The sequence below is a fragment of the Amycolatopsis echigonensis genome (genome assembly GCF_002846615.1).
Lineage (GTDB): Bacteria > Actinomycetota > Actinomycetes > Mycobacteriales > Pseudonocardiaceae > Amycolatopsis > Amycolatopsis echigonensis.
The window spans coordinates 2098467-2994746 of sequence record NZ_PJMY01000003.1; the positions used below are offsets into that span (position 1 = coordinate 2098467).

Annotated in this window: 894 protein-coding genes, 15 tRNA genes and 25 pseudogenes (2 of these 934 running past the window's edge); 355 read left to right on the top strand and 579 right to left on the bottom strand. The window is 69.2% G+C overall.

The annotated features are described in order from the left end of the window. The 9 genes from ATK30_RS14465 to rplJ all read right to left on the bottom strand — a co-directional run. Positions 1–527 carry the 5' portion of an MCE family protein gene (locus tag ATK30_RS14465; RefSeq protein WP_101436032.1) on the bottom strand. The gene continues 655 nt to the left of window position 1, outside the view, so the window shows 527 of its 1182 coding nt (coding positions 1–527); the start codon lies at positions 525–527; its stop codon lies off the left edge, out of view. Beyond that, positions 524–1510, bottom strand: a complete 987-nt coding sequence (locus ATK30_RS14470; protein ID WP_101436033.1) for an MCE family protein — start codon at positions 1508–1510, stop codon at positions 524–526. The genes ATK30_RS14465 and ATK30_RS14470 overlap by 4 nt, the downstream gene beginning before the upstream one ends. Then, on the bottom strand, positions 1507–2535 hold the full coding sequence (locus tag ATK30_RS14475; protein ID WP_101436034.1) for an MCE family protein: 1029 nt from the start codon (positions 2533–2535) through the stop codon (positions 1507–1509). The genes ATK30_RS14470 and ATK30_RS14475 overlap by 4 nt, the downstream gene beginning before the upstream one ends. Then, on the bottom strand, positions 2532–3863 hold the full coding sequence (locus ATK30_RS14480) for an MCE family protein (protein WP_101436035.1): 1332 nt from the start codon (positions 3861–3863) through the stop codon (positions 2532–2534). The genes ATK30_RS14475 and ATK30_RS14480 overlap by 4 nt, the downstream gene beginning before the upstream one ends. Further along, entirely contained in the window at positions 3860–4696 is an 837-nt protein-coding gene (locus ATK30_RS14485; protein ID WP_101436036.1) for an MlaE family ABC transporter permease, read from the bottom strand. Before ATK30_RS14485 ends, ATK30_RS14480 begins: the two co-directional genes overlap by 4 nt. Before the next feature lie 2 nt (positions 4697–4698). After that, on the bottom strand, positions 4699–5451 hold the full coding sequence (locus ATK30_RS14490) for an MlaE family ABC transporter permease (RefSeq protein ID WP_051165981.1): 753 nt from the start codon (positions 5449–5451) through the stop codon (positions 4699–4701). A gap of 32 nt (positions 5452–5483) precedes the next feature. Next, the gene (locus ATK30_RS14495; RefSeq protein ID WP_101436037.1) at positions 5484–6662 is read right to left on the bottom strand and encodes an ABC transporter ATP-binding protein; all 1179 of its coding nucleotides are present in this window, start codon (positions 6660–6662) and stop codon (positions 5484–5486) included. 459 nt (positions 6663–7121) lie between these two features. Then, positions 7122–7514 carry a 50S ribosomal protein L7/L12 gene (rplL, locus tag ATK30_RS14500; RefSeq protein WP_009072216.1) on the bottom strand — a complete coding sequence of 131 codons (393 nt, stop codon included), beginning with the start codon at positions 7512–7514 and terminating at the stop codon, positions 7122–7124. 48 nt (positions 7515–7562) lie between these two features. Continuing rightward, positions 7563–8117 (bottom strand): 50S ribosomal protein L10, encoded by a 555-nt coding sequence (gene rplJ / locus ATK30_RS14505; protein ID WP_101436038.1) that lies wholly within the window; start codon positions 8115–8117, stop codon positions 7563–7565. A gap of 319 nt (positions 8118–8436) precedes the next feature. On the opposite strand from rplJ, the gene ATK30_RS14510 reads away from it, so the two are divergent. Then, positions 8437–9414 carry a hypothetical protein gene (locus tag ATK30_RS14510; protein WP_101436039.1) on the top strand — a complete coding sequence of 326 codons (978 nt, stop codon included), beginning with the start codon at positions 8437–8439 and terminating at the stop codon, positions 9412–9414. 6 nt (positions 9415–9420) lie between these two features. Here the strand turns inward: ATK30_RS14510 and ATK30_RS14515 are convergent, their stop codons facing one another. From ATK30_RS14515 to ATK30_RS14540, 6 genes are all read right to left on the bottom strand, one after another. Continuing rightward, positions 9421–10230 carry an alpha/beta fold hydrolase gene (locus tag ATK30_RS14515; RefSeq protein WP_101436040.1) on the bottom strand — a complete coding sequence of 270 codons (810 nt, stop codon included), beginning with the start codon at positions 10228–10230 and terminating at the stop codon, positions 9421–9423. A 69-nt stretch (positions 10231–10299) separates the two neighbouring features. Further along, on the bottom strand, positions 10300–11019 hold the full coding sequence (gene rplA, locus ATK30_RS14520) for a 50S ribosomal protein L1 (RefSeq protein ID WP_101436041.1): 720 nt from the start codon (positions 11017–11019) through the stop codon (positions 10300–10302). A 107-nt stretch (positions 11020–11126) separates the two neighbouring features. Then, positions 11127–11558 carry a 50S ribosomal protein L11 gene (gene rplK, locus ATK30_RS14525; protein WP_037360170.1) on the bottom strand — a complete coding sequence of 144 codons (432 nt, stop codon included), beginning with the start codon at positions 11556–11558 and terminating at the stop codon, positions 11127–11129. Positions 11559–11640: 82 nt separating this feature from the next. Continuing rightward, a complete protein-coding gene (nusG, locus tag ATK30_RS14530; RefSeq protein ID WP_101436042.1) occupies positions 11641–12465 on the bottom strand; it encodes a transcription termination/antitermination protein NusG in 825 nt (274 codons plus the stop codon). A 74-nt stretch (positions 12466–12539) separates the two neighbouring features. Next, positions 12540–12974, bottom strand: a complete 435-nt coding sequence (gene secE / locus ATK30_RS14535) for a preprotein translocase subunit SecE (protein ID WP_158242467.1) — start codon at positions 12972–12974, stop codon at positions 12540–12542. 32 nt (positions 12975–13006) lie between these two features. Continuing rightward, positions 13007–13079: transfer RNA gene (locus ATK30_RS14540), tRNA-Trp, on the bottom strand. A gap of 424 nt (positions 13080–13503) precedes the next feature. Here ATK30_RS14540 and ATK30_RS14545 point away from each other — a divergent pair. Continuing rightward, on the top strand, positions 13504–14406 hold the full coding sequence (locus ATK30_RS14545; RefSeq protein WP_101436044.1) for a TIGR03619 family F420-dependent LLM class oxidoreductase: 903 nt from the start codon (positions 13504–13506) through the stop codon (positions 14404–14406). A gap of 50 nt (positions 14407–14456) precedes the next feature. After that, entirely contained in the window at positions 14457–15365 is a 909-nt protein-coding gene (locus ATK30_RS14550) for an SGNH/GDSL hydrolase family protein (protein WP_101436045.1), read from the top strand. Positions 15366–15470: 105 nt separating this feature from the next. Here the strand turns inward: ATK30_RS14550 and ATK30_RS14555 are convergent, their stop codons facing one another. The 6 genes from ATK30_RS14555 to ATK30_RS14580 form a co-directional block, all read right to left on the bottom strand. Beyond that, complete coding sequence (locus ATK30_RS14555; RefSeq protein ID WP_167441910.1) at positions 15471–15869, bottom strand: MaoC family dehydratase; 399 nt, start codon at positions 15867–15869, stop codon at positions 15471–15473. After that, complete coding sequence (locus ATK30_RS14560; RefSeq protein WP_167441911.1) at positions 15866–16315, bottom strand: MaoC family dehydratase N-terminal domain-containing protein; 450 nt, start codon at positions 16313–16315, stop codon at positions 15866–15868. Before ATK30_RS14560 ends, ATK30_RS14555 begins: the two co-directional genes overlap by 4 nt. 125 nt (positions 16316–16440) lie before the next feature. After that, complete coding sequence (rpmG, locus tag ATK30_RS14565; protein WP_005152047.1) at positions 16441–16605, bottom strand: 50S ribosomal protein L33; 165 nt, start codon at positions 16603–16605, stop codon at positions 16441–16443. Positions 16606–16654: 49 nt separating this feature from the next. Next, positions 16655–16727: transfer RNA gene (locus tag ATK30_RS14570), tRNA-Met, on the bottom strand. A 164-nt stretch (positions 16728–16891) separates the two neighbouring features. Beyond that, positions 16892–16964 (bottom strand) — tRNA-Thr (locus ATK30_RS14575). Positions 16965–17044: 80 nt separating this feature from the next. Continuing rightward, positions 17045–19666, bottom strand: a complete 2622-nt coding sequence (locus ATK30_RS14580) for a putative bifunctional diguanylate cyclase/phosphodiesterase (protein ID WP_101436048.1) — start codon at positions 19664–19666, stop codon at positions 17045–17047. Positions 19667–19915: 249 nt separating this feature from the next. Between ATK30_RS14580 and ATK30_RS14585 the strand changes: the two genes are divergently transcribed. The 4 genes from ATK30_RS14585 to lon all read left to right on the top strand — a co-directional run bounded on the left by ATK30_RS14585 (position 19916) and on the right by lon (position 24367). Further along, a complete protein-coding gene (locus tag ATK30_RS14585; RefSeq protein WP_101436049.1) occupies positions 19916–20857 on the top strand; it encodes a GNAT family N-acetyltransferase in 942 nt (313 codons plus the stop codon). Positions 20858–20892: 35 nt separating this feature from the next. Beyond that, positions 20893–21741: an SAM-dependent methyltransferase gene (locus tag ATK30_RS14590; protein WP_101436050.1), complete on the top strand. Its 849-nt coding sequence runs from the start codon at positions 20893–20895 to the stop codon at positions 21739–21741. After that, positions 21738–21878 carry a hypothetical protein gene (locus ATK30_RS45030; RefSeq protein ID WP_158242468.1) on the top strand — a complete coding sequence of 47 codons (141 nt, stop codon included), beginning with the start codon at positions 21738–21740 and terminating at the stop codon, positions 21876–21878. Before ATK30_RS14590 ends, ATK30_RS45030 begins: the two co-directional genes overlap by 4 nt. Before the next feature lie 86 nt (positions 21879–21964). Then, a complete protein-coding gene (gene lon / locus ATK30_RS14595; protein WP_101436051.1) occupies positions 21965–24367 on the top strand; it encodes an endopeptidase La in 2403 nt (800 codons plus the stop codon). Positions 24368–24449: 82 nt separating this feature from the next. On the opposite strand, the gene rfbA is transcribed toward lon, so the two are convergent. Beyond that, positions 24450–25331, bottom strand: a complete 882-nt coding sequence (gene rfbA / locus ATK30_RS14600; RefSeq protein ID WP_101436052.1) for a glucose-1-phosphate thymidylyltransferase RfbA — start codon at positions 25329–25331, stop codon at positions 24450–24452. A 75-nt stretch (positions 25332–25406) separates the two neighbouring features. Beyond that, on the bottom strand, positions 25407–26555 hold the full coding sequence (locus tag ATK30_RS14605) for a hypothetical protein (RefSeq protein WP_101436053.1): 1149 nt from the start codon (positions 26553–26555) through the stop codon (positions 25407–25409). A gap of 594 nt (positions 26556–27149) precedes the next feature. Here ATK30_RS14605 and ATK30_RS14610 point away from each other — a divergent pair. After that, complete coding sequence (locus tag ATK30_RS14610) at positions 27150–27332, top strand: hypothetical protein (protein WP_143271378.1); 183 nt, start codon at positions 27150–27152, stop codon at positions 27330–27332. Between the two features lie 37 nt (positions 27333–27369). On the opposite strand, the gene ATK30_RS14615 is transcribed toward ATK30_RS14610, so the two are convergent. Next, a complete protein-coding gene (locus ATK30_RS14615; protein ID WP_101436055.1) occupies positions 27370–27861 on the bottom strand; it encodes a YajQ family cyclic di-GMP-binding protein in 492 nt (163 codons plus the stop codon). Positions 27862–27979: 118 nt separating this feature from the next. Here ATK30_RS14615 and ATK30_RS14620 point away from each other — a divergent pair. Then, positions 27980–28061, top strand: a tRNA-Tyr gene (locus ATK30_RS14620). A gap of 123 nt (positions 28062–28184) precedes the next feature. Here ATK30_RS14620 and ATK30_RS14625 read toward each other — a convergent pair. Further along, the gene (locus ATK30_RS14625) at positions 28185–29588 is read right to left on the bottom strand and encodes a tyrosine-type recombinase/integrase (RefSeq protein ID WP_101436056.1); all 1404 of its coding nucleotides are present in this window, start codon (positions 29586–29588) and stop codon (positions 28185–28187) included. After that, positions 29588–29788, bottom strand: coding sequence for a helix-turn-helix transcriptional regulator (locus ATK30_RS14630; RefSeq protein WP_101436057.1), 201 nt, complete (start codon positions 29786–29788; stop codon positions 29588–29590). Before ATK30_RS14630 ends, ATK30_RS14625 begins: the two co-directional genes overlap by 1 nt. Before the next feature lie 116 nt (positions 29789–29904). Between ATK30_RS14630 and ATK30_RS14635 the strand changes: the two genes are divergently transcribed. After that, positions 29905–30276: a hypothetical protein gene (locus ATK30_RS14635; RefSeq protein ID WP_101436058.1), complete on the top strand. Its 372-nt coding sequence runs from the start codon at positions 29905–29907 to the stop codon at positions 30274–30276. Between the two features lie 403 nt (positions 30277–30679). On the opposite strand, the gene ATK30_RS14640 is transcribed toward ATK30_RS14635, so the two are convergent. From ATK30_RS14640 to ATK30_RS14765, 26 genes are all read right to left on the bottom strand, one after another. Further along, positions 30680–32257, bottom strand: a complete 1578-nt coding sequence (locus ATK30_RS14640; protein WP_101436059.1) for a YfjI family protein — start codon at positions 32255–32257, stop codon at positions 30680–30682. A gap of 68 nt (positions 32258–32325) precedes the next feature. After that, on the bottom strand, positions 32326–33906 hold the full coding sequence (locus ATK30_RS14645; RefSeq protein ID WP_244194616.1) for a DNA cytosine methyltransferase: 1581 nt from the start codon (positions 33904–33906) through the stop codon (positions 32326–32328). Further along, entirely contained in the window at positions 33906–34886 is a 981-nt protein-coding gene (locus tag ATK30_RS14650; protein ID WP_101436060.1) for a DUF5131 family protein, read from the bottom strand. The genes ATK30_RS14645 and ATK30_RS14650 overlap by 1 nt, the downstream gene beginning before the upstream one ends. A 172-nt stretch (positions 34887–35058) precedes the next feature. Further along, positions 35059–35826, bottom strand: a complete 768-nt coding sequence (locus ATK30_RS14655; protein WP_101436061.1) for a hypothetical protein — start codon at positions 35824–35826, stop codon at positions 35059–35061. 20 nt (positions 35827–35846) lie between these two features. Continuing rightward, on the bottom strand, positions 35847–36569 hold the full coding sequence (locus tag ATK30_RS14660; protein WP_101436062.1) for a DUF4417 domain-containing protein: 723 nt from the start codon (positions 36567–36569) through the stop codon (positions 35847–35849). Beyond that, positions 36569–37117 (bottom strand): hypothetical protein, encoded by a 549-nt coding sequence (locus ATK30_RS14665; RefSeq protein WP_101436063.1) that lies wholly within the window; start codon positions 37115–37117, stop codon positions 36569–36571. The genes ATK30_RS14660 and ATK30_RS14665 overlap by 1 nt, the downstream gene beginning before the upstream one ends. A gap of 195 nt (positions 37118–37312) precedes the next feature. Beyond that, complete coding sequence (locus tag ATK30_RS14670) at positions 37313–37699, bottom strand: hypothetical protein (protein WP_101436064.1); 387 nt, start codon at positions 37697–37699, stop codon at positions 37313–37315. A gap of 289 nt (positions 37700–37988) precedes the next feature. Further along, positions 37989–40271: an FUSC family protein gene (locus ATK30_RS14675; protein ID WP_101436065.1), complete on the bottom strand. Its 2283-nt coding sequence runs from the start codon at positions 40269–40271 to the stop codon at positions 37989–37991. A gap of 73 nt (positions 40272–40344) precedes the next feature. Beyond that, a complete protein-coding gene (locus ATK30_RS14680; RefSeq protein WP_101436066.1) occupies positions 40345–41550 on the bottom strand; it encodes a hypothetical protein in 1206 nt (401 codons plus the stop codon). Positions 41551–41587: 37 nt separating this feature from the next. Continuing rightward, positions 41588–42037 carry a hypothetical protein gene (locus tag ATK30_RS14685; RefSeq protein ID WP_101436067.1) on the bottom strand — a complete coding sequence of 150 codons (450 nt, stop codon included), beginning with the start codon at positions 42035–42037 and terminating at the stop codon, positions 41588–41590. A 180-nt stretch (positions 42038–42217) separates the two neighbouring features. Continuing rightward, a complete protein-coding gene (locus ATK30_RS14690) occupies positions 42218–42448 on the bottom strand; it encodes a hypothetical protein (protein ID WP_101436068.1) in 231 nt (76 codons plus the stop codon). An 80-nt stretch (positions 42449–42528) separates the two neighbouring features. Further along, the gene (locus ATK30_RS14695) at positions 42529–42714 is read right to left on the bottom strand and encodes a hypothetical protein (protein ID WP_101436069.1); all 186 of its coding nucleotides are present in this window, start codon (positions 42712–42714) and stop codon (positions 42529–42531) included. 70 nt (positions 42715–42784) lie between these two features. Further along, positions 42785–42976 (bottom strand): hypothetical protein, encoded by a 192-nt coding sequence (locus ATK30_RS14700; RefSeq protein ID WP_101436070.1) that lies wholly within the window; start codon positions 42974–42976, stop codon positions 42785–42787. A 41-nt stretch (positions 42977–43017) separates the two neighbouring features. Further along, entirely contained in the window at positions 43018–43215 is a 198-nt protein-coding gene (locus ATK30_RS14705) for a hypothetical protein (protein ID WP_101436071.1), read from the bottom strand. A 93-nt stretch (positions 43216–43308) separates the two neighbouring features. Beyond that, a complete protein-coding gene (locus ATK30_RS47100) occupies positions 43309–43902 on the bottom strand; it encodes a transglycosylase SLT domain-containing protein (RefSeq protein WP_341867347.1) in 594 nt (197 codons plus the stop codon). Between the two features lie 104 nt (positions 43903–44006). Continuing rightward, positions 44007–44351, bottom strand: a complete 345-nt coding sequence (locus ATK30_RS14715; protein ID WP_101436072.1) for a hypothetical protein — start codon at positions 44349–44351, stop codon at positions 44007–44009. A gap of 12 nt (positions 44352–44363) precedes the next feature. Next, positions 44364–44567, bottom strand: a complete 204-nt coding sequence (locus tag ATK30_RS14720) for a hypothetical protein (protein WP_101436073.1) — start codon at positions 44565–44567, stop codon at positions 44364–44366. Further along, the gene (locus tag ATK30_RS14725) at positions 44564–44809 is read right to left on the bottom strand and encodes a hypothetical protein (RefSeq protein ID WP_101436074.1); all 246 of its coding nucleotides are present in this window, start codon (positions 44807–44809) and stop codon (positions 44564–44566) included. The genes ATK30_RS14720 and ATK30_RS14725 overlap by 4 nt, the downstream gene beginning before the upstream one ends. 44 nt (positions 44810–44853) lie before the next feature. Further along, the gene (locus ATK30_RS14730) at positions 44854–45246 is read right to left on the bottom strand and encodes a hypothetical protein (protein ID WP_101436075.1); all 393 of its coding nucleotides are present in this window, start codon (positions 45244–45246) and stop codon (positions 44854–44856) included. Positions 45247–45316: 70 nt separating this feature from the next. Continuing rightward, positions 45317–45802, bottom strand: coding sequence for an RRQRL motif-containing zinc-binding protein (locus ATK30_RS14735; protein ID WP_101436076.1), 486 nt, complete (start codon positions 45800–45802; stop codon positions 45317–45319). Beyond that, a complete protein-coding gene (locus tag ATK30_RS14740) occupies positions 45799–46323 on the bottom strand; it encodes a hypothetical protein (RefSeq protein ID WP_101436077.1) in 525 nt (174 codons plus the stop codon). The genes ATK30_RS14735 and ATK30_RS14740 overlap by 4 nt, the downstream gene beginning before the upstream one ends. Then, positions 46323–46742 carry an SsgA family sporulation/cell division regulator gene (locus tag ATK30_RS14745; RefSeq protein WP_167441912.1) on the bottom strand — a complete coding sequence of 140 codons (420 nt, stop codon included), beginning with the start codon at positions 46740–46742 and terminating at the stop codon, positions 46323–46325. The genes ATK30_RS14740 and ATK30_RS14745 overlap by 1 nt, the downstream gene beginning before the upstream one ends. A gap of 91 nt (positions 46743–46833) precedes the next feature. Beyond that, positions 46834–47043, bottom strand: coding sequence for a hypothetical protein (locus ATK30_RS14750; RefSeq protein WP_101436078.1), 210 nt, complete (start codon positions 47041–47043; stop codon positions 46834–46836). 43 nt (positions 47044–47086) lie between these two features. Then, the gene (locus ATK30_RS14755; protein ID WP_101436079.1) at positions 47087–47437 is read right to left on the bottom strand and encodes a hypothetical protein; all 351 of its coding nucleotides are present in this window, start codon (positions 47435–47437) and stop codon (positions 47087–47089) included. A gap of 45 nt (positions 47438–47482) precedes the next feature. Beyond that, the gene (locus ATK30_RS14760; RefSeq protein ID WP_101436080.1) at positions 47483–47692 is read right to left on the bottom strand and encodes a hypothetical protein; all 210 of its coding nucleotides are present in this window, start codon (positions 47690–47692) and stop codon (positions 47483–47485) included. Continuing rightward, on the bottom strand, positions 47692–48039 hold the full coding sequence (locus ATK30_RS14765; RefSeq protein WP_101436081.1) for a hypothetical protein: 348 nt from the start codon (positions 48037–48039) through the stop codon (positions 47692–47694). Before ATK30_RS14765 ends, ATK30_RS14760 begins: the two co-directional genes overlap by 1 nt. Positions 48040–48178: 139 nt before the next feature. On the opposite strand from ATK30_RS14765, the gene ATK30_RS14770 reads away from it, so the two are divergent. Both ATK30_RS14770 and ATK30_RS46150 read left to right on the top strand, forming a co-directional pair. Beyond that, positions 48179–48484, top strand: a complete 306-nt coding sequence (locus ATK30_RS14770) for a GntR family transcriptional regulator (protein ID WP_158242469.1) — start codon at positions 48179–48181, stop codon at positions 48482–48484. A 100-nt stretch (positions 48485–48584) separates the two neighbouring features. Continuing rightward, the gene (locus tag ATK30_RS46150) at positions 48585–50003 is read left to right on the top strand and encodes a regulator (RefSeq protein WP_101436083.1); all 1419 of its coding nucleotides are present in this window, start codon (positions 48585–48587) and stop codon (positions 50001–50003) included. On the opposite strand, the gene ATK30_RS14780 is transcribed toward ATK30_RS46150, so the two are convergent. The 3 genes from ATK30_RS14780 to ATK30_RS14790 all read right to left on the bottom strand — a co-directional run bounded on the left by ATK30_RS14780 (position 49963) and on the right by ATK30_RS14790 (position 52393). Further along, positions 49963–50793 (bottom strand): phosphotransferase family protein, encoded by an 831-nt coding sequence (locus ATK30_RS14780; protein WP_244194617.1) that lies wholly within the window; start codon positions 50791–50793, stop codon positions 49963–49965. The two genes, ATK30_RS46150 and ATK30_RS14780, sit on opposite strands and share 41 nt — an antisense overlap. A 104-nt stretch (positions 50794–50897) precedes the next feature. Then, positions 50898–51620 carry a hypothetical protein gene (locus ATK30_RS14785; RefSeq protein WP_101436085.1) on the bottom strand — a complete coding sequence of 241 codons (723 nt, stop codon included), beginning with the start codon at positions 51618–51620 and terminating at the stop codon, positions 50898–50900. A 416-nt stretch (positions 51621–52036) separates the two neighbouring features. Beyond that, a complete protein-coding gene (locus ATK30_RS14790; protein ID WP_101436086.1) occupies positions 52037–52393 on the bottom strand; it encodes a hypothetical protein in 357 nt (118 codons plus the stop codon). Between the two features lie 266 nt (positions 52394–52659). Here ATK30_RS14790 and ATK30_RS14795 point away from each other — a divergent pair, with 266 nt between their 5' ends. Beyond that, entirely contained in the window at positions 52660–53148 is a 489-nt protein-coding gene (locus ATK30_RS14795; RefSeq protein WP_101436087.1) for a VOC family protein, read from the top strand. A gap of 17 nt (positions 53149–53165) precedes the next feature. Continuing rightward, a complete protein-coding gene (locus ATK30_RS14800) occupies positions 53166–53960 on the top strand; it encodes a MerR family transcriptional regulator (protein WP_101440833.1) in 795 nt (264 codons plus the stop codon). 191 nt (positions 53961–54151) lie between these two features. Here the strand turns inward: ATK30_RS14800 and htpX are convergent, their stop codons facing one another. Further along, a complete protein-coding gene (gene htpX / locus ATK30_RS14805; RefSeq protein ID WP_101436088.1) occupies positions 54152–55003 on the bottom strand; it encodes a zinc metalloprotease HtpX in 852 nt (283 codons plus the stop codon). A gap of 146 nt (positions 55004–55149) precedes the next feature. Here htpX and ATK30_RS14810 point away from each other — a divergent pair, with 146 nt between their 5' ends. The 13 genes from ATK30_RS14810 (at position 55150) to ATK30_RS14870 (ending at position 67900) form a co-directional block, all read left to right on the top strand. Beyond that, entirely contained in the window at positions 55150–56112 is a 963-nt protein-coding gene (locus tag ATK30_RS14810; protein WP_101436089.1) for a YncE family protein, read from the top strand. A 39-nt stretch (positions 56113–56151) separates the two neighbouring features. After that, on the top strand, positions 56152–56559 hold the full coding sequence (locus ATK30_RS14815; RefSeq protein ID WP_101436090.1) for a hypothetical protein: 408 nt from the start codon (positions 56152–56154) through the stop codon (positions 56557–56559). Further along, the gene (locus ATK30_RS14820) at positions 56556–57428 is read left to right on the top strand and encodes an LLM class F420-dependent oxidoreductase (protein WP_101436091.1); all 873 of its coding nucleotides are present in this window, start codon (positions 56556–56558) and stop codon (positions 57426–57428) included. Before ATK30_RS14815 ends, ATK30_RS14820 begins: the two co-directional genes overlap by 4 nt. A gap of 201 nt (positions 57429–57629) precedes the next feature. Beyond that, positions 57630–58868: a class I SAM-dependent methyltransferase gene (locus ATK30_RS14825; protein ID WP_101436092.1), complete on the top strand. Its 1239-nt coding sequence runs from the start codon at positions 57630–57632 to the stop codon at positions 58866–58868. After that, positions 58865–59653 (top strand): glycosyltransferase family protein, encoded by a 789-nt coding sequence (locus ATK30_RS14830; protein ID WP_101436093.1) that lies wholly within the window; start codon positions 58865–58867, stop codon positions 59651–59653. Before ATK30_RS14825 ends, ATK30_RS14830 begins: the two co-directional genes overlap by 4 nt. Next, positions 59650–60294 carry a PIG-L deacetylase family protein gene (locus tag ATK30_RS14835; protein WP_101436094.1) on the top strand — a complete coding sequence of 215 codons (645 nt, stop codon included), beginning with the start codon at positions 59650–59652 and terminating at the stop codon, positions 60292–60294. The genes ATK30_RS14830 and ATK30_RS14835 overlap by 4 nt, the downstream gene beginning before the upstream one ends. A gap of 4 nt (positions 60295–60298) precedes the next feature. Next, positions 60299–61321, top strand: a complete 1023-nt coding sequence (locus tag ATK30_RS14840) for an NAD-dependent epimerase/dehydratase family protein (protein ID WP_101436095.1) — start codon at positions 60299–60301, stop codon at positions 61319–61321. Next, positions 61321–62586, top strand: coding sequence for a DUF4910 domain-containing protein (locus tag ATK30_RS14845; RefSeq protein WP_101436096.1), 1266 nt, complete (start codon positions 61321–61323; stop codon positions 62584–62586). Before ATK30_RS14840 ends, ATK30_RS14845 begins: the two co-directional genes overlap by 1 nt. A gap of 40 nt (positions 62587–62626) precedes the next feature. Then, the gene (locus ATK30_RS14850; protein ID WP_244194933.1) at positions 62627–63919 is read left to right on the top strand and encodes an MATE family efflux transporter; all 1293 of its coding nucleotides are present in this window, start codon (positions 62627–62629) and stop codon (positions 63917–63919) included. Further along, positions 63916–64869 (top strand): glycosyltransferase family 2 protein, encoded by a 954-nt coding sequence (locus tag ATK30_RS45605; protein WP_101436097.1) that lies wholly within the window; start codon positions 63916–63918, stop codon positions 64867–64869. Before ATK30_RS14850 ends, ATK30_RS45605 begins: the two co-directional genes overlap by 4 nt. Next, entirely contained in the window at positions 64866–66047 is a 1182-nt protein-coding gene (locus ATK30_RS14860) for a polysaccharide pyruvyl transferase family protein (protein WP_101436098.1), read from the top strand. Before ATK30_RS45605 ends, ATK30_RS14860 begins: the two co-directional genes overlap by 4 nt. After that, positions 66044–66583, top strand: coding sequence for a dTDP-4-dehydrorhamnose 3,5-epimerase (gene rfbC, locus ATK30_RS14865; RefSeq protein WP_101436099.1), 540 nt, complete (start codon positions 66044–66046; stop codon positions 66581–66583). Before ATK30_RS14860 ends, rfbC begins: the two co-directional genes overlap by 4 nt. A gap of 6 nt (positions 66584–66589) precedes the next feature. After that, a complete protein-coding gene (locus ATK30_RS14870) occupies positions 66590–67900 on the top strand; it encodes a glutamate-1-semialdehyde 2,1-aminomutase (RefSeq protein WP_101436100.1) in 1311 nt (436 codons plus the stop codon). A 72-nt stretch (positions 67901–67972) separates the two neighbouring features. Here the strand turns inward: ATK30_RS14870 and ATK30_RS14875 are convergent, their stop codons facing one another. The 14 genes from ATK30_RS14875 to ATK30_RS14940 form a co-directional block, all read right to left on the bottom strand. Continuing rightward, positions 67973–68614 carry a phosphatase PAP2 family protein gene (locus tag ATK30_RS14875; RefSeq protein WP_101440834.1) on the bottom strand — a complete coding sequence of 214 codons (642 nt, stop codon included), beginning with the start codon at positions 68612–68614 and terminating at the stop codon, positions 67973–67975. An 8-nt stretch (positions 68615–68622) separates the two neighbouring features. Continuing rightward, entirely contained in the window at positions 68623–69792 is a 1170-nt protein-coding gene (locus ATK30_RS14880) for a glycosyltransferase family 4 protein (protein WP_101436101.1), read from the bottom strand. Continuing rightward, a complete protein-coding gene (locus ATK30_RS14885) occupies positions 69789–70988 on the bottom strand; it encodes an O-antigen ligase family protein (RefSeq protein ID WP_183123728.1) in 1200 nt (399 codons plus the stop codon). The genes ATK30_RS14880 and ATK30_RS14885 overlap by 4 nt, the downstream gene beginning before the upstream one ends. 10 nt (positions 70989–70998) lie before the next feature. Next, positions 70999–72528: a right-handed parallel beta-helix repeat-containing protein gene (locus tag ATK30_RS14890; RefSeq protein WP_101436102.1), complete on the bottom strand. Its 1530-nt coding sequence runs from the start codon at positions 72526–72528 to the stop codon at positions 70999–71001. Next, on the bottom strand, positions 72528–74408 hold the full coding sequence (locus ATK30_RS14895; RefSeq protein ID WP_101436103.1) for a heparinase II/III family protein: 1881 nt from the start codon (positions 74406–74408) through the stop codon (positions 72528–72530). The genes ATK30_RS14890 and ATK30_RS14895 overlap by 1 nt, the downstream gene beginning before the upstream one ends. Next, the gene (locus ATK30_RS14900) at positions 74408–76573 is read right to left on the bottom strand and encodes a bi-domain-containing oxidoreductase (protein WP_101436104.1); all 2166 of its coding nucleotides are present in this window, start codon (positions 76571–76573) and stop codon (positions 74408–74410) included. Before ATK30_RS14900 ends, ATK30_RS14895 begins: the two co-directional genes overlap by 1 nt. Beyond that, on the bottom strand, positions 76570–78474 hold the full coding sequence (asnB, locus tag ATK30_RS14905) for an asparagine synthase (glutamine-hydrolyzing) (protein ID WP_101436105.1): 1905 nt from the start codon (positions 78472–78474) through the stop codon (positions 76570–76572). The genes ATK30_RS14900 and asnB overlap by 4 nt, the downstream gene beginning before the upstream one ends. A gap of 13 nt (positions 78475–78487) precedes the next feature. Then, on the bottom strand, positions 78488–80098 hold the full coding sequence (locus tag ATK30_RS14910) for a Wzz/FepE/Etk N-terminal domain-containing protein (protein ID WP_101436106.1): 1611 nt from the start codon (positions 80096–80098) through the stop codon (positions 78488–78490). Further along, positions 80095–81438: a YveK family protein gene (locus ATK30_RS14915; protein ID WP_158242470.1), complete on the bottom strand. Its 1344-nt coding sequence runs from the start codon at positions 81436–81438 to the stop codon at positions 80095–80097. Before ATK30_RS14915 ends, ATK30_RS14910 begins: the two co-directional genes overlap by 4 nt. Positions 81439–81545: 107 nt before the next feature. After that, positions 81546–82619, bottom strand: a complete 1074-nt coding sequence (locus tag ATK30_RS14920) for a glycosyltransferase family 4 protein (RefSeq protein WP_376772125.1) — start codon at positions 82617–82619, stop codon at positions 81546–81548. 130 nt (positions 82620–82749) lie between these two features. Further along, positions 82750–84084 carry a nucleotide sugar dehydrogenase gene (locus ATK30_RS14925; RefSeq protein WP_101440837.1) on the bottom strand — a complete coding sequence of 445 codons (1335 nt, stop codon included), beginning with the start codon at positions 84082–84084 and terminating at the stop codon, positions 82750–82752. 219 nt (positions 84085–84303) lie between these two features. Continuing rightward, complete coding sequence (locus ATK30_RS14930; protein ID WP_101436108.1) at positions 84304–84990, bottom strand: glycoside hydrolase family 75 protein; 687 nt, start codon at positions 84988–84990, stop codon at positions 84304–84306. A 142-nt stretch (positions 84991–85132) separates the two neighbouring features. Continuing rightward, positions 85133–85765 carry a polysaccharide deacetylase family protein gene (locus ATK30_RS14935; RefSeq protein ID WP_101436109.1) on the bottom strand — a complete coding sequence of 211 codons (633 nt, stop codon included), beginning with the start codon at positions 85763–85765 and terminating at the stop codon, positions 85133–85135. Positions 85766–85942: 177 nt separating this feature from the next. Next, on the bottom strand, positions 85943–86419 hold the full coding sequence (locus ATK30_RS14940) for a CGNR zinc finger domain-containing protein (protein WP_101436110.1): 477 nt from the start codon (positions 86417–86419) through the stop codon (positions 85943–85945). 97 nt (positions 86420–86516) lie between these two features. Here ATK30_RS14940 and ATK30_RS14945 point away from each other — a divergent pair, with 97 nt between their 5' ends. Beyond that, the gene (locus ATK30_RS14945; RefSeq protein ID WP_101436111.1) at positions 86517–87377 is read left to right on the top strand and encodes an alpha/beta fold hydrolase; all 861 of its coding nucleotides are present in this window, start codon (positions 86517–86519) and stop codon (positions 87375–87377) included. Between the two features lie 47 nt (positions 87378–87424). After that, a complete protein-coding gene (locus ATK30_RS14950; RefSeq protein WP_101436112.1) occupies positions 87425–88450 on the top strand; it encodes a hypothetical protein in 1026 nt (341 codons plus the stop codon). Position 88451: 1 nt separating this feature from the next. Here the strand turns inward: ATK30_RS14950 and ddaH are convergent, their stop codons facing one another. Beyond that, positions 88452–89297: a dimethylargininase gene (gene ddaH / locus ATK30_RS14955; RefSeq protein WP_101436113.1), complete on the bottom strand. Its 846-nt coding sequence runs from the start codon at positions 89295–89297 to the stop codon at positions 88452–88454. A 74-nt stretch (positions 89298–89371) separates the two neighbouring features. On the opposite strand from ddaH, the gene ATK30_RS14960 reads away from it, so the two are divergent. From ATK30_RS14960 to ATK30_RS14975, 4 genes are all read left to right on the top strand, one after another. Continuing rightward, entirely contained in the window at positions 89372–89815 is a 444-nt protein-coding gene (locus tag ATK30_RS14960) for an Lrp/AsnC family transcriptional regulator (protein ID WP_037360062.1), read from the top strand. A 50-nt stretch (positions 89816–89865) separates the two neighbouring features. Beyond that, entirely contained in the window at positions 89866–90627 is a 762-nt protein-coding gene (locus ATK30_RS14965; RefSeq protein WP_101436114.1) for an enoyl-CoA hydratase, read from the top strand. A gap of 286 nt (positions 90628–90913) precedes the next feature. Continuing rightward, complete coding sequence (locus tag ATK30_RS14970) at positions 90914–92839, top strand: 2-oxoacid:acceptor oxidoreductase subunit alpha (RefSeq protein ID WP_101436115.1); 1926 nt, start codon at positions 90914–90916, stop codon at positions 92837–92839. Then, entirely contained in the window at positions 92836–93939 is a 1104-nt protein-coding gene (locus ATK30_RS14975; protein ID WP_463672406.1) for a 2-oxoacid:ferredoxin oxidoreductase subunit beta, read from the top strand. The genes ATK30_RS14970 and ATK30_RS14975 overlap by 4 nt, the downstream gene beginning before the upstream one ends. A 60-nt stretch (positions 93940–93999) precedes the next feature. Here the strand turns inward: ATK30_RS14975 and ATK30_RS14980 are convergent, their stop codons facing one another. Beyond that, a complete protein-coding gene (locus ATK30_RS14980) occupies positions 94000–95403 on the bottom strand; it encodes a sunset domain-containing protein (RefSeq protein WP_101436116.1) in 1404 nt (467 codons plus the stop codon). Between the two features lie 12 nt (positions 95404–95415). Then, on the bottom strand, positions 95416–96453 hold the full coding sequence (locus ATK30_RS14985; protein WP_101436117.1) for a polyprenyl synthetase family protein: 1038 nt from the start codon (positions 96451–96453) through the stop codon (positions 95416–95418). Positions 96454–96711: 258 nt separating this feature from the next. On the opposite strand from ATK30_RS14985, the gene ATK30_RS14990 reads away from it, so the two are divergent. Beyond that, positions 96712–97362 carry a hypothetical protein gene (locus ATK30_RS14990; protein ID WP_101436118.1) on the top strand — a complete coding sequence of 217 codons (651 nt, stop codon included), beginning with the start codon at positions 96712–96714 and terminating at the stop codon, positions 97360–97362. A gap of 279 nt (positions 97363–97641) precedes the next feature. On the opposite strand, the gene nuoN is transcribed toward ATK30_RS14990, so the two are convergent. From nuoN to ATK30_RS15075, 17 genes are all read right to left on the bottom strand, one after another. Then, positions 97642–99213, bottom strand: coding sequence for an NADH-quinone oxidoreductase subunit NuoN (nuoN, locus tag ATK30_RS14995; protein WP_220817699.1), 1572 nt, complete (start codon positions 99211–99213; stop codon positions 97642–97644). 12 nt (positions 99214–99225) lie between these two features. Next, positions 99226–100776 carry an NADH-quinone oxidoreductase subunit M gene (locus tag ATK30_RS15000; protein WP_101436120.1) on the bottom strand — a complete coding sequence of 517 codons (1551 nt, stop codon included), beginning with the start codon at positions 100774–100776 and terminating at the stop codon, positions 99226–99228. 1 nt (position 100777) lies between these two features. Further along, a complete protein-coding gene (nuoL, locus tag ATK30_RS15005) occupies positions 100778–102685 on the bottom strand; it encodes an NADH-quinone oxidoreductase subunit L (RefSeq protein ID WP_101436121.1) in 1908 nt (635 codons plus the stop codon). 13 nt (positions 102686–102698) lie between these two features. After that, entirely contained in the window at positions 102699–102998 is a 300-nt protein-coding gene (gene nuoK, locus ATK30_RS15010; RefSeq protein ID WP_033291119.1) for an NADH-quinone oxidoreductase subunit NuoK, read from the bottom strand. Next, positions 102995–103873 (bottom strand): NADH-quinone oxidoreductase subunit J, encoded by an 879-nt coding sequence (locus ATK30_RS15015; protein WP_101436122.1) that lies wholly within the window; start codon positions 103871–103873, stop codon positions 102995–102997. The genes nuoK and ATK30_RS15015 overlap by 4 nt, the downstream gene beginning before the upstream one ends. Beyond that, a complete protein-coding gene (gene nuoI, locus ATK30_RS15020) occupies positions 103870–104412 on the bottom strand; it encodes an NADH-quinone oxidoreductase subunit NuoI (protein ID WP_101436123.1) in 543 nt (180 codons plus the stop codon). Before nuoI ends, ATK30_RS15015 begins: the two co-directional genes overlap by 4 nt. Further along, the gene (gene nuoH, locus ATK30_RS15025; RefSeq protein ID WP_101436124.1) at positions 104399–105745 is read right to left on the bottom strand and encodes an NADH-quinone oxidoreductase subunit NuoH; all 1347 of its coding nucleotides are present in this window, start codon (positions 105743–105745) and stop codon (positions 104399–104401) included. Before nuoH ends, nuoI begins: the two co-directional genes overlap by 14 nt. Further along, on the bottom strand, positions 105742–108213 hold the full coding sequence (locus ATK30_RS15030; protein ID WP_101436125.1) for an NADH-quinone oxidoreductase subunit G: 2472 nt from the start codon (positions 108211–108213) through the stop codon (positions 105742–105744). The genes nuoH and ATK30_RS15030 overlap by 4 nt, the downstream gene beginning before the upstream one ends. Beyond that, positions 108210–109490, bottom strand: a complete 1281-nt coding sequence (gene nuoF / locus ATK30_RS15035; RefSeq protein WP_101436126.1) for an NADH-quinone oxidoreductase subunit NuoF — start codon at positions 109488–109490, stop codon at positions 108210–108212. Before nuoF ends, ATK30_RS15030 begins: the two co-directional genes overlap by 4 nt. Further along, positions 109490–110353, bottom strand: coding sequence for an NADH-quinone oxidoreductase subunit NuoE (nuoE, locus tag ATK30_RS15040; RefSeq protein ID WP_101436127.1), 864 nt, complete (start codon positions 110351–110353; stop codon positions 109490–109492). The genes nuoF and nuoE overlap by 1 nt, the downstream gene beginning before the upstream one ends. Continuing rightward, positions 110350–111681 carry an NADH-quinone oxidoreductase subunit D gene (locus ATK30_RS15045; RefSeq protein WP_101436128.1) on the bottom strand — a complete coding sequence of 444 codons (1332 nt, stop codon included), beginning with the start codon at positions 111679–111681 and terminating at the stop codon, positions 110350–110352. Before ATK30_RS15045 ends, nuoE begins: the two co-directional genes overlap by 4 nt. After that, on the bottom strand, positions 111678–112439 hold the full coding sequence (locus ATK30_RS15050; protein ID WP_101436129.1) for an NADH-quinone oxidoreductase subunit C: 762 nt from the start codon (positions 112437–112439) through the stop codon (positions 111678–111680). Before ATK30_RS15050 ends, ATK30_RS15045 begins: the two co-directional genes overlap by 4 nt. Positions 112440–112445: 6 nt before the next feature. Then, the gene (locus ATK30_RS15055; RefSeq protein WP_009072052.1) at positions 112446–112994 is read right to left on the bottom strand and encodes a NuoB/complex I 20 kDa subunit family protein; all 549 of its coding nucleotides are present in this window, start codon (positions 112992–112994) and stop codon (positions 112446–112448) included. A gap of 4 nt (positions 112995–112998) precedes the next feature. Beyond that, on the bottom strand, positions 112999–113409 hold the full coding sequence (locus ATK30_RS15060; RefSeq protein WP_101440839.1) for an NADH-quinone oxidoreductase subunit A: 411 nt from the start codon (positions 113407–113409) through the stop codon (positions 112999–113001). A gap of 715 nt (positions 113410–114124) precedes the next feature. Continuing rightward, on the bottom strand, positions 114125–115417 hold the full coding sequence (locus ATK30_RS15065) for a geranylgeranyl reductase family protein (RefSeq protein WP_167441915.1): 1293 nt from the start codon (positions 115415–115417) through the stop codon (positions 114125–114127). A 60-nt stretch (positions 115418–115477) separates the two neighbouring features. Further along, positions 115478–116167, bottom strand: coding sequence for a demethylmenaquinone methyltransferase (locus tag ATK30_RS15070; protein WP_101436130.1), 690 nt, complete (start codon positions 116165–116167; stop codon positions 115478–115480). Between the two features lie 10 nt (positions 116168–116177). Next, a complete protein-coding gene (locus ATK30_RS15075; protein WP_244194619.1) occupies positions 116178–116825 on the bottom strand; it encodes a DUF4386 domain-containing protein in 648 nt (215 codons plus the stop codon). 90 nt (positions 116826–116915) lie between these two features. Between ATK30_RS15075 and ATK30_RS15080 the strand changes: the two genes are divergently transcribed. Further along, on the top strand, positions 116916–117374 hold the full coding sequence (locus ATK30_RS15080) for a MarR family winged helix-turn-helix transcriptional regulator (RefSeq protein ID WP_101436132.1): 459 nt from the start codon (positions 116916–116918) through the stop codon (positions 117372–117374). Positions 117375–117446: 72 nt separating this feature from the next. Here ATK30_RS15080 and ATK30_RS15085 read toward each other — a convergent pair whose 3' ends face one another. Continuing rightward, positions 117447–118550 (bottom strand): glycosyltransferase, encoded by a 1104-nt coding sequence (locus ATK30_RS15085; protein WP_101436133.1) that lies wholly within the window; start codon positions 118548–118550, stop codon positions 117447–117449. Between the two features lie 3 nt (positions 118551–118553). Beyond that, on the bottom strand, positions 118554–119624 hold the full coding sequence (locus tag ATK30_RS15090) for a glycosyltransferase family 4 protein (protein WP_279629993.1): 1071 nt from the start codon (positions 119622–119624) through the stop codon (positions 118554–118556). 224 nt (positions 119625–119848) lie between these two features. Here ATK30_RS15090 and ATK30_RS15095 point away from each other — a divergent pair, with 224 nt between their 5' ends. Then, the gene (locus ATK30_RS15095; RefSeq protein WP_101436135.1) at positions 119849–120682 is read left to right on the top strand and encodes an inositol monophosphatase family protein; all 834 of its coding nucleotides are present in this window, start codon (positions 119849–119851) and stop codon (positions 120680–120682) included. Here the strand turns inward: ATK30_RS15095 and ATK30_RS15100 are convergent, their stop codons facing one another. From ATK30_RS15100 to menD, 5 genes are all read right to left on the bottom strand, one after another. Next, the gene (locus ATK30_RS15100) at positions 120683–121066 is read right to left on the bottom strand and encodes a DUF3592 domain-containing protein (protein ID WP_463672419.1); all 384 of its coding nucleotides are present in this window, start codon (positions 121064–121066) and stop codon (positions 120683–120685) included. A gap of 84 nt (positions 121067–121150) precedes the next feature. Next, on the bottom strand, positions 121151–121810 hold the full coding sequence (locus tag ATK30_RS15105) for a hypothetical protein (RefSeq protein WP_143271379.1): 660 nt from the start codon (positions 121808–121810) through the stop codon (positions 121151–121153). 57 nt (positions 121811–121867) lie between these two features. Further along, positions 121868–123382 carry a M1 family metallopeptidase gene (locus tag ATK30_RS15110; protein ID WP_101436138.1) on the bottom strand — a complete coding sequence of 505 codons (1515 nt, stop codon included), beginning with the start codon at positions 123380–123382 and terminating at the stop codon, positions 121868–121870. 91 nt (positions 123383–123473) lie between these two features. Next, on the bottom strand, positions 123474–123830 hold the full coding sequence (locus ATK30_RS15115; protein ID WP_101440841.1) for a hypothetical protein: 357 nt from the start codon (positions 123828–123830) through the stop codon (positions 123474–123476). Positions 123831–123850: 20 nt separating this feature from the next. Continuing rightward, positions 123851–125527: a 2-succinyl-5-enolpyruvyl-6-hydroxy-3-cyclohexene-1-carboxylic-acid synthase gene (gene menD / locus ATK30_RS15120; protein ID WP_101436139.1), complete on the bottom strand. Its 1677-nt coding sequence runs from the start codon at positions 125525–125527 to the stop codon at positions 123851–123853. A gap of 93 nt (positions 125528–125620) precedes the next feature. Between menD and ATK30_RS15125 the strand changes: the two genes are divergently transcribed. The 3 genes from ATK30_RS15125 to ATK30_RS15135 all read left to right on the top strand — a co-directional run bounded on the left by ATK30_RS15125 (position 125621) and on the right by ATK30_RS15135 (position 128661). Beyond that, entirely contained in the window at positions 125621–126544 is a 924-nt protein-coding gene (locus ATK30_RS15125) for a 1,4-dihydroxy-2-naphthoyl-CoA synthase (RefSeq protein ID WP_009072022.1), read from the top strand. Positions 126545–126557: 13 nt separating this feature from the next. Next, positions 126558–127694 (top strand): o-succinylbenzoate--CoA ligase, encoded by a 1137-nt coding sequence (menE, locus tag ATK30_RS15130; RefSeq protein ID WP_101436140.1) that lies wholly within the window; start codon positions 126558–126560, stop codon positions 127692–127694. A gap of 97 nt (positions 127695–127791) precedes the next feature. Further along, positions 127792–128661: a 1,4-dihydroxy-2-naphthoate polyprenyltransferase gene (locus tag ATK30_RS15135; protein WP_101436141.1), complete on the top strand. Its 870-nt coding sequence runs from the start codon at positions 127792–127794 to the stop codon at positions 128659–128661. Position 128662: 1 nt separating this feature from the next. Here the strand turns inward: ATK30_RS15135 and ATK30_RS15140 are convergent, their stop codons facing one another. Then, a complete protein-coding gene (locus tag ATK30_RS15140) occupies positions 128663–130102 on the bottom strand; it encodes an aldehyde dehydrogenase (RefSeq protein WP_101436142.1) in 1440 nt (479 codons plus the stop codon). 104 nt (positions 130103–130206) lie between these two features. On the opposite strand from ATK30_RS15140, the gene ATK30_RS15145 reads away from it, so the two are divergent. Then, entirely contained in the window at positions 130207–130839 is a 633-nt protein-coding gene (locus ATK30_RS15145; RefSeq protein ID WP_101436143.1) for a TetR/AcrR family transcriptional regulator, read from the top strand. Here the strand turns inward: ATK30_RS15145 and cds1 are convergent. From cds1 to ATK30_RS15160, 3 genes are read right to left on the bottom strand one after another with little or no spacing between them, the layout of a single operon-like run. Beyond that, complete coding sequence (cds1, locus tag ATK30_RS15150; RefSeq protein WP_101436144.1) at positions 130836–131912, bottom strand: L-cysteine desulfhydrase Cds1; 1077 nt, start codon at positions 131910–131912, stop codon at positions 130836–130838. The genes ATK30_RS15145 and cds1 overlap by 4 nt on opposite strands. Next, on the bottom strand, positions 131909–132199 hold the full coding sequence (locus tag ATK30_RS15155) for a DUF4229 domain-containing protein (protein WP_101436145.1): 291 nt from the start codon (positions 132197–132199) through the stop codon (positions 131909–131911). The genes cds1 and ATK30_RS15155 overlap by 4 nt, the downstream gene beginning before the upstream one ends. 11 nt (positions 132200–132210) lie before the next feature. After that, complete coding sequence (locus ATK30_RS15160) at positions 132211–132684, bottom strand: Lrp/AsnC family transcriptional regulator (RefSeq protein ID WP_167441916.1); 474 nt, start codon at positions 132682–132684, stop codon at positions 132211–132213. Between the two features lie 362 nt (positions 132685–133046). Here ATK30_RS15160 and ATK30_RS15165 point away from each other — a divergent pair, with 362 nt between their 5' ends. Further along, complete coding sequence (locus ATK30_RS15165; RefSeq protein WP_009072010.1) at positions 133047–133259, top strand: BldC family transcriptional regulator; 213 nt, start codon at positions 133047–133049, stop codon at positions 133257–133259. Positions 133260–133592: 333 nt separating this feature from the next. Beyond that, positions 133593–133778, top strand: a complete 186-nt coding sequence (locus tag ATK30_RS15170) for a hypothetical protein (RefSeq protein WP_101436146.1) — start codon at positions 133593–133595, stop codon at positions 133776–133778. 384 nt (positions 133779–134162) lie between these two features. Here the strand turns inward: ATK30_RS15170 and ATK30_RS15175 are convergent, their stop codons facing one another. From ATK30_RS15175 to hemL, 7 genes are all read right to left on the bottom strand, one after another. Beyond that, entirely contained in the window at positions 134163–135461 is a 1299-nt protein-coding gene (locus ATK30_RS15175; protein WP_101436147.1) for a MinD/ParA family ATP-binding protein, read from the bottom strand. 84 nt (positions 135462–135545) lie between these two features. Then, a complete protein-coding gene (gene ccsB / locus ATK30_RS15180; protein WP_101436148.1) occupies positions 135546–136538 on the bottom strand; it encodes a c-type cytochrome biogenesis protein CcsB in 993 nt (330 codons plus the stop codon). 3 nt (positions 136539–136541) lie between these two features. Continuing rightward, entirely contained in the window at positions 136542–138146 is a 1605-nt protein-coding gene (gene resB, locus ATK30_RS15185) for a cytochrome c biogenesis protein ResB (RefSeq protein WP_101436149.1), read from the bottom strand. Continuing rightward, positions 138143–138916: a cytochrome c biogenesis CcdA family protein gene (locus tag ATK30_RS15190; protein WP_101436150.1), complete on the bottom strand. Its 774-nt coding sequence runs from the start codon at positions 138914–138916 to the stop codon at positions 138143–138145. The genes resB and ATK30_RS15190 overlap by 4 nt, the downstream gene beginning before the upstream one ends. A 92-nt stretch (positions 138917–139008) precedes the next feature. Continuing rightward, complete coding sequence (locus ATK30_RS15195) at positions 139009–139590, bottom strand: TlpA family protein disulfide reductase (protein ID WP_101436151.1); 582 nt, start codon at positions 139588–139590, stop codon at positions 139009–139011. Continuing rightward, a complete protein-coding gene (locus ATK30_RS15200) occupies positions 139587–140213 on the bottom strand; it encodes a histidine phosphatase family protein (protein WP_101436152.1) in 627 nt (208 codons plus the stop codon). The genes ATK30_RS15195 and ATK30_RS15200 overlap by 4 nt, the downstream gene beginning before the upstream one ends. Then, positions 140210–141514 carry a glutamate-1-semialdehyde 2,1-aminomutase gene (gene hemL / locus ATK30_RS15205; protein ID WP_101436153.1) on the bottom strand — a complete coding sequence of 435 codons (1305 nt, stop codon included), beginning with the start codon at positions 141512–141514 and terminating at the stop codon, positions 140210–140212. The genes ATK30_RS15200 and hemL overlap by 4 nt, the downstream gene beginning before the upstream one ends. Positions 141515–141644: 130 nt before the next feature. Between hemL and ATK30_RS15210 the strand changes: the two genes are divergently transcribed. Beyond that, positions 141645–142130, top strand: coding sequence for a TspO/MBR family protein (locus tag ATK30_RS15210; protein WP_376772252.1), 486 nt, complete (start codon positions 141645–141647; stop codon positions 142128–142130). On the opposite strand, the gene ATK30_RS15215 is transcribed toward ATK30_RS15210, so the two are convergent. The 12 genes from ATK30_RS15215 to ATK30_RS15270 form a co-directional block, all read right to left on the bottom strand. After that, positions 142127–142657, bottom strand: a complete 531-nt coding sequence (locus ATK30_RS15215; RefSeq protein ID WP_101436155.1) for a DUF5666 domain-containing protein — start codon at positions 142655–142657, stop codon at positions 142127–142129. The genes ATK30_RS15210 and ATK30_RS15215 overlap by 4 nt on opposite strands. Before the next feature lie 7 nt (positions 142658–142664). Continuing rightward, positions 142665–143867: an ABC transporter permease gene (locus tag ATK30_RS15220; RefSeq protein WP_101436156.1), complete on the bottom strand. Its 1203-nt coding sequence runs from the start codon at positions 143865–143867 to the stop codon at positions 142665–142667. After that, on the bottom strand, positions 143864–144562 hold the full coding sequence (locus tag ATK30_RS15225) for an ABC transporter ATP-binding protein (protein ID WP_101436157.1): 699 nt from the start codon (positions 144560–144562) through the stop codon (positions 143864–143866). The genes ATK30_RS15220 and ATK30_RS15225 overlap by 4 nt, the downstream gene beginning before the upstream one ends. Beyond that, the gene (locus tag ATK30_RS15230) at positions 144559–145821 is read right to left on the bottom strand and encodes an efflux RND transporter periplasmic adaptor subunit (protein ID WP_101436158.1); all 1263 of its coding nucleotides are present in this window, start codon (positions 145819–145821) and stop codon (positions 144559–144561) included. Before ATK30_RS15230 ends, ATK30_RS15225 begins: the two co-directional genes overlap by 4 nt. Before the next feature lie 65 nt (positions 145822–145886). Further along, positions 145887–146237, bottom strand: a complete 351-nt coding sequence (locus ATK30_RS15235) for a hypothetical protein (protein WP_101436159.1) — start codon at positions 146235–146237, stop codon at positions 145887–145889. 37 nt (positions 146238–146274) lie between these two features. Continuing rightward, positions 146275–146763, bottom strand: a complete 489-nt coding sequence (locus ATK30_RS15240) for a hypothetical protein (RefSeq protein ID WP_101436160.1) — start codon at positions 146761–146763, stop codon at positions 146275–146277. Further along, complete coding sequence (locus ATK30_RS15245; RefSeq protein WP_101436161.1) at positions 146763–147335, bottom strand: hypothetical protein; 573 nt, start codon at positions 147333–147335, stop codon at positions 146763–146765. The genes ATK30_RS15240 and ATK30_RS15245 overlap by 1 nt, the downstream gene beginning before the upstream one ends. 20 nt (positions 147336–147355) lie before the next feature. Next, on the bottom strand, positions 147356–148327 hold the full coding sequence (gene hemB / locus ATK30_RS15250) for a porphobilinogen synthase (RefSeq protein ID WP_101436162.1): 972 nt from the start codon (positions 148325–148327) through the stop codon (positions 147356–147358). A gap of 287 nt (positions 148328–148614) precedes the next feature. Further along, a complete protein-coding gene (locus tag ATK30_RS15255; protein WP_101436163.1) occupies positions 148615–150147 on the bottom strand; it encodes a bifunctional uroporphyrinogen-III C-methyltransferase/uroporphyrinogen-III synthase in 1533 nt (510 codons plus the stop codon). A gap of 82 nt (positions 150148–150229) precedes the next feature. Further along, positions 150230–151177 carry a hydroxymethylbilane synthase gene (gene hemC, locus ATK30_RS15260; protein ID WP_167441917.1) on the bottom strand — a complete coding sequence of 316 codons (948 nt, stop codon included), beginning with the start codon at positions 151175–151177 and terminating at the stop codon, positions 150230–150232. Beyond that, on the bottom strand, positions 151178–152491 hold the full coding sequence (locus ATK30_RS15265) for a glutamyl-tRNA reductase (protein WP_101436164.1): 1314 nt from the start codon (positions 152489–152491) through the stop codon (positions 151178–151180). It lies immediately after the preceding gene. After that, complete coding sequence (locus tag ATK30_RS15270) at positions 152492–153295, bottom strand: redox-sensing transcriptional repressor Rex (protein ID WP_101436165.1); 804 nt, start codon at positions 153293–153295, stop codon at positions 152492–152494. A gap of 93 nt (positions 153296–153388) precedes the next feature. On the opposite strand from ATK30_RS15270, the gene ATK30_RS15275 reads away from it, so the two are divergent. Then, entirely contained in the window at positions 153389–153697 is a 309-nt protein-coding gene (locus ATK30_RS15275) for a hypothetical protein (RefSeq protein ID WP_143271380.1), read from the top strand. A 990-nt stretch (positions 153698–154687) separates the two neighbouring features. Then, complete coding sequence (locus ATK30_RS45035; protein WP_158242471.1) at positions 154688–154837, top strand: hypothetical protein; 150 nt, start codon at positions 154688–154690, stop codon at positions 154835–154837. 168 nt (positions 154838–155005) lie between these two features. Here ATK30_RS45035 and ATK30_RS15285 read toward each other — a convergent pair whose 3' ends face one another. The 3 genes from ATK30_RS15285 to ATK30_RS15295 form a co-directional block, all read right to left on the bottom strand. Beyond that, positions 155006–156562: a molybdopterin-dependent oxidoreductase gene (locus ATK30_RS15285; RefSeq protein WP_101436168.1), complete on the bottom strand. Its 1557-nt coding sequence runs from the start codon at positions 156560–156562 to the stop codon at positions 155006–155008. A 58-nt stretch (positions 156563–156620) separates the two neighbouring features. Beyond that, positions 156621–156836, bottom strand: a complete 216-nt coding sequence (locus tag ATK30_RS15290; RefSeq protein WP_101440844.1) for a glutaredoxin family protein — start codon at positions 156834–156836, stop codon at positions 156621–156623. A gap of 82 nt (positions 156837–156918) precedes the next feature. After that, on the bottom strand, positions 156919–158424 hold the full coding sequence (locus ATK30_RS15295) for an AMP-binding protein (protein WP_101436169.1): 1506 nt from the start codon (positions 158422–158424) through the stop codon (positions 156919–156921). A 281-nt stretch (positions 158425–158705) separates the two neighbouring features. Between ATK30_RS15295 and ATK30_RS15300 the strand changes: the two genes are divergently transcribed. From ATK30_RS15300 to ATK30_RS15310, 3 genes are all read left to right on the top strand, one after another. Further along, complete coding sequence (locus ATK30_RS15300) at positions 158706–159416, top strand: sigma-70 family RNA polymerase sigma factor (protein ID WP_416332698.1); 711 nt, start codon at positions 158706–158708, stop codon at positions 159414–159416. Positions 159417–159512: 96 nt separating this feature from the next. Then, entirely contained in the window at positions 159513–160604 is a 1092-nt protein-coding gene (locus ATK30_RS15305) for a DUF5667 domain-containing protein (protein ID WP_167441918.1), read from the top strand. A gap of 130 nt (positions 160605–160734) precedes the next feature. Continuing rightward, positions 160735–161643 (top strand): HAD family hydrolase, encoded by a 909-nt coding sequence (locus ATK30_RS15310; protein ID WP_167442178.1) that lies wholly within the window; start codon positions 160735–160737, stop codon positions 161641–161643. Positions 161644–161726: 83 nt separating this feature from the next. On the opposite strand, the gene ATK30_RS15315 is transcribed toward ATK30_RS15310, so the two are convergent. From ATK30_RS15315 to ATK30_RS15375, 13 genes and pseudogenes are all read right to left on the bottom strand, one after another. Next, positions 161727–162755: a lysophospholipid acyltransferase family protein gene (locus tag ATK30_RS15315; RefSeq protein WP_101436171.1), complete on the bottom strand. Its 1029-nt coding sequence runs from the start codon at positions 162753–162755 to the stop codon at positions 161727–161729. Next, positions 162752–163798, bottom strand: coding sequence for an NAD-dependent epimerase/dehydratase family protein (locus tag ATK30_RS15320; RefSeq protein WP_101436172.1), 1047 nt, complete (start codon positions 163796–163798; stop codon positions 162752–162754). Before ATK30_RS15320 ends, ATK30_RS15315 begins: the two co-directional genes overlap by 4 nt. A gap of 261 nt (positions 163799–164059) precedes the next feature. Beyond that, positions 164060–164161, bottom strand: a complete 102-nt coding sequence (locus ATK30_RS15325; protein WP_007030867.1) for a 30S ribosomal protein bS22 — start codon at positions 164159–164161, stop codon at positions 164060–164062. A gap of 197 nt (positions 164162–164358) precedes the next feature. After that, complete coding sequence (locus tag ATK30_RS15330; RefSeq protein WP_101436173.1) at positions 164359–164574, bottom strand: helix-turn-helix domain-containing protein; 216 nt, start codon at positions 164572–164574, stop codon at positions 164359–164361. A 232-nt stretch (positions 164575–164806) separates the two neighbouring features. Further along, positions 164807–165619: a pyrroline-5-carboxylate reductase gene (gene proC, locus ATK30_RS15335; RefSeq protein ID WP_101436174.1), complete on the bottom strand. Its 813-nt coding sequence runs from the start codon at positions 165617–165619 to the stop codon at positions 164807–164809. A gap of 110 nt (positions 165620–165729) precedes the next feature. After that, positions 165730–166560, bottom strand: a complete 831-nt coding sequence (locus tag ATK30_RS15340) for a thioesterase family protein (RefSeq protein WP_101436175.1) — start codon at positions 166558–166560, stop codon at positions 165730–165732. A 161-nt stretch (positions 166561–166721) separates the two neighbouring features. Continuing rightward, a pseudogene (locus tag ATK30_RS15345) lies at positions 166722–166868 on the bottom strand (sugar phosphate isomerase/epimerase); the annotation flags it as partial. Between the two features lie 184 nt (positions 166869–167052). Further along, positions 167053–167856, bottom strand: a complete 804-nt coding sequence (locus ATK30_RS15350; protein ID WP_101436177.1) for a sugar phosphate isomerase/epimerase family protein — start codon at positions 167854–167856, stop codon at positions 167053–167055. Positions 167857–167890: 34 nt separating this feature from the next. Then, positions 167891–169600 carry a hypothetical protein gene (locus tag ATK30_RS45610; protein ID WP_208637348.1) on the bottom strand — a complete coding sequence of 570 codons (1710 nt, stop codon included), beginning with the start codon at positions 169598–169600 and terminating at the stop codon, positions 167891–167893. 148 nt (positions 169601–169748) lie between these two features. Next, positions 169749–170732 (bottom strand): Ppx/GppA phosphatase family protein, encoded by a 984-nt coding sequence (locus tag ATK30_RS15360; RefSeq protein WP_101436178.1) that lies wholly within the window; start codon positions 170730–170732, stop codon positions 169749–169751. Between the two features lie 215 nt (positions 170733–170947). After that, on the bottom strand, positions 170948–171637 hold the full coding sequence (locus ATK30_RS15365; protein ID WP_037353511.1) for a response regulator transcription factor: 690 nt from the start codon (positions 171635–171637) through the stop codon (positions 170948–170950). Continuing rightward, complete coding sequence (locus ATK30_RS15370) at positions 171634–172872, bottom strand: sensor histidine kinase (RefSeq protein WP_101436179.1); 1239 nt, start codon at positions 172870–172872, stop codon at positions 171634–171636. Before ATK30_RS15370 ends, ATK30_RS15365 begins: the two co-directional genes overlap by 4 nt. Positions 172873–173034: 162 nt before the next feature. After that, positions 173035–173913, bottom strand: a complete 879-nt coding sequence (locus tag ATK30_RS15375) for an oxidoreductase (RefSeq protein WP_101436180.1) — start codon at positions 173911–173913, stop codon at positions 173035–173037. Between the two features lie 76 nt (positions 173914–173989). Here ATK30_RS15375 and ATK30_RS15380 point away from each other — a divergent pair, with 76 nt between their 5' ends. Beyond that, on the top strand, positions 173990–174616 hold the full coding sequence (locus ATK30_RS15380; RefSeq protein ID WP_101436181.1) for a response regulator transcription factor: 627 nt from the start codon (positions 173990–173992) through the stop codon (positions 174614–174616). A 50-nt stretch (positions 174617–174666) separates the two neighbouring features. Next, positions 174667–175524, top strand: a complete 858-nt coding sequence (locus ATK30_RS15385) for a hypothetical protein (protein ID WP_244194621.1) — start codon at positions 174667–174669, stop codon at positions 175522–175524. Positions 175525–175601: 77 nt separating this feature from the next. Here ATK30_RS15385 and ATK30_RS15390 read toward each other — a convergent pair whose 3' ends face one another. The 7 genes from ATK30_RS15390 to ATK30_RS15420 all read right to left on the bottom strand — a co-directional run bounded on the left by ATK30_RS15390 (position 175602) and on the right by ATK30_RS15420 (position 182751). Then, the gene (locus ATK30_RS15390) at positions 175602–176351 is read right to left on the bottom strand and encodes a phosphoglyceromutase (RefSeq protein WP_101440848.1); all 750 of its coding nucleotides are present in this window, start codon (positions 176349–176351) and stop codon (positions 175602–175604) included. 423 nt (positions 176352–176774) lie between these two features. Continuing rightward, entirely contained in the window at positions 176775–177593 is an 819-nt protein-coding gene (locus ATK30_RS15395) for a DUF4349 domain-containing protein (protein WP_101436183.1), read from the bottom strand. A 66-nt stretch (positions 177594–177659) separates the two neighbouring features. Further along, positions 177660–178172: a type III secretion system chaperone family protein gene (locus ATK30_RS15400; protein ID WP_101436184.1), complete on the bottom strand. Its 513-nt coding sequence runs from the start codon at positions 178170–178172 to the stop codon at positions 177660–177662. Continuing rightward, on the bottom strand, positions 178169–179467 hold the full coding sequence (gene mshA, locus ATK30_RS15405; RefSeq protein WP_167441919.1) for a D-inositol-3-phosphate glycosyltransferase: 1299 nt from the start codon (positions 179465–179467) through the stop codon (positions 178169–178171). Before mshA ends, ATK30_RS15400 begins: the two co-directional genes overlap by 4 nt. Positions 179468–179480: 13 nt before the next feature. Next, complete coding sequence (locus tag ATK30_RS15410; RefSeq protein ID WP_101436185.1) at positions 179481–180305, bottom strand: alpha/beta fold hydrolase; 825 nt, start codon at positions 180303–180305, stop codon at positions 179481–179483. Between the two features lie 28 nt (positions 180306–180333). Next, positions 180334–181521, bottom strand: a complete 1188-nt coding sequence (locus ATK30_RS15415; protein ID WP_101436186.1) for a L,D-transpeptidase — start codon at positions 181519–181521, stop codon at positions 180334–180336. A gap of 174 nt (positions 181522–181695) precedes the next feature. Next, entirely contained in the window at positions 181696–182751 is a 1056-nt protein-coding gene (locus tag ATK30_RS15420; protein WP_101440850.1) for a UDP-N-acetylmuramate dehydrogenase, read from the bottom strand. Between the two features lie 269 nt (positions 182752–183020). Between ATK30_RS15420 and ATK30_RS15425 the strand changes: the two genes are divergently transcribed. The 5 genes and pseudogenes from ATK30_RS15425 (at position 183021) to purU (ending at position 186572) form a co-directional block, all read left to right on the top strand. Further along, positions 183021–183521, top strand: coding sequence for a DUF2505 domain-containing protein (locus tag ATK30_RS15425; RefSeq protein ID WP_101436187.1), 501 nt, complete (start codon positions 183021–183023; stop codon positions 183519–183521). After that, complete coding sequence (locus tag ATK30_RS15430) at positions 183500–184300, top strand: SAM-dependent methyltransferase (RefSeq protein ID WP_101436188.1); 801 nt, start codon at positions 183500–183502, stop codon at positions 184298–184300. The genes ATK30_RS15425 and ATK30_RS15430 overlap by 22 nt, the downstream gene beginning before the upstream one ends. A 69-nt stretch (positions 184301–184369) precedes the next feature. Further along, positions 184370–185167, top strand: coding sequence for a DedA family protein (locus ATK30_RS15435; protein ID WP_101440851.1), 798 nt, complete (start codon positions 184370–184372; stop codon positions 185165–185167). Continuing rightward, positions 185058–185675 (top strand): annotated as a pseudogene (locus ATK30_RS15440) (maleylpyruvate isomerase family mycothiol-dependent enzyme); the annotation flags it as partial. The gene ATK30_RS15435 and the pseudogene ATK30_RS15440, both read left to right, overlap by 110 nt. Positions 185676–185720: 45 nt before the next feature. Continuing rightward, positions 185721–186572 (top strand): formyltetrahydrofolate deformylase, encoded by an 852-nt coding sequence (purU, locus tag ATK30_RS15445; RefSeq protein ID WP_208637642.1) that lies wholly within the window; start codon positions 185721–185723, stop codon positions 186570–186572. Between the two features lie 101 nt (positions 186573–186673). On the opposite strand, the gene ATK30_RS15450 is transcribed toward purU, so the two are convergent. Further along, positions 186674–187720 carry an NAD(P)-dependent alcohol dehydrogenase gene (locus ATK30_RS15450; protein WP_101436190.1) on the bottom strand — a complete coding sequence of 349 codons (1047 nt, stop codon included), beginning with the start codon at positions 187718–187720 and terminating at the stop codon, positions 186674–186676. Between the two features lie 109 nt (positions 187721–187829). Between ATK30_RS15450 and ATK30_RS15455 the strand changes: the two genes are divergently transcribed. After that, positions 187830–188459: a TetR family transcriptional regulator gene (locus ATK30_RS15455; RefSeq protein ID WP_167441920.1), complete on the top strand. Its 630-nt coding sequence runs from the start codon at positions 187830–187832 to the stop codon at positions 188457–188459. On the opposite strand, the gene ATK30_RS15460 is transcribed toward ATK30_RS15455, so the two are convergent. Beyond that, positions 188440–189384, bottom strand: a complete 945-nt coding sequence (locus ATK30_RS15460) for a helix-turn-helix transcriptional regulator (RefSeq protein WP_101436191.1) — start codon at positions 189382–189384, stop codon at positions 188440–188442. The genes ATK30_RS15455 and ATK30_RS15460 overlap by 20 nt on opposite strands. Before the next feature lie 62 nt (positions 189385–189446). On the opposite strand from ATK30_RS15460, the gene ATK30_RS15465 reads away from it, so the two are divergent. From ATK30_RS15465 to ATK30_RS15475, 3 genes are read left to right on the top strand one after another with little or no spacing between them, the layout of a single operon-like run. Then, complete coding sequence (locus ATK30_RS15465; RefSeq protein WP_101436192.1) at positions 189447–189839, top strand: RidA family protein; 393 nt, start codon at positions 189447–189449, stop codon at positions 189837–189839. After that, positions 189836–190240, top strand: a complete 405-nt coding sequence (locus ATK30_RS15470; RefSeq protein WP_101436193.1) for an SRPBCC domain-containing protein — start codon at positions 189836–189838, stop codon at positions 190238–190240. Before ATK30_RS15465 ends, ATK30_RS15470 begins: the two co-directional genes overlap by 4 nt. 54 nt (positions 190241–190294) lie before the next feature. Further along, positions 190295–190954 carry a haloacid dehalogenase type II gene (locus ATK30_RS15475; protein WP_101436194.1) on the top strand — a complete coding sequence of 220 codons (660 nt, stop codon included), beginning with the start codon at positions 190295–190297 and terminating at the stop codon, positions 190952–190954. Here the strand turns inward: ATK30_RS15475 and ATK30_RS15480 are convergent. The 3 genes from ATK30_RS15480 to ATK30_RS15490 form a co-directional block, all read right to left on the bottom strand. Continuing rightward, positions 190944–191969 carry an NADP-dependent oxidoreductase gene (locus tag ATK30_RS15480; protein ID WP_101436195.1) on the bottom strand — a complete coding sequence of 342 codons (1026 nt, stop codon included), beginning with the start codon at positions 191967–191969 and terminating at the stop codon, positions 190944–190946. The two genes, ATK30_RS15475 and ATK30_RS15480, sit on opposite strands and share 11 nt — an antisense overlap. Positions 191970–192082: 113 nt before the next feature. Next, positions 192083–192517, bottom strand: coding sequence for an SRPBCC family protein (locus ATK30_RS15485; RefSeq protein WP_101436196.1), 435 nt, complete (start codon positions 192515–192517; stop codon positions 192083–192085). Positions 192518–192615: 98 nt separating this feature from the next. After that, positions 192616–193533 carry an ABC transporter substrate-binding protein gene (locus ATK30_RS15490; protein ID WP_208637349.1) on the bottom strand — a complete coding sequence of 306 codons (918 nt, stop codon included), beginning with the start codon at positions 193531–193533 and terminating at the stop codon, positions 192616–192618. A gap of 140 nt (positions 193534–193673) precedes the next feature. On the opposite strand from ATK30_RS15490, the gene ATK30_RS15495 reads away from it, so the two are divergent. Both ATK30_RS15495 and ATK30_RS15500 read left to right on the top strand, forming a co-directional pair. Further along, positions 193674–194366: an ABC transporter permease gene (locus tag ATK30_RS15495; protein WP_101436197.1), complete on the top strand. Its 693-nt coding sequence runs from the start codon at positions 193674–193676 to the stop codon at positions 194364–194366. After that, complete coding sequence (locus ATK30_RS15500) at positions 194363–195076, top strand: ABC transporter permease (protein ID WP_101440855.1); 714 nt, start codon at positions 194363–194365, stop codon at positions 195074–195076. The genes ATK30_RS15495 and ATK30_RS15500 overlap by 4 nt, the downstream gene beginning before the upstream one ends. Here ATK30_RS15500 and ATK30_RS15505 read toward each other — a convergent pair. The 5 genes from ATK30_RS15505 to ATK30_RS15525 form a co-directional block, all read right to left on the bottom strand. Continuing rightward, positions 195030–196427, bottom strand: a complete 1398-nt coding sequence (locus ATK30_RS15505) for an aromatic amino acid lyase (RefSeq protein ID WP_101440856.1) — start codon at positions 196425–196427, stop codon at positions 195030–195032. The genes ATK30_RS15500 and ATK30_RS15505 overlap by 47 nt on opposite strands. Positions 196428–196569: 142 nt before the next feature. Next, complete coding sequence (locus tag ATK30_RS15510; RefSeq protein WP_101436198.1) at positions 196570–197115, bottom strand: YbaK/EbsC family protein; 546 nt, start codon at positions 197113–197115, stop codon at positions 196570–196572. 31 nt (positions 197116–197146) lie between these two features. Beyond that, positions 197147–197440, bottom strand: a complete 294-nt coding sequence (locus ATK30_RS15515; RefSeq protein ID WP_101436199.1) for a DUF2516 family protein — start codon at positions 197438–197440, stop codon at positions 197147–197149. A 490-nt stretch (positions 197441–197930) separates the two neighbouring features. Beyond that, a complete protein-coding gene (locus ATK30_RS15520) occupies positions 197931–198620 on the bottom strand; it encodes a hypothetical protein (RefSeq protein WP_101436200.1) in 690 nt (229 codons plus the stop codon). After that, positions 198617–199039: a helix-turn-helix domain-containing protein gene (locus tag ATK30_RS15525; protein ID WP_101436201.1), complete on the bottom strand. Its 423-nt coding sequence runs from the start codon at positions 199037–199039 to the stop codon at positions 198617–198619. Before ATK30_RS15525 ends, ATK30_RS15520 begins: the two co-directional genes overlap by 4 nt. A 140-nt stretch (positions 199040–199179) precedes the next feature. Here ATK30_RS15525 and tgmC point away from each other — a divergent pair, with 140 nt between their 5' ends. Further along, the gene (gene tgmC, locus ATK30_RS15530; protein ID WP_101436202.1) at positions 199180–200319 is read left to right on the top strand and encodes an ATP-grasp peptide maturase system methyltransferase; all 1140 of its coding nucleotides are present in this window, start codon (positions 199180–199182) and stop codon (positions 200317–200319) included. A gap of 175 nt (positions 200320–200494) precedes the next feature. Here the strand turns inward: tgmC and ATK30_RS47705 are convergent. The 3 genes and pseudogenes from ATK30_RS47705 to ATK30_RS15545 form a co-directional block, all read right to left on the bottom strand. After that, positions 200495–201109: pseudogene (locus ATK30_RS47705) on the bottom strand (AAA family ATPase); the annotation flags it as partial. 1 nt (position 201110) lies between these two features. After that, positions 201111–201473: a zf-TFIIB domain-containing protein gene (locus ATK30_RS15540; protein WP_101436203.1), complete on the bottom strand. Its 363-nt coding sequence runs from the start codon at positions 201471–201473 to the stop codon at positions 201111–201113. A gap of 33 nt (positions 201474–201506) precedes the next feature. Continuing rightward, on the bottom strand, positions 201507–201875 hold the full coding sequence (locus ATK30_RS15545; RefSeq protein WP_101436204.1) for a VOC family protein: 369 nt from the start codon (positions 201873–201875) through the stop codon (positions 201507–201509). Between the two features lie 94 nt (positions 201876–201969). Between ATK30_RS15545 and ATK30_RS15550 the strand changes: the two genes are divergently transcribed. Next, a complete protein-coding gene (locus ATK30_RS15550) occupies positions 201970–202437 on the top strand; it encodes a CGNR zinc finger domain-containing protein (RefSeq protein WP_101436205.1) in 468 nt (155 codons plus the stop codon). Between the two features lie 364 nt (positions 202438–202801). On the opposite strand, the gene ATK30_RS15555 is transcribed toward ATK30_RS15550, so the two are convergent. After that, on the bottom strand, positions 202802–204100 hold the full coding sequence (locus ATK30_RS15555) for a DUF445 domain-containing protein (protein ID WP_101436206.1): 1299 nt from the start codon (positions 204098–204100) through the stop codon (positions 202802–202804). Between the two features lie 29 nt (positions 204101–204129). On the opposite strand from ATK30_RS15555, the gene ATK30_RS15560 reads away from it, so the two are divergent. After that, the gene (locus ATK30_RS15560; RefSeq protein ID WP_101436207.1) at positions 204130–205296 is read left to right on the top strand and encodes a pyridoxal phosphate-dependent aminotransferase; all 1167 of its coding nucleotides are present in this window, start codon (positions 204130–204132) and stop codon (positions 205294–205296) included. 316 nt (positions 205297–205612) lie between these two features. Continuing rightward, positions 205613–207079: a hypothetical protein gene (locus ATK30_RS15565; protein WP_143271381.1), complete on the top strand. Its 1467-nt coding sequence runs from the start codon at positions 205613–205615 to the stop codon at positions 207077–207079. Positions 207080–207509: 430 nt separating this feature from the next. On the opposite strand, the gene yczR is transcribed toward ATK30_RS15565, so the two are convergent. Further along, positions 207510–208949: a MocR-like transcription factor YczR gene (gene yczR / locus ATK30_RS15570; protein ID WP_101436209.1), complete on the bottom strand. Its 1440-nt coding sequence runs from the start codon at positions 208947–208949 to the stop codon at positions 207510–207512. A gap of 61 nt (positions 208950–209010) precedes the next feature. On the opposite strand from yczR, the gene yczE reads away from it, so the two are divergent. Next, on the top strand, positions 209011–209652 hold the full coding sequence (gene yczE, locus ATK30_RS15575) for a membrane protein YczE (protein WP_101436210.1): 642 nt from the start codon (positions 209011–209013) through the stop codon (positions 209650–209652). Here the strand turns inward: yczE and ATK30_RS15580 are convergent. After that, positions 209649–210182, bottom strand: a complete 534-nt coding sequence (locus ATK30_RS15580; protein WP_101436211.1) for a Clp protease N-terminal domain-containing protein — start codon at positions 210180–210182, stop codon at positions 209649–209651. The two genes, yczE and ATK30_RS15580, sit on opposite strands and share 4 nt — an antisense overlap. Further along, positions 210182–210391, bottom strand: a complete 210-nt coding sequence (locus ATK30_RS15585) for a hypothetical protein (protein ID WP_009071860.1) — start codon at positions 210389–210391, stop codon at positions 210182–210184. Before ATK30_RS15585 ends, ATK30_RS15580 begins: the two co-directional genes overlap by 1 nt. A gap of 311 nt (positions 210392–210702) precedes the next feature. On the opposite strand from ATK30_RS15585, the gene ATK30_RS15590 reads away from it, so the two are divergent. Both ATK30_RS15590 and ATK30_RS15595 read left to right on the top strand, forming a co-directional pair. Then, positions 210703–211467 carry a protein phosphatase 2C domain-containing protein gene (locus tag ATK30_RS15590; RefSeq protein WP_101436212.1) on the top strand — a complete coding sequence of 255 codons (765 nt, stop codon included), beginning with the start codon at positions 210703–210705 and terminating at the stop codon, positions 211465–211467. A 59-nt stretch (positions 211468–211526) separates the two neighbouring features. Then, positions 211527–212210, top strand: coding sequence for a DUF998 domain-containing protein (locus ATK30_RS15595; protein ID WP_101436213.1), 684 nt, complete (start codon positions 211527–211529; stop codon positions 212208–212210). Here ATK30_RS15595 and ATK30_RS15600 read toward each other — a convergent pair. Next, entirely contained in the window at positions 212188–213216 is a 1029-nt protein-coding gene (locus ATK30_RS15600; protein WP_101436214.1) for a D-cysteine desulfhydrase family protein, read from the bottom strand. The two genes, ATK30_RS15595 and ATK30_RS15600, sit on opposite strands and share 23 nt — an antisense overlap. Positions 213217–213254: 38 nt before the next feature. Next, positions 213255–213777, bottom strand: a pseudogene (locus tag ATK30_RS15605) (DinB family protein). Between the two features lie 177 nt (positions 213778–213954). Here ATK30_RS15605 and ATK30_RS15610 point away from each other — a divergent pair. Genes ATK30_RS15610 through ATK30_RS15620 form a run of 3 tightly spaced genes read left to right on the top strand, consistent with a single transcriptional unit; the run spans position 213955 to position 216729 of the window. Continuing rightward, the gene (locus tag ATK30_RS15610; protein ID WP_101436215.1) at positions 213955–215331 is read left to right on the top strand and encodes an amidase; all 1377 of its coding nucleotides are present in this window, start codon (positions 213955–213957) and stop codon (positions 215329–215331) included. After that, positions 215298–215876 carry a TetR/AcrR family transcriptional regulator gene (locus ATK30_RS15615; RefSeq protein WP_101436216.1) on the top strand — a complete coding sequence of 193 codons (579 nt, stop codon included), beginning with the start codon at positions 215298–215300 and terminating at the stop codon, positions 215874–215876. Before ATK30_RS15610 ends, ATK30_RS15615 begins: the two co-directional genes overlap by 34 nt. Before the next feature lies 1 nt (position 215877). Next, positions 215878–216729, top strand: a complete 852-nt coding sequence (locus ATK30_RS15620; protein ID WP_101440857.1) for an oxygenase MpaB family protein — start codon at positions 215878–215880, stop codon at positions 216727–216729. Here the strand turns inward: ATK30_RS15620 and ATK30_RS15625 are convergent. Next, complete coding sequence (locus tag ATK30_RS15625) at positions 216705–217241, bottom strand: CGNR zinc finger domain-containing protein (RefSeq protein ID WP_208637350.1); 537 nt, start codon at positions 217239–217241, stop codon at positions 216705–216707. The two genes, ATK30_RS15620 and ATK30_RS15625, sit on opposite strands and share 25 nt — an antisense overlap. A gap of 75 nt (positions 217242–217316) precedes the next feature. Here ATK30_RS15625 and ATK30_RS15630 point away from each other — a divergent pair, with 75 nt between their 5' ends. Further along, entirely contained in the window at positions 217317–218153 is an 837-nt protein-coding gene (locus ATK30_RS15630) for an alpha/beta fold hydrolase (RefSeq protein ID WP_244194623.1), read from the top strand. Here the strand turns inward: ATK30_RS15630 and ATK30_RS45615 are convergent. The 3 genes and pseudogenes from ATK30_RS45615 to ATK30_RS15640 form a co-directional block, all read right to left on the bottom strand. Next, positions 218112–218684 carry an amidase family protein gene (locus ATK30_RS45615; protein ID WP_208637351.1) on the bottom strand — a complete coding sequence of 191 codons (573 nt, stop codon included), beginning with the start codon at positions 218682–218684 and terminating at the stop codon, positions 218112–218114. The genes ATK30_RS15630 and ATK30_RS45615 overlap by 42 nt on opposite strands. After that, positions 218681–219399: pseudogene (locus ATK30_RS47280) on the bottom strand (amidase family protein). Before ATK30_RS47280 ends, ATK30_RS45615 begins: the two are co-directional and overlap by 4 nt. A gap of 307 nt (positions 219400–219706) precedes the next feature. Continuing rightward, on the bottom strand, positions 219707–219967 hold the full coding sequence (locus ATK30_RS15640; protein ID WP_037712143.1) for a DUF397 domain-containing protein: 261 nt from the start codon (positions 219965–219967) through the stop codon (positions 219707–219709). Positions 219968–220242: 275 nt separating this feature from the next. Between ATK30_RS15640 and ATK30_RS15645 the strand changes: the two genes are divergently transcribed. Both ATK30_RS15645 and ATK30_RS15650 read left to right on the top strand, forming a co-directional pair. Then, a complete protein-coding gene (locus tag ATK30_RS15645; protein ID WP_101436219.1) occupies positions 220243–220446 on the top strand; it encodes a hypothetical protein in 204 nt (67 codons plus the stop codon). 4 nt (positions 220447–220450) lie between these two features. Further along, positions 220451–220687: a hypothetical protein gene (locus tag ATK30_RS15650; protein WP_101436220.1), complete on the top strand. Its 237-nt coding sequence runs from the start codon at positions 220451–220453 to the stop codon at positions 220685–220687. Between the two features lie 245 nt (positions 220688–220932). Here the strand turns inward: ATK30_RS15650 and ATK30_RS15655 are convergent, their stop codons facing one another. Further along, positions 220933–221781 carry an SAM-dependent methyltransferase gene (locus tag ATK30_RS15655; RefSeq protein WP_167441921.1) on the bottom strand — a complete coding sequence of 283 codons (849 nt, stop codon included), beginning with the start codon at positions 221779–221781 and terminating at the stop codon, positions 220933–220935. A gap of 120 nt (positions 221782–221901) precedes the next feature. Here ATK30_RS15655 and ATK30_RS15660 point away from each other — a divergent pair, with 120 nt between their 5' ends. Then, positions 221902–223056 (top strand): glycosyltransferase, encoded by a 1155-nt coding sequence (locus ATK30_RS15660; RefSeq protein WP_101436221.1) that lies wholly within the window; start codon positions 221902–221904, stop codon positions 223054–223056. On the opposite strand, the gene ATK30_RS15665 is transcribed toward ATK30_RS15660, so the two are convergent. Next, complete coding sequence (locus tag ATK30_RS15665; protein WP_101436222.1) at positions 223016–223870, bottom strand: helix-turn-helix domain-containing protein; 855 nt, start codon at positions 223868–223870, stop codon at positions 223016–223018. The two genes, ATK30_RS15660 and ATK30_RS15665, sit on opposite strands and share 41 nt — an antisense overlap. Positions 223871–224153: 283 nt before the next feature. On the opposite strand from ATK30_RS15665, the gene ATK30_RS15670 reads away from it, so the two are divergent. Beyond that, on the top strand, positions 224154–225071 hold the full coding sequence (locus ATK30_RS15670; RefSeq protein WP_101436223.1) for an MBL fold metallo-hydrolase: 918 nt from the start codon (positions 224154–224156) through the stop codon (positions 225069–225071). 56 nt (positions 225072–225127) lie between these two features. After that, positions 225128–226564 (top strand): NADP-dependent phosphogluconate dehydrogenase, encoded by a 1437-nt coding sequence (gndA, locus tag ATK30_RS15675; protein ID WP_101436224.1) that lies wholly within the window; start codon positions 225128–225130, stop codon positions 226562–226564. A 51-nt stretch (positions 226565–226615) separates the two neighbouring features. On the opposite strand, the gene ATK30_RS15680 is transcribed toward gndA, so the two are convergent. The 6 genes and pseudogenes from ATK30_RS15680 to ATK30_RS15700 all read right to left on the bottom strand — a co-directional run bounded on the left by ATK30_RS15680 (position 226616) and on the right by ATK30_RS15700 (position 232760). Beyond that, on the bottom strand, positions 226616–227338 hold the full coding sequence (locus ATK30_RS15680) for a Clp protease N-terminal domain-containing protein (protein ID WP_101436225.1): 723 nt from the start codon (positions 227336–227338) through the stop codon (positions 226616–226618). A gap of 60 nt (positions 227339–227398) precedes the next feature. Continuing rightward, the gene (locus tag ATK30_RS47450) at positions 227399–227704 is read right to left on the bottom strand and encodes an ArsR family transcriptional regulator (RefSeq protein ID WP_376772270.1); all 306 of its coding nucleotides are present in this window, start codon (positions 227702–227704) and stop codon (positions 227399–227401) included. Between the two features lie 198 nt (positions 227705–227902). Next, a pseudogene (locus ATK30_RS15685) lies at positions 227903–229117 on the bottom strand (ATP-binding protein); the annotation flags it as partial. 87 nt (positions 229118–229204) lie between these two features. Further along, positions 229205–230377 (bottom strand): 4-hydroxybenzoate 3-monooxygenase, encoded by a 1173-nt coding sequence (locus ATK30_RS15690; RefSeq protein ID WP_101436227.1) that lies wholly within the window; start codon positions 230375–230377, stop codon positions 229205–229207. A gap of 12 nt (positions 230378–230389) precedes the next feature. Next, positions 230390–231613: an NAD(P)/FAD-dependent oxidoreductase gene (locus ATK30_RS15695; protein ID WP_101436228.1), complete on the bottom strand. Its 1224-nt coding sequence runs from the start codon at positions 231611–231613 to the stop codon at positions 230390–230392. 67 nt (positions 231614–231680) lie between these two features. Beyond that, entirely contained in the window at positions 231681–232760 is a 1080-nt protein-coding gene (locus ATK30_RS15700) for an erythromycin esterase family protein (RefSeq protein WP_101436229.1), read from the bottom strand. An 88-nt stretch (positions 232761–232848) separates the two neighbouring features. Here ATK30_RS15700 and ATK30_RS15705 point away from each other — a divergent pair, with 88 nt between their 5' ends. Next, the gene (locus ATK30_RS15705; RefSeq protein WP_101436230.1) at positions 232849–233520 is read left to right on the top strand and encodes a MerR family transcriptional regulator; all 672 of its coding nucleotides are present in this window, start codon (positions 232849–232851) and stop codon (positions 233518–233520) included. Here the strand turns inward: ATK30_RS15705 and ATK30_RS15710 are convergent, their stop codons facing one another. After that, positions 233521–233829, bottom strand: coding sequence for an NIPSNAP family protein (locus ATK30_RS15710; RefSeq protein WP_101436231.1), 309 nt, complete (start codon positions 233827–233829; stop codon positions 233521–233523). Next, positions 233826–234947 (bottom strand): 5-methyltetrahydropteroyltriglutamate--homocysteine S-methyltransferase, encoded by a 1122-nt coding sequence (locus ATK30_RS15715; RefSeq protein ID WP_101436232.1) that lies wholly within the window; start codon positions 234945–234947, stop codon positions 233826–233828. The genes ATK30_RS15710 and ATK30_RS15715 overlap by 4 nt, the downstream gene beginning before the upstream one ends. A gap of 74 nt (positions 234948–235021) precedes the next feature. Between ATK30_RS15715 and ATK30_RS15720 the strand changes: the two genes are divergently transcribed. Beyond that, positions 235022–236362 carry a nucleobase:cation symporter-2 family protein gene (locus tag ATK30_RS15720; protein ID WP_101436233.1) on the top strand — a complete coding sequence of 447 codons (1341 nt, stop codon included), beginning with the start codon at positions 235022–235024 and terminating at the stop codon, positions 236360–236362. Between the two features lie 226 nt (positions 236363–236588). On the opposite strand, the gene ATK30_RS15725 is transcribed toward ATK30_RS15720, so the two are convergent. Then, entirely contained in the window at positions 236589–238523 is a 1935-nt protein-coding gene (locus ATK30_RS15725; protein WP_101436234.1) for an APC family permease, read from the bottom strand. Between the two features lie 50 nt (positions 238524–238573). Further along, positions 238574–239107 (bottom strand): hypothetical protein, encoded by a 534-nt coding sequence (locus ATK30_RS15730; RefSeq protein ID WP_101436235.1) that lies wholly within the window; start codon positions 239105–239107, stop codon positions 238574–238576. A 149-nt stretch (positions 239108–239256) separates the two neighbouring features. Between ATK30_RS15730 and ATK30_RS15735 the strand changes: the two genes are divergently transcribed. Both ATK30_RS15735 and ATK30_RS15740 read left to right on the top strand, forming a co-directional pair. Next, positions 239257–240225 carry a rhomboid-like protein gene (locus tag ATK30_RS15735; RefSeq protein WP_208637353.1) on the top strand — a complete coding sequence of 323 codons (969 nt, stop codon included), beginning with the start codon at positions 239257–239259 and terminating at the stop codon, positions 240223–240225. 116 nt (positions 240226–240341) lie between these two features. Beyond that, entirely contained in the window at positions 240342–243047 is a 2706-nt protein-coding gene (locus ATK30_RS15740; RefSeq protein WP_107503636.1) for a sensor domain-containing protein, read from the top strand. 20 nt (positions 243048–243067) lie between these two features. On the opposite strand, the gene ATK30_RS15745 is transcribed toward ATK30_RS15740, so the two are convergent. Then, a complete protein-coding gene (locus ATK30_RS15745; protein ID WP_101436237.1) occupies positions 243068–243868 on the bottom strand; it encodes an arylamine N-acetyltransferase family protein in 801 nt (266 codons plus the stop codon). Positions 243869–244023: 155 nt separating this feature from the next. On the opposite strand from ATK30_RS15745, the gene ATK30_RS15750 reads away from it, so the two are divergent. Beyond that, entirely contained in the window at positions 244024–244857 is an 834-nt protein-coding gene (locus ATK30_RS15750; RefSeq protein ID WP_101436238.1) for a serine protease, read from the top strand. Between the two features lie 428 nt (positions 244858–245285). Here the strand turns inward: ATK30_RS15750 and ATK30_RS15755 are convergent. The 4 genes from ATK30_RS15755 to ATK30_RS15770 all read right to left on the bottom strand — a co-directional run bounded on the left by ATK30_RS15755 (position 245286) and on the right by ATK30_RS15770 (position 246130). Then, positions 245286–245359, bottom strand: a tRNA-Phe gene (locus tag ATK30_RS15755). A 31-nt stretch (positions 245360–245390) separates the two neighbouring features. Continuing rightward, positions 245391–245464: transfer RNA gene (locus tag ATK30_RS15760), tRNA-Asp, on the bottom strand. Positions 245465–245478: 14 nt separating this feature from the next. Continuing rightward, positions 245479–245551 (bottom strand) — tRNA-Glu (locus tag ATK30_RS15765). Between the two features lie 327 nt (positions 245552–245878). Next, positions 245879–246130, bottom strand: coding sequence for a hypothetical protein (locus tag ATK30_RS15770; protein ID WP_037807458.1), 252 nt, complete (start codon positions 246128–246130; stop codon positions 245879–245881). Positions 246131–246578: 448 nt separating this feature from the next. Here ATK30_RS15770 and ATK30_RS15775 point away from each other — a divergent pair, with 448 nt between their 5' ends. Beyond that, on the top strand, positions 246579–247001 hold the full coding sequence (locus ATK30_RS15775) for a hypothetical protein (protein ID WP_101440860.1): 423 nt from the start codon (positions 246579–246581) through the stop codon (positions 246999–247001). Positions 247002–247712: 711 nt separating this feature from the next. On the opposite strand, the gene ATK30_RS15780 is transcribed toward ATK30_RS15775, so the two are convergent. Further along, on the bottom strand, positions 247713–247916 hold the full coding sequence (locus ATK30_RS15780) for a cold-shock protein (RefSeq protein WP_003097368.1): 204 nt from the start codon (positions 247914–247916) through the stop codon (positions 247713–247715). Positions 247917–248374: 458 nt separating this feature from the next. On the opposite strand from ATK30_RS15780, the gene ATK30_RS15785 reads away from it, so the two are divergent. The 4 genes from ATK30_RS15785 to ATK30_RS15800 all read left to right on the top strand — a co-directional run bounded on the left by ATK30_RS15785 (position 248375) and on the right by ATK30_RS15800 (position 251120). Then, entirely contained in the window at positions 248375–249583 is a 1209-nt protein-coding gene (locus ATK30_RS15785) for a L,D-transpeptidase (RefSeq protein WP_101436239.1), read from the top strand. A gap of 154 nt (positions 249584–249737) precedes the next feature. Further along, a complete protein-coding gene (locus ATK30_RS15790) occupies positions 249738–250049 on the top strand; it encodes a superantigen-like protein SSL4 (protein WP_101436240.1) in 312 nt (103 codons plus the stop codon). Between the two features lie 7 nt (positions 250050–250056). Further along, positions 250057–250602 carry a SigE family RNA polymerase sigma factor gene (locus tag ATK30_RS15795; protein WP_101436241.1) on the top strand — a complete coding sequence of 182 codons (546 nt, stop codon included), beginning with the start codon at positions 250057–250059 and terminating at the stop codon, positions 250600–250602. A gap of 5 nt (positions 250603–250607) precedes the next feature. Further along, the gene (locus tag ATK30_RS15800) at positions 250608–251120 is read left to right on the top strand and encodes a hypothetical protein (RefSeq protein WP_208637354.1); all 513 of its coding nucleotides are present in this window, start codon (positions 250608–250610) and stop codon (positions 251118–251120) included. 349 nt (positions 251121–251469) lie between these two features. Here ATK30_RS15800 and ATK30_RS15805 read toward each other — a convergent pair whose 3' ends face one another. Continuing rightward, the gene (locus tag ATK30_RS15805) at positions 251470–252828 is read right to left on the bottom strand and encodes an MFS transporter (protein WP_101440861.1); all 1359 of its coding nucleotides are present in this window, start codon (positions 252826–252828) and stop codon (positions 251470–251472) included. A 204-nt stretch (positions 252829–253032) separates the two neighbouring features. Here ATK30_RS15805 and ATK30_RS15810 point away from each other — a divergent pair, with 204 nt between their 5' ends. Then, a complete protein-coding gene (locus ATK30_RS15810; RefSeq protein ID WP_167441922.1) occupies positions 253033–253611 on the top strand; it encodes a PaaI family thioesterase in 579 nt (192 codons plus the stop codon). Positions 253612–253906: 295 nt separating this feature from the next. Here ATK30_RS15810 and ATK30_RS15815 read toward each other — a convergent pair whose 3' ends face one another. From ATK30_RS15815 to ATK30_RS15850, 8 genes are all read right to left on the bottom strand, one after another. Further along, entirely contained in the window at positions 253907–256372 is a 2466-nt protein-coding gene (locus ATK30_RS15815) for a tetratricopeptide repeat protein (protein WP_101436243.1), read from the bottom strand. Between the two features lie 731 nt (positions 256373–257103). Next, the gene (locus tag ATK30_RS15820) at positions 257104–258069 is read right to left on the bottom strand and encodes a glutamate ABC transporter substrate-binding protein (RefSeq protein ID WP_244194625.1); all 966 of its coding nucleotides are present in this window, start codon (positions 258067–258069) and stop codon (positions 257104–257106) included. Then, positions 258066–259454 carry a hypothetical protein gene (locus ATK30_RS15825; RefSeq protein ID WP_101436244.1) on the bottom strand — a complete coding sequence of 463 codons (1389 nt, stop codon included), beginning with the start codon at positions 259452–259454 and terminating at the stop codon, positions 258066–258068. Before ATK30_RS15825 ends, ATK30_RS15820 begins: the two co-directional genes overlap by 4 nt. A 91-nt stretch (positions 259455–259545) precedes the next feature. Continuing rightward, on the bottom strand, positions 259546–260601 hold the full coding sequence (locus ATK30_RS15830) for an ATP-NAD kinase family protein (RefSeq protein ID WP_101436245.1): 1056 nt from the start codon (positions 260599–260601) through the stop codon (positions 259546–259548). Positions 260602–260746: 145 nt separating this feature from the next. After that, positions 260747–260968 carry a heavy-metal-associated domain-containing protein gene (locus tag ATK30_RS15835; protein ID WP_101436246.1) on the bottom strand — a complete coding sequence of 74 codons (222 nt, stop codon included), beginning with the start codon at positions 260966–260968 and terminating at the stop codon, positions 260747–260749. A gap of 200 nt (positions 260969–261168) precedes the next feature. Continuing rightward, the gene (locus ATK30_RS15840) at positions 261169–261372 is read right to left on the bottom strand and encodes a cold-shock protein (RefSeq protein WP_009071749.1); all 204 of its coding nucleotides are present in this window, start codon (positions 261370–261372) and stop codon (positions 261169–261171) included. Between the two features lie 213 nt (positions 261373–261585). After that, positions 261586–261861: a hypothetical protein gene (locus ATK30_RS15845; protein ID WP_101436247.1), complete on the bottom strand. Its 276-nt coding sequence runs from the start codon at positions 261859–261861 to the stop codon at positions 261586–261588. A 297-nt stretch (positions 261862–262158) separates the two neighbouring features. Then, positions 262159–263802, bottom strand: a complete 1644-nt coding sequence (locus ATK30_RS15850; protein ID WP_101436248.1) for a thiamine pyrophosphate-binding protein — start codon at positions 263800–263802, stop codon at positions 262159–262161. A 124-nt stretch (positions 263803–263926) separates the two neighbouring features. On the opposite strand from ATK30_RS15850, the gene ATK30_RS15855 reads away from it, so the two are divergent. Further along, entirely contained in the window at positions 263927–265207 is a 1281-nt protein-coding gene (locus tag ATK30_RS15855) for a hydroxyacid-oxoacid transhydrogenase (RefSeq protein ID WP_101440863.1), read from the top strand. Beyond that, the gene (locus ATK30_RS15860) at positions 265201–265608 is read left to right on the top strand and encodes an acyl-CoA thioesterase (protein ID WP_101436249.1); all 408 of its coding nucleotides are present in this window, start codon (positions 265201–265203) and stop codon (positions 265606–265608) included. The genes ATK30_RS15855 and ATK30_RS15860 overlap by 7 nt, the downstream gene beginning before the upstream one ends. On the opposite strand, the gene ATK30_RS15865 is transcribed toward ATK30_RS15860, so the two are convergent. Then, positions 265609–266562 (bottom strand): helix-turn-helix transcriptional regulator, encoded by a 954-nt coding sequence (locus ATK30_RS15865; protein ID WP_101436250.1) that lies wholly within the window; start codon positions 266560–266562, stop codon positions 265609–265611. Positions 266563–266607: 45 nt separating this feature from the next. Between ATK30_RS15865 and ATK30_RS15870 the strand changes: the two genes are divergently transcribed. The 5 genes from ATK30_RS15870 to ATK30_RS15895 all read left to right on the top strand — a co-directional run bounded on the left by ATK30_RS15870 (position 266608) and on the right by ATK30_RS15895 (position 271469). Next, entirely contained in the window at positions 266608–267696 is a 1089-nt protein-coding gene (locus ATK30_RS15870; RefSeq protein ID WP_101436251.1) for an epoxide hydrolase family protein, read from the top strand. Between the two features lie 426 nt (positions 267697–268122). After that, positions 268123–268524 carry a PadR family transcriptional regulator gene (locus ATK30_RS15880; RefSeq protein WP_158242472.1) on the top strand — a complete coding sequence of 134 codons (402 nt, stop codon included), beginning with the start codon at positions 268123–268125 and terminating at the stop codon, positions 268522–268524. 303 nt (positions 268525–268827) lie between these two features. Continuing rightward, positions 268828–270075 (top strand): hypothetical protein, encoded by a 1248-nt coding sequence (locus ATK30_RS15885; protein ID WP_143271382.1) that lies wholly within the window; start codon positions 268828–268830, stop codon positions 270073–270075. A gap of 37 nt (positions 270076–270112) precedes the next feature. Beyond that, positions 270113–270343 carry a CHC2 zinc finger domain-containing protein gene (locus tag ATK30_RS15890; RefSeq protein ID WP_101440864.1) on the top strand — a complete coding sequence of 77 codons (231 nt, stop codon included), beginning with the start codon at positions 270113–270115 and terminating at the stop codon, positions 270341–270343. Between the two features lie 286 nt (positions 270344–270629). Continuing rightward, positions 270630–271469: a hypothetical protein gene (locus tag ATK30_RS15895; RefSeq protein WP_233921959.1), complete on the top strand. Its 840-nt coding sequence runs from the start codon at positions 270630–270632 to the stop codon at positions 271467–271469. Here the strand turns inward: ATK30_RS15895 and ATK30_RS15900 are convergent. From ATK30_RS15900 to ATK30_RS46855, 6 genes are all read right to left on the bottom strand, one after another. Beyond that, the gene (locus tag ATK30_RS15900; protein ID WP_229857911.1) at positions 271455–272258 is read right to left on the bottom strand and encodes a cupin domain-containing protein; all 804 of its coding nucleotides are present in this window, start codon (positions 272256–272258) and stop codon (positions 271455–271457) included. The genes ATK30_RS15895 and ATK30_RS15900 overlap by 15 nt on opposite strands. Then, positions 272227–272631, bottom strand: a complete 405-nt coding sequence (locus tag ATK30_RS46160; RefSeq protein ID WP_229857913.1) for a hypothetical protein — start codon at positions 272629–272631, stop codon at positions 272227–272229. Before ATK30_RS46160 ends, ATK30_RS15900 begins: the two co-directional genes overlap by 32 nt. A gap of 16 nt (positions 272632–272647) precedes the next feature. After that, positions 272648–272797, bottom strand: coding sequence for a hypothetical protein (locus tag ATK30_RS45335; RefSeq protein ID WP_167441923.1), 150 nt, complete (start codon positions 272795–272797; stop codon positions 272648–272650). Between the two features lie 188 nt (positions 272798–272985). Beyond that, on the bottom strand, positions 272986–273726 hold the full coding sequence (locus ATK30_RS15905) for a class I SAM-dependent methyltransferase (protein ID WP_101436254.1): 741 nt from the start codon (positions 273724–273726) through the stop codon (positions 272986–272988). Further along, on the bottom strand, positions 273723–275285 hold the full coding sequence (locus ATK30_RS15910; protein ID WP_101436255.1) for an asparagine synthase-related protein: 1563 nt from the start codon (positions 275283–275285) through the stop codon (positions 273723–273725). The genes ATK30_RS15905 and ATK30_RS15910 overlap by 4 nt, the downstream gene beginning before the upstream one ends. Positions 275286–275361: 76 nt before the next feature. After that, a complete protein-coding gene (locus ATK30_RS46855) occupies positions 275362–275487 on the bottom strand; it encodes a hypothetical protein (RefSeq protein ID WP_267903761.1) in 126 nt (41 codons plus the stop codon). A gap of 210 nt (positions 275488–275697) precedes the next feature. On the opposite strand from ATK30_RS46855, the gene ATK30_RS15915 reads away from it, so the two are divergent. Further along, on the top strand, positions 275698–277176 hold the full coding sequence (locus ATK30_RS15915; RefSeq protein WP_101436256.1) for a helix-turn-helix domain-containing protein: 1479 nt from the start codon (positions 275698–275700) through the stop codon (positions 277174–277176). A gap of 133 nt (positions 277177–277309) precedes the next feature. Here ATK30_RS15915 and ATK30_RS15920 read toward each other — a convergent pair whose 3' ends face one another. From ATK30_RS15920 to ATK30_RS15940, 5 genes are all read right to left on the bottom strand, one after another. Further along, positions 277310–278788 carry a tyrosine-type recombinase/integrase gene (locus ATK30_RS15920; protein ID WP_101436257.1) on the bottom strand — a complete coding sequence of 493 codons (1479 nt, stop codon included), beginning with the start codon at positions 278786–278788 and terminating at the stop codon, positions 277310–277312. Between the two features lie 84 nt (positions 278789–278872). Further along, complete coding sequence (locus ATK30_RS45340; RefSeq protein ID WP_244194626.1) at positions 278873–279049, bottom strand: helix-turn-helix domain-containing protein; 177 nt, start codon at positions 279047–279049, stop codon at positions 278873–278875. Between the two features lie 275 nt (positions 279050–279324). Beyond that, on the bottom strand, positions 279325–280149 hold the full coding sequence (locus tag ATK30_RS15930; RefSeq protein ID WP_229857915.1) for an adenine nucleotide alpha hydrolase family protein: 825 nt from the start codon (positions 280147–280149) through the stop codon (positions 279325–279327). A gap of 173 nt (positions 280150–280322) precedes the next feature. Continuing rightward, positions 280323–280859, bottom strand: coding sequence for a recombinase family protein (locus ATK30_RS15935; protein WP_158242473.1), 537 nt, complete (start codon positions 280857–280859; stop codon positions 280323–280325). A 256-nt stretch (positions 280860–281115) separates the two neighbouring features. Beyond that, complete coding sequence (locus ATK30_RS15940; RefSeq protein ID WP_143271384.1) at positions 281116–281610, bottom strand: hypothetical protein; 495 nt, start codon at positions 281608–281610, stop codon at positions 281116–281118. A 500-nt stretch (positions 281611–282110) separates the two neighbouring features. Between ATK30_RS15940 and ATK30_RS15950 the strand changes: the two genes are divergently transcribed. Together ATK30_RS15950 and ATK30_RS46165 are read left to right on the top strand one after the other, a co-directional pair. Then, positions 282111–283316, top strand: coding sequence for an IS110 family RNA-guided transposase (locus ATK30_RS15950; RefSeq protein ID WP_037361642.1), 1206 nt, complete (start codon positions 282111–282113; stop codon positions 283314–283316). A 129-nt stretch (positions 283317–283445) separates the two neighbouring features. Further along, the gene (locus tag ATK30_RS46165) at positions 283446–283643 is read left to right on the top strand and encodes a hypothetical protein (RefSeq protein ID WP_167441924.1); all 198 of its coding nucleotides are present in this window, start codon (positions 283446–283448) and stop codon (positions 283641–283643) included. Positions 283644–283802: 159 nt separating this feature from the next. Here ATK30_RS46165 and ATK30_RS46170 read toward each other — a convergent pair. The 3 genes and pseudogenes from ATK30_RS46170 to ATK30_RS15965 form a co-directional block, all read right to left on the bottom strand. Beyond that, positions 283803–284282: pseudogene (locus ATK30_RS46170) on the bottom strand (DNA cytosine methyltransferase); the annotation flags it as partial. Between the two features lie 141 nt (positions 284283–284423). Then, positions 284424–285563 carry a TRM11 family SAM-dependent methyltransferase gene (locus ATK30_RS15960; protein WP_183127682.1) on the bottom strand — a complete coding sequence of 380 codons (1140 nt, stop codon included), beginning with the start codon at positions 285561–285563 and terminating at the stop codon, positions 284424–284426. 68 nt (positions 285564–285631) lie between these two features. Further along, a complete protein-coding gene (locus ATK30_RS15965; protein ID WP_229857917.1) occupies positions 285632–286444 on the bottom strand; it encodes a hypothetical protein in 813 nt (270 codons plus the stop codon). On the opposite strand from ATK30_RS15965, the gene ATK30_RS15970 reads away from it, so the two are divergent. The 4 genes from ATK30_RS15970 to ATK30_RS15985 all read left to right on the top strand — a co-directional run bounded on the left by ATK30_RS15970 (position 286437) and on the right by ATK30_RS15985 (position 291038). Continuing rightward, positions 286437–286625, top strand: coding sequence for a hypothetical protein (locus ATK30_RS15970; RefSeq protein WP_101436261.1), 189 nt, complete (start codon positions 286437–286439; stop codon positions 286623–286625). The two genes, ATK30_RS15965 and ATK30_RS15970, sit on opposite strands and share 8 nt — an antisense overlap. 643 nt (positions 286626–287268) lie before the next feature. Then, entirely contained in the window at positions 287269–288351 is a 1083-nt protein-coding gene (locus tag ATK30_RS15975; protein WP_101436262.1) for a hypothetical protein, read from the top strand. Between the two features lie 218 nt (positions 288352–288569). Continuing rightward, positions 288570–288890 (top strand): Mbov_0395 family pilin-like conjugal transfer protein, encoded by a 321-nt coding sequence (locus tag ATK30_RS47710; RefSeq protein ID WP_101440869.1) that lies wholly within the window; start codon positions 288570–288572, stop codon positions 288888–288890. A gap of 429 nt (positions 288891–289319) precedes the next feature. Next, positions 289320–291038 (top strand): hypothetical protein, encoded by a 1719-nt coding sequence (locus tag ATK30_RS15985; protein WP_244194627.1) that lies wholly within the window; start codon positions 289320–289322, stop codon positions 291036–291038. Positions 291039–291066: 28 nt separating this feature from the next. Here ATK30_RS15985 and ATK30_RS15990 read toward each other — a convergent pair whose 3' ends face one another. The 3 genes from ATK30_RS15990 to ATK30_RS16000 are packed head-to-tail and all read right to left on the bottom strand — an operon-like array spanning position 291067 to position 294240. Beyond that, positions 291067–292842, bottom strand: a complete 1776-nt coding sequence (locus ATK30_RS15990; RefSeq protein ID WP_101434544.1) for a hypothetical protein — start codon at positions 292840–292842, stop codon at positions 291067–291069. Further along, positions 292839–293150: a helix-turn-helix domain-containing protein gene (locus tag ATK30_RS15995; RefSeq protein ID WP_101434545.1), complete on the bottom strand. Its 312-nt coding sequence runs from the start codon at positions 293148–293150 to the stop codon at positions 292839–292841. Before ATK30_RS15995 ends, ATK30_RS15990 begins: the two co-directional genes overlap by 4 nt. A gap of 4 nt (positions 293151–293154) precedes the next feature. After that, positions 293155–294240: a tyrosine-type recombinase/integrase gene (locus tag ATK30_RS16000; RefSeq protein ID WP_101434546.1), complete on the bottom strand. Its 1086-nt coding sequence runs from the start codon at positions 294238–294240 to the stop codon at positions 293155–293157. A gap of 83 nt (positions 294241–294323) precedes the next feature. Between ATK30_RS16000 and ATK30_RS16005 the strand changes: the two genes are divergently transcribed. From ATK30_RS16005 to ATK30_RS16020, 4 genes are all read left to right on the top strand, one after another. Continuing rightward, positions 294324–294599: a hypothetical protein gene (locus ATK30_RS16005; protein WP_143271385.1), complete on the top strand. Its 276-nt coding sequence runs from the start codon at positions 294324–294326 to the stop codon at positions 294597–294599. Positions 294600–294663: 64 nt separating this feature from the next. Continuing rightward, entirely contained in the window at positions 294664–297261 is a 2598-nt protein-coding gene (locus tag ATK30_RS16010; RefSeq protein WP_101436264.1) for a type IV secretory system conjugative DNA transfer family protein, read from the top strand. 133 nt (positions 297262–297394) lie between these two features. Next, positions 297395–298495, top strand: a complete 1101-nt coding sequence (locus tag ATK30_RS16015) for a replication-relaxation family protein (RefSeq protein WP_101440870.1) — start codon at positions 297395–297397, stop codon at positions 298493–298495. Positions 298496–298579: 84 nt separating this feature from the next. Beyond that, positions 298580–299560 carry a C40 family peptidase gene (locus ATK30_RS16020; RefSeq protein WP_101436265.1) on the top strand — a complete coding sequence of 327 codons (981 nt, stop codon included), beginning with the start codon at positions 298580–298582 and terminating at the stop codon, positions 299558–299560. 77 nt (positions 299561–299637) lie between these two features. On the opposite strand, the gene ATK30_RS16025 is transcribed toward ATK30_RS16020, so the two are convergent. The 3 genes from ATK30_RS16025 to ATK30_RS16035 all read right to left on the bottom strand — a co-directional run bounded on the left by ATK30_RS16025 (position 299638) and on the right by ATK30_RS16035 (position 302342). Further along, complete coding sequence (locus tag ATK30_RS16025; RefSeq protein WP_101436266.1) at positions 299638–300492, bottom strand: hypothetical protein; 855 nt, start codon at positions 300490–300492, stop codon at positions 299638–299640. A 27-nt stretch (positions 300493–300519) separates the two neighbouring features. Continuing rightward, a complete protein-coding gene (locus ATK30_RS16030) occupies positions 300520–301635 on the bottom strand; it encodes a hypothetical protein (protein WP_233921961.1) in 1116 nt (371 codons plus the stop codon). A 122-nt stretch (positions 301636–301757) separates the two neighbouring features. Next, on the bottom strand, positions 301758–302342 hold the full coding sequence (locus tag ATK30_RS16035) for a hypothetical protein (RefSeq protein ID WP_101436268.1): 585 nt from the start codon (positions 302340–302342) through the stop codon (positions 301758–301760). 306 nt (positions 302343–302648) lie between these two features. Here ATK30_RS16035 and ATK30_RS16040 point away from each other — a divergent pair, with 306 nt between their 5' ends. Next, positions 302649–303596, top strand: a complete 948-nt coding sequence (locus tag ATK30_RS16040; RefSeq protein WP_101436269.1) for a hypothetical protein — start codon at positions 302649–302651, stop codon at positions 303594–303596. Positions 303597–303887: 291 nt separating this feature from the next. Here ATK30_RS16040 and ATK30_RS16045 read toward each other — a convergent pair whose 3' ends face one another. The 23 genes from ATK30_RS16045 to ATK30_RS16150 all read right to left on the bottom strand — a co-directional run bounded on the left by ATK30_RS16045 (position 303888) and on the right by ATK30_RS16150 (position 321750). Beyond that, positions 303888–305150 (bottom strand): DUF2075 domain-containing protein, encoded by a 1263-nt coding sequence (locus tag ATK30_RS16045; protein ID WP_101436270.1) that lies wholly within the window; start codon positions 305148–305150, stop codon positions 303888–303890. A 51-nt stretch (positions 305151–305201) separates the two neighbouring features. Next, on the bottom strand, positions 305202–305897 hold the full coding sequence (locus ATK30_RS16050) for a hypothetical protein (protein WP_101436271.1): 696 nt from the start codon (positions 305895–305897) through the stop codon (positions 305202–305204). Continuing rightward, a complete protein-coding gene (locus ATK30_RS16055; RefSeq protein ID WP_101436272.1) occupies positions 305894–306730 on the bottom strand; it encodes a hypothetical protein in 837 nt (278 codons plus the stop codon). The genes ATK30_RS16050 and ATK30_RS16055 overlap by 4 nt, the downstream gene beginning before the upstream one ends. Beyond that, positions 306727–307068, bottom strand: coding sequence for a hypothetical protein (locus ATK30_RS16060; protein WP_101436273.1), 342 nt, complete (start codon positions 307066–307068; stop codon positions 306727–306729). The genes ATK30_RS16055 and ATK30_RS16060 overlap by 4 nt, the downstream gene beginning before the upstream one ends. Then, positions 307065–307424: a hypothetical protein gene (locus ATK30_RS16065; RefSeq protein WP_101436274.1), complete on the bottom strand. Its 360-nt coding sequence runs from the start codon at positions 307422–307424 to the stop codon at positions 307065–307067. Before ATK30_RS16065 ends, ATK30_RS16060 begins: the two co-directional genes overlap by 4 nt. Before the next feature lie 37 nt (positions 307425–307461). Then, positions 307462–308277 (bottom strand): hypothetical protein, encoded by an 816-nt coding sequence (locus ATK30_RS16070; RefSeq protein WP_101436275.1) that lies wholly within the window; start codon positions 308275–308277, stop codon positions 307462–307464. Continuing rightward, positions 308274–308762, bottom strand: a complete 489-nt coding sequence (locus ATK30_RS16075; protein ID WP_101436276.1) for a hypothetical protein — start codon at positions 308760–308762, stop codon at positions 308274–308276. The genes ATK30_RS16070 and ATK30_RS16075 overlap by 4 nt, the downstream gene beginning before the upstream one ends. 160 nt (positions 308763–308922) lie before the next feature. After that, positions 308923–309510 (bottom strand): hypothetical protein, encoded by a 588-nt coding sequence (locus ATK30_RS16080; RefSeq protein WP_186383562.1) that lies wholly within the window; start codon positions 309508–309510, stop codon positions 308923–308925. A 39-nt stretch (positions 309511–309549) separates the two neighbouring features. After that, positions 309550–310017, bottom strand: a complete 468-nt coding sequence (locus tag ATK30_RS16085) for a hypothetical protein (RefSeq protein ID WP_101436277.1) — start codon at positions 310015–310017, stop codon at positions 309550–309552. Further along, entirely contained in the window at positions 310014–310730 is a 717-nt protein-coding gene (locus ATK30_RS16090) for a hypothetical protein (RefSeq protein WP_101436278.1), read from the bottom strand. Before ATK30_RS16090 ends, ATK30_RS16085 begins: the two co-directional genes overlap by 4 nt. A gap of 11 nt (positions 310731–310741) precedes the next feature. After that, positions 310742–310987, bottom strand: coding sequence for a hypothetical protein (locus ATK30_RS16095; protein WP_101436279.1), 246 nt, complete (start codon positions 310985–310987; stop codon positions 310742–310744). Between the two features lie 42 nt (positions 310988–311029). Then, the gene (locus ATK30_RS16100; RefSeq protein ID WP_101436280.1) at positions 311030–311542 is read right to left on the bottom strand and encodes a hypothetical protein; all 513 of its coding nucleotides are present in this window, start codon (positions 311540–311542) and stop codon (positions 311030–311032) included. A gap of 42 nt (positions 311543–311584) precedes the next feature. Next, positions 311585–312388, bottom strand: coding sequence for a hypothetical protein (locus tag ATK30_RS16105; RefSeq protein WP_101436281.1), 804 nt, complete (start codon positions 312386–312388; stop codon positions 311585–311587). Between the two features lie 46 nt (positions 312389–312434). Then, a complete protein-coding gene (locus tag ATK30_RS16110; protein ID WP_101436282.1) occupies positions 312435–312674 on the bottom strand; it encodes a hypothetical protein in 240 nt (79 codons plus the stop codon). A gap of 56 nt (positions 312675–312730) precedes the next feature. Beyond that, a complete protein-coding gene (locus ATK30_RS16115) occupies positions 312731–313048 on the bottom strand; it encodes a hypothetical protein (RefSeq protein WP_101436283.1) in 318 nt (105 codons plus the stop codon). A gap of 81 nt (positions 313049–313129) precedes the next feature. Next, entirely contained in the window at positions 313130–314896 is a 1767-nt protein-coding gene (locus ATK30_RS16120) for a VWA domain-containing protein (protein WP_101436284.1), read from the bottom strand. A 47-nt stretch (positions 314897–314943) separates the two neighbouring features. Next, on the bottom strand, positions 314944–316107 hold the full coding sequence (locus ATK30_RS16125; RefSeq protein ID WP_101436285.1) for an AAA family ATPase: 1164 nt from the start codon (positions 316105–316107) through the stop codon (positions 314944–314946). 65 nt (positions 316108–316172) lie between these two features. After that, on the bottom strand, positions 316173–316373 hold the full coding sequence (locus tag ATK30_RS16130; protein WP_101436286.1) for a hypothetical protein: 201 nt from the start codon (positions 316371–316373) through the stop codon (positions 316173–316175). 28 nt (positions 316374–316401) lie between these two features. Continuing rightward, positions 316402–316725, bottom strand: coding sequence for a hypothetical protein (locus ATK30_RS16135; RefSeq protein ID WP_167441926.1), 324 nt, complete (start codon positions 316723–316725; stop codon positions 316402–316404). 43 nt (positions 316726–316768) lie between these two features. After that, complete coding sequence (locus tag ATK30_RS45350; protein ID WP_167441927.1) at positions 316769–316933, bottom strand: hypothetical protein; 165 nt, start codon at positions 316931–316933, stop codon at positions 316769–316771. Between the two features lie 939 nt (positions 316934–317872). Continuing rightward, a complete protein-coding gene (locus ATK30_RS16140; protein ID WP_101436287.1) occupies positions 317873–320893 on the bottom strand; it encodes a BTAD domain-containing putative transcriptional regulator in 3021 nt (1006 codons plus the stop codon). Continuing rightward, a complete protein-coding gene (locus ATK30_RS16145; RefSeq protein WP_101436288.1) occupies positions 320893–321327 on the bottom strand; it encodes a hypothetical protein in 435 nt (144 codons plus the stop codon). The genes ATK30_RS16140 and ATK30_RS16145 overlap by 1 nt, the downstream gene beginning before the upstream one ends. Before the next feature lie 33 nt (positions 321328–321360). Beyond that, a complete protein-coding gene (locus ATK30_RS16150) occupies positions 321361–321750 on the bottom strand; it encodes a hypothetical protein (protein WP_101436289.1) in 390 nt (129 codons plus the stop codon). A gap of 75 nt (positions 321751–321825) precedes the next feature. On the opposite strand from ATK30_RS16150, the gene ATK30_RS16155 reads away from it, so the two are divergent. Next, on the top strand, positions 321826–322356 hold the full coding sequence (locus ATK30_RS16155) for a hypothetical protein (RefSeq protein WP_143271387.1): 531 nt from the start codon (positions 321826–321828) through the stop codon (positions 322354–322356). Positions 322357–322364: 8 nt separating this feature from the next. On the opposite strand, the gene ATK30_RS16160 is transcribed toward ATK30_RS16155, so the two are convergent. From ATK30_RS16160 to ATK30_RS16210, 11 genes are all read right to left on the bottom strand, one after another. Then, positions 322365–322835, bottom strand: a complete 471-nt coding sequence (locus ATK30_RS16160; protein WP_101436291.1) for a TadE/TadG family type IV pilus assembly protein — start codon at positions 322833–322835, stop codon at positions 322365–322367. Further along, positions 322832–323812, bottom strand: coding sequence for a hypothetical protein (locus ATK30_RS16165; RefSeq protein ID WP_183126913.1), 981 nt, complete (start codon positions 323810–323812; stop codon positions 322832–322834). Before ATK30_RS16165 ends, ATK30_RS16160 begins: the two co-directional genes overlap by 4 nt. A gap of 49 nt (positions 323813–323861) precedes the next feature. Beyond that, entirely contained in the window at positions 323862–324302 is a 441-nt protein-coding gene (locus tag ATK30_RS16170) for a TadE/TadG family type IV pilus assembly protein (RefSeq protein ID WP_101436292.1), read from the bottom strand. Between the two features lie 2 nt (positions 324303–324304). Then, positions 324305–324499 carry a hypothetical protein gene (locus tag ATK30_RS16175; RefSeq protein WP_101436293.1) on the bottom strand — a complete coding sequence of 65 codons (195 nt, stop codon included), beginning with the start codon at positions 324497–324499 and terminating at the stop codon, positions 324305–324307. A 65-nt stretch (positions 324500–324564) separates the two neighbouring features. Further along, positions 324565–325458, bottom strand: a complete 894-nt coding sequence (locus ATK30_RS16180; protein WP_101436294.1) for a type II secretion system F family protein — start codon at positions 325456–325458, stop codon at positions 324565–324567. Further along, positions 325455–326387 (bottom strand): type II secretion system F family protein, encoded by a 933-nt coding sequence (locus ATK30_RS16185; protein WP_101440872.1) that lies wholly within the window; start codon positions 326385–326387, stop codon positions 325455–325457. The genes ATK30_RS16180 and ATK30_RS16185 overlap by 4 nt, the downstream gene beginning before the upstream one ends. Further along, complete coding sequence (locus ATK30_RS16190) at positions 326384–327763, bottom strand: CpaF family protein (protein WP_101436295.1); 1380 nt, start codon at positions 327761–327763, stop codon at positions 326384–326386. Before ATK30_RS16190 ends, ATK30_RS16185 begins: the two co-directional genes overlap by 4 nt. After that, entirely contained in the window at positions 327760–328692 is a 933-nt protein-coding gene (locus ATK30_RS16195; RefSeq protein WP_101436296.1) for a P-loop NTPase family protein, read from the bottom strand. The genes ATK30_RS16190 and ATK30_RS16195 overlap by 4 nt, the downstream gene beginning before the upstream one ends. Continuing rightward, positions 328692–329411: an SAF domain-containing protein gene (locus tag ATK30_RS16200; protein ID WP_229857923.1), complete on the bottom strand. Its 720-nt coding sequence runs from the start codon at positions 329409–329411 to the stop codon at positions 328692–328694. Before ATK30_RS16200 ends, ATK30_RS16195 begins: the two co-directional genes overlap by 1 nt. Positions 329412–329538: 127 nt before the next feature. Continuing rightward, positions 329539–330558, bottom strand: a complete 1020-nt coding sequence (locus ATK30_RS45355; protein WP_167441928.1) for a hypothetical protein — start codon at positions 330556–330558, stop codon at positions 329539–329541. Continuing rightward, positions 330552–331121 (bottom strand): hypothetical protein, encoded by a 570-nt coding sequence (locus ATK30_RS16210; RefSeq protein WP_101436297.1) that lies wholly within the window; start codon positions 331119–331121, stop codon positions 330552–330554. Before ATK30_RS16210 ends, ATK30_RS45355 begins: the two co-directional genes overlap by 7 nt. 219 nt (positions 331122–331340) lie before the next feature. Between ATK30_RS16210 and ATK30_RS16215 the strand changes: the two genes are divergently transcribed. Next, complete coding sequence (locus ATK30_RS16215; protein ID WP_101436298.1) at positions 331341–331991, top strand: prepilin peptidase; 651 nt, start codon at positions 331341–331343, stop codon at positions 331989–331991. A 44-nt stretch (positions 331992–332035) separates the two neighbouring features. Here the strand turns inward: ATK30_RS16215 and ATK30_RS45040 are convergent, their stop codons facing one another. The 7 genes from ATK30_RS45040 to ATK30_RS47105 all read right to left on the bottom strand — a co-directional run bounded on the left by ATK30_RS45040 (position 332036) and on the right by ATK30_RS47105 (position 339311). After that, the gene (locus ATK30_RS45040) at positions 332036–332443 is read right to left on the bottom strand and encodes a hypothetical protein (RefSeq protein WP_101436299.1); all 408 of its coding nucleotides are present in this window, start codon (positions 332441–332443) and stop codon (positions 332036–332038) included. Between the two features lie 771 nt (positions 332444–333214). Next, positions 333215–335518 carry an ATP-binding protein gene (locus ATK30_RS16225; protein ID WP_101436300.1) on the bottom strand — a complete coding sequence of 768 codons (2304 nt, stop codon included), beginning with the start codon at positions 335516–335518 and terminating at the stop codon, positions 333215–333217. Positions 335519–335993: 475 nt separating this feature from the next. Continuing rightward, positions 335994–336236, bottom strand: coding sequence for a hypothetical protein (locus tag ATK30_RS16230; protein WP_101436301.1), 243 nt, complete (start codon positions 336234–336236; stop codon positions 335994–335996). Then, on the bottom strand, positions 336233–336799 hold the full coding sequence (locus ATK30_RS16235; RefSeq protein WP_101436302.1) for a DUF6624 domain-containing protein: 567 nt from the start codon (positions 336797–336799) through the stop codon (positions 336233–336235). Before ATK30_RS16235 ends, ATK30_RS16230 begins: the two co-directional genes overlap by 4 nt. After that, positions 336796–337086: a hypothetical protein gene (locus ATK30_RS16240; RefSeq protein ID WP_143271389.1), complete on the bottom strand. Its 291-nt coding sequence runs from the start codon at positions 337084–337086 to the stop codon at positions 336796–336798. The genes ATK30_RS16235 and ATK30_RS16240 overlap by 4 nt, the downstream gene beginning before the upstream one ends. Then, entirely contained in the window at positions 337083–337712 is a 630-nt protein-coding gene (locus tag ATK30_RS44695; protein WP_143271390.1) for a hypothetical protein, read from the bottom strand. The genes ATK30_RS16240 and ATK30_RS44695 overlap by 4 nt, the downstream gene beginning before the upstream one ends. A 1146-nt stretch (positions 337713–338858) precedes the next feature. Next, entirely contained in the window at positions 338859–339311 is a 453-nt protein-coding gene (locus ATK30_RS47105) for a hypothetical protein (RefSeq protein WP_308431755.1), read from the bottom strand. Positions 339312–339816: 505 nt separating this feature from the next. On the opposite strand from ATK30_RS47105, the gene ATK30_RS16265 reads away from it, so the two are divergent. Beyond that, positions 339817–340671, top strand: a complete 855-nt coding sequence (locus ATK30_RS16265) for a helix-turn-helix domain-containing protein (protein ID WP_244194628.1) — start codon at positions 339817–339819, stop codon at positions 340669–340671. 34 nt (positions 340672–340705) lie between these two features. Further along, positions 340706–340936: a DUF397 domain-containing protein gene (locus ATK30_RS16270; RefSeq protein WP_043835490.1), complete on the top strand. Its 231-nt coding sequence runs from the start codon at positions 340706–340708 to the stop codon at positions 340934–340936. Between the two features lie 63 nt (positions 340937–340999). Here the strand turns inward: ATK30_RS16270 and ATK30_RS16275 are convergent, their stop codons facing one another. After that, positions 341000–341701 (bottom strand): haloacid dehalogenase-like hydrolase, encoded by a 702-nt coding sequence (locus tag ATK30_RS16275; protein ID WP_101436307.1) that lies wholly within the window; start codon positions 341699–341701, stop codon positions 341000–341002. A gap of 89 nt (positions 341702–341790) precedes the next feature. On the opposite strand from ATK30_RS16275, the gene ATK30_RS16280 reads away from it, so the two are divergent. From ATK30_RS16280 to ATK30_RS16330, 11 genes are all read left to right on the top strand, one after another. Continuing rightward, positions 341791–342990, top strand: coding sequence for a helix-turn-helix domain-containing protein (locus ATK30_RS16280; protein WP_101436308.1), 1200 nt, complete (start codon positions 341791–341793; stop codon positions 342988–342990). Between the two features lie 1488 nt (positions 342991–344478). Further along, entirely contained in the window at positions 344479–345492 is a 1014-nt protein-coding gene (locus tag ATK30_RS16285; protein WP_143271391.1) for a hypothetical protein, read from the top strand. Positions 345493–345550: 58 nt separating this feature from the next. Beyond that, positions 345551–345799 carry a hypothetical protein gene (locus ATK30_RS16290; RefSeq protein ID WP_101436310.1) on the top strand — a complete coding sequence of 83 codons (249 nt, stop codon included), beginning with the start codon at positions 345551–345553 and terminating at the stop codon, positions 345797–345799. After that, a complete protein-coding gene (locus tag ATK30_RS16295) occupies positions 345796–346407 on the top strand; it encodes a hypothetical protein (protein ID WP_101436311.1) in 612 nt (203 codons plus the stop codon). The genes ATK30_RS16290 and ATK30_RS16295 overlap by 4 nt, the downstream gene beginning before the upstream one ends. Continuing rightward, positions 346401–347051: an HAD family hydrolase gene (locus ATK30_RS16300; protein WP_101436312.1), complete on the top strand. Its 651-nt coding sequence runs from the start codon at positions 346401–346403 to the stop codon at positions 347049–347051. Before ATK30_RS16295 ends, ATK30_RS16300 begins: the two co-directional genes overlap by 7 nt. After that, complete coding sequence (locus ATK30_RS16305) at positions 347048–348058, top strand: SAM-dependent methyltransferase (RefSeq protein WP_101436313.1); 1011 nt, start codon at positions 347048–347050, stop codon at positions 348056–348058. Before ATK30_RS16300 ends, ATK30_RS16305 begins: the two co-directional genes overlap by 4 nt. Positions 348059–348620: 562 nt before the next feature. Beyond that, entirely contained in the window at positions 348621–349190 is a 570-nt protein-coding gene (locus tag ATK30_RS16310) for a hypothetical protein (protein WP_101436314.1), read from the top strand. 135 nt (positions 349191–349325) lie between these two features. Then, positions 349326–350213, top strand: coding sequence for a S1 family peptidase (locus ATK30_RS16315; protein WP_101436315.1), 888 nt, complete (start codon positions 349326–349328; stop codon positions 350211–350213). Positions 350214–350306: 93 nt separating this feature from the next. Then, the gene (locus ATK30_RS16320; protein WP_101436316.1) at positions 350307–351125 is read left to right on the top strand and encodes an SAM-dependent methyltransferase; all 819 of its coding nucleotides are present in this window, start codon (positions 350307–350309) and stop codon (positions 351123–351125) included. Between the two features lie 119 nt (positions 351126–351244). Beyond that, complete coding sequence (locus ATK30_RS16325) at positions 351245–351715, top strand: hypothetical protein (RefSeq protein ID WP_143271392.1); 471 nt, start codon at positions 351245–351247, stop codon at positions 351713–351715. Positions 351716–351877: 162 nt separating this feature from the next. Next, positions 351878–351950, top strand: a tRNA-Lys gene (locus tag ATK30_RS16330). A 91-nt stretch (positions 351951–352041) separates the two neighbouring features. Here the strand turns inward: ATK30_RS16330 and ATK30_RS16335 are convergent. The 6 genes from ATK30_RS16335 to fxlM form a co-directional block, all read right to left on the bottom strand. Continuing rightward, a complete protein-coding gene (locus tag ATK30_RS16335) occupies positions 352042–352866 on the bottom strand; it encodes an SAM-dependent methyltransferase (protein ID WP_101436318.1) in 825 nt (274 codons plus the stop codon). Positions 352867–353133: 267 nt separating this feature from the next. Continuing rightward, on the bottom strand, positions 353134–354159 hold the full coding sequence (locus tag ATK30_RS16340; RefSeq protein WP_101436319.1) for a thiopeptide-type bacteriocin biosynthesis protein: 1026 nt from the start codon (positions 354157–354159) through the stop codon (positions 353134–353136). Further along, positions 354141–355355 carry a lanthionine synthetase C family protein gene (locus ATK30_RS16345; protein WP_101436320.1) on the bottom strand — a complete coding sequence of 405 codons (1215 nt, stop codon included), beginning with the start codon at positions 355353–355355 and terminating at the stop codon, positions 354141–354143. Before ATK30_RS16345 ends, ATK30_RS16340 begins: the two co-directional genes overlap by 19 nt. Then, positions 355352–358471, bottom strand: a complete 3120-nt coding sequence (locus tag ATK30_RS16350) for a lantibiotic dehydratase (RefSeq protein ID WP_101436321.1) — start codon at positions 358469–358471, stop codon at positions 355352–355354. The genes ATK30_RS16345 and ATK30_RS16350 overlap by 4 nt, the downstream gene beginning before the upstream one ends. 31 nt (positions 358472–358502) lie before the next feature. Continuing rightward, positions 358503–358673, bottom strand: a complete 171-nt coding sequence (locus ATK30_RS16355; protein ID WP_081685088.1) for an FxLD family lanthipeptide — start codon at positions 358671–358673, stop codon at positions 358503–358505. A 6-nt stretch (positions 358674–358679) separates the two neighbouring features. Continuing rightward, positions 358680–359975 carry a methyltransferase, FxLD system gene (fxlM, locus tag ATK30_RS16360; protein ID WP_167441929.1) on the bottom strand — a complete coding sequence of 432 codons (1296 nt, stop codon included), beginning with the start codon at positions 359973–359975 and terminating at the stop codon, positions 358680–358682. Positions 359976–360166: 191 nt separating this feature from the next. On the opposite strand from fxlM, the gene ATK30_RS16365 reads away from it, so the two are divergent. Further along, entirely contained in the window at positions 360167–361273 is a 1107-nt protein-coding gene (locus tag ATK30_RS16365) for an IS110 family transposase (RefSeq protein WP_246370192.1), read from the top strand. A gap of 21 nt (positions 361274–361294) precedes the next feature. On the opposite strand, the gene ATK30_RS16370 is transcribed toward ATK30_RS16365, so the two are convergent. Together ATK30_RS16370 and ATK30_RS46860 are read right to left on the bottom strand one after the other, a co-directional pair. Beyond that, positions 361295–361660, bottom strand: a complete 366-nt coding sequence (locus tag ATK30_RS16370; protein WP_101436322.1) for a hypothetical protein — start codon at positions 361658–361660, stop codon at positions 361295–361297. Further along, positions 361650–361784: an ATP-binding protein gene (locus tag ATK30_RS46860; RefSeq protein ID WP_275294527.1), complete on the bottom strand. Its 135-nt coding sequence runs from the start codon at positions 361782–361784 to the stop codon at positions 361650–361652. The genes ATK30_RS16370 and ATK30_RS46860 overlap by 11 nt, the downstream gene beginning before the upstream one ends. Before the next feature lie 127 nt (positions 361785–361911). On the opposite strand from ATK30_RS46860, the gene ATK30_RS16380 reads away from it, so the two are divergent. The 3 genes from ATK30_RS16380 to ATK30_RS16390 are packed head-to-tail and all read left to right on the top strand — an operon-like array spanning position 361912 to position 365631. Then, positions 361912–362994, top strand: coding sequence for a site-specific integrase (locus tag ATK30_RS16380; protein WP_208637253.1), 1083 nt, complete (start codon positions 361912–361914; stop codon positions 362992–362994). After that, positions 362991–365246 (top strand): tyrosine-type recombinase/integrase, encoded by a 2256-nt coding sequence (locus ATK30_RS16385; protein ID WP_208637254.1) that lies wholly within the window; start codon positions 362991–362993, stop codon positions 365244–365246. The genes ATK30_RS16380 and ATK30_RS16385 overlap by 4 nt, the downstream gene beginning before the upstream one ends. Next, positions 365236–365631: a DUF6262 family protein gene (locus ATK30_RS16390; protein ID WP_101434335.1), complete on the top strand. Its 396-nt coding sequence runs from the start codon at positions 365236–365238 to the stop codon at positions 365629–365631. The genes ATK30_RS16385 and ATK30_RS16390 overlap by 11 nt, the downstream gene beginning before the upstream one ends. Positions 365632–365665: 34 nt before the next feature. Here the strand turns inward: ATK30_RS16390 and ATK30_RS16395 are convergent, their stop codons facing one another. Then, positions 365666–365857 (bottom strand): ATP-binding protein, encoded by a 192-nt coding sequence (locus tag ATK30_RS16395; protein WP_229857928.1) that lies wholly within the window; start codon positions 365855–365857, stop codon positions 365666–365668. Positions 365858–365877: 20 nt separating this feature from the next. Between ATK30_RS16395 and ATK30_RS16400 the strand changes: the two genes are divergently transcribed. The 12 genes from ATK30_RS16400 to ATK30_RS16450 all read left to right on the top strand — a co-directional run bounded on the left by ATK30_RS16400 (position 365878) and on the right by ATK30_RS16450 (position 375329). Further along, positions 365878–366183, top strand: coding sequence for an ATP-binding protein (locus ATK30_RS16400; RefSeq protein WP_275295543.1), 306 nt, complete (start codon positions 365878–365880; stop codon positions 366181–366183). 199 nt (positions 366184–366382) lie between these two features. Next, a complete protein-coding gene (locus ATK30_RS16405; RefSeq protein ID WP_101436323.1) occupies positions 366383–367783 on the top strand; it encodes an IS1380 family transposase in 1401 nt (466 codons plus the stop codon). A gap of 222 nt (positions 367784–368005) precedes the next feature. Further along, on the top strand, positions 368006–368242 hold the full coding sequence (locus ATK30_RS44700) for a hypothetical protein (RefSeq protein ID WP_143271393.1): 237 nt from the start codon (positions 368006–368008) through the stop codon (positions 368240–368242). A gap of 101 nt (positions 368243–368343) precedes the next feature. Continuing rightward, the gene (locus ATK30_RS16410) at positions 368344–368736 is read left to right on the top strand and encodes a DUF302 domain-containing protein (protein ID WP_101436324.1); all 393 of its coding nucleotides are present in this window, start codon (positions 368344–368346) and stop codon (positions 368734–368736) included. 61 nt (positions 368737–368797) lie between these two features. After that, positions 368798–369025 carry an SHOCT domain-containing protein gene (locus tag ATK30_RS16415; protein WP_101436325.1) on the top strand — a complete coding sequence of 76 codons (228 nt, stop codon included), beginning with the start codon at positions 368798–368800 and terminating at the stop codon, positions 369023–369025. Continuing rightward, complete coding sequence (locus ATK30_RS16420; protein ID WP_101436326.1) at positions 369022–370491, top strand: multicopper oxidase family protein; 1470 nt, start codon at positions 369022–369024, stop codon at positions 370489–370491. The genes ATK30_RS16415 and ATK30_RS16420 overlap by 4 nt, the downstream gene beginning before the upstream one ends. Positions 370492–371002: 511 nt before the next feature. Beyond that, complete coding sequence (locus tag ATK30_RS16425; protein ID WP_101436327.1) at positions 371003–371272, top strand: metal-sensitive transcriptional regulator; 270 nt, start codon at positions 371003–371005, stop codon at positions 371270–371272. Between the two features lie 251 nt (positions 371273–371523). Next, complete coding sequence (locus tag ATK30_RS46185; protein ID WP_229857929.1) at positions 371524–371667, top strand: rhodanese-like domain-containing protein; 144 nt, start codon at positions 371524–371526, stop codon at positions 371665–371667. Positions 371668–371703: 36 nt separating this feature from the next. Then, the gene (locus ATK30_RS16435; RefSeq protein ID WP_101436328.1) at positions 371704–373086 is read left to right on the top strand and encodes an MBL fold metallo-hydrolase; all 1383 of its coding nucleotides are present in this window, start codon (positions 371704–371706) and stop codon (positions 373084–373086) included. A gap of 3 nt (positions 373087–373089) precedes the next feature. Further along, positions 373090–373878 (top strand): sulfite exporter TauE/SafE family protein, encoded by a 789-nt coding sequence (locus ATK30_RS16440; RefSeq protein ID WP_101436329.1) that lies wholly within the window; start codon positions 373090–373092, stop codon positions 373876–373878. A gap of 363 nt (positions 373879–374241) precedes the next feature. Further along, positions 374242–374751: a hypothetical protein gene (locus ATK30_RS16445; RefSeq protein WP_101436330.1), complete on the top strand. Its 510-nt coding sequence runs from the start codon at positions 374242–374244 to the stop codon at positions 374749–374751. 221 nt (positions 374752–374972) lie between these two features. Continuing rightward, entirely contained in the window at positions 374973–375329 is a 357-nt protein-coding gene (locus ATK30_RS16450; RefSeq protein WP_101436331.1) for a hypothetical protein, read from the top strand. Between the two features lie 433 nt (positions 375330–375762). Here the strand turns inward: ATK30_RS16450 and ATK30_RS16455 are convergent, their stop codons facing one another. From ATK30_RS16455 to ATK30_RS16465, 3 genes are all read right to left on the bottom strand, one after another. Next, the gene (locus ATK30_RS16455) at positions 375763–377040 is read right to left on the bottom strand and encodes an NAD(P)/FAD-dependent oxidoreductase (protein WP_229857931.1); all 1278 of its coding nucleotides are present in this window, start codon (positions 377038–377040) and stop codon (positions 375763–375765) included. Between the two features lie 32 nt (positions 377041–377072). Continuing rightward, complete coding sequence (locus tag ATK30_RS16460; protein ID WP_101436333.1) at positions 377073–377276, bottom strand: ferredoxin; 204 nt, start codon at positions 377274–377276, stop codon at positions 377073–377075. 91 nt (positions 377277–377367) lie between these two features. Continuing rightward, positions 377368–378726, bottom strand: a complete 1359-nt coding sequence (locus ATK30_RS16465; RefSeq protein WP_101436334.1) for a cytochrome P450 — start codon at positions 378724–378726, stop codon at positions 377368–377370. Between the two features lie 146 nt (positions 378727–378872). On the opposite strand from ATK30_RS16465, the gene ATK30_RS16470 reads away from it, so the two are divergent. Next, complete coding sequence (locus tag ATK30_RS16470) at positions 378873–379400, top strand: TetR/AcrR family transcriptional regulator (protein WP_208637355.1); 528 nt, start codon at positions 378873–378875, stop codon at positions 379398–379400. A gap of 27 nt (positions 379401–379427) precedes the next feature. Here the strand turns inward: ATK30_RS16470 and ATK30_RS16475 are convergent, their stop codons facing one another. Genes ATK30_RS16475 through ATK30_RS16485 form a run of 3 tightly spaced genes read right to left on the bottom strand, consistent with a single transcriptional unit; the run spans position 379428 to position 382881 of the window. Beyond that, positions 379428–380888, bottom strand: a complete 1461-nt coding sequence (locus tag ATK30_RS16475) for a cytochrome P450 (protein ID WP_101436336.1) — start codon at positions 380886–380888, stop codon at positions 379428–379430. Beyond that, positions 380885–381940, bottom strand: a complete 1056-nt coding sequence (locus ATK30_RS16480) for an LLM class flavin-dependent oxidoreductase (protein ID WP_101436337.1) — start codon at positions 381938–381940, stop codon at positions 380885–380887. Before ATK30_RS16480 ends, ATK30_RS16475 begins: the two co-directional genes overlap by 4 nt. A gap of 53 nt (positions 381941–381993) precedes the next feature. Then, positions 381994–382881: an SDR family oxidoreductase gene (locus ATK30_RS16485; RefSeq protein ID WP_101436338.1), complete on the bottom strand. Its 888-nt coding sequence runs from the start codon at positions 382879–382881 to the stop codon at positions 381994–381996. Positions 382882–382970: 89 nt separating this feature from the next. Here ATK30_RS16485 and ATK30_RS16490 point away from each other — a divergent pair, with 89 nt between their 5' ends. The 3 genes from ATK30_RS16490 (at position 382971) to ATK30_RS16500 (ending at position 385441) form a co-directional block, all read left to right on the top strand. Then, entirely contained in the window at positions 382971–383591 is a 621-nt protein-coding gene (locus ATK30_RS16490) for a TetR/AcrR family transcriptional regulator (RefSeq protein ID WP_101436339.1), read from the top strand. Between the two features lie 108 nt (positions 383592–383699). Further along, complete coding sequence (locus tag ATK30_RS16495; protein ID WP_101436340.1) at positions 383700–384197, top strand: PaaI family thioesterase; 498 nt, start codon at positions 383700–383702, stop codon at positions 384195–384197. 122 nt (positions 384198–384319) lie between these two features. After that, positions 384320–385441 (top strand): acyl-CoA dehydrogenase family protein, encoded by a 1122-nt coding sequence (locus ATK30_RS16500; RefSeq protein WP_101436341.1) that lies wholly within the window; start codon positions 384320–384322, stop codon positions 385439–385441. Positions 385442–385507: 66 nt separating this feature from the next. Here the strand turns inward: ATK30_RS16500 and ATK30_RS16505 are convergent, their stop codons facing one another. Further along, positions 385508–386161 (bottom strand): TetR/AcrR family transcriptional regulator, encoded by a 654-nt coding sequence (locus tag ATK30_RS16505; RefSeq protein ID WP_101436342.1) that lies wholly within the window; start codon positions 386159–386161, stop codon positions 385508–385510. A gap of 178 nt (positions 386162–386339) precedes the next feature. On the opposite strand from ATK30_RS16505, the gene ATK30_RS16510 reads away from it, so the two are divergent. Continuing rightward, the gene (locus ATK30_RS16510; RefSeq protein WP_233459058.1) at positions 386340–387881 is read left to right on the top strand and encodes an MFS transporter; all 1542 of its coding nucleotides are present in this window, start codon (positions 386340–386342) and stop codon (positions 387879–387881) included. Between the two features lie 132 nt (positions 387882–388013). On the opposite strand, the gene ATK30_RS16515 is transcribed toward ATK30_RS16510, so the two are convergent. Further along, on the bottom strand, positions 388014–388949 hold the full coding sequence (locus ATK30_RS16515) for an IS5 family transposase (protein WP_208637356.1): 936 nt from the start codon (positions 388947–388949) through the stop codon (positions 388014–388016). Between the two features lie 13 nt (positions 388950–388962). On the opposite strand from ATK30_RS16515, the gene ATK30_RS16520 reads away from it, so the two are divergent. Next, positions 388963–390012, top strand: a complete 1050-nt coding sequence (locus tag ATK30_RS16520) for a BtrH N-terminal domain-containing protein (RefSeq protein WP_101436344.1) — start codon at positions 388963–388965, stop codon at positions 390010–390012. A gap of 149 nt (positions 390013–390161) precedes the next feature. After that, a pseudogene (locus ATK30_RS16525) lies at positions 390162–390590 on the top strand (transposase); the annotation flags it as partial. Positions 390591–391147: 557 nt separating this feature from the next. Here the strand turns inward: ATK30_RS16525 and ATK30_RS16530 are convergent. Continuing rightward, positions 391148–391990: a transposase family protein gene (locus tag ATK30_RS16530; RefSeq protein WP_101436345.1), complete on the bottom strand. Its 843-nt coding sequence runs from the start codon at positions 391988–391990 to the stop codon at positions 391148–391150. A 155-nt stretch (positions 391991–392145) separates the two neighbouring features. On the opposite strand from ATK30_RS16530, the gene ltrA (ATK30_RS16535) reads away from it, so the two are divergent. Together ltrA (ATK30_RS16535) and ATK30_RS16540 are read left to right on the top strand one after the other, a co-directional pair. Then, positions 392146–393609 carry a group II intron reverse transcriptase/maturase gene (ltrA, locus tag ATK30_RS16535; RefSeq protein ID WP_101436346.1) on the top strand — a complete coding sequence of 488 codons (1464 nt, stop codon included), beginning with the start codon at positions 392146–392148 and terminating at the stop codon, positions 393607–393609. Continuing rightward, positions 393518–394390 (top strand): annotated as a pseudogene (locus tag ATK30_RS16540) (IS256 family transposase); the annotation flags it as partial. The gene ltrA (ATK30_RS16535) and the pseudogene ATK30_RS16540, both read left to right, overlap by 92 nt. A gap of 5 nt (positions 394391–394395) precedes the next feature. Here ATK30_RS16540 and ATK30_RS16545 read toward each other — a convergent pair. The 12 genes and pseudogenes from ATK30_RS16545 to ltrA (ATK30_RS16605) all read right to left on the bottom strand — a co-directional run bounded on the left by ATK30_RS16545 (position 394396) and on the right by ltrA (ATK30_RS16605) (position 405263). Continuing rightward, positions 394396–394860 carry a transposase family protein gene (locus tag ATK30_RS16545; protein WP_341867389.1) on the bottom strand — a complete coding sequence of 155 codons (465 nt, stop codon included), beginning with the start codon at positions 394858–394860 and terminating at the stop codon, positions 394396–394398. After that, a pseudogene (locus ATK30_RS47465) lies at positions 394824–395925 on the bottom strand (IS110 family RNA-guided transposase). The gene ATK30_RS16545 and the pseudogene ATK30_RS47465 overlap by 37 nt, the downstream one beginning before the upstream one ends. Before the next feature lie 232 nt (positions 395926–396157). Further along, positions 396158–396526, bottom strand: a pseudogene (locus tag ATK30_RS16555) (transposase family protein); the annotation flags it as partial. Positions 396527–396686: 160 nt separating this feature from the next. Beyond that, a pseudogene (locus ATK30_RS16560) lies at positions 396687–396908 on the bottom strand (transposase); the annotation flags it as partial. A 55-nt stretch (positions 396909–396963) separates the two neighbouring features. Then, a pseudogene (locus ATK30_RS16565) lies at positions 396964–397242 on the bottom strand (transposase); the annotation flags it as partial. Positions 397243–397665: 423 nt separating this feature from the next. Further along, positions 397666–398043, bottom strand: a complete 378-nt coding sequence (locus ATK30_RS16570) for a hypothetical protein (protein WP_101436348.1) — start codon at positions 398041–398043, stop codon at positions 397666–397668. Beyond that, positions 398033–398185 (bottom strand): ATP-binding protein, encoded by a 153-nt coding sequence (locus ATK30_RS16575; RefSeq protein ID WP_208637255.1) that lies wholly within the window; start codon positions 398183–398185, stop codon positions 398033–398035. Before ATK30_RS16575 ends, ATK30_RS16570 begins: the two co-directional genes overlap by 11 nt. Before the next feature lie 47 nt (positions 398186–398232). Then, positions 398233–398628 carry a DUF6262 family protein gene (locus tag ATK30_RS16580; RefSeq protein ID WP_101434335.1) on the bottom strand — a complete coding sequence of 132 codons (396 nt, stop codon included), beginning with the start codon at positions 398626–398628 and terminating at the stop codon, positions 398233–398235. Continuing rightward, on the bottom strand, positions 398618–400873 hold the full coding sequence (locus ATK30_RS16585; protein WP_208637254.1) for a tyrosine-type recombinase/integrase: 2256 nt from the start codon (positions 400871–400873) through the stop codon (positions 398618–398620). Before ATK30_RS16585 ends, ATK30_RS16580 begins: the two co-directional genes overlap by 11 nt. Further along, a complete protein-coding gene (locus ATK30_RS16590; protein ID WP_208637253.1) occupies positions 400870–401952 on the bottom strand; it encodes a site-specific integrase in 1083 nt (360 codons plus the stop codon). Before ATK30_RS16590 ends, ATK30_RS16585 begins: the two co-directional genes overlap by 4 nt. 123 nt (positions 401953–402075) lie before the next feature. Then, on the bottom strand, positions 402076–404049 hold the full coding sequence (gene istB, locus ATK30_RS16600) for an IS21-like element helper ATPase IstB (RefSeq protein ID WP_244194629.1): 1974 nt from the start codon (positions 404047–404049) through the stop codon (positions 402076–402078). A 140-nt stretch (positions 404050–404189) separates the two neighbouring features. Next, complete coding sequence (gene ltrA / locus ATK30_RS16605) at positions 404190–405263, bottom strand: group II intron reverse transcriptase/maturase (protein ID WP_312878758.1); 1074 nt, start codon at positions 405261–405263, stop codon at positions 404190–404192. Here ltrA (ATK30_RS16605) and ATK30_RS16610 point away from each other — a divergent pair. Both ATK30_RS16610 and ATK30_RS16615 read left to right on the top strand, forming a co-directional pair. Continuing rightward, the gene (locus ATK30_RS16610; protein WP_101440879.1) at positions 405249–405539 is read left to right on the top strand and encodes a transposase; all 291 of its coding nucleotides are present in this window, start codon (positions 405249–405251) and stop codon (positions 405537–405539) included. The two genes, ltrA (ATK30_RS16605) and ATK30_RS16610, sit on opposite strands and share 15 nt — an antisense overlap. An 8-nt stretch (positions 405540–405547) precedes the next feature. After that, the gene (locus tag ATK30_RS16615) at positions 405548–406420 is read left to right on the top strand and encodes an IS3 family transposase (protein WP_244194938.1); all 873 of its coding nucleotides are present in this window, start codon (positions 405548–405550) and stop codon (positions 406418–406420) included. A gap of 670 nt (positions 406421–407090) precedes the next feature. Here the strand turns inward: ATK30_RS16615 and ATK30_RS16620 are convergent. Further along, on the bottom strand, positions 407091–407402 hold the full coding sequence (locus ATK30_RS16620; protein ID WP_101436350.1) for a transposase: 312 nt from the start codon (positions 407400–407402) through the stop codon (positions 407091–407093). Positions 407403–407466: 64 nt separating this feature from the next. Then, the gene (locus ATK30_RS16625) at positions 407467–408528 is read right to left on the bottom strand and encodes an IS110 family RNA-guided transposase (RefSeq protein WP_101435776.1); all 1062 of its coding nucleotides are present in this window, start codon (positions 408526–408528) and stop codon (positions 407467–407469) included. 567 nt (positions 408529–409095) lie between these two features. On the opposite strand from ATK30_RS16625, the pseudogene ATK30_RS16630 reads away from it, so the two are divergent. Further along, a pseudogene (locus ATK30_RS16630) lies at positions 409096–409614 on the top strand (IS30 family transposase); the annotation flags it as partial. On the opposite strand, the gene ATK30_RS16635 reads toward ATK30_RS16630, so the two are convergent. The 3 genes and pseudogenes from ATK30_RS16635 to ATK30_RS16645 form a co-directional block, all read right to left on the bottom strand. Next, positions 409562–410236: an IS3 family transposase gene (locus ATK30_RS16635; RefSeq protein WP_107503638.1), complete on the bottom strand. Its 675-nt coding sequence runs from the start codon at positions 410234–410236 to the stop codon at positions 409562–409564. The pseudogene ATK30_RS16630 and the gene ATK30_RS16635 sit on opposite strands and share 53 nt — an antisense overlap. A gap of 63 nt (positions 410237–410299) precedes the next feature. Further along, the gene (locus ATK30_RS16640) at positions 410300–411373 is read right to left on the bottom strand and encodes an IS110 family RNA-guided transposase (RefSeq protein WP_101434552.1); all 1074 of its coding nucleotides are present in this window, start codon (positions 411371–411373) and stop codon (positions 410300–410302) included. Positions 411374–411583: 210 nt separating this feature from the next. Next, positions 411584–411871 (bottom strand): annotated as a pseudogene (locus tag ATK30_RS16645) (transposase); the annotation flags it as partial. Between the two features lie 299 nt (positions 411872–412170). Here ATK30_RS16645 and ATK30_RS16650 point away from each other — a divergent pair. From ATK30_RS16650 to ATK30_RS16670, 6 genes are all read left to right on the top strand, one after another. Continuing rightward, complete coding sequence (locus tag ATK30_RS16650; RefSeq protein WP_229858590.1) at positions 412171–413241, top strand: IS110 family RNA-guided transposase; 1071 nt, start codon at positions 412171–412173, stop codon at positions 413239–413241. Positions 413242–413324: 83 nt separating this feature from the next. Next, a complete protein-coding gene (locus ATK30_RS16655) occupies positions 413325–414863 on the top strand; it encodes a hypothetical protein (protein ID WP_101436354.1) in 1539 nt (512 codons plus the stop codon). Between the two features lie 126 nt (positions 414864–414989). Next, entirely contained in the window at positions 414990–415841 is an 852-nt protein-coding gene (locus ATK30_RS16660) for a site-specific integrase (protein ID WP_229858600.1), read from the top strand. Continuing rightward, positions 415780–416076: a tyrosine-type recombinase/integrase gene (locus ATK30_RS46865; protein ID WP_208637360.1), complete on the top strand. Its 297-nt coding sequence runs from the start codon at positions 415780–415782 to the stop codon at positions 416074–416076. The genes ATK30_RS16660 and ATK30_RS46865 overlap by 62 nt, the downstream gene beginning before the upstream one ends. After that, a complete protein-coding gene (locus ATK30_RS16665) occupies positions 416073–418346 on the top strand; it encodes a tyrosine-type recombinase/integrase (RefSeq protein WP_101436355.1) in 2274 nt (757 codons plus the stop codon). The genes ATK30_RS46865 and ATK30_RS16665 overlap by 4 nt, the downstream gene beginning before the upstream one ends. After that, positions 418336–418779, top strand: a complete 444-nt coding sequence (locus ATK30_RS16670) for a DUF6262 family protein (protein ID WP_101436356.1) — start codon at positions 418336–418338, stop codon at positions 418777–418779. Before ATK30_RS16665 ends, ATK30_RS16670 begins: the two co-directional genes overlap by 11 nt. A gap of 747 nt (positions 418780–419526) precedes the next feature. Here the strand turns inward: ATK30_RS16670 and ATK30_RS16680 are convergent. The 11 genes from ATK30_RS16680 to ATK30_RS46190 form a co-directional block, all read right to left on the bottom strand. Further along, positions 419527–420468 (bottom strand): ATP-binding cassette domain-containing protein, encoded by a 942-nt coding sequence (locus tag ATK30_RS16680; RefSeq protein WP_101436357.1) that lies wholly within the window; start codon positions 420466–420468, stop codon positions 419527–419529. A gap of 54 nt (positions 420469–420522) precedes the next feature. After that, positions 420523–422154 (bottom strand): long-chain fatty acid--CoA ligase, encoded by a 1632-nt coding sequence (locus ATK30_RS16685; protein WP_101436358.1) that lies wholly within the window; start codon positions 422152–422154, stop codon positions 420523–420525. Positions 422155–422206: 52 nt separating this feature from the next. After that, a complete protein-coding gene (locus ATK30_RS16690) occupies positions 422207–422614 on the bottom strand; it encodes an SCP2 sterol-binding domain-containing protein (RefSeq protein WP_101436359.1) in 408 nt (135 codons plus the stop codon). 59 nt (positions 422615–422673) lie between these two features. Beyond that, positions 422674–424173, bottom strand: coding sequence for an aldehyde dehydrogenase family protein (locus ATK30_RS16695; RefSeq protein ID WP_101436360.1), 1500 nt, complete (start codon positions 424171–424173; stop codon positions 422674–422676). A gap of 59 nt (positions 424174–424232) precedes the next feature. Continuing rightward, on the bottom strand, positions 424233–424859 hold the full coding sequence (locus tag ATK30_RS16700) for an RNA polymerase sigma factor (RefSeq protein WP_244194631.1): 627 nt from the start codon (positions 424857–424859) through the stop codon (positions 424233–424235). A gap of 60 nt (positions 424860–424919) precedes the next feature. Beyond that, positions 424920–425234, bottom strand: a complete 315-nt coding sequence (fdxA, locus tag ATK30_RS16705; RefSeq protein ID WP_101440880.1) for a ferredoxin — start codon at positions 425232–425234, stop codon at positions 424920–424922. Between the two features lie 43 nt (positions 425235–425277). Continuing rightward, complete coding sequence (locus tag ATK30_RS16710; RefSeq protein ID WP_101436362.1) at positions 425278–426300, bottom strand: NAD(P)/FAD-dependent oxidoreductase; 1023 nt, start codon at positions 426298–426300, stop codon at positions 425278–425280. Positions 426301–426361: 61 nt separating this feature from the next. After that, positions 426362–427345, bottom strand: a complete 984-nt coding sequence (locus tag ATK30_RS16715; protein ID WP_101436363.1) for a R2-like ligand-binding oxidase — start codon at positions 427343–427345, stop codon at positions 426362–426364. Positions 427346–427396: 51 nt separating this feature from the next. After that, a complete protein-coding gene (locus ATK30_RS16720) occupies positions 427397–428503 on the bottom strand; it encodes an NDMA-dependent alcohol dehydrogenase (RefSeq protein ID WP_101436364.1) in 1107 nt (368 codons plus the stop codon). A 191-nt stretch (positions 428504–428694) separates the two neighbouring features. Continuing rightward, positions 428695–429570, bottom strand: a complete 876-nt coding sequence (locus ATK30_RS16725; protein WP_244194939.1) for a sensor histidine kinase — start codon at positions 429568–429570, stop codon at positions 428695–428697. After that, positions 429570–430025, bottom strand: a complete 456-nt coding sequence (locus ATK30_RS46190) for a hypothetical protein (protein ID WP_244194632.1) — start codon at positions 430023–430025, stop codon at positions 429570–429572. Before ATK30_RS46190 ends, ATK30_RS16725 begins: the two co-directional genes overlap by 1 nt. A gap of 105 nt (positions 430026–430130) precedes the next feature. Between ATK30_RS46190 and ATK30_RS16730 the strand changes: the two genes are divergently transcribed. Further along, positions 430131–430775, top strand: coding sequence for a response regulator transcription factor (locus ATK30_RS16730; RefSeq protein WP_341867348.1), 645 nt, complete (start codon positions 430131–430133; stop codon positions 430773–430775). Positions 430776–430795: 20 nt separating this feature from the next. Here the strand turns inward: ATK30_RS16730 and ATK30_RS16735 are convergent, their stop codons facing one another. From ATK30_RS16735 to ATK30_RS16835, 21 genes and pseudogenes are all read right to left on the bottom strand, one after another. Beyond that, positions 430796–431002, bottom strand: coding sequence for a hypothetical protein (locus tag ATK30_RS16735; protein WP_101436366.1), 207 nt, complete (start codon positions 431000–431002; stop codon positions 430796–430798). Next, the gene (locus ATK30_RS16740; protein WP_101436367.1) at positions 430999–432351 is read right to left on the bottom strand and encodes a peptidylprolyl isomerase; all 1353 of its coding nucleotides are present in this window, start codon (positions 432349–432351) and stop codon (positions 430999–431001) included. Before ATK30_RS16740 ends, ATK30_RS16735 begins: the two co-directional genes overlap by 4 nt. Then, positions 432348–434636 (bottom strand): MMPL family transporter, encoded by a 2289-nt coding sequence (locus ATK30_RS16745; protein WP_101436368.1) that lies wholly within the window; start codon positions 434634–434636, stop codon positions 432348–432350. The genes ATK30_RS16740 and ATK30_RS16745 overlap by 4 nt, the downstream gene beginning before the upstream one ends. A 65-nt stretch (positions 434637–434701) precedes the next feature. Next, positions 434702–436000, bottom strand: coding sequence for an MCE family protein (locus ATK30_RS16750; RefSeq protein WP_229857380.1), 1299 nt, complete (start codon positions 435998–436000; stop codon positions 434702–434704). Positions 436001–436009: 9 nt separating this feature from the next. Next, positions 436010–437272, bottom strand: a complete 1263-nt coding sequence (locus ATK30_RS16755) for an MlaD family protein (protein WP_101436370.1) — start codon at positions 437270–437272, stop codon at positions 436010–436012. Then, a complete protein-coding gene (locus ATK30_RS16760) occupies positions 437269–438597 on the bottom strand; it encodes an MlaD family protein (protein WP_101436371.1) in 1329 nt (442 codons plus the stop codon). The genes ATK30_RS16755 and ATK30_RS16760 overlap by 4 nt, the downstream gene beginning before the upstream one ends. Before the next feature lie 5 nt (positions 438598–438602). Further along, positions 438603–439886 carry an MlaD family protein gene (locus ATK30_RS16765; RefSeq protein WP_101436372.1) on the bottom strand — a complete coding sequence of 428 codons (1284 nt, stop codon included), beginning with the start codon at positions 439884–439886 and terminating at the stop codon, positions 438603–438605. Next, positions 439886–441331 (bottom strand): MlaD family protein, encoded by a 1446-nt coding sequence (locus ATK30_RS16770; protein WP_101436373.1) that lies wholly within the window; start codon positions 441329–441331, stop codon positions 439886–439888. Before ATK30_RS16770 ends, ATK30_RS16765 begins: the two co-directional genes overlap by 1 nt. Then, positions 441328–442563 (bottom strand): MlaD family protein, encoded by a 1236-nt coding sequence (locus ATK30_RS16775; RefSeq protein ID WP_101436374.1) that lies wholly within the window; start codon positions 442561–442563, stop codon positions 441328–441330. Before ATK30_RS16775 ends, ATK30_RS16770 begins: the two co-directional genes overlap by 4 nt. 3 nt (positions 442564–442566) lie before the next feature. Continuing rightward, positions 442567–443400: an ABC transporter ATP-binding protein gene (locus ATK30_RS16780; RefSeq protein ID WP_101436375.1), complete on the bottom strand. Its 834-nt coding sequence runs from the start codon at positions 443398–443400 to the stop codon at positions 442567–442569. Positions 443401–443437: 37 nt separating this feature from the next. After that, on the bottom strand, positions 443438–444310 hold the full coding sequence (locus tag ATK30_RS16785; protein WP_101436376.1) for an ABC transporter permease: 873 nt from the start codon (positions 444308–444310) through the stop codon (positions 443438–443440). A gap of 20 nt (positions 444311–444330) precedes the next feature. Continuing rightward, on the bottom strand, positions 444331–445188 hold the full coding sequence (locus ATK30_RS16790; protein ID WP_101436377.1) for an MlaE family ABC transporter permease: 858 nt from the start codon (positions 445186–445188) through the stop codon (positions 444331–444333). Positions 445189–445334: 146 nt separating this feature from the next. Beyond that, positions 445335–445709, bottom strand: coding sequence for a hypothetical protein (locus ATK30_RS16795; protein WP_244194633.1), 375 nt, complete (start codon positions 445707–445709; stop codon positions 445335–445337). 61 nt (positions 445710–445770) lie between these two features. Then, a complete protein-coding gene (locus ATK30_RS46195; RefSeq protein ID WP_229857379.1) occupies positions 445771–446454 on the bottom strand; it encodes a hypothetical protein in 684 nt (227 codons plus the stop codon). A gap of 283 nt (positions 446455–446737) precedes the next feature. Then, positions 446738–447680: pseudogene (locus tag ATK30_RS16805) on the bottom strand (ribose-phosphate diphosphokinase). Between the two features lie 175 nt (positions 447681–447855). Next, positions 447856–449691 carry a phosphoenolpyruvate carboxykinase (GTP) gene (locus ATK30_RS16810; protein ID WP_101436378.1) on the bottom strand — a complete coding sequence of 612 codons (1836 nt, stop codon included), beginning with the start codon at positions 449689–449691 and terminating at the stop codon, positions 447856–447858. 35 nt (positions 449692–449726) lie between these two features. Then, on the bottom strand, positions 449727–450509 hold the full coding sequence (locus ATK30_RS16815) for a hypothetical protein (protein ID WP_143271396.1): 783 nt from the start codon (positions 450507–450509) through the stop codon (positions 449727–449729). A gap of 44 nt (positions 450510–450553) precedes the next feature. After that, positions 450554–450760, bottom strand: coding sequence for a hypothetical protein (locus ATK30_RS16820; RefSeq protein ID WP_101436380.1), 207 nt, complete (start codon positions 450758–450760; stop codon positions 450554–450556). A gap of 163 nt (positions 450761–450923) precedes the next feature. Then, positions 450924–452453, bottom strand: coding sequence for a hydrogenase large subunit (locus tag ATK30_RS16825; RefSeq protein ID WP_101436381.1), 1530 nt, complete (start codon positions 452451–452453; stop codon positions 450924–450926). Continuing rightward, a complete protein-coding gene (locus ATK30_RS16830) occupies positions 452450–453931 on the bottom strand; it encodes a proton-conducting transporter transmembrane domain-containing protein (protein WP_101436382.1) in 1482 nt (493 codons plus the stop codon). The genes ATK30_RS16825 and ATK30_RS16830 overlap by 4 nt, the downstream gene beginning before the upstream one ends. A gap of 29 nt (positions 453932–453960) precedes the next feature. Further along, positions 453961–454626: a hypothetical protein gene (locus ATK30_RS16835; RefSeq protein WP_101436383.1), complete on the bottom strand. Its 666-nt coding sequence runs from the start codon at positions 454624–454626 to the stop codon at positions 453961–453963. A 254-nt stretch (positions 454627–454880) separates the two neighbouring features. On the opposite strand from ATK30_RS16835, the gene ATK30_RS16840 reads away from it, so the two are divergent. Further along, positions 454881–456125: an IS110 family RNA-guided transposase gene (locus tag ATK30_RS16840; RefSeq protein WP_101436384.1), complete on the top strand. Its 1245-nt coding sequence runs from the start codon at positions 454881–454883 to the stop codon at positions 456123–456125. Between the two features lie 24 nt (positions 456126–456149). Here ATK30_RS16840 and ATK30_RS16845 read toward each other — a convergent pair whose 3' ends face one another. From ATK30_RS16845 to ATK30_RS44485, 7 genes and pseudogenes are all read right to left on the bottom strand, one after another. After that, positions 456150–457097, bottom strand: a complete 948-nt coding sequence (locus tag ATK30_RS16845) for a respiratory chain complex I subunit 1 family protein (protein WP_101436385.1) — start codon at positions 457095–457097, stop codon at positions 456150–456152. Next, positions 457094–459112, bottom strand: coding sequence for a proton-conducting transporter transmembrane domain-containing protein (locus ATK30_RS16850; protein WP_101436386.1), 2019 nt, complete (start codon positions 459110–459112; stop codon positions 457094–457096). The genes ATK30_RS16845 and ATK30_RS16850 overlap by 4 nt, the downstream gene beginning before the upstream one ends. Next, positions 459109–459594, bottom strand: coding sequence for an NADH-quinone oxidoreductase subunit B family protein (locus ATK30_RS16855; RefSeq protein ID WP_208637361.1), 486 nt, complete (start codon positions 459592–459594; stop codon positions 459109–459111). Before ATK30_RS16855 ends, ATK30_RS16850 begins: the two co-directional genes overlap by 4 nt. Before the next feature lie 106 nt (positions 459595–459700). Next, positions 459701–460057 carry an ArsR/SmtB family transcription factor gene (locus ATK30_RS16860; RefSeq protein WP_101436387.1) on the bottom strand — a complete coding sequence of 119 codons (357 nt, stop codon included), beginning with the start codon at positions 460055–460057 and terminating at the stop codon, positions 459701–459703. Between the two features lie 437 nt (positions 460058–460494). Then, on the bottom strand, positions 460495–460830 hold the full coding sequence (locus ATK30_RS16865; RefSeq protein ID WP_101436388.1) for a group II intron maturase-specific domain-containing protein: 336 nt from the start codon (positions 460828–460830) through the stop codon (positions 460495–460497). 32 nt (positions 460831–460862) lie between these two features. Next, positions 460863–461102, bottom strand: a pseudogene (locus tag ATK30_RS16870) (site-specific integrase); the annotation flags it as partial. A gap of 109 nt (positions 461103–461211) precedes the next feature. Next, a pseudogene (locus ATK30_RS44485) lies at positions 461212–461346 on the bottom strand (transposase); the annotation flags it as partial. Positions 461347–461424: 78 nt separating this feature from the next. On the opposite strand from ATK30_RS44485, the gene ATK30_RS16875 reads away from it, so the two are divergent. The 3 genes from ATK30_RS16875 (at position 461425) to ATK30_RS16885 (ending at position 463555) form a co-directional block, all read left to right on the top strand. After that, complete coding sequence (locus ATK30_RS16875; RefSeq protein WP_183123704.1) at positions 461425–462078, top strand: class I SAM-dependent methyltransferase; 654 nt, start codon at positions 461425–461427, stop codon at positions 462076–462078. A 189-nt stretch (positions 462079–462267) separates the two neighbouring features. Continuing rightward, a complete protein-coding gene (locus tag ATK30_RS16880) occupies positions 462268–462903 on the top strand; it encodes a hypothetical protein (protein WP_143271397.1) in 636 nt (211 codons plus the stop codon). Between the two features lie 28 nt (positions 462904–462931). Next, positions 462932–463555, top strand: a complete 624-nt coding sequence (locus ATK30_RS16885) for a hypothetical protein (RefSeq protein WP_143271398.1) — start codon at positions 462932–462934, stop codon at positions 463553–463555. A 17-nt stretch (positions 463556–463572) separates the two neighbouring features. Here ATK30_RS16885 and ATK30_RS16890 read toward each other — a convergent pair whose 3' ends face one another. The 5 genes from ATK30_RS16890 to ATK30_RS16915 form a co-directional block, all read right to left on the bottom strand. Beyond that, on the bottom strand, positions 463573–463836 hold the full coding sequence (locus ATK30_RS16890) for a DUF1883 domain-containing protein (protein ID WP_101436391.1): 264 nt from the start codon (positions 463834–463836) through the stop codon (positions 463573–463575). Positions 463837–463944: 108 nt separating this feature from the next. Then, the gene (locus ATK30_RS16895; RefSeq protein WP_101436392.1) at positions 463945–465246 is read right to left on the bottom strand and encodes a hypothetical protein; all 1302 of its coding nucleotides are present in this window, start codon (positions 465244–465246) and stop codon (positions 463945–463947) included. 401 nt (positions 465247–465647) lie between these two features. Continuing rightward, a complete protein-coding gene (locus ATK30_RS16905) occupies positions 465648–466175 on the bottom strand; it encodes a suppressor of fused domain protein (RefSeq protein WP_101436393.1) in 528 nt (175 codons plus the stop codon). Between the two features lie 260 nt (positions 466176–466435). Next, positions 466436–466768: a MerR family transcriptional regulator gene (locus ATK30_RS16910; RefSeq protein ID WP_101436394.1), complete on the bottom strand. Its 333-nt coding sequence runs from the start codon at positions 466766–466768 to the stop codon at positions 466436–466438. 716 nt (positions 466769–467484) lie between these two features. After that, positions 467485–467802: a MerR family transcriptional regulator gene (locus ATK30_RS16915; RefSeq protein WP_101436395.1), complete on the bottom strand. Its 318-nt coding sequence runs from the start codon at positions 467800–467802 to the stop codon at positions 467485–467487. 896 nt (positions 467803–468698) lie between these two features. Here ATK30_RS16915 and ATK30_RS16925 point away from each other — a divergent pair. The 4 genes from ATK30_RS16925 to ATK30_RS16940 all read left to right on the top strand — a co-directional run bounded on the left by ATK30_RS16925 (position 468699) and on the right by ATK30_RS16940 (position 470191). Next, a complete protein-coding gene (locus tag ATK30_RS16925) occupies positions 468699–469130 on the top strand; it encodes an Hsp20/alpha crystallin family protein (RefSeq protein WP_101436396.1) in 432 nt (143 codons plus the stop codon). Positions 469131–469236: 106 nt separating this feature from the next. Further along, entirely contained in the window at positions 469237–469434 is a 198-nt protein-coding gene (locus ATK30_RS16930) for a hypothetical protein (protein ID WP_101436397.1), read from the top strand. Positions 469435–469453: 19 nt separating this feature from the next. Beyond that, positions 469454–469858 (top strand): hypothetical protein, encoded by a 405-nt coding sequence (locus tag ATK30_RS16935; protein ID WP_101436398.1) that lies wholly within the window; start codon positions 469454–469456, stop codon positions 469856–469858. A gap of 3 nt (positions 469859–469861) precedes the next feature. Beyond that, a complete protein-coding gene (locus ATK30_RS16940; protein ID WP_101436399.1) occupies positions 469862–470191 on the top strand; it encodes a J domain-containing protein in 330 nt (109 codons plus the stop codon). 5 nt (positions 470192–470196) lie between these two features. Here ATK30_RS16940 and ATK30_RS16945 read toward each other — a convergent pair whose 3' ends face one another. The 5 genes from ATK30_RS16945 to ATK30_RS16965 all read right to left on the bottom strand — a co-directional run bounded on the left by ATK30_RS16945 (position 470197) and on the right by ATK30_RS16965 (position 474827). Continuing rightward, positions 470197–471162, bottom strand: coding sequence for a helix-turn-helix transcriptional regulator (locus ATK30_RS16945; RefSeq protein WP_101436400.1), 966 nt, complete (start codon positions 471160–471162; stop codon positions 470197–470199). A gap of 104 nt (positions 471163–471266) precedes the next feature. Next, on the bottom strand, positions 471267–471665 hold the full coding sequence (locus ATK30_RS16950; RefSeq protein ID WP_101436401.1) for an STAS domain-containing protein: 399 nt from the start codon (positions 471663–471665) through the stop codon (positions 471267–471269). 393 nt (positions 471666–472058) lie between these two features. Then, complete coding sequence (locus tag ATK30_RS16955) at positions 472059–472898, bottom strand: SDR family NAD(P)-dependent oxidoreductase (RefSeq protein ID WP_101436402.1); 840 nt, start codon at positions 472896–472898, stop codon at positions 472059–472061. Further along, positions 472895–473818, bottom strand: coding sequence for a patatin-like phospholipase family protein (locus ATK30_RS16960; RefSeq protein WP_244194634.1), 924 nt, complete (start codon positions 473816–473818; stop codon positions 472895–472897). The genes ATK30_RS16955 and ATK30_RS16960 overlap by 4 nt, the downstream gene beginning before the upstream one ends. 109 nt (positions 473819–473927) lie before the next feature. After that, complete coding sequence (locus tag ATK30_RS16965; RefSeq protein ID WP_101436403.1) at positions 473928–474827, bottom strand: LysR family transcriptional regulator; 900 nt, start codon at positions 474825–474827, stop codon at positions 473928–473930. A 124-nt stretch (positions 474828–474951) separates the two neighbouring features. On the opposite strand from ATK30_RS16965, the gene ATK30_RS16970 reads away from it, so the two are divergent. Then, complete coding sequence (locus tag ATK30_RS16970) at positions 474952–475941, top strand: NADP-dependent oxidoreductase (RefSeq protein ID WP_101436404.1); 990 nt, start codon at positions 474952–474954, stop codon at positions 475939–475941. Positions 475942–475983: 42 nt separating this feature from the next. Here ATK30_RS16970 and ATK30_RS16975 read toward each other — a convergent pair whose 3' ends face one another. The 7 genes from ATK30_RS16975 to ATK30_RS17005 form a co-directional block, all read right to left on the bottom strand. Beyond that, positions 475984–476388: a hypothetical protein gene (locus ATK30_RS16975; protein ID WP_101436405.1), complete on the bottom strand. Its 405-nt coding sequence runs from the start codon at positions 476386–476388 to the stop codon at positions 475984–475986. 9 nt (positions 476389–476397) lie between these two features. Beyond that, entirely contained in the window at positions 476398–479637 is a 3240-nt protein-coding gene (locus ATK30_RS45630) for a WXG100 family type VII secretion target (RefSeq protein ID WP_208637362.1), read from the bottom strand. Continuing rightward, complete coding sequence (locus ATK30_RS16985; RefSeq protein ID WP_101436406.1) at positions 479637–479969, bottom strand: hypothetical protein; 333 nt, start codon at positions 479967–479969, stop codon at positions 479637–479639. Before ATK30_RS16985 ends, ATK30_RS45630 begins: the two co-directional genes overlap by 1 nt. A gap of 1 nt (position 479970) precedes the next feature. Then, the gene (locus ATK30_RS16990; protein WP_037807706.1) at positions 479971–480228 is read right to left on the bottom strand and encodes an acyl carrier protein; all 258 of its coding nucleotides are present in this window, start codon (positions 480226–480228) and stop codon (positions 479971–479973) included. Further along, positions 480221–481828, bottom strand: a complete 1608-nt coding sequence (locus ATK30_RS16995; protein ID WP_101440885.1) for a fatty acyl-AMP ligase — start codon at positions 481826–481828, stop codon at positions 480221–480223. Before ATK30_RS16995 ends, ATK30_RS16990 begins: the two co-directional genes overlap by 8 nt. A gap of 82 nt (positions 481829–481910) precedes the next feature. Continuing rightward, entirely contained in the window at positions 481911–483110 is a 1200-nt protein-coding gene (locus ATK30_RS17000) for an RNA polymerase sigma factor (RefSeq protein ID WP_101436407.1), read from the bottom strand. After that, on the bottom strand, positions 483107–483478 hold the full coding sequence (locus ATK30_RS17005) for a YciI family protein (RefSeq protein WP_101436408.1): 372 nt from the start codon (positions 483476–483478) through the stop codon (positions 483107–483109). Before ATK30_RS17005 ends, ATK30_RS17000 begins: the two co-directional genes overlap by 4 nt. A gap of 117 nt (positions 483479–483595) precedes the next feature. Here ATK30_RS17005 and ATK30_RS17010 point away from each other — a divergent pair, with 117 nt between their 5' ends. Beyond that, positions 483596–484363 carry a methyltransferase gene (locus ATK30_RS17010; protein ID WP_101436409.1) on the top strand — a complete coding sequence of 256 codons (768 nt, stop codon included), beginning with the start codon at positions 483596–483598 and terminating at the stop codon, positions 484361–484363. Between the two features lie 5 nt (positions 484364–484368). Here the strand turns inward: ATK30_RS17010 and ATK30_RS17015 are convergent, their stop codons facing one another. Then, complete coding sequence (locus ATK30_RS17015) at positions 484369–485115, bottom strand: alpha/beta fold hydrolase (protein ID WP_101436410.1); 747 nt, start codon at positions 485113–485115, stop codon at positions 484369–484371. A 79-nt stretch (positions 485116–485194) separates the two neighbouring features. Between ATK30_RS17015 and ATK30_RS17020 the strand changes: the two genes are divergently transcribed. The 4 genes from ATK30_RS17020 (at position 485195) to ATK30_RS17035 (ending at position 488248) form a co-directional block, all read left to right on the top strand. Beyond that, positions 485195–485794: a TetR/AcrR family transcriptional regulator gene (locus ATK30_RS17020; protein ID WP_101436411.1), complete on the top strand. Its 600-nt coding sequence runs from the start codon at positions 485195–485197 to the stop codon at positions 485792–485794. A 153-nt stretch (positions 485795–485947) separates the two neighbouring features. Beyond that, a complete protein-coding gene (locus ATK30_RS17025; RefSeq protein ID WP_101436412.1) occupies positions 485948–486358 on the top strand; it encodes a hypothetical protein in 411 nt (136 codons plus the stop codon). Beyond that, positions 486355–486963 (top strand): DUF3558 domain-containing protein, encoded by a 609-nt coding sequence (locus ATK30_RS17030; protein WP_101436413.1) that lies wholly within the window; start codon positions 486355–486357, stop codon positions 486961–486963. The genes ATK30_RS17025 and ATK30_RS17030 overlap by 4 nt, the downstream gene beginning before the upstream one ends. A gap of 1 nt (position 486964) precedes the next feature. Next, complete coding sequence (locus ATK30_RS17035; RefSeq protein WP_101436414.1) at positions 486965–488248, top strand: hypothetical protein; 1284 nt, start codon at positions 486965–486967, stop codon at positions 488246–488248. A gap of 486 nt (positions 488249–488734) precedes the next feature. Here the strand turns inward: ATK30_RS17035 and ATK30_RS17040 are convergent, their stop codons facing one another. Next, on the bottom strand, positions 488735–489247 hold the full coding sequence (locus ATK30_RS17040) for a hypothetical protein (RefSeq protein ID WP_208637363.1): 513 nt from the start codon (positions 489245–489247) through the stop codon (positions 488735–488737). A 183-nt stretch (positions 489248–489430) separates the two neighbouring features. On the opposite strand from ATK30_RS17040, the gene ATK30_RS17045 reads away from it, so the two are divergent. Continuing rightward, positions 489431–490477, top strand: a complete 1047-nt coding sequence (locus tag ATK30_RS17045; RefSeq protein WP_101436416.1) for a LysR family transcriptional regulator — start codon at positions 489431–489433, stop codon at positions 490475–490477. A 22-nt stretch (positions 490478–490499) separates the two neighbouring features. Here ATK30_RS17045 and ATK30_RS17050 read toward each other — a convergent pair whose 3' ends face one another. The 4 genes from ATK30_RS17050 to ATK30_RS17065 all read right to left on the bottom strand — a co-directional run bounded on the left by ATK30_RS17050 (position 490500) and on the right by ATK30_RS17065 (position 492579). Beyond that, positions 490500–490865, bottom strand: coding sequence for a DUF427 domain-containing protein (locus tag ATK30_RS17050; RefSeq protein WP_009071609.1), 366 nt, complete (start codon positions 490863–490865; stop codon positions 490500–490502). A gap of 95 nt (positions 490866–490960) precedes the next feature. Further along, complete coding sequence (locus ATK30_RS17055) at positions 490961–491650, bottom strand: S1 family peptidase (protein WP_244194635.1); 690 nt, start codon at positions 491648–491650, stop codon at positions 490961–490963. 178 nt (positions 491651–491828) lie between these two features. Continuing rightward, positions 491829–492191 carry a hypothetical protein gene (locus ATK30_RS17060; protein WP_101440887.1) on the bottom strand — a complete coding sequence of 121 codons (363 nt, stop codon included), beginning with the start codon at positions 492189–492191 and terminating at the stop codon, positions 491829–491831. Positions 492192–492213: 22 nt separating this feature from the next. Next, positions 492214–492579, bottom strand: a complete 366-nt coding sequence (locus tag ATK30_RS17065; RefSeq protein WP_101436417.1) for a hypothetical protein — start codon at positions 492577–492579, stop codon at positions 492214–492216. A 318-nt stretch (positions 492580–492897) separates the two neighbouring features. Here ATK30_RS17065 and ATK30_RS17070 point away from each other — a divergent pair, with 318 nt between their 5' ends. From ATK30_RS17070 to ATK30_RS17095, 8 genes and pseudogenes are all read left to right on the top strand, one after another. Then, on the top strand, positions 492898–495345 hold the full coding sequence (locus ATK30_RS17070) for a class III lanthionine synthetase LanKC N-terminal domain-containing protein (RefSeq protein ID WP_244194636.1): 2448 nt from the start codon (positions 492898–492900) through the stop codon (positions 495343–495345). A 325-nt stretch (positions 495346–495670) separates the two neighbouring features. Next, complete coding sequence (locus ATK30_RS17075) at positions 495671–498040, top strand: sensor histidine kinase (protein WP_101436418.1); 2370 nt, start codon at positions 495671–495673, stop codon at positions 498038–498040. Between the two features lie 42 nt (positions 498041–498082). After that, positions 498083–498508, top strand: coding sequence for a roadblock/LC7 domain-containing protein (locus tag ATK30_RS17080; protein WP_009071597.1), 426 nt, complete (start codon positions 498083–498085; stop codon positions 498506–498508). Beyond that, positions 498505–498870 carry a DUF742 domain-containing protein gene (locus ATK30_RS17085; protein ID WP_101436419.1) on the top strand — a complete coding sequence of 122 codons (366 nt, stop codon included), beginning with the start codon at positions 498505–498507 and terminating at the stop codon, positions 498868–498870. Before ATK30_RS17080 ends, ATK30_RS17085 begins: the two co-directional genes overlap by 4 nt. Next, a complete protein-coding gene (locus tag ATK30_RS17090; protein ID WP_101436420.1) occupies positions 498851–499438 on the top strand; it encodes a GTP-binding protein in 588 nt (195 codons plus the stop codon). Before ATK30_RS17085 ends, ATK30_RS17090 begins: the two co-directional genes overlap by 20 nt. Before the next feature lie 113 nt (positions 499439–499551). Next, positions 499552–499662, top strand: a pseudogene (locus tag ATK30_RS47715) (helix-turn-helix domain-containing protein); the annotation flags it as partial. 33 nt (positions 499663–499695) lie between these two features. Then, positions 499696–500019 carry a helix-turn-helix domain-containing protein gene (locus ATK30_RS46200; protein WP_101438641.1) on the top strand — a complete coding sequence of 108 codons (324 nt, stop codon included), beginning with the start codon at positions 499696–499698 and terminating at the stop codon, positions 500017–500019. After that, the gene (locus tag ATK30_RS17095; protein WP_244194528.1) at positions 500016–500870 is read left to right on the top strand and encodes an IS3 family transposase; all 855 of its coding nucleotides are present in this window, start codon (positions 500016–500018) and stop codon (positions 500868–500870) included. Before ATK30_RS46200 ends, ATK30_RS17095 begins: the two co-directional genes overlap by 4 nt. 73 nt (positions 500871–500943) lie before the next feature. On the opposite strand, the gene ATK30_RS17100 is transcribed toward ATK30_RS17095, so the two are convergent. Both ATK30_RS17100 and ATK30_RS17105 read right to left on the bottom strand, forming a co-directional pair. Beyond that, positions 500944–502317 carry a tryptophanase gene (locus ATK30_RS17100; RefSeq protein ID WP_101436421.1) on the bottom strand — a complete coding sequence of 458 codons (1374 nt, stop codon included), beginning with the start codon at positions 502315–502317 and terminating at the stop codon, positions 500944–500946. A gap of 44 nt (positions 502318–502361) precedes the next feature. Then, complete coding sequence (locus ATK30_RS17105) at positions 502362–503459, bottom strand: tryptophan dimethylallyltransferase family protein (RefSeq protein WP_244194637.1); 1098 nt, start codon at positions 503457–503459, stop codon at positions 502362–502364. A 331-nt stretch (positions 503460–503790) separates the two neighbouring features. Here ATK30_RS17105 and ATK30_RS17110 point away from each other — a divergent pair, with 331 nt between their 5' ends. Together ATK30_RS17110 and pcaB are read left to right on the top strand one after the other, a co-directional pair. Continuing rightward, positions 503791–504330, top strand: a complete 540-nt coding sequence (locus tag ATK30_RS17110; protein WP_101436422.1) for a DinB family protein — start codon at positions 503791–503793, stop codon at positions 504328–504330. Between the two features lie 506 nt (positions 504331–504836). Beyond that, the gene (gene pcaB / locus ATK30_RS17115; RefSeq protein WP_101440889.1) at positions 504837–506192 is read left to right on the top strand and encodes a 3-carboxy-cis,cis-muconate cycloisomerase; all 1356 of its coding nucleotides are present in this window, start codon (positions 504837–504839) and stop codon (positions 506190–506192) included. A 78-nt stretch (positions 506193–506270) separates the two neighbouring features. Here pcaB and ATK30_RS17120 read toward each other — a convergent pair whose 3' ends face one another. Beyond that, positions 506271–506801 (bottom strand): DUF4383 domain-containing protein, encoded by a 531-nt coding sequence (locus ATK30_RS17120; protein WP_101436423.1) that lies wholly within the window; start codon positions 506799–506801, stop codon positions 506271–506273. 228 nt (positions 506802–507029) lie between these two features. After that, the gene (locus ATK30_RS17125) at positions 507030–507476 is read right to left on the bottom strand and encodes an anthrone oxygenase family protein (RefSeq protein WP_101436424.1); all 447 of its coding nucleotides are present in this window, start codon (positions 507474–507476) and stop codon (positions 507030–507032) included. A gap of 90 nt (positions 507477–507566) precedes the next feature. Between ATK30_RS17125 and ATK30_RS17130 the strand changes: the two genes are divergently transcribed. Next, positions 507567–508145: a TetR/AcrR family transcriptional regulator gene (locus ATK30_RS17130; protein WP_101436425.1), complete on the top strand. Its 579-nt coding sequence runs from the start codon at positions 507567–507569 to the stop codon at positions 508143–508145. 140 nt (positions 508146–508285) lie between these two features. Here ATK30_RS17130 and ATK30_RS17135 read toward each other — a convergent pair whose 3' ends face one another. Together ATK30_RS17135 and ATK30_RS17140 are read right to left on the bottom strand one after the other, a co-directional pair. Then, positions 508286–509503, bottom strand: a complete 1218-nt coding sequence (locus ATK30_RS17135) for an alpha/beta hydrolase (protein WP_101436426.1) — start codon at positions 509501–509503, stop codon at positions 508286–508288. Between the two features lie 157 nt (positions 509504–509660). Beyond that, the gene (locus ATK30_RS17140) at positions 509661–510623 is read right to left on the bottom strand and encodes an alpha/beta hydrolase (protein ID WP_101436427.1); all 963 of its coding nucleotides are present in this window, start codon (positions 510621–510623) and stop codon (positions 509661–509663) included. 161 nt (positions 510624–510784) lie between these two features. Between ATK30_RS17140 and ATK30_RS17145 the strand changes: the two genes are divergently transcribed. Beyond that, on the top strand, positions 510785–511258 hold the full coding sequence (locus tag ATK30_RS17145; RefSeq protein ID WP_101440890.1) for a MarR family winged helix-turn-helix transcriptional regulator: 474 nt from the start codon (positions 510785–510787) through the stop codon (positions 511256–511258). A 49-nt stretch (positions 511259–511307) separates the two neighbouring features. Next, positions 511308–512156, top strand: a complete 849-nt coding sequence (locus tag ATK30_RS17150; protein ID WP_101436428.1) for an SAM-dependent methyltransferase — start codon at positions 511308–511310, stop codon at positions 512154–512156. Positions 512157–512268: 112 nt separating this feature from the next. Here ATK30_RS17150 and ATK30_RS17155 read toward each other — a convergent pair whose 3' ends face one another. Next, complete coding sequence (locus tag ATK30_RS17155) at positions 512269–513198, bottom strand: patatin-like phospholipase family protein (RefSeq protein WP_101440891.1); 930 nt, start codon at positions 513196–513198, stop codon at positions 512269–512271. A 112-nt stretch (positions 513199–513310) separates the two neighbouring features. Here ATK30_RS17155 and ATK30_RS17160 point away from each other — a divergent pair. From ATK30_RS17160 to ATK30_RS17175, 4 genes and pseudogenes are all read left to right on the top strand, one after another. After that, positions 513311–513826, top strand: a pseudogene (locus tag ATK30_RS17160) (PadR family transcriptional regulator); the annotation flags it as partial. A 28-nt stretch (positions 513827–513854) separates the two neighbouring features. After that, a complete protein-coding gene (locus ATK30_RS17165; protein WP_101436429.1) occupies positions 513855–515861 on the top strand; it encodes an NADPH-dependent 2,4-dienoyl-CoA reductase in 2007 nt (668 codons plus the stop codon). Between the two features lie 29 nt (positions 515862–515890). Then, positions 515891–516859: a prephenate dehydrogenase gene (locus tag ATK30_RS17170; RefSeq protein WP_101440892.1), complete on the top strand. Its 969-nt coding sequence runs from the start codon at positions 515891–515893 to the stop codon at positions 516857–516859. Between the two features lie 65 nt (positions 516860–516924). Continuing rightward, positions 516925–517179 carry an antitoxin gene (locus tag ATK30_RS17175; RefSeq protein ID WP_101436430.1) on the top strand — a complete coding sequence of 85 codons (255 nt, stop codon included), beginning with the start codon at positions 516925–516927 and terminating at the stop codon, positions 517177–517179. A gap of 48 nt (positions 517180–517227) precedes the next feature. Here ATK30_RS17175 and ATK30_RS17180 read toward each other — a convergent pair whose 3' ends face one another. Further along, the gene (locus ATK30_RS17180; protein WP_101436431.1) at positions 517228–519186 is read right to left on the bottom strand and encodes an FUSC family protein; all 1959 of its coding nucleotides are present in this window, start codon (positions 519184–519186) and stop codon (positions 517228–517230) included. 74 nt (positions 519187–519260) lie between these two features. On the opposite strand from ATK30_RS17180, the gene ATK30_RS17185 reads away from it, so the two are divergent. Beyond that, positions 519261–519707, top strand: a complete 447-nt coding sequence (locus ATK30_RS17185; protein ID WP_101436432.1) for an SRPBCC family protein — start codon at positions 519261–519263, stop codon at positions 519705–519707. A gap of 85 nt (positions 519708–519792) precedes the next feature. After that, entirely contained in the window at positions 519793–520551 is a 759-nt protein-coding gene (locus ATK30_RS17190) for a polysaccharide deacetylase family protein (protein WP_101436433.1), read from the top strand. A 262-nt stretch (positions 520552–520813) separates the two neighbouring features. On the opposite strand, the gene ATK30_RS17195 is transcribed toward ATK30_RS17190, so the two are convergent. From ATK30_RS17195 to ATK30_RS17215, 6 genes are all read right to left on the bottom strand, one after another. Next, entirely contained in the window at positions 520814–523402 is a 2589-nt protein-coding gene (locus ATK30_RS17195) for a CHAT domain-containing protein (protein WP_101436434.1), read from the bottom strand. Between the two features lie 53 nt (positions 523403–523455). Continuing rightward, a complete protein-coding gene (locus ATK30_RS17200; protein ID WP_101436435.1) occupies positions 523456–523941 on the bottom strand; it encodes a hypothetical protein in 486 nt (161 codons plus the stop codon). Further along, the gene (locus ATK30_RS17205; RefSeq protein WP_101436436.1) at positions 523938–524543 is read right to left on the bottom strand and encodes an RNA polymerase sigma factor; all 606 of its coding nucleotides are present in this window, start codon (positions 524541–524543) and stop codon (positions 523938–523940) included. Before ATK30_RS17205 ends, ATK30_RS17200 begins: the two co-directional genes overlap by 4 nt. A gap of 1308 nt (positions 524544–525851) precedes the next feature. Then, a complete protein-coding gene (locus tag ATK30_RS45045) occupies positions 525852–525992 on the bottom strand; it encodes a hypothetical protein (protein ID WP_158242475.1) in 141 nt (46 codons plus the stop codon). A 98-nt stretch (positions 525993–526090) separates the two neighbouring features. Next, the gene (locus ATK30_RS17210; protein WP_101436437.1) at positions 526091–526840 is read right to left on the bottom strand and encodes an SGNH/GDSL hydrolase family protein; all 750 of its coding nucleotides are present in this window, start codon (positions 526838–526840) and stop codon (positions 526091–526093) included. A gap of 189 nt (positions 526841–527029) precedes the next feature. Beyond that, complete coding sequence (locus tag ATK30_RS17215) at positions 527030–527662, bottom strand: NAD(P)-dependent oxidoreductase (protein ID WP_101436438.1); 633 nt, start codon at positions 527660–527662, stop codon at positions 527030–527032. A gap of 61 nt (positions 527663–527723) precedes the next feature. Here ATK30_RS17215 and ATK30_RS17220 point away from each other — a divergent pair, with 61 nt between their 5' ends. Then, positions 527724–528287 (top strand): TetR/AcrR family transcriptional regulator, encoded by a 564-nt coding sequence (locus ATK30_RS17220; RefSeq protein ID WP_101436439.1) that lies wholly within the window; start codon positions 527724–527726, stop codon positions 528285–528287. Here ATK30_RS17220 and ATK30_RS17225 read toward each other — a convergent pair. Continuing rightward, positions 528284–528769 carry a GbsR/MarR family transcriptional regulator gene (locus ATK30_RS17225; RefSeq protein ID WP_101436440.1) on the bottom strand — a complete coding sequence of 162 codons (486 nt, stop codon included), beginning with the start codon at positions 528767–528769 and terminating at the stop codon, positions 528284–528286. The genes ATK30_RS17220 and ATK30_RS17225 overlap by 4 nt on opposite strands. A gap of 94 nt (positions 528770–528863) precedes the next feature. Between ATK30_RS17225 and ATK30_RS17230 the strand changes: the two genes are divergently transcribed. Beyond that, on the top strand, positions 528864–529763 hold the full coding sequence (locus tag ATK30_RS17230) for an ABC transporter ATP-binding protein (RefSeq protein ID WP_101436441.1): 900 nt from the start codon (positions 528864–528866) through the stop codon (positions 529761–529763). Further along, complete coding sequence (locus tag ATK30_RS17235) at positions 529760–531355, top strand: ABC transporter permease (RefSeq protein WP_101436442.1); 1596 nt, start codon at positions 529760–529762, stop codon at positions 531353–531355. Before ATK30_RS17230 ends, ATK30_RS17235 begins: the two co-directional genes overlap by 4 nt. A gap of 2 nt (positions 531356–531357) precedes the next feature. Here the strand turns inward: ATK30_RS17235 and ATK30_RS17240 are convergent, their stop codons facing one another. Beyond that, positions 531358–531699, bottom strand: a complete 342-nt coding sequence (locus tag ATK30_RS17240) for a hypothetical protein (protein ID WP_101436443.1) — start codon at positions 531697–531699, stop codon at positions 531358–531360. Positions 531700–531818: 119 nt separating this feature from the next. Here ATK30_RS17240 and ATK30_RS17245 point away from each other — a divergent pair, with 119 nt between their 5' ends. Further along, on the top strand, positions 531819–532928 hold the full coding sequence (locus ATK30_RS17245; RefSeq protein WP_279629995.1) for an MFS transporter: 1110 nt from the start codon (positions 531819–531821) through the stop codon (positions 532926–532928). 105 nt (positions 532929–533033) lie between these two features. Here the strand turns inward: ATK30_RS17245 and ATK30_RS17250 are convergent, their stop codons facing one another. Next, positions 533034–533579: a TetR/AcrR family transcriptional regulator gene (locus ATK30_RS17250; RefSeq protein ID WP_009086025.1), complete on the bottom strand. Its 546-nt coding sequence runs from the start codon at positions 533577–533579 to the stop codon at positions 533034–533036. A 183-nt stretch (positions 533580–533762) separates the two neighbouring features. Here ATK30_RS17250 and ATK30_RS17255 point away from each other — a divergent pair, with 183 nt between their 5' ends. Continuing rightward, a complete protein-coding gene (locus ATK30_RS17255) occupies positions 533763–534527 on the top strand; it encodes a nuclear transport factor 2 family protein (protein ID WP_101436444.1) in 765 nt (254 codons plus the stop codon). Here the strand turns inward: ATK30_RS17255 and ATK30_RS17260 are convergent. Then, positions 534524–535129, bottom strand: coding sequence for a TetR/AcrR family transcriptional regulator (locus ATK30_RS17260; RefSeq protein ID WP_101440893.1), 606 nt, complete (start codon positions 535127–535129; stop codon positions 534524–534526). The genes ATK30_RS17255 and ATK30_RS17260 overlap by 4 nt on opposite strands. Positions 535130–535252: 123 nt before the next feature. On the opposite strand from ATK30_RS17260, the gene ATK30_RS17265 reads away from it, so the two are divergent. Beyond that, positions 535253–536593: a flavin monoamine oxidase family protein gene (locus tag ATK30_RS17265; RefSeq protein ID WP_101436445.1), complete on the top strand. Its 1341-nt coding sequence runs from the start codon at positions 535253–535255 to the stop codon at positions 536591–536593. Positions 536594–536600: 7 nt separating this feature from the next. On the opposite strand, the gene ATK30_RS17270 is transcribed toward ATK30_RS17265, so the two are convergent. From ATK30_RS17270 to ATK30_RS17280, 3 genes are all read right to left on the bottom strand, one after another. Further along, the gene (locus ATK30_RS17270) at positions 536601–537386 is read right to left on the bottom strand and encodes a metal-dependent hydrolase (protein ID WP_101440894.1); all 786 of its coding nucleotides are present in this window, start codon (positions 537384–537386) and stop codon (positions 536601–536603) included. A 62-nt stretch (positions 537387–537448) separates the two neighbouring features. Then, positions 537449–537802, bottom strand: coding sequence for an STAS domain-containing protein (locus ATK30_RS17275; protein WP_101436446.1), 354 nt, complete (start codon positions 537800–537802; stop codon positions 537449–537451). A gap of 223 nt (positions 537803–538025) precedes the next feature. Next, positions 538026–538331: a WhiB family transcriptional regulator gene (locus tag ATK30_RS17280; protein ID WP_101436447.1), complete on the bottom strand. Its 306-nt coding sequence runs from the start codon at positions 538329–538331 to the stop codon at positions 538026–538028. A 151-nt stretch (positions 538332–538482) separates the two neighbouring features. On the opposite strand from ATK30_RS17280, the gene ATK30_RS17285 reads away from it, so the two are divergent. The 3 genes from ATK30_RS17285 to ATK30_RS17295 all read left to right on the top strand — a co-directional run bounded on the left by ATK30_RS17285 (position 538483) and on the right by ATK30_RS17295 (position 540156). Then, the gene (locus ATK30_RS17285) at positions 538483–538899 is read left to right on the top strand and encodes an ATP-binding protein (RefSeq protein WP_101436448.1); all 417 of its coding nucleotides are present in this window, start codon (positions 538483–538485) and stop codon (positions 538897–538899) included. Further along, the gene (locus ATK30_RS17290; RefSeq protein ID WP_101436449.1) at positions 538896–539672 is read left to right on the top strand and encodes a SigB/SigF/SigG family RNA polymerase sigma factor; all 777 of its coding nucleotides are present in this window, start codon (positions 538896–538898) and stop codon (positions 539670–539672) included. The genes ATK30_RS17285 and ATK30_RS17290 overlap by 4 nt, the downstream gene beginning before the upstream one ends. A gap of 64 nt (positions 539673–539736) precedes the next feature. Then, positions 539737–540156 carry an ATP-binding protein gene (locus ATK30_RS17295; RefSeq protein ID WP_167441930.1) on the top strand — a complete coding sequence of 140 codons (420 nt, stop codon included), beginning with the start codon at positions 539737–539739 and terminating at the stop codon, positions 540154–540156. A gap of 639 nt (positions 540157–540795) precedes the next feature. Here the strand turns inward: ATK30_RS17295 and ATK30_RS17300 are convergent. After that, on the bottom strand, positions 540796–541449 hold the full coding sequence (locus ATK30_RS17300) for an alpha/beta fold hydrolase (protein WP_101436451.1): 654 nt from the start codon (positions 541447–541449) through the stop codon (positions 540796–540798). 13 nt (positions 541450–541462) lie between these two features. Then, positions 541463–542122 carry an HNH endonuclease family protein gene (locus ATK30_RS17305; RefSeq protein WP_101436452.1) on the bottom strand — a complete coding sequence of 220 codons (660 nt, stop codon included), beginning with the start codon at positions 542120–542122 and terminating at the stop codon, positions 541463–541465. 242 nt (positions 542123–542364) lie between these two features. On the opposite strand from ATK30_RS17305, the gene ATK30_RS17310 reads away from it, so the two are divergent. From ATK30_RS17310 to ATK30_RS17320, 3 genes are all read left to right on the top strand, one after another. Then, entirely contained in the window at positions 542365–543402 is a 1038-nt protein-coding gene (locus ATK30_RS17310; RefSeq protein WP_101436453.1) for a tetratricopeptide repeat protein, read from the top strand. An 81-nt stretch (positions 543403–543483) separates the two neighbouring features. Then, on the top strand, positions 543484–544374 hold the full coding sequence (locus tag ATK30_RS17315; RefSeq protein ID WP_244194639.1) for a hypothetical protein: 891 nt from the start codon (positions 543484–543486) through the stop codon (positions 544372–544374). A 10-nt stretch (positions 544375–544384) separates the two neighbouring features. After that, the gene (locus ATK30_RS17320) at positions 544385–544750 is read left to right on the top strand and encodes a VOC family protein (protein ID WP_101436455.1); all 366 of its coding nucleotides are present in this window, start codon (positions 544385–544387) and stop codon (positions 544748–544750) included. A gap of 17 nt (positions 544751–544767) precedes the next feature. Here ATK30_RS17320 and ppk2 read toward each other — a convergent pair whose 3' ends face one another. Further along, positions 544768–545904 (bottom strand): polyphosphate kinase 2, encoded by a 1137-nt coding sequence (ppk2, locus tag ATK30_RS17325; protein WP_244194640.1) that lies wholly within the window; start codon positions 545902–545904, stop codon positions 544768–544770. 111 nt (positions 545905–546015) lie between these two features. Here ppk2 and ATK30_RS17330 point away from each other — a divergent pair, with 111 nt between their 5' ends. The 18 genes from ATK30_RS17330 to ATK30_RS45055 all read left to right on the top strand — a co-directional run bounded on the left by ATK30_RS17330 (position 546016) and on the right by ATK30_RS45055 (position 564301). Continuing rightward, positions 546016–546933 carry an ABC transporter ATP-binding protein gene (locus ATK30_RS17330; protein WP_101436456.1) on the top strand — a complete coding sequence of 306 codons (918 nt, stop codon included), beginning with the start codon at positions 546016–546018 and terminating at the stop codon, positions 546931–546933. Continuing rightward, positions 546933–547790 (top strand): ABC transporter permease, encoded by an 858-nt coding sequence (locus ATK30_RS17335; RefSeq protein ID WP_101436457.1) that lies wholly within the window; start codon positions 546933–546935, stop codon positions 547788–547790. The genes ATK30_RS17330 and ATK30_RS17335 overlap by 1 nt, the downstream gene beginning before the upstream one ends. 12 nt (positions 547791–547802) lie before the next feature. After that, entirely contained in the window at positions 547803–548924 is a 1122-nt protein-coding gene (locus ATK30_RS17340; RefSeq protein WP_101436458.1) for a sensor histidine kinase, read from the top strand. Continuing rightward, a complete protein-coding gene (locus ATK30_RS17345) occupies positions 548921–549529 on the top strand; it encodes a response regulator transcription factor (RefSeq protein ID WP_037368971.1) in 609 nt (202 codons plus the stop codon). The genes ATK30_RS17340 and ATK30_RS17345 overlap by 4 nt, the downstream gene beginning before the upstream one ends. Beyond that, positions 549520–550659, top strand: coding sequence for an amidohydrolase (locus ATK30_RS17350; protein ID WP_101436459.1), 1140 nt, complete (start codon positions 549520–549522; stop codon positions 550657–550659). Before ATK30_RS17345 ends, ATK30_RS17350 begins: the two co-directional genes overlap by 10 nt. Before the next feature lie 497 nt (positions 550660–551156). Next, entirely contained in the window at positions 551157–551300 is a 144-nt protein-coding gene (locus ATK30_RS44495; protein ID WP_107503639.1) for a thiocillin family RiPP, read from the top strand. 50 nt (positions 551301–551350) lie between these two features. After that, the gene (locus ATK30_RS44710; RefSeq protein WP_143271399.1) at positions 551351–551509 is read left to right on the top strand and encodes a RiPP peptide; all 159 of its coding nucleotides are present in this window, start codon (positions 551351–551353) and stop codon (positions 551507–551509) included. A 13-nt stretch (positions 551510–551522) separates the two neighbouring features. Beyond that, a complete protein-coding gene (locus ATK30_RS44500) occupies positions 551523–551672 on the top strand; it encodes a thiocillin family RiPP (protein ID WP_009085976.1) in 150 nt (49 codons plus the stop codon). Positions 551673–551694: 22 nt separating this feature from the next. Further along, positions 551695–551844, top strand: coding sequence for a hypothetical protein (locus ATK30_RS45050; RefSeq protein ID WP_158242476.1), 150 nt, complete (start codon positions 551695–551697; stop codon positions 551842–551844). Positions 551845–551893: 49 nt separating this feature from the next. Continuing rightward, the gene (locus tag ATK30_RS45360; RefSeq protein WP_167441931.1) at positions 551894–552037 is read left to right on the top strand and encodes a hypothetical protein; all 144 of its coding nucleotides are present in this window, start codon (positions 551894–551896) and stop codon (positions 552035–552037) included. A gap of 117 nt (positions 552038–552154) precedes the next feature. Further along, positions 552155–553396, top strand: a complete 1242-nt coding sequence (locus tag ATK30_RS17355) for a cytochrome P450 (RefSeq protein WP_158242477.1) — start codon at positions 552155–552157, stop codon at positions 553394–553396. Continuing rightward, the gene (locus ATK30_RS17360; protein ID WP_158242478.1) at positions 553393–555516 is read left to right on the top strand and encodes an ATP-binding cassette domain-containing protein; all 2124 of its coding nucleotides are present in this window, start codon (positions 553393–553395) and stop codon (positions 555514–555516) included. The genes ATK30_RS17355 and ATK30_RS17360 overlap by 4 nt, the downstream gene beginning before the upstream one ends. Beyond that, complete coding sequence (locus ATK30_RS17365; RefSeq protein WP_101436462.1) at positions 555513–557228, top strand: ATP-binding cassette domain-containing protein; 1716 nt, start codon at positions 555513–555515, stop codon at positions 557226–557228. The genes ATK30_RS17360 and ATK30_RS17365 overlap by 4 nt, the downstream gene beginning before the upstream one ends. 11 nt (positions 557229–557239) lie before the next feature. Next, entirely contained in the window at positions 557240–559564 is a 2325-nt protein-coding gene (locus ATK30_RS17370) for a TOMM precursor leader peptide-binding protein (RefSeq protein WP_244194641.1), read from the top strand. Then, on the top strand, positions 559561–561045 hold the full coding sequence (locus tag ATK30_RS17375) for a SagB/ThcOx family dehydrogenase (RefSeq protein WP_101436463.1): 1485 nt from the start codon (positions 559561–559563) through the stop codon (positions 561043–561045). The genes ATK30_RS17370 and ATK30_RS17375 overlap by 4 nt, the downstream gene beginning before the upstream one ends. Positions 561046–561050: 5 nt before the next feature. Then, positions 561051–563273: a hypothetical protein gene (locus ATK30_RS17380; protein WP_143271400.1), complete on the top strand. Its 2223-nt coding sequence runs from the start codon at positions 561051–561053 to the stop codon at positions 563271–563273. Beyond that, positions 563266–564072, top strand: coding sequence for a thiopeptide-type bacteriocin biosynthesis protein (locus ATK30_RS17385; RefSeq protein ID WP_101436465.1), 807 nt, complete (start codon positions 563266–563268; stop codon positions 564070–564072). The genes ATK30_RS17380 and ATK30_RS17385 overlap by 8 nt, the downstream gene beginning before the upstream one ends. A 61-nt stretch (positions 564073–564133) precedes the next feature. Continuing rightward, positions 564134–564301, top strand: a complete 168-nt coding sequence (locus ATK30_RS45055; RefSeq protein WP_158242479.1) for a hypothetical protein — start codon at positions 564134–564136, stop codon at positions 564299–564301. A 272-nt stretch (positions 564302–564573) separates the two neighbouring features. On the opposite strand, the gene ATK30_RS17390 is transcribed toward ATK30_RS45055, so the two are convergent. The 5 genes from ATK30_RS17390 to ATK30_RS17410 all read right to left on the bottom strand — a co-directional run bounded on the left by ATK30_RS17390 (position 564574) and on the right by ATK30_RS17410 (position 569418). Continuing rightward, positions 564574–564647, bottom strand: a tRNA-Arg gene (locus ATK30_RS17390). 42 nt (positions 564648–564689) lie between these two features. Further along, positions 564690–564779: transfer RNA gene (locus ATK30_RS17395), tRNA-Ser, on the bottom strand. A 66-nt stretch (positions 564780–564845) separates the two neighbouring features. Next, complete coding sequence (locus ATK30_RS17400) at positions 564846–566555, bottom strand: phosphatidylglycerol lysyltransferase domain-containing protein (protein ID WP_101436466.1); 1710 nt, start codon at positions 566553–566555, stop codon at positions 564846–564848. 46 nt (positions 566556–566601) lie between these two features. Then, positions 566602–568581 (bottom strand): acetoacetate--CoA ligase, encoded by a 1980-nt coding sequence (locus ATK30_RS17405; protein WP_101436467.1) that lies wholly within the window; start codon positions 568579–568581, stop codon positions 566602–566604. A 204-nt stretch (positions 568582–568785) separates the two neighbouring features. Then, entirely contained in the window at positions 568786–569418 is a 633-nt protein-coding gene (locus ATK30_RS17410; RefSeq protein ID WP_101436468.1) for a dienelactone hydrolase family protein, read from the bottom strand. Between the two features lie 104 nt (positions 569419–569522). Here ATK30_RS17410 and hisC point away from each other — a divergent pair, with 104 nt between their 5' ends. Then, a complete protein-coding gene (gene hisC / locus ATK30_RS17415; protein ID WP_101436469.1) occupies positions 569523–570581 on the top strand; it encodes a histidinol-phosphate transaminase in 1059 nt (352 codons plus the stop codon). On the opposite strand, the gene ATK30_RS17420 is transcribed toward hisC, so the two are convergent. Together ATK30_RS17420 and ATK30_RS17425 are read right to left on the bottom strand one after the other, a co-directional pair. Next, positions 570574–571335: a sulfite exporter TauE/SafE family protein gene (locus ATK30_RS17420; RefSeq protein ID WP_101436470.1), complete on the bottom strand. Its 762-nt coding sequence runs from the start codon at positions 571333–571335 to the stop codon at positions 570574–570576. The two genes, hisC and ATK30_RS17420, sit on opposite strands and share 8 nt — an antisense overlap. A gap of 918 nt (positions 571336–572253) precedes the next feature. After that, positions 572254–572598 carry a VOC family protein gene (locus ATK30_RS17425; protein ID WP_101436471.1) on the bottom strand — a complete coding sequence of 115 codons (345 nt, stop codon included), beginning with the start codon at positions 572596–572598 and terminating at the stop codon, positions 572254–572256. Positions 572599–572675: 77 nt separating this feature from the next. Here ATK30_RS17425 and ATK30_RS17430 point away from each other — a divergent pair, with 77 nt between their 5' ends. Next, positions 572676–573374, top strand: coding sequence for a FadR/GntR family transcriptional regulator (locus ATK30_RS17430; protein WP_101436472.1), 699 nt, complete (start codon positions 572676–572678; stop codon positions 573372–573374). Between the two features lies 1 nt (position 573375). Here the strand turns inward: ATK30_RS17430 and ATK30_RS47285 are convergent. Further along, positions 573376–573780: pseudogene (locus ATK30_RS47285) on the bottom strand (VOC family protein). An 83-nt stretch (positions 573781–573863) separates the two neighbouring features. Here ATK30_RS47285 and ATK30_RS17440 point away from each other — a divergent pair. Further along, positions 573864–574676, top strand: coding sequence for a class I SAM-dependent methyltransferase (locus tag ATK30_RS17440; protein WP_101436473.1), 813 nt, complete (start codon positions 573864–573866; stop codon positions 574674–574676). Between the two features lie 66 nt (positions 574677–574742). Here ATK30_RS17440 and ATK30_RS17445 read toward each other — a convergent pair whose 3' ends face one another. Continuing rightward, positions 574743–575231: an FBP domain-containing protein gene (locus ATK30_RS17445; RefSeq protein WP_101436474.1), complete on the bottom strand. Its 489-nt coding sequence runs from the start codon at positions 575229–575231 to the stop codon at positions 574743–574745. Positions 575232–575320: 89 nt separating this feature from the next. Between ATK30_RS17445 and ATK30_RS17450 the strand changes: the two genes are divergently transcribed. Next, positions 575321–576793 (top strand): adenylate/guanylate cyclase domain-containing protein, encoded by a 1473-nt coding sequence (locus ATK30_RS17450; protein ID WP_101440897.1) that lies wholly within the window; start codon positions 575321–575323, stop codon positions 576791–576793. A gap of 28 nt (positions 576794–576821) precedes the next feature. Here the strand turns inward: ATK30_RS17450 and ATK30_RS17455 are convergent, their stop codons facing one another. After that, positions 576822–577820 (bottom strand): beta-ketoacyl-ACP synthase III, encoded by a 999-nt coding sequence (locus ATK30_RS17455; protein ID WP_101436475.1) that lies wholly within the window; start codon positions 577818–577820, stop codon positions 576822–576824. Between the two features lie 203 nt (positions 577821–578023). Between ATK30_RS17455 and ATK30_RS17460 the strand changes: the two genes are divergently transcribed. Continuing rightward, positions 578024–578494 carry an Lrp/AsnC family transcriptional regulator gene (locus tag ATK30_RS17460; protein WP_101436476.1) on the top strand — a complete coding sequence of 157 codons (471 nt, stop codon included), beginning with the start codon at positions 578024–578026 and terminating at the stop codon, positions 578492–578494. Positions 578495–578659: 165 nt separating this feature from the next. Then, entirely contained in the window at positions 578660–579067 is a 408-nt protein-coding gene (locus tag ATK30_RS17465; RefSeq protein WP_101436477.1) for an SsgA family sporulation/cell division regulator, read from the top strand. On the opposite strand, the gene ATK30_RS47290 is transcribed toward ATK30_RS17465, so the two are convergent. Then, complete coding sequence (locus tag ATK30_RS47290; RefSeq protein ID WP_244194941.1) at positions 578989–579414, bottom strand: hypothetical protein; 426 nt, start codon at positions 579412–579414, stop codon at positions 578989–578991. The genes ATK30_RS17465 and ATK30_RS47290 overlap by 79 nt on opposite strands. Further along, a complete protein-coding gene (locus ATK30_RS46210; RefSeq protein WP_244194988.1) occupies positions 579384–579626 on the bottom strand; it encodes a hypothetical protein in 243 nt (80 codons plus the stop codon). Before ATK30_RS46210 ends, ATK30_RS47290 begins: the two co-directional genes overlap by 31 nt. Positions 579627–579677: 51 nt before the next feature. On the opposite strand from ATK30_RS46210, the pseudogene ATK30_RS46875 reads away from it, so the two are divergent. The 3 genes and pseudogenes from ATK30_RS46875 to ATK30_RS17485 form a co-directional block, all read left to right on the top strand. Then, positions 579678–579842 (top strand): annotated as a pseudogene (locus ATK30_RS46875) (response regulator transcription factor); the annotation flags it as partial. A 36-nt stretch (positions 579843–579878) separates the two neighbouring features. Next, positions 579879–580553 (top strand): DUF1345 domain-containing protein, encoded by a 675-nt coding sequence (locus ATK30_RS17480; protein WP_101436478.1) that lies wholly within the window; start codon positions 579879–579881, stop codon positions 580551–580553. A gap of 43 nt (positions 580554–580596) precedes the next feature. Then, positions 580597–580917, top strand: coding sequence for an antibiotic biosynthesis monooxygenase family protein (locus ATK30_RS17485; protein ID WP_101436479.1), 321 nt, complete (start codon positions 580597–580599; stop codon positions 580915–580917). Positions 580918–580969: 52 nt separating this feature from the next. On the opposite strand, the gene ATK30_RS17490 is transcribed toward ATK30_RS17485, so the two are convergent. The 4 genes from ATK30_RS17490 to ATK30_RS17505 form a co-directional block, all read right to left on the bottom strand. Further along, entirely contained in the window at positions 580970–581683 is a 714-nt protein-coding gene (locus ATK30_RS17490; RefSeq protein WP_101436480.1) for a G1 family glutamic endopeptidase, read from the bottom strand. 199 nt (positions 581684–581882) lie between these two features. Beyond that, complete coding sequence (locus ATK30_RS17495; RefSeq protein WP_101436481.1) at positions 581883–582938, bottom strand: ABC transporter substrate-binding protein; 1056 nt, start codon at positions 582936–582938, stop codon at positions 581883–581885. A 1-nt stretch (position 582939) separates the two neighbouring features. Next, positions 582940–583818, bottom strand: a complete 879-nt coding sequence (locus ATK30_RS17500) for an ABC transporter permease (protein ID WP_101436482.1) — start codon at positions 583816–583818, stop codon at positions 582940–582942. Further along, entirely contained in the window at positions 583808–584611 is an 804-nt protein-coding gene (locus ATK30_RS17505) for an ABC transporter ATP-binding protein (protein WP_101436483.1), read from the bottom strand. The genes ATK30_RS17500 and ATK30_RS17505 overlap by 11 nt, the downstream gene beginning before the upstream one ends. 157 nt (positions 584612–584768) lie before the next feature. Between ATK30_RS17505 and ATK30_RS17510 the strand changes: the two genes are divergently transcribed. After that, positions 584769–586388, top strand: coding sequence for a sensor histidine kinase (locus ATK30_RS17510; RefSeq protein ID WP_416332713.1), 1620 nt, complete (start codon positions 584769–584771; stop codon positions 586386–586388). After that, positions 586385–587041 (top strand): response regulator, encoded by a 657-nt coding sequence (locus ATK30_RS17515; protein ID WP_101436484.1) that lies wholly within the window; start codon positions 586385–586387, stop codon positions 587039–587041. Before ATK30_RS17510 ends, ATK30_RS17515 begins: the two co-directional genes overlap by 4 nt. Positions 587042–587181: 140 nt before the next feature. Here ATK30_RS17515 and ATK30_RS17520 read toward each other — a convergent pair whose 3' ends face one another. Next, on the bottom strand, positions 587182–587838 hold the full coding sequence (locus ATK30_RS17520; RefSeq protein WP_101436485.1) for a hypothetical protein: 657 nt from the start codon (positions 587836–587838) through the stop codon (positions 587182–587184). Positions 587839–587959: 121 nt separating this feature from the next. Then, entirely contained in the window at positions 587960–588796 is an 837-nt protein-coding gene (locus ATK30_RS17525) for an SDR family NAD(P)-dependent oxidoreductase (RefSeq protein WP_101436486.1), read from the bottom strand. Between the two features lie 66 nt (positions 588797–588862). On the opposite strand from ATK30_RS17525, the gene ATK30_RS17530 reads away from it, so the two are divergent. The 5 genes and pseudogenes from ATK30_RS17530 (at position 588863) to ATK30_RS17540 (ending at position 591294) form a co-directional block, all read left to right on the top strand. Then, the gene (locus ATK30_RS17530; RefSeq protein ID WP_101436487.1) at positions 588863–589612 is read left to right on the top strand and encodes a trypsin-like serine peptidase; all 750 of its coding nucleotides are present in this window, start codon (positions 588863–588865) and stop codon (positions 589610–589612) included. A 13-nt stretch (positions 589613–589625) separates the two neighbouring features. Beyond that, a complete protein-coding gene (locus tag ATK30_RS17535) occupies positions 589626–589847 on the top strand; it encodes an RNA-binding S4 domain-containing protein (RefSeq protein ID WP_167441932.1) in 222 nt (73 codons plus the stop codon). A 128-nt stretch (positions 589848–589975) separates the two neighbouring features. Further along, a pseudogene (locus ATK30_RS47720) lies at positions 589976–590086 on the top strand (helix-turn-helix domain-containing protein); the annotation flags it as partial. Positions 590087–590119: 33 nt separating this feature from the next. Further along, entirely contained in the window at positions 590120–590443 is a 324-nt protein-coding gene (locus tag ATK30_RS46215; protein WP_101438641.1) for a helix-turn-helix domain-containing protein, read from the top strand. Beyond that, positions 590440–591294, top strand: a complete 855-nt coding sequence (locus ATK30_RS17540; RefSeq protein WP_244194528.1) for an IS3 family transposase — start codon at positions 590440–590442, stop codon at positions 591292–591294. Before ATK30_RS46215 ends, ATK30_RS17540 begins: the two co-directional genes overlap by 4 nt. A gap of 468 nt (positions 591295–591762) precedes the next feature. Here ATK30_RS17540 and ATK30_RS17545 read toward each other — a convergent pair whose 3' ends face one another. Next, positions 591763–592704, bottom strand: coding sequence for an Ldh family oxidoreductase (locus ATK30_RS17545; RefSeq protein WP_101436489.1), 942 nt, complete (start codon positions 592702–592704; stop codon positions 591763–591765). 92 nt (positions 592705–592796) lie between these two features. Between ATK30_RS17545 and ATK30_RS17550 the strand changes: the two genes are divergently transcribed. Then, complete coding sequence (locus ATK30_RS17550; RefSeq protein ID WP_101436490.1) at positions 592797–593078, top strand: DUF2277 domain-containing protein; 282 nt, start codon at positions 592797–592799, stop codon at positions 593076–593078. A gap of 8 nt (positions 593079–593086) precedes the next feature. Here the strand turns inward: ATK30_RS17550 and ATK30_RS17555 are convergent, their stop codons facing one another. The 3 genes from ATK30_RS17555 to ATK30_RS17565 form a co-directional block, all read right to left on the bottom strand. After that, positions 593087–593299 (bottom strand): KTSC domain-containing protein, encoded by a 213-nt coding sequence (locus ATK30_RS17555; protein ID WP_101436491.1) that lies wholly within the window; start codon positions 593297–593299, stop codon positions 593087–593089. A gap of 102 nt (positions 593300–593401) precedes the next feature. Further along, a tRNA-Ser gene (locus tag ATK30_RS17560) sits at positions 593402–593486 on the bottom strand. Next, entirely contained in the window at positions 593450–593980 is a 531-nt protein-coding gene (locus ATK30_RS17565) for a MarR family winged helix-turn-helix transcriptional regulator (RefSeq protein ID WP_101436492.1), read from the bottom strand. The genes ATK30_RS17560 and ATK30_RS17565 overlap by 37 nt, the downstream gene beginning before the upstream one ends. 513 nt (positions 593981–594493) lie before the next feature. Between ATK30_RS17565 and ypfJ the strand changes: the two genes are divergently transcribed. Both ypfJ and ATK30_RS17575 read left to right on the top strand, forming a co-directional pair. Then, complete coding sequence (gene ypfJ / locus ATK30_RS17570; protein WP_101436493.1) at positions 594494–595426, top strand: KPN_02809 family neutral zinc metallopeptidase; 933 nt, start codon at positions 594494–594496, stop codon at positions 595424–595426. A gap of 20 nt (positions 595427–595446) precedes the next feature. Continuing rightward, entirely contained in the window at positions 595447–596427 is a 981-nt protein-coding gene (locus ATK30_RS17575; RefSeq protein WP_101436494.1) for an NAD(P)H-quinone oxidoreductase, read from the top strand. Positions 596428–596477: 50 nt separating this feature from the next. On the opposite strand, the gene ATK30_RS17580 is transcribed toward ATK30_RS17575, so the two are convergent. After that, positions 596478–597677: a cysteine desulfurase-like protein gene (locus ATK30_RS17580; protein WP_101436495.1), complete on the bottom strand. Its 1200-nt coding sequence runs from the start codon at positions 597675–597677 to the stop codon at positions 596478–596480. Positions 597678–597777: 100 nt separating this feature from the next. Between ATK30_RS17580 and ATK30_RS17585 the strand changes: the two genes are divergently transcribed. Beyond that, a complete protein-coding gene (locus ATK30_RS17585; protein WP_101436496.1) occupies positions 597778–598356 on the top strand; it encodes a bacterial proteasome activator family protein in 579 nt (192 codons plus the stop codon). Here ATK30_RS17585 and ATK30_RS17590 read toward each other — a convergent pair. Genes ATK30_RS17590 through ATK30_RS17600 form a run of 3 tightly spaced genes read right to left on the bottom strand, consistent with a single transcriptional unit; the run spans position 598353 to position 601253 of the window. Continuing rightward, positions 598353–599510, bottom strand: coding sequence for an epoxide hydrolase family protein (locus ATK30_RS17590; protein ID WP_101436497.1), 1158 nt, complete (start codon positions 599508–599510; stop codon positions 598353–598355). The genes ATK30_RS17585 and ATK30_RS17590 overlap by 4 nt on opposite strands. 43 nt (positions 599511–599553) lie before the next feature. Then, positions 599554–600519, bottom strand: coding sequence for a spore coat protein (locus ATK30_RS17595; RefSeq protein ID WP_101436498.1), 966 nt, complete (start codon positions 600517–600519; stop codon positions 599554–599556). Next, positions 600516–601253 (bottom strand): cytidylyltransferase domain-containing protein, encoded by a 738-nt coding sequence (locus tag ATK30_RS17600; RefSeq protein ID WP_101436499.1) that lies wholly within the window; start codon positions 601251–601253, stop codon positions 600516–600518. The genes ATK30_RS17595 and ATK30_RS17600 overlap by 4 nt, the downstream gene beginning before the upstream one ends. 63 nt (positions 601254–601316) lie before the next feature. Here ATK30_RS17600 and pseB point away from each other — a divergent pair, with 63 nt between their 5' ends. Both pseB and ATK30_RS17610 read left to right on the top strand, forming a co-directional pair. Then, positions 601317–602300, top strand: a complete 984-nt coding sequence (gene pseB, locus ATK30_RS17605; RefSeq protein WP_101436500.1) for a UDP-N-acetylglucosamine 4,6-dehydratase (inverting) — start codon at positions 601317–601319, stop codon at positions 602298–602300. Beyond that, complete coding sequence (locus tag ATK30_RS17610; protein WP_101436501.1) at positions 602293–603462, top strand: DegT/DnrJ/EryC1/StrS family aminotransferase; 1170 nt, start codon at positions 602293–602295, stop codon at positions 603460–603462. Before pseB ends, ATK30_RS17610 begins: the two co-directional genes overlap by 8 nt. Before the next feature lie 7 nt (positions 603463–603469). Here ATK30_RS17610 and ATK30_RS17615 read toward each other — a convergent pair whose 3' ends face one another. The 5 genes from ATK30_RS17615 to ATK30_RS17635 are packed head-to-tail and all read right to left on the bottom strand — an operon-like array spanning position 603470 to position 606555. Then, entirely contained in the window at positions 603470–603907 is a 438-nt protein-coding gene (locus ATK30_RS17615; RefSeq protein WP_101436502.1) for a DUF4345 domain-containing protein, read from the bottom strand. Positions 603908–603917: 10 nt separating this feature from the next. After that, a complete protein-coding gene (gene pseI / locus ATK30_RS17620; protein WP_101436503.1) occupies positions 603918–604967 on the bottom strand; it encodes a pseudaminic acid synthase in 1050 nt (349 codons plus the stop codon). Positions 604968–604990: 23 nt separating this feature from the next. Further along, positions 604991–605452, bottom strand: a complete 462-nt coding sequence (locus tag ATK30_RS17625) for a GNAT family N-acetyltransferase (protein ID WP_101436504.1) — start codon at positions 605450–605452, stop codon at positions 604991–604993. After that, a complete protein-coding gene (locus tag ATK30_RS17630) occupies positions 605449–605892 on the bottom strand; it encodes a hypothetical protein (protein WP_101436505.1) in 444 nt (147 codons plus the stop codon). Before ATK30_RS17630 ends, ATK30_RS17625 begins: the two co-directional genes overlap by 4 nt. 33 nt (positions 605893–605925) lie before the next feature. Further along, positions 605926–606555 carry a hypothetical protein gene (locus ATK30_RS17635; RefSeq protein ID WP_101436506.1) on the bottom strand — a complete coding sequence of 210 codons (630 nt, stop codon included), beginning with the start codon at positions 606553–606555 and terminating at the stop codon, positions 605926–605928. A gap of 156 nt (positions 606556–606711) precedes the next feature. Here ATK30_RS17635 and wzm point away from each other — a divergent pair, with 156 nt between their 5' ends. Genes wzm through glfT1 form a run of 3 tightly spaced genes read left to right on the top strand, consistent with a single transcriptional unit; the run spans position 606712 to position 609392 of the window. Next, positions 606712–607665 (top strand): galactan export ABC transporter permease subunit Wzm/RfbD, encoded by a 954-nt coding sequence (wzm, locus tag ATK30_RS17640; RefSeq protein ID WP_101440899.1) that lies wholly within the window; start codon positions 606712–606714, stop codon positions 607663–607665. A gap of 3 nt (positions 607666–607668) precedes the next feature. After that, positions 607669–608484, top strand: a complete 816-nt coding sequence (gene wzt / locus ATK30_RS17645) for a galactan export ABC transporter ATP-binding subunit Wzt/RfbE (RefSeq protein WP_101436507.1) — start codon at positions 607669–607671, stop codon at positions 608482–608484. Further along, complete coding sequence (gene glfT1 / locus ATK30_RS17650; protein WP_167442185.1) at positions 608484–609392, top strand: galactofuranosyltransferase GlfT1; 909 nt, start codon at positions 608484–608486, stop codon at positions 609390–609392. The genes wzt and glfT1 overlap by 1 nt, the downstream gene beginning before the upstream one ends. 58 nt (positions 609393–609450) lie before the next feature. Here the strand turns inward: glfT1 and ATK30_RS17655 are convergent, their stop codons facing one another. Genes ATK30_RS17655 through ATK30_RS17665 form a run of 3 tightly spaced genes read right to left on the bottom strand, consistent with a single transcriptional unit; the run spans position 609451 to position 611863 of the window. After that, entirely contained in the window at positions 609451–610647 is a 1197-nt protein-coding gene (locus ATK30_RS17655; RefSeq protein ID WP_101436509.1) for a hypothetical protein, read from the bottom strand. After that, positions 610644–611063 carry a hypothetical protein gene (locus ATK30_RS17660; protein ID WP_101436510.1) on the bottom strand — a complete coding sequence of 140 codons (420 nt, stop codon included), beginning with the start codon at positions 611061–611063 and terminating at the stop codon, positions 610644–610646. The genes ATK30_RS17655 and ATK30_RS17660 overlap by 4 nt, the downstream gene beginning before the upstream one ends. Before the next feature lie 32 nt (positions 611064–611095). Next, positions 611096–611863, bottom strand: a complete 768-nt coding sequence (locus tag ATK30_RS17665; protein ID WP_101436511.1) for an ESX secretion-associated protein EspG — start codon at positions 611861–611863, stop codon at positions 611096–611098. Between the two features lie 173 nt (positions 611864–612036). Between ATK30_RS17665 and ATK30_RS17670 the strand changes: the two genes are divergently transcribed. Continuing rightward, the gene (locus tag ATK30_RS17670) at positions 612037–612279 is read left to right on the top strand and encodes a hypothetical protein (protein WP_101440900.1); all 243 of its coding nucleotides are present in this window, start codon (positions 612037–612039) and stop codon (positions 612277–612279) included. Here ATK30_RS17670 and ATK30_RS17675 read toward each other — a convergent pair. From ATK30_RS17675 to ATK30_RS17685, 3 genes are all read right to left on the bottom strand, one after another. Beyond that, positions 612276–613274, bottom strand: coding sequence for an acyl-CoA dehydrogenase family protein (locus ATK30_RS17675; protein WP_167441934.1), 999 nt, complete (start codon positions 613272–613274; stop codon positions 612276–612278). The two genes, ATK30_RS17670 and ATK30_RS17675, sit on opposite strands and share 4 nt — an antisense overlap. A gap of 78 nt (positions 613275–613352) precedes the next feature. Then, a complete protein-coding gene (locus tag ATK30_RS17680; protein WP_101436512.1) occupies positions 613353–615260 on the bottom strand; it encodes a glycosyltransferase in 1908 nt (635 codons plus the stop codon). Between the two features lie 5 nt (positions 615261–615265). Then, entirely contained in the window at positions 615266–615733 is a 468-nt protein-coding gene (locus ATK30_RS17685) for a GtrA family protein (protein WP_167441935.1), read from the bottom strand. A gap of 145 nt (positions 615734–615878) precedes the next feature. Here ATK30_RS17685 and ATK30_RS17690 point away from each other — a divergent pair, with 145 nt between their 5' ends. The 3 genes from ATK30_RS17690 to ATK30_RS17700 all read left to right on the top strand — a co-directional run bounded on the left by ATK30_RS17690 (position 615879) and on the right by ATK30_RS17700 (position 618729). Further along, positions 615879–617252 carry an FAD-binding oxidoreductase gene (locus tag ATK30_RS17690; protein WP_101440903.1) on the top strand — a complete coding sequence of 458 codons (1374 nt, stop codon included), beginning with the start codon at positions 615879–615881 and terminating at the stop codon, positions 617250–617252. After that, on the top strand, positions 617249–618004 hold the full coding sequence (locus ATK30_RS17695) for a decaprenylphospho-beta-D-erythro-pentofuranosid-2-ulose 2-reductase (protein ID WP_101436513.1): 756 nt from the start codon (positions 617249–617251) through the stop codon (positions 618002–618004). The genes ATK30_RS17690 and ATK30_RS17695 overlap by 4 nt, the downstream gene beginning before the upstream one ends. 92 nt (positions 618005–618096) lie before the next feature. Continuing rightward, positions 618097–618729 (top strand): VC0807 family protein, encoded by a 633-nt coding sequence (locus ATK30_RS17700; RefSeq protein ID WP_101436514.1) that lies wholly within the window; start codon positions 618097–618099, stop codon positions 618727–618729. On the opposite strand, the gene ATK30_RS17705 is transcribed toward ATK30_RS17700, so the two are convergent. Further along, positions 618726–618971: a helix-turn-helix domain-containing protein gene (locus ATK30_RS17705; RefSeq protein WP_101436515.1), complete on the bottom strand. Its 246-nt coding sequence runs from the start codon at positions 618969–618971 to the stop codon at positions 618726–618728. The two genes, ATK30_RS17700 and ATK30_RS17705, sit on opposite strands and share 4 nt — an antisense overlap. A gap of 208 nt (positions 618972–619179) precedes the next feature. On the opposite strand from ATK30_RS17705, the gene ATK30_RS17710 reads away from it, so the two are divergent. After that, positions 619180–619899, top strand: a complete 720-nt coding sequence (locus tag ATK30_RS17710) for an ESX secretion-associated protein EspG (protein WP_244194643.1) — start codon at positions 619180–619182, stop codon at positions 619897–619899. Here ATK30_RS17710 and ATK30_RS17715 read toward each other — a convergent pair. Beyond that, complete coding sequence (locus ATK30_RS17715; protein WP_101436516.1) at positions 619896–620264, bottom strand: MerR family transcriptional regulator; 369 nt, start codon at positions 620262–620264, stop codon at positions 619896–619898. The two genes, ATK30_RS17710 and ATK30_RS17715, sit on opposite strands and share 4 nt — an antisense overlap. 107 nt (positions 620265–620371) lie before the next feature. On the opposite strand from ATK30_RS17715, the gene ATK30_RS17720 reads away from it, so the two are divergent. Continuing rightward, a complete protein-coding gene (locus tag ATK30_RS17720) occupies positions 620372–621064 on the top strand; it encodes an SDR family oxidoreductase (protein ID WP_101436517.1) in 693 nt (230 codons plus the stop codon). Positions 621065–621105: 41 nt separating this feature from the next. On the opposite strand, the gene ATK30_RS17725 is transcribed toward ATK30_RS17720, so the two are convergent. The 4 genes from ATK30_RS17725 to glf all read right to left on the bottom strand — a co-directional run bounded on the left by ATK30_RS17725 (position 621106) and on the right by glf (position 624620). Next, positions 621106–621729 carry a hypothetical protein gene (locus ATK30_RS17725; RefSeq protein ID WP_101436518.1) on the bottom strand — a complete coding sequence of 208 codons (624 nt, stop codon included), beginning with the start codon at positions 621727–621729 and terminating at the stop codon, positions 621106–621108. Positions 621730–621842: 113 nt separating this feature from the next. Next, on the bottom strand, positions 621843–622799 hold the full coding sequence (locus tag ATK30_RS17730) for a decaprenyl-phosphate phosphoribosyltransferase (RefSeq protein ID WP_463672420.1): 957 nt from the start codon (positions 622797–622799) through the stop codon (positions 621843–621845). A gap of 86 nt (positions 622800–622885) precedes the next feature. After that, positions 622886–623404 (bottom strand): phosphatase PAP2 family protein, encoded by a 519-nt coding sequence (locus ATK30_RS17735; protein ID WP_101436520.1) that lies wholly within the window; start codon positions 623402–623404, stop codon positions 622886–622888. Continuing rightward, positions 623397–624620, bottom strand: coding sequence for a UDP-galactopyranose mutase (glf, locus tag ATK30_RS17740; RefSeq protein ID WP_101436521.1), 1224 nt, complete (start codon positions 624618–624620; stop codon positions 623397–623399). Before glf ends, ATK30_RS17735 begins: the two co-directional genes overlap by 8 nt. 89 nt (positions 624621–624709) lie before the next feature. Here glf and ATK30_RS17745 point away from each other — a divergent pair, with 89 nt between their 5' ends. Further along, the gene (locus ATK30_RS17745; protein ID WP_101436522.1) at positions 624710–626722 is read left to right on the top strand and encodes a DUF6541 family protein; all 2013 of its coding nucleotides are present in this window, start codon (positions 624710–624712) and stop codon (positions 626720–626722) included. A gap of 41 nt (positions 626723–626763) precedes the next feature. On the opposite strand, the gene ATK30_RS17750 is transcribed toward ATK30_RS17745, so the two are convergent. Then, complete coding sequence (locus tag ATK30_RS17750) at positions 626764–627651, bottom strand: LLM class flavin-dependent oxidoreductase (protein ID WP_101440906.1); 888 nt, start codon at positions 627649–627651, stop codon at positions 626764–626766. A gap of 57 nt (positions 627652–627708) precedes the next feature. Between ATK30_RS17750 and ATK30_RS17755 the strand changes: the two genes are divergently transcribed. Further along, a complete protein-coding gene (locus ATK30_RS17755; protein ID WP_244194644.1) occupies positions 627709–628533 on the top strand; it encodes an HAD family hydrolase in 825 nt (274 codons plus the stop codon). Positions 628534–628537: 4 nt separating this feature from the next. Here ATK30_RS17755 and ATK30_RS17760 read toward each other — a convergent pair whose 3' ends face one another. Both ATK30_RS17760 and ATK30_RS17765 read right to left on the bottom strand, forming a co-directional pair. Next, on the bottom strand, positions 628538–629269 hold the full coding sequence (locus ATK30_RS17760; protein ID WP_101436523.1) for a lysophospholipid acyltransferase family protein: 732 nt from the start codon (positions 629267–629269) through the stop codon (positions 628538–628540). 65 nt (positions 629270–629334) lie between these two features. After that, positions 629335–630852, bottom strand: a complete 1518-nt coding sequence (locus tag ATK30_RS17765) for a hypothetical protein (protein ID WP_101436524.1) — start codon at positions 630850–630852, stop codon at positions 629335–629337. 223 nt (positions 630853–631075) lie between these two features. Here ATK30_RS17765 and ATK30_RS17770 point away from each other — a divergent pair, with 223 nt between their 5' ends. Next, positions 631076–632965: a DUF6541 family protein gene (locus ATK30_RS17770; RefSeq protein WP_312877374.1), complete on the top strand. Its 1890-nt coding sequence runs from the start codon at positions 631076–631078 to the stop codon at positions 632963–632965. A gap of 42 nt (positions 632966–633007) precedes the next feature. Here ATK30_RS17770 and ATK30_RS17775 read toward each other — a convergent pair whose 3' ends face one another. From ATK30_RS17775 to ATK30_RS17815, 9 genes are all read right to left on the bottom strand, one after another. Beyond that, the gene (locus tag ATK30_RS17775; RefSeq protein ID WP_101436526.1) at positions 633008–635593 is read right to left on the bottom strand and encodes an arabinosyltransferase domain-containing protein; all 2586 of its coding nucleotides are present in this window, start codon (positions 635591–635593) and stop codon (positions 633008–633010) included. Between the two features lie 245 nt (positions 635594–635838). Continuing rightward, on the bottom strand, positions 635839–636855 hold the full coding sequence (locus ATK30_RS17780; protein WP_183122759.1) for a lysylphosphatidylglycerol synthase transmembrane domain-containing protein: 1017 nt from the start codon (positions 636853–636855) through the stop codon (positions 635839–635841). 14 nt (positions 636856–636869) lie between these two features. Then, entirely contained in the window at positions 636870–638114 is a 1245-nt protein-coding gene (locus ATK30_RS17785) for an acyl-CoA reductase (protein ID WP_101436527.1), read from the bottom strand. After that, positions 638111–639163, bottom strand: a complete 1053-nt coding sequence (locus ATK30_RS17790) for a LuxE/PaaK family acyltransferase (protein ID WP_101436528.1) — start codon at positions 639161–639163, stop codon at positions 638111–638113. Before ATK30_RS17790 ends, ATK30_RS17785 begins: the two co-directional genes overlap by 4 nt. Then, positions 639160–640566, bottom strand: coding sequence for an AMP-binding protein (locus tag ATK30_RS17795; RefSeq protein WP_101436529.1), 1407 nt, complete (start codon positions 640564–640566; stop codon positions 639160–639162). Before ATK30_RS17795 ends, ATK30_RS17790 begins: the two co-directional genes overlap by 4 nt. Beyond that, positions 640563–641297: an SDR family NAD(P)-dependent oxidoreductase gene (locus tag ATK30_RS17800; RefSeq protein ID WP_101436530.1), complete on the bottom strand. Its 735-nt coding sequence runs from the start codon at positions 641295–641297 to the stop codon at positions 640563–640565. Before ATK30_RS17800 ends, ATK30_RS17795 begins: the two co-directional genes overlap by 4 nt. Further along, a complete protein-coding gene (locus tag ATK30_RS17805) occupies positions 641294–641533 on the bottom strand; it encodes an acyl carrier protein (RefSeq protein WP_101436531.1) in 240 nt (79 codons plus the stop codon). Before ATK30_RS17805 ends, ATK30_RS17800 begins: the two co-directional genes overlap by 4 nt. 75 nt (positions 641534–641608) lie before the next feature. Then, the gene (locus ATK30_RS17810; protein WP_101436532.1) at positions 641609–642202 is read right to left on the bottom strand and encodes an HAD family hydrolase; all 594 of its coding nucleotides are present in this window, start codon (positions 642200–642202) and stop codon (positions 641609–641611) included. Further along, a complete protein-coding gene (locus tag ATK30_RS17815) occupies positions 642181–643251 on the bottom strand; it encodes an ATP-grasp domain-containing protein (RefSeq protein ID WP_101436533.1) in 1071 nt (356 codons plus the stop codon). Before ATK30_RS17815 ends, ATK30_RS17810 begins: the two co-directional genes overlap by 22 nt. Positions 643252–643441: 190 nt before the next feature. Between ATK30_RS17815 and ATK30_RS17820 the strand changes: the two genes are divergently transcribed. Next, a complete protein-coding gene (locus ATK30_RS17820) occupies positions 643442–644548 on the top strand; it encodes a DegT/DnrJ/EryC1/StrS family aminotransferase (protein ID WP_101436534.1) in 1107 nt (368 codons plus the stop codon). Next, complete coding sequence (locus ATK30_RS17825) at positions 644545–645498, top strand: Gfo/Idh/MocA family protein (protein ID WP_101436535.1); 954 nt, start codon at positions 644545–644547, stop codon at positions 645496–645498. Before ATK30_RS17820 ends, ATK30_RS17825 begins: the two co-directional genes overlap by 4 nt. Here ATK30_RS17825 and ATK30_RS17830 read toward each other — a convergent pair whose 3' ends face one another. From ATK30_RS17830 to ATK30_RS17855, 6 genes are all read right to left on the bottom strand, one after another. Next, complete coding sequence (locus ATK30_RS17830) at positions 645499–646236, bottom strand: hypothetical protein (RefSeq protein WP_101436536.1); 738 nt, start codon at positions 646234–646236, stop codon at positions 645499–645501. It abuts the gene before it with no gap. Beyond that, positions 646233–646733 (bottom strand): SigE family RNA polymerase sigma factor, encoded by a 501-nt coding sequence (locus tag ATK30_RS17835; RefSeq protein ID WP_101436537.1) that lies wholly within the window; start codon positions 646731–646733, stop codon positions 646233–646235. Before ATK30_RS17835 ends, ATK30_RS17830 begins: the two co-directional genes overlap by 4 nt. Positions 646734–646890: 157 nt before the next feature. After that, complete coding sequence (locus tag ATK30_RS17840; protein WP_101436538.1) at positions 646891–647508, bottom strand: acyltransferase; 618 nt, start codon at positions 647506–647508, stop codon at positions 646891–646893. Continuing rightward, on the bottom strand, positions 647508–648725 hold the full coding sequence (locus ATK30_RS17845) for a glycosyltransferase family 4 protein (protein WP_416332719.1): 1218 nt from the start codon (positions 648723–648725) through the stop codon (positions 647508–647510). The genes ATK30_RS17840 and ATK30_RS17845 overlap by 1 nt, the downstream gene beginning before the upstream one ends. Positions 648726–648762: 37 nt before the next feature. Further along, positions 648763–649692: an NAD-dependent epimerase/dehydratase family protein gene (locus tag ATK30_RS17850; protein WP_101436540.1), complete on the bottom strand. Its 930-nt coding sequence runs from the start codon at positions 649690–649692 to the stop codon at positions 648763–648765. 26 nt (positions 649693–649718) lie between these two features. Further along, positions 649719–650867 (bottom strand): DegT/DnrJ/EryC1/StrS aminotransferase family protein, encoded by a 1149-nt coding sequence (locus tag ATK30_RS17855; RefSeq protein ID WP_101440908.1) that lies wholly within the window; start codon positions 650865–650867, stop codon positions 649719–649721. A 114-nt stretch (positions 650868–650981) separates the two neighbouring features. On the opposite strand from ATK30_RS17855, the gene ATK30_RS17860 reads away from it, so the two are divergent. Next, complete coding sequence (locus ATK30_RS17860) at positions 650982–654059, top strand: AfsR/SARP family transcriptional regulator (protein WP_101436541.1); 3078 nt, start codon at positions 650982–650984, stop codon at positions 654057–654059. A 61-nt stretch (positions 654060–654120) separates the two neighbouring features. Next, on the top strand, positions 654121–655305 hold the full coding sequence (lhgO, locus tag ATK30_RS17865) for an L-2-hydroxyglutarate oxidase (RefSeq protein WP_101436542.1): 1185 nt from the start codon (positions 654121–654123) through the stop codon (positions 655303–655305). A gap of 19 nt (positions 655306–655324) precedes the next feature. Here lhgO and ATK30_RS17870 read toward each other — a convergent pair whose 3' ends face one another. Both ATK30_RS17870 and serS read right to left on the bottom strand, forming a co-directional pair. Then, positions 655325–656326, bottom strand: coding sequence for a DUF3558 family protein (locus tag ATK30_RS17870; RefSeq protein ID WP_101436543.1), 1002 nt, complete (start codon positions 656324–656326; stop codon positions 655325–655327). A 131-nt stretch (positions 656327–656457) separates the two neighbouring features. Beyond that, positions 656458–657726 carry a serine--tRNA ligase gene (serS, locus tag ATK30_RS17875; protein WP_101436544.1) on the bottom strand — a complete coding sequence of 423 codons (1269 nt, stop codon included), beginning with the start codon at positions 657724–657726 and terminating at the stop codon, positions 656458–656460. A 152-nt stretch (positions 657727–657878) separates the two neighbouring features. Between serS and ATK30_RS17880 the strand changes: the two genes are divergently transcribed. Both ATK30_RS17880 and ATK30_RS17885 read left to right on the top strand, forming a co-directional pair. Next, positions 657879–659159, top strand: coding sequence for an aspartate aminotransferase family protein (locus ATK30_RS17880; protein ID WP_101436545.1), 1281 nt, complete (start codon positions 657879–657881; stop codon positions 659157–659159). A 49-nt stretch (positions 659160–659208) separates the two neighbouring features. Next, entirely contained in the window at positions 659209–659745 is a 537-nt protein-coding gene (locus ATK30_RS17885; RefSeq protein WP_101440909.1) for a DUF4240 domain-containing protein, read from the top strand. Between the two features lie 51 nt (positions 659746–659796). Here the strand turns inward: ATK30_RS17885 and ATK30_RS17890 are convergent, their stop codons facing one another. From ATK30_RS17890 to ATK30_RS17905, 4 genes are read right to left on the bottom strand one after another with little or no spacing between them, the layout of a single operon-like run. After that, a complete protein-coding gene (locus ATK30_RS17890; protein ID WP_101436546.1) occupies positions 659797–660711 on the bottom strand; it encodes a haloalkane dehalogenase in 915 nt (304 codons plus the stop codon). A gap of 37 nt (positions 660712–660748) precedes the next feature. Continuing rightward, positions 660749–661201, bottom strand: coding sequence for a DUF350 domain-containing protein (locus ATK30_RS17895; protein ID WP_101436547.1), 453 nt, complete (start codon positions 661199–661201; stop codon positions 660749–660751). Positions 661202–661255: 54 nt separating this feature from the next. Further along, the gene (locus tag ATK30_RS17900) at positions 661256–662422 is read right to left on the bottom strand and encodes a glutathionylspermidine synthase family protein (protein ID WP_101436548.1); all 1167 of its coding nucleotides are present in this window, start codon (positions 662420–662422) and stop codon (positions 661256–661258) included. Beyond that, the gene (locus ATK30_RS17905) at positions 662423–663043 is read right to left on the bottom strand and encodes a hypothetical protein (protein ID WP_183122774.1); all 621 of its coding nucleotides are present in this window, start codon (positions 663041–663043) and stop codon (positions 662423–662425) included. It abuts the gene before it with no gap. A 97-nt stretch (positions 663044–663140) separates the two neighbouring features. On the opposite strand from ATK30_RS17905, the gene ATK30_RS17910 reads away from it, so the two are divergent. The 4 genes from ATK30_RS17910 to ATK30_RS17925 all read left to right on the top strand — a co-directional run bounded on the left by ATK30_RS17910 (position 663141) and on the right by ATK30_RS17925 (position 666388). Then, a complete protein-coding gene (locus ATK30_RS17910) occupies positions 663141–664118 on the top strand; it encodes a septum formation family protein (protein WP_101436549.1) in 978 nt (325 codons plus the stop codon). A 3-nt stretch (positions 664119–664121) separates the two neighbouring features. Next, a complete protein-coding gene (locus ATK30_RS17915) occupies positions 664122–664472 on the top strand; it encodes a metallopeptidase family protein (protein WP_101436550.1) in 351 nt (116 codons plus the stop codon). A gap of 152 nt (positions 664473–664624) precedes the next feature. Then, entirely contained in the window at positions 664625–665866 is a 1242-nt protein-coding gene (locus ATK30_RS17920; protein ID WP_208637364.1) for an MFS transporter, read from the top strand. A gap of 57 nt (positions 665867–665923) precedes the next feature. Continuing rightward, positions 665924–666388 carry a hypothetical protein gene (locus tag ATK30_RS17925; protein WP_208637365.1) on the top strand — a complete coding sequence of 155 codons (465 nt, stop codon included), beginning with the start codon at positions 665924–665926 and terminating at the stop codon, positions 666386–666388. Between the two features lie 27 nt (positions 666389–666415). On the opposite strand, the gene ATK30_RS17930 is transcribed toward ATK30_RS17925, so the two are convergent. The 3 genes from ATK30_RS17930 to pheA form a co-directional block, all read right to left on the bottom strand. Beyond that, positions 666416–667081, bottom strand: a complete 666-nt coding sequence (locus ATK30_RS17930; protein ID WP_101436553.1) for a DUF4232 domain-containing protein — start codon at positions 667079–667081, stop codon at positions 666416–666418. A gap of 151 nt (positions 667082–667232) precedes the next feature. Further along, positions 667233–667850 (bottom strand): histidine phosphatase family protein, encoded by a 618-nt coding sequence (locus ATK30_RS17935; RefSeq protein WP_101436554.1) that lies wholly within the window; start codon positions 667848–667850, stop codon positions 667233–667235. After that, the gene (gene pheA, locus ATK30_RS17940) at positions 667847–668752 is read right to left on the bottom strand and encodes a prephenate dehydratase (RefSeq protein ID WP_101440911.1); all 906 of its coding nucleotides are present in this window, start codon (positions 668750–668752) and stop codon (positions 667847–667849) included. Before pheA ends, ATK30_RS17935 begins: the two co-directional genes overlap by 4 nt. 98 nt (positions 668753–668850) lie before the next feature. Between pheA and ATK30_RS17945 the strand changes: the two genes are divergently transcribed. The 4 genes from ATK30_RS17945 (at position 668851) to ATK30_RS17955 (ending at position 672444) form a co-directional block, all read left to right on the top strand. Further along, positions 668851–669474: a macro domain-containing protein gene (locus ATK30_RS17945; protein WP_101436555.1), complete on the top strand. Its 624-nt coding sequence runs from the start codon at positions 668851–668853 to the stop codon at positions 669472–669474. Between the two features lie 132 nt (positions 669475–669606). Next, entirely contained in the window at positions 669607–670542 is a 936-nt protein-coding gene (coaA, locus tag ATK30_RS17950) for a type I pantothenate kinase (RefSeq protein ID WP_009085796.1), read from the top strand. Positions 670543–670706: 164 nt separating this feature from the next. After that, entirely contained in the window at positions 670707–670856 is a 150-nt protein-coding gene (locus ATK30_RS45365) for a hypothetical protein (RefSeq protein ID WP_167441937.1), read from the top strand. 34 nt (positions 670857–670890) lie between these two features. Then, the gene (locus ATK30_RS17955; protein WP_167441938.1) at positions 670891–672444 is read left to right on the top strand and encodes a DUF1841 family protein; all 1554 of its coding nucleotides are present in this window, start codon (positions 670891–670893) and stop codon (positions 672442–672444) included. Here ATK30_RS17955 and ATK30_RS17960 read toward each other — a convergent pair. Continuing rightward, positions 672441–673319: a hypothetical protein gene (locus tag ATK30_RS17960; protein ID WP_208637366.1), complete on the bottom strand. Its 879-nt coding sequence runs from the start codon at positions 673317–673319 to the stop codon at positions 672441–672443. The two genes, ATK30_RS17955 and ATK30_RS17960, sit on opposite strands and share 4 nt — an antisense overlap. A 108-nt stretch (positions 673320–673427) precedes the next feature. Between ATK30_RS17960 and ATK30_RS17965 the strand changes: the two genes are divergently transcribed. Next, the gene (locus tag ATK30_RS17965; protein ID WP_101436558.1) at positions 673428–673748 is read left to right on the top strand and encodes a nucleotide pyrophosphohydrolase; all 321 of its coding nucleotides are present in this window, start codon (positions 673428–673430) and stop codon (positions 673746–673748) included. Here ATK30_RS17965 and ATK30_RS17970 read toward each other — a convergent pair. Then, positions 673737–675155: a 3'-5' exonuclease gene (locus tag ATK30_RS17970; RefSeq protein WP_101436559.1), complete on the bottom strand. Its 1419-nt coding sequence runs from the start codon at positions 675153–675155 to the stop codon at positions 673737–673739. The genes ATK30_RS17965 and ATK30_RS17970 overlap by 12 nt on opposite strands. A gap of 5 nt (positions 675156–675160) precedes the next feature. Here ATK30_RS17970 and ATK30_RS17975 point away from each other — a divergent pair, with 5 nt between their 5' ends. Beyond that, positions 675161–676168 (top strand): excalibur calcium-binding domain-containing protein, encoded by a 1008-nt coding sequence (locus tag ATK30_RS17975; RefSeq protein ID WP_244194645.1) that lies wholly within the window; start codon positions 675161–675163, stop codon positions 676166–676168. Positions 676169–676229: 61 nt separating this feature from the next. Beyond that, a complete protein-coding gene (locus tag ATK30_RS17980; RefSeq protein ID WP_101436561.1) occupies positions 676230–676856 on the top strand; it encodes a response regulator in 627 nt (208 codons plus the stop codon). 1 nt (position 676857) lies between these two features. Here the strand turns inward: ATK30_RS17980 and ATK30_RS17985 are convergent, their stop codons facing one another. Beyond that, a complete protein-coding gene (locus tag ATK30_RS17985) occupies positions 676858–677814 on the bottom strand; it encodes a helix-turn-helix transcriptional regulator (RefSeq protein ID WP_101436562.1) in 957 nt (318 codons plus the stop codon). A gap of 59 nt (positions 677815–677873) precedes the next feature. Between ATK30_RS17985 and ATK30_RS17990 the strand changes: the two genes are divergently transcribed. Then, positions 677874–679004 carry an epoxide hydrolase family protein gene (locus ATK30_RS17990; RefSeq protein ID WP_101436563.1) on the top strand — a complete coding sequence of 377 codons (1131 nt, stop codon included), beginning with the start codon at positions 677874–677876 and terminating at the stop codon, positions 679002–679004. Positions 679005–680311: 1307 nt separating this feature from the next. Here the strand turns inward: ATK30_RS17990 and ATK30_RS17995 are convergent. From ATK30_RS17995 to cutA, 5 genes are all read right to left on the bottom strand, one after another. Further along, positions 680312–681493, bottom strand: a complete 1182-nt coding sequence (locus ATK30_RS17995; protein WP_101436564.1) for a GAF domain-containing sensor histidine kinase — start codon at positions 681491–681493, stop codon at positions 680312–680314. Positions 681494–681563: 70 nt separating this feature from the next. Continuing rightward, the gene (gene cydD, locus ATK30_RS18000; protein ID WP_101436565.1) at positions 681564–684809 is read right to left on the bottom strand and encodes a thiol reductant ABC exporter subunit CydD; all 3246 of its coding nucleotides are present in this window, start codon (positions 684807–684809) and stop codon (positions 681564–681566) included. A 44-nt stretch (positions 684810–684853) separates the two neighbouring features. After that, positions 684854–685861: a cytochrome d ubiquinol oxidase subunit II gene (gene cydB / locus ATK30_RS18005; protein ID WP_101436566.1), complete on the bottom strand. Its 1008-nt coding sequence runs from the start codon at positions 685859–685861 to the stop codon at positions 684854–684856. Positions 685862–686356: 495 nt separating this feature from the next. Beyond that, on the bottom strand, positions 686357–687865 hold the full coding sequence (locus ATK30_RS18010; RefSeq protein WP_101436567.1) for a cytochrome ubiquinol oxidase subunit I: 1509 nt from the start codon (positions 687863–687865) through the stop codon (positions 686357–686359). 129 nt (positions 687866–687994) lie between these two features. Further along, a complete protein-coding gene (gene cutA, locus ATK30_RS18015) occupies positions 687995–688315 on the bottom strand; it encodes a divalent-cation tolerance protein CutA (RefSeq protein WP_101436568.1) in 321 nt (106 codons plus the stop codon). 173 nt (positions 688316–688488) lie between these two features. Here cutA and ATK30_RS18020 point away from each other — a divergent pair, with 173 nt between their 5' ends. Then, the gene (locus ATK30_RS18020) at positions 688489–689088 is read left to right on the top strand and encodes a TMEM165/GDT1 family protein (RefSeq protein WP_167441939.1); all 600 of its coding nucleotides are present in this window, start codon (positions 688489–688491) and stop codon (positions 689086–689088) included. Between the two features lie 107 nt (positions 689089–689195). Then, a complete protein-coding gene (locus ATK30_RS18025) occupies positions 689196–689855 on the top strand; it encodes a DUF998 domain-containing protein (RefSeq protein WP_101436569.1) in 660 nt (219 codons plus the stop codon). On the opposite strand, the gene ATK30_RS18030 is transcribed toward ATK30_RS18025, so the two are convergent. Together ATK30_RS18030 and ATK30_RS18035 are read right to left on the bottom strand one after the other, a co-directional pair. Next, positions 689852–690487 carry an IclR family transcriptional regulator gene (locus ATK30_RS18030; RefSeq protein ID WP_101436570.1) on the bottom strand — a complete coding sequence of 212 codons (636 nt, stop codon included), beginning with the start codon at positions 690485–690487 and terminating at the stop codon, positions 689852–689854. The two genes, ATK30_RS18025 and ATK30_RS18030, sit on opposite strands and share 4 nt — an antisense overlap. Then, positions 690484–691338, bottom strand: coding sequence for a hypothetical protein (locus tag ATK30_RS18035; RefSeq protein ID WP_279630049.1), 855 nt, complete (start codon positions 691336–691338; stop codon positions 690484–690486). Before ATK30_RS18035 ends, ATK30_RS18030 begins: the two co-directional genes overlap by 4 nt. A gap of 242 nt (positions 691339–691580) precedes the next feature. Here ATK30_RS18035 and ATK30_RS18040 point away from each other — a divergent pair, with 242 nt between their 5' ends. Beyond that, complete coding sequence (locus tag ATK30_RS18040; RefSeq protein ID WP_101436571.1) at positions 691581–692372, top strand: DUF2470 domain-containing protein; 792 nt, start codon at positions 691581–691583, stop codon at positions 692370–692372. Positions 692373–692430: 58 nt separating this feature from the next. On the opposite strand, the gene ATK30_RS18045 is transcribed toward ATK30_RS18040, so the two are convergent. Then, a complete protein-coding gene (locus ATK30_RS18045; RefSeq protein WP_101436572.1) occupies positions 692431–692898 on the bottom strand; it encodes a PPOX class F420-dependent oxidoreductase in 468 nt (155 codons plus the stop codon). A 22-nt stretch (positions 692899–692920) separates the two neighbouring features. Here ATK30_RS18045 and ATK30_RS18050 point away from each other — a divergent pair, with 22 nt between their 5' ends. The 3 genes from ATK30_RS18050 (at position 692921) to ATK30_RS18060 (ending at position 695723) form a co-directional block, all read left to right on the top strand. Then, positions 692921–693754: a CPBP family intramembrane glutamic endopeptidase gene (locus tag ATK30_RS18050; protein ID WP_101436573.1), complete on the top strand. Its 834-nt coding sequence runs from the start codon at positions 692921–692923 to the stop codon at positions 693752–693754. A gap of 60 nt (positions 693755–693814) precedes the next feature. After that, entirely contained in the window at positions 693815–695011 is a 1197-nt protein-coding gene (locus ATK30_RS18055; RefSeq protein WP_183122852.1) for an arginine deiminase, read from the top strand. Positions 695012–695171: 160 nt separating this feature from the next. After that, on the top strand, positions 695172–695723 hold the full coding sequence (locus tag ATK30_RS18060; RefSeq protein ID WP_037362685.1) for a ferritin: 552 nt from the start codon (positions 695172–695174) through the stop codon (positions 695721–695723). 68 nt (positions 695724–695791) lie between these two features. On the opposite strand, the gene ATK30_RS18065 is transcribed toward ATK30_RS18060, so the two are convergent. The 5 genes from ATK30_RS18065 to ATK30_RS18085 all read right to left on the bottom strand — a co-directional run bounded on the left by ATK30_RS18065 (position 695792) and on the right by ATK30_RS18085 (position 699276). Next, the gene (locus tag ATK30_RS18065) at positions 695792–696376 is read right to left on the bottom strand and encodes a dihydrofolate reductase family protein (protein ID WP_101436576.1); all 585 of its coding nucleotides are present in this window, start codon (positions 696374–696376) and stop codon (positions 695792–695794) included. A 96-nt stretch (positions 696377–696472) separates the two neighbouring features. Beyond that, positions 696473–697306 carry a hypothetical protein gene (locus ATK30_RS18070; protein ID WP_101436577.1) on the bottom strand — a complete coding sequence of 278 codons (834 nt, stop codon included), beginning with the start codon at positions 697304–697306 and terminating at the stop codon, positions 696473–696475. Beyond that, positions 697303–697866, bottom strand: a complete 564-nt coding sequence (locus ATK30_RS18075; RefSeq protein WP_463672421.1) for a SigE family RNA polymerase sigma factor — start codon at positions 697864–697866, stop codon at positions 697303–697305. The genes ATK30_RS18070 and ATK30_RS18075 overlap by 4 nt, the downstream gene beginning before the upstream one ends. A 124-nt stretch (positions 697867–697990) precedes the next feature. Further along, positions 697991–698344: a DUF952 domain-containing protein gene (locus tag ATK30_RS18080; protein ID WP_167441940.1), complete on the bottom strand. Its 354-nt coding sequence runs from the start codon at positions 698342–698344 to the stop codon at positions 697991–697993. 56 nt (positions 698345–698400) lie between these two features. After that, the gene (locus ATK30_RS18085) at positions 698401–699276 is read right to left on the bottom strand and encodes a DUF5926 family protein (protein WP_101436579.1); all 876 of its coding nucleotides are present in this window, start codon (positions 699274–699276) and stop codon (positions 698401–698403) included. A gap of 76 nt (positions 699277–699352) precedes the next feature. Here ATK30_RS18085 and ATK30_RS18090 point away from each other — a divergent pair, with 76 nt between their 5' ends. Then, positions 699353–700507: a cytochrome P450 gene (locus ATK30_RS18090; RefSeq protein WP_101436580.1), complete on the top strand. Its 1155-nt coding sequence runs from the start codon at positions 699353–699355 to the stop codon at positions 700505–700507. Positions 700508–700710: 203 nt separating this feature from the next. Here ATK30_RS18090 and mca read toward each other — a convergent pair whose 3' ends face one another. Beyond that, on the bottom strand, positions 700711–701526 hold the full coding sequence (gene mca, locus ATK30_RS18095) for a mycothiol conjugate amidase Mca (RefSeq protein WP_101436581.1): 816 nt from the start codon (positions 701524–701526) through the stop codon (positions 700711–700713). Next, the gene (locus tag ATK30_RS18100) at positions 701523–702872 is read right to left on the bottom strand and encodes an MDR family MFS transporter (protein ID WP_101436582.1); all 1350 of its coding nucleotides are present in this window, start codon (positions 702870–702872) and stop codon (positions 701523–701525) included. Before ATK30_RS18100 ends, mca begins: the two co-directional genes overlap by 4 nt. A gap of 96 nt (positions 702873–702968) precedes the next feature. On the opposite strand from ATK30_RS18100, the gene ATK30_RS18105 reads away from it, so the two are divergent. Continuing rightward, positions 702969–703571 carry a TetR/AcrR family transcriptional regulator gene (locus ATK30_RS18105; RefSeq protein WP_101436583.1) on the top strand — a complete coding sequence of 201 codons (603 nt, stop codon included), beginning with the start codon at positions 702969–702971 and terminating at the stop codon, positions 703569–703571. On the opposite strand, the gene ATK30_RS18110 is transcribed toward ATK30_RS18105, so the two are convergent. The 10 genes from ATK30_RS18110 to ATK30_RS18155 form a co-directional block, all read right to left on the bottom strand. Continuing rightward, complete coding sequence (locus ATK30_RS18110; RefSeq protein ID WP_244194646.1) at positions 703568–704668, bottom strand: DUF4328 domain-containing protein; 1101 nt, start codon at positions 704666–704668, stop codon at positions 703568–703570. The genes ATK30_RS18105 and ATK30_RS18110 overlap by 4 nt on opposite strands. A gap of 279 nt (positions 704669–704947) precedes the next feature. Next, positions 704948–705304 (bottom strand): rhodanese-like domain-containing protein, encoded by a 357-nt coding sequence (locus ATK30_RS18115; RefSeq protein ID WP_101436584.1) that lies wholly within the window; start codon positions 705302–705304, stop codon positions 704948–704950. 44 nt (positions 705305–705348) lie between these two features. Beyond that, entirely contained in the window at positions 705349–707139 is a 1791-nt protein-coding gene (locus ATK30_RS18120; protein WP_101436585.1) for a sodium/solute symporter, read from the bottom strand. Positions 707140–707209: 70 nt separating this feature from the next. Further along, entirely contained in the window at positions 707210–707719 is a 510-nt protein-coding gene (locus tag ATK30_RS18125) for a hypothetical protein (RefSeq protein WP_101436586.1), read from the bottom strand. Positions 707720–707725: 6 nt separating this feature from the next. Next, on the bottom strand, positions 707726–708559 hold the full coding sequence (locus ATK30_RS18130) for a LytR/AlgR family response regulator transcription factor (protein WP_167441941.1): 834 nt from the start codon (positions 708557–708559) through the stop codon (positions 707726–707728). Between the two features lie 86 nt (positions 708560–708645). Continuing rightward, complete coding sequence (locus tag ATK30_RS18135) at positions 708646–709491, bottom strand: S49 family peptidase (RefSeq protein WP_101436587.1); 846 nt, start codon at positions 709489–709491, stop codon at positions 708646–708648. A gap of 18 nt (positions 709492–709509) precedes the next feature. Then, a complete protein-coding gene (locus ATK30_RS18140; RefSeq protein WP_101436588.1) occupies positions 709510–710814 on the bottom strand; it encodes a sensor histidine kinase in 1305 nt (434 codons plus the stop codon). A 685-nt stretch (positions 710815–711499) separates the two neighbouring features. Beyond that, positions 711500–712360 carry an Fpg/Nei family DNA glycosylase gene (locus ATK30_RS18145; RefSeq protein WP_101436589.1) on the bottom strand — a complete coding sequence of 287 codons (861 nt, stop codon included), beginning with the start codon at positions 712358–712360 and terminating at the stop codon, positions 711500–711502. 38 nt (positions 712361–712398) lie between these two features. Then, positions 712399–712839 carry a DUF983 domain-containing protein gene (locus tag ATK30_RS18150; protein ID WP_101436590.1) on the bottom strand — a complete coding sequence of 147 codons (441 nt, stop codon included), beginning with the start codon at positions 712837–712839 and terminating at the stop codon, positions 712399–712401. Positions 712840–712908: 69 nt separating this feature from the next. Then, positions 712909–714615 (bottom strand): zf-HC2 domain-containing protein, encoded by a 1707-nt coding sequence (locus tag ATK30_RS18155; protein WP_101436591.1) that lies wholly within the window; start codon positions 714613–714615, stop codon positions 712909–712911. A gap of 210 nt (positions 714616–714825) precedes the next feature. Between ATK30_RS18155 and ATK30_RS18160 the strand changes: the two genes are divergently transcribed. Continuing rightward, positions 714826–714898: transfer RNA gene (locus tag ATK30_RS18160), tRNA-Gly, on the top strand. 203 nt (positions 714899–715101) lie between these two features. Here ATK30_RS18160 and ATK30_RS18165 read toward each other — a convergent pair. The 4 genes from ATK30_RS18165 to ATK30_RS18180 all read right to left on the bottom strand — a co-directional run bounded on the left by ATK30_RS18165 (position 715102) and on the right by ATK30_RS18180 (position 717451). After that, complete coding sequence (locus ATK30_RS18165; RefSeq protein ID WP_101436592.1) at positions 715102–715503, bottom strand: Imm7 family immunity protein; 402 nt, start codon at positions 715501–715503, stop codon at positions 715102–715104. 26 nt (positions 715504–715529) lie between these two features. Beyond that, on the bottom strand, positions 715530–716039 hold the full coding sequence (locus ATK30_RS18170) for a DUF2716 domain-containing protein (RefSeq protein ID WP_101436593.1): 510 nt from the start codon (positions 716037–716039) through the stop codon (positions 715530–715532). A gap of 222 nt (positions 716040–716261) precedes the next feature. Next, positions 716262–716882, bottom strand: a complete 621-nt coding sequence (locus ATK30_RS18175) for a hypothetical protein (RefSeq protein WP_101436594.1) — start codon at positions 716880–716882, stop codon at positions 716262–716264. 77 nt (positions 716883–716959) lie between these two features. Further along, complete coding sequence (locus ATK30_RS18180) at positions 716960–717451, bottom strand: hypothetical protein (protein ID WP_101436595.1); 492 nt, start codon at positions 717449–717451, stop codon at positions 716960–716962. A gap of 137 nt (positions 717452–717588) precedes the next feature. Here ATK30_RS18180 and ATK30_RS18185 point away from each other — a divergent pair, with 137 nt between their 5' ends. The 3 genes from ATK30_RS18185 (at position 717589) to ATK30_RS18195 (ending at position 724227) form a co-directional block, all read left to right on the top strand. Continuing rightward, positions 717589–719238 carry a hypothetical protein gene (locus ATK30_RS18185; protein WP_101436596.1) on the top strand — a complete coding sequence of 550 codons (1650 nt, stop codon included), beginning with the start codon at positions 717589–717591 and terminating at the stop codon, positions 719236–719238. Positions 719239–719372: 134 nt separating this feature from the next. Further along, positions 719373–720560 carry a flagellar basal body-associated FliL family protein gene (locus ATK30_RS18190; RefSeq protein ID WP_101436597.1) on the top strand — a complete coding sequence of 396 codons (1188 nt, stop codon included), beginning with the start codon at positions 719373–719375 and terminating at the stop codon, positions 720558–720560. Further along, positions 720553–724227 (top strand): FkbM family methyltransferase, encoded by a 3675-nt coding sequence (locus ATK30_RS18195; protein ID WP_101436598.1) that lies wholly within the window; start codon positions 720553–720555, stop codon positions 724225–724227. The genes ATK30_RS18190 and ATK30_RS18195 overlap by 8 nt, the downstream gene beginning before the upstream one ends. A gap of 21 nt (positions 724228–724248) precedes the next feature. Here ATK30_RS18195 and ATK30_RS18200 read toward each other — a convergent pair whose 3' ends face one another. Next, positions 724249–725400 (bottom strand): glycosyltransferase family protein, encoded by a 1152-nt coding sequence (locus ATK30_RS18200; protein WP_101436599.1) that lies wholly within the window; start codon positions 725398–725400, stop codon positions 724249–724251. A 194-nt stretch (positions 725401–725594) separates the two neighbouring features. On the opposite strand from ATK30_RS18200, the gene ATK30_RS18205 reads away from it, so the two are divergent. Beyond that, positions 725595–727175, top strand: a complete 1581-nt coding sequence (locus ATK30_RS18205) for an acyltransferase family protein (RefSeq protein ID WP_101436600.1) — start codon at positions 725595–725597, stop codon at positions 727173–727175. 83 nt (positions 727176–727258) lie between these two features. Here the strand turns inward: ATK30_RS18205 and ATK30_RS18210 are convergent, their stop codons facing one another. Both ATK30_RS18210 and ATK30_RS18215 read right to left on the bottom strand, forming a co-directional pair. Then, positions 727259–727933 (bottom strand): response regulator, encoded by a 675-nt coding sequence (locus ATK30_RS18210; RefSeq protein ID WP_101436601.1) that lies wholly within the window; start codon positions 727931–727933, stop codon positions 727259–727261. After that, positions 727930–729051, bottom strand: a complete 1122-nt coding sequence (locus ATK30_RS18215) for a sensor histidine kinase (RefSeq protein ID WP_101436602.1) — start codon at positions 729049–729051, stop codon at positions 727930–727932. The genes ATK30_RS18210 and ATK30_RS18215 overlap by 4 nt, the downstream gene beginning before the upstream one ends. A gap of 133 nt (positions 729052–729184) precedes the next feature. Between ATK30_RS18215 and ATK30_RS18220 the strand changes: the two genes are divergently transcribed. Further along, a complete protein-coding gene (locus ATK30_RS18220) occupies positions 729185–729619 on the top strand; it encodes a hypothetical protein (protein WP_101436603.1) in 435 nt (144 codons plus the stop codon). Here the strand turns inward: ATK30_RS18220 and ATK30_RS18225 are convergent. Then, complete coding sequence (locus tag ATK30_RS18225; protein ID WP_101436604.1) at positions 729556–730401, bottom strand: helix-turn-helix transcriptional regulator; 846 nt, start codon at positions 730399–730401, stop codon at positions 729556–729558. The two genes, ATK30_RS18220 and ATK30_RS18225, sit on opposite strands and share 64 nt — an antisense overlap. Before the next feature lie 103 nt (positions 730402–730504). Between ATK30_RS18225 and ATK30_RS18230 the strand changes: the two genes are divergently transcribed. The 4 genes from ATK30_RS18230 to ATK30_RS18245 are packed head-to-tail and all read left to right on the top strand — an operon-like array spanning position 730505 to position 733831. Further along, positions 730505–731947 carry an MFS transporter gene (locus ATK30_RS18230; RefSeq protein ID WP_101436605.1) on the top strand — a complete coding sequence of 481 codons (1443 nt, stop codon included), beginning with the start codon at positions 730505–730507 and terminating at the stop codon, positions 731945–731947. A gap of 46 nt (positions 731948–731993) precedes the next feature. Then, entirely contained in the window at positions 731994–732518 is a 525-nt protein-coding gene (locus ATK30_RS18235) for an RNA polymerase sigma factor (RefSeq protein WP_101436606.1), read from the top strand. Next, positions 732511–733395, top strand: a complete 885-nt coding sequence (locus tag ATK30_RS18240) for a VOC family protein (protein WP_101436607.1) — start codon at positions 732511–732513, stop codon at positions 733393–733395. The genes ATK30_RS18235 and ATK30_RS18240 overlap by 8 nt, the downstream gene beginning before the upstream one ends. A 52-nt stretch (positions 733396–733447) precedes the next feature. Next, on the top strand, positions 733448–733831 hold the full coding sequence (locus tag ATK30_RS18245; protein WP_167441942.1) for a hypothetical protein: 384 nt from the start codon (positions 733448–733450) through the stop codon (positions 733829–733831). Between the two features lie 27 nt (positions 733832–733858). Here the strand turns inward: ATK30_RS18245 and ATK30_RS18250 are convergent, their stop codons facing one another. Together ATK30_RS18250 and ATK30_RS18255 are read right to left on the bottom strand one after the other, a co-directional pair. After that, on the bottom strand, positions 733859–734239 hold the full coding sequence (locus ATK30_RS18250; protein ID WP_101436609.1) for a VOC family protein: 381 nt from the start codon (positions 734237–734239) through the stop codon (positions 733859–733861). A 136-nt stretch (positions 734240–734375) separates the two neighbouring features. Next, positions 734376–735683 carry a UDP-glucose dehydrogenase family protein gene (locus ATK30_RS18255; protein ID WP_101436610.1) on the bottom strand — a complete coding sequence of 436 codons (1308 nt, stop codon included), beginning with the start codon at positions 735681–735683 and terminating at the stop codon, positions 734376–734378. A gap of 172 nt (positions 735684–735855) precedes the next feature. On the opposite strand from ATK30_RS18255, the gene ATK30_RS18260 reads away from it, so the two are divergent. Continuing rightward, on the top strand, positions 735856–736614 hold the full coding sequence (locus ATK30_RS18260; protein WP_101436611.1) for an SDR family NAD(P)-dependent oxidoreductase: 759 nt from the start codon (positions 735856–735858) through the stop codon (positions 736612–736614). A 53-nt stretch (positions 736615–736667) separates the two neighbouring features. On the opposite strand, the gene ATK30_RS18265 is transcribed toward ATK30_RS18260, so the two are convergent. The 5 genes from ATK30_RS18265 to ATK30_RS18285 all read right to left on the bottom strand — a co-directional run bounded on the left by ATK30_RS18265 (position 736668) and on the right by ATK30_RS18285 (position 741180). Continuing rightward, complete coding sequence (locus tag ATK30_RS18265; protein ID WP_244194647.1) at positions 736668–737150, bottom strand: class I SAM-dependent methyltransferase; 483 nt, start codon at positions 737148–737150, stop codon at positions 736668–736670. Between the two features lie 25 nt (positions 737151–737175). Beyond that, on the bottom strand, positions 737176–738249 hold the full coding sequence (locus tag ATK30_RS18270; protein ID WP_101434552.1) for an IS110 family RNA-guided transposase: 1074 nt from the start codon (positions 738247–738249) through the stop codon (positions 737176–737178). Between the two features lie 195 nt (positions 738250–738444). Beyond that, complete coding sequence (locus ATK30_RS18275) at positions 738445–738654, bottom strand: hypothetical protein (protein WP_244194648.1); 210 nt, start codon at positions 738652–738654, stop codon at positions 738445–738447. A gap of 158 nt (positions 738655–738812) precedes the next feature. Then, the gene (locus tag ATK30_RS18280) at positions 738813–739448 is read right to left on the bottom strand and encodes a PadR family transcriptional regulator (protein ID WP_101436612.1); all 636 of its coding nucleotides are present in this window, start codon (positions 739446–739448) and stop codon (positions 738813–738815) included. Positions 739449–739533: 85 nt separating this feature from the next. Next, positions 739534–741180, bottom strand: coding sequence for a TM0106 family RecB-like putative nuclease (locus tag ATK30_RS18285; protein WP_167441943.1), 1647 nt, complete (start codon positions 741178–741180; stop codon positions 739534–739536). A gap of 106 nt (positions 741181–741286) precedes the next feature. On the opposite strand from ATK30_RS18285, the gene ATK30_RS18290 reads away from it, so the two are divergent. After that, the gene (locus ATK30_RS18290; protein WP_101436614.1) at positions 741287–741766 is read left to right on the top strand and encodes a DUF6474 family protein; all 480 of its coding nucleotides are present in this window, start codon (positions 741287–741289) and stop codon (positions 741764–741766) included. A 59-nt stretch (positions 741767–741825) separates the two neighbouring features. On the opposite strand, the gene ATK30_RS18295 is transcribed toward ATK30_RS18290, so the two are convergent. Genes ATK30_RS18295 through ATK30_RS18310 form a run of 4 tightly spaced genes read right to left on the bottom strand, consistent with a single transcriptional unit; the run spans position 741826 to position 745418 of the window. Next, a complete protein-coding gene (locus ATK30_RS18295) occupies positions 741826–742797 on the bottom strand; it encodes a glycine betaine ABC transporter substrate-binding protein (protein WP_101436615.1) in 972 nt (323 codons plus the stop codon). Continuing rightward, positions 742797–743576, bottom strand: coding sequence for an ABC transporter permease (locus ATK30_RS18300; protein ID WP_101436616.1), 780 nt, complete (start codon positions 743574–743576; stop codon positions 742797–742799). The genes ATK30_RS18295 and ATK30_RS18300 overlap by 1 nt, the downstream gene beginning before the upstream one ends. Beyond that, positions 743573–744784 carry an ABC transporter ATP-binding protein gene (locus ATK30_RS18305; protein ID WP_183122803.1) on the bottom strand — a complete coding sequence of 404 codons (1212 nt, stop codon included), beginning with the start codon at positions 744782–744784 and terminating at the stop codon, positions 743573–743575. The genes ATK30_RS18300 and ATK30_RS18305 overlap by 4 nt, the downstream gene beginning before the upstream one ends. Further along, entirely contained in the window at positions 744771–745418 is a 648-nt protein-coding gene (locus ATK30_RS18310) for an ABC transporter permease (protein ID WP_037806896.1), read from the bottom strand. The genes ATK30_RS18305 and ATK30_RS18310 overlap by 14 nt, the downstream gene beginning before the upstream one ends. A 280-nt stretch (positions 745419–745698) precedes the next feature. Here ATK30_RS18310 and ATK30_RS18315 point away from each other — a divergent pair, with 280 nt between their 5' ends. The 4 genes from ATK30_RS18315 (at position 745699) to ATK30_RS18330 (ending at position 748788) form a co-directional block, all read left to right on the top strand. After that, a complete protein-coding gene (locus tag ATK30_RS18315) occupies positions 745699–746244 on the top strand; it encodes a hypothetical protein (RefSeq protein WP_101436617.1) in 546 nt (181 codons plus the stop codon). 104 nt (positions 746245–746348) lie between these two features. Next, positions 746349–747098, top strand: coding sequence for a YcnI family copper-binding membrane protein (locus tag ATK30_RS18320; protein ID WP_101436618.1), 750 nt, complete (start codon positions 746349–746351; stop codon positions 747096–747098). Between the two features lie 101 nt (positions 747099–747199). Beyond that, positions 747200–747763: a copper resistance CopC family protein gene (locus tag ATK30_RS18325; protein ID WP_167441944.1), complete on the top strand. Its 564-nt coding sequence runs from the start codon at positions 747200–747202 to the stop codon at positions 747761–747763. Next, complete coding sequence (locus ATK30_RS18330) at positions 747760–748788, top strand: copper resistance D family protein (protein ID WP_101436619.1); 1029 nt, start codon at positions 747760–747762, stop codon at positions 748786–748788. The genes ATK30_RS18325 and ATK30_RS18330 overlap by 4 nt, the downstream gene beginning before the upstream one ends. Positions 748789–748958: 170 nt before the next feature. Here the strand turns inward: ATK30_RS18330 and ATK30_RS18335 are convergent, their stop codons facing one another. Next, positions 748959–749849 carry a phosphotransferase enzyme family protein gene (locus ATK30_RS18335; protein WP_101436620.1) on the bottom strand — a complete coding sequence of 297 codons (891 nt, stop codon included), beginning with the start codon at positions 749847–749849 and terminating at the stop codon, positions 748959–748961. Between the two features lie 16 nt (positions 749850–749865). After that, positions 749866–751173, bottom strand: a complete 1308-nt coding sequence (locus tag ATK30_RS18340) for a tetratricopeptide repeat protein (RefSeq protein ID WP_167441945.1) — start codon at positions 751171–751173, stop codon at positions 749866–749868. A 420-nt stretch (positions 751174–751593) separates the two neighbouring features. On the opposite strand from ATK30_RS18340, the gene ATK30_RS18345 reads away from it, so the two are divergent. The 3 genes from ATK30_RS18345 to ATK30_RS18355 all read left to right on the top strand — a co-directional run bounded on the left by ATK30_RS18345 (position 751594) and on the right by ATK30_RS18355 (position 757868). Next, entirely contained in the window at positions 751594–751950 is a 357-nt protein-coding gene (locus ATK30_RS18345; protein ID WP_101436622.1) for a hypothetical protein, read from the top strand. Positions 751951–751964: 14 nt separating this feature from the next. Continuing rightward, entirely contained in the window at positions 751965–752387 is a 423-nt protein-coding gene (locus ATK30_RS18350; protein WP_101436623.1) for a hypothetical protein, read from the top strand. Between the two features lie 552 nt (positions 752388–752939). Next, the gene (locus ATK30_RS18355) at positions 752940–757868 is read left to right on the top strand and encodes an RHS repeat-associated core domain-containing protein (RefSeq protein WP_101436624.1); all 4929 of its coding nucleotides are present in this window, start codon (positions 752940–752942) and stop codon (positions 757866–757868) included. A 13-nt stretch (positions 757869–757881) separates the two neighbouring features. Here the strand turns inward: ATK30_RS18355 and ATK30_RS18360 are convergent, their stop codons facing one another. Genes ATK30_RS18360 through ATK30_RS18375 form a run of 4 tightly spaced genes read right to left on the bottom strand, consistent with a single transcriptional unit; the run spans position 757882 to position 761375 of the window. Further along, a complete protein-coding gene (locus ATK30_RS18360) occupies positions 757882–758298 on the bottom strand; it encodes a carboxymuconolactone decarboxylase family protein (RefSeq protein WP_101436625.1) in 417 nt (138 codons plus the stop codon). After that, on the bottom strand, positions 758295–758759 hold the full coding sequence (locus tag ATK30_RS18365) for a MerR family transcriptional regulator (RefSeq protein WP_101436626.1): 465 nt from the start codon (positions 758757–758759) through the stop codon (positions 758295–758297). Before ATK30_RS18365 ends, ATK30_RS18360 begins: the two co-directional genes overlap by 4 nt. A 41-nt stretch (positions 758760–758800) precedes the next feature. Next, entirely contained in the window at positions 758801–760060 is a 1260-nt protein-coding gene (locus ATK30_RS18370; RefSeq protein WP_101436627.1) for an MFS transporter, read from the bottom strand. After that, entirely contained in the window at positions 760053–761375 is a 1323-nt protein-coding gene (locus ATK30_RS18375) for a GH1 family beta-glucosidase (RefSeq protein ID WP_101440919.1), read from the bottom strand. The genes ATK30_RS18370 and ATK30_RS18375 overlap by 8 nt, the downstream gene beginning before the upstream one ends. A 114-nt stretch (positions 761376–761489) precedes the next feature. On the opposite strand from ATK30_RS18375, the gene ATK30_RS18380 reads away from it, so the two are divergent. Further along, the gene (locus ATK30_RS18380) at positions 761490–762149 is read left to right on the top strand and encodes a TetR/AcrR family transcriptional regulator (protein ID WP_101436628.1); all 660 of its coding nucleotides are present in this window, start codon (positions 761490–761492) and stop codon (positions 762147–762149) included. A gap of 17 nt (positions 762150–762166) precedes the next feature. Here the strand turns inward: ATK30_RS18380 and ATK30_RS18385 are convergent, their stop codons facing one another. Then, a complete protein-coding gene (locus ATK30_RS18385; RefSeq protein ID WP_101436629.1) occupies positions 762167–763354 on the bottom strand; it encodes an amino acid deaminase/aldolase in 1188 nt (395 codons plus the stop codon). Between the two features lie 100 nt (positions 763355–763454). Here ATK30_RS18385 and ATK30_RS18390 point away from each other — a divergent pair, with 100 nt between their 5' ends. After that, positions 763455–764756 carry a D-arabinono-1,4-lactone oxidase gene (locus tag ATK30_RS18390; protein ID WP_101436630.1) on the top strand — a complete coding sequence of 434 codons (1302 nt, stop codon included), beginning with the start codon at positions 763455–763457 and terminating at the stop codon, positions 764754–764756. 11 nt (positions 764757–764767) lie between these two features. Here ATK30_RS18390 and ATK30_RS18395 read toward each other — a convergent pair whose 3' ends face one another. From ATK30_RS18395 to ATK30_RS18405, 3 genes are read right to left on the bottom strand one after another with little or no spacing between them, the layout of a single operon-like run. After that, positions 764768–765712: a ribose-phosphate diphosphokinase gene (locus tag ATK30_RS18395; protein ID WP_101436631.1), complete on the bottom strand. Its 945-nt coding sequence runs from the start codon at positions 765710–765712 to the stop codon at positions 764768–764770. After that, positions 765712–766362: an SDR family oxidoreductase gene (locus ATK30_RS18400; RefSeq protein WP_101436632.1), complete on the bottom strand. Its 651-nt coding sequence runs from the start codon at positions 766360–766362 to the stop codon at positions 765712–765714. Before ATK30_RS18400 ends, ATK30_RS18395 begins: the two co-directional genes overlap by 1 nt. Positions 766363–766403: 41 nt before the next feature. Then, a complete protein-coding gene (locus ATK30_RS18405; protein WP_101436633.1) occupies positions 766404–767066 on the bottom strand; it encodes a hypothetical protein in 663 nt (220 codons plus the stop codon). A gap of 419 nt (positions 767067–767485) precedes the next feature. Here ATK30_RS18405 and ATK30_RS18410 point away from each other — a divergent pair, with 419 nt between their 5' ends. Both ATK30_RS18410 and ATK30_RS18415 read left to right on the top strand, forming a co-directional pair. Then, positions 767486–768556, top strand: coding sequence for an HpcH/HpaI aldolase/citrate lyase family protein (locus tag ATK30_RS18410; protein ID WP_101436634.1), 1071 nt, complete (start codon positions 767486–767488; stop codon positions 768554–768556). Beyond that, positions 768553–769413: an HpcH/HpaI aldolase/citrate lyase family protein gene (locus ATK30_RS18415; protein WP_101436635.1), complete on the top strand. Its 861-nt coding sequence runs from the start codon at positions 768553–768555 to the stop codon at positions 769411–769413. Before ATK30_RS18410 ends, ATK30_RS18415 begins: the two co-directional genes overlap by 4 nt. A 37-nt stretch (positions 769414–769450) precedes the next feature. On the opposite strand, the gene ATK30_RS18420 is transcribed toward ATK30_RS18415, so the two are convergent. From ATK30_RS18420 to ATK30_RS18455, 8 genes are read right to left on the bottom strand one after another with little or no spacing between them, the layout of a single operon-like run. Further along, positions 769451–770836 (bottom strand): amidase, encoded by a 1386-nt coding sequence (locus ATK30_RS18420; RefSeq protein ID WP_101436636.1) that lies wholly within the window; start codon positions 770834–770836, stop codon positions 769451–769453. Between the two features lie 15 nt (positions 770837–770851). Then, on the bottom strand, positions 770852–771610 hold the full coding sequence (locus tag ATK30_RS18425; protein ID WP_101436637.1) for an SDR family NAD(P)-dependent oxidoreductase: 759 nt from the start codon (positions 771608–771610) through the stop codon (positions 770852–770854). Continuing rightward, positions 771607–773031, bottom strand: coding sequence for an aldehyde dehydrogenase family protein (locus ATK30_RS18430; protein ID WP_101436638.1), 1425 nt, complete (start codon positions 773029–773031; stop codon positions 771607–771609). The genes ATK30_RS18425 and ATK30_RS18430 overlap by 4 nt, the downstream gene beginning before the upstream one ends. Further along, entirely contained in the window at positions 773024–773791 is a 768-nt protein-coding gene (locus ATK30_RS18435) for an ATP-binding cassette domain-containing protein (protein WP_101436639.1), read from the bottom strand. Before ATK30_RS18435 ends, ATK30_RS18430 begins: the two co-directional genes overlap by 8 nt. Next, entirely contained in the window at positions 773788–774522 is a 735-nt protein-coding gene (locus ATK30_RS18440) for an ABC transporter ATP-binding protein (protein WP_101436640.1), read from the bottom strand. Before ATK30_RS18440 ends, ATK30_RS18435 begins: the two co-directional genes overlap by 4 nt. Beyond that, a complete protein-coding gene (locus ATK30_RS18445; RefSeq protein WP_167441946.1) occupies positions 774519–775334 on the bottom strand; it encodes an ABC transporter permease in 816 nt (271 codons plus the stop codon). The genes ATK30_RS18440 and ATK30_RS18445 overlap by 4 nt, the downstream gene beginning before the upstream one ends. After that, positions 775334–776278: an ABC transporter permease gene (locus tag ATK30_RS18450; protein WP_101436641.1), complete on the bottom strand. Its 945-nt coding sequence runs from the start codon at positions 776276–776278 to the stop codon at positions 775334–775336. The genes ATK30_RS18445 and ATK30_RS18450 overlap by 1 nt, the downstream gene beginning before the upstream one ends. Then, positions 776275–777765 (bottom strand): ABC transporter substrate-binding protein, encoded by a 1491-nt coding sequence (locus ATK30_RS18455; protein WP_101436642.1) that lies wholly within the window; start codon positions 777763–777765, stop codon positions 776275–776277. Before ATK30_RS18455 ends, ATK30_RS18450 begins: the two co-directional genes overlap by 4 nt. 76 nt (positions 777766–777841) lie before the next feature. On the opposite strand from ATK30_RS18455, the gene ATK30_RS18460 reads away from it, so the two are divergent. Further along, complete coding sequence (locus tag ATK30_RS18460; protein WP_101436643.1) at positions 777842–778579, top strand: FadR/GntR family transcriptional regulator; 738 nt, start codon at positions 777842–777844, stop codon at positions 778577–778579. Between the two features lies 1 nt (position 778580). Here ATK30_RS18460 and ATK30_RS18465 read toward each other — a convergent pair whose 3' ends face one another. The 4 genes from ATK30_RS18465 to ATK30_RS18480 all read right to left on the bottom strand — a co-directional run bounded on the left by ATK30_RS18465 (position 778581) and on the right by ATK30_RS18480 (position 784573). After that, positions 778581–779177, bottom strand: a complete 597-nt coding sequence (locus ATK30_RS18465) for a class F sortase (RefSeq protein WP_101436644.1) — start codon at positions 779175–779177, stop codon at positions 778581–778583. Then, positions 779177–779911: a hypothetical protein gene (locus ATK30_RS18470; protein WP_101440921.1), complete on the bottom strand. Its 735-nt coding sequence runs from the start codon at positions 779909–779911 to the stop codon at positions 779177–779179. The genes ATK30_RS18465 and ATK30_RS18470 overlap by 1 nt, the downstream gene beginning before the upstream one ends. Positions 779912–780148: 237 nt before the next feature. Then, positions 780149–781180 (bottom strand): trans-sulfuration enzyme family protein, encoded by a 1032-nt coding sequence (locus ATK30_RS18475; RefSeq protein ID WP_101436645.1) that lies wholly within the window; start codon positions 781178–781180, stop codon positions 780149–780151. A gap of 177 nt (positions 781181–781357) precedes the next feature. After that, on the bottom strand, positions 781358–784573 hold the full coding sequence (locus tag ATK30_RS18480) for a penicillin acylase family protein (protein ID WP_101436646.1): 3216 nt from the start codon (positions 784571–784573) through the stop codon (positions 781358–781360). A gap of 163 nt (positions 784574–784736) precedes the next feature. Between ATK30_RS18480 and ATK30_RS18485 the strand changes: the two genes are divergently transcribed. The 5 genes from ATK30_RS18485 (at position 784737) to ATK30_RS18505 (ending at position 788868) form a co-directional block, all read left to right on the top strand. Further along, on the top strand, positions 784737–785111 hold the full coding sequence (locus tag ATK30_RS18485) for an FKBP-type peptidyl-prolyl cis-trans isomerase (protein ID WP_101436647.1): 375 nt from the start codon (positions 784737–784739) through the stop codon (positions 785109–785111). Positions 785112–785233: 122 nt separating this feature from the next. After that, complete coding sequence (locus ATK30_RS18490) at positions 785234–785989, top strand: S1 family peptidase (RefSeq protein WP_101436648.1); 756 nt, start codon at positions 785234–785236, stop codon at positions 785987–785989. Positions 785990–786113: 124 nt separating this feature from the next. Then, a complete protein-coding gene (locus ATK30_RS18495; RefSeq protein WP_101436649.1) occupies positions 786114–786848 on the top strand; it encodes a S1 family peptidase in 735 nt (244 codons plus the stop codon). A gap of 36 nt (positions 786849–786884) precedes the next feature. Beyond that, the gene (locus tag ATK30_RS18500) at positions 786885–787220 is read left to right on the top strand and encodes a hypothetical protein (protein ID WP_101436650.1); all 336 of its coding nucleotides are present in this window, start codon (positions 786885–786887) and stop codon (positions 787218–787220) included. Positions 787221–787269: 49 nt separating this feature from the next. After that, complete coding sequence (locus tag ATK30_RS18505; RefSeq protein WP_101436651.1) at positions 787270–788868, top strand: hypothetical protein; 1599 nt, start codon at positions 787270–787272, stop codon at positions 788866–788868. On the opposite strand, the gene ATK30_RS18510 is transcribed toward ATK30_RS18505, so the two are convergent. The 9 genes from ATK30_RS18510 to ATK30_RS18545 all read right to left on the bottom strand — a co-directional run bounded on the left by ATK30_RS18510 (position 788869) and on the right by ATK30_RS18545 (position 795613). Beyond that, a complete protein-coding gene (locus tag ATK30_RS18510) occupies positions 788869–789318 on the bottom strand; it encodes a hypothetical protein (RefSeq protein ID WP_143271401.1) in 450 nt (149 codons plus the stop codon). Continuing rightward, a complete protein-coding gene (locus tag ATK30_RS18515) occupies positions 789237–790880 on the bottom strand; it encodes an NB-ARC domain-containing protein (RefSeq protein ID WP_101436653.1) in 1644 nt (547 codons plus the stop codon). Before ATK30_RS18515 ends, ATK30_RS18510 begins: the two co-directional genes overlap by 82 nt. Before the next feature lie 533 nt (positions 790881–791413). Further along, complete coding sequence (locus tag ATK30_RS18520) at positions 791414–791977, bottom strand: hypothetical protein (protein ID WP_143271402.1); 564 nt, start codon at positions 791975–791977, stop codon at positions 791414–791416. 38 nt (positions 791978–792015) lie between these two features. Then, positions 792016–792642 carry a hypothetical protein gene (locus ATK30_RS18525; RefSeq protein ID WP_101436655.1) on the bottom strand — a complete coding sequence of 209 codons (627 nt, stop codon included), beginning with the start codon at positions 792640–792642 and terminating at the stop codon, positions 792016–792018. A gap of 39 nt (positions 792643–792681) precedes the next feature. Continuing rightward, positions 792682–793191 carry a hypothetical protein gene (locus ATK30_RS18530; RefSeq protein ID WP_101436656.1) on the bottom strand — a complete coding sequence of 170 codons (510 nt, stop codon included), beginning with the start codon at positions 793189–793191 and terminating at the stop codon, positions 792682–792684. 105 nt (positions 793192–793296) lie between these two features. Then, positions 793297–794667 (bottom strand): putative T7SS-secreted protein, encoded by a 1371-nt coding sequence (locus tag ATK30_RS18535; RefSeq protein ID WP_101436657.1) that lies wholly within the window; start codon positions 794665–794667, stop codon positions 793297–793299. After that, positions 794664–795032 carry a WXG100 family type VII secretion target gene (locus tag ATK30_RS18540; protein WP_101436658.1) on the bottom strand — a complete coding sequence of 123 codons (369 nt, stop codon included), beginning with the start codon at positions 795030–795032 and terminating at the stop codon, positions 794664–794666. Before ATK30_RS18540 ends, ATK30_RS18535 begins: the two co-directional genes overlap by 4 nt. A 138-nt stretch (positions 795033–795170) precedes the next feature. After that, positions 795171–795305, bottom strand: a complete 135-nt coding sequence (locus tag ATK30_RS46880; protein WP_279630001.1) for a hypothetical protein — start codon at positions 795303–795305, stop codon at positions 795171–795173. Then, entirely contained in the window at positions 795305–795613 is a 309-nt protein-coding gene (locus tag ATK30_RS18545) for a hypothetical protein (RefSeq protein ID WP_101436659.1), read from the bottom strand. The genes ATK30_RS46880 and ATK30_RS18545 overlap by 1 nt, the downstream gene beginning before the upstream one ends. Positions 795614–796028: 415 nt before the next feature. Between ATK30_RS18545 and ATK30_RS18550 the strand changes: the two genes are divergently transcribed. From ATK30_RS18550 to ATK30_RS18575, 6 genes are all read left to right on the top strand, one after another. After that, a complete protein-coding gene (locus ATK30_RS18550) occupies positions 796029–796247 on the top strand; it encodes a helix-turn-helix domain-containing protein (protein ID WP_101436660.1) in 219 nt (72 codons plus the stop codon). 270 nt (positions 796248–796517) lie between these two features. Continuing rightward, complete coding sequence (locus ATK30_RS47295; protein ID WP_158242480.1) at positions 796518–796769, top strand: helix-turn-helix domain-containing protein; 252 nt, start codon at positions 796518–796520, stop codon at positions 796767–796769. A 99-nt stretch (positions 796770–796868) separates the two neighbouring features. Next, positions 796869–797303 carry a hypothetical protein gene (locus ATK30_RS18560; RefSeq protein ID WP_143271403.1) on the top strand — a complete coding sequence of 145 codons (435 nt, stop codon included), beginning with the start codon at positions 796869–796871 and terminating at the stop codon, positions 797301–797303. 35 nt (positions 797304–797338) lie between these two features. Continuing rightward, positions 797339–797932: a DUF3558 domain-containing protein gene (locus tag ATK30_RS18565; RefSeq protein WP_158242481.1), complete on the top strand. Its 594-nt coding sequence runs from the start codon at positions 797339–797341 to the stop codon at positions 797930–797932. A gap of 2 nt (positions 797933–797934) precedes the next feature. Further along, complete coding sequence (locus ATK30_RS18570; RefSeq protein ID WP_101436664.1) at positions 797935–799227, top strand: hypothetical protein; 1293 nt, start codon at positions 797935–797937, stop codon at positions 799225–799227. Between the two features lie 33 nt (positions 799228–799260). Then, entirely contained in the window at positions 799261–800034 is a 774-nt protein-coding gene (locus tag ATK30_RS18575; RefSeq protein ID WP_101436665.1) for an ESX secretion-associated protein EspG, read from the top strand. 648 nt (positions 800035–800682) lie between these two features. On the opposite strand, the gene ATK30_RS18580 is transcribed toward ATK30_RS18575, so the two are convergent. Further along, a tRNA-Leu gene (locus tag ATK30_RS18580) sits at positions 800683–800765 on the bottom strand. A gap of 130 nt (positions 800766–800895) precedes the next feature. Between ATK30_RS18580 and ATK30_RS47725 the strand changes: the two genes are divergently transcribed. From ATK30_RS47725 to pknB, 7 genes are all read left to right on the top strand, one after another. Further along, entirely contained in the window at positions 800896–802128 is a 1233-nt protein-coding gene (locus ATK30_RS47725; protein ID WP_101436666.1) for an FhaA domain-containing protein, read from the top strand. Between the two features lie 102 nt (positions 802129–802230). Then, positions 802231–802692, top strand: a complete 462-nt coding sequence (locus tag ATK30_RS18590) for an FHA domain-containing protein FhaB/FipA (RefSeq protein WP_101436667.1) — start codon at positions 802231–802233, stop codon at positions 802690–802692. Beyond that, a complete protein-coding gene (locus ATK30_RS18595; protein WP_101436668.1) occupies positions 802689–804065 on the top strand; it encodes a PP2C family protein-serine/threonine phosphatase in 1377 nt (458 codons plus the stop codon). Before ATK30_RS18590 ends, ATK30_RS18595 begins: the two co-directional genes overlap by 4 nt. Further along, positions 804065–805552, top strand: a complete 1488-nt coding sequence (locus ATK30_RS18600) for an FtsW/RodA/SpoVE family cell cycle protein (RefSeq protein ID WP_101436669.1) — start codon at positions 804065–804067, stop codon at positions 805550–805552. Before ATK30_RS18595 ends, ATK30_RS18600 begins: the two co-directional genes overlap by 1 nt. After that, entirely contained in the window at positions 805549–807012 is a 1464-nt protein-coding gene (locus tag ATK30_RS18605; RefSeq protein ID WP_101436670.1) for a peptidoglycan D,D-transpeptidase FtsI family protein, read from the top strand. Before ATK30_RS18600 ends, ATK30_RS18605 begins: the two co-directional genes overlap by 4 nt. Before the next feature lie 3 nt (positions 807013–807015). Beyond that, positions 807016–808263 carry a serine/threonine-protein kinase gene (locus ATK30_RS18610; RefSeq protein ID WP_101436671.1) on the top strand — a complete coding sequence of 416 codons (1248 nt, stop codon included), beginning with the start codon at positions 807016–807018 and terminating at the stop codon, positions 808261–808263. Then, entirely contained in the window at positions 808260–810248 is a 1989-nt protein-coding gene (gene pknB / locus ATK30_RS18615; protein ID WP_101440922.1) for a Stk1 family PASTA domain-containing Ser/Thr kinase, read from the top strand. Before ATK30_RS18610 ends, pknB begins: the two co-directional genes overlap by 4 nt. Positions 810249–810309: 61 nt before the next feature. On the opposite strand, the gene ATK30_RS18620 is transcribed toward pknB, so the two are convergent. The 4 genes from ATK30_RS18620 to ATK30_RS18635 form a co-directional block, all read right to left on the bottom strand. Then, positions 810310–810639 (bottom strand): effector-associated constant component EACC1, encoded by a 330-nt coding sequence (locus ATK30_RS18620; RefSeq protein WP_101436672.1) that lies wholly within the window; start codon positions 810637–810639, stop codon positions 810310–810312. A gap of 303 nt (positions 810640–810942) precedes the next feature. Beyond that, positions 810943–811587: a hypothetical protein gene (locus ATK30_RS18625; protein WP_101436673.1), complete on the bottom strand. Its 645-nt coding sequence runs from the start codon at positions 811585–811587 to the stop codon at positions 810943–810945. Continuing rightward, positions 811575–812378: an ATP-binding cassette domain-containing protein gene (locus ATK30_RS18630; protein WP_167442191.1), complete on the bottom strand. Its 804-nt coding sequence runs from the start codon at positions 812376–812378 to the stop codon at positions 811575–811577. Before ATK30_RS18630 ends, ATK30_RS18625 begins: the two co-directional genes overlap by 13 nt. Positions 812379–812392: 14 nt before the next feature. Beyond that, complete coding sequence (locus ATK30_RS18635; protein WP_101436675.1) at positions 812393–813037, bottom strand: aminodeoxychorismate/anthranilate synthase component II; 645 nt, start codon at positions 813035–813037, stop codon at positions 812393–812395. A gap of 111 nt (positions 813038–813148) precedes the next feature. On the opposite strand from ATK30_RS18635, the gene ATK30_RS18640 reads away from it, so the two are divergent. Next, the gene (locus ATK30_RS18640) at positions 813149–814465 is read left to right on the top strand and encodes an FAD-dependent oxidoreductase (RefSeq protein WP_101436676.1); all 1317 of its coding nucleotides are present in this window, start codon (positions 813149–813151) and stop codon (positions 814463–814465) included. On the opposite strand, the gene ATK30_RS18645 is transcribed toward ATK30_RS18640, so the two are convergent. Then, entirely contained in the window at positions 814462–815373 is a 912-nt protein-coding gene (locus ATK30_RS18645) for an NADP-dependent oxidoreductase (protein ID WP_101436677.1), read from the bottom strand. The genes ATK30_RS18640 and ATK30_RS18645 overlap by 4 nt on opposite strands. 62 nt (positions 815374–815435) lie before the next feature. Here ATK30_RS18645 and ATK30_RS18650 point away from each other — a divergent pair, with 62 nt between their 5' ends. Beyond that, a complete protein-coding gene (locus ATK30_RS18650; RefSeq protein ID WP_208637368.1) occupies positions 815436–816032 on the top strand; it encodes a TetR/AcrR family transcriptional regulator in 597 nt (198 codons plus the stop codon). Here ATK30_RS18650 and ATK30_RS18655 read toward each other — a convergent pair. Further along, positions 816029–816685, bottom strand: a complete 657-nt coding sequence (locus tag ATK30_RS18655) for a response regulator (protein WP_101436679.1) — start codon at positions 816683–816685, stop codon at positions 816029–816031. The genes ATK30_RS18650 and ATK30_RS18655 overlap by 4 nt on opposite strands. Next, positions 816625–818427, bottom strand: coding sequence for a sensor histidine kinase (locus ATK30_RS18660; protein WP_167441947.1), 1803 nt, complete (start codon positions 818425–818427; stop codon positions 816625–816627). Before ATK30_RS18660 ends, ATK30_RS18655 begins: the two co-directional genes overlap by 61 nt. Before the next feature lie 167 nt (positions 818428–818594). Here ATK30_RS18660 and ATK30_RS18665 point away from each other — a divergent pair, with 167 nt between their 5' ends. The 3 genes from ATK30_RS18665 (at position 818595) to ATK30_RS18675 (ending at position 820521) form a co-directional block, all read left to right on the top strand. Continuing rightward, positions 818595–819305, top strand: coding sequence for an ABC transporter ATP-binding protein (locus tag ATK30_RS18665; RefSeq protein WP_101436681.1), 711 nt, complete (start codon positions 818595–818597; stop codon positions 819303–819305). A gap of 11 nt (positions 819306–819316) precedes the next feature. Further along, positions 819317–820042, top strand: a complete 726-nt coding sequence (locus ATK30_RS18670; protein WP_101436682.1) for an ABC transporter permease — start codon at positions 819317–819319, stop codon at positions 820040–820042. Positions 820043–820134: 92 nt separating this feature from the next. Beyond that, a complete protein-coding gene (locus tag ATK30_RS18675) occupies positions 820135–820521 on the top strand; it encodes an SCO5389 family protein (RefSeq protein WP_043831500.1) in 387 nt (128 codons plus the stop codon). Between the two features lie 64 nt (positions 820522–820585). On the opposite strand, the pseudogene ATK30_RS18680 reads toward ATK30_RS18675, so the two are convergent. The 3 genes and pseudogenes from ATK30_RS18680 to ATK30_RS18685 form a co-directional block, all read right to left on the bottom strand. Then, positions 820586–821600, bottom strand: a pseudogene (locus ATK30_RS18680) (LLM class flavin-dependent oxidoreductase). Next, the gene (locus ATK30_RS45370; RefSeq protein ID WP_167441948.1) at positions 821552–821710 is read right to left on the bottom strand and encodes a hypothetical protein; all 159 of its coding nucleotides are present in this window, start codon (positions 821708–821710) and stop codon (positions 821552–821554) included. Before ATK30_RS45370 ends, ATK30_RS18680 begins: the two are co-directional and overlap by 49 nt. Then, the gene (locus tag ATK30_RS18685; protein WP_208637369.1) at positions 821710–822663 is read right to left on the bottom strand and encodes a class E sortase; all 954 of its coding nucleotides are present in this window, start codon (positions 822661–822663) and stop codon (positions 821710–821712) included. Before ATK30_RS18685 ends, ATK30_RS45370 begins: the two co-directional genes overlap by 1 nt. 625 nt (positions 822664–823288) lie before the next feature. Between ATK30_RS18685 and crgA the strand changes: the two genes are divergently transcribed. Together crgA and ATK30_RS18700 are read left to right on the top strand one after the other, a co-directional pair. Beyond that, positions 823289–823555, top strand: a complete 267-nt coding sequence (crgA, locus tag ATK30_RS18695) for a cell division protein CrgA (protein ID WP_101436684.1) — start codon at positions 823289–823291, stop codon at positions 823553–823555. Positions 823556–823640: 85 nt separating this feature from the next. Then, positions 823641–824069 carry a PH domain-containing protein gene (locus ATK30_RS18700; protein WP_244194651.1) on the top strand — a complete coding sequence of 143 codons (429 nt, stop codon included), beginning with the start codon at positions 823641–823643 and terminating at the stop codon, positions 824067–824069. Here ATK30_RS18700 and ATK30_RS18705 read toward each other — a convergent pair. Both ATK30_RS18705 and ATK30_RS18710 read right to left on the bottom strand, forming a co-directional pair. Further along, a complete protein-coding gene (locus ATK30_RS18705) occupies positions 824055–825017 on the bottom strand; it encodes a rhomboid family intramembrane serine protease (protein WP_101436686.1) in 963 nt (320 codons plus the stop codon). The two genes, ATK30_RS18700 and ATK30_RS18705, sit on opposite strands and share 15 nt — an antisense overlap. Before the next feature lie 43 nt (positions 825018–825060). Next, positions 825061–825585, bottom strand: a complete 525-nt coding sequence (locus ATK30_RS18710; protein ID WP_009085526.1) for a peptidylprolyl isomerase — start codon at positions 825583–825585, stop codon at positions 825061–825063. Between the two features lie 205 nt (positions 825586–825790). On the opposite strand from ATK30_RS18710, the gene ATK30_RS18715 reads away from it, so the two are divergent. Further along, positions 825791–826423 (top strand): hypothetical protein, encoded by a 633-nt coding sequence (locus ATK30_RS18715; RefSeq protein WP_208637370.1) that lies wholly within the window; start codon positions 825791–825793, stop codon positions 826421–826423. Positions 826424–826486: 63 nt separating this feature from the next. Here the strand turns inward: ATK30_RS18715 and ATK30_RS18720 are convergent, their stop codons facing one another. Next, positions 826487–826939, bottom strand: coding sequence for a DUF6918 family protein (locus ATK30_RS18720; RefSeq protein WP_101436687.1), 453 nt, complete (start codon positions 826937–826939; stop codon positions 826487–826489). Positions 826940–827080: 141 nt separating this feature from the next. Continuing rightward, complete coding sequence (locus tag ATK30_RS18725) at positions 827081–827611, bottom strand: DUF2020 domain-containing protein (RefSeq protein ID WP_101436688.1); 531 nt, start codon at positions 827609–827611, stop codon at positions 827081–827083. Between the two features lie 95 nt (positions 827612–827706). Between ATK30_RS18725 and ATK30_RS18730 the strand changes: the two genes are divergently transcribed. Together ATK30_RS18730 and ATK30_RS18735 are read left to right on the top strand one after the other, a co-directional pair. Next, complete coding sequence (locus ATK30_RS18730; RefSeq protein WP_101440925.1) at positions 827707–828381, top strand: hypothetical protein; 675 nt, start codon at positions 827707–827709, stop codon at positions 828379–828381. A gap of 1 nt (position 828382) precedes the next feature. Then, a complete protein-coding gene (locus ATK30_RS18735) occupies positions 828383–829021 on the top strand; it encodes a pyridoxine/pyridoxamine 5'-phosphate oxidase (protein WP_101436689.1) in 639 nt (212 codons plus the stop codon). Here ATK30_RS18735 and ATK30_RS18740 read toward each other — a convergent pair. Next, positions 829018–829905: a hypothetical protein gene (locus ATK30_RS18740; protein WP_167441949.1), complete on the bottom strand. Its 888-nt coding sequence runs from the start codon at positions 829903–829905 to the stop codon at positions 829018–829020. The two genes, ATK30_RS18735 and ATK30_RS18740, sit on opposite strands and share 4 nt — an antisense overlap. A gap of 107 nt (positions 829906–830012) precedes the next feature. Between ATK30_RS18740 and ATK30_RS18745 the strand changes: the two genes are divergently transcribed. The 3 genes from ATK30_RS18745 to ATK30_RS18755 are packed head-to-tail and all read left to right on the top strand — an operon-like array spanning position 830013 to position 833298. After that, positions 830013–830456, top strand: coding sequence for a helix-turn-helix transcriptional regulator (locus ATK30_RS18745; RefSeq protein WP_009085513.1), 444 nt, complete (start codon positions 830013–830015; stop codon positions 830454–830456). Between the two features lie 10 nt (positions 830457–830466). Continuing rightward, on the top strand, positions 830467–830877 hold the full coding sequence (locus ATK30_RS18750) for a VOC family protein (RefSeq protein WP_101440926.1): 411 nt from the start codon (positions 830467–830469) through the stop codon (positions 830875–830877). A 42-nt stretch (positions 830878–830919) separates the two neighbouring features. Then, entirely contained in the window at positions 830920–833298 is a 2379-nt protein-coding gene (locus ATK30_RS18755; protein ID WP_101436691.1) for an ATP-binding cassette domain-containing protein, read from the top strand. Here the strand turns inward: ATK30_RS18755 and ATK30_RS18760 are convergent. Then, entirely contained in the window at positions 833295–834701 is a 1407-nt protein-coding gene (locus ATK30_RS18760) for an amidase (protein WP_101436692.1), read from the bottom strand. The genes ATK30_RS18755 and ATK30_RS18760 overlap by 4 nt on opposite strands. Positions 834702–834798: 97 nt before the next feature. Between ATK30_RS18760 and ATK30_RS46225 the strand changes: the two genes are divergently transcribed. Together ATK30_RS46225 and ATK30_RS18770 are read left to right on the top strand one after the other, a co-directional pair. Continuing rightward, positions 834799–835617 (top strand): helix-turn-helix domain-containing protein, encoded by an 819-nt coding sequence (locus tag ATK30_RS46225; RefSeq protein ID WP_101436693.1) that lies wholly within the window; start codon positions 834799–834801, stop codon positions 835615–835617. Between the two features lie 21 nt (positions 835618–835638). Then, on the top strand, positions 835639–836838 hold the full coding sequence (locus ATK30_RS18770) for a glycosyltransferase 87 family protein (protein ID WP_101436694.1): 1200 nt from the start codon (positions 835639–835641) through the stop codon (positions 836836–836838). Here ATK30_RS18770 and ATK30_RS18775 read toward each other — a convergent pair. The 18 genes and pseudogenes from ATK30_RS18775 to dnaA all read right to left on the bottom strand — a co-directional run bounded on the left by ATK30_RS18775 (position 836820) and on the right by dnaA (position 854665). After that, on the bottom strand, positions 836820–837005 hold the full coding sequence (locus ATK30_RS18775; RefSeq protein WP_463672407.1) for an ATP-binding domain-containing protein: 186 nt from the start codon (positions 837003–837005) through the stop codon (positions 836820–836822). The genes ATK30_RS18770 and ATK30_RS18775 overlap by 19 nt on opposite strands. A 63-nt stretch (positions 837006–837068) precedes the next feature. Then, a pseudogene (locus ATK30_RS18780) lies at positions 837069–837617 on the bottom strand (GntR family transcriptional regulator); the annotation flags it as partial. 120 nt (positions 837618–837737) lie between these two features. Beyond that, complete coding sequence (locus ATK30_RS18785) at positions 837738–838385, bottom strand: antibiotic biosynthesis monooxygenase (protein WP_101436696.1); 648 nt, start codon at positions 838383–838385, stop codon at positions 837738–837740. 588 nt (positions 838386–838973) lie between these two features. Continuing rightward, positions 838974–839435 carry a hypothetical protein gene (locus ATK30_RS18790; RefSeq protein ID WP_101436697.1) on the bottom strand — a complete coding sequence of 154 codons (462 nt, stop codon included), beginning with the start codon at positions 839433–839435 and terminating at the stop codon, positions 838974–838976. A 2-nt stretch (positions 839436–839437) separates the two neighbouring features. Beyond that, positions 839438–839950 (bottom strand): MarR family winged helix-turn-helix transcriptional regulator, encoded by a 513-nt coding sequence (locus tag ATK30_RS18795; protein ID WP_101436698.1) that lies wholly within the window; start codon positions 839948–839950, stop codon positions 839438–839440. 385 nt (positions 839951–840335) lie between these two features. Beyond that, a tRNA-Ala gene (locus ATK30_RS18800) sits at positions 840336–840408 on the bottom strand. Positions 840409–840438: 30 nt separating this feature from the next. After that, positions 840439–840609, bottom strand: a complete 171-nt coding sequence (locus ATK30_RS18805; RefSeq protein WP_101436699.1) for a DLW-39 family protein — start codon at positions 840607–840609, stop codon at positions 840439–840441. A gap of 158 nt (positions 840610–840767) precedes the next feature. Further along, complete coding sequence (locus tag ATK30_RS45060) at positions 840768–840911, bottom strand: hypothetical protein (protein ID WP_158242482.1); 144 nt, start codon at positions 840909–840911, stop codon at positions 840768–840770. Positions 840912–840953: 42 nt separating this feature from the next. After that, positions 840954–842345 carry a hypothetical protein gene (locus ATK30_RS18810; RefSeq protein WP_101436700.1) on the bottom strand — a complete coding sequence of 464 codons (1392 nt, stop codon included), beginning with the start codon at positions 842343–842345 and terminating at the stop codon, positions 840954–840956. A 92-nt stretch (positions 842346–842437) separates the two neighbouring features. Next, a tRNA-Ile gene (locus tag ATK30_RS18815) sits at positions 842438–842511 on the bottom strand. Positions 842512–842561: 50 nt separating this feature from the next. Then, a complete protein-coding gene (locus ATK30_RS18820) occupies positions 842562–843212 on the bottom strand; it encodes a DUF3566 domain-containing protein (protein WP_101436701.1) in 651 nt (216 codons plus the stop codon). Between the two features lie 35 nt (positions 843213–843247). Continuing rightward, positions 843248–845866: a DNA gyrase subunit A gene (gene gyrA, locus ATK30_RS18825; protein ID WP_101436702.1), complete on the bottom strand. Its 2619-nt coding sequence runs from the start codon at positions 845864–845866 to the stop codon at positions 843248–843250. Between the two features lie 50 nt (positions 845867–845916). Continuing rightward, complete coding sequence (gene gyrB / locus ATK30_RS18830; protein ID WP_101436703.1) at positions 845917–847884, bottom strand: DNA topoisomerase (ATP-hydrolyzing) subunit B; 1968 nt, start codon at positions 847882–847884, stop codon at positions 845917–845919. Between the two features lie 197 nt (positions 847885–848081). Then, on the bottom strand, positions 848082–848717 hold the full coding sequence (locus ATK30_RS18835; RefSeq protein ID WP_101436704.1) for a DciA family protein: 636 nt from the start codon (positions 848715–848717) through the stop codon (positions 848082–848084). Between the two features lie 109 nt (positions 848718–848826). Continuing rightward, complete coding sequence (gene recF, locus ATK30_RS18840) at positions 848827–849981, bottom strand: DNA replication/repair protein RecF (protein WP_101436705.1); 1155 nt, start codon at positions 849979–849981, stop codon at positions 848827–848829. A 19-nt stretch (positions 849982–850000) separates the two neighbouring features. Further along, the gene (gnd, locus tag ATK30_RS18845) at positions 850001–850891 is read right to left on the bottom strand and encodes a phosphogluconate dehydrogenase (NAD(+)-dependent, decarboxylating) (RefSeq protein ID WP_101436706.1); all 891 of its coding nucleotides are present in this window, start codon (positions 850889–850891) and stop codon (positions 850001–850003) included. 49 nt (positions 850892–850940) lie between these two features. Then, a complete protein-coding gene (gene dnaN / locus ATK30_RS18850) occupies positions 850941–852074 on the bottom strand; it encodes a DNA polymerase III subunit beta (protein ID WP_101436707.1) in 1134 nt (377 codons plus the stop codon). Between the two features lie 911 nt (positions 852075–852985). Further along, the gene (gene dnaA, locus ATK30_RS18855; RefSeq protein WP_101436708.1) at positions 852986–854665 is read right to left on the bottom strand and encodes a chromosomal replication initiator protein DnaA; all 1680 of its coding nucleotides are present in this window, start codon (positions 854663–854665) and stop codon (positions 852986–852988) included. Positions 854666–855266: 601 nt separating this feature from the next. Here dnaA and rpmH point away from each other — a divergent pair. The 8 genes from rpmH to ATK30_RS18895 all read left to right on the top strand — a co-directional run bounded on the left by rpmH (position 855267) and on the right by ATK30_RS18895 (position 861178). Beyond that, a complete protein-coding gene (gene rpmH, locus ATK30_RS18860) occupies positions 855267–855410 on the top strand; it encodes a 50S ribosomal protein L34 (RefSeq protein ID WP_037363527.1) in 144 nt (47 codons plus the stop codon). Between the two features lie 22 nt (positions 855411–855432). After that, on the top strand, positions 855433–855864 hold the full coding sequence (rnpA, locus tag ATK30_RS18865) for a ribonuclease P protein component (RefSeq protein WP_101436709.1): 432 nt from the start codon (positions 855433–855435) through the stop codon (positions 855862–855864). Between the two features lie 6 nt (positions 855865–855870). Then, positions 855871–856197, top strand: coding sequence for a membrane protein insertion efficiency factor YidD (gene yidD, locus ATK30_RS18870; RefSeq protein WP_101436710.1), 327 nt, complete (start codon positions 855871–855873; stop codon positions 856195–856197). A gap of 4 nt (positions 856198–856201) precedes the next feature. Next, complete coding sequence (gene yidC, locus ATK30_RS18875; RefSeq protein WP_101436711.1) at positions 856202–857368, top strand: membrane protein insertase YidC; 1167 nt, start codon at positions 856202–856204, stop codon at positions 857366–857368. A gap of 28 nt (positions 857369–857396) precedes the next feature. After that, the gene (locus tag ATK30_RS18880; protein WP_101436712.1) at positions 857397–857936 is read left to right on the top strand and encodes a Jag family protein; all 540 of its coding nucleotides are present in this window, start codon (positions 857397–857399) and stop codon (positions 857934–857936) included. Between the two features lie 538 nt (positions 857937–858474). Continuing rightward, positions 858475–859155, top strand: coding sequence for a 16S rRNA (guanine(527)-N(7))-methyltransferase RsmG (gene rsmG / locus ATK30_RS18885; protein ID WP_101436713.1), 681 nt, complete (start codon positions 858475–858477; stop codon positions 859153–859155). A gap of 86 nt (positions 859156–859241) precedes the next feature. Further along, positions 859242–860165: a ParA family protein gene (locus tag ATK30_RS18890; protein ID WP_101436714.1), complete on the top strand. Its 924-nt coding sequence runs from the start codon at positions 859242–859244 to the stop codon at positions 860163–860165. After that, positions 860162–861178 carry a ParB/RepB/Spo0J family partition protein gene (locus ATK30_RS18895; RefSeq protein WP_101436715.1) on the top strand — a complete coding sequence of 339 codons (1017 nt, stop codon included), beginning with the start codon at positions 860162–860164 and terminating at the stop codon, positions 861176–861178. Before ATK30_RS18890 ends, ATK30_RS18895 begins: the two co-directional genes overlap by 4 nt. Before the next feature lie 130 nt (positions 861179–861308). Here the strand turns inward: ATK30_RS18895 and ATK30_RS18900 are convergent, their stop codons facing one another. Beyond that, positions 861309–862259 (bottom strand): D-alanine--D-alanine ligase family protein, encoded by a 951-nt coding sequence (locus ATK30_RS18900; RefSeq protein WP_101436716.1) that lies wholly within the window; start codon positions 862257–862259, stop codon positions 861309–861311. A 30-nt stretch (positions 862260–862289) separates the two neighbouring features. Next, positions 862290–863609, bottom strand: a complete 1320-nt coding sequence (locus ATK30_RS18905) for an aminotransferase-like domain-containing protein (protein WP_101436717.1) — start codon at positions 863607–863609, stop codon at positions 862290–862292. A gap of 183 nt (positions 863610–863792) precedes the next feature. Between ATK30_RS18905 and ATK30_RS18910 the strand changes: the two genes are divergently transcribed. After that, positions 863793–864437 (top strand): GNAT family N-acetyltransferase, encoded by a 645-nt coding sequence (locus ATK30_RS18910; protein ID WP_101436718.1) that lies wholly within the window; start codon positions 863793–863795, stop codon positions 864435–864437. 821 nt (positions 864438–865258) lie between these two features. On the opposite strand, the gene ATK30_RS18915 is transcribed toward ATK30_RS18910, so the two are convergent. The 9 genes from ATK30_RS18915 to ATK30_RS18955 form a co-directional block, all read right to left on the bottom strand. Then, positions 865259–866407, bottom strand: coding sequence for an N-acetylmuramoyl-L-alanine amidase (locus tag ATK30_RS18915; RefSeq protein ID WP_009085332.1), 1149 nt, complete (start codon positions 866405–866407; stop codon positions 865259–865261). 268 nt (positions 866408–866675) lie between these two features. Further along, positions 866676–866999, bottom strand: coding sequence for a thioredoxin (gene trxA, locus ATK30_RS18920; protein ID WP_009085330.1), 324 nt, complete (start codon positions 866997–866999; stop codon positions 866676–866678). A gap of 28 nt (positions 867000–867027) precedes the next feature. Then, on the bottom strand, positions 867028–868020 hold the full coding sequence (gene trxB / locus ATK30_RS18925) for a thioredoxin-disulfide reductase (RefSeq protein WP_101436719.1): 993 nt from the start codon (positions 868018–868020) through the stop codon (positions 867028–867030). A gap of 95 nt (positions 868021–868115) precedes the next feature. Then, positions 868116–868913, bottom strand: coding sequence for a hypothetical protein (locus ATK30_RS18930; protein WP_101436720.1), 798 nt, complete (start codon positions 868911–868913; stop codon positions 868116–868118). Beyond that, positions 868910–869575, bottom strand: coding sequence for an RNA polymerase sigma factor SigM (sigM, locus tag ATK30_RS18935; RefSeq protein WP_101436721.1), 666 nt, complete (start codon positions 869573–869575; stop codon positions 868910–868912). Before sigM ends, ATK30_RS18930 begins: the two co-directional genes overlap by 4 nt. 31 nt (positions 869576–869606) lie before the next feature. Next, complete coding sequence (locus ATK30_RS18940; RefSeq protein WP_101436722.1) at positions 869607–871208, bottom strand: protein kinase family protein; 1602 nt, start codon at positions 871206–871208, stop codon at positions 869607–869609. 79 nt (positions 871209–871287) lie between these two features. Continuing rightward, positions 871288–873090 carry a murein biosynthesis integral membrane protein MurJ gene (gene murJ / locus ATK30_RS18945; protein ID WP_460431617.1) on the bottom strand — a complete coding sequence of 601 codons (1803 nt, stop codon included), beginning with the start codon at positions 873088–873090 and terminating at the stop codon, positions 871288–871290. Between the two features lie 638 nt (positions 873091–873728). Beyond that, positions 873729–875888 (bottom strand): DUF6049 family protein, encoded by a 2160-nt coding sequence (locus tag ATK30_RS18950; RefSeq protein WP_101436723.1) that lies wholly within the window; start codon positions 875886–875888, stop codon positions 873729–873731. Positions 875889–875902: 14 nt separating this feature from the next. Further along, positions 875903–876409, bottom strand: coding sequence for an NUDIX hydrolase (locus tag ATK30_RS18955; protein ID WP_101436724.1), 507 nt, complete (start codon positions 876407–876409; stop codon positions 875903–875905). A 101-nt stretch (positions 876410–876510) separates the two neighbouring features. Between ATK30_RS18955 and ATK30_RS18960 the strand changes: the two genes are divergently transcribed. The 3 genes from ATK30_RS18960 to ATK30_RS18970 all read left to right on the top strand — a co-directional run bounded on the left by ATK30_RS18960 (position 876511) and on the right by ATK30_RS18970 (position 880231). Continuing rightward, positions 876511–877968, top strand: a complete 1458-nt coding sequence (locus ATK30_RS18960; protein WP_101436725.1) for a CCA tRNA nucleotidyltransferase — start codon at positions 876511–876513, stop codon at positions 877966–877968. Positions 877969–878087: 119 nt separating this feature from the next. After that, the gene (locus tag ATK30_RS18965; RefSeq protein ID WP_101436726.1) at positions 878088–879413 is read left to right on the top strand and encodes a sensor histidine kinase; all 1326 of its coding nucleotides are present in this window, start codon (positions 878088–878090) and stop codon (positions 879411–879413) included. Continuing rightward, positions 879410–880231: a methyltransferase domain-containing protein gene (locus ATK30_RS18970; protein WP_167441950.1), complete on the top strand. Its 822-nt coding sequence runs from the start codon at positions 879410–879412 to the stop codon at positions 880229–880231. The genes ATK30_RS18965 and ATK30_RS18970 overlap by 4 nt, the downstream gene beginning before the upstream one ends. Here the strand turns inward: ATK30_RS18970 and ATK30_RS18975 are convergent. From ATK30_RS18975 to ATK30_RS18995, 5 genes are all read right to left on the bottom strand, one after another. Next, positions 880217–882109: a TNT domain-containing protein gene (locus ATK30_RS18975; protein WP_101436728.1), complete on the bottom strand. Its 1893-nt coding sequence runs from the start codon at positions 882107–882109 to the stop codon at positions 880217–880219. The two genes, ATK30_RS18970 and ATK30_RS18975, sit on opposite strands and share 15 nt — an antisense overlap. Positions 882110–882233: 124 nt before the next feature. Next, positions 882234–884462, bottom strand: a complete 2229-nt coding sequence (locus ATK30_RS18980; protein ID WP_101436729.1) for an ADP-ribosylglycohydrolase family protein — start codon at positions 884460–884462, stop codon at positions 882234–882236. Next, positions 884463–885839: a TNT domain-containing protein gene (locus tag ATK30_RS18985; RefSeq protein ID WP_167442194.1), complete on the bottom strand. Its 1377-nt coding sequence runs from the start codon at positions 885837–885839 to the stop codon at positions 884463–884465. Between the two features lie 20 nt (positions 885840–885859). Next, positions 885860–886159: a hypothetical protein gene (locus ATK30_RS18990; protein WP_101436731.1), complete on the bottom strand. Its 300-nt coding sequence runs from the start codon at positions 886157–886159 to the stop codon at positions 885860–885862. Positions 886160–886239: 80 nt separating this feature from the next. Beyond that, positions 886240–887553, bottom strand: coding sequence for an MFS transporter (locus ATK30_RS18995; protein ID WP_244194652.1), 1314 nt, complete (start codon positions 887551–887553; stop codon positions 886240–886242). A 906-nt stretch (positions 887554–888459) separates the two neighbouring features. Between ATK30_RS18995 and ATK30_RS19000 the strand changes: the two genes are divergently transcribed. After that, entirely contained in the window at positions 888460–889041 is a 582-nt protein-coding gene (locus ATK30_RS19000) for a YqgE/AlgH family protein (RefSeq protein ID WP_167441951.1), read from the top strand. Here the strand turns inward: ATK30_RS19000 and ATK30_RS19005 are convergent. Continuing rightward, entirely contained in the window at positions 889038–889457 is a 420-nt protein-coding gene (locus ATK30_RS19005; protein ID WP_101436733.1) for an SdpI family protein, read from the bottom strand. The genes ATK30_RS19000 and ATK30_RS19005 overlap by 4 nt on opposite strands. Positions 889458–889522: 65 nt before the next feature. Between ATK30_RS19005 and ATK30_RS19010 the strand changes: the two genes are divergently transcribed. From ATK30_RS19010 to ATK30_RS19020, 3 genes are all read left to right on the top strand, one after another. Beyond that, positions 889523–890680 (top strand): esterase-like activity of phytase family protein, encoded by a 1158-nt coding sequence (locus ATK30_RS19010; RefSeq protein ID WP_167441952.1) that lies wholly within the window; start codon positions 889523–889525, stop codon positions 890678–890680. A 158-nt stretch (positions 890681–890838) separates the two neighbouring features. Beyond that, positions 890839–893727, top strand: a complete 2889-nt coding sequence (gene leuS, locus ATK30_RS19015; RefSeq protein WP_183125753.1) for a leucine--tRNA ligase — start codon at positions 890839–890841, stop codon at positions 893725–893727. A 51-nt stretch (positions 893728–893778) separates the two neighbouring features. Beyond that, positions 893779–894417 (top strand): hypothetical protein, encoded by a 639-nt coding sequence (locus ATK30_RS19020; protein WP_244194653.1) that lies wholly within the window; start codon positions 893779–893781, stop codon positions 894415–894417. A gap of 7 nt (positions 894418–894424) precedes the next feature. Here the strand turns inward: ATK30_RS19020 and ATK30_RS19025 are convergent, their stop codons facing one another. Both ATK30_RS19025 and ATK30_RS19030 read right to left on the bottom strand, forming a co-directional pair. Then, positions 894425–895192 carry a hypothetical protein gene (locus ATK30_RS19025; protein ID WP_101436735.1) on the bottom strand — a complete coding sequence of 256 codons (768 nt, stop codon included), beginning with the start codon at positions 895190–895192 and terminating at the stop codon, positions 894425–894427. Next, positions 895189–895929 carry an ATP-binding cassette domain-containing protein gene (locus ATK30_RS19030; RefSeq protein WP_244194654.1) on the bottom strand — a complete coding sequence of 247 codons (741 nt, stop codon included), beginning with the start codon at positions 895927–895929 and terminating at the stop codon, positions 895189–895191. The genes ATK30_RS19025 and ATK30_RS19030 overlap by 4 nt, the downstream gene beginning before the upstream one ends. Positions 895930–896215: 286 nt before the next feature. On the opposite strand from ATK30_RS19030, the gene ATK30_RS19035 reads away from it, so the two are divergent. Next, positions 896216–896280: the 5' end (the start) of an SDR family NAD(P)-dependent oxidoreductase gene (locus ATK30_RS19035; RefSeq protein ID WP_101436736.1), read on the top strand. Its footprint extends 673 nt past the window's final position; 65 of the gene's 738 nt are visible here — the first part of the coding sequence; it begins with the start codon at positions 896216–896218; the stop codon falls past the right edge of the window.

The window sequence follows — 896280 nt, forward strand, 5'->3', positions numbered from 1 at the left end:
CCGTTGCCGTCGAGGTTGTTCGCCGCGGTGTTCAGCAGGTCCGACAGCGAGCCGTTCTTGTTGGCCCCGTTCGGCCCCAGCGTCTCGCTGACCTTGGCGAGGCTGGCGGCGAGCTGGTCGACCTCCAGCGGCACCTCGGTGCGGTCGAGGCCGATCGTCGCGCCGTCGGAGATCCGCGGGCCGCCGGTGTAGGCCGGGGCGAGCTGGATGTAGCGGTCGCTGACCAGCGACGGGGCCACGATCAGCGCCTTCGCGTCGGCGGGCACCGCGACCGAGCGGTCGTATTCGAGGTCGACCCGGACCTGGTTGCCCATCGGCTGGATCTTGGTCACCGTGCCCATGTCCACGCCGAGCATCCGGACGCTGTTGCCCTCGTAGAGGCCGACGGCGCCGGAGAAGTACGCGGTCAGGTGGTTGCGGCCGGCGTCCTTGAGGGTCCACCAGAGCGCGCCCGCCACCACGAGCGCGAGCACGATCGCGATCGTCATGCCGCGCATGAGCGACTGGCCGAAGCGGGTGTCGGTCATTTGGAGTTGCACCCCTCCGGATTGAGCGGGCCGACCGAAGGAAGCACCAGGCCGCAGATGTAGTTGTCGAACCAGTGCCCGGTGCCGATCGTGTTGTTGAAGACCCGGATGAACGGCGCGAACTTCTGGATTCCCTGCGCCAGCGAGTCCTGGTTGCGCTGCAGCATCGACGTGAGCTGGTCGAGCTGGGTGAGCACCGGGTTCAGCTGGCCGTCGTTGTCGTCGACCAGGCCCTGCAACTGCGTCGAGAGCTGCCTCGAACCGTCGAGCAGCGTCTTGATCGCCTGCTCGCGCTTGCCGATCTCGTCGAGCAGCTGGTTGCCGTCGGTGATCAGCTTCTGCACCTCGGCGTCGCGGTCGACCAGCGTCTGCGACACCTCCCGCGTGTTGGCCAGCAGGTTCGCCAGCTGCGAATCGCGCTTGGCGATCGTGTCCGACAGCTTCGACAGCCCGGACAGCGCGCCCTTCACGTCCTGCGGGGTGTTCGAGAACGTCTGGGTGATCGCCTCGAAGCTCTTGGACAGCTGGTTCGTGTCGATCGCGTCGACCGTCTGCGACAGGCCGCGGAACGCGTCCAGCACGTCGTACGGCGACATCGTGCGGTCGCGCGGGATCGGGCTGCCCGGGTCGAGCGTGCCGTTGCCCTGCGGGTCGAGCGCGAGGTACTTCTGGCCCAGCAGCGTCTTGATCTTGATCGCCGCCGTGGTCTTGTCGCCCATCCAGGCGTCCTTGACCTTGAACGACACCTTGACGTTCGGGCCGTCGAGCTTGATGTCGGACACCTTGCCGACCTTCACGCCGGCGATCCGCACGTCGTTGTCCTTCTGCAGCCCGGCCGCTTCGGAGAAGTCCGCGCTGTAGGTGGTGCCGCCGCCGATCACCGGCAGGTCGTCGGAGTTCAGCGCGGCGACGAGGCCGAGCGCCATCACCGCGATGCCGACCAGGGCGATCGGGATCGGATTGCGTTTCTGGAAGGACTTCATGGCTTGCACCTGTCCCGACTCACCGGCGCGAGCGTGAAGTTCGTCGGCGGCAGCAGCGGCGGCGCGCCGACCGTCCCGGTCATCTCGCAGGAGTAGAAGTTGAACCACGAGCCGTAGTCGGCGGTGCGCGTGAGCGCACTGACCTTCTTCGGCATGAACTGGATGAAGTGTTCGACAAGCGGCTCGTTCTGGTTCAGGTTCGTGGTGAGCTTGCCCAGAGCCGCGATGTCGTCCTTCAACGGCGCCCGCGCGTCGGTCAGCAGACCGGCGGTCGTGGTGGCCAGGTTGCCCAGCCCCTCGATCGCGTCGCCGATCGGCTTGCGGTCCGCGGCCAGGCCGGACACCAGCTGCTGCAGCTTCACGATCAGGTCGTTGAGCTGCGGGGTGTGCTGGTTGACCGTGTCCAGGACCGAGTTGAGGTTGTCGATGACCTCGCCGATCACCTGGTCCTTGTTGGCGATCGTGGTGGCCAGCGAGGCGGTGTGCGACAGCAGGCTTTCCACCGTGCCGCCCTCGCCCTGCAGCACCTGGATGACCTCGTAGGACAGCTTGTTGACGTCGTCCGGGTTCAGCGCGGTGAACAGCGGCTTGAACCCGTTGAACAGCTCGGTCAGGTCCAGCGCGGGCGTGGTGCGCTCGAGCGGGATCGTGTCGCCCGGCTTGAGCGTCGCGCCGCTGGTGTCGTCGCCCTCGCCGAGCGAGACGTAGCGCTGGCCGACCAGGTTGCGGAACTTGATCTGCGCGGTGACGCCTGCCGGGAGCTTGCGCCCGGAGTCGACCTCGAAGTCCACCTGCGCCTGGCGCTTGTCGACGATCTTCACGTCCTTGACCTGGCCGACGCGGACGCCCGCGATGCGCACGTCGTCGTTCGGCAGCAGGAGCGTGGCGTCGGTGAACCGCGCGGAGTAGGTGCTGGTGCTGGTGGTGTTGATGTTCGCGATGCTGATGCCGAGCACTGTCGTGAACAGCACCGTGACGACCACGAAGATCGACAGCTTGATCAGCGGTGCGGCGAGTCCCCTCACTTGACCGTCACCTCCGTGCCCCGGTAGAGCGGGCCGACGAGCAGCGAGCCCCAGCCCGGGAACTGTCCCTGCGGAATCCCCATCTCCGGGCTGACCAGCGCGGCGAGGAAGTTGTTCTCGGCCGCGGTGTTGACCGGGTTGCCGCCCGAGGCTCCGCCGCCGTTGAGCCCGGCCGCGTCACCCTTGAAGTTGGCCGGGTTCAGGCCCTCGCCCACGGTCTTCGGAGCCGGACCCTGTTTGGTGCCGTCCTTGAACGGGCCGTCCGGCGGCTCCTGCGGGAACGGGTCCGGCGCGGGGTTGAGGTCGTAGCAGCGCGGACCGCGCTTGTCCTCGAACCGCGGTTCCTCGCCCGGCTTGTACGGCCCGCGGTTCACGACGACCTCGATGGTCGCGTTCAGGCCGGGCTTGCCGTTGTACTTGCCCAGCGCCGCGTCCGCGACCGGCACGACCTTCGCCATCTGCTTCAGCACGCACGGGTATTCGGGCGAATACTTCGCGAGCAGCTCCGCGGTCGGGCGCGCGGTGCTGGCGAGGCTGATCAGGTTCTGCGAGTTCGCTTCCAGGAACGACTGCAGGTCCTGCGACGCCGTGGTGAGGTTGCCGTAGAGGCTCGAGAGGTTCGCCTGCTCGGCGACCACGGTGCGGGTCGTCGTGCTCAGGTTGTCCAGGCTCTGCACCAGATCCGGCGTCGCGTTGCTCAGATGCCCGGAGAACTCCGCGAGCGCCTGCAGGTTGTGCTGCAGTTCCGGCTCGTGCGGGTTCAGGTCGCCGATGTACTGGCCGAGCTGCGAAAGCGTTTCGCCGAGCGGTTTGCCGCGGCCCTGCAGCGCGGTCGAGATCGCGCTGAGCGTGCTGGAGAGCTTCTGCGGCTGAACCGCCTGCAGCACCGGCATCAGGTGCTCCAGCGCCTGCTCCAGTTCGATCGCGCTCGAAGTGCGGTCCTGGGTGATCACGTCGCCCTGGGAAAGCGTTTTGGCCGACGGGTCCTTCGGAATCTCCAGCGACACGTAGCGTTCGCCGAACAACGTCTTCGGAAGGAAGCGTGCGGACACGTTCTCCGGAATCAGCTTCACCGACTCCGGGTCCATCGCGAGCGTCAGTTCCGCGCCGTTCTCGGTGGCCTTGATGTCCTGCACCGAACCGACGATCAGACCGCGGACCTTCACGTCGGACTGCTTGAGCAATTGGTTGCCGATGCTGCCCGCGTCGAGCTTCACCGTGACGAACTTGCTGAACGCCTTGTCGTACATCGCGATGCTGAGCGCGATCCCGCCGACGAGCACCGCCACCAGCAGCAGGCCGAGCAACCTGCGCCGTAGTGTGGTCATCCCGCAATCCTCACCGTGACGTCGGTTCCCCAAATCGCGAAACCGATGAAGAAGTTCACGACCGAAACCGTGACGATGGAAAGCCGCACCGCGCGGCCGACGGCCACGCCCACCCCGGCGGGCCCTCCGCTGGCCCGGTACCCGAAGTAGCAGTGCGAAAGAATGATCAAAACGCTGAAGATCAGCACCTTGATGAACGAATAGAGCACGTCTTGTGGTGGTAGGAACAGGTCGAAGTAATGGTCGTAGGTACCCGCGGATTGTCCGTAGATATAGATAACGACCAGCCGCGAGGCGAGGTACGAGCTCAGCAGGCCGATCACGTACAGCGGGATCACGGCCACGAACCCGGCGATGATCCGCGTGGTCACCAGGTACGGAAGGCTCGGCACGGCCATCACCTCGAGCGCGTCGATCTCCTCGGAGATCCGCATCGCGCCGAGCTGCGCGGTGAAGCCCGCGCCGACCGTCGCCGACAGCGCCAGCCCGGCGACCAGCGGCGCGATCTCGCGGGTGTTGAAGAACGCGGTGAGGAAGCCGGTGAACGCCGAGGTGCCGATCGAGTTCAGCGCCGAGTAGCCCTGCAGGCCGACGAGAACACCGGTGAACAGGGTCAGGCCGACCATCACGCCGACCGTGCCGCCGATGACCGCGAGCGAGCCGGAGCCGAAGCTCACCTCGGCCAGCAGCCGCAGCACTTCCTTGGTGTAGCGGCGCAGCGTGCGCGGCGTCCACAGCAAAGCCCGGCCGTAGAACGACATCTGGTCGCCGAGCGTGTCCAGGGTCTCGAGCGGCCGGTTGGCGATCCGCTTCGCCCCCGCGAGGAACGTCATGGTCAGTCCAGCTTTCCGGGCACGAGCTGCAGGTAGATCAGCGTGATCACGAAGTTCACGACGAAGAGCAGCAGGAACGTGATGACGACCGACTGGTTCACCGCGTCGCCGACGCCCTTCGGGCCGCCGCTCGGGTGCAGGCCGCGATAAGCCGCCACGACCGCGGCGATGAAGCCGAAGATCAGCGCCTTGATCTCGCCGACCCAGAGGTCGGGCAGCTGCGCGAGCGCGGAGAAGCTGGACAGGTACGCGCCCGGGGTGCCGCCCTGGAGCACGACGTTGAAGAAGTAGCCGCCGAGCACGCCGATGACGCTGACCATGCCGTTGAGCAGGAGCGCGACGAGCATCATGGCGAGCGTGCGCGGCACGATCAGGCGCTGGACCGCGGAGACGCCCAGCACCTCCATCGCGTCGATCTCCTCGCGGATGGTCCGCGCGCCGATGTCCGCGCAGACCGCGCTTCCGCCCGCGCCGGCCACCAGCAGCGCGGTGACCAGCGGACTGGCCTGCTGCACGGTCGCCAGCACCGAACCCGCACCGGTGTAGGACTGCGCGCCGAGCTGGCGGGCGAGCGCGCCGAACTGCAGCGAGATGACCGCGCCGAACGGGATCGCGACGAGCGCGGTCGGCAGGATCGTCACGCTCGCGACGAACCAGGCCTGCTGGATGAACTCGCGGAACTGGAACGGGCGCTGGAAGATGCCGCGGATGATGTCGAGGCCGAGCGCGAACAGGTTCCCGGTCTCCCGCAGCATTCCGTAGCCGGGGATCTTGGCCGAGGTGGTGGTCACGCGCCACCCTGCCCGTGCCGGGGCGACCGGCCGTCCGCGCCGGGAATGCGCGCGACCTGGTCGGCGGGAAGCTGTCCCTGGTGCTGGTCGGGCACCGGGCCCGGCGCGCTGACCGGCGGGAGCTGCTGCGTGTCCTCCGGGCCGCGCTGGTGGTGGAAGGCACCGGGGTTGGGCCGCACGTTGTAGTACCGCTGCTGCTCGGGCGTCAGGGATTCGATGATCCCCTCCTGCGCGCTCGGCGGGAGCGTGTGCAGGATCCGCATGACGCGGTCCATCCGCCGCTTCGCTCCGGCCCGCTCCGGAACGCCCGGGCTGACCTGCATCTGCGGCACGACGCCGCGCACGTCCTCGTTGAGCACGTCGCCGTGCCCGGCGGCGGCCTCGGCCTGCTCGCGGGCCATCTGGGCGCTGTCCTTCTCCTCGGACATGCCGATCGGGCCGAGCTTGCGGCCGTTGAGGAACTGCTCGACCACCGGCTCGTCGCTGGTCAGCAGCACCTCGCGCGGGCCGAACATGACGAGTTCCTTGCGGAACAGCATGCCGAGGTTGTCCGGCACCGTGCGGGCGAGGTTGATGTTGTGCGACACGATCAGGAACGTCGCGTCGATCTGGGCGTTGACGTCCAGGAAGAGCTGCGAGATGTAGGTCGTGCGGACCGGGTCGAGACCGGAGTCCGGCTCGTCGACCAGGATGATCTCCGGGTCCAGCACGAGGGCGCGGGCGAGGCCGGCGCGCTTGCGCATACCGCCGGAGATCTCGCCCGGGAGCTTCTTGTCCGCGCCGGCCAGACCGGTGATCTCGAGCTTCTCCAGCACGATCCGGCGGATCTCGGTCTCGGACTTCTTCGTGTGCTCCCGCAGCGGGAAGGCCACGTTGTCGTAGAGGTTCATCGAGCCGAACAGCGCGCCGTCCTGGAACAGGACGCCGAACAGCTTCCGGATCTCGTACAGCTTGTGCTCGGAGCAGGTGACGATGTCGACGCCGTTGATGACGCACCGTCCGCGGTCCGGCTTGAGCAGCCCGATCATCGACTTCAGGAACACGGACTTGCCGGTTCCGGACGGGCCGAGCATCGCCGAGACCTCGCCGGGAGGCAGGGTCAGCGTCACGTCCCGCCAGATGGTCTGCTTTCCGAAGGACTTCGTCAGACCTTCGATGACCACCTCGGCACCCATCGCACCTCCAGGAGCTGTTCCGCGTCGTCGCGCACCGCCGCCTCGTCGCCGCTGGCAGCGGCGGAGCTCGCGCGGCGAACTCCGCTTCAACCAGGTGCAACGAGCTGAGCGCGAACAGGTTACTCACCAGTTTTGTTCTCTGGCCAGCCCCCGTGCACGCCTCACGCGACGGGGATCCAGTACGGCGACCGCTGGCAGCACGGTAGTGCACGTCACGTTCGGCCGCAGATCCAGATGGCCGACCACCACTCACCCTGACGGGTTAACCGGCGGAAACGCGGCAAACAGGGGGTGACCCGAGGTCGCTCAGCAGGCCACTCGTTCGCCTGAACGAGGACGCGTGCGGCCGGGTTCGGCGACTGTGCGAATTTTTTTGCCGCGGACAGCGAAAGGGGCGGGCACCCGGATCGGATGCCCACCCCTTTCCCGGTGGAACTGCGGGCGCTTGCGCGCCCGGGATCACTTGATGGTGATCTTGGCGCCGGCGGCCTCGAGCTTCTCCTTGGCGGCGTCGGCGGCCTCCTTGTCGACCTTCTCGAGGAGCGCCTTCGGAGCGGCCTCGACCAGCTCCTTGGCCTCCTTCAGGCCCAGGCCGGAGACGACCTCGCGGACGACCTTGATGACCTGGATCTTCTTGTCGCCGGCCGAGTCGAGGATGACGTCGAACTCGTCCTGCTCGGCAGCGGCCTCGGCGCCACCGGCGGCGGCACCCGGGGCGGCGGCCACGACGGCGGCCGGGGCGGCGGCGGTGACGTCGAAGACCTCTTCGAATTCCTTCACGAACTCGGACAGCTCAAGGAGGGTCAGCTCCTTGAAGGCGTCGATCAGCTCGGCGGTGCTCAGCTTCGCCATGATGGCTTCCTCTCAGAAAAACGAACGAGACGTTCGGGGTGGGGTGGTTCAGCTCTCGGCGGGTGCTTCGGCTGCTTCGGTACCGGTGGCGTTGCGCTGCTTCTCCTCCAGCGCGGCAGCCAGGCGGGCCACCTGGGACGCCGGCGCCTGGAACAGCGCGGCGGCCTGGGAAAGCTTCGCCTTGAACGCGCCCGCCGCCTTGGCGAGCAGCACCTCGCGGCTGTCGAGATCGGCGATCCTGGTGATCTCGTCCACGGACAGCGCTTTGCCGTCCATGTAGCCGCCCTTGATGACAAGCGCGTTGTTTTCCTTCGCGAAGTCGCGAAGCGCCTTCGCGGCGTCGACTGCCTCGCCCTGCACGAAGGCGATCGCGGTCGGACCGACGAACAGGTCTTCGATCCCCTCGAGGCCGGCGTCCTCAGCGGCACGCTTGACGAGGGTGTTCTTCGCGACCCGGTACTTGGCACTGGTGCCGAGAGCGCGGCGCAGCTGGGACAGCTGAGTCACGGAGAGGCCGGTGTACTCGGTAACGACGGTGGCCGAGCTGCTGCGGAAGCTCTCCGCGATCTCGGCGACGGCCGCCACCTTGTCGGGCTTCGCCATGGTCGCCTCCTCTCTTGGCTAGTGTCACCACTGGCTTCGGCGGAGGCGCCCCCGAACGACAAAAACGCCCACGCGCAGCAGACGCGGGGCGTTGCCCAGCCTTGACGACTGGGGTGAAAGCCTCGTTCCTCCTGCGCGGGCCGTCCGCCGTGCTGCGGAACCTTCGCTCCCCGGAGATCCGGAGAGAACCAGCGGTCTTTGGTAGAACCGTCGACCAGCATACGGGAGGCCTCGGCGGGGTTCGCGGGCACCCCCTTGCTGAGCTGCGAGAACCGGGGCAGTCTCGGGAAATCGCGGCGGAGCGGGCATCATTGGTGACGTGGCGGAACAGCGTGATCACGGAAAGCCGGAAGAAACCCCCTCTCCCGGTTCGGGCGGATCCTCGGCGCAACCGCCCGCACAGCCGCAGCCCGGCGGGGGTGAGGTCGCCCCCCGCACTCCCAGCCAGCCGACGCCCCAACCAGCCGCACCGAATCTTCCGCAGCCGAACGGGACCGAGCCGCAGCTGGATCCCGAACAGCTGCGCCAGTTCCAGGAATTCCAGCGATTCCAGGAGTACCTGCGGTTCACCCGGGCCCAGCAAGGCACCGAACCGGCTCCGCACCCGGACGCGGGCTTGGTCCCGGCGGGCAACCGCCAGCCGCTCGCCGGCGGACAGCCGCCATCCCCGCCGAACCAGCCCGGCGCGCTGACCGAGTACGAGGAACCGCCCCGCAACCGCCGCCCGGTGCCGCGCTGGGTGAAGCGCCTCGGCGGGAAGATCCTGGGCTGGGTGATCGCCCTGGTCATCCTCGGCATCCTGGTCAACTGGGGCTACCACCAGATCTTCCCCAGCAACGAGGGCAAAAGCTCAGCCCAGATCGCCGCTGAGGGCGGCGGGACCTACCACACGAACCACATCTTCTCGACCAATCCGAACGAGGCGGTGCGGTTCGTCTACCACAACATCGCCCAGGGCCGGGTCGACGACGCCTGCGGACGATTCCGCGAAGACATCCAGGACAAGTTCGCCAAGGACACCACCGGTCAGCCGGACTGCAAGGTCGCGGTCGAGAAGCTCCACGCGCAAGTGAAGAACATGAACGACTACGCCGAATCGCTCCCGTCCTATGTTTCCGGCCCGACTCCCCCGCCGGTCGTGACGATCGATTCCTGCACGTTCAGCGTGCAGGGCGGCCCGGCGCTGGGCGTGTTCCAAGTGACCAAAGTGGACAAAGGCCAATGGTTGATCACCGGCCACTCGCCCGGCCCCGAGAAATGCCCCGCGCCGCCGACGGCGACCTCCACCCCGGGCTGATCTTCGTCAGGCGGGCGAGCTGATCGGCAACCGGGTCTCCCCCGTGTCCGAGTACGCGAAGAAGTCCACCAGCGCCGCCGCGAAGGCCGGGTGTGCCACCGCTTCCATGTGGTTTCCCGGGACCCGCACCAGCCGCGCGCCCGCGATGCCCGCCGCGAGGCGTTCTGGCTGCGTCGCCAGTTCGTCAGATTCCCCGGCCAGGATCAGCGTCGCCGCCGAGAGGTTCGTCAGCCGCATCGGTCCGTGCGGGGTCGCGTGCATCACCGCGGCCAGCGCTTCGACGTCCGCGCCTGCCCGGCGGGCCAGCCGCCGGAACGGGCGCGCCGCCGAGGGCACCTTCGACCGGTCTTCGGCCAGCAGTCCCTCCGCGATCTGGCTCCGGTTGATCACCCGGGCGTCCACGCCGCCGAAGTCCACGATTCCCGCGCCGACGCCGCCGACCGCGAGGCAGCGGACCCGCCGGTCACGCGTAGCCACCAGCAGCGAGACGATCGCGCCCATCGAGTAGCCCGCCAGGCACACCTCGTCCAGGCCGAGTTCGTCGAACAGCGCGGTCAGGTCCGCGGCCATGATGTCCTCGCCGTAGGCCGCCGGGTCGTGCGGCTTCTCCGACGCGCCGTGCCCGCGCGCGTCCAGCGCGATCACCGTGAAGCCAGCCTTGACCAGCGCGTCCACCACGCCGGGGTTCACCCAGTTCACCTGGGAGTCGGCCGCGAAACCGTGGTGCAGCACGACGGGACGCCGGTGCCGTCCGTCGCCCTCCCAGACCGTGTAGCTCAGCTGGAGCCCGTCGGGGGCGATGAACGTCGTTGGCATATCTCCATGAGACACGAAAAAAGGGTGGTCACGCACGAAGCGTGACCACCCTTTCGCGTGATGTGCGACTCAGACCGCGGCTTCCTCGGCGAGGAGGTTGCGAGTCCGGGCCGGGTCGACCGGGATGCCCGGGCCCATCGTCGTGGTGAAGGTGACCTTCTTGACGTAGCGGCCCTTCGCCGACGACGGCTTGGCGCGCAGGATCTCGTCCAGCGCGGCCGCGTAGTTCTCCACCAGCTTCTCGGTGTCGAACGACGCCTTGCCGATCACCAGGTGCAGGTTCGCCTGCTTGTCGACGCGGAAGTTGATCTTGCCGCCCTTGATGTCCTTCACGGCCTTCTCGACCGCGGGGGTCACCGTGCCGGTCTTCGGGTTCGGCATGAGGCCGCGCGGGCCGAGGATGCGGGCGATGCGGCCCACCTTGGCCATCTGGTCCGGCGTCGCGATCGCGGCGTCGAAGTCGAGCCAGCCACCCTGGATGCGCTCGATCAGTTCGTCGGTGCCGACCGCGTCGGCGCCAGCGGCTTCGGCCTCGGCGGCCTTGTCGCCGACGGCGAAAACAATGACGCGGGCGGTCTTACCGGTGCCGTGCGGCAGGTTCACGGTGCCGCGGACCATCTGGTCGGCCTTGCGCGGGTCGACCCCGAGACGCATCGCGACCTCGACGGTCGCGTCCATCTTCGTCTTGGAGGTCTCCTTCGCCAGCTTCACGGCCTCGAGCGGCGCGTACAGCCGCGCCTTGTCGATCAGCTCCGCGGCCTGGCGGTAGGCCTTGCTGTGCTTGGTCATGCTTCTGTCCTTAAGTCAGGTGGATCAGTGTGGTGTTGCAGAGCCAGCACATGGCTCTCCCACTCGAGCTAGCGCGAAATCGCGCCGCCTCAACGAAGTCGAGGCAATTACTCCACGGTGATGCCCATGGAGCGGGCAGTGCCGGCGATGATCTTCGCGGCCTGGTCGATGTCGTGCGCGTTGAGGTCGGTCTCCTTGGTCTTCGCGATCTCGCGGACCTGGTCCCAGGTGACCTTGGCGACCTTGGTCTTGTGCGGCTCGCCGGAGCCCTTCTCCACGCCCGCGGCCTTGAGCAGCAGCTTGGCGGCCGGCGGCGTCTTCAGCTTGAAGTCGAACGACCGGTCTTCGTACACGGAGATCTCGACCGGGACGACGTCCCCGCGCTGCGATTCGGTCGCGGCGTTGTAGGCCTTGCAGAACTCCATGATGTTGACGCCGTGCTGACCCAGCGCCGGGCCGACCGGCGGCGCGGGGTTGGCCGCACCCGCCTTGATCTGCAGCTTGATGATCGCCGCAAGCTTCTTCTTCTTGGGTGGCATTACCTTGTGTCCTTCTTAACTGACGTGAGTCCCCCGCACACCTGCCAGTACGCGGGGACTGCCGACCGGGATGGCCCGGCCGTCAGATCTTGGAGACCTGGCTGAACGAGAGCTCGACCGGGGTCTCCCGGCCGAAGATCGACACCAGGACCTTCAGCTTCTGCCCGTCGACGTTGACCTCGGAGATCGTGGCGGGCAGCGTGGCGAACGGGCCGTCCATGACGGTGACCGACTCGCCGACCTCGAAGTCGACCTCGACGGCGGGCGCGCCGGACTGGGCGGCCGCGGCGGATTCGCCGCCCTTGGCGGCCTTGGCCGGGGCTTCCTTCTCGACCTGCGGGGCGAGGAACTTCAGCACCTCGTCCACGGTCAGCGGCGACGGCCGCGAAGTGGCTCCGACGAACCCGGTGACGCCAGGGGTGTTGCGCACCGCGCTCCACGACTGGTCGTTGAGGTCCATCCGGACCAGGATGTAGCCGGGCAGCACCTTGCGCTGCACCTGCTTGCGCTGGCCGTTCTTGATCTCGGTGACCTCTTCGGTCGGGACCTCGATCTGGAAGATGTAGTCCTCGACGTCCAGGGTCTGGGTACGCGTCTCGAGGTTGGTCTTGACCTTGTTCTCGTAACCGGCGTACGAGTGCACGACGTACCACTCGCCCGGCGCGGCCTTGAGCTCGGCGCGCAGCGCGGCGACCGGGTCGTCCGCCTCGGGGGCGGGCTCGGTCACGTCGGCGTCGTCCGAATCCTCGGCGGCGGCGGACTCGTCGGTGTCGGCGGCGACCTCGTCCTCGGCGACGGGCACCTCGACGGGCTCGGCGGACTCCTCGTCGCCGGGTGCCGTCTGCACCTGCTCGTCGGAAAGCTCGGTCAGGTCGCGACCGGCTTCGGTGCCGTTGTCGGAGGTCACGTTCCGTCCTCTCAGTTGATCGCTTGCCGGGCCGGACCGGGGCCCGGCCAGCGCGGTGGCGCGCCCGTCGGGCGTCAGCCGAAGACCAGCCCGACCAGCTCCTTGAAGCCGAGATCGAGACCGCTCACGAGGGCCACCATGAACACCACGAACACCAGGACGACCGCGGTGTAGGTGACCATCTGCTTGCGGTTGGGCCAGATGACCTTGCGCAGTTCGGCCCAGACCTCGCGGATGAACCGCGTGAACCGGGCGAACAGGGAGGCCTTCTTGGGCTTCCGGTCCCGTTTGGGGGTGGGCGCGCCCTTGGCGTCGGCGGGCTTCGCGACCTTGTCGCCCGCCTTGCCGGACGGACGGGTCGAGCCCGGCCGTGCCTCGGACTTGCCTGCCGGCCGAGCGGAAGCGCGGCGTTCGCGCCGAGCCGCGGCGGACACCGGGCGGGATTCGACTCCGGGCTGCTTGCCCGAATCGCCCTGCTCGTGCTCGCCGCTGGCGTCGCTGTCGCTCACGACCACTCCTCCGCTCCACCAGTTCCCGTACGCAGGGGTGACAGGACTTGAACCTGCAACCTGCGGTTTTGGAGACCGCTGCTCTGCCAATTGAGCTACACCCCTGTGGAGCCGGGTCACCCTGGCTCCGGAGGACGCATTCCATCGTCCCCACCATCCGGCGGGGATGACCGTAGTGCGTTCCGAGTTCCGAAGTCTACGGCAAGCCGGATGCCGCCTTGCAACCCAGCCCCCTCGACGCCCCCGCGGCACCCCGGAGGCCGTCGTTCCGGGCCGTTCGGACAGCACCCGGGAACTCGCGGCGAAGATCACCTGTTCGTGCGAACATAGGCCCGTGGCCGTTATCCGATTAATCGCAAAGCCGTCGGCGCCCGTCGCCTCGCCCGGTTTCGCGACCGCTTCGGATTCCCGGCACGGCAAGCGAAATCGCTTTCGCCCCGGCGAATTTTCCCGCCAGGAAGCCAAGACCGGACTGGCGGAAGATGATCTTCGTTGACTCGCAAGCGAAACTGATGATCAAGGAGCCTCGGTGACCATATTCCAGCTTGGGCTGGCCCTGCCGCAGTACGGCAAGCTCGCCGACCCCTCCGCCATCGCCGGTTTCGCCGCCGAAGCCGAGCGCATGGGCTTCGTCTCCCTCTGGGTCGGCGACCGGGTGCTGACCCCGGTCTCCCCGAAGACCTATTACCCGTCCGGTACACCTGAACGGCCGTACCCGCCGGAGTTCGTCCGCTTCGTCGATCCGCTGCTGGCGCTCACCATCGCCGCGAATTCGACGGAGACCGCGCGGCTCGGGTCGAGCACCCTCAACGGGCCGCTCTACTCGCCGGTGCTGCTGGCCCGCTCCCTGACGTCGCTGGACCTGCTGTCCGGCGGCAGGCTCGACGTCGGCCTCGGGCTCAGCTGGCTCCGCGACGAGTACACCGCCGCCGGTGTGCCGTGGGAGCACCGCGGCGCGCGGCTGGCCGAACTGGTCAAGGTGCTGCGGACGCTCTGGACCGCGGACCCGGCCGGGCACCGGAGCGAACGCTGGGACATCCCGGACTCCCTGATCGGCCTGCGTCCGCTGCAGCAGCCCGGTCCGCCGGTGCTGCTGGGCGGGGCGTCGGACGCGGCGCTGCGGCGAGTCGGCCGGATCGCCGACGGCTGGCTGCCCGCCGGGCTCCCGATCCCGATGCTGCGGCAGAAGTGGGCCGTGGTCGTGGAAGCCGCGGAGAAGGCCGGACGGGATCCGGAGTCGCTCCGCCGGGTGCTGCGGATCAATCCGATGCCGGGCTCGGCCACCGCGACCGTCGAGGACGTCGCGGCTCAGCTGAAGGCCGCCGAAGCCGACGGCATCACCGAGGCGCTGGTCGATGTGCACTATGTGGCCGAAACCGTCCCGCACGCGCTGGAACTGGCCGGCGAGCTGCACGCCGCTGTCTTTGCGTGATCACCCGTAAGCGGGTCGTCGGCAAGGGGCCGGACCGGTAGAACGGTCGGGTGGGGGCAAACAAAAGCGGTGGCTGCGGGTTGCTCGTCCTCGTTGTCGTGGGGGCGCTGCTGGCCGTCGGCTACTACAAGTCGAAGCACGACTCGTCGACCGCACCGCCGTCCGGCGCGGACACCGGCGGCGGCACCGGCCGGTACGTCGCACTCGGCGACTCGTATACGTCGGCGCCGCGCACCGGGAAGCAGTCGGGTTCGCCGGCCGGATGCGCACGATCGGACAACAACTATCCGCATCTGGTGTCGGCGAAGCTGAAGCCGGCGAAGTTCGTGGACGTCAGCTGCAGCGGAGCGACGACGGAGGACTTGACCGACGCCCAGTCGACGCGCAACGGCGCGAACCCGCCGCAGTTGGACTCGGTCACCTCGGACACGACGCTGGTCACCCTGGGCATCGGCGGCAACGATGTGGGATTCATCGCACTGGCGCAGACCTGCGTGACCGCCCACCAGAGCGCCTCGCCGTGCAAGGACCGGCTCACCGCGGGCGGCAAGGACGAACTGGCCGACCGGATCAGCGAGACCGCGAAGAAGGTCGGCACGGCGCTCGACGAGATCCACCAGAAGGCCCCGAAGGCGCGGGTGGTGGTCGTCGGCTACCCGACGGTCCTCCCGGATGGCGACGGCTGCTGGCCGGTCCTGCCGTTGGGCACCGGCGATGTGACGTATCTGCGCGACGCGCTCGGGAAGCTCAACGACGTCCTGTCCGACCAGGCCAAGTCTCACGACGCCGGGTTCGCGGATACGGCCGAGCCGAGCAAGGGCCACGACGTCTGCGCGAACTCGGACGTCAAGTGGATCGAGGGGCTGGTCCCGACGTCCTCGGCGGCGGCCCTGCATCCGAACGCACGGGGCGAGGCGGGGATGGCTGGCGTGGTGGAGTCGGTGCTGGGCGTGCACTGAGGCCGCCCCGATGCGGTTCCGTCCGTGAAGGGCCCCTTGCGGGAATCAGATTCCTTCGAGGGGTCCTTCACGGACCTTTGCCGGACCAGAAGGCCGAGCCGGGCTTCAGGGGCGGACGAGGGCCTGCGGTTTGCCCAGCACGGTTTTGCCCTCGAACTTCACCGTGAGGTCGATCCGGGCGAGTCCCTCGTCGGTCAGGGCGCCGACCTTGCCGGTCACCTCGACCAGGGCGCCCTCGTCGGTGTCGGGCACCACGACCGGGCGGGTGAAGCGCGTGCTGAAGTCCACGAGGCGGGCCGGGTCGCCGAGCCAGTCGGTGACGATGCGGCCGGACACGGCCATGGTGAGCATGCCGTGCGCGATCACGTCCGGGAGGCCGACCTTGGTCGCGAAGTTCTCGTTCCAGTGGATCGGGTTGAAGTCGAGCGAGGCTCCGGCGTAGCGGATCAGTTGCGCGCGGGTGATGCGGACCTCCAGCGGAGGCAGTTCGTCGCCGACGTTCACGCTTCCGCCCCCCGAACCACGAGCTGCGCCCGCGTCGTGCACACGAGTTTGCCGTCCGCGTCGGTGATTTCGGCGCGGAGGTTGATGAAGTCGTTGCCTGCCCGCGCCATGATCGACTCGATCTTGGCGGAGATTTCCAGTTCGTCGCCGGCGTGGACCGGGCGTTCGTAGCGGAAGCCCTGGTCGCCGTGGACCATCCGGGAGTAGTCGAGGCCGAGCGCGGGGTCGGTCACGATGCCGTTGATTTTCGGCAGGTTGAGGATGGTGAGGAAGGTGGGCGGCGCGAGCACGTCGGGGTGGCCGGCGGCGCGGGCCGCCTCCGGGTCCCGGTAGACCGGGTTCGGGTCCTCGATGGCGTCGGCGAACTCGCGGATTTTTTCCCGGCTCACGAAGTACTTGCTGTCCGACGGGTATTCCCGCCCGGTGAACGACTGGTCCAAAGGCACGCGAAGAGGCTAACCGAACACCGGCGTCGCCCCGCGCGGGTGCCTGAACCGGTCAGTAGACAGCGAAAAGCCGCCCCGGCGTGGGCCGGGGCGGCTCTTGCGAAGCTGGTAAAAGACCGCCTGCGTCAGCGGGTCTCTTTGTGAGTCCGGTGCGTACCGCAGTTCGGGCAGAACTTCTTCATCTCCAGGCGATCCGGGTTGTTGCGCCGGTTCTTCTTGGTGATGTAGTTGCGGTGCTTGCACTCCTCGCACGCCAGCGTGATCTTGGGTCGCACGTCGGTGGCAGCCACAGCGTTTCCTTCTCTCTCAGATCCGGGGGCCAGCCCCGTCGTTACCGCGTAGCGGTGGCCGGACTTGAACCGGCGACACAGCGATTATGAGCCGCTTGCTCTGCCAACTGAGCTACACCGCCCCACTCAGACACCCACCCCACTGCAACCCGCCAAGCCGAACTCGACCCGGCCGGGGGTCCAGGGGGCTCGCCCCCTGGCGGGGGTCTGGGGGTTCGACCCCCAGATGGACGCCGCGAAGCGAGCCAGGTCCGCGTTTTTTGCGGACATAGCTCGCGGACTCGCGAGCCCCTTTACGGAATCGAACCGTAGACCTTCTCCTTACCATGGAGACGCTCTGCCGACTGAGCTAAAGGGGCCTTGCCTCTCGCGAGGACTGGGAAAGATTAGCAACCCGCCTGGGCGACCCGTGCAACCGGGGTCGGTTAACCGCAAAACCTCAGGTCAGGAGGGTCAGCACGGTCTCCGAGTGGCGTCCCGGCGAACGTGCCGTGCGGGCCTGCAGCCACGCCTCCAGGCGGTCCTCCGGCAGCGGCCGCGAGATCAGGTAGCCCTGGGCGACGTCACATCCCATCGCCTCGAGCTGATCGCGCGCCACGTCCTCCTCGACGCCTTCCGCGACCACCGTCAGGCCCAGCGAGTGCCCGAGCTCTACGATCGACCGCACCACCGCGAGGTCGCCGAGATCGGTTCCCATGCCGAGCACGAAGCTCTTGTCGATCTTGACCTGGTCGACGGGCAGCTGGCGCAGGTACGCGAGCGACGAATAGCCGGTGCCGAAGTCGTCCACCGCGAGCACGATGCCGAGCGAGTGCAGTTCGCGCAGGATCGGCAGCGCCTTCTGCGGGTCGGACATCACGCCGGACTCGGTCAGTTCGAAAGTCAGCAATTCCGGCGGCACGTCGAAGCGTTCCAGTTCGCGCTGGACCTTCGCCGGGAAGTCGTCGTCGGACAGGTTCCGCACCGACAGGTTGACCGCCGCGGAGATCCGCAGGCCCTCGTCGAGCCATTTGCGCACGCGCTTCAGCGATTGCTCCAGGACGAACGACGTCAGCACGCCGATCAGGCCGGCTGCCTCGATCGCGGGCACGAACTCGTCCGGGCCGAGCCTGCCGAACTCCGGGTGCACCCAGCGCACGAGCGCCTCGACGCCTTGGACCTGGCGGTTGGGCAGCGTCACCTTCGGCTGGTAGTGCACGGAGACGTGGCCGTCCTCGAGCGACTGCCGGAACTGCGTGACCATCTGGAACCGGCGCAGGAAGATCTGTCCCATGCTCGGCACGTAGCCGCGCACTTCCTCGCCGCCGCGGGTGGCGCGAACGGCGACGTCCGCGCGCTGCAGCAGGCCGTCGACGTCGACCTCGCCGGCGTCGTCCACCGAGCTGGCGTAGCCGATCATCGCGTTGGCCTCGACCGAGAGCCGGTCCACCGGATACGGCTCGGAGAGCTGCACGCGAAGCCGTTCGGCCGCGCGATGCGCGTCGTCGACCGTGCAGTCCACGAGCAGCGCGGCGAAGGACGCGCCTTCGAGCCGGGCGAGCGGGACGTCCGGGCCGAGCGCACCGCGGATGCGCGTGCCCGCGGCGACGACCATCCGGTCCGCCCACGAGTAGCCGAGCGCGTCGCTGACGGTGGAGAAGACGTCGAGGTCGATCCGCAGCACCACGACCTCCGCCGATTCGCGCAGCGGATCCCGCGAGACCTGCTGGAATCCGGGCCGGTTCAGGTGCCCGGTGAGCGGGTCGTGGTAGGCGTCGTGGCGGAGCGTGGCGAGCAGCCGCCGGTTGTCGAGCGACGTCGCGAGGTGGCTGGCCATCGTGCCGAGCAGCTGGACGTCGTACTTGCCGAAGCCGCGCCATCGCGACAGCCGGTCGTGCGCCTCGACGACGCCGAGCAGCCGGTTCGCGCTGCGCAGCGGCACCACGAGCGCTTCCTGCGCACTGCGCTCGAGCAGCGCCGCGCGGACGTCCGGGTTGGCCTCGGTGATGCGGAAGTGCCGGACGTGCGCGCCGGGCAGGCGCAGCAGCGGATCGTCGTTGGCCGGGTCGGCGGGCGGCAGTTCGTTGCCCGCGACCACGACGCGCATCGGATCGTCGGGTTCCAGCCGCAGCCGGAGCACGACGCGTCCGGCGGACAGCTGGTCCTTGATCCGCTCGGCGATCGTGGCCCATTCGCGCACGTCGACTCCGCCTACCAGCTCTTCGCCGCGGCTGGCCGGACGAGCGGCGGCCTGCTGCCCGGACCGCGCGACCATCAGGCTGACGTCCGACAGCGCCTCCATGTCCCGCTGTTCGCGGAGCAGATCGGAGTAAGCCCAGTACAGCGCGGTCAGGCCGAGGAACACCGCCAGCACCAGCGGCCAGGCCTGCGGGGTGCTCGCGATGACGAGGTAGCCGGTGAGCCCGACCGAAGCGTTGACGAACCCGACCACGAGGATGCGGCCGGTCAGCCGGATCGCGGTGCTCACGCGCATCCGGCGGCGCAGCACGCGCACGGCGGCCAGCGCGAGCAGCGTGCTGACCAGCGGCGCGGTGAGCGTCCCGGCGAGCGCGGCGACCCACGGAATGGTCGGCCCGCCGCCCATGGCCAGGTGCACGACCCCGGCGACGGCGAACGCACCGGTGATTTCGAGCAGGAACGCGCCCGCGTTGTAGAGGACGCGGCCGGCGACCTTGCGGGCCAGCAGCGTGCCGATGCCCGCCACGAGATGCGCGGCGAGCACGACTTCGAACGGGGCGACGAAGAAACCGATTACCAGCGGAATCTCAGTGAACGAGATGGTCCACGAGATGCCGCTGCGCACGTCGACGTTGATGCCGAGCTGCTCGGCGAGCAGGAAGGCGACCGCGAGCACCGGGCCGATCCACCAGAGCTTCGCCGAGCCGTGGAACGGCAGCCAGGCGCCGACGGCGAAGGCCGCGAGCAGGCCGAGGCCCAGGACGAAGAAGGTGTAAATACGGAAGCGGCTCTCGTCCGAGCGGCCTTCGGCCGGTGCGGAGCCAGCACCTCCCGAGCCCATCGCCTCCGGCGCGGTACCGGGATGGGCGTTGCTGTCCGGCATCCGACCTTCCTTCCCGGCTGCCCGGTCGCGCTCGTCCGTGACGTCAGGTGTGGGCGAGGGCGCCACCTTACCCCGTAGGGCGTACCGGCGTCCCTTTCGAGACAGTAGGAGATCACCCCAGGGTTAACAATGGGCGTTCTTCTCTGACCTGCGTGGACCAAGGAGTGAAACTCCCGGTTCACCCCGGAACCCGCCTGCCGGGGAGTGTTCTGGGGGTCTTTTCCGACCCGATCGGCGGACAATGGGGGTATGCACAACGACGTGACAGCCACCGGCCATGCGGCGCGCATCGCCACGGTGGACGCGCTGCTTCCCGCGCCAGCCCCCTTCGAGGTCGGAGGGGATTCCGTCCTGCTTTCCGCCGAGGTCGGCGACACCACCGCGGCCGGGCTGAGCACCTGCACCGGACTCGGCCCGGACAGCCCGCGCTCGATGTGGCGGGCACTCGTCGAGCACCGGCTGGAGGTGCAGCTCGCCGGTCCCGACCCGGCCGCCGGACTTGACGCCCTGCTCACTCGATGGGATGAACACCTGCGGTCCCTCGCCCGAGTGGGGGATACGGAGTGCGCCGCGGTGCTCTCCCGGCCCAGCCGCGACACCGCCGGGGCCACCGAACTCCTCCGGCACGGCTTCGCCCCGGTCGGCGTGCTCGCGGTCCGTCCGGCGCAGCGGATGGCCGCCGGACCCGACGCGACGCCGGGCGTCTGCATCCGGCACGCGACTCCGGACGACCTTTCCACCGCGGTCACGCTGCAGCTCGAATTGCAGCGGTACGACGCGCAGTTCGGCCGGGTCACGCTCCGTCCCGGCGTCGAGGAACTGATCACCAAGGAACTGCTGCATCACCTCGAACGGCCCGAACCGCAGGTGTGGATCGCGGAGCTGTACGGCCAGCCGCTCGGCATGGTCGTGCTGCAGATGCCCGACGAGACCGGCTGGATCCGGCACCGGGTCGCCGCTTCCCGCGTGGGTTACCTGTCGTCGCTGGCGGTTTCCGAGGCGGCTCGGTCGTCCGGTGTCGGCACCGCGCTGGCCGCGCACGCGCACCAGGTCTTCGACGAGGCGGGGGCGGATGTCGTGCTGCTGCACCACGCCGTGGCGAACCCTCGGTCGACGCCGTTCTGGTACGCGCAGGGCTATCGGCCGCTGTGGACCGGCTGGCAGCGTCGGCCCGCCGTGCGTTCTCGCTAGTCTGGCGTTCGCCAGGCCATCCGAGGGGAGTCCCAGTGACCGAAAAGCCCGACGCCGCACCGAAAGCGCCGGAAGGCGTCGATGTCGAGAAACCCTCGGCCGCGCGGGTCTACGACTGGTACCTGGGCGGCACGCAGAACTGGGCCGTGGACCGGGAATTCGGCCGCAAGGTCGAAAAGATGTGGTCGCTCGCCCGGCCCGGCGCGAAGCAGAACCGCGAGTTCATGAACCGCGTGGTGCGCGCCGCGCTGGACGCGGGCATCCGTCAGTTCCTCGACCTCGGCTCCGGCGTGCCGACCGCGGGCAACGTGCACGAGGTGGTCGAGGCCGCGCTCGGCGACGACGACCAGGCCACCGTGGTTTACGTCGACTACGAACCGGTGGCCGTGGCGCACGCGACGCTGATCCTCGAGGACGAGGCGGCCACCGACTGGGCCGGGATCGTGCAGGCGGACATGCGCGATCCCCGGGCCGTGCTGAACGACCCGCGCACTCGCGAGCTGATCGACTTCGACAAGCCGGTGTGCGTGATGCTGATGGCGGTGCTGCATTTCGTCGGCCCGGACGACGATCCGGACGCCATCGTGCGCGCCTACCGCGACAAGCTCGTGTCCGGCAGCTGGCTGGCGATCTCGCAGATGAGCGAGGGCGACGGCAGCGGTCCGGCGCTGGAAGGCCTGCGCTGGTTCGTCGAGCAGTACCGCAAGACGAGCAACCCGGTGTGGCTGCGCGACCGGGAAGAGATCGAGCCGTTCTTCGGCGGCTGGCCGCTGCTGGAGCCGGGGATCACGCATCTGCCGGACTGGCGGCCGGAACGCGAGCTGAACGCGGTAGAGGCGGAGGCTCGCCCGTTCGCCTGGTGCGGGGTGGCGCGCAAGCCATGACCGCGCCGGACGCGCCGCGAGGCGTGGACGTCGCCACCTGCCGGGACGACGCTCCGCCGGAGCGGGCCGCCGAAGTGCGCGCGTTCGCGGCGGAGGTCCGGCCGTTCGCGTGGGGTGCGGTCGCGCGCAAGCCCTGACTTCTCTCCCAGCGAACACTCCCTGGGAAACAAACCCGCCCTTCGGAGAGTTGAGCACCTCAGACTCAACTATTCGAGGAGTGCACATGTCCGACCCCCGCCTCCTGCCCGTCCTCCCGCTCGATGACGACGTCGTGCTGCCGGGCATGGTGGTCCCGCTCGACCTCGGCGACGCAGAGACCCGGGCCGCAGTGGAGTCCGCACAAGCCAAGACCCCCGCGACCGCGTCGTTCCCCGGGATCCGCTCGGGCGCGGCGAGCAAGGCCGAAGTCCTGATCGTCCCGCGCGTGCACGGCGAGTACGCCGAACTGGGCACCGTCGCGACCGTCGAACGGATCGGCCGCGTTCCGGGCGGCAAGTCCGCCGTGCTGCTGCGCGGCACCGCGCGCGCCGTCGTCGGCCGGATCGCCGACGGACCCGGCGCGGCCCGCTGGGTGCACGCCGACGCCGCGGAGGAAGCCTCCGACGACCGCACCGCACAGCTCGCCTCGGAGTACAAGGCCGTGGTCATCTCCGTGCTGCAGCAGCGCGGCGGCTGGCAGATGATCGACGCCGTCCAGCAGGTCGAGGAGCCGTCCGCGATCGCCGACCTGGCCGGCAACGCGCCGTACCTGTCCACGGACCAGAAGCTGGAGCTGCTGAGCGCGCTCGACGTCAGCGTCCGGCTGGAGAAGGCCCTCGAGTGGAGCCGGGAGTACCTGGCCGAGCTGGAGGTCACCGAGACCATCCGCAAGGACGTCGCGGACGGCATGGAGAAGCAGCAGAAGGAATTCCTGCTGCGCCGCCAGCTCGAAGCGATCCGCAAGGAACTGGGCGAACTCGACGGCACCGCGGCCGACGACGACTACCGCGCCCGCGTGGAGGCCGCCGACCTGCCGGACGCGGTGCGCAAGGCCGCACTCGCCGAGGTCGACAAACTGGAGCGGACCTCCGAGCAGTCGCCGGAGGGCGGCTGGATCCGGACCTGGCTCGACACGGTGCTGGAGCTGCCGTGGAATGAGCGGACCGAGGACGTCTACGACATCGCCGCCGCGCGCGCCGTGCTCGACGCGGACCACGCGGGCCTGGACGACGTCAAGGAACGGATCATCGAATACCTGGCCGTGCGCAAGCGTCGCGCGGAATCGGGCCTCGGCCCGGTCGGCGGACGGCGTTCCGGCGCCGTGCTCGCGCTCGCCGGTCCTCCCGGGGTCGGCAAGACGTCGCTGGGCGAGTCCGTCGCGAAGGCGATGGGCCGGAAGTTCGTGCGCGTCGCGCTGGGCGGCATCCGGGACGAGGCGGAAATCCGCGGCCACCGGCGCACGTACGTCGGTGCGCTGCCGGGCCGGATCGTGCGGGCCATCAAGGAGGCCGGCTCGATGAACCCGGTCGTGCTGCTCGACGAGATCGACAAGGTCGGCGCCGATTACCGCGGCGACCCGACGGCCGCCCTGCTCGAAGTGCTGGACCCGGAACAGAACCACACATTCCGCGACCACTACCTCGAGGTGGAACTGGATCTGTCCGATGTGGTCTTCCTCGCGACGGCCAACGCGCTGGAAACCATCCCCGGCCCGCTGCTGGACCGGATGGAACTGGTCACGCTGGACGGCTACACCGAGCACGAGAAGGTCACCATCGCGCGGGATCACCTGCTCCCCCGCGAACTCGAGCGAGCCGGCCTGGCGTCCGGCGACGTAGTGCTGACCGACGACGCGTTCAGCCGGATCGCCGCCGAGTACACCCGCGAAGCCGGGGTGCGCGACGCGAACCGGACGATCGCGAAGGTGCTGCGGAAGATCGCGACGAAGGTGGCTTTGGGCTCGGTCTCGCTGCCGCTGACGGTGTCCGCCGAGGACCTGGAAACCTACCTCGGCCGCCCGCGGCACGTGCCGGAATCCTCGCTGCCGACCGCGACCCAGCGGACGTCTTTGCCAGGCGTGGCAACGGGTTTGGCGGTCACCGGCGCGGGCGGGGACGTGCTGTACATCGAGGCGTCGCTGGCCGATCCGGAGAGCGGGGCTTCGGGCCTGCAGCTCACCGGGCAGCTGGGTGACGTGATGAAGGAGTCGGTGCAGATCGCGCTGTCGTACCTGCGTTCGCACGGTGCGGAGCTGGAACTGCCGGTGGGAGACCTGCGAGAGCGGGGAATCCACGTGCACGTCCCGGCGGGCGCGGTGCCGAAGGACGGTCCGTCAGCGGGCATCACGATGACGACCGCACTGGCTTCGCTGCTGTCCGGCCGCGTGGTCCGGGCCGATGTCGCGATGACCGGTGAGGTTTCGCTGACCGGCCGGGTGCTGCCGATCGGCGGGGTCAAGCAGAAGCTGCTGGCCGCGCACCGGGCGGGGATGAAGACGGTGATCATCCCGCAGCGGAACGAGCCGGATCTGGACGATGTGCCGGCCGAAGTGCTGTCGCAGCTGGAAGTGCACGCGGTGGCCAACGTGCGGGAGGTGCTGGAGCTGGCTCTGACGCCGGCTTCTTCGGAGGTTCCGCAGGCGGCCTGACCGTCGGTCCGGGTAGGGCTCCTTGAGGGAATCTGATTCCTTCAAGGAGCCCTTCCCGTCAGTCCTGTGTGGACCTACGGATTCAGCGCCGTGCCCCGGCGAGCGAAGCCACATTCATCACGTATTCGCCATAACCCGACTTGGCCAGTTTGGCGCCCAGCGCATAGCACTCGTCCGCGCTGATGAAACCCATCTTCAGCGCGACCTCTTCCAGGCACGCGATCCGCACCCCGGTCCGATGCTCCAGCACCTGCACGAACTGACCGGCCTCCAGCAGCGAATCGTGCGTGCCGGTGTCGAGCCAGGCGAAACCGCGGCTCAGTTCGATCAGCTTGGCCCGGTCGCGGTGCAGGTAGGAGAGGTTGACGTCGGTGATCTCCAGCTCGCCGCGCGCGGAAGGCTTCAGGCTGCGGGAGATGTCGACGACCTCGTTGTCGTAGAAGTACAGCCCGGTGATCGCGTTGTTCGAGCGCGGTTTCTTGGGCTTTTCCTCAATGGACAGCAGATTGCCGTTCTCGTCGATCTCGCCGACGCCGTAGCGCTCCGGGTCCTTCACCTGGTACCCGAACAGGACGCAGCCCTCGAGATCGGTCGCCGCGGTGCGCAGGGTCGTGGAAAAGCCTTGGCCGTAGAAGATGTTGTCCCCGAGCACCAGCGCGACCGAATCGTCGCCGACGAAGTCCGCGCCGATCACGAACGCCTCGGCGAGACCGTTCGGACTCGGCTGTTCCGCGAACGAGAAGGACAGCCCGAACTGGCTGCCGTCGCCGAGCAGGCGGCGGAAGTTCGGCAGGTCGGACGGCGTCGAGATGACCAGGATCTCCCGGATCCCGGCCAGCATGAGCACCGAGATCGGGTAGTAGATCATCGGTTTGTCGTAGACCGGAAGCAGCTGCTTCGACACGGCCTGCGTGATCGGATGCAGACGGGTTCCGCTGCCCCCGGCGAGCACGATGCCCTTCACAGCCCCTCCTCACGTGCGGTGGTGTTCGTTCACCGTACCGAGTGAGCTTCGAGGCTGTCTGAACCTTCCCTCAACTCAGAACGCCGGGCCCTTGCCGAAGAACGCCTGACAGCCGTGCGCGTACTCGGTGGCGATCTCCAGCACGTTCTTCCCGCCGTCGACCGGCAGCACCGTGGACGAATAGTTGGGGCAGTAGTTGTTGTAGATGCCGCTGATGTGCACCGGCGCGGGGAGTTCGTACCAGTTCCCGGCCCCGAAGTTGTCGTTGGCCAGCAGCGTCTGGCCGTTTCCGGACACCGGGGTGCCGTCGGCGGCCGTGTAGATCTGGCCGACCATCACCAGCCGCACGCCGTTCGGGCCGCCGGGGAACAGGGTGGTGGTCTGGGCGTGCTGGAAGTAGTTGCCGCTCGCGGTGTTGACGCGGGTGCCCGGGTCGGAAGGATCGCCCCAGTTCGCGCCGTCGGCGGAGATTTTGTAATACGGATCGCAGTAGCGGTCGCGGTAGTTGCAGATCTCGTAGCCGAACCAGTAGCGGCCGTCGGGCAGCCTGCGGATGATCGGCATGCCCGGACGGACCCGGGACGGCCCGATCGCCATGGTGAGCTGCTTGGTGCCCCAGGTGATCCCGTCGGTCGAGGCGACGCGGTTGAGCACCTGGCCGTACTTCGGCGCCTGCGTCTCGTCGGCGTAGTGCAGCCAGAGCGTGCCGCCGGCGTCCACAGTGAACTCCGGCTCCCAGATGCCGTCGTGGTTGTGCGACAGCGCGGCCTCGGACAGGTACCGCCAGTTGCGGCCGCCGTCGCGGCTGGCCCACACTTTGATCCCCATCCGGCGCTGTGCACCCGCGTCTTGGCGGTAGGTGGCCGCCCACAGCAGCGTGCCCGCGCGCATGCGGCCGACCCGCTGCGGCAGTTCGTAGAGGGTTCCGCAGCACTGGCCGAACTTGGCGTCGGGGTCGCGGATCTCGCTGATCTGGTGGAAGCTCGCGCCCTCGTCGGTGCTTTCGAGGATCGGCGCGAATCGGCCGTTGCCGTCCTCGCTGGTCAGCGCCGCGATGATGGTCCCTCGACCGAACGGCGAGTACTCCAGCCGGATCAGCCGCGGGTACGAGCCGAAGCCGGACACGAGCAGCTTCTTGTCGGCGGCCTCCGCGACGGGCGCGATCGCGGTCACGAGGACCGCCAGCGAGGTGAGGAAGGCAAGCACGGGAGTCCAGCGGCGCATCCAGAAACTCCTCTCACGACCGGACGGGCGATTACACCACGTGGTCGTCCCGCCACCCGCGATTTCGCCTGGTCACCCGCGTGAATCCACCCCTTCGAGGAGATCGCTTGGGCTGTTCAGGGCGCCCGCCGGGTAACGACTGGGCGGAGCGTGACGAAAGATCATCCGGAGGCCCCGTCGGGGCGATCAGGTATCCGATGGAAGCCGAACCCGGCCGCACCCCCGCACCGGTTCTGCCTCCGCTGCCGCGGCCGGACAAGCCTCGTCTCGCCGAGAACCCGACGGAAACCCACCAGGGCAAGAACGCCGCGACCGTGCCGTTGACCTGGCCGTCCGGGGTCTCGGAGTTCCTCACCTTCGACTGTCCGAAGTGCACCGGGCACATCGCCGTAACGACGGACGGCACGGAAAGCCTGCTCGTCAACGACGGTGCCGCCTGCCACGGGACGGCCTGGTTCAACGTCTCCCCTGGCGGCAAATCGGTGCACACGCTGACGGTCGAGGCGACGGGCTCGTGGACCGCGACGATCACCGGCTACCGCGGAGTGCCAGTCCTCGAACCACGGCGACGCGGTGCTGGCGGTGCCCCCGGGCATGGCCCGGGGAAAGTTCTCCACGGGTTCGAAGGGCTCGAACGGAGTCTGGCTCCTGGCCGACGGGTACCCGCATCTGATGGTGAACCACATCGGCGAGACCACCGGGGAGCTCCCGCTCGCCGGACCCACGTACGTGGCGGTGGAAACGTTCGAGGCGGACTGGACCTTCGCGACCTGGTGAGGCGCTGCGGACGGGGAACGCCCGCAGCGCCCCCGGATCACCGGTAGTTGGTGAACTGCAGAGCGATCTCGAAGTCCTTGCCCTTCAGCAGCGAGATCACCTCCTGCAGCTGGTCCTTCTTCTTGCCCGACACCCGCAGCTGGTCGCCCTGGATCTGGGCCTGCACGCCCTTCGGGCCCTCGTCGCGGATGAACTTCGCGATCTGCTTCGCTTTGTCCGACGCGATGCCCTGCAGGATCTTGCCGCTGATCTTGTAGGTCTTGCCGGAGATCGCGGGCTCGCCGGCTTCGAAGGCCTTCAGCGAGATGTTCCGCTTGATCAGCTTCTCCTTGAAGACCTCCACCGCCGCGAGGGCGCGCTCTTCGGTCTCCGACTCGATCGTGATGGCTTCCTCGCCGGACCAGCTGATGCCGGTTCCGGTGCCGCGGAAGTCGAACCGCGTGCCCAGTTCCTTGCTGGCCTGGTTGAGCGCGTTGTCCACCTCCTGGCGGTCGACCTTGCTCACCACGTCGAAAGAGGGATCCGCCACGTGTCCTCACACCTTGTCTCAGCTCGTCAGGGACCCCCAGCGTAGCGCCGGGGCATCCCGGTTGACCGGCCGTCCGGACCGTTGGGTATCCTTCTTCCCGGCCGGTTCGCCCGGCCATGGCAGGTTACCCAAGCGGCCAAAGGGATCTGACTGTAAATCAGACGGCTCAGCCTTCGGGGGTTCGAATCCCTCACCTGCCACACCAGCCCAATCACCCCCGTGACCAGCACGAACCCGTCACGGGGGTGATCTTGCTTCTTCCGGTTCTTTCCGGCTGACTCCGGTTGATTTGGCCGATCTGCGGACGCATCACGGACGCAGGCTCAGTAGCTCATGTAGCCGCGCTCGATCCGGTCCATAGCTGCCTGGTCGCCACCGTCCAGGCACTTCGCGTACACGCGCATGAGGACTCCGAGACTGTGCCCTGCCCATTTCGCGACCTTGGTGGCTTCGACGTTGCTGGACAGCCAGGTGGAAACCGCTGCGTGACGGAGGTCATAGGGGCGTTTGGCGATCGGCCTGGCTTGTACCTCTGGCGTGAACACGGATGACCGGGCTGCTGCCCACGCTCGGCCGTAGACGGTGCTGCTGATCCGCCCGCCGTTCCGGCTGCCACGGAAGAGCCGGCCATCAGGTGCGGTGCCGTAGCGGGCGATGTGCTTGTGCAGCAACGCCGTCAGCTGCGGAGTGCACGGTACTGACCGACTCGACCCGACATTCCGATGCTTCAACGGTCCTGCCTCAGACGCTTCGCCGGAGTCCGTCCATCCGGCATCGATTTCGGGACGCGCCGAGTCGATGATCAACCAGCCTGCTCCCTCCGCAGGGATCGACAGGTTGCGCTTGTTGAGGTTGGCAGCTTCCTCCGGACGGAGAGCGGCGTAGTACATCGTGCCGAAGAACGCCTCCAGCTCCGGATCGCGCTCGGCCACAGCGGCCAGCAACATGCGGCCTTGCATTGGGTTGACGACCGACGCCGGGTCGACCTCCTTCAGTTCGTAGGTGCGCTTCTTTACCTTCACTTCCTCCAGCGGATTCGAGTCCAGGACCCCCCGCTCTACTGCGTAGTCAAGGAACCCTCTGAAAGCGGCGCGGCGGATCCGCACTGTGTCGGCGGCCGCCTTCGAGCCGTCCAAGTTCCGCTCGAATCCGTTGAGCACCGCGCGCAGCACCTCTGGCTTCGCGAATTCGGATGCCCGACGACTGTTCGACTCCGCCTCCGCGCCGCATTCCACTGCCGCGTCGGAGTATCCAGCTGCACGCAGCTTCGAGACGATGTCCATCTCCTCCTCCAGGTCAGCCTCAAGTCGCAGTTTGGCGTTGAACACACTCGTGAGAGTGCGCCGGAACGTCGGGTCCCTCGGGAGGGAGCGTTTCGACGCGCCCATTGTCAGCTTCGTAAGCGATCCCGCTATCGACTTCCGGTACTTCGGTGAGGCGTTCGGCCACATCATGTCGGCGTAATCGCACGCCAGCGCGAACGTGGACACCGCGAGAGCAGCTTCCTTTACCATCGATGGCGGCAGGCCCGACTCCGTGTCGAACGGCTCGCCTTTGCGCGTAGCGGTGACGAGGTCCGATCGGAAGCTATCGGCGAGTCCTGAAGTTCGGAAAGGCTCGTTGAATTCCTTTCCGTCCACCGTCCAGCGCGCCCGGTAGGTGTAGTTGCCGCTGCGATGCTTTCGCCGCTGGTTGTTCCAGACCTTGACGTTGTACGAGCTTGGCATTAGGCAGCCTTCTTTTCCGTACGGCTTTCGATCCAACGGTCAAGATCTGCTCGGCGAAAACGGAGATCGCCGTTCGGCAGCTTGACGCACCTGGGCGCTTTACCCTTCGCGCGCCAGTCGTAGAACGTCGAGACAGCTACTCCACCAAGTTCCTCCAGGACTTCAGCGAGCGTGAGCAGTTTGCTGTTGGCGTTGGCCATGTGGTGGTGACCTTTCCTAATTCGGCGCGGGCAGCGGGACGGGGCAGAGCTGTACTTCCTTTCGTTCCGTCGGATTTGCGGTCGTTCGCAACAAAGTTCTCGGTATGCTCCCGGCTATGAAGCCATCGACGGTCCAAGACCATGACCCGGAAGTCGGGCTGATCGCCCTGTGTCCGTGCCACACCGGAGACGGAGAGTTCCGCCTCTGGCCAGAAAATGAGGGTCCGGGCCCGCTTCTGGCGGAGCGCCACGGGAAGGCTGAGCACGCACGGCTGGCAGCGTGGTGCGATCACACCTACCGGCTGACTGATTCTCGTACGGGTGAGTGGATTTACGTTGCCGAGCCGTATCAGCTCCACGAGGAAGCGTTCGAGGATTTCGTGTTCTTAGGCGAGAACGGTTGGCGGGTCGAGGTGACGGCATGGCGGGCCCGGCACTCGCCCGGCCATACCGTCGCGGTGCTGATCCGGCGCGAGAACGCACAGTAGGTCGGGTAACAACGTGACGTGACCGTGGCAGTTGCCCACGCGGTCGGTCCGGGACAGAACGCACACAACGCACACAACGGTGGCGGATGCACCGTTGTCGCTGGTCAGGGTCGGTAATTGCCGTGTCGGGTTCGGACGCACAGAACGCCGACAGAATGGGGCCCGTCGCACAGAACGCGGCGAAAGCGCCGGCAGTGGCCTTCGTTGCTCACGGCGAGTGAGATCGGCGGTGGCCGGTTGCCGGGCGTTGTGTGCGCGTTCTGTCCAACGGGCTCGTTTTGTGCGGCGTTCTGTGCGTCGGTGACAGTTGCCCGTCCCGAGGTGGTGAGCTGCGGAAACGCGGCAGCGTCCGCGTTGTGTGCGTTGTGTGCGTTCTGTCCCGGGGCGTTCGTGCAGGTGCGGGTCAGGTGGTGCGGTAGTCGGGGTGGAGCCAGTAGTGCGGGCTGGGTTTGCGGCCGGTTTTCCCGGCGCGGTCGGGTTCGGCTTCGGCGGCGACGTGGCCGAGGTCGGCGAGCAGTTCGAACGCGGGTTTGAAGTCCTCCATCTTCTGCATGCCCGTGTGGCGAGTGACGCGGAAGGCGTCGCGGAGCTTGAACCGGTTGCCCAGCGGCCAGCTCGGGTCGGAGATGCGGGAGAGGATGGCTTTGGCGTTGCGGACGGTGCCGTCGGCTCCGATCTGTTCGAGGGTGGCTTGGGCGTGGGCGGCGTAGTAGCGCGCGACGCACCATGCGTTGGCGACCGTGTCCTCGCTGACGTGGGTGTTCCATGGGTTGAGCGGGTGTTCGGCCAGGTGCAGCAGCCCCGCGATCCGGGCGGTCTGCCCGGCGAGTTTCCCGGCCCAGTCGGCGATGTGGGCCCATTCACCGGTGGCGGGGTCGAGCTTGGGTTCGATCTCCTCCTGGATCTCCACCATCAGGTTGTCGGCGGCGGGCGAGAACGTCAGTGAGACGGGGTCGTCGAAGCCGTAGAGCTGGTGGGCGATGGACAGCAGTTTGGTGTTGTAGGCGGCGGCCACGTCGGCCGGGACCGCAGCGGTGCGGGCTTTGCGTCGCCCGGACATCGGCACTGGCCGCGAGAACAGGATCCGGGCGAGGAACCCGTTGCCGCGTAGCTTCTGGGGCAGGTCTTCGATCACGGTCGGCTGGATGGTCAGGCCGAGGGTCAGCGCGGGCCGGGACACGAACTCGCTGCGGTCGCCGCGGTCGACGCGCAGCTCGGTGCCGGTGTAGCCCTTGAGGAACACCTCGGCGTTGACGTTGCCGGAGTAGCGGCCGGCGATGTTCTCGAAGATCGTCCCTTCGTCGGACAGCACGGCCAGGCGCCCGCCTTGCTGGGCCAGGATGGTCGCGACCTTCTGCACGGTGATGTCGTCCACGATCAGCTGGGGCTGGGCGGGGACTTCGATCGCGTCGGCGGCCAGCGCCGCGTCGACCGCTTCGGCGATCGCGCGTTCCCGGTCGGCGTCGGCGGCGTCGTCACCGATCAGCTCGGCGGCGGCCTTCTGGGCTTTGTCTCGGGTGCTCTGGGCGACCTGCTGCTGCATCCGCGCGGCCTCGATCTGGTGCTTGGCCTCGATCCGCAGTTCCCGCTCCAGCTCGCGGATCGGCTCGGTCATCGCCGTGAACGCGGGCGACTTCCGTGCCGAGGGCTCCATGATCACCACGGTGTAGATGTTCGGCTGCTCGTTCCAGCCCTCCCGGACCGACACCGTCACCCGGCCGCCGGCCACGGTGGACAGCACAGCCAGGCCCAGCGAACCGGGAAGGTCGACCGGCACCTGCAGCATCTCGGCCACCGCTTCGGTGTAGTCGGCCAGCCAGGCGGGCAGCGCCGCGAGCGGAAACACCGACAATGCCTGCACGGTCGACAACGGAGCAGGTTTGTCCGGCCAAGGCGCGCCGATCCGGTCGACGGGGACGGGTGCCTCCTCTCCAGCGGGTCGGTCCGGGAACTTCCGGATGTTGTCGGGCTGTGCGGACATGAACGTCCTCCACTGACGTGCGTTGTGGATGTGCGGTGCCGCTGAGCGAAGGTTTGGGGCTGGCCTGGTCAGGCGGCCGGGGCGAGCGGCTCCCCGGACAGCGTTTCGACCAGTGCCGAGACCAGGACTTCGGCCACGGGCGGGGTGACCGCGTTGCCGTAGCCGCGCACGATCCGGCGTTTGCTGCCCTTGACCTTGTAGTCGGGCCGGAACGCCATGCCCGCCCCGATTTCGGCGGGGGCGAGCATCCGGAACGTGCACTGCTCGACCGGCGGGGTGCCGCCGACGAGGCCGTAGCGGTCGCGGGTGGTCAACGTGCCGACCGGGCGATCGACCGGTGAGGCTGCTCCGTTGGAGTAGTAGGCCAGCAGCATCGCGGTGTCCCGTGCCCCGGCCGGCGGGCCGACCAGGCCGTGGTGGTTGCCCTGGGCGGACACGGTCGGGATCGGCCCGGCGACCGGGTAGGCGGTCTCCTTCGACCCGCCGCCGCGCAGCAGCGAGATGAACGGCGGCACCACCAGCGCGGTCTCCCTCCGACAGGTCTGCGTCCGCAACGGCCGGTCCACGGTCACCACGGCGGAGTCGGCGGCGCGTTTGGCGACCGACACCACCATCGGCGGCACCACCAACCCGTCGGTCTCCCGCGTGGTGCGGGTCGGCATCGGCTGGTCCAGCGGCGTCGCCTCGGTGCGCCAGGTGCCCCCGGCCGGGGCGAGCAGCGGCCGCACGTGCCGGGCCAGCCCGGCCTCGATCCGCGCGATGGTCGCCGGTTCCAGCGGGTCCGGCCGTCCTTGCCTGTCGACGCGCTCCCCGATCCGCTGCCCCGGGTCGAGGGTCCAGTCGATGATGGTTTCCGCCCCGAGCACCGGCGGCTCGACGATCGTGTTGCGGCACGAGGCGCGCGGGCAGCGGTAGACGTACTGGCCGTTGCGGACCCCGTACACGCCCATGTCGGTGCCGGGCTTCTTCCAGGACTGCATCGCGCTCACCTCTTCCTCGCAGTTCGGGCACCACGCTTTGGGGCGCAGCCACTTGTCCCAGTCCGGGTCCCGGCCGACGTCGGCGAGCCAGAACGGCATGTAGAACCGGTTGCGCGACTGCGCGACCTTGCCGGTGACCGGCCCGGCCACGTGCATCGAGTTGATCGCGACCAGCCGGGTGCGGTAGCCCTCGGCCTCGATCTCCTTGCGCCAGCGGGAGAACTCGGCCCACTTGCGGACCTGCACGACGTTCTCGACCACCCCGGCCAGCACCGGCTTCCCTTTGCGGCGCATCGCCTGCAGGTACCGCGGGATCTCTTCCATCAGCGCCCGTGCCCGCGCGATCGCCGGGTCCAGCGCGCGCGGCCCGGTCACGGGGTCGAACAGCGCGTTCTGCGTGGCCTGGTCGAAATCCCGCTTCACGCCGCGCGCGTCCGTCCACGGCGGGCAGGCCGGGGAGGCCCAGAAGATGTCCGCGCGCGGGAAACCGGCGATGTCGGCCTTCGCGATATCCCCGCAGTAGTGGTCGGCGTCCGGGAAGTTCATCCCGTGCACTTCCACGCTGAGCGGGTCGTGGTTCGCGGCCAGCAGCATCTCCACCCCCGGCACCGCGGTCGCGCCCTGGCTCGATCCGCCGAACCCCGCGAACTCGTCGTAGAGCGTGAACATCAGGCCTCCTTCGCCGGGTACTGGTCGTGGGTGCGGCCGTCGAGCGTGCGGCCGGTGCGTCCTTTGCCGCTGCGTTGCATCGCCTCGCCGTCCCAGTCGACGCAGCGGGCGGTCGCCGCGCCGGTCTCGCTCGCGACCACCGATTCGGGAGCCCACGCACCCCACTGCTTGAACAGGAACGGCACGCTCGCGAAGTCGCACTGGTCCCGTAGCGACCGCACCCAGTTCGGGTGCATCGGCCGGGCACCGTGGCCGGACTCGCCGCCTGCGACCACCCAGTCCAGGCGCGGCAGCGGACGCGGGTTCTCCATCGCCCTCAGCCGGCCGTCCGGTCCGCGCGCGTGGTCGAGGTTGCCCATCAGCGCATCGACGGGGCCCTCCCGCGTGGACAGCGCTCCCAGGTTGATCGGGCCGAGCAGCGGTTCGGCCGAGATCCACCGGATGGCCGCGCAGGTGTCGAGCAGGGTCGGGACCCGGATGTCGGCCCAGCGCTGGTTTTCGACCGACACCCCGACCCACACGTTGGGCAGCGGCCAGATGTCGCCGTGCGGCTTCGCGCCCATCGCGATCGGCTTGATCACCAGCGACTCGTCCATCGCCCGGTCGGCGAAACCGTCGTTGTTGAGCAGCGCGCGCATCCGGGCGGGGCGTTTGGTCAGCAGCTGGAAGGTGTGCTGGGGGCAGGCGGCCATCACCGCGAAGACGCGGGCGATGTAGTCGTCGGGGACGTCCTTGTGGAACAGGTCCGACATGCTGTTGACGAAGATCCGGCGGGGCCGCCGCCAGCGCAGCGGCAGGGCGAGCTTGTCCCGGCGCAGCCGCACGTCGAACCCCGAGGCGAAGTAGTGCCCCGTCGTGCCGCGCCAGCGTTCGGCGAACGTCTCGGCATAGCAGTGGTCGCAGCCCGGGCTGACCTTGGTGCAGCCGGTGACCGGGTTCCAGGTCGCGTCGGTCCATTCGATCCGCGTGGTCACGCTCATCGAACCTCCTGTGTGGACGGTGCGGACGTGAGAAGGCCGGGCACGCGCGGTGCCCGGCCTTCTCGCGTCCGGTGTGGTCGGTGCTGGTGTTGTGGTCGGGAACGGAGCAGGTTCGGACGGGGCCCGTTCCTGCGGCGGGTCCTTGCCGTATCGGAGGTGCGGCGTTACGGCTTCAGGCGCGGCCGCCAAGCTCCTTGATCGCTCGCCGGACAGCGCGGTCGATCTCGAACTTGCCCGCGTCGCCCTGGGACTCGTGCCGCATCCCGTGGAACTGCTTGAGTTCCATGGCGAGGAGGCCGAGCCTGGCCGGCCGGTCGCCGGGCTTGTCGCCGAAGCTGTTGTTGAGGATTTCCTGCAGCCGCTGCGTTTCGCGTCCGTCCTGGCGCACCAGCGGGACGGAGTGCAGCTCCTGCATCAGGGTCTTCAGCGGTGCTGGCGTTCCGCCGGGCACTTGCGGTGTCGGGCTGGGCGGGGCGTCGATGCGCCGGATGGCGAGGTTGAGGCATTGGCGTGCCTCGCTGCCTTCGGGCAGCCGGTCGCGCAGCGTCTTGTACGCCTCTACTCCTTCCGCCGCGCTGCGCCGGCCGGTCGTGACGTCGGTGGCCAGGCGGCCGAGGACGTTGGCCAGCGGCTCGCCGTCCACGTCCATCCGGGCGTCGTCGTGCATGTACTTCAGCGCCGTGCCGATCTCGCCGTCGTCGTGGAAGCTGATCTCGGCCGAGTTCAACGAGCCCCACTCGTTCTTCAGCACCGGAGCCTCCGACACCTCCCCCGACACCGGCGGCCCGGCCACCGACGGCCGCTGCTCGGCCGCCGGTTTCTCCGGCTCCGCCGCACCCTGCTCGGTCGCGGGCACAGCGGGCTCCGCCTCCGCCGGGGCCCCGTCACCGAGCTGGCCGCTGCCGGACACCGCCGCCGCCGGGCCGCCGCTTCTGCCCATCGAGGCTCCCCGTCCGCCCATCACCGCTCACCCCCGTCCCACCGCGATGGATAGCACCGCACCGGCGTCCCGGCTCGAACCTGCTCGGTCGGCGGTTTGCCGTGCACGAGCACCAGAGCCGGGTTCAGGCGGCGCAGCATTTCCGCGTAGCCGTCGGCGAAGAGGGCGCGGGCGACCGGGTCGCGCCACACCCCCACCGTGGACACCGCGACCACCGACCCGGCCGGGATTCCCGCGAACGCGAACAGATACGAGTCCGGGGTGGACCAGCTGACGGTCGGGACGACGTCGATGCCGTGGTGGCGCAGCCAGGCTCCGCACCAGCGTGCGCGGTAGACCTGCCACAGCTGCATCGCCAGCGGCATGTCCCGGTACAGGCTGAAATCCGGGGTCAGCGCCGCCCCGACCGCGGCGCAGCGGGACAGGCCGCGTTCCGGTTTGGACCACACGACCTCGAACCGGTAGTCGTCCAGGAAGAAATGCACCGCGGCCGTCCCGGACCCGGCCGCGGCCGCCGCAGCGGCGCGGCGGTCGGTGTAGGGCACCAGCCGAGCAGGTTCGAACGAGGCGCGGGGCAGGGTCGGGATGCCCCAGTCGTTGTCGGACGGGAACAGCGCGCGGCAGTTGAGCTTGTCCCAGTTGCCGGGCATGCTCGCCCAGCGGTGGCTCGACCGGGTCCCGGCCAGCCCCACCTCCGGTGCCGCGATCGGCGTGTCGGCGGCGAGGACATCGGCGTCGGTCATCAGGCAGCCTCTCTTCGGGTCGTTGCGGGCTGGCGCCCGGCGGGGCGGACGATGTCGGGCGGGTCGAGCGCGTCGGGTCCGGCGGCGGCGCGGTAGCGGGCGGCGAGCGCGTCCACCTCGCCGCGTTCGTCCAGCCGCGCCGCGATCCCGGCCGGGTCGGCGTGGTCGGCCGCCTGCAGCAGCCGCCGGGCGTAGCGGACGGCGGCGCGACGGTAGGCGTGCTCGAGCACGGCGGCCTTGAACCGCGGCCCGTGCACCGCGCCGGCCGCGTTCCCGTAGAGGTCGGCCAGCTCGCGCGAGAGCCAGGTGGCGCGGTGCTCGCCACGGGCCTGACCGGTCCGGACGGCCTGGTCGAACAGCAGCGCCGGACCCGGCGGCTGCCCCTCGGCCATGACCTGCATCGCCAGGTGCGCGACGTGCGCGGCCATCGGGCGGGCGAAGTCGCCGGGGCGCATCCCGGCCATCAGCGCCCGCGCCCCGGGCAGGTCCGACCACAGGACCGAGCCGAGGAACTGGTTTTCCGCGTCAAACGGACCAGGACTGTCCATCGGGTTCTCCCTTTCGCTGCAGGGGTTTACTGGCGGGGACGGTGCTGTCGGCAGGCGTGGCAGCAGCGCTGCCGCATCCGGTTGCGCGCGCCGCACGAACGGCACGCCCACCGCCGCCGCGACGGGCGGCCGGGCGCAGCCGGGGCGAATCGAGTGGTCACGGAGCTTCCTCCAGGAAAGAGTGGGGTCGCCGGGTCAGTGCTGGAACCCGCCGCGGGTGTCGGCGACCGCGCGACTGGCGTGGGGCGCGTCCGCGTGCGTTCGCCACACCAGCGCGGGGAATGCGCCGGGCGCGGCCGGGTCCACGACGCTGACCGCAGGGTCGTCCTCGGTCGCGGCGCGGGCGTCGGCGAACCAGCGCTCCCGGAACGCCGGGAGGTCGGCCGTAGTCGGGTACGGGCCGCCCTCGGACTCGGCGGCGTCCTGGATCAAGGCGAGCGCGGCGGCCGGGTCGGCGGTGCCGGCGGCATACCAGGCGTCGACGAGTTCGTCGTAGAACGCGTGCGGCACGTCCAGGCCGGTGCACGCGGCGAAGTCGGTGGCGGCCAGGTCGAGCGCGCCGGGGGTGTGCGTGACGGTCAAGAGGTTCCTCCTCGGGCAGCAGCGAACCACGCCAATCAGTCACTGTGAGTGAGCGATCGGCGGGGTTCGCGGAGTTGTGCGGGCGGACCGGGACGGGCCCGGGCCGAGTGAGTCGGGAGTGAGTCGGCGAGTGAGTTCGCCGGATCGGAGTGAGCTGGCTCATTTTGCGAGTGAGTCGGCTGTGACCTGCGGAAGTGAATCGAAGTGAGCCGAGTGAGCCGAGTGAGCCGGCCTGCCCGCGCCGCTCGCAGCCCCGGTTTTCGGGGTCTGCGAGCGGCGCGGGCCGACCTCACTCGTCGGACACGGCGTCGCGCCGGGCGAGGGCCTCGGCAACCTTCGCCGGATCGACCGGGAACCTACGCTGTGTAGTCGGAACCGTGTAGCCGTGCTTGGCCAGCGCCTCGGTCACGTCCTTGATCTGCCAGTTCTGGTAGGCGTTCCAGCGGGTGGCCAGGGCCGCGGCGATCGCCCCGGCCCGGGGGTGCTGCTCGTCCTCGCGCACGGCCACGTCCCGGGTGACCGCGAGGATGTCGGCGAGCACGTCGCGGTCCTCGGCCGCCGCCAGCGCCGCCGGGGCGGTGCCGCCGCCGCGCAGCTCCAGCGCCCGGTCGACCAGGACCTGTTTCTGCTCGTCGGTGAGGTAGTAGGAACGGATCGCGCCGGGCTCGTCGGTGAACCCGATGCAGATCAGCGTGCCGGTGTCGTTCAGCGCGGTCTTGGTCTTCGGCTTCAGGTCCAGGGCGGAAATCCCGTTCTCGTAAGCCTTTTCCCCGAGCACGACGTTGTTGCGGGTCTTGTCGCCAATCGCCCCGCACGCCTTGTTCGTGGTGACCGCGACCAGGTCGCGCGGCAGCGACTGGTCCGAGGGCAGCGGGGTCGCGAACACGACGTTGATCGCGTACTTGCGGGCCGCGCTGTAGAAGTTGACCAGCAGGTTCACCACCCGCCGGCGTTCCTCCGGGGTGTCCTGGCGGAAGAACGCCTGGCATTCGTCGATCACCACGATCCGGGGCCGCAGGCCCGGCTCCTTCGCCGCGACCTCCCGGTTCACGCTGGCGATGCCGTGTTTCTTCAGCAGGTTCCCGCGGGTCGCCAGTTCCGCGTACAGCCCTTCCATGTGTTCCAGGCACGCCTGCACGTTCTCCGTGGTGCCGCCCTCGGAGAACGTGTTCAGGACGGGTTTGAGCTGGTCGTAGTCGTTGTTCTGGGCGAACACGAAGACGTCGATGTCCACCAGCGGATCCAGGATCGCCCCGTAGAGCAGGTCGAGGATCATGGTGGTCTTGCCCGACCCCATCGTCCCGGAGAACACGAAGTTGCGTTCGAACACCGGCGTGACGACGGGGTTCCCGCGCGGGGTGACCCCGATCGGGAACCCGGTCCAGTAGTCGGTGGTCCCGCCGCTCAGCAGCGGGTGCGGGTCCACCGGTTCCCGCAGGACCCCGGGGTTGAGCCGGAACAGGTCCAGCACGGTCGGGTCCTGCTCGGCGGCTTCCAGGAACAGCTCCGGACCGCGGCAACCCAGGTTGTGCGCCAGCACGTTGTGGGCCTTGCGGACCGCGGGCACGTCGACGCCGAGCGGCAGCCGGATCTGCACGTGGTAGCCCTTGGGCGTGGCGATCGGCGGCTGCACCCAGGCGTTGTCGGTGTCGCGGTTGGGCCAGCCCTCCTTGATGTAGCCCTTCAGCTGCGTGTTGCCGATGTTGGCCAGCGCCTGGGTCAGCGCGCCCTCGGTCAGCTCCCGCTCTTGGGTGGAGCTGGCCTGTTTGCGCAGGTGGACAGGCAGAACCTGCTCGCCTAGCCGGTTGCCGTCGCGCCAGTAGCGCGACAGCTTCACCACCGCCCACGCGGCCGGGAACGCCCACCACAACGTCACCGCCAGCACGGCAGCGTCGTAGACCGCGGTCAGCGCGCCGCGCCACACCGCGAGCGCGTCGTTGGCGTTCCACACGCCCAGCCAGTGCCCGAACCCGTTGATCCCGCCCGCGACCACCGAGACGACGAACAGCGTCCCGAGCGCCGCGGCTGTTTTCCAGGCCACTGACCAGGCAAGTTCGGCCCATTTGCGGGCGGTGTCCACGCGGACGTGGCGGCCCTCGTTGAGCTGCCGGGTCAGGGCCTCGACCTGCGCAGTGTCTCCCTTCTCCTTCGCGGTCGCGCGGGCGACCTTGAGGTCGGTGTGGTCGGTGTCAGCGCGGCGGCGCTGACGGGCGGATTCCATGCCCTTGCCGATGATCCGCCCGTGCCGGGCCACAAAACGCCTGGTCCGGCCCAGTGCGCGGCGGCCGTGCAGGCCACCCTTGCGCAGCCGGGTCCCGGTGGCGTGGCTCAGCTCGATCGTGCGTTCGGCCAGCCGGGCGCGGACCTGGTCCGAGGGACCGGACAGGACCCGGCCGGTGCCGTGCAGCACGCGGGTGCCCCAGGTCTGGCGGGGCTCGGACACGGTCAGAGCAGCTTCGGTGTGGTCGAGCACTTCGCCCTCGACCGTGGTCCCCGGGGCGGTGGCCACAGTGCCCTCGGGGCGGCGGAACGGCACCACCGTGCCGGGCGTGCTGGTGTCGTTGTCGGACACTGAGGTCTCCTTTCGGACGGTCTGTTCGGGGTCGGGGCGAGGGGCCGGGAACGGGTCCCGGTCCCTCGCGGGGTCACTGCTTCGGTTTCAGGTCCTGCAGCAGGCGACGCGCGACCTCCTTCCGGCAGCGCAGCGTCTTGCGGACCGCTTCCACGCTCGCGGTCGCCGGGTCCAGGTCCCCCGCGACGACCGCTTCCTGCAGCCGGTTCCGCAGCTGCTCGTAGGTGCGGCCGGAGCGTTTCCCGGGCCGGTCCGCGTCGCCGGACCCGCTGGTCCCGGCACGTGCGGGCCGGTCCCGGACCGCTTCGGTGTTGTCGGTTCCGTCGGCGTGGTGCTCGTCCGGGTCCGGGCGGTCCGGGTCGGCGGTGGCGACCGGTCCCCGGTGCACCGGGTCCTGCCCGGCGGGCCGGGTGTCGTCGGACGGTCCGGCAGCGGCCCGGGCGAGCAGCGCGGCCAGTTCGGCGTCGATCGCGTCCGGCGGTCCGGGCACGTCCGGGTCCGGCTCGACCGCGACCAGCCGCCCCCTGCGCACCTGGTAGGTGCCGGGCGTGTAGGTCAGGCGGGCGCGGCCCTCGCCGTCGATCGCCGCCGCCGCGGTGCGCACCGCCGCCCGGGCGGCCGCCGCGGCTTTCGCGGCGGCCTTGCGCTCGACCCGAGCAGCCTGGCGCTCCGTGCGGGAGCGGGGCGGGCTGGCGATCGCGAGCTGGTGGGCGACCACGCCGGCCACGCTCACCACGGCCATCACCACGCCCGCGCCCCAGCCGCGGTCCGCGCCGTGCAGCGCGTTCGTGGCGGCCGCGACCGTCCCGAACACCCACACCCCCGCCTGCAGCCCCCACACCGGCCGGTGCGGAGTGCGGCTGCGCGAGACCAGGACCGCGATCGCGAACGCCCACATGCCCAGCTCGGTGATCAGCGGCAGCAGCCCGCCCAGCGGCGAGGCGTAGACCTGCGCGCCGTACCCGGCCATCGCCGGGGCCGCCATCGCGAACGACACCAAAGCGATCCCGTAGATCAGCAGATCCACGGTGTGCCGGGCGGCGAACGCCCGCACCGCCGCCCAGCGGGCCGCGCGGTTCTCCTTGCGCCGCAACCGGTCCTCGCGGCGCACTCGGTCCTGCTCGATGCGCAGCTCCGCGGCGGCGGCGCGGTCGGCGCGGGCCTCTTCCCCTGCCGCGCGCATCCGGGCGATCTCGTCCCCGGTCCGCGCGGCCAGGTCCAGCCGCGCCTGTTCCGCTTTCGCCGCGCGGCTCGCGCGCAGTTCTTCCTGCCAGCTCACGGGTCCTCCCTTCGGTCGTCCGGGACGGGCATGTCGGTCAGCACTTCTCGGTGCCCGGGTCGGTCCCGGGCGCGGCCAGGACCGCGGCGACGGCGGCGTAGGCGTCGGGTCGGCGGGCCGCGAGGATGGCCAGTGCACGGTTGACGTGGTGGCTGTCGGACGCGGCGCGGTCGTCGGCTGAGCAGGCGTCGGTGTAGGCGTCGACCAGCGCGGTCACCGCCTCGCGGGCGGGCCTGCCGATGTCCCGATAGGACTCGGACAGGTCGCGCATCAGCACCAGCCAGTCCGCTCGCGACCGGGTGCGCAACCTCGCCAGCTGGGCGGCCAGCTCGCGCAGCTTCGCCGCTTCGGCCGGATCGGCGGACCGGTCGGCCAGCGCGGACAGCTTCGGGCCGTGTTCGGCGGCGATGGCCTCGTACGTCTCGGGGCCGGTGCCCGCGAAGTCGACGGTGACCAGCTCGGGATTCGGGACGTTCTTGCGGGACATGGTGATTCCTCCAGTCAGGACACAGGGGCGGGCCGGTGGCGTGGTCACCGGGCGAGCACCTGCGCCAGCTGCACGATCGACACGACGATCAGCACGAGCGAGGCGACGATCGAGAGTGCGTGGATGGCGCGCATGGGCGGGCCTCCCTTCGGTGCAAGCGGAACGGGAACGCGGGGCGGGTCAGCCCTCGACGACGTGGACGCTGTCGCAGCCCGCGCCGCGCTGCAGCCAGGCCGCGTGCGTCGCGCCGCCGGTCTCGGGTGGGAGGGTGATCGTGGTGGGCGGCGGGCAGTCCGTCGGCACTGGCGGGACCGACGGCGGGCCGACCGCGGGGGCGGCGTCTCGCTGGCCCGAGAGGTAGAGCAGGACGAGCGTGACGAACGCGATGAGGCCGAGGAATATGCGGCGCACGAGCGGAATCCCCTTCCGGAGAGTGGAGCGGGGCGGCCGCGCGGGTGAACGCGCGGCCGCTCCCGCGATGCGGGCAGGGGTCAGCTGCGGGACTTGGCGGCCTTGGACTTGCCGAAGAGCACGACCGCGAGGCTGACGGCCGCGATCGCGCCGAGCGCCAGCATCGGGGTCGAGGTGTAGTGGGCGGGGTCCTTCTCGTGCAGGCTCCACGCGCCGTAGGCGAGCCAGGCGGATATGGCGAACACGATGAAAGCAGCGATCTTCATGGCAGGTTTCTCCTGTGCGGTAAGGGAAAAGCGGACGGGTGAAACAGGGCGGGCGCGACGTCAGCGAGGCTCACCGGCCCGGCCACGCCGGGCTGGTGCCGGTGACGGTGACCGTGGCCGGCCCCGGCAGCGATGCGGTGCTGCTCGGGACCGGCGGCGGGGCCGGGCGGACGATCTGCGGTGCGGTGACGCGCCAGCCGAGGAAGAACAGGAACACGGCGGCCAGCACGAGGAACACGAGCGCGCCGGACAGGATGCGCATAGGCGAGGCGGGCCTTTCGGTTGCGCGGCAACGGGAACGGGTCAGCTGCGGGCCTTGGCCTTGGCGGTGCTGGGCTTGCCGAAGAACAGCACCACGAGGCTGACCAGCGCGAGCGCGCCCAGCACCAGCATCGGCGTGACGCTGTAGTGGGCCGGGTCCTTCTCGTGCAGGCTTCCCGCGCCCCAGGCGAGCCAGGCGGACAGGGCGAACACGATCGACGCGACGAGCTTGGTCTTCATGGTTTTCCTCCAGACGGTGAAGCGGGCAGGCGAAACAGCCCGTGCGGCGGGATTGCCGCTCGGGTCGGGCGGAACGGATGCGGGTGCTGCGGGTCAGGCGGAGCGGCGGTAGGCCGCGGCCTGGCCCTGGACTTTCGCGACGTACCAGTCGGCGTGGTTGTAGGCGTAGATCGCCCGCCGCTGGTCCCCGGCCGCCAGGCCGGAATCGCAGAGGTAGTGCGCCGCCGCGGGGATCGCGTCGGCCGGGTCGTAGATGTCCGGGCCGATCCCGGGATGGCGGGCGCGGACGGCTTCGAACGTCGGGTCCAGGAACTGCATCGGGCCTTTCGCCCCGGCGAAGTTCGCACCGGAACGGACCCCCGCCGCTTTCAGGCGGCCGTGGTCGGTCTCGACCTTGCCGATCCCGGCCAGCAGCGCCCAGTCCAGGTGCGGGCAGGTGTCGGCGGCGGCGCGGTATTGCGCCAGGTAGACGCCCGGGATGTCGGCGATCCCCGGGCCGCCGGTGTCGGCGTCACCGGTGTCTTTCATGTAGCCGACGGCGATCGCGGCAACGGTGAACAACACCGCGCCGGTGCCGACTTTCCCCAGCAGGGACAATGGACACTCCGATTCCTCTCGCAGGTGTCGGGGACCTGGCCAGGCGCGCCGTTCCGGCAAGAACCCGTGCGCGCCCGGCCAGGTGGTCACTCATCGGTTGCTCTCCTGTCGTCGTTGACGGGCAATGCATTCCTCGTCGCGGGTGATGGAGTCGTGCAGGTCCCACGGGTGCTCGTCCGGTGGCCGCGGCGCGGTCACGACGCGACCTCGTCCGCACGCTCGACCGCCGTACCCGCCGGGGCCGGGTCCTGTTCGGACGGTCGTGTGCGGCGGGCCCGGGCGGCAACCGAGCAGGTTCCTGCCGCCAGCGCCCGGGCGGCGCGGCGCACCGGGGGCCAGGCCCACGCGATCCGTACCATGAGGGCGGCCGCGATCACCGGGAGCAGGAACGTCCACCCGGCCCACGCCGCGAGCCCGGCCAGCAGCCCGGCGGCGGCGGTTTCCGGCAGCCACCAGCCCAGTGCGCCGACCGCGCGGTCGGCGCGGCTGCCCTCGATCCGCGCGACCCGGGTGTCGCCGCGGGGTTCGATCTCGCTCACGCTGATCTCCTTTCAGGTAACGGGTTCCGGGGTCAGCGGACCGGCGAAGCAGGTCGTGATCCGCTTGTCCAGGCCGGTCTGCAGGCCGCGCAGCAGCCACGCGACCGCCACGAACGGCGTGCGCAGCAGCCCCAAGGCGAGGAACAGCAGCACCGACACGGCGAACGCGGCCAGCCGCCACGGACCGTGCTGCTCCAGCACGTCGAACACGCTCACGACGCGCCTCCCGGGTCCTGGTCCAGGCCCGGGATCGGCCGGAACGCCAGCTCGGCGGCGCGCAGGTCGTCGGCGATCGCTTCGGCCAGCTGTGCGGCGTAGGCGTAGCGGTCGGCGGCGAGCGTGTCCGACGGGAGCAGCCGCCCGCCCCCGGCGGGGTGCTGCTGGTCGAGTTCGCCGACGCGGTGGTACGCAGCTTTGATCGCGTCGCTCAGCCGCGACGCACGAGGTTCGGTGGTCATCGCACGTTTCCTTTCCGGGGCAACGGGTGTCGGGTCGTGGACGGTCAGGCGAAGCGGAAGCCGTTCTCGTCGCCCCAGGCGTGCAGCCAGGCGATTTTCTGGTCGTAGGTGTCGTCCCAGTCGGCGGCCGGATCGGCGTCGAACGCGCGGGCCACCCGCACGGCGACGTCCTGGCGGTGGAAGTTGCACGGGAAGAACGCGAGGCCGTCCCCGCCGTAGCGGAGCGGCGACCAGCGGCCGAAGTCGATGCGGGCGGCGCTGTCGCCGTCGGCGGTGATGACCGGAGCGATCGCGAGGTGCTGGTTGATCGGCAGGAACGGGGCGGGCAGCTCGACGGCCGTGCCGTTGCCCAGCTGCACGGTCTGGTTGATCGTGCCGAGGTCCAGGCCGCCGGGAGTCTGCTCCGTGTAGTGGCCCTGCAGCTTGATATAGGACATGACAGTTCCCTCCGGGAATTCGGTGCGATGTGGGTGCGGCTGCGCGGTGCGGTCCGGTGTGGACGGTGCGCTACGCGGCGAGCGCGGCGTGCTCTTCGGGCGTCAGCGTGGGTTCGCCGACGAGGTAGTCGTGCAGGTAGGAGTGCGGGTCGAGCCCGGCGCTGTAGAGGCAGGCTTCGCAGGTGCGGTGCGCTTTGGGCAGCTCGGCCCAGCCGGTTTCGCGGCATTCGCGGCAGGTCCGTCGCGCGGCCATCATCTTGCGGTGCGAGGCCCAGCGGGCCGGGGTCATCGGCTGCTTGGGCTTGGCCTTCTCGATCAGGTACAGGTTGGCGAACACGAGCTTCCCGGCCTTGCGGCACCGGAAGTACAGGAACGCGGCCGGGTCCTGTCCGCCGGGCCGTTTCCCCATCGCGGTCAGCTGGCGTTCGGTCGCGAGCACGCTGCGGTCGGCGGTTTTGGTGGAGAACAAGGGTTTCCCGTGCCACGTCCCGCGGGTGAAGCAGGTCTGGTCCGACCAGGGCACCGAGGCCAGCACCCACAGGAACCGGCGGCTCACCGCTCCATGCGGCCGGCGCGGCGCGAGCGCATCGCCAGCCACGTGGTGGTGAGCGAGGCCAGCACCCCGATCGCGCGGTGCGCGGCCTGGTCCAGCTCCATCAGCGCGGTGCCGGGCCCGGACTCGTCCACCACCGGCTCCCCCGCCGGGGTCTCCCGGCGCTGGATGGTCGCGTGCTCCAGGTAGCCGCTCTTGCCCAGCGCCCGCGCCGCCGTCTTCAGCGGCTCCCGCCGGTCGATGACGTAGTGCGTGACCGCGTTGACCGCCGTCCCGGCCAGCAGCGCCGCCAGCGGAACCCGGCAGCCCAGCACCCGGGTCACCGCGACCGCGGAGGCCAGCTGGCCCGCGCTGTAGCTGGCGACGTGGCGGGCGCAGTGCCGCGCGCCCTCGCGCCCGGGCTGTCCTTTCCCGACCGCGTCGGCGCTGGTCTGCAGCCACTGGTCGCAGACCGGGTGCACGTCGGCGAAGGTCGCCTGCAGCGCCGCGAACAGCGCCAGACCCCGTACCGTTCGTTCGCGCATCACGCCGCCTCCCCGGTCAGCAGGTGCCATTCGCGGTCCCAGTCGAAGAACTCCGGTTCGCGGCCCGGGGGCACCAGGTCCTCGGTCTTCTCCAGCGCCTTTTCCAGTGCCGCGCGGGAAAACGCCAGCTCGGCGTGGCCGGAGGGCGAGGTCAGCAGCACCCAGACCACGTCGTCTTCCGGGTTGATCCGCACGTCCCCCTCGCCGACCGCGGCCAGCATTCCCGAAGCGAGCAGGTCCCGGCTGAACACCCATTCGCGCTCGCCGCTGGCTCCGCAGTCCAGCACCAGCGTCACCGCCCACGGGTCGGCCTGGTCGTAGAGCAGCCGCGCCGGAACCGGGTCCACCCCGTTGAGGTACGCGGTCATCTCGGACTCCACCCAATCGTCAGCCGGGAAGAGCGCGTCGATCGATAACATGAGGGCTCCCTTCGGAAAGCCAGACGGTGATCGGTCGGGACCCGGCCGGCGGGCGGAGTTCTTGGCGGGACACACCCGCCGGCCGGGCAGCTCAGTCCCGCGGGGCGCGGGCAGACAGCAGCGCTGGCAGGCAGCCGCATTCCTGGTGCTCGTCGTGGTGGAACCCGATGCAGCGGTCGTCGGGGCAGCCGCACGCGTCGCCTCCCCACCGGCCGTCGGCGAAGTGGTTCTCCCGCGCCCACTGGGCTTCGGTGAGTTCGTAGGTGCTCAGCAAGTCGCGGGCTTCGGCGTTGAGTCGCATGTGTATCTCCGTGTGCAGGTCGGCGAAACGGGAGCGGGCGGGCTCAGGCGGCGAGCGGGAGGGAGGCCGGGCGGGATCCGGCATGACCGCGGCGCTTGCGGACCTGGCGCGAACCGAGCAGGTCGGTCACGGACGAGACGAACGACTCGGTGGCCAGCACGCACACCTCACCGGTCTGCGGATCGGTCAACGTCGTGCGCAGCCACAGCGTCAGCCGCTGCACCGACCAGCCCGCCTTGTGACGCTTGGCGATCGCGTCCACCAGCGGCTCCATGAACGCCGGGCGGACCAGCGGGCGGCCCGTCGCCAAGTCCAGGTACCGGTCCGACAGCAGGGTCGCGATCATCCAGTTGCGGCCAAAGGAACGCGGGCGGGTCGAGTTCGTGGTGCGCATTGCGGGACCCCTTTCCAGGGCGAGAAACGGGACAGGTTCAGGGATTCAGGCGGCCACCGGCGCGGACGCCAGCCGGGCGGCGTAGCGGTGGGCGGACTTCGCGGCCTGCGTCGCGGTCGGGTCCGCCGGGCTCTCGGCGGCCAGGTGCTCCAGCACCACCGCACGCCGCTCGTGCCAGGCGGCGACGATCGTCACCGGCGCGTCCGCCGCGGGGCGGCTCAGCTGCAGCTCCCCCAGCTCGCTCAGCGCGTACATCAGGCCACCTCGTCTTCCGCCTCGACCTCGGCCAGGTCCAGCAGCGCGTGCACCTGAATCGCGGACTTGCCCGCGCCCATCTGGCCGGACACGATCCAGTTCCCCAGCGCCACCACATCCGCGACCGGCGCAGCAGCCGCCTCGGCCGCCTCACGCGCAGCCAGCTCGGCATCGAACTCGTCCAGCAGGTCGGCCACGCCGGTCAGGTCCTCGATCTCCGGGCCGACCTCGACCAGCGCCTGCGGAGCGTCGAACGGACCCGCCAGAAGCTCGGTCAAGTCCAGGTCTTCGTCCGTCCCGTCGAACCGAAACTCCAGCTCGCGACGGGCGGGAGGTGCTTGCTTCATGGGTGGTATTTCCTCTCGGTCTTGCGTTGCGACTAGTACACGCTATGGCACACTATCCCGCTATCGGCCAAACGAGTGAACTAGGGCAAGCTAGGGTGTTATTAGCTAGAATTCGGCCATGGCGACTAACACGGCCGGGATGGCACCGTTCGAACGGATCGCAGAGGACCTGCGTCAGCGAATTCGCAGCGGAGCCCTGCAGAAGGGCGACAAGCTCCCGTCGTACCGTGACCTCGCGAACACGCACAACGTTGCACCGATGACGGCCCAGAAAGCCGTCCAGTTGCTCGTAAGCGAGGGGCTAGCGGTGAGCCGTTCACCGCTCGGCTCGTTCGTCAGCGAGTCCTGGGAAACCGCGAAAGCTCCCGTGACGGTCGAGCAGCTGGCGAGCGAGTTGGCCACACTTCGCGAGCGAGTCGAGCGGCTGGAGGGCCGTTTGCCTTGATGCCTCGTTCGTTCATGACTCCATGAAACAGGCTCCTGAGCTGCACTAACAGGGCACACTCGGGGCACACTCGCACACTCAGGCACAGTCGGGAGACACAGTGGACGGCAACGCGCAGCTTGCAGCGCTGATGCGTGAGGCCGGCTTCCTCAAAGACGATGGCTCAGTGGGGTTGAAGGTCTTCGCGCGGGCAGTAAGCCAACAGGCCGGCCGCCCGTTTACGCATACCTATGTTCGGCGCTGGCTAGACGGGATGGTGCCGCGTGACGAAAAGACCCGTCAGGCGATCGCGCGAGCCCTTGGGGGCAGGCTCGGTCGACAGATCGCGCCAGACGATGTCGGCTTCGGGAAAACACTAAAAGTGAGCCCAGACCTGGGCCTCGCGTATCCGACGGATTCCGCCGACAACGTCAAGGCGGTATCGCGCCTGTGGCAAGCCGACCTCGATAGCATCTCGTCGCTGCTGAATGCGCCAGCCAATACTGCAGCATGGAACGAGGCGGCACTGTCCTGGCTGGTCAGTACTCGGCAGGAAGTGTTCAGCGACACCGGGAAGCGGAAGGTTAACGCGGCCGACATCAATGGCGTTCGCAGCACCACTTCGATGTTTGACCAGCTCGACGGCGAGCATGGTGGAGGGCATGCCCGACGCGCACTCATCGAGTTCCTGCGGACCGACCTCAGCGGCCTGCTTGACGGATCGGCCCCGAACGAAGCTGTTCGTCGTGACCTGTTCAAAGCGGGAGCGCAGGCAACCCTGCTTGGCGCGTGGATGTCCTACGACGCTGGCCTGCACGGCATTGCGCAGCGCTACTTCATCCAGGCGCTGAGGATGACGGAAGCGACCAACGATCGCCTGCTCGGCGCGAGCATCCTCGACGCGATGAGCCATCAAGCAACATTCTTGGGGCGGTATCGCGAAGCGGCGAATCTCGCTCGGACGGCCCGAATGGGAACGGTCGCGTCCGGCTCCGCCAGCGCCGCAGCGCACTTCTATGCGATGGAAGCACGCGCCCTCGCCCGCCTCGGTGACGCGGTCGAATGTGATCGCGCCATGGCGGCCGCGGTGCGCGAGTTCGAACGCCGGGACCCAGCCACCGACCCGGCTGAGTGGTTTGGCTACTTCAATGAATCCGAGCTGGCTGCCGAGCTGGGGCACTGCAATCGCGATCTGGGACGATCGGTAGACGCGACGGCCTTCGCGACCCAGTCCCTCGGCCCGACAGCCAGCGGTTACGTGCGAAGCGACTTCTTCGCCACGATGGTGCTTGCAGACTCCTACCTCGACCAGGGAGAGTTAGAGCAGGCTTGCGACGTCGCGCTGAAAGCCTTGACAATCGGGGAAACGCTCAAGTCGGCCAGGTGCCAGGCGTACGTCGATGAGTTCCGCACACGGCTAACCAAAGTTGGCCGCTCGACGGTGGCTACAGAGTTTGCCGAGCAAGCCTCCAATGCGCGCCTGTGGACTGCTCAGGACTCTAAAACGGGGCCCAATCGCGTCGCGTCCCGCCGTCCCTGAGCGAAGCGACCCGCTTGCGGACTTCGGCAACTGCTGCGTCATTGCCAGCGGCTTTTCCGCATAGCCACAACGTCATCGACAGCTCCCGATAGTCAGCGAGGACCGGGTACCCATACCAGTCCATGACATCGAAGCCGTAGACGTCGACAAAGGTCCTATATTCGTCCTCGGTGTGCCACCCGAACCGCTCGTAGAAGAGCGCAGTCTGCACTAGATCCCACTCGCGCGGGCCAATACCGAAGCTGTCCAGGTCAATCAGGATCGGGTTTCCTTCACGATCTAAGATCACATTGCCAACGTTTGCATCACCATGAATCACGCCAAAGGGAAGGGTAAATTCCAGGTTATCGTAATCGGATGCCAGTTCATCTATTCGATTTCGAATAAATTCGGCGTCGCCGGGATCGATGTTTTCGAGATCAGCCATCCGCGCGTTCAGCTCCGCAAACGGTCGCTTCTCTGGCAAATCGAGTTCCGCAGGTGCATGCAGTTCATGAAGTTCACGGATCAGCCGCGCGACATCCCGGACAGGCGCATACCGTTCGTCCTCCGCAGCAGACTCCCAGAACGTCACAGCGTATCCGCCCACCTCGACAGGCTGGCGAACATCAAGCGCGCGGTTAGCCGGATATCCCTCGCCAGCAAGCCAGCGGGCGACCGCGACTTGCCGATCCGCCCCTCCCCGCGCCTCGGGATCACGGCTGATTCGTGCGATGACTCGCCCCGGAATCCGGAAAACCGCGTTTGAGCCAAGACGGATCAGCTCAGCATCCGACGATTCGAAGCCCACCAGAGTGCACGCAGTTCCAAGGACTTCGCGCGCAGATTCCTCTGTTAGCGCCGCCGCTGGACTCAAATCTATCGCCTTTCTTAGCTTGCGTATGTAAGCAGCCTTTACCTGTTGCCGTTCGGCGACTTCCTGCCGTAGTGGACCGCCAGCCCAATGCCCAGTACCCAAGCCGGAGCACTGGTCGTTGCCGAGTCAATCTTTTCGACCAGGTCAGGCGCTGCGCTCTTTGTAACGAAGTACATCACCGTGAGGACGCTATACGCGAGCCACAGGAATAACGCGACCGAGTGGGTACGCACCCACTCGTTGGCAGCCTCACGCCAGTGCGAGTCGTCTGCAACTTCGCGCGGCACAGAGTCAACCAAGACGGTCATCGCTGCCGCCTGATAGATGCCAAGTCCTATTGAGGTCGAGGACTCTAACGATGAAGCGAGCACCGGCTTAAACACGCTAGCGAAGTCCGGAAGCTTGAAGCCGTCACCGAGGTGCTGGAAGACACCGCCGTACTCGGGCAAGCCTGTTGTAATCGGGAACTTCGGTAACGAAGCGATCAGCGGGTCGAGCACACTGGTGAAGTCGGGGAATTTGAAACCATCACCGAGGCGCGCGAAGACGTCGCTGTGGTCGGGCAGGGCGACCTCAGACAGCCGTTTGAACTGCTCGCTGTGGTCGGGCAGGGCGACCTCAGACAGCCGTTTGAACTGCTCGCTGTGGTCCGGCAGAGCCCGGGCGAGGTAGCTGAAGTCCGGCAAGGAGACTCGGAAAGCCTCGTCAAGCTGACGTGCTACCCGCTCGAACGCGGAGCCGTCTGCCCAGCTGCTTGTCATGGGTCGAGGATAGCCGCCACCGAGGACAAATCCCGGCTACCGGATCGCAGCACGACGCCGCCCAGACACTGCCTCATGTCCCTAGTTCGGCTCCTTCCACCGCGATCCCAGCGGGGCAGAGTGCCCGGGCTTGACGGGCACTCTGCACGGCGGACACGGACACGTCACGGACGCAATTCGCCCACATTGAGCGTTTCCGCAGGTCAGAGCCCCGTTGACGGCTCCCTGTAAATCAGACGGCTCAGCCTTCGGGGGTTCGAATCCCTCACCTGCCACACCAGCCCGAACCACCCTCGTGACCAGTGAGAAGCGGTCACGAGGGTGGTTTTGTGTTGTGCGGGTGGTGTGCAGCCGTTTCCGGCTGTCCGCCCCACGTGCGCCCCACAGTTTTGGCCGCACCGTGGCCGCGCTCAGCGCTAGCAGGCGAACTTGGTCGCGTCGCTCGTCTGTTTGCAGTGCGCGCCGAACGCGTCCCGGGTGGCCGCCAGGCTGTCCTTGCCTTGGTTGATCTCGCTCGTCATCGAGGTGAAGTCGCCGGACGAGCAGGCGGCTATCGCCGCGCGGAAGTTCTTCTCGGCGCCGTCCATGGGTTGCTTCAAGACCGCGGGCCACGTGGCCGTATCGCTTTCCAGCCGGGTCTCGTCACCCTGGGCCGCCGTGCAGTCACCGGGCGAGAGTTGCATGGTTGCCGGATCGAAGGTCCACAGCAGACCGAACGAGGGTCCCGGCGGCGAGCCGGACCCCGCGTCGGTCTGGTACTGGACGAAATCCACTGAACCTCCGGCAGAGTTTCCGTCCCCGGGCTGACCGCCGCCGCATCCCGCGAGCAGGGCGGACACCGACGCTCCGGAGAGAATGGCCGTCCTCAGCCTGATGGATCGAGTCATGGTGACCTCCTTGCCTCGCGACGTCGAAGCCGAGATGCTCTGGCAGTCGTCGAAGGCTCTGCACCTATGTCGGAGAAACCCGCTCGACCGCTACGGAGGTGCGGGGATTCGGGCTTGACCCTCCTGCGACAGGAGGCTTCACGCTCTTCGGCATGAACGAATTTCGCGGCCCGGTTCCGACTCCCGCCTACGACGCGGTTTCTCCGGGCAACTACCTCGGCTTCTACGGGATGCCGATGTTTCCCATCGTGCCCACCGCCGACCTCGACGCCTCGACTGACTTCTGGCTTCGCGGGCTCGGCTTCGACAACCTTTTCACCATGCCCGGCGAGCTCGTGCACCTGCGCCGCTGGGCGTTCCAGGATGTGCTGCTCCGCCCGGGGACCCCGGCCGGCCCTAGCGAGGCGAGGATCAGTTTCTCCTGCGTGCTCAGCGAACTCGACGAGATCGCCAAGCGGTGCGAGGACCTCGCGCCCGGCTGTACGAGCGGGCCGGAGCTGATGCCGTGGAACTCGCGGGAGTTGACGGTCGTCACGCCGGAAGGCACGAACGTCGTGATGACCGCGGCGGAGCCGATCGACCCGGACGGGCCCGTCGCGGAGCGGTTGCGCGCCGCGGGGATCGACGTGCCACGGTCGTGAGCTGCGACACTGAGGTCGTGACCGAGCAAGACGGCCTCACTGTCGGACGCACGGCGACGCTGGTCGGCGTGAGTGTCAAAACGCTGCATCACTGGGACGCGGTCGGCCTGGTGCGTCCGAGCGGGCGCACCAGGTCCGGCTACCGGGTGTACTCCGCCGAGGACGTCGCACGGTTGCATCGGGTGCTCGTTTACCGCGAGCTCGGCTTTCCGCTGTCGGAGATCGGACGCCTCCTGGACGACCCGTCCGTGGACGCGCACACCCACCTCACCCGGCAACGCCGCGAGCTGCGCGAGCGGATCGCGCGGTTGGAGCACATGGCCTCCGCGGTCGACCGGATGGCGGCGGCTACCCGCGGCGGGATGCAGTTGACCGCGGAGGAGCAGATCGCGATCTTCGGATCCGACTGGAATCCGGAGTGGGTCGACGAGGCCGCGGAGCGGTGGAGCGACACGAAGCAGTGGGCGGAGTACCGCGAGCGGACCACCGAGCTGACCCAGCAGGACTGGCAGGAGGCCGCAGCCGAGCACGAAACACTCCACGCCGACCTGGCCGCGGCACGACGAGCCGGGGTCGAACCCGGGTCAGCAGAGGCGAACACCCTCGCGGAGCGGCATCGGGCGACGTTGTCCCGGTACTTCGACTGCACGCACTCGATGCAGGTGTGCCTGGGACGCAAGTTCGTGGAGGAAGCCGGGTACACGGAGCACTACGACGCGTTGGCCCCAGGACTCGCCGCCTGGCTGCGGGATGTGATTTTCGCCAACGCGATCGTGCACGGGGTAGATCCGGAAACAGCGGTCTGGGAGTAACAGCAACCCGACCGCACCCGCGCACCCAACCCATCACGGCAGCCCCCCCGCACCCCGATACGAAGCCAAAAACGCGGCGCGGAGGTGCTTGTCAAGGCATCTTTCCCGCCTTGACAAGCACCTCCGCGCCGTAGTCACACTCAGCTTCGGGGTGCCCCCACGCAACCAAGGACCGCAGCGAAACCGCAGCTTCAGCGGCCCCGGCGAGCCATCTCCTCAAGCCGCCGAATCCGATCCTCGATCGGCGGATGCGTCGAAAACATCCGGCTCAGCCCAGCCCCCGGCCGGAACGGGTTCGCGATCATCAGATGCGACTGCGACACCACCGCCGGCTCCGGAGCCAACGGCGCGGCCCGGGTACCCAGCTCCAGCTTCCGCAACGCCGAGGCCAGCGCCAGCGGATCCCCGGTCAGCTCAGCCCCCGAAGCGTCCGCCTGGTACTCCCGCGACCGGCTCACCGCCATCTTCACCACACCGGCCGCGATCGGGCCGAGCAAGACCAGCAGCAGCGACATGAACGGGTTGCCCTCGCGGTCGTTCCCGCCGAAGAAGAAGGCGATATTCGCCAGGACGCTGACCACGCTCGCCAGCGCACCGGCTACGCACGAGATCAAGATGTCCCGGTTGTACACGTGGGACAGTTCGTGCCCCAGCACCGCGCGCAGCTCACGTTCGTCGAGCAGCTCCAGGATGCCGGTGGTGCAGCACACGGCCGCGTGCTGCGGGTTGCGGCCGGTCGCGAAGGCGTTCGGGGCCGCGGTCGGGCTGACGTACAGCGACGGCATCGGCTGCCGCGCGGAGGTCGCCAGCTCTCGCACGATCCGGTACATCGCGGGCTGCTCGACCTCCGAGACCGGCCGCGCGTGCATCGCGCGCAGGGCCATTTTCTCGGAGTTGAAGTAGGCGTAGGCGTTCATCCCGAGCGCCACGACCAGGCCGATCAGCAAGGCCCCGCGGCCGAACAATCCGCTGATCCCGATGATGATCGCCGAGAGCAGACCGAGCAGCATCGCCGTCTTCAGCCCGTTGTGGTGCTTGTGCACGTGCGCTCGCCTCCGTCCGCTCTGGCAGCTGCCGCAGGATGGTTACTCACTGGAAACAACGCGATCGGGGGATCCGAAGTTCCTTACCCTGATCCTTGTCCGAGTTAGGGTCGGCGGGCAACTCAACCGACCGGGGCAGGTGAGCGATGCGAGGTTCCCAGATCTCCCGGCGAGCACTGTTCGGCCTGGTCAGCGCGGGTGCGGCGGCAATGGCGGGCGGCGCGGCGACGGCAGCCGAGCGGGTCAGCAGTGTGCAGGTCGGCGGCACGCTTTCGGCTCTTGCGGTGAGTCCGGTCACCGGACTGGTCTACGCGGCCGACCAGGCGTCCGGCGCGGTTCTCGTCCTCGATCCGGACGCGGGACGGGTCGTGTCCGCGCTCGCGGTGGGCGGGCAGCCGAGCGACGTCGCGGTGGACACCGACCGGATCTACGTCGCCAATCCGCCCGGCGGCACGGTGCTCGCCTTCGACAGCCAGACGCACCGGTTGCTGAGCGTCGTGAGCGCGGGCGCGGGTGCGTCGGCGCTCGCGATCGATCCCCAGGCCAACCTCGTGTACGCGGTGAGCGGCAAGACCGGCACGTTCGCGGTGCTCGACAGCATCAGTCTCACGCAGCAGGACCTGCTGCCCGCGCCGAAGCCGGGCCTCGCCGGGATCGCGCTCGACCGCGGCCGGCGACGCGCCTATTGCACCAGCCCGACCACGAACTCGGTCGAGATCTGCGACCTCGACGCGGGGGCCTTCACCGCGAGCGTCCCGGTGGGCGCTTCTCCGACCGGCATCGGCGTCCACGAACTGAGCGGCTCGGTGTTCGTGGCGAATTCGGCGATCCACCATTTGTCCATTGTGGACGGATCAGCGAAGGCGCAGGTCAAGACTGTGCTGTTGCGCAGCGAGGCGTCGTCGCTCGCGGTGCATCAGGGCAGCGACGTCGTGTACACCAACGGCGGGCAAAATGGACTGTCCCGTGTGGACGGACGAACCGAAACCCTCACCGGCGAGCTGAGCCTCGGCGTGAATCCGGGCGACGTGGCGGTGGATCAGCGGACGCGCACGGTGTACGTGACCGATCCGCTGCACGGCACGGTCACCATCGTGCGCGATTTCTGACCGCTCGCATGAAGTTACTCCAGGTATACGGTGTCGGGTATGGAACTTGGTCTCCAGGTCCCCGGCTTCACCCTGCCGGGAGGGACCGCCGCGCTCCGCGTGGAGCTGGCCGAGGCGGTGCGGGCAGCGGACGACGCCGGGTTCGCTTATCTCGCGGTGAGCGCCAAACCGTTCTCCAGCAAGCATTTCACCGCCGAACGACTGCTCAACAGCCCGCAACCCCCGCAGCGGCCGCCGATCATGGTCGGCGGGGGCGCCAAGACCGTTTACCACTACCTGGACCTCGCTCCGTCCGGGGAGAAGACCGGCGAGTCTCTCGCCGAGGCGCAACGGCTGCACCGGCTTGGTGTGCAGGCCGTGATCGGCCCGCTGCCCGGCGGGCTCGACCGGGACCGGATCGAGATTTTCGCGCAAGACATCATTCCCGCGGTGAAGGAGTTGGCATGAAACTCGGGTTGCACCTGGCTCAGCAGACCTGGCCCAACGGCCCGGCGGCGCTCGGCGCGGACCTGGCACGGGTGGCTCGGACCGCGGACGAGGCCGGGTTCGAATATCTGTCCGTAATGGACCATTTCTTCCAGATTTCCAGCTACGGCCCGCCGGAGCACGAAATGCTGGAAGCCTGGACCACGCTCGGCTTTCTCGCCGCGCACACCGAGCGCGTCAAACTGCTCACGCTCGTCACCGGCGTCATCTACCGGCACCCCGGACTGCTCGCGAAGGCGGCGACGACGCTCGACGTGCTGTCCGGCGGGCGGGCCATCCTCGGCATCGGGGCGGGCTGGAACGAGGAGGAATCCCGCGCTCTCGGGTTCCGGTTCCCGCCGATGAAGGAGCGGTTCGAGCAGCTCGAGGACGCGCTCCGGTACGTCCGTCAGATGTGGGCCGAGGGAGACGAACCCTTCACCGGCACGCACGTCAGCGCCGAGCGATTGCTCAACAGCCCGCAGCCGATCCAGCGGCCGCACCCGCCGATCATGATCGGGGGCAGCGGCGAGAAGAAAACGCTGCGGTTCGTCGCGCAGTACGGCGACATCTGCAATTTGCTGCCCAACGCGGACCTTCCGCGCAAACTGGAAGTCCTGAAGCAGCACTGCGAGGACGTCGGCCGCGACTACTCCGAGATCACGAAAACCGCCTCGCTGCGGCTCGACACTGGTGAAAACGGCGAGAAAACCGGGCAACTGCTGGATGAACTGGGCCGGCTGTCGGAACTCGGATTCAGCGTCGCGACCGGCTGGGCGCACGGCGTCCCGGACCCGGCGGTGCTCGAGCGGTTCGCCACCGAGGTGATCCCGGCGGCCGAAAAACTGTGATCCGCTGACGAACGGGTGGCGGCTACGCCGTCTGGCACCGGTCCGCCGCCCGTTCGTCGCAGCATCTCGCGGCATTCCGCCGCCGTCATTGTCTCGGTTCCGAATCGACTCCGGTGAGCTTCCCGGCGCGCTGTAACGACGGCCGGGCGCGGATCGACCTGCCCTACGCAGATCGCGCTCGTGACCGGAGGAGCCTGGTACATGACCACATGTCGACTCTGTGGTTCGGAAAGAACCGCCAGCGTGGTCGACCTCGGCGCGACGCCGCCGTGCGAACGGTTCCTGACCGCCGCGCAGCTCGCCGAACCCGAACCGACTTTCCCGCTGCATCTCGAAGTATGCACCGAATGCTGGCTCGCGCAGCTCCCGCCGCTGCTCGATCCGGCCGACACTTTCACCGATTACGCGTATTTCTCGTCTTTTTCCACCTCGTGGGTCGAGCACGCCAAACGGTTCACCGACGCCGCCGTGGAACGGCTCGGGCTGACCGACCGGTCTTTCGTCGTCGAGGTCGCCAGCAACGACGGATACCTCCTCAAGCACGTCGTGGAGCGCGGAATCCGTTGTCTCGGCGTGGAACCTTCGGTGAACGTCGGGCAAGCCGCGCGCGAGGCCGGGGTGCCGACGCACACCGCGTTCCTCTCCGAGGACACCGGCCAGGAGGTACGCAACGAACACGGTCCGGCGGATCTGGTCGTGGCGAACAACGTCTACGCGCACATCCCGGACATCCGCGGGTTCACCCGCGGGCTGCGCGCGCTCGTCGCGGACGACGGCTGGGTGTCGATCGAGGTCCAGCATCTGCTCACGCTGATCGAAAAGAACCAATACGACACGATCTACCACGAGCATTTCCAGTACTACACCGTCGAATCCGCGCGGCGGGCACTGGCGGGCGGCGGGCTGACCGTGGTCGACGTCGAACTCCTGCCGACGCACGGCGGGTCGATCCGGCTCTGGGCGCGGCCGGCTGAGGTCGCCGGGGAGCCGAGCGCCCGGATGACCGACGTGCTCGCCCGGGAGAAGGCCGCCGGGCTGCACGAACTGTCCGGATACACCGAATTCGCCGACCGGGTCACCCGCGTCCGGCTCGAATTGCTCGAATTTCTCCTCGCCGCCCGGAAAGCCGGGAAAACGACCGTCGGGTACGGCGCGCCCGGCAAGGGCAACACCCTGCTCAACCACTGCGGCATCCGGCCGGACCTCCTGGCCTACACGGTGGACCGCAATCCGTACAAGCACGGCCGGTTCACGCCCGGCACCCGGATCCCGGTCGTGGAACCGGACCGGATCGCGGCCGACCGGCCGGACTACGTGCTCGTCCTGCCGTGGAACCTGCGGGACGAACTGACCGAGCAGCTTTCCTACGTCGGCGCGTGGGGCGGCAAGCTCGTCTTCCCGATTCCGCGCTTGGAAATCGTCGAGGTGGGAGTGCAGTGAAGGTCGTTCTGTTCTGCGGCGGTTACGGAATGCGGATGCGCAGCAGCGAGGCGTCCGACGTGCCCAAGCCGATGGCGATGGTCGGGCCGCGCCCGCTGATCTGGCACGTGATGCGCTACTACGCGCATTTCGGGCACACCGAGTTCGTGCTGTGCCTCGGCTACGGCGCGCACCACATCAAGGACTTCTTCCTGCACTACGAGGAAACGACGTCCAACGATTTCGTGCTGCGCGGCGGGAAGCCGGAACTGCTGTCCACCGACATCGCCGACTGGACGATCTCCTTCGTGCAGACCGGCATCGAATCGCCGATCGGCGAACGGCTCCGCCGCGTGCGCGACCATCTCGACGGCGACGAGATGTTCCTCGCCAACTACGCCGACGTGCTGACCGACGCGCCGCTGGACAACATCGTCGAACGGTTCGCCGGCAGCGACGCGGGCGCGTCGATGCTCGTCGTGCCGCCGCAGTCGTCGTTCCACTGCGTCGAGATGGACGAGGGCGGCCGGATCGGCGCGATCACGCCGGTCAGCGAACTCCCGCTGTGGGAGAACGGCGGTTATTTCGTGCTGCGGCAGGAGATTTTCGACCACATCCCGGAGAACGGCGACTTGGTCGCCGACGGCTGCGGCGAACTCGCCAAGCGCGGCCGGCTGCTCGCGTACCCGTATCGCGGGTTCTGGAAGCCGACCGACACGGTCAAGGAACGCTACGCACTCGACGCCGCGTACGCGCACGGCAACCGTCCTTGGGCGTTGTGGGAAAGCGAAAAGGTGCACGCATGATCCGCCTCGGCGCTGAGCTGAAGAGCATCGTCGTGCTCGGCGCGCATTGCGACGACATCGCCATCGGAGCGGGCGGCACGCTCCTCGAGATCTGCGGACAGCGTCCCGGCCTTCAGGTCGACGCGCTGGTGCTGTCCGGCGGGGGCACCGACCGGGAGGCCGAGGAGCGCGCCGCGCTGGCCGCGTTCTGCCCGGGTGCCGACCTGAACGTCACAGTGCTCAAACTGCCGGACGGCCGTCTCCCCTCGCACTGGGAGGAGGCCAAGAACGCGCTGGAAGACCTCCGCCGCCGCACCGATCCGGACGTCGTGTTCGCGCCCCGCACCATCGACGCGCACCAGGACCACCGCGGGCTGGCTCAGCTCGTGCCCACGGTGTTCCGCGGGCATCTGACGCTGGGCTACGAGATCGTCAAATGGGACGGCGACCTCGGGCGGCTGCCCGCTTACGCGCCGATGTCGGACGAGGTCATGCAGCGCAAGATCGAATTGCTGCACGAGCACTACGGCTCTCAGCAGCACCGGCCGTGGTACGACCGCGAGGCTTTCCTCGGCCTCGCGCGGATTCGCGGAATCGAATGCCAAGAACGCTACGCCGAGGCGTTCGAGGCGAACAAACTCGTCATCGACCTAAGGGGCTGAAAGCATGCGCGTGCTGCTCACGGGGCACACGGGATATCTGGGCACGGTGATGGCGCCGGTGCTCGCCGCGGCGGGACACGAGGTCGTCGGCCTCGACTCGGGCTTGTTCGCGGCTTGTGTGCTCGGCCCGGCCCCGCGCGATCCGGTCGGGCTGGCCGTCGACCTGAGAGACGTGAAAGCCGAACACCTGCGGGGCTTCGACGCGGTGATCCACCTCGCCGCGCTGTCGAACGACCCGCTCGGCTCGCTCGCGCCCGAACTGACCTACGACATCAACCACCACGCGTCGGTCAAGCTCGCGAAACTCGCGAAGGACGCCGGGGTTTCCCGGTTCCTCTACGCCTCGACCTGCTCCGTCTACGGCGCTTCCGGCGGCAGCGGCCTGGTCGACGAGGACGCGCCGCTGCGACCGGTCACGCCGTACGCCGAGTCGAAGGTTCGCGTGGAGGCCGAGGTTTCCGACCTCGCCGACGACGACTTCACCCCGGTGTATATGCGCAACGCCACCGCGTTCGGCTTCTCCCCGCGGTTGCGCGCCGACATCGTGCTGAACAACCTGGTCGGCCACGCCTATCTGTCCGGCGAGGTTCTCGTGCTTTCCGACGGCACGCCGTGGCGGCCGCTGGTGCACGCCGACGACATCGCGCACGCCTTCACCGCCGCTCTCGAGGCCCCGCGCGAAGCCGTGCACAACCGGGCGTTCAACATCGGCACCGAACGCAACAACGTGACGGTCGCCGAGATCGCCGAAGAGGTCGTCGCGGCGGTGCCCGGCGCCAAGCTGCGGATCACCGGCGAGGCCGGGGCCGACCCGCGTTCGTACCGCGTCGATTTCTCCCGGTTCCGCGACGCGGTCCCGGCCTTCGACTGCAAGTGGGGCGTGAAAGACGGGGCGCTGCAACTGTTCGACGCCTACCGCCGCAACAACCTGACCCGGGAGCAGTTCGAGCGCCGCTTCACCCGGCTGAACTGGCTGAGCGACCGGCAGGCCGCCGGCGCGGTCGACGCCACCCTGCGGCACACCTGATGCGCACGGGGCCCGAGATGCACGCTCTGGTGGAACGGTTGTACCCGTTCTGCCGGAGCATCACCGGCGACGGCGTACGGCAGACCCTGGCCGTCATCGGCGAGCACCTCCCGCTCGACCGGTACGAGGTGCCCAGCGGCACCGAGGTGCTGGACTGGACCGTGCCGCCGGAATGGAACATCCGCGACGCGTTCGTCGCGGATTCCTCCGGACGGCGGGTGATCGATTTCCGGAAGTCGAACCTGCACGTGGTCGGCTACAGCGTCCCGGTCGACCGCGTGGTCCGCCTGAGCGAACTGCGCGCGCACCTGCACACGCTGCCCGAGCAGCCTTCGTTGATCCCGTACCGCACCAGTTACTACTCCCCCACCTGGGGTTTCTGCCTCGCCCAGGACGTCCTCGACACGCTTCCGGACGGCGACTACCACGTCAAAATCGACTCGACGCTCGCCGACGGCCACCTCACCTACGCCGAGCACGTCGTGCCGGGCGAGGTGGGCGACGAAGTGCTCGTCTCGTGCCACCTCTGCCATCCGTCGCTGGCCAACGACAATCTCGCCGGCATCGCGGTCGCCGTCGCGCTCGCGCAGGCGCTGGCCGAGGAAAAGCCCTACTACACCTACCGGTTCCTGTTCATGCCCGGCACGATCGGCGCGATCACCTGGCTGGCGCGCAATTTCGAGCGCATCGACCAGGTCAAGCACGGCGTCGTGCTGGCCTGCGCCGGGGACCGGGGTTCGCTGACCTACAAGCGCAGCCGGCGCGGGGACGCCGACATCGACCGGGTCTTCGCGCACATCCTCAAGGACAAACCGCACGAGATCCGCGATTTCTCGCCGTACGGCTACGACGAGCGACAGTTCTGCTCCCCCGGCTTCAACCTCGGCGTCGGCTCGCTCACGCGCACGCCGTACGCGGGCTACCCGGAGTACCACACCTCGGCCGACAACCCGTCGTTCGTCGACCCGGACTCGATGGCCGACACCCTCGAAACGCTGCGGACGGCGTTTTCCGTGCTGGACCGCAACCGCCGCTATGTGAACCTGAGCCCCTACGGCGAACCGCAGCTCGGCAAGCGCGGACTGTACGACTCGCTCGGCGGGCGCAGCGACGCGAAGGAAGCCCAGCTGGCCATGCTGTGGGTGCTCAGCCTCTCCGACGGCGACCACAGCCTCCTCGACATCGCCGAACGGGCGGACCTCCCGTTCGGCGCCGTAGCCGCGGCGGCCGATGCGCTTCAGGCCGCCGGACTGCTGAAGGGGTGAGGCCGTGCCGTCGATCCTGCGTTCGCGAGCCGTCCGCGCGATGGCGGGACGGCTCAGCTGGGGCCTCGGTGACCAGGCCGTTTCGAGCCTGACCAACTTCGTGGTCGGCCTGTACGTCGCGCGTTCGCTCGGCGCGACGGCGTTCGGCCTGTTCAGCATCGCGTGGGTGACCTACGGCGTCATTCTCAACGTCTCGCGCGGCCTCGCTACCGACCCGCTGATGGTGCGCTTCTCCGGCGTCTCCAGGGCGAGCTGGCGGACCGCGGTGGGCCAAGCCGTCGGGACCGCGCTCGTGGTCGGGATCGCTTCCGGGCTGGTCAGTGTCCTTTTCGGACTCCTGGTCGGCGGTTCGCTCGGCGCCGCCTTCGTCGCGCTCGGGGTGGTACTGCCGTTCCTGCTCGTGCAGGACGCCTGGCGGTTCGGGTTCTTCGCGCAGGGCACCGGGCACAAAGCGTTCGTCAACGACGGGATCCAAGCCGTCGCGTTGTTCCCCGCCCTCGTTTTGGCCGCGCGTTACGACACCGTGGTCGCATTTCTGGTGGCGTGGGGCTGTTCGGCCGGGGTCGCGGCAGCGTTCGGCTGGGTGCAGACGAGCGTGCTGCCGCGGCTCGGCGGGGTGCGCGGATGGCTGCGGGAGCACCGCGATCTGGGCGTGCGCTATCTCGTGGAGAACGTCAGCAACAGCGGTTCGTCGCAGCTGCGGGCGTACGGGCTGGGCGCGATTTCCGGGCTGGCCGCGGTCGGCACGGTGCGCGGGGCGGAACAGTTGCTCGGGCCGTTTCTCGCGCTGCTCATGGGACTTTCCCTCGTCACGGTCGCCGAGGGGGCGCGGGTGCTCCGGCAGTCGCCGCACCGGTTGTGGCACTTCTGCGTGGCGCTCGGCGCCGCGCAGGCCGCGGCCGCGCTGGTGTGGGGACTCGGATTGTGGCTGTTCATTCCCGACAACGCCGGCCGCTTCGTGCTCGGTTCGCTGTGGGACAGCTCGTCGCTGCTGGTCCCGGCGGTCACCATGGCGGTCGTCGGCGCGAGCTTCACCACTGGGGCGACCGCCGGGCTGCGCGCGCTCGGGATGGCTCGGCGAAGCTTGCGGTCCCAGCTGATCGCGTCCGCCTGTTACGTCGTGTTCGGCCTGGTCGGGGCTGTTCTCGGCGGGGCGGCGGGCTCGGAGTGGGGCGTCGCGGCCGCCACGCTCACCGGTTCGGCCGTGTGGTGGTGGCAGCTGCGCAGCGCGCTCCGCGACCACTTCGCGGCGGCAGTCGAGTTTCCCCCCGCGTCAGGTTCATTCAGCCAAGCAGAACTCCATTCGGCTTCCGAGGAGATGAAACCGGCATGAGCACGGTGCCCCGGCTGACCATCGGTCTGCCCGTCTACAACGGAGAGGAATTCCTCAGCGAAGCACTCGACGCGCTGCTCGGGCAGACCTACGAGGACTTCGAACTGATCATCTCCGACAACGCGTCGCAGGACGGCACGGAAGAGATCGCCCGGAAGTACGCCCAGGAGGACTCGCGGATCCGGTATCTGCGCCAGCCGCGCAACATCGGCGCGACCCCGAACCACAACGTCCTGCTCGACCAGGCTCGCGGCGAGCTGTTCAAATGGGCCTCGCACGACGACCTCTACGGCCGGGAACTGCTGGCGAAATGCGTCGAGGCGCTCGACGCGCGGCCGGAGATCATCCTCGCGCATTCGCATCAGGCGATCATCGACGAGAACGGCGCGGTGACCGTGCCGCTGGACTACCGGCACAAAACGGACGCGCCGCGGCCGTCGGTGCGGTTCAAGAGCTTGCGGTTCGAGCCCGGCGGAGACGATTTCTACGGCGTGATGCGCACCGAGGTGCTGCGCCGGGTCACGCCCATGGACAGCTACCACCACGCCGACCGCACCTACGTCGCGGAACTGGCGCTGCACGGCCCGTTCTACCAAGTGCCCGAGCTGCTGTACTTCCGTCGCGACCACCCGGACCGGGCGGAGCGCGCGAACCCGAGCAAGCGCTCGCGGTGCGCGAACCTCGATCCGAAGCGCGGCAACGCCATCACGAACCCGACCGTTCGGCTGCTCGCCGAGTACGTCTGGGGTTACGTGCACGGAATCCGCTCCGCACCGCTGTCGTCGGGCGAACGCCGCGCCTGCTACCTCGCGCTCGCCGAATGGTTCGCCAGCCGGGCCCGGCCAGGCGGGGCCGGGGAACGCGTCGAGGACCGGGCCCCGGTGCACGCGGCCGAGCTGGACCTCGCGGTCGACCGGGTGGTCGCCGGACGCGAACGGCGGGTGCCGTGACCGTTCGGGTCGGGGTTTTCGGACTGCTCGGTTCAGGCAACCTCGGCAACGACGGCTCGCTCGAGGCGGTGCTCGGCTTCCTTCGGGCCGAACATCCGTACGCGAAGGTGTCCGCGTTCTGCGGCGGGGCGGACACCGTCCAGGCGCGGTACGGGATCCCGGCGGTGCGGCTGAACTGGTACCGCGGCGAATACCGGCACGCCTCCGGGCTGCGGTCGATCGTGACGAAAGGCCTCGGGAAGATCATCGACGTCTTCCGCACGGCGTGGTGGGTCCGGCGGCAGAACGTGGTGATCGTTCCCGGCATGGGCGTGCTGGAGGCGACGCTTCCGCTGCGGCCGTGGGGTTTTCCGTACGCGCTCTTCCTGCTGTCGTTGTGCGGGCGGCTCGGGGGAACGAAGATCGCGCTCGTCAGCGTCGGTGCGGACCGGATTCGGGTGCCCGCCACGCGGTATCTGGTGCGGTCCGCGTCCCAGCTCGCGACGTACCGGTCCTACCGCGACGAACTGTCGCGTTCGGCGATGGCCGACATGGGTGTTCGCGTCACGAACGACCGCGTGTATCCCGACCTCGCCTTCGCCCTGCCGACGCCCGCCGCGGTCGAGGATCCGCGTGCCGTCGGCGTCGGGGTGATGGCTTATTACGGCGGCAACGACGACCGTGCTCGCAGCGAGGAGATTTACCGGGCGTACGTGGACGCGATGACGGAGTTCGTGCGGTACCTGGTCAGCCAGGACCGGCCGGTCCGGCTCTTCATCGGCGACCGAATTGACCAGGAAGTGGTGGACGAGATCGTCGAAACTGTCGCGTCGCCGCTGATCTCCGCGGCTGTCCCGGGCACGCTCGACGAGTTGATGCGCTCGATGGCCGAGGTGAGCACCGTCGTGGCCACGCGGTACCACAATGTGTTGTGCGCGTTGAAGGCCGGGAGACCGACGGTCGCGATCGGGTACGCGAAGAAGAACGACGTGCTGATGGCCGAAATGGGGCTCGGCGAGTTTTGCCAGGAGGCCCGCGCGGTCGAGGTGCCGCGGTTGATCGAGCAGTTCGAGGAAGTGCAGCGGCGGGCCCCGGAGCTGAAGGCGGAACTCGCCGCCCGCAACGAAGCCTGCGGTCAGCAGTTGAAGGACCAGTTCGCCCTGTTGTCGAGGACGCTCATTCCCGCGGAGGTTTCGTGAAAGCCGTTCCCGTGCCGTCGATTTCCGGCGTGTGGCTCTTCCGGCCGACACCGCACCGGGACGATCGCGGCTTCTTCTCGCGGACCTTCGATGCCGACGTCGCCCGATCAGTCGGCATCGACCCGAACGCGTTCCTGCAGGACAGCGTCTCCCGCTCGGTGCGCGGCGTGGTGCGCGGGATGCACCTGCGGTCCGGGGCCGGCGAGGCGAAGCTGGTGCGTTGTTCGTACGGCGAAGTTTTCGACGTCGTAGTCGACTTGCGACCGGACTCGCCGACCTTCCGGGCGATGGAAACGTTCCGCCTCTCCGGCGACACCCAGGAGAGCATCTACATCCCGGCCGGATGCGCACACGGTTTCCAGGCGCTGAGCGAGGTCGCCGACGTGTCGTACCGGATCGACCGCGCGCACGACCCGTCCGAGGACGTCGCCATCGCGCACGACGACCCGGAGCTCGCCATCCCGTGGCCACTGCCCGCGGCATTGCTGTCCGAACGCGACGCGTCGGCCCCTTCCCTGGCCGACGCCTTGAGGTGACCCGTCATGGACCTGCCACTCTCCCGAATCGCGAACGAACGCCTGCACCGCGCCATCCCCGGCGGCGCGCACACCTACGCCAAAGGCGAGGATCAATACCCGGAACATCTCGCGCCGGTCATCTCGCACGGCCGCGGCGCGTACGTCTGGGACGTCGACGGCAACCAGTACCTTGAATACGGTTCCGGCCTGCGCGCGGTCAGCCTCGGCCACGTGCATCCGCGTGTGACATCGGCGGTACGCGACGTGCTCGAACGGGGAAGCAACTTCGTTCGTCCGTCCATCGTGGAGCTCGAAGCGGCGGAGCAGTTCCTGGCGACCGTGCCGACCGCGGAGATGGTGAAGTTCGCGAAGAACGGCTCCGACGCGACGAGCGCGGCCGTCCGGCTCGCCCGCGCCGCCACCGGCCGGCCGCTGGTCGCCCAGTGCGCCGACCACGCGTTCTTCTCCACCGACGACTGGTTCATCGGCACCACCCCGATGTCCGCCGGAATCCCCGCCGCGACCATGGCGATGACCGTGCCCTTCCCGTACGGCGATCTCCCGGCGACCGAACAGGTGCTGCGCCAGTACCACGGACAGGTGGCGTGCCTGATCCTGGAACCGACCAAGGGGGTGGCCCCGCCGGACGGCTATCTCGCCGGGCTGCTCGAACTCGCGCATCAGCACGGCACGGTGGTGATCTTCGACGAGATGATCACCGGGTTCCGGTACTCCGAACACGGCGCGCAGGGCCTGTACGGCGTGACGCCGGATCTCTCGACGTTCGGCAAAGCGCTCGGCAACGGCTTCGCGGTGGCCGCACTGGCTGGTCGGCGGGATTTGATGGAGCTGGGCGGCCTGCGCGATTCGCGGGACCGGGTGTTCCTGCTGTCTTCGACGCACGGCGCGGAGACAACGGCGTTGGCTGCTGCCATGGCGGTCATCGACGTCTACGCGGCGGAGGGCGTGACGGCTCGGCTGCACGCGCTCGGCGCGCGGTTGGCGGCTGGCGTGACCGAGGCGGCGGCTGCGCACGGGCTTTCCGAACGAGTGTTGGTGCGGGGACGGGACAGCAACCTCGTGTTCGCGACTCTCGACGCGGACGGCCAGCCCTCGCAGGAGTATCGGACGCTGTTCCTGCGCTGCCTGCTGGAGAACGGGGTGCTCGCTCCGTCCTTTGTGGTCAGTGCGGCGATGACGGAGGAGGACATCGACCGGACCGTGGAGGCGGTCGCGTCGGCCTGCGTGGTGTACCGGAAGGCGCTGGAGGCCGGGGATCCGTCGCCGTGGCTGGGCGGACGTCCGGTCAAACCGGTGTTCCGCCGGAAGGCTTAGCTCGCCCTTGCCAAAGTCCGTGAAGGGCTCCTTGAGGGAATCTGATTCCTTCAAGGAGCCCTTCACGGACAGTCAGCCGCGGGTGGCGAGTCGGTCGATCCAGTAGGCGGTGACCGGCATGACCGCCAGCGCCGCCGCGAAGCCGCCGATCGTGTCGGTCGGGTAATGCGCGCCCAGCCCGACTTCGGCCCACGCCATCAGGAACCCGGACACCAACGCAAGCCCGAGCAACCACGCCACCGCGGCGCCCCGGCTCAACCGACCGGCCAGGGCGTAAGCCCCGAGCAACGCCAACGCGGTCGCGAAAGCGGTGTGGCCGCTGGGGAACGACAGATAGCTGCCGTGAATCGTCCGGCCGGTCAGCGGTTTCAGCACGGAGGTCACCGCGACGGTGAGCCCGCAGCCGACCACCGCCAGCACCGCCGTCCGCGGCCGACGGGTCAGCAGGCACCCGCCGATCACCAAGAGCAGGATCAGCACCGCGCCCAGCGGTTCGCCGCAGAAATCGATCGCCGTCGCGAAGTACCACCACGGATCGGGAACGAGGTCCGGTCCGGGCAGGAGCGGGGCGTCGAACGCGCTCGGCGCCGAGTGCCCGGCGAAACGCAGCCCCAGCGCGACCACCGTCAGGAAGCCGAGCACGGCCAGGACCAGCGACGGCGTGCGCAGAACGATCGGAAGCGCCCTGGGCGAGGTCTTCAGTCGGTCGCGCACAGCTTCGTTCATACCGCGGAGATCGCTTCCTCGTAGCCTTCGAGGAGCCGTTTCAGCCCCGCTTCCGGGGTGAAGTCCGCCTCGTACCGCTGGCGCGCGGCCTCGCCCATCTTCTGGTTCAGCTCGGCGTCGGCGACCTCGCGAAGCGAGTCAGCGAGCGCCGCCGCGTCGCCGGGGGTGTGCAGCAAGCCGGTGACGCCGTCGGTGACAAGTTCCTCGAACGCTCCGTGCGCGGGCGCGACCGTCGGCACCCCGGCCGCCATCGCCTCCACCACCACGAGCCCGAACGCCTCCAGCCACGTCGACGGCACCACGACCGCCGCCGCTCGCGCGATCAGTTCGTGGCACGAAGCGCGGTCTTGCAGGCCCACGTAGGACACGTCCTCGCGCGTGGACGCCCAGGCCGCGACGTCGTCGGACAGCGGTCCGGTCCCGGCGATCAGCAACGGCAGCTTTCCGGCGTACTGCTCCCACGCTGCTTTGAGGAGCGGGATTCCTTTCTCCTCGGTGAGCCGTCCCAGGAACAGCAGGTGTTCACCCTCGCCGACACGCAGTCGCCCCTCGTCCGGGACGAAGTTGTGCTTCACGGTCATGCGCTCCGCCGGCAGGCCCGCGTCCACGAGAAGGCGGCGCTGGGCGTCGGAAATGCAGAAGAACCGGGTCACGCCGGTCCGCCAGCGATCCCGGTTGACCAGCAGGTTCACCGCCATCGGCACGGTCGCCGCGGCCGAATCGCGGTAGCAGCCGTGCCGGACCGCGGGGACCGGCAGGCCGCCGACGCAGTCGGTGCAGATCCGGCCGTCGCGGTAGAGCGTGCCGGGCGGGCAGACGAGGCCGTAGTTGTGCAGGGTCGCGACCACCGGCACGCGCTCGTCGGCACACGCGGCCAGCACCGACGGCGACAGGAGCGGGAAGGTGTTGTGAACGTGCACGACGTCGGGCCTCTCCCGGCGCAACTGCGCTCGCAACGCCGTCCGCGACGCACGGTTCCACGGCACCTGCAGCGGCACCAACGCCTTGCGCGTCAACGGCATCGAGGCGATGTCGTCGCTGTGCCGCTCGAACCGCTGTACGTCGATCCCGGCCGAGGCCAGCAGCGCGACCTCGGCGTCGACCACGTTGTTCTCGCCGCTCGGCTGCTCCGACCGATAGCGGTTGTGCACCACCAAAACCCTCACGCCAGCTTCTCCCTCACTGGAGCCTCGCCCGCGGCCAGCAACGACGCGGCGACCGCCAGATGCAGCAGATACGGCGACGCGTCGCCGAGCCCGGCTTCGGTGTAGGACGCGGAAATGCAGTAGGCGATCAGGAAGATCGCGCAAGCCCGGGACAGCGACGGCGGGCGGAGCACCGCGATCGCGACCAGCACCAGCAGGATCGCGGCGACGATTCCGATGCCGACGAACCCCTGCTCGTGGTAGATCGCCAGCCAGCTGTTGTCGATCGGCAGACCGTCGTAGGACTTGTCGGTGAGGCCGACGCCGAAGATGTACTCGAATCCGGTCCGGGGCGCGGACAGCAGCGCGTCCCACACCTTCGCGCGGCCGGTCAGACTGGAGAAATCGTCGGTGCTCTGGCCGCGCAGGAACCACGTCTGCAGCAGTCCGCCCAGCACCACCGCGGCGAAACCGGCCACGAGCACGATCCCGGCGAACACCTTCCGCGCCCGCGCGCTGACCAGCCCCTGCGACAGCAACGCGACGATCAGCCCGGCGACGAGCCCGAGCGTCGCGGTGCGGGTGTGCGTGAGCAGCAGCACCCCGAGCGAGGGCACGACGACGATCAGCGCGCTCTTGGCGTCCGTCCGTTTGCCGAGCCACATCAGCACCGCGAGCCCGGCGATCACCGCCGCGTACTGGCCGACCTGCGGCGGCGTCAGCGGCCACACCGCGCCGGAAAGCCGGCCGCCGTAGATGTCCGGCATCGCCTTGCCCGGCGCGATCGCCAAGCCGAGCACGACCGACACCAGCACCGCGCCGAACATCCGGATGTGCGCCCGCGCGAACGTGAACGACCCGTCCCACCAGCCGCTGAGCAGCCAGAGGGTCGCGACGAACACGGAGAACCGGAAGCAGCGGAACAGCGAGCCGTAGCCGGATTCCAGGTGCAGGCTGGCCACGATGCTCGTGAGCAGCAGGAAGGTCAGGAGCAGCAGGTACGCGCTCGGCCGGATCCGGATCCGCAGGTTCAGCACCAGGGCGAGCAGGAACGCGGTCATCAGCGCGCCCATGGTGACCAGCTGGATCACCGTGCGCGGCAACGGGATCACCGTCTGCGCACCGGTCGAGCCGAGCGTGTTGAGGATGAGCAACGCCCAAGCCGCGCTTACCGCTTTCGGCACCGATTTCGTTTCGGTGGGCAGAGCGGCGGTCAGTTCGGCCACGTCAGCCACCCCCGTTCGGCTGATAACTGGAATTCGCGTCCTGGTGATACGGCGCGCTCTGCCATTCGCCGATGCCGATGATGTTGCTCATCTCGCGGGCGACGAACGTCCACGGCCCGGCATAGGCGTTGTCGTGCCAGGAATTGTCCTGCTGGAACGTGATCGCCTGCTGGATCACCGCGCCCTGGTACGGCGACCAGTCCGGATAACTGCCGAAATTCGACAGCATGCCCGTCCGGCCGCACGCCTCCTCGCAGCCGAGCGCCTTCGAGTTGAGCGTGAACTGGTTGTGCTGCACCACGACGCGCTGGGTCTTCCACCGGCAGTCGCTGTACAGCGGTTTCTTCGAGATCGCCGGCGCGGAACAAGTGCTGACGTTCGGCACGAGTTTCGTGCACGAGCCGCTGGAGGTGTTGGCCGGGCTGTTGCAGAACCGGTCGGCGTTCTCCCACAGGATGATGCCGTTCCAGTTGTCCTGCAGCATATTTCCGGAGATTTCCAGATTGCTCGTGCGGGCTTTCACCCTCGGTTCGCCGCCGGATTCGGAAAGATAGATCGTCGCGGACGGGAACGGGTCGCCCCGGTCGGCGTGTGCACGGCCGTCGACCAGGTTGTTGCGGCGGAACGTGTTGTCGCGGATGATCGCGTTGTAGCTGGTCTCGTAGATGATCGCGGCACTGTCGTTGTTCTCGATCAGGTTGCCCTCGATCAGGAAATCGTTGTTGTTCGTGTCGGCCCACAGTCCGGTGCCGCGGTTGTCGTGCACCCAGTTGCCGACGACGTCCGCGCCGTCCACCGCCCAGAACTTCATGCCGCCGGTGCAGCCGCACCCCTGGACCTTGGCCTCCCAGTTCCCGGTGTTGTTGCCGGTGATCTCGCTGCCGCGCAGCACCAGCCCGGTCACCGGGGCGGTGCCGGAGTAGGCGTTCATGCCGTACTGGCCGTTGCGCCGCAGGCAGCTGTCGAGGATCTGCTGCTTCGGCCCGGCCATCAGCCCGGCCCCGTCGTTGTCCTGCACGGTCAGGTGCTGGATGACCCAGCCGGGGGCCGAATCGTGGTTCACCACGCCTTCGTCGCGCGGCGCGGTGAAGCCCTGCACGGTGAACGACGCGAGCCGGACGTTCTTCGCCGGGCCGGCGAAGGCGTACCGGTTCTTCTTCCGGCCGTCGAAGACCGCGCCGGGAGCGCCGAGGTAGACGTCGCCGTCCTTGGGCTGCACCTGGGCGTACTCGTCGTCGCTGAGCCGGTGCGTGCCGGGAGCGAGCCAGAACGTCGTGCCCGCCGGCGAGTTCTTCGTTTTGGCCGACAGGTCGTCCACCACGGCCGGATCCACCCGGACGGCTCCGGCCGGCGCGGTCGACGGACCTGGCGGCACGTGGTCGCAGACCGCGGCGACCGGGCCCTGCGGCGAAGTCGATCCGGCGGCCGGAGCGGGCGCGGCTCCGGACGAGCTGCACGAAGCGAGCGCGAGCGGGAGCAGCGCTCCCAGCAGCAGCACCAAAGTCCTTCGCACGGTGGATCCTCTCGGCATCAGGGCAGGTGGAGCACGGTGGTCAGCGGTCCGGTGACGCGGCCGGAGCCGACGAGCGTGGTGGAAGGTTCGCGGCGGCCGAAGCCGGGCGAGTACCAGCCCAGCGGCGGGTTCTCCTCGCCTCGGTGCGCGGTCCAGGCGAGCTGCGGCGGAAGCTCCATTGTCGCGGTGCGGCCCGGCCAGGCGAGCCGCGCGGTGTTCCCGTCCAGCTCGACCGCCAGCAGCGGCCCGAAGTGGAAGGCGAGTTTGGCGGGGCCGCCACCGGTCACCTCGTCGACCACGGTCAGCGTCCGGCCGGACAGCTCGACGGTGCGACGGTGCAGCGCCGGGGCGTAACCGTCGTGTTCGGCCTGCCATTGGGTGGGCGTCGCGGCGAGCGTGCGCGAGTTGGCGTGCCGGGTCCAGAGGAACGGACCGCCGGAAGTCGATTGGTCGACACCGCCGAGCTGCAGCGTGTTGTGGCCGAGCGTGGAGCGGAAGTACGCGCGCCACTCGGGTTCGCCGTGATAGCAGTACGTTCCCGGGTCGGCGAGAAGGTCGACTCCGTCGTGGCGGACCTCAATGGACAACGCGTCGGCGTGCGCGTGCGCGGCGATGGCGAGGAAGCCGTGCGGACCGCTGTCGCATCGACACCAGATCTCCGGGCCGTCTTCGCTGCGCAGGATGGTCATGCCCGCGTCGGCGAAAACCGGCCGCCGGCGGACGTTGTCGAATTGCGGGACTCGGGACCGCAGCGCCGCGAACAACGCGGTGCGCACGTCGTCGGCGGGCAGCTTCGGCCACCATTCCGCCCGGCCGAACAGCGCGTCACCGGTGGCCAGCAGCGAATGCCAGCGGTCGGTCGGCGGGCCGTCCACGATCAGGCCGTAGCCGTCGTCGGCGTCGCCTTGGCGCGGCGGCCGTCCGGCACAATCCACAATGGCCGCGAGCGCGTCGCACATCGCGCGCAGTTCCAGCCAGATCGAGCGGGGCAGCTGCGGACCCGCCTCCAGTGCCGCGGCGAGGCCCAGCTCCAGCACGAGACCGTGGTATTCGGTGGCCAGTTCGCGGTTCAGCCCGGAGGTGAAGGTGTTGGCCCGCAAGTGAAAGTCCAGCGAGCGGACCGCGTCGGTGCGCCACTTCGCGGACTCCGGGTACCAGTCGAACGCACACGACGCCGCCAGCTGTCCGGCGGCCTCGGCGAGCACGTGGTTGTTGGCCGAGGTGCCCCGGCTCGGGAACGCCGCGAGCCACCGCTGGTGATGCCAGATCTGCCGCAGTGCCTCGGGGTTGTCCTCGAACAGGCCCGGCGCACCGGACCAGCCGTCCAGCAACCGGCGCACCCACACCCACGACAGCAGCCGGATCCCCAGCTCGATTCCGCTCAGCCAATGCACGCCGCGCATCGGCGGATTGGCCGCCCACCACGACTTCAGGTGATCGGCCACGCGGTGCGCGTACCGGTCGTCGCCGGTCACCCGGTACGCCGCAGCGAGCACAGTCAGATGCTGATGCCGCGAGGGTTCCCAGATCTGCTTGATGTCGCCGATCGTGTTCTCGTCCCGATACGGGATCTCGAACGAGTACCGGTCCCCCGGCGCACGACGCCCGGTCTTCGGGTCGAACGCCCAGTCCGGCGCGACCAGATCGTCCCGAGCGACGCCGAAGTACTCGGCGTGGCCGTCCATCAGCCGATCCGCCTCCGCGACCAGCCGGTCCCGTCCGATCGCGGGCACCTCCGGCTCAGCGGGCCACGCCGGGAACGTCCGGGTCGCCGACCAGGCCGGCCGCCGCCGAGGTTCGCCGCGCCACCGCTGCTTGCGCACGACGTCGCCGACGCGGCCGGCGATCTCCGCCGGCCCCATCGCGGACAGCCGGCGCAGGTACCAGGACGGGTCCATCACCGCTCCAACCGCACCGGCGCGCCGGTTTCGAGGCTGCGGTGCACGGCCAGCGTCGCCAGCGTCGTGGACACGAGCGAGTCGAGGCTGATCGGCATCGCGACACCGGTCCGCAGTGCGGTGATGAACGCGTCCAGTTCGGCCTGCTGGCCCTTGTCGCGGGCCTTCGGCAACCGCGAGCTGGTCCAGCGCTTGCGCCCGTACACCGAGGCGCGGACGAAATCGTCGAATTTCAGCACCTTGCCGTCGGCGAGCACCTCCAGCGTTTCCTTGGGAAACGCCGTGCTGCCGCTGGTGATGTAGCTGATCGACGCCGTCGAGCCGTCGGCGTAGCGCAACAGCACCTGGAGGTCGTCGTTGCCCGGAGTACCGGTGGCATAGACCGAAACCGGATCGCTGCCGAGGAACCAGCTAACCGTGTCGATAAAGTGCCCGCCCTCGCCGACGAACCGGCTGCCCTCGGAGTCGGCCTGGTTGTACCAGCTGCTCGCGTCCAGCCGTCCCGCGTTGACCAGGTACCGCACCGAAGCCGGGCCGACCCGCGGGCCGAACTGGTTCTTCGCCTCGACCAGCAGCGGCGCGAACCGGCGGTTGAACCCGACCTGCAGCCGGTCGTTGCCCGATTCCGCCACCGCGTCCACGACGCCGCGCAATTCCTTCTCCGACAACGCGAGCGGCTTCTCCACGAAGACCGCCTTGCCCGCCAGCAGCGCCCGCCGGGTCAGCTCGGCGTGCGAGCTGTGCCGGGTCACCACGAAGACCGTGCTGACCTCGTCGTCCTCCAGCAGTGCGTCCACGTCGGTGCTCGCCGCGACGAAACCGAACTTGCGCTTCGCGTTGGCCCCGGACAGCGCCGAGGTCGTGACGACGTCGGTGAGCAGCACGCGCTCGTCCCCAGCCAGATGCGGCAGGATCATCGACGACGCGTAGTTGCCCGCGCCGATGAACCCGATCCGCAACCACTGCAACGGATCCGTCCGTTTGTCGATGACCGGAGCCGCCGGAACCGCGGTCACCACGCTTTCGTCCTCGGCGGGCGGCGCGTCCGGGTAGCGGAACAACACCGCGACCGCCTTCAGCTCGCCCTCGTTGAGCGCCCGGTAAGTCTCGACAGCCGCGGAGAAGTCCGCGGTGTGGCTGATCAGCGGAGTCACATCGAGCTTGCCCCGCGCGGCCAGGTCGAGGAAGCATTCGAGGTTGCGCCGTTCCGTCCAGCGCACGTAGCCGATCGGGTAGTCGCGGCCCTCCAGCTCGTAGGCCGGGTCATAGCGGCCGGGCCCGTAGGACCGGGAGAACCGGACGTCGAGTTCCTTTTCGTAGTAGGCGTTCCACGGCAGGTTCAGCGAGATCTTGCCGATGTCCACCACCCGGCCGCGGTCGCGGGCGAGCCGCGCGGCCAGCTCCACCGGATCGTTCGACGCCCCGCCCGCGGCGAGATACACCTGGTCCACGCCGTGCCCGCCGGACAGTTCGGCCACCGCCTGGTCGATCTCGCCGGACGCCGGATGGCCGCAGGCGAGCGCACCCAGCTCGCGGGCGAGTTCGCAGCGCTGCGCGTCCGGATCCACGCCGACGACGCGCGCGCCGGTCGCCACCAGCAACTGCACCACCAGCTGGCCGATCAGGCCGAGCCCGATCACCAGCGCGAGGTCGCCGAGCTGCGGTTCGCCGCGCCGGACGCCCTGCATCGCGATCGCGCCGACCGTCGCGAACGCCGCCTGCCGCGGCGAAAGCCCGGCCGGAACCTTCGCGTACAGATTCTTCGGCACCCAGTTCAGCTCGCTGTGCAGCGCGTGCTCGTTCCCGGCGCAGGCCACGAGGTCGCCGACCACGACGTCGTCGACGCCCTCGCCGACCTGCTCGACCACGCCGCACAGCGAATAGCCCAGCGGCGTATAGGAATCGAGCTTTCCGGACACCTTGCGATACGTCGCGGCCAGCCCGTTCGTCGCGACGCTCTGCATCACCTTCGCGACCTGGTCCGGCCGCGACCGGGCCTTGCCCAGCAGCGACATCCCCGCCTCGGAGACCTTCATCATCTCGGTGCCGGTCGAGATCAGCGAGTACTGGCTGCGGACCAGCACCCCGCCCGGTTTGCACGCCGGAACCGGGACGTCGAGCAGGGCCAGTTCGCCGCTCTTGTAGTTCTGCACTACCTGTTTCACTGGACTCCTAGCCGCTCTCCGCGGAGGGCCCCGCGGTACCAGTACTCGAGGGTCAGCACGTGCCAAAGATGTTTCGCGCGGTCCTCGCGCCCGGCGGCGTCCTCGGCCACCAGTTTGCGAAGGGCGTCGCGCTGGAGGAATCCGGACTCGACCAGGACGCCGTCCTCGATGACCTCCCGCACCAGCGGCGCGAGGTCCCGGCTCATCCACGCCCGCAGCGGCGCGCTGAACAGGCCCTTCGGCCGGTACACGATTTCGTCCGGCAGGATCGCCGTCGCCGCCTTCTTCAACGCGACCTTGCCTTGACGGCCGGAGATCTTCTCCCGGCCGGGCACCCGGAACGCCGCCCGGACCACTTCGACGTCGACAAAGGGCGTCCGCACCTCGGTGGAAGCGGCCATGGTGGACCGGTCGGTGTAGGCGAGGTTCAAGCCGGGCAGGAACATTCGCGCGTCGGCGAGGCACATCCGGTTGACCTGGTCGGTCAGCTTCGTGTCGTAGTAGACGTCGGCGTGCTCGGTGAGCACATCGTCCACTTCGGACTGGAGATCCGGCGAGACCAGATCGAGCAGCTCGGTCCGGTCGTACATGGTGTAGCTGCGCCGGAACGCCGTTTCCTCCGGAAGGTCCGCGAAGGACAGAAACCGCTTCGCGAACCGCACCGATCGGTAGCCGCGCGTGGAGGACGCGACCGGAAGCCGGTCGACCGCCGCCCCGATCGCCCGGCGGGCCACGCCGGGCACCCGCCGGTAGCGCAACGCCAGCAGGTTCGCCAGATGCTTGCGGTACCCGGCGAACAGCTCGTCCGCGCCCATCCCGGAAAGCAGCACCTTGACCCCGGCCTCGCGCGCGGCCGAGCAGATCAGGAACGAGTTGATCGCCGCCGGATCGCCGATCGGTTCGTCCAGGTGGTGCGTCATCCGCGGCAGCAGATCCTGCACGTCCGGCGCGATCTCGATCTCGTGCAGGTCCACGCCGAACTGGCGGGCGACGATCCGGGCGTAGCGCAGGTCGTCCGGCATCGCCTCGAATTTCGCGTCCTCGGGACGGAAGCCGATCGTGTAAGCCGAAATCCCCGGCTGCTCGCGCGCGGCCAGCGCGGTGAGGTAGCTGGAGTCGAGGCCGCCGGAGAGGAAGGTCGCCACCGGGACGTCGGACAGCAGGTGCTTGCGGGTGGAATCCTCGACGACCGCGTGCAGGTCGACCTCGCCGCGATACGCCGCGCCTTCCTCGGCGACCTCGCGGAGCGACCAGTACGTCCCGGTGTCCGTGCTGCCGTCCGGGCGGAAGCGCAACCAGGTTCCCGGCGGCAGTTTCTCCGCCTCCCGGTACGCGCACCGGCTGTCGGGGACCCAGTAATACAGCAGCGACGCGATCATCGCCGCCTGGTCGACGTTCAGGGTGTCGCCGAGTTCGCGAGCCAGCGCCTTCAGCTCCGACGCGAACACGACTCCGCCTCCGCGGCGCACGAAGAACAGCGGTTTGATGCCCAGCTGGTCCCGCACGAGCACCAGCTCGCCGGTGCGTTCGTCGTACACCGCGAAGGCGAACATCCCGCGCAACCGCGACAGGCAGCCCGTTCCCCACTCCCGCCAGGCCCGCAGCAGCACCTCGGTGTCGGAGGTGCCGCGGAACCGGACCCCGGCGGCTTCAAGCTCGGCCCGCAGCTCCGGCGCGTTGTACAGCTCGCCGTTGTAGGTCAGGGCGAGGCCTTCGGCCGTCATCGGCTGCGCACCCGTTTCCGACAGGTCCACGATGGACAGCCGCCGGTGTCCTAAGTGGACGTCCCGGTGGTCGTAGCGGCCGTCGCCGTCCGGACCCCGGTGCGCGAGGCACTGGGTGAGCCGGTCGGTGAGCGGGCCGCCGCCTGGCCAGCTGTACGCGCCCGCGATGCCGCACATGCGCTTGGTCCCCCTAGCTTTCCTGGACGGGTTTGAGCCGCCTCGTCGGCGCGTCCGGATCCACGTCCATCCGCTCGTGCGGCAACGGCGGACGAGCCCGGTCGAGCGGACGGCGCCTGCGTTCGGTGTCCCGCTTGCCCGGCCATTCGATCGGCTTGGTCTCGCCGCCCAGTTCCAGCTCGGCCACCGGATCTTCTTGTTTCCTCGCGACCACCGCCGCCCGCCCGCGCAACGCCGTGTGCAGCCCGTCCCACAGCGTGCCGTCGGTGTGGTCCTTCGGGTCCGGATCGACCAGCACCACGCCGAGGATGGGCACGCCGCAGTCGGCGAGCTGCCGCGCGACGGTGTGCAGCCACTGCGTGTTCGCGAACCCGGCCCGCACCACCAGCACGGTCTCCGCGCCGAGCGCTGACAGGTCGGTCCACGCCGTGCCCGGTGCGGCCGTGCCGACCCCGACCCGGCGCACCGCCCGCGCCACCGCGGGGTCGCCGGCCTCGACGACCTGGACGTTCCCCTCCACCGGCAGTCGCGACAGTTCCTTGCCCGGCAGATCGTCCACGAGCACCACCGGCCCGTCCTCGGCCAGCGACCGGCCGAGTTCCACCGCCAGCTCCGCCGCGGTCGAAGCCGCGCCGATTTCCAGCAGCGACAGCGAAGCCCGGTCCTCCCGCGCGGCCCGCGCGAGCGTGAGCGCGACCCGGCCGGACTCGGTAACCGCCTGGGAACGCCGCCACAGCTTCGCCGGGCCGATCGGCTTCACGCCGACCTGCGCGATCACCGAAGCCCCGAGGTGCTGCGAAATTTCGCGGCGCAGAACCGGCCGGTCGCGGACCAACGCGGTCACCGCGGCGAACGCGAGCCCGAGCGCGAGGCCCAAGGCCAGCCCGACGCCTCCGTCCGTGCCGTAGGTCTTCAGCTTGGACACCGGCTGGATCGCCGGCGTGTCCACGATCTGCGTCCCGGCGATGACCTCCGGCGACCCGATGCCGGCCTGCTGTGCCTGGTTCTGCAGATCAGCGATCTTCGACACCAGGTTCGCGCGCTGCGTGTACAACTGCTCCAGCGCACCCGCGTTGGAGTTGCGTCCCTTCGCGACCTCGGTGGCCGCCTGGTTGTCGATGTCCGCCAGCTGCGCCTGCGCTTGATCCCGCTGCAGCAGCAACGCTTTCGAACGGCCGGTCGCGGCTGCTTGCGTGCGCTGCGTGTGGTCGGCGATGAACGCGTCCGCGAGCGCTTTCGCCTTCGCGACCGCGTCGTCCTTGGTCTTCGCCTTGACCGTCACCTGCATGACGTTGTTGGTGAGCCCGAGCCCGGCGTAGTCCTTCAGGAAATCCGACGGCGATTCGGTGCTGTTGATCCGTTTCAGCGCGGCCGCGGCCATGTTCGCCGTCGAAAGCACGGCGACGTCGGTACGCATCAGCGTGCCGCTGTCGGTCGGCGAATCGTCCGGGTGGATCACCATGATCTTCGTGACCGCGGTGGGCGGCGCGGGCAGCAGGATCGCCACCGCACAGCCGAGGACCAGCCCGGCCAGCGCGGTCGTCAGCCAGAACCGCCGCTTGCGCCGCAGCGCGACCACCAGCCGCTGGAGATCGACCAACGGCTGGGTCTGTTCCGCGCTCACCGCGCACCCGCCAGCTCTCCGGCGCGCTGCTTCGCGACCGGCTTTCGCTTGGGTCCGCCGGCGAAGTGCACTTCGCGGGCCAGCACGGCACCGAGAATTTCGTGCCCGGCGTCCGAGCAGGCCTCCGCGATCGAAACCAGTTCCCACGCGTTGCGCGAGCCGAGCGACACCACCACGAGCACCCCTGCCGTTCCGTCCGGCACGATCGGCTGCGCCCCGGGTATCACCTCGATGTCGGCCACCGACACCTCGACCCGGAGGCGGTCGCCTCGCGCGGTGTCCGCGAACTGTTCCGCGACCTTCCGCGCCGAAGCGTCTCCCTTCGGAACCAGGATCAGCAGCCGCAACACTCCGTCGCGGTCCGCGCCCAGCCGCGCGAGCACGCGGCGGTACCGCACCTCGCGCGCCGCGTCGTCCGCCGACGCCGGCAGCTCGGGCAGATTCCACGGCCGGTCGTTCCCGACCGCCTTCCGCCACCACTTCGCCGACGCTTCCGAGGCCGCCGGGATATCGACGCTCGCCAGCACCGGAGCACCCAGCGCGGCACCGATTTCGCCTTCGCCGCGCGGTCTCCGGTCGGTCCTCGCGCCGAAGAGGTAGGCGAGAATCCCGAGTACGAAGAACAACACCGCGCCGCCGGCGGTCAGCTGTGGGAACGTCGGCGCGGACGGCGAAGACGGCCGTTCGGACGGGCCGAGCACGACCATGTTGCCCGCGCCGGTCGCCGCGTCCGCCGCGTTGAGGTTGTTGACCGCCTGCTCCAGCGCTGTCCGCAAGCCCTGCAGCGTCGTGCGGGCCTGCACTCCCTCGACGGTGTCACCGTTCTCCACGGCCTTCGACAGGTCGAGGATCCGCTGATTGGTCTGCGTGATCTGCTGCCGCAGCGCTTCCTTTTGCTGTTGCGCGAGTTGCGCGGCCTGGTCGGCGGAATTTCCGAGCAATTGCGTCGAATACTTCACGAACTCGCTCGCGACCTGGTCGGCCAGTTGCTGCGAGCGCTCCGGGCTGGAGCCTTTCGCGGTAATCGTCACGACGTTGCCCTGTGCGACGGACGCGGCGACCGATTTCTGCAAATCCGTCCCGCGAATCCCGAGTCCCAGCGCCGCCGACGCCCGGTCGAGCACCACCGAACTCGTCGCCACCTGCGCCTCGGTCAGCAGTTCGTCCGGCTGCCGCGGTCCCTGCAGCAACACGCTGGCCTGCGCCTCGTAGCCCGGCGAAAGCACGGCGGAAGCCCCTGCCCCGACACCCGCGCCGACGACCGCGAGCAACAACAACGCTCGCCATCTCCGGCGCACCACCTTCCCCACGACGGAGAGGCGTACTGTTTCGTCACTCAAAACCAGGTCTCCCCTCACGGGCCCACGCACGGGTCATTGACCCCGTCGCGGCACCGCACCGGTTGGTTACACCATCCGGCCGAACCTTGTTCGAACCGCGACCCGGCTCACCCCAGCGCACGCTCGTACGCCTTGATCAACGCCGCCTGGGAATTGCCCCAGGCGAGCGGTCCGCGCACGCGTTCCCTGCCGAGCTTCCCCATCCGTTCCCGCTGCTCCGGGTCGTCCAGGAGCACGGCGACGAGCTTCGCGAACTCCGCGACGTCGTTGGCCGGTGCGTAAAGCGCCGCCTCGCCCGCCGACACCCGCGCCTCGCGCAACTCGAACGACACCATCGGTTTGCCCATGGCCATGTACTCCATGACCTTGTTCATCGTCGACACGTCGTTGAGCGGGTTGAGCGGATCCGGCGAAAGACACACGTCGGCCGCGGACAAATAGCGCAGCAGATCCTCGTCGGACACCCGGCCGGTGAATTCCACCTGTCCGGACAGCCCGAGCTCGCGCGACAACGCGACCATCTCGTCGAACGTGTCGCCCGCGCCGACGAAGACCGCGTGCCAATCGTCGCGACCCACCTCGTCGCGCAGGGAAGCGAGCGCGCGCAGGGCGTAGTCCACGCCGTCCTGCGGACCCATCACGCCGAGGTAGCACAGCAGATTCGGCTTGCCCCGCTTGAGTTCCGGCTCGACCGGCACCTCGTGGAACCGCTCCACGACCGGCGCGCTGCGGACCACGAACAGGTCCTCGGGCCGCTTGCCGCCGCGGATCCGCGCGACCTGGCGATAGCTCTCGTTCGTCGCGATGACGACGTCGGCCGCGCGGTACGTGGCGCGTTCCAACGCACAAACGCCGCGGTAAAGGAAATCCTGTCCGCGGTCGAACCGCGACAAATACAGTTCCGGCACGAGGTCGTGCTGATCGAAAATGAACTTCGCCCCACGTCTTCGCAGCATCCGGGCGACGAGGAAGAGCAAGTCCGGCGGGTTGCAGGCGTGCACGACGTCGACCCGGCCGATCTTGCGCGCGAGCCGGAACGTATGCCACAGCGCGGATCCGTACTCGCGCGCGTACCCGGCGGGCCCGCCGGTCGCCGCTTGCAGCGGGTACCGGTGGATGTGCACGCCGTCAAGCACAACCTCGGCTTCGCTGTCCCGTTTCGTGCCCCGCGGGCAGATCACGTGCACCGTCATCCCGGCGTCGCGCAGGGTCTGGCATTCCTGCCACACGCGCCGGTCGAACGGCACCGACAGATTCTCCACGAGAATCAGCGCGACCCGGTTCCGCAGGATGTCGTTTTCGGAAAAGCCTTCACCAGGCAAGGCCGACGTACCCCTCTTCCGCCCGGCGCACGGCGGCGTCCGGGACGCGGACCAAATCGACCAGCACCGGCCCGCTGCCGTGCGGCAGGGCGGCCAGCACCTCCGGGTCCGAGGTGCCGATCAAGCACACCTCGGCGTGGTCCAGCACCTCCTGCACCGACCCGGCGAGCAGTTGCCCGAGGTGCGGCAACCGGCTTTCGATGTACTCGCGGTTGGCCCCCATCAGCCGCGAGAGACTGACGTTGGCGTCGTGGATCTTGAGGTCGTATCCCTTGCCGAGCAAGCGTTCCGCGAGTTCGACCAGCGGGCTCTCGCGCAGATCGTCGGTGCCCGGTTTGAACGACAGCCCGAACAGCCCGACCTTGCGTTTCCCGGTCCGCGCGACCAGTTCGAACGCGCGGTGCAGATGTTCGGTATTCGACGGCAGCACGTGCGCGAGCAACGGCACCGAGACGTCCGCCTGGCGCGCGGCGTAGACCAGCCCGCGCAGGTCCTTCGGCAGACAGGAACCGCCGAAGGCGAACCCGGGCCGCAGGTACGCCGGGCTGATGTTGAGCTTGCGGTCGGCGAGGAACACGTCCATCACCTGGTGCGAATCGAGCCCGAGCGCACGGCAGATCGCTCCGAGTTCGTTCGCGAAACCGATCTTCACGCCGTGGAAGGCGTTGTCCGCGTACTTCGTCATCTCCGCGACCGGAATCGGCACGCGGAAGACGTCGCCGGGCAGCCCCTCGTAGAGCTTCGCCACGACGTCGCCGCTGGCCGCGTCGAACTCGCCGATCACCGTTTTCGGCGGCTGGAAGAAGTCGCGGACGCTGGTGCCCTCGCGGAGGAATTCCGGGTTCACCGCGACCCCGAAATCGACCCCCGCGGTACCGCCGCTGTGCTTTTCCAAGATCGGCACGAGCAACCCGAGACAGGTGCCCGGCAGCATCGTGCTGCGGAAGACGACCGTGTGCCGAACCTCGTTGTTTCCCAAGGATTTTCGTTCTTTTAACGCGGTGCCGATCTCCTCGGCAACACGCTGCAGGTACTCGGTGGAAAGACTCCCGTTGGGCGCGGACGGCGTGCCGACGCACACCAGGGAAACGTCCGTCGCGAGGATCGCCTCGGCCACCTCGGTGGTCGCCCGCAGCGCACCGGAGGCGACCACCTCCGCGGTCAGCTCCCCGATCCGTTCTTCGACCACCGGAGCCTTGCCGGCGGTCACGAGATCCACCTTCGCCGGATTGACGTCTACTCCGACGACCTCGTGCCCTTGTCCCGCCAGGCAAGCCGCGGACACGCACCCGACGTACCCCAGCCCGAAGACGCTGATCTTCACCACGGAACCTCCGCCCGACCGCTCGCTGCTCATTGGTCGGAGCGCGGACGGGCTTCGTTACCGGTTCCGCATAACAAGGCGGGAACCCGTGTCGCCGCACGGATTCCCGCCTCGCACTTCCGCCGGACCGGCGGTTGCCCCATCCGGCCGTACCGGCAGGGGAATTTGCCCACCGTTGTCCGGAAAGGGCAGTGAATGCCTTCCGGAGATTCGGAAAATTCAGTTTCCGCCCACGAACGCCGACGCCAGTTTTTGCCCGGTGCTCGTGGCCGCCGCGTGGTCCTCGATCGGGTTCACCGCCGAGTTCTTGAAGCACACGTAGGTCACGCCGGAGTCGACCCCGCCGTTCTTCGGATCCGGGTTGATGCCGAGATCCTTCGCCGTCGCGTAGGACGCTTCGCCGATGATCTTGTTCGGGCCGGTGTCTCCGATGACCGCGTACTCGACCTTGCCGTTGTAGATCACCGCGCAGGAACCGCCGCCGCGGAGGCCGGAGTTCGCGTAGTTCCAGATGCTGCTCGAACTGGGGACGACGATGTACGGGAGTTTGGCGGCGTTGAGCGGTTTGCCGTCGGATTGCGGGAAGGCGGTGTCGGGGTAGAAGCAGCAGTCGGTGTTCTCGTTGCACTGCGTGGTGCGCTGACCGTCGCAGTCGATGTCCATGTCGGCTTTCCAGAAGACCGCCTTGCCCGCGTCGCAGACCGGGACGGTCGCGCTGCCGGAGTCCTCGTCGGTCTTGTACTTGCCGTTGGAGATCTGCTTGCAGGAGGCCACTTTGGCGAGGATCTGGTCCGCGGTCGGTCCTGCCTGGACCGCATGCGGGGCAACGGTCGCCGCGGAGGCGATCGCGGTGGGCAGGACTGCGGCGGCTATCGCCAGAATCGCGAGCAGGACGAGTTTCCGCATCGACGCTCCCTGTTTATTAGGAAACTTTCCTTACGGCGGCGCGCGCTCAGGATGCCGCCGAAGGGATGCGGTCACAACCCGCCGAAAGAGGGTGTTTTTTCCCGCCGGACCGAGCAGCCCGGGAACGGAACCCCCGAAGGAATCAGCGTCCGGGACGAGGCGCCCAGCGGCCGGGGAACCGGCGCGGACGGCGGCTCACCGCTTCCGCCCACCGCGGGTTCAGGTCCGACCGGATCTCCGTCCGGGGCCGCACCAACGACGCACCGCGCACCCCGCCGACGTTCGCGTAGACCCGCGTCGCCCCGGCTTCGCGCAAATGCGTCAGCACCCGCCGGTCGAACCGGCCCTCCGGCAACGAAAACCGCCGCACCGGTGTCCCGCTCAGCTGCTCGAGCAATCGCGGCGCCTCATCCAGCTCGCGGCGCACCGCGAAGGACCCGTCGAGCCGACGCCAGTCCAGTCGATCCCAGCCGTGCGACCCGACGTGCATGCCCGCGTCCACCAGCTGCCGCAGCCCGTCGCGGTCGACGTACCCGCGCTCGCCGACGCGGCCGGCCAGCGGGAAGAACTCGGCGTACAGCCCGCGCTCGACCAGCCGGGGCAACGCGATCTCGACGTCGGAGGAGTTCCCGTCGTCGAAGGTGAGCTGCGCACCGGTCCCCGAGACGACGTCCAGCAGCGCGTCGAACTGCTCCACGGTGATCCACCGCTCGTCCTCGCCCGGATCGAGGGATCGCTGGGGCTTGCCAATGCCGTGCACCGCAAAGGTGATCATCGCGCCTCCCGTCCGAACTACCGTACCCGATTAATCGGATTGGCAAACGGAGTAGTTACCGGGGCCGATCCCATGGTCAACAGCGCACTTCCAGCACAGGGAAAACACTCCCGCAGGAAAATCGGAATACGTCCACACTTGTAGACAGCCGCCATCTTCACACCTTTGGGTGAAGATTCAATGAGTGCGCTGGTAGTGCCGCCGAACCTTCTCCCGGTTGCCGCAGGCGGCCATCGAACACCAGCGCGCGCGGTTCGCCCGGCTGCGATCGAGCAGGAACAGCTGGCACTCGGCATTGGCGCAGGCCCGCAACCGACCGGGAAGATCCTTTTCGAGCGCCGCCCAATCCAGCACGGCTTCGACGGCCAACCGGGCGTGCGGCGGCGTTTCGACCTCCCAGCGAAGCCCGTCCGCGGAAACCTCCGGAACCTGACGGACCCCGTCGAGGAGCGGACGCAAGACGACCGGCGTGCGGTCCCCGCGCACGACATCCCGCAGGAGATCCCGCGCCTCCCGCAGCAGCTCCAGCTCCGCGACGCTCCCGTCGCCGCCGCGCTCGCGCGCCCACCGCCGACCGGCGGCCGGGTCGGCGAGCGCGTCCTGTTCCTCGCCGTTGACCAGCGGCCTGCTGTTGAGCAGGTCGAGCACGTCCATGGAAGCTCCCTAACCATACTGAACCATTTGACAGGTTAGCTCGACCGTGGTTCCCTGGCGAGCACCTAACCAGATTAGCACCTCAAAGGGGTTAGTCATGATCCAGCACCGGACGGCCACCGTCGACGGCCAGGAGCTCTTCTACCGCGAGGCCGGTCCCGCCGGCGCGCCCGCGATCGTCCTGCTGCACGGGTATCCGACCAGCTCGTTCATGTTCCGGAACCTCATCCCGCTGCTGGCCGGCCGCTACCGCGTCATCGCGCCCGACCACCTCGGCTTCGGCCACTCCGCCGCCCCCAGCGCCGACGAGTTCGACTACACCTTCGACGCCCTCGCCGACCTCACGTCCGGCCTGCTCGACCAGCTGGGCCTGGACCGCTACGCGGTTTACGTCCAGGACTACGGCGCCCCGATCGCCTGGCGGCTCGCGCTCAAGCACCCCGACCGGATCTCCGCGATCGTCACGCAGAACGGCAACGGGTACGAGGAAGGCTTCGTCGACTCGTTCTGGGCCGGCCTCTGGGCCTACGGCGCGAACCCCGGCCCGGACACCGAACCGGCCGTCCGCACCGCGCTGAGCTACGACGCCATCCGCTGGCAGTACCTGCACGGCGTCCCCGACCCGAGCCTGGTCAGCCCGGACACCTGGGTGCACGACTACGCCCTGGTGTCCCGCCCGGGCAACGACGAGATCCAGCTCGCGCTGTTCCGCGACTACCAGAACAACCGCCCGCTTTACCCGCGGCTGCACGAGTTCCTGCGCACCCACGACGTCCCGGTGCTCGCCGTGTGGGGCCGGGGCGACGAGATCTTCGGCCCGGCCGGAGCGGAAGCCTTCGCCCGCGACGCCAAGGACGCCGAGGTGCACCTGATCGACGGCGGCCACTTCCTGCTGGAAAGCCACCTCGACGTCGTCGCGGGCTACCTGCGCGGTTTCCTCGGCCGGGTCCTGAAGTAAGCAGAAATACCGACCCGGATCCGCCGTGCGGGCCGGAAAATCGGCACGTGCTCGACCTTCTGAAAACGCGCCCGCGCTTGGTCGCCGCGATCATCGTCGCCGTCGTCTTCGGCACCGTCGCGGTGCTGTCCCTGACGAACCGCTCGGACGACGAGACCGTGGCCAGCAGCGCCCCGACCAGCAGCCCCGCGACCACGACCAGTTCCCAGGTCAGCGTCAGCCCGCCGAGCAGCACCGCCAACCCGGCTCCGCTCGACCCGGCGGGCTACCAGACGCTCCTCACCGACATCGGCGCTTCGATCACCCCGGCCGTCCAGCGGCTCGGACAGGCGACCACGGCCGCCGCGCTCCGAGACGCGGGCACCGCTCTCAACGATGCGCTCGACCAGGCCGCCCGCCAGCTCGACGCCGCCACGCCCCCGGACGCCGTTCGCGCCGCCAACCGAGACCTGCTCACCGATCTCAACGCGGTCGGCGCCAGTGCCCTTCCCGAGGTCATCGCCCCGACGTTCGACAACAAGCTGTGCGGCGGCCTTTCCGCTATGTCTGTGCTGAGCCGCAACCAAGCGGTCGCCGGACTGCGCGACAGCCTCGCGAAACTGGCCACCGCCGACCCCGCCCACCCCTACCGCCTCGGCCCGCTGTTCCCCGACCCTCAGCCGGAACCGAACCGCGGCCTCGCGAACGAAACGGTCATTACCGGCGCGGGCGGCGGCAAGAACGCCATCTTCGTCAAGAACATCTCCGGCACCGACCAAGCAGTGACGCTCGCCGACGGCAGGCGATCAGTGTTCACGGTCTACGTGAAAGCCGGGGCCACCGCGTCGGCGAGCGGGATCGCCGACGGCACCTACACCGCCTACAGCACCGGCGGCTTCGACTGGGACGCCGCGGCCGGCCGCTTCACCCGCGACTGCTCGTTCTCGAAGTTCGGCGTACCCGCCGCAATGAAAGACAACGGGTACACGCACACCAACCTCGAGCTCACCGTGCGCAAGATCGACCCGGCCGCGCTCCCCTCCGGGCTGTTCCCGGAGCAGAGCGCGGTCGAGCCCGCGGACTACCCGCGCTGACCTACTTGCGGATCTCCAGCGTGCAGCACTTCGGCCCGCCACCGGCCTTCCGCAGCTCCGAAATGTCCACGTACACCGGCTCGTAGCCGCGTTCGGCGAGCCGCGCGCCGAGGTCGGTCGCCTCGACCGGGAGCACGACGTTGCGGCCGTCGGACACCCCGTTCAGCCCGAAGCATTCGGCGTCGGCCGCGGTGGCGAGGACGGCGTCCGGAAACATCCGGCGCAGCACGCGCTGCGAGCCCGGCGAGAACGCGTCCGGGTAGTAGACGACCTGCGCGGCCGCCGTGTCGGTCGCCTCGGCCAGCACGAACAGCGCGGTGTCCAGGTGGTAGTAGCGCGGGTCGACCAGCCGCAGCGACACGACTGGAACGCCGAGCACCTCCTGCGCCTCGGCGTGCGCGGCCGGGTCGGTGCGGAAGCCGGTGCCGGCCAGCAGCAGCTGTCCGGTCCAGGCGAAATCGCCCTCGGCCTCGTTGATCTTCTCCGGCATGGTCAGGTCGCGGTAGCCGTGTTCGAGGAACCAGCGGCGGAAGTGCTCCGCCTCGGCGGCGCGCTGCGGGGCGCGGAACCGCGAGCCGAGCACTCGCCCGTCCACGACGGTGCCCGAGTTGGCCGCGAACACCATGTCCGGAAGGCCGGGTTGCGGGTCGATTTCCTCGACGGTGTGGCCGAGGCGGCGGTAGGTGTCGCGCAGCTCGGTCCATTGCGCGACGGCGACGTCCGCGCTGACCGGCTTCGAGGGGTCCATCCAGGGGTTGATCGCGTAGTCGACGGCGAAATAACGGGGCGGGCACATCAGGTAACGGCGGGGCGTCGGCACCCGCGGCGGCACAACCTCTCCCTGCATGCAACCAGGCTAAGGTGGACCTAATATCGCAATCAATCGCTGTTCACTGCGCACCTACGTGCTAAACATTGCGTGTGAACACCATCGACCAGCGAATCGTTTCCTGCCTGGTGGCCAACGCCCGCTCCAGCTACGCGGAGATTGGCAAGGTGGTCGGGTTGTCCGCCCCGGCGGTGAAACGACGCGTGGACCGGCTGCTGGAAACGGGCGTGCTGCGCGGCTTCACCGCGGTCGTCGACCCGGAGGCGCTCGGCTGGGGCACCGAGGCGTTCGTCGAGGTGCACTGCCAGGGCAACGTCACGCCCGGCCGGATCCGCGCCCGGCTGGAACCGTTGACCGAGGTCGTCGCCGCGTACACGGTGTCCGGCGCGGCGGACGCGATCGTGCACCTGCGCGCCTCCGACATCCATCACCTGGAGACCGCCCTGGAGCGGCTGCGCGGACTGGAGATCATCGACCGGACGGTGTCGACGGTCGTGTTGTCCCGGCTGCTGGAGAGGCCGCCGACGCCCTCGTAGGTGACGGTTCTAACCGGCGGCGGCCTACCCGGGCCTGAGATGCTCGGGCCATGACCGACCGCATTCACAGCGAGCACGACCAGGGCGTCGCGCTGCTCACCGTCGACGCCCCGAAGAGCCGCAACGCGCTCACCCTCGACCTCTCCGCCGAGCTGGCCGCCGCGGTCGCGCGCGCCGAAGCCGACGAGAGCGTGCACGCCGTGATCGTTACTGGCGCACCGCCCGCGTTCTGCGCGGGCGCGGACCTCACCGCGCTCGGCGAGGCCGACGCCGAAGGACTGCGTTCGGTGTATGCGGGCTTCCTCGCTGTCGCGGGCTGCAGCCTGCCGACGATCGCCGCGGTCGGCGGGGCCGCCGTCGGCGCTGGTCTGAACCTCGCGCTGGCCGCCGACGTCCGTCTCGTGGGACCGCACGCCAAATTCATCCCGCGGTTCCTCGAACTGGGCTTGCACCCCGGCGGCGGCATGACCTGGATGTCGCAACGGATCCTGGGTCCGCAGCAAGCGTCGGCGATGGCGTTGTTCGGCGAAACCCTTACTGCCGAATCCGCGGTCCGGTCGGGGTTCGCGCTGCGCTTGATCGAGGGCGATCACGAGGCGTTGGTCCAGGCCGCCCGCGACCTCGCCGCCCCGACGGTCGCCGCGCCGCGCGAGGTCGTGCTGTCCACCAAGCGGACTATGCGGCAGACGAGCGGGCTGAGCGAACACGCCGCGGCGGTCGACGCCGAACTCACCCCGCAGCTGGAATCTCTGGCCGCACCGGCATTCGCCGAGCGGCTGGCGGCGATGAAGGCGCGCATCAGCGGCCGCTGAGCCGGGCCGCGCACAAATTCCCACATTCCGGGAACCCTCAACCTTGAGCAAACTGCTGGTCAGTGCCGCGCGGGCGGCAAGAGACGCGCGTCACTCCGGACCGCGCGCGGATCCGCCCTACGATCGAGGGCACCCCGGCGGGCATTCGGTCTGCACACCCCACACTTGGGCCGGACTCGGGCCGAGGCCAGAGCGCGGCGAGTAACCTCGGAAGCAGGCCTCGGCGGGCTCCCCGGGGAGCCGACCCTGGCCCGCAGCACGCCGGGAGAGAGGGATTCCCTGACCCATGAGCACCAGTGCGAACGGCAGCGCGGCCGGGAACGGGCACGCGCTGACCGCGTCCCGCTCCACCGAGGTGAACAAGCTGGACCGGGTGGTCATCCGGTTTGCCGGCGACTCGGGCGACGGGATGCAGCTGACCGGCGACCGGTTCACCTCGGAGGCGGCGGCGTTCGGGAACGACCTGTCGACGATGCCCAACTTCCCGGCCGAGATCCGGGCGCCGCAGGGCACCATCCCCGGCGTGTCGTCCTTCCAGGTGCATTTCGCCGACTACGACATCCTCACCCCGGGCGACCGGCCGGACGTGCTCGTGGCGATGAACCCCGCCGCGCTCAAGGCGAACGTACGGGACGTTCCGCACGGCGGGACGATCATCCTCAACACCGACGAGTTCTCCAAGCGGAACCTGGTGAAGGTCGGCTACGACACCGACCCCCTCGACGACGATTCGCTCTCGCCGTTCCAGGTGCACCGGGTCGCCATGTCGACGCTGACCCAGGGCGCGCTCGCCGACACCGGCCTCGGCAAGAAGGACGCCGAACGCTGCAAGAACATGTTCGCGCTCGGCCTGCTGTCGTGGATGTACCACCGGCCCACCGAGGGCACCGAACGCTTCCTGCGCGAGAAGTTCGCCAAGAAGCCGGACATCGCCGAGGCCAACATCCTCGCCTTCCGGGCGGGCTGGAACTACGGCGAGACCACCGAGTCGTTCGCGACCACCTTCGAGGTCGCGCCCGCGAAGCTGGACAAGGGCACCTACCGGCAGATCACCGGCAACACCGCGCTGGCGTACGGGATCGTGGCCGCCGGACAGCAGTCCGGGCTGCAGATCCTGCTCGGCACCTACCCGATCACCCCGGCCTCGGACGTGCTGCACGAACTGTCCAAGCACAAGAACTACGGCATCATCACCTTCCAGGCCGAGGACGAGATCGCCGGCATCGGGGCCGCGCTCGGCGCGTCCTACGGCGGCGCGCTGGGCATCACCTCCACGTCCGGGCCGGGCGTCGCGCTGAAGTCGGAGACCATCGGCCTCGGCGTGATGACCGAACTGCCGCTGGTGATCATCGACGTGCAGCGCGGCGGGCCGTCCACCGGCCTGCCGACCAAGACCGAGCAGGCCGACCTGCTGCAGGCGATGTTCGGCCGCAACGGCGAATCGCCGGTGCCGATCATCGCGCCGCTCTCGCCCGCCGACTGCTTCGACGCCGCGATCGAGGCCACCCGGATCGCGCTCAAGTACCGCACCCCGGTGCTGCTGCTGTCCGACGGCGCGATCGCCAACGGTTCCGAGCCGTGGCTGATCCCGAACGTCGACGACCTGCCGGACCTGCGCGTGGAATTCGCCTCCGAAACCAACTCCGACAACGGATCCGGCGAGTTCTGGCCGTACGTGCGCGACCCCGAGACGCTCGCGCGGGCGTGGGCGATCCCGGGCACCCCCGGGCTGGCCCACCGCATCGGCGGGCTGGAGAAGGCCGACGGCACCGGCCACATCTCCTACGACCCGGACAACCACGACACGATGGTGCGGCTGCGCCAGGCCAAGATCGACGGCATCGACGTGCCGGACCTGCAGGTCGACGACCCGTCCGGCGAGGCCCGCGTGCTCGCGCTGGGCTGGGGTTCCTCCTACGGCCCGATCGGCGCGGCCTGCCGCCGCGTGCGCAAGCTCGGGATGCCGATCGCGCAGGCGCATCTGCGTCACCTCAACCCGTTGCCGCACAACCTCGGCGAGGTCCTCGCCCGCTACGACCGGGTCGTCGTCCCGGAGATGAACCTGGGCCAGCTCGCGCTGCTGCTGCGGGCGAAGTACCTGGTGGACGTGCACTCGCACACCAAGGTCGCGGGCCTGCCGTTCAAGGCCGAGGAGCTGCAGAACGTGTTCTCCGACATCATCGCCAACCTCGTTCCGGAGGGCGTCAAGTGACCACAGCCGACGTATTCTTTCCCGCGGAGGCGCCCGGAAACACAGTCGATCTCGGGCTGCCGCAACTGGGCGGCATCGACCTGGTGCCGACCACCGACGAACCGCAGAAGGCCAAGGACTACAAGTCCGACCAGGAAGTCCGCTGGTGCCCCGGCTGCGGCGACTACGTGGTGCTCAACGCCGTGCAGTCGTTCCTGCCGACGCTCGGGCTCAAGCGCGAGAACATCGTCTTCATCTCCGGCATCGGCTGCTCGTCGCGGTTCCCGTACTACCTCAACACCTACGGCATGCACTCGATCCACGGCCGCGCGCCGTCGATCGCGACCGGGCTCGCCACCACCCGCCCGGACCTGTCGGTATGGGTCGTCACCGGCGACGGCGACGCGCTGTCCATCGGCGGCAACCACCTGATCCACGCGCTGCGGCGCAACGTGAACATCAAGATCCTGCTGTTCAACAACCGGATCTACGGGCTCACCAAGGGCCAGTACTCCCCCACCTCCGGCCAGGGCATGGTCACCAAGTCCACCCCGATGGGCTCGCTGGACACGCCGTTCAACCCGCTGTCGCTGGCGATCGGCGCGGAAGCCTCGTTCGTCGGCCGCGCGCTGGACTCCGACCGCAAGGGCCTCACCGAAGTCCTCGAGGCGGCCGCGAAACACCGCGGCTCGGCGCTGGTGGAGATCTACCAGAACTGCCCGATCTTCAACGACGGCGCCTTCGACGTGCTCAAGGACAAGGACGAAGCCGCGTCCCGGCTCATCCCGCTCAAGGCGGGCGAACCGATCCGCTTCGGCCCCGAAGGCGAATACGGCGTCCGCCGCGGCGACTGGGGCGGCCTCGACGTCGGCAAGGTCGCCGAAATCGGCGAGGAAAACCTCGTGGTGCACGACCCGTCGATCGCCGACACCTCCTACGCCTTCGCGCTGTCCCGCCTCGGGGACCAGAACCTCAACCACGTCCCCACCGGCATCCTGCGCCAGGTCGAACGCCCCACCTACGACGACGCCGCACGAGCCCAGGTCGAACAGGCCCGCGAAGCACGCAAACCGGACCTGCAAGGGTTGTTGCGCGGCAAGGACACCTGGACCGTCGCTTAGTCCACTCACGACAGAGGCCGCCACCCCGGTTCGGGATGGCGGCCTCTGTCTTATGTGGACTCAGTGCAAGGGACGGAACCCGACCCGCTCGGCGTCGGCGGCGCTGCGGAACCACACCTCAGCCACCATCTTCGGGAACTGCGGCGAATCCTCCCCGCAATACCGCAACGCCGTCACGCTGGCCTTCACCGTGAACCCCTCCGCCGGACGGCCGCCGCCCGGACGCGGCATCGCCGAACCCGGACCGAACGGGCCCGGCGGCACCGCGTCATCGGCAGTCTGCCGCGCGGGCGGCGGTTCCGGAGCGGCCATCGCGGCCTGATTCGGCTGCACGGACGGCTCGAACAGCGAACCGCTGTGCCCACCGGCGAGATCCGGCTCGCGACGCTCCACCGGGCGCATCGACGGCTGGATCGGCCGCGGCGGGTCGAAACCGCCGCGCGGTGATTCGCGGCGTTGCCGCTTCGGCAGGCCCTGGCTGCCTTCCCGAGTGTCCTCCGTGGACTCGGCAGTCGGCTCCGGGCTCGGGACCAGGTGATCGGTCGTCGACTCTTCTTCGAGGTGGCCGGCCGCCGACTCGGCGGGTTCGGCGGGTTCCTCGAACGGCGAGCGCTGCGCCGTGTCCGGCTGGCTGAACCAGTGCGGCTCCGGCTCGGCGGCCCGGCCCGGACCCGGACGGAACAGCGAGACTGGCTCGGGCTCCGAAGCGGGGCCGTCCACCGGAGCCGGGTCGAGCCGTCGCTCCAAAGAGGACAGACCATCGGCGGGCTCGGCCAGATGACGCCCCGCCTCGTCCTCGGCGGCGGGACGGTCCGTTTCGGGAACGTCGGCCGGTTCCGGGACACGGTGGTAGCCGCTGTCGTGCTCGTCCGCTGGTTCCGCGATGCGGTGGTAGCCGCTGTCGTGGTCCTCGGCCGGTTCGGCGATGCGGTGCGAACTGGTGTCGCGGTCGGCCGGCTGCAGGTATTCGGTGGCCGCGGCGCGGTAGGCCGAGCCCGAGTCCTCCGGAGCGCTCTCGGCCGGTGCGCTGTCGAAAAGACCGTTGGCTGATTGGTGTTCGCGAGCCTCGGCCTGCGCGAACGCCTCGTCGACGTCGTCCTCCGAGAAGTGCGCGGTGTGCGCGGCGGGCTCGGGGTCCGGAGTGGCCACGGACTCCGGTTCCGGGGCCGTGCGGTACTCCGCGTCGTACTCGGCCTCCGGCTCGAAAGCGCTCGTCGCCTGGATGACCTCCGTCGGAGCGTGCTCGCGACGGTCTCTGGTCCAGTCCTCCGCGGGCGGCAGCACCGCGGTGCGCGCGGGCGTGCTGGCCGCCGCGCGGGCCGTGTCGGCGTGCGCGCTCGCCAGTTCCGTTTCCAGTTCGCGTACCCGCTTGCGCGCCGGACGCGCCAGCACCAGCCAGGCGAGCACCGCCCCGACGACGAAGGCCAGCAGGCTCCAGAGCCACACCTGCCCGAAAATGGACATCTTCCGCCCCTTTTAGAACGTTCGCGCGACCAGGTAGTCGGCGACCGACTCGCAAGCGTCGCGCGCAGGGGAAGCGGGCAGCGAGGCGAGCTCGGCACGTGCTCGGGAAGCGTAGTCGGAAAGGGTTTCGCGCGCGCGTTCGAGGCCGCTGGAACGGCGCAGCAGCTCGAGCGCCTCGGCCACCAGGTCGTCGTCGGTGATCGGGCCGGCGAGCAGTTCCACCAGCCGGGGGTCGGTGTCCGGGTCGGCCAGCGCGTACAGCATCGGCAGCGTACGGACGCCTTCTCGCAGGTCAGTGCCCTGCGCCTTGCCCAGCTCGACCGAGGGCGACGCGATGTCGATGACGTCGTCGGAGATCTGGAAGGCCGCGCCGATGATGTCGCCGAAGCGGCGCAGCGCCTGGATGTGCTCCTCGGCCGCGCCGGACATCATGCCGCCGAAGCGTCCGGACGTCGCGATCAGCGAACCGGTCTTCTGCGCGATGACGGTGAGGTAGTGCTCGACCGGGTCGTCGCCGGGGCCAGGACCGACGGTCTCCCGCATCTGGCCGCTGACCAGCTCGCCGAACGTCTCGGCGATGATCCGCGCGGCGTCCGTGCCGAGGTCGGCGACGAGCCGGGAAGCGTGCGCGAAGAGGTAGTCGCCGGTGAGGATCGCGACGGTGTTGTCCCAGCGCGAGTTGACGCTCTCCGCGCCGCGCCGCATGGTCGCCTCGTCCATCACGTCGTCGTGGTACAGCGTCGCCAGGTGCACCAGCTCGACCGCCGCGGCCGCGATCAGCACCTGCTCGCCCTGTTTGGGGCCGAACTGCGCGGACAGCAGCGTGAACAGCGGACGGAAACGTTTGCCCCCCGCCTCGACCAGGTGCAACGCCGCGTCGTGCACAGCGGGCACGTCACTCTTCACGACGTCCCGCAGCATCGTCTCGACGTCCGCCAGCCCGCCCGCGATCGCGCGCAGCAGCGGCTCGTCCTGGATCTGCAGTCCGACGGTCGCGCGCAGGTCCTCGACAGCGCCATCCCGGGCCGCCCCCGGAGGTGGTGAAGACACAGACACGTCGGCTCCGCTCTCTCGTGGCGCTCGTCGCCAGTCGGTTACCCCCTTCAGGGTAGTGGTTGCCCCGCGGCCTGCCTTTACCCGCTGTCCTGCGGAAACGGTGACGAACGCGACACTGCCGCGCCAGCTCCGCGCCAGGCCACGAACGGGTTGATCCGCGCTCCCGGACGGGTGATCGCCGCCCGAGGACGCAACGGGCGATTCGGACCTGCGGATAGTCGGGAGAGGCAGCACCGCACCGAGGAGACGAACATGATCATCACCCGCACCGCACTGGCCGGAGCAGCCCTGGCCGCCGCCGGTTTGCTCGCCGCTGCCGGGACCGCCGCCGCGGACGCCCCGGCCGGAGTCGCCGACCTCGGCAACGCGAACTTCACGAAGGCCGGAACCACGATCTCCATCCCGACGCAGGCCCCGTGCGCCGTAGAAGGCCCAACCAGCGGCTCCGCGACGGCCGTATCCCAACCCGGCGTCCGCTTCGGCGGCGGCACGTCCTCGTGCACCACGGAGGTCACGGACCCGGCGAACGACGTCACCACCACGACGTCGACCGCCACGGGCAACAACTTCGAACTGTCAGCCCTGGTGAGCTCCGGCGGCAAGCGAATCCGCATCTCGTCGTACACGGTGACCTGCAAGGCGACCCAGAGCGGAAGCAACGCCAACTGGACACTCAGCGGCCTCACCGGAATCTCCGGCCTGCCCTCGCCCATCCCCGCGAACTACACCAAGCCGCTCACGAAATCGGATGGAACGCTGCTGGCGAACGCGGTGTTCAACATCCAGACGCTGCCCGGCGACGGAAGCATGACGCTGACCATGCTGCGGATCGACTTCGCACCGGCATCGGGCGCTTCGGGCTCGGTCACCGTAGGCCACACCGCCTGCTCCCCCACTCCCTGAAGTCCGTGAGGGGCTCCTTCACGGACTTAGATTCCCTCAAGGGGCCCTTCACGACCAGCCACCCGCCCCCGCACAAACCCCCAACCGCAGCCAACGCACCCAACCCCACCAGGCACCCACACCACCCCCGCACCCCGATACGAAGCCAAAAACGCGGACGGTGGGTGCTTGTCAAGGCATCTTTCCCGCCTTGACAAGCACCCACCGTCCGTCGTCACAATCAGCTTCGGGGTGCCCCACGCAACCCCGTGCGCAACGTCGCCGCCAGGCGACGAGCCGCTAGGAAGCGAACCCCCCAGCCCCAGCCCAATCCAACGCGAACGCCGGAAGAACCCCGAGCACCAACGTAACCACCACACCCAACGCAATAGCCGCCGTAGTAAACCCACCCGGCACCGTCACGGTAGGCCCGTCCGCCGCAGGCTCCGAGAAATACATCAACACAATGACCCGCAGATAGAAGAATGCCGCCACCGCGCTGAACACCAACGCGACCACCACCAACGGCGCCATCCCGTCCGACAGCGCAGCCGAGAACACCACGAACTTCCCGACAAACCCGCTCGTCAACGGAATCCCCGCCAACGCCAGCAGCAGGAACGTGAACACCCCGGCCAGCACCGGCGACCGCTTGGCCAACCCGGCCCAGGCCGACAGATGCGTGGCCTCGCCGCTGGAATCCCGGACCAGGCTCACCACGCCAAACGCCGCCAGCGTCGTAAACCCGTAAGCCAGCAAGTAGAACAGCGTGCTCGACAACCCGTCCTGAGTCATCGCGATCGCACCCACGAGCAAGAACCCGGCGTGCGCGATGGACGAGTAAGCGATCATCCGCTTCACGTCAGTCTGCGTCAGACCCAGAATCGCACCCAGCGCCATCGAAATGATGGCCACCGCCCACATGACCCCGCGCCATTCCCAGCTCGTCGAGGAGAACCCGACGCTGAGCACCCGCAGAATCGCCCCGAACGCGGCGACCTTCGTGCAGGCGGCCATAAATCCGGTCACCGGCGTCGGCGCACCCTGGTAGACGTCCGGCGTCCAGGTGTGGAACGGGCCGACCGAGCCCTTGAACAGCAGGCCCACCACGAGCAGGCCGAGACCGGCGAACAGCAGCGTGTCCGAGCGGTCCGAACCGGCCGCAGCGTGGGCGATGTCGGCCAGCTTCACCGAGTCCGCGTAGCCGTACAGCAGCGCGAGCCCGTAGAGGAAGAACGCCGACGAGAACGCGCCCAGCAGGAAGTACTTGACCGCGGCTTCCTGCGAGATCAGCCGACGCCGCCGGGCCAGGCCGCACATCAGGTACAGCGGCAGGGAAAGCACTTCCAGCGCGATGAACATCGTCAGCAGGTCGTTGGCCGCGCAGAACGTCATCATTCCGCCGAGCGCGAAGAGCGTCAGCGGGAACACTTCGGTCTGCGACGTCGTCGCCGCACCGGCCTGCGCGCGGTCCTGCACGGTGCCCGGCCGGATCGCCGCCTGTGCCACGAACGCGCCGCCCGGTTCGACCTTGCGGTCCGCGATCAGGAAGACCGCGCCGAGGCCGAGCAGCAGCAGCGTGCCCCACAGGAACAGCGACGGGCGGTCCACCGAGATCGCGCCCGAGAAGGTGGTCGTGCCCGCCTTCGTGGACGTGGAACCGGTCGCGTACAGGATCAGCGAAACCCCCGCGGCGAGGATCGCGACGAGGGAGATCGTGACCTGGATCCCCCACCGCGTGGCCTTCGGCGCGAAGGCTTCCACCAGCACGCCGATGCACGCGACGCCGAAGACGATCAGCATCGGCAGCACGGCCGCGTAATCGACCGAAGGCACTTCCAGCGGCGCTGCCGGCGCTTGCGCCAGGAACATGTCGAGCACGGTTTACTTGCCTCCCTGCACGGCAGACAGCGTCGCCTGCACCGACGGGGTGATCGTGTCGAGCATCGGCTTGGGGTAGAAGCCCAGTCCGATGATCAGGATGACCATGGGCGCGAGGATCGCGATCTCGCGTCCGCCCAGGTCCTTGATGGCCTTCTTCGCACCGAGTTCCGGCGCGATCGCCGTGCCCGGTCCCCCGCCGACGCCCACGAGAGCGTCGCCGCGAACCGGGCCCTGCATGATCCGCTGGTACAGCCACAGCACGTAAGCCGCGGCGAGCACCATGCCCACGGTCGCGAGGATCGTGTACACCGGCTGGTCCACAAAGGACCCCAGCAGCACGAGGAACTCGCTGACGAACGAGTTGGTGCCCGGCAGCGACAGCGCGGAAAGCCCGGCCAGCAACAGCATTCCGCCGAGCAGCGGGGTCACCTTCGCCATCCCGCCGTAGTCCGAGATCCGGCTCGACCCGCCGCGCATCACGATCAGGCCGATCACCACGATCAGCATCCCGGTGGAAAGGCTGTGGTTCAGCATGTACGACACCGAGCCGACCATCGCCTGCTCGTTGAAGGTGAAGATGCCCAGCGCGATGAACCCGAAGTGGGCGATCGACACGTAGGCGATGAACCGCTTCATGTCCTGCTGCCCGGCGGCGAGGATCGAGCCGTACAGCACGCCGATCACCGAAAGGATCAGCACCAGCGGCGCGAGCGCCTTGCTCGCCTCCGGGAACATCGGCAGGCAGTACCGCAGGAACCCGAACGTGCCGACCTTGTCCAGCACGCCGACCAGCAGCACCGCGACGCCGATCGGGGCCTGGCCGGCGGCGTCCGGCAGCCAGGTGTGGAACGGGACCAGCGGAGCCTTGATCGCGAAGGCGAGGAAGAAGCCGAGGAACAGCCAGATCTGCGTGCCGGTCGGGGCGTCGCGGACCACCGTCACCAGCGTGGCCCAGTCGAACGTGCCCTTGCCGAGCTTGTCCGAGGCCAGCGAGTACGCCCCGATCGCCGAGGCCAGCATGATCAGGCCGCCGAGGAACGAGTACAGGAAGAACTTCACCGCCGCGTACTGCCGGTTCGCGCCGCCGTAGCCGCCGATCAGGAAGTACATCGGGATCAGCATGATCTCGAACAGCACGTAGAAGAGGAACACGTCGGTCGCCGCGAAGACGCCGATCGTGATCGCCTCCTGCAGCAGGATCAGCGACAGGAATCCGCCCGCGCTGCGGCCCGCGGGCAGTTTGTCGGTGAGCCCGAGCGCGCCGACGACGATCGGCACCAGGAGCGCGATCACCGCGATCATGATGAGCGAGATGCCGTCGGTGCCGAACGAGATGTGGATGCCGAAGCTCGGGATCCAGTCCATCGTGGTGGCCTGCTGGATGCGCGCGCCCGAGGGCGAGTAGCTCGCCCAGAACGGGATGATCAGCAGGAACTCCACAATGGACACGGCGAGCGCCGTGGCGACCGCGGCCCGGTCGTTCCCCTTGAGGAACGCCAGCACCAGCGAGCCGGCCAGCGGCAGCAGGATGAGCGCCAGAAGCCAAGTCATGTCAGGAGAACCTCACCAGCAGAAGGGCCGCGAGAAGCAGGAACGTGCCGCCGAGCATGGACAGTGCGTAGGACCGCACGAATCCGGTCTGCATCCGGCGCATCCGTCCGGACCCGCCGCCGAGTGCCGCGGCGAGGCCGTTCACCGCGCCGTCCACGCCGCGGTTGTCCACGTACACCAGCGCCCGCGCCAGCCAGGTGCCCGGACGGGCGACCAGGGTTTCGTTGAGCGCGTTGCCGTACAGGTCCTTGCGCGCCGCGCGGACCGGCCAAGACACCCGCTCGGGCTTCTCGATCGGCACATCGCTCGCCGGACGGAACAGCCAGACCGCCAGCAGCACGCCGAGCGCGGCCAGCACCAGCGTCGCCGCCGGGACCGTCCACGACGGGATCGGGGTGTGCTCGGCCTCCGCGTACTGGCCGACCACCGGGGACAGCCAGTCCACGAAGCGGTTGCCGATCGCGAAGAACGCGCCGGCGCCGACCGAACCGACCGCCAGGATCACCATCGGGACCCACATGATCGGCTTGGACTCGTGCGGGTGGAAGTCGCGCCCGTCGGTGCTCTTGATGTCCTTCCAGCGTTCCTTGCCGAAGAAGGTCATCATCATCAGCCGCGTCATGTAGAACGCGGTCAGCCCGGCGCCGAGCACGGTGGCGAGGCCGAAAGCCCAGCCGCGCCAGCCTTCCTGGCCGAACGCCGCCTCGATGATCGCGTCCTTCGTGTAGTACCCGGTGAGGAACGGGAAGCCGATGATCGCCAGGTAGCCGAGGCCGAAGGTGACGAAGGTGATCGGCATCCGCTTGGCCAGTCCGCCGAACTTGCGCATGTCGACCTCGTCGTTCATGCCGTGCATGACCGAACCGGCCCCGAGGAACAGCCCGGCCTTGAAGAAGCCGTGCGCCACCAGGTGCATGATGCCGAGCGCGTAAATGCCCGGCCCGAGGCCGACCGCCAGCATCATGTAGCCGATCTGGCTGACCGTCGAGTACGCGAGCACCTTCTTGATGTCGTCGTAGGCGCAGCCGACGACACACCCGAGCAGCAGCGTGACCGCGCCGACGAGGGTGACCACCAGCCTGCCGTCCGGCGTCGCGGTGAAGATGACGTTGGAGCGGGCCACCAGGTACACGCCCGCGGTGACCATGGTTGCCGCGTGGATGAGCGCCGACACCGGGGTCGGGCCCTCCATCGCGTCCGGCAGCCACGCCTGCAGCGGGAACTGACCCGATTTACCGCAGGCGCCCAGCAGCAGCAGGATCGCGATGGCGGTGATCGCGCCCGGCGGGATCTTGCCCTGCGCGACGCCCTCGAAGACCTGCGAGTAGCCGGTCGACCCGACGTACTTGAACATCAGGAAGATCGCCAGCGCGAGCCCGACGTCGCCGACGCGGTTCATCAGGAACGCCTTCTTCGCCGCGGTCGCCGCGGACGGGCGGTTCTGATACCAGCCGATCAGCAGGTACGAGGCGAGGCCCACGCCCTCCCAGCCGAGGTACAGCGTCACGAAGCTGTTGCCCAGCACCAGGACCAGCATCGAGGCGACGAACAGGTTCAGGTACGCGAAGAACCGGTACCGGCCCTCGTCGTCGGCCATGTAGCCGATCGAATAGAAGTGGATCAGCATGCCGACGCCGGTGATCAGCAGCACGAACGTCAGCGACAGCGCGTCGATGCGCAGCCCGAAGTCCACCTGCAGCTGGCCGACCGGGATCCAGGAGTAGACCTTGGTGTCGGTGACCGAGTGGCTGTCGGTGGAGAAGAACAGGATCACGGCGTACACGAAGGCGAGCGTGACGGTGGCACAGCCGAGCAGGTGCCCCCACGCTTTCGCGCGTTTGCCGGATAGCAGCAGAACCAGGGCGCCGAGGGCGGGAAGGGCCACCAGCAGCCACGATGATGCGGTCACTCGGTCGTCTCCCTCAGTACTTCAGCAGGTTCGTGTCGTCGACCGAGGCCGAGCGGCGGGTGCGGAAGATGGCCATGATGATCGCCAGTCCGACCACGACCTCGGCGGCCGCGACCACCATCACGAAGAACGCCATCACCTGGCCGTGCAGCCCGCCGTTGATGCGGGCGAAGGTGACCAGGGTCAGGTTCACCGCGTTCAGCATCAGCTCGATGCACATGAACACGACGATCGCGTTGCGGCGGACCAGCACGCCCACCGCGCCGATGCAGAACAGCAGCGCGGACAGCAGCAGGTAGTAGCTCGGGGTCACTTTCCTTCCCCTTCTTCTTCCTCGGCCGGCGCGGCCTTTTCGGAGCCGCCGACCAGTGCGTGCGCGTCGGGCTTGGGGCCCTCGTCCGCGATGAGCTTGCGCTCGCGCATGAGCCGGATCGCCGAGGTGGATTCGATGATCTCCGACAGCGACTCCGGCGCGACCGAACCGTCCGGCAGCAGCGCCGGGGTCGAGACCGAGCTGGCGGTGGCGAACACGCCCGGGCCGGGCAGCGGCGACGGGCGGTCGTGCTCGCCGCGGAAGCGCAGCTTGACCAGTTCGCGCTGGGAGAGCTTGCTCTTGCCGCTGCGGCCGGTGAAGGCCAGCACCATCGCGCCGAGCGCGGCGGTGATCAGCAGGGCCGAGGTCAGCTCGAACGGGAACAGGTACTGGGTGAAGATCAGCCTGCCGAGGCCGCCGGGCCCGCCGCCGTTCTGCTGGTACGGGTCGAGCGGCTTGGCCGGGGTCACGTTCGCCATCGCGCGGAACACGCCCGCGGCGATCAGCGCGGCGAGCCCGACGCCGAGCACGCCGGCGGCGAGCCGCTGCCCGCGCAGGACTTCCACCACCGAGTCCGAGCTGTCCCGGCCGACCAGCATCAGCACGAACAGGAACAGCATCATGATCGCGCCGGTGTAGACGATGATCTGGGTGAACCCGAGGAACGGCGCGTTCTGCGTCATGTACAGCGCGCCCAGCGTCAGCATCGTGAGCACCAGCCACAGCGCCGAGTGCACGGCGTTGCGGGAGAAGATCATCCCGAGCGCGCCCAGCAGCGAGAGCGGGCCGAGGATCCAGAACGCGATGGCCTCGCCGGTCGTCACGGACGCGTCGACGCCGGCCGCCGGGGCCTGGGCGAGAAGGGCGGCGATCACTTCTTCGCCTCCTGCTGCGCCTTGGCGGCCAGTTCGGGGCCGTTCACGTAGTAGTCCTGCTCGTTGTCGCCGAGCCGCATCGGGTGCGGCGGCTGCTCCATGCCCGGCAGCAGCGGGGCGAGCAGGTCTTCCTTGGTGTAGATCAGCCGCTGCCGGTCGTCGTCGGCCAGCTCGTAGAAGTTGGTCATGGTGAGCGACCGGGTCGGGCACGCCTCGATGCACAGGCCGCAGCCGATGCAGCGCAGGTAGTTGATCTGGTAGTCCTTGCCGTAGCGCTCGCCCGGCGAGTACCGCGCCTCTTCGGTGTTGTCGCCGCCCTCGACGAAGATCGCGTCCGCCGGGCACGCCCACGCGCACAGCTCGCAGCCGACGCACTTCTCCAGCCCGTCCGGATGCCGGTTGAGCTGGTGGCGGCCGTGGTAGCGCGGCGCGGCCGGGGCTCCCGCCTCGGGGTACTCCTCGGTCGCGACCTTCTTGAACATCATCCCGAAGGTGACGCCGAATCCCTTGATGGGATTGAGGAAGTCAGTTGCCGCCATCTTCCGTTCCTTCCTGTGCGGCCGCGGCGGTGACGCTGGCCGGCTTGCGCCGCGCGGCCTTCGCCTCGGCCTTGGCCAGCGCCTTCTGCCGCGGCGTCGCGTCCGGGACCCGCAGGTCCAGCGGCGGCAGCGGATAGCCGCTTCCGGCCAGGTCCACGTAGTCCGATTCGGGCAGCTTCTTGTCCGGCAGAGCGAGGCTCAGCAGCACGAGCACCACCAGCACGATGCCGACGCCGACGAGGATCTGCGGCCAGCTCCACTGGATCGTCTTGATCGCGACCACGACCACGATCCACACCAGGTTGACCGGGACCAGGACCTTCCAGCCGAGCCGCATGAACTGGTCGTAGCGCAGCCGCGGGAGCGTGCCGCGCAGCCAGATGAAGCCGAACAGCAGGATGAACGTCTTGGCGAAGAACCAGAGGATCGGCCACCAGTTCTGGTTCAGCGGCGAATCGTCGCCGACGAACGGGAACCGCCAGCCGCCGAGGAACAGCGTCGTGCAGAACGCCGAAACGATCACCATGTTGACGTACTCGGCGAGGAAGAACATCGCGAACTTCATCGAGCTGTACTCGGTGTGGAACCCGCCGACCAGCTCGGATTCGGCCTCCGGGAGGTCGAACGGCGCGCGGTTCGTCTCGCCGACCATCGAGATCACGTAGATCACGAAGCTCGGGATGAGCATGTAGAAGTACCAGCCGTGCGACTGCGCCTGCACGATTTCCGACGTCTGCAGCGAACCGGAGTACAGGATCACCGCGACGATCGACAGGCCCATCGCGATCTCGTAGGAGATCACCTGCGCGGCCGAGCGCATGCCGCCGAAGAGCGGGTACGGCGAGCCGGACGACCAGCCGGCCAGCACGATGCCGTACACGCCGACCGAGGAGCAGGCGAGGATCACCAGCACGCCGACCGGGAGGTCCATCAGCTGCAGCACCGTGCGGTGCCCGAAGATCGAGACGACCGGTCCGAACGGGATGGCCGAGAGCGCGATCAGCGCGGGGACCGCGGACAGCACCGGGGCGAGGAAGTACACCTTGCGGTCGGCGGTGTCCGGGATGATCTGCTCCTTGAACGGGAGCTTGATCGCGTCGGCGAGCGACTGCAGGTAACCGCCGGGGCCGACCCGGTTGGGGCCGGGCCGGTTCTGCATCCGGCCGATCGCCTTCCGCTCCCACACGATCAGGAAGATCGTCAGGACCGGCCCGATCAGCAGGACCACGACCGCCTTGATCAGGACGAGCCACCACGGGTCGTCGGCGATGAGCCGGGCCCGCTCGGCGGCGTCCGGGTACGCAGCGAGGAACTGCGTGAGCTGCGGGCTCACTGGTCACCTCCGGAGATCTGCACGAGCGCGCCGTGTCCGGCGGCGAGTGCGGCGCGGACGGCCGAACCGTCGGAGTTGCCGGGCAGCCACACGACGCCGTCCGGCAGGTCGGCGACCTCGACCGGCAGGGTGATCGACCCGCGCTCGTTCGACACCCGGACCGTGCCGGCCGTCGTGCCCAGGCCTTCGGCGGTCTTCGCCGAAAGCCGTGCGACGGGCGGCCGCTGGGTGCCCTTGAGGTGCGGTTCGTCGTCCTGCAGCGAGCCGTTGTCGATCAGCTGCCGCCAGGTGGCGAGCACCGCCTTGCCGTTCGGGACCGGGGCCGCCGGTGCGGCGACCGACGGCGCGGGCACCGAGGGGGCGACCGGCGCGAGCTTCGCGAAGTCGCCCGCGGCGGCGGCCGGGGTCTGGGTGAACAGGTCGGCGTCCATCTCGACGGCCAGGGTGTCCAGGACCCGGCTGTCGGGAAGGGAACCGGTGCCCTCGAGCGTGATGTCGAACTCGCGGCGGCGGCCCTCCCAGTTGAGGTAGCTGCCCGCCTTCTCGACCGCCGGGGCCACCGGCAGGACCACGTCGGCCCGTTCGGTGACCTCGCTCGCCCGCAGTTCCAGGCTGACCACGAACCCGACGTTGTCGAGCGCGCGGCGGGCCAGGTCCGGGTCCGGCAGGTCGTTCGGGTCGACGCCGCCGACCACCAGCGCGTCCAGCTGTCCGCCCGAAGCGGCCTGGAGGATGCCGGTGACGTCGCGGCCCGGTTCGGCCGGAAGCTCGACGCCCCACTGCTTGCCGACCTCGGCGCGGGCCGCGGCGTCGGTGACCGGGCGGCCGCCCGGCAACAGCGTGGGCACACAACCGGTTTCGAGCGCGCCTCGGTCGCCCGCGCGGCGCGGGATCCACGCCAGCCGGGCTCCGGTGCGAGCGGTGAGCCGCAGCAGCGCGGAGAACAGGCCGGGGATTTCCGCGGCCCGCTCGCCGACCAGGATCACCGCGCCTTCGCCGCTGAGCGCGGCGTCGAGGTCGGCCGCGTGCTGCGCGATGCCGTCCACCGCGGCCGCTTCGCCGCCGGGGATGCAGGCCAGCAGTTCGCCGAAGGTCTTGCGCACCGATGAGGTCGTCCACTGTCCCAAGTGGACAACTCGGGTGTGGTTCTTGCGGGCACCCTTGCGCAGCCGCAGGAACACGATCGGCGCTTCGTCCTCGGGCTCGAACGCCACGCACAGCACCGTGCGGGCGTTCTCGATCTCGCTGAACGTCACGCCCGTTTCCGGCGTGGTGCCCACGACCGTCGAGCCGAGGAACGCCAGCTCCTCGTCCGAGTGTGCGCGGGTGCGGAAGTCGATGTCGTTGGTGCGCAAGGCGATCCGGGCGAACTTCGAGTACGCGTAGGCGTCCTCGACGGTCAGCCGGCCGCCGGTGAGCACCGCGCCGCCCTTGCCCTCGCGGGCCTTCAGCAGCCCGGCCGAGGCGATCCGGAGCGCGTCGGTCCAGGACGCTTCCTCCAGCTCGCCGCTGGCGTTGCGGACGAGCGGACGGCGGATCCGGTCACCGGCCTGAACGTAGCGGAACGCGAACCGGCCCTTGTCGCACAGCCATTCCTCGTTCACTTCCGGGTCCTCGCCGGCCAGCTTGCGCTGGATCTTGCCGCGCCGGAAGTCGGTGCGCTCGGCGCAGCCGGACGAGCAGTGCTCGCACACGCTCGGCGACGACACCAGGTCGAACGGCCGCGACCGGAACCGGTACGCCGCGCTGGTGAGCGCGCCGACCGGGCAGATCTGGATCACGTTGCCGGAGAAGTAGCTCTGGAACGGTTCGCCGCCGGTGGTGCGGGAGGCGAGGTCCAGCACGTCGGCGGTCTCCGCGGTGCCGATCTGCTGGTGCGCGCCGCGTTCGAGCAGCGCGATGAACGGGTCGCCGGCGATCTGCTCGGAGAACCGGGTGCAGCGCTGGCACAGCACGCAGCGTTCCCGGTCGAGCAGCACCTGCGCCGAGATCGGCAGCGGCTTCGGGAACGTGCGCTTGGTGTCGACGAACCGCGATTCCGCGCGGCCGTGCGCGAGCGCCTGGTTCTGCAGCGGGCATTCGCCGCCCTTGTCGCAGATCGGGCAGTCCAGCGGGTGGTTGATGAGCAGCAGCTCCATCACGCCCTGCTGCGCCTTGTCCGCGACCGGCGAGGTGAGCTGGGTCTTGACCACCATGCCGTCGGCGACCGTCATCGTGCACGAGGCCTGCGGCTTCGGCATCGGACGGCCGCCCATTTCGACCTCGACCAGGCACTGGCGGCAGGCGCCCGCCGGGTCGAGCAGCGGGTGGTCGCAGAACCGAGGGATGCTCGTGCCGAGCCGCTCGGCGGTGCGGATCAGCAGTTCGCCCTTGGGCGCGATGACTTCTTCGCCGTCGATGGTCAGCTTGACGTAGCCCTCGGGGACCGGCGTTTCAGCCGTCTCGGGCTTGTCGGGCGCGATCGTCATGCCTGCGCTCCCACCAATTCGCGCTTGTTGCTCTCACACAGAGCCAGGAATTCGTCCCGGAAGTACTTGATGCCGCTCTGGATCGGCGACACCGCGCCGTCGCCGAGCGCGCAGAACGAACGGCCGAAAATGTTGTCGCACACGTCCAGGAGGGTGTCGATGTCCTCCTCGGTGCCGTGTCCCTCGACCATCCGCTCCAGGATCTGCGCCAGCCAGTACGTGCCTTCGCGGCACGGCGTGCACTTGCCGCAGGACTCATGCTCGTAGAACTGCGTCCACTTCATGACCGCCCACGGCACCGAAACGGTCTCGTTGAAGACCTGCACCGCGGTGGTGCCGAGCATCGAACCGGCCTCGGCCGCGCCCTCGAAGTCGAGCGGGACGTCGAGGTGTTCGGCGGTGAACATCGGCGTCGACGACCCGCCCGGGGTCCAGAACTTGAGCGGGATGCCGTCCTTCATGCCGCCGGCCAGCTCCAGTAGCTCGCGCAGCGTGGTGCCGAGCGGGCATTCGTACTGGCCGGGCTTCTCGACGTGCCCGGAGATCGAGTAGATCTTCGGGCCGGGCGACTTCTCGCGGCCCATCTCGCGGAACCACGACGAACCGGCGTTGACGATGTACGACGCGCTCGCGATGGTCTCGACGTTGTTCACCGTCGTCGGCGCGGCGTACAGGCCGGCGGCGGCGGGGAACGGCGGCTTGAGCCGGGGCTGGCCGCGGCGGCCTTCGAGCGAGTCCAGCAACGCCGTTTCCTCGCCGCAGATGTACGCGCCGGCCCCGGCGTGCACGGTCAGCTCGAGGTCCCAGCCGCTGCCGAAGATGTTCTTGCCCAGGTAGCCCTTCGCGTACGCCTCGCGCGCGGCCGCGTTGAGCCGGCGGATGCAGTGCAGCGCCTCGCCCCGGACGTAGATGAAGCAGTGGTGCGACCGCATCGCGTACGAAGCGATGATGCAGCCCTCGATGAGCGAATGCGGGTCCGCCATCATCAGCGGAATGTCCTTGCAGGTACCGGGTTCGCCCTCGTCGGCGTTGATTACCAGGTAGTGGGGCTTGTCCTCGTTCGGCGGCATGAACGACCACTTCACACCCGCCGGGAAGCCCGCGCCGCCGCGGCCGCGCAGGCCGGAGTCCTTGACCACCTGCACGAGCTGCTCGGGCGTGGCGGCCAGTGCTTTGCGCGCCGCGGTGTAGCCCTCGAGCGCCTCGTACGTCTCGATGCGCCAGGATTCCGGGGACAGCCAGCGCTTCGTGAGGACCGGAGTGATGGGATCTGCCATTACTTCTTCTCCACTTCAGGGAGAGGGACGTCCTTCATGCCCGGGGCGGACCAGCCGCGGTCGGCCGCCAGCTGCGCGCCGCGCAGAGTCTCGACCGCCTGTGACGGACCGTCCACGGCACTGCGGTAAGCGGACTCGTCCTCCGGCCAGAACCCGGCGAGCTGCCGCTCCGCGCCCTTGAAATCGGTCAGCGCCGCGCCGCGCGTCGGGGCGGGCCTTTTGCCTGCCCGCAACGCGTCCACGAGCGCCACCGCCTGCTCCGGCGTCTGGTTGTCGAAGTACTCGTAGTTCACCTGGAGGACCGGGCCGAGGTCGCAGGCCGCGAGGCATTCCGCGTGCTCCAGGGTGATCGAACCTGGTTCGCCCGGCGTGCCCGCGGTTTCCTCGTGCCCCAGCGGCTTTTCCGGCGAACCGAGGTGCGTCTGGAGCTTCCGGTAGATGTCGTCGCCGCCCAGCGCCGCGCACAGCGTGTTGGTGCAGACGCTCACCAGGTGCTCGCCGCACGGGCGGCGCTTGTACATGGTGTAGAACGTCGCGACCGCGCTGACCTCGGCGTCGGTCAGGTCGAGATGCCGCGCGCAGAAGGCGATGCCTTCCTGGCTCACGTATCCCTGCACCGACTGCACGAGGTGCAGCATCGGCAGCAGCGCCGAACGCGACATCGGGTACCGGGCGATGATTTCCTTCGCCTCGCGGTGCGTCTCGGCGTCGAACACGTCCACCGCCGGCGTGTCGGCGAGGATTTCCTCGGCGACAGCGGGATCGGGCGCGATCGCGGCGACATCGGTGTCGGCTCCCGCGGCGGCGTACGTCTTCGTCGCGTCGTGCGGTCCCGGCTCCGGGACCGCGGTCGGGTTCGTCATCGGTCAACTCCCCCCAGAACCGGGTCGATCGAGGCGATCACGACGACGAGGTCGGCCACCAGGCCGCCTTCTGCCATCGCGGGCATCGCCTGCATGTTCACGAAACTCGGCTCCCGCAGGTGCACGCGCAGCGGCCGGGTGCCGCCGTCGGACACCAGATGCGCGCCGATCTCGCCGCGCGGCGATTCGACCGGCGCGTAGACCTGGCCCGGCGGCACGTGGAAGCCCTCGGTGACGAGCTTGAAGTGGTGGATCAGGGATTCCATCGACTGGCCCATGATCTTCTTGACGTGGCCGAGCGAGTTGCCCATGCCGTCGCTGCCGATGGACAGCTGCGCGGGCCAGGCGATCTTCTTGTCCTCCACCATGACCGGGCCCGGCTCGGCCATCTTCGCGACCTGCTTCATGATCCGCAGGCTCTGGTGGATTTCCTCCAGCCGCAGCAGGTACCGCGCCCAGCTGTCCGCGTCGGTCGAGGTCGGCACGTCGAACTCGAGCTCGTCGTAGCGCGAGTACGGCTCGGTCTTGCGCAGGTCCCACGGCAGGCCCGCGGCGCGCAGGACCGGACCGGTGACGCCCAGTTCGAGGCACGCGTCGAGCGGCAGCACGCCGACGTCCTTGAGCCGGTTGCGCCAGATCGGCTGGCCGGTGAACATCTTGTCGTACAACGGAAGCCGCTTGTCCATGAGCTTGCAGAAGTCGAGGACCTTCTCGGTCCAGTCCTCCGGGAAGTCCTGGGCGAGCCCGCCGGGCCGGATGAACGCGTGGTTCATCCGCAGGCCGGTCAGGTACTCCAGCAGGTGCATGGCTTCTTCGCGCTCGCGGAAGCCGAGCGTCATCGCCGTGGTGGCGCCGAGGTCCATGCCGCCGGTCGCGATGAACACCAGGTGCGAGGTGATCCGGTTGAGCTCGAGGAGAAGCACGCGCAGCAGCTCCGCGCGCGGCGGGGCCTTGATGCCCAGCAGCTTCTCGACGCCGAGGCAGTAGCACATCTCGTTGGACAGCGGGGCGAGATAGTCCGCGCGCGTCACGAACGTGACGCCCTGGGTCCAGTTGCGGAACTCGGCGCTCTTCTCGATGCCGGTGTGCAGGTAGCCGACGACCGCCCGCAGCTGCGTGACCGTCTCGCCTTCCAGCTCCAGCACGAGCCGGAGCACGCCGTGCGTGGACGGGTGCTGCGGGCCCATGTTGATGACCATGCGGTCGTCGTGCTGGGCGTCGCCGAGAACTTCGTCCCAGTCGCCGCCGGACACGTGGTAGACCGGGCCTTCAGTGGTTTCCCGGACTTCCGCGTACTCGGCTTCCGTCGTTTCGTTGGTGCTGGTCACGAGTACGACCTCCGCTGGTCCGGCGGCGGGATTTCCGCGCCCTTGTATTCGACCGGGATCCCGCCGAGCGGGTAGTCCTTGCGCTGGGGGAAGCCGTCCCAGTCGTCCGGCATGAAGATGCGGGTCAGCCCGGGGTGGCCGTCGAAGACGATGCCGAACATGTCGTAGGCCTCGCGCTCGTGCCAGTCCGCGGTCGTGTAGACCGGCACCAGCGACGGCACGTGCAGGTCGTCCATGTCCATGGTGACTTCGAGCCGGATCCGGCGGCGGTAGGTCATCGACAGGAAGTCGTAGACCGCGTGCATCCGCTGCGGGACGTCCACGCCGTAGTCGACGCCGGTCACCGCCATCAGCATTTCGAACCGCAGGCCCGGGTCGTTGCGCAGCACCTTCGCGATGTCGACGAGGTGCTCGCGGCGGACGTAGAAGGTGATCTCGCCGCGGTCCACAGTGGTCTGGAGGATCGCCGTCGGCGGGATCTTGTTGTCCGCCAAGGCGGCCATGAACTCGTCGGCGAACTCGTCGAACCAGCCGCCGTACGGGCGCTCCGCGGGCGGCGGGCTGTAGGCGGGCAGCCGCAGGCCGCCGTAGCCGGAGGTGTCCCCGCTGCCGCGGACACCGAACATGCCCTTGCGCTCGCGGCCGGCGACGACCGGTTCGGCGGGCCGGGTGCCCTGGGGCTCCAGCCCGGCCTCGGGCCGTTCGGCACTGGACTGCGGGCCGCCCGTCTGCGGGTTCTCTTCGGGGTTCTCAGGCACCGGTGCTCACTTCTTCGCGTACTTGATCGAGGACGGGATCAGCTCGGTACGGGCCCCGCTGGCCGCGCGGATCGCGGCGCGGCGGGCGTTGATCGGCTCGTCCTGGATCTTGGCGTGCAGCTTGAGGATCGCGTCGAGCAGCATTTCCGGCCGCGGCGGGCAGCCGGGCAGGTACATGTCGACGGGCACGATGTGGTCGACGCCCTGCACGACGGCGTAGTTGTTGAACATGCCGCCGGACGAGGCGCAAACGCCCATCGAGAGGACCCACTTGGGCTCGGCCATCTGGTCGTAGATCTGGCGCAGCACCGGGGCCATCTTCTGGGTCACCCGGCCGGCCACGATCATCAGGTCGGCCTGGCGCGGCGTCGCGGAGAACCGCTCCATGCCGAAGCGCGCGATGTCGTAGCGCGAACCGCCGACCGACATCATCTCGAACGCGCAGCAGGCGAGCCCGAAGGTCGCCGGCCACAGCGAGTTCTTGCGTGCCCAGTTGACCAGTCCCTCGAGGCTGGCCAGCAGGATGCCGTTGGGGAGTTTTTCTTCGAGGCCCATGGGTTCAGTTCCAATCCAGGCCGCCGCGCCGCCACACGTAGGCGTACGCGAACCCGACCGTCACGATGAACAGCACGATCTCCACCAGGCCGAAGACACCGAGTGCGTTGGCGTTCACCGCGAACGGGTAGAGGAACACCATCTCGATGTCGAACAGGATGAAGAGCATGGCCGTGATGTAGTAGGCCACCGGCATCCGGCCGCCGCCGACAAGCGGCTGCGGCGACGGTTCGATGCCGCATTCGTAGGCCGCGGTCTTCGCGCGGTTGCGCCGGCTGGGCCCGACGAGCGGACCCAACAGGACGGAGAACACGGCGAACGCGGCCGCGAGCACGAAGAGCAGGACGAGCGGCAGATACACGTTCAGTCCGGGCGCCGCCGGTCCGGGATCGGCCTGCGCCAGCACGGGCACCATCAGCACGGGGTCTTCGCCATCCTTTCCGCGCCGCTGCGGGTTGTTCTCGGGTGGTGGTCCGAGTCCTCGTCGGCACCCTAAGGGAGCTGGGTCACACCGCCGAGGGTCAGGGCGCCCTTACGGCCCGTGTCCGAACCACCGCACGCTTGTGAAATAGTTCACAAGCGACTCGTCGCGGTTGTGAAGCGATTCACAAAGCATGGGGCGAGTGTAGGACGTGAGTCACACTCTTGTCCCTAGGGGTTGCGGACTAAGGCAGCCCTAACTTGACCGGGAACTTTCCCAGGCCCACCCCCGGCCGCAATGGCGAGACCAGCGGTAAAGGCCCCTTGAACAACCGCGCCGAGCACTCCAGCCGACTCGATCTTGTGACGTATCACACTGACCGGCCGGACAACCGATTGCTCCAGCCGGGTAATCCCCAGGCCCAAAACCCATGCGCCAGCCCGAATCACCCCACCCGACGCACCCGTCAAGCGTGGCACCCACCGCAGCCGACGCACCCAACCAACCGCACTCAACCGCAGCCGATGCACCAACAATCGAGGCACCCACACCACCCCCGCACCCCGATACGAAGCCCCCCTGCGGTTCGGGGGTGCTTGTCAAGGCATCTTTCCCGCCTTGACAAGCACCCCCGAACCGTCAGCACACTCGGGCTTCGGGGTGCCCCACGCACACCCACCTGCAATGTCGCCGCCAGGCGACGAGCCGATCACCGAGGACTAGGCGTAACCCGCGCCAAAGCCGAGATCAACCGATCCACCCCATCCCCGCCCCGAGCGTCGTAACACCCGGAAAGCCCCTTGTACACCAAGGGAAGAAGCTTGTTTACCCGCAACCCATACTTGGTAGCCGCGTGCATGATCTTCGGCTTGCCGATCAACTTCGCGAACACATTCCCGAGCCGGTAGTACCCGCCCATCAACTCGGCAACAGCCCGCGGATACCCCTCCAACGCCCGCTCCCGGGACGGCCCCTCCGGCCGGGCCAGCGCCTGCACCACAGCCTCAGCCGCCAGCTGCGCCGACTCCATCGCCGCGGAAATGCCCTCGCCGTTGAACGGACTGACCATCCCGCCGGAGTCGCCGAGCAGCAACAACCCGTTGCGATAGTGCGGAGTCCGGTTGAACCCCATCGGCAACCCGGCCCCGCCGACCTTGCCGATAGCGTTCTCCTCGCGGTACCCCCACTCCTCGGGAGTCCCGTCGAGCCACTGCCTCAGCAACGCCCGGTAATCGGTGTTCCGGAAGGACGCCGACGTCGACAGCATGCCCAGCCCGACATTGACCGTCCCGTCGCCGAGCGGAAACGCCCAGCCGTAACCGGGCAACAGCTTCGGATCCCGAGGATCGGACCGGTCCCACAGCTCGAGGTGGCCCTCGATGAACGGGTCGTCGTGCTTCGGGCTCTTGTAGTACCGCCGCACCGCGACCCCCATCGGCCGCTTCTCGTTCTTGTCGATCCCGACACTCAGCGCGAGCCGAGCCGACACCCCATCGCAAGCCAGCACCAACGGCGCCCGGTAACTAACGGGCGTCTTCTCCGCCCCGACCTTCGCCTCGACTCCGACCACGCGGCCGGAAGCGTTGGTGATCGCGCCGGTGACCGTGGTGCGCTCGTACAGCCGCGCGCCCGCCTTAACGGCGGTCTTCGCGAGCAGGTCGTCGAAGTCGTGGCGGGTGCGGGAGACGCCGTACGGCGGGTAGTCGGTGAGGTCCGGCCAGTCGAACTCGAGCGTCAGGTCGCCGGTGAGGATGCGCAGGCCGCGGCTGCGCACCCAGCCCGCTTCCTCGCTGGTGTCGAGACCGAGGTCGATCAGCTGCTTCACGCCGCGCGGGGTGAGGCCGTCGCCGCACACCTTCTCGCGCGGGAACACGGTCTTCTCCAGCAGCAGCACGTCCACGCCCGCCCGGGCGAGGTAGGTGGCCGCGGTCGAACCAGCGGGTCCCGCGCCGACCACGATCACTTCGGCGTCGTGGTCCGGGCTGCGGCGCGAGGTCGTCATGCACTCGAAAATACAGCGTGGCGCAGCCGCACCCGTTGAGGGCGGTGGAGGAAGGCGGAGTCAGAGAGGCTTCGCCGCCCGGTGGATCGCGACGACGCCGAATGTGAGGTTCAGCCATTCGACCTCGGTCCAGCCCGCGCTCGCGATGATCTCGCCGAGCGTCCGCTGGTCCGGCCACGCGAGCATCGATTCGGCCAGGTAGGAGTAGGCCTCCGGGTTCGACGACGTCCGGCTGCCGACCCAGGTGAGCATCTTGAGCAGGAACCGCCGGTGCAGGAACCGGATCGGCGCGAAGGTGGGCGTCGAAACCTCGCAGATCACCAGCCGGCCGCCCGGTTTGACCACGCGCAGAATCTCGGCGAGCGCGCCCTTGGTGTCGACGAAGTTCCGCAGCGCTAGCGAGATGGTGACGGCGTCGAAGCTGTTGTCGGCGAACGGCAGGCACATCGCGTCCGCGGCGACCATCGGCACCTTCCGGTGCAGGCCCGCCTTGAGCATCCCGACGGAGAAGTCGGCGGCGAGGCACCAGGCGCCGCCGCGCGCGTACTCGACGGTGGACACCCCGGTGCCGGCCGCCAGGTCGAGCACCTTCTCGCCCGGCTTGGCGTCCAGCACGCGAGCCGTGGTGGTGCGCCAGCGCCGGTCGAACCCGAACGTCATGAAGGAGTTCGCCCGGTCGTAACCGGACGCGACGCCGTCGAACATCGCGGCGACTTCGTGCGGATCCTTGTCCAGGCTCGCTCGGGGCATGGGTTCGAGATTAGTCCGTCCGTGCCGCGCGGTCGCGCGGGAGCAGGACGCTGGCGGCGACCAGCCAGACCAGCCCGCCGAACCGGCCGACCGGGATGAGCGGATACAGCGCCGGAGTGAGCAACGACAGCGAGGCGAGCACGGCGGCCGCGGCGACCACTAGCCCGGCGACCGACATCCAGCGCGGCAACAGCTTCAGGAACAACGCGGGAACGGCGATCCCGGCGATCAGCAACGCCAGCGGCACCACGAAGCCCGGGCCGCCGGACGCGAACGCGAGGCTGGTCAACGCCCGCGCCACCGCGGGAGCGTCACTGGCCTGCGCGGCGGTCCAGGTGATCAATCCGCTCATCGCGAGCGCAGCCGCGGAGAGCACGCCACCGGTGAGCCCGATCACCGCGCCCGGTGCCGCGACCCCGAGCCGCCGCTGTCTGCGATAGGCCGTCGCGGCCCACACCGCCAACGGAACCGACGCGCCGAACACCGCGAACGCCAGCAGCCGCACGACACCCTGGTTGCCGCTGACGTACGCGGCGACCTCCGCCGCGCTGGAATCCGGCCGCGTCCCCGCCGCCCCTAGCACCGCCGACGCGACAGTCAGCACCCCGAACGCCAGCGCCGGGGCCAGCAACCGCGGGCCGCCCTGTTGTCGAGTCATGGTTGTCATGGCAAACCTCCAGGTCAATTAGTTTCACTGATAGAACGATTACACTGGTGTAATGGATTGTCAAGCGATACGGTTCAGGGCATGCAAGGACCACCGACGTTCGGCAGCGCCTTCCTGCTGGCGCAGCTGGGCGCGCACGCGACCCAGCGCTTCGCCGAACGCGTCGCGGACCTCGGCCTGACCCCGCCGCAGACCGGACTGCTCCGGGCGATCGCGCGGCGTCCGGGCGAGAGCCAGCAGGTGCTGGCCGCGGAACTGGGCACGCCGCCGACCCGGCTGGTCGCCCTCGTCGACGGCCTGGAGCAGCAAGGCCTGATCGAACGCCGGCGCAACCCCCAAGACCGCCGCCTCTACGCGGTCTTCCTCAGCGACAAAGGCCAAGAAACGATGGCCGAACTGGCGAAAGCCGGCGCGGCGCACGAAAACGAGCTGACCGCCGCACTGTCCACAGAGGAACGCTCAACCCTGCACGAACTGCTGGCCCGGATCGCCGCCGACCGGGGCCTCATGCCCGGCGTCCACCCCGGCTACCGCACCTGACCCGCTGTCCGTGAAGGACTCCTTGAGGGAATCTGTTTCCCTCAAGGAGTCCTTCACGGACCTTCCGCAGCCTCAGCCGAGGGCGGCGAGCATTCCCCGCACCGAGTTCGGCCACGCGAACTCCTCCGCCCGCGCCCGCGCGGCTGCCCGGCGGAGCTCCTCCGGACTGTCCAGCAACCCGGTCACCGCACTGGCGAACGCGGGCGCGTGGTCGTCCACCGCTGCCCCGCAACCGGGCCGCACGATCTCCCGCAACGCCGACGACGCCGAAACCACCACCGGCGTCCCCGAAGCGAGCGCCTCCAACGCCGCCAACCCGAACGTCTCATGCGGTCCCGGAGCGAGCGAAACGTCCGCACTGGCCAGCAACCGAGCCACCTCGCCGCGCCCCGCCAAAAAGCCCAGGAACGTCACCGGCAACCCGCGAGCCCGCCGTTCCAAGGCCCGTCGACGCGGCCCGTCCCCGGCGATCACCAACCGCACCCGCGCCCCGGATTCAGTCAGCTCCGCGACCGTATCCACGCTCCGCTCAACGTGTTTCTCCGGCGACAACCGCCCACAATGGACAATCAGCGCGTCCGCACCGCCGGCCAACGCCGACCGCCACCCCGAATCCCGCATCGACGGCGCGAACGTCGCCAGGTCCACGCCCAACGGCACCCGCCGGACGTTGGGCGCGGCGATCCGCTCGAACTCCGCGTGCGCGAAGGCTGTCGTGCAAACCACCGTGTCGTACGACGCCGCCATCCGCCGGTTGGCGACGTCCGCGACGTGCCGGGCCATCGCCCCCGGCAGCAAAAACTGCTCCAGCAACCGGTCCAGCCGCTCGTGGGAAATGACCGTGCTGGGCACGCCATTCCGCCGCGCCCACACACCCATCCCCCGCAGCGTCAGCCGGTCCGACACCTCCAACCGATCCGGTTCCAGCCGCCGCAACACCGCGCGGACCCGCTGCGGATCGACCGCACGGTAGCCGCCAGTGCCAGGGATTTGCAAGGCAGGCAAGGAATACCGGCACACCCCCGTCGGCAGGGTTTCCACCGCGTACCGCCGCCCCGGCACGACCAGCGTCACCCGATGCCCGCTGGCGACGTACCCCGCACCGAGGTGATTCAGCGCGGTCCGCAACCCGCCGGAACGCGGTCCGTAGAAGTTCGCCAGCTGGACGATGTGCATGGCTCAAGCCGCACGTGCGACTCGGCCCTGTACCGCTTCGTAGTGCCCGACCAGCTCCCGGCACACCGCGGGCCACGTCCGGCCCAGAACCACTTTCCGCGCCTTCTCGCCCAGCCGGGCCCGCAGCGCCGCGTCCCGCAGGTCATCGACCTTGGAAACCAGCGCCGGGCCGAACGACTCGCGATCCGCGGGCAGCAGATAACCGGTCCGCCCCGGCAGCACGAGATCCTTCGGCCCACCGGCGTCCGGCGCGAGCACCGGCAGTCCGGACGCCATCGCTTCCTGCACCGCCTGACAGAACGTCTCGTGCGGTCCGGTGTGCACGAAAACGTCGAGGCTCGCGTACGCGACCGACAGCTCGTCACCGTACTTCGCGCCAAGGAAAGCCGCGCCAGGCAACCGTTCCCGCAACGCCGACAGCTCCGGCCCGTCGCCGACGACGACCACGCGCACGCCGGGCATTCCGGCCAGCACAGTCAGCCGATCGACCTCCTTCTCCGGTGCGAGCCGTCCGACGAACCCGACCAGAAGCTCGCCGTTCGGCGCGAGTTCCGCGCGCAGCGCCGGGTCCGCATGTGCCGGGGAAAACCGGCTGATGTCCACGCCGCGGGCCCAACGGTGCACGCGTGGGACCCCGTGCAGCTTCAGCTGTTCGATCGAGTCGGACGAGGGTGCCAGCGTCCGGTCGGCTCGCGAGTGCAGGCGGCGCACCCAGCGCCAGGCCGCCCGCGCGCCGATGCCGAAGCCGTACGACGTGGCGAACCCGGCGATGTCGGTCTGGTAGACGGCGATCGACGGCACGCGCAGCCGTCTGGCCGCGGCGAGCCCGCGCGCGCCGACGACGAACGGCGAGGCCAGATGCACGACGTCCGGTCCGAAATCGGCCAGCGCGGTCAGCACGGTGCGCGTCGGCAGGCCGATCGGCAGGGAGTTCACGCCGGGGAAGTCCAGCGCCGGAATGCGGACGACCGGAGCGCCGCGGTAACTCGCCGGACCCGGTCCCGGCGCGACGACCAGCACGTCGTGCGCGGATTCGACCAGGTGCTCGACGACCCGCAGCACGGAATTCGTCACGCCGTTCACCTGGGGCAGGAAACTTTCGGTGACTATGGCGACTCGCACGGCGTCACTGTCGCAAAACCGCAGGCCAGGCGGGCCAATCCCGCGTAACCGACCGGCCAACGGTGGCGAAACACTCCGCAGCGTCCGCGGCCGGGCGCCGACCGTCGAAGAATTCGCCACGACATGTCATCTTCCGGTCGCGTCCCGGACACCAGGAACACCCAGACTAAGCAGGCATGACCCTCTTGTCCTCCAGGCCGTCGCGGCCCGTGGAACCCGGGCTGCTCTCGCGAGCACTCGAGGTCGCGGGGCGGCTGGCGAACGACGCCACCGACGTGATCACCGCGACCGCGGGCCGCGGCGCGCACCCGGCGACGCTGGATTCGCCGTTCGACTGGGTCACCGACACTGATCGGATCCTGGAACGGCACACCCGGCGCGTGCTGACCGCGGAGTTCCCCGGAATCCCGGTGGTAGGCCACGAATTCGGCGCCGACCACGGCGCGGACGTCGCGGAGTACCGCTGGGTGGTCGATTCCGTGGACGGCACCGCGAACTACGTCGCCGGAGTGCCTTGGTGCGCTTACAGCCTCGCCCTGGTCGATGCGAGCGGCCCCGTGGTGGGCGTCGTCGCCGACCCGTACCGGGCGCAGATCTACGCCGCCGCTCGCGGACGAGGCGCTCGCGCGAACGGGAAACCGCTGAAGCTGGTGGACCGTTCGGGTACTGCCGGAGCGATCGTCTGCACCGAACTGGCGCGCAAGGGCCCGTGGCCGGGAATGGGCGAGTTCATCGAACGAGCGGCGGCTGCCCACGCGGGAGTGCGGGTGCTGGGGTCGGCCGCGCTGTCGATCGCGCAGGTCGCGCTGGGGCACGCGGCCGCGGCGGTGCTGCACAGCTACCACGAATGGGACGTCGCGGGCTCCGTCGCGATGGCGATCGAGGCGGGTGCGGTCGTGTTGGACAAGCACGGCGAGGACACCGCGCTGCCTACGGACGGGCTGCTGGTGGCCGCGCCCGGCGTCGCCGACGAGGTGCTCAGCTGGTGGCAGGAAACCGTCGGTGCCTGATCACACCTTCGCGGGCACCGGCTCGGAAGCGGCGGCGGTTCGCTTCAGCACCCGGCGCAGCCACCACAGCAGCGGGCCCGCCACGAGCCAGGTGATCAGCACCGTCATGCCGACAGGCAGCAGGGTCAACGTCGCGGTCCGGCCGGCGACCCGGGTCAGCTCCGGATTGGTCGCGTCGTACTCGATCGCCACCAGCTGACCGGCGGCGAGACCCGACGGATACAGCACCCCGGTCGGCGGACTGTGCACGATGCCGTCCGGGGTCTGGTACTGGATGATCGTGCGGTCGAAAGCCACCGACTCGACCGTCGCAGTCGCCGTGCCCAGATGCGATTCGATCGCGCTGTCGTTGCGGAACGCGGCGAAAACCAGGCTCACGCACATCACGGTGAGCAGCACAGCCACGCCCAGCACGGCGAACCACCCGATCCGCCGCGCCTGCACACTCCTGGCTGCCACACCGAGAGTTTAGTCGGGTCCGCCGACCCGCCCGGCACGCGGCAGCCAGTGTGCCCGGTAGAGGACGTGCAGGCAGTAGGTGTTCACCAGCACCCGAGTTGTCCAATTCAGGTCCGAACACGCGTGGTGCGGCGTTTCCTCGCCCGGAGCAGAACCCGGAGCGCCGAAGGCGAGGGCGAAGAAGTACTCCGCCGTGTGCCGGAAGACCCCCGCGCTGCCGGTCAGGAACATCGTGTCGGCGTGAATCCGGTCGTACAGCCGGTCCCGGCTCCGCCAATACGGCCACTCCACCGGACGCCGGTCAGCCGGGATTCGCACCATGTGCGGCCGGGCCGGGCCAAGCGCCGCCCTGAGCCGAGGCCAGTGCGATGCCCGCAGCTGCGCGGTGTGCTGGCTCAGCACGAGATCCAGCGGACGACCGGTGCACTCCGGCTGAGCGGGAGTCCGGCCAGCGCGCAACGGCAGGTGGATGACCGTATGCCGGGACCGCGCGGCCAGCAGCCACAACACCCCGATCCGATACGCCGCACGGCGGTCGACGCACATTTGCGGGTACCGGTCGTTTTCGTACAGCACCGCGGTATCTAATCCAGGATCAGGGCGCAGCACCCGCCACTCCCGGCCGTCCAGCCGAGCGTGGCGGAGCTGCGCCCGCACTTTCATGGCCACCGAATCCTCCTTCAGAGAGCGGAACTCTCCAGGATCCCGCAGCCAGGCAAGCGAATTTCAGTGCCGACCGGCCTCCGCCAGCGCACGGTGGTTCGCCTGGATCTGGTCCCACGCCTTCGGCTTCGCCGGGGCGGCGGCGAACGCCTTGGCCGCGACCGTCCCGTTAGGACCGACCGCGGGCTTGCCCGCCGTGAACAGCCAGGTCTGGAACAGGTCCTGCAACGGCTTGCCCGACACCTTCTCCGCGAGCGCCACGAAGTCCGGGATCACCGCCGCCTTGCCCGCCTTCTCCACCTGCCACTGCCGAAGGATCGAGAAGAACGCCTCGTCGCCGACCTTGGTGCGCAGCGCCTGCAGGGCCATCGCGCCCCGGTCGTACACCGCGCGGTCGAACTGCTTCGGCTCGCCCGGGTTGCCCGGCAGGACCTGCCAGAACGGGTCGTCGGCGGCATAGGAGTCGTACGCGTACTGCGCGAGTTGCGCGGTCGTGCCCTCGCCCTCGTGCTCGGACCACAGGTACTCGGCGTAGGACGCGAAGCCCTCGTTCAGCCAGATGTCGCTCCACTTGCCCAGCGAAACGTTGTCGCCGAACCACTGGTGTGCGTTCTCGTGCGCGATCAACGTCGTGTTGGAGCCGGCGGCGAAGTTGCGCGCGCCGTAGGTCGGCCGGGTCTGGTTTTCCAGCGAGAAGGTGATCCCGCTGGTCACGACGCCGCCCTCGGCCTCGAACGGGTACGGCCCGAACTGCGACGCCAGGAACTCGTCGACCTCCGGCGTCCGCTCCACGCTCGCCTTGGCCGCGTCGAGCGAATCCCCGAGGTCGGAGCCGTAGGCGGTGATGAACGGCTTGCCGTCCGGCGTGGTGGACTGGACCACGTCGTACTTGCCGACGATGAACGAAGTCAGGTAGGTCGCCTGCGGTTGGGTGCTGCGCCAGTTCCACCGCGTCCAGCCCGCGCGCTTCTTGGTTTTCTTCACGAGCGTGCCGTTCGTGATGGCGGCGAGCCCGTCCGGTGCCTCGATCGACACGTCGTAAGTCGCTTTGTCGGTCGGGTGGTCGTTGGAGGGGAACCACCACTGCGCGCTCTGCGGCTCGTCGACGCCGAGCGCCCCGAAAGCGCCCTTCTTCCACGCGTTCAGTCCGCCGACCTTCTCCGTCGACGGACTGTCGGAGTAGCTCACGACGACGGTCGCGGACTGGCCCTTGAGCAGCGGCTGCGCCGGGGTGATCACCAGCTCGCCGTCGCCGTTGGAGTTCGCGAACTGCGCCGGCCGGTTGTTCACCAGCACCTTCGACGCCTTGAGCGCGAAGTCCAGATCGAAGCGCGACAGGTCCTGGGTCGCGGTGAGCAGCAGCGTCGTGCTGCCCGACAGGACGTCGGTTTCCGGCTGGTAGCTCACGCGGATGTCGTAGTGCCGCACGTCGGTGCCGCCGTTGCCGGCGTTCGGGTAGTACGGGTCGCCGACGCCCGGCGAGCCCGGTGCCGGTACTGCCGAAGCGGTGCCTGCCAGCAGCACCGTCGCGACTCCAGCCGCAACCGCCCCGATCCCGGCCCGAGTTCTCGATCGCATGGTTCCTCCAAGGTGGCCCATGCGACCGAACGTATCCACGTGAGCACTCCACGGGTACGTCCGAACGACGGGTTCTTACCCACTGGGAGGTTCAGCCGGATTCGGCGATCCACCACGCGATGGCGATCGGAATGCCGTACAGGATCGGCCCCGCGTACAGACCCGGCCATGGTCCCCAGCCGCGCCGCACGGCCAGCCCGGCCATCGCGAACGACCCGGCGATCGCCGCGAACCAGCCCACCCACGGCAGCGACAAGACCGCGTGCTGTCCGGCCGTGCTGCAGATCGCGCGGCTGTCCCCGGCGAAGCAGTTGTCGCTGGCCATCACCAGAAACGACGAGAAATACGAGCACACGAGCCCGACCAGCGCCAGTGCCGCCACTGCCGCGCTGAACCAGGCCCATCGGCCTCGCGGGCGCAAGTCCGCCTCGTTCAAGAACTCCCCCATGGTCACCGGCCCCCGCCGGGTTAAACCGTCCCCACCGCTTCCGCCACCGCGGACTTCAGCCGCGCGTGGAGATTCCGGTGCTGCGCCCGGTCGACCCGAACCTCGACCACCCGCAGGCCCGGCGCCGGCCGCAACGCGGCACGGAACTCTTCTACCGTCTCGGCCACGACGTGCGGCACCCGGTAGCCCGCGCAGAGCGCACCCAAGTCCGCGCCGTGCGGCGTGCCGAAGACGCGCTCGAAGCTCGCCGAGTGTTCCGGCGCGCCCTGTTCCAGCAGCGAGAAAATGCCGCCGCCGTCGTCGTTCAGCACCACGATCGTCAGGTCCGGCAGCTGCTCGGCGGGCCCGGTGAGCAGGCCGGACGCGTCGTGCAGGAAGGTCAGATCGCCGAGCAGCGCGTACGACGGCGCGCGGTGCACAGTGGCCGCGCCGATGGCCGTCGACACCGTGCCGTCGATCCCGGCGACACCGCGGTTGCGGTGCACCAGGACGTCCGGACGCAGCCGTCCGGCGAGCGCGACATCACGCGTCGGGTTCGAGGAGCCGACCACCAGCAGCGCGCCTTCCGGCAGCGCGTCGACCAGCTCAGTGGCCACCCGTACGCCGCTCGGCCACGGCTCCGCGGCCAGCGCTGTCGAAACCGCTTGGCTGGCCGCTGCGTCCGCGCGCTGCCAGCTCGCCAGCCACTCCGGGTCAGCGGGCTTCGTCGGTTCGGCGAACCACTGCCCGACCTGGCGGACGTTGTGCGCGGGCGCGGGCCAGTCCGAATCCGGACGCACCAGAAGAACCTCGACCTCCGGGTCCGACAGCACTTTCTGTACCTGCCGGAACACCGTCGGGCGGCCGAGGCACAAGACCTGCTCGGGACGGTGTCGCGAAATGAATTCCTCAACGCCCAGCAGCCAGGCGCCGGACGACATCGCGGTCGCGCCGGACAAGCCGAGCCCGCCGGTCTCCGAAACTACCGGCCAGCCGTGCTGCTCAGCCCACTCGCTGGCCGCCTGCGCGCCGGTGTCGCACGCGATCACCAGGCCGTGCCGTGCCGAGGGCACCACGAACGAGGGCAGTGCGCCGAAGTCCGGCAGCTCGGTCCAGCGTTCGCCGTCCGGGCGCCCTTCGAGCGATTCGTACCACTCGCCGTCATCGTCGAGATCCGGCACGAGCGGTTCGCGGAACGGGATGTTCAGGTGCACCGGCCCGCAGCGCCATTCGCCGTACGCGGCGTTCCACGCGCGGCAGATCTGGCTGCGCCAGTAGGAGTTCTGCCCGGCCCGCCGTTCGGCGACGGCCAGCTCGTCGAAGTAGCGGACCGCGTCGCCGTACAGCTCGTACTGGTTGATCACCTGGCTCGCGCCCGCCGAACGCAGCTCCGGCGGACGGTCGGCGGTGAGCACGATCAGCGGCACGCCTGCCCGGTCGGCCTCCAGGACCGCCGGGTGGAAGTTCGCCGCCGCGGTGCCGGAGGTGCAGACCACCGCCGCCGGGCGGCCGGTGCGCGCCGCGATGCCGAGCGCGAGGAACGCCGCGCCCCGCTCGTCGATGCGGACGTGCAGCTGCAGCCGTCCCGAAGCGGCGGCGTCGTAGAGCGCGATGGACAGGGGCGCGTTGCGAGATCCTGGACACAACACGACGTGCGAGACGGTGTTGCGGACGAGTTCGTCGACGATGACCCTGGCCTGCGCGGTGGACGGGTTCACCGGCGGACCCCCGCTCGAGCGCCGTGCGGCCGTTCCTCGTCGGCAGCGGCGTCAGGCTCAGCGATCATGTCCACAGGTCCTATTCTCCCAAACGTGGATGACGCCCGAGTTTCCGAGCTGTTCGACCCCGCCGCCTGGTCCGAGGTCGAAGGGTTCTCCTTCACCGACATCACCTACCACCGTTCGCGGGACGCCCGCTCCGGCAAACGGGTGGTCCGGATCGCTTTTGACCGTCCGGAGGTCCGCAACGCCTTCCGCCCGCACACCGTCGACGAGCTCTACCGGGCGCTCGACCACGCCCGGATGAGCGCGGACGTCGGGTGCGTCCTGCTCACCGGAAACGGCCCTTCACCCAAGGACGGCGGCTGGGCGTTCTGCTCCGGCGGTGACCAGCGTATTCGCGGACGCTCCGGGTATCAGTACGCGAGCGGGGAGACCTCGGACACGGTCGACCCGGCGCGGGCGGGGCGGCTGCACATCCTCGAGGTGCAGCGCTTGATCCGTTTCATGCCGAAACCCGTGGTCGCCGTGGTGCCCGGCTGGGCGGCGGGCGGCGGGCATTCGCTGCACGTCGTGTGCGATCTCACGCTCGCCTCGGCCGAGCACGCGCGGTTCAAGCAGACCGACGCGGACGTCGGCTCGTTCGACGCGGGCTACGGCTCGGCGGGCCTCGCCCGGCAGGTCGGGCAGAAGTTCGCCAGGGAGATCTTCTTCCTCGGCCGCGACTACACCGCCGAGCAAATGCACCGGATGGGCGCGGTCAACGAGGTCGTCCCGCACGCCGAACTGGAGCGGGTCGCGCTCGAATGGGGCTGGACGATCATCGGCAAGTCGCCGACCGCGCAGCGGATGCTGAAGTACGCGTTCAACGCGATCGACGACGGGCTCGTCGGACAGCAGCTGTTCGCCGGCGAAACCACCCGGCTGGCGTACATGCAGGACGAGGCGGTGGAAGGCCGCGACGCGTTCCTGGAGAAGCGCGACCCGGACTGGTCCGACTACCCGTACTACTACTGAGAAGGTCGTTCCCGTGCACGTGGTGTGGCTCGACGGCAGCGCCGACGCGCTGACCGCCCTCGACGCGGCCGTGGCGGCGGCCCTCGACGGCGGCCCGGCGGTGCTGCCGCTGAACTCGGCGGATCCGTCGGCCCCGGCGCTGCTCGAAGCGATGGCCCCGGACCAGCCGGTCGAGCCGGACACCGCCGTGGTGATCGCCACGTCCGGATCCACCGGAGCGCCGAAGGGCGTGCTGCTGTCGCCGCGCGCGCTCACTGCGTCCGCGACGGCTACGCACGCCCGGCTCGGCGGTCCCGGACACTGGCTGCTCGCCACGCCCGCGCACTACATCGGCGGCCTGCAAGTCCTGATTCGAGCGCGGCTGGCGGGCACGAAACCGGCGTTCCTGACCGGCACCGGCTTCCGTCCGGACGAGTTCGCCGCCGCGGCCGCGCCCGTGCTGGCGGAAAACGGCCCGCGCTACACCGCGCTCGTGCCGACCCAGCTCGTCCGGCTGCTCGACGACGGCGGCGCTGGCTTGGCCGCCGCGAAGGCGTTCGACGGCATCATCCTGGGTGCCGCGGCCACCTCGCCGAAACTCCGGGTGCAAGCCGCCGAGGAAGGCGTGCGGATCGTCCCCTCGTACGGGATGAGCGAGACCGCCAGCGGGTGCGTCTACGACGGCGTCCCGCTCGATGGCGTCCACGTGGAGCCCGACGCCGACGAGCGGCTGTGGATCTCCGGCCCGGTGCTGTCGCACGGCTACCGGCTCGCCCCGGAGCTGACCGCGGAGTCGTTCCGGGACGGCTCTTTTCGCACCTCCGACCGCGGCCGCCTGCTGCCCGACGGCCGGGTCGAGGTGCTCGGACGCGCGGACGACGTCATCAACACGGGCGGGGTCAAGGTGTCCGCCGCCGCGATCGAACGGCTTCTCGGTGCGCAGCCTGGAGTGCGGGACGCCTGTGTCGTCGGCATCCCGGATCCGCAATGGGGCGAGGCGGTGGTCGCCATGGTCGTGGCTTCCGCGGACGAAGCGGCGCTGCGAGCCGCGGTCCGCGCCGAGCTAGGGGCCGCCGCGACGCCGAAACGCATCGAGTTCGCCGACGCGTTGCCGTTGCGCGGCCCGGGAAAGATCGATCGACAGGCAGTGCGGTCCCGACTCGTTCCGTGAAGGACTCCTTGAGGGAATCTGATTCCCTCAAGGAGTCCTTCACGGCTTTTGGCCGGGCACCGAACGGGTGAAGATCGCATGGCGTTGAATGGACCCCATGGCGACAGTCAGTGAGTGGATCGAAGGCGCTCGGCCGAGGACGCTGCCGAACGCGATCGCGCCGGTCGTGGCGGGCGTCGGTGCGACGATCGCGCTCGACGCGTTCTCCTGGTGGCGTTCGCTCCTGGCCCTGCTGGTCGCGCTGTCGCTGATCATCGGCGTGAACTTCGCCAACGACTACTCCGACGGCATCCGCGGCACCGACGAGCACCGCGTCGGCCCGCTGCGCCTCGTCGGGTCCGGCGCGGCGAACCCGAAGGCCGTGCTGCGCGCCGCTTTGACGTCCCTGGGCCTGGCCGGAGTGCTGGGCCTGACGCTCGTCGCGCTGAGCGGATATTGGTGGCTGCTCGCGATGGGCGGTCTCTGCATCCTCGGCGCCTGGTTCTACACCGGCGGCAAAAAGCCGTACGGCTACTACGGTTTGGGCGAGATCGCGGTCTTCGTGTTCTTCGGTCTGGCCGGTGTCCTCGGCACGGTTTACGTCCAGGCCGGCCGGGTCAGCTGGGACGCACTGGGCTGCGCGGTCGCCGTCGGCTCGTTCTCGATGGCGGTGCTGGTGGCGAACAACCTGCGCGACATCCCCACCGACATCGAGGCCGGCAAGCACACCCTGGCGACCCGCATGGGCGACGGCGGCACGCGAAAGCTCTACCTGACCCTGGTGACGGTTCCGTACGTGCTCACCGTCCTGATGGGCATCTGGCACCCGCTGCTGTTCATCGCGTTCGCGCCCACGCCGCTGCTGCTGAAGCCGATCAAGGCCGTCGGCGGTGGCGGCAAGGGCCGGGAGCTGATCCCGGCACTGCGCGACACCGGCATGGCGATGCTGGCCTGGGCAGTGCTGAGCGCGGTCGCCCTGGCGCTCTAGCTCACACGCCCACCGCGATCGCCTGCCACTCCACGAATTCCGCCAACCCGTGCGAGCCGTACTCACGGCCGATCCCGCTCGCCTTGAACCCGCCGAACGGTGCGCTCCCGTGCCGCGGCGCGCCGTTGACGTGGAAGGTCCCCGTGCGCACCGCCCGCGCGATCTCGACGCCGTGCTCCGCGTCGGCCGTCCACACGCCGCCGCTCAGGCCGTAGTCGGAGTCGTTCGCGAGCCGGATCGCCTCCTCCTCGGTGTCGAACGGGATCACCACGAGCACCGGCCCGAAGATCTCCTCGCGCGCGATCCGCATGTCGTTCGCGGCGTCGGCGAACACCGTCGGGCGCACGTAAAACCCGTTCGCCAGCTCAGGATTCGCCAGCGGCTCGGGTCCGCCCGCCGCGATCCGCGCGCCCTCCTCGACGCCTAGCCGCAGGTAGGACAGCACGCGTTCGTACTGGTCCTGCCGGACGATCGGCCCGACGAACGTGTCCGGCTTCGCCGGGTCGCCAACCACGAGTCCGTCGGCCATTTCCGCGAGCGCGGCCACGATCTCGGCGTACCGCTCGCGCGCGGCGAAGATCCGGGTGTGGGCCACGCACATCTCGCCGTTGTTCGCGAACGTCGCGGTCCGGATCCCCTTGGCGACGGCTTTCGGGTCCGCGTCCGCGAGCACGATCGCCGCGGATTTGCCGCCGAGCTCCAGCCCGACGCGCTTGAGCTGCTGTCCGGCGAGCGACGCGATCCGCCGCCCGGCCGCCGTCGAGCCGGTGAACGCGATCTTGTCCACGCCCGGGTGCGTCACCAGGTGCTCGCTCACGTCACGGTCCGCCGCGAACACGCTCACCACGCCCTCGGGGAAACCGGCCTGCTCGAAGATTTCCGCCAGCACCATCGCGTCGAGCGCGGTCTCCGGCGCGGCCTTCAGCAGCACCGGATTGCCCGCCAGCAGCGCCGGGATCAGCTTCACCAGCGCGGCCGAATGCGGCGAGTTCCACGGGATCACCGCCGCGACGACACCGATCGGCGCGGCCCGGACGATCGTCCGATTGCCCGCCTCGTCGGCCAGCGTTTCCTCCCAGGAGAACTCGCGCGCGATCTTCAGCCACGCGGCCGTGCGCTCCGGGAGGTTGTGCTGCGTCCAGCCGGTGAACCACCTCGGCGAGCCGTTTTCCGCGGTGATCAGCTCGGCGATCTCGTCCGCCCGGGCGGCGTGCAGTTCGTTGAACCGCTCGACCAGGCGCAACCGCTCGGCCAGCGGAGTTCTCCCCCATGGTTCGAGCGCCCGCCGAGCCGCCGCCACCGCGCGCTCGACATCAGCCTCCGCCGCCTTCGGAGCGCGGCCCACCAGCGAACGGTCGTGCGGCGAACGGATTTCGAAGGTGCCGGTCGTCGCGGGCTCGGTCCACCGGCCGCCGAGGAAGAGCTGGTCGTAGGTGCGCATCGGGATCTCCTGCCGAAGTTAACGGAACACTGTTCTCTTGTTCTCGAAGCTAACAGCACACTGTTCTTTTATCAAGAGAGCAGTGTCCTGTTACACTTCCCGGCGTGTCCGACTTCCAGCGCGCCCGCAGCCCCGAGCAGGTGGAAGCCCGCCGCGAGGCGATCCTCGACGTCGCCGAGCAGTTGATGACGGAGTCCTCCGTCGACGAGATCAGCATGCGCGAACTGGCTCGCCGGGTGGGCTTGTCGGCCTCGAACGTCGCGCGCTACTTCCCCACCCGAGAGGCCGTCTACCTGGAGGTGCTCGACCGCGCCCGCGGCGCGTGGCTCGACTCGCTCACCTTGAACGGCGATCTGCCGGAGGTCGCCGCGACACTCGCCGCTTCACTGGCGGCGCGGCCAGTGCTGTGCGAACTGATCAGCGTGCTGGCGAACGTGCTGGAGCGGAACGTCTCGGCGGAGATCGCGCGGGAGTACAAGTTGCGGTCGGCGAAGCACAACGCCCGCACCGCCGACTTGCTGCGCACCGCGCTGCCGGGCCTTTCGCCGGAGGCAGCACAAGAACTGTCGGCGGCGATCTTCGTGTTCACCGCGGGATTGTGGCCGCTGGCGCATCCGAACGAAGCCGTCCGGGAAGCCATCAAGGACCCGCGCCTGTCCGGCTCCCGCGTCGACTTCGAGGACCGGCTCCGCCGGATCGTGATCGTGCTGGTGACGGGCTACCGGGCAGGCAGCTAGCCGTCGAACCGGCCAGTGAGCAGGAACTCGTCGAACCGCGCCCGGTACGGCGCGAGGTCGATCCCCTGCTCGCCAAGCCATTCGTCGGAGTAGTAGGTGTTCGCGTACCGCTCGCCGCCGTCGCACAGCAGCGTCACCACCGAGCCCGCCTGGCCTTCCGCCAGCATCCGCGAGATCAGTTTGAACGCGCCGTACAGGTTGGTCCCGGTCGAGCCGCCCGCCCAGTGCCCGGTGCGCTCGCGCAACAGCCGGATCGCCGCCAGGGAACCGGCATCGGGCACCTGGAACATCTCGTCGATCACGCCGGGCACGAACGACGGTTCGCAGCGCGGCCGTCCGATGCCTTCGATCCGCGACGGCATCCCGGTCGCGTAGTCGAGCGCACCGGTTTCCCACGCGCCGTAGAACGACGAGTTTTCCGGGTCCACCACGCAAATCTTCGTGGAGTGCCGCTTGTACCGGACGTAGCGGCCGAACGTCGCGCTCGTCCCGCCGGTCCCCGCGCCGACGACGATCCACGACGGCACCGGATGGCGTTCGGCCCGCATCTGCGCGAACACCGATTCGGCGATGTTGTTGTTGCCGCGCCAGTCCGTCGCGCGCTCGGCGTAGGTGAACTGGTCGAGGTAATGCCCGTTGCACTCGGCGGCCAGCCGCTCGGCCTCCGGGTACATCGCCGGCGCCGCGTCGACGTAGTGGCACTCGCCGCCGTAGAACTCGATGAGCGCGATCTTTTCCTTGCTGGTCCGCCGCGGCACGACGGTCACGAACCGCAGGCCGAGCATCCGCGCGAAGTACGCCTCGGACACCGCAGTCGAGCCGCTGGACGCCTCGACCAGCACGGTGTCCGGCCCGATGTGCCCATTGACCAGGCCGTACAGGATGAGCGAGCGCGCGAGGCGGTGCTTGAGCGAGCCGGTCGGATGCACCGACTCGTCCTTCAGGTAGAGGTCGATGTCCCATTCCGGAGGCAACGGGAAAACGTGCAGATGAGTGTCGGCGCTGCGGTTGGCGTCGGCCTCGATGATCCGGACGGCCTCCCGGACCCAGGCGCGGTCGTGCGGTGTGCTCATGCCGCGGAATCGTCAGCCGAGGTCTCGCCGCGCAGCTGCGACCGCAGCTGGGCACGGGCACGCGCGCGGGATTCGTTGCGCTTGGCCAGACCGGCCGTCACGCGCTGGTTCAGGCCGCGCAGGAGCAGCAGGCCGAGCGGGAGGCCGACGACGAGCCCGATCAGCAAAGCGACCAGCAGCGGCACGCCGACCAGCGAAAGCACGACCGCGACCACCGCGACGAGCGCGAACCGCGCGATCAAGTACACCGTCAGGTCACGGGGCAGGTGGTCCGGTGTCTCGCTCACACCGAAACAGGCTACGCCCCGCTCGGCGGGTCTTCGTCCAGGCCCGCGTTGTTGGGGCGGCCCTCGAACCGGGTGGAGAGCACCACCGTGGTGTTGGTGCGGCCGACGCCGGGGATGCGGCGCAGCCTGCCGAGGGTGAGCTCAAGTTCGTCGACGGTCGAAACCCGCACCTTTACTACGAAGGCCTCGTCGCCGGCGACCGCGTAGCAGCTCTCCACCTCGGGCAGTTCGCCGAGCGAGGCGGCGACGTCCTCGTCGGTGGCGGTGTCGGTGGGATGGATGCCGACCAGCGCGGTGACGCCGAGCCCGACCGTGTTCGGGTCGACCATCGCGTGGTACCCGGTGATCACGCCCGCCGCCTCGAGCTTCCCGACGCGTTCGTGCACCGACGACGCGGAGAGCCCCACCGTGCGGCCGAGATCGGCATAGGTAGCCCGGCCGTTGGCCCGCAGCTCGGCGATGATCTTCCGGTCCAGCTGATCCACCGGCTCATTATGCGGCGCGCCCGCGCGACCGGCTCATCCCGGTAGGCCCCGAATTGTCTCCTGCGTCACAGCAACCTGAGCGCCGGACGCCGCCCAGACTCGGCCTTTGCCTCGTCTTTACCCGAATCTCGGCGCATCCGGTTGGAAAATGCCTGGTCAGCGGGGCGCGAACGGGCTCTGAGCGATCCTGAGAATCTGCTGAGTTATGTCCCTTTTGCACTTTAAGGGCTCTTTACCCAAGGACAACCGTTCGAGTACCCGACGGGTGAAGTGCCACGATTGCCGCGTTGGCCACCCGGGCGCGACGGGCGAAATCGCCCGATGCCCCCGGTATAGCAAGTTGGGCGTTAAGGAGGCGGAAAATGACCGCAACCATGGGCGGACGGTTGCTCACCCCGGGTGAGGTGGCCGCTCTGTTCCGGGTGGACCCGAAGACCGTGACCCGCTGGGCCACCGCGGGCCGGATCGGCTCGATCCGCACGCCGGGCGGACACCGCAGGTTCCGCGAGTCCGAGGTGAACGACCTTCTGGCCGAACTCACCACGGACGCCAGCGAGCCGACCCGCAAGATCTGACCGCGGGTCTCGAACACGCCGAAGGGTCGTGACTGGCAAGGGGTGCCTCCCGCATCGCTTGCCGGTCACGACCCTTCGCCGCGATCCGGCAAAGCTCCGTAAAGTTCTCCGCGAGCACGCCGCTCCACCGCGCCTTTCGGCGACCACACCTCCCGAGATCGCGCCGGTTTCTGGACTGAGCGATTCGACCGGCCCCCAGGCCGGGCGAATCGGGAGGGAAGAAACCGGCTCCCCGGCGATCTCGGCGCCCCGGCGAAGCCGGGGCAGTCAAACAGAGCCGGGGCAATCAAATACCGCTAATCTGGGGGGCCAGCACGACGGAAGGACCCGGGCATGATTCCTCTGCTCGCAGCGGTGGGCGCGATCACCATCGCCGTTCTGTTGTGGCGGGCACTCGGCGCGCAGCGGATCAGCGTCCCGCAGCGCCGTCCGGCCGTCGCCCCTGACGACGATCCCGAATTCCTGCGCAAACTCTCCGAACAGCAGCGCAACCGCCGCCCCGAGGACAACGACTCCTGAGCCGCCAACACTTGCCGTGAAGGACCCCTCCACGGCACCTCTGTGGCCCTCGACCAGCGGCAGCCCCTGAGGGAAATTCTCACAAACTCCGCCACCCTGAAGCTTCCCTCACGACCAGCCGCACTCCCTGAGGGATCCCTTCACGGGCTCCGCGGCCCTCCCGACCAGCAGCGTCACCCGAGGGAACCCCTCACAGACTCCGGAACCACACCCCGAGATCGCGCCGGTTTCTGGACTGAGCGATTCGACCGGCCCCCAGGCCGGGCGAATCGGGAGGGAAGAAACCGGCTCCCCGGCGATCTCGGCGCCCCGGCGGAGCCGGGGCAATCAAACACAGCCGGGGCAATCAAACACAGCCGGGGCAATCAAACACAGCCGGGGCAATCACATACGGTACTGCTGTCCGTTGAACCCGTCGGCCACCGTCGCCGCCAGTTCCAGCAGCGCCAGCCGCGTGTCCCCGCCGAGGCGTTCCAGCTCGATCTCCGCGCCCTCTTCCAGGTGCGCGTCGAACGGGATCCGGCACACCGCGCGCACCTTCGCGCCGAAGTGTGCGGCCAGCTTGTCCAGGTCGACCGAACTGCCCTTCGGGCGCACCGAGTTGATCACCACGACCGAGCGTTTCACCAGGTCGCCGTAGCCGTGCGCCTCCAGCCAGTCCAGCGTCGCCGAGGCGCTGCGGGCTCCGTCGACCGAACCGGAGGACACCACGACCAGCGAATCGGCGACGTCGAGGACACCCTTCATCGCCGAGTGCATCAGACCGGTGCCGCAGTCGGTGAGCACGATGTTGTAGAAGTGCTCCAGCAGGTTCACCGTGCGCCGGTAGTCGTTCTCGGAGAACGCCTCCGACACGGCTGGATCCTGTTCGCTGGCAAGGATTTCCAGCCGGCTCGAGCCCTGCGACGTGTAGGACCGGACGTCGCTGTAGCGCGTGATCTTGTCCGCGTCCCGCAGCAGGTGGCGGACGGTCGCGGTGGTCTCGATGGCGATCTTCTGCGACAGCGTCCCGCGGTCCGGGTTCGCGTCCACCGCCACCACGCGGTCGCCGCGCAGGGACGCGAAGGTCGCGCCGAGCGTGGTCGTGGTCGTGGTCTTGCCGACGCCGCCCTTGAGGCTCAGCATCGCGATCTTGTAGCACCCGCGCAGCGGCTGGTTGACGCGCGCGATCAGCTCGCGCCGCCGCGTGTCCGCGGGGCTCTCCCCCGGGTTGATCAGCTTGCCGCTGCCCAGGTACACCGCCTTGCGCCAGCCCGACTGCGGCGTCCGCTTCTGCTGTTTCACCAGGTGTGCCGTGGCCAGCTCGTCCGCGCTGGACGCGGGCTGCGGAAGCCCCTGCGCGTTCGCTGGGGGAACCGCCCCCGGAGCAGGAACCGGCGTGCCAGCCGGGGCTGCGGGCGGCTGCTGGTACCCGCCCGGCGCGGCGTGCTGCGGATGCTGCTGCGCCGGAGGCTGCAATGGCGGCAGATTCTGGTCGTAGTGCGGCTGGTAACCGCCCGGCTGCGGCAGCGGCTGGTACGCCCCCTGCGGCGGCGGCTCGACGACCTGCGTCGGCTGCGCGTCGTACGGTCCGGTGCCGGGATGCGGCGTCGAATCGGTCCGTTCCTCGGAGAACATGGCAGCCGGTTCCTGGGCCTGCTCGGACTGCTGTTCGCCGGCAGTCTCTTCACTGGGTCCGGTCACCGTTGCCAACCTCCCGGGTACATCGAAGGGCCCCTGACAACGACGGTAGTCGCCCGAGGCCCGGTCCGGGTGGCGGACCCCCGGCTAGCTCACCCCTGCGTAGGAATGCAGTCCGACGGTCACCAGGTTGACGAAGAACAGGTTGAAGATCGTCACCGAGAACCCGACGATGTTGATCACCGCCGCGCGCGTGCCGCGCCAGCCCGCGGTGGCGCGGGAGTGCAGGTACGCCGCGTAGACGACCCACGCGATGAACGCGACGGTCTCCTTCGGGTCCCAGCCCCAGAACCGGCCCCACGCGGCCTCGGCCCACACCGCACCGCACAGCACGCCGAAGGTGAAGATCGGGAACGCCACGATCGTGGCGCGGTAGGCGATCCGGTCGAGCACGTCGGCGGCGGGCAGCTTCGGGCCGAAACCGGCGAACTTGGCCGGGTTGCGGTCGTGCGCGGTGCGGAAGAGGTACAGCACGCTCGCCACGCCCGGCACCAGGAAGACGCCGGAGCCGATGATCGCGGCGGACACGTGGATGTAGAGCCAGTAGGACTGCAGCGCGGGCACGACCGGCGCGGCCACCGTGTACAGCAGCGTGCCGTTGATGAACATCAGGATCACGACGGGCAGCAGCAGGAAGCCGGTGAGGTGGCGGACCGGGAACTTCTTGATCACCACGAGCCAGGCGACGACGGTGATGAAGGTGACCGCCATGCCGTACTCGTACATGTTGCCCCACGGCGCGCGGTGCACCGCGAGTCCGCGCAGCACGATCGCCGACAGCTGCAGCAGCGCGCCCAGGACGAGCAGCGCCGCGCCCATCCGGCCGATCCGCTCGGGGCGGCCGATCGTGCGCGGAGCCTCGGGCTCGGCCGGTGCGTCGCCGTCCTCGATCGCGGCCGAGTCGGAGTCCGGCCCGCCCGCGCCGACCAGCACGCGCTGCCTGCTGCGCTCGGCGGCGAGACGGCCCTTGGCCCCGAACGCCTGCTCGAAGAGCGTGAACAGCAGCGCCAGCACGTAAATCGCCACTGTCGTCGTGTACAGCAGGTCGCTGTACTGCGAGAAAGTCTCGTTGATTTCCATGCCTCAGCTGCCCTTCCGGCCCGTGACCAGCCGTTCGCTGATCCGCTGGAATTCCTCGCCGTATCCGGCTTGATCCGTGCGCGCGAGCCCCGCGACCTCGATCACGGTACTCGCGCCCTCGTCCTTGCCCGGCCGCACCCGCACCCACACGCGACGCCGCTTGACCAGCAGCGACGCCCCGAGTCCGGCGAACATCACGATCGCGAAGCCGAGCACGTAGCCCTGCGTCGGATCGTGCGAGACCTGCAGGTTGACCCATTTGTTGACGCCGTCGAAGCGCACCTTGGTGCCGTCGTCGAGCGTCAGTTCCTGGCCGACCGCGAGGTTCTTGCGGGCGACCCGCTTCAGCCGGCCGTCCTCGACGCGGGACTGGTCGACCGAGAACACCGACTGGCCGCGGCCCGCGTCGAGACCGAGGTCGCCGCGCAGCACGTCGACCGCGACCATCGGGTTGTTCAGCTGCGGCCCGGTCGAGGTGAGGACGCCGCCGTGGATGAACGAGGACGGCGCGAACAGCCCGGTGATCGCGAGCTGCTTGGTGCGCCGCTGGACCTCGTCGGTGACGCCGGGCTGGTCGAACTTCGTCGCGCCCTCGGACAGCATCGTCGACGGGTCGGTGAACATCCACTGGGTGTTCTGGGTGCGCTTCTCGCCGTTCGGGAAGGTCACCGTGAACTGCGGCGAATACCCGTTGCCGAGCAGGTAAACCCGGTCGCCGGCGGTGCGCAGCGGCTCGTTGACCTCGAGGTCGTACGGCTTCCAGGTACCGGTCTGCAGGTCCTCGCCGGACTGGTACTCGATGTGCGAGTGGTAGTAGTCCGCCTGGTTGGTGGCGGTGTAGCGGGCGGTGAAGTCGTTGACCTTCACGCAGAACGGGTCGAGGTCGGTGCCGTCGATGCGCAGCCCGGCCTCGAACGAGTCGTAGTTGTAGATGCCCGAGTTGCAGAACTGGCCGCCGTTGGCCTGCACGATGACCTGGCCCTCGTAGCTGTAGAGCTTGCCGAGGGCGAAGAAGATGATCAGGCCGAGCATGCCGAAATGGAAGAGCAGGTTGCCGGTCTCGCGCAGGTAACCGCGTTCGGCCGAGACGCTGAACCCGCCGCCGTCCTCCTCGCGCTCGATGCGCCGCCAGCCGGACAGCTGCTTGCGCACGTCCTCGCGGATCGTCTCCGGCGTGCGCGCGGTGCGGGCGATCCGGTGGTGCGGCATGCGCGCGAGGTTGCGCGGCGTCAGCACCGGCTTCGCCCGCATCTGCTTGAGGTACTCGAAGCTGCGCGGCGTGAGGCAGCCGACCAGCGAGATCATCAGCAGCAGGTAGATCGCGGAGAACCAGACGCTGGAGTAGACGTCGTAGAACTCCAGCTTGTCGAGCAGCGAACCCCACCAGCCGTGCGCGCTGATGTACTGGTCGACCTTCGGCGCGTTCAGCCGCCGCTGCGGCAGCAGCGCGCCGGGCAGCGCGGCGAGCGCCAGCAGGAACAGCAGCACCAGCGCGGTGCGCATGGAGGTCAGGCCGCGCCAGGTGTTGCGCAGGAAAGCCAGGACCTGCCTGGCCGGCGACGGCCGGTACGGCTGCGGGTTCTTCGGGGGCGCTTCGGTAGTGGTCACAACGGCAGCTCGAGATCGGAGGCGACGGAGTTGCGGAGCCAGCCCATGACGTCCCCCCACAGCCCGGTGACCAGCAGGATGCCGACCAGCATCAGCAGCGCCCCGCCGAAGATCTGCACGCGGCGGCCGTTGCGGCGGAGCCAGTCGGTGGCGCGCACGGCCCAGCGCGCGCCGAGCGCGATCAGCAGGAACGGGACGCCGAGGCCGAGGCAGTAGACGAGCACCAGCACGTACCCGCGGATCGCGGCCCCGCCGGTGGCGCTGGCGAGACTGGTGACGGCCGAGAGCGTCGGCCCGATGCACGGCGTCCAGCCGAGTCCGAACACCGCGCCGAGCACCGGCGCGCCCCACAGGCCGCCGCCGGGCACGTGGTGCGAGCGGACCTCGCGCTGCAGCCCCGGGATCCAGCCGAGGAAGACCAGGCTCATGAGGATGGTGAGGATGCCGCCGATGCGCTGCAGCAGATCCTCGTTGACCAGCAAGGTGTTCGCGAGCCAGACCAGCGTGCCCATGGTCGCGACGAACACCACGGTGAACCCGAGCACGAAAAGCCCCGCCGCGCCGAGGACGGCGTAGCGGCCCTTCTTGCGTTCCTCGCCGTCGCGCACCGCCGGGGCGTCCGCGCCGACGAGAGCCGCGAGGTAGGCGAGGTACCCGGGCACGAGCGGCACCACGCACGGCGACGCGAACGAGATGGCCCCGGCGACCAGCGCGACACCCGCGGCGAGCAGCAGCGGCCCGGAGAGCGCCAGCTCGGACACGGAGTTCACGCACTTGAGAGTAGGCAGTGAGCTGGACGTGAGGCGGGCGGGGCCCGCTCACAGGACCTACGCCACAGCGGGGCCGGGACCTTGGTCCCGGGTCACTTCTCGGCGCTGAGCCGCTGCACCACCGGAACCAGGTCTGAAGCCAGCACCTGCCGCAGGAACACCGCCGCGACCCGGTGCTGTTTGTCGAGCACCAGCGTCGACGGGATGATGTTGCGCGGATATCCGGACAGCTGCAGCAGCACGCGTCCGGACGGGTCCCAGATCGACGGGTACGTCAGGCCGCGGTCGCGCACGAAGTCCTGTGCCACGTCGCGCGCCGGGTCGCGCACGTCGAGCCCGATCACCTGCGCGCCGAGCGGGGCGATCTGCTTGCTCACGGTCTCCAGCTCGGGCGCTTCGGCCCGGCACGGGCCGCACCACTGGCCCCACAGGTTGATCACCAGCGCCTTGCCGGGGAAGTCCGCGAGCGAGAGCTGTTTGCCCTCGTGCATCAGGTCGTCGCCGGCCAGCGTCGGCACCTGCTGGCGCTCGTTCAGCGGGTACGTGATGTCGACCTTGCCGCCGGGCGAGACGAAGGTGAAGGTGCCGCCCGAGACGACCGCGTCCTTGCCGGTCGAGCAGCCCGTCACGACCAGCGCGGCGGCCAGCAGCACTCCGAGCAGCCGCCGTTTCATGCGCCGGTCACCTTGGGGTCCGTGGTGCCCGCGGGTTCGCTGTAGACGATCTCCAGCAGCTGTTCGCCGTCGAACACCAGGCTGGTGAGCGACGCGAGGGAGCACTGCCGCTGCCGCGGGTCGTGCCACAGCCGCTTCGCTTCGAGGAACCGGCGAAGCGTCCAGATCGGGAGCTGGTGCGACACGCACAGCGCTTCGCGCCCTTCGGCCTGTACGCGGGCACGGTGGACCGCGCCGAGCATGCGGTGTGCGATCTCGACGTACGGCTCGCCCCATGACGGCTTGAACGGATTCACCAGGTGCGGCCACGCTTTCGGCTGCCGCAGCGCGCCGTCGCCTACCGCCACGCGCTGGCCTTCGAAGACGTTCCCCGCTTCGATGAGACCGTCGTCGGTGGCGATGTCGAGACGGTGCGCGCCCGCGATAGGCGCTGCGGTCTCCTGCGCGCGCTGAAGCGGCGAAGCGACGACGTACGCGAGGTCGTGTCCGGCGAGGGCCTCCGCGACCGTAAGCGCCTGACGCTGTCCACGCTCCGACAGGCGGTAGTTGGGCAGCCGCCCGTAGAGGATCTTCTCCGGGTTGTGGACCTCACCGTGCCGCAGCATGTGCACGACGGTCGTCATGGGCGGACCGCCTCAGCCGCCGCGCGCGCCGCCGCCGGCAACGCGGCCTCGATGACACCGAACGCTTCGTCGTCCATCGCGGCGTTCACGAACCAGGCCTCGTACGCGCTCGGCGGCGGGTACACGCCCGCTTCGAGCAGCGCGTGGAAGAACGCCGGGAAGCGCCACGTCTCGGTGGCCTGCGCGTCCGCGTAGTTGCGTACGGGCTTGTCGGTGAAGAAGACGCTCACCAGGTTGCCCGCGAACTGCACTGTGTGCGTGACGCCCGCTTCGCTGAGCGCCTTGTCGAAGAGCCCGCCGAGACGCTTCGCGTTGGCGTCGAGCTTCTCGTACACAGCGTCGTCGGCTTCGCGCAGCGCGGTGAGACCCGCGGCGACCGCGACCGGGTTACCGGACAACGTGCCCGCCTGATAGACGGGACCGCCGGGCGCGAGCTTCGCCATGATGTCCGCGCGGCCGCCGAACGCCGCGGCGGGCAGCCCGCCGGACATCACCTTGCCGAACGTGTAGAGGTCGCCGGCCACGCCTTCGAGGCCGAACCAGCCGGCGCGCGAAACGCGGAAGCCGGTCATCACCTCGTCCATGATCAGCAGCGCGCCGTTCTCGTGCGCGAGGTCACGCAGCGCGGCGTTGAAACCGGGGTCCGGCGGCACCGCGCCCATGTTGCCCGCGGCCGCTTCGGTGATCACCGCGGCGATCTGGCCTTCGTTTTCCGCGAAGGACTTCCGGAGCGCGCCAAGATCGTTGTACGGCAAGACAATCGTGTCCGCGGCCTGCGCGCCGGTGACGCCCGGCGAAGTCGGCAGGCCGAGCGTCGCGACGCCGGAACCCGCTTCGGCGAGCAGCGCGTCGACGTGGCCGTGGTAGCACCCGGCGAACTTCACGATCTTGGCGCGGCCGGTGAAACCGCGAGCCAGCCGGATGGCGCTCATCGTGGCTTCGGTGCCGGAGTTGACCAGCCGGACCTGCTCGACCGGGCCGACCCGGCCGATGATCTCCTCGGCCAGTTCGACCTCGCCGATCGTCGGCGTGCCGAAGGACAGCCCGTGCTCCGCGGCCGCGCGGGCGGCGGCCACCACCTTCGGGTGCGCGTGCCCGAGGATCATCGGGCCCCACGAGGAGACGAGGTCGACGTAGCGGTTGCCGTCGGCGTCCCACAGATACGGGCCCTCGCCGCGGACCATGAACCGCGGCGTGCCGCCGACCGAGTTGAAGGCGCGCACCGGCGAGTTCACCCCGCCCGGAACGGCCGCCTTGGCGCGTGCGAACCATGCTTTGGACTGCTCGGTGCCAGTGCTCACCGTCCCAGTCTTGCAAATCCTCCGTTCGGGTGTCGGTGGCGCCCAAGCTGCCACCCGTTTGCCACCCGGCGCACCGGCCCGACCGCTCTTAGGATGGGCGCCCATGGACGGGGCGAGCCATGGAGGAGACGTGACGGCGCCCACACATCGCCGGAACCCGTGGCTGATGCTCGCGGTGTTCTTCGGGCTGGTCGGCGTCATCGCGCTGGTCGGCGCGCTGGCCGCGACGACCGCACCGGACGCCTACAACCGCTACGTGCTGCCGGCGTGGGCCCCGCCCTCGTCCCTGTTCAGTCCGGTGTGGACAGTGCTGTACCTCGTGCTCGCCGTCGCCGGCTGGAGTTATTGGCGCACCGACGGCGAGAACCAGGGCTTCGCCGCGTACGGCATCGGCCTGCTGTTCAACCTGATGTGGATCTCGCTGTTCTTCGCGGGCGGTTCCACGCAGGTCGCGTGCGTGGACATCGTGCTGCTCGATTTCACCGTGATGGTGACGATCGCGCTGTTCTACCGCCGGTCCCGCATCGCCGCGCTGCTGCTCGTGCCGTATCTGGCGTGGCTGCTCTACACGACCGCGCTGAACGTGGCGATCATCGCGCTCAACGACGTCCCCTAACGGCCCGGCTGCGCCACGATCGCCTGTGCGGCCACCGATCCGTCCGATCCGGTGCGGCCCTGGACGGTCACCGTCTGGCCCGGCTTGAGGTCGCTGAGCTTGCCCGGCTGCGTCACCCCGACCGTCGTGCTGTCCGAAGTGGACACTTTGACTTCGCTGCCCTGCACGGTCTTCAGCGTGACCGTGCTGCCGTCGACCTTCTCCACGGTGCCGATCGTGCCGCGACCGCCTGCCGTGCGTCCGCCGAAGCCGGTCCCCTGTTGTCCGGCTGTCGAATCAGGACGGGCACTGGAAGTACTGCTCGACGGACCGAACGCCGCGTGCGTCCACGCGCCGCCGGCGAACGCCAGCGCCAGCACGAGCAGCCCGGCGAGCACGAGGGTCGGCTTGCCGAACGGCCGCGCGACCTGCTTCAGCTCAGTCGTGAGATCGCCTTGGACGGCGGGTTCGGCGATGAGGTCTTCCGGACGCTGCGCGGCCGGCTCCTCCGGCGGGGTCGGAATGGGCTGGGTGGTCGACGCGGACATGGGGCTCCTACTCGTGCCGGAGGGCGTCGATCGGCCGCAGCCGCGAAGCCCGGTTCGCCGGGAAACTGCCGAAGAAAAGCCCGATCAGGGCGGACACCGCGAACGCGAGCGCGATCGACGACGGCACCACGACCGGCTGGATGCCCGCGACGCTGAACCGGCTGCCGACCACGCCGATCAGCACGCCGAGCAGTCCGCCGAACAGGCTCAACATGGTCGCCTCGGCGAGGAACTGGCCGAGGATCGCCGAGCGCGGCGCGCCGATCGCCTTGCGGATGCCGATTTCGCGGATCCGCTCGGTGACCGTGACGAGCATGATGTTCGTGACGCCGATCCCGCCGACCAGCAGCGAGATCGCCGCGACCGCGCCGAGCAGCACGGTGAACGTCTGGATCGCCGACGTGCGGGTCTGCAGCAGCTGCGCGGAGTTCTGGATCTGGAAGTCCGGATTGGCCGAGGCCTGGATGCCGTGCCGGGCGTCGAGGATCGCGGTGACCTCGGCCTGCGCCAGCCCGATCGAATCGGCCGTGGTCGCCTGCACCGCGATCTGGTTCAGCCCGCCGTAGCCGGCGAGCGAGTTCTGCACCGCGCTGATCGGGGCGATCGCGACGTCGTCGGCGTTCTGCAGCCCGGTGCTGCCCTTCGTCTGCAGCACGCCGATCACGGTGAACTGGATGCTGTTGATCAGCACGTTCTTGCCGACCGGTTCGGCGGTGCCGAAGATCGACTGCGCCGTCGTCGGCCCGAGCACCACGACCTTGCGCGCCTGCGTCACGTCCTCGGCACCGAACAGCTGGCCGTCGGCGATCTGCCGGTTCGTGGTGGTGAAGTAGCTGGGTTCGGTGCCGACGACGCTCGACACGTCGTAGGACGTCTGCCCGTAGGTCGCGGTCCCGCTGGTGTTCACCACCGGAGCCGCCGCCTTGACGTCCGGCGCGCCCACCGGGTCGACCAGTGCGTGCGCGTCCTGCACGGTGAGCGGCCGGACCTGGCTGGTCTGCCCGCCGCCGCGGAGCGGAGACACGTTGACCACGTCGGTGCCGAGGCCCTGGATGCTCGCGGTGATCGCCGCCGAAGCGCCGTTTCCCACTGCCACCAGCAAGATCACCGATGCGACGCCGATGGTGATGCCGAGCGTGGTGAGCACCGAACGCAGTTTGTTCGAGGCGAGCCCGCGCACCGCGAACCGCATGATCTCGAGGAAGTTCACGCGACCACCCCGGTGCGGACCTCGTCCGACACGATCCGCCCGTCGCTGACTCGCACGACGCGGCGGGCGTGGTGCGCGACCTCGTCCTCGTGCGTGATCACCACGACCGTGCGGCCGAGCGCGTTGAGCCGGTCGAAGACGCCGAGGACGTCGACCGTGCTTGCGTGGTCGAGGTTTCCGGTCGGTTCGTCGGCGAGCAGCAATGCCGGTCCGCCGACCAGCGCCCGCGCCACCGCGACGCGCTGCTGCTGTCCGCCGGACAGTTCGTTCGGCAGATGCTTGGCCCGGTCGGTCAGCCCGACCATCTCCAGCGCGGCGAGCGCGCGGCGTCGCCGTTCCCCTCGCTTGAGTCCGCTGTAGACCATCGGCAATTCCACATTGGACAACGCGCTGGTGCGCGGCACGAGGTTGAAGGACTGGAAGATGAAGCCGATCTTTCGGTTGCGCAGCAAGGCAAGCTGCCGTTCGTTGAGATCGGCGACCGAGAATCCGTCCAGCAGGTACCGGCCCGAGGTCGGGGTGTCGAGGCAGCCGAGCATGTTCAGCAGCGTCGATTTCCCGGACCCGGACGCGCCCATGATCGCCACGTACTCGCCCGGCCACACCCGCAGGTCGACCCCGCGCAGCGCGTGCACGGCGGTTTCCCCGCTGCCGTAAGTCTTGCGCAGTCCGGAGACCGCGATCACCGGCTTCATCCCCGGCCCCCGCCGCCGACGCCGCTCTGGCGTCCGCCGCCGAATCCGCCCTGCTGACCGCCGCCGAACCCGCCGAGACCGCCGGTGCCACCGGTTCGCTGCTGGCCATTGGAGCCGCTCGACGTCGTCGGCGACGCCGCGGTGAGGACCACGCTGTCGCCCTCTTGCAGCCCGGACTTGATCTCCACAGTGGACTCTCCGCGCACCCCGACCTCGACCTGCCGCGACACCGGCTGCCCGTTCTGTTCCACCGTGACCACGTTCGTCGTCCCGCTGGTCCGCACCGCCGCGGCCGGAACGCTGAGCACATTGTCGGCTTCCGCGACGGTGATCACGACGCTCGCCGACTGCCCGGGCCGCAACCCAGACGGCGGATTCGACAACGCCAGTTTCGCGCCGTAACTGACGACATTGCTGCTCGTGGTCGGCGTGAGATCAATGCTGGAAACGGTCGCCTGCAACGGTTGATCCGGTGTCGCGTTCAGCGCCACCGTGGCTTTCTGACCGGTTTTCACCTTGCTCACGTCAATTTCCGCCACCGAAGTATTGACGACGAGATTGCCCATGTCGGTGATGTCGATAAAACCGGTGCTGCTGCTCGTGGTGCTGTTACCGGAGGACGACTGCTGGCCGGACTGGCCGCCGGAACCGGAATTCGAGGAAGACGCGCCCGCTGAACTGTTGCTGGAACCGGATCCGCTGCCCGTTTGCTGCCCGACCGTCCCGTTGATCGCGGTGACCGTTCCCGCACCCGGTGCGGTCAACGTCGTCGCGGCCAGCGCCGATTCCGCGTTGTCGACGTCCAGCTGCGCTTGATCCACTTTGGCCTGAAGCGACGCGGTGCTGCTCTGCGCCTGTGCCGCGGTCTGGTTCGCCGGCGGGTTGTCCTCCGCGTTCGTGAGGTTGTCCTCGGCTACCGCGAGATTGTCCTTGGCGACCTGAAGTTGTTTGCTCGCCTGGGAAGAGTCGATCGTGGCGAGCTTCCGGCCGGCGCTGACGACGTCGCCGACCTTCACGTCGATGCTCGTCACCTTGCCGGACGTCGTGAAGTTCGCGACGCCGGTGTACGTGCTCGCGATCGTGCCCGCCGCCGACACGGTCTGGGAAACGTTCGCGCGGCGGACCGGCGTGGTCCGGGTTTGTGCGGACGCCGTGGAGCTAGCCGGAGAAAATGCCTGGTAAATCCCGAAAGCCGCGCCGCCGAGCAGCACGACAAGGACTCCGTTGACCACCCAGGTTCGTGTGCGCAGCCGCGTCATGGGCGCAAGACTGCGGGCCCTGCTTAGCAGTCAGCTGTTGGTTCCCTGTGGGCCAGCTGTGTAATTCAGTCCTTTTTCTTTTTGTGCCGGGCACGCACCGCGAGCAGCAATTGGCGGAACGCGTCCACCACCAGCACCGCGGACAGCGTGCCGAGCCCGAGCGCCCCGGCGATGTGCCCGCCGAAGTAGCGCTGCGACGCCAATCGCGTGCCGTCGCCCGCGGTGGTGACGACCGTGACGACCCCGGCGTGCCACAGCGCGAACGCCGCCCAGAGCACCAATCCGGCCACCACGACCTCGCCGAGCGCGACGAACGCGCGCCACGGCTGGTTGAGTTTCGCCTCGGGCTGCTTTTCCTCCGGCGGCCAAAGCCCGGCTCCGGTCGGCTGGGGTAGGTCGATCACGGGGTCCAGCATTTCAGGTTCACCGTCGTTCCGCGTCCCTCGTGGGGGTTCAGTTCCGGGAGTCATCGGACCGCTCCTCCCCGGTCGATTCGGTCTCGGGCCGGTTCTTCGCGGCCAGCTCCGACAGCGCGGCCTTCAGCGCTTCGACGTCACGGGCCCAGGCGAGCACCACGGTGCCGTCGTCCAGCTCAACCGGCAACTCGTCGTACTTCCGCGGCACCGACCAGCCACCGCCGAGAACGCGCGTCCCGACTGGCGCGCCGACGTCGGTCACCGACGCGATTCGCTCGGCGGCCAGCGTCTCACGCCCTTGCCGCAGCCCCTCGGTGGTGACCTCGAGCGAAAGGAACCGTCGTCGCGCGTAGACCCAGGGCAGCGTCAGCACGCACAGCGCGGCGCCGATCAGCACCCACCCGACCACGTGCACCGGGCCGCCGGTGGCCAGTTCGGCGAGCGCGCCCAGCAGCGCGAACAGCGGGCCCCAGATCAGCGCCGACCAGCCGACACCGGCCTCGGAGTACAGCGTCCTGGCCGCCATTACAGAGTCTTGCCAACCTTCGGGAAGTAGTCCGCGACCTTCGGCAGGTACAGCAGGATCAGCATGACGACCAGCGCCAGCGAAGCGGCGAGCGCGAAGATGCTGCGGGTCACCCCGAGTTCGAACACGATGCCGAGCACCGCCAGCAGCGTCGCGATGCTGCGCGCCGACCGCGTGCCCTCGCGGGCCTTCCAAGCGAACAGGACGAGCAGGCTGGCGAAGCACACCGCGCCGATCAGCAAGGACCAGACGAAAAAGTTCGCGGTGGACTGAGCCTCCTCAAGGGTAAGCGGGTGGCCGGGCTTCTGGGGCTGCTTCATCATCGCGTCGACGAGCTGCTGCTTGAACGCGAAGGTGACGACTTGCCCGACCACCACAATCACCGCCCCGACGATGGCGAGCACGAACGCGGCGTGCACCTCCAGCGGCGGCTTGGCCTTCGGCGCGGACTCCCCTGGCAGCATCGGATCCGGCGCACGACCGCGCTTGCGGCGTTCGTCGTCGGTGAGCCCGGCGAACTCGTCCGGGTTCACCTCGGCTGGCTTCGGGGTGTTCTCGTCCTTCTCGACCACCCGAAAGACCCTACCCGGGCTCAGTCCAGCCAGGCCGCGGCCTCGGCCGCCCAGTAGGTCAGGATCAGGTCCGCGCCCGCGCGGCGGATGGAGGTGAGCACCTCGAGCACGGTGCGCTCGCGGTCGAGCCAGCCGTTCGCCGCGGCCGCCTCGACCATCGCGTACTCGCCGGAGATGTTGTACGCCGCGACCGGAACCGGGGAAATGTCGGCCGCCGCATTGATGATGTCCAAATAGGACAGTGCGGGCTTGACCATGACCATGTCCGCGCCCTCGGCGAGGTCGAGCTCGAGTTCGCGCATCGCCTCGCGCGCGTTGCCGAGGTCCTGCTGGTAGGTCTTGCGGTCGCCCTTGAGCTGCGAATCGACAGCCTCGCGGAAAGGCCCGTAGAAGGCGCTGGCGTACTTGACCGAATAGGCGAGGATCGCGGTTTCGCTGTGCCCGACCTCGTCGAGCGCCCGGCGGATCACGCCGACCTGGCCGTCCATCATCCCGCTCGGCCCGAGCACGTGCGCCCCGGCTTCCGCCTGCGCGACGCCCATGTCCGCGTACAACCGGAGCGTGGCGTCGTTGTCGACCACGCCGTCCGCGTCGAGGACGCCGCAGTGCCCGTGGTCGGTGAACTCGTCCAGGCAGGTGTCGGCCATCAGCACGGTGGAATCGCCGAGTTCGCTGCGCAGATCCCGGAGCGCGACGTTCAGGATGCCGTTCTCGTCCACCGCGCCGGAGCCCTGCGCGTCCCGCTTCTCCGGAATGCCGAAGAGCATCAGCCCGCCGACCCCGGCGTTGACCGCCTCGACCGCGGCCTTGCGAAGCGTGTCGCGAGTGTGCTGAACGACGCCCGGCATGCTGGCGATCGGCCGCGGCGCGTCGAGGCCCTCGGCCACGAACATCGGCAGGATCAGCTGCCGTGGCCGCAACGTGGTCTCGCTGACCAACCTGCGCATTGCCGGAGTAGTACGAAGCCTGCGGGGTCGCTGCTCAGGGAACACACACCCAAGGTACTCCCGCACTCAGACAATCTCCCCGGCGAGGGCACTCGCACTCCCCGGCGAGGGCACTCGCGAAGCCCCGAGGCACCCACACCTCCCCCGCACCCCGATACGAAGCCAAAAACGCGGCGCGGGGGTGCTTGTCAAGGCATCTTTCCCGCCTTGACAAGCACCCCCCGCGCCGTCGTCCCACTCAGCTTCGGGGTGCCACCCACGAGGCCCGGGCGCAATGTCGCCGCCAGGCGACGAGCCGCCCCAGCCGCCACGAACCCCAGCCGCCACGAACCTCAGCTACGCCGAGTCCGCTTCGCCTTCCGAGGCGGCGGCAACGCACCCTCCGCCCGAAGCCGAGCCGCGTGCTCGGCAAGCGCGTCCACCAGATGCGGCACATCCGCCTTCTCCGGCTGAACGTCCACCCGCAGACCGAACTCCACCGCGGTCTCGGCAGTCTTCGGCCCGATGCACGCGACCAGCGTGCGCGTGTGCGGCTTCCCGGCGATGCCCACCAGGTTCCGCACGGTCGACGACGAGGTGAAGCAGACCGCGTCAAAACCGCCGGTCTTGATCATCTCGCGGGTCTCGGCGGGCGGCGGCGCGGCCCGGACGGTCCGGTAGGCGGTGACGTCGTCCACTTCCCAGCCGCGTTCGACCAGGCCGGCCGACAGGATCTCGGTGGCGATGTCCGCACGCGGCAGCAGAACGCGGTTCACCGGGTCCAGCACGTCGTCGTACGGCGGGAACTCGGCCAGCAGACCCTCGGACGACTGCTCGCCGGTCGGGACAAGCTCCGGGATGATGCCGAAGGAACGCACCTTCGCCGCGGTCGATTCGCCGACGCAGGCGATCTTCACGCCGGAGAACGCGCGGGCGTCCAGGCCGAACTCCTCGAACTTCTCCCACACCGCGCGCACCGCGTTGGTGGAGGTGAAGACGATCCACTGGTACCGGCCGTCGACCAGGCCCTTGACCGACCGCTCCATCTGCGCCGGGCTGCGCGGCGGCTCGACGGAAATCGTCGGCACCTCGTGCGAGGTCGCGCCGTGGCCGCGAAGCCGCTCGGCCATCTCGCCCGCCTGCTCCTTGGTGCGCGGCACCAGGACCTTCCAGCCGTACAGCGCCCGCGACTCCCACCAGGACAGCTTCGAGCGCTGCCCGGCGGCCTGCCCGACCGTCACGACCAGCGGGCCGACCAGCTCGCCCGCGTCGTTCGCGACCGAGGCGAGGGTGGTGTCCAGCGTGCGCTGGGTGTTGATGGTGCCGTTCGCGGTGACCGCGACCGGGGTGGTCGGCGGCAGCCCCTTCTCGGTCAGCTGGCTCGCCGCCTCGGCCAGGTGCGCCGAGGTCGCGTGCAGCACGATCGGGCCGGGGACCGCGGCCAGCGCGCCCCAGTCGACCTCGCCGCGGACGTCCGCCTCGGTGTAGGTGCCGCCGAGCGCGACACCCGCGTACGCCGGCACCGCGGTGCCCGGCGCGACACCCGGGATGACGTCGAACACAGCCGAGGTGCGGGCGACGGCCTGGACCTCGGCCACGACGGCCGGGCTGGTCAGCGGGTCGCCGGAGACCAGCCGCAGCGCGAGCCGGCCTGCCTTGGCCTCGGCGGTCAGGTCCTTGGCGACGTCGGACGGTTCGCCGACGGCGGGGCGGACCTCGGCGGTCGGAGCCGCGAACGCGAGCACGCTGGCCGGCACGTCCGGGTCGGTCACCACGACCTCGGCCTTGGCCAGGAGTTCCTGGGCGCGGACGGTGAGCAGCCCGGCGTCCCCGGGGCCCGAGCCCACGAAGGCGACGCGCCCGGCGGTCTTGCGAGCAGGGGTCATCGTTGGTGTTCTTCTCCTCTTGGGCGGCCGGTGCTCCGGCCGCTGGTGTCGGGCAGGTCGTGCGGGTCGGTGACGGCTGGCGTCACAGCGCGGGGCCGAGCAGCGCCCCGGCTCCCAGGTCAAGCAGTTCGGCGGCCAGTTCCCGGCCGAGCTTCTCCGCCTCGCCGATCCCGGCGATCGCGGACGCCCGCACCATGTCGACGCCGCCGTTCTCGCCTTCGACGGCAGCGGTGCCGCGCAGCGAGATGCGCTCCACCACCGCGCCCTCGTCGTCGAGGTCCTCGACGATCTCGGCGAGCGCGCCCACCGGCGCGCTGCACCCGGCTTCGAGCGCGGCGAGCAGAGCCCGTTCGGCCGTCACCGCGACCCTCGTGCTCTCGTCGTCCGCCGCGGACGCGAGCAGGTGCTCGACGTCCACGTCGGCGGCCCGGCATTCCAGCGCCAGCGCCCCCTGCGCGGGGGCGGGCAGCATCTGGATCGGGTCGAGGGTTTCGGTGATCTCGTCCACCCGGCCGACCCTGGCCAGTCCGGCACGCGCGAGCACAACGGCATCCAGCTCGCCGTCGGTCACCTTGCGCATGCGGGTATCGATATTGCCTCGAATCGGCACGATTTCCAAACCGAGACCCAGCGCGCGCAGCTGCGCCATCCGCCGGGCCGCTCCGGTGCCGACCTTCGAGCCCGGCGGAAGCTCGCCGAGGGTGAGGCCGTCGCGCGCGATGAGCGCGTCGCGCGGGTCCTCGCGCGGCGGCACGGCGGCCAGCACGAGGCCGGGTTCGGGTGCGGTGGGCAGGTCCTTGTACGAGTGCACGGCGACGTCGATCTCGTTGCGCAGCAACGCTTCCCGCAGCGCGGAGGTGAACACGCCGACGCCGATCTGCGAGATCGGGGCGCTGGAGAGGTCGCCCGGCGTGGTGACGGTGACGATCTCCACCTCCGCCCCGGTGGCGCGGATGGTGTCGGCGACGATGCCGGTCTGCGCGAGGGCGAGCTTGCTGCCCCGCGTGCCGATGCGAATGACTCTGGTCACTTACCGCTTCTTCTCGGATTCCGGCGCTGTCGGGCTCGCCACGGCCGCAGGAGCCTGCGGGTCGAGGCAGAACAGTTCCCGCAACGCGTTGGCGTAGTCGGTGTCGGCCGTCTCGGCGGCCAGCTGCTTGACCCGCACCGTCGGCGCGTGCAGCAGCTTGTCGACCACCCGGCGAACCGTGCGGCCGACCTCTTCGCGAACCTGGCTGTCGAGTTCCGGCAGCCGGTTGTCCAGGCGGAGCAGCTCCGCGTCCACCACCTCGGCCGCGCGCCTGCGCAGCGCGGTGACCGTGGGCGTGACCTCGGCACTGCGCTGTCCGGCGAGGTACTCGCGCACCTCGTCGAGCACGATGCCGTTGGCTTTGGCGGTCTGCCGCTCGGTGGTCGGGGCCCCGGCGTCGCGCATCCGGCGCTGGATCGTCTCCAGGTCGACCACGGTGACGTCGGCGAGTTCGGCGACCGCGGGGTCGACGTCCTTCGGCAGCCCGAGGTCGCAGACCACCAGCGGACGTCCGGCGCGCGCGGGCACATGGCCGGCGAGGAACACCGCGTCCTGCGCCCCGGTGCACGCCACGACGAGGTCGGCGAGTTCGACCGCGGCGGCCAGGTCGGACAGCGGCACCGACCGGGCCGGGATTCCCTCGGCGACGACCTTCTCGGCCAGCCGGACGGCGTTGGCTTCGGTGCGGTTGGCGACGGTGATCTCGGCGATCCCGGCCTTGCGCAGCTGCGACGCGGTGAGCGCGCCCATCGAACCGGCCCCGACGATCAGCGCGTGCTTGCCCGCGATGTCCCCCGCGGCGGCCAGCGCCTCGGACACGACGGACGCGCCGAGCTGGTCGAGCCCGGTCTCGGAGTGCACGCGCTTGCCTACGCGCAGCGTGGTCTGGATCAGCTCGTGCAGCGTGCGGCCGACGGTGCCGGCGTCGCGCGCGGTCGCGTACGAGGCGCGCACCTGGCCGAGGATCTGCGTCTCGCCGACCACCATCGAGTCGAGGCCCGAGGCGACGGAGAACAGGTGCTCGACGGCCGCGCCGGCGTAGTGCACGTACAGGCTGTCGTACAGCTCGGCGGGCTCCATCCCGGCCTTGCGGGAGAGCACCTCCGAGACGTCGTTGACGCCGCCGTGGAACGTCTCGACCACGGCGTAGACCTCGATGCGGTTGCACGTCGAGACGAGCATGACCTCGCTGATGTGCTCCGCCTGCTGCAGGTCGTGCAGGACCTTGGTCAGCTCGTCCGCGGGGATCGCCGCACGCTCGAGCGTGCCGAGATCCGCACTGCGATGGGAGAGCCCGACCGCCAACACGCTCATTCAGCGCACCACCATTCCGAGACCGCCGTCCGTACCGGCGCCGTTTCGTCCGCCGCCGCTGCCATTGTCGGCTGGTCGGCCCGTGCCGGGTAACCCGGTATTTCCCTGGTTTTCCCCGGCGGCGCCCGCGCTGGCCGCGCTGTCGGCGCGCCGAGCCACGTGGAACGAGAGGATCTGCAGCTCGACAGCCAGGTCGACCTTGCGGACCTCGACGTGTGCCGGTACCTGAAGCACTACCGGCGCGAAGTTGAGGATGCACTGGACGCCGCCTGCCACCAGCCTGTCGCACACCGACTGCGCGGCGGTAGGAGGTGTGGCGATGATCCCCACGGAAATCTCCCTTTCGGAGCAAACGCGAGGAATGTCGTCCATGTGGGAGACCGGCAGGCCGCCTACGGGCACGCCGATCAGGTCGGGGTCGAGGTCGAAGAGCGCCTCGACCGGGAAGCCGCGGCCGGGGAAGCCGCCGTAGTTGGCGAGCGCGTGGCCGAGGTTGCCGATTCCGACCACCGCGACCCGGTGCTGGCGAGTGAGGCCGAGGATGCGCTCGATCTGGCTGACGAGCACCTGCACCTCGTAGCCGACGCCGCGGGTGCCGTAGGAGCCCAGGTAGGAGAGGTCTTTGCGCAGTTTGGCGGAGTTCACGCCGGCGGCGGCGGAGAGTTCCTCGCTGGAGACGGTGGTCGCGCCCTGTTCGGCCAAGCCGGAGAGAATCCGCAGGTAGACGGCCAGCCGAGCGACGGCGGCCTCCGGGATCTGCTTCGCGCGGACCGCGGTGTCCTCCGCATCGGAGACGGCGGGCATCTCGGCGGTCGGGGCATTGTCGGCGTCCGGCGCGGTCCGGGAGGCGCGGGCGGGACGGCGGGTGCGGGGTTTCGGCTCGTCCTCGGCGGGGGTTTGGGCCTCGACGGCGGCCTCGGCGGCCGCCCGGCTGGCGCGGCCGTTGCCGGACGCTGCCCGGCCGTTGCCAGCGGCGTGTTCGCCACCGGCCTCCTGACGGCGAACAGCAGTGCGACCGTTGCCCGCGGCATGCTCGCCACCACCGGCGACCTGATCACGACCAGCGGCCCGGCCATTGCCCGCAGCATGCTCTCCACCACCGGCGGCCCGATCACGACCTGCCGCCCGGCCATTGCCCGCAGCATGCTCGCCACTACCGGCGGCCCGCCCGTTCTCCGAGCCGCTTGCGTGACTGGCTTCCGCTGAATTCCCGTTGCGCCCCAAGCCGTTCTCGCTCACCGTAGCTCGACGGCGGCTGCCCGCGGCATGCCGTCCCCCGGACCGGCGCGCAGCTGGCGGGGCGGGTTCGGCGGCGTCGGATTCGTCGCGAGGAGGCGTGCCCGGCGGTTCGGCACCACCGCGCCCACCCCGCTGTGTCACCACGCTGACGTCTCCTCAATCCGGCTTCGTGCCCGCGCTGTCTCCCACCTGCCTGTCCGGCAGTGGAAAACCAACCCTTGACCCCACGGCTTCCGTCCGGTTCGATGCCGGACCTCGCGGGGACGGGTTCCTACGGTAGTCCACTTGTGAACGCATGCACAAAGTCACTGGTCATCCGCATGACCGGGAGCACAACTGAGCCCGCGGCCCACCGGTAACCGCACCACCGCTGACGATCCCGAGTTGCCGTCACCATCGGCCCATCCAGTGGCTGTGCACACACCACCGCGGAGACCGGCCGGACAGTTCCGGCGGGCCGACGCGCCGCAGGAGCGAGCACAGCGCGCCCCAGCCTGCTCCCGAGTCAAGACGTAACCCGTTCGGATGGTCGGTCCGGTTCTCGGCCACGTGGAACAGCTGGCGCGGCTACACCCAATGCGTAGTGACTTGCACACGCAGGAGCAATCAGAAGGAACGTGCCCGTTGAAACAACGAGTCCTGAGGGCAGGAACGTCCACTTTGCTCGGGATTTCACTCCTGGTCCTCACGGGATGCAGTTCTTCCGCCGGAGCCCCGACGAAGAAGATGGGCTCCCAAACGTCCTGCGACCTCATTAGCAGCCAAGACCTCGGCGCAATCCTTCAAACTTCGGTGCCGAAGCCAGAGATGAGCGGGCCGCAGTGTCAGTACTCCACGGCCAACACAGTGACGGTTTCGACGTCTCGCGGGATCCAGTCGGCGAAGGGCGGCTCGGAAGTCACCGTAGAGGGCCAACATGCGACAAGGTCCGAGTTCGCGAAGGGGCAAGGTTGCGTCATGGATGTCCAGCTTGCGGACAACGATCCTCAGCAGCTGTTCTCCGTGGCTATGGTCTTCGGCCCGGACGCCGTCGCCAAATTTGGAGACAAAGCCTGCGACCTGGCAGAAAAGGTAGCGGCGAAGGTCATCCAGTCATTGCCGGGATAACAGCTGCTAGCAGCCGAGCGCGGCTGGGCCTTGCCGAGAGCGGGACCGCGCCCTTCTCGGCCGTCGTCACGGGTCCCCGGCCAACGGTGGTCGCTGCCCCCGGGCTTGGCACGTCGTCAGCGGGACGGATGGCGATAGCGCCGAGTGTTGGCCCACGGACTCGGGGGTTCAAGCCGCCGTGAACGGAACCGTGTGCCACCCGGTCGCGCCGTCCGGGACCGGGTCCGCGCGACGGTCTGTTTGCGTGTAACCGGACTGGTCCGTCGCCCGCACCGTCACCGTGTGGCTGCCTGGCGGCACCGGCACCTCGGCCCACCACATCCGCCAGGTGTCCTTGTTGACCTCGGCTGACAGGGTCGCCGGGAGCCACGCGCCTTGGTCCACGCGCACTTCGACCTTCGCGATCCCGACGTGCTGTGCCCACGCCGTCCCCGCCACGCGGACCCGGCCCGCGCGCACCGACGTTCCGCTGGCCGGGGCGTCGATCCGCGATTCGGTCTTGATCGGGGCCTGCTCCGCCCAGCCGCGCTGCAGCCAGTACGCCTGCCGCGCGTCCCAGGTCGTGAACTCCAGGTCGGTGACCCATTTGGTCGCCGAGACGTACCCGTACAGCCCGGGGATCACGATCCGCGCCGGGAATCCGTGCTCGACCGGCAGTGCCTCGCCGTTCATGCCGATCGCGAGCATTGCGCCGCGCGCCGGGTCCAGCGCGACGTTGGCCGGGGTGCCGCAGGTGAACCCGTCGACGCTGGTCGCGTACATCTGCTGGGCGCCCGCGTGCACGCCCGCCGCCTCCAGCAGGTCGACCAGGTCCACGCCGATGAAGTTCGCGGTCGAGATCAGGTCTCCGCCGACGTCGTTGGATACGCAGGTGAGCGTCACGGTCCGTTCCACCAGCGGGCGGTTCCGGATGTCCGCGTAGGAGAAGCTGACCTCGCGGTCGACCATGCCGTGGATCTTCAAGCTCCAGTCCTCGGCCCGCACCTGCGGCACGACGAACGCGGTGTCGATCCGGTAGAAGCTCGCGTTCGGCGTGATGAACGGCGGCGAGCCGAGCTTGTGGAAATCCGCGTCCGGCGGCACCGGTGGGGCCTTCCGCGCAGCGACCAGCGGCCCGATGGACGCGCGGGATCCGGCCGCGCTGCCGGTGGTGGACACGACCTCGCCGACGATCGCCGCCACGCCCGCGCCGGCCGCGAGTCCCGCGCCGCGCTGCAATACCTGGCGACGGCTGAGTCCTTGCCGCGGTTCGGTTTCCGGCGGCAGCGCGCATTTGTGCAGCCAGCCGAACACCAGCAGCGAAGCGCCCAGCGACAGCACCGGAGCCAGCAACGCGAGCTGGCCGACGTCCGTGCGCTCGAACACCGCGAAGATCCCGAACGCGCCGACCACGAGCACCAGCAGCTGACCCGGCAGCGGACGGCGGCGCGAAAGCTGTCCGGCCAGCACCGCGAAACCGAGCAGCACCACGGCCAGGCCGATCTTGAGCACGGTCTTGTCGGCGGTCCCGATGGTCTGCTCCGCCCACACCACGACGGCGTGCGGGCTGTGCGCGATCACGAAGTCCGCGACCGCGACGAACGGCGACGCGTTGTACCCGACAAATCCGGCGACCAGGTGCCCCACGCCCAGCGCGACAGCCAGCGAGACCAGCCCGATGAACGTCGCGATGCCCAGGGACAGGCGCGGCCGGGCGGCGGGCGGAGCTTCTTTCAACGCATTCACCCCACCATCTTCGGCGGGTCCGGCCCGGACAGGCCCGTCCAACGCGCTTACGGGTTGCTTACCGCAGTGCCGCGCGCAGCCGTTCTTCTTCGACGCGCCAGTACCCGTGCTCAACCCCGTCGATCAGGATCACCGGCACCTGGTCGCCGTACTCGGCCTGCCATTCCGGGTCGCTGTCGACGTCCGCGGTCTCCCACGGCACGCCCAGCTCGCCGCAGATCCGCGCGACGTCCGCCTCGGCCACGTCGCACAGGTGGCACCCTTCGCGGCTCATCACGGTCACTTTGTGCACAGCACCACCTTATGCTCGTGAGTGTTGATCACGGTTCTAACCGTGATCAACACTCACGAGGCCGTCAGCGCAGCTTCAGCCGCCGCAGCTTCCCGGTCGCCGAATGCGGCAACGTCTCGGCGAACTCGACGGTGTGCGGCACCTTGTATCCGGCGAGGTGCGCGGCGCACTGGTCCACGACCTGCTGCTCCGACAGCGCCGCGCCTTCGGCAGGCACCACGACCGCCTTCACCGCTTCGCCGCTGCGCTCGTCGACCACACCCACGACGGCAGCCTCGACCACCTCGGGCAGCTGCGAGATCACTTCCTCGACCTCGTGCGGGAAGACGTTGAAGCCGTTGACAATGATCAAGTCGTTGGCCCGGTCGACCAGGTGCAGGTCGCCGTCGGAATCGAGGTAGCCGACGTCGCCGGTCCGGAACCAGCCCTCGGCGTCCGGACCGTGCGCGCCGTCCGGCCAGTACCCGGAGAACAGGTTCGCGCCGCGCACCGACACCAGCCCGGTGCTGCCACCGGCCTCGAACACGTCGTCCGGCTCCTCCGGGTCGAGCGGCAGGTCGTCCGCGGACCCGTCGGAATCCACCAGCCGCAGCTCGATCCCGGGCAGCGGCCGTCCGACCGATCCGGGCTTCGCGTAGCCGGTGACCAGCGTCGACGTCACCACCGGCGCGCATTCAGTGAGCCCATAGCCCTCGTACACGTCGAGCCCGGCGGCCTCGCGGATCGCCGCGAGCACCTTCGGATGCAGCGGCGCGGCACCGGACGTCAGCCGTTTCACAGTCGCCAGGCCGCGGGCCAGTTCCTCGGGGCCGAGCGAGGCGAATTCGTTGTACATCGCGGGTACGCCGGCGATCGACGTGACGCGGTGCTCGGCGCAGTCTTGCAACGTCCGCCGGGCCTCGAAGCGTTCGGACAGCACCAGCGTCGCCCCGACCGCGGTCGCCATCAGCAAACCCGGGCCGAGGCCGTAGACGTGGAAGAGCGGGATCGACACCAGCACCCGGTCGTCGTGCTCGGTCACTCCGTCCACTTGGGACAGCTGCTCGAGGTTCGCCAGCAGCGCCCGGTGCGACAGCAGCACTCCGCGCGGCGGCCCGGTCGTGCCGGAGGTGTACGAAACGACCGCGATGTCCTCGCCGGAACGGCCGAGGTCGACCGGGTCGCCCGGCTCGTCGCCGCGCGGCGGCAGGCCGGTGATGCCCTCGGGCAGTTCGGCGTCGTCGCGCTGGACCACGCGTTTCGCGCCGCAGTGCTCCAGCAGCCGCTCCAACTCGGGCGCGGGGGCCTGCGGGGACAGCGGCACGGCGATTCCGCCCGCGCGCAGCACGGCGAACAGGGCGACCGCGAAGTCAGCCGAAGTCGGCAGCCGCAGCACCACCGGGTCGCCCGGCGCGACGCCGGAGGAGACCAGCCGGCGTGCTTGCGCGTGCGCCGCTTCGTCGAGCTGTCGCCAGGTCAGCGTGGCACCCGTGCCCGTCTCGACGATCGCCGTGCGGTCCGGCCAGCGGCTGGCCGCGTCGGTGAGCAGGCCGGCTACGCCATGGGCGGTGCTGATCCGGTCCACCCCCACCCCTCTCGTTCCGTTGCGAATTCGTCATCTTCTCACCCGTAATGGGGATGCCGCGCGATCGTCGCACCTCTGCCTGACCGGGACACTACCTACTTCGCGGTAACAACACGTATGCTGCACTGCGTCGCCGGGTGGCGTTGATCACTACCGGGTGACCCGAGCAAGGGAGTCGTCGTGCCGAAGCTGCCGGTCCACGAGGGCGTGGGACACGCGCCGCGGCACGCCCGCACGCCCTCGGGTACGCGCCCGGCCGCACCAGGGACAGCCGGAGGTGCCGCCCGATGACCCGTCCGATCACCCTGTCCGCCGCCGCGCACCGCGGTCCAGTCGCGATGTTCGCCGACCGCGTGTTCGGTTCGTCCGCGGCCGCCGTGCCGCTGTCCAAGGCCGAAGCCGAACCGGACCCCGCCGAGGTCGCCAAGGCCGAGGCGTGGGAGCTGGTGCGCGCCGCGCAGGCTGGCGACTCCTCCGCGTTCGGCCAGCTGTATGACCGGTACGTCGACGTCGTCTACCGCTACGCGCTCTTCCGCCTCGGCGACCGCGATCTGGCCGAGGACGTCACCAGCGAGACCTTCCTGCGCGCGCTGCGCCGGATCACCTCGGTCAGCTACCAGGGCCGCGACGTCGGCGCGTGGTTCGTCACCATCGCCCGCAACCTGATCCTCGACCACGTGAAGTCCAGCCGGTTCCGGCTCGAGGTCGTCACCGACGAGGTCGCCGAACCGGGCGGCGTGCCCGGCGGACCGGTCGGCCCGGCGGCGCAGGCCGGGCCCGAACAGCAGGCGATCGCGGGCGCGACCCGGGCCGAGCTGCTGCGGTGCGTCGCCGAGCTCGGCGAGGACCAGCGCGAATGCATCGTGCTGCGGTTCCTGCAGGGGCTGTCGGTCGCGGAGACCGCGCAGATCATGGATCGCAACGAGGGCGCGGTGAAGGCGCTTCAGCACCGGGCGGTCCGGCGGCTCGCGCAGCTGCTGCCCACCGGCCTGCGTTGATCGTTCAACGAACAGCCGTAACTTTTCCGGCGTCTTAATCGTTTCTCACCCAGACCGGCGGTCAGGGCCGGGCGTTGGGTGAGACGGAGCAGCACCGTGGGCGTGCCCGGGTGGTTTTCGCGTGGTCGGACCGAGAGCGAACGGTTCGACGACGCGATCGATGCTTCCCGCGGCGAGCAGCCGGAGGAGTTCGCCGAAGAGCTGGCCCTCGTCGGCGCGCTGCGCGAACTGGGCCAGGCAGGCCGCCCCGACCCCGCGACCCGAGCACGGATTCGCGCGGAGATCGAAGGCCGTATCGGCGAACCTCTTCCGCGTCGGCGGTGGCGTCCGCGAATGGCCGACCTCGCCGCCGCGGGCATCGCGCTGATCCTCGGACTGGGCGGGCTCACGCTGCTGCTTTCGCGAGACGCCCTCCCCGGAGACGCGCTGTACAGCGTGAAGCGAGCGGGCGAAGTCACGTCGCTCGGCCTGACCTTCGGCGACGAAGCCAAGGCCGAGAAGCACCTGAGGTTCGCCGCGAACCGCGTCACCGAACTGGGCCGGATGAACGACGCCGCTCCGGCGGCGTACCAAACCGCTCTGCACGACTTCGGCAGCGACGTCCGCGCGGGCGTGGCCGAATTCACCGAGCTGGCGACCACGAGCGGCAACCGCACCGGGCTGACGTCGCTGGAGTCCTGGGCGCAGAGCCAGTCGCGGCAGCTGGAATCGGAACAGGCCGGGGTCCCGGAGTCCGCGCGTGAGGGCTTCCAGCAGGCCCGCCTCCTGCTCGACCGGGTCCAGCAGCGGACGTCCGCGCTCGGCTCGCGGCTGAGCTGCTACCAGATCACCACCGGCACCACCGACGAACTGGGCCTGCTGCCGGCGCGCGGCGCGTGCACGCAGCAACCGCTGTCGCCCGGCGGTTCCACGCCGAGCAGCCCTCCCCCGGCTCCCGAGTCGAGCGTCCCGCCGACGGACGCCCCGCTTCCGGCGCGCTCGGCGTCGTCGCCGACCGCCAGCGGCAGCCCGAGCACGCCGGCCCCGACACGGACGACCAGCGAGGTCCCGCGCACGCCGACCCCGCCGAGCGTCCCGCCGCCGATCACCGCCCCGACCCCGCCCCGGATCCCGACCCGGCCCGCGCCCCCGCCGGTCGTCTCGGTCCCGCCGCTGGTGCCCGGGCTTCCGCCGATCGTCATCGGCTGACGCCCGAGGTCGGGGAAGGCCCGGCAACCCCTGTCCGAGGTGCTGGCCACATCTCCAACGGGTGAGTCGCACGGTCGCTACCCTGTGCTGCAGGACCCGGTCGGCGTCGTCCGCCGGGACGTGCCCGAACCTGGAGGCGGTGTGCGTGTCAGCTTGGCGTGGCAAGGATAAGAGTCAGGAACTGGAGCGGCTCGCCACGCTCGCCGGAGAAGCGTCGGCGGAGGCCGCGTCCTCTTCGGCGCAGCTGGCGACGACGGTTCCGCCCGCGCCGCCGGACCTCACCGCGGGCGCGTTCTTCGACGTGGACAACACGATGATGATGGGCGCGTCGATCTTCTACTTCGCCCGCGGGCTGGCCGCGCGCAAGTTCTTCACCTCCGCCGACCTCGCCGGTTTCGTGTGGGACCAGGTCAAGTTCCGCATCGGCGGGCGCGAGAACAAGGCCGACATCAAAACCCACCGCGAGCGTGCGCTGTCCTTTGTGGCCGGTCGCACGGTCGAGGAGCTCACCACGATGAGCGAGGAAATCTACGACGAGCTGATGGCGGACAAGATCTGGTCCGGCACCCGCGCGCTCGCGCAGATGCACCTCGACGCGGGCCAGCGCGTGTGGCTCGTCACCGCGACCCCGATCGAACTCGCCGCGATCATCTCGCGCCGGCTCGGCCTCACCGGCGCGCTCGGCACGGTCGCGGAAACCAAGGACGGGGTCTACACCGGACGGCTGGTCGGCGACATGCTGCACGGCCGCGCGAAAGCACACGCGGTTCGCGCGCTCGCGTCGCGGGAAGGCCTGAACCTCAAGCGCTGCACGGCTTATTCGGATTCGCAGAACGACGTCCCGATGCTGTCGGTCGTCGGCACCGCGGTCGCGGTCAACCCGGACAGCGGCCTGCGGGAAGTCGCCCGCGCCCGCGGCTGGGAGATCCGCGACTTCCGCACCGGCCGCAAAGCCGCCCGCATCGGCGTCCCGTCGGTGCTCGGCGCGGGCGCGGTCGCGGGGGCGGTCGCCGCGGGGATGGCCTACCGCCGCCGCTGATCCTGATCAGTCGAGCACCTCGGTCGCCTCGACCCTCCGCCGATCCGGTGCTCGGCCACGGCGCGCAGCTGCCCGGGTGAAGCTCAGCCGCGGAAAACGCTGCGCCGCTGGGAAAGCCGGCCGTAGAGCGAGTGCTGGATCGACTCGCGCACCTGGTCGGTGAGCGTGAACACCAGCATCGGGTCGTCGACCGCGTCCGGGCCGTAGTCGTCGGTGCGGATCGGCTCGCCGAACTCGATGCTCCACTTCGTCGGCAGCGGCACCGCGCCGAGCGGGCCCAGCAGCGGGAAGAACGGCGTGACCGGGAAGTACGGCAGCCCGAACAGCCGCGCCAGCACCTTGAGCTCGCCGATCTTCGGATACGTCTCCTCCGCCCCGACCACGGACACCGGGATGATCGGCACGCCCGCGCGCATCGCCGCGGACACGAAGCCGCCGCGGCCGAAGCGCTGCAGCTTGTACCGCGCGGAGAACGGCTTCCCGACGCCCTTGAACCCTTCCGGCCACACGCCGACCAGTTCGCCGTTGGTCAGCAGGCGTTCGGCGTCGGCGTTGCAGGCGAGCGTCTGCCCGGATTTGCGCGCGAACGACCCCACCAGCGGCAACTTGAACACCAGGTCAGCGCCGAGGCCGCGCAGATGCCGTCCGCCGGTTTCGTCGTGCACCGCGACCGCGGTCATCAGCGCGTCGAGCGGCAAGGTGCCGGAGTGGTTGGACACCAGCAGCGCGCCGCCCGCCTTCGGCAGGTTCTCGACGCCGAAGGTGTCGACGCGGAACCACTTCTCGTACAGCGCGCGCAGCGGCGGCAGCACGAGCGTGTCAGTGAGCTCGGAGTCGAAGCCGAACTCGTCCACCTCGTAGTCGCCGGTGAGCCGATGGCGCAGGAACGTGAGCGCGCTCCGCACCGACTCCGAGAGCGGATCGGCGACGGGCTCGCGCACCGGGCCGGACGGCTGCGCCGGGAACTCGACGACCGGCGCCTCGGCGCGCGGCTCGGGTTGCGCGGGGATCTCAGCCGGCTTCTCCCGGCCGGGTCCATGCAGCGGAATGACCTGTGCCTCGGCACCGTTCACGGGATTCGCCTCACTTCCGGCCCTCGTCGCGGGGTTCATCGGCGCGCCTGTCCGGTGGCGGCGGCCTCGAGCACCTTGCCGGCCAGCCCGGCCAGCGCACCGCCGTCGAGCACCGGACGCAGGCCGCGGCCGGCCACGTAGTCGTCGAACGCCTCGCGGGTGGTCCAGCGGGGCGTGTACCCGAATTCCTTCTTGAGCTTCGTGATGTCGACCGCGCGGCCGAAGTTCAGCAGCCGCACCTGATCGGCGGAGAAATCGACCAGCCGCGCGCCGCGCAGCAGCTTCCCGACCGACGGCACCACGGCGCGCGGCATCGGCAGCCCGACCCGGCCCGCCCGGCGGATCGCCTGCGACAGCGTGAGCACGCCCTCGGAGGCGACGTTGAACACGCCCGGCCGCTCTTCCAGGGTCGCCATTTCCAGCACTGACAGCGCGTCTGAACCGTGCACCAGCTGCAGCCGGGAGTCGTACCCGAAAACCGTCGGCACGACCGGCAGGGAGAAGTACCGGGCCAGCACGGTGTCGACCTCGGGGCCGATGATGTTCGCGAACCGCAGGAGGGTGATCGTCAGATCCGGGCGGCGGCGGGCGAGGCCGCGCACGTAGCCCTCCATCTCCACCGCGTCCTTCGCGTAGCCGCTGGACGACGGCGGGATCAGCTCCGAATCCTCGGTGAACACCGCCTGCGAACGAGCGCCCGCGCCGTACACCGCGGCGCTGGACTTCACGACGAGCTTGCGCACTTTCGGCGCGCGCTGGCACGCCGCCAGCAGCCGCATCGTGCCGATGACGTTGACTTCCTTGACCGCCGCGCGCCGGCTCGGCCCGGCCGGATGCGCGGTGCACGAGGTGTGCACGACGGTGTCCACCTCGGCGCTGCTGATCACCTTCGCGATGAGCGGATTGCGGATGTCGGCGCGGACGAACTCGGCGCGGCCCATCCGCTGCTGGATGTCCTTGGCAGGCGGGGCGGTGTCGACGCCGATCACCCGCTCGAGATCCGGATGGGCGCCGAGCCGGGCGAGCAGCTTCCCGCCCAGTTCTCCGGCGACCCCGGTGACGAGCACGATGTTCGAGGCCATGGAACTCCCTGATCGGCAGCAGTGCGGCAAGACGGAATGATCACTCGGGGTGCGCGAACCTGCACTCGCTGAAAGCATCGCGCTGATGCCCCCGCCATGTTACCGGCCTCGGACGACCTTCTGACCAGCGCTTACCTGGTTTTAACAGCGACGTCCGGATTGCGATACGCACCTCACTCGATCGGGCGCACCAGGGCCCGAACATGAGTGTGGCCCGTCCAGAGACTGGACGGGCCACGAAACGCTAGCCGCGCGGACGGCTCACTTGCCGGCCTTGCGCCGCTGCACGCGCGTACGGCGCAGCAGCTTGCGGTGCTTCTTCTTCGACATGCGCTTGCGGCGCTTCTTGATCACGGAACCCATGGGCGCTCCTCTTGGTCGTCGGTCACGCTGCCCGGCGCAGCGTCCAACGGGTGGAGCGCACAGGCACGAGCGGTTTACCAGGCTACTAGCGTCCCGGCGCGGGCCGGTCGGCGGGCATGGTTTGACGCATGCCCGGCGACCGCCCAGGCCCCGCCCCACCACCGCGCTCAACGAAGCGGCGAGGCCGCGCGGAGCCCTTACCCGACGTCGAAGTAAGCGCCCTGCAGATACTCGTGCACCGCTTTTTCCGGCACCCGGAAGGACTTCCCGACTCTGACCGCGGGAAGTTCGCCCGAATGCACCAGGCGGTACACGGTCATCTTCGAGACCCGCATCAGCGTGGCCACTTCGGCGACTGTCAAAAACTGGACCTGCCCGACCGAGGGCAAATCCTCCTTCTTGTTCGGCGACATGTTTACCGCGTCCTTCGACACGTGTCGCGCCACGAGGCTTCCCCACCTGTGGTATCGACACGCACGTGCTCTTCCGAGGGTAGCGGGACAGGTGGGACTCGTGCGACGCCTGTCACCAGGATGGGCCCTCACCTGGGGCTTCGCTTAGCCCAGACGGCGGAGCACTGTCCGGTTTGCCGGGATCCGCCGATCGGCCCGCCACGGCGTCAGGACGATCGGCGGCTCCCCGCGATCAGCTTTCGTGGGCGCGGCCCAGCTCCTCGGACCGGTCGCGGGCGGCCTCGATCGCGTCGAGCAGCGCCGCGCGCACGCCGTGCTTCTCCAGCTCCCGGATCGCGTTGATGGTCGTCCCGGCCGGGGACGTCACCGCCTCGCGCAGCAGCACCGGGTGGTCCTGGCCTTCGGCGAGCATCTTCGCCGCGCCGACCGCCGACTGGATGATCAGCTGCCCGGCCAGCGCGCGCGGCAGGCCGAGCAGGATGCCCGCGTCGATCATGGCCTCGACCAGGTAGAAGAAGTACGCCGGACCGGATCCGGAGAGCGCCGTGACCGCGTCCTGCTGCCGCTCCGGCACCTCGACGACCTGGCCGACGTGCGACAGCAGCTCCTTGACCGTAGCGAGGTGCTCCGGCGTCGCGTGCTTGCCGGGTGAGATCGCACTCATCGCCTCGCCGACCAGCATCGGAGTGTTCGGCATCACGCGGACGACCGGGACACCCTCGGCGAGACGGCGCTCGTACAGCGCGGTCGGCAGTCCCGCGCACAGCGAGACGACCAGCGACGACGTCCCGAGCAGCGGGGCCAGTTCGTCCAGCACCGGCTCGATGTCCTGCGGCTTCACCGCCACCACGAGGATGTCCGCCCGCCGGGCCGCGTCCGCGACGGTCGCCGCTTTCATGCCCGGGTAGCGCGTCTCCAGCTCTCGCGCCCGCTCCTCGTACCGCTCGGTGAAGAGCAGGTCGCCTGGCGCGTGGCCGCCGTTGAGCAGCCCCGACAGCAGGGCTTCGCCGATCTTTCCCGCACCCAGCACCGCGATCACACTCATGCCGCCGCCTCCGTGAGGAGTTTCACGCTGGTTGCCCTGGAGGCGACGCCATGAATAACGATGATTCGCTTGCACGCTGCGCTCATGCGCTTCAGCGTGCCAAACCCGGCTCAGCCGCCCGGTGCCGGGGCGAGCGCCAGCTGCCGCACCTGCGCGACGAGACGGCCCTGCGCGTCCACGACGGTCGCGTCCGAGTCGAACCACGGCTCGTGCACCGAGCGCGCCTCGACGAGGATCCGCAGCCAGCCCGGGGCCGGGCGGGTGCGCAGCAGCGAGGTCATCTGGACGGTGGGGGCCCAGCCGTGCCTGCCGAGGTTCGCCACCACCGGCGGGTTGAGGTCCCCGGCCAGCAGCGCGAAGTACGCGTCGGGCTGGCCGGCCCGGGGGCGCGCCCACATCCGCAGCCGGGGCGGGTCGCCGGTGCGTCCGGACAGGAATCCCGCGGTCGCCGGGTCCAGCCGCACGTCGCAGGCGGCGGACAGGTGGAAGGGGCCTTCCGGGGTGTCCTTGCCGACCTGCGGCGCGCTCGACGGCGGTTCGGCGGGCATTTGCGGCACGTCGGTCCATTCGGAGCGGCGCATCGGCAACCGGCCGACCGTGATTCTCGCCTCGACGCAAGCCCGTCCGCGCTGTTCGAGCGACACCGCGACGACCGACACCCGGCGGCCGACCTTGCGCACGTCGGCGCGCAGCAACACCGGGCCGAGCGCGGGTGCGTGCAGGAATTCGGTGCTCACCGCGAGCGGGTCGACGGTCGCGTCCCCGCGTTCGTGCAACGCCGCGGCGGCGGTTTTTGCCAGCAGTGCCACCAAGAATCCGCCGTGCGGATGGACACCGATCGCCCATTCCGCACGCAACGTCGCGGTGAACGTGCCGTCCCCGAGCGACCGGACTGCGGTGGCCGCGTCGAAGGCGGTCGCGGTGTCGTCGGCCGCGCTCACGGACGACCGGCCACGGCGATACGGCGCGTGGGACCGGGTCCGGGGAATTCTGGAGACGGCGATGGCAGCGAGGTCACGCCCGCACTTTACGGTGCCTGGCCGCCTTTGCGAGCCGAGCCGGGCAGGGACCGCCCGGACAGCCGAGCAAGATCACCCGCGCATCATTGCCCGAGATGCAACCGGGCGAACAACAGCGCCTCAGCCAACGCCCGAGCCCGCGACGCCGCACCCGTCGCGTGCCGCGTGTTGACCTCCAGCACCACCTGGCCGGAAAAGCCATCGCTGACCAGCTTCTCCAGCAACTCGGCTGCCCGCCATGGCCCGGGATCGACGGAATCGCAGCTCCTGAACGGGCAGATCAACCGCGGAACACACAGCCCTACCCGCGGCCAGACGACCAGCCACTCGCCTTGTCTTGACCCCCGCACCACCTGGCCGGATACGCCGTCGATGACCAGCTTTCCAGCGCGACTGCCGGACCATGCCCACAGATCACTGCCCGAGATGCAACCGGGCGAACAACAACGCCTCAGCCAACGCCCGAGCCCGCGACGCCGCACCCGTCGCATGCCGCGTGTTGACCTCCAGCACCACCTGACCGGAAAAGCCATCGCTGACCAGCTTTTCCAGCAACTCAGCGCACGGCTGCCCGCCATGGCCGGGGATCAGGTGCTCGTCCTTCGGAATGCCAGTGCCGTCCGCCAAATGGACGTGACTCAATCCCGCGCCCATCCGGTCGGCGAGTGCCAGCGCGTCCATACGCGCCGCAGCCGAATGCGACAGGTCCAGGGTGTAGTGCCGGAATCCGACGTCGGTGGGGTCGATCGAGGGCCGAAATGCCGACACGCGCGCGTCGCGCGAGCCGCCGGGCGGGCGGACCTTGAACATGTTCTCCACCGCGACGTCGACGCCGCTGGTGTCCTCCAGTTCGTCGACGAGATCGCCGAACGCGTCACCGTAGCGGCGCTGCCAGCGAAACGGCGGATGCACCACGACCGTGCGCGCGCCGAGTTCCAGCGCGGCGTCCACGGACCGGCGCAGCCGCACCTCCGGGTCCGGCGACCAGATCCGCTGCGTGATCAGCAGCGACGGCGAATGCACGGACAGCACCGGCATCCCGGTGCGCTGCGACCAGCGCCGGATCGCCGAAACGTCCTGGCTGATCGGATCGGCCCACACCATGACCTCGACGCCGTCGTAGCCGAGGTCCGCGGCCAGCTCGAACGCCGCGCCCGCGCGCAGCGGCCAGACCGACGCAGTGCTCAAACCCACCGGGACGGGCGCGCTCTCAGTCACGCGCCCATCCTGCCCCAGCGTCCTCGGCGGCGGACTACTTGGCCACCAGCAACAGTGCCGCGGGCGACACCGTCACCACCAGTCCGACGAGAATCGCCAGCAGCGTCGTCTGCAGGTCCTCGGCGCGGCGGATCTTCCGCACGATCCAGACCAGCGCGACGATCACCAGCAGCGCTCCCACGAGCGCGGCGGGCGCGAGGTTGACCCACAGCCAGTTGAAGCCGAGCCACACGGCGGCCCCGCCGACGACGCCCAGCGCCAGCTGTCCGGCCAGCGTCAGCCACTGCTTGCCCGCGGACACCGCGGGTTCCGGCTCGGCCTCCGAAGCGTCCTCGGCGACGGCTTCCTCGGGGTAGTCGTCGTACTCGTCGCCTTCGGCGTAACCCTCGGCGTGCTCGTAGCCCTCGGCGTGCTCGTACCCGTAGCCGTCGTCGCCCTCGAAGTCCGGCTGGCCCTCGGGGTAGCCCGACGGCTCGGCGAACTCGCGCTCGTACTCGGCCAGGTCGTCGTCGACCGGGTCCTTGCCGCCCGGCGCGAACGGCATCGGCGCCGGGTAGCCCGCGGTCGGCGGGCCCGCGTCGTAATCCGCGGCGGCGGGCGGGTATTCGTCCTCGTAGCCGTCGTGGACGTAGTCGTCCTCGGCGTACTCCTCGGCCGGTTCCGGCTTCGCCCCGGCGGGCGGGACGGCCGGCATCATGCCGACTTCGGTGTCCTCCAACTGCTCCGCCTGCCGGCGCTGACGCCAGCCGGCGAGACCCGCGGGCGGCGCGTCCTCGGCGACGCCCTCGGCGGGCGGGCCGTCGACCGCGTCGAACTGCTCGGTGTGCGGCTCCTGCTTCGGAGCCGGACGGCGGGCCGGAGCACGCCGAGGCCGGTTCGGAGCCCCTGATGCCGGGAACGCACCGCTCGCCATCGGCGCGGCGGGCGGTTCCGGGGTGTCGCCGTCGAGACCGTCGAGCCGGGCGGCCAGCCCGGCGTCCGGCGGAGGCGGCGGAGCCTGGGGCGGCTGCGGGGCCGGACGGCGGCGGAGCGGCGGCACCGCGTCGCGGGTCTCTTCGTCGGCGGCCTGCGGACGCGGCGGGCGGCCGCGCGGCGGCACGGGCATCTGCCCGGACTCCTGCGGCGGCGCGGGCGGACGCACGTAGCCGGTTTCCTGCGGTGCGGGCGGACGCACGTAGCCCGTGCTCTGCGGACCGGCCGCGGGCGGCGCGGGACGGGCGAACTGGCCCGACTCCTGCGGCGGAGCCGGCGGGCGCGCGTAGGCCGAATCCTGCTGGCCGTTGGACGGCCGCGGGTACTGCCCGGACTCCTGCGGCGGAGCCGGGGGACGCACGTACGCCGAATCCTGCTGGCCGTTCACCGGGTACTGCCCGGAAGGCTGGCCGTTCATCGGCGGCGGCCCGGAGTCCTGCGGCGCGGGGTACTGGCCCGAAGGCTGCTGCCCAGGACGCGGGTACTGGCCCGACTCCTGCGGAGCGGGCCGCGGGGCCGGGGCCGCGTCCGGACGGCGGCGGCCGCCCGGGGGACGCGAAGGAGGCGGCGGGGTCCCGCCCTCGGAGGCCACCCGGTCGATGATCGCCTGTGGTCCGGTGTCGGTGAGACCCGAGCGCCGCGGGGCGGCCTCGTCCTCGTCATCGGCCGCCCTGCGCCTGCGTCGCCGTCCGCCGTCGACCTGCTGCCCGTGCTGGGCGAGCAGTTCGGCCACGGTCTTCTGGGGCTGGTCGCCGCCGGTCTGGTCCGTCATACCGTGCTGTCCAAAGCGCGCTCGGGGTTGGTTGTGGTCACTCGGGCACACCTGCCTCCGGAGCCGCGCGCGATCGACACCGTGCAGTGCATGTCCGTCACCTCTTCACCGTGCCTGGTTTTCGTCGGCCAAGTCCAGTCCGCTGCTGTCACCGGTCCTCCCCGCTCGCCGAAACGCCGGCGACCGCGGACCCGGCTTCGTCCGAGCCGTTGGCGTGGTCCAACCGCCGCAGGATGACACCCTCTCGCAGCGCCCAGGGGCAAATCTCCAACTCGGTGAGGGAGAGTGCCCGCATCGCGGCCTGCGCCACCAGCGCGCCCGCCACCAGCTGGTGCGACCGGCTCCCGCTGACGCCTTCCAGCTGGGCCAGGTCCGCCGCGGTCATCCGCGAAATGAAGGCGATGAGCTGGCGAAGGGCGGTGTCCGTGAGCGTACGGCGCACGCGGGGGCCCGCCGCCGAGGGGGCCGCCCCGGTCAGCCGGGCGAGCGAGCGGAACGTCTTGGAGGTGGCCACGACCCGGTCCGGCAGGCCCAGTCCGGCGACCTTCTTCGCGAGCCCGGCGAGCTGGTCCTCGAGCCAGGCCGACGTCGCGACGACCTCGGAACGGGTGGGCGGGTCGTGGCGGAAGCGGGTGCGGGTGGTGCGGCCCGCGCCGAGCGGGAGCGACACGGCGAGCTCGGGTTCCTCGTCGCGGCCCATCGCGACCTCGAACGAACCGCCGCCGATGTCCAGCACCAGCAGTTTCCCGGCCGACCAGCCGTACCAGCGGCGCACCGCGAGGAAGGTGAGCCGCGCCTCGTCCTCGCCGGACAGAACCCGCAGGTCGACGCCGGTCTCCGCGGCCACCCGGGCTAGCACCTTCGCCGAGTTCTTCGCCTCGCGCACCGCGGACGTCGCGAACGCCATGACGTCCTCACAGCCGAGCCGCACCGCCGCGGCCTTGGCCGATTCGACCGCCCGGACCAGGCCGTCCTCGCCCGAGCGGCTCAGTTCGCCGGATCCGGTGAGCTGTTCGGCCAGCCGCAGCATCGTTTTCTCGGAGTGCATCGGGGTCGGGTGGGCGCCACGGTGGGCGTCGACCACGAGCAAATGGACGGTATTGGAACCGACGTCGAGTACCCCTAGGCGCACGAGGATTCAGCGTACCGGTCCCAGTGCCAGGTCTCGAAACTGTAACCAACTCCACTCGGATCGACACCAACTCAGCGTGCGCGAACCGGCACAGTGTGCGCTGAAACCCGGACAAAAGCCGCGAAGGGCCCCTTGCGGGACTTAGCTTCCCGCACGAGGCCCTTGTCCGGCCGTTCCCGACGCCCCGGCCGACCCCTCGTCCGCCGGGGAACCGCTCACGTCTCGAACTTGTAGCCGAGCCCGCGCACGGTCACCAGGTGCCGCGGCGAACCCGGGTCCGGCTCGATCTTGGAGCGGAGCCGCTTCACGTGGACGTCCAGCGTCTTGGTGTCCCCGACGTAGTCCGCGCCCCACACCCGGTCGATCAGCTGGCCGCGGGTGAGCACCCGGCCGACGTTGCGCAGCAGGTACTCCAGCAGGTCGAACTCCTTGAGCGGCAACGAAACCTCGCCGCCGTCCACGGTCACCACGTGCCGTTCGACGTCCATCCGCACCGGTCCGGCCGACAGCACCAGCGGCGCGAGCTCCCCGTCGCTGCCCGGCTCGCCGCCGCGGCGCAGCACCGCGCGCACCCGCGCGATCAGCTCCCGCGCGGAGTACGGCTTGGTCACGTAGTCGTCGGCGCCGAGTTCCAAGCCGACGACCTTGTCGATCTCGCTGTCGCGCGCGGTCACCATGATCACCGGCACCGCGGAGCGCTGCCGGAGCTGCTTGCACACGTCGGTGCCGCTCATCCCGGGCAGCATCAGGTCGAGCAGCACGATGTCGGCGCCGTTGCGGTCGAACTCTTCGAGCGCCTGCTGGCCGGTCGCCGCCACCGCGGCGGTGAAGCCCTCCTTGCGCAGCAAGAAAGCGAGCGGGTCGGCGAAGGACTCTTCGTCCTCGACTATGAGAACCCTCGTCACAGGTTTCCTCCATGGTCTGGGCTGGAGATTTCCTGCCCGGTTGCCACGAGCCGGGGTGTCCGCTCGGGGGTCTTGTCCGGCCGCGCGGGCGCGGCCTTGCGTGCGGTGTCGGCGGGTTCGGTGCGCACGTGCGCGGGGATGCGCAGGGTGAAGGTCGACCCGGTGCCGGGACGGCTCCAGAGGCCGACCGAACCGCCGTGGTTGGCCGCGACGTGTTTCACGATCGCCAATCCAAGCCCGGTGCCGCCGGTGGCGCGCGAACGCGCCTTGTCCGCGCGGTAGAAGCGCTCGAACACGCGCTGCTGCTCGTCCTCGGCGATGCCGATGCCGCGGTCGGTCACCGCGATCTCGACCATGCCGTCGGCGAGCCGGCGCGAGATCGACACCGGGCTGCCCGCCGACGAGTACGCGACGGCGTTCTCCAGCAGGTTCGACAGCGCGGTGACCAGCAGCGTCCGGTCGCCCTCGATGAGCAGGCCGCTCGGCGTGTCGGTGGTGATGGTGATGTCGGCGGATTCCGCGGACAGCGTGGTGCGCCCGAGCGCCTCGCGCACGACGGCGTCGACCTCGACCACGTTGAGGTCCGGCAGCCGTTCGGCGCCCTGGAGGCGGGACAGCGCGATCAGCTCGGTGACGAGCTGGCCGAGCCGGGTGGATTCGCGCAGGATCTTGCCGCCGAAGCGGCGGACCTCCTCGACGTCCTCGGCGGCGTCCAGCACGGCCTCGGTGAGCAGCGCGATCGCGCCGACCGGGGTCTTCAGCTCGTGGCTGACGTTGGCGACGAAGTCGCGGCGGACCGCCTCCAGCCGGATGGCCTCGGAGTGGTCGACGGCCTCGACGACGGTGAACCCGTCGCCGAGCGGCCGGACCTCGCCGAGCACCGCCTCGGGCTGGCGGCGGCCGCGATTCTCCAGCGGGGAGAGGTCGACCTCCATCGCCTCGTCGGTCTCGACCACCTGCTCGGCGGCCTTGCGCGCCCGCGGATCGGCCTGGTTCACCCGGACCAGGCCGAGTTCGTAGGCCCGCGGGTTGTGCAGCACGAGGTCGCCGAACCGGTTGAGCACGATCACGCCGTTGTTGGAGGAGCGGATCAGCCGTTCGAGCAGCTCCGCGACGGTGGGGCCGACGGGCCGGGCCGCCTCGCGCCGGGCCCGGGCACTGGCCGCGAGGAACCCGGCGACCGCGCCGACGACAAGAGCGCCGATAGCCGTCAGCAGGACAACAGGCGTGGTCACGGGGGAATCGTAAGCATCCCGGTAGCCTTCCGGCCTAGTCCTGGAAGCCCTGTCGTGAGGCGAGTGACACCTGAGGGGTACATATTCGCCTCGGGGTCAGGCCCTGTTCACCCGATCGAGATGTTTCGGCCAAATCGATCCGCTGGGCGCTCAACGCCCTCACTAGGCATCGAGGGCGGCGAGGTCCTCGTCGGTCAGCTTGAGCGCCGCCGCGGCGACGTTCTGCTCCAGGTGAGCGGGGTCACTCGTACCGGGGATCGCCAGCACGTGCGGACCCTGCGCGAGCGTCCACGCCAGCCGGACCTGAGCGTCCGTTACGCCGTGTCGGCGCGCAACCTCGGCGACCCGCTCGTCGGACTGTCCACTCGCACCACTCGCGACCGCGAAGAACGGCACGAACGCCACGCCCTGCTCGCCGCACAGCCGCAGCAGTTCGTCGTCCTCGCGACGGGCGGACAGGCCGTACTGGTTCTGCACGCACACCACCGGCGCGATCGCCTGCGCCTCGGCGAGGCGTTCGGCGCCGACGTTGGAAATCCCCAGCTCGCCGATCAGCCCTTCAGCACGCAGTTCGGCCAGCGCGCCGAAGTGCTCGGCGAGCGAGCCGGTGCCGCGCTCGAGACCGGTGCCGATGCGCAGGTTGACGACGTCGATGTGGTCACGCCCGAGTTCGCGCAAGTTCTGCTCGACCTGGCCGCGCAGTTCGTCAGGGCGGGCGAACGGGCGGAACTGGCCGGATTCGTCACGCGAGGGGCCGACCTTGGTGGTCAGCACGAGGTCTTCGCCGTACGGCGCGAGCGCGGCCTTGATCAGCGCGTTGGCCGACCAGGTGGCTCCGAAGTAGAACGCCGCGGTGTCGATGTGGTTCACGCCCAGCTCCACGGCCTGGCGCAGCACCGCAATCGCGCGGTCGGCGTCGATCGGCGCGTTCGGGTCGAGCGAACCGCCGAGCCGCATCGAGCCGAAGCCGAGCCGGTTGACGGTGCGGGAGCCGAGCTGCCAGGTGCCCGCGGCAGCGGCGGGAAGTGTCGTTTCGGTCATGTCTCCAGGGTGCTTCGCCGCCGGTCCCGGCCGGGTTGTTTGGCACCAAGCTGCCAACGCGGGAACACTGGACGACGTGCCCCGAACCGAGGAAGTCGCCGACGTGCGCGACGAATACGAACTGGTCGAGCGCGCCGGGCACCTGCTCGCCGGCGCCGACGAGTTCGCCTGCGCCGCGAACGACCTGCACACCTGGTCCGCCATGCAGAAGTTCGCCGCCGAACTGCCGGAACGGCGGAAGCTGCGGGTCCGCAAGGTCTACCTGTCGCGCGTCATGCTCGACCCGGCCGGGGTGGAGCATCTGCGGACGCTGCGCCGCTTCGGCGCGGAAGTCCGGATCAGCGACCACGAAATCAACGAGACGATCCTGCTCGACGGCCGCATCGCGATCCTCGCCGCCGGTCCGGGCTACAGCGTCGTCACCAAACCGGATCTGGTGCGGGGAATCTCGTCGCTGTTCGAGGCCGCGTGGCGTTCGTCGACCGCGATGGAGGCGTACGAGACGCGGTTCGCCGAGTTGCGGCAGTACACGCCACAGCTGCTGGAGCTGCTGTCTTCCGGTTCCACGGACGAAAAGGCGGCCCGGACGATGGGCGTCGGGCTGCGGACGTACCGTCGGCGGGTGGCCGAATTGATGGATGTACTGGGTGCGACGTCGCGATTCCAAGCGGGTGCTCTCGCGCGGGAGGCGGGCCTGCTGTGAGGCGCGCTGTCCTCGCCGCTGCCCTGCTCACCGCCGGTTGCAGCGGAGCTGTGTCCGAGCAACCCCCTGCCTCCGCGCCACCGCCCGCGCCGCCGAACGTGGCCTATGTGGACGCGAAGGCGACCAGTGACGCCGTGTCCGGCATCAAAAGCGCGGTGGAGAAGGCGTTCAGCTATGACTCCACGAAGCCGGACGAGGTCGCGAAAACCGAGCAGGAGTACCTCACCGGCGCGGCCCGCGCGCAGTTCGACAAGACGTTCGCCGAGGTCCGCACCGAGCCGGTGGCCACTCAGACGCAGGTCATGGAAACCGGTCTGGCCGAGCTGACCCCGGACCACGCGCGCATGCTGGTGGCGGCCACGCAGCACAGCAGCCGCCCGGACGGAGCCAAGAACCAGGCCGGCGCGCTCATGCTGGTCACCGCGGTCCGGACGAGCGGGCACTGGCAGCTGCAGGACTTGAACTTCGACCCGCGCGGCCCGATCGCCTCGGCCGCCGGTCCGGCGAAAGGCCTTGCCGCCACGAGGGATTCGGCAGTCGACGCGGCCCGCCGCGACGGCGGCGTCCTGATGACGGTCGACCCGCAGAACATCGACGGGAACTACACGGCCTGGGAAAACGTCGCCGCCGAGCCGCTGTTGACGCAGTTCCGGACGAGCCGCCAGGAGACCGTCGACAGCATCAAGAAGACCGGGAAGAAGTCGGCCTACGGAGCGGACTCGACGGCCGCGCTGACCGAACTCAGCCCGGACGGCACCCACGCCTCGGCGCTGCTGGCTGCCCTGCTGACGACCAGCGGCGGGCAGAACCCCGGGGAAAACCGGCTGCCGGTGCACCTCGACCTCGTCCGGCAGGGCACCGAATGGAAGGTGTCCGGGATGAAGGCGATTACCGCCTCCGGATCCTGAACCCGCCGTGAACGCGGTTACGCCCGCTGCCCGCCCAGAAGCGGACAGCGGGCGTAATCGAATCCGCGGACCAGGGCTCAGCGGCCCTGGTTCGCCACCGCGGCGGCGGCTTCCTTCGCCGCCTCCGGGTCCAGGTACTCGCCGCCCGCCTTGACCGGCTTGAGGCCCTCGGTCAGGTCGTAGCGCAGCGGGATGCCGGTCGGGATGTTCAGCGCGGCGATGGCGTCGTCGGAGATCCCGTCGAGGTGCTTGACCAGCGCGCGCAGCGAGTTGCCGTGCGCGGCCACCAGCACGGTGCGCCCGGCCAGCAGGTCGGGGACGATCGCCGACTCCCAGTACGGCAGCAGCCGGGCGACGACGTCCTTCAGGCATTCCGTCAGCGGAGCCTGGTCGCCGAGGTCGGCGTAACGCGCGTCGCCGGTCTGGCTGAACTCGTCCTTCGGGTCGATGGCGGGCGGCGGCGTGTCGTACGAGCGGCGCCAGAGCATGAACTGCTCCTCGCCGAACTCGTCCAGCGTCTGCTTCTTGTTCTTGCCCTGCAGCGCGCCGTAGTGCCGCTCGTTGAGCCGCCAGTCGCGCTTGACCGGGATCCAGTGCCGGTCGGCGGCGTCGAGGGCGATGTTCGCCGTGCTGATCGCCCGGCGCAGCAGCGAGGTGTGCACCACCTCCGGCAGCAGCCCCGCCTCGGCGAGCAGCTGCCCGCCCTGCCGGGCTTCGCGCTCGCCGGTCTCCGAAAGGGGCACGTCCACCCAGCCGGTGAACAGGTTTTCCGCGTTCCACGTGCTCTGTCCGTGCCGCAGCAGCACCAGGGTCCCAAGTTCGGCCATGGCCACCAGCCTGCCAGAGCGCGCCAGCGCCGCCAGTAGCGCGTCCACCCCCTCTACCCAGAGTGCGTTACCCGGGAGTAACACCTTCACCCGACGCGCAGGCGGGTTGCCGACAAGCAGGCCAAAGAGTGCAAGGCGCTGCACACCGTTATCCCCGCCAGTAAAGTTCACTCGAATGGGGTAACCAGTAGTCTTGTGATTACTGGTCGACATCTGACAGGTTGGGCATGTCCCGCTCAGCCGGATTCCACGCACTCCCGGCTGATCACGGGCAGTGACCGCGGCTCGTCTCCCCCCTGCCGAGCCGCGGCCCGCCGGCCCCGTTGGCATCCCCCTCGTCACCGGGTCCAGCAAGGCGGGACCTGCAGCGGGACGGCTCGAGATCGCGACTCCCCCCTCCCTCGAGCCGTTCCGCCAGCCCCCTCAGTCCGCGGGCCTGGCCTTCCGTCGCCGCCGGAACCACCAGACCAGCGCGCCGGCCGGGATCCCGAACGCGATCGCGAACGGCAGCAGCACGCCGAGCACCCGCACCAGCCCGTCGCAGAAGGCGACGAACGCGTCCCATCCGCCGGCCAGCCCGGAGAGGAAGCCGCCGGACTGCGCCGGAGCCTCCTGCTTCGTCACCGACAGCGACACGGTCGCCATCGCGACCCGTCCGGCCAGCGACGCCTGCTGGCGCTCCAGCGACTCCAGCGTGGCCTGCCTGCTGGTCAGCTCGCTCTCTACGGACGCGATCTCGGACACCGATTGCGCCTTCGCCAGCAACGCGCGGATCCGGTCGACGCTCGCCCGCTGCGTCGCGAGCCGCGCGTCCACGTCGACCACCTGCGCGGTCACGTCCTGTGCGCTGATTTCCCGCCGCTTCACCTGGCCGAGGCCGCCGAGCTGGTCGAGCACGCCGTCGAGTTTCTCCGCGGGCACCGACAAGGTCAGCGACGCGGAATCGTCCGTCGCGCTCTCTTGTCCGGGATAACCGCCCGCGCCGGTGGCGATCGCCTTGGCGCGGGACAAGACGTCTTCGGTCTTCGGCGTGGTCAGCTCCAGGCTTGCGCTGCGGGCCAGCTTGCGATCAGTCGCGCCGGGCTCGGGCAAGGACGCCTGCGCGTTCCCCTGCCGCGGCGCTGCCCCCTCCTGCTGCGCGGGCGCGACAGCCGATCTCGCCGAGTCCGCGCTGGTGCCGCTGCATCCGGCCAGCAGCACCAGTGCCGTGCCCGCGAGCACGCATCTCCATCGAGTCCGCATTCCCGTCTCCCTCCAGTCGTTGGCGGTGAGACGGGACCCTGGGGCGGACCCGTTGCACGGAATCGGTTACGACTCGGTCAACCCCGGTTCATGGCCGTTCGCCGGTTCGGCGAGGTGCTTGAACGCCTGGAGGTTCGCCAGCGATTCGCCGCGCGAGACGCGCCAGTCCCATTCGCGTTTGATGGACGTCGCGAACCCGATTTCCAGCAGGATGTTGAAATCGCCGTCGGCGGCCTCGAGCACCTGGCCGAGGATCTTGTCCAGTTCGGACTCGGTCACCGTCTCCTTGCCGAAGCGGCCGACGAGGTAGATGTCGCCCAGACTGTCCACTGTGTAATGCACGCCGTAGAGCCGGGCGTTGCGCTGCAACAGGAACCGGTACACGTCCTCGTGCCGTTCGTCCGGACGGCGGCAGACGAACGCCTCCACCGAGAACGCGTGGTCGCCGTCCACGAGCCAGCAGTTGGTCTGCAGCTTCTTGGTTCCCGGCAACGTCACGAAATAACGGCCTTCGCCGCGACGGTCGTATTTGAGCCCACTTGAGTCCAAAGTGGACTTGATAGTCGCGTCAAGGCTCACACTGCCACCTCCGCCCGCAGTTCCAGCGCCTGCCGGAACGCTCTGGTCGCCTGAGCATAGATGTCGAGCAAGGAATCCGTGGTGCGCCGCCACGAAAACCGCTGCGCGTGCCGCACCGCGTTGGCCGCCAGTTCGGCCCGCCGGTCCGGCCGCAGCGCGACGGCGGCGAGCGCGTCGGCCCATTCCTCCGCGCCGTGCGATGGAACCAGCAGCCCGGACACCCCGTGCGGCACCGCGACCGGCAGTCCGCCGACCTCGGCCGCCACCACCGGCGTACCGCACGCCTGAGCTTCGAGCGCGACCAAACCGAAGGATTCGTTGTAGCTCGGCACCGCGACGACGTCGGCCGCGCGGAACACGGTGCGCAGCTTCAGCCCGTTCTGCGGCGGAAGGAACCGCACCTGCTCGGCGATGCCCAGCGACACCGCCAGTTCCCGCAACGCCTGCGGCTGCTCCAGCCCGGTCCCGGACGGCCCGCCGACGACCAAAACCACCAGCCGCGACGCCAATTCCGGCCGCCGCCGCAGCATTTCCGCTGCCGCGTGCAACAGAACGTCCGGCGCCTTGAGCGGCTGGATCCGTCCAGCGAAGGCAAGCACGACAGCGTCCGGCGGCAGGTTCAGCTCTCGACGCGCGTCGAGCTGCGACCCGGGCGTGAACCGTTCGAGGTCGACGCCCGGCGGCACGGCGTGCACCGCGTCGGTGGCGGCTCCGTAGAGATCCACCAGCTGGCGAGCTTCGACCTGCGTGTTCGCGACCAGACAGTCCGCCTCGGCGACCACCTGCTCCTCGCCCATCACGCGCGTCCGCGGCTCGGGCTTGTCGCCCTCGGCGAGCAGCGCGTTCTTGACCTTGGCCAGCGTGTGCGCGGTGTGCACCAACGGCACGCCCCAGCGGTCGCGGGCAAGCCAGCCGACCTGACCGGACAGCCAGTAGTGCGAGTGGATCAGGTCGTAGTAGCCCGGCTCGTGAAACGCCTCCGCGCGCAGCACGCCCGAGGTGAACGCGCACAGCTGCGCGGGCAGCTCGTCGCGCGCCAGCGGCTCGAACGGCCCGGCCGGCACGTGCCGCACCGTGACGCCGGGCGCCAGCTCCGCCAGCGGCGGCTGGTCCGACGAGGTCGCCCGAGTGAAGACCTCGACCTCTATGCCGCGCCGCGCCATCTCCTGCGCGGTCTGGCTGACGTACACGTTCATCCCGCCGGCGTCGCCGGTGCCCGGCTGCTCGAGCGGGGAGGTGTGCACGGACAAGACCGCGATCCGGCGCGGCTCAGCGATGAATCCCTTGAGGGTCACCTGGTCACTCCTGCTACTCGGCTGCTGCGTCCCCGGCGAACCGCCGCAGCACGGAGTTGAAGTCCTCCGGCTCCTCGACGAACGGCAGATGCCCGGCCTCAACGAACCAACGCAGGACTGCCCCCGGAATCTTCCCGGCGGAATACTCGGCCGCCGAAGGATCCACGACGCCGTCCGCCGAGCCGTGCACCACCAGCGCCGGCTTGTCGACCGCGGCGAGCACGTCAGCACTGCCGATGTCCCGCCGGAACAGCGCGCCGCGCACCGCGGGCGGCACCGAAAGCGAGCTGCCGAGCATCGCCTGCGCGTACGCGCCGGGCACCTTCGGGCTGGCCTGGGCCCGGGTGAACTCGACCAGCGCGGGGATCGCCACCTCGGCGTCGTCCGAGAGCGCGGCGGGCAGCGCGGCCCGCATGATCGGCCCGGTGGCTCCGCCCTCGCGTTTGCGGCCGATCTCGGTGATCGCGCCGACGAGCACAATGCCGCCGAGCCGTGCGGTGCCGTGCACCCGCAGGTAGTCCGTGATCACCAGTCCGCCGTAGGACCAGCCGACGACAATCGCGTCCGGACCGGCGAAGTCGAGCACCGCGGCGAGGTCGCCCGCCCACTGTGCCGGATCGTCGTAGCCGTCCGCGGGGACGTCGGAGCCGCCGTGGCCGCGCAGGTCCATCGCGACGAGCCGGAACCGCTCGCTCAGCGCCGGATCGGCCAGCTGGGCGGACCAGGCCGCGGCGGACTGGGCCCAGCCGTGCACGAAGACGATCGGACGCGCGTTCTCCGGCCCCTCGGCGCGCAGTGCGATCCGCACGCCGCCGGCCCCGGTTACCTCAGTGTTCACTTCTACTTGTTAGCAGACGGACAGTGGATCACTTCACGGCCGAGAGCGACTTCCAGGTCGGCCAGTCGTAGAACCAGTCCTTGACGTCGGAGTTGGTCGGGCTGCCCAGCTTCGAACCGGTGACCTCGACCGGGTCGCCGATCATCGCCGAATCGAAGTAGGCCTTGGCGTCCGCCTCGAGCAGGTTCACGCAGCCGTGCGAGTTGTTCGTATTGCCGATCGCGGCCGCGTTGTCCTGGTTCTCGTGGATGAATTCGCCGTGGTTGGAGAACCGGCAGGCCCACTTCTTGTTGACGTTGGTGTAGCCGTAGCGGGCGTTGTCGAACACCGCGTGCGGCTCCTTCGACATGATGATGAAGGTGCCGTTCGGGGTGTTGCGGTCGACGACCGAGTCGAGCCCGTTGGAGCACGGGTAGCTCGCGCTCTCCGCGCCGCCGCGGTAGACCTTCATCACATGGTCCGGCGTGTGGATCTTGACCACCTGGTTGCGGCCGATCTTGAACTTGGTGCTGACGTCCGACTTCACGTAGACGCCCCCGCCCAGGTCCACGCCGTAGAGGTTGGCCTCGACCTCGACGGTCGTGTTGGCGGGCCAGTACTCCTTGGGCCGCCAGTCCACCTGGTTCGGCGACAGCCAGGCCCACGAGCCCTCGACGTCGTTGCTGGTCTTGACCTTCAGCGCCTTCTCGACCGCGGCCCGGTCCTTCGGCGCGCCCCCGTTGAACTTCACGCTGATCGGCATCGCGACGCCGACCTCGGCGTCGTCGCCGGGGTTCAGCGTGGCGCGCACCGTCTTGGCCGGGCTGACCGTGCTGAACGATCCCGTCAGCTCGACGGGCCGCTGGTCGGTGCCGGTCGCCTTGGCCGAGTAGCTGTAGCTCTTGCCGTAGCCGAGCGGTTCGGAACTGGTCCAGGACAGGCCGTCGGGGGCGAGTTCGCCCTTGATCTCGTCGCCGCCCTCGTTGGTCAGCTTGACCTCGGTGAGCTTGCCTTCGGTGACCTTCACCACAACGGGCTCGCGCACGCTCGCGTCCTTGGCCCCGACCGCCGGGCTCGCGGTGAGCTTCGCCACCGGAGGAACGGGTTTGCCGCCGTTGTCGCCGTTTCCGCCCTTCGGCACCGCCGCACCGTCGTTGCTGCCGCCCGAGCACGCGGCGGCCAGCGCCGCCGCGCCGGTCGCGAGAACGGCCTTGAACACCGTACGGCGCTCGATCACGGTCTTACCTCCCCTTGTCCCCCGCACCGGCGTCTCCTACGCATTTGAGCGCCGGTGACCGATTCGACGTTACCCGCGAACCGGAAATTCCTCTCCATCCGGAAGACGTTTCACCCGGTGCCCGGTTGCCGCCGTTTCGTTCCTGATTGGCTCGCCCGGGTTACCCCGTGGGCTTCACAGTGAACAGTTGATCAAGAGTGGTTCGGGATACAGCCGCACACCGAACCGGGCTTCGACGCCGTCGCGAACCTCGCGAGCCAGCGCGAGCAGGTCCTCCGTGCTGGCGCCGCCGCGGTTGGTGAGCGCGAGAGTGTGCTTGGTGGACAACGAAACCCGGCCGCCCGGCCCGGGGTACCCCTTGCCGAAACCAGCCCGCTCGATGAGCCACGCGGCGGACAGCTTCACGCCGTCCTTGGCCGGGTACTGCGGGATCTTGCCCTCAGTCGACTCGGCGATCTTCGCGAGCACGGTCGGTGCGTCTTCTTCGGGGACGATCGGGTTGGTGAAGAACGAGCCCGCGCTCCAGGTGTCGTGATCGGCGGAGTCGAGCACCATGCCCTTGCCGCGCCGCAGCCCGAGCACCGCCTCCCGAGCCTGCGCGGCGGGGACTTTCGCGTCGATTTCGACACCCAGCGTGCGCGCCAGCTCCGCGTACCGAATGGGCGCGGACTGCCCGCTCGGATCGATCCGGAACCGCACACTGAGCACCACGCCGCGGTCAGTGCCCTTGAGGACGCTGGTGCGGTAGGCGAAGCCGAGCTCGTCAGCCTTGACCGTGCGCACCTCCTTCGCGACCCGGTCGTACAACTCGACGGAGACGATCGACTCAGCCACCTCACCGCCGTACGCACCGACGTTCTGGATCGGCGTCGCGCCGACCGAACCCGGGATGCCGGAGAGACATTCCAACCCGCCGAGACCACTGTCGACCAGCGCGGAAACGAACGCGTCCCACTCCTGCCCAGCCGCCACCTCGACGACGTCGCCGTCACGGGTCCACCCAGTGTTCGCGATCCGCACGAGAGTCCCCGCGAACCCTTCATCGCCGACGACGAGGTTCGACCCACCGCCGAGCAACAACACAGGCTCGCCGGACTCGTCCGCCGCGCGCACCGCGGCGACAAGGTCAGCCGCGGTGGTCGCGGTGACGAACCGGCGCACCGGCCCGCCCAAACGGAGGGTGGTGTACTCAGCGAGACGGGCCAGGCCAGGCGTTTCAGCGGGATCCACGAGCTTGACGGTACCCACCGAGAATTCCCGGCAGCACGAGCGGTCGACACCCCCAACAACCGGCGGCCCCACGAACACCGCCTCTTCCCAACCAGCCATTCCCACCACCCACCCGCAGCAGACGCACCCACAATCGAGGCACCCACACCTCCCCCGCACCCCGATACGAAGCCTCCTCTGCACAATCAAGCTTCGGGGTGCCCCACAGCACCACCCACATGCAATGTCGCCGCCAGGCGACGAGCCGCCCACCCGGTAATGTCCGCCCCATGGGATCCCGCATCGAGCACCGCGGCGAATTCGACGGCTCGCTCGACCACGTCTTCACCGCAGTGGCCGGAGAGGAAGCACTGCGCGCCCGCCTCGCCGCACTGGGCGGCGACGACGCCAAGCTCCTCGCCTACACCGCCGAAGGCGACTCCGTGCGCTACGAGCTCCAGCACGGCATCAAGGCGGCAAAGCTCCCCCAAGCCGTCCGCGCGCTGCACAAGGGCGACATCATCGTCCGCCGCACCCAGACCTGGAAGCGGTCCGGCGACGAGTACACCGGCCGGTCCGACGTCGGCGTCGGCGGCGTGCCCGGCGAGATCGGGGCTTCGACCTACCTCACCCCGAAGGGCGGCAAGGTCGTCTTCCGCACCACCGGCGAGGTGGTCGTGCGGATCCCGCTGTTCGGCGGGCGGATCGAGGAGTTCGTCTCCGAGCAGGTGGTCAACCTGCTGCGGCGCGAGGACGAGTTCACCGCGCAGTGGCTGGCCGAGCACGCCTGACCCCGGTGGGAGTCCCGACCAGGGGCACCACCAATCCGAACCGGTTGCGCCGGGTCGACCGCTGGCTCGCGAGCGACCCGGCCGTCACGCGGCTGCTGCGGCGGGGCGAAAGTCCCCTTGTCGTCGATCTCGGCTACGGAGCGTCGCCGGTCACGACGGTCGAACTGGCTCGCTGGCTGACGCGCGTGCGGCCGGACGTCCGGGTGCTCGGGCTCGAACTCGACCCGGTGCGCGTCGCCGCTGCCCTGCCCGCCGCCGATCCGCCGCGGCTCGACTTCCGGCGCGGCGGCTTCGAGCTGGCCGGGACGCGGCCGGTGCTGGTGCGCGCGTTCAACGTGCTCCGGCAGTACGCCGAGGACGAGGTCCCCGGCGCGTGGCAGCTGATGCTCGACGCGATGCCGCCGGACGGCCTGCTCGTCGAGGGCACCTGCGACGAGATCGGCCGGCTGGTCACGTGGGTCGTGGTCGGGGCCGACGGCCCGCGCACGCTGACCCTGTCGCTCCGCCTCGCCGACCTCGACCGTCCGTCCACAGTGGCCGAACGGTTGCCGAAAATCCTCATTCACCGCAACGTTCCCGGCGAACGCGTGCACGCCCTGATGTCCACTTTGGACGAGTGCTGGGCAGCCGCCGCCCCGCACCGCTCCTTCGGCGTGCGGGCCCGCTGGACCACCACCGTCGCCATGCTCGCCGACCGCGGCTGGCCCGTTTTCGGCAATCCGGACCGGCGACGGCTCGGCGAGCTGACCGTCGCCTGGGAGAGCGTCGCGCCGCGCTGAACCCACCTGTTCACCACCCGCATTCCGCTGGGTCATCCCGTGGTGACCTTCGGTGCTCACGATGAGCGGGTGGAACTGCTGGAACACGTCACCGAGCTGATCCGGGGCACGCTCGGCTCGCCCTGGCTGTGGGTGCTCGTGTTCGCGATCGCCGGACTGGACGCGCTGCTCCCGTTCATGCCGAGCGAAACGACCGTGGTGACCGTCGCCGTCCTGATCGGCCCGGACCTGGGCAGGCTCGCGCTGCTGGTCGTCGTCTCCGCCGCCGGTGCGTGGGCGGGCGACTGTCTCGGCTACGCCGTGGGCCGCGCCGCCGGACCGCGGGCCGCCGCCTGGCTGCAGCGCGGCCCGTCCGGACGGCAACGCTACGAATGGGCCCGTGACCAGGTCCGCCGGCAAGCGCCGCTGCTGATCATCGCCGCGCGCTACCTGCCCGGCGGCCGCGTCGCGAGCGCGCTGGCCAACGGGAGCCTCGGCTACCCGCTGCGCCGATTCGTGCCGCTCGACGCCGTTGGCGCGGCCCTGTGGTCGGTGTACAGCGCGCTGATCGGGCTTGCCGGAGGTGCCGCGTTCGCCGGCCGTCCGGTGTACGGGCTGCTGCTGTCCTTCCTGCTCGGACTGCTGCTGGTCGCGCTCATCGAATTCGGTCGGCGAGTGCGGGTGCGCAGGCTACGGTCGGCTCATGGACGCGCCACGCCTGCGGGAAGCGATCGACATCCACGCCGACCGGATCAAGGCCGCGACGCTCGCCGCGGGTCCTGCCGCGCCGGTCCAGAACTGTCCGAAGTGGACAGTGCGGGACCTGGTGACGCACCTGACGGCGGTGCTCTCGTACACGGTCGCGGCGATCACCGAGCAGAACGCTGAACCGCCGCGCGCCAGCACGTGGGAGGACACCCTCGGCTGCTGGGACGGCGAACGGATGGCCGTCCGCGAAGCCCTGCGCCGCCCGGCGGACACCCCGCTGCGCTCGCCGTTCCCGCACGGCGGCCCGGTCACCGTCGGAGACTTGACGCGCCGGCTCGCGCACGAGTTCGCCATCCACCGGCTCGACGCGGAAAGCGCCCTGCCGACGCCGCCGGCCACCCGGTACCGCACGGAATTCGCCGAGGACGGCATCGACGAGTTCCTCGCCTTCCTGACCCCGCGCCGCTGCCAGCCGAGCGGTCGCTCCGGGATCGTCCAAGTCAGCACCGACACGCGGACGTGGACCGTGCTGCTGCACCCGGATCAGCCCCCGACGCTGGGCGAAGGCGTCCCGGACCTCACGCTCTCCGGCCCGGCCGACGACGTCTACCGCGCGCTGTGGGGCCGCCCGAACCACGCCGAAAAAGTCGGCGACGCCACCCTTCTGGAGCCCCTCGCAGCGCCCTGACCAGCGGCCGGTGAGAATGGGCACGTGTCAGATCCCCAGCGTTACGTGCTCACCTTCGGCTGCCCCGACCGCACCGGCATCATCGCCCGCATCTCGGGCTTCCTCGCCGACCACGGCGGAATGATCGTCGAGGCGGCGTACCACACCGACCCCGACTCGGGCTGGTTCTTCACCCGCCAGGTCGTCCGCGCCGACTCGCTGCCGTTCGACGCCGAGGGATTGCGCGAACGGTTCGGCGAGGTGGCCGGCGAACTGTCCGCCGAGTCGAGCTGGCAGGTGCGCGACACCGGCGAGCGCCCGCGCGCGGTGGTGCTGGTGTCGAAGGCCGGGCACTGCCTGTACGACCTGCTCGGCCGGGTCGCCTCCGGCGAACTGGACGTCGACATCGCCGCGGTGATCGGCAACCACGATTCGCTCGCGGACATCACCCGCGCGCACGGGATCCCGTTCCACCACGTGCCGTTCCCGGCGGGCGACCCCGACGGCAAAGCGGCCGCGTTCGCCAAGGTCCGCGAACTGGTCGACGCCCACGACCCGCACGCGATCGTGCTGGCGCGGTTCATGCAGGTGCTGCCCGCGGAGCTGTGCGAGGCGTGGGCCGGGCGGGCGCTGAACATCCACCACAGCTTCCTGCCGTCGTTCATCGGCGCGAAGCCCTACCACCAGGCGCACACCCGCGGCGTGAAGCTCGTCGGCGCGACCTGCCATTACGTCACCGCGGACCTGGACGCCGGGCCGATCATCGAACAGGACGTCATCCGCGTCGACCACGGCGATTCGGTGCAGGACCTGGTGCGCAAGGGCCGCGACATCGAGAAGGTGACGCTCGCCCGCGGGCTGCGCTGGCACCTCGAAGGCCGCGTTCTGGTGCACGGCAACCGGACGATGGTGCTCTGACGCGCCGCGGCTCCCCGAACGTCCGTGAAGGGCTCCTTGAGGGAATCTAATTCCCTCAAGGAGCCCTTCACGGACCTCTATGCGGCATGGGGGCGCGAGCGTCAGCCGATCGTCGCGGTGTCGATCACGAAGCGGTACCGCACGTCGCTGTTCTGGACCCGCGCGTACGCCTCGTTCACCTGGTCCGCGCTGATCTTCTCGATCTCCGCGCCGACGCCGTGTTCGGCGCAGAAGTCCAGCATCTCCTGCGTTTCCGCGATGCCGCCGATCATCGAACCGGCCAGCACGCGGTTGCCGCCCAGCAGGGAGAACACGTTGTACTCCAACGGTTCGCCCGGCGCGCCGACGTTCACCATCGCGCCGCCGACGCGCAGCAGGCTGAGGTAGGCGTCGACCGGCAGCTTCGCCGACACGGTGTTGAGGATGATGTCGAACCGGCCGGCGAGCGTCTCGAAGGTCGACTCGTCGCTGGTCGCGTAGTAGTCCTTCGCGCCGAGCCGGAGACCGTCTTCCTGCTTCTTCAGGCTCTGGCTGAGCACGGTGACCTCCGCGCCCATCGCGACGGCCAGCTTGACCGCCATGTGCCCGAGCCCGCCGAGCCCGACGACGGCGACCTTCTTGCCCGGACCCGCGCCCCAGCGGCGCAGCGGGGAGTACGTGGTGATGCCCGCGCACAGCAGCGGCGCGGCGACGTCCAGCTCGATGCCCTCCGGGATCCGGCAGACGAACGCGTCCTTCACGACGATCTGGCGGCTGTATCCGCCGTAGGTGTTCTCCCCGTCGAAGCCGACGCCGTTGTAGGTCTGCACGTTGCCCTTGACGCAGAACTGCTCGGACCCGGCGCGGCAGTACTCGCACTCGCCGCAGGAATCGACCATGCAGCCGACCCCGACCCGGTCGCCGACCTGGTACTTCGTGACGTCCGAGCCGACCGCGGCGACCACGCCGGCGATCTCGTGGCCGGGCACCATCGGGAAGATCGCGGTGCCCCAGTCCTGGTTGACCTGGTGCAGGTCGCTGTGGCAGATGCCGGCGTAGGCGATGTCGATCAGCACGTCGTCCGGCCGCAGGTCACGGCGCTCGATCGTCGTCGGGGCCAGCGGTCCGCCCGGCGCCGCGGCGGCGATGGCGGAGGTAGTCGTGGTCATGAAGCCCTCCTGGGTGTCCCGGCCGTTCCGGGACAAAGTCGATGTAAGAACCCTCTTACATCGACTACCGTAGGCCTCGGCTTATTCCGGGGCGCGATCACGATCGGGTGTGACCTACGACATGGCGGCGCAGTACCACCACCGCAATCTGCGCGCCGAACTCGTGCGCGTCTCGCTCGACTTGATCGCGGAAAACGGGATCAGCCGCTTCTCGGTCGCCGAAGCCGCGCGACGGGCGAAGGTCTCCTCCGCCGCGCCGTACCGGCATTTTCCCGACCGCTCGGCATTGCTGGCCGCGGCCGTCACGGTCGCGGCGCGCCAGCTGCACGAACTCGCCGAGGAAGCGGCCGCCGGCGAAACGGACGACGATGCCGCGCTGGCCGCCGTCACCGCCGCGCACACCAAGTTCCTGATCGACACCCGGATCGGCCTGCACGTCTTCTTCGCCGCCGAACTGGCCGACGTGCACTACGCCGAACTGCACGAGACCCGCCGCGAGCTGATCGACGCGTCACTGCTGCGCTGCCTCGCGATCGCGCCGGATCCGGCGATCGCCCTGGAACTGATGGAGCAGCTCCACACCCAGGCCTACGGTTACGGCGATTTCTACCTCAACGGCGTCTCCCAGTGGCTCGGCTACCCGCCGGAGCAGGTCGTCGCCAAGTCTCGGCGAGCGGCGCGGATCGTGATCGAGGCTTATCGCGCGGGGGGCCCGGCGCTCAGCCCGGCGGAGTGGTGACGTAACGGGCGGCCAGCCAAGAACCGAAGGCGTGCAACCGATCGGTGAGCGCGGACGGTTCGACGACGTCGAAATCCACGTCCAGATAAGCCAACCACCGCGCGGCCCAGTCGAGATCGTCGGTGCCGAACCGAAGTTCGCACTCGTCGCCGTCCTCGACCACGGTGGCCACGCTCGGGTCGACAAGCTCGCGGACCAGCTCAGCGGACGTGTGGACCTGAACCCGGACGCGATACCGCCACCCCGCGTCCGTGACCAGATCGGCCACAGTGGACGGTGGTTCCGGCGCGGGCAGCTGGATGCCGAGCGGCTGGACCGCCTCGATCCGATCCACGGCAAAGGCTTTCCACTCCGTCGTTCCACGAGGGCAGGCGACGAGGTACCACTGCCGTCGGACAGTGAGGAGCCGATAAGGCTGCACCTCGACCGGTTTCGCCGCCGGGGCGTCCAAGGCGCGATGCCGGATCCGGACGGCTTCCCGCGCCCGGCAGGCCAACGCGAGCGGCACCAAAGTGTCGCGTGCGGCTTGCCGGAAAGGCTTGCCCGGCAACGCTTCCACGTCCGCGAGCGCGGCGAGCCTGGCCTGCCAGCGCGGCGGCACCACCTGAGTCAGCTTGGCCAGCGCGGTCACCGTCGCGGTCTCCAGTCCGTCGACCGCCACCGCCGTCCGCAGTCCGAGCGAAACCGCGGCGACCTCGTCCGCGTCCAGCAGGAGCGGCGGCATCGCGGCGCCGTGCGCGAGCCGATAGCCGCCGATCCGGCCCGGCGCACCGTCGATGCGGTAGCCGAGTTCGCGCAGCTGAGCGATGTCGCGCCGAGTCGTGCGCTCAGTGACGCCGAGCCGGGCCGCGAGGTCGGACGCGGAGATGCCGGGGCGCGCCTGCAGCAACGCCAGCGTCTCCAGGCGACGGCTCGTGGTGGTCATGGTTTCGATTCTCGCGCGAAACTAGGACAGTATTCGACCGGGTATCTGGCCATACTCGGTTCATGACTCAGCTGCTCCGTCCCGAAGGACTCGTGCGGTCCCCCGCCTTCGCCCAGCTCGCCGTGGTTCCGCCGGGCGCGACGACGATCTACGTGGGCGGCCAGAACGCGGTCGACGCCACCGGCGAGCTCGTCGGCGGCACCGACGTCGCCGCGCAGGTCGAGCGGGTGATGGCCAACCTGAAAACCGCGCTGGCCGCCGGGGGCGCGACGGTTCAGGATGTGGTGATGCTGACCATCCTGCTGGTCGAGGACGTCGATCTCGCCCAGGCTTATCCGGCCGCCGCCGCGGCTCTGGCGGGCGCGACGCCGCCGGTGACCGTCCAGCGCGTGGCCGGGCTGGCGATGCCGGGCGCGCTCGTCGAGGTCAGCGCGATCGCGGCGGTGGCCCGGTGAGCGTCGGGCAGACCAAGGACGCGGGCTGGCAGATCGGCGTCTCGAAGACGGTCGGCCGCTCCGCCGAGGAGGTCTGGGACTTCCTCACCTCCGCGGAAGGCGTGGCGATCTGGCTCGGCGAGGGCGTGACCGTCCACCCCGAACCGGGCGTGGGATACAAGACCGCCGACGGAATCCGCGGCGAAACGCGCAGTTTCCGCGAAATGGACCGGATCCGGCTCACCTGGCAGCCGCCCGGCTGGTCGCACGACACGACGCTGCAGCTGGCCGTGCGCGCCAGCGGCCCGGGCAAAGCGATGCTGCGCATCCACCAGGAACGGCTGGCCGACGCCGCCGAACGGGAGCGGCAGCGCCGCCATTGGCAGGGAGTGCTCGCCGAATTGATCACCGCGCTTGCCTAGTCCGCGACTGACGGAGGACCCTGGTACGCAAGCGGTTCACCGGCAGGAGGCGCGATGCTCTGCGTGTTCGACGTCAACGAGACGCTGCTCGACCTGACTGTGCTCGATCCGCTGTTCACCAAGCTCACCGGAGACCCGCAAGCCCGCGAGGAATGGTTCACGCTCTCGATCCACACCGTGCTCACGGTGACCGCGGCCGGCCAGTACCGCGATTTCGCGCAGATCGCCGGGGAGGCCGCGGCCGCCGTTTGCGCCCGGCACGGCCATGAACTGACCGACGTCGAGATGGTGAAGGTGGGCGACGGCCTGCGTTCCCTTCCCGCACACGCCGACGTCGTGCCCGGCTTGGACCGCTTGCGGCAGGCCGGGCACCAGGTCGTCGCACTCACGAACTCACCGCTCGCGACCGCCGAAGCGCAGCTGCAGAACGCCGGCCTGGCAACGAAGTTCGACCGGATCTTCTCCGCGCAGCAGGTCAGCAAGCTCAAGCCCGCGCCGGAGCCGTACCTCCAGGTGCTGCGTGCCTTCGACGTCGAACCCGGCCAGGCGGTGATGGTCGCCGCGCACGGCTGGGACATCGCCGGTGCGCAAGCAGCCGGACTCCGGACCGCGCTGCTCGCGCGTCCCGGAGTCCATCCGCTGCCCGGCCTGCCCGCCGCGACCTACACCGCGGCGACGCTGCCCGAACTGGCCGACGCGATCCTCAGGAGCTGAGGCGCACCAGCATCTTTCCGGTGTTCGCCCCGCTGAGCAGGCCGAGGAAGGCCTCCGGCGCGTTGCGGATGCCGTCCACAAAGGTCTCCGAGTACTTGATCTCCCCGGACGCGACGAGCGGCGCGACCTCGGCGACGAACTCCTGCATCAGGTGCCAGTGGTCCAGCACGAGCAGGCCGCGCATGGTGATCCGCTTCGCGATGAGCTGCACCAGGTTGCGCGGAGCGGGCGTCGGCTCGGTGGCGTTGTACTGCGAGATCATGCCGCAGATGGCGATCCGGCCGTGCAGGTTCATCGACGCGATCGCGGCTTCGAGGTGCTCGCCGCCGACGTTGTCGAAGTAGACGTCGATGCCCTCGGGAGCGGCCGCGGCGAGCTGCTCGGCGACCGGTCCGTCCTTGTAGTTGAAGGCGGCGTCGAAGCCGAGGTCCTCAATGAGGTGGCGGACCTTCTCCGCCGAACCCGCGCTGCCGATCACGCGCTTGGCGCCCTTGAGCCGCGCCAGCTGGCCGACGAGCGAGCCGACGGCACCGGCCGCACCGGAGACGAACACCGTGTCGCCCGGCTTGAATTCCGCGCTCACCAGCAGTCCGGCGTACGCGGTGAGGCCCGGCATGCCGAGCACGCCGAGGTAGGTCGAGAGCGGCGCGACGGAATCGTCCACCTTGACCGCTCGCTTGGCGTCGAGCACCGCGTGCGTGCGCCAGCCCGCCTGGTGCAGCACGTGGTCGCCGACCGCGAAGTCGTCCACAGTGGACTCGATGACCTCGCCGACCGCGCCGCCCTGCATCGCCTCGCCCACCACGAACGGCGGCGAGTAGGACTTCACGTCGTTCATCCGGCCGCGCATCGCCGGGTCGACGCTCATCACCACGTTGCGCACCAGGATCTCCCCCGGCCCCGGCTTCGGCACCGCGGTCTCGACGATGTCGAAATTGTCCATGGTCGGCACGCCGTGCGGGCGGGACGCGAGCCGGATCTCGGTCGCCGTGTCGGGCGCTGTGGGTGCGTTCACCGTCGAACTCCGTTTCGTTCAAGCTGGATTGAAGCGGGGCGCACGCCCCGTCTCTCCGGCCAACGGAGCAACCGGGGCGCGCATTCCGATTGTCCCCGGAGCTGTGGCAAGCGCTACACGATCTCCGCGAGCTTGCCGAGCACGCCGTCGTAGATCTTCTTCAGCCCGCCCGGCGCGAAGGTCTTCTCGAAGAAGCCGCCGATGCCGCCCGCGCCGTCCCAGCTGGTCTCGATGCGGACGAGGGAACGCTCGCCGGAAGGCGTCACGGTCCAGGTGGTGACCATGCTGGAGTTCGCGTCGGTCTCGACGAACTTGCCCGGCGACGGCTCGGTCACCGTGGCCGCGACGTCGCGCACGCGCTTGGACGTGGCCTGCAGCTTCCAGCTGGCCTTCGTGCCGGCGCCGACGCCGCCCTCGCTGACCTGGTAGTCGCGGTAGTGCTCGGTGAGCAGCTTCGGCCGGGTCTCGGCGTAGTCCGCGACCAGCTCACGCACGCGTTCCACCGGCGCGTCGATCGTGCGTTCCGCGGTGGCCGTGACCTTGCCCATGTCGTTTCCCCTGCTCTTCTCGGTTTCCGCCGCAGCCACCTTCGCATATGCGCGGAAACCCCGGGAGTGGCGGTACGCACCCACCACTCCCGGGAACGTCAGGACAGGCCCTGCTGCTTCAGCCAGTCCTTGGCCACGTCGGCCGCGGGCTCGCCGTCCGCGTCGACCCGCTTGTTGAGCTCGCGCATGCCGTCCGTGGTGAGCTTCGCGCTGACCGCGTTGACGACGTTCGCGAAGTCCGCGCCGCGGGCGTCGAGCACCTTCTTGTTCACCGCGGGCACCACGTTCTCGGTGGGCACGATGGTCAGGTCGTCCTTGAGCGCGACGTACTGCGGGTCGCCGACCAGCGGGCTGACCGAGTCGACCGGGATCACCGTGACCGCGCCGGAGTTGAGCTGCTGCACGCGCGGCCCGGCCTCCTGCACGGTCTGGAAGGTGGCGTTCGTCAGCTTGTAGACGTCCTTGAAGCCCTTGAAGCACGGGAGCCGCTTCTCGCACTCCGGCGGACCGGCCATGACGACCTTGTCGAGCTTCTTCAGGTCGCTGATCGACGCGAGGCCCTTCGACTTCGCGAGGTCGGCCTTCACGATGTAGGTGTTCTTGTCCTCGGCGGCCGCATAGTTCAGCAGCCCGACGCCCTCCGGCGCGAAAAGCTTCTCCAGCTGTTCGTGCTCGGCCTTCGCGTCCTTCGTGGCCTCCTTGCCGAAGCCGGTCGTGATCGCCGCGCCCTGGTACTCCGGCAGGAACTGCAGTTCGCCGGATTTGAGCGACGGGTAAACCAGCTCGCGCGAGCCGAGGTTCAGCTTCCGGGTGACCGGATAGCCCTTGGCCTCCAGCGCGCCCGCGTAGATCTCGGCCAGGATCTGGCTGTCGGTGAAGTTGAACGAGGCGACGACGATCGGAGCGCCGCCCTTGCTCGGCGCGGCCGGCTGGTCGCTTCCCCCACCGCACGCGGTCAAGCCGAGCGCGGCCGTCGCCAGCAGCGCGGCCACTCGGATGTTCCGGGTCCAGCGCACGTGTCCCCACACTCCTCAGTCCACTCGTCAGAGGGAATGGACCCTAACCGCGACCCCCGACAGAAACCACTGGATAGGAATCCTCGCCACGGAATCTCAAGGGCCGGAATATTGTCGCTCGACCGGGGTAAGGTCGCGCCGTGCACGCGTCCGCGACCCCGCTGCTGGCCGACAGCAGCCGACCCCTCTTCGAATGGCGGTGGGTCGAACGCAACGCCGACGCGATTCTGCAGCGGCTCGGCGAGCACATCGCCCTCACCGCGACCGCGCTCGGCATCGGCCTCGTGCTGTCGCTCGCGCTGGCCACGCTGTGCCTGCGCTACCGCTGGTTCTACCCGTTCGTGGTCGGCGCCGCGGGCGCGCTCTACGTGATCCCGAGCCTGGGCGCGTTCGCGCTGCTCGTCCCGCTGCTCGGGTTCTCCTTCGCCACCTCGGTGATCCCGCTGGCCACGTACACGCTGCTGATCCTGATCCGCAACATCGTGACCGGCGTGCAGCAGGTGCCGACCGAGGTGCGCGAAGCGGCGATCGGGATGGGCTTCACGCCCAGGCGGCTGTTGTGGCAGGTGGAGCTTCCGCTCGCGCTGCCGGTGGTGATCGCCGGGCTGCGGGTGGCCGCGGTGACGACGATCGGCCTGGTCACGGTCACCTCGCTGCTCGGCAAGGGCGGGCTCGGCTACTTCATCCGCGCCGGCATCCAGACGACGATCCCGAACCCGAGCCCGATCATCGTCGGCGTGGTGCTGTCGATCGCGCTGGCCGTGCTCGTCGATCTGCTGCTGTGGCTGAGCGAACGCGCGCTGGCCCCGTGGGCGCGGAGGGCCGTCCGATGAGCTTTTTCGCGCAGCTGAGCCAATGGCTGGCCGATCCGAACCGGTGGAGCTGGACCGATCCGGCCGGGATTCCGTTCCGGACCGTCCAGCATCTGTGGTTTTCCGCGCTGGCGCTCGCGATCTCGATCGTCCTGACGGTCCCGCTCGCGGTGTGTCTCGGGCACTACCGGCGCGGACAGTTCCTCGCGAGCAGCGCGGTCAACATCGGCCGCGCGATCCCGAGCTTCGGGCTGATCATCCTGTTCTGGTTCCTGGCCAGCCGGTGGGGCGCGAACACGGACTTCTGGCCGCTGCTGCTCGCGCTCGTCGCGCTGGCGCTGCCGCCGCTGTTCACCAACACCTACGCCGGCGTGGTGCAGGTGGAACAGGAGGTCGTCGACGCGGCGCGCGGCACCGGGTATCGCGAATGGCAGATCATGTTGCGCGTGGAACTGCCGCTGTCGTCACCGGTGATCGTGGCCGCCGCGCGGGTGGCGTTCCTGCAGCTGATCGCGACGGTCGCGATCGGCGCGATCGTCAACGACGGCGGCGGCCTCGGCCGCTACATCGTCGACGGGTTCGCCCTCGGCGAGCAGGGCCACGGCGAGATCTTCGGCGGCGGCCTGGCGGTGGTGATCCTGGCGTTGGTGTGCGAGGGGCTGTTCGCGCTGCTGACCAAGCTGGCTACGCCTCGCGGTCTCGCCCTCCAGCAGGCCCGCCGGGACTCGTGAGACAAACCTCGGCCAACCGGTCGATCTCCGGCCCCAGCGACCGGTCGACCACCACTGGTTCGACCTGGTCCGCGAGCCAGGCGTAGGTGTCGGCCAGCTTCGGCGCTCCTGGGGTGGCGAGGAGATACCGCGCCTGCCGCCCGGCGATCAACTCGCACGCGGTGATGGCGAAGAAGCGTTCGATGACGGTCTCGAGTTCGGCTCCGGCCTTGCTGGCAAACGCTTGCACATCCTCCTGACCAGCGGAAGTGTCGAGCGATCCGAGCGTCGCCGGCGCGGCCAGGCGGCGCATCGCGTGCAGCTCGCCAGCCGCGCGTTTGTGCAATGGCGTCAGCCCGGCCTGCGGTCCAGGATCCACCGCGAGCTGCTGCGGCAGACCGCTGAACTGCGGGTCGAGGAGGCGATGAAGGCGCTGTACCGAGACCTCCGCCGCGTGGACGAGCGCTGCCTTGACGGCGTCCATCCGAAGCCCGAGCGCGACTGCGTGATAGCCGGTCGTCGGGGCGAACTCACCGTTGACGAAACCCGGCGAATCGCCCGGAGTTTCCCAGGACTCCCGCAGGGTTTCCCACAGTTCCTCGACAGTCCGGCTGACGTATTCGAGCACCTTCGGTCCGACTCGCACCGAGATCGGCGCCTGCACCACTTCCTTTTTCGTGGCGGCCCCATCGACAAGTTTCTCGATGCGGGTGCCGCGGTAAATCGCTTGTGGCGCACCAAGAACGTCCACGACGATCGCCGCGCAGACCGTTTGCCACTCGATCAGCCGACGCAATCTCTTGCCGCAGACCCACGCGTACGCCTCGGCCAGCGGCGACCCCTGAATCAGGCTCGCCCCTTCCTTCGGCCCCAGCACGAACGGCCTTGCCCCGCGCCGTTCCAGCGCTGCCGCCGCCGGGACTTCGGCACCGTCCTCGATGACCGTGCCGAGCCCGACGAACGTCTGGAACGCGTGCGCGAGCGGGATGATCTCGCCCGCGCTGCCGAGACTGTCGCGCGGGACGGCGGGGAGGAAACCGTCATTGAGCCGGTCCGCGAGGAAGGCGACCAGCTCGGGGCTGACCGCCGCGTCGCCGCGGAGAAACCCGCGCAGCCGCATGCGCAGCAACGCCCGGGTCAGCTCCGGCGACAACCACGGCCTCCCGCCGACCGCCCGGCCGACCAGCAGATTGCGCTGATGGTCGGCCTGCTGCCCGGCGGTCAGCCGCGTTCCGGCGAGCCGCCCCATTCCGGTGTTGACGCCGTAGACCGGGCTGCCCTTGTCCAGCGCGGCCAGCATCGCCTCGCGGTGGTGCTTGAGCGCTTCGAGAACGGCTGGGCTGATCTCGATCCGCGCTGAGTCTTCGTCCAGCGCGGAGAGAAGCGGTTGGGCTGCTTCGGCAACGGCCCGACCGCTCCCGATCGGCGCTCCATCGCCCTCCCGCGCCGCCGTCCCGGCCCGCCGCGTCTCGGCCGTTTCCCGCGCCGTCGCTGATTCGTCCACTATGGACAGTTCAGCGCGCGAGCCCGTCGATGACCTCGGCGTTCGGCAGCCCCGCGAGCGCCGCACCGGAGATCAGGAGCTTGCTGCCGCGGATCCCGCTGCCGATCACGAGCTCCGGCGCGTCCGCGACGGCTTGGTCGATGAGGATCGGCCAGTCCGCGGGCAGTCCGACGGGCGTGATGCCGCCGTACTCCATGCCGGTGAGGGAAACAGCCTCGTCCATCGGCGCGAAGGACGCCTTGCGCACGTCGAGGCGGCGCTTGATGACTCCGTTGACGTCGGCGCGGGTCGTCGCGAGCACGAGCGCCGCGGCGAACCGGACTTCCCCAGCGCGCTTGCCAGCGACCACGACGCAGTTCGCGGACGCGGTCAACGGCGACCCGTACGCCTCGCAGAACGCGGCGGTGTCGGCGAGCTCCGGATCGATCTCGGTGACGCCGAGCTCGTCCGGCGCGGGCATCGAGGCGAGCGCCTTGGCGACGGGTTCGGCGAGCAGGTCAGTGCGGGTCGGTGCGGGAACGACGGTCAGGCTCCCGGCGATAGTCCAGGTGGTCACCGGCCCGAATGTAATCCGCCCGGCACGACGCTCACCAGTTGCGGTGGCCTCGCTGCACCTCGATGAGCTTCGGCCGCACGTCGACGATGTAGACGAGCGCCGCCGCCATCGCGGGCACCCAGAAGATGAATCCGGGTCCCTCGATCTGGAAAAGCACCAGTGCGAGCGTGGCCCCGCCGGTGATGAGCATCCAGATCGGCTTGGTTTTGCGATCGGCCGCCGAGTACGCGTCAGCTCGCTGCAGCAGCGCGTGAACGAAGGCGAAGAGCCCGACCAAGGCGCTGCCCCAGTGGATGACCTCGAGGATCCATTCGGCAACCAGCACGACGTCAGCTTACGGCAAACCGCCCACGCCGCCCGCTGCCCCGAAGCCCGGCAGCGCGACATGACCGCTGGTCAGACCCGGGTTCGCCACGTTCGGCCATGGTGCGCTGCGGCGACGGACGCTGAGGTGACAACGGTCACTCCGGCCGGGCCGCATCGACTCCAGTGGGGGTCCGCCAGGCCCGGCCCCGCGCTCGACTTAGGTCGAACCCACCATCCACCCGCGATCCTGGGCTCGACCTAACGTCGCTCGCCGCGCCAGGTCCGACCCAACATCGGTCCCCGTGCTTTGCCACCTCAGGCACGCCCCCGCCGAAACATCCCCAACGCAGCACACGGCGGCCGGGTCAAACCTCGACCCGGCCGCCGTACGACCCCTCGATCTTCACTTCTCGCCCTCGGCGACTCCGGCGCTAACCGAGCCGCCCCAACGGTTCCAGCGCCGAAGCACTCGAACCGCCGTCAGTGCGGTACCGGCGCCTAGCCCGCCGTCACTTCTCCGTCTTCGGCGCGGCCGGCTTCTTGGCGTTCGCCGTGGTGGCGGTGCTGGTGGTCGTGCGACGGGCCGGGGTGGCCGTCTTCGGCGCGGTGCGGTTCGCGGCCTTGCGGGCCACCGACCGGGTCTCGTGCGCGACGTTCTCGCCGATTTCCTCGACCGCGTCCGCGGTGTCGCCGGCCACCTCGGTCACCTTGCGGGCGGCCTTCTCGCCGGCCGAGCGGGTGCGCTTGGTGACCTTCGACAGCACGCCGTCAACGCGCTCGCGGGTCTCCTCGGTCAGGCCGTCGACGCGCTCCTGCGCGGCGGTCAGCGCGTCCTCCAGCTGCTCGAGGGCCTTCTTGACCTGCGGCTGAGCGGCGATCTTGTCCCACGCCTGCTCGCCGGACTCGGCCAGCTTGTTGTACAGCTTCAGCGCGGCCTCGGTGTACTCGTCGATGGCCTTGCGCAGTTCGGCCGGGTCGAGCTTCTCGCGGAGGCTCTCGACGTCGGTCGGCAGCTCCTCGAGGCCCTTGCGAGCGGCTTCGGTGTTCTTGGTGACGTTGGCGCGAGCCTTGGCGACCGCGTCGGTCACGGCCTGGCTGGCCAGATTGCCGGCGCCGAGCGCGGCGAGCAGCGGGGTGCGGACCTGGTCGAGCGCGGTGTTGACGGCCTTGCGGACGTCCTCGGTCTTGGGCGTGGTCATGCCGACTCCTCAGTGGTCTCTTGAGCGGTCTCGTGGGTGGTCTTCGGCTGGGTGGTCTTCGGTGCGGTGTTCGCGGCGGCGTTTTCGCGCCGGAAGGACTCGTAGACGTCGAGCAGGACCTGCTTCTGCCGTTCGGTCAGCTCGGCGTCGGAGCGGATCGCGTCGCCGACCGGGCCGCCGGTCGGCAGGTCGAGAATCCCGGCCTGCACGTACAACGCTTCGGCCGAGATCCGCAGCCCCTTGGCGATCTGCTGGAGGATCTCCGCGCTGGGTTTGCGGACCCCGCGCTCGATCTGGCTCAGGTACGGATTGGACACTCCGGCGAGTTTCGACAGCTGGCGCAGCGAAATCTTCGCGGAGCTGCGCTGCTGGCGGATGTACTCGCCGATGTCGGAGGCGATGTCCGCGACCTTGTCCATGGGGCGCTGTGCTCCGCCGGGTTCTGTCATCCGGTCACCTCCTCGCGACCTACTCGACAGTACGCTCGAGTGCTAGCTATTGCAAGCACTCTGCTTGCAACCATCGGGTGTGCTTCCGCTCACCCCGTTACCCTGGGCTTATGCGGGCACAACGGTTGCGTCGACGCCTGGTCCGGCAGCTCGTCGAGGAGGACGTGCTGCACGACGAGGCCTGGACCGAAGCCTTCGCCGCCGTCCCGCGGCACGCGTTCCTGCCGCGGTTTTTCGTGCCCGCCGGCAACCGCTGGGCAGCGGTCGAACGCGGCGATCCGGACTGGCTGGACCGCGTCTACTCGCGCGACGTCCTGGTCACCCAGCTCGACGACGACCCCGCGCGCTGGGACTACGCCCGCACGCACGGGCCGGTCCCCGGCGTGCCGACCAGTTCGTCCAGCATGCCCGCGATCATGGCGATCATGCTGGAAGAACTCCTGGTCCGCGACGGCGATCGCGTGCTGGAGATCGGCACCGGAACCGGCTACAACGCCGCTTTGCTGTGCCACCGCTGCGGTTCCGGCCAAGTGTCCACTGTGGATATAGATCCGGACATCGCGGCCGCCGCGCGGGAACGCCTCAACTCCTGCGGCTACGCCCCCGCGTGCGCCACCGGCGACGGCGCACTCGGCTTCCCGGCCGGAATACTGTTCGACCGGGTCCTGTGCACCGCGTCGGTATCGCGGATTCCCGTTGCTTGGCTTGCCCAAACACTCCCTGGCGGGCACATCGTCACGACCCTCAACCGCCCGCTCGGCGGCGGACTCGTCCGCCTCACCGCGGGCGAAGGCGCGACCGCCGAAGGCCGGGTCCTAGCCCGCGACGGCCGCTTCATGCCGTTGCGCGCGCATCGCCTGCCCCCGCTCGCGGAGGTGCCGCCCGCCGACGACGCGCAATGGCGGCCCACCAAGGTGTCCATGTCAGACGTCCTTAAGCCGCAACGACATTTCGAGTTCTTCGTGTCACTGGAGCTGCCCGAAGTACGCCCGGTGCACGTCGACCCGAACGGTGGCTTCGCAGTGTCCCATCCGGACGGTTCATGGGCCCGAACCCGCCGCACCGACTCGGGTTTCGAGGTAGCGCAAGGAGGTCCGCGCGCATTGTGGGATCTCGCCGAGGACGCGCACTGCCGCTGGGAAGCACTGGGACGCCCTGGCAGGTCGCGTTTCGGCCTGACCGTGAACGGCGAGGAACAAACCTTCTGGCTGGATGATCCGCAATCCGAAAACCGCTGGCCGTGCGGCTGATCCGCCTCGAACCCGTCCGGCGCGTCGACCAGGGACAGGCCGACGTCGGCGATGAAGAAGTCCGGACCGGCGCTGTCGAAAACGAATCCGCGAATGCCAGCGGAGTTACGACGAACGTCCCCGCACGGAGGAAGCGTGCCGGGCTGAACCCAGGCCGCTTCCTAGGGTCCGGCCCAATTCTGGCCCGGACCCACTTCTCCACCGCGGTCACGACGTCGTCGAGCCGAGCCTTCGTCGTGTCGACGGACTCGACCTGCCCCCGTATCCACAGGTTGAACTCGAGCATCTCCGCGATGCGCGGTTCGTCCCACTCCCGCCACGCCGGCCGGGCGCGCAACCGCCGCCGGAGAGTGTCGTTGTCCGCGACCAGAGCCAGATAGTGCACCTCCGAGAAGAAAACCCGCTCTGGCAACGGTTCCAGCTCCTGCGGCGCGACTGTCCCGCACAGCACGACCGGCCGTCCGTTCTGGTGCAGCATCGCCGCCAGCCGCAGCCAGGCCCCGCGAAAAGCCGGATTCCCCGGAACGTCGTCGCGGAGCGCACCGGCCCACAGCACGTCCTGCTCCAGCACGACGGCCTCGCCCGCCAACCGGTGTGCCAGCTTCGGCCCGACTGTCGATTTGCCGCCCGCACTCGGCCCCGTCAACGCGAACAACGGCAGCCGCCGGAACGGCCACCGATGTCCGCATTCCGCGCACCGCAGGATGTCCCCGTCGGCCTGTGGACAACTCGCGCGGTCGCCGCAGGCTGGACAGATACGCAGGTCGAGCGCTACCGGAACTGTGGACAACTCAGTCGAAGAGGTTCTCGAGGAAGCTGCGCCTCCGACGTCCGCCGTACGCGCGCGGCGAATCCCCGTAGCCACCGCGGTACGGGCGCGGCGAGTCCGCGTGCCCGCCTCGGAACGGGCGCGGCGAGTCCGAATGCCCTCGATACGGCCGGGGCGAATCCGAGTACCCGCCTTGATAAGGGCGCGGCGAATCGGGACGGCCGTACGGCGGTGGCTGCTGCCGATAGAAAGCGCTCTCCGCACCGGCGATCTGCTCCAGCTCGCCGCGGTCGAGGAAGATCCCGCGGCAGCCGTCGCACTGCTCGATGTGGACGCCGTTCTTGTCGAGCGTGCGCATCACGTTCTGACACTTCGGACAAATCACGCATCCGACCCTACACGGATTCGCCGCACCGCGTCAGCAGGCGCAGAGGCAGAACGGGTGGCCGACCGGATCGGCGTAGACGCGAAAAGTCTCCGGGGAATCGTCGAGCAGCTTCGCGCCCAGTCCGAGAATGCGCTGGTGAGCGGCCTCGAGATCGGGGACGTCGAGGTCGAGATGCGCCTGCTGCGGTTTGTCCGGCGAGGGCCATTCGGGCGCTCGGTAATCGGCTACCCGCTGGAATTCCAGCCGGACGCCGCCGCGCGGGTCGACGAGCGTGGCCCAGTGGTTGTCCGGAGCGATCTTGGGTTCGTCCCACTCGAGCAGGGAGCGGTAGAAGCCGGCGAGCGCCCCCGGGTCCGGACAGTCGAACGCAACGCCGCCGAAAGTCGGAACCGCACTCATCTTGTGCCCATCCTCTCCTCGTCGCGTAACCAGTAAAGTGAGTATGTCGGTTAGGGAGCCAGGTCGCAACCGATATCGCCCGTACACTGGGCAGGTGCACACCGACGCTTCCCTGGTGGTCGCCTTTCTCAACACCGTCGACATCGAACGGGGCGACGACCTGCTGGACGATCCGGAGCTCTGGCGGCAGTGGGCCGCGGACCGCGACGTGACACCGAACGATCCCGCCGAAGCCCGCGCCGTACGGGACAGCCTGCGCGCCGCGGTCGGCGATCCGCGGCTTCCCGCGACCACGCTGGACGTCCCGCTCCGCTTCACCCTCACCGAAACCGGCCCGACGCTGCTCACCCCGGACGCCGTCACCGCGACCCTCGCCGCCGCCACCCGTCTGGCCATCCGGGGCGACTGGGTCCGCCTGAAGATCTGCCCTGCCGACGACTGCCGGTGGGCCTTCTTCGACGAATCCCGCAACCGCTCCCGCACCTGGTGCTCGATGCGCGTCTGCGGAAACCGCGAAAAAGCCCGCTCCTGGCGGGCCCGCACGGCGGCTGTGCACAACTAGCCCCCTGTGGACAACTTGTCCACACACACCACATGTGCATGTGCAGATGCCCCGGATCCCTACAAGTTGTGGACAGCGATTAGGCCATCACCGTGAAAACCTGTGGATAACCCCGGGGATAACTCAGCTTCCTGTGGACAACTGGTTTTGAGCGGGCCACGGCTGTGGTATAGGACGGCGCGCAACCGGCCGACCACCCGGCGCACGCAGGCGAGCCCCGCGACCGGTCCAGCAGCCGCCGAGGAAGGCACCCGCGTTCAGGCTGCGCTCCGCTGGGGCCGCGGCGAGCGCCTCCGGGAAGAATTCCGCTCAACCACAACGAACTCCGGCTCGGCCGGAACCTCGAACCGCGGAACCAAAGACCTCAGAACAGCAACTGCGCCACCGTGTAGATCACCAGCCCGGCCAGCGCACCCACCACGGTCCCGTTGATCCGGATGAACTGCAGATCCCTCCCGACCTGCAGTTCGATCTTCCGGGACGTCTCCTCGGCGTCCCACCGCTCGACCGTGTCCGTGATGATCGTCGTGATCTCGCGGGAGTAGTGGGTCACCAGGTAGACCGCCGCGCTCTCGACCCAGCCGTCCACCTTCGAGGTCATCGACGGGTCGTCCACCAGGCGTTTGCCCAGCGATTCCAGGCCGCCGCGGACGCGCTGGCGCAGTTCGCTCGACGGGTCCTCCGCGGCGTTCAGCAGCATCTCCTTGGCAGTCGCCCACGCGTTGCCGATGAGTTTCTGCACTTCACCGTGGTTCACGATCTGGGCCTTGACCTGTTCGGCCCGCTCCATCGTCTTCGGGTCGGTCTGCAGGTCGTGCGCGAACTCGCCGAGGAACTTGTCCAGCGCGAGGCGCATCGGGTGGTTGACGTCCGTTTTCACCGCCCAGGCGAAGGTCAGGACCTCGCCGTACACCTTGTCCGCCAGCATTTCGTCGACGAACTTCGGCGACCAGCTCGGCGCGCGGTCCGAGACCACCCGCAGCATCGTCTGGTGGTTGTCGCGGACCCACTCGTAGGCGCGGTCGCACATCAGGTCCACCAGCTTGTGGTGCGCGCCGTCCTCGAAGACGCCCGCAAGGATCTTGCCGAGCGGCGGCCCCCACGGTTTGTCGATCACGCGCTTGACGACGGCCTGCTCCATGATCGCCTGCACGTCCTCGTCGCGGAGCACTGTCACCGCCCCGCGCACGACTGTCGCCAGTTCCGACGTCACGCGTTCCGCGTTGTCGCGCTGGGCGAGCCAGCCGCCGAGCCTGCTGGCGACCTCGACGCGGCGGAGCTTGTCGCGGATGACGTCCGGGGACAGGAAGTTCGAGCCGACGAACTCGCCGAGGCTGTTGCCGAGCTGGTCCTTCTTGTTCGGGATGATCGCGGTGTGCGGGATCCGCAGGCCGAGCGGATGCCGGAACAGCGCGGTCACCGCGAACCAGTCAGCGAGCGCGCCGACCATGCCCGCCTCGGCCGCGGCGCGCACGTAGCCGACCCAGCCCGGCCAGCCCGCCGACTCCGCCCAGCTCGTCAGCAGGAACACGATCGTCGCGCCGAGCAGGAAGGACAGCGCGACCAGCTTCATCTTGCGCAGGCCGCGCCGTTTCGCCTCTTCGCCGGCGGTGCCGCCGGGCGGGTCCGCGGGCGTGACCTTGGCTGGGGTGAGTTGCTCCACGCCGCCATTGTCCGTGAGGATGCGTCCTCGTGCGTGAACCAGCTCTCGTCCCCCGCCTTCGCCCGTTCACCTCGACGGTCTTCGCGGAGATGACCGCGCTCGCCGTCCGGCACGACGCGGTCAACCTCGGCCAAGGCTTTCCGGACACCGACGGGCCCGCCGGAATGCTCGAAACGGCGAAGAACTCGCTGTTCGGCGGCGACAACCAGTACCCGCCCGGGCCGGGACGTCCGGAGCTGCGCGCCGCGATCAGCCGGCACCGCCAGCGCTACGGCGCCAGCTACGACCCGGACACCGAGATTCTGGTCACCGCGGGCGCGACCGAGGCCATCGCGGCGTCGCTGATCGCGCTGACCGAGGCCGGCGACGAGGTGATCGTGGTCGAGCCGTACTACGACTCGTACGCCGCCGCGGTCGCGATGGCAGGCGCGCAGCGGCGCGTGATCGGGCTGGTCGAAACCGACAGCGGACAGCTCGAACTCGACCTCGACGCCCTCCGCGAGGCGATCACGCCGAAAACCCGCGCAGTACTGCTGAATTCGCCGCACAACCCCACCGGCACCGTGTTTTCGCGCGCGCAGCTGGCGGAAGTCGCGCGGCTATGCGTCGAGCACGACCTCATCGCGGTCACCGACGAGGTCTACGAGCACCTTGTCTTCGACGGCGCCGAGCACCTTCCGCTCGCGTCGTTCCCCGGCATGCGCGAGCGGACCGTCGCGATTTCGAGCGCGGGCAAGACCTTCAACTGCACCGGCTGGAAGATCGGCTGGGTCTGCTCGACCCCGCACCTGGTCGCCGCGGTGAAGGCGGCGAAGCAGTTCATCACCTTCGTCTCCGGCGGACCGTTGCAGCCAGCCGTGGCGTACGCGCTCGACAACGAGCTTGAGTGGGTCGAAAACCTGCGCGTGAGCTTGCAGGAGAAACGCGATCGGCTTTCCGCTGGTCTTGCCGATGCGGGATTCGCGGTCCGGCCGAGCGCGGGGACGTACTTCGTGACTGCTGACGTGCGTCCGCTCGGTTTCGCCGACGCCGCCGAGCTCGCTTGGACGCTGCCGGAACGCGCCGGAGTCGCCGCGGTACCCGTCAAGGTGTTCACGGATCACCCGGACGAGTGGAAACATCTGCTGAGGTTCGCGTTCTGCAAGCGCAACGAGGTGATCGACGAAGCAGTCGAACGCCTGCGGAAACTCGTCTGACGACTGCCGTCGGGGCTCTCGTTGTCGCTGCGGGAACAGAGATACCGAGAGTGTCCCGACGGCCGAAACATCGGGTCAACGCCCGCATTCACCCTGTTGGCGGGCCGCCCGGATGGCCGCATCGGGCCCGGTTGAGGCGACGCAGGGTGATCGACTAGGGCGGATCGGACACTAGAGCCGGTGCGGACGTTCCGCCTTACGGGGTGGATCGAGCGCGGGAGAGATGAAACACTCGCGTCCGGTGCTAGAAAGAGGGCAGCCCCGGGGGACCTGCGACCTGGCCGGAAGACAGCCCCAGCAAGATCAGTCTCGTGCGGTGGCACGAGCTTCAGGCGCGGACGGTGGTGGTGGCGTGACCGGCATGGCGACTCCGCGCGGCCTCGCCGCCTCCGCGACGTCCGGCGCCAGTCCACTCGGGACTACGGGTTCCGCGCTTCTCGGAATGGCCGACCGCGCTTCGAACCGCGCCGAGCGAAGCTCCTCTTTCGCGCGCGCGGGCGTGCGGCGGCGGCCACGCGCTTGGGCGGCTCCGATCGCCCGGCCTGCCGCCCGGATCGCCGTCGCCGGCGGGCTCACCCTGGCCGGATGGCTGCTCGGCGCGGCGTTGTCGCAGGCGAACGCGGCGACGGACGACCACGTCGACCATCCCGCCGTTTCGGCGCACGACACCGAATCGGAGCACCGGCACGCCGGAACGGCCACGTCCGGCACGCTCACCTGGGCCATGCCCGGGGCGGCGACCGGCGCGAAACGCGCCCACGTCCACCGGTTCCAGGTCTCGGCCAACGACTTCCGGCCGGACGTGAGCTTCCGTCCGACCACAGTGGCCGGAAGCGACGCGGACCGTCAGCAAAGCCCGGACCAGCACGCGTCCCCGCCCGCGGCCACGATCGCCAAGCCCGCCAAGCCACAGAGCCCGGGCGCCACCAAGCACCACGCGCCGGCCAGTGTCGTCGCCACCCGGCCCGGCGCCACCAGCGAACCCGGGCAAGGCGTCGCCAGCGAACCGGGGCAGACCGTCGCCAGCAGTCCCCAGCAAGGTCTTCTCGGCGGCCTGCTCAGCAGCACCACCAGCAGCAAACCCGGACAAGACCTCAGCAGCACGAGCCCCGCGCCCGGGCTGCTCGGCGGCCTTCTCGGCGGCTCCGACCGCGAATCCAGCCCAGGCCTGCTGGGCGGGCTGCTCGGCGGCCCCGCCACCACTCAGCCAGGGCTGCTCGGCGGAATCCTCGGAACCGTCACCGACACCGTCAACACGACCGTGCACACCACCGTCACCTCGGTCGACACCGTGATCGACACCGCGCCGATCCGGGTCGTCGAGCCGCCGGCCAACATAGTCGAACCCGCGCCTTCGGCCAGCGGGTCGGTCAGCGCCTCGGTCCCAGCGGCCAAGCTGGCGAAAGAATCCGAAGCTCCGGTTGCCGTGCCCGTCGCCAAGCAGACGCCCGTCGTGCACACTGCGCCCGAGCGCGTCCTCACCGAGCAGCCCGCCGCCATGCCGGTGGAGACCCTGCCCGCGCCGCCGGTCCAGGAACGCAGCCAGGCCGGAGGCGGCAGCAGCGGTGGCGGCGAAGGCCTTCCCGCGGCTCCGGCCGCGCCCGCCGCGCCCGCGTCGACTGTCTCACCGGGACACGACGGTTCCGGCGGCCTGCGCCAGCTGTTCGCGCTGGCCGGCGACGGCAACACCGTCACTCAGCTCAAGCTCATCGGCGTGAGCCGCGACCACGAGGTCGACGGCGCGGGCAGGGACGCCGCCCTGCCGACCACCTCCCCGGACTGACCGCCCGACCGGTTATCCGGGGAGAGCCACGTCCGTCTCAAGATCAACTTCTTGATCGCGCGCGCCCGTTCGCTGCGCCGGGCTCACCCTTCGTCCTACTTCGACCCAGGGGCTGAACCATGACCGCACTTCCCGACCGGCCGACCGCGCCCGGCCGGATCGGGTCCTGGTCCCGGCGCCGCGCTGCCCCCGCGGCGCCGGGACCCACCACGGGCGTGCTCCGGAGGCTTTCGCTCACCGCGCCGAGCGAGGGCCTGCGCCAACCGAAGCCCGCCTGAACCGAGGGCGCTTCCCGGCACTTCGAGGGGCTGTGCCGGGAAGCGCCTCGGACGATCGGCCGGTGCGCCGGACAGGTGACCGCCACCCTCCCTGGAGTGGCTGGATCCCATCCGGTGCACCGGCTGTTCATTTTTTCCGAGCAAGAACCGCGCTACGTCACCGAAATCCGTTCCGCGGGCACGTCCGCGCAGCCGCGCACCGAAGCCGCCGCCGCGCTCACCCGCCGCACCGCCTCCGGCAACTGCTCGCGCGGCAGCCCGAACGGCACCCGCAGCCAGCGTTCCAATCCGCCGTGCACCCCGAACCTCGACCCGGGCGCGATCTGCACCCCGTGATTCGCCGCCGACACCGCCAATCGCGTGCTCATCGGTTCCGGCAATCGGCACCACACCGACAATCCGCCGGGCGGCACCTCGAAGGTCCACTCTGGACAGTACTTGCGCAGTGCCGCGATCGTGATGTCCCGTTGCTCCCGGAATTCCGTCCGGCGGCGGGCGAGCACGTCGTACCCCTCCGGTTCCAGCAGTGCCGCCAGCACCAGCTGGTCGAACACGGGTGCGCCGAGATCGACCGCGAACCGTGAGGACTGCAGCCCGTCCAGCACATCCGTCGACGCCCGGATCCAGCCCAGCCGCAACCCTCCCCACTGCGATTTCGCCGCCGATCCGACGGTCAGCACCAGATCCTCGGCGAACGCGGCCAGCGGCGGTGGACCGTCTACCGGATCGCCCTCGTAGTCCAGTTCCACCAACGATTCGTCGACCACGACCGGCGTCCGCGACCGGGCGAGCAGGCCACCGAGCCGTTCGCGACCCGCCGCGTCGAGGCGGAGTCCGGTCGGGTTCTGGAAGTCCACCACGAGGTAGCCGAACCGGGGCGCGGCCTGCCGCAGTGCGGCCTCGATTCCGGGCAGATCCCAGCCGTGCACCGGATCGAGTGCGACGGGTACCGGCAGCGCGTGTGTCGCGCGGACGGCGTCGATCGCGTTGGGATACGTCGGCTGCTCGAGCAGCACCCGGTCGCCGGGTCCGGTCAGCATCCGCAGGCAGAGCACGAAAGCGGAGTACGCACCGGACGTGACCAGCACCTGGTCCGGCGAGGTCGGCAGACCGCGCGCGGTGTAGCGCTCGGCGATCCGTTCGCGCAACCGAGGGAGTCCGCCGGTGAGGTAACCGTTGCCGCTGACGTACTCGGCCAGATCACGCCGCGCGGTGTCGAACGCGGCCATCAGCCCAGGTACCGCGGGCGGCGCGGCTCGTGCGAGGTCGAGAAGGTCGTCGCGGACCGCCTCGGCCTCGTCGCGGTTTCCGACCCCGGCCACCCACGATCCGGCCCCGCGCCGGCTGGCGACGAGCCCGTCCGCACGGAGCCGGTCGAGGGCCGCGCCGATGAGCGTGCGGCTGACGCCGAGCGCGTCGGCGAGTTCGCGCTCGGCGGGCAGCCGGGTGCCGATCGGCAACTGCCCGTCGAGCACGTGCAACTCGACCGCCGCGGCGAGGTCGGACGCACCCTGCCGGGAGCCACGCTGCCGCCATTCCCCCAGCAATGTGGCCAATCGCCGTCCCGAGATGCGTCCTCCGAGAGGTTCCATAAGGCCAATTATCACGCATTGGCCATGGTTTATCAGGCCACTTGTCGCCAATAGTGGAGAAGTGGCAGTTACCGATCTCAGTCCCCTCAGCCTCCGCCGAGCCCCCGCGCGCCGGGGTGTCCAGCTGCTCGCCGGCCTCGCGCTCTACGGCGCGAGCATGGCCATGCTCACCCGCGCCCACCTCGGCCTCGACCCGTGGGACGTGCTGCACGAGGGCCTCACCAAGATCACCGGCCTGAGCTTCGGCACGGTCACCGCCATCGCGTCGGTGTTCGTGCTGCTGGTGTGGATTCCGCTACGGCAGCGGCCGGGCATCGGCACCGTCGCGAACGTCGTCGTGATCGCGGTGACCGTCGACGCGGTGCGCGCCGTCTTGCCGGACCAGCATGTTCTGGTCTGGCAGATCCTGCTGCTGGTCGGCGGTGTAGTCCTGAACGCCCTCGCGACCGCGGTGTACGTCGGCACCCGCCTGGGCCCCGGACCGCGAGACGGGCTAATGACCGGCCTGCACGCCCGCACCGGCTGGTCCGTCCGCCTGGTCCGGACCGGCATCGAGGTGCTCGTCCTCGCCGCGGGCTGGCTTCTCGGCGGCACGGTCGGCGTCGGAACCGTGCTGTACGCCCTCAGCATCGGCCCGCTGACCCAGGCGCTGCTCCCCTTGGTCACGTGGCGCACCGGGGCGCACCAGCAAGAGCAGCATTAGCGCTTGCCGACGGCCTGCCGGACCGCCGGATAGTCGATACCGCGCGCCGCGAGGAAGTCGGCCACCGGACCGCGCTGTTTGACCAGCGCGAGCAGCAGGTGCTCCTGGCCGAGATGCTTGTCGCCGAGATCCTGCGCCTCCCGCAGGCTCATCTGCAGCGCGTCCTTCGCCTCCGCGGTGAACGGCAAGTGATTGCGCTTCGCAGGCCGACTTGCCTGAGCAAGCGCGCCCGGTCCGTGCGTCTGCTCGACCCGCTCGACAATCTGATCAACGTCGATGCCGAACTCGGTGAGCGCCTCGGCATCGGCGTCACTGATCCCGCCACGTCGGCGTACACGGGCAAGCTCAGCGAAGACGTCGTCGCGCGACACCCCGAGGACTTTCAGCAGCCGCACGGCCTCGCCGTCCTCAATCCGCGCCAGCCCAGCAAAAACGGCCTCCGCGGAAATCTCACGCGCCCCGGCTTCCTGCGCCGCCGCCTGCGCCTCGACCACCGCTCTCCGCGCGTCGTGCGTGAACTTCTCGAACATCAATGCCTCCCGTACTTTTTGTGCACGGCCTGCCGACTAACCCCCAACTCGGCCGCGATGTCCTGCCAAGACCAGCCGTGCATGCGCGCACTGCGCACCTGCACCGCCTCCAACTGCTCGAGCAACCGCCTCAGCGCCGCCACCGCCCGAAGCCCCACCCGGGGATCCCGATCACCAGCGCGAGCGGCCAAATCCGTCGCCTCCGTCATGACGTCAATCTAGGTTGACACCACCATCAGTGTCAACTCCGGTTGACATCGCCCAACCGCACCGATGCAGCCGCCCCCAACCCGCAGCCGACGCACCCGCGATCGAGGCACCCAGCCCCTCCCCCGCACCCCGATACGAAGCCTCCCTGCGGTTCGGGGGTGCTTGTCAAGGCATCTTTCCCGCCTTGACAAGCACCCCCGAACCGTCAGCACACTCGGCTTCGGGGTGCCCCACGCAACAACCACCCACCTGCAACGTCGCCCCCAGGCGACGAGCAGACCGAGACCCCCCACCGAGCTACAGTCACCCCGTGCCCGAGATTTCGACCGCCGAGCGAGCCGGTGTCGGTTCCGACGGCCACCCCCGCCCCACCGAAGACCACATCGCCCTCCTGGACCAAGCCATCCTGGTCCTCGACGGCGCCACCTCCCCCAGCCCCGACCTCCCTCCCGGCGGCTGGTACGCCGCCCTGCTCCGCGACCAGCTCGCCGACGAACTGCGAGCCCATCCACAGGAAGACCTCGGCGCCGCACTGGCCAACGCGATCACCGCGGTAGCCAACGCCCACGACCTGCGCCCAGGCCATTCCCCCTCCAGCACAGTCTCCGTCCTCCGCTGGAACGACTCCGAAGTAGAAGCCCTGGTCCTGGCCGACAGCCCCATCGTCGCTTTTGGACAGTTCGGCACCGACGTAGTCTCCGACGACCGCCTGATCTCCCTGCGCAACAACCGCCTCCTGCAAACCGGCACAGACGTCCGCCGCAGACGCAACGCAGCCGACGGCTTTTGGGTAGCCGAGGCCGATCCGTCCGCGGCACACAGGGCAGTACGCCGCAGCTGGCCGCGCGCAGAAGTCGACGCCGTCCTCATCGCCACCGACGGCGTCGCGATCGGAGTGGACGAGTACCGCCTCTTCGACTGGCCGGAAGTCCTGCGGCTGGCCAAAAACAAAGGCCCCGAAGCAGTACTGGACGCAGTCCGCGCCGCGGAAAACGGCGATCCGCACGCCGTCCGCTGGCCGCGCGCCAAACGCCATGACGACCAGGTGCTCGTCGTCGCCGACTTCGCGAGGTAGGGGCTGAATCAGGGGTTTTCCCTGATCACGAAACGCCGCTGAGCCGCCAATCTGGCTACATGGGGAACTCACGAGGCGTCCGGGGGTGGCGCCTGACCGCACTCGCGGCGATCGCCTGGGGGCTGTTCACGATCACCGTGCTGCACATCATCAGCTCGCACGATCCGATCTACGACACGCTTTCGAGCTACACGATCACCGACCGCGGAGAGGGCATGCTCGGAGCGAGCGTGCTGTCGGTGGCAGTCGGATCGCTCGCGGTGCTCGGCGCGCTGATCGCCGGCGGCGTGCCGATGACGTTCAGCACCAAGGCTTTGCTCATGCTGTGGGCGCTCGGGCTGGCGGTCGCCGCGGTGTTTCCCGCCAGTTACCCGCCAAGCCCGAATCCGCTCAGCGGCGATATCCACCTGTACTCGTGCCTGATCGCGTTCGCGAGCCTGCCCGGCGCGGCGATCACGATGTTGGAACCATTGCGCGGCACGGCGGAACGCGTGTTCGTGGTGCGCTGGCTGAAGTTCGGGCTCGCCGCGGTCGGGCTGTTCGCGGTGAGCTTCCTGTTCGTCCGCCTCGACGAAGCCGGGGTGCGGCCGTTCCACGTGCTCACCGAGGTGCTGCCGGTGGGCGCGACGCAGCGGCTCACCTTGATCGCGAACGTCGCCCTGCTGCTGGTCCTGCTGCGCATCGCGGTGCGGACCGAAACCGCGCGCGCCGCGGTGCTCGTTACTTCCGCGCCTCAGCCATGAATTCGGGCGCGTAACCGAACAGTCCGGGAAGCCCGCCGGTGTGCACGAACACCACGGTCTCCTCCGGCGAGTACCTTCCCGCCGCCGCCCATTCCACCAGGGCGGCGGCGGCTTTTCCGGTGTAGACCGGGTCGAGCACCACGCCTTCGGTCCGACCGAACAACCGGATCGCTTCCCAGGTCCCCGACGCCGGAATGCCGTACCCCTCGCCGATCGTCGTGTCGTTCATCCACACGTGCTCCAGCTTCGGCGGGTCGATCCCCAGCAGCTGCGCGGCCCCGGCCGTGAGGTGGGCCAAGTTGTCCACAGCCTCGTTGAGCGGGTGGCTGACGCAGGCGATGTCCAGATCCAGCGCACCGAGCACCTCCGTACCGAGCGCGAGCCCGGCCGCCGTGGCCCCGCTGGCATGCGGACCGACGACGCGAGCGCGGTCCAGGCCAAGATCGGTCAACTGGGCCGCCAGCTCGCGAGCGGCGTCCACATAGCCGAGAACGCCGAGTGGGTCGGACCCACCGACGGGGACAGTCCGCACTTTCCGGCCCTCGTCCGCTGCTTCGGCGAGCAGCCGTTCGTACGTCGCAGCCGATTCCTCCCCAGACGCGGAGATGTGCACGCGCGCGCCAAAAAGCAGGTCAAGCGGGACGTTGCCGGATCGCTCGTACGCGTCGCCGGAACGCGGCACCTCGGCAGTCAGCACCAGTTCGCAACGCAACCCCAGCTTCGCGCACGCAGCGGCGGTTTGGCGGCCGTGGTTGGTCTGGACCGCGCCGAAGGTGATCACGGTGTCGGCTCCCTCGGCGAGCGCCGCGCCGAGGTGGAAGTCGAGTTTGCGCAGCTTGTTGCCGCCGACGCCGAGCGGGTGGACGTCGTCGCGCTTGAGCAGCAGCCGGGGGATGCCGAGCGCTTCGCCCAGCCGAGGAGCGGGGACCAGCGGTGTCGGCCCGTGGTGCAGACCGGCGCGCGGAAAGGCGGCGAAGGAGGGGAACCGGGCGAAGTCGAACGTCATCGATCCTCCGTGCGCTGGCCGGGCTGACGGCGTGCAGTTTAGGCAGGTTTTCCCGCTGTGGCTTGGTCCGCGGCTTTGGCTGCCCGCTCGATTTCGGCCCGCCGGGCTTCCCAGAAGGCAGCGTCCTGGCCGCGCTTGGCCATGGCTTCCGCGTCCATTTCGACTACGCCGTCCAGTTGCTCGCGCAGGATGTCGGCGTGCCCCGCGTGCCTGCTGGTCTCCGTCAGCAGGTGGACAAGAACGTTGAACAGCAACACGTCCGGCCTTGGCCACCAAGGCACGTGGACCGGGCGAGTCGATGTCGAGAGCGGCGATTGTCGCGTCGGAGTGTTCACAGGCGCGTTGGTAGCGGCTGGTGATTTCTTCGCGGGTTTCGTGCTCGGTCGCCCACAGGTCGGTACCGCGCTGTTCGAGGTCGTCCCACCGCGGGACCGGCTCAGGAAACGGGCGGCCGAAAACCTCGCCGAAGTACCGGGCCTCGGCCACGGTCAGATGTTTGACGAGGCCGAGAAGGTTGGTCCCGGTCGAGGTCAGCGGGCGGCGAACGGCGTACTCGGACAGCCCGTCGAGCTTCCGGAGCATCGTCTGCCGGATCTCTCGCAGATCGCTGTGCAGGTATTCCTTCGCGAAGTCGTCGTTCACGACTACGAGCATGCCCGAACCGGTCGGTCAGGGGTGCTTTCCCGGCCGGCACCGTGATACGTTCGTTCGAGCGAACGAGAGAACGGGGAGCCGCCGATGCCTTCCGCTACGACGGAGTTCCAGACCCTTGCCGACCAGATCGCCGCGCTCGAATCCGGCGAGGTCACGGCCGTGCGGCTGACCGAACTCGCGCTCAAGCGGGCGCATGCGAGCCAGCCGGTGCTCAACGCGTTCCGCGTGCTGCGCGACGAAGCCGCGCTCGCCGAGGCCGCCGAGGCAGATCAGCGCCGCGCCGACGGCGATCGCGCGCCGTTGCTCGGGGTGCCGGTGGCGATCAAGGACGACGTCGACCTCATCGGCCTGCCCACCGCGTTCGGCTGCCCGGGCGAGTTCCCGGCAGCGACCGCGGACGCGCCCGCGGTGGCGAAGCTCAAACAGGCCGGCGCGGTCATCATCGGCAAGACCAACACCCCTGAGCTGGGCCAATGGCCGTTCACCGAGGGAAGCGCCTTCGGCGCGACGCGCAATCCGTGGCAGCCCGCGCACACGCCGGGCGGGTCGTCCGGCGGATCGGCCGCGGCGGTGGCGGCCGGGATCGTGGCCGCCGCGCTCGGGTCGGACGGGGCGGGTTCGGTGCGCATCCCGGCGGCGTGGACCGGGCTCGTCGGGATCAAAACCCAGCGCCGCCGGATCCCGACCGGCGCCGAACTGTTCCACGGCCTCACCGTGCTCGGCCCGCTCGCCCGGACAGTCGCCGACGCGGCCACTCTGCTCGACGTCACCGCCGGCACCGGCACGTCGTTCCAGACCGCCGCGCGACGCGAACCCGGACGTCTGCGAATTGGCATTTCCACTCGCATTCCCTTCACCGCCACCAAAACGATGCTCGACCCCGTGGTCGAAGCAGCGGTGCGGCAGACCGCCGACTCGCTCGGCGGGCTGGGACACGAGATCGTGCCGGTCGAACCCGGATACGGCCTGATCGGCCTCACCTTCCTGCCGCGGTCGCTCACCGGCGTGCGCGACTGGGCCCAGCGCGTCCCGGAGCCGGCCGCGCTCGACCCGCGCACTCGCAGCAACGCCCAGCAAGGCGGCCTGCTCGCCGGGCCCGCCCTGAAACTCGCCCGCGCCCTCGAACCCGCGCTGCGCCGCCGGATCGGCGGGATGTTCGGCGACATCGACGTCCTGCTCACGCCGACCACCGCGACCCCGCCGCCCGCGATCGGGTCCTTCGACGGGCTTTCCGGCTGGCAGACCGACCAGACGATGATCGCCGCGTGCCCGTACGCTTGGCCGTGGAACGTGCTGGGCTGGCCCGGGGTGAACGTGCCTGCCGGACTGACCGCGGACGGGTTGCCGCTCGGCGCCCAGCTGCTCGGCCCGTCGCATTCCGAGGAGCGGCTGATTTCCGTTGCCGCGCAACTGGAAGAGGAGCTGCGATGGCCGGACCGACGTCCCGAGCCGGGGTGGTGACCACTCGCGACGCGATCCTTCGCGCCACCTTGAAGGTGGTCGGCGAGCAGGGCGTCGGCGGGCTCACCAACCGGCGGATCGTCGCCGCCGCCGGGGTTTCGCTCGGCACGCTGACGTATCACTTCCCGAGCCAGACCGAGCTGTTGCGCGAGGCGATGCTGCTGTTCGCCGAGGAGGAAACGGCGAAGCTGGCGGGAATTGTCGAGGGGTACCGGGCGCAGGGACTGAGCCTCGAACAAGCGGCGACCGTCGTGGAGCACGTGATCAAGCAGTTGCCGTTCGGCACGGACGAACTCGCGCCGCACGAGCTGTACCTGCAAGCCGCGCGCGATCCCGGACTGCATGAAGCTTCCGCGAAATGCTTTGCGGCGTATGACGAATTGGCCATCACGATCCTCACCGCGCTCGGCCTGCCCGATCCGCAGCGGGTGGCCGGGCCCGTAGTCGCGTTGATCGCCGGCCTGCAGTTGCGACGGCTCGCCACCGGCACGGACGTTCCGGCCGCGGAGCCGCTGATGATGCTGTTGCACGGTGCGCGAGGCTGACGTGGCCCCGCCGATCGTCCGCGGTACTGCGGCTTGGCGTTACTTCGGCGACTTCCGCGATCTGCTGCTCGCGGGGCAGGTGCTGGTGCTGCAGGTCGCGCATCCGGTCGTGGCGGCCGGAGTGCGGGACCATTCGGACTACAGCGACGATCCGTGGACGCGGTTGATGCGCACCGGCGCCTCGCTGTCGATCTATGTGTACGGCGGGACAAAGGGCGCGCAAGCCGAGGCCGAGCGGTTGCGGAAACTGCACCGCTCATTCACCGGCAACGCGAACGGCCGTCGCTACAGCGCGCTCGATCCTGGCGCGTACGCGTGGGTGCATGCGACTTTGGTGATGGCACCCGTTGACGCGCAACGGTTTTTCGGCCGTCCGATGTCCGCTTCGGAGCTTGACGAGTACTACGCGCAAATGTGCGGCATCGGCCGGATCCTCGGCGTGCGCGAGCGGGATCTGCCGCCGACCTGGCCGGAATTCGAACGCTATTACCGGGAGATGATCGCCGGGTTCGGTCCGAACGAAACGATCAGCACGTTGTTCGAGACCATCGACACGGTGCGGAAACCCTTCTCCCGCATGTCGGACCACTGGTGGTCGAAACTCCAAAAGGGACACTCACGCGCGCAGATGTTCCTGATCCGCGCGACCTTGCCGCCCGAACTTCGGGATCGCCTTAGTCTGCAATGGACCGATGAGGACGCGCGCAAGTTCGCCCGCTTCTGCCGCGCGACCAGAATGCTCGGCACCGTGCTCCCGCCATCGGTGCGCACCGTCCACATGCGAGCGATCGGCAAACTGAACGTGTGGCTGCGCGCGCACCCGTGGGCTTACCGGTTCTTCGTCCGCTCGTAATGCGCGCGCGCCTTCGCGCGGTTCCCGCAGCGGGACATCGAGCACCACTGCCGAGTCCGACGAGGCGAGGTGTCGACAAACCGCAAGCCACAGTCGTCCGCTGCACAGATTCGGATGTCCTCCACGCCGGTAGCGAGGTCGACAGCGTCAGCGGCCAACACGGCAAACGCCGTCGCCACCGGATCTTCGGGAGCGGACGCTTCCCGCTGCAGCACACCGTCCTTCAACCGCAGCCGGTCGGGTTTCGGAGCGGCGGCGAGCGCGTCGTTGACCAGCCGGACATCGGCGGCCAGCGGTTTGGCGGTCAGCAGCCGGTTCACCGCCTCGCGCAGGTCCTTCGCCGACGCCACCTGGGCGGCGGTCACCGACAGGCGGCCGAACCCGGCCAGCTCAAGCCATTCCGCAAGTGCGTCCGGGCCGGTGAGCAACTCGATGCCCTCCGGGAGATGCCGGGAGCGCAGCGTGTTCACCAGGTGCAGACACGGCCGTCCGGCGTTGAACACCCAATCCATATCGCTCATTCTAACCGTTGAAACCGGTGAGAACCCGCGCTACCGTCTAACCCTATGAGCCGGTTAGAAGCAGCGATGGCCCAAGTAGACGACCTGCGCATGCACTACCTCCGCGGTGGCGAGGGCCCGCCGCTCTTCCTCCTGCACGGCTGGCCACAGACGTCGCACTGCTGGCACCGCGTCGCCGGACCGCTGACCGAGACGCACACCGTGATCGCCCCAGACCTGCGCGGATATGGGCGCACTGACAAGCCCCGCACCGGTTACGACAAGCGCACGATGGCCGCCGACGTCGCCAAGCTGGCCGAGCAGCTCGGATTCGACCGGGTCGCGGTGGCAGGACACGATCGCGGCGGACGGGTGGCGCACCGGTGGGCGCTCGACCGTCCGGACCAGGTCGAGCGCCTGGCCGTGCTGGACATCGCACCGACGCGCGAGATGTGGCACCGCCTCGACCGCGACCTCGGGAAGGCGTACTGGCATTGGCTTTTCCATCTCCAGCCAGACCTGCCGGAGCTGCTGGCCGGCCAGAACATCGCCGCCTACCTCGGGTACTTCTTCGAGCGCTGGACCTTCCAGCGGCAGGGACTGCCCGCCGAGGACGTCGCCGAGTACGTGCGCGCCTTCGAAGCACCCGGCGCGCTCCGCGCCGGTTTCGACGACTACCGCGCCTCCTTCCCGGACGACGCCGACCTGGACGACGCCGATTACGCCGCCGGGAAACGCCTCACCCAGCCGGTACTGGCGATGTGGGGCAAGTCCGGCTTGCTGGGCAGCCTGCCCACGCACGAGATCTGGCGCGACTACGCGCACGACGTGACCGGCATCGGCCTCGACGACTGCGGACACTTCCTCCCCGAGGAACAGCCCTCACAGGTCGTGGCGCATCTTCGGGAATTCCTGGCCCGTTAAGGAAATCCGCGCGAAACGCGCGCCCACGATCTGCTCGATCGCCGCACCCACCCGGAACGTCGTCTCATCGGCATACTTTCCCTCGACCACCTGGACACCTGTCGGCACGCCATTGCTCGCCCAACCGGACGGCACGGCGAGCACTGGATGCTCGCTGCCGACGTTGAACGCCGGGGTGAGCGAAGGGTCCGAAAAGTGTTCCAGCGCAACACCATTGACCACGACCTGCGCAGAAAGGTAACCCTCGCCAGCACCGAAAGCCGTGGCACCGATGGTCGGCACGATGAGTGCGTCGAAGCGTGCGAACACCGCGTCGAGGCGTTCCCGGATCGCCGCTTCCACTGCGCGGCCAGTTTCGGTGTCCACAATGTTCTCGACGCCTTTGCGCGCGAAAGCCTGGCAGTACGGGGTGAGGACGCCCGGGTTCTGCCGGTCCGATTCCAGGACCTCCGCGGCCAAACCGGTCCCGAAGTGCGCCCACAGGGCCTGTTTGACCAGGTCGAGCGTCCAGTCGAGCTCGATCTCGGTCACCACCGCACCGGCCGACGCCAGCGGTGCGCGACGGCGCGGGTGTTGGCGGCGACCTCCGAGTCCACCGGGAGGTCGCCGGGCACCGGGCAGCACGCGACACGGAGTCCACGCACGTCGCCCAGTTCGATCCGAGCCGGGGGAAGCCGCGAGTGCGGATCCTCGCCCGCCATGACCTTCTGCAGGAGCGCGCAATCGGCGACGATCCGGGCCATCGGGCCGTGGTGGTAGCAGGCGTCCAGTCCGGCGGGCGGGAGGACCGGGTTGCGGCCGTGCGGCGGTTTGAACCCCACGACGCCGGTGAAGGACGAGGGCGCGCGGAGCGAACCGCCGATGTCCGATCCGGTGGCGAGGAAGGCGGTCCCGGCCGCCAGCGCCGCGCCGAACCGCCGGACGAGCCGCCCGCCGCGGTCTGCAGGTTCCACGGGTTGCGCGTGGTTCTCCAGCGTCGCGTGTGGGACAGCGGCATGCAGCAGAACTCGGACGTCGTCGTGCGAGCGTGCAGAATCCCGCCTGCCGCCTGGATCCGGCTGAGCCCGATCGCGGTTCCCCGCGCCATCCGAGGCGGGCGCAGGAGGGTGCCGTCGGTGACCGGGCGCCCGGCCAGGGGCTGTTCTTCCTTCGCCGCGATGGGCAGTCCTTCGAGCGGCCTCGGCCGGCCGCCGGGCACGTACTGCTTCTCCGCGACGGCCGCCGCCCGCAGCGCCTGCTCGAACATCTGCTCGGCGAAGGCGTTGACGTCCGGCTCGACCCCTCCGCCCGTTCCACGACCGCCCGCATCAGCTCCGCCGGAGACAGCTGCCGGGTCCGGAAAAGGCGCAGCGCTCCCTCGGCGGAGAGGTAGTGGTGTGGGGTCATGACGCGCTCCGCGGGGCCGGCTGCTCAACCTACTCGGCTGGCGACCCTTGCCAACCCGGCATTAAGCCCACAACCACCGCCACCCACGGTAACCAGGGTCCTCCGTGGTCCACCCGATCGAGTGACTGTTTGCGAATCGCTCTCCGTTGAGACCTCGCCGTGGTGGACTACTCGCTCGGCGGCAGGTCGAACTGACCAGCCTTGACCGCGACAAGGAAGGCGTCCCACTCGCCACGGTCGAAGACCAGAACCGGGCTCGCCGCGAGCTTCGTGTCGCGCACCCCGATCAGGCCGGGACGGGAGAGGTTGACTTCGACACAGTTTCCGCCGTTGGGCTCGCTGGCGAACGACTTCGCCCAGGCCGCGGCCGCGAACAGCGACTCCGCCGTGTCCGGGTCGTAATCCTGGGGCGACGGATAATCCGCCATGGGTCGTCCACCTCCGAGCCTTGTGCAGGGGCGTGCGTCGTCGCGCACGTCCCCCGGCTTCTTTGCGTCACTACGGAGCAAACCGCAGGGCCAAGCGGGTGATCAACTCGACCCGATCTCGACATGAAGATTATTCCAGGAGTAGGATTAATCGCAGCGATCGGGGCGTCAGTGGTGGGTGAATGGCTTGCGTCATTCCGCCCAGCACCGACAGCACCGGCCCGGGCACCCGGCCCGGGCGGCGGAACAGCCGCGAGACATCGGGAGGAGTGCGGATGCGAGCCGACCCGTTCGGCCTGGCGAGCCAATCCGCCGGCCTTCCCGGAATCGATGCTGGTCCAGGTGCTGCGACGACCCTGCGGAGACGCCGCAACGAAGCGGTTTCCCTGGTGCCCGGCGTTGACCCGCCGAGCGCGAACCACCCCGATCCGGCCGACGCCGACCCGCGCCGGTTCCCGTTATCCGAACTGGGGGTGTGATCCCATGGCCGTCCGGCTCACCACGCTTTTCCGCCGTGAGGACGAACACACTCGCGGCCGAGGTGGGATCAATCACGAATTGCGCAACCGGTTCGGGTTCAGCCTGATCCAGGCCCCGCTGCGCAGCCCGATGGTGGTGGACACCGAGATCGAAGTACCGGCTCCGCGCCAAGCGGACACCGTCCACGCCACCCGCCACTGTCGCGAGACACGAGTACCGCTGCTCCACGGGCTCGGCTGAGCAGCCGCCGCCCGCTTCGTCCACGCTCCCCGGAACTCCTTCCCCCGGGGAGCGTTTTCGTGTCCGGCTTCGGGTCCCGTGGAGGTCCAGACCACTATGCCGGTCTAGACCATCCCCTCGCCCGCCCGCGACCGCAGTGCCCTCGGCTGAAAGCGGCGAAGCGCAGGCGCGAGCCAAACGCCCCGACGCCACCTTGGGTGCGTCAGACGCACCCAAGGCCACGTTGGGGCACCAGTGAGCGGGCGTCAGGGCTTGCGGCCCAGAGCGCAAATCCCGCCGCTGAACGAAGGGTCGTCCGCCATCCGGTCGCCCGCGCTCGATTCGCCTGCCTCCGGGTGCCAGGCCGACACCCACGAGATGCCGGGCTCCACCAGTTCCAGTCCGGAGAAGAACTCCGCGAACTCCGCCCGCGTGCGGAAGTGGAACGGCGTGCTCGACTGCTGGTACTGCTTGTGGATCGCGTCGCGGCGTTCGCCGTCGTCGGTCGGGACGCCGTCGTCGGTCAGGTGCGAGGAGAGGAAGTACGAGCCGGACGGAAGCAGCGACAGGTACTTCCGCACGATCTCCAGCGCCGGTTCGTCGCGGCCGATGAAGTACAGCACTCCGACCATGATCAGGCCGATCGGGCGCTTCGGGTCGAGTACGCCGGTGTCGAGCGCGCGCGGCCAGACGTCGGCCGGGTTGCGCAGGTCGCCCTGCAGCACCGCGTGCCGGTCGGCGACGCCCTCGCGTTCCAGCAGGATCTGCGAATGCGCGACCGCCACCGGTTCGTTGTCGACATAAACACAGCGTGCGTTCGGGTTCACCGACGTGGCGATCTCGTGCACGTTGCCGACCGTGGGCACGCCGGAGCCGATGTCGAGGAACTGGTCGATGCCCTGTTCGGCCATGTACCGCACGCCGCGGCCGAGGAACTCCCGGCCGGCCCTGGCGATGGTCTTGATCATCGGAAAGGTCTGGACCGCCCGTTCGCCGAACTCGCGGTCGATCGCCCAGTTCGCGGTGCCGCCGAGGAACCAGTCGTAAATCCGCGCCGCGTTCGGCCGATCGAGGTCGACGCCCTCCGGGGCTTCCGGATCCGGTGCCTGAGTCATCAGCTTCCCCTTCCGTGCGGGTACCAGTGTGCCCACTCGCCGCCGTCGCGCGCCGCCGACCCCGGCAACCGCCCGAAAATCCCACGACTCCGGTGTCTCCGGGCCACTAGGTTGCAGTGGATGCGCATCCTGTTCTCGTTCGTCGGCGGTCGCGGCCACTTCGACCCGATGGCTCCGGTCGCGCGAGCGCTCGCCGCGCGCCGCCACACCGTAGCGGTCGCCGGCGGCGGTTCGCACGTGCCAGCGCTCGCCAAAGCCGGGTTCACGACCTTCGCGACGAGCGCGCCGCGCGAGGTCGAGGCGGTACGGCAGCCGATGCCGCCGGTCGATCCGGCGCGCGACGACTGGGAAATCCGGGAACTGTTCGCCCGCCGCGCGACCCAGCAGCGCGTGCCGGTGCTGCTGGAGCTGGCCCGCGATTGGCGTCCGGATCTGATCGTCCGCGACGAAGTGGACTTCTCCGCCGCGATCGCCGCCGAGGTGCTGGGCCTGCCGTGCGCCACCGTCCTCGTGCTCGCCGCCGGAACGTTGCTGCGCAAGGAACTCATCGCCGAACCGCTCGCCGAAGCCCGCGCCGCGCACGGCCTGCCGGACGACCCGCGGCTCGAGATGCTGACCCGCGGCCAGGTGCTTTCGCCGCTGCCACCGTCCTTTCGCGACCCCAGCTCGCCGCTGCCGCCCGGCACTTTCTCGTTCCGCCAGGGAGATCCGGTCGCGCCCCGCCAGCCCGCCGGGAAACCGCACGTGTACTTCACCCTCGGCACCAACTTCAACCTGGAGTCCGGCGACCTCATCGAGCGCGCACTTGCCGGGCTGGGCCAGCTGGACGCCGACGTGACCGCGACCGTCGGCACCCAGATCGACCCCGCCGAGTTCGGACCGCAGCCGGCGCACGTCCGCGTGGAACGGTTCGTACCGCAGGCGGAACTGTTGCCGCGCACCGATTTGATGGTGTCGCACGCCGGGTCCGGCAGCGTGATCGGCGCGCTCTCGCACGGTCTGCCGTCGCTGCTCTTCCCGATGGGGGCCGACCAGCCCGGCAACGCCCGGCGCTGCGCCGCGCTGAACGTCGGCCGCGCACTCGATCCGGAAACGTCCACTCCGGACGAAATCTGCCAAGCCGCCGCGAAAATGCTCGCCGACGCCACCTATCGCGAAGCAGCGCAACGCGGGCAAGCGGAGATCAACGCGCTGCCCGCGGCCGAGGAAACCGTGCCGGTGCTGGAAGCACTGGTCACGACATCTGCGCGCGGTAGTGTTCCGCCAGCTCCTTGAGGAACTGCCGCGTCTCGGCCCGCTCCAAGGCGGCACCGCGCAGCCGGTCCCACGAGTCCACGAAGATGTTGAAGTCCTTCACGTCGTCGAGGTACAGCCCGCCCGCGGAGTGTTCGATGTAGACGAAGTCGCGCGTGCGGTCCGGGAACCGCATGATCGTGAAGTCGTTGGGCACCGCGGCGAGCTTCGCGCTGAACGGCAGCACGTGCACGTAAACGCGCGGGTGCCGGTCGAGCGCGAGCAGGTGCTCGACCTGGTCCAGCATCACCGCGGGCGCGAACCCGCCGGGCGCGCGGCGCAGCGCGCCCTCGCTGATGATGAACCGGTAGTACGGCGGCTGCTGCTGATCGAACACCGCCTTGCGGTCGAGCCGGTTGCGCACCAGCGACGTGACGTCGGTGGCTCCGGCCTCGGTGAACTGCTTGAGCATGTAGTGCTCGGACTGCAGCGGCCCCGGCACGCGCTCGCCGTGCCAGGTGAGGATCTCCGCGGCGGCCGGCTCGAGGTCGGTGAAGGTGCGGAACCAATGCGGCACCACCGACCGGTAGCCGGACCAATGGCCGCGCTGCCCGGCCGCGGCGCGGGCCAGGTTCATCAGAGTGTCGGCCTCTTCGCCGTTGATCCCGAACGCGTTCAGCATGGTCCGCACATCTCCGAGCTTGACCCCCACCGCACCGGACTCGATCTTGTTGACCTTGCCCTGGGTGCAGCCGAGGACCTCGGCGACTTGCTGCTGCGTCATCTTCGCGGCGTTTCGAGCATGCCGGAGCTCATTGCCGAGCTGCTTGCGGCGCGAGGTGACGGTGCTCGCCATCTCCCCTTGCTCTCCTGGACCACTACTGCCGACGGGCTCTCCGCCGGACCGCGAACTACGAACCACCCAGGCCACTGCGACCCAACGGGGTTCGATGATGACACCCGGCAGCGTTTCAGGAAATGCGCGAGAACGCCAGTCACCCGGCATGTCACCCTGCCGGAGCAGTGTATTCCAGGTGCCGCGGACATCCCGGCTACTCCATCCGGACTAACAGGGGACTTCCGGGCACAGCTGAGCCGCCGATGCCCCACGCCGGCGGTCCGGGCGGCATAGTGGCGGCGTGATCGATCGATCCCCTGGCGCGGCGAGCGTCAAACAGCTGTCAGACGGCGCGTTCGGCTACGTCCAGCCCGACGGTTCCTGGTTCATCAACAACTGCGGCTTCGTCGATGCCGACGGGCACGCTGTGCTTATCGACACGTGTGCGACCGAACGACGGACGCGCGCTCTGCTCTCGGCCGTCGGCGACGCCGTCGGCCCGGTCACGACGCTCGTCAACACGCATCACCACAGCGACCACACCAACGGCAACTACCTGGTCGGCGGCGCCACCGTCGTCGGCCACCGCAAGACTCGCGAGACGCTGCTGGCCGACGGAATCCAGCGGTACGAGGGCGTCTTCACCGACAGCGACTGGGGAAACCTCGAACTGCGCGTGCCCGACCTGGTCTTCGACGACACGGTCACCCTCTACGCCGGACACACCCGGATCGACCTCGTCCACCCCGGGCACGCCGCGCACACCACCAACGACGTCCTGGTCTGGCTGCCCGACCAGCGCGTGCTCTACGCGGGCGACCTGGTGTTCAACGGCGGGAGCCCGTTCGCGCTGATGGGTTCGGTCGCGGGCTGGCGGGCGGCGCTGAACGTGATCCGCGAACTCGACCCGGCGGTCATCCTGCCCGGCCACGGCCCGGCGTGCGGGCTCGAAGCGGTGGACGCGGTCGACGACTACCTGGAGTTCGTCCAGCGCGCGGCGGAAACCGGGAAGGCGGCCGGACGCTCGCCGCTGGAGCAGGCGAAGGCGACCGACCTCGGCGGGTTCGCGAAGCTGACCGAGCAGGAGCGGCTGGCCGGGAACCTGCATCGGGCGTACGCCGAACTCGACGGCGCGCAGTGGGGTGCGCCACTCGATCTGGTGGCTCCGCTGAAGGACATGCTGGCCTGGAACGGGGGCCCGATCCGCTGCTTCTCGTGAGCACCGGTTGGATGACTAGGCTCGGAATCCGGCAGAGGTTTTCGGAAAGGTTTCGGATGAGCAAGAAGGCGAGCATCGGGGTCACCGGCCTCGCGGTCATGGGCCGCAACCTGGCGCGGAACCTGGCCCGGCACGGCCATACGGTCGCCCTGCACAACCGCTCCGAGGAGCGGACCCGCTCGCTCGTCGAGCAGTTCGGCGACGAAGGCGACTTCATCCCGGCGTACTCCGCGCAGGAGTTCGTCGACGCGCTGGAGCGGCCGCGGCAGATCGTGATCATGGTGAAGGCGGGCGGCCCGACCGACGCGGTCATCGAGGAGTTCGCGCCGCTGCTCGAGGCCGGCGACGTGATCGTGGACGCGGGCAACGCGCACTTCGCGGACACCCGCCGCCGGGAGCAGGCGCTGCGCGAACGCGGCCTGCACTTCGTCGGCACCGGCGTGTCCGGCGGCGAGGAAGGCGCGCTGCACGGGCCGAGCATCATGCCCGGCGGGTCGAAGGAGTCGTACGAGTCGCTCGGCCCGTTGTTCGAGGACATCTCGGCGAAGGTCGACGGTGAACCGTGCTGCACGCACGTCGGCGCGGACGGGGCCGGGCACTTCGTCAAGATGGTGCACAACGGCATCGAGTACGCCGACATGCAGCTGATCGCCGAGTCGTTCGACCTGCTGCGCGGTGCGGCGGGTTACTCCCCGGCCGAGATCGCCGACGTGTTCGGCACCTGGAACACCGGACGGCTCGACTCGTACTTGATCGAGATCACCGCCCAGGTGCTCAAGCACGTCGACGGCGCGTCCGGCAAGCCGTTCGTCGACGTCGTCGAGGACGCGGCGGAGCAGAAGGGCACCGGCCGCTGGACCGTGCAGATCGGGCTCGACCTCGGCGTGCCGATCAGCGGCATCGCGGAAGCCGTGTTCGCGCGGTCGCTGTCCGGGTCGACGGGGTTGCGTTCGGCGGCCCGCGGACTGGGCGGGCCGACGCGCACGCCGCTCACCGGTGCCGCGCTGGAGACCTTCGCGGACGACGTCGAGCAGGCGCTGTACGCGTCGAAGGTGGTCGCGTACGCGCAGGGCTTCAACCAGATCCAGGCCGGAGCCGCGGAGTACGGCTGGGACATCGACCTGGGCCGCGTTGCCTCGATCTGGCGCGGCGGCTGCATCATCCGGGCGAAGTTCCTGAACGACATCACGTCCGCTTATGCCGCGGAGCCGGGTCTCCCGACGCTGCTCACGTCCGGCGGCTTCCGGGCGGCGGTCGAAAACGCGCAGGACTCGTGGCGTTCGGTGATCTCGACGGCGGTCCGCCTGGGCATCCCGACGCCCGGCTTCTCGACCGCACTGGCGTACTACGACGGCCTGCGCGCGGACCGGCTGCCGGCCGCGCTGGTGCAGGGACAGCGCGACTTCTTCGGCGCGCACACCTACCGGCGGGTCGACCGTCCGGGCTCGTTCCACACCCTGTGGGCCGGGGATCTGTCGGAGGTCGAAGCCTGATTTTGGTGCCGCGGAAGGGCTCTCCCCTCGTGCCGGGGAGAGCCCTTCTCGTCATTTTTGCACCGTGCTGAGAATTTCCGCGAGGAATTCCTTGATCTTCGTTTCGGCCTTTTCCTTGTCGACCCCCAGTGCGGCAAGGACTTCGTAGCCCGCGCCCTCGCCCTGTTCCAGCAGCGCGAGGAGGATGTGCTCGGTGCCGATGTAGTTGTGCCCGAGCCGCAGGCCCTCGCGCAGGGTCAGTTCCAGGGTTTTCTTGCCCGCAGGCGCGAACGGCACCGGATCCGGCGCGTCGTCGACCGGTTCCGGCAACCGCGCCTCGGCGGCTTCCCGCACTGCCTCCAGCGTCACCCCCTGGGCGACAATCGCGCCCGCCGCTAGCGCATCCGGCTCGGAGAGCAGGCCGAGAAGCAGGTGCACGGTGTCGATTCCGGGGCTTTTGCCTTCGACGGCCGCCTTCTGAGCCGCGACGATAACGTGCCGCGCCCGGTCGGTGTAGCGGCCGAACATCCGCTGGATTCCGCCGGAGGAATCGTCGCTCTTCGGAACGAATCTCTTCTGGGCGGCTTGTTTGGACACGCCCATACTGGCCCCGATGTCGGTCCAGGAAGCCCCGCTGCGCCGTGCCTGGTCGACAAAGTGGCCGATCAGGTGGTCAGCGACGTCGCCAAGATGCTGGCCGACGTACACGGCGTCAGTGAGCTGGGCGAGGGCGTCTTTTTCGTTGTTGGCCTTGATGGCGCTGATGAGGTCGTCGAGTTTCACTGAGTCGGTCATGTCGTCAACTGTAGGTTGACGATCAGGTTCCGTCAACCTTGGGTTGACCAGGTACTCCTGTTATTCGCCGAGCATGACCTTGCCGGTACGCCGGTAACGAGCGTTCGGACTGCGCGGCGACTCGCCGATCAGCTCGACCAGCCCCTCGTCTCGGAGGATCCGCAACCACCGGGACACGGTCTTGTCCGGCATGTCCAGCAGCGCCGCCATTTCAGCCCGGGTCAACTCCGAAGCGCCGAGGGCGTCCAACACCTCGCGTCGTCGGTCCCGCCTGCCTGTCGACCGGAGACCCGCGCTGACGGAAGCGACGAGTTCGTATCGCGCCCACCGACGGCTTCCGGTCTGTCGCAACAAGCCCCGGGCCACCAGGTCGCCGAGTTCGGCAGTCGCACGCCGCGAGTCCACCCCGGTCGCACTGCGGTAGGAATGGTTGTCCAGGACGTCTCCGGCTTTGCTCATGGCCAACCCTAGACACTGACTGTCGGTGAGGCCGTACTCGCCGAGCCCCCGGATCCAGGCGACCACCTCGTCACTGATCAATGCGTGGTTGGGAAATTCGACCCGGAACAAGGAAATCTTGTCGACGAACCGTGGCGGGCTCAACGAGGCATCGCGCAACGCCCTCAGCATCGTGCGGATGCCCGAACCCCGGTTTTCGCACACAGTGCGCGCCGTTCCTGGCAATGGCACATCCTCGAGCAGTTTGAGCAACGTAGCGTTCCGCGCCGAGGAAACGCCTTCCTCCCCCAGGATGTCTTCGGTGACCGGCCCATAGAGCCCGCCGGGATTGCGGATGACGAGCCGATCCGGGTACATCTCGATCTGCACCTGAGTGCCACGAGACTCTGGCGAGTAATCGCGATGAGCCAACGCGTTGACCACAGCCTCGCGTAACGCTGGTTCCGGGTACTCCCAGCTGTCGATACGTCCAGCGCCGCGCACTGTCGCCCGGCGCGACATGTTCGCCCGGAGCACAGTCAGCGCGTCGCGGACCATCGCGGGTATCGACCCTTCCAGAACCCGGTTGTCGAGGAATCTGTCTCCGGTACGGAGGTCTGCTCCCTCTGGAGTCGGGTAGTGCACGAAGGAAATCATCAGCTGCGGGAAGAAGTGCTGCGGATATCGCCCGAGCGCCAGCAATCCGGCGACCGTTACCCGATCCTCGACAAGAACTTTGACCCTGCGCAGAACATCCTCGCGCGAAAGATCCGCGAACGCGTATGGCCGCTGCTGCCGAAGTCGCCCGACGAACGTAGCAACGAGCTCGGGATCCAGGTCGGCAAGGCTCGCTTCAGGAACGGCTTCCTCGTCGTCTCGCGGCTGCCCCCGGTTGGCCACCATGAGGTGAACCTCGTAACCGCTGAGCCGCCGATCCCCATCGCCGACCCGGACGTAGCTGCCTTGCGCCATTCCGAGCCGCTTGGCAAAACAGGGTCTGCTGCGACTGTCGAGGGCGGGGATCTCAGCGACGACGAGGTCGGCCCCTTCGAAACGATGCGTCCTGATCAATGGCCGCAGCGGCGGCTCCATCTCATCCGCGCAGACCGCGGCAAGACCGGCAGTCATTTTCGCCGGGTCGCGCACCCCGTTCGCGCTGAACCCCGCGGTCTCGTCCAGCCCGAGAACCAGCACTCCACCACGCGTATTCGCGAAGGCGGAGACAGTGTCCCGCACCGATTTAGGCAGGCGATCCTCAGCGCGCTTGGCTTCGACGTCGGCGTCGTCGCCGCCAAGTCGACGAAGATTCCCGACGATCTCCGCCAGTTCGTCGTCCAGCATCCTGCCCTCACAGACCTCTGCATGCTCACTTACATGCTCACTTTAACTTAAGTGAGCATGTAAGTGAGCATGCAGTCGCCCGCACACTCAGACGAACGGCAACCCCACGTAGTTCTCCGCCAAGCTCGTCGCCGCTGCCCTCGACGAAGCCGTGTACCGCAGTTGCGACAGCTGCAGCCGCTGGGCAAAAGCATCCGCACCCGGGTCCACGTGCAGCATCGTCGTCATGAACCACGAGAAGTGCTCCGCTCGCCACACCCGGCGCAGGCAAGTGTCCGAATAGGACTCCGCCAGCGCCGAATCTCCTTGCAGCAAAGCGACCAAGGCTCGCGAAAGCACCACGACGTCCGCGACGGCCAGGTTCATTCCCTTGGCTCCCGTCGGCGGCACGATGTGCGCCGCGTCGCCAGCCAGGAAAAGGCGGCCGTGACGCATTGGTTCTGTCACGAAGCTCCGCATCGGCGTGATGCCCTTGTCCAGGATCGGCCCCTCCCGCAGGGTGAACTCCCCGTCGACCGCCAAGCGTGTCGACAGCTCCGTCCAGATCCGGTCGTCCGACCAGGCCGCCAGGTTCTCCGCCGGATCGACCTGCAGGTACAGCCGCGTGACGTCCGGGGAACGCATGCTGTGCAGGGCAAAACCCCGCGGATGATGGGTGTAGATCAGCTCCTCGTGCGACGGCTGTGTCCGCGCGAGCACGCCCAGCCAGGCGAAGGGGTACTCCCGTTCGAAGATCGTCAGTACACCGTCCGGAATGGACGGACGCGAGACGCCGTGGAAACCGTCGCACCCTGCCACCGCGTCGCATTCCAGGGTTTGCACCACCCCAGAAGAATCCCGATAACGCACAACCGGACGCGAACTGTCCAATGCGGACAGTGAAACGTCCGAAACCTCGAAGTGCAGCGGAAGATCCGCGGCCTCGTGCGCGTCCACGAGGTCCTTCACGATCTCCTGCTGCCCGTACACCGTGATTGCCTTGCCGGTCAGCTCGGTGAGCGCGATGCGGTGGTCGGTACCGTCGAACCGAAGCGAGAAACCTTCGTGCGGCAAGCCTTCCGCGGCCAATCGACCGCCGAGGCCGATCTCGGTGAGCAGGTCGACCGTCGGTTGTTCGCAGACCCCGGCGCGCACGCGTTGCCGCACGTACTCGCGGTCGCGGGCTTCGAGCACCACCGCCTCGACCCCCGCCTGGTGCAGCAAATACGACAGCAGCAAGCCGGCCGGGCCGGCACCGATCACGGCGACCTGCGTGCGCAAGGGAGCCTCCGATCAAGCCGCGGTGCGCGACTTCAGGTGTGCTTTCAGGTCGAACGAACTGGCTTCCAGATCCGCGTATGCCGGGCGCGGGTCAGCGGCGAACAACCGGCGCGCGGCGATGTGGTCCGGCGCGCGGTTGACCGATTCGACGGCGATCAGCACGTCGTTGCGGAAGGACAGCACCGAGAACTTCCCGGCGTCCCGGTCGCCGGTCACCACGGTCCGGTCCGCGGCGTCGAGAATGCCCGCGATCTGCAGTTTCGCGCCGGTCTGATCGGTCCAGAACCACGGCAGGCTGTCGTACCGCGCCGGTTCCCCGGTGATCGCGGCGGCCACCGAACGAGCCTGGTCGACGGCGTTCTGCACGGACTCCAGCCTGGTAGCGGCCCCGGCCTGCACGCACGGGAAGCACGCGCAGTCGCCGATCGCGAAGATCTTCGGGTCCGCGGTGCGCAGGTGTTCGTCCACGACGACCCCGTTGCGTACCTCAAGCCCGGCCGCCTCGGCCAGCGCCGTCTCCGGCAGCACGCCGACGGCGACGACCACGAGGTCCGCCGGCAGCCGCCGTCCGTCGGAGAGTTCGACAGACTCCACGTGCCCGGACCCGTGCAGCGCGGTAACCCCGACGCCCAGCAACAGCGTGTGTCCAGCCGCCCGGTGATGTTCGGCGAAAAACTCCGAGATCTCCGGCGACGCGACCCGCGCGAGCAGCCGGTCCTGCGCCTCCACCACGGTGACTGGGCGGCCGGCGTGCGAGGCGAACTCCAGCCCGATGAACCCGCCGCCGATCACCACGACGTCACTCGCCGCGTCGAGCGAAGCCCGCAGCCGGTCGGCGTCCGCGCGGGTGCGCAGCGTCAGGACGCCTTCGAGGTCGGCGCCGGGCACCGGCAGCGCACGGTTGCGCGCGCCGGTGGCCAGCACCAAATGGTCGTAACCCAGCTCGGTACCGTCCTCGAGCCGGACTTTCGCCGCATCACGCTCGATCGCGGCGACCCGGCCGCGGACCAGCTCGATGTCCTTCTCGGCGAAGTAGTCCTCCGGCCGCAGCACCAGCTGCTCGACGCCCGCGCTGCCCGCCAGATACGCCTTCGACAGCGGCGGCCGCTGATAAGGCACCCCCGGCTCGTCGCCGATCAAAACCACACGCCCGGCGAATCCTTTGTCCCGCAAGGACGCGGCGGCCTGGAAGCCGCTTTGCCCGCTGCCGACGACGAGAACGGTCTCGGTGCTCATCTCGCTCCTCCCGACATCTCGGGCTCCATCTGAGCACACCTCGGCCAAGATCGTCGAGGAGCAGCCGTCACACCCGATGCAGGAACGCGATCGCGTCCGCCGCTTCGACCGCGTCGAACGGCAGATACCCGCGACCGTCGCCGGTCCGTGCGGGCAGTCCGGGGTCGATTCCGGCGGTTTCGACCAGTTCACGGTCCTGAACCGTCACGGCGAGGTACGCCTGCAGCGTCCCGGGCGCGGGGTCCACTACCCCATCGGACGAGCCGAAATCGGTGGCAATGAACACATACCGGTCACCAAGGCGGTGCGCGACCTGCGCGCCCGCGCTCCACCACTGCGCACCCATCATCGACGCCGCGCGCCGCTGCAGATGCTGGTTGTGCGCGGAGACGAAGGTGCCCGGCAGCGCGAGCAGGTTGTCCGCCATCATCGCGTCGCGTTGCGCCCCGAGCCGACCCAACCGTTCCGATGACGTGTCGGCCATCAGCGAGTGGTAGCGGCAGAGCCCGAGCGCGGTCCGGGCGAGCAGGTCGCCGCCTTCGGGCAATGCCGGACGAGCCCGTTCGAATTGGCTGGCGAGATCGTCGGCGACCAACCGCAGCTCCCGCGCCTCCGGACTGTCCCCTTTGGACTTCGCCCCGTCCCACATCGCCGCCGCGTCCGCCCAGGCCGCGTCGTCGCCGGCCAGCCGCTCGATGGTCGTGACATCATGCGGCACGTCGTCAAGATGCTTGGCCAGGAAGCCGTGCAGTTCGGTGAGCACTGCGCGCGGGCTGGGCGCGCTGGCCATCTCCAGCGGGGCGTCGAAGCCATGGAAGTGGACCTGGTCTTCAGACTTGCGGCCAGCGTTGTGGTCACGCAGCCACTCGACCAGCGCACGGTTCGAGGGGAACGCTCCGAAGCCGTGGCTGAACCCGGTGGCGAGCACCTTGTCGAGGTCGCCTTCGCCGGTGGTCACGTACCGGTCGACCAGGCGTCCGGCCAGGCAGTCGCTCTCCAGCGCGATCGAGCGGTAGCCGTGCTCGAGGACGAGGTGCCGGAAGACTTCGTTGCGGAACAACGGGAAAGCCTCGGTCCAGTGCGTGGGTTCCCCCAGACCGAGCAGGGTCGGCGAACGGCGGGCGAGGAAGTCGTCAAAGGTCTTCATTGCTTTGACCGTATCGTTGAACTCTCCGTTGGCACTTCCTCGCGAATCACCTGGTTAAATGGCTTAAAACCCTCAAACCGGAGGTGACATGCGGCCGAAGGACCTCGCTCGCGAGCACGGCTTGTCGACCCAGGCCGTTCGCAACTACGAGGAGGACGGCATCCTCCCGCCCGCCGAGCGCGGACCGCAGGGCTATCGGACGTACACCGAACACCACGCGCAGGCGTTGCGCGCCTTCCTCGCCCTGCGCCCCGGCTTCGGCCACGCCCGCGCGGCAGCGATCCTCCGCGCGGTCAACGAGCATTCGGAAGACGCCGCGTTCCAGCTGATCGACGAGGGCCACGCCGAGCTGGTGCGCGACCGCGGCACCCTGACCGAGGTCGAGCATGCGCTGCGCCACCTGACCCAGGAACCGGCCGTACGCCAGACCGTGCCGTCGATTGGCGCTCTCGCGCACCAGCTGGACGTGCACCCCGCCACGCTGCGCAAATGGGAGGCCGCCGGGATCCTCCAACCGGAGCGGGATCGTGCCGGGAACCGCCGCTACCCACCGGCCGCGGTACGCGACGCCCGCCTCGCCCATCAGCTGCGCCGCGGCGGCTACCCACTTGCCCGCATCGCGGCGGTGCTGGACCAGGTCCGGAGTGCGGGCGGGATCGCGCCACTGGAGGAAGCCTTGCGTACCTGGCGTTTCCGGCTCAACGCCCGGGCACGTGCGATGCTGGACGGGGCTGCCCAGCTGTCGCGCTACCTCGCATGATCACTCCGGCAGCAACGGCCGCATGAACGTCCGCCGGTACCGGATCACACATCCGCTCTCGTCCCGGATCCGGTCCGCCGCGACGAACTCCGGGTCCACTCCGAACAGCGTCCGGTACCGCTCGTACGCGGCCAGGCTTTCGAAGCTGAACAACGCCCGAGCCTCGTCGCTGGCCCCTTCCGCGGGCAGGAAATACCCGTGGTGCACCCCGCCCTCGCGCCGCACCAGCCGCATCCACTCGGCGGCGAACCGTTCGAAGTCCGCGATCTTCTCCGGGTCGATCACGTAGTCGACGACGCAGGTGATCACGAACGGCCCCAGACCCGCTCCGCCGTCGAAACGATCAGCTCCAGCTTCCGCAGCTGGTCACTGGCGGTCAGGTCGTTTCCCTCCTCGGTGGAGGAAAATCCGCACTGCGGCGACAAGCACAGCTGGTCGATGTCCACGTAGCGCGACGCTTCCTCGATCCGCCGCACCAGCGCGTCCGGGTCTTCCAGCTCCGGCCGTTTGCTGGTCACGAGCCCGAGCACGACCCGCTTTCCCTTCGGCACGAACCGCAACGGCTCGAAGCCGCCGGAGCGTTCGTCGTCGTACTCCAGGAAGAAGCCGTCCACGGCCAGGTCGCCGAACAGCGCTTCGGCGACGAACTCGTAGCTCCCGGACGCCACCCACGACGAGCGGAAATTGCCGCGGCACAGGTGCGTCGTCACGGTCAGGTCGTCTGGTTTCCCGGCCAGCGCGGCGTTGATCGTCGAGATGTTGCGCAGGTGCATGGTGTCCGGGTCGCCGCCCATGCGCGCGACGAGTTCGCGCTGTTTCGGGTCGTTGAGGTACGCCAGGCTGGTGTCGTCCAGCTGCAGATACGTGCAGCCCAGCGCACTCATCGCACGCAACTGCTCCGCGTACGCCGCGCTGAGGTCGGTGAAGAACTCGTCCAGCTCGGGGTACACGGTCTCGCTCACCGCCGCCCGGCCGCCGCGGTAATAGACCATGCTCGGCGACGGGATGGTCAGCTTCGGCGTGATGCCCGGGTCGGTGTGCGCCTTGAGGAACTCGAAATGGTCGGCGAAGATCGGCTCGTCGAGGCGCACCTTGCCGTCGACCTGCAGGCCCGGCGGGCTGAACTCCAGGTCACCGGCCAGGTTGTGGAATTTCACGTGCAGCCGCTCGTCGCTGCGCGAGACGCCGCCGAGCTGGTAGATGAAGTCCATGTGCCAGGAGGACCGGCGGAACTCGCCGTCGGTCGCCGATTCCAGGCCGGCCGCCTTCTGCATCTTCACGACGTCGCGGATCGCGTCGTCCTCGACGGCTCGCAGCTGTTCGGCGGTGATCTTCCCCGCCGCGTGGTCGCGCCGTGCTTCGCGCAGCACCGCCGGCCGCAGCAGGCTCCCGACATGATCGGCACGGAACGGAGGTCGTGCAGTCATGTCTGGCATCGTCACACACAAACCGGCGGTATGTGCAGCCATAATCCGGCGGGACCACACAGAAGGAGCCGCTCATGACCAACGCCGCCCACCCGGTCGACCGGGGCCTCCCCGCCGGACGGCTGCTCCTGCTCGGACTGCAGCACATGGCGATCATGTACACCGGCTGCATCGCCGTGCCGCTGGTCATCGGCAGCGCGTTGCACCTGGACAACGCGTCGATCGCGCTGCTGGTGAACGCGGATCTGTTCGTCGCCGGACTGGCCACTTTGGTCCAGTCGGTCGGCATCGGGAAGGTGTTCGGGGTCCGGCTGCCGGTCGTCGCGGGCGCGACGTTCACCGTGGTCAACCCGATGATCCTGATCGCCGCGCAGTACGGCCTCACCGCGGTGTACGGCGCGATGATCGCCTCCGGCGTCTTCGGACTGCTGATCGCCCGGCCGTTCGCCGCGCTGATCCGGTTTTTCCCGCCGCTGGTGTCCGGGACGCTGCTGCTGGTCATCGGCATCTCGCTGCTCGGCCCCGGCACGGCGATGATCGGCGGCCACGACACCGGCGACCCGTCGTACGGCGCTCCCGCGAACCTCGGGCTGGCGTTCGGCGTGATCGCGCTGGTAGTGCTGTTCACCCGGGTGCTGCGCGGGTTCCTCGGCCAGATCGGGCCGCTGGTCGCGCTCATCGCCGGAGTCCTGATCGCGATCCCGCTCGGCCGCACGCACTTCTCCGCCGTCGGCGACGCGAGCTGGTTCGGACTGGCCTCGCCGTTCCACTTCGGAGCACCGACGTTCCCGGTCGCCGCAGTGGTGTCGATGTGCGTGGTGATGCTGGTGTCGTTCACCGAGACCACCGCCGACCTGATCGCGGTAGGCGAAATCACCGGCCGCCCAGTCACCCCGGCTGACCTGTCTCGCGGCCTGGCGACCGACGGCCTGTCAGCAATCTTCGGCGGCTTCATGAACTCCTTCCCGGACACGGCGTTCGCGCAGAACGTCGGACTGGTGCAAATGACCGGCGTACGCAGCCGCTGGGTAGTCGCGACGACCGGCGCCATGCTGGTCGTGATGGGCCTCGTGCCCAAGATCGGCGCGTTCATCGCCGCAATCCCGGAACCAGTCGTCGGCGGCGTCGCGGTAGTGATGTTCGCGATGGTCGGCGTAGTCGGTGTGCAAACCCTCAAGAAGGTCGACTTTTCCGGCAACCACAACGCTTTCATCGTTTCAGTAGCCCTCGGAGTCGGCCTGCTTCCCGCCTTCGGCCTAGACCGCTTCGGCAACTCCGTGTTCTTCCAACACTTCCCCGCCTGGCTACGAACGATCTGCGGCAGCCCCATCACCGTCGCCGCAGTACTGGCCTTCGTACTGAACCTGCTCTTCAACCACCTAGGCCGACGCCGCGAAGAAGACCTACTGCCCTAACCAACCACACACACAACCGCCACCAACGCACCCAACAATCGAGGCACCCACACCTCCCCCGCACCCCGATACGAAGCCTCCTCTGCGGTTCGGGGGTGCTTGTCAAGGCATCTTTCCCGCCTTGACAAGCACCCCCGAACCGTCAGCACACTTGGCTTCGGGGTGCCCCACGCACACACCCACCTGCAATGTCGCCGCCAGGCGACGAGCCGAGACCCGAACAGCCTCAACCCACATGCACCAACGGCCTCCGATGAGGATCCGGCTCCGCCCTCCGCAACACCTCCCGGGTAACCGGAGGCACATCCCCATCCCCAAAAAACAAATACCGAACCAAGAACTTGAACGGATTCCCCTCCGTCCAAGCAAAGTAAATATGCGGCTGCATCCCCGTCTCATCCCGCAAATGCAGCAACACCGCCGCAATGGCATTGGCGATAGACGGACTCTTCATCCGCAAAATCCGGTACCCGGCCCGCTTCTCCCCGTGCACCCGCAACGTTGTCTCGAAATCCGAAGCATCCGAGATCGTCACCTCGAGAAAGAACAACGCACTGTCCCGAGGAATATGGTTGTCCTCCCGGGCCTCCCGCTCCTTCTCCCGGTACTCCGCCTCGTCCCGGGCATCCGGCTCGTTGGCGATGATCCGGACCGCCCCCGACCGCACCGCCTTGTCCACGATCCGCTGCGCAGCCGCGTCGAACTCGACCTTCTCGACCCGCAACTCCAACGACCGCGTAGCCCGGGAGACCAACGACGTAGCCACGATCGCCCCGATGAAGAACGCCGCGATCTTCACCCCCTCCGGCTTCTCCACGATATTCGCGATCGTCGTGTACAAGAACACCAGCGTGATCACCAGATAAGCCCAGAACACGCGCTGCTTGTGCCGCCGAGCAGACAACGTCACCGCGACCGACGCCGACGAGATCAACACCAGCACCCCAGTCGCGTACGCTCCGCCCTGCGCTTCCACGTCAGCATCGAAAATCCACGTGATCACGAACGCGATCGCCGAAACCACGATCACCAACGGCCGCGTAGCACGAGCCCAGTCCGGAGCCATCCCGTACCGCGGCAAATACCGGGGCACGATATTCAACAGCCCGGCCATCGCCGACGCCCCGGCGAACCACAGGATCGCGATAGTGCTGACGTCATACACCGTGCCGAAGCCGTCACCGAGATAGCTATGCGCCAGATAAGCCAGCGCACGCCCGTTGGCCTTGCCCCCAGCCTGAAATTCCCGCTGCGGAATCAACACCGCGGTAGCGAAACTCGACGTGATCAAGAACGCGCTCATGATCAACGCCGCGGTCAGCAGCAACCGCCGCGTGTTCCGGATCCGCCCGACCGGGTCCGCCTCCGTGTCCCCGCTGGCTCCCCGGACCAGCGGCATCACCGAAACCCCGGTCTCAAACCCGGACAGCCCCAGCGCGAGCTTCGGGAACACCACCAGCGCCACCCCGACCATCAGCCACGGATTGGGATGCTCGCTGATCAACAGGTTCTGCCAGTCGACAATCAGCTGTGGCGCACCAAAAACATGCGCCAACGCGGTAACGACGACCACGACGTTCAGCGCGAGGTAAACCCCGACCAGCACCACCGCGACACCGATGGCCTCGGCGAATCCTTTGAGGAACACCGCACCCAGCAACGCGATGAGCACCAACGTGATCCAGACCTGCCCGCCATGCAGCGCAGCCGGAACGAACGGATTCTCGATCACGTGCGCGGTCGCGTCGGCCGCCGACAACGTCATGGTGATGACGAAGTCCGTCGCGGCGAAGCCCAGCAACGCAAGCACCAGCAGCTTGCCGCCCCACCGGGACAGCAGCTTCTCCAGCATCGCGATCGACCCCTGGCCATGCGGGCTTTCCCGCGCGACCCGGCGGTAAATGGGCAGTGCGCCAGCGAGCGTGAGCACCACGAGCACCACGGTGGCCAACGGCGACAGCACACCGGCCGCGAGCGCGGCGATGCCCGGCTGATATCCCAGTGTGGAGAAGTAGTCGACGCCGGTGAGGCACATGACCTTCCACCACGGCTGCTCGTCCTTTTTGGTCTCGCGCTTGCCACCGGTCAGCTGCTGGGCGCGCTTGTGCTCGCCTTCGAGGAGCCAGGCGCGCAACTTCGTATTCGGCACGCGGCCGATCATGCCGGGTTCCGCCGAGGCGCGTGGACCGCGCTCAGCCGCCGCTCAGGGTTCTAGAGGCAAATAATGCTCAGGACGCACGGCGGCGCGTGGCTGCTCGACGTCGACGGCTGGCTCGAACTCGACGGAGTCGACGCGCTCGACGACGGCTCCTCCGTCGGCCGGGTCGGACCGGTGGTTTCCGGCCGCTCGCTCGACGACGGATGCGCCGGAGCGGAATCAGCCGGATGAGCCGGGCTGCTGGTCTCGCCGAACGGGTTGACGTTCGCCTGGGTCGAAGGGGCGTCCCCGACGCCCACGGTGCCCTCTTGGATCTCCTCGCCGGTGGGCGTGGGCGGGTTGGTCTCGTCGACGCCGCCAGCGCCGCCGGTGCGGTCCGGCATCTCGATCACGCGCATCTCGGTGATCCGGGCGGCCCCGTCGTTCGCCGTGGTCCCGTACGAGACGAGCATGGCCGCCGCCCCGCAGCCGACGATCACCGCGAGCATCACCGCGACCATGCGCCACCGGGACCGGGACGGCGGCGGGATCCGTCGTTCGTGTCCTTCGCGCACCAACAGCTCGGCGACCGAAACCTCGTCGTTCACCAGCGAGACCTTTCACCAGGAGTGGCCTATTCCTACCGGATGAGCCCACCGAACGGGTGACGAAGGGCGAAACAGTTCTACCCTGGGTGCTCACTCTAGCGGGTGTGAATCACAGCGCATTCACAGCTGCTCTTGGCCAAAATCCCAGCATGCCCAGCCACTCTGGACGCATGACGCTGCGCGAACCGACCCCGGCACCCCGCCCGGCGCGCAGTGCTGCCACCACGGGAACTCCCCGGAAGCGGCGGTCTTTGACGTGGCTGCGCAGGCAGGCTCACGTCCAGCCGGGCCCCATCCCGCCGCCGGGGACCACCGACGTCCTCGAACCGGCCCCGACCGTGGCCCCGCCCCAATCCGGCGAAACTCTTTTGGAGGACGTCCTCGGATCACCGACAGCGACGGCCGTGCTGGCGGAGAACGCTCTGGTCCAGCCGGCTCCCCGGCCCTCCTTCCTGGCCGCCGTCCCCGCTGGCTGGCGGCCGAAGCGAGCCTGGCTGAGCCTCATCCCCAGCCCGCGGTCGACGCCGTTCACCTTCGGCTACCTCGTCCTGCTCCTCGGCACCTCGCTGCTCATCCGGTTCGGCAGCTCCAAGCTGACCGGCAAACTCCTCGCCGTCTCCAGCACCGACGCGCACAACATGGCGCGCCACCCCCTCACCGCCCTCCTGACCAGCGCGTTCTGGATCGCCGACGGCGGCTGGCTGCCGTACGCGGTGATCTTCGCGATCGCCGTCGCCCCGTTCGAACGGCGGTTCGGCGGCCTCCGGACGGCTCTTGTCTTCTTCAGCGGGCACGTGCTCGCCACGATCGCCACCGAACTGCCGGTCATGGCCCTGATCCACAGCGACGTCCTGCCGCATTCCGCGGGCCGCTGGCTCGACATCGGCGTCAGCTACGGCTTCCTCACCACCGCCGGCGTGCTCGTCGCGCTGTTGAGCGGGCGGGCCAGGATCGCCGGAATCGTGGCCCTCGAACTCTTCGTCATCAGCGTCTACGTGACCGACGATCCGGCCAGTCTCGCCTCCGTCGTAACCGCCGTCGGACATGCCTGTGCGGCCCACTTCGGCCTGCTCATTTGGGGTCCGCGACTGCGCAGCGTGGCCCGCGTCGCCCGATAGCACCCGCTGTCGGGGCCAGACGAGTGATGCAAGCAGCTCCCCGTGTGGATATACACGGGCTTCACTCGGTGGTGTAATCGACGGGCCATACGCCGACAAGGGGGATCGGAAGCACCATGGAGGCTGACGCCCTGGCCGGTGAACCGGGTGGGATCGCCCGGCGCGCCCAGCTCGCGGGCCTGCGTGCGGACGCCGGCGCGGGGGTCCTGTTCTCCCTGCGCGCCTCCGAACCGGCGACCCTCACCTGGCTGCCCGGCCTCGACGCGGTGCTCGGCCTCCCCGGCGCGACCGGCAAGGAGCTGTGCGACCGGCTCACCGAGCTGCTCCGCCCGCTCACCGCGAACCTCCGCCGCACCCCGCCCGGCCGCGATTTCGAACTCGAACAGCCGCAGGACGGCCCCGACGGCACCCCGCGCCGCATCCGGCTGCGCGCACGGACCGTCGGCGAACGGGACCACACGACCGGCCTGCTCGGCGTCGCCTCCGCGGTCGCGGAAGCCGCGCCGGAGAAGTCCGCCCTCGCGGAGCTGTCCGACCGGTACCAGCTGCTGATGGAACAGAGCCCGGACGCGATCTGCGTGTACTCGGGCGGCGTCGTCACCTACGCCAACCAGGCCGCGCTCGACCTGTTCGCGGCACGGGCGGCGCACGAGGTCGTCAGCCGCGAGTTCGCGGACTTCGTGGCCGCGGAATCCGCCCACCTGCTGGAGGATCACAGCGCAGAACCCCGTGAAGCGGTGCTGAAACGGTTGGACGGGAGCAAATTCGTGGCGGAAACCGTGTCGGTCCGCACTAGCGACTCGAATCCGCCGTCGTTCCAGGTGGTGATCCGCGACAGCACCGTCAAACACGCCGCCGCGGCCGCCGTCCGCGCGCAGGAAGCGCTGGTCACGCACGTCAGCGACGCCATCGTCACGATCACCGCCGAGGGCATCGTCACCGGCTGGAACCCGGCCGCCGAGACCGTCTACGGCTGGCCGGCCCCGGAAGCACTCGGCAGACGGGTGCACGAGGTGCTCGGCATCGACCCGGACGCGGCCTCGATCCGCGACGGCATCGCCGAGCAAACCCACCGCGGCCGGGACGGCTCGCCGCGTCGGGTCCGGGTGTCGGCGACCGAAACCGTCGACGGTTTCCTGCTGGTCTGCACTGACGAAACCGCACGTCGCCGCGTCGAACAGCACTACGCGACGGTCGTCGCCGCGCTCGACGAGGGCGTGCTGGTGATCGGCCCGACCGGGCTGATCCAGTCGGCGAACCCGTCCGCCTGCCGCATCCTCGGCGTCCCCGAGGCGGACCTGCTCGGCGTGCCGTGCACGACGCTCGTGCTGTTCGACGAGGACGGCAACCGGATCCCGGACGACGAGCTGCCGTCCATGCACACGCGCCGCACCGGGATCACGCACAACGGCCTGGTCGTGCGCCTGCGCCGCCCCGACGGCCGCGACGTGTGGGTGTCGCTGACCTCGCGGTTGCTCGATCCGGACGACCCGAAGGGCGTCACGGTGGTCACGTCCTTCACCGACATCACCGAGCGGCGCGCGATCAGCGCCCGGCTGGCCCACGAGGCGACCCACGACCCGCTGACCCGGCTCGCCAACCGCACCCTCGTCCTGGACCGGCTCGACCGGCGCGACGGCGCCGAGGCGGCCGCGGTGCTGTTCCTCGACCTGGACAAGTTCAAGCTGATCAACGATTCCCTCGGCCACCCGGTCGGCGACCAGGTCCTGCGCATCGCCGGAGAACGCCTGCGCCGGGCCACCGGCCCCGACGACGTCGTCGGCAGGCTGGGCGGCGACGAGTTCGTGATCGTCACGTCCGCGACGACCGGCCAGGCGCAGGTCGGGGTGTTCGCCGCACACCTGCGTTCGGTGCTGGCGGAGCCGGTTTCCGTCCACGGCAGGCAACTGCACCTGGACGCGAGCATGGGCATCGTGCTCGTGGAGCCGGACGACCGCCGCAGCGCGGAGGATCTGCTGCGTGACGCGGATGTCGCGATGTACCAAGCGAAATCCCGCGGCCGCGGCCGGTTCGAGTTCTTCGACGTCGCCCTGCGCGAACGCATGCAGCGCAGGCTGCGGATGGAACAGGACCTCCGCGACGCTGTCCATAGTGGACAGTTATGGCCCGCTTATCAGCCGGTGGTCGACCTGCGCACCGGCGAGATGGTCGGCGTCGAGGCGTTGCTGCGCTGGACCCACCCGAAACACGGCGCGATCTCGCCCGCGGAATTCATCCCGCTGGCTGAGGAAAGCGACCTGATCAACGTGCTGGGCAAGTACGTCCTGCGCGACACCACGCGCGAACTGGCCGCCCTGCGCACCGGCCGGGGCCTCGACCTGAGCTTGAAGGTCAACCTCTCGGTGCGGCAGCTGGACGACCCGCACCTGGTTCCCGCGGTCCGCGACGCACTGGCCACCACCGGCCTGCCGCCCGGCTCGCTGACGCTCGAAGTCACCGAAAGCGCGCTCATGCGCGACACGTCGGCGGCCGCGGAAGTGTTGTCCGCCTTGCGTTCTCTCGGTGTTTTGCTGGCGATCGACGACTTCGGCACTGGCTATTCTTCGCTCGCCCAGCTGCGTCGCCTGACGCTGGACACGCTCAAGATCGACCGCTCGTTCATCACCGGAATCGCCGACTCCCGCGACGCGGCCGCGATCGTCACAAGCATCATCGCGATGGCGCACGCGGTGGATCTGACGGTGGTGGCGGAGGGCGTCGAGACCGCGGAGGAACTGGCGTTGCTGCGGGAACTGGGCTGTGACCAGGCGCAGGGATACCACCTGGGGCGTCCGTTGGCTGCCGCGGAGTTGTTCCAGTAGGCGGCCCGCTGCCGCAGCGTTCAGTAAGTCTCGAGCAGCGCCGCCAGCTCGTCTTCGGTCAGGAAGACGTCGAGATCCTCCAGCGTCTTGCCGAGGTCGACCGGTTCGATCGTGCGCGTCTCGACCGTGCCGTCCGGGTGGCTTTCCTGGTATTCGCGGCCGAGCAGCCGGCGGAACCGTCCGGGTTCGAGCCGCATCACCACGATCCGCCCGGTGAACGGGGACTTCGGATGCGTGGACGTGTAGTGGTGGAACACCTGGTAGTCGAGCGGCCGGCTGTGCACCAGCGGCAGCAGTTCGTGGAGGTCTTCCCAGCCGTCGCCGTCCTGTTTCTGCAGCACCCACCAGCCGTCGCGCAGGGTCATCCGGTGGAGCCACCCGGCCTGGTCCACCTCGGCGCCGTCGATCAACGGCATCGGCACCAGAACCCCGGCACCGAACCCGACGTCCACGAGAAACTGTTGCCCCTCAACGGTAATCACCAGCGTCATATGGGTGTACGGCCCGCTCTTCCGCGGCTGCACCCGCGCGACCGTGCGCTGCACCTGGTAACCCAACTGCTCGGCGACGGCCGCGAACAGCCCGGCCTGTTCGTAGCAGTAACCGCCCCGCCGCCGTCCGACCAGCTTCTCGCTGACGACGTCCAACTCGATCCCGCGATGCCGGCCGATCACCACGTCGACGTTCTCGAAGGGGATCGCCTCGACGTGCGCCCGCGCCAACCGCCCCAGCGCCGCTACGGACGGTTCCTCCCGCCGCTGTCCTACGCGCGCGAGGTAGGCGTCGACGTCTACGGCCTCGATGTTCCATTCCCCAGTCATGCGCTCAGTCTGCAACCTCCAGCTAGCTCCAGGTCAATAGTCACCCAGCGTCACAACGGTTGTGACTGGCACCACTCTCTGGTGTGATGTACCCCCGATGCCTACCAGTCAGTAGCACACGTCCGAGTGAGTGCTGGCCTTTCGAAGGGAGCCCGATGAAGACCCCTCGACCACTGGCGCGGGCCAGTGCGGTGACTGCACTGGCGACTGCCGCCGCGCTGCTGCCCGCGACCGCCTGGGCAGCGTCCCCGACCTGGGCCCCAGCAGACACCGCCGCGGTGCACCCGGGGGTGCAGACGCACACCAACGGGGCGCAATGCACCTCGAACTTCGTGTACAGCAACGGAACCGACGTGTTCCTCGGGCAGGCCGCGCACTGCTCCGGCACCGGCGGTTCGACCGAAACGAACGGCTGCTCCGCCGGTTCGCTCCCGCTCGGCACCCCGGTCTCGATCGCCGGGGCGAGCAAGCCGGGAACGCTCGTCTACAACTCGTGGCTGACCATGCAGGCCCGCCACGAAACGGACGCAAACACCTGCCAGTACAACGACCTCGCGCTGATCAAGATCGACCCCGCGGACGTGCCGAACGTCAACCCGAGCCTGCCGTTCTGGGGCGGGCCGACCGGCGTGAACACCACCGGCACGACGCAACTCGCCACCGTGCTCAGCTACGGCAACTCCGAGCTGCGCGGCGGAATCACCCAACTGTCTCCTAAACAGGGCACCAGCCTGGGCGACACCGGCGGCGGCTGGAGCCACACCGTATTCACCGTGACGCCCGGCATCCCCGGCGACTCCGGCAGCGGCTTCCTCGACCGCGACGGCAACGCACTCGGCGTGCTGAGCACGCTGAACCTGGCACCCCAACCAGGCACGAACGGCGTCGGCGACCTTTCGCGTGAGCTGGCGTACGCGACCGCGCACGGCGGACTCGGGACGGTCCAGCTTGTTCCGGGGACGACCAAGTTCCGCGGCCCGTTGATCTAGCTTGCGGACCCGGCGTGCCCGGCACGATTCAGTTCGTGCCGGGCACGTCTAGGTTCGGCGGCGCGCTGACTCAGTTTTCGCGAGCGCCCACCACAAAACTGGGCACCAGTGCAGTTCGTGCCGAGCACGACTGGCCCGGGTGAACCAGCGCCGCGGCACATCAGGCACGACGCAACTCGCGCCGCGTAGCCCGCCGCGCCTCAACTCCGAACGAAGTCATCGCGCCCACCGCTCCCGCAGACAAAACCGCTGCCCGGCGGTGACCCTGGCAGATCCGGCGCGGTCAACGGACGAGAGGGGCGGTGGAGGTCAGCGGGGAAGCAGCGGCTCCATGGCGCGGTCGCGGGACCGGCGCCCGACTGGCCGTCCTCGGCAACGAAAAAAGCCCCCATCGCTGGGATGGGGGCTGCTTCCTTGACAACTCGCTGTGGCCAGGGCCGGGGTCGAACCGGCGACCTTCCGCTTTTCAGGCGGACGCTCGTACCAACTGAGCTACCTGGCCGGGAACGCCGGCAAGGAGCCGAACGATCTTGCGACCCTGACGGGACTCGAACCCGCGACCTTCGCCGTGACAGGGCGACGCGCTAACCAACTGCGCCACAGGGCCTTACTGGTACTGCGTACTCCCAACGGGATTCGAACCCGCGTTGCCGCCTTGAAAGGGCGGAGTCCTAGGCCGCTGAACGATGGGAGCCCGACCGGTTTCGGTGTACCGACCGACCGCGCTCTCAGGTGTTCCCCTGGGAGCGATTACAAGCATAGGGCACGTTCCGGGGGCCGCGCACCGGGGGTTCCTTAAGCGATCAGCAAGCCTCCGACCTGCGGCAACGTCCGAGTCGGCGACGTGACCGCACTGCTTCACGCCGATCGACTGCTTCGAAGCCAAGTCGGGCCATCGGTGTGCGCCACGCCACTCTACGCCGGAGACGCTTCCGCACGCCGTGATCTGAACCTGCCCAGCCCGCGCTTCGCCGCCATCGAGCCACGAGTTCAGGTCTGCCCCGGCGTCCCGCCAGAGAACTCAGCGCTGCACGGGCGCCTGGCCGTCGTCGCCCGGGCTCAGCCCGAGCATCTCCAGCAACTGCGCGCAGTCCTCCACGTCGAGCGCACCGGCCGCGACGGCAAGGCGGGCTCGGCGGACCTGATCGTCGGAGACCCGTTGCCCTTCCGACGACCCGCGCTGCGCCGGCACGCCGCCGGACAGTGACGTGCTTCCCCCGTCGGCACCTTCGTACCGAAGGAGGAACTGACGAACTTCGACCGATCCGCTCATAGCCCCTCCACGCGGTTCGCAACAACTGGCCGCGAGGCTAACCAGCGGCGCGCAGCACCGGCAGCCCCCCGGAGAGTGAACCTGTGAACACTCTCCGAAGCTTCCCTGGTAACGCATTCCAAGATCGCGAGGAACGATTTCTCCGGCTTCCCCTCGCCGATCCCCGGAACTCGTGCAACAATCGGTGTTGCTGACACACCCCCGGTCAGCGCCTGTGGAGATCCCCTCCGACCCCCGCGTTCCTCCCCTGGCGCGGGGGTCTCTCCATTCCTGACCACGGCGCTGACCTGCGGATCTACTCTCCGTACCGCCGATCAACGGACAGTCGCGAAATGCGTTTACCGACTGCGCTGAACAGGTGATCGAATTAGGCTCGCCGAGTACCGAAATGCGTGTGTCGTGGCTCACAGTGGTTTCTTTGCCGAGACCCAACCGTTATCGTGTGCGCGTGCCTCTTCCCTCCCTCGGCCGCCTCAGCAGCCGCACGAATCTCAAAGCCGTCTCGAGCGGGCGGCATCGCAATGCCGCCAAGGCCGCCGGCGACGAAGTCGTCGAGGACAAGGAGCTCACCAGCTACCTCGCCGCGCTCGCCCCGGACTCCGACCCGGAGAGCACCGGAACCGGCAGCCGCTTCGGCGACGCGCAGGTCTACCAGCTGCGCATGAACCTCATCGCCAGCCAGCAGCTCAAGGAGATCGCGGTCGCCCGGAACCTGACCCCGCAGGCCCTGGCGCAGGAATGGATCCTGGAGCGCCTCTCGTGGGAAGGCCAGGCCGCCTCCGCGCAGGAGCGCCGCCACTCCGACGCGATGACCGACGAGTTCCACATCCCGGCGGGAACGTTCGACCAGCAGCCCCTCGTCGGACGCTGATCCCCGCCCCCTGAACGAAAACCCCCGGCTTCCCCCGACGGCCGGGGGTTTTCCCTTTTCCGGGGGTCGCGATCGAGGTCCCGGCGAGCGGGACGCTCCGGGATCCGCCCGACAGTTCGCCGGAGGCGCACGCGGGCAGAGTGCGGCGAGAGCGCCGTGCCGGAAGCCAGGTGCGGCACCGCCCGGCTGCCGCGCGGCGGCAAGGTCACCGTGCGCGAAGATGCCCGGTAAGCGCGACGCAGCGCGGCTCGGATGCAGCACAGTCCGGCAACGCGGCGGTGCGACGGCACAGTGCAGCGCGCCTCGCGCCGGTACGCCGAAGCAGTCGCACGCCTGGTCGCAGCAGGACACGACCCCGCCAGCACCACCCGATCGGGTCGGATGACGCGCACCCACTCACAGTCGGGCAACCAGCCGATCCGGCGTCGCCCGTACGTGCCCGACCCCCGCGTCACGCCCCGGACCCAGGCCCCAGCGACAGCCCCGAACCCGGCAACCCCAGCCAACCGCTCGGCCCGCCCAAGCTGTGGCACACCCGCCAGCCCGACTCCACGGCCGCAAGCACCCTCGACAGCCGACCCACCACGGGACCCACCGCGGTAACCGTCGCTCCGAACATTCCCCACAACGGAACCCGCAATGAAAAAAGGCCCCGACGGGAAATCCCGTCGGGGCCCTTCATTCAGGCCTGAGAAAACGCGCGGGCCTGACTCAGATCGCGCGGACCTTCTGGGCCTGCGGACCCTTCTGGCCCTGGCCGACCTCGAACTCCACTCGCTGGTTCTCCTCGAGGGTGCGGAAGCCGCGTCCCTCGATCTCCGAGTAGTGCACGAAAACGTCGCCTTCGCCGCCGTCCTGCGCGATGAAGCCGAAGCCCTTCTCCGCGTTGAACCACTTCACAGTGCCTTGCGCCACCGCTGTACTCCTCGTAACAGATCCGCTTCGAATGCCACCGAAGCGGCACCCAGGCCGTCCCGGGCGGTTCCAACGAGACGAGCGAAGAGCTTTCGGGCCCCACGGCTCGCGTCAGAAGTTCCGCGAGTGTGAAGCCACGAACACGCAAAACGACGGCCTGGTCAGCAGCCTACCGGGATCTCACCAAATCTGAACCCCGTTGATCGCAAGGATCGGTTCCATCGTGCGCGCATCACCGGAACGTCGTATCGCCGCCTACGCAGCGCGGTCGGACCCCGAAGCTAGGCTGATCCAGTACACCCAGCGCACTTCGGTGATGCACAGTGCGCGGTCGATCGAGCCGCTTCCGTAATGGTCACTCGGTGCAGTGTGATGCTGGTCACCCCGTATTCGGTGAACGTGAAGGGTGCTCGGGACGTCTGGGTGTTCGGGGTACCAAGGGGAGATTGGGGATCGGTGTGACAATCCGACACTTCGCACGCCGCCGGGCCGGCGTCGCGGTGCTGGGCTTGATCGCCGCGCTCACGCTCGGGGCGTGCAGCAGCGGCGGGTCGAGCGTCAACGCGGGCGGGACCGCGGGCGGTGGGCCTACTGAGGCGCCGTCCACGCCTGCGAAACCGGCGGCCGTGGCGTACACGCCGGCTTCCGGGGCGGGCGACGTGTCGCCCGGAGAACCGGCGAAGGTGACCGTCGCCAACGGCACCATCGGGGCCGTCACGCTCACCAACGCCGAAGGCAAGCAGGTGCAGGGGCAGCAGTCTCCGGACAAGAAGAGCTGGAGCAGCACCGAAGACCTCGGCTACGGCAAGACCTACACCTGGTCCGGACAGGCCGTCGGCGAGGACGGCAAGCAGGTCCCGATCAACGGCTCGTTCACGACGGTCAAACCGCGCCGGCAGATGCAGGGCAGCCTGAACGTCGGCGACGGGCAGACCTACGGCATCGCGATGCCGATCGCACTCACGTTCCCGAGCGCGGTCAAGGACAAGGCTTCCGTCGAGCGCGCGCTGTCGGTGGAGACCACGCCGAAGACCGAGGGCGCGTGGGCGTGGCTCGACGGCGACACCTCGGTGCACTGGCGGCCGAAGGAGTACTTCAAGCCGAACACGAAGGTCGTCGTCTCGGCCAACATCTACGGCGTTTCGATGGGCGACGGCGTCTACGGCAAGCAGGACGTCTCCGCGAGCTTCACCATCGGCCGCTCGCAGATCGTCAAGGGCAACACCCAGGACCACACCATGCAGGTCATCCGCGACGGCCAGCAGGTCATGGACTTCCCGGTGAGCTACGGCCTCGACTCCGACCCGGGCCGCGTCACGCACAGCGGCACGCACGTGGTGATGTCGAAGCACGAGACCTACTCGATGAGCAACCCGCGCTACGGCTACACCGACGTCAACGTGCCGTGGGCGGTCCGGATCTCCAACAACGGCGAGTTCATCCACGGTCTCGCGGCGTCGATCTGGGCGCAGGGCAAGAAGAACATCTCGCACGGCTGTCTCAACCTGTCCCCGAAGAACGCGAAGACCTACTACGACAGCGTCCTTCCTGGCGACCCGGTGGAGATCTCCGGCAGCACCCAGCAGTTGAGCGCGAAGGACGGCGACTACAGCGACTGGACCTACGACTGGGCGTCGTGGACCAAGCTGTCGGCGCTCGCCGCCTGAAAACCGTGCACCGCCGAACGGCCGGGAGACCTCCAAGGCTCCCGGCCGTTCGGCTGTCCAGGGCCAAAAAATCCGATGCAACCCCGGTGAGGCCCGACCGCATGACTAGAGCAGAGAAGCGCCATCCGGCGCTCGTGGAACCAGGAGGAAACTCGTGCGTGTTCGCTTCGCTCTCGCCATCGGCTCCCTGCTGCTCGCCGGAGGAGTGGTGACCGGCGGCGCGGTCGCTTTCGCCGCGGACGCCCCGCCGTCGGTCTCGCAGCCGGCTCCGCAGACGACCGCCGCTCCGGCCGTCAGCCCCGGTGCCCCGACCGCCGCCCCCGCACCCGCGGAGCGGCAGACGGCCGCCCCGGGCGCGCCGAAGGTGGTCGCTCCGGGCCAGCCGGCGAAGGCGGGCAAGCGCGTCCCGACCGCGGTGCCCGCGGGCCCGACCGGCGACCTGAACCTGCCCTCGGTCTGGGGCTGATCACCCGGTGCCCTCCCGCTCCAGTCCGGCGTCCGGGCCGAGCTCGCCGTGGGACGGCGAGTTCGCCCGGTACTTCGGCGAGCGCGCGCACAGCCTGCGGTCCACCGCCTACCTGCTTTGCGGGGACTGGCACCGGGCCGAAGATCTCGCCCAGGCGGCGCTGCTCAAGCTGTACCTCGCCTGGCCGCGGCTGGCCCGGCACGACGCGCTCGACGCGTACGCGCGCAAAATCGTGCTGCGCACTTTCCTCGCGGAGAACCGCCGCAGCCGCTGGAAACGGGAGCGGCTCACCGACGCGCCGCCCGACGTCCCGGCTCCTGCCGCCGAGACTGAGCACGACCAGCTGATCCAGCAGGCACTCGCCGCGTTGGCCCCGCGCCAGCGCGCGGTGCTGGTGCTGCGGTACTTCGAGGACCTGTCCGTCGAGGAGACCGCCGCGGCGCTCGGCTGCCGGACCGGCACGGTGAAAAGCCAGGCCGCGCGCGGTCTGGCCACCCTGCGGGCCCGGCTGGGTCCGCACTTCGAAGCACTGCCTGTTCCGGGAGGGAGGTGAACGAGATGGTCCCTGATGACGCCGAAGACGCCGAGGCCGTGCGCGCCTTGTTCGCGCGGACGCCGGACGGCCCGCCCATGCGGGTCGACGCCGCGGACGTGATCGTGCGCGGTGCCGCCGTCCGCCGCAAGCGCAAACGCTGGGCGGTCGCGGGCAGCTCCGCCGCGACGGTCGCGGTGCTCGTGGCAGTCGGTCTCGCGGTAGGCAGCCGTGGGACCGAACAGCCGCCGGTCATGCCCGCGGGTCCGGGACTCGCCACCGTTTCGCCCGCCCCGTCCAGCCCGCCAGGACCGGTGCAGGTCCCGTCGGGTCCGGTACTGGTCCCTACGCCAGGCCCGGAGGTGAGCCCTGACTCGCCGGACAAGGTGCCCCCGTCGGAGCGGCAGACCGTTCCGCGCCCGGGCACCTCCCGGCCGGGGATGCCGCCGCGGGCGTATCCGACCACGAACGAACAGGCCCCCGTGTCTCCGGGTTCACCTGCGGGAAGCACGGCGTTACCCAGCACGACCTCCCGCTGAAACGCATTCGCGGCAAGAGTGGCGGAGGTCACCGGATCAAGTGGGTTTTCGACGAAATATCCCGGGCTTTCGGGGCGATGTTCTCAGTGGCGGCCGGAGCGGCCGTCGAACCCGTCGCTCAGCCGGCACACCATTGGCCGGCCCGAGAACCCGAGGAGGAAGCACCATGGTGCTCGTCGCACTGATGATCGAAACCGTAGTCGCCGTCGTGGTCGCCGGTGGCCTGGCAGCGTGGGCACGCAAGCGCTTCGCTCCGCAGGTCGAGGCGACGCAGAACAGCTGACTTCATACGAAAAACCGCCCTCTGTCCTTAGTGGACGGAGGGCGGTTTTCGCGTCGGCTCAGATACTCACTTGCTGGCTCCGGCGAGCTTGCCGCCGGTGTCCGTGGTGTCGATCTGCTCGATCGGCACCCGTGCCGTCTCCGGGATCTTGATGATCGGGATCAGCGCGATGAGCGCCGCGATCATCAAGTAGTACGCCGGCCAGTCCGCGTTGCCGGTGCCGCCGATCAACGCCGTGACGATCACGCCGCAGGTGCCGCCGAACAGCGACGTCGAGATGTTGTAACCGATGGCGAACGAGCCGTACCGCACGCGCGTCGGGAACATCGCCGGGAACGTCGAGCCGATGACCGCCAGCATCAGCGCCAGCAGGATCGCCACGACCAGGAAGCCGACGATCAGCCACAGCAGGCTGCCGCTCTGCATCAGCTTGATGCTCGGCCAGCTCAGCACGATGAACCCGATGGCCGCGGTGAGCAGCAAGGGTTTCCGGCCGATCCGGTCGGACAGCGCGCCCAGCGGGATCAACAGCGCGAACTGCACGATTTCCACCCCGATGATGATCAGGCTGGACTCGGTGTCGCCGATGTGCAGAGTGTCCGTGAAATACGTCGGCATCGTCGTGAGCAGCATGTAGTCGGCGATGTTCAGCAGCAGCACGATCCCGATCAGGTTCAGGATCATCCGCCAGTTGTGCTGGATGGTCTCCTTCAGCGGAGCCTTCTCCGACTTCTCGCCCGCCGCCTCGAGCCTGCGGAACTCCGGCGTGTCTTCGAGCTTCGACCGCAGGTAGAGCCCGATCGCACCGATCGGAAGCGCGATGAAGAACGGGATCCGCCAGCCCCACGCGTCGAACTGTGCGGTCGACAGCGACAGATAGGTGATCAGCACGACCGCGTTGCCGAGCACGTAGCCGGCCAGCGTGCCCATCTCCAGGAACGAACCGAAGAAACCACGCCGTTTGGTGGGCGCGTATTCGGCGATGAACGTCGCCGCGCCGCCGTACTCGCCGCCGGTCGAGAAGCCCTGGACGAGACGCAGCAGCAAGATCGCGATCGGAGCCGCGATGCCCATGCTGTAGGCACCCGAGTACGTCGGCAGCACGCCGACCAGGAAGGTGCAGCCGGACATCAGCAGAATGGTCAGGGCGAGCACCTTCTGCCTGCCCAGCTTGTCGCCCAGCGGACCGAAGAACGCTCCGCCGAACGGACGAACGATGAAGCCGACTGCCAGCAGGGCGAGCGATTTCAGCACCGCGTTGCCCTCGCCGGGGAAGAACAGTGTTCCGATACTTGTCGCGATCGCACCTGAGGTGAAAACGCCGTAGTCGTACCACTCGGTCGCATTACCCATCGCGGACGCGATCACCGCGCGCTTGACTGTTCTCTGATCGACCTCGGGTTTCCCCGTCTTTGGCTCACTCATCCCGGCGGCGACCTCCTCCTGCACACGTCCCGGCCCATCCGTTGGAGCACATTTCCCCAGTCTTGACCGGATGACACGTGCTGGCAGGATGAGTCGCGAAATTTCTACCGTGCGGAATTTTCCGACTACCCTGCGCTGAGGAAACGCGGCCGCGCCGGTCAGGGCGGGTGCCCGCGGGTCCTTCCGCCGGGTTAACGTCGTCCCATGAGTCCTGTTTCCGGTCCGTGGCCGCCCGTGCCGGTGGAGCCGCCGGAGATCCACCCGAAAGCCCCCGCGCCCGGCACCGAACTCGGCGCACACTTCGCCGAGTGCTTCGGCTGCGGCGACGAGGTAGACGACGGCCTGCACCTGCGCTCAGCCATCGGCGACGGCTACACGGTGCACTCGAAGTTCACCGTGACCGCCGCACACCAAGGCGCCCCCGGCCTAGCCCACGGCGGCCTGCTGGCCTGCGCCTTCGACGAAGCACTCGGCTCGACGGTAGGCAACCTGCTGCACCGCCCCGCGGTAACCGGCAAGCTCGAGACCGACTTCCGCCGCCCAGTACCGGTCGGGTCCACGCTGTACATCGAGGCCAGGCTGGACGGAGTCGCCGGCCGCAAGATCTACGTAAGCGCAGACGGACACCTAGACGCCACAGACGGCCCAGTAGCAGTGAACGCCCGAGCAGTATTCATCGCAGTCGGCTTCGAACACTTCAGCACCCACGGCGACCCGCAAGCGCTGGAGAAACTCGCCGAACAACACCGCCGCAACAAACGCGACTGGGACATCAACCCCTAACCCCCCAGCCCGCTCGCCCCCCGAGGACCGTCCGTGAGGGACTCCTCCACGGAATTAAATTCCCTCAAGGAGCCCTTCACGACCCCCAACCGGCACCGGTGCACGCAAAAAATCGAGGCACCCAGCCCCTCCCCCGCACCCCGATACGAAGCCTCCCTGCGGTTCGGGGGTGCTTGTCAAGGCATCTTTCCCGCCTTGACAAGCACCCCCGAACCGTCAGCACACTTAGGCTTCGGGGTGCCCCACGCAACCACCCGGGCGCAATGTCGCCGCCAGGCGACGAGCAGACCCCAACTCAGGTAAGCGTCCGAGGCCGAATCGCATTCGCCCGATCCACCAACGCGATCCGATCACTAGAACTGTCGGTAAGCCGAGCCAAAGACCGATAACACCGCTCCAGCCCAAACCGGACGTCCCGCTCCTCCAGCTCGCACCCGAGCACCTTCGCGGTGGTAACCGGCTTCGCCTGGCCAGGCACCTTCAACCAGTCGTAAGCCGCCTCCAGCACCTCCGCGCTGAGCCGCGTATGCCGCTCCGCGTCCAAATTGAGCCGCTGCAACCGACCCGACGCATCGACCAGATCGCGCTCAGTAACCGCCTGGTGCTCGCCATTGCCCGCACCCTGCGCCCGCGTCTTGATCTTGATCGCCGCGACCTGCGCGTCCACGTAATGCGTCGAAGTCGCCGGAACCCCTTCCAGCACCTCGACCGCGCTCTCCCGCGCCCCCTGCGCCAGGTACACGCGAGCCAGCCCGAACGCAGCACTCACGTAGGTCCGGTCCGTCCGCCAAACCAGCTCGTAGAACCGCGCCGCACCGAAGTAGTCCCCGACGCCCTCGGCACTCACGCCCAACGCCAGCTTCGGCGCGATCTCCCCCGGCAGGTCGTCGTACACCGCGTCGAACGCCACGTGCGCCACCCGGGGCCGACCGCCCGCCAGCTCGATCAGCCCGCGGTACCAGTCGATCCGCCAGTCGTGCGGGAACCCGTGCCGGATCGCCAGGTACTGCGCGGCCTGCAACTGCCGCTGCGCCTCCACGAACTCGCCCAGCTCGATCCGGGCGCGGACAATCCGCAGCCGAACCTCGATCGACTCGCGCGGCGCCGTAGCCAGGGCCTCGATCGCCTCGTGCGGGTCCAGCGCGGTCGTCGTAGCGAGCACACCGGCGGCCGGGTCATCCGTGTCGACCTGCGGAATCGGCAGGCCGGCGACGACCTCGGCGGCGTCCGGCAGCGGCACGCGCTCGCCCTGCTCCGGCACCACGAGGTGGACCCCGAACGTCCGGCTCTCCGGCCCGAACACGGTCGACGCGGCCGGACGCGGCTGGCCAGTGCCGAGCGCCATGATCTCGCGCAACACGCCGGTCAGCTGGTCGGCCATGTCGTCCGCGGCGATGAAGCGGCGGTCCGGATCGGCGTGCGTGGCGCGCTTGAGGAACCGGTAGTACGACCCGAACAGCGCGAACAGCGGCACCTTGTCCGGGCCGGGCAGCGTGTTCTTGTACTCGCGGGTGTAGCCGGCGAACTCGAAGCTCAGCACCGCCAGCGTCCGGCCGACCGTGTACAGGTCCGAGGACACCGAGGCGCCCTGCGTCGCCAGCTCGGGCGCGCTGTAGCCGGTGGTGAAGAACAGCGGGCTCTCGTAGTCGTCGATCCGCCGCACCGCGCCGAGGTCGATCAGCTTGAGCTGCTCGCGGGTCTGGATGACGTTGTCCGGCTTGAGGTCGCAGTACAGCAGGCCCTGGCTGTGCAGATAGCCGAGCGCGGGCAGGATCTCCAGGCCGTACGCGATGACCTGGCCGATCGGCAGCGGCTCCGGCCGGTTGCTTTCCCGGTGGTGCTGCAGCGCGAGCTGGCGCAGCGACTGGCCGCCGACGTACTCCATCACGATGTAGCCGACGGTGTTGCCGGTCTGCGCGTCCGGATGCTGCACGAAGTTGTGGATCTTGACGATGTTCGGGTGCTCGACCTCGGCGAGGAACCGCTGCTCGTTCGCCGCGGCGGCCATCGCGGTGGAGTCGCCGGTGTCGATCAGGCCCTTCAGCACGACCCAGCGGTCGGACACGTTGTGGTCCTTGGCCAGGTAAATCCAGCCGAGACCGCCGTAGGCGAGCGCGCCGAGCACCTCGTACTGGCCGCCGACGAGCTCGTGCGGCTTCAGCTTCGCGACGAACGAGAACGGCGTGCCGCACTTCTCGCAGGTGCCCTCGGGCTCGCCCGGCTGCCCGTCCTTGCCGCGGCCGACCTTCGCGCTGCAGTTGCCGCAGAACCGCTTGTCCTCGGCCACGACCGGGTTCGCCAGCACGGCGGTCGACGGATCGCGGTACGGAACCGGCGGGACGTCGATGAGACCCGCGCCGAGCCGTCCGCGCCGGGAGCGGCGGGTGCCGCGCGAGCCGGTGCGCCGGGAGGTGCCGGGGAACGAACCGGTTCCGGTGCCCGTGCCAGTGCCTTGCGAACCCTGGGAGCCCTGCGAGCCGGTGCCGTGCCCCTCGCTGCCGCCGGACGGCAGAACGCTGTCCGTGCCGTGATCGGGCAGCGGGCCGCCGTCGGCCGGGGCCACCCGCGGGGTCGGCGGCATGATGCTCTGGGTGTGCGGCGTCGGGCTGGCCAGCACGCTGGTGGGCATCGGCGCGGCCGGGTCGACCGGAGCGACCGGCTGGTTCGACTGCGGCAGGATCACCGGCGCGAGGTCGCCCGGCGGACGTGTGGGGGCTTCCCCTCCGTCAGCCGGACGCTTGGCCTGAGCCGCGGTGCCCATCGGGATCGGGCCGGAGTTCGGGCCAGTGGCGCGGTTCTCCGGCGGGCGGGACGGCCGGTTGCCCTGTCCTTGCGGTGCCTGCTGCGGACGGTTCGGCGGGACCGGCCGCTGTCCGGTGCGCGACTGCGGCGGGTACGGCTGCCCCTGGGACGGCGGCGCGGGCTGATTCTGCTGCCCCGGTGCGGAAGCCGGGTACGGCTGGCCCTGAGGGCGGCTTTGCGGCGGCATCGGCTGGCCGCCGCGAGGAGCCGGACGACCCTGCGTCCGCGGCGGCTGCTGCCCAGCTGGACCGGACGGAGCCGCTTGCCCTGGCTGGGCTGCCTGCTGGGCCTGCCCCGGCTGAGCGGCCGGGGCGGACGGCCCCCGCTGCGCCTGCTGTCCGGGCTGACCGGGCTGACCGGGCTGTCCGCCCTGAGCACCCTGCGGACGCTGCACCGGAGCGTTGATCAACGTCTCGGCATCGGGATCCGCCTGCGGGTTCAACCGCCCGGACACCGACGGTTCCGGGGTGTCCCAGCGCACCGGCGGCGGCGGGGTCCACGAAGCGTCGGCCGCCTCGCCCCGCTCGGACGGCTGGTCCGCGGTTTTCGCCTCGTCGCCGTCCCCGTCCGGTGCTGCGTGCCGAGGACGGCGCGCCTCCTCCGACACAACTACCTCCCGAGCTCCCCGCGGCAAACCTGCCGCTCAAAAAGTACAACTTGCGCCGCCTCGGCGCTGCGAGACCGCCCTGGTCACCCGTATTGCGGGGACGGCGGGTTCGCCGGTCCCAGCCGGGAGCCGACCCAGGTCTGGTAACTGTTCGCCCAGGTGCCGTCGCCGCGGATCTTGTCCAGCACCGCGTTCACGAAGCGGACCAGGTCCTCCTCGTCCTTCGGGATGCCGACGCCGTAATTCTCCTGCGTCATCGGGTCTCCCACGACCTTCACCGTCGGGTCCTGCGCGGCCATGCCCGCCAGGATCGTGTCGTCCGTGGACACCGCGTCGACCTGGCTCTGCTGCAGCATCACCAGGCAGTCCGACCAGTTCGACACCGACACCGCGACCGGTTTGGCCGGGTCGGTGGCGATCTTCGCGAGCGAGGTCGACTTCGCCGCCGCGCACACGCGTTTCCCGGCGAGGTCGGCCAGCGACTGCGCGTTCGACGACTTCGGCACCAGGATCTTCTGCCCGGCCACGTAGTACACCGACGAGAACTGCACCTGCTTCCGCCGGGCGCAGGTGATGCTGTAGGTCCGGACCACCACGTCGACCTGGTGTTCCTTCAGCACGGTTTCCCGCTGCGAGGACGTGATCGCCCGGTACTGCACGTGCCCGTCGGAACCGAAGATCTGCTTGGCGATCTCGTTGACGAGATCGATGTCGAAGCCCTCGAGCTTGCCGGTCTTCGGATTCCGGAAGCCGAAGAGATAGGTCGTCTGGTCGACGCCCGCGATGAGCTTCCCGCGCTGTTTGATCTTCTGCAGGCTCGGCCCCGAGGTGTCCAGACCATTCGGCGCGAGACTGACCAGCGGGTTGCAGCTGGTGTCGGAATCGCCGCCGGCCGCGGCGTCCGGGCCGCCGACACCCGCCGGGGTCGGCCAGGCCGCGTCGGTGACCGGTGCGGCCTCCATCTGCTGGCTCGCCGTCCCGCAGGCGGCGGCGAGAACCGCGACCACCGCGAGCACGGCAGTCCGGACGAAGTGCCGCGACCGGATCACCGGTACTCCCTCAGTCTCTCTCGCACGCCGACTGTGATGCCGCCCGCGGCGAGCACCGCCAGCACGCCGACGCCCGCCGCGAGCGCGGTGAGCGCGTTGTCGCCGGATCTGGTGCTGTCGAGGAATTCCTGACGGCAGACGTCGATCGCGGCCTGGAGGTTCGTGTCGAGCCGGGCGAATGCGGCGGCCGCGCTGTTCGGGCTCACGCTCGTCGCGAAGTCGACCGCCTCCTGGTACTGCCCGCCGTCGTCGAGGCGGCGGACCTGAAGGTGGGCCAGCGACCATTCGCGCGCGGCCTGTTCCGCCGCTTCGATCTTCTGCTCCCCCGTGGTGCCGGAGGCGAGACCGCGAGCGTCGCCGAGCAGACCGCCCTTGCCGTCGGCTCCGACGAGCTTTTCGGCCAACTGGATGAACTGCTGTTCGTACGCGCCGCCGTCGCCGCGCGCGACCAGAGTGAGGGTTTCGTCCGCGCGGGCCTGCAGCGCGTAGATCCGGGCCCGCACTAGGATGTCGACCTGCGAGGTGCCATCGGTGCGCCCGGTCGCGACGAGACTGCCCTGCACGATGAGCGCGACCGCGCCCCACAGCAGCGTCAGCACGACGCAGCCGGTGGCGACGAGCAGCCCGATGTTCAGCACCCGGTTCGTCCGCCGGGTCAGGTAGATCTGCGCGGCCACGAGCGCCGCGAGGAGCGCGGCGATCAACGCGACCGCCGCCCACGGCACGTCGCTGCTGCTGTCCTGCTCGTCGAAAAGCTTCTTGGTGTGCGCGTTGTAGAGCGCGTCCGCGGCGGGCAGGATCGTCGAGCGCATCAGCTGCGAAGCCTCGCGCAGATACGAAGCGCCGGACGGGAAACCCTGCCGGTTGTTCGCGCGCGCGGTCTCGACGATTCCGGTGTAGACCGGGACCTTCTGGTTCAGGATGTCCACCTGGTGGGCGGCGTCGCCGACGTCGGTGGTGTCGGACGCCGCGCGGGCGAGCGCGGCTCCCGCTTCGGCGATGTCCTGCTCGTACCGCTTCCGCAGCGCGGGCGGTTCGGTGCCGACGGAAAGGAAGGCGCTGGCCGCGGTCGCGTCCGCGTCCGACAGCGAGCGGAACACCTGCTGCGCCGCCCCCGCGAGAGGTTCCCGGTGATCGATCAGGCCGTTGATCGTGTTGTCCTTGTCTTGCACGGACAACACGCCCACAAGGCCGGCCACCAGCGAAAGCAGCACCAGGGCGACCGCGATCAGCGACAGTTTGCCGGGCGTGGTGGTCGTGGATCTGACGACCGCGCGCACCGCCTGGCCGGGCAAGTCCAGCAGCCCGGCGATTCCGCTGCGGCCCCGAAATTCCTCCGGTGGGGGCTCGGCAGTCGTTTCCGGCCGCGTCGCAGTGCTGCTCATCCCCGATCCTCCCCGTGTGCCACTCGCAGAAGGTAGCCGGTCGGGCAAGCCGCAGCGAACGACACCCGGAAGGTGTCACCTGCACGTGATCTCAGCCAGCGCACCGACCGTGGCTTCGGCCTTTCTCACCGGTTCGGCTGATAGCGCTGCTGCGTAGCAACCCCTGGGTTGCCGCTTCGGCCATAGCCGCGCGTACGTCGACGCACCACGGACCGTCCGCGCGCAGTTCGACGTACGCACCTTCGCCGTTCTTCAGCTCCAGCTCGCGTTCTCCGTCTACCGCGATAACGCCGCCACCTGCGGCAAGGTCGACGCGTACGCCGGGACGCAGCACTCCCCAGCCGCGTACGCCGACAGGACGCACGACGCCGGGCGCGATCGCGGCGTGCACCACGTACGCGGAGCTGTCGACCGGGCCAAGCTGAAGCGCCACACCGTCCGCACTGGAACGAGAACTAGGACACAGCTGTCCGGCAATGCTCGACAGGCCAATGCCATCCGGCTCGGCAAAGGTGCAATACAGCTCAGTGAGCGCAGTCGGATCCCAAAGCGCCTTCGCGCCGACGTGTTTGTTCATCGAGACCGCGACGTCCACCAGCGCGATCTCGCGGCGGTTCTTCGTGACGACCTCGAGCATGCTGACCCGCTGGGTCACGAGGTCGGCGTCGACCTGGCCGCTCGCGACCATCCCGGCGGCGAGCCCGGCCACGGTGGCCTCTCCGGCCTGCGGGAAAGCGTTGTTGGTGCCAGTCGGCAACGCGAGCAGCGGGACGTCGCCGCACGCCTTCGCGGCGACCCGGGCAGTGCCGTCGCCGCCGAGGCACACGATCACGCCGGCCCCGGCGTCGACCATCTGGCGCACCGCGTTGATGGTGTCCTGCGCGGTGCCGGTGAGCGTGTCCTCGTCGCAGAAGTCCACCTCAGGCAGCGGATCGCTGCCGAGATCGCGCAGCACGGCGGCGGAGATGCCGCCCAGGTCGCTGGACAGCAGCGCACGGTCGACGCCGGTCACCGCGAACGCCGACAGCAGCCGGCGCACCAGGTTGGCCTTCTCCTCGACCGGGAAGGCCGACGCCTGTGTGACGAGTCTTCGGATGTCCTGTCCGGACGCCGGGTTCGCCACGATTCCCGCAACGACTTCCCCCATCGAGCATCCCCCCAAGTCCGCTGTCGCCAGGGGACCAGCACACGCGTCCGGTCGCGCGGAGGAAAGGGTTGCACGGACGTTGCGTCGCCCGTGCCCTCCACGCCGGCCAGAGCCTACCCTGGGTTCTGGCGTGGCTACCCGTCGTTCAGACGAGAGAAGCAAGTCCTTCGCAGGTGTACCCGGCTTCTTCGACAGCGGCGCGGACGGCGGCCTCGTCGAGGACTTCGGCGCTGCGGACCGTCACGTGTCCGGTTTCGACGTCGACGGTCACGTTCTCGACGCCGGGCACCTCGGTCAGTTCTTCGGTGACCGACTGCGCGCAGTGGCCGCAGGACATCCCGGTGACGAGATAAGTGTTTTCGCTCATGCCCGCGAGCCTACGAGCTCCGGACAGGCCACGATCGGGTGATCCACAATGGCCGGTCAGGGACCCAAAGCCTTGGCGGGCAACAGGATCCGCATCGTGAGACGCCTCGGCGGCGATCCGGTCGCGATCCGGCCGCGGAGACGAAAGAAGCCACCACCCCCGCAACCGGGAGTGGTGGCGACTTAGCGATTAAACGCAGGTCAGATCAGGCTGACCGACGTGGCCTGCGGGCCCTTCTGGCCCTGGCCGATCTCGAACTGCACGCGAGCGTTCTCCTCGAGGGTACGGAAACCGTTGCCCTGGATCTCGCTGTAGTGCACGAAGACGTCGCCGCCGCCGTTGTCGGGAGTGATGAAGCCGAACCCCTTCTCGGAGTTGAACCACTTCACGGTGCCCTCAGTCATCTAAACAATCTCCATACATAACACCAAAACAGGAAGCCGACCGACGTCCTGGGCCCAGACACGGGCGAGATGCGTTCCCCGGAGAGGAGGACCACGCCCGCTGAGTTCTGCGAGCGTGCTAAACCACGAACACAAAAATCGAGACCAACTAAAGTAAAGCACAGCGGAGCGGGCGCGGACAAGCCGACTCACCCGAAAGTCCCGCGACCGGGGTCACTCCCCGCTGGCGTGGCGCAGCGGCTCGCCGAACGGCGACCGCCAGTCGGCTCCCTGGTCGGGCACGACCACGGCTACGTCGTGGGCTTCCGCGCTGGCGCTGAACAGCACCGGAACCACGCCGGACCGGGTCTGGGCAGGCACCTCCGCGACGTCGCCGCGCTCCGGCTCCTCGCTCACCACGGACACCAGCGCACCGGCCCGCGCGGACCGGGCGCGGCCGCGAGCGGTCGCCCCTGCGGTACGGGATTTCCCGTCCTTTTCGTCGGCCATGACGAACTCCCCTCGTTCCTTCCCCGCGCCACGCGGGGGATGACCGCGATGGTGCCATCCGGCACCGACAAAAACCCGGCCGAAACCGGTTGTTCCCACCCCTGAAACGCGCGAATGGCCGCGAACCGAGCCGGGGAACGTGTCCACCCGGGAATTTCCCCAACCGGACGCGGGCCGAAGCGAACCGCGCGAGCCGAGTCCGGATGCCGAACCCCGGGAACTGAAGTCAGGCTACCCGAGCCAACCCCGTCCAGCCACTGAACATTCCCGGCGTTTCTTTGTGTTCTCAGGAAGATTTCAGGTCGAGGAAGGACGCACCGCTCCGAGAAGCGTGCTCAGCCGGACGTCCGGCGTCACCACGTCCGGGTCTGTCCGGACGTCGATCACGCACGGCCGCTGCCGCACGAGCGCGCTCGCGATGATCGGTTCGAGCCGCTCGCGATCGTCCACCGTGTACCCCGCCGCGCCGAGTCCTCGCGCCCACGAAGCGAAGTCAGTCAGCGGGATGGTCACTCCGGACAGCCGTCCGTGCGTACGCGCCTGATGCATCGCGAGCGGACCGTGCAAGCCGTTCTGGAACACGACCACCATCACCGGCGCGCGGTAACGCACAGCCGTCTCGATCTCTTGCCCTGTCATGAGCGTGCCCGCGTCGCCGACCATCGCGACCACAGCGCGTCGCGGCTCGGCGAGTTTGGCCGCTACAGCCGCAGGCACCGCGTACCCCATCGCAGCGTTGCTCGGACCGAGCTGGCTGCGCGGAGCGGTGAAGCACCAGTAGCGGTGCATGAACTGCGCGAAGTTGCCGGCGTCGCTCGTGACGATGGTGTCCTCGGGCGCGAGCTTTCGCAGCGCGCGCACGACGTCGACCGGATGTACGCGCGTGTTGTCGCTTGTGTTCGGCGGTGTCATAAACGTGTGCACGGCAGCATTTGCGGCCGACGCTCTGCGCGTACGCGGCGAAGCGATCGCGCGCAGCTCCTTCAGGAACGGCTCGACCTCAGTGTCCACACGGAACGTCAGGCCGCGGCGGCGCTGTTCGTCGATGCCAGTGCCGACAAGGACGAGCGTCTGCTGCGGAGTGGGATAGCGGAAGCCCTGCGTCGTGACTTCGTCGAGCTGAGTGCCCAACGCGAGCACCAGGTCGGCTCGTTCCAGCGCGTCGAGCTGCCGCGCGGGGATGCCGAGGCCGAGGTGTCCGGCGTAGCGCGCGTGATTCTCCGGGAACGCGTCCTGGCGGCGGAAAGCGTTGTACACCGGGAGCGCCAGCTCGTCGGCCACTGCGATCAGCTCGTCCCGCGCCGACCGCGCGCGCCCGCCGACGATGACCACCGGATAGCGCGCTTCGTCCACCAGCCCGGCGACCGCTTCCGCCGAACGGCCCAGCGTTCCGGAGGCAGGCGGGCGAACCTTCGCCACCGGTTTGGCCGAGTCGTAGGGGACGCCCCACGCGTCGCTCGGCACGCCGATCACCACCGGGCCCGGCCGTCCTTCGCGGCACCGGGCGAGGCCTTCGGCGAGCAGATGCGGCACGTCGTCGGGATCGTCCGCGCGGACGCACCATTTGGCGATCGATTCGAACATCGCGGTCGAATCCGACGTCGGGACCTCGCCGGTGAGCACCGGGTCGAGTGGCGGGGTTTCGAGCAGCACCACCATCGGCGTCTCGTCCTGGTACGCCGTCTGCACGCCCATGACCAGCGCCGCGGCGCTCGGACCGCGGCTGGCGAGCAGCACGGCGGGACGTTCGGTGAGCTTGCCCTCGGCCTCGGCCATGAAGGCCGCGCCCGAATCGTGGCGGGCCGAAACGAGCGTGACATCGCGCTCGCGGCGCAGCGCGTCGAGCAATTCCAGGAACGACTCGCCGACGACCGCGTACACCCGGCGGACCCGGGCCTCGTTCAAGACGCGTACGGCCGTTTGCGCGACGGTGGTTCCCACTTGGTATCTAATGAGGAGAGCTTAGGGCGGCACCGTGAACCGGCGTCAAGTGATCTTGAAAAACTCGCCGCCGGATTGTGCCGATTGCCGGATCGGGCTGCCCACCAGTTGGGAGGACGCCGTCGTGACATCCGCCGAACATGAGACTGTTTTCACTTACGGGGCTCCGGCGCTCAAGTACGGAACCGGGGCGAGCGACGAGATCGGATACGATCTGGGACAGTTCGGCGCGCGCCGCGTGCTCGTGGTGACCGACCCGGTCGTCGCGGCGACCGGGTGGCCGGAGCGGATCGCCGAGGGTATCCGCGGCTACGGGATCGCGGCCGAGACATTCGACGGCGTGCATGTCGAGCCCACCGACGTCAGCCTGCAGAAGGCCGTGGACTTCGCCCGCGGAACCGGCCCGTACGACGCGTTCGTCGCGGTCGGCGGCGGCTCCAGCATCGACACCGCGAAGGCCGCCAACCTGCTGACCAGCAACGACGGCGAGCTGATGGACTACGTCAACGCGCCGGTCGGCGGCGGCCGCGCGCCGGCGAACCCGCTGAAACCGCTGGTCGCGGTGCCGACGACGACCGGAACCGGCTCGGAAAGCACCACCGTGTGCGTCCTGGACGTGCTGTCGCTGCGGGTGAAGAGCGGGATCAGCCACCTGCGGCTGCGCCCGACGCTCGCCGTCGTGGACCCGCGGCTCACGGTCAGCCAGCCCGCCGGGGTCACCGCCGCGAGCGGAATGGACATCCTGTGCCATGCCGCGGAGAGCTACACCGCCAAGCCCTACACCGAGTTCGGCCGGAAACGGCCGGAGGAGCGCGTGCCGTACTGCGGCGCGAATCCGCTGGCGGACATGTTCGCGGAGAAGTCGCTGCAGCTGCTGTCGTGGGCCCTGCCCGCCGCGGTGCGCGACGGCGACGACCTGGCCGCGCGCGAGGCGATGGCACTGGCCGCGACGTTCGCCGGGCTCGGCTTCGGCAACGCCGGCGTGCACATCCCGCACGCCAACGCGTATCCGATCGCCGGACAGGTCCGGGATTTCCACCCCGACGGCTATCCTGGTGACGAAGCGATGGTGCCGCACGGCATGGCCGTCTCGCTCACCGCACCCGCCGCGTTCCGCTTCACCTTCGCCGCGAACCCGGAACGGCACCAGCGCGTCGCTCGGCTGCTGGCCCCGGATTTCGAGTGGTCTGGCGACTTCGCCGACCACCTCCCCGCCGTGCTGACCTCGCTGATGCGCGAAATCGGCCTGCCCGCCGGGATCGGCGCGGTCGGCTACCTCGAGTCCGATGTGGACTCTCTGATGGAGGGAACGCTGAAGCAGCAACGGTTGCTGGCCACCGCGCCGCGCACACCGTCCGAAAAGGACCTGGCAGGAATTCTGCGGGATTCGGTGCAGCTGTGGTGAGCTATCCGCACTGGCAGACGGTTCCGTTGCGCTGGAAGGACAACGACGTCTACGGCCACGTGAACAACGTGGTGCATTACTCGCTGATGGACACCGTCATCAACACCTGGCTGATCGAACGCGGCGGTCTCGACATCGAGTCCGGGCCGGTGATCGGGCTGTGCGTGGAATCGCATTGTGCTTACCACGCTTCGGTTTCATTCCCGGACACGTTGCGGATCGGGCTGCGGGTGGCGCACCTCGGGCGGTCGAGCGTGCGGTACGAGATCGGGATGTACACGGCCTCGGAAACCTTGGTGGCGGAAGGGCATTTCGTGCACGTGTTCGTGGACCGCGAATCGCGGCGGCCGGTGGAAGTGACGGGGAAGCTGCGGGAATCGTTGGCGGAACTGGCTGTTTGATCACGCAGGACTGACCGCACGCAGCGCCCGGCCGCCGAGTTCGCGCAAGTGCTCCGCGAGCTCCGGAGGTTCGTGCACCTCGAACTCACGGCCAAGGCTGGTCAACCGGAACGCCAGCCACTCCAGGGTGTCGGCCGGGCTGACGACACGGCAGGTCCGGTCGTCGACCGCGGTCACTTCGCTTGCCGCGCCCCAAATCCGCGCCACCTCGTCCGCCGGCGCGTGCACGGTGACCACCGCGCGGTGCGTCGGACGGGAGGTGTGCAGTTTCGTGGTCACGTACGCCGCCGGGTCCTTGGCAGGCAGGTCTCTTTTGTTGAATCGGGCCCCGATGGCCTGCGGTTTTTCGATGCGATCGACGCGGAAGACCCGCCAGTCGTCCCGGTCACTGTCGAACGCCAGCAGATACCAGCGACGGCCGGACGACACCAGATGATGCGGTTCGACCAGCCTTTTCGTCGCCTTGCCGTCGTTGGCGAGATAGCCGAACCGCAGCCGCTCGCGGTTGGCGATCGCCGTGGCCAGGACCGTGAGCGACTCCGGATCCACGCGCGGCCCGTCGTTCAGCGGCAACGGCGCCGTCGCGCCGCTCACCACGCTGACCCGGCGCCTCAGCCGCGACGGCAGGACCCGCTCCAGCTTCGCGAGCGCACGCACCGATGCCTCGTCGATCCCCGTCACCGCGTGCCCGGACGCCATCCGCAACCCGACCGCGATCGCGACCGCTTCCTCGTCATCGAGCAGCAACGGCGGCATCGCACTGCCCGCGACCAGGCGATACCCGCCCGCCGCGCCCATCGCCGCCTCGACCGGATACCCCAGCTCCCGCAGCCGCTCGATGTCCCGGCGAACCGTGCGGCCCTCGACGCCCAGCCGCTCCGCCAGCTCACTGCCCGGCCACTGCCTCGGCGTCTGCAATAAGGACAGCAACTGCAACAACCGCGCCGCGCTCATGATCTAGGACGATATCTGACCTACATGGTCTCTAGCGTTCTCGTCATGACCATCCGCCCGTTCCGCATCGACATCTCCGACGCCGCCCTCGCCGATCTGCGCGCCCGGCTCACCCAGACCCGCTGGCCGTCGCAACTGCCCGGCGACGGCTGGGAACGCGGCGTCCCGGTCGACTGGCTGCGGGAGGTCGCGTCCTACTGGGCCACCGGTTACGACTGGCGTATCCACGAAGCCCGGCTGAACGAATTCCCCCAGTTCCATACCGAAATCGACGGCGTCGACCTGCACTTCCTGCACATCCCGTCCGCCACGCCGGACGCCACGCCGGTGTTGCTGACACACGGCTGGCCGAACTCCTTCGTCGAGTTCGCGGCCTTGATCGAGCACCTGCCGGACTTCCACGTCGTGGTCCCGTCCCTGCCCGGTTTCGGCTTCTCCTCCGCCCCCGGCCCAGCCTGGGACGCCGCCCGCGTGGCCCGCGCGTGGGCCGCACTGATGCACCGCCTGGGCTACCGCGACTACGTCGTCCAAGGCGGCGACCTCGGTGCCTATGTCGCCCCCGAAGTCGCGCGGGTCGGCTCGGTGCTCGGGGTCTACCTCACGGCTGGCCTGGGGATTCCCACGGAAGCCGACCTGCCCGAGCTGGACTCGGCGGAGCGCGCGGCGTTCGCCGAGATGATGTCCCAGGACTGGATGAACGGCGTCGACCACCACGGCCTGCTGCGCGCCGCGCCGCAGACGTTCGCGTACGGCTGGGACGACTCCCCCGCGGCCGCGCTGGCGTGGATGGCGCAGAAGTTCCACGAGTTCCGCGCCGGCGGGAAGCCGCTGGACGAGATGCTGGACGCGTTCCTGACGAACCTGAGCGTGTACTGGTTCACCGAGACGTTCGGAACGTCGTCGTGGTCGTTCTACTCGAGCACCGGGTTCGCCTGGCCGCGAGGACAGAAGGCCGCGCCGACCGGCGTGTACAGCGGCCGGCCAGGGATCCGTCGGCTGGCGGAGCCAGAATCGGACATCGTCCACTGGCCGGTCGACAACCCGGCTGGACACCACTTCATCGCGATGGACCAGCCGGAGGCTTATGCGGCGGACCTCGCTCGGTTCGTAACGAAGGCCCGGTCGATGCGGTAAGACGGGGTGGTGCCGGGCCCCGACGAGGGGCCGGGTGCTGCCCGCTAGACTGAGCGCGCGGGCCGTTAGCTCAATTGGTAGAGCTGCGGACTTTTAATCCCCGGGTTTGCCGTGTCAACGAGTGTCGCATAGTGCCGCCCAGGGCTAATCCGTGCAGGTCAGGCGGCATTTTTCGCGTGCGCTGATGTCGGGCAGTGTCGCGGCGTATCGGGTGCTCTGTGAGCAACGGAGCCCAATCGGAGACCGACATCGGCCTGGGGGTACCCATCGCAGGCCACCGCAGGTGCGCGGTGTGCCGCGCCCCGGGTCCACCGCTATCCGCCTTTTGGGAATCAGTTTTGCCTCGAATTTTCGGTATATATCTCCGGGCTGGCGATTCTATGATCAACTGTGTCGACTATTAACTACTCGATTGTTTCAGCGCGGGTGCTTTCGGCGATCACGCATTCGCCCGGGTTTGAGTCGTTCGGCGCTGAGATCGCTCGGCTGACCGGGCTGCGGGCTCCGTCGATCTACAAGTTGCTCGCGCGGTTGGCGGAGCGGGGGTTCGTGCGGGAGGCGCGTGTCGAGCCCGCACGGCACGGGACACCACGGCGCTGGTTCGCCTTGACTGATGCCGGTCGGGCGTTGGCCGAGCAGTGGGGCGTGATGCGGCGGGAGACGGTGGTCGCTGAGCGCTTGCGTGCGGTGGCCGTCGTGTTGGACCTGGGTGCGGGCGATCCGTTGTTCAGGGTGGCGGACTTGTTGGACGTGCCCGGAGTGCCGGGCGCCGAGTTCGACGTGGATGCGCTGGTCGAGGCTGTGTTGGGCTCCGACGACGGGCCTTGAGGAGCCCGCGTGGGCCGTCCGCCGATCGGCTGGGGTGGCTGCCCGTCCGGCGCGGTCTTTCGACGTGCCCGTTGGCACGCCAGCAGGGCACGGATGATCCTGTGGCTGTACCACCACTGCCGCCGTTGCGTCAGGCTCGGGCGATCGGTGGACCGCCCGGTTCGTTCGCCATGCCGCTTGCTGGGTCAATACGGTGACTCGTCTCTATGCCGAACTACCGTCGAGGGTGATGCGGGCACGGATCGAGGGCGAACGGCCATCGGTGCTGTCGTCCGTGATGGCCGGGTGCGAGGTGAGCGGGCGGTGTCAGGTCTAAAGGAATCGGGGCAGCGCGATCGGCGTCCGGTGCTGGAGTTCGTCACGGAGGATCCGTGGGAGCAGCAGCTGGCCCGGGACTACTGGCTCCTGGATGCCGACGGGAAGTTCGTCTACAAAGTCGGCGATCTGGAGCGACGGGCCTACGACGAGCGCCCGGCGCTAGCCCGAGAACGGATCCCGGGCTTGGCCTACTATCTGCGCAAGCGAGTCCGGGCGCATGTTCCGGCAGTGTCGTGTCCCGGCTGCGGTGCCCGTGTCCATGTCGACAACCGGCCCGACTATCAGAAGGTGCTCAAGCTGCTGGAGGCCAGCGAGGTCCAGGCGTGCGCACCGTGCCGCGCGTCCGCGGTCGACGCGGCGGACCGAGCGGTCGCCGTGACACGGTGGCGCGAGGACCACGGCTGGTACGACGAGCAGCCGCCGGTGAAGGTGGCGGCCTTGTCGCTGCGGGAGGCGGTGAGCCTGCTGGCGGTATTCCGGGTGCCCTTCGACAGCGCGTTCACCTCGACTACGCCACTGGAACGGTGGCGGCGAAGGCTGGTGCCGCGTTACGCGGGAACGGACCTCGACGGCCGCGCACGACTGCGGGAGCTGGTCAAAGCGGGGGCGTTGTTCCCGCATCCGGACTGCCCGTCCTCGGGATATCGCGCCGTACACAGCCGGACCCAGGAGGTGTCGCTGGACTTCGAGACCGCGCGGTTGACCGCGCCTGGACCAGGGCCGACCAGCCTGCGCAACGAGGCCCTCGCCGCTGACCTCGTGGCAGCGTTGACCGGCCCATGGCCCGAACGATGGCACCGGCAGCGCGCGGTCGAGTGCCGCAAACTGCTGCACGCCGAGAACACCGGCTACCTGATCCGAACGCTGCACGACCACGGACTGCCCGCACCTCGCCACGACCTCGAACGGGACGTAATGGGACGCCTCGCCGACACGCTGACGCTGGCAGAGGCGGTGTACCTGATCGAGATCGCGACCGGGCGTGCGCACGAGCAACTCCGCCAGGGACACCTGGCCAACGTCCGCGAGGCCACCAACCAGGTCCTGCAGCGCCTACGCTGGTACCTCCGGCAGATCACCACGGGCGAGGCCGAACCGAAGGCACTGACGGCTCTGCCAGCACCCTGCTCGGTCGTCGCGACGACGTTCTTCCATACCGCGCTGGGACGGGACTCCGCCCTGCACGAGCGCGCTGAGCCCCTCACGCTGCCACCCGCAACCGAGTCCACGTGACGACACAGTGTCGGTCAGCACCGCTACGGTGGCCGCGATGACCACCGCCACAGCCACCCCGGACCCGGCACACGGCAGCGACATCCTGACCGTGGTCGCCCGCCACGTCGTGCTGCGTGAGCACGGTCCCGGTCGGTGGTACGGCCGCTGTCCGTTCTGTACGTCGACGACCTTCCAGGTCCGCTCGACCCACGGCACCTACCACTGCTTCGGGTGCGGCGAAGGCGGCACGGCGCCCACCTTCGCCGCCCGCATCCAGTGCCCCTGACGCAGACACACGAACGCGTCGACGGCGGATTTCGGTCATCCGGCCGGATTCCTCTGCCTTAGCGCTGGCCCGGAAAGGGTGTACCCAGGTACGGATTCGGTTATCGCCGGACAGGCATTGCCCCTTTTCGGCCCGTTGCTGTCCAGTCGGCCAGCAATGATCGAGGGCCGGGATGGGGGCTCAGCACGGAGCTACGCCCGTGATCGTGAGCTTGCCACGCCCGTCGTACGAACCTCGTTCACGGTGACGACGGCCGGTAGCCTGACTCTGTGCCGGAGAATGAGTCGTGACTGCTGCCTCGCCCACGCCCACGGTGTTCGACGTCCGCGAGCAGCAACATGACGACGTGCTCGGCCAAGTCGAGCGCGCTCTGGATGTGCGCCTCGACCGGGCCTCCGTCGTGTATGGCATCCACGGAGCCACCGAGGGATTCCGCACGAGCGCCGACACCTGGGTCCGCATCGAGCGCCGTCAGCGATGGCGGATCAACAGCGCGGTCTGGGTTGGCCTGGAAGCCGCCGCGACGATCCGGGGTGTGAAGAAGCCCGCCTGGTATCAGAGCACCACGTGGTCCGACCCTGCTCGCGACATCGTGTGGCGCGCGGACGAGCTGGAACGAATCACAGCCCCGCCGGTCGGCGACCTCGCCACGGCGGCCGGCCTGCCGAAAGCATGGTGGGCGAGCTTGCACGAGTCCCTCACCGCGTTGGCCGCGCACCCGACCGAACGGGTCGGGATGAGTCAAGCACACCTGACGAAGCGGATCAGCGAGGTCTTCGACGACGTTGATACCCAGGTGGACGAGTGGGCGACCGCGCACACCGACGTGCACTGGGCGAACTTGTCCACCGACGCCCACCTCATCGACTGGGAGGACTGGGGCCTCGCGCCGCGCGGGCACGACGCCGCGTGCTTGTGGCAGTCCGCATTGCCCGACCCTGCGGTAGCCGCACGGGTGCAACGAGAGTTCGCCGACGACCTGGAAACCCGGTCAGGCAAGCTCGCACAGCTGCTCCAATGCGCAAACGCGATCCGCGTCGCGCGTCGGCGGGGAACGCCGACACCGCTGTCCGTACCGGCGACGGCGGCGGCCGACGTGCTGCTCGCCGAGCTACGTACTGGCTGAGCACCATCCGGCATAGCCAGCCGCCAGATCGCCAGTCAGTTCCGCGCACACCCCTGCGTCGAGCAGCGCCTTGGCGAGTACCGCCGCGTCAACGCCGGTGGCCGCGGTGACCTGCTCGATGTTGGTCGGGTTGCCCGACAGCAGCGCGCGCAGCGCCGGTTCCGCACGCCCTGCGAACGTCAGCTCCGTGCCCACGGCGATCACTTGTACGGTCGATCCGTCCGGGATGATGTGCGGCGGGAAGTCGGTGAGGCACACCACGTCGGTGACCGGGCCGAACACGCCAGAGGTCACCACGCGTCGTCGCGGTGGACGTTCCTGTTCCCGAGCGGTCAGGTAGGCGGCCTGCGGGAATCGCGCGGCCAGCTCGGTCACCCGCCGTGGGAGTTGCTCGTCGGGAGCGTTCCAGCGCTCGAGGTCGTGGCGGAATTCCACGTCCTGACGGGCCTGGTCAGCGAGCCAGCTCATCCAGTCCACGCCGGTTCGCTTCACGAACCCGAACGTGGCGTGCAGGCTGAATCCCGAGCCCTGGTTGACGCGCGTGGCCTGGTGCCAGAAGCCGCGGGGAATGTGCATGACGTCGCCGGCCTTCAGGGTGCCGGACCAGACGATCTTCTCACTCGGCTCGTCGTTGTGCTCGGCGTCGCGGTACATCGGCGCCGGCCGCGACAATCCGCGCACTTCCCACGCCTTTTCGCCGCCGAGCTGCACGATGATCACGTCGTGGTCGTCCCAGTGCAGGTTGAATCCCGCCGCGTCATTCGTCGTCAGGTAGGTGTTGACTTGCACCAGCTCGCGCCCACCACTGGAGTGCCAGGCAGGCGATCTCCATGGTGGCGTCGAAGGCATCCAACGTGTCGAGCACGATCGTGCACCCGGAGTCGATCAGCTGGCCGAGCCGGTCCATTCGTGCCATCGGCATGCTCTGCCCCCGCCGGGAAACGACGTTGCCGAGGTAGGCATCCGGGTGGAGCTCGTCGCCGCCCTTGAAACAGCGGAACTGCGGCGCCGACAGCGACCGCCGCATGATCACATCCAGCAGCTTGGCCGGCGTCATGATCCGAGCGCACAGTTCGGGGGCGGTCATACTGCCGACCGCGAAACCCTGGCCGAGGGGCTGCGGGCCGCTCCAGCCGAGCGCCTTCTCGATCTCCTTGACCAAGTGGTGATCCACGCGGCTATTCCGGGATGTTCAGACCGTCGCCGCCCGCATCGCCGTGCCCGTCACCGCCACCCGAGGTGGAGGGATCGCCGTGTGTGAGGTCCATTCGGTCGCGAACCACCGGCACCCTTCGCACACTGATCACCAGGTCATCGTGCTCATCCATGAAAAGGGCTCCCCTTCGTTCGTGGCCGTTCCCTCTCCACGCTGGCCTGATGCCCGTGCCGCTGCCTAGCGCCATTCGGGTTTACCCACGATCACACTCAGTTCCCGCCGGTGGGCGCGGCGAGTGCCCGGCGTGAACGACGAACTCGGCGCGGCTGAGTTTCCGTCATTGACGCCGGTCCCTCGTGGTTATGGCGCTGCGGGGTTGTACCTGGCGACGAAGTGCGCGGTGGAACCGGTGAGCGGGCCGGTGTGGTTCCGCGGATCGGTGAATAACGCCGCGGGGCGGAACCCGGTGAGGGTGGCGTGGAGCTCCAGTTCGCGGGGGAATAGGACTCGGCGCCGGATGAGGTCGATTTCGGGGGTGCCGTCGTCGAGCTGCCAGGTGCGGCGCAGGGTGGCGATCTGGGTGCGGGCGTCCCAGCTGTGCTCGGTGATCACCTCGGCCTGGATGCCTGCCGCCTCCACGCGGCCGCGGGTCGGTGTGGCGATGAGGGTGGGGGCGATCTGGGTGACGAGGATCAGCAGGGTGCCGCGGTGGGCGTGGGCGGCGAACGTGGCGAAGGCGGCGCGGATGTCATCGTTGTGGTGCAGATATGCCAGGGAGTTGCCGAGGCAGAGGATCGTGTCGAAGGTGCGGTCCAGTCGGATCGTGCGCAGGTCGCCGACGCGCAGGTCCAACTCGGGGTGTTGATGTCGTGCGTGGTCGATCAGCGCGGGCTGGAGGTCCACGCCGACGCAGTCGTGGCTGTCGGCGAGTGCCGCCAGGTCGCGGGCGGTGCCGCAGCCGAGGTCGAGAACGCTCCCGGCAGGGACGGCCCCGTAGTCATCGATGAGGCGCTGACAGGTCGCGGCGGCGGTGCTGTCGCGGGTCAGGGCGTCGTAGAGGTCGGGGCGCCGGTAGGCGATGTTGTGCTCGGCCAGGCTCATGCGACGGGGGCGGGTTCCGGGGCCAGCAGGGAGCGCAGGCCGACTTCGAGGACGAGGGTGTCGCACAGCACGGACGGCACGGTAGCGCTCTGATGCGCGTCGCGCACGGTGCGCTTCAGGGCGTCGGGGTCGATGAAGCCGTGGTCGGCGAGCAGCATGCCTTCGGCGAGCAGACGTTCGGCGAGTGGTAGTCCGTGGTGGCGCAGGCCGTGTTGCATGAGGTCCCGGAAGTGCTCCGTGCGCTGGGGGTGGGTGACGAACGACGGCAGGTCGGCGCGGGTGAGGAAGTCGCGGTAGAGCTTCTTGCCGCGGCGGACCTCGAGCGGGAGCTGTTCGGCGAAGCGCACCAGACGGGGATGGGTGAACGGCGTGACCGGCCAGATTCCCGCGCGCAGGTAGGCGGGGTGGTGGATCGCGAACCCCATCAGGGTCGGTGTCGGCAGCACGGCGGAGGGCGCCAGGTTGTCGTCGATCGCGGCGACGGCGTCTCGGGTTCGGGGCCCCAGCCAGGACACTTCGGCGAAGCTCTGGGGTGGGAGTGGGGGCAGTTCGTCGATGCGGGGTGCCATGATCTCGTCGCCGCCGTTGCCGGTCAGCATGATCGTGACGCCACGGTGGGCAGCGCGGTCGGCGAGGGCTTCGAACGCTTCGCGGTAAAACTCGCCGCGGGGATCGTGGGCGGCGCCGCTGGCACGGATGCCGCCGGCGCAGAACGGGGCATGCTCGTGCGCTCGCAGAATGTCGTCGGTCGCGCCGACGCGGTCGGCGATCGCGACGCGACGACGGTGCTGCTCGGCACCGAGGGCTCCCTCGACAAGGAGCCCGAAGGTCCGCAGTGCGGGTCCTGCGGGCTCGTGTGCGGCGATCGCGACGGTGGCGGAGTCCAGGCCGCCGGACAGTTCCAGCCCCATCGCGGCACCACTGGCGCGCCACGGGTGCAGTGCCTCCGTGAGCAGGTAGGCGAGCCCATCGCGAGGGTCGGCACCGGGGCGCAGGTCCCGCGCGTGCGTAACGTGTTCGGCCGGGGTCGGGTAGGTGAGCTGGAAGCCCGCCGTGGTGAAGGTCGCGATCGCACGTTCGGTCAGCATGGTCACGTCGGTGAACAAGGTGTCGCTGCTGTAGCGGTGCCGCCTGGTCAAGGCGCGTGCCACGGCACGATCCTGTAGCTGGGTCGGCTGGAGGAGTCCGCGCAGCGCGGGCAGGTTCCAGCTCCCGTGCAGTACCTCGCCGTCGGAGGCCAGATACAGCGGTACGGTGCCGCCGATGCCGGCGGTGAGGGTGACCCGTCCCGGCTGCAGCTGCAGTACCAGTGCGTCGCCACGGGAAGTGCCATTCGCGCCGTCGCCGCCCTCCACGGGATGCGCCGGTCCTGCCAGGGTCACCGGGCTGGCGAGGTCACGCACCAGGATCGTGGTCGCTCGCGCGTCGTGGTCGATCTCGTGACGCAGTGCCGGGTGGGAGATCGGCTGGACCCAGCTCTCGCCGCAGCGCCATCGATCGCTATCCCAGTGCCACGCCGGTCGGGTCAGGTCGCTCAGCGCCAGGCGGAACGAAAGCATGTCGGGTTCAGGTCCTTTCCACCGTGCGGCTCAGGCGGCGCGAGCCGCCCGAGCCGCGGCGGATGTGGGCGTCCGGTCAGCTGGCGCAGTGGTCGCCCTTGTCGTTGCCGTCGGCGTCGCCAGGCATCTTCGGTGCGTAGAGGCTCTCCGACGAGGGCACACCGAGCACTAGGTCTCCGGTGAACATCGCGTCCAGGTCCATCTCGACTCCTTCGTGTGCTGAACCCGCGGCAAGCTGGGTAGGCCCGCCGTGGTGAACGCGCCGATCGACGCGCTTACCCCATTTCACCAGCACGTTTGCCGTCGTTCGACCCCGGATGGCGGGCGGGCGGTACCCGAATCGTGGACGTTGTGGGGACAGGCAGCGGACTTCGGCATCTGCCCAGCGTCCCGGCTCGCTTACTGTGTGCATATGGCTGGCTCCTCGAACCCGTTCCGCTCGCCGAACGAGACCTTGGTCGCCCTGCGGATCGAGCGGGCCCTGTCGCAGCAGGAGCTGGCCGAGGAACTCAACCGGCTGGCGACCACGAAGCACAACCGGCACCTGACGCTGACCAAGAAGTCGGTGTACCGGTGGGAGTCCGGGGAGACGGAATCCCCGAAGCGGCTCTATCAGCGACTGCTCGCCGAGTACTTCGGCGTCTCCATCCCCGAACTCGGTTTCCATCGACCCCAGATCCAGGCCAGCCGGCCGCCCGACACCGCCGGGGCTGCCGTCGCGTCCGCGGCGCCGGACGAGAGCCCGGACGTGGTCGGGGACCGGCAGCGGTGGCTCGCGGTCCGCACCGCGCTCGGCAGCACCCGGCGAGCGCTCGCGCTCGTCGCCGAGGGCCTCTACCCGGGCTACCGCGTCCCCGGGCTGGTACACACCGGCGTCATCACCCGGCCGGACTGGATCCCGGCGACGCCCGTACCTCTGGGTGCGGTGACGTTGACGCTGGACTCCGACGCCGCCCTCCCCGCGCTTACCGGTGGCGAACCCGAGACTTCCGCCGTACGCCCGCTGGCCACCCCTGCGCACCGTTTTCGCCGCTACCATGATGCGATCCGCGAACTCGCCGCGCCGCGCCTGTTCGAGAACAGGTTGTGCTTCCGGCTGACCGGGCTGGACTGGTCGGCGCGCACGATCCGGATGACCTTCGGGCACATGGGCTTTTTCGACTCGATGGACACCAACGAGGCGCTCGCACACGAAACCGCCCTGCACCACCTGACCCGGGATCGACACGGCGAGGTGATCACCACCAAACCGTCGTGGCGGAACCTGGCCTTCCGCAAGCTGATCGCGGACCCGTTCGACCTGTCCCGCCGCCCGCTCATGGGCGCCGTCGGCACCCTCACGATCCGCGGCGGCGAATCCCCCAGCATGGTGCTCCACCAGCGAGACGGCGGCCGAGTCGCCGGCGGCGGTGGCATGACCCACCTCATGCCCGCCGGGATCTTCCAGCCCTCCAGCGTCCTGCCCGCCGCTGTCGCCGAAGACTTCTCCTTGTGGCGCAACATCGAACGGGAACTCGCCGAGGAACTGCTCGGACACGACGAGTACGACGGCAGCGGGCACCCCATCGCCTACAGCGACCTCGAACCCTTCGCCGCGCTCGATGACGCCTACCGTCTGGGCGCCATCCAGGTCTGGTGCCTCGGCCTCACGCTCGACGCGCTGACCCTCTGCGGAGACATCCTGACGGTCGCGGTCATCGAGCCAGATCTCTACGACACGATGTTCGCCAGTGCCGTCAGCTCGAACTCCGAGGGCACGGTCTCGGCCCGCGCTCTCCCGTTCGAAGAGAACACGCTGCGCGAACTTCGGGAACAGGGACATCTCTCACCGGGTGCCGCCGCAGCGCTGCATCTGGCGTGGGCCCACCGCGCGACGCTCTTTCCCCGATAAGCCAACGGCACAAGGATTCGCGGAGGGCGCGGCGACGCGCTTCACAGCAAAGCACGGAGAAAACCGGGACACGACCATCCATTGTGGATGGTCGTGTCCCGGTTTTTCTTGTTTCGGGGTGTCCCGTGGTAGGTCAGGCGGCGGTGGGCCGATTGCGCCGCTGGTTGCGCGGGACGATGGACGCGGCGGCTTCGGCGGTCTCACGGGCCAGTTCGGGCAGAACGTGGGCGTAGGTGTCGGCGGTGACCGCGATGGTGGAGTGGCCGAGTAGTTCCTGCACGACTTTGAGGTCCGCCCCAGCCGCGAGCATGAGTGTGGCGGCCCCGTGGCGAAGGTCGTGCAGGCGCACGGGCGGAAGTTCGGCGGCGTCGGCGATGGCGTGGAAAGCGTCGGTGAGCTTGGCCGGGTGCAGCGGGCTGCCGTCGCGTTCGGTGCACACCAGCTCGTGCTCCAACCATGCGGTTCCGGCCGCCGCGCGCAATTCGTTCTGGTGTTTCTTCTGCCGCCGCAGCACCAGGGTGGTGGCTTCGTCGAGGGCGATGATGCGGCCGGAGGCTTCGCTCTTAGGCTCGCCGAACTCGGCCTTCCAGCCCAGCTGCACGATCGCGGTGGAGATGGTGATCGACCGGTTGGACAGCTCGATGTTCCACCACGGCAGCCCACAGGCTTCACCGCGCCGCAGGCCCCGGTAGGCGATGAGGTGGAACAGCGCGTAGTAGGGGTGCCCCTCTGCTTGGTCGAGGAACTTTCCGATCTGCTCGGGTGTCCACACCATGACCCGCGACGGTTTCTGTCCGGTGCGCTGCCACCGCTCGACCCGGTCCGGTGTCCACAACAGAGCCTTCGGGCGGCGCCCGGAAGGCAGCTCGACGTAGGCGGCCGGGTTGAAGGTGATTTTCTGGGCGCGGATGGCGGCGTTGAGCGCGGCGCGCAGGGTGGCGCGGTAGCGCTGCATGGTGGCCGCGCCCATGACCCGCAGACCGTGCGCGGTCTTGCGGACCTCGGGGTCGTCGCTGTCCTTGGCTGCGGTGATGGTGTCGTTGCGTTCGGCCATCGCGTCGAACATCCGGGAGATGTGGTCGACGGTGAGCGCGTCGAGCCGGTAGTGGCCCAGGTGCGGGATCAGCCAGTTGGTGATGTGGAACTGGTAGGCGATCCGGGTTCCTTCCCTGATCTTCTTGCGAGTGGTGATCCAACTGGTCAGCCATTCGCCGACGGTGGGCATGGCTCCGAGGCTGGCGTTGCCCGCATCGAGCTGCTGGGCGACCTCGTCCGGTGTGGGGAACGGTTCGCCGGTGCGCAGCCGGTTGTCGATGAGGTCGCCGATCGTGGCGAGTGCGGTGTCGCCGCGTCCTTCACCGAGTTCGACGAGATCGGCGATTTTTCCCAGTTGTTCTTGTGCGTCAGTCTGGGAGGCGAAGCCGTGCCGCCTGCGGGTGCGGCGGCTCCCGTCGTGGGTTTTGGGAAGCTCGGCTTGAAACGACCAGGTTCCGTGGTTGGAACTCCACATGCCGTTGGCGCGCTTGAGTTTCGGGCATTGGGAGCCGAGTTGTTTCTTGGTGCCGGGCTTCGTGCAGGTGCAACGTTTGTAGGTGGTGCCTTTGAAAGTCATCGCGGATTTTTCCTTTCCCGCAATCCGTGGGTGTCGCGTTCGGACAGGGGCCATGGACGCTCCGGTGCGCGCAGAGGGGAAGCGTCAGGCATGAGGCTCTTTGTCCAGCCCGAGTAGCTCGATCACACGCGCGACGGGGATGCGGTAGCTGCGGCCGACGCGGACCGCCGGCACCGGGAAGGTTCCGGCGCGGGCGAGTTTGTAGGCCGTGGTGCGGCCGATGCCGAGCATGCGGGCGGCGGTCATCAGGTCGGTGGTCACGCCGAGGTCCCCGAGTCGTTCGCGCGACCACGCCGGTGACGACGCGGCCGTGGTTGTCGAGTCAGGTGTGGCGGGGCGGAGACGGTCGAGATCGTGCACAGCAACCTCCTCGCGGCGAGGCGATGGTGGGTTCGGCGGTAGAGCAGGGGTTCTCGTGCGCGGGCACTGACCAACACGGAACGGGCACCCGACGGCGTTAAGCGTGGAACGCCGGAACGGCGCCCAGCGACGCTGTCAGGCCCGGCACGACAAGCCCGGGACGCAGCTGTCGGCCCTTACGGCACCGGCACCGTGGCGGCAGGACCGCTGCGGCACGAGAACGGAGAGCAGCCGTCGGGATCGTCTTCCTCGATGCCGGGTCGGCCGCGGGTGGCGTCGAGGTCGACTTCGTCCAACGGCAGCAGGGAGCGGTGGATGAAGAACTGGCCGCGCAACGGTTTTCCCTCAGCGTTGGCGCGAGGACTGCCGTTGCGGATCGCCTTGTCGAACTCGATCAGATCCGTCCACGCCTGCGGATCGGTGTCGCGGATGAACCGCAGCCGGGAGTTGCCCGAGTACGGGCAACCGATGCACGAACTTTTCACCACGTCGCCCAGGCCGCGCTCGCGCAAGTAGGCCAGGCAGTCCGAACGCGACATCCCGAGGTCCAGCAGAGGGAAGATGTTGCGGGTGTAGTTGACATCGGAGTCCTTGGCACGGTGGAATTCGTCAGTGGAGATACCGATGGCCTGGTCGACGAACACCCCGCGCGGCACGCGCAGCGGATGCGGGTAGCCGAGGATCTCTCGGACCGCTTTCTTCAGGGGCCGAATTTTATAGTCACCAGTACATTGCCGCCGCGCCATTCCCCTTGAGCCATCAGGGTTTTTGACGAACAACGGCATCGTCACGAAGCGTGCGTTGGGGTTCAGGGCGTCGTGGCGAATGTTGCCATTGGACACCGTCAGCACCGGTATCCCGGCCCGCGCACCGATCCGGCGTGCGATGTCCAGCTGGGCGTAGACCTGCTTGGGTTCCCAGCCTGTGTCGGCGAACAAGGCGGCGTCGAAACGCGGGATCCGGCCCTCGCACGCGAGCAGAAACACCGACAGGCTCTGCACCCCGGCACCAAGGCTCAGGAATCGGCCGCGCGGCCGACCGGGATAGCGCTCGCGACGCGGCGTGCCCGATCGGTGGGCCGCCGGTGTCGTGGACGGACGGCGGCGCGCTGACGACCGTGTCGGCGGGCGCGACGTGGCGGCGCGCGCTGCGGACGGTGGACGCGATGCCATCATCACCACACCTCCTTCCCGTCACCGTGGGCGGCGAATCCGTGGACCGGCGTGAGAAGCCGGTGCGGGATGCGCCGCACGCTGGTCGCGGGATCTTGCGCGGCCCAGAACAGCGCGGGGGTGACCAGGGCGCGATGCGCGGGCTGGTCGGACAGCACCCATTGCTCGACGGGACGGAACGCACCGTTCTCGTCGCGGGTGCCAGTCGCCTGGTAGCCCGTGTATTTGATGTTGGTCAAGATCGAGGCGACTGCTGCGGGCGGCCAGGAGAGGTGCGTCCCGGGCGGCGGGTAGCGGCCGTGATCGGCGTCGAGCCGCGCGGTGATGTCCTCGACGGACAGGCCGGTGACCGCGCGCCAGTAGAAGACGTCCTGCACCACCGGGGCACGGCACGGGTCCGGTGTCAGGCGGGTGCGGGGAGTACCGCGTCGGCTCTGCGCTCCGGTCACGGTCATCGTGGTGTAGCCATATGGCGGGTGGTGAACATTCCAGCCCGCGCGGATCAGGACCGCGATCGCCTCGGCCGACCGTCGCGTCACCGGATGCTGCGCAGGCTGAACACCGGAAGGCGTGTGGCTGGCGAGTGCTCGGTTCGGTGGCCGCCGGTATCGCAGCGCGACGCGGAGGCGGTGGCGGGCGGTACGGACCCAGCGGCGCAGACGGGTCGCGGGGCGGCGTGTCCTGCGGTGTATGGGCATGGCGAAGAGCCCCTTCAAAAGTCGGGCTGCGGAAGCGGGTGGAGCGTGGCGCTCCGGGGCGGGCTCGGCGGTGTCCTCACCCCGGAGCGCCACAGGTTCAGCGGCGCGAGGAGGTACCGCTGCGTCGACCACGCGCGGCAGTCGAGGCCCGGACGGCACCGGATGGGCGCGTCGAGCCGCCGCGCGCTGCGGCAGGGCGGCTCGCGCGGGTCTTGGTGTCCCGGGTCGCGCTGGCCGACGGGTGGCAGGGCGGACGGTGCAGGTGGGTCAGGTCGTCCAGCAGGAGGCGTAGTGCGTGCGCGGCTTGCTGGGGCATGACTCCGTTGCCCAGCGCCCGGAGTTGTGCGGTGCGGGGAAGGTCGAGATGTTCGGCGGTGACCCAGCCCGGGGGCAGGCCCATGAGCCATTCGACGAACGGCGGCGCGAGCACGGGACGTGCGTGCCGTCCGGGTTGCGTCGGGTACGGCGCGGGTCGGCCGGTGATGAGTTCCCAGCGGTGCACGGCGGCGGCGTACTCACCCCAGTCCACCGGCCCGGGTTCACCGCGGGCGGCGCGGCGGGCGCGCGGGGCGCGGGCGGTTGCCACGGTCACTCACCTCCTTCCGTACCCGGGTCTTCGGCTTGGGCGTGGTGACGGCGATGACGACCGAGGGCAGCATCAGATCGCCCTTCGAGCCGCGCTGCGCGGGGCAGCCTTTCGTGCCGTCGGTCGCCCGCGGGGTCGGCAGAAGTCGTAGAGTGTCCAAGAGCGACGGGCCTCCTTGTCGTGACGCGGCGGAGATTCCGTTGGAAGAACCGTCGTGCGCGGTCGGTGTCGGCAGCAGGGCCCCACGCACCCGGGGAAAGACAGCTACGAATCCCCCGTTACCTTTTTCGTAGCTCCTGATCAAGGAGTTCGTGGTCGCCAGGCCCGGCATGACTGAGTCCCCCAGTCGCGTTCATGATCCGGGGGGTGGTGTCACCGGGTTTGGTGGCATCGAGGGACCGCTGATAGGGACACGGCCGCCCGCTGGGTAGGTCTCGTCGTAACGTGGCTGCCGGCCTTTGATGCTCGACTGGTGACCATGCACGACAAGACGGAAGATACCTTCGATGACCAGCGAATACGCCGTGTTCCTCGGCTTGGACGTCGGCAAGGGCGAGCATCACGCGGTCGGTCTGGATCCGGCCGGGAAACGGCTGCACGACGCTCCGCTGCCCAACAGTGAGCCGAAGTTGCGGGCGATGTTCGACAAACTCACTGTTCACGGCCCAGTCCTGGTCGTGGTGGACCAGCCCGCCACGATCGGCGCACTGCCCGTGGCGGTGGCCCGCGCCTGCGGGCACGAGGTGGCCTACCTGCCAGGGCTGGCGATGCGCCGCATCGCCGACCTCTACCCGGGCAACGCCAAAACCGACGCCCGCGACGCCTATGTCATCGCCGACGCCGCCCGCACCCTGCCCCACACCCTGCGCCGGCTCAACGTCGACGACGAAGCCCTGGCCGAGCTGGACGTGCTCGTCGGATTCGACGACGACCTCGCCGCCGAAGCGACCCGGGTCAGCAACCGCATCCGCGGCCTGCTCACCGGCATCCACCCCGCCCTCGAACGCGTCCTCGGCCCCAAAATCAGTCACTCTGCCGTGCTGGAAATCCTGTCCCGCTGCGGCGGCCCTATCGGGATCCGCAAGGCCGGTTGCCGCAAACTCGCGGCGATCGCCACCACCCACGCCCCACGCATGGGCACAAAACTGGTCGAGGACATCCTCGCCGCACTGGACGAGCAGACCGTCACCGTCGCGGGCACCGCCGCCGCGGACAAGATCCTGCCCAGACTCGCCGACAGCCTGAAAACCGTGCTGCAGCAACGGAAAACCGTCGCCGCCGAAGTCGAGGAGATACTCGATGCACACCCTCTTGCCCAGGTCCTGACATCGATGCCCGGCATCGGCGTCAGGACCGCCGCCCGCATCCTCCTCGAAATCGGCGACGCCTCCGGTTTCAAAACCTCCGGACACCTCGCCGCCTACGCCGGCATCGCCCCGGTCACCCACCGCTCCGGAACCTCGATCAAGGGCGAACACCCCGCCAGAACAGGCAACCGCAGACTCAAACGCGCCTTCTTCCTCGCCGCTTTCGCAGCCCTGTCCGACCCCACCAGCCGGACCTACTACGACCGGAAGAGAGCCGAGGGCAAGAAACACAACGCCGCGCTGATCTGCCTCGCCCGCCGCCGCTGCGACGTCCTGTTCGCCATGCTCCGCAGCCGCACCAACTACCGGCACCCCGAACCGACCAGTACCCCCGCTGCCGCTTGACAACAACATAGGGACACCCCCCCCCGAATTTGTGTTGCTGCGCAACACATTTCCTTCGCCGGTGGCGATGGCGTGCTGAGTGCGCGTGCGCGGTCGGGAAGGGACGGCCCGCCGTCGTGCGTTGTGTGGGTGCAGTTCTTCGCGTCCGAGGCCGTCGGAGTCGGCAGCCGCACCGAATCGGTCAGCGTCACGCACCCCGCCGGGATCGGACGGCCCGGATTCGTCACAGTCTGGATCGCCGCCGACCGCGAGTCCGCCGCCGTCGGCGTCGGCAACAACTGGCCCGGCTTCACTACCGAGTCGACCGCGTCGTTGAGGTTCACCTGATGCCCGCCCGCCCGGCGCCGCGCCGGATCGGCCGGACCGCGTGGCTCGCCGTCGCGGGCCTGCGGCGTCGGCATCATCCGCATCCCGTCCCGGCTGGGGGACGGCACACAGGAACACGCGCTCGCGCCGATGGGCGGCTCCGATGTCGGCGGCTCGTACGCAACGCCAGACCGCGTCATACCCCGCTTCGGCCAGCCCGCCGAGTACACGGTCGAGGCCGCCGTTTTTCCATCGGAGGGCGGCGACGTTCTCCACGACGACGAGGCGTGGTCCCAGTACGCGAATGGCGTCCAGGATGCTGCTCCACAGTCCACTGCGAGCGCCTTTCTCGATACCCGCGCGCCGACCGGCGGCGGAAATGTCCTGACACGGAAACCCCGCCGTGAGCACCTCGACCGGTGCGACGGAGGCGAAGTCGACCGCACGTAGATCGCCGAGGTTCACCACGTCTGGCAGCCGCGCGGCGAGGATCGCGGCGGCGTGCGGATCGACCTCGGAGTACCAGGCGATCCGGCCGCCGAGCACGGACGCGACGCCGAGGTCGAGTCCGGCTAGCCCGGTGCACAGCGACCCGATGACCGGGCCTTCGGTCGCGACGAACCGCAGCGGATCGACAGCCTTGGTGTGGCGCTCAGGCATGGTGTGCCTCCCGCGCCTGGACTCGCCGATCCGAGGCAGCGTTCGGCGGTGGGCAGCGGTGGCGGGCGACGGCGCGCCGGGCGGCGGCGGGACGCCGATAGCGGGCGTCCCAGCCGCAATCCCGGCAGTGCACGAGCGTGCTCACGCCTGCCACCGCCCGCTACCCTCGACCCCTCCTCGCGAAGCGACCTGACCGTCGTCCGGCGACGCCGGAAGCGAGGTGCTGCGGGGCACGAGGGGCTTGGCAAGCACGACGACGTCCTCGTGCGAAATCAAATGCAACGGCAGGCCCTGCTCGCGCTGTTTACGGATGAAGTCGCGCTGGAAGAAGCTGCCGCGGGCGACCAGCTCGCGGTCGGCGACCCGGGCCAGCAAGGCGACGCAGCGTTCGACCGGGACCAGGCCGGCGGCCTGGCCGCAGGCGATGATCTGCGAGGGCAGGTCGATCAGTTCCGAGTGCTCGCGCCACGGCCGCACGGTGATCGCGACGTGCCCGCCCGGGCGCAGCACGGCCGCGCAGCCGGTCAGGATGCGGGTGAACCCCGCCAGCAGCCGGTGGTGGCCGACGTTGGCCAGGTTCCCGCGATCCAGCGCCGAGCCGTAGCGGTGGTGGTACTTGTGCACCTTGCCGTCCGGTGAGTCCGTGCCGGCGGTGACGACCTGCCCGTGCGTCGACGGACCGTACGGCGGGGAAGTGACCACCAGCGCGACCTGCCCCCGGTAGCGCTCGGGCAACAGGAACGGAAGCTGGCGGGCGTCGCCGTGCACGATCTCGCCGTCGTGGTCGTGCCCGCGTTCCCGGGCCAGCTCGAGGTTGGCGCGGGCGACGCTGACCCAGTGCGGTTCGTACTCCACGCCGACCGCGCGGCGCCCGGCGTCGATCGCCTCCACGAGGGTGGTGCCCGATCCGGCCATCGGGTCGAACACCACCTCGCCGGGGCGGGTGTACTGCCGGATGGCGTGCGCCGCCACGGCCGGGAGCATCTTCGCCGGGTGCGCGGTGGAGTCGGTCACGTAGCGGCCCTTGCGCTGCGCGGCCGGGGAGGTCTGCGCTGTCGCCCACACCGACAGCGGCAACTCGCCCGCGTCGGTCACCCCGGTCACGGCGGCCGGGTCGGTCGGGTCGGTCGGGTCGCTCCCGGCCGGGGCGCTCGTCTGCCTCGTAGTGGTGTGCCCGGCCGTGTCCAGGGCCTCGATGAGCGCGCGCGAAATCGGCACGGTCGGGTCGTCACCGCCGTGGGAGGTGGAGCCGGTCGATGCCGAAGGGTGCTGGTGGGACATGAGCGTGGTGCCTTTCGCGGGTGTGGGGACGACCGACAGGGGCTCGGGCGAACGCGACGAGGACGGGGTCATTGGCCGCCTCCGGCGGCGGGCCCGTACCCGTGCGCGGCACTCGCCGGACCGGTCTCGGGTGGCGGCGCGGCAGAGTCGGCCGGTTGCGCAAACGCAAGGACGTCGCCGTGCACGCGCAGGTGCGGCGCGGGCAGCCCGCGCACCGTCGCGCGGTGCCGGGCGCGGTCGTACTCGGCGGCCACCGCCGCGCTCGGCGCGGCGTGCAGACGGCCCTCGCGGACCGGGGTGTGCAGGGCGACGATGTGCTGCAGGTAGAGCAGATCGGCGTGCTGCGCGGCGGCCACGATCGCGCCGGTCGGGTCGACCAAACGCCCCCGCGTCCAGTCACTGTGCGTATACACCGCGAAGATGCCGCCATGCCGTAGCCGGTCCGCCGCCAACAGCGCGAGCCGGTCCAGCGACACCGTCTCGGCGGCGTGTGCGGGCAACGACACGAGCACCAGATCCGCACGCCCGCCGACGTCCGATTCCGGCGCACCCGACCCCGCGAGGGCACCGGTGCGCGCCGGGATCGACGGCGATCCTGCGAGGGCCGCGGATGGGTCGGCGGAGTCGGTGACCAGGTCGGCCCAGAACGGGCGCGACGACGTGACGGAGACATCCGTGCGCGGGTCGAGAGTGAGCGTGTCGGCGGTGCGACCGAGTGCGCGCACCGCCTCGCGCGCCGCGTCCATCGACGCGGCACCGGTCGTCGTGGCGCCGTCTGTTCCGGGGGTCGTGACCGTGGTCGACGCCGTGCCGATGTCGACCAGAACGACCCGCGCGCCGGGGTCGGTGAACGCCCCCGTGATGGTCTCGACGATGGGCACCGGCCATGCCGCGTGGGCGTCGACCGGTTCGGCTCCGCACGTCCACACCGTGGCGGGAGTCGGCGCCGCCGACGAGGTCGTCGCGCGCCGGCGCGCCGGTGCTGATGCGCCCTCGGGACGCGAGGTCGCGCGGGTCGGCCGGGCACCCGCCGCGGTGGTGCGAGAGCGGGCTCCGGGGTAGGGAGCGCGGTCGCCACCACGCCGGGTGCGCGGCGGACGAGTCGAGTCTCCACGACGACCAGGACGGCCATCCGGAGACTGCGAACGCTGGGCCATGAGAGGTCCTCCTCGGACGAGAACAGCCGGGCGGTGACCGGCTTGGTTCGTGCTGTCGTGGGGCAATACCGGGAAAACCCCGAATTTGCGACACGCTCTCGCCGAGAAATTTGAAAATGTTCGCTTCACCCTTCTCCGGCCAAGCCCCAAGACGAACCAGGAGCAAGGAATTAAGATGGGACTTCTTGATGACAACCCTGTCAGCGGCTTCCGGTGAAACGGCGACGATCCAACTTTTTGTTCCGGTCGCCACGCGGAGCGCCTCAACGACCCTCGACCGCCCTCCGCCTTTGAGTCGCTACTCATGGCTACCGGTGCCACGGGGCGTTTCATCCCAGTTCAGGGGACTGATTACAGGCGCCTCAAAGATCGACAACGCCGCCGGGCCCCCCTTTTGCGGCGGTGATTGAAATTTCACATACCTATAGTTTGAGGCGCTTTTGAGGCGCTTTTGGCACGGTTTTGAGGCGCTTTTGAGGCGGTTTTGAGGCGCCCTCGATGGCTTGCTGACGGCTCACCAATCGGTCGCATTTACCAGGGGAGCTGTCATGGATTTTCCCTCGCGTGAAAACGAGGTCGCCGAACGCGTGTACTACGTGCGCGCCAATCCCGATTTCGTCAAAGACTCCGATGTATTCGCGATGGCGCGCTCGAGCTTCGCGTGGCTGGTGACCGGACCGGAGCCGGTCAGCGTCGACGGCCGCGAGATCCCGGGATTGCCGCCGCGTCTGGTGCCGCTGGACGAGCTCGGCACCATGCTGCTGGCCGAGGATTGCACGCAGGCCACGCGCGACGCCGCGTGGGCGTATCTGATCACCCGTGCCCGCACCGAGGGCGGCACGTGGACGGTGGCGTGTGTCGGGCTGGCGCTGCCGGTGCTGCTGCGGGTCGCGGCGATCGTGACCCGCCGATTCACCGGCGACACCCACGACCTCAACGCCGCCGTGCTGACCGGGTTCCTCGCCGAACTGCGCGAGGTCGATCTGATCCGGCCGGCGATCCTGGCGCGGCTGTACTACGCGGCCTACCGGGAGGGGCGGCTGGCGCTGCACGACGCCGTTGGCGGCCCAATCCCGGCCGGGGATCTGGTGTTCGATTCCGCCCCGCCGCCGCGCCCGGAAGGTCACCAGGATCTGGTGCTGGCCACAGCGGTGCGGGCCGGCGCGATCACCGCCGACGAGGCGGGCCTGATCTCCGAGACCCGCGTCGGTGAAACGTCGCTGGCCGAGGCCGCGCACGCGCGGGGCATGACCTACAAGGCGACCGCGAAGATCCGCGAACGCGCCGAGCCTCGCCTCGCCGCCTACCTGATTGAGCAGTCCGCGGACGCCGCCGCGACATCGCCGGCCGAACAGTCGGACTCGCCTGCCCCGCCTCGCGTGCGCCGCGGCCCGGCCCGCACGCGCCGGACCGAGCAGACCACCGGCACCCGCCGCACGAGGTTACGCAACGTGACCAGGGGCGGAGCGGTGCCGGAGAAAAAAGTTCGCCGAACCGTGTCGCAAAACGGCCCGAAATCCCGCATTGCCTCGCGCGGGACCCGCCTGCCCGCAGACCGCCGTTCCCGCGCCCGCCGCACCAGCTCCGGTCCGGCCGCGCACACCAGCCGGGAGGTCCGCTCATGCGACTGACGCCCCTTCGCCGCCATCATCTCCGCCCACCCGCACGCCGTACCGCGTCCAGCCGTCCCGGTTCCCCGGCCACCACGCCGCGACCGCGTACGACACAGCAGCGGGCCACGACCACAGCCGCGCACCACGCCGGGAGTCGCTGCGCGGGTTCCGCCGACACCACGGCCGCGCCCACCCCGGCGCGGCCACGACGCGGTGCGCACCGCCGCCGCGTCGTCCTGCTCATCGGGTGGCTGGTCGCCGCCGGTGTGCTGCTGACGTCCTCGGTCGCGCGAGCGGAGACCGTCCAGATCGTCGCGCTCGCCCAGACCGTCGACCAGGTCCTCAACAACATCCGCAACTGGATCATGGGGATCCTCGCACTGGTCACCGTCGTGTTCCTCACCATCGGCGGCCTGCGCTACCTCATGGCCTCCGGTGACCCCGGTGAAGTCGAGAAGGCCAAGGGCGCCTTCAAAGCCGCCGGCATCGGCTTCGGGCTCGCCGCGCTCGCCCCGCTCGTGGTCGAGATCCTCAAGGGCATCGTGGGCGGGGTGTGAGCCATGGCCGCACATCGCCACACACCCACAGCCCGGCGACGCGACCCAGCTCGGCGCCCCACGACGACGCCGATCGTCCGTCCTTCCCGCGCCACCGATCCGGGCCGTCGCAGTGACAGCGCGAGCACCGGGCCCGGCCGCGACGAGCGGCTCATGGTCGGTCCACCCACGGCCCCGGCGAGGCGCCGTCGCGGGCGCGACGGCTGGGGACGCTGGATGCCCAGGCGGCGCTGGGCCCGCGCACTCGCGGTACTGGTGCCGCCGCTGGCGGCCATAGCCGGAATCGCACTCACCGCCTCGGCTGCACCCGGGCCCACATCTCAGCCAGCGGCAGCGGCCGCACCGCTGGCGCCCGCGCAACCGCCGGTGTTGCCGCTGCCTCCGGTACCGCAGCCCAGTTGCGGCCCGGGCTCGGCCGACCCCGCGTGCATGCTGCCCAGTAACACTCAGCCGCCGAAGCCGTCGGGTCTGCCGAGCACCCCGCTCGTGCCGCCGTCGCAGCCGCCGGTGTCGTGTTTCCCGGGTGCCTTGATGCCCGAGTGCGGACCGCTCGGTGGCACCCCTCCGCCGACCACGTCGGTGCCCGCACCGTGCGAAGGGCCGAACTGCATTCCGCAGCCGACTCCGATCGATCCACGCGGCCCCGGGCACACTCCGGGGCCGGGCTCGGGCAACGGAGACCGGCCCGACGAGTGCGGCCTCACCGACCCGATCGCTTGTGTCACCGAAGGCATCGACAGCTTCTTTCGCGGTGTCGTCACCGACGCGCTCAACCCGCTGCTGGAGTTGCTGGGCAAGACCCTGCTGACCACGCCCGAGCCGAGCGCGCTGCCCAGCGTCGGGCAGCTGTGGACCGAGTCGTGGCAGATCCTGCTCGCCGTCTACGTGATCATCGTCCTGGTCGCCGGGATGGTCGTCATGGGCTACGAGACCCTGCAGACCCGCTACACCATCAAGGAGATCGCGCCCCGCGTTGTCATCGGGTTCCTCGCCGGAACGCTGTCGCTGTTCATCGCGACGAAGGCAATCCAGATCGCCAACGCCCTCGCGCAAGCGGTGATGGGCTCCGGCGTCAGCCCGGAGGCCGCGGGCAAGGCGCTGACGGACATGGTCCTCGGCGCGCTCAACGGCGGCGGCCTGTGGCTGATCTTCATCGGCTTCGCCCTCGCGGTGATGATCATCATCCTGCTCATCACGTTCATCGTGCGGGTGATGCTGACGATCCTGCTGATCGCGGCGGCGCCGATTGCGCTGATGTGGCACGCCCTGCCCCACACGGAGGGCATCGCGCAGGCGTGGTGGAAAGCGTTCGGCGGGGTGCTGGCCATCCAGGTCGGCCAGTCGCTGGCGATGGTCGTGGCGTTGCGGACCTTCTTCGCCCCCGGCGGGTTCACGGTGTTCGGCCCGAACCTCAACGGGCTGATCAACCTCTTGCTGTGCCTCGCGCTGATGTGGGTGCTGATCAAGATCCCGTTCTGGTGCCTGCGTCCGATGAGCAGCGGGCGGCGCTCGATGCTCGGCTCGCTGGTGCGCGGCGCGATCGCCTACAAAACGATGGGCCTGCTCGGCGGCGCCAGCTCCCTGTTCGGCGGCAAAGGCGGCAAAGGCGGCGGCCCCCGCGGGAGGGGCGGCGGCGGTGCCCCGGCGGACCCGCCGTCCACGCGCTCGGGCCAGTTCATGCTGCCGATGCGGGTCCGCCGCACACGGCCCGCGCCACGTCGGTCACCGCACCTCGGCGAGCTGCCAGGCACCGGAAGCGGCGCGGACCGCAGGCCCGGTCCCGGGCAGATGTCGCTGTTCACCACGAGCGGCTCCGGGGACGAGCGTGAGGTGGCGGCGAACCCACGGGCGCTACCGCCGGACTCGCTGCCGGGCGCGCTGCCGCGTGATCAGCTCGGGTTGCCGATCACCACGCGGCGGGATCCGGATCGGGTCGGGCGCCGGTCGCTGGCCGACGATCTCGCCGAGCGGCGCGGCGGTATGCCGCCGGTGTCGCAGCCGGGGTTGCTCACCTCGGACGGGCGGATCAACCGCAACGCGCGCCCGCCCACGGAGAACTTCCTGGTCACCACTTCCCCAGAGTTCCTCGCAACTTTACCCGAATCTGAGCGGAACTCTGGGTATTTGGTGCTTGACGATGATAGCTGAATCCCGGAGTTGGGGAACTATGGAATCGTCATTCCTTTGTGGATTGTTCGTATTCGGCGATGCCGGGGTGGTCGACGCTGCTGGTGTAGCGGTAGGCGCCGGCGATGGACAGGCCGAACAGTTCGCAGAGCTGGCGGACGTCGCCGCCGGTGGCGTGGGCTTCGTCGAGGATGCGGTCCTGGCGGATGGCTTGCGCGATCATGCCGAGCCGTTTGCGGATCCACCACGGGGTCGCGGGCGTGGTGGTGTTGGCGTTGCGGTAGTGGATGAACAGGTGCGGATTGGCGGTGTCGGGCCAGGTCCGTTGTCGGTAGTCCAGGTAGGCCGACACTCGTGCCCGGACCGGCTCGGCGAGCGGCACGATGCGGTCGGGCAGGTAGAGGCGACCGTCGCGCACGTCGGCGAGCTGCAGCTGGAGCAGTTGCCAGATGCGGATGGCGTGGAAGGCCAGCAGCGCGGCCAACGCCGCGCGGGTCGGGTCGTCGGAGTTGAGCGCGCCGCGCAGCTCGGTGAGATCGATCGGTGCGGGCACGTGTTTGTCCGGGGTGGGCACGCTGATGCGCGTGGTGGGGTTGATGAAGGTGAGCTTGCGGGCCTTGAGGATCCGGAAGATCGACCGAAGCCCTTGCAGGGTGCTGCTGCGCGGACTGCCGCTGGGCGGCAGGGCGGCGAGCACGTCGTCGCGGCCGATCTCCCGCAGCGAGGGGTGGGTGCGTGCCCAGGCGCGGATGATCGGCAGCGCGTAGCCCAGCTGCGAACGCACCGTGTTGTCGGAACGGGGACGAAATCGCGGTGGGGTGGTGCTGCCGTTGCGGGCGATGTCGAACCAGACCTCGAGTTCGTGACGGATGTCCTCGGGCAGTCCGGTGATCTGCAGCTGGAACCAGCGCTCGGTGGGCGGGACGCGGTCGTCGGCGAGCATGCCGGCGACGGTCAGCACGTCGAGCACCGGGCGCACGGGGTGCCGGATGCGCGAGAGGGGCAGGACGTCGCTGGCGCGGATCGCGGCACCGGGGGTGTCTTGCATGCCCAGCAGCATCCGGATCGCCCGCTGGGCGCGTTCGGTGACGGTCCTGCTCCAGCCGTGCGCGGCGGCGTGCTCGCGCACGAACTGGTGCCAGGCGGCCTCGCGGGCCGGGTCGGGCGGCGGTGGGAATCCCTTGCGCAGTCCGGCTTTCAGGTCCCGCGGCAGTTCGAGCAGCACCAGCTGTTCGTAGGGCACCGGGTGCAGCAACGACAGGTTCGGTGGGATGGTTTTCTTGACGTAGGGCCGTTGGCCCTGTCCTTCGCGGTGCCACATGCCGGCGAAGAACAGCTGCTGCCCGAACACGTTGGCCTCGGCCAGACTGATGCTGCTGGGCCGCTGGTCGCGGTCCTGGGCGAGCAGGCTGCGCGTCTTGCAGCACAACCGGCACGACCCGCCCTCGTTGAGCGCCACCTCGTTCCCGCAGGTGTCGCACACACCCTTGTGTCGGTATTTCTCGCGCCAGCTACGGCAGCCCACGCACAGCCAACCGTAGGTGCGGGTCACGCCCCAGGCGTGGCAGTCGAGACACGAGTCGACCACGACCGTTTGTCGCGCGAGCGTGCCGGGCGACTGCCACAGCGGCGACTTCTCGCCGGGCGCGTGGCTGTGGCAGCGGGCGCACAGCCCGGACGTGTAATAGTCGTTTGTGGACCCGCATTTGCGGCACGGTGGCGGGGCGATCGGGCCGCCGGGCCAGCACTGGAAGCAGTACGGGACCTCCCGCATCGCCGGGGGACGCACCCCGCACACCCGGCAGCGGCGGGGACGCCCGGTCACGCCGGCGGCACCGATCGATGTCGCCCCAGCCGCGGGGTGATCGGCGCGACCGTGCCCGTGTCGGCCTTGCGGGGCCGACGAGCGGCGACCTTCTCCGGCTCGGGGATCAGCAGATCAGTCGGTGCGCACTCCAGCACCGCGCAGATCACGTCGAGATCATCGAGCCGGATCGTGGTGGGATTGCCGATCCACAGGTTCGACATCTTGCCCGCGCTGATATCCAATCCCGCCTCGGCGAGCCTGCGGCGCATCTCCGTGGACTTCCAGATCCCTGCCTCGGCGGCTTTCATTCGCAGGTTCCAGCGCATCGCGCTACCCTTCCTCGGTGCCCAGCCGGGCGGCCACGCGCTGGTTGGCCTTGGCCCAGGCATGTTCGACGTGCTCGGACTCCACGTGGATGTACGCGGTCGTGGTCGAGAGCCACGAGTGGCCCAAAACCTCTTGTATAGCTTTAAGATCCATGCCTCGCGCATACAGCGACGATGCACAGTAGTGCCGCAATGTATGCGGTGTCAGCCTTCCTGCCCAGTCCGGCAGCCATCGTCCGGTCGCCTCCGCCAACCCGTCCCGCAACGTCTGGTCACCAACCCGGCCACAGAATCCGGTGTGCGGGTCCTGGCGCTCACTCGGCAGCAGCGGCGCGTCGGGATGCTCCCAGTCCTCGCCGAACTGGTGACGCACTTCCACCAGCCACCAGTCCAGCAACTCGGCCACCGAGTTGATCGCCGGAACGAGCCTCGTCTTCGGGCCGCGTCCCCGGCTTCCTTTGCCGAATCGGACATGCAGCTTGCCGTACTCGCCCAGATCCCGGCGCCAGTCGCGCATGTCGAGCATGTAGGTCTCCTGGATCCGCAACCCCGCCCGGCGCCACAACGACGCCGCCAGATAGTCCCGAGCCGCAGTGCGGAACTTCCGGGCGTGCTCCAGCGAGTCCCGCCACTCGGTGAACAACAGCTCGGTTTCCTTGTCCGAGGGCGGTATTCGAGGTGTCCCGTAGTCGGCCTTGGCCGGCCGGTTGTGCTCGTCGATCGGTTGCGCCACCACACACCCGGCGAGCGCGTGAATGTCGCCCTGATAACGGCCGATCAGGAAATCGAAGAAGTGCCCGATCGCCCACGCCTTGTGCTGCACCGTCAACCGGGACCTGCCCAGATCCTTGCGCTGGCGAACCAGAAACCGGTCCGCGTCAGCAGGCTCGGCTGTCCACACCGGACGACCGAGGAATTGGATGAACTCGAAGATCGCTGCTCGGTCGTTGTTCACCGTGCTGTCGCAGACTCCCGCCCCCATCGAGGCAAGCAGGTACTGATCGACGAGCTCCTGCTCGAAGTCCTCCAGGTCCTGGGTCGTGCTCAGCTTCCGCGGCCCGCGCAGCGACCGCACCACCGCCAGCCCCACCGCGCCTCCCGACCGTGTCCCCGAGTTGAACGGAAACGACAATGCCTCATCAACATCGGCAGCCTGTCGGAAATCCTGACGTCATGTCAGAGAGTCCACACCATCGAGTGAGAGCGCGCTGGCCAGCGCCCCAGCGTCGACAAAGAACAGCCAGCACCGACGAACACCGGGAAGTTCCGGTAACCGACCCCGCCGAACTCGCCCGGTTCGCCGAACACGATCCGGACGCCACCGACAGCGGTCTCGCCGACGCCTACGTCGACCTCGGGCCCGCCGACTCCCTCGCCATGGACGACGCCCCGGACCCCGACGACACCGGGTTCGACGACGCGGCGCAGGTCGACCTCGACCCCGCGTGACCCGGCCCCGAGCCGATCTCGATTTTCCTTGTCTCGCACGAGTTCCCGGAAGGGAGTACCCGCTATGGCTACGCGCGCTGCGGCATCGCCGGTGACGGCGAACTGGGTAGGTGACTACCTGCGCGACCCGGGCGGCACCACCGGCGATCTGCTCGCCGCCCTGCGCGATTGGGCGCTGGTGTGGGGACCGGTCGCCGTCCCGGCCCTGGCCGTGGCCCTGGCGGGCTGGATCGCCGCCCGGCGCTGGTGGCGCGCTCGCCGTCACACCGCCCTGCAGGTCGATGCTCGCCGGATCACCGTGCTCGCCCCGCCCACCGTGGATCCCGCCGGCGGGGCCGCGGTGTGGTCCAACCTCGTCGGGCTCTTGCGCCCGGCCTGGCGGCGGCTGTGGGCCGGCCAACCGCACCTCGCGATGGAGTACGTGTTCGGCGAGCACGGCGTCACCGTGCAGTTCTGGGTCCCCGGCGTCATCCCGCCGTCCCTGGTCGAGCGGGCGGTCGAGGCCGCCTGGCCCGGGTCGCACACCCGCACCAGCGCCGCCACCTCCCCGTTCCCCGCCCTGGAGACCGGGCGGCGGCGGATCACCGTCGGCGGGCAACTGCGCCTCGCCCGCTCCGAAGCACTGCCCATCCGTACGGCGTTTGACGCCGATCCGATCCGCGGGCTCCTGGGCGCCCCGGTCGGGCTCGGCCGCGACGAGCACGCCTGCGTGCAGATCCTCGCCCGCCCGGTCACCGGCCGCCGCGTCGCCCAGGCCCGCCGCGCCGCCCGCCGAGTGCACCAGGGCTCGTCGGGTCGCCTCGGCGGCCGGATCCTCGACGCGATCACGCCGGGCGCGAAGGCCACCCGCGGCGGCCGGACCTCGGACTCGCGGCGCATCAGCCAGGACCCGCAGCTGTCGCTGGAATATTCCGCCCAGAACAAGGCCATCGTGGGCAAACAGCGCGGCTCCCAGTACGAGACCGTGATCCGCTACGCCGTCGCCGCCGACCTGCCTGCCGAGGCCACCGACGAGCTGGCGCGCCAGGCCCGCGACACCGCGCGCGGGCGGGCGCACGCGCTGGCCGCCGCGTTCGCCGCCTACACCGAGCACAACCACTACACCCGCACCCGCCTGCGCCACCCCGCGCACGCGCTCGCCGAACGGCGCCTCGACCGCGGTGACCTGCTGTCGGTGCCGGAGCTGGCGGCGCTCGCGCACCTGCCCACCGACGCCGAGATCCCCGGTGTCGAACGGGCGGGCGCCAAGGCCGTCGCCCCGCCGCCCGGGGTCGCCACACCGGGGCCGGAGGTCAAACCGCTGGGGCAGTCCGATACCGGGCACGCCCGTCCGGTCGGGCTGCGGGTCGCCGACGCACGCCACCACCTCCACGTGCTCGGCGCCACCGGCAGCGGGAAGTCGACCTTGCTGGGCAACATGATCCTCGACGACGCGGACAACCATCGCGGTGTCGTCCTGATCGACCCGAAGGGCGACTTGGTCACCGACGTCCTCAACCGCCTGCCGCGCTCGGCAGCGGAGCGAGTGGTGCTCTTCGACGCCGACTCCCTGCACCGCCCACCCATCCTCAACCCGTTGGAGGGCGGGGAAACCGACCGCGAAGTCGACAACCTCGTGTCGGTGTTCCGCCGGGTGTATTCCGCGTTCTGGGGGCCGCGCACCGACGACCTGATGCGCGCCGCCTGCCTCACCCTGCGCGCCCAGGAAGGCGTGCCCACCCTGGCCGATCTACCGAAACTCCTGGCCAGTGAAGCGTTCCGGTCCCGCATCACCGCCGGGCTCACCGATCCGGTGCTGACCGGATTCTGGGAGTGGTACGACGACCTCACCGACAGCTCCCGCAGCCAAGTGATCTCGCCGCTGATGAACAAGCTGCGGGCGTTTCTGTTGCGGCCCTTCGTGAAAGAGGCCATCGCCGGAGGACGCTCCACTGTGGACATGGCCGAGGTGCTCGACGAGGGCGGGATCTGCCTGGTGCGTATCCCGAAAGGCTCGCTCGGTGAGGAGACCACGCGGCTGGTCGGGTCGCTGGTGGTGGCCCGCACGTGGCAGGCGACCACCGCCCGTGCCCGCGTTCCGCAGCGCCTGCGCCCGGACGCGAGCCTCGTGGTCGATGAATGCCACAACTTTCTGAATCTTCCCTATCCGCTGGAAGACATGCTCGCCGAAGCGCGCGGATTTCGTGTCTCGATGACCTTGGCCCACCAGCACCTCGGGCAGCTCTCCCGCGAATTGAAGGAAGGCATCTCCACCAACGCCCGTAGCAAAGTCTTCTTCTCCGCCAGCCCCGAAGACGCCCGCGAACTCGCCCGGCACACCGCGCCCCGGCTGTCCGATCACGACCTGTCCCACCTCGGCGTCTACCACACGGCGACGCGGCTAGTGGTGCGCGGCGAGGAGACCGAGCCCTTCACCATGACCACCACGCCTTTGCCCGACCCCATTCCCGGGCGGGCACGCGAAATCCGTGCCGTACTCCGCGCCCAGCGCCGAGCGCACGGCACCGCGACCAGCGACGGCGCCACGACCACCCGCGCCAGTACTCCCGCCACCGCGACCAAGACGCGGTCCGGGCCGACCGGGCGGCGGGTTCCGCCGACCGGTCGGCGGGTTCCGCCGACCCGGCCGCCCAAGACCGACCCGCGCCGCACCCGCCCCTAACTCCCGCACGCGGCGACTTCGCCGCACCCACAAAAGAAATAGCCACCGCCATCGGCCACGCCCGGGGCTCAGTTCGGGCTGCCCACAGCACTTGTCCACACCCTGTTCACAACTCCGCGAAGGAGCGCTCGTGATCACCACCACCACCCGTCGTCAGCACACCTTGCGCGGCCACCTACCAGGCCGCCACACCGCCCGCGCCGCCAGCTCGGTCGAACACCAGGCCATGCTCGCCTCGCGCCTGACCACCCGGGACAAATGGCTCCTCGCCCTGCTGCACGAGCACCGAGTCCTGACCACCAGCCAAATCCAGGACGCCGCCTTCCCGTCGGGCCGCTCGGCGCGCCAGCGGCTGCGCGATCTCTACCTCTGGCGCGCTGTGTCGCGTTTCCAGCCGTTTCAGCAACTCGGCTCCGCCCCCATGCACTACGTCCTCGGCCCGGCCGGGGCCGCTGTGCTCGCCGCCGAACACGGCCTGGAAGTCAAAGAACTCGGCTACCGGCACGACCGCGCCATGGGTATCGCCCATAACCAGCGGCTCGCGCACACCGTCGGCGTGAACGACTTCTTCACTTCACTGATCGCCCGCACCCGCCACACCCCGGCGGCCCGCGCGGAGGCAGTAGTGGCGTGGTGGTCGGAATCCCGCTGTGCGAGGCATTTCGGCGACCTCGTCATCCCCGATGGCTACGGCCGCTGGCGCACCCGCGTCGGCACCGCCGCCCGGGAGGTGGAGTGGTTCCTCGAGTTCGACACCGGAACCGAGTCCCTGACCAAGGTCGGCCGGAAGCTGGCCGGATACGCGCGGCTGGCCGAGTCCACGGGCATCGCCACGCCGGTGCTGGTGTGGCTGCCCACCACCCGCCGCGAAGCCGGGGCCCGCACCGCCCTCGCGCGTGTGCACGCCGACCTCGACGACCCCCGCGCAGTGCCGGTGGCCACCGCGGCGGCCGACCTGCTCGATCCCACCGCGCCGCATCCGAGCCCGGCTGAGGCGGTGTGGCTGCCGCTGACCTCGGCGCGTGTCGACCGCGCCGGCCCGCGGTACAGCCTCGCCGACCTCGCCGACGCCTGGCCCGGCCTGGCGCCGCCGGCCGGGCTCGCCACCGAGGACGGCGACGGCGAGGTCGGCGAGGTCGGCGATGTCGCCGCGGCCTCGCCGTATCGGCTGCCGCCGCCGAGTTCGGTTCCGCCGCCGGCCACGCCGAACCGTGTCGCTCGCGGCGAGCACTGACACAAGGCGCCCTGCCTCAACCCCGCGGCAATTCGGTCCCCGGCCGGTCTCTTAGCGCACCACGGAAAGGAGAGCGATCCAACTATGGGAAGCAAAATCGCGGTCTGCGTCGCCGCCTTGGTCCTCGCCATTCCACTGCTCATCGGCGCCGGGATCGCCGGGATCATCAGCACGCTCTTCGGCAGCAGCGGGTCGTCGGGTTCGCTGACCTGCACGCCCGACGGTGCGCCTACCGGCACGGTGCCGGGCTTGACCGCCGAGCAGATGGGCAACGCGGCCACCATCGTCGCGGTCGGCAAGCAGATGGGTGTGCCCGAGCCGGGCTGGGTCGTCGCTATCGCCGCCGCGATGCAGGAATCCAAGCTGCAGAACCTGCCCTACGGCGACAGGGATTCCCTCGGACTCTTCCAGCAGCGGCCCTCGATGGGCTGGGGCACCCCGCAACAGGTCACCACACCAACCTACGCGGCAACGAAATTCTTCGAACACCTCACGGCCACACCGAACTGGCAGAAGATGAGTGTCAACGACGCCGCGCAGACGGTCCAGGGTTCGGGGTTTCCGAATGCCTATGCTCAGCACGAAGAGAAGGCGCGCGCGATTGTCGCCGCCGTGTCCGGCGTGCGCTGTCAACCGGCACCCGCGACGACCGGAACCGGTGATTGCAACAATATCCAGGCCGCGACCGCCGCCGCGATGACCGCGATCAATTACGCGTGCGGACAGAGGGGGCTGCCATATGTGTGGGGCGGTAACGGCCCGCAGAATGGGGACAACGGATTCGACTGCTCGGGGCTGACCAAGGCCGCCTACGAGGCGGCCGGGATTTCGCTTCCGCGTACAGCTGACGCCCAGTACAGTGCCGGGAATCGCGTGCCCGACGGGCAACCCCTCCTACCGGGCGACCTCGTCTACTACGGCCCGACCTCGAACATCCGACACGTGGGACTCTATATAGGAAACGGAAAAATGCTGAACGCCCCCGACTTTGGCCAATCCGTACAAATCGACAACTACCGCTACCCCGGAGACGATTACGCGGGCGCCACCCGACCCGCGCACTAATCAATCGAATATTTACGCAATATTGCGCGAGTAAACAACAACCATACAGTGACCGCGCCCGGTACGCCGTGTGCGGATCACGGTTGATAGACCGGGAGAATGGCTGCGGGTGACGTTGCCTCCGATGACGACAAGGCTGGCCGCCAATCGCGTGCGCTGGATTGGTCGGCGAACAGGCCGACGACGCGTGGGTCGCCGTCCCGGTCACACCCGCTCGGATCGAGGCGTACCACCCAACCTCGCACCCGATCAGCACCAGGAGTCTCCTCGGATGCGGTTGCGAGGGCCGCGTCCGGGGCGGGTGTGATGAGTTCGCACACGTGGGTTCCGTGCACGTTGGTCAGGTCCAGGGTGCGGGTGATGTCGTGCCAGAACAGGGCGCCGTCCAGCGCGCTGTCGAACGGCCCGTAGCAGACCGGGCCGTTCGAGGTGTCGAGCAGGACGATGGACGGAACCGGGGTGTCCGTGGTTGTGGCGGGTGCGCTGCTGGTGCCGAGAGTGCTGGCACGGACTGGCAGAAGGCAGCACTCGACCGAGCGGCCCTCGCGCGGCGTTGACGCGTCGGTCAGCCATTGGTGCGCCTGATCGCGGTCGAACGGTCCCACTGCGAAGGCGGCGCGTGGTTCGGTCGGCACCACGACCAACGCGATGACGCACTCGTCGTGCGCGGTGGCCTCCGGGGTTTCGTTCGTCAGGACCGCCATGACCTCGTCGGGCAGCGGGAACACCTCGCCCCGGGTCGTGTTGTGTGTCAGCACCGGTTCCGCGTCGGGCGGGAACAGGGCCACGGTTCGGGTCGCGGTGACGTCCGGATCGTTGATACCGCGCCAATCCGCGCATAATCGCGCGTCCGCGCGGGTGCCGAAGACACCGTGCGCGACGACACCGTCCAGCAGGGAAACGGCCAAGGCGACAAACGAGTCCCGTGTCATATCGGGTGGTTCCTTTCCTGTCGATTGTTATCGGCGCAACACGTTCACCCGGTCACCGCCGAGCAGCGGCGCGTCCTCCGGGCCCGCGAGATGAGGTTCAATCCAAATAGGACGGTGGTCGTTACGGCTGGCGTACCACTGATTGCGCCAATGCCCTCGCACGACCCAGCGGTGCCGGTACTCGCGAGTCGATGTGGTGGTGTCGCTGTGGTCGGACGGTTCGGTGCGAGCGCGACGCAGGTCGATGTAGCGGACGGTCGGGTCGACATCGGGAGTGTCACGGGCCATGCGACGACGCGCTCCGCGCGGCGCGGTGATGTCCTCGGACCGGACGATGGTCTGCCCCATCAACAGCCACGTGGCCAGGATCGTGCGGTCCAATGTCAGACTGGCTTCCGCGAGCTGTCGCGCCTCGTCGCCCAATGTCGCCGCAGTGACCTCACCGGGCCAGCCATCCATGTCGGTGTATTCCATCGGGGTCAGCCCTTGCCAGTCGTAGCCATGCGGCGGGGTGAACGACGGTGGAACCGGGGCGCGACGCAGGTTGGGCAGCAAACCGGACGCGAAGAAGTCGAACCCTTCCTCGGGCGTCGGCGGGGCGTCGGGATGCGGCTCCGGTCGCGTCGCCGCACGTTCACCGCACCGGATCGCCTCGTCGCGTGGCAGCGTCGCCAGGAACCGTCCAAGACGGGCGACGTCATTGGCGGCGGGGCGTTGCCATCGGTGGACCCACAGGCCGCCGCGTCCCGGCCCCCAGGACACGATGCTGACGCCGTCGTGGTGATCGGCCGGGTTGGCCACGGGCGGCTCGGCGTAAACCATCATGCCGACCGGGGCGGGCAGGTCCTCGGGGTGCAACCGGTAGTCGGTCAGCGTGGTGGCGGCGGTGCGGGCGAGTTCGGTCATGTCGCTGGAGACGTAGAACAGTTCGGCGACCGGGAACTGGGCGGCCAGTGTGCCCGCGATGGTGGCGGCCACGTCGTCGGAGCGGCCGAACACCCGCGATTCGGTGGCCTTGTCCGGTTGCGGGCCGAGGAAGAACTGCAACCAGTTCGCCGCCCCGTCGGGCCCGGGATCTCGTGTCCACGCCGTCATGCGCGCGCGGATCTCGGGTACGTCTCGTGCTGTCACGGAAATAGGCATGGCGAAGCCCCTTTCGGAATAGGAAAGAACGCCAGAAAAGGCAGAGGATTAGCGCGTCCCCGTGCGGCTGATGTCGGCGTGACGGATAGGGCCGGAGCAGCTGTCCGGTGAATTCAGAGGTGTTACCGAGGTGCGGTGATCGCGTCCAGGGCGCGTTCGATGTGGCTAGGCATCCTCGTGGGGGCGCCAGGATGGTCAGAAAGGTAGGCCAGCATTTCCGGGGCCGGATGTGGCGGGGCGTCGCCCGCGAGAACGGTCAGGGCGGGGCCGTGGCGATGGTGCAAGTCGGCTGCCAGCGGCGCGGCGATAGGCAACCACACGTCACGGATCTCGTAGCGGCCCTCGGAGTCCGGGTGGATGGTCCGGGGCTCAGAGTCCAGGGACAGCCCCCAGGGATCGTCGTAGATCTCCAGGGTGTCGCCGTGCCACTCGAAACGGACCTGGGCGTTGCCGTAGAACGATTCCAGGTAGACACCGATCCATTGGGCGACCGATCGGCGGCAGCGCAGCCCGATGTCACCGAGGGAGCCCTGCCCCTCCAAATCCGGAAACTTTTCCAGGCTTTCGATTTCTAGCGATGGTGTTTCGCCATCGGCGATGATGCCGGGGAAGGCAGGTTTGTAGGGCAACGCGACCAGTACCTCACCGCGTACGAACGGGGGCGGGCCGAGGCCGGTGGAGCCGCGGTGCGTGGAGCGTGGGTCCATAGCGGACACGTCCTTCTCGAAATCCGATGGTGCGGGTTCGTGCTATGACGGGTCCATGGACGCTCCGTGCACGCCCAAATGTCAAGCCACATATACGTTTTCACCGACCTAGCCGTATCGCGACGTCCGGCACAGAGGTGTGTCCACACGAGACACATGTCTTGTTTGACGAATCGCTTGACATGGAGGCGGTGACGAAGCGTTCCATAGTCGTGTAGCCCGAACAACCGGATGCGCACCGGCGGGCCAACGCCCCGGCCGGGGCATGACCATCCCATTCCGCACCAAAAACACAGGGAGTTCGTCATGTCCCGTAAGAACCGCAAAACCCGCACCGCAAACGCCGCAACCACCGCCGCTACCGACGACCGCCACCTGCACGCCGTGGCCGACGACCTCGGCCAGCAGAACGCACCGACCACAGAGGACAAAGTGCGGGCAGCGCTGACCGACAATCCTGGCTCCACGACCGCCAAACTGGCGATGGCGGGCGGAGTCGGCCGTTCGACCGCCGCGAAGATCCTGGCCCGCTGGGACCGCGACGGCACCGCGATCCGCACCGCAGGCGACGGTCCGCGCAACCCCGACACCTGGACACTCGCACCGTCAACCAGCGACACCGCCGCACCCGACATCGACGAGGCACAGACGGACACGACGGCGCCGCCCAGCACCGACCAGCCGACCGACGACACCGACATCGACGGCACGGTCGAGGACCCGGGCGCGACCGAGGCCGCCACCGACGCTGACGGCTCCACTGCCGAGGACACCACTGCGGCGGTGCCGGGGCCAGAGGCCGGATCGGATGCCGACGACACCAACGTCGCCGCCGACACCACGCCTGCCCCGCCCACCGACGGCGACGGCACTATCCCTCCGCCTGACACGGCACAGGTGGATCCGGTGGATGGCGCGGCCGAGCCCGAGCCGTCTTCGGCAGCAGCTCCGGTGGTCTCCGAATCCGCCGACACGGCCGCCACGGACAAGGACCGACTGCCCAAGGGCGGGCTGCGGGCCTTGGTGGAGGAGTACCTGACCGAGCACCCGGGCGAGACCTTTGGGCCTGCCAAGATCGGCAAGGAACTCGGCCGCTCAGGTGGCGCGGTCAACAACGCCTTGGAGAAGCTCGTCACCGACGGGTACGCGATCAAAACCTGCGAGGCACCGAAACGGTTCGCCATCAACCCGGACAAGACCGACGTCCCGGAGACGACCGACGGCTCCGGGGAACCCGCCGCCCCGGACGCCTGACAGCCGCCGCCTACCCGCGCGGGGCCGTCGCCATTCACTTCCGATGGCACGGCCCTGCGCGCGGGCGGGTTCGTGCGAACACCGGTCCCGCATCGTCGACGGGCGTTTGGACCATCACCGCCGTCCCGGACGACGACGGCACCACCTCCTCCGCCACCACCCCGACCGCCTGAACCTGTTCCCCACGTCACCGTGCCCCGGCCGCCCACTGATTGGCCGGGGCACGGTGACGTTCCGTCGCTGCCCTGTCGGCGACGAGAAGCCACGCCGGAAGCCCCCGACGCGGGCGGCCTATTGGGTTATGTGTTCGATGATGTCGCGCAGGAGGGCGCGGGTTTCGGGGTCGGTGGAGTACAGGATGGTGCCCGCGCGGGCTCGGGTGAGCAGCACGCGGTAGGTGCGGCGCGCCCACAGGTCGAAGTCGGCCGCTGAGGCGCGGGTGAGGGCGTCGTCCCGGGTGGCGGCGGTGTCGGTGACCCAGCGGCCGTCCCGCCAGAGCAGGTCGGGGCCGAGGATGACGCCGCCGTAGTCGTACTCGAAGCCTTGCGCGGTGTAGATGCAGCCGACCTGGCCGGCACCGGCAGGTTCGATCGCCCAGAGCGGCGAGGGCGGCAGCCCGTTGACCGCGCGGTTGCCTTTCACGCTCCACGGGCGGTGCCAGTCGCCGATCACGATGTCCTCGACCAGCGGATTTCCTGGCCTCGCTTCGCTCCATGGCCAGCAGTACCCGGCCGTCATCCGGGTGCTCGCACCGAGCTCGGCCTTCGCGCGCAGCAGCTGCTCCAGCTCGTGGGGGCTCTCGGCCACCCGCAGCTCGAACCCCGCCCCCGGTCCGGTCGCCGCATTCCACGGGGCAGGAGGGAGCGGTGCGTCGTCGAGGCCGAGCAGGCGACGGACCCAGCCCTCGTAGCATGGGCTCCGGTGGCGGTGCTGGCTCGCCAGCTGGGCAGTGTGCACGGCGGCACCGGAGGCTCGTACGGCCGTCTCGATGTGGGCGTGGGTGCCGATCTGCCCGGGACGGACTGCCTGGTCCTCGTCGAGCAGGAACACCACGACCCGGGCGGCGTCGAGCAGCTCCGCGGCTTGGGTGCGGTCGCTGCGGCGCGAGGCCGGGGTGTAGCGGGTGTTCGAGGTCGCGCGCAGCTGGTGCGCGTCGTCGCACACCAGCAGATCCAGGCCGCCCAGCTCGGTGTCGGCGGCGGCGGTGCCGAAGTACTGGAACAGCTGCTGGGTCTGGCGTGAGCCGTGTCCGGCGGTCTTGCGCAGCGCGGTGGTGAACGCCTGCGAGCCGGTGGCGTGGCGAGCCCGGTAGCCGGCGCGCAGGGCCTCGCCGAGCAGGGTCAGCGCGAGGGCGCTCTTGCCCGAGCCCGCGGCGCCGGTGACCACGACGGCCGCCTGACCGTCATCATCGGCGGCGAGGAGCCGGTGAACGTGGCCGAGGACGGCCTGCTGATCCTCGGACAAGGTGAACGCATCGGAGTGTGTGAGCGAGCGGGCCGCGACGTCGAACAGCGAGGGCGCCGCTGAGCGCGAGGGTGATCCGGCGGTCGGCATGAGTACGTTCCCTCCTCGCTGTGAGACCACGGGGGTCAGGGCACCAGGGTCTCAGGACTCGACGGTGATGGTGCCTGGCGCTTCGCCCCGGGCGAGCAACGTTGGGGCGGAGTGGTCGGCGACTACGTGCAGGATCAGGATGAAGCGGTGCTCGTGGCCACGGTGCCAGTTGTGGTGGTCGGCCAGCCGCCGGAGGTCGTCGAGCACCCGCTGGTCGTCGATGTCGGGTTCCCACCGTTCGGCGGGCTCGCTCAGGCCGTAGAGGTTCAGCTGGATTCCCCGCGACGCGGGCCGGGCGACGGTGGCGCACCGCACGGCCCGCCACGCCGGGTCCGAGTGGGCGCGCAGCAGCGTGGTGACCTCGGCGGTCAGCCAGATCGCCAGCTGCGGTAGCTCGAGCGCGGCGGTGTCGTCGTATCGTTCGCCGAACACCGTGCCCGTGGGGTGCTCCCGCACGGCCTGCCCCAGCACGGTGCCCGCGACGCGGCCCAGGACGCGCGCCGTGGTGGCCAGGGTGCAGCCGGAGGTGGCGTCGTACCAGTCGTGGGCGGGCACCTCGGCCAGCACGGCCCAGCTGCTGTGATTGGCGGTGAGGCGTTCGGTGACCGCGCGGGAACGGGTCGCCGAGTGCAAGTTGCGTACTACGCGGACGCGCAGCATGTCGGGGCCGTGGTGGTAAATGCGTTCGAGCAGGTGGTATTCGCCGTTGGTGGCGACCCGCTCGTTAACCAAGCGGGGCGCGGTCACGCTGGACTCCCCGACCGGGCTCGGCGCCCGTCCTCCGGCGCCGTCTCGGGTGGGTGCACGCCCCCCTCGGATTTCACCGAGACTGCCTGGAAGGTCCACTCGTCCCCGTCGATCCGATAGTTTCCGTCCGCGTCGGGGTCGATGCGCCAGGGCAGGTAACCGTCGAGGGACCGCAGGTGCTGGTGAACGTGGACGAGGGTGTCGCCGTCGAAGTACACCAGCGGGTGGTCGTCGGGGACCTTGTGGTGGTTCGTCGTACACCACGCCGCCACGGCCTCGGCGATGTCCGGCCGGAACACCGGGACCCACGGCGCTGCTGGCTTGGTGTCGATCCGGGCAGGAAACCCACTCACGGGCAGGTTGTCGGGATCGCAGGTGACCACGGTTTCACCGGGGCGCGGGAAGTGCCGCTCGGCGTCGCGCAGTACTTCGAGCTGGCGGTAGAACCGGGCGCGGGTGCGGGTCGGGGCGGACAGGAACCAGCGGCCCAGCTCGCCCAACGGGTAGCGGCCATCCTCGCCCAGGGCGATCTCGTGGCGCTGGTGGTCGGCGTCCCCGGTGAAAACCACGAGGAGGTCGTCCTCGAAGCGGGCCAGCGGGTACCAGTCCGGGTCGACCGGGTAGACCACGTTGAGCCATTCGCACACCGCCTCGGCGACCTCGCGGCGTAACCGGGGCCGCACCCACAGGCCATGGTGGCGGCGGGGTTCGACGACGGCGGGGAAGCTGACCTGGTGCGGCTCGGCGTGGGCGGCGGGCACGAGTTCGATCCAATGCTCGCCGGCGGCGAGGTCGGTGCCCGCGGACGGGTCCTGGGTGGTGGGCGTGTTCATCGGGAATCTCCTTCGGTGGTGGTGGCGTGGTTGCCGGGGCGGGTCCAGCGGTGCGCGACCGGATCCCAGGTGGCCGTGGTCAGGAGGCGGTTGAGGTCGGGCAGGCCGGGGCCGAGCATCCAGCCGAACTCCAGGCACTCGGCTTCCCCAGGCCAGCGTCCGGTCCAGATGTCCTGGGGGCAGCGGCACGACGTGGCGTGGCCGAGGCGCTGCAGCCCGGTGGCGAGGCAGCGGGCCACATCGCAGCCCTCGATGTGGGCCTGGCCGATCCCGACGTGGCAGTCCGGGCAGGCCGATTCCAGCGGCGTGGCGTCGGTGTCGGTGGGGCGGGTGGTCATGCCGACCTCCTGGTCGTGTCGTGACGGTCTCCGAGGAACTCGGTCCACTCCTGGGTTTCGTAGCTGACGTAGGTGTTGTGCAGTCGTACGTCGCCTGCGAGGAGTTGGCGGTGCGCGAGCACCAGTCCGGCTCCGGCGGTGATGCTCTCGGCGAGACGCAGGTGCATACGTGCCCAGTCGAAGCAGCGTCGGTACTCGTCCTGGTCGACGGCGCGGCTGCTCAGCGTCGGGTAGATCTCGCGGGCGCGGGCGAACAGGGCCTCGGCGGCGGCGCAGTGCTCGGCGGCGCTACGTGGCTCTGCCGTCCCCGTCTCGTCTGCGGCGGGCGGCGTGGCGGGTGCGGTGTTCGGCGGCATGGTGTCCTCTCTGGTGGTTGTGGGCTGGAGTTTGGGGTCAGTAGGCGGTGAGCACCGCGCGGGCGCGGGCGTCGGCCAGAACCGGGTGCGTGGTGTGGCGGTTGTCGTCGGCGATGTGTGCGCGCACATCGAAACGGGGCGGGCCGCCGGAGGGGTCGGTCCAGCCGTAGAGGGCGGGCAGCATCGCGAGCGCGTGCGCGGTGGCCTCGGCGGCGGGATCGCCGTCGCGGTAGCCGAACACTTCGAACTCCAGCTCCACCGCCGACTCATCGGCGGCGATCGCGTAGCGCAGGTGCGGTGACAGCTGGGCCCGCAGCTCGTCGAGGGCGTCGGGAGCACCAGGTCCCGGCGGCCCGGTGAGGTCGGCCAAGATCCGCAGCCCGAGCTGGTACAGGTCGTGGCGGTGCGTGTCGCCGAGCAGCGGGCCGTAGCGGCGGGCGGTGGTGTCGGCGGCGTCGATCCCGGTGTAGCCACACGTGTCGCGCCCGTGCGGGAACACCAGCGGATTTTCCTCCGGTCCGGGTGGGATGTACTCGCCCGCGCGCATCGACCAGCGGTCTCCCCGAATCGCGGTCCACACCACGCCTGTGTCGAAGGCGTGGACGTAGTCGGTGCCGTGGCTGGTGGGCCAGGGCCACGGCCACTCGCGCCCTGGATGGGTGACCTCGCCTGCCTTGTCGATTTCGGCGGCGTGCAGGAAGAAGTCGACGAGGGTGGTGAACCCGCCCTCCGACCGGGCCTGCTCGATCTCGTCGAGGCCGTTGCAGGCACAGCTGTTGAGGTGGGCCGACCCGAGCCATTCGGCGTCCGGGCCGCGCCCGAGGTAGAAGTCGTGTGTCGTCGATGTGCTCATCGGGCGTCACCGCCGAGGGTGGGCATGTCGGCGGGTTTCTCGCGCATCAGCGGCATCGGTACCGACGGCGGGGCGGCGGGATCACGCAGCCACGTGTCGATGTCGGGCGGGCCGAGCGGATCGTCGCCTTCGGGGAATCGCGGGTCGTGCGGATCGATGCGGTGCCAGCGGACCCCGCCGCCCACGGTGACGAACACCGCCACGTCTTCGGGATCGAAGGTGATGATCCAGCTGCTGTTGTGGCTGCTGAACCACAACCAGGGCCAGCCGAGTTCAGGCTGGTAGCCCTGGCCGAGGCGTTCGTCCTCCCACACGACGAGGGCATCGGCGACCGCCGCGCGGAAGGTGTCCTCGTCCGTCGCGGTCAAGGCCAGCAGCACGGGCGGGACGGCGAGAAAGTTGTCGGGGTAGCACTCCCCGCGCAGGGAGCCGATCCACTCGGCGTGCTCGCCACGCCCGAAGTAGAAGTCGGTGTAGCTCGACATGAGCTGTCACTCCTTTACCGTGATGGCACGTAGGGCTTCCGGCTGGTTGGTGCCGGGACGCAGGCGTAGGGATCGGGCGGCGAATACGGCGGGGGTTCGTTGTGGTCAGCCGTGTCCTGATCGCGCTCGGCAGCGCGGCCGAGGATGTAGGCCAGCACGATCACCGGGGTCCATGGTCCCGGCAACATGACGGCGAGCACGGTCCACAGGAGCCGTTTCTTCCTGTCCTGCATGGGTTTCTCCTCGAATGCGGCGGGACGGAGCCCTGTCCGGGCGACTTGGTCAAGGGCGTCTCCACAGGTGCCCGGGATCGGTCACGGGGCACGCCGGGAGTGCGTTGTGGCGGGAGCCGGACCGCTGGCGGCCCGCTGGGGTCGCGCAGCCATCTCGCGAAGTCCGGCGGGCCGCACCGCAGCGGCGGGCGCGGGTTGTCGGGGTCGAGTTGGTGCCACCGGTCGCCGCCGCCCGCCGTCATGCGCACGCCATGGTCGTAGGTGATGATCCAGTCGTTGCAGTGGCTGGTTTCCCAGTCCCACGGCCACCCGTTGCGGGGGTCGTGCGCGGCGCCGAGTCCCTCGACCGCCCACATCAGCAGCAGGTCCTTCACCGCCGAGACGTAGGTCGAGGGGAGCCTCGCGGTCAGCGCGGCACGGCCGTAGGGATGTTTGAGGAGGTTGTCGGGGTGGCAGGCGAACTGCAGGGAGCCGATCCACTGTGCGCCGAGGTAGAAGTCGGTGCGGGTGGTCATCTTGTGCCCCTTTCCTTGTGGGGTCTGTGGGTTGGGCGGTCAGGTGCCCTCGGAGTTCGGGCAGTGAGGCTGGTGTCCGACGTCGGATCCGAAACCCAGCGGCACAGGCACGGGGTGACCGCTGGTGCGCGCGTCGAGGAGGCGGCCGAGGGAGGCGAGATCGGTGACCTCGGCCCGCGGCACCTCGCCGGCGCACTCCGGGCACGGCGCGAGGGCCCGCAGGTCGTCGACCGTGCCGCCGAAGGAGGTGAACCGGTACTCGGTGCCGTGATCGGTGATGGTCACGCGATACCAGCGCCACCCGCCGTGTTCCCGGTCCGGGTCGTCGGTGACCGTCACCGCCGCGCACGGGACCCCGAACACGTCGGTCACATCCCGGACCAGCCGACGGCGGGTGATGGCGCGCTGGACGTCGCACGGGCGAGTGTCGAAGCCGGGATCCTGACGGCGGGCCCGGTCGAACGCATCAGCGGCGCGTCCGGAGAGAGTCTCGGCGGCGGTGTTCATCGGGGGCGCTCCTTCACACGGGTGTCGTCGGCGGTGGGCGGTGCGGTGGTGTGGTCGACCCGTGCACCGAGGGCGCGGGCGAGGGCGGGTGCGCGGGCGATCGCCTCCTCGACCGGCAGGGTCAGCTCGATGCGCATGACGTCGCTGAACTCCATGTACGTGACCGACACGGGCGCGATCCTGCGCGGCTCCTCGCGGCGGAATGTGGAGGTGAGTTCGTGGAACAGCTGGGACGCGAGCTCGTCGCGGGCGGCGTGCCCGCGTGCGCGCGCTTGGTCGCGCTCGCGTTTGTCGGTTTCGGCGCGCGCGAGTGCCTGGTGGTAGCGCGGGATGAGGTGCTCGTGGATGTAGGTGGCGACCTCGGCGGGCGCGGTGCCGACGGCGAAGCCGGGATGGGCGTCCTCGTCGTGTTCGCGTGGCCACACGAACACGTCCCAGAGCCGTCGCGGCACGTCGCCTGGTACCAGGTGATACCCCCACGCGCGCCGATCCCACGGGTGCAAACCGATGCGGATCCCGGTGCTCAGGCACAGAAGATCCGCGACCTCGCCGGGATTGCGGCCACGCCCGACGGTCCACTTGCCCGGTAGCGCGGCGGCGATGTGGATCGCGTCGAGGGCGACCCGGTCGTACTTCGTGACGCGCGGCGGCGCCGCATTGGGTTCGGTGTCGTGGGCGGTGTCGGGTGCCGTTGTGGTCGTTTTCGTTGCCATGATGGGGCTTCCTAGTCGCTCGTAGGGTTGGTTGAGGGTTGGCGGCGCTCGTGGGCGGCGACGCCGTCGTTCCAGGCGAGCTGGCAGGCCAGGGCGTGGCCGTGGGTGGCGGTCGCGGCGTCGGCGGCGTCGAACCATCCGTCGGCGTAACCGGAGCTCCAGTGCGGGGAGGCGGGTTCCGGCGCGTAGTCGAGGCCCGCGCGGTAGTCGTCCCAGCCACACCTGCGGCCACGGTGGTAATCGGGCATGGCGGTCACGGGATGTCCCCTTTCGTCGTCCCGTGTGGACGGTCGGACCCGCTAGGCGTCCGTCGCGTGCGGGCAGTGCGGGTGGTGGCCGGGGTCGCCGTGGAATTCCACGGGCGCGTCGTCGGTGCCGTGGTGTTCGGACTCGGGGTCGAGGTGCGCGCCGAGGTCGGCGAGGCCGGCGACTCGCGCGACCGGGACCCGGGGTGCCTCGCAGTGCGGGCACGGGCCGAGCAGCAGCCAGCCCCATAACGGGTCGAACCCGGTCAGGTCCTGGATGAAGTACCAGCTGCTGCCCTCGTTGGTGACCTCGATGAGGTCGCCCGGAGTGATATGGGTTCCGATGCCGTGGTGGCGGTCGGGGTCATCGCGCACGATCACCGTGTCGATGCCGACGTCGAGGGCGGCGGCGATGTGGGCGGCGGTGATCGCGCGGCGGTCCCATTGCAGCCGGAAGGTGTGGCGGTCGGCGAATTCGCGCGGGGCGGTGTCGCGGTGGCGGCGGGCGGTGGTGATCGCGCGGGCGGTCAACGACGCGGGCGCGTCGGTGGGTGTCGTCGTGGTCATGGTGAACGGTTCCTCCTCCGGTGCGGGTTCGGGTGCGCGTGCTCACGCGGTGGCGAGGTCCGCGCGCAGCCGCGCGAGCGGGCGTCCGTCGCGGGCGCGGCGCCACAGGTGCCAGCCGTTGACGGTGGTGGGGGTGGCGAGGCTGGTCGCCAGCGCGGAAACGGTGGAGATGCGAAGCTCCTCCGGTCCGGTGTGGTGCACCAGCTCCCCGTGCGGGCCGATGGTTGCGGTGTGGTCGTTCCACACCAGCTCGTCGCCGATGGCGAGCTCGCCCGCGCGGATTAGGTCGGCGAGCGCGTCGGGTGCGTCCGGGTCTACCTGTGCTGCATCGGCGAGTCCGGGCGGGCGAGGGCCCCGCGGAGGCGAGTTCTTTCCGAAGATCGACGAGGCGAACACCCACACGGCCAGCTCCTGTTCCGCGCGGTCGGCGAGGGCCCGCATCCACGTGGTCACCGTGGTGGCGACGTGGTGCGGCCACCGTGTGTCCAGCGCGGCGAACGTGGCGACCGTGTGCCATTCGCCTGGGGCGGCGGCGAGTACCTCGACGTCCACCCGTGCGGGGTCGTTGTCGGCGGGCGGAGTCAGTCGCACCACGACGTCGCCTCGGTGCACGTGGGCGGGCGGCGGTGCGGGCAGCCACACTCCGGCGAACATTTCGGCGGTGTCGGTGTGCGCGGGATCGGTCGGGTAGTCGTGGTCAGGAAGGCCGAGCCGCACGCTCGTGACCACGAGCGCCCACGCACCGGCGGGGTTGCGTAGTGGCACCGTTCCCGGTGATGCGGGCACGAAGGTCACCGCGTCGGGTGGCACGGTCGGGTCGGTTGGCGTGGTGTGCGTGGCGGTCATGGTCGGCGCTTCTTTCCGTTGCGGCGGTGGGGTTTGGGCATTCCTGCTAGTCGAGCCATGGCGTGGCCGTGGTGTTGCGGAACCGTGCGGGTGGGATGCCGTTGGTGACGTGTCCGGAAGCGCAGCGCACCTTGTAGTGCACCCCGCTGGGCACAAGTTCGTCCGTCTCGACGGTGTCTTCGGGGGTTGGACACCGAAACAGGTCGCAAGCCCAGGTGATGTTTTTGAAGAATTCTTGGTATTTCCTGGCGTCCTCGGGAGCGTCATCGCGAAAGAAGAACTGCATGGGATTGGCCTTCCGGGTCGGTGATGCTTGGTCGCTCTTTGGTGGTGGGCCGTGTTTTAGTCGCGACCAGCGAGGCCCGGCATGTTCGCGAGTTCGTTCCATAAGTTGATTCCGTTGCACCGGTGCGCGGACAGTCCGAGCGCGTAGAACGCGGTTACCGTGTCCGGCATCGGGTAGCGCCGCACGGTTCCGATGGGGTCCTGGCATCGCACGGTTACGGTGCCGTCGCGGTGGCGGACGATCGTGCCGTTGTCGATGGGCGCGTAGTCGGTGCCGTCGCCGTTGTCTCGCCAGTGCAGCAGCGCGATCGTGTCGCCGTGCTGATTGACGATGGGCTCTGCGGAAGCGGGCGGCGTGGTGTGCGTGGTTGTCATGGTTCGGCGCTTCTTTCCGTTGTGGTCGTCGGTTTTGTTCGCCCGGGGGCGGGGGTGCCCGCCCCCGGGCGGTGGGATGGTTCAGCGGGTGGCGCGCAGGGCGGCGGTGGCTGCCTGCCCGATGGCGCGGGCGGTGGTGGTGGGGTCGGTCAGGGTGTGCACGGTGGCGCCGTTCATCGGTTCGTTGCCGAAGTCGTTGGGTTCCAGCCACAGCACGGCGCAACCGCTGGCGCGCAACCGGTCGAGCATCTTCTGCCCCGGGATCTTCGTGTCGTCTTCGAAGCATCCGTCGGAAATGATCACCAGCAGGCGGGCGGCGTCGGGGCGGGACAGGTTAAGCGCGCCGTCGAGTGCGCCGATCGCGGTGTCGATGTGGTGCTCGCCGTCGTTGGTGTCGAATTCGGTCACCCGTGCCGGGGTGACACCGGGGTGGGTGATCGGGCGCACGTGGTAGCCGAAGATCACGGTGGCGGTGGTGGCGGGTACGGCGGTGTGGCGGGCGGCGTCGGCGAGGATCCATGCCGCCGAGGCGACCGGTGCGGCGAAGGCGTCCATGGACCCGGACACGTCGCACGCGATGCCGATCCGTAGTGGCGGGGCGGGCACGGTCGCGCGGGTGGTGCGGGTGAACGGTTCGGCGGTGGGGATCGCGCCCGCCGCGCGTTGCGCGTCGGCGGTCATCGCTCCCCGCATCCGCAACCGCCCCGGGGGCACTACCGAACGGGTTTTCGTGACCGTGCGGTCACGGACTCCGGCGGTCGTGAGGGAGCGGGCTAGTTGGCGCGCGGCGGTGCGTTCGGACGGGCGCGGCGCCCGGGTGCCCCGGGTGGTGGTGCCGTAGGGGGGCGGCTTTCCGGGGCCACCGTTGAAGACGGCGCGCGCGTTGCGTTGCGCGTTCTGCTGTGCCTCGTCCTCGTCGGCGGCGGCGTTGAGTTTCTGGGTCACGGGGTCGGTGGGTGCGGGGTCGGCGGCTACGGCGCGGCTGACCGCCGCCGCCGCGCTGGCGACCGCTTTCGCCAGTGGTGACGGGGTGCCGTTGCCGTTCTGCCCGTCGTCGCCGTCGTCGCCGTCGTCGTCCCCGGGTTCGGGGGGCGGTTCGTTCGGGTCGGTTCCCAGCGCCTCGCACCAGCGGCGCCCGAGGTCGATCATCGCGTCGGCGTCGTCGTCGGCGGTGCGGTGTGCCTCGCGCCAGATCTCGCGCAGAGTGTCGAGGGTGTCGGCGTCGAGGAGTTGTTTGACGACGCGGGCGACCGGGGTGGTTTCGCGGCGGTTGAGGATTCCCCCGTCCACCCGTGCCAGCAGCAGCGCGGCGGACCGGGCGGCGTCGTGGGTGGTCATTTTCGGGGCGGTGGCGGGGTTGTTCGCTTGCGTGTCGGCGAGAATGAGGTTGGTGGCGCTGGCGCGCAGCCAGTACCGGTCACCCGGGCGGCGTCGGATGTGTGCCGCTTCGATGCGGGACTCTTCCAGCAGGGTCGCCGCCGCTGCTGCCCCGGGCGGTGCGTCGTCGGGTGCACGCCAGACCGAGTGTTTGGCATGCGCGCATTCGTGGGTGAGCAGTCCCCACGCGGTGCGGTAGCGCTTGCGGTCCCCGACCCGGTGCGGGGCGACGGTGGCGGGGTCGACCCCGCTGTCCACGTGGGACCCGTCGACCTCGATGGTGTACAGGTCGGGGAAAAAGCACGCGGGGGCACCGTGCCCCGCCCCGGGCGCGACGGTCACCACGAGGTCGTCACGGTCGGCGATTGCGGGGACCTCGTCGCCGAATGCGGCGGACAGGGTCAGCCACCCGGGGGTGGTGGGGAAAATGGCGGTGGGTGTGGCGGCGGGTGCTGCTACATGGGTGCTCATGGGGTGTGTCCTTTCCGGACAGTCGCGCGGATGCGGTGGGGGTCGCGTTAGAACTGTGACCCGAGGGACAGCGGGGCGACGTTGGCGCCGAACACGTTGCGCACCACGTCGGCGACCACGTCCCGGTCCTCCTCCGGTGCGATGCCGACCAGGTTTCCAGCGGCGGCGGTGGTGCCGAGTACGTCGGCGATCCGGTTGAACGCGATCAGCTCACGCAACTGCGGCGCCCACCCGATCTCTCCCTTTTCCTGCCGTGCGGACAAATTCCGCGCCACGCGCACCGCTTTCTCGTCGATCTTGAGCTGGGTGGCGAGGTCGTAGTCGGTGGACACGTGAATCTGTGCGGAAAACCGCGACGAGAGCGCGTCGGTCAGCACGGCGCCGTGAACCCCGGGGTTGTGTCCGGCCACGACGTAGAACCCGTCCTCGGCGTCGACTACCTCGTTTTTGTGGGTTTTGATGATGATTTGGCGGCGTCCGTCCATCGCGGGGTACACCACCGCGAGCACGGTCGGCGGTATGAGCGTGGCGTCGTCAATGAACAACGCGCGCCCTTCGCGCATCGCGGTCACCAGCGGGCCGTAGGCGAATTCGTAACGGCCGTCCGGGGTTTGGGTGTAGGACCCCACGAAATCATCGGTCACGGTGTCGCTATCGCCCTGAATGGTCACGAGGTCGTCGAACGCTGCCTCCACCACCGAGGTTTTCCCGGTACCGGGCGGGCCGTACATGAGCGCGGACACGTTCGCCTCGCGCAACCGCCGTAGCGCGGTCACGTCGGACAGCCCGGACAGCTTGCGCGGGTGGTACATCTGCCCGTTCGGGCGGCGTACGGGACCGGTCACCAGGGCGGGCGTGGCGGGGGGCGTGGCGGGTTTCGACGGCGCGGGGGTGGCGGTGGTCCCGCGCGGTGTGACGGTAGCGGCTTTGGCGGCGTCGGCGGTTTTGTCGGTCGCGCGGTAGGTGACCGGGTTGGTGCCGATCTTTTCGGCTTCCCCTCGTGATTCCAGTGTCGCCAGTGCGTTCCCGACCGCGCCGGAGGACTTCCCGCCGAGTTTGGTCGCGATGGCGCCGGGGGTGAGTGCGGTGGTGGGGTCGTGGGCGAGTTGTTCGGCCACCATGCGGCGGAGTTCGCCGTTGCGCAGTCGGTTGGCCGCGCCCGGGGCGGCGGGCGTGCTGCCCGTGGCCGGAGTCGTGGCTGGCGTGGTCATGGTGTCGGGTCCTTTCGCGTGGTTCGGTCGGGCGGGGTGGGACCGGTGCGGGCACGGTGATCCCGTTACCGGGTGGTGTCGTCCCATTCGCAGTGGCGGCGGGCGAATTCAAGGTCGGCGGCGGAACCGCACGGGCACGGCAGGCACGCCCACCGTTCCCATTGCTGGCGAGTGATTTCCAGCGGGCGGGAACAGCTACCGCATTCCACGGTTCCGGTTTCGTGGTGGTCGTTCCCGTTGGCGCGTGCCGTGTCCGTGCGTGCCATGGCGGTTTTCCCTGCCGTCGCGTGATTTTCAGTTGCTGGCGAGCCCGTTGATCAGTGCGTCGACCGCGTTGTATTCGCTGGCGGCGTGGTAGTGCGTGCCGTCGGCGGTCACGACTCGCCAGTGGTCGCCGCGCACGGTGTCGGCGGGGTAGTAGGTTCCGGCGAGTGTTCCGTCGGGGCGGGTGACCACGCCGTACAACATTTGTTGCGCGTCGGCGGGGTCGATCACCACACCCGTGACCGTGCACCCGTTTTCCACGAAACGGCGCACCACGATTTCCGGCAGTGGCCCGGGGTCGGCGGTGGGGTCGATTACGTACACGGTGCGCGGGTCGTTGGCGTTGTGGTTCACGGTGTGCCCTTTCGGTTGGTTGGGTTGTGCGTGGTTTGCGGGGTCAGTGGGTGGCCGCGAATTCGGCTTCGGCGGCGTCGGCGTCGCGCTGGTGGGTTTCGGCGGCGTGGTCGGCGGCGTCGGGGGTTGCGTGTTCTTGCTGCCACCCGCAGTAGCAAAACGCGGTGGCGGTGCCGTCGGCGTTGGTGGCGGTGTCGGCGTAGCACATAGCGGTCCCCGTTCGTGAATTGCTGATTTTCCGGCTTCCCGGGGAATGGTTCGCACCCGGGGCGGTGGTTTGTTGTGGTTTCCGGTTTTCCCGGTGACACAACAAACGTAACTCGACCCCGGACGCCACGCAATAGTTTTTCCGGGTCAATTTCGGGGAATTTTGGCTATCTTTCGACGCGAGCGGCGCGCATTTCCCGTAAATGTTTGTGCAGGTCAGGTCACTTCCGGTCGGTTCAGAATGGGCGCGCCGGCCACAGATAAGGCCGCGGACAAAAGCAGTTCTTTTAAAGAAATGAAAAAGAGAAGTGAGAAGTGGATAAGGTGAGTGAAGTGCAGTGGTGAGCACAGGCGGAACGACGACGAAGGTGCGTGACACCGCCGCCGGGCCTGATGTGCTTACCTGCTTGGTGTCAAGCGAGTCTGGGACACCGGTGGATCCCCTTGCAGGGGGTGTGAGCTGCGAGAACGCTTGACACGGGGGGATCCACCTTAGTCGGATACCGGAGGACGAGGCTGATAGGCCGGGTCGGCGGCCCCACGGTTGGCAATCACCGTCCGCGTCGCCTCGGTCTGCGAGTGTGGCACCGGCTAGCCGGGCGAGGACGTGGCGCTCGGCGCCAGGGGTGCTGGAATCGCACTGCACATCCTGGCCACGCATGGGGCGCCGGACCGTATTCGCGGTACGCGGCAGCCGCGCACAACACTCGACGAGTAACAGTGTCGGCATTGTCGTGGAATACAGAGTCGCGTCCACGGGATTCTTTTTCTTCGGCCTCGACGATGGTGCTACTACGGTCGACGCTAGCATCGGCGCGAACGGGATCGCGGCGCGAAATCGAGGTATTTCGCTGTTCCGCGCAATTGCCTCGATCGCACGAGAATCGTGCCTCGATTTCCGTTTCGGCGAGGTGTTATCGAGAACCGTCGGTGCGCTCATTCATGGCGCCGTGGATCGCGAGAAGTCGCCGACCGGTATGCCGGTGTCGCGGGCGCGTAGCCGCTGGGCGAGGTCGACGGTGTCTGCGGTGGGCTTGGCGTCGACTTCGCCCAGCCGGGTCCGCAGGAGGGTCAGGGTGCGGGAGATCGCGTCGTGCCGGCCGAGGGCGTGCTGCAGGCGCATGATGTCGCGGTAGAGCAACTCGTTGTGCGGATCGAATGCCCGCGCGGTCTCCAGCAGGTCCAGGGTGTAGTCGGGGTCGTCGGCGACCCGGGCGCGGGCGAGCGCGGCCACGGCGTCGAGGGCGTCGCGGCGGGTCGCTTCCCGGGCGGCGACGAGCCACTCCGCCTCCAGGCCCTCGGCCAGCGGTCCGCCATAGTGCGTCACGATCGCCTCGTAGGCGTCGGTCCGCCGCTCGGACGTGGTGGCGGTGCGGCGTGCGGTAACCGCCTCGGCGAAGCCCCAGTAGTCCACCTCCACCACCGCGGGGTCGAGCCGGTACTGGCCGTGCTCGGCCACCACCAGCTCGCCGACGGCGCGGCCGGTGGCGCTGTCAAGGGCGCGGCGAATCCGGGAGAGCACGGTGCGCAGCACGCTGGCGGGATTGCGGGGCGGCTCGTCGGGCCACAGGGCGTCGACGATCCCGTCCCGGGACACCCCTCCGGGATGGACCGCGAGATACACCAGCAGTTCGACCGGGCGGCTGCTCAATTCGCCGGACAGGTCGCGGGTGTCCTCGGATCGGGCGGGATCGGGCCGCCAGTGCAGAGCTGGGGCGCCGAACACCGTCAACACCAGCGGTGCGGGCTTCCCCAGGCCCGTATCTGCCGTCCGTGGCGGCAGCGGGCGCGGTTCGCTGTCGGGTTCGCCGCTGGCCTCGGCGGGAGCCGGTTCCGGTATGGGTGGACCCGAAGTGATTTCCAGACGATCAGGGCCGTCTCCGGTGTGCTCCAGAGGGGAAGGAGCACCCTCCTCTGGTGGCGTCGGCGCTTGGCGCGGCGCAGGGGCGTGGCCTTGAGGTTCGGCGGCGTCGCTGACGCCACTGGTGTCGTCGCGGGGCTGCGCGGTGCGCAAGAAGGCCAGCAGGTCGCGGGTGGCGGTCTCGGGCAGGGTGAAGGCGCAGGTGCCGCGCAGGGGTTCGCCGAGGCCGGGGTCGGTCGCGGAGATGATCCCGCCGGCGGTGACGTAGGCGGTCACCCCGGGACGCCATTGGCCGAGCAGCAGCGCGGTGAGGCCGTGCTGACCGTTGTTGTCGAGCAGCTGCTGCAACCGCGCCTGCTGGTCCGGCTCGCGGGGCGGCGTCGCGATCAGGACGGCGGGCCGGGACGGTTGCGGGGCGTCGAGGGCGGTCAGTGCGGTGTCCAGGTCGGCCACGACGGTGACCGTGTCCGGCAGGCCCGTGACGGGCCCCGGCACGCCGAGCAGCCGGGCCAGATCGGCAGCGGGCACGAACACCCTCGGCACCGATCCGCCGTCGGGCGTGGCGGTAAGGAGAGTGAGCAGCAGGGCGCGGGCCGCGGCGTAGCCGCCAGGCCCAACCAGGCCGAGGCCATGCACGCGAGCCTGGTCGAACGCGACCTGCGTCCCTTTGCCCGCGTCGGCGTTGACGGTCTCGCCGCCAGCACCGGGCGCGGTCGGGTCGAGAGCGATATCCACGACTGACGGCGGCTCCGCCGGTCCGCCGTCGGTGCCGGGGGTCGTGGCGGCGCCGATCACTCGCCGGACGCGCGGCGTGAGCACCCGCACCTGGCCCTCGGTCCCGGTTTCCGCGCGCCTCGATCGCGATGCCGCGCCGGAGCGGACGGGTTCAGACTGGTCCTCGTGCGTGGCCGGGTCGTCGGCCGCGGTGTCGCCCGGCTCGTCGGTCTCGGCCTCCAGTTCGATGTCTTCGTCGTGATGCTGGGCGCGTAGATGGGCCAGGCGCAGCTGGTACACCACGGGCGCGACGGGCAGGTCGTCGTCACGCTGGCCGCTGCCGGGCCGGTAGCGCGCGTGGCGTCGCCGTCGCGCGAGCACAAGCAGGGCACTGACCGCCGCCGCCAGGCCCAGGCTGACGAACACCTCGCCACTGCCCCAGGTCACCGCGCCCCCAGCGGGTTCGTCGGCCGCCGTATCGGCGGCGGGATCCGCAGTGGCCGGGGCGGGCTCCGAGAAAGGTGGCGTGAAGGGAGGTGGCGTGGTCGTGCTCGGCGCCGGCGGTGCTGGTTCGGCGGCAGGAGCTGGGCTCGTGGGCGTCGGTTCCGGGGGTGCCGGTGGTGAAGCAGGCGGGGTAGGCGGTGGGCTGGTCGCGGGGAGGCGGAGGGTGTCGCCGGGGTGAATCAGGTGCGGGTTGGTCAGCACGCGTCCGCCGGGCTGGGGGCTGCCCTCGTTGAGCGCCCAGATCTCCGGCCACCGGTCCCCGTCGCCCAGACAGCGTTGCGCGATCCGCCACAGCGAGTCGTGCACTCCACCCTCCGGTGGCCGGACCCGCTCGGTTCCGGGCTCGGCCGCGGGCTGGGTTCGGGACTGCGGGGTGCCGGTGTGCTCGCTGGCGACCGCCGTCGTCCAGGCGGGCGCGGTCGCGACTACCGGGGCGTGGCCGACGGGCCGCCCGGCCTCGGCGGGGGCAGCGGGTGCGGCGGTGGCGGTGCGGCCCAGGACGGCGACCAGCAGGGCGCCGACGAGCACGGCCGCGACGCGCCGCACCGGACCCGTCTGCCGTCGCAGTTCCGGCCACCGGGCACCCCGGGCGACCTCGACCGCACAGGCCACGACGTCGAGGACGAACACGAGCCAGATCAGCCAGGCCAGGCAGGCGAGCACGTCGAGCAGAAAACGTGTCGACATCGGCGCCATCAACACCGACCCGATCTCGTCCAGGTTCGGCAAATGGTCGGGCAAGGGCCATCCCACGCCGCAGATCAGCGCTACGGGAAGACCAGCCACGAGCGCGGCCAGCAGGATGACCGCGAGCAGGCCGCGCGCCACACGGCCCAGCAGCCGCACGACGCGCGCAATCCTCGCCCGGGGCAACGGCACCATCAGCTGCTCGCCGCGCCGACCGCTACCCCGTCGGCCACGGACTCAGGTGCAGGTGCCGCCGATGCCGGTGCCACGGGACGTGTGGCACGCGTCGCGGTGGCGGCCTGAGTGCCCTTGCCGGGAGCGTCGTTCTTCTTCGCGCTCGGGCGCTTGCGCTTGCCGCCGCGGGCGGGCTTGGCGGCCTGGTCGCGCCAGCGGGTGAGGTCGTCGACTGGGACGTCGGTGACCTGGGCCAGCTCGGGCACGTCGATTACCTCGCCCGCCGCGGTCAGGACCTCGCCGAGCTCGCGTTCGAGGTCGGCGAGCTGCCCGGCGAGCTCGGCGTGCCGGCGGGCCAGCTCGCCCACGGTGGTGGCCACCTGGGCGCGGCGCGCGCTGCGTTCGGAGTCTCGTTCCTGAAGTCGGCGGGCGATCTCTTCTTCCGAGGTGACCATGCCGTTTCTCCTTCCGTGATGGCGCAGCCGTGGTCAGGGCTCGATGCCGCTGACACCGCGCTGCGGGTGGGCGGCACCCCGCCCGTGGGTATGGATGTCGTCGATCCCGACCAGCGACAGCAGCTGGGGTCGATACGTGGCGGTGACCTCGACCGTCACCGTGTCCCCGGCCACCTGCACCGTGCCGGTGGCACCGACGCTGGCCAGGTACCGCTGCGCCAGGTCCCGGGCCCGCGCCGAATCGAGCCGAACCACGCCGCTGGCGCGGTATGCGGCGAGGTCGAGCGCTTGAGCGCCGGCGCGGGCGGCGGACTCGGCCTGCCCGCCGGAGCGGACCTTGCTCGCCAGGGCGAGGCCGCCGTCCAGGCTCAGGCCGGTCAGGGCGAGCAGCCCGAGCAGCAGCGCGAGCACGAAGGCGGTCACCCGGCCTTCCTCAGCACGCCACCACCGGGGAACGCCGGTGCGCGACGGGCCGACGGGGTGAGCAGAATGGGCCGCGTGACCGCGCCCGAGACGCAGGAATCGCCCTGTGCGAGTGAGGACTGCCTGACCGCCTGGCACGAGGCCGGACACGCGGTCGTCTACCTGTTGCAGGGCCGGTCGCTGCGCTACGTCACGCTGCGGCCCCGCACCGCCGGACGGGCCGGGTTCACCGCGGTCCGGCCTCGTCGGGTCGATCTGTCCGCGCTGGCGGTCGTCGCCCACGCTGGACCGCTCGCCCAGGCACGCTATGTCCTCGACACCACCGGCGCGGCCGAACGACTCCGCGAGGACGACGTGACCGACGACGACGTCCGCCTCGACGCCTACCTGCACGGCGGGCACGACGACCTCGCCGTGATCGCCGAAGCCCGCCGCGCCTACGGACTCGCCGCTCGGCGACCTGACTTGTGGGCGGGCATCGCGGGGGACCTGATCGACCGGCACTGGACCGAGATCGGCCGCGTCGCCACGGGGTTGCTCGAGCATCGGACGTTGACCGGTGCCCAGCTCCGCGCCTGCGTCCCGGGGCACTGGCTCGCGCGCTGAGCCGACCATCAAGCACCCCCCGGCTGGCGCCAGGACCGGTAGGTGTCGACGACCTCGCTGGCGGTCGATTCCAGGGTTTTCCCGCCGGGCACGCCGAGCAGCAGCGCCTGACCGAAGTCGACGGTGCACCGCACCCGCACGGTCACCGCCCCAGCGGGCACAAGCGAGCCGGACATCGTGGTGGTGACGCCCCGGCAGACCAGCCCGGCCTGCGCGAGCGCGGCGCTGGCGGTGTCGCGGGCCGCGGTGGTGGCGGCCGTGGGGCTGCGTTGCAGGGTGGCCGCGCGAGCGGCCTGGTGTGCGGCGTCGTCGAGCCGCAACCGGGCGTCAACGCCGCGATGCACCACCACGGCCAGGAACACCAGCAGCATCACCAGCAGCGGTGTCACCAGCACGGCCTCGGCCGTCACCGAGCCGCGCTCAGCGGCCCACCACCGCCGCCACCGGACCGTCGTTGCCTTCGGCGCGCGCCCGGTCACGACAGCCCCTCTCCTGACTGGACTCGCCGCGCCGGTGCCGTCCCGGATCCTGCGCCGCGGCTGAGCCCGCGGGGCAGGATGCGGAGCAGTCGCGACCACGACGAGGGCGGCCGTTTCCACGGGAACGCTCCCGTGCCGGTGATGTCGCGGGCGGCGGTGATGTAGGCGAACACGTTCTGCGGCAACGCTTCCGCGGCCTCGGACAGCCGCCGGACTTCGGCGTCGCCGGGCAAAGCGGCGAGGATGTGGTCGGTGCGGACCGCGAGTTCGCCGTGCCGCAGTTTCGCCTCCCAGGCGCGGGTCAGCACGAGGCAGCCGTGCACGTGCCGGACGATCTCGTCCAGGGCGTCGTCGATCACCGTGACCGCCTCGCGTGCCGCGGCAGCCAGCTCGCCGACCGCGGAATCGGGATCGTCGGCGAGTTCGTGAGCCAGGTCGCGGGCGGCGCGCGTGCGGTCCAGGCAGCACAACGCCTGCCACGCCACCCGATGCACCTCACGCGGCACACCCGGGTCGATCCACGCCCGGGCCGGGCCGCAGTGCAGTTCGCCCACCCCTGCGATCAGGGTCCGCACCGCGTAGCTGGCGGTGCCGAGGTCGGTGAAATCGCGGCTGCGGAAGAAAAACTCGCCCCGCACGCGATCTAGCCGACACGGGCTGCCCCGGCCGTGGCGGTGGTCGGCGAGCACGCGGGCAGCGCTGTACCAGCCGGCGAACAGGCTCACGCCCAATGCGAGACCTCCGGCACCCAGTGCGAAGACCGCTGCGAACCCGCTGCCGGACGCCGCCGCAAGCGCCGCCAGGGCGGCCCCGGCCAGTCCGGTGAGGACAATCCGCGGACGCAGTCCCGCACGGACACGCTCACCACGCCACCGCGCCTGCGGGATATCAGGGTTGAGCAGCACCGAATCCGGCCCGTCGGGGAACGTCGCCGCGCGCACCGGCATCACCGCGTCAGGCGGTTTATGGTGTTTCATAAGGCTTTCCTTTCGGCCGGTCGCCGAGATCGCTGCTGCGACAAGGGAACTAGGGCGCGGTGTCGGGCATGAAACGCTCGATCTCGCCGGAGGCTTCGGCGTGCACGTGCAGGTGCACACCGGGCAAGACCGTGGCGGCCTCGCCACGGATACTCACCGACACTGAGGCCGCACCGCGGGACACCGCGAGCTGGGGCTCGCGCAGGGGTCCGGCGGCGAGGTCGTCGAGCAGGCGCTGCCCGGCCGCCTGCCCGGAGCTGGTGGTGCCGTCCTGGGTCCGGGCGGCGGCCAGGGCCTGGGAGGCGGCGGCCTGAGCGACGTGGGTGGCGTGCGACCACACCGCGAACTGGATGATCGCCAGCAACGCCAGCAGCAACAGCGGGGTCGCGATAACCAGTTCGACGGTGACCTCGCCCCGGTCGCCGCGCAGCGCGCGCCGGATACGCTCGGCCAGCGCGCGGGCGCGAGTACGGGCGGCTCTGGTGAGCATCCTCAGCCGCCGAGGTTGATCGAGTTCGCCTTTTGCGTCAATTTCGCCACGATGATCGCGATGATGGCGATCGCGGCGATGGCCATCAGGGCGGTAACGATGACGGTGGTGGTGATCTCCCCGCGCTCTGGGTCAGCGCGCAACAGAGTGATACGCGTGCGCGTCAGCTCCCAGAGGGTACGGATGTAGTGCAACATGGTGGCGCCTTCTTTCCCTTGTGGTGCAATGCCTTTCTCGGTGGCGAGGAGGGATGCTGGGTGGGCTAGAGTCCATTGAGGACTTGGACTACCGCGGGGTAGGCGATGAATCCCAAGAAGCCGAGGAACAGCAACGTGACCGGCAGGGCCATGCGTTCGGTGGCGGCCTGTGCGTCGGACTCGGCGTCGGTGACCTGGTGGGTCCGCAGGGCCTGGGCTTTCGCGGCCAGCGAGGCGCGCACGCGGGCGCCTTCGGTCCCGGCCAGGGAGATCGAGGCGGCGAGTTCGGACAGTTCGGTGATGTCGAGTTCCTCGCCGAGCTGGCGCAGGGTGTTCCACGGGGTGGTGCGGGTCAGCTGGGCGGCGTGCAGGGCGCGGCGGATCTTGTCGAACGCCGGCCCGGCTCCGACGGCCGCGGCGTCGCCGAGAGCGGCCTCGACCCCGGCGCCTCCAGCGAGGGTGATCCAGACGAGGTCCAGGAACGCGGACAGCGCGTCGCGGAATTCTCGCCGCAGCCGGGTGGCCTTGGCGCGGACGTCGAGATCCGGGGTCAGGAAGCCGAGGGCGGCGAGCACGAGCCCGGCCAGCAGCGGCACCTCGACCCCCAGTGACAGCCCGCCCAGGGCCAGCAGTGCTTGCAGCAGCCAGGGCGCCAGCAGCCCGGCCACGGCGAGCAGCGCTTTCGACGCCAGGTGGGTATCGGTGCCGCGGCCGGTGACCCGCAGATCGGCCTCGATCTTCGTGCCGGGCAGCCCGAGCATGCGCAGGCCCGGGACGAAGACCCGGCCCCAGCTGCGCACCCAGGCGGCGTCCGCCGCGAGGACGATCGGTGTGGCCGGTGGTCGCGCGCTGACCTGGGCGAGCCGGTCGCTCAGTGCCGGGGCCGGTGGCAGGGCCCAGGTCAGCAGCAGCCACAGACCGGCACCAGCCCCGGCGCCGAACAGCAGAGCGGGGATCATGAGCGCTCACCTCCGCTGACCGTCGCCTCGTCGCCGTCAGGCGCTCCGGTCACGTCCGGGGCGTCGAGCGCCAGCACCCGGGTTTGCCCGCCGCTGGCGGCGATCCGGGCGAGCCAGGCGAACCCGGCGGCGAACAGGGCACCGATGAGCAGCAGCACGATCTGGCCGGTGGCGGTGTTGTAGGCGTCGAGGTAGGCGCGGTTGAACACCACGACCCCGGCGGCGAAGGCGAGTGTGGTGGCGACGATGACCCGCACCGAGGTCCGCGTCCGGGCCCGGCCGGTCTCCACGCGCATCCGCATCGCGGCCTGTCCGCGGGCGGTGGTGGCCAGCGAGCCGAGCAGGTCGCCGAGCTGGCGGGCCTGGTGCTCGGCGGCGAGGACCAGGGCGGCGAGAACGAGGTCCGCGGTCGGGTCGTCCAGCTCGCGCGCCAACGCTCGCAGCGCCGGCGCCAGGCGCTGGCCGCTTTCCAGCCTCGCGGCCAGCGTGGCGACCTCGCTGCGGATGGCCGCGGGCGCGAGCGGGGCGGTGGCGAGGATGGCTTGCTCGAGTCCCGCCGCGGCGGACAGGACGTCGCGCAGCATCTCCGTCCACGACGCGATCGCCTCGATCCGCGCGACCCGCCGCCGGTGGGCGCGATCCGGGCCGACCAACCGGGGCAGGAACCACACCGCGGCGGCGGCCAGCACCGCGCCGACGATCCATCCGGTGACGGCTCCGGTCAGCACGCCCGTACCGACGGCCACGGTCAGGCGCAGCAGCGCACGCCGGTCGCCTGCCTGGCCGCGCGCTGCGCGAACCAGCCCGGCGCGCCGCGAGGGCGGCGACGCGGCCGCGGGCCGGCGCCCGGCGGCCACGATCAGCAGCACGCCGACGGCGGCCCCCAAGCCGAGCACGGCGGCGAGAAGGGTGGTGGTGTCGAGGCTCATGGCGTCCACCACCCCTCCGGGCGGCTCAGCAGGTCCGGGTCGAACCCGGCAGCGACCAGGTCGTCGAGGGTGTCCGCGCGCAGCGCCCCCGCCACGGGCACCGCGCGGCCGTCGGGGCCGGGCCGGTAGACCTCGTTGGAGATCACCGATCCGTCTTCGGCGCCGACAACCTCGCGGATCGAGGCGATCACCCGGGTTGTCCGGTCGGTCGCGCGGTCGAGGTGCACCACGAAGTGCACCGCAGACGCGATGAGCAGGGCGGTGGCTTCCAGCGGTAGTCGCTCGCGGCTCTGCGCGGCGTAGGAGGCGAGCCGGGTGAACGCGATCTTCGAGCTGGACGCGTGCAACGTGGCCATGGACCCGTCGTTACCTTGGCTCATGGCGTTGAACGCGGGAATGAGTTCGGCGCCGCGGATCTCGCCGACGATCACCCGGTCCGGAGACATGCGCAGCCCCCAGCGGACGAGTTCGGCCTGATCGATGGCGCCCTCACCCTCGACGTTTGGTTCGCGGGCTTGCAGGGCGGTGACGTCGGCGTGCAGCTCGGGGTCGAGGCCGAGGCCGAGCTCGAATGCGTCCTCCACGGTGACGATGCGCTCCATGGGGTCCATTTCGGCGGCCATCGCGCGTAGCAACGTGGTTTTGCCGGCGCCGGTGCCGCCGGTGTTCAGCACGTTCTTGCGGGCCCGCACGACCGCGCGCAGGAACCGTTCCAGGCCGACGTCGAGGGTGCCGCGGCGGCGGAGCTGGGCGAGGGTGGCGGTGAGGTAGCCGTGCCGGCGGATCGTGCACGCCGTCACCCCGCCCGCGGTCAGGCCGAGCACCGCGAAGAGCCGTTCGCCGCCGGGCAGTTGGAGGTTCAGCGCGGGACTGCCGCGGTCGAACCGGCGCTCCTCGGACGAGGCGCGCGCCGCGAGCGTGCGGATCAGGTCGGTGAGTTCTTCGTTCGAGGCGGCCACGGGGGCGACCTGGGCGCGGCGGCCGTCGCTGTACTGGACGAAGACCCGGTCGTAGCGGTTGACCGCGATCGTCTCCACGGACGGGTCGGCCAGCAACGGTTGCAGTCCGCCGAGGCCGAAGACCTCGTCGAGGACTTGGTCGACGACCCGCTGCTCGGTCGCGGAATCGACCAGGGCGCGCCCGGCGAGGAGTTCGGCCTCGCTGTGCGCGGCGACCGCGGTGTCGAGGACCTCGCGGCCGATCTCCCGGCGCCGCGCCAGGGGCAACGGCCCATCGTTGGTGCGGGTGGCGGCCTCGACCCGGCCGGGCAGGTCCGTGGTCAGCGCCTGCCGAAGCCAGGCGCGCAGCCTGTGCTCGGCGTCCTCCGGGCCGCCGGGCGCGGTAGGGGGCGCTGTTGGGTAGTCGGTGCGGGTCATGCGGGTGGCTCCTTCCCTGCGGTGCTGGGCTGATGGCCGTTGCGATGCGGATCGCTGACCTGCGGTGGCGTGGGCACCAGGCGCGGCGGGTGAGGTGCCGGTCCGGGCGGGGTGATGACGCCGCCGCCCGGCTGATGGCGCACCTGCTGGGCGGGCACGCCTGGTACGGCCCCCGGCGCGTTCGCCGACGGCGGGGCGGCTGGGGCGGCGGGTCCGGCGAGGGTGCGGGCGAGGGCTGCGGCCTGGTGGGCGAGGCCGCCGTTACCGCGGCGGCGGGCCGGTGGTGGCCGGTGCCCGGTCAAGGTGGCGGCAGCGGCCGGGTCGTGCGGGATGCGGCCGATCGCCGGTACACCCAGCTCGCGCTCGACATCGGCGGTCGGGTAGCCGTCTCCGGTGAGCAGGAGGCCCGGGCGCGGGGTCCAGCGGGCCAGTTCGCCCAGGCGCGCCGCGGTGTGGGCGAGGTCGTCGCCCTGGGTGCCGGTCACCAGGACGAGGGCGTCGGCGCGGCGCGCGATTGCCTCGGCCGGGGAACCCGGATCGACGCGCCCGCAGTCTGCGAGCACCACCACGCCCGGTTCGCGGGCGACGGTGGGCAGCAGCGGCCCGTCCGGGGCGGTGGCCAGGGTGGACAGCGCGGCGCGGGCGTGCGCGCCGCCGGGCGGGGCCAGCAGCACGCGGGCGCCGCTGGGCAGGGCCTGGGTGTGCTCCCACACCACCGCGGGGTCGCGGGTGCGGCGCGCGGCGGCGGCGAGGCTGACCAGCCCCGGGCTCGCGGGCAGGCCGAAGCGCATCGCCAGATCGCCGCCGGCCGGGTCGACCTCGGCGACCAGACGGCGGGTGTTCTCCGTCTGCGGCCACTTCACGGCCAGGGCCACGGCCAGGGTGGTCACTCCCGGCGAGCCCTTCACCGAACACAACGCGATGAGCATCAGCGGCCACCGCCCGCGGGTTGCATCACCAGTGCGAGCTGACCGGCCGGGACCTGCGCCAGCTGCGACGCGCTCCCGGTGTCGAGGTCCAGCGACACCACGCTCGTCTGGTCCGTGCCCGCCGGGGACACGCCGACGACGGTGGCCCGCCAGGACGTACCCGGGCCTTGGCCTTGCGCGGTGGTGGTCGAGGTTCCCGCCGCGGTGGCGGCGGTGACGACGACGGTCACCGGGGTTCCGGCGGCGAGTTCGGGCGGGAACTGCCCGGGCTTCACGCCGACCGCGACCACGGCCCGGCCCGCCGCCGGGATCGCGGCACCGCCCACCGCGTCCGGGGTCAGCAGCGCTCCAGGCCCGAGGCTGGTCGCCATCGGCCGCCCCACCACGCTGGCCGCTTGGTCCGCCGGAATCAGTGCCACGCCCGGTGCGGCGGACACGTCGATGCTGCGCAGGTCCGCGGGCGTCAGCACGTGCCCGAGCGCGACCGGTTTCGCCAGCGCCAGCATCGGCGTCCGGTCCTGGGTGCTGGTGGTCCACCACACCGCGCCCCCGACACACAGCACGACCAGGAGCACCCCGGTCACCAGGTGCGGCAGCCGCCTGCGGCGACCGCGGCGCGGAGCTGACGTCGCGGGAGAGCCGGAACGGTCCAGCCACGACACCGGCCGGGGTTCACCGGTCGCGTTGTGGCCGCGTGCGGGAGTGTCGGTGCTGGTCACGAGAAGTCCTCCAGGCATAGCTCGCCCGCACCACGTATTCATCCGGCGAGAAATGCCGCCGCGAATACGCGGTCAGGAAAGGAAAGAAACGAAAATGACTAATTCAGTTGGGAAAAGACATTCCGGCCTATCCGGTGCCCAGGGCCTGGGCTTCGGCGACCCGGAAGGACGCCGCGGCACTGGTGGTCATGTCCGGGAAGGTCCCCGCGGCCCCGCCGCCGGACCAGGTGATCCGCCACGACACCGTCGCCGTGCCCGGGAACCGCTCGCCCGGGGCACCGGCCGAGGATTGTTGGTAGGTGTGGCCGCAATCGGGCGAAGACGCGTGCGGATCACCGTGAGCGGGGAATGGGGTGCCTGGCCCGATGCAGGTCACGGTGCTGCCATCACCCATCGCCCAGGACACCGAGGTCGGGGTCGCGGTAGCAGTAACCGATATCGCTGGCACGGACGCTGTCGCCGATTGCGGTTGCCACATCGCGCGGTCCAACCACAACCAGGTCGGCAGTCGCACCAGCTGCGTCCCGGCCGGACTCGACACGATCGCCGGACTCGGTAACCGCAGCTGCGACCGCGCCTGCTCCGCCAGCTCCTCCGGCGAGGGCAAGGGCGCCGCACCCGGTGCCTGACCGTCGGGGATCCATACCGGTGCCCGGTAGAGGGCGTCGCGCATGCCCTGGCCGGAACATTGGTAGACGTACCACCCGCCGCCCTGTTCTGGAGCTTGCGCCAGGACTATGGCTTCGGGTCGCGAACGGGATAGCGACACGAACTGCACACCGCCGGAGCGCGAGGGCCGTGGGTGGTAGCTGACCGTCTGCATTCCGTTGGCCGGTGGCTGGTAGTCGCTGCGCACATACGAGCAATCGGCCTTGTTGTCGTCGCCGCCGACGATCCGGTCGCCGGGTGGAGGGGCTGGGGTGTCCGGGCTCCCGGCTTGTGATTTCGGTTCGCCGGGGCGCGGTCCCGGTCGCGGTGCGGGCTTGCCGCCACCGCGTTGTCCCGCGCCGAGTTCGCATCCGGCGTAGGAGTTCTGGCCGCAGTTGACGTCGCCGTACCAGTCGCCGGCCAGCGCGGGTGTGAGGCTCACGAGTATCGCGGCGGAGGTCAAGATCGTCAGGGTGCCCAGTCGTCTTGCGGTCAGCATGTTCCGGTTCCTTCCACAGCGAACCGGGTCACCCGCCAGGAGCTGTCGACGGCGAGCTTCACCTCGGCGTTGATCAGGTGCTTGCCACCTGGCTCGTTGTCGGCGGGTTGTCCGTTGTCCGCGCGGTATTTCAACCAGTTCGTGGCGTCCGAGCAGTCGCGGATCATGACGGTCTTGGGTGCGTCCTGCGGCTCCACGGACTGCACGACCGGGGTGTTGACGGGCTTTCCCTTGGTGATCAGGCCGTTGTAGTGATCGGCGTACATCTGGCGCGACAGCACCGACAGCGCGTCGCCGGTGGCGTGGTCGGCCAGCCGGGGCGACTGCCAATCGGACGTGGTCGCCACGGCGGCGACGTCCTCCCACAAGCCCAAGTAGGCGGCGGTGGCCTTCTGCTTGGCGATGTCGGCGGGCGAGGCGGCCGTGGTGCTGGGGGCGGGCGGCGGCGTGGGCGTTGAGGAGGCCGGGGCCGCGCCGTTGTCTGAGCTGCAGGCGCTTAGTCCGAGTCCGGTCGCGGTGGCGAGGGCGGCCAGGGCGAGGCGGGTGCTGCGGTGGTGGGTCATCACGGTCCCCCATTTCGTCGACGATCGCTGGTCAGCGTGGGCAGGCCACACCGTGATACACCCCGGTGGTGGGCTCGTCCCAAGACCGACTTTCGTGGCGTTGATGCTCCGGGCAGCCGCTCCGGGGTGAAGTTCACCCGTTGGGTTGAGTGCGGGTGGGGCCCAGGAGCAGGCGGGCAGGATGGCGTACAGGGTGATCACGCGAGGGCCGGAGGGGTCGTGCAGCTGACAACCAGCAGCTGGTGGTGGACCGCTGGCGCCGCCTCGGTCGGGCTGGTGCTCGGCGCGGCGGCCAGCGGGCTCACCCGGCGGTTCCTGCGAGGCGAGCGGGCGCTGGCCGGGTCGTGGTGGCTCGGCGCCGTGCTCACCGCCGCTGTCCTGGGGTTGCTGGGCTGGCGCGTCGGAGCCCGCGGCGAACTCGCCGTCTACGGGTTCGTGGCCGTGCTGGCGGTCCCCTTGGCGGTGATCGATTGGCGCGAGCATCGGCTGCCCCGGGCGTTGATGTGGCCGCAGCTGGCCGGCGTCCTGGTGGGATTCGGGGTGCTGTGCCTGGCACGCCACGACCCCGCGCCGGGTGTTCGGGCGCTCGCCGCGCTGGCGGCGGCGGGCGTGCTGTTCCTGGTCCTGGCTGTGGCCACGGGCGGGGGTGTCGGCGCCGGGGACGTCAGCGCCGCTGCCGTGGTCGGGCTGGTGACCGGGTGGAGCGGATGGCCCCAGGTCGCCGGGGCGCTGCTGGCGGCCTCGGTGCTCGCCCTGGTTGCGGTCGCCGTGCCCGGCGCCCGCCAGCGTGCCGACAACGGCGCCACGGTGGTGCCGTTCGGTCCGTGCCTTCTGGCCGGTGCGCTGGTCATGGTTCTGGTCAGCGGATAGCGCTGTGCTCGCCGTGACGGACTGCGTGCGGTAGAGGAGTGGAGTCATCGCGCGTACTGCTCCGATCGGGAGAACCTGCGGTGTCGTCCGGTGGTGCGTCGTGTGGAGGGCTCGGGCGAGTCCGCGCTGTCCGCACCGGGCCTGGGTTCGGCGTCGTCGGCGGTTCCCGCGTTCTGTTCGAGGCGTGGGCAGGGAAGGGCCGTGTGGGCGTTTCCCTCCGCAGCGCTCACGTCGGCGACGGGTTCGGTGTCGGCCGATTCGCCCGAGTCGCTGGCGTTGTCGGCCGCGGGTGAAGCGGTGACGAGTTCGGCGACCGGCTGCCACGTGACGCAGTGGTCGCACCAGACGTAGCGGGGAATGGATTGCGGGTTCTCGACGAGTTCGGCGATCTCAGCGTCGCCGATCTCGTCCAGGCAGCGCGTGTGGGAGCAAAGGAGGAGGAAGTGCACCATCGGCGTGCTCCGTCCGAGACGGTGGGGGCTGGAGGGCGGAAGTGGAGGTGCGGGGGACGCAAAGGCTGGGTTCCTGGCGAGCCCCCGCACCGCCTGGTCCGCGCGCGGCTGGGCTCCCGGAGTCGGGTGCTGCTGGCCGTCTACAGGCGATGGCCCGCAGAGCGAGCCGACGGTCCGGGCCATCGTTGAACCGGCCCGCGAGACGGGCGCTGAAATTGAGAGACCCCCAGGGTTTTCCGGACGAGACAACGCATGCCGGAATGCGACTATGGGCAGATTCCTATTCAGGCAGTCAAATACGGCTCTGCTGCGGAAGGGAAGATTTCGGCCTGCCGATGTTTCCCCTGCGATGAGGTGCGCGGACATGATGCCGGGCGCCGGGGTGACACCTGGGGGGAGGAGTGTCACCCCGGCCAGCGAAGCCGCGCGGGACGCCATCGATCCCCCGACTGGACCGATGGTTCCGGGAGGTGGCTCGGCTCGCATGACTCCACAGTGGAACAACGAGGGCCCGTCGAGCTCGATTGTCCGAGGACAATCTTGTGCTTTTTTTGTGCTCGTTTTGTGCTCGTTTTGTCCAGATGAAAACCATTGTCATCTGGCGAAGGAAATGGCGGCGCAGGGTGTCCGCCTCGATACTTCCTGTTATTCCGGGCGTGCGCGCGGTTTAGCGTAGCGGCATACACGTGAATAGCTCCAGTGGGCTCCGGGTGTGTCACACCGGAGCCCGGCGTCGCGGAGACGAGAGAACGTGGCGCCCTCGGCTTTTGTTTAGGCGCAGGGCTCGCCGCGGACGCCCAGGCAGACGTTGATCGTGGCGATCTGGGCCTGGATGTCGAGCGCGCGCGGGTCTTGCAGTGATTCGAGAATCGCGCCCGCCGCGCGATAGGAGGCGCGCGCACCGTCGGCGTCGCCGAGCTTGGCCAGCGCCTCGGCTCGGGCGACAAGCGTCTCGGCCTCGCCCCAGCGTTCGCGGCCGATGCGGCGCACGGCCAAGGCTGCGTCGAAGTGGGTCAGCGCGGCGCGCGCGTGGTGCTGCTGGAGCAGGACCAGGCCGAGCTGGTGGTGGGCCAGGCTGGCGACGGGCTGCTTCGGCGCGATCGCGAGGGCTCGGGCGAGCGCGTCCTCCGCGAGGGCGCGGGCGTCGTCGGTGTTGCCCAGGTTCTGGTGCGTTCCGGAGAGCATGGCGCGGACGACGGCGACGCCGAGGTCGAGTCCGACGCGCGCGAACAGCGTCTCGGCCAGTTCGTAGGCGGCTTTGGCGTCGTCGTGGCGGTCGAAGGCGGTGTAGGCGGCGGCCAGGCCGAACTCGCTCCAGGCGCGGGCGCGATCGTCGCCCAGCTCGGCCTGCAGCTCGATCGCGCGACGCAGGTGCTCGATGGCTTCCTCGGTACGTCCGAGTTCGTGCAGGACCCAGCCAACGCTCTGAGTGCTGCGAGCGACGCCAGGGACGCTCTTCAGGGCGTGCGCGGCGGCAAGCCCTTCGGTGCTGGCGGTGAGCCAGGCGCTCCAGTTCTTGGTCAGGTAGAAGTAGGGCAAGAAGAGGGCGGGCAGCATCCACGCGGCGTCTCCCGCACCGCGGGATCGGGCGTGGCGGGCGAGTTCGATCGCGGTGGCGGCTTCGGTCTCGCACCAGGCCAGCGCGCCGTGGTAGTCGCCAGCTGGGAATGGCGCGGCGACGCCGAAAGCGGTGTCGAGTTCGACATCGAGGGTGAGCCCGGAGCCCGCCCAGTTCGGGGCCAGCGCGTTGCTCGCCGTCCACGCGGTGGCCACGTACCAGCGCAGGAGCCGGTCGTGGGCCCGTTCCAGCTCGTTGAGGGGCTCTTCGACCACGGCACGCTGGTAGGCGTAGGCGCGCAGGAGGTGGTTCATCCGCATGCGCCCGGCGCCGACCGGCGCCGCTTCGAGTAGGTGCGCGTGGCGCAGGACATCCAGGGTTTCGCGAACACCGTCGGGGCTGAGACCGGACTGGGCGGCGACCGCCTCGGCGCTGATGAACGAGGCGGGGATGATGCCGGCCAGCCGGAACACCCGCCGCTCGCGCGGCGAGAGCGCGAGGTAGGACAGGTCGATGACGCCGTGGATGTTCACCGTGGGATCCGACGAGGTGAACACGTCCAGGCGTCGGTTCTCGCTCGCGAGCTGGTCGGCCAGGTCCTGCAGCGAGTCGTGCGGGTGCTGCTGGATGCGCTCGGCGGCGACGAGCACGGCCATCGGCAGCCGCCCGCAGCGGCGCACGATCGCCTCGGCCGCCTCGCGCTCGGCGCCGACGCGGGCCTCGCCGATCCGCGCGCGTAGCAGGGTCAGGGCCTCCTCCGTCGTCAGCGGTGGCAGGTCGATGTGCAGGCCGCCGCTGTGCAGCAGCAGCGAGGGCTGGTGTTCGCGGCTGGTCAGCACCACCACGCTGCCCGCGCCGGGTAGCAGGTGCCGTACCTGGTCGTAGCTGGCGATGTTGTCCAGTACGACCACGGCGGGCCGCTGGGCCAGCAGTGAGCGGTACCGCGCGGCGCGTTCGTCGATGGTGCCCCGCTGCGCGTCGATACCGGCGCCGAGGGCGTGCAGGAAGCCATCCAGGATTTCCCCAGGATCCACGGCGCTGCCTGGAGCTAGCCCGCGCATGTCGGCGAACAGGCAGCCGCCGCTGAAGCGCTCCTGGACCCGCGCGGCCCAGTGCAGCGCCAGCGAGGTCTTGCCGACCCAGAATCCGCCCTCGATGACGGCGGTGACGGCGGCTCCCGGCCGGGTTTGCGTGATCAGTGCGGCGTCGAGCTGGTGCAGGTAGGTCTCGCGGCCGACGAAGTCCGCGGCGGCCGGCGGCAGCTGCATCGGCCGGGCAGGCGGGCGGCGAGCCTCGTCCTGTTCGCGCGCGAGCTTTTCCAGTTCGCCTTCGGCGCGTAGCGCGCGGTCGACCTCGCTGACCAGCGCGGGCGCGAGGGGCCGCGCGCCGTGCAGCATCTTCGACAGGTAGCTCGCGCTGTAGTTGGTCCGCGCCGCGATATCCCCGATCGTCATCCCCCGCCGACGGCGCAACCGATGCACCGCCTCGGCAAAACTGTTGATGGACCTCAATGTCACTATCTCCCCCTGGATCGATGACGCCCGACCCGCCGCCGTGGCGGAGTAGAAGCGTCCCGGTCCCATCCGTGGACGGGGCCGCAGGCTGTGGGGACCGGATCGGACGTCCGCTTCACCAGTGGAGCGACGACCGCGACAGCCGAGATTCGTTTGTCCCGCGCCGACACGCGGAGTGACCGACCCATCCGTGACAGGCCGTCACTACCCAACGCCCTCGCCGGGGGCGTCTCGCCGCTGTCACGCTGCAGACCCGCATGACAGCCACCACTCACAGCATTCGGGAGATTTCCCAGCTCATCCAGTCCCGAACTGCAAGACCTCTCCCCGACGGCGGGAGATCACCCGATCTTTCCTGGATACCTTGATCTTCCCGCCGGATGCAACTACCGGGTAACCGATTACACCTTTCGGGCTAATCGTGACACGGGACACTACTCAGCGCATCAGAGTAGTCCTACTTATGGGTTACTGAGTGTTATGACGCTTGCGCGACGGAAGTACGCGGGTAGGGAGTCGGGATCGGAAACAGCAGCGCCACGGTCTCCACGGCGCATTCCGGGCAGATCCGCAGGTTCGCAGGGCGGCGCGGGCTCAAGGAGCCGAGCACGAGCTGGCCGTCGTGCAGGTGCCGGGTGCACACGGAGACGTCGGTGTCGGGCAGGGCGGTGTGCGCGCGTCCGGGATGGTATGGGCTGACGCCCCATTGCACGGTGGTCATCGAGAACCTCCACTGGTTGCGGCGGCGACCTCGTCGTAGCTGAGGTAGGCGGTCGCGATCTCGGCGTCGGGGATCGGGGCGAGCCCGACATCGGCGCGCGCGAGGTTGACCTCGGCCGGACGGTGCAGCGGGTAGAGCCGGCCGGCCGCCTCGGTGCCGAGCCGCAGCCACTGGGTGCCGTAGCGCTGCGCACGCTGCTGGTCGGTCGCGACCCGATCGGAGAGAAACGCCAGGTCGCGGGGTGCGGCGTCGCGATTGGCGACCGCGGCGCGCAGCTTCGGCAGCCAGCAGGCCCGGTACGGCGCGGGCGCGTGCTGGGCGAGCACCCAGGCGGCGTGCGCGCCGTCGACACCGACGGTGCGGCGGCCGGGCCAGCCGTGCACCGCCACGATGGGCGCGAACCAGCGCACGTTGTCCTCGTCGACGAGGTGAACGGTCTCCCACTGCTCCGGTGTGGGAGCCGCTGGGTCGAGCTCGGCGCGGGCGCGCTGATCGGCGGCTGCACGCTCGATCAGCTCGCCACGCAGCGCGGCCAGCTCCGGATCGACGCTCGCCCTGTTCACGGCTGTCCGCCTGCCAGCGCCGCCGATCCGGACGCGGTCAGCGTGAGCGGCCGATCGGCATCGGCGGCGAGATGGCCGGACGCGAGCAGTTCGGCACATGCCTGCGCGATCCACTCCGGCACCGCCCGGCCCCCGTCGGTGAACAACTCGCCGTCGTGGCGACGCAGCGCTCCGCGCGCGGCCCGGCGCAGCGCCCACCAGGACGCGACGTCGACCCCGGCGCCATCCATACGGCAGCTCATCCCGGTTGTCGGTTCGGCGGCATCGAACGAGGTTGCGGGCGTCATGGCGTCTCCGATCGAGCGGTCGGCACCGGAGCGGCCAGTGCGCGGGTGGTGGCCAGCAGCGCGGCCTGCGCGGGCAGATCGGCCCGGGTGGGCCAATCGACCCAGCGCCACAGATCCAGCGCTTCGGTCTCCGGCGACGGCAGTACCACCAGGGCGTCGTCCCCGACCACGCTGACGCCCATCGGCACCAGCGCGGCCATGTGCTCCAGCGTCGCGCTGCCCGGGCCGCTCAGGAACGTCCACCGTTCTCCACCGGGGTGCACCAGCGCCGGGGCGGGCATGGCCCGCACATGCAGGCTGGGCGCGACCTTCCGGCCCAGCGTGGCGGGCATCGTGACTGCGCCGAGCAGCCCACCGAGGCGCAGGGCGATTCGGTTGCCGTCCAAGAGCTGGGCAGGAAGCCCGCACGTGGCCCAGTAGTACTCGCACCACCGCGCTGCGGTGTCCCCGGCCGATGCCGGGGGTGCACTGCATGCAACAGACATGCCCATCAGTCCCTTCGTGTTCCGGCGTTCAGCGCGGCCCGCGCGCTGCTGTGGTCGGGCAAGGACCAGCCGGTCTCCTCCGGGCTGATTCGCCAGCGCGAGATCCACGACGGCACCCGGCTCGGCGGCAGCAGCAGGCATCCCTCTCGCACCGATCGCGGAGGCTGAATCGCTCGAGTCCCTTGGTCGGGGGCGTGTTCGACGATCAGGTGCCAGCGCGGGCCCGGCCCAACCAAGATCGGCCCGAGACACCCAGCGTCCCGCAGGATCGCTTCGGTCCGGCCATCGCCAGGACCGAGATCGATCGCTCCCACTGCGCCCGGGCGCAGGAGAATGGGCCACGGCCGATCCGTCCACGCGTCGAACGCCTCGTCCTTAGAGAGGGGCTCGCCCCGGCACACCAGGTCGGCTTCCTCGGGTGAAGGTCGGCCGTCGGAGGTGTCCGGCCTGGGGTGCGGAACCCGGGCACCAGGGCAGATGAGCCAGCCGTGCGCGGCGTAGTCGGTCGCGGCGCAACGCATCTCCGTCAGTTCGCCCGCTGGATACGGATGCGTGCTCAACACCGAGCATCACCCGCCTCCGACGCTGGGGCGGACGCCTCGTCCGCGGGCGAAGGTCCACCGCTCGCCACCATGGGGGTGAACCAGTCATGGAACTCCGCCTGCGTGCGGCGTGGCCCGTCGGTGTCCCACCGATAGAGACTTTCGAGCACCTGCTCGAACAACACGGCGCGTTCGCACACCTCATCGTCTGGCGGTGAGTGAGCGGGCTCGGCGCCGAACTCGGTTGACGGGCCCAGGTTGGGCAGAAGCTCGGGCACGCGAGCTTCGTCGAGGGCGTGCCGGCTCACGAGGGCGCCTTTCCCCGCGCGACCCGTGCCAGCAACGCGACGACCGCGCTGCATGGTGGCAGAAGTTGGTTCTGCCTGGGTGGCACCACCCAGTCGCCGTCTCCTGGTCCTTTCCTTGCTCCTCCGCAGATCTTCGTCGGCAGTGAGAGCTGTGAAACCTTCCGGCAGCAGCCGCACGTTGGCTCGCACTAACGATTCCGGCAACGCGAAATCGCCCCGCCGATGCGGTGCGGTCAGTACTGCCCACCGTCCGGGCCCGCGCCGCAGGACCGGGCCCCGAAGGCAGCCCGCCGTCAGTTCGGCCACCACGGGCCGCGCCAGCTCTACCGGTACGTCGACGACATCGACGGCCTGCCCTACGGTCACCGCACGGCCCCCTGCGCCATGCGACGATCCCCGGTGAGGCCGCCGATCCAGTACTTCACGGGCTCCGACCATCACGCAGCCTCGGATATGGCCACGGGTGTCGACGTGAGCGCGTGACGACCGCTGGGCTCGCCCTCATCGTCTTCACCGAGAACGACCCGAACCCGACCTGCAGTCATCGCCGAGTGCCGCCCATCTGGAACCTCGCGATGCGGCGTGGGCGCAGCTCCGGGATGACTTCGAGGTGCGGGCACCCGCTCCCGGCCTGGCTCGCTAAGCCGCGCGTGGACTTCGATCGCCTCACGCAGCGCCGCGCGCAGCCGTCCGCTGGCCAGCGGATCGAACACCGCAGCGCCGGGCTGGTCGAACGTGATCTGGGGGCCGCGTTCGTCGACCGACACCCGGACATGCCGGCGGCGGCCGTGCTCGTCCCGGCACGGCACCGTCCATGCCTGCCGGTCCCGCTGCCATCCCAACCTCGCAAGCAGGGTGAGCAGGGGTACTGCGCGCGTTCGTCGTTTCATGGCGCCTCCTTTCGGGGTTGCTCGGCTTGTGTCGTCATACGGCGTGTTTCCGGCGGGTGCGGAGGTGGAAGGGGCTGCGTGGCTGGGCGACGGTCTCGACATCCCGGGAGGCGGGAGGATGGAGCCCGGTCGGCGTCGGCGCCTCGGGGTTCGGGAGCGGTGGTTGCTCCGCTCGGCAGCGGCGCACGCGCCGCCGCTCGGCGGCATACCACCACCCGGCACCGGCTCCAGCCACGCAGCCCACGAGAAGGAGCGCCCCTACGACCATCCCGGCGATCGGCGGCCCCACTGAAGTGTCAGCAAGGCTCAACTGTGCGGGGGTGGACATAGCCACCTCGGCGGCGATGCTAACTTTAATAGTCGCCACTGGAAGCTCCCTCTGTCCTGGGTGTTTGTCGGGACACCCATCGACTATAATTTGAATATGAAAGTTAGATAGTCCGCCAATTGGGTGACGTGGCGGGCATCCTCGGTGGCCGCGAGTGTGATCCGGTAAGGAGATGGCGTGACTCAGCATCAGCAGCTGCCGCCCGCGGTCATGAAGATCGTGCTCGGCGCCGAACTGGAACGGCAGCGTCTCCGAGCAGAGGTCACCCAAGAGCAGGCCGCGCAACGATTGCGCTGCGGGCAGTCCAAGATCGCCCACATCGAGGGCGGCAGCGGCATCAAGGCGATGGAGCTCGACGCGCTGCTCGACCTCTACGGCGCCGATGACAACGACACGGCCTATGCGCGGGCGTTGCAGGCGGAGAGCAACCGGCGCACCAAGCGCGGCGCGTTCAGTACCCGGTTCAAGCAGCAGATGCGGCTGCTGGTGGACATGGAACCCAGCTGCAACGAACTCTTGTCACATCAGGCCATGGTGATCCCCGGCCTCCTTCAGACCGAGGAGTACATGCGCGCGCAGTTCCGCGCGTGGCGCCCCTCGCCCACCCAGGACGACATCGATCGCGACACCGCGAACCGGCTCGGGCGGCAGCGGGTGCTCGACAACACCAGCCAGAAGTTCTGGTTCATCATCGACGAGGCGGCGCTACGGCGGACACCCATCGGCCCCGAGGCGATGAAACCCCAGATCACGCACCTGGTCGAGGTGATCGACCGGCCCAACGTCGAGCTGCAGATCGTCCCGTTCGACATCGGTTACTACATGGGGCAGAGTCACGACTACACCGTGTTCCAATATGAGGCGGATCCGCAGGTCAGCATCGTCTACCTTGAGAAGCATGACGGCGGCGAGTACGTCGAAGGAGCTAAGAAGACCGCCCGCTACCTCGACCTGTTCGACCAGCAGAAAGCCGCGGCCATCGGGCAGGAGCGGGCGCGGCGCTTCCTGCTCGACTTCGCTGCCAGCTTGTAGCCGCGCAAGACCACCGGAAGGCATCTCCCCAGCCATGGATATCCAGAACGGCAACAAGGCGCACCTCGACACGGACTTCCGCGAGTGGGTCAAGTCGCCCCTGAGTAATCCCAACGGCAACCAATGCGTCGAACTTTCCTTCACCAGCAACGCGGTCGGCATGCGCGACAGCCAGAACCCGGACGGTGCGGTACTCGTGTTCGACAATGACGAGTGGAACGCCTTCGTGGGCGCGGTCGAGTCCGGGTTCTTCCAGCATCGCTGAGGGGCCGCGATCCTTCGACCGGGTGTTCCGCAAGGCGTGTCGGCGGCGTTGCGCCGGGCGTGTTCAGGCCACCAGCCGCTCGATCATGTCTGGGGTCAGTGCCGGAACGACCTCGACCGCGCCGGCCGCGCGTAGTTCGTCTTCGGTGCTCTTGCCGGTCGCTACCGCGATCGCGCGTACACCGGCGGTCAGCGCTGCCTGGATGTCGTGGGGCGTGTCGCCGATCAGCACGGTGCGGCTGTTGTCGAACGGCACACCGAGGCGTTCGAAGGCGCGGCGTTGGGCGATCTGCACGAGACGTGGGCGGCTGGCGTCATCGTCACCGAAAGCACTGGTTTCCAGGTCGAGGTATCGCGCCAGCCCGAAGACCTCGAGTTTGATCCGGGCAACCTCCCGGAGATTGCCGGTCAGCACACCTTGGTGGGCGCGGGGATCGGTCGCCAGCGCGGCGAGCGTCTGCCGAGCACCAGGCAGCGCTCGACCGGTCGTGGCGAGTTCGTCGGCCATCTCGTTGTAGCCCGCCACAAGGGCTGCCGTGAGCCGCTCAACGGCTTCGCTGGTGGGGTCAACACCGTTGATGCGCAGGGACTCGGTCATGATGCCGAGCTCGGTCCGGCCCGCGATCGCCGCGAGCCTGGCCAGCGGTTTGCCCGTCGCAACGCGGAATGCACGGTCGTACACCGCACGTCCCACACCGCGGGTCTCGATTAGCGTGTGGTCGACATCCCACAGCACCAGCGTTCGGGGCGGTTCAGGCGCGCTCATGCAGAAAGTCTTTCACCACCAACCGGCCGAGCCCGGGACAGTATCGTTTACCCTGGTCGCGACCCTGGAGGGCGGTCGGGAACTTCGCAATGAGCGATCATCTGGCGCATGTGGTGGGCGAGCGGATCCGGTTCTACCGGACCACTGCTCGCCGAACCAAGGCGGTCGTCGCCGGGCTGGCTGGCATCACACCGGACTACCTCTACCAAATCGAGCGTGGCCAGAAAGTCCCAACGCTCGCCGTGCTGGCCGAGCTGGCAACCGTCCTCCACGTCGATCTCGGCGAGCTGCTCGGCGTGGTGCCGCCGCCACCTCGGCAGCACACTGACAGCGCCGCTGCGGACGCCCTCTATCGCGCCCTTGTAAGCCCGGCAACACCCGTACCGGGTTTCCGCGGGAATGACGAAGTGCGCCGTGCGGTACTCGACGCGTGGAGAACCTGGCAAACATCGCCGCACCGCTACACCGCGCTGACCGCCCAACTGCCCACCCTCATCGGCGAGACAGAAGCAGCTCTTCGCGGCGCCGACGCGGCGGGAAGCCGCGCCGCGCACAGGTCGGCAGCGGATCTCTACTGCTTGGTCCGCACCGTCACCAAGCGAGTTGGCCGCGGTGACCTGTCATTGCTGGTCGCCGATCGCGCAGTCCGGGCTGCGGAAGAGGCCGACGACCCGGTCCGCTTGGCCGGGGTTCGCTGGAACCTGACCCAGGTCTTGTTGGCCGACGGGCAAACCGAGGGAGCCGAAGCAGTCGCCATGCATGCCGTCGACGAGCTCCGCCCGTTCCGCGCGAACGGTAACCTCGATGCCTTGGCCGTGTCCGGGGCTCTGCTACTCATCGCGGCTATCGCCGCTGTGCGCAACGGAGACGCCTGGGGCGCTCGCGACCGGCTCCGGCTGGCCAGCCCGCTCGCCGAGAAGACAGGCGAGCGCAACACCTGCTGGACGGCCTTCGGCCCGACGAACGTGGCCATGTACGCCGTCAGCATCGAACTCGAGTCAGGCGAGGCTGCCGAAGGGCTGCGTCTCGCGGAACGCATCGAACCCCAACACTCACCCTCGATCGAACGGCGGGTCGCGTTCCTGCTCGACCAGGCCAAGGGCTACCAGCAACGCCGGGACTACGCCCGAAGCCTCCGACTGCTGGAAACGGCCGCGTCGGAAGCTGCGGAAGACATGCAGTTCCGGCCAACGGCGCACAAGTTGCTGCGCACGACGATCGAGCGCGGCCAACGATCGGTATCGGCCGAAGCCTCCCGCCTCGCCGGCCAAATTGGCCTTCCGTTCTGACACCAAGCACGTCGCTCAAGGCACCCGAACTGACAGTTCGGGTTACCCGCCGGTAACCGCAGTACCGTGCTTCTGGCGCTTGGACACTGGACCTACGCAGGAGGGACGGGTAGGCAGGGATCGGCTTCTGGCCGAACAATGCTCTGATGATCGATTGTGGCACTTTGGTGGCACTTCGCCCGCTGCGTTCGCTCATAGTCTCGCCCGTCTCACGCTCAGCAACGACGCGCGAAAGGGGTGACTATGACGATTCGTTTTCGCGAATGCCGAGATTCGCGGGCATCGGCGGGCAGTCATGCCCGTCGGTCGCCTCGTCTCGAATGTTTCGTGGGTCGTTTTCGCTCACTGCGGGCGAATTGTCGCGACATGGGCGGGGGGCGGGCATTTTCGCGCCGCAGCTCATTGGGAGATGGTGGGCGTGCCAACACCTGATTCTTACGCCGAGGCGGCGCAAGTTGAGCAGTCACTGGGTGAGTTGACAAGGCGCGGGTGGCATTTCATGTCGGTGACCGATCACGCCGGTGAGCTGGTTGAGCTTGCTGGATCGTATGCGCACCCGGACTCCGATGTGGTGGACACGATTCGCATGCGCAGCCCGGAGGATTGCTTGGCACGGCGGATAGTTGGAAATCCGCGCGCAGGTGGCGGAGTGACGTGGGAGCGCGACGGCGACTTGTTCTCGTGCGTCGCGGATTTGCTGGACTTGCCAGCTGCCGATGCGCGTGCGACACCCCGCTTAGTAATCGCGAGCGCCCCGCAATTGTGGACACCCGGCGCGCCGTTTCGTCATTGAATCCGCCGTAGCTTACCGGCCATTCTTTTGGGGGATGAATTCCATGACCGACGATCGTCTAGCTGTCAAAATGCACAGCAGTGAGGCGCGGCAGATGCGACCATTGGTGACACATCGAGATCTTTTCCTTTCATCGCCAGTGAAAACCACACCTGGCACTGCGGACAAGGCGCGACTGCTCATGACGCCACACCTGGCACCGGTAGTGCTGCGCGAGCGGGATCGACCGCTGCGCGTGATCGCGGAGGAGGCCGAACGCCGCTTGGGCATCCGCGCCGACGCCACAACTCCGGACGTCGGCAGGAAGCCCCCACGGGGCACTCACTCAAGTCGTCGCCAGCTGGGAGTGCACGCCGATGGTGGCGAGTAAGACCGTGCCCCCGATGTCCTCGCCGCAGCCCGCTAAGGCCCTTCCCCCAGGGGTTCCGGGCGTTGCTGCGAGGACTGGGGCGGCGGAACCACAGAGCAATTCGACGATTCCCCCTCCTGCTCGTGGTTTCGCCGCCCCACCCCGCACCGACTCGGACGAGGGCAGGTCGATGCCGGCGGTGATCGTGCTCCCTGCTCACGCACACACGGCGACCATCGGCATGGTCGCGCGCCACGTCGAGGATGCGGTGCTAGCCGGAGCGCGCGGTCGGCCGGTGTGCACGGTGCTGGTTGATACCAGCGACCGGAAGGACCCGTCGACCCAAATGAGGTTCGCCTCCAGCGGTTTGCGCGCGACGCACGTGGTGCTGACCTTGCCGGGCGCGAGCTGGGGCGCGGCGGTGGGGCGCGGCCTGCGCCACGCCGCGCAGGTCGGCGCAGAGGAGGTGGTGCTGGCAGATCCAGACGTGCCTGCGGATCTTGAAGCGCCAGCTGCGGAGTCACGGCTCGCGTCGGCGTTGCGCCGACTGCGCGAGCAGGACCGACCGGGAGCGGTGTGCACCCCGTTGGCCGCGCCGTGGTGGCAGCGATTGCTCGCCATTCACGTGCTGCGGCCCTTATGCGCGCCAGCGCTGGGCTTGACGCTGGTGGACCCGCAGGTCCGCACGCTGGTGCTCTCCGGCGACGCCGTACCCCACGCGCTCTCACCGTCCTGGGGTTTGATGCGCATGGGCTGGGAGCACGGGCACGGCCTGGGCCTGTTGGCAGCCGTTCGCGAGGCCGGTCTGGATGTCGGGCAGACCTTGCCACGCATTCCGCACTCCGAGGCGTTCGCCCGGTCGATGAACCGGGATCCGGTGGATCGTGGCGAAGCGTCCGCACTGCTGCCGATCGCGTTGCGGATGGCGTCGGTCGGCCCCTCGGAGCGCGACCCGGCGCCGGTAGTGCCGTGGGTGGCCGATCTCGGGTTGGTCCAGGGACACCTTCCGCCGCCGGAGATGCTGACGCAGTGCTCGCGGGCGGCCCAGGTAGTGGCTTCGCGACCGGGCGTTGCCGCGGGCTGGCCCGAGCCGCTGCTGAACTCCTGGCATGCCGCCCGGGCGCTGCGAGCCGATATTCCCGCGATCGCCGAACGGTTGTGGCTGACGTACCTGGCGCGGCTCGGGCCGTGGCTGCGCTTCGGCGCCAGCGCCGGTGGCTACACCGCGCCCGCCCGTTATTCAGTGGTCGCGGCGGCACGCCAGTTCTTGCTGGCCACCGGAACACCGGTCGTGGCCGACCAGACCGCTGAGGACTTCGGCGGTGAGCACATCGCCTCGTCGCTTCCCGGCACCGGCTGAGCACAGTCAACGCTCGCCGGTCACGTTCCCGCGAAGTATCTCGAAGAGAAAGGTTCGTATGCCACGCCGACAATTCGCACCGGACGACGCCGTGGACTGCACGACGGTCAGCGGCCGAGACTGCGCCGAGGTGTTCGCCGCCGCAGCCGAGTGGCTGGCCGACCCAGCACAGGCCGAAGTCCAGGTCTGGGGCATCGACCTCGACCAGCCCCGCCGCGCCGATCGCGAATCCGACGCGGACGTCTACCTCGAGCTGTTCTACAAGCGCTCCGACGACGGCCGCAGCACCGAAGAGCACGGCGAATGACCACGGCCAACTTCCCAGACCGCGCTGTGGAACGAATCGCGTTGTTCGGGGCACTCGCCAGCGCGTTCCACGGGTCGCATCTATGGGCTGACCGCTGGCTCCAGCGTCCGAAAGACGCTGTCCTCAAAGGACTACACGGCGACGAGCTGGTATACCCCAGCGACGGCAAATCCGCAGCCGAGGTCTCGCGTGAGAATGAGACCCCGGTGCCGGCCTGCGTCGTCGGGCGCCGCGCGGCCACAGCTCACGTGTTGACCTACGCCGCCGGGCAACTGATCGTCACCGAGGCCGTCGCGCGCATCCTCGGCCTGCGTCTGCCGTGGCGTGCCCAGCTGGCCGGTGCGGTGATCAACTTCGGGACGCACTGGATCATCGACCGTCGTCGTTTCCTGTTGTGGCTGGCGAAGCGGGTCAACCACAAGGACACCTTCATCGCGGTCGCCACCGTGATGCGCAAGCCCGATACCGAACCGGACACGTCCGGGCCGGGCACGGCGCTCTCCGACCTCGACCAAGGGCTCCACAAACTTCTGGGTGTCATCGCGGCGGCGGTGATGGCCCACCTCGCCGTTCCCGCGCGCCGTCGAGTGCGAGGTACCGCGTGCTGATCACCACCGACGTGGGCGACACCCTCGGCTCGTTCGATCGGCCCGGCACGGCGGACGTGCTGCGGGACATCGCGCTGGCGCCGGACAACGCGGCCGAGATCGACCGCAACATCCTGCACGTCGTGCCCGAACTCACCGACGAGGTCGCCGAACTGGTGCGCGAGCGGTTGCTCATCAACACCTCCGACTGGCCGCAGATCTGGCCGACCGGCGGGTTCACCGCCTACCCCGGCACGCTGGCCGCCCTGGAACGCCTCGCGGCCCTGGCACCGGTGGTGGCGCTGTCGAACGTCTCCTGCATCGCCGGGCCCGCCAGGATGGGCGACCTTCTTGACCAGTGCGGGCAGCACCTCGCCGGGGTGTACACCAGCTACCAGCTGCGTGCACGCAAACCCCAGCCCCGGTCCTGGACCACGATCGCCACCGAGCACCAGGTGCCGGTCAGCGACATCGTGCACCTCGGGGACCGCGTGCCCGAAGACATCCGGGGAGCGCTCGCCGCCGGGTGCCGGGCCGCCGTGCTCGTCAACACCCGCGACGTCGACATCCCGGACGACGTTCACCGCGACCCGCGTGTCGCCGTGGTACCCGATCTCGCCGGCGCCGCCGAACACCTCGCGAAACTGGCAGGAGCACCTGCATGAGCGTGACGATCTCGCCGATGCCCGAGGAACGCGGGCGCTACTGGAATGGGTTGTGTTCTCATCCGCACGGCGGATGCGGGGCGACCTTTACCTGGCCACACAACCGGATTCGCCAACAGCGCCACTGGGGCGAACTGCCGCGCTTATGCCTGTGTTATCCGCATATCTCGCGGGTGGAGAACGCGATCGTCGCCAACGGCGACCGGGCATGGCTGCTCGATCACAAAGTCGCCGAGGAAATGAAACGCATCGCCCCGTACGCGAAAACGGCGCTGCGGATGCGGCGCGCCTTTACGTCCCGGGTGATCGAGTACGCGCTGGACGAAGGCATCACCCAGTTCGTGGAACTGGGGTCAGGACACGTGCACACCAGCGCGGCACACGCGGCGGTGATCGGCGCGGACGCTGAGCAGGATCCCACGATCGTGCTCGTCGACCACGACCCGCTCGTCCTTGCCCACGGTCGGGGCGACTTCGAGGACGACCCCCGCGCTCGGCACCGATCGAACATGGTGCGGGGAAACCTCTTCGCTGTCGGCACGATGCTCACCCACCTGTCCACGAAGGGATTGCTCGATCTCACCCAACGCGTGTGCGTACTGGCAGTCGACCTCTTGCACTTCGCCGAACCCGGAATCGACGGCCGCTCCGTGCCGCGACGCCTAGCACAACGTCTGCATCCGGGCAGTCTTGTCGCGATCACGCACCTGACGGACGAGCCGTTGCTCGCGCCCGCGAACCCCGGCGATCTCGTGGCCTTGCGGGCGGTCACGGCCCGCTGGTGCCGAGCACACCAACGCTGTGTGCCGCCGCACCCGCAGCCTTGCAGCGTCGATGAGTTCGCCCGGCTGTTTACTGATCTCGATCTGCTCGACCCGGGCATCACCACGACCCGGCGCTGGCCCGAGCCGGAGGAGACCCGCCACCCCCGCGCGCCCTACACCCTCGCCGCGGTCGGACGTGTTCCCGAACGCCGCGCCGACGTCAGCCGGACGGGCGCGCCATGATCCACAACGACCGGTCTGACGATGAGCCCGATCCTCCTCGTCGGCCTTTCGGCCGCGCTGCTGGTGGCTGGCGCCGTGCTCGCCGTGCGAGCCCGCGCTCGCCGTCGGCGACGGCGCTGGAACGAGCGCCCGGACTCGGTCGCGGCAATAGCCGCCCGCGTCGAAGCCGAGCAGAAACAGCCACCACCCCCGGCCTGGCCGGTACACGACCGCGACCTCCGGGCTACCCGTCCGGAACGCGAGCAGCCGACGCTGCGGCTTCCCCCAGTCCGCACACCACCCGCACGGCCACGAACCGGGCCCCGGCCCTACCTACGACACGCTTCGCGCCCCACGCCACCGAACGACGCCGACACCACTGAAGCCAGGACACGTCCGCCCGAACCGCACTAACCGCGCCACCACGACGGTCGAGGCTCGCGGCTTCATTCCCCGACGAACCGCGTCCGCTGCCGTACGGCCGACAGCGCAGACGCTCTGCCCGAAGTCGCGAAGGCCATCGCCCCTTTGCGGGCCACGCACAACACCGCCCACTGACACCCCAAGGAAGGCCACCACCGGAATGCTCCACCTATTCGGCACCCTGCTGACCCGTGTCCGGGACGTACTCGACCCGTTCGTCGGGACCGGCCGCCACGGGCGCCCGCCCGCCGACGACGGAACCGTCGACCCGCTGATCGCCTGGTTTACCTATCGCGGCTGGACAATTCTCGATCGCGACTCAGACATCGTCGCCAACTTCTACTACCCCGCGAGTTTCGGTGACGCGCTCGACGACGACAACCGCCGGTACCCCGCGGCCGATGTCGGCTTGAACGAACTCGAATGCGACCTCTACCGCGACGGTGAGCACTGGATCGCCCGCTTCACCTCGTGCGGCACCATCATCGGCTGCGCTCGTCACCGCAGCACACCGCTCAGCATCGGCCTGCACACCGGTGTCTTTCCCGCCGTGCTCGTCCGACTGGAACACCATGCGCGCACGCTCCACCCCAACGAGATCTCCCGTTGCCTGATCTTCGGCTCGTGCGGCAGCAACGACAATCCCAGCGAGCCCTGCCGAACCGGCGCGCCGGGACACGACAAACCCGCCCTGCACGCCGTGACCGAACGCGAAGACGTCGTCGAATAGCCGGGGTCAGCCGCCGATGCCGTTCAGCCATCCAGGCCGCGGGCCACCGATCTGCCCGGACCGCAACGAATCCATTGTGGACAAATTGTCGCTTTTCTTTCAGATGGGAAGACAACCTTCGTGAACAGAAAGATCATGTCGTTCACAGCAGCCGTCACGGTGAGCATCGCCGCCGCGCTGACCGCCCCGGTGACCACAGCGGTCGCCGACACCCCGCCTCCGGTCGAACCGATGATCGTCGGCGGGCACCCGGCCACGAGCGCTCCTGCCGGTATCACCTCGCTGCAGTACGACGCGCCCGCGCACGGCGCCAAGTACATCGACTACCACACCTGCGGCGCGGCCTTGGTGTTCCGAGGCTGGGTGGTCACCGCCGCACACTGCGTCACCGACCCGCCAACAGGTGCGGCCAACGGGTCCACGGCCCGGCGATTCGCAGCCGACGCGGCGCCGATCCCGACCGCGGACAAGGCGTTTCACGTCCGGGTCGGCAGTCTCGATCGGCTCTCCGGCGGGGAAACCGCGACGGTGACCAAGATCGTGGTCCACCCCGGCTGGAACTGGGCCCAAGGCGCGCCCAAGAACAAGGTCTCGGACATCGCCATGCTCAAGCTCGACCACCTGCTCCAGCAGCCGACCGTCCAGCTGGCGCGCGACACCGCCCGTCGGGACAGCAAGATCAGCCTCTACGGCTGGGGCGTGACCGAGCCCGACAGCACCAGCACCGACCTGCCGCTGCACCTGCAACAGCTCGACACCCGCGTCACCGCGCCCTCCCGCTGCGCGGACGCGGCCATGTCCGTCGGCGAGCTGTGCACCGACAACCCCTCGGGCACGGACGGCAGCTGCTACGGAGACTCCGGCGGGCCCGCCCTGGCCACCGTCAACGGCGTGCAGCAGCTCGTCGGCGGCGCCAGCCGCGCCGCCACCGAATTCTGCGGCACCGCGCCCGACGTGTACACCAGCTCACCGGACTTCCGGGACTGGATTTACCACGTCGCCCGCACCGGCAACGCCACCTAACACGAAGCCCGGGCTGTCGCGCCCGTGCCCAGCACAGCGCGGCACCCCGGGACTCAGCCGGATCAGACCTGAAGTCGGGGACGACCAACGCCGATGAACCACACGACAAGCGCGACCGCGAACGACGCCCCACGATGGCCGACACCGGACTTCTCCCGGCTCGAACAACCCAACACGGCCCGGATCGCGGACTGGGCCGCCGGAAACAGCCACAACACCGGCGTCGACCGGTATTTCGGCGAACAAGTCGCACTCCTGCTACCCGTCGGCGACATCGCCCGCCATAACCTCGCCTTCGCCACCGACGTACTGCATCACGCGCTCGACCACGGGGTCCGGCAGGTACTCGTCCTCGGTTGCGGCATGCCCACCGGGCCCACCTGGCGGCACCAGGCCACGCTTGCCCATCCCGGAATCCGCGCGGTTCATGTCGACTACGACCCCATCGTGACCGCCGCCTGCACGATCGCCCGGCAACAGCATTCCAACCCGGCGAGCGAGATCCTCACCGCCGACCTGCGCGACCCCGACGCGATCCTGGCCAGCACAGCGGTGCGGAGCACCCTCGACCTGACCCAACCCGTGCTCCTGCTGGCCACCGCCGTCCTGCACCACGTCCCGGACGAACACCACCCCGCCGACATCCTCGCCCGCTACCGCGACGCCCTCGCCCCCGGCAGCTACCTCGCGCTCTCCCACCTCACGCCCCCGGACAAGCCCGAAGACCATCTCCGCCTGTCGGCCGCGCTGAACCTCTATCGCAGCATCGAACAACCACTCACGCCCCGATCCCGCCGCACGCTCAGCCGCTGGCTGTCCGGCCTCGACACGATCCCGGCCGACCACCACGACGGCCCGTTCCTGCACTGCGTCGCCGCACGCATCCCCGACGCCGACGTCCAAGACCAGTAATGGGCAGCCGTACCGGCAGCGCTGTTGCCGCTGCGAGGACTCGCCGCCCGGCCCCACCGGGCATGGCCAGCCGGTACGAGGCCGGCGCGTCCCTGCGGTCCCTCGCTCGCCGCTACCGCATGTCCGTCAAGACCGTCCGCGCCCATCTGGTCGCCGCTGGCGTCCAGATCCGGCCGCCCGGCCGCCCCAAGCGAACCGCGCACCCAGCCGCCTCAACCGCGGGCTCGACGGCCACCCTGCCCACGGAGCACCGACCAGCCCTGGCCGCCGTCCACCTTCTGCGACCACGCCCCAGTGGTCAGCACGAGAAGCCGGAACCCGAACCGCAGTGGCCATCGTTCGACCTCGATGCCCTCTTCACGCCGGTTGCCCCCGAACCGCCCGCGACAGCGACGGCTGGCGAGCGATGCATCGGCTTCACCACCCCGCAGACCGTGCACAGGATCAGCGACACCCCGATAGCGACCCGATACGGCGACCACACGGCCGCCTTCACTCGATGCGCGCGAATCGGCCTCATCGACGCCACGATCCCCGACGACGCCCAACCCTGCGCCGAATGCCACCAGGGCGCCCCCACGCAGGAATAACCGCGCCGACAGGCCCAGCGACCGGATCCGGGGGCGACCCACTTCGACAACCGACAGGCACGGCCAGCCGGGAACCACCAAGCCCGCAATTACCACGGTCCCCCGGTCAACAGGGCACCCAGGCCGCGCAGCGCCCGACGGCCTCCCGCTAAACTTACTCGCGGGCCGCTAGCTCAGTTGGTAGAGCAAAGGACTTTTAATCCTTGGGTCCAGGGTTCGAGCCCCTGGCGGCCCACAAGTTTCCGCAGGTCAAGCCACCTTTCCTGTTAAGTTCAGCGAGGTGGCCTCGGCTGGCGAGGTCGTGTGAGGTCCCTGGGCGAGGTTGCTCAGGGTTTGATTCCGACGGCGGCGAGTCCGAGACGCCTGGTTGGCGTCGGTGCGGTCATGCTGGGGCCGTCGGGCCACCAGTCGTCGAACGCCACGAGGCCGGGCGGCACGAGTTCCAGTCCGTCGAGCAGGGCCTCGATCTCGGCGCGGGTGCGGTAACGGCCAGTATTGGGACAGCGGACCTGCCAGGTGGCCTCCAACGCGCACGCGGCGTCGTGCTCAGGGCCGGTGCCGGGATCCCACCAGTGGCTCACGACGACGGCGGAACCGGGTGCGAGCGCGTCACGGTAGGTCGCCATGAGCTTGTCGGGATGGGCGTCGTCCTCGACGTGGTGCAGGGTGTCGGTGAGCAGCAGCCCGATCGGGCGGGTGAAATCCAGGAACGCACCGGCGGCGGGCAGGAGTTCTTCAGGATAGGTGTAGTCGGCCTGAAGGACGAGGCTGCACTCGCCGTCTTGCAGCAGGGCGCGACCGTGGGCCACGACGATGCAATCGGCGTCGGCGTAGGCGACCCGAGCGTCGGAGTTGTGGCGCTGGGCGACCTCGTGGGTGTTGTCGAACAGGGTCGGCAGCCCGACGCCGCAGTCGAGGAACTGGTCCATCCCGATGCCGGCGAGGTACCGCACGGCGCGGACGTGCCACGCGCGTTCGGCGCGGACCAGGTCTTTGAAGCCGGGTGTCGCGTGTTCGAGCTCGGCCACCAGGTCCCGGTCGATGGAGTAGTTGTCCTTGCCGCCCAGCGCGGCATCGCGCACCCGGGCTACCCCAGGGCGGGTGGTGTCCAGCGAGGGACACATCGGGTGGGTGCTGTTGATGTGCGCCATGACTGGCCTTCCCCACGGGTGGGCTCGTTCACCCCGACTCGAACGAACCCGTTGACACTGTAACGGCGTGCGCGGCTGTGGCACCCGGGCGCCGCTGTACCGGAGCGACAGTGGCGCGACGGCCCGGGTGTCCCGCTCTGGCTGGGGGTGTGACCGGTATCCGCGACGTCCATGACGGCGGAGCGGTGCACCGTGTCACCGAGGTTTCCCCGGCGGCGAGCCGTCGCGTCGTGGTTGCCAGAGGTCGGTGTTCGGGGCGCATGGTCGCTAGCCGGTCACCGACGATGCCGGTGCGTCGGTGTCGGCGGTCTTGACGGTGTGGGCGTCCAGGATCGCGGTGCGCGCCGCGTGGGCGAGGATGGCTTGCGTTCGCGCGGTGAAGCCGAGGCGGTTCCAGTGGAAAATGATCGCGTAGCTGATGACCTCGCGGAGGCCCCTGCGAAGGCGACCCTCGCTCGCTGCGGCACCGAGCGCGTGGCCGGCGTCGCGGAATGCTCGTGTCCAGGGGGCGATGGATGCCAGCGGCCCGCCCGGGCCGAGCAGTGACCCCCTGTCGGTGATGTCGGCGAGCAGGGGTTGGCGGATCGCCGCGGCCATGGCGGCGACGTTGCCGGAGGTGATGTCGGCGGGCAGCGGGCGTTGCTGGGAGACGTGGTGCCAGATGTCGCCTTGCTCGTACCACTCGATGTGGGCGGCGCGCATGAGCGTGCTGCACAGCAGCAGGGACAGCTCGCGGCGGCCGAGGCCGATGTCGCGGTGCGCCACGGTGAGGATGGCGTGGCTGTCGGCGCAGAACAGGTCGTGGGCGATGTCGATACCGGGGTGGTCGCCGAAGGCGGCGGTTTCCGGTTCGTAGATCCCGGTCCACCACGAGTGGAGGTGACCGCGGGCGGTGAGGTCGTCGAAGGCGCCGGAGAGCGTCTGTATCAGGGCGTGGCGGTGTTGTGGGCCGACGTGGAGCCGCAGTCGCCAGCAGGGGTGTTTGCGGATGAACCACCACCCGCTGGTCATGTCGTCATCGGCAGCGAGGGTGAGCAGCGGGGCGAGGTGCGCGGTGGCGGTGTGTTCGGCGTTGTCCCAGTCGGTGAAGCGGAGGTAGACCTGCCACCAGCTGGGGTCGGTGTGCTGGTCGAGCGCGCGCTGGCCCGCGTCCCGGTAGATCTCGATCGCGTCGGACAGTGCGAGCGCGTCCATCCCGGCTGTCGAGGCGGCCTGGTCCACTGGCGTGCCGGCGAGGACGGTGGCGATGGCGTGCTCGAGGCCAGGGCACGGGGTCAGGTGATCAGCAGGCATGCGTCCCATCCCGAGATCGGTGGTGTGTCGTGAGTCGCGGTGTGCGCGGCGAGCGCGAGTCCTGCCGTGCCGGTGAGGAACCCGGCGGCCTGTTCAGATGTGTTCGAGGTGGCGTGGCTCAACGATGCGGCCAAACGCGGCAGGTGCTGGCTGATGTCGGCGCTGAGCGCGTCTTGGGCCGCGCGCCAGGCGGTCTGGTAGAGCCCGGCCCAGCCGTGGCAGAGGCTGGTGTCGGTGACGTGGGCGAGTTGGCCGGAGTCGGCCAGGCAGACGGCGAGGGCGTCTTCGGCCAGGCGTTGCCGGGCGGTGTCGCCGGCAGCGATGGCGGCGATCTGCTGGGCGCGCGCGATTCCGGGGGTGCCGTAGCACCAGCTCGGCCGCAGTGGGCCGCGCTGGTGGGCTCGGCCGGTGCGGATTTCGTCGTGGGTGAGCCATTCCGGCCACCACGGGCCGGAATCGTCGTCGTGGCGCCAGGTGTCCAGGTGCGCGCAGATCCGGGCGATGGCCTCGGCGTGGCCCTCGACGGTGACACCGCGGCGCAGCGCGGTGCCGAGGAAGGCCAGCACGCCGCAGATGCCGTGCGCGAGGCCGAGGTTCGCGTGGCCGCCGGGTGTCGCGATCGTGGTGTCCGGGTCGTGCCCAACCCACCATCCGGGCAGCTGGTCAGGCCGGGGTTCGGTCAGGCGCACGAGGTGGTTCAGGACCTGTTCGAGTACGTCGGCGCCGGGGTTGTGCTGGAGCAGGAGCCGCCCGATCCCGGTCAGGCCGGTGAACAGGTCGTACTCGCTGAAATTCGGGGCCTCGCCACGGCTGGCGCGGGCCGCAGCGGTCTCAACGCGGTGCTGGGCCAGCGTGCGGACGCGAGCTTCCAGGGTGGCGACAGCGTCCTGGTAGCGGTGCCGCCCGTCGGCCTGCGCCGCGTGCAGGAGGAAGGAGATTGCCGGTGCGCCGAGGTAGAGGTTGGTGTCGGCGGCGATGCTGACGCCGCGGGAGGTCGCCGCAGTGACCCACGGGTGGGCGGTGGCCCAGGATCCGGCTCCGGCGAGGGCGCGTTCGATGTGCAGCAGGGCGATCCCGGCCGCGCCTTCGGCCAGCGATTGCTCCCGGCCGCTGTGGTCGTCTGGGTCGGTGACCGGGACCGCCAGGCGCGCGGCCAGTTGGTCGGAGAGCGTTTGTGGTTCCCGCGTGGTGGTCATGCTCGGTCCTGGCGGAGAAGGGCGAGGCGGCGCTGGGCGGTGGCTCGGGCGAGGCGAGCGGTGACCTTTTCCGTGCCGGGGTCCACGCTCACCGCGCGCAGGTGGTGGCTGTGCAGCAGCGTCCGCAGCACTAGCCGTTCCTCGACGCTTTCGTCGTGTGCCGCGCGTTCGCGGTAGGAGGCGAGGGCGTGGTGGCGCTGCTGCCACGCCTCGGTGACGGCGTCTCCGCCGGGTAGGGGCCGCAGCTGGCCGTGGTGGTCGACGAGGGCGAGTGCGGCGTCGGCGAGCGCGCGGTCGAGCTTGCCGGGTTCGTGAGGCAGCAGGTCGACCAGGTCGCGCAATCCGAGCTGCGGGGAGGTCGCCAGTGACGCGACGATCTCGGTCATGGAGGCCGCCGCAAGGGCTTGGCCGGGTGTTTCGGTGCGTTTCGCACAGCGCAGCTGTTCCACGGCGGCCACCGAGTCCGCGGTGAACACCTCGTCGAGGGCGTCGCGTGTTTCCGGGGTGTGGCCGAGGGCGGCCGGGGATGGTGTTGCGGAGGCGTAGGTGAGTTCGGCGAGCAGACCTGCCTCGCTCAGGGTGCCGGCCCAATCCGTGAGCTGGGCGGCCACGGCCTCGTGGGTGTCGGGGCGGGTACGCAGGCACAGCACGAGGTGCTGGTCGCAGTCGGCTCGGGCGGGGTCGTGATGTCGCCAGAACCACCACGGCGCGGCGCCGTGCTCGGTGTTGACGCCGGTGATCAGGCCGGGCAGGTAGTCGGTGAGGATCTCGTCGAACCGTGTGGGATGGGCGTGCAGGTGTGCGCGGATGATTCCTGCCCTGCCTGGCATCGCCGTGTCCGAGCGGCGCACCGCGACGTGTGGCCGGGCTGCTCGTGTCTCGTCGTGCCCCGGTGTCTTGGCCGGTGGGGCGGCGCGCAGTGGGACCACTAGTTCGCAGGGGCGCCCGGCCCAGCCGCCGGGTTCGTGAGGTCCGGCCTCGCGCAGTTCGAGGTGGCCGGTCCGGTTGCGTTCCAGGCGGCTGCGCAACAGTGCGCGATCAGCGTGGTCGTCCAGGTCGAGCGGGAGCCGGAGTTCACCTTCGACCAGGACGACCGCCGAGGGCACCCGCCACCGTGCCCGCCAGGTGTGCAGCGCCTCGTCCCAGGAACCGGTGCCCGCGGCGGGTGGGACGTCAGTGGGGGTGAGGTGCCAGCGGGCGGGCGAGAGGACGGCGCGGCCGTGGCGGATGCGGGGCACGAACGGCAGGTCGTCGGCGACGCCGTAGCCGAACGGGCCGTACACCGCGCGGCGCGCGGAGGCGACCTCGGCCAGGAACCGCGCCAGCGGCGGGGTCTGGATGGTGTTCTGCAGCGCGTGCGGGATGTGCGGCTGGACCCGCCGGCCGGTGGAGATCCGCACAAGCGCGATCTCATCGGCGTCGGCGGTCACCGCCAGATCGTCCAGCTCGATCACGGTCCGCTCGGTGGCGTGGTGTTCGCCGAGAGGGATCAGGTACGGCAGGAACCGGGGTACGCGCACGATGTTCTCGTTGCCCTCGCGCCGTGGCGGGAACGACAGCTGCGCGCAGGCGACGTCGGCGCAATCCGGGGCGTAGCTGGCGGCCAGCCGTTCCCGGTCCTGTTCGGACAGCAGGCGGGTGAAGCGTCCGGCCATGCTGGTGGCGTGCATCGGAGCGCCGGTGACCCACAACTGGAAATGCCCGCGTTCCAGGGCTTCGGATGAGGTGGCATGAAGCTGGAACGCCAGCTCCGCTCGAGCGGGCGCGATGAGTTTCGCGTGGTCACCGACGCGGAGATCCTCGAGGACGGACTCGGTCACGGCGATCTCGGCCCGGCCCTCGGTGCTGGCGCGCTGGATCAGCCGCAGGAGGGTGACGTCGCGTTCGGTGACGAGGTGCGCGGCGCGCGGCCGGGCCGCGCCGAGAAACCCGGCGGGGAAACCCAGCCCGGAGTCGGCGATCACCTCGCGCACACCGACGACCGCGCCCGCGCCGTAGCGGTCCAGGAACCGGGCGTGCCAGTCCTTCCATGCCGGATCGCCGAACGGGAACGGGGTGAGCCGCAGGAGCGTCGTCGCGGCGATCTCCGCCTCGCGCAGCACCGCCTCGGGAACGGTCAGCTCGCCGGCCACCGCCACGTCCACGGCCTGGACCCGCCCCGGGGTCGGATGGAGCGCGCGCATCCGATCCTCGGTCTGCTCCAACGCGATCGCGTGCTCGGCCATCGGCGCCCAGGCACGCGCCGAGGCCAGCTCGTCCCGGATCGCGGTGAGTTCGGCGGTCATCTTCACCAGGTCGGGCAGGTCGTCGATGCCCGCGGCGTCGAGTTCGGCGAGCAGGTGCGACAACGGGTCCGTCGCTGTCAACGGTGGTCGCAGTGTGGTGATCAGCGCGCCGCTCTCGACCAGTTGCGCGAGCAGTCGGCCGATGGTCTCGGGGTCGGTGGCGGGGAAGTCGGAGCCGATCCGCTCAGCCAGCTCCGCCATCCGCACCGGGGACGCCGCGCCTCGCAAGGCGTTCTCGACCGCGCGGGTGTAACGGAGGGAGGTGTCGAGTGCCGCGCCGCGCTGGGGCTGGGTTTCGTCCGGGCGGGCGGGAATCACGACCCGGGTGCCGCGCCGGAACGCGGCGTTGTTGGCGACCACTGTCAAGCGCGGCAGCAGGTCGTGACGTTGCTGCAGGCCCGTGATGATCTCGCCGAGCCATCGGGCGTCCGCCCGCGCCGACACCCGGCATTCGGGGTCGAGGCGAGCGGACGCCGGGGCGTCGGTGGAGGCGGCGGCGACTCCGGCGAACAAGCCGAACGGGGTCGCGCGCCGCCTCCACCGCAGCAGGTAGGACGAGGTGGCCGACAGCACACGCCGAACCTGGCGCGGGTCGCCGTCGCGGCCGGAGACGAGCTGGTCAATCTGCTCGGCCAGCACGGGGCTCGCGATTCGCAGCGCGGCACGGACCTCGGCGCGGTGCCATAACCGCACCAGCCACGCCCGGCCAGTCCCGGAGGCGTCCCCGGTTCCGGCGGACACGGCCTCGGGCACGTCCAGCCCGCCTGGGTCCGTGCTGACCCGGGCCAGCACCAGATCGACGTGCTGGAAATGGGTCCGTTTCGCGGCCATGAGCCTCGCCCTGTCTTCTACTCGGAGTCGGTCACAGAGGCGTGGCGACGTGGCTGGTGCAGGCGGACCCGCAGGTCGTGCCGCCGCAGTTGTCGCTGGTGTCGCACGACATCTTCGCCAGCGGCAGGCTGTCGGCGATCACCGTCAGATCCAGCGAGAACTCGTCGGCCTCCTCGGCCGGGGAGGTAAGGGCCAGGGTCATAATCGATCACTCCTTCTCGGTTACTTCTTGGTGTTCCTGGCCTGTCGGGGAAGGCCAGGACATCGTGATGCGCTGGTGCCGCTTGTCGACAACCACGCCGTCGGGCAGCCGCTCGTCCGGGGTGCCGGGCGGCCACACGCCGAAGGTGGGCCCAGGGCCGTGGCGCTGGTCGCGGTCCCACGCGCGGATCTGCTCGCAGAACGCGGTGACGAGGTCGTCCGCGTGCGGGCCGAAGGCGTGCGCGCCGAATTCGGCGATCCCGGGTTCGACACCTCGCGTAGTCAGATACGCGACCGAGTCACCCTCGATGGCAGCGGAGTCGAACCACACGGTGCCCTCGTCGACCAGTACCGGCCGCAGCGACGCCTCGGCGCGCAGCTTGCCGAACCCCGGGAAAACGGTGGCCAGCCACAGTTGCAGCGTTTCGAACGACTCGGCTCCGCCGATCCGCACACCCGTCCACGCCTGCGCACGCGGGGTGTCCAGGACGCCGTCCAGGTCGGGGACCTGCTCGCAGGGCCAGCCGTCGTCGAACCGCATCACCGCGTCGGTACCGCGCAGCGGCACCAGCTGCTCCTGGTGCGCTCCGTCGCCCTGCATGGCGACGAATCCGCAGATCTCCGCCGACCGGCTCACCAGGTGATCGCCCTCGCGGACCAGTTCCAGGGAACGGGTCAGTCCCCGCACCCGCAGCGGCACCACCAGCCGACCGTCGGGGGCGAGCTGGTCCAGCCACGCCTGCGGGATGTCCCAGGCGCCGACCGTGACGATGATCCGGTCGTAGGGTGCGAAGTCGGCGATCCCGGTCTCGGCGTCGGCGAGGATGACGTTGACCCGCTCGTAGCCGGCGGCGTCCAGCAGCCGCCGGGCGCGTTCGGTGACGTCGGAGTCGATGTCGACGGTGGTGACCTGCCCGCCGGGTCCGGCCAGCCACGCCATCATGGCCGCGTTCACCCCGCCGGAGCCGATCTCCAGTGCCCGCATCCCGGGGCGGATGTCGGCCTGCTCCAGCATCCCGGCCTGCAGCTGCGGCGAGGACACCGTGCTGATCGGCACGCCGCGCTCGTCCCGCTTCACATGCACCGCGTCGCGAGCCTTGTACGCCTGCGCCGGTGTCGCCTCGGGGGCGAACAGATGCCGGGGCACCCCGTCGAACACGGCGGCGACCCGGTCGCTGCGGATCGCCCCCATCTCCCACAACTCGGCGATCATCGCCTTCCGCAACTCGTCGGGGTCCTCGGCCGCGCGGGCGGCATCGGTGTCGGTGTGTTCAGGTGTGCTGATAGCAGTACCTTCTTTCATGGCTGGGGCCTCCGGGGAACGCTTGATGTGCTTGTCCCGCGAGGACTGTGATGAGACAGCGTCCTCGGAGGTTTTAGCCGGAGGCTTGTCGTCTTGGAGGGTGTTGTCCCGATGAGGACTGGTTTATCAGCACGACGCGCGGCCTCCGGTTCCAGTTTTTTCGTTCCTGGACACGAAGGGAGTCGGCGCATTTGCTGGGAGCAGGTATCGACTGGGCGGAGTCTTTTCATGATGTGGCCCTGGGCCGCCCGGGCGAGGGAGTGATCGAGCAATTCCGTATTGACCACACCGCGGCGGGAGTCGGTCGGCTTGTGGCTCGCTGCCTGGAATTGGAGACCGACCCGGCCGACGTGCGGATCGTGCTGGAAACACGACACGGTCTTCTGGTCGAGGCGTTGACTGATGCGGGCTTCACGGTCCTGCCGGTCAATCCGGATGTGGTGGCCCGCCGCCGGGGGCCGGCCAAGAAGAAAGACGACGCCGAGGACGCCCGGATTTGCTGCTTGCTGGCATTGGATCAGTTCCTGGAGCTGCGGAAACTGATCCCGCACGGTGAGTTGGCGGGCGAATTGCGCGCGATCGCCCGAGACGACGAACGCGCCGCCCGCGACGAACGAAGGCTGCTCAACCGGCTGCGTGCGGACTTGCTGGCCATCTTCCCGGCCGCTCTGGCCATCGCCGGCGGCGACCTCGGCTCGCCGGTCATGCTGAAGCTGTTGAGCCGCTGGCCAGGCCATGACCAACTGGCCGCAGCCGGCCCCGGCGACATCGCCGCGTTCGCTCGCGCCGCTAAACACGGCTGGCCCGACCGCTTCGCCGCCCGCGTCGCTGACGCCCTGGACGCTGACCGGTTGCCGGTCAAAGAGTATCTGGTGCGCGCGAAATCCGGCACGATCGCGCTGACTGCGACCCAATTGCTGGCCATCCGCGATCAACGGAGGGCGTGGGAACGCCGCATGGCGGAATTGCTGCTCGGATCGGCCCGTCATGGCCGCGCGAAACAACCGAAGGAGCCTGATCCGGGAAAAGCGATCCCGGGCGGTGAGATCTACCTGAGTTTCCCCGGGCTCGGGGACCGGCTCGCCGCCCGGATAGCCGGAGAAATCGGAGACGACATCACCCAGTTCGACACACCCAACGGGTTGCAGTGCTATGGCGGCACCGCCCCCGTCACCCGACGCTCCGGCCGGAGCGAGTTCGTCGTCGCCCGCCGTTTGGCGCATAACCACTACCTGGGCACCGCCGTGACGGCGCTCCCTGAAAGTCCCCAGGGGTACTCGTCGAAATTCCCCAGCTGAGGTGTGCCAGCTTAGCCTGGGTCAGCGGTGGAGTGGGATCACTCCGTCGGGTGCTGCCAGGGGCATCTGCGGGCGGGCGGCTTCGGGTGTGGTGAGCAGGGCGACGATGGTGACCGGGCCGCCGCAGTGCGGGCAGTCGCGTTGCGCGGCCGGCTGCGGCAGCGGCGCGGGCGCGCTCGGCGGGGCGGCCGCCGGAGGCGGCCCGAAGGACGTGTGCGGGTGGCCGGCCCGGTCGATCTCGCGGCGGGCGGCGGCGGTGCGTTTGCACTGGCGCGAGCAGTAGAGGCGGGTCTTGGCCTGACGTCCGGTCGCGATGAACGCTTCCCAGCAGATCGGGCAGGTCTTGCGCGTCGCGTTGTAGTTCGGGTCGCGCGGGTCAGGAGACATGCGCGTTCACCGCCTTGCGCAGCTTGTCCGATGTGGACTGATGGGTGCGGAGTCGGTAGGAGGGGCCGTCGATGCCGACGACGGTCGCGCGGTGCAGCAGCCGGTCCAGCATCGCCGCGGTTATCTGACTGCTCGGGTTGAGTGTCCACGATGTACACGATTGGGTTGGCGTGCCTCCCTTGCGTCCGTTGTGGACGGATTACCTTGCTCCGTCTATGACGGGATCAGCGTTGAGGGTGCAGCGGGTCGTGATGCCTTCGGGCACGGAGTCGGCGACTGTTGTGGCCGACGGCCTGGTGCTGGATCCGGTGGATCGGTTCCTGGCGCATCTGACCGCGATCGACCGCTCCCCGAACACCGTGCGCGCCTATGCCCATGATCTGCGGGACTATTTCGAGTTCCTGCACTGCCGTGGCCTGCACTGGGATCGGGTCGCGCTGGAGGATCTGGGCCGGTTCGTGACGTGGCTGAGGTTGCCGGTCGGGGCCCGCGATGGACGGGTGGCGATGCTGCCCTGGGTGGAGGCGAATCTCGCTGCCGCGACGGTGAATCGCAAGCTGTCGGCTTTGGCGTCGTTCTATGAGTTTCATCAGCGGCACGGTGTCGAGCTCGGTGAGTTGCTGACGCGGTGGCGGCCGGGCCGCCGCGGCGGGTCGTGGCAGCCGTTCCTGGCGCACCTGGGCGCACGGCCGGAGCGGCACCGCGCGATCTCGCTGCGAGCAGAGCGGCGGCCGCCACGGGAGCTGAGCCAGGCGGAGATGACGGCGCTGATCGGTTCTTGCGACCGGTTGCGGGACAAGTTCCTGCTGAACCTGTTGAAGGGCACGGGATTGCGGATCGGTGAGGCGCTGGGGTTGCGGCACGAAGATCTCGACGCCCGCCGTCGGCTGGTCGCGGTTCGGCCCCGGAGGAACGTGAACCGAGCGCGGGCAAAGACGTGGTCACGGGAAGTTCCCGCCGATGCTGACCTGTTCCGCCTCTACAGCGATTACCTGCACGAGGAATACGGGACGCTGGACTGTGACTACGTGTTCGTCAATCTCTGGGGCTCGCCGGTCGGCGCGCCGATGAGCTACGCCACCGTCGACCGACTGGTGCGCCGCCTGCGAGCCCGCACCGGGATCGCGTTCTCGCCGCATCTGTTCCGCCACAGCTACGCCACCGGGTTGCTGCGCCGCGGGGTCGCCGCCGAGATCGTCCAGCACTTGCTCGGGCACGCCAGCATCAGCACCACCGTCGACACCTACTCCCATCTGGGTGTCGAGGACGCTCGTCGCGCCCTGGCCGCGGCCGGGTTCCTCGACGCGCCAGCGACAACGGAGCCGACCGCATGAGGCAGCTGCACCCGATCCCGCACGGCGACAACGACTCCGGCACCGATCTGGCGGCCCGGCTGCGGCCGCAGTTCGCGCAACCGGTGATCCTGGTCGACCCCGACGACCCGGTGATCGGAGGGCCGCAGTGCCTGGTCCCGGTCTGCGACCGGCTCGCGGTGATCTTCGGCAAGTGCTCGGCCCACCATCAGCGCTGGATCGAGGCCGGCCGCCCCGACGACGTCGAGACCTGGGCGAAGTCGGCGCCCGCGAACCGGCGCTGGCTGCACCAGCCCCGGAAATGCGCGATCACGACCTGCCACCGCAGCCGCCGCGAGCACGGTCTCTGCCACTCCCACGCCAGTCGGTGGCAGAAACAGGGCCGCGCCGGGCTGACACAGTGGATCGCCGACGGCGGTGGCGGTCCGCCGCTGCCGGCCGGGGACGGCTGCCGGTTCCCCGACTGCTGCCTGGAGGCCGAGGGCGAGGCTGGATTATGTGACCATCACCGGAATCGGTGGATCCGCGCCGACCGGCCGCCGATCGAGTCCTGGCTCCTCGGTTGCGCGACGTTCGGGCAGGACCGGTTCGACCTGCGCGCCCTGCCGCTGAAGATGCGGCTGGAGATCGCCTACGCGATCCAATGCCGGGTCGACGAACGCCGCACGATCACCCGGCCGCACTCGATCCGGCGGCTGCTGCGAGCCCTGCCCGGCGGCGGCGTCCCCTCGCTGCTGGACCGCAGCCCCGATTCCTGGATGGCCTATCTCGGGTTCTCCAGCGAGCGCGGCTACATCGAGCGACGGTTCCTGCTGGACGCGATCGGCTATCTGCGTGATCTCGTCGACGGCGTTGGCTGGGACGCGGAGTTCCCGCGCGATGTGTGGCTGCTGCGCCGGCTCGGGTTCCCCGGCCGCGACACCCGGTTCCGGTTCACCGGGATCGAACCGATCTGGTTGCGGCAGTTGACGAAACGGTGGGCCCGCTGGCGATTATCCACCGGGATCGCCGTCGCGACCGTCGGCGCCGACATCCGCGCGATCACCCTGTTCGCGCAGTCGTTCCCGGCCCTGCAGCGCGGACCCGAAGCACTGACCCGGGAGCTGGTCGAGGTCCATCTGGCGCACCTGATCGAACGGTTTCCGAATCCGAAGAGCCGGACCGGTCAGCTCAGCAGCCTCGCCGGTCTGCTGCGCGCGGCCCGCCAACACGGCTGGGAATCCCGGCTGTCTGCTCAGGTTGACCTGTTTCCCGAGGACTACCCGCGCCTGGTCAAGGGGCCACCACGGGCGTTGTCGGAAGCGGTGATGGCCCAGCTTGAACACCCCTGCGTCCTCGCCCGCTTCGCCGACTCCCGCGGCCGGTTGTTGGCGCGGATCCTGATGAGCACTGGGCTGCGCGTCGGTGACGGCGCCCGGCTGCGGCTGGACTGCGTCGTCCGCGACGGCCAGGGCGCGCCTTACCTGCGCTACACCAACCACAAGATGCGCCGGGACGCGTTCGTCCCGATCGACACCGACCTGGCCGAGGCGATCGCCGTCCAGCAGCAGGCGGTGCTCGACGAGTTCGATGACCCGGCGGTCCTGCTGCCGCGGCCCACCCGCAACCCTGACGGCAAGGTGGCGTTCAGCACTGCAACCTTCCGGGGAGAACTGCGAGAGTGGTTGCGCGTCAGCGATGTCCGGGACGAACTCGGCCGCGCCGTCCATGTCGCGCCGCATCAATGGCGCCACACGTTTGGCACTCGCCTGATCAACAACGAGGTCCCGCAGGAGACCGTCCGTCGTTTGCTCGACCACGACTCGCACGCCATGACTTCGCACTATGCGCGGCTGTCGGACACGACCATCCGGGAGCAGTGGGAACGCGCTCGCAAAGTCAACATCGCCGGTGAGGCCTTGGCCACCGACACCGGTCCGCTGGCCGACGCTGTCTGGATGAAGAACAACCTCTCCAGGGCGAAGATGGCGCTGCCCAACGGCTACTGCTCCTTGCCGCTGCAGCAGAAGTGCGAGTTCGCCAATGCCTGTTTGACCTGCCCAGTTTTCGTCACGACGCCGGAGTTCCTGCCCCAGCATCGTCACCAGCTCGAGCAGACCCAAGACTTGATCGCCCAGGCCGACCGCAACGGACACCAGCGCCTTGCCGAGATGAATCGCACCGTCGAGAAGAACCTCCTGGCCATTATCGACGGCCTGACCACATCGGATGGCTGCTGCGGCGGCGGAAAGTCCTGCGCCTGCAACGGAAAAAGCGGCTCGAATGCTTGCTGACAACCCCAGACACCTCGCCGAACACGCCCGTCAGCGCCACGATCAGACCCTGCACCGCGCCCAACAGGCGCTCGCCGAGCTGGCCGACGCCGGAGAACAGGTGACCGTTGCGCAACTTGCCAACCGGGCCGGCGTCTCGCGGTCATGGATCTACACCCAACCCGCATTGCGCGACCGGATCCGGCAGCTACAGCAGCATCGCGCCAGCGCTGGCTTCGTCCGCGACACCGCCACCCGGGCCACCGACGACTCACTGCGTCAACGTCTGGCCCTGGCGCACGAGCGAATCAACCAGCTCCGCACCGAGAACCAGCAACTCCGTGACGCCCTTGCCCACGCCCACGGCCAACTCCGCGCAGCCCGCCTCAGCACCGGTGATCGATAGTCAAAGACACCTGTCCACGACGCGAAACGCCAGGTCAAAGGCGGTATTTGAAGATCGAAGTCGAGATAACCGCGGCGACGGTCGCGTCACCGAAAGCTGTTGCCCAGTCAGCGATCCCGACGTTGGTGGTCAGGATCGTGGACGACTTGAGGTAGCGCTGGTTGATCACCTGGAACAACGCGGACGCGCCGTCGCCGGGCAGCGGCAGATAGCCGAGCTCGTCCAACTATGTGGATATCCACATAGTTGGACGAGTTCGGCTACATGGAACTGGACAAGGTCGGCGCGAAACTGCTCTTCCAGCTTTTCACCGACCGCGAGGAACGCCGCGCGATCGCCATCGCGACCAACGCACCCTTCTCGGAATGGCCGAAAACCTTCACCGACCAGCGTCTCTGCCGCGCCGTGATCGACCGCATGACCTTCAACGGCACCATCATCGAGACCGGCAGCGAGTCCTACCGCGCCCAGAGCACCCAAGCCCGGCTGCAGGAACAACAACTCGCCGCGAGCGAGAACGACGGCCTGATCGGCGCCCTCAACCGCCCCTGAAACGAATGGGGCCGGCTGCCCACGGCGACTGTCTTGTCGGAGACAGGTCCGTGAGCACCCGGCCCCGCACAACCTAAACCTCGATCCACCGAGGTGTGGGGCTGGGGTGGGTGTGTCGGAATGAGAGAAGTGCCCTCTGAGCTGGGATGATTGGAGTTCTCACACAGCAACCTGACCCCAGTTCTGGAAGGCACTTCGAGTGCAAGTTTCGCACAGGTTCGCCGAGGAGTCGGCGATATTCGACGATGACCATCTCGTGTCGCTGGCCGGTCTGGTGCCGGTGATGACGCTGGCCGGACAGACCAGACTGCCGCAACTGCTGGCGGAGAAGGTGTCGATCACCCAGCCGCGGATCGCGTCCGGGACGGCCAATCCGGGCCCGAAACTGGCCACGGTGATCGCGGGGATGTGCGCGGGCGCGGACTGTATCGACGATGTTGATGTTGTGCGCTCGGGCGGGATGACGACACTGTTCGGCGGGGTGTATGCGCCCTCGACGGTCGGAACCCTGTTGCGGGAGTTCACCTTCGGACACGCCCGCCAGCTGGAGTCGGTGCTGCGTGAACATCTGACGGCCTTGTGCGAGCGAGTCGATCTGCTGCCCGGCACTCACAAGCGGGTGTTTGTGGATATCGACTCGCTGTTGCGGCCGGTGTACGGGCATGCCAAGCAGGGCGCGTCCTACGGGCACACGAAGATCGCCGGGAAGCAGGTGCTCCGCAAAGGGCTTTCACCGTTGGCGACCACGCTGAGCACCGAGCACGGCGCGCCGGTGATCGCCGGGATGCGGTTGCGGGCCGGGAAGACCGGCTCCGGCAAGGGCGCCGGACGCATGGTCGCCCAGGCGATCGGGACCGCTCGTGCCGCCGGGGCCGGTGACATCCTCGTGCGGGGTGATTCCGCCTACGGCTCCCGGTCGGTAGTCCGCGCCTGCCGGCGGGCCGGGGCGCGATTCTCGCTGGTGCTGACCAAAAACGCCGCAGTGCGGCGGGTGATCGCGGCGATAGGTGAGGACGCGTGGACGCCGGTGAAATACCCCGGTGCGGTCCGTGACCCTGACACCGGGGAGTGGATCTCCGACGCCGAGGTCGCCGAAATCCCCTACACCGCGTTCGCCTCCACGGCCGACCGGGTCACCGCGAGGCTGATCGTGCGGCGTGTCAAAGACGCCCGCTACCCGGACGCGCTGTTCCCGGTCTGGCGATACCACCCGTTCTTCACCAACACCGCCGAACCGACCGCTGCCGCTGACATCACCCACCGCCGCCACGCGGTCATCGAAACCGTGTTCGCCGACCTCATCGACGGCCCCCTGGCGCACCTGCCCTCGGGCCGGTTCGGCGCCAACAGCGCGTGGGTGTTGTGCGCGGCGATCGCGCACAATCTGCTACGCGCCTGCGGTGTCCTGGCCGGCGACCGGCACGGCCACGCCCGCGGTGCCACCCTGCGCCGCCGCATCGTCACCGTCCCCGCCCGGTTCGCGCGCCCGCAGCGCCGACCGGTCCTGCACCTGCCCCGCCACTGGCCCGGGGCCACGTCATGGCTTCGGCTGTGGCGCAGCACTATCGGCTTTACGCCACCATCAGCGATGCCCATCTGACCACCCGCCGCACGACGGCCCGACCGGAGACCACAGTGGAAAAGCTGGGCAGACCAGCGGCTACCTCCCACCCGAAAAGACGCTGGTGCACCCCTTCAGCACGCGGACCAGCCCAAAATCCCAATCGGTGGATCGAGGCTAAGTCGTCCTCGACCTCGGGAATGTCGGCCTCGCCCGTTCGCTGGCCATCCTCGGCGTTGAGGAATCACTCATCGTCGGCTCATGGCCGCCGCCGAAGCGTTCGCGCACCTGGAGATCTCGACAGGGCTGCATGCTCTTCCGTCGAACTTTCGCCGAAGCCGGGCCCCGCCCGGCATCGACATGGAACAACGCGGCACCGTGGTCATTGTGCCGACGCGGCGCGGTTGCTGTCCGTACATCTTCACAGTCCGGAGGCAGCAGGGACCGAGCGTGAAGCCGCGTCCCGTTCGTCAGCACTCAGCGCAGCGTGTGGTGTGACGCTGGTCGGGTAGCCGCCAGTGGGGAGGTTCGAAACCCGGATTCCGGGATACCCCCGGGCGTATTCTGGCGTGGTAAGACGGTGAGAAAGGTGATCGGCGATGGAGTACGGCTTCGCTGTGCGGTGCGAGGCGCCGATGGGCGAGACGGTCGAGCGGGTACGGGCGGCGCTGGCCGAGCAGGGGTTCGGCGTACTGACCGAGATCGACGTGCAAGCGACGCTGCGGGCGAAGCTCGGTGAGGAGAGCGAGCCTTACTTGATCTTGGGGGCGTGCAACCCCCAGCTGGCGCATCAGGCGTTGGGCGTGGATCGGCGGATCGGGTTGTTGTTGCCGTGCAACGTCGTGGTGCGCGCAGACGGCGGGTCGACGGTGGTGGAGGCGCTGGACCCGCAGGTGATGGTCAGCGTACCGGGCGATTCCCGGCTGCAGCCGATCGCTGACGAGGCCGGTCGGCGCTTGCGTACCGCCTTGCAGACGGTCAAGGGTAGCTGATGGTGCTCGCGGCAGTTCCGGCAATCGGACGAGCCTGTGTGCTACGGGAGGTGAGGTCGCGATGATGGGCGGCGCGATGGGCGGCGCGATGGGATGGATGTGGATCTGGCCGGTACTGGTCGTGCTCGGCCTGTTCGCCGTCGTGGGGGGCCTGCTGTGGTGGGTGCGGGCGCGGCGCGAAACCCCGGCAGGCGCGAGCGGCAGTGCCCGCCGGATCCTGGACGAGCGGTTGGCGCGGGGCGAGATCGACGAGGACGAGTATCGGCGTCGTCGCACGGAGCTGCAGTGACTGGCGATCCGGTCGGTCGGCGCCGGGCGTTGGGGCTGCTGGCGGCGGGGTCGGCTTCGGTGGTAGCGGGGGTGACCGGCTGGGTGACTGGTCTGGGCGCCCCGGCCAGCGGTGGGTACCCGGTCACCGGTGACCAGCCGCTACGCGAACCACTGGCATCGACCAGCAATAACGGTGCGCTCGCCGTGTCGCTGACCGCGGCACCTGGCGCGGCGGTGGCCGGGCAGGCCGGCGCCGGGCTCGGGTTCAACGGAGGTTCTCCGGGGCCGACGTTGCGAGTGCGTCCCGGTGACGTTCTGCGAGTGCGCCTGATAAATCACCTGCAACAGCCCACAAACCTGCACACCCACGGGTTGCACGTTTCCCCGGAGCGCAACGGCGACAACCCGTTCGTGGTGATCGCGCCGGGCGAGGTGTTCGATTACGAGTACAGGATTCCGGCCAATCATCCGGCGGGGACGTTCTGGTACCACCCGCACCACCACCAGTACGTCGCGGATCAGCTCTTCGGCGGGCTCGCCGGTGCGCTGATCGTGGACGGCGGCCCCGACCTGGGTGCCGTTATGGACCGGGTGCTGCTGATCGGCGACACCACGCTGGACGGCGCGGGCCGGATCGCCGCGGTGAGCGCGATGGACCGGATGATGGGACGGCAGGGCTCGCTAGTCCTGGTCAACGGCCAGCACCAGCCCGTCGCCACCGCCGAGTCCGGGGTGCCGGAACGATGGCGGCTGATCAACGCCTGCACCTCGCGCGTGTTGTCCCTGCGGCTGGAAGGGCATCAGCTGACCCACGTCGCGAGGGACGGCTATTTCCTGCCGGTCCCGGAAGTGCGGGACCGGATCGTGCTCGCGCCCGGCAACCGCGCGGATGTCCTCGTTCACCCGGCGGCGGGACGGCACCGGCTGCTGACCGATCCCTATGACCGCGGCAATCCCGGGATGATGGGCGGTATGGCAGCCACGGGCTCCACTGCGGCCAACGGGCCCATCACTCTCGCGACACTGGTGGTGTCTGGGACAAAAAGCCGCACGGCCTCGCCACCGGGTGCGTTGCCGGCGCCGGTGCTGCCCACAGGGCCGGTGACGGCTCGGCGGACGGTGACGTTCGGCATGCAGATGGGCATGGGCGGTGGCGGGATGGGGTTCACCATCGATGGAAGGCGCTTCGACCCGCAGCGCACCGACCAGGCGGTCCGGCTCGGGGCCACCGAGGAGTGGCTGGTGTCCAACACCAGCCCGATGGATCACCCGTTCCACCTGCACGTGTGGCCCTTCCAGGTACTGGGCACCAGCGCAAACCCGGTAGCCGAGGAAAGCCTGCGGGACGTGGTGCTCGTGCCGGCGCACGGCTGGGCGCGCCTCCGGGTGACCTTCGCCGACTTCTCCGGCCGTAGCGTCTACCACTGCCACATCCTCGACCACGAGGACGCCGGCATGATGGCCACCATCCAGGTCGCACGCTGACTCTCGCTCCAGGTTTCTCTCCGGAACACGCGCTCCTGTGCCGACCCGCCTGTGACCGCGGCGGCATGGCCAGCGCAACGCCGGGCGTCCTCGGGTAGTCCGGCGGGAAGCCGACCGTTTTGTTGCCCCTGGCCGGGCGCGCCGGGGCGATCCCCCTGTCTCCGGCGGTGTGGTGTGTGCCGCAGCCACTCGTCTCTTTATACCCCGGGGGGTACCGTGGAGAGCGAGTGGTCGTCGAGTAAAGGAGAGTGCACGGATGTGTCGTCGTGTCACGTGTTCGCGGTGCGGGAAAGCCACCTACGCCGGATGCGGTCAGCATGTGGAGCAGGTGCTTGCCGGTGTGCCGGCTTCGCGGCGGTGCGCTTGCACGCCCGAGCCGGGTGCCGCGGCCCGCGTATTGCGCCGCCTGTTCGGCCGCGGCTGATCCGCCGGTCCGCGATGCCGGACACAGCTGGGTGAGGCCGCGCAATCACTACCCCCCGGGGTATGTTGAAGGCTGCGGAGGTGGAACATGGAAATGACACCCGAACTGGTGGGTGACGCGCTGGTGCGGTTGCGCCGGGCGCAGGGGCAGCTGGCTGCGGTGATCGGCATGATCGAGACCGGGGACGAGTGCGCCACGGTGCTGACCCAGCTGGCCGCGGTGTCGCGGGCGCTGGACCGGGCCGGGTTCAAGATCGTGGCCAGTGGGATGCGGCACTGCCAGGCCGCCCGCGACCGGGGCGAGGACCCCCCGATGACCGAGGCGGAGCTGGAGAAGCTGTTCCTGGCCTTGGCCTGACTTGTTCGGCGCGGAATTCCGGCGCCGACCTACGTTTGACGGATACCCCCGGGGTATTCGAGCGAAGTGGTGGAGGTACCACGTGGCAGTACATGAAGCGACGGTGGAAGAGCTGGAGCGGGCGCTCGCCGAAGGTGTGCGGCTGGTGGACGTGCGCACGCCGGGCGAGTTCGCCGAAGGGCATGTGCCCGGTGCGATCAACGTGCCGCTGGAGCAGGTCCCCGACGCGGGGCGGGAGTGGAACGGAGCGGGTGTGGCTGATCTGCCAGTCCGGGGCACGCAGCCTGCGCGCGGCGCAGGCGCTGGATGCCCTGGACGTGGCTGCGGTGTCGGTGGCCGACGGCACCGCCGGCTGGCAGCGCAGCGGCCGGCCCGTGCGAACCGGAACGAACTGAGGCAACGACCGCACTCGGGCGGGAAGGAGACAGCACATGCTGGACGTACAGGTGATCGAGACATCGTCGCTGGGCGACCGCAGCTACCTCGCGCACGACGGCGAGGTCGCCGTGGTGGTGGATCCACAGCGCGACATCGATCGGATCGTCGCCCTGGCGGGCCGGCTGGGGGTAGGGATCGAGTGGGTACTGGAAACCCACGTGCACAACGACTACGTCTCCGGCGGGCTGCAGCTGGCGCGGCTGACCGGCGCCCGCTACGGGATCGCCGCTGCCGACGACGTGTCCTACGACCGGGTGCCGTTGCGCGACGGGGACGTGCTGGAGGTGTCGCCGCGCATGCGGATCCGGCCGGTCGCGACCCCGGGCCACACCTTCCACCACCTCTCCTACCTCCTCGACGGTCCCACGGGGCCAGAAGGAGTGTTCACTGGCGGCTCGCTGCTGCTGGGCACCACCGGCCGCACCGACCTGCTCGGCCAGGACCACGCCCACGAACTGGCCCGCCGGCAGCGCACCTCCGCACAGCGGCTGGCGCAACTGTTGCCGGACGGGGCGAACGTGTGGCCCACCCACGGGTTCGGCAGCTTCTGCTCGGCCACCCAGGCCAGCGGTGACGCCTCCACCATCGGCCGGGAGAAGCAGATCAACCCGGCACTGACCCTGGCCGAATCCGAATTCGTCGAACAGACCCTCGCCGGCCTGGACGCCTACCCCGCCTACTACGCCCACATGGGCGCGCGCAACACCGCCGGGCCCGGACCGATCGACCTCACCCCGGTCCACACCGCCGACCCCGCCGAGTTACGTCGCCGGGTCGACGCGCAGGAATGGGTGGTCGATCTCCGCTCACGCAAAGCGTTCGTGCACTCGCACCTGGCCGGCACGATCAGCCTCGGGCTGGACGGGCCGATGGCGACCTGGCTGGGCTGGCTCATCGACTGGGGCGCGCCGATCACCCTGCTCGGCGACACACCCGAGCAGGTCACCCAGGCGCAGCGGGAACTCGCGCGCATCGGCATCGACCGGCCCGCCGCCGCGGCCACCGGCGACCCCGCCCAGTGGGCCGGCGACCGGCACGAGCAGGTAGCCACCATGACCACCGCGTCGTTCACCGACCTCGCCCACGCCCTGCGGCACGGCCACGCCGACAGCCTGCCCGCCCCCACCGTCGTGCTCGACGTGCGGCTGGCCCACGAGTGGCACGACTCCCACGTGCGCGACGCCGTGCACATCCCGCTGCCCGAGCTCCCGCACCGGCTCGGCGAGGTGCCCGCAGGCCCGGTGTGGGTGCACTGCGGCAGCGGCTACCGCGCCGCCGCCGCGGCGTCCCTGCTCGCCCGCGCGGGCCGCACGGTGGTGCTGGTCGACGACGCCTTCGCCGATGCCGCCGACGCCGGCGTCCCCATGGCGGCCTGACCGATGCTGGTGGCCGCCGCCCTGGCCGGGCTGCTGATCGGGCTCGCGCTCGGACTGCTCGGCGCGGGCGGGTCCATCCTCGCCGTGCCCGCGCTCGTCTACGCCGCCGGGCAACCACTCGCCTCCGCGATCCCCGCGTCCCTGCTGATCGTCGGCGTGTCCTCGGCCGCAGCGGTGATCCCGCGGCTGCGCGCCGGCACCGTGCGCTGGCCGGTCGCGCTGGTTTTCGGCGCGGCCGGTGTCCCCGCCGCCTTCGCCGGGGCGGCCCTCGGGCATCTGGTGCCGCCGCGGTTCCTGCTGCTCGGGTTCGCCGTCCTGATGGCCGTGGTCGCCGTCCGGATGCTCCGCAAACCCACCGGCACGGGCACGGCGGCGTGCCGGACCAGCGGAGGCCATGTCAACTGGCGGGCGTGCCTGCCCAAGGCCCTCGCCGCCGGGATCGCCGTCGGGGTACTGACCGGGCTGTTCGGCGTGGGCGGCGGATTCCTCATCGTGCCCGCCCTCACCCTGCTGCTCGGCCTCGACGCTGGCGAAGCAGTCGCCACCTCGCTGGTGATCATCGTGCTCAACTCCGCCGCCGGGCTCGCCGCCCACGCCGGCGCCCCACTCGATTGGGTCACCATCGGCATTTTCGGCGGCGGCGCCGTCCTGACCGCGCTGGCTGGTGGCCGTGTGGCCCGCCGCCTACCCGCCGACACGATCCGCCGCGGCTTCGCCTACCTCGTCCTGGTCGTCGCCGCCGCCATCGCCGTCACCGCCATAGTCGCCCCGGCCACCCTGCCGGCCCATTGACGGCGCCCTCCGTTCAAGGTTCGAGACCGGTCTGGGCGTGGCAAAACGAACCCGGCCAGCACAAGCACCGACGGGCACGCAGATCGATCCCACCTGGCCCGAACTGCTCCACTGATCAGGAGCACGACTCCACGCGGATCGTGGAACTGCGGCACTCACCCGGCCGACTGACTATGAAACGATCGCCTTGCACAACACGTGTTGTGATCAGTACGCTTCAACAACAAAGCCGCTGAGCTGCTGAGACTCCGTCGTAGAGTCCACCTCAGGTTGGCGACCCCCGGAGAATGCGGGACCTGCCGCAACGATTGCGCCGACTGTCCCCGGTGCCGCGACTTCGACTGCGAGGTGTGCCTGCCGGTAGTGATCACTCCCCGCACCGCCGCCGCGCTGGACGCGGCGCTGGGGAGGCTGGCCGACGAGGTCTACGACATCGCCGAGCAGACACCCTTGGCAGGCAGGGGACCGGCCCTCGACACGGACACGACCGTCCCGGCGTGCGTGGCCGACCGTGACCCGTGGTTCTTGCGGTGCTACGCACGGGCCTTCGACGACCTGGCCGGCGACCTCGCTGCCGGGAGGCGTCCGACCCCGGCGTGTACCGCCGAGGAGATCGCGCTGGACTTGGCGATCCAGGACGCCGAACGGTGTCAGAAGGACGAGCCCGACGTGCACGCCGAGCAGGTCGCCGCGCATCCGAGTTCACGGTTCGACTACGACTGGGCGATCCTGCAGGACGCCTTGTTCCAGGACAAGGACTACGAGGGGCTCCTCTATCACCCGGTCCCGTTGCCGGACATGGGCGCCGAGGACTGGTTCGGCGAATTCGGCAACGTCCCTGCCCGCGACCCCGAGCGCGGATTCCGCCGCTGAGCACCCTTTCGCAGTTTCGAAGGTCGTTTCGTGCGCCATCGAGCACACGGCGACCGACAGAATGCCGCAGCAAGCAGCGCCGAAGTATCACCGCGATGTCACACCGCGCCCGCGCTGACCGGCGACGATGCCGAGAACAAAGACCAAGGAGGTGACTGGCAGGATCGCCGGAACGAGCGCATGCTGAAAGTTCCTGTCGGAGCACAAAAGGGGGAACTGCATTGGGCACCGCGACCACCACCGAGGTCCGTACCGGATTCGGTGCGGCGATCCTGCTGGGCATCGGCGATGACGACAACGTCGCCTGCGTCGCCGAACACGATGCCGCCACCGAGGGTGAGGCCCGCCGCTGGATCGAGCAGGCCCTGCCGACCGCCGCGATGCCGGATTGGGTTCACCGGCGCCCCCACGGCACGGCCGGAGCCTTCCTGTTCGCCGTCTACACCGAAGGCATCCGCGTCCACGACGGACCGGGCGAATCCCGCTGGGAGAACTACCCGGACGACGCGCCCGAACACACCGCCGACCTCATCGACGGTGCCGTGCGCTGGTGGCCGCGCGCAGACACCCAGCGATAGCCACACATCCCGCGCGGCGGGCTCGTCGTGACGGTCTCGCTGCCTAGACTGCTGCCGATGGCACCCACCGGATCGAAGTCTATTGGTAACCACCGGAATCAGAACGTGCTGAATGCACTCCGGTGATCGCGCCGCCGATGGCTCGGCTGCGCGGGCGGCCTGGGCGCCGACTGCGGGTTCGGTATGCGCAACCGCAGCGGTCGGCTGGCGCGTCGCGTCCACCAGCTCACCGGATCATCGTTCAGAACGCTCCTTGCCTCACTTCACTCATCTGGCCAGGTCAGAACGTTTGCGTTGACACCCGTCGATCGGGATCGGCGACACTCCACCGGCGGGGTGGCGGCTAGTCGCCCCGCCGGTGTCGGTCCGCATCGTCGACGCCGTCGTCACGGTCGGACGGCCGTGCAGTTGCAGACGAGCTGGGATTTCTTGTTCATGTGGCTCGCGATTCAGTGCGCGATCCAGCGGGTGGAGTTGCTGGCGGGTTTAGCGTGGTGGTTTGGGTGAGTGCGTCTGCCCATGGCGCTTTCTGGGTGATGAGGCGGCGGAGTTTGGCGATGGCTCGGGGTTGGTTGACGGCGAGCGCCGCGGTGATGTGGTTGTTGTGGCGGTAGAGCACGGTGAATTGTCCGGTGTCGGGATCTCCGATGAGGGTGGACGGTTGGTCGGTGTGTGGGTCGCCGATGATTTGGATGCGGTGGCTGTACCAGTCGGACCACACGTAGGGCACGGGTTCGTAGCGGGTGGGTGCCGCGGTGGTGATGGCGTTGCGGGCGGCGTGGGCGCCTTGTTCGGCGGCGGCGGTCCAGTGTTCGAGCCGGAGGGTGCCCTCGCGTCGCGGGTGGGGGAATCGTGCCAGGTCTCCCGCGGCGTACACCCCCGGTGCCGAGGTGGCGAGGTAGGGGTCGCAGGCCACGCCGTCGTCGAGGGCGACGCCGGAGTCGGTGAGCCAGCCTGTGGTGGGGACGGCGCCGATTCCGACGAGCACGGTGTCGGCGGGCAGGACGCTGCCGTCGGACAGGTGCACCTGCTCGATGTGGCCGGTGCCGGAGAAGTCGGTGACCTGGACACCGCATTTGAGGGTGGTGCCGGCCTGTGTGTGCAGCCGGGCCAGTGCTGTCCCGGCGGTTTGTCCGACCGCGTGGGCCAGGGGTGTGTCCTGGGTTTCGACGATGGTCGCGTGGATGCCGTGTTGGGTTGCTGTGGCTGCGACTTCCGAGCCGATGAAGCCTGCGCCGATGATCACCAGGTTGGTTGTCCGCGCGAGTGCGGCGCGCAGCGCCCGGGCGTCGTCGAGGGTGCGCAGGTAGTGCAGGCCGGCGAGGTGGGTGGTGGTTGGCCACCGGCGTGCCGTGGCGCCGGTGGCGATGATCAACCGGTCGTAGGGCAGGCGTTGCTGGTCGTGCAGCAGGAGTTCCCGGCTGTCGGTGTCCAGTCCGGTGGCCGTGACTCCGAGGCGCAGGTCCACACCGAGGTCGTCGCGTAACTCGTCTTCTGCCATCAGGACGGCGGGGGCAGGGGGGTGAGCCTGCTCGTCGGGTTCGTGTGCGGCTGGGTGGTCGCTGCTGTGGGTGAGGAACGTTTTCGATAGTGGGGGCCGGTCGTAGGGTAGGTGTTCCTCGGCGCCGATGAGGATGATGGTGCCGGTGTGCCCGGCGTGCCGCGCGGCGCGCGCGGCACGCACCCCGGCCAGCGAGGCACCGACGATCACGAGTCGGCCGGGCTCGGTGGCCGCGTGGGCACTCATGACGGCGGGGCGTCTGCCAGCCGGAGCGCGAGTGTCGGGCATTGCTGCACGGCCTGCTCGATGACTTCACGCCGATCGTTGGGGGGCGGGTCCTGGAGCAGGTGTGCCAGGCCGTCGTCGCCGACTTCGAAGATGTCCTCGGCGAGGCCTTCGCAGACGCCGTGCCCGGTGCAGCGGTCGGGGTCGATGTGGATGTTCATCTGCTCCCTCCTTGACGTGGTGGCAGAGACGTGGTGGCAGAAAGGGGTGGGTCGGGGCTGGCAGTCGGTGTCGACGGTCAGTGCTCCGGGGTCAGTGTTCTGGGGTGAAGCGGCAGGGCATGGACTTCACGGCGTGCAGGAAGTTGCCGGGGACCAGTCGCTGGTCGCCGGCTTCGATGTCGGGTAGGCGGTGCAGTAGTTCGTCGAACAGGGCACGGAGCTGGGTGCGGGCGAGTTGGTTGCCGAGGCAGTGGTGGATGCCGCCGCCGCCGAACCCGATGTGCGGGTTGGGGTCGCGGGAGAGGTCGAAGCGCCACGGGTCGGTGAACACCCGCTCGTCGCGGTTGGCCGAGGAGTAGAACATGACGACCTTGTCGCCGGCGGTGATGTGCTGGCCGTGTAGTTCGAGGTCGCGGGCGGCGGTGCGGCGGAAGGTCATGATCGGGGTGGCCCAGCGGACGAACTCCTCGACCGCGCCGTCGATGCGGTTGGCGAAGTCGCTCATCAGCCAGGCCCGCTGGTCGGGGTGGTCGGTGAGGGCTTTGAGCGCGTGGCTGGTGGACTGGCGGGTGGTGTCGTTGCCGGCGATGGTCAGCAGGGCGAAGAAGGCGCTGATCTCGTCGTCGGTGAGGCGTTCCCCGTCGATTTCGGCCTGGACGAGCGCGGTGATCAGGTCGTCGCCGGGGTTGCGGCGCCGGTGATCGGCAAGGTCGGTGATCAGGCCGTGCATGTAGTGCAGCGCCTGGAACAGTCGGCCGAGGACCTGTTCACGTCCGTGCCCGACGAGTTCGGGGTCGTTCCAGCCGGTGCCGACGGCGGCTTCGTGGGCGGCTTTCTGGCGTTCACCGTCGGGCACGCCCATGATGTCGTTGATGTTGTGCATCGGCAGCAGGGCCGCGCACTCGGCGACGAAGTCGGCCTCGCCTCCGCTGTCCGCCCCTACGGCGGCGAGGTGGTCCACGACCATGCGGGCGTTGGCGCGGATCCGGTCGTTGATGCGGCGCATCTGTTTCGGGGTAAATGCCGAAGCCACGAGCCGTCGCATCTTGGTGTGCCGGGGCGGATCCATCCCGATGATCGACTGGGCGGCCTCGACGAGTTCGGGGGGCAGGCTTTCCATCAGGATGCCGGGCCCGGACAGGAAGTCCTCGTGCCGCTTCGTGACCTCGACCAGATCGGCGTGCCGCACGATCGCCCAGAACCCGTAGTCCTCCGGGTCATCCAGCAACTGCTCCTCAAACGGGCGATGCCAGGTGACCGGCCGGTCGGCGCGCAGCGCGGCGAAGTTGGCGTCCCGTTCGGCCATGGTCGCCGACCAGAATCCCCGTGAGGACAGGTCCACCTCGTCGTAGGGACGGTCGGGATGACCGCTGGCGTTCCGGGTACGGGGCAGCGTCACGGCGGCACCCTCCTCAGCATCGGCGTTGACACCCTCAAGGTTAGACAGCATGCGTCACATTGTCTAGATAGAAGACATGAGATCGTGACCGGTCTACTGGTTTGACGACCGTGGGCGGCTTGTCTAAGGATGGTGGGGTGGTGAATGCGAGATTGTCGGGGCGGGCGCGCCAGTTGATGCGGGCGGACGCCCTCGATGTGGCGGAGGCGATCGTGCTGGATCGCGGGTACCGCGGGGTGAACATGCAGGAGGTCGCGGACCGGGTGGGGGTGGCCCGGCAGACGCTTTACAGCGAATTCGGCAGTAAGCAAGGTCTCGCGTCGGCGTTGGTGCTGCGGCTGACGGGCCAGTTCCTGGACGGTATCGAGCGGGCGCTGGCGGCTCATCCGGAGATGCGGGCGGCGTGGTGGGCGGCCGCCCGCTACACCTTCGACGCCGCTGCCGACAACCCGCTGTTGAAGGCCGTCCTGGTCGGCGACGGCAGTGGTGAGCTGCTGCCGCTGTTGACCAGCGAGGCCGCGCCGGTGGTGCGGGAGGCGACCGAACGTCTGGTGACAGGTGTGTGTCGGCGTTGGCCCGGTCTCGATCATGCCGAGGTCGGCGTCGCGGCCGAGGCCGCGACCCGGCTGGCGTTGAGCCACCTGGTGTTGCCGCTGCACCCTCCGGATGTCGTCGCCGAGCACATCGCGGAGTTGGTGGTGCGGTTTCTTGGTCACCAGGGGTGACCCGAGGGTGGAGACGGGTGGCGCGGTTCAGCGTCGGGTTAGGTGGACGGGCAGTCCGTCGGTGGGGATGGGTAGTGAGGTGTTGTCCCAGCGCACCCGGTAGCCATCCGGCACGCTCCAGTGGTGGGTGCGCAGCATCTCGTGCAGGATCGCCTTGACTTCGAGGGTGCCGAAATGCATGCCGATGCATTTGTGTACGCCGCCGCCGAACGGGATCCACGCGAAGCGGTGGTTCTGGTCCTCGCGGCGGTGCGCGGCGAACCGGTCGGGGTCGAAGGTGTCGGGGTCGGTCCAGCATTCCGGCACGAAGTGGTTGATCGCGGGGGCGACCGCGACCAGGGTGTCGGCGGGGAGGTAGTGGCCGAGGATCTCGGTGTCGGTCACGGTCTTGCGCATCACCAGCGGTACGGGCGCGAGCAGTCGGAGTGCTTCCTTGATGACCAGGTCGAGGGTGTCCAGGCGCTCCAGGGCGTCGATGTCGGGGAGGTCGTCGCCGAGGGCGAGGGATTCCTGGCGGGCGCGGTCCTGCCAGTGGGGGTGGGTGGCGAGGTAGTAGGCGGCCGCGGTGGTGGTGATGGTGGAGGTGTCGTGCGCGGCCATCATCAAGAAGATCATGTGGTTGATGACGTCGTCGTCGCTGAACTGCTCGCCTTCGGGGGTGGTGGCCTGGCACAGCGCGGAGAACAGGTCCTCACCGTTGCCGGCGCGGGCGGCGGGCAGATGGTGGGCGAAGTAGCGCTCCAGGACGCGGCGGCCGCGCAGCCCGGCGCGGTAGCGGGTGCCGGGCAGGGGGTAGCGAACCAGGGAGCTGGCGGCGCGCACGGTGGCCACGAACGCGTGGTTGATCCGCTCACTGTCAACCCCGTCTCCGCGGCCGCCCATGAACACCCGGGTCGCGATGTCCAGGGTCAGGTCTTTGAGCAGCCAGTACAACCGAACCGGGTGGGTGGTGGACCAGGTGGGCACGGTGGCGCGCACACAAGGTCCGACCTGCTGGGTGTAGCCGGCGAGGCGGTCGCGGGTGAAGGCGTGCTGCATGATGCGGCGGTGCATCTTGTGCTCGTCGAAGTCGAGCAGCATCAGCCCGCGGTGGAAGAACTGGTCGATCAGGAAGGTCCACCCGGCTTGAGAGAAGGCCTTGTCCTTGTTGGTGAGCACCAGCTGGGTCGCTTCGGGTCCGGCGACGGTGGCGATGCGGGTGCCGAAGGCGCCCATCCAGGTCACGGGGCCGTAGCGGTCGTAGCGTTCGCGGGCGAAGTCGGTGCCGAACCGGATGTAGTCGAGCACGTGCCCGACCAGTGGGGTGCCGTAGTCGCCGCGGATCGGCCGCAGGTCGCTGCCCGAGGGTGGGGCGGCGAGGTCGGTGGCGGGCCAGCGGCGGCTGAACCGGCGCAGGGCGTCATCGACCGGCTGGGGTGCCGGTGCCAGTAGCACCGAGGACAGGCGCTGCCGGGCTGCCCGGGTGGTGCGCTCGATCAGGTGCGTCATCTCGGCTCCTCTATCGGTGGGGTGTGGGACGGGGCGAAAGTGTCGATCACCGCGGTGGTGGCCGATGGGCCGGCGAATGAGGGCGGGTAGAGCAGGGTGTGCTCGTACAGGCCCGCCCAGCGAGCATCGAACTGGGCCCGCACCTGGTCGGGGGTGCCGGCCAGGGCGATCGTGTCGATCATCTGGTCGGTGACGGCGGCCACCATCGCCTCCAGGTCTCCGGCCTTGTGGGCGGTGCGGATGGCGGCGGCCTCGTCGGTGAACCCGTGCAGGGTCATGATCGCGTCGTAGGTTTTGACCGAGGCGTAGAACGCGATCTGGGCCGCGGCGAGCCGGCGGGCCTGTGTCGGGTCCGGATCGACCGCGCAGATCACGTAGCCCGCGACCGGCACCGGCTTGGTGCGTCCCGCGCGTTGGGCGCCGGCCTGCAGAGCGGGACGCACGGTGTGGCGCAGGTATTCGGGGGTGCACAGCGGATGGCCCACGAGCCCGTCGGCGACCGCGCCGGCGGCGCGGACCATGCGGGCGTTCACCCCGGCCAGATAGAGCGGGATCGCCCGGCGTGTCGGCGGCGGCACCGGGGCGGTGGGCACGACGTGTGCGCGGTAGAAGCGGCCCTCGTGGTGCACCGGGCCCTCGTCCAGCCGCCACAGCTGGCGCAGCAGCGGTATCAGCTCCTCCGTCCGGGGCGCGGGATGCTCACCTGACAGGCCGTGCCAGTCCTGCTGCATGCGCCGGGTTCCGGTGCCCAGCCCCAGGATCAGCCGACCACCAGAGAGCGTGTCGAGGTCCCGGGCCTCGGCGGCCAGCACCAGCGGGGTCCGGCCGAAACCGTAGGCGATCCCGGTGCCCAGCGTGATGTTCTCGGTCGCCGCGGCCATGGCCGCCACGGCCACCACCGCCGACCGGTCGTAGAAATCGGCCGCCCACACCGAGGCGAAACCCGCCCGCTCCGCGGCGGCGGCCATCGACGCCACCTCGTGCACGTCCCGCCCGGCGCACACCAGCGACAACCCCCGCCGGGCCGATGCCACCGTCGGTTCGCTCGTCATCGAAGGCTCCCTTCGCGCCACCTGGCTTGTCCTCCCCCACGGCGGGGGACCCGTCACTCCGTCGCGTCCACGGGGCCGGGCCGGTTGCGCTGCACCGCGCGGGCCTCGTAACCGGCCCGGGCAGCCGGATCGGCACCCGCGAGGACCCGATCCGCGCGGGAGGCCCGCAACAGAACGTCGCCGACCGCGCGCGGCGCCAAGGCCAGCAGCCGGTTCATCGCCCCCAGCGACCGAGGCACATACACCTCGAACCGCGGGCGGGCCACCGCGCCCACGATCGCCTCAGCCACCTGCTGCGGCGTCACCGGCCGCACCAGCGGCGACTCGCCGAGCCCCGAGGCCAGCTCGGTCCGCACCACCGTGGGCATCACACACGACACCGACACACCCGTGCCGCGCAGCTCAGCCCGCAGCGCCTCGGACAACCCGACGACGCCGTGCTTGGTGGCGCAATAGGTGGCGGCCTCGGCGAACCCGACCTTGCCCGCCTCCGAGGCCACGTTGACGATGTGGCCCCGCCCTCGCGGACGCATCCGGCGTACTGCCTGCCGGCTGCCGTGGATCACGGCGTGCAGGTTGATCTCCACCTGTCGCGCCGTGACCGCCTCCGGCTCGTCGGCCAGCCGCCCCAGCGGCATGATCCCCGCGTTGTTGATCAGCACGTCGAGCGGCCCGAACGCCTCCTCGACCTGATCGAGGAAACCGGTGAACGAGTCCCGGTCGGTCACGTCCACCCGCCACACTCGCACCGCCTGCGCCTGTCCCTGCGCCGGCGAGGGGTCCAGGTCACCGATCGCCACTCTGGCCCCAGCCCGGGCCAGCGCGTCCGCGGTCGCCGCCCCGATTCCTCGCGCTCCGCCGGTGATGGCAACCACCACACCGGCCAGCGGCCGCGCGACCGGAACCCGGCGTTGCCAAAACCTGCCTACCCGCTCAGCCATGGACGTCGCCTCCGCCGCTGATCGATCCGCATTCTGACAGAAACCACTGTCAGAATGCTTCTGACAGGAGACCATGTCAAGATGGGGTCATGACGACGCCAAGGCGGAGCTATCGCGGGGTCAGCGCCGAGCAGCGCCGCGACCTGCGGCGCGAGCAGTTGCTGGAGGCCGGCCTGGATCTGCTGGGCACTCAAGGGTGGCAGCAGACCACGATGACCGCGGTCTGCGCGCGTGCCGGGCTCACCGAGCGCTACTTCTACGAGAACTTCGCCCACCGCGACGAGCTGCTGTTGGCCGTTCTCGACCGGATCGCGGCGCGGATCCGGGACGTGGCGTTGCGGGCACTGGCCGGCCCGGACGGCGACCCGCGCGCGAAGGCGGAGGCGGCGATCGGCGCGTTCGTCGACCTGCTCACCGACGACCCCCGGGTCGGGCGCGCGGCGATACTGGAATCCGCCGCCGCTGAGCCGCTGCGGGCCCGGCGGCACGAACTGCTCGTCGGCTTCGGTCAGCTGATCGCCACCCAGGCGCGCGCCCTCTACGGCGACAACGCGCTGCCCCCGCCCCGCGACCGCATCAACGGCCTCATGCTCACCGGCGGGCTCGCCGAACTGCTCATGGCCTGGCTCAACGGGGAGATGCAGATCGACCGCCAGGACATCATCGACACCGTCGCCACGCATTTCGCCGCCACCGCACGACAGCAATAGCCACGGGCGGTGCTGTGACGGCGCCCACGCAGACTTTCAGAACTCCTAGTCTTACAGCGAGACTGCTAGTCTCGCTGTGTTTCGATGGTGGAAGGACAAACACACACGATGGCCGATTCGGGGTTCGCTTCGCTGCCGCCGCACCATCCGCAGTGTCTGGGCTGCGGGCCGGACAACCCGGCCGGGCTACAACTGTCCGTCTACCGCGACGGTGACGAGGTCTTCACCGACCTCGCCTTCGACGCACGCCATCGGGGCGCTCCTGGGCTGGCGCACGGCGGCGCGATCTCCGCGGCCTGCGACGACCTGTTCGGGTTCGTGCTCTACGTCGTCGAGGAGATCGCCGTCACCCGCACGTTGACCGTCGAGTACCGCGCTCCCGTGCCGTTGGGACAGCGGCATCGCATCACCGCACGCCTGCACCACCGGGACGGCCGGCGGCTGCACCTGGAAGCCGCGGGCGTCGGCGACGACGGTGTCACGCGGTTCACCGCCCAGGCGCTGTTCATCGTCGTCGACATCGACCATTTCAGCGATCACGGCACCGAACACGACGTCCACGCCATGTTCACCCAGCACCCCCTGCGCACCCGCGAGGGCGGCTGAGGCCGTCCACCACGGCACCACCGGCGACCCACTCACAACCCGACGAAGGCGGTGCCGGTGGCTGGGGTACCGCGACACGATGAAGGAGACGCTCCGTGCCCGCACACCGCAGCCGCCCGTGGATGACCGCCGACCTCGACGCGTTCCGCGACCTCGCGCGTCAATTCTGCGAGAAAGAACTGTCGCCGAACCAGCAGCGGTGGGCGGCGCAGAAAAGCGTCGATCGCGACCTCTGGAACAAGGCCGGGGAGGTGGGGCTGCTATGCCTGGCGATCCCGCAGGAATACGGTGGGGGCGGTGGCACCTTCGCCCATGAAGCCGTCCTGCTCGAAGAACAGGCCGCCAGCGGCGACAGCTGCTGGGGCGTGGGCCTGCACAACGCCATCGTGGCGCACTACCTGCTCGCCTACGGCACCGAGGGCCAGAAACGGGACTGGCTGCCCAAACTCGCCCGCGGCGAGTGGGTCGGCGCCATCGCCATGACCGAACCCGGCACCGGCTCGGACCTGCAAACCGTCACCACGAAAGCCATCCGCGACGGCGACTCCTACATCGTCAACCGCGCCAAGACCTTCATCACCAACGGCGGCCAGGCCGACCTGATCCTCGTCGTGGCCAAGACCGATCCGACACGGGGTGCCGAGGGCATCTCGCTGATCGTGGTGGAAGCCGAGCGCGACGGGTTCCGGCGCGCTCGGGTCCTGGACAAGGTCGGCCTGAAAGGACAGGACACCGCCGAACTGTTCTTCGACGACGTCCGCGTCCCGACTGGTCACCTCCTCGGTGAGGTCGAGGGCCACGGTTTCCTCCAGCTGATGCAGCAGCTCCCGCAGGAGCGGCTGCTTATCGGCATCGCCTCCGTCGCGGCCATGGAACTCGCCCTACGCGACACACTCGACTACACCCGCAGCCGCACGGCGTTCGGCCGGGACATCTTCTCCTTCCAGAACACCAAGTTCACCCTCGCCGAAGCGGCGACCGAAACGCGGGTGGCCCGCGTGTTCCTTGACGACTGCATCAGCAAACACCTCGACGGCACGCTCGACGTCCCGACCGCGGCCATGCTCAAATGGTGGTCCAGCGACCGCGCCATGCGAGTCATCGACGACTGCGTCCAGCTCCACGGCGGCTACGGCTACATGAGCGAGTACCGCATCGCCCGTGCATGGACCGACCAGCGGGTGCAGAAGATCTACGGCGGCACCAACGAGATCATGAAAGAGATCATCGCCCGTACGCTATGACCTCGGCTCGCGCGGGACTCCACGGCGGGCGTGGCTCGATCGCCGCGCGGCAGGGGCCGGCGGAACTCACGTCCGGGGGGTGTTGGCGGCCAGGAAGTCGTCGACGACGCGGGCGCAGAAAGTCTCGTCATTGGGAAGGCCGGTGACCAGGCGGTTGAACACGACCGGCCCGACAAGCTGAGCCAGCGCCGCGGTGGTGTCGATGTCGGCGCCCAGTACCTTGCGGGCGTCGTCACCGGTGAGAATAGTGTCGAAGGGCCGCCGGTAGAGCTCGACGATGCGGCGCCGCAACGTGCGCATCCACGGCCGGGCGGTATCCGGCTGGTCGATGCCGGGCAGGTCGTCCGGTTGTGCCGGCAAGGTGCTCATCCCCACCCAGGACAGCACAGTGAGCTGCAGCGGGGCGTGGTCGATGAGCTGGGCTTGGTTGACGAGCAGGGTGAGCAGCCGACGCCGCAGCGGGCCCCGGGCGGGAGCCGGCGGCACGGGCGGCAACAGTTTCTCGAAGGCCGCGGCCACCAACTCGGTGCCAGTGCCGAAATGGCGGTAGAGCGTGGCGCGGGCTACACCGGCGGTGCGGGTGACCGCGTCGATGGTGACCGCGTCGATGCCGCCCTCGGCGAGCAGCCGGGTGGCCGCGTCGATCAGCAGTGCCCGCGACTGCGCCGGTCGCGGGTCCTCACGTGGCGTGCGTGGTGAGCGGGTGGTGGGTGTGGGCATTGGTCTCCCTACTGGCCGACATCCTAGTAGCGCAGCGTTTCACCAGGACGGCGAGTGTGATCGAGCAGGTGTTGTGAACTACCAGTCTAGGTCCGATACTGGGAGTCTCATAACCGTGTAGGAGTCGTGGGTGATGCGTGTGCCGGAAACAGCCGTCAGGTCGCGGCCGTTGCGCCAGATGTGGACACTGACGGTGTCGTGCCTGGCAGTGGCGCTGGTGATGGCGGCGGTGGCGTCGCTGACCACGGCCCTGCCCGGCCTCGCCGGGGACACCGGGGCCAGCCAGACGCAGCTGACGTGGATCGTGGACGCCTACACCCTGGTGCTGGCCTGCGCACTGCTGCCGGCGGGCGCGGTCGGCGACCGCTACGGCCGGCGGGACCTGCTGGTGATCGGGCTCGCGGTGCTCGCGGCCGGATCGGCCCTGCCGACGGTCGTCACCTCGCCAGGCTGGGTGATCGCCTGCCGCGCCGTCAGCGGGCTGGGGGCGGCCCTGGTGATGCCCGCGACGTTGTCCATCCTGACCGCGGAATTCCCGCCGCGACAGGCCTCGCGCGCGGTGGGAGTGTGGGCGGGCTTCGCCGGTGCGGGCGCGGTGCTGGGCATCCTCGGCGCCGGGGTGTTGTTGCAGACCTGGTCATGGCGGGCGGTGTTCGCCGCCACGGCGATCCTGGCCCTGCTGTTGCTGGCAGGGGCCTTCGCCGTGCCACCCTCTCGGGAACCGGACACCCAGCCGCTGGACGTCCCCGGCGCGGCGCTGAGCGCGACGGCGATCGGCCTCGTGGTGTTCGGCATGATCGAAGCACCCGACCGAGGCTGGGACAGCGTCCTGGTCATCGGCGCGCTCAGCGGCGCCGTCCTCGCCGCGGCCGGATTCATTCTCGTCGAGCGTCGCCACCGTGCGCCGCTGCTGGATGTGCGACTGTTCACCGAACGCGCGTTCGGCACCGGCGCCGGGTCGCTGGTCGTGCAGTTCCTGGCCGCGTTCGGGCTGTTCTTCGTAGTGATGCAGCACCTGCAACTCGTCTGGAACTACTCGCCGCTGGACGCCGGTCTGGCGCTGACCCCCTTGGCCGTCCCGCTGGTCGTGGTGGCGGTGCTCGCGCCGTGGCTGACCGAGCGGCTCGGGCTGAGGCTGATGACCTGTACCGGGTTGGGGCTGGTCGCCGTCGCCCTGGTCGGCGTGGCCGGCCTCGGAGTCGAGGAGGACTACCCACGTCTGGCGGTGTTCATCATCATGTTCGGGCTCGGCCTGGGAATCAGCGCCACTCCGGCCACCGCCGCCATCGTGCACGGGGTCCCCCGCGCGAAACAAGGTGTCGCCTCCGCGGTCAACGACGCCACCCGCGAAATCGGCGCGGCACTCGGGATCGCGCTGGCCGGCAGCCTGCTCGCCAGCGGCTACCGCACCGGCATCATGCTCGACGCGGCCACCCTGTCCGAGCCGGACAGGACCCTGGCCACCGACTCCTTGACCGCGGCACTGCACGTCGCCACCACCCAGGCAGACCCCGCTCTGGCGGCCGCGGCCCGCCGGGCGTTCACCGAGGGCATGCACGACTCGCTGCTCACCCTGGCCGCCGTCACCGCCACGGCCACGATCGTGCTCGCCCTGCGAGCCCCCGGGCGCCCGCGCGCGAAACCCGCGCACGCTCCCTCGACACCAACGGCCGAAACCCCCGGACCCAGCGCCCTCGATCAGTCAAGGAGCACGTCGTGACCGACCAGCAACTCATCGGCAACTACCCGCACCAAGTGGCCGGACACTGCGGCTCCGGAGCGCTGCGTGATCTGATGCAGTGGGCCGGCCTGTCCTACGACTCCACGCCACTCAGAGCCTGTTGGTAGATGGTCAGGCTGGGGTCAGGGCGGGTGGTCTGGGCTTGCCCCAGCGTGGTGCTGGAGGGGTGTCGGCCAGTTCTCGGGTCAGGCGGCGGGTCATGATCGAGACGGTGGCCCACCACACCATGGCTTCGTGGTGCTCTGGTCGGCGTTCGTAGTCTCGGACCAGGCGTCGATGGCGGATCAGCCAGCCGAACGTCCGCTCCACCACCCATCTGCGGGGCAGCACCACGAAGCCTCTGATGTCGTCGCTGCGTTTCACGATGGTGATCGTCAGGCGCAGCACGGCTTTGGCCCACACGACGAGGCGTCCGGCGTAGCCGCCGTCGGCCCAGACCAGAGTGATGGTGGAGAAGTGTTCACGCAGCAACGCCAGCAGGCGATACGCGGTGTCGCGGTCTTGCATACCGGCGGAGGTGACGGTGACCATCAACACGAGTCCGAGACAATCGGTGGCGATATTTCTCTTGCGGCCCTTGGTCTTCTTCCCCGCGTCGTACCCGCAACTTTCGGCGGCCATGGTGTCGGCGCCACGCACGGTCTGAGCGTCGATGACCGCCGCGGTCGGTAGTTCGGCCCGGCCACACGCGACCCGGATGCGTCCCCGCAGCCGGTCTGCCAGCCGGTGTGGCAGTCCTCGTTCACTCCAGCGTTGGAAGAACGCGTACACCGCCGACCAGGGCGGAAAATCGGCCGGCAGCGCCCGCCACTCGATGCCGTAGCGGGTCAGATAGCCGATCGCGTCCAGCACCGCCCGCAGGTCATGGCGCATCGGCGCCCCCGCAGGGCTCTTGCGCAGCTCTGCCATGACAGCCCGTGCTTCCGGTTCCAGCACCTCCCACTGCTCATCGGTCAGATCGGACGGATACCGGCGTAGCCGGTCACGACACGCGCAACCGGACACGCCGCAACTGGCCTTCGCGGCCTCGACACGGTAGACAGACATCCTGGGGCTTCTGGTGATCAAGTTGGTGGTACTTCTCGATCTACCAGGAGCCCCGCCTCATACCCTCACGACACGCTCAGGTCCCGGCCACACCATCCACCAACAGGCTCTCAGCGAAGGCACGATCTTCGGCCTCGGCGGAGAGCTCGGATTCAGCTATCTGCGCCACTCCGCCATGTCCCCACCGATCTACCTCGTCGGCCGCGGCCCCGACCTCACCGGCCACTTCACCCGTCGACTCGGGATCACCGCCACCCAGCACGCCACCGACGACCCCGACGAGGGCTGGGCCTGGGTCCGCGACGAACTCGACCAGGGCCATCCCGTCCTCTGCTGGGCCGACATCGCCGAACTCCCCTACCTGCGCGTCCGTCTTAGCATGAGCCGCCACGACATCGTCATCATCGGCTACAACGACCACACCCGCACCGCCACCGTCATCGACAACGACCGTGCCGACCCGCAACCCGTCCCCTATGACGCGCTCGCCCGCGCCCGCAGCTCTACCGGATTCCCCGCACCCACCCGACACACCACCTACCGGCTGCGCTACCCCACCCAACTCCCGCCTCTGTCCACCACCGCCGCCGACGCCTGCGACGCCGCCGCCTCCGCACTGCGACACCCCGAACCCATGCTGACCGGCGATCTCGACACCACACCCGAACTCGTGCACGGCTACGGCCTCAACGGCGTCACCACCTTCGTCGACGACCTCCACCAGTGGCCCGACCTCTTCCCACCCGACCAGCTCGACACCGTGCTGCGCGCCCTAGCCGCCTTCATCGACAAAGCCGGCACCGGCGGCGGCCTCTTCCGTCGCCTGCAAGCCGACTACCTGCACTACCTCGCCCGCCACACCCACCTGCCCACCGCACAACAGGCAGCCGACACCTACTCTCAACTCGCACAAGTCTGGAGCGACCTCGCCACCACCGCCACCACCGATATCGACATCACCACCCGAATCGCTGCCCTCACCGACACAGCCCAACAGCTCCCCGCCCTCGAACAACGCGGCGCCGACGACCTCCATATCCTCGCCCGCGACCTCACGACCTGACACTCGCTCCGGTCGCGCACGCCAATCCCGCCCCCGGCACTCCGTCGGGGGGCCAAGGGTGGGGGACCGCGCCGCAGGGACTGTTCCAAGATCGGTGTTTCCGGCCCGACACGCCGGGCTGAGGTCCGGCGGGATGGGCACTGTGAGTGATGACATCGGAGCTTGTGAGTCCACGTAAGCGTGACGAGAAGCCGGCGCGGGAGCTGTCGCCGGAGCAGGCCGCCGCAGCGGCGATGGTGGCCGAGGCGAGGGCTCGCGGGCTGGCGTTGACGGGCCCGGACGGCCTGCTGAAGCTGTTCACCAAGAACGTGCTGGAAACGGCGCTGAACGAGGAAATGACCGAGCACCTCGGTCACGAGAAGCGCCAGGCCGATCCGAGTCGGGAATCGACCAATGTGCGAAATGGAAGCCGGCCGAAGACCGTGCTCTCGGATGCCGCCGGCGAGGTGCGGATCGACGTGCCGAGGGATCGGGAAAGCACTTTCGAGCCTCAGATCGTCAAGAAGCGGCAACGCCGGCTCGCCGACGTGGACGAGATCGTGCTGTCGCTGTACGCGAAAGGGATGACAACCGGGGAAAGTGCGCCGTGAAAGCGCTGTTGTATCGCGAGGAGGTGGAAGACCTTCTCCTGCAGGCCGTCGCAGCGGACTGTTGAAGTTGAGGGCAGCCTGAACCGGGAGGTGCCGGTAAGGGTGGCAAGCGGCCCTGACAAAACCGGGACGTGCCAGAACTGCCAGATGGTGCGGGTCCGGCAAACGAGCCGAAGAGGTATACGCGAGGAACTGGCGTGTTACGTTTCCTAAGTAGTCACCGGCTGAAACCTGGCGGATGGCCGGTTGCGATGCGCACCCGTTCTCTGGTGAGGCGGGGAACTCCTGAGCGGGGATTTTCACCTTCGCAGGGAGGCCGTGGTGAAGGTCTGCGGCGTAGTCACGGCGATATCGCGGGAACAAAGTCAGATGCCTCCTTCGGCAAGCGATCAGCAGTGAACACGGGAACTGTCTGGCGATGGTTCCCGGCTCGTGGGCATCCAGTTTGCGCGTCGGGATAGGCACACCGTCTGCCGAACACACCGGACAGGGCGGAGCCGTCGTAGTACTCGGAGGCCGGGAAAGCCGGTCACATTGAGGTTTTCTCAGTAGCGTCCGTGGTGTTCGTGGTGGGTGAGGACGAGGGCTGCTTGGGTGATGTGGCCGATGCGTTTCGGGCAGAGGGTGACGTGTCGTAGGGCTGCCCAGCGGGTTTTCAACATTGCGGCGGCGCGTTCGCCGAGGCAGCGCAGCCGGGTGTGGAGCAGGTTGAAGGCGTGCTGGTCGGGGGTGAGGGGCGGTCGGCCGGTGGTTTTCTTGGTCGGGGTGAGGATGCCGGTGCCGGCTGCGTGGTAGGCCTTGTCGGCGAGGGTTTTCAGGCCGTGGGCCGCGGCGGCGGTGAGGGCGCCGGTGATGCCGTGGTGTCTGGCCGAGGCGAGGTCGTTGCGGGAGCCGGGCAGCACGGGCGAGACCCAGAGCGGGTAGCCGTCGGCGGTGGCGAGGAATTGGATGTTCCCGCCGAAACAGCGGTGTTTGCCCGAGTACCAGAGGTGGACGGTGGCGCCGCGGTTGCGGCCTTTGGTTTTGATGGTGGTCGCGGCGACCCGGTCGCAGCCGATCAACATGCCGTCGAGGATCACGTGCGCGTCCCCCGCGGCGCGGCGCTGGGCGAGGACCTGGTGCAGGTCGGGGGCGTGGGCGGCGAGGGCGGTGACCGCTTCGTGCAGGTACCGGTAGGCGGTGGCGACGCCGACGCGGTGGTCGGCGGCGAGGCGGTGCACCGGGACGGCGTCGCGGAACCAGCGCAGCGCCAGCACCGCCTGCCCGAACGCGGTCAGCGCCCGCCGGCCGCGGCGGGTGCCGCGGCGGCGGTGTTCGGCGTGCAGGACACGCGCGACGAACAGGGCAAGCTCGCGCGCCACGTCGAGCGTGGCACCATAGGCAATCACGTGGGGCCCCTGGGGTTTCTCGGACTTGATCTTCGCAAATCCAGTCCTACCAGCGGCCCCACGCCCCGCCCCTCGGCGACACACCCCACCCAGCCCTACTGAGAAAACCTCATTGGGGAAGGACGGCAGCGGTTCCGAGAAGAAGGGATGCTGCAATGCCGAAAGACGCGCCGCTGAATAGCGGCGCTCCGGAACAACCCGAAGCTGGGTCGTTCCGTCGGGTATCGGAAATGCAGGCCAAGCTTCATCGTTGGGCGTCGGCCGATCCTGGCCGACGGTTCGATGACTTGTTCAACCTCGTGCACGACCCGGCGACCCTGCGTGTTGCGTGGGAGCGGGTCGCGACGAATACCGGGGCACGAACCGCTGGTTCGGACGGCGTCACCGTCGCCCGGATTGAGCGGGAAATCGGTGCCCTGGAGTTTCTGGGTGGCATTCGCAGAGCGGTCAAAGACGGTTCGTTTCGGCCGCAGCCGGTTCGGGAACGGTTGATTCCCAAACCTGGTGGGTCGGGGAAAGTCCGCAGGTTGGGCATTCCTACTGTCGCGGATCGTGTGGTTCAGGCTGCCTTGAAGCTGGTTCTGGAACCTATATTCGAGGCTGATTTTCATCCGGTCTCGTTCGGGTTCCGGCCCAAGCGGCGGGCACACGACGCGATCGCCGACATCCATCTATTCGGGAGCCGCGGCTACGAATGGGTTTTGGACGCCGACATCGAAGCTTGTTTCGACACCATCGACCATGCGGCCCTGATGGACCGCGTGCGGGCGCGGGTGACGGACAAGCGTGTGCTCACGTTGGTAAAATCGTTCCTCAAGGCTGGGATCCTGACCGAGCTCGGCGAGGAACGGGACACACCGACCGGGACGCCGCAAGGGGGCATCCTCTCGCCGTTATTGGCCAATATCGCGTTGTCGGTGCTGGATGAGTACCTGCACCGCGACTGGCGGCCAGGAGGTTGGATGTCGACAGAAAACCGGCGTCACCGCCATCGGCGCCTGGGTCTGCCGACCTGGCGACTCGTCCGGTATGCGGACGATTTCGTCGTCATGGTGTTCGGCACCAGGGACCACGTGGTGACGTTGCGCGAGGAAGTCGCGCAGGTGCTCGCTCCGATGGGTCTGCGTTTATCGCCGGCCAAGACTCGGATCGTGCACATCGCCGATGGGTTCGATTTCCTGGGTTTCCGCATCCGGTGGAGAATCAAGAAAGGGACCCGCGATCAGTGGCGGCTCTACACTTTCATTGGCGATCGGCCACTCCGGTCGTTGAAAGCGAGAATTCGTGCCCTGACGCGCAGGACATCACAGCAGGACCTACGGGCCGTGTTGATCCGGATCAATCGGATCACACGCGGCTGGGCTGAATATTTCCGGCACGCCGTGGCCAAGCACACCTTCGACCGGATCGCTTACTTTATCTGGTGGCGAATCGTCCGATGGGTGAAGACCAAACGGCGTTGGAGATGGAAGGACGTCCACCGCTGGCTGCGAACCCCGACGGGGTGGCGGCCGATCGCGGTGGACGGGATTGAACTGCGCAACATCGCGGCGACACCGGTCACCCGGTACCGTCGGCGCAGTATTCCCAGCCCTTGGCCCTGCGCGAACCGCGCCTAACGACAGAAACCGTGGAGAGCCCGTTGCGTTGAAAGGCGCACGGCGGGTTCGGCGAGCGGCCTGGGGAAACAGACCGACGGCAACGCCGGAACTGCGCCCCAGGCCGACTCGACTCTCGGCGCATTTCAATGAGATTTACGGTGCTTCGGTGAGCAAGGAGACGATATCGCGGATCACCGACAAAGTGATCGCCGAAATGCAGGACTGGGCCAACCGGCCGCTCGACGCGGCCTACGCGGCGGTGTTCATCGACGCGATCCACGTCAAGGTCCGCGACGGGCAAGTCGCCAACCGCCCGGTCTACGCGGCCATCGGCGTGACCGTGGACGGCCGCAAGGACGTCCTGGGCCTCTGGATGGGCGTCGGCGGCGAAGGCGCGAAGTTCTGGATGAGCGTTCTGATCGACCTGAAGAACCGCGGTGTCCGCGACGTGTTCTTCCTCGTCTGCGACGGCCTCAAAGGCCTCCCGGAGACCGTCGTGAACGTGTGGCCGTACACCATCGTCCAGACATGCATCGTCCATCTGATTCGCAACACCTTCCGCCTTGTCGCGCGGCAGAACTGGGACGCAGTCAAGCGGGATGTCAAGCCCATCTACACGGCACCCAATCCCGACGCCGCACTCGCCGCATTGAATGCCCTGGAAGAGAAATGGGGGAACAAATATGGTGCCGTGATTCGACTGTGGCGCAACGCATGGGAAGAGTTCGTGCCCTTTCTCGACTACGACATCGAAATCCGGCGCATGATCTGCTCGACGAACGCGATCGAATCACTGAGCCTTTTTCATCCTGCGGTGGTCTCGTAGTTCTGTAGGACGTGGATGGCTTTGGCGAGTTGGCCGGCGCGTCGGGGGCAGCTGCGGAGTTTGCGCAGGATGTGCCAGGTTTTGAGTTGGGCGTTGGCGCGTTCGCCGGGGCCGCGCAGCCGTGCGTGAGCCCGGTTGACGTCCTTTTGGGACTCGGGCTTGTTCTTGCCCTTGTACGGGGTGATCACGTGTTGTCTGGTCTCGTCGTAGCCGTGGTAGCCCTTGTCGCCCAGCGCGATGAGCCCGGCGTCGCGCAGGGCGGCGAGAATCTGCCAGATCCGGGCAGCGGCGGTGTCATGGGTGCTGCCGGGCAGGTCACCCGAGACCCACAGGATGGTGCCGTCCGGCGAGGCGATGACCTGCAGGTTCATGCCGTGCTTCTTGTGCTTGATGCCCCTATGTCTTGTCAAGCGGTGTGGGCGTGGTGTTCTGGAGGGGTCCAGACTTGTCGTAGGAGAGGGTGGACCTCGCGGGCGACGTAGCGTTTGAGGCAGCGGATCACCTCGCGGCGGGTTTTGCCCTCAGTCAGGCGTCGTTGCAGGTATTCTTGGGTGGATGGATCGCATCGCAGGCGGGTGAGCACGATGCGGTAGAGCGCGGCGTTGGCCTGCCTGTCGCCGCCTCGGTTGAGTCGGCGTCGTTGGGTCTTGCCGGATGACGCCTCGATCGGGCTGGTGCCGCACAGGGCCGCAAAGGATGCTTCGGTGTCGAGTCGGTCGGGGTTGTCTCCCGCAGCGAGGAGGAGGGCTGCGGCGCTGTCGTGGCCGATGCCGCGGCGGTGCAGCAGGGCGGGGGCGCACGCGTTGATCGCCGTAGTGATCTGTTGTTCGAGGTCGCGGATCTCCTCGCCCAGGCGCAGGATGCGCCGGCCCAGCAGGCGCAGTGTTGTAGATCGCCGCGGCGACGGCGTCCTGCGGGTCGGTGGTGTCGAGCTCAGCGCATCGGCGGATGAGCATCCAGCGACTCAGCCCGGCCAGCGACTCGCGCAGTGCCGGGTCGGTGGTCACCAGCACGGCCTTGAGCTGGTTGATCGCCTGAGTGCGCGCCTTGAGCGCGGATGTCTTGGCCAGCTTGAACATCCGCATCATCTCCACCGGCCCGTCGCCGGTCTTCGCGATAGCGGTGGCCCGACCGGACAACACAGCTCGCGCAGCGGACTCGGCGTCACCGGCGTCGGTCTTGCCGCGTTTGCGTCGAGTGGCCTTGTCTGGCTGGTTGACCTCGATGACCGAAACGTGTTGGGCCCGCAGAAATCGGGTCAGCGCCACGCCGTAGGAGCCGGTGCACTCCACCCCGGCTTGCTGGACTGTCCCGAACGTGCGTGCCCACGCGAGCATCTGCTCGTATCCGGCAGCGGTTGTGGGGAATGCCTGGCTGGCCAAGAACACACCCAGCATCGTGATCACCGTTGCGACATGCACGTCCTTGTGCGTGTCGACGCCCAGCACCACCACGTTATCGGCAGCGGTACCACCTCCCTGTGTGTCCGATTGCGGCGTGCTGGTCATGATTGGCTGACTCCTGATCGGCTCGGGAATGGATGGCCAGCGCCGGGCCGGTGTGGGCGGTCAGGACTGTGATGGTGCCGTGACGGCAAGGCCCCTATCGGGACACGCCCCACCGCACCGGCGGCAGCAAGCACCACCCCCGACCACGGCCGACAGATCAAACACAAGGCAGCAAGGCCAACCAGAGTACGGGTCAAGCCGTGGCCCGAGGCAGCACACAAAGATCATCACAGCCGGAGTAGAAGGGGCGGTTGGCGGAGACCCGGTCGATCGGGATCAGGGTGCCGTCGATGATCACGTAGGCCAGGCCGTCGCGTTTCGCCTTGCGCAGCGCCGCGCGTAGTTTCGGGGCTCGCGCGGCCAGTAGTTCCACGGTCTCGTTGACGTAGCGCCAGCAGGTTGTGGTGGAGATGTCGAACCCGGCGCCGACCTCGGCGAACGGTTCGCCTTTGCGCAGGTACACCAGTACCGCCAGGGCCTGCTGGCCTGAGTTGAGCTTGCGCCACACCGAACCGAGCTGCTTGCGGTGGGTGCGGATGAGGCCGGACACGAAGGTGAGGGTCTGATGTGACAACGGCAGCGCGGCACGGTAGAACAGCATGTGAAGCCCCTGGTCCTGCGGAACGATCTTGGTCGAAAGTCCTGCTACCAGGGGCTTCGCCATGCCAGGACCTCGACACGCCGATGATCGTCTACCTGTGATCAGCGACAAGCCTTGCCCGCCAACACATCCAGGTCAGGATGAAAAAGGCTCACTGAGTGAAGCGCCGGTGCGCGGTCTGGAACGGCACGCCGAACGACGGCGGCAGATCCCGCCACGCGCACCCACTGGTCAACACGTACACGATCGCGGTGAACACCTGCCGCGGCTCCAGCGGCGCGGTTCCCCCGCCCTGGGGACGCGCCGCGAACGCGGGGATCAACGGCTCCACCAACTCCCACAGCTCGTCCGGCACGAGCCGCAATGACAAACGATCAACCACGACCAAGATCATGACGCATCAGCAGCTGATCACCACGTAAGACACGCTCTTAGCCGCCCTTCTTCAGAAAGCCCGTCTCATCGGCCACCACGACACCACTGGGATCACCCAGATTGTCCAGCACATAGGCCCGCAGATCATCCCGCACCGCATCGGCGTCCCACCGGTAGTAGCCCAGCAACCGCTGCATGCCATTCGGGGTCAGATCACCGGCCTGCTCGGCCAAGGTCCACGAGTTCTTCCGCTCCGCACCCGAGAGCAGGCCCAGCAGATACATCCGAGCCCGACGACGCGAGTCCGCCTGCGCGAAACGACCGGCTACCAACGAGAACATGTCGTCGAACCCGGCCCGCCACCGTGCGACACGATCATCAACCACAGGCGCCCCGGCCATCGCCTTCTCCACAAGCTCTACCACGCCGCCAAGTTCACCACGTCCCGAACGCGTCCACAGTCACGACACGCCGCCACAAATCACACATCGCGACTGTAGTACTAGGTCGACCATCGCGGCGCGTTGTCTCGGCGTGGTGCGCGGCGAGCGCGGCCCACTGGATGCGGTTTGCCGCGGGCATCGACCAATACGTCGTCACCGGTACGGTCATCCGCTCGTGCTTCGGTGTCGACGGCGGTGACACCCGACTGGCTTGCCCATAGGTTGGTCCACAGGCGGGACCACCACGGTGATGGCGCTCTCCGAGATGGGCCAGCCATGCTCTCCGAAATGGGCCAGCTGAGAAGTGCAGCGTAACCGGTGTCAGCGGCGGAGCGGGATCACTCCGTCGGGTGCCGCGACGGGCATCTGCGGCCGGGCCGCTTCGGGCGTGGTGAGCAGCGCGACGATGGTGACCGGGGCGCCGCAGTGCGGGCAGTCCCGCTGGGCCGCAATGTGCGGCAGCGGCGCCGCAGGCGCCGGCGGGGTCGCCGCCGGAGGCGGTGTCCCGAAGGGCCTGGCGGTGCTGGAGGCAGGAGTGGTGCGCTCGACCTCCCGGCGGGCGGCCGCGGTGCGTTTGCACTGGCGCGAGCAGTAGAGCCGGGTCTTGGCTTGCCGGCCGGTCGTGACGAACGCTTCCCAGCAGATCGGGCAGGTCTTGCGGGTCGCGTTGTAGTTCGGGTCGCTCGGGTCAGGAGACATGTGCGTTCACCGCCTTGCGCAGCTTGTCCGATGTGGACTGATGCGAGCGGAGCCGATAGGAGGGGCCGTCGATGCCGACGACGGTCGCGCGGTGGAGTAACCGGTCCAGCATCGCCGCGGTTATCTCGACTTCGATCTTCAAATACCGCCTTTGACCTGGCGTTTCGCGTCGTGGACAGGTGTCTTTGACTATCGATCACCGGTGCTGAGGCGGGCTGCGCGGAGTTGGCCGTGGGCGTGGGCAAGGGCGTCACGGAGTTGCTGGTTCTCGGTGCGGAGCTGGTTGATTCGCTCGTGCGCCAGGGCCAGACGTTGACGCAGTGAGTCGTCGGTGGCCCGGGTGGCGGTGTCGCGGACGAAGCCAGCGCTGGCGCGATGCTGCTGTAGCTGCCGGATCCGGTCGCGCAATGCGGGTTGGGTGTAGATCCATGACCGCGAGACGCCGGCCCGGTTGGCAAGTTGCGCAACGGTCACCTGTTCTCCGGCGTCGGCCAGCTCGGCGAGCGCCTGTTGGGCGCGGTGCAGGGTCTGATCGTGGCGCTGACGGGCGTGTTCGGCGAGGTGTCTGGGGTTGTCAGCAAGCATTCGAGCCGCTTTTTCCGTTGCAGGCGCAGGACTTTCCGCCGCCGCAGCAGCCATCCGATGTGGTCAGGCCGTCGATAATGGCCAGGAGGTTCTTCTCGACGGTGCGATTCATCTCGGCAAGGCGCTGGTGTCCGTTGCGGTCGGCCTGGGCGATCAAGTCTTGGGTCTGCTCGAGCTGGTGACGATGCTGGGGCAGGAACTCCGGCGTCGTGACGAAAACTGGGCAGGTCAAACAGGCATTGGCGAACTCGCACTTCTGCTGCAGCGGCAAGGAGCAGTAGCCGTTGGGCAGCGCCATCTTCGCCCTGGAGAGGTTGTTCTTCATCCAGACAGCGTCGGCCAGCGGACCGGTGTCGGTGGCCAAGGCCTCACCGGCGATGTTGACTTTGCGAGCGCGTTCCCACTGCTCCCGGATGGTCGTGTCCGACAGCCGCGCATAGTGCGAAGTCATGGCGTGCGAGTCGTGGTCGAGCAAACGACGGACGGTCTCCTGCGGGACCTCGTTGTTGATCAGGCGAGTGCCAAACGTGTGGCGCCATTGATGCGGCGCGACATGGACGGCGCGGCCGAGTTCGTCCCGGACATCGCTGACGCGCAACCACTCTCGCAGTTCTCCCCGGAAGGTTGCAGTGCTGAACGCCACCTTGCCGTCAGGGTTGCGGGTGGGCCGCGGCAGCAGGACCGCCGGGTCATCGAACTCGTCGAGCACCGCCTGCTGCTGGACGGCGATCGCCTCGGCCAGGTCGGTGTCGATCGGGACGAACGCGTCCCGGCGCATCTTGTGGTTGGTGTAGCGCAGGTAAGGCGCGCCCTGGCCGTCGCGGACGACGCAGTCCAGCCGCAGCCGGGCGCCGTCACCGACGCGCAGCCCAGTGCTCATCAGGATCCGCGCCAACAACCGGCCGCGGGAGTCGGCGAAGCGGGCGAGGACGCAGGGGTGTTCAAGCTGGGCCATCACCGCTTCCGACAACGCCCGTGGTGGCCCCTTGACCAGGCGCGGGTAGTCCTCGGGAAACAGGTCAACCTGAGCAGACAGCCGGGATTCCCAGCCGTGTTGGCGGGCCGCGCGCAGCAGACCGGCGAGGCTGCTGAGCTGACCGGTCCGGCTCTTCGGATTCGGAAACCGTTCGATCAGGTGCGCCAGATGGACCTCGACCAGCTCCCGGGTCAGTGCTTCGGGTCCGCGCTGCAGGGCCGGGAACGACTGCGCGAACAGGGTGATCGCGCGGATGTCGGCGCCGACGGTCGCGACGGCGATCCCGGTGGATAATCGCCAGCGGGCCCACCGTTTCGTCAACTGCCGCAACCAGATCGGTTCGATCCCGGTGAACCGGAACCGGGTGTCGCGGCCGGGGAACCCGAGCCGGCGCAGCAGCCACACATCGCGCGGGAACTCCGCGTCCCAGCCAACGCCGTCGACGAGATCACGCAGATAGCCGATCGCGTCCAGCAGGAACCGTCGCTCGATGTAGCCGCGCTCGCTGGAGAACCCGAGATAGGCCATCCAGGAATCGGGGCTGCGGTCCAGCAGCGAGGGGACGCCGCCGCCGGGCAGGGCTCGCAGCAGCCGCCGGATCGAGTGCGGCCGGGTGATCGTGCGGCGTTCGTCGACCCGGCATTGGATCGCGTAGGCGATCTCCAGCCGCATCTTCAGCGGCAGGGCGCGCAGGTCGAACCGGTCCTGCCCGAACGTCGCGCAACCGAGGAGCCAGGACTCGATCGGCGGCCGGTCGGCGCGGATCCACCGATTCCGGTGATGGTCACATAATCCAGCCTCGCCCTCGGCCTCCAGGCAGCAGTCGGGGAACCGGCAGCCGTCCCCGGCCGGCAGCGGCGGACCGCCACCGCCGTCGGCGATCCACTGTGTCAGCCCGGCGCGGCCCTGTTTCTGCCACCGACTGGCGTGGGAGTGGCAGAGACCGTGCTCGCGGCGGCTGCGGTGGCAGGTCGTGATCGCGCATTTCCGGGGCTGGTGCAGCCAGCGCCGGTTCGCGGGCGCCGACTTCGCCCAGGTCTCGACGTCGTCGGGGCGGCCGGCCTCGATCCAGCGCTGATGGTGGGCCGAGCACTTGCCGAAGATCACCGCGAGCCGGTCGCAGACCGGGACCAGGCACTGCGGCCCTCCGATCACCGGGTCGTCGGGGTCGACCAGGATCACCGGTTGCGCGAACTGCGGCCGCAGCCGGGCCGCCAGATCGGTGCCGGAGTCGTTGTCGCCGTGCGGGATCGGGTGCAGCTGCCTCATGCGGTCGGCTCCGTTGTCGCTGGCGCGTCGAGGAACCCGGCCGCGGCCAGGGCGCGACGAGCGTCCTCGACACCCAGATGGGAGTAGGTGTCGACGGTGGTGCTGATGCTGGCGTGCCCGAGCAAGTGCTGGACGATCTCGGCGGCGACCCCGCGGCGCAGCAACCCGGTGGCGTAGCTGTGGCGGAACAGATGCGGCGAGAACGCGATCCCGGTGCGGGCTCGCAGGCGGCGCACCAGTCGGTCGACGGTGGCGTAGCTCATCGGCGCGCCGACCGGCGAGCCCCAGAGATTGACGAACACGTAGTCACAGTCCAGCGTCCCGTATTCCTCGTGCAGGTAATCGCTGTAGAGGCGGAACAGGTCAGCATCGGCGGGAACTTCCCGTGACCACGTCTTTGCCCGCGCTCGGTTCACGTTCCTCCGGGGCCGAACCGCGACCAGCCGACGGCGGGCGTCGAGATCTTCGTGCCGCAACCCCAGCGCCTCACCGATCCGCAATCCCGTGCCCTTCAACAGGTTCAGCAGGAACTTGTCCCGCAACCGGTCGCAAGAACCGATCAGCGCCGTCATCTCCGCCTGGCTCAGCTCCCGTGGCGGCCGCCGCTCTGCTCGCAGCGAGATCGCGCGGTGCCGCTCCGGCCGTGCGCCCAGGTGCGCCAGGAACGGCTGCCACGACCCGCCGCGGCGGCCCGGCCGCCACCGCGTCAGCAACTCACCGAGCTCGACACCGTGCCGCTGATGAAACTCATAGAACGACGCCAAAGCCGACAGCTTGCGATTCACCGTCGCGGCAGCGAGATTCGCCTCCACCCAGGGCAGCATCGCCACCCGTCCATCGCGGGCCCCGACCGGCAACCTCAGCCACGTCACGAACCGGCCCAGATCCTCCAGCGCGACCCGATCCCAGTGCAGGCCACGGCAGTGCAGGAACTCGAAATAGTCCCGCAGATCATGGGCATAGGCGCGCACGGTGTTCGGGGAGCGGTCGATCGCGGTCAGATGCGCCAGGAACCGATCCACCGGATCCAGCACCAGGCCGTCGGCCACAACAGTCGCCGACTCCGTGCCCGAAGGCATCACGACCCGCTGCACCCTCAACGCTGATCCCGTCATAGACGGAGCAAGGTAATCCGTCCACAACGGACGCAAGGGAGGCACGCCAACCCAATCGTGTACATCGTGGACACTCAACCCGAGCAGTCAGATAACCGCCGCGACGGTCGCGTCCCCGAAAGCCGTTGCCCAGTCAGCAATGCCGACGTTCGTCGTCAAGATCGTGGACGACTTGAGGTAACGCTGGTTGATCACCTGAAACAACGCCGAGGCCCCGTCTCCGGGCAACGGGAGATAGCCGAGCTCGTCGATCACGAGCAGTTTCGGTCCGGCGAAGAACCGCATGCAGGTCTGCCAGCGCCCTTCGACCGCGGCCTTGTGACAGCGAGCGGCGAGGTCGGCCGCGGTGGTGAAGTAGACCCGGTTGCCGGCTTCGGCCGTCCCGCGCGCGAGCGCGGTGGCGAGCATCGTCTTGCCGACCCCGGGCGGCCCGACGAACAACACGTTTGAGGCGTCGTCGAGGAACCGCAACGTCGCCAGGTCGCGGATGAGTTTCTCGTCGACCCCAGGCTGGGCGGCGAAGTCGAAGTCCGCCAGGGTCCAGGGATCCGGGAGGCAGGCGAACCGCAACCGGCCGGCCAGGCGGCGTTCTTCGGTGGCGTTGACCTCGATCTCCAGCAGCCGCTCCAGCGCCGCGGTCATCGACAGGTTCTCCGCGCGAGCTTGGTCGAGGATTCGGGGCAGGGCTTCGGCGGCGTTGTCGAGCTTCAGATAGGAGGTCTCATGGGTGGGTGCGCTGGCCAGCTTCGCCGCGGTGGCGGCGTAGGTGGCCAGGTCGATCACGACGTGAGCCGCGGGCCCCGTCGCGGGCAGGCCGCGCAGTCGTGCTGCTTCGGCCGACGCCGCCGCCGACGGCGGCCGGCGCGTCTTGTGGGTGCAGAGCCGATCGGTGCTGAACGCGCCCATCGCGGCGTGTTCGAGCGCGATCACGTGCCCGTCATCGCGCACGACCCGCCCGGCCCCGTCTGGGGCGCGGTGGTGGACCGCGACCGTCGCGCCGCCCTCGGTGACGATCCGCAGCATGTCTGCGCCGAGCCGGTGGCGGACCTGAACCTGCGCGCCGCCCAGCCCGGGTGGGACGGAGTAGGAGTTGCCGCGGAAGGCGACCAGCGCCTGCGGTGTGACGGTCCGGGGCAGGTCGAACTCGGCCGGGAACGCGACCAACGGCGGGGCATGCAGCCGCTCGGCAGCGGCCAGGCCGGCGACGGTGGTGCGCTCGCCGTCGAGGACCCGGCGGCGGCTGTCAAGCTTGGCCGCGAGCCGGTCCAGCCTGGCCTGGGCCTCGGCGATCGTGACGTCGTCGCCAAGGGTGCGCCACCAGCGCTGCGCGGCCGAGTGGTTGGCCTTCTCGACCACGCCCTTGCGGTTCCCGCGCCGCGGCGGACACGTCACCGATCGGACCCCGTAGTGCTTCGCGACCTGCGCGAACGCAGCCGTGATTCGGCCGGAGGCGGGGTGGCAGACCGTGGCCATCCGGTCGAAGCGCCAGACCTGGGTCACCCCGCCCAGGCGCCGGACCACCGCGTCGAGGGCCTCGACCAGGTGTGGGAAGTCCTCGGCATCGGCCAGGATGCCGCGCCACTTGCTCGAGTGCGCCAGCGCCCCGACCAGCAGATGTGCCTGCTTCCCGGCGCCCCAGCTCGCGGGTGGGTCCGGCAGTTCGAGCCAGTCCCACTGGGTTTCCTCGCCCGGCGGGTGGGTGATGATCGCGACGTCTCGGCCGCGGGAAACCTGGCAAGGCTCGCAGTGCGGGCGCAGCTGATAGCGGCGCAGCGCCCTGGTGAACGTCGAGTAGCCGCCCTCGTAGCCGAGCTCGGTGACCTCGTCCAGCAGCGTCGCCGCCCACAGGTGCGGGTCGTCGGCCAGTCGGGCGCGGCAGTAGGCCACGAACGGCTCGAACGGGTCCGGCCGCGCCGACCGGCGCTTGCCCGGCACCACCTCGCCGGACAGGTAGCGGCGGATGGTCTTGCGGTCACGCCCGAGATGTCGCGCGATCGCCGAGACCGACCAGCCTTGAGCACGCAGCGCCTGCGCCTCCACGTCTTCCTCCAGAGTGAGCATCCACGCCTCCGGCCACGGTCACGGTGATCAACACCGAAACCGTCACCCGGAGGCCACTGACCAGCGCAAACGACGCGCCAACAGGACACCCCAACTGGGGAATTTCAGAGAGCAGGACTGGCCCTATTCGGAGAGCACCATCAGTACTGCAACCAGCCCCGCACGATCGGGTTGATCCATCGCGCGATCTGGCCCAGAGTCCAGTCGGTATGCCGATGCAGCCGCCAACCGCGCACTTCGCGGTTGATCCGCTTCTCGGCCTCTTTGCTGATCGCAGGCAGGAACGACCCGAACAACTGACCGTTTTTGTCCCGCGCGGTCCGCGCCCGGAACTCGTACCCCAGAAACGTGAACGACGTGTGCTCATACGAGCCGGTCCGCCGGTTCCAGTTCTGGCAGTACACGACTTTCGTCTTGTCCGGGTGCAGCGTCAGCCCGACCTTGGTCAGGCGCTTGGTGATGGCGTCGCGCAGCATCAGCGCTTGCTTCTCGCTGACACAGTGCACAACGGCGTCGTCCACATACCGCTCGTACGCGACGCCCGGGAACTTCCGAGCCATCCACGCGTCGAAGGCGTAGTGCATGAATAGGTTCGCCAAAATCGGGGATACCACAGACCCTTGAGGGGTTCCCCGGTCCCGTCGTTCCAGCGTCCCATCCGAACGTTGCAGCGGCGCGGACAGCCACCGCTGCACATACAACACCACCCAAGCTGAGTCGGTGTTGGCCCGGACCGCCTTCATCATCAGTTCGTGATCCACGGTGTCGAAGAACTTCGAGATGTCCAAGTCGAGCACCCACTCGGCTCTCAAACACCGCCGCCGGCACGCCGCGACCGCGTGCAGCGCCGAGCGTTTCGGCCGATAACCGTACGAGTCGGGATGGAACATCGGCTCCACCCGCTTCTCGATCTCCATGGCCACCACCGTCTGCGCAACCCTGTCCGCAACCGTCGGAACACCCAGAACACGAACTCCGCCACCGGTTTTCGGGATCTCCACCGCCCGCACGGGCGGCGGAAAGTACGTCCCCGAGGACATCCGATTCCAGACCTTGTAGAGATTGTTCCGCAAGTCGGCTTCGAATTCCTCGATCGACACACTGTCGACCCCGGCGGCACCCTTGTTGGCCTTGAGCTTCCCCCGGTTGTCCGGACACCTCACCTGAGGTGACCGCCGGTCACCAGGGAGGATGTTCTCGTGCCTGCACCACACCTGCCTGAGTTCCGTCAGCGTGCCGTCGAGCTGGCCCGGCTGGGCGACAAACCCGTCGCCGCACTGGCGAAAGATCTGGGCATCAGCCAGTCCTGCCTGCGCAACTGGATGGCCCAGGCCGACACCGACGAAAACGGTTCGGCCACCCGGCTCTCCAGCTCGGAAAAGAAGGAACTGGCCGAGCTGCGCCGCAAAAACCGGCAACTCGAACTGGAAAACGAGATCCTGAAACGGGCCGCCGCCTACTTCGCGCGCGAGAACATCCTCCCAAAGTAACGTTCCCGCTGGTCCACGAACTCGCCGCCGACGGAATCGACGTCGCGGTGGCCTGCCGGGTCCTGAACGTGTCCCGTTCCGGGTATTACGACTGGCGCGATCGGCCGATATCCGAGCGAGACCGGGACAACGAGCTGCTGCTGAAACACGTCGAGCAGATCCATGCCGATTCCCGACAAACCTACGGATCACCGCGAGTCCACGCCGAATTGACGCTGGGCTTGGGCCTGCCGGTGAACCGCAAACGCGTCGAACGGCTCATGCGCGAGGCCGGCATCCAGGGCCTCTACCGGCGGAAACGAGCCCGGACCACCATTCGCGACCCGGCCGCCGAACCCGCCCCGGACCTGGTCAACCGCCACTTCGCCGTCACCGAGCCGGACCGGCTGTGGATCACCGACATCACCGAGCACCCCACTGCCGAAGGGAAACTGTACTGCGCCGCGGTCATGGACGCCCATTCCCGGCTGATCATCGGCTGGTCCATCGCCGGCCACATGCGCACCGAACTCGTCACCGACGCGCTCGGCATGGCCATCATCCGACGCAAACCCGACCACAATGCGACGATCCTGCATTCCGACCACGGCTCCCAATACACCTCCTGGGCATTCGGACAGCGACTCCGCGCCGCCGGACTGCTCGCCTCCATGGGCACCGTCGGCGACTGCTACGACAACGCGATGATGGAATCGTTCTGGGGAACCCTCCAACTCGAACTCCTCGACCAGAAACAATGGGAAACCCGCGACCAGCTTGCCAACGCGATATTCGAATGGATAGAATGCTGGTACAACCCGAAACGGAGACACTCCGCCATCGGGATGCACAGCCCCGTCACCTTTGACGCCTTGCACACCCGGTCAGACCAAGATCACTGACCCCACACCGCAGGTGTCCGCCAAACGGGGGGAAACTCACCTTGACCCTGCCAAACGCTTTTGCCACAGCCCATTTCGAAATTTCGAACGGCTTCATCAACGGCCCTGATCGACTCACGCGGCTCCTCCCGGCTGCTGCCGGTTGACCGCATCAGCGACCCGAATGGTCCGGCCCCTTCGCTCCACACCCATTACAGGCGCTTCACCACTACTACGAGCCGGTCCGCCAGCACGCCCCGCATCGGTACTCAACGCCTTACAGTTCTTGCTGCTTGGCGCACTCCCTCTCGCTGCCGAAGCAGCAGTATCAGGGCATGCCTTCCCACGTTCCGTGCGAACGCCGCAGATCAGGCTCACGTCGCCTCCATGCCGGACACCGCCTGGCCAGAAATCGGGACCCCCGCCAGACTTATCCCGGTGCCAAAAAGACGCCCCGGTTTCGATGTCATCTGTTTCCATTTCGACACGTCGTCAGCGATTCACTCACGTTCGTCTTCCTGATCCCCGCCTGACGCCCTCCAACGGGGCACCTTTTCCTCATCGCTCACCACGACGGTCGTCAGCCAACGCAGCATGAGGTGGTTTGGAGCCTCCCACCCGACGGGCGACTCCGAAGGGCCACAACCCCTTCATCATCCGCACAGCACCACGATCTGCTACCTGACCTACTTCACGCAGCGTCTCGTGTTCGTGGCACACCTTTTACCAGGAACGCGTTGTCCTTCTCCAACTCGCCGACCTGCCGTCGCAGCCGCGCCAGCTCGGCCCGCTCGGCCGGCTCCAGGGGTTTCTCCCCGTGGACCTCGGCGGCGGCGATCCTGCGCCGCTCGTCTTTGACCCAGGTGCTCAACATCCCTGGGTCGATTCCCAGTTCGCGGGCGACGTCGGCGATCGTGCGGTCGGAATCGATCACACGATGCGCAGCCTCGACCTTGTACTCGGCCGTGCAGGACCGGCGTTTGCGAGGAGGCATGATGGACATCCTTCCAGCAGGACGGTCGTCCTGCTAACTCGGTGTCCACTCCCCGGGGGTTCCTCTGTGTTTGTCAAGCGGCTGCGTGAAGTGGTGGTGGTGTTGACGGAGCGTGGCGTTGTTCGTCGCCGATCATGGTGCGCCAGACGTGGTCGGCGAGTCGGCGTTTGAGGCAGCGCATGGCTTCGTTGTGGGTCTTGCCTTCGGCGATCTTGCGGTCGTAGTAGAGGCGTCCCCGGCTGCCGTGCATGCGCACCTGTGTGAGGGCGATGGTGTGCAGGGCGTTGTTCAGTTGGCGATCGCCCTGGCGTGAGAGTCGGTGCCGGGCCTTGTCGGCGCTGGCGATCTCGATGGGTGCGACACCGGTGTAGACCGCGAAAGCTGCGGCTGTCGGGAATCGAGATGCCAGGCTGGTGCGTCCCAGCAGCCGGGCTGCCACGACCGGCCCCACGCCGGCGATGTCGGTCAGGCGGCTATTGGAGTCCTTGATCGCCTCTTCCATGCGTTGTTTGTTCGCTTTCAGCCGGCGATCCAGCGCGCGGATGTCGGTGATCAGCTCCCGGGCGAGGTCCTTGCGGGCTCGTTCAACTGACGATTGCGGTCGGCTTCGGGTCAGAGCGGCGGCGGCCTGGTCGGCGGTGAGGTCGGTGGGCACGCCGCCGGGAAGCAAGTCACGCAGCAGGGCGTGTAACTGGTTGACCGTGCGCGTGCGCTGCTGGGTCAGGTTGAGGCGACGCTCGTCCAACAGCCCCAGCACTGTCGAGGCGCCCTCGGCAGTCACCGGCAGGGCATCGCCTTGCAGGGCGGCCACGCTGGCCGCTGCCGCGGCATCCAGAGCATCGTTTTTGCGGCGCCCGCCTCGGGAAAGCTCCCGGACCCTGGCGGTGGCCGTCGGCGGCACGTCCACCACTGTCTCGCCACGTGCGATCAACCATTGCGCCAGGTGCCGCCCGAGCCCTCGCGCGTTCTCCACCGCCCACCGGCGCTCGGAGAACTGCTTCGCCCACGCCAGCAACCGGCGGTACTCCGGTAACGCCGCGTCGATCCGAACCGTCTCCAGTGGACGGTGGGTCTGCGGATCCAACGCCGACGCCGTGTGGCTGGACTTATGCGGATCAACCCCGATGACGACCATCAACCGCGCTCCTCCATGCGAGATACGGGAAGCCGCGGTCGACATTCCGACTTTCAGCCTGTGACGCTCACACCTCTGTTGAGTCAGACCGCAGCCGGTGCCGAGCCAGGCCACACACCCCCGGCGAGCCAACCCATCCGGGCGGCAGGAACCTCACGAGCGAGCCCAACCCGACACCTCCGGCAGACTACGGCCAGTGATCATCCAACCTGTCCAACCGGTAGCCACATACAAGTCGGAACCTCAGTTGCCCGACCTGCGGAGGACTTCTGTTGCACGCCGATCACCCGCCACGAAGCCCCCACGAATGGGAAACGTGGCGGGCCGTCATCAGGAAGGCGATCTCCAAGCAGTACATCGCCTTCACAGACGATGACTCGCCGGACGATCACAGGCTCCGTCTCCTTCACACCCTTTGTCGGCGACGGATTGGAGCCGTCAGGCCGACAAATCCCGCGCCTTCTCCTGACCCCGAGCCCTTGGGGCTTGCTTGAGCCGTGTGCGGTGAACAGCTGCTTGCACGGTTCTGAGGGGGCGGGGACGCAGTAATGCGTCCCCGCTACCCGACTGATCATCGGCGTGGGCAGCTCCGCGATCGGCACGCTGGTCGACCGGAGCACCAGGTTCACGATGCTGCTTCACCTGCCTCGCATGGACGGTCACGGCGTCGAACCGCGAGTGCACAACGGTCCCGCTCTCGCCGGCCGCGGCGCCGAGGCCGTCCGGGACGCGATCGCCTCGGCCATCGCCACGCTGCCCGAACCGCTGCGGCGGTCGTTGACGTGGGATCGCGGAAAGGAGATGGCCCAGCACGCCCGGCTGCGCATCGATACCGGCATCAAGGTCTACTTCGCCGACCCGCACAGTCCCTGGCAACGCGGCACCAACGAGAACACGAACGGCTTGCTGCGCCAGTACTTTCCCAAGGGCACCGATCTGTCCCGCTGGAGCCGTGACGAACTCGACGCCGTTGCTGCCGCTCTCAATAGCAGGCCCCGCAAGGCACTTGGCTGGAAGACGCCTGCCGAAGCCCTCAACGATCAGCTATTGTCGCTCCAGCAAGCCGGTGTTGCGACGACCGATTGATCTCAAGCTGACTGCCCGCGTCAGAATGATGAACCAGCTTGTCCTCACCTTCCTTCCACTGGTACGATCTGTCCCGCAAGCCAATTTCGATGGCGTCGATGGCGTCGAGGACTAGGTCTGTTTCCTTGGACATGCTGCACGTCCACCCGACGATTTTTCGGGAGAACACGTCAATCCCGAACGCGGTATACACAGTGCCCGCCCAGGTGGACACGTAGGTGAAGTCCGCCACCCACAACCGATTCGGCGCGCCCGCCGTGAACTGGCGTTTCACCAGGTCCAGGGCTCGGACACCGTCCTTGTCGGACACGGTGGTACGGACCGTCTTCCCACGAACAGCGCCGGCCAGGCCCATGTTCCGCATGAGCCGCTCCACCCGGCACCGCCCCACCGCGACGCCTTCACGCCGCAATTCCCGCCAAATCTTCCGGGCGCCGTAAACCTGGTAATTCTCGTCATACACGCGCTGGATTTCCTTCTTCAATTCCTCATCACGCACCTCCCGCGCCGACTTCGGGCGCGTCAAAGCCGCATAGTAAGTGGACGGAGCGATCTTCACACCGAACTCGGTCAGCGTGGTACAGATCGGCTCGACTCCGAACCGGTCCTTGCATTCCGTGATGAACGTTACGAGCGTGACTGTCGAGGGTCGAGCTCCCTGATGCTCCTATGTCAAGCCCCTATGTCAAGCCGCCTGCGGCAGCGGTGCAGATTCGGTTGTGGTCGGCCGCTTGGCCGGCGCGGCACGGTGCTCGTCGGCCAGAAGTGCGCGGAACACAACGTCGGAGAGCCGTCGCCGGAGCAGGCGGATGGCCTCTTTGCGGGTCTTGCCGCGCGCGAGGAGCTTGTCGACGTAGTCCTTGCCCGGTCCGATGCCTCGAACCTGGGTGATGGCGATCATGTGCAGGGCGCAGTTGATGGTGCGGTTGCCGCCGCGATTGAGCCGGACCTTGCCAGAGCTGCTGCCCGACCAGACGGGGATCGGGGCGGTTCCACTGAACCGGGCGTAAGCGTCCTTCGAGCGAAACCGTTGCGCCCCAGCCGTTTCCCCAAGGATAACCGCGGCGCCCAGAACCCCGCAGCCGGGGACTTCCAGCAGCGTGGGCGCCAGGACGCGCACCCGGTCACGCAGTTCACGCTCCAGGGCGTTGATCTGCATCGTGAGCTCCCGGCAGCGAGCCAGCAGTTCGCGGGCGATGCGCGCCACAAGACCGTCGCGGCCGGCCAGGCGGCGGGCCAACTCATCGATGACGCAGTAACGGCGCAGACCACGCGCGGGGACATGCAAGTTCGGGTCGATTTCGTGCAGGTGCCAGCGCAACCGATTGATCAGCTCCGTGCGCTGCTCGACGAGGTTGTGGCGGTAGTCGACCAGCAGCTTCACCTCGCGAGTCGGCCCATCCAGCTGCGCGACGGCCAGGTCTGGCTCGCGCAGAGCCGCGTGCGCCACTGCCAACGCATCGATCGGGTCGGACTTCCCGGGCGCGCGCCCGCTGCGACGGGACGCGGCCATCAGATGGGTGGGCACCCGCGCCACCGCGCACCCGGCGCTCAGCAAGTCACGTTCCAGCCTGCGTGTGACATGCCGGCAATCCTCGACCGCGAAGCGCGCGTTCGGCCACTGGCCGGCCCATTCCACAATCTTCAAGTGGTCCTCGCTGGTGGTGCCGACCGTCCGCTCGGCCAGCTTCCGGCCGATCCCGTCAACGGCTACCAGCGTGTGGCTGCGTTTGTGCGCATCCACACCGATCACGACCATGCTCAACCCGGGTTCCCTTTCCTCGCAGACCGATGACACCATCGGGCGAGGCGGGCACGCGTCAATCGGGCCTGCGGCGCGCTCCTATGAAGCCACATCCTCGCCCAGCGGGTGTCCGGCGGGGCCGCACATCAGGACAAGCCACCAGTCGCCTGGGGCAGCGAAGAAACGAGCGAACCCTGCCGGACACCAAGATCATGACATTGACGCGAAGAAAATCGACGCCGCTTTCAAAATCTCCGTCGCCCGACGCAATTCTCGGTTTTCGCGTTCAAGCTCACGAATCCGCTCCGCCTCCGCGCTCGTCGGCCCCGGTCGCTCCCCGGCACCCGCCTCCGCCTGGCGCACCCACCGGCGCAGCGTCTCCGCCGTCACCCCCACCTTCTCCGCGATCGACCGGATCGCGTCCCACTGCGACGAATACTGCCCCACCTGCTCAAACACCAACGCAACCGAGCGTTCACGCAGCTCACGCGGGTACCTCGACGACCGTCCCATGATCATATTCTCCACTCACACGTGGAGTCTCCATCAAACCCAGTGAGACTTGCGGGGCAGACGTCACCGGCGGGGTCTGACTCGATCAAACCCTGACCTCGAATGGGAGTGTCTTCGCCCCGATCTGTCGGCCTTGCCGGGGCGTCTGCTTGGTACGCGCCGGAGGGCCGGGACGTGACTTGATAGGAGCTTGCGACCGCCCATCACTGGTTTGTCCGCCCAGCCGTCCGGCGCGTGCCGCCTTGCCCGGAACGTCCCGCAGGAAGGCGACAGGCCCCAGGATGGCACAACGCGGTCAGATGAAAAAGCCCAGCAAGCGCAGGATTGCCGGTGGGGTGGACACCCACGGCGACACCCATCACGCGGCGGTGGTGCTGCTCAACGGCGCGCGGGTGGCCGATGCGGAGTTCCCCGCCACCCAGCGGGGATACGACCAGCTGCTGAGCTGGCTGCGCTCACACGGCAGACTGCACGCGGTCGGCGTGGAGGGCACCAGTTCTTACGGGGCGGGCCTGGCGCGCCACCTGGCCAGCACGGACGTGACGGTTGTCGAGGTCAACCGGCCCGACCGCCGCCAGCGCCGCGCGAAGGGCAAGTCCGACCCGCTCGATGCCTACGCCGCCGCCGAGGCCGTGCTCGCCGGCCGGGCCACGGCCATTCCCAAGGCGGGCAGCGGAATCGTGGAGGCAATCCGCACCCTGCACACCACCCGCGCCGGCGCGGTTAAATCCCGTACGGCCGCGATGAACGAGCTACGGTCGCTGCTGGTGACCGCCCCAGCCGACCTGCGCGACCGGCTACGCGGCCTCGGCGCGGTCGGCCTGGTTGAGGCATGCCTGCGCTTGCGCCCGGCAGGCGACCCGGCCAGCCCGCAGGCAGCTGCCCGGGTGGCGCTACGCGCCTTGGCCCGCCGCCACCGCAACCTGACCACCGAGATCGCTGATCTGGATGCCCAGCTGCGGCCGCTGGTTGAACGGGCCTGTCCCCGGCTGATCGCCATCCACGGCGTGGGCTACGAGACCGCCGCCCAGCTCCTGATCACCGCCGGCGACAACCCCGACCGAATCGGATCCGAGGCCGCCTTCGCCGCTCTCTGCGGCACCGCCCCAATCCCCGCTTCCAGCGGCAAGACCCACCGCCACCGCCTGTCCCGCGGCGGCGACCGCCAAGCCAACCGCGCCCTGCACCTGATCGCCTGCACACGCTTGGCCACCTGCCCCAGAACCCGCGCCTACCGCGACCGCCGCGCCCAGCAACAACTATCCACAAAGGACATCCTTCGCTGCCTCAAACGCTACCTCGCCCGCGAGATCTACAAAGTCATCACCACACTGCACGCCCCCGACCACGAACTTCCAGCTACCGCTTGACAAACCATAGGAGCATCAGTGACCAAACGCGTTCAGTCTTCGCGGGAGCGACTGTCTGCGTCGAAGCGGGTCTGGCATTGCCGGTGAGAACCACGGGACCGGTTTTCGATGAGGACGTCTGGGATTTCACCGAGGTCATCGGTCTACGGGTGCAGATGACGCCGGCCCGCCGCCGGTTCGACTTCACCCTCATCGCCGACGCCCGCTGGCGGCTGGTTGCCAAGGAACTGGTCCTGGCCCTGCTTGCGCCTCGACACGAAGCCGTCGCGGTGCTGCCGCGCGCCCTGCGCACACCGCTGCACCCACAGACCTGCCACGGACGACTGGCCGAGCTGACCCGGTGGTTCACCTGGCTCGCCAAGTACGGCATCGTCAGCCTCGACGAGGTCGACGAGGACTGCTGCGCGGCATACCTGGCCCACCGCCGCTACGTTCGTGACGCGGACGGTGTCGTTGTCGGTGATCGCAGTCCCGCCGTCCGCCGAGCCGCTGCGCAGACGGTCGTCGACTTGCTCAACTATCGGGAGCTGTTCACCACTGATCGGGTCCGGGCGGACCTGCGGCCTTGGTCGGGCGCTTCTCCATCGGCCGTCGCCGAGATGCGATCCGGCCGGGACGGCAACACCACCCCGCCACTGGACGATCGAGTGCTGCAACCTCTGCTGGCCGCAGCGCTCTACCTGGTGACCGTGATCGGCCCGCGCACGGCCGAACTCACCGCTCAGATGCGCGAGCAACGCCAGTGGAAGCGTCGCCGAGACCCCGCCCATGACCTCCGCAAACAACCCCCAGAATCTCGAAAGGGATTCGCCCGCGTCCTCAGCGAATACCGGCAGGCCCGTCGACCGTTGCCGTTGCTTCCCGACCATATCGTCGCCGAGCGCGTGGACGCGGGCTGGTCCGTCAACGACCCGCTGACCCCGCTCGCGCTCGACAATTTGGCCAGGCAAGCCGGCTACGTCGTCTTCAACCCGAGCTGGACGCGCACGCTGCGCGATGTGATCGAGTCGACGCTCGACGTCGTCGGGGCAGAGAAACCCTTGGGACGCAACGCCACACACGTTCCTCTCGCCAACAACGACAACGAGACGGTCCCCTGGACTCTTCCCTTGCATGACGCCGAGGCACGCACGTTACTGGGTGCAGTCCGCACCGCGGCAATCATCACGATCACCCTGACCAGCGGGATGCGCTCGAGCGAGCTGATGGAGCTGCGGGCCGGCTGCCGCCAGCCCCCGCAAGAACACGCACCGGGGCTGGTGCGCTACCGGCTGGCCAGCCGCGTCGTCAAGGGCAAGCCGCTGGGCGGCGTCGAGGACGAGTGGGTCGTCGTCGAACCGGCCTACCTGGCCGCCGGCCTGGCCGAGCAACTCCTGGACGATCCCCAGTCCGGCGCCCTGTTGTTCGGACGGTTCGCCTTCGACGTCCGCTATCGATGGTTCCGCAACTGGGTGAATGGTCCCACTGGTCGCCGACTCGGACTGGCTTCCATCCCCGAGGACAACGTCACCATGCGCGCCATGCGCCGAACCCTGGCCCTTGAACTGGCCTACCGCCCCGGAGGGCTGCTGGCCGCGAAGGTCCAGCTGAAGCACATTTCCGTTGTTATCTTGAGCTGCTGAACGTGTGTCTTCCATGTGCGCCACGGGTTCGTGGGGCGGCGTGATCGACCTGGTGGACGTGGTTATCTCCGGCTCGTCTATCACGTTGATCACGTTGGAGGAGTTGTGCACGTTCAGCGCGTGGCGATGCCCGCGTCCCGGGTTCCATCCTGGACCGTCCTGAACGAGGACGGTATCCAGGTCGAGCCGATCGAGCGGTATCTGACCTACCTGACCGACATCGAGCGATCCCCGAACACCGTCAAGGCGTACGCCCATGATTTGAAGGACTACTGGGTCTTTCTGTGGCAGCGCGGGTTGGACTGGCGGGAGACCCGGTTGGAAGACATCGGTGAATACGTCGCGTGGCTGCGGCTGCCGCCGGCCGGCCGCGACGGCCACGTGGCCGTGTTGCCGTCGGTCCAGCCGCACGTGACGGCGTCCACGGTCAACCGGAAGCTCTCGGCGCTGGCGGCGTTCTACACCTACCAAGCGCGCAACGGCGTGGACGTCGGCGAGCTGCTGACCACCTGGCAGCTACCGGGCCGCCGGGGCGGGTGGAAGCCGTTCCTGCACCACATCAGCAAGGGCAAACCCCAGCCTCGGCGGGCGATCTCGCTGCGGGCCGAGAAGAAGCTCCCTCGCGTCCTGACAGTGGCGGAGATGCAGTCCATCATGGACGCCTGCGGTCGACTGCGGGATCGCTTCCTGCTTGCGTTGTTGTGGGACAGCGGCGTTCGCGTCGGCGAAGCGTTGGGGCTTCGGCACGCCGACATCGCCGCGGCTGAACGCGAGGTGACGATCGTGCCGCGGATCAACGACAACGGCGCGCGGTCGAAGTCGCGCGAGCAGCGCACCATCCCGGTGTCGGCGGAACTGATCCGGTTGTGGGGCGACTATCTGCACTGCGCAGTATGGCGATCTGGACTCGGACTACGTGTTCATCAACTTGTGGGCCCAGCCCCTGGGGCACCCATGGTCCTACCCGGCAGTCTATGACCTGGTGCGACGACTACGGCGGCGAACGGGGATCGCGTTCGACCCGCATTGGTGCCGGCATTCGGCGGCGACCAGGATGTTGCGCGACGGAGTCCCGATCGAGGTCGTGTCCAAACTCCTCGGTCATTCCTCTGTGACCACCACGCTTTCCGTCTATGGGCACCTCACGGCCGAGGACGCCCGGCGGGAGTTGGAGAAGGCCGGCTGGTTCACGGGGCGCGAGGTGAGCTGGTGACCACGTCCAAGGTGACGCCCGTCGGCGCGGTGCGTCCAGGCCTGCTGGAGAAGCTGGTCGCCGCGGTCCGACCGGAGTTCAGAGCAGAGATTCTGGCGTTCGGCCCGGACGATCCTGTCTTGGGTGGAAAGCCTTGCCGGGTAACGGGATGCGGGCGCACGGGTCGTATCCGAGGGTTGTGCTTCGGCCATGACAGCCGTTGGCGGCGCGAAGGAAAGCCAGACCTGGGCCACTTCATCGCCACTACCGACCCGAGGATGAAGGGTCACCAGCCCTTGGCGTCGTGCCGGATTCCGGGCTGCCTCAGGGGACGGAAGGAACGGGGGCTGTGCACGCGCCACCACTACGCCTGGCAGCGGTCGGGCCAGTCCGACCTCAACCAGTGGGTGGCCGCGCTGCCGCCGGTAGTGGAGCCCGATCCGCCGGCGACATGCCGGATCGCCTACTGCGACCTATGGGTCCATGCGGACTTGCCGTTCTGCCTGACGCACGGCATCCGCTGGAAAGAACAAGGCCGGCCGGACATCGACGACTACGCCCGCGGCTACGAGAACGACTCCACACCCGGCCACGAGCGCATCGACCTGCGCGAACTGGACGCGCATCTGCGACTGGAGACGCAGTACGCCTTGCAGTGCCGGCACGACGATGCAGCGATCCGGATCGCGCCGAGCGCGGTGCAGGTCGTGGTCAACTTCCTCGCCGCCACCGAGGTTTCCTCGCTGCTGGACCACGACGAACACGCTTGGCTACAGGCGTGGAAGCAACGATTCCCCAAGCGAGCACGGTTCTCCAACGGCGACTCCGGTCGCGCGCTGCTCATCTATGCGCGCCGCAAGGTCGAGGAGTCGCATCTCGGCCGAGGCTGGGACGTCGAGTACCGCCGTGACGCCTGGCGGCTGCGCAACCTAGGGGTCGAGGAGGGGCCCGCGACGGTGCGGTTCGACCAGATCAGCCAGACCTGGCTCAAAGAACTGGCCAAGCGGTGGATCCGGTGGCGGCTGAGCAGCGGCCTCGGCACCGGATCGGCCACCAAGGCCGCGCTCGCGCTCACCAGCTTCAGCCGGTTCCTGACCTCGCCCGCCGTCGGTGTCGACCGGCTCGCCCAGGTCGACCGGCCCCTGCTGGAACGCTACCTGGCCGACCTGCACACCGAGCTGGCCGGCAAGAAGATCCACGGCGAACGCATCAGCCAGCTGCACCTGTTCCTGCAAGCCATCCGCCGGCACGGGTGGGATGAATCGCTGCCCGCGAATGCGACGCTCCACAGCGAGGACTTCCCCAAGAAGGGGCAGTTGCTTCCCCGGGCGCTGGCCGAACACGTCATGACGCAACTGGAAGATCCCCACAACCTCAATCAGTGGAACGACCCCGACCGTCGGCTGATCACCCTCATCCTCATCCGCTGCGGGCTCCGGCTTGGTGACACCCTGCGCCTGGCCGTCGACTGCGTCGTCCACGACGCCGACAACGCCCCCTACCTGCGCTACGTCAACCACAAAATGAAACGCGAGGCCCTCGTGCCCATCGATGAGGAACTCGAAGCCCAGATCATCAAGCAGCGACGAAAAGTCAGCGACTGCTGGCCGAACCGGATCCCAGTGCTCTTTCCCCGCTCCAGAGCCAACCCCGACGGCAGCAAGCGCGCCAGCCACTCCGGCTACCAGCACGCGCTGGCCGAATGGCTGCGCCGCTGCGACATCCGCGACGCCCACGGCAACCCTGTCCATGTCACCCCGCACCAATACCGACACTCACTCGGAACCCGGTTGATCAACCTCGACGTCCCTCAAGAAGTCGTCCGACGCATACTCGATCACGATTCTCATGCCATGACGGCCCACTACGCCCGGCTGGCCGACACCACAATCCGCCGGCACTGGGAAAAGGCTCGCAAGGTCAACGCGACCGGCCAAACCGTCACCCTCGCCCCGGACGGCCCGATGGCCGAGGCGGCCTGGGCCAAGCAACGCATCGGCCGCGCCACCCAGGCCCTGCCCAACGGCTACTGCTCGTTGCCGCTGGTCAAGACCTGCCCGCATGCCAATGCTTGTTTGACATGCCCGATGTTCGTCACGACCGCCGAGTTCCTGCCCCAGCACCGGCACCACCATCAAGAAGTCCTTCAGATCATCTCCGCGGCCGAGGCCCGCGGCCACACCCGGCAGGCGGAGATGAACCGGCAGGTCGCCGACAACTTGGAGAAGATCATCACCACGCTTGAGGTCGACGATCCCGGCCAGCAAGAGGCGGCCGCCGATGCGTCCTGACAACACTAAGCCGATCATCGCCGCCGCCCGGCGGCGCCACGAGTTGACACGGGCCAAAGCGATCCAAGCACTACGCGAACTCGACCATGCCGGCACGCCGGTCACCTTCCACACTGTCGCCACTGCGGCTGCAGTCTCCCGGTCCTGGCTCTACGCCCAGCCCGACATCCGGGCCGAGATCGAGCGCCTCCGCGAGGCCACGGGACGCACGCCCACGCCGCCGATCCCGGCCAGCGAACGCACGACCGAGTCCTCGGCCCTGGCCAGGCTCGATGCTGCACTCAAACGAAACCGTGAACTCGCAGAGGAAAACCAGCGCCTGCGGCGCCAACTGGCCCACGCCCTCGGCCAGCTTCGTCATACACCCGACGCCAGCGACCCGACTGCTCCCGGCAAACGACGTCGCTCTTCGGTAACGATCGGGCCCTGCTGACAGGGATCCCACTACCAGCGGCGGCCGCGTCGGCGACACCGTTCACGACGTGGCCGCCCAGGTCACAGCCGGGATCAAATCGAAAGCTCAAGATAACCGTTGCTACGCCGTAGTCCTTCGCCGTGACCTCCCAGCCCAGGCATTCGATACCCGACCAGAAGTTCCCCACCCGAAATGAGGGGCGGGTGCGCACCGCGAACCAGCCCAGATCCACCGGGTTCGAGCTGGCGGCCCATGAAGAGGCGTAACAACACCGGTTTCTCGCGTATACCTTCCCGTCTCGCTCACCGCGCCCGGCCCATCCGGCAGTGCTGGACCGACGCGACTTCGTCGAGGCTGCTCCCACCCTCCCCGGCGACCCCCGGTTCAGGCTGCCTCCAGCTGCACCAGGCCGCTACGACGACCCAGCGATGGACGGTCTTCCACCTCCATCCGACACATCAGCGCCTCGTGGCGCACCGGACTTTGTGCCAGAGCCGGAATCCGGTCCGGACGAGCCCGTCCGCCTGGGCAAGGCCCGCGTCCAACACGTCTCGTTCGCCGCCTTGGCCAGGACGACCAGCCGTTTGACCAGGCCCCGTGCCTGGGTCAACCAGATCCGGTTGCTGTCCAGCACGACCTGCGAGTCGTCGATCAGTGCCTGGTAGCGGTGGTTGAGATCGCCGTGGTCGTCAACGATCCGGATCGCATGGGCCAAGGCCGCAAGCTTTGCCGTGCGGACGCTTTGCAGGTACGGATCATCCATCGTCACGGCCCGCCGAAGACGGTGCCCGCGCTGGACCAGAACACGAAGACGATTACCAGCAGCAGGAGCGCGACGACCCACCACACCGGCAGGTCGGGATCGATCGCGAAGAACCGCCTCGCCGGCTCGCCGCCTCGCAAGCCGCCTTCGACGACGTCCCTGCACAGCGGCCCGGCGAGGTCCGTCCGGAAGAACCGCCTGGCGAACTCTTCGCCGGTCCGCACGCCGCGCAGGAGGACGTCCGGCGGCCCGTGGGAGACGATCTTGCCGTTCCACAGGACGGCGACCTCGTGTGCCACTTCCCGTGCGAAGTCCAGGTCGTTCGCCGTGATCAGTACCGTGGCCCGCGCCTTCTCGTTGACCGACTTGATCGCCCTGACGATGGCACCCGTGTAGCGGGAATCGAGCGCGGTGTCGACGTCGTCGAGGACGATCAGCGGCATGCCGGACACCAACGCCTGCGCGAGGAGCACCCTGCGCCTCGCGTGCGCGGGGATCTCCTCGGGGAAGGAACGCGCGAAGGCCTCCAGGCCGAATTCCCGCATCAACGGCGCGGTGGTCGCGTGCACCTCATCGTCCGTCGCACCGGCACGACGCAGGACACAAGCGACGTTCTCGTAGACGTTCATCGAGGAGAACAGCCAGCTGTCGAACGGGTGTGAGCCGCCGACCACGGCCGCGATCCCGCCACGAGCACTGACGAGCTCGGCCGAGGTCAGCGACCAGACGTCACGTCCGTCCAGCCGGACGCTGCCGCCCGTCGGCGGCAGCAGGCCCACGAGGTGCCGCAGGAGAGTCGTCTTGCCGCACCCCGACTGTCCGAGGATCACCGTGACCTGCCCGTCCGGCACCGACAGCCGAAGCCGGTGCAGCACCGGTTCGTCGCCGAGAACCGTCGTCACGCCGTCGAATTCGATCTTCAAGGCGCTGGGGGCACTCTCCATGCGCTCACCTCCTCCTCACAGTCGGCTACACCGCGAACTTCACGGCGCGGAAGGTCATTCGAGGGTCTCCACCTTCAACCGGCCGTCCGCGTAGTCCCCGCGCAGCACCTTCTTGTCGAACTTCCCGACGCTGGTGCGCGGGATCTCCTCGACGAAGGTCCACCGCTCGGGCAGCCACCACCGAGGCAGCTTGTCCGACAACCAGGATCGGAGTTCCCCCGGCGAGACGATCGCTCCCTCACGAAGGACGACGGCCGCCAGCGGACGTTCCTGCCAACGCTCGTCCGGTGCTGCGATGACCGCCGCTTCGAACACGTCGGGGTGCCCCGCCAGGGCCGACTCGAGCTCGACCGACGAGATCCACTCGCCGCCGGACTTGATGACGTCCTTCATCCGGTCGGTCAGCGTCAGGAAGCCCTCGGCGCTGATGTGCCCGACGTCGCCCGTGCGCAGCCATCCGTCGTGGAAGCGCGCGTCATCGTCGACCTGGTAGTACGAGCCGGTCACCCACGGTCCCCGCACCTCCAGCTCGCCGACGGCCTGCCCGTCCCGCGGCTGAGGCGTGCCGTCGTCGCCGACGATCCGCATCTCGACACCACAGACCGGGCGTCCCTGCGTCGCCCGCATCCGCCACGCATCGGCTGGGCCGGCGGTGACCGCCGGGCGAGCCACCGACGCCATCGGGGAGGTCTCGGTCATGCCCCACGCCTGCAGGATGGTGACGCCGAGCCGGTTCTCGAACGCCTCCATGAGAGAGCGCGGCACGGCGGACCCGCCGCAGACGACCAGCCTCAACGACGAGAAATCCAGACCGGCGTCCTTCTCCGTGTCCAGGAGCACGTCGTTCCAGATCGTCGGGACCGCGCCGGCCACGGTGGGCCGTTCCGTGTGGACCATCCTGGCCAGCGGGGCCGCCTGCATGAACCGGTCCGGCATCAGCAGTTCCGCCCCGGCCATCAAGGCCGCGTACGGCAGGCCCCACGCGTTGGCGTGGAACATCGGCACGATCGGCAGGATCCGGTCTTGCTCGGCGATGCCCAGTCCGTTGCCCGTGCAGGCGGCCATCGAGTGCAGGTACAGCGAACGGTGGCTGTACACCACACCCTTCGGGTCGCCCGTCGTGCCGCTGGTGTAGCACATCGCGGCCCCGGCGTCCTCGTCCGCGTCGGTCCACGCGAACTCCGGTGACTCCGCGCCGAGGACGTCTTCGTAGCGGAGCACCGCCTTGCCGCTGCCCTCCAGCGGTGCCAGGTCACCGTCGTCGCCGGTGACCAGCACGACCTTGACCGTATCGAGCCCGGGCAGGACGCGGGCCAGCAGCGGCACGAGCGACGAGTCGACGATGACGGCCTTGTCCTCGGCGTGCCCGGCGATGAAGCGGATCTGCTCGGCGGACAACCGGATGTTGAGCGTGTGCAGCACCGCGCCCATGGCAGGCACCGCGGCGTACGCCTCCAGGTGCTCCTGGTTGTTCCACTGGAACGTGGCCACCCGGTCGTCGCCGGCGATCCCGAGGCGGCGCAACGCGTTGGCGAGCTGACCGCACCGCCGACCCACCTGCTCGTAGGTCGACCGGCGGAACCCGTCACCCGTCGCGGTGATCACCCGCCGGTCGCCGTGGACCTCCACGCCGTGCCGCAGGATCGACGCGACCGTGAGCGGTGTGCCCTGCATGGTGCTGCGCATTACTCGACCTCCGTCACGCCGACGACGTCGTCATCGGAACTCTGTCTGCCGCTCACGCCTTCAGCAGGTCGTCACGGCCGTCACGCTCGAGCAACGACTCGTAGGCGGGAAACAGCGACTTCGCCGCCGGCACGAGCTTCAGGATCTTCGAGACCGGACCCTTCGCTCGGACCTGCCCCTTGGCCATCGCGACGGACAAGTTCACCTTGCCCAGCCAGAACCGGTTGCCGGTGTCGGCCGTCATGAACAGCTCGACGTGCGGCGTCAGGTCGCTCGCGCCCGTGTGCACCTCACCGGAGGGGAAGTCGACCGTCAGGACCGAGTCGGGGTCGGTGTAGGTGATCTGGAGGACGACGCCGGAGCCCTTCAGCTTCGGGCCCACCTCCGGGTCGGCCAGACCGCTCTCGAAGACACCGCCGATGTACTTGTAGACCTCGGAGTCATCCTTGAACGCACCCATTTTGCACTCCTCACTGAGTTTTTTTCGGAAAACTGTGGAATGTGGACGGACGGCGGGGTTCAGTCCATCCCGATCCAGACCGACTTCATCTGCGTGTACCCCAGCAGCGACTCCTCGCCGAGGTCACGGCCGTAGCCCGAGGACTTGTAGCCGCCGAAGGGAGCCGCCGGGTCGATCATGTTGTACATGTTGACCCAGACCGTGCCCGCTTCCAGTTCACGCGCGACGCGGTGGGCTCGCTTCAGGTCGTTGGTCCACACGCCCGCGGCGAGTCCGTAGACGCTGGAGTTGGCGCGGCGCACCGCCTCGTCCTCGTCGTCGAACTTCAGGACCGAGAGCACCGGGCCGAAGATCTCGTCGGTGGCGATGGACATCTCGTCCCGCACGTCGGTGAAGATCGCCGGCTCGAGGAAGTGTCCACCGGACAGCGCGCCTCCGGGCCGTTCGCCGCCGCACACCAGTGTCGCGCCGTCGCGAACACCCGCGCCGACAAAGCCTTCCACCCGGTCCAGCTGCCGCGCCGAGATCAACGGACCCATCTGGGTGTCGTCGTCCAGGCCGTGGCCCAGCTGGATTCCCCGGGCCTCCGCGGCGAGGGCGGCCACGACCTCGTCGTGGATGTCGCGGTGCACGAACAACCTCGAGCCCGCACAGCACACCTGACCCTGGTTCAGGAAGATGGCGTTGAAGGCACCCTGCACCGCCGCCTCGACGTCGGCGTCCGGGAAGACGATGTTCGCGGACTTCCCGCCCAGCTCGAGCGTGAGCTTCTTCAAGCTCCCGGCGCTGGCGGTCACGATCCGCCGCCCGGTCTCGGTCGACCCGGTGAACGAGATCTTCGCGACGCCCGGGTGGTCGATGAGGGCCTGGCCGGCTTCCGGTCCCAGACCCGTCACCAAGTTCAGCACGCCCGGGGGCAGCCCCGCTTCGAGTGCGACCTCGGTCAGCCGCAGTGCGCTCAACGACGTGAACTCGGAAGGCTTGAGCACCGCGGTGTTCCCCGCGGCGAGCGCCGGTGCCACCTTCCACGACGCGATCATCAACGGGAAGTTCCACGGCACGATCGCGCCGACCACGCCGAGCGGCTCGCGCTGGGTGTAGACCAGGGCTTCGCCCACCGCGGGCGACACCGGCAGTGTCTGGCCGCCGAGCTTCGTGGTCCACCCGCCGAAGTACCGCCAGATCTGCGCGGAGAGGCTGACGTCGAGGTAGGTCGACTCGGTGAGCGGCTTCCCGTTGTCCAGCGTCTCGAGGGTGGCCAGTTCCTCGGCGTACTCGTCGATCGCGTCGGCGACATCGAGCAGCACGCGGCCGCGCGCAGCCGGGCTGAGGCGCCGCCAACCGGCGAAGGCCTTGTGCGCGGCCTCGACGGCACGGTCCACGTCCGTCTTGCCGCCGGCCGCGATGTTCGCCAGCAGCGCACCCGTGGCGGGGTCCGTGGTCGGGATCTCGCCCCCTCCGGCCGCCGTCGTCTTCTCGGCACCGATGACGATGCTCGCGGCCGCGTTCTCCAGGAAGGGACGCACCGCCGGCGGAATCTCGACTGACACCATCGTCATCAGCGAACGCCTTTCTGACTGGGTTCTGCACGAAGCAACTTCTGTCTCCACTTCAGGTCTCAATCCACCGCGACCGGGTCGACCAGCTCTGCCAGCCGCCGGACGGCGCGGTGCTGCAGTGCGCGCACGGCGCTGCTCTTCCGCTGCATGACCTGCGCCGTTTCCGACACGGACAGACCGTCGAAGAACCGCAGCCGCAGGCAGATCCGCTGGTCCTCACTCAACTCGAACATCTGCCGGGCGATTTCGTCCCGGCAGGGCTGCGAGAAGACGCTGAACTCCGGAATCACGACGGCCTGCTCCTGCTCGGAAAACTCCGAGACCATCACCTCGTGCCGGAAGCGTCCCGACTTCACGTGGTCGAGGATGAGGTTCCTGGCGATCGTCAGCAGCCAAGCCCGGACGCTGGACCCGAAGTACCGCACCGTGCCGATGCTGCGAAGCGCACGGAGGAACGTTTCGCTGGTGACGTCTTCGGCAGCGTGTTCGTCGCGCAGCCGTCCTCGCGCGAAGCGGTACACGTCCACCGAGTAGCGGCTGTACAGCAGGCCGAACGCCCGGTGATCACCCTCTTGCGAGGCACGGACCAAAGACCATGGATCCGTCTCGGAACGCGCGAAGGAGGCCTGGCCGTGCCCTCTGGGCTCGTCCACACGTTCGCAGTCAATCGTCGCCATTGACGTCATCCGGAACTCCTTTGTGACCCGCTCGCCGCCGATACCGGTCCGAAGCGCGCAGTGTCGCGGCTAGTTCTTTTCGAAGTTCTTCACGTACTCCGTGTCCTCGATCGGGGGGTCGACCTTGGTGGACCCGCCCGGGCTGCCGAGTACGTCGAACGCCGACTTCGCCGATTCCTGGAACGGCCGCCAGCGGTCGTCGACGTGCTGGGCCGGCTTGATGGCCTCGACCGGGCAGACCGGTTCGCACGCCGCGCAGTCGATGCACTCGGAGGGGTGAATGTAGAGCATGCGCTCGCCCTCGTAGATGCAGTCGACCGGGCATTCCTCGATGCAGGTCATGTCTTTCACGTCCACGCACGGTTCTCCGATGACGAAAGCCATCAGTTCCACCTCCTCGGGGTCGTTCGATGAATGTCGGTGTGCTTCAGGCGCCGACTTGGGCGGGAAGTGTCAAGTCACTCGAGTGCCCCGGCGCGAGCCCGGCCTGCGGGTCGAGCGCCACGGCCGCGTTGTTGACCGCGGTCGCCACTTCGCCGAAACCGACGGCGATGAGCTTGACCTTGCCGTCGAAGGTCGCGGCGTCGCCGGCCGCGAAGACCTCGGGCAGGTTGGTCCGCATCCTGCTGTCGACCCGGATCGCGCGGCCCTCGAGTTCGAGCCCCCAATCCTTGATCGGACCGAGGTCCATCAGGAACCCGAGCGCGGCGACGACGACCTGCGCCTTGGTCTCGCGGACCTCGGCTTCACCGGCCACCTTGATGGCGACGCTCTCCACCCGGTCCTGCCCACGCAGTTCGGTCACGTTCGCGTCGACCAGCACGGTGCAGGCGGACTGGTGGAGCAACTGGACCGAGTGCTCGTGCGCGCGGAACTGCCGTCGGCGGTGCACGAGCGTGGTCGACCGCGCACGCGGCAACGCCGCCAGCGCCCAGTCGACCGCGGAGTCCCCGCCGCCGACCACCACGACGTCCTTGCCGTCGAGCACGTCCAGCCGCGGGACGAAGTAGCACAGGCCGCGGCCGAGGAAGTCCTCGCCGGCCGGGATGGGCCGCGGGGTGACCGCCCCGACGCCGGAGGTGATCACGACCGCGCGTGCGTCGACCACCACGCCGGCCGACGTCGTGGCCCGCCACCCGCCGTCACGGCGCTCGAGCCGCAGTACCTGCTGCGAAAGCAGGTACTGCGGGGTGAACGGCGCGGCCTGCCGGACGAGGTTGCCGATCAGCTCCTGCCCCGGCACGCCCGGCAGGCCGGCGATGTCGTAGATCTTCTTCTCGGGGTAGATCGCCTGGACCTGGCCGCCGACCTCGGGAAGGGCGTCGACCACCGCCATGCTCAGGCCGCGGAATCCTGCGTAGTACGCGCCGAAGAGACCCACCGGCCCGGCGCCGATGAAGAGCAGGTCGACGTTCGTGTTCGCTTCTTGCGCAGAGGTGTCCTGCAGCATGTCGGTGCTTCCTTGGGTTCGAGGTCGGCGTCGACCTGGTTACCGGTGAGAACTCGACGGGTCAGGAGCCGACGGCCGTCAGCGCCTGCTCGACCGCCGCTTCGTCTTCCGCGGCGAACTTGTCCTCGAGCTGCATCGGGGAGTAGTCCTCGTCGATTTCCTCGACCCGGCAGCCCCGCGCGCTCTCGATCGACTCGAGCCTGCGGTTGACCTTGTCCAGCGCGTAGTCGGTCATCTCGTCGATGCTGATGCCGAACGGCGTGTTGTCCCCGAAAGCGTCGAACAGCCCGACGATCAGCTGCAGCGCCGGCTGGAGCAGCTCCTGCATCCGCTCGTCGACGACGTCCCAGTTGCGGTCGTCGGCGGCGACGTGGCGCCGGCAGGTGAAGGTGCCCCACGCCATGTGACGCCGCTCGTCGTCGCCGATGTACTTCACGACCTGCTGCATGCCCGGCAGGATGTTGCGGCTCTTGCACACCTTGGCCCACGCGAAGTAGCCGGTGAGGGCGAGACAACCTTCGACCACGTGGTTGTAGGTCACGGACGCGCGGATCTGGGCGGCCGGAGACGGGTCCGTCGTCAGCGCGTACAGCGATTTCGGCAGCTCTTCGGTGAAGATCTTCGTGTACGCCTCGCTGTACTCGACGAATTCGTGGAGGTCGGTGCCGAGACCGACCGCGTCGAACCACAGGCGGAACGCCTGCATGTGCTTGGCCTCTTCGAAGGTGAACTGCGTCAAGTAGGCCTCGTCGGCCAGCCGGCCTTCGACGGCCATCGCCGTCGTGAAGGGCTGCAGGTCCTGGGTCACGGACTCCTCGCCGGCCATGAACTGGGCGGCCAGGATCGACGTGAGCCGCTTCTCGTCGGGGCTCATCGCCGCGAAGTCCTTGGCGTCCTGGGAGAAGTCGATGTCTTCGGGGTTCCAGAACTTCTTGTTCCCCTTGCGGAACAAGCGCATCGGGAACGACTCCATGCGGAGACCGCCCTCGCTCAGACTGCCGAAGCCCGTGCGCTTGCCGTGTTCGATGTTGCGTTCGATAGCCATGAAACTGTCCTCACATCACGAATTTGAGCCGTTGCGGGCGACCGAGGTGGGCTAGTACCGGATGAGGCCGCGGATGTTCTTGCCGTTGCGCATGTCCTCGTAGCCCTGGTTGACGTCCTCCAGGGAGTACTCGGTGGTGATGAGCTCATCGAGCTTCAGCAGCCCGGCGTTGTAGAGCTCGAGCAGCCGCGGCACGTCGTGCTGGCCGTTGGACGAACCGAACAGGGAACCGCGGAGCTGCTTTTCGTACAGCGTCAGCTCGATGAGACTCGTCGTGATCGACGTTTCCTCGGGATGGCCGATGGCCGTGACGACGACCCGGCCGCGCTTCCCGACGAGCGAAAGGGCGGGCGTGATGTGTGCACCCTCGGCGACGTCCGTGGTGATCACGCACACGTCGGCCAGCTGGCCGCGGGTGAGCTCGCTGACGGTGTTCCACGCCTCGTCCATCGACGCGGCCGTGTGGGTGGCCCCGAACTCGAGAGCCTTGGTGCGCTTGAACTCGACGGGGTCGATCGCGACGATGAGCCGGGCGCCGGCGATCCGGGCACCCTGGATCGCGTTGACGCCGATCCCGCCGACGCCGACGACGACCACAGCGTCACCGGCCCGCACTTCGCCGGATCGGACCGCGCTGCCGAAGCCGGTCGTCACGCCGCAACCGACGAGCGCGGCCTTGTCCAGCGGAATGCCGTCGTCGATCTTCACGACCGACGCCGCCGGCACGACGGTGTATTCGGAGAAAGTGCCGAGCAGGCACATCTGGCCGACGTCTTCGCCGCGGGCGTGGAAGCGGTAGGTGTTGTCCAGCTGCGGGCCGAGCATCACGGCGGCGCCGGCGTCACAGAGGTTGCCCAGACCCCGCGCGCAATACGAGCACCGGCCGCAGGCAGGCAGGAAGGTCATGACCACGTGGTCGCCCTCGGCGATGTCCATGACGCCAGGGCCGGCGGCCTCGACCACACCGGCGCCTTCGTGGCCGCCGACCAGGGGGTAGGGGAAGGGCAGGTCTCCGGTGACGAGATGCTCGTCGGAGTGGCACAGCCCGCTGGCGGTCAGCTTGACCAAGACCTCGCCGGCCTTCGGTGGATCCAGGTCTATTTCCTCGACCTGCCACTTTTCGTGCTGTCCCCAAAGGACCGCAGCCTTCGTCTTCATTGACGTCAACTCCTCGTAGGTGAAGGACTCGGGTAATCATCACAAGATTCGGCGCGATGCACACCGATCGCGCGAGCCATCGGTGGCCCGCGCGTGCCAACCCCGCCGACCCGCGCGGGCCACGCACACGGAAACGGACGCGAAAAGACGTCAGAAAATGAAAAGTAGCCGGCCCGAACGGCGAGACCCGCTCAGCCGACCGGCATGTCGAGGCAGACGACCAAGCCGCCACCCGAACGCGGGCGGAACCGGATCCGGCCGTCGAGCGACTGGACGATCTGTTCGGCGATCCACAGTCCGAGCCCCGCGGTGCCACGGTGTTCCCCGGAAACGAACCGCTCGGTGACGATGGGCGCGAGTTCGGCCGGGAAACCCGGCCCCCGGTCGAGGATCATGACCTGGAGCCGTTCTGGTCCCAGCCGCGCGACGACCTCGACGGGCGCGCCCCGGCTGTGCCGTCCGGCGTTTTCCACGAGGTTGGTGATGACGCGTCGCAGCAGTTGTGCGTCCAGGCGGGACTGTGCGCCCGGCGGCGTGACGGTGATCCGCAGCTCGGAGCCCGCCAGGCCGGCGGCGTCTCCGGCCGCGGACAAGAACTCCTTGATGTCGACGACCCGGCGACGCCCGGTGCTGAAGGTGGGCCGCCGGCTCGCGGCGACGTCGCCGAGCGCGTCCATCATCGACGAAAGGTGGCCCGCGTGGGCCGCCAGCAGCCGCAGGCTGGTCCAGCTGTCGTCGTCTTCGGCCGCCGCCGTACCGGTTCGCTCGACCAGGTTGTCGGTCAGCGCCTTGAGAGAGGCGATGGGAGTGCGGAACTCGTGCAGGATGACGTGCAAGCCGGTTTCCTGGGCCTCGTAAGACTTCAGGAGGCGGGCACGCAGGTCCCGTTCCTCTTCCGCCGCCGCCCGTTCCGCGATCGCCTGTGCCCGAGCGTCGCTGTGCGCTCGTGTCGCCCGTTCGGTCAACAGCGCGAAGCCGCCCGTCAGGGCTGCGGTGAACACCAGGTAGACCGGCCACCACAACCCGGACTGCATGCGGATCACCGACGACGTCTGACCGGCGTCCATCAGCACCGCGACCAGGAAATAGGCGCCCCGAGGGCCATCGACACGGCCACAGTGGCCACGAAGGACAGTCGCATCGCCGCGGCCGCGATGACCAGGAACAGCAGCGACACCGCGACGCTGCTCGCACCTCCGGTGCACGCGATGATGGCCAGCGACAGGACCGAGTCCAGACCGGTCACCACCGAAGCGGACCGGATGCTGCGTAACTCGATCGTGGGATCCCAAAAAACGATGAACGCGTAGATGCTGCCGACAGCCAGCCACACCAACCCGATCGCGAGGTGGTGCCGCACGGAGTCCGGCCCGAGCGCGAGGAGCAGCCCGACGGACACCACGACGCCGACCCGGACACTGGCGGGCACCCGTTCCACGATCCGGATGTCGGTCTCCCGGAACGTATCCGTCTGGAGGATCGTGCTTGACCGCACGGAACGCCACCACGGTACGGTCGACATCGATGCCTCCACGACGCTGCCGCCAGCGCCTCTGCTGGTGGGCTCGTGTAGTGATTTTGTCATCTTCCGACGAGGAGAGCCATGCAAGACCGCAAACTCGTCCTGGTGCTCGTCGATGACCACGACCTGTTCACCCAGGGCCTAGCTCTGCTGCTCAAGGCGAAAGCCGGCGACCGGTTCGAGATCGGTGGTACGACGAACCGCGCGGAGGAAGCGGCCTCGCTCGTCGGCTCGTGCGGCGCCGACATCGCGATGGTCGATCTCGCCATGCCGCCCGTCAACGGGATTCCGGCGATCCGCCATATCAAGTCCCGCCATCCCGATACGAAAGTCGTCGCGCTGTCAGGCACGTCGGACCTGAAGCTCGCCGAAGAAGCTCTACGGGCCGGCGCCGACGGATTCCTGCCGAAGTCGGCTGATCCGGATGTGCTGGTCGCTCCCCTGCTGTCCGTGGCCGCCGGCTTCCGAGTGGTCGAGGACACCTTGTTCACCGTGTTGCTCGACGCGGTGCGGCACCCGCCGGAGGAGATCTTCGGTCAGCTGGCGGTGGACGAGATTCGCCTGTGGGTACTGCTGTCCCGCGGCTTGGAGACCACAGAAATCGCCGAACGCATGCTGGTTTCCGAGCGGACCGCGAAGCGCCTGGTCGCCTCGCTCCTGAACAAGCTGGGGGCTCCGAACCGGATCGTCGCCGCCGGCATGGCCGGTCACTACGGCTTGCTTGGTAAGCAGGCGCCGAGCCCGGGCTGACAAGGCTCGGCGCCCGCCGGCTAGAAGAGCGCGGCAGCCGACACCACGACGAAGACGGCCGCGACTACGTAGGCGCTGACGGCACCTCGGCGGACGACTTTCGCGCGCCGCTCGCGCTCGGCCATCGGCAAGTTCGCCGGAACGAGATCCAGTGAGCGCCTGCTGCCCCACTGTCCCAAAAGGACAAGCAGAACCGCCAAGACGACGAACGGGACGGCCGTGCTCATCGCGAAGGAACCGGCTTCCCTTGGGAAGGCCGGCCCGGGTTCGCCGCGCCCTGCTGACCGGTCACCGGGCTCTCGCCCGGCTTTACGTCCGGTGCGGCGTCGGGATTGTCCGGCCGGTACTCGTCCGCGTACTCCACGCCGGCGCCCTTGATCTGGTCTCCCAGCCAGGAACGCCACACTGCGAGCAGCTTTTCCATCTGCAGCTGCTGTTTGAGGCTGTCGTGCACCTTTTCGAAGGTCGCCGGCACCGGAGCCGTCACTTCATCGACCCGCCCGACGTTCCAGCCGAACTGGTTCTGCACCGGACCGAAGACCGTCCCCGTCGCTGCGCCGAAAGCCGCTTTCCCGTAGTCGTCCTGCAGCTGGCTACGGGAAAGCGCGCCGAGGTCGCCACCCTTGTCGCGCGTCGCGGTGTCGATGCTGCGCTGCTGGGCCACGGTTTCGAACTTGGCTCCGTGCGACAGGTCGGCGATGACCTGGTCGGCCTCTTCCCTCGTCCGGACCACGATGTTGCCGATCTTGCGCTGCTCCGGGGTGCCCAGCTGGTCCTTTCGCGTCGCGAAGGCGTCCTTCACCTCCTGCTCGCTGATGTCGCCGGATCCCTTGGTGACCGCGTCGAACAGCTGAGAGAGAGCCAGCTGCTGCTTGATTTCCCCGATCACGGCCGGTTCGGACGTGCCGACGTTGCCCAGCTGCTGGACGAACTTGTCGTGGGCTTCCGTCCCCTCGCCGAGCTGCTGCGAGATCAACCTGGCCAGGGCGTCCTGCGCCACCTTGTCACCGATCACGATCCCGCGGTCCTGCGCGGCTTTCTGCAGGATCAAGCTCACCGCGTACGCCTTGGCGGAGTCCTTGCGGAACTTGCCGAGGGTCGCTTCGTCCTGCGGTGGCTGGACCCCGTACATGGCCCGCCAGGTCTCGAGGACACCGCTGAGCTGGTCGGCGGTGACGGTTCGGCCCGCGACGCGGAAGGCCGCGTCGTCCGGCAGCCGCTGGGAGTCGTACCAGACGTAGCCGCCTACCCCGCCGCCGACCAGGAGCAGCAGGACCACGAGCAGGATGACGCGCACCTTGCGGGTTTTCGGCAGTTTGGCCCAGATGACGTCCTTCAGACCGGTCTTCGGTTTCTCCGGCCCGGCTTCGGCGTCCTCCTTCGGCTCGTCGTCGCCGTCGTCCGATTCGGACGAGTCGTCTGCGGTGTTGCTTTCAGCCGGTTCTTCCGCCTCGTCGCGGCCGTCCGGGAGGTCGGCGACGTCGGCTTCCTCGTCTTCAATCGTGCTGGGGCTCGAGGTCTTCACGGTCGCCTCCTCGTCGTCAGTCTTCTTCTCGCGTTCAACTCGCAGGCTCATCGACCCACCTCCACCACGACTCGTCCGACAGGTTCGGGAACGGGTGTCGCCACCCGGGTAACGCGGTCACGCGGTGGCCAGAGCCACACCACACAGCCCGCGGACAGCAAGGCCAGCACGACCGAGCCGGCCAGCAGGACGCCGAACTCGCGTACGGCGGCCAGCTTGGACAGCACCAGGACCGCGTACCCCACGGTGGAGGTGGACGCGGCGAGCAGGATCGACAGCCGAAGTCCCCGGCTGCGTCGGCGGGCGGCTTCCGAAAGCAGGACCGTGAACTCGCACCCGACCGCCGCGGTCAGCGATCCCAAGCCGGCGGTGACGGGGCTCAGCGGCACCCCGGCCAGCCACAGGAAGCACAGCCCCGCACCGGTGGCAATGGCCGCCGCCGCGACCGCGCGCGCCGCGTCGGCCCGGCGCCGCAGCGCGATCAGCAGGACCGCGCCCGCGGCCAGGATCCCGGCCAGGTTGGTGAGCAGGCGGTCGGCGGACACGAGCTCGTTCCCGCGGACCGCGACCATCGGCAAGCCGGTCAGGTCCACGTGATACCCCTGCGGTGGCGGCGGCAGGTGCCGCAGCACGTCGTCGCGGAGGGCCTGCAGCTCGCTCAGGTCTTCCATCCGCACGCCGAAGCTCAGCAGCGCGGACGTCCGGTCGTTGCGGAGGACCGCGCCCGTGAGGTACGGCGGCAGCAACCGGACCCCGGCTGCGATCTGGCTCGCCGTGGGCGAGGCGCCCAGGAACTGCAGCAAGGTCGGCGGCGACACCACCGGGCGCATCTGGTCACCGTGTCGCGAGACGATGCTTTCTTGCGCCTCGCTGGTCCATTTCATGGCCTCGGGCGACAGCACGTCAGGACCGTTGAGGACGACGGCGACCTCGCCCGACGACCCGATGACGGATTCGACGTGCTGGGCGTCGGTGAGCGCGTCCAGTCCGGTGGCGAAGCTCTGGAAGTTGCTTTCCAGCTCGATCCGGGGGAGCGCCATCCAGCCGGCCAGCGCCACCGCGCCCGCGACGACGCCGGCGGCGACCCGAGCCCATCGAGGCGACGTCACAGCGCGCGACGAGGAGACCATCTCATCGAGTGGCCGGTCCGGTTCGGCGGTGAACGAGAGGCCGCGGATGAGGAGCATGCCGACCAGCGCAGCGATGAGCACCCCCATCGAAAGCGCGAGACCGACTTCACGGACGAAGGGCAACGGCGAAAGCAGCAGCATCGCGAACGCCGCGGCGGTGGCGGTGGCGACCACCAGCACCACCCGGCGTCTGGCCTGCTGGGCGAAGTAGGTCGGGTAGTAGCTCCCGACGCCGAGCAGGACGGGGAGGAAGGCGACGACGCCGAGCGACAACGGCCGCCCGAGCCACCCGAAAACGGCGAGCGTCAGCCCGATCGCGACGACGGTCGTCATGACCGGCACCAGCCTGCGGCGCACCTTCCGGGTCCAGGGAATCAACAGGAAGCACGCGCCCACCGCGAGCAGGGCGGTCCCCCCGATCCACGGGATCTCGCGTTGCACCTGGTCGCCCAGGGACACGGCGATGACCGGGATACCGGACACCGTGATCCGCTGCGCGTCCGGCTTGGCCGTCGCGACGGCGTCACGAACCGCCTGCACCAGCCGTTCCGTGCCCTGCTGGTCCAGGCCTTCCCGCGGGCGGACGAGGATTGCCGCCGACCGGTCGGAGGGCACGACGAACCGCCACTGCGGGCGGGGCTCGCCGGCACCGGTGTACACGACCGTGTCCACGAAGGACGGATTGTGCAGGGTCGGGAGGCCGGCCGGCATGCCTTGGACCAGCAGCGGCCCGTACCGGGCGTCGAACGCGGCGACCGCGGCGTCGCCGGCCTTCTCCGCGTCCTTGCCGGTCTTGCCCTGCTGGGCTTGGGACCGGACGGCGTCGCGGCGTCCGGACAGCTCCGCGAGCAGGTCCTGTGTCCGGCCGGCGATCTGGTTCAGGGTCGTCCCGGGGCCGTAGACGGCCGCGACGTCCGGCAGCCGTGACAGCCGGCCTTCGAGGTTGAGCAGCGCCGGCAGGTGCTGCTGGTCGAGCTGCGCCCGCGGCTGCCCGGACTCCAGCAGGACGACGATCGGGTCCCCACCGAAGGAGCCCGACTCCGCCTCGAACTGGCGCACCACCGGGTCGTCGCTGGGCAGGAACGAGTCCACGCTCGTCTCGACCCGCACCTTCGCGAGCCCGCCGAGTACGAAGCCCGCCGTCGCGAGCACGCCCAGTGCTACGAAGAGACCGCGCTTGGTCGGCCGTCGCCAGAGGGCGCGCACCCTTCGCGCCCCTCCGCGGAGGAGTGAGCTCGGGGACAGCTTGCGCAACGACGGCCGACGCACCATCACTTCGTTCCCTTCTCCACTCGCGGGTACGAGCCGCCCTGGTACGGCCCCGGGTTCGAGGACTGGCCGGGTGCTGGGTACGGGTTGCTCTTGTCGAGGGGCGGGATGTTGTTGAGGTTGAGCGGGTTCCCGCGCAGGCTCTGCTCGTTGAGGATGATGAAGGTGCGCAATGCCGTGCCGTTGTCGTCGCCCCTCGACAGGGCCTGGCCCATGTTGGTGAACATCGCCGCGACGTCGTGCCCGTACGGCTGCAGGTAGGACAGCATCGGGTTGACGTCGCCGAGCGCGACGTTCAGCGTCGGCAGCAGCTGGTGGGCGTCGGCGGCCACGACCGGCACCCGCGCCAGCGTGTCCGGGGCGTGGTCGAGCACGCCGTTGAGCGAGGGCAGCAGGCCGCGCAGGTCGCCGGCGGTCTGCGGCAGCTGCTCCAGCGCCTTGCTCAGGTCCGGGGCGGCGGTGTTCAGGTTCTTCGCCACCGGCGCGAGCGAACCCGACAGCTCGTTCAGGCCGTCGCTCGCGCTCTTGGCCTTGTCCATGACGCCCGGCAGCTCCCGCATGACGGCCTGAAGGTCTTGCCCGCCGTCCGCGGTGGTCTTCGTCAGGGTGTCGGCGTCACGCACCAGCTGCGCGATCTGCCCCTGCCGGGTGTCGAGTGCGGCGAGAAGGTTGGCCGCGTTCCCGCTGAGCTTCTGCAGGTCCTCGCTCTGCGCGGACAGCGCGGACAGCGCGCCGTGTCCCTCACGGCCGAGGTCACCGAGACCGCTCAAGGCGCGGGAGATGCTGTCCTGGCTGTCCTTGGTGGATGCCCCGAGCGAGCGGATGGTGCTCGCCAGCGCCTGCCTGGTCGAAGGATCGATGCTGGCCAGCACGTCGTTCAGGCCGACTGCGGGCTTGCCCGCGTTCGCCGGCAGGACCGTTCCGCTGTCCAGCACCGGACCGTCGCCGTCGGTCAGTTGGAGGAAGGTCTCCTCCACGAGCGTCTTGTTCCGGACCTGGACGGTTACGCCCGCGTGCAGCGGGTACTGCTGATCGAGTTCCATGGTCACGTGCGCGCGGTCGCCCTCGTTCTTGATCTCGGCCACCTTCCCGACGGCGACGCCGCTGATCATCACGTCGGAGTCGGGCACGAGGTTCGCCACGCTCGGGAAGGTCGCCGTGACCGTGTAGCGGGAGCTGCTGAAGGGGAGTTTGCCGCCGGAGTTCACCCAGAGGTAGCCGAAGAACACGGCGCAGCCGGTGGCGAACACGACGAGCACGATCAGCCGGATCACCGGCATCGCGGAATGAGAGATCCTCATGGCAGCCACCTAGTGGGGGGTCTGGCCGGACGTGGCGCCACCGGGGGTCCCCAGGCTGCTCGGCGTGAGCTCGAGCAGGCCGCGCAGGATCCCTCCGTTGGCGTCGTGCAGGCTGGTCAGGGAATTCGTCTGGTAGACGAAGGCCGAGAGGTCGTTCAGGTACGGCAGGACGGCCGCCGTGATCGGGTTGAGCCGGCCGGTGACCTCGTGCAGGTCCGGCAGCGTCCCGTTGAGGTCGCCGACCAGCGGGCGCAGGTCGTCGACGACGGGCTTGGCCTTCGTCACGACCGGGGTCGCCTGGTCCACTGTGTTGCCGGCCTGGTCCACGGCTTTCGTCAGCTTCGACAGGGAATCGGGCAGCTCACCCGAGGCCTTGCGCAGGTTTTCCAGTGTCGGATCGAGCTGGTCGCTCAGCCCGACCACGCTGCTCGTCGCCTCGTCGAGCTGATGGGTGAGGTCGGGCAGCTGCGCCAGCGACGCGTTCAGCGGACCACTCTGCGCACCAGCGGCTCCGAGCGTCTCCTGCAGGCTCTGGGCCAGCGACGACAGCCGCGCGTCGTTTCCGCCGACGGACTTGGAGATCTGGGCGAGAGCGGTCACCAGCTTCGCCAGCGTGTCCTTGCGGGTCTGCAGCGCCGTCACGACTGGCTTGAGGCTGGTCGCGACCTGGTCGGTCGCCGACAGGCCACTCGCCAGCGACTGCGGGGCGTGAGCCAGGGCCGCGTCGGACTCGTTGACCAAGGACGTCAGTGCGTTCAGCGTGTTGTCGTCCAGGTGCCCGAGCACCTCGTCGACCTGGATCGGCCGCTGCGAGTGGCTCGCCGGGAGCGTCCCGTCCTGCGGGAGTTCCTTCCCCGGTGGCCCGCCGGGGTCGATTTCGACGTACATCTCGTTGAGCGGGCTCTTCGGGCGCAGCACCGTGCGTGCGTTGTCGTACACCTTGTACTTCGGGTCGATGGAGAGGGTGAGCAGCGCCTTGCCGTCGTCCGAGACGGACGCCGAGTCGATCTGGCCGACCTTCACCCCGGCGATCCGGACTTCCTGGCCGTTGCCGGGGCTGATGGCGGGAGCGTTGTCGAACTCCGCCTTCATGATGAACCTGTCCTGCCACGGCCAGGTCGTGGTCCCCGCGCCCTGCTGGCTGACGATGTAGCCCCCGACCGCCAGCCCGACCACCAGCAGCACCGCGAGTGTGAGCACGTTCCGGCCGAGCTTCGGCTCGTTGCGGACGCGTTCCCAGGTCTTCTTGATCCGGCCTTGATCGCGGGTCATCGCCCCTCCTGCTGCTGTCCGAGCCTCATGAGGTTGCTGTAGAGCTGTTCGAGGCTGATCGGCAGACCGCCGATGCTGCCGGGGCCGATCCCGGGTTCGAACGCGATCGACGCGCCGTTGCCGTCGGTCATCGACGATGCCCTGTCCACGTTGGACAGCATGTATCCGAGTTCCTGGTAGAGCGGCCGGTCACCGGAGGTGCCGGCGTACGGTCCCGTTCCGCGGTACGGCGAGAGGATCGTCGACTTGATCGGCCCGTTCACCCGGTCGAGGACCGGTCCGCGCACGTCGTCGAGCACTGTGGTCAGGCCCTGCGCGGTCGGTACGAGATCACGGACGACGGGCCTGGCGTCGGTCAGCAGGTTCTTCAGGTCGTTCACCAGCGGACGTGCCTTCGCCAGCACCGGGTCGGCGTGCTGCAGAGCCGTGTCGAGCTCGCGGGCCACCGGACGGGCCGGGCCGGCGACGTCCTTGATCTTGGCCAGCGTGCCGTCCAGCCGGGAGAGCCCGGCGTTCGTCGAGTCCAGCGCCTCGGGCAGGCCGGAGACCGTGTGGGACAAATCCGACGCGCGGTCCCCCAGCACGGTGCTGACCTTGCCGAGGTTCTGGACGATGGAGTCGAGCTGCCCCGGCTCCTTCGTCAGCGCGGAGGAAGCCGATTCGAGCCCGCTCACCACGTCGGTGAGGTCCTGGCGCGGCCGGGTGCCCTGCGCGGCGTGCAGGACGTCACCGGCCGGGTCCAGCGTGCCCGGCGCGTCGGCCAGGAGCTGGTCGATGGCCCCTCGGCCTTCGTCGTCCAGTGTGGCGTCCAGGTTCCCGACCGTCTTCTGCAACGAGTTCAGGGTGTTCGGCGGCAGCGCGTCGACGACCTTGTCGAGTTCGACCGGCACCCGCGTGCGGTCCTTGGGGATTTCGCCGGCCGGCGTGCCCTTTTCCCCGCCGGGAACGAGGTCCACGTAGTACCTGCCGCCCAGCACGGTGGCCGCCCGGATCACCGCCGAGGGGGCGGTGCGCAGCTTGGCGGGCACGTCGTCGTCGACCTTCACCGTGACGTCGGCGGAGCCGTCGGGTGCCTCCCGGACATCCACGACCTTGCCGATCGGGATGCCGGCGACCTTGACCTCCGTGGTAAAGGGCTGGAGCCGGTAGTCACGCGCGAAGTTGATGCTCAACTCCGTGCCCGGTCGCAGCGTGGTGAGGATCCGGTCCTTGTTGAAGAGAGCGAGACCGGCGACGAGCGCCACGACGACGAACATCGCGCCCAGTTTGAACAGCGATCCCTTGCTTTTCGGACGTCGGCGCCGGTTCTTGATACGCAAAGCCATCTTCCTCACCTCGGCCCCAGCAGAGAGCTCTTCTTGTCCTGCGGTGCCTGTCCCGGTGCGGGATAGGCGTTGCGCGCGGTGACCGGGTCCTTCAGCGCGCTCAGGGCGCCGGACAGGGACTCGGTGTTGAACAACGGGTAGATGCGCAGCCAGTGGCCCGACGCGTCACCCTGGCTGAGCGCGTTGGCCGCGTAGGAGAACCACGACGCGATCTCCGGCGAGTACGGCGCGAGGATCTCGAGCGGCACGTGCGCCGAGCCCACGGCCGAGCGCACCGCCGGCGCCAGCGGCCTCGCGTCGGAGAAGGTCTGCGTGAGCGCCCCGACCGCCGGGTCGGCCTGCCCGGCGACGCCCGGCACCTTGTCGAGCGGCGGAACGCCCTCGCGCAGCACCCCGCGGACGTCCGGGGTCGCCTGGCCCAGCGCGTCCGCGCCCGGCTTCAGCGACGACATCGCCGCCTGGGCATCGGCCAGCGGCGCCTGCAGCGACTGCAGTGCCCCGCGTGCCTTGCCCAGCGTGTCCGGCGCCTTGTCCACGACGTCCGCCAGCGGCTTGCCGCCATCGACACCGACTGCGTCCAACGTGGTCTTCAGTTGCCCGACCAGCGCGGAGATCTCCTGCTGGCGGTTGGTGAAGCGGCCGCTGAGGCTGTCCAGCGCACGCAGTGTCCGAGTCAGGTCCTTCCCGTCGTCGGTGGCCAGCGCGCTGGCCACGGTTCCGAGGTCAGGCAGTTCCTCGGGCAAGGCCCCCAGCGCGTCGCGGAGGTCCTGCTGGTGTCCGCCGACGCCGCCGCCGGTCTCGCGCAGCGTGTCCTGCAGGGCCTTCCGCGTCGGCTCGTCGAAGACGGCCAGCACGTCGGAAAGCTCCTGCGCGCCCTCGGTCTTCGCCGACGGGATGACGTCGTTTTCGCCGACCTCGCCCGCGTCGGGCGTTCCCGGCGTGAAGTCGACGTACTTCTGGCCCAGCGCCGATCGCGCGCCGACCGATGCGGTCACGGCCTTGGAATTGCGGTAGATCGGCTTGTCGCCGTCGAACTTCAGCTCGACGACGGCCTGGTTGCCGACCAGGTTGATGTCGCCGACCTGGCCGACACGCACACCGCCGATACGGACGTCGTCCCCGCTGCGCAGGGCACCGACGTCAGCGAAGGCGGCCTTCACGACCGTCGTCGGCTTGCCGGGCAGGCCGTCGCTCGCGGTGATCGCGATCCCGACCGAGGCCACGAAGAGGGCGAGGACGACTAACCCGATGAACAGGGACCGCCTCTTGCGGCCGACCGTGCTCGCCATCACTGACCTCCACCGATGAGGAACTGCAGAGCGCCGCTTTCCTGCTGCTGGTTGAGCCCGGTCACGCCGCCGTCGGATTGCTGTCCCGTGGCCAGCAGCCCGCCGAGTACCCCGCCTGAGGCGGTGAGTCCCGGGAGGCTCGGCAGCGGCAGGGGCGGAGCCGCTTGAGCCGGCGTGCCGGTGTCGCCCTGGGGAGGGCCCTGCGGCGGGGGCGTAGGAGCCCCGTTGGGCGCGTTGAGGCCGGGCACGAGGCCCGTCAGCAGGTCGGGGTTGACGACGAGCATGGCCCGGAAGTAGTGGGAAACACCGTCGCCGCCGTTGGTGGTCAACGCCCAGTTCCGGATGAAGTTCAGCACGTTCCCGAAGTTGTTCGTCAGGTCGGTGACAATCGGGCGGGCAGCGCCGACAGCGGATCGCAGGTCCGGGCCGGCGGCCTTGAGCTGGTCGACCACCGGCCGGGCCTCGTCAAGCAGGCCTTGCGCCTTGTCCAGAACCGGCTTCGCGCTGGCCAGCGCGGGGTCGAGCGACTCGGAGAACTTCTTGAGCTCGTCGCTGATGGCGCTCAGGTTGTCCGTGGTCGGCCTGATCGACTGCAGGATAGGCGTCGTGGCCTGCGCGGTACCGGTCAGCTGCCCGAGCGTCTTCCGGGCCGCGGAGAGGGTGTCCGGCAGCTGGCTGAGGGTCGACTCGAGCGCGGCACGGTTCTTCGCAGTGGCTTCGGTGGCGGTCTGCGCGGACGAGAGGAGACCGTCGAGGGTCGCCCCGTTGTCCACGGCCAGGGCCTGGGCCACCGGTTCGATCTTGTCGACCACGCTGGTGAGCAGGCCGTTCTGCTCCTTGAGGACCTTCGCCAGCCCGTCCGTGTCCTTCATCGACGACGCGAGCGCCTGGATGGTCGCATCGGCGTTCTGTCCGTTCTCCCGCATGCCTTCGCCAAGCACGGTCACCAAAGCCGCCAGCGACTGCCCGGTGGGGTCGTCGACGGTGTTGAGCACCTGGTCGAGGTCGGTGTAGACGCTGGTCTGCCGGACCGGCAGGACGCCGCCGTCCTGAAGCGCGGGCGCCGAGGGCGTCCCGCGGTCCAGGTCGAGGTAGCGCTCGCCGAGGATGCTGACCGGCTTGATGGTGACCTTGGCGTCGGTGTGGACCGGCAATGCCGCGGGATCCAGGCTCAGCGCCACCGCGGCGTGCTTGTCGCTGTCCACCGTCATGGCCGCGACCTGGCCGACGTTGACGCCGTCGACCTTCACCTCGTTGCCCGGGATCAGCGGGCTGGCGTCGGTGAACTTGGCGACGATCGTGATCTCGCCGGGTTGTCCTTTGTCGTTCGCGCCCACGGCGCCGGCGGTCACGCCGAGGCAGGCGACGGTGACCACGGCGAGGCCACGGAGCCGGTAGGACGCCGGGCGGGACCGCCGGGGCGGCCGGGAGGTGCGCTTGCTCATCGGATCCCACTTCCGAACGCGTCGGTCCAGGGCTGGCCGACCGGCGATCCGGGCAACGGTGTCGGGTTGCTGGTGAAGCCCGGCGGCACGATGCCCGGGTTGACGTTCACGCTCGACGCCCCAGCCTGTACGTAGATGCGGCCGTAGTGGCCGTTGGCGTCGTAGTTAGCGCTCGCCGAACCCCAGTTGGACAGCAGGCCCACCGCTTCCGGGGTGAACGGACGCAGGAAGCTCAACGCGGGCATGAGGCTGCTCACGGCCGAGTTCAGGCCGGGCGCCGTCGCGTGCGCGGTGTCCAGCAGTCCCGGCGTGTAGTTCAGCAGGGTCTGCGCGTCGGCCAGAGTCGGCCGCAACTCGGCGACCAGCGGCCGCAGGTCGGTCAGCACCGGCCGGAGGTTCCGGCTCACGTCCGGCAGCTTCGCCGTCGCCGGTTCGAGGTCCTTCAGCAGCGGCACCGCCTGCCCGACCGCGTCGGGCACGTCGCCCAAGGTCTTGCCCGCGGTCTGCAAGGTGCCGGGCAGCTTCTTGAGCGCCGAGGCGAGTGCCTCGTGCTGCTGCGCGGTGAGCGAGGTCGTCTTCGACAGCTGGTCGATCACCGTGCGCAGGTCGGCCTCACGACCGGCGAGGGTTCCGACCATGGTGTCGAGCTGGGTGACCATCTGCTTGATGGCCGGCCCGTCGCTGCCGAGTCCCCGCAGCACTTCACCGAGCGCTTGCACGGCGGGGCCGGCCGAGCGCACCGTCTGGTTCACGTCGGCCTCGTTGCCCTTGACCGTGCTGTCGAGCCGGTTAATCAACGAGCTGAGCTTGGCCCGGGTCGGCGGATCCAGCGCGTTGAGCACCTGGTCGAACTCCATCGGCACCGGCATGTCGCCCTTGATCATGCCGTGGTCGGGGATCTCCGCGTTCCCGCTCGGTCCGTCGGTGATGTTCACCATCCGCTCGCCGAGCGCCGCCTTCCACTCGATCCGCACCTGCGCGCCGTCGTGGAGGGGAACGTGGTTCCCTTCGAGGGCGAGCATCAGCTTCGCCTTGCCGCCCTCGACCGAAATGTCGGACACCTTGCCGACTTCGAAACCGTTGACCTGCACGGTTCCCCCGTCCACCACGTTCGTCGCGGAGTCGAGGATGACGCCGACCTGGTAGTCGTCGCTTCTCATCGCGGCGACGGCACCGGCCCCGACGCCCAGGGCCGCCACCACGATGACGCCGACCGTCAGCACACGTTTCATGAGTCAGTCCATCCCCAGCGGGCCCGCGGATTCGCCGGCCAGGAACTGCCGCACGAACGGGTCGTCGGACGCGAACGCTTCCTCGGCCTCGCCGTAGTGCACGACCTGCCCTTGCCAGATGAGGCCGACGTAGTCGCTGACCTTGCGCGCGGTGCGGATGTCGTGCGTGACGAGCAAGTAGGTGCCCTTGTGCTCGCGGTGCATGTCCAGGATGAGGTCGTTCAGCAGGCTGGTGCGGACCGGGTCCAGACCGGAGTCCGGCTCGTCGAACAACACGATGTCCGGGTTGAGCACGAGCGCCCGCGCGAACCCGGCGCGCTTCCGCATACCACCCGATACCTCGTTCGGGAGTTTCGTGATCGACCGCTCCAAGCCGACTTCCGTCAGCCGGGTCATGACGATGTGCTCGATCTCCGCCTCGCTCATGTCCGTGTGCTTGCGCAGCGGGAAGGCGGTGTTGTCGTAGATGTTCATGGACCCGAACAAGGCACCGTCCTGGAACAGAACACCGAAGCGCTTGCGGAGATCGTAGCGCTCCTGCTCGGTGATCTTCCACAGGTCCTGGCCGAAGACGACGATCTCGCCCTCGTCAGGCTCGAGGAGCCCGACGAGGTGCTTCAGGAGCACGCTCTTACCGGTACCCGACGGCCCGAGCACCGTCGTGATGGCGTCGTCGACGAAGTTGATGTTCATGCCGCGCATGACGTGGAAGTTCCCGAACGCCTTGGAAACGTTCCGGACTTCCATCGAGTGCGTCCGGTCGGCCGGGCCGGCCAGGAGGTGGCCGCTGCGGGTGTGGGTCCGCGGGGGTGCGTCAGCGGTGTTCGATGTGGACACAGAGTTCTCCTCGCGGGACGAAGGGGCGGCGTGCTGATCAGTTGGCGATGGGTGCATTCGGCGCTAACCCCCAGAAGAGCTGCGTCCCCAATACACCGATGATATGTATCAGCACCATGTTCAGCATCATCGACTTCGCCGTATTTCTTCCCACACCGACGGATCCGCCACTGGCGTTGTATCCGTAGTAGCAGCCGACGAAGATGATCGCCGTTCCCATGGCCATCACCTTGCACAGGGAGAAAAATAGATCCTGCGGGTTCTGGTAGAGCCAGAAGATGAAATTGTAACCACCGGGGGAAACTCCGCCGAGCATCTTCACCGTCGTGAGGAACTCCCCGATGTACATGATCCCGAGGCCCACCACGTAGAGGAACGGCATCGCGATCCAGGCCGCGACGATGCGGCTGCCGACCAGGTAGCTCCTCGACTTGACGCCCATGACCTCCATGGCGTCGATCTCGTCCGAGATGCGCATCGAGCCGATCTCGGCGACCAGGCCGCAGCCGACCTTCGCCGCGAAGATGTAGCCCCACATGTACGGCGCCATCTCGCGGATCGCGCACCAGGCGTTGAAGATTCCCGAATAGAGGGGAACGCCGATCTGCTTGAGCGTGTAGTTGCCTTCGAGGCCGCACTCGTACCCGATCACGAACTGCATGAGCCAGATGACGAGCCCGCTGGACAGGATGAGCACGCCGCACTGGTGGAAGACTTCGGTGGCGGAGTGCCGGAGATCGGGCAACGCCCGGATCGTCCGGCCGGAGAACCGGGCGATATCGCCGCCGGTTTCGACCGCGGACTTGACCGAAGTCGCCATGCCCTTGAACGAAATCTCGACGTCGGCGGGCTTCGGCGCACCGGGCAGCTTCTTTTCGCCGACTCCGCCGTTCTGCACAGCTCGGGTCACGGTGTCTTCTCCCCGCCTCGTCACTTGTAGATCTGCATCTCGGGGTTGAGACCGAGCATGATCGCGGTGAAGACCGCGTTGAAGATCCAAATCGCCGCGAACGCGATCACCACGGCCTGGTTGACCGCCCGCCCCACCCCGATCGGCCCGCCGCCGGTGTGCAAGCCCTTGTAGCAGCAGACGACGCCGATGATCAGCCCGAAGATCGACGTCTTGACCACGCTCGCCCAGAGGTCGGTCGTCGTCGCGTTGTCGAAGAAGCTGCCGAAGAACGCGCTGCTGTTCGCCTTGAGGATCGGCACGGCGGCGATGTACCCGCCCACGACACCGAAAGCCAGCGCCACCAGGTCCATCAGCCCCGTGATCAACGTCATCGCGACCACCCGCGGCACGATGAGCGTCCGGATCGGGTCGACGCCCAGGACTTCCATCGCGTCGATCTCTTCACGGATGCGGCGGGCACCGAGGTCCGCAGTGATCGCGGTGCCCATCACGCCGGCCACGACCATCGCGTTGATCCAGGGCGCGAACTCGCGGACGCTCGCCATGATGAAGAACGAGCCAAGCCGTTCGGGGATACCGAAAAGGGAGAAGATGTTCCCGCCCTGCAGCCCCGGAGCCCCAAGGCCGAAGGCCGTGGTCGAGATGATCATCGGGATCCAGCACAGCTTCAGCGTCTGGAACATCTGCTCACGAACTTCGCCCCAGTAGCCAACAGGGTGCCGGAGGGCGGAGTAGAGCACGTCGCCCATCAGCCACACCATTTCGCCGGCCTGCTCCAGCGGACGCGCGACCGCGGAACCCAGGCCTGATCGCCGGCTCGCCTTCCGGCGCTGCCGGCCTTTCGCCTTGGGCGGTGCCGCTGCGTGCGTCGTCATCGGTGCACTCCTTGGTCGACTTCGAGTCTTGGTGGACTTCGAGTCAGTTCTGTCCGGCGGGACTCACCTGGGAAACGAGTCTCGCGCGATTCCGCCACGCTAGGATCGTCGAATCCTGCTTGGAAGCCACAGAACCGTTGCCATCACTACGAATCTCCGGATTTTTCCACTCCGCTCATGCGTCCGCGAAAAAAGCCGGACGCGCCGCCGACCACCACAGCCGTAGCCGCCGTCAGCCCGATCTGGAGAGGATCGCGGCCCGCTGGTACGAGCAAGGACAACGGAAGCGCGAGCAGATAGCTGCACAGCGCGGCTAGCGCGCCGTGTACCACGGGAAGGCTGGCGTTGCCGATTCGCCTTGAAGCAACGAAGAACGCGACCACAGCGACAAGCGGAAGCCACACATAACCCAGGACCGGTACCAAGGCCACGACCAGTGGCTGGACCAACCCGCCGATGAGGAGAACGCTGAACCCGGTCGAAGCGCCCCGGACCGCCTCGGGCGCGTCGATCCGGTCCACCCAGGACTGCCGGTCCGGACCGGCGGCGTTGTCACGAGCACGCGTCATGGAGATCCCGCCTTTACGCTGGCCCACCCCGACCTGGACGACGTCCTGCCGGACGTGCTCGGTAGCGACGGATTTCGAGTTGCGCACCCGCGGGAGGCATTCCGCTCGCGGCCGCGCCGGTGTCGCGGCGCTGAGCGCGGAGGATCGGACGGCGATTCGCGGCGATCGTCCACACCGGGCGAAAGCCGATTGGCGTTCCACGGCTGAGCCAGGCATCGTAGGCCGACGGACAGTACGCCGAGCACGGGTTCCCGGCGTCGCTGTTCCCGGAGTTCGACAATGAACACTGCGGAAGTATGTCCGGCCAACGCTGGTCCATATGGGCCAACGACGGCACCCGAGGGCCAACTTCAATCTCGGCCGAACGGGCCGAAGTTCTCCGGCGGTACCGCCTCGACCAACAGGCCGAAACGACGGCCGCGATGTCGCGGACCGCGTCGCCCTCGTCGGCCACGGCGTGCCAGGCCGTTGCGCCGCAACCGGACAGCGTGGCGAGCCGGCGCCGGACGAACTCCAGTTGCGCGTCCCGGGAAGAGAACGCCCGAGAACCGCGCTGCCAGTCGTCCACAGCCTTGCCGTCCTGGTCGGCGTGTTCCAGCCCCACTTCCCAGTCCCGTCGATACGGGTTGCGTTCGTTGTCCACCGAGATGCTGTAGGTGTGCCCCTGGTGCTCACTGGTGTAGACGGTGGCGTCCATGGCATGAGTCTCCGTAGTAGTAGTTCGGTTGTGGTGTAAGGAATCATGCTCGCTGGCGAGGCGGGTCGAGCAGTTTGGTGACGGCGGTGACTGCGGCGAGTCCGGGGGCCACGGCCGATCACACCCCGCACTGGCACACCCAGCGCGACCTGCTGCACACCATCAGCTGCTGCGTGAACTGGCCGAAGCCTGAGTCGGAAAACACCGCTCCTACGCCCATCGCCCCGACCCCGGCCGATGAACGACTCCCCGCTGTTGCGTCGCTACGTTCGGAACCCGCCGGTCAGTTACCGGCGTTGAACAGGCTGGTCACCGATCCGTCAGAGAAGACTTCGTCAATAGCGCGAGTCAGCAGGGGGGGCGATGGATTGCACGCTGAGCTGGGTGAAGTGCTTGTCGTCTGGAATGGGGAGGGTGTCGGTGAGGACGACTTCCCGGATTCCGCTAGAACTCAGGCGCGCAGCGGCGTTACCCGAAAGCACGCCGTGGGTGGCAGCGGCAATGACGCCAGCGGCACCTGCGGCGTTCAGGAGTCGGGCGGCGCCGACCATCGTGGTCGCGGTGTCGATCATGTCGTCCACGACTACACACAGCCGGTTTGCGACGTCGCCGACGAGCTGGCCGGTGTCGGGATGTTCGGCGTGGAGGGATTTCCGGTGCTGGATGAACGCGATGGGTTGCCCGCCGAGAAGGTCGGCCCAGGTTTCGGCGAGCTTGACGCGTCCGGCGTCTGGAGCGACCACGGTGATGGCCGAGTCCTGGTAGCGCCGCCGGACGTGCTCGGCGAGCAGTGGTTGCGCCAGGAGGTGGTCGACGGGGCCGTCGAAGAACCCTTGGGCTTGGGGTGTGTGCAGGTCGACGGTGATGATGCGATGGGCGCCGGCGGTGGTGAGCAGGTCGGCGACGAGCCGGGCGGAGATGGGTTCTCGTCCTCGGTGTTTCTTGTCTTGGCGGGCGTAGGGGTAGAAGGGCCAGATCACGGTGATGCGTTTCGCGCTGGCTCGTTTGAGCGCGTCGATCATGATCAGCTGTTCCATGAGCGCCGTGTTGAGCGGTCCGGTCGCGGTGTGCAGGACGAAGGCGTCACAGCCGCGAACGGACTTGTCGAAGCGCACGAAGGTCTCGCCGTTGGCGAAGGTGTGCGCGGTCTGCGGGGTTACCGACGCGCCCAGTTCGTCCGCGATGTGCTGAGCCAGGGCGGGGTGAGCGCCGCCGGCGAAGAACATGAGCCGCTTGGTCACCTCTCCCGGCAACCTGTTGCCCGGAGCGACGCCAGTGGCGATCGGGGTCGGTGTGGCGGCTCTCATCCGTTGTCTCCAGTAGACGCGTGGCAGGTGGTGGAACCGCGGGCGGAGCCGAGCGGGGAGCCGCCGACGGCTCCGCCCGCGGGATCGTGGGGCGTTATGCCAGGCGCCGGGTCAGCGCGTCGAACTCCTCGCGCAGGGCCGTGGGCAGCTTGTCGCCGACGGTGGCGAACCAGTCGCGGATCAGGTCGAGTTCGGCTGACCACTCGGCCGGGTCGATAGTGAGGGCCTCGTCGACATCGGCGGGGTTGATGTCCAGGCCGGTCAGGTCGAGGTCGCCAGCCGTCGGCACGGCCCCCAGCGGCGTGTCGGTCGCGTCGGCGGTTCCCTCGATGCGACCGAGGATCCAGGCGAGGACTCGTGAGTTCTCCCGGAACCCTGGCCACAGGAATCGGCCGTCCTCGCCGCGGCGGAACCAGTTGACTCCGAAGATCCGCGAGAGTTTCGCAGGATCAGCACGCTCGCCGAGGCTCAGCCAGTGGGCGAAGTAGTCGCCGACGTGGTAGCCGGTGAAGGGCAGCATGGCCATCGGGTCCCGGCGCACCACCCCGACCTCGCCGGTGGCGGCAGCGGTGGTTTCCGAGGAGAGGGTGGCGCCCAGGAACACGCCGTGCTGCCAGTGCCGGGACTCGGTCACCAGCGGGATGGTGGAGGCGCGGCGACCGCCGAACAGGATCGCCGAGATCGGCACCCCGGCGGGATCGTCCCATTCCGGGGCGATGCTCGGGCACTGCTGGATGGGGGTGCAGAACCGGGAGTTGGGGTGGGCAGCGGGCTCGGTGGAGTCGGGGTGCCAGTCGCGGCCCTGCCAGTCGGTGAGGTGCTCCGGCGCGGTGTCGGTCATGCCTTCCCACCAGACGTCGCCGGTGTCGGTGAGCGCGACGTTGGTGAAGATCGTGTTGCCCTGCTCGACCATCCGCATCGCGACCGGGTTGGTGCGGTAGCCGGTGCCGGGGGCGACGCCGAAGAACCCGAATTCGGGGTTCACGGCGTAGAGGCGGCCGTCGTCGCCGAAGCGCATCCAGGCGATGTCGTCGCCGAGGGTCTCGGCTTTCCAGCCGGGCAGGGTCGGTTGCAGCATGGCGAGGTTCGTTTTGCCGCAGGCGCTGGGGAACGCGGCGGCGACGTAGTGGACCGCGCCTGCAGGTGAGGTGAGTTTGAGGATGAGCATGTGCTCGGCGAGCCAGCCTTCGTCGCGGGCCATGACCGACGCGATCCGCAGAGCGTAGCTTTTCTTGCCCAGCAAGGAGTTCCCGCCGTAGCCGGAGCCGTAGCTCCAGATGGTGCGGTCCTCGGGGAAGTGCGTGATGTATTTGACGTCGCTGCACGGCCACGCCACATCGGCCTGGCCGGGCTTGAGCGGGGCGCCGACCGAGTGCAGGGCCTTCACGAAGTCGGCGTCCTCACCGAACTTCTCCAGCGCCATGGCGCCCATGCGGGTCATCAGCCGCATGGAGACGGCGACGTAGGCGGAATCGGTGATCTCCACGCCGAGTTTCGGGTTCTCCTCGGCGAGGGGGCCCATGCAGAACGGGAGCACATACATCGTGCGTCCGCTCATGCTGCCCCGGTAGAGCTCGGTCATGATGATGTTCATGTCGACCGGGTCCATCCAATTGTTGGTGGGCCCGGCGTCGTCGGCGTTCTCGGAGCAGATGTACGTGCGGTCCTCGGCCCGCGCGACGTCGCGCGGGTCCGATGTGGCGAGGAAGGAGTGGGGTTTCTGCGGGACGCGGACCAGCGTGCCGGCCTCGACCAGCGAGATCGTCAGGCGGCGCCATTCGTCGTCGGAGCCGTCGCACCACACCACCTTCTCGGGCGTGGTGAGTTCGGCGACTTCGTGCACCCACGCCAGCAGAGCGTGATGGGTGGTGGGTGCGTGATCCAGTCCAGGGATGGCACCGGCTGGGCGGTTGTCCGTCGAGGTGGTCATGGTGCCGCTTCCTGTGTTGCGGTTCCCGGTGTTGGTCAGCGGGAGGGTTGGGTGTGAAAGACGCTGGTTACCGCGTCGGTGACGAGGCGGGTCACGGCGATGCCTTTGACGAAGGGCACGGACCTGCCCGACGGTGGGATGTCGGTGAGGGCGATGGCGCACGCGCGGAGAATCTCGACGTCGAAGGCCAGGCCGGGTGCGTACACGGCGGCTCCCAGGAGCCCGGCCGCCGCGTACGGTGCCGCGCCGGTGTCCTCGCGGGTGATCACGGTGAGCCCGCCGAGCCGCCTGGTCGCGCTGGAGGGCAGCTCCCCGATGAGGTCGATCACGAGGTCGGCGCCGAAGACGATGTTGTGCAAGGGAAAGATCGTGGCGTCGGAGGAGTTCCAGGTGGTGATGTCGTCGACCCCGGTGGCCATGAGCAGCGAGGTGAGGACAGGCAGGTCCCGCGCTCCGGCAAGGACCACCCTGCTGCCGTGGGCTCGCCGCCCCGCCTTGGCCAGCGAGTCCACTGCCGCGGCGGCCAGGGCGATCGCGGTGACGTCCTCGTCGGTCAATAGCGGACGCGCGTGGCTGTCCTGCAGCTCCCGCTGCACCTCGCGGGCCCGCGCAGGGGCCACCCGGGTCAGCAGGACCGCGCCGATATCGGCGGGCAACGCCCGGATGCCTGCCGCGAGGCCGGCCGCGTCGGAGGCGAGGATGACGGTCGGCCGGACGGGAACGCGGGCCAGGCCACTGATCAGCTCAGCGCCGTCACGTAGCGTCGCTGTCAGGTCGGTGCCGCTGGGCAGGGCGCTGCCATCGGACACGATCGCCACCCGCTGGGCCTTGGAGTCCGCAGAAGAAGCCGACGTCATGGTTGCTATCCCCTGGCCTCTGTTGTGGTCAGTTCCGCGGGGTCGATCCAGTCGGTGGTGTCGATGCCATGGCGTTCGGCCAGGTCGAGCAGATCCTTGATGCGGGCGATGTGCAGGTAGATCTCGTAGTCGTGCCCGGCTTCCCGAGCGGTGGCCAGCTTTTGCTGCGCGCCCTGGACGCGACCTCGCAGCACTGTCACGAACTCACTCATCGTCTTCGCCTTTTCTCCGTCCCGACGCCCACGCGGGCGAGCCCGTACCCCGTCCACGCCGACTTCTCTATCGTCTATGCAGTTAAAGAAGTATGCAAGTCTTAACTTATGCGAGAATGCACACACCGTGCGTACGTCGACACGCCACGCACGGTGAGTGCGTCTACAGGTCGTTACCTGCGTAGGAGAGGTTGAAGCTCTTATTGGTCAGCGGGAAGTCCGGGACGATCGTGTCGGCCAGCGCGACCGGCAGGGCGGGCCAGTTGAAGAAGCTGGGGTCCACGATTTTCACCCGCGACAGCGTCCCGTCAGTGGTGATCTCCACGCGGTGCACGATGGTGCCGCGCCAGCCCTCGGTGATGCCCACCCCTGAGCGTGCGGCACCGCTGAGCCGGCCGAGACCCGAGGTGAAGGACGCGAGCCCGTCGTCGATCTCGCCCGCCAGGTAGGTGATCGCCCTGATCGATTGGGCGATCTCCTCGGCGCGCACCAGGAACCGCGACAGCACGTCACCCTCGGTGCGGACGTGCTCGACGCGGGGAAACGCCCCGTCCAGGAACGGATGGTCATGGCGGGCGTCGACGGTCAGGCCGCTGGCGCGGGCCACATACCCCAGGGTGCCCAGGTCCGTGGCCTGCGTGGTGGTGAGGATCGCGGTGCCGGTGAACCGGTCGGCGACAACGCTGTTGCCCAGGGCGAGGTCGACGATCTCGGCGACGTCGGCGCCGATCGCGGCCAGCTGATCGGGGTCGGGCAGGGTGTGGACGCGCGTGCCGCCGGGCCGGATCGCGCCGCGCAGCAGCCGGTGCCCGGTGACGTCGTCGTTGATCCGCAGCAGTTGTTCGCGGACGCGCTGGGCGTGGGTGTTGAGGATGGCGTGGCCGACGTCGTTGCACAGCGCGCCGAGATCGGTGACGTGGTTGTAGAGCCGTTCCAGCTCCAGCAGGATCGCCCGCAGCCGGTTGGCGTCCTCGGAGACCGGGATGCCGCATGCGTCTTCGACGGCGTGGCAGAACGCGAGGGTGTGCCCGACGGCGGCGTCACCGCTGACGCGTTCGGCGAGGTCGAGCGCCTGCTCGGGGCGGCGTCCCTGAAACAGCTTCTCCAGTCCTTTGTGGACGAACCAGAGGCGGGCTTTGAGGTTGAGGATGGTCTCGCCGACGACGGAGAAGCGGAAGTGGCCGGGTTCGATCATCCCGGCGTGCACCGGGCCGACCGGGATCTCGTAGACGCCGTCTCCTTCGACGGTGCGGAACGGGTACGGGCCGTCGACGTCGCCGAACTCGGGGGGTTCGCCAGCGTCGCTCAGCATCGGGTACCAGCCAGCCGGCCAGTGGAAGTGGCGGACCAGACGACGGGGCAGCGGGTGGTCGGTGGGCACGATGCCGAACAGGTCGCGCATCTCGCGTTCGAACCGCCCAGCCGCGAAGGACAACCCGGCCAGGCTGGGCACCCGCGGGTCGGCGGGATCGAGCCGGACGTGTAGTTCGACGCGCCGCTCCGGGCCGGTCGCGGTGAACAGGTACACCGCTCGCAGCGTGTCGCCGTCGTCGTGTCCGGCGACCAGCGCGAGGCGGTGTCCGTGCTCGAGTAACGCCTGCGCCCGCTCCGGTAGCTCGGCGGCGGCGATGGTGCGGGCAGTGCGGCGATATCCGGCCGCGCTGCTGAACGACGACGACGGCGCGCTGGTCATGGTGCCCCCGTGACGGCGGTAGCGGCGGTGTGCAACAACGAGGTCAGCGGTCCAGCGGCGATACCGAGGGCCGCACATGCCACCAGCCCGGCCGTCAAGACGACGGCGACCGTGATCGGCAGCGGCCGGGTAGCGGTGGCCGCGCCCGGCCCGTCCGGCGGTGCGCCCAGCAGCATCCGGCTGGTGTGCCCGATCAGGGCAGCGGCGATCACCAGCACCACGAGCAGCGCGGCAGCGGTCACCCAGCCGAGCCCCGCCGCGAAACCGGACCGGGCGATGCCCAGTTCACTGGCGAAGATGCTGAACGGCGGCAGCCCGATCAACGCGAGGACCCCGAATCCCAGACACCCGGCCAGCACGGGTTGCCGCGCGGCCAGCCCGCGGACACCGTCGATACGACTGGTGCCGGTGGTCTGCAGCAGCCGCCCGGCACCGAGGAACAGCACCGCCTTGGCCAGGCCGTGACCGAGGACGTGCAGCAGGGCAGCGGCCAGTGCCAGTGGGCTGCCGACGGCGGCGCCGAGGGCGACCAGGCCGAGGTGTTCGATGCTGGAGTAGGCCAGCATCCGCTTGTAGTCCCGCTGCGCCAACAGGAGCGACGCCGCCACCGCGAGGGACGCCAAGGCCATGACGATCAGCACGGCGCGGGTGAACCCGGTGCCCAGCGCGGCGTCGGCGATGACCTTGACCCGCAGGATCGCGTAAAACGCCACCGACAGCAGCACCCCGGACATCAGCGCCGACACGGGCGCCGGGGCTTGGCTGTGCGCGTCGGGCAGCCACGCGTGCAGCGGTGTGAGTCCGGCCTTGGTGCCGAACCCGAGGATGAGCAGCACCACGGCGATCCGCGTCACGCCCGGGTCGAGGCTGTGCGCTGTGTGGGCGAGCGCGGCGAGGTCCAGGCCCGGCGTGCCGGGGGCGTGCTGGGCGGCGAAGTTGAGCAGGAACGTGCCCAGCAGGGCGAGCGCGATGCCGGTGGAGCAGATCACCACGTACTTCCACGCCGCTTCGATCGCGGTCCGGGTGCGTCGTTGCCCGACGAGGAACGCGGTGACGATGGTGGTGGCTTCGATCGCGACCCACAGCACGCCGAGGTTCGCGGCCAGCACCGCCAGGGCCATCGCGGCGAGGAACACCTGCACCAGGACGCTGTGCCGGGCGGCGGTGCGTGCGGTTGCCCGGTCCGCGTCGATTTCGCCGCGCAGGTACGCCGGGGTCGCGGCGGTCGCCAGCAGCGCGACCGAGCCGATCACGATCAGCATGAATGCCGACAACGCGTCGACCCGGATCAGCCCGGCCAGCGCCGTGCGCGGCCCGGACCCCGACACGGCGGCGGCCGTGATAATCGCGGCAGCCAGCACGAGGGCGGAGGAGCCGGCGCTGATCCATCGGGTGGCTGGTCGCCACCCGCCCAGCAGGTACACCGCGGCACCGAGGAGTGGCACGACGATCGGGGCGAGGACCAAGGCGGTGTTCATACCGCCTCCGGGAGAAAGTACGGCGGCGGTCATGAGTCGCGTAGCTCCCGCAGTTCGTCGAGGTCGGCGGTGCCGAAGGTCTCCCACATCCGAGACGCCAGGATCTGCAGCACCAGCACCGCCAGCAGCACGTCGAGGGACACCCCGAGCTCCACGACCAGGCCGGCACCGGAGGTGGTGAGGAACCCGACCGCGGTGATCCCGTTGTCCATCAACAAGAACCCGACCAGTTGGGACAGGGCGCGGCGGCGGGTGACGAGCACGAAGAACCCGATCAGCACCACCGTCATTCCGACCGGGATCGCCTGCGTCGCCGCCGAGGGCGCCAACGCAATCAGCGGCTGCGACACCGCATAGGCCAGCATCGTCAGCACCGCCACCGACAGCAGGGACGCGGCCACGTTGACCAGCGGCCGGGTTTCCCGCCGCGCCGCACCGGCCTTCACCAGCGCCCGGCGCAGCAGATACGGCAGGACACCGACCCGCAACACCGCGATCCCGGCCGCGACGAACCCCAGTTCGACCGAGCGTTCGTGCACGGCCAGCACCGCCACCAGGGCCGTCAAGGCCAGTCCCTGAACGGCGAACACCCGGATGATGACCGCGAGTTCGCGGCGCCACACGATGAGCACCGCGGTCAGCAGCAGCGCACCACACGCCAGATCCAGCGCTTGCACATACGCGGTGTCACTCACGAAGCCAGTCCTCAGCGGACATTCGACGAAGTCCTTTCATGTCAGTGCTCCATGACCCGTGGCCGGGTCGCTCGGTAGGGGTGAGAATGTGTGGGTCGTCCGGCGACGTCGTGTGGCCTTGATGCCGGGTGCTCGAATGTCAGTGGGACGCGGGAGCCTGCGGTACCCGGTAGTGCTGCCATGAGCGCGTGATTCAGACTCGTTGTCGACAGGCTCCTCCGGACGGCGCGACTGCGTCGGAAGGAGCCGAGGCGATGGACGTGGTGATCCAGCGATGCGCGGGGATCGACATCGGCAAAAAGACGATGGCGGTCACGATCCGGACGCCCGGGCAGGGCAAGCGCCGCAGGACCGAGACGCGCACGTTCGCGACGATGACCGATCAGGTGCTCGCGCTGCGCGACTGGCTGCTCGGCGAAGGTGTCGAGGTCGCGGGGATGGAAGCGACCGGGGACTACTGGAAACCGGTGTTCTACCTGCTCGAAGACGCGCTGGAGTGCTGGCTGCTCAATGCCGGGCACCTCAAGGCCGTCCCGGGACGCAAGACCGACGTCAAAGACTCGGAGTGGATCGCCCAGCTGGTCGAGCACGGGCTGGTCCGCCCGTCGTTCGTCCCGCCGCCCCCGATCCGGGAACTGCGCGACCTGACCCGCTACCGCAAGACCGTCATCGAGGAACGCACCCGCGAAGTGCAGCGGCTGGAGAAGATCCTCGAAGACGCCGGCATCAAACTCAGCTCGGTCGCCTCCAGCACCGTCAGCGTCTCCGGCCGGGCCATGCTCGCCGCCTTGATCGACGGGGAGCGGGACCCCGCGGCGCTGGCGAACCTGGCCAAGGGACGCATGCGCCGCAAAACCCCGATCCTGCAGCAGGCGTTGCGCGGACGCTTCGACGCCCACCACGCCGTCCTCGTGCGGGAAATGCTCGCCCGCATCGACGCCGCCGACGCCACCGTCGCCCGGCTTTGCCACGAGATCGCCGAACGGCTGCGACCCTTTCAAGAGCAACTCGACCTGCTGATGTCCATCCCCGGCATCGCCCGCCGCAACGCCGAGGTGCTCATCGCCGAAACCGGCGGCGACATGACCGCGTTCGGTTCCCCCCACCGGCTCGCGGCCTGGGCCGGCCTCGCACCCGGCAACAACGAGTCCGCCGGCAAACACCGGCCCGGACACACCCGCAAGGGCAACAAATGGCTCGGCTCCGCACTCGTGGAATCCGCGCACGCCGCCGCCCGCACCAAAAACACCTACCTCGCCGCGCAGTACTGGCGCCTCTCCGGCCGCCGCGGCAAGAACCGCGCCGCCGTCGCCGTCGCCCACTCCATCCTCGTCATCGCCTACCACCTCCTCGACCGCCACCAGCCCTACCGCGACCTCGGCGGCGACTACTTCACCAGCCGACTGCCCGACCACGCCCACGTCCGCCGACTCGTCGCGCAACTCGAACGACTCGGCCAGCACGTCACCCTCACCCCCAACAACCCGGAGGCGGCTTGACAGACCAACTCGCCTATTCACGATTCAGGCCAGGAAGAACGACGCGGCGACCGCGAGCAGGGCGAGCAGGAACGACCCCGCGAGGAGTTCGGGAACCCGGAACAGGCGCAGCTTCGCCAGGAACACCTCACCGGCGGCCAGTACCGTGCCCAGGACCGCGACCTTCACCACCCACACCAGCACCCCGGCGAGGATCGCGAGCGGGGCGGCGGTGGTGGCGATGCCCCAGGGCAGGAACAGGTTCGCCAGCAACCCGAGAAACACCGTCAGCCGCATCGCCGAGGCGAGCTCGACCAGCGCGAGGTCCGGACCCGCGTATTCGAGGATCATGGCCTCGTGCACCATGGTCAGTTCCAGGTGCGTGGAGGGGTTGTCCACCGGCAGCCGCCCGGTCTCGGCGACGATCACCACGATCAGCGCGACCGCGGCGAGCAGGCTGGCCGGGGAGATCACCCGCGCCGGGTCGTGCAGGGTCGAGGTGACGATCGAGGCCAGGTTGGTCGACCCGACCCGCACCGACAGCGCGAAGATCGCCACCAGCAACGTGGGCTCGACCAGCGCGATGATCGTCATCTCGCGGCTGGCGCCCATCCCGCCGAACGCGGTCCCGGTGTCCAGCCCGGCCAGTGCCAGCGCGACCGTGCCCAGCGCGAGCAGCGCGACCACCGCGAACAGGTCCGCCACCGCGGCCACGGCGGAGTCGGTGGTCGCGAACGGCGCCACCACCGCGACCACCAGTGTCGTGGCGACCAGCACCAGCGGCGCGAACCGGAAAATCTCACTCGTGCCGCGCGGGGCGATTCGCTCCTTGCCGAAGAGCTTGCGCAGGTCCCGCCACGGCTGTCCGATCCCTGCGCCGGCGCGGCCTTCCAGCTTGGCCCGGACCTGTCGCATTACCCCGGCCAGCACCGGGGACGCGGCCACCACGACGACTGGCTGCAGCACCCCGCCGACGATCCCGAGCGCGCTCACCGGGTCACCGCCAGCAGGACCAGGACGGCGCACACGGTGTAGAAGCCGTAGCCGAGGTACCGGTGCACGCTCCCGGTCGCCAGCCTGCGTCCCACCCGGCCCCACGCGGACACCGCGGTCAGCACAGGCTGGTAGAGGCGGCGTTCGATCCGGTCGGGTACGCGGCGCCGGTACTCCACGGCTTGCACGAGGTAGGCGGATTCGCGGTGGTGCGTGACGTCGACGTCGGTTTCGGGCTGCACGACGTCGTCGAACACCCGCTGCAGTGGCTCGGCGAACGAGGTCGCGGTGTATTCCATCCGCGCCGACATCGGCCCGGCGCCGCAGTCCCACAACCGGGCGGCCCGCCGTGCCCGCCGGGTTGCGACCAGCCGCACCGCCCCGGCCGCCACGAGCACGGCGGCCAGCAGCGCGAGCGTGAGCATCAGCGGTGAGAGGGCACCGGTGATCCCGGCCAGCCGCATCGTGACCGCTCCGGTCACCGCCGGCCCCGCCGAGGGCAGCGCCGTGCTGGCAGCCGTGGCGATACTGGGCAGCACGAGGGCGGGCGCGACCGCCAGGACCGCGCTGACCGCGGCGGCCACTCCCATCCCGGCCAGCATCGTCGGTGGGCTCTCGTGCGCGTTCTCCGCGGCGGTACTGCGGGGCCGGGCCAGGAACCCGACGCCGAACGCCTTCACGAACGTCGCCACCGCCAGCCCGGCGGTCAAGGCGACCGCCGCGACCGCCAGCGGCATCGCGATCGCCGTCGCGACGCCCGATGTGGGCAGGCCGTGGATCAGGGCTTGCAGCAGCAGCCACTCCGACACGAACGCCGTCCCTGGCGGCAACGCCGACGCCGCCAGCGCGCCCCACCCGAACGCCGCCGTCGTCACCGGCATCGTGGCGCGCAGGCCACCGAGCGCGTCGAGGTCGCGGCTGCCGGTCGCGTGCAGCACCGACCCGGCCGCGAGGAACAGCAGGGTCTTGAACGCCGCGTGCCCGATCACGTGCAGCAACGCCGCGCTCAACGCCAGCGCCGCCAGCACGTGGTCACCGGACGCGGCGAACAAGCCGGACGCGCCGACACCGACCAGGACCAGTCCCATGTTCTCCGTCGTGGAGTACCCGAGCAGCCGCTTCAGATCGGTCCCCATCGCGGCCTGCAGAATCCCGTACACCGCCGAGACCGCGCCGAGCGTGAGCACCAGCAGCCACCACCACCGCGGGCCGCCGCCGAGCAGGTCGGACCCGATCCGCACGATCCCGTACACCCCGAGGTTCACCATCGCCGCCGACATCAACGCCGACACATGACTCGGCGCCTCCGGATGAGCGCGGGGAAGCCACGCGTGCAGCGGCACGATCCCGGCCTTCGACGCGAAACCCGCGAACATCAGCACGAAAACCAGCCCCGCGGTCGCGGGCGGCAGGTGCGAGGCGGCCTCGCGCAGCGCCGGGAACGAGTCGCCGGTGGCGTGCCCGGCCAGCACCAGAAGCCCGATCAGGATGGTCACAAACCCGAGGTGGGTCATCACCGCGTACCAGCGGCCCGCCCGCGCCACCTCCGGGCGGCGACGGTGCTCGGCGAGCACCAGCAGCAGCGAGGTGGCCGCCATCAGTTCCCAGCACACCAGCAGCGTGCCCGCGCTGGAGGCGACCGGCACCAGCAGCATCGCCGCCACGAACACCGGGAACACGGCCTGGAACAGCCGGGAATCGAGGCCGTGCCGGGTGTAGGAGATGCCGTACATCCCGGCGGCGACCGCGACGCCACCGGTGACCGCCATGAACAGGCCGCCCAGCCCGTCCATCGTGAACGAGACACCGGACAGGGGCAGCACCCCCGGCAGGGCAAGGGAAAACGCCTGACCGGCCATCGCGGCGGCACCCGCCGTCACACCGGCGGCCCCGGCCAACGCCGTACCGACACCCACCACCGCCGAGCGCACCCGCTGCGGCACGACCAACGCCGCAACGGTGCCGAGCACCCCTACCACCATGGCCGCACCGAAGCCGACAGCAGCGACGTTCATCGACCGGTCAGCTTCCGCAATCCCTCGACAATCGCCTCCGGCCGCGGCGGGCATCCCGCGATCTCCAGATCCACCGGCACCACGTCCGACACCGCACCGGCCAGCCCGTAAGCCCCAGCGAACGCGCCGCAGTTCCGGGCGCAATCCCCGACCGCGACCGCGAGCCGGGGCGCGGGGGTCGCCTCGTAGGTGCGCCGCAACGGTGCCGCCATGTTCCGCGTCACCGGCCCCGTCACCAGCAACGCATCCGCGTGGCGCGGCGAGGCGACCAGGCGCGCGCCATAGCGTTCGGCGTCGTAGACCGGCCCGAACGCCGACCCGATCTCCACCTCGCACCCGTTGCACGAGCCGGCGTCCACGTGCCGCACCTGCACCGAACCGCCCAGTGCAGCGGCGGCCGCGGGCATGTCACCGCTCGGTCGAGGTGGCGCGGGCTCGGCCACCCGGCCGGTCCGGCGGATCTTGCGCCACAAGCTCAGCACACGCTGCTCCTGACTGTCGTTCTCAAGAAGGGTGCGGTCCAGTCCGCCTGGGCGACTGAGCAGAGGACCAGGCGCAGTGGACCGCGGCTCATGCGCTCCGCGAGTCCTACGTCGGCGGAGGCGGCCCTGCCGACCCGGCCGGAGCGCGCAGGTCGTCGAGCAGCTCGATCTGCCCGGTGAGCACACCGGTCAGGATCTGCCGCGCGACCCGCAGCAGCTCCGCGACGTGCGGGCTGGTCAGCGAGTAGTAGACAGTGGAGCCTTCCTTGCGGGTCACGACCAGCCCGGCGCGGCGCAGCACGGCCAGCTGCTGGGACAGGTTCGCCGCTTCGATCCCCACCTCGGGCAGCATTTCCGCCACGGCATGTTCGCGTTCGCTCAGCAGCTCCAGCACCCGGATCCGCGCGGGGTGGCCCAGGGTCTTGAAGAACTCGGCCTTCGCTTGGTAGAGGGGTCTGCTCACGGACGCTCCTCCTCACGCACGCGCCACCACGGCATCATGTTCAACACTTGCTAACCTTAGCAAGTCTGAAATCCTATTGTGCACTGAGTGGACCGCATCGAGAGGCACGAGATGCGCCAACCGACCGTCGCCGACGTCGTGACCAGGGCCGTCGTGTTGCGGGGCATGACGTTGGTGTCGGTGCCTCCCGTCGTTGTCGGGGCTGCTTTCCACCCGGTCCAGTCGTCTCACCGGACCCGGCTGCCCCCAGCTCCTACCGCTCCGCTGCGACGGACCGGCGGCGCGGGCCTCACACCCGCACACGGATCAGTGAGGTCGGCTCGGAGCGCCGTGCCCGCGTTGCCGCGGGTGGGTTTCTCCGAGCCGCCTCCCGAACCCGGCGTGCCAGTTGTCCCGGCACCGGGCTCTCCACAAGTCCCGGCGGGATCGTGTTGGTCTCATGCGACGCTCGGCCATGGCGACGGGATGCGCGCGCCCCGGTAGTAGTAGCGCTTCGCGCGTACCCTGGCGGGGTCGAACAGCCCAATATCGCCATCGGCGGGCCAGATGCCGTAGCGTCGACGCAGTTGCTTCCATGGGGTGCGTCGATGCTTGCGTTTCTGCCACCGGACGATCTCCTTCCACAAGTATGACCGTAGGTAGCTGAAGGTCGCGTTCGAGCATCCGTACTTGAAGTACGCGGTCCAGCCCCGCAGCATCCGGTTGAGCTGGAGCAGCAGGACTGCGAGCGTTTGGTTCGTGTTCTTCCGGCAGGTCGTCTTGATCTTGGCCATGACGGCAGCGAGCGCCTTCTTGGCCGGGTAGACGCGACGAACTCGCCGATGTCTTCCAGCCGCACCTCCCGCCAGTCCACGCCGCGACCGTCGAGGAAGGCGAACCAGTCCTTCAAGTCATGGGCGTAAGCCTTGATCGTGTTCGGGGACCGCTCGATGTCGGTCAGATAGGCCAGATACCGCTCGATCGGGCCGACCGGGGCGTCGTCATCGCCCAGAACGGTCCACGACTCCAGCGGCGAGGCGGGTGAAACGACCCGCTGAACAAGCATTGCTCCTCCGGAAGATCCGCGTGATGGACGGCGGCAGATAAGCACGTCCAGCACGCAGTCGCCCGGCTCTCACCTCCTCGTGTCCAACATGGACGACACAGGCCAGCGGGCTCAAGATAACGATCGCGTTCGTGGTGCACACCACCGTGCGGATTTCCTTGTCAAACTGGAGAAACGGCACGAACTCGGCCCACGCGTTCTCCCACAGCCTGATGATCGCCGGGTAGCGGGCCTCCCACTTCTCGCCGAAGGCGGCCAGTGGGGGCTCTCCCAGCTGGCACCCGGCGGGCGGCTGGTGATACCCCTGCGGATTCGCGGAAGCGTGTCGCGCTCGATCGCGTTTGAGCGGGACCCCGACGGTGGCTGGCGCAGCGCCGAACACGCGATGTGCGGCTTCGTCCCGCTGCGCGGCGGCATCGCCGACGACCCCCGCAGCCGGATCGACCTGACCGGCGACAACACCGTCACCCTCCAATCCCACCAGGACCAGCCCTTCGCCCCCGAACGGCTGACCGGCGTGCTCGACCAGCCCCGCAGCGAGATGTGGACCGGGGTCACTTTCGCCCGGATGGAATCGTTGGAGTGGATGTACCTCTGGCTCACCTGCGCGCTACCCGGCGGCCTGCGCAGCATGCCCGCGGAGCAGACCGCGATCGACTCCGGCCGCATCACCCCGATGTTCCGCACCGGGATGGCCGTACCCGGCGACGGCGAGTTGGCCTACCTCGCCAAACGTCCCGGCGGCCACGACAGCGACGGCCACGAACTCACCGAAACCGGCGTCATCGGGCACGGCCCCCACGGTGGCGAACTGGCGGCCCGCGTCGCCGACGAGATCCGAACCTGGCACCGGGACTTCCGGCACCGGGACGTCCGGTTCGAGATCCCCGCCGACGGCACCGACACCTCCGACCCCACGCGCGGCCGGTTCTTCCTCGACCGCCCCCATCACCCCATCACCGTCGTCTGGCAGTAAGCCGAACCAGTGGTGGTGTTCGACCACGCGGGGCGACTACCGGACACACGAGAAGGCCGGGGCGGCGCGTTCCTGATCGCCGCTCCGGTCCCCTCGCCCTTCCCGTCAGGCCGATGCCCGCACGAGTTGGCGTGAGGCTTGCCCGATCACCCGTTGGTGTCCGCACCGTGGCTGGCTACGGTCGTTGACGTGACCGAAACCGAAGCTGGTGCTCGCCACAAGCCCAGTGCGCTGGAACTGATCGCGGAGTGCGTCGCACGGCTGCGGATGACCGAGCCTGCGGACACGCCGGCCGTGCTTCTGGCGGCGTGGCACGGGTTCGGCACCGCCGAGGCCGCCGGCCGCATGCTGCGCTGCGACAACGACGAGGACGCCGTGCTCGCGCGCAACGCGACGCCGGTGTTCGAGGCCGTCGCCGTGCTGATGCGGCGAGCACCGTCGATGCCCTACACCGACTTCGTGGTGGAGAACATCAGCGGCCTGGTCCCCGATGGCTACCAGCCGACGAGCAACGCCGACCAACTCGACGACCCACTCGCGGTCCCCGACATGTCGCCGGCTGGGAGTGTTCGCAGCGGCATTCTCGCGCTCGCGCTCGAACTGAACACCCTGCTGCCCGAAGCAGCCGAGAACGCCACCGCACCGGACGACCGCGTCGCGTGCGAGCACGGAACCAGACTGGCCTACGAGCTGTCGAACTGCTGGGAGGGCAAGCTCACCTCCTACATGAATGGCGGGCGGGATCTCATTGGCGACCGTCGAACCCAACCGGTAGGCGCGAAACCCAAGCAGGGAAAGAAAAAGCGCAAGCCGAAGCGGAAATGATCTGAGCATGTTGCCGACAGATCGGGTCGTGCTGGTCGATCTGGAAAACGTGGTGGGGTTTCGGCCCAAGCGACGAACCTTGCGCAGCCGGATGACCGCGCTGCTCGACGCCGCCGGGCCGTGGCACCACGCCGTCGCCGCCTACGCCTGCATCGAGGACGCCGACGACGCCACCGCCTCCACCCTGGCGGCGCTCGGCGTCGCACCCCTGCGCGTCACGCCCGGACCCGACGCCGCCGAACTCGCCCTGCTCGCGCACGCGCGGCGGATGCAGGCCGACGGCTGCACCCGCTTCACCGTCTGCTCCGGCGATCACGCCTTCGCCGTACTCGGCGACGCCGACGCCTCGACTCTCGAAGTCCTTGTCTGGCAAGGACAACCGGTCGCCGCCGGCCTCGCGGCAGCCGCCGACCACGTGCACCGACTCCCTCGGCTGGGCGAAGGCGACATCCCGGTTCGGCCCGAGAACACCGGCAACCTCGGGCGCCTCACGCAGCGCCGCGCCACATCCCGCTCGAAGCGACAGCCTCAACTGCCGTGGGACGGGCTTGTCACAGGATTCGCCACCGGCATCGGCATCGTCCTCGGTGCACGGCTCGGCAGCCTGCTCTGGCCCGGCGCCGCCGTTGACGAACGCCGCGGCCCGCGTTAACCGAAAGTGTCAGGGCGTCAGTCAACGAGTTTCGTCACCGTGGCGGTGATCCGTCCGTCGTAACCATCGACCACGAGGTACCAGCGAGCGTCGTAAGGCACATCGAGGATCGTGGGGCTGCTTTCCCAGTAACCGCCGTGGTATTCGTACTCCTCGCCGTCGAGGTAAGCCTGGTACTCCTCGACATCCATCAGGCACACCCTGGCAGGAACTCCGCGCAATTCGACCTCGACGGACGTGGCACCCACGCACGGGCCGAGATCCCAATACAGGTGTTCCATGCCACCATCCTTTCGCAGCCCGACCGGGCGCGGTGATCACCCGCTTATCCGGGAGGCGTGCGTCCGGGGTTCGGACCGGCGCATGCAGGTCCGCGTGCGGATCGAGTGTCAGTGCTCGTTCAGGAAGGCCGTCTTGACCAGTTCGGCGGCGTCCACGAGCGGGCCGGCGGGGACGGCCATCTCGCCCTGGGTTGTCAGGTCGCTGCTGTCTTCGGTGAGCACCCAGGTCACGCGCACGGAGGTGGCCTGCGGGTCGCGGGCCACGAGCACGTAGTCGTCCACTTCAGTGCGCCACTCCACGTTCGGCCGCAACGACTCCGGTGTGAGCGTTACCTCGGCGTTCGCGCCGCGCTGTGCCCAGTCCACTGGGTAGCCGCGCGGGGTTATCCGCGAAGCCACCGAATCGAGCACGCTCCAGTGCGAAGTCTCGCGCCCCCGGACCGGCTCGACCAGCCGCGACAAGTCCGCCTCGTCACGCTCGTCGAAGTCGGCGATCTCGCAGTTGTGGAAGGTCAGGACGATTTCCGGTCTGGCGACGAACCGGTCCCGGCTGACCACGCGCACTCCCACACCGTCGAGGGCTACGCCGAACAAGTGTGCACGGCCTGCCTCGATGTGCGTCGGGCGCGCTTGCCTCCATGCGTCCAGCCGCGCGGCCCGATCCTCGGTCGTCGGCGTCACCGTGTCGCCGAACAGTCCCGGTGGGACATAGCCAGGCAGCGGCGACGTCTTCTCCTTCGACGGCGGCTCGAGGTATTGCTGCTCTTCGAGGTCATACAGCCGGTCGAGGATCTCCGCGACCCGGTCCACCCGGCTGATGGAGCCGAGGAGGTCGATGTCGAGGGTGATCGGAGGCCGCGGGACACCGCGAGCCCGGTCGGTCAGCGCCATGATCTCGCCGGCGTTCGCGGTCCTGGTGTTGCTGTGATCGCGAACGTAGATCGCGCCATCGGCCAGCTGGTCTTCTCCGGGCACGCCGTACGCCTTGTGGCAGGGGTAGATCGGTTGCCCGTCCTCGGGTGGCAGCCCGATGACGAATAGCACCTCCCGATCGCCGTCCGCGCTGATCCGGCCGAACTCGAAGCCGGGGAACGTCGCACCCAGGTAGGGCCGGAGCCGGTCCGCGAGCTCGTGGGGCTCCGCACCGCGAGCGACACCACCCGCCTCGCCTTGCTGCGCGCCGATCACCAGCACGGCGTAGCCCTTGAAGTGCCGGGCCGCATCCTCGGGCAGCCGGTTCGCGCAGGCCAGGAGAAACTTGGCGATCTTCACCAGCCCCGGCTTCGAGGCGATGTCCACGGTGCTCTTGGCTTCGAGATAGCTCGTCTCCGCCGCATCACCATTCGCGACGACGTGATTCAGAACGGACCGCAGAATGCGCTCGCCCAGCGGTACGACATTCGTATCCACCCATCAACCTCCACACGCCTGCCTTCGTCCGTTCGGTCAGACGGTAATGCCAGACATCGAACCCCCGCGCGAACGAGGCAAAACCCCAGGTCAACCCGTGTCGCGGACCCGCTTGAGCACAGCAGGAAGAACGGAGACATAACGGAGCCCAGACTGCCCGTTAGCAACCGCAAACATGATCTTGAAGTCGCCAAAACCGCAGGTAGAAGCCCTGCAATCGAAGCCCGTTTCAAGATCGCCGCGATCGAACCCGCGGGCTTTTAATCCGTAGGTTCTGGGTTCGAGCCCCAGGCGGCCCACCACTCTTTTGCAGTTTGCGCAGTCTCAGGCTGGCCACCCCGGCCGCCCCGGGCCAGGGCCGCCCAAGGCGCGTTGCGCGGCACGCAGCTCGCAGATGTTGTTTAGTTCGAGCTGCGGGTGACGTCGAGCAGGGGCGGGTTGGTGTCCTCGAGCAGGTCGATGAGCGCGTCGACGCCGCGGCTGTCGGCGTGGGCTATTTCGGGTGTGGCCAACGGGATCAGGGTCATCATCTCTGCGACGGCGCGGCGGTTGTCGTCGAAGATCGCCTCGAAGCTTTCTTCTAGGTAGGGGTGCGGGCCGACGAGGATGCCGCTGATGTCGGTGCGCGCGAGCAGCGGCTGACCATTGGGGATGATCTCGTTGTTGACCACGCCCCGGTCATTGCCGATCACCAGCTCCAGCGTCAACTGCACGAGGTACCGGGCTGCGCCGTCTTGTCCGTGCCGGACGGAGGCGACGAGTTCCTGCGGGCAGATGGCGAGGATAGGCACGGCGGAGAGGCCGTGGGTGGCGAAGCTGACGAACTCGGGACGCTCGTGCCGCCAGATCTCCACGTCGCCGACGCGGGTATCGAGCACGCCGATGCCGAGGTGGCGCGTGAGATGGTCTTCGAGGCGGGGATCGGTCATGGTCGCAGCAGCTCCGCGAGTTCGTCCGGGAATCCGTACTGTCGTTTGGAGATCTCTGCCGGGTCTGCCCGGCGGTCTCCGTCGCGATTTGGGCCGCGCCGCGCTCCGGCAGCAGCTTGATCATCGCGCCGTCCGGCGATTTGCGCTAGCGGATGGCCGCTAGTGGTACCGAAGGCGATTCGACCACAGGCATTTTCCCCCACAACGCACGAACGGCACGCGACATCGACGTCGCGTGCCGGGGCAGGTAGCGGGAAGCTTCAGTCCTCTGCGCGGAGTTCCGCGTTGAGGCGCTGGGCTTCGTGGAGCTGGTCTTCGAGGGTGACGATGCGGCAGGCGGCTTCCACGGCGGTGCCCTGGTCCACCAGTTCCCGTACGCGGGTGGCCAGGCGCAGCTGGTGCCGGCTGTAGCGGCGGTGTCCGCCTGGCGAACGCTGCGGCGTGATCAGGCCGGCTTCGTCGAGGCTGCGCAGGAAGTTCTGGCTGGTGCCGAGCATGTCGGCGGCCCGGCCCATGGTGTAGGCGGGGTAGTGCTCGTCGTCGAACTTGTCGGCCCCGTTGGGCGTGGCCGGTCCTTCTTGGTCAGGGATCATTCCACCTCCACGTCAGAAAGGACCCCGGGTGCCTGTGCGGCACCCGGGGTCCTCAAGGGTTGGGTTTCACCATTGTCAACCGGCGCGAAGGCCGGCTTCCTGCACCCGCGTCCGGCATACGGCCGGGTGTTGCGGGGATCGCTCATTCGTGACCGAGAACCACCTCCGAACTCGATGGGACTGCGGCACCCGCGCGGCGCTTTCCGGCCGCTGCGGGCGATCCAATGATGTTCCCTTTCCCTTTCTTCCGGTTTTCTCCTGCTGGGTACTGCGTTTTCACTTCCTGCGAACGCCACCGCCGGGGAACCCCTTCACCTGATCGGTCCCAGCACGCTGACGCCGCTGGCCACTGCCCGGAGCCCGTTCACTGATCGGCCCCGGCCACCTGACCGGTCCTGCACTTGCACTTCAACTACTACTGAACTTCACGGGCGCACTCGCTCCGCCCGCGTCTTGCACTTCCCGCCCCGGGGCCGGTACTTCCGAAACAACCTGATGCACAACCCGGCCCCGGGGTTACTGCTCCCGGTCACCGGACGGAACCCGTTTTGCTGATCGGCTCCGCACCGCCTGACCGGCTCATCTCACTTCGCGGGCAGTTACGTCATCTCCCGCGCCTGATTGACGTTGTCTTTCTCGGTACGACCAGAAGACTACACACAGCCGCGACCGAATGTCTACTCCGGTCAGCATAGATTTTCTTCGGCGCGTCAGGGTCAGCGGCCGGCGTCGTCCAGCCGGCGGCGAAGGTCGGCGATTTCCTGCTTGGCGTCGGCGAGTTCGTCCTCCAGGCCCACGATGCGGTCGGCCGCGGCGAGGGTGTGTCCGGTGTCGAGCTGTTCTCGCAGACGAGCGATGAAGGCCAGCTGACGGCGGGAGTATCGCCGGTGCCCGCCGCCGGACCGCTGCGGGCGCACCACGTCGGCACTGTCCAGGCTGCGCAGGAAGGCTTGCTGGACGTCGAGAAGTTCGGCGGCCTGCCCCGTGGTGAAGGCCGGGTAGTCCTCGTCGTCGAGCTTGCCGAGGTCAGTCATGGGCGCTCCTTCGCTCGACGGGGACGCCGGTCGGCATCACCCACATTATCTACGTTGCGTGCTTGACACAATCTCCAGTGCGGGCTATAAGTTCAAGCAGAAGCTGTGAATGGCTGGTAGGCCCATCGAGAGATGGTCTGGGAGTGATTCACGATGCCGGAGGCCACCGAACGGACAGCCGGCACGGCGTTCGCCGAGCTGGTCTGCGCGGACCCGGAGTGGGCGCGCGCGGAATTCGACGCGATCGTGGCCGCGAACTTCCCCGCCCTTCCTCCTCGCGACCGGCCGCGGCCCCCGGAACCGGTTCCGGCTCGCCGCCCCAGCGGAATCCGGGCGGTGCGGGAGACTCCGGAGAGGTCGAGCGAGCGGTTGCTGGCGGCGCGACGGTGGCGTGGGGCCAGGTCTCCTCCGCTGATTGCTCGCGATGGTGCTGCTGTGCAATGAAACGACGGCGCGAACGGGGAGGTGATACACCGTCGCGTTCGAATCGGAACTGGATGTCGGCAGCGCGCGGCAATGACTGGGCCGCAGCAGGACCGGGGCGTTGCGCACCAAGGCCCGCCCCCGCGTCTCGTGGCGAAGCGAAGCGAGCCCGCCGCGCCTCCGCCGTCCGGCGGTGATCGCGCGACACCCAGCCGTGCTTGTCCAAGGCCGGACGCGAGAGTTGCTCGGTTCTCGGCAGACGCGGATCCGACACCGCGCTCCGGCCCCGCCGTCCCCGGTCGGCCCGGGATCGGCGGGGCCGTGCGTTTCCCGGGCGGTCAAGGCGACGGCCGCCCCGCGTTCAACCGAAAGTGTGCCGTCGAGAACAGGTTTATCGACTGGGAGCAGTGTGACGGGACGCGGATACCGCTGCGGCCCGCGATGACAAGCGGAGCAGGAGGTAGTCAGTGGTCATGTTGATGCGCACAGACCCGTTCCGGGAGCTGGACCGGCTGTCTCAGCAGCTCTTCGGCACGGACGGCACCGCCACCCGCCCGGCGGCGATGCCGATGGACGCGTACCGCTCCGGGGACGACTACATCGTCAAGTTCGATTTGCCCGGGGTGCCGGCGGACGCGATCGACGTGGACGTGGAACGCAACGTGCTCACCGTGAAGGCCGAACGCGGCCCGGATTACGGCGAGAACGACGACGTGCAGGTCGCCGAGCGTCCCCGCGGCACGTTCAGCAGGCAGTTGTTCCTCGGCGAAACGCTGGACGCCGAGCACGTGGAGGCCAGCTGCGAAGCCGGTGTGCTGACCTTGCGGATCCCGGTGGCGGAGCGGGCCAAGCCGCGCAAGATCAGCATCTCCGGCGGAGAGGAGCGCAAGAAGATCAACGCCTGAACCCCCATCCCTGCCGCGCGGCCCCGCCGTCGACGACCATGCCTGGCCCGTCAAGGCGGGGCCACGTCCTTGGACGCGGCCCCGGACACGCACTGGAGGTACCGAGATGGCGTGGGACATCCCGGAAAACGACGCGGCGGACCAGCAGCACGAAATCGAACCTCCCGACGACTGGGCGGACGACGCGGCGGCCGTCGAACAGGCAGCGGACGGCGTGGCCGCCGATCCGGTCGACGTGGCCGAGCAGCAGCGGCCGGTCCCGCCCGACGATCCCGTTCCCGAGGTCAGCACCCAGCACCAGTGACGAAGGTGGTGAACCCGAAATGGCGCGCCCGCGGCGATCTCCCCGGCCCGGGCACTTCCTGGACGCGGCCTCCCGGTCCCTCGCCCAGGCCACCCGGCAGTTGCTGGAGGCCGCGGCCGGCGGGGTGACCCACGACCATCTGCGGCAGGTCGGGTGGTACCTGGTGCAGCTGACCGGCGGGTTGGCCGAGCTGACGGCGACCGCCGCGGTGCGGCTGGACGAACACGCGCGGATCCGGTTGTTGCGCACTCAGGAAGGCGGCGACCCGACCGAAAACCTGACGCGGGCGGCCCGGCTGCTGACCGAGCTGCGCCAGGCGCTCGATCGGGCGGACGAGGCGGCCCGCGACTACTACACGTGCCTCAGCCGCCTGGTCGTCGACGCCGATCCGTCCCTCACCGGTAAAGAACCGCGCAGGGGGTGAGCGGTGCCGGAGCCTCGCAGCGACCCGTACGCCGTGCTGGGCCTCACCTCGGCAGCCAGCCAGCGGGACATCACGCTCGCGTACCGACGCCTGGTGCGGGAGCTTCACCCGGACGCTTCCGGAGGAGACGCGGAACGGCTGGCCGCGGTGATCGCCGCGTACCGGTTGTTGCGCACTGCCGCGAAGACCGACCGTGAGCGCACGCGGGAGTCGCCGTCCGGCACCGCCGTGCCCGTCCGGGTCCACCGCGATGACACTGCGTCCGCCGCCGGGCAGGAACCGGACCTGCGCGTTGGACCGGTGCGGTATCAGCCTGGTCCGCGCAGGCACTGACTGTCCTAAATGGACTTTGTACTGGTGTCCTGGAGAGTGCGCGACGGAAGCTCGCCGTACGCAGCGCGGTAGTGGGCGGTAAAAACGCTGGGCCGCGTATAACCCCAACGCGCCGCAACCTGGGTGACAGTCGTCTGCCCCGGAGCAGCAGCCTTTAGTTCCGCGCGCGCATGGTCGAGACGGACGCGCCGCAGATAAGCCATCGGCGTCAGGTCGAGGTGCCTTCGAAACGCCAGCTGCACGGCCCGCGAGGACACCCCAGCCGCCTGGGCCAGGTCGGCGGCGGTGAGATCCAGATGGGGATTGGCTTCGATGAACGCGATCGCGCGGCGCAAAGCCTGGGGATGCGCGTCGAGATCGGAGCCAGCGCGCTCCTCCGACGCGGTCGTGGGAAACGCCGTGAGCACGGCGGCGGCGAGGTGCTGGGTCGCGGTGCTGACCAGCAGCGGATGCTCGCCGATGTCCGGAGCGGAGAGGACTTGATCCCGCAGGTAGGTGATGGCGTTGCGCAGGTGCCCGGCACCCGCGGCCGACACCGGTATGTGGTCGAGCAGCTTGACCGGCTTTTCGGTGCCCGCGACGCGGGTCAGGACGGCCGGGTCGAGCATGGTGATGCTGTAGCGGGCCCGGCAGATCCGGCCCGAGTACGGGCGGTCGGGCGGGGCGAAGGAGAACAGGTCGCCGGGGGCGAAGTCGGCGGATTCGGTCCACCCGGCGACCCGGTGGTCCTCGATGGTTCCGGCTTCGATGTCGCAGAGGCAGATCCGGCCCAGCGGGTCGACGTCGTAGCTCATGTCGAAGTGCAGGTCGAGCTCGTCGGCGCTGACGGTCTCCGTGGCGACCCGGGTGATGCGGGCGCCCGCGTCCCGGCTGCCGCTGCCGATCCGCATCGGGGCGTAGGAATAGCAGAGGAATTCCTCGGTGCGGTCCAGGTCGTCGCTGTCGAACACCACGTGTCCTGGGGTGGACATACGCCGGTTCGTCCTCCGTCCCACGCCGGCAGCAAGAACCCCGGCGGGTCCTTCGGCGTCGTCCAAGGACCTCCGACGTCGTCTGTCGCGGGGCAGCGCCCCGGTTACCCGCGCGAGCCGGGTGCCAAACCGCTCAACTCGGCGCAGGCGTCGTCGATGCTGGCGGCGAGGTGGAGCAGGACGTCGACCCGGGTGACGCTCAGCGGCCGCAGCACGGCGCGGTTGCCGCCGGTCACCACGATCAGCCGGCGCCCTTTGGCGCGAGCGGCGCGGTGGGTGCCGAGCATCAGCGACATCCCGACGACGGCCATGAAGTCCAGTCCGGTGCAGTCGAGCACGATGTCGCGGCCGGTCCGCAGCTGAGTGTCCAGCACGTCGGCGAGGTCGTCGGCGGTGGCGAGATCGAGCGCACCGCTCAGCCGTACCAGCACGAGGGAGCCCACGGCCCCGCTCCGGATCGCCAGGCCGCCGGGGCGCAGCGGCCGTTCGGTTGTCTCGGACATCAGCGGGTCTCTTCCTGTCGTCTGTGTGGCCTACGCCGCGAGGGGCATCGCTTCCCGAAGGCACCGCTGAATCTCACTGCTCGGTTGCCGACCTCTCGAATCCGGATTGACCGGGGGTTGTCTCCACCGTGCAGGGCTCGTCGGAAACGGTCTAGCGGCGGAACCGAACCCCGGCTACCCGGAAAACGAACCGATCAGCTGGACAGCGTCCGACGAAGCCCAGCCGGGTCGGTTCGGGGCACCGCGAGCGGCGCGGGCAGCTGGCAGCCGCTCTCGTACGCCGCGGCGAAGCGTTCGTCGCCGAGGGCCGTCGGCAGCTGCTGCTGAGCGGGCGAACCTGCAGGTCAGTCCGGTCGTGGGCATCGCGCAACCGGGTTGCGCCTGGCCGCCTGGCTACCGCCGAGTTCCTTGCTGTGCCTCGAGATTCGCCCGGTACGCCGTGCGCTCCGGGCGGTCCGAGTGCAGAGCGCGGTCGTCGCGGACCAGCCGCCGGACCCGGTTGAGGACCGGCTCGGGGGTGACCCCCGCAGCCGTGGCGAGCAGGCCGACATAGCCGGGGACAGCGATTTCGGCGCGGCGGTTGTGCACTGAATCGGCAACCGCCTTGGCGACGTCTTCCGGCTGCACCTTGGGGATCGGCCGCATGTCCAGGCCGGAGGCGAGCGCGGTGTCGACGGCCGACGGCAGTACGGCGGTGATGCTGACGCCCGCGTCCGCGAACTCCAGGCGGGTCGCGGCCGTCAGCCCCACGACGGCGAACTTGGTCGCGTTGTAGACGGCCAGCCCCTTGACCGGGAACTTGCCTGCCAGCGAGGCGACGTTGACGACGTGGCCGAAACCGCGTTCGACCATGCCGGGCAGGGCGAGCTTCATGCCGTTGAGGACGCCGCCGAGGTTGACGTCGATCTGCAGCCGATCGGTGGCGTCGGCGAGTTCGAGGAACCCGCCGTTCGGCATGAGGCCGGCGTTGTTCACCAGCACGTGCAACGGTCCGTGGGCCTTCTCGGCCGCGGCGAGGAAAGACGCGAACGAGTCGCGGTCGGCGACGTCGAGGTGGTGAGCGGTGCCGCCGACCAGCTCGGCGGTTTCCTCGGCAGCCGCCTGGTTGAGGTCCCCGATCGCGACGCGCGCTCCCTTGCGCGCGAACAACTTCGCGACCGCACGGCCGATTCCGGCACCCCCACCGGTGATCGCGACGGACGCGCCGTCGAGGTCGATCTCGGGGTAGGTCATGGGGTCGCTCCTTCTTCGATGGCGGTGCGGACCCGCGCCGGGGTCACCGCGCGGAGCACGGCGGCGCGGCGGCGCAGGTCCATGAAATTCGGCCCCATGACGTCCAATTCGGCCTGCCCGGGTTCGATCCGGAACACCCGGACACCGGCGGCGCGGAGTTGCTTCACCTCGGCGTCGACGCGCCGGGTCATCGCACGTCGGGCCAGTCGTTCGACCCGCGCGAAACCGCGGCCGGATGCACCCCCGGAGGTGGACATCGGCGGAATGACCACGACCTCCTCGACGCCAGTCGCGAGAACGAGATCGGCGGACGTCGGCGAGACGGTGCCGCCGTCGACGTACCTGCGGCCGTCGATGGCCACCGGCGGAAACCATCCCGGAATCGCCCAGGACGCGGCAATCGCCGTGCCGAGCTGAGTTCGGTGCGAATTCCCGAACGCGACCCGCTCCCCCGTGCGGATATCTGCCCCGACGAGCCAGGTCCGCGGATGGTCCACCCAGCCGTCAGCGTTGGCCAACGCGGTGCCGAGATCGCGCAGCCATCCAGCGTCGCCGCGCCCCCTCGGCACGACACCAGCCAGCCCGGCCAGCACATCGACGCGACCCCGCAATGCCGCGGCAGTGAGGCCGAGACCAGGCCAAACCGGTGTCGGCAAGGGCGGCAGCATGCCCGGATGCTGAGCGAGATGGCGCCGGACCCGTTCGTCGGCGGGTTCTCCGAGCAGCGCGGCCATGATCTCGCCGACCCCGATGCCCGAGCCGAGAAACGCCGCCATCTCCGCGCCCGCCGAGGTGCCGACCAGGACGTCGGCCTCGCGCGAGTCCCATCCCCACTGCTCCTCGACCGCGGCGAGGACGGCTGCGGTCCAGGCGAAGCCGAGGGTGCCGCCACAACCGAGCACCAGTGCGCGTTGGGTCATCGGCCACCTCTGCGGAATCGCGTGTCAGTGGCGGAACCGTATGTCATTTCTGCGAGCAGGGCAACCGGCTCAGACGGGCACCGGAGTTCGAGAGCGACCAGCCGCGGATCTAGTACACGTTTTCCTGAACCGCCTGCGCCTCGGCCACCGCCCGCAATTCCCGTACCAGTTCGCGCACCGCGAGGGATTGCGCACCGGCATAGGTGGCGACGTACCCGACCCGCCGGCTGGGCGGGTCGGCGATCGGGGTGACCGTGACTCCCGGCGCGGCGGCGGCGAGCGTGAGCTTCGGCAGGATCGCCATCCCGATCCCTTGCGCCACCATGGAAAGGACCACCCCGTCGTCGGCGACCTCCATCTTCGCCGCGGGCAGCCAGTCCTGCCGGGCCCACCAGGATCGGGTGTAGGAGGAGCAGTTTTCCGGCCAGTCGAGCAGCGGCAGAGCACGCGGATCGGCCTGGTTTCCCGGGTTGACGAGGAAATACGGCTCCCGGAACAGTTCTCCGGCGACCAATCCGGCCGGCGGGGGTTCGTCTTCGCTGAGGGTCGCGATGGCGACGTCCGCGCGTCCGTCGGCGACCTCGCCCGCCGTGCCGCGGCCTAGTTCGGGGACGACCAGCACCTGCGGGCGCAGACCGGAATGCTTGGCGGTCAAGCGTTCCAGCGCCGCGGGCAGGAGATGCGCGGCGGCACTGCGGAAAGCCGCGATCCGCAGCGGGCCGGTGAGCGTTCCGGCTGCCGCGCCTCGAGCTTCGGCGCGGAGGACGTCGAGCTGACGCAGGATCAGCCGGGCGTGCACGAGCGCGCGAGCACCGGCCGCGGTCGGGCGGGCACCGGTTCGGCCGCGCTCGAAAAGGACGGCGCCGACCTTGCGTTCGCAGGTCCGGACGGCGTGCGAGATCGCGGACTGAGTGAGGCTCAGCTCGGCGGCAGCGGCGGTGAAACTGCCGGCGCGCTCCACCGCGAGCAGCAGGCGCAGCTCGCCCGGAGTGAGGTCGACAGCATCCATGCGGCCAGCCTAGCCAGCACCATGAGCGAGATTCATGGATTGGCTCGGTCCATCGATCCGGCGGTCTGCTGCAGGCGGCTTCGACGCGCTTGAGTTGCTGGGCAGAGCCAACTAAGGAGATCCCGTGTCCCTGACCGCCGTCCGCCAGGTCCGCCGCCCCGAGGGCGCGCCGAGCGCCGCCGATTTCGAGTTCGTCACCCAGCCGCTGCCGGATCTCGCCGACGGACAGGTGCTGGTCGAAAACCGTTACCTGTCGGTCGATCCGTACATGCGCGAGTTCATGGAATGGGGCGGCTGGGAACGCGGCGCGGGTCTGGAAGGGCGCTCGCTCGGCGAGGTGGTCGAGTCGAAAGAGCCGACTCTTCCGGTCGGCACCACGGTGTTCCACCGGCACGGCTGGGCTACCCACGCCGTCCTCACCGCCGCCGACGTCCGGACGATCACCCCGGCGGACGACGTTCCGCTGAGTGCTTACCTGGGCATTCTCGGCGGGACCGGTCTCACCGCGTACGTCGGCCTGACCCGGATCGCGCAGATCCGTCCCGGCGACGACGTGTTCATCTCCGCGGCCGCCGGCGCGGTGGGCAGCGCGGCCGGGCAGATCGCCCGGTTGCTCGGCGCGGGACGGATCGTCGGCAGTGCCGGGTCAGCGGCGAAGGTCGAGCATCTGACCCGCGACCTCGGGTTCGACGCCGCCTTCGGTTACCACGACGGTCCGGTCGCAGACCTGCTCCCGAAAGTGGCTCCGGACGGAATCGACGTGTACTTCGACAACGTCGGCGGCGATCACCTCGCCGCCGCGATCGACGTCCTGCGCGAGCACGGCCGGGTCGCCTGGTGCGGTTCGGTCGCGCAGTACAACAGCCTGCGCACGCCGCCGAGCGCGCCCCACAACCTGTACGACGTGGTCGGGAAAAGCCTTCGGATCGAAGGATTTCTGGTGCGCAATCACCTCGACGCGCGCGAAGAACTCGAGGAATTCCTGATTCCGCACATCCGCGGCGGGCAGGTGCGCGTCAATGAGACTGTGGCAGAAGGTTTTTCCAGCATCGTGGACGCGTTCATCGGGATGCTGCACGGAGAGAACGTCGGGAAAATGCTGGTCCGGGTCTGACCGCCGGGAGGGAGCCGCGAAGCCCCCTCCCGGGGCAGAACCTCAATCACGCCAACGGTTGTTGAGGAAGGCGTCGTCGTCCTCGTCGTCTTCCGCCGGACGCGGGCGACGCGTCGGACGGCGCGGAGCCTCGGTCCGCAGAGCGGGCTGGTTCGGCGTCACCGCGAACGGGGACGCCGAGCCCGGCTCGTTGCCGAACTCGTCGGAATCGAACGCCGAGGGCGGTTCGGTGCTCGGCCGGTCCGTGCTCCACCCGGACTTGGTCTTGCGCTTCCCCAGTTCCCGCCGGTGCTGGACGTACCGTTCGGCCGCCTGCACCTGCTTGGTCATGTACTCCTGGGACTGCGCCTTGAGCTCCTCGGCCTTCTGCTCGCGCAGCGCCCGGCGGTCGGCCTGCTCCCGGACCAGCGCGTCCAGTTCGGCCTTCATCGCGGCGGTTTCGCTCATGCGTCGCTCCTACCTGGTCCGGATGATCGGCGCGTCGTCGTCATCGTCGAGGGAACCGGTGATCCGGCTGGCGGGCTCGGCCAGGTTGTCGAAGACCGCGCCCTCCACCCGGTACGCCGAACGCCGCTCGGTGTCGCCACCACCGCCACCGCCGCCGTGTCCGCCGCCCATCGAGCCCATGCCGGGCATCCCGCTGCTGCCGGACCCCGACTGGCCGGATCCGCCCGAATGGTCGCCTGCCGGTGCTCCCGGCTGCGAGAACCCGCCGCCGGACTGGGTGCCGGACACCGGCGTGCTGTCGACCACGGGCCCGCCGTGCAGCGGTGCGCTCGGAGCACCCGCGGGCACGCCCGTGTGCGCAATCTCCGGGCCGGGACCACCCGGTATCGCATGACCCGGCGCCCCGCTCGGGACGCCGTGGTGCAGCGGCTGGACCGGGTGCTGTCCCGGACCGCCGAGCGAATCGCCGCCGTGCGAGGTCCCGGGACCACCTCCTGGGTGCCCGCCGAACGGGTCGCCGGTGTGCGAGATCTCCGGACCTGGTCCGCCCTCCATCGGATGCACCGGTGCGGGGTGGCTGCTGCTCGGCGAGGCGCCGCCGTGCCCGGGACCGTCGGGTCCCTGGTGGTCACCGGCGTGCTTGCCGGGACCGTCGTCACCGTGCTGGGGACCGTCTCCCGCGTGGTGCCTTCCGGTGCTGTCGCCGGGCATCTGCGGGCCGTGGTCCACCGGGTGCGTGCCCTGCGGCTTGTCCTCCTCGCCGAGCGTGTACGTCGTCGGGTTGCCCTTGCCGTCGTCGACCGTGACGACGGTCGGCCCGTTCGGTCCGTCCGGACGCTCGGCGGTGATCTTCAGGTCGCCGTCCCGGAGGTGGATCTTGCCGTCCGGACCGGGGTGGTGGACGTCGGCGCCGTGCTGTCCGTCGCCGCCGTCGGGCGCGGACTTGTCGTCGGACCAGTCGATCTTGAAGTCCTTGACCTGCCCGGAACCCTCGCCGATCTTGATGTCCATCTTGCCGTCGTGGTCCGGCTCGGACATCTCGAACGTCTTGTCGCCCTGCTTGACCTTCAGGACGTCGCGGCCGTCTTCGTCGGGCTTGCCGTCGTGGTCCTTGTCTTCGCCCGGTTTGCCGTCGTGGTCACCGGGCTTCCCGTCGCCAGGTTTCCCGTCATCGGGCTTGCCGTCGTGGTCCTTGTCCTCGCCTGGCTTGCCGTCTTCGCCGCCGGGGCCGCCGTCGGCGGGGTCGGTCTTGATCGGCGGACCGTCCACCGGACCGCCGCCGGGGGACCCGCCGCCGCCCTTGTCGCCAGGGGTCTTGTCGCCAGCGATCTTGTCGTCCGGGCCCTTGCCGTCGCCGCCGGTCGAACCGGGTTCGCCGCCGCCCGGTCCGCCGAGGGGGGCGCCGCCGTGACTGCCCTGCGCGTCCTTCTTCAGCGACTCCATTGCGGCCTCGGCCTTTTGCTTGGCCTCCGCCTGAGCCTTTTGCTTGGCCTCTTGTTCGGCCTTCTGCCGGGCCTCTTCCTCGGACTGGGCCTGGTCCTGCCCGCCGCCGGAACCACCCGGGCCCGAACCGCCGGGGCCGGAGCCAGACCCGCCGGAGCCGCCGCCGGGATCGGTCTTGATCGGCGGACCGTCGACCGGACCGCCGCCGCCCGTCCCGCCACCGGAACCTCCGCCCGAGCCCCCGCCGAGCGGACCGCCGCCCGGTGCATCGGACGGGACGTCGAGGTCGGGAACCTTCGCGCCGCCACCGCCGGACCCGCTGCCCGAGCCCGACCCTCCGCCGGTGCCGCCCCCGTAACCACCGCCGGAACCACCGGGATGGTCGCCCTGCGGCGTGTCCGAACCGGATCCGCCGCCAACTCCCCCACCAGTGCCGCCACCGGTTTCCCCACCGGTCCCGCCGCCAGAACCACCGCCGTAACCGCCGCCAGAACCGTCCTGGCCACCGCCGTAGCCGCCACCAGAACCCTGACCGCCACCGCCGGGCCCGCCACCGCCAGGACCCTGCCCCCCGCCGCCAGGACCACCGGAACCGCCCGAGGCGCCAGCCCCGCCGTCCGCGGCGCCCTCGAACTTGTTCTTGATCTTGCCCATCTCTTTGTCGAGCGCGTCGTAGGCCTTGTCGACGAGGTCCTTGGCGTCCTTGCAGGCCTTCTCGAACCCCAGGTAGATGGTGTCCCACATGTCGGGGTTGAACTGGTTCATGATCCACTGCTTGGCGAGGTCCTTGCCGTGGCTCTGGATCTCGTCGTCGTCGCAGCAGCCCTGGTCGTTGAGGGTGTCGACCAGGTTGGTGCCGAAGTTGTAGTCCATCCAGCCGGCGATCTGGGCCAGGTCGTTGACGCTGCCGTGCTCGCCGTTGGCCACCGCGATGACCTTCTGCGCCATCGTGTAGTCGGCCTTGCCGACCTCATCGCGGTACAGGGCGATGACCTGGTCGGCCTTCCCCTTGCACAGGTCGAAGAGCGTCTTCGTGGTGTGCAGCGTCGCTTCGCTGGCGTGGCTGAGGTCGTCCCCCAGTTTCGCGGCCTTCTTCTGGATGCTCTCGTTGTACCGGTCCGACGCCGCGTCGGCGCCCGCTCCGGTCCAGGTCTGGAACAGCGTGCCCAGTTCGGTTCCGGTGTCGGTCAGCGTCGACTTCACGGTTTCCGAGCCGTGCTTGAAATGCATGGCGTCGTTGATGAAACCCTCGAAGCTGATCCCGCGCTGCTCGTCGAACGGGCCGCGGATGTCCTTGTCGAGATCGAGCTTGCGCGTGTTCCCCTTGCAGTCGTCGGGGATCTTCTCGAGCAGGCCGCCAAAGGTCTCGAAGACCCGCAGTGCGGCCGCCGCGGGGTCGAAGAGTTCGTCGGACGTCTTCGTGCCGGTGGCCGCGGCGTCCACGCCTTCGCCGGGTGCGGGCGGCTGCTTCTTGTCGAGCTCGTCCTTGCCCTTGTCGACTGCCTTTTTCTTCTCGTCCTGGTTGTAGCTGTTCTGCTGGCCCTTCTGCCTGGCCTCTTCGTAGACCTGCTCGAGCGACGGGCCGCCGACCGGCGCCGCGAACGGATTGCCGGGGATGGGGGTGAACGTCCGCCCGTACGCGTTGATGTATTTTTCGACGTCCGCGCCCTCGTCGCCCTCGGGCTTCGGGTGCTCGTTCACCCACGCCCGGAGCAGCTCGTCCTTCATCCCCGCCGGCACTGCCGAGTTGTCGAGCAGCTTCTTGACATCCGCCCACGTCTTGGGCTGCTGCTGGTCGTCCGCCATCAGAGGATCCCGTCGACGCCGTTGCCGGTCTTGGTGATGGACCCGGCCTGGTTGTCCTCGTTCTTGTCGTAGGCAGATCCGGCGGTGCCGATGTTCGTGCCGAACGATTCGAGAGCCTTGCTGTAGCCGGAGACCGCGTCCCACAGCTGCTTGGCGCCCTCGAGGTACTTGTCGGCGTGGGCCTGGTGCACCCGGCCGAACTTCTCCTTGGTCAGCTCGGAGTTCTCCAGGTCCGGATTGTCGTCAAGCAGTTTTTCCGCCAGGTCACCGATCTTCTTCGACGCCTTCGACAACGCATCGGTCGTCGCGGTGTACCCGCCCCCACCGCTCATTTCAGTGCTTCTCCTCGGCTCGGCAAGCTGTCAGGGCCTCCGCGAGCACGTCCGCCACGGATTCCACGTCGGTGAACCGATCGAGCTCGTCCAGATCGATCGACACGTCGTAGTAGATCTCCAGCGCCGCGAGAAGCCGGATCCGGCCCTTCGAGTCGATGCCGAGCTCCTCGAGCGGAGCGTCGGGCACGACGAGGGCCGGGTCGAGCCGGAAGGTGTCGCTGACGACCTTCGTGACCTCGGCGCAGTGATCACCCACGGACGCCACCGTAACGCGCCTTGGCGGCCGACCGGGCGACCTTCCCGCTGGAAGTGCGCGGAAGTCCGCCAGAAGGGACCAGGTGTACCGCACGGAGCGTGAGATCGTGCTCTCTCGACACCGCTCGCAGGACTGCCCGGGTCACATCCTTGACCTCGGCTTCCGCGTTCCGAGCCCATTCCGCGACCACCATCGCGCCCTCGCCCTGTTCGTCGGCGACGCCGAACGCGGCGACCCGGTCGCGGCGGATCGCCGGGTGTGCCTCGCCCGCCGCCGCCTCGAGGTCCTGCGGGTGGAAGTTGCGGCCGTCGACGACGATCAGGTCCTTGAGCCTGCCGGTGACGTAGAGGTCGCCGCGGTGGAACACGCCGAGGTCGCCGGTGCGCAGCCAGCCCTCAAGCCCGTCGAGGACGCCGCCGAACGCATCCGCGTCGCCGCGGCCCCAGTAACCGGACGCGACGTTCGGTCCGTGCACCCAGATCTCGCCGACCTCGCCCTCGGGCTGCTCGTGTCCGTCGTGGACGATCCGGACGAGCTGCCCGACCGGCCGTCCCACCGAAATGACCGGCTGCCCGTCCGGCGTTTCGACGGCGCGGCCCTGAGCAAGAGCTTCCCGGTCGAGCACCGCACCGCGCGGCCCTTCTTCCCCCGCGCTCGCGACGTACACGGTGGCCTCGGCCAGCCCGTACGACGGCCGATGCGCTTCCGGGCGGAACCCGCGCGGGCCGAACACCTCGTGGAAACGCTCGACCGTGCGCGGCCGGACGGGTTCGGCTCCGTTGAGCGCGATCCGGACGTCCGAGAGGTCGAGGTCGTCCTCGGCACCGACGTCGGCGGCCAGGTCGTAGGCGAAATTCGGGGCCGCGGTGAAGACGGCCGGGTAGTCCGAGAGCTGGCGCAGCCACCGCTGCGGCCGGTGCACGAACTCCGCCGGGGACATGAACACCGACCGGCCGCCGACGTAAACGGGCAGGCACAGCAGCTGGATCAGGCCCATGTCGTGGAAGAACGGGATCCAGCCGGCGCAGGTCGTTTGCTCGTCCGAGGCGTAGGCCTGGCTGGCCTGCCAGCAGGCCGCGACCATCGCCCGGTGCGGGATCACCGCGCCCGCCGGTTCGCGCGTCGACCCCGACGTGTACTGCAGGTAGGCCGGGCTTTCCGGATCGACGCGGACCGGGTCGAGGCCCGGTCCGGACAGGTCGTCCACCACCACGAGGTCGCCGGGATCGCTGAACTCGCGCACCTTCGCCGCGGCCGCCGACGACGTCGCCCACACTCGCGCGCCGGAGTCGGCGAGGACCCCGGAGAGCCGGTCGGCCTGCGCGCGATTGCCGGGCAGCATCAGCGGAACGGCGACCATCCCGGCGGCGAGCGCGCCGAAAAACGCCAGCGGATAAGCGAGTTCCTGGCCGGCGAGGATCGCGACGCGCTCGCCCGGCTCCGCGACCCGCCGGAATTCCCCGGCCACGATCCGGACGTTGGCGGCGAATTCCGTCCAGGTCAGGGTGTGCTCGACGCCGCGATGGTGATCTTGGTGGGTGAACAGCAGCCGTTCGTCGTCGGCGCGGGCGAACAGCCGGTCCACGATCGAGACGTGCATGACCTCGTCGGGCACGCTCGCAGACGTCCGGGACACGCAGCGCAACCTACTCGACCTCGGAACCGGCCCGCGAGCCCGGTATTTACTCGCGAACCTGGGCGGCTCGGGATTCCAGATAGCGCTTCTCCGCGATACTGGCCGTCGCCTTGGCGGCCAGCCGGTAGTTCTCGTACGCGCCCGGCAGATCCCCGGCCTTCTCCAGCAGATGCGCCCGCACCGACAGCAACCGGTGGTGCCGCGCCATCCGTTCGTCACTGTCTAATGTGGACAGGAGGGCGAGCCCGGCCCGCGGCCCCTCGATCTCGGCGAGCGCGATCGCCCGGTTCAACGTCACCACCGGATTGGGCGCGATCCGTTCCAAGATCAGGTAAAGCGCGTGGACCTGCCGCCAGTTGGTTTCCTCCGCGGTCGCCGCGTCGGCGTGCGTCGCGGCGATGGCCGCCTGCAGCTGATACGGGCCGAGCGCCGAACCCGCCAGTGACGCTTTCGCCAGCTCAGTGCCCTCGTCGAGCATGGCGCGGTCCCACGTCGTGCGATCCTGATCCGCCAATGGCACGAGGTCGCCGGACGGTGTCGTGCGCGCCGTTCGACGAGCGTGGGTCAACAGCATCAACGCGAGCAGACCGGTCACCTCGCTGTCGTCTGGCAGCCGCGCGTGCACCATCCTGGCCAGGCGAATCGCCTCGTGCGCCAGGTCGGCGCGGTGCAGGTCGCTGCCGGAAGACGCGGTGTAGCCCTCGTTGAAAATCAGATAAAGCACCTGCAGCACGAACTGCAGTCGCCCCGGGTCTTCCGAACCGGGGAACGAACTGCCCGCCGCCTTGATCCGCTGCTTGGCACGACTGATCCGGGCAGCCATCGCGCCCTCCGGCACCAAAAACGCGCGGGCGATCTCGGCCGTAGTCAGGCCGCCGACCGCACGCAGGGTCAACGCGGTCTGCGACGCCGGGGTCAGCGTCGGATGGCAGCAGAGGAACAGCAAGTGCAGTGTGTCGTCGGTGTCCGGCACCTCGGGAGCGGTCTCGACGGCGTTCGCCAGCTCACGTTCGCGGCGTGCCTGATCGCTCCGCAGTTGGTCGACATAGCGCCGGGACGCGACCGTCGACAGCCAGCCGCGCGGATTGTTCGGCACGCCTTCGACCGGCCACTGCTGCGAAGCGGCGAGGACGGCCTCCTGCACCGCGTCCTCGCAGCCCTCGAATTGGCCGTACCGGCGCACGAGCACGCCGAGAACCTGCGGCACGAGTTCGCGCAGCAGGTCCTCGACGGAGGCGGCGCTCACGCGTCCAGTTGCCCTTCCGAGAACATCACCTGGCGCACCTCGACGCCGAGCCCCTCGATCGCGGCGTCCGGGACCTGCGCGGCCAGCTCGATCGCGCGCTCCTTGTTCTCGACGTCGATCAGGTAGTAACCGCCGAGGAACTCCTTGGACTCGAGGAACGGCCCGTCGGTCACCACCGGCTGCCCGCCTCGCACCGACACGACCGCGGCCTGCGACGGATCGGCGAGCGCCTGGGCGGCGATCAGCTCGCCGGACTTCTTCGTCGACTCCATGAACGCGGTGACGCCGTTGCCGAGGGCTTCCTTCTCCTCCTCGGTCAGCGCGTCGAGGACGGACTGGTTGATGTGCAGGCTGATCAGGAACTTCATCGCCTTGCTCCTCGTGGTTTCGGGGACTTTCGCGGAGTGGTCGGAGGCGCGGGCGAGTTCTGGACATGGACCTTATGTGACGCGCGTCACAGCTCATCCAGGCGCACTATGAACGGCATGGAGACCGACGCCTGGGCCGCGCTGGCGAGTCCGTTCGTGGAAGGCGCGTACGCGACCGTGAAGGGTCGAGTTCGCACGTACGTCCTGCATCAGCAGCTCCTGGCGCACCTTCCTCCGCCGCCGGCCACGGTGCTCGACGTCGGCGGCGGGGCCGGGCACCAGTCGTTTCCGTTGGCCCGCATGGGTTACGACGTCGTACTGCTGGACTCATCCGGCGCGATGCTGGCGAAGGCAGAGCAGGGTCTCGCCTCGGAAACGGCCGAGGTCCGCGAGCGAGTCCGACTGGTACGCGGCCGAGGCGAGGACGCCGTCGTGGCGGTCGCTGGTCAGAAATTCGACGCGGTGCTGTGCCACGGCGTGCTGATGTATGTGGACGATCCTGTGCCGATGATCGACGCTCTGTGCGCTTGCGCGGCACCGGGCGGGATCGTCTCGGTGATGGCGCTCAACGCCGAGACGCTGGCCGTCCTCCCCGCGTTGGAAGGACGGTGGAGCGACGCACTGGCGGCCTTCGACGCCCACGGTGAGCTGGGCGTCCTCGGCGTGGACACGCGCGCGGACACGGTCGCGGGGCTGTCACAGCTGCTTGTCGGGCAGGGAGCCGAACCGCTTGCCTGGTACGGGGTTTGGCTGTTCGCCGACTGGATGGACCTGGACGCCGACGAGAACCGGATCGCCGAGATCGCGGAGGTCGAGCTGGAGGCCGCGCGACGAGATCCGTACCGACGGCTCAGCCGGGTGTTCCATCTCGTCGTGCGGGCCTGACTGTCCTATTCGGACGCTTCCCAGAACTCCGTGAGGACGCGCGCGCCCTGGACCGGGTCCTGCGTCATCCACCAGTGGCCGAGCCCCTCCAGCACCGCGACCTTCGCCCCGGCCCGCGCGGCCGAACGGCGGCGTTGCTCGTCCGTGCCGACGAAGTGGTCCTCAGTCGCCAGCACGACGAGCCCCGGACGCTCCGCCGCGCGTTCGAGATCCCGGCCGAACTCCGCGATCGCCGGCTGCGCCGCGGACCGGTACAGCGGGAGCACCGCGCGCGCCATGTCGTCGTTCATCCCCTCGGCGACCTTGGCGGCCACCGACTCGTGCATTCCGCCCAGCACCAGGCGCTCCGCCCGCTTTTCCACCGGCGCGCCGAACATCGCCGCGACGGCTTCCTCGCCGACACCCGGTTTCTGCCACCCCTGCGCGAGGTCGTGCCACACGTAATCCGGGTCGAACGCGCCGGCTGTGTCGCTGGCCCAGCTGCGCACCAGCTCCGGACGAGCCATGACGGCGTTGAGCACGTGCGCGCCGCCCCAGTCGTGGCCGACCAGGTCGACCGGTTCGGGGAACTTCTCCAGCTCGGCGATCAACCAGTCGCGGTATTCGACAGCCGTCGCGCCGAACCCGTCCGGCAGCGGAGCACCGAACCCGGGCGGGGACAGGCACACGGTCGACCGGTCGCCCAGCTCGGCAAGCAGGCGTTCCCACACCGCGGCGGTTTCCGGATTGCCGTGGACGAACACTGCGGTCATCGGACTTCCTCCCTCTCGTCGCTGCCACTCTACGCACACTTGCTTGTCGGCCGACAAGTAAGTTGTAGGGTTTCTGCCCATGACCCCGGCCCGCCGCACCCAGCAGGAACGCCGTGACCAGGCATCGGCCGCTTTGCTCAAAGCCGCCGCCGAACTGGTCGTCGAGGAAGGGGTCCGCGCCGTGACCCTGGCGCGTGTCGGCGAGCGCGCCGGGTACAGCCGCGGCCTGGTCACCCACCACTTCGGCGGCAAACAGGCGCTGCTGGAACACCTCGCCCGCACCACGCAGACCGGTTTCGTCCCCGGCCTGGACGCTCTGCCGCCCGGCCTCGACCGGCTGCTGCGGCTGATCGACGGCTACCTCGCCCAGCTCAGCGAACCGGACGTGCTGAGCCGGGCTTTCCTGGTGCTGTGGGCGGAATCGATGACCGCGCCCGACCTGGCCCCGATCTTCCGCGAACGCGACCACGCCTTCCGCGACGACCTGCGGCAGGAGATCGTCGCAGGCATCGCCGAGGGCACCATCCGCGCCGATGTCGACCCGGACCAGATCGCCGTGGCCGTCGTCGGGCAGCTTCGCGGGATCGCACTGCAGTGCGTGCTCGACCCGAAGGCGGTAGAGCTGGCCGGGCTGCGCCGGTCCGCTGCCGAGGCGTGGAAACGGGCGCTGTCCTTCTGAACTGCGCCTTCTTGCATTTTTATAGAAATTGCGTCTAGAGCATTAATGTCTAGGCGTCTTTCGCATTTCGGAGAACGTCACACAGGCAGTGAGTGATCAGCTACTTTGTTAGCTGTCTGCATTTGATGACACCGAACATGGGGAGGGCTTCGCGTGTGGGAGGACGTCGAGTTCTCGATCTTGCACCCTGCCGATCCCGCGCCCGCGAAGAACGGGTTTTCGCTGGACATCGACGTGGCCAAGCAGGTTCTCCAGGAGCTGCTCGGCTATCAGGACAGGTTGGGGCTGATGAAGCGCAAGGTTTCCACCCTGTGCAGCATGAAGCCGCCGTCGAAGGATCCTTCGACGATGGCGATGCACGTCGCCATGGTCGGTGACGGCCGCGGAAAACTGGGGGCGTTTTCCTATGGCGGCGGGCACATCGACTTGCAGCTGGATTACGTCACCGAGCTGATCGACCGGATCCGGAAAGCACTGGCCGCGATCGGCCAGAGCGACCAGGACCAGGCGGCAGCCGTCGAGAAAACCCATCCCGGCACCGGCTCTCGAGGAAACTTCGGATGAACCTGCGCACGATCGTCGGAGTGCTCGCCCTCGCCGCACTGGCCGCTGGTTGCTCGGCACCTGACAACGGCCCCGCGACGAGCTCGGCACCGGCCACCGCGCCGTCGGCCCAGTCGCTGCCTTACGGCGGAGCGCCGAAGGTCGAGAACCCGCTCCCCGACACCGTGTTCTCCGACGGCCCCTGCCAAGCGCTCACCCCGGACCAGCTCACTTTCCAGCTCGGCTCGGCGGTGCCCGGGAAGCCGGACAATTCCGCGGTCCCCAGCTGCGACTGGATCAGCCCGGACACCCACGCCCGGATCGGCTTGTCCTTCTTCGGCAAGGACAACGACGGGCTCAGCAACGTCTACGCCAACGTCCGGCCGCAGATGAAACGCTTCGACGTGCTCCCGCCCATCCAAGGCTTCCCCGCCGTCGCCTACAGCACCCAGCCCGGGCCCATCACGAACTCGTGCGATGTCAACGTCGGGGTCACCGACCGGCTCTCCTTCATGGTGGAAGCGGCGCCCGGGGAGACCAAGCTCAACAAGATCGACCCGTGCCCGCTCGCGGTCTCCGTCGCGGGCAACGTGATCACCACGTTGAAGCAGAAAGCCGGCCGGTGACATGAAATTCTGGGAGCCGATCAAGCAATACCTGGACCAGCACCAGGAACTGACGGTGCCGATCGAGGACATCGTCAAGGAGGTGCAGGCCTCGGATCCCAGCAGCTGGCACACGGGCGCGACCTACGCTCGCGAGGTGGCCAGCGAGCTGGAAGCGATCAGCCAGGACATGTCCGGGACGCTGACGAAGCTCGAATCCTCGTGGACCGGCCAAGGCGCGGATCTCGTCGCCGAACGGCTGCGCAAGGTTCGCGCCTCGGCGATCGACGCGCATCAGGCCTTCGCGGCCAACGAGAACACCCACTCCACCGGCATCGCCATGCATGAGAATCTGCGGAATCAGCTGACGTCGATCCCGCCCGCACCCACCGGCAGCCCGACGCCCGCGATGGGGTTGATGAACGCGGACGTCCTCTCCAAGCTCATCGAGCACGACACGGCGCAGCAGAAAAACCTTGATACGTACGAGAAATTCACCTCGGACAGCCAGGGCAACACGCAGCAGCTGGAGGTCGACTACGGCAAAATCGGCACGTACGACGGCGGCGACGTGACCATCCAGCAGCACCCCTCCACCGAGGCGAAACCCCAGCCCGGACCGGCTGCTCCCGTCTCACAGCATCATTCACCGGGTGGGACTAGCTATCATTCACCGGCCGGAACTAGCTCGACCTTCAATCCGGGAACTGCGCCCACCGGCGCTTCCCCGCACAGCTATTCAACCCCGAACACCGTGCCTGACACGGGAAATGACCACACCAGCACGTCCGCGTACACCCCGCCGCCGGCTTCCGGGTCGAACGTGGATACCTCGTGGCGCGGTGGAACGAGGACACCCGCGGCATCCGGTCCTGGGAACGAATTCGGCATCACGCCAATCAGCGGCCTCGGCGACGGACGTCTCGGCGGTATCTCAGAACGCCTCGGAGGCTCCGGACGCTACGGCAGCGGCTACGGCAGTGAAGGCGGTTCCGGACGCACCGGCACCGGCACCGGCTCCGGCAAATCCGGTGGCAGTTCCGGCCGTTTAGGCGGCGAGGCAGGTCCACGTTCCGGCGCGGGTGCGAGCGAAGGCGCGGCGTCCCGAGTCACCGCGGAACGTGGTACGCCCGGCGGAAAAGGCCTGTCCGGTGCGGCGGCACCCGGAGGTCAACGGGGCAAGAAAGAAGAAGACGAAGAGCATGAACGCAAGTACGTTCTTGACGTAGACCTCTTCGCCGACGATGGCACCGCCGTCGACCCGGAAACCGGCATGCGTCCGACGCCGCCGACTCTCGGGGCATAAGGACCGCTGCCACAACGACCCTCGATCGGCCGGATCAACTCGCAACGACCACCAGAGTGCTGGTCAGCAGGCAGGCCTCGATGGCCCGGTCCCGCCTCGCCGCCCGTCAAGCGGCGAGACGGAACTCCCCCTCACCCGGCACTCCCCTCCCAGCATCGCTCCCCCGAAGCGCTGCCCCGACGGCTTGTCCCCTCAAGCGTCGCCCCTCTGACACGGTTCCCTGACCGGACCCGCCGCAAGCGCCGCCCATTGAGCGGTTCTCGCGGGAGAGTTGGCTTTCCGCAGCATCCGCCCCTCAAACGGACCTGCCTCGAGCACCCAATCTCCGAGACGCCGCCTCTACAGCAACGGCCCGCGCAGTGCTCCCCTCACCACGCTGCCGCCGCCCTCAAGCACTGCCCCAACACCGTCAACCCTCCGGCAGCTCGGCTTCCCGAGCGGCACGACCCCTCAGACGTGCCGCCCGCAAACCGCGCCTCCGCCGCATCAGACCGCGAACGCCGCGGCCTTCCGCGCCCGCACGGCCCGGTTAGCGCCAGGCAGCCACTGCACGACGAGGACCGCCAGCAGGCTCAGCACTGCGATGGCGTCGAAGGCGTTCAGCAGCGCCGGGTTGAGGTCGATCAGATCGCGCAGGCCCAGACCGATGCCGAAGACCGCGAATACCGTCAGCACCACCCGGGCCCAGTTGCGGGCGGCGAGCACCATCATGGCCGACACCAGCGTCACCAGGCCGAGGACCAACCAGATCGCCGCGCGGGCGGTGAACGACGGCATGGCGATTCGGGTCAGGTCGTCGGCCGTCAGCAGGCCGCTCGAGGCCAGTTCTCGACCTTCGGCCCGCAGGTACTCCTGAACGGCGGGGCGAACCAAACCCTCGCCCCGCACGAGCACCGTCGCACCCCACAGCAGCCCGCTGAGCGCACCGAGCAATCCCAGCCCTCCGCCGATGGCCAGGGTGCGCGAGCGGCGCGCGCCGGGGGAACTGAACGAACTCACTTCTGTCGAACTCCTTGGATCAGCAATCGAATCAAGCGTCACGGAGTTTCCCGCCGACGCCGTGCGCCGTCCACTGGTTCGAGGATATTATCTGCAGATTTTTTAAACTGGCCCCGAGATCAGGAAGGCCGCGTTAGGCTCTCCGTCGTCCGAGAAGAGAATGCAGAAGGCGAGTCCTGCCAGATGTCCGCACCCAGCCCGTTCCGGTCGCCGTCGTTCAACGTGCTCAGCAGGCTCCTGCGCTCCTCGCCCGCTCTGCTCGACACGACGTTCGACCAGTTGCGCACGCTGATCACGGTCGCGGAAACCGGAACCGCCCTCGCCGCGGCCCGTACGCTCGGCCGCGACCAGTCCAGTGTGCAAAAACAACTCGACACTCTCAACCGCAATTTCTCGGAATTGTGCGGCGAACCATTATTGCACCGCCAGGGACGCGGTCGCCACGTTCTTTTCACCGAAACCGGCCGCGCGGTCGCGCAGCAAGCTCGCCGCACGCTCACCGAATGGCTGGACACCATTCACGAATGCCGTCGCGAACTCGGCGGAACGCTCACCGTCGGCGCGACTCGCTACACCCTCGGCAGCCTTGCCCACGCCGGCGATCTCGTGGCCGAGCAGTTCCGCGCCCGCGACATCGAGCTCAACGTGGTGCACGTGCGCACCAAAGACCTGATCGACCGCCTGCTGGCCAAGGACGTCGACCTGGTGTGCGGCAGCGTCGTCACGACCAGCGCGCTCGACTCCGTCGACGTGCTCGAATGGCGGCGCGGCGGACTCGCCATCGTGACCAATATGGACACTCCGAAACCCGGGGAGTCCGTGGCCACCAGCCAATTGCCGACGCTTCCGCTCGTCGTGCCCAGCGGCGGCGTGATCAACGACTTCATGCGCGGCTGGTTCGGCTCCGACTACCGCAACCGGCTCGACATCGTCGCCGAGATCGACTCCGCGCAATACGGATTCGAACTGCTCCGCTCGGGCCTGGTCCGCGGATGCATGCTCGTCACCCAGCGGCTCGGCGAGGCCGCGGGCGAAAACCGCCTGCACGCCGCCTCCGGATTGCGCACCATCGGGCTCGTCGACGACATCGAGCCGAAACTCGAACTGCTCGTCGGCGTGTTCGCCCGGCGCGGCGAACGATCCTCGTACCCGGACAGCCATCCGCTCAACCTGCTGTGGAACGCGCTGCAGCAGGCCGGGGAGGCTTCCTGGCTCGAGGTCGGCCGCTGACCCGGCAACGGGCGGGAAAACCTCAGCCGACCTCCTCGATCTCTACCCGGTCCGGATAGAACGCGACGTGCCCCTTGATCGCGGCCACCGCGTCGTACGGGGCCTCGTAAACCCACACCGCGTTCTCGCCGTCCGGCACCGCGGCGAGGCTGTAGTACGAAGCGTCGCCCTTGTACGGGCAGTGCGTGCGGTGGTCGGTGGGCGACAGCATCGCCAGGTCGACATCCTCCAGCGGGATGTACTGCACCGGCGGGTAACTGGCCTCGCGCAGCACCTGCGCGCGGGTGGTGTCGGCGATGGTCTTCTCGCCTGCCTTGACCACCACGCGCGCGGGGTTCGGCTCAACGGTGATCGGGTGGTCCGGCCCCGGGATCAGCTTGTCGGGCATGGTTCTCCTCCTCCGCGCAACGGAAGCGGTGCGCACTCCCAACACTAGGCCGGACCACCGACAAAATCAGACGTCGGCGCTTTCCGACCAGCCGGTCAGACCCCGGCGACCTGCGAGATCCAGCTCCGGTACCGCGTGATGTTGGTGTAGGCGGTGCTGCTCTGCCGGTCGCTGGTCGACGCGACTCCCACCTGCCGTCCGGACGCGAACATCGGGCCGCCCGAGTCGCCGCCCGCGGTGATGCCGTCGCCGTACGTGGCACACACCGCGACGCCGCCCTCGTAGTCGCTGCACTGCGGCGTGGTCACCCGAACGTTGGCCACTTTCAGGTACCGCGACTGGCAGTTGATCTCCGAACCGCACCGGCTCGTCGCGCCCCAGCCGTACACCTGCACGGTCTGCCCGGCGCGGACGTCGGTCGAGGTGCCGAGCGGCGAGTACGTCGCGTTCACCGAGGTGGACAGCCGGACGATCGCCAGGTCAGCGGCACCGGGATAGCGCGTGATCGCGGCACCGGTGGCCATCGTGCCACCGCTGCTTTGGTCGAGGCTGCCGATGCGGAAGGTGTACGTCCCGCTGGAGGCGACGCAGTGCTTCGCGGTGAGGATGTACTGCGGAGCGATGATCGTGGCCGTGCAGTTCTGCTGCCCGTTCACGAACAGCCGCGCGGCCCACGGGGCGTTGGACGCGTAGCCGCCGCCGATGATCGCCGGCGTCGAGGACGGCCCGCTCGAAGCTGCGGCCTGTCCGGCGAATCCGGCTAGGCCGAGCGCGGTAGCGAGCAAGCAAACAGGTGCGCAAACGCATGGTCTCTCGTTTCTGCGGCTTCGTCGCCGCGGTTCCGGTGGGGACGGGCCCTCGATCATCAAGGCCGCGCCCGCGGACCAGAACCGGCGAAAGTAGCCGGGGACCACCTGTTCTTCCGCCGCCACCGCCGCTACGGACAGTTCCGCGTACTGTTCCTCAGCCGGCGGCCCGGGTCCGGCGCAGCCAGTACAGGCCGATCACCGGGAGCACCAGCGGGATGAAGAGGTACCCCTCCCCGTAGACCGACCACACCGTGGCGTCCGGGAACGCCTGCCGGTCGAAAATGCTGAAGGTGCCGACAGTCAGCACGCCCAGCAGTTCGACCGTGCACGCGGCGAGCGCGATCCGCCACCACGTCCGGCCGCCGCGGGCGAGTGCGATAGTGGCCAGGATGTAGATCACAGCGGCGAAGGCCGACAGGACGTACGCCAGCGGCGCCTCGTGGAATTTCGTGCCGATCTGGACGCCCGCCCGCGACGTCGCGGCGAGCGCGAAGATGGCGTACACCGCGACCAGGATCCGGCCGGGACCGGTGGCGGTCTTACGCGCTTGCTCCACTCCACACCTCGTTCAGTCGCAGCACCATCACCGGAATGGCCAGGCAGGCGATGCCGAGCACGACCGTGCTCGACCGGCTCTGCTCGGCCAGCGCCCACGCCGCGCCGACCGGCAGCACGACGAGGCAGCCGATCAGGTAGGCGAGGTAGGTCGCGAGGCTGCCCGGATGGTGGCCGGTCGCGAGCAGCACGATCCCGATCACGAGCTGGGCGACCAGCAGCACCTCGATCACGCCGAGCGCGACGAGCAGCGGGGTGTCCGGGAGCTTCTTGCGCGCCGCCTGGACGAAACTCCACAGTGCGACGAGCAGCGCGCACCCAGCGACCGCTATCGCGAACCCGACGATCACCCGTTCCTCCTTCTGCCCGCCGGGGTCAAAGTACCCGCTTCGCCCACCGACCCGGACGGGCGAGGGTCGGACGGCGTGGCCGGGGCCACTTTCACCGGAACGGGTCGCTGGCATTCCGTCAATTCCCGAACGCCACGGAAATCCCGCTCGACCGGGCGACGGGGAATCACCCTCGGTTCGCCAACGCCGGATTTATCCTCGCCCCGCCCGGGTCCGCCGAACGCTGAAATGGCGGATTGGCGCGGCGGCGAAGCTGTGCGGGAATGGTTTCCGTCGCCGGAGCACCGGAGAAGCGAACACGCGGAAGGATCCACTTTTATGAACGTCCGGCACGAGGCATTCTGCCTCGCCGATCCGTGGTTCTTCGACCGCCGACGGGAAATGTCCGCCGACGACCTGGCCGCCCCACCCTATAGTCCACAATGGACAGTAGAAGAGACTCCGCACTGGCGCTTCCTCCGCCCGTCCGGCACCGCCTTGCCGGAACAAGGCTGGGCAGTAGAGGTTTCCGCCGCCCCAGGCAATGTCGACCGAGTACTGGACCGCATCCGCGAGTACTGCCGGACCCGGCGGCTGCATCACCGGCATCTGCGTTCCCGGTCGATTTTCCTCGACCGCAATGCCGAATATCCGACGACTGGCGGAACCGGTGCGCTCGCCACTATTTATCCGCCCGACAATAACGCGCTCGAGCGGATCCTCGATGATCTTTCCGAACTCCTCGCCGGCGAACCCGGCCCGGATATCGACGGCGCGCTCCGCTGCGGAAAATGCCCGATTCACGTGCATTACGGCGGGTTCGCCGAACTGTGGACCGAACACGGCGGCGCCCGCGTGCCCGCACTGCGCAGGCCGAGCAGCGCGCTCGAACCCGCGCCGCGAGGACCGGACTTCTCCGTGCCGGACTGGGTCCGGATCCCCGACTGCGTCGCGGAGTACACCGACGCACCGATCCCGCCGCATCCGGTCGCCGAGGTACTCAGCCAAGCCCACGGCACCGCTGTCTACCTGGCCGAACGCGGCGGCGAGCGGGTGGTCGTCGAGGAGGCCTGGCCGTTCACCGGACTGGACGGCAACGGCGTCGACGCGGTCGCGCGGCTGGAGCGCAAAAACGACCTCTTCGCACGGCTCGCCGGAATCCCCGGCATCCCGAAAACCCACGCGTACCTCTCCGGACAGCGGCATTACCTCGTGCGGGAGCACCGGCCCGGCCTGCCGTTGGACGTCTGGCTCGCCCGGCACTACCCGCTCACCCGCCGAGACTGTCCCGAAGCCGACCTGGCCGCCTACCGCGGACAGGCGCTGTCCGTTCTCGCGCAGGTCGACCGCATCGTCGCGGAAGCGGCCGAACGCGGCGTCGTCCTCGAAAACCCGCGCGACATCCTGGTCGACAGCTCCGGCACGGTGTCGCTGATCGGCTTCGACCGCGACGAGACCGCCCTGCGACTGCGCCTCTTCCTCCCGCTGGCCCCGCTCTATCGCCTGGTGCCCGAACGCCTCCGGTGGGCCGCCGAGCTCACCGAACGGCGGTTCTCGCTGCCCGCCGGCTACGCCGACCGCATCGCGCCCCCTACCGAGCCCGCCCATACCGAACTCGACGAACCCCGTCCCGATTGGACGCTGGTGCGCAAGCAGATCGCCGAAGCCCTGCTCGCCTGCGCGACCCCGGATCGCCAGGATCGCCTGTTCCCCGGCGACATCGAGCAGTTCCGCGTCGGCGGCGCGACCTTCGGCACCGGCGCGGCAGGCGTGCTGCACTCGCTGCACGTCGCGGGCGTCGGCCGCTTCCCCGAGCACGAGCAGTGGCTGCTCGACGCGATCGACGGGCACCAGCCCAGTCGCGCGGGTTTCTACGACGGCAGCCACGGAATCGCCTACGTGCTGGAGGAATTCGGCTACCGGAAGGCCGCGGGCGACCTCCTCGCCGCCTCGCGCGCGCTGGTGGACCAGACCGTCGGCCACGATCTCGCGAGCGGGCTGGCCGGCGTCGGCCTGACCCGGCTGCACTTCGCCGCGACCCGCGCCGACAACGAGTTCGGCAGGCAGGCGCTGAACATCGGCATCCGGCTCGCCGAGGCGCTCGACACCGCGGAACCGCCGGGCGCTTCGGCGCGCGCCGGGCTCTTGCACGGCTGGTCCGGCCCGGCGCTGCTGTTCCTGCGGCTCTACGAGCGCACCGGCGAACCGGCCTGGCTGTCGTTCGCCGACCAGGCGCTCGAACGGGATCTGGAGGAATGCGTCCCGGCACCGGACGGCTCGCTGGCGGTCCGCGACGGCGACCGAGGTTCGCAGCGAGGCGCGGGAATCGGCAGCGCCGGAATCCTGATCGTCACCGAACAGCTGGCGCGGTACCGCTTCGACGCGAAGGCCGCGCGCAGCCTGCCCGCACTGCGCGTCGCGTGCCGAGGAGAGTTCGCGCTCCATCCCGGCCTGTTGAACGGCCGCAGCGGGCTCGCCGCCGGACTCGCGTTCAGCAGCGCGCCGGACCGGCGCGCCCAGGACGCGATCGACCGGCACCTGACGCGGCTTTCCTGGTATGCAGTCCCGTTTCGCGGCGGCCTTGCCTTCCCGGGCAGTCACCTGCTACGACTGTCCGCCGACGTCGCCACCGGCGGCGCCGGAGTCCTGCGCACTCTTTCCGCGCTTCAGGACGGCACCGAACTGCTCCCGTTCCTCGGCCCGACGCCGCGGGTCAGCCATGAGTCCACTGTGGACGTCAGTGTCGACATGTCCATTAGCCGACAGTTTCGCCACGCGGAACCATGACTGAGTGTCCGGACACTTTTTGAATCACTCATTCAGCCCAGCCCATGGGTCCGGCATCCGCAGCCGGGGCCCGTGCCTCGGCAAATGCCGGGGAACCTCGCCGCTACGGTCGGTAACCGCCGCCGCGGCGGGCCGCAGCGCCTCGTTCAGCGGAACCACAAGGCCCCCGTTCGTGATAGAAACCGGGGCTGTTCCGTTCGGTGGGCCTACGAAGGGTGTATCCGAGATTTCCGTGACGAGGACCACTCGCACCCCACTGGCGTGTCCGCTTCCCCGGCCGTGTCCGCACTCTCGCCGAGGGTGACCCAGGAGTTCGTGAATCATCGTGGAGAACAAGGACGATCCCGGCAAGGCGTACGACAAGTCGATCCGGAAGAGGCTGACCCGGACGGTCCTGATCCCCAGCATCACTCTGCTCGTGCTGTGGGCGGTGCTGGCGACGGCCTTCTTCATCAACGGCTTGTACGTGCGGCTCGTCGCGGGCTCAGTGCGTGACGTTTCGATCCCCGCGCTCACCGCGCTGTCGTCGCTGCAGCAGGAACGGCAGCTCGCCCTGCAGTACCTCGACAGCCCCAGCTCCGGTCCGCAGCAGCTGCAGCAACAGGAGCAGGACAGCGACGGCAAGCTGAAGGGCCTGCAGGAAGCCTTCGCGGCCACCATTTCCAGCGCTCCGGACGAGATCGCCAGCAAGGTCACCGCGCTGAAGGCGCAGCTCGACCAGCTGCCGGTGCTCCGCTCGCAGGTCAACTTCCGCAGCATCAACCGCGCACAGGTCAACGCCTACTACAACGGCGTCCTCGACTCCGCGGCCACGCTGTTCGACACGCAGGCGCGCATCGTCCCCGACGCGACCGCGGTGCAGGGCGCGATCTCGGCGACCTCGCTTTTCCGGGCAGGCGACCTGATGTCGCGCGAGACGTCGCTGGTGTCGGCCGCGTTCTCCAGCGGCACCTTCGCGCCGGACGACTTCGTCCAGTTCTCCCAGCTGGTCGGCTACTACCGCACGCAGCTGGCGCAGATCTCGCCGTTCCTCGAGCCGGCGGTGCGCCAGCACTACCAGCAGCTCTCGACGAGCGACGCCTGGAAACGGCTCAACGCCGCCGAGGACTCGCTGATCAAGCACGGTCCGTGGACCAGCAGCGACCAGAACAGCGTGCCGGTCTCGGCGGGCGATTGGCACGCGCTGACCGCGCAGGTGGCCCAAGGTCTGAACCAGCTCACCATCGAACAGGCCGACCAGGTCTCCGCCGCCGCGATCGACTCCGGGAACGCGCAGCTGCGCAACGCCATCATCGGCAGCATCGTGGCCCTGCTCGCCTCGCTGGCCGCGATCATCGTCGCGGTGCGGGTGTCGCGGTCGCTCGTCGACCGGACCCTGATGACGCGCCTCGAGCGGCTGCGGAACGACTCGCTCGACCTGGCGCGCAACCGGCTGCCGAACATCGTCCGCAGGCTCAAGAGCGGCGACCCGGTGGACATCGAGGCCGAGCTGCCGAAGCTGGACCACGGCCGGGACGAGATCGGCCAGGTGGCCGAAGCGTTCAACACCGCGCAGCTCACCGCGGTCAACGCGGCGGCGAGCGAGGCGAAGGCGCGAAGCGGTGTGCACAACGTGTTCCTCGGCATCGCCCACCGCAACCAGGTGCTGGTGCACCGGCAGCTGCAGATCTTGGACGAAATGGAAAGCCGCGAAGAGAACTCGACTCAGCTGGCGTCGCTGTTCCAGCTGGACCACCTCGCCGCGCGGGCCCGGCGGACCACCGAGAACCTGATCATCCTCGGCGGCAAGCAGCCCGGACGGCGCTGGCGCAAACCGGTTTCGCTGATGGAGGTGCTGCGCGCGGCCGTGTCGGAAACCGAGCAGTACTCGCGGGTGCAGGTCGAGCAGGTGCCGGACGTGGCGATCGTCGGCAGCGCGGTCGCGGACACCATTCACCTCGTGGCCGAGCTGGTCGACAACGCGACGTCGTTCTCCCCGCCCGGTTCGCAGGTCGAGGTGACCAGCCGGATGGTCGCGCGCGGCGTCGTGGTCGACGTGTCCGACCAGGGGCTGGGCATGAAGGAAGGCGTGCGCGAGTGGGCTAACGCGATGATGGCCGACGCGCCCGAATTCGACGCGATGGCGCTGCGCGCGGACTCCAGCCTCGGCCTGTTCGTGGTCGCGCGGCTGGCTTCCCGGCTGGGCATCACGGTCACCTTCGACCCGTCGCGCTACGGCGGCACCCGGGCGACCGTGCTGATCCCGTCGAACCACCTGGCCGACGCGAACGCGCCCGAACCGGCGGACGAAACCCCGGCGCTCGCCCAGGTCGGCGCGCCGGCGCAGGAAAGCGCCGCACAGCAACCCGCTCAGGAAGCGCCGCAGCCGACGCCGCGGCCGTACCCGGCCCGTCCGCTTCCGACGCCGAATCCGCGGACCCCGGAGCCGTATCCGCCGTCCGCGGGCCAGATCCCGGACGTCCCGGCCGCGCCGCGCGTCCCCGCTGCCGCTGAGCCTGACCTCAGCGGGCTGCGGGGAGACGACCGGCCCCGGCTCCCGCGCCGGCAGCCGCAGCAGAACCTCGTCGCCCAGCTCCAGGACGACCCCACCGCCGAGGACATCGACGTCACCAATGCGGGCGAGACCACCGCGCGGACGCTGATGGCCTTCCACAAGGGCACCCGCCGGGCGCGAGGCGGGCAAAATGACTCATAACGACCGAACACCTCACCACACCGAAAGTCAGGGTCTGTCCGCATGAACGAGTACGGGAATTCCACCCCTGATCTCAACTGGCTGCTCGACGACGTGGTCAACCGCGTCGTCGGCGCGCAGAACGCCATCGTGCTGTCCGCCGACGGCCTGCTGCTCGGCAAGTCGTCCGGGATGAGCAAGGACGACTCGGACCAGCTCTCGGCCATCGCGTCGAGCCTGCAGAGCCTCGCCAAAGGGGTGAGCAGGCAGTTCAACCGCGGGCCGGTGCTGCAGAACATGATCGAGATGGAGCGCGGGTACCTCTTCGTGTCGGCCGCCGGGCAGGGCGCGTGCCTCGCGGTGCTCGCCGGCGCGGACATCGACGTCGAAATGATCGCGTACGAGATGAACCGACTGGTCAAGCGCGTCGGCGACTACCTGGCGTCGGCGCCGCGCGAGGCCGCGAACCTGCTGCGGGAGGCGACATGAGCGACGACGGCTGGTACGACGAGGCCGCCGGACCGCTGGTACGGCCGTACACGATCACCAGCGGACGGACCCCGTCCGACCACCAGCTCGACCTCTCCACCCAGGTGATGACCCTCCAGCAGGGATCGGACCCGGTCGGGCTCGGCCCGGAGCACCTCGCGATCACACAGATGTGCCGCAGACCCTTGTCGGTGGCCGAGATCGCGGTGTACGTGAAGCTGCCGCTCGGCGTCGTCCGCGTGCTGTGCGGCGACCTGATCGACCGCGGCCTCGTCATCACCCGCGCCCCGTCCCGTCAGCCGGCCCAGGCGCCGGACCACGAAACTCTCCAGGCGGTTCTCGATGGCCTCATCAAGCTCTGAAGACGCCGCGGCGTCGGTGCCGACCCCGGTCAAGATCATCGTCGCCGGCGGGTTCGGCGCCGGGAAGACCACCATGGTCGCCTCGGTCAGCGAAATCCCGCCGCTGTCCACCGAGGAGGTGCTCACCGAGGCGAGCACCGGCGTCGACGACCTTTCCGGTGTGGAGCACAAGAAGACCACCACGGTCGCGCTCGACTTCGGCCGGATCACCATCTCGCCGCGGCACGTGCTGTACCTGTTCGGCACCCCGGGCCAGGAACGGTTCTGGTTCATGTGGGACGACCTGGCGCGCGGTGCGATCGGCACCGTCGTGCTGGTCGACACTCGCCGGCTGGAGACCAGCTTCGCGGCGGTCGATTTCTTCGAGCGGCGGAAGATCCCGTTCGTCGTGGCGGTGAACTGCTTCGACAACGCGCCGCGCTACACCCCCGACGAGATCCGCGAGGCGCTCGTGGTGCCCGACGGCGTGCCGATCGTCATGTGCGACGCGCGACAGCGGGATTCGAGCAAGATCGCGCTCATCCGGCTGGTGAAGCACGCGATGACGGTGGTTCCGCAGCCCGCCTGACCTGGGGTTCCGGCCCAGCGAGGGGGTTCCCGGCGTGAACTGCGCCCCGGGAGTTGGACTGGGAATCCAGTTCCGGCTGTCCGGGGAGTGGTTCGTTGCATCCACGCAGTTCGTTGTCTGAGTGGCAGCGGGCGTCCGCTGTTGCGTTGTTCGAGGACGGGTATGGCGCGAAGGCCGTGGCGTCCCGGTTGGGGGTGTCGGCGGGTGCCGTGCGACGCTTGCGTGATCGTTGGAGGCTGCGGAGCGCGGGAGCGCTGATGAACAAGCCAGGCAGGCGGTCGTTCGGGTTCGAGTTCAAGCTGGAGGTCGTGCGCCGGTATGTCGGCGGCGAGGCGACCGCGGCCGAGCTGGCGCGCGAGCACGGCCTGTCCTCGCCCAAACTCGTGGAGAACTGGGCGCGGGCGTATCGGCGCGAGGGCGAGGACGCGTTGCGGCCCAAGCCGAAAGGCCGTCCGCCCGGTGTCGCGGACTCGCCGGGTCCCGGCGAGCTGGAGCGGTTGCGGGCGGAGAACCTGCGGCTGTCGGCGGAGAACGCCTACCTAAAAAAATTGCGGGCCTTGAGGGAGCAGGGGCGAGGGTGAAAACCCAGGCCGTCGCCGCCCTCAAGGCCGACTATCCGCTGCCGGTGCTGCTGGCGGTCGCGGGCCTGGCCCGGTCGACGTTCTTCTACCACCAGGCCCGCCTGGACCGGCCCGACCCGCACGCCGGGCTCAAGGCCGCGATCGCCGAGGCGTTCGAGGCCGCCCGCGGCCGCTACGGGCACCGGCGGATCCACGCGGTCCTGGCCCGCGACGGCTGGCGGGTGGCGAAGAAAACCGTGCGCACGCTGATGAACGCCCTCGGCCTGGCCTGCCAGGTCCGGCGGCCGCGCCGGTGCCGGTCCTGGCCCGGGCGGCCCGGCACGACCGCGCCGAACCTGCTCAACCGCCAGTTCAACGCCGACGCCCCGGACACCACATGGGTCACCGACGTGACCGAGTTCCGCATCCGCGACCGCAAGCTCTACCTCTCGCCCGTGATCGACCTGTTCGACCGGTCCGTGGTCGCCTACGCCTGCGGCCCGTCCCCGACGCTGGAGCTGACGAACTCCTCGCTGCGCGCCGCGATCGCGACCCTGCCCGCCGGAGCCCGCCCGCTGGTGCACTCCGACCAGGGCTTCCAATACCAGCACGCCTCCTGGCGCACCCTGCTCGCCGACGCCGGCCTGACCCAGTCGATGTCCCGCCGCGCCACCTGCCTGGACAACGCCGTCGCCGAGAACTTCTTCGGCCACCTCAAAGAAGAACTCTTCCACCACAACACGTTCGACACCGTCGACACGTTCACCACGGCACTGCACGACTACATCGACTGGTACAACACCACCCGCATCTCCACCACCCTCGGCGACCTCAGCCCAGCCGAATACCGAGCCCAGACCCTCGCCGCCTAACCTCTACATAACCAGTCCAACTTCCGGGGCCCAGTTCAGCGCGGGGAGCCCCCTCGTTCGCTTTCCGCTGTCCTCAGTGGACCGGGGCCATCCGGAGATTGAAGTGCCGCAGGATCTTCGGCGCTTCGACGATCCGGTAGCCGGGCACCTGCTCGGGGTTTTTCGCGATGTCGCCGAGGATTTCCGCTACGTAGTCGTAGTGGCCCTGGGTGTACACGCGCCGCGGCAGCGCCATCCGGACCAGTTCGAACGGGGCCGGGGTGATCAGCTCGTTCTGCTCGTCGAGCGTGCCGAGGTAGAGCGAACCCAGTTCCACACAACGGATTCCGCCCGCCAGGTACAGCTCGCAGGCCAGCGAATGCCCCGGGAACCGCGACGCGGTCAGATGCGGCAGCAGGCGGCCCGCGTTGAGGTAGAGCGCGTGGATGCCCGGCGGCTGCACGATGTCCACCCCGGCCTCGTTGGCCTGCCTCGCGAGCCGGGCCGCCTCGCCCGCGCGCGCGGCGAGGTAGTGCGGATCGACGACTTCCTGCAGGCCCTTGGCGACGCGGTCGAGGTCGTGCGCCGCGAGCCCGCCGTAGGTGCGGAAGCCTTCGGTCGCGATCAGGTTGGTCTCGCAGCGCTGGGCGAGTTCCGGGTCGGTCAGGCCGATGAACGCGCCCATCGGCGCGATGCCGTCCTTCTTCAGGCTCGCGACACAGCCGTCGACCAGGCCGAACGCTTCTCGGGCGACCTCGCGCGGCGTCTTGTCCGCGTAACCCGCCTCGCGCTGGATGACCAGCCATGCGTTCTCCGCGAACCGTGCGGCGTCAAGGAAAACCGGCACACCGTGCGCCCGCGCGAGCTTCGCGGCCGCGGCCAGGTTGGCCATCGAGACCGGCTGTCCGCCGCCGCCGTTGTTGGTGATGGTGAGCAGCACCTGGCCGACGCGAGCGCCGTCCGGGCCGCTCAGCAGGCGTTCGAGGGCGTCGAGGTCGATGTTGCCCTTGAACGGTTCGAGGCTGTCGAGGTCGCCGAACTCCGCGCAGGGCAGGTCGATCGCCTCGGCACCGAGCAGTTCGACGTTCGCGCGGGTGGTGTCGAAATGCGTGTTGCTGACCGAGATCCGGCCGCTCTCCAGCACGCTCGAGAACAGCACGCGCTCAGCCGCGCGGCCCTGGTGCACCGGCAGGAGATGCGGATATCCGGTGAGTTCGCGCAGTGCGTCGCGGAAGCGGTAGAACGAGTCCGACCCGGCGTAGGAGCGGTCCGCGGCGGCCGCGGCGGCCTCCTGCGCGGTCGAGACCGCGCCGGTGCCGGAGTCGGTGAGCAGGTCGATGCTGACCTTGTTCGCGGGCAGGTTGAAGGCGTTGTAGCCCGCCGCGGCGAGCGCCTGCTCCCGTTCGGCGCGAGTGGTGACCGGGATTTCGGCGACGACTTGGGAGCGGTACGGCGGGAAGGTCCGCATCGGGTGTTTCCTCCAGTTGTGGGTGACAGCCGAAAACTACCGCGTCAGGTCATCCGGCCGAGCACCGGCCGTTTTCTCGGCGGCGCTACCGCATACGCTTCGGAGGACAGGTACACCGTGATTCCGGAACCGAACTCGCCCATTCTCAGCGACACGTGCGCGATCAGTCCGACACCGTCGCGCAGCGGTCGCTTCGAAACCGCTGCCAGCGCTTTGTCCAGTTTTGTCGGGTCGAAGTCGTACTGCGCGAGAATGGCGTGCACACGGGCGCGCGCCACCTCGTCGTCCGGGACGTAACTCCGAATAGGAAGATAAAGACTGTAGTTTCCCGGAGTCCCGCCCATGCCTTCGACAAAGGAATAACTGGATACCAGCGGGCGACCTTCGAAGGGACCTTTTCCTCCGCCGAGCACGGCGAGGAATTCCCGGATCAGCATCGGGTCCGTGCCCGGCACCAGCTCGGCCGCGCGCACCGCGTCCTCGGCCTCGGCGGCGTCGTGCGAGACGTACACCTTGACCCGGGACAGCGGGTCGTCGTCGAGGTCGAGCGCGAAGAAGGTGAAGTTGTCGCGCTCGCCGCGGCGCAGCGCGTGCTCGACCACCGGGTCGAACGCCTCGCCGAGGTTCAGCCGCCGGAACCCCTCGCTGACCAGGGAATCCGCCATGGTCGGCCCGCTGATCTGCGGGTTCAGGTACACCTTGATCTTCGGCGCGGAGCCGTTGCGGAAGATCAGCGAGTACCACAGCGTGAACGGCCCGCGGCGCTCCTCGTGCGGGAGGAAGAGGTCGGACACCGCGTCGAGCCGGTCGGTGACCAGGCCGTACTCGCCGGCCACCTGAGCGAGGAACGAGCGCGGGTCCGGGGCCCCGACGGTCTCGCCGAGAACCCGTACCACACATTCGCCATTGGCGTCGAATGCGACCGAGAATTCGACGGGCGTAGTGTCGTCCGCCACATTGCACGGGAACTGCGCCGGAGCGCCGACGGTCAATTCCCCGGACTCGCCGAGCAACAACCGGAGAAGTTCCAGGTGACGGCGTTCTTCGGGATCGAATCCGACCGCGCGGCACAGCCGGTCGAGTTGACCACCGGCATGGGTGTACATCGACAAGTCGACCATCGGCACACTCGCTCCGACCATGGCGCTGTATTCACCGTTTCATTCGTGCGTTCGGCCCCGCGAAGCATCCGCCGTTCGGCGGAGCGGGTGCTCCTGGGCCGCCGAGAAGATTAATCCCCGGAATGCCGATCACCATACCTCTGACGGAGCGACAACACCGGCCGGAAACCGTGCCTGAGTGTGCTGATCAACACCGGAATTCACCTGAATTCCGCATCGACAGGAACAAATTCTGCGGCTACTTGGGCCCGCCATGTGGGCTATCCCACTGCTGCCCGCGGACGGTGTCTCGTGCACCCGATGCGGCGCCTCCGCGGCGAAAATTGTCGGTGGCGGGTGAGACGCTCGTCTCATGACCCAGATCCCGAAGCATCTGTCCAAGGTCGCCGAGAGCGACCGCCCGCCGATCCCCCGCGTCGCCGGCGAACGCGAGACGCTCCTCGCCTACCTGGAGTGGCACCGGGAAACCCTCGCACTGAAGTGTGCGGGCTTGAGCCAGGAAGCCGTGTCGACGCGCGCGGTACCGCCGTCCACGATGTCGCTCCACGGCCTGGTCCGGCACCTGGCGGGCTGCGAACGGTGGTGGTTCCGCATCCAGTTCGCCGACGAGGACGTCCCGCTGCTGCACTACTCGGACGACGACCCGGACGAGGACTTCGACCGTCTGGACGGTGATTTCGGCGAGGCGCTCGCGTTGTGGCGCGCGGAGTGCGACCGCAGCCGGAAAATCGTGGCGGCCGCGGCGTCGCTGGACGCGCAGGGGATCGGGAAGACCACGGGAGAGCCGTTCTCGCTGCGGTGGATGCTGCTGTCGATGATCGCGGAGTACGCGCGCCACCTCGGCCATGCGGACCTGCTGAGAGAGGTGACGGACGGGGCGACAGGTCGATGAGGAGTGTCTGTCGGCCGCGGACTCGGAGGTGATGCGGTGGAGAATCCGGCTGCCGGGTTTGGCGAGAGGCGAGGCGATAGGTGCTTGGAGCTGGTCGAGGATCGGCCGACGTTTGGCTGAGGTGGTCGGCACGGCGGTTGCGCTGCCCGACCACGTGCCTGGCCTCAATGGACCGATCTGTCGCGCATGAGGCCCGGCTGCTCGCCCGTCGCGAGGGGGGTGGCCGCAGAGCCCGCGTCCGCGACGAATCGGACCAGCCGCCTTCCCGTCTCACCGCACTCGGCGTGCGGCAGACCAGCGACCTTCCCGCCCGACCGCGCCTGCCGTGCGGCGGACCAGCCGCCTTCCCGTCTCACCGCACTCGGCGTGCGGCAGACCAGCGACCTTCCCGCCCGACCGCGCCTGCCGTGCGGCGGACCAGCGACCTTCCCGCCCGACCGCACTCGGCGTGCGGCGGACCAGCGACCTTCCCGCCTCACCGCACTTGGCGTGCGATGCTGGACGGCATGATCGCCGATCCTGACTCCGGCCTGCTCTCCCCGGTGCGCGCCGGAACCCCGGCCGAAGCGGTGACTGGCGACCGGGCGTTCGCGGTCGCTCTGCTGGAAGCGGAGGCCGCACTCGCGCGGGCGCAGGCGCGGCTTGGCACGGTTCCGGCCGAGGCAGCTGAGCGCATCACCACTGCCGCGCGGCTGCTGGGCGAGGGCGAACTCGACGTCGTCGAACTGGCGCGCGACGCACGGGCGACCGGAAACCCGGTGGTCAGCCTGGTGCGCACGCTGTCCGCCAAGGTCCCGGACGTCGCCGATTACGTGCACCGCGGCTCGACCAGCCAGGACATCGTCGACACGGCGATGATGCTCGTCGCGCACGACGTCCTGCGGCTGATCAGCGCGGACCTGGCGGCGATCGCGCACGCCCTCGCTGAGCTGGCGCGCGCTCACCGCGACACGGTCATGCCGGGACGCACCCTTACCGCGCACGCGGTCCCGACGACGTTCGGCCTGAAAGCGGCGATCTGGCGGCAAGGCGTCCAGGAAGCCTCCCGACGGATCGCGGAGCTGCGGCTGCCGGTATCGCTTGGCGGAGCGGCCGGAACGTTGGCCGCATACGTCCAGTACGGCGACGGCAAGGACGACTATGCGGAACGGCTAGTCGCTGCCTTCGCTGAGGAAACCGGTTTGACCGCGCCGATTCTGCCGTGGCATGCGGATCGCGCCCCGGTTGCTGAGCTGGTTTCCGCGTTGGCTGGAGTGACGACAGCGTTGGGCAAGATCGCGGTGGACGTTCAGGTCTTGGCGCGCACCGAGATGGGCGAAGTGACCGAGGCGACCGGCGGTGGGTCTTCGGCGATGCCGCACAAGCAGAACCCGGTGCGGTCAGCGTTGATCCGGTCGGCGGCGCTGCAGGTGCCCGTGCTCGCGGCCGGGGTTACGCAGTCCGGCTTGGCGGAGGACGAGCGCTCGGCGGGTGTCTGGCAGGCCGAGTGGCAGCTGCTGCGCGAATGCCTGCGCTTGACCGGCGGGGCCACGCATACGGCTTCGGATTTGGTGCAGGGACTGGATATTCACGCGGACCGGATGCGGGAGAACCTCGCGCTGACCAACGGGTTGATTGTCTCGGAACGGCTGTCGGCGGCGCTGGCGCCAAGAATGGGCAAGGCTCGCGCGAAAGACTTGCTGGGCACCGCTTCCCGGCGTGCGATCGAGGAAAACCGTCCGCTGTCCGAGATCCTGGCGGACACGCCGGAAATTACCGCCGTCGTCGACGCTGCGACACTCGCCGATCTCCTAGACCCGGCGCAGTACGTCGGCGCAGCGGGGCGGCTGGTCGACCGGGCGTTGGAAAATCCCGCGGAATAAGCACGAGCGGGACCGATGCCAGAGGAAACTCAGCTCTGGCAAGCGATCCCGCCGCGCGATTACGCCACTGTGGACTGATTAATGGGCCAAGCCGTGTCCGCCGGTATCGCGGCGAGGCGGCTGAACGGTCCGGTCGACCTCGACAGGTTCCTCATCCTCAGGAAGCAGAACCCCGTGCCGCGCAGGGAGAACTGCCGTCAGCAGACCAAGGACCGCGATGCCGAGGTGCAGCCAGTTGTCCGCGTCGGCGAGGTTGAGCGGGTTGCCCAGGCCGGACACCGGATTGACGCTGATCGTCCCGGCCAGCATCAGGCCCCAGACGAACAGCGCGCCGTACCCGATGAAGAGCAGCCAGCCGAACGTCCGCGCCCCGCCGGAACGCAGCGCCAGCAGCAGACCGATCACACCGGTCCCCACGTGGACGACGTTGTTCAGCGGATTGGCGGAAAACCGCCACAAAGTGACCCCGTGTCCGGTGAAATCGCCGAACCCGGACTTCACGAGCCCGATAATGCCGTAGGCGAGAAACAGGACTCCGAGCAGAACGGCCAGCACCTGGGCGGGCTGCAGCCCTTCCACCCGAACGCGGGCCCGATGCGCACGAACCATGACTCCAGTCCTTCCCGTACCGAGATGACGGTGGGTCAACCCTGAAGGAATACCCCCGCTCAAACTGGGCCGAAACCCGAATCCCCCCGCCGGGAACGCGCCCACCGGGCACAATCGGCCACACAGGACGGACTGTCGGGGTTGCTGGGGCTGCTGAGCCAAGAGGTGGCCCAGTGAGGGTTCCGCCGCGGCGGCTCGGATTTCCGGAGAAACGCACCCTGCCCGGGCTCAGACCAGCGCGGCAACCAGCAGAGCGAAGGCGGCGATGATCACCGCCACGCGCACGTAGTGGTAGCGGTCCCAGCGGTTCATCTGCTCTTTCCAGTCCGCGGGCCGGTTCTCCGGCGTCCACGTCTTGCCGCGGTTGTTGATCGGGACGAGCAGCAGGATCGACATCACCACGCTGACCACCAGCAGCCCGGCGCCGATGACGACGAGGCCGGTGCCCGGCCGGTCCCACGCGGCGATCGCCCAGATCGCGCTCAGGACAAGCGACCCGATGTACCAGAACGGCATGAGCGCGCCGAGCATGCGGCCCCCGTGCGCGCGGCCTTGCTGATTGCTGTCGTCGGGGAGCCCGTTGAGGATCGGGTTGATGACGAAGGCGACCGAAAACTCCACCCCCACCATCACGCCGACAACCACGATGGTGCAGACCGCGAGTGCGCTGAGCATGATGACCTTCCCAATTCCTAGCGTTGCTAGCAGTTGAGTCGATGCTAGCTCTACTGCCGCTCGGTTGTCTAGCAGTGCTAGAGTCAGCTCATGTCGGTACACACACGCAAGCAGCGCGAACAGGCGGAACGCGAGCGGCTCATCGTGGCGACGGCCCGCGAACTCGCCGAACACCAAGGCTGGGACGCGGTCACCACCCGACGGCTCGCCGAGCGCATCGAGTACAGCCAGCCCGTCCTCTACAGCCATTTCCGCGGCAAACGGGAGATCATCGGCGCGGTCGCCCTCGACGGCGCCGCCGAACTGGCCGCGGCGGTGCGAGCCGCGACCCGCGGAGTGGACGGCCCACGTGCCCGTGCCGCCGCCCTCGCCCGCGCGTACCTCGACTTCGCCGAGCACCACCCCGCGGTCTACGACGCCATTTTCCAGCTCGACGGCGGCCTCGCGTTCGCCCAGGAAGACACTCCGGAACCGCTGAAGGACGCCTTCGCCGCACTGCTGGAAACCCTCGGCGAGGTGGCCGGAGAAGGAGTCCACCCGGGACTGTTCACCGAATTGTTCTGGGCGTCCCTGCACGGAATCGCGACGCTGACCCGAGCGGGACGACTGCCGCGGGAATTCGCCGAACAGCGGATCGAACTGCTGGTGGAACGGCTCGTCGTGGCCTGATTCACCTGGCCGAGACCGGAACAAACCACGCCTGCTTGCCCGCGGCCCTCCCGACCGTCAGGCGTACTGGCCGGTACCAACGACACCGCCGAAGCTCCGGTCACGAAGTGGTCAGGCACCTTCCCGGCATCGACTGAGCGTCACTGGTCCACCGCGGTCAGTCCGCCCCGCGCACCCGTGCTCGGCAACGGCCACGGCTTCACCCCGCCGGTCACGTCGGCTCGCGGCCCGGGCGCTGACGGACCGGGGATCCGCTGCCCGATCCACGTCAGGACGTCCGGCAGCTGCGCCTTGAACGTGTTCATGTTGTGCCCGGCGTCCGGAATCCGCCACGTCGTGAACTGCACCGGAGCCTGCGCGGCGGCCCGCATCTGGTCGACCGCACGGGTTTCGTTCTGTTCCTTCTCCCCGGAGATCGCGAGGAGTTCCAGCGGGGCCGGATGCAGCCGGACGTTGATCTTCACGTTGTTCGCGTCGTCGATGTCCTTGCGGCCGCGGAAAAGGTTCTCGGTCTCACCGTCCACTTGCGCCTTCTCGTAGCCGCTCACGCTCGCCGCCTGCGCGTACCACTGCGGATGCCGCGTCACGAGGTTCAGCGCGCAATAGCCGCCGGACGACCAGCCGGCGATCGTCCACGCCCGGCGGTCCGGATTGATGCCGAGGCGCTGGATTCCCCATTCGCGGATGTCCGCGGACAGGTAGGTGTCGTTGGGGCTTCCGTTGACCTCGTCGACGCATTCGGTGTCGTGCCCGATTTTCGGCGTTCCGGTCGGATCCGGGATCAGCACGATCACCGGCGGCAGCAGATGCTTCGAGATCGCCACGTCCAGCTGTTCGGGCAGGTGGTACCCGATCGGGGCGGTGGTGACCTCCGGGCCGGACGGGTAGTTCGGGATCCAGATGATCGCCGGGAACCGCATCGCCTTGTACGGATGCTGGAAGTATTGCGGCGGAAGGTAAACCGTGACGTCGCGGGTGAGACCGGTGCGCCGCCCGGTCACCGTCACGTGCGCGATGGTCCCCTTGCCGACCCGCGCGTGCGCCACCCCGAGGTCGCGCGCCCGGGCGAGGTCGACGCCGTTGTCACCGCCCTCGACGTCGATGCCCTCGGCGGCGAACGCGCCGGTCCCGAGCAGCGAGCCGAGCGTCGGGAAGAATCCGCCGATCATGTTGCCGGTCAAGCCAAGGGTGACGACGACGAGACACAGTGCGACCAGGACCGTGGCGCTGCGGCCAATTTGCTTGCGCTTGCGCCATTTGTCCCAAAACCACGGGACCGAGAGGACCGCCAGGAGTGCGAGCACGCCGACCACCGCGAGCCCGACGGGCGAATCCAACCTGATCTCGCTCAGGTGCACGGGAGAACCTCCAGGACCGATCGCGTGCCCGGACGGCGGGACTCGCTGCTCTAAATACGTTTGAGGGGCCATTCGCGTTGTGATCACGTGACGCCTGTCACGCTGGAATGGCCCCTCCGACGTCATCGGTCCCTAGCGATTGCCCGTTAGTTCCCGATTAGTTGCCGAATGCGCCGCGCAACACCGTGATCGCTTGGGTGATCGCCGCCTCCGCCGCGTGCGTTTCACGGAGCGCGTTCACCATCACGAAGTCGTGAATGATGCCCTGGTACCGAACCGCGGTCACAGGCACCCCCGCCTGACGCAGCTTCGCGGCGTACGCCTCGCCTTCATCGCGAAGAACGTCCGCCTCGCCGGTGATCACGAGCGCCGGCGGCAGTCCGGCGAGCTGCTCCACGGTCGCGCGAAGCGGCGAAGCGGTGATCTCGGCGCGCTGTGCCTCATCAGTCGTGTACTGGTCCCAGAACCACTTCATGCCTTCACGGCTGAGGAAGTAGCCCTCGGCGAACTTCGTGTACGACTCGGTGTCGAAGGACGCGTCGGTAACCGGGTAGAACAGCACCTGCTGCAGGAACTTCACGTCCCCGCGCTCCTTGGCCATCAGAGTCAGAGCCGCGGTCATGTTGCCGCCGACGGAGTCGCCCGCGATCGCGATTCGCGTGGTGTCGAGCCCCTTGTCCGCACCGTGCTGGACGACCCACTTCACGGCGGCGTAGTTCTCTTCGATCGCGACGGGGTAACGAACTTCGGGCGAACGGCTGTACTCCGGAAAAACAACTGCCGCACCCGTTCCGGCGGCGAGTTCGCGGACGAGGCGTTCGTGCGTGTGGAAATCGCCGAAGACCCAACCGGCCCCATGGACGTAGACAAGCACCGGAAGCGGCCCGGTGACACCCCGCGGCTTCACGACCCGGACTTCGACGTCACCGTTCGGTCCTCCCGGGACAGTCAGCGTCTCGATGTCGGCGGGGGCGAGTTCGACGTCGCCGTCCTGGACGCCGTCGACCGCTTTGCGGCCCTCGGCGGGCGGGAGCTGGAAAAGGTACGGAGGCTGGTCGGTGGCCTCGGCGAACGCCTGGGCGGCCGGCTCGAGGACGAGGTTCTGCGGGTTCGCGGTCATGGCTTCCTCCGGTAGCGGATCGGACGGGATGAACATAGCTCGCAACTTAGTTGTGCACAACTAGATTACCCTCAATGAGATCTAGAGCACTTGAGTTGCCCTTCTCAGTCAGCCGAGAGAGGATGGAGGGCTGGCGCACGAACCCCGAGGGAGGCCATTCGATGACCAGCCCAGACACCGGAGAAACCGGCTCGCTGCTGCTTGACGACCAGCTGTGCTTCGGCCTGTACTCGGCCTCCCGGGCAGTCACCGCGCTCTACCGCGTGCTGCTCGAACCGCTCGACCTCACCTACCCCCAGTACCTCGTGATGCTCGCGCTGTGGCAGCAGGACGAGCAGCAGGTCAAGGAACTCGGCTCCGCGCTCAACCTCGACTCCGGCACGCTGTCGCCGCTGTTGAAGCGGCTGGAGAAGGCCGGGCTGATCAAGCGCGAACGCCAATCCGACGACGAGCGTTCGGTCCGCATCCGGCTGACCGACGAGGGAATCGCCTTGCGCGCCAAGGCGGAACGGATCCCGCCGCACGTCGGAGCGGCGATGAACATGGACAACGCCGAGCTGAACCGGATGCGCGCCGCGATGGATCAGCTGACGGCTTCGGTCAACGCCTACCGGGAGTCCTACCGCCCGAACTGAACCGGACGCCGTGGTTAGCATGAGCGCCACGGCGAGCGGGAGGACGGCGATGAGCACACAGGACGAAGCGCTGCGCGCGGTGGAAGCCAGCCTGGACCGGCCGTCGGCGGCCCGCGTCTACGACTACTTCATCGGCGGCACCACGAACTACGCCATCGACCGGATGTTCGCCGAGAAGGTGCGGGAGCGGCTGCCGCTGATCGGCGAATACTGCCGCACCAGCAGGCAGTTTCTCGGCCGTGCGGTGCGCCAGAGCGTGCGCGAGGGCATCCGGCAGTTCGTCGACATCGGGTCCGGCCTGCCCACCGCGGGCAACGTGCACGAGGTGGCCGACGACGAACGCCCGGAGCACGACACTTCCGTGCTGTATCTGGACAACGAGCCGGTGGCGCTCGCGCACTCGCAGGTGCTGCTCGCCGACACCGCGGACGAGGACCGGCACCAGGCGATCGCCGCCGACCTCCTGCAGCCCGCCGAATTGTGGGAGCGGGTCGCCGATTCGGACGTGGTCGACGTCCGGAAACCGGTGGCGTTGATCGTCAACGCGGTGCTGCACTTCATCAAGGACGAGCAGGACCCGGACGGCATCCTCGAGTTCTACCGCAAGCAGCTCGCGCCGGGCTCGTTGCTCATCCTTTCCCAGATGACCAACGAAAACCCGGTGGACGACAACGAACGCCAGGCTCTCGCCGACCTCATCAAGTACTACGAGTCGACCACCAACCCCGGCATCCTGCGCACGAAGGCGGAGTTCGAGCGGTTCTTCGGCGGCTGGCCGCTCCTCGAACCGGGTCTGGCGTACGCGCCTGCGTGGCATCCAGACGCCGACACGCTGTTCGCGAAGTCGCCGTCGGAGTCGCGCGTGATCGGCGGCGTTGCCCGGAAACCGCTGGACTGACCGGGTTTCCCGCCCGCACCTGACCTGGCTGACGTGGTGGCCGCCGCAGGTCCGCCGTGCCATGGCTGGTTTTCCTTCAGCCTCCACTTAGGACTCGGTGCCGCAGTCGCCTTCACGAAGCCCTGCGCAAGACTTCCAACGCCGCGTAAACCGCGTCCCGGCCCAACTCCACCGCACGCCGCAACACAGCCGGATCCCGTTCCAGCACCACCACATCCGGAGCACCAGCTGGCGGCCGAACACTCGCCAGCCGCGGATCTTCCCGCAGCTGGCGTTCGTCCTCCAGATCCCGGTGGTACTGCGTACGCCAAGCGTCGATGGTGCCGGGCGCGTGGCGGCGGAGGAACCGGGGCACGACCACATCCTGCACTCGCGGCGGCGGCACCGGATGTTCGTCCTCGCGCCGAGTGCGCAACACCAGCACGTCCGTCGCGCCCTGCGCCAACGCAGTGCGGAACGGCAACGGCTCGGCGATCCCGGCGTCCACGAACCTCCGCCCGCCCATCGCGATCGGCGGGCCGGCCAGCACCGGCATGCACGACGACGCGGCGAGCGCGATCTTGATCCCGTCCACGTCCTCGATGAACGGATGCAGATCGGTCGACTCGCCGGTGTCCGCGTCGGTGGCGAGGGGATGGAAGCCGACCGGATTCGCCAGGATCGCGGGGAAATCCATGGGTTCGAGCACCGAGTAGACCTGGTGCACGAGGTATTCGAGGTCGATCACCGCCCGGCCGCGCAGGGTGTGCAGCGGGTTGATGATCCGCCGCATCACGGCCGGGTTCCACCAGGTGCGCACCCCGGTCCGCGAGCGCCCGCACAACAGCCACGCCGCGTTGAGCGCACCGGCGGAGGCACCGTACACGTCGTCGAACGCCTGCGTGGCCCCGAGTTCGTCGAGCGCGAGCACCATCCCGCTCGAATACGTGCCGCGGCTGCTGCCGCCCTCAACGGCGAGCGCGAGCCGGCGCCCGTCCGTCCGCCGCCCCGGCACGCTCCCTTCGGCGATCCGCGCGGCGAGCAGTTCCAAAACCGGATGCACCACTCCATCTTGATCCTTTTCGCCGCTTCGATCGACCCGATTTGCCCCCTCTCCGGGTGACCTGGGTTGCACCCAGTTGCACTGCACCTAGTTGCATATGACACTGTCCGGCATGGCACTGGAGCACGCGATCCTCGTCTCACTCTCGGAGCGCTCCGGCTCGGGCTACGAGCTGGCGCGCCGGTTCGAGAAGTCCATCGGGCTGTTCTGGAGCGCCTCCCACCAGCAGATTTACCGCGTGCTGAAGCGGATGGAGGAGGCCGGCCAGGTCGCCGTCGACGTGGTGGCCCAGGACGGGCGGCCGGACAAGAAGGTCTACACCGTCGCCGAACCGGGCCGGGCCGAACTGCGTCGCTGGCTCGCCGAACCGTCCCCGCAAGCCGGTCCGCAGGAGCTGGCGGTGAAGCTGCGCGGGGCGTCGTTCGGCGACGCCGAGGCGGTCGCCGCCGAGATCGCCCGGCACCGCGACGCGCACGCCGAACGGCTCGAGATGTACCGGCAGATCGAGAAGCGCGACTTCCCCGCCCCGGACCGGCTCCGCGGCCGTCCGCTACACCAGTACCTCGTGCTGCGCGGCGGAATCCGGGTCGAAGAAGGCCAGGTCGAATGGCTGGAAGAAATCCTGACGCGTTGCGGGCCGACGAGAAGGACGACTGATGACCGAGTACCCGAACCTGCTGTCCCCGCTCGATCTCGGCTTCACGACGCTGCGCAACCGCGTCCTGATGGGCTCGATGCACACCGGCCTGGAAGACCGCGCCTCCCGCTTCCCGCGGCTGGCCGAGTACTACGCCGAACGCGCGCGCGGCGGCGTCGGACTGATCGTCACCGGCGGGTTCGCTCCGAACCGCACCGGATGGCTGTTGCCGTTGGCCTCGAAGCTGTCCACCCCCGCCGAGGCGAAACACCACCAGCTGCTGACCAGCGCGGTGCACGCCGAGGGCGGCAAGATCGCGCTGCAGATCCTGCACGCCGGCCGCTACGCCTACCACCCGCTGAGCGTTTCCGCGTCGAGCCGCAAAGCGCCGATCAACCCGTTCCGCCCGCGCGCGCTCACTGCGTACGGCGTGCACCGCACTATCCGTGCGTTCGCCGATTGCGCCGCGCTGGCCCGCGACGCCGGGTACGACGGCGTCGAGATCATGGGATCCGAGGGCTATCTGATCAACCAGTTCCTCGCCGAACGCACCAACCGGCGCACCGACGCCTGGGGCGGCACCGCGGAGAAACGCCGCCGGTTCGCGGTCGAGATCGTCCGGCGCACCAGGGAAAAAGTCGGACCGGACTTCATCATCGTCTACCGGCTGTCGATGCTCGACCTCGTCGAAGGCGGGCAGAGCTGGGACGACGTCGTCGCGCTTGCCCGGGACGTCGAGGCGGCCGGGGCCACGATCATCAACACCGGCATCGGCTGGCACGAGGCGCGCGTGCCGACGATCGTCACGTCGGTGCCGCGCGGCGCGTTCACCTGGGTCACCGGCAAGCTGAAGCCGCACGTGTCGGTGCCGGTGGTGACCTCGAACCGGATCAACCTGCCGCACGTCGCGGAACAGGCGCTCGCCGACGGCGACGCGGATCTGGTCTCGATGGCCCGTCCGCTGCTCGCCGACCCGGACTGGATCCGCAAGGCCGAGACCGGCCGCACGGACGAGATCAACACCTGCATCGCGTGCAACCAGGCCTGCCTCGACCACGCGTTCAGCCGGAAATCGGTGTCCTGCATGGTGAATCCGCGGGCCGGGCACGAAACGACCTTGAACCTGCTTCCGGCCCGGCGGACCAAGCGGATCGCCGTCGTCGGAGCCGGACCGGCCGGGCTCGCCACCGCGACGGCGCTCGGCGAACGCGGCCACGACGTCGAACTGTTCGAAGCCGACGACGAAATCGGCGGCCAGTTCGGGATCGCGCAACGGATTCCCGGCAAGGAGGAATTCGCCGAGACCATCCGGTACTACACCCGCCGGCTGGAGGTCACCGGCGTGAAGGTGCGTCTCGGCACGCGGGCGACCGCCGCGGACCTGACCGGCTTCGACGAGGTCGTGCTGGCCACCGGCGTCACGCCGCGGGTCCCGGCGCTGCCCGGGATCGACCATCCGAAGGTGCTGTCGTATGTCGACGTCGTGCGGCACGGCAAGCCGGTCGGCGAACGGGTCGCGGTGATCGGTGCGGGCGGCATCGGCGTGGACGTCAGCGAATTCCTCACGCACAGCTCGTCGCCCGCGTTGGATCGTGCCGCCTGGATGGCCGAATGGGGCGTCACCGACCCCGCGCTCGCGCCCGGCGGACTGGCGAAGCCGAAGCCGGAACCGTCGCCGCGACAGGTCTACCTGCTGCAACGCAAGAAGTCGCCGATCGGGGCCGGGCTCGGCAAGACGTCCGGCTGGGTGCACCGCGCGGCCCTGCGCGCCAAGGGCATCGAAAGGATCAGCGGGGTCTCCTACGAACGGATCGACGACGCCGGCCTGCACCTGACGGTCGACGGGAAACCGCGGCTGCTGGAGGTCGACACCGTGGTGGTCTGCGCCGGCCAGGAATCCGTGCGGGAGCTCGCCGACGCGCTCGGCGACGTGCCGGTGCATCTCGTCGGCGGGGCCGACGAAGCACGGGAACTCGACGCCAAACGGGCGATCGACCAGGGCACCCGGCTGGCCGCCGTCCTGTAGCCGCTTGCGCGCACTGGCAGGATGGCCACGTGCGAGACGTATGCGTGATCGGGCTCGGGCTCATCGGCGGTTCCCTGCTGCGAGCCGCCGCGGCGAGCGGCAGGACCGTATGGGGAGCCACAGTGTCCGAAGTGGACGCTGATGCGGCGAGCCGAGGCGGCTATGACGTCACCACCGACGCCGAAGCCGCTCTGCAGCGCGCGGCGTCCGCGGACGCGATCGTGGTCATCGCGGTGCCGCTGCCCGCGGTGGAAAACCTGCTGCGGCAGGTCGCGCAACACGCGTCGCACTGCCTCCTCACCGACGTGGTCAGCGTGAAGGGCCCGATGCTCGACGCAGTCCGCCGCCGCGCGCCGTACACGCGCTACGTCGGCGGGCACCCGATGGCGGGCACCTCGCGCTCCGGCTGGCTCGCTGGCGACACCATGCTCTTCCGGGACGCCGCGTGGGTCGTCGGCGTCGAAGAGGAAACCGACCTCACGGCGTGGGCCGAGGTCACCCGGCTCGTCCTGGACGTCGGCGCGCACGCCGTGCCGCTGCCCGCCGATTCGCACGACGAGACGGTCGCCCGGATTTCGCACCTGCCGCACCTGTTCGCCGCGATCCTCGCCTCGGTCGGCGCGCAGGGCGGCCCGCTCGCGATGTCGCTGGCCGCCGGCTCGTTCCGCGACGGCACCCGCGTCGCCGGATCGTCGCCGGACCTGGTGCGCGCGATGACCGAAGGCAACCGCGACGCCCTGCTGCCGATCGTCGACGACGCGCTCGGCCGCTTGGGAGCCGCCCGCGGTTCGCTCGCGTCCACCGGCGGTCTCGCGGCGACCATCAACGCAGGTCACGAAGGCGCGCTCGCCCTGGAAGCGACCCGCGACGCGGCGCGGTCCGGCGTCCGCATCGACCTCACCGCCGCCGACGCCCGCGAAGGACTCGTCGCACTCGGCGAACGCGGCGGCCGGATCACCGGACTGGACGGAGCGGTGGCCCTCGGTGAAGTGTCTTGACTTGCCTGGAACGCCTGGTGTGTGACGATTGAAGTCTCTCAATCCCAACCCCGGGGAGGCATTCGATGGGCATCAACTTCGACGAGCTCAAGAACAAGGCGACCGAGGCGCTGCGCGAGAACAGCGGCAAGCTCGAGCAGGGGCTCGAGAAGGCGGCTGAATTCGCGAAGTCCAAGGTCAGCGGCCACGACTCGCAGATCGACGGCGGCGTCGGCAAGGCGAAGGACCTGCTCGGCAAGGTCACCGGCAAGCACGACGAGGGCGGCGAGAAGCCCGAAGACGGCAAGCCCGAGGGCGGCCAGCCCGGCGGACAGCAGTAACCCTCCGCCTCCAGGGTGGGCCCGGCGGCACCCCATGCGGCTCTCGGCTCAGGTGCGCCGGTGGTACGGGAGGAACCGGCGCACCAGCCGCAGCGGCGAGCGTTCCACCAGGTCCGGCCCACGCACCGCGTCGAACGTCGAGCCGAGCTGGTCCACGACCCCGGCGAGCCGAGGGTTGTCCGGCATCGGCACCGAATCCGGGTCCCGCTGCTCGCGGACCGCGGAAGCCAGCTCCGCCAACGCGTCCGTGAGCAGCTCGATGTCCGCGGGCGACGGAGCCGGCGCGCCCTCGCCGATGGTCACGCCGACCTCGGTCACCGCGTCGGTCACCCGCTCCAGCCCTGCGATCACCGGCCACCACGCCACCGCCTGCCTGCCCGCCGGCGACGGCTCCACGATCACCTGCTGGAACGCGGTCCGCAGGTCCGCGAGCGCGCGGTACGCCGCCCGCCGGGCCCGTGACCGGGCGAGCCGCGATTCGCTGGTCGAGTTCAGCACCATCGCGGTGCGGACGTACTTGGCCACCGTGTCGAAACTGTCCGCCAGCCGTCCGCCGACAGTCGGCCGCCGCGAACCCGGCCACAGCAGATAGCCGAAAACGAGCACGATCACACAGCCGATCACGGTGTCGACCAGCCGCGCCAGCACGACCGGCCAGCTGCCCGTGTTGGCGAGGTCCATCTGCAGGATGATCAGCGGCGTCACGAACGTGCCGAGCATCCCGTAGTTGCGGACCTTCCCCACCGCGGCCCCGCCGGCGAACACCGCGATCAGCGCCACCAGCACCCAGCCTCGGGCCCCGAACGCGAGCACCACCGCACCGATCCCGACACCGGCGACCGTGCCCATCCCGCGCAGCACCGCGCGGCCGAACACCGAACCGAAGTCCGGTTTCAGCACCACGCCTACGGTCAGGGTGATCCAGTACGACCGCTCGAACGGCACCAGCAGCGCCACCACTTCGGCCACCGCGACGCACAACGTCAGCCGCAGCGTCGCCACCCAAGTCAGCGGTCCGGAGAGCCCGCTCGCCCACTCGCGCACGCGGCGCAGCGCCGAGACCTTCTTGCGCCGCTTGCGATCGTCGAGCTTCCCGATCCGCGCCAGTCCGGCGTAAAGCGCGCTGAGCACCGCGTCGGCGTTCTCGTCCGGCAGCTCGGGCGCGGGCGGCAGCGGCTGGCTCGCCAGCACTGAGGCGGCGACGCGCGTCAAGTAGTCGATGACCTCGTCCGGCGCGCGCTGTCCGGCGTTGACCATCGCCACCGACGCCTCGACCGCGGGGGTCGTCGCGGACAGCCGGTTCAGCAGCCTGCGGTACGTCGCGTCTCGACCGGACAGCCACGAGCGCGCGACCAGCAGCCGGTCGTACGCCGTGCTCATCGCGGTGGTCAATTGGTGGCGCGCGACCCGCGAAGTCGGTTCGTCCTCAGCCGACAGCATCGCCGCGAGTTCGATGTAGACCTGCGCGACGGCGGTGCGTTCGGGGCTCGTCGCGCGGAGCGTCCAGGTGCCGAGCGCGACCAGCAATCCCCAGCCAGCGCCCGCGCAGAAGTAGCCGAAGAGCACTTCCGTGCGCACGCCGGTCGCGTGCTGCGCGGTGCCGAGCACGCAGAAGACGAACATCTGCAGCCCGGCCACCGAAGCGTTGCTGCCCGCGGCACTGATGAGCGCGGAAATCGCCGCTATCACCACGATCGCCGGGATCGACCAAGCCGGCATGCCGCCGGTCAGGAGCCCTACGAGATACCCCATCGCGGCCGCGAACGTCGCCCCGCCCAGCCTGCGAGCGCGGTAGCGATAGGCCCCGGCCGCCTCGGACAGCACGGTCGGCAGCGCGCCGGTGGAGATCAGCGCGCCCACCGCGATGTCGCCCGCCGCGTACGCGACCGCCAGCGGAACGGCCAGCGCGGCCACCGCGCGAGCGACCATGTTCCACGGAATGGGAACCGGTTTGGAGCGCAGAAGTTGCGTCAGCCAGTGCGGCGCGGCGAAGTCGGGGCGGCTCACCGCTCCATCTTGACCTACCGGGGCCGTCCGGGATTGATTTGTCTCTCGGTCAACAACGTGTGCAGGGAGCTTTCATGCCGGGTCGCAGGTACTCGTTCGAGGTGAACCGGGTGAGCGCCGCCGCTCCGTCGGTGCTGTTCCGGCTGGAAAGCGACGGGACGCTGTGGTCGACGTGGGCGCGGCCGCTCGTATGGCAGTCCCGCTGGGCGGCACTCGGCGACGACGGCCGGGTCGGCGCTGTCCGGGAAGTCGGATTGTGGCCGGTTCTGGCCCGCGAACGGACTCTGGAATTCGAACCGGACCGGCGGCACGTCTACACGTTCGACGGTTTCAGCCCGGTCCACGACTATCGTGCGGAAGTGGCGTTCACGCCGAACGCCGACGGCGGCACGGACCTCAGGTGGTCGGGTTCGTTCGCCGAACGGATCCCCGGAACGGGTCCGGTCGCCCTCGCAGTGTTGCGCGGTGTGATCGGATTTTTGGCCACCCGGCTGGCCGAAGCGGGCAACCGGGGCGCCTGACCGGGGTGCGTTGCACCACAACGATCAACGAATACCGGAGCACGGACGTCATCCCCTCGGGGGACCCCGAGGGAAAGGAAGCGGCATGGCGAAACGGTGGCTGGCGGCGGCGGTGGCCGGCGTGCTGGTGCTGTCGGCGTGCTCCGGCCCGGACTCGAGTCAACCCCCGGAACAGGCGAACCCCGCCCCGGGAGCCGCGAACCCGGCTCCGCCGCCCGCGCCGTACCCGTTCGGCACCGTGCAGGCGAAGGCCCCGGCGATCCAGGACGGCAAGGTCGGCGTGGTCCGCCGCATCCAGACCGACAAACCGTACGTCTTCATCACCATGGACGACGGCGCCGTGAAGGACCCGTCGGCGCAGAGCCTGATCCAGCAGTCCGGCGGGCATCCGGTGCTGTTCCTGAACAACCGGTACGTGAAGGGCCACGAGGCGTACTTCAAGGCCATCCTGGACTCGACCGGGGCGGTCCTCGGCGACCACACGGTCAACCACCCGAACCTCAAGGGCAAACCGCTGGACTTCCAGAAGAAGGAAATCTGCGACGACGCCGACGACTTCCAGAAATCGCTTGGCGTGCGCCCGACGCTCTTCCGCCCGCCATTCGGCAACTACGACCAGAACACGCTGAAGGCCGCCGCGATGTGCGGCATGCGCGTGACGGTCCTGTGGACCGCCTCGGTCAACGACGGAGTCGTCCAGTTCCAGTCCGGCAACAAGCTCCGCCCGGGCGACATCGTGCTGATGCACTTCCGCAAGACGTTCAAGGAAGACTACGAAGCCTTCATCGCACAGGCCAAGAAGGACGGCCTGACCCCGGTCCCGCTGGCCGACTTCCTGGGCTGACCCGGTCCCGCCGCGCCGACCCTCGCGCAGCGCGGACTTGCCGCCGTGCTGTTTCCCTTGGCGAACCCTCAGTGGCTGCGCCGGTTCTCACCGGCGCTCACGAGAATCCTCCACCGCTGCACTGGCACTCGCTAAGCCGCGCCGCGCCATCATTCCGCCCGCTGCCGCCTGCGGGCATCGCTGCTCCGCGGACTGCCGCCGCCAGCTGTGACCGCCCTCCGCGCGTTGCCAACCCCAGGCGCGGCCGACTCCTGGCGCGCGGTCAGCCAGCCCCGAGGCACACGAACGGCCGCCGCATCGGGTCCACGGCCACCGCTTCGGCCAGTGCCAGCGCGGGAGAAGTCCCCTCCGCGAGCCGCCGGTGCAGGTCCGCCATCGTGTCCGCCGCCGCGCGGTCGCCGACCCGGGCCACCGCGCCGATGACCGTCCGCGAACCACTCGCCAGCAGCGTTCCGGCGAAGCCCAGCGCTTCCTCGCCCGGCCGGATGTGGCTCATCGCCAGCTCGCACGCGGCCAGCACCACCCGTTCCGGCGGGTTCGCGAGCCGGGTCGTCTCGTGCGCGAACAGCGGGCCGTCGACCAATTCGATGCGGGAGAACAGCGCGTTCGCCGGCTCGTGCGCGCCATGGGCGACCACGTGCGCCAACCGGGTGCCGTCCAACGCGGTCAGAACCGTCGTGCTCGTCGCGTCGTCGCCCTCGACCAGCTGCGCGTCCGGGTAGACCGAACGCAGCTTGCTCACCTCGCCGACCGCACCCGGCACCCCGGGGCCGCCCGCGAGCAGCACCGGACCGTCCTCGGCCGGACGTTTCGCGGTGATCCACGCGGTCGCCGACGGCGCGATCGACACCGGATGCCCGCGCAGCGACGGCAGCGCGCCCCACGGCATCGCGTACAACTGGCCGATCGGCACGATCACCAGCTCGCGGTCGTCGAGAGTTTTGACCAGCGACGCGGAAATCAGCGCGTCGAGCTTCTCCGCCCGGCGGCGCGCGGACGCGGACACCGTCTCGGCCATGAGCGGCGGCAGATGGTCCGGCGCGAGCGCGTCGAGGTCGGCGTGCAGCTGGGTCGCGGTCTCCACGATGTCGTCCAGCGGACCCAGTTTGAGCAGCCGGAACGTCCCGCGGTCGACGACCACCGAGTACAGCTGATTGTTGTAGGGCACCAAACTCACCAGCACGCGGTCGCCGAGCGCCGCGACGACCTCGTCCGGCGTCGCGACCGGCCGCGGGCGGCCCCACTGGCTCGTGTACCAGCCGAGCCTGCTCGCCTCGCGCTGCAACTGGGCGTACCGCTGCTCCAGCGCCTTCACCGGCTCGCCCTCCAGCCGGGCGCGCTGAATGGTGCGCTGGACGTGCCGCATCTCGTTGATGTGCTTGGCCAGCACCGGGTCCTCGATCACCGGCAGCGGTTCGTAGCGGTAAACCTGCGCCCGGGTGCGTTCGAGCCACGCGAACATGCGCCGCGCGCCCGCCGCGTTCCGCCGTGCACGCCGCAACACGAGCCGCATCGCCAGCCTGCCGAGTTCCTCGCCGTGCACGGCCGTTCCGCACAGCAGGTCGAGGCCGCCCATCCGGTCGCGGATCGTGCCGAGTTCGCGCAGTCCGGCGCGGGCCTGTGCGAGCGCCGCGCGCGGCCGGTCCTCCGCGACAGCCAGTTCCGCCCGGCACAGCCGGAACAGCATCCGGTGGTCGACCGGCGACGTCGCGCGCGGAGCCGGCACGTGCGTGAGTACGAGCGAGGCTTCGGCGATTTCCTTGCGGCGGATCAGCAAGCGCACCGCGAACAGCCGCGCGACCGCCGCCTCGTCCCGCAGCCCGAGCGCGGCCAGCCGTTCGGCGATGGAGACGAGTTCGGCGGGCAATCGCGAGGTAGAGCGTCCTTCGCGGTCCGACAGCACCTGCTGCGCTTCCGCCCGGAACCGGGCCAGACCGGCGATTTCGGCCCACGTCCGATTGCCGCGGCGGAGAAATCGGCGGCGCGCGTCCGACGCGGACTTTCGCGCCAACGCGAAATCGCCCTCCAGCAACGCGGCGGCGGCCCGGGCGACCTCGGCTTCCGCGATGTGCTGGCCGGATCCGTTGGCGCGCAAATCCGGCAGCGCTTCGTCGAGATGTTTGCCCGCCTCGTCGGCGAGGCCCGCGGTGAGCAGCGCGCGGGCCTGGTCGAGCCGGATCAGCGGGATCGAACCGGGCGATTCGGTGACAAGGATGCGCGCGGCTTGTTCGTAGCTGGACAACGCTTGCGGGACGTCGCCGATGAGCTGCGCGTGATCGCCGAGGTTCTGCCGGATCTTGCCCTCGAGCCGGGTGTGCCCGTTCTCCCGGGCGAACCGGAGCGCGCGTTCGAGGTCGGCTTGCGCGGCGTTCGGCTGGTTCAGCGCCATCTGCACGAGCGCCCGGTTCATCAGCATGATCACCAGGGTGCGGCGGTCGTCGTCGAACTCGGCCTCGATCCCGGGCAGCACGGCGTCGTAGACCGAAAGCGATTCGCTGAACCGGCCGCCGCGCATCAGCACCACGGCGCGCTGGCCGGTGACCAGCAAGCCCAGTTCGCGGGCGACCTTGCTCTCCGGGAGCTGGTCGCGAAGCTGCCGCGCGGTCTCCAGGTGCACGAGACCGGCGTCGGTGGAGGCGACCTCGGCCGCGGCCGCGCCGAGGCTCACCAGGACGCGGACCTGCAGTTCCCGGTGTTCGGGCAGCGGATCGGCGACGCGCGCCAGCCGCGTGAGCGCGCTGCGGAACAACCGCACCGCGATGCCGGGCCGTTGATCGGACGCGGCGGCCCGGCCGCGCGCGTACAGATCGGACGCCGCCGCGATCGTTCGATCATGGACGGGCGCGGACACGGACTCTATGGGAGCACACCTCCGCCACTCTCCATAACGCCCGTCCGGGTTTCTCAGAGCACGACGGTCGGCGTGACGACGGTGCGGCGGTGCGGGCCGGCGCCGAGGTGCACGAGGATCTGCGTGGTTCCGCAGGGGACGCGTTCGAGCACGAACCGGCCGCCCTCGTCGGTCGCCGTCGCGAACGTGCCGTGATCGGCGACCCGGACCTCGACGTCGTACTCGCCCGCGGGCGCGAGCCAGCCGTCGATCCGGTGCGTCTTCCCGATTTTGGTCAGGTTGATCATCACGGTCAGGTCGCTGACGGTGAACGTGATCGTGCCGGTCGCCGTGCTGCGCACGCCGGCCAGTTCGTCGAGCCGTTCCCAGCGCGCGACCTCGACGTCGAGGTTCTCGAGTTCGAGCGCGAACTGGACCCGCTGCACCAGGTCGTCCGGCGGCGGGTCGAGTTCGTCGAGGAACCGGCCGATGTCGGCCAGGATGGCCTCGTCGTCCGGAACCGCGTGGCCGTGTCCCGGCCTGCCGATGTTGTCGCTCACCGGGTGCCCCCTTCTCCTGCGAGCAGATCGCGCATCGAGTCGAGGCAGCGGCCCCTGGTGGGCCCGACGCTGCCGCGCGGCATCTGCATAGCCTCGGCCACCGCCCGGTATTCGGCACGGCCGGCGAGAACGGTCAGCCGCAGCAGCTCCTGGCAGCGTGCGGGCAGGCGGAGGAAGGCGCGCCAGACCCGGCGGTCCCGGTCGGCGCGGACGGCTTCCTCCTCAGGCGCGGGATGATCGCTTTCCAGCGTCGCGGCGACCTCGTCGGACAGCGGCACGGGCTGCGCGCGCCTGCCGTAGGGACGGGTCGCCTCGCGGCGAGTCGTGGTGATCAGCCACGCGGCGAGCGCGCGGGGATCGCGCAGCTTCGCGAGCTGGCTGAACAGAGCGAGCCACACGGTCTGGACCACGTCCTCAGCCACTTGCCGGTCGAGCCCGTTGGCGCGCGCGACGTGCCACACGAGCGGCGTCAGCTCGTCGACAAGTTTCGCCATGGCGCGCCGATCCCCGCCCCGCGCGGCTTCCATGCACGCGGCGTGCAGGTCGGCGCCGGTCAGGCCTTCCCAGGGCGGGTCTACCTCGGTGGTGTGCACGTCGGTCACCGTAGCTGCCTCACTCCGGAGGTGGGCCGACCTGGGCGAGCAAGCCTCCGGTCGTGTCGGCACGGCCAGGCCCGTCGCGGGTCGCCTCTCCGGTCGGGTACCGGATCGATCGTGAATGGTGCGCGCTCTTTCGGTGGGGTCGGTGGGGTCGGTGATGCGGATGGTGTCCAGGGGCACGGTGGGTGCCACATGGGTGGGCTCTTGGTTGAGGAGCACGCAGCTGGCTCTGGGATACATGAATCTCTGACTTTTTTTCGGATGGGTTTTTTGGTGGCACCGGTCGGGGCGGCTTGGATGCGGGCCGCACCGCGGCTCCGCGCCGTTCGGCGGCGGTGTTTGTGCAGGTCAAGCAGGTCTTTGCGAGCTGGTGCCGGGACACGACCGGCCAGGCTCCCCCTCCGGCACGGCCGTGTCCCGACAGCTCGGTCGGACCTGATGAATCCCCCAACGACCCATCACGCCCCGCCGGCCCAGTGCGGCCGGACGGACCCTCCCCAGAACCCGCCCGCCCGCACGGGCCCGGAAGCTGCCCGCTGATTCACCAGTCCCCGCCTTCCCAGGCCCACCTGCCGGATTTATCCCTCCCCGGACCCCTCCGGCTGACCGGCTCGAAAGCCGACCAGCAAGTCCCTGCCAGCCGGGCAGATCCCCCCGGATCCGCCCGGCTGACCCCGTCAGGTCAGCTCACGGCCCGGTCTGGCAGGCGAGTTCCTCCCCGAACCCGCCTGACCGAACCGAGCCACCCCTCCAGGCGGGACCGACCCGGGAAGCCCGCCGACTCCGCGGACCTCCCCCGAGGTCCGCGCAGCCACCAGGTCAGCAAGGCCGAACCGCCAACCCCGCCGGACCAGCCCACGAAACCCGCCAGCTGGACAGGCCCCTCCCCGAACCTGCCCAACCGCGCCAGCCCGCGAGCCGATCCGCCTTGGACTGGCCGTTCTTGCCGTTCCGGTCGGCTCGGCGGCTGGCCGGGTCCCCTCCGAAACCCGTCCGGCAGGGCCGGGTCCCCCTGACCCGGACCGAGCGTGACCGGACCGGCGGTGTGGCCAGTCCTGTCCACGTCCATCCCTCGTTTCACACCGACCGCCGAGCTGCTCGCCCCCCTTGTGCCGAGCAGGTCGCCGGTCGCGTGCGTTCGTGCGGGTGCGCACCGGCCGGCGTGAGCGTTTCGCCCGCGCCGACCGGTACTCCCCGCCCCCAGGGGAGCCCGCTCCCCTTCGGGCTCCGCCGGAGGAGAGTTCCTCCCCGAACCCCCTCCGGCTGACGACGTCCGGCAGCCCCCTCGGCTCCCGGGCGCCGCCCGTCTGGTTACTTGGCCGTGCCGGTGTCGTCGAGCGGCTCGTGGTTGCCGTCCGGCTGCACACCCCGGTTCGCCCCAGGCGCGGGGCTCGTCTTGACGGGCGGAACGGTGGTTCCCGGCTGCCGCTCGTCCTTCTGATCCGCAGGCATGTGGCCTCCCTTTCCTTGGTTCGCCCCATAGGACGCATCCAGAGTGCGCCTAGATACACGGAGCGCCAAAGTTTTCGGGATTTTTGTGAATCTGCCGGTCAGGACGGCCGCGTCACCTCCCCCGGATGCCGACCGTCAGTGACGATCGGTAATCCCTCCGAGAGCGCGGCGGCCCAGGCGCGGTAACCGTCCGGGCCGGGATGGAAGCGGTCGGCGGCGAACATTCCCGGACGGAGCAATCCCGGCACCAACGGGATATGCGTGACCCCGGGAAGCCGGGTCAGCGTGCGCGCCGCCCGGTCGAGCGCGACGGACCGCGCGCCCAGCACGTCCCGGAGCGGCCGGGGCAAGGACGGGAAACTCGCCAGCGGCGGCACGCCCGCGAGAACGACCGGGACGTCGCCGATCCTCCGCCGCACCTCGACGATGATCGCCAGCAGATCTCGCCGGTACCGCGCGGCCGAGTGCAGCTCCAGGGTGTCGTTCACGCCGAGGACGACGACCACGATGTCAGCCGCCCGGACGCGCGGGACCAGCTCGTCGAGGACCACCCGCGCCGAGGCACCGGTGATGCCCAGCGCGTGCCATCGCACCTCGCGGTCCGGGTACGCGCTGGCGAGACCCACCGCGAGCTGCCCAGTGAGCGCATCGGCGTGCGTGGCCGCGCCGACGCCGTCCACTGTCGATTCGCCGATGACGGTGAGCCGCAGCGGTCGCCCGGTGCCGAGAGCGCCCTCGATCGGCCCCGTGGCCCCGGGAAGCCGCGGAGTCGCCCGACGCACCCGAACTGCCTGCGCGACCAGCACGGGTGCCGTCAGGAAAAGGAGGAACAGCCGAAGAACTGCCATGCCTCCGACAGTAACGAGGGGCTATGACAGATCCGGGTCCGTGGAGCGAGTTGTCCACAGGGGATGCGAGTTGTGGACAACCCTGGGGATAGCTTGGGGACAGCTGTGCACATATCCGCACCTGCCGACCAAATCACCCGACGCCGACCTCGGCGTTCGCGGACAACCCACCGGCAATCGCAGACCACCTCAACCCTGCGAGATCGACACCGTCTTGCCCACCAAGGACTCGTCCTCGGCCGCATCCAGCAAGTACCGAGCCACGTTCGCCCGCGGGATCTGGAAGCTTCCCCGGACATCCCGCCCAACTTCGCTGCGCACCCGCGCCCGCGCGGGCTTGTCGGTCAGCCTCGTCGGCCGCACGATCGTCCACCGCACCTCCGAGGCCTCGTGCAGGACCGACTCCATCCGCCGCAGGTCGGCGTATCCGTTGCGCAGCACCGCGCCCAGCAACGGCTTCAGCAGCAACCGCGACACCAGGCTGTCTCCCTCAGCCGGCAGGCCGGACGCGCTCACCACGACGAACCGCGTCTGGGAGCCGCGCAGCGCGGACACCACGGAGCGGGTGCCGTCGGAGTTGACCGTCGTCGGCTTGAGGTCCGTGGGGCCGAGGGCCAGGACGACCGCGTCACGGCCGGTCACCGCGTCAGCCAAGCCAGGATCAGTAAGCGAGTGAACCGCGACGTCCAATCGGGGGTGTGCGGGGACGGTCAACCGCGCCGGGTCGCGGACTACGGCGGTGACGTGCCATCCGCGCGCCAGCGCTTCCCGCACCGCCAGGCCGCCGATCCGGCCGCTCGCGCCCAGGACGGTGATCTTCATGAGGCCTCCAAGGAGGGTGAGTGAACACTTACCACGCTGAGAAGACCCTCAGGGAGCACACATGGGAAGCCGCGAGGAGATCGTCGCCGCAGCAGCGACGGTGATGCGGGAGCGGGGGTACGCGCACGCCACGACCAAGGCGATCGCACAGGCCGCGGGCTACTCGGAAGCCTTGCTGTACAAGCATTTCCGCGACAAGACCGCGCTCTTCCTCGCAGTGTTGAAAGAAGAGCTTCCCGATCTTGCCGCCACGGCGGCGAGGCTCGCCGAGCATCCGGAGAAGGCAGAGTTCAGCGACAATCTCGCCGAACTGACCACCACAGCACTGGCCTTCTACTGCGCGAGCTTCCCGATCTCCGTCTCGATCTTCTCCTCGCGCGCTCTGCTCCGCACCCACCGGGACACCCTCGAAAACGGTCCCGACCAGCCGATCCAGTACGTCGTCGGCTACCTCGACGCCGAGGTCAAACTAGGCAGGCTGCGCAGCGATCTCGACGTCGAAGCCGCGACCCGGCTACTGCTCGGCGCGTGTTTTCAAGAGGCGTTCCTCGCGTCCTTCGAAGAACGCCCGCCGCGACCAGATCTCGCGCACCGGCTCGCCGCGACGTTCGCGAAGATCGGCTAGTCGCGGTTCTTCCGCAGCTCGTGCCACCGTTCGTACAGGTTGTTGATCTCGACCAGCAGGAACGCCAGGAAGTCCCGCATCTCGGCCAGCCGCTTCCCAGCGGGGGTGTCCGCGCCGAGGGCGTCGATGCCTTCGGTGGCCGCGTCCCTCCACATGATCAGGAACCGGTCGCGCTTGAGGAACGTCGCGTACCAGAGGTCGTCGTAGAGCTGGTAGTGGTCGCGGCGCTGGCCGGGTTCGCGCACCTTCCGCACCATGCCGACCTGTTCCAGATACCGCACCGCCCCGGAGATCGCGGCCGGGCTCACCGACAGCTGCTCCGCCAGCTCAGCGGCCGTCAGCTGCCCCGAATCGGTCGTCATCAGCGCCGCGAACACCCGCGCTGACATGCGTTGCATGCCGATCTGAGCCATCACGAGGCCCAGGCTTTCGACGTATCGGCGGACGGCGTCCTCGTCCCTCTTCGTCTCAGGCGTCGTCATCCGTCCATCCTCTCCCACGACCCTCCAGAAGATCACTCGGTCTAGACGTTTTCTTAACTTCACAACTTCGTGAAATGAGTGTAGCTTCCGAAACATGGGAAACGCCATTGCGATCTCCGGCCTGCACAAGGCATTCGGCCGGGTGAAGGCCCTCGACGGCCTTGATCTTCAGGTTCCCGCGGGGGAAGTACACGGTTTCCTCGGCCCGAACGGCGCCGGGAAGTCCACCACGATCCGAGTCCTGCTCGGACTGCTGCGTGCCGACGCCGGCGAGGTCCGGCTGCTCGGCGGCGACCCTTGGCGCGACGCGGCGAGCCTGCACCACCGGCTCGCCTACGTGCCCGGCGACGTCAACCTCTGGCCCAACCTGTCCGGCGGCGAGGTCATCGACCTCCTCGGCAGGCTGCGCGGCGGGCTCGACCAGAAGCGCCGCAAGGAACTCGTCGAGCGCTTCGATCTCGACCCGCGCAAGAAGGGCCGCACGTACTCGAAGGGCAACCGGCAGAAGGTCGCCATCGTCGCCGCGCTCGCGTCCACTGTGGACTTGCTGCTGCTCGACGAGCCGACCTCGGGGCTCGATCCGTTGATGGAGGCCACTTTCCAGGAGGTCATCCAGGAGGAGCGCGCGCAGGGCCGTACGGTGCTGCTGTCCAGCCACATTCTCGCCGAGGTGGAAGCCTTGTGCGACAAGGTGAGCATCATCCGGAACGGCCGCACGGTCGAGTCCGGCACGCTCGCCGAACTGCGCCATCTCACTCGCACGTCGATCACCGCGGAACTGGCCGGACCGCCGAACGGCCTCGCCGAACTCGCCGACGTGCACGACCTCAAGATGGACGGCAGCCGCGTCCGCTTCGACGTGGAAACGCGCGCGCTCGAGGACGCGCTGCGGCAGCTGGCCCAGATCGGCGTGCGCAGCCTGGAGAGCCGGCCGCCGACGCTCGAAGAACTCTTCCTGCGCCACTACGCGGACGAACTCGAGGCCGGGAAATGACCGGCGCGCTCGTCGGCACCGGACCGCTGATCCGGCTCGCGCTGCGCCGCGACCGGATCATCCTGCCGATCTGGATCGTCCTGCTCAGCATCGTCCCGGTGGCCACGATCAGCAGCTACGACCAGTTCTATCCGACCGCCGCGAGCCGGGCCGGGCTCGTCGCGTCGGCGGCGGCGAACCCGTCGTTCGCGCTGCTCTACGGCCCAGCGTTCAATCTCGGCGCGGCCGGCGGGTTCATCGCCTGGCGGATGGGCGGATTCCTCGCGCTGCTGACCGGCCTGATGGCGGTCTTCACGCTCACCCGGCACACCCGTGCGGAGGAGGACAGCGGCCGGGCCGAACTGCTGGCGTCCACTGTGGTCGGTCGATACGCGCCGCTCACCGCCGCGCTCACGGTGACCGGCGGGGCGAGCGTGCTGATCGGTGTATTGCAGGCGAGCACGCTCGCGTCGAAGGTTCCCGCAGCGGGTTCCGTCGCGCTCGGCGCGAGCACGGCGCTCGCCGGTCTGGTCTTCACCGGCGTCGCCGCGGTCGCCGCGCAGCTCGGCGAGTACTCGCGTACCGCGAACGGCATCGGCACGGCCGTGCTCGGCGTCGCGTTCCTGTTGCGTGGCGCGGGTGATTCGACCAGCGACGCGCACTGGCTGTCGTGGCTGTCGCCGCTCGGCTGGGCGCAGCAGATCCGCCCGTTCGCCGAAGAACGTTGGTGGGTCCTGACTCTGCCCGTCGCGACCACATTGGTGCTGTTCGCGGTGGCCTACGCGCTGCTGCCGCGTCGCGACGTCGGCGTCGGCCTGCTTCCGCCGCGCCTCGGTCCCAGCGAGGCCGCGCCGTCGCTGCGGTCGCCGTTCTCGCTGGCCTGGCGGCTGCAACGGGGTCCGTTGCTCGGCTGGCTGGTCGGGCTCGCGGTCGGCGGCGCGTTGTTCGGGACGATCGCGCAGGGCATTTCCGGCCTCGTCGGCGGTACCGAGCAAAGCAGGCAGATCTTCGAACGCCTCGGCGGATCGCGCGGACTGGTCGACGCTTTCCTCGCGACGATGGTGAGCCTGTTCGCGATGCTCTCCTCGCTCTACGGCGTGCAGGCGACGCTGCGGATGCGCACCGAAGAAACCTCGCTCCGGCTCGAACCGCTGCTGGCCACACGGGTCGGACGGCTGCGCTGGGCCGCGAGCCACCTGGTGTTCGCGTTCCTCGGCAGCGCGTTGCTCGTGCTCGTCGGGGGCGTGCTGCTCGGGCTGTCGAACGGATTGCGCAGCGGTGACGTCGGCCGCTCGGTCGGGAACATGGTCGAGGCCGTCGCGGTGCAGGTGCCCGCGGCGTGGGTGATCGTCGCGGTGGCCGCGCTGATCTTCGGACTGCTGCCGAAACTGGCGACCGCCGCCTGGGGCGTGGCCGCGCTGGCGTTGCTGATCAGCATGTTCGGGCCGGTCGTCAACGCGCCGCAGGTACTGCTGGACGTCTCGCCGTTCCAGCATCCGCCCAAGGTGCCCGGCCAGCTGTTCACCGCGGTGCCGCTGGTGGTGCTGCTGGCGGTCTCGGCGGTCGTGCTGGCGACGGGGCTGGCCGGCTGGCGGCGGCGCGACGTCGGCTGACGTCAGCGTTCGTCGCGGGAGAATCCGCTGGTCGGGCCCAGCGAGGTCGGCGGGGGCGCCGGCGGGCTCGACGAGGTCGGGGTGACCGACACCGTGGCCGTGGTCGTGCGCGGCGGCGGGGCCGGGGGTGCCGGCTGGCGATGGGTCACGGTGATCGGCGGCAGAGGGAGGCCGGTCACCGTGACCGTCACCTGCTGCACAGGCGGCGGGGTAGGCGGCGACGACTCTCCGGCCGGACGCGGAGTGCGACCGGCGACCAGCAGCGCGGCGACGAGCAACCCGCCCGCCAGCCCGGCCAGCCCGGTCACGACGACATAACCCCAGGTGGGAGCGGTGTCCGACATCCGGCACCTCCTCGCCGCACGGTCACTCGGCTACGAGGGTTTCGTCGCGTTGATCATAGGCGTCGTTACGCACTGTGCAACTTGATATCTACCGACTCAACTTATGTCACACTCCCCTTATGAGGGGGATTCTTCGCACGCCCGACTTCCGGCGGCTCTGGCTCGCCGACGGCCTCAGTCAGGCCGGCAACCGCATCGATTTCCTGGTCATCCCGCTGCTGGCCACCACCACGCTCGCCGCCTCAGTGGCGGAGGTTTCGCTGCTGCGGACGCTGAGCACGCTCCCGTATCTGCTGCTTGGACTGCAGGTGGGCGCGTGGTGCGACCGGATGCGCAACCGGCCGGTGCTGATCACCGCCGACCTCGCCCGCGCGGCGCTCATCGGCTCAGTGCCGCTCGCCGCGGCGTTCGGTGAGCTGTCGCTGGGTCATCTGTACCTCGTCGTGCTGCTGGCCGGTGTGTTCACCGTTTTCTTCAACGTCGCGCACCAGACCTACCTGCCTGGCCTCGTCGAACGCGGCGAACTGCCCGACGCGAACGCCCGGCTGCAGACCAACCTCTCCGTCGCCGCGATCGCCGGGCCGGGCCTCGGCGGGCTGATCGTGCAGTTCATCGGCAGCGCGGGCGCGATGGCCTTCGACGCTCTGACCTACCTGTGGTCCGCCGCCTGGCTGCACCGCATCCGCACGCCTGAGCCACGGCCCGAGCCCGCCGAGCGCAACCTCCGCCGCGAGATCGGCGAAGGCTTGCGGACGGTGCTGCGCGATCCGATCCTGCGGGCGATCACCGTACACAGCGCCGTTTCGAGCCTATTCCAGTCGATGTTCATGGCGGTGTCGATGGTGTTCATGGTGCGAGACCTGCATCTGACGCCGTTCATGATCGGGCTGATCGGCACGCTCTCGCTGACCGGAGCACTGCTGGGCAGCACAGTCGCCCGACGGCTCGGCACCCGCTTCGGCGCGGCGCGGGCTCTGTTCATCGGCGGTGCGGCGTACAGCGTTTCGTTCCTGCCCAACGCTTTCGCGACGCCAGGGTGGGGCCTTGCCTGGTACATCGCTGGCGGGATCGCGTCGAGCTTCGGGATCATCGTGCTCGGCGTGTTCGAAACGAGCTTCCGGCAGGCGATCCACCCCGCACGAGCTGCTGGGCCGGGTCTCCTCGGTGTCGCAGACGGTCGTTTTCGGCATCGCCCCGCTTGGCAGCCTGCTCGGCGGCTTCATCGCTGAGTTCACGACGACCCGGGTCACGTTGTACGTGTGCGGCATCGGAATCCTTGCGGCGTCGGCGATTCTCGTCGCTTCGCCGCTTCGGAAGATGCGCGATCTGCCCGGCTAGACCTTCCGCAGTCCGTCAAGCAGTACGCGCACCAGATGCCGGCTGTCCGGCGTAAATCGCTCCACCGCGAGTGCGCCGACGATCAGCGCGCGCAGGTCTTCGCCGTCGATGTCTGCGCGTACAGCGCCCGCGGCTTGTGCGCGTTCCAGAAGCGCAGTGAGGTTCACTCGAAACCGCTCCGCTGCTTCGGCCTTGTACGCGGAGCCGCTTGTCTCACCGAGCGCTTCGCAGATCGCGCGGTTACGCGACGCCTGTTCGATGACGCGTGTGAAGTAGTCGTAGAACGCTTCGCCCGGCGCGTCGGAGTCGATCAGCTCCTGCGCCTCGACGCCGTACTGCTCCAGCCGCTCTACGACGACTGCCTGGAACAGCGCTTCCTTGCTGGGGAAATGCCGGTAAACCGTGCCCGCGCCGACGCCAGCCAGCCGCGCGATGTCGTCGAGGGGCACGGAGAGCCCGTCGACGGCGAACGCTGCTTCGGCGGCAGCCAGCACACGGGCGCGGTTCCGGCGCGCGTCCGCGCGGAGCGCAGGCTTCTCCACCGGTCATCTCCTCTGATCTCAAAGTGGTGCGGCCGTCCGATTCTTCCTTGGAACACGGTCCGCCGCTTCTGACCGTGTCCCAGATCTCCAGGGTGCCGTTGACAACCGGAGCGCGAACTCCGTATCGTCGTAAGCGGGTGCCCCGTTCCGATTATCCACCCGTCTTCCCGAATGAGGTTTCTGATGCCCCGCACCGTGTCCGAGGTGGCCGAGATCGTCGCGAACGCGCTGAGCGCCGTCGACGCCGCACCGCTCGCTGACGTTCTCGCCGAGGACGCCGTCTACGAAATCCCGTTCACCGGCCACCGCTCAGCGGGCCGGGACGCCGTACTGGCCACGCTCGGCGCGGGCAGCGCCGTCGCGGCCCGGATCGGCCTGGGAAAAGTCGAGGTCACCACGACCGAAACCGCGGACGGGTTCGCCGTCGAACTCGTCGCCGAGGGCCGCAATCCGCACACCGGGCACAGCTACCGCCTCCCGTCGTCCGCCGGGTTGCTGACCGTGCGGGACGGCGAGATCACCCGTTATCGGGACTACCCGAACAACGGCGCGGCAACCGCGTTGCACGGGACGAAGGAAGTGTTCCAGCGTTTCCTCGACGCGGCGGTCGACAACCGCTGGGACGATCTCGCCGACCTGTACTCCGACGACGTCGTCATCGAAATCCCGTTCGCGCCGGCCGGAGTGCCCAAGGTGACGCGCGACCGGGAGGAGTTGCGCAAACGCTTTCACGAGGCCGGACAGCGCCGCCGGATCACCAAGGCGGACCGGGTCGTAGTGCACGAGACCAGCGACCCTGAGGTACTGGTCGCCGAGTACGACCTGCACGGGGAATACGAGGGCAAGGCGTACGTCTCGACGTACGCGATGGTGCTGACGGTGCGCGACGGGCGGATCGTGCACTCCCGGGATTACTCCGGCCCGCCGGTGTTCGCCGAATCGGCCTAAGCGGCGTCGACCCTCGCCAACCCGATCACCATGTCCGCCAAGGCCTCGCGCCCCTCCCGCGCACGCGCGTCGTCGGGGTCGCAGACGTACTGCAGGATCAAGCCGTCCACTCCGGCGACGATCATGCGCGCGAGGTGGTCGAAGGAAACGGCGGCAGTCTCGCCCGCCTGCTCGGCGGCTTGGCGGCACCAGCGAGCGACGACCCCGGCGTAGCGCTCGTACTGGAGCCGGGCGAGCTCTTCGTGACCAGGGGTGCGCAGCGCGTACATGGTGAGCTCATACTGCAGCAACTGCAGCTCACGCCCGCCCTCGACGAGCTTGGCCCAGAAGGTGTCGAGGCCGTGCCGGATCGCGTTCTCCAGGCCTTGGTCAGTAGCGGCCGAGGCCTGGAGAACGCCGGCGATCTCGTCGACGACGTCCTCGATCACGGCGCGGAGCAGCTTCTCCTTGGACGGGAAGACGTACTGCATGGTCGCCAGCGGGACGTCCGCCTGCGCGGCCACCACACGCAGCGAAGTCTTGGCGACGCCGTGCGCGGCCAGCGCGGCGCGGGCGGCCGCGATGAACTGCGGCCGGCGCACCGAGGCCTCGACGTACGGCATGGCCACCCCTTTCGGTCAGTCGACCGAAATATTGCCACGACCCCTTGCCAGCCCCGGCGGCGCTCCTTACGCTGCTCCAAATCGGTCGGCTGACCGAATCTTCGGAACGCGAGGGAGCGAGCCATGAAGGTCGTGGTCGTCGGCGCGGGACTGGCGGGACTCTCCGCCGCACGAGAGCTCGGCAAGACCGGAGCCGAGACAGTCGTCCTGGAAGCTCGCGACCGGGTCGGCGGGCGAGTCGAGGGCGGCGAGCTCGGAGGCCATCCGATCGAACTCGGCGGCACCTGGATCGGCGAGGGCCATTCCCGGATGCACGGGCTCGTCGAGGAACTCGGCCTGGCGACTTTCCGCACGTGGAACGACGAAGGCAAGACACTCGTCCAGCTCGGCGGCCGGCGCACCCTCGTCAACGGAGCCAAGGGCGCCGTGCCGCGGCTCAACCCGGTCGCGCTCGCCGACCTAGCGCAGGGCTTGGCCCGTTTCGGCCGGCTGGCCCGCAGCATCGACCCAGCCCAGCCGTGGACGCATCCGAAGGCGCGCCTGCTCGACAGCCAGACCTTCGAGACCTGGGTCCGGCGCAACCTGCGCACCCCGAGCGGGCGGGCGTACTTCCGGGTCGCGACCGAAGCCGTCTTCGCCGCCGACGCCAGCGACCTGTCGCTGCTGCACGCGCTGTTCTACGCGGTCAGCAACGCGGACCTGGAGACCCTCCTCGCCGTCGACCGCGGCGCACAGCAGGACCGCGTCGTCGGCGGCTCCGTGCTGGTGGCTCAACGACTCGCGGACGGGCTCGACGTCAGGCTGTCGACGCCGGTCGCGTCAGTGGCCCACGACGGGACCGGGGTCACGGTCACCACGCGCGCTGGTCAGACCTTCACCGGCGACCGGGTCGTCGTCGCCCTCCCGCCGACGCTCGCCGGACGGCTGCGGTACGACCCGGTGCTGCCCGCCTGGCGCGACCAGCTCACCCAGAAGCTGCCAGCGGGCACCGTCGCCAAGACGTTCGCCGCGTACCCCACCCCCTTCTGGCGCGAGCAGGGGCTGAACGGGCAGGTCGCCTGCGACACCGGCCCGGTCAAGGTCACCTTCGACGTTTCCCCGCCGGGCGGCGAGATCGGCGTCCTCCTGGGCTTCGTCGAGGGCGGCGAGGCACGGCGCTGGCAGCGTCTTCCCGCCGACCGGCGCCGGCAGGCCGTGCTCGATTCCTTCGTCCGCTACCTGGGGCCGCGGGCCGCCGAACCGACCGCGTACGTCGAGAAGGACTGGAGCGCCGAGGAATTCACCCGAGGTTGTTACGGCGCCCACTTCGCCCCTGGAGTGTGGACCAGCTACGGCGATGCGCTGCGGCCGCCGGTCGGCCGGATCCATTGGGCAGGTGCGGAGTACGCGGTGGAGTGGAACGGCTACATGGAGGGCGCGGTGCGGTCCGGCAGCGCTGTCGCGGAAGAAATCATGCGGCTTTGAGCGGGGCTCAGTGCGTCGCGGTCTGCGAAGCCGCCGGAGTGAACAAATGCTCCACCGCGGCCACGGTCCAGTCCCACACGCCCGGCACCAGCAACACTCCCACCAGCACGAACACCGGGAACACGAGCCGCGTCTCCACCTTTTTGCCGGTGTGCAGCCGCAGCGGCTTCGGCGGGCGGAGCTCGTACCAGGTCTCCCCCGCGATGGGCAGCGGGAACAGGAACGGGCAGCCCGACTCGGTCAGCGAATCCCCGAGGCAGTGCACGAAACAGCCCGCCGCGACAGCCACGCCGAGCCAGCCGGAGATGTCCGCCAACTGAGCCACGCGGTCGTCCGGCGCGGTGAAGTACCACCAGGCCACCGCGCCGCCGTAGAGCAGCAGCAGCCAGTCGCCTAGGGCACCGACAGCGAGCAGCAATCCGAACAGCAACACTCCCAGCACGGCCCAAGCCCCACCGGCACTACAGCCAGCGGAGGTAGCCGCGCCGAGGGCGACAGCGAACAAGAGGGTGTGCGAGAGGTGCCGGTGCGTGCCGGGCCCCTTTTCGTCGCGCGGGCCCTTCGTCAGGGCGTAGACAGCCGCGGACAGCCGGCGCAGCAGCCAGGACAGCGCGCCGGTCAGCCAGCCGAACAGGCGGGTCGCGCTGGCGCTGGGGTGGTCCAGGTCCGGCAGCAGCGCGAACCCTGCCGTGGTGGCCGCGAAGACCACCGCCTGGTGCACTGTGCCGACGCCTACCGCCGGCGCGAGGGCAAGCCCAGCGCACCAGCCGGTCAGGGCGTGCGTGCGCCCCATCATGATGGTTATCCCCCAGGTCGCGGACCACTTTACTCAGTCCGCGCGACCGTATCGGGAGATCAGGCCGGAGGTTCCTCCGACACGCTCAGGTGTTCGGCCACCCCGGTGAGCTCGATCACCCGGCTGACCGCCGGGCTCGGCACGACCTCGAGTTCGACCTGCTGTTCCCCGGCCTGCCGCTGGGCGTGCAGGACGACGTTCAGCGCCGATGAGTCGAAGAAGGTCACCCCGGTGAGGTCGGCCACCACGCGACGGGAATTCTTGTCCGCGATCAACCCGGCAAGAGCTTCCTGCAGCTGCGGGCTGGTGAGCAGATCGAGCTCACCCGTGACCACCACCCTCGGCTCGGCGGCCGCGGTGTCCAGCGTGATGCCGAATCCGGGCGGAGTGGCGTTCTGGTCGGCTGCGGGCATGCAGTTTCTCCTCGTCAGGCGCTGCTCCTGCGCCGGTACGCGCCTGTTGTCTCAAGCGGCAACCGTGTCACGGTCCCAAAGCATCTGGAGACCCAACCCTAACCCAGTGGGTGACCGCCGCCGCGTCGGCACACGGCTACCCCCTGGCTCGCGGGCGACCGGCGGACGCACAGCACCCCGCGCACCGCAGGTGGGCGCGCGGGTCGCGGGGGGTCGGATCAGCTCAGGCGGACACCTTCTTGCGCTTCGCCCGCCGTTCGCGCATGAACAGCTCGCGGCGCTCGATCTCGCCGAGCCCGCCCCAGATCCCGTAGGGCTCTTCGACGGTCATCGCGTGCTTGCGGCACTGCGCCAGCACCGGGCAGGTGTGGCAAATCGCCTTGGCGCGGGACTCGCGGCGCTCACGCGCGGAGCCGCGCTCGTTGTCGGTATGGAAGAACAGGCTGCTGTCCGCTCCGCGGCACGAGCCTTGAAGCTGCCACTCCCACTCCTCGGCCACCACATTCGGCAGTCGGCTCACGTCAGCCATGTCGTCCCCACCTTTCCCGGGATCAGCACACTCGACGGCTACATGCCCGCCGGTCGCGGCGGTCAAACGCGGGTTTGGTTTGCTCACCCCCCGGGCATGTGGCAGATCGGGCACGAAAGACTGGCGTGGCACGCCGGAGAGAGGAAAGCACGTGGAGGAGAACGCCCCGCTCGAGCGCGAGGACGCACAGCTCATCGAGGTGCGGACGGCGGCTATCCCGCACGTGGTGCCCACCCTGCGCACCATCGTCGCCGACATCGCCATGCGCCAGGATTTCGACCTGGACGCGGTCGAGGATCTGCGGATGGCCGTGGACGAGGCCTGCTCGATGCTGCTGCCCTCGGCCGCCGACGGCAAGCTGACCTGCGTGTTCTCCTGGCTGGAGGGCCGGATCGAGGTCACTGTGTCGGTCGTCTCCGAGCGCGCCGACCACGGCGACGAGACCGGTCTGTCCTGGCAGCTGCTGACCGCGCTCGCGACCTCGGCGCGACGCACCGTGACCCCGGCCGACGGCCGGTACCTCTCCCGGGTGCAACTGGTCCGGGAGAGTGAGGCGGCCAGCTCGTGACGAACCCCGCCGGCGGCGACCAGCCCACCGACGTGGCAGCACTGTTCCACGAGCTGACCGAGCTGCCCGAGCGTTCGCCCCGCCGCGAGGAGATCCGGGACCAGCTGGTGCGCGAGCATCTCGAACTGGCGCGCAACCTCGCCCGGAAATTCCGCAACCGCGACGAGGCGATGGACGACCTTGTGCAGATCGCGACCGTCGGCCTGATCCACGCGGTGGACCGTTACGACCCCTCGCAGGGCACCGACTTCCTGGCCTTCGCGGTGCCGACGATCTCCGGCGAGCTTCGCCACCACTTCCGCGACAACAGCTGGTCGGTCCGGGTGCCAAGACGGCTCAAGGAGCTCAACGCCACGATCTCGGCCGCACGCGAGGAACTGACCGTGCGGCTTTCGCGTGCGCCGAAGCCCAGCGAGATCGCCAGCCATCTCGGCGTGCCGATCGAGGACGTCTACGAGGGCCTGCGGGCCGGACAGGGCCGTTACGGGGCCTCGCTGGACAATCTGCTGGAGAACTCCGCGCACACCCGCTTCGGCGCGCCGGACGCGAACCTCGGCCAGGCCGAACTGCGCGAGGCGCTGCGGCCGATGCTGGACAGCCTGCCCGAGCGCGAACGCAAGATCGTCGCGTTGCGCTTCGGGTCCGGGATGAGCCAGTCGGACATCGCGCGCCGCGTCGGGGTTTCCCAGATGCAGGTGTCGCGGCTGCTCGCGGCGACGCTCAAAAGGCTCCGTACCGGACTGGCCGAGACTGACATCACCGAGGGCACCTGATTCGCTTTCGGCCGAGTTGGGTAAACACCACATGCGACAACAGCGGCCGGGAGGTGCAGAACCCATGACGACGTCCAGGATGCCGACCAGGGGCACCGAGGCGGCCGCCGCCACGGTGCGCCTGGAGCTTCCGGACGACGTCACCGCGCCCGCTATCGCGCGGGCACAGGTCCGCGCCGCGCTCGCCCAGCTCGACGTTCCCGCCCAGCTTCGCGACGACGTGCTGCTGGCGACTTCCGAGCTGGTCACCAACGCCTTCGAGCACGGCGACCGGCCAGACCGGCTCGAACTCCGGATCGAGCACGGCGAACTGATGCTGCGGGTCTTCGACACCTCGGCCTCCCTTCCGCAGCTGAAAGAGCCGGTTCTTCCGTCCGCGGCGCGCAGCCGCGGACTTCAGCTGGTGCACGCGCTGTCCCGGCGCTGGGGCTACGACCCGGCCGAGGGCGGGAAGTGCGTCTGGGCGGCGTTCGGCCTCAGCTGACGCCGGCTGGCCACCACGAGCCCGGCCGCGCCGAGCACCCCTAGTCCGCCCCCGAGCCAGCCGACGATCGTGCGCGGCCGTTCGGCCGCCGCACAGCCCGCTTCGGCGTGTGTCTCGGTCTCCGGCGAGCTGAACGCCGTCCCGCAGCCGACCCGGACGCTGGTGACGGAATCCGGTGGGTCGCCGGGGCCGAAGAGAGGGCGGTCACCGGCAACCGGAGGAACGCGATCCCGGCGAGGAAGAGCGCTGCGGACGCGAGTCCGATCCACAGCGCCGGACGCCGGATGCTGGACGCAATCGGGGTGACTGGGGACGAGGAGCGGGCGAGCAGCTGGGGCTGAGCGCGGCACAGGTCTCGGAGATCCTGCGGATAACCGCGCGGGTTTTCGGACTGGGTGAAGCGGACGTGCTCCGCCCCGTGCCCGGCCGGACCGTCGCGATCTGCCTGCCGCCCTGGAAACTTTCGACGTGCACGACGTCACCGGTGAGCAAGGTGACGGCGTGCCACTCACCGGGGCCAGGCACCGGTGAGCCGCGTGCGGCCGAGAGTGATGGCCTCGTGATCTCCACGTCATCGCACAAGATTCGGGGCGAGCCGGGGTTCACGTCACTGCCTCGCACTGTCGCGGTTGCGACATGTTAGCCAGCCACCGCCGCGTAATAGGCCAGGAGGCGGTCAGCGAGTTCGTCCGGACGGCTCAGCAGCGCGAGATGGGAACCGGCCATCTCGTCCGCGTCCAGTCCCAGCCGTTCGCGCGCGACCCGGCGCAACAGGTCCGCGGAGAAGAACCGGTCGTCGCGGAAGAGCAGGACTTTTGTTGGCACGTCCGGCAACCGCTCGCCTGGCCACGGCACGCTGTACTCGGCGCTGTTCTGATCCCGGCCGCGGCGCTCGTTCTCCTCCGCCAGCTCGGCCGGAACGTCCGCCATGAACTGCTCGGCGACGCTCAGTCCGTCGGCCGATTCGAAGCCGACGTTGCCCCACCACTCCCCCGGAGCCTCGCCTGGCGCGGGCACCATCCCGGCGACGAACACGAGAAGCCGCGCGCCGACCCGCTCCGCCACGAGCGGCGCGGTGAACCCGCCGTAGGAATGTCCGACCACGACGACTTCCGCGGCGTCGCCGATCGCCGCGACCACGGTGTCGGTGAAGTCGGCGAACGTGGCCTGCGGGTTCTCGATCGGCAGGTCCGGGGCCACGACCTCGTGGCCGGACGCCTTGAGCCGCGCGGCGACCAGGTGCCAGTCCCAGCCGCTGCCGCCGCCCCCGTGGATCAGCGCGAAAGTCGCCATGGGGCCCAGCTTGTCACGCTGGGCAGCGCTTCAGCATGTCCTGCAGCGCGTTCTTCTCCATGTCCGTGATCGTCAGCCCGTAGTAGTGCTTCACCGTGACCCAGTCGGTCGCGTAGGTGCACCAGAACGACACCAGCGGCGGCTTCCACTCGTCCGGAGCCTTGTCGCTCTTCTGCCGGTTCACGCTCGCCGTCACCGCGAACAGCTGCGGGCGCGTGAGGTCGTTCGCGAACTGCTCGCGCTTCTCCTGCGTCCAGTCGCGCGCGCCGCTCACCCAGGCCTGGCCGAGCGGGACCATGTGGTCGATGTCGAGCTGAGTCGGCTTGGTCCAGGTCTGGCCGTCGTACACGCTCAGCCAGGTGCCCGACGTCGGCTTGCAGTCGCTGCCCGCCTTGACGTCCTTGCCCGCGCGCTTGAGAACGGTTTCGCGGGTGTCGCAGCTGTCGCCCTGGCTGTCCCAGTGCTTGAACTTGTCGCGCGAATAGCCGGTCATGGTGCCGCGCGCGCCGATCTTCAGCTCGGACAGCTGCTTCGTCGCGTCCGCGGCGGAGGCCGGTGCCGCCTCGGACGGGGTGTCGCCGACTTCGCGCTGGCCGTACCAAAACCCGACGACAGCGATGAGCAGCACGACCGCGAGCAGCACGGTGCGCTTGGTGGGGAACGGCCGGGCCATGGTGCGCGGAATCCTCTCGGGCGGGGAGTTCGGGGAGCCGGAGTATGCCTGTCGCCGGGCCGGTAATCGCGCAGACACTCTCGGCAGCGTTCGAGCCGTGGCAAGGACCACGTCCGGCCAGTCGTTGCCCGCCAACGAAAAAGCGCAGATCAGCGGGGGTGGATAACGCTCGCGAAGGTGTCACGTCCTCGGCGGCGCGAACGATTGTCTTCAGTGGGGAGCCGGAAAGGAGCGGGTGCGAGATGCCCGGGCGGCTGCGGAACTGGAACACACGCGTCGATGACTACCTGCGCCGGAAGGCGGCGGAGGGCGGCAACCTCGTCGCGATGACGCGGGTCGCCGCCGACCTGCGCGAACGCGGCGACACGGCGGAGGCCGAACAGTGGTATCGCCGGGCTGCCTCGGGCGGTGACCGGATCGCCATGACCGCGCTGGCCCACCTGCTGGCCGAACGCGGAGCCGACGACGAGGCCGCCCGCTGGTACCACGAAGCCGCGCAGGCCGGCGAGCCGCACGGGATGCTCGGATACGCCCGTACCTGCGAAAACCAGGGTCATCTCAACGACGCCGAACGTTGGTATGCCGCCGCGTTCCAAGCCGGTGCGACCGAAGCAGCCGGACTGCTGGGTCACCTGCTCGTCGAAGACGGCCGATACGCCGAGGCCGAGGGCTGGTGCCGCACGGCCGCGGAGGACGGCAACGCGACGGCGATGCTGGACCTCGGCACGGTCCTGCGAGAACTCGGCGCGCCCGACGAGATGGCGTACTGGTGGCGAGCCGCGCTGGACGCGGGCGAACTCTCCGCGACCTGCCTGCTGGGCCGGGAAGCGGAACGGACGGACCGGCAAGGCGACGCCGAGCGGTGGTTCCGTCGCGGCGCGAAAGGCGGGCACGTCGAGGCGAAGGTGCGGTTGGGACTGCTGCTGCATCGCCGGGGCGACCTCGAAGAGGCGGAGCGCTGGTACCTCGAAGCCGCCGAGGCGGGCGACGCGGCGGCGATGACCAACCTCGGCGTTCTCGCCCGCAATCGCCGCGACGACGGCGAGGCCGCGGCTTGGTACCGCAAGGCCGCCGAGCACGGCAGCATCCCGGCGCTTACCAACCTGGGACATCTCGCCGAATCCCGCAGCGACCTGGCACAGGCCGAACGCTGCTTCCGCGTCGCCGCGGAGACCGGTGACGTGCAGGGCATGCTGAGCCTGACCCGGATGCTGCGCGCCCGCGGCGCGACCGCCGAAGCCGACCATTGGCAGGCCCTCGCCGCCGACCGTCCACAGTAGACACTGCGCGCCTCGTCTCGGGGTCGATCTCCGGGATCTTCCCGGATGTTGTCCGGCACCGGCGCGGCTAGCGTCGATGAAGTGTTCCGACGCCTGCTTCTCGCCGTCCTCGCCGGCATCGCGGTGTTCCTGGTGCCGTGGACGGTCTATCTCGGGCTGACCCTGCCCGAGCACTTCGACACGAGCCAGTGGCGGGTCGCCTGGGTCGGCTTCGACATCGTCCTGCTGCTGTGTTTCGCCGCGTCCGTGCTGCTCGGGATGCGCCGCAGCCGCGCGTCGGTGCCGATGCTGGCCGCGACCGCCGCGCTGCTGTGCTGCGACGCCTGGTTCGACGTCGTCCTCGACTGGGGCGGTCCCGACCAGTGGGCCAGCATCGGCACCGCGCTGGTCGCGGAAGTGCCGATCGCGGTGTTCCTGATGCTGCGAGCGCGCGCCCTGCTCGCCGGCAACGCGCGACCGCGGCCGCTGACCATGCGCGACATCGCCGTGCACACGAACCCGAACTACCAGCGGTTGCTCCGGCTGCTGCCGGCCACCTCGGCCGAACTGCGCGCGCAGCTCCCGTCGATCGACGTCCCGGCCGCGCTGCTGACCCTCACCCACGCCGGATACACGCGTCGTGCCCGCGACGGTCGCTGGCACTCCCTCCCGCAGAGCACGAACGAAGCGAAGCCGGAGGACTTCCCCGAGGAAGACCGGCCGAAGCTGGCCGCCTACCTCGACGCGAAGTACGACCGCGAGGTGCGCCTGATGTCCTGGGCCGCCGAGCATCGCGACACCTTCGACGGCTGGACCGCCGGGAGCCGCGCCGGCATCCGGCTGAGCTACAAGGACCTGAAGGAGTTCCAAGCGGAGTACCTGGAACTGGTGCACCGCTACGCCGCCCGCAAACCCGGTCCGTCCGACGAGGCGCGTGATCTGGCCGTGCGGTTCTACGCTTTCCCGGAACCGAAACCCGCCGAGCTGGCGTAGGTTTCGCAGCATGATTCATCACGTGCAGATCGCCTGCCCAGCGGGCGCGGAGGACGACGAACGCGCTTTCTACACCGGTGTGCTCGGCTGGACGGAACTGCCGAAACCGCCGCTGCTGGCGGCCCGCGGCGGCTGCTGGTTCCAGGTGCCCGGCGTCGGCGGCCCGGACGGCGAACTGCACGTCGGCGTCGAGGCGGATTTCCGTCCAGCACTCAAGGCGCACCCGGCGTTCGTGGTCGACGTGGACGCCGTCGCCGCCGCGATCGAAGCCGCCGGCCGATCCGTGGCGTGGGCCGATCCCGCGGAAATCCCGGGCAGGCGGCGGTTCCACACCTTCGACCCGGTCGGCAACCGGCTGGAGTTCCTCGAGGGCTGATTGTCCTTTATGGACATTCAGTCGCCGACCGCGTCCCGTCCGCGCTTCACGATCAGCGGATCCGGTTCCCCCACCACGGTTTTGTCTTTGCCCTCATAGTCGAACCGGGACAGGAAATAGCGCATCGCGTTGATCCGGGCGCGTTTCTTGTCGTTGCTCTTGATCGTGATCCACGGCGCGAGATCGTTGTCCGTGCGGAGGAACATCGCCTCCTTGGCCGCGGTGTAGTCGTCCCATTTGTCGAGCGACTGCAGGTCCATCGGGGACAGTTTCCACTGCCGCACCGGGTCGACCTGCCGGATGATGAACCGCGTGCGCTGTTCGGCCTGGGTCACCGAGAACCAGAACTTCGTGACGGTGATCCCGCTCTCCACCAGCATTTCCTCGAACAGCGGCACCTGCCGCATGAACTGCTCGTACTGGTCCGGCGAGCAAAACCCCATCACCTGCTCGACCCCGGCCCGGTTGTACCAGGACCGGTCGAACAACACCATCTCGCCCGCGGTCGGCAGATGCTGGACGTAGCGCTGGAAGTACCACTGATGCGCTTCCCGGTCGCTGGGCTTGGCGAGCGCGACGACACGAGCGTGGCGCGGGTTGAGATGCTCCATGAACCGCTTGATGGTGCCGCCCTTGCCCGCGGCGTCGCGCCCCTCGAACAAAATGACGTGCCGGCTGCCGGTCTCGCTGATCGAGTTCTGCAGCTTGAGCAGTTCGACCTGCAGCAGATACTTGGTCTGGTCGTACTCCTCGCGCGGCATGCGCTCGTCGTAGGGATAGTTCTCCCGCCAGGTGTCGACCGCCTTGCCGAACGCGTCGATCAGCACGGGATCGTCATCGTGGTCCTCGCCGACCGAATGCCCGTCGATCTCGAGCCGATCGATGTACTCCCGCACGTCCCGCAACATGCGGCCGACCTTAAGCAGGACAGGTGAACGGGAGGTGTCTGGCAGCTGCCAGACCGGCAGGCGGTGCAACCGCGCGACGGTCAGCTGATTGGCGCAGTCCACTCTGTACTCCTCGCCGCTGATTCCGTTGAACCGCAGCCCTTCCGGCGAAAAGCCGGTCCCGAGCACCCCGAGATTCGCTTGTTCGCTCACGGCAAGCCAGGCCCCGGCGAAGTGCAGGTGCCTCCAGACCGCCACCCAGAGCATGCCCTGACCTGCGGATATGAGGTTTGTCATGAGCCTCGCCTGCGAAATCCACGTCGGTTCGGTGAGGGCTGCTCCTGTGCCGGTCAGGGCGGTCGGCGAGACGCTGTCGGCATGGGCAGGGAAACGGTAGTCGAGGTGGACGGCCTGCGGATCGACTACGGGTCGTTCGTAGCGGTCCACGGGTTGAGTTTCACGGTGCGCGCCGGCGAGGTTTTCGGGTTGCTGGGGACCAACGGTGCGGGCAAGACGTCGACAATGGACGTCCTGGAGGGGTACCGGCGGCCCTCGGCCGGGAGTGTGCGGGTCTTCGGAGTCGATCCGGCACAGCAGCGCGAGAAGATCGCGCCGCGGGTCGGGATCATGTTGCAGGAGGCCGGGTTCTTCGACGACCTGACAGTCGTCGAGTCGATCCGGGCCTGGCGGCGCTTCACCGCCGACGCGATGCCGATCGACGAGGTGATCGACCTGGTCGACCTCGGCAAGGTCGGGAACACGCGCGTGGGGAAGCTGTCCGGCGGAGAGCGGCGGCGCCTTGACCTGGCGCTCGCCGTCCTGGGGAGGCCGGAGCTGCTGTTTCTCGATGAGCCGACGACCGGACTCGACCCGCAGGCGCGGCGGCGGACGTGGCGGGTGCTGGAAAACATGGTCGCGGGCGGCATGGCGATCCTGCTGACCACGCACTACATGGAAGAAGCGCAGTATCTCGCCGATCGCGTGGCGATCATGGACCGCGGGCGCATCGTGCGCCACGGATCCGTCGGCGAGGTGATCGGGGCCGACCACGGCTCGACGGTCACGTTCGTCAGCGAGGCTCCGGTGCCGGTCGAAGTGGCCGGGGTGTCGGAGGACGGCCGCCACTACGCGCTGAGCAGCACCGATCCGCAGGCGGACCTGCACCGGCTGCTCGACTGGGCCCACCGGGCCGGCGCGCGGATCTCCGAACTCGAGGTCCGGCGCAATTCGCTCGAAGACGTCTTCCTGCGGGTCGCCGACGAGGCCGACCTCGCTGTCACCGCGAAGGAGCACTGATGACTGCCGCGGCACCCGTGCTGCCCGCCGCCCGCCGATCGCTGGGCTGGTGGCGCTACACCTGGTCACAATTCCTGCTGTCGCAGAAGGTGCACTGGCGCGATCTCGGTTTCGCGCTCACCGGAGTGCTTATTCCGCTCGGGCTCGGCATCGGATTGCCCGCGAGCCAGCACGGCAAGGGCGAGGTCGCCGGCATCGACGGCGGCGTGTACCTGCTGCCGGGGATGATGGGATTCGTCCTCGTCTGGATCGTCTACAACGTCGTGAACTCGGCGACAAGCCGACGCGGGAAACTGATTTACAAAAGGCTGCGCGGCACCCCGCTGCCCGACACCGCGATCATGACCGGAGAAGCCATGAGCGGATCCGTCACCAGCGTCGCGCAAGTAGTGGTGCTCCTGGTTTTCGGGCTCGTTTACCTGGGCGGTCCCGCGCCGGCGAACCCGCTGTTGCTGCTGGTCGGCGTTGTGCTGGGCGCGTTCACGTTCGCGCTGCTGGCGATCGGCGTTTCCGGGCTGCTGCCCACCAGCGAGGTCTCGACGTGGCTGGTCACGCCATTCCTGTTCCTGATGATGTTCGCGTCCGGAATCGTTTTCCCGCTGTCGGAGATGCCGCACTTCCTGCAGGTTCCCGTGCGGTACCTGCCCTCGAGTTCGGTGGTCGAGATTCTGCGCACCGCTTACCTCGGTCGCGACTTCGCTTCGAATCCCGCGACCGCCCAGCTGCCCCGGGAAGTCGGATTCCTGCAGTCGTTCCGGGCGTGCGTCATGCCGCTGGGACTACTCTGTGCCTGGATCGGCGTTTCCCTCGGCCTGGGCAAGCGCTTCTTCAAATGGGACCCGAAACGGACGGGCTAGGCGGGAGGACGTGTGGACCGGTGGAGCCCCGGGACACTGGGCCGCGTCGTCGCGCTGCTGATCCTCGGCACGGTCGTCGCGTTCACCGGCGAAGGGTTCTTCCTCTGGCTCAGCACCCGGCCCCCGATGGTCGACGTCCTCTTCGCGGTGCTGGCCGGTGCCGGTCTGCTGGCCGCCATCGGCCGCGTCGTGTGGTCGGTGGTGCGCCGTTCGTCTTCCCGGAGCGAGCACCTGGTCGACGTGGCCATCGCCACCAGCCTGTCCTACGCGCTGCTGCTGGCCTTCGGACCCGCGTGGCTGGCGCTGCCCGCCCTGGTCGCCGGGGTCGCGGCGATCAGCTTCACCGGAGCCAAACGCTGGCTTTTCCCGCTGCTCGTGCTGATCAGCACGGCCGGGATCGCGTTCCTGCACGACGTGCCGGCGTTCGCGGTGGCCGAGACGTTGCTCCGCTCGGTCGTGACCGTCGTCGTGCTGGCCGGGATGGGGCTGCTGGTCGCCTACGCGGCCGAGGTCCACGCCAGCCGCGACGAACTGGCCCGGATGGCGGTGGTCGAGGAGCGGTTGCGCTTCGCCCGCGACCTGCACGACGTGCTCGGGCGGGGCTTGTCGGTGGTGCGGCTCAAGGCCGAACTCGGGGTGCGGCTGCTGGACGCCGACCCCGGTGCCGCCCGCGACCAGTTCGTGCAGATCGCCGAGCTCGCCGGCAGTTCGGTGTCCGAACTGCGCAAGGTGATCGCCGGCTACCGGCAGCCCAGCCTCGCCGAGGAGCTGCGCGGCACGTCGTCGATCCTCAGCCTCGCCGGCGTCCGGGTGGTCGCCGATCCGGTGCCCGAGGACCTGCCCGCACCCGCGGCCGAGGCGATCGGCGCGGCGATCCGCGAGGGCGGCACCAATATCCTGCGCCACAGTGCCGCGGAGAACTGCCGCGTCGAGTTCGTGCGCGAACCGGCGGCGCTGACCGTCCGGATCTCCAATGACCGGCCGCACGCCGGGGGCGCCCGGGCCGGCCACGGGCTCACCGGCCTCGCCGAGCGGCTCGCCGCGGTGCACGGCACGCTCGACCACACCGGCGCGGGCGACGAGTTCGTGCTCACCGCTCGCGTTCCCCTTGACCTGCCGAGGAAAAACTCATGACCCTGCGGATCGTGCTGGCCGAGGACCACGCCCTGCTCCGGGAATCCCTGCGCACGGTGTTCAGCCTCGCCGACGACATCGAGGTGGCCGAAGCCGTGGACAACGGCGCCGACGCGCTCGAAGCCATCCGGCGCGAACGTCCCGACGGAGCCATGGTCGACATCGACATGCCGCGCATGTCCGGCCTGGAGGTCGCCGAGGCGGTGCACGCCGAGGGCATCCCGTGTGCCCTTCTCGTGGTCACCAGTTACGGCAAACCCGGGTACCTGCACCGCGCCATGCGGGCCGGGGTGCGCGGGTTCGTCACGAAGAACATCTCGCCGGACGCGCTGATCGACGCCGTGCGCAAGGTGTGCGCCGGCGGACGGCACGTGGACCCCGAAATCGCCGCCGACGCGCTCGCGGTCGGCGAGACGCCGCTGACCGATCGGGAGCTGGAAGTGCTCCGGCTCTCGGGAGCCGGGCTGCGTCCCGCCGAGATCGGCGCGCGGCTGTCGCTGGCCGAGGGCACCGTGCGCAACTACCTGTCGAGCACCCTGACGAAACTGCAGGTCGACAACCGGGTGGCGGCCTACCGCGTCGCGGAGGAGGCCGGGTGGCTGTGACGGACCTGTTCGAGCTTTATCAGGACCTGCACCGCCATCCCGAACTCTCCGGCGCCGAGGAGCGCACCGCCGCCGTCCTCGCGCGGGAACTGACCGGCCTGGGCTTCACCGTGCACCCGGGAATCGGGGGCCATGGTGTCGTCGCGGCGCTGGACAACGGCGAGGGGCCCACGGTCGCGCTGCGGTCCGAACTGGACGCTTTGCCGCTGACCGAACGCACTGGTTTGTCTTACGCCGCAAGCGGTTCCGCGATGCACGCGTGCGGGCACGACCTGCACCTCGCCGCCGTGGTCGGCGCCGCGGCGGAGCTGACCGAGGACCGGGCTAGCTGGCGGGGCAGGCTGGTCGTGCTGGGACAGCCGGGCGAGGAGACCCTCGACGGCGCGCTGGCGATGGTGGCCGACGGCGTGCACGACGTTTTCGGGAAGCCGGACGCGGTGCTGGCCCAACACGCCGTGCCGGGACCGGTGGGGCGGATCGGGCATTCGCCCGGGCCGATCACCGCGCCGTGCGCCGAACTGGCGATCACCGTGCACGGCCGGGGCGGGCACGCCGCGGTGCCGCACCTCGCGGTCGACCCGGTGGTGCTGGCCGCACATCTCGTGGTGCGGCTGCAATCGGTGGTGGCACGGGAAACCAGCCCGGCCGAGCCGGTGGTGGTCACGGTCGGCTCGATCCACGCGGGCGACGCGGCCAACGTGATCCCGGACCGGGTGCGGCTGGGAGTGAGCGTGCGTTCGGCGACCGACGGCGCGCTGAGCCGCGCGCTGACCGCGGTGGAGCGCGTGTGCCGCGCTGAGGCCGCCGCGTCCGGGGCACCGGTCGAGCCGGAGATCCAGACGGTCCGCTCGGCCCCCGCGACGATCAACGACCGGCAGCTCACGCTCGCCGTGCGGGGCGCACAGCTGGCTGCCCTCGGCCCGAACCTCGTCTCCTGGACGCCGCCGGTGGCCGCGGCCGAGGACGTGAGCCACCTGGCTGAGGGCGCGCCCCTGTGCTACTGGACGCTCGGCGTCGGCGACCGCGGAACCAACCACTCGCCGGACTTCGCCCCGTCTCCCGAGGCACTGCCGGCGGCCGTGCGGGCGCTGGTGCTCGCCGCGCAGGCGGTCTTCGCGCCCGGACGCTGAGCTATCCGGAGTCAGTACTCAGGGTGACCGCAGCGTAGGCAGCCATGCACTCTTAGCATGACTTTCCTAAGGGAACCCTAAATTAGCTGTCAGCTAACTACTCCAGACGGGTGATATCGCTGCGTAACCCGTCTACCGGGTGCCGAGTTTGGTTTACGTTCGCCTTGTGCGAATCGCTCGAAGCGAATAGCACGAAACTGGGGAATCAAAAGCCTGGGGGGCTTGCATGATGACCGCTGCTGTCATTTCCGCTTTCGCGGTTGTGTCCGGTTTGTCCGGAGTATCCGCTACCGGAGCCACCGTTCCGGCACCGCCGAGGTGTGTGCCGAGCACACAGTTCGCAAACGTCGGATTCGAGCTGGCGGAATGGGAGTACCTCGGTACTCAGGGCGGGGAATACCGGTACCGCTACAGCTTTAACGGCTGGACTCAGGGCACGGTCGCCTGCACCCCTAGCTGAATTCCCTTCGCTTTTATCGCGGGAGGAGGTGAAAGGAATGCAGGAGATCACCAACGCCGTGGACGCGGTGGAGGAGCTGCAGGTCGAGGAGCTCGTCGAGACCACCGCGGCCGGCACCGCCTTCTCGATCGGCAGCGCGGGCTGCCCGTCGAGCGTCGGCACCGCTTCCAGCTTCGGCTGAGCGCGTCCGCATCCGGAAAAACACTGGTCAGCACATCCGAGGAGATCGATATGAACGAGTTCGACACCCAGGTCGAGCAGGCGTTCGCCGAGGACATCACGGTGGAGGAGCTGGGCGAGGTGGCCGGCGCCGGCACCACGAACACCGGCGGCACCATCAGCTCCACCACCTGCCCGGCGTGCATCGGCACCGCCTTCAGCTGGTCCTGAGAGGACAACGCACATGGACATGCAGGAGTCGCAGGACTTCACCGAAGAACTGACCGTCGAGGAGCTGTCCGACGCCACCGGCGCCGGCTGGTGCGTCGGGTCGGCCGGCACGTTCGGCTGCCCCTCCAGCGCGGGCTCCTACGGCACCGTCAGCTCGCACTGAGCCTCTGAACAGGGAGAACATCATGAACGAAGAGATCTTGGAGCCGGCGACGACCGAGCTGACGATCGAGCAGCTGTCGGACGCGCAGGCGGGCAGCTTCTGCCTCGGCAGCGTGGGCACCGCGGGGTGCCCGAGCTCGGCGGGCACGGTCGGCACCGCGAGCTCGAGCTGACAATCCCCTGCCCCATCCGCGGCGAAACGAATTTCGAAGGGAGGTTGCCATGGAGAACGCTACCACGCAGGCCCCGCAGGTCGAGGAGCTCGTGATCGAGGAACTCACCGAGGCCGGAGCCAGCAATTGTTTCGGAACGGCGGGCAGCATCGGCTGCCCGGTGTGCTTCGGCACCTACGGCTGCGCCACCTGATCCAGGCGCGTTAGCCGATATTCCACACACCCGTGGTCGCCGCCGAATGATGAATCTTTTATAGCCGGCGGCGACCACGCGGTGCGGATGAACACGTGCCGAGAAAGGAACTGGGGGATGGCAGAAATCGTCCAGCGGCTGTGGCGGCACTTCGCCCGTCAGGAGCCGTTCGGCAAAGACGCTCCGGGCTTCTTCGCGGAGCTCGCGGAACGCGCACCGGTGGTGCGGTTCGACGGGATGTGGGTCATTTCCGGCTACGACCTGGTGACCCGGCTCTGCACCCACCCCGGCTTCCCGATGGCGGCTCCGGTGTTCCAGGAGGACGTCCGCCGGGATAACCCACAGTTTGTTCGCTTCTTCAGCGGCACCATGTCGGTGCGCGCCGCCGAGGAGCACCAGCGGCTACGAAGCGTGCTCACCGGAGCTTTTTCCGGCCGCCGGCTGGCCGCGCTGCGCGGCCGGATCGACGAGGTGGTGGCCGAGTTGCTGGCCGAACCCCTCCGGCGCGGCGAGGCCGAGTTCGTGGCCGACATCGCGACGCCGCTGCCCGCGCGGGTCACCGCCGTGCTGCTCGGCATCCCTCCGGCCGACCGTGACCTGGTCACCGCGAGGGCGACCGGCATGATGAACCAGCTGGCCGCCGGTTTTCTCGCCGAAGCGCATCCCGAGGCCGGTCCGCCGATCACCGCCGCGGAGTTCGCCGAGCTGCGCGAGTACGTCGCCGGCCAGCTCGCCCGGCGCCGCGCGGAACCGGCCGACGACCTGATCGGGCACCTTGCCCAGGCGCAGCAGGACGGCAAGCTCTCCGCCGACGAAGCCGTCGACATGGTGCTCCTGCTGTTCATGACCGGCCTCGACACGGTGACCGCCGCGCTCGCCAACACGCTCGTCGTCCTGTCCGAGCGCCCGGAGATCGCCGCGGCGCTGGCCGCCGACGAGCAGCGCGCCGACCGCGTGTTCGCCGAGGCGATCCGGCTGCGCACGCCGGTCGCGTTCGGCTCGCGCCAGGTCACGCACGACCTGTCCGTCGGCACCCTGGACTTCAAGGCGGGCGACACCGTCATCCTGGCTTTCGCCGCCGCCAACCTCGACCCGCGCAAGTTCGCCGAGCCGCTGGAGTTCCGGTGGGATCGGCCGATCACCGGCAACGTCGCGTTCGGCCACGGCAGCTACTACTGCCTTGGCAGCGCGCTGGCCGCGATGACCGCGCAGTCGCTGCTTCAGGCGGTGCACCACCGGCTGCCGACCCCGAGCCGTCCGCTCGCCGAACTGCCGTGGCGGCAGTCGCTGGCCTTTCCGACCCCGCGCGTGCTGCCGGTGACCTTCGCCCCGGCGCTCGCGGAAAGCGGTGCGCGGTGAGCACCCGCTTCCGCTCCCGCGCGGGCGCCGAGTTCCGCCAGGTCGAGGAATCCGACTGCGGCGCGGCCTGCCTCGGGATCCTGCTCGCCGGTTTCGGCAAGCACCTCACCTGGCCGGAGCTTTCGCAAGCGTGCGGCGGCGGACGGGACGGGATCAGCGCCGCGACGCTCGCCCGGCGCGGGCAGCAGTTCGGGCTCACCGTGAGCGCCAAGCGCGTCCGGCTGTCCGGAGCCGAAGCTGACCTCGCCACCTTGCGCGGACTCGCCGCGCCCGGGGTGGTGTTCGTCGACAACCGGCACTTCGCGGTGCTGGAGCGAGTCGGCCGGAAGGGCCGCGTGCGGCTGCACGACCCGGCGGCGGGCAGGCTGACGCTGTCGCTGGCCGAGTTCCGCACCCGGTTTTCCGGGCTGTACCTGGGTTTCCGGCCCGGTGCCGGGTTCACGCGCGGTGGCGCGCCGCAGCGGGTGCTGCCGCGCGCGATGCGCTGGCTGGGCGCGGGACTGCCCGCGGTCGTCGGCGCGGTGACCGCGGGCGTGTTCACCGCCGCGCTGACGGTGACGGCCGCGTTGCTCGCCCGGTCGCTGGTCACCGCGACCGCCGGGCCGAGTGCGCAGTGGCTTCTGGCCGCCACCGCAGTCGGCGTCGCACTGGCGGGCTGGGCGCAGCAACGCTTGCTTTCGGCAGCGCTCCTGCGCACGTCCCTCACGCGGTCGAGCGAACTCGTCGGGCATCTGCTGCGCTTGCCCGGCAGCTACTTCCACCGTCGGTTCACCGGTGGCGTCGCGGCTCGGGTACAGATCGCCGACACCATCGCGCAACAGCTCACCACGGTGGTGCTCCCGGTCGCGGTGAACGCCGCCGCGGTGCTCGGACTGCTCGTCGTGCTGACCGTGCTCGCCCCCGCGGCCGCCGCGGTCCTGCTCGGCAGCACGCTGATCACCGCCCTGTTCCTGCGCCTCGGCCGCCGGTCCGGCACCGAACGGCAGTCGACGCTCATGGTCGCGCAGTCGGCGCGCGACGGGCTTTCGCTCAACGTGCTCTCCGCGATCGACACGGTGAAGGCCGAAGGCAGCGGACGGCAAGCGTTCGCCCGCTGGTCCGCAGCGCAGCGCAAAGTGCTTGCCGCGCAGCGGAAAGTCGCGCTGGGCGAGCACAGCTTCGGGCTCGGCGTCACGGCACTGCACGCCGTCGGGTACGCCGTCTGCCTCGCGCTGACCGCACTGGTCGCGCCCAGCGAAGTCATCACCGTGGCCGTGCTGGCCGGAGTGTGGCAGCTGCACGCGGGCGGGCTGGTCACCGGACTGCACCGCATCGGCGGCCTGCGCAGCAGCTTCGCCGCGTACGACGACGTGGCGGGCGCCGAGACCGATCCGTCCGATGTGGACACGCCCGTCGCCGTGGGCCCGGGCCGCGTCACCGTGCGCGGCCTGCGCTACGGCTACGACACCAACGCCGAACCGCTGCTGGTCTCGCTGGATCTCGACGTGCCGCCCGGCGGTCGCATGACCTTGGTGGGCCCGAGCGGCTGCGGCAAGTCGACATTGGCGAAGGTGCTGGCCGGACTCGTGCGGCCGTGGTCGGGCGTGGCGCTCGTCGACGGGAAGCGCACCGCGGACCTTCCGCCTTCGGTGCGGCCGTCGCTGGTCGGGTACGTGCCGCAGCGGCCCGCGTTCTTCGAGGGGACCGTGCGGGAGAACCTGGAGCTGGGCACGCGGCTGCCGGACGACGCGATCGCCGCCGCCCTCGCCGACGCCCAACTCACCGAAACGATCGCCCTGCGCGGCGGCGTCGACGAAGCGACGGTGAGCCAGCAGGCCCGCAACTTCTCCGGCGGCGAGCGGCAACGGCTCGCGCTGGCCCGCGCTCTCGCCCGCAACCCGCGCGTCCTCGTACTCGACGAAGCGACCAGCGCGGTCGAAACAGCTCTCGCCGGACGGATCGACGCGGCGATCCGGGCCCGCGGCACCACGACGATCGTGGTGGCGCACCGGCTTTCCGAAGTCCGCGCCGACGACACCGTCGTGCTGCTGGACCGCGGGAAGGTGCGCGTCTACGGGACGCACGAAGACCTCGTCGCACACGCCCGCGGGTATCGCGACTTCGCGGAGGTGGCCGGATGACCACGCTGCCGCCCGAAGGAATGACCGGACGCGGACTGCTGTCGTTCGCGCTGGCCGGCGAACGGGTCCGGCTGGCGGTCACGGCCGTGCTCGGCCTGCTGGCGACGGTGTTCGGATTCGTCGTGCCGCTGGCGGGCATGGTGCTGGCCATCGCGATCGCCGCGGCGAACCAGCGCGCCGTGCCGTACGCGGCGGGAGCGCTCGCCGGGCTGCTCGCCTTGCAGCTGCTGACCACCGCGGTGGTCGAACGCGGTCTGCTGACCCTCACCGACCGGGCTCAGGACCGGCTCGAATCCGCGCTGTGGCATCGGCTGCTGAGCCTGCCCTCGGCGTTCTTCCGCCAGTACCCGCTGCGCCGGTTGATGGGCTTCGCCGGCGGCGTCGGCCAGCTGCGCGGACTCCTCGGCAGCGGGGGCCTGACCGCCGCGCTGCACGCGGTGTTCGCACTCGTCGCGGTCGCGTTGCTGGCCTTGCTCGACCCGTGGCTCGCGGTCGCCGCCACCGGGATGTTCGGGCTGGTGCTCGGCGCGATGCTGTGGCTTTCCGTGCGCCAGCAACGGCACGACACCGACGTGCTGGCCGCGGTCGACGACGTGCAGGCCGCGGTCTATCCGGCGATGCTCGGCATCGACGACGTGCGGGCGTTCGGCGCGCAGTCCTATGTGGTCAGTCGCTGGCGCGAGGCGTTCACGGCGCAGAAACGGTCGGACGACAAGGGGTTGCGGTACTCGGAGATCGCGAGCGCACTGGCCGTGGCGTGCTATCCGGCGTTGCTCGCGGTGCTGCTGCCGATGACCGCCGGGCTCGGGTTCACCGCGCAGTGGACCGTGGTCATGGTCGCCATGACGCTCAACCTCACCGCCGCGCGGCTGCAGGGCGCGCTGGTCGGCCTGTTCTCGATCGGCCCGGTACACGCCCGCCTCGCGCCGGTGCTCACGACGCGTCCGGAAACGCCGCCGGACCCGGTTCCGCTCCCCCGCGCTCGGGGCGCGGTGGTCCTCGACGGCGTGAGCTTCCGCTATCCCGGCCAGACCCGTGACCTGCTGCAGGACATTTCGCTGCGCATCGAACCGGGCGAATTCGTCGCGCTGGTCGGCGCGTCCGGCGCGGGCAAGTCGACCCTGCTCCGGCTGCTGCTCGGCCTCGACCGCGCCGACCGCGGCCGGGTGCTGGTGGACGGCGTGGACGTCCGCCATTGCGACGTCGACGAGCTGCGGACGCGGATCGGCTACGTCGCACAGGACGCCACGCTCATGCGCGGCACCCTCGCCGAGGTGATCTGCGAGGCGGCCGGCGAGACGGACCTGCGCCTGGCCTGGCAGGCGGCGGAATCGGCACAGCTCGCCGACGTGGTCCGCGCGCTGCCGATGGGCCTGCACACCCAGGTCACCGACGGCGAGAGCGGGCTGTCCGGCGGCCAGGTGCAACGACTGCTGCTGGCCCGCGCGCTGGCCAAACGCCCGTCCGTGCTGCTGCTCGACGAAGCGACCAGCGCGCTCGACGCCGCCGCGCAGGAACTCGTGCGGCGCGCCGTGGACGACTTGCGGCTGACCCGGGTGGTGGTGGCCCATCGGCTCTCCACCATCCGCTCGGCCGACCGGATCGCCGTGCTGGAGCACGGCCGCATCGCCAGCCTCGGCACGTTCGCCGAGGTGGCCGGCCGTTCGGAGGCTTTCGCCCGGCTGGTGGGCACCGCCCGCCGGCTCGACTGAGGGGAACAACCATGACGAAAAGCATCAACCGGGTCACGAGGTTCAACCGGTCGCTGCGGGTGCTGACGGTGCCCGGCGACGCGGTGTACCTCACCAGCGAGCGGACCACGCAGACGCGGCTGGCCGGCACGCTGGTCGAGCGGCTGGCGCCGCTGCTGGCCGACGGGCAGCTGAGCCGCGACGACATCAAGGCCGCGCTCGCCGAGGCCGACCCCGCGCGCATCGACGTCGCGCTGGACCGGCTGGGCCGCAGCGGCTACGTGGTCGAGGTCGATCCCGAGGTCGACCCGCGCGTCGGCGGCTACTGGGAAGCGTCCGGTGTGGACGGGGACGACGCGGTGCGCCGGCTCGCCGCGGCGAACGTGCGCGTGCTAACCGCGGGCGAGGTCGACGCCGCCGGGTTCACCGAGGCGTTGCGGGCGCTCGGCACCCACGTGACCAGCGAGCCCGGCGGGTTCACCGTCGTGCTCACCGACGACTACCTGCGCCCGGAACTCGCCGAATGGGGCAAGCAGTTCCACGAGGCCGGGGTGCCGTGGCTTCCGGTGAAGCCGGTCGGCAGCATGATCTGGGTCGGCCCGGTTTTCGAACGCGACGTCACCGGCTGCTACGAATGCCTGCGGGTGCGGCTGTCCAACAAGAACGTCCTCGCCTCCTACCTGCGCCAGCGCGGCGTGCTCGACAGCCCCGCACTGGTCAACTCGGTGACCGGCACCCCGGTCACCCAGGACCTGGCGCACCGGCTCGCCGCGCTGCACGTGGGCAAATGGCTCACCGGGGCGTTCGCCGCGGGACGCGCGGCGATGCCGCAGCCGCCGGGCGGGGTCGCCGCGGAATACGGCACGCCGTGGCAGGCCGAGGTCATCACTCTCGACACGATCAGCCTCACCCAGGAGCACCACCCGTTCCAGCGGCGTCCGCAGTGCCCGCTGTGCGGTGAGCCGGACCTGCAGGCGCGCCGCCAGGAAACGCCCGTGCGGATCGAATCGCGCCCGCGGATGGCGAGCAGCGACGGCGGGTACCGCTCGCGTCCGCCGGAGCAGTTCGTCGCCCGGTACGAGCATCTGATCAGCCCGGTCACCGGACCGATCAGCAACCTCGTGAAGGTGCCGCTGGAGGTCGAGGGCCTGCACACCTACACCGCGGGCCAGAACTTCGCGATCCCGATGGCGAACGCCAACGACCTGCGGGCGGGGCTGCGCAGTTGCAGCGCGGGCAAGGGAATGAGCGACGCGCAGGCCAAGGCGTCCGCGCTGGGCGAGGCCATCGAGCGTTACTCCGGCCTGTTCCACGGCGACGAAGCCCGCCGCACCGCGCGCTACACCGATCTCGATCCGGCCGAGGTGATCCACCCCAACGCGGTGCACCTGTACAGCGAAGCGCAGTTCCGCGACCGGGCCGAATGGAACGCGCGCCCGTCGCACTTCCACTGGGTCGCCGACGACCTCGACCCGCACGACGAGGTCGAGTGGTCGCCGGTGTGGTCGCTGACCGAGCAACGCACCAAGCTGTTCCCCACCTCCGGGCTCTACTTCGCTTACCACCACCCGGAAAACCGGTACCAGGCCGGAGCGAACTCCAACGGCTGCGCCGCGGGCACCAGCCTCGAGGACGCGGTGCTGCAGGGCTTCATGGAACTCGTCGAACGCGACACGGTCGCGATGTGGTGGTACCACCGGCTGCGCCGCCCGGCCATCGATCTGTCCACTTTCGACGTTCCGTACTTCGCCGAATGGCAGCAGCGCTACGACGCTCTCGAACGCGACACCTGGGTGCTGGACCTGACCAACGACCTCGGCATCCCGTCGGTGGCCGCGGTTTCGGTCCGCCGCGACAAGCCCGCGCAGGACATCCTGTTCGCCCTCGGCGCCCACTTCGACGTGGAGGTGGCGATCGGGCGGGCGCTCTCGGAGATGAACCAGTTCCTGCCCGCGGTGATCGGCATGAAGGCCGACGGTTCGGGCACTTACGCCTACAACGACCCCGACCAGCTGCACTGGTGGCGCACCGCGACCACTGAGAACCAGCCGTACGTGCTCCCGGCCGAAGGCCCGCGGCGCACCAAGGCCGACTTCGCCCGCTACGAAAGCTCCGATGTCCGCGACGACGTGCTGCGCGCCGAGCGGATCGTCGCGAAGCACGGCATGGAAATGCTGGTGCTGGACCAGACTCGCGTCGACATCGGCCTGCCGGTGGTGCGGGTGCTGGTGCCCGGGATGCGGCACTTCTGGCCCCGTTTCGCGCCCGGCCGACTGTACGACGTGCCGCTGGAGCTGGGCTGGATCGACCGCAAGCCGTCCGAAGCCGACCTCAACCCGATTGCGATGTTCCTATGACCACGCTCGAACGCACCGCCGAAACCGTCGTCACCTTCCGCCGCGACATTTCCTTGCTGCACAAGGACGATCAGGTCCTGCTCGGGCTCGCCGACCGCGCGGGCTACCGGCTCAAGGGCGTCGGCGCGCCGATGCTCGAAGCACTCGAGCAGGTCCGCGCCGGGCTGCACACCGAAGAGGAACTGGTCGCCGAGCACCCGAACTCGCCGGTCGCCGCCGTGCTGGCCAAGGTGGAACCGTTCCTCGCCGCCGGTTTCCGGTTGCGCGGCGAGCGCGTGGCCGTGCTGGAACGCACCGGCGTGACGCCGCTGCGGCCCGAACTGCCCGAGATCGCCGGCGCGTGGCTGCGCCTCGGCAAGTTCAGCCTGCTGCGCCGCCGCGGCGGTGAGCTGGTGATCGAATCGCCGATCGGGAAGTACCGTGCGGTGCTGCTCGACGCGGCGCTCGCCGGGGCCGTGGCCGCGCTCGCCGTCGCGCGGCCAGTGTCCGAACTGGACGCGGAATGGCATCCCGTGCTGGCCGCGCTGGCTGGTGCCGGTTTCCTCGACCTCGGAACGGACGGCGAGTTTCCCGCGGACCAGGACGACGTGCTGCGCCAATGGGACGTGCACGACCTGTACTTCCACAGCCGCAGCCGGATCGGGCGCACCGACGAGGCGTTCGGCGGCCGGTTCCCTTACGTGGGACAGATCGAGCCGCTGCCCGCGGTGAAGCCCGCCCCGGAGGGCCCGGCGATCACGTTGTACCGCCCCGAGTTCGACGTCGTGCGCTCGGCCGATCCGGGCCTGCAGGAGGCCATCGAGGCGCGCCAGTCCATCCGGACGTACGGCGAGAAGCCGATCACCGCGCAGCAGCTGGGCGAGTTCCTGTACCGCACCGCGCGGGTGCGCGGCACGTACGGACCGCGGCCGGAGGCGCGCATGCCGTACGAGGGTTCGAGCCGTCCGTACCCGTGCGGAGGCGCGGGCTACGAACTGGAGCTGTACCTGACCGTGCGCCGGTGCGACGGGCTGGAGCCGGGCATCTACCACTACGACGCGGGCGAGCACGTGCTGCGGCTGGTCAACGCTGACGAGGCCGCGCGGGAGGAACTGCTGTCCGTCGCGACGCTGTCGACCGGCGGCCAGGCCGTGCCGGACGTGCTGGTGACCATGACGTCGCGCTTCCAGCGGCTCTCGTGGAAGTACCAGTCGATCGCCTACGCCGTGACCCTCAAGCACGCCGGCGCGCTGTACCAGACGATGTACCTAGTGGCGACCGCGATGGGGCTGGCAGGTTGCGGGCTGGGCAGCGGGGACGCCGACGCGTCGGCCCGCGCGTTCAAGCTCGACTACCTGCGGGAGTCCTCGGTCGGCGAGTTCATCCTCGGCAGCGCCCCGGCGGAACTGCCGGCGCCGGTGAGCGGGGACGGCGCGCTCGACTGGCGCGCGGGCAACGACCCGGGCTGGCAGGCCGAGGCCCTGGCCGTGCGTAGGCGGTGACGACCGTGGCCGAACTGCTCGTCTCCCGGATCTGCGGGCTGCCCGCCGCGGTGCTCGACGGCCTGCGGGCCCCGGAGACCGTTGCCCTGCTGGAGGAGGCCGAGGCCGCCGCGGCACGCAAAAACGCGCTGCGCGAACCGGTCTGCGACCTGCTGCACGCGGTCATCGGCCGCGACGAACTGTCGCGCGACCAGCGGCGCGGGCTGATCCGGCTGCGCCGGGGCGTGTTCAACGACCGCACCGACGAGGCCGGGCTCCGGCTCTCGCGCGGGCTGCTGGCCCCGGCGGACGCGGAGCGGCTCGGCGAGTGGCACCAAGCGCTGGTGAGGGAGCGCGAACTGCTGGAAAAGGCGGCTCGGGCACTGACCGGCGAACTGGCGGCGGCGCAGCACGCGGTGTCGGCCGCGTTACGAACCCCCGACGTGCTCGCCGGGCTGGCGCTGGCCAGCCCGGAGTTCGTCACGGCCTTCACTGACCGGCCGGAGCTGGGCAAACCCGGCGGCAGGCTGAGCCGCAGCGCGGTGTCGTATCTGGTGCGGACCACGCTGAAGCCCAGTCCGTTCGGCACGTTGACCACGGTCGGCGTCGGCGGCTTAGCCGGAGCGGTCGATCCCGGCCCGGAGCGCAGGCTGGTGAGTTCTTCGCGCGTCGCCGCGCGGCTCGCCTACGCGGCTCTGGCCAGCGACCCGATGGTGCTGCCCAATGTGGACACCAGGTTGGTCGGCGACGAGTGGCTCGCCGCGTTGCCGGTCCATCTCAAACGCGGTGGCGTGTACTTCCGCGAGGACGAGGTCACTGCGTTGCCCGGCCCGGTGCCGTTCGACGCTCGCCCGCGCCGTCTGCGAGAACTGGCCGCCTTGCTGGGATGCTCGCTCGCCGAGCTGCGCCGGCTTCTGGATCAGGGCCTGCTGTTGCTGGCGCCGCCGTGGGAGCTGGCCGAACCGCGGCATTTCACGGCGTGGGGCGAACCCGCGCTGGCCGAAGCCGAAAAAGTCGTTGCCGGCAAGGAAAACGGACGCCAACGCGCCGAAGCCGTGCTCGCCCTGCGCTCCCGCCTGCGAACGACGTTGGCCGAGCGCGACCCGGCCCGCGCCGGATGGCTGGACGGACTGGGCCTGGTGCACGAAACCGTCGCGCACGGCCCCGAGCCGGAAACCGTTCCGCCCGAGTGGGTTCCCGGAGAACTGGACCGCCTCGAAGGCGTGTTGCGCTCGACGGTGCGGCCCCGGGCGGGTTACTTCGATCTGGTCCGGTTTTTCGTGCACCACTACCGCGACGGCAGCGCCGACCTCGCCGAGTTCGCCTTCCGCGCGGTACGGGACCTGGACCCGATGTGGTGGCTCTCCCGGTGCGCGGTGCCCGACCCGCGGGCGCGCGAGGTGTCCGGGGCGAGCGTCGGACGGCCCGCGCACTCGGTGTTCTGGCAGGTCGCGGGCGACGCGCTGGTGCTCAACCAGGTCCACCCGGGTTACCTCGGCGCGGTCGCGCGCTGGGCGGGCGTGCCGGGTCTGTGCGATCAGGTCGAAACGACGATGGCCGCCCTGCACGAACGGCGTTTCCTGGACGCGGCGGTCTACCAGCTGACCGCACACGCCGACTGGACGGACACGCAACGCCCGGCCGTGCGTGCGACGCCAGTCCTGTCCTGGGGAGCCGAACGTGCTTACGGCGGCGTGCCGATCGACGGTTTCCGCGTGCGCCACGACCCGGCCACCGGCACGCTCGAAATCCTCGACCCAGCCGGACGCCCCGCGGCGTTGAGCTATCTCGGCGCGGTGCCCGCACACCTGCTGCGCGGCGTGCCCCGCGTGCTGCAACTGCTTTCGGACCCGTGGCTGTCGCTCGGCCCGTGGGCACCGGCGCCCGGCCTTGGCTTCCGCGACCGCATGACGGACGGGCGGCTCGTGCTGCGCCGGGCCCGCTGGACGCTGCCCGCGTCGGCTCTTCCGCAGCTCGGCAGCGGGCCTGACCTCGACTTCCTCCGCGCCGGCCGGATGTTCCGAGCCGAGCACGGGCTGCCCGAGCAGCTGTTCGTCCGCGGGCTCGCCGCGGGCGGGACGCCGCGGGGCAAACCGCAATGGCTCAGCTTCGACTCCCCGCTCGCGGCGTGGACGGCGCTGAAAGGCCTGGCCGGCGCGGAGGAACTCGAATTCACCGAAGCGCTGCCCGCCGCGGGTGCGGCAGCCGGGCGCGTCACGGAATTCCTCACGGTGGTGACCCATGATTGATGCCGTGCTGCGACCGGAGTGGCGCTATTGGCGGGTTTACGTGCCCGATCTCCGGTCCGTTCCGACGCTGTTGCGACAAGTCGTGCAGCCATTCGTCGCCGCACACCGCGAAGGATTGCGGCGGTGGTTTTTCCTGCAGTACATGGACATGTCTGGCCTGCAGCTGCGCGTACGGTTCAACGCGCGCCCCGAAGCCGCGTCCGAAGTCGAAGCGGACCTGGACCGGCGCTTCGCCGAACACGGCGCGGAAGTCGTGAAACGCTGGTACGAACCGGAATTGGCGAAGTTCCGCGGACCGGACGGCGTGGAGTTCGCCGAACGCGTCGCGCACCTCGGCAGCGAAACCGCCCTGGAACTGCTGCCCGCCCGGACCCCGGCTCGCCGCATCGCACTGGCCGCGGCCCATACCGCGGTCCTCGCCGACGGCTTGCCCACGACGCAGCAGGTGAGTTTTCTGCACCAGTACGCGTGGTACTGGTCAGGTCGCGGTGCCCGGACCGTCGCCTGGCGTCCCGCCGCCGCGACCGCGCACCCCGGCGATCCGGCCGCCGTACGCCAAGCGAGCCGCCTCGCCGAAACCGTGGCGCGGGAACTCGCGACCGATTCGGTCGGACGCCCGTTGCGCCGTTACGCCGAGCGGTTCTGGGCGGAGTACGAGAACTCGGCACGCCGCGTTTCGCCTTACCGGGCCGCTTTCCAGCACGTCCACCTCATGAACAATCGGCTCGGCGCCGTTCCCGGAGAGGAGGCACAAATCGCGCGGTTGTTGTGGGTGCGACGAATGCGTAGCATCGAATAGGGGTCATTAGCCAACAAAAATCGGCAATCAAAAATAACGACGCCAGACAGGGAGAAAGATCATGGACTCAGGTTCCAGCGGCGCGGCGAGCAGCATCGGCGACCCGGACGACGACCACCCGAACCCCGTCGGGGACGCAGTGGTCAAGGGCGTGCGCACGGTGCTCGGCAAACTCGGCCCGGCCGGCAAGAAGGCCGCCGAACAGCTCCCGAAGAAGAAAGACAAGTAGTCCGGTGCCGCATCCCGCGCGACCGCGGCGCTGAGAGCGGGCCTATTCCCGTTCCCAGCGCCGCGGCCGTATCACCGGGTACCGGAATCCCGATGATCGATCGAGTGAAAGCCCCGGACCGGGAACTGCATGGGCGGATATTCCGCACGATTGAACTCGAGAAGACCCGGGCCGTCGGCAGGCTTGGCCACGCCGGAGCTCCCGGTCGCCGTCCAGACAGCGAGGACCCCCTGTCACCAGGGGGTCCTCGCTTTACTGTCTCGACCAGACAGTGCGCCCGAAGGGATTCGAACCCCTGACCTTCTGATCCGTAGTCAGATGCTCTATCCAGCTGAGCTACGGGCGCGTGTTCAGTTGTTAATCTAGCACCTGCCGAAACAAGCACCAGCGGAGGCTCCGGGATTTGAACCCGGGAGGGGGGGTTACCCCCAACCGCATTAGCAGTGCGGCGCCATAGACCAGACTAGGCGAAGCCTCCTGGGTCCCAACGACCACTGCTCAGATAGGTTACACACCCCTCCACCCCCTCCGGAAGGCACCCCCCTCAACGCTGCAGCAGCCGCCGCAACCAGGGGGAACGTCCGCCGAGGCCCTCGGCTTCGAAGGTCGCGATGCCTACGCGCGGCAGCGACCCGACGCCTGGGTAGACGAGGTAGCGCGGGACCCACCGGGGCTGGAACTTGGCGTTGAACCGGTAGAGGCTTTCGATCTGGATCCACCGCGAGAAGAAGTGCAGGACCTTCGCCGAGAGGCGCGCGACCGGGCCCGCTCCGATGCGCTGGCCCTGTTCCATCAGGGCGCGGAAGGCGGCGAAGTTCAGCGACACGTGGTCGATGCCGTTCTCGCGGGAGTACAGCAGCAGCTCCGAGATCATCAGCTCGTTCACGCCGTTGTCGGCGGTGCGGTCCCGCCGCATCACGTCCAGCGAGAGGCCTCGTTCGCCCCACGGCACGAACTGCAGCACGCCCCGGACGCGGCCGCCCTGTTCCGCGGTGACGATCACCGAACCGGGGTCGCCCATGCGGCCCAGCGCCATCGAGAACCCGCGTTCGGTTTCGGTGCCGCGCCAGGTGGCGGCCAGGTGCACCAGCTCGGACAGCTCGCCGGGACGCAGGTCCTCGGCCCGGCGCACCAAGACCTTGTAGCCGGCCCGCTTCGTCCGCGACGACGCCTGTCGCACGCCGCGCATCACGCGGCCTTCCAGCGTGAACGTCTCGGTGTCGACGACCGCCTCGTCGCCGATTTCCAGCACCTCCAGGCCGAACCGGGCCCACACCGTCGCGCCCAGCTCGGACGCGCCCATCGCGGCGGGCAGCCAGGCGTTGCGCTTGCAGATGTCCAGGTACTCCTCGATCGCGCCGGGCCACGCCTCGTGGTCGCCGAGCGGGTCGGCCGACGTCAACGCGACCCCGGCGATCACGCGGAACGTGACGGCCGCCTTGCCGGTCTTGGAGAAGACCGCGAACTTGTCGCGGCGCAGCGCGAAGTAGCCCAGCGAGTCCCGTTCCCCGTGCTGCTTCAGCAACTCGTGCAGCCGCGCGAGTTCGTCGTCGGACAGCTCCGGCGCGGGTTCGGACGAGCGCAGCAGGAAATACGCGGACACCAGTACGCCGGTGATGCTGAAGACCAGCCCGACCGACGCGGACAGGTCCTCGAACCACATCTCGTGGAACACCGCGGGCCCGCTGACGCCGGCGAGCGCGAGCGCGGACTGGGAAAACCGGTCCGCGAAGCTCATCGGGTCGAGCATCCGGGCGGGCGCGACGGACAGCAGCGCGAAGTTGAGCACGAACCCGGCCAGCACCAGCTGCAACAGCACTCGCAGCGCACGCCAGCGGCCAACGGTCGGGTCCGGGCGGGCGATGAAGTACCGCCTGGTGCCGATGAGCCCGGCGAGCAGCACCACGGACACCACGCCCGCGCCGAAAACGTGCCGCAGCCCGAGGTGTGACAACGCCAACAGGGCGGCGAAGCCGACCGCCAGTTGCCAGGCGCGGCGCTTGCGGCGACGGAGCCCGGCCGCGAGCATGATCAGCAACACACCGGTGACCAGCGCCACAGCGGCCGCCGCGGTGGTCGCTTCGCTCGGCAGCTCCAGCCATTTGGCCACGTGCCCGCGCACGTCGCGGCCCATCGGCACGACCGTGGACACGATGGCCAGCAGCCCGGCCAGCCTGGTCACCCAGGTGATCGCGACGACCGACGTGACGCCGGCCGCCTGCCAAGTGTGCTGCGCGCGCGTCTCGGTCACCACGCGTGCAACACGCACGGCCCTGCCATGCTTCCCCCCGCTGGCGCGTTCAGTCCGCGGCGAGCTCCACGAAGGGGGCCAGCGCGGCCGGGTTGGCCAGCGCGTCCCTGCTCACCGCCCTCTCCGGCGCGACTCCGGAGAGGATCCGCTTCACTGGTACTTCGCACTTCTTACCGTTCAACGTACGGGGAATCTCGGAAACGACGATGAACCGATCGGGTACGTGTCGTGGCGACAGCGCGTTGCGAAGCTCTTTCCGCAGGTCAGGCTCAACTTCTTCGAGTGTCGCGCCGGCCGTGAGTACGACAAAACACAGCAGCTGCCCGTCGTCGTTGCCCGCCGCCGACGTATCGATGACCAGCGAGTCGGCGACCTGGGCAAAGCCTTCCGCGACCCGGTAGAACTCGGCGGTGCCCATCCGGACGCCGCCGCGGTTGAGCGTCGAATCGCTGCGGCCGTAGACCACCGCCGAACCACGGCGCGTGATCTTGACCCAGTCGCCATGCCTCCAGATACCCGGATACATCTCGAAGTACGCCTCGCGCAGCCGGGAACCGTCCGGGTCGTTCCAGAAGGAGACCGGCATCGACGGCATCGGCTCGGTGATCACCAGCTCGCCGACCTCCTCGACCACCGGCTCGCCGCGGTCGTCGAACGCCGCCGCGGCCACGCCGAGCGCGCGGCAGGACAGTTCGCCGAGCCACACCGGCACGTCCGGCGCGGCCGTGACGATCCCCGCGCACAGATCGGTGCCGCCGGAGACCGAGCAGATCTGCACATCCCGGCCGATCGCGTCGGCGATCCAGCGGAAGCCCTCCGGCGACAACGGCGCACCGGTCGAGCCGACGACGCGCAGCGCGCTGAGGTCGTAGCGTTCGGCCGGGGCGAGGCCCGCCTTGAGGCAGCTCTGGATGAACGGCGCGGACGTGCCGAAGTAGGTGATGCGGTGCTGCTCCGCCAGGTGCCACAGCGCGTTCAGGTCCGGATGGCCGGGACTGCCGTCGTACAACACGATCGTGGTGCCGACGAGCAGCCCGGAGACGATGAAGTTCCACATCATCCAGCCGGTGGTGGTGAACCAGAAGAACCGGTCGCCCGGCCCCAGCCCGCTCTGCAGTCCCAGCGCTTTGAAGTGTTCGACGACGATGCCGCCGTGGCTCTGCACGATCCCCTTCGGGAGCCCGGTCGTGCCCGAGGAATACAGGATCCACAACGGATGCGAGGCTTCCACCGGCTCGTACGCCAGCTCGCCGCCCGCGTGTTCGGCGAGCATCGCGTTCCAGTCGACGACGCCGTCGAGGGTCCCGTCTCCTACGTATTTCACCAAAACGGTGGCTTCCAGCGAAGGAAGCTGTTCGCGCAACTGCTGAACGGTGTCGCGGATGTCGAATTTCCGGCCGTGGTAAGCGTATCCGTTCACCGCGATGAGCACCTTCGGCTCGATCTGGGTGAACCGGTCGGCGATCGCGCGGATCCCGAAGTCCGGGGAACACGACGACCAGATCGCGCCGAGGCTGGCGGTGGCGAGGAAAGCGATGAGCGTCTGCGGACAGTTCGGGGCGAGCGCGACGACCCGATCTCCTTTGCCGACACCGAAAGCGCGCAACGCGGCACGCGCGGCGGCGACGTGCGCGCGGAGGTCGCCGTAGGTGAATTGCTCGGTGAGCCCGTCCTCGCGGTGGAAGATCACTGCGAGTTCGTCGTCGGCCTTCGTCGCGCCGCCGGTGTCCGGGCTCAGCGAGTGTTCGGCGTAGTTGAGCGTGCCGCCTTCGAACCATTTCGCGTCCGGCATCGCGCCGGACAGGATTTCCCGCGGCTGCTCGTGCCAGCGCACGCCGAAGAACTCCGCCACCGCGGCCCAGAACTCGGGGACGTGCTCGACCGAGTAGTGCCACAGGTCGTCGTAATCGGCCAGGTCGACGCCGCGCCGCTCGCGCAGCCATCGGCGGAAGGCTTCGATCTTCGAGTCAGCGACCTGGTTCGGGTCGGGTCGCCAGAGCACCTCGGGAGCAGCGGCGTTCTCGGTCACTCGCCGATGCTAACCCCGGGATGCTCGCGAAGTCCTTTTTCGACCGTGCCCACTCCGGCCAGCAGCGCGCGGACACGTCCAGGCGACTGCTGGAAAGTTGCTCAGCACCGGAACGCCCGCCGCTCCTCCACAAAGGACACAGCGGCCGCCGATCGCCTCCCGTCGCTGCCGTTCGACAAAGCCCGCTGAGGGCGCTGTCGGAGATCAGCGGAGATGGGCGTCGAACCAGTCGAGGGTGCGTTGCCAAGCCTCTGCGGCCGCGCTGGGATCGGCGTCGAAGCGGTGGTTCGCGCCCGGGTAGCGCACGACGTTCGTCGCGACTTTCGCCGACGCGGCGGCCTCGCGCAGCTGCTCCACCTCGGCCTCGCCGACCTCGTCCCCGGCATCGCCGTACATGCCGAGCCACGGGCTGGTCACGCGGCCGGCGATCTCCAGCAGCTTCGGCAGCTCCGCGACCGCCTGGCCGCCGACGCTCACCGCCGCCCCGAACTTGCGGTGCGAGGCGACTACCAGCGCCGCCGTGCCGCCGAGGTCGAAGCCGACGACGCCGCGGAGGTCGGCCTCGACGCCGCGATCGGTGAGCCATTCGAGCGTGCGGTCGGTGGCTTCGAGCAGATCGCGCTGGGTGAGCTGTTCGCCGGACTCGATGTGCGGGGTGACAGTGAGCCAGCCCTCGCCGGCGAGGCTCTTGACCAGCAGGAGAACGCCGTCAGTGACGCCGTGGCCCTCGTGCAGGACCACCAGGCCGCCGCGAAGCGCGCGGTCGGGCTCGGCGAAGGTGAGGCGGAGGGTGCTGCCGTCGGTACGCTGGTGGTCCACGGTGGTCGTCGACGTCATCGCCTCATGCAATCACCTCTGGGTGAACATTGGGAACCTTTCCGGATCGGCCGGGGCGAGATACGGTGACCCCGTCGTCCCGTGAAAACCGAGGAGTTCCGACGATGCCGTCCCTCGCACCCCGCCCTGACCTCGATTCGTTGCCGAAGTACGTTCCCGGCCGGACGATCGAAGGGGCCGTCAAGCTCGCGAGCAACGAGGTGCCCGGCGGTCCGCTGCCGAGCGTGCAGGCGGCGATCACGGCTGCGGTCACCGGGGTGAACCGGTATCCGGACAACGGTTCCCAGGCTTTGCGCGAGCGGCTTTCGCGGCGGCTGGACGTGCCGGTCGAGCGGCTCGCGATCGGCTGCGGTTCGGTTTCGCTGTGCCAGCAGATGATCCAGGCGCTGTGCGGCGCCGGCGATGAGGTGCTGTTCGGCTGGCGGTCGTTCGAGGCCTACCCGATCGTGGTACAGGTGGCGCTCGCCACAGGCGTGAAGGTTCCGCTGACGCCGGAGCACGGGCTGGACCTCGACGCGATGCTGGCGCGGATCACCGACCGCACCAAGCTGGTGTTCCTCTGCAACCCGAACAACCCGACCGGCACCGTGCTGCACCGGGACGAGATCGAGCGGTTCCTCGAAGCGGTGCCGCCGCACGTGCTCGTGGTGCTGGACGAGGCGTACAAGGAATTCGTCACCGACCCCGAGGTGCCGGACGGCATCGAGTTCACGCGGACGCGCGGCAATGTGGCTGTGCTGCGCACGTTCTCGAAGGCGTACGGGCTCGCCGGGCTGCGCGTCGGGTACGCGGTGGCTCCGGAGCCGATCGCGCAGGCGCTGCAGCAGGTGTACGTGGCGTTCTCGGTGAACAGCATCGCGCAGGTGGCCGCGATCGCGTCGCTCGACGCGGAGGACGAACTGCTCGCCCGGTGCCAGGAGATCATCTCCGAACGCACCCGGGTGCGGGACGCGTTGCTGGAGATGGGCTACGAAATCCCGCCGACCCAGGCGAACTTCGTGTGGTTCCCGCTCGGCGAGCGCACCGCGGCCTTCGCCGAGCACATGCTGGACCGGAAGCTGATCGTGCGCCCGTTCCCCGGCGAGGGCGCGCGCGTGACGATCGGGACCCCGGAGGAGAACGACCTGATGCTGGCCGCGGCCAAGGAATTCCAGGCTATTTGAGGACCAGCTGCACGACCGCGGCGAGCCCGATCACGACGATCACGCCGCGCAGCACGGCGGGCGGCAGCTTGCGGCCGATCCTGGCCCCGAGCTGCCCGCCGATCGTGGACCCGAGCGCGAGCAGCCCGATCACCGGCCAGCTCACCGGGGCGACGAACGCGTAAATCGTGCCGGCGACGATGTTCACGACCGCGGACAGCACGTTTTTGACGCCGTTGAGCCGCTGCAACGGTTCGGACAGCAGCATGCCCATGACAGCCATCATCATCACGCCCTGCGCGGCGGTGAAGTAGCCGCCGTAGATGCCGATGACGAAGAGCAGCCCGAACAGCAACGGCCCGGCGTGGTGCTCGCGCCCGTTGGCCTCGCGGCGTTTCTGCACCCACTTCGACACCTTCGGCTGAACGATCACGAGCACGACGGCGAGCCCGACCAGCACCGGAACGATCTTCTCGAAGGCGCCCTTGGGCAGCGTCAGGAGCAGCACGGTGCCACCGATGGCCCCGAAGAACGAGGCGACCGCGAACCGCATCACCTGCGGCCAGTACCCGACGAGCTCATGCCGGTAGCCGTACGCACCACTGACCGTGCCCGGCGCGAGCCCGACCGCGTTCGACGTCGTAGCGGTCACCGGCGGATAGCCCAGCGCGACGAGCACCGGGAAGGTCACGAGCGTCCCTGAACCGACGACGGTGTTGATCGTCCCGGCCCACATCCCGGCGATGAAGATGACGACGGCATGCCACCAGGTCATAAAGCACTCACCCGCTGACCCTAAGCAGGAGCCTCCTCACCCGGCGACGCGATGTGTCCGGTCAGACACTGGAAGGCATCGCCCAGGCGCGACGGGTGCGTGGCGGCGGGCGCGGTTCAGCTCATCGGCAGTCCCCGGCGTGGCCGCGCACGCAACGGGACCCGCCACGGGCTGACACAACCGCCACCGCGCGCTCCACTTCGGCCACCGGGTCCGCGCTCTGGCCGCCATGTCCAACTGCCAGAGCCGCCACGTCTGGCCGGATCCGCGCAGCAGCCGCCAGGCCGGGGCCGCCGAGTCCGAGCTCCAGCCGCCACATCCAGCCGCTAGCCCGCACTCAACCGCCAGGCCCACGCACCAGCCGCCAGGTCCACGCACCAGCCGCCAGGTCCACGCACCAGCCGCCGGGTCCACGCACCAGCCGCCGGGTCCGGTCGGAGCCGCGCACCAGCCGTCAGGTCGAGCCGCCGGATCCGCACACCAGCTGCCACATCCGGCCGCCGAGTCCGCACTCCGGCCGCCAGGTCCGGCCGCCGAGCCCACGCTCCTGCCCGCCAGGTCCGGCCGCCGAGCCCACGCTCCCGCTGCCAGGTCGGGCCGCCGAGTCCGCGATTCAGCCGTCAGGTCCGCACTTCGGCTTCACCGCCAGATCGCACTCCGCCAGCCAGCTGGTCCGTGATCTGCCGCCGCCTCAGCCACAAGCCCGCACTTCAGCGCAGCCGCCGGTCCGCGTTCCGTCTCCGCCTCAGCACCCAGCCCGCTCCCGCCTCGGCACTCAACCCGCGTGCGTCTCCGCCCTCGGCACCCAGCCCGCTTCACCTCCTCGCTCCGCTCCCGCCGCACTCACCTCGACTCCCAGCCACTCCGCGCACTCCACTCACCCACTCCGCCGAACCCCACCCCGCCCGGCACCACCCCTCACCGCTCAAAGACGCAAAACTCGTTCCCCTCCGGATCCGCCATCACGTGCCACTCCCGGTCCCCTCCTCGCTCCGCCACCATCCGCGCACCGGCGGCGACCAGTTCGTCCGGATTTCCCCACACGTCCAGGTGCATCCGGTTCTTCACCGACTTGCGCTCCGGCACCGGGTTCAGCCAGAGCAACGGCCCCTCGCCGGCCGGGTCGACGATCGCGACCGGCCAGTCCGGCGGTTTCTCGCCGGACGGGCTCCGGCGGACGTAGCCGAGCACCGTGCACCACCAGTCGGCCTGTGCCTGGTGGTCTAGTGCGTCCAGTGCCAGATCCTTGAACTTCGCGGGCATGGTCCCTCCCTTTCCCACCGAAGATCGTGACACCCGCCACCGACAATTTCCCGCGCCTCGGGTCGCCAGCTGTCAGGATGGGCGGCGTGGCCCACGAATCCGAGCAGGTCTGGAGCGCCACGGTCGACCATCTGCGCACGATGATCGACTCGGGCGAGCTTCCGCCGGGCTCGCGGCTGCCCGCCGAACGCGCGTTGTGCGAGCAGCTCGGCATCAGTCGCGGGTCACTGCGCCAGGCGTTGCGCGTCCTGGATTCGATCGGTTACGTCCAGATTCGCGCCGGGTCAGGCACTTACGTCCGCGAGCAAGGCACCGAGGAAAGCCCGCTGAGCAGCTGGTTTTCCGAGCACGAGCAGCTGGTGGAGAAGCTGTTCGACCTGCGCGCGACCGTCGAGCCGACCCTCGCCGAGCGGCTCGCCCGGCAGCACACGCCGCGTGTGGTGCAGCGGCTCGCGGACAACGTCGCGGAGATGGAGGCGGCCGCGGCGGCTGGGGACATGTTGCGCGTCATCGCGACCGACGCCGAGTTCCATCGGGTGATCGCCGGCAACGCGGGCAATGACGACGTCGCTGACCTGCTTCGTTCGGTGCTCGCCCTGGTCGGCGAGGAACGCCGGGCCGCGCTGCGGCTGCCTGGGCAGATCCGCAAGGCCGTGGCCGAGCACCGCGCGATTCTCGACGCCATCAGCCGGTCGGACGCGGCAGCCGCCCGCGAGATCACCCTCAAACACTTGCTGGACGCGAAAACCTACGCCCACGACTACGCGTCTTCCTGAATCAGCACACGCAGAATGCGTTGCCTTCCGGATCCTGCAGCACGGCGAAACAGCCGCTCTCGTCCACGACCGTGCGCACATGCACGGCGCCCCGCGCGACCAACCTGGCCGTCTCGGCCTCGACCCCGACTCGATCCGCCGCCCCGGTGCGCACATCCAGGTGCAGCCGGTTCTTGCCGAGTTCCGGCTCGGGCACGCGATGGAACAGCAACCGTGGGCCGAGTCCGGCCGGGTCGGCCGCCGCTCACCACGCTTCCGCGCCGTCCCCGACCGAGCGGGAGAACTCGGCCCAGCTCGACGCATCCGAGGGCGGCCCTTCGACCACGTACCCCAGCGCCGCGGCCCAGAACTCCGCCAGCCGCTCCGGGTCCGCACAGTCGATGGCTATCTGCACCCGCTTCGCCATGCCTATGGATGATGCCGCCTCCGGCAATCAGCGCTACAGTCTTCACAAGTTTGTGAAGACTTTGCCACGATGGGGGTCTGGCCGTGGAGAAAGTGCACTTCACCGAAGAGAAGGCGACCAACCTCGGCACGCTGTATGCCCGCGCGCTCGACGCTCGTGCGGCCGATCCCATCCTCGGCGACACCGCCGCCGACGAGGCGGTCAAAAAGATCGACTACGACTTCCGCAAGCTCGGCGTCAACGAGAACTCCGCGGTCTCCGTCGCGATCCGGGCGCGCGCGATCGACGAGATGGCCGCCAAATGGCTCGCCGAACACCCGGACGCGATCGTCGTGCACCTCGGCTGCGGAATGGACACCCGCGTGTACCGGCTCGACCCGCCGCCCTCGGTCATCTGGTTCGACGTGGATTATCCCGAGGTCGTGGACGTCCGCGGCCGGATTTACCCGGAGCGCCCCGGATACTCGATGATCGGCTCGTCGGTCACCGATTTCGGCTGGCTAGACCAGGTTCCCGGCGGACGCGAGGCGCTGATCGTGGCCGAGGGGCTCACCATGTACCTCACCGCGGAGTCCGGGACCGAACTGGTCCGCAGGCTCGTCGGCAAGTTCCCGTCCGGCCGGATCGTGGCCGATTTCTTCAGTTCGCTCGGCATCAAGGCACAGAGGATCAACCCGGTGGTCCGCCGCGCGGGCGCGACTTTGCATTGGGGCATCGACGATCCGCACGAACTCGAACGCTACGGCCTCCGCCTGGTGTCCTGTTTGGACGCGACCGACTGGGCGAGCGACGAAACCCTGGCGAAGATCCCGACCGCGTCCCGTTTGGCGTTGCACGCGTCAGCGCTGTTCCCGACGATCCGCAGGATGGGCCGGATCGCCGAATGGGAGTTCTGAATCCCTGACCGACCGGGCTGCTTTTGCCCACTCCGGACATCCCGGTCACCAGCACCCGCATGGCGGTTACCGCGTTTCCAGCACCCGCGCGACGAACCGGCCGATCTTCTCGTTCATCCGCTCGACGCGTTCCTCCTCCGAGAGCGTCTCCTTCGGCTGCGGCACCGCGGGCTTGAGCTCGCCGCGCAGGTACGCGCTGCACGCCAGGTCGGAGCACAAATACGTACCGACCGTGTTGCCGTCGCGGCCGGCTTTTCCGGCGAGCCGGGCGGAAAACAGCGTGATGTCGGCGAGCGGATGCGTCGTGGTGCAAAACGCGCAGATGTTGCTGCGCAGCCGCGATTTCGGCGGCGCCGCGGCCCGCAGCGACAGGCCGATCACCTCGTCACCGCGCGGTACGACGAGGTACGCCCGGCCGGGTGCCTTCACGTCACGCCAGCCGAGGAAGTCGCGCTTCTCCCACGGAATGTCCGCGGGGAGCGTGATGGACTTGGCTTCCCCGCGGGAACAGTTGACGAACGAGGCGCGGATCTCGGCGGGGTCGAGCGGTTGCATGCGGCCACGCTAACCATCGCCGTACCTCGGCCGCGACGGCTTTTTTCGCTCCTGGACCCGCCACCCCATACGATCTGCTGGTGCGCACGATGATCGCGGGGAGGTTCCGCCTGGTTCTGCGCACCAGTCTGGGCTTCGCCGCGCTCGGTGTCGGATCGAGTGTCGCCGGTGCCGGAGTCGTCGCGTTGCTGCTGCTCCTGCAGGGTTTGCCGGCGGACGTCGACGATCGCGGCTGGGTGCTCGGCGTCACCGCGGCCGGGGTGGTCGCGCTCGCCTTGATCGTCGGCACGCTCTGGACCGCTTACCTGCAGCGCCGCACCGTGGTGTGGTTCACGATCGGCCGCCCGCCGACCGCGGACGAGGCGAAACGCGCGCTGCGGCTGCCGTTCGACATGGCGGTGGTGAGCGGCACCCTCTGGCTGATCGGCGCGCTCGCGCTGGGCATTCTGGCCGGCGTCCTCGGTTCGATCGGCGACGCGGCGGGCATCGCGCTCACCATCGGCCTCGGCGGGCTGACCACGGTCGGCCTCACCTACCTGGCCGCGGAATGGGTCGCGCGTCCGGTGATGACGATGGCGCTCGACGTGCTGCCGCCACGCGGTTCGCTGCCGGTCACCGTGCTGACCCGGCTGGTCGTCACCTGGGTGCTGGCGAGTGGGGTGCCGCTGATCGGCGTGCTGCTGGTGACCACGCCGCCCGACCTCGGCCGCCACGGAAACCCGACGGCGAGCCTGATCGTGCTGTCCGTGACCGGCCTGACGACCGGTGCGATCGGCACCGCGCTCCTGTCCCGCGCGGTCGCCGCGCCGCTGCACCGGCTGCGAATCGCCCTGGACGCGATCGCCCGCGGACGCAAGGACGTGCACGTCGACGTGGACGATTCGAGCGAAATCGGGATGCTGCAGACGTCGGTCAACGACCTCGCCGCCGGCCTGCGCGAACAGGACCGGATGCGCGACCTGTTCGGCCGCCACGTCGGTGCCGACGTCGCCCGGCACGCGCTCGAATACGGTGCGTCGCTCTCCGGTGACGTCCGCGAGGTCACCGCGCTGTTCGTGGACGTCGTGGATTCGACAGCCCTCGCCTCGCGCACTCCGCCGCAGGAATTGGTCGAGAAGCTGAACCGGTTCTTCGCGAGCGTGGTGTCCGCAGTGGACGCTCGGGGCGGGCTGGTCAACAAGTTCCAGGGCGACGCCGCGCTGTGCGTTTTCGGTGCGCCGACCCGGCTGTCCGACGGCCCGACGATGGCTCTGGCCGCGGCCCGCGCGATCCGCGACGCGGTGATGTCAGAAGGCGAGCTCGACCTGGGGATTGGTGTCGCGACCGGGCAGGTGTTCGCCGGGCAGCTCGGCGCGTCGAGCCGTCTTGAGTACACGGTGATCGGCGACGCGGTGAACGAAGCCGCGCGGCTCACCGAACACGCGAAAGCCGTGCCGTCGCGCGTGCTCGCCAGCGAAACGACGGTGAAAGCCGCACTGGGCGGCGAACGGGAACACTGGCGGCTGCATGGCGAACTCCACCTACGCGGCCGCCACCGCGAGACCCGGACCTGGACGACCTAGCGCCGCCGGTTCTCACTGGGATGGCCGCTTACGACAGCTCAGGCCAGGTCAGCACGGTCGAACCCCAGGTCAGCCCGGCCCCGAACGCGGTCAACAGGACCCGGTGCCCCGGCGTCAGCGTCCCGTCGGCGACCGCGTCCGCGAGCGCCAGCGGGATCGACGCCGCGCTGGTGTTGCCGACCCGGTCGATGTTCGACACCACCGCGTCCGCCGGCATGCCGAGCTGCTTCGCGGTCGCCTGCAGGATGCGGATGTTCGCCTGGTGCCCGACGAACCGGTCGACGTCGCCGACCATCCAGCCTGCCTGGTCCAGCACCGCGCGCGAGGATTCCGCCATCCGCGCGCACGCCTGCCGGAACACGGCGGTGCCCTGCATGACCATGAACCGGTCCTTCGGGTTCTCCGGCACCCGCTGCGCCGCGCCGCCCGCCTCGACCCACAGCAGCTTGGCCAGTTCGCCCTCGCTGTGCAGGTCGAACGGGCCCAGCGCGCCGCGTTCGCCGGGCTCGCCCGCGCGCAGGAGGACCGCGCCGCCGCCGTCGCCGAAGATCGGCACCGTCGTGCGGTCGTCCGGGTCGACCAGCGAGGTGAAGACGTCCGCACCGATCACCAGCACCCGCTCGGCCATCCCGCCGGCGATGAACCCGGCGGCGGTCGCGAGCGCGTAGACGAACCCGCTGCACACGGCGTTGACGTCGAGCGCGAGCGCCGTCCCGAGGCCGAGCCGGGCCGCCACCTGCGGCGCGGTAGCCGGGCAGAGCTGGTCGGCGGTGGAGGTGGCGAGCACGACCGCGTCCGCGTGCCCGTCCGGGCCGAGCGCCGCCCGTCCCGCCTCCTCGGCGAGGTCCACTGTGGACTGGCCAGGCGCGACCCGGCGGCGCTCCCGGATCCCGGTGCGGGTGCGGATCCACTCGTCGGTGGTGTCCAGGCGAGCCGCGATTTCGTGGTTCGTCACCACGTGCTCGGGCAGCGCGCCGCCGAGTCCGGCGACGACGGCGGCTCGATGCTGCGACCGGACAGCACTCATGGCGGGACCTCCCAGACCGGCTTGTTGGCGGACGTCGCCGGTTGCCTCCCTTGTATGGCCTACCCCTGGGTAGACCGGTCAGTTGTGTTCCACGTCACTAAGAGACCTCTTCCACATTCGCTCAATAGGAGGTATTGCGCGCAGCGTCACGGCGGCGTGGTAAACCCGAGGCTTTTTGTCGGTCCGTCCAGTTAGCCTGAAGCGTGCGCACTCCCGACCTGGACCAGCTTGACCTCGCCATCCTCTCCTGCCTGCAGACCGACGCCCGCATGATCGCCGAGGTCATCGGGTCCAAAGTCGGCCTGTCCGCCGCGGCCGTGCAGCGGCGGATCAAACGGCTGCGCGAGGCCGGAGTGATCGAGAAGGAGGTCGCGGTGCTGTCCCCGGCCGCGCTCGGGCTGGACATGACGTTCGTCGTCATGGTCGAGATGGAGCGCGAGAGCCTGCCGGTGCTCGACGGCTTCCGCGCGCAGGTCCTCGCCGACGACTGCGTGCAGCAGTGCTACTACGTCACCGGCACCGCGGACTTCGTGCTCGTGGTCACCTGCCCGGACATGGCGGCGTTCGAGAATTTCGCGCGGCGGATGTTCTTCGACAATCCCAACGTCCGGCATTTCACCACCAGTGTGGCGATGGACCGGGTAAAAGTGGGCCTCACGCTGCCGCTTTCCTGACCCGCGCGGAAACGCAAGGGTTCTGTGTCCGGTGTTACGTGTTCGCGTCCTGATGCAACCGATCGCGTGAACGTCGCCGGAACGCCGTCATGTGCTCCCGAGTCGATCATCTCCCTGCCGACCAGTTCGCGAGGCGCGAACGACCGGAGGAAATCAGGAGCAGCCGTGCACACCACCGACGCCGTACACCAGACCCAGTTCGTACTGCTGAACGAGAGCACTACGCCGGTGCTGTCCCGCCTCTCCTTCCACGCGGCGGAGCCCTACGCGGTCACCGTGGCGTTCCGGACCGAGCGCGGCCGGTGGATCGAGTGGACGTTCGCCCGAGACCTGCTCGTGACCGGGCTGGACGAGCCGACCGGGATCGGCGACGTGCGCATCCGGCCGGACCTGTCCGAGGACGAGGCTTTGCTGACGCTGGAAATCGAATCGCCCGACGGCTACGCGTCGTTCGAGCTGGAACGCGCCGACCTGCAGGCGTTCCTCGAATCTTCCTACGAGCTGGTGCCGCTCGGAGCCGAGAGCGAGCACTTCGACATCGACGGGCTGATCGAGGAGATCAGCAACGTGTGAGAAGACCTGCCGATCCCGCGGCAATGCGGACAAGGGCGGTTCGAGTGCGCTGGAGGCACTCGAGCCGCCCTTGTCGCATGTGGACCGTGGGGACGGACAATCACCCGCGCACGAGCGTGCTGCCAGTCGCCGACAGCGCTCAGCGAGAATCCTACCGAGCAGCCGGACGAGCTGCCGATGTAGTACGCGTCCCCGCCGAGCACGTTGTAGTGCGCCTTCGGCACGGCCGAGGTTTCCGTCACGGCCACTGCCGCAGTGTCCACACCGGACTGGCGGACGAACTGCTCCGCCGCGCCGCGCTGTCCCTTGAGGACAGTCAGGCTGATCCGGTTGCTCGCGGTGTCGATGCCCCAGCCGGTGACGGACTTCGGCGCGCCTGGTCGACCGGCACCGCGTCGGTCACCGAGACGACGGCCTTGCCGGTGGCCGCGTTGAAGCTCGTGCCGCTGACGCGTTGGCCGAGAGACTTCTCCGGTGCCGCGCCGATCTTGCTCGCGGTCTCCTCGTTCGCGAGCCGGGCGAGCGCCTGGTTGTGGGTGAGGCCGAGGTCGCGCTGCATGGCCGGGACCAGGCCGGGGTTGAGCGGGGCGGCGCCGGCGGCCAGGCGACGATCGCCGAGATGCTCGCAAAGGGTCGGACAAACCGACAGATTGCCGACGGCCTGTTCCTGTCACCGCGCACGGTGGAGCAGCACGTGGCGAAGGTGCTTCGGAAGCTAGGTGCGCGAAGCCGCACGGATGTGACCAGAAAACTGCCGAACCTTCCGTCGCGCTAACGGGCGTCTCGTCGCGCCGAGTCCTACCGTGTTCGGGTGGCTGACGAACAAGTGCCTGCCTGGCGGCGGGCGACCAAAGGCGAGACCCGGTGGCCCGCGGCGGCCGTTGTCATCGGAACCCTCGCCCTGCAGCTGGCCTTGCCCGACGAGATGGTGCTGCACCCGTGGTGGCTGCTGCCCGCGCTGACCGCCGTGCTGATCATCGCACTGCTGTTTCTCAATCCCGGGCGGCTCACCGAGTTCAACATCATCGAGCGCATGGTGGCGCTGGCCGCGCTGGCCGTCGTCAGCGTGCTCAACGGCGCGTCCGCGGTGCAGCTGGTGATCGAGATCGCACGAGGCGCGCAACGCGGGCACGCGGTACAGGTGCTGATCAGCGGCGTGGTCGTGTACTGGACCAACATCGTCGTCTTCTCGCTCTGGTACTGGGAGTTCGACCGCGGCGGCCCGGCCCGGCGCGCGGCAGGCCGGGCGGACTTCCCCGACCTGCAGTTTCCGCAGATGAGCGACCCGTCGATGGCCAAGGCGGAATGGGAACCGCGCTACCTGGACTACCTCTACACGTCGTTCACCAACGCCACCGCGTTCAGCCCGACCGACGTCATGCCGCTGCGGATCTGGGCGAAGATGACCATGATGGTCCAGGCCGGGATCTCGCTGCTGCTCGCGCTGATGGTGTTCGCCTGGGCGGTCAACGGCCTCCAGGGCTGAAACCCACTGGCCTCGCCCGCCCCCGCCAGGTATATCTCCGGCCATGGAGCTTCCCGAACCGCCCTACTACGCGGTGATCTTCACGTCCCTGCGCACCGACGGGGACCGCGGCTACGCCGAGCGCGCCGCCTATCTGTCCGACCTCGCCGCGAAACAGCCCGGCTACCTCGGCCAGAACTCCGTCCGCGACGAGTCCGGGCTCGGCATCACCGTGTCGTACTGGCAGGACGAGGACTCCATCGCCGCGTGGCGCACCAACCTGGAGCACGCCGAAACCCGCAACCACGGCCGCGCCGAGTGGTACCGCTCCTTCGATGTCCAGGTCTCCCGGGTCGAACGCGCCTACCGCTTCGAACGTCCGTGACGGAAACCCCGAGGGACTCTGCTTCCCTCGGGGCTCCCGCACAGGCTTTTGGCTACTGCCGGTTCATGGTGAAGCTTTGGCCGTCCGAACCGATCGGGCCGGGGACCCACGTGGCGCTGCCGCCGTCGTCCGCGTTGAGGCCCTGCGGGCTCGTGTCGGCAAGGTTCTTGCCGTCGAACTTGACCCCGTCGAACTTCACGCCGCCGTTGATCGTCGGGTAGGAATCGGACGGCGATTCGATGATCGCTTCCGCCGACGAGTGCTTCGCGTTCAACGACTGCGTGGTCGTCTTCGTCCAGCCCTGCGTGTCGTTCTTCAGGTCGAGTTTGTAGCTGCTGTTGCTACGCGTGACAGTCGCGGTGATGTGGTCGCCCGCCTTCACCGGTGCCTCGCTCGCCGAGTAGTACACCGGTGCGGCCGGGTACATTTCGTACCACGCCTGGTATTGCGGGCTGCCGCTGGAACAATCGGTCGCGACGCCGGTCTGCTCCACAGAGGACGATCCGTCGCCGTCGATGCCCACCCACGGCGCGAACAGGTCGTTGCTGGATTTGCAGGTCGCCGCCGGTTCGGTCCAGCCGGCGGTCGCGGTGGTGAAACTGCCGAAACTGACGTAGCCGCCCCAGTTTCCGCCGGAGTAGTGGTTCCCGTGGAAGTGCTTGCCGAAGGTGACGGGCCCGGCTCCCGCGCCGGCGACGAGGGTCGCGGCCGCGAACGCGCCGACCGCCAGCAATCCGAGGGGACGCGGGAAGGATCGTGAACTCATGGGCATCCAATCTGGTCACGGGAGTGCCTGCGCGTACCAGTGTTGAATTTCGCCCGCCCGCGTTGGTAGCTACTTTCGAAGGGTATTCACATCTGGGGAATAGTTCACCAAATGTCCCGATTCTCCGGTCCGTACCCGGAAGTCCGTGCCCGCCCGCCAGGGGAGGCAGCGGGCCGGCACGGACTCCTTCCGAAGTGGACTACCGCGCCGTACGGGCGTGCGCGGCGTCCACGAACTGGGTGGTGTACGTCTGGGACAAATCGATCTTGTCCTTTTTCGGCTTCACGTTGCTGGACGACGCACCCAGCACCTTCAGCACGTTCTGCGCGCCGGACGGGTCCATCCGGCCGTCCTTGGTGAACATCGGCAGACTGTCCTTGAGCGACTTGACGTACAACGCCTTGTCCCCGCCCGCGAACGACGGCGGCATCAGATCGGCCACCTGCTCCGCGGTGTGCGTGGAAAGCCACTTCAGCGAATCCACATACGCGTTGGCGAGTTTCTGCACGACGTCCGGATAACGTTTCACGATTTCGCAGCTCATGTACAGCGAACTCGCCGGGTACAGCCCGCCCAGCGCCGCGCGCGTGCCTTCCGGCGTGCGCATGTCGTACAAGACCTTCGCCTGTCCAGTGTTGGTCAGCTGCGCGATGGTCGGGTCGGTCGTCATGCCCGCGTCGATCGAACCTTGTTGCAGGGCCGAGATAAACGTCTGCCCAGCCCCGACCTTCACCGGAGTGTAGTCCTTGCTGCCGACGCCGCCGCGGCTGGCGAGCGCTTTGGTGAGAAAGTCGGTCGACGAGCCCAGCGACGTGACGCCAAGGTTCTTTCCGCGGAAGTCCGCGCCGGATTTGATGTGCGCGGCCTTCGAGGTCGCGACCATTTCCGCTTCCCCGGGCACATTCGCGAACTGCACCACGCTCGTGATGCACTGGTCCTTGGCCTGCAGGTCGATCGTGTGGTCGTAGAACCCGACCACGCCCTGCACTTCCCCGGCCAGCAGCGAGGTTTCCGCGTTGGCCCCGGACGGCTGGTCGAACAGTTCGACGTCCAGCCCCTGCTTCTGGTACTCGCCCAGCTGCTTCGCGAGCTGCCCCGGCAGATAGATCACTTTGGACAGTCCGCCGACCATGATCTTGAGGTGCGGCCGCCCGCTGGTGCCGAGGTCGATCTCCCGGGAATCCCGGCAGGCGGTCACCCCGGCGACGGTCACCAGTGCGGCCGCCGCGACCGCGAGTGTCCTTTTCAGCCGCATGTCAGATGTCCCGTCGTCCGTCGTCGGTCGACATCTGCGGACGCCAGCGCAGCAGTTTGCGCTCCGCCGAACCGATCAGCCATTCCGCGAACAACGCGACGACCATGATGACCAGCATCCCGGCGTAGACCCCGGCGGTGTCGAACGTGCCCTGCGCGTTGGCGATCAAGAATCCCATACCCGCCTTGGCACCGGTGTACTCGCCGACGACCGCACCGATCAACGCGAAACCGAACGCCACGTGCAGCGAGGAAAGAATCCACGACGTAGCACTGGGCAGCACGATCGACTGCAGCACCTGCCACCTTGTCGCGCCGAGAATGCGGGCGTTGTCGATCAGGTTTCGATCCACTTCCCGAGCACCGGTGAACGCGTTGAAGAACACCGCGAAGAACACGAGCACGAACACCGTCGCGACCTTCGAGGACAGCCCGAGGCCGAACCAGATCACGAACAGGGCGGCGAGCACGATACGCGGCATCGCGTTGGCTGCCTTGATGAACGGAGCCAGCACCTCGGCGAGATACGCGCTGCGGCCAAGAATCACACCACAGATCACGCCAGCGACGGCACCGAGCACGAAGCCGATCACGGCCTCCTCGACGGTCACCAGGATCTGGTACCAAATGGTCCCGAAGTCCGTTCCGGTCGTGAACCATTCGGTCAGCCGTTGCCAGATCTTCGACGGCATCGAGTAGAAGAACGGGTCGATCCAGAATCGGCCCGCCAGTTCCCACAATCCCAGCCAGGCCACGAGAATCGCCAGCCTAAGCAGCCAGACGTTGCGCTTGTGCCGTCCGGCGGACTTCTTCGCGCGGGCAAGAATGTCTTGTTCGGTTTCGAAGACCGGCGTCGGCGCGGTCCGAGTCTCAAGCGACACCGGTCGCTCCCTTCTGGCGGGCCTTGTCGACCTCGCCGCGCAGCGATTCCCAGATGTCGGAGTAGATCTTGCGGAATTCCTCGGTCAGCCGCAGGTCTTCCACCTTGCGCGGCCGTTCCAGCGGAACCTCGAACACGTCCTTGACCGTCGCCGGGCTGGTCGTCAGCACGACTACCTTGTCCGCCAACGCGATGGCCTCGTCGAGGTCGTGCGTCACGAAGATCACCGCGGCGCCGGTGCCGGACCACAGCCGGAGCAACTCGTCCTGCATCAGCGCGCGAGTCTGGACGTCGAGCGCGGAGAACGGCTCGTCCATCAGCAGGATTTTCGGCTCGGTGACCAGCGTCTGCGCCAACGCGACGCGCTTGCGCATACCGCCGGAAAGCTGGTGCGGGTAGTACTTCTCGAATCCGGCCAGCCCGACGCGGGCGATCCAGTCGGCCGCCTTCTTCCGGGCGTCCTCTTTGGACGCGCCGCGGAAGCGCGGTCCGGACGCGACGTTGTCCAGCACCGAACGCCACGGCATCACCGCGTCGGTCTGGAACATGTAGCCGACGCCGTCCGGAATCGACTTCACGTCGGAGCCGTGCACGACGACCCGGCCCGCCGACGCCGGCTGCAACCCGGAGACCAGCGACAACGTGGTGGATTTGCCGCATCCGGTCGGTCCGACCACGGCGACGAACTCCCCCGGTTCGACGGTCATGGTCAGCTCGCGGACTGCGGTGTGGACAGAACCTGATCCGCTCGGGAACCTTTTGGTGGCGCCGATCAGTTCGATGAGTGGGGCCATCGAGGTGACTCCTTCGTCACGGTGGGGACTCGCTCGACGCAGGTTAAGAGCGCGTTTCGCGGCGGAGAAGCTTGTCGACGTTCTGCGTGCGCTCTGCGCGTTCTCCACGTTTTGCTCGTTTAGCGCACGGCGCTGAGCTGGGGGTATGTTCCCTGGCATGCCGAAGTGGGCGCTCTTTCCGCGGATGCGGTTCACCCGTCAGGTGCTGCTGTTGCAGATCGGCGTGGTGGTCCTCGTCGTGGGCCTCGGCGTCGCGCTGGTCAGCTCGCTCCTGCGCACGACCCTGACCGAACAGTACGGCGAGCGAGCCTTGGCGATCGCGAAATCCGTGGCCACGGAGCCCGTGGTGGTCGCCGGTGCGGCTTCCCGCAAACCCGGCCCGGACCTCCAGCAGCGAGTCGAAGCGGTGACGCGGACCGACGACGCGCTGCTGTTCGTGGTCATCACGGACGATCACGGCATCCGGCTGGCCCATCCGACGCCCGAGATGGTCGGCAAGCAGGTGAGCACGCCGTGGGAGGAAGTGATCGCGGGCAACGACGTGGTGAGCGAGTTCAACGCGGGCACCTTGGGACCGTCCGTGCGCAGCAAAACTCCGATCAAGCAGGGCTCCCGGGTCATCGGCGAGGTGAGCGTCGGCTACCGCATCGGTGAGCTGACCGGCGACTTCAACCGGCTTTTCATCCTGACGATGGTCTTCGGCGGCGGTGCGCTCCTGATCGGCGCTGGCGCGTCCGCCCTGCTCAACCGCCGTCTGCGCCGCGTAACCCACGGCCTCGAACCCCACGAACTGACCGAACTGCTCTACGAACACGAAGCCGTCCTGCACGGCATCGGCGAAGGCGTCCTGGCCGTCGACGCGGAACATCGGGTGACCGTCCGCAACGACGAGGCCGAACGGCTCCTCGGCACCCGGCTCCCCGTCGGCGCGCCGCTGGAGGCACTGGACCTGTCCCCGCGAGTGCACCAGGCCGTGTCCGAAGGACGCCCAGTGGACAACCTCCTGGCCGTCGCCGGAAACCGGGTCCTGGTGATCAATTCCCGTGCCGTGCACCGGGAAGAACGCGCGCTGGGCACCGTGCTGACCTTCCGCGACCGCACCGACCTCGACACTCTCACCCGCGAACTCGACGGCATCCGTTCGCTGTCCGACGGCCTGCGCGCGCAACGGCACGAGTTCGCGAACCGCCTGCACACGCTGTCCGGCCTGCTGCAGCTAGGCCACCACGCCGAAGCCGAGGAATACCTGCAGACCCTGACCGAAACCACCGCCTCGCGGGCGGAACCGCTCGACGACCGGGTCACCGATCCGTACCTGCAAGCCTTGCTGGTCGCGAAAACCGAGCAGGCACAGGAAAAAGGCATTGAGCTCCGACTGGCCGACGACGCCTGGGTACCGGCTTCAGTAACCGATCCGATCGCCGCGGGCACCATGATCGGCAACCTGGTCGACAACGCCCTGCACGCCGCGCGCATGGGCCCGCGCCGGCCCGCGTGGGTCGAAGTCGGCCTGCTCGCCGATGACTCCACTTTGCATGTGTCCGTTGTAGACAGTGGCACGGGAATCGACGCGACCTTAAGGGACAAGCTTTTCGACGAAGGAGTGTCCACAAAGCTCAGTCCCGGCCACGGTCTCGGACTGGCCTTGGCCCGCCAAGCCGCCCGAGCCCGCGACGGTGACGTGTGGCTCGCCGACCCCGGCGGCGCGACGACCGGCGCGTTGTTCGTCGCGAAACTTCCCGGACTGCTGGACCGACCCGAGGAGACCGACGCATGATCCGCACCCTGATCGTGGACGACGACTTCCGCGTCGCCGGCGTGCACGCGGGATTCGTGTCGGAGGTACCGGGATTCACTGTCGCCGGGGTCGCGCACACTGCCGCCGAAGCCCGCGCCCGCGTGCGGGAACTGGCCCCGGACCTGGTCTTGCTGGACGTCTATCTGCCGGACGAGTCCGGACTCTCCGTCCTGCCCGACCTGAAGACGGACACCATTGTGCTGTCCGCCGCCACCGATGCCACGTCGATCTCCGCCGCGATCCGCGCGGGCGCGCTGAACTACCTGATCAAGCCGTTCACGACGCGGCAATTGTCGGAACGGCTCACCTCGTACGCCCGCTACCGCGGTCTGGTCACGACCGAACGTCCGCTGTCCCAGGACGACGTGGACCGGGCTTTCCGCGCTCTCCATGACCAGGACCGCGCCGCGACGCCGAAAGGCCAGTCAAGCGCGACGGCTCGCCTGGTGTCAGAGCGGCTGCGCGGTTCCCCGACCCCGCTGTCGGCCGCCGAAGTGGCTCGCGAACTCGGCATGGCCCGCGCTACCGCGCAGCGTTATCTGACCGCGCTGGCGGAGTCGGGAGCAGTGGAAATGCGCCTTCGCTACGGCGCGACCGGGCGGCCGGAACACGAATACGCCTGGATCGGCTGACCCCGCGGTCGGTGCCTCCAGCCTGCGGGGAATCGGCCAATCGCAGTTCTTGCTTGCCTTTGCCTGCCGATGCCGGTGACGCTGCTGTCGTTGAGGTCAGGCTGGCCGTCGGTCGGCGCGCTGCCCTGCCCGCTGATCCCTCAGCGCCCGCCAGCCATCCGCTGCGCGGCGTCGAGCCACGGCTTCCAGTCGAGGAACTGGTCGATGCCCGCCCGCGACGGGGTCTTGCTCGGAGCGGGCGACCCGAGGTCCGCACGCGGGTCGGCCTGTTGCTGGGTTTCCGGAGCCGCCGTCGCGCGCGGCGCGGTCGGGTGGCTCGGGTTGTGGCGCCGCACCGGGGTCTGGTGCGTGGGCACCGGGACGTACACCGTGACCGGCGGCGCGGTCTGCGTCACCGGCGGCGTGATCGTCGACGGAACCGGGACCTGCTGCTCCGCGATCGGAAGGCGCTGCTCGGCCTGCGCGACGGCGTCGTCCGCGGTCTGGCCGGGGAGCGAGCCGGTGAAGAACCCGCCGGCCAGCCAGCCGAGTCCGACCAGGAGCACTGCCAGCCCGGCACCGACCCACACCCGGGCCCGCCGCCGCGACGCCACCGCGCGCGGACGTTCCTCGGCGGGCGCGCATCCGGCGATCACCGGGATCTGCTGGGTCGATTCGCAGCTCGTCTCGGCCGCGGCCTCGTCCTGCGGGCGCGGCTCGCGCGGCAGGCTCGCGGCGATGATGCCGGTGCGGTCGACCAGTTCCCCGGAGGCCCGGTCAGCGGGCGCGGCCAGTCGGCGCTCGGCAAGGCGCAGCATCGAGGGCTACCTCCGGGGTGCGGACACACGAGTGGACTCGGAGCATTCTGCGGCATTTCCGAGGTGCTCGGCGAAAATGCAACTCTATCGAGTGATCAAGAATGCGGACGGTCGCGGCGAGTTATCCGTTCCGCTCGACGCGCTTGAGTCCCTGGCGCGCCAAAACCGCGAGCGGACGCTGGTATGCCGAACCGAGCACGCGCGGGATCGCGTCGATCACGTACGCGTCCGGTCCGATGAGGATCCGCGCGGACCGCCTGCGCACGCCGCGCAGGATGGTCTCGGCCGCTTTCTTCGGTGTGGTAAGGGCGATTTTCTCGAATCCGGCCGCCGCTTTGGCTTGGTCGCCGGCCGCTCCGCCGCGGGCGTTGCGGGCGATGTTGGTCTTGATCCCGCCCGGATGCACGCAGCTGACGCCGACCGGATGCCGTGCCGCGAGCATTTCTTCGCGCAGTGACTCGGTGAATCCGCGAACGGCGAACTTCGCCGCGTTGTACGCACTCTGCGTAGGCACTCCGACGAATCCGAACACGCTGGAGATATTGACGACGTAGCCGTCTCCGGAGTCGATGAGGTGCGGCAGGAATGCCTTCGTGCCGTTCACGACACCGCCGAGGTTGATGCCGAGCAGCCAGTCGAAGTCCTCGAACGTCATGTCCTCGACGGTCGCGCCCAGCGCCACCCCGGCGTTGTTGACGACGAGGTTGACCCGGCCGTGCTCTCGCACGACGTCTTCGGCGTGGGCGAGGACGGCGGTCCGGTCGGCCACGTCGAGGGAATGGCCCCGCACCTTGGCGCCGCGTTCGCGGGCTTCGCGCACGGTGCCGTCGAGGCCTTCGGAGTCGACATCGGACAGCTCGAGGAGCGCGCCGTGCAACGCGAGTTCGAGGGCCAGCGCCCGGCCGATGCCCGAGCCCGCTCCGGTGATCACTGCGACTTTGTTCGAGAAGTCCTTCATCGTCTCCCCACCCTGGTCTCACCGCTCACTCTGATACTAGTGACGAAGACCAGTACAGGAGGTGACATGCGGCGCACGGTGATCGGGCTGTTCGCACTGATGAGTGCGAGCGGGACCATCGTGGCGTGCGCTCAGCACGCAGCGGAACCGGCGGTCGCGCCGTCGACCCCGGCGAAGCCGATCCACGCGGCCATCGGCGCGCTGTTCGTCGACGGTTCGCATTACTGCACGGCAAGCGTCGTGCACAGCCCGCGCGGGGACGAACTGCTCACCGCCGCACACTGCATCCACGACGGCGAAGGCGGCGGCTATCTGTCCAATATCACCTTCGCGCCCGGTTTCCACGACGGCGTCGCGCCGTACGGGTACTGGCAGGTCGGGAACGAACTGGTCGCGCAAGGATGGATCGATTCGTCTGATCCGAACCTCGATGTCGGTTTCGCGACCGCGCGTCAGGACGGTTCCCCGGAACCCCTCGAAGCAGTGACCGGAGCGAACCAACTCGGCACGAACGGCCCCTTCGCCCGCCAGGTGACCGTGGCCGGCTATCCGGACGGCGTCGACGAGGTCGCCACCTGCGAAACGCACACCCAGCAGCAAGACGACCACCAGATGCGCCTCGACTGCCCCGGCTTCGCGACCGGCACGAGCGGCAGCCCGCTGGTAGCGGACCCCGCACCGGACACGAAAACCGGCACGGTAGTCGGCGTGATCGGCGGTTACGAGGCAGGCGGAAACACCGACGACATCTCGTACTCGAGCTATTTCGACGACCAGATCGCCGATCTGTACAACCGGGCAACCACAATGCCATGACATGATGCGGCCCATGAGCACGCGCGACGTCCCGATCACCGGGGAACCGATCCGGCTGGGCCAATTCCTGAAACTGGCCGACCTCGCGGACAACGGCTCGCACGCGAAAGACCTGATCGACGCGGAAGAAGTCACGGTCAACGGCGAAGTCGAAACCCGCCGAGGCCGCCAACTAGCAGACGGCGACATCGTCGCAGTCGGAACCGAGAAAGCCCGCGTCTCCCTGGCCCGCTGACCCCCGGCCCAACGTTCGTGAGGGGAACCTTCACAGACTCTGTTTCCCTCTGAACTGCGCCCCGGGAGTTGGACTGGGAATCCAGTTCCGGCTGTCCGGGGAGTGGTTCGTTGCATCCACGCAGTTCGTTGTCTGAGTGGCAGCGGGCGTCCGCTGTTGCGTTGTTCGAGGACGGGTATGGCGCGAAGGCCGTGGCGTCCCGGTTGGGGGTGTCGGCGGGTGCCGTGCGACGCTTGCGTGATCGTTGGAGGCTGCGGAGCGCGGGAGCGCTGATGAACAAGCCAGGCAGGCGGTCGTTCGGGTTCGAGTTCAAGCTGGAGGTCGTGCGCCGGTATGTCGGCGGCGAGGCGACCGCGGCCGAGCTGGCGCGCGAGCACGGCCTGTCCTCGCCCAAACTCGTGGAGAACTGGGCGCGGGCGTATCGGCGCGAGGGCGAGGACGCGTTGCGGCCCAAGCCGAAAGGCCGTCCGCCCGGTGTCGCGGACTCGCCGGGTCCCGGCGAGCTGGAGCGGTTGCGGGCGGAGAACCTGCGGCTGTCGGCGGAGAACGCCTACCTAAAAAAATTGCGGGCCTTGAGGGAGCAGGGGCGAGGGTGAAAACCCAGGCCGTCGCCGCCCTCAAGGCCGACTATCCGCTGCCGGTGCTGCTGGCGGTCGCGGGCCTGGCCCGGTCGACGTTCTTCTACCACCAGGCCCGCCTGGACCGGCCCGACCCGCACGCCGGGCTCAAGGCCGCGATCGCCGAGGCGTTCGAGGCCGCCCGCGGCCGCTACGGGCACCGGCGGATCCACGCGGTCCTGGCCCGCGACGGCTGGCGGGTGGCGAAGAAAACCGTGCGCACGCTGATGAACGCCCTCGGCCTGGCCTGCCAGGTCCGGCGGCCGCGCCGGTGCCGGTCCTGGCCCGGGCGGCCCGGCACGACCGCGCCGAACCTGCTCAACCGCCAGTTCAACGCCGACGCCCCGGACACCACATGGGTCACCGACGTGACCGAGTTCCGCATCCGCGACCGCAAGCTCTACCTCTCGCCCGTGATCGACCTGTTCGACCGGTCCGTGGTCGCCTACGCCTGCGGCCCGTCCCCGACGCTGGAGCTGACGAACTCCTCGCTGCGCGCCGCGATCGCGACCCTGCCCGCCGGAGCCCGCCCGCTGGTGCACTCCGACCAGGGCTTCCAATACCAGCACGCCTCCTGGCGCACCCTGCTCGCCGACGCCGGCCTGACCCAGTCGATGTCCCGCCGCGCCACCTGCCTGGACAACGCCGTCGCCGAGAACTTCTTCGGCCACCTCAAAGAAGAACTCTTCCACCACAACACGTTCGACACCGTCGACACGTTCACCACGGCACTGCACGACTACATCGACTGGTACAACACCACCCGCATCTCCACCACCCTCGGCGACCTCAGCCCAGCCGAATACCGAGCCCAGACCCTCGCCGCCTAACCTCTACATAACCAGTCCAACTTCCGGGGCCCAGTTCACTCAGGGTCCCCCTCACGGCACGCCGCCGCGCCCCGCCGCCGCAATGCACCCAAGGCGGCATTCGGTGCGTCACCTGCACCGAAAACCTCATTGGTGCGCTAAACCGGCACCCGCGAACCCACACAACCACTCACCCAAGTCGCGCGCCCACCACAAAACCGCAGCCCCACACTTAACACATCCAGGCCCCCGAGCCGCGCGCCCCCCACCACCGACCCGCCACCGATGCACCCAACAATCGAGGCACCCAGCCCCTCCCCCACACCCCGATACGAAGCCTCCTCTGCGGTTCGGGGGTGCTTGTCAAGGCATCTTTCCCGCCTTGACAAGCACCCCCGAACCGTCAGCACAATCAAACTTCGGGGTGCCCCACGCACACACCCACCTGCAATGTCGCCGCCAGGCGACGAGCCGAACGACCCAGCCCCCTCACCCCACAGTCGTCAACGGCGCCCTCCCCAACTTCAACGCCAACGAATCCAACTGCCGCCGCACCGCGGCCTGCAACGGAACCCCCAACGCCCGGCACTGTTCGAGATACTGCGCCTCCCGCCACCCGGGATAGCGGACCGGCGTCCCGCCCTCCCACCCGAGCATGCTCCCGAACACCGCACTGGCCGCCCGGTAAAACCCGTCCGCACTGCGCAACGTCGTAGGAGCGATCGCCAACACCAGCAGCCCAGTGTCGTGCTCATGATCGGCCACCCCGGACAACACCCCGGCCAGCACGTCCACCATCAACGCGAACCCCGCGAACTGCGGATTGCGAGCCGCGTCCGCAAGATCGATATCGAACACGAACTCCGGATACGCCCCCGCGGGCGCGGCCATCCCGAGCGGATGCACCGGCTGGTCGGCATACCCGCCCGCGGCCATCACGATCCCGATCATCCCGTGCGGCAACGCCCGCGCGGCGTGGTGTCCGACGCGGCCGAACGGCCCGACCCCGCGCAGCGACAGCAGCCCGACGCCGAACCGGCCCGCCCGTTGCACCGCGCGGTCCATCGCGTCGCCGACCGCCCACAGCCCCGACGCACGCCGGTAATCGACGAGCGCCGCGGCTCCGCGGTCGGCGATCAGCAACGGCTGGGCAGCGGGGCTGACCAATCCGCTTTCGATCGCGGGAAGATGCACGCGGGTCAATTCGCCGACGCCCGTTTCGGGTGCGCCGGTGAGATCGCCGTGGCACAGCGCCTCCGCGGCCGGACGGGCGCGTTCTTCGGGAAAGCCTTGTGCCATCAGGACAACGGAGACGAGCGTGACCAGTTCGTCGACGGCAACGCGGTGCCAGGCCTGCTCGGGAATCGGGGTGTCGGCGGGAACTTCCGGAACGGGGCGGCTGAGCCGGGGAGATCGCGGTCTGAGGGGCACTTCATCAAGGTTGCCGGGCGGTCTCGGACCCCGTCAACGAGGTTGGCCCTAGAGTGTGATGCAGTCAGCCGCAGAGAAGTACCCTGAACCGCATGTGCCGAAACATCACGACGCTCCGCGGCCTGCAGCCCGCCGCCACCACGGATGAGATCGAAGCCGCGGCGCGCCAGTACGTGCGCAAAGTGACCGGGGTGCAGTCTCTTTCGGACGCGACGCGCGAACCGTTCGAGGCGGCGGTCGCCGAAATCGCCCAGATCACCGCGCGACTGCTGGAAGAACTCCCGCAGCGCCGTCAGCCGCCGGCGACCGTGCCGCCGCTGCGCCGCCCGGAAGTCCAGGCGCGGATCGCCCAGCGCGCGGCCAAGAAAGCCTGACGCCGCAATCACTCCACGGCCTGGCCCGGGAACCTCGGCTTGATCTCCTGGTTGAGGTAGCGCCCGGGACTCTCCGCGGCCATCAGCTCGCGGTGCACCCGCGCGGGCACGAGGTGGTAGCGGTAGACGGTGCCGTTGTGGAACCCGATCTCCAGCACCGACTTCGCGGCGTCGTAGCCGACGTCGCGAATGACGGAAGACTCCACGGGAACCCGGCGCACAGCACGGCCAGGGTACCCGTGCGACCGGGGACAGCTGAAGAAAACGGCCCCGGTCTCCCGCGCGAGGCACGGAATCCGGGGCCGGACGCTCGAGGCGTCAAGCGGAAGCGGAGGGATTTGAACCCCCGGTAGGTTTCCCTACGGACGCTTTCAAGGCGTCTGCATTCGGCCGCTCTGCCACGCTTCCTTCTGGGTCAGGGTATCGCGCCGTCCTTCGACGTCGTCCAGGTGTTCGAGGACCCGGGTGAACGCCGTGGCCACCGCGGTCTGCTCGTCCGGCGTCAGCAGGTCGATCAGATGCTCGCGGGCGCCGCGCACGTGCGTCGGGGCCGCTTCGTCCAGTACGCGCTGGCCGGCGTCGGTCAGCTGGGTGAGCACGCCGCGCTTGTCTTCCGGGTCCGGGCGGCGCGCGACCAGCCCGGCGTCCTCCAGTTTGCCGATCTGATGCGACAGCCTGCTCTTCGTCGAGCCCAGCTGCCCCGCCAGTTCCGTCATCCGGGTGCACCGGTCCGGGGCCATGTTCAGGCACACCAGGACCTCGTAGTCCGCGAGCGAGATGCCGTGGCTTTCGGTCAGTTCGCGATGCAGCCGCTGGCGCAACCGCAGGGACGCGACGATGTAGGCCCGCCAGGCGTGCTGCTCGTCCGGGTCGAGCCAGCGCACGTCCTGGTCATCGCTCATGTCCGGAAGCGTAGAAGGCCGGTTTCGCGGCTCCGTTTCGGCCCGGCGTGAAATTCTCGGTCGAACTTCCCCCAATGGAGGGTTACGAAAAGGTTGAGACTCGGCGCGAAGAAGCGCATCCTCGGGGGCAGCGGAGGGACGACGAGGATCTCCGGAGCGCGCCGAAGGGCACGCCGGGCCGCGTTTCCCCCCGGGAAGGGCCAGGTGGTGGCATGGCAGGTAGTTCCCGCGGTTGACCGCCCGCTGTGTCCCCGCGACCGGCACGGCCCCGTTCCGGTTCGGTCGCGATTGCGAACAGCACGAGCACCCCGTGCGCTCGGCATCGGCCACGCGCACCCGGCGTCGTTATGCCGCTGCTTCACTTCGCGGCCTCGGCACCGCGAAGGCAGCGCCGGACGCCAGCCCGGCCGGTGGCCAACCGCTCTCAACGAAACCTCGGTAGTACCTGGGTGCGGCCCCCAGCGCAGGGGCCGCACCCAGCCGCGTTCCCGGGTGTGCGGCTACCCTTTCCGCGTGCGATTCGACGACAACGCGGGTCTGGATTCCTCCGAAGTCCAGGACATGCGCGGCAGCGGCGGAGGCGGCGGCATCGGCGGCCGGGTGGCCATCGGCGGCGGTGGGCTCGGCATCGTCGGCCTGGTCATCTACTTCCTGATCTCCCAGTTCGGCGGCGCTCCCAGCACCGGAACCTCGCCCGCGGCGGGCGGACTGGGGCTCAGCGACGTCCACGCCGGGCAGCAGCTGGACGCGGGCACGCTCGCGAAGAAGTGCCGCACCGGCGCCGACGCGAACCGCGACCACGACTGCGCGGTCGTCGCGATCGTCAACTCCATCCAGGACTACTGGACGCAGGAGTTCTCCCGTTCCGGCCAGACCTACCGCAAGGCGACCACCCGCTTCTTCAGCGGCGGCGTGCGCACCGGCTGCGGCAGCGCGACGTCGGACACCGGGCCGTTCTACTGCCCGGCCGACTCGTACGTGTACATCGACCTCACGTTCTTCAACGAGCTGAAGACCCGCTTCGGCGCACAGGGCGGGCTGTTCACCGAGGCGTACGTGCTGGCCCACGAATACGGCCACCACGTGCAGAACCTCACCGGAACGTCCAAGCGCGGCACCGGCACCGGCCCGACCTCCGGTTCGGTCCGGCTGGAACTGCAGGCCGACTGCTACGCGGGCGTCTGGGCCAACCACGCCAGCACGACCCCGACCAGCTCCGGGAAACCGCTGGTCCAGGACGTCACGAAGGACGACATCTCGCGCGCGCTGGACACCGCGTCCCGGATCGGCGACGACTACATCCAGAAGAACCTGGGCAACGGCCACGTCGACAAGTCGAGCTTCACGCACGGAACCTCGGCTCAGCGCGAGAAGTGGTTCACCACCGGCTTCCAGACCGGACAGCCCGCGCGCTGCAACACCTTCAGCACCAACGATCTCGGCTGACCCGGGATACAGTCGGGCGCATGCACGCGATCACGATCCGCGAACCCGGTGCCCCTGACGTGCTCGAATGGACCGAGGTCCCCGATCCGGAACCGGGGCCCGGCGAGGTACTGCTGGACGTCACGGCCAGCGCGGTCAACCGCGCCGACCTGCTGCAACGCCAGGGCAACTACCCGCCGCCGCCCGGGGCGAGCGACATCCTCGGCCTGGAATGCTCCGGCACGATCGCCGAACTCGGCGAGGGCGTCGAGGGCTGGCAGGTCGGCGACGAGGTGTGCGCGCTGCTCGCCGGCGGCGGATACGCCGAGCGCGTCGCGGTCCCGGCCGGACAGTTGCTGCCGGTGCCCGGCGAAATCGAGACTGTCGCCGCGGCGGGGCTGCCCGAGGTGGCCTGCACGGTGTGGGCAAACGTCGTGATGCACGCCGGTCTCGGCGAAGGCCAGGTCCTGCTCGTGCACGGCGGCGCGGGCGGCATCGGCACGCACGCGATCCAGGTGGGCAAAGCGCTCGGCGCGACCGTCGCGGTCACCGCGGGTTCGGCCGACCGGCTCGACCGCTGCCGCCAGCTCGGCGCGGACATCACGATCAACTACAAGGAGCAGGACTTCGTCGAGGTGCTGCGCGCGGAGACGAAGAGCGGCGCCGACGTCATCCTCGACAACATGGGCGCGAAGTACCTGGACCGCAACGTCGACGCGCTCGCCGCCGACGGCCGGCTCGTCATCATCGGCATGCAGGGCGGGGTCAAGGGCGAGCTGAACATCGGCAAGCTGCTGGGCAAACGCGCGAGCGTGTTCGCGGCCGGGCTGCGATTCCGCCCGCTGGACCAGAAAGCGGCGATCGTCGCGGATGTCCGGAATCGGTTGTGGCCGCTGGTGGAACAAGGTTCGGTGCGGCCGATCGTCGGCCACGTGGTGCCGATGGCCGAGGCGGCGTCCGCGCACCGGATGCTCGAGGAGGGCAGCATCTTCGGGAAGGTCCTGCTGGCCGCGAAGTCCTGACGCTCGTGCGTGGTGATCCCGGTTCTCCTCGGGACCACCACGCACCAGGGTCAGCGCAGTTCTTCCAGCACCCGCACCAGCTGGTTGATCTCGAACACGTTGGAGTAGTGCGCGAGCCCGATCCGCACCGCTCCGCCGACCTCGCCGACGCCCAGCGACGCGAACACGCCGCTGGTGCCGTCGTCGGCGAACGCGCACAAGCCTTGCGACGCCAGGTATTCGGCGACCTGGGACGCTTTCGTGCCGGCCACCGCGAACGCGAGCGCGGGGATCCGGCGCATCGCGTCGCCGATCACCATCACGTGCCGCAGCGAGCGCAGTTCCGTGGACAGCTGCGCGAGCAGGCCCGCGTGGTACGACTTGGCCGAGCCGAGCGACGTCACCAGGCGTTCGCGGCGGGAGCCGGTCGCGGCGTCGTCGAGGCCGGCGAGGTAGTCGATGGACGCGACGACACCGGCCAGCAGCGGGTACGCGTGCGGCCCGAGTTCGAGCCGCGCGGGACCGGTCGCGGCCGGGTCGAGCGACACCGACGAGACGCGCTCGAGCAGCTCCGGATCGCGGAACACCAGCGCGCCGACGGCAGGCCCGCCCCACGAGGGAGCGGAGACGACCATGACGTCGGCACCGAGTTCTTGCAGGTCAAGCGGCACGAACGGGGCCGCGTACGTCGCGTCGACCACGACCAGCGCGCCGACGCGTTTGGCGAATTCGATCACCGTCGGCACGTCCGGCCGGGTCCCGACGGACCCGGACGCCAGCGTCACCGACACCGCTTTCGTCCGCGCGGACACGAGGTTCTCGTACTGCCACGCGGGCAGCTCGCAGGTCTCGATGTCGATTTCGCTCCACCGCACGACCGCGCCGACGCGTTTCGCGGCCCGCCGCCACGGCGCGATGTTGGCCTCTTCGTCGAGCCGGGAGACGACGATCTCGTCGCCGATCGTCCAGCGCTCGGCGAGCGCGTCGACGAGGCGGCGCAACAGGACCGGCGCGCTCGGACCGAGCACGACGGCAGCCGGGTCCGCCCCGACCAGATCAGCCACGGCCCGGCGGGCCGCGGTGACGATGCTTTCCGCCCGCTGGGAGGCCGGAAACGCCCCGCCCGGCCCGGACACCGGTGCCCGCATAGCTGTCGAAACGGCCGAAGCGACCTGTTCGGGCACGAGCATTCCGGCGGCGCCGTCGAAGTGAATCCAGCCGTCGCCAAGCGCGGGGAAGAGCCCACGGATACGAGCGACGTCAAACGCCATGGGGACACCGTACGGACGTGCGGTTTCGCGGTTGCCGCGGGGTTGGGCAGAACTGCCCGAACGGCCGCTAGGCTCGGGTCAGGACCGCTAACCGACGGGGATGGAGCATATGAGCGAGCCGAACTTCGGGGGAACGGGCGCAGCCAGGGACGCGGACGCGCCGCGCGTGGTCGTCGTCGGGCCGGACGGGGTCCCGGTCGGCACCGCGCAGGCGGCACCCGAGGGCGAGGAGAACGAGTCCGTCGGCGACCTGGTCGAGGAACCGGCCAAGGTGATGCGCATCGGGACCATGATCAAGCAGCTGCTGGAGGAGGTCCGCGCCGCACCGCTGGACGACGCCAGCCGCAACCGGGTCCGCGAGATCCACCAGACGTCGGTGCGCGAACTGGAGGAGGCGCTCGCGCCGGAGCTGCGCGAGGAACTGGAGCGCCTCGTGCGGCCGTTCACCGAGGACGAGACGCCCTCGGACGCCGAGCTGCGGATCGCGCAGGCCCAGCTGGTCGGCTGGCTGGAGGGCTTGTTCCACGGCATCCAGACCGCGCTGTTCGCGCAGCAGATGGCGGCGCGGGTGCAGCTGGAGCAGATGCGCCGCGGCCTTCCCGCGGGATCGTCCGGCTCCGGTGCGCACCCGGGCGAGGGGCACGGGCACGGCATCACCGGAACCGGGCAGTACCTCTAGCTTTTCCCCTGGGTTTCCGCGGAGAAGAACGCTCGAAGATCGCCGATCAGCAGATCGGGTTCTTCGAGCGCCGGGAAGTGCCCGCCGCGCGGGAGTTCCGTCCACCGCACGATCCGGTCGGTGCGCTCGGCCAGGTGCCGGAGCGGAAGCCCGATGTCGTCCGGAAACACCGCGACAGCCGTCGGCACGGTCGACGTCGCCAGCGGCGCGCCCCACTGGACGTCCTGATCGGCGTAGATCCGCCCGGACGACGCGGCGGTGCGGGTGAACCAGTAGATCGACACGTTGGCGAGCAGGTCGTCCCGGTCGATCAGGTCGTGGTCGGTGTTCGAAAACGCCCGGAACTTCTCGGCGATCCAGGCCAGCTGGCCGGCCGGGGAGTCGGTGAGCCCGTACGCAAGCGTTTGCGGCTTGGTGGACTGGATCATCGCGTAGCCGACGCCGTTCTGCTGGAAGGCCCGCGCCTTCGCCAGTGACCGCTGCCCCTTCGCCAGCTCTGCGCCGCTGAGCCCGTCGAGGTCCGCCTCTTCGCGCGCCACCGCGGACGGAAGCATCGTCACGTGCGCCCCGATGATCCGCTCCGGGAATTGGACTCCGAGTTCGCGGGAGATCAACGCGCCCCAGTCACCGCCGTGCGTGCCGAATTCCGCGTACCCGAGGCGGGTCATCAACTCGGCCCAGGCGCGCGCCGTCCGAGCCGGACCCCAGCCGCGGTCGGGGGTCGGCCCGGAAAAGCCGAACCCGGGCACCGAGGGAACGACGACGTGGAACGCCACGTCCGGGTCGCCGCCGTAGGCGCGGGGGTCGGCGAGGGGGCCGACGAGGTCGAGGAATTCGACGATCGAACCGGGCCAGCCGTGGGTGAGCAGGAGCGGGAGGGCGTTCGGTTCGGGGGATTCGAGGTGCAGGAAGTGGATGTTCGCGCCGTCGATGGTGGTGGTGAACTGGGGAAAGCCGTTGAGGCGTTCTTCCTGTGCCCGCCAGTCGAAGCCGAGCCGCCAGTACTCGACGAGGTCCTGGACGGCTTCGACGGGGATGCCAAGGTCCCAGCCCGGGTCGGGGAAGGGGTCGGGCCAGCGGGTGTCCGCCAGGCGACGGTTGAGGTCGGTGAGGGCGGACTCGGGGATGTCGATCCGGAACGGGGTCTCGGTCATGCGGAGGACAGTAGGAAGGATTGCGGACTGTTCCGGTCCTCGATCAGAACCCGGACAGAACGTCCAGCACCCGGTCCACTCCCCGACCGTCCACAGCAGACTGGCCAGCTGCCGAAAGCCGTGACCGCAGTGAAGCGTCCGACAGCAGCTGCCGCAACGTCTCCGTCGCTTCCGGCAGCCGTGCGCCCAAGGTGTCCGCCGGACCCAAACCGCACGCCAGACCTCGTTCCAGCGCCGCCCGGTACCCGGCCGCTTGGTTGTCCACCAGTTGCACCGCGGCCGTCGGCACCCCGAGGCAGCACAGCTCCAGGAACGTCACCCCGGACGCGCTGATCGCGATGTCCGTCCCGGCGAGCAGGTCCAGCAATCCGGCATGCGGCGCGGCTACCCGGATCGTCTGTCCCTCCACAGTGGACGGCAACGTCGGCGTGCCGCGAACCAAAGCGTCCGCCGTGAACGGCAATCCCGTGTCAGCAAGCGCTTGGAGCAACAGAGAAACCGTCGAAGCCCACTCGGCACCGCCGCCCACAACCACAGTCACCTGCGGCGGCGACGAGGTGCTCCGGCGAGAACGCGCGCGCAGCACGACGTCTCGAAGCGGCGTGTACTCCACACCCCGCAACAGCACGCCCGAACCATCCGCCGGACGCGGGCCCGGCGCAAACCCCGAATCCACGACCACATCTGCCGGACGACGACCGAACACATCGTCCTCAATGGACACCAAACGAGCACCAGCGGCGTTGACCTCGGCGCGGACGTCGCCGATGCCGTAGTGGTCCACGAGCACGGCATCGAAGCCGGAAGCCAAGTCAGCCAACGAAGAAACCGGCAAACGCGGTACCGACAGCTCGTCGAACCGCGCCGCCAGCCAGTCCGCGTTAGTCGTGGAGCCGGCGAAGTGCACGTCCCAGCCCCGCGCGACCGCGCGCTCGGCGTAGGCGACCGCCCGGGAGATGTGCCCGGCCCCGATGTCCGGCGAAGCGTCCGCGCGGAGCAGCAGCTTCACTGGCCGACCTTCTTCTGCTCGACGTGTGCGTTCACCGCCGCCAAATCCGGTCGCGACCGCAGCAGCGACACCACCGAACGCCACGAACCCGGCACGTCGCCGAGCTCAGCCACGAGAGCCGAGATCAGCTCCCAGTCCTCCGGGGTGTCCAAGGTGACGCGCAGATCGTCGGCCGCCGGGCTGACCACGATGCCGGTGCACGAGTACCGGTCGGGCCGCCGGTAGATCGCCGACGTCACGTGTTCGCGGTCCGCCCCGGTCGCGGTCGCCACCTGCTCGGCCAGGACCGGCGCGCGCACCAGCTCCGCGTCGAAACCCCGCGGCAGGGTGCGGACGAGCGTGGTCGAGACGTAGTCCAGCGACGGTTCGGCCCGCCACACCGCGACCAGCCGGCCGATCAGGGCCGGATCGAGCAGCGGGCAGTCCGCCGTGAGACGGATCACTGCGTCCGCCGGGTGCTGCGCCAGCGCGAGCCCGAACCGGGCCACGACGTCGTCCAGCGGGCCCCGGACGACGTGCGCGCCGCACCGCTCCGCCTCGGCGGCCACAGCGTCGTCGGACGCGTCGTCCGAGGTCGCGACCACTACCTTGGCCACGCCGGGGGCGGCCGCCGCGGCCCGCACGACCCAGCCCAGCACGCTCCGCCCGGCGAGCGGCCGCAGCACCTTCCCCGGCAGCCGGGTGGACGACGACCGGGCCTGTATCACGGCGTTGACGCCAGGGCCTGCACGCATGGGTGACATGATGGCCTGCGGCGCCCCGCGCCGATCCACGAACCCCGATCGCGGAGGTCATCGATGTCCGAGCTGGATGGTTCCAGCATCCTGCTCACCGGCGGGACCGGCTCCTTCGGCAAGGCGTTCATCGCCTACGCGCTGGCCGAGCTGAACCCCAGCCGGCTGGTGGTGCTTTCCCGCGACGAGCTGAAGCAGTACGAAGCCCGGCAGCTGTTCAACGACGACCCGCGGCTGCGCTGGTTCATCGGCGACGTGCGCGACCGCCGCCGCCTCGAGCGCGCCATGCACGGCGTCGACTACGTGGTGCACGCCGCGGCGCTCAAACAGGTCGACACCGGCGAGTACAACCCGTTCGAGTTCGTCCAGACCAATGTCACGGGCTCGCAGAACGTGATCGAGGCGGCGATCGACACCGGCGTGAAGAAGGTCGTCGCGCTGTCGACCGACAAGGCGTCCAGCCCGATCAACCTCTACGGCGCGACGAAGCTGTGCGCGGACCGGATGTTCATCAGCGGCAACCACTACGCGGCCGCGCATCCGACGCGGTTCTCCGTGGTGCGCTACGGCAACGTGATGGGCTCGCGCGGCAGCGTCATCCCGTTCTTCCGCAAACTCGCCGAGCAGGGCGAATCGCTGCCGATCACGCACAAGGAGATGACCCGGTTCTGGATCACGCTCCCGCAGGCCGTGCGGTTCGTGGTCGACTCGTTCGACCAGATGTCCGGCGGCGAGCTGTACGTGCCGCGGATTCCGAGCATGCGGCTGGTCGATCTCGCGCAGGCGATCGCGCCGGGTTCGCCGATGCACGAAGTCGGCGTGCGGCCGGGCGAGAAACTGCACGAGGAGATGATCGCGCCGGACGACGCGCGACGGACTCTCCGGCTGACCGACCGCTACGTCGTGCAGCCGCACCTCGCCGGCTGGGGCTACGAATCGCCCGCCGCCGGGGAGCAGGTGCCCGAGGGCTTCGCGTACCGCTCGGACACCAACGACCTCTGGCTCGAGGCCGACGAACTCCGCGAACTGGTCGAGCAATATGCCTGAGTCCTCTGCCGCCTCCGAGGGACCGTCGGCGGGCTTCCTGCCGTACGGCCGCCAGTCCGTCAGCGAAGAAGACATCGAGGCCGTCGTCTCGGTCCTGCGCGGCGATTGGCTCACGACGGGTCCCGCGGTCGCGAAGTTCGAGGCAGACCTGGCGGAACACACCGGCGGCACCCCCGCCGTGGCCGTCACGTCCGGCACCGCGGCCTTGCATGTCGCGTACGCCGCGGCCGGAATCGGCGAGGGCGACGAGGTTGTGGCGTCGCCGATGACCTTCGTCGCCACCGCGGCGACCGCGGCACTGCACGGCGCGAAGGTGGTGTTCGCCGACGTAGAGCCAGACACCGGCAACCTGTCCGTCGACGCGGCCGCGGCGGCGATCACCAGCCGCACCAAGGTGGTCGCCGCTGTCGACTACGCCGGGCATCCCGCCGAACTGGACGCACTGGCGAAGGTCGCGCACGACGCCGATGCCCTGCTGCTGGAAGACGCGGCACACTCGGTCGGCGGTTCCTGGCAGGGCCGCCCGGTCGGCTCGATCGCCGATCTGACCACATTTTCCTTCTTCCCCACCAAAAACCTGACCACCGCCGAAGGCGGCGCGGTCGTCTCCGGATCCGACGAGCTGGTGCGGCGCGCGCAAGCGTTCCGCAATCACGGGCTGGTCCGGGACAAGTCGCGCCAGCGATACCCGGACGAAGGCGCGTGGCACCAGGAAGTGCACGAGTTCGGCCTGAACTACCGGCTGCCGGACGTCCTGTGCGCGCTGGGAAGCAGCCAGCTCAAGCGGCTGACGGAATTCAAGCTGCGGCGCGCCGAAATCCACGCGCGGTACAACGCGGCTCTGGCGGAGGTCGAAGGCGTCCTGACGCCGCCTCGCCGCGAGGGCGCGGACCCGGTGTGGCATCTGTACCCGCTGCGAGTACTGGACGGCCGCCGGCGTGCGCTGTTCGACCATCTGCGCGGGCTGGGGATCGGGGTGCAGGTGAACTACATCCCGGCTTACTGGCATCCGGTGTTCGAGGATCTCGGCTACCGCCGAGGATTGTGCCCGAATGCCGAGGCGTATTACGAGCAGGAACTTTCGCTGCCGCTGTTCCCGTCGCTGAAGGATTCCGACGTGGACCGGGTGATCGACGGGGTGCGCGGGTTCTTCGGCAGCTGACTGCGGATCAGAAGGCTGCTGGCAGGTCTGCGCTCGAGTCTTCCGTGCGCTGACCGTCCCGAACCACCTTCGCGTGCCACACCAGCACAGCCGGCACCACCGCCAGTTCCAGCACCGTCGCAGCCTGAAACACCCGATGCGGCGCACCAGCTTTCCGTGCCGACAGAAGCCGCGGCAGTCCTCCCGCGGCGGCTGTCCCCAAGACGAGCCGGGTCGTCGCCGCGCGCTTCTCTGGGCGGCGGATCGACCACCACAACGCGAACCCGGCCGCGGTCCAGAACGTGTTCACGAACCGGTACTCGCTGTCGACGCTCGGCGTCGTCGAGGCACCGCCCGGGGCGCGTTCCGGCCCGCCGAGGATTCCGGTGAGCCCGGAGGCGACCGGAACCGCCCCGAGGACCCCGAGCGTGGCCAGCAACGCCTTGCGGGACTTCTCGCCTGCCATGCGACCGAGCCTAGATCAGATCCCAGCTCAATGCGGTCCCCTTGGCGGCATCCACCCGGAACGTCCGCCCCAGCACGTTCGCGATCTCCGCCGGGGCGAGCCCGCCGGCCGGGCGGATCGAGCGAACGTTCCGCTCCGTCACCGGATCCCCGGCCCGGACGTCCTCCACCACGTACAGCGAACGCCGGAGCCGCAGCCCTTCCTTCTCGCTCTCGCGCGGGCCCAGCACCGGCTCGCCGAGCGCTTCCCACGCCCGATGGGTCTCCGTGACCAACGCGGCCAATTCCGCTGGCTCCAGCGAAAACTCCGAGTCCACGCCGCCGTCGCTGCGAGCGAGCGTCACGTGTTTCTCGATCGCCACCGCACCCAGCGCGACCGCGGCGACCGGCGCGCCCAGACCGGGTGTGTGGTCGGACAACCCGACCAGCGTCCCGGTGAGCCCGGCCAGCAACGGCAATCCGCGCAGGTTGCTTTCCGTCGGAGACGCCGGGTAGCTCGCCGTGCAGCCGAGCACGATCAGCTGGTCGTTGCCGACCGAGCGGGCGGTGCGCACGGCCGCGTCGATCTCCGCGACGTTCGCCATCCCGGTCGAAATCACCAGCGGTTTGCCGGTGCGGGCGCACAGTTCGATCAGCGGCAGATCGACGATCTCCGACGAGGCGATCTTGTACGCCGGCGCGTCCAGCGATTCCAGCAGCTCCACCGCGGTCGGGTCGAAGGGGCTGGAGAACACTTCCAGGCCGCGTTCGCGGGCGCGAGCGAAGATCGGTTCGTGCCATTCCCACGGCGTATGCGCCTTTTCGTACAGTTTGTACAGATTTTCCCCGCCCCACAGGGAATGCCCGTCGCCGATCCGGAACGCCGGGCCGTCGACGTCGACGGTGATCGTGTCCGGACGGTAGGTCTGCAGTTTCACCGCGTGCGCGCCGGCGTCGGCGATCGCGTCCACGATGGCCAGCGCGCGGTCCAGGTCCCCGTTGTGGTTGCCGGACATCTCCGCGATCACGAACGGCGGCCGCGCCGGGCCGACCAGATGCTTGCCGATGCGCACTTCGGACATGGGTGGCGTCCTTCCGGTGGGGTTCAGTGCAGAGTCTTGCGCAGCCGGCGGAAACCGTCGGCAGGGGGCGCGACCTCCAGGTAACCGGCCCGCTCGAACAACGCCGCCGACGCCGCGTTCTCCTCGTGCACCGCGGCCAGCACGGCCACCGCGTCCGTCCGGGCCGCCAGTGTCCGCTCCCCCGCGTCGAGCACCGGTCGCGCCAGCCCGCGGCCGCGGCTTTCCGGCGCGAGCGTGATGCTGACCTCCCACTCGCGGCCGCCCTCGTCGTCGAACCGCACCGTGCCCACCGGTTTTCCGGCCTCCTCCAGCACGAGCAGGATCCGGCCGGGCGCCGCGAGCACCCCGCGCAGCCAGCGCAGGTGGCTGTCCGGATCGATCACGTCCGTGGACCGCGACGCTTGCCGGGTCGCCGGGTCGTTGCGCCAGGCCAGCAGCAGTTCAGCGTCGGCCTCGGTCGCGTCGCGGGCGATGACGGACGTCACTGCGCAGGGGTGAACTTCGCGTCCTCGAGCCGGCTCAACCGCTCCTCGTACCGGGCCATCCCGGCCAGCCGGACGCGGACCTGCGCGTGCTGCCGCTGGATCTCCTCGACCAGCGAACGCGCTTCGAGAGCCTCGGCGTCGTTGGCGCGCGGAGTCATCGCGAGCTTCTCCCGGAGCGTTTCCAGCTGCTCCTCCTGCGCGGCGACGTGCGGGATCATCCGGTCCAGCTCGCCGCGGATCCAGCGGAGGTCGCCGAGCGCGGATTCCAGCTTCTCGTCGGTCTCGGCGAGCCGGCGGCGGTGGTCGGTTGTGCAGTGCTCAAGCTCGTCGATGCGGGTCTCGAAGTCCTGGAGCACGCCGCGCGTGCGCTCTTCGAGGCGGTAATCGACGAGCCGGGCGACCCGGGAGCCGAACAGATTTCTGAACTTGGTGAAGGGCATGACGGAAGTTCCTTCGACGAGTGCAAGCGGGTTTCAGCGGAGCAAGGTGGTGGTGCCGGTGCGGGTCCACGACTCCAGCAGCCTGCCCTCGGCGGCGATCTGGTGCTCCGGTCCCACGATGCACGAGTCGCCCGCCGCGTGTTCCCACGAGGTCTGCTCCGGGTTGTCGATGAACGAAAACCCGGTCAGCACCAGCTGCGCCTCGGGGAACGAGGTGCGGGCGATCCAGGCCGCGAGCGTACCCGTGGTCGACCAGGTGGGTTCGGTGCGCGTCGGCAGGCCGAGCGCGTCCGAGAGGGGCAGCACGACGTCGCGGTTCGACACCGGGACGAACCCGAGATCCGAGGGCCACCAGCCGGGCAGCGCCTCCGGCTCCCAGTGCAGGCGACCCGGCTCCACCAGCAGGTACAGCCGGGAGCGGTAGTCGCTGAACACGTGCCGGGTGGCGCGCACGGCCCGGTTGAAGACGACCGTGTGCACCTTGCGTCCGGTGATGTCCGGTCCGTCCGGTTCGTCGATGACGAACCCGTTGACCCGAATGACGAGGTCGCAGTCGTCGACCGCCTTGGCCCGGGCGGGGTCCGGCTCCAGCGGCTGGTTGCCGACCACGGCCACCGAACGCGGGTCCGGCCGGTCCGCGTACACCGAAAGGAGGTCGACCATGAGGCTCGCCGCACCAAGAGCAGCAGTCATAGGGGAAGAAACTACCAGGACACCGGGAACGTCCGGGTCCGTATCGCCCGTATCCGCGCAGCGGCCGCCAGCCGGTCGGGCCGGGGCGAGCCGAGGCCGGTGCGTCCCATCGGTACCCTCGTCCACGTGCATGCCACCAGCACGGTTCACGCAGCCGAACCCGATGTCTCGACTCCGGCTCCACCGTCGTCGGACAGCAAGACGTTCGCGCGTGCGATCGACGACATCAAGACCGGTTTCGCCGCCCGCGAGCTCTGGACCCATCTCGGCTGGCAGGACATCAAGCAGCGCTACCGTCGGTCCATCATCGGGCCGTTCTGGATCACCATCAGCCAGGGTGTCATCGCGCTCGGCCTCGGCCTGCTGTACTCGCAGCTGTTCCGGACGCCGATCGAGGTGTTCCTGCCCTACCTCTCCACCGGCTTCATCATCTGGGGCTTCATCCAGGGCTGCCTCACCGAAGGCATGGAGACGTTCATCGCGAACGAGGGGCTGATCAAACAGGTCCCCGCACCGCTGAGCGTGTACGTACTGCGCACGATCTGGCGGCAGACGCTGCTGCTGGCGCACAACATGATCGTCTACGTCGTGCTGCTGATCATCTTCTTCTCCGCGCTCGACGCCCCGTACTCGCTGGGCTCGAAAGACGGCGCGTGCACCCCGGACAAGTACTGCCACCCGGGCCTGAGCTGGAACATTTTCCTCGCCATTCCGGGATTCGTGCTGCTCGCGCTCACCGCGGGCTGGGCCGCGCTGCTGCTGGGCATCATCTCGACCCGGTTCCGCGACATCCCGCAGCTGATCAACTCGCTGATCCAGCTGATGTTCTACGGCACCCCGATCGTCTGGCCGGTCGACCAGCTGCTGTCCGGCGGGGCGCGCGACGGTGCGTCGTGGGCGCTGCCGATCATCAAGCTGAATCCGCTTTACCACTACATGCAGGTGGTGCGGTCGCCGCTCATCGGACAGGCGGTGAGCTGGACCAGCTGGGTCGTGGTCGGCACGATCACCGTTGTCGGCTGGGGGCTCGCGCTCGTCGCCATGCGCAATTACCGGTCTCGCGTCTCGTATTGGGTGTGACAGATGGTCAGCATTGACGTCCACAACGCGTACGTGGACTTCCCGATTTTCGACGCGAAGACGCGTTCGATGAAAAAACGCGTGCTCGGCAAGGTCGGCGGCAAGATCGGCACCGAGCAGAAGGTGCCGATCATCGAGGCGCTGCACGACGTGTCGGTCAGCCTCCGCGAGGGCGACCGGGTCGGCCTGGTCGGGCACAACGGTGCGGGCAAGTCCACGCTGCTGCGGCTGCTCGCCGGGATCTACGAGCCGACCCGCGGATCGTCGCGGATCGTCGGCAAGATCGCGCCGGTGTTCGACCTCGGCATCGGCATGGACCCGGAGATCTCCGGCGAGGAGAACATCATCATCCGCGGCCTCTTCCTCGGCATGAGCGCCAAGGAGATGGAGAAGCGGGTCGACGACATCGCGGAGTTCACCGAACTCGGCGACTACCTGCAGATGCCGCTGCGGACGTACTCCACCGGCATGCGGGTGCGGCTCGCGCTCGGCGTGGTGACCTCGATCGACCCGGAGATCCTGATCCTCGACGAGGGCATCGGCGCGGTCGACGCGGCGTTCCTCAACAAGGCGCGCGACCGGCTCAAGGACCTGGTCAAACGGTCCGGCATCCTGGTTTTCGCGAGCCACTCCGACGAGTTCCTCTTCGAGCTGTGCGACTCGGCGATCTGGATGGACGAGGGGCACCTGAAGAAGCAGGGTTCGCTGCGCGAGGTGCTCACCGAGTACAAGGGCCGCGACCCGTTCGAGAACATGAGCCAGGAAGGTCTCGAGCGCCTCGGCATCGAGCCCGCGACCACGAAGAACGGCGGGGAATGATGGCCGGCGAGACGCGAGAGCTGCCCGAGGGCGCCGTCGTCGGCGTGGTCGTCACGCGGCATCGCCGCGAGCTGCTCGCGGACTCGCTGAAGATCATCGCCGCCCAGACCCGGCCGGTCGACCACCTCGTCGTGGTCGACAACGGCCCGGACAAGTCCGCGCGGGAAGTGGTCGAGGCCTACCCGCTGCCGTACACGTACCTCCCGTCGCACCGGAACCTCGGCGGCGCGGGCGGTTTCGCGCTCGGCATGCTGCACGCACTGTCGCTCGGCGCGGACTGGGTCTGGCTCGCCGACGACGACGGCCGCCCAGCGGACGAGCACGTGCTCGAGATCCTGCTGGAGGAAGCCGAGAAGCGCGGTCTCGCCGAGATTTCCCCGGTGGTGGCGAACATCGACTCCCCGGCGAAACTGGCGTTCCCGCTGCGCCGCGGCCTCACCTGGAAGCGCTCGTCGGCCGAACTGGGCACGGATTTCCTGCCGGGCATCGCGTCCCTGATGAACGGCGCGTTGTTCCGCGCGTCCACTTTGGACGTCACCGGCGTGCCCGACCTGCGCCTGTTCTTCCGCGGCGACGAGGTGGAACTGCACCGCCGCCTGGTGCGGTCCGGCCTGCCGTTCGGCACGTCGCTGCGCACGACCTACCTGCACCCCGACGGCTCGGACGAGTTCAAGCCGATGCTGGGCGGGAAATTCCACGCGCAGGACCCGGAGAACGAGGTCAAGCGGTACTACACGTATCGCAACCGCGGGTATTTGCTGTCGCAGCCGGGAATGCGGAAGATCGGCGCGCTGGAAGTGCTGCGCTTCGGCCTGTATTTCGTGGGCGTGAAGCGAGACCCGAAGGCGTTCCTGCAGTGGCTGAAACTGCTGCGGCAGGGACGCGCGGAGAAGTTCTACCGGTACTGAGCCAGTCAGTCCGTTGTGGACAGTGCGCTAACCCCACCGTCCACAACGGACTATCCGGCTATTCCCCGATGACCGGCGGCGCGGAACGATGTCCGCCGCCGAAGACTTCGTTCTCCTCGATTTCCATCACGAACGCGGGCTGGTCGTTGCCGTCGTCGTACGGGCGGGCTCCGAAGCCCATGCCGGGGCGGGCCGGGGCACCGCCCATTCCGCCGGCCGCTACGTCCGCCGCGCCGGGGGCCATGGCTCCGTCGCCGGGGCCGAACGAACCGCCGCCGCGGCCGACCTTGGTTTCGTGCTCCTCGTCGGCACCGAAACCTCCGCCGCCACCGCCCATCATGCCGCCCATCGGCATCGCGCCCATGCCCGCGCCCGCCCCGGCTGCGCCGCCGTTCGAGGCCGCTTGGCCGGCGGCCGGTGCGTAACCCGCCGCGGTGGTCGAGCCGTCCGGCATCGGCTGGTGCACGGCACCGGTGAACTGGCTCGGGCCGCTGACAGTCGGCGCACTAGCGTGCCCAGCCACCGCGCCGCCGCCACCAGCGGCACCCGCCGAGGCCGAAGCCGAACCCGAGCCAGCGTCGGCCACCGCAGGAGCAGGGCTAGCCGGAGCAGGAGCGGCGTGACCGGCCGGAGCGGCGTCGTGGTGCTCCGGCCCCGTCGGCATCGCCACCGCGGCACCGCCACCAGCGGCGACGCCGAATTTCGGCGGATGCGCGAAAGTCGGCTGCTGAGAGCCCGACGAGTACAGCGAAGCGTCGTACTTCGACATCGTCTCCGCGGCCTGCTCGTGCGCGGAACGGCTGGCCTGCTGTTTCTTCAGCGTCGCATCGATCGCGTCACCCATTTCGAGCGGGCTCGCGTGCGACCATTTGTCGAATTCCTCGGACCAGTCGAACGGGACGGGGTCCGGCATCGAATGCTTCGCCGCCTGCGCGGCGGACGCCTGTTCCTCGACGATCTGCGCGGCCAGTTTCGCGTTCTGGCTATTCGCCTCGGCCCATTCCGCGAGGCTCACGAAATACGCCTGCGCACTGGCCGCGGCCTCGCCGCTCCAGGCGTGTGCGGCCTTCTTCACGGCCTCGCCCAGCTGCGTCGCGAAATCCTCGAACGCTTTCTGCACCTCGGTGTACGCGTGCGACACCGAGGAAACCTGCTCCACGTCGAGATTCGCCTCGACGTACGACTTCAGCTGCTCGTGCGGGTGCCCGAGGTAGTCGGCGTCCGACGGCGCGAGCCCCGGCTGCGGCGTGCTCATTCGGTGCCCTTCACGGTCCGGTGGGTGTCGATGGCCTGGTTCTCGTTCTCGGTGTAGACCCCGCCGGCGCGCGCGAGGGCCTCGTCGGCCTCGCGCAGGATCCGGCCGAACTGGTCCAGCACGTCGAGGGCCGCCCCGGGCGCGTCGGCGCCGCTCTTGCGGTCGTGCTCGGCCACGGTGTGCCCGTACGGGTGGCTGCCGAGCTTCGGCGCGGTCGTCAGCGCCTGCGTCTGCGGCTTGAGCCGTTCGAGGCGCGTGACCATGTCGGTGAGCGCTTTGCGCAGGTCACCGAGTGCGTCGCCGTCGATGCTGAACCCGCCGGCCTTCGCGGTGCCGGCCAGCTTGTGCGTTTCGGCCGCGGCTTCGGCGATGCCCTTGGCGTTCAGCCCGCCTGCCGCCAGCGGATCAGTGCTCATGCGGCGGAGTTTACCGACGCGAGCCGCTCCGGTCAGGCGTTTGCCGAATAGCCTTCAAGCTGGGTGAACAGTTGTTGGGCCAGACGGGCATTGTCGGCCGGGGCGTAGGTGAGCCAGCGGTTGCCGTCGCTCGAATCGCGCGTGCTGAGCAGGTAGCGGCCGAGTTCGGTGTCGAACCACACGAGCGGCGGCAGCGCCCTTTCCTGGCCGGCGCCGTCGCCCACGTACGGCGTGAACTGGCCGACCGCCAGCCGCGGCTTTTCGAAGATCCGCTGGACGGCCCGCAGTTGCGGATTGTGCGTGCGCGGACCGCTGACCCCGGCGAACGGGTCGTACGCGTCGCCCCGGACCGGCTGCTTCGACGGCTTCGCGACAGTCACCGACTGGCCTGGCGCGGCGGGTGTGAGCGGCAGCAGGTCGACGATCGCCGGGACGATCCCCGTCGGGCGAACCTCCTCGAAGACGAACATCCCGTCCCGCTGGCAGACGAGCACCGCGAACTGGCCGTTCGACGCCACCCGCGCAAAGAGCTGCTCGTCGCCGAGCTTCGCCGCCGCGGACACCGCGAGGCCGGGCCGGGCGAACGTCGCGAGCGCGATTTGGACGTCATCGTCGATGGTCCCGCGCCGCAGCAGACCGCGTCCGTCGAGGTCGCGGAAGACAGCGTCGCGCACCGCCGCGCGTTCCTCGCCGGTGATGCCGATGTGCGGCACCACGAACGGCACCGGCGCGCGGCCGAGTCCGAGTTCGGCCAGCAGGAGATCCACCGCTGCCGGTGACAGCGTCAACGTGTACGGCACGACCCACCCCTAAATCCGGTCTCTCCCCGGCGAAACCGTAGTCCACTCCGCGCTGTCGCGGCCATCGGCTCCGGGCCGCCAAGGTCAGGGCCAGGCCCTCTTCCGCTGTGAGCGGATCCGCTGTCGGCGAACCGCTCTTGCCGCCGATGATCACTCGCTGCTGCGATGGCTTCATGGCAGATCCCAAACCAGCACTCGTCCTGCACCTCGCGGCGGGCGGCGAACCGCTGATCTTCCCGCTCACCGCCGACAGTTCCTCCGCCGTTCAGGAAAAGCTCCCGGACCTCCTGAAACACGGCGGCGTCCATTCGCTGGAAACCCGGGACGGCAACGCTGTTTCGGTAAATTTCGTCCACGTGGCAGCCGCTTATGTGGAGGATCTGAGCCGGAAGGGCAAATTCGGCCTGTCCGTTTAGCGACGGGCGAGTTCGAGCAGTCCGGCGCGGATTTCCGGTCTGCTCGCGGCCACGAGCAGGAACGTCGCCTCGCGCACCAGCCGCCCGGCGTGCGCCCCTGCCAGCACCGCGCGGCTGCCCGTTGCCGCGGCGAGCGCGCCTGCTGACCGGTACGCCAGGTCGGCACCCGCCGCGCGGGCGGCCGGGAGCGTGGTCGGATCGGCGAGGCCGGCGTTGAGCCGACGCCGGATTTCGTCCTGTTCGGAGCGCACCGCCGTCGCCGTTTCTTCCTCGCCAGCGGCCTCGATCAACCGCGCGCAGCGCTCGGCCAGCCCCAGCGGCGCGCATCCGTTGAGCCGCGAAGCGAACGTATTGCCAGCCACGAATTTGTCGTAGCTGACCTGGGCGAAAACCGATTCGTCGGGAATGAAGTGATTGTCGAGCTTCAGCCGCACGGTCGCGGTGCCTTGCGCGGCCATGAGGGTCAAGGGCTCGGCGACCAAACTGTGCCCGACTATCGGCGACACCAAGGCGTTGACCACCGTGTCGCCGTCGCGCCCCGACAACTGCAGCAGGTCGATCGCGTCCCAGCCGCTCACGAACGGCGCTTCCCCGTCAAATCGGTAACCGCCGTCGACGCGCTGTACCCGCACCCGCGGCGGCGTCGGGATCACGCCCGCGTACGCGACGCCCGCGCGCAACCGCCCGCTGATCAGGTCCGGCAGATATCGCTCGCGCAGGTCCTCCCGGTCCGTCGCGGCCAGCCCGGCGACGAGACCGTGGTGCTGCAGCCATGTGAACGCGGTGCTCAGGCACCCGCCGGCCAGCGCTTCGAGCACGCCGACCAGCTGGTCGAGATCGACGCCGGAACCGGGCGCGGCGAGACCGTAGAAACCCTCCTCGGCGAGCGCGTCGAAATGCGATCGCGGCACCACGCCGAGCCGGTCCACCTCGGCCGCCGCCGGAAACAACAGATCGTCGGCAAGGGCACGCGCGCGGGAAACCAGGTCGGCCATGAATTCAAAGCTACCGAAAAAGACAGAAAGGGCGCCCGCGCCGAAACGCGAGACGCCCTTCCCGGACAGCTCAGACGGTCACAGCTCGTACAGCCGCTTCCAGTTCTCCCGCGAGGTGAGTTCCGGCATCGCGCGCTTGTACTGCTCCTGCACGCTCGCCCCCTCCTTGCGCAGCCGGTTGATCACCTTCGCGCCGCGCTTGGCCAGGTCGAACATCTTGACCTTGTCGTAGGTGCGCACGCGCACGCCTTCCTGCGACGCGTCGGTGACCACGGCGGTGTCGAAGAGCGCGACGTGCCACCAGTGCGCCTCGTCGACCGGCACCGCGCCCAGCCCGAAACGGCTGCGGCCGAGCACCTTGTCGAGGATGCGCTTGATCAGGACGAGCCGCTGCATGCTCGGCCGCGGCGCGCTGTTGATGATGCCGATGTCGTTGGACGCGATGCCCGGCACGTCAGTGGCCTTGTGCCGCTTGGTCTCCGGGTACGCGTCGCGGATCCGGCGGATCTCCTTCATCGCCTCGACGCCGCCGTCGCGCAGGATCTCCGGGCCCTCCAGGAAGTCCTCGACCGCCTTGATCAGCGTCGCGGACAGCCCGTACTGCATGCCGAGCAGGTAGCGCACCAGCTGCGCCATCAGCACGCGGGAGAGCAGGTTCAGGTTGAACGGCGAGTGCAGCGCGGCGGTGATGATCGAGTTGCGCAGGTTGAAGTACCGGTGCCACTCGTCCCAGTCCTTCCAGTGGAAGTCCGCGTGCCACACGCCGGCGCCCGGAAGGGTCACCGTGGGGAAGCCGTATTCGCGGGCCCGGTAGGAGTACTCCGCGTCGTCCCACTGGAAGAAGAACGGCAGCGGGTAGCCGATGGCCTTGACGACCTCGTACGGGATCAGGCACGACCACCAGCCGTTGTACCCGGCGTCGAGGCGGCGTTCCTGGCGGTTCGGGTTACCGTCCTCGTCGACGCCGAGCAGGTCGGCGGTGGACAGCGAGTGCTGCACCGGTTGTCCCGGCTCCAGCGTGTTCAGCCGGGCGTACTCGGCCCCGACGTGCAGCTGGTTGGGGTGCAGCAGGTTGAGCATCTGGCCGCCGACGATGATCGGGTTGGCCGCGCGGTTGGAGAACGCCGTCATGCGCACGACGAGGTCCGGCTCGAGCAGCACGTCGTCGTCCATGAACAGCACGTTCGCGTGCTCGGTCGCGGTGTGCCCGGCGACCTCGTACAGGCCGCGGGTGAAGCCGCCCGCGCCGCCGAGGTTCGGCTGCTTGATGTAGTGCAGCTTCTCGCCGAGGTCCTTCGCGACCTGCTCGAAGCCCTCGCGCGATTCGACCAGGTCAGTGCCCTGGTCGGCGACGTAGATGGCGTCGAGGGTGTCGAGCGAGGACACGTCCGCGGCGAGCGCCTGGAGGTTCTTGAGGCAGTCGTCGGCGCGGTTCATCGTGCAGATGGTGACCGCGGTCGGGCGGATCGTCTCCGGCGCGTCGACGGTCCAGCGGACCTGCTCGACCCGCAGCGTCTGGCCGGCCTCGGTCTCGAAGTCGAGCCACAGCGCGCCGCCGTCGTGGAACTTGTCCAGCTTGCCGGTCAGCTCGATCTTGACGCCCTTCGCGCCGGAGACCTGCTGCGCGTCGACCACGCGCGGGTCGCCGAGCATGTCGGACGCGCCGAGCGACAGCAGCCCGTCGCCGGTGACGACGGCTTCGGCCTTCACCTCGGTCGCCGTGGTCCAGCGCTGCCAGTAGCTCGCCGGGAAGCGGCCGAAGTAGGTGTTGCCGGTGACCTTCGCGGACGGCTCGAGGACCACGCTGCCGCGCTCGCGCTGGGCGTTGCCCTGCACGACCTCGGCGTACATGTCCTTGCTGACGATCGGAGCCGGCCCGGCGTACAGCCCGCGCTGGGCCGTGAGCCTGCCTTCGGGGGCGTGTTCGGCGAACCGCGTCTCGCCTGCGGGGGCCGCCTCCGCGACCGGGGCTGCTTTACCGGGCATCGAACTCAGTTCTCCTTTACCGGCCGTACACGGAACACGACCCACTTGAGCATCACGAAATTGATCACAGTCGCCGTTGCCTGGGAAACCACCCAGGCCAGCGTGGCCTTCCATCCCGACTCCGGCAGCACGTGCAGCATGAGCTGGTTCACGCCGACCGCGACGAAGAAGGTGACGGCGTACAGCAGAACGAAGCTGCCGACCTGGGCGTTCCCGTCTCGCCGCCCGTCGGCGAACGTGAAACGCCGGTTCAGGAAGAACGCGGTGGTCGTGCCCACCACGAAACTGATCGCGCGCGCGACGTCCACCCAGGGGGTGGCGTCCATGCCGATCGCTCGCAGCAGCGAGTACGTGCCCAGGTCGAGCAGCGCGCAGAAGCCGCCGATCACCCCGAACCGGATCAGCTGGCCGAGCAGCCCGGGGCCCGCGGGCGCCGCCTGCGCTTGGTCACTCTGCGGTTCTGTAGCCACCACTTGGAATACCTTCTCGGCCTATTGCGTCAGTGTCCGTATTACCCACTTCGACGCTCGGACGCTTGTGCCTTGATGCGCAAAGTGTAGAAGCGGGCACTTCAGGGTCACGTTCCGGGCGGTGTTCGGCGTGGCTACCCTGGTCCGCGTGACCCAAGCACCGCAGACACAGCGCCGCACGCTCACCGGCTGGGGCCGCACCGCCGGGACCGTCGCCGACGTGCTGAGCACCCGCGACGTCGACGCGATCGCTCGCGCCGTCGCCTCCGCAGGCCCGCGCGGGGTCATCGCTCGCGGCCTCGGCCGGTCGTACGGCGACCCGGCGCAGAACGCGGGCGGCCTGGTCGTCGACATGACCGTGCTCGACCGTATCCACTCGATCGACCCGGACTCCGGCCTCGTCGACCTCGACGCCGGCGTCAGCCTCGACAAGCTGATGCGCGAGGCGCTGCCGTACGGCCTGTGGGTCCCGGTCCTCCCGGGCACCCGCCAGGTGACGATCGGCGGCGCGATCGCCAACGACATCCACGGCAAGAACCACCACTCGGCGGGCAGCTTCGGCAACCACGTCGTGTCGATGGACCTGCTCACCGCCGACGGTTCCGTGCGCACGCTCACCCCGGAGGGCCCGGATTCGGAGCTCTTCTGGGCGACCGTGGCCGGAATCGGACTTACCGGGATCATCGTCCGCGCGACGATCCGGATGAAGAAGACGGAAACGGCGTACTTCTACGTGGACGCCGACCGCACCTCGAACCTCGACGAGACCCTCGGCCTCTTCACCGATGGTTCGGACCTCAACTACGACTACTCGATGTCGGTGCCGGACCTGATCTCGTCCGACAGCCGTCTCGGCCGCGCCACGTTCTCGCGCGGTTCGCTCGCGAAGCTCGACCAGCTGCCCCCGAAGCTGCGCAGCAACCCGTTGAAGTTCGACGCGCCGCAGCTCCTGACGCTGCCGGACGTGTTCCCGAACGGGCTCGGCAACAAGCTCACCTTCGGCTTGATCAACGAGCTGTGGCAGAAGACGGTGCCCAAGAAGGGCGCGCGCGGCAAGATCCAGAACCTCACGCAGTTCTATCACCCCCTCGACATGCTGAGCGAGTGGAACCGCGCGTACGGCAGCAAGGGCTTCCTGCAGTACCAGTTCTCCGTGCCGTTCGGCGCGGAAGACCAGCTCAAGACCATCTGCCGGGCCATCTCGCGGTCCGGGCACTACTCGTTCCTGAACGTGTTCAAGCGCATGGGCGATGCGAACCCGGCTCCGATGTCCTGGCCCGCGCCGGGCTGGATGCTGAGTGTCGATTTCCCGATCAAGAACGGGCTCAGCCGGTTCTGCGAGGAAATGGACGAGATGGTCCTGGACGCGAACGGCCGCCTCTACACCGCGAAGGACTCGCGCACCTCGCCCGAGACGTTCGCGAAGATGTACCCGCGGCTGGAGGAGTGGCGCAAGGTGCGCGCTTCCGTTGACCCCGAAGGCGTTTTCGCCTCTGACATGAGCCGGAGGCTCGCACTGTGATCGACGCGGTCGGTAACCCCCAGTCCCTGCTGCTGCTCGGCGGCACGTCCGACATCGCGCTGGCGATCGCGGAGAAGTACCTCGCGGAGAAGCCGCTGCGGGTCGTGCTGGCCGCTCGTCCTTCGCCGCGGCTGGAGGAAGCCGCGCAGCGCCTGAAGGATCGCGGAGCCGAAGTGTCCACTGTGGCTTTTGACGCCAAGGACCTCGCCTCCCACCCGAAGGTGCTGGACGAGGCGTTCGCCGGCGGCGACATCGACGTCACGGTGGTCGCGTTCGGCCTGCTCGGCGAGGCCGAGGAGCTGTGGCAGGACCACGCCAAGGCCGTTGAGCTGGCGACGGTCAACTACACCGCCGCGGTGTCGGTCGGCGTGGCGCTGTCGGAGAAGCTGAAGACCCAGGGCCACGGCAAGGTCATCGCGCTGTCGTCGGTCGCGGGCGAGCGGGTCCGCCGGTCGAACTTCGTGTACGGCTCGAGCAAGGCCGGTTTCGACGGCTTCTACCTCGGTCTCGGCGAGGCGCTCGCGCCGCACGGCGTGCAGGTGACCGTCGTCCGTTCGGGGCAGGTCAAGACCAAGATGACCGCCGGGATGAAGGACGCTCCGCTGACCCGGACCGCCGAGCAGGTCGCCGACGTCGCGGTCGAGGCCGCTCGCAAGGGCAAGGACCTCGTGTGGTCGCCGTCGGAGTTCCGGCTGGTGATGTCGATCCTGCGGCACGTGCCGCGGCCGATCTTCCGCAAGCTGCCGGTCTGACGGTCTCTCAGCCGGGCATCCACCGTTCGGTGGATGCCGGGCTGACCGGCTCGACGATGCCCTGAGGCGCCCAGCGCGCCGAAACTCGGGGCATGGGGAACGAATTCCGCTCGTCGCTGGCCGCGCTGCTGCTCGATCTCGCCGCGCCGGTCGGCGGCTACTACCTGCTCCGCGCCTTCGACGTCCCGCCGGTGTGGGCGCTCTTGCTGAGTGGCCTGCCGCCCGCGCTGCGCGTGCTGTACACGCTGGTCACCCGGCGTCGCGTGGACGGGATCGGCCTGCTCGTCCTGATGTTCCTGGCCGTCGGTTTGGCCACCACCCTGATGACCGGCGACGCCCGGCTGATGCTGGTTCGCGGCGCCTGGTTCAGCACGCTGGCCGGCGTCTGGCTCCTCGCGAGCCTGGTCATCGGCCAGTATCCGACGACCTACCAGGCAGCCCGCGCGCTGCTCCCCGGCCGCGGCTCCCGGCTGGACTCTGCCTGGGAGGAGCGGCCGTCGTTCCGCCGGGCGTGGCGGACGCTGACCGTGGTGTGGGGCATCGGCAGCCTGATCCACAGTGGACTGAGCATCGGAATGGCCTACACGCTGCCGGTCGACGACGTTCCCGCGCTCGACGCCGGGTTGTCGATCGCGTTCTTCGTCGGACTGCAGGTGGTCACCCAGATCCTGCTGCTCCGGGAGGGCACGCTGCGCCAGGTCATGCGCCCGTCCACAGTGGACTAATCGCCGGACGGCGGCCGCAGCCCGTCCACCAGCCGGGCCGGATTCACGCCGAGACCGTCGGCGAATTTGAGCAGGTTGTGCAGATTGATGTTGCGCAGCCCGCGTTCGACCTGGCTCACGAACGTCCAGTGCACCCCGGCCAGTTCGGCGAGCTGTTCCTGGCTCAGCCCCGCGTCGTTGCGGAATTCGCGCACGCGCTCGCCAATAGTGCGCGTCGCAGCGGAGAGCGGGGGCTTGGCCATCGTCGGTAATCACACACGTCTACCGCCGCCAAGACCAGAGAAGAAATAATCAGAACATTGGTGTCTATAGCGTATACGTCTTGCCGGTAGCAGCTTTTCCGATAACCGCTACCTGTTCTCAATTGCAGACACCAACACCACGCGGGTGATCAATCGGCTACCGTGCTCACGGCAGCCGATTGCGAAAGCCAGGGCCGAGGGGGCGCAGGTGCGAGAGGACGTCGATCAGGCGGTGATCCTGCCGGTCGAAGCACTTTCCGCGGTCTGGGACATGCTCGACCTCGGCGAACAGCACCCGATGCTGCGCGCGAAACGAGTCTGGGTCAAAACCGGGGCACAGCGCGAACTTCACGCCGCCACCATCAATCTCCTCGCTCAACTCGGCCTCGCGGACCACGACGCGCCGTCCGCGCATTTGCGCAGCACCCTGCAAGTGCTCGCCGACGCCGAACGCGAGTATTTCGCCTGGTCGGCCATGCGAGGCGGAATCCAGCGGACCGTCATTGTCGCGCAACGAGAACAAGCCGCGATTCTGGTATCCGCCCAGGACGGCTTGGTCGAAATACAGCCAGCCGCACCGACCCGGCTGGCCACGACGCTTTTCGACACACTTCCGCAAATCCCCGGCGCACCGGTGCGCTCGGTCTCGGTCACGTCCGCTTCCGACGCGGCCCCGGACCCGTTCGACGAGACCAACAGCCACGAATACCTCGCCTCGACGCTGAACCAGCCCGCCGACGCCACCCATCACCTCTACGTCGCGCGACGCGCGAACGGCAGGCACCTCACCGGCGGTCCCGTCCTCGCCGCCGATGTGAAATCAGGCCGGATCCTCACCTACCCGACGACCGACGGGCGGACCGAACTCATCTCCGGCACCCCGCGGGCGATCGTGAAGGTTTTGAACGACACCTTCGCCGCCCTTTAGCCCAGCACGACCGGGCAATGCGGATTCGGCGTCTCCGCCAATTCGATCATCTCTTCCAGCCGCTCCCGAGTGCGTTCGAGACCGGAGATGTACTCGTCGAGCCGGGCTTTCTCCTCGCGCAGCCGAACGCGCGACTCGGGCGTGCTGACGCCCGACTGCAGGCACGGCATCAGCTCGCGGATGGTCGCGCTCGACAGTCCGGCCGCGTAAAGCTGCTGGATCAGCCCCACCCACGACACCGCGTCCTCGCCGTACCGGCGCTGCCCGCCGGACGTGCGCGTCGACTCGATCAGCCCTTGCTGCTCGTAGTACCGCAGCGAACGCACGCTGACGCCGGCGCGCTCCGCCACCTCGCCGATCCGCATCCGAGCCCTCCGCAGTGATCCGCACGACAAACACGAGAACCTGACACCGACGTCAGGATCCACGATAGCCGTTGTCCCCTTCCGACGGTTTTCCCAGGAGAATCCTCATGCAGATCGCAGGCTCAACCGCGCTGGTCACCGGTGCCGGACGCGGGCTCGGCAGCCACTTCGTCCGCGCCCTCCTGGACCGCGGAGCGGCGAAGGTCTACGCGACCGCTCGCCGTCCGGTCGACCTCGACGGTGCCGTGTCCCTGCCGCTGGACGTCACCGATCCCGACTCGATCGCGGCTGCCGCGGCCGCCGCCCCGGACGTCACCCTGCTGATCAACAACGCCGGGATCGCCTCCTTCACCGACCTGGTGACCGGCGACCTGGCCACGATTCGGCGAGAAATGGAAACCAATTTCTTCGGCCCGCTTCAGGTAATCCAGGCATTCGCGCCAGGATTGAAGAATGGCGCGATTCTGAACGTTCTCTCCGCCTTGTCCTGGGCGACCTACCCGGGGTCCGCGGGATACGCCGCGTCGAAATCGGCGGCGTGGAGCCTGACCAACTCGGTGCGGCTGGAGCTTCTGGCGCAGCGCACGCTGGTGAGCGGCCTGGTCATGGCCAGCACCGACACCGACATGATGGCGGGCTTCGACATCCCGAAGAACGACCCGGCCGAGGTCGTCCGTACCGCGTTGGACGGCCTGGAAGCCGGCGAAATCGAGATCATCGCGGATGCGGACAGCGCGACGGCGAAAGCCGGGCTGTCCGAGCATCCGACGGTGCTGTACCCGATGCTGCTAGGCGACTGAGGCTCACCAGGCAGGGATTCCGCGCGAAAGGGGTAATCCGCTCAGCTGCCGGTGCCATTCCCGTTGCCGAAGCCGGGCCCGTTGTTCTGGTTGCCGCCGTTCTGGCCGTCCGTAACGCGGTGGCGCTGACCAGGGCCTCCGTTGAAGCGGTGACCGCCTTGGTGCTGGCTCATGCCCGGACGGCCGGAGTGGTGCGTCGTCGCGGCCATGACGCCGCCGACGATGCCTCCTCCGACGACCAAGCCCAGGACGCCGACCGCGACCAGCTGCGTTGCCCGGTGGGCAACGAACCGGCGGAAGCCGCTCTGCCTCGGCGGCGGCAGCGGCATGCCCCACGGGTCTGCTTGAGCGAAGTGGGCGGGCTGAGTCGGCTGCTGAGCGGCCTGCTGGCCCGGGTGAGTCGCCTGCTCCGCGGACGGTGCGGGGTGGTCCGCCGATCCGGCGGGAGGGACGGACTCACCCGGCTGGCCTGCCCGTCCCTCGGACGGCGCGGGCTGGCCCAGTTCGCTGGTCCGCTCGGCAGGCGGCACCGCCTGAGCGGCGTCCTCGGATCGGCCCGGCTGGCCAGCCGGCCCCTCGCCGGAAGCGTCACCGACCTGGCCGAACTGCTCAGTCGGCTCCTGCCCGGCAGGCTCGCCGGGCGAGGGGTTCTTGTCGTCGTTCATCGTCGGTCCTCCGGGCTGTGCGGGTGGGAGACGGGGGTACCGGCTCCCACCCCGAGGGTGACCGTCGATGCTGTGGAGAAGCTGAATCCCAGCTGTTTAAATCCGCGCGCCGTTCACAGGTAGAACGACAGGAACAGGGTCACGACCCAGGTCGCGCCGAGCACCTGCAGCACGCGGTCCTTCAAGGCGATCTCGTCGGGCGCGCCCGCGTTGCCGCCGTCCACGTCGACCGCGTAGCGGAGCACCGCGATCACGAACGGGACCATCGACACGACCGCCCACACCGAGTTGTGCTCGGCCTGCCGGATCTCGAACGCCCACAGGCAGTAGGACATGATCAGGATCGCCGCGGACGTCGCCCACACGAAGCGCAGGTAGCTCGCCGAGTACTTCTTCAGCGAGGACCGGATCTTCGCCCCGGTGCGTTCGAACAGCATGATCTCCGCGTACCGCTTGCCCGCCACCATGAACAGCGAGCCGAACGCCGTGACCAGCAGGAACCACTGCGACATCGCGATGCCGCCCGCGACGCCGCCGGCGACCGAGCGCATCAGGAAGCCCGAGCCGACGATCGCCAGGTCCACCACCGGCTGGTGCTTCAGGCCGAAGCAGTAGCCGAGCTGCACGGCTTCGTAGACCGCCAGCACGATCGCCAGCCGCCAGTCCGCCGCGAACGACACGGCGAGCCCGGCCAGGAAGAACACCACGGCTGACGCGTAGGCCACCGGGACCGGGACGATGCCCGCCGCGATCGGGCGGTTGCGCTTCGTCGGGTGGGCCCGGTCGGCCTCGACGTCGACCGCGTCGTTGATCAGGTAGACCGACGAGGCGGTGAGCGAGAACGCCACGAACGCGATCAGCGCGTCGATGACCAGCTCGGTCCGGTTCGTCGCCTTCGAGAACGCGAAGAACGGCGCCGCGAAGACGAGGACGTTCTTCACCCACTGCTTCGGGCGCGCGGTTTTGATCACCCCGAGCACAAGGCCCACCGGGCTCGTGCCGGAGGCCGGGGCCGGCGCGGGGGTCGGGGTCGGGGTCGGGGTTTCGGCCTTCTCGGTCTCCTCGGACACGTCGGTCTTTTCGGCAGCCGGCTCCGTCGCTTCCGCGGATTCGGCCGTACCGGACGCGTTTTCGGTTCGCTCGTCGGTCGTTTCGCTCATCGCTTTGTGGTCAGCTTCCGTCGGATCAGACCGCCGACAACGCCACCCAGGGCGGCTCCGGCCAGAACGTCTGTCGGATAGTGAACGCCGAGCAGCAGCCTCGAGGCGAGCATCGGCGGTACCAGGGCGGGGACCAGGTTACGCCCGGTCAATCCGGAGTAGAGCACCGCCGCCGCTGTCGTCGACGTCGCGTGCGACGACGGGAAGCTCAGCTTGCTCGGCGTGCCGACCAGAACCTCCACGCTGGGATGCTCCGGACGACGCCGCCGCACGACGCGCTTCACAGCGATCGACGCGGCGTGCGCGCCCACCACTCCGGCCGACGCGACCAGCCAGTCTTTGCGCCGGTCACGGTCCACCGCCGCTCCGAGCAAGCCCAGCGCGAACCAGCCCGCGCTGTGCTCCCCGAACAGCGACATTCCCCGCGCGACCTTCACGGTGCCCGGCTTCTTCAGCGCCTTCTGGGTGCTGGAGAGCACGGCCACTTCCCCGCGCGGGGTGTCTTTCTCAAGCATCGATCGTCCCGTCCAGGGGCGCGCCCTCGGTGAAATGCGGGGCGATCTTGTTGTCGAACATCGAGAGCGCCGACCCGATCGCCATGTGCATGTCGAGGTACTTGTACGTGCCCAGCCGTCCGCCGAACAGCACGTTCTTCTCGCGCGCCTCGGCCTTCGCGAGCTCGCGGTAGCTTTCCAGCTTCTCGCGGTTCTCGGCGGTGTTGATCGGGTAGTACGGCTCGTCGTCTTCCTTCGCGAACCGGGAGTACTCGCGGAAGATGACCGTCTTGTCCTTCGGGTAGTCCCGCTCCGGGTGGAAGTGGCGGAACTCGATGATCCGCGTGTAGGGGACCTCTTCGTCGTTGTAGTTGACGACCGAGGTGCCCTGGAAGTCGCCCGTCTGCGCGACCTCGGACTCGAAGTCGACGGTGCGCCAGGTGAACCGGCCCGCCGAGTAGTCGAAGTAGCGGTCCAGCGGCCCGGTGTAGACGGTCGGGGTGCCCGCCGGGATGTGCTCGCGGACGTCGAAGTAGTCGACGTTCAGCCGGATCTCGATGTTCTCGTGCTCGGCCATCTTCTCGAGCCACGCGGTGTAGCCGTTGACCGGCAGACCCTCGTAGGTGTCGTTGAAGTACCGGTTGTCGAAGGTGTAGCGCACCGGCAGCCGGTTGATGATGTTCGTGCCGAGGTTCTTGGGGTCGTTCTCCCACTGCTTCGCGGTGTACCCGCGGATGAACGCCTCGTAGAGGGGGCGGCCGATCAGGGAGATCGCCTTCTCCTCGAGGTTCTGCGCGTCCTCGGTCCGGAACTCGGCGGCCTGCTTCGCGATGAGCTCGCGCGCCTCGTCCGGAGTGTGCGATTTGCCGAAGAACTGGTTGATCAGGCCGAGGTTCATCGGGAACGAGTAGACCTGGTCCTTCACCCGGGCGAAGACCCGGTGCTGGTACCCGGTGAACTCGGTGAAGCGGTTGACGTAATCCCACACCCGCTTGTTGGACGTGTGGAACAGGTGCGCGCCGTAGCGGTGCACCTCGATGCCCGTTTCGGGCTCGACCTCGGAGTAGGCGTTGCCCCCGAGGTGGTGGCGGCGCTCGAGGACCAGGACCTTCTTGCCCAGCTCGGCCGCGGCCCGTTCGGCGATGGTCAGGCCGAAGAAACCGGACCCGACGACGACGAGGTCGTAACCGCGAAAGTCGTCTTCAGTAATCTTGGCGGAGTTCGTGTGCTCGCTCACGGGCGCTCAGGGTACGCAGTCGCGCGACCGCCTCCCGAACCGACCTCGGCATCCCGCCGGGTTTTACCCGCACTACACAAGTGAGAAGCATGCCTGCACCAGACACCTTCTGGACTTATTTCGGCGCGGTCGCCACTTATCTGGCCGTGCTGGTGGTCCCGGGCGGCATCGTCGGGAGGGCCGCGGGATTGCGCGGCTGGGCCCTCGCCGGACTGGCGCCGTTGCTCAGCTATGCGGTCACCGGATTGGGCGGACCGTGGCTGGCGGCCGTCGGCCTTCCGTACAACGTCTTGACCGCCGCGGTCTGCACTGTGCTACTGGCGGGGGTCGCGTGGGGCGTCCGCAGGCTCTGCCTCGTGCGCGGCTGGATCAACCCCGGCGCGGAGGAGCCCCCGGTCGTCTGGAGCACCCGCGCGCACTGGTCGGTCGCCGCGTGCGTCGTGGTGGCGACGGCGCTGTCGATCGCCGTGGTTCTGTCCGCGCGCGGCGGGACGACCGCGGTCTTCCAGCGCTGGGACACCGTCTACCACGCGAACGGCGTCCGCTACATCGCCGACACCGGCGACGGCTCGCTCATCGGCATGAGCAAGATCAACTGGTACCCGGACGGCTCGTTCTACCCGAACGGCTACCACCTGGTCGCCGCGCTGGTGTACCAGATCTCCGGGACGAGCATCCCGGTCACGCTGAACGCGGTCACCATGCCGGTCGCGGGCATCTTCGCGCTGTCGATGGTCGCGGTGGTCCGCCAGATGGGCGGCCGGGCGGTCTTCGCGGGCTGCGCGGCTCTCATCGCCTCCGCGGCCACCACGGGCGCGTACGAGTCGGTGTCGAGCGGCCTGCTGCCGTACGCGCTGGGCGTCGTCCTGACACCGCTCATGGTGGTCTCGCTGCAGCGCTTCCTCGTACGCCCGGGCATCGACACCGGTCTGGTGCTCGCGCTCACTGTCGACGGCTTGCTTGTCGCGCATTCGAGCGCATTGTTCGGCGGCACGCTCTTCGCGGCTCCGCTGGTGCTGCAGCGCTGGTACCGGTCGCTTCGCGGGCTTCGAGTGGACGGTGTGCCCGAAGGCCGCGGCGGGCTGCGTGTGATCGGCGGCGACATCGTGCGCACGGTGCCGGTCATGGTGGTCGGGCTCGGGCTCGCCGCGCTGCAGATCCTGGGCGCGATCGGCTTCACCAACGGCGCGTACCCGTATCAGCCGTGGAATTCGGACCTGCCGGTCATGTCGGCGCTGAACATGCTCGCGACCTTCCAGCAGGTGCTGCACAAACCGCAGCTCTGGCTCACCGTGCTGCTCGTGGTCGGCGTGCTGAGCTTCCGCACGCTCGGCCGGATGCGCTGGCTGATCGTGTCCGCGATCGGGCTGTCCGGAATGTTCGTGCTGGTCACGTCCTACGGCGCCTCGCCGCTGGTGATCTCGCTGTCGCGGCCGTGGTGGAACGACCGGTTCCGGCTGATGGCGCTGGCCGCGATCCCGCTGTGCCTGCTCGCCGGGCACGGCATGGCGGAACTGCAGCGCTGGATCGCGCAGCTGATCCGCTCGGTCAGCTGGGCGAAGGCGCGGCCGAAGGTCGTGTCCAGGCTCGGGATCTCCGCGGCGGCGGTCGTCGTGGCCGTGACCGCGGTGCTGACCGGCGGGTTCTACCGCACCGCGAACGCCACCGCGGTGTCGTTCCTGTACTACAACGGCCCGGAGGGCGAGGTCACGCCGCCGGTCAGCCCGGACGAGATCGCGGCCATGGACTTCCTCGGCCGGATGGGCATCCCGGCGGACGAGAAGGTGCTGAACGACCGGCTGGACGGCACCGCGTGGATGTACGCGCTGACCGGCGTGCACCCGGTGGCGGGCCACTACGACGGCGGCGGCCCGATCTCGCCGGACGCGACGTACCTGGCGCTGCATTTCCGCGACTACGACCTCGACGTCCGCGTGCGCGAAGCGGTGCAGCGACTGAAGGTGCACCACGTGCTGGTCGGCAGCGGTTCGATCGCCAGAGGCGCGCAGATCGCCCCCGGGCTGCGGAACCTCATGGGCAGCGACTTCCTGCGGCTGGTCTACCGCAATCCCGGCGCGCAGATCTACACGATCATCAAGTGACCCTCGGGACCGCGGCCGGGCAAGGCCGCGGTCCCGAGTGCTTATTCGGCCTTGAGGCCCGGCAGCACTTCTTCGACGACCTTTTCCAGCACCGATTCGTGCCCCTCGTACGGCCCGCTCGACCGCGGCCAGTGCGCGATGACGTCGGTGAAGCCCAGCTCACGGGCCCGTTCGGTGGCCTCGCGGAACGCCGCGACGCTGCTGAGCGAGAACACCGGCGCCGCGTCGAGGCTCAGGTGCCGCTGGATGCCCGCCGGTTCGCGGCCGGCCGCTTCGAGCCGCTGGTCGAACGTGCGGACCAGCTCCGCGATGCCGGTCCACCATTCGTCGAGGGTGTCCCCGCCGCGACCGGTGGTGACCCAGCCCGCCCCGAACCGGGCGGCCAGCGTCATGGTGCGCGGGCCGTTGGCCGCGACCAGGAACGGCAGCCTCGGGCGCTGCACCGTGCCGGGCAGATTCCGCGCGCCGCGCGCGGCGTAGTACTCGCCGGAGAAGTCGAAGTTGTCGGTCATCAGCAGTCCGTCGAGGGCCTCGACGAACTCGGTGAAGCGGTCGACCCGCTGCCGCGCGGTCAGCTCCGGTGCGGCGAGCACCTGCGCGTCGTAGCGCGAACTGTCCACGCCGGCGCCGACGCCCAGCACGAACCGCCCGTCGGACACGTCGTCGAGGGTGATCAGCTCGCGCGCGAACGGCACCGGGTGCCGCGCGACCGGAGAGGCGACGAAGGTGCCCAGCCGGATCGTGGAGGTGACCATGGCGGCCGCGGTGAGGGTGGGCACAGCGGAGAACCACGGCCCGTCGACCAGCGATCGCCAGCCGAGATGGTCGTAGGTCCACGCGTGGTCGAAGCCGTACTCCTCGGCCGCGCGCCACTTCGGCTCGGCTGCCCACCAGCGGTCTTCAGGAAGAATTACGATGCCTGCTCGCACGAGGCCGACCGTAACGTCCGGCACTGACATTCGCTCGAACGGGCGGCGACCGGGAGAATGGGACGGGTGGAGAAACCCCGGTTGATCGCATCCGATGTCGACGGCACCCTGCTCGGCCCCAGCGAACAAGTGACGCCGCGCACGGTGGCGGTCGTCCAGCGGATCCTGGCCGGTGACGTGCCGTTCGTGCTGTGCACCGGCCGCCCGCCGCGCTGGATCGCGCCGATCGCCGAGCCGCTCGGGCTGACCGGGTACGCGGTGTGCGCCAACGGAGCCGTCCTGCTCGACATCGGCACCGATTCGGTGGTCGCGGTGCACGGCGAACTCAAGCCGAAACTGCTGCACGACCTGGCCTCGGCGCTCGACAAGGCGCTGCCCGGCTGCCGGCTGGCGGCGGAACGGATCAGCACCGGGTCGGTCGACCACGAACTGCGCAACTTCGTGATCGAGCCCGAGTACCACAACCCGTGGGGCGACGAGGAGAGCCGGACCGCGCCGCGGGCGGAGGTGCTCGGGAAAACGGCGATCAAGCTGCTGGTCAGCCGTCGAGGGATGACGTCGGAGGAGATGGCCGAGGCGGCGAGCGCGGTGCTCGACGGCGCGGTGGACGTCACGTACTCGTCGTCGGGCGGGCTGATCGAACTCTCCGCACACGGCGTGACGAAGGCGACCGGGCTCGCGGACATCGCCGAACGCTTCGACGTGCCCCAGTCCTCGGTGATCGCCTTCGGCGACATGCCCAACGACGTCGAGATGCTGCAGTGGGCCGGCCACGGCGTCGCGATGGCCAACGGCCACCCGGCCGTCCTGGCCGTGGCGGACGAGATCACCGGCCCGGCCGCGGAGGACGGCGTGGCTCAGGTGCTGGAGCGCTGGTTCTAGGCGCTCACGAACGGCGGTCGAGCGCGGCGGCTTCCTCCGGCGTCGGCGCGCTGCCGCCGAGGTGGGCGGGCAGCCACCAGCGTTCGGCGTCGCTTTCCGGGATCTCCGGGTACTCCGCCTGCGCCTTCTCCAGCAGCTCCGACATCCGGGCCCGCAGGTCCGTCGTCAGCGCTTCGCACGAGTCGTCCGGGCCCGGACGCATCGGCTCGCCGATCACCACGGAAATCGGCACGTGCCTGCGGGTGAGGTCCTTCGGACGGCCCTTCGTCCACAGCCGCTGCGTGCCCCACAGCGCCATCGGGACCACCGGCACGCCCGCCTCGGCGGCCATCCGGACCGCGCCGGTCTTGATGTCCTTCACGGTGAACGACTGGCTGATCGTGGCCTCCGGGAAGACGCCGACGACCTCGCCCGCGCGCAGTCGCGCCACGGCCTCGTCGTAGGACGCCTGTCCGGCCGCGCGGTCCACCGGGATGTGGTGCATGCCGCGCATCAGCGGACCGGCGATCCGATTGCTGAAGATCTCCTGCTTGGCCATGAACCGCACGAGCCGCTTCGCCGGACGGGCGCCGAGGCCGCAATAGATGAAGTCCAGGTAGCTGACGTGCGTGCAGGCGAGCACCGCACCGCCGCGCGCGGGGACGTTCTCGGCGCCGGTCACCCGGAGACGGTTGTCGAGCAGCCGGAACATCAGCCGCGCGGCAACCAGGACGGGCGGGTACACGAAGTCAGCCATGCGACCAAGGCTACGGGACCGTAGGTTTCCCGCCGGTAGGTCGCGCGGGTCGGCTCCGCCACACTTCAGGGGCAGGACACGTAGTGGAAGTCCGGGGCGCGGTCGAGCTCGTCGACGAGCTGGCTGGCGTCGTCGGCGCGCGGATAGACCGAGATCCAGAACGGTGTCCCGATGCGCCGGAAGGTCGCGACGCGGTACCAGGCGGGCAGGTCGTCGGCACAATCCTGACGGCTGGCGTATCCGGACCGGCCGGGCACGGCGACCGTCGACCGTTCCGCGTCCAGCCCGACGACCAGCACCTTCGAACCGGCGCGGCTCGCGAGCAGCCCTGGTGACCCGGCGCTCACCACGGATCCCGGCGGCAGGTAGCGGGCGAGCCAGTCGCCGACCTCGGCCAGCTGCGCGCCCTGCGTCCTCCAGGCCCGCACGCGCTCCAGCACCTCGGGGCTGAACACCGAAACGGCCACCGCGATCCCGGTGAGCGCCGCGGCGACCGCCGGAACCGCCCGGGAAACCGCTCCCGGCCTCGGCGCCGGAGTGAGGATTCCGCACCCGGCCACCGCGGCGACCGCGAGCAACGGCGGCACCGGCACGAGCAGCCGCCACGAAAGTCCCGGATCCTTCTCGAAGAACAGCACGATCCCGGCGTGGCCGATGGCGAGCGCCAGCAACAACCACAACGCCGACCGGGCTTCGACCGAGCGTCCCCGGGCCGCGACCAGTCCCGCCACGACCGCGGCGGGGACGAGAAACCCCAAGTGCGCCAAGGCGAAGCCGCCCAGATACGGCCAATCGGGACCGGACGGCAGCTCCGCGGCGGGCACGAAGCGGTCGTAATAGGTGACGCGCCAAGCCGTCCACGGAACCAGGAACACCAATGCGCCCAGCACAAAACCGACCGGTGCCCACCAGGTATGCCGCCCTCGCGCGGCAGCTGAAACGAGCCATACCGCGCCGACGACAGCGAGCACCAGCCCTTCGGGACGCGTCATCACCGCGCTGGCCACGAGCACCCCGGCAACCACCGGCCGCCCCGCGACCACTGCGTACGCGACGCAGAGCACGAGCAACGAGAACATCGGCAGCTCAGTGCCCGAAAGCCCGTACACCGCGAGCCCGTTCGCCCCCGCGGTCAGCAACGCGGCCGCGACCCCGATCGCCCGCCGCGGCTCAACCCCTTCCGGCAAACCGAGCGCGGCAATGCGATTGGCGAGGAAATACGCCGTCAACACGCATCCCAACGCCGCCGCGCAACTCAATATCATGGCTGCCGTCGGCACTTCCGCGCCGAATGCGCCGCGCGGCAATGCGATCACGACGAGCCAGAGGAAATTCGCGTACGTCTCGCTGCGGTCGCCCATAGTGAATACCGGGCCATTGCCGTCGGCGATGTTCTGCGCGTACCGGAAACTGACGTACGCGTCCTCGGTCGCGGTGGCGAACAACAGCTGATGCAGCAACGAAAACCCGAGAACGAAAAGAAGAACCGCGACCCGCCATCGCCGGTCCTGCCCCATTCGCCGCCAAGCGGCGACGACCAGCGCGGCAAGCGCCAGCCATCCCCCCACGACCGCGTAAACCACGCGCCCCCTGCCTCCCGCGCCCCTCACCCGTCCAGCCGACCCCCTGGCGGACCGCTCCTCACCGGTTCCAGTCAAGCGCGCGGCCGCGCTCCGCCGACATCAGCCGTTCGAGTGTATGTGGGTGCCCGCTAGTCTGGGTCCGAATTCAATCCGCCACGGCGGGGGCCGGCGGATGCCCCGTGACCTGAGGAAGACTGTGCCGAGCGAACCCACTTTGCTGTCCGTGGCAGCCAGCATCGCCTGTTGCCTGCTCGTGCTCGGAATTCCCGGGCTCGTCACCGGTCTCGCCGCCGGTCTGCGCGGCTGGCTGCTGGCCGGGCTGACCCCGTTGCTGAGCTACGCGATCGGCGGGCTCGCTGGTCCGTGGACGGCGGCGATCGGCCTGCCCTTCAACGCCTGGACCTTCGCACTGACCACGGTGATCTTCGCCGCTGTCGCGTTCGGACTCCGGCGGCTCACCGTGCGCCGGTGGCCGCCCGAACCGGAACCTCGGGCCTGGGAACCGCGGGCGAACTGGGCAGTCGGCGCGTGCCTCGTCCTCGCGACGGCGATCGGGTTCTACACGGCCGTGCACGGCATGGGCCACCTCGGCGCGATCGCTCAGGGCGGCGACGCCCCGTACGCGGCCAACGGCGTGCGCTACATCGCCGAAAGCGGCGACGGCAGCCTCTTCGGCATGAGCAAGCTGAACTGGTACGGCGACGGCGCCGCGCCGTTCTACCCCAACGCCTACCACCTGCTCGCTTCCGTGCAGTACACGCTCAGCGGCGGCTCGATCCCGCTGACCCTGGACGTCAACACCGCTCTGTTGCCGGGGTTGCTGGCCCTTTCGCTCGTGGTGATGGTGCGGGCGTTCCGCGGCCGCGCGGTGCTGGCCGGGGCCGTCGCGCTCGCGTCGGTCGCGCCGGTGATGGGCCTGTACGAGTCGATGAATCGCGGCCCGCTGTTCCCCTTCCTGCTGGGCATCGCCCTGACCCCGCTGGCCGCCGTGGTGCTGCGCCGCTACCTCGACCGGGTCGCGCCGGACACCGGCTTCGTGCTGATGGTCGCGGCGATCGGCCTGCTGTGCGTTCACTCGTCCGCGTTGTTCGGCGCGATCCTGTTCGCCGGGCCGCTGCTCGTGCAGCGCTGGATCGAGCGGTGGCGCTCGATCGGACGGGATCTGCTGGCGCTGCTGCCGATCGCGGCGGTGTCGGTTCTCGTCGCGTCGCTGCAGTTGTTCGGCGCGCTGGGACAGGCGAGCAGCTGGGGATATCTCGGCTGGCCCAGCGAATGGCGGGCGACGACCGCGCTCGGCGCGCTGCTCGGGTTCCAGCACTTCGAGCCGCGCCCGCAGATCTGGCTGTCGGCGGCGCTGCTCGTCGGCTTCATCTTCTTCCGCAGGCTCGGCGCGCTGCGCTGGATCGGGCTGACCGCGCTGATCACCGGCCTGTTCTACATGGCGGTGTCCTCCTCGGACGCGCCCCTGGTGATGGCACTGTCGCGGCCGTGGTGGGACGACCCGTACCGGTTCATCACGATGGCGATCGTGCCGCTGTCGTTCATCGCCGGCCACGGCGTCGCGGCGCTGCACGAATGGCTGAAGGAACGGCTGCCTTCGCGGGTGCCGCCGGCCGTGCTCGCCGCGGTGGTGCTGCTCGCTTTCACCGGCGTCACGAAGGGCCTGTACACCCGGACCAACAGCGACGTGGTCGCCGGCGGCTACCACAGCCCTGATCCGCGCACCCAGAACATCACGCCCGGCGAGGAACGCGCGATGGTGGAGTTGGGCAAGCTGGCCAAGCCCGGCGAATGGGCGATGAACGACCGCTACGACGGCACGACGTGGACGTACGCCCTCAGCGGGGTCCGAACCGTCGCCGCCCACGACGACGGCTCCCGCCCGCCGTCGGACGCGGTACTGCTCGCCGCGCATTTCCGAGACTACGAAACGGATCCGGCGGTCCGTGCCGCGGTGGCACGGCTCAACGTCCACTGGGTGATCCTGGGCCGCCCGGCCGCGCCGCCGAAGCCCGCGTACGCGAACGAAGGCCTGATCGGACTGGACGGGCTGCCGTTCCTGAAAGAGGTCTACCGCAATGAGGACGCGGTGATTTACCAGGTGAATCGCTGAGCTTGAGCGCTTCCGGCTCTCGAAGCCCAGGGCCAGAACCGTTCAGCCTCCGGGCGGGGCCTGGCCGACGTAATCCTGGCTGGCGTACGGGGGATCCCGATGCCAGCCAGGCTGATCGGCGACGGTCTTGCGGACGTCATACGCGCCGACGGGGTACCGGTAGTCGACCGCGAGCAGGAGACCGGTGAGTTCCGGGTCGTTGACCAGTCGCGACGGGAGTTCGCGGTAGGCGGCGACCTTGGTCATCGGGGCGAACGCACCGCCGTGCGGTTTGGCGGCGCGCGTGAGGTCGCCGTCGAAGCGATACGGGCCCGGTGCTACGACGACGGTCGCCGGAGCTTCGAGCAGACCGTCGGCGAGCTGGGGAAACCGCGCGCACGGGAACCAGAAGGAAATGGGCCAGTCCACCAGGGTCGGTCCGGGTTGCCCGGCGATGACCTGGCTGAGCGTCCGGTCGGTGCCGTCGACCGTGATGGCGTCGGAAGCACCGCACGTCGAACCGGTCACGGAATGGAGATTGGACGCGACCGTGGACCAGGCACCGCGGTTGTGCTGGTTCACCGCGGCCTTGGTGAGCAGCCCGGCGGTAAGCGGCGGCATCACCAGCACGGAAAGCCCGGCGATCGCGACAACGGTCCAGCCGATCCAGCGGACCGGCGCGGGAGCGACGTCATGCGAGCCCCTTCCCCACCGGCGAACGACCAGCATGATCGCGGCCGCCGTCACCGCGCCGGCCACCAAGATGAGCACCGGGTTGGCGAGGACGCCGTGGAGGAGTTTCTTGTTCAGCTGCGGCATCCCCAGGCGGTGGTAGGCCCACCACGAGTTGATGCCGTTGAAGGCAACGCTGGTCAGCAGCAGGACGAGGAACAACGCACTGAGCCGGAAGACCCAGCCGACGTGCTCCCTGGCGAAGGCGCGGGGAAGTCCGGACAGCCCGAAAGCCAGCACGAGCACGGTGAAGAACGCGAGTGCGAAGAAGTGCGAACCGATCTTCGTAGGAGTGAACACCAGGGTCGCGAGCCCGAGGCCGTACCAGGCGAACGGCCAGCCGAACGGACCGGAGAAAGTGCTCCCGTCCCGGTGCCGCACCCGTAGCGCCAGCACGATGACCGTCAGTCCGATGGCCAGCAGGACCGGAAGCCTGCGCATCGGGTGCTGCTCGAACTGGAACTCGTCGGAGATGCCCCCGCCGAGCAGCATCTGGTACCGGTTGAACTCGTGATGCCAGCTCAGGTCCGCGCCGTACCAGTAGCGCGCTCCGGCGGAGTCGAGGAAACCGCCGAGACCGGTGGCCTGGAAAGCGATCGGTACCGCGACAGTCATCGCGGCCAGAGTGAGGACGAGCAGGATGACGCGGTCGGGCAAGGCGGTCAGCCGCCGGCACGTGTAGACGAGACCGATGGCGAGCGGGACCACCGCGAGGAAGCCCGTGGACGTCACCGTGAACGACAGCCCTGCCGCCACCGCGCCCACGAGCAGCCAGGCAGGTGCCTGCGTCAAATGCGCTCGAACGGCAGCGTAGCCGCTCACAGCTACGCACAACGCCACGAACGGTTCTGGCCGGAGTCCGGCGCCTCCGGGCATCCAGGCGACGAAGAACGCCGCGGCGAACAGCCAATGAGGTACCCGCGGCCGGTCGGTATAGCGGCGTACCAGGCGCACGACGCCGAGCGCGAGCCCCCACATCGCGAGGCCGGCAAGCATTACCGGGATCCGCAACCACAGCGGCGACCAGGAAAAATGGAACAGCGGAGCGAACAGATACTGCAGTCCCACCGCGGGCGTTTCTGCCGCGTTCAAGGACATGTAGTAATCACCGGCGTACCCGGCGGCGCCGAAGTTCCGGTGCATGCCGAGGAACCAGCCGTCGTCCACGCTTTGCGGGCCAAGAATCCCCCACGCCACGATCCCGGCCGCGGCCAGCCCGGTCCACACCAGGTCGGCCGCCCGCCGCCTGCTCGCGTCGACCTCGCGGGGCCGGTCACGCTTGCCGAAGAAGCAGAACCCGGCTACCAGACACGCCAGCACTCCGAGCGCGCAGCCGATCATGAGGATCGATTTGAGCGGCGTGGGCGAGGTCTGGAATCGCGCGTCAGCCTGCGCGTGTGCCGAGACTGTGTCCGCTGCCTGCGCGGGCGGCAGGTCGGTGACAAAAGCGACCACCTGCGGGACCAGAGTGTCGATCCGGGTCAGCTCCCGTAGCTGAGAACCGTCGGCCACGGAAACCACCAACTGCCGGCCCTCGGCGTGCAGGCGGTAGGAACAATCCGCCGACGGTGCCTTTCCCAGCGCGTGTTCGCGGTCGGCGACCGCAAGGAACAGCTGCTGGTCGCGCGTGACGAGCGACATCCCCCATTTGCGTGCGCCGTCCGCGTCCGGCGGAAAAGTAGCGAACGCCGTGACCGCTCCCGAGCCCACGGAGGCCGACACGGCCGAGCAGGCCAGCGACACGTCGAGCTGCAACGGCCGGTAGGGCATGAACATCGCGACCGTGGACGAGGCCGGCTGCCCCTCCTTGGGCCAGCTCACGTCCACCTGGTCGGACCGCACCGGCGCGAACGGGATTGCCAGCGCGAGGGCGATCGTCCCCGCGCCGAGCGCCAGCAGCCACCGCGAGGAAGACATCCGCGGTCTTCGCTTCGCATGCTTTGCCCGGAAGGCTGTCAAGGAGCACGACCAATCAGTTCATCGCGGCGCGGAAAGGGTTCCGCTGTCGAACGCGGGCACCGCCGAGCGGCTAGGGATATGTCCCTATTGAGAATAATCCGCGGAATACCGGATTTCGTTACCCCGAGCACGAACAGCGTGCTCACCGCGCAGGCAAAAAAAGGAGGCCGCCCGAGTACGGGCGACCTCCTCGGATGCCTGAATCAGGCCGCGTCCACCTCAGCCGGACGTCGAGCCGCCACCTTGGCCGCCAGCGCCGCGAAACCGGCGGTCAGCAGGTCCGCGACCGTGAACATGACTCGCGACGCGACCGCGAACGCCGTTGCCTGGCCGACGGTCAGGCCGCTCGCCGTGAGGACCGCGACCTGGGCGACCTCGCGGACGCCGACGCCGCTGGGCAGGATGAACGCGAACGTGCCGACCGTCATCGCGACGGCCATCGCGCCGATGCACAGGATCAGGCCGTTGAAGCCGGGCGCGCCGACCGAGTTCGCCAGCAGCCACAGGTGCACGCCCTGGAACACCCAGGCACCCATGGAAGCGCCGAACGCCTTCAGCACCACGCCCCAGCCGAGCGGTTCGGCGAGCGGCGGGCGGCGCAGGATCTTCAGCACCAGCGACGTGCCCCAGCTCAGGATGCGCGGGTGCAGCAGCGCGAGGCCGACCGGGATCAGCACGAACAGCCACATCGCGCGCGGGCTGTTGCTGAAGAGCGCCGGCGCCGCGAGCAGCGACACGACCAGCGCCGACACGACGCCAAGGCCGAGCTGGATCAGCGAGCCGGTGAAGATCCGGGCTCGCGCCAGGCCCGCCTTGCGGCCCAGTTCCATCTGCAGCAGGTACGCCCAGACCGAACCGGGCACGTACTTGCCGAGCGAGCCGACCAGGCAGATCTGCGCGCCGCGGGCGTAGCCGACCGGCTTGCCGCCCAGGTGGTCGACCAGGACCTGCCAGCCCCAGACGGACACGAGGATCGACACCATCAGCGCCACCAGGCTCAGCACCGACGACTGCCAGGCGACGTCCGCCAGCGTGTGCCAGAACTCGTGCCAGTTGGACGCGAGGCTCTTCGCCGCGAAGCCGATCACCAAGAGGATGGCGACCCAGCGCACGACGTCGAGCACCCGCGCCTTGGTGGACTTGCGGGCTTTCCCGGTGGGCGGGGCGTCCTCGGTGGGCGGGGCGTCATCCCCCGGCGTCGGCGTACGAACGGTCGTCACTGCCTCTCAGCTCCTCAGGCCTCTACCGTGACCAGCCGGCTGAACTCGGACAGCAGGTCGTAGCCGTCCCAGACTCCGGCGAACGTGAGGGCCGACCCGAAGGGCACGACCCGGTCCACCCCCCGTCCGGCGAGCGCCGTCACGAATCCGGTCAGTTCCTCGCGGGTGAACCCGAACTGGCTCACGGTCTGGTCTTTGCGCCGCACGATCGGGACCAGCTCGTCCAGCGACGCCACCGAGGCGTTCGCGAACGTGCCCGCGCCCAGCCATTCGCGCGGCATCACCGTGGCGTCGGCCAGCTCCAGCGTCGCCAGCGCGTTGCCGTCGAAGCGGATCGACGACACCAGCCCGTCGACCGCCGCACCGTAGGCCGACACCCGCTTCTGCACGGCCATCGCGGGCTCGGTGACGTGCTGTTTCGCTGTCAGCACCTCGGCGAGCAGCTCGCGGAACTCCTGTCCGGCGGCCCGCGCACCCGTCGCGTCGCCGACCCAGAACACCGCGCGCGGCGACGAGCAGGCGGCCTGGTCGAACCAGTACGAGTCGTTGTAGAAGCCCTCGGCGGCGGCCTTGCGCTGCTCCGGCGCGGCCTCCTGCCAGCCGCGCACCGACGCGATCGCGAACGACGAGCGGTCCGGGAAGGTGAGGTCCCGCGCGTGCGGGGCCAGCGGGTACTTCCGCAGCGCGGCCACGGAGGCGTCGCCGCCCCAGATCACCCGCAGGTCCGCGGCCAGCGACAACGCGCCGCTGACCTCGTCGCTGCGGTCGTAGGTGACCATGCGCTGGGTGGCCCGGATGGTGGCCGCGGTTTCCGGCGACACGTCTTCGAGCGCCGCGTTCAACGCTTCCAGCACGGCCTCGGCGGCACCGGCCGAGCGCGAAGACACGCGCACGACGTTGCTGTTGCCCGCCAAGGCTGACAGCGCCCACGAGTACACGAAAATGGTGTCCACGTTCGCCGGCGGCACGTGGAAAACGAGCCCGCGCGGGAACCGCAGCGAAGTGCCCGTGGTTTCCAAAGTGGACAGTGACTTCGCGAGTTCTCCCTTGCGCAGGAAGAAACCCAGCGAGGCCAGCTCCGGGAAACGACGCGCCAGCGCGGGGGCGAGCAGCTTGCGCGCGAACTTGGTGACGAACTCGACCACCCGCGGGTCGCCGACCGTCAACCGGCCGCCGGGCGGCTCCTCGCGCAGTTCGTCGAGCACCGCGTCGACCGAAACCGGGTCGCCCAGCGGAAAACGCTGTTCCACCGCACTCACGCAGCGGCTCCCGTGAACGTGTCCGAGCACCCGCGGGCCTCGGCCTTCGGCAGCCTGCCCAGCACCGAGAAGTGCTTGCCGGGCCAGTCGCCGTCGTCAATGCCGTTGTACACACCGAGATCCTCGGTGAGCAACACGTGTCCCGGGTACGACCGCGGCAGCGTGCTCACCACCTCGATGACACCCGGCTTGCCGACCGGCTGTTCTTCCCAGGTCTCCGGGTCGCGGATCACGACGTCGGCGAAATCGGGGCAGTACAAGGAATTCCCGGACGGACCCTCGAGAAACACGGTGCCGATCTGCTCGATCATCCCGTAGTAGTTGTGGATCCGGGTGAGGCCGGTGTCCGCCGCGAACCGGCGGCGGAACTCGCTGTTGTCCACCGCGCGGTCGATCAGCTTCTTCCACCCGCCGGAGTGAATGAGGATGCCGTTCGACAGGTCGAGCTTGTGCTCGCGGGCGACCTCGTAGAGGTACTGCCACACCATGAAGGTGAAGCCGAAGATCAGGAACGGGCGGTCCCCGTACTCGGCGAGGAACTTCTTCACCGCCTCGACGTCCGGCTTGTCGTTCTCGTCGAGCACGTAGGTGTGCTTGCGCCCGAAGTTCGCCATGCCGAGCACGCCCGCGCCGCGCGCCGAGAACGACCGGCGGTTCTTGATGATGCCGATGGTGTCGACCATCAGCATCGGCAGCCGCTCGCCGCCCAGCACCTCCTGCAGGGTGGCGCCGAGCTGCTTCGTCTGTGCGGCCGCCGCTTCCTTGTCGAGGTAGATCCGCGACGCACCGGCCCCGGTGGTCCCCGAGGACGTGAGGGTCTTGAACACCTCGCTGTCCGGAATGGACTTCAGGTCGTGCGTTTTGAACATGCGCACCGGCAGCCACGGCAGGTCGGCGATCGTGTCGAACGACGCGTCCGGCGCGAAACCGAGCGAGGACAGGATGCGTTCGTACCCGGCGGAGTTCGCCCGGTGGTGCGCGGTCAGCTCCACCAGCTCCGGGAGCAGCGCCGCCTCCCGCTCCGCCTGCGAGCGCGTGAACACACTCATACCCGTCCTTCCAGCGACCGGTAGTCGATCTTGCCGCTGGCCAGCAGCGGCACGGTGTCGATCGGACGCACGTCGAACCCGCTGGCGTGCAGGTGCAGCCGCTCCGCCAGCGCCCGCGACGCGTCCTTGCAGATCGCCTTCGCGCCGTCGCCCTCGGGCAGTTCGGCGAACAGCACGACCTTGTCGCCCGCCGCCACCGCGGCCACCACGTCGATGCCCACCGCGGCCGTGCGCACGGCCTGCTCCAGGTCGTCGAGGCTGACCCGGTTGCCGAACACCTTGCCGATCCGCTTGAGCCTGCCGGTGATGTAGAGGTACCCCTCCTCGTCGAGGTACCCGAGATCACCGGTGGCCAGCGTGCCGCCGTATTCGTCGCCCGCGCTCAGTCCCGCTTCGTCCTCCGCGTAACCCATCATCACGTTGGGTCCACGGTAAAGGACCTCACCGACAATTTTGGGATGCGTGGTTTCCTCGCCGTCGTCGCGGCGGATGGCGAACGAGCCGCCGGGCAGCGCCGGACCGGCCGAACCGATCTTGTCCGCGAGCCGCTCCGCGGGCAGCGTGGTCATGCGCGGGGAGGCCTCGGTCTGCCCGTACATGACGTACATCCGGCCACCGACCGCGAGCATCTTCTCGTTGAATTCCGCGACCAGTTCGTCCCGCAGTTTCCCGCCCGCCTGGGTGAGGGTGCGCAGGGTCGGATACTTCGCCGGATCGAACTTGAGCCGGCGCAGCATTTCGTAGTGATAGGGCACGCCGGATAGCGAAGTCACACCGTATTCCTTGACCGCATCCCAGAATCCGCGACCCAAAACCCCAGACGATTCGATAACCACCGTCGCGCCGCGCACAAGATGCGAATTCAGCACCGAAAGGCCGTAGCTGTAGTGCAGCGGCAGACAGGTCGGCGCGACCTCGTCCGCGTCGATCTTCAGCACCTGCGCGATGGCGTCGGCATTGGCCAGCAGCCCGTCGCGGGACAGCCGGACGAGCTTCGGATTGCCGGTGGATCCGCTGGTCGGCAGCAGTACGGCCAGGTCGGGGTGCGGCTCGACGCCCTCGGCGGAGTCGCGCACCCAGTCGGACCCACGGGTGGTGTACCCGGACGGCGCGTCGCCGGACGCCGCGAGCACGGCGGCCGGGCGGAAGCGTTCGACCAGGCCGATCAGCACGTCGGCGTCCAGCGCCGGGTCGATCAGCGCGATCGCCCGGCCGCCCTCGAACGCGCCGAGGTAGGTCAGCACGCTGTCGAGGTCGACGGACATCCGGGCGAACACGACGCCCACCGGCAGCTTGGCCAGCTCGTCGGTCTTCCGGGCCACCTCGGCGGACAGTTCCGCGTCGTCCAGCGTGCGGCCCCCGGCCACGTCGATCAGCCGGGAACCCGCACCCACCAGAGTCACAGCACCAAGCCTCCGTCGATCCCCAGGACCTGCCCGGTCACGAACGACGCCTCGTCGCTCGCCAGGAACCGGATCACCGCCGCGACCTCCTCGGCCTGGCCGAGGCGGCCGAGCGGGGTCTTGGCGACGTTCGAGGCGCGGGCGTCCTCGCTCAGGCTTTCCGTGAGGGCGGTTTCGATCACGCCAGGGGCGACCGCGTTGACCCGGATGCCGGAGCGGCCGAGTTCCTTCGCCGCCGACCGCGCGATGTTCGCGACCGCCGCCTTCGAGGCCGCGTAGACCGTCTGGCCCGCGCTGCCGTACTCGCCGACCACCGAGGCCAGCACCACGATCGCGCCGGTTTTCTTGCGCATCATGGCTCGCGCGGCCGCCTGCACGGTGTGCAGCGTGCCGGCGACGTTCGTGGACAGCGTCCGGTCGACGTCGTCCGGGCGGATCATGCCGAGCAGGCCGCCCTCCATGATCCCGGCGTTGGCGACCGCGACATCCAGCCGGCCGTGCTCCTTGGCCACGTCCTTCACCACGGCGGCGACGGCCTTCGCGTCGGTGACGTCGAGCGCGCGGCCGCTGACCGAGGGGCCCACCGAAGCGGCGGTCTCCTTGGCGGCGGTCTCGTCGCGGCCGGTGAGCACCACGGTGGCCCCGGCCTCGGCGAGCGCGCGGACGGTGGCCAGGCCGATGCCCCTGGTGCCCCCGGTGACCAGTGCGACCTTCCCCGCGAACGTGCTCACGCCTGCCCCTGCAGCTCCTTGACCATGTCCACGGCCACCTTGAAGCTGCTCATGTCGATCACCTGGTCGGTGTCGAATTCGACGTCGAACTCGTCCTCGATCGCCGCGACCAGCGCCATGTGGCCGACCGAGTCCCACGCCTCGATGTCGCGGTACTTCAGGTTCTCGACGTCGACCCCGTCGTCGAGCTGGAGAGCGTCGATGAAGACTTCCTTCAGCTTGTCCTGCACAGCCATGTCTACCCGGCACTTCCTTCTCGAATGGGGCTGGTGACCCTGTTGACCACTGTCGACGGTACCAACCGTGGGGTTTCAGCCCGCGCGTGCGGGCAGCAGTTCACGGAGCGTCCCGAGGTAGCGGTCCGCGCCCTCGGGACGAAACTTCAGCGCGTCGTTGCGCACGACCACGCTGAGGACGCCGGCGGCGTGCGCGGCCTCCACGTCGTGGAAGGTGTCGCCGACGAGCACCGCCTCCTCCGGGGCCGCGCCGAAGTGCCGGAGCACCGCGGTCACGCCCTCAGGATCCGGCTTGAGCCGGCGGACGTCCTCCCGCCCTATGACGTGCAGGCCCCGGGCGAGGTTGCCCAGCGCGTCCTCGACGCACCGGCGCGAATTCCTCGTCACGATCGCGAGCCGGTAGTCCCCGGCCAGCTCGGCGAGCAGTTCGCGGGCGCCGTCGGTGAACTCGCCGCGGGGCACCGAGGCGCGTTCGAACCGCGTCACGACGTCGAGCCGGTCGGTGTCGCCTTCGTCGAGCCAGCGCTGGAACAGCTCGCCGAGCTTGTCCTCGGGCGCCAGCCCCAGCTCGGCGCGCAGGCCGGCGAAGTCGACCGGCAGCCGGAAGAGCGTGCCGTCGAAGTCGAAGGCCAGCACCTTCCGCCCGGTCAGATCCGCTTCGACGCCCATTCGCCTTCCTTGACCAAGCGGTAGCCCATGTCGATCATGCGGACCCAGTACAGGTCGTCGGGCAGCGGGTTGTAGACCGCGGGCCGCTCGGTCAGCTCGTTGCCGAGGCCGAGCTGGACGTACATGTCGGGCATGTTCAGCCCGGCGTGCGCGAAGAAGTTGCTCGTGGTGAAGAAGCGGCCGACGTTGATCTCGGTGACCATCGGCACCCCGGCGGCGTTCTCCTTCATGTCCACGCAGAACACGCCGTGCGGTTTGTCCGACACCGCCCGCACCGCGGACTCGCCGATCTTGTTCACGTCGTCGCGGTTGACCGTCTTGGCCACTGACGGCGACGAGCTCTGCCCGCTGGGCGTCAGGTTGCCGAAGATGTATTCGATGCGGGAGCGCGCCTGCGAGGTGATCAGCTCGCCCTCGTGCCACAGGCTCTGCCACGCGAACTCCTCGCCCGGCAGGTACTCGCTGGCCATGAAGTCGCCGTAGTCGAGGCCGCGGAAGCCGCGCCAGTAGTCGATCCAGGCGTCGCCCTGGTAGAAGGAATTGATCGGAAGGCTGCCCCGGGAACCGGCACCGCGGATGGCGCGCAGCCAGACCCGCGGGTTGATCTTGAGCAGCTCCTCGAGCCCGCCCTTGAGGTCGTCCGGCGAATCGATCTTGATGGCCTCCGGCACCGAGACGCCGTTCGCCTTCATGTGCGCGTTGAACGCCATCTTGTCGTGGCACAACGCGATGGCGCGCGCGTCCGGCAGGAACGTCGGCGCGTTGAGCTTGTCGCGGTTTTCGGCGAGGAAGCCGACCTCGACGTCCGGCTGCGGGTGCACGAAATCGATGCGCTCGGCTTCGATGACGCGGTTGATCGCGTCGGCGTATCCGGGATCGCTGACCGGCGGCACCAGGTATTTGGCCTCGACGTCGAGAAGCTCGAGATGGAACGGCTTCACGTCGGTACCGACGACCTGGTAGTCGTTTCCGGCGACCGCGAGCGCGTCCCGGAAGTTGTAGGCGGCAGATCCGCCGGCGCCGGTGATGAGGATGCGTGCGCTGCTCATTCGCGTGTTCTCAGCCTTACCTGTTCAGTTCCCGCCGGAGCCGGGACGGTAGCCGGAAGCCCACTTGTGGTCGGCGAGTATCGTGACGCCCGCGTCTGTGCTGACTGCACCGAACTCGGGGCTCGTGCCATGCCGAGGCAAGACTGTACCGGACGCGCCGAAAGAGCCCGCCGAGAGCGAGAGACTGCAGATGATCCCCATTACCGTGGTCGACGTCCGTGCTGCGGAGGACCTGGTCGTCGAAGTGCTGCGATCCGGCGCTATCGCCCAGGGCCCGATGGTAAAGCGTTTCGAAGACGCGTTCGCGCACGTGTCCGGAACGAAACACGCCATCGCCGTGAACAACGGGACGACCGCGCTGGTCGCGTCCCTGCAGGCGCTCGACCTGCGGCCCGGAGACGAAGTGGTGACCTCGCCGTTCACCTTCGTCGCCACGCTCAACGCGATCCTGGAAGCGGGCGCGACCGTGCGGTTCGCCGACATCCGGCGCGACGATTTCGCGATCGACCCGGACGCCGTCGCGGCCGCCGTCGGCCCGCGCACCAAGGTGCTGATGCCGGTGCACCTGTACGGCCAGACCGCCGACATGGGCAAGCTCGCGCCGCTGGCCGCGGAGCACGGACTGCACGTGGTGGAGGATTCGGCGCAGGCTGTCGGCGCCTCGTTCGAGGGCCGCAAGGCCGGTTCGTACGGCATCGGCTGCTTCTCGCTGTACGCGACCAAGAACGTGACCACCGCCGAGGGCGGCGTGATCACCACGGACGACGACGCGCTGGCCGACAAGCTGCGCGTGATGCGCAACCAGGGCATGAAGGCCCGGTACCAGTACGAGATGGCCGGCCACAACTACCGGATGACCGACCTGCACGCCGCGGTCGGCATCCCGCAGCTGGAGAAGCTCGACCAGCTCACCGCTGCCCGCCAGGCCAACGCGAAGCGGCTGTCCGAGGGCCTCGCCGGCACGCCGGGCCTCGAGGTGCCGCAGGTGCTCCCCGGCCGCGAGCACGTGTGGCACCAGTACACCGTGCTGGTCGGCCCGCACGCGATGCTCTCGCGCGAGGAGTTCGCCGCCGCGCTGACCGAAAAGGGCATCGGCAACGGGATCTACTACCCGAAGATCGTGTTCGACTACGACTGCTACCGCGGGCACCCGCTGATCCCGGACGCTCGCGTCGAGGACTTCCCCGTGGCGTCCGCCGTTGCCGCGCAAGCGCTTTCGCTGCCGGTGCACCCGCATCTGACCGAGTCCGAGCTGGACCGGATCATCGAGACCGTTCGCGAGGTGCTCGGCGCATGACGCACCGCATCGCACTCGTCGGCACCGGCAACATGGGCTCGCTGCACGCCCGCGTCCTGTCGCAGAACGACCGGGTGGACCTGGCCCGCGTGATCGACCCGCGCGAGGAAGCCGGCCGCGCGGTCGCCGAACGCTACGAAACCGAGTGGACGCCGGAAATCGGCTCACTGTCCGATGTGGACGCGGTGGTGCTCGCCTCGGCCACCGAGGTGCATTACGAACTGGCACAAGAGATTCTCGGCCAGGGCAAGCCGATGCTGGTCGAGAAGCCGGTGTGCAACAGCCTCGAGCTCTCGCAGGACATCGTTGCCCTGTCGGCGAAAAAGGACGTCCCGCTGATGTGTGGGCTCCTCGAGCGCTACAACCCGGCCGTGATGACCGCGCGGGCGCTGGTGAACGAACCGGTGCACCTGATGGCGCGCCGGCACGGCCCGTACGCGCCGCGGATCAAGACCGGTGTCGCGTGGGACCTGCTGGTGCACGACGTCGACCTGGCGATCCAGTTCTTCGGCGGGGCCACGCCGGGCCGGGTCACCTCCAGCGCGGGGTACTTCCACCCGCAGTCGGTCGCCGGCGCCGAGGACACCATCGAGACGGTGCTGTCCTTCCCCACCGGCCTGGCGACCGTGTCGGCTTCGCGGCTGGCGCAGCGCAAGGTCCGTTCGCTGATGGTGTCCGAACTGGACCGGATGGTGGAGATCGACCTGCTGCGCCGCGATGTGACGATCTACCGGCACGTCTCGCACGATTCGGTCACCCCGGACGGCCTCGGCTACCGGCAGCAGACCGTCATCGAAATCCCGGAGCTGGTCACGGCGCGCGAACCGCTGGCGACGCAGCTGGACCGGTTCGTCGATCTGCTGGAAGGCAAGGTCGACGCGGAGGCCGAGCGGGCGCTGATCCTGCCGTCGCACGAGGTCGTGGCGCAGGTTTTGGCCGAAGCCGCCTGATTACGTGGTGAGGCGTTTGCCGTCCGCGGAGTAGGCGACCAGCGGGGTCGCGCTCTCGGCGGACGGCACGTCGTCCTGGTCGAACCAGAACACGACCACGTCGGGGTCCTCGCTCCAGCGCGCCGTGTGCGCCGGGACCGTGCGACCGTCCACTGTGGTCTCGATGCGGGCGGCCGGGCCGCTGAAGTAGCCGTACACCGGCACCCAGACGTCGGCGACGGTGGTGCCGCCTGAGGTGGCGTGGAAGCCGAAAGACCGGTCCTTGCCGTCGGATTCGTTGGCGAGGTAGAGCGGACGCAGATTTCCGTCCGGCTCGGAGAGGCTCGCCATCACTCCGAATTGGACGTTCGGCAGATTGTCCGGGTCATCGATTTCCGTTGCGTAGAAGACAAGTTCGGCGCCTTCGGCGTAGGTGCCGGTGGAGATCACCTCGCCGAGCGGCCGCGATTCAGCCGACGTCGGCGCCGGAAGAGGAGTCGACGAGGCCACGCTCGTCACCATCGGAGACGGTGACGCCGCCGCGTGCACGGGTTCCGGCGCACTGCCCGGCGAACGCAGCCAGGCCGCCCCGAACACGACGGCGACCACGGCCAACGCCGCGCCGGACGACGTCAGAAACCGCCGCCGACGCCGGATCCGCCCGCCCTCTTTGAAGATCCGGTCGAGATCGGGCTCGGCAAAAGGCTCCGCGGGCGTTTCCTGAAGGGCGGCACGCAATCGGTCCAGTTCGTCGGTCACGCGCTCACCTCCCCGACCAGCGCGTCGCCGTCGACACGCAGCTTCGCCAGCGCGCGCGAATTGGTGCTCTTGACCGTGCCGACGGACACGCCCAGTTCCTCGGCGACTTGGTGTTCCGGCAGATCGAAGAAATGCCGGAGAACCACTACGGCGCGTTCCCGGGCGGTGAGCCGGGACAATGCGTCGGAAAGCCATTCCCGATCGGTGACGGCGTGCGAGATGTCGGGCACCTTCGCCGGTTCGGGCATCTCCTCGGTGGCGTATTCGCGGAGCGGCCGGCGCCAGATGTCGATGACGTGATTGGCCAGCACGCGCCGGGCGTAGGCGTACGGGTTCTTCCGCCGCACCCTGGGCCAGGCGGCATAAGTGCGGGTGAAGGCGGTCTGCGCGGCGTCCTCGGCCTGATGCCGGTCGCCGGTGAGCAGATAGGCCGCGTGGGTGAGCCGAGCGGAACAGGACCGCACGAAGTCGGCGAACTCGTCGTCCCCGCGCACTATCCCACCCCTGTTTCCCGGTTGTCCTGCTGTCCAGGTTACGGGGATGGGAGACGTGCGTCGATGAAATAGCTGGTCAGTCTTGTCTCAATGGCGACGCATCGTTTCCGGGGAAGTGCGTCGAGGAGAAACGCCAACCGCGTGACGCGCCGTGTCCGAATCACTTCCCGCTGAAATCTCCGGACGGGGAGCCCCAGCCGGACGGGTCGTCCGACAAAGCGCGGCGGCGGGCGTTTTCCTCGCGGACCCGCTTCACCTCCGCCTCGATGTACTCCTCGTCGTAGCGCTGGAACACCCGCGCCGGGTTGCCCGCGACCAGCGAACGTTCCGGGACGTCCTTCGCGACCACCGAGTTCGGCTGCACCGTCGCGAAGTCGCCGATCGTGACGCCCGGCATGATCACCACGAGGCCGCCGATGAAACAGCCCTTGCCGATTTTCACCGGCTTGCGTTCGATCAGGTCGCTGCCGGAATGGTTTTCCAGCGCCATGTTCGCCAGCCAGCTCGAATGCGTGAACACCAGCGTGTTCAGTCCGATGCTGGTGTGCTCGCCGATTTCCAGCCCGCCGCTCGCGTCGAGGACCGCGCCCTCGCCGACCCAGCAGTGCTCGCCCATCGTGAGGTTGTCCGGACTGACGATCTTGACCCGTTCGCGCACGCGGCACGATTCCGGCAGGCCGAGAAACTTGGCCCGCTCGGCGTCGTTCATGTACTGCGCGACGAGGTCGTTCAGGATCATCGGGCGCAGCCGGTTGCTGCGCTCGTCATCGAAGAACATCAGTTGTCCGCCACCAGTTTCGTGAGCACCCGCAGGTGTTCCTCGGCCACTACGTCCAGCCCGAAGTTGTCGCGGACCATCGCGGCTTCCCGTTCGGCGATCCGCGCGCGCTCCTTCGGATCGTCCAAAAGGGACAGTACGGTGGTCGCGACCGCCTCGGAATCGTTCGGCCGCACCAGCAGGATGTTCTCGCCGTTGTGCAGTTCGATGCCGGGGTAGTTGTCCTCGGTGACCGACGCGATGGTCGCGGTGCCGGACAGCATCGCCTCCAGCGACGCGGTGCCGCAGCCGCCGTTGAGGTCGTGCGTGACGATGTCCGCGGCCGCGAAGTACGCCGGCACGTCCGCCTTCGGCACCGCGCCGGTGACGATCAGCGCGTCCGAGACGCCGAGTTCCTTGGCGCGCTGCTGGAACGCGTCGTGATACACCCGGCCGACGACCACCACGCGCAGCCCGGGATGCCGCTCCAGGATCGTGGGCAGCGCCTCGATCAGCGGCAGCCGGTCGCGCAGCGGGATCACGTGCCCGAGCGACACGATCAGCGGCGCGTCCCCGATTCCCAGTTCCGCGCGCACGTCCTTGGTCACCGGCTTGGCGAAATGCCCGGTGTCCACGGCGATCGGGAAGTACTCGGAGTTGTCGTCGCTCGTGCCGTAGCGGTCGACGCAGTAGTCCACGCCCTGCTTGTCGAGGATGATGAAGCGCGGGCGCAGGTACTTCAGCACCGGATTGACCAGCATCGCGTCGAGCGCGCGGAAAACCCGGCCGTACATTTTGTTCTCGCTGATCAGCAGCGTGTGGATGGTCAGGAGAACGGGCAGCTTGTGCCGGCGCGCGTAGATGCCGACCATCCAGGACAGGTCGAAGAACTGCCCGTGCAGGTGCACCGCGTCCGGTTTGAACTCGTTCAGCAGCTTCCACAGCCGCCGCCAGTTGCCCGGCCGCATCGACGCGAACGTCATGTCGAAGTCGATCGACAGGCCGAGCTGCGGCATTTTCACCGCGGGAAGGCGCACGACGCGGTATCCGTCGCGCTCCTCTTCCGCCGGCGCGTCACCGTAGGCAGCGGTGATCGCCAGCACTTCGTTCCCGGCGGCCGCGTACTCGGCGGCCAGCGAGGCCGACATGTGCGCGCTTCCGCCCACCCGCGGCGGGAAGAAGTTGTTCACCACCACGATCCGCATGGGCTTTCCTTCGGCCGGGCCCGCAGTGCTCATTACGCATTCCCCTTGGAAGACGCGCCGACGGAAGTGCTCACTCGGAGTCCCGCACCAAGGCGCGCATGCCCTCTTCGACGGTGATCGTCGGCTCCCAGCCGAGCACCTCGCGGGCGCGGGTGATGTCCGCGGCGCGGCGGGACACGAGCACGTCGCGCTTGTTGAACACCGGCTCGACGTCGACGCCGACGGCCTCGATCAGGATCTTCGCCAGGGTGGCGATCGAGGTGTCGATGCCGGTGCCGATGTTGATCGGCAGGTTCGCCTGCTCCGACTCCAGCGCGGCGACGACGCCCTTGGCGAGGTCGGTCACGTGCACGAAGTCCATCGACTGGTCGCCCGCGCCGTCGATGATCGGCGGCTGGCCGGCGCGCAGGCGCTGGATGAAGTGGTTGATGACCGAGGTGTAGTACGCCTCGATCTTCTGGCCGGGGCCGTACACGTTGAAGAAGCGCAGGGCGTTCCAGGAGAGGCCCTTGGTGCGCTCGTAGAAGCCCAGCAGGTCCTCGCCCGCGCGCTTGGAGATGCAGTACGGGGTGAGCGGGTTCAGCTTGTCGTCCTCGTGCATCGGCAGCTTCTCCGGCTCGCCGTACACCGAGGCGCTGGAGGCGAACACCAGGCGCTCGACGCCCTCGTCGGCGGCGGCCGCGAAGACGTTGTTGTTGCCGACCATGTTGATGTCGATCGACTCGCCCGGGTCCGCGACCGACTTGTTGATCGACACGGTGGCGAAGTGGATCGCGTGCGTGCAGCCGCGGATGGCCTCGCGGACGCCGACGCCGTAGCGCACGTCCTTCTCGACCAGTTCGACCTTGCCGGTGGCGACGAACTCGTTGACCCGGTCGCGGTTGCCGCGGGTCATGTTGTCGAAGATGCGGACCGTGTAGTCCTTCTCCAGCAGCAGCGGGATCACGTGCGAGGCGATAAAACCGCCGGCGCCGGTGAAGAAAACTTTCTTGTCGGACATGGGTTCTCCTCAGGAGGGTCGGCGGGTCAGGAAAGGGCGGATACGGCTTCGCGCACGGTGGTGACCACGCGCTCGACTTCGCTGTCGGTGAGTTCCGCGTGCATCGGGATCGCCAGCTGGCGGCGGAACGCGTCGGCGGAGACGGGCAGCGGCTGCTGCTCGCCGTACACCGGCTGCAGGTGGGAGGCGTAGGTGCCGAAGTTGCACTGCACGCCCTGTTCGCGGATCCGCAGAGCCAGCGCGTCGCGGCTGATCTCCGGGGCCACGGTCATCAAGTATGCCTGCCAGGGGTGCTCGCGGTCGGACGCCTCGACCGGAACGGTCAGCGCGTCGACGTCCGCGAACGCTTCGTGGTAGCGCTTGGCCACCGAGCGGCGGGCGGCGAGCAGGTCGGGCAGCCGGTCGAGCTGCACGCCCATGATCGCGGCCTGGATGTCCGACAGCCGGAAGTTCCAGCCGAGTTCGTGGAACGTCGGGATCGGCAGTTCCTGCGAGCCCTCGCGGGTGAAGGCGGGTTCGATGCCGTAGGTGTGGATCTTGCGCGCGTGCGCGATCAGGTCCTCGCGGTTCGAGACCAGCGCGCCGCCCTCGCCCGCGGTGATGCCCTTGCGGCCGTGGAAGGAGAACGCGGCCAGGTCGGCGAGGCTGCCCGCCGGGCGGCTGCGGTAGGTCGCGCCCGCGGAGCAGGCGGCGTCCTCGAACAGCCACAGGCCGTGCTTGTCGGCGATGGCGCGGTACTCGTCGAAGTCCCCGGGCTGGCCCGCGACGTCGACGGCGAGGATGCCGACCGTGCGCGGCGTGATGAGCGCTTCGATCGCGGCCGGGTCGGCGCTGAAGATGTCCGGGCGGATGTCGGCGAAGACCGGCTTCGCGCCGGCCTGCAGCACGGCGTGGCCGGTCGCCGGGAAGGTGTAGTCGCCGACGATCACCTCGTCGCCGGGCTGGACGCCCAGCACCTTCAGGCCCAGGAACAGGGCGGAGCCGCAGTTGCTGGTGGTCAGAGCGTGCGCGGTGCCGGTCGTCTGCGCGAACCGTTCCTCGAAGCGACGGCACGCCGGGCCCGCGCCGGCCAGCCAGCCGGAACGGAACACTTCGGCGACGGCTGCGAGCTCTTCGTCGCCGACGGTCGGCTTCCCGAGCAGGACGGGTTCGCCCACGGTAGATCTCCTGTGCATCAGGGTGTCCCGCATTGCGCGGGGTCGCGCCGAAGTGTATAGAAGTCGCGCTTCCTGCCTGTTTCGGGGACAGAACCCACGGGTAGCCACCCGTGCGGGGCATAGGCTCACGGAATGCGGATCGGGGTTCTGGGGGCCGTCGTCGCATGGGACGGCGCGGGCGGGACGGTCGCCGTCGGCGGCCCGCGAGGCAGGGCGCTGCTGGCGTTGCTCGCGGCGGATGCCGGACGGTTCGTGTCCGCCGAACGGCTCATCGACGGGCTGTACGGCGAGGAACCGCCCGACGGTGCGGCCAACGCGCTGCAATCGCAGGTCTCGCGGCTGCGCGGCGCGCTGAAACTGCCGATCGAATTCACCTCGGCGGGGTACCGCCTCCGGATCGAACCGGACGAAGTGGACGCGCACCGCTTCGCACGACTGGCCGGCGAGGGCCGTCGCGAACTGGCCGAGGGCGATCCGACGCGAGCCAGCGATCTGCTCGGCGAGGCGCTCGCGTTGTGGCGCGGACCGGCGTTCGCCGACGTGCCAGCCGCAGAGGTCCAGGCCACCCGGCTGACCGAGCTGCGGGCCGAGGCGGCCGCCGACCGGGTCGACGCGGAGATCTCGCTCGGCCGCGCCGCCGACGTTCTCGACGAACTGCGCACCGCCATCGCCGAGCATCCGCTGCGCGAACGGCCGCGGGCCCAGCTGGTGCGTGCCCTGCACGCGGCGGGCCGGACCGCCGAGGCGCTGGCCGCGTTCGAGGATGCCCGTCGCAAGCTTGCCGAGGAACTGGGCGCGGATCCTGGTCCAGACCTGACCGAGGCGCATCTGGCCGCCCTGCGCGGCGAGTCGGCGAACGCCGCGACGCCCTTGCCCGCACAGCTCACCAGCTTCGTCGGCCGCGACGACGAACTGCGCCAGGTCGCGGATCTCCTGCGGCGGGCCCGCCTCGTCACGCTGCTCGGCCCCGGCGGGACCGGGAAGACCCGGCTGGCCGTCGAAGCCGCGGCGGACGCGGGGCCGTGCGTCTTCGTGGAGCTGGCCCCGCACGTCGCTGACGACGTCCCGCAGGCCGTCCTCACCGCGCTCGGCTTGCGCGAAGGGGCACGCGGTCGGCAAGACCCGGTCGACCGGCTCGTGTCGGCATTGCGCGACCAAGCGACGTTGCTCGTGCTGGACAACTGCGAACACGTCATCGCCGCGGCAGCGCGGTTGGTCGCGCAACTGCTGCCCGCCTGCCCCGGGCTGCGCGTCCTCGCGACAAGCCGCGAACCGCTCGGCATCACCGGTGAACAGCTCGCGCCGATCCCCCGCCTGGCCGTGCCGCCACCGGGTGCCGAGACAGTCGAGGCCTACCCCGCGGTTCGGCTGTTCCTCGACCGCGCCCGCGCGAGCGACCCGGCATTCCGGCTGACCGACGAGACCGCGGCCGACGTCGTGCGGATCTGCGCCGCGCTCGACGGCCTTCCGCTCGCCCTGGAACTGGCCGCCGCCCGCGTGCGCACGCTGCCGGTCGCCGACATCGCCGCACGGCTCGACGACCGCTTCCAGCTCCTCGCCCGGGGCAGCCGCACCGCCGACGAACGGCACCGGTCGCTCCGCGGCGTCGTGGAATGGAGCTGGGATCTCCTCGATGAAGACGAACGCCGCCTCGCCCGCCGGCTGACCGTCTTCCCCGGCGGCGCGACACTCGCGTACGCCGAGCAGGTATGCGACGCCCCCGTCGATCTGCTTCCCGAACTCGCCGACAAGTCGCTTGTCGAGCCTTCGAGCGGGCGCTACCGAATGCTGGAGACGATCCGCGCGTTCTGCGCGGAAAAGCTCGACGCCGCAGGCGAGACCGAGCGTTTCCGGCGCGCCCACGCGCAGGCGTTCCTGCGGCTCGTCGAGGAAGCCGACCCGAAGCTGCGCACCGCGGAACAGCTGGACTGGCTGCGGAAAATCGACGCCGAGTACGACAACATCGTGGCCGCCCTCCGGTGGTCGGCCGCGTCGGATCCGTCGCTTGCCTTGCGGATCGCCACCGCCCTGTCGATGTATTGGTGGCTGCGCGGACGACGTTACGAAGGCGCGACGCTGTCGATGGAAATCGTGCGCCACTGCCAAGCGGAACCGCCGGAAGGACACCGCGAGCAATTCCTCATGTGCCTGCTGACCGCGATGGCCGGCGCGCCCGAAGCCGCCGAGACGGCGAACTATCGGTCCTATGTGGAGCAATACCTGGTGGACAGTTCCTGGACGCCGGAGCATCCGATGATGCTCATGCTGTCCGGCGTCGTGCTCGGACCGCCGGAAGACAACGACGCGCGGCTCCGGTTGTCCGGTCTCGAAAAGCAACCCGACCCGTGGCTGAACGCACTCGTGCCGATGGGCGACGGTCTGCGTTCGATTCTCTCCGGGGAACTCGACGAAGCGGAACGCGGCTTGCGAGAAGGCGAAGCGCGTTACCGGGCGCTCGGCGAACGCTGGGGTCTGTCGATGGCGCTCGACCACCTTTCGCAACTGCTGGTTTTGCGCGGCCGTCACGAAGAAGCGCTCGCCGCGATGACCGAATCCCTGTCGCTCATGCAGACGCTCGGCGCGACCGACGACTACGCGGATCTGCTGTGCCGTCGCGGCGACAGCCGAGCGTTGCGCGGCGATCTCGACGGCGCGAAAGCGGACTACGAGCGGACCGTCGAACTGGCCCACCGCACCGGAATGCCCGAGACCCGGGCCAGCGGTCAGGTCGGACTGTCCGGGCTCGCCCGCCGCTCCGGTGATCTGGCCACCGCACGGGCTCTCGCCGAGCAGGCGCTCGCCGAATGCGCCGCGGACTCGTTCTCGGCCGCCATCGTGCGGGCAGCCGCGTCGATCGCGCTCGGCTGGATCGACGTGGCCGAGCATCGCCTGGACGACGCCCGCCGCCGGATGCGACTCGGGGTCGAAACCGCGCACCGCTGGCATGACCACGGGTCACTGGCCACCGCGTTCGAGGGGGTCGCCGGGGTCTTCGCCGAGGAGGGCCGGTTCGCCGACGCCGCCGCTCTGCTCGGTGCGGCGGCCGCGGTGCGCGGTACCGCCGTGCCCGGCCAGCACGATGTCGCGCAGGTCACCGCGGCCGCGGAACAGGCGCTCGGGCCGGACCGGTTCGCCGCCGCGTACACCGCCGGTAAGCAGCTAGAACCGCACGAACGCCTCGAGTTGGCCGGATTGTCCCCGGTCCAGTGAACCGGTACCACGCCGTCGGGGGGTACGCAGCGCCGCACGAGAGCGCGTAGCCTTCCCTGCCGTGCGGAACGTAGTTGTGATCGGTGGGGGAATCGTCGGGCTGTCGGTCGCGTGGGAGCTGTCCCAGCGCGGTCAGGACGTGACGGTGCTCGAAAAGGAAGCTCGCTGGGCGGCGCACCAGACCGGGCACAACTCCAACGTCGTGCACGCCGGGCTCTATTACAAACCGGGCTCGTTCAAGGCGCGGATGTCGGTCGGCGGCAACCGGTCCATTGTGGATTTCGCCAGGCAGTACGGGGTGCCGGTCGAGGTCTGCGGCAAGCTGGTGGTGGCCACGCGCGAGGAGGAGATCCCCGCGCTGGACACGCTCGCCGAGCGGGCCGAGGCCAACGGCGTGCCGGCCAAGCGAATCACCCCCGCGGAGGCCCGCGAGTACGAGCCGGAGGTGTCCTGCGTCGGCGCGCTGCGCGTCGAGTCGACCGGGATCATCGACTTCCCCGCGGTGTGCGCGGCCCTCGTGCGGCTGCTCGACGAGGCGGACGCGGACCTGCGGCTGAACACCCCCGCGCTGGGCATCCGCCCGGCTCGCGGCGGCGGCGTCGAGGTGGCCACCGGTTCCGAGGTGCTGCGCGCGGACGCGCTGGTCAACTGTGCCGGCCTGCACGCTGACCGCGTCGCCGAACTGGCCGGGCTCACCCCGAGCGCGCGCATCGTGCCGTTCCGTGGCGAGTACTACGAACTGAAGCCGGAGCGCCGCCACCTCGTGCGCGGCCTGATCTACCCGGTGCCGGACCCGACGCTGCCGTTCCTGGGCGTGCACCTGACCCGCATGCTGGACGGCAGTGTCCACGCGGGCCCGAACGCCGTGCTCGCGCTGCGCCGCGAGGGCTACCGCTGGGCCGACGTGTCGGTGAAGGATCTCGCCGACGTCGCCCGATTCCCCGGTTCCTGGAAGCTCGCGCGCAAGTACGCCTACCCGACCGGCCTCGAAGAGGTGCTGCGGTCGTTCTCGAAGAAGCGGTTCGCCGCCAGCCTCGCGCAGCTCGTGCCCGCGGTCACCGAGGACGACATCGTGCGCCACGGCTCCGGCGTCCGGGCGCAGGCATTGCGCCCGGACGGTTCACTGGTGGACGACTTCCTCATTGAGTCCACAAAGGACCAGGTGCACGTGCTCAACGCGCCGAGCCCGGCGGCGACGAGCGCACTGGAGATCGCCAAGTACATCGCCGACCAGGTGACCGACTGAACCGTCTAATGTAGACAGTTCAGGAAGGCAGATTCCCCGACACCATCGGGATTCCGGCCTTGACCGCGTCGCACGCCTTGGTCTTGTCGGACAGCTGCCCGCTGACGATCTGGATCGAGGCGGTGTCCGAAACCGAGAGCCCGGCCGCGCAGATCACGCCGCCGGAATCGTTGAAGTTCGGGAACAGCGACCATTTCCGGCCGTTCACGTCTATCTGCTCGGTCGGCGCGACTTCCATGCCCGGCCAGCGTTTCAGCGGCACGTCCGGCCCGACCCAGACCTCGAACGGTTTCTGCCCGCCGTCTCCGTCGGTGTCCTTCCACAGGCAGTAGGTCACGTTCGGCGAGATGACCTTGGAACTGTCCAGTTCGCCCTGCGGCACCATTTTCAGCTGCTGCGCCTGCTCCGGCTTCAGCAGCTGACACGGGTTCACCGACGCGAGCGGCCCGCTCGGCGCGGTGCCCCCCGGCGGAGTGCTCGGCGTGATCGGCGGCGCGGGCTGCCCGCCCGGCAGATGCGCGGCGACCTGCGGGATGACCTTCTTCGCGCGCTCGCAGGCCTGCGCGTCGTCCGGATAGGACACGCTCACGAAGGCGAACGACTTCGGCCCGAGCGTCGTGTACAGGTCGCAGCTGCCGCCCATGAACCCGGCGTACCGCGTCCACGCGAACCCGCCGAGCTCCACCGGGTCGGCCTTCTTGAGAGCCCCCTGGAGGTAGTCGTCGAGGCTCAGGTCCACCGACCAGCCGACGGACATGACCACCGTGTGCTCGGTGTCTGTCGCGGTCCACAGGCACATCGCGGGCGCGCGCTGTTCCTTGCTGGCCTTCACCGGCCTGCCCTGCGGTTTGTAGCCAAGCCCGGCGAGCTGCTTCGCGTCGAGCAACGCGCACGGGTCGACGACCTGTGTGACCGGCCCTTGCCCCGGCACCGGCGAAGCCACGCCGCTCACCTGCTGCGTGCACCCGGCGAGCAGCATCGCGACCGCCGCCAGGGCGACCGCCGCTCCGTTGAACCTCATCGGCTGTCTCCTCCTCCGCCCCGCATCGCACCCTACTGACCAGCGGGGTCCACGACAGCGGTCCGTGAAGGGCCCCTTGAGGGAATCTGATTCCCTCAAGGAGTCCTTCACGGACTTCTGCGAGCCCGGGCTCAGCGCTTGACCGGCTCCAGCACCTCGAGCCCGCCCAGGAACGGGCGCAGCGCCACCGGCACCCGGACCGAACCGTCCGGCTGCTGGTGGTTCTCCACGATCGCGACGATCCAGCGCGTGGTCGCCAGCGTGCCGTTCAGCGTGGCGGCCGTCTGCGGTTTGCCGTTGTCGTCCCGGTAGCGGACGGACAGCCGGCGGGCCTGGAACGTGGTGCAGTTGGACGTCGACGTCAGCTCGCGGTAGGTCTCCTGCGTCGGGACCCACGCCTCGCAGTCGTACTTGCGGTAGGCGGACGTGCCGAGGTCGCCGGTCGCGGTGTCGATGACCCGGTACGGGACCTCGATCGCGGCGAGCATCTCCTCTTCCCAGCCCAGCAGCCGCTCGTGTTCGGTCTCGGCGTCCTCCGGCTTGGCGAAGACGAACATCTCGACCTTGTCGAACTGGTGCACCCGGATGATGCCGCGGGTGTCCTTGCCGTACGACCCGGCCTCGCGGCGGTAGCACGACGACCAGCCCGCGTAGCGGCGCGGACCGGCGGCGAGGTCGAGGATCTCGTCCGAGTGGAACCCCGCGAGCGGGACCTCCGACGTGCCGACGAGGTACAGGTCGTCGTCGCGCAGCCGGTACACCTCCGACGAGTGCGCGCCGAGGAAGCCGGTGCCGGCCATGATCTCCGGGCGGACCAGCGACGGCGTGATCATCGGCGTGAAGCCGTTCGCCGTCGCGCGCGCCACGGCCATGTTCAGCAAGGCGAGCTGCAGTTGCGCGCCGACGCCGGACAGGAAGTAGAACCGCGAGCCCGACACCTTCGCGCCGCGCTCCATGTCGAGCGCGCCGAGGCCCTCCATCAGGTCGAGGTGGTCGCGCGGGGTGAAGTCGAACGACGGCACCTCGCCGACGGTCTTCAGCACCGCGAAATCGTCCTCGCCGCCGATCGGTGCGTCCGGGTGCACCAGGTTCGGCAGGACGCGGAACAGCTTGTCGAACTCCTCCGACGCCTCGTTCTGCTCGACCTCAGCGGCCTTGACCTGCGCCGACAGGTCCTTCGCGCGGGCCAGCAGGGCGGGCTTCTCCTCGGCGGAGGCCTTCGGCACCTGCTTGGACACGGACTTCTGCTCGGCCCGCAGCTTGTCGGCGGTCGCGATCGCAGAGCGGCGGCGCGTATCGAGGTCGAGCAGCTTGTCGACCACTCCCTCGTCCTCGCCACGGGCACGCTGCGACGCGCGCACGGCTTCCGGGTCTTCGCGCAGAGTCCTGGGGTCAATCACGGACAGAAGGGTAGTCGCAGGCCAGCCGCGCCTTCGACGCGGTTTCCCGTACACACTGTGCGGCGCCCTCGAGACAACCCGACAGTCTGATCGTTGTCGCCCGTTTCCCGCGCTCCCCATACTCACTAGAACCCGGAGCGGAGGGAATTCACATGACCGACGACCTGCTCGCGCGCCACCGCGCGGTGCTCCCGTCCTGGATGTCCCTGCTGTACGACGAGCCGATCGAAATCGTGCACGCGCAGGATCGCCGTCTCACCGATTCCACCGGCCGCACCTACCTCGACTTCTTCGCCGGCGTACTCACGAACGCCATGGGCTACGACGTCCCCGCGATCAGCGACGCGGTCCGCAAGCAGCTGGACACCGGCGTCCTGCACACCTCGACGCTGTACCTGATCCGCTCGCAGGTCGAGCTGGCCGAACGCATCGCGGAACGCTCCGGCATCCCGGACGCCAAGGTGTTCTTCACCAACTCCGGCAGCGAAGCCAACGACACCGCGCTGATGCTCGCCACCCAATACCGCCGCAGCAACCAGGTGCTGGCGATGCGGAACTCCTACCACGGCCGGTCGTTCGGCACGGTCGCGATCACCGGCAACCGCGGCTGGTCGGCGTCCTCGCTGAGCCCGGTCAAGGTCAACTACGTCCACGGCGGCTACCGCTACCGCAGCCCCTTCCGCGACCTGCCCGACACCGCCTACATCGACGCCTGCGTCGCCGACCTGGTGGAGCTCCTCGAAACCGCCACCGCGGGCGACGTCGCCTGCCTGATCGCGGAGCCGATCCAGGGCGTAGGCGGCTTCAGTTCCCCGCCGGACGGCCTGTTCAAGGCCATGAAGGAAGTCCTGGACGACCACGGCATCCTGTTCGTCTCCGACGAGGTCCAGACCGGCTGGGGCCGCACCGGCGACCACTACTGGGGCATCCAGGCGCACGACGTCGTCCCGGACATGATGACCTTCGCCAAGGGCCTCGGAAACGGCCTGGCCGTAGGCGGCGTGGTCGCTCGCGGCGACATCATGGACTGCTTCCGGGCGGAATCGTTCTCGACCTTCGGCGGCAACCCGGTGTCCATGCAGGGCGCGCTGGCCGTTCTGGACTACATCGACGACCACGATCTGCAGGCGAACTGCAAAGCCCGCGGCGACCAGCTGATGCGAGGCCTGCGCGCGGCGAACAGCCCCTTCGTCGGGGAGGTGCGCGGCAAGGGCCTGATGATCGGCGTCGAGCTGATCGAACCCGGCACCACAACGCCGAATACCGCCGCCGCCAAGCAAATGCTGGAAGAAACCAAAAAACGCGGTTTGCTCATCGGAAAGGGCGGCCTGCACAAAAACGTCCTCCGCATCGGCCCGCCGATGACCCTCACCGAAGCCGAAGCCGCCGAAGGTCTGCAAATCCTCCTCGACTCGCTGGCCGCGCTGTCCTGACCGCTCGCCCCGGCGATTTTGTCGTACCCCGGTGCGAAGATCCGTGCTCGTGAACACCGAACAGTTCTGGGCCCTGATCGACGAGGCACGCAGCCAGGCCTCCGCGCCGGAAGACAGCTACGACGTAGCCGAACAAGCCTGCGCTTTGCTCTCCGCGCGGCCGCGGGAGGAGATCGTCGCCGCCCAGCAGATCGTCTGGGAGCTGCTGGCCGACTCCTACCGCGCGCCGCTGCGGGCAGCCGCCTACCTGGTCAACGGCGGCTGCTCCGACGACGGCTTCGACTACTTCCGCGGCTGGCTGGTCATGCAAGGCCGGGAAGTCTTCGAGCGGATCGTGGCCGCCCCGGACGAACTGGCCGAATTGCCCGCGGCGCGCGAGGCCGCGGCAGACGGCGAAGAACTGGAGTGCGAAGCCGCACTAGGCGTCGCCTCGAGCGCACACATCGACGCGACCGGCGAGGAACTTCCCTCGGACTCGTTCACGACCCGGTACCCGCCGCTGGACCCTGACTGGGAGTTCGATTACGAGGACGCCGACGAGATGCGGCGCAGGCTGCCTCGGCTGGCCGCGGCCTGTCTGTCCTGATCCGGCGGCCCCGGCACTGCTGTGCGGGAACCCGTCCCGCACAGCAGTGAGTCACTTCCGCACAAACCTCGCCACGTGCTCGGCGAGCGTCTCCCCCGCATCCTCCTGCAAAAAGTGCCCAGCGCCCGCGACCGTCGGGTGGTCCAAACCACCCGCGCCGCGCATCGAACGCTGCAGAATCGGCGCCATCCCGCCAGTGATCGGGTCCCCGTCCGAGAATGCGCACAAGAACGGCACATCCAATTCCGTCAATGTCGCCCAGGCCGCCCGATTGGCCTCCGACGCCGGGTCGTCCGGCCGCGTCGGCACCAGCCCCGGCATCGCCCGCGGTCCGGCCTTGTACATCTCGTTCGGGAACGGCGCGTCGTAAGCCGCCCGGACCTCCTCCGACAACGGCGTCTGGCACCCGGCCTGCACACACCGCCCGACGTCCAGGATCTGCGCGCCCTCCACCGCCTCGCGGAACTTGTGCCACACCGGCGGCATGTCCACGTCCCCGGTCGGCAATCCGGTGTTGGCCGCGACCACCCCGGCGAACCGTCCCGGGTTCTCGGCCACCAGCCGCAGCCCGATCAGCCCGCCCCAGTCCTGTCCGACCAGCGTGACGTCGTTCAGCCCCAGCACGTCGAACGAGAACCGGCGCATCCACTCCACGTGCCGCGCGTAACTGTGGTCGGCGATCTCCGCGGGCTTGTCCGACCGGCCGAACCCGACCAGGTCCGGCGCGATCGCCCGCAATCCGGCGTCGGCCAGCACCGGCAGCATCTTCCGGTAGAGGAACGACCAGCTCGGCTCCCCGTGGAGCAGCAGAACGGGCGGCCCGTCGGCGGGCCCGGCCTCGACGTAGCCGACTCTGATCAACCCGCCGTCCGGGTCGGACAGATCGGTGTACTGAGGTTCGAAGGCGAAATCGGGCAGGTCCGCGAACCGGTCTTCCGGCGTCCTGAGGAGTCGCACGGGTCCCACGTTAGTGGGAACGGGACCGCGCGGCAGTGCGCGAACGCTACGAAATCGCTACCGCGACCACCAGCCCCAGCCCGAGGTGCGCCGCCGCGACGACCACGCTCGCCGGGGCGAACTTCTCGCTCTCGATCGTGGACCCGACGTCGATCCGGGTCGCCCACTCCAGCAGCCGCACCGCCAGCACCTGCACGATGATCCCGAGGAGGCCGTAGACCAGCGACGTGATCAGCCCGGCGGTCAGGTCGCTCGCGGAGCTGTAGATCGCCACGACCACGATGAAGGCCATCGAGAGCAGCCCGGACGCGGTCACGATCACCGCGTTCGGCAGCCCGCGGGTGACCAGCTTCGACAGCTTGCCCGGCGTGGTGAAGTCGATCGCGTAGAAGCCGGCGAACATCAGGAGCAGGCCGACGATGCCGTACAGCAGGATCGCGCCGATGCCGCGCACGAGGTCGGAACCGAACGTTGCGGGCAGCGCGAGCGTCGAGGTCACGGGGTCTCCCTGGATGGCCAATTCAGCCGGTGGAATCGGACATCCAGGGTTGTATCATGACTCGGGGATACGATGCGGCACAAACGCCGCACCGTCGTCGGTGACGAGTCCGCTGGTCTCGCGGATGCCGAGGCCCGCCGAGGAATCCCCGACGATCCACGCGCCGAGCGCGGGCCGGTACCCGTCGAACTCGGGCAGCGGGTCGAAGGCCTGGTAGACGTAGCCTTCCGCGCCGTAGACGCCGTCGGTCTGCGTTTCGTACCCGGTGGCCACGATCTGCACGTTCGCGCCCTCGCGGCCGAGCTTCGGCTTGCGCACGTACTCGGTGAGCAGGCCGGGATCGTCAGCGAACGCGGGCAGCAGGTTCGGATGCCCGGGGTAGTTCTCCCACAGCACGGCGAGCAGGGTCTTGTTCGACAGCAGCATCTTCCACAGCGGTTCGACCCACAGCGTGCGCGGCATGGTCTCCACCGCGAACTTGCCGAACTCCTCGTCGACGACCCATTCCCACGGGTACAGCTTCACCACCGTGGACATCTGCGCCTCGGCGAGGTCGACGAACCGCTTGAGCACCGGGTCCCAGCCGATCTCCTCGATCGCGAGCCCGACCGTGTCGAGCCCGGCCTCGGCCGCGGTCTCCTGCAGGTACGCCGTGGTCACGTGGTCCTCGCCGCTCGGATCGGCGGCGGACCAGGTGAAGTGCAGCTCGTTCGACGGCAGCTTGCCGCCGAGCTCCTTCCAGCGCTCCACCAGCTTCTCGTGGATGGAGTTCCACTGGTCGTCTTCCGGGAAGACGTCGGTTTTCCAGTACCACTGCAGCAGCGACGCCTCCAGCAGCGTGGTCGGCGTGTCCGCGTTGTACTCCAGCAGCTTGGCCGGCGATTTGCCGTCGTAGCGCAGGTCGAAGCGGCCGTAGACGTGCGGGTCCTGGCGCTTCCAGGACTCCGCGATGTGCGGCCACACCCACTCCGGGATGCCGAAGCGGTGGTACTGCTCGGTGGTCACGACGTTGTCGACGGCCTCCAGGCACATCGAATGCAGCAATTCGACGTCCGCCTCGAGCGACAGCACCTCGTCCATGTCGAAGACATAGTGCACCGACTCGTCCCAGTACGGCCGGGGTTTGCCGGTGCCGTCGCGCGCCGGGGTGCCGTAGACCAGGCCCTGCTCTTCGACGATCCGCTGCCAGTCGCGGCGCGGTTCCCGCCGGTCCCGATACACCTACGAGCCTCCGCTCTTGCCGGTCCCGCCGGTGCCTCCGGAGGTGCCGCTCTTGCCGCTGATGCCGAACCCGCCGCGCTGGATGCTGCTGCCCGACTTGGTCGAAACGTTGGTGTTGCCCGACGGCGCGGTGAAGCTGCCGCCGGAGACGTGCTGGCCGATGTTGCCGGATCCGCCGTAGTTGTAGCGGTACTGGCTGTACCCGCCGCCCGGAAGGGGGATGAACCAGAACCCGCCGCTGTAGTGGCCGCCGTGGCTGGTCGCGTAGCTCTCGTCGCAGTACTGGTCGTTTTGGATGACCCCGTTGGAGTCGGTGCAGACCGCGGTGACCTCGGCGGGCTTGGCGATCGTGTAGAACGTCGCGACCAATCCGACAAGACCGACGGTGACGCCGCCGCCGATCAGGATCTTGCGTTTGGTGGCCGCCTTCGCGTCGGCCGCCTCCTGCGCCGCGAGGGCTTCCTGACGTTCGCGTTCCTGGTCGGCGATGGCCTGCCGGCGGGCCCGCTGTTCGGCCACCGAGGGCTGCCGGGGCTGCGTGTTCGCGTCCTGGAAACGCATCGAGCCCGGCTTCTTCGGCTCCTCGGGCGGCTGCACGCCGCCGGTGTCGTCTTGCGTCATGTGCGCTCCGTAATCCCCCACCACTGCAAACCCCGCGTTCCACCCTAATCGACCCGGCACACGCGCGGTTCATGCGGCGCGGGCATCATGGGTATCGATGTCTCAACGCTCGGAGCGGTTCCCTTCGCGTATGCAGACCCTGACCACCCGCGTGGTGATGGCCGGGGTGTTCTTCGGCGCGGTCATCGCGCTGGCCTTGAGCGTCGCCTTCTCCTGGACCGACACGCTCGCCGGCGGCGCGGGCGGCGGGGAGGGCAAGCTCACCGAGGCCGCCCAGCAGGCGTTCCACTCGCCGCCGGGCACCTGCCTGACCTGGACCGCCAAGGACGCCTCCGACGCGCACGCGGTGCCGTGCGAGCAGGCGCACCTGTTCGAGGTCACCACCGTGGTCGACATCGGCGCGAAGTACCCGCAGCAGGCTCCGTTCCCGAGCCTCGAGCAGTGGCAGGACATCGCGCAGCAGCAGTGCAACTCCGACGTGCGGCCGTACCTCGGTCACCCGCTCGACCCGTACGGCAAGCTCACCACCAACCTGCTGCGGCCCACCTCGGCGCAGTGGTCGCAGGGCGACCGCCAGCTGCGCTGCGGCCTGCAGTTCGCCGGTCCGGGCGGCACCCTGCAGCCCACGACCGGTGCGGCGAAGACCCAGGACCAGTCGATGGTGTGGGCCCCGGGCACCTGCCTCGCGCTGGTGGGCAAGGGCGTCGGCGACCCGGTCGACTGCAGCAAGCCGCACTCCTACGAGATCATCGCGACCCTCGACCTGGCCTCGCACTTCAAGGACGGCTACCCCAAGCTGGACGACCAGAAGTCCTGGCTGGACACCGAGTGCAACAAGGCCGTGAAGGACTACACCGGCAGCACCGACCTCTCCTCGAAGAAGCTCACCCTCGGCTGGGACTCGCGCGAGCAGGAGAGCTGGGACGCCGGGTCCACGAAGGTCAACTGCAAGGTCGCGGCCACGCTGCCGGACGGCAGCGGGTTCCAGGCGGTCACCGGCAGCGTGAAGGGCGGGTCGTCCGGATCGTCGGGCCAGCAGCAGAGCTCGCCGCCCAGTTCCGGCGGGGGCAACTGAGCGGTGCCCGTCGAGATGAGCCAGGCGCGGTTCGAGGAACTCGTGTCCGACGCGCTCGACCAGGTGCCCGCGGAGTTCGCCGCGGCGATGGACAACGTCGTGGTGCTGGTCGAGGACTTCAACGAGGAAGCACCGGACATCCTCGGGCTCTATCACGGCATCGCGCTCACCGAGCGCACCAGCCACTACAGCGGGACGCTGCCGGACCGGATCTCGATTTACCGGGAACCGATCCTCGACCTCTGCGACACCGAGGACGACGTCGTCGAGGAAGTGCTGATCACCGTGATGCACGAGCTCGGCCACCATTTCGGCATCGACGACGAGCGGCTGCACGAACTCGGCTGGGGCTGATTCCGGCGGCGCCCCGCCGGCCCGTTGCTCTTCTCTGAGCACCATCGCGACGCGACCGCGGATACCACCGATCGTCACCAAAGCGTCACAGAACGCCGTCGATCTCCCTAGACTGGCCTCACCAGGCAGTTTCCTTCCTCGTGAGGTGGTTCGTGTCGCATCGTCAGACGGACAGCCGGCTGCGCTGGCTGCTCGCGTCGAGCGGCACGTCGAACCTCGCCGACGGCATCGCCAAGGTCGCCTTCCCGCTGCTGGCGACCACGCTGACCCGCGATCCGGTGGAGATCGCCGCCCTGTCGGCGGTGCAGTTCCTGCCGTGGCTGCTGTTCGCCATCCCGGCGGGCACGCTCGTCGACCGGATCGACCGCAAGAGGGCGATGATCGCCGCGAACGCGATGCGCGCGCTCGTGGTCGCCGCGGTCACCGCGCTGCTCGCGTTCGGTTCGGTGGAGATCTGGACGATCTACGTCGCGTCGCTGCTCGTGGGCATCGCGGAGACGGTCGCGGAGAGCGCGGCGAACGTGCTGCCGCCCGCGCTGGTCGAGGAGGACCGGCTGCAGAGCGCCAACAGCAAGCTGCAGGCATGCGAGATCGTCGGCCAGACGTTCCTCGGCGGCCCGGTCGGCAGCGCCACCTTCGCGATGTTCGCGGCTTTCCCGTTCCTGCTCTCGTCGGCCGGGTTCGCGGTCGGGGCCGCGGTGCTGCTCGGCATGGCGGGCAACTACCGGCCGCGGCAGGAAACCAAGTCACACATTCGGGCGGATTTCGCGGACGGCTTCCGCTGGCTGCGGCGGCATTCCCTGCTCCTGCGGCTGCTCGCGATCGCGGGCCTGCTCAGCCTGATCAGCGAGCTGGCCCAGGCACAGCTGGTGCTGTACGCGCTGGAAGACCTGCATTTGTCCGACGCCGCCTTCGGCGCTTTCGCGTTCGTCGGCGGGGCTGGCGGCCTGGTCGGGGCCGGATTGACCCCGCGGCTGGCCCGGCGCATCGGACGGCGGACGGTCCTGATCGGCGGGGTGTTGTTCTGCGCGCTCGGCTTTGGCGGCATGGGCCTGGTGCGCCAGCCGGTCGTGTCCGCGGTCCTGTTCGGCGTGTTCGCGGCGGCGGTAGTGGCGGTGAACGTCGTGCTCGCGACCGCGCGCCACACGCTCGTGCCAGGCGAGCTGCTCGGCCGCGTGCTCGGCGTCTGGCGCACCGTCGTCTGGGGCGCGATCCCGCTCGGCGCGCTCCTCGGCGGGTTGCTCACGAAGTTGCTCGGCTCGGCGGGCGACACCTTCACCGCTTCAGGCGTTCTGCTGCTGTTCGTGACCGGCTACGCACTTTTCGCGCTGCGTGGGCACCCGCTCGATGACAAAACGGCCTCGACCGGCGACGGAGTCCGTTCGCAGCAGTGATCCGGCGCGGATTTGGTGCTGAAATAACAGCTCACCCCGGCCGCCCGGAGGTACGTGATGACTGCGCTCGACACTCCGCCGCTGCCGGACGACGACCGCGACACCGATCCGGATCTTGAACCGCCGCCGCCCGCCTCGCGTCGGCCGCTGGTGATCGCCGCCATTGCCGGATTCGTGCTCGGCGGATGCGTGCTCGGGCTGTTGTGGGGGCTGTCCGGCCAACGTGCCGGAGCGAATGTCGACGCCGCGGCCGCGTGCGCCGCGTTCTCTCGTGCCGGGCACATCCCGGACACCACCGGCGGCGTCGACGCGGCGCAGTTCACCCGAATGTCCGACGACGCGGTGCACCGCGTCACCGGCGCGACGGAACTTGCCAAGGCGGCGGCGACCTTCGACGGCAACTATCAGCCGCTGGCCAAAAGCCTCGACGCGGTGAACAAGATGGTGCTCAGCAGCCGCTTCGACAACCGCGACGGGCAGGCTGCCGTCGTCCAGGTCGAACAACTCTGCGCGCGGGGCTGACCCCACGCGCAGAGCGGTTTGAGCTGGTCAGGCCTTGTGCACGGTCTTCACGCCGAGCTGCTTGCCCGGGATGTTCGTGCCCGCGCAGCCGAGGCCGTCGAGCGGCACGAACTTCGACGCGGTCTCCTGCGGCAAGTACACGCGAAGCCCCTTGACCGGCGTCGGCTTGCACACCGCCGGGTCGAAGTTGCGCACCTGCGCGAACTGCAGGTCCGCCGCGGCGGTCTGGCCGGGAGCCAGGTTCACCGGCGCGCCCTTGTCGCCGTCGCGCTGGGCGGGCTGGCCGATCTGGGCCCCGTTTTCGCCGCCGACGTAGGACACCCCGGGGAAGCCCTGGATGGTGCACGGTTTGCCGCTGGTGTTCTTGATCAGCAGCGACCGGTACTGCGAACCGGCACCAGCGTCGCCGCCGCCCAGCGACAGGGACACGTCGCCTGCCTTGCACAGGCCGTTGTCAGCGGGCGGTTTCTCGGCCGGCGCCGTGCCGCCGCTCGGGGCGGACGACGCGGAAGACGGAGCGGACGACGCGGCGGACGAAGCCGACGACATCGGGCTGCTCGACGGGGTTTCCGAACTCGCCGGACCGCTCGCGGCGGGTGCGCCCTGGCCGCACGCGGAAAGCAGGAGCGCCCCCGACGCGCCCACTGCGGACAGGAAGACCAGGGAAATCCACGGTTTCTTCGTGTTTGCCATCTCACTCGCCTCGCTGTGCTGGTGAACGCCTGCCTGGGTGAAACCTTCATCCGGAGGACGTGCCAGGTCCGGACGGGGTTGCTCCGCACCCGGTGAGTTCCCCACCGGGCCCGGGTTCACGCAGCGTTTCCCCGCCCGAGTGACCGGCTGCTCACGAAAGGCGGGTATCGATCCAGCGCAGGCACTCCCAGCCGTCGGGGCGGGCTTCCAGCTCGACGAACTTCGTATTCGGGATCAGGGCCTCGTTCGCCAGCTCGGCGGGCACGTTCGAAGCGAGCCACTCTCCGGCGAGCCGGATCGCGCCGCCGTGGCTGACCAGCACGACCACCCCGTCCGGCGACGTTTCCTCGTGCTTGGCCCGCAGTTCGTCGGCCGCGCCGACCATCCGGTCGCGCACCTGCGTGCCGGTCTCGCCGCCGGGAATCGCGACGTCCAGGTCGCCTTCCGTCCACGCCTTCACCACGCGCAGGTAGACGCCGATCGAGTCCAGGTCGGTCTTGCCCTCGAGATCGCCGGCGTCGACCTCCTTGACGCCCTCGATCACCTGCACGTCGAACCCGAGCGCCTCGGCCAGCGGTGCCGCGGTCTGCTGCGCACGCACCGCTTCCGACGCGTACACCGCCACGATCGGCTCGGATTTCAGCTCTTCGGCGAGCGCCGCGGCCTGCTCCCGGCCGAGTTCGGTGAGCGGCGGACCGGGCAACGCGGTGTCGAGCGCACGGCGGACGTTGCCTTCCGTCTGTCCGTGCCGGACCAGCAGCAGCCTCACGCGCCCTCTCCCTTCAAAACCGCGTCGACCCATGCCTGCGCGTCGAGGAAATCCTGGTTCCCCGCGCCTTCCTCGATCGTCGCCGCGACCCCGTCCGCCCTCGGATGCGAACCGAGAAAGCGCAGGTGACAGCGGCGGCGCAGGGCGGTCATCGCGTCGATGATCCGGGGTTCGGCGACGTGGCCCTCGAAGTCGATGAAGAACCGGTACTCGCCGAAGTTGTTGCGCGTCGGCCGGGCGTCGATCCGGGTCAGGTTGATCCCGCGACCGGCCAGTTCCACCAGCAGGTCGGACAGCGTCCCGGTGCGGTTGACCGCGGCCGCGACGATCGACGTGCGGTCGGCGCCGGTGGGCGCGGGCAGTTCGCCGGGGCGGCGCACCATCAGGAACCGGGTTTGCGCGTCGCGGACGTCGGCGACGCCGGTCGCCAGTTCCTCCAGCGGGTAGTGCTCGATCGCGACCGGTGCGGACACCGCGGCGTCGAAATCGCCCTCCACCACGCCGACCGCCGCCGCCGCGGTGGACGACGAGGCGACCGGGGTGGCGTCCGGCAGGTTCGTCTCCAGCCATTCGCGCACCTGGGCGAGCGCGTGCGGATGGCTCGCGACGGTGCGGATTTCGCCGCTCCCGGGCCGTTTGAGCACGCTGAAGTGGATGGGCAGGATCGTCTCGGCGGTGGCCACGAGCGGATCCCCGTCGCTGAGCCCGTCGAGCGTCGCGGGGACCACTCCTTCGACGGAGTTCTCGATGGGCACGCACGCGGCGTCCGCCGCACCGTCGCGGACGGCCTGCAGCGCCAGCCGGACGGTCTCGTAGGGGGTCAGGTCCTCGCCCGGCGCGAGCGCGCGGGCGGCCTGCTCTGTGAACGTGCCCTCAGGGCCGAAATACGCGATCCGCAACACGAGCGTCAGGCTAGCGACCGTGCGCGTGGCGCTTTTCACTCGGACAGCCGGTGGCTAAACCGGTTACGCCGGGTGGCGTTTTTTGCCATGCTGGAACGGTGACCGCCGACTCAGGCACACACGCCGGGCACGGGGAAGCCGTTTCGCCGGGTTCTCCCCGAACGCCGGAATTGGTGCTGTGCGCCGTCGATGAACCGCTGGCCGCGGCGTGGACCTCCGCCGTGGCGGATTTCGGCGGCTCCGCCCGGGTGCACCGCGGTTCGGTGCTCGACATCGCCGCACAGGCGGTGGTCAGCCCCGCCAACTCCTACGGCTGGATGCGCGGCGGGATCGACGCGGTCTACGCGCGGGCGTTCCCCGGCATCGAGCAAAGCGTGCGCAGCGCGGTGCTGGCCTCTTACGGCGGTGAGCTGCCGATCGGCGAGTCGGTGATCGTCCCGACCGGCGAAGCGGAACCGGCCTGGCTGATCAGCGCGCCGACCATGCGCGAGCCCGGCGAACGACTGCCCGCCGACACCGTCCACCCGTATCTCGCGGCGCGCGCGGTGTTCCTGCAGTGGCAGCGCGGCCAGCTCGATTCCGGCCCGGTCGCGTCGGCCGTGCGGACGATCGCGATGCCCGGCCTCGGCACCGGCGTCGGCGGTGTGGTTCCGGCCGCGTGCGCCCGTCAGGTCGCCGCCGCGTGGCAGGAAGTTTTCGGAACCAACGGTCACCATCGGTGATCGAATCCGGCCCGGTCAGGGGTGCGTGCATCACATCACAGCGCGTTCACGCGCGGTAAGCCCTACCGTTGATACGGCGTTACGGAAGTAGCGCAGACGGAGCCAGCGCAGGCGACGGCCGAGGAGTGTGCGATGCCCACACGGGTCCGTGAACTCAGCCCTTACGTAGAGCTGCATCGGGAACAGTGGCGGGAGCTTCGCAGCTCCACTCCGCTGCCGCTGACGGCGGACGAGCTGGTCCGGCTCCGCGGGCTCGGGGAACAAATCGATCTCGCCGAGGTCGCCGACGTGTACCTGCCGCTGTCGCGGCTGATCAACCTCCAGGTGAAGGCCCGGCAACAGCTGTACGAGGCCACCACGACGTTCCTCGGCGAGGACTGCCGCAACACCAAGGCTCCGTTCGTGATCGGCATCGCGGGCAGCGTCGCGGTCGGCAAATCGACCACCGCCCGCATCCTGCGCACTCTTCTCGCCCGCTGGCCCGACCACCCGCGCGTCGACCTCGTGACGACCGACGGGTTCCTCTACTCGCGCGCGGAGCTGACCCGGCGCGGGATCATGCACCGCAAGGGTTTCCCGGAAAGCTACGACCGGCGCGCGCTGCTGCGGTTCGTCACCGAGGTGAAGTCCGGGGCCGAGCGGGTGTCCGCGCCGGTGTACTCGCACCTGGCCTACGACATCCTCCCGGACCAGGAGCAGGTCGTGGAGCGGCCGGACATCCTGATCATCGAGGGGCTGAACGTCCTGCAGCCCGGGCCGAGCCTGACCGTCTCGGATCTGTTCGACTTTTCGATTTACGTCGACGCGCACATCGACGACATCGAGCACTGGTACGTCGAGCGCTTCCTGAAACTGCGGCACACCGCGTTCGCCGACCCCGCCTCGCACTTCCACCACTTCGCCGGGCTGCCCGACGACGAGGCCCGCGAAGAGGCGCGGCACCTGTGGCGCACCATCAACGAGCCGAACCTGATGGAGAACATCAAGCCCACCCGGCCGCGGGCGACGCTGGTTCTCCGCAAGGACGCCGACCACGCGATCAACCGGGTCCGGCTGCGGAAACTCTGACGGTCACCCACATGCGCCTCGCCGGTCTCGTCCGGCACAGGAGCCGGAGTAATTGACCGATCGGCCGGAGTCTTCGTAACCACTTGGCCGATACCCGCGGCCCCGGTCCGCACGCGACCCTGAACGCAGCAGGATCTCGCACCTGACCTGCGGAGGAGGCCACGATGTTTTCTATCGTCCTGACCTGGGTCGGCGCGGTATTGGGATTGACGCTGCTGGTCGCGATGGCCGTGGGGGCGTTCGTCGTCGACTTCGACGAGGCGCTGCGCGAGCGGCGCGTGAAGGCCCGCGGCACGGCGGAGCCGACCAGCTGAGGACCGAGCTTCGGCTCCGGGCAAGATGGTCGGCATGAGTCCGGTGAGCCGCGCGCGCAAGAAGAGTTCCCTACCCGCCGCCCCCAGCGTCAACGGTCTGTTCAAGGACGTGCTGCGGGACTTCTCCGCGGTCGCGGCCGAGCCCGGTCCGTTCGACATCGACCTGCTCGCTTCCGAGGTCGTCGGGCAGTGGCGGGACGTCGTCGTGGAGGACGAACCGGAAAACCAGCTCGGCCTTGAGCTGATCGCCTTCGCGCAGCGCAAGATCACGCCCGGTGCGGCGGCGCTGCTGGCCGCGCTGAAGGTGCTGGCCGAATCCGAAGAGGAACGTTCGGCGGCGGCCGAGGCGCTCGATGTCGTGCTCGGCCGGGGCATTCCGGAGCCGGAGTGGGCCGCCGAGGTCGGACAGGTCAGCGTCGGCGAATGCTGGCGCACCGGGGACGTCTACGGCGACGAGTCGTCGCTGCTGTGCGTCTTTTCCCGCGGCGACCATTCGCTCGGCCTGCTCGCGCTGCTGGACTTCACCGAGGGCGGCCGGGTGCGCGACCTGGTGGTCATCGAGGAGCCGCACGAGGTGCTCGCCGAAATGCGCTCGCAGGTCGAGGAAGACGGCGAGCTGGTCGTGCTGGAAAAGATCGAGCCCGCCGACGCGCACCGGCTGCTGGTGTCCGGGATCGAGGCCACGGACGCGCTGGACGAGCCGGACGTCGGCGAGGACTACCCGCGGTTCCACGCCATCGCGCTGACCTGGGCGCGTTCGCTGCCGGAGCCTTCCGCCGCCGCCCCGGTGGCGGAATGGACCGCCGCGCAGCGCGAGGAAGCCGTCACGCGATTCCTCGCCGACACGAACCTGCCCGACGCCGACGCGGCCCGCGAAATCGCCACCCTGCTGGTCGACCACGGCTGCCGGGTCGAACCGGCGAACCCGCTGCGCGTCGGTCCGGAGAAGCTGGCGCGGTTCCTCGAATCCTTGCTGGACGGCGAATACGAACTGGAAGACGAGGACGCCGTCGCGCCGGTCGTGCTGTCCTGGGCCAGCTGGACCGCCGCCCGCGCCGGACTGTCCGAAGTCGCCACGGCCGCGTTGCTGGAAGAGGTCACCGAATACCTCGGGGAGTACCTCTCGGACGACGACGAGGACGAGGACTTCAGCGACTACCTCGACGGCACCGAATCCGCCGACGAAGCACTGGAAGTGGTGGCCCGCCGCCGTTTCGCGGTGCCTGATCTGTCCACAGTGATCGGTGACGAAGAACTGACCGACCTCGACCCGGGCGACCCGGAACAGCGCCGGCTGCTGGTGATCGGCGCGCACCCGGAGTACCACGAATCGTTGGCCGCCGAGGAATTCGACGGCGCGGACGGCCTCCGTCTCGCCCTCGAGACGTCCATTGTGGACCAGCTGTGGGACGACGAACCCGCCGAGGTGTGGACCGCCGCGCAGAACCTGTTGCGGCAGGACCTTTCCCGCGAGGACGTCCTCGACCGGCTCGTGACTGTCCTCGAAGGACAGTTGACCGAAACCGAGGAAGAAGACCAGCTGGACTACGACCTGGACGCCTACCGCGCCGCCCTGGCCGAGATCTAGCCCTTCGGAAGCGCGATCCGGGCCGACCGGATCTCCGCGAGCAACCGGGTCTTGCGGCGGTGGAGGTTCACCAGCTCGGCGACGTAGCCGGTGAACTCCTCCGCCGTGCCCGCTTGTTTGTGCAGGGTGCGCAGTTTTTTGAGGCACTGCGCCGCTTCCCGGTACGCGCTGGCTTCTTTTCGGGCGATCAACTGCTCGATCCGCTCGCGGTACTCCGGAATGGACTCTTCTTCTTTCCGCGGTGCCTCTTTCGGCTGTGGTTTCGCCGTCCTTGCTTTCGCCGCCCTCGGTTTCCCTGTCCGCTGCGGAGTCAGCACCCGCGCCGCGTACGCGATCGCCTCGCTGTGCCGTCCCGCCGCCCGCAGCACCCGGACGATCTTGAGACTGACGTCCACCCGAGGCGGCTTGGCCGCGAGAATGGCGACCAGCCCGTCCACGTCCCCGCTGGCCTCCGCGATCTCCTCCTGCAGCCGCTCCGCGATCGCGAGCTTCTCCTCGATCGGCTTCCCGCGCAGCACTTCGTCCACAATGGACTTCATCCGCGCGAGCCCGGCGTCCCCGAGCGCCGCCGCGAAATCGGCCACCGCGACGGCCCGCCCGCTGAACGCCGCCTCCAGCACCCAGTCCGCGAGCTGCTCCGGATCCGGCGGCCGAGCCGCACAAGCCCGCGCGTACAACGCGACCGCCTGGTCAAGCCGCACCTCGAGGTCCGCGGCGAGGTCGCCGTGCTGCTCGAGCATGCCCACGATGTCGTCCACCGCGCGCCGGGCAAGCGGCGCGAGATCGGCGCGGCTCCCGGCGTCGAGCAGCCGCCGCACAGTATCGAGAACCGCACCGATTTTGGCGGTGTACTCGACCGGGTCGGGGACGCTCACGCGAACAGTCTGCCGTATGGCCCGTAACCGGCGTGTGGGCCAACGGCGTACTCTTTTCGGCCCAACCCGGACACCCCAGGTGAGCACCGCGCGTGATAATCAGGTCCAGTGACCCTAGACGACCTCACCCAGCGCCTCCGCGACTTCGCCGCCGCCCGGGACTGGGAACCGTTCCACACCCCGAAAAACCTGACGATGGCCCTGTCCGGCGAAGTGGGCGAGCTGATCTCCCTGTTCCAGTGGCTGACCCCGGAGGAAGCCGCGAACTGGCGCGCCGACCCGGCCCGGGAGTTCAACGTCCACGACGAAATCGCCGACGTGATGCTGTACCTGGTCCGGCTGGCGGACGTACTGGGAATCGACCTGCTGGAAGCGGCGAACGCGAAGGTGGACCGGAACGAGAAGAGGTTCCCTCCGCTAGCCCGCTGACCCGGCCGCGAGCCGCTTCGTCTCGTCGAGATACCAGCCGCCGACCAGCGCACCCACCGCGAAAACGGCCAGCACGATCCCCGGTCCGACCCCGGCGCCGCCGAACATCGCGGCGACCGTGAGGACCATCAGGACCAACCCGAGACCGATCAGCACCCGCCCGACCAGCCGGCCGCTGCCCGATGGTGCTTTCTGGTGCTTCGGCTGCGGGACCGGCGCGCGCTCGAAGCCGAGCACTACCGGAGCCTCGTCCAGCCGAGCGACGTGCGCACCGAGTTCGAGCGCCCGGGAAAGCCGCGGTTCGGACTCGCGCACCCCCGGGTCGTACACCAGGTGCGTGACCGACCCCGTCAGGTTCTTCGCGAGCTGAAACCCTGCCGAAAGCACCCGCGCCCGCAGTTGGTCCGCGCCCGCCGTCGTGCCGAGCACCAGGACCCGCGTCGGCTTGTTTCCGTTGGCGGTGACCTTGAGGTCCACCGCCACCTCCAGCGCCCCGAGTGCGTCCGCGACCTGACGCAGTTCGCGGTACTCGACGGAAGTCACCACCCCGTCGGCCTCCACGACCCGGCGCAGCTCAGCGACGAAGCCAGTGTGCATCCGCTGCACCTCCGCCGCGGCCACGCCGGCTTCGGCTGCGAGGTCGGCGAGCGCCCAGACCTCCTCATCGGTCAGGAAGTGGTCGCCGACCGCTTCGGCGAGCAGATCGAGGTAAGCCTGCGCGACCGGCCCGCCGTCTCCCGCGGAAACCCGGTCGACCGCCTCGGCCATCCAGCCCTTCTCCGCACCGGCCACCGTCCGGCGCACGGCTGCCGCGCCCGAGGCATACCGCGGCAGTTCGGGAAACCGCACGGGCTGCGCCAGCCGCAACCCGTGCGTACCGACGAGAGCGATCATCGCCCGCGCGCACGCCCGGGCGGCCGGTTCGGCGAGGTAACCGGGGAAGTCCTCGATGTCGAAAGCACGCGCGATGGTGGCGAGCCGGTAGTTGGGCAGCGGAAACGCCGCCTGCACGGCGTCCTTGAGCGAGATCCCCGGCAAGCGGGGCAGCCGGACGCCTAACTGGCTGATCTCGGCGACAAGCCCTTCCACCGACGACAGATCGTGGGCGACGACAACCGCTCCCTGGCACAGCTCCAACAACCGGCCGAGGATGTCCCCCAAGGCCGGTGCGCCAGCCAGTTCCGCCGCGGTGATGCGGTGCGGGTTGCCGCGGTTCGGGTCAGCGGCAACGACCGTCGCGAACTCGCCGAGGAACGTCCCGTCCCCGCGAAACCGGATCGCGGCGACCTCCAGGACGCGGCCGCTGTGCAGTCCGGTCGTCTTCACGTCGAGCGCGGTGAATTCCGTACCGCTCGCGGGCACCTGCCCGGTCGAGGACAGGGACAGTCGTTCGATCAGCTCGGCCATCGTGGATGCGCTTTCTCCTGGACAGTTCCCCTGACCATCGCGAGGAGGCGGCGAATCGTCACAGGCGGGACGGAAAACGCGGTCTTTGTGACGCATCCGTGACTTGTTCTTCGCTCGTGACAATCTGGATGCCCTGGCGCGTAACACTGAACGCCGCTTTTGCGAACATCATTCGGCACCCGCCTCAGGAAGAGGAATTCCGAATGCACTCCACGCCCGCGCCGCCGTCGCGCCCCAAGCTGAAATTCCCGACCTGGCTGACGGTCGTCCTGAGCGTCTTCGCGGTTCTCTTCATTCTGGGCGCGGTGTTCGGAAAACCGGCACCGACGCCGGAGCCGGTCGCCGCACCGATCGCTCCGCCTTCGAGTCCGGTGACCACATCAGCCACTCCTGCACCGGTGACCTACACCGTGGACAAAATCACCGATGCCGCCAACGTCGAGCTGACCGGTTCAGACGGCAGCCATCGCGCTGTGCGCATCCTCGGTCTCGAAGTAGCGACCGGAAACAACTGCTACGCGAGTGAAACCGCGCTGTGGGCTAACAACAAGCTTGCTGGCGCGGCAGTGAAGATCACGACGGACACCACGGACGGCGTCGCACTCGCGCTGAGCGACGGCACCGATTACGCGACCGCGACGCTCTCCGCCGGGTACGCCCGCCTCGCGTCCAATGTCATCTCCGACTCCCTGCGCAACGCGGCGAACGCGGCCCAGCAGGCCGCGACGGGTCTGTGGGCGGAACCCTGCAAAGGCGTGATCACGGCACCGGCGCCTACTCCGACTCCTACTGCGGTTCAGGAGACTCCCGTTCCGCCGCCAGCACCGCGCACGTCTGAACAAGCCGCCCCGCCGCCGGTCGAGGACGCGCCGGAACCTGAACAGCCGAGCGGTGTGTATTACAAGAACTGTGCGGCCGCGAAAGCCGCTGGGGTGACGCCGCTCCACCGCGGCGACCCGGGCTACCGCCCAGCGTTGGACCGCGACGGCGACGGGGTGGCCTGCGAGCGATAGCTCCTGGTGTCGTGCGGCACCACCGGCAGACGAACCGCCGCACGCCCCGTAACCTGGAGATATGCCGATCCAGGTGCTGCTTGTAGACGACCACGAACTCGTCCGGCGGGGCCTGCGCGACCTGCTCAGCGACGAGGCCGACCTGGAGGTGGTCGCCGAGGCCGGGAGCGTTGAAGAGGCGCTCGCGGTGGCCATGCACGTCGAGCCGGACGTCGCGGTCGTGGACGTGCGTCTCGGTGACGGCGACGGGATCACGCTCTGCCGCGAGCTGCGGTCCAAGCCGAATCCGCCGGCCTGCCTCATGCTCACCGCGTTCGACGACGAAGAAGCGATGGTCGGCGCGATCATGGCGGGCGCTTCGGGTTATCTGCTCAAGCAGGTTCGCGGCCAGGACGTGGTGAACGCGGTCCGCGAGGTCGCCGCTGGGCGGTCGCTGCTCGACCCGGTCAGCACCGCTCGGGTGCTCGACAAGCTGCGCCACCCGCCGACCGACGAGCTGGCCACCCTGACTGATCGGGAGCGCGATGTCCTGGAGCTGATCGGACAGGGGCTGTCGAACCGCGAGATCGCCGAACGTCTCTTTCTCGCCGAGAAAACGGTGAAGAACTACGTGACGTCGGTGCTCGCGAAGCTCGGCATGCAGCGCCGCACCCAGGCCGCGGCGTGGATTGCCCGGCGCGGCAAATGAATCAGCTGCCCGCGGCGGCGCGACCGTAGCGTTCGGACAGCAGCCGCAGCCGAGGGATCAGCTCCGGCGGCGATTCGACGGTGAAGTCCATCATCAACATTCCAATGTAGACGGCCACGGTGTCCAAACTGTCCGCGCCGGTAACGAGCACGCAGTGGTTCTCGTCAATGGGTTCGACGACGCCGACGGTCGGATTGATCCGCGCCAGCACCTTCTCCGCCGGGGCGTCGATGCGCAGGCGCGCGTGCACCAGCCAGCCGCTCGCCGCGATCGTGCGCATCGCGAAGGCGGTGTAATCCCCGCCGGGCAAGGGATTCGGCTCGAACCGGCGACGGGTCGGCATCCGCGGCCGCATCAGGTCGACGCGGTAGGTCGCCCAGATGTCGTCCTGCGGATCGCGGGCGACCAGGTACCACCGCCGTTGCCAGCTGAGCAATCGGTACGGCTCAACCAGCCGCAGTTCGTCCGCGTAGTCGAACCGGAGCCATTCGACGTGCCGGATCGCTCGCGCGACCTCCTGCAGCACGACGCCGTCGACCTCCGGATCGGGCGCGTCAGTGCCGGTGTTCTCCGGACCGCGGTCGATCGTCGACCGCAAAGCGTCGACCGTCGGACGCAGCCTGGACGGCAGGACCTGCTCGAGCTTCGCGAGCGCCCGCGTGCCTGCTTCCTCGACCCCGGAAATGCCCGCGGCGGCTCGCAGCCCGACCGTGACTGCCACCGCCTCCTCGTCGTCGAGCAGGAGCGGCGGCAGCTTTCCGCCCGAGCCGAGCCGGTAGCCGCCGACGTTCCCGCGCGTCGCCTCGACGGGATAGCCCAGGTCACGCAGCCGTTCGACGTCGTTCCGGATCGTCCGGTCCGAGACGCCCAGTCGCTCCGACAGCTCCCTGCCGCTCCGCCCGGCGGCGGACTGGAGGAGGGCGAGAAGCGCCAGCACCCGCGCCGTCGGATCGGCCATCGAAACTCCTTGTTCTATTAGGAACTGATCCTACCTAATAGCCTCCTAGTGTTCTTCTCATGACCGCTTCCCTCGCCCTCCGCCCCTTCGCTGTCCAGATCACCGACGCCGAACTCGCGGACCTGCACGACCGCCTCGCCCGCACCCGGCTGCCGCAGCCTTCGCCGACCGACGACTGGGACGCCGGCACCCCGAACGCCTACCTGCGGAAGGCGCTCGAAGCGTGGCGGACCTTCGATTGGCGCGCCGCCGAAGCGCGCATCAACTCCGTCCCGCACTTCACCACCGAGATCGACGGCCAGACGTTCCACTTCGTCCACGTCCGCTCCGCTCATCCCGGCGCGACGCCGCTGCTGCTCGCGCACACCTACCCCGGCTCGTCGGTCGATTACCTGGACCTGATCGACCGCCTCGTCGACCCGGTCGCTCACGGCGGCCGCGCCGAGGACGCCTTCGACGTCGTCATCCCCGACGCGCCCGGCTACGGCTTCTCCCAGCCCGTCGCCGAAGCGGGCTGGACAGTCGCCCGCGTCGCCGCCGCGTACGACCGGCTGATGCGCGGCCTCGGGTACGAGAGCTACGGAATCCACGGCTCGGACAACGGCGCGATGGTCGCCAGGGAACTCGGCCTGCTGAACCCGGACGGTTTCCTCGGCCTGCACGTCCTGCAGCTGTTCTCCTTCCCCTCCGGCGACCCGGCCGAATTCGAGCGCCTCGAACCGGCCGACCACGCCGGTCTCGCACACATGCAATGGTTTCAATCGGTCGGTGGCTACAACACGATGAACGCCTCGCGCCCGCAGACGGTTTCCGTTGGCCTCAGTGACTCCCCGATCGGATTACTCGCCTACAGCGAGCTGTTCAACTCCTTCGGCAACCGGACTTCCTTGGTACCGCTGGAAACGATCCTGCTGGAGGTGAGCGTGAACTGGTTCGCCAACGCCGCTTCCGGCATGAGCCGCAGCTATCTGGAGAACGCCCGCGCACAGGCCGAGCCGCGGGTGAGCGACGCACGCACCGGCGTGGCGGTGTTCAAGGACGACTTCCAGACCATCAAGACCTTCGCCGAACGCGACAACACGAACATCGTGCACTGGAGCCGCTTCGAGGAAGGCGGTCACTTCGCGGCGATGGAACGCCCCGACCTCCTCGCCGGCGACATTCGCGCTTTCTTCGCTAACCGCGACTGACCCCTGCTGATTCCGTGCTCAAACCCCGTCCGCGTTGCTGCGGACGGGGTTCTCGCCGACCAAGACGAAGCTGAGGGTAGCCGACTGCCGTGCATTGATTCACCCCATTGAGTGCCGAATAGATGTTCGATTTGTCGATACCATGGGGAACGGTTCGGTGGCAGGGAGGGAGAATTCGAGGAAGGAGCGTGTTCGATGACTCGTGAAGGCTGAATCTCTTGGTGCGCGGTGTGTTCACAACGGTGGGTTCACAGCGGCGCGAGGTTGATACGGCGTGTTTGCTGCGAGCGATTCAGGACAACACAGAGGCGTTCACTGCGATCCAAGGCGGCGGATTCGATACGACCGGTTGCTGATTCGAGGCGGCGTGCCCCGAAATGGCACTGACCGACGTGGCGATGCGCCCGGCGCTAGGTTGCCGCAACGCGGGGTCGACAACCCGGTGCAGGGCTACGCAGTGAAGGGCTACGCGCGCGGCTGACGTGGCGAATCCGGTGCGATAGCAGCTCGATGCGATGTGGTCACCGCGACGTACGCGCGCGGCGCGGTGACTGCCACTTCGGACTCGGAGAGCCGGGTGTGCTATTGCGTTGCGGGCCATGGCAATGCGGCTAATGCGGGCTGCGCGGCACGACGCGACTTGTGGTGGTGTGGTTGCGTCGCAGTGTGGTTGCGTCGCGGTGTGATCACGTCGCAGCGCGATCGTCGCAACATCGCGGTGCGACGGCATCGCAGCGACACAACGCGATGGTGTCACGGTGCCGCAACGCGACGGCATCGCAGTGCCGCAACGCGATGGTGTCGCGGCGCGACGGCATGGCTGATCGCGTCGTAGCAGCGTCGCAGCGTGACGTCGTGGCGCGGTGGAGTCGCAGCGTGGTGGTGCCGCGGTGCATCCCCTGCGCGACAGCTCCGCAGCGTGATGGCGCGGCTGCGTCGCAGCGCGGTGGTGCCATGGCGCGGCGCATCCCCAGCGCGACAACGTCGCAGCGCGATGGCATGGCTGCGTCGGAGCGCGACGGCGTCACAGCACGGTGGCGCGGTGGCGTCGCAGCGCGGAGTTGCCGTGATGCCATAGCGCGGCGCATCGCAGCGCGGCCGTGCCATGACGGACTTACCGTTGCACCAGCAGCGAGAGCCGTCGCGCTGCCGCATCGACCTTGCGGCATAACTGGGTCCACCGTGGATCGCTGCGATGCGGTTGGCCGCGTTGCAAACCGTCTCAACGCGACGCCGCGAACTCCGCCGCAGGCGGCACAGCGCGGCGATCGAAACCCCCTACGCCGCAACGCCACCAACCGAAACACTCACTCAAGCGGCAGGTCAAACGCGACCAACGTTCCCAAACTCGGCGAAGAATTGAGGAAAAACCGACCACCAGCAGCATCAGCACGTTCGGCGAGATGTCGCAGCCCCCGGGTCGCGACCCCTTGCGGCACGCCGGATCCATTGTCCCGCACGCGAAGCTTCACGCCCTCGGCGTCCCGGGTCAGCGTCACGCGAGTTTCGCTCGCCCCGGAGTGCCGGACCACATTGGACAGTGCCTCGCGCAGTGCGGCGCGGATGTGGTCGGCCCGCTCGGCCGGAATATCAGCGAACTCGCCTGACAGTTCCAGGGTCGGCGGATAGCCGAGCAGTTCACCGGCGATGCGTACTTCGCCGCGGGCGGATTCGGCGAGGTCGGTCGGGCTGCTGGGGTCGTGGCGCGGCTCCGGGGAGCGCAGCGCGCGCACGGTGCCGCGGATTTCCTCGATGGTCTGGTCCAGCTGGTCGATCGCGTCGGACAGCCGGGCACCGTCGGCCTGCGCGAAGCGTTTCCGCATGTTGCGGCGGACCCGGTCCAGCTGCATCCCGGTGCCGTAAAGCCGTTGCACGATCACGTCGTGCAACTCGCGAGCGATGCGTTCGCGCTCCTGGTACAGGGTCACGCGATGCCGCGCGTTCGCGCCCTCAGCCAGCGCGAGCACCACCCCGGCCTGCGCCGCGAACGCCGCGAGCATCTCGACCGTGCCCGCGGAAAACGGGTCGCGACCCTGCCGTCGGTACACCGTGAGCGCGCCCAGCACCCGCCCGCCGGACCCGAACGGCGCGGCCGCGAACGGTCCGTACCCGCGCAGCTCATCCGGCACATACGGCGCCGTGCGCGGATCGACTATGAAGTCCTCCGCCGCGATCGGTTCGCTGCCGCGCGCGACCTGGCCCGCCGCGGAATCCGTCTCCAGCGTCAGCCCGCGCAACTCCCCGACCGGCCCACCTTCACCTTCGCCCGTCGGCACCTCCGCGAGCGAACCGTCAACGCCGTACGCGGCCTCGACCACGACCCGCCCGTCGTCGGCGCTGACCATCGCCAGGCCGAGATCGGCGTCCGCGAGTTCGACGGCCCTGGCCACGACTGTTTCCAGCACCCCCTCCGGGTCGTCCCCGGACAGCGCGGTGCTGGTGATCTCCGTGGCCGCGGAAAGAGCGCGCGCGGCAAGTGTCGGGTCCATGAGCAACTCCGACCTTAGCGCGGACCCCAGCCCCAGACCCGAAATCGTGACCGTCACCAACAACCCTCCGTCACGCCGCCACCCGCGGCAACGCCCGTCGCACGACGCGCCCGTCCCGGACCTCGAAGACAATGTTCGCTTGCAGCTCTTCGTCCGCATTGTGCGTTACGTGCACGACCGTCCGTCCGGCAAGCTCCGTGCGCAACGTCGCCCGCAAAGCCCGCGCCGTCGGCTCGTCGAGATGCGCCGTCGGCTCGTCCAGCAACACCAACTCCGCCGACGGAGCCGCCAGCAACGCCCGCGCCACCGCCACCCGCTGCGCCTGCCCACCGGACAACCCGGCCCCGGCGCTGTCGAGCACGGTCGCCAAATCCAACTCCGGCAACTGCGCCTGATCCAGCACCCGACGCAAATCGGCCGGCTCCGCCAACGGATCCGCGAGCCGCAAATTCTCCGCCACTGTGGTCGACACGAGCATCGGCTCCTGCGGTGCCCAAGCCACCTTCTCCGGGACAACGACCTCGCCGCGGCGCGCCTGCAGGAACCCCAGCAAGGCCGCCACCAACGTCGACTTCCCAGCCCCGCTCGGCCCGACGACCGCGACGTAAGCCCCGCTCGGCACGCTCAAGTCGACGTCCTTCAGCACCGCCTCGCCACCGGGCCATCCCAGCTCAGCGCCCCGCAACCGAACCGCGGCTGGGCCGTCCAGATCCCCACGCTCAAGCCCGCCAGACCCAGCCGCACCCTGCGAACGTCCGACCTCCGATTCGCCAACCACCGCGCCAAGCCGAACCCGAGCCTTCCGCAGCGTGTCCCAATGCACTGCCGCCTGCGGTAACAACGCCAGCACCTCGGCCAGCGCCAACGGCACCAACGCCAGCAGCGGAGCCATCACCCCGGCGAGCTCCCCACGGCCGACCGCCCCCGCGGCGAGCATCGTGCTGACCACCGCGGCCGCCCCGGTCACCAAGGTGATCAGTGCGTCCGCCGCGCCCGCGCCGAATGCCTGCCGCCGGGTATCGGCTGCCAGTTGGGTGTCCGTCGAAGCAAGCTCGCGCCGGCGCGAAGCTGCTCGGCCGTACGCGAGCAGTTCTGCGGCCGACGAGAACAGCACCAGGACCTGCGCCGCGACGTCGCGCCGTCCAGCCGCGAGCGCCGCAGTCGCCCGTCGCTCCAAGCGCAACGCGACCGCCGGGGCCGCCAAGCCCACCAGCACAGTCAAGGCCAGCACCAAACCGGCCGACGGCAACACCCATGTCTGCACCGCAATGGCCCCGGCTGCGACCAGCCCGACCACGATCGGCGGCGAGACGACTCGCGGCAAGAGATCCCGCACCGTGTCGACGTCCGTCACCAACCGCCGCTGACTCTCGCCGGCTTCGAGACTGCGCGCCGGGCCCAAGCGCACCAAGGCGTTCCACAGCCGAACGCGCAACCTTCCGGCGACCCGGAACGCGGCGTCGTGCGTCACGAGGCGTTCGACGTATCGCAGTCCGGCCCGGCCAAGCCCGAACGCGCGCACCCCGACGACCGCGACCGTCAAGGTCAGAATCGGCGGCTGCAACGACGCTTTGGCGATCAACCAGCCAGAAGTCGCGGTAAGAGCGATCCCGGCCAAAAGCGCCAAGGCACCCAAGAAGGCACCGGAGAACAGTCGTCGGTCGAGCAGCATCCGCCACGGAAGCGGCCGTGCGTCGACCCTGTCCGAAGTGGACTCGACTGCGGCCGCGGGAGACGAGTCCGAAATGGCTACCGCAGCGGAACGTTCGTGCGCGGCGATTACCGCCGCCGCACCGTTTTCCACGGCTCGTTCGACGGCGTCCATGACCCGCCGCGCATTGACGTCGTCCAGATGCGCGGTCGGTTCGTCCAGCAGCAGCAACCACGCGCCCGACTGAACTCGCAACAACGCCCGGGCCACGGCGACGCGCTGACGTTGTCCCTGGGAGAGCCGGTCGACCGGACGGTCGGCGAGGCCGTGCAGGCCCAGTTCGCCGAGCACGGCGTCGACGTCCGAACCAGCGACCGCGAGTTCTTCCCGGACGGTGCCGCCGCTGAAAACCGGCGACTGCGGGACCCACGCGATGCCCGCGCGCCACCGTTCGAGGTCGGCTTCGGCGAGCGGTACGTCACCGGCCAGCACCGATCCGTCGTAAGACGGCACGAATCCCAGCAACGTCGCCAGCGTTGTCGACTTACCGCCACCGCTCGGCGCGCGCAGCCACACGATCTCGCCGCGCCGGACCGAGAAACTCTCGCCGTCCGGGGCGAATCCGCCGCGTCGGGCGACCTTGAGGTCGGACACAACCAACGATCCACCGGGCGCGGTCCGCGTTCCTTCGGCCGGGACCGGCTCCGCGAGCACCGCGGTTACCCGGCGGACTGCCTCCACCCCGTCCTCACTGGCATGGAAGGCCGCGCCAACCGCGCGAATCGGCTGGTAGCACTCGGGAGCGAGGATCAGCACGCCGAGTCCGATCGCCAGCGGGAGCGACCCGGACACCAGCCGGACACCGATGACGACAGCCACGAGCGCGACCGACAGCGTCGCCGCGAGTTCGAGAACGAACGCCGAGGAGAACGCGACTCGCAACGTCTTGAGGGTCGCGCGACGATGCCGTTCCGACAGTTTCCGCACGGTTTCGGCCTGTGCGTCCGCCCGCCGGAACGCGGTGAGCACCGGCAACGCCCGCACCAGTTCGAGCAGCAGGCCGGACATCCGGTGCACCGCGTCCGTCGCGCCGGAAACGCGGTCAGCGGTGAATTTTCCTACCAGGACAGCGAACATCGGCAGCAACGGAACCGTCGCGGCGATGATCACCGCCGACGGCCAATCTGTCCACAGGATCGCCGCACCCGCCGCGATCGGGACGACCGCGGCGGTGACGAGCGCGGGCAGGTACTCGCGGAAGTAGGAATCGAGTGCGTCTAGGCCGCGCGTCACGAGCGTCGTGAGTTCGCCGTGGCCGCGCCGGGCAAGCCATTCCGGGCCGAGGCGCAACGCGTGGTCGACGACGCGGGCGCGCAGGTCGCGTTGCGCGGTCGCGGCGGCGCGGGCCGAGACGACCCGCACCGCCCAGCTGGTGCCTGCCCGGCCCACGACGAGGGCGAACAGGACGGTCAACTGGACGGTGTGGCCCCCGATCCCCTGGGAGACCACGCCAGCGAGGATGTCCGCTAACAGGAAAGCTTGTCCGACAAGGAACACCGCGTTCGCGAACGACAGCACCGCGACCAGGGTCAATGCTCGGCGCGCGGACGGCCCCAAGGCCGAAAGCGCGCCGAGCGGACCCTTGCCCGGCCGCACTGGGTCCATGGGGGACCTCGTGGCGGAAAGGGGTGCGCGGCCGGGAAGTTCGGTCATGGTGCGTGCACCGCGGGGATGTGCTGGACGCCGATGCGCTTGCGGAACACCCAATAGGTCCAGCCTTGGTAAATCAGCACAGCGGGCGCTCCGAACGCGCCGACCCAGGTCATCACGGTCAGCGTGTAGTGGCTGACCGCGCTGTTCACGATGGTCAGCGAGTGCGCCGGGTCAAGGGTGGACGGCAGGACGTTCGGGTAGAGCGCGCCGAAGAAGGTCACCGCGGCAGCCGTGATGACGACCGCGAGCGCGGCGAACGCCTGGCCATCGCGGTTGACGTAGAGCCGCAGCCACGCCACCGCCGCGGCGAGGACGACGATCACCAGCGAGACGAGCGTCCACAGCTTGCCTTCGCGGGCCTGGACGACCACCAGGAACGCGACCAACGGCAGCAGGCCGACCGGGAGGATTCGCAGCGCGATGGTGCGCGCACGTTCCCGCAGGTCTCCGGTGGTTTTCAGGGCAAGGAAGGCCGCGCCGTGCACGAGCGAGAACCCGACGATGGCCACCGCTCCGAGCAGCGTGTCCCACCGGACCGACTCGAACGGCGACCCGACGCGGTTGCCCTGCGCGTCGAGCGGCAGGCCGAGCACGGTGGTCGCGAGCAGCAGCCCCACGCCCAGCGGCGGGATCCAGGACCCGATGATGATCACGCGGTCCCAGACGCGCCGCCAGCGTTCGGAGTCGACCTTGCCGCGGTACTCGAACGCGACGCCGCGCCCGATGAGCGCGAGGAGGACGAGCAGCAGCGGGAGGTAAGCGCCGGAGAAGAGCGACGCGTACCAGCCGGGGAACGCCGCGAAGGTCGCACCGGCCGCGACGATCAGCCAGACCTCGTTGCCGTCCCAAACCGGCCCGATCGTGTTGACGAGCACGCGCCGCTCGGTGTTCGTCTTCCCGAGCACCGGCAGCAGCATCCCGACCCCGAAGTCGAATCCTTCGAGGAAGAGATACCCCAGCCAGAACAACGCGACGATCGCGAACCACAGCGTTTCGAGTGTCATCGCCGCTCACCTCGTCCGGCACCCGCCGGTGTCATCCGGTCGGCCACCGGGTTGTCCCCACGATGGCCCTGAGTTATCCACAACCCGCCGAGTTGTCCACAGATTTGCTGTGGGTAACCCGCGAGAGCTACCACGCGATTACGCCGGGTACGGGGCGTCCCCCCGGTGAGGGCGGGGGCTGCGTACGCGCGGGAGGGGGTTGCGGGAAGAGTTCGCGCTGGTCGGTGCGGCGGGGTAGGGCGGACTGGGCCGCTCGGTGCCGCGGGCGAGGACATCGGGGGGCGCGGCGTTGCGGCGGCGGACCGGCCGGCGGCTAGCCCGCCCAGCACAACGAGCTGACCCGTCACCGGGGCCGAATCGAGGCTGCCCAGCGTCACGTTCATCTCCATGTTCGTCGCAGCGGCCTGTCCAGGAGCGATCCAGGCCAGTGGAGCGGGCCGCGCCCAGGCCCGGCCCTCCGGGTCTTCTGGCGGCACCCCGGCCCGCTCCACCGGGTCAGTAGGCGAACGAAAGCGCCTGGTCATCGGAGTCCTCGGAATCATCAGAATCGCCCGGATGATCGGAATCAGCAGCAGGAGGCATCACCGCGTCCACCCCGCCGCGCACGTACTTGCGCATCAGGTACAGCTCCACCACCCCCAGCACCGCGTACAGCACGGTCAAAGAGATCAGTGACGTCAGCACCTCGCCGGCGGTCAGCCTCGACACCGCCTGCGCGGTGAACATCCACATGCCCTCGACACCCGTGGGATTGGGCGCGACCACGAACGGCTGCCGGCCCATCTCGGTGAAGATCCAGCCCGCGCTGTTGCCGATGAACGGCGTCGCGATGCCGCCCAGCACCATCAGCGGGAACCAGCGTCCGCCGGGGATCCGGCCGCGGCGGGTGAGCCACAGGGCCAGCAGGCCGATGCCCGCGGAGATCGCGCCGAAGCCGATCATGATCCGGAAGCCCCAGTAGGTCACCGGCAGGCTGGGCACGTAGTCGATCGGTTTGCCCGCGAGCGAGCCGAGCGCCGGGTCGTTCGGGTAGTTCGTGCCGTATTTCGCCTGGTATTCGGTCACCAGGTTCTCCACGCCCTTGACCTCGGTCGAAAAGTCGTTGTGCGCGAGGAAAGAGAGCAGCGCGGGCACGTTGAACGTCTTGACGTCCTCGCAGTTGGCGTTCGCCACGTCGCCGATCGCGATGATCGAGAAGCTCGCCGGTTTTTCCGTGTGGCACAACGCTTCGGCCGACGCCATCTTCATCGGCTGCTGCTCGAACATCAGCTTGCCCTGCATGTCGCCGGTGATCGCCAGCACCGCGAACGCCACCACGCCGACCCAGCCGCCGAGCCGCAGCGACGAGCGCCAGACTTCGCGGTGTTCGTCCGAAGCCGAACGCCGCCGCCACAGGTGCCATCCGGCCACGCCGACCAGGAACGCCGCAGCCACCGAGAACGCGCCCGCGAGTGTGTGCGGGATCGCGGCGAGCGCCGTGTTGTTCGTGAGCACCGCGCCGATCGAGTTCATCGTCGGCTTGCCGTTCACGAACTCGACGCCCACCGGATGCTGCATCCACGAGTTCGCGGCGAGAATGAAGTACGCCGAGGCCATCGTGGCCAGCGAAAACGCCCAGGCACACGCGAGGTGGATCCGCTTGGGCAGCCGGTCCCAGCCGAAGATCCACAGGCCGAGGAAGACCGACTCGACGAAGAACGCCAGCAGGCCTTCCATCGCGAGCGGCGCGCCGAACACGTCGCCGACGAACCGGGAGTAGGCGCTCCAGCTCATCCCGAACTGGAACTCCTGCACGATCCCGGTGACCACGCCCATGGCGAAGTTGACGAGCAGCAGCTTGCCCCAGAACTTCGTCATCTTGAGGTGCCGCGGATTGCCGGTGCGCACCCATGCCGTCTGCATGGCCGCCACCAGCACCGAAAGTCCGATGGTCAGCGGGACCATCAGGAAGTGGTAGACGGTGGTGATGCCGAACTGCCACCGCGCGAGCTCTAGGACATCCACGTGTCCGATCCTCCGCGCGCGCCCCCGCCCCAGCCAGTTCAACACGTCCTGAACTAGCCGGGACCAACGTCCCGCCGACCTGCTGGAACCCGGCCCCGGACCCGGGCGGAGCTACCCCCGATCAGGTGGCTAGCGGGTCTCGTCCACGAGCCACGACAGGTACCGCGGGCTGCCGCCGACGATCGGTGTGACGACGACCTCGGGCAGGTCGTACGGATGCCGCACGTTCAGGAACTCCTCCAGCGCGCCGGACCGGTCCGCGGCCGTCTTGCATTCGACCCGCCATTCGGCCGCCGTCTGCACCTCGTCCTCCCACCGGAAGACGCTGGTGATCGGCCCCACGATCTGGGCGCACGCGGCGAGCCGGGCCTCGATGGCGCTCGCGGCGATGGTGCGCGCGGCGGCCTCGGAGTCGACGGTGGTGGTGACGACGACGTGGTCAACAGACATGACCCGCACCGTACCGCAGGCGGAAAACAGAATTCGGTGCACCGAAAAAAATTATCCGGCAAACCGGCGGCGAGCATTCTGCCGACCTGATCAGGCAATTCGCGAAACCCATCAGCTTGCGGTTTTCTGAATCGCCCCTTTATCGTTGCAGTGAAAGGGGTGAGCACGAACCCATGTCTCCCGCATTGATCGCTCTGTTCAGCGCGTTCGGCCTGGTACTGGCCGTTGAGCTGCCGGACAAGACGCTCGTCGCGACCCTGGTGCTCACCACCCGTTTCCGCGCTTGGCCGGTATTCGCCGGCGTATGCGTGGCGTTCGCCGTGCAATGCGTGATCGCGGTCGCTTTCGGAAGCCTGCTCACGCTCCTGCCGGAAACCCTTGTTTCGGTGCTGGTCGCCGGGATGTTCGGCGTCGGTGCGTTCCTGCTCCTGCGCGAGGGCTTCAGCGAGGGCAGCGAGGCGGGCGAGGACGCGTCGCGGTCCGGACCCGGGCCGGTTTCGTTCCGGCGTTCCGCGCTCACCTCGTTCGGCGTGCTGTTCGCCGCGGAGTGGGGCGACGCCTCGCAGCTGGCGACCGCCGGGCTCGTCGCGCGCCTCGGCAATCCGTTCGCGGTCGGGGTGGGGGCGTTTGTCGCGCTGGTGTCGGTCGCCGGGCTGGCGGTGTTCATCGGCGCGAAGATCCGCGACCGCATCCGGCCGAAGCTGATCCAGCGGGTCGCCGGGTTCGTGTTCGCCGGATTCGCCGCGTTCGCGCTGGCCCAGCTGCTCTGGTAACCGCCGCTTCACAGGAACGCCAGGTAACCTCTGCGGAACCCCCGAACGAGGACCAGGTGAACCCCCGGTGACGCCATGGCCTCTGCCGTGACCGCCGAGGAGCGCCCGTGCCGACCATCTCCCGCGCCGCCGTGTCCCCGGTGCACGGCCGGCTCGCGCTGGTCGGCATCGGGGCGGCCGTGGTCATCGCCACGGATCTGCATCTGCGGCTCTCCGCGCAGATCAGCCCGATCTGGCAGACGCTGTCGGAATACGTCTACGGCAGGCTCGGCGACCATTCCGCCGCGCGGCTGTTCACCGTCATGTGCCTGGCCCTCGCGCTGGGCTCGCTGGCGTTGCTGGCCGGGCTCGTCAAGGCCCGCCGCTCGCCCGCGGTCGTCATCCTGCTCGGCGTGTGGTGCGCCGGCCTCACGATCTGCGCGACGGTCCCGGTCGATCCCAACGGCGAAGCCCGGTCCTTCGACGGCCAGCTGCACAACGCCGCCGCCCTCACCGCGTTCCTCGCACTCCCCACGGCCGCCTGGCTGCTGACCCGCCGCGGCGGCCGATCGTGTCCGTGGGAGCCGCGCCGCACGACGATCCGCCGGCTGGCCGTCGCGAGTTTCGCCAGCGTGGCGGTGGTGCTGGGCGGGTTCGTGTTCACGCTGATCACCGGGCCCGCGCACCAGGAAGTGACGCTCGGGCTGTTCGAGCGGCTGCTGTTCACGGTGGACCTGGCGCTGTTGCTGACCATGGTCCGGCCCCTGGTCGCCGCGTCCCGCCGCTAGGACCGCAACACCTCACCGAGCTTCGCGGCGGCCTCGACGGTCAGCGGCCCGACCTCGTCCGAAGCCAGCGGCTCCAGCGAAATCACCCCGACGCTCGCCCGTAACCCAGGCACCCCGCGCACGGGCGCGGCCACACCCGAAGCGCCAGCCTCGATCTCGCCGGTCGAGACGCTCCACCGGTCAGGGGCGCCCGGCCGCAACGCCATCGCCCGCCCAGCCGCACCCGCGGCGAGCGCGTGCATACTGCCGACCCGGTACGCCACGTGATAGTTCGTCCACGACGGCTCCACGACCGCGACCGCCTGCGCGTGATCGCCCTGCGCCACCGTCAGATGCGCCGTAGCACCGACCTTCTCGGCGAGCTCGCGCAACACCGGCCGCGCGGCCTCACGCAGCTGCGGGAGCACCTGACCGGCCAGCCGCAGCACCCCGACGCCGAGCCGCACCTTCGTGCCGTCCCGCCAGATCAGGCCGCGTTCGGACAACGGCACCAGCAGCCGGTACACCGCCGCGCGGCTCGCGCCGATGGCCACCGCGAGTTCGGAGATGGTCGCCGCCTGCTCGCCCGAATCGGCCACCGCCTGCAGCAGCGCCAAACCGCGGTCGAGGGTCAGCGACCCCTCCCTGCTCACAAGAGCTCGAGTTCATCCAGGTCGGCCACCGGCTCGGCGAACGATGCCGCCGCGTACGACCCGAAAAGCTCCCGCACCGCCTTCGCGGCGGGCTCCGGCAACGCGCGGGCTTCGTCCGCGAGCGCCTTGCCGTCGGTCGATTCCAGCGCTGCCCGGACGTCGCCGCCGGAAAGGCAGCGCGCCGAAGCGACGAGCAGGTTCAGGAAGCCGTGGTGCGTGAAGCCGGTCTCCGGGTCGACGTGCCGGACCGCGCGGTGCAGGCTGTTCGTCGCCTTGAACGACGCCCCCGGCGAGCCGCTGACCACGGACAGGAAGTCGGCGACCTCGTCCACGCTGGGGAAGTTCTCGCCCGCCTTGCCGCCGCAGCGGATCTTCGGCCAGCTGCCGTGCTCGATCACGTTGCGGACGCCGTCGAGCCAGCCGACGCCGCGGCGCGGTTCGACCACCCGGATCACGTCCTCGGGCACGAACTCCGAGACGCGTTCGAGCCACACCTCGTCGACGTCGGACGGGGCGGGCATCTCCACCATCCGCAACGACAGCAGCTCGCTGCGCGATTCGACGATCGAGATCGCCTTCGGAACGCCGCCGAGCCCCGTGTCGATGATCAGCGACAGCGGCAGCGGCTCCTTGGGCTTGATCTTGATCAGCTCGGTGATCAGCTCCGGCAGCCGCGAGGCCTGGCACAGGAAAACCCCGAGCACCCCGGCGTGTTCCCCGCTGCGCGACTCGAAGTGCGCACGCAGCGCCTCCGGCATCGCGACGTCCGCGGGCGGGAAGAGCGCCGAGTCGTCGACGAGCCGCGCGAACAGGGGAGGAATTCCACGGGGGCCGGGGGGCGTGAGTTCCACAGCGCTTGACACGACTGACACGCTAGTAGCGTACGGCAAGGGGACAAAATCGTTCGCTCTGCGGACGCTTTTCGAGAGACTTTCCCTGAGGCCGCAACTGGCCCGCTCGGCCGAATCCGCCTGGTCCGGTGCTGCCGCGGGGCTTTTGACCAGCACTTTCCCGCTCCCTGGGTGATCTTCCCGCGCACTCTTCCCTTCGCGTGGCAATTCAGGTTAGGCTCACCTAAGTAGGAGGTGGAGCCGTGACCGAGGCACCCGTATCCGTGCGCCGCCCGCCCGCGCCGAATCCCGCCGAACGCGCCAAGACGATCGCGACGCGCGGCGGCCCGGCGACGATCATGCCGACCGTCGAGAACGCCGGCTGCGAGGCCGAACGCGTCGAGCCGGTCCTGCATCACGTGCACCACAGCGGAAGCGTCAGCATTCTTCTGCCGGACGAGCACCCGATGGTGTGCGCGTCCCGGCAGGCTCAGCGCGGCGAGCTCGCCGTCATGGTCGAGCTCGCCGACCACGCCCCGGTGGCGCTGCGGGAACCGGTCCGCGGCCTGCTGTGGATCACCGGATGGCTCCGGCCGCTGACCGAGGTGTCGGCCCGCGCGCGTGCGGTGTCGATCGCGGAGCAGCGGCCGGACCATCGGCTTCTCGACGTAGGCCACGGCCTCACGCTGCTCCGGCTGACCCCGGCCTCACTGGTCCTCGCCGACGCGGAGGGCACGCATTCTCTTCGGCCGCACATGTTCAGCGCGGCCCCGCCGGACCCGTTCCACGATTACGAGGCGGAATGGCTGCGGCATCTGGAAAGCGACCATCCGGACGTCGTGGAGCAGCTGGCCCGGCATCTGCCCGCGGACCTGCGCGGCGGCCGGATCCGCCCGCTCGGCCTGGACCGGTACGGCCTGCGCCTGCGCGTCGAATCGACGGCGGGCGACCACGACGTCCGCCTCGCCTTCTCCCGCACGGTCGACAGCCCGCCGCAGCTGGCCGCGGAACTGCGGCGTCTCCTCGGCTGCCCCTTCCTCCGCGGCGAAGCCTGACTGGCCGTGAAGGACTCCTTGAGGGAATCTGATTCCCTCAAGGAGTCCTTCACGGACCTCACTCGTCGGCCAGCTCCGGAGGGAAGCCGCCGGTCGCGATCGGCCCCCAGCGGTCGATCGTGATCCGGATCAGGCTCTTGCCCTGTTTGCGCATCGCCTCGCGGTACTCGTCCCAGTCCGGGTGCTCGCCGGAGATGCTGCGGAAGTAGTCGACCAGCGGCTCGACCGAATCCGGCAGGTCGATCACCTCCGCGGTCCCGTCGACCTGCACCCACGGGCCGTTCCACTCGTCCGACAGCACGCACACCGACACCTTCGGGTCGCGCCGGAGGTTGACCGCTTTCGCGCGCTTGGGATAGGTCGCGATGACGATGCGGCCCTCGTCGTCGACGCCGCAGGTGTTCGGGGACAGCTGGGGCCGCCCGTCGGCGCGGGTGGTCACCAGGATCGCGCGGTGGCGCGGCTTCAGGAACGCGACCAGCTCGGCGCGCTCGACCTTCGTGTTGGTGGCGATAGTCCTCGGCATACCCCGACGGTAGCGTGCGTTCATGCGCACCACAGAACGCTCCGGAGGGCCGTCCGGACTGCGGTCCTGGCTCAACCCGGCACTTCCGGCGTTCCCGGCTCCGCTCACCGATCCCGGTGAGCGGCGTGCGGTCAAGATCGAGCTGATCCTCGTTTTCGGCATCACCCTCGGGCTGTCCGGCGCGCGCAGCCTGCTGTCCCTTGTGGACTCTCTGTTGCGCCCGACCCCGTTGGCGCAGCAGCAAGTGCAGCTCAACGTCCCGCGCGCCGCGGCGAGCCTGCTGGACCTGCTCCAGCAGCTGCTGAGCGCCGCGCAACTGATCGGCTGGGGCGGGCTCGGGCTGTACCTGCTGTGGCGGGCCGGGCTGAAACTGCGCGAAATCGGCCTGAGCCGCCGCATCCGCTCCGACGCGCTCGTCACCGTCGGGCTCGCCGCGCTGATCGGCATTCCCGGGCTCGCGCTGTACTTCCTCTCCTACCACCTCGGGTTCAGCCTCGCGGTGCAACCGTCCACTTTGGGCGATACGTGGTGGCGGCCGATCGCGCTGACGCTTTCCGCGTTCGGCAACGCTTTCGCCGAGGAGGTGCTCGTGATCGGGTACCTGCTCACGCGGCTGCGGCAACTCGGCGTGCGCGAGAACGCGTCGCTGTTCGGTGCCGCCGTGCTGCGCGGTTCCTACCACCTGTACCAAGGGTTCGGCGGGTTCGTCGGCAACCTGGTGATGGGGCTGGTGTTCGGCCGCGTATGGCAGCGGACCAACCGGCTGTGGCCGCTCATCGCGGCGCACACTTTGTTCGATGTGGTGTCCTTCGTCGGCTATTCGTTGCTGAAAGGCCGCCTTTCCTGGCTCCCGTGATGCCCGCTCATTAGGCTCCGTTTCGTGAGCGAGACGAGCGAGATGACCGCACCTCCCCGGGTGGACAGCGAAGTCGGGCCTCTCCGGGCAGTCCTGCTGCACCGGCCGGGCAACGAGCTGAAACGGCTCACGCCCCGCAACAACGACAAGCTGCTCTTCGACTCCATCCCGTGGGTGAGCCGCGCCCAGCAGGAACACGACGCGTTCGCCGACGTCCTGCGCGGCCGCGGCGTCGAGGTGCTGCTGCTGGCCGACGTTCTCCGCACCGCGCTGGAAGACCAGCGCGCGCACGCCGCCGGCGTCCACGCCGCGGTGGACGACCGGAGGCTCGGCAACGACCTCGCGGACTCGCTGAGGTCGCACCTCACGAGCGTGGACGCGCCCACGCTCGCCGAAGTCCTGATGGCGGGCATGACGTTCGAGGAGTTGCCGTCCGCCGAGGGCGCGTCGCTGGTGCGGATGATGCACCATCCGCGCGACTTCGCCGTCGATCCGTTGCCCAATCTGCTCTTCACCCGCGATTCGTCGGCGTGGATCGGCGACCGTGTCGCGATTTCGTCGCTGACCATGCCCGCGCGGCGGCGGGAAACGGCGCTGCTCGACCTCATTTACGCCTACCATCCCCGATTCCGCCACGCCGCCCGCGCTTACGGCGCGCATTCCGCCCCGATCGAAGGCGGAGACGTGATGCTGCTGGCCCCCGGCGTCGTCGCGATCGGCGTCGGCGAACGGACGACTCCGGCCGGCGCCGAATCGCTCGCTCGTTCCGTATTCGCCGACGGACTCGCGCATACCGTCCTCGCGGTGCCGATCGAACAATCGCGCGCGACAATGCATCTCGACACCGTGTGCACGATGGTCGATGTCGACGCCGTCGTGATGTATCCGCTCGCCCGCGATTCCCTCACCGCGTTCACCCTGAAACCGACCGGCGACGGCGGGGTCAAAGTGGCCGGCCCGACGCCATTCCTGGAAGCCGCCGCGGAGGCCATGGAGATCGACCGGCTGCGGGTGATCGACACCGGCCTCGACCCGGTCACCGCGGAGCGCGAGCAGTGGGACGACGGCAACAACACGCTGGCCTTGGCCCCGGGCGTGGTCGTGGGGTACGAACGGAACGCGGAGACCAACGAGCGGCTCACCGCGGCGGGAATCGAGGTGCTGCCGATCGCCGGGTCCGAACTGGGGTCCGGCCGCGGCGGCCCGCGCTGCATGTCGTGCCCGGTGCGCCGCGATCCCCCGCCGAAGCGGCGCTGACGTCTTGAGGCGAAGTTAGCCTTTCCTTAATAAGGGTAAATACATTAAGGGAAGGCTAACCAAAATAAGTGTTTCCTTCTTGAGGAATGGTAACCCTAATAGGGTGGAGATCACCAGCCAAAAGTGGAAAACAATCGAACATTGACGTACCGTGATGGACATGGCCCTCACGAAGAAAGAACCGCGCTCCAAGTTCTACGAACTGCTGCAGGCGCAGATCCACAACGAGTTCAACGCCTCCCAGCAGTACATCGCGCTCGCGGTCTGGTTCGACAACGAGGACCTGCCGCAGCTGGCGAAGCACTTCTACAAGCAGTCGGTGGAAGAGCGCAATCACGCGATGGCGCTCGTCCAGTACATGCTCGACCGGGACCACCACGTCGAGATTCCCGGCACCGGCGAGGTCCGCAACGAGTTCTCCGCCCCGCTCGAGCTGATCGAGCTCGCGCTGGAGCAGGAGAAGGAGGTCGCCGCCGACATCTCCGCGCTCGCGAAGGCCGCCCGGGCCGAGGAGGACTACATCAGCGAGCAGTTCGTCCAGTGGTTCCTCAAGGAGCAGGTCGAGGAGATCTCCCAGATGTCGACGCTGGTCACGGTCGCGCGCCGCGCGGGTGACAACGTCTACGAGATCGAGAAGTTCCTGCACCGCGAGGCCGTCGGCGACACCGGCGCGGACTCGGGGATGCCCCCGGTCGCGGGTGGCGCGCTGTAACGCTCACACGATCCCGGAAGCCCGGTTGTCCCCACTGTGGACAACCGGGCTTCCCCCTGTGGATAACTTCATCGCCGCTCGTAATGCGCGATGAGCACGCCAGTGGTGGTCGCGACGCTTCCGGCGAGGGAGAACTCGGTCAACGGCGCGGGCCCCTCGAACAACCGCGCGCCGCGGCCGAGCGTGAGCGGGTGGATCAGCAACGTGTAGCGGTCGACCAGTCCGGCGGCGTGCAGCGCGCGCACGAGCGAAACGCTGCCGATGATCGAAAGATCCTTACCCGGCAAGGCTTTCAGCTCCGCCACGGTCTCCACCGCGGAGCCGCGCAGCAGCACCGAATTCTGCCAGGCGTCGGCATTGTCGAGGGTGGTGGAGACGACGTACTTTTTCGCGGCGTTCATGTGTGCGGTGAACGGATTCCCGTCGGTCCGAGGCCCCCACGCCATGCGGAAATCCTCCCAGGTGCGCCGGCCGAACAGCATGTCCCCAGGCCGGCTCATGCCCTTGGCCATCTCGCGCGCCATGACGTCGTCGCTGTAGCCGTTGCCCCAGCCGCCTAGGTCGAATCCACCGCGAGTGTCCTCGTCGCTGCGGCCGAGGCCTTGGACGACGCCGTCGAGGGTGATGCTCAGGGTGACGCTGATCGAACGCATCGGGGTTGTCCTTCCGCTTCCGCGGGCCGCCGGTCGGCCCGTCACCCGCTACACGAGCGGCGCGGAGCCGGATCGACATCGGCCCGAGGAAATTTTTCAGCCGGCGCAGTCCTGCGTCTTAGCTCGGACCTCGATGCTCTGGACCGCACCGTCCGAGTTCAGCGTGAAGTGATACGCCCCCTGGTCACCGGTCGGCGACACGAGCGCGCTCCCCGACTCCGACGTGCCCGGATAGGTCGCGGTGACCTGGTCCTTCGGCGACCCGTCGCCGACGCCTTCCGGGGTGTGCGCGGTGCCATCAGGCTTCACCGCGACCACGCCGTTGTCCTGCGACACGACGGCCGTCGCTGCGGGCACCCCGGCACCGCTGACGTCGTAGTAGGTGCAGCCAGCCGACTCTTTCACCGCCGTGAGCTTCATGCCCTGGTCCGCGAGCTGCTGCTCGGTCATGCCGAGCTTCACCGCGCCCAGGCCGTCCGCGGTCACCAACGCTCCGGACACGGCCTTCGTCGTCGGCGTCGTCTGCGGCGGCGCCGGCTTCGTGTGGTGCGGATGCGCGGGCGGTGCCGGAAGCTCGGCAGTACCGGGTGCCGATGTTTCGACCGGCGCTGGCGCCTGCGTCGATTCGGCGCTCGACGGCGGCTCGGGCACCGAAGAAGAAGGCATCGTGGGCTGGGCCGAAGCGACCTGGCGGGCGGCGACGTCGGTCGCCGCGGGCTGGGTGCGCAACTGGAGCACCACCAGTCCGGCCGACGCCACCGCGAGGACGCACGCCGCCCCGGCCGCGGACGTCAGGATCCGCTGCCTGCGCCGCCGCCTGCGCGCGCCCGCCACGATGGCCGACGCGGCGTCCTCGGGTGGCTCGACGGCCAGCCGGTCGTCGGAGAAGAGGGCGCGGAGCCGCTGTTCCAGATCGTCGGGCTGGCTCACCCGGCGTCGCCTCCTTCCTGGTTCCGCAGTTTCGCCCGCAGGGACGCGATCGCCTTGCTCGCTTGGCTTTTCACCGTCCCCTGGCTGATGTCCAGCGCCTTCGCGATTTCCACTTCGGACAGTCCTTCGTAGTACCGCAGCACCATCACCGTGCGCTGCCGCGGCGGGAGGTCCCGGAGCGCCTGCCACAGCGGCTCGTGCTCGAAGGGATCCTTCGGCGCGCACGGGCTGGTCTCCGGCAGGTCCGCGACGAGGTTCTCCTTGCGCGTCCGACGCCAGCGGCTGACGTGCGCGTTCGCCATGGAACGCCGCACATACGCCAGCGGGTCGCCGGTCTTCTGCTGCACGTACGACCAGCGCGCGCCGATCTTTTCCAGCACGGTCTGGACGAGGTCGGCGGCATCGTGCGGATTCCCGGTGAGAACGTGGCCGTAGCGGAGCAGCCCGGGCAGGGCCTCGCGCACGAACTCGCCGAAGTCCGTGACGGTGTCGACCGCTTCCTCCGCGGAACCTGCCCAGGGCGGATCTCCGCTCGCGAGGGGCAATGCGGCTGCCGTCACCGTATCGCCCCCTCCCCGGATGACCACGTGCAGCGACGGTTCCTCGTCGTCCCCACCACGCATGAGCGCCCCCGAGGGTTGTCCCGTCTCCGTCGCTACTTTCCGTAGCTGTGGACAACTGAGGTCAGCGCACGGAAAGCGACTCGGGCAGCTTCAAGGCGCCGCCGGAGTCAGTGGGGAAATCGTGGACCGCGACCACAGCGTTTCGCGGGAGCGGGCCGTAGATGTGCGGGAACAGGATTCCGCGCGGGTCCGGCGGCACGCCGTCCTCCCAGCGGACCGGCGCGTCGACCAGCTTAGGGTCGATTTCCAGCAGCACCAGCCCAGTGCGGCCGCGGTAAAACGCGTTGGCGGGCAGGGCGACCGTGCCCGGATCCGAGCAGTGGATGAATCCGACGTCGTCGAGCGAGGGCGCGCGGTATTCGCCGTCGGCGGGCACCGCGGCCCACTCGTCGCGGGTGCAGATGTGGAGGATCACGAAGCGATCGTCCCACCTGTGGACAACTCGGCCTGAGTTGTCCACAGGTGGATACGTCAGCGAATGGTGAGCTGCCGCCCGATCAGACCGTCGCGGGCACGCCGCTCGGCGGCGTTGAGCGGCTCCGAGTCGAGCGACTTGAGGGCCTCGTCCAGCCGGGCGCCGAGCTGGTCCTTGGGCTCGGCCCACTCCCGGGCGTGCGCCTCGGGGTCGAGGTCCCACACCGGGACGAGCAGGCCGTGCGCGCGGAACGACCCGGCGTACCGGGTGCCCTCGCCGAGCCCGAGCGTGCCCGCCGCGGACAGTCGCGCAAGCGCTTGCAGCAGCAGGTTCTCCGGTTCCGGGCGGACCCAGCGCAGGTGCGCCTTCTCGCCGGCGAGCACCCAGTACGCGCCGGAGCCGAGCCGGTCGGTGGGCATGATCGCGGCGTTCGCACGCTCAAGGGACACCGCGACGTCGCCGGTCGCGTCCGCGTCCTCGGGCAGCCACCACGCGAAGTCGGTGTGGAGGTCGACCTCCAGCTCCGCGCTCGGCACGAGCAGGTCCTGGAGCCGGTTGCGCTCGTCCGGATCGGTGGGCGACGTCGTGTCCGGCACCGACAGCACGTCGCCCGGTTCGGCGTCGAGCAGCCAGCGCAGCGCGCGGCCGAGGTCGCGGCTGATGTCCGAGGATCGCGTCTGCACCTGCAGCCCCAGGAAGCGCTCGCCGTCCGACCGGACGAACGCCGCGGCGGCCATGGGCAGCACCGTGCCGAGCGTGACGTCGCCACCGTCGGCGAGCGTGAGCTTCGCCGTGGCCGACGGGACGAACTCGCGCAGCGCGATCAGCTCCGGCTCCGCCGCCAGACCCTCGAACGGCTGGCCGACGAAGACGTCGCGCACCTTCGGCTTGCGGTCCGGCTTGGGACCCTTCTTACGCGCGCCTTTACCCATTTCAGCCTCCTTGGAACTCGGTGTCAGACGCTATCGAAGGGACCGGCCGCCCAGGCTCGCGGGTTAGAGTCAGCTCGTGTTCGACCCTCGCGATCCCGCTTTCCTCGCCGACCCGTATCCCGCGTTCGCCGCGCTGCGCGCCGAAGGCGAGGTGCACCAGCACGACGGCCTCGGCATCGCGATCACGGTTTCGCACGCCGCGTCCGCCGCCGTGCTCCGGCACCGCGGACTCGGCCGCATCTGGACCGACGCGCAACCGCTCGAACGGTTCGCGTCGTTCAACCTGTTGCACCGCAACTCGTTGCTGGAGAACGAACCGCCCGCGCACACCCGCCTGCGCCGCGTCATCGCGGGCGAGTTCGGCCGGGGCCACGTGCAACGGCTGCGCCCGATGGTCGCGGAACTCGCGGAGTCCATGGTGGACACTCTGGCCGCGAAAATCGCCGCCGACGGAAGCGCGGACCTGCTCGAACACCTCGCGCAGCCGCTGCCGGTCGCGGTCATCGCCGAACTGCTCGGCGTCCCGACGTCGGACGGCTCGCAGCTGGTGACGTGGAGCAACGCCATCGTGAAGATGTACGAATACGGCCTGTCGGAGGAAGGCCGCGACGCCGCCGAGCAGGCTGCGGCTGACTTCGTGGCGTACCTTCGCGACGTCGTCGCTGGATCCCCGCGCGGGATCGTCCGCGACCTGACCGCGAGCGAGCTGACCCCCGACGAGGTCGTCGCCACCGCGGTACTGCTCCTGATGGCCGGACACGAGGCGACGGTGAACGTGATCGGCAACGGGGTGACCGCGCTGCTCACCCACCGCACGGAATGGGAGCGGCTGAGGTCCGACCCAACGTTGCTGGACTCGGCTGTGGAAGAACTGATCCGCTTCGACTCGCCGTTGCAGTTGTTCGAGCGCACGGCGACCGAGGACGTGGAAATCGCCGGTTATCGCGTGGCGAAGGGCTCGAAGATCGGTGCGCTGCTGGGCGCCGCGGCGCGCGACCCGAAGGTGTTCGACGCCCCGGACACCCTGGACGTGGGCCGGTCGCCGAACGCACATCTCGGGTTCGGGATGGGGATCCATTACTGCGTCGGGGCGCCGCTGGCCCGGGTGGAGATCGCGGCCGCGTTGACGGCACTGACGAAGCGGCTGCCGGACCTGCGGTTGGCCGCGGAGCCGGAACGGAGGCCGGAATTCGTGATCCGGGGGCTGCGGACTTTGCCGGTGACTGCCTGACCTGCGCGGTTCGGGTGGCAAGTGCTGCATAATCGCGCCGCTGCGGGCCGGAATCGGCGCTGACCGGTTCTTGGAGCCGGGGTACAGGAAGGCCCCATGCCACTCGGAAGCAGGCCGCGTACCCGCCCGGTCTGCGGACGGCAGGACCACATACCGAGGACACCCCCGCAAACCAGCAAACGGCCCAGCAACCCGCCCCGCTCTCACCGCAAGCCCGCGAACAAGTCGTCCTCCACTCCGGGGCCGATCTCGACGGGGCCGTTCGTGCGGGCCAGGTGGTAGTCCTCCCACGGCCAGGCCTTCCGCTCGATCTCGCGTGAGTGCGCGAAAAACGGATGCCCCGGGTCCATCTGCGTGGCGTGCGCGCGCAACGCGGCATCCCGGGTCGCGAAGTATTCCTCGCAGCGGATGCGGGTGGTCACGGTCAGGACGTCAGTCGGCGGCAGTTCTTCCAGAACCGGACCCATCAACGACTCTTCACCCGCGGCGAGGGTCGCTTCGTGCATGGCTTCGAACCAGGATCGGCTGAGCGTGGCCAGGTAGTAGAGCTTGCGTGGGGTGCCGTCGTCGGACTCCTCGAACGCCGCGGTCGTGACCTCGTGCGTGCGGATGTGGTCCGGGTGTGGATAACCGCCGGTCTCGTCATAGGTGACGACCACCTGTGGACGGAATTCCCACATCAGTTCCAGCAGTGGTTTTGTCGCTTCTGCCAAAGGAATCCGCGCGAAGCTTCCGGCCGGGGACGGCTCGTCCATACCCGAGTCCGCATGGCCGAGGAATGTTTGGCGGATGCCGAGAATCCTTGCCGCATCAGCCATTTCCCGGCGACGGATGGCGGGCAGATCCCGTCGGATGTCTTCTCGGTCCAAAGTGGGGTTGAGTACATCGCCGCGTTCGCCGCCGGTGCAGGTGGCTACGAGGACGTCCACGCCCTCGGCTGCGTAGCGGGCCAGGGTCGCGGCGCCTTTGCTTGATTCGTCATCGGGATGGGCGTGCACGGCCAAGAGGCGAAGCGTCATGCGCGAGTTCCTTTCGGGAAGAAGAGGGCGGGGATAAAGCTCAGCAGGGAAAGGCCGAGTGCCCAGGTGAAGGTCGTGCCGAACGCGGCGGCACCCCGCGGCTGCGCGTGCAGGACAGCGACGAGAAGCGCCGTGCCGAGCGAGCCGCCGATGCGGTTGACGACGTTGATCGCGCTCGCCGCACGCGGGATCCGACTGCGTTCCAGTGAGGTGTAGAGCATCGTCATGCCGGGAGTGGTCGTCGCGCCTAGGCCGAACCCACGGATCAGCAACGAAACTGTCAACAGGGCCGGGCTTGGGGAATCGCCGAGTTGCGTGAAGGCGATCGTGCCTACGAGCGACAACGCGATGCCGGTGAGCATGACTGCTCGCGAGCCAAAGCGGTCCAACAGTCTTCCGCCTGCGATGAGGACAACGGCGGAGCCGAGGGCTTGTGGCGCGAGCAGAAGTCCGGCGGCGAGCACGGACGTGTGCTGGATTTGCTGGTAGTAAAGCGGAAGCAGCAGCATCGAACTGTACAGGGACGCGCCAAGCAGGAAGGTGCTCGCGCTCGCGACGGTAAAAGCCTTGTGCGCGAACAACTTCAGGTCAAGCAGCGGCGCATGCGCACGACGAGCGTGCCAGGCGTAAGCGAGCAGCAACATCGCGCCGGCGAGGGCGAAGGCGGGGGAACCTTCGCCTAGGCCGTAACCGAGCGCGCCGAGACCAGGCGGGAGCAGCAGGAGCCCGCGGAGGTCCAGCGGATCACGCGTGCCAGCGGGGTTTTCGCGCGGCAGCACCCGGACGGCGAGCAGCAGAGTGACGACGCCGAACGGCACGATCCCGAAGAACAGCCAGCGCCAGCCCAGGTCCTGGACGAGCGCGCCGCCGAGCATCGGGCCGAGCACCGGCGCGACGGTCGCGGGCAGCGTGACCATGCCGATCATCCGGCCCAGCCGAGGACCGGCCGCCTGCGCGAAAATCGCCTGGCCGACCGGTTGCATGAGACCGCCGCCGAGCCCGTGCAGCACGCGGAACGCGATCAGCGCCGGAGCCGACCAGGCGAATCCGCACAGCACCGTCCCCAGCGTGAACAGCCCGACGGCCGCGATCCACACCTGACGGCCGCCGAACCGGTCGGAAAGCCACCCGGACAGCGGGATGGTGAACGAGGCGGCCAGCAGGTACGCGCTGGCCACCCACTGCACGGTCGGCAGCGAACTGTCCAGGTCACGCGCCATCACGCCGATGCCGACCGACACGATCGTCGCGTCGAGGATCGACAGCACCGCGCCCAGGATCAGGACCCCGCCGAGCCGGCGAAGCCCGGAATCGGAGACCGGAGCCACCGGAAGCCGCGTGGTCATCGCAGCACCCCCTTCACTAGGTCGGACCTGAGATTAGGTCGAACCCAGTTAATGGGTCAAGCACAAATTTAGGTCCGACCTAGTACACTGGCCGACGTGAGCCTCAGGGAGCAGAAGAAGCTGGAGACGCGGCAGACGATCTCGGCGGTCGCGACCCGGCTGTTCATCCAGCGCGGGTTCGACCAGGTGACGATCGCCGAGGTCGCGGAGGCGGCGCGGGTCGCCAAGATGACCGTGACCAATCACTTCAGCCGGAAGGAAGACCTGGTCTTCGACATCCGGACGGACTTCGTGGACTGGCCGGCGAACCTGGTCCGAGCCAATCCGGAAACGCCGGCGCTGGTCGCCGTCCGGGACGGATGCTTCGCGGAGCTGGACAAGGCGGGCCCGATGCTCGGGTTCGCGGACGTGTCCTTCGTGCGGATGGTGCGGCAAAGCGAACGGCTCACGTCCGCGCTCCGGGACATGCACGTCGACCGGGAAACCCAGCTCGTCGCCGCGCTGCTGGACCGGCATCCGGACCGCGAAATGCTGTCGCGGACGGCCGGGGCGCATCTCACGTCAGTGCTGCGGCTTCTTCTCGACGACGTCTGGCAGCTGACCTGGCAGGACGTCAAACTGGACGACCTGGTGGAGCAGATCCGGGATTCCGCGGCGGTCGCGTTCGGCCAGCTGGAACCGGCGCTCGGCGACCTCTAACGCGCGGCGCCGACCGGACGCGCGGTCCGCAGCTCCGGCTCCGGCGCGCCCTCGATCTTGAGCACGCGGAGGTCGCGCAGCCGTTCCGGGGCGATCGGCATCAGCAGATGCGAGAACCGCCGGATCACGAGCGCGGTGACGATCGCGAGCGCGGCCGCGGTCAGGTCGGTGAGCGCGACCAGCAGGACGCTGTCCGCCATCGCCTGCACGCCCGGCCGCATCCGCCAGATGATCGTGACGATCAGCAGGACCCAGTTCGCCAGCCACGCGCCCCACCAGCCCAGCACCAGCCGTGAGGGCTTCGGCCGCTGGTCACGCGGACGGCGGAGGACGGCGTGCTCCAGCTCGCTGACCACGGACAACGCGAGCGGCAGATTCACGATCGGCACCAGCACGCTCACGAGCACCTGCCAGACCGGCCGCGGCGGCGCTTCCCCCGCCTCGTCGGCAGCGGCTTGCCGGGCGACCAGCAGCCACCAGACCGAGAGCCCCGCGGGAAGCAGCGAAAAGATCGTGGTGAGCAGCCCAGCGAGCATCACAAAGGCGTCGGAGAACTCGACCACGCTGGAGTTCAGCGCGGAATCGCGGCTCTCCACGAGAAGTGCGTACCGCCAGATTTCCGCCGCCGCCGCGGTCACGGCGAGGACGGCGAACGTCCAGAGGATTGTCGTAAGGCTCCGTGCGAGCACCGGAATGCGGTCGAGCGGCCGGATCTCGCCGGACGCGGTGCCGGGCACGGTCGTCGGACGGCGCCAGGTCAGGTTCGGGAAGCCCCAGCGCGGCGGCACCGGATAGGACGGCGGACCGGAGTAGGGCGTCGCGGGCACGGCGCGGCGACGGCGGACGGCACTTGGCGGCGGGGACGCGACCCAGCGCAGTTTGGCCGCTCGTTTCGGCGGGCTCGGCTGCTGCTGTTGCTGCGCGGGCCGGTGGATCGCGCCTTGCGGAGCAGCGGTGAACGGACGCGGGTACGCCGGATGCTGCGGATAGGCCTGCGCTGGGTACTGCTGCGGGTACGGATTGGCGAACTGCTGGCCAGGATGCGCCTGCGGCGGTGCCCAATAACCAGGCGGCGGCGTACCCGGCCGGGCCGCCATACCACCGGGTTGCGGAGGAAAGCCCGGCTGAGCCGGATTGCCTGGCCGAGCATCCGCGCCGCCAGGCTGAGCGGGAGGCGGCTGCCCGCCCGGCGGTGGAGCCGAAGCCCAGCCAGGTCCGTTCACCGGCGCGGCACCCGCAGGTCCTTCGTGGCCCGGAGCGGACTCGCGCCCGCCATTAGCTGGCCCAGCGTTCCCTTTCTCCCGGCCAAAGCCAGGCACGAACGACGCCGGATCCGAGGATTCCGGCGGCTCGGGAACAGACTGGGCAGGCATCCGTCAGAGAACCTCGGGTTCAGCGTCGGGGTTATCGCTCACCATGCGGCGGCCTTCGCGGGCCCAGGCGCCCATTCCGCCCGCGACGTTGACCGCGTCCCAGCCGCTCGCGTTCAGCCAGGCCGTGGCTCGTGCCGAACGGCCGCCGGAGCGGCAGATCACGTAGACCGGATTGTCCTCGGGGAATTCAGCGAGTTCGCCGACCCGCGCGGGCAGTTCGCCGAGCGGGATGTGCACCGCGGCGGGGGCGTGCCCGGCGGCCCACTCGTCGTCCTCGCGGACGTCGAGCAGTGCCACGTCCGCGGGCAGGTCGCGGACTTCAGCGGTCGGAATTTCAGCAGGGCTCACCACAGGTTCCATGCTCCCATGTCAGGACGTTGTACGCGCGTGAGGAACGCTAACCGCTAAGCCTTGCGGTGGCGTCCCCGGCCGGTCCGGGCCTTGTCGTCGGCCTGGCCGAACCGGGCGACCGCGCGGTCGCGCATCAGGCCGAGCGGGTCGGGGGCGTGCAGGCGCAGCATGATGTCGTTCACCAGTTCCGGGCGGCCGGACCGGGTCAGCCGGCTCACCACATAGGTCGCCAGGAACGCCGAGGGCACCGAGATCAGCGCCGGCTGCACGGTGTACCACGGCGTCTTGTCTCCGGTGTACTCGCAGACGATGTTGTACGCCAGCGCGCCGAGCACCATTCCGCCGCCGATGACCATCCCGGCCAGCGCGCCCGGCCAGCTGAGCTTGCGCCACCAGATGCCGAGCAGCAGCAGCGGGCTGAACGTGGACGCGGCGAGCGCGAACGTCATCCCGATCGAGAGCGAGATGTCCTCGGTGCGGAAGATCAGCGTGAGCGCCATCGGGCAAATCGCGACCAGGAGCGTCGCGACCCGGAAGTCCCGGACCCGGCCCGGCAGCAGGTCCGTCGACACGACCCCGGCCACGCTCACCAGCAGCCCCGAGCAGCTCGAGAGGAACGCCGCGAACGCGCCCGCGGCCGTCACCGCGGCGAGGATCTGCCCTGGCCAGCCGGGCAGCACCGCGGTCGGCAACAACAGCACGGCCGCGTCGGTATTGCCGGTGAGCAGCAGCTGCGGCACGTACATCCGCGAGAGCGCGCCCAGCATCGTCGGGAATAGATAGAACAGCCCGAGCAGCAGCAGCACGTGCACGGTGGTGCGGCGTGCGGCCTTGCCGTCGGGGTTGGTGTAGAAGCGGACCAGCACGTGCGGCAGGCCCATGGTGCCGAGGAACAGCGCGAAAATCAGCGAGTACGTCTGCAGCAGGTCGCTGAGGCCGCTTGACGCCGGGTGCAGCCACGCGTCGTTCGTCGTCGGCGCGTCGCTCACGACCGGCACCGGCGTGCCCGCGGCGAATTCCAGCGTCGTGCCCGCGGACACCTTGTGCGGCACGAGCGGCGACCAGCGCGCCATGCCGCCCGCGGGACCGTCGTCGATGTGGCCGTGTGCGTAGAAGAACGTCTCGGTGGTGACCTTCACGGTCACGTCGGTCTGCACCGTCACCTTGGTGTCCGACGGGAACACCGGCGGCGCGGGCGCACCGAGCGCGCGCACGCCGCCCGGGCCGCCGCCGGCGAAGAAAACCATGCACAGCACGAAAGTCGGCACGGCGATCGCGAACAGCTTGAGCCAGTACTGGAACGCCTGGACCACGGTGATCGCGCGCATCCCGCCGGCCATCACGTTGACCGCGACCAGGACGATGACGAGAAGCGCACCCGCCCACGCCGGCACCGGAACGATCTGCGCCAGCGTCAAACCGGCGGCCTGCAGCTGCGGGACCATGTAGAGAATCCCGATGAACACCGCGCCCGCGGTCGCGAACCGGCGCAGGCCGATCGAACCGAGCCGGGCTTCCACGAAGTCCGGCAGCGTGTAGGCACCGGATCGGCGCAGCGGCGCGGCGACGAACAGCATCAGCGCGAGGTACCCGGCGGTGAAGCCGATCGGGTACCAGGTCGCGTCGGCGCCCTGCTTGAGCACCATGCCCGCGACACCGAGGAACGACGCCGCGGACAGGTACTCGCCGGAGATCGCGGCGGCGTTGCGGCTGGAGCGCACGGTTCGGCGGGCGACGAGGAAGTCGTGCGTGCTGGTGGCCCGGCGCGACGAACGGAAGCCAAGGTAGTAGGTCGCGAAGGCGACCAGCGCGAGGCCGGTCAACGTCCACGGGGTCAGCTGCACGGCGTGAATCCTCGCACGACCGCACGCTTCCGGGACGCGCCGCCACCAGGGAGCGCGTCCCCCGCGCGGGTCAGTTCTCGATCATGTCGACGAAGTCGCGTTCGTGCCGCTCGGCGAGCCGGTTGTACCAGAGGCCGACGGCGAAGAGGAACGGGAACGGAAGCAGGCCGAGCACGAGCCACGGGACCGGGATGCCGATCACGGTAAACCGCGCGACCGCCGGGAGGAAGTAGAACAGCGCGGGCAGCACCCCGAGCACCGCCAGCACGAGCACCGCCAGCAGCACCGACGTGCGCAACTGGACCTTCACCAGGTCGCGGACCAGCAGTTTTCCCCAGCTGGTCTGTTCCTCCAGTTCGATCCGCCCGCGCATCCGCCCCGACGACTGCCGAGAATCGGCGAGCACCACGCGTTCCCGTTTCGGCCGCACGTGCGCGGGTTCGCTGGACCGCGGGACCGGTTCGGGGGCGGGAGGCACCGGTTCGACCACCGCGCGGTCCTCCGGCCGCACGCCCAGCGTCGGGTCCGGTTTGCGGACTCCGTTCTCGAGCCGGTGGTAAGGGTCTTCGGGCGAGGCCATCGACGGTTAGCCGCCCCGGCCGGAGCCGACGATGCGGTCCTTCAGCGCCCGGGTGTGCCGCCGGCTGACCGGCAGCACTTTCTCCTCGTTGCCGATCACGACCTGGTAGCCGCCCTGGCCCATCCGCATTTCGGTGATCAGCGGCAGCGCGACCAGGAACGACCGGTGGATCCGCACGAATCCGGCCTTCTCCCAGCGTTCTTCGAGCTGGGCGAGCGGGATCCGGACGAGGTGGCTGCCCTCGGTGGTGAACAGACGCGCGTAGTCGCCCTGTGCTTCCACCCAGCGCACCGACGAGCGCGGGATCAGCTTCGTGGTGCCGGCCAGTTCGACCGGGATGACCTCGTCGTCGTTCTTCACCGGCTCGGAGCCGCCCTGGCCCGCGGGCGGCCCCGCGACCGTGGCGAGCTTCTCGCGCACGCGCGCCACCGACCGGTCGAGCCGGTCCTGCTGGAACGGCTTCAGGACGTAGTCGACCGCGCCGAGGTCGAACGCGTTCACCGCTTCCTCGGCGTGCCCGGTGACGAACACCAGTACCGGCGACGGGTTCATCGCGGCGATCACGCGCGACATTTCCATGCCGGACAGGCCGGGCATGTCGATGTCGGCGAACACGGCGTCGACCGTCGGCAGGCCGTTTGCCCGCCGGGCAGCCAGTTCCGGGTCGTCGTGCGAGAACAGCCGCAGCGCGTCGGAGGCGTCCGAGGCCTGGAAAACGCGGTGGATGTGCGGGTTGTTCTGGAGTCCGTGGCTGAGTTCGTCCAGCCCGGCCAGCTCGTCGTCCACGGCAAGGACGATGAGTTTCCGGGTGTCGTCGTGAGCACTCACAGTGAGACGCATCCTGCCGATTGCGAGGTGCATTGTCCAGACCCCAGCGCAGAGTACCGCTTGTGAGTGGCGTACCGGAGTCGCCGCTCACCCGCGGCTCAGAGCCCGAACCGCGACCAGGCCGCCTTGGTGGTCACCGCGTCCAGCAGCGCGCTCGCCGCCGCGGGCGCTCCGATGCCGAGCCGGGCGAGCAGCGGTTTCTTCGGCTCCGCCACGGAAATCTCGGCTTCCGGATACCGCTCGCGGACGATCTCGCGCAGCGAGCCGAGCCCGTCGACCAGTCCGAGGTCGACCGCCTTCTGCCCGAGCCAGACGTCGCCGGTGAACAGATCGGTGGAATCGGTCAGCCGGTCGCCGCGGCGTTCCTTGACCCAATCGACGAACAGTTCGTGCAGCTGGCTGTGCATGTTCTTCAGCCACTCGACGTCCTCGGGCTTCTCCGGGCTGAACGGGTCGAGCCGCGATTTGTTCTCTCCCGCGGTGTGCAGCCTGCGCTCGATGCCGAAGCGTTCGAGCAGCCCGGTGAACCCGAACCCGCCGCTGATCACGCCGATCGAGCCGACCACGGACGTGCGGTGCGCGTAGATCTCGTCGGCCGCACAGGCGAGCCAGTACCCGCCGGACGCGGCGACGTCCTCGGCGAACGCCAGGACCGGCACGCCTTTCTCGTCGGCCAGCTGCCGGATCCGCTCCGCGACCAGGCCGGACTGCGTCGGCGCGCCGCCGGGCGAGTTGATCTGCAGCGCGACCGCCTTGAGCCGGTCGTGCGCGAACGCCCTGGTGAGCGCGGATTCGACGGCACCGAGGTTGATCGCGCCACGGGCCAGCGGCGACGGCGTCGGCGTGATCACGCCGTGCAGCTTCACGACGGCGACCACGTCCTTGCGGTCGCCCCGGTCGCCGAGCACGGGAAGGCGGGAAGTCAGCTTGTCGGTCACGCTCATCTGCCCAGGCTAACCAGTTCAGTGCGCGGGCAGCATTCCCGAACGCGAGCCGCGCACCCCGTCGGGTTCCGGTTCCGGCTCGATCGCCGGCTGCGGCTGCGGCGGGACGTCGGCGGAGTAGTCCGGCATGTTCGGCCGCACGCCGAGCTTGAACTTCGGCACCCGCAACGCGACCTTCATGCCCGCACCCGGCGCGGTTTCGACGGTGAGCGCGTAATCCTCGCCGAAGACCTGCCGCATGCGCTGGTTGATGTTGCCGAGCCCGACGTGCGCGCCGGTGCGGTGCGCGTTGCGCAGATCGGTGAGCTGACGCGGGTCCATGCCGATGCCGTCGTCCTCGACCGTGATCAGCGCTTCGTGGCCGTCGTCCTGCGCGATCACCGTGACGCAGCCGCCGCTCGGCTTGCTGGCGAGCCCGTGTTTGACGGCGTTTTCCACGAGCGGCTGGATGATCAGGAACGGCACCACGACGCTCAGCACCTCGGGCGCGATCTTCATCCGCACCTCGAGCCTGCCGCCGAAACGCGCGTTCTCGATGGTCAGGTAACGGTCGATGTTGCGCAGTTCCTCGGCGAGCGTGGTGTACATGCCGGAAGTGCGGAACGAGTAACGAGTGAAGTCCGCGAAGTCCTGCAGCAGTTCCCGCGCTTCCTCCGGATCGGTGCGGATGAGCGCGGAGATCGTGTTGAGCGCGTTGTAGACGAAGTGCGGCGAGATCTGCGCGCGCAGCGCTTTGATTTCCGCCTGCTGCAACTGATTGCGCGATTCTTCGAGCCGCGCGAGCTCGAACTGCGTGCACACGAACTGGCCCACGGCCTCGGCCATCTGCACCAGCTTGCCGCGCGTCCGCCCGACCACGATGAGCGTCGCCTCGGCCTCGCCCTCAACGAGAATCGGCACGATCGCGGCGGTCTTCATCTTGCAGGTGCCCCGGTGGTTGCAGGGCATCTTGTTGTGATCGGCGACGGCGCGGCGGTGTTTGCGCAACGCGGTCCCGATGTCGTCGACGACGTCCAGGTAGTGATCGGTGGCCTCGCCCGCCCAGGACAGCAGCGTGCCTTCACTGTCCGTGATGCCGACGGCCAAGCAGTCGAGCACCTCGAGCAGCTCCGCCGTCATCCGGTTGGCGGCCTCCTCGTCAAGCCCCGCCCGCAAGTTGGGCGTGGCCTTGGACATCCGGTGGACGGCCTGGAGAACGGCGTCCTGGATGACCCCCTTGGGCCGGCGCGCCCGGAAGGCGAGGACCAGCACCACGATCACCAGGATGCCGACCAGGGCCCACGGGACGACCAGCGCGTAGGGGAAGTCGGACACGACGTCCATGCTCTGCGCTCGACCGACCGGGTGCAAGGTCTGCTTCCCACTTTCTGTCCATTGGCGACGACCGAGGGTGGGCAAACCCTACCGTCACTCCCGGTGAGCGTGAGGATCTTGCGCCATTCGAGTGGCGATGGTGGCTGTGGGTCGCCGAGGAGTGGGGTGAAGGGACCATTCATCGCTACGCAAGGTTAGGGGTGAAGGGTCCCTTCATTGCTTGGCTAGTGCGGATGAGGGTTCTTGAGCTCGTCGCGGGTCGCGGGTCGCGGGAGTGCGGGGTCGCGGAAGTGCGGGGTCGCGGGGTTGCGGGACTGGGGTCGCGGGACTGCGGTGTTGCGGTTGAGTGGCAGGCGCAAAGCTCTGGCACCGGTAGGCGCACCGCTCTGGCTTGACCGCGCAAACCTCAGCACGCTCGATCTCAAGCGCACAAACTCCCACCCGCCCCGTCTCCCCAACCCCTACCCACCCAACCGCCGCCAACGCACCCAACAGATCCAGGCACCCAGCCCCTCCCCCGCACCCCGATACGAAGCCTCCCTGCGGGCTGGGGGTGCTTGTCAAGGCATCTTTCCCGCCTTGACAAGCACCCCCAGCCCGTCAGCACACTCAAGCTTCGGGGTGCCCCACCGCACCACCCAGACGCAATGTCGCCGCCAGGCGACGAGCCGACCAAACCCCCAAGCCCCACGAACTACTTCAACAACCGCGACATCCGCCGATCAGCCAACGGCTTCCCCCCAGTCTGGCAAGTCGCGCAGTACTGAAAAGACTTATCCGCAAAGGAAATTTCCCGGATAGTGTCCCCGCACACCGGACAAGGCAGCCCGGTCCGCGCATGCACCCGCAGCCCAGACCGCTTCTCCCCCTTCAACCGCGCAGCCTTCTGCCCCACCGACCGCTCGACCGCGTCCGTCTCCACCTCGCGGATCGCCTCGGCCAAAACCTCCAACGCACCCTCGTCCAGCTTCCCCACCGTCGCATAAGGCGACAGCTTCGCCCGGTGCATGATCTCGTCCGAATAGGCGTTCCCGATCCCCGCGATCACCGACTGATCGGTCAACGCCCACTTCAGCCGAGTCCCCTTGCCCTGGAACAACTCCCGCAACCGCGAAGCGTCAATCGCCAGCGCGTCCGGTCCCAGCCGGGCCACGCTCGCCACCTCGGAGGGATCCGCGACGATCCACACCGCCAGCCCCTTTTTCGTCCCCGCCTCGGTCAGGTCGAAGCCAGGTCCGGAAGCCGACTCCAGATGCACCCGCAGCGAGATCGGTCCCTTGCCCGGCTTGAGCGGAGCCGGGGACAGCGCGTCCGACCAGCGCAGCCACCCCGCGCGCGCCAGATGGACGACCAGGTGCAGGTCGCCGAGAACGATGTCCAGATGCTTGCCGTGCCGGGTCGCGTCGGTGATCTCGCGACCGTGCAGCTCGGTATACGGCGGCACCGCGGTCTTCAGCACGCTGAGCGACGCGACGTCGAGCCGGAAAACGGTGCTCCCCACGGCGTGTTCGCGCAGGTGATGGGCCAGTGCTTCGACCTCGGGCAACTCGGGCATGGCACCAGTCTCGCGCGCCGGCCCGGTTCCGGCCAGGGCTATTCGACCGGGTGCAGCGGACCGTCGAAGTCTGGCAGCGAATGCTTCTGGATCGTCTTCGAGATCCGCTTCACCTCGCCGGACACGGTGAACATGCCGCGGATCGTGCCGACCCAGCGCTCCGACGGCCGGTCGCCCGCGACGTCGCCCTCGGTCTCGGCGACCACTGTCCACGGGCGGCGCAGGATCCACCGCAGCGGGAAGAACAGCACCACCAGCAGCAACGCCAACATCACCCACGCCGGCACCTTCACGACATCCGGCGTCCAGACCACCAGCGCGATCACCAGGATCCCCATCACCACGATCATCGCGATGCCAGGTCCGTAACTGCCTGCGACGTCGTGTTCGAAATCGTCAGCGGTGGCGGGAGCCCGCCACTCCATCTGTGCGCGGACCACCCAATGGCGGCCGTCTTCGCCGCGCACCAGCCGGTTCATCCTGTTGCCTCCCGGGCGACGTCGAGCTCGGTCAACGTTACCGTGACCGTGCCGTCGAGCGCGAGGTGCTCACTGAGAGTTACTGGTGGTTTGCCGGGTTTTGGCTGTTCGGGAGGTTGCGTCCGCCGAGGAATCGGCCGAACCGGTGACACCTTTCCCGGACGTGGAGGCCGTCTTAGCCGATTTCGCGGGCTCGGCGGACTTGGCGGGCTTCGAAGACTTGGCCGGCTCAGCGGACCGGGAAGACTTCGAGGACTTCGGGCAGCCGGACGAGTCAGTGGAGCTGGACGACAGCGGAGCGGCCGGGGCGGGGTGCCGCGACCCGGTCGGCGTCGTCGTGACCGACGGCGGCAGGTACGAATCCGGCGACGGCACATACGACGAGGGCGGCGGAGCGTACGACGAAGGAGTCGAGTCGTCCGCCGTCGTGCTCAGCAGGCCCGGGCTGGACGAGTTTGTCGACGTGTCGATATCCGACCGCGATTCGGTGCTCGACGACCGGCTCGTCATCGGGGAACCCGAATGGCTGCCGTCCTGGCCGGGAAGATCGTCGCGCGGGGTGGAATCAGTCGAACCAGCCGAGCCCACCGCACCAGCCGAATCCGACGTCGACGACGAGGACTGCTCCCCGGGAACCGGCTGATGCACCGGCGGCAAATGCGGCACCTCGGCCGCCCCCAGATGCGGCGAGACATCCGCCGGACGGGCCGCCACGTGCGACGGCCGCGCGCTGCCGTTCAGCTTCCCGGAGATCACCCGCGGACCCTGCTGGACCGGCGGCGGAGGCGGCACCGGCGGCTGCAACGCCAGCTCCGGCGCACCACCGCCCAATCCGACGTCCTGCACCGGATGCGACCCGAACACCAGCGGACCAGCGGTCAGGCTCACCGCACCCGCCGCCGCGGTCGACGCCAGCGCGAGCCCGACCTTCACCTTCGAGCCGAACAACACGCTCTTCACCGACGCGACCGCGCCAGCGGCCTTCCCCGCCCCGGCCAACGCCGGAACCGCGAGCACCAGCACCCCGGCATGCGCCCGCAACGACGAACACACATCACGCAGCTCGTCCTGCGTCGCCCGGCACGACGGGCACCCCAGCAGATGCGCCTTGATCCGCTCCGCCTCCGCGCCCGTGACACTGCCCGCGGTGAACCCGCCGAGTTTCTCCACCACCGCGCGGCACGTCTCCGGACCCCGGTTCACCGACAAATGCGCCTGCAGATACGCCGCCCGCAACCCCTGCCGCGCCCGCCGCGCCAACGCCGCCGTCGCATTCGCCGACAAGCCGAAATGCGGAGCCACCATCGCCGGCTGCTCGCCCTCGACCTCGGTCTGCCACAGCACCGTCCGCCACCGCTCCGGCAAACTCGTGAACGCCGTCGTGATCAACGTGTGCTCAGCCGTCCGCGCCGGCGTGTCCACCCCAGCGCCCGCACGGAACGTCAACTCGTCATCAGTCACCGGAACATCGCGCCGCGCCCCGTGCCACTCCCACGACACCCGGCGCGCGACCGTCAGCAGATAAGCCCGGATGTAATCCCGCGGACCCGCACCGCGGCGCAACGCCTGCAGCACGCGGAAGAAGGTCTCCGCGGTGATGTCCTCGGCTTCAGAGCGATCCGCGGCAAGACTCTGCGCCAATCTGCGCACGGCCGCGGCATGCAGCTCGAACAACTCCCCGAACGCGGCATCCTCGCCGTCGCGCAGCCGCTTCAAAAGTGCCTGCTCGTCGGATTCCGAGGCCGCTGGTGGCGGCGCCGTGCCCAGCTCGGTCATCCGGCAAGGCACCTCCTCCCCCGAAGGACTCACCACTGAAGTCGATTGGGGACACCATACGGAGCAGAGCGCCCGTCGTCACCCCTTGTGCGCTCGACGTGACGCGCAAGCACCACATCTCAGCAGGTCCACGCCAATAACGGGGCCCCCGAAAGTGTCACCGAGACGAAGGTATAGAGTGTCTTCAACACCGAGCACCAAGCGGTTAACGCGGATGTAGCGCAGCTGGTAGCGCATCACCTTGCCAAGGTGAGGGTCGCGGGTTCGAATCCCGTCATCCGCTCAGTCCCGAAGGCCCTGTATCCACGGAAAGCGTGGATACAGGGCCTTCGCCATATCGCCCGGGGGCCGAGCCCCCGGAGCCCCCGCGGTGCCATCGGCTGCGGTTGGGGGGTGAGCGGCTTTGTAGCTTGCGTAGCAAGCGGAAAGCTGTTCGGAGCTGGGGCTTGTGGCGGTGCGCTCTGACCCGTGGAATGCGCCTGGTGGTTATAGCTCGTAGGTGTCTAGGACTGTGGGCGCTACTGGGGACAGGTGTGCGTCTTTTTGCTCGGTTATTTGCCCTCTTGCCATTCGGTACACCTGGAAGGCGTTGTCGTGTTCTGGGTCTTGGTCGTCCCAGATGTGCAGGAGGCCGTAGGAGCCCGGGGCCAGTTCTCCTACTCGGGCGAAGGTTTCCAGGAGCTGCGGCGTGATGGTGCCGCCGTGTTTGTCTAGACCACCCAGATGGAGCATGGGCAGGCCCGCGCTCCAGCGGAGGTCCACCAAGTCCAGCATGGTCGTGTTCTTCAGGGAACGGTGGACTCGCTCCACCAAGCGCGCCAGCAGAGCTGCGTCGTCGTCGCCGGTCGCGGTGGCGGCGATGGTCACCCAGCCGTGGTATTCGAACACGTGCGAGACGGTAGCAGCGGCCGTGCTCAGCGAGTCAGCGCAGAGGGCTGGCCGTCCCGGCGCAACTGGTTCGTGAGGATCCCGTCGGCGTGCTTTTCGACCGCGGGGAGCAGTTTTTCGCCGAAGACGCACAGGGTGCGTTCCCACGGGTGGCCGAGCGTGCCGTAGCTGAAGTCCTCGGCCAGGAACAGATGGTAGTCGCCGCGCGGGAAGACCGAGACCGGCCAAGGCGCGTTCTGCTGCATGCGATGCGGCCAGAATTTGAACGACTGGTGCTGCCAGTGCAGCACCCACAGCCACTCGTCCTCGGCGGTCGTCTCCTGCAAAGCGGCCAGCACGGCGCGGGCCACGTCGTGCTCTTCCACCGCGTACGGGCCGAGGCGGAACTCGGCCGAGGCACGGTCGTACTCGCCGGTGGAGAGATCCCAGGTAGCCGACGGGCGCGGCTCCTGGAAGCCGGGCCAATCGTGCGCGAAGGTGCTCGGCCAGAACCTGAGCTTGTCGTGCACCCAGTACCAAGCGGGTTCGTCAGCCACTCGAGAGAGCGGCTCCCAGGCTGCAGCAGCGTTCACTTGTCGACCTCGAAGTCATCGACCGGGCTCGAAACTGCCGAAAGCTTCGTGTCCGGGACCGGGATTGTCCAGTCCACCGGAGCCGAGCGCCAAGCTGTCACTCGACTGGGTGGCCCGCGGACCGGGAAACACCGCCCGGTCCGCGGGTTCCTTACCCGAGACCCCCTCCGTTCATGCACGCAGCCGTTATGCGGCGCGCCACAGCGTGACGAACGCCGACGCCTCGCTGGCCGCCCACGGCCGCAGCCGCTCCCGGTCCCGCGCCGACAAGGTGAACTCCTTCGCCCGGCGCACGTCCACGACCAGCGCCTCCCCGCCCGGCAGCAGATCCGGCATGCCCTCGTCGAGCAGCCACAACGCGAGCTGCGCGGCGTCCCGGGCCAGCGGCTCCTCCTTGAAGTACAGCCAGGTGGCGTACCGGCGGCCGTTCGCCTTCCGCAGCCCCAGCTGCGGGCTGATGCCGATCTCCAGCTCGCCGAGCGAGAACTTCGCCCGGCCGACCTCGACCAGCTTCGGATCGCGCCTGCCGAGGTAGCGCAGCCAGCCCTCGGCGATGGCCGCGTAATGCGGACGGGTGCGCTCGTCGGCATTGCTGACCAGCGCGCGCATGGCCACTTCGTCCTGCCGCGCCGCCCGGCCTGCCCGGACCGCGTTCGCCGCGCGCCGGTAGTAGTTGAACGCCGCCCGGGCCGGGTCCTCGTACAAGCGGCGCTGCCTGCGGACGAACGACGAACGCGACGGGCCTTTGCTCGCGCTGTATCCGACGAACGTGGGCAGCGTGACGTAAGCCGGCGTGGGAGAGGTCATCGGGCGGCCGCCTTCCGGTGGATGGTTTCCCCAGTACACGGCCAATTTTAGAACATATGTACGACAGTTTTTGCCGCTTAACGGGTGACCGGCGGCCAGGGACCGGCCAGTACCGAGCGAGCCTGCTGCAGAACCTGTTGCTCGCAGTAGCTGACCGGCGTGACGTCGGTCGGGATCCAGGTCGCGAGCATCGCCAGCCACTGGCGCAGCTCGGAGAGAGCCGCCGGATGGCCGAGCCGTCCGTCGAGGGCTTTGACGCTCTTCGCCGCTTCGGCGAGCCGGACGTCGCCGCGCACCATCTCGCCGAGGTGTTCGCCCATCAGCTGCCATTGGGCGGCGGTGGCGTCGGCCGGGAGTTCGATGCCCAGCTCGTTGACGACGTTCGAGAAGGCGGCGGAAACCGCCTGGTGGTTCCGGTGGTCGAGGGAAGCCAGTTCGGGAAGGGAGGGCGCGTCGAGGCCCTCGCCGACAGCACGGGCCCCGGCCTCGACGAGTTCGGCGGAGGTGATGTCGAGACCGGCGAGCCGATCCACGGCAAGGGCGGCGAGCGCACCGCGCGCGGAGGACATGTCTCGATCGTACGGACGCGGCGATTTCCCTGGCTGCCTCGCGCGGGTGCGTGATCCGGGCTGCTCTTGCGCACCTGAGCCCCGCGGAGCGAGGCCGCGTGGAACACTGTCGCCCGAACCGGTGACAGGGGGTTGTGATGAGCTGGCAGGAAGAGCTCCGGCGCTTGGACGCGGAGTTGGCCGCCGGCCGCCTCGGGCACGCCGAACACCGCCGCCAGCGCGACGAACTGCTCGCCGAGGCGTCGGGCGGCGGGGCGGCTTCGCCAGTGGCGTCGCCGTTGCGACAGGACGCGCCGTCGCCCAGCAAGTCACCCACCTGGAGCAGCCCGGTGCCCCAGGCGGCGTCCGGCAGCACGGCCGCCACCACCGGACCGGACAGCCAGACATCGCCGGCGGGGAGCAGCTCCGCCGAGAGCAGCGCGCCGCGAGCCGAACCGAACCCGTCGCAGACCGTCGCGACGGTCACTGGGCAGGGCCCGACGACCACGCCCCGCTCGGGGTCAGACAGCACGACCTCGCCGAGCGCCCCGTCCAGCGGCACCTCGCCCAGCACCCCCTCGCCCAGCACCACCTCGTCCGGCGCAACCGCACCCAGCGCCCCGACCGGCACGGCGCCCAGCACTCCGTCCGACGGCACCGCCTCGACGCCGCCCGCCTCCAGCCCGGCACCTTCGACCGGCCCGGCGACCTCCGCCGCGACCACCCCGGCCGCGCCCCTCTTCTCTCCGCCGCAGAGCCCGGCCACACCACCGCCGAGTCCGGCAGGTCAAGTGAGCCCGCCCCCGCCGCACCAGCCTCAGCCGCCGCTGCCCGCCCAGCCGGGAACCTGGCCGGGCGTCGCTCCGGTGCAGTGGCACCCCCCTGGCCAGCAGCACCAGCCGAACCAGCCGGTCGTCGGATGGGCCAGCACCAATCCGGCGATGCCCGCGCCGGAGCCGCCCGCGGTCGAATCGTTCCTGAATTCCGCGGCGGCGTCCTCGTCGGCCGAGAAGACCCAGCCCGCCTTCTCGCACACGCCGGGCACCCCGTTCTCCACCGACCGGCCGACCACCGCGCCGAGCCCCGCCGACGACCGGCCCACCGCGGTCTTCGGGGCGATCCCGGTGAACGGCAACCAGCCGGAGCCGCGCCGGCTCTGGGAGGACGACGCCAAACCGCGCCGCGGGAAGCCGACCTGGCTGTTCCTGTCGCTGGCCGTGCTCGTCGTGCTGGCGCTCGTCGTCGGCGGCATCTGGTTCCTCGGCACCAAGAAAGATTCGAACGATTCGGCTACGCCGCCACCCGCGGCGTCGTCCGCGCCGAACACCCAGCCCGCTTCGCTCGAGGACAAGCTGCCGACGCTGCCGGGCACCCCGAACCCGGAAAACTCGACTATGGCGCTGGACAAGGCGGTCCAGGCGAAGGCCGTCTCCGACGCCGACGCGAACCTCATGCGCGCGGCTGGCGCGGACCAGCTCGTCTACCACGCGTACGCCGGCACCGACGGCGGCACGACGCTCATCGCCGTCCCGACGCCGTCCAAGGCACAGGCCGGTCAGCTCGTCCAGGGCCTGCGGCAGAACCTCGTCACCGGCGGGTTCGACAGCAGCCCGCTCGGGCCGGCGGCGACCGATCTGCTCTACACCGGAAGCAGCCCGGCCGGACGCGTGATGGCCTTCTGGTACACCTCCGGCGGAGTGTCGGTCGGCATCGGCGTGTCGGGGCCGGTCGGCCAGGATCCGGCGGCGCTGCGGTCGCGGATGGAAGAGATCCGCGCGAAGGTCGCGGCCGCGCTTCCCGCCAGCTGAACGCACCCCGGCGCACTAGCCGACCCGCCAGGTCACGTGGGGTCGCACCCGTGCACAATGTCCACGTCGTCACACACAATCGGGTAGCGACGACGCATTGACCGTCGCCATGCCGACAGATAAGGGGGGCCCTGGTGTCCTGGCAGGAGGAGCTGCGCCGGCTGGACGAGGAGCTCGCGTCAGGGCGACTGTCCGCGGACGACTATCGCATCCGGCGTGATCAGGTGCTGTCGTCAGCTGTCGGCCAGCAGGACCAGCCCGCTCCGCCGCCGCCGAGCCAGAGCGCGGACTCGACGCAGGTGATCGCCCCGGTCAGCCCGCCCGGCGGAGTGCCGCAGCAGCAGCCGCAGGCCCCGCAGCAGCCGCCCGCCGACGGCGGTGCCGAGCGCACCCAGGTCGTGCAGTCGTGGCAGAATCAGCAGCCGCCCGCGGACGCCGGTCCCGAGCGCACCCAGGTCGTGCAGCCGCAGCAGCACCAGCCGCAGGCGCACTACTCCCCGCCCGGCGGGTTCCCGCAGGGCACGCCGTCCTCGCCGCCCGGCGGTTTCCCGCAGCAGCAGCCGTGGAACGCGGCCGACAGCGACCAGACCCCGCCGTGGGGCGGCGGCGATCTTCCGCCGCTCGGCCCGTCCGGGGGCGACTCCGAATGGGTCCGCCAGGGTCCGGAGTACTTCAGCGACAAGCCGAAGAAGAGCAACGGCAAGAAGATCGGCGCGATCGTCGGCGCGGTGATCGTGCTGGCCGGCATCGCGTTCGGCGCGTACTGGCTGTGGGGCCGCGACAGCGGAGGCGGCGGCACCGACCAGACCACCGCGCAGCACCAGCCGGGTCCGTCGTCGGCCCCGAAGCCGCCGGACCCGCTCGGCGTCGCGAGCATGCCGGGCAAGGCCGAGACGCACGACGACATCACGTCGTTCTCGCAGGTCGACACCCTGAAATACCTCAACCCGCAGGAACTGAGCGCCTACCAGGCGTCGGGCGCGTCAAAGGTCAAGTTCGTCGTGTACCACCTCGACGACGGCAACGTGATCACGCTCTTCCTCGCGCAGGCCAGCAGCCCGACCGCGGCGAAGACCGCGGCCGAGAAGCTGATGGAGGTCCAGGTCACGAACGGGGCCAAGCGCGACACCACCGCGCCGAACGGCGTGTTCGCCACCTCGATCGACCCGAAGGAAGGCCAGTCGGCCCAGTCGCGCGGGCACTACGCGCACGGGAACGTGATCGTCCGCGTCGAGGTGTCCGGCAAGGCCGCCGAGCAGACGAAGACCGACTTCACCACCGCGCTGAACCAGCAGCTCACGGTGCTGACCGCCGATGCCTGAGCCCGGGACCACCGCCTGTACGATCGTCGCCCGCAACTATGTGCCGGCCGCGCGCGTGCTGGCCCGCTCCTATCTCGAGCACCATCCGGGCGGCCGCTTCGTCATCGCGGTCATCGACGCCCCGCGCGACCAGTCGGACCGGGCCGGCGACGGACTCACCGTCGTCGGCCCGGCCGCGTTCGGCATCGACGAGGACGACTACCTGCGGATGGCGACCGCGTACTCGGTCACCGAACTCGCCACCTCGGTCAAGCCGTATCTGCTGCGCGAGCTGCTGAAAGAGTCCGAGGCCGCGATCTACCTCGACCCGGACATCGAGCTGTTCGCGCCGATCCCCGAGGTCGCCGAACTGGCCCGCGAACACGACATCGTGCTCGCGCCGCACTTCCTGACCCCGTTGCCGCAGGACGGCATGGAGCCGGACGACGCGGTGATCATGGGCACCGGCATGTTCAACCTCGGCTTCATCGGCGTCGGCCGCGGCGCCGGGCCGTTCCTCGACTTCTGGGCGGGCAGGCTGCGCCACGACGCGATCGTCGCGCCCGAACAGCAGCTGTTCACCGACCAGCGCTGGGTCGACCAGGTGCCGTCGCTGTTCCGGCACCACGTCGTCACCGACCCCGGATTCGACGTTGCGTACTGGAACCTCCACGAGCGGCCGATCGGCCGCGACGAGGACGGCACCCTGACCGCGGGCGGCGCGAAGCTGCGGTTCTTCCACTTCAGCGGTTACCGGCCGGAAAAGCCGTGGCTGCTCAGCTTCCACTGCGCGCGCAAGCCTCGCGTGCTGCTGTCGCACAACGACGACCTTCGCGCCATCTGCGATTCGTACGGCACGAAGCTGCGCGAAGCGGGGTACGCGGAGTCGCTCGACTCGATTCCGTACGGCTTCAAGGACTTCCAGGACGGCACCCCGGTGCCGAAGCTCGCGCGGCGCGTTTTCCGCGAGGGCTGGATCAAAGCCGAGCGCAAGAAGAAGCCCGCACCGCCGCACGCGTACGGCGAGGACGGCGGGCAAGCGCTGCGCGAATGGCTCGCCACCCCGGAGGACCAGGGCCAGGCCGCGGCCGGGCTGAACCGGCTGACGCACGCGATCTGGGCGTCGCGGATCGACCTGCAGATGGCGTTCCCGCATCCGTACGGCGACGACGCCGACGGCTTCCGGCACTGGTGCGCCGGGTCCGGCGTCTCCGAGGCCGGCCTGCCGGAATGGGCGCTCCCGTCCGAACCGGTCGCGACCCGTCCGCCGCACGACGAGTTCGGCGTGAACCTGCTCGGCTACCTGACCGCTGAGCTGGGGCTCGGCGAGATGGGCCGGATCGTGCTCGAGGCGATCGAGACCGGCGGCGTGCCGGTGGCCACGGTGCTGGAGGAGAAGGCGGTCTCGAACCGCACCGGCATCGAACGGCCGGCGACGGTCGGCGATCCGCGGTTCCCGGTGAGCGTGTTCGCGGTGAACGCGGACCAGACCCGCACCATCCTGACCAACCACCCCGAGGTCGGTGCCGGGCGCTACCGGATCGGGCTGTGGGCGTGGGAGCTCGAAGACTTCCCGCAGTGGCAGCACGAGGCGTTCGGGATGCTCGACGAGATCTGGACGGTCAGCGACTTCTGCCGCCGGGCGTTCGCCGCGCATTCGCCGATCCCGGTCAAGACGATCCCGGTGCCGGTGCGCGATCCGGGCGAGCCGTCACCGCCTGCCCGCGAAAAGGGCGAACCGGTGCGGTTCCTGTTCGCCTTCGACTTCAACAGCGTCGCGGAGCGCAAAAACCCTTGGGGTGCGGTCGTTGCGTTCCAGCGGGCGTTCCCGGGACGCGAGGACGTCCGGCTCACCGTCAAGGCGATCAACGCGAAGCTGCACCCGCAGGCCGCGGAACGGCTGCGCGCGGTCGTGCGCGGCGACGACCGGATCGAACTGGTCGAGCGCTACCTCACCGTCGCCGAATTGCACGAGCTCTACGAGACCAGCACCGCTTACGTTTCGCTGCACCGCAGCGAGGGCTTCGGGCTCACCGTCGCCGAGGCGATGGCGCGCGCGATGCCGGTGATCTCGACGGATTACTCCAGCACCACGGAATTCCTCGACGCGTCCACCGGCTGGCCGATCCCGTACCGGCTGGTGCCGGTCGGCGAGGGCAACTACCCGTACCACGCCGACGCGGTCTGGGCGGAGCCCGACCTGGACGCCGCGGCGACCGCGATGGTGCAGATCGCCGACGACCCGGCCGAGGCGGCCGCTCGCGGCAAGCGTGCGCGAGAGGTCATCCTGCGCGAGCGGTCGATGGCGACCGCGGCCGAGTGGATGCGGCGCGAGCTGGAGCGGGCGTACGAAACGTGGCAGGAGCGGCAGCGCACCGCGGCACCGCCGCCGGAGCACCCGCTCAGCCCGCTGCAGCAGGCGACCGAGGCGTTGCGCTGGCGTCCGGAAGCGGACACGCCGTCGCGGCTGCCGCTCGCGCCCGCGCTGCGCAAGGCCGTGCTGCGCGCGATCGACCACTACGACGTGCACCAGCGCAAGGTGATGGGCGCGCTGCTCGCGGCCACCGAGGAAAGCAACCGGCGGTTGCTGGACCGGATCGAAGGCCTGGAACGCACCGGCGACGAGTCGCGCCGGGCCGCGCAGTCCACGCGCACGCTCGGCGAACGGCTCGAAGCGTTGCGAGGCACGGTCGACGAGCTGCGTCGCCAAGCCCCGGAAACGGACCTGGCGTTGCGCAATCTCGAAGCGGACGTCGCGAAGCTGGCCGAGGGTTACGACGGCGTCGGCGCGGAGGTCGAGGCCGCGGCGGGGACCGTGCACAAGATGTTCGCGCGCCGCGACGAGCGCCTCGACGCCGACGAGAAGGCCATCCAGCGGGTGACCCTCGACGTCAGCGCGATGCGGGACGCGGCCCGGCTCAGGCACGCTCCGGTGCCGCGAGGGGCGGACGTCGTCCAGTGCGACGTCGGCGCGCTGCTGATGCCGGTCGACGAGGTCATGCTGCCGTGGATCCTGTTCCACCGGTCCTGGGAGGACAGCGAAGCCGAGCTGATGGCGTCGCTGGCGGACGGCGCGTTCCTCGACGTCGGCGCGCACGTCGGCTACCACACGCTGCGGCTGCTGCGGGCCACGCCGGAAGTGACCAGGGTGATCGCGGTGGAGGCCGACCCGGTCAACGCCGCGTACCTGCGCCGCAACGTCGAGGTCAACCTGCCGCCGGCGGCGGGCGAGCTGGTCACCGTGGTCGAGTCGGCCGCGTGGGACGAGCCGGGCACCGTGCACCTGACGCAGGCGACCCCGGGCAACAGCGGCGACAACCGCGTCAGCACGGACGGCTCCGGCGTCGAGGTCCCGGCGGTGCGGCTGGACGCCGTGCCCGAGGTGACCGAACAGCGGATCGGCCTGGTGAAGGTCGACCTGCAGGGCCGCGACCACCGTGCGCTGGCGGGACTGACCGAGGTGCTGCGCCGCGACCGGCCGCACGTCGTGTGCGAGTTCGACCCGGGCGCGATCTCCGAACTGGGCGACGACCCGGCCGCCGTGCTCGCCGGATACCGCTCGCTCGGCTACACGCCGAAGGTGGTCACCGACGACGGCCCGGCCGACCAGGTGCTCGACGACCCGGCGATCATCGCCGCGGCCAAGGCGGACGAGAAGGAATTCGTCACGCTGTGGCTGGCGCCCTGAGCTGATCGCGCACGTGGAGCCTCAGGGCGCCACGTGCGCGATGGTCAGCAGGAACGCTCCGTACCAAGCGCTTCCGACGGTGATCACCGGCAGCAGCACCGCCAGCACCCGGTTCGGCAGCTTCGCCAGCATGAGCGCGACCGGCACGGTCAGCACGAACGCCGGCAGCAGGAAACGCGCGCGGGACTGGAAGAAGTTCGAGGAGCACAGCGCGATCACCACGGTGAGGGTGCCGTAGATCTGCCACGGCAACGGCAGCCGCGTCGCCCACGTCCAGAACTGCAGCACCACCGCGGCGAGCACGACGAGCGCGGTCACCGTGATCCAGCTTGCGTGGTCCGAGGTGAGGCCTTCGCGGACCTGGGTCCAGGTGAAGACGCCGAAGTCGAAGTGCATCTGCCAGGCGTTCTGCAGCCAGAACCAGCCGTCCGGACGGCCGGTCTGGATCCAGACGTACCCGAAGTAACCCAGCAGACCGAGCGGCGCGATCAACCCGCCGATCCACGGCCGCCAGCCATCGCGACGCTGGAAAACCGCGATGAGCGCGGCGATGCCGACCGCCGCGATCAACGCGCCGGAACTCGCCCGGGTCAGCCCGGCCAGCACCGCGAGCCCGCCCGCGGCCAGCCATTCGCGCCGCGCGAGCAGCACGAACGTCCAGGCCACCAGCGCCATCAGCAGCGATTCCGAATACCCCAGATGCAGTGCCGTCGAACCCGGCCCGATCGACCACAGCACGGCGACCAGCAGGCCCACGCGCGGTCCGGCCAGGTCGCGGCCCAGCACGAACAGGCCCCACGCGGCCGCACATCCGGCCAGCAGCGAGATCGTCATCGCGGCCCCGAGCGGCGGGATCCCGACCAGCGTCAGCAACGCCACCGTCGCCGGGTACAGCGGGAAGAACACCAGGCTGTTCTCGACCGGCAGCCCGTTGGCGCCGAGCGTGACCGGCTGGTCGTAACCGTGCTGCGCGACCGAGAGGAACCAGTTCGCGTCGAAGTTGGCGATGAACCGGCCCGGCGACACGTCGGCCTTCCAGCTCATCATCCACAGCACGCCGAACGCGACGATCTGGAACACCAGGTAGAGGCTGATCGCCGGGGCGGCTTGGCGGAAGGCGGCGCGCAGCGACGGCGAACTCTCGACGGCCTCGTCGAGACTGGACTGCTGCACGCTCCCCGAACTCCTGAACTGTTCGTGCGAAACCGGACGAATTCCTGCCTGATCGTACCTGCCGACCGCATAATCCGAGGCCAGAAAGGGTCTTGTGACTTATCCCCCCGGTTGCCGCCAATTGCGGGGAGTACGTCCGGGCCGGGTCGGCGAAGCGGTAGCCTTCACGAGGTTGTCGGTAGCGGAAGACGGGGGTGAGCACGCTGGCCGAGCCGAATTCCGCTGCCCTGGCCGACTCTTCGCCCGCGCCGCCGAAGAAGACCCGGATCGTCTTCATCGACATCGGCCGAGGCCTCGGCGCGCTGCTGGTCTTCTACAGCCACATCGCCCATCCGTGGGTCATCGCGAAGAACGACAAAGCCCCGTATCTCGACTTCATCGAGGCGCTCACGAGCGATCCGATGCACATGTCGAAACAGGGCATCGGGCAGATCGCGGTGCCGTTTTTCTTCCTGGTCAGCGGTTTCGTCGTGACGCCGATCGCGCTGCGCCAGGGTACCGGGCGATTCGCGCTCAACCGGTTCATCCGGGTGTACGCGCCGATGCTGTTCGTGGTGGTGCTGACCGCGTTCCTGCTGCTGGTGAACCTGCACCCGCCGTCGACCGGCCAGCCGCAGACGCTGAACCCGCTCACCGTCCTCACGAACACGACGCTGGCCAACTACCTGATCTACCCGCAGGTCGTGCTGGTGCCGGTGGCCTGGACGATGATCGTCGAGGTCATCTTCTACCTGCTGCTGATGGCGGTGCTGCCGCTGCTGCGCCGGTGGGTGTGGCTCGCGATCGCGGTGGAGTTGACGTTCGTCTTCGTGGTGATGATGAGCCGGTCCCAGCTCGGACCGTCGTGGTCGTTGTTCGCGGTGAACGTCTCGTACCTGCCCGCGATGCTGATCGGCCAGATCATCTGGGCGACGACCAAGAAGCAGATCCCGCTCTGGACCGGCGCGCTGTACGGCGGCTGCGCGTGGTCGCTGTACGTGCTGGCGGACGTCATCAACGTCGGTCGCGTGGACAGCTCGTACAACCTCGCGCTGGCCTTCGCCGTCACCTGCTTCCTGATGGGCATGTTCGCCGAGGACCGGCTGAAGCAGCGCAAGATCTGGACCATGCTGTCCGAGCGCAGCTACTCGATCTACCTGCTGCACATGCTGGTCACGTTCGTGCTGCTGCAGTTGCTGCGTCCGGCGGTGCCGCTGCCGATCGCGCTGCTGATCGTGATCCCGGCGGTGTTCGGGGTGGTCGAGTTCAGCTACCGGTTCGTGGAGCGGCCGAGCCACTCGCTGGCGCGGCGGCTGTCGCACCGGCCGAAGCCGCCTCCGCCCGCGCCGGAAACGCCCGAACCGCCAGTGGAGCCGCCGGTCGAAACGCCGGGGGAAACCACTCAGCTCGTGGACGCCGCCGAGGTGACCACCGAGATCCCGAGGATTACGGCCGAACCGCTGCCGCCGCGTCGTCCGGCGCCCCGGCCGCGTCCCGTGCAGAACGGGCGGCCGCCGAGGATCGGCACTCCGCCGCCCAGCGACGCTCCGCGCGTTGACCAGCCGCGCCCGATGGCGCCTCGCGCGAATGGCGGCGCGCACCGGGCGCGTCCCGTCACGGAATCGGGCGTCGACCGCATGGCCGAGCCGCCAGTGCGCCGCGCGGTGCCGCCGCGCCGGCCTCCGTCAGCTCCGCCGGAGCTGCGCTACCAGCCGGACCAGGAAAACCAGGCCCAGCGCGGCGACCACGACGATCTCCCACGCCACCGGGACTCCTTCCGTCACACCCCTCGCTGAGATGTGATGCTCTTCCCGTAAGGCGCGCGACGGTGGGAGGACGTTCACCGACACGGCGTAACTCACACTCTGGGCTTAGCTCATCAGTGCGAGCCGCGGCGCGGGGTGACGAGGCCGGATTCGTAGGCGAGCACCACCAGCTGCGCCCGGTCGCGAGCGCCGATCTTGGTCATGATGCGGCTGACGTGCGTCCGTGCGGTCGCCGTGGAGATGACGAGGTGAGCGGCGATTTCGTCGTTCGACAACCCGCCCGCGACCAGTGCCAGCACCTCGCGTTCGCGTTCGGTCACCTCCTGCACGGCCGAGGTGTCGATCCGCCGGTGCTCCGGCCGTCCGACGATCTCGGCGATCAACCGGCGCGTGACGGTCGGCGCGAGCAACGCCTCCCCCGCCGCGACGACGCGCAGCGCGTGCAGGAGTTCGACCGGTTCGGTGTCCTTCAGCAGGAACCCGCTGGCCCCCGCGCGGAGCGCCTCGTAGACGTACTCATCGACGTCGAACGTGGTCAGGACCAGCACTTTCACCCCGGTGAGGTCGGGATGCGAGGTGATCCGGCGGGTCGCTTCGAGACCGTCGGTGCCGGGCATCCGGATGTCCATCACGACGATGTCGGGCCGGTGCTCGACCGCTTGCGCGACGGCCTGCTCGCCGTCGCTCGCCTCGCCGGCGACCTCGAAGCCGTCCTCGGTGTCCAGCAGCAGCCGGAATCCGGCGCGGACCAGGGCCTGGTCGTCGGCCAGTACGACGCGGATGGTCATTTCTCCCCCTCCACGGGCAGTTCCGCCCGCACCTGGAAACCCTGCCCGGTGACGCTCGCCTCGACGCTGCCGCCGAGCGCCGTCGCGCGTTCCCGCATGCCGCGCAGACCGTGGCCGGGCGTCGGCTGGACGGTGCCGCGGCCGTCGTCGCGCACGATCAGGACCAGCGTGCCCGGCTTCCGCTCGAAGCGGACCTCGACGCGCTGCGCCCCCTCGGCATGCCGGACGACATTGGTGAGCGACTCCTGCAGGATCCGGTACGCAGCGCCGTCCACGGGCGCGGGCAGCTCGCCGGTTTCGCCATGGAGCTCGACTTCCAACCCGGCGGTACGCGCGTGGTCCAGCAGCTCTTCGACCTGGGCAAGGCTCGGCGCGGGCGCGCGGTTCTCGCCGGAACGCAGCACGGCGAGCGTCGCGCGGAGGTCGTTGAGTGCGGACGCGCTGGCCGCCTTGATGTTGAGCAGCGCCTCTTTCGCCTGCTCCGGCCGCCGATCCGCGACGTGTGCGGCAACCCCGGCCTGGACGTTGATCATGGCGAGGCTGTGCGCGACCACGTCGTGCACCTCGCGGGCGATGCGGAGCCGCTCCTGCTCGGCCATCCGGTGCCGGTGCTCGTCGGCCTGCTCGCGCCGCGCGGCGACGGCGGCGAACTGGAACCGGACCGCGGTCGCGATACCGATCACGGCGGACATCCAGACCACGGCGAACAACGCCCACGCACTGACCGCAAACGTTTGCGCAACGACGATGTGGACCACGTACGCCGCCACGAGGACGGTCGCGCCAGTGCTCCCGGCGACCACCGGACCCTTCCGCCGGGTAAGCACGAACAACGCGATGGTGGGGACGATGATCACCGGTCCGCCGGGCTCCGCCGACAGGTAGTACGCGTACGCCGAGGCCGCGGTGAGCACGAAAAGCGGCAGTGGGTACCGGTGCACGAGCAGCAGGGTGAGGACGGTCGCGGCCAGCCACGCGGCCCCGAGCGGACTCAGCGGGTGCGGGGCGTGCTGCCAGCGGCCGGACGCGCTGGAGCCGCCGAGCACGAAGGCGAGCACCACGAGGGTCCGGAACACCCGCCCGAACCACGGGTTCCGCGCCCGCCACCAGTAGTGCATGGTGCGAAAGCTACCGGGGAAGTCCGTCGGGCGCGTCCGTCAAGGAGCGCGGGATCCGGCTACGCGCGGCGAGGTATGTCGAGAACGCTCGCGCGGCTCCGTTCACTGGTCAAACGGAGAAACGGAGACGGCGATGGGCGAGGTAGTGGCCGGGGCGAGCATGTCGCTGGTCGGTTTCGTGGCGGGGCCGGGCGAATCGGGGTTCGATCTGTTCTTCGGCTGGACGGGCAGCGGTGCTGAGGAGGTGCCGACCGCGCAGCCGGGACGTTCGCTGCGCATGTCCCCGGCCAGCGCGAAGGTCGTACGCGCGCAACTGGAGTCGACCGGGGCGCTGGTGGTCGGACGGCGGCTGTTCGACCTGACCTCGGGCTGGGGCGGGACGCATCCGTTCGGCGTGCCGGTGCTGCTCGGCGGCGGGGTGTCGTTCTTCGGCGAGTTCGGGCTCGGACCGGTGCGCCTCGGCCCTCCCGACGTCACGCCCGGCAAGGGCGTGACCCATCTGCGCTATCGCGTGGTCGGGACGAATTCCCGCAGCTTCTCCCGGGTCTCGTCGTTCGCCGGGGTGTAGACCGACATCCGGATCTCCGAGCGGCGGCCGGCGTAGAGGTAGGTGAAGTCGAACGTCAGCAGGCCCGCCTCCGGGTGCAGGTACCGCTTGCTCTTGGCCTGCTCGGTGTTCACGTCGTGCTGGCTCCACAGCTCCGCGAAGCACGGCGACTCCGCCTTGAGCCGTTTGACCAGCGACTTCCAGCCGGGTTCGCCCATGTGCTCGGCCATCGCGGCGCGGAAGGACGAGACCATCCGCGGCACGTTCTGCTCCCAGTCGACCATCCGCTCTTTCCACTCGGGATTGAGCAGGCACTGGACGAGCGTGTTGCGTTCCTCGTACGGGATCTTGTCGACGCCGCCCATCAGCCAGTCGTAGCCGGCGTTGTGGCCGAGCACGTCGAAGCGCGCGTTGCGGACCGCGACCGGGAACGGCTCCAGCTGGACCATCATGTCCTGCATCGACGGGGTGATCGCGGAGCAGTTCTTCTTCTCGGTGACCGGCTCCGGCGCGCCGGCGAGGGTGAACAGGTGCACGTGCTCGTGCGGATCGAGCCGCAACGTGCGGGAGATCGCGCTGAGCACCTGCTCGGACGCGTTGATGTCGCGGCCCTGTTCGAGCCACGTGTACCAGGTGACGCCCACCCCGGCGAGCTGCGCGACCTCCTCGCGGCGCAGCCCCGGCGTGCGCCTGCGGCCGCCGATCGGCAGGCCGACCTGCTCGGGCGTGATGCGGCCGCGCCGGTTGCGGAGGAACTCTCCCAGCTCGGTCCGGCGCAGGCGGTCTTCGATGCCAGTGGTCACGAATACCAGGGAAGCACACCGCCGACCCTGTTACCAGGTAGTCGCAGTACCAGGATAAAAGCACACCTGGTACCAGGGTTTGCCTCAGCGGAACGTAGTACTCATGACGACTACCACCACCGCCCCGGCAACGGCCACCGCCGCCGTCGGGACGCCGGCGAGGACCGGACTCACGTCCGCCGGCTTGATCACCGTGCTGCTGGGGGCGGCACTGCCGATCATCGACTTCTTCATCGTCAACGTCGCCCTGCCCACCATCGATGCCGACCTCCACGCATCCACCGCGACGCTCGAACTCGTCGTCGCGGGCTACGGCATCGCGTACGCGGTGCTGCTCGTGCTCGGCGGACGGCTCGGCGACACCTTCGGCAGGCGCAAGCTCTTCCTGCTCGGCCTCATCCTGTTCACGCTCACCTCGCTGGCCTGCGGCGTCGCCCCGGACGCCGCCACGCTGGTCATCGCGCGCGTCGCACAGGGCGCGGCTTCGGCGATGCTGCTGCCGCAGGTGCTGTCGATCATCCAGGCCGGCACGTCCGGCGAACGCCGCTCCCGCGCGATCGGCCTCTTCGGCGCGACCGGCGGCATCGCCACCGTGATCGGGCAGCTGCTCGGCGGCGCGCTGGTGGCCGCCAACCTGTGGGACCTGAGCTGGCGGCCGATCTTCCTGGTCAACGTGCCGATCGGGCTCATCGGGCTGCTGCTCGCGCGCCGCACGGTGCCGGACAGCCGGGCAAGCAACCCGCTCGGCGTCGACCGCTGGGGCACCGCGCTGCTGGCCGTTTCGCTGCTGTCGCTGCTGATCCCGATCATGGAAGGCCGCGCACTCGGCTGGCCGTGGTGGAGCATCGCGCTGCTGGTGCTCTTCCCGTTCGCGGCGTACGGCTTCGCCCGCGTCGAGCGGAAGCTCGAAGCCGCCGGCGGCACCCCGCTGCTGCCGCCGGCCCTGCTGCGCACCGCGAGCGTGCGACACGGCCTGACTGTCGCGGTGCCGTTCTTCTGCACCTTCGGTTCGTTCATGTTCGTCTACGCGGTGACCCTGCAGAACGGCCTGCACCTGGGCCCGCTCGGCGCGGGACTGGCCTTGACCCCGATGGCGGTTGCGTACTTCACGACGTCGCTGGTCAGCAGCCACCTCGTGACCCGGTTCGGCCGCAAGATCGTGCCGATCGGCGGGCTGATCCTCGCTGTCGGACTGCTCGCGCTCGCCGGAACCGCGTTGCTGGAGTGGCCCGACCTGTCGATCTGGCAGCTGGCCCCGGCGATGGTGCTGATCGGCGTCGGCAACGGGCTCGCGATGAGCACCCTGTTCCGGGTCGTGCTGTCCCGGGTGCCCGCCGACCTCGCCGGTGTCGGCGGCGGCGTGCTGACCACGACCCAGCAGACGTCGCTGGCGCTGGGCGTCGCGGTGCTGGGCAGCCTGTTCGCCAGCCTGAGCGTGCCCGGCGTGCTGGGCTATCAGGGTGCGTTTGTGCTGGTCATCGGGATCCTGGCGGCGCTGGCACTGCTGGTGAGCGGGCTGGCGCGGAAACTGCCCGACCCCCGCTGAGAAAGTCGTCCGACGGAAAACTCCGCTCCCGGACGACGATGGAGATGTGACGGAACCTCGGGTGCAGCCAGACCCGGCCTTCGCGCTGCTCGGCCTCTACGAGACGGCCTTGCCGGAGGTCTACGGCTACCTGCTCGCGAGGTGCGGCGACCGCGTGCTGGCGGAGGAACTGACGTCGGAGACGTTCCTGGGCGCGGTCGCCGCTTGCCGCAAGGAGCACGCGCCGCCGGTGAGCACGCCCTGGCTGATCGGGGTGGCCCGGCACAAACTGGCCGACCACTGGCGGCGCGCCGAACGGGAACAGCGCGGGCTGCGGCTCGTGCACGACGCCGAAGACGACGTCGAGGATCCCTGGGACGAGCAACTCGACGCCCTGCGTGCACGGCAGGTGCTCGATTCGCTGTCGGTCTCGCATCGGGCGGTGCTCACCTTGCGCTACGTCGACGGCCTTCCGGTGCGCGACGTCGCCGCGCATCTCGGCCGGACCATCCATGCGACAGAGGCGTTGCTGACGCGGGCCAAAACCGCGTTTCGCCGCGGCTACCAGGAGAAGGAGGGACGCGATGCCTGAACCTTTCGACGCGCTCGCACTGCCCTCGACTCCGGCCGACCCCGATCCGGCCTTCGCCGAGCAGCTGCGGGACGACCTCCGCCGCCTGATCCTGAACGGAGCGGACATGACCACCACCGAAATCGAGGCCCAGCCGGGCGCGCTCACGCCCTACCTGGTCGTGACGGACGCCCGGGCCGCGCTCGACTTCTACGTCGAGGTGTTCGGCGCCCAGCGCCGGGCCGAGCCGATCGTGATGGACGACGGCCGGGTCGGGCACGCCGAACTGGCCATCGGCGGCAGCGTGCTGATGCTCGCCGAGGAATTCCCCGAACTGGGCAATGTCGTCGCTCCCGAGGGCGGCGCGCTGGTGCGCGTCGAGGTGCCGGACCCGCGGGAAGCGGTGCGGCGGGCGGTGGAACTGGGCGCGGAACAGCTGCGGCCGGTCGAAGACCGCGGCTACGGACTGAACGGCGTCATCCGCGACCCGTACGGCCAGCGCTGGCTGGTCGGGAAGGCCGCACCGCGGGCGAGCACTCCCGGGGGCCGCACGTATCGGCACGGCGAGGCCGGATACTTCACCTTCCAGGTGCCTGACGACGTCCGAGCCAAGGCGTTCTACGGCGCGGTGCTCGGCTGGCAGTTCAGCCAGGGCAGCCTGCCGACCGCGTGGCGCATCGAGGGCGACGGCCTGCCCGGCGGGCTGTGGGGCGGGACGGAACTTCAGACCGGCTGGAAGCTGATGTTCGCCGTCGACGACCTCGAAGCCGCGCTCGGCCGGGTGCGCGAGCAGGGCGGCCGGGCAGGCGAGGTGGAGCACCAGCCGTACGGCCGAACAGCGGATTGTGCCGACGACCAGGGGATCGAGTTCTGGCTGTGGGAACAACCACGCACGTGACCTCGGCCAAAACCCGGGCGGCAAACCGGCCGCCCGGGCGCACACTCGGAAGATGGCCGCGCACTGGACGCCCCGAAACGAAGCCGAACTGACTGCCGGCTGGCAGCTGTGGCTCGCGCTGCGCTCGTCCGCCTGGCCGGGACCGGACTGGGACGGGACACCCGCCGAAGCAGTCCGCGGACTGGAACGGTGCTTCGCCGCCTGCGACGAAATCCTCGCCGCGTACGACCAGCCGGACTCCGCGGTCGCCGGGCTGGTGCGCTCGATGCTCCTGGCCGCCAACTGGACCCTCGGACTGTGGCGCGACGACACGGACCCGCTCGATTCCGAGCGCGCCGCCATGCTGCACGCCGACCTGGCCGCGTTCTCCGACCACGCGGAGAGCGTCCGGACCTTGCTGGCCGCGGGCGGCGGGTGGGCCTCGCTTCCGCGGTGACCCGCCCGCCGTCCGTCTACACAGGACTTACCAGCGCGCGGGCCGCTTCCGCTCCGGCTCGTACGGCTGTGTGATGACCTCGATCCCGTTTCCGCCCGGGTCAAGGAAATACACGCCGCGGCCGCCGTGGTTGTGGTTGATCTCGCCCGGCCCCTGCCCGCCGGGTCCGGCGTGGTAGGCGATGCCGGTTTCCTTCAGCCGCGCGAAAAACGCGTCGAAGTCGTCCTCGGGGATGAGGAAACAGTAGTGCTGCAGTCTGCGATCGGCGTCCGGGACCGTGGCGAAGTCGAGCCGCACGTCGTTGCTGGTTTCGACGGGGACGAACGGGCCCCATTCCTCGCCGATCTCGAAACCCAGCAGGTTCGCGAAGAATTCGGCGGATTCCCGGTTGTCCCGGGACGGGACCATGAGGTGATTCAGTTCAAGAGAAGCGGACACGAAGCAATGCCTCCAGAAGGCATCCCAGCACCTCCATGCCTCACCCAGCCGGTGACCGGCACGCGATGCCGCCGAAGAGCATAGCGCAAGACGGGCGGATCTCCGATCAGGAAACCGGAACCCGCCGCCGGGCCGCACGCGGGCGTCCGACGCCCTGCCACGACAGCCCCGCGTCGAGAATCATCCCCGGGTCAAGGAGATTGCGGGTGTCGACGACGTCGTCGCCCTCCATCGCGTCCGCGATCGCCACCCAGTCGAGATTGCGGAACTCGGCCCATTCGGTAAGCACCACAACGACATCCGCGTCCTTGGCGACCTGGTACGGATCGTCCACGACGGTCATCCCGGCGATCCCGCCGGACACCGCGGGGTCGTACGCGGTGATCTCCGCGCCGAGCGCACCCAGCACCGAAGACACTGCGAGCGCGGGAGAATCGCGCAGATCGTTGGTACCCGCCTTGAACGCCAGGCCCAGCACGCCGATCCGCGCGCCGGCCAGCGTTCCGCCGCAGGCGCCGGCGATCTTCGCCACGATGCGGTCGCGCTGGGCGATGTTCTCGTCGATCGCCGAGGTCAGCATGCGGAAGTCGTAGTCCACCGACTCCGCGACCTTGACCAGCGCGCTGGTGTCCTTGGGCAGGCACGAACCGCCCCAACCCGGGCCGGGCTTGAGGAACGTGCGGCCGATCCGCCGGTCGTAGCCCATGCCCTCGGTGACCAGGTCGATGTCCGCGCCGAGCCGTTCGCACAGCTCGGCGATCGAGTTCACATAGGACAGTTTGAGCGCGAGGAAGCAGTTCGCCGCGTACTTGACCAGTTCCGCGCTCGCCGCGTCGGCGACCACGACCGGGGCGGCGAGATCGCCGTACAACTGCCCGACCCACGCGGCCGCCGCGTGCGAATCCGAACCGACCACAATCCGGTCCGGGTTCAGGAAGTCTTGCACCGCAGTGCCTTCGCGCAGGAACTCCGGGTTGGACACGACCGGCACGTCGTCGCGGCCGACCATCGCCTGGATCCGTTTCGCGGTGCCGACCGGCACTGTCGACTTCGTGATCAGCGCGCAGCCCGGCGGCAGCACGTCGCCGATCTCGGCGGTCACCGCCTCCACCGCGCGCAAATCCGCGGACCCGCCCGCGCCCATCGGCGTCGGCACGCAGAGGAAGACACCCTCCGCGCTGCGCACGGCTTCCCGCGCGCCGACGACGAACGACAGCCGTCCGTTCGCCAGTCCGCGGGAGACCAATTCGGCCAGTCCTGGTTCGAGGATGTCCACGCGGCCGGCCGACAGCCGGTTCACTTTCGCGACGTCCACGTCCGCACACGTGACGCGGTGCCCGAGGCTCGCGAGACAAGCCCCCGTGGTCAATCCGACGTATCCCGTCCCTACCACCACGATCCGAGCTGAGCTCATGACGCTGAAGGTGACAGCCGGAGTTGACCTCAGTGCTAACGGAAGCGGTCGGGGCCGAATACTCCTCGCGACGACAGCGGGTGAGGCGGCACACTCCGGCAGGGGTGCGAACGAGCGTTAACCTGGGCGCGGAGGTGCACCGCGGCACCCGAGAGCAGGAGGAAGGCTGAAGATGCAGATCACCGACACCGCAGCGCTCGTGACGGGTGGCGCGTCCGGACTCGGCGGCGCGACCGCCAAGGCGCTGGCCGCGAAAGGCGCGCGCGTGTTCGCCCTCGACCTCGCGCCCTCGATCGAGAAGGCCGAGCGGGTCGACGGCGTCACCTACGTGGAAGCCGACGTGACGGACCCGGACCAGGTGCAGGCCGCCGTCGACACCGCGGCCGGCTCGGGCGTACCGCTGCGCACGGTGGTCAACTGCGCCGGCATCGGGCCGTCCGCGCGCATCCTGTCCAAGAAGGGCAGGCACGACCTCGGGCTGTACGCGAAGGTCATCCAGATCAACCTGATCGGCACCTTCAACGTGGTCACCATCGCCTCCGAGGCGATCGCGAAGACCGAACCGCTGGCCGACGACGCACGCGGCGTCATCATCAACACCGCGTCCGTCGCCGCGTTCGACGGCCAGATCGGGCAGGTGGCGTACGCCTCGTCCAAGGGCGGCGTGGTCGGGATGACGCTGCCGGCCGCGCGCGACCTCGCCTCGCACGGCATCCGCGTGCTGACGATCGCCCCCGGCATCGTCGACACCCCGATGCTCGCCACGGTCAGCGACGAATTCCGCGCCGGGCTCGCCGCCGGGGTGCCGTTCCCGAAGCGGCTGGCGCGGCCGGACGAGTACGCCCAGCTCGCCCTGTCGCTGATCGACCACGACTACCTCAACGGCGAGGTCATCCGCATGGACGGCTCGCTGCGGATGGCCCCGCGCTGACCCGCCGGCGAGTGGCTGTGCCGCCCCCTCGACGGCACAGCCACTCGCCAGAGTCACTCCTTGCGCATCCGCACCTCGAGGCCGATCCCGTCCGGGGTCACCTCGCAGGTGCGGAACTTGCTCTCCGCGACGGTCGCCTTGAACTGCTCGGGCGTGTACGCCCGCCGCCGCAGTCCGCGGAGGGTGCGGACGGTGGTGAACGCGGCCACCGGCCCGAGGTTCATCCGCGCGACCTCGGCGTCCAGCTCCGCGTCCGTGGTGCTCTTGCTCAAGTCCTGCACCAGCGCGACGCCGCCCGGCCGCAGCACCCGGTGCATTTCGTCGAGCGCGTCCACCGGGTCGGCGAAGTTCTTGAACGCCGCCTGGCAGATCAGGAAGTCGAACGATCCGTCGGCGAACGGCATCGCCGCCACGTCGCCGCGGCGGAAGTCCACCGGGACGCCCTGTTCCTGTGCGTACTCCCTGGCTAGCTGGACAAACGTCCGGCTGACGTCCAGCCCGGTCACCGTGCAGCGACCCGTACGGGCAAGTTCCACGATGCTCCTATGTCAAGCCCCTATGTCAAGCCGCCTGCGGCAGCGGTGCAGATTCGGTTGTGGTCGGCCGCTTGGCCGGCGCGGCACGGTGCTCGTCGGCCAGAAGTGCGCGGAACACAACGTCGGAGAGCCGTCGCCGGAGCAGGCGGATGGCCTCTTTGCGGGTCTTGCCGCGCGCGAGGAGCTTGTCGACGTAGTCCTTGCCCGGTCCGATGCCTCGAACCTGGGTGATGGCGATCATGTGCAGGGCGCAGTTGATGGTGCGGTTGCCGCCGCGATTGAGCCGGACCTTGCCAGAGCTGCTGCCCGACCAGACGGGGATCGGGGCGGTTCCACTGAACCGGGCGTAAGCGTCCTTCGAGCGAAACCGTTGCGCCCCAGCCGTTTCCCCAAGGATAACCGCGGCGCCCAGAACCCCGCAGCCGGGGACTTCCAGCAGCGTGGGCGCCAGGACGCGCACCCGGTCACGCAGTTCACGCTCCAGGGCGTTGATCTGCATCGTGAGCTCCCGGCAGCGAGCCAGCAGTTCGCGGGCGATGCGCGCCACAAGACCGTCGCGGCCGGCCAGGCGGCGGGCCAACTCATCGATGACGCAGTAACGGCGCAGACCACGCGCGGGGACATGCAAGTTCGGGTCGATTTCGTGCAGGTGCCAGCGCAACCGATTGATCAGCTCCGTGCGCTGCTCGACGAGGTTGTGGCGGTAGTCGACCAGCAGCTTCACCTCGCGAGTCGGCCCATCCAGCTGCGCGACGGCCAGGTCTGGCTCGCGCAGAGCCGCGTGCGCCACTGCCAACGCATCGATCGGGTCGGACTTCCCGGGCGCGCGCCCGCTGCGACGGGACGCGGCCATCAGATGGGTGGGCACCCGCGCCACCGCGCACCCGGCGCTCAGCAAGTCACGTTCCAGCCTGCGTGTGACATGCCGGCAATCCTCGACCGCGAAGCGCGCGTTCGGCCACTGGCCGGCCCATTCCACAATCTTCAAGTGGTCCTCGCTGGTGGTGCCGACCGTCCGCTCGGCCAGCTTCCGGCCGATCCCGTCAACGGCTACCAGCGTGTGGCTGCGTTTGTGCGCATCCACACCGATCACGACCATGCTCAACCCGGGTTCCCTTTCCTCGCAGACCGATGACACCATCGGGCGAGGCGGGCACGCGTCAATCGGGCCTGCGGCGCGCTCCTATGAAGCCACATCCTCGCCCAGCGGGTGTCCGGCGGGGCCGCACATCAGGACAAGCCACCAGTCGCCTGGGGCAGCGAAGAAACGAGCGAACCCTGCCGGACACCAAGATCATGACATTGACGCGAAGAAACCCGGACCGGGCGCGACCTCGAGGACGTCAGCGCCCTCGGCCAGGTCCGCGGCCAGCATTTCGGCGGATTCGCGGTATTGCACGAGCTGCGGTTCGGTGCCCCGCCCGCGTGCGTAGGCCCGGGCGATCGGACCCTCCATCTCCGGCAGCAGTTTCGTGCGATGGCGTTTGACCTGGGTGTTCCCCATGTTCTTCTCCCTGTTCGGCGGATACCGAACCGGAGCCGCGAGAGGGGTGCCCCGTATCCTTGTCAGCGCGGCCTGAGGACAGGTTTCCGCACTCGCGGTTCCAGTTCGACGGTTCCCGGTCCCGGGGGCGGTGTGCCAGCACCTCCTCCGGGACCTTTTTATTCGCCTTCGTTCGCGACGAAGGCGGCCATGTCGGGCAGCTCCCCGGTTTCCCGGTAGCGCCGCCATTCCTCGACCCCCGGCATCCCGCCGGTGGCCAGTTCCTCGCGCAGCCCGCGGACCCATTCGGCCTCCGCGCGCCACATCGCCAGTTGGTACTCCGCCTCGACGAGGACCAGCCGCGGCAGCTCAGCGCGCATCTCCGCCAGCGACTCGACGCGTTCGCCGATCATCCGTTCCAGCTCGCCGACCCGATGCCGCAGCTGCTCGTCGACGACATCCGGCCCGAGCGCCAGCATCACCGACAGGCCGGTGTGAAACCGCGTCGGCTCCAGGTCCGGCACCGCGAGCAGTTCGGCGATCCAATCCTCCAGCTCGGCCTGGCCCGCCTCGGTGATCCGGTACACCGTCCGCTCCGGCCGGGCCCCGTCCCGCACGTTCTCGACGGCCTCGAGGAATCCGTGCTTCTCGAGGTTGCCGACGACCGTGTAGAGCGAGCCCCACTTGATCTTCAGGTCGCCTTCTTTGCCGCGTTCCCGCAGGAGCGTGGCGACTTCGTACGGATGCATCGGCCGCTCGAACACCGTGGCCAGCACGGCGAGGCCCAGCAAGTTGGACACCTTCCGCCGCTTCAAGCCCGACCTCCTCGTAACCGAGTACTCGCCGACGAGTATATGCGGAAGCGCACTAAACGGCGACGAGCAAACCGGCACCGGAAAATCAGATGTCCAGCATGTACGGGACCTCGTCCTGGGCCCGCCCGCTCATCCACTCCCGCAGGGCCTTGGTCGCCAGCACGTCGTCCTCGTTGTAGCGCAGCAGCCGCTCGCGCTGGTCGTCGTCGGGGACCTCGCCGTCCATGCCGACCGCGTCGCGGTACCACCGCATCGACGCCTCGCCGCCGGCCTCCGGATCCCGCCAGGCGAACCCGGCCACCGGCGCGATCACCTTCAGCCCCTTGCCCCGCGAGCACAGGAACTGATCCGTCACGCTGCGGAAGAGGTCCACCCACTCGTCAGAGTCCACAAAGGACTGAATGGTGCGCTTCTCCGGCACCCCGGGGTGCTCCGCGAACCTCTCGGCGGACCCGAAAAGCCACCGGTTCTCCGCGAGCGCGTTGTAGCAATACGCCCGGAAAGTCAGCCCGGCGGCCAGAGTCCGCTCCCGCACGTCGGTGAACCAAGCCCAGAACTCGGCGAACGACCGGGCCTCGTCGACCGTCGGCAACGGCTCCCAGGTCGCGAACGCCCGGTAGCCCCTCGGCACGCCGATGTCCACTCCGGACAGCAGCGTCCCCCACAGATAAGCCCCGGAATCGCCGAAACTCTCCATGTCCACGTCGACCTCGACGTCCGCGCGCGGCACCTCGACCGTCGGCGTGCGGCGCACCACCGTCAGATCCGCCAGCCACGCCCTGGCCAGCATGATCGCGTCCGAGAACGTGCCGCCGGTCCAGTTCATCGGCGGCGGCTCGGCGGCCGGGTCCAGCGCGGCCAGCTTGTCCACAGTGGACACTCCGACGCGGCGCAGCTCGCCCGCGTCCTCACCGCGCACCACCAGGCTCACGTCGCGGGTTTCGGTGAGCACGACCTCGCAGGTGGCCCAGAACGGACACCTCCGGCACTCCAGCACTCGCGAAGGCGCGGCCAGCGCTTCGGCACCGGTCGCGGCCGCCGTCGCCACGGCGAGCCGGTCCTCGAACCGCGCGTCGTATTCGTCCAGCGCGCTGCGGCCGCCCGGCCAGGTGCCCGCGGTGAGGTCGTGCCATACGACGACGTCAGCGTCGAGACCGATCACGCCGCCGAGCGCGCGCCCCGCCGCCGCTTTGCCGTACGTCTCCAGCATTCGCCGCAGATGCGCGAGCCGCAGCTGGTCCCGCGGCTGCGAACGCACCTTGCGCAGTTCGTCCGGCGAACGGCGCGCCGGGTCCAGCTCCGTCATCGCGGTGGTGGGAGCGCCCTGGCCGCGGTCGGTGATCCGGTGCCGGACCACCAGCACCGGCACGTATCCGTCGCCGACGCGCACCAGCAGGTCGATGCCGCCGCGCCGGTGCCCGACCGGGTCGGCGGGCAGCAGGGCACCCCAGATGTACTGCGTGCCCTCGCCGAACGCCTGCTCGGTGAGCCGCACCCGCTCGCCCGCGGGCAGGGTGCGCGGCACCCGCGCCCAGGTCGCGTCCGGCCCTGACGCCGCGACCAGCTGTTCGAGGATTTCCTCGCGGTGCGCGGTCGCGTCGTCGATGCGCTGCTGCGCGGTCGGATCCGGCGGCGGCAGCGGCACGTCGCGCATCGCCGGGTCGTGTTCCAGGTGCACCCGGCGGCGGCAACGGCTCACCGCTCCCGCGTCGAGCAACACCTCGTCTCCCATAGCGATCACAATAGATCGTGGGTACGACATTCCCCGCGCGAGCCGACATGCCCGTCACGTCGGGGACCAGTAAGTTCATGCGGAGAAGGCGTGGGAGGTAACGGCCATGGCGCGCAAGGCCAAGCAGGACAAGGCCAAGCAGGACGAGGGTGAAGCCCGGATCACCCCGAAGAAGGCGAAGAACGCGGTCGCGGTGGCCAAGGTGCTCGGACCGGCGGTGCTGCCGGTGCTAGCGCCGTACGCGGTCCGCGCGGCGGGCGCGGCGCGGGAGGCGTACGACCGCTACCAGGCCCGCAAGCTGGGCGTCGCCGTCGACCAGCTCGGCGAGTACACCGGCCGCGGCGCGGGGCTGCACGCCCGGATCGCGGGTCTCGTGCAGGGACTGGGCGAGCTGAAGAAGTCGGCGAAGGCGACCGACGCGGACCAGAAGTTCGCCGCCGAAACGCAGTCGACGCTGGAGCAGCTGTCGGCCACGGTGCGCGCCGCCGAGCGCATGCCCGCGGCTCGGCGCAAGGCCGCGCACCGCGCGGTGACCGGCGAACTCGAGCGGCTCGAAGACCAGCTGCTGCACCGTTTGGGCATCTGAAAAGCCGAGAAGGGCCTCTTGAGCGAACTCAAGGGGCCCTTCTCCGCTGCCTGCCCGCGCTACTTGATGAAGCCCTTCTGGAGCATCCAGTCGTGCGCGACGGTGCCGGCGTCCTTGCCGTCCACGTCGACCTTCTTGCACAGCTCGACCATCTGCTTGTTGTCGAGCGCCGCCGCCACCTTCTCCAGCGGACCGCGGATGTCCGGGTGCTGGTTCAGGAACTCCGTGCGCAGTGTCGCCGCCGCGTTGTACTGCGGGAACGCCTTCTTGTCGTCGTCGAGCACGCGCAGGTTGAGCCCGGAGATCCGGCCGTCGGTGGTGAACACCTCGCCGACCGGACAGGTGCCGTTGGCCACCGCCGAGTAGATGGTGCCGATCCCGAAGTTCTCGATCTTCGGGTTCTTGAACCCGTACGCCTTGACCGCCGCCGGGAACCCGTCCTGGCGGCTGGTGAACTCCGTCTCCAGGCAGAACCGGTTCTGGTCCGGATGCGAGGCGAGGAATTTCGCCAGGTCCGAGTTGGACTTGAGGTTGTTCTTCGCCGCGTACGCCTCGGTGGTGGCGAACGCGTACTGGTCGTTGAGCGGCGAGTAGTTCAGCCAGGTGACGCCGTACTTCTCCGCGTCCGCCTTCTTCGTGGCCTCGTACTGCGCCTTCTCCCCGCCCGGCACCGGCAGTTCGTTGCCCTGGTAGTTGATCCAGCCGGTGCCGGTGTACTCCCAGGTCACGTCGGTCTGGCCGTTGAGCAGCGCCTGCCGCGACGAGTTCGACCCCTTGATGTCGGTGAGGTCGATGACGTCCGCGCCCGCCGCGCTCAGCGCCATTTCGGCCATGTAGCCGAGGATGATGTTCTCGGTGAAGTCCTTCGACCCGACGACCACCCGCACGCCCTGCAGCGACGGGATCGGCCGGATCGAACCCGGTTCGATCTTGAACGGGATCGAGGTGTTGACGTCGAGGCCGCACGCCGAGAGCGTCCCGGCGAGCAGGGCCGCGCCGACCAGCGCGCCCGCTTTTTTCAGGACCTTCATCAGCGCAGTCCCTTCGGTCCGAAGTACTGCTCGGCGACCGCGCCCAGCCAGTCCACCAGCAGCGCCAGCGCGACGGCCAGCACCGAACCGGTGATCAGCACCTTCGTGAGGTTGAGCTTGTAGCCGGTGTCGATCAGGAGCCCGAACCCTCCGGCGTTGACGAACATGCCGAACGTCGCGGTGCCGACCGCCAGCACGAGCGACGTGCGCAGGCCGGCCAGGATCAGCGGGACGGCGAGCGGGAATTCCACCCGCCACAGCACCTTCGACGCCGACATCCCGATGCCGCGGCCGGCGTCGATCAGCGACGGGTCCACCTGCTGGATGCCGACCATCGTGTTGCGCAGCACCGGGAGCAGCGAATAGAACGCCAGCGGCAGCGCGGCGACCCAGAGCCCGCCGACCGCGCCGGTGAAGATGAACCACAGCACCAGCACGCCCAGCGCGGGCGCGGCCTGACCGATGTTCGCGATCGCCAGGAAGACCGGCGCGAGCCATTTCGCCCACGGCCGGGTCACGACGATGCCGAGCGGCACCGCCACCAGCACCACGATCGCGGTGACCACGAGGGTCATCGCCACGTGGTCGCGCAGCGCGGTGAGCAGCGATTCGGCGTTGAGGGTTTCCTTTTCGGTCGCGGTGAGCCCGCTGGCGAACACCCAGGCGAGCGTGGCCGCGACGATCAGCACGACCGCGGCGGGCTGGGCGAACAGCCGGACGCGTTCCGCGCGGCGAGAGCCTGACTCGGTACTGAAACCGGTATCGACGGCAGCGGTCATGCCGTGGCCCCGTCCTCGTCGGCGTGCTCCTCGAGGTGATCGTCGGCGTGCTCGTCGCGCAGCTGCTGGATGGTCGAGATGACCGTGTCCAGCTTGATCGTGCCCGCGTATTCGCCGCGCGGACCGGTGACCGGCACCGAACCGCCTTCGGCGAGCATCGCCTCGAGCGCGTCCTGCAGCGTCGACTGGAGGCTCACGATGTCGCGCAGCGGCTTGCCGACCGAACCCAGCGAGGTGGCGTTGGTCAGCTCGCGCACGTGCACCCAGCGGATCGGCCGCCGCCGGTGGTCGAGCACCAGCGCGAACGGCTTGCGCGTTTTGCTCAGCTTCTCCCGCACGTCGGCGGGCGATTCGTCGATCGTCGTGGTGAGCGCGTCCTGCTGCAGTTCGACGTCGCGCACGCGCAGCAGCGTCAGCTGCTTGAGCGAAGCGCCGGCACCGACGAAACCGGCGACGGTGTCGTCCGCCGGGTTCGCCAGGATCGACTCCGGGGTGTCGTACTGCAGGATCTTCGACTGGTTGCCGAGCACCGCGATCCGGTCGCCTAGCTTGACCGCTTCGTCGAAGTCGTGCGTGACGAAGACGATCGTCTTCTTCAGGTCCGTCTGCAGCCGCAGCAGTTCGTCCTGCAGGTTGCCGCGGGTGATCGGGTCGACCGCGCCGAACGGCTCGTCCATCAGCAGCACCGGCGGGTCGGCGGCGAGCGCGCGGGCCACGCCGACGCGCTGCTGCTGCCCGCCGGACAGCTGGCGCGGGTAGCGGTCGCGGAAATCGGCCGGGTCGAGCCCGACCAGGTCCATCATCTCCTCGACCCGCGCGGTCACCTTCTTCTTGTCCCAGCCGAGCAGGCCGGGCACGACGGCGATGTTCTGCGCGACGGTGAAGTGCGGGAACAGCCCGGCCTGCTGGATCGCGTAGCCGATCTGGCGGCGCAGGGTGTCCACGTCGAGCTTCAGCGCGTCCTGCCCGCCGATGGTGATGCGGCCGGATGTCGGTTCGATCAGGCGGTTGATCATCCGCATCGTGGTGGTCTTGCCGCAGCCGGACGGGCCGACGAACACCACGATCTTGCCCGCGGGCACGACCATCGAGAAGTCGTCGACGGCGGGGGCGCGGGTGCCGGAGTAGCGCTTGGTGACGTGGTCCAGTTCGATCTCGACGCCGGAGACGTTTTCTTCTTCGGTCGCAGTGTGCTCAGCCACGGACACCCCTAGAAATGGTGAATCGCTTGATCAGGACGTAGATGCCGTCGAGCACCAGCGCGAGGATGACGACGCCGACGGTGCCGGTGAGGGCCTGGTTGAGGGAGTTCGTGCTCCCGGCGTTGGTGAGGCCGGAGAAGACCTCCGCGCCGAGGCCGGGTCCCTTGGCGTAGGCCGCGATCACCGCGATGCCCATCAGCATCTGGGTGGCGACCCGCATGCCGGTGAGGATCGCCGGCCAGGCCAGCCGCAGTTCGACCCGGGTGAGCACGGACAGCCTGCTCATCCCGATGCCGCGGGCGGCGTCGGTGATCGCCGGGTCGACCGCGTCGAGGCCGACGATCGTGTTGCGGACGATGGGCAGCAGGCCGTACAGCACGAGCGCGATCACCGCGGTGGTGGAGCCGAGGCCCGACAGCGGGATCAGCAGACCCAGCAGGGCGAACGACGGGACGGTGAGGATCGTGCTGGCCAGTGCCGTGGCGACGGCGGAGCCGATGGGGCTGCGATAGACGGCGATGCCGATCAGCACGCCCAGGATCGCGGCGAGGATCGTGCACTGCACGACCATGCTGGTGTGCAGCCACGCCTGGAGCAGCAGCCTTCCCCACCGGTCCGAGATGTACTCGAAGAGGTTCATCCGTATTCGTTCTCCCGCCAGCTCGCGAGCCCCGGACGTCACCCGTTCGGAGTAGCCCATCAGTCGGCAGGGTGACTACCCAGAACGGATACGGTCGAAACCCCCACTTCTCGGTTGTGACTACCCACCGTTTCGCATCAGCCAGGGGTCGGCAACCGAAGCACCCGGCTCCACCGAACGGTTTTTACCGGATCGAGACCCGCCCACCTGTGCGTTTTCCGCAGGTGCTCACCATTCGGGACGCTTCAGTCACCCAGCGGAGTGCCGTTAAGCTGCCCGAATGAGCACTCCGGCCCGGCACCGCGGCGCACTCGCCGCTGTCCGCGGCGGACTGCTCGCTTTGAGCTCCGCGTCACTCGCCGTCACCGCACACGCGGCCGCCGACGGCGGGCTGCCGGATCCCGCGCTCACCCTCCTGCTGACCGGCCTCCTCGGCTGGATCGCCACCGCGCTCGCCGGCCGGGCACGCGGACCGCTCGGCACCGTCGTCGTGCTCGGCGGCGGTCAGCTGGTCATGCACCTGGTGCTGACGACGCTCGCCGGGCACGAGCCGAGCGGTGCGGCGGCCGCGCCGGACGGCTGGGCGATGACCGCGGCGCACGCCGTCGCGACCCTGCTCACCGCGCTGGTGCTGGCGCGGGCGGACGCGATGCTGCTCGCGGTGCTGCACGTACTGCGGGTGATCCTCCCGCTGCTGGTCCGGCCGTTGCCGGTGCCGGTGGCGGCAGCTGGGGTCGCGCGACCGCGGGCAGCCGGGACGGTGCCGTTGCTGACGGTTGACCTGCGGCGCGTGCGCGGGCGGCGCGGGCCGCCTGGGTGTTCCTGAACTTCTCGTGAGCGTCGATCCCCGTGATCGCCGCTGACCACTCCCTTTCCTCTTTCCGGCGCAGGCCCTTGCCTCCGTCGGCTCATCCCTGTTCAGGAGCACTTGTGTCCCACCATGTCTTCCGTCGCGCCGGCGTGCTCGCCGCGACCGTCGCCGCCACCGGCCTGCTCGGCGCCGGCATCGCGTCCGCGCACGTGACCGCCAACGTCTACGGCGACCAGCCGGCCAAGGGCGGCTACGGCACGATCTTCTTCCGCGTCCCGAACGAGGACGCGAAGCTCGGGACCGTCAAGGTCGAGATCGACGTCAAACCGGACTACGGCATCGGCAACATCCGCACCAAGCCGATCCCCGGCTGGACCGCCGAGGTCACCAAGTCGAAGCTGCCGCAGCCGGTGACCACCGCGTCCGGCACGAAGATCACCGAGGCGGTCACGAAGGTCGTCTGGACCGCGCAGCCGGGCACGAAGATCGGCTCCACCGAGTTCCAGGAGTTCGAGATCAGCGGCGGCCCGCTGCCGGCGAATGTCGACCAGCTCGAATTCCCGGCCGTCCAGACCTACGAGGGTGGCAAAGTGGTGGACTGGAACCAGCCCACCCCGCCCAGCGGCGAGGAGCCGGAGCACCCGGCCCCGACGATCAAGCTCGCCGCCGCCGAATCCTCGGAGCACGGCGGCCACGCGCAGACCACCGCCGCCGGGGAGAACGCCGAAGCCGCGTCGGCGTCGGACGACACGGCGCGCTGGCTCGGCGGGGCCGGACTCGTCGTCGGCGCGCTCGGACTCGGCGTCGGCGCGGGCGCGGTGCTGCGTTCCCGCCGCCCGGCCACCGGAAAGACCGAAGGAACCAAGTAATGCGTACTGTGCCGATCTTTACTCATCCGGCCACAGCCACGGCCGAATGGCTTCACAGCACGAGTTACGTGCCGCGCGGGGGTCGGCCTACTTTTGGCCGGATGAGTAAAGTGCTTCTCGCGCTGGCGATTTCCGGGGTGGCCCTGCTCGGCACGGCCACCCCGGCGCTGGCACACAACGTGCTGATCAACTCCGATCCGGCCAGCGGCGCGTCCGTCGCCAAGGGACCGGCGAAGGTCACGCTCACGTTCGACCAGTACGTGCAGAACGCCGACGTCAACCAGATCGCGGTGACCGGTCCGGACGGCAGCCAGTGGGCCGAGGGCCCGGTGACGGTGGAGAACAACGTGCTCAGCGCGCCGCTGCGGCCGCTCGGCCCGGCGGGCAAGTACACCGTCGGCTATCGGGTCCTCTCCGCCGACGGGCACCCGGTGTCCGGAGAGATCCCGTTCACCCTCACCACCGCGGGCAACGGCACGCCGGCCAAGGGCGCCGCGGCCAAGGCGGCCGGGGCTCCCGCCCAGTCGGCCCCGGCGGACTCCTCGTCGTCGAGCGGCGTGCCGATCTGGGTGTGGATCGCCGGTGCGGTGGTGCTGCTCGCGATCGGCCTCACCGTCGCGCTGCGCACCGGCCGCGATCCCGGATCGGACAAGGCGGACCAGTGACGCGAGCCGAGACCACCTCCGCGGTCCGCTGGGCCACGCTCGCCTGCGTGGTCGTCGCGGGACTGCTGGGCGCGCTGATCGGCATCGCGCTCACCGCGTCCTCGCCCATTCCGGGCGTGGTGGAACCCAGCGAGGTGGTCTCGGCGGCCATCCCGATCGTGCGGGTGCTGCTGGATCTGGCGGCGGTCGCGACGATCGGGCTGGCCCTGCTGTCCGTTCTGGTCGGCTACGACCGGCCGAAGCTCACCGAACCGGTGATGCGCCGGGCTCGGCCCGCCGCCGTCGCCGCCGCGCTGATCTGGGCGGCGACCGCGGTGGTCGCGCTGATCCTGCAGACCGCGGAGTACAAACCGGGCAAGCGGATGCTGACCGCGGGCGACCTCGGCAGCTACATCGCCGAGGTCGGCGCGGGCAAGGCGCTGGTCATCGTCGCGGTGCTCGCGTTGCTGCACGCCGCGCTCGGGTTCGTCGCGTTGCGCAAGGGCGAGAAGGTGCCCGCCGAGGTGCGGGTGGGCCTGGGGATGTTCGCGCTGCTGCCGTTGCCGGTCACCGGCCACGCGTCGAACTGGGCCTATCACGACTACACGATGATCTCGATGGAGCTGCACGTGATGAGCGCGGTCGCCTGGTGCGGCGGCCTCGGCGCGATGATCGTGCTGCTCGCCGCCAACCGGACGCTGCTCGCGCACGCCCTGCCGCGGTTTTCGAAACTGGCGACGCTGTGCTTGGTGCTCTCCGCGGTGACCGGTCTGTTCAACGGCATCGTGGAAATCCTGGCCAATCCGACAATTGGCTTCTGGGCCGGCGTCTTCACCACTCCGTACGGCCAGCTGATGCTGCTGAAGGTGCTGTGCACCGGCGCGATCGCGCTGCTGGCCGCCAACTTGCGGTGGCGGCTGATGCCGCGCATCGTGCGACACCAGCGGACGGCGCTCGCTTCGTGGGCCACGCTCGAACTGACCGTGATGGGCCTCGCCTTCGGGTTCGCCGTGGTGCTGACCCGGGCCCCGGTCGCGGTGTCCTGACCGTCCAAGGTGACGGCGGGTAGCCGCAACTTGCACAATGGGACTAGCAGTACGCTAACTGGGGCGATCTGCCGGACCGAATTATCGCTGCGCAGCGATACCTCGTCAGCCATCGACGGAAAGCGGCGAACGGTCATCTGCAGTCGGCGAATGCACGTGCAGAATCCTGCTCAACGGTATCTCGTCCACGCGGTGGCCGTCCGGCCCGCGCGAAGGTCGGCCAGCCGACGGCGGAGTTCAGCCCGCACCGGCGGATGACTGCGCAGGATCGGCAGCACGCTCGTCGTCAGCTTCAGCTCGCGCACCGCCCGGAGCACCGAAAACCCTGGCCAGGCCGTCACGTCGAAGCCGTAGGCCGCGGCGAACTCCGCGTACCGGGCGGGCGGGTCACCGAACCGTTCGCGGCCGACGGCGAGCGGCGTCAGGTCCCATTCCGGCGGACCGACGCACGAGGAATCGAAATCGCACAGCACCGGGCCGTCCGGGCCGGGCAGCACGTTCCCCGGATGCGCGTCGCCGTGCACGAATCCCCTGGCCAGCGGGAAATCCAGGGTGTCGAGCCGGTCCCGCACCTCGGCGCACCGCTCCAGCAGGAACCGCTGGTCGGCGGCGGTGAGTTCCTCGGCGTCGGCGACCCTGGCCTCGATCGACCGCAGCGGGTCCCATTCGGGCAGACCGTCCGGCGGAGGCAGCGCGTGCACCCGCCGCAGCAGTCCGGCCAGGTCGGCAGGCGTCGGCGGCGGTCCGGCGAACGGCACCAGCTCCCACACCGTGACCGGGTGTCCGTGCACGTCAAGCGGCTGCTCGACCCCGGCCAGCAACCGGACCGCGGGCACGCCGTGCCGGGCGAAATGCTCGGCCACGCGCACGACCGTGCCGACGCGGTGGCGCAGTCTCATGGAGCCGACGATCCGGACGACGACCGGTGCCCCGTTCAACGCGAAAACCGCGTTGTTGGTGAACCGCAGCAGCCGCGCACCGGCCGGGTCGAGACCGAGCCGAGCGCACGTGGCCGCCAGGACGCGACGCAGTTTCGCAGGGGTGAACCTGCCTTCGGGCAAGAGAAATCCGGTCGGTTCAGGCCGCGTAGAAGATCTTGAGCCGGTCGGCGAGATCGCGGGCGTCGGGGTTGTTGCGCCGCCGTTCGGCCTCCGCCAGCAGCGGCCGCATCCGGTCCTTGACCCGCGCGGATTTGATGCTCTCCGCGCATTCGATGGCCTTGCCGCCGATCTTCACGCCGTGGTCGATATCGCCCTCGAGCAGGTGATTCGTGGCGAGCGCGCTGAGCATGAACGCCTTGCTGCGCGCCATGTCGTCGGTGTAGGTGTCGACCGCCCGGCTCAGCGCCGGGATCGCGTACTTCGTGTGCTCCGGGTTCTTCATCGCCAGCACGGTGTGCACGGTGCCGGTCATCGCGTAGACGTCGGTCTCGTTGAAGAACTTGACCCACGATTCGGCGGTGGCCAGGTCGGCGCGCGCGAATTCGTCCTTGCACCGGCCGAGCAGCTTCACCGACTGCTCCTCGTTGCCCATCATCGCGTAGGCCCAAGCCTCGTTGGCGCAGAGCACGGCGACGGCCAGCTCAGACCCGGATTCCTGCGCGGCGATCTGGCCCAGCTGGAACAGCTTGAGCGCGTCGTTCGCGGCGTCCTGGTGCAGGTAAACGCGGCCCATCCGGTACAGCACGTTCGCCACCAGATGGTGGTCGCCGCCCTGTTTGGCCAGGTCGAGCGCCTGCGCGAAATGACCGCGGGCGGAGTCCATCAGACCGGTGTCGAACGACGTCCAACCGGCGAGGCTGTGCAGGTCGGCGATCGCGGTGAACAGCCGCTGCTTCACCTGCTCGGCGGCGCTGGAGTCGAGCATCTGCTGTCCCCAGGACAGCTGGGCGACGACCGCGTCGCGGCAGAATCCGCCTCCGTACTGGTAATCGAGCGCGCGCAACGCTCTGGTCGCCGCCTCGACCTGGCGCACGTCGGTCGTCCCGATGCGCCCGGGTGCGGGAGTGCGCGCGGGCGCCTCCGACCACGTTCCGGATTCCGGACCGAACACCGCCGCACCCATCGTGACCTGGGCGGCGTGCGCGAGGAACCTCCGTCGCTTCACGGACTCGTCCTCCTCAGCCTGCCGGCCGTCGGACGCGCCGACGACCCGTATCGCCGTGGTCTCGTCATAGGCGAGACCCATGTATCCACGGGGGACACCCAGGCCGTCGGCGATTCTCGTGAGCACGTCGTAGGCCATGACCTGGCGACCCTTGAGGATCTCCGACACCTCGGACTGCGACTGGCCGGTCATCGCGGCGATCTGGCGCTGCGACACTCCGTGTTTGCGCAACAGCCGGTACACGGCGCTGACCTCGCGGGCGGCGAGCGCCTCCCGCATCTCGGGCTGTTCCCAGGCATCGGCCGGAACCGGATTGCCTGACCGGGTGTCTGCGGTAGAGACTCCGGAACCACTGCCAGCACTGGCGTCCATTGCCATTGCGCCCCCTCACCGTCTCCTGGGCGTCTGATCAGCACCCTAAGCACACGCGAGAACCTTGTGAAACGCGCGGACGCACGCGTTGATCGGCAGGGCCGAACTCCGCTGACCGCTTACCGTGGAACGCTGTCCGGTCACCGCTATGACGCGGTTTCGACCTTCTCTCGCACCCGGTTTCACTTCACTGTAGTTGCCAGATCTCCGTCACCGCCCGGACACCCGCAGCGATCACGGAGAGCGATGGACCCGACGACACAGATCTGCCGGAGCGGATGCATCCCGCAAGGTGCACCGGCCGGGACGAGAAAGCGTGGAGGGACAGTGGAGTTCGTGGATTCGCTCGGTGGAGGACAAGCCGGGACCGCGGTGCGGTCCGTCCGGCCGGCACCGGGACTCGCCACGGCACGTCCGGTGCCGCCTACTGTCGCTTCCGCTGTCGCCGCTTCGGTGTCCGCCGACCCGCGTACCGCGGGCGTGCGGCACTTCGAGGGCGGCCAGGTCGTGTGGCGCGTGCAGTGCGGAGATCTCATCAGCCGCGAGCGCGCAGTCACGGTGTTCGTCGAGGACGACGAGGTCGTCGTGGTGTCCCCGCCTGGGGAGACCGCCCGCCTCACGTCCGGCCAGCTCGGCCAGCTCCGGGCCGCGCTCAACGAAGCCGCCACTATGGCGGAAAGGTGACGGTGAGTTTCCCCATGGATCAGGTTCTCGGTCAGGTCCTCCGCAACGCCGTATGGGAGCGCCTCGACATGCTGTCCGACCTGGCGGAACGTGCCGACGCCCCGTCGCTGGTCTCGGTCGCCCGCTCCGAACTGCCCCGGCTCGCCGCGGGCTGGCGCGCGATGTTGCAGGCGCACGAGCCCGACGAGCGCGGCGACTGCCCCACCTGCTCGACGCGCTGGCACCGCTGCAAGGCCCCGTGCTCGGTGTGGCAGGTAGCGCACGAGCACCTGGTCGCCGGGGGCCTGGCCCCGCAGGCGCTGTCCGCTGCCGGGCAACGTCCGGCGCGCCGCCGCGCCGCGGTTCCGGCTGTTCCCGGCCAGAACCGGCGGGCCGAAGCTCCCGCGGAGACCACCGGCAGGCACGCGCTGGTGAAGCCCCGCCCGGTCAGCGCCTGACCCTTCGGGTGGGGTGTTTCCGGGCGGATCACCCCACCCGCCCCGACTGGCGAGCGCGTGACCTGCCGGCAACCCCAACCGGTCAGGTCGCCGGCATCCTCGCCCGGCCGAGGGTGGTCCGTCCGTCCCCCCGAGCGAGACGGGCCGCCCTCGGCCACCCCGACGCTTAACGCGATTAATCGAAAAATGTCCGGCAGAACACCTAGCGGACGCAGTAATCGGACGCTAGGTTGAAGATCATCGCACCGGCTCCTCCCGCGCCGGTCGCGATCACGAACTCCGCGGGCCGGTGCCGTTGCACTCCCCTCCCCCGACCGGCACCGGCCCGCGGTTCCACTTCCCCGACCCGCCGCGGCTTCCGAGATTCGGAGCCGAAGGCGGGTTGTGGTGTGTTTGCCGCGGTACCGCCGGTGCCCGCGGGCACTGCCGAGGTAATTCCGCGCAACACCACGACACCCGCTCAGCAACTGTCGGTAGCCTGCCGCAGGGGGCCGTGCGTTCGAATTCGGCTGCGCGCCCAAAAGAATGTGGTGAGCGTGGAGAAGGGCCGGCATGTCGAATCCATTGGTGGCCGAAAAGCAGGACTCGACCTCGGCGATCTCCGGCATCTCGATCCTCGAGGCCGGCAAGGGCCTGAAGGACGGCATCGAGTCCGGCGACTGGGCGGCGACCGTGATGGGCGCGGTCGGGGTCGGCATGGAAGCGCTCGCCGCGGTGATGGACCCGTTCGGCGCGATCCTCGCCGCGGGCGTCGGCTGGCTGATCGAACACGTCGGCCCGCTCAAGGAAGCGCTGGACAAACTCGCCGGTGACCCGGATCAGGTCCACGCGTACTCCGAGACCTGGAAGAACATCTCCAAAGAGGTCAGCTCCGTCGCGCAGGACCTGGCCGCGCAGGTCAAAAAGGACATCGAATCCTGGGAGGGCGGCAGCGCCGACGCCTACCGCAAGCAGGCCGAGGAGGTCGCCAAGACCCTCGAGGGCGCCGCTCAGGCCTGCGACGGCGCGGGCAGCGGGGTGAAGACCGCGGGCGACGTCGTCGGCGCGGTCCGGATGCTCGTGCGCGACATCATCTCCCAGGTGGTGGCGCACCTGATCTCGTGGGCGCTGCAGGTGCTGTTCACCCTCGGCATCGGAATGGCCTGGGTGGTGCCGCAGGTGGTCAACCTGGTGGCCAAGACCGCCAAGCAGATCGCCGAGCTGGTCAAGAACCTCACCAAGGCGCTCAAGGAACTCGGCAAGCTGCTCACCAAGGCGCGCGGCCTGTTCGACGACGTCGCCAAGTCGATGAAGGGCATCAAGGCCGGCGGCAAGGACGCCACGCACACGCCGAAGGAGATCAAGGCGCCCGGCGGCGACTCCACCAAGCCCTCCGGAGCGAAGGACACGCCGAACGACAAGGGCGGCGGCGGGAGCGAGAAACCGCCTCCCGGCAAGGACGAGTCCACGAACACCTCCGGCGCGCACGACGGCCCGGGGGAAAACAAGGGCGGCGGGAACCACGAGCCGCCCCCGCGCGAACCCGCGAAGGACGAGACGCCGGGCAACGGGGGCGCCGAGGGCGGAGCGGGCAAGAACGAGCGCGGGAACGAATCAGGCGATCCGGCGAAGGACAAGACCGAGGCGTCCAACGCGAAGAACGAGGGCGATTCCGATCCGCCCTGTCTGACCGACCCGGTCGTCATCTCCAGCGGCGAGGTGCTCGTCGAGGACTTCGACCTCGAACTGCCGGAGCTGCTGGTGCGGCGGACGCATCGGTCGTCCTACCGGTCCGGGCGCTGGTTCGGCTCGACCTGGGCGTCCACTGTGGACCAGCGACTGGAGTTCGGCGACGAATACGTCCGGTACTACGGGCCGGAAGGCGTCATCCTCTACTACCCGATGCCCGCCGGGGACGAGCCGGTGCTGCCGATCGAGGGCGCGCGCTGGCCGCTGACCAGGCACGCCGACGGCAGCTGCACCATCGAGCAGGTGCGGCCGGACCGGACCATGCGGTTTTCCGGCGAGGGCAAGGCATTGCCGCTGCGCTCGATCGAGGACGCCGACGGCTCGCGGACCGAACTTTCCTATGCGGACTCCGGTGCGCCCGCGCTGCTCACGCATTCCAGCGGGCTGCAGGTCGGCTTCCGCACCGACGGGCACCGCATCACCGAACTGCGGATGATCGGCGCCGGTCCGGCTCCGGACGTCGTCGTGCGCGGCTATCGCTACAACTACCAGGGGCATCTCTCCGAGGTCGTCAACTCGTCGGGAACGGCGAAGCGTTACACCTACGATCCCGACGGCAGGGTCACGAGCTGGGAAGACCGCAACGGCGTCGTCTACCGCTACGTCTACGACGCCGAGGGACGCTGCGTGCGCACCGAAGGCGCGCAAGGGATCTACAGCAGCGCGTTCGAGTACCACCCCGCGGCCCGGATCACCCGGTTCACCGACTCGCTCGGCCACGTCTCGGAGTACGAGTACAACCTGGAAGGCCGTCCGGTCCGGGAGACCGACCCGCTGGGCAACGTGACTCTGTCCGAATGGGACCGCTACGGCAATCTGCTCCGCCGGGTCGACCCGCTCGGCCGGGTCACCGAGTACACCTACGCCGACGACGGCACGCCGCTCACCATCGCCCGTCCCGACGGCAGCCTCGCCGAACTGGAGCACGACGGCACCGAACTGGTCTCGATCACGGTGCGCGGCAACGGAAAGGCCTGGCAGCGCCGGTACGACCAGCCCGGCGGACCCGAGGTGCCCGGCTTCCCGGCCGAATTCGAGGCCGAGGCGTCCGACGAGGAGCTGGACCAGTTCGGCAGGCCGCGTTCCGCGCCCGAGATCGGCGGCGGACGGACGCAGCTGGGCTGGACGGTCGACGGCAAACCCGCCTCGCGCGTCGGGGTGCGCCGCGAGCGCGCCGCGTGGCGGTACGACCGCGAGGGCAACGAGATCGAGCACGTCGACGAACTCGGCCGGGTGACCCGGCGCGAGTACGGCCCGTTCGACGTGGTCACCGCGGTCGTGGACCCCTCCGGCGCGCGCACCAGCTACACCTACGACACCGAGCTGCGGCTCACGTCGGTGACCGATCCGCTGAACCGCACCTGGACCTACACCTACGACCCGCTCGGCAGGCTGGTCGCGCAGACCGATTTCGACGGACGGACCCGGACCTACGCCTACGACGCGGCCGGGCAGCCGATCCGGGTGACCGAGCCGGACGGTTCGGTCACCGAGAACGAGTACGACCTGCTCGGCAACCGGATCGAGATCCGCGGCCCGCACCGCACCGTGCGCTACGCCTACGACCCGGTCGGCAACGTCGTGCGCGTGGAGTCCGCGGATTCGGTGGTGGAGTTCGACCGCGACCTGTACGGCCGGATCGTCCGCGAGTCGATCGACGGCGTCGAGGTGCGCTTCTCCTACGACGAACAGAGCCAGACCATCCGCCGCCGCACGCCGTCCGGTGCGGAGAGCGTGTGGACCTTCGACGAGCAAGACCGGCCGGTTTCGCTGACCACGGCGGGACACACCGTGCGCTACCGGCTGGACGACGAGGGCCGCGTGCTCGCCCGCGACACCGACGGGATCAGCACCCTGCAGCAGGCGTTCGGCCCTCGCGGGCTGGTCACCGTGCAGCAGGTTTCCCGTGGAACAACGCCGGTGCAGCGGCGCGGTCTCGAGTACTACGCGGACGGCAGCCTCGCCGCGGTGCAGGACAGCCTTTCCGGGAAGAGCGTGTTCACGCGGGACCCGGCCGGACGCGTGGTCGCGGTTTCCTCCCCGGCAGGCACGGAAGAGCTGCGCTACAACCCGGCCGGCGAACTGACCGCCTGGTCGGGCAGCCCCGGCCTGTCCGCCGACTACGACTCCCTCGGCCGCCGGATCCGGCATCGCGAGGTGCGTCCGGACGGCGTGCGGGTGTGGGAGTACGCCTGGACCGGCGATCTGCTCACCGGGCTGCGCACGCCGGACGGCGTCCAGTGGCGTTACCGGTACGACCCGCTCGGCCGCCGGATCGCCAAGGAACGGCTGCTGTCCGACGGCTCCGTCGCGGAATCGACCCGGTTCGTCTGGGACGGCTTCGTGCTCATCGAACAGGAGCACACCGACCCGGCCGGAGTGCGCCGGACGACCACCTGGGAGCGCAGGCCGGGCAGCGACGAGCCGGTCACCCAGCTCGAACGCGGCCCCGGCGGCGACCGGTTCGCGTCCGTGGTCACCGACGCTATCGGCACGCCGACCGAACTGATCGACGAGCACGGCGGACTCGCCTGGAGCGCCCGCCGCTCGCTGTGGGGCCGGGTCCAGCCCGGCGGCATCCCGCTGCAGTTCCCCGGCCAGTACGCCGACGCCGAATCCGGCCTGCACTACAACGTGTTCCGCTACTACGACCCGGCCGCCGCGCGCTACCTCAGCCAGGACCCGCTCGGGCTGGAGGGCGGGCCGAACCCGGTCAGCTACGTTCCCGACCCGTTCGCCGCCTACGACCCGCTCGGCCTCGAAGGCTGCGGCAAGGGCAAAGGCAAGGGCAAGGACGCGGATCCGCCGCCCGCGGACTCCACGGCCAAGCACAACTCCGGCAACGGCGGCGGAAGCACCAAATCCGCCTCGACCGGCAAGGGCGGCAACAAGCGCAAGCGCGACGACGACGGCACCAGCGCCAGCTCGGACAATTCCAGCAAGAAAACGAAGACGGACGACGAAAAGGAAAAGGGGCCCTGGGCGCGCCCGGACAAATTCCAGAAGCGCGCCCAGGATGCGATCAACGCGCAGAAGAAGGATCCGAAGAGCCCGTTCTACAACACCGGGGACAAGGTCCACGCACGGCACATCATTTCGTTCCAGACCATGCGGGACAACATGAAGAAGTGGGTGGAGCACCAACCAGTCAAGGATCAGGCCGCGCTGACGAAGAAGTACACCACCGAGCTGCGGAAGATGAACAGCAACCCGAACAACCTTCCGCTCGGTCCCGGCAAGCCGAACACTTCGATCGGCAGCGTGGTGGACAAGTTCCCGCACGTCCAGGAGCGCATCAAGAACGGCGAGACGCCGGTGCAGGCCTTCGACAATTCGTCGGGCTACCTCAAGGACATCAAGTCGGAATACGCGGACGGGGCGATCAAGGCCACCGACCACATGAAGAAGCCCGAGCAGGACGCGTTCATGGACAACGTCAAGGGCAGCTCGGACTTCGACTGGCCCGGCGGCACGAAGGAACAGTTCAAGGACTGGAGCGAAATGCGCGACCGGTTCCTCGACCTCGGCAAAGATCCCGGGAAGTTCACTTCCGCGGACGTGGACAAGCTCATCAAGGACTTCGACAACCTCAAACCGCCCACGATCATGGACGACGCGAACGGCAATCGCGTCATGGGCCATCCGTACCCGAGTCAGTTCGACAACGCGCCCAAGGGCGATCCGTTCAGCCGAAACGAAAAAGGGGAGATCATCCCGCCCGCCGACCCGCCGCCGGCGAAGGACAAGAAGTAGGGCTCCGCGGACGTCAGGCGGTTTCCTCCGCGTCGCGGGCGGCGAACACCTCGCGCGCGGCGAAGGTGGCGTTCAGCGCCCGCGGGAAGCCCGCGTAGACCGCCGAGTGCAGGAGGGCCTCGGTGATTTCCTCGCGGCTGAGCCCGACGTTCAGCGCCGCGCCGAGGTGCACCTTGAGCTGCGGTTCGCAGCCGCCGAGCGCGGTCAGCACGCCGAGGGTGACCAGCTGGCGGCTGCGCGCGTCGAGGCCGGGCCGGTCGTACATGTCGCCGAAGGCGAACGCGGCCACGTGGTGCCCGAAGGCGGGGTTGATGTCGGCGAGGGAGTCGATGACGGCCTCGCCCTGGTGGCCGTCGATGCGGGACAGCACCTCGAGCCCGTGCTTGCGGCGGGCGACGTTCTCCGGGCTGTCGATGTCGTGCTGGGTCATGGCAGAGGGCCTTCCTGGTAAGTGGCGATCTTGTATTCGGTGGCGGCGAGGGAAAGCTGCAGCTGGGCGATCTGCGCGCGCAGGGTGTCGCGATGCTCCAGGAGCATTTCGCGCCGTTCGGGCACGGTGTCCTCGCCGGAATCGACCAGGTCGATGTAGCGGCGCAGGTCGCTGATCGACATGCCGGACACGCGCATCCGCGTCAGGAAGACCAGCCGGCGCACCGACGCCGCGTCGTAAACGCGATGCCCGGCGCTGTCCCGGTCGACCTGAACCAGCCCGATCCGCTCGTAGTACCGCAGCGTGTGCGGGTTCAGCCCGAGGTGCTCCGCGGTGGTGGCGATGTCCCACTCGTTCGCGTCGTCGTCCCGGGCCAGTTCCCGCAGCGCCTCGACCGACACCGTGCCCGGCGGATCGATCGCCAGCCGCAGCGCCTCGCTCAGCGCGTCTTCCTTCTCCATGCCGAAGACGCTAAGCCTGTGAGCGCGCTCAAACGCAAGCGCTAACCCACCGACCGGACCCGCGTCACCAAAACCCCGGCCAGCAAGGTCGCCACCGCGGACGCCGCGAACAGCCCCGGATACCCGCCGAGCCACTCCAGGATCAACGTCGTGAGCAGCGGCGCGACCACCTGCGGCAAGGAGTTCGCGATGTTGACCACGCCGAGGTCCTTGGCCCGGTTCTGCGCCGCGGGCAGCACCTGGGTCAGCATCGCCAGCGCCACCGCCATGTACGTCCCGAATCCGACTCCCAGCAGCGGCGACGCCACCAGGGCCACCGGCCAGCTCTGCCAGATCACCAGCAGCAGCGCGGCCAGTGCCATGATCGCCGCCGAGCCGAGGACGTACGGCTTGCGCTTGCCGGACTTGTCCGAGAAGTGCCCGGCCAGCACCGCGCCGATCACCAGTGCCACGCCGTACAGCCCCATCATGATCAGCAGCCCGCTGTCCGGATCCGGGTAGTGCACCGCGTCCTTGAGGAAGAACAGCAGGTAGAGCGTGCCGAACGCGTTGCCGAGGTTGATCATGAAATGGCAGCCCCACGCCCACGCGAAGTCCGGGTGCCGCCGCGGCGAGACCCAGAGGTCGGCGAGGATTTCGCGGATCCGGCCGCTCGGCCGGAACTCGACCGGCAGCCGGGCGTCCGGCGTGCGCAGGACGAACGCCGCCGCGCCGGCGAGCACGATCGCGGCGCAGGCCGCGTAGCCGAGCGGCAGTCCGGCGAGGTCGAGCATCACCACGACCACCACCGCGCCGAGCACGGTGCCGAGCATCTGCGCGATGCCGACCAGCCCGCCGACCTGCGCGCGCTGCCCGACCGGAACCCGGTCGGCGATGCCGGACATCAGCGTCGCGAGCATGCCGTTGAGCCCGGCCTGCACGAGACACCAGCCGATCGTCATCACGACGACGTTCGGGGCCTCGGCCAGCACCAGCAGCCCGGCCGCGCCGATCGCGCCGCCCGCGATCGTCCACGGATGCCGCCTGCCGAACCGCGAGCAGGTGCGGTCCGAGAGCAGGCCGATCGCCGGGTTCGCGACGAGTGCCACGGCCGCGCCGATGCCGGTCACGATGCCGAAGACGGTTTCCTTGTGCGCGGCGTCGAGCAGTTCGGCCTGTTGCGGCAGCAGAACCTGGATCGGCGCGTAAACGCCCAGCCAGAGCGCGATGTTCGCGAGGAACAGCAGCATCATCCACCCGGCGCGGACGCGCTTGACCGGCTCGGCGAAGACTTCCGGGACAGCAGCGGCGGTGTCACTCATGGCGGACCAGCTTCCGGTACCAGGCGAAGGAATCCTTGGGCGTACGGCGTTGCGTTTCGTAGTCCACGTGCACGAGCCCGAACCGCGGCGCGTACCCCTTGGACCATTCGAAGTTGTCCAGCAGCGACCAGACGAAGTATCCGCGCACGTCCACGCCGGCATCCATCGCTTCGCGCAGCGCCCGCAGGTGGCTGGCGAGGAAGTCGATGCGCTCGGGGTCGGGCACGCTGCCGTCCGCGGCCGGTTCGTCGGCGAAACTGCAGCCGTTCTCGGTGATCTGGATCGGCGGCAGGTGTTCGCGGTAGCGCTCGTGGAAGGACACCAGCAGTTCGCGCAGCGCGTGCGGGACGATCGGCGAATCGTTGGTGGTCATCGGATATCCCTCGATCGGGCGCAATTCGAAGGGCAGCGGGTTGCCCTCTCCGGGAGCCGTCACGCCTTGGGGCTCGTAGTAGTTGACGCCGTAGAAATCGAGCGGCTGCGCGATCGTGGCCAGGTCGTCGGCGAAGTTGTCCGGCAGATGCGGGTGCACCTGTTCGGGGTAGCTGCCGAGCAGCATCGGGTCGGCGAAGGTGCGGTTGATCAGCGCGTCGAGCCAGTCGGCGGCGGCGCGGTCGGCAGGCGTGTCGTGGTCCGGCCAGATCGGCGAGTGGTTGTTCGCGGTGCCGATGCCGGTGGCGCCCGCCGCACGCAGCGCCTGCACCGCCAGGCCGTGTGCGAGGTTCTGGTGATGCGCGGTGGGGAGCGCGTCGAGCAGGAGGAACTGGCCGGGCGCATACTCGCCGATTCCGTAGCCGTAGATCGACATGACCATCGGTTCGTTGAGCGGGATCCAGAGTTTCGCCCGATCGGCGAAATGCTCGCCCACGATCGTGGCGTATTCGGCGAAGCGGAAGGCGGTGTCGCGGGAAAGCCAGCCGCCCGCGTCCTCGATCGCCTGCGGCGTGTCCCAGTGGTACAGCGTGATCGCCGGGGCGATTCCGGCCGCGCAGACCTCGTCGATCAGCTTGTCGTAGAAGGCGAGTCCCTCCGCGTTGGGCTTGCCGGTGCCGTCCGGCTGGATCCTCGGCCACGCGATCGACATCCGGTAGGCGCCGACGCCGAGTTCCGCCATCAGTGCGATGTCGTCGGAGTAGCGGTGATAGTGGTCGGCCGCTACCTTGGCGTCCTCGCCCCGGGCGATCTTGCCTTCGGCGGCGGTGAACGTGTCCCAGATGGACGGTCCGCGACCGCCTTCGGCCGTCGCCCCCTCGATCTGGAACGCCGAGGTCGAGACACCCCACAGGAAGCCGGGCGGGAAGGTCGGATGGTCCACGCTGAGCACCCCTTGCCTTCGGACACCCTCGCGGGTGAACGTGAAAAGTTCTCATATGTTAGGTCGTCACTCGTCTCGGGGGAAGCCCCGCGGGACGCTAAAGTCCCAGATCAGATGAGTGAATCGCGAGAGACTCCGAGGAACGACGTGGCCGAGACCCAGGCTGAACCCACACCGTTGCGGCGAAAGCCGGTTCAGCAACGCAGTGCCCGGCGGGTGGAACAGATGCTGGACGCGAGCGCCGTGCTCATCGACGAGCTGGGCTACGACGCGCTCACCACCACGCTGATCGCGAAACGCGCCGGCGTCGCGGTCGGTTCGCTCTACCAGTTCTTCCCGGACAAACGCGCGGTCGTGCAGGCACTGACGCAGCGGAACCTGGAACGGTTCGTGGCCGCGGTGAACGAGCGGCTGCAGGAGCTGAGCCCCGAGCACTGGTGGAACATCGTCGACTCGGTGCTGGACATCTACCTGCGGATGCACCGCGAGGTGCCGGGGTTCTCGAAGGTCCACTTCGGAGACGTCATCGACGTCCGGCTGCTGGCTGACGACCGCGACAACAACTCGGTCATCGCGGATTCGCTGGTCGAAATCCTGCGCGGGCACGTCGACCGTCCCGCTGACGAACTGCGGTTCGCCATCGCGATCGCCAACGAGGTGGCGGACGCGCTGCTGAAACTCGCCTTCCGCCGCGACCCGAACGGCGACGAGCGGATCGTCGCTGAGGCCAAGGACGTGGTGAAGGGTTATCTGGCCGGCAAATTCGGCGACTAGGGCTCGAGGGCCAGCGCTCAGCCGAAGTTCTGGCCCTCGCCGCGGTAGGTCGGAACGGTGCGCTCGACCTGGCTGCCGCGGACGAGGTGGTAGGCCAGGAACCGTTCGGCCAGTTCGCCGGCTTTCGCGTGCCGCAGCCAGACCCGGTCGCCGAGCCGCAGCGTGCGCGCGGCCTCGCCGGTCACCGGAGTCTGGACCTCGCCGGCGCCTTCGAAACCCAGCAGGCGCAAGCCTTCCGGCAGGTACGGCGACGGTTCGCGCGACGGGCCGGTCGGGCCGGAGGCGATGTAGCCGCCGGAGTACAGCGTCGCGACGTTCTTGGCCGGGCGGCGCACCACCGGGAGCGCGAACAACGCGGCCGGACGCGGCTGGAAGTGCGAATAACCGTCGAACAGCGTCGGCGCGAGGAATCCGGAACCGGCGGCGATCTCGGTGACGACGTCCTCCGCGCGGGTGGTCTCGATGCTTCCGGTGCCGCCTCCGTTGACGAACTCCAGGTCAGCGACCTCGCGCACGGCGCGTACCGCGGCAGCCCGGCGGCGAGCGAGTTCAGCCGCCGAACGGCGTTGCATCCAGCCGATCACCCGGTTCCGCAGGCCTTTGCCCGCCGCGTCGCCGAGTCCGGCGATCTGGCCTTCGTACGCCATCATCCCGGCCAGCCGGAAGCCCGGCCGCGTCACGATCCGGCGGGCGACCGCGGCTGCCTGCCCCGGGGTGAACACCGGCGAACGCCGGGTGCCGACGTGCACGCCGGGCAGCGGACGCCAGGACGCGTCGAGTTCGAGGCACACGCGGATGTCCGGGTGGCCGTGGCCGAGAGCGGCGTCGACGAGGTCGAGGTGCTCGGTCGAATCGACCATGATCGTGATCGCCGCGCGGGCGCGTTCGCTCGCGGCCAGCCGGCGGAGCGCTTCGTGGTCGGCGGTCGGGTACGCGACCACGATGTCGGCGGAAGTGCCCAGCTCAGCGTGCCAAACGGCCTCGGCGAGCGAGTAGCACATCAGTCCTTCGAAGCCGTCCCGGGCGAGCGCTCGCTCCAGCAGCGCACGGCAGCGCACGGACTTGCTGACCACCCGGATCGGCTTGCCCGCGGCCCGGCGCAGCAGGTCGTCGGCGTTGGCGTCGAAGGCGTCCAGATCGACGATCGCGAGCGGCGGATCCAGGTCCTTCGTCGCGAGGTCGTACCCGTGCGCTGAGGTGGTCACGCCACTTACGGTACGACAACAACGCTTGAAACGCGAATACTATTCACTTACGGTTCCGGTATCTATCGTGGGAACCTCCCAGCGAAGAACAGGTGCCGCAATGACGTGGAGCAACTGGGCCGGAACGGCCAAGGCCACCCCGCAACGGGTGCACCGGCCGCGCAGCACGGCCGAGATCGCCGAGGTCGTGCACGGGATCTCCCAGGCGGGACATCGCGTCCGAGCCTGGGGCAGCGGCCATTCTTTCACCGCGATCGCCGCCGCCGATTCCGACGCGCTCGACCTCACCGCGTGGACCGGCATCGCCCGCGCCGACCTCGAAACGCAGCAGGTCACCGTCCGTTCCGGCACCACGCTCCGCACCCTCAACGCCGCTCTCGACGCGCTCGGGCTCGCCATGACGAACCTCGGCGACATCGACGCGCAGACCATCGCGGGCGCGATTTCCACCGGCACGCACGGCACCGGTGCGCGCTTCGGCGGGATCGCGACGCAGATCGTCGCGCTGGAGCTCGTGCTGGCGGACGGTTCGGTGGTCCGCTGCTCGGCCGACGAACGCCCGGAGTTGTTCCACGCCGCCCGCGTCGGCCTTGGCGCACTGGGCGTCATCAGCACGGTGACCCTCCAATGTGAACCGTCCTTTGTGCTCTCCGCGCAGGAACGCCCGGAGCCGCTGGAACAGGTCCTCGAAGGCTTCGACGACAACGCGGCGAACAACGACCACTTCGAGTTCTACTGGTTTCCCTACGGCAGCAAGGCGTTGGTGAAGCGCAACAACCGCCTGCCGCTGGACGCCGAGCGGAAACCGTTGTCCCGCTTGCGGCAGTTCGTGGACTACGAGCTCACCGAGAACGTCGCGTTCGGCGGGCTCTGCCGGCTCGGCCGCGCGGTGCCGAAGCTGGTGCGTCCGCTCGGCGCGTTCGCGTCGCAGGTGTCGTCGCCGCGGGAGTACAGCGATCTCTCGCACCGGGTTTTCGTCACCCACCGCGGCGTGCGGTTCGTGGAATCGGAGTACGCGGTGCCGCGCGACGCAGTGCTCGACGTGCTGGCCGAACTGCGCGCAGTGGTGCCACGGCTGAAAGACCCGGTGGCGTTCCCGGTCGAGGTGCGGGTGGCCGCGGCGGACGACATCTGGCTGTCCACCGCCAACGGCCGCGACTCCGCGTACATCGCGATCCACCAGTTCCTCGGCATGCCCTACCGCGAGTACTTCGCCGCGTTCGAGGCCGTCGCAGGCCAGGTCGGCGGACGGCCGCACTGGGGCAAAATGCACGATCTCGACGCGTCCGTGCTGCGCACCCGCTACCCGCACTTCGACGACTTCCTGCGGGTGCGGAAGGAGTGCGACCCGACCGGGACGTTCGCGAACACCTACCTCGACCGGGTCCTCGGCACGGTGTGATCAGCTCGGCGTCAGTTCGGTTCGAACAGCGAACTGACCGACTCTCCATTGTGGATTCGCCGCATCGCCTCGGCCAGCGCCGGGGCGATGGACAGGATCCGCAGTTTCTCCGTGCGTTCCTCGGCGGGCACCGGCACGGTGTTCGTGCAGACGATCTCCAGGACGTCCTCCTGGCCGCCGATCCGCTTGAGCGCGCCGTCGGCGAACAGCCCGTGCGTGCAGGCCACCCGGATCGACCGCGCGCCCATCTCCCGCAGCCGGTCCAGCAGTTCCAGCACCGTGCTGCCGCGCGCGATCTCGTCGTCCAGCACGATGATGTCGCGTCCGGCGATCTCGCCGATCACCGACGTGATCTCGACACGGTCGTCGGCGAACCGCTGTTTCGCACCGGCCGCGACCTTCGTCCCGAGCAGCCGGGCGAAATGCGCGGCTTCCTTGGCGTTGCCCAAATCCGGCGACACGACCGTGGTTTCCGACAGGTCGTACTGGCGGAAGTACCGGGCCAGCTCGTGCAGCGCGTGCAGATGGTCGACCGGCACGCTGAAGAACCCGTGCACCTGCGGCGAGTGCAGCGTCATGGTGAGCACGCGGTTCGCGCCCGCGGTGACCATCAAGTCGGCGACCAGCCTGCCGCCGATGGAGATCCGCGGCGCGTCCTTTTTGTCCGAGCGCGCGTACGAATAGTGCGGCATCACGACGGTGGTGCGCGCGGCCGAAGCGCCGCGGGCCGCGTCGAGCATCAGCAGCAGCTCGACCAGGTGTTCCTGCACCGGTTTGACCAGCGGCTGGATCAGAAAGACGTCCCGCTCGCGGCAGTTGGCCTGGAGCTGGACCTGGAGGCAGTCGTTGGCGAACCGGTCGATCTGCACGGGAAGCAGCGGAACGCCCAGGTTGGCGCAGATTTCCGCGGCGAGCTCGGGGTGCGCGCTGCCGCTGAAAACCGCGATGTCGCGCATCAGATCCGGGACAGCGCGTCGGCGATGGAATCGTCGCCGGAGATCAGCTCCAGCGTCCGCCGGGCGGTCGCCGGGGTGTCGAGCAGTGCCAGCAGCACCGCGGCGACGTCCTCGCGCGGGACCTCCGCGCGTCCGGTCTTCTCGGCGATTTTCACCCGACCGGTGCCGGAATCGTTGGTCAGGCGGCCGGGACGCAGGATCGTCCAGTCGAGGTCGCGGGCCTTGAGGTCGTCCTCGGCCGCGCGCTTGGCCCGCAGGTAGGCGGCGAAAACCGGGTCGAGGCCGGGGGCGTCCGGGTTGTCCGCGCCCATCGAACCGACCTGGACGAACCGGCGGACGCCCGCTCGCTGCGCGGCGTCGGCGAACAGTACGGCCGCGCCGCGGTCGACGGTGTCTTTGCGTGCCTCGCCGCTGCCCGGCCCGGCACCGGCGGAGAACACCGCCGCGTCCGCACCTTCGAGCACCTTGGCGACCGCGTCCACGTCGGACTTTTCGAGGTCGAGCACGACCGTCTCGGCACCGACGGCCGTGAGGTCCGCCTCGTGGTCGGGATTGCGCACGATGCCGACCGGCGCGTCGTGGCGCTGCGCGAGCAGCTTTTCCAGGTGCAGGGCGATCTGGCCGTGTCCGCCAGCGATGACGACTCGCATAAGCCCGACTCTATCGCCGCGCGAGGCCCGACGCCGGTGCTTCAGTCCGCCTCGGCGGGGACTGGGGCGTCGGCGTCCTCGCGCAGCAGCAGGTCGTAGGCCATCTCGTTGACCCAGCGCGAAACCGGGTCCTCCTGCAGCAGCACCCGGTCGTGGTGGGTGTCGAGGTCGAGGTCGGCGGTCGCGTACGGGTCGGCGGTGACGACCGCGAGACCGTACGCACGGGCGCGCGGCAGGCAGTTCGTCACGTAGTCGTCGGTCAGCACGGCAGGCGATGGAAGAACCATCGCGGCCTCGCCGTAGCGCGAAAAGGGCACCGCGGAGGCCATCGCGGTCCGCCAGTGCCGGGCGACCGCGAGGACGCCGATGATCTCGGCGGCCGGCGCGGGTGCGGTCGCGGCCAGCTCTGGCCAGGTCCAGGTGTCGACGAGGGCGCGATCGGCGACGGGACCGACACCCATCGCGATGCGCTCCGCGTGCACGTCGGTCCGCAGCTTCGCGACGATGCTGACCTTGCGGCCGAGCAGGGTCGTCGCGGGCAGCACTACGCCGTTCCAGCCCAGCAGGGCCGCGGCCTTGCGCGCCAGCTCGTCGACGCTCGCGGGGAGCTCGATCGGCGGCAGCACCCGGCTCGCCGTCGTCCGGCTGCGCTTCGCACCGCCGGCGACCGTCGAGCGCTCGGTGTTCTGTGGGGTAGCCGCCACGAGTCCGCCTCCTTCAAGCACCTGATCCCGTGCACCGGCGAAAACCGGTACATGAACTGAGTACCAGTGCACAGACGCGAGGTCTCCGGGTTGCCGGGCCGCGTGCGATCGGCGGCGCTCTGCGGTCGGTGACCGGTCGGTAGGCGGTCGTTCGACTTCAGCCCGACCGTGCGGCCAACCGAGTGAGACGGGGGTGAGTGGCGGGCACGGAGCGCGTTCCCTGGGTGTCGCGCCGCCCCGCGCGGGGCGGGGCAGGCAGCGCAACGCCCTACTCCGATCGGCCTAATCGGCGGGGCTCCACTGTGGACTTCCGCTGGTCACGGGCGTCACCCGGATGGCGGGTGAGCTTCGCCGCAGCGAGGGTTCCCTTCTCCGGTTTAGGGTTACCCGTCGGTCAAGGACCCGCCGGGAGGACCAGGATGCGCTCGCCGAAGGACTTCTTCGCCCCGCTCGCCGTCGGAGCGCCGCAGCCGCCGAGGCAGATCCCGGTGCGGCCTTCCCGCATGATCCACTTTTTCGATCCGGGCAACGAAAAGATGGCCGCGAAGGTCCCTGACCTCGCGAAGAAGACCGACGTGCTGCTCGGCAACCTCGAGGACGCGGTCCGCGCTGACCGCAAGGAAGCCGCGCGCGCCGGACTGGTGTCGATCGCGAAGGCGACGGACTTCGGCCGCACGCAGCTGTGGACGCGGGTGAACAGCCTCGACTCGCCGTGGGTGCTGGACGACCTGATCACGCTGGTCACCGAGATCGGCGACAAGCTCGACGTGATCATGGTTCCGAAGGTCGAGGGCGCGCAGGACATTCACTACGTCGACCGGTTGCTGGCGCAGCTGGAAGCGCGGGCCGGGCTGACGAAACCGCTGCTGGTGCACGCGATCCTGGAAACGGCGAGCGGCGTGGCGAACGTCGAGGAGATCGCCGGCGCGTCGCCGCGCATGCAGGGCATCTCGCTGGGCCCGGCCGACCTGGCCGCGAGCCGCCGGATGAAGACGACGCGGGTCGGCGGCGGTCACCCCGGTTATCTGGTGCGCACCGACCCGATCGGCGAGGACCTCACCGAAGGCCGGACGACGTATCAGCAGGATCTGTGGCACTACACGGTCGCGCGGATGGTCGACGCGTGTGCGATGAACGGGATCCTTCCGTACTACGGACCGTTCGGCGACATCCGCGACGTGGTGGCCTGCGAGGACCAGTTCCGCAACGCGTTCCTGCTCGGCTGCGTCGGCGCGTGGAGCCTGCACCCGGTGCAGATCGACATCGCGAAGAAGGTTTTCTCGCCGTCCCCCGCCGACGTCGCCTGGGCCCGGCGCGTGATCGCCGAAATGGGCGACGGAACCGGCGCGGTGATGATCGACGGGAAAATGCAGGACGACGCCTCGGTCAAGCAGTGCCGGGTGGTCGTGGAACTGGCTGACGAACTGGCCGCCACCGACCCGGAACTGGCCGCCGCGTACGACGCCGCGACGAAGGAGATCCAGTCATGACCGAGCTTCGACCGCGGCGGTCCGTGCTGTACATGCCCGGCGCGAACGAACGCGCGCTGGAGAAGGCGAAAACCCTTCCGGCGGATGCGTTGATCCTGGATCTGGAAGACGCCGTCGCTCCGGACGCGAAGGAAGCCGCGCGGGAGCGGGTGTGCGCTGCTGTTTCTTCGTACGGTTCGAAGGAAGTGACGATCAGGGTCAACGGCCTGGACACCGAATGGCACGACGCCGACCTGCGCGCCGCGGCCGCCGCCGGTCCCGCTGCCGTGGTGGTGCCGAAGGTGAACTCGGCGGCCGAGGTGCACAACATCGAGCGCGCGCTGGAACTCGGCGGAGCACCGGAGCACACGAAGATCTGGGCGATGGTCGAGACGCCGATCGCGATGCTGCACGCCGAGGAGATCGCGGCGGCCTCGGAACGGTTGACCGTGCTGGTGATGGGCACGAACGACCTGGCGAAGGAACTGCACGCGGAGTTCGTGCCCGGCCGGGGCCCGTTGCTGGGCGGGCTTTCGCTGTGCCTGCTGGCCGCGCGCGCGACCGGAAAGGTGATCCTGGACGGGGTCTACAACGACGTCAAGGACGCGGCCGGCTTCGAGGCGGAATGCTTGCAGGGGCGGCAGTACGGGTTCGACGGGAAGACGTTGATCCATCCTTCGCAGGTGGAGCCGTGCAACCGGATCTTCGCGCCGTCGGAGGAGGAGATCGACCGGTCGAAGCGGATCATCGCGGCGTTCGAGGAAGCTTCGGCTGAGGGCCGCGGCGTGGTGACGGTGGACGGGCGGATGATCGAGAACCTGCACGTGGAGAACGCCCGCCGGGTGCTGGCGTTGGCGGAGGCGATCGGGGCGAAGTAACGCGGGCGGCGGTTCCGCTCAGGGCGAGGCGACCCGCTCAGTTGACCGGCCACGGGCGCTGTTCCCCGCGCAGCTTCTCGAACTCCGCCGCCACCCTCAGCACGTCCAGATCCGCGAACCGACGCCCCGCGATCTGCAGGCCGATCGGCAGGCCCTCCGGCGTATAGCCACAGTTCACGGACACCGCGGGTTGCCCGGACATGTTGTACGGCACGGTGAAAGCGATGTGCTCGAACGGCCGCGTCGGGTCGTTTGTCGGGGATGGCCAGTCCGCGGGCGGCGGCAGGACGGGGCAGGTCGGCGAGAGGACCACGTCGTACGGTTCGGTCGCGCGCAGGGCTGCCACGCTGATCGCATCGATGGCGGCGAAACCGCGGTAAGTGTCCACACCGGACGCATCCGCTCCCCCGGCGGCCCATTCCGCGATGTACGGCAAGACTTGTTCGCGCCGCTCTTCCGAGAGCGCGGCCATGTCCGACCAGGCGCGGACTCGCCAGAAGGTGTCCAGGCCGTTCAGGTGTTCTCGGGTCAAGAACGGAGCGACGGGCTCTACGACCGCGCCAGCGTTGGAGAACAGCTCGGCGGCGGCAGTGACCGCGCTGGCGACGGCGGGGGTGACGGGGAGGCCGACACCGGGGTCCAGGTGCAGGCCGACGCGCAAGCCGGACAGGGAGCCGGTCAGGGAAAGCCAGTCGATGGAAGCTGGCGGCAGGCTGAGGTGATCCCGCGAATCGGGCTGGGCAAGGACGCTCATCAGCAGCGCGGTATCGGCGACGGTCCTGGTCAGCGGGCCGACGACGCGGCCAAGGAAGGGCGGGTCGACTGGTACGCGGCCGAAGCTGGGTTTCAGGCCGACTAATCCGCACCAACCGGCGGGGAGGCGGATTGAGCCGCCGATGTCGGTGCCCACGTGCAGCGGACCGTAGCCCGCGGCGGCTGCGGAGGCGGCACCGGCGCTGGAGCCGCCGGGCGTGCGCGTGAGGTCCCAGGGGTTGCGCGAAGCAGCGTGGAAGCTTGAAAGACCCGAGGTGAGCATGCCGTAGTCGGGCATGGTCGTCTTCGCCAGCAGTACTGCACCTGACTCGCGTACGCGCGCCGCAGCGGGGGCGTCGGCCGTAGCAGGCGTTAGGGGCGTGGCGGCGGTGCCGAGGGGCGTGGGAACGCCTACGGAGGCGATGTTCTCCTTCAGCGTCAGAGGGACACCGTCGATGGGGCCGGCGGGTTCACCGGCGTGCCAGCGTGCTTCGGAGGCTTTCGCTGCTTCGCGCGCGGAAGCAGCGTCGTACGCGTACAGGGCGCGAAGTTCGGGTTCGCGAGCGTCGATGCGCGCGAGGACGGCTTCGGTGACTTCGACGGGCGAGAACGTTCGCGCACGGTACCCGGCTACCAGTTCGTTAGCGGTCAGGTCGGCCAATTCGGTCATCGCGGAACCTCCGATTCACGAAGCGGGTGGGTCAAAGCGGCCGTCGACTGCGGTCCAGCCGCCGTCAACGGCCAGGACTGAGCCGGTGACGAAGGTTGAAGCGTCCGAAGCGAGGTACACGATGGCACCGGCAAGTTCGTCCGCGCGCGCCCAGCGGCCGAGGGCGCCCTTCTGGGCGTAGGCGTCGTACCAGTCGGGGCGCGCTTTGATCTGTGCGGTCAGTGGTGTCTCGACAACGCCGGGGGCGATGGCGTTGACGCGTACGCCGGACGGTCCGAACTCAGCGGCAGCAGTGCGGAAGAGCTGCACTAAGCCGCCCTTCGTCGCTGCGTACGGGCCTTGTCCGGGTTCGACGGTGGTGCCGCGGATCGAGGAGAAGCCGATGATGCTTCCCCGGCCCTGCGCGACCATCGGTGCGCCGAACGCGCGAAGCACCTCGAAGGCGACGCCCAGGTTCAACTCCACCACGCGGTCGAACTCTTCGCGCGTGTAGTCCAGCAAGCGTTTCCGGACGTTGGTGGCTGCGGTCAGCACGACAGCGTCGAGCGGACCCAGTTCAGTGGCGGCAGCCGTGATGGCACCGGGGGCGAGCAGGTCGATCTCGTACGCCTCGCCGACACCAGTCTCCCGCGCGGCCGCGACGTCACGGTCCGCGCAGATCACCGACGCACCGTGCGCGTCCAGCGCCCGGGCGGCCTCGCGGCCGATTCCGCTGCCCGCGCCGAGCACGACGGCTCGGCGACCGTCCATTCGGAACAGTCCGGCGTAGTTCACGGGCGCAGCACCGCCATTCTGGTCACGGTCAGTTCTTCCACGGCGAATCGCGGCCCCTCGCGGCCGATCCCGGAGTCCTTGACCCCGCCGTACGGCATCGTGTCGGACCGGAAACCCGGCACCTCGTTCACCACTACCCCGCCGACCTCCAACTCGTCCAGCGCGCGGAAGGCGGTCTTCAGCGAGCGGCTGTACACGCTCGCGTGCAAGCCGTACCGCGACGCGTTGACCGCGGCGAATGCTTCGTCCACATCGGACACTGTGCGCAGGCAGACGACCGGACCGAAGATCTCCTCGTCCCAGCATTCGACGCCGTCCGGGACGTCGGCGAGCACCGTCGGCTCGAGCACGCCGTCGCGCACCGAACCGCCGGCCAAGAGCCGAGCACCGGCCGCGACCGCTTTGTCGACCCACTCGGCGACCCGCGCGGTCGAGCGTTCATCGATCAACGCCGACACCCGGGTTTCCGGCGAGCGCGGATCACCAACGGTCACTTCGCCGAGCCGCGCGAGCACCTTGTCGGTGAACTCCGCCGCCACGGACGACACCGCCAGCACCCGTTGTACGGAAATACAAGCCTGTCCGGACGCGTAGAACCCGCCGCGCAGCACGGCGTCGGCGGCAGCGTCGAGGTCGGCGTCCTCGGCGACGACCAGTGCCGCGTTCGATCCCAGTTCCAGCAGGGTCTTCGTCGGCGCGGCGTCGCGGGCGATCTGGTGGCCGACGGCGGCCGAGCCGGTGAAGGACACCGCGCCGATCCGCCGGTCCGTGACCAGCGCCGATCCCACGGCAGCGTCTCCGGTGACCAGCTGGACCATCGCGGGCAGGTCGGTCAGCGAGCGGACCAGGTGCACCAACCACAGCGTCGCCAACGGGGTTTGCGGCGCCGGCTTCACCACCACCGGGCAGCCGGCCGCGATCGCCGGGGCGATTTTGTGCGACGCCAGCAGCAGCGGGTAGTTGAACCCGGCGATCCCGACGACCACGCCGATTGGCTTGCGCTTCCAGAACCCGACCAGTCCGTCGCCGGACGGCAGCAGGTCAAGCGGCACGGTTTCGCCGTGCAACCGCGACACTTCCTCGGCCGCCGCTTCCCAAGTGACGATCGTCCGCGCGACCTCCACCTGGCAATCGACCAGCGGTTTTCCGGTCTCCAGCACGAGCAGCTGCGTAAACTCCGCCCGACGCTGACGGATCGCCGAAGCCACGTCGTTCAGCAGCGCCCGGCGAGTCCGCGAAGGCAGCGAAGCGACCTCGCGTGCCACTGCCACCGCCTCGTCAACAGCACGCGAAGCCAGCGCCGCCGTGCCGACCGGAGCGGTGCCGATCACACTGCCGTCATAGGGAAACACCACGTCCGCGGTATCCACTGTGGACACCCAGTCGGGACCAATCGGCAGGCCTTCCGGGTAGTCAGGCATCCGTTTCTCCCTTCAACCGAGCCAGCTCGGTCCGCAGATTCGGCGCGGCGGCCAGCAGTTCCCGGGTGTACTCGTGCTCCGGCGCGGCGTAGACCTGGTCGACCGGACCGATCTCCACGATCTCCCCGCGCCGCATCACCGCGACGCGGTCGCACACGTGCCGTACCACGCCGAGGTCGTGCGAGACGAAAATCAGCGTCAACGAGAACTCGTCGACCAGCCGGGCCAGCAGATCCAGGATCTGCGCGCGCACCGAAACGTCCAGCGCGCTCACCGGTTCGTCCGCGATCAGCACGCTCGGGTTCGGCGCGAGCGCGCGGGCGATGGAGATCCGCTGCCGTTGCCCGCCGGAGAACTGGTGCGGGTACCGCATCGCCGCGTCCTCGGGCAGCCCGACCGCGGTCAGCAATTCGGCGACACGCTCCGGCGACCGGCGGCCGAGCGGTTCGGACACGATGTCCCGCACGCGCATCCGCGGGTCGAGCGAGCCCATCGGGTCCTGGAACACGATCTGCATTTCGCGGCGCAGGAACCGCAGCTTCCGTTCGGGCAACGAGTCGATCCGCTGCCCCTGGAACGACACCGTGCCCGCGGTCGGCCGGTCCAACGCGGCGAGCAGGCGCACCAACGTGGACTTCCCGGAGCCGGATTCGCCGACGATCCCGAACCGCTCACCAGCGGAAACGTCGAAACTCACGCCCCGCAAGGCATGCACGTCCCGCCGCTTGTACCGCCGCTCCAAGTCCCGTACGGAGATCATCGCGCGCCCTCCAGATCGGAAGCCGCCAGCAACCGCTGGGTGTAAGCGTGCTTCGGCGCGGTCAGCACCTCACGAGTCGAGCCATGCTCCACAATGGACCCGTCGAGCATCACCAGCACCCGGTCGCACATCTGCGCCACCACCGCCAGGTCGTGCGTGATGAACAGCAGCGAACTCTCCGCCGACAGCCGCTCCCTGATCAGCGACAGGATCTGCGCCTGCACGGTGACGTCCAGCGCGGTCGTCGGTTCGTCGCAGATCAGCAGCGCCGGATCGTTGGCCAGCGCGATCGCCAGCACCACCCGCTGCCGCTGCCCGCCGGACAGCTGATGCGGATACGCCCGCGCGACGCCTGGCAACCCGACCGCGGCCAGCAGTTCCTCCGCCGGACGCCCGCGCCGGCCGTGCACCCGGAACGGCTCGGTGACCTGCCGCCCGACACGCATCGCCGGGTTCAGCGCCGTCATCGGCTCCTGGAACACCATCGCCATCTCGTTGCCGCGCAACCGAGAGAGCTCCTTTTCGGACGCACCGAGCAGCTCCCGACCGTCCAGCCGCACCGAACCGGTGGCCGACAGTTCTTCCGGCAGCAGGCCCAGTACGGACAGCGCGGTGAGCGATTTCCCGGACCCGGATTCACCGATCAACCCGACCCGCTCGCCCGCGCCCAGCTCGAACGAGATCCCGCGCACCAGGTCCGCGACCTGCAGATTTTCCACCGTCAGCGTCATACCCGCGCCGCCAATCGGGGGTCGAGACGGTCCCGCAGACCGTCGCCGAGAAGGTTGAACCCGAGCACCGCCAACGCGATCGCGACGCCGGGGACGAGCGCGAGCCGCGGATGCGCGGTGAGGAGTTCCTGCGATTCCTGCAACATCCGGCCCCACGACGGCGTCGGCGGCCGTGTGCCGAAGCCAAGAAACGACAGCGCCGCCTCGGCCAGCACGGCGATCGCGAACGACACCGACGCCTGCACGATCAGCAGCCCGCCGATGTTCGGCAGCACGTGCGACCAGGCGATCCGCGACCGCGACCGTCCGCCTGCCCGCGCGGCCAGCACGTACTCGCTGCTCATCACCTGCAGCGATCCGGACCGGGCGATCCGGGCGAACGACGGGATGGTCGCGATGCCGATGGCGACCATCGCGGTGAGCGTGTCCGCGCCGAACACCGCGCCGAACATGATCGCCAGCAGCAGTGCGGGAAACGCGAGCACCAGGTCGTTCACCCGCATCACGAACTCGCCGAGCCACCGCGGGGCCATCGCCGCCAGCACGCCCAGCGGCGTGCCGATCACCGCCGCGATGCCAACCGCGACCACACCGACGTACAGCGTGGTCCGCGCGCCGACGAGGATCTGGCTGAAGACGTCACGGCCGAATTTGTCGGTTCCGAACAGGTGCTGCGCGGAGAAGCCGAGCAGCCGGTCCGGCGCGTTGACCTGCACCGGGTTGTACGGCGTCCAGACGAACGACACCAACGCGGCCACCACGACCAGCGCGACCAGAATCCCGCCGAGCAGGAGATTTCCGTTGCGGCGCATCAGGACCCCCGCAGTCTCGGGTCGAGCACCGCATAGAGCACGTCGACCACGAAGTTCACCAGCAGCACTCCGGCCACCAGCACCAGCACGATCCCTTGCACGGTCAGCAGATCGCGCCGTGCCACCGCGTCCAGCAGCATGCTGCCGAGCCCGGGCAGGACGAACACGCGCTCCACCACGACCGCGCCGATCAGCAGCGTCGTCAGCTGCAGGCCAAGCACGGTGACCACCGGGACGGACGCGTTGCGCAACCCGTGCCGGAACAGTGCCTGACCAGGCAAAAGACCCTTGGACCTGGCGGTGCGGAGGTAGTCCTGGCCGAGCGTGTCGAGCACCGCGGAGCGGACGTAGCGCGTGAGCACCGCCCCCTGCACCAGCCCGAGCGACAACGCCGGGAGGATCAGTCCGCGCAGGAACTCGCCCACGTTCTGGTCCGGTGGCGTCCATCCGCCGCTCGGCAGCCAGCGCAGTTGCACGGCGAAAATCTGCACCAGGATGATGCCCGCGAGGAACGCCGGGATCGCCACGCCGACCTGCGACAGTCCGGAAACCGCGACGCCGCTGGCTTTCCGGTGCCGCACCGCGGCGAACGCGCCGACGGGCAGAGCGATCACCAGCGCGACAAGCATTCCCGCGCCGACCAGCCACAACGTGACGCCGAGCCGGTCCAGCAGCTGCGGGCTGATCGCCTCCCGCGTGACGTACGACCGGCCGAAATCGCCGTGCAGGACCCCGCCCATCCAGCTCAGGTACTGCTCGACCAGCGGCCGGTCGATGCCGAATTCGGCGCGGGTCTTCGCGAGCAGCTCCGGAGTCGCGTTGACGCCGAGCGCGACCTGCGCGGGATCGCCCGGCAGCACGGCCATGAACAGGAACACCACAATGGACGCCACGAACAGGCTCACCGCGAACACGGCGACCCGCCGCAGCACACGCGCGGTCATGCCGGCCTCACCCCGGTCAGGTCGAAGGATTCGCTGACCTGGTTCCGCGCGAGTCCGGTCACCTTCTTCTTGGCGACCACGACGTTCGGGAACAGGAACAGCCAGTCCGCGGCCGCGTCGGTGTTGATCTGCCGCGCGACCTCTTTCATGTCCGCCACCTGCTCCTGCGGCGTACCGCTGTCCGCCGCGGCGAGCAGCTGTTGCACGCGTTTGCTGTCGTAGCCCCAGTAGTACTTGGGTTTTCCGAACGTCGAGATGTCGCGGGCTTCGACGTGCTGGATGATCGAGAGGTCGTAGTCGTGGTCGGTGAAGACCTGCTTGAGCCACACCGCCGGGAAATCGAGCGGCTCGATCGTCGCGGTGACCCCGACGTCCGCCAGCTGTGATTGCACCACCTGCGCCGCCGACACCGCGTACGGCAGGTTCGGAATCCGCAGCCGCAGTTTGAGATCGTGTACCCCGGCCTCGGCGAGCAGCTGCTTCGCCTTCGCCGGGTCGTAGGAATAGACCTTCGACAGGTCCTCGTACCACGGGTCGGTGGGCGGGACCATACTGCCGATGAGCGTGCCGCGACCATTGAAAACCAGGTCCAGCACGGCTTTCCGGTCGATGGCGTAGGTGAGCGCGCGACGGACGCGCACGTCGTTCAACGGCGCGCGGCGGCCGTTGAACGCCAGCGTGACCTCGCTGTTCGTCGTGCCCTGCTGGACGGTGAACCGGTCGTCGCCCTGGAACTGCGGGATCGAATCGGCCGACGTGAGATTGGAGATCACGTCGATCCCGTTGGACAGCAAGGCGTTGTTGAGCGCGGTCGGATCGGCGAAGTACTTGAGCACGACCGTGCGATACGCCGGTTTCCGGCCCCAGTACCGCGGATTCTCCCGCAGCACAATGGAATCCCCGCGCCGGCGCGACGCCACCTCGTACGGTCCGGTGCCGACCGGATGGTTCGCCAGATCCGCGACGCCGGTCGGGCTGAACATCGCGCCGAGCCTGCTGGTGAGGCTGAACAGCCAGCCGTTGCTGGGTTTCGACAGCACCACCCGAGCGTGATCCGGCGCGACGACCTCGACGTGGTCCACGACGTCCATCGCCGATTTGAGCGAGATTGTCCAGTCGGTCTTCACCCGCATCAGCGAAAACTGCACGTCGGACGCGGTGAACGGCGCTCCGTTGCTGAACTTGACGCCCTGCTGCAACTGGAAGTCGTACGTCTTGCGGTCCGGGCTGATCGTCCAGGACTTCGCGAGCAGCGGCACGATCCGGCCCTGCGGATCGAGCTTCACCAGGCCCTCGTAGACGTTGTAGAGCAGCGCCTGCGGGATAGCCACGCCATCGGACCGGGTGAAGTCGAAGTTCGCCGGTTCCGCCGTGTATCCGACGGAAAGCGTGTCCGGACCTGGGGAAACACTCGCGCTGGAACCTGCCGAGCAACCGGACGTCACGAGCAGCAGCGCGAGTGCCGCCGCGGTGCTCCGGGCTTTCATTCCGCCTCCTGCTCAGTACACTGGTCTGACCAGTAACCTTCGAGCAGACTCGCATCCGGCAGACACCGAGGTCAAGATGAAGTTCGAACCGGTGGCTCCGGTCCGCGCCTACGAGCGGATCGTCGAGCAGATCGAGGAGGCCGTGGTGAGCGGCCGCCTCAAACCCGGCGAACGGCTCCCCGGGGAACGGGAGCTGATGACGCAGTTCGGCGTCGGCCGCTCGACCGTGCGCGAGGCGCTGCGAGTGCTGCAGGCCGCCGAGCTGATCCGGTCGCGACCAGGCGATCCGCGCGGGCCCGAGGTGCTGGCCGCTTCGCCGGGCGCGCTGCAGCGGTCGATGCACCGGCTGGCGCGGGCGGAACACGTCGGACTGGCGGAGCTGCTGCAATTCCGGATGGTGCTGGACGGTTCGTCGCACCTGCTGGCCGCCGAACTGCGCACCGTCGAGGATTTGACCGCGCTCGACGTCGCGTTGGAAGGAATGGCGGCGGCGGACGGATACGCCGAATTCAGCCGCGCGGACGTCGCGTTCCACGACGTCATTGCCCGAGTGTCACGAAATCCGCTGCTGGTGGTGAGCGGCGAAGTCGTCCGCGGCGTCGTGCTGGAATTGATCGAGGACAAACTCAGCCACGCCAACGACCGCGGCACGCTGATGCGCTCGTGGCTGCGGCACCACGAAGAGGTGCTCAACGCGATCCGCGCCGCCGACGGGGAGTCGGCGGCGCGGTTGGCGCGGCAAGCGCTGTATGACAATTACGCGGAATACGTGCCGAAGGAACAGCGAACGCTGCTCACCCCGCTGCTGACCTGAGTCAGGAGACCAGGTTCGCGTACACCACGATGTTGTCCTTGTAGCTGTGCTCGGCGTGGTCGAACACGCCGCCGCAGGTGATGAGGCGCAGCTGCGGCTTGTCCGTGTTGCCGAAGACGGCCTGCGTCGGGAACGTGTCCTTGGGGACCTGTTCCTTGTGGTCCACCACGAACTTCAGCTTCTTGCCGTCGCTGCGTTCGATGTCGACCTCGTCGCCCGGGTTCACGTCCTTGAGCTTGTAGAAGATGCCCGGTTGGTGGTTGCCGTCGACGTGCCCGAGCACGATCGCCGGGCCCACGTCGCCCGGCACCGGCGAAAGCCGGTACCACGCGGCCTGCATCGGGTTCTTCACCGAAGGCACCGAAATCTGGCCGTCCTTGTTCGGCAGGACGGTGATCAGCGACGATTTCGCGCCGATCTTCGGGATCTCGACCGACGTCGGCCGCAGTCCGGTGAACGGCTTGGTCACCGGGACCGCCGCACTGGCCGGGGCCTGCGCGGCGGGCGCCGCCGGGGCGTCCGAACCGCACGCGCTCAGCGAGAGGGAGAGGAGCAGAGCGCCCGCGAGAGCGACGCCCTGCCCGTACTTCCTGGTCATCAGGCGGCCATGCCCCCGAAGCCGGTCTCGATGCCGTGCTTCGGCGCGTACTTCACCTGCGAGTCACCGTGTCCGCCGGTGGTGCCAGCGGAGCCCGCGCCCGCGCCGCCGGCCGGGGGAACGTGCCCGCCGTCGGTCGGCTTGGTGCCGCAGGTCCAGGACGCGTAGACGATGCCGTTGTCGAACGAGACGCCCTCATGGCGCTTGACCGTCCAGCCCCAGTAGCGGCCGTCGTCCTCGAACTGGTACGGGCCCTCGACGAGGTCGAAGTCCTTGGAGTGCACGTTCGTCGGCTCGCCGGCGGCGCACGCGATCACGAAGACGCCGTCGTTGCCGTCGAGGTCCACGCCGTAAGCGATGTCGTCCACGTACGGCGGCTCCTCCGGAGGAGTCTCCGAGGAGGTCGTGGTCGGCGTGGTGGGCTTGCTGGTGTCAGTCGGCTGGCCGGTCTCGGTCGGCTTGCCCGTCTCGGTCGGGTTACCGGTCTCGGTCGGCGCGCTGGTCTCCGTCGGCGTGCCGGTCTCCGTCGCCGGAGCAGAGGTCGCCGGGGAGGAAACAGGCGGCGTGGTCTCGCTGGCCGGAGACTCGGAGGGAGGAGTCGACTCGCCCGCGTCGGCCGGAGCCGAGGAGGAAGTATCCGTCACGGGATCCGCGTTCGCGGCGGGCACGACGGCAAGGCTGATCAGGGCGCTCGCGAGCACAGCGCCCGCGAGTCTGCCCAGGGTCTTCTTCAAGGTGATTACCCCTCTGAGGAAAGGCGCGATGACCCCCACCGCGCCCGCTGATCCTGCCGGGGTTTCAGCCGATATGGGTAACCCTTTAGCTGGTGATTAATAACACCGCGGAAAGCGGTAACGAACTGCTTTCCGGTAGCGATGATTCCGCCCGATTGCCGAGTTTCCGGCCCGCCGTGCCCATACCGTAACACTTGCCAGGCAACCCGGACAGGGTTCGTGAGGAAATGGCGTAAATCAACCGAGCGCGGTCAGCAAATCCCGCCACAGGTCTTCCGGGTCTTCCAATCCGACGGAAAACCGGATCAATCCCGGCGGCACGCGTTCCTCGCCGGGCAGCCAGGCACGCCGTTCCATCAGGCTTTCCACCCCGCCGAGACTCGTCGCCGGCCGGATCAACCGGACGCTCGCGCATACCTTGTCGGCAGCGTCGGCGTCGGCGACTTCGAACGCCACCATCATTCCGAAACCCGGGTAGCGGACCTTTGTTACCGCCGGGTGTTCCGCCAACCGGGACACCAGCAACTCCGCGGTACGAGTTTGCTCGGCGAGGCGCACCGGAAGCGTCCGCAAACCGCGCAACGCGAGCCACGTTTCGAGCGCACCCGGTGTCGCACCGACCCGAGTCCGCGCCGCGCGCAGTTCGTCCACAAGGGTCTGCTCGGCTGCGACCGCGACGCCGAGCAGAAGGTCGCTGTGTCCGCCAATGAGCTTTGTCGCGCTGTGCACCACGATGTCCGCGCCAAGCGACAGTGGTTGCTGATGCAGTGAAGTCGCGAAGGTGTTGTCGACGACTACGCGTCCCCTCGTACCGCGCGCGATCGTCTCGATGTCCATCACGTCGAGCGTCGGGTTGGTCGGCGATTCGAGCCACAGCAGATCGGCGTCGCAGTCGAGCCACGCCTGCGTGTCCGTCGGCTCCAATTCGGTGACCGTGAGCCGACCGACCTGCTGTGCGTGCTTCAACGCTCCGCGCGTGACGGCGTAACTGAACGACGGAACAGCAACCGTCGACCCGACCGGCAGCGAATCCAGCACCGCAGACAACGTGGCGACGCCGGACGCGAAGGCGACCGCAGTGCCGCCCTCGAGCGACCCGACAACCTCCTCGAAGGCAGCCCAGGTAGCCGTCCCGTCGGAGCGCGCGTACACCGCGTCGCCGCCGGCCTCAAAGGTGCTCGTGGCAACGATCGGCGTGGTCAGCGGCTCGCCAGGGCCGTGCGGCCGGCCCGCCGCGATCGCGCGGGTCCGCGGAGTCCAGTCGTCCATGCGGACACGGTAACTTCGCGACCGTCTCAACGGCAGGGCGACGAATATCACCAGGTGGTCAGCCGTTCCACAAAGTGGACGACATCCAGCCGGGTCGGGCTGGCGACCATGAGGGACCGCCCCGGCCGATCCTGCTGGCCGGGGCGGTTCTCATCGTCGCTTCGGTAGCGACCGAGGTCAGTGCGCGTAAATCTCGAACTCGTACAGCGAATACCCGTACTTAGTCCCGCGCGTGACTCCCTGCATCCGAACGAACCGCGCGTCCGCAGGTGCGAACGAAACGTTGTCGATACCCCCGTTCCCGTCCGTCACCACCGCGGCGTCGTGCCAGTCGGTGCCGTCCGTGGACAGCTGGATCTTGTACCCCTTGCCGTAGGCCTTCTCCCACGACAGCACCGCTCGCGAAACCTGCTGCACCGAGCCGAGATCCACGGTGATCGACTGGTTGTCGCTCCAATCGCTCGCCCAGCGGGTGCTCGGATTGCCGTCGACCGCGTTCGAAGCCGGGGAGTTGTAGAACCCGGTTTCCGCGCTGGAAGCGTTCACCGGCTTGCCCGCCGCGAGGTTCGAGACGTTGTCGCCGCGGTGCGCGGGGTACTCCACGACCTGCTGGAACGTCGGCCGGTTCTGCGTGCTGATCTTGCCGTGCGTGATGCCGCCCAGCGGACGCTGGATGATCGAGTCGGCGCACCACTGGTCGCCCGCCGAGCAGTCGCCGTCGCCCGGGTACACCGTGTTCGCGGCCTGACCGGCGGCAGTGGTCAGGGAGTCGACGAGCGTCTGCCGGCACGCGGTCAGGTCGCCGCCGCCGCAGAACTTCGCGCCCAGCGGGCCTGCCACCGGCTGTCCGAGCGCGGTGCGGAGGTCCTTGCTGACGTAACCCCACCAACCGTGCTGATACGCCGAACCCTGGTGCGGCTGCCCGACGTGCTTGCCCGGCGTCTCGTTCTGGAAGCCGGACGGGCTTTCGTTGATCTGCAGCACGTTCGTCATCGCACTGAACGCGTCGTCGCCCATCGCCGGCTTGAACTCGCCGGTGACCAGCAGCGGCCACCACGCGTCCATGATCCGGATCGCGTCGGCGTCGTTGTAGGTCTTGCTGCCCGCACTGGACTCGACGCGCTGGTGTCCGTGCTGCATCCACGTCTTCAGCTTCGCCTCGGCATCGGCCGCGGCACCGGTGAGCGGAGCCTTGTCGAGCACCTGCAGCAGCAGCGGCAGCACCTTCTCCGCCCGCAGGTCAGCCAGCGCCGCGTCCTCCATCGCCTGGGTCAGATTCACCCGGGTCACCTTGGTGCCGCTGGAAAGCAGCGCCTTGACCCGCGCGTCGAGCAAATCGCCGCGGTGCACGGCGGACTTGTCCGCGCCGCCCGACGCATAGCCGTTGGATTGTGCGTTGTTCCAGCTGATGTAGTAGTCCTGGTTCACCGACTGCGGGTGCTCCGACGCGGGCGTGTAGTCAGCCTTGTTGCCCGCCGGGTTCCAGCCCTTCCAGTCGAACCCGCGGTCGCCCCACACCGGCATCATCGGGTCCACAGTGGAATTGCGTACCGGGTTCGCGCCGGAGTTGAAGTACGCGATGTCCTTCGAATCGGCGTAGAACCAGTTGAAGGTGAAGTTGACGTCGTTGGCGGCGCGCTGGAAGTCCGCGGCCGATTTGACGAAGCCCGGGTCGTTGAACTCCTGGAACCCGATCAGCGAATCCACCTCGTGGAAGTACGAGGACCGCAGCGACGAGTACGCCACCGGCTTCCCGTCCACCGTCGCGCGCGAGGTCACTGGGCCGTACTTCGTGCGGTAGCTGCGCAGCGTGTAGGACCCGGCCGCGGTGCCGTCCGCGACCGTCGGCGACCAGGCGTTCTTGCGCTCCACTGTGTCCATCGGAAGACACTTGCCCTGGTAGAGGTAGTAGTTCGAGTCCTTCGTGGCCGGTTTGCCGCTCGGATCGCACAACGGCAGCGCGTACGTGTCGATGATGTCCTGCGCCGCGGTCGTCGCGCTCCACGAGTAGTCCTGGCCGCGGCCGAGCAGCACGTACATGCTGAGCCCGGCGAACGACGCGCCCCGCGCACTGATGCCCGGGCCCTGGATTTCCTGCAGCAGCAACAACTGCGGCGCGAAATATCCGGTCTGTGGGCCGAACACGGCGACTGGATGACCGCTGGCGGTCTTCGCGCCGGACACGAGCAGCGCGTTGGACATGCCGTGCTTTTCCTTGAGCATGTTGCCCGGCAGCACGCCGTTGTCGAACATGCCGCGCGCGGATTCCTGGTCCTTCGGCGCGGGAACCTTGACCTTCGGTTGCGCGGAGGCCGCCGAGCCGGTCGGGTCGAACACGAGCTGCTGGTTCGTCACCGAGCCCTTGTCCGGCAACGCCGCGCCCTGCGGATTCGCCAGTGTGTTGCCGTACGGGAAATTCTGCCCGTCGTGCAGGGTCTTCACGGCCTCCGGATCGTCCGCGGCACGCAGGCTCTGCCACACCTTTTCGCCCTGCTCGACCCCGTACTTCTCCTGCAGCGCCAGCTTCGCGATCGCGTTCTGCACCTCGCCGCCACCGCCGGCGCCGAACTGCGCGCCGACCACCGAGGCGAGCACGACGAGGTCAGTGAGCTTGAACGGTTCGATGGTGCCCGCGTTGGTGATCGCGTCGACGTGCCCGGTCAGCACGTACTCGCCCGGGAAATACCGGCCGTTGTGCGAATCGGTGATGTATTTGTTGATGCCTTCGACGTACGCCTGCGCGTCGGCGAGACCCTGCTTGCCTCGCGGGCCGCTCGCCGCCACCGCGTCGATCTGCTGCTGCAGCTCGTCCTCGGTATACGGCGCGGAGGCGAAGAAAGACTGCTCCAGCTCGCGGTTCGCTTCCGCGCCGCCCGCGTACGACGTCAGCTGGCCGCGGCCGACCCGGCGCATGATGTCCATGAGCCACAAGCGATCCTGCGCCGCGGCGTACCCCGCGCCGTATTCGGTGCCGGACCGCGTCGTGCCCTGGATGTGCGGGACGCCGGTGGCCTTGTCGCGGGTGATCGTCACGTCGTCCCGCGGTTTCAGGGTGCTCGCGACCTGGTCGGCGGGCACTCCGAAGGACGAGTCGTTGAAGAATTTGCCGATGGTGTCGGTCGTCAGCGTCTTGTACCCGCCCGCCAGGTCGGCGTATTTGCCAAGCTGGTCGTCGGCGTGCCCGGGCTGGGTGCCGAACGCCTTGTTGGCGAGGATTTCGGCGAGCGTCGCGCTCCCGTTCTCGCCGGGCGGGAGGATGTCGTTGCATTGGCCCGCGCAATAGTCGTTGCCGGGCAACGCGGCGGAAGCCGGTGCCGCGGTCCCGATTTGCACTAGCCCGGCCGTGAGCACGGCTACCGCGCCCGCGGCCAGGATGGGAATGCGTCGTCGCATGCCACAGCTCCGTCCACGAAGGATGCCCCAGGGTGACCCGGCGCACGCTACCGACGGGTAGCGCACATGTGAAGAGTTTTCGCGTTTATCCCCTCGTTGGGAGTAGTCCATCCGGCGGTACTCCATCCGGCGCAGCGTTTCGCCGATAGGTACGGTGAGCCCCATGAGCGTGGAAAAGCCCCAAGTCGAGCGCCCGGACGGACCGCCGCCCGCCGAGCTGCAGATCAAAGACATCACGGTCGGCGACGGCCCCGAAGCCAAGTCGGGCAACGCTGTCAGCGTGCATTACGTCGGGGTCTCGCACTCCACCGGCGCGCAATTCGACGCCTCTTACGACCGCGGCGCGCCGCTCGATTTCCAGCTCGGCGCGGGCCAGGTCATCCCGGGCTGGGACCAGGGCGTGACCGGCATGAAGGTCGGCGGCCGCCGCCAGCTGGTGATCCCGCCGCACCTGGCTTACGGCGAGCGCGGCGCGGGCGGCGTGATCGCGCCGAACGAAACGCTGATTTTCGTCGTCGATCTGGTCGGCGTGCGCTGATCTCGGAGAAAACGCGGGCAGCCGGGCAAGCCCGATCGGGCAGCCCCGGCTGATCCCCCTTTCAGGGGAACCGGAAGGCGCCTAACGTTCGCATTGAGTAGTCGTCTTCCGGAGGATATTTCATGCGTTTGCGTGCTGCCCTTTCCGCTGCCTTCCTCGCCGCCGGTGCCGCGCTCGCTGTCGCGGCACCCGCGTCCGCGGTCGCGAACGGCAACGATGTGGCGCCCGGTGAGTATCCGTTCGCGGCCAAGCTGTCCATGCCCGTCATCCCGCGCGCGGACGGCACCACTTATTCGAGCGGATGCTCGGGTTCCCTGATCGCGCCGCAGTGGATCATCACCGCCGGACACTGTTTCCACGACGTCAACCGCAAGCCCGTTTCCGGGCCGGTGCCGTACGGGACTTCGGTGCTGCTCGGCGCGACCACCGACGAGCCGGGCAAGGGCGAACGGCGTCAGGTCACCGAGGTGCAGCAGGCGGGTACTAACGACGTCGCGCTCGCCAAGCTCGACCAGCCGGTCACCGACATCACGCCGCTGACCGTCTCGCCTGCCGCGCCGGCCACCGGCCAGCAGGTGACGCTCGCCGGTTGGGGCAGCCTGACCGAGGTTTCCCCGAAGCCGTCGAACAAACTGCAGCAGGGCGCGATGCAGGTCGTCGGTTCCGACGCCACCACCGTGAGCGTCGTCGGCATCGCGCCGAAGAAGGACACCAGCGCGTGCAGCTACGACTCGGGCGCACCGTACTTCGTCGCCGAAGGCAACACCGGCCGCCTCGTCTCGGTCGAGTCGACCGGCCCCAACTGCCCCCACTCGACGCCCGAGACCACCGCTCGCGTCGACATCCTCGCGAACTGGATCGCCACCCACACCGCGTGAGGGCAAGTCCCGCGATCGGTCAGTTTTCGTCGCCCATCAAGGGAATTCCGCGACGCGGACGGTGTCGTTAGCGTGGAAGGCCGAGTTCATCGGCGTCCGCCGGTGACCCGGACGAAGGGACAGAATGCGCGTCCGCGCCGCGATCTCCGCAGCAGTTCTCCTGCCCATCCTCACCGCGAGCCCGGCTTTGGCCGTCGCCAACGGTTCTGACGTCCCAGCAGGCCAATTCGGCTTCGCCGCGAAGCTGAGCATGACCGGAATCCCGCTGCCGAACGGAAGCACGTACTCGAGCTTCTGTTCGGCAGCGCTCGTCGCACCGCAGTGGATCGTCACGACCGGCCACTGTTTCCACGACGCCAACAAGAACCGGGTGTCCGGCCCGGTGCCGTATCCGACGACGGTGTCGCTGGGTCTCGTCGACGAGACCAAGGAAAAAGGCGTCCAGCGCAAGGTCACACAGGTCCTGCAAGCCGGCCCGAACGACGTCGCGCTGGCGAAGCTCGACAGCCCGGTCTCCGAGGTCAAGCCGCTCACCGTGAACCACCTGGTGCCCGGCGTCGGACAACAGGTCACCCTGGCCGGCTGGGGCAGCCGGACGGCACAGAATCCAGTGCCGTCCAAGCAGTTGCAGCAGGGCACGATGAAGATCTCGTCGGTCGGCAGCACGACAGTCGCCATCCACGGTGTATCGCCCTCGGCGTCCACCAGCGCGTGCACTTACGACACGGGCGCGCCGTATTTCACCGACGGCAAGCTGATCTCGATCGAGAACAACGGCCCGGACTGCCCGCACACCGGCGCGGAAACGACGTCGCGCATCGATGTGATCGCCGAGTGGATCGACGAGCACGCGAAGTGAGTACGGTGGAAGGGCCGCCGACCTGAGGAGAGTCGCATGCCCGAGCCGATCCTGACCGCTGTCGCCACCGCGCTGGCCACGAAGGCCGCGACCGGGCTGTACGACCTGGTCAAGCGCAAGTTCTCCGGCAACAGCAAGGCAACCGCGGAACTGGAGGCGGCCACCCCCGACGACCCGGCCACCGTGACCGCGCTGGCCGAACGCCTCGACGAGGCAAGCCGCCAGGACCCGGAGTTCGGCGCGGCGCTGCGCACCGAGTTCGAGGTGCACCAGGAAGCACGCAGCGGCGGGGTGACGAACCACGTGGGCACCGTGGCCGAAGGGGCCAAGGTCGTTCAGCTGCGTGACGTACAAGGCAATATCAGTCTCTGAGCCTTTCTTCGGCGACCGGCACGGAGAGCGATCGGTAGGATCGCTCTCCGTGCCTTCGTCGTCGTTCCCCGTGCCGCGCCGATGGCGCACCGTGCCCACGGAACGCACGCTGCTGGCGGTCGTGCACAACGTCACCGCGGCGACTCGGCTGCTGGACGTGCTGCCGTTGTTCGCCGGGGATCCCCGGATACAGGTGGTGTTCACGTGCCCGGATTCGAGCGCGTTCACCCGGGGGACGGAGGAGTACCTCGCCGCGCGCGGGATCCCGCTGGAACCGTGGGAAGACGTCGTGGCGGAGGACTTCGACTGGGCTTTGGCCGCCAGTTACGGCGGGGATTTGCACGAATTGCGCGCTCCGTTGACGGTTTTGCCGCACGGAATGGGGTATAATAAATTCTTGGAAACCGGAAACCGGAAACCGGAAACCGGAAACCGGAAACCGGTTTTCGGGTTGTCCGAGGAATGGCTGATGCATCACGGCGAGGTGATCGCCGAACATCACGTCCTGTCCCACCCCGAGCAGCTCACCCGGCTGCGGCAGTACTGTCCGGAAGCCGCTGACCACGCCGTCATCGCCGGAGACTCCTGCCTGGACCGCCTGCGGGACGCCCGAGAACTGCGCGAATCCTACCGCCAAGCACTAGGCGTAACCGGCGAGCAAACGCTGGTTCTGGTCTCGTCAACATGGGGCGCGGATTCCCTGTACGGGACCCGCCCAGAGTTGCCCGCCCGCATTGCCAGCCAGTTGCCGCTCGACGAATTCACCGTCGTGCTCGCCCTGCACCCCAACATCGGACAAGGCCATTACCCGTGGCAACTGGAAATGTGGCTGCGAAAATGGCAGCGGACGGGCGTCATCGTCCTGCCGGAAGAAGACCTGTGGCAGCCAGCCGCAGTAGCCGCCGACGTCACCATCGGCGACCACGGCTCCGTCACCTACTACTCCGCCTGCCTCGGCACCCCAGTCCTGCTGGCCGCCGCACCACACGATGCCGTCGATCCCGATTCGCCGGTGGCCGCCCTCCTGCGCGCCGCCCCGTCCTTGACCGACGAAAGCCTGGCTGACCAACTGCGCACCGCGACCCAGCCCGCGGACCTGGTCGTCGCGACCGAACTCGCCACGAGCGTCCCCGGACAGTCCGCAGCCCTCCTGACCGACCTCGGCTATCGCACGCTTCGACTGTCGCCACCAGCTGAACCAGCCGGATTCACCGCGTTCCCACTGCCGCGCGTCCAACGCCAAGAACCCGGCGCGCAATGGGTCCAGGTCCGCGGCGACGAGGTCACCCGATTCGCCGCAGCCTCCGCCGACGCTCACCTAGTCGTCCACGTCGACGGCCCCGACCCCCGCCTCCTGCGCCGCGCCGACATCGTGCTGGGCGACCGTTTCCCTGACCCGGGCCGCTGGATCGCCATCACCCTCGCCGAATTCCCCGGCTGCGAATGGGCCGCTTGCCCGTACGGATCCGGCTGGCTGGCCGGCAGCCGCGACGGTCTGGTCGTGTCCTTCACCGGCACCGACCTGCCACAGGCCGTGCCGTCGCTGCTGTACACGCGCGACCTGCTAGGCCTCGACTTCCCCGAACAGCTTCCCTTCACCGCGGGCGGCCGCAAGCACGAGGCACGCCTTACCGTCCACTATGGATAGTCAGAGCTGTTCGATCCAGATCAGCAGATCAGCCGCCTCGGCCGTGAAACCGTGCATCCGCGCGATGTTCAGCGCATCTTTCGCGTGCGCCTTCGCCTGATCACGGAAACCACGGGCAAGCGCCGCCTCCGAGCGGGACCACAACGCGGCAATGCGTTCCCGCTGCAGGTTGGCCTGTTCCGCCGCCGAGTCGACTTCGGCCAGCACCACCGCGCCTGCCTCGAAGGAACCGGCTTCGATCAGCTTCCGCCCCTGCCACAACCGAACCTTCACCAGATTGCCCGGCTCGTTCTTCAGTCCCTGCTCCGCTTGCGCGAGCAGAGTGGCCGCCTCCTCCGGCGGGACAACCTTGGCCAGATGCATCCGAATCAACGCAAGACGACGGTCGCGACCGATCTCCTCAGCCAGCGCGAGGCTCTCCCGAAAACAGACTTCCGCCCGGCCCAGCAACGAACCGCGTCCTCCGGCCGCCCCTGCTGCCGAGCGATCCATCCAGGTTCGAAAAACGCGAGCCCGCGCGCTTCCAGCGCGGACGCGTGCTCCTCCGGCGTAGTGGCCAACTCGGCCGCGACGGCGAACTGCTCCTGCGCCGCAGCCCAATCCCGCAGTTGCATCCGCGCGAACCCGAGCTGAGTGCGGACCAATCCCTCGGCAAGCGGCATCGCAGCAGCCTGCGCGGCCTGGACCGCGTCCTGGCTCACCGCCACCAGCTCCGCGGGGGACGCGCCGTCTTTGTAGACCGGCCACAACGCCCTCGCCAGCCGAATGACGTCCTCGTGTGCCCCCGCCTGCAACGCGACCTCCGCCGCGGCAAGCAGGTTCGTCTGTTCAGCGAACAACCACTCCCAGGCCTCCGCCGCCGACACCGACGCCGACCCGAAACCCGGCCAAATCCTCGCCGGCCAGCCAGTGGGCAGCGCACTTTCCGCGATCTTGAGCCCTTGCTCCGCGTAATACCCGACCACGACGTCCGACAGCTCGCCAGCCAGCCCGGCAGCGTGCAGCCGAGCAAGCTCGGACATCCGGTAGCGGCCCCTGATCACCTCGATCAGCTTGGCGGACACCAGTTTCTGCAACGCGTCCTCAGCGTCGAACTCATCGAGGCTGAGCACCGCCGCGACGGTTTCCAGCCGGACGTCACCGCTGCCCGGGTGCGCCCCGAAGAATCGGTAGACCGCTTGTTCCTGCTCGCTCAACAGCTCGTACGCGACGTCAAACACCGCGCTGGCCAAGGCGCCCTTCGCGCGGATCCGCGCGATCAGGCGCTGCACCGTCCCGCCCTGACGCGCGAGGATCATGCCCGCGACGTTGAGTTCCGCTGCAGAACCAGCGCAAATCCGGAGCAGTTCTTCCCGCTGTTCCGGTTCCGCGGCGAGCTTTTCCTCGCCCACCAGCTCAGTCAGGACGCCCAGCGCCGCCTCGTTGCTCAACGGTTCCAGCTCGACCTCGCGAGCGGAATACCGGGCACGCAGCGCATCCAGCCCCGACCCGACCACGAGCACGTACGAACCGGGATGCGTCGGCAGCAGCGCCTTCACCTCAGCCGCGCTCAACGCGTCGTCGACCAGCAGCGCGACCTTGAACTCAGCAGTCTGCGACTGCCACATCGCCGCGCGCCCCTCGAGACTCGCCTGCATCTCGTCCGGACCGTATCCGAGCTTGGACAGCAGCTCGGCCAGCACGTCGGCACCCGCCCGGTGGCCCACGCGCACGTCGTAGAACCGGTCGAACCGGTCCTGATGCTGGTGCAGCCAGGTTTCGCACAGAGTCGTGCGCCCACTGCCCGGCGCACCTCGCACGATCGCGATCGCTACCCGGTCCAGAGCTTCGTCATGGATCCGAGTAAGCGCAGCCAGCTGGCGCTCGTTGTTCCGGTAATGCTTCGGCGGCGCCTGAACCTGCAACGCCGGTGCCGCAGGTTGCTGCGGACCGTGGAAATGCACGTCGCCGTACACATTGCGAGCCTGGAACACCTTGTCTGCCTGGCCGTCGAAGTAGTTGCCGTCGCTCACTGTTTCCCCCGCCCAGCTGATCTTGACTCAGGTTACCGGAATTGCGCCGCCGAAATCACCGCGGCGCAAGGATCAACATCGAGCCGTCTTCCCAGTACAAACAGGCAGGCGAAGGGCTCCATTGCGCACTCCCCTGCCACACCACGACCGGTGCTGCTTCGCGAACCTCAACCAACGCCACCCGCGCCGCCCGCGCACCACCGCGATCTCTCCGCCCCGCCCCTTCAACCTCGAGGCCGCCTCGAACGCCTGCCCCCGAGCTGGTCCACTAGGTACGGCCACCGGTTTCCGGCGTCGCTTCGGAACTGTCACGAACTCCCAAAGCGCCACCAAGGGCCACGCGAGATTTGCGAGGATCTCAAGACCAGCCTCCGCGACACACCCCAGCGACCGATCAGCCCGCCGCCGCCGATCGCGCCCTGCTTTGACCCGTCCGAGCACGACGACTTGCACAGGCTCCCGCCAGCCGCCCTCGAAGTACCGCTCGACCCGGACTCCCAGCTCCTGGCCCATCAGCCACCCATCCGACTCGGTTATGCAAGCCCGGAACTGTACCTACTCAACCGGCGGGGCGAGGGAAAGAAAAGAGAAAAGGCGGTGATCAAGTTGACTGAGTTGATGAGCGCCGCGACGACGGGGGTGATGAGGTAGAGCACGATGGGCACTGTGAAGTGAAGCTGTTCCATACCGGAGTAGCTACCCGATGTCGTCACGGTAATGACGTACCAGAAAACGAACACAATCGTTGCCAGCCACCCTGGAATAGCCGTCCCCAGCTGAACTCCCAGTACGGTGTACTCCTTGCGGTGCGCGAGCTGCCCAGCCGAGAAATAGCAACGCGCCACCATCAGGCCAATCCCGGAGAGCATCAGGCAACACGCCGCGGTAATCCCCAAGACGACCGTCAGCCCGGTTGTCACGTCATAGGAAGTGGGAAGGCGGTACCCGAAGACGGGTACGGCGATGATCATGAGCAAGCCGATCCCGGCGCTCGCGGAACCCCATCGCATCGTAGTGGCACGGATCTTTCCGACCAGGGCAGGAGGAAACCAGCGACCAGGAGATGCCGCCGACGCATAGGGGTTCATCATCGTCATCAGTAACTTTCCGATCTATCAACTCACCGTTGAAGCCATCAGCCGGTGGTGTCGACCCACTCGAAGGTCTCGAAGATGCCGCGCGCCAGGTCGACCACATGAGTCCAGTCTTCGGTGTTGTTGCTGGTCACGGCGAGGGCGAGAATCACCTTAGTGCCCGGTATCCACGCGGTGATCGCGTGTTCGGTGACCTGGACCGATCCTTCGCCGATCGAAATGCTCCCGACCGAGGCCGACTGCGCGATCACCGCCGGGCCTGCCGGCAATTCCACTACCTCGACCGGTCCCGTCGAGGTGCTGCGCTGAACCTCCTCGAGGCCGGAGATCGCCACAGCGGTCGACGAATGATCCGATTCCAGGCAGAAGCAGTTGACCACCGCCATGATCGGCCGCTTCAGGTCGTCAGGGGAGCGGAAGAACCCGGCGGCGGTGTAACTGGAACCGCCAGCCTCGGCCATGGCAGCGGTGCTCACGAGCATCGCGGTTGTTTCGGCGATGCCTTGGTCGATCTCGGCGTCGGGGCCCGCGCCGAACTCAGCGGACACTGAAGCGGCGAGAGACCGGAACTGTTCCTCGTCGATATTCCCTGCCGGCAAGGCGAGGAAACCGTCGGGCAGGAAGAGGGAGAACCCGGGTGGTTCCGGTGGAGCGGACACGTCCGTCATGAGTCCCGTCCTGTCTGAGAGTAGTGAGACCAACGCCGATTACCGGAAGCGGGACCACCCTTCGCCGTACGATTGAGCGAAGCTCCTGACGAGCGCCTCTTCCTCTTCGCTCAGCTTCAGAACCGCCTGTCCGTGTTCCGGCCAGTAGATCCGGAGAGCTCCTTCCTCAGCTCCGGGGGTGAGTTCCACGTTCAGCTCCGGCCCGCTTTGCCAGAAGGGAACCGGAGCACCCTGGTCGAGCCCGTCTTGGACGAAGACGACGTGTGACCTCGAAAAAACCACCCAGGACTTCTTCGGTGCCTTCTTCATCAGGTCGACGAAGTCGATCGCCGGGCCGTACGGGAGCGTCCCGCGCACGGTCAGCGTCCCCGTCCTGGTCGGCCACTTGGGGTAGATTTCCCAAAAGTTCAGCACATACAGGATGATTGCGTACGGAATGAATATCGGAAAGGCGAGAACGTAGAGGATCTTCTTGCCGATGCTCCACGTTCCGATGTCCTGCCTGTTCGGCAAGGTCAACTTGAAGCGCTTGCGCTGGAACGCGACCACCCCCGCGGGCTCTCCCCACAAGGCAGTCGCCCACCCGCGTATCGACTCTCTCTCTTGATTCACCCGCCACCTCTAATGTCACAGTCACGTCCGGACCGGCTCGGGTCAGCCTCCGGTGATCTTGTCCACCGCGTAGTCCTTCGCTTCGGCTTTCGCCACGCCGATCCCGGAGTTGACCGCAACTCCGGCCACGATTCCCTTGGTGCTGAACGGTTCCAGGTTGATTCCGGGGAGCTTGTTCGCCAAGTCCACCGCTTTGCCGTGCGAATACCGAGCTGCCTGGTCGATCGCCGCGGCGGGATCGGATCGCAACGCGTTCATCGTGATGGGGCTGACGTCCTGGCCGCCGATCTTGACCACCTGCCCGTCGATCTTGATCGCGGCACCGGCCCCGTCCCGGGCTACCGTGCCGCCGATCCCCTTGATCACCTTTTGCCCGACGCCAGGCACCTTGCCCGCCAGTTCGCCGGCCTTCCCCATTTTCGCGAGGACCGCACCGCGAGTGGCCTGCGCGACCGCGTTCTTGGCTCCAGCCACGACTTTTCCGCCGGGAATGACACCCACCGCGTCCATCGCGATGCTTCCCCACGACACGTCAGCGCCAGCGGCTTTCGCAAGCAGTTTCGTCCCGGCCGCGGCGGCACTGACCCCTACCGCCGCGGCCGCGGTAACCGCATTGACTCCGGGGATCCACGACGTGGCCAGTGCTACCACCCCCAGCACATTGCCGACGGTGGACAGCACGTCGCCGATCTTGGCGATGACGTCGGCGTGTTCCTTGACCCAGCCCCATACGTCGCCAGCGAGCTTCTTGATCCCGTCGGCCATTTTGCCGATGGCGTCACCGATTTTGTCGAGCAGACCCGGTTCTTCCGGCGCCTCGTCCTTTGCCTTGCGCAGTGCTTCGGCGACTTGCCCAGCAAGGTCCCCGTGCTGCGCGAGCAGCCGTTTCGCGCTTTCGCGCAGAGCATCCAGGTCTCCCTGCGCTTTGTTCAGTTGCTGTTGCGCCTTCCCCAGCGCCTCCTGGGCCTGCTGCAACTGCGCTGGGTCGCTGAAAGTCTGCCCGGCCAGCCGGAAGTCAGGGTTGGCCTGGGCAGAACTCACCTGGGCCTGGGCCGCCTCTGCCTGGTGCTCCAGGTCCGCTGCCTGCCGCTGCATGGTGCCGAGGTCTTCGGCCCACCGGGTGAGGGTCCCGGAAGCACCGGACAGTGATCGGTGTGCCTTGTCCAGGTACTCCGGCACCTGCCCGACCGTTTTCTGGAACGCCTGCGCCCCGTCGCCTTCCCAGAACCCGTCGGATTTTCCGAGCTTCGCCAGGTCTTCGTATGCCTGGCCCATTTCGGTCGCCACGCTGCCCAACGTCGTCGCGACGTCAGTCACCTTGGCTACGACACCTGGCGCGGGATCGAACCCGAGTGCCGGATAGCTTCCCGTCTCCACCGGCGCGACCGCGTCCGCGACCCGGTCCCAGTTCATCGGGCCGGCCCGTCGAGCCGGGCGCTGATCGCCGACGGCGGAGCGACGGCGGGCGGTGCCGACGCCGGCGTGCCCATCCCTTTCCCGAATTGGTCCGCGACCTTCTTCTCCATGTCCGCGTAGACCTGTTTCGCTTTGGACAAGCCCTCGGCTACTGTCCCGGAGAACTCGGCGATCTTCCCGATCCCGTACTCCCACCGGTCTTGGAACTCGCCGCCGGCCGAATCGATGTCGCGGCTTCCCAGTTCACCGGGCGATGACCCCTTGAGCTTCGCGTTAGCACTGGTCATCCGCTCTTTGGCCTGCTCGAGCGTGGAGATGAGAGTCCCCATCCGCCCGAGGTCGACCTGGTATCCGCCCGACATCTACGTCTCCCCTCGCAGCAGTCAGCGCCACTGAGTGTAACGAGACAGCCACTTCCCGCTCGCAAAATGCGGAAATCCACCCCTCCGAACCCACCGCCTCCCAGCGGCGGCCAACTGGATGGAGTCGACATCACCTGGTCATCCGTCGATCGGCATGATCTTGCCGAAATCGTCGCCGGAGTTGGTCAGCACTTGTTCGCGCTGCTGCATGGTCGTGGCGATCTCGTTGAGAGCCGCGGCGTTCCACCGCTTGACCTCGCTGACCGACGCCATCAGCGAGGTCCGCGCATTTTGTGCTCGCCCGGCAAGGCGTCGCGGGCGTGTTCGTCGCCCGCGATGTAGGTGTCCGCGGCCTTGCCGAGCGCCGCGGCGTGTTCGCCGGCATCGTTGCACCAAGTGGTCAACGTCGCCGCCCACGAACTCGCGAACTCTCCCGCCGCGCCCGCGGCTTTCGCTCCGGGCAGCGCAGCGGCAACACCGTTGACCGGTGTTCCGCAGTCCGCGGCGCGGATCTCGCCGACCGCCGCCTGCCCGGAGCGGCTTGCGGAGCGGAGCGCGTCCGGCACCGTCGTGAACCCCATCAAGTCCTCCCCAGGCCTTGTCGGTGGTAGCTGTCCGTGCTTAGTGAAGCACTCCGACGCTACAACACAAGAGCAACGACGCGCTGGGGCCGACTACGCAAAACACCCGGGTACAACTACTCAAATCACCCGGTTCGCGCTCAGCCCGGCCCGACGCAGAGGCCAGGCTATGCACTGGCGACGCTTTCTCCCGTTGACGTTTCGGAGGCCGTCCCAGTCTGCTAGTCATCACTGCGCAGATCGCGCCAACCCGGGGCGACCCGTGAAATCCGCTGCGGCACCGCTGTATACAGGTATGCCTGTTTACTGTTAAACGCGCTTGCGGTGATCATCGTGCTCAGCGTCGATTTCTCTGGCGTGTGGGCGACCGCCGCAGTAAGCGCTGGCAAACCCCGATGCGAATAGGATGAGCGGCATGGACGGTATCGGGGAGCGAGAGCTGGAGCAGATGAGGCAGGCATGCCCGGACGCCCGCCAGCAGGACATCGCACGCGAGGTCGGGACGACCCCCGACGCGTTCTCGTGCGCCCTGCGCGGCCAACGGAACTTCTCGTCGCTGGAGCTGGCCCGGCTCGCCGACCTGCTCGACACCTGTACTGGCTCCTCACCGACGAACCGGACCCGCATCGGCTGACGGTCGCGGCTCGACACGACTTCGACGGATCGAGTTCCCCGGGTAGGTGACTTTTTACGCCTGCGCCATCGCCCAGCGGGAGCCGGTGCTCCTGGGTGGCCCAGGTACACAGAGTGATGAAGTCGGCTCATAACTCAGGCAATGTGGCTCTAGCGCTACTGCCTATGTGTAGCGCTAGCACCACCTTGTGGCAAGTGCCTGTCAGTGATGCGTCCGTGACCGGGGAAGGAGCGTCGTGTCCGCGATCTGCGACGCAAGGTCCTCGGATCAGTGCTGAGAGACGCGCGTCATCGCACCGGGCTGTCTCAGGAGAGGGTCGCGAACGCGATCGGCATGGACCGGACCATGCTCCTGAGGCTCGAACAAGGCAAACGGACCGTGGCAGTAGACCGCCTGTGGGATCTCGCCACCGAGATGAAAACCACGGTGTCCGCATTAGTGGCCTCGGCAGAAGCTGTGGTCGCGCAGGTCGAAAAGCGCCCGGTCGGATGCCGGTGCCAGCGCCCGGAACTCCAGCGCTAGGTGATCTCCGGCGTTCCCGGGACACAGGGTTGCCTGTTGGCTACCATCGGTTCGGCTTAGTGAAGCTATAGGCGCGCTAGCCGCAAGGGGAGGATGCAGATGGCTGAGCATGCGACACCGCCAGGTGATACCGGTGCTATCGGAATGCTCACCGGGGCAAGCTTTTTCGTCGCCGACGGCCCAGCCGGCGGCGGAGGCGCGTCCGGCGGGGGCGGTGCGCCCGGCTTCTACCTGAGCAAGGAGGCCATGACCGCCGAACTCACGAACCTCCAGAACTTGCAGACGCGCATCGATTCTCAAATCGAAAAAGCCGTCCCGATGTGGAGCATCGTGCCGCCCGGGAAAGACCCGGCTTCGCTGCGGAACACCGATGCCAGCAACAACTCCGGGAACTACTACCGCGGCCACCTGATGCGGCAAAGCGCCTACCTCGGCTCCGTCATTCAGAAGATGAAAGACGCCCTTGGCATCCACGACGCGCACGACCAGCAGGCAGGCAAAGACATCACCAAGCAGGGCGAGGGACACTTCTGATGCGTTCGACCCGTTTCCGGATTCCGTTGCTGACCTTGGCTCTGGCTGCCGGACTGGTGGCATGCAGCGGAAACGGAGGGAAGGCCGATCCTCCCGGGCAGTCGCTGCCTGGTGCGGAGTCACCGAGCAGCAACGCTCAACAGCCCGCTTCAGACACTCCGAAGATCGCGAACCCGCTGCCCGCTTCGCTCGTCCAAGGCGATCCCTGCAAGGTGCTGACCGATGCGCAGGTGAAGACCCTGTTCTCCGGTGTGTCGCCTGCGGTGCAGCCATCGCAGGACACAGGGGTCGCCAAGCAGTGCCGTTGGTCCAACCCGAGTCGGGGTTCGGGCATCGGCGTGCAGCTCGTGTATGCCTGGAAAGACGGCCTAGGTCACGTCTACGCGAAAAAGAACGAGGGATTCTTCAAGGAACTAGCGCCCGTCCAAGGCTACCCGGTCGTCGCCTACGGGCCGAGCGATGACCGTGCGACCGGGCGATGCAGCGTCGCCGTCGGCATCGCAGACGACGCCGCATTCGAGGTCGACGTCAAGCTGGCCAACGACCAAGTCGGATCGTCGGCCGATCCGTGCCAGGACGCCCAGCACGTGGCCGACCTGGCCGTCATCACCCTGAAGGCCGGTGCGTGACGATGAGTTTCATCGCGGACAGGTTCAACGCGTTCCTGAAGCAGATGCAGGACGAGGGGAAGATCATCCTGCCGGGCGAGCTGGTGCGACGGGTGAAAGCCGGACCCGGCCCGGACAGTCTCGGGCAGGCGCAGCACGCCGCATGGCAGCAATCACAGGAGCAGCAGGGCATCGAGTCCGACACCTTGACGACGGTCGGTCGGCTGGAAAGCGCCTGGTCGGGACCGAGCGGCGACGCGGCGAGAGGATCGCTGAAACCGCTCGCGGACGTCGCGACCTCGGCGTCGATGGCCTTGCACGACAGCCAGAACACCCTCGCCGACCAAGGGCACGCGTTCACCTCGACCCGGGATTCGCTGCACGACGTGTCCGACGACCCGCCGTCGAAGTCCGCCTGGGACACGGCGACCCCGTGGGACACCGACAACGAGAAGAACATCAACGCGCGCAACGCCGCCGTCCAGCAGAACAACGCCACCTATCAAAGCTTCACCGACACCAGCGACGGCCACGCGCAGAAGATGCCCGTCGACTACGGGCAGGTACCCGATTCCTCGGACGGCACCTACGGGCTCGTTCCGCAGCAGGGACCGGTCGAGCATCCGCCTGAGCCACGCAAGAAGGAAAGCTTCACCCCGTACCCGCCCAGCCATTCCTACGGCCCGCCTGACCAGGGCGGCCCGGGGACCGCGCCCCCGCCCGGATCGTTCTCACCGCAGCCGGGGCACAGCGGGGTCTCCGGCAGCCAACAGCAGCCTCCGCCCTCCGTGCCGGCGGCCGCGCACGGCGACGACAGCACCCGCACATCCGGCTACGTCCCGCCCGGATCCACCGGCACAGGCAACACACCCCTCCAGTTCGGGCCCACCGGCTCCGGCTTGCCCGCCACCGGGCCCGGCGGCTCCAGCAGCTACCAGCCCCCCGGATACCTCGGCAGCATGCCCGGGGCGTTCGGACCCGTCGGCGGCACCGGAACACCCGGGTCCGGCGGCAGCGGAGCGGGCGGCTCTGGTTCTGCCATGCGCGGCGGCCCGGGAGGCGCGGCCAGCGCGGGTGGGTCGTCCGGCGCTGGCCGGTTCGGTGAACCGGAACCCGGGATGCGCGGCGGAGCAGCTGGCACCGGTGCGCCCGGCGCCAAGGGCGCGAACGGGATGCCGATGGCCGGCGGCGCGGGCAAGGGCGGGAAAGGCGAGGAGGACCAGGAAAAGAAATCCGCGTCCTACCTCCAGGAAGCCGACCCGAACGCGTTGTTCGGCTACGACGGCAAAGCGACTCCGCCCGTCATCGGCAAGTAAGCAGCATCAGCTGTATCGAGGGGAAACAACGTGATGCTGCTCGACGAACCCGTGACACTGCCGCGCCTGGCGGTCGCGAAAGCCTGGGAATGGGAACGAATCGGCCCGGCGCACCCGGTCATCGGTGTCGTCGACCTCTGGGTCGAAGATGACGCCGCCGCGCGCCTGGACGACCTCACCCGGCAGGTGCTGGCCGAGCCGGGGTTCTACAACCTGCGCACCAACCGGGTCACCGGAGAATTCCGCGACCTGCTGCTGGCGGTCGCAAACGCCGACGCAGAATGCTACGGCTGGTCGGCCGACCGGCACGGCCGAGACCGCGCCCTGCTCGCCGTCCTGACCGGCCGCAACGCCGTGCTGGCCACCGTCCAGGACGAGCAGCTCACTTTGACAGCGATCGGCGCGAACCAGCTCGTCCGCGCCGTCGTGAGTGAACTGCCCGACTTCCCGGCTGCGAACATCCGCGAATTCACCGTGCCGAAAGCCGAGTACGACGGCGGCTCCAGCAGCGAGTCGTACGACCTCGACACCAGCAGCGACTACACCGTCACCACCCCCGCCGATCAGCTCCGCGCGGTCATGGGGTCGCGGCGGGAAGCCGGCCATCAGCTGTTCGTCGCCACCCGCACCGGAGGCCACCGGGTCGCGAGCATGCCGTTGACCGCAGTGGACAGCCTCGACCACGGCCGGGTCCTTACCTACCTCCGAGACAGCCCCAACGGACACGTGGACATCGTCTGCGGACCCGGCAACCCCGGCTACATCACCGGCACCCTCGACAACACACTCCGGCTGCTTCGCAGCTGAACCACTCCCCGGAAACCCTGTCCTCGCGCATGGAAGGAACGGAACCTGGACGCAGCCATGGCCAAACTGAATACCGGGTCGGTCACACGACCGAACTTACCAACAACGTCAGCTTGGCCAACCCGAACCTAAGGGATCGGCTATGGACGAGACCGTGCAGCGGACGCTGGCCCAGCTCTAAAGGGGGATCGACCTCGCCGTACCGTGCTAGGTGGTTGGGTACACAGCGTGCCTGCTGACCACAGCGACCCTGGTCTCGTTTCTTGCGCGCAAGGCAGGGAAGTTGTTGTTCCGTGTTCAGTGGCGCACGAGCAGGCACCGTCTCTCCCTGTGGTGGACCGTTCGGCTCGGCAACGCCGCGCAAACGTCCTCGGCGACCCACCCGGCCGATCGCCTGCCGCGCGCAAGTGCTCGAACCGCACCACTCGATCAGGCGACACACCCCGCCCACATCAACCACAGGCCCGTTCGGCACCCCCGCAGCACACCTCAGCCAGAAAATGTGCCCTGGCCCACACCCAACCCAACCCCCTGCCAACCGCCGCCGATGGCACCGCGGGAGTCCGGGGGCTCGGCCCCCGGGGGCGAAGGAACGACCGACAAACGGAAAAGGCCCCAGTCGCGCAAACGACTGGGGCCTGACCACGGTGGGCGAGGAGGGAGTTGAACCCTCACGTCCTTTCGGACACACGGACCTGAACCGTGCGCGTCTGCCATTCCGCCACTCGCCCGAGTTGCTTCCTTGAGGCAGCCAGCAAAGCTTAGCAGGGCCTTCTGACGGGTTTCACCGGGGGCATGCCCAACCCTTCCTCCCCCGGATAGGATCGATGCGGAAGCACACGTGTGAGGAGGTCGTCCCCGGTGGGTCGCGTTGAGCGCTTCGACAGGCGACTCGAGAACCTGGTGGGGAATACTTTCGCGCGCATGTTCGGCGGCAACGTCGTCACACAGGAAGTGGCGGTTGCGCTCGAGAGGGAAGGCGAGGAGAACGTTCGTGAGCTGGCAGGCGGTCGGCAGCTCGCCCCGAATCACTACATCGTGTCTTTGGGGGCGGCTGACCACGATCGCATGGCCGGCGATGAGCAGCGGGTCACCGGGGTTCTCGCGAGGGCGGTGGCGGAACACCTCGCCGCGCAGGGCTGGGACACCTATGGTGACGTCGTCGTATCACTCGAGCGCAACGAGGCGCTGCATACTGGACAGTTCAAGACCCGTTCGTCCGTCGATCCCGACGCCCGCGCCGCTGCGGGGGAAGGGCCGTCACGGTCGGCACGACCCAGCAACGCAGGAGACCCACCAATGAGCCAGCCCCCCGGCTACGGCCAACACGACCAGGGTGACCCGTACGGCCAGCACGGCCAGTACGGCTACGGACAGCAGGGTGGCCAGCAGCCCGGGTACGACCAGGGTTATGGCGGTCAGCCGCAGCAGGGCTACGACCAGGGCTACGGCGCGCAGCCGGGCTACGACCAGTACGGCGGCCAGGCCCCGGCCCCGCACGGCGGTTACGACCAGGGCTACGGCCAGGCTCCGCAGCCGGGCTACGACCACCAGGGTTACGGGCAGGCCCCGCAGGGCGGCTACGACCAGGGCTACGGCGGCCAGGCTCCGCAGGGCGGCTACGACCAGGGCTACGGGCAGCCGCCGCAGGGGGGCTATGACCAGGGGTACGGCCAGCCGCCGCAGGCCGGGTACGACCAGGGTTACGGCCAGCAGGGCGGGTACGACCAGTACGGCGGCCAGCCGCAGGCGGGGTACGGCCAGGACCCGTACGCGCAGCAAGGCGCTCCGGCCGCGGGCCGTCAGCTTCAGGCGAGCCTGCAGCTGGACGACGGCTCCAACCGCACCTACTCGCTGAAGCAGGGCGGCAACGTCGTCGGCCGCGGGCAGGACGCCGACTTCCGCCTCCCGGACACCGGCGTTTCGCGGCGGCACCTGGAGATCACCTGGGACGGGCAGAGCGCGACGCTCGCCGACATCGGGTCGACCAACGGGACCACGGTCAACGGCACCCCGGTGCAGACGTGGCAGCTGGCCGACGGCGACGTGATCCGGGTGGGCCATTCGTCCCTGGTGTTCCGAACCCAGGGCTGAGCGCAGACCGTCCACAGGGTTCCCGCAGAATTGTCTTGCGGGGGGAACCGCGGCGTGCGTGGCGCCGCGGCTTGCAGGCACAGGCGGGAGCGGACACAACAAGTGCCAGAGCTGGTCGTTCAACTCACCAGAGTGGGCTTTCTCGTGCTGCTCTGGCTCTTCGTGTTCGCCGCGCTCCGAGTCGTGCGCTCGGACCTCTACGCCGCCTCGGGCCTCCGGGTCCAGGTGCCGTCCTTCCGCCGGAGCAAAGAGAAGAAGCCGCGGGGCAGCAAGACCCCGCAGCAACTGCTCGTCACGCACGGGGCCCTCGCGGGCACCCGCATCGCGCTCGACGGGCGGCCGATCCTCATCGGCCGCGCCGACGACTCGACGCTGGTGCTCGACGACGACTACGCATCGACCCGGCACGCCCGGATCGCGCTGCGCGGGGAGGACTGGTACGTGGAAGATCTGGGCTCGACGAACGGGACCTACCTCGACCGGGCTAAGGTCACTGCACCCCTCCGGGTCCCGCTCGGAGTCCCCATCCGGATCGGCAAGACGGTGATCGAGCTTCGCCCATGACTCTCGTCCTCCGCTACGCGGCCCGCAGCGACCGGGGCCTGGTGCGTTCCAACAACCAGGACTCCGTCTACGCCGGCCCGCGCCTCCTCGCGCTCGCCGACGGCATGGGCGGGCACGCCGCAGGTGAGGTGGCCAGCAAGGTCGTCATCGCCTCGCTCGCCCCGCTCGACGACGACGAGCCGGGCGACGACCTGCTCGCTCAGCTTCGCGAAGCCGTCCAGAACGGCAACGCGGCGATCGCCGAACTGGTGTCCCAGGACCCCGATCTGGACGGCATGGGCACCACGCTCACCGCGGTCCTGTTCGCGGGAAACCGGCTTGGTCTGGTCCACGTCGGCGACTCGCGCGCGTATTTGATGCGCGGCGGCCAGTTCGCCCAGATCACCCGCGACGACAGTTTCGTCAACGAACTGCTCGAACAGGGCCGCATCACGCCGGAAGAGGCGGCGGGGCACCCGCAGCGGTCGCTGCTGCTCAAGGCGCTCACCGGACACGAGGTCGAGCCCAGCCTGACCGTGCGCGAGGCGCGTCCCGGTGACCGGTACCTGATCTGCTCCGACGGTTTGTCCGGAATGGTCAGCGACGAGACGCTCGCCGAGGCCGTGCAGATCCCGGATCCGCAGGAATGCGCCGACCGGATGATCGAGCTGGCGCTCAAGGGCGGCGGCACGGACAACGTGACCGTCATCATCGCCGACGTGGTCGACGTCGATTTCGGCGACGACGCCCCGATCGTGGGCGGAGCCGCGGGCGACGGCAGCGACGAGATGCATCAGGGCGATTCCCCGGCGGCCCGAGCGCGCGCGCTGACTCAGCCGCCGCCCGCGCCCCGGCAGGAACCGCAAGCCCCGCAGGAAGACCCCAAAGCGAAACGGCGGAAACGGTTCCGCTGGCTCGTGGGGGCGGTCGTGGTGCTGATCGTGCTGGGCGCCGCCGCGATCGCGACTCGATACTTCGTGCTCAGCCAGTACTACGTCGGAGAAGGCCCCGATCAGGAGGTCGTGATCTACCGCGGCGTCCCGGGCAGCATCCTCGGCATCGATCTGCACTCGCTCGAGCAGGGCTCGTGCCCGCCGGGGCAGTTGTGCACCGACAAGCTCCGCGTCAGCGCGTTGCAGGAGGACGCGCGGATCGCCGTGCAGAACGGCGTGAAGCGCGAAAGCCTCGACGACGCGCGCAAGTACATCGACGATTTCCTGCGTCTCAAGAAGAAGCTGTCGGACTGCAAACCGGCCAACTCTTCGGGCGTCCCGCCGTCGGGCGCGCCCTCGTCCAGCGTGGCGCCGCCGGGCGGCACGCCTTCGTCGGCGAACCAGCCTGCGGGGAGGGACTGCTCGACGGCGGGTACGCCGCCGACGGGGGGCGGTAACTGATGGGCCAGCCGCTGGCCGACCCGACGTCCGCCCAGTTCGCCACTAACCCGCCGCGAGACCTCCCCAAGCGCAGGAGCACGGAGCTCGCGCTGCTGGCGTTCGCCGCGGGCATCGTCACCCTCGCCCTGGTCATCGTCGAGGCCAACCAGGAGCAGGAGCTGACGCTCTCGATCCTGTGGGTGGGCCTCGCGTACCTCGGCGTCCTCGCCACGACGCACCTCGCCGTGCGCCGATGGGCCCCGTACGCCGACCCGGTGCTCCTGCCGTGCGTCGCGCTGCTGAACGGGATCGGGCTGGTGATGATTCACCGGCTCGATCTGGCGAAGGCCGAGTCCGCGTTGCAGCGCGGCAAGGACTACTCGCCGGAAATCACCAAGCAGCTGCTGTTCACCGCGGTTTCGCTGGTGCTGTTCGTGGTGGTGCTGGTGGTGGTCAACGACCACCGCACGCTGACCCGCTACAGCTACATCTGCGGCCTGATCGGGCTCGGCGCGCTCGCGCTGCCCGCGGTGCTGCCCGCCAGCCTGTCCGAGGCGGGCGGCGCGAAGGTGTGGCTGAAGCTGCCGTTCTTCTCGATCCAGCCGGGCGAGTTCGCGAAGCTGCTGCTGATGGTGTTCTTCGCGTCGTTCCTGGTGTCCAAACGCGACTTGTTCATGGTGGCGGGCAAGAAGTTCCTCGGCGTCGAACTCCCCCGCGCACGTGACCTGGGCCCGATCCTGATCGCCGCCGCCGTCGCGATCGGCGTGCTCGTGTTCGAGAAGGACCTCGGCACGTCGCTGCTGTATTTCAGCATCATCCTGGTGATGCTCTACGTCGCGACCGAGCGCGCGATCTGGGTCGTCGTCGGGCTGACCTTCTTCGTCGGCGGCTGCCTCATCGCCTACAACCTGTTCGGCCACGTCCAGCAGCGCGTGGAGAACTGGACCGACCCGCTCGGCCCGCGCTACGACGTGCTGGGCGGCAGCTACCAGCTCGCGCAGGGCCTGTTCGGGCTCGGCACCGGCGGCGTCGGCGGCACCGGGCTCGGCGCCGGCCGCCCGGACATCCCGCCCGCCGCGAGCACCGACTTCATCACCGCCGCGATCGGCGAGGAGCTCGGCTTCATCGGGCTGGCCGCGGTGCTCATGCTGTACATGCTGCTCGCGATGCGCGGCATGCGCAGCGCGCTGGCCGTGCGCGACACGTTCGGCAAACTGCTCGGCGGCGGGCTCGCCTTCACCATCGTGATCCAGATCTTCGTGGTCGTCGGCGGCGTCACCGCGCTCATCCCGGAAACCGGCGTCACCGCGCCCTTCCTGTCCTACGGCGGCTCTTCGCTGCTGGCGAACTACATCCTGGTCGCCCTGATGCTGCGGATTTCGGACGCGGCGCGCAGGCCGGCCACCCGGCCGAAGCCTCAGCAGCCGCAGGCTCCGATCGCCGAGGCGCACACCGTGATGGTGCGGCGTCCGCCAGCCGAAGGCGAACCGAACGGGAGGACCGCGTGAACGCCCCCCTGCGCAAGGTCGGCATGGCGATGCTCGTGATGATCGTGCTGCTGCTGGCCAACGACACGTACGTCCAGGTCATCAAGGCCGACACGTACCGCACCGATCCGCGCAACCAGCGCGTGCTCTACGACGAGTACTCCCGTCAGCGCGGCCAGATCGTCACGCCGGACGGCACCGTGCTCGCCGGAGTGAAGCCCTCGACCGACAAGTTCAAGTTCTTCCGCACCTACGCCGACGGTCCGATGTACGCCCCGGTCACCGGGTACTACTCGATCAACTACGGCGCCGGCGGGCTCGAGCGGACCGAGGACGACGTGCTGAACGGGTCGGACCCGCGGCTGTTCGTCCGGCGGCTGTCGGACATGGTCACCGGCCGCGATCCGCGCGGCGGCAACGTGAAGCTCACCATCGACCCGAAGGTGCAGAAGGCCGCCTACGACCTGATGACGCAGCGCGGCTACACCGGCGCGGTGGTCGCGATGGAGCCGAAGACCGGCCGCATCCTCGCGATGGTCTCGACCCCGTCGTACGACCCGAACCAGCTGGCGACGCACGGCACCGACCAGAACAAGGCCTGGGAGGCCTACGCCAAGGACCCGAAGAACCCGATGCTGAACCGGGCGATCTCGGAGAACTACCCGCCGGGGTCGACGTTCAAGATCGTCACCGCCACCGCGGCGCTGGAGAGCGGCATCGGCCCGGACACCCAGGTCAGCACCGCACCGAACGTGCAGCTTCCGGGCACGAACACGACGCTGGAGAACTACGGCGGCGAAACCTGCCCCGGCAACACGTTCAAGGACGCGCTGGCGCATTCGTGCAACGTCCCGTTCGCGACGTTCGCGGGCCAGCTCGGCGCGGACAAGATGAAGGCGGCCGCGGCCAACTTCGGCATCGGGCAGACCGACCTGACCGTGCCGATGCGGGTCGTCGGCTCGACCGTCGGCGCGCTCGACTCGCCGGGCGCGCTCTACCAGAGCGGCATCGGCCAGCGCGACGTCCGGCTCACCCCGCTGCAGGACTGCCTGCTGTCGGCGACCGTCGCCAACGGCGGCACCGCGATGAAACCGCAGCTGATCCAGTCGATCCTGGCCCCGGACCTGTCGACGATCGAGGACGTCGACCCGGAGCCGCTCACCGGCAAGGCCGCGCTGTCGCCGGAGAACGACAAGATCCTCACCGACATGATGATCGCGTCGGAGTCCTTCACCAAGGGCGGCGGCAAGAACGACGCGCTGAAGATCGCGTCGAAGACCGGCACCGCCGAGCACGGCGCCGACTCCAAGAACACCGCGCCGCACGCGTGGTACACCGCGTTCGCGCCGTCGGACAACCCGCAGATCGCCGTTTCGGTCATCGTCGAGAACGGCGGCAACCGCGGTCTCGCCGCGACCGGCGGCACGGTGGCCGCCGAGATCGGCCGCGCCGCCATCGCCGCCCGGCTCGGGGGTGGATAGCCGATGCTGTCCTCGGGTCAGCTGCTGGCCGAGCGCTACAAGCTGACGAACCGGATCGCCGTCGGCGGGATGGGCGAGGTCTGGCAGGCGAGCGACACCCGGCTCGACCGGATCGTCGCGGTGAAGGTGCTGAAGGCCGAACTGTCCGGCGACGCCGAATTCCTGCACCGGTTCCGGACCGAGGCACGGATGACCGCGTCGCTCAACCACGCCGGGATCGCCGCGGTGCACGACTACGGCGAGACGGTCAACGAGGACCTGTCCATCGCGTACCTGGTGATGGAGTACGTGGAGGGCGACCCGCTGGCGGGCATCCTCGCCAAGCACGGGCGGCTCACCGCGGACTACACGCTCGACCTGCTCGAGCAGGCGGGCACCGCGCTGCAGGCCGCGCACGAACAGGGCTTGGTGCACCGCGACGTGAAACCGGGCAACATCCTGGTCACCCCCGCGGGCAAGGTGAAGATCACCGACTTCGGCGTGGCCAAGGCCGCCGACGCGGCCCCGGTCACCCGGTCCGGCATGGTCATGGGCACGGCGCACTACATCGCGCCGGAGCAGGCGCTCGGCCAGGACGCGGAACCCGCCAGCGACGTCTATTCGCTCGCGGTGTGCGGGTACGAATGCCTCGCCGGGCACCGGCCGTTCCTGTCCGAGAACGCGGTGACGGTCGCGATGATGCACATCCGCGACGTCCCGCCGCCGCTGCCGCCGGACGTCCCGCCGGGCGCGCGGGCGGTGATCGAGGCGACGCTGGTGAAGGACCCCCGGCAGCGCTACGCCAGCGGCGGCGAGTTCGCCGGCGCGATCGCCGCGGTCCGCGCCGGACGCCCGCTGCCCACCCCGCTCGGCTTGGTCAACGCCGCGTACGCGGCAGGCCAGGCGCCGCCAGCGCCACCGGTTCCGCCCCCAGTGCCGCAGGCGGGGACCGGCGCGCCGATCGGGCCCAGCTCCAACCCCGCGTTCCGGCCGCTCTCGGCTCCGCCGGGTCCGCCAGTACAGCCGGTCCCGCCGCCGAGGCGGAACCAGTGGGGCTGGTGGGTGCTGCTCGCGGTGGTCGTCGTCGTGGTCCTGGTGGCCGTGGCGTTCTTGATCGCGAGAGTGGTGTCGGCCGGCAACGGCGGACCGCCGCGAAGCGTGGACAGCGGGAGCGGACCGACCTCAGCCACCCCGGCCGGTACGAGCGAGGCCCAGAGCCTGCAAGGCATGATGACCACACCTTGGACGGAATGGAACGGCACGAAGCGATGACGACACCCAGACTGCTCTCCAATCGGTACGAGCTGGGCGACACGCTCGGGTACGGAGGTATGTCCGAGGTCCACCACGGGCACGACGTGCGGCTGGGCCGGGAAGTCGCGATCAAGGTCCTGCGCGCGGACCTCGCCCGCGATCCGCAGTTCCAGGAGCGGTTCCGGCGCGAGGCGCAGAACGCCGCCGCGCTGAACCATCCCGCGATCGTCGCCGTGTACGACACCGGCGAGGCGAACACCGACGTCGGACCGCTGCCGTACATCGTCATGGAGTACGTCGAAGGCCGGACGCTGCGCGACATCGTCAAGACCGAGGGCCCGCTGTCGCAGAAGCGCGCGATGGAGGTCATGGCCGACGTCTGCGCCGCGCTCGACTTCTCGCACCGGCACGGCATCGTGCACCGCGACGTGAAGCCGGCGAACGTGATGATCACGAAGAACGGCGCCGTCAAGGTGATGGACTTCGGCATCGCGCGCGCCATGCACGACGGCCAGTCGGCGATGACGCAGACCGCGGCCGTCATCGGCACCGCCCAGTACCTCTCGCCGGAGCAGGCTCGCGGCGAATCGGTGGACGCCCGGTCGGACGTCTACGCGGCGGGCTGCGTGCTGTACGAACTGATCACCGGAGAGCCGCCGTTCACCGGCGATTCCCCGGTCGCGGTGGCGTACCAGCACGTGCGGGAGGACCCGAACCCGCCGTCGTCGGTGAACCCGGCGGTGTCGCCGGAACTGGACGCGGTCGTGCTGAAGGCGCTGGCCAAGGGCCCGGCGAACCGGTACCAGTCGGCCGCCGAAATGCGCTCGGACCTGGTCCGCACGCTGTCCGGGCAGCGCCCGTCGGCCCCGATGGTGATGTCGGACGACGAGCGCACCCAGGTGATGAACGCCGACCGGCGCCAGCCGGTCGCCTACGACGAGTACCCCGACGAGCCGGAAGAGGACCCGCGGGCCAAGCGCCGCCGCCGGATCATCTTCGGGTTGATCGCCGCGCTGCTCCTGGCGGGCGTCGCGCTGCTCATCGTGTGGCTGTCCGGATCGTTCCGCGACACCAACAAGGACGCCCAGATCCCGCCGGTGGTCAATCAGCCGGTGGTGCAGGCGAAGTCCACGCTGCAGCAGGCGGGCTTCTCGTCGTTCGCGCCGAACAAGACCGTGGTGTGCGGCCCGGAGGCGACCAACCCCGGCGGCCAGACCTGCTCCGAGGACCAGATCGACAAGGTCATCGCGATCGACCCACAGGTCGGCGCGACGGTGCCGACCACGTCCACGATCACCCTCACCGTCGGCGTGAAGCCGGGCAACACCACCGTGCCGGACCTGAGCGGCAAGTCGCCGGACGACGCGAAGGCGGCGCTCGAGCAGGCCAAGCTGAAGCTGGGCAACACGACGACGCGGACCGTCGACAACCCGAGCGACGTCGGCAAGGTCGTGTCGCAGAACCCGACCGCGAACTCCTCGGCCACCGAGGGCACGCCGGTGGACATCGTCGTCGGGTCGGGCGTCACGCAGAAGGAGGTGCCGAACACGGTCGGCCAGGACTACGAGACGGCGAAGCAGACGCTGCAGAACGCCGGTTTCCAGGTCAAGCGCACCGACCAGGCCTCGGACAAGCCGAAGAACCAGGTCATCGACCAGCAGCCCAACGGCGGCAACCTGCCCCCGAACAGCACGGTGAAGCTGACCGTGTCGTCCGGTCCGCAGCAGATCACGATGCCGGACCTGACCGGGCAGACCCAGGACCAGGCGACCCGGACGCTGCAGAGCCTCGGCTGGTCGGGCACCATCCAGCCGCAGACGACGCACGGCGGCAGCGCCCAGCCGAACACCGTGGTGAAGCAGAACCCGCCCGCGGGCAGCCAGATCAGCCCGAATCAGACGGTCATTCTGACCATCCAGGAGGACGACGGCAGCGGCGGCTCGCCGACGTCGAGCTCCAGCGGCGGGATCTTCCCGCCGGGCGGGATCCACAACAACCCCTGATCCGCTCGTAGAAAGGGCCCGCACGGTGCGCACCGTGCGGGCCCTTTTTCGCGCCGGCCGATCAGTCTTGGTCGAGGAAACTCCGCACGCTGGCGAGCACCTCGTCGACGTCGTGACCGCCGCCGCACTCGACGTCCAGCTCTTCGACGGCCCCGGAGCGTTTCACGGTGAGCGACACCCGCCGTCCGTCGCGGTGCCCGCGCAACCAGCCGAAGAGCGACCGGCAGAAGGTTCCCGCCGACCGGCTGCTCACCATCACGACGACCCCGCTGCCCGGCCCGGCGAGCCGCACGCGGCCGGCCAGTTCGTCCTCGGCGCCGAGCCAGGAAACCAGGTGCTGCAACTCGTCCGCGGAGCCGTCCACGGTGATCGCGGCGATCCCTGCCGTCACGGATGCTCCCCTCGAGGGCCTTACAGACGGCGCGAGGGTAGCCGAATCGCTACCGAAACCGGAACCCCCAAATCGGCATTTGCCGAATGCAATTTGCAGAAGACTAGGTCTGCTTCCGCCGTGAATACTGCTTGACCAGCGCGGATACGCAGAGGACCGCGTCTAGCGACAAGCTATCGGGAATCGCCGCATTCGCAGTCCGGTCGGAGCCGGGTCGCACCGAGAAAGGAATATTCCGCCTGCGAATCCGCCAGACTCTAGGCTGCTTCGCGAACAAATCGGACTCGTTCGTGCTGGCGAGATTCACGACCGGCGCGTCGAGACCGTGCTCACCACCGTCATGCTCGCCGCCAGCAACACCACCGACGTGCCTGTCGCCAGCGCCAGCGGGCCGCCGTACGGGGAGCCGCTCGTCAGCGCTTCCAGCAGCGGATGCACTACCGGGACCCACTTTCCCAGCAGAACCACGCCGAGCACGAGGACCGCGGCGAGCACCGTCCAGCCGATGCGCGACACCAGCAGCCGCGAGCACGGCAGGCCGATCGCGATGCCGACCAGAGCGCACGCCAAATGCGTCACCAGTCCGGCGCTGACGATCTGCCAGTGCAGCTGATTCCGATGCGTCGCGGCCCACGCGACCGTCGCCAAGGTGCACACCAAAGTGCACCCGAAGACCGTCAGCACCGCGCCGCCGATGGTTTTGCGGTTGCCGCCGGCGTGGTTGAGAGTGATCAGCCGTTGCACCGGATCTTCGATGTCCAGCAACGCGATCGTGAGCCAGCAGCCGAGTACGAGAACCCCCGCGCCGCTCACGCCGTACAGCGGAAGCACTGGCGAACTCGGGTCTGCGTAAAGGATTGAGCACAACGCGAGATACGCGAGCCCGGCCGGCAAATACCGTTGCGAATGTCCCAGCAGCGCCAGGTAATAGCGGCTCACTGCGAGCACGGCGCCACCTCCCGCACTGACCAGCCGCCGGACAGCGCGCGCAGCAGCACGGCGTCGGCGTGTTCGGCGTCGACGGTCAGGACCACGCCGCCTGCCTGGTCCGCGACCGTGTGCACGCCTGGTTCGGCGGACCAGTTGTCGACGCTCGACGCCACCGGCAGCAGCGTGATCCGCTTGCGTTCCGGGTGCGTTTCCAGCGGCGCGACCCGGCCGGCTTCGAGCCGGTACACCTCGTCGGCGTGTTCGCGCACGACGTCCGGCCGGTGGTCGGTGAACACGACGCTCGCGCCGCGTGCGCGGGTTTCCACCACCAATTCGCCGAGCACCGTGTGCGTGCCGACGTCGAGGCCGGACCAGGGTTCATCGAGGATCAGCAGGTCCGGCCGCACCAATACTGCTTGGGCCAGGCCGACCTTCTGCGCGTTGCCTTTCGACAGCGTGCGCAATTGCGCGTCCGGACTGCCGACCAGCGCGAGCCGCTTCAGCAGCGGATCGATCCCGGACAGGTCAGCCAGCCCGCGGATCCGCGCGAGATGCCGCAGGTAAGCGCGTGCGCTCAACCGCTGGCCGCCGGGAAACCGGTCCGGAAGATAGCCGACCGCCGGGGTCCCGGTGATCTCGCCGTACGACGCGCGCGACACCCCGGCGAGGATCCGGAGCAGCGTCGATTTGCCCGATCCGTTGGCGCCGAGAATGCCGACGACCCGCCCGGCGGGCACCTCGAAATCAATGTGGGTCAGGACGGGTTCGCCGCTTCCGTACCGTTTTCCGACTCCGCTGAGCCGGATCAGCGGAGCCGGCGCGGTCACGCAGCCGCGGCCTTCTGCAAGGCGCGGGTGGCCCGCTCCAGGTCGTCGACGACGGTCGGGTCGACCGGGTGGCCCGCCGACGCCATCCAGTTCGCCAGCATCCGGTGACCGCATTCGGTGAGCACGGATTCGGGGTGGAACTGCACGCCCTCGAGCGGCAGTTCGCGGTGCCGCATGCCCATCACGATGCCGCTCTCGGTGGTCCCGGTGACCTCGAAAACGGCCGGGTCGATGGTGTCCGGCAACACGGTGAGCGAGTGATACCGAGTGGCGGTGAACTCCTCCGGCAGCCCGGCGAGGATGCCGGAGCCGGTGTGCCGCACCTGGCTGGTCTTGCCGTGCAGCAACTCGTCCGCCCGGTCGACGGTGGCTCCGAAGTGCACGCCCAGCGCCTGGTGGCCGAGGCACACGCCCAGCATCGGCGTGCGCGTCTCGGCGCATTTCGCGATCACTTCAATGCTCTGACCTGCGCGTTCCGGTGTGCCGGGGCCTGGGGAGACGAGCACCGCGTCGAACTCCGGCACGCGCTCGAGATCGACGACGTCGTTGCGCCACACCGTGCAGTCGGCGCCGAGCTGCGCCAGGTACTGGACCAGGTTGTAGACGAAGCTGTCGTAGTTGTCGACGACGAGAACGCGCATACCGCCAGCTTAGCGGCTCCCACCTGGTGGACCGTACGCCAGATCACAGTGATTGTTAGGATCACCTAACTTACCGTGGAGCGGGTGAGCCGAATCCTTCGTGTCGCCGTGGTGGGCGCCGGCCCCGCCGGCATCTACGCCGCCGACCTGCTGGACAAGTCCGACGCGAGCGTCGAGATCGACCTGTTCGAGCGCATGCCAGCGCCGTTCGGGCTGATCCGTTATGGCGTCGCACCCGACCACCCGCGCATCAAGGGCATCGTCAACGCCCTGCACAAGGTGCTCGACCGGCCGAACATCCGGCTGCTCGGCAACGTCGACTACGGGACCGACCTGAAGCTGGACGACCTGCGCGAGTTCTACGACGCGGTCATCTTCGCGACCGGCGCGATGGCCGACCGCGCACTCGACCTTCCCGGCATCGACCTCGAGGGCAGCCACGGCGCCGCCGACTTCGTGTCCTGGTACGACGGCCACCCGGACGTGCCGCGCACCTGGCCGCTCACCGCGTCGTCGGTCGCGGTGCTCGGCGTCGGCAACGTCGCGCTGGACGTGGCGCGCATGCTCGCCAAGACCGCCGACGAACTGCTGCCGACCGACATCCCGGCGAACGTGTACGAGTGCCTCAAGGCCAGCCCGGTCACCGACGTGCACGTGTTCGGCCGCCGCGGCCCGGCGCAGGCGAAGTTCTCGCCGCTGGAACTGCGCGAACTCGACCATTCGCCGAACGTCGAGGTGATCGTGCACCCCGAGGACATGGAGTTCGACGAGGCGAGCGTCGCCGAACTGCGCTCGTCCAAGCAGACCGACATGGTCGTGAAGACCCTGCAGGAATGGGCGATTCGCGACGAGGGCACCCGTCCGCGCCGGCTGCACCTGCACTTCTTCCATTCGCCGGTCGAGGTGCTCGGCGAGGACGGCAAGGTGGTCGGCCTGCGCACCGAACGCACCGAGTACCGCGACGGCAAGGTCGTCGGGACCGGCGAGTTCCACGACTGGGACGTGCAGGCGGTGTACCGCGCGGTCGGGTACCTGTCGTCGCATCTGCCGGAAATCCCGTTCGACCACACCGCGGGCGTGATCCCGAATCAGGGCGGCCGCGTGCTGGACCTGGACGAGAACCAGGTCCCCGGCGTGTACGTGACCGGCTGGATCAAGCGCGGCCCGGTGGGCCTGATCGGGCACACGAAGGGCGACGCGGCCGAGACCGTCGCGAACCTGCTGGCGGACGCGGACACTCTCGCCGCGCCGCGGCATTCGTCGCCGGACGCGATCCTGGAATTCCTTTCCGCACGTGGGATCGCGTTCACCACCTGGGAAGGGTGGGGCAAGCTCGACGCGCACGAGAAGTCGCTCGGCGAAGCCGAGGGACGCGAGCGGGTGAAGGTCGTGGAGCGGGACGAGATGGTCCGGGTTTCGCGCGCTTAGTTCACGTACACGATCTTCCCGCGGGCATGCCGGCTTTCGCTCAGTTCGTGCGCGGCCGCGGCTTCGCTGAGCGGGAAGGTCGCTGCGACGGGAATCCGCAGACGGCCTTCCCCGGCGAGTTTCACCGCATCGCCAAGGCCGTGTACCGCCAGCGGGTCAGCGCCGGGTATCGCGGCACCGTGTGAGAAGTGCACGCCATGCTGTGCCGCAGTGGGATCAGCGATCGTCACGACGCGAGCCGGATCTCCGGTGAGCTCGATCAGGTCCGGCAGTGCTCCCCCAGCGCAGTCGAAGACGGCGTCAACGCTGGCCAGGGCGCGGACTCGGTCGACAAGGCCGGGACCGTAAGTCGTCGGCTCGGCACCGAGCGAGCGCAGGAAATCGTGGTTGTGCGGGCTGGCGGTGCCGATCACCGTGGCACCGCGGGCTACTGCCAGCTGGATGGCGACCGTGCCGACGCTCCCCGCCGCGCCGTGCACCAGGATCGTTCCGCCAGGGAGCTGATCGAGCACCCGGGTGGCGGTTTCGACCGCACCCGCGGCCCCGCCCGCCTCGGCCCAGCTCCACGAAGCCGGTTTGGCCGCCCAGTGGACAAGAACGGCGTACTCGGCGTTGGCCCCTCGCCGATCCGCCGCGGTCATGCCGAAGACGGGTGCACCAAGCTCGACCCCGTCGACCCCGTCGCCGACCTCGTCCACCACGCCGGCGGCGTCGTACCCGGTCCGGTACGGGAACTCCACCGGCACCAAGCCCTTTCGCGCACCGGATCGGATGCTCGTTTCGCCCGCGGAGAAGCCGGACGCGCGCACGGAAATGCGAATCTCACCGGGTCCGGCATGCGGTTCGGCGACATCGGCGACGTGCACGACGCTCGGCGGGCCATACTGGGAAAACTGGACGGCTTTCATGCTTCCGAAGGTATTCCAGCAGGTCAGCGGGACAGCCGGAAGTGAGAGAGGGGAAGGCCGAAGTGAGACGGACCGACGCCGAGCACAACCGGGTGCGCATTCTCGCCGCGGCCCGGGTGGCTTTCACCGTCCGCGGATACGCCGTGCCGATGCGGGAAATCGCACGGAAGGCCGAGGTGAGCGTCGCGACGATTTACCGGCATTTTCCGACCAAAGACGCGTTGATCGTCGAAGCGTTCGCCGAGGAGCTGGCGTTGTGCTCGTCGATCGTCGAGGAGGGCTTGGCGGCGGCTGATCCGTGGCAGGGATTCGTGCTGGTGCTGGAGAAGCTCACCGAGGTGCACGCGTGTGAGCAGGGGTTCCGCGCGTTCGTCGCCCAACTGCCGCGCAAGCTCGATTTCGTCGCCGACCGCGCCCGGACGCTGCGGATGCTGCTCGAACTCATCCGCCGAGCGAAGGAAACCGGCGATCTGCGCCCGGATTTCGTGCTGGAGGATCTCGTGCTGGCGCTGGTCGCCAACGAGGGCATCCAGATGGAACCCGCGTCCGCGCGAGTCGCGGCGGTGCGGCGGTTCACGGCGTTGCTGCTCCAGTCCTTCCGTGCCCACCCGGCTGCCGCACCGCTGCCGCCCGCGGTGCGAGTGCCGTTCCGCGCTTAACTCGAGCCGAGGAATTTCAGGACCGCGAGCACCCGGCGATTCGTGTCGTCCGACGCGGAAATCCCGAGCTTGGCGAAGATATTCGCGGTGTGTTTGCCGACCGCGCCTTCGCTGAAGTGCAACCGGCCGGCGATCGCGGCGTTCGAGCAGCCTTCCGCCATCAAGCCGAGCACCTCGCGTTCCCGGGGTGTCAAAGCCGCCAACGGGTCCGAAGCGTTGCCAGCGACCAGTTTTGCGATCACTTCAGGATCCATCGCGGTCCCGCCCGCGGCGACCCGGCGAACCGCGTCGATGAACTGCTCCGCGTTGAACACCCGATCCTTCAGCAGATAGCCGATCGCGCCGGCGCCGTCCGCGAGGAGTTCGCGCGCGTACAGCTGCTCGACGTGTTGCGACAGCACGAGAATCGGCAGCCCGGGGTTCTCCCGGCGGGCGGCGAGCGCAACCTGGAGCCCCTCGTCGGTGTTGGTCGGCGGCATCCGTACGTCCACAATGGACACATCGGGTCGGTGTTCGCGGAGCGCGGCGGCGAGTTCGGGCCCGGAGCCGACGGCCGCGACGACGTCGAAACCGTGTGCGGCGAGCAGGTGGGTCAGGCCGTCTCGGAGGAGGTACTGGTCTTCGGCGACGACGGTCCGGGGTCGAGCTGGCACGGCACCTCCACAATCGCCTCCGTCGGGCCGCCCGGCGGGCTGGTCAGCGCCAACCTACCGGCGAATCCGGACAGTCTCCGCTCGATTCCGCGCAAACCCGTCCCCCGCGCGGCGTCCGCCCCGCCCTTGCCGTCGTCGGTCACGATCGCGCGCAGCACCCCGTCGAGGTACTCCAGGGCCACCGTCGCGCGCCGGGCCTCGCCGTGTTTTGCCGCGTTGCCGAGCAATTCGCACACCGCGAAGTACGCGCAAGCCTCCGCCGGCTGTTCGAGCCGACCCGGCACTGACGCCGTGACCTCGACTTTCAACGGACTGTCCAGCGCCGCCGCGCGCACCGCGTCGACCAGCCCGCGCTCCGACAACACCGGCGGATGGATGCCGCGCACCAGCGACCGCAGCTCGGTGAGCGCCTCCGACGACGCTTCCCGCAACTCGGCGGCCAGCTGTTTCGCCTTGTCCGGGTCGTGGTCGATCAACGCTTCCACCGCGCCGAGCTTCATCCCCATCGCGACCAGCCGCGACTGGATGCCGTCGTGCAGGTCGCGCTCGATCCTGCGCAGCTCAGCGGCCTGTGCGACGGTGACCTCGACCCGGTTTTGGTCGAGCCGGTGCACCCGCTGCGCCAGCCGGGACGCCTCGGTCGGGCCAAGCAGCCATCGGCCGAGTTTCGCCTGCGCCCTGACCGACCACCGCGTCGGCAGCAGTCCCAGGAACACCGCCGCCAACGTCACCGGCGTCATCGCGAACGCGCCGCCAGTGCTCGTCACCCCAGGCAGCCCGACCATCTCGAACCACCCATGACCAGCCCCGATCCACAGGGCGACCAGGCCGTACATCCCCCAGAAAACCAGCGCCGCCGACGGCACCCACAGCACCGGCGTCACCACCGGAAGCACCACTGCGGCCGCCATGTCTCGCCAAGTCGCACGATCGCGGAGCATCCAGCGGAGCCGGGCGCGCCGCATCGGCCACCACGGTTCCTCGTACAGCTGCTTGCCGAACTGGTACAGGCCGTCGCCGCGCGGTATCGGCAGTGCGGGCGGCGGGACGTACGGCTGCGCGATCCGCACGCCGGTCCAGCGCTCCGCTTCGCGGCGGAAGGTGTCGGCGACCGCGCGGCTGGCCCGCGTGACGGTCGGGAACACCGGCACCGCCCCGAACAGCACGATGAGCTGGGCGACCGTCATGCCCAGCTGCGCCAAAGAGATCGCCCACAGGCCGAGCTGGTGCCCGAGCGTCTCGAGCCGGCGGTGGGGCCAGCTCTTCCGCCGCGGCGCGCGCGGGCCGAGCCAGTACGCGGTCCACCCGGCGTATCCGCGCAGCGCGACTGGACCCGAGACCAGCGAAAGCCCCGCGAAAACCAGCGCGACCAGCGGGTTCAGCAGCTGCCAGCCGAACTCCCGGCCGGTCGCCGGATCCTCCATGATCCACGTGAAACGTCGATTCCAGCGGATCCACCACGCGCGCCTGTACAGCTGGGTGCCGTCGCGGTACCAGCCGTCGCGCTCGCGTTGCGGCTCCGGCGGGGCAGGCCGGTACGGGCTGGGAATCTCCCGACCGGTCCACTGACCGACCAGCTCCCGGGTGCGCCGCGACCGAATGCGGGCGAGTTCGACCACCGGCGAGAAGAACAGCACGAGGCCGACGCACAATAGAGCGAACGCGATGAGTTCGAGCAGGACGTCCACCCAGCTCACCACTGCGAGCCCGGCGAGAGCCCACGCACGCCGCACCGACGTCATGGCACCCCCTCTCCGGCCCCAGTCTCGCCGCCCCGGTCTTCCCGCGCCCTGGCCCCAGCTCCCGGACCGAGGTGGCCCTAGCCCCACCCCACTGCCCGCAAAACCCCACCTCAACCGGGGTTTCCGGCTCATTCTGCCGGACCGCGCGCGCTTCTAGCGTCGTTCGCATGCGACTCATCGAAGTTTCCGAACTCCGCAAGGCCTACGCGGGCCGGGTCGTGGTCGACGGCGTCTCGTTTTCCGTCGAACGCGGCGAGATTTTCGGCGTTCTCGGCACGAATGGAGCCGGGAAGACCACCACGGTCGAATGTCTCCAGGGTCTGCGTTCACCGGATTCCGGCACGATTTCCGTGCTGGGCCTGGATCCAGCGCGCGACGCCGCCGAACTGCGCAGACGCGTCGGCACCCAGCTGCAGGACGCGCGGCTGCCGGAGAAACTGCGGGTCCGCGAGGCGCTCGCACTGTTCGCGTCCTTCTACCCGAACCCGGCCGACACCGACGGGCTGCTGACCCAACTCGGTCTGGACACCCACCGCGACGTCGCCTTCGGCAAGCTCTCCGGAGGTCTGCGGCAGCGGCTGTCGATCGCACTCGCCCTGGTCGGCAACCCCGAGGTCGCCATTCTCGACGAGCTGACCACTGGCCTGGACCCGCACGCCCGGCAGGAAACCTGGCAGCTGGTCGAGAACGTGCGCGCTTCCGGCGTGACGATCGTGCTGGTCACCCACTTCATGGACGAGGCGCAACGGCTGTGCGATCGCCTCGTGCTGCTTGACCAGGGCCGAGTCGTCGCCACCGGCACTCCCGCAGAACTGCTCGCCGATACCGGACAGCCCAATCTGCAAGACGCGTTCGTCGCCCTCACCTCGCGCAACTGAAGGAATCTCCGATGCGTACTTTGCTGATGACCGAAGCAAAACTCTTCCTGCGCACGCCGCTGTGGGCGGTCCTGGGCGTCTTCCTGCCGACCGCGGTTTTGCTGGGTGTCGGCTCGATCCCCGGAATGCGGGAGCCGAGCCCCGTGACCAGCGGATACCGATTTGTCGACTTATGGGTTCCGTCGCTGGTGGTCATCGCACTGGCGATGCTGGGCCTGCAGGTGATCCCAGCCGCCGTCGCGACCTATCGCGAGCAAGGCATCCTTCGCCGTCTCGCCACCACGCCGGTGCCGCCCGCGTATCTTCTGCTCGCCCAAGTGCTCATCCACGCCGCCGTCGCACTGGCCGGCGTGGCGCTGATGCTCGTCACCGCCAAAATCGCCTTCGACGTGCCGATTCCGCGACACCCCGGGCTCTTCCTGCTGGCCCTGCTGCTCGGCCTGGTTTCGATCTTCGCGCTCGGCTTGATCGCCGCGTCCCTCGCCCGCACTGGCAAAGCCGCCGGCGGACTGGCGATGATCGCCTTCTTTCCCGTCATGTTCCTCGGCGGCGTCTACCTGCCACGGCCGCTGTTGCCCCCGGTGCTGCAGAAAATCGGCGCTTACGTGCCACCGGGCACCCAGTCGCTCCAAGACGCCTGGGTCGGCAACGGCGGACAGCCGCTGCAGTTCGCCGCCTTGGCCGCCTTCGCGCTGGGCGGAACGGCGCTCGCCGTGCGGCTGTTCCGGTGGGAGTGATCCACCAAAGTGGTGATGAAACTCGTTTTCTCTTGTGGCCGGGCCCGGCGGGCCGGTAGCCCTGAGGGGTACCGCTGACCATGGAGGTTGTCTTGTCCTTGGACGTATCGCCCGCGCTGCTGGAAAAGGCCGAACGCGGGGAGGTCTCCGACGCCGAGTTCGTGGCCTGCGTGCGGGAATCGCTGCCGTACGCGTGGGAGGTCATCACCGGAGTGATCGCGGAAGCAGACACCGCCGCGGACGGATTCGCGGACAACGAAACCCCGCCGCCGGACGAGACCGCCCGCGGTCAGCTGCTGCGGGCACTGGCTTCGGACGCGATCCGGGGCGGGCTGGAGCGGCATTTCGGAGTGAAGCTGGCGTTCCAGAACTGCCACCGGGTAGCCGTGTTCCGGGACACCGACGGAGATCGGTACCGGGCGTTCGTCTCGCCGCGGGGGCAGTTGCTGAACCAGAGCCCTGAACTGCGGGACTGCTGACCATCGAGTCCCGGTAAAACGTTCGAACCCGCGAAATGAGAAGGCACGAGTCCCCCGCGCCCGGCTAATCCCGCAGCGCGGGCAGCACCTCAGCACCAATCCGCGCGATATTCGCCATCGTGCCCTCCGGCGTGCCGGACGCTTCCACGAACATGATCACGTGGGACACCCCGGTGCGCCGGAGGCTCGTCCGCAAGGTCTCGACGCAATACTCCACCGGCCCGACCGGATGGATCGCGCACAGCTTTTCCGTGTACTCCCCAGGATCCCGAGCCGGACCCGGTCGGTCGTCCACCGGCAGATGGGCGGCTAAGCCGTCCGCCAGCCACGCCGGCAAAGCGCGGCGCACCACCTCCCGCGCATCGTCGCCGACCTGGCACAGCACGGTCGACACATGGGCCGCCGGTTTGCCGTAAGCGGCAACGGTCGCGGACTTCTCGGAATCGTCCGCGTGCAGGCCCAGCAACAACGGCAACTCACGTTCCGCGGCCAACCGGACTGCGGAAGAAGTCGGTCCGCCGCATGCCACCACGACTTCCGGGGGACGTTGCGGAACAGGGCGCAGAGCGACCTCCCGGAAGGAAAACTGGTCGCCGCTAGCCGAGACTTTGCCGGTGGCGGCGGTCAGCAGAAGATCCAGCGACTCGGCGAAACCCGTTTCGTAGCGCGCCAATCCGGTGCCGAATACCTCCAAGTCCTGCCACGGCCCACCCCTGCCGACACCCAACCGCAGGCGTCCGTCGGAGACCGCATCGAGCATGGACCACTGCTCAGCCAGCGCCACCGGATGCGTCGTGGACAACACGCTCACCGCCGTGCCCACGCTGATTCGCGACGTCTGGCCGAGCACATGCGCGGCGAGCGTAATGGCCCGACGGGCACACCCCATACGGCATGAAGTGGTGCTCGGCCAGCCACACGTCGTCGAAACCGGCGGCCTCGGCGGCGCGGGCGGCGCGGACTGTGCGCCGCAGTACCGCGGCGTCGTCCTGGCCCGGGAAGCGGCCCGAGACCAGGAAGACGCCGAACCTCAGTTGTTCACCGACACGTTGTTGAACCACAGCAGCGGGTCCAGCCACGGGAACACCACGAACATCAGCAACGCCACGAGTCCCAGCACCAGCACGAGCGCGATCACGAACTTCACCGCGAACGGACCGGGCAGATGCCGCCAGAGCCAGCCGTACATCAGGACGCGACTCCGATCTTCTTCAGCAACGTCGTGTAATCCGGCACCTGGGTTTTCGGCACCTGGCGGGTCAGCACGGAGGTGATGATCAGCCGCTCCTTCGCGGAGAACTGCGGGTGGCACGTGGTGAGCGTGAGCAGCGAAGCCTGCTGCGCCTTCGGCAGAATGTCAGCCGGCTTGTACGGCACCGGGTTCACCGCGTCGCCCTGGCTCGGCTGGACGACCTTGCGGCCGAACGTCTCGTCGTACGGTCCGCCGCCGGGGATGCTCGGGTCGCGCAGCGTCGACACGCCCTTGCACTCCGGCTGCGCGCCCTTGCCGCTGCTCCAGCCCTTGATCTCGTCGTCGTAGGGCAGCACCTGGTAGATGAAGAAATCGGTGTGCGTTTCGATCACGATCTGGTCGCAGGAACTCAGGTTGTCCAGGTCGTTGAACGGCGCGCCCTTGCCGACGCGGTGTCCGGCGATGCCGAAGTTGCCCGGTTCGCCCGGCAGCGCGGTGCCCTTGTAGTGGCCGGGACCGACCGCCAGCGAATCCTCGCCGGTGCCTTCCTGGATGGTGAAGTTGAAGTCCGCGCCGAACGACGGGATGTGGATGCGTGCGAACGCCTTGCCGTCGATCAGCTCGGGGTGCAGCGTGCGGTCCTTCGACCAGTCGCCGTCGAGCTGGTCGCTCGCGGTGTGCTGCTTCTCCGCGGAGAACAGGTCGGTGACCCACACCTCGTAGACCATGAACAGCAGCACGATCACCCCGAGCGTGATGAAGATTTCGCCCGCGGTGCGGATCGCGAGCCCGCCCTTGCCCAGCGGCGGCGGGGTCTTTTTGGCCTTCTTGTCGTCCTTGTCGGCGACCGCGACCGCGGAGAACACCTCGGTCGGCTGCTCGACGTACTCCGGCCCGGTCATCCGCCGCCGCGACGGATCCGGGGCCGCGGCGCCCACCCGGCGAGGCATTTGACGGCCTTCTTCCGGCAGAGGGCGGGACTCTCCGCCACGCGGACGGCGAGCCGGATCCCCGGGCTGGGCCCGGAATTCCCCGGTACGGCGCGGGCTTCCTTCGCCGCGCGGGGCGTCCTCAGCGGCTCGGCGGGGAGCAGCAGGACTGCCGAAATCACCGCCGCGGGGGTCCCCCTCGCGGGGCCTGCCCTCGCCCGCTCGTCCCTGCGCCGGCCGGTTTTCGCCGCGCGGTCCGTCCCGGTCGATCGGCGTGCGCTGTTCGGGTGATCTCCGGCCCGGGTCCCCGGCCACTCTTCGCCGCGGCGGGGTGTCCCCGGACTGCCTTCGCGGCGGCGGTGGCTGGCGGCGGACCGGGCGGTCAGGTCCCGTGCCGGGGCGGCGGTCGTCCTCGCCCGGCCAATCTTGCGGCGTCACGCAAGCTCCTCCCGCGCCCGGCCGGAGTCCCCCTCGGCACTCCAGGTGGCGCTATTGTCACAGTCTGAGAAACCCGACCGCTCCCGCCCGGTGCTGCGGAGCCGTCCTTTACGTTAACGTGTGCACGTGGCGCTGGTTGCGCACCCCGACAGCGGGACCTCGTCCAGGATGCCGCCACCAGGAATGCCCGAGAGCACGCGAGGAAACGATGCCGAAGTCGAAGGTCCGCAAAAAGACCGCGTACACCCCGCCTGTCGACCGCCGCACCCCGGTGAAGGTCCAGGCCGCGGGACCGTCGAACCTGTTCTACAAGATCGTCATGTTCGGCCTCATGCTCCTCGGGCTGGTGTGGCTGGTCGTGAACTACATCGCGGGCGACAAGGTTTCGTTCCTCAGCCAGCTCGGAAACTGGAATTTCGCGATCGGATTCGCCGCGATGATCGCCGGCCTGCTGATGACGATGCGGTGGCGCTGACCATCCGCCGGTTCGGCTTTGCTCCGGACGGCCGATTGACACCGAATCACACCGGTGTGACTCATCCCCAGTGTGGATAACCCCTGTGGATAACCACCAGGTCTCCTGGGCCCCGCGCCGAAGCCTCGTGGCAGTGGCGTGGGGCCTGACCACGTTGCTGCTGGTCGGAACCGTCCTGGACGGGTTCTTCGGCGACGGCAAGGGCGCGCTGCTCACCGGCCTCGCGACGCTGGCCGTCGGCGCGTTCGCGGTCCACTGGACGGTGGTGCGGCCGCGGCTGTCCGCGGATCTGGACGGGTTGCGGGCTCGCACGCTCAACGGCACCCACCGGCTCCCCTGGACAGGCACGACGGTTCGGCTGCGCAGCACGCGCCGCCTCGGCCGCGACGGCGTGACGCTCGAGCTGGAGCACGACGACGAGCTGTTCATCTTCGGGCAGACCGACCTCGGCGAGGATCCTCGCGACGTGCTGGACGTGCTTACCGAGCTGCGGGCCCGGTCAGCTGGAGCGTGACGTCCCGCAGCCGTAATAGGCCTGGCCCTGGGATTGGTGGAAACCGCACGACACCGTCGGGAGCTGGGTGGCCCGCCAGCCGATCACCCCGGCGAGCGCGACCGCGACGATGACCGTGCCGATCGCCTGCCACCGGACCAGATTCCGAGCGGGGGCGTAGAGCATCGCGGCCGTAACCAGTGCCCCGGTGATGAGGCCGCCCGCGTGCGCCCAGATCGAGATGCCGGGGATGGCGAAGGTGACGTAGGCGTTGATCGCCAGGTTGACGAGCAGCGCGGAGGGGTTCAGCCGAAGCTTCAGCACGATGACCGCGTAGCTGCCGAGCAGCCCGAAGATCGCTCCGGACGCACCTGCGGTGGCCCCGTTGATGTCCTGGAAGAGCAGCACCGCGGTGGAAGCGCCGAGCATCGACACGAAGTAGAGCGCCAAGTACCGGACCTTGCCGAAGACCTGCTCCAGAGCACGGCCCATCATCCACAGCGAGAACATGTTCGCCGCGATGTGAATGGGCCCGTAGTGCAGGAAACCGGAGGTGAAGATCCGCCACAACTCGCCACCGCCGAGCGCGGCCGACGGCCAGAGAACGCCCGCCTGCTCGACGGGGGCTACTTGGTTGTTGAACAGGCTTTTCGCCTGGACGACGGTGATCAGGAAGACCACCACGTTCACCGCGATCAGCGTCGCGGTGACGACGGGAGAGTTCGACGGCCGGGCCCCGGCGATCGTGCGGGAGCCCATTCCGGCGTCGCGATACTGCCGTTGCTGTTGTTTCTGCTGGTGCGCCCCGGTCTGCACGCAGTCCGTGCACTGGAACCCCACCGGGGCTTCGCGCAGGCAGTCCGGGCAGGCCGGACGCCCGCAGCGGGCACAGCTGAGACCGGTCGGGCGGTTCGGATGCCACCAGCAACCGGGAAGGGACGGCGCGGACGGGTTCGGCGGTTGGCTCACGATGACTCCAACCTACCGAAACCCCATCCCTGCCTGCGGCGCGTCAGTCTTCGACGGTGATCTTCTCGATGACCACGTCGGACAGCGGACGGTCCGCCGGCCCGGTCGCGGTCGTCGCGATGGCGTCGACGACGTTGCGGGACTCCTGGTCCGCCACCTCGCCGAAGATCGTGTGCCGGAAGTTCAGGTGCGAGGTCGGCGCGACGGTGATGAAGAACTGCGAGCCGTTGGTGCCCGGCCCGGCGTTCGCCATGGCCAGCAGGTACGGCTTGGAGAACTGCAGCTCCGGGTGGAACTCGTCGCCGAACTTGTAGCCGGGGCCGCCGCGGCCGGTGCCCGTGGGGTCACCGCCCTGGATCATGAAGCCGTCGATGACCCGGTGGAAGATCGAGCCGTCGTAGAACGGACCGGAGTTGCCGCCCTTCGCGTTCGGCTGGGTGTACTCCTTGGAGCCGGTGGCCAGCCCCACGAAGTTCGCCACGGTCTTCGGCGCGTGGTCGGGCAGCAGGTTCACGTGGATGTCACCCTGGTTGGTGTGCAGGGTGGCCTTTCGGGCGCTTTCAGTCACGCCGCCATCGTGCCACCCCTTCGCACAAATGGGGGGTTCAGGGGGCCGTCCCGGCCCGTCGCGCCGGACGCGGGCCCAGGAAGAAGACACTTTCCCGAGGTTTCCGCGACGCCCGCAGCGGGAAGCCGCAGCGGTGCGAGCGGAAAAAGGGCAGGATGATGTCAAGCAACAGATCTGTTTCACAACGATTGATGAGGTGAAGACCATGACCCGGGCCGTGGAATCGGTCGGCGAGTCGGTCAAGTCCGGCTCGACGGACCTGCGGAAGCTGGTCGTCGAGGCGGGCAAGGCGGGCGCGAAGGCCGCCGAGGCCGGCGCGGAGGAGCTGGGGAAGCGGAGCCGCCGGGCCCAGCGCGAGCTGGCGAAGAAGACGGAGCTGACCCGCAAGGAGCTGAAGAAGAGCTCCGCCGCGGCGCGCAAGGAAGCACTCGCCCGCCTCGCCGAGATGAAGAAGCCGGGCCGCAAGGCCAAGAAGGCCGCGATCAAGGCCGCCGCGTCGGCCGGCGAGTCGAAGCGCCGCGGCAAGAAGGACTTCAAGGCCGCGAAGAAGGAGTTCCGCGCCGCGCTGGAGGAGGCGAAGACCGCCGCCAAGGGCGCCCGCAAGCGTCGCCGCTGGCCGTGGATCCTCGGTCTCGGCGCGGTCGCGGTCGGCGCCGCCGTCGCGCTGAAGTCGCGGCAGCAGGAGCCGCCGGTCGCCCCGGCTCCGCCGAAGGCCACCCCGCCTGCCCCGCCCGCGAAGCCGGCCGCGGAGGCCAAGGACGCGGCGGACGCCAAGCCGGGCGAGCCGAAAACGAACGGCAAGGCGCCGAGCCCGTCGCCCGCCGAGAAAAAGAACTGAACGTACGAAAAAGGGCCCCGGGAGCGCGTCCCGGGGCCCTTTTTCGTAGGTCGCTCAGCCGGTTCAGGCAGCGGCGGCGTGCTTGTCGATCAGCTGGCCGAGACGCGGCAGCGCCTCCTCGACGTTCTTCTTGCCGTTCGGGCGCAGCTTCGAGTAGACCTTCTTGATGCTGTCGCGGCTGCTGCGCTCGGCGCGGCTGTCGGTGACCCCGAGCAGCGCGTCCGCCGCCTCGTCCGAGCGGCCGCTCAGGTAGGCGCCGAAGTCGTTGCCGCCCTGGGCGCGGAAGTCGCCGTAGAACGGCTCGAGGGCGGCGGAGAAGTCGTCCAGCAGGCTGTCGATCGCGGACGGGATGATGCCCGGCTTGATCTTCTTGACGGCGGCGAAGCCGGTCTTCACGACCGCGCCGGAGACCCCGCCCTTGTCGGCGACCTCGGCGTCCACGAGCTCCGCGAAGTCGGTGACCACGCTGGGGCGACGGCTCGAGTCAAGCAGGATTTCCTTGAGGGTGTCAGCCACGAATCTGTCCTTGTCGTCGATAAGGGGGTAACCAAGTATTCGGTGCCGGACGGGCACCCGGCGCGCGAGTGTTGGGGGGACCGCGCGTGCTGCTTAGAGTAATACAAGATCAACTTCACTCACCCGTGCGGAGCCCATTACTCAGAGCTTCAGGGCAGCGATAGCCTTTTTCGCCACTGTGCGTGCTTTGATGCTCTGCTTCTGGTTGCTCGTTACGATGACCGCGGCGTCACCCTTGGCCACGGCGTAGACCACTCCGTCGCCGGACGGCTGGTAGCCGCCCTTCCATCCCGCCGGATCCGACGCCGGGTTCGAGGTGTCCACCGGCGCGGCCTTGTTGACCAGTGCGGTCGCGACGTCGCTCTTGCCCACGTACACGCGCACGGTCAGCTGGAGGCTGCCGTCCGGGCGGTAGAAGAAGCACGCCGGATGCGGCTCGTCGTCGGACACGCTCACCTTGGTGACGTGCTGTCCGTTCGCGTCCTGCACTGTCTCGTTCGACAGGTACGGACACTCCGCGGTGCGCACGGGCTGCGGATCGGGCGGCAGCCCCGCGGAGGCCGACGCGGAACTCGCCGGCGCCGAAGACGACGGGGTCTCCTTCGCCGGGCTCGACGGGTGGCAGCCGGCGAGCAGGACCAGGGCTGGGGCGAGAACGAGAAGTCGGCGCATGGCGGGCACAGTCAACCATGCCCGGTGAAGTCCGTGCGAAGGCGGCGCGTGCGACGATGACCGCGGATTCCGCTCAGCCCGGGGAGGTCGCGGACGTGCTCACGCCCGAGCAGTACCTGCAGGTCGTCGCCGAACGCGTGGTGCGCACCGGCGGCAGGCTCAACACCGTCCAGATCGGACCGGTGACCGCCGCGGTCGGCCTGTTCACCGAGTCGATCATGTTGTCCACGATGAACTACTGCGTCGTGGCCGGGGCTTATCCGGAGGTCGACGCGGCGACGCTGCACCAGTTCACCGGCATGGCCACCCAGCACGCCCGCGCCAACGTGCAGGGCACGATCGGCTGGACCGCCGCGTCGGTGGTGATCTGCGGGCTGGTCGGACGCGTGCACCAGGACGCCGCGCAGCTGGCGAGCGCGAAGACGAGCAACCAGTTCGGCGGCGAAACCCGGATGGTCGCGGTGGATCCGTACGCGGGCATGACCTACGCGTTCACCGGCGGCAAGCTGTGGGGCGCGGCGATGCACGGCGCGATCAACGCGAAGCTGACGTTCTGTTTCCCTCAGCCGGGCGAGGCTTTCCAGCAGGTGCAATGGCAAGCGCAGCAGCAGGCCGCCTACGGTCAGCCCCCGCAGTCCGGTCCCGGCGGGTTCCCCGGGCAGATTCCGTCCGGGCCGATGCCGCAGACGTCTCCCCCGCCCGCCGCGGGTCCGGCCGGGCCGCAGCCGCCGCACTACCCGCCGCCGGGGCAACCGCCGTACGGTCGGTGACATGGTTTCGTTGCGCGGCTGGCAGTCGTTTCCCGAACAGCTTCCCGAATTCGATCCGGACCACACTCCGGAAACGCCGGAGGAACTGTTCCTCGCCTGGCTCACCGAAGCCGGCGAGCACGTACTGGCTCCGCATGCCGTCACTCTGTCCACAGTGGACGCGGATGGGGCACCGGACGCTCGCGTGGTGATCCTGAAGAACGTCGACGAGGACGGCTGGGCGATCGCGACCAGCTCGGAAAGCCCGAAGGGCCAGCAGCTGGCGGCGAACCCACGCGCCGCTTTGACCTTCTTCTGGCCCGGTCGCGGACGACAGGTGCGCGTGCGCGGTCTGGTGGTTCCGGCCGCGCCCGAGGTATCCGCCGCCGACTTTCTCGACCGGCCGCCGGCGTCGCGCGCGGAGGCGTACGTCGGGCATCAGTCGGAGGTGCTGTCCGATCCGGCAAAGCTCGTCGAAGCCGCCGAGGCGGCAGCGGATTGGGTAGCGGAAAACCCGGACGTGGCACCGGAAACGTGGACGCGCTACCTGATCCAGCCGGAATCGGTGGAGTTCTGGCAGGCTTCGCACGACCGGCAGCACCTCCGGGTCCGCTACCGCCGCGAACCCTCAGGCTGGGTCCGCGAACGCCTCTGGCCCTAGCCGAGCCGGGAGTTGGCGCGCAGCTTGGAGATCGCCCCGACGGTGACGTAGCCACGCCATTCCAGCGCGGCCGCCGGGGAGAAGCTGGCGAAGTCGACCGTCCAGCCGCCGTCGGGCTGCTGGCCCTGTTCCAGCCGGGTCAGGTCCGCTTCGATCGCCTCCGCGGTGAACAGCCGCCGCGACGGACCCGGAACCGGACTGAAGTCCAGCGGACGCAGCGCCTCGCCCTCGGACCCGCCCTGTACCGGGACGATTCCGTTCTCCGGCAAGAACTTCCCCAGCTTCGCCAGGAGTTCGTCGGCTTCCGGATACCGGTCGTACGCGGCGTCGAGCAGGTGGATCGCGAAGCTCAGCTCGATGGCGTGCGGCATCTCCTCGATGTCCCGGATCGCCCGCAGGCACGTCTCGGTCGCCCGCGCGAGCCACGGATGTGCCGCGACCGCCGGGTCGTGTTCGGCGACCCGCCACGCCGCCGACGTCACGAACGCGGTGCTCTGCAAGGAGAACACCGTCGGGTCGGCTCCGGTCCAAAAGGGAGCGCACGCGGTCGGGTCGGCGACCGGGAACGCGAACGGCAGTCCGCCGTCCGGGAAGGACACCGATTCCAGCCAGTCGCACAACCGCGCGGCGTGCGGCGTGGTCACCGGCGCGACGTCGGCGAACACCTCGAACGCGTGCAGCGCACCGCCCGGCTGGCTTTCCGGCGCGCGCAGATCCGGCTCCAGGCCCCAGCCGTAGCCGCCGTCCGGATTCCGGTAGGCCGCGACCGCCGCGAGCACCTCCTCCGCCCGCCCGTTTCCGTGCAGCAGCTCGAACCGCCGCTGGTCCAGCAACCGGCCGTGCCCGGCGAGGAACGGGGCGACGGCCTCCAGGTTCACAGTCACCCGGACACCGTCGCACGGACGCGGCGCGGCGGTCTTGAACGAATCGGCCACCAGCCCGAACGAGCGGATCGCTGGGGCTGGGGCGATCGTCGTGGCACGATTCCGGAGTGACCAGCAAACCGGACGACGCGCAGCGCTTAGCCGATCTCGCCCGGTTGCGCCGGGTGCGCGACCGGATCGACCGCGAGTACGCGCGTCCCCTGGACGTCGAGGCGCTCGCGCGGAGCGTCAACGTCTCCGCCGGGCATCTGAGCCGGCAGTTCCGCGCCGCTTACGGAGAGTCGCCGTACTCGTATCTGATGACCCGTCGCATCGAACGCGCGATGGCGTTGCTGCGCCGAGGCGACCTGAGCGTCACCGAGGTGTGTTTCGAGGTCGGGTTCTCGTCGCTGGGGACGTTCAGCACGCGGTTCACCGAGCTGGTCGGGAAGCCGCCGAGCGTCTACCGCCAGGAGGAGACCGGCGCGACCGAGGGCATGGCTCCGTGCGTCGCGAAACAGGTCACCCGACCGATCAGGAATCGAGAAGCACCCCGCTCGGCGCGCACATAGTGTGACCGACATGGACCTGACCATTCACGCGAGCTTCCTCCCGCACACCGATCCGGAAGCGACGCTGACCTTCTACCGCGACGTCCTCGGCTGGGAGGTGCGCAACAACGTCAAGTACGGCGATATGGCCTGGATTACCGTCGGGCCGCCCGGACAACCGGACACCTCACTCGTGCTGCAGCCGGTCGCCGCGTTCCCCGGCATCACCGACGACGAACGCCGGATGATCACCGAAATGATGGCCAAGGGCACCTACGCCGCGCTGAACCTGGCGACCAAGGACGTCGACGCGACGTTCAACCGGTTGCAGGCCAGCGACGCCGAGGTCGTGCAGGAGCCCACCGACCAGCCCTACGGCGTCCGCGACTGCTCCTTCCGCGACCCGGCCGGGAACCTGATCCGCATCCAGCAGACGAGCTGAAGACGTCCGAGCCGGACCTCTGGGGAAATACAGGGAGAGACGATGACCAAGGCCAAGGGGAAGCCCGCGCCGGAGCACGCCGCCGACAGCCATGACCTGATCCGCGTGCAGGGCGCCCGCGTGAACAACCTCAAGGACGTCAGCGTCGAACTCCCTAAGCGCCGGCTGACGGTGTTCACCGGGGTGTCCGGCTCGGGCAAGAGCTCGCTGGTGTTCAGCACGATCGCGGCCGAATCGCAGCGGCTGATCAACGAGACCTACAGCAGTTTCGTGCAGGGTTTCATGCCGACGCTGGCCCGTCCCGAGGTCGACGTGCTCGACGGGCTGACCACCGCGATCATCGTCGACCAGCAGCGGATGGGGACCGATCCGCGCTCGACGGTCGGCACCGCCACCGACGCCAACGCGATGCTGCGGATCCTGTTCAGCAGGCTCGGCACGCCGCACATCGGGTCGTCGCAGGCGTTCTCGTTCAACGTCGCCTCGATCAGCGGCGCGGGCGCGGTGACCGTGCAGCGCGCCGGGAAGCAGGTGAAGGAGCGGCGCAGTTTCAGCGTCACCGGCGGCATGTGCCCGCGCTGCGAAGGCCGCGGTTCGATCAATGACATCGACCTTTCTCAGCTGTACGACGACTCGAAGTCGCTTTCCGAGGGCGCGCTGACCATTCCCGGCTACACCGCGGGCGGCTGGAACTACCGGCTCTACGCCGGATCCGGACTGGTCGATCCGGACAAGCCGATCCGCAAGTACACGAAGCGCGAGCTGCAGGACTTCCTGTACAAGGAACCGACGCGGATGAAGATCGAAGGCATCAACATGACCTACGAGGGTCTGGTGCTGAGGATCCAGAAGTCGTATCTGTCCAAGGACGTCGAGGCGATGCAGCCGCACATCCGCGCGTTCGTGGATCGCGCGGTCACGTTCGCGACGTGCCCGGAATGCGACGGAACCCGGCTGAGCGAACTGGCGCGGTCGTCCAAGATCGACGGGATGAGCATCGCCGACGTGTGCGCGATGCAGATCAGCGACCTTGCCGAATGGGTCGGAAAACTGTCCGAACCATCTGTCGCGCCGCTGCTGAAATCGCTGCACGAGACGCTCGAATCGTTCGTGGAGATCGGGCTCGGCTACCTGTCGCTGGACCGGCCCGCGGGCACGCTGTCCGGCGGCGAGGCGCAGCGCGTGAAGATGGTCCGGCACCTCGGATCGTCGCTGACCGACGTCACGTACGTCTTCGACGAGCCCACCATCGGCCTGCACCCGCACGACATCCAGCGGATGAACGACCTGCTGCTCCGGTTGCGGGACAAGGGAAACACCGTCCTCGTCGTGGAGCACAAACCGGAGGCGATCGCGATCGCCGACCACGTGGTCGACCTCGGTCCGGGTGCGGGCACGAACGGCGGCACGGTGTGTTTCGAGGGCACTGTGGACGGTCTCCGCGCGAGCAAGACGTTGACCGGCAAGCATTTGGACGACCGTGCCGCGCTGAAGCCGTCGGTGCGGGAGCGCACGGGCGTGCTGGAAATCCGCGGCGCGAACACGCACAACTTGCAGGACGTGGACGTCGACATCCCGCTCGGCGTGCTGTGCGTGATCACCGGGGTCGCCGGATCCGGCAAGAGCTCGCTGATCCACGGGTCGATCCGGGAATCCGATGACGTCGTGTCGGTGGACCAGGCCCCGATCCGCGGTTCGCGGCGGAGCAACCCGGCGACCTACACCGGGCTGCTCGAACCGATCCGCAAGGCCTTCGCCAAGGCCAACAACGTGAAGCCCGCGCTGTTCAGCGCCAACTCCGAGGGCGCGTGCCCGAACTGCAACGGCAACGGCGTCATCTACACCGACCTCGGAATGATGGCCGGGGTGGCCACGACCTGCGAGGTCTGCGAGGGCAAGCGGTTCGACGCCTCGGTGCTGGAGTACCGCTTCGGCGGACGGGACATCAGCGAGGTGCTCGCGATGTCGGTCGCCCAGGCAGCCGCGTTCTTCGCCGAGGGCGACGCGAAAACCCCGGCCGCGCACCGGATTCTCGAGCGGATGGAGCAGGTCGGCCTCGGCTACCTGACCCTCGGCCAGCCGCTGACCACCCTGTCCGGCGGCGAGCGGCAACGGCTGAAGCTGGCCACGCACATGGGCGGAGGCGGCGGCGTGTACATCCTCGACGAGCCGACCACCGGCCTGCACCTCGCCGACGTGGACCAGCTCCTCGGCCTGCTGGACCACCTGGTCGACTCGGGCAAGTCGGTGATCGTCATCGAGCACCACCAGGCCGTGATGGCGCACGCCGACTGGGTCATCGACCTCGGTCCCGGCGCGGGGCACGACGGCGGCCAGGTGGTCTTCGAAGGCACGCCCGCCGAGCTGGTGAAGAAGAAGCGGACGCTGACCGGGAAGCACCTGGCCGCCTACGTCGGTTAGTCGAGCGGCCGCCGGTCCGTCCAAGGCAACGCCTGCTCCAGGGTGCGGGAGACCTGCAGCAACAGGTCTTCCCGCCACGGCGCGGCCACCAGCTGGACGCCGACCGGCAGGCCGCTGGCCTCGTCGTGGTGCAGCGGGAGGGAGATCGCCGGCTGGCCGGTCACGTTGAACAGCGACGTGAAGACGCCCATCGGGTACGCGGCCACCACCGGGTTTCCGCCCGCTCGCCACCCACCGATCTTCGGCGGGAGGCACGCCATGGTCGGCGTGACCAGCAGGTCGAAGCTGTCGGTGAAGGCCTCGACAATGCGCCGCGACAGCACCTGGGTCTTGTGCACGCTCTCCGCGTAAGTCCAGGAATCGACCGACCTCGCGGCTTCGCGCTGGGCCCGGTTGTGCGGTTCGACGCGGTCCGGGTCGACCAGCGGGACGCCCGCGCTGGCGACGTTCCAGACCTTCATGAACGTCGAGATCAGCTCGTCGGACGTCGGCAGCGGAAGCGATTTATCGACAATCTGGTGTCCGGCTTCTTCGAGCGCGCGGAGCGTTTTGTCGACCGCGGCCAGGCACGCCGGGTCAACGGGGATACCGTCGATCAGCGAGGTGGTGAGGACGCCGATCCGCAGGCCGGTCGGCGATTCCGTGTCCAGGGCGTCGGCGAGCGACCGGGTAGGAGTCGGCTGCGACCACCACGCGCCCGGGTCGTGCCGGGTGAGGACGTCCAGGACGGCGGCGGTGTCGGCCAGCGTCCGGCTGACGACGCCGCTGGTCGCGAACCCTTCGACCTCCACCACGGCGTTCGTGACCAGACCGCGGGTCGGCTTCAGCCCGACGAGACCGGTGCACGACGCCGGGATGCGGATCGATCCGCCGCCGTCCTCCGCGTGCGCGACCGGAGCCATTCCGGAGATGACGGAAATCCCGGCACCGCTGGACGAACCGCCGGGCGTGCGGTCCGGGTCCCACGGGTTGCGCGAGATGCCCTGCGCCTCGCTTTCGGTGAACGGCACCGCGCCGAACTCCGACGTCGTGGTCTTGCCCAGCGGGAGGAAGCCCGCGTCGGTGAACCGCTGCACGATCGGGTCGGATTTCGGCTGCGGACTCCGGTCAGTGGCCAGCGAGCCGTACGTGGTCGGCCAGCCTTTGACGTGGACGAGGTCCTTGATCGGCAGCGGGACCCCGTGGAACGGCGGCAGTTCCTCCGGTGCGGACCGCAGCACGGCGTCCTCGGCTGCTCTCGCGGCGGCGCGGACCTCATCGTCGGCGCGGAAGCAGAAGGCGTTGAACTTCGGATCCAGCTCGGCGATGCGGCCGAGATAGCGGTCGGCGACCTCGACCGGGCTCACCTCCTTCGCGCGGATAGCGGCGGCGACTTCGACGGCGGAGCTGAACGGATTGACCATGACGGATCCCCTTTCCGATACCCGTTCAGCCTGGTCAGGGCAGGGGCCGCTGGTCTTGGAGAAATGTCGCGCCGCCGATTTTGGCTACGCTGGCGGCATGCGACCAGCCGAGTGGGCTCGCGACGGGGCAGCGGTGTGGGGCATCGCCGTGCCGTCCCGGCCGAGCCGGCTGCCGGGCGTGCGGATGGCCGGGTTCGTCGGGAACACCGTCGACCTGGTCGACCTGACGGTGGTCCCGTACCCGGCGGTCACGCTGTTCCTCAACCTGCGCGAGAAGCTGCTCGTCAACGACGCGGTTCGCGGCAGCATCGTCGCCGGGCTCGCGCCGCGAGGGATGCGTGTGCGCGGACAGGACATCGAATGCGTGCAGATCCGGCTGTCGCCCGAGGTCGCGCACGCCGTGCTCGGGACGGAGCTGAGCGGCGAGGTCGTGTCCCTCGAGGACGTCTGGCCTACTGAACTGCCCGGCCAGCTGCGTGCGCTCAATTCCTGGAACGACCGGTTTGCCCTGGTAGAAGCCGCGTTAGGCAAGCGGTATGAGGCTGGCCGTCCGGTGGATCCAGAGGTCGCCTTCGCCTGGCAGAGGATGGACGCGCGGCGTGGTCAGGTGCGGGTCGAGCAGCTGGCCGACGAGACCGGGTGGAGCCGGAAACGGCTGTGGTCCCGGTTCCGCGGGCAGCTCGGGCTCAGTCCGAAACGTGCCGCGCAACTGGTCCGGTTCGATCACGCGGTGCACCGGCTCGCCGCGGGCGAAAGCCCGGCTACGGTGGCGGCGGAGAGCGGATATGTCGACCAGTCGCACCTGCACCACGAGGTCAAAGCCTTCACCGGGGACACCCCGACGGCCGCTGCGAACGCACAGTGGCTGGCGGTCGACGAAGTTGCCTGGTCTCGCCCCCGCTGCGCGAACGGGTGATCGCACCGGCATGATCGCGGAGTGACTTCCATCCGGCCCCCTGCTGTCGCGCTGCGCCGGTGGCTAGACGACGCCGCCACCCGGCGGCGGACGGTGTTCGCACTGGTCCTCGCCGCGGTCGTGGTGGCAGCGACGATTCTCTGGCTCGTCTGCACGATGTGGCCGCTCGACCTGGAGATCTACCGCTCCGGCGCGCGGGCGCTGGCGCAGGGCGACGATGTCTACGGCCCGCTCCCGCCGACCCGCACCGGACTGATCCTCCCGTTCATCTACCCGCCGTTCGCGGCCGTTGTGTTCCTGGTGTTCGCTGCGATGCCGCTACCGCTGGGCGCGATGGTGATGCTCGCCGTCTCGCTCGCGTGCCTCTGCGGAACCGTCTACGTCGTGATCCGGCCGCGCACCGAACGGCGCACCGCAGTGCTGGCTGCTCTGCTGATCGGTGCTGGTTCGCTGGCCTTCGAACCGGTCCGCGAAACGTTGTGGTTCGGGCAAATCAACCTGCTACTGATGGCGCTCGTGGTGATCGACTGCCTCGGCCCGCGCACCCGGCTGCCCCGCGGCGTCCTGCTGGGACTCGCCGCCGCCATGAAGATCACCCCGGCCGGATTCCTGCTGTTCTTCTTGCTGAAAAAGGACTTCCGCGCGGCCGTGACCACAGTGGTCACCTTCGTGCTCGCCGGTGTGGCCGGATTCGTGGTCGCGCCGGAAGCGTCGATGAAGTACTGGTTCGGCGGCGGATTAACCGGCGCGTCCGGCATGAGCGGATCGATTTTCGCCACCAACCAGACCATTCAAGGCGCGGTGCACCGGTTCGGGCTTCCGGACATTCCGACGCTGATCCTGGTCGCGGTGCTGACCCTGGCCGCGCTCGCGCTGACCATCCCCGCGATGCTGCGCGCCGACCCGCCGATGGCGTTCTTGCTCAACGCGGCTGCGATCCTGGTGTGTTCGCCCATTTCGTGGTCACACCACTGGGTGTGGATCGTGCCGGCGATCGTGCTGTTCGCCGGCCGCGCACACACCCGGCTCGCCGTCGCCGGATTGGCCGCCGTGGCAACGATTTTCGTGATCGCGCCGCATTCGTGGCTGCCGAAAAACGGATACCTGGAGCTGTCCTGGGGCCCGGTCGAGCACGTGGTCGGCAACAGTTATTTGCTGCTGGCGCTGGGATTTCTGGGCTGGCAGTTCTACTCAACGCGCCGTCAAACCGCCGCGCTCTGAGCCAGCAACGGCTCCGGCAACGGATCCGCATGGAGGACGTGCAGTGCGCTGACCGCTCGGGTGAGCGCGACGTACAACCGTTGCAGCCCACGCCCTTCCGCCGCCACAATACGCGCCGGCTCGATCACCAGGACCGTGTCGTATTCGAGACCCTTCGCCAAACTCACCGGTGGCGCGAGCGGAGGCGGCTTATCGGATGTTGAGGGATGGGCTGTCTTCGGTGCTGTGACTCAGTCCGCCGGCCATGCGTAAGACAGCTGATACCGGTCAGCGGCAAGGACCATGTCGTTGATTTCCAGCGGGGAACCGTCCTCACCGTGGGCGACCCGGGTCACCGTCAGGACCGGCGTTGCTTCGGAGAGGTGCAGAAGCGCCGCCTCCGCCGGGTTCGGCAGCCGCGCGCCGACCTGCTCAACGAATGATCCAAGCCGATGACCAGCCTCTTCGAGCCTCGCGTAGGTTCCGCCAGGGCCAGTTTCGACGTCCTCGATCGCAGTGCCGCGCGTCAGCTCGCGCGAGAGGCGTGACACCGAAAGCTGAACCGCCTGCCCGTCCGCTCGCAGAACCCGCTCCCGCACCGTGACTTCGGCACCTTCGGCAATTGCGAGATGCTCCGCCACACGGGCATCTGCCTGCTCGAACCGCACTTCCACTGAAGCGGAGGGAACGAATCCGTTTGCTCCGGCGTCCGCGAGAAACGCCGCCCGGTTCTCCGCTCGGGCTGCGCGCGACAGTCTGGCTTGGGAGCTGCGCTGGATGTTGCTCGCGGGCTCGACGAAATCGACCATGCACCCATCTTCGCCTTGATGTCCCCTGCGCGAAAAGGGCCACGCTCTGGCAGACGCTTATCGAACTGCAGCACCGGTTGCGCTCCGAATTACCTCAAGCCAACTGAGGAATTACGCCGATTCCGTTGTGGACAAGCCAAGCGAAAGGCTGCGCACCATCCGATACCTACGGAACCCGCTGCCTCGCACTCCCGGAAATTCCTGCACCTTCCGCCATTCGTCAGACACCCCGACCGTGCCCCGGCCGGACCGCGCCAACGCGTCGCGATGTGACTGTTCGTCCGTCCACTCCGCATAGTTGAGCACCCGGGTCCCGTCGCTGCTGACATGGAAATGCCCGGAGATCCCGCCCGGCGCGGGATTTTCCTCGCTCGCCAGCGCACCGAAGACGGTATCCACCCAGCGCCGCTGCCGCTGCGGATCCGCACCGTCGAACTCGACGCTCACCACGACAACGCATCCCGGAATCGCCGAGTTATCCCGGTTTCCGCTGCGGTACAACCGGTATTCCACCGGATCACTCCCGGAAACCCGGCGCACAAGCCCGGGATCAGCCGCTCCCTCCGCCCATTGGGTGTAGACCAGCGACGTCTCTCCGTCGGTACTCGCCAATGCGTTGAACGACATCAGCCCCGTGGGCCACGGCTCTTTCTCCAGCCGGGCAAGCACCTCCGCCGCGCCGACGGTCGTCTCGGCGACTAGCTCAACATCGACGTCCGTGCGAGCGAAGTCAGGTCGCACAACCTGGTTGACAGTCATGAATATCCCTTCGAAATCAGTGCTGACTCTCGAAGGATGGAACTTCAAGGGAAGTTGAAGTCAAGCCAGCAGCCGTGACCCTCGCTACTCTGACTGTCACGAGGGCAGGGGTCTTGATGGTTTCCAACCAGGCAAGGATTGTGCGCTGTTTCGCGCCGGCAGCGCTGCTGGCGGCCGGACCCGACCAGGCGGGCTGTCCAACTTCCGGTTCGGGCCGCCCTGGAACATGCCGAACGCGCGAACACCGGTGACATAAGCAAACTGGACGGATTGACGGTCCGCGTCGAGACGTACGACAGCCTGGACGGCGCGATCTACGCCAACCACGCGACCTGCCACCCGCGCGTCGCCCGCCCAGGCGGTCAGCCCAGGGAAGCCACCTCCAACAAAAGGTGGGCGACGGCGACGTCTGCTGGGTTCCGATGACCCCGGCCACGCGGATCTGTCCTTCAAGGTGGGCCGCCACCTGGTCACCATGTCGGCTTTCCGCAGCGAGGACTACCAGCCGCCCGCGCTCGATGTCGTCCTGAAGATCATCGACCGGTTGAAGCAGCTCCCGTAGGACCCTGAACGCACGATCCCCGCTGTTCAGGAGCGGTTGGCGAAGAACTCCCGGGCGGTCGGAGGAAACCAGAGCAGGACGACGGTGAGGATCTGCGCGGCGCTGATGATCGGGATCGTTGTGTGGAACATCGGCGAGGAAGACCAGGACACCACGCTGAACACCACGGACAGCAGCTGGGACACCGTGGTGAGACGACGGGTCCACGGCCGCCCGGTGGCCAGCTTCCATACCAGGAGTGCGCAAAGCACCAGGAGGATGCCGTGGAAGGCGGCTCCGGAAGTCACGGCGATGGTGGTTGACCGGCCGACCTCGGCCGCGCCGAACTCGGGATGCTGAGCTGCGATCTGGTCGCGCAAGGTGCTGCGGTTGAGCTCCATCACCAAGGGCACGACCAGGTGGCTGATCGCTACGGCGGTCAGCAGTATCCGCGCCGTCTGAACGGGCGTCGGGGTCCGCGATGCCGTGACCTGTACAGGTTGTCGCATGTCTAGTCCTCCGCCGCTTCCCCGGGTTTCACTTGACCTCGCGCTCGGAGCCGCCGGGGCCTGGTGCCGGTCCGGGACTTGGCCCCGGATGTGTCGCCGTGTTGTTTCCAGGCCTGGTTGAGCCGGGTGATCAGAGTCAGCGCGGTGGACACGTCCTCGTCCGGCCAGTCGGAGATGACGTCAGCGAACACGGCCGCTCCAGCCTGGATCGTGGTGTCGATCTCCGCATGACCCTCTTCGGTCAGCCGCGCGAGGAACGTCCGGGAGTCCTCCGGATCAGGTTCCACCGCGAGGTGCCCCGCGCGCTCCAGGGCGGCGAGGTGCCGGCTGGTCGCGGACGCGGTGAGACCCAGTTCGGCGGCGATCGTCCTCGGGCGGACCGGCCCGAGCGCGGCGATGGTCCCCAACACCCGCACCCGGGTCAGGTCCAGGCGTCGGGAAATCCCGCGGTGTCCCTGGTCGATGAGTTCCATGACCGAACGGGCCAGTTCCAGCCGGTCATTTCGTTGCGACATGAAACGAAGCTAGCAGATTGGGTCTCCGTGTCGCCACACCCGACCGGTGACCCCCTTTCGCCCACTACATCCGCGCGAACACCGTCCACAGTGGATCGACTCTGGGGAGGGCTGCCTGAGGGCAAAGAAATACCGCGACTAGGGCCGTATCTGCCAGCTCCGCTCCGGCCGGTGGCAGGCCCGATACTCAGGCCCTCACGGCACCCTTCGGCAGGCGAGCTCGCGGCCGGGATGAGCGGCAACATCGCGTAGGCCCGCTGGCCGGTCCGCACATGGGCCCGTTTCCAAGCGGAAGGGCACGGGAGGGAACACGGCCGCCTGAAACGACGAAGGCCAGGTCCGGCAATAAGCCGCTGACCTGGCCTTTGTCACGTCCCCTGCTGGGTGGACCTGAGGGGAATCGAACCCCTGACCCCCGCCTTGCAAAGGCGGTGCTCTACCAATTGAGCTACAGGCCCGGTGCGGACCGAGGTCCGCGAAGCATTACGTCAGTTGCGCGACGCGTCCGCGGCCTTGGCCGGCGTGCTGCCGTTCGCCGACGGGGCGGCAGGCGTGGTGGCTTCGCGCCACAGGTCAGCCTCGGCCTTGGCCGCCTTGTTCCGCTTGACGACGAACAGGACGCCGCCCGCGACGACCGCGAGTGCCAACAGCTTCTTCACCTGAAGCCCCCTTCTCAGTGCTTGCGCTACCCCACGATGCTACCGGACCCGCCGCACGTCCCGTCCAGCGGTTCCGTCTCTCGTTCCACGTGGAACACCGGGAATATCCGGAGCGAGCGGTCCGTTGAATCGAACGGCCCCGAGCGGCCGCGCAACACTCAGCCCTGCCGGTCCTTCTCTTCCCGGCAGGGCTGACTCGTCTTGGGCCGCCGCTCGACCAGTTCGGCTTCGCCCGCACCCGCCCCGCGAACCGCCACACCGACCCATTTCTGGACAGCGGCAACGGCTCCGCGGTCACCCATGCCAAAACCCTGCTGCGCGACCTGTAACGGCAGACCCGCTGATCACCTCGCGAGCCCGGCAGCGAACATGATCTCCGAAACCTGGTTCCGGCCAAGGGAAAGCGTGTCGAGCAGATCCGAGATCCGTTGCTGCTGCGCGGCAGTCGGCTGGAAATACATCGGCAGCACCAGCCGGCCCCGAAGGACCCCGGACTCGAGGTCGGCGATAACCGCCTCCCATCCGCCGAGGCTACGGTGCAGCCACCATCCCCGAAGCTGAAGCGCCGGGTCCGCGGAATCCTTCAGCACAGCCAAATCCTCTACCGACCACAGCTGCGGACTGCTGCTGAGCACCTCGCCCGCCAAGCGGGCCACCCGGGAGTGCTCGCCGGTCATTTCCGTGAGCAGCCAAGGAACTTCCTCAGCAACAGCCTTGCCGCGGAGCAATGACAATCCAGTCTTTTTCAAGGCCAAATCCGAACTCTGCGCAAGCTCGACGATCTCCGCACGGTCAATCTCGGTCCCGCTCTCCGTAAGCCCGGCGTACGCCCGAGCCCGCACCATCAGCGTGGCAGAAGAACGTGCGACCGCGGCATAAACCTCCACCGGATCCCGTCCCATTTCTTGCCAGCGCAGCCGTGCCCACAGCCGCACGAGCACCGACCGGTCGAGCAGAAGTTGTTCCACCTCAACGGGATCGAGCTGTGCCGCGGTCAGCTTCACCAATCCCAGCACCCGGCTCTCCGCGGACCGCCCTCGAAGCAACTGCTCCGCGATGACGTCCGGCGTCGCCGAATCAGCGATGACCCCGATCAACAGCCGCCGTACGACCTGGTCCCGTTCCCGAGGCAGCAACCGGACCGCGTCCGGCAAGCCGAGCAGTCCGGATTCGAAACTGCGCCGGAACGCGGTCCGCCGTAAGTCGAAGTCACCAGAACTTCGCAAGGTCTCCCACACCGACGCCTCGTCCTGCGCGGCGACCACCGCACGCAGGTAGCGCGCAAGAACACCCGAACCGCGCCCGCGCCGCGAAATCCGCTGCAACAACGGCACGATCTGCTCAGCCTGCGCCAATGTCGTACGCCGCAGCACCTCTCCTTCGGCGAGTTCGCGGACCACCTCGACATGGTCGGTAACCCGGACCGCCAACGCCCGATCGCTCACCGCACCTGCCGAAGCGCACAACACGCGAACCGCCTGCTCCCGGAGACGGCCGTCCGGGTGCATCGAAGCCAACGCCGCGACAACCGGCGTAGCGTTCTTCAGCTTCCATTCCTTCGCCCGTCCCAGCACCGGCACCGGATAACGCGCCTGGCGGGCGTAGTAGTCGATCCGCAGCATCTCGCGCGCGCTCGCCGCGGCGAGCCAGGCTTCGATCTCGGCCAAGCCAGACTGAAAACGCCGGTTGGCCGCGCCGCGGCTCAGCTGCTCACGGATCTGCCCTGGAGTCTGCACGCGGATGATTCTGGCGAGAACACCACCCGGCAGTCACCCGAAATACCGGAAGGCCGGTCCGCAGGGTCTGCGAACCGGCCTTCCGGGGAATGTGGGCCCAGGAGGACTTGAACCTCCGACCTCTTCGTTATCAGCGAAGCGCTCTAACCGCCTGAGCTATGGGCCCGTCGAACGAGGAGAACTCTACCGGACCCCTCATCCGCTCTCGCAACCGGGTTACTCTCGCTCCGACAGCGTGACCTCCAGGCCTCCCGCGAGATCCGCCGACACGTTGTAGATGAACGCGCTCACCGTGGCCAGCGCGGACACCAGCACGATGTTGATCGCTCCGAGGATGGCCGCGATGCCGAACACGCGCCCGGCGCTGATCAGCGGTTCCGGGGACGCGTTCGCGCCCTCGCCGCCGACCAGGGACGAGTACGTGCCGTTCAGCTTGTCCCACACGCCCATGCCGTCGAGCACCGTGTAGAGCACGCCGACCGCGACCAGCCACACGAAGAACATCGCGACGCCGAGCACCAGTGCCAGCTTCAGCACCGACCACGGGTCGAACCGCTTGATCTGCAGGCTCGCCCGTCGCGGGCCCCGGCCGGGACGGCGCAGTGCGCTCGGCGTCGGCCGGGTGCGGCCCGCGGCCGGCACGTCGGCAGCCGGCGGCGGTGCCTCGCCTCCGAAGATGCGGGGCGCCGCCGTGCCGGTCACCGGGTAGTCGTTCTCGGCCGCGGCCGGTTCGCCAGCCGCGGTGGGCACGTCCTCGGTCGCGATCCGCGCCGTGGCCATGGCCTCGGAGTCGCCGCCGCCGTCCTTGGCGGTGCGCTGCCAGGGCGGGTTGGCCGACGCGTCGTCGGCCTTGTCGGATGGTGCCACGTTGAGTCAGTCCTTACCCGTGCGTGGGGCGCCGATCACTGCTCCGGCGCCGTGCCGTCTTCTGCTGTGGGCTCCTCTGGCGTAGCCTCGGCCGCTTCCTCCGAAACCGTCTCGGCCGAAACCTCCGAAGCTTCCACTGCTTCGGAAGCCTCGGGAGCTTCCTCGGCGGAGTCCTCGCCACCATTGGCGACGTCCGACCCCTCGTCCGCGTTGCGTGCGACCGCGAGAAGAGTGGTTCCGTCACCCAGGTTCATCAGCCGAACGCCCTTGGTCTGCCTGCCCGCCTTGCGCACGTCCCGCGCCGGCGTGCGGATGACCCCGCCGCTGGACGTGATGGCGAACAGCTCGTCGTCCTCGTCGACGATGAGTGCCCCCACCAGCCTGCCACGTTTGCTGTCGTGCTGAATGGTGAGCACGCCCTTGCCGCCGCGGCCCTGTACCGGATAGTCCTCGATCGGCGTCCGCTTCGCATACGCGGCGTCCGTGGCGACCAGCAGAAATTTGTCCGGTTTGACCACGCTGATGCCGAGCAGCTCGTCACCCTCGTTGAACCGCATGCCCAGCACGCCCGAGGTCGGGCGGCCCATCGGGCGCAGCGCCTCGTCGGTCGCGTGGAAGCGGATCGACTGGCCGCCCGCGGACACCAGCAGCAGGTCGTCCTCGGCCGCGGCGAGCACCGCGCCGACCAGCTCGTCACCCTCGCGCAGGTTGATCGCGATCAGCCCGCCCGCCCGGTTGGAGTCGAAGTCGGTGAGCTTCGTCTTCTTCACCAGGCCGCGCTGCGTGGCGAGCACCAGATACGGCGCGACCTCGTAGTTCGGGATCTCGATGACCTGGGCGATCTGCTCGTCCGGCTGGAACGCGAGCAGGTTCGCCACGTGCTGGCCGCGCGCGTTGCGGTTGGCCTCGGGCAGGTCGTAGGCCTTCGCCCGGTACACCCGGCCCTTGTTCGTGAAGAACAGGATCCAGTCGTGCGTGGAGCACACGAAGAAGTGCTGGACGATGTCGTCCTGCTTCAGCGTCGCGCCCTGCACGCCCTTGCCGCCGCGTTTCTGCGAGCGGTACAGATCAGTTTTCGTCCGCTTGGCGTAGCCCGTGCGGGTGATGGTGACGACGACGTCTTCCTGGGCGATCAGGTCCTCGACCGACACGTCGCCGTCGAACGGGATGATCTGGGTGCGCCGGTCGTCGCCGTACTTGTCGACGATCTCCATCAGCTCGTCGCGGATGATCGACCGCTGCCGCTCGGGCTTCTCGAGGATGTCCTTGAGGTCGGCGATCTCGAGCTCGATCTCGGCCAGCGTGTCGATGATCCGCTGCCGTTCCAGCGCGGCCAGCCGGCGCAGCTGCATGTCCAGGATCGCGGTGGCCTGGATCTCGTCGATGTCGAGCAGCGACATCAGGCCGGGCCGGGCCTCGTCGGCCGAGGGCGACCGCCGGATCAGGGCGATCACCTCGTCCAGCATGTCGAGCGCCTTGACCAGACCGCGCAGGATGTGGGCCCGTTCCTCGGCCTTGCGCAGCCGGTACTTGGTGCGCCGCACGATCACGTCGACCTGGTGCTTCACGTAGTGCCGGATGATCTGGTCGAGCCGCAGCGTGCGCGGCACGTCGTCGACCAGCGCCAGCATGTTCACGCCGAAGTTCTGCTGCAGCTGGGTGTGCTTGTAGAGGTTGTTCAGCACCACCTTCGCCACCGCGTCGCGCTTGAGCGTGACGACGATCCGCATGCCGGAACGGCTGTTGGTCTCGTCCGCGATGTCGGCGATCCCGGTGATCTTGCCGTCGCGGACCAGGTGCGCGATGTTCTCCACCAGGTTGTCCGGGTTGACCTGGTAGGGCAGCTCGGACACGACCAGGATGGTGCGGCCCTTCGCGTCCTCCTCGACCTCGACGACCGCGCGCATCCGGATCGAACCGCGACCGGTGCGGTAGGCGTCCTCGATGCCGGACGTGCCGAGGATCATCGCCTTGGTCGGGAAGTCCGGGCCCTTGATCCGCACGAGCAGCGCGGCCAGCAGTTCGTCGTCGGTCGCGTCCGGGTTCTCCAGCGCCCACACGACGCCCTCGGAGACCTCGCGCAGGTTGTGCGGCGGGATGTTCGTCGCCATCCCGACCGCGATCCCGGAACCGCCGTTGACCAGCAGGTTCGGGAACCGCGACGGCAGCACGTCGGGCTCCTGGGTGCGCCCGTCGTAGTTGTCGCGGAAATCGACGGTGTCCTCTTCGATGTCCGCGAGCATCTGCATCGCGAGCGGCGCGAGCCGGGACTCCGTGTACCGCATGGCGGCCGCGGGGTCGTTGCCCGACGAGCCGAAGTTGCCCTGTCCGTCGATCAGCGGATAGCGCAGCGACCACGGCTGGGCGAGCCGCACGAGCGCGTCGTAGATCGCCGAGTCGCCGTGCGGGTGGTAGTTGCCCATGACGTCGCCGACGACGCGGGAGCATTTGTTGTACCCGCGGTCCGGGCGGAACCCGGAGTCGAACATCGAGTACAGGATCCGGCGCGCCACCGGCTTGAGGCCGTCGCGCACGTCCGGCAGCGCCCGCGACACGATGACGCTCATCGCGTAGTCGATGTAGGAGCGCTGCATCTCCTGCTGGATGTCGACCGGTTCGATCCGGTCGTGTTCCGGCGGCAAGGTTTCCGTCATGGGGTCCTTCTTGGTGAGCAGTCCTGGGGAAGCGGGTTAGCAGGGGACGCCTACACGTCCAGGAAGCGCACGTCCTTGGCGTTGCGCGTGATGAACGAGCGGCGCGCTTCCACGTCCTCGCCCATCAGCACGGAGAACAGCTCGTCGGCCTGCGCGGCGTCGTCGAGGGTGACCTGCCCGAGCAGCCGGTTCGCCGGGTCCATCGTGGTCTCCCACAGCTCCTCGGCGTTCATCTCGCCGAGACCCTTGTACCGCTGGATCGCGTCGTCCTTCGGAAGACGGCGGCCCGCCTCGACGCCGGCCTGGATGACCGCGTCGCGTTCCCTGTCCGAGTACGCGTACTCCGGCTCCGACCGCGGCCACTTGATCTTGTACAGCGGCGGCCGCGACAGGAACACGTGGCCGTGCTCGATCAGCGGCGTCATGAAGCGGAACAGCAGGGTGAGCAGCAGCGTGGTGATGTGCTGGCCGTCGACGTCGGCGTCGGCCATCAGCACGATCTTGTGGTACCGCAGCTTCGAGATGTCGAAATCGTCGTGGATGCCCGTGCCGAGCGCGGTGATCAGCGACTGGACCTCGGTGTTCTTGAGGACGCGGTCGATGCGTGCCTTCTCGACGTTGATGATCTTGCCCCGGATCGGCAGGATCGCCTGGTACATCGAGTCTCGGCCTTCCTTGGCCGAACCGCCCGCCGAGTCGCCCTCCACGATGTAGAGCTCGCATTCGCCGGGGTCGTTCGAACGGCAGTCCTTGAGCTTGCCGGGAAGACCGCCGATCTCCAGCGCGCCCTTGCGCCGCACCAGATCGCGCGCCTTGCGGGCGGCGAGCCGCGCCTGCGCCGACGAGATCGACTTGTTGATGATCGTCTTGGCTTCGCTCGGATTGCGCTCGAACCAGTCGGCGAGCCATTCGTTCGACTGCTGCTGCACGAACGTCTTGGCCTCGCTGTTGCCCAGCTTGGTCTTGGTCTGGCCCTCGAACTGCGGTTCGGCCAGCTTGATCGACACGATCGCGGCGAGACCCTCGCGCACGTCGTCGCCGGTCAGGTTGGCGTCCTTCTCCTTGAGCAGCTTCTTCTCGCGCGCGTACGCGTTGACCACGCGGGTGAGCGCGGCGCGGAAGCCCTCTTCGTGCGTGCCGCCCTCGTGCGTGTTGATCGTGTTGGCGAAGGTGTACACCGACGGCGTGAACCCGGTGTTCCACTGCATCGCGACCTCGACCTCGAGGCCCGCGCCCTTGGCGTCGAAGGAGATGACGCTCTCGTGGATCGGGTCCTTGCTGCCGTTGATGTGCTTGACGAAGTCCTCGAGCCCGCCCGGGTAGCAGTAGACGACTTCCTTGACCCGCGCCTGCTTGCCCGCGGCGTCCTCTTCGGTCTCCTCATCGGCGACGCGCTCGTCCCGCAGCGACAGGGTGAGGCCCTTGTTGAGGAACGCCATCTCCTGCAGCCGGCGCGAGATGGTCTCGAAGTTGTAGGTTGTGGTCTCGAAGATGCTGTCGTCGGCCCAGAACGTGATGGTGGTGCCGGTGTCGGTGGCCGGGCCGAGGTCCTCGAGCGGACCCGGGACCTGGTTGAGGTACTCCTGGCGCCAGCTGCGCCCGTTCACCTTGATCTCGGCGAGCAGTTTCGTCGACAGCGCGTTCACCACGGACACGCCGACGCCGTGCAGACCGCCGGACACCGCGTAGGAATCGCTGTCGAACTTGCCGCCCGCATGCAGGATGGTCAGCACGACCTCGAGAGTCGGCTTCTTCTCCTTGGGGTGCATGTCGACCGGAATGCCGCGGCCGTCGTCGACTACTCGCACCCCGCCGTCGGCGAGGAGAGTAACCTCGACCTTGGTGGCGTACCCCGCCATCGCCTCGTCCACGGAGTTGTCCACCACCTCCTGGACCAGGTGGTGGAGACCGCGCTCACCGGTGGAACCGATGTACATGCCGGGGCGCTTGCGAACTGCTTCGAGGCCTTCGAGCACGGTGATGGACGACGCGTTGTACTCGCTCTTGTTCTCGGTCACCGGCGTTGTTTCTCCTCGTCTCGCCCGAGCGGACGTCCGCTACTACAACAGTGTACTTGGCCGCACGCGCTCACATGCGGCTAGGACACCCCTCAGCCGGTCGCAGAGGGACGAAATCACCCTCAGTTGAGTCATCTCGTATCTGCACCTGCGCGGCCCGGTTCTCGGGGAACTCACCCGCCGAAGCGCAACCCCCGTCAGCCGTACGTGTCACGCGGCCCGCGGCCAGGCACGTGCCGGGGCCCTTTTCGCCAGCTCGGAGCGGTCGGACCCTGGATCCGCATCCGCTTGACGACGCCGTTGCCGACGCCCGCGGCGATCTTCGCCAGCAACTTGCCCTGCAGCAACCGCAGCTGCGTCGCCCACGCGGTGGAACTCGCGCGGACGGTCAGCTCGCCGTCTTTCAGCGCCACCGGCTGGGCGTGTTCGGCGACGTCCTCGCCCACGAGCCGGGCCCATTGCCCGAACACGCGCGCGTTGGTGACGGTGTCCTGCCAGCCGCTGTCGGAGACCAGCCGCGACACGAGCCTGCCGAGCGGCTGCGGGTCGCGCGGATCCGCGCCCGGACCGGACCAGCGACGGCGCGCCCGGTTCTGCCCGCCGCCCCCGGTGATCCGGCCGCGCCGGAGGTTCGGCGGGGCTCCGCGTTCGCGGGCTTTCGCCTTCGCCGCTTCGAGAGCGGCGTGCGCGAGGTCGCGGCCGCTTGGTTTGTCCCCAGTGGACGTCTCGTTCGGCCCAGTGGAACTGTCACGCTCAGTGGCGCCACGCGCGGGACTTCGGGAAGCGTCGTCCGCTTTCGGGGTGTCAAGACCGCCATCCGGCCGGTTCGTCACGCGCGGCGATAACGCGGCTCCGGGTTTATCCACACTGTCCACAGGTTTGTCCCCAGATCGGTGGGCAACCCGCGTGACCCCGGTCACCCCGCGTGGTCGTTGCGGCTGTTCAGACACGGTTCACCTCCCCGTCGGCCACCGTGAACCTCGCACCGGCGAGCTCCTCGGGCACGTCCTCGGCCACCGCCGCGGTGATGAGCACCTGCTCGGCGCCCGCGGCGACCTCGGCCAGCCGGGCCCGGCGCTTGCGGTCGAGTTCGGCGAATACATCGTCCAGCAACAAGACCGGTTCGCCCGCTTCGGCACGCAGAAGCTCGTAACTTCCGAGCCGCAACGCGAGCGCGAACGACCACGATTCGCCGTGGCTCGCGTATCCCTTCGCCGGCGCTTCGCCGAGGATCAGCTCCAACTCGTCCCGGTGCGGGCCGACGAGACTGATGCCTCGCTCCAGTTCCTGGCGCCGTGTGTCGGCCAACGCCTTCAGCAACAGCTCCCGCAGTACGTCTGCCTCGGCACGCTCTCCGCCAGGCACTCCGTATGAGGGCGGAAGCGCTTCGCCGAGCGAAGACTTGTACGCGATCTTCGCCGGACGAGAGTCGGGCGCGACTCCCATATAGGCGTCAGCCGTGTACGGCGCGAGGTCCGCGATCAGGTTCAGCCGTGCTGCCAGCAACTGCGCGCCAGCCACCGAGAGATGGTCGTCCCACACGTCGAGCGTCGACAGTGCGTACGGGTCTTCTCGGCCAGTACGGCGTTTGCCCGCTGTCTTGAGAAGCGCGTTGCGCTGCTTAAGCACCTTCTCGTAGTCCGCGCGCACGCCTGCGTACCGAGGCGCGCGAAGCACGAGCAGTTCGTCCATGAACCGACGGCGTTCGCTCGGGTCGCCGCGCACGAGCGCGAGGTCCTCCGGAGAGAACAGCACCGTACGCAGAATGCCGAGCACGTCACGCGGCTTGCCGACCGCGCCGCGGTTCACGCGGGCACGGTTGGCGCGGCCGGGCGTGATCTCGAGTTCGACCGTCAGCTCGCGATCCTCGTTGACGACCGCGACCCGGATGAGCGCGCGCTCACAGCCGTGGCGGACGAGCGGGGCGTCCGTGGCGACCCGGTGCGAACCGAGGGTCGCCACGTAGCCGATCGCTTCGAGCAGGTTCGTCTTCCCCCGGCCGTTCTGGCCGACGAGCACGACCGGCCCCGGTTCGAGCGCGAGGTCGGCCAGCGGCCAGGACCGGAAGTCGGTGACCTGGAGATGTCGCAGATACACGGGCGGGGAACCGCGGGAGCTAGCTCCCGGCCTTCTTCACAGCGTGGCCGCCGAACTGGTTGCGCAGCGCGGCGACGGCGCGCATCGCGGCGGAGTCCTTCTGCCGCGAGGAGAACCGGGCGAACAGCGCGGCCGACAGCACCGGGGCGGGCACCGCGTTGTTGACGGCTTCCTCCAGCGTCCAGCGGCCTTCTCCGGAGTCCTCGACGTAGCCCTCGAGGTCGTCCAGCTCCGGGTCCTCGTCCAGCGCGCGCACCAGCAGGTCGAGCAGCCAGGAGCGGACCACGGTGCCGCGCTGCCAGCCCTTGATCACGGCGGGCACGTCATCGACGGTCTTCGCCGCTTCGAGCAGCTCGAAGCCCTCGGCGTAGGCCTGCATGATGCCGTACTCGATGCCGTTGTGGATCATCTTCGCGTAGTGCCCGGCGCCGACCGAGCCAGCGTGCGAGAAGCCTTCCTCGCGCGGGCCCTCCGGACGCAGCGCGTCGAAGATCGGCATCGCGCGCTGGACGTCGGACGCCGCGCCGCCGACCATCAGGCCGTAGCCGTTGTCCTTGCCCCACACGCCGCCGGAGACGCCGCAGTCGAGGTATCCGACGCCGTGCGAAGCGAGCAGCTCGGCGTTCAGCTTGTCGTCGGTGAACTTCGAGTTCCCGCCGTCGATCACCAGATCGCCCTCGGACAGCAGCTGCCCGAGCTCGGTCACGGTCTGCCTGGTCGGCTCCCCGGCCGGGACCATGATCCACACGATCCTCGGGCCGGACAGCTTCGAAACCATGTCTTCGAGCGAGGTCGAGTCGCTGACGTCCGGGTTGCGGTCGTAGCCGACCACCTCGTGCCCGGCGGCACGCAGCCGCTCGCGCATGTTGAAGCCCATCTTGCCCAGGCCGACGAGACCCAGCTGAACCATGAGATCCCCTTTGGATTGGATCGGTTTTCCTCGGTTGGACGCGCGGTGCTCAGCCCGGCAGCCGCACCGGCATGAGCAGGTAGAGATATCCGGGGACGACGTTGCCCTCGGCGTCGGCGGGCTTGATCAGCGCCGGACGGTTGGGCGTGGTGAACGTCAGCTCGGCCCGGTCGCTGTGCAGCGCGCCGAGCCCGTCGACGAGGTAGCCGGGGTTGAACGCGATGGTGACCGGCTCGCCCTCGTAGTCGACCTGCAGTTCCTCTTCGGCGCTGCCCTCGTCGTCGCCGCCCGCGGACAGCCGCAGGGAGCCGTCGCTGAACTCGAGCCGCACCTGGGTGCCGCGCTCGGCGACCAGCGACACGCGCTTGATCGACTCGGTGAGCGCGCTGACGTCGATGACCGCACGCGACGTGTGGTTGGCGGGCAGCAGCTGGCGGTACGGCGGGAACTCGGCGTCGAGCAGCCGGGTGGTCGTGTAGCGACCGGCCCCGGACAGGCCGAGCAGCCCGTCGCCGGAAGCGAGCGCGAGCTGCACGGTCGTGCCCGCGCCGCCGAGCGTCTTGGCGGCCTCGGCGAGCGTGCGCGCCGGGACGAGCACCGCGGCGTCGGACATGCCCTCGGCCGGCTTCCAGGTGAACTCGCGCATGGCGAGCCGGAACCGGTCGGTGGCGACGAGGGTGAGCGTGTCGCCGGAGATCTCCAGCCGCATGCCGGTGAGCATGGGGAGCGTGTCGTCCTTGCCGGCCGCCGTGGCGACCTGGGTGACCGCCTGGCCGAAGACGTCCCCGGTGAGCTCGCCCGCGTGCGCGGGCTGGGACGGCAGCTGCGGGTAGTCCTCGACCGGCATGGTCGGGAGGCTGAACCGGGCGCTGCCGCACGTGATGGTGGCGCGGGCGCCGTCGACGGAGATCTCCACCGGCTGCGCGGGGAGCGCCTTGGTGATGTCGGCGAGGAGACGGCCGGAGACGAGCAGCCGCCCGCCGTCGGCGATGGTCGCGGGCACGCCGACCGTGGCCGAGACCTCGTAGTCGAAGCCGGAGACCGTGAGCGCGTCGGACTCCCCGTCCGCGCCCGCGTCGAGGAGAACACCGCCCAGCACCGGCACCGGAGGCCGGGAGGGGAGGCTTCTGGCCACCCACGCGACGGCGTCGGCGAGCCCGTCGCGCTCGACGCGGATCTTCATGCGCGCTTCCTTTCGACAGCCGAGCCCCTCGGCTCGTGAAGGGGTCGCCGGGCACCAGTCGTGAGCACCCCGCGCGACCGGGTCCCCGCCGGTCCGGTCCGCCCCGCGCGGGAACGGACCAGCTGCAGACATCCACGTTAGGCCGTCGCCGGGGGTGCCGTCACCTCGGCCTCCCCTTCACTTTGTCGACAAGACGACACGAATCTCGGCTTGTCCTCAGTTTCGTCCTCCGCCTGTTTTTGTTCTGTTCTTTCTTAGAAGAGATGAAAAACCAGTAGCAGTAATAGGGGCTGTGGATTGTGTGGACAGCGGTCGTTCGCGCTGGTCGTGGCGCGCGGCGGCCTGTGGGCAGCCCTGGTGGCGGATCGGTGGATGGTTCGGGCGATCCGTGGATGGTTTCGCGCCACCCACGATTCATCCACAGTTGGCCTTGGTTGTCCCCAGGCTTGTCCCCAGGTTGGGGCCGAGTTGTACCCAGGCTCTGGGGGCAGCCGAAGCGGCCGGGATCGCCCTGGTGAGTGACGACCCACAGGTGTGGATGACCTGTGGGCAACCTGGGGAATCCGCGTGGACAAGCCTGGGGACAACCTGTGGATTCGGTGTGAGCGGGATGTGGATCAAATCCGGATCGTCGCAGCTCCGAGATCCGTTGGCACTGTGGGCAAAGTGCCCACACCCTGGGGAAAACCCCTTGTGTATCAATAAGTTTCGGAATTTCTGCGTACACAGGCTGTGGATGTCTGTGGATACGTACGCGTGCTTCGCTCCCACGCCGCTCCGTACGCACGCTTCAGCTGCGTACGGGCGAGAAGCCAGTCGGGGCAACAAAAAGGGCACCACGGGGAGTCCGTGGTGCCCTTTCGTGTCGAAGCAGGACTGTCTACAAGCGAGTGTCCAGAAGCAGCGGTCGGCTATTGCCGCGCGCGCTGCTTTATCCGGGACGTCAGCTCTTGCACCTGGTCGTAAATCCGCCGGCGCTCGGCCATCTCCTTGCGGATCTTCTTGTCCGCGTGCATGACGGTCGTGTGGTCGCGGCCGCCGAACGTCTGGCCGATCTTCGGCAGCGACATCTCGGTCAGCTCGCGGCAGAGGTACATCGCGATCTGGCGGGCCGTGGCGAGCGCCTTCGTCTTGCCCGGGCCGCACAGCTCGTCGAGCGTCACGTCGAAGAACTCGGCGGTGACGCCCATGATGGTCGGCGCGGTGATCTCCGGCGTGTGCGAATCCGGGATCAGGTCGCGCAGCACGATCTCGGCGAGCCCGACTTCCACCGGCTGCTGGTTCAGCGACGCGAACGCGGTGACGCGGATCAGCGCGCCCTCCAGTTCGCGGATGTTCGCCTCGACCCGCGACGCGATGAACTCCAGCACCTCGCCGGGCACCGCGAGCCGGTCCTGGGCCGCCTTCTTCCGGAGGATCGCGATCCGGGTCTCCAGCTCAGGCGGCTGGATGTCGGTGATCAGGCCCCATTCGAACCGCGTCCGCAGCCGGTCCTCCAGCGTCTCCAGCCGCTTGGGCGGCCGGTCGGAGCTGACCACGATCTGCTTGTTCGCGTTGTGCAGCGTGTTGAAGGTGTGGAAGAACTCCTCCTGGGTGCCTTCCTTGCCCTCCAGGAACTGGATGTCGTCCACGAGCAGGATGTCGATGTCGCGGTAGCGCCGCTGGAAGGCGACCTTGCGGTCGTCGCGCAGCGAGTTGATGAAGTCGTTCGTGAACTCTTCGGTCGAGACGTAGCGCACCCGCATGCCGGGGAACAGCCGTTGCGCGTAGTGCCCGACGGCGTGCAGCAGGTGCGTCTTGCCGAGCCCGGACTCGCCCCAGATGAACAAGGGGTTGTACGCACGGGCAGGCGCCTCGGCCACGGCGACCGCGGCGGCGTGCGCGAAGCGGTTGGACGCGCCGATCACGAACGTGTCGAAGTTGTACTTCTCGTTCAGCTTCGTCTTCGACGTCTGCGGCTGCGCGGGCGCGGTGTAGGGCTGTCCCGCGATCGGCTGCCCGGCGAACCGGGGCCAGATCTCGTTGGCGGTCGCCAAAGCTTCGCCCTCTTCGTCGACTTCCTCGTCCGGGTCCTCGACATCGTCCAGACCCGGGGGCGCCGGCTGCTGCGGAGGCGGTGGCGGCGGTTCGACGCGGGCCGGCGGAAGACCGGCCGCCTCGACCTGCGGACGGCGCGGCGGCGGCATCGGCTTCGGGCGCTCCGCGCGCACGTGGTCGGCCTGGCCGTTCTCCGTGTGCGGGCTCGCCGGCGGCACCGGCTCGGGCCGCGGGACATCGTTTTCCACCCGGGCGGGTGACGCCGCATAGCGGGGGGCCGGCGCGACCGGTTCGGCGCTGTCGACCTTCACCGCGAGCGACACCGGACGGCCGAGCCGCCGCGACAGCGCTTCGGTGATCGAGGTGCGCAGCGCGCGTTCGATGGCTTCTTTCGCGAAATCGCTCGGCGCGGCGAGCAGCGCGGTGCCGTCGAGGAGACCGATCGGGCGGGTCACCCGCATCCAGGCCCGCTGCTGCGGGGAGAGGGTGCCGTCGGACAGCTCCCGCACCACCTGCTCCCAGATGACGCCCAGATTGTGCTGGTGCTCCGACACCGGTCTGACTCCCCTCCCCTCGTCGGCGCGCACGCCTCGGTCCCACCCCCGAGAACGTCCTGGAAGCTCGCCTCGAGCACGCGGTCCGGACTCACCCGCGCGACGGCACAGCGATATCCACAAAGTTGTCCACAGCTGTGCACTAATGTACGGCCGTCCGCAGCCACGCCCCCTGCGGGCTCGGCGTACTCCCCGGGCGCCTCCACACCCCCCGGCGCCGGCGAGGCCGCGTCAGTGCTGCCCGGAGGCCGAGAGAGGCACGCTAACAAGCCCTGCTCGTTGCCACAAGACGTGGTGCTGCGCAAGCATTTCACGGTGTACGGCGTGTTGCCATTCGGTGCCGCGCCGTGCCGGAAGGCAGTCTCCCGGGTCGGTTGCCGAGGGTGGCGGAGGGGCGCCTGCGGCTTGCCCGACCGGGGTGCGTACCCTCGTAAGGTCTCCCGTATGCGACGGGTGCGTTTCGCGTGCCTACGTATGTCGTCGCTCGTCGTGACGAGGCCACCCGGTGGTAGGAGACAGCACGAACTTCCGTGCGACCCGCACGACACGCCGGGCGCCGGGGAATCCGCCGTCGCCCGACGGCCGAGACACAGGAGAAGCAGTGAGCAAGGGCAAGCGCACCTTCCAGCCGAACAACCGTCGCCGCGCGAAGACCCACGGTTTCCGCCTGCGCATGCGGACCCGTGCGGGCCGGGCGATCCTCGCGGCGCGCCGTCGCAAGGGCCGCGCCGAGCTGTCCGCCTGATCCGGCTCCGCGCAACCGCGTCGTGCTGCCCGCTGGCGCACGTCTGCGGCGGAGCGAGGACTTCCGGGTCGTCCTCCGCCGGGGGTCCCGAGCCGGCAGGCGCCGCCTCATCGTCCATGCGTTGACCACGGACCCGTCCGTGGCCGCCTCGTTCGCGGCCAGGGCGGGTTTTGTGGTGAGCAAGGCCGTCGGCAACTCGGTGGTGCGCCACCGGGTGACCCGGCGGTTGCGGCACCTGGTTTTCGCACGTCTCGGAACACTGCCCGCGGGCAGCTCGTTGGTGGTACGGGCATTGCCTCCGGCAGCGTCCGCGTCGAGTGCTGAGCTCGGCGCGGATCTCGACGCCGCACTGCGCCGGCTCGGCCTCCTGCCGTCCGGCCGCCCGGCCGGGGCCGATGCTCCCCGGCAGCCGCGTCAGCAGGGCGCGGCACCCGACCACGGATCAGCGGTGTAAACGGCCATGGACGCCACCTCCGAACACAGCGCCACCGAAGTACCCGAGGGTGAGTCGCCGCCCCGGCCGGGTCCGGTCGCGTGGGTGCTGCTCCTTCCCGTGCGGTTCTACCGCAAGGCGATATCGCCCTTTCTTCCTCCGGCCTGCCGGTTCTACCCGAGCTGCAGCGCGTACGCAGTCGAAGCCCTGACCCGCCACGGCGCGGCCAAGGGCTCCTACCTCGCGCTGCGCCGGCTGCTTCGCTGCGGTCCCTGGACCCCGCCCGGCCGCGACCCGGTGCCCGAGAAGTTCTCGTGGCGGCACCGCACGCCTGAAACACCGATCGAGGAGTAGCTCAGTGCTCGATTTCATCTACTACCCCGTGTCCTTCATCTTGTGGTGTTGGCACAAGGTCTTCGGGTTCGTCTTCGGCGAAGCGACCGCGATCTCGTGGATCCTCGGCATCATCTTCCTGACGTTCACCGTCCGCGGCATCATGTTCAAGCCGTTCGTGAACCAGGTCCGGTCGATGAAGAAGATGCAAGACTTCGCGCCGGAAATGAAGAAGATCCAGAAGAAGTACGCGAACGACCGGCAGCGCCAGGCGCAGGAGATGCAGAAGCTCCAGCGCGAGCACGGCGTCAACCCGCTCGGCAGCTGCCTTCCGATGGTCCTTCAGATCCCGGTCTTCATCGGCCTGAACCACGTGCTCCGCGCGTTCACCATGCCGCCGGCCGGCGGCGGTCCGAAGACCGAGAACTACTTCTTCAACCAGCACGACGTCAACTCGTACGTCAGCGCCAAGCTCTTCGGCGTCAACATGGGCGAGGCGGTCAACAACGGCGTCGGCGCCGTCGCCGGCCACGTCGCGAACGGCGGCTGGCACTGGGAGGTCCTCCCGGTCGCGCTGCCGTTGATGATCATCGCCTCGATCGCCACGCACCTCACCGCGCGGCACTCGGTCTCCCGGCAGAACGCGTCGGCCGCGGGCACCCCGCAGACCGCGATCATGAACAAGCTCACCATGTACATCTTCCCGCTCGGTGTGCTCGTGTTCGGTGCCTTCTTCCCGCTCGGCCTGCTCTTCTACTGGCTGGCGAACAACGGCTGGACGCTCATGCAGCAGCGCCTCGTCTACACGAAGATCGACAAGGAAGAGGCCGCTCGCAAGGCGGAGGCCGCCGAGAAGCGCGCGTCGCTCGGCCCGAAGCCGGGCCAGAAGCCGACCGCGCCGAAGGTCGGGCAGAAGCCGGTGCAGCAGAAGAAGAACCAGCAGGGTCAGCAGAGCAAGGTGGCCAAGGCGGGTTCCGCGCACGGTTTCGCGCAGACCGCGTCCGACGGCAAGTCCGGCAACGCGAAGTCCGACGGCGGCACGTCGTCCGAAGCGAAGGCAGCCGAATCCGGGAACAGCGCGGAGAGCGCTCCGGAGCAGACGTCGAACCAGAACGGATCGAAGGAGAACGGCACCGGGGTGCCCGGACTCCTCAAGGACTCGAACAGGAAGTCGGGCCGGAAGCGTCGCTGACGCTTCGGGTTCGGAGAGGAGACTGAAGATGTCGGAGACGGTCGACACGATCGACGCCGATCAGGAAGAGACGAGCGCACCGGCCGAGCAGAAGGCGGGCGGTGACGACGCTCTCGTGCAAGAGGGCGACATCGCCGGCGACTACCTCGAGCGTCTGCTGGACCTGCTCGACTACGACGGCGACATCGATCTGGACGTCGAAGCCGGCCGCGCGATCGTCAGCATCGACGGCGGCGACGACTTGGAGAAGCTGGTCGGCCCCCGCGGCACGGTGCTCGAAGCGCTGCAGGAGCTGACCCGCCTCGCGGTCCAGCAGGAGACCGGCTCGCGCAGCCGGCTGATGCTGGACATCGCCGGCTGGCGCGCGGACCGCCGCGAGGAGCTCCGCGAGCTCGGCCGGTCCACCGCGGAGTCGGTCCTGGCGAGCGGCGAGCGGGTTCGGCTTCAGCCGATGAGCCCGTTCGAGCGCAAGGTCGTCCACGACGCGGTCGCGACGGTCAAGGGCGTCACGAGCGAGAGCGAGGGCGAGGACCCGAAGCGCCGCGTGGTGATCTTCCCCGAGGACTGAGCCCTCGGACGCGGAAAGCACTGAGCCGAAGCGGCCCACCGGAGTGATTCCGGTGGGCCGCTTCTTTTATGTCTGCCGCTGGGGCGGGTGTCGCCGACAGGTCGCTCCGGCTCCTTCGCTGCCGCGATCTCGATGAGCGCTCACGGCACTTTGCCGAACAGGGTCGCGCCGTCGTCCGGTGTTACGGACCTCCGGATGTAGCGACGACATCTGGCGCCCGTTGGCGACGGCGTGCCGCTCCACTGTTAGGTGCGTACTCGGTCGGCGTCCTCCCCTGTTCGTCGGACGGTGCGCTCTCCGTTCGGAATGGCGCGGCGGGTGGCGCGACCGCGCGAATTACAAGCGTGGCGTTTCACGTGAAACTCGCCCGCCGTCTCACCCGGGTGACTGCGTTTCACGTGAAACGACATGTGGATCGCTCGGCGACTCGAGTGGACTTGTCCACAGTTGCGGTCTGTCGGCTCGATTTGCCGTCGGCATCAGGGACAATCAACCGAGCGCGTTTCACGTGAAACGCGCGGAGCGAGGAGTGGAAGTAGTGAGCTTGGACGGCGCCACCGGGACGGTCCGGACCGCGGCGGTGGAGGTGTTCGGGGAGCGCGTCGAGCAAGCCGCCGGGTACGTGGAGCTGCTGGCGACCCATGGGGTCGAGCGAGGGTTGATCGGACCGCGTGAGGTGGACCGACTGTGGGAACGGCACGTCCTGAACTCCGCGGTGATCGGCGAGCAGATCCCGTCCGGGGCGCGCGTGGTCGACGTCGGGTCCGGTGCGGGGCTTCCGGGAGTACCGCTGGCGATCGCTCGACCGGACCTCGATATCGTGCTCTTGGAACCCATGGCTCGCCGGGTTGACTGGTTGGCCGAGGTCGCCGAGAAGCTGGAACTCCCGATCACCATCGTCCGTGGACGCGCCGAGGAGCGGTCCGTACGCGAGCAGCTGAGTGGCGCAGACGTCGTCACCGCACGCGCGGTCGCCCCTCTTGCTCGGCTCGCGGGCTGGTGCCTTCCCCTGGTTCGTCCCGAAGGTCGACTGGTTGCCCTCAAAGGCGCCAGCGCCGCCGAAGAGATCTCCCGTGACCGCGACGCGGTGCGCAAGGCCGGTGGTGCCGAACCACAGGTCGCGGAATGCGGGAAGGCGGTACTCGAAGTCCCCAGCACGGTGGTCCTGATCCGTCGCCTGCCGCCGAAGCCGAACCGGCCACGCGGCAGACGGAGCTAGCGCATGACAACAGCCGCGCCGTTCCACGTGAAACAACGCGGCGTGAACGTCCCCGAATCGTCTACCAGGAGGAGGTGTCGAGACCGGTGAATCCCCCGCCGTCCGACTCCGCGGAGGCCAGCCAGGAGATGGGCTGGACGCCGATCGCTGAAGAAGCCGTTCGCGCCGCGAGCGTGCTCCACCCCAAGGAAGGGGTACTCCCCCGACCGGATCGCCGGCGCGTGCTCACCGTCGCCAACCAGAAGGGCGGGGTCGGCAAGACGACGAGCACCGTCAACCTGGCCGCGGCGCTCGCCGTGCACGGGTTGAAGACGTTGGTGATCGACCTCGATCCGCAGGGCAACGCCAGCACCGCGCTCGACATCGACCACCGCTCCGGGACCCCCTCGATCTACGAGGTGCTCATCGGCGAGGTCTCGATTGCCGAGGCCGCGGCGCAGAGCGAGCAGTCCCCCAACCTCTACTGCGTGCCCGCGACGATCGACCTCGCTGGTGCCGAAATCGAACTCGTCTCCATGGCGAACCGTGAGACGCGGCTCAAGGAGGCGCTGTCGTCCGGCGCGCTCGACGAGATCGGCGTCGACTACGTCTTCATCGACTGCCCGCCGTCGCTCGGTCTCCTCACGGTCAACGCGATGGTGGCGGCGCAGGAAGTGCTCATCCCGATCCAGTGCGAGTACTACGCACTGGAAGGTCTCGGGCAGCTCCTCAGCAACATCGAACTCGTGCAGCAGCACCTCAACCGCGAACTGAGCGTGTCGACGATTCTGCTCACCATGTACGACGGTCGCACCAAACTGGCCGACCAGGTGACCAATGAGGTCCGCAATCACTTCGGCGACACCGTGCTGAAGACCGTCATCCCGCGCAGCGTGAAGGTGTCCGAGGCACCCGGCTACGGCCAGACCGTGCTCTCCTACGACCCCGGTTCACGTGGTGCCATGAGCTATCTCGACGCGGCGAAGGAAATCGCCGAGCGGGGTGTGAACGAGAGGAGCAGCACCACATGACTGAGCGCAGAGGAGGGCTCGGCCGCGGACTGGCGGCCCTGATCCCGACCGGCCCGGCAACGCCTCCGCCGGCCGCGACCGAAAGCAGCACGGCTGCCGAGAAAGCGGTGCGCGAGGACAAAGGCTGGTTCGCGGCGAACGGTGCCGCGGGCCAGCCGATCGCGGGCGGCGAGGTCGCCGGTGCGGTGTACCGCGAGATCCCGGTCAGCTCGGTCAAGCCGAACCCGAAGCAGCCTCGCCAGGTTTTCGACGAGGAAGCGCTCGCCGAACTCGAACATTCGATCCGCGAGTTCGGGCTCATGCAGCCGATCGTCGTCCGTGAACTCGGCGACGATCAGTACGAGCTCGTCATGGGCGAGCGCCGGCTGCGGGCCTCGCAGCAGGCGGAGCTCGAGGCGATCCCCGCGATCGTGCGGCAGACCGCCGACGAGTCGATGCTGCGCGACGCGCTGCTGGAGAACATCCACCGCGTGCAGCTGAACCCGCTCGAAGAGGCGGCGGCTTATCAGCAGCTGCTCGACGAGTTCGCGGTGACGCATGAGGAGCTGGCCGGTCGGATCGGCCGCAGCCGTCCGGTCATCACGAACACCATCCGGTTGCTCAAACTCCCCCTCCCCGTGCAGCGACGGGTGGCCGCCGGGGTTCTCTCCGCCGGGCACGCGCGGGCGCTGCTTTCGCTGGAGGATCCGGACAGCCAGGAGGAGCTGGCGGCGCGGATCGTCGCGGAGGGCATGTCGGTGCGCGCCACCGAGGAAGCCGTCACGCTGAAGAAGAACGAGAAGCCGGCGAAGCCGAAGGCCGCTCCTCGCAAACAGATTCAGGCACCCGGATTGCAGGAACTCGCGAACCGGCTGTCCGACCGGTTCGACACCCGGGTGAAGGTCGACCTCGGCCGGCGCAAGGGACGCATCGTTCTCGAGTTCGGGTCGGTGGATGATCTTGAGCGCATCGTCGGGATCATCGACGCGAATTCCGGGGAAAAATCGGCGAATCAGAGCGACGAAACCGATTAGGGATCACCCAGGGTCGTTTCGTCACGGTGATGATTGCGGTTCGAGGCGGCTGCGGTTACCCGGAGTGGCCGCCGGAATCGACCGGCGCGGGGAAGGGCGGCAGACCGCCGCCCGCCCCGTCCGCCTGGTTTCAGTTCGCGCGAGCGACGGCGCGCGCGACGAGATCCGCGAAAACCGAACCGAGTGTGGTGCCGGCGGCCTCGACTGCCATCGGCACCGTCGACGTTTCGGTGAGGCCCGGCGAAAGGTTCACTTCGAGGAAGTGGACTCCCCCGTCCGGAGTGATCACCGCGTCGGTGCGCGAGATGTCGCGCAGCCCGAGCCACCGGTGCGCGCCGACGGCGAGTTCACCGACCGCCTTCGCGGCTTCGTCGGAAATCCGGGCCGGGGTGAAGAAATCGGTGAGACCCGCGGTGTAGCGCGCGGTGTAGTCGTAGACGCCGTTCTCCGGCACGATCTCGACCGCGGGCAGGGCCTCGGGCCCGTTCTCCCCTTCGATGACCGTGACGGCCACTTCAACGCCGTCCACGAACCGTTCCGCGAGCACGGTGTCGCCATAGGCGAAGCAGCCGACCATCGCCGCGGGCAGCTCCGCCGCCTCCCGGACCACCTGGGTGCCGAGCGCCGACCCGCCCTGATCCGGCTTGAGGATCAGCGGCAGGCCGAGCCGCTCGACCATCGCGTCGAGGACCGATTGGGCCCCCAGCTCGCGAAAAGTGCTGTGCGGCAACACAATCCAGTCCGGCGTCGAGAACCCGGCCTGCTGCACGAACGCCTTCGCGGTCGGCTTGTCCCAGGCGCGACGGCAGCCCTGCGAGTGGGTGCCGACGAACGGCACGTCGAGCATCTCCAGCACGGTCTGCACCGAGCCGTTCTCCCCCTCGCCGCCGTGCAGCGCGACGACAACCGCGTCCGGACGCTGCGTGCGCAGCCGCTCCAGCAGCCCGGCGTCGGTGTCCCACTCCTCCACCGTGAGGCCCTCGGCCCGCAGCGCGGCGGACAGCCTGCGCCCGGAGCGAAGCGAAACGTCGCGTTCGTGGGAAAGCCCGCCGGCGAGCACGGCAACGGTACGGTCGACCACCGTGGGAACTCCTTAGTGTTGCAGGGCCGGTCAGACCGTGTCCGGAGACGGGGTCTCGGGCCCCGGGATGGTGCGCGCCTTCACGCTACCGAAGGTGCGGCTGAGGTCCATTTCGGACTCGAGCACCGCGGCGAGCCGGCGCACGCCCTCGCGGATGCGTTCCGGCGTCGGATAGCAGTACGACAACCGCATCTGGCGAGAGCCGAAACCGTCGGCGTAGAAACCGGTGCCGGACGCGTACGCCACCCGGGCGGTCACCGCACGCGGCAACATCGCTTTGGTGTCAACGCCTTCCGGCACGGTGACCCACACGTAGAAGCCGCCGTCCGGGTTGGTCCAAGAGCAGCCGGGCGGAAGATACTGGTGCAGCGCCGACAACATCGCGTCGCGGCGTTCGCGGTAGTTCTCCCGGAACTTCTTGATCTGGCCCTTCCAATCGTGCGTCGCGAGATAGCGCGAGACGATCATCTGGTTGAAGGTCGGCGGGCACAACGTGGCGGATTCCGCTGCCAGCACAAGCTTTTCGCGCACCGCGTGCGGCGCGAGCACCCAGCCGACGCGCAGCCCGGAGGCGAACGTCTTCGAGAACGAGCCGAGGTACACGACGTTGTCCGGGTCGAGCGAGCGCAGCGCCGGGTAGGTCTGGCCGTCGAACCCGAGCAGCCCGTACGGGTTGTCCTCGATGATCAGCACGCCGTGCTCACGGCAGATCTCGACGATCTCCGGACGCCGTTCGACCGACAAGGTAACGCCAGCCGGATTGTGGAAATTCGGGATAGTGTAAAGGAATTTGACCCGCTGCCCGGCTTTTTCGGCCTGGCGCAAGGCTTCCCGCAGTCCTTCGGGCACGAGACCGTGCTCGTCCATCGCGACGTGCACGACATTGGCCTGGTAGGCGGAGAACGACCCGAGCGCACCGACGTACGACGGGCCTTCGGCGATCACGACGTCACCCGGGTCGCAGAAAAGCCGGGTCACCATGTCGAGGCCCATCTGGGAACCGACGGTGACCACGACGTCGTCGGGGTGCGCCTTGATCCCCTCGAGAGCCATGATTTCGCAGATCTGGTCACGCAGCGCGGGAATCCCGTGCGCGGATCCGTACTGCAGGGCGACGAGCCCCTCCTCGGCGATGATCTCGCCGACCTGAGCCGACAGGGTGTCGAGCGGCAGCGCGGCCAGGTTCGGCATGCCGCCGGCGAGCGAGACGACCTCCGGCCGGCTTGCCACTGCGAAAAGCGCGCGGATCTCGGATGCGGTCATCCCGGCGGTACGCGCCGCGTACCGGTCGAGATGCGGGTCGAGATTGTTGCGGCCGGTCTGCGGCTTCGCGGGGCGGTTCTCGGTCATCGGACACCTGAGGGCTCGGCGGGTACCTGCTGGTAGATCCATTGAGTGTAACCGCGGCCTCTTCCAGCTCCCCGCTCTTCCGGCGCTTGTCACATCGGCCTATCCTCGGGGTGGTTCTTCCGGTCCTGCCTGCGCTCTTGCGGGCGCCGCGGCCGGAGTCGAGGGGTTCCAGGGAGGTTTCCGGTGTCACGTCGCGTGGTGGGCGTCACCCTGGACAATCTCGAGCACCTGCCCAAGAGCTGCCGCCAGTGCGTGTACTGGGAGCTCGCGCCGCATCTGAAGGCGCAGGCCGAGGAGTACGGCTCCACCGAGGTGGAGAAGGAAGCCTGGGTGTCCAGCGTGCTGCTGGAATGGGGTTCCTGCGGCCGCATCGTCTACAGCGACACGCTGCCGGTCGGCTTCGTCCTCTACGCCCCGCCGAACGCGGTGCCCCGCTCGCTCGCCTTCCCGACGTCGCCGCCCAGCGCGGACGCCGTTCTGCTCACCGCCTTCCAGGTCCTGCCGGAATTCCGCGGCGGCGGCCTCGGCCGGATGCTGGTGCAGGCCGTGGCGAAAGACCTCACGAAACGCGGCGTCCGGGCGATCGAAGCCTTCGGTGACGCCACCCCGGACGACGAGGACCCGCTGGGCCAGCACTCGTGCGTGCTGCCCGCCGCCTTCCTGCAAAGCGTGGGCTTCAAAACGGTGCGCCCGCACCGGAAGTACCCGCGGCTGCGTCTGGAGCTGCGCTCGGCGATCACCTGGAAGGAAGACGTCGAAGCCGCGCTGGAGCGTCTGCTCGGCCAGGTGACGATCACGACCGCCGAACCGAGTCTCGGCCGAGCCTGACTTCTTCCCGGGCTGTGGAGATCAGCCAGAATGATCTGGCTGGTACCCACCCTGAACGACCCGCCTGACTAGGTCGCCGAGTTCGGCAACGGCCAGCTCCGCTTCCACTCGCTGGTCACTCTCCGTATCTACCGCTGCGGCATCCACGGCCTCTCGCCCTGTTTTCTCGGCACCTTCATCCGCCCTGCGAGTGCCGCAAACCACCCATTCTCAACAGCATCGACCGAGGTCAGCGGCCACTCGATCCCCGCCGCCCCACCCTGAACACGGGTGTCGCGAGATCGTGTCCGACGAGCCCCATACCACCGCGGATTCACTCGGGAAACACCCACTCCCGGTACCTGTGCACAACTGTGGAAGAACCCCCGAGTTATCCACAGATTGCAGATAGAGGCCGTGGAAAAGCTGTGGATGGATAGAATGGATCTGGGGACGCCCCCCGGGACGGGTGGGGGCTGCCCCCAGGTGTGGTGGGTGCTGCGGCAGTGGGGCGCAAGTTCTTGTGGCGCCGGTTAAGCGGTGCGGGTGCTCCGGTTGTTTGGTGGTGCGGCTACGGGTGGCGGGCCGCCGGGGTGGGGGTTGGAGGCCGGGGAGGTTCCGCGGGGAGTGGGGCGGCGAGTCGTGACTGTGGGTAGTGGTTGGCTGGGGTGAGTTCTGGTCAGCGCGGCTAAACGGGCGGCTGGGCACGCTGGGGCTGAAGAGGGCGGTGCCGGTTCGGGGCGTGCTGAACGAGCCTGGCGACGTTCAGGGAGGAAAGTCCCGGGCAGAGGCCAATCAGGGGGCAGCTAGGGGTAGAGCAGAGGCCGAACGAAGAAGGGCGGCTATTCGGCCTTCGCCAGTTCGTGGGCCAGGACGTCGGCGAAGGTGAAGGTGCCGGTCGGCTGGTCGCCCTCGCCCAGGAGGTAGAGGCGCTTCACCGCGATGAGGATGCCCTCGGCCACGACGTCGCGGAAGGCGGGGTCGGCCAGGCGGGCGGCGTCGTCCGGGTTGGTCAGGTAGCCGATTTCCACGCGGACCGCGGGGCAGCGCGTGCGGGTGAAGATTTCCCACGTCTTGTAGTGCGTGCGACAGTCCAGCAGGCCGGTGCGCGCGGCGACTTCCCGCTGGATGAAGCCGGCCAGCAGCTCGCCGACGGTGGACGTCGTGCCGTTGCCGGTGCCGAAGTGGAAGCTCGCCACGCCCTGTGCGCGCGGCGACGGGTTGCCGTCGCTGTGCAGCGACAGGAACAGGTCCGCGCCGGCGTCGTTGGCGAACCGGGCGCGTTCGAAGTCCGTCGGGCTGTGGTTCGGGCCCCGGCTGATCAGGGCCTCCATGCCGGTGGCCTGCATCCGGCCTTCGAGCCGCCGTGCCAGGTCCCAGGCGATGTCTGCTTCGCGCAGGCCGCCGGCGACCACACCGAGGTCCTCGCCGCCGTGGCCCGGGTCGATGACGATGCGCTTGCCGCGCAGACGCGGGCCGGCCTGGCGCACCTGCTCCTGCTCGCGCAGGAAGACCGGGCGGCCGCCGCGGGCGCGCGGCGACGACAGGCGGTGCAGTTCGCGGATCGTGGCCGGGCCGCAGATGCCGTCCGACGTCAGCCGCATGTCGCGCTGGAACGTGCGCAGCGCGCGTTCGGTCTGCGGGCCGAAATACCCGTCCGGGCGGCCCGCGTCGAAGCCCAGTTCGGTGAGCCGCTCCTGAAGAGTGAAAACGTCGTCGCCGTGCACCGGCGACGACAAAAGGTACTGGAGCGGGCGGCTCCCGAGGTGATAGCTGGCACCCTTGAGCGCCTGGTACGTCGCAGGGCCCACGACGCCGTCGGTGATGAGCCCGCGGCGCTGCTGGAACGCGCGCACGGCCTGCTCCACCGCGACGTCGAACGTGTTGTACCGCTCGGTCCCCGCCACCGGCGGGAGCAGATCCATCCCGGCAAGGATCGACCTGATCTCGGCGACGTCGGGACCGGCGTCACCGCGGCGGAGTACCCGCATGCACTCCTCGCTCTTCCTCAGGCACCGAAACCGGCTCGATGCGAAACAGAAACTCGGGTAGGGGTGTACCCAGGCACCTATTGTGCCCTGTGAACTCTCGGTAAGGACGCAGGCCCGGTCGGTGCGCCACGGGAGGAGTGCCTCCTCCCCGGACAGACACGCCGAGTGCACCTGCGCGCACACCCCCGTGCGGGTGGTTCCCGAACGTGCGAGAATCCGGACCGGCGAGTCGATCGCCGCTGGCCCGGGTTCTCAGCAGGTGGACCGCTCAGAGCACGTCAGCGAGATCCGACAGCAGCGCGGCCTTCGGCTTCGCGCCCACGATCTGCTTCACCGGCTTGCCGCCCTGGAACAGGATCAGCGTCGGAATCGACATCACCTGGTAGTCACGCGCCGTGTTCGGGTTCTCGTCGATGTCGAGCTTCGCGACGGTGATCTTGTCGCCGTTTTCCTTCGCGATCTCCTCGAGCACCGGGGCGACCATCTTGCACGGCCCGCACCAGGTCGCCCAGAAGTCGACGAGAACGGGCTTCTCGCTGGTCAGGACGTCGTCCACGAACGACTTGTCGGTCACCTTCACGGGTTCGGACATCGCTTGCTCCTTCAACTCGGTGGGAAAGTCAGTGCTCGCCGGCGCCGTAGCCGCCGCCGACCAGTTCCGGTGCTTCGTGCGCGTCGGCGTCGCCGTGCTCCGCCAGCCATCGTTCCGCGTCGATCGCCGCGCTGCAGCCGGAGCCGGCCGCGGTGATCGCCTGCCGGTAAGTGCGGTCCACCAGGTCGCCAGCGGCGAACACGCCCGGCAGGTTCGTGTAGGACGTGCGGCCCTGGGTGAGCACGTAGCCCTCTTCGTCCAGGTCCACCTGCCCGCGCACCAGCTCGCTGCGCGGGTCGTGGCCGATCGCGACGAAGAACCCGGTCACGTCGAGCGTCTTCTCCTCGCCGGACTTCGTGTCGCGCACCTTCAGGCCGGACACCGTCCCGTCGCCCTCGACGCCGGTGATCTGCGAGTTCAGCTGCCACTTGATCTTCTCGTTCGCACGGGCGCGCTCGAGCATGATCTTCGACGCCCGGAACTCGTCGCGGCGGTGCACGATCGTCACGGACTTGGCGAACTTCGTCAGGAACGTCGCCTCCTCCATCGCCGAGTCGCCGCCGCCGGCGACCGCGATGTCGTGGTCGCGGAAGAAGAAACCGTCACAGGTCGCACAGGCGGACACGCCGCGGCCCAGCAGCTCCTGCTCGCCCGGCACCTTCAGGTACCGCGCGGCGGCGCCCATGGCCAGGATGACGGCGCGCGCGGCGTAGCGCTTGCCGTTCGCGACGACGTACTTCACGTCGCCGGTCAGCTCAAGCGACTCGACGTCCTCCGCGCGCAGCTCGGCCCCGAACCGCTCGGCCTGCTTGCGCATCTCCTCCATCAGGTCCGGACCCTGGATCCCGTCGCGGAAGCCCGGGAAGTTCTCGACCTCAGTGGTGGTCATCAGCGCGCCGCCGAACTGCGTGCCCTCGAACACCAGCGGTTCCAGCTGTGCGCGAGCCGCGTAGACCGCTGCGGTGTAACCGGCAGGACCCGACCCGACGACGATCAGGTTCCTGATTTCCTCGGCAGCCACCCGTCAACCCTCCGCTCGTAGTGACCTGTGCTCCAGGCTCAACACGATCGTAGGTGGAGGTGTTCCCGGCGGTGACGCCCGCTACGTCCGGGCCGCTACTTCTTGCCGACCACCTTGTCGAACAGCTTGTCCGGGTTCCCCGGTCCGCAGTCCGCGCCGAACGCGACCAGCCGGAACTGCGCGAGCTTGCCGGTGGTGTAGATCGCCACCACGCCGGGCTTGCCCTCGACGGTCACCGGCCGCACGCCTTCCGGCCGCACCGCCGGGTCCATCCCGGCCGCGGCGACGCACGCGTCGAACCTCTTCGAGTCCTGCAGCGGGCCGTAGTTCCGCACGCCGAGGCCGCCGCCCAGCAGAGCTTCCGCACCACTGCCGTCGCTGCCGACGGTCGGGCCGCCGACCGCGGACGGTGCGGGCGCGGCCACGCCGGGCGTATCCGTCTTGGTCGTACCGGGAATCGACAGCGTGATGGCCACCGCGGCGGCCGCGGCGGCGGTCAGGATCCCGGCTCCCCAGCCGAGCTGCCGGTTCCGCCGTTTCCGCGCCGCCGACAGGTCCACCACCGGCGCGACCGGGTGCTCAGCAGGCCCCGGCGCGGTCGCCGGAAACGTCGCCTCCTGCCGGGCCGCCGACTCCGCGGCGAGCGCGGCGTCGAGCCTGGCCGCGAACTCGGCGGGCATCGGCGGGGCCGGTTCCGCCGCGAGCGCGGACAGGTCGGCGGTGGTCGCCTCGAGGGCCTCGATGATCGCGCGCGCCTCCGGATCCGCGTTCACCCGCGGCCAGAGCTGAGCTGCCTCCCGGTCGTCGAGGACCCCGGCGTGGAGGTCGGCGAGCAGGTCGACAGACCAGGGCGGCCCGATGGTTCCGCCTGCCCCCCGGCTCTCGTCCGTCATCGTCCCTCCCCGTTCCCCGGCGAGCGCTGGGCCCGCCCGGCACTCCGGGACCCCTCCGAAGTGGCGTGCTTGCGTTTGCTTTCGTTAGTTGGGACGCCGCCACCGCCGTCCGGGTTCCGCAGATGCCCGAGAACCTTCGCGAGTTTTCCCCGCCCGCGCGCGCACCGGCTTTTGACCGTGCCCTCGGCGATGCCGAGCATTTTCGCGGTCTCGGCCACCGAATAGCCCTCGACGTCGACGAGCAGGATCGGCGCGCGCTGGTCCTCCGGCAGCTCGTCGAGCGCCTTGCGGACCAGCAGGCTGGTTTCCTTCTCCGCCATCGAATCGCCGGGCGCGGCCGGTTCGTTGAACTCCCCGGTCTCGGGCAACGGCACCGTCGGCCGGGCCTGCCTGCGGCGGATCCGGTCGAGGCACGCGTTCACCACGATCCGGTGCAGCCAGGTCGTGACCTGCGACTCCGCGCGGAACTTGCCCGCCGCGCGGAAGGCCGAGATGAACGCCTCCTGCAGCGCGTCCGACGCCTCTTCCGGATCGCGCAGCGTGCGCAGCGCTACCGCCCACATGCGGTCTCGATGCCGCCGGACCAGTTCACTGAACGCATGCGGATCGCCCGCGGCGTGTGCCGCGATCAGATCCGCATCCGTGGGAGCTGCAGCCGTCACCCGGCAGAGCCTACTGAGTCGTGCGCGCAGCTCACGCCGCAGGCAGGAAGCTCAGTTCTCCGATCTGGCTCTCGAAGCCGTTGCCGCCGTTGTCGCCCAGCTGGGTGATCCAGACGATGAAGTACTGGCTTTGCGTCGGCTGCTGCAGGGTGATCGTGGTGTCCGGCCCGTTCAGGTCGCCGCTTCCGACCACCTTGGTGTCGTCGAGCTGCGGGTTCTTGCTGTCCGCCGACCGGATCTCGACCTTCGTGCCCGGGCTGTCCGCGCTGATCTTCACCTGCGCGAGGTTCACCGGGTTGTCGAACGAGACCGCGATGCCGACGCCGGGCTTCAGCGCGGGCAGCTGCTGCTGGTACTGGTCGGTTTTCCAGATCGTGCCCGGGTCGCCGTCAATCGTGTTCTTCACCCGGCCCGGGTTGTCGCCCGAGCCCTCCGGGTTGTACAGCGAGGCCGACTTCGGAGCCACCGGATCGCCGACCTTCGGGCTCGCCGGCTGCTGGTTCGCCGGCGGCGGGGCCTGGTTGCCCGGTTTGGCCGGGGCCGAACTGCCGGGCGGGGCCGCGACGTTGATCGTGGGACCGGTCGGCTTGCCGTCGCCCTGGAACAGGTTGATCAGCATCAGCCCGCCCCACGCGAGGATCACCACGGTGGCCACCACCAGCACGGTGACGCCGAAGGCCAGCTTCCGCCGCCGCGCGACGTCCTTCACCGGCTTCTTCGTGGTCCAGATCGTGCCGTCGGGATCCGCCGCCGCTTCGTCCTTGCCGACCGCGTTGATCAGCTGGGTGCGTTCCTCGTGCTCGGCGACCTGGCCGAGCACGCGCAGGATGGCCGAGCTGGTGCGGATCCCGCCGCTGCCGCCGTCCTCGATCGTGCGCACGGCCAGCGAGGACAGCTCCGGCGGCACCGCGGGCACCAGCGACCGCGGCGGCACCACGTGCCCCTGCGGGGTGAGCGGGGCCGCGGGGATCGCGGGCGGTCCGCCCGGCAGCGCCCAGCGTCCGGTGAGCAGCAGGTACAGCACCGCGCCGAGCGCCTTGACGTCATCGCGGAGCGTGGCTTCCGGCAACGGGCCGGGGAAGGCGAGCTTGAGCGCGCCGCCCGGGGTGAGCCGCAGCCGCTGCGGGTGGTCGAGGCCGAGGACGAGGCCGTTCTGGTGGGCGTGGTCGACGGCTTCCGCGAGCGCCTGCACCATCCGCGCGGCCGCGGCAGGGGCCACCGGCCGCTGCGCGACCAGGTCCACCAGGTCACTGCCCTTGGTCCACTCCGCCACCACGACACCGAGCAGTCCCTCGCTGGAGGTGACGCCGCTGCCGAGACTGAGCACGTCCAGCACCCGCGCGACGCCGCCGTGCCCGAACTTGGACGCGTGCGCGGCCCGTTCCAGGGTGCGCCGGGCCTGCCGCGCCGCTTCCGGATCGGCCGGATCGCCGACCAGCAGCGTCAGTGCGACGTCCCGTTTGAGCTGCCCGTCCCGCGCGCGCCAGAGGTGCGCGGCGGCCCGCTCGTCTACGCCGAACTGGGCAAGCAGGCGATACCGGCCGTCCCCTACGACGCGTCCGGGCGCGAGCGATCCGCCCCGGGCGCGAATGCCCGCGGCGTCCCCCGCCTGCTCGCTTCGTCTCGTGTCCACGCTCTCTCCCGCTTCGCTCCCGGCACCGAGGGTACCCGGATCATCAGCCGTAGAAGCGTCGTGAGTCGTGAATCAATCGTTACCCGCGCTTGATCAATCGGGTGAATCTCGATGTTACGGGCTTCAGCTCCTCGACCTTCAGCGCCATGAGCACCCCGAACGAGACCGCGATCCCGACGATTCCCTGCAGGATGAGCTCGATCCAGGCGTGCGGAACCGGGCCGAGCGACGAGGGCACGATCAGCCCGACGACCCACGCGGCCCCGACCCCCAGAACGCTCGCCACGACCGTGAACAGGATCACCCCGATCACCCGCTTGCTGCGCAGGTTGCCGAGCGTCACCCACAGCCACACCTGGCCGAGCATCGCGCCGATCACGTAGGTCAGCGCGTTCACCATCATCACGCCGAGCACGATGTTCTCCGGGTTCAGCAGCACCGGGCACAAGAACAGCAGCGGCACCTTGACCACGGTCATCACGATCATGATCAACGTCGGCGTGCGGGCGTCCTTCATCGCGTAGAACACCCGCATCTGGAGCATCACCAGCGCGTACGGCAGCAGCGCGAACGCGGTGATGGCCAGCGCCTGGCCCATCCGCTCGGCGTTCCCCAGCGGTCCCTTGCCGATCGCGAACAGCGCGACGCCCATCGAGGTGCCGACGATCGTCATCACCGCGGAGATCGGCACGAGCGTGACCGTGGAGATCCGCGAGGCGTATGACAGATCGCTGACCAGCTTCTTCGTGTCGCCGTCGGCGGCGGCGCGGCTCAACCGCGGCATGATCGCGGTCAGCAGCGAGACCCCGAGCACGCCGTAGGGCAGCTGGAACAGCAGCCACGCGTAGTTGTAGGCGGTGACCCCGCCCGAGGTGCCCTTGGTGAGCACCCGGGTGGTGATCGTGAGGCCGATCTGGCTGACCGCGACGTAGCCGACGACCCACAGCGCCAGCCCGCCGAACTCCTTCATCCGGCTGTCCAGGCCCCAGCGCCAGCGCGGGCGGAAGCCCGACCGCAGCAGCGGCGGGATCAGCATGAGCGCCTGGGCGGCGATGCCGCCGGTGACGCCGAGGCCGAGGGTGAGCACCTTCGGATCGGTGATCGCGGGGTGGTCGACGTCGATCGATCCGGGCATCAGCCACACCACGAGGATGGTGAAGATGACCACCAGGTTGTTGATCACCGGCGCCCACGCGGTCGGCCCGAACACGTGCTTGGCGTTCAGCATCGCCGAGACCAGCGCGAACACACCGTAGAAGAAGATCTCCGGCAGTAGCAGATAGGCGAACGCCGTGGTCAGGCCCGCGCTCGCCTGCCCGGACGAATCGATGTACAGCGAGGTGAACGCGGGTGCCGCGATCACCGCTATCACGGTGCCGATGAACAGCACGGTGACGCCGGTGGTCAGCAGCCGTTGCGCGTAGGCCTGGCCGTGGTCCGGATCGTCCTGCGAACGCACCAGCAGCGGCACCACCACGCTGGTGAGCACGCCGCCGAGAAGCAGCTCGAAGATGATGTTCGGCATCGTGTTCGCGACGTTGAACGAGTCGGTCGCGACCCCGGAACCGATCGCCGCGACCAGCAGCACCTTCCACAGGAAGCCGGTGATCCGGCTGATCAGCGACGCGATCGCCATCCGCCCGGAGGCCTTGGCGACCGAGGGGCCCTCGTCCTTGGGCTGCTCGGGAGCCTCGGCCGGACGCGCGAGCGGTGCGTCCTTGACCCGCGGCATGACCTGGGTGGCCAGCGCGTCGTACGGGCGCAGGACGTCCGGGTCGGCGGTCGGCCAGCGCGAGGGGGCCGCCAGCGGGACGCCGGCGGTGCGCGGGATGAACCGGGTGGCGTCCGGGTCCCGCATCGCCTCTTCCTGCCACGGCCGGATCGGCGTGCCGGGACGCGGGCCGCGGCCGCGATGCACCGGCGGCTGCGGGCCCGGCACGTTGGCGGGCGGCGGCGTCGGCTGCGGAAGCTGGCCGCGGTTCGGCGGCTGGTTCGCCGGCGGGAGCGGTTGCGGACCCGACGGCGGGAGTTGCTGCGGGCCGGACGGCGGCCCGGACGGCCGCGGCGGGGGCGGCTTGCGCACCGGCGGCATCGCGGCCCTGGTCGGGACCGGACGCGGCTGGCCGTTCGGCGGCGGGACGCGGCGCGGCGCGCGCTCCCGGGGTTCGCGGGGTTCGGCGCCGCGCGGGTCGATCCGGCGCGGCTGGGCCCGGTCAGCGGGCGGACGTTCGTCGGGCAGCGGCATCCGCCGGGTGCCGTTGGGCGGCGGCTGCCTGCGCTCGGCGGGCGGCGGCGGAGGGGGCGGCTGGCGACGGGCGTCCCTCACCGCGCGGCGAGGCTGGTCGCTCCGCCTCGGCGCCGCGTCGTCCCGCCGGGGACGACCCGCACGCTCGGGTGGTTGACCCGGCTCTTTGTCCAACGCGTGCCCAATCCTCGGCGGTCCCCTGGTTCCCTGCCATTGTGGCAGCGCCGACCCAGGGTAATCGGGAACGGGCGCGAGCACCCGCCCCCTTGCGGATGTCAGGGCGTGCCGCCTCGGCTTTCCTTGATCCGCCGGTAGATCCGCCGGGACGCGAGCAGCAGCAGCGCGCAACCAGCGGCGACGGTGATGATGATGGTGATCGGGCCGTATTCGGTCGAGGTCAGCTCGAACCGCGCGGTCGCGCCGAGATCTGTGCCCGATGGGGTGGTCAACGACACATCGACCGACAGGTGACCGGCCCGCAGCGCCTCGATCTGCACGTACCTGGTCTGCCCGCCCTTGGCCGGGAAAAGCAGGTCGCTGGCCTGCTCCGGCCGGATGCCCATGGTGTTCCTCAGCGCGATCTGCGCGGTGACGCCGACCGGCAGGTCGTTGTGCACGTACACCGGCAGCGGCGAGGACCCGGACGCGAGCGCAATCGTTTGCTTCGGCTGTTCGACGGTCACCTGGTCGCGGATCGCGGCGAGTTCGGCCGTCGCGTTCGCCGAGGCGGACGCGACCGCCGACGGCCCGAAAGCGGTCGAACTGCCGCGGACCAGCGCGTCGCGCACCGGGCCGACGATCGCCTGCGGTTCGACCCGGTTCCTGGGGTCTACCTGCATCGCGGACATCAGGCCGGCGACGTCCTGGTCGAGGCTGGACAGCTGGTCGGCGACGGCCGCGCCGCCGTCCGACCGGGTGCTCGCGACCAGCGAAGCGCTGCCCTCGGGGGTGCTGCCCAGCAGGTCGTCGAGCGTCGCCCCGGCGGTGACGCCCGCGTTGGTGAGCTTGCCGAGCCCGGACAGGAAGGCGTTGAGCTCGTCGGTGGTGGCGTCCCAGCGCCGCGGCGGAGCGATGAGCATCGGCCCGCCGTCTGCTCCCTCCGTGCGGCCGAGTCCGGCTTCGAAGGCGATCGCGGCGAGCCCGTTCTGGGTGGAGACCGCACGCTGCGACGCACCGCTGTACGTGGTCGGCGTCTGCGCGCTCGGCGTGAATCCGGTGAGACCGGCGGTGGCCATCGAGTTGGTCGCCTGCGCGCGCAGGCCGTCGGAAAGGGTCGCCGCGCCGGTGACGGTCTCGTCGTCACCGCCCGCGCGCAGCTTGCCGCTGTCGGTCAGCACGGTCTGGAAGCCGCCCAGCGAAATCGCCGACAGCGCCTTGTCGTCCGGCGTCCCGCCCGGCCACAGCACGCCGGCTTTCGACTCGACGCCGAGCACTTGGCGGATCGTCGCGGTGCCGTTCAGCGCCGTGGTCATGAGGCCGGAGTCGGGATTGCCGTCGGCGCCGCGGACCTTGCCCAGCGTGGTGAGGTCGGCGTCGGCGAACGGCAGCGGGATCACGCATCGCCCGGTGACCAGCGCGCGCAGCGCGGCCAGCCAGTTCGACGCGGCGTCGGCGCCCTTGCCCGCCACCCCGCCGTTGACGCGGTAGCCGGCGCGCATCGCGTCGACGGTGCGCAGCAGGTCGGGATCGAGGGCGAAGCACAGCGAGCCGCCGATCTTCGGATTCGTCTCCTGCGCCGCCCGCGCCGCCGAGACCAGCGAATACAGCCGTCCGCCCGGGCTCAGCTCGTCGGCGAGGGAATCGTCGGTGAGCGTCATCGGCACGCCGAACGGCGCGGACTGGATGTGCGGAGTGCTGTCGGTGATCGGCCACAGCACCGCCAGTTTCGAATGCCGCTGCGTCGCCTGGTTGTTCGCGTGCCCCGGCGTCGACAGCACCGGCATGAGCAAGCTCACCGCGGCGAGCCGGGCCGCACCGCCGTACTCGGGGGTGCCGTTCACGTTCACCAGCAGCGGGTAGACCCCCGGCCGCAGCCCGGCGCCGCGCGGTCCGGTGAGCGGCACGGTGATGTTCAGCCGGGCGCTCTGTCCCGGCTCCAGCTCTTCGGCGAGCAGCGTGAAATCGGTGAGCGGAGTGTCCTGCACGGGATTCCCGGCGAGCACCGAGTCCATCGCGCGCGGGCTCGAGAGGCGTTCGCCGATCTGCAGCCGGGCCATCGGCTTGACGATCCGCCGGGACCCGGTGTTGGTCACCGTCCCGGTCACCGTGATCGCCTGGTCCGTGCTGGTGATCACGCGCGGGGACAGCTGGCCGAGGTCGAGCCGCAGGTGGGCCGGTTCCGGGGACGAATTCTCCTGCGCGCCCGCCGGCGCACCGAACAGCGCGGTGGCGGCGACGATCAGCAAGGACAGCAAGAAGGCGGCGGGCCGCTTCACTCGGGTGCTCCCTCTCAGGCGCGCTCGTCGGGCGCGAAAAGTTCTGCTGCCCCGCGAACCAGCTTGCGCTCGTCCGCGTAGGCGAGGGTGGTCTCCAGCTCGGCCAGCGGAACCCAGGCGACCTCGGTCACCTCGACGTCCTCGTCCGACAGTTCGCCACCGGTGGCTTCGAGCAGGAAATGGTGCACGGTCTTGTGCACCCGGCGCTGCTGCGCGACGAACCAGTAGTCGATGGTGCCCAGCGGCTGCAGCACGCGCGCGGAGATGCCGGTTTCCTCCTTCACCTCGCGCACCGCGGTCTGCTCCACCGTCTCCCCGTCCTCGATGTGGCCCTTCGGCAACGACCACAGCAGTCTGCCGTGCCGGTCGAGCCGGCCGATCAGCACCGCGCGTTCCCGCTCCGGGTCGACGACCAGTCCGCCCGCCGAGGTCTCGTCGACCGTGGTCAGCCGCCTGCCGCGGTGCCGCCGTCGCCGCCGGCGCGGCGTCGGCGGTCCGGCGCGACCGGCAGATCCAGACATGCTGCGATGCTAGAGCAAACGGTCGCCCGGGTACTCTGGCTCTCCGTGTCCGTGTCCGGCGGCGCCAGCGGCACTGGCGCCATTTTCGTGGTGGGATTCGAGTGAACAACCTGGTCGCCCAGCAGAACGCGGTGACGGAACTGATGCGAGTGTCCCCGCTGGCCGATGAGCTGGCCGAGCGCTTCGCGCGCGCCGGCCACAGCTTGTACCTGGTCGGCGGCAGCGTGCGCGACGCGCTGCTCGGCAGGCTGTCGAACGACCTCGACTTCACCACGGACGCGCGCCCGGACCGGGTGCTGCAGATCGTGAGCGAATGGGGCGACGCGGTCTGGGACGTCGGCATCGCGTTCGGCACCGTCGGCGTCACCAAGAACGGCACGACGCTGGAGATCACCACGTTCCGCGCGGACAGCTACGACCGCGTCGGCCGCAATCCCGAGGTCACCTTCGGCGACACCATCGAGGGCGACCTGCTTCGCCGCGACTTCACCGTCAACGCGATGGCGATCGACCTGGTCGGGAAGACGTTCATCGACCCGCACGACGGCATCGACGCGCTCCGGCTGAAGGTGCTCGACACTCCGGCGCTGCCGCAGGAGTCGTTCGCCGACGATCCGCTGCGGATGATGCGCGCCGCCCGGTTCTCCGCGCAGCTCGGCTTCACCGCCGCGCCGCGCGTGGTCGAGGCGATGACATCGATGGCCGAGGAGATCGACCGGATCACCGCCGAACGGGTCCAGACCGAGCTGTCGAAGCTGATGCTGGCCCCCGATCCGCGGCCGGGCCTGGAGCTGCTGGTCGACACCGGGCTGGCCGATCGCGTGCTGCCCGAGCTGCCCGGGATGCGGCTGGCGATCGACGAGCACCACCAGCACAAGGACGTCTACCAGCATTCGCTGACCGTCCTCGCGCAGGCGATCGCGCTCGAGAAATCGCACGAGCCGACCAGCGAGCCCGACCTCGTGCTGCGGCTGGCCGCGCTGCTGCACGACATCGGCAAGCCGGCCACTCGCGAGTTCCAGCCCGGCGGCGGCGTGAGCTTCCACCACCACGAGGTGGTCGGTGCGCGGATGGCCCGCAAACGTTTGCGGGCGCTGAAATACTCGAAGGAAATCGTCGAGCAGGTCTCCCAGCTCGTGTTCCTCCACCTGCGGTTTCACGGGTACGGCGGCGGCGAGTGGACCGATTCGGCGGTCCGCCGCTACGTCACCGACGCCGGCGACCTGCTGACCCGGCTGCACAAGCTCGTTCGCGCCGATTCGACCACGCGCAACAAGCGCAAGGCAGCCCAGCTGCAGGCGACCTACGACGACCTCGAGGCCCGCATCGCGCGGATCAAGGAGCAGGAGGACCTCGACCGCGTCCGGCCGGATCTCGACGGCAACGAGATCATGCGGCTGCTCGGCCTGCCGCCGGGCCCGGAGGTCGGCCGGGCCTGGAAGTTCCTCAAGGAGCTGCGGCTCGACCGCGGTCCGCTGGAGCACGACGAGGCGGTCGCCGAGCTGAAGAAGTGGGCGGCGGCGGAGGGCCTCGGCTCAGGCCAGCAACCGCAGGACTGACTGAACTGAACCGCGGGACTTAAAGGCGATCCCGCCGCGACGAAGTCGGCGCCTTCAAACACTGGATCATCGTCCGGCCAGCCGAGATACTCCCTGTGTCGAACCGAATGGGGGGATCGATGACGCGGCAGCACGGCGGGGACCGGCGTGGGGCCAGCTTTCTCGTCACCTTGCTGCGGCGCGGAACGCCCGCGCTGGCGACGGCGACGACCGGGTTGACCGACGAGATCGCCGATCCGACCCCGGTGCGCGCGCTGCAGCGGATTTCGCGGATGGCCGGTCCGGTCGACGAACGGCACCATGACGGATTGCTCTTGCGGGCGGCCCGGTACGTGGTGCTGGTCCCGCTCGTCTACCGGCTGGTCGTGGTGCCGGCGACGTTCGCGACGTATGCGGTCAAGCACGGGCCGTCCGGGCTGGCGTCGGTCGCGATCGTCACCGTGTGCTCGGTCGCGCTGAGCGCGTTCGGCCTGTTCTGGATGATGCGCCGGGCCCCGTTCCGCAGCGATCTCGCGGGTCGGCTGTTGCTGGTCGACCTCGTGGCCACGCTCGCGTTCGAGCTGTTCCTGGGCGCGACGGTCTCGCCCGCGGTGTTCCACGACGCGGTCGGGGTCGCGGACAAGCACCTGCTCGGCAGCGTCGCCCTGCTCACTCTCGCCGTCGGCATCCCGTCCGGGATCGGCCTGGCCGCGCTCAGCCTGCCCGTGCGGTTGCTGTCGGACCTGCTCAACCACGGCACGGTCGATTTCGCGCAGGCCGCGTCGCTGTATCCGACGATGTTCGGCGTCCTGTTCACCGCGGTCGGCGCGCTGATCCTGCTCGGACTCGGAATCCGGCTCGCGCTGGCGTACGGCATCCGCAACGGGCGGCTCGCCGAACGCGCGCGGCAGCACCGGATGCTGCACGACACGGTGCTGCAGACGCTGGAAGCGATCGCGCTCGGCGGTCCCGGGGATCCGGACCAGCGGCTGGTCGAAGTGCAGCGGCTGGCCCGCGCGCAGGCGATCGAGCTGCGGCAGACCATCGAGACCGCCGCGGCGCAGCGGGCCGAGGAGGGTGCGCGGCCGCTTGGCGAGAAGCTCGCGGCGCTGGCCGCGGAGATGGCGCGCGACGGTCTGCGTGCGCAGCTGGTGATCGCGGAGCTCGACGACGACACGCTGTCCGAGGTCCGGCAGATCGCGATCCGCGACGCAGTGCGGGAAGCGATGCGCAACACGATGAAGCACGGCGAGACCGACAAGGTCGTGGTGCGCGTGGAGGAACGCAACGGCGGGATCGCGGTGATCACGCGGGACCACGGCACCGGCTTCAGCCCGCAGGACCGGCCGGCCGGGTTCGGCATCAGCGAGTCGATCACCGCGCGGCTGGCCGAGGTCGGCGGGACCTCGCTGGTCGAATCGAGTCCGGGGAGTGGAACTCGGGTGACCTTGTGGGTGCCGCTGTGAGCGGGGTGGCCGGTGCGCTGGCGGCGTACCGGGAGGGAGACGTCGAGCGGGCGAGTGCGCTTGCCGTCGAGGCTGGAACTCCGTTGGGTGCCGAGCTGGCGACGTATCTCGCGGCGGGGCCGAGCGGTCCGGTCTATGACCAGCCAGCCGCGTTCACCGCGTTCATTCGCGGCGGCGGGAACGTCGAGTTGTACCGGCGGTTGAGCGAAGAACTGGCTGCGCGGTACGACTCCTGGCGTCCGTCCGCGCTGCTGGATCTCGGCTGCGGCGACGGGTTGGCGATCGAACCGGCGCTGGCGCGGGCCTCGTTCCGGCCGGAGCGGATCGACCTGGTGGAGCCGTCGGAGGCGCTGCTCGCGGACGTCGAAGTCCCTGGTGCACGCCGGTTTTCGTTGACCGCACAGGACTTTCTCGCCGCGGACGGTTCCACGTGGAACCTTGCGCAGTCGACGTTCGCACTGCAGTCGATCGAGCCGTCCTCCCGGGCTGGGGTGCTGAGCGCGTTGCGGGCGCGGACGGAACGGTTGGTGCTGGCCGAATTCGACGTGCCGGACACCGCCGACCCGGAGTCGCTCGCGCAGCGGTACGAATGCGGCGTCGCCGAGTACGGCGAGCAGGCTTCCCTGGTGGCACAAGGATTTCTGCTGCCGGTGCTGCTCGGCGTCGCGGCTGGGACGGCGCGGACGAACTGGGAACATCCGGCCTCGGAATGGATCCGGCAGCTCGAGGCCGCCGGGTTCGCCGACGTGACAGTGGAACCGCTCGCGGACTACTGGTGGTCGCCCGCCGTGCTGATCACGGCTTCACAGCCGGGATAGCGCTCCCTGCTCGATGTGCAGCGCGATCGGCCGCGGCAGCAGGTACGCCGTGGCCCCGCCCGGCTGTGGACCCCACGGTGCCGTGACACCGGTCAGCACCCGGATGGTGCGCTGCACCCGGTACTCGTGCCGGTCGCGTTCGCGGTCCGGCGTCAGCGAGGTTTCGAGGAACCGCACCGAATTCTGGTGCACCAGGTTCCCGGCCTCGGGGCCGAACCGGACCACCGTCGTGCCGGCGGGCAGCGCGACGATCCGCTTGCCGCGGAAGAACGACAGCGGCGGCTCGCCGCGCATCGGCAGGATCGGCCAGTCCGCGGGCTGATCGGATTCCTCCGGTGCCTGTGGCGGCAGCATCAGCAGCGTGCCGAGGAGGAATCGCGCCGCGTCGGCGAGGTTGGCGAACGCCACCGGCTCCACGGACGGCGGACGAGACACCTCCCAGCGGTTTTCCGCGCGGCGCAACGTCCACACGCCCTCGGCGGGCATCTCGTCCGCGCCGATCCGGTACGCCGACGACGGCACGCCGTGCTCGACGAGCCGTTGCTGCAGCAGAGCCAACGTCTCGGCCGCACGCAACCCGCGGGTCGGTTCGCCGCGGATCGCACGGGCGAGCGAGCTGTCGTCCGGGATGTCGGCCTCGGTGCGCCCCGGGCGCGGTTTGCCGAGCACGTCGGCTTCGGCGGTGGCGCGCACCAGGTCGCGCACGATCGGCGGCCGGAACCCGCCGGCACGGATGTGCTCGACCAGCTCCGGCTCCGGCGGGACGCCGTATTTGCGCAGGTAGTGCGGTACGGCGGCGGGCCAGATCCAGGTGCCGTCGGTGTGGAAGGCGTGCGGCACGTCCGGCGGCGCGCCGGGCGCGAAGATGTCCGGCTGCGGCACGGGCCGGTGCAGCACGACGGGCGAGCGGAACAGGTAGTCGAGCACGCCGCGGACCTGGTCCGGCGGCACCGGCGGGCGGTTCACCACGGGCCGCTCGCCCTCGTTGTGCGCGTCGACCGGCCGTGCCTGGCGGAATCCGATGCTCAGCGGCAGCCCGGCCTTCGCGCCGAGCCAGTCCGGCAGGTGCTTGTCCGGACGCGGGAACCGGGTCAGCTCCACGAGGTAGGACTCGCGGGCGGGCTCGCCGCCGTCGTTGGGCGGCAGCCGCCACTCCGGCTCCTGGTCGGCGTCGAAGTCGAAATCGAACTGCGAATCGGCGTCGAGCGTGAAGGTGCCTTGGAACCAGGTGCCGGTCTCCGGCTGGTACATCGCGGCGCGCAGCTGGGTGAACAGCGTGCTCAGCTGCGGCGTGCCGGGCAGCGACACCGAAACCGGGCCGTTCTCGTCGCCGACCGCGCGAACCTCCAGTTCGGAGTAGTCGCCGACCTGCCGGAACTGCGCCGCCACGCGCGTCCAGCCGCCGGGCACCTGGCGCAGGGTGCGGCCGATCCCGCGCAGGATCCGGGTCTGGTCGCCGCCGTCGATCTCCGCCTTCGGCTCGCCGTAGTCGTGCCGCGTCAGCCACAGCCCGGTGAGCTGCTTGCCCGGGACGGTCACCGAGAAGTCGGTCAGCCCGAGCTGCGCGGCACGCACCGGATCGTGCCGCGTCCAGCGCAGGGTCAGATTCGGCTGGTCGCCCGGCGCGACCTCGAAAAGCTCGTTGTCGTATTCGACGTAGGTGCGCAGGTCGAACGTCGCGGGCACCTCGTTCGCGAGCACGACCTTGGCCGGTTTGCCCTCGTGCTCGCGGTCGAAATCCTCGGGCGCTTCCTCGTCGCCGACAACGGTCAGCAGCAGCGTGCCGTCGGTGGTGGAGCGTTGTGCCGCGAAAGTGCGATCGTCGAGCGTCGCGTACAGGCCGTCTGGGCGTTCTCCCGATTCCACCCGGTAGCGCACGTCTGGTTCCTCCCCGAAGTCCCCCGTGTAGCCGCAACGAACTTAGCCGACCGTGTCACGACCCGACCATCGGTCACCGGAGACGGGAGAAGATGCGCCCACAAATACCTGCTCGGGTGACCGATCAGTGCCGCGGGTACCGCTGCACCCAGGCGTCGCCCAGTGCGTTGCGCGCCGAATGGCGGTCGAAATGCCACAGCGCGTCGGTCGCCACCTGTTCGATCAGGTGGTGCAATTCGAGCTGTTCGACCCACTTCCGGGGCAGGCCGGGGACGCCCACCCGCGCGCCGAGCAGCGCACCGGTCAGTGCGCCGGTGAGCGCGCTGCGGCCGGAGTGGTTCACCGAGCGGAGCATCGCCTGCTCCGGGTAGTTCTCGAACCCGGACAGCGCGGCGAACGAACGGCCGAGAACGGACAGCGTGCTGTGCCCGTCGCCGATCAGCTCCGGCATCCGCAGGTCCGGCAGGCCGTGCTCGCCGAAGAACGGCACCGCCTCGGCCACCAGGTCGCGCACCGGTCCCCACTCCGGGCCGTCGTGCTCGTCGAGGACCTCGCGAGAAAGGTTCCAGACCGGATAACTGAACGAGTCCTTGGTGAGCGCCTTCTCGAACACCCATGCCAGGTAGGTCGCGGCGGCCACGTCGTCCGGCTGGTGCGTCACGCCGGCCAGATCGCGCACGACCTGGCTGATGCCGCCGCTGAACCCGGTTCCCGGACCCGCCGCGGTCAGCACCGCGGGCAGCGCGCCGAGCAGCGCGGTCGGGCCCGACATCGGCGCGGCTTGCGGATCACCGGTGACCAGCGCGAGGTACGCGTTGAGTTCGGCGTCGTCGATCGCGCGGCGGGCATGCAGCTCGGGCACCTTGACGAGGAAACCGTCGGCGTTCTGGATCGCCGCGCCCTGCGTGTGCAACCAGCGGCCCAGCGCGCCGCGGACCACGCCGGGGAACAGTTTTTCGACGTCACGCGCCTCCGGCTGCTCGCGATGCGGGCTCCGGATCACCGCTTCGGTCAGGAAAAGCAGCCGCTGGGTCATCGAGCCGATCCGGCCCGGCAGGTCGAACGCGAGCGGCAGGTCGCGGACGCCGTCCGGACCGTAGGTCGAGACGATCTCGTCCAGCCGCATCCGGTCGACGGCCGACCCGAGCGCCTCGCCGAGCGCGAAGCCGACCCACGCGCCGACGACCCGCTGCCAGCCGTACCGGAAGTTCTCCAGGCTGACCTCGGGGTACTTGCCGAACGTGTCGAGCCTCGGGACGATCCGGCCCTCGTTGTCCCAGGACGGCACGAGACCGTTGGCGCGCAAGTCATTCGGCCGCGAGCGGCTCGGCTCCGGCTGTTCGAACCGGCGCAGCCACGACCGGCCGAGGACAGTCCGGCGGCATTCGTCCGCGGTCAGCTCGAAACCGTGCCGCCGCGCGCGTTCCGCGGCCGCCTTCGGCACGTCGACCGGCTTGTCCAGCCCGAGCCGGGCGGCGGTTTCGACGGCGAACTTCTCGAGGTCTTCTTCGATTTCCGGGCAGCGGCCGTTCTCGTCGACCCGCGGCTCCTGCCGGGGAAATCGCTTCGCGATCGCGGTCAGCTCGGCTCCGGCGACGTCCTCGAAGGTCGCCGGACCGCCGTTGATCACGAGGTTCGGCGGATGCTCGAATTCGGCGAGCGTCGCGAGGTCGACGCGCCACCAGGCGTGCTCGCGGGCGGGCAGGTTCCGGGTCGAGCTGAACACGCGCAGCTCGTTGCGTTCCTCGGAGAAGTAGAACCGGTCGGTCGCGCCGGTTTTGAGGTCGAACGGCACGAAGACTTCGCAGCGCAGCAAGCCGATCAGCAGCTGCTCGCGGGAGAGCCAGCCGACGCTGGCGAAAGCGAGAAGGGTTTCCAGCGGGTTTTCCGGTTTCGGGTAGCCGCGGCGGATCGGGCCGGCCTTGTACTCCGGGTTCTCGCGTTCGTCACCGGTCTGGTGGCCGTCGTCGTCGACCTTCACCCAGCCCGCGACCGCGGGCAGCGGCACGCCGAGTTCGCCCAACCCGGCCTTCGCGTACTCCGGGTCGACGACCTCGCGCCAGCTCTCCTGGCCGGGGTACGCGACCGGGGTGCTGAGCCCGCCCGGATGCGGATGCGCCTGGCGCAACTCGCCGTCCGGCTCGCGCACGAGCACCGACGGCGCGGGGAACAGCTCTTTGTCCGGACGGCCGTCGTCGAGGAACGCGACGGTGTTGTAGGGGATCGACCAGCCCTCGGGGACCCGCAGCACGCGGTCGTGGTCGACCCGGAGGCCGCCCGGCCCGGAGACCTCGGGGCCGTGCACGGCGCGCAACCACTTCCCGACCTTCTCCACCGCTTCCGCCGCTTCCACCTACTCGATCCTCTCCAGGCTTCCGTCGGACTCGTGCTCCGCGATCGGCTTGGGCAAGACGTACGCCACCGCGCCCCCCGGAAGGTTCGCCCAGGGCACCGTCACTCCGGTGATCACATAGAGTGATCTTCGGAGGCGGAAAGTGCTGGTCATGCGCTCCCGTTCGAGTGGCAGGGACGTCGTCGCGAACCGTACCGCCTGGTGATGGACCAGGTTGCCGGGTTCTTCGCCGAATCGCAGAACGACGGTACCTTCCGCCAACCGAGTGAGTCTCTTGTTCCGCAGGAGCGTGAGGGGAGGGTCACCCGGCGCGGGCTGGACCGGCCAGTCGGCGACCTCCCGCGCCGTTTCCAGCGGGGTTTCGCGGCCGCCGGTCGCGCGGGCGGGATGCATCAGCAGCGCGCCGAGCAGCTGCTGAGCGGCGTCTTCAAGGCGGGCGAAGCTCTGCTCGCGACCGTCCGGCGCGACGACCGCCCATCCGGCTTTGACCTGGTAGAGGCTCCACTTTCCGGACTCCCGGCCGCCGAGACAGCGGACGTCGGGCCACACGCCGAAGGAGTCGAGCCGGTGGCCGAGGTGGGTCAGGACTTCGGCGTCGGACAGGACCGGGTCCGGGTTGGTCTCCCGCTCGGCGGCGATGTCGGCCGCGGTCCGCTGGACGTCGGTCGCGGTCGGTCGCGGACGAGGTTCCCCCGCAAGATCGGCTTCCGCCGTGCGGCGCACCAGAGGTTCGACGTACGGCGGATGAAAGCCCAGGTCACGGATGTGCTGAAGCAGTTCCGGCTCAGGCGCGGTCCCGTTTTCGCGCAGCTGCTCGGCCACCTCGAGCGGCCAGATCCAGGTGCCGTCGGTGCGATGTCGTGGTCCGGCCTCGGCCTCGCGTTCGAGGTACCGCAGCACGAGCGGCAGTTCTGCCTCCGGCAGCGGTTCGCGGGTTCCGGCGTCGGCCGTGGCGTGCCGGAACACGACGCCGAGCGGGAGGCCGACGTGCAGCCGCCACCAGTCGGGAAGGTGCTCGTCGTCGCGGGGGAAGGTGGTGAGTTCGGCGAGGTAGGCGGTCGAATCGGGCGGCGTCGTCCACGGGGGCTCGTCGTCGGTGAAGTAGTCGAAGTCGAACGCGTCGTCCGGGGTGAGCACGTAGCGCGCCTGAATCCAGGTGCCGCGGCCCTCTTGGTACATCTCGGCCCGCAACGCGGTGAGCCGCTGGACCACCTCCGTGCTGGCGACTGTATTGCGCGCCTGCACCTCGAAATGGTCGCCGAGCTGGGCGAACCCGATTCCGGCCGCCGCGTCCGGATCTGCCCGGTGCGCCCGGATCAGCCGGCCGATCTCGACGAGCGCCTGCTGACCGGTACTCGCTGGTTCCACGTGAATCATCCCGTCCGGAGCGGACGGCATCAGGACCCGCGTCGGCGGTTCTGCGGAACGGGTCCGCGCGGACGGACGCGGCGCGGGGTCGGCCGCGGGGCAGGCATTGACGAGGCGTGCTGCGGTTCGGGTGCGTCGGCGAGGTGCTGCACGAGTGCCTGGACGGTCGACGCGAGCTGCGCGGGCGTCGTTCGTTCGAAGGCGTCCGGCGCGAATTCGAGCCGGCCGAGCGTGCCAGCCGGTCCGGCGGTCGCGCGGACGAGCCCGTCGGGCGAGGTCAGGACAGCTGAGGCGTCGAGACGGGCACGGTCGTCGCCGATGGTGCTCACGGTGGCCCCCCCGTGTCGGTTGCGCTGCCGAGATTAACTCGACTGGGTCGCAAGTCACCCTAATGCTAGACAGTGAGTTACTACCCCCGTTTGGGTGCAACGGTTTGCGGCAGCGAATCGACGCGGCGTCGGCGGGCCAGCAGATATCCGGCACCGCCCAGCAGGTACAGCGCGGTCGCGCCGACCATCAGCTCCGGCGAGTACCCGTTGTCCTTGACGAAGACGGCCGCGATCGCGACCGCCACCACCTGGGTGATGTTGAACAGCGTGTCGTACAGCGCGAAGACCCGCCCGCGAGCCTCGTCCGCGACATCGAGCTGCACCGACGAGTCGACGCACAGCTTCAGCACCTGGCCAGTGCCCATCACCAGGAACGATGCGATCAACGCCAACGGCAGCAGCATCGGCAACCCCAACGCCGCCTGCGCGATCGCGGCGAGGAGCAACGCGCCCAGCACCGTCCGGACCCGCCCGATCGAGCGGATCAACCGAGCCGTCACCAGCCCCGCGACGAGAATGCCTGCCCCCGCACACGCGACGAGTTGTCCGAGCCCGGGCAGTCCCGCGCGGAAAACCCCGTCGTCAGTGAAGTAATTGCGCATCAGCAGCACGCTGAGCAGCAACGAAATCCCGTACGCCGCTCGGTGCGCGAACAACGCGACGAACCCAGCCGTGACGCTAGGAGCCCGCCACGCGTGCCTCGCTCCATCAGCAAGCCCGCGCGCGACCGCCACCACGGGATTTGTCGGTTCATCGACCACGGTCGGCCCCAGGATGCCCTTCGCGAACCGATGCGCGAGCGCCGCCGACACCAACGCGCCGACCGCCGCGAACGCCGTGGTCTCCGCCGACCCGATGTCGCCGGATCCGAACACCGCCCGCAACCCGATCGCGCACCCGCCGCCGACGACCGCGATCGCCGACCCGAGCGTCGCCGCCACCGCATTAGCCGAAACCACCGCCTGTGGCTCCACGACGTGCGGCAACGCAGCCGACAACCCAGACCCGATGAACCGGCTGATCCCCTCGGCAAGCAGCGCGAGCGAGAACAACCCGATTCCACCCACCCCAGCACCGACCGCAACGACCGACGCCACGATCGCCACGGCCCGCACGAGGTTCGCGAATACGAGCACCCGCCGCCGGTCCCACCGGTCAAGCAACGCTCCCGCGAACGGCCCGACCAGCGAATACGGCAGCAGCAAAGCCGCAAACCCCTCCGCGATGGCCAACGGATCAGCCGCCCGCTCGGGGTTGAACAAAACCGCCCCAGCCAACCCAGCCCGGAAGACGCCGTCGCCCCACTGCGCCGCGAACCGCGTGAACAGCAACCGCCGGAACAACGGATCCCGAACCAGCCCGCGCACCCCGCCCCGCTCCCCCGCCACCCTCACCCCGCAACCCTACCGAGGCCCCCCGACAAAACCCCCGAAACGAGACACCACACCAACTCCACCGCACAGTCCCGCGATCAGCCGACCAAAGCGACTCAAGACAACGAAGCACGCGGCCGTGGAGCCTGATGCCGCGACATCGCCCCAGCCCGCAAAGCGCGACAGACCAGCCGAAGCGAGAAGGACACCCAGGCAGTGCCCTAACCGAGACGGCTCACCGCACGACGAGGTCCTCCGGACCAGACCGACCCGCTAAGAGCCTGGATCGAAGCGTGCCTCGCGCAGCGACGCGCGGCCAAATGCGGCGAGACCCCGCCCGCAGTGCACGTGAGGCCAGGCGATGTGAGCAACGCCCCGTCGGAAGGCGGCTCGACCGCAGCGAGGTCCTCCGGACCAAACCAGCCCACTAAGACAGACCAGGAAGCCCGCCGTCGCGCACCCCACGCCCATCCGGACGCTCCGCCTTCCCCCCACCCGCAGAGCACCCTGGCCCAGCCGACCCCACCCGAAGGCCGCAACCTCACCGGCACAAAGACCCGCAATCCAAACGCAACTCCCCCAACCCACCCCAGCCACCAAGAAAGCCAAAGGGGGCCCCGCCCCCGACCACCCCGAAAACCGCACCGAAGGCACCGCGGGGGTCCGGGGGGCTCGGCCCCCCGGGTACCCAGCGCCGGTGGCCCGGGGAAGGTGCCGCAGGCACCGAACACGAAAAGCCGACACCGGCGCACTCGTTTCGCCTCTCGGCGGCTTGGCGCAGTGTGGCTCCGGCCGGACCGGTATTCCACAAAGGCGGTTCTTCAGTGAGCCCGGGGGACACGAGTGCGCCGGCTCACTGTTCTCAACGAGGCGGGTGGTGCTGGTGTTCCCGTGCCGGGAGGATTTCCGTCGGCGGGTGATGGGATCATGGGTGACGTGCCAGCGGACGCCGAGGTTGAACCGGGAACGCTCCTGGTCGCCGCACCCACGATGTTCGACCCGAACTTCAAGCGGACGGTGGTGTTCGTGATCGATCACCGGGCGGAGGGCACGCTCGGGGTGGTCTTGAACCGGCCGTCCGATGTTCCGGTGAATGACGTCCTGCCGGGGTGGGGCGCGCATGTCGCGGAGCCGCAGTCCGTGTTCGTCGGCGGGCCGGTCGACAAGAAGACCGCGCTGTGTCTCGCCGCGTTGCGGACTGGGGAGTCCGCTTCCAGCGTGCCCGGTGTGGTCGCGGTGCGGGGGCCGGTGGCGCTCGTCGATCTGGACAGCGATCCCGAAGTGCTCGTGCCCAAGGTGCGCGGCGTGCGCGTGTTCGCGGGCTACGCCGGGTGGGATTCAGGGCAGCTCGCGGGCGAGATCGAGCGCGAGGACTGGGTGATCGTCCCCGCGTTGCCCAGCGACATTCTCGCGCCGCCGAGCCGTGACCTGTGGGGCCAGGTGCTGCGCCGCCAGGGGGTGCCGCTCGCGTTGCTGGCCACCCATCCTGGCGATTTGCAGCGGAACTAGGCGTCGCTGGACTTCTGCAGGACTCCGCAGCCGCCGGCACCGCACGCGCAGCCGCTGCAACCGGCCGGGGCCGGCGAGGGCGCGGGCACGCTCAGGGCCGCTCGCGCGCCCATCCGGGCACCGGCGACGACCATCACCAGCAGGCCGAGCAGTCCGACGATCGCGGCGGCCACCAGGCCCGCGGTGGCGGGGATCGCGAGACCGGCGAGTCCGCAGACGACCGCGGCCGCGCCTCCGGCGAGCGTCGGGATTCCGGCCACCCGGTTGGCCAGCTGGAACGCCTCCTCGCTGCGCATCGAGGCTTCGGTCCGGACTCCGGCCCCGCCTGCCCTGGTCAGGCGTCCGCGCACGCCGAGGAAACCACCCCAGCCGACGACGACACCAAGGACGATCGGGACGAGCGCGATAGCGAACACCCCCTGAGGATAAGCGTGACCTCGCGGCAATGCCCCGGATACCCTCGTCGGCTGTGCTACGGGCCATGTCTTCGTCCACGCGACGCCGGCTGCTCGCCGCCGGGATCGTCACCGTGTCCTTGCTGGTTCCGGGAACAGCGCAGGCGTCACAGCGTCCGGTCCGGTTGCTTGGCGAGCAGCTCGTACCGCACAACCTGCAGTTCCAGGGCACCACCGTCGGCGGGTTGTCGTCGGTCGACTTCGATCCGCGCACCGGCGGTTACGTCTTCATCAGCGACGACCGGTCCGCCGTCAACCCGGCCCGCTTCTACACCGCGAAGTTCGACGTCAGCGCCAAAGGTGTGGGTCCGGTCACCTTCACCGGCACGCATCCGCTGCTGCGCCCGGACGGCACGCCGTACCCGCCGCTCGCGAAGAACGACCCGGCCGCTCCGCAGAACGAGCAGACGATCGATCCGGAGGAACTGCGCGTCGACCCGTGGAGCGGGCATTACGTCTGGTCGCAGGAAGGCGACCGGCTCGCTGACCAGCACCTGATCCAGCCGTCGATTCGCGAAGCCACCCGCGACGGGCACTACGTCCGCGACCTGCCGCTGCCCGCCAACGAGCGGATGACTCCGGACGCCGGTCCGCGCCGCAACTACGTCCTCGAAGGCCTCGCCTACACCGGGTTCGGCACGCTGCTGGCCAGCGAGGTCGAGGCACCGTTGCGGCAGGACGGCCCGCCGCCCACGCCGACGTCGGGGGCGTTGTCGCGGATCACTCTCCAGCGCCGGTCCGGACCCGTGCTCGCGCAGTACGCGTACCCGCAGGAGAAGCTTTTCTCCGCGCCGAAGCCGGCCACCGGGTTCGCGGACACCGGCGTTTCGTCGATGCTCGCGGTGAACCAGGCCGATCCGACGAAGTTCCTGATGATGGAGCGGTCCTTCGTCACCGGCGTCGGCAACAAGGTGCGCATCTTCGAGATCGACACCACCGGCGCGACGAACGTCCTCCACACCCCGTCCCTGGCAACCGCGGAGCACGTCCGGCCGGTCAAGAAGAAGCTGCTCGCCGACCTCTCCGACCTCCCGCTTTCCACGGTGGACAACATCGAGGGGATGACCTGGGGACCGGCGCTGCCGTCCGGGGAGCGCAGTCTCGTGCTCGTCAGCGACAACAACTTCTCCGCGTCCCAAGTGACCCAGGTCGTCGCTTTGGCGGTCCCGTCGGAACGGCTTTGACCAGGGCGTTACGATGAGTGCGTGAACATGGCTCGGCTGCTCCTTGGCCTGCCGCGCTGACCTGGTCCGATGACCGGCTCGGCGCGGCGACCCCTCATGCCTTCTGGCTTGGGGGGTCGAGTTGTTTCTGGAGTGGCTCGACACGGAGGAAGACGGCGATGACAGGGTCTGACGAGGCCACCGGGGCCGCGACGAAGAACGTCGCGGACGCTGAGCACGCCCCGCCGTTCCGCTACACCGCGGAGCTGGCCGGGCAGATCGAGCAGCGCTGGCAGGACCACTGGTCCGACCACGGCACCTACCACGCTCCGAACCCGGTCGGCCCGCTCGCCGAAGAGGGCGAGCCGGTGCCCTCGGACAAGCTGTTCGTACAGGACATGTTCCCGTACCCGTCCGGTTCCGGCCTGCACGTCGGGCACCCGCTGGGCTACATCGGCACCGACGTCTACGCGCGCTACCACCGGATGATCGGCCGGAACGTGCTGCACACGCTGGGCTACGACGCGTTCGGCCTGCCCGCCGAGCAGTACGCGGTGCAGACCGGCACGCATCCGCGCACCACGACCGAGCAGAACATCGCCACCATGCGCCGCCAGCTGAAGCGGCTGGGCCTGGGACACGACGAGCGCCGGTCGATCGAAACGATCGACCCGGACTACTACAAGTGGACCCAGTGGATCTTCCTGCAGATCTTCAACTCCTACTACGACGAGGACGCCCGCAAGGCGCGTCCGATCGAGGAGCTGGAGAAGGCGTACGCCGCGGGCGAGCGCTCGACGCCGGACGGCCGTCCGTGGGCCGAGCTGAGCCACGTCGAGCAGCGCAAGATCATCGACGACCACCGGCTGGTCTACATCTCCGAGGCTCCGGTGAACTGGGCCCCCGGCCTGGGCACCGTCGTCGCGAACGAGGAGGTGACCGCGGACGGCCGCAGCGACCGCGGCAACTTCCCGGTGTTCCGCAAGAGCCTGCGCCAGTGGATGATGCGGATCACCGCGTACGCCGACCGCCTGGTCGACGACCTGGACCTGCTGGACTGGCCGGAAAAGGTCAAGTCGATGCAGCGCAACTGGGTCGGCCGTTCGCAGGGCGCGCGGGTCTCGTTCGCCGCGGGTGACGAGAAGATCGAGGTCTTCACCACTCGTCCGGACACGCTGTTCGGCGCCACCTACATGGTGATCGCGCCGGAGCACCCGCTGGTCGAGAAGCTGACTGCGGCGCAGTGGCCGGGCGAGCACCCGGAGAGCTGGACCGGCGGCGCGAAGACGCCCGTCGAGGCCGTCGCCGCGTACCGGGCCGCCGCCTCCCGCAAGTCCGATCTGGACCGGCAGGAGAACAAGGAGAAGACCGGCGTCTTCACCGGCACCTACGCGGTGAACCCGGTCAATGGCAAGGAAATCCCGGTCTTCGTCGGCGACTACGTGCTGATGGGCTACGGCACCGGCGCGATCATGGCGGTGCCCGCGCAGGACCAGCGCGACTGGGATTTCGCGAAGAAGTTCGAGCTGGAGATCGTCCGCACGGTCGACCCGGGCGAGGGCTTCGAGGGCGAGGCGTTCACCGGCGACGGTCCGGCGATCAACTCCGCCAACGACACCGTCGACCTGAACGGCATGGGCGTCGCGGACGCCAAGAAGACGATCATCGCCTGGCTGGAGGACCGCGGCGCGGGCGAGGGCACCGTGCAGTACAAGCTGCGCGACTGGCTGTTCGCGCGCCAGCGCTACTGGGGCGAGCCGTTCCCGATCGTCTACGACGAGAACAACCTGCCGATCGCGCTGCCCGAGGACCAGCTGCCGGTCGTGCTGCCGGAGGTCGACGACTACTCGCCGAAGACCTTCGACCCGGACGACGCCGATTCCGAACCGTCGCCGCCGCTGTCGCGCGCGAAGGACTGGGTCGAGGTCACCCTGGACCTGGGCGACGGGCCGAAGAAGTACCGCCGCGACACCAACGTCATGCCGCAGTGGGCCGGTTCCTGCTGGTACCAGCTGCGCTACGTCGACCCGGCGAGCCAGGACGTGTTCTGCGCGCCGGAGAACGAGGCCTACTGGCTGGGCCCGCGCCCGGCTGAGCACGGCGTGGACGACCCGGGCGGCGTCGACCTGTACGTCGGCGGCGTCGAGCACGCGGTGCTGCACCTGCTGTACTCCCGCTTTTGGCACAAGGTGCTGTACGACCTGGGCCACGTCTCCTCGAAGGAGCCGTACCGCCGCCTGTTCAACCAGGGCTACATCGAGGCGTTCGCCTACACCGACAAGCGCGGTGTGTACGTGCCTGCGGAGGAGGTCGTCGAGCGCGACGGCAAGTTCTTCTTCGGCGACGAAGAGGTCAAGCAGGAATACGGCAAGATGGGCAAGAGCCTGAAGAACGCCGTGACGCCGGACGAAATGGCGGACACCTACGGCGCGGACACCTTCCGCGTGTACGAGATGTCGATGGGGCCGCTGGACATGTCGCGGCCGTGGGCGACCAAGGACGTCGTCGGCGCGCACCGGTTCCTGCAGCGGCTGTGGCGGCTGGTGGTCGACGAGCAGACCGGCGATCTGCGGGTTTCGGCGGACGAGGCGACCGAGGCGGACCGGAAACTGTTGCACCGCACCATCGCCGGGGTCCGCGAGGACTACGCGGAGATGCGGTTCAACACCGCGGGCGCGAAGCTGATCGAGCTGAACAACCACCTGACCAAGGTGTACGGCTCGGCCGCGGCGACCCCGCGCGAACTGGCCGAACCGCTGGTGCTGCTGCTGGCTCCGCTGGCCCCGCACGTGGCCGAGGAGCTGTGGCACCGGATGGGCCACGCCGATTCGCTGGTGCACGGGCCGTTCCCGGTCGTGGACGAGAAGTACCTGGTCGAGGACTCGGTCGAGTACCCGATCCAGGTCAACGGCAAGGTCCGCTCGCGGATCACCGTGGCCGCGGACGCGAAGAACGACGCGGTGCAGGCTGCCGCGCTGGCCGACGAGAAGATCGCCGCGCTGGTCGGCGACAAGACGCCGCGCAAGGTGATCGTGGTGCCGGGCCGTTTGGTCAACATCGTGCTCTGAAAAAGCGCATTCCGGCCCGGGAGCCGATCCCGGGCCGGTACTGTGCTGTCCGTGCGTAACCGGGCGATCACTGCGGTCACTGTGGCCACTGTCGTAGCGGCGGCAGTGCTTTCCGGGTGCGCCGTCGCTCCTGCTCCGCCACCGGGGAAGCCCGCGCCGCGGCTGCCGGCGGATTCGATCGCGTACGACACGCTGCCCGTCATCACGAGCCGGCCGAAGCTGTTCCCCGGCGACTGTTCACAGTTCGAGAAGAACCCGGCGTTGCTGGGCACCCTCGGCGGCAGTTCGCCGACGTACAACCCGTATGCCAAGGCCTGCGTCATGAAGCGGTCGGCGGGCACGCAGGTCGAGGTCGGCTCGATGGACCCGGACCAGCGCATCCCGGAGCCGTGGCCGGGCTGGTGGAAGGTCTACGACTACAGCGTCTACCACTTCCGCCGGATGCTGGTGCTGGACCGCTACTACGCGGTTTCCCAGCTCGACGGGTACGGCTGCAAGGTCGCGGTGAATACTGGTTCGCCGCAGGTGCTCACCGTCCGGGTCGGCGCCGAATTGGGCCAAGGTCCGGTCCCCGGCGACAGCGTCGACGTCGATCGCCAGACCGCTCAGCGGTTCTGTCCGGACGCGCAGAAGGCCACCGAGGACTACCTGAACACAGTCGACCCCGGCGGCGGCTCGCTGGCCGGCTGAGCTGGGGTCACGCCGCTTCTCGCGTGCCCGCCCGCCAGATCGCGACCCCGGCCAGGCCGATCCACACCACCAGCGACGCCGCCAGCGCGACCGGTCCGTGCTTGGCGATCCCCGCGAGCTGACGCGCGGGTTCGGCGGGATCGACCCATCCCGCGTAGTCGATGCCGCTCTGCAGGAACACGAACAGCAGCGACAGCAGGACGTAGGCGGTGATCGCTCCGGCGGTGTTGGGGATCAGCCAGCCGATGGTGACTGCGAACAGGGTCATGCAGAATCCGCCGAGCAGAATCGTCGCGACCATCGAGCCCGTCCGGGCGTCGAGCAGGAATTGTGTGTCGTACGCGTCGAGGCGGCTTCGGTAGTAGGTGAAGGTCATCAGCAGGTGCAGCCCGGAAGCGACCAGCCAGACGCCGAACGCGATGGTGGCCTGAGCGAGGACGTAGCGCAGCCGCGACGGCTGGGCGAGCAGGGTCGGCTGCGCGCTGCGGTAATGCCATTCCGCGGCGATCAGCTTCACGAGCACGACGTTCATCAGGACCGCGCCGAGCCGGATCGTGAGGAACACCGGCAACAGCTGCTTGTCGAGCGTGTAGTCGCGCATTCCGCCCTGCAAGAACAGCAGCGACAGCGTCACCAACAGGACCGGCGCGGAGAGCACCAGGATCTTGTCCGCCACCGTCGCGGTCATCTTCCGCAGCTCGACGCCCACCACGGTGCCGAACGACGCGCGCCGCTGCGCCGGGGCCTGCCACGCGGGTGCCCGCGCCGGGATCATCGGGCTCCTCCGGTGAGCCGGAAGAAAAGCTCTTCCAGGTTCTGCTGTTCCTCGCGCAGCTCCAGCACCTGCACGCGGGCGCTGAACGCGAGGTCGGACACCTGCTTCAGCGGGGCGGCGACGGACACCCCGTCCACGCTGGTCTGGCGCAGTTCGAGCCGAGCCTGCCGCAGTGCGGAGGTGAGCCGGGGCAGGTCGGTGGTGCGGATGAGAGTGCGAGCCGGTCCGGCGAAGCTCTCCAGCGGACCGTCGGCGACGACGCGACCCTGGCCGATCATCACCACGCGGTCCGCGGTTTGGTCCACTTCGGACAGCACGTGGCTGGACAGCAGCACGGTGCCGCCGCGCTGGGCGTACCCGCGCAGCAACTGCCTGGTGGAGCGGATGCCGTCCGGGTCGAGGCCGTTGATCGGTTCGTCGAGGATCAGCACCGGCGGATCGCACAGCAGCGCCTGCGCGAGGCCGAGCCGCTGCCGCATGCCGAGGCTGTACTTGCCGATCCGCCGGTTCGCCGCGTCGGCGAGGCCGACCTGCCCGAGCACCTGATCCACCCGGGTGGCGGGCAGCCGCATCAGTTTCGCGGCGTTGAGCAGGTGGTGCCTGCCGGTGCGGCCGGGGTGCACGGCGGACGCGTCGAGCAGCACGCCCGCGACGTGCGCCGGGTTGGGCCACTCGCCGAAGCGGCGGCCGGCGATGGTCGCGGTCCCGGACGTCGGCGTGGTCAGGCCGCAGATCATCCGCAGCGTGGTCGATTTGCCCGCGCCGTTCGGTCCGAGAAGGCGGTCACCGTGCCCGGCCGCAGGCTGAACGACACGGTGTCGACCACGCGGCGTTGGCTGTAGACCTTCACCAGCTCTTGGACGTGCAGCAACCCGTCCCTCCCCCGTTCTCCCGCTGGCAGGAGTTTGTCACACGCTGTGGCCGTCCGGGCGCGGAATCGGACCGCCACGACCGAAAGACGCCAGCTTCGCCCGTTGTTCGGCGCTTCGATGGTTGAAAGCGAAACAAACCGAAAGGACGGACATGAACCTCGACGGCAAAGTGGCGCTGGTGACGGGCGGGAGCCGCGGAATCGGTGCGGCGACGGC

What these genes read in the sequence shown, in the direction of transcription:
- ATK30_RS14470 (WP_101436033.1), bottom strand. Translation starts at nt 1,510, where the DNA reads ATGAAGTCCTTCCAGAAACGCAATCCGATCCCGATCGCCCTGGTCGGC.
- ATK30_RS14480 (WP_101436035.1), bottom strand. Translation starts at nt 3,863, where the DNA reads ATGACCACACTACGGCGCAGGTTGCTCGGCCTGCTGCTGGTGGCGGTG.
- ATK30_RS14485 (WP_101436036.1), bottom strand. Translation starts at nt 4,696, where the DNA reads ATGACGTTCCTCGCGGGGGCGAAGCGGATCGCCAACCGGCCGCTCGAG.
- ATK30_RS14490 (WP_051165981.1), bottom strand. Translation starts at nt 5,451, where the DNA reads ATGCTGCGGGAGACCGGGAACCTGTTCGCGCTCGGCCTCGACATCATC.
- ATK30_RS14495 (WP_101436037.1), bottom strand. Translation starts at nt 6,662, where the DNA reads ATGGGTGCCGAGGTGGTCATCGAAGGTCTGACGAAGTCCTTCGGAAAG.
- rplL (WP_009072216.1), bottom strand. Translation starts at nt 7,514, where the DNA reads ATGGCGAAGCTGAGCACCGCCGAGCTGATCGACGCCTTCAAGGAGCTG.
- rplJ (WP_101436038.1), bottom strand. Translation starts at nt 8,117, where the DNA reads ATGGCGAAGCCCGACAAGGTGGCGGCCGTCGCCGAGATCGCGGAGAGC.
- ATK30_RS14515 (WP_101436040.1), bottom strand. Translation starts at nt 10,230, where the DNA reads ATGCCAACGACGTTCATCGCCCCCGACGGGCTCCAGCTGAGCTACACG.
- rplA (WP_101436041.1), bottom strand. Translation starts at nt 11,019, where the DNA reads ATGACCAAGCACAGCAAGGCCTACCGCCAGGCCGCGGAGCTGATCGAC.
- rplK (WP_037360170.1), bottom strand. Translation starts at nt 11,558, where the DNA reads ATGCCACCCAAGAAGAAGAAGCTTGCGGCGATCATCAAGCTGCAGATC.
- ATK30_RS14580 (WP_101436048.1), bottom strand. Translation starts at nt 19,666, where the DNA reads ATGCCGGACAGCAACGCCCATCCCGGTACCGCGCCGGAGGCGATGGGC.
- ATK30_RS14585 (WP_101436049.1), top strand. Translation starts at nt 19,916, where the DNA reads ATGCACAACGACGTGACAGCCACCGGCCATGCGGCGCGCATCGCCACG.
- ATK30_RS45030 (WP_158242468.1), top strand. Translation starts at nt 21,738, where the DNA reads ATGACCGCGCCGGACGCGCCGCGAGGCGTGGACGTCGCCACCTGCCGG.
- lon (WP_101436051.1), top strand. Translation starts at nt 21,965, where the DNA reads ATGTCCGACCCCCGCCTCCTGCCCGTCCTCCCGCTCGATGACGACGTC.
- ATK30_RS14605 (WP_101436053.1), bottom strand. Translation starts at nt 26,555, where the DNA reads ATGCGCCGCTGGACTCCCGTGCTTGCCTTCCTCACCTCGCTGGCGGTC.
- ATK30_RS14610 (WP_143271378.1), top strand. Translation starts at nt 27,150, where the DNA reads ATGGCCCGGGGAAAGTTCTCCACGGGTTCGAAGGGCTCGAACGGAGTC.
- ATK30_RS14625 (WP_101436056.1), bottom strand. Translation starts at nt 29,588, where the DNA reads ATGCCAAGCTCGTACAACGTCAAGGTCTGGAACAACCAGCGGCGAAAG.
- ATK30_RS14630 (WP_101436057.1), bottom strand. Translation starts at nt 29,788, where the DNA reads ATGGCCAACGCCAACAGCAAACTGCTCACGCTCGCTGAAGTCCTGGAG.
- ATK30_RS14635 (WP_101436058.1), top strand. Translation starts at nt 29,905, where the DNA reads ATGAAGCCATCGACGGTCCAAGACCATGACCCGGAAGTCGGGCTGATC.
- ATK30_RS14640 (WP_101436059.1), bottom strand. Translation starts at nt 32,257, where the DNA reads ATGTCCGCACAGCCCGACAACATCCGGAAGTTCCCGGACCGACCCGCT.
- ATK30_RS14645 (WP_244194616.1), bottom strand. Translation starts at nt 33,906, where the DNA reads ATGTTCACGCTCTACGACGAGTTCGCGGGGTTCGGCGGATCGAGCCAG.
- ATK30_RS14650 (WP_101436060.1), bottom strand. Translation starts at nt 34,886, where the DNA reads ATGAGCGTGACCACGCGGATCGAATGGACCGACGCGACCTGGAACCCG.
- ATK30_RS14655 (WP_101436061.1), bottom strand. Translation starts at nt 35,826, where the DNA reads ATGGGCAGAAGCGGCGGCCCGGCGGCGGCGGTGTCCGGCAGCGGCCAG.
- ATK30_RS14660 (WP_101436062.1), bottom strand. Translation starts at nt 36,569, where the DNA reads ATGACCGACGCCGATGTCCTCGCCGCCGACACGCCGATCGCGGCACCG.
- ATK30_RS14665 (WP_101436063.1), bottom strand. Translation starts at nt 37,117, where the DNA reads ATGGACAGTCCTGGTCCGTTTGACGCGGAAAACCAGTTCCTCGGCTCG.
- ATK30_RS14685 (WP_101436067.1), bottom strand. Translation starts at nt 42,037, where the DNA reads ATGTCCCGCAAGAACGTCCCGAATCCCGAGCTGGTCACCGTCGACTTC.
- ATK30_RS14695 (WP_101436069.1), bottom strand. Translation starts at nt 42,714, where the DNA reads ATGAAGATCGCTGCTTTCATCGTGTTCGCCATATCCGCCTGGCTCGCC.
- ATK30_RS14700 (WP_101436070.1), bottom strand. Translation starts at nt 42,976, where the DNA reads ATGCGCATCCTGTCCGGCGCGCTCGTGTTCCTCGTGCTGGCCGCCGTG.
- ATK30_RS14705 (WP_101436071.1), bottom strand. Translation starts at nt 43,215, where the DNA reads ATGAAGACCAAGCTCGTCGCGTCGATCGTGTTCGCCCTGTCCGCCTGG.
- ATK30_RS14725 (WP_101436074.1), bottom strand. Translation starts at nt 44,809, where the DNA reads ATGACCACCGAACCTCGTGCGTCGCGGCTGAGCGACGCGATCAAAGCT.
- ATK30_RS14730 (WP_101436075.1), bottom strand. Translation starts at nt 45,246, where the DNA reads ATGTCCTATATCAAGCTGCAGGGCCACTACACGGAGCAGACTCCCGGC.
- ATK30_RS14740 (WP_101436077.1), bottom strand. Translation starts at nt 46,323, where the DNA reads ATGCGCGAACGAACGGTACGGGGTCTGGCGCTGTTCGCGGCGCTGCAG.
- ATK30_RS14745 (WP_167441912.1), bottom strand. Translation starts at nt 46,742, where the DNA reads ATGTTATCGATCGACGCGCTCTTCCCGGCTGACGATTGGGTGGAGTCC.
- ATK30_RS14750 (WP_101436078.1), bottom strand. Translation starts at nt 47,043, where the DNA reads ATGCGACTCAACGCCGAAGCCCGCGACTTGCTGAGCACCTACGAACTC.
- ATK30_RS14755 (WP_101436079.1), bottom strand. Translation starts at nt 47,437, where the DNA reads ATGCGCACCACGAACTCGACCCGCCCGCGTTCCTTTGGCCGCAACTGG.
- ATK30_RS14760 (WP_101436080.1), bottom strand. Translation starts at nt 47,692, where the DNA reads ATGTACGCGCTGAGCGAGCTGGGGGAGCTGCAGCTGAGCCGCCCCGCG.
- ATK30_RS14765 (WP_101436081.1), bottom strand. Translation starts at nt 48,039, where the DNA reads ATGAAGCAAGCACCTCCCGCCCGTCGCGAGCTGGAGTTTCGGTTCGAC.
- ATK30_RS14770 (WP_158242469.1), top strand. Translation starts at nt 48,179, where the DNA reads ATGGCACCGTTCGAACGGATCGCAGAGGACCTGCGTCAGCGAATTCGC.
- ATK30_RS14785 (WP_101436085.1), bottom strand. Translation starts at nt 51,620, where the DNA reads ATGACAAGCAGCTGGGCAGACGGCTCCGCGTTCGAGCGGGTAGCACGT.
- ATK30_RS14795 (WP_101436087.1), top strand. Translation starts at nt 52,660, where the DNA reads ATGAACGAATTTCGCGGCCCGGTTCCGACTCCCGCCTACGACGCGGTT.
- ATK30_RS14810 (WP_101436089.1), top strand. Translation starts at nt 55,150, where the DNA reads ATGCGAGGTTCCCAGATCTCCCGGCGAGCACTGTTCGGCCTGGTCAGC.
- ATK30_RS14815 (WP_101436090.1), top strand. Translation starts at nt 56,152, where the DNA reads ATGGAACTTGGTCTCCAGGTCCCCGGCTTCACCCTGCCGGGAGGGACC.
- ATK30_RS14820 (WP_101436091.1), top strand. Translation starts at nt 56,556, where the DNA reads ATGAAACTCGGGTTGCACCTGGCTCAGCAGACCTGGCCCAACGGCCCG.
- ATK30_RS14825 (WP_101436092.1), top strand. Translation starts at nt 57,630, where the DNA reads ATGACCACATGTCGACTCTGTGGTTCGGAAAGAACCGCCAGCGTGGTC.
- ATK30_RS14835 (WP_101436094.1), top strand. Translation starts at nt 59,650, where the DNA reads ATGATCCGCCTCGGCGCTGAGCTGAAGAGCATCGTCGTGCTCGGCGCG.
- ATK30_RS14840 (WP_101436095.1), top strand. Translation starts at nt 60,299, where the DNA reads ATGCGCGTGCTGCTCACGGGGCACACGGGATATCTGGGCACGGTGATG.
- ATK30_RS14845 (WP_101436096.1), top strand. Translation starts at nt 61,321, where the DNA reads ATGCGCACGGGGCCCGAGATGCACGCTCTGGTGGAACGGTTGTACCCG.
- ATK30_RS14850 (WP_244194933.1), top strand. Translation starts at nt 62,627, where the DNA reads ATGGCGGGACGGCTCAGCTGGGGCCTCGGTGACCAGGCCGTTTCGAGC.
- ATK30_RS45605 (WP_101436097.1), top strand. Translation starts at nt 63,916, where the DNA reads ATGAGCACGGTGCCCCGGCTGACCATCGGTCTGCCCGTCTACAACGGA.
- ATK30_RS14870 (WP_101436100.1), top strand. Translation starts at nt 66,590, where the DNA reads ATGGACCTGCCACTCTCCCGAATCGCGAACGAACGCCTGCACCGCGCC.
- ATK30_RS14890 (WP_101436102.1), bottom strand. Translation starts at nt 72,528, where the DNA reads ATGCCGAGAGGATCCACCGTGCGAAGGACTTTGGTGCTGCTGCTGGGA.
- ATK30_RS14895 (WP_101436103.1), bottom strand. Translation starts at nt 74,408, where the DNA reads ATGGACCCGTCCTGGTACCTGCGCCGGCTGTCCGCGATGGGGCCGGCG.
- asnB (WP_101436105.1), bottom strand. Translation starts at nt 78,474, where the DNA reads ATGTGCGGCATCGCGGGCGCGTACAGCTGGCCAGGCGGCGGCCCGCTC.
- ATK30_RS14930 (WP_101436108.1), bottom strand. Translation starts at nt 84,990, where the DNA reads ATGCGGAAACTCGTCCTGCTCGCGATTCTGGCGATAGCCGCCGCAGTC.
- ATK30_RS14935 (WP_101436109.1), bottom strand. Translation starts at nt 85,765, where the DNA reads ATGATCACCTTTGCGGTGCACGGCATTGGCAAGCCCCAGCGATCCCTC.
- ATK30_RS14940 (WP_101436110.1), bottom strand. Translation starts at nt 86,419, where the DNA reads ATGGACGTGCTCGACCTGCTCAACAGCAGGCCGCTGGTCAACGGCGAG.
- ATK30_RS14945 (WP_101436111.1), top strand. Translation starts at nt 86,517, where the DNA reads ATGATCCAGCACCGGACGGCCACCGTCGACGGCCAGGAGCTCTTCTAC.
- ddaH (WP_101436113.1), bottom strand. Translation starts at nt 89,297, where the DNA reads ATGCAGGGAGAGGTTGTGCCGCCGCGGGTGCCGACGCCCCGCCGTTAC.
- ATK30_RS14965 (WP_101436114.1), top strand. Translation starts at nt 89,866, where the DNA reads ATGACCGACCGCATTCACAGCGAGCACGACCAGGGCGTCGCGCTGCTC.
- ATK30_RS14970 (WP_101436115.1), top strand. Translation starts at nt 90,914, where the DNA reads ATGAGCACCAGTGCGAACGGCAGCGCGGCCGGGAACGGGCACGCGCTG.
- ATK30_RS14980 (WP_101436116.1), bottom strand. Translation starts at nt 95,403, where the DNA reads ATGTCCATTTTCGGGCAGGTGTGGCTCTGGAGCCTGCTGGCCTTCGTC.
- ATK30_RS14990 (WP_101436118.1), top strand. Translation starts at nt 96,712, where the DNA reads ATGATCATCACCCGCACCGCACTGGCCGGAGCAGCCCTGGCCGCCGCC.
- nuoN (WP_220817699.1), bottom strand. Translation starts at nt 99,213, where the DNA reads ATGTTCCTGGCGCAAGCGCCGGCAGCGCCGCTGGAAGTGCCTTCGGTC.
- ATK30_RS15000 (WP_101436120.1), bottom strand. Translation starts at nt 100,776, where the DNA reads ATGACTTGGCTTCTGGCGCTCATCCTGCTGCCGCTGGCCGGCTCGCTG.
- nuoI (WP_101436123.1), bottom strand. Translation starts at nt 104,412, where the DNA reads ATGGCGGCAACTGACTTCCTCAATCCCATCAAGGGATTCGGCGTCACC.
- ATK30_RS15030 (WP_101436125.1), bottom strand. Translation starts at nt 108,213, where the DNA reads ATGACGATCGCGCCCGACAAGCCCGAGACGGCTGAAACGCCGGTCCCC.
- nuoF (WP_101436126.1), bottom strand. Translation starts at nt 109,490, where the DNA reads ATGGCAGATCCCATCACTCCGGTCCTCACGAAGCGCTGGCTGTCCCCG.
- nuoE (WP_101436127.1), bottom strand. Translation starts at nt 110,353, where the DNA reads ATGACGAACCCGACCGCGGTCCCGGAGCCGGGACCGCACGACGCGACG.
- ATK30_RS15055 (WP_009072052.1), bottom strand. Translation starts at nt 112,994, where the DNA reads ATGGGCCTCGAAGAAAAACTCCCCAACGGCATCCTGCTGGCCAGCCTC.
- ATK30_RS15060 (WP_101440839.1), bottom strand. Translation starts at nt 113,409, where the DNA reads ATGGTGCCCGTGCTGGCGCAGGCCGATCCCGGACCGGCGGCGCCCGGA.
- ATK30_RS15065 (WP_167441915.1), bottom strand. Translation starts at nt 115,417, where the DNA reads ATGACGACCTCGCGCCGCAGCCCGGACCACGACGCCGAAGTGATCGTG.
- ATK30_RS15070 (WP_101436130.1), bottom strand. Translation starts at nt 116,167, where the DNA reads ATGCCCCGAGCGAGCCTGGACAAGGATCCGCACGAAGTCGCCGCGATG.
- ATK30_RS15075 (WP_244194619.1), bottom strand. Translation starts at nt 116,825, where the DNA reads ATGACTCGACAACAGGGCGGCCCGCGGTTGCTGGCCCCGGCGCTGGCG.
- ATK30_RS15080 (WP_101436132.1), top strand. Translation starts at nt 116,916, where the DNA reads ATGCAAGGACCACCGACGTTCGGCAGCGCCTTCCTGCTGGCGCAGCTG.
- ATK30_RS15085 (WP_101436133.1), bottom strand. Translation starts at nt 118,550, where the DNA reads ATGCACATCGTCCAGCTGGCGAACTTCTACGGACCGCGTTCCGGCGGG.
- ATK30_RS15095 (WP_101436135.1), top strand. Translation starts at nt 119,849, where the DNA reads ATGACCCTCTTGTCCTCCAGGCCGTCGCGGCCCGTGGAACCCGGGCTG.
- ATK30_RS15100 (WP_463672419.1), bottom strand. Translation starts at nt 121,066, where the DNA reads ATGTGCGTGAGCCTGGTTTTCGCCGCGTTCCGCAACGACAGCGCGATC.
- ATK30_RS15110 (WP_101436138.1), bottom strand. Translation starts at nt 123,382, where the DNA reads ATGCGATCGAGAACTCGGGCCGGGATCGGGGCGGTTGCGGCTGGAGTC.
- ATK30_RS15115 (WP_101440841.1), bottom strand. Translation starts at nt 123,830, where the DNA reads ATGGGGGAGTTCTTGAACGAGGCGGACTTGCGCCCGCGAGGCCGATGG.
- ATK30_RS15135 (WP_101436141.1), top strand. Translation starts at nt 127,792, where the DNA reads ATGGCGACAGTCAGTGAGTGGATCGAAGGCGCTCGGCCGAGGACGCTG.
- ATK30_RS15140 (WP_101436142.1), bottom strand. Translation starts at nt 130,102, where the DNA reads ATGCGCACCTACGACCAGCTCTTCCTCGGCGGCCGGTGGACCGAGCCC.
- cds1 (WP_101436144.1), bottom strand. Translation starts at nt 131,912, where the DNA reads ATGAGCACACCGCACGACCGCGCCTGGGTCCGGGAGGCCGTCCGGATC.
- ATK30_RS15165 (WP_009072010.1), top strand. Translation starts at nt 133,047, where the DNA reads ATGACCGCAACCATGGGCGGACGGTTGCTCACCCCGGGTGAGGTGGCC.
- ATK30_RS15170 (WP_101436146.1), top strand. Translation starts at nt 133,593, where the DNA reads ATGATTCCTCTGCTCGCAGCGGTGGGCGCGATCACCATCGCCGTTCTG.
- ccsB (WP_101436148.1), bottom strand. Translation starts at nt 136,538, where the DNA reads ATGGAAATCAACGAGACTTTCTCGCAGTACAGCGACCTGCTGTACACG.
- ATK30_RS15195 (WP_101436151.1), bottom strand. Translation starts at nt 139,590, where the DNA reads ATGAAACGGCGGCTGCTCGGAGTGCTGCTGGCCGCCGCGCTGGTCGTG.
- ATK30_RS15200 (WP_101436152.1), bottom strand. Translation starts at nt 140,213, where the DNA reads ATGACGACCGTCGTGCACATGCTGCGGCACGGTGAGGTCCACAACCCG.
- ATK30_RS15215 (WP_101436155.1), bottom strand. Translation starts at nt 142,657, where the DNA reads ATGTCCGCGTCGACCACCCAGCCCATTCCGACCCCGCCGGAGGAGCCG.
- ATK30_RS15225 (WP_101436157.1), bottom strand. Translation starts at nt 144,562, where the DNA reads ATGAAGCCGGTGATCGCGGTCTCCGGACTGCGCAAGACTTACGGCAGC.
- ATK30_RS15230 (WP_101436158.1), bottom strand. Translation starts at nt 145,821, where the DNA reads ATGACGCGGCTGCGCACACGAACCTGGGTGGTCAACGGAGTCCTTGTC.
- ATK30_RS15235 (WP_101436159.1), bottom strand. Translation starts at nt 146,237, where the DNA reads ATGCTGGACCCCGTGATCGACCTACCCCAGCCGACCGGAGCCGGGCTT.
- ATK30_RS15240 (WP_101436160.1), bottom strand. Translation starts at nt 146,763, where the DNA reads ATGGCGGCCAGGACGCTGTACTCCGAGGCCGGTGTCGGCTGGTCGGCG.
- ATK30_RS15255 (WP_101436163.1), bottom strand. Translation starts at nt 150,147, where the DNA reads ATGACCCCTGCTCGCAAGACCGCCGGGCGCGTCGCCTTCGTGGGCTCG.
- ATK30_RS15265 (WP_101436164.1), bottom strand. Translation starts at nt 152,491, where the DNA reads ATGAGCGTGTTGGCGGTCGGGCTCTCCCATCGCAGTGCGGATCTCGGC.
- ATK30_RS15270 (WP_101436165.1), bottom strand. Translation starts at nt 153,295, where the DNA reads ATGCCCGCCGTCTCCGATGCGGAGGACACCGCGGTCCGCGCGAAGCAG.
- ATK30_RS45035 (WP_158242471.1), top strand. Translation starts at nt 154,688, where the DNA reads ATGGATGTCCAGCTTGCGGACAACGATCCTCAGCAGCTGTTCTCCGTG.
- ATK30_RS15290 (WP_101440844.1), bottom strand. Translation starts at nt 156,836, where the DNA reads ATGAGCCGCGAAGGGTGCCACCTGTGCGACGTGGCCGAGGCGGACGTC.
- ATK30_RS15300 (WP_416332698.1), top strand. Translation starts at nt 158,706, where the DNA reads ATGACCCGTCCGATCACCCTGTCCGCCGCCGCGCACCGCGGTCCAGTC.
- ATK30_RS15315 (WP_101436171.1), bottom strand. Translation starts at nt 162,755, where the DNA reads ATGAACCCCGCGACGAGGGCCGGAAGTGAGGCGAATCCCGTGAACGGT.
- ATK30_RS15320 (WP_101436172.1), bottom strand. Translation starts at nt 163,798, where the DNA reads ATGGCCTCGAACATCGTGCTCGTCACCGGGGTCGCCGGAGAACTGGGC.
- ATK30_RS15325 (WP_007030867.1), bottom strand. Translation starts at nt 164,161, where the DNA reads ATGGGTTCCGTGATCAAGAAGCGCCGCAAGCGCATGTCGAAGAAGAAG.
- ATK30_RS15330 (WP_101436173.1), bottom strand. Translation starts at nt 164,574, where the DNA reads ATGTCGCCGAACAAGAAGGAGGATTTGCCCTCGGTCGGGCAGGTCCAG.
- proC (WP_101436174.1), bottom strand. Translation starts at nt 165,619, where the DNA reads ATGAGTGTGATCGCGGTGCTGGGTGCGGGAAAGATCGGCGAAGCCCTG.
- ATK30_RS45610 (WP_208637348.1), bottom strand. Translation starts at nt 169,600, where the DNA reads ATGACGGACCAGACCGGCGGCGACCAGCCCCAGAAGACCGTGGCCGAA.
- ATK30_RS15375 (WP_101436180.1), bottom strand. Translation starts at nt 173,913, where the DNA reads ATGACCGAAACGACACTTCCCGCCGCTGCCGCGGGCACCTGGCAGCTC.
- ATK30_RS15390 (WP_101440848.1), bottom strand. Translation starts at nt 176,351, where the DNA reads ATGGCCGAACTTGGGACCCTGGTGCTGCTGCGGCACGGACAGAGCACG.
- ATK30_RS15395 (WP_101436183.1), bottom strand. Translation starts at nt 177,593, where the DNA reads ATGCGGACTCGATGGAGATGCGTGCTCGCGGGCACGGCACTGGTGCTG.
- ATK30_RS15425 (WP_101436187.1), top strand. Translation starts at nt 183,021, where the DNA reads ATGGGATCCCGCATCGAGCACCGCGGCGAATTCGACGGCTCGCTCGAC.
- ATK30_RS15450 (WP_101436190.1), bottom strand. Translation starts at nt 187,720, where the DNA reads ATGACCACGACTACCTCCGCCATCGCCGCCGCGGCGCCGGGCGGACCG.
- ATK30_RS15460 (WP_101436191.1), bottom strand. Translation starts at nt 189,384, where the DNA reads ATGACCACCACGAGCCGTCGCCTGGAGACGCTGGCGTTGCTGCAGGCG.
- ATK30_RS15465 (WP_101436192.1), top strand. Translation starts at nt 189,447, where the DNA reads ATGACTCAGCTGCTCCGTCCCGAAGGACTCGTGCGGTCCCCCGCCTTC.
- ATK30_RS15475 (WP_101436194.1), top strand. Translation starts at nt 190,295, where the DNA reads ATGCTCTGCGTGTTCGACGTCAACGAGACGCTGCTCGACCTGACTGTG.
- ATK30_RS15485 (WP_101436196.1), bottom strand. Translation starts at nt 192,517, where the DNA reads ATGGGCAAGGTCACGGCCACCGCGGAACGCACGATCGACGCGCCGGTG.
- ATK30_RS15500 (WP_101440855.1), top strand. Translation starts at nt 194,363, where the DNA reads ATGAGCTTTTTCGCGCAGCTGAGCCAATGGCTGGCCGATCCGAACCGG.
- ATK30_RS15520 (WP_101436200.1), bottom strand. Translation starts at nt 198,620, where the DNA reads ATGACCACGCCCAAGACCGAGGACGTCCGCAAGGCCGTCAACACCGCG.
- ATK30_RS15525 (WP_101436201.1), bottom strand. Translation starts at nt 199,039, where the DNA reads ATGGACAAGGTCGCGGACATCGCCTCCGACATCGGCGAGTACATCCGC.
- tgmC (WP_101436202.1), top strand. Translation starts at nt 199,180, where the DNA reads ATGCGGGCACAACGGTTGCGTCGACGCCTGGTCCGGCAGCTCGTCGAG.
- ATK30_RS15545 (WP_101436204.1), bottom strand. Translation starts at nt 201,875, where the DNA reads ATGAGTGCGGTTCCGACTTTCGGCGGCGTTGCGTTCGACTGTCCGGAC.
- yczR (WP_101436209.1), bottom strand. Translation starts at nt 208,949, where the DNA reads ATGGAACCTCTCGGAGGACGCATCTCGGGACGGCGATTGGCCACATTG.
- ATK30_RS15580 (WP_101436211.1), bottom strand. Translation starts at nt 210,182, where the DNA reads ATGTTCGAGAAGTTCACGCACGACGCGCGGAGAGCGGTGGTCGAGGCG.
- ATK30_RS15585 (WP_009071860.1), bottom strand. Translation starts at nt 210,391, where the DNA reads ATGACGGAGGCGACGGATTTGGCCGCTCGCGCTGGTGATCGGGATCCC.
- ATK30_RS15595 (WP_101436213.1), top strand. Translation starts at nt 211,527, where the DNA reads ATGGGGAACTCACGAGGCGTCCGGGGGTGGCGCCTGACCGCACTCGCG.
- ATK30_RS15600 (WP_101436214.1), bottom strand. Translation starts at nt 213,216, where the DNA reads ATGACGTTCGACTTCGCCCGGTTCCCCTCCTTCGCCGCCTTTCCGCGC.
- ATK30_RS15610 (WP_101436215.1), top strand. Translation starts at nt 213,955, where the DNA reads ATGCCTTCCGCTACGACGGAGTTCCAGACCCTTGCCGACCAGATCGCC.
- ATK30_RS15615 (WP_101436216.1), top strand. Translation starts at nt 215,298, where the DNA reads ATGGCCGGACCGACGTCCCGAGCCGGGGTGGTGACCACTCGCGACGCG.
- ATK30_RS15625 (WP_208637350.1), bottom strand. Translation starts at nt 217,241, where the DNA reads ATGGATTGGGTGTTCAACGCCGGACGGCCGTGTCTGCACCTGGTGAAC.
- ATK30_RS15630 (WP_244194623.1), top strand. Translation starts at nt 217,317, where the DNA reads ATGGCCCAAGTAGACGACCTGCGCATGCACTACCTCCGCGGTGGCGAG.
- ATK30_RS15640 (WP_037712143.1), bottom strand. Translation starts at nt 219,967, where the DNA reads ATGGCGGATTATCCGTCGCCCCAGGATTACGACCCGGACACGGCGGAG.
- ATK30_RS15645 (WP_101436219.1), top strand. Translation starts at nt 220,243, where the DNA reads ATGCGAGCCGACCCGTTCGGCCTGGCGAGCCAATCCGCCGGCCTTCCC.
- ATK30_RS15650 (WP_101436220.1), top strand. Translation starts at nt 220,451, where the DNA reads ATGGCCGTCCGGCTCACCACGCTTTTCCGCCGTGAGGACGAACACACT.
- ATK30_RS15655 (WP_167441921.1), bottom strand. Translation starts at nt 221,781, where the DNA reads ATGACTCAGGCACCGGATCCGGAAGCCCCGGAGGGCGTCGACCTCGAT.
- ATK30_RS15660 (WP_101436221.1), top strand. Translation starts at nt 221,902, where the DNA reads ATGCGCATCCTGTTCTCGTTCGTCGGCGGTCGCGGCCACTTCGACCCG.
- ATK30_RS15665 (WP_101436222.1), bottom strand. Translation starts at nt 223,870, where the DNA reads ATGGCGAGCACCGTCACCTCGCGCCGCAAGCAGCTCGGCAATGAGCTC.
- gndA (WP_101436224.1), top strand. Translation starts at nt 225,128, where the DNA reads ATGAGCAAGAAGGCGAGCATCGGGGTCACCGGCCTCGCGGTCATGGGC.
- ATK30_RS15680 (WP_101436225.1), bottom strand. Translation starts at nt 227,338, where the DNA reads ATGACCGACTCAGTGAAACTCGACGACCTCATCAGCGCCATCAAGGCC.
- ATK30_RS15695 (WP_101436228.1), bottom strand. Translation starts at nt 231,613, where the DNA reads ATGAGCACCGAGACCGTTCTCGTCGTCGGCAGCGGGCAAAGCGGCTTC.
- ATK30_RS15700 (WP_101436229.1), bottom strand. Translation starts at nt 232,760, where the DNA reads ATGAAGACCTTTGACGACTTCCTCGCCCGCCGTTCGCCGACCCTGCTC.
- ATK30_RS15705 (WP_101436230.1), top strand. Translation starts at nt 232,849, where the DNA reads ATGCGGCCGAAGGACCTCGCTCGCGAGCACGGCTTGTCGACCCAGGCC.
- ATK30_RS15715 (WP_101436232.1), bottom strand. Translation starts at nt 234,947, where the DNA reads ATGACTGCACGACCTCCGTTCCGTGCCGATCATGTCGGGAGCCTGCTG.
- ATK30_RS15720 (WP_101436233.1), top strand. Translation starts at nt 235,022, where the DNA reads ATGACCAACGCCGCCCACCCGGTCGACCGGGGCCTCCCCGCCGGACGG.
- ATK30_RS15725 (WP_101436234.1), bottom strand. Translation starts at nt 238,523, where the DNA reads ATGATCGGCCGCGTGCCGAATACGAAGTTGCGCGCCTGGCTCCTCGAA.
- ATK30_RS15735 (WP_208637353.1), top strand. Translation starts at nt 239,257, where the DNA reads ATGCCCAGCCACTCTGGACGCATGACGCTGCGCGAACCGACCCCGGCA.
- ATK30_RS15740 (WP_107503636.1), top strand. Translation starts at nt 240,342, where the DNA reads ATGGAGGCTGACGCCCTGGCCGGTGAACCGGGTGGGATCGCCCGGCGC.
- ATK30_RS15745 (WP_101436237.1), bottom strand. Translation starts at nt 243,868, where the DNA reads ATGACTGGGGAATGGAACATCGAGGCCGTAGACGTCGACGCCTACCTC.
- ATK30_RS15750 (WP_101436238.1), top strand. Translation starts at nt 244,024, where the DNA reads ATGAAGACCCCTCGACCACTGGCGCGGGCCAGTGCGGTGACTGCACTG.
- ATK30_RS15770 (WP_037807458.1), bottom strand. Translation starts at nt 246,130, where the DNA reads ATGAGCGGATCGGTCGAAGTTCGTCAGTTCCTCCTTCGGTACGAAGGT.
- ATK30_RS15800 (WP_208637354.1), top strand. Translation starts at nt 250,608, where the DNA reads ATGGTCCCTGATGACGCCGAAGACGCCGAGGCCGTGCGCGCCTTGTTC.
- ATK30_RS15805 (WP_101440861.1), bottom strand. Translation starts at nt 252,828, where the DNA reads ATGAGTGAGCCAAAGACGGGGAAACCCGAGGTCGATCAGAGAACAGTC.
- ATK30_RS15810 (WP_167441922.1), top strand. Translation starts at nt 253,033, where the DNA reads ATGAGTCCTGTTTCCGGTCCGTGGCCGCCCGTGCCGGTGGAGCCGCCG.
- ATK30_RS15815 (WP_101436243.1), bottom strand. Translation starts at nt 256,372, where the DNA reads ATGGGCACCGCGGCTCAGGCCAAGCGTCCGGCTGACGGAGGGGAAGCC.
- ATK30_RS15825 (WP_101436244.1), bottom strand. Translation starts at nt 259,454, where the DNA reads ATGAGCAGCACTGCGACGCGGCCGGAAACGACTGCCGAGCCCCCACCG.
- ATK30_RS15830 (WP_101436245.1), bottom strand. Translation starts at nt 260,601, where the DNA reads ATGGGGGAAGTCGTTGCGGGAATCGTGGCGAACCCGGCGTCCGGACAG.
- ATK30_RS15835 (WP_101436246.1), bottom strand. Translation starts at nt 260,968, where the DNA reads ATGAGCGAAAACACTTATCTCGTCACCGGGATGTCCTGCGGCCACTGC.
- ATK30_RS15840 (WP_009071749.1), bottom strand. Translation starts at nt 261,372, where the DNA reads ATGACTGAGGGCACCGTGAAGTGGTTCAACTCCGAGAAGGGGTTCGGC.
- ATK30_RS15845 (WP_101436247.1), bottom strand. Translation starts at nt 261,861, where the DNA reads ATGGCCGACGAAAAGGACGGGAAATCCCGTACCGCAGGGGCGACCGCT.
- ATK30_RS15865 (WP_101436250.1), bottom strand. Translation starts at nt 266,562, where the DNA reads ATGAGCGCGGCGCGGTTGTTGCAGTTGCTGTCCTTATTGCAGACGCCG.
- ATK30_RS15870 (WP_101436251.1), top strand. Translation starts at nt 266,608, where the DNA reads ATGACCATCCGCCCGTTCCGCATCGACATCTCCGACGCCGCCCTCGCC.
- ATK30_RS15890 (WP_101440864.1), top strand. Translation starts at nt 270,113, where the DNA reads ATGACCACCGCCACAGCCACCCCGGACCCGGCACACGGCAGCGACATC.
- ATK30_RS45335 (WP_167441923.1), bottom strand. Translation starts at nt 272,797, where the DNA reads ATGGATGAGCACGATGACCTGGTGATCAGTGTGCGAAGGGTGCCGGTG.
- ATK30_RS15905 (WP_101436254.1), bottom strand. Translation starts at nt 273,726, where the DNA reads ATGAGCCTGGCCGAGCACAACATCGCCTACCGGCGCCCCGACCTCTAC.
- ATK30_RS15910 (WP_101436255.1), bottom strand. Translation starts at nt 275,285, where the DNA reads ATGCTTTCGTTCCGCCTGGCGCTGAGCGACCTGACCCGACCGGCGTGG.
- ATK30_RS46855 (WP_267903761.1), bottom strand. Translation starts at nt 275,487, where the DNA reads ATGGACCTGGACGCGATGTTCACCGGAGACCTAGTGCTCGGTGTGCCC.
- ATK30_RS15915 (WP_101436256.1), top strand. Translation starts at nt 275,698, where the DNA reads ATGGCTGGCTCCTCGAACCCGTTCCGCTCGCCGAACGAGACCTTGGTC.
- ATK30_RS15920 (WP_101436257.1), bottom strand. Translation starts at nt 278,788, where the DNA reads ATGACTTTCAAAGGCACCACCTACAAACGTTGCACCTGCACGAAGCCC.
- ATK30_RS15950 (WP_037361642.1), top strand. Translation starts at nt 282,111, where the DNA reads ATGACCAGCGAATACGCCGTGTTCCTCGGCTTGGACGTCGGCAAGGGC.
- ATK30_RS15960 (WP_183127682.1), bottom strand. Translation starts at nt 285,563, where the DNA reads ATGTCCCACCAGCACCCTTCGGCATCGACCGGCTCCACCTCCCACGGC.
- ATK30_RS15970 (WP_101436261.1), top strand. Translation starts at nt 286,437, where the DNA reads ATGGGCACCGGCCATGCCGCGTGGGCGTCGACCGGTTCGGCTCCGCAC.
- ATK30_RS15975 (WP_101436262.1), top strand. Translation starts at nt 287,269, where the DNA reads ATGGATTTTCCCTCGCGTGAAAACGAGGTCGCCGAACGCGTGTACTAC.
- ATK30_RS15985 (WP_244194627.1), top strand. Translation starts at nt 289,320, where the DNA reads ATGCTGCCCAGTAACACTCAGCCGCCGAAGCCGTCGGGTCTGCCGAGC.
- ATK30_RS15995 (WP_101434545.1), bottom strand. Translation starts at nt 293,150, where the DNA reads ATGCGCTGGAACCTGCGAATGAAAGCCGCCGAGGCAGGGATCTGGAAG.
- ATK30_RS16005 (WP_143271385.1), top strand. Translation starts at nt 294,324, where the DNA reads ATGTCAGAGAGTCCACACCATCGAGTGAGAGCGCGCTGGCCAGCGCCC.
- ATK30_RS16010 (WP_101436264.1), top strand. Translation starts at nt 294,664, where the DNA reads ATGGCTACGCGCGCTGCGGCATCGCCGGTGACGGCGAACTGGGTAGGT.
- ATK30_RS16020 (WP_101436265.1), top strand. Translation starts at nt 298,580, where the DNA reads ATGGGAAGCAAAATCGCGGTCTGCGTCGCCGCCTTGGTCCTCGCCATT.
- ATK30_RS16025 (WP_101436266.1), bottom strand. Translation starts at nt 300,492, where the DNA reads ATGACACGGGACTCGTTTGTCGCCTTGGCCGTTTCCCTGCTGGACGGT.
- ATK30_RS16030 (WP_233921961.1), bottom strand. Translation starts at nt 301,635, where the DNA reads ATGCCTATTTCCGTGACAGCACGAGACGTACCCGAGATCCGCGCGCGC.
- ATK30_RS16035 (WP_101436268.1), bottom strand. Translation starts at nt 302,342, where the DNA reads ATGGACCCACGCTCCACGCACCGCGGCTCCACCGGCCTCGGCCCGCCC.
- ATK30_RS16040 (WP_101436269.1), top strand. Translation starts at nt 302,649, where the DNA reads ATGTCCCGTAAGAACCGCAAAACCCGCACCGCAAACGCCGCAACCACC.
- ATK30_RS16045 (WP_101436270.1), bottom strand. Translation starts at nt 305,150, where the DNA reads ATGCCGACCGCCGGATCACCCTCGCGCTCAGCGGCGCCCTCGCTGTTC.
- ATK30_RS16055 (WP_101436272.1), bottom strand. Translation starts at nt 306,730, where the DNA reads ATGAACACGCCCACCACCCAGGACCCGTCCGCGGGCACCGACCTCGCC.
- ATK30_RS16060 (WP_101436273.1), bottom strand. Translation starts at nt 307,068, where the DNA reads ATGACCACCCGCCCCACCGACACCGACGCCACGCCGCTGGAATCGGCC.
- ATK30_RS16065 (WP_101436274.1), bottom strand. Translation starts at nt 307,424, where the DNA reads ATGCCGCCGAACACCGCACCCGCCACGCCGCCCGCCGCAGACGAGACG.
- ATK30_RS16070 (WP_101436275.1), bottom strand. Translation starts at nt 308,277, where the DNA reads ATGAGCACATCGACGACACACGACTTCTACCTCGGGCGCGGCCCGGAC.
- ATK30_RS16075 (WP_101436276.1), bottom strand. Translation starts at nt 308,762, where the DNA reads ATGTCGAGCTACACCGACTTCTACTTCGGGCGTGGCGAGCACGCCGAG.
- ATK30_RS16080 (WP_186383562.1), bottom strand. Translation starts at nt 309,510, where the DNA reads ATGACCACCCGCACCGACTTCTACCTCGGCGCACAGTGGATCGGCTCC.
- ATK30_RS16085 (WP_101436277.1), bottom strand. Translation starts at nt 310,017, where the DNA reads ATGAACACCGCCGCCGAGACTCTCTCCGGACGCGCCGCTGATGCGTTC.
- ATK30_RS16090 (WP_101436278.1), bottom strand. Translation starts at nt 310,730, where the DNA reads ATGGCAACGAAAACGACCACAACGGCACCCGACACCGCCCACGACACC.
- ATK30_RS16100 (WP_101436280.1), bottom strand. Translation starts at nt 311,542, where the DNA reads ATGACCACGACGACACCCACCGACGCGCCCGCGTCGTTGACCGCCCGC.
- ATK30_RS16105 (WP_101436281.1), bottom strand. Translation starts at nt 312,388, where the DNA reads ATGACCGCCACGCACACCACGCCAACCGACCCGACCGTGCCACCCGAC.
- ATK30_RS16110 (WP_101436282.1), bottom strand. Translation starts at nt 312,674, where the DNA reads ATGCAGTTCTTCTTTCGCGATGACGCTCCCGAGGACGCCAGGAAATAC.
- ATK30_RS16115 (WP_101436283.1), bottom strand. Translation starts at nt 313,048, where the DNA reads ATGACAACCACGCACACCACGCCGCCCGCTTCCGCAGAGCCCATCGTC.
- ATK30_RS16120 (WP_101436284.1), bottom strand. Translation starts at nt 314,896, where the DNA reads ATGAGCACCCATGTAGCAGCACCCGCCGCCACACCCACCGCCATTTTC.
- ATK30_RS16125 (WP_101436285.1), bottom strand. Translation starts at nt 316,107, where the DNA reads ATGACCACGCCAGCCACGACTCCGGCCACGGGCAGCACGCCCGCCGCC.
- ATK30_RS16130 (WP_101436286.1), bottom strand. Translation starts at nt 316,373, where the DNA reads ATGGCACGCACGGACACGGCACGCGCCAACGGGAACGACCACCACGAA.
- ATK30_RS45350 (WP_167441927.1), bottom strand. Translation starts at nt 316,933, where the DNA reads ATGTGCTACGCCGACACCGCCACCAACGCCGACGGCACCGCCACCGCG.
- ATK30_RS16140 (WP_101436287.1), bottom strand. Translation starts at nt 320,893, where the DNA reads ATGGTGCCGTTGCCCCGGGCGAGGATTGCGCGCGTCGTGCGGCTGCTG.
- ATK30_RS16145 (WP_101436288.1), bottom strand. Translation starts at nt 321,327, where the DNA reads ATGGTCACCTCGGAAGAAGAGATCGCCCGCCGACTTCAGGAACGAGAC.
- ATK30_RS16165 (WP_183126913.1), bottom strand. Translation starts at nt 323,812, where the DNA reads ATGAAACACCATAAACCGCCTGACGCGGTGATGCCGGTGCGCGCGGCG.
- ATK30_RS16170 (WP_101436292.1), bottom strand. Translation starts at nt 324,302, where the DNA reads ATGCTCACCAGAGCCGCCCGTACTCGCGCCCGCGCGCTGGCCGAGCGT.
- ATK30_RS16175 (WP_101436293.1), bottom strand. Translation starts at nt 324,499, where the DNA reads ATGTTGCACTACATCCGTACCCTCTGGGAGCTGACGCGCACGCGTATC.
- ATK30_RS16180 (WP_101436294.1), bottom strand. Translation starts at nt 325,458, where the DNA reads ATGATCCCCGCTCTGCTGTTCGGCGCCGGGGCTGGTGCCGGTCTGTGG.
- ATK30_RS16185 (WP_101440872.1), bottom strand. Translation starts at nt 326,387, where the DNA reads ATGAGCCTCGACACCACCACCCTTCTCGCCGCCGTGCTCGGCTTGGGG.
- ATK30_RS16190 (WP_101436295.1), bottom strand. Translation starts at nt 327,763, where the DNA reads ATGACCCGCACCGACTACCCAACAGCGCCCCCTACCGCGCCCGGCGGC.
- ATK30_RS16195 (WP_101436296.1), bottom strand. Translation starts at nt 328,692, where the DNA reads ATGCTCATCGCGTTGTGTTCGGTGAAGGGCTCGCCGGGAGTGACCACC.
- ATK30_RS45355 (WP_167441928.1), bottom strand. Translation starts at nt 330,558, where the DNA reads ATGCTGACCGCAAGACGACTGGGCACCCTGACGATCTTGACCTCCGCC.
- ATK30_RS16210 (WP_101436297.1), bottom strand. Translation starts at nt 331,121, where the DNA reads ATGACCCACCACCGCAGCACCCGCCTCGCCCTGGCCGCCCTCGCCACC.
- ATK30_RS45040 (WP_101436299.1), bottom strand. Translation starts at nt 332,443, where the DNA reads ATGGTGCACTTCCTCCTCCTTTGCTCCCACACGCGCTGCCTGGACGAG.
- ATK30_RS16230 (WP_101436301.1), bottom strand. Translation starts at nt 336,236, where the DNA reads ATGACCACCGTGCAATGGGGCGTCAGCCCATACCATCCCGGACGCGCG.
- ATK30_RS16240 (WP_143271389.1), bottom strand. Translation starts at nt 337,086, where the DNA reads ATGACGCCCGCAACCTCGTTCGATGCCGCCGAACCGACAACCGGGATG.
- ATK30_RS44695 (WP_143271390.1), bottom strand. Translation starts at nt 337,712, where the DNA reads ATGCCTGCTGCTGCCGCCGAGCCGGGTGCCGTCGTGGATCTCGCGCTG.
- ATK30_RS47105 (WP_308431755.1), bottom strand. Translation starts at nt 339,311, where the DNA reads ATGAAACGACGAACGCGCGCAGTACCCCTGCTCACCCTGCTTGCGAGG.
- ATK30_RS16270 (WP_043835490.1), top strand. Translation starts at nt 340,706, where the DNA reads ATGGATATCCAGAACGGCAACAAGGCGCACCTCGACACGGACTTCCGC.
- ATK30_RS16275 (WP_101436307.1), bottom strand. Translation starts at nt 341,701, where the DNA reads ATGAGCGCGCCTGAACCGCCCCGAACGCTGGTGCTGTGGGATGTCGAC.
- ATK30_RS16280 (WP_101436308.1), top strand. Translation starts at nt 341,791, where the DNA reads ATGAGCGATCATCTGGCGCATGTGGTGGGCGAGCGGATCCGGTTCTAC.
- ATK30_RS16285 (WP_143271391.1), top strand. Translation starts at nt 344,479, where the DNA reads ATGAGGTTCGCCTCCAGCGGTTTGCGCGCGACGCACGTGGTGCTGACC.
- ATK30_RS16290 (WP_101436310.1), top strand. Translation starts at nt 345,551, where the DNA reads ATGCCACGCCGACAATTCGCACCGGACGACGCCGTGGACTGCACGACG.
- ATK30_RS16295 (WP_101436311.1), top strand. Translation starts at nt 345,796, where the DNA reads ATGACCACGGCCAACTTCCCAGACCGCGCTGTGGAACGAATCGCGTTG.
- ATK30_RS16305 (WP_101436313.1), top strand. Translation starts at nt 347,048, where the DNA reads ATGAGCGTGACGATCTCGCCGATGCCCGAGGAACGCGGGCGCTACTGG.
- ATK30_RS16310 (WP_101436314.1), top strand. Translation starts at nt 348,621, where the DNA reads ATGCTCCACCTATTCGGCACCCTGCTGACCCGTGTCCGGGACGTACTC.
- ATK30_RS16315 (WP_101436315.1), top strand. Translation starts at nt 349,326, where the DNA reads ATGTCGTTCACAGCAGCCGTCACGGTGAGCATCGCCGCCGCGCTGACC.
- ATK30_RS16320 (WP_101436316.1), top strand. Translation starts at nt 350,307, where the DNA reads ATGAACCACACGACAAGCGCGACCGCGAACGACGCCCCACGATGGCCG.
- ATK30_RS16325 (WP_143271392.1), top strand. Translation starts at nt 351,245, where the DNA reads ATGTCCGTCAAGACCGTCCGCGCCCATCTGGTCGCCGCTGGCGTCCAG.
- ATK30_RS16335 (WP_101436318.1), bottom strand. Translation starts at nt 352,866, where the DNA reads ATGGCGCACATCAACAGCACCCACCCGATGTGTCCCTCGCTGGACACC.
- ATK30_RS16340 (WP_101436319.1), bottom strand. Translation starts at nt 354,159, where the DNA reads ATGCCTGCTGATCACCTGACCCCGTGCCCTGGCCTCGAGCACGCCATC.
- ATK30_RS16345 (WP_101436320.1), bottom strand. Translation starts at nt 355,355, where the DNA reads ATGACCACCACGCGGGAACCACAAACGCTCTCCGACCAACTGGCCGCG.
- ATK30_RS16350 (WP_101436321.1), bottom strand. Translation starts at nt 358,471, where the DNA reads ATGGCCGCGAAACGGACCCATTTCCAGCACGTCGATCTGGTGCTGGCC.
- ATK30_RS16355 (WP_081685088.1), bottom strand. Translation starts at nt 358,673, where the DNA reads ATGACCCTGGCCCTTACCTCCCCGGCCGAGGAGGCCGACGAGTTCTCG.
- fxlM (WP_167441929.1), bottom strand. Translation starts at nt 359,975, where the DNA reads ATGAAAGAAGGTACTGCTATCAGCACACCTGAACACACCGACACCGAT.
- ATK30_RS16370 (WP_101436322.1), bottom strand. Translation starts at nt 361,660, where the DNA reads ATGTCTCCTGACCCGCGCGACCCGAACTACAACGCGACGCGCAAGACC.
- ATK30_RS16380 (WP_208637253.1), top strand. Translation starts at nt 361,912, where the DNA reads ATGCCTTCGGGCACGGAGTCGGCGACTGTTGTGGCCGACGGCCTGGTG.
- ATK30_RS16385 (WP_208637254.1), top strand. Translation starts at nt 362,991, where the DNA reads ATGAGGCAGCTGCACCCGATCCCGCACGGCGACAACGACTCCGGCACC.
- ATK30_RS16390 (WP_101434335.1), top strand. Translation starts at nt 365,236, where the DNA reads ATGCTTGCTGACAACCCCAGACACCTCGCCGAACACGCCCGTCAGCGC.
- ATK30_RS44700 (WP_143271393.1), top strand. Translation starts at nt 368,006, where the DNA reads ATGGCCGCCGCCGAAGCGTTCGCGCACCTGGAGATCTCGACAGGGCTG.
- ATK30_RS16410 (WP_101436324.1), top strand. Translation starts at nt 368,344, where the DNA reads ATGGAGTACGGCTTCGCTGTGCGGTGCGAGGCGCCGATGGGCGAGACG.
- ATK30_RS16415 (WP_101436325.1), top strand. Translation starts at nt 368,798, where the DNA reads ATGATGGGCGGCGCGATGGGCGGCGCGATGGGATGGATGTGGATCTGG.
- ATK30_RS16425 (WP_101436327.1), top strand. Translation starts at nt 371,003, where the DNA reads ATGGAAATGACACCCGAACTGGTGGGTGACGCGCTGGTGCGGTTGCGC.
- ATK30_RS16435 (WP_101436328.1), top strand. Translation starts at nt 371,704, where the DNA reads ATGCTGGACGTACAGGTGATCGAGACATCGTCGCTGGGCGACCGCAGC.
- ATK30_RS16440 (WP_101436329.1), top strand. Translation starts at nt 373,090, where the DNA reads ATGCTGGTGGCCGCCGCCCTGGCCGGGCTGCTGATCGGGCTCGCGCTC.
- ATK30_RS16460 (WP_101436333.1), bottom strand. Translation starts at nt 377,276, where the DNA reads ATGAACATCCACATCGACCCCGACCGCTGCACCGGGCACGGCGTCTGC.
- ATK30_RS16465 (WP_101436334.1), bottom strand. Translation starts at nt 378,726, where the DNA reads ATGCTGTCTAACCTTGAGGGTGTCAACGCCGATGCTGAGGAGGGTGCC.
- ATK30_RS16475 (WP_101436336.1), bottom strand. Translation starts at nt 380,888, where the DNA reads ATGACGCACCTGATCGAGCGCACCACCCGGGCAGCCCGGCAGCGCCTG.
- ATK30_RS16480 (WP_101436337.1), bottom strand. Translation starts at nt 381,940, where the DNA reads ATGACGAGCGAACCGACGGTGGCATCGGCCCGGCGGGGGTTGTCGCTG.
- ATK30_RS16485 (WP_101436338.1), bottom strand. Translation starts at nt 382,881, where the DNA reads ATGGCTGAGCGGGTAGGCAGGTTTTGGCAACGCCGGGTTCCGGTCGCG.
- ATK30_RS16490 (WP_101436339.1), top strand. Translation starts at nt 382,971, where the DNA reads ATGACGACGCCAAGGCGGAGCTATCGCGGGGTCAGCGCCGAGCAGCGC.
- ATK30_RS16495 (WP_101436340.1), top strand. Translation starts at nt 383,700, where the DNA reads ATGGCCGATTCGGGGTTCGCTTCGCTGCCGCCGCACCATCCGCAGTGT.
- ATK30_RS16500 (WP_101436341.1), top strand. Translation starts at nt 384,320, where the DNA reads ATGACCGCCGACCTCGACGCGTTCCGCGACCTCGCGCGTCAATTCTGC.
- ATK30_RS16505 (WP_101436342.1), bottom strand. Translation starts at nt 386,161, where the DNA reads ATGCCCACACCCACCACCCGCTCACCACGCACGCCACGTGAGGACCCG.
- ATK30_RS16510 (WP_233459058.1), top strand. Translation starts at nt 386,340, where the DNA reads ATGTGGACACTGACGGTGTCGTGCCTGGCAGTGGCGCTGGTGATGGCG.
- ATK30_RS16515 (WP_208637356.1), bottom strand. Translation starts at nt 388,949, where the DNA reads ATGTCTGTCTACCGTGTCGAGGCCGCGAAGGCCAGTTGCGGCGTGTCC.
- ltrA (WP_101436346.1), top strand. Translation starts at nt 392,146, where the DNA reads ATGCCGAAAGACGCGCCGCTGAATAGCGGCGCTCCGGAACAACCCGAA.
- ATK30_RS16570 (WP_101436348.1), bottom strand. Translation starts at nt 398,043, where the DNA reads ATGTCTCCTGACCCGAGCGACCCGAACTACAACGCGACCCGCAAGACC.
- ATK30_RS16580 (WP_101434335.1), bottom strand. Translation starts at nt 398,628, where the DNA reads ATGCTTGCTGACAACCCCAGACACCTCGCCGAACACGCCCGTCAGCGC.
- ATK30_RS16585 (WP_208637254.1), bottom strand. Translation starts at nt 400,873, where the DNA reads ATGAGGCAGCTGCACCCGATCCCGCACGGCGACAACGACTCCGGCACC.
- ATK30_RS16590 (WP_208637253.1), bottom strand. Translation starts at nt 401,952, where the DNA reads ATGCCTTCGGGCACGGAGTCGGCGACTGTTGTGGCCGACGGCCTGGTG.
- istB (WP_244194629.1), bottom strand. Translation starts at nt 404,049, where the DNA reads ATGCTCACTCTGGAGGAAGACGTGGAGGCGCAGGCGCTGCGTGCTCAA.
- ATK30_RS16620 (WP_101436350.1), bottom strand. Translation starts at nt 407,402, where the DNA reads ATGTCCATCATGCCTCCTCGCAAACGCCGGTCCTGCACGGCCGAGTAC.
- ATK30_RS16625 (WP_101435776.1), bottom strand. Translation starts at nt 408,528, where the DNA reads ATGGTCGTCATCGGGGTTGATCCGCATAAGTCCAGCCACACGGCGTCG.
- ATK30_RS16640 (WP_101434552.1), bottom strand. Translation starts at nt 411,373, where the DNA reads ATGGTCGTGATCGGTGTGGATGCGCACAAACGCAGCCACACGCTGGTA.
- ATK30_RS16650 (WP_229858590.1), top strand. Translation starts at nt 412,171, where the DNA reads ATGAAAAAGCCCAGCAAGCGCAGGATTGCCGGTGGGGTGGACACCCAC.
- ATK30_RS16660 (WP_229858600.1), top strand. Translation starts at nt 414,990, where the DNA reads ATGCCCGCGTCCCGGGTTCCATCCTGGACCGTCCTGAACGAGGACGGT.
- ATK30_RS16670 (WP_101436356.1), top strand. Translation starts at nt 418,336, where the DNA reads ATGCGTCCTGACAACACTAAGCCGATCATCGCCGCCGCCCGGCGGCGC.
- ATK30_RS16680 (WP_101436357.1), bottom strand. Translation starts at nt 420,468, where the DNA reads ATGGAGAGTGCCCCCAGCGCCTTGAAGATCGAATTCGACGGCGTGACG.
- ATK30_RS16685 (WP_101436358.1), bottom strand. Translation starts at nt 422,154, where the DNA reads ATGCGCAGCACCATGCAGGGCACACCGCTCACGGTCGCGTCGATCCTG.
- ATK30_RS16690 (WP_101436359.1), bottom strand. Translation starts at nt 422,614, where the DNA reads ATGGGTGCGTTCAAGGATGACTCCGAGGTCTACAAGTACATCGGCGGT.
- ATK30_RS16695 (WP_101436360.1), bottom strand. Translation starts at nt 424,173, where the DNA reads ATGACGATGGTGTCAGTCGAGATTCCGCCGGCGGTGCGTCCCTTCCTG.
- ATK30_RS16700 (WP_244194631.1), bottom strand. Translation starts at nt 424,859, where the DNA reads ATGACGTCAATGGCGACGATTGACTGCGAACGTGTGGACGAGCCCAGA.
- fdxA (WP_101440880.1), bottom strand. Translation starts at nt 425,234, where the DNA reads ATGGCTTTCGTCATCGGAGAACCGTGCGTGGACGTGAAAGACATGACC.
- ATK30_RS16710 (WP_101436362.1), bottom strand. Translation starts at nt 426,300, where the DNA reads ATGCTGCAGGACACCTCTGCGCAAGAAGCGAACACGAACGTCGACCTG.
- ATK30_RS16715 (WP_101436363.1), bottom strand. Translation starts at nt 427,345, where the DNA reads ATGGCTATCGAACGCAACATCGAACACGGCAAGCGCACGGGCTTCGGC.
- ATK30_RS16720 (WP_101436364.1), bottom strand. Translation starts at nt 428,503, where the DNA reads ATGAAGACGAAGGCTGCGGTCCTTTGGGGACAGCACGAAAAGTGGCAG.
- ATK30_RS16725 (WP_244194939.1), bottom strand. Translation starts at nt 429,570, where the DNA reads ATGGACGCCGGTCAGACGTCGTCGGTGATCCGCATGCAGTCCGGGTTG.
- ATK30_RS46190 (WP_244194632.1), bottom strand. Translation starts at nt 430,025, where the DNA reads ATGTCGACCGTACCGTGGTGGCGTTCCGTGCGGTCAAGCACGATCCTC.
- ATK30_RS16735 (WP_101436366.1), bottom strand. Translation starts at nt 431,002, where the DNA reads ATGAGCACGGCCGTCCCGTTCGTCGTCTTGGCGGTTCTGCTTGTCCTT.
- ATK30_RS16740 (WP_101436367.1), bottom strand. Translation starts at nt 432,351, where the DNA reads ATGAGCCTGCGAGTTGAACGCGAGAAGAAGACTGACGACGAGGAGGCG.
- ATK30_RS16750 (WP_229857380.1), bottom strand. Translation starts at nt 436,000, where the DNA reads ATGAGGATCTCTCATTCCGCGATGCCGGTGATCCGGCTGATCGTGCTC.
- ATK30_RS16755 (WP_101436370.1), bottom strand. Translation starts at nt 437,272, where the DNA reads ATGACCCGCGATCAAGGCCGGATCAAGAAGACCTGGGAACGCGTCCGC.
- ATK30_RS16760 (WP_101436371.1), bottom strand. Translation starts at nt 438,597, where the DNA reads ATGGCTTTGCGTATCAAGAACCGGCGCCGACGTCCGAAAAGCAAGGGA.
- ATK30_RS16765 (WP_101436372.1), bottom strand. Translation starts at nt 439,886, where the DNA reads ATGGCGAGCACGGTCGGCCGCAAGAGGCGGTCCCTGTTCATCGGGTTA.
- ATK30_RS16770 (WP_101436373.1), bottom strand. Translation starts at nt 441,331, where the DNA reads ATGAGCAAGCGCACCTCCCGGCCGCCCCGGCGGTCCCGCCCGGCGTCC.
- ATK30_RS16775 (WP_101436374.1), bottom strand. Translation starts at nt 442,563, where the DNA reads ATGAAACGTGTGCTGACGGTCGGCGTCATCGTGGTGGCGGCCCTGGGC.
- ATK30_RS16790 (WP_101436377.1), bottom strand. Translation starts at nt 445,188, where the DNA reads ATGACGACGCACGCAGCGGCACCGCCCAAGGCGAAAGGCCGGCAGCGC.
- ATK30_RS46195 (WP_229857379.1), bottom strand. Translation starts at nt 446,454, where the DNA reads ATGGACGCCACCGTCTACACCAGTGAGCACCAGGGGCACACCTACAGC.
- ATK30_RS16810 (WP_101436378.1), bottom strand. Translation starts at nt 449,691, where the DNA reads ATGACCACCTCGACGGACAACCGCCCAGCCGGTGCCATCCCTGGACTG.
- ATK30_RS16820 (WP_101436380.1), bottom strand. Translation starts at nt 450,760, where the DNA reads ATGAGTGAGTTCGTGACAGTGCTGCGAGGTCGCGTCCAGGGCGCGCAG.
- ATK30_RS16825 (WP_101436381.1), bottom strand. Translation starts at nt 452,453, where the DNA reads ATGACCAGCGCGCCGTCGTCGTCGTTCAGCAGCGCGGCCGGATATCGC.
- ATK30_RS16830 (WP_101436382.1), bottom strand. Translation starts at nt 453,931, where the DNA reads ATGAACACCGCCTTGGTCCTCGCCCCGATCGTCGTGCCACTCCTCGGT.
- ATK30_RS16840 (WP_101436384.1), top strand. Translation starts at nt 454,881, where the DNA reads ATGGACGTGGTGATCCAGCGATGCGCGGGGATCGACATCGGCAAAAAG.
- ATK30_RS16850 (WP_101436386.1), bottom strand. Translation starts at nt 459,112, where the DNA reads ATGAACGTCGCTGCTGTCGGCTTCGGTGCGGCCATGGTGGTAGGGGTG.
- ATK30_RS16865 (WP_101436388.1), bottom strand. Translation starts at nt 460,830, where the DNA reads ATGGCCAAGATCAAGACGACCTGCCGGAAGAACACGAACCAAACGCTC.
- ATK30_RS16890 (WP_101436391.1), bottom strand. Translation starts at nt 463,836, where the DNA reads ATGGAACACCTGTATTGGGATCTCGGCCCGTGCGTGGGTGCCACGTCC.
- ATK30_RS16905 (WP_101436393.1), bottom strand. Translation starts at nt 466,175, where the DNA reads ATGACCGATCCCCGCCTCGAAGACCATCTCACGCGCCACCTCGGCATC.
- ATK30_RS16910 (WP_101436394.1), bottom strand. Translation starts at nt 466,768, where the DNA reads ATGATCCCTGACCAAGAAGGACCGGCCACGCCCAACGGGGCCGACAAG.
- ATK30_RS16915 (WP_101436395.1), bottom strand. Translation starts at nt 467,802, where the DNA reads ATGACTGACCTCGGCAAGCTCGACGACGAGGACTACCCGGCCTTCACC.
- ATK30_RS16925 (WP_101436396.1), top strand. Translation starts at nt 468,699, where the DNA reads ATGTTGATGCGCACAGACCCGTTCCGGGAGCTGGACCGGCTGTCTCAG.
- ATK30_RS16930 (WP_101436397.1), top strand. Translation starts at nt 469,237, where the DNA reads ATGGCGTGGGACATCCCGGAAAACGACGCGGCGGACCAGCAGCACGAA.
- ATK30_RS16935 (WP_101436398.1), top strand. Translation starts at nt 469,454, where the DNA reads ATGGCGCGCCCGCGGCGATCTCCCCGGCCCGGGCACTTCCTGGACGCG.
- ATK30_RS16945 (WP_101436400.1), bottom strand. Translation starts at nt 471,162, where the DNA reads ATGTCCACCCCAGGACACGTGGTGTTCGACAGCGACGACCTGGACCGC.
- ATK30_RS16950 (WP_101436401.1), bottom strand. Translation starts at nt 471,665, where the DNA reads ATGTCCGAGACAACCGAACGGCCGCTGCGCCCCGGCGGCCTGGCGATC.
- ATK30_RS16955 (WP_101436402.1), bottom strand. Translation starts at nt 472,898, where the DNA reads ATGACCTACCCCGAGATCGACCTCGACGGCGCGTCCGTCGCGATCACC.
- ATK30_RS16960 (WP_244194634.1), bottom strand. Translation starts at nt 473,818, where the DNA reads ATGACCCAACGCGCACTGGTGCTCGGTTGTGGCGGCACCCTCGGCTTC.
- ATK30_RS16965 (WP_101436403.1), bottom strand. Translation starts at nt 474,827, where the DNA reads ATGGATGCTGTCGACCTCACTCCGGGCGAGCTGCGCCTGCTGCTCGCG.
- ATK30_RS16975 (WP_101436405.1), bottom strand. Translation starts at nt 476,388, where the DNA reads ATGAGCGAAACCGCCGCGATGAAGGCCGAACTGGACGCGCTGGTCCGG.
- ATK30_RS45630 (WP_208637362.1), bottom strand. Translation starts at nt 479,637, where the DNA reads ATGGCGGACGACCAGCAGCAGCCCAAGACGTGGGCGGATGTCAAGAAG.
- ATK30_RS16985 (WP_101436406.1), bottom strand. Translation starts at nt 479,969, where the DNA reads ATGAGCGGTGGGGGCGGGTACACCGCGACGACCGATGCGTTGTCGAAG.
- ATK30_RS16995 (WP_101440885.1), bottom strand. Translation starts at nt 481,828, where the DNA reads ATGCACGTCTCGATCGTGGACCGGCTGTTCGCCCGCGCCGACGACGAA.
- ATK30_RS17005 (WP_101436408.1), bottom strand. Translation starts at nt 483,478, where the DNA reads ATGAAGTTCCTGATCAGCCTGCACATCAACCAGTCCGTCCTCGACGCG.
- ATK30_RS17010 (WP_101436409.1), top strand. Translation starts at nt 483,596, where the DNA reads ATGGAGACCGACGCCTGGGCCGCGCTGGCGAGTCCGTTCGTGGAAGGC.
- ATK30_RS17015 (WP_101436410.1), bottom strand. Translation starts at nt 485,115, where the DNA reads ATGACCGCAGTGTTCGTCCACGGCAATCCGGAAACCGCCGCGGTGTGG.
- ATK30_RS17020 (WP_101436411.1), top strand. Translation starts at nt 485,195, where the DNA reads ATGACCCCGGCCCGCCGCACCCAGCAGGAACGCCGTGACCAGGCATCG.
- ATK30_RS17030 (WP_101436413.1), top strand. Translation starts at nt 486,355, where the DNA reads ATGAACCTGCGCACGATCGTCGGAGTGCTCGCCCTCGCCGCACTGGCC.
- ATK30_RS17035 (WP_101436414.1), top strand. Translation starts at nt 486,965, where the DNA reads ATGAAATTCTGGGAGCCGATCAAGCAATACCTGGACCAGCACCAGGAA.
- ATK30_RS17045 (WP_101436416.1), top strand. Translation starts at nt 489,431, where the DNA reads ATGTCCGCACCCAGCCCGTTCCGGTCGCCGTCGTTCAACGTGCTCAGC.
- ATK30_RS17050 (WP_009071609.1), bottom strand. Translation starts at nt 490,865, where the DNA reads ATGCCCGACAAGCTGATCCCGGGGCCGGACCACCCGATCACCGTTGAG.
- ATK30_RS17070 (WP_244194636.1), top strand. Translation starts at nt 492,898, where the DNA reads ATGAACGTCCGGCACGAGGCATTCTGCCTCGCCGATCCGTGGTTCTTC.
- ATK30_RS17080 (WP_009071597.1), top strand. Translation starts at nt 498,083, where the DNA reads ATGAACGAGTACGGGAATTCCACCCCTGATCTCAACTGGCTGCTCGAC.
- ATK30_RS17085 (WP_101436419.1), top strand. Translation starts at nt 498,505, where the DNA reads ATGAGCGACGACGGCTGGTACGACGAGGCCGCCGGACCGCTGGTACGG.
- ATK30_RS17090 (WP_101436420.1), top strand. Translation starts at nt 498,851, where the DNA reads ATGGCCTCATCAAGCTCTGAAGACGCCGCGGCGTCGGTGCCGACCCCG.
- ATK30_RS46200 (WP_101438641.1), top strand. Translation starts at nt 499,696, where the DNA reads ATGAACAAGCCAGGCAGGCGGTCGTTCGGGTTCGAGTTCAAGCTGGAG.
- ATK30_RS17100 (WP_101436421.1), bottom strand. Translation starts at nt 502,317, where the DNA reads ATGCGGACCTTCCCGCCGTACCGCTCCCAAGTCGTCGCCGAAATCCCG.
- ATK30_RS17105 (WP_244194637.1), bottom strand. Translation starts at nt 503,459, where the DNA reads ATGGTCGGAGCGAGTGTGCCGATGGTCGACTTGTCGATGTACACCCAT.
- ATK30_RS17110 (WP_101436422.1), top strand. Translation starts at nt 503,791, where the DNA reads ATGACCCAGATCCCGAAGCATCTGTCCAAGGTCGCCGAGAGCGACCGC.
- pcaB (WP_101440889.1), top strand. Translation starts at nt 504,837, where the DNA reads ATGATCGCCGATCCTGACTCCGGCCTGCTCTCCCCGGTGCGCGCCGGA.
- ATK30_RS17120 (WP_101436423.1), bottom strand. Translation starts at nt 506,801, where the DNA reads ATGGTTCGTGCGCATCGGGCCCGCGTTCGGGTGGAAGGGCTGCAGCCC.
- ATK30_RS17125 (WP_101436424.1), bottom strand. Translation starts at nt 507,476, where the DNA reads ATGCTCAGCGCACTCGCGGTCTGCACCATCGTGGTTGTCGGCGTGATG.
- ATK30_RS17130 (WP_101436425.1), top strand. Translation starts at nt 507,567, where the DNA reads ATGTCGGTACACACACGCAAGCAGCGCGAACAGGCGGAACGCGAGCGG.
- ATK30_RS17140 (WP_101436427.1), bottom strand. Translation starts at nt 510,623, where the DNA reads ATGACCGCGAACCCGCAGAACCTCGTCCTCGAGCCGGCCGCCCAGGCG.
- ATK30_RS17145 (WP_101440890.1), top strand. Translation starts at nt 510,785, where the DNA reads ATGACCAGCCCAGACACCGGAGAAACCGGCTCGCTGCTGCTTGACGAC.
- ATK30_RS17150 (WP_101436428.1), top strand. Translation starts at nt 511,308, where the DNA reads ATGAGCACACAGGACGAAGCGCTGCGCGCGGTGGAAGCCAGCCTGGAC.
- ATK30_RS17165 (WP_101436429.1), top strand. Translation starts at nt 513,855, where the DNA reads ATGACCGAGTACCCGAACCTGCTGTCCCCGCTCGATCTCGGCTTCACG.
- ATK30_RS17175 (WP_101436430.1), top strand. Translation starts at nt 516,925, where the DNA reads ATGGGCATCAACTTCGACGAGCTCAAGAACAAGGCGACCGAGGCGCTG.
- ATK30_RS17185 (WP_101436432.1), top strand. Translation starts at nt 519,261, where the DNA reads ATGCCGGGTCGCAGGTACTCGTTCGAGGTGAACCGGGTGAGCGCCGCC.
- ATK30_RS17190 (WP_101436433.1), top strand. Translation starts at nt 519,793, where the DNA reads ATGGCGAAACGGTGGCTGGCGGCGGCGGTGGCCGGCGTGCTGGTGCTG.
- ATK30_RS45045 (WP_158242475.1), bottom strand. Translation starts at nt 525,992, where the DNA reads ATGCCTGCGGATCAGAAGGACGAGCGGCAGCCGGGAACCACCGTTCCG.
- ATK30_RS17210 (WP_101436437.1), bottom strand. Translation starts at nt 526,840, where the DNA reads ATGGCAGTTCTTCGGCTGTTCCTCCTTTTCCTGACGGCACCCGTGCTG.
- ATK30_RS17215 (WP_101436438.1), bottom strand. Translation starts at nt 527,662, where the DNA reads ATGAAGATCACCGTCCTGGGCGCGAGCGGCCGGATCGGCGGCCTGGCG.
- ATK30_RS17220 (WP_101436439.1), top strand. Translation starts at nt 527,724, where the DNA reads ATGGGAAGCCGCGAGGAGATCGTCGCCGCAGCAGCGACGGTGATGCGG.
- ATK30_RS17225 (WP_101436440.1), bottom strand. Translation starts at nt 528,769, where the DNA reads ATGACGACGCCTGAGACGAAGAGGGACGAGGACGCCGTCCGCCGATAC.
- ATK30_RS17230 (WP_101436441.1), top strand. Translation starts at nt 528,864, where the DNA reads ATGGGAAACGCCATTGCGATCTCCGGCCTGCACAAGGCATTCGGCCGG.
- ATK30_RS17235 (WP_101436442.1), top strand. Translation starts at nt 529,760, where the DNA reads ATGACCGGCGCGCTCGTCGGCACCGGACCGCTGATCCGGCTCGCGCTG.
- ATK30_RS17240 (WP_101436443.1), bottom strand. Translation starts at nt 531,699, where the DNA reads ATGTCGGACACCGCTCCCACCTGGGGTTATGTCGTCGTGACCGGGCTG.
- ATK30_RS17245 (WP_279629995.1), top strand. Translation starts at nt 531,819, where the DNA reads ATGAGGGGGATTCTTCGCACGCCCGACTTCCGGCGGCTCTGGCTCGCC.
- ATK30_RS17255 (WP_101436444.1), top strand. Translation starts at nt 533,763, where the DNA reads ATGCCCCGCACCGTGTCCGAGGTGGCCGAGATCGTCGCGAACGCGCTG.
- ATK30_RS17260 (WP_101440893.1), bottom strand. Translation starts at nt 535,129, where the DNA reads ATGCCGTACGTCGAGGCCTCGGTGCGCCGGCCGCAGTTCATCGCGGCC.
- ATK30_RS17265 (WP_101436445.1), top strand. Translation starts at nt 535,253, where the DNA reads ATGAAGGTCGTGGTCGTCGGCGCGGGACTGGCGGGACTCTCCGCCGCA.
- ATK30_RS17270 (WP_101440894.1), bottom strand. Translation starts at nt 537,386, where the DNA reads ATGGGGCGCACGCACGCCCTGACCGGCTGGTGCGCTGGGCTTGCCCTC.
- ATK30_RS17275 (WP_101436446.1), bottom strand. Translation starts at nt 537,802, where the DNA reads ATGCCCGCAGCCGACCAGAACGCCACTCCGCCCGGATTCGGCATCACG.
- ATK30_RS17280 (WP_101436447.1), bottom strand. Translation starts at nt 538,331, where the DNA reads ATGGCTGACGTGAGCCGACTGCCGAATGTGGTGGCCGAGGAGTGGGAG.
- ATK30_RS17295 (WP_167441930.1), top strand. Translation starts at nt 539,737, where the DNA reads ATGACGACGTCCAGGATGCCGACCAGGGGCACCGAGGCGGCCGCCGCC.
- ATK30_RS17300 (WP_101436451.1), bottom strand. Translation starts at nt 541,449, where the DNA reads ATGGCGACTTTCGCGCTGATCCACGGGGGCGGCGGCAGCGGCTGGGAC.
- ATK30_RS17305 (WP_101436452.1), bottom strand. Translation starts at nt 542,122, where the DNA reads ATGGCCCGGCCGTTCCCCACCAAGCGCACCGTGCTGCTCGCGGTCGTG.
- ATK30_RS17310 (WP_101436453.1), top strand. Translation starts at nt 542,365, where the DNA reads ATGCCCGGGCGGCTGCGGAACTGGAACACACGCGTCGATGACTACCTG.
- ATK30_RS17320 (WP_101436455.1), top strand. Translation starts at nt 544,385, where the DNA reads ATGATTCATCACGTGCAGATCGCCTGCCCAGCGGGCGCGGAGGACGAC.
- ppk2 (WP_244194640.1), bottom strand. Translation starts at nt 545,904, where the DNA reads ATGCTCTGGGTGGCGGTCTGGAGGCACCTGCACTTCGCCGGGGCCTGG.
- ATK30_RS17330 (WP_101436456.1), top strand. Translation starts at nt 546,016, where the DNA reads ATGGGCAGGGAAACGGTAGTCGAGGTGGACGGCCTGCGGATCGACTAC.
- ATK30_RS17335 (WP_101436457.1), top strand. Translation starts at nt 546,933, where the DNA reads ATGACTGCCGCGGCACCCGTGCTGCCCGCCGCCCGCCGATCGCTGGGC.
- ATK30_RS17345 (WP_037368971.1), top strand. Translation starts at nt 548,921, where the DNA reads ATGACCCTGCGGATCGTGCTGGCCGAGGACCACGCCCTGCTCCGGGAA.
- ATK30_RS44495 (WP_107503639.1), top strand. Translation starts at nt 551,157, where the DNA reads ATGCAGGAGATCACCAACGCCGTGGACGCGGTGGAGGAGCTGCAGGTC.
- ATK30_RS44710 (WP_143271399.1), top strand. Translation starts at nt 551,351, where the DNA reads ATGAACGAGTTCGACACCCAGGTCGAGCAGGCGTTCGCCGAGGACATC.
- ATK30_RS44500 (WP_009085976.1), top strand. Translation starts at nt 551,523, where the DNA reads ATGGACATGCAGGAGTCGCAGGACTTCACCGAAGAACTGACCGTCGAG.
- ATK30_RS45050 (WP_158242476.1), top strand. Translation starts at nt 551,695, where the DNA reads ATGAACGAAGAGATCTTGGAGCCGGCGACGACCGAGCTGACGATCGAG.
- ATK30_RS45360 (WP_167441931.1), top strand. Translation starts at nt 551,894, where the DNA reads ATGGAGAACGCTACCACGCAGGCCCCGCAGGTCGAGGAGCTCGTGATC.
- ATK30_RS17355 (WP_158242477.1), top strand. Translation starts at nt 552,155, where the DNA reads ATGGCAGAAATCGTCCAGCGGCTGTGGCGGCACTTCGCCCGTCAGGAG.
- ATK30_RS17365 (WP_101436462.1), top strand. Translation starts at nt 555,513, where the DNA reads ATGACCACGCTGCCGCCCGAAGGAATGACCGGACGCGGACTGCTGTCG.
- ATK30_RS17370 (WP_244194641.1), top strand. Translation starts at nt 557,240, where the DNA reads ATGACGAAAAGCATCAACCGGGTCACGAGGTTCAACCGGTCGCTGCGG.
- ATK30_RS17375 (WP_101436463.1), top strand. Translation starts at nt 559,561, where the DNA reads ATGACCACGCTCGAACGCACCGCCGAAACCGTCGTCACCTTCCGCCGC.
- ATK30_RS17385 (WP_101436465.1), top strand. Translation starts at nt 563,266, where the DNA reads ATGATTGATGCCGTGCTGCGACCGGAGTGGCGCTATTGGCGGGTTTAC.
- ATK30_RS45055 (WP_158242479.1), top strand. Translation starts at nt 564,134, where the DNA reads ATGGACTCAGGTTCCAGCGGCGCGGCGAGCAGCATCGGCGACCCGGAC.
- ATK30_RS17410 (WP_101436468.1), bottom strand. Translation starts at nt 569,418, where the DNA reads ATGACGTCGACGACCACCGTGGACCACCAGCGTACCGACGGCAGCACC.
- hisC (WP_101436469.1), top strand. Translation starts at nt 569,523, where the DNA reads ATGCCGTCCCTCGCACCCCGCCCTGACCTCGATTCGTTGCCGAAGTAC.
- ATK30_RS17420 (WP_101436470.1), bottom strand. Translation starts at nt 571,335, where the DNA reads ATGACCTGGTGGCATGCCGTCGTCATCTTCATCGCCGGGATGTGGGCC.
- ATK30_RS17425 (WP_101436471.1), bottom strand. Translation starts at nt 572,598, where the DNA reads ATGCCCGCGAAGTTCAAGGATCTGGCACTGGACGCACTAGACCACCAG.
- ATK30_RS17430 (WP_101436472.1), top strand. Translation starts at nt 572,676, where the DNA reads ATGGGCGGCGTGGCCCACGAATCCGAGCAGGTCTGGAGCGCCACGGTC.
- ATK30_RS17445 (WP_101436474.1), bottom strand. Translation starts at nt 575,231, where the DNA reads ATGCAACCGCTCGACCCCGCCGAGATCCGCGCCTCGTTCGTCAACTGT.
- ATK30_RS17450 (WP_101440897.1), top strand. Translation starts at nt 575,321, where the DNA reads ATGATCGCGGGGAGGTTCCGCCTGGTTCTGCGCACCAGTCTGGGCTTC.
- ATK30_RS17455 (WP_101436475.1), bottom strand. Translation starts at nt 577,820, where the DNA reads ATGAGTGCTGTCCGGTCGCAGCATCGAGCCGCCGTCGTCGCCGGACTC.
- ATK30_RS46210 (WP_244194988.1), bottom strand. Translation starts at nt 579,626, where the DNA reads ATGCAGCGCGACCTCGGCCTCACCCACAACCAGGCGCTCGCCCGGCTC.
- ATK30_RS17485 (WP_101436479.1), top strand. Translation starts at nt 580,597, where the DNA reads ATGGAGCTTCCCGAACCGCCCTACTACGCGGTGATCTTCACGTCCCTG.
- ATK30_RS17490 (WP_101436480.1), bottom strand. Translation starts at nt 581,683, where the DNA reads ATGAGTTCACGATCCTTCCCGCGTCCCCTCGGATTGCTGGCGGTCGGC.
- ATK30_RS17495 (WP_101436481.1), bottom strand. Translation starts at nt 582,938, where the DNA reads ATGCGGCTGAAAAGGACACTCGCGGTCGCGGCGGCCGCACTGGTGACC.
- ATK30_RS17505 (WP_101436483.1), bottom strand. Translation starts at nt 584,611, where the DNA reads ATGGCCCCACTCATCGAACTGATCGGCGCCACCAAAAGGTTCCCGAGC.
- ATK30_RS17510 (WP_416332713.1), top strand. Translation starts at nt 584,769, where the DNA reads ATGCCGAAGTGGGCGCTCTTTCCGCGGATGCGGTTCACCCGTCAGGTG.
- ATK30_RS17515 (WP_101436484.1), top strand. Translation starts at nt 586,385, where the DNA reads ATGATCCGCACCCTGATCGTGGACGACGACTTCCGCGTCGCCGGCGTG.
- ATK30_RS17520 (WP_101436485.1), bottom strand. Translation starts at nt 587,838, where the DNA reads ATGCTGCGCCTTGCCGAGCGCCGACTGGCCGCGCCCGCTGACCGGGCC.
- ATK30_RS17525 (WP_101436486.1), bottom strand. Translation starts at nt 588,796, where the DNA reads ATGAAGGACTTCTCGAACAAAGTCGCAGTGATCACCGGAGCGGGCTCG.
- ATK30_RS17530 (WP_101436487.1), top strand. Translation starts at nt 588,863, where the DNA reads ATGCGGCGCACGGTGATCGGGCTGTTCGCACTGATGAGTGCGAGCGGG.
- ATK30_RS17535 (WP_167441932.1), top strand. Translation starts at nt 589,626, where the DNA reads ATGAGCACGCGCGACGTCCCGATCACCGGGGAACCGATCCGGCTGGGC.
- ATK30_RS46215 (WP_101438641.1), top strand. Translation starts at nt 590,120, where the DNA reads ATGAACAAGCCAGGCAGGCGGTCGTTCGGGTTCGAGTTCAAGCTGGAG.
- ATK30_RS17550 (WP_101436490.1), top strand. Translation starts at nt 592,797, where the DNA reads ATGTGCCGAAACATCACGACGCTCCGCGGCCTGCAGCCCGCCGCCACC.
- ATK30_RS17565 (WP_101436492.1), bottom strand. Translation starts at nt 593,980, where the DNA reads ATGAGCGATGACCAGGACGTGCGCTGGCTCGACCCGGACGAGCAGCAC.
- ATK30_RS17575 (WP_101436494.1), top strand. Translation starts at nt 595,447, where the DNA reads ATGCACGCGATCACGATCCGCGAACCCGGTGCCCCTGACGTGCTCGAA.
- ATK30_RS17580 (WP_101436495.1), bottom strand. Translation starts at nt 597,677, where the DNA reads ATGGCGTTTGACGTCGCTCGTATCCGTGGGCTCTTCCCCGCGCTTGGC.
- ATK30_RS17585 (WP_101436496.1), top strand. Translation starts at nt 597,778, where the DNA reads ATGGAGCATATGAGCGAGCCGAACTTCGGGGGAACGGGCGCAGCCAGG.
- ATK30_RS17590 (WP_101436497.1), bottom strand. Translation starts at nt 599,510, where the DNA reads ATGACCGAGACCCCGTTCCGGATCGACATCCCCGAGTCCGCCCTCACC.
- ATK30_RS17600 (WP_101436499.1), bottom strand. Translation starts at nt 601,253, where the DNA reads ATGCGTGCAGGCCCTGGCGTCAACGCCGTGATACAGGCCCGGTCGTCG.
- pseB (WP_101436500.1), top strand. Translation starts at nt 601,317, where the DNA reads ATGTCCGAGCTGGATGGTTCCAGCATCCTGCTCACCGGCGGGACCGGC.
- ATK30_RS17610 (WP_101436501.1), top strand. Translation starts at nt 602,293, where the DNA reads ATGCCTGAGTCCTCTGCCGCCTCCGAGGGACCGTCGGCGGGCTTCCTG.
- ATK30_RS17615 (WP_101436502.1), bottom strand. Translation starts at nt 603,907, where the DNA reads ATGGCAGGCGAGAAGTCCCGCAAGGCGTTGCTGGCCACGCTCGGGGTC.
- pseI (WP_101436503.1), bottom strand. Translation starts at nt 604,967, where the DNA reads ATGTCCGAAGTGCGCATCGGCAAGCATCTGGTCGGCCCGGCGCGGCCG.
- ATK30_RS17630 (WP_101436505.1), bottom strand. Translation starts at nt 605,892, where the DNA reads ATGCCCTTCACCAAGTTCAGAAATCTGTTCGGCTCCCGGGTCGCCCGG.
- ATK30_RS17635 (WP_101436506.1), bottom strand. Translation starts at nt 606,555, where the DNA reads ATGGTCGACCTCCTTTCGGTGTACGCGGACCGGCCGGACCCGCGTTCG.
- wzt (WP_101436507.1), top strand. Translation starts at nt 607,669, where the DNA reads ATGGTCAGCATTGACGTCCACAACGCGTACGTGGACTTCCCGATTTTC.
- glfT1 (WP_167442185.1), top strand. Translation starts at nt 608,484, where the DNA reads ATGGCCGGCGAGACGCGAGAGCTGCCCGAGGGCGCCGTCGTCGGCGTG.
- ATK30_RS17655 (WP_101436509.1), bottom strand. Translation starts at nt 610,647, where the DNA reads ATGAGCACGCCGCAGCCGGGGCTCGCGCCGTCGGACGCCGACTACCTC.
- ATK30_RS17660 (WP_101436510.1), bottom strand. Translation starts at nt 611,063, where the DNA reads ATGAGCACTGATCCGCTGGCGGCAGGCGGGCTGAACGCCAAGGGCATC.
- ATK30_RS17670 (WP_101440900.1), top strand. Translation starts at nt 612,037, where the DNA reads ATGGCAGATCCCAAACCAGCACTCGTCCTGCACCTCGCGGCGGGCGGC.
- ATK30_RS17675 (WP_167441934.1), bottom strand. Translation starts at nt 613,274, where the DNA reads ATGGCCGACCTGGTTTCCCGCGCGCGTGCCCTTGCCGACGATCTGTTG.
- ATK30_RS17680 (WP_101436512.1), bottom strand. Translation starts at nt 615,260, where the DNA reads ATGCCCGGTAAAGCAGCCCCGGTCGCGGAGGCGGCCCCCGCAGGCGAG.
- ATK30_RS17700 (WP_101436514.1), top strand. Translation starts at nt 618,097, where the DNA reads ATGGGGAACGAATTCCGCTCGTCGCTGGCCGCGCTGCTGCTCGATCTC.
- ATK30_RS17705 (WP_101436515.1), bottom strand. Translation starts at nt 618,971, where the DNA reads ATGGCCAAGCCCCCGCTCTCCGCTGCGACGCGCACTATTGGCGAGCGC.
- ATK30_RS17715 (WP_101436516.1), bottom strand. Translation starts at nt 620,264, where the DNA reads ATGCGGATCGGCGAGGTGGCGGAGCGCGCCGGCGTCAGCGTGCGTTCG.
- ATK30_RS17720 (WP_101436517.1), top strand. Translation starts at nt 620,372, where the DNA reads ATGCAGATCGCAGGCTCAACCGCGCTGGTCACCGGTGCCGGACGCGGG.
- ATK30_RS17725 (WP_101436518.1), bottom strand. Translation starts at nt 621,729, where the DNA reads ATGAACGACGACAAGAACCCCTCGCCCGGCGAGCCTGCCGGGCAGGAG.
- ATK30_RS17735 (WP_101436520.1), bottom strand. Translation starts at nt 623,404, where the DNA reads ATGCTTGAGAAAGACACCCCGCGCGGGGAAGTGGCCGTGCTCTCCAGC.
- ATK30_RS17745 (WP_101436522.1), top strand. Translation starts at nt 624,710, where the DNA reads ATGCCTGCACCAGACACCTTCTGGACTTATTTCGGCGCGGTCGCCACT.
- ATK30_RS17755 (WP_244194644.1), top strand. Translation starts at nt 627,709, where the DNA reads ATGGGACGGGTGGAGAAACCCCGGTTGATCGCATCCGATGTCGACGGC.
- ATK30_RS17760 (WP_101436523.1), bottom strand. Translation starts at nt 629,269, where the DNA reads ATGGCTGACTTCGTGTACCCGCCCGTCCTGGTTGCCGCGCGGCTGATG.
- ATK30_RS17775 (WP_101436526.1), bottom strand. Translation starts at nt 635,593, where the DNA reads ATGTCTTCCTCGCGGTGGCTGCTGGCGCTCGGCGCGGGGACGATCGCC.
- ATK30_RS17790 (WP_101436528.1), bottom strand. Translation starts at nt 639,163, where the DNA reads ATGAGTGTGTTCACGCGCTCGCAGGCGGAGCGGGAGGCGGCGCTGCTC.
- ATK30_RS17805 (WP_101436531.1), bottom strand. Translation starts at nt 641,533, where the DNA reads ATGGCTGTGCAGGACAAGCTGAAGGAAGTCTTCATCGACGCTCTCCAG.
- ATK30_RS17810 (WP_101436532.1), bottom strand. Translation starts at nt 642,202, where the DNA reads ATGGGCGTCGAAGCGGATCTGACCGGGCGGAAGGTGCTGGCCTTCGAC.
- ATK30_RS17815 (WP_101436533.1), bottom strand. Translation starts at nt 643,251, where the DNA reads ATGAGCAGCGCACGCATCCTCATCACCGGCGCCGGCGGATCTGCCGCC.
- ATK30_RS17820 (WP_101436534.1), top strand. Translation starts at nt 643,442, where the DNA reads ATGATCCCCATTACCGTGGTCGACGTCCGTGCTGCGGAGGACCTGGTC.
- ATK30_RS17825 (WP_101436535.1), top strand. Translation starts at nt 644,545, where the DNA reads ATGACGCACCGCATCGCACTCGTCGGCACCGGCAACATGGGCTCGCTG.
- ATK30_RS17840 (WP_101436538.1), bottom strand. Translation starts at nt 647,508, where the DNA reads ATGTTCTTCGATGACGAGCGCAGCAACCGGCTGCGCCCGATGATCCTG.
- ATK30_RS17845 (WP_416332719.1), bottom strand. Translation starts at nt 648,725, where the DNA reads ATGAGCACTGCGGGCCCGGCCGAAGGAAAGCCCATGCGGATCGTGGTG.
- ATK30_RS17850 (WP_101436540.1), bottom strand. Translation starts at nt 649,692, where the DNA reads ATGTCCGACAAGAAAGTTTTCTTCACCGGCGCCGGCGGTTTTATCGCC.
- ATK30_RS17855 (WP_101440908.1), bottom strand. Translation starts at nt 650,867, where the DNA reads ATGCACAGGAGATCTACCGTGGGCGAACCCGTCCTGCTCGGGAAGCCG.
- ATK30_RS17860 (WP_101436541.1), top strand. Translation starts at nt 650,982, where the DNA reads ATGCGGATCGGGGTTCTGGGGGCCGTCGTCGCATGGGACGGCGCGGGC.
- ATK30_RS17870 (WP_101436543.1), bottom strand. Translation starts at nt 656,326, where the DNA reads ATGAGGTTCAACGGAGCGGCGGTCGCCCTGGCGGCGGTCGCGATGCTG.
- ATK30_RS17880 (WP_101436545.1), top strand. Translation starts at nt 657,879, where the DNA reads ATGACCGACGACCTGCTCGCGCGCCACCGCGCGGTGCTCCCGTCCTGG.
- ATK30_RS17905 (WP_183122774.1), bottom strand. Translation starts at nt 663,043, where the DNA reads ATGACGCAAGACGACACCGGCGGCGTGCAGCCGCCCGAGGAGCCGAAG.
- ATK30_RS17910 (WP_101436549.1), top strand. Translation starts at nt 663,141, where the DNA reads ATGTCTCAACGCTCGGAGCGGTTCCCTTCGCGTATGCAGACCCTGACC.
- ATK30_RS17925 (WP_208637365.1), top strand. Translation starts at nt 665,924, where the DNA reads ATGACTGCGCTCGACACTCCGCCGCTGCCGGACGACGACCGCGACACC.
- ATK30_RS17930 (WP_101436553.1), bottom strand. Translation starts at nt 667,081, where the DNA reads ATGGCAAACACGAAGAAACCGTGGATTTCCCTGGTCTTCCTGTCCGCA.
- coaA (WP_009085796.1), top strand. Translation starts at nt 669,607, where the DNA reads ATGCCCACACGGGTCCGTGAACTCAGCCCTTACGTAGAGCTGCATCGG.
- ATK30_RS45365 (WP_167441937.1), top strand. Translation starts at nt 670,707, where the DNA reads ATGTTTTCTATCGTCCTGACCTGGGTCGGCGCGGTATTGGGATTGACG.
- ATK30_RS17955 (WP_167441938.1), top strand. Translation starts at nt 670,891, where the DNA reads ATGAGTCCGGTGAGCCGCGCGCGCAAGAAGAGTTCCCTACCCGCCGCC.
- ATK30_RS17970 (WP_101436559.1), bottom strand. Translation starts at nt 675,155, where the DNA reads ATGGCCGAGCTGATCGAACGACTGTCCCTGTCCTCGACCGGGCAGGTG.
- ATK30_RS17975 (WP_244194645.1), top strand. Translation starts at nt 675,161, where the DNA reads ATGCGCTTTCTCCTGGACAGTTCCCCTGACCATCGCGAGGAGGCGGCG.
- ATK30_RS17980 (WP_101436561.1), top strand. Translation starts at nt 676,230, where the DNA reads ATGCCGATCCAGGTGCTGCTTGTAGACGACCACGAACTCGTCCGGCGG.
- ATK30_RS17985 (WP_101436562.1), bottom strand. Translation starts at nt 677,814, where the DNA reads ATGGCCGATCCGACGGCGCGGGTGCTGGCGCTTCTCGCCCTCCTCCAG.
- ATK30_RS17990 (WP_101436563.1), top strand. Translation starts at nt 677,874, where the DNA reads ATGACCGCTTCCCTCGCCCTCCGCCCCTTCGCTGTCCAGATCACCGAC.
- ATK30_RS17995 (WP_101436564.1), bottom strand. Translation starts at nt 681,493, where the DNA reads ATGGACCCGACACTTGCCGCGCGCGCTCTTTCCGCGGCCACGGAGATC.
- cydD (WP_101436565.1), bottom strand. Translation starts at nt 684,809, where the DNA reads ATGGACCCAGTGCGGCCGGGCAAGGGTCCGCTCGGCGCGCTTTCGGCC.
- cydB (WP_101436566.1), bottom strand. Translation starts at nt 685,861, where the DNA reads ATGACACTCGAAACGCTGTGGTTCGCGATCGTCGCGTTGTTCTGGCTG.
- cutA (WP_101436568.1), bottom strand. Translation starts at nt 688,315, where the DNA reads ATGTCTGTTGACCACGTCGTCGTCACCACCACCGTCGACTCCGAGGCC.
- ATK30_RS18020 (WP_167441939.1), top strand. Translation starts at nt 688,489, where the DNA reads ATGTCTCCCGCATTGATCGCTCTGTTCAGCGCGTTCGGCCTGGTACTG.
- ATK30_RS18045 (WP_101436572.1), bottom strand. Translation starts at nt 692,898, where the DNA reads ATGCCGAGGACTATCGCCACCAACACGAAGGTCGAGCGCGCCGAGCTG.
- ATK30_RS18050 (WP_101436573.1), top strand. Translation starts at nt 692,921, where the DNA reads ATGCGCACCACAGAACGCTCCGGAGGGCCGTCCGGACTGCGGTCCTGG.
- ATK30_RS18060 (WP_037362685.1), top strand. Translation starts at nt 695,172, where the DNA reads ATGGCCCTCACGAAGAAAGAACCGCGCTCCAAGTTCTACGAACTGCTG.
- ATK30_RS18065 (WP_101436576.1), bottom strand. Translation starts at nt 696,376, where the DNA reads ATGCGTTCGATCAGCGTCACCCTGAGCATCACCCTCGACGGCGTCGTC.
- ATK30_RS18085 (WP_101436579.1), bottom strand. Translation starts at nt 699,276, where the DNA reads ATGGGTAAAGGCGCGCGTAAGAAGGGTCCCAAGCCGGACCGCAAGCCG.
- mca (WP_101436581.1), bottom strand. Translation starts at nt 701,526, where the DNA reads ATGACGCTTCGCCTCTTGGCCGTGCACGCCCATCCCGATGACGAATCA.
- ATK30_RS18100 (WP_101436582.1), bottom strand. Translation starts at nt 702,872, where the DNA reads ATGACCACGCGGCTTCCGGTGGCTCCGGTCTCCGATTCCGGGCTTCGC.
- ATK30_RS18110 (WP_244194646.1), bottom strand. Translation starts at nt 704,668, where the DNA reads ATGGCGGCCCGGCCGGGTACGCCGCCGCCTGGTTATTGGGCACCGCCG.
- ATK30_RS18115 (WP_101436584.1), bottom strand. Translation starts at nt 705,304, where the DNA reads ATGGAACCTGTGGTGAGCCCTGCTGAAATTCCGACCGCTGAAGTCCGC.
- ATK30_RS18125 (WP_101436586.1), bottom strand. Translation starts at nt 707,719, where the DNA reads ATGGCCTCGCCCGAAGACCCTTACCACCGGCTCGAGAACGGAGTCCGC.
- ATK30_RS18130 (WP_167441941.1), bottom strand. Translation starts at nt 708,559, where the DNA reads ATGCGTCTCACTGTGAGTGCTCACGACGACACCCGGAAACTCATCGTC.
- ATK30_RS18135 (WP_101436587.1), bottom strand. Translation starts at nt 709,491, where the DNA reads ATGAGCGTGACCGACAAGCTGACTTCCCGCCTTCCCGTGCTCGGCGAC.
- ATK30_RS18140 (WP_101436588.1), bottom strand. Translation starts at nt 710,814, where the DNA reads ATGGACGTCGTGTCCGACTTCCCCTACGCGCTGGTCGTCCCGTGGGCC.
- ATK30_RS18145 (WP_101436589.1), bottom strand. Translation starts at nt 712,360, where the DNA reads ATGCCCGAGTTGCCCGAGGTCGAAGCACTGGCCCATCACCTGCGCGAA.
- ATK30_RS18150 (WP_101436590.1), bottom strand. Translation starts at nt 712,839, where the DNA reads ATGAACCGGCTGGTGCGCGGCGAAGACGGCCGCCATTGGGTGGTCCGC.
- ATK30_RS18155 (WP_101436591.1), bottom strand. Translation starts at nt 714,615, where the DNA reads ATGACCGAGCTGGGCACGGCGCCGCCACCAGCGGCCTCGGAATCCGAC.
- ATK30_RS18175 (WP_101436594.1), bottom strand. Translation starts at nt 716,882, where the DNA reads ATGACCTCTCCCACGCCGGCTTACGTCACGCTGCCCACGTTCGTCGGA.
- ATK30_RS18180 (WP_101436595.1), bottom strand. Translation starts at nt 717,451, where the DNA reads ATGTCCTCCGCGCGCGGTGCGCTCGCCGCCCTTGCCGTGGATCGGCTC.
- ATK30_RS18185 (WP_101436596.1), top strand. Translation starts at nt 717,589, where the DNA reads ATGAGCTGGCAGGAAGAGCTCCGGCGCTTGGACGCGGAGTTGGCCGCC.
- ATK30_RS18195 (WP_101436598.1), top strand. Translation starts at nt 720,553, where the DNA reads ATGCCTGAGCCCGGGACCACCGCCTGTACGATCGTCGCCCGCAACTAT.
- ATK30_RS18210 (WP_101436601.1), bottom strand. Translation starts at nt 727,933, where the DNA reads ATGACCATCCGCGTCGTACTGGCCGACGACCAGGCCCTGGTCCGCGCC.
- ATK30_RS18215 (WP_101436602.1), bottom strand. Translation starts at nt 729,051, where the DNA reads ATGCACTACTGGTGGCGGGCGCGGAACCCGTGGTTCGGGCGGGTGTTC.
- ATK30_RS18220 (WP_101436603.1), top strand. Translation starts at nt 729,185, where the DNA reads ATGGGCGAGGTAGTGGCCGGGGCGAGCATGTCGCTGGTCGGTTTCGTG.
- ATK30_RS18230 (WP_101436605.1), top strand. Translation starts at nt 730,505, where the DNA reads ATGACGACTACCACCACCGCCCCGGCAACGGCCACCGCCGCCGTCGGG.
- ATK30_RS18240 (WP_101436607.1), top strand. Translation starts at nt 732,511, where the DNA reads ATGCCTGAACCTTTCGACGCGCTCGCACTGCCCTCGACTCCGGCCGAC.
- ATK30_RS18245 (WP_167441942.1), top strand. Translation starts at nt 733,448, where the DNA reads ATGGCCGCGCACTGGACGCCCCGAAACGAAGCCGAACTGACTGCCGGC.
- ATK30_RS18250 (WP_101436609.1), bottom strand. Translation starts at nt 734,239, where the DNA reads ATGGTCCCGTCCCGGGACAACCGGGAATCCGCCGAATTCTTCGCGAAC.
- ATK30_RS18255 (WP_101436610.1), bottom strand. Translation starts at nt 735,683, where the DNA reads ATGAGCTCAGCTCGGATCGTGGTGGTAGGGACGGGATACGTCGGATTG.
- ATK30_RS18260 (WP_101436611.1), top strand. Translation starts at nt 735,856, where the DNA reads ATGCAGATCACCGACACCGCAGCGCTCGTGACGGGTGGCGCGTCCGGA.
- ATK30_RS18270 (WP_101434552.1), bottom strand. Translation starts at nt 738,249, where the DNA reads ATGGTCGTGATCGGTGTGGATGCGCACAAACGCAGCCACACGCTGGTA.
- ATK30_RS18275 (WP_244194648.1), bottom strand. Translation starts at nt 738,654, where the DNA reads ATGGGGAACACCCAGGTCAAACGCCATCGCACGAAACTGCTGCCGGAG.
- ATK30_RS18285 (WP_167441943.1), bottom strand. Translation starts at nt 741,180, where the DNA reads ATGGGAGACGAGGTGTTGCTCGACGCGGGAGCGGTGAGCCGTTGCCGC.
- ATK30_RS18290 (WP_101436614.1), top strand. Translation starts at nt 741,287, where the DNA reads ATGGCGCGCAAGGCCAAGCAGGACAAGGCCAAGCAGGACGAGGGTGAA.
- ATK30_RS18295 (WP_101436615.1), bottom strand. Translation starts at nt 742,797, where the DNA reads ATGAAGGTCCTGAAAAAAGCGGGCGCGCTGGTCGGCGCGGCCCTGCTC.
- ATK30_RS18300 (WP_101436616.1), bottom strand. Translation starts at nt 743,576, where the DNA reads ATGACCGCTGCCGTCGATACCGGTTTCAGTACCGAGTCAGGCTCTCGC.
- ATK30_RS18310 (WP_037806896.1), bottom strand. Translation starts at nt 745,418, where the DNA reads ATGAACCTCTTCGAGTACATCTCGGACCGGTGGGGAAGGCTGCTGCTC.
- ATK30_RS18315 (WP_101436617.1), top strand. Translation starts at nt 745,699, where the DNA reads ATGAGCACTCCGGCCCGGCACCGCGGCGCACTCGCCGCTGTCCGCGGC.
- ATK30_RS18325 (WP_167441944.1), top strand. Translation starts at nt 747,200, where the DNA reads ATGAGTAAAGTGCTTCTCGCGCTGGCGATTTCCGGGGTGGCCCTGCTC.
- ATK30_RS18340 (WP_167441945.1), bottom strand. Translation starts at nt 751,173, where the DNA reads ATGCGGGAGGCGCTCGCCGCCCGCGAGGTCAGCGCCGTGTACCGGCTG.
- ATK30_RS18350 (WP_101436623.1), top strand. Translation starts at nt 751,965, where the DNA reads ATGGATCAGGTTCTCGGTCAGGTCCTCCGCAACGCCGTATGGGAGCGC.
- ATK30_RS18355 (WP_101436624.1), top strand. Translation starts at nt 752,940, where the DNA reads ATGTCGAATCCATTGGTGGCCGAAAAGCAGGACTCGACCTCGGCGATC.
- ATK30_RS18360 (WP_101436625.1), bottom strand. Translation starts at nt 758,298, where the DNA reads ATGACCCAGCACGACATCGACAGCCCGGAGAACGTCGCCCGCCGCAAG.
- ATK30_RS18365 (WP_101436626.1), bottom strand. Translation starts at nt 758,759, where the DNA reads ATGGAGAAGGAAGACGCGCTGAGCGAGGCGCTGCGGCTGGCGATCGAT.
- ATK30_RS18370 (WP_101436627.1), bottom strand. Translation starts at nt 760,060, where the DNA reads ATGAGTGACACCGCCGCTGCTGTCCCGGAAGTCTTCGCCGAGCCGGTC.
- ATK30_RS18380 (WP_101436628.1), top strand. Translation starts at nt 761,490, where the DNA reads ATGAGTGAATCGCGAGAGACTCCGAGGAACGACGTGGCCGAGACCCAG.
- ATK30_RS18390 (WP_101436630.1), top strand. Translation starts at nt 763,455, where the DNA reads ATGACGTGGAGCAACTGGGCCGGAACGGCCAAGGCCACCCCGCAACGG.
- ATK30_RS18395 (WP_101436631.1), bottom strand. Translation starts at nt 765,712, where the DNA reads ATGCGCGACATCGCGGTTTTCAGCGGCAGCGCGCACCCCGAGCTCGCC.
- ATK30_RS18400 (WP_101436632.1), bottom strand. Translation starts at nt 766,362, where the DNA reads ATGCGAGTCGTCATCGCTGGCGGACACGGCCAGATCGCCCTGCACCTG.
- ATK30_RS18410 (WP_101436634.1), top strand. Translation starts at nt 767,486, where the DNA reads ATGCGCTCGCCGAAGGACTTCTTCGCCCCGCTCGCCGTCGGAGCGCCG.
- ATK30_RS18415 (WP_101436635.1), top strand. Translation starts at nt 768,553, where the DNA reads ATGACCGAGCTTCGACCGCGGCGGTCCGTGCTGTACATGCCCGGCGCG.
- ATK30_RS18420 (WP_101436636.1), bottom strand. Translation starts at nt 770,836, where the DNA reads ATGACCGAATTGGCCGACCTGACCGCTAACGAACTGGTAGCCGGGTAC.
- ATK30_RS18430 (WP_101436638.1), bottom strand. Translation starts at nt 773,031, where the DNA reads ATGCCTGACTACCCGGAAGGCCTGCCGATTGGTCCCGACTGGGTGTCC.
- ATK30_RS18435 (WP_101436639.1), bottom strand. Translation starts at nt 773,791, where the DNA reads ATGATCTCCGTACGGGACTTGGAGCGGCGGTACAAGCGGCGGGACGTG.
- ATK30_RS18440 (WP_101436640.1), bottom strand. Translation starts at nt 774,522, where the DNA reads ATGACGCTGACGGTGGAAAATCTGCAGGTCGCGGACCTGGTGCGCGGG.
- ATK30_RS18445 (WP_167441946.1), bottom strand. Translation starts at nt 775,334, where the DNA reads ATGCGCCGCAACGGAAATCTCCTGCTCGGCGGGATTCTGGTCGCGCTG.
- ATK30_RS18450 (WP_101436641.1), bottom strand. Translation starts at nt 776,278, where the DNA reads ATGACCGCGCGTGTGCTGCGGCGGGTCGCCGTGTTCGCGGTGAGCCTG.
- ATK30_RS18455 (WP_101436642.1), bottom strand. Translation starts at nt 777,765, where the DNA reads ATGAAAGCCCGGAGCACCGCGGCGGCACTCGCGCTGCTGCTCGTGACG.
- ATK30_RS18460 (WP_101436643.1), top strand. Translation starts at nt 777,842, where the DNA reads ATGAAGTTCGAACCGGTGGCTCCGGTCCGCGCCTACGAGCGGATCGTC.
- ATK30_RS18465 (WP_101436644.1), bottom strand. Translation starts at nt 779,177, where the DNA reads ATGACCAGGAAGTACGGGCAGGGCGTCGCTCTCGCGGGCGCTCTGCTC.
- ATK30_RS18475 (WP_101436645.1), bottom strand. Translation starts at nt 781,180, where the DNA reads ATGGACGACTGGACTCCGCGGACCCGCGCGATCGCGGCGGGCCGGCCG.
- ATK30_RS18480 (WP_101436646.1), bottom strand. Translation starts at nt 784,573, where the DNA reads ATGCGACGACGCATTCCCATCCTGGCCGCGGGCGCGGTAGCCGTGCTC.
- ATK30_RS18485 (WP_101436647.1), top strand. Translation starts at nt 784,737, where the DNA reads ATGAGCGTGGAAAAGCCCCAAGTCGAGCGCCCGGACGGACCGCCGCCC.
- ATK30_RS18490 (WP_101436648.1), top strand. Translation starts at nt 785,234, where the DNA reads ATGCGTTTGCGTGCTGCCCTTTCCGCTGCCTTCCTCGCCGCCGGTGCC.
- ATK30_RS18495 (WP_101436649.1), top strand. Translation starts at nt 786,114, where the DNA reads ATGCGCGTCCGCGCCGCGATCTCCGCAGCAGTTCTCCTGCCCATCCTC.
- ATK30_RS18500 (WP_101436650.1), top strand. Translation starts at nt 786,885, where the DNA reads ATGCCCGAGCCGATCCTGACCGCTGTCGCCACCGCGCTGGCCACGAAG.
- ATK30_RS18520 (WP_143271402.1), bottom strand. Translation starts at nt 791,977, where the DNA reads ATGACGATGATGAACCCCTATGCGTCGGCGGCATCTCCTGGTCGCTGG.
- ATK30_RS18525 (WP_101436655.1), bottom strand. Translation starts at nt 792,642, where the DNA reads ATGACGGACGTGTCCGCTCCACCGGAACCACCCGGGTTCTCCCTCTTC.
- ATK30_RS18535 (WP_101436657.1), bottom strand. Translation starts at nt 794,667, where the DNA reads ATGAACTGGGACCGGGTCGCGGACGCGGTCGCGCCGGTGGAGACGGGA.
- ATK30_RS18540 (WP_101436658.1), bottom strand. Translation starts at nt 795,032, where the DNA reads ATGTCGGGCGGATACCAGGTCGACCTCGGGCGGATGGGGACTCTCATC.
- ATK30_RS46880 (WP_279630001.1), bottom strand. Translation starts at nt 795,305, where the DNA reads ATGGCGTCGGTCAGCGAGGTCAAGCGGTGGAACGCCGCGGCTCTCAAC.
- ATK30_RS18545 (WP_101436659.1), bottom strand. Translation starts at nt 795,613, where the DNA reads ATGGGGTTCACGACGGTGCCGGACGCGCTCCGCTCCGCAAGCCGCTCC.
- ATK30_RS18550 (WP_101436660.1), top strand. Translation starts at nt 796,029, where the DNA reads ATGGACGGTATCGGGGAGCGAGAGCTGGAGCAGATGAGGCAGGCATGC.
- ATK30_RS18560 (WP_143271403.1), top strand. Translation starts at nt 796,869, where the DNA reads ATGGCTGAGCATGCGACACCGCCAGGTGATACCGGTGCTATCGGAATG.
- ATK30_RS18570 (WP_101436664.1), top strand. Translation starts at nt 797,935, where the DNA reads ATGAGTTTCATCGCGGACAGGTTCAACGCGTTCCTGAAGCAGATGCAG.
- ATK30_RS18575 (WP_101436665.1), top strand. Translation starts at nt 799,261, where the DNA reads ATGCTGCTCGACGAACCCGTGACACTGCCGCGCCTGGCGGTCGCGAAA.
- ATK30_RS18595 (WP_101436668.1), top strand. Translation starts at nt 802,689, where the DNA reads ATGACTCTCGTCCTCCGCTACGCGGCCCGCAGCGACCGGGGCCTGGTG.
- ATK30_RS18600 (WP_101436669.1), top strand. Translation starts at nt 804,065, where the DNA reads ATGGGCCAGCCGCTGGCCGACCCGACGTCCGCCCAGTTCGCCACTAAC.
- ATK30_RS18610 (WP_101436671.1), top strand. Translation starts at nt 807,016, where the DNA reads ATGCTGTCCTCGGGTCAGCTGCTGGCCGAGCGCTACAAGCTGACGAAC.
- pknB (WP_101440922.1), top strand. Translation starts at nt 808,260, where the DNA reads ATGACGACACCCAGACTGCTCTCCAATCGGTACGAGCTGGGCGACACG.
- ATK30_RS18635 (WP_101436675.1), bottom strand. Translation starts at nt 813,037, where the DNA reads ATGCGCGTTCTCGTCGTCGACAACTACGACAGCTTCGTCTACAACCTG.
- ATK30_RS18645 (WP_101436677.1), bottom strand. Translation starts at nt 815,373, where the DNA reads ATGAAAGCCGTCCAGTTTTCCCAGTATGGCCCGCCGAGCGTCGTGCAC.
- ATK30_RS18660 (WP_167441947.1), bottom strand. Translation starts at nt 818,427, where the DNA reads ATGACGTCGGTGCGGCGTGCGTGGGCTCTCGCCGGGCTCGCAGTGGTG.
- ATK30_RS18665 (WP_101436681.1), top strand. Translation starts at nt 818,595, where the DNA reads ATGCGACTCATCGAAGTTTCCGAACTCCGCAAGGCCTACGCGGGCCGG.
- ATK30_RS18670 (WP_101436682.1), top strand. Translation starts at nt 819,317, where the DNA reads ATGCGTACTTTGCTGATGACCGAAGCAAAACTCTTCCTGCGCACGCCG.
- ATK30_RS45370 (WP_167441948.1), bottom strand. Translation starts at nt 821,710, where the DNA reads ATGTACGGCTGGCTCTGGCGGCATCTGCCCGGTCCGTTCGCGGTGAAG.
- ATK30_RS18685 (WP_208637369.1), bottom strand. Translation starts at nt 822,663, where the DNA reads ATGCCTCGCCGGGTGGGCGCCGCGGCCCCGGATCCGTCGCGGCGGCGG.
- crgA (WP_101436684.1), top strand. Translation starts at nt 823,289, where the DNA reads ATGCCGAAGTCGAAGGTCCGCAAAAAGACCGCGTACACCCCGCCTGTC.
- ATK30_RS18715 (WP_208637370.1), top strand. Translation starts at nt 825,791, where the DNA reads ATGACCCGGGCCGTGGAATCGGTCGGCGAGTCGGTCAAGTCCGGCTCG.
- ATK30_RS18725 (WP_101436688.1), bottom strand. Translation starts at nt 827,611, where the DNA reads ATGCGCCGACTTCTCGTTCTCGCCCCAGCCCTGGTCCTGCTCGCCGGC.
- ATK30_RS18735 (WP_101436689.1), top strand. Translation starts at nt 828,383, where the DNA reads ATGGTTTCGTTGCGCGGCTGGCAGTCGTTTCCCGAACAGCTTCCCGAA.
- ATK30_RS18750 (WP_101440926.1), top strand. Translation starts at nt 830,467, where the DNA reads ATGGACCTGACCATTCACGCGAGCTTCCTCCCGCACACCGATCCGGAA.
- ATK30_RS18755 (WP_101436691.1), top strand. Translation starts at nt 830,920, where the DNA reads ATGACCAAGGCCAAGGGGAAGCCCGCGCCGGAGCACGCCGCCGACAGC.
- ATK30_RS18760 (WP_101436692.1), bottom strand. Translation starts at nt 834,701, where the DNA reads ATGGTCAATCCGTTCAGCTCCGCCGTCGAAGTCGCCGCCGCTATCCGC.
- ATK30_RS46225 (WP_101436693.1), top strand. Translation starts at nt 834,799, where the DNA reads ATGCGACCAGCCGAGTGGGCTCGCGACGGGGCAGCGGTGTGGGGCATC.
- ATK30_RS18785 (WP_101436696.1), bottom strand. Translation starts at nt 838,385, where the DNA reads ATGACTGTCAACCAGGTTGTGCGACCTGACTTCGCTCGCACGGACGTC.
- ATK30_RS18790 (WP_101436697.1), bottom strand. Translation starts at nt 839,435, where the DNA reads ATGCGACAACCTGTACAGGTCACGGCATCGCGGACCCCGACGCCCGTT.
- ATK30_RS18795 (WP_101436698.1), bottom strand. Translation starts at nt 839,950, where the DNA reads ATGTCGCAACGAAATGACCGGCTGGAACTGGCCCGTTCGGTCATGGAA.
- ATK30_RS45060 (WP_158242482.1), bottom strand. Translation starts at nt 840,911, where the DNA reads ATGGGTGACCGCGGAGCCGTTGCCGCTGTCCAGAAATGGGTCGGTGTG.
- gyrA (WP_101436702.1), bottom strand. Translation starts at nt 845,866, where the DNA reads ATGACGGAAACCTTGCCGCCGGAACACGACCGGATCGAACCGGTCGAC.
- gnd (WP_101436706.1), bottom strand. Translation starts at nt 850,891, where the DNA reads ATGGTTCAGCTGGGTCTCGTCGGCCTGGGCAAGATGGGCTTCAACATG.
- dnaN (WP_101436707.1), bottom strand. Translation starts at nt 852,074, where the DNA reads ATGAAGATCCGCGTCGAGCGCGACGGGCTCGCCGACGCCGTCGCGTGG.
- yidD (WP_101436710.1), top strand. Translation starts at nt 855,871, where the DNA reads ATGGACGCCACCTCCGAACACAGCGCCACCGAAGTACCCGAGGGTGAG.
- ATK30_RS18880 (WP_101436712.1), top strand. Translation starts at nt 857,397, where the DNA reads ATGTCGGAGACGGTCGACACGATCGACGCCGATCAGGAAGAGACGAGC.
- ATK30_RS18895 (WP_101436715.1), top strand. Translation starts at nt 860,162, where the DNA reads ATGACTGAGCGCAGAGGAGGGCTCGGCCGCGGACTGGCGGCCCTGATC.
- ATK30_RS18905 (WP_101436717.1), bottom strand. Translation starts at nt 863,609, where the DNA reads ATGACCGAGAACCGCCCCGCGAAGCCGCAGACCGGCCGCAACAATCTC.
- ATK30_RS18915 (WP_009085332.1), bottom strand. Translation starts at nt 866,407, where the DNA reads ATGCGGGTACTCCGCCGCGGTGACGCCGGTCCCGACGTCGCCGAGATC.
- trxA (WP_009085330.1), bottom strand. Translation starts at nt 866,999, where the DNA reads ATGTCCGAACCCGTGAAGGTGACCGACAAGTCGTTCGTGGACGACGTC.
- ATK30_RS18930 (WP_101436720.1), bottom strand. Translation starts at nt 868,913, where the DNA reads ATGACGGACGAGAGCCGGGGGGCAGGCGGAACCATCGGGCCGCCCTGG.
- ATK30_RS18955 (WP_101436724.1), bottom strand. Translation starts at nt 876,409, where the DNA reads ATGTCTGGATCTGCCGGTCGCGCCGGACCGCCGACGCCGCGCCGGCGG.
- ATK30_RS18965 (WP_101436726.1), top strand. Translation starts at nt 878,088, where the DNA reads ATGACGCGGCAGCACGGCGGGGACCGGCGTGGGGCCAGCTTTCTCGTC.
- ATK30_RS18985 (WP_167442194.1), bottom strand. Translation starts at nt 885,839, where the DNA reads ATGATTCACGTGGAACCAGCGAGTACCGGTCAGCAGGCGCTCGTCGAG.
- ATK30_RS19000 (WP_167441951.1), top strand. Translation starts at nt 888,460, where the DNA reads ATGGGTGACGTGCCAGCGGACGCCGAGGTTGAACCGGGAACGCTCCTG.
- ATK30_RS19010 (WP_167441952.1), top strand. Translation starts at nt 889,523, where the DNA reads ATGTCTTCGTCCACGCGACGCCGGCTGCTCGCCGCCGGGATCGTCACC.
- leuS (WP_183125753.1), top strand. Translation starts at nt 890,839, where the DNA reads ATGACAGGGTCTGACGAGGCCACCGGGGCCGCGACGAAGAACGTCGCG.
- ATK30_RS19025 (WP_101436735.1), bottom strand. Translation starts at nt 895,192, where the DNA reads ATGATCCCGGCGCGGGCACCCGCGTGGCAGGCCCCGGCGCAGCGGCGC.
- ATK30_RS19030 (WP_244194654.1), bottom strand. Translation starts at nt 895,929, where the DNA reads ATGATCTGCGGCCTGACCACGCCGACGTCCGGGACCGCGACCATCGCC.